At 70.9% G+C, this 809,217-nt stretch carries 748 protein-coding genes, 7 tRNA genes and 2 pseudogenes (1 of these 757 running past the window's edge); 399 read left to right on the forward strand and 358 right to left on the reverse strand.

From position 1 onward, the window contains the following. From ybeY to WBG79_RS15360, 9 genes are all read right to left on the reverse strand, one after another. Window positions 1–482, reverse strand: partial view of an rRNA maturation RNase YbeY gene (ybeY, locus tag WBG79_RS15320; protein WP_337358063.1) — the 5' portion only. Its footprint begins 61 nt before the window's first position; 482 of the gene's 543 nt are visible here — the first part of the coding sequence; the start codon lies at window positions 480–482; the stop codon falls past the left edge of the window. After that, the gene (locus WBG79_RS15325; protein ID WP_337358064.1) at window positions 479–1,555 is read right to left on the reverse strand and encodes a PhoH family protein; all 1,077 of its coding nucleotides are present in this window, start codon (window positions 1,553–1,555) and stop codon (window positions 479–481) included. Before WBG79_RS15325 ends, ybeY begins: the two co-directional genes overlap by 4 nt. Continuing rightward, window positions 1,552–2,991: a tRNA (N6-isopentenyl adenosine(37)-C2)-methylthiotransferase MiaB gene (miaB, locus tag WBG79_RS15330; protein ID WP_337358065.1), complete on the reverse strand. Its 1,440-nt coding sequence runs from the start codon at window positions 2,989–2,991 to the stop codon at window positions 1,552–1,554. Before miaB ends, WBG79_RS15325 begins: the two co-directional genes overlap by 4 nt. A 114-nt stretch (window positions 2,992–3,105) precedes the next feature. Next, on the reverse strand, window positions 3,106–4,029 hold the full coding sequence (locus tag WBG79_RS15335; RefSeq protein WP_337358066.1) for a lysophospholipid acyltransferase family protein: 924 nt from the start codon (window positions 4,027–4,029) through the stop codon (window positions 3,106–3,108). Next, on the reverse strand, window positions 4,026–4,418 hold the full coding sequence (locus WBG79_RS15340; protein WP_337358775.1) for a Fur family transcriptional regulator: 393 nt from the start codon (window positions 4,416–4,418) through the stop codon (window positions 4,026–4,028). Before WBG79_RS15340 ends, WBG79_RS15335 begins: the two co-directional genes overlap by 4 nt. Window positions 4,419–4,517: 99 nt before the next feature. After that, the gene (locus WBG79_RS15345) at window positions 4,518–5,015 is read right to left on the reverse strand and encodes a GNAT family N-acetyltransferase (protein ID WP_337358067.1); all 498 of its coding nucleotides are present in this window, start codon (window positions 5,013–5,015) and stop codon (window positions 4,518–4,520) included. Further along, on the reverse strand, window positions 5,012–5,731 hold the full coding sequence (tsaB, locus tag WBG79_RS15350; protein WP_337358068.1) for a tRNA (adenosine(37)-N6)-threonylcarbamoyltransferase complex dimerization subunit type 1 TsaB: 720 nt from the start codon (window positions 5,729–5,731) through the stop codon (window positions 5,012–5,014). Before tsaB ends, WBG79_RS15345 begins: the two co-directional genes overlap by 4 nt. Before the next feature lie 90 nt (window positions 5,732–5,821). Next, entirely contained in the window at window positions 5,822–6,382 is a 561-nt protein-coding gene (locus WBG79_RS15355) for a NifU family protein (protein WP_337358069.1), read from the reverse strand. Window positions 6,383–6,542: 160 nt separating this feature from the next. Continuing rightward, a complete protein-coding gene (locus WBG79_RS15360) occupies window positions 6,543–7,037 on the reverse strand; it encodes a universal stress protein (protein ID WP_337358070.1) in 495 nt (164 codons plus the stop codon). Window positions 7,038–7,149: 112 nt separating this feature from the next. Between WBG79_RS15360 and WBG79_RS15365 the strand changes: the two genes are divergently transcribed. The 4 genes from WBG79_RS15365 (at window position 7,150) to WBG79_RS27630 (ending at window position 9,478) form a co-directional block, all read left to right on the forward strand. After that, window positions 7,150–7,563 (forward strand): MbcA/ParS/Xre antitoxin family protein, encoded by a 414-nt coding sequence (locus WBG79_RS15365; RefSeq protein WP_337358071.1) that lies wholly within the window; start codon window positions 7,150–7,152, stop codon window positions 7,561–7,563. After that, window positions 7,557–8,270 (forward strand): RES family NAD+ phosphorylase, encoded by a 714-nt coding sequence (locus WBG79_RS15370; protein ID WP_337358072.1) that lies wholly within the window; start codon window positions 7,557–7,559, stop codon window positions 8,268–8,270. The genes WBG79_RS15365 and WBG79_RS15370 overlap by 7 nt, the downstream gene beginning before the upstream one ends. Before the next feature lie 128 nt (window positions 8,271–8,398). Beyond that, a complete protein-coding gene (locus tag WBG79_RS15375) occupies window positions 8,399–9,079 on the forward strand; it encodes a DUF433 domain-containing protein (RefSeq protein ID WP_337358073.1) in 681 nt (226 codons plus the stop codon). A 15-nt stretch (window positions 9,080–9,094) separates the two neighbouring features. After that, entirely contained in the window at window positions 9,095–9,478 is a 384-nt protein-coding gene (locus WBG79_RS27630) for a DUF5615 family PIN-like protein (protein ID WP_443147463.1), read from the forward strand. A gap of 17 nt (window positions 9,479–9,495) precedes the next feature. Here WBG79_RS27630 and trpS read toward each other — a convergent pair whose 3' ends face one another. The 4 genes from trpS to WBG79_RS15395 form a co-directional block, all read right to left on the reverse strand. Further along, complete coding sequence (gene trpS, locus WBG79_RS15380) at window positions 9,496–10,545, reverse strand: tryptophan--tRNA ligase (RefSeq protein ID WP_337358074.1); 1,050 nt, start codon at window positions 10,543–10,545, stop codon at window positions 9,496–9,498. Window positions 10,546–10,649: 104 nt separating this feature from the next. Next, window positions 10,650–12,227, reverse strand: a complete 1,578-nt coding sequence (murJ, locus tag WBG79_RS15385; protein ID WP_337358075.1) for a murein biosynthesis integral membrane protein MurJ — start codon at window positions 12,225–12,227, stop codon at window positions 10,650–10,652. 129 nt (window positions 12,228–12,356) lie between these two features. Next, window positions 12,357–15,152: a [protein-PII] uridylyltransferase gene (locus WBG79_RS15390; protein ID WP_337358076.1), complete on the reverse strand. Its 2,796-nt coding sequence runs from the start codon at window positions 15,150–15,152 to the stop codon at window positions 12,357–12,359. A gap of 104 nt (window positions 15,153–15,256) precedes the next feature. Then, window positions 15,257–17,536, reverse strand: coding sequence for an NADP-dependent malic enzyme (locus WBG79_RS15395; protein ID WP_337358077.1), 2,280 nt, complete (start codon window positions 17,534–17,536; stop codon window positions 15,257–15,259). Between the two features lie 171 nt (window positions 17,537–17,707). Between WBG79_RS15395 and mutS the strand changes: the two genes are divergently transcribed. Then, complete coding sequence (gene mutS, locus WBG79_RS15400) at window positions 17,708–20,449, forward strand: DNA mismatch repair protein MutS (protein WP_337358078.1); 2,742 nt, start codon at window positions 17,708–17,710, stop codon at window positions 20,447–20,449. Window positions 20,450–20,477: 28 nt separating this feature from the next. On the opposite strand, the gene WBG79_RS15405 is transcribed toward mutS, so the two are convergent. Next, the gene (locus tag WBG79_RS15405; RefSeq protein WP_337358079.1) at window positions 20,478–21,449 is read right to left on the reverse strand and encodes a GNAT family N-acetyltransferase; all 972 of its coding nucleotides are present in this window, start codon (window positions 21,447–21,449) and stop codon (window positions 20,478–20,480) included. Window positions 21,450–21,665: 216 nt separating this feature from the next. On the opposite strand from WBG79_RS15405, the gene WBG79_RS15410 reads away from it, so the two are divergent. After that, a complete protein-coding gene (locus WBG79_RS15410; protein ID WP_337358080.1) occupies window positions 21,666–23,198 on the forward strand; it encodes a YifB family Mg chelatase-like AAA ATPase in 1,533 nt (510 codons plus the stop codon). Between the two features lie 162 nt (window positions 23,199–23,360). Here WBG79_RS15410 and WBG79_RS15415 read toward each other — a convergent pair whose 3' ends face one another. From WBG79_RS15415 to WBG79_RS15430, 4 genes are all read right to left on the reverse strand, one after another. Further along, window positions 23,361–24,179, reverse strand: a complete 819-nt coding sequence (locus WBG79_RS15415) for a carbohydrate ABC transporter permease (protein WP_337358081.1) — start codon at window positions 24,177–24,179, stop codon at window positions 23,361–23,363. Window positions 24,180–24,187: 8 nt separating this feature from the next. After that, window positions 24,188–25,078, reverse strand: coding sequence for a carbohydrate ABC transporter permease (locus WBG79_RS15420; protein ID WP_337358082.1), 891 nt, complete (start codon window positions 25,076–25,078; stop codon window positions 24,188–24,190). A gap of 146 nt (window positions 25,079–25,224) precedes the next feature. Continuing rightward, window positions 25,225–26,514 carry an ABC transporter substrate-binding protein gene (locus tag WBG79_RS15425; RefSeq protein ID WP_337358083.1) on the reverse strand — a complete coding sequence of 430 codons (1,290 nt, stop codon included), beginning with the start codon at window positions 26,512–26,514 and terminating at the stop codon, window positions 25,225–25,227. A 12-nt stretch (window positions 26,515–26,526) separates the two neighbouring features. Further along, on the reverse strand, window positions 26,527–27,564 hold the full coding sequence (locus WBG79_RS15430; RefSeq protein ID WP_337358084.1) for an ABC transporter ATP-binding protein: 1,038 nt from the start codon (window positions 27,562–27,564) through the stop codon (window positions 26,527–26,529). A 187-nt stretch (window positions 27,565–27,751) separates the two neighbouring features. Here WBG79_RS15430 and WBG79_RS15435 point away from each other — a divergent pair, with 187 nt between their 5' ends. Then, the gene (locus WBG79_RS15435; RefSeq protein WP_337358085.1) at window positions 27,752–29,923 is read left to right on the forward strand and encodes an ATP-binding protein; all 2,172 of its coding nucleotides are present in this window, start codon (window positions 27,752–27,754) and stop codon (window positions 29,921–29,923) included. Window positions 29,924–29,935: 12 nt separating this feature from the next. On the opposite strand, the gene WBG79_RS15440 is transcribed toward WBG79_RS15435, so the two are convergent. The 11 genes from WBG79_RS15440 to WBG79_RS15490 form a co-directional block, all read right to left on the reverse strand. Next, entirely contained in the window at window positions 29,936–30,961 is a 1,026-nt protein-coding gene (locus WBG79_RS15440; protein WP_337358086.1) for an Ldh family oxidoreductase, read from the reverse strand. Beyond that, window positions 30,958–32,640: a hydantoinase B/oxoprolinase family protein gene (locus tag WBG79_RS15445; RefSeq protein WP_337358087.1), complete on the reverse strand. Its 1,683-nt coding sequence runs from the start codon at window positions 32,638–32,640 to the stop codon at window positions 30,958–30,960. The genes WBG79_RS15440 and WBG79_RS15445 overlap by 4 nt, the downstream gene beginning before the upstream one ends. Window positions 32,641–32,650: 10 nt before the next feature. After that, a complete protein-coding gene (locus WBG79_RS15450; protein ID WP_337358088.1) occupies window positions 32,651–34,693 on the reverse strand; it encodes a hydantoinase/oxoprolinase family protein in 2,043 nt (680 codons plus the stop codon). Window positions 34,694–34,747: 54 nt separating this feature from the next. After that, complete coding sequence (locus WBG79_RS15455; RefSeq protein ID WP_337358089.1) at window positions 34,748–35,479, reverse strand: HpcH/HpaI aldolase family protein; 732 nt, start codon at window positions 35,477–35,479, stop codon at window positions 34,748–34,750. A 78-nt stretch (window positions 35,480–35,557) separates the two neighbouring features. Then, on the reverse strand, window positions 35,558–36,352 hold the full coding sequence (locus WBG79_RS15460; protein ID WP_337358090.1) for an ABC transporter permease: 795 nt from the start codon (window positions 36,350–36,352) through the stop codon (window positions 35,558–35,560). Window positions 36,353–36,356: 4 nt separating this feature from the next. Continuing rightward, entirely contained in the window at window positions 36,357–37,238 is an 882-nt protein-coding gene (locus tag WBG79_RS15465; RefSeq protein WP_337358091.1) for an ABC transporter permease, read from the reverse strand. Continuing rightward, entirely contained in the window at window positions 37,235–38,347 is a 1,113-nt protein-coding gene (locus WBG79_RS15470; RefSeq protein WP_337358092.1) for an ABC transporter ATP-binding protein, read from the reverse strand. Before WBG79_RS15470 ends, WBG79_RS15465 begins: the two co-directional genes overlap by 4 nt. 85 nt (window positions 38,348–38,432) lie before the next feature. Continuing rightward, window positions 38,433–39,479: an ABC transporter substrate-binding protein gene (locus tag WBG79_RS15475; protein ID WP_337358093.1), complete on the reverse strand. Its 1,047-nt coding sequence runs from the start codon at window positions 39,477–39,479 to the stop codon at window positions 38,433–38,435. 73 nt (window positions 39,480–39,552) lie between these two features. Next, entirely contained in the window at window positions 39,553–40,218 is a 666-nt protein-coding gene (locus WBG79_RS15480) for an RraA family protein (RefSeq protein WP_337358094.1), read from the reverse strand. A gap of 19 nt (window positions 40,219–40,237) precedes the next feature. Beyond that, on the reverse strand, window positions 40,238–41,041 hold the full coding sequence (locus WBG79_RS15485) for a carbon-nitrogen hydrolase family protein (RefSeq protein ID WP_337358095.1): 804 nt from the start codon (window positions 41,039–41,041) through the stop codon (window positions 40,238–40,240). Window positions 41,042–41,177: 136 nt separating this feature from the next. Continuing rightward, a complete protein-coding gene (locus WBG79_RS15490) occupies window positions 41,178–42,092 on the reverse strand; it encodes a LysR family transcriptional regulator (RefSeq protein ID WP_337358096.1) in 915 nt (304 codons plus the stop codon). Window positions 42,093–42,228: 136 nt separating this feature from the next. On the opposite strand from WBG79_RS15490, the gene WBG79_RS15495 reads away from it, so the two are divergent. Next, complete coding sequence (locus WBG79_RS15495) at window positions 42,229–45,024, forward strand: alpha/beta fold hydrolase (protein WP_337358097.1); 2,796 nt, start codon at window positions 42,229–42,231, stop codon at window positions 45,022–45,024. A 191-nt stretch (window positions 45,025–45,215) separates the two neighbouring features. Here WBG79_RS15495 and WBG79_RS15500 read toward each other — a convergent pair whose 3' ends face one another. The 4 genes from WBG79_RS15500 to rsmI form a co-directional block, all read right to left on the reverse strand. Continuing rightward, complete coding sequence (locus WBG79_RS15500) at window positions 45,216–46,169, reverse strand: substrate-binding domain-containing protein (protein WP_337358098.1); 954 nt, start codon at window positions 46,167–46,169, stop codon at window positions 45,216–45,218. 14 nt (window positions 46,170–46,183) lie between these two features. Beyond that, a complete protein-coding gene (gene gshB / locus WBG79_RS15505) occupies window positions 46,184–47,131 on the reverse strand; it encodes a glutathione synthase (protein ID WP_337358099.1) in 948 nt (315 codons plus the stop codon). Window positions 47,132–47,202: 71 nt separating this feature from the next. Continuing rightward, entirely contained in the window at window positions 47,203–47,577 is a 375-nt protein-coding gene (locus WBG79_RS15510) for a YraN family protein (protein ID WP_337358100.1), read from the reverse strand. Continuing rightward, entirely contained in the window at window positions 47,574–48,512 is a 939-nt protein-coding gene (gene rsmI, locus WBG79_RS15515; RefSeq protein ID WP_443147464.1) for a 16S rRNA (cytidine(1402)-2'-O)-methyltransferase, read from the reverse strand. The genes WBG79_RS15510 and rsmI overlap by 4 nt, the downstream gene beginning before the upstream one ends. A gap of 122 nt (window positions 48,513–48,634) precedes the next feature. Between rsmI and WBG79_RS15520 the strand changes: the two genes are divergently transcribed. Further along, window positions 48,635–49,837, forward strand: coding sequence for a penicillin-binding protein activator (locus tag WBG79_RS15520; protein ID WP_337358102.1), 1,203 nt, complete (start codon window positions 48,635–48,637; stop codon window positions 49,835–49,837). Window positions 49,838–49,906: 69 nt separating this feature from the next. On the opposite strand, the gene hemW is transcribed toward WBG79_RS15520, so the two are convergent. The 3 genes from hemW to rph are packed head-to-tail and all read right to left on the reverse strand — an operon-like array spanning window position 49,907 to window position 52,408. Beyond that, entirely contained in the window at window positions 49,907–51,058 is a 1,152-nt protein-coding gene (gene hemW / locus WBG79_RS15525) for a radical SAM family heme chaperone HemW (RefSeq protein ID WP_337358103.1), read from the reverse strand. Between the two features lies 1 nt (window position 51,059). Then, on the reverse strand, window positions 51,060–51,695 hold the full coding sequence (rdgB, locus tag WBG79_RS15530) for an RdgB/HAM1 family non-canonical purine NTP pyrophosphatase (protein ID WP_337358104.1): 636 nt from the start codon (window positions 51,693–51,695) through the stop codon (window positions 51,060–51,062). Beyond that, window positions 51,695–52,408, reverse strand: a complete 714-nt coding sequence (gene rph / locus WBG79_RS15535; RefSeq protein WP_337358105.1) for a ribonuclease PH — start codon at window positions 52,406–52,408, stop codon at window positions 51,695–51,697. Before rph ends, rdgB begins: the two co-directional genes overlap by 1 nt. Before the next feature lie 153 nt (window positions 52,409–52,561). Here rph and hrcA point away from each other — a divergent pair, with 153 nt between their 5' ends. From hrcA to hslU, 3 genes are all read left to right on the forward strand, one after another. Then, on the forward strand, window positions 52,562–53,641 hold the full coding sequence (gene hrcA / locus WBG79_RS15540) for a heat-inducible transcriptional repressor HrcA (RefSeq protein WP_337358106.1): 1,080 nt from the start codon (window positions 52,562–52,564) through the stop codon (window positions 53,639–53,641). A gap of 145 nt (window positions 53,642–53,786) precedes the next feature. Next, on the forward strand, window positions 53,787–54,350 hold the full coding sequence (gene hslV / locus WBG79_RS15545) for an ATP-dependent protease subunit HslV (RefSeq protein WP_337358107.1): 564 nt from the start codon (window positions 53,787–53,789) through the stop codon (window positions 54,348–54,350). A 32-nt stretch (window positions 54,351–54,382) separates the two neighbouring features. After that, complete coding sequence (gene hslU / locus WBG79_RS15550; protein WP_337358108.1) at window positions 54,383–55,696, forward strand: ATP-dependent protease ATPase subunit HslU; 1,314 nt, start codon at window positions 54,383–54,385, stop codon at window positions 55,694–55,696. A gap of 149 nt (window positions 55,697–55,845) precedes the next feature. On the opposite strand, the gene WBG79_RS15555 is transcribed toward hslU, so the two are convergent. From WBG79_RS15555 to WBG79_RS15570, 4 genes are all read right to left on the reverse strand, one after another. Continuing rightward, on the reverse strand, window positions 55,846–56,217 hold the full coding sequence (locus WBG79_RS15555; protein WP_337358109.1) for a helix-turn-helix domain-containing protein: 372 nt from the start codon (window positions 56,215–56,217) through the stop codon (window positions 55,846–55,848). Continuing rightward, on the reverse strand, window positions 56,214–56,855 hold the full coding sequence (locus tag WBG79_RS15560; protein WP_337358110.1) for a Smr/MutS family protein: 642 nt from the start codon (window positions 56,853–56,855) through the stop codon (window positions 56,214–56,216). Before WBG79_RS15560 ends, WBG79_RS15555 begins: the two co-directional genes overlap by 4 nt. Window position 56,856: 1 nt before the next feature. Then, window positions 56,857–57,972 carry a murein transglycosylase A gene (mltA, locus tag WBG79_RS15565; RefSeq protein WP_337358111.1) on the reverse strand — a complete coding sequence of 372 codons (1,116 nt, stop codon included), beginning with the start codon at window positions 57,970–57,972 and terminating at the stop codon, window positions 56,857–56,859. A gap of 72 nt (window positions 57,973–58,044) precedes the next feature. Then, complete coding sequence (locus WBG79_RS15570) at window positions 58,045–58,746, reverse strand: Tim44/TimA family putative adaptor protein (protein WP_337358112.1); 702 nt, start codon at window positions 58,744–58,746, stop codon at window positions 58,045–58,047. 246 nt (window positions 58,747–58,992) lie between these two features. Here WBG79_RS15570 and WBG79_RS15575 point away from each other — a divergent pair, with 246 nt between their 5' ends. Together WBG79_RS15575 and secB are read left to right on the forward strand one after the other, a co-directional pair. Then, window positions 58,993–59,496 carry an FxsA family protein gene (locus WBG79_RS15575; protein WP_337358776.1) on the forward strand — a complete coding sequence of 168 codons (504 nt, stop codon included), beginning with the start codon at window positions 58,993–58,995 and terminating at the stop codon, window positions 59,494–59,496. Window positions 59,497–59,642: 146 nt separating this feature from the next. Next, complete coding sequence (secB, locus tag WBG79_RS15580; protein ID WP_337358113.1) at window positions 59,643–60,134, forward strand: protein-export chaperone SecB; 492 nt, start codon at window positions 59,643–59,645, stop codon at window positions 60,132–60,134. Between the two features lie 75 nt (window positions 60,135–60,209). Here the strand turns inward: secB and dnaQ are convergent, their stop codons facing one another. From dnaQ to WBG79_RS15605, 5 genes are read right to left on the reverse strand one after another with little or no spacing between them, the layout of a single operon-like run. Further along, window positions 60,210–60,944 carry a DNA polymerase III subunit epsilon gene (dnaQ, locus tag WBG79_RS15585; RefSeq protein ID WP_337358114.1) on the reverse strand — a complete coding sequence of 245 codons (735 nt, stop codon included), beginning with the start codon at window positions 60,942–60,944 and terminating at the stop codon, window positions 60,210–60,212. 30 nt (window positions 60,945–60,974) lie between these two features. Continuing rightward, window positions 60,975–61,604, reverse strand: a complete 630-nt coding sequence (coaE, locus tag WBG79_RS15590) for a dephospho-CoA kinase (RefSeq protein WP_337358115.1) — start codon at window positions 61,602–61,604, stop codon at window positions 60,975–60,977. Continuing rightward, window positions 61,601–62,437: a shikimate dehydrogenase gene (locus WBG79_RS15595; RefSeq protein WP_337358116.1), complete on the reverse strand. Its 837-nt coding sequence runs from the start codon at window positions 62,435–62,437 to the stop codon at window positions 61,601–61,603. The genes coaE and WBG79_RS15595 overlap by 4 nt, the downstream gene beginning before the upstream one ends. Beyond that, window positions 62,434–63,063, reverse strand: coding sequence for a Maf family protein (locus WBG79_RS15600; RefSeq protein WP_337358117.1), 630 nt, complete (start codon window positions 63,061–63,063; stop codon window positions 62,434–62,436). The genes WBG79_RS15595 and WBG79_RS15600 overlap by 4 nt, the downstream gene beginning before the upstream one ends. Next, window positions 63,060–63,881, reverse strand: a complete 822-nt coding sequence (locus tag WBG79_RS15605) for a pyruvate, water dikinase regulatory protein (protein ID WP_337358118.1) — start codon at window positions 63,879–63,881, stop codon at window positions 63,060–63,062. Before WBG79_RS15605 ends, WBG79_RS15600 begins: the two co-directional genes overlap by 4 nt. A 419-nt stretch (window positions 63,882–64,300) precedes the next feature. On the opposite strand from WBG79_RS15605, the gene hemE reads away from it, so the two are divergent. The 3 genes from hemE (at window position 64,301) to rho (ending at window position 67,451) form a co-directional block, all read left to right on the forward strand. Then, on the forward strand, window positions 64,301–65,338 hold the full coding sequence (hemE, locus tag WBG79_RS15610; RefSeq protein ID WP_337358119.1) for a uroporphyrinogen decarboxylase: 1,038 nt from the start codon (window positions 64,301–64,303) through the stop codon (window positions 65,336–65,338). A gap of 13 nt (window positions 65,339–65,351) precedes the next feature. Further along, window positions 65,352–65,891, forward strand: coding sequence for a protoporphyrinogen oxidase HemJ (hemJ, locus tag WBG79_RS15615; RefSeq protein WP_337358120.1), 540 nt, complete (start codon window positions 65,352–65,354; stop codon window positions 65,889–65,891). Window positions 65,892–66,185: 294 nt separating this feature from the next. After that, the gene (gene rho / locus WBG79_RS15620) at window positions 66,186–67,451 is read left to right on the forward strand and encodes a transcription termination factor Rho (protein WP_337358121.1); all 1,266 of its coding nucleotides are present in this window, start codon (window positions 66,186–66,188) and stop codon (window positions 67,449–67,451) included. A 105-nt stretch (window positions 67,452–67,556) separates the two neighbouring features. Here the strand turns inward: rho and WBG79_RS15625 are convergent, their stop codons facing one another. Then, on the reverse strand, window positions 67,557–69,611 hold the full coding sequence (locus WBG79_RS15625; RefSeq protein WP_337358122.1) for a thioredoxin domain-containing protein: 2,055 nt from the start codon (window positions 69,609–69,611) through the stop codon (window positions 67,557–67,559). Between the two features lie 28 nt (window positions 69,612–69,639). On the opposite strand from WBG79_RS15625, the gene mnmE reads away from it, so the two are divergent. The 5 genes from mnmE to WBG79_RS15650 all read left to right on the forward strand — a co-directional run bounded on the left by mnmE (window position 69,640) and on the right by WBG79_RS15650 (window position 75,469). Beyond that, the gene (gene mnmE, locus WBG79_RS15630) at window positions 69,640–71,004 is read left to right on the forward strand and encodes a tRNA uridine-5-carboxymethylaminomethyl(34) synthesis GTPase MnmE (protein WP_337358123.1); all 1,365 of its coding nucleotides are present in this window, start codon (window positions 69,640–69,642) and stop codon (window positions 71,002–71,004) included. 133 nt (window positions 71,005–71,137) lie between these two features. After that, window positions 71,138–73,030 carry a tRNA uridine-5-carboxymethylaminomethyl(34) synthesis enzyme MnmG gene (mnmG, locus tag WBG79_RS15635; RefSeq protein WP_337358124.1) on the forward strand — a complete coding sequence of 631 codons (1,893 nt, stop codon included), beginning with the start codon at window positions 71,138–71,140 and terminating at the stop codon, window positions 73,028–73,030. Between the two features lie 51 nt (window positions 73,031–73,081). Beyond that, the gene (gene rsmG, locus WBG79_RS15640) at window positions 73,082–73,723 is read left to right on the forward strand and encodes a 16S rRNA (guanine(527)-N(7))-methyltransferase RsmG (protein ID WP_337358125.1); all 642 of its coding nucleotides are present in this window, start codon (window positions 73,082–73,084) and stop codon (window positions 73,721–73,723) included. Between the two features lie 19 nt (window positions 73,724–73,742). Continuing rightward, window positions 73,743–74,570, forward strand: a complete 828-nt coding sequence (locus WBG79_RS15645) for a ParA family protein (RefSeq protein ID WP_337358126.1) — start codon at window positions 73,743–73,745, stop codon at window positions 74,568–74,570. Window positions 74,571–74,599: 29 nt separating this feature from the next. Then, complete coding sequence (locus WBG79_RS15650) at window positions 74,600–75,469, forward strand: ParB/RepB/Spo0J family partition protein (RefSeq protein ID WP_443147465.1); 870 nt, start codon at window positions 74,600–74,602, stop codon at window positions 75,467–75,469. Between the two features lie 75 nt (window positions 75,470–75,544). On the opposite strand, the gene holA is transcribed toward WBG79_RS15650, so the two are convergent. Continuing rightward, window positions 75,545–76,591, reverse strand: a complete 1,047-nt coding sequence (gene holA / locus WBG79_RS15655; protein ID WP_337358128.1) for a DNA polymerase III subunit delta — start codon at window positions 76,589–76,591, stop codon at window positions 75,545–75,547. 209 nt (window positions 76,592–76,800) lie between these two features. On the opposite strand from holA, the gene WBG79_RS15660 reads away from it, so the two are divergent. The 5 genes from WBG79_RS15660 to WBG79_RS15680 are packed head-to-tail and all read left to right on the forward strand — an operon-like array spanning window position 76,801 to window position 81,880. Continuing rightward, window positions 76,801–77,832: an ABC transporter substrate-binding protein gene (locus tag WBG79_RS15660; RefSeq protein WP_337358129.1), complete on the forward strand. Its 1,032-nt coding sequence runs from the start codon at window positions 76,801–76,803 to the stop codon at window positions 77,830–77,832. A gap of 31 nt (window positions 77,833–77,863) precedes the next feature. Then, the gene (locus WBG79_RS15665; protein WP_337358130.1) at window positions 77,864–78,688 is read left to right on the forward strand and encodes an ABC transporter permease; all 825 of its coding nucleotides are present in this window, start codon (window positions 77,864–77,866) and stop codon (window positions 78,686–78,688) included. 5 nt (window positions 78,689–78,693) lie between these two features. After that, a complete protein-coding gene (locus WBG79_RS15670) occupies window positions 78,694–79,494 on the forward strand; it encodes an ABC transporter permease (RefSeq protein ID WP_337358131.1) in 801 nt (266 codons plus the stop codon). After that, complete coding sequence (locus tag WBG79_RS15675; protein WP_337358132.1) at window positions 79,491–80,561, forward strand: ABC transporter ATP-binding protein; 1,071 nt, start codon at window positions 79,491–79,493, stop codon at window positions 80,559–80,561. The genes WBG79_RS15670 and WBG79_RS15675 overlap by 4 nt, the downstream gene beginning before the upstream one ends. Continuing rightward, window positions 80,558–81,880: an amidohydrolase family protein gene (locus WBG79_RS15680; protein ID WP_337358133.1), complete on the forward strand. Its 1,323-nt coding sequence runs from the start codon at window positions 80,558–80,560 to the stop codon at window positions 81,878–81,880. Before WBG79_RS15675 ends, WBG79_RS15680 begins: the two co-directional genes overlap by 4 nt. A 172-nt stretch (window positions 81,881–82,052) precedes the next feature. Here WBG79_RS15680 and WBG79_RS15685 read toward each other — a convergent pair whose 3' ends face one another. Together WBG79_RS15685 and WBG79_RS15690 are read right to left on the reverse strand one after the other, a co-directional pair. After that, entirely contained in the window at window positions 82,053–82,748 is a 696-nt protein-coding gene (locus tag WBG79_RS15685) for a DUF1045 domain-containing protein (protein WP_337358134.1), read from the reverse strand. Further along, window positions 82,745–83,383 carry a DapH/DapD/GlmU-related protein gene (locus WBG79_RS15690; RefSeq protein WP_337358135.1) on the reverse strand — a complete coding sequence of 213 codons (639 nt, stop codon included), beginning with the start codon at window positions 83,381–83,383 and terminating at the stop codon, window positions 82,745–82,747. Before WBG79_RS15690 ends, WBG79_RS15685 begins: the two co-directional genes overlap by 4 nt. Before the next feature lie 160 nt (window positions 83,384–83,543). Here WBG79_RS15690 and phnC point away from each other — a divergent pair, with 160 nt between their 5' ends. From phnC to arsC, 17 genes are all read left to right on the forward strand, one after another. After that, window positions 83,544–84,338, forward strand: a complete 795-nt coding sequence (gene phnC, locus WBG79_RS15695) for a phosphonate ABC transporter ATP-binding protein (RefSeq protein ID WP_337358136.1) — start codon at window positions 83,544–83,546, stop codon at window positions 84,336–84,338. A 69-nt stretch (window positions 84,339–84,407) separates the two neighbouring features. After that, window positions 84,408–85,322: a phosphonate ABC transporter substrate-binding protein gene (gene phnD, locus WBG79_RS15700; RefSeq protein ID WP_337358137.1), complete on the forward strand. Its 915-nt coding sequence runs from the start codon at window positions 84,408–84,410 to the stop codon at window positions 85,320–85,322. A gap of 119 nt (window positions 85,323–85,441) precedes the next feature. Further along, window positions 85,442–86,329 carry a phosphonate ABC transporter, permease protein PhnE gene (phnE, locus tag WBG79_RS15705; RefSeq protein WP_337358138.1) on the forward strand — a complete coding sequence of 296 codons (888 nt, stop codon included), beginning with the start codon at window positions 85,442–85,444 and terminating at the stop codon, window positions 86,327–86,329. After that, window positions 86,326–87,210, forward strand: coding sequence for a phosphonate ABC transporter, permease protein PhnE (gene phnE / locus WBG79_RS15710; RefSeq protein ID WP_443147466.1), 885 nt, complete (start codon window positions 86,326–86,328; stop codon window positions 87,208–87,210). The genes phnE (WBG79_RS15705) and phnE (WBG79_RS15710) overlap by 4 nt, the downstream gene beginning before the upstream one ends. Before the next feature lie 76 nt (window positions 87,211–87,286). Then, window positions 87,287–87,766, forward strand: coding sequence for a phosphonate C-P lyase system protein PhnG (gene phnG, locus WBG79_RS15715; protein ID WP_337358139.1), 480 nt, complete (start codon window positions 87,287–87,289; stop codon window positions 87,764–87,766). 8 nt (window positions 87,767–87,774) lie between these two features. Then, on the forward strand, window positions 87,775–88,377 hold the full coding sequence (gene phnH, locus WBG79_RS15720) for a phosphonate C-P lyase system protein PhnH (RefSeq protein ID WP_337358140.1): 603 nt from the start codon (window positions 87,775–87,777) through the stop codon (window positions 88,375–88,377). Between the two features lies 1 nt (window position 88,378). Further along, a complete protein-coding gene (locus WBG79_RS15725) occupies window positions 88,379–89,494 on the forward strand; it encodes a carbon-phosphorus lyase complex subunit PhnI (protein WP_337358141.1) in 1,116 nt (371 codons plus the stop codon). Further along, complete coding sequence (locus WBG79_RS15730) at window positions 89,491–90,387, forward strand: alpha-D-ribose 1-methylphosphonate 5-phosphate C-P-lyase PhnJ (protein ID WP_337358142.1); 897 nt, start codon at window positions 89,491–89,493, stop codon at window positions 90,385–90,387. The genes WBG79_RS15725 and WBG79_RS15730 overlap by 4 nt, the downstream gene beginning before the upstream one ends. Then, the gene (gene phnK, locus WBG79_RS15735; RefSeq protein WP_337358143.1) at window positions 90,380–91,156 is read left to right on the forward strand and encodes a phosphonate C-P lyase system protein PhnK; all 777 of its coding nucleotides are present in this window, start codon (window positions 90,380–90,382) and stop codon (window positions 91,154–91,156) included. Before WBG79_RS15730 ends, phnK begins: the two co-directional genes overlap by 8 nt. Continuing rightward, a complete protein-coding gene (gene phnL, locus WBG79_RS15740) occupies window positions 91,153–91,857 on the forward strand; it encodes a phosphonate C-P lyase system protein PhnL (protein ID WP_337358144.1) in 705 nt (234 codons plus the stop codon). Before phnK ends, phnL begins: the two co-directional genes overlap by 4 nt. Before the next feature lie 13 nt (window positions 91,858–91,870). Beyond that, complete coding sequence (locus WBG79_RS15745; RefSeq protein WP_337358145.1) at window positions 91,871–93,040, forward strand: alpha-D-ribose 1-methylphosphonate 5-triphosphate diphosphatase; 1,170 nt, start codon at window positions 91,871–91,873, stop codon at window positions 93,038–93,040. 162 nt (window positions 93,041–93,202) lie between these two features. After that, a complete protein-coding gene (locus tag WBG79_RS15750; protein WP_337358146.1) occupies window positions 93,203–94,399 on the forward strand; it encodes a DUF3419 family protein in 1,197 nt (398 codons plus the stop codon). Further along, the gene (locus tag WBG79_RS15755; RefSeq protein WP_337358147.1) at window positions 94,396–95,076 is read left to right on the forward strand and encodes a class I SAM-dependent methyltransferase; all 681 of its coding nucleotides are present in this window, start codon (window positions 94,396–94,398) and stop codon (window positions 95,074–95,076) included. Before WBG79_RS15750 ends, WBG79_RS15755 begins: the two co-directional genes overlap by 4 nt. Before the next feature lie 13 nt (window positions 95,077–95,089). After that, the gene (locus tag WBG79_RS15760; RefSeq protein WP_337358148.1) at window positions 95,090–95,941 is read left to right on the forward strand and encodes a UDP-2,3-diacylglucosamine diphosphatase; all 852 of its coding nucleotides are present in this window, start codon (window positions 95,090–95,092) and stop codon (window positions 95,939–95,941) included. Further along, the gene (locus tag WBG79_RS15765) at window positions 95,938–96,957 is read left to right on the forward strand and encodes a glycosyltransferase family 4 protein (protein ID WP_337358149.1); all 1,020 of its coding nucleotides are present in this window, start codon (window positions 95,938–95,940) and stop codon (window positions 96,955–96,957) included. The genes WBG79_RS15760 and WBG79_RS15765 overlap by 4 nt, the downstream gene beginning before the upstream one ends. A 154-nt stretch (window positions 96,958–97,111) precedes the next feature. Next, the gene (locus WBG79_RS15770) at window positions 97,112–97,813 is read left to right on the forward strand and encodes an MIP/aquaporin family protein (protein WP_337358150.1); all 702 of its coding nucleotides are present in this window, start codon (window positions 97,112–97,114) and stop codon (window positions 97,811–97,813) included. Further along, window positions 97,810–98,232, forward strand: a complete 423-nt coding sequence (gene arsC / locus WBG79_RS15775; protein WP_337358151.1) for an arsenate reductase (glutaredoxin) — start codon at window positions 97,810–97,812, stop codon at window positions 98,230–98,232. Before WBG79_RS15770 ends, arsC begins: the two co-directional genes overlap by 4 nt. 30 nt (window positions 98,233–98,262) lie before the next feature. Here arsC and WBG79_RS15780 read toward each other — a convergent pair whose 3' ends face one another. The 7 genes from WBG79_RS15780 to WBG79_RS15810 form a co-directional block, all read right to left on the reverse strand. After that, window positions 98,263–99,084 (reverse strand): sugar phosphate isomerase/epimerase family protein, encoded by an 822-nt coding sequence (locus WBG79_RS15780; RefSeq protein ID WP_337358152.1) that lies wholly within the window; start codon window positions 99,082–99,084, stop codon window positions 98,263–98,265. A gap of 31 nt (window positions 99,085–99,115) precedes the next feature. Continuing rightward, a complete protein-coding gene (locus WBG79_RS15785) occupies window positions 99,116–99,895 on the reverse strand; it encodes an ABC transporter permease (RefSeq protein WP_337358778.1) in 780 nt (259 codons plus the stop codon). Between the two features lie 77 nt (window positions 99,896–99,972). Continuing rightward, the gene (locus WBG79_RS15790; protein ID WP_337358153.1) at window positions 99,973–100,908 is read right to left on the reverse strand and encodes an ABC transporter permease; all 936 of its coding nucleotides are present in this window, start codon (window positions 100,906–100,908) and stop codon (window positions 99,973–99,975) included. Further along, a complete protein-coding gene (locus WBG79_RS15795; protein ID WP_337358154.1) occupies window positions 100,908–101,900 on the reverse strand; it encodes an ABC transporter ATP-binding protein in 993 nt (330 codons plus the stop codon). Before WBG79_RS15795 ends, WBG79_RS15790 begins: the two co-directional genes overlap by 1 nt. Next, window positions 101,897–102,883, reverse strand: a complete 987-nt coding sequence (locus tag WBG79_RS15800) for an ABC transporter ATP-binding protein (RefSeq protein ID WP_337358155.1) — start codon at window positions 102,881–102,883, stop codon at window positions 101,897–101,899. Before WBG79_RS15800 ends, WBG79_RS15795 begins: the two co-directional genes overlap by 4 nt. A gap of 71 nt (window positions 102,884–102,954) precedes the next feature. After that, a complete protein-coding gene (locus WBG79_RS15805) occupies window positions 102,955–104,592 on the reverse strand; it encodes an ABC transporter substrate-binding protein (RefSeq protein WP_337358156.1) in 1,638 nt (545 codons plus the stop codon). Window positions 104,593–105,312: 720 nt separating this feature from the next. Then, window positions 105,313–105,900, reverse strand: coding sequence for a hypothetical protein (locus WBG79_RS15810; RefSeq protein ID WP_337358157.1), 588 nt, complete (start codon window positions 105,898–105,900; stop codon window positions 105,313–105,315). Between the two features lie 516 nt (window positions 105,901–106,416). Between WBG79_RS15810 and WBG79_RS27635 the strand changes: the two genes are divergently transcribed. From WBG79_RS27635 to WBG79_RS15825, 4 genes are all read left to right on the forward strand, one after another. Beyond that, window positions 106,417–106,674 carry a hypothetical protein gene (locus WBG79_RS27635; RefSeq protein ID WP_443147467.1) on the forward strand — a complete coding sequence of 86 codons (258 nt, stop codon included), beginning with the start codon at window positions 106,417–106,419 and terminating at the stop codon, window positions 106,672–106,674. A 246-nt stretch (window positions 106,675–106,920) separates the two neighbouring features. Then, window positions 106,921–107,784 carry a peptidylprolyl isomerase gene (locus tag WBG79_RS15815; protein WP_337358158.1) on the forward strand — a complete coding sequence of 288 codons (864 nt, stop codon included), beginning with the start codon at window positions 106,921–106,923 and terminating at the stop codon, window positions 107,782–107,784. Continuing rightward, a complete protein-coding gene (locus tag WBG79_RS15820; RefSeq protein WP_337358159.1) occupies window positions 107,781–108,776 on the forward strand; it encodes a HupE/UreJ family protein in 996 nt (331 codons plus the stop codon). The genes WBG79_RS15815 and WBG79_RS15820 overlap by 4 nt, the downstream gene beginning before the upstream one ends. A gap of 77 nt (window positions 108,777–108,853) precedes the next feature. Then, window positions 108,854–110,791, forward strand: a complete 1,938-nt coding sequence (locus WBG79_RS15825) for a DUF3604 domain-containing protein (protein ID WP_337358160.1) — start codon at window positions 108,854–108,856, stop codon at window positions 110,789–110,791. 553 nt (window positions 110,792–111,344) lie between these two features. On the opposite strand, the gene WBG79_RS15830 is transcribed toward WBG79_RS15825, so the two are convergent. The 10 genes and pseudogenes from WBG79_RS15830 to dapF form a co-directional block, all read right to left on the reverse strand. Beyond that, on the reverse strand, window positions 111,345–111,737 hold the full coding sequence (locus WBG79_RS15830; protein ID WP_337358161.1) for a DUF302 domain-containing protein: 393 nt from the start codon (window positions 111,735–111,737) through the stop codon (window positions 111,345–111,347). 55 nt (window positions 111,738–111,792) lie between these two features. Further along, window positions 111,793–112,412: pseudogene (locus WBG79_RS15835) on the reverse strand (L,D-transpeptidase). A gap of 34 nt (window positions 112,413–112,446) precedes the next feature. Then, window positions 112,447–113,076 (reverse strand): DUF927 domain-containing protein, encoded by a 630-nt coding sequence (locus WBG79_RS27640; RefSeq protein ID WP_443147468.1) that lies wholly within the window; start codon window positions 113,074–113,076, stop codon window positions 112,447–112,449. Window positions 113,077–113,254: 178 nt separating this feature from the next. Next, window positions 113,255–113,330: transfer RNA gene (locus tag WBG79_RS15850), tRNA-Thr, on the reverse strand. A 102-nt stretch (window positions 113,331–113,432) separates the two neighbouring features. Further along, a complete protein-coding gene (locus tag WBG79_RS15855; protein ID WP_337358162.1) occupies window positions 113,433–114,752 on the reverse strand; it encodes a TRAP transporter large permease in 1,320 nt (439 codons plus the stop codon). Further along, complete coding sequence (locus WBG79_RS15860; protein WP_337358163.1) at window positions 114,749–115,270, reverse strand: TRAP transporter small permease; 522 nt, start codon at window positions 115,268–115,270, stop codon at window positions 114,749–114,751. The genes WBG79_RS15855 and WBG79_RS15860 overlap by 4 nt, the downstream gene beginning before the upstream one ends. Next, complete coding sequence (locus WBG79_RS15865) at window positions 115,263–116,306, reverse strand: TRAP transporter substrate-binding protein (protein WP_337358164.1); 1,044 nt, start codon at window positions 116,304–116,306, stop codon at window positions 115,263–115,265. Before WBG79_RS15865 ends, WBG79_RS15860 begins: the two co-directional genes overlap by 8 nt. A 141-nt stretch (window positions 116,307–116,447) precedes the next feature. Further along, window positions 116,448–117,608, reverse strand: coding sequence for a signal recognition particle-docking protein FtsY (gene ftsY / locus WBG79_RS15870; protein WP_337358165.1), 1,161 nt, complete (start codon window positions 117,606–117,608; stop codon window positions 116,448–116,450). Next, window positions 117,605–118,876: a tRNA (N(6)-L-threonylcarbamoyladenosine(37)-C(2))-methylthiotransferase MtaB gene (gene mtaB, locus WBG79_RS15875; protein ID WP_337358166.1), complete on the reverse strand. Its 1,272-nt coding sequence runs from the start codon at window positions 118,874–118,876 to the stop codon at window positions 117,605–117,607. Before mtaB ends, ftsY begins: the two co-directional genes overlap by 4 nt. Further along, window positions 118,873–119,805 (reverse strand): diaminopimelate epimerase, encoded by a 933-nt coding sequence (gene dapF / locus WBG79_RS15880; RefSeq protein ID WP_337358167.1) that lies wholly within the window; start codon window positions 119,803–119,805, stop codon window positions 118,873–118,875. Before dapF ends, mtaB begins: the two co-directional genes overlap by 4 nt. Before the next feature lie 93 nt (window positions 119,806–119,898). Here dapF and WBG79_RS15885 point away from each other — a divergent pair, with 93 nt between their 5' ends. Together WBG79_RS15885 and WBG79_RS15890 are read left to right on the forward strand one after the other, a co-directional pair. Next, window positions 119,899–120,528 carry a class I SAM-dependent methyltransferase gene (locus WBG79_RS15885; protein WP_337358168.1) on the forward strand — a complete coding sequence of 210 codons (630 nt, stop codon included), beginning with the start codon at window positions 119,899–119,901 and terminating at the stop codon, window positions 120,526–120,528. Window positions 120,529–120,661: 133 nt separating this feature from the next. Then, window positions 120,662–121,291, forward strand: coding sequence for a GyrI-like domain-containing protein (locus tag WBG79_RS15890; RefSeq protein ID WP_337358169.1), 630 nt, complete (start codon window positions 120,662–120,664; stop codon window positions 121,289–121,291). Here the strand turns inward: WBG79_RS15890 and WBG79_RS15895 are convergent. Both WBG79_RS15895 and leuC read right to left on the reverse strand, forming a co-directional pair. Continuing rightward, window positions 121,281–122,471, reverse strand: a complete 1,191-nt coding sequence (locus WBG79_RS15895) for an MFS transporter (RefSeq protein ID WP_337358170.1) — start codon at window positions 122,469–122,471, stop codon at window positions 121,281–121,283. The genes WBG79_RS15890 and WBG79_RS15895 overlap by 11 nt on opposite strands. Window positions 122,472–122,491: 20 nt before the next feature. After that, entirely contained in the window at window positions 122,492–123,895 is a 1,404-nt protein-coding gene (gene leuC, locus WBG79_RS15900; protein ID WP_337358171.1) for a 3-isopropylmalate dehydratase large subunit, read from the reverse strand. Window positions 123,896–124,185: 290 nt separating this feature from the next. On the opposite strand from leuC, the gene WBG79_RS15905 reads away from it, so the two are divergent. After that, entirely contained in the window at window positions 124,186–124,686 is a 501-nt protein-coding gene (locus WBG79_RS15905; RefSeq protein ID WP_337358172.1) for a L,D-transpeptidase, read from the forward strand. Here WBG79_RS15905 and WBG79_RS15910 read toward each other — a convergent pair. Then, window positions 124,676–124,879, reverse strand: coding sequence for a hypothetical protein (locus WBG79_RS15910; RefSeq protein ID WP_337358173.1), 204 nt, complete (start codon window positions 124,877–124,879; stop codon window positions 124,676–124,678). The genes WBG79_RS15905 and WBG79_RS15910 overlap by 11 nt on opposite strands. A gap of 267 nt (window positions 124,880–125,146) precedes the next feature. Between WBG79_RS15910 and htpG the strand changes: the two genes are divergently transcribed. After that, window positions 125,147–127,045 (forward strand): molecular chaperone HtpG, encoded by a 1,899-nt coding sequence (htpG, locus tag WBG79_RS15915; protein ID WP_337358174.1) that lies wholly within the window; start codon window positions 125,147–125,149, stop codon window positions 127,043–127,045. 36 nt (window positions 127,046–127,081) lie between these two features. Here the strand turns inward: htpG and WBG79_RS15920 are convergent, their stop codons facing one another. Together WBG79_RS15920 and WBG79_RS15925 are read right to left on the reverse strand one after the other, a co-directional pair. Continuing rightward, window positions 127,082–127,549 carry a cyclic nucleotide-binding domain-containing protein gene (locus WBG79_RS15920; RefSeq protein WP_337358175.1) on the reverse strand — a complete coding sequence of 156 codons (468 nt, stop codon included), beginning with the start codon at window positions 127,547–127,549 and terminating at the stop codon, window positions 127,082–127,084. Window positions 127,550–127,634: 85 nt separating this feature from the next. Beyond that, window positions 127,635–128,318: a response regulator transcription factor gene (locus WBG79_RS15925; RefSeq protein WP_337358176.1), complete on the reverse strand. Its 684-nt coding sequence runs from the start codon at window positions 128,316–128,318 to the stop codon at window positions 127,635–127,637. A 252-nt stretch (window positions 128,319–128,570) separates the two neighbouring features. On the opposite strand from WBG79_RS15925, the gene WBG79_RS15930 reads away from it, so the two are divergent. Further along, window positions 128,571–129,107 (forward strand): L,D-transpeptidase family protein, encoded by a 537-nt coding sequence (locus WBG79_RS15930; RefSeq protein ID WP_337358177.1) that lies wholly within the window; start codon window positions 128,571–128,573, stop codon window positions 129,105–129,107. Between the two features lie 167 nt (window positions 129,108–129,274). On the opposite strand, the gene WBG79_RS15935 is transcribed toward WBG79_RS15930, so the two are convergent. Next, window positions 129,275–129,937, reverse strand: a complete 663-nt coding sequence (locus tag WBG79_RS15935) for a YggS family pyridoxal phosphate-dependent enzyme (protein WP_337358178.1) — start codon at window positions 129,935–129,937, stop codon at window positions 129,275–129,277. Between the two features lie 176 nt (window positions 129,938–130,113). On the opposite strand from WBG79_RS15935, the gene leuS reads away from it, so the two are divergent. Beyond that, the gene (gene leuS, locus WBG79_RS15940; RefSeq protein WP_337358179.1) at window positions 130,114–132,738 is read left to right on the forward strand and encodes a leucine--tRNA ligase; all 2,625 of its coding nucleotides are present in this window, start codon (window positions 130,114–130,116) and stop codon (window positions 132,736–132,738) included. Beyond that, entirely contained in the window at window positions 132,725–133,264 is a 540-nt protein-coding gene (gene lptE, locus WBG79_RS15945) for an LPS assembly lipoprotein LptE (protein WP_337358180.1), read from the forward strand. Before leuS ends, lptE begins: the two co-directional genes overlap by 14 nt. Before the next feature lie 22 nt (window positions 133,265–133,286). Here lptE and WBG79_RS15950 read toward each other — a convergent pair whose 3' ends face one another. Both WBG79_RS15950 and WBG79_RS15955 read right to left on the reverse strand, forming a co-directional pair. Further along, complete coding sequence (locus WBG79_RS15950) at window positions 133,287–133,493, reverse strand: DUF1737 domain-containing protein (protein ID WP_337358181.1); 207 nt, start codon at window positions 133,491–133,493, stop codon at window positions 133,287–133,289. A 71-nt stretch (window positions 133,494–133,564) separates the two neighbouring features. Then, window positions 133,565–134,455 (reverse strand): HpcH/HpaI aldolase/citrate lyase family protein, encoded by an 891-nt coding sequence (locus WBG79_RS15955; RefSeq protein WP_337358182.1) that lies wholly within the window; start codon window positions 134,453–134,455, stop codon window positions 133,565–133,567. 181 nt (window positions 134,456–134,636) lie between these two features. On the opposite strand from WBG79_RS15955, the gene WBG79_RS15960 reads away from it, so the two are divergent. After that, complete coding sequence (locus tag WBG79_RS15960; RefSeq protein ID WP_337358780.1) at window positions 134,637–135,038, forward strand: RidA family protein; 402 nt, start codon at window positions 134,637–134,639, stop codon at window positions 135,036–135,038. Continuing rightward, the gene (locus WBG79_RS15965; protein WP_337358183.1) at window positions 135,035–135,697 is read left to right on the forward strand and encodes a DUF2238 domain-containing protein; all 663 of its coding nucleotides are present in this window, start codon (window positions 135,035–135,037) and stop codon (window positions 135,695–135,697) included. The genes WBG79_RS15960 and WBG79_RS15965 overlap by 4 nt, the downstream gene beginning before the upstream one ends. Here WBG79_RS15965 and WBG79_RS15970 read toward each other — a convergent pair. From WBG79_RS15970 to WBG79_RS16010, 9 genes and pseudogenes are all read right to left on the reverse strand, one after another. Beyond that, window positions 135,675–136,496 carry a class I SAM-dependent methyltransferase gene (locus WBG79_RS15970; RefSeq protein WP_337358184.1) on the reverse strand — a complete coding sequence of 274 codons (822 nt, stop codon included), beginning with the start codon at window positions 136,494–136,496 and terminating at the stop codon, window positions 135,675–135,677. The genes WBG79_RS15965 and WBG79_RS15970 overlap by 23 nt on opposite strands. Window positions 136,497–136,594: 98 nt before the next feature. Next, window positions 136,595–136,951 (reverse strand): annotated as a pseudogene (rplS, locus tag WBG79_RS15975) (50S ribosomal protein L19); the annotation flags it as partial. A gap of 68 nt (window positions 136,952–137,019) precedes the next feature. Continuing rightward, window positions 137,020–137,757 (reverse strand): tRNA (guanosine(37)-N1)-methyltransferase TrmD, encoded by a 738-nt coding sequence (gene trmD / locus WBG79_RS15980; RefSeq protein WP_337358185.1) that lies wholly within the window; start codon window positions 137,755–137,757, stop codon window positions 137,020–137,022. Then, window positions 137,754–138,359: a ribosome maturation factor RimM gene (rimM, locus tag WBG79_RS15985; RefSeq protein WP_337358186.1), complete on the reverse strand. Its 606-nt coding sequence runs from the start codon at window positions 138,357–138,359 to the stop codon at window positions 137,754–137,756. Before rimM ends, trmD begins: the two co-directional genes overlap by 4 nt. 60 nt (window positions 138,360–138,419) lie before the next feature. After that, window positions 138,420–138,770 carry a 30S ribosomal protein S16 gene (rpsP, locus tag WBG79_RS15990; RefSeq protein WP_337358187.1) on the reverse strand — a complete coding sequence of 117 codons (351 nt, stop codon included), beginning with the start codon at window positions 138,768–138,770 and terminating at the stop codon, window positions 138,420–138,422. Window positions 138,771–138,800: 30 nt separating this feature from the next. After that, window positions 138,801–139,106: a chorismate mutase gene (locus WBG79_RS15995; protein WP_337358188.1), complete on the reverse strand. Its 306-nt coding sequence runs from the start codon at window positions 139,104–139,106 to the stop codon at window positions 138,801–138,803. Window positions 139,107–139,116: 10 nt separating this feature from the next. Further along, the gene (gene ffh, locus WBG79_RS16000; RefSeq protein WP_337358189.1) at window positions 139,117–140,685 is read right to left on the reverse strand and encodes a signal recognition particle protein; all 1,569 of its coding nucleotides are present in this window, start codon (window positions 140,683–140,685) and stop codon (window positions 139,117–139,119) included. Window positions 140,686–140,940: 255 nt separating this feature from the next. After that, complete coding sequence (locus tag WBG79_RS16005) at window positions 140,941–141,339, reverse strand: carboxymuconolactone decarboxylase family protein (RefSeq protein ID WP_337358190.1); 399 nt, start codon at window positions 141,337–141,339, stop codon at window positions 140,941–140,943. A gap of 11 nt (window positions 141,340–141,350) precedes the next feature. Continuing rightward, window positions 141,351–141,935 carry an AprI/Inh family metalloprotease inhibitor gene (locus WBG79_RS16010; RefSeq protein ID WP_337358191.1) on the reverse strand — a complete coding sequence of 195 codons (585 nt, stop codon included), beginning with the start codon at window positions 141,933–141,935 and terminating at the stop codon, window positions 141,351–141,353. A 386-nt stretch (window positions 141,936–142,321) separates the two neighbouring features. On the opposite strand from WBG79_RS16010, the gene WBG79_RS16015 reads away from it, so the two are divergent. After that, window positions 142,322–142,888 (forward strand): GNAT family N-acetyltransferase, encoded by a 567-nt coding sequence (locus WBG79_RS16015; protein WP_337358192.1) that lies wholly within the window; start codon window positions 142,322–142,324, stop codon window positions 142,886–142,888. 173 nt (window positions 142,889–143,061) lie between these two features. Continuing rightward, window positions 143,062–143,595, forward strand: coding sequence for a GNAT family N-acetyltransferase (locus WBG79_RS16020; RefSeq protein WP_337358193.1), 534 nt, complete (start codon window positions 143,062–143,064; stop codon window positions 143,593–143,595). An 11-nt stretch (window positions 143,596–143,606) separates the two neighbouring features. On the opposite strand, the gene WBG79_RS16025 is transcribed toward WBG79_RS16020, so the two are convergent. Next, window positions 143,607–144,506 (reverse strand): NAD-dependent epimerase/dehydratase family protein, encoded by a 900-nt coding sequence (locus WBG79_RS16025; RefSeq protein ID WP_337358194.1) that lies wholly within the window; start codon window positions 144,504–144,506, stop codon window positions 143,607–143,609. Then, window positions 144,503–145,156: a peroxidase-related enzyme gene (locus tag WBG79_RS16030; protein WP_337358195.1), complete on the reverse strand. Its 654-nt coding sequence runs from the start codon at window positions 145,154–145,156 to the stop codon at window positions 144,503–144,505. Before WBG79_RS16030 ends, WBG79_RS16025 begins: the two co-directional genes overlap by 4 nt. Window positions 145,157–145,333: 177 nt before the next feature. Here WBG79_RS16030 and WBG79_RS16035 point away from each other — a divergent pair, with 177 nt between their 5' ends. Further along, window positions 145,334–150,127, forward strand: coding sequence for an NAD-glutamate dehydrogenase (locus WBG79_RS16035; RefSeq protein WP_337358196.1), 4,794 nt, complete (start codon window positions 145,334–145,336; stop codon window positions 150,125–150,127). Window positions 150,128–150,230: 103 nt separating this feature from the next. Here WBG79_RS16035 and WBG79_RS16040 read toward each other — a convergent pair whose 3' ends face one another. Next, a complete protein-coding gene (locus WBG79_RS16040) occupies window positions 150,231–151,556 on the reverse strand; it encodes a tetratricopeptide repeat protein (RefSeq protein WP_337358197.1) in 1,326 nt (441 codons plus the stop codon). 215 nt (window positions 151,557–151,771) lie between these two features. Between WBG79_RS16040 and WBG79_RS16045 the strand changes: the two genes are divergently transcribed. Together WBG79_RS16045 and WBG79_RS16050 are read left to right on the forward strand one after the other, a co-directional pair. After that, on the forward strand, window positions 151,772–154,024 hold the full coding sequence (locus WBG79_RS16045) for a HAMP domain-containing sensor histidine kinase (RefSeq protein WP_337358198.1): 2,253 nt from the start codon (window positions 151,772–151,774) through the stop codon (window positions 154,022–154,024). A 26-nt stretch (window positions 154,025–154,050) separates the two neighbouring features. Beyond that, window positions 154,051–155,655 (forward strand): ABC transporter substrate-binding protein, encoded by a 1,605-nt coding sequence (locus tag WBG79_RS16050; RefSeq protein WP_337358199.1) that lies wholly within the window; start codon window positions 154,051–154,053, stop codon window positions 155,653–155,655. 15 nt (window positions 155,656–155,670) lie between these two features. On the opposite strand, the gene WBG79_RS16055 is transcribed toward WBG79_RS16050, so the two are convergent. Then, window positions 155,671–158,019, reverse strand: coding sequence for an MHYT domain-containing protein (locus WBG79_RS16055; protein ID WP_337358200.1), 2,349 nt, complete (start codon window positions 158,017–158,019; stop codon window positions 155,671–155,673). Between the two features lie 250 nt (window positions 158,020–158,269). On the opposite strand from WBG79_RS16055, the gene WBG79_RS16060 reads away from it, so the two are divergent. After that, window positions 158,270–158,518, forward strand: a complete 249-nt coding sequence (locus WBG79_RS16060) for a hypothetical protein (protein ID WP_337358201.1) — start codon at window positions 158,270–158,272, stop codon at window positions 158,516–158,518. Window positions 158,519–158,663: 145 nt separating this feature from the next. Beyond that, a complete protein-coding gene (locus tag WBG79_RS16065; protein WP_337358202.1) occupies window positions 158,664–159,026 on the forward strand; it encodes a hypothetical protein in 363 nt (120 codons plus the stop codon). Window positions 159,027–159,033: 7 nt separating this feature from the next. Here the strand turns inward: WBG79_RS16065 and WBG79_RS16070 are convergent, their stop codons facing one another. The 5 genes from WBG79_RS16070 to purH all read right to left on the reverse strand — a co-directional run bounded on the left by WBG79_RS16070 (window position 159,034) and on the right by purH (window position 162,941). Further along, window positions 159,034–159,612 (reverse strand): NUDIX hydrolase, encoded by a 579-nt coding sequence (locus tag WBG79_RS16070; protein WP_337358203.1) that lies wholly within the window; start codon window positions 159,610–159,612, stop codon window positions 159,034–159,036. Between the two features lie 52 nt (window positions 159,613–159,664). Further along, entirely contained in the window at window positions 159,665–160,261 is a 597-nt protein-coding gene (locus WBG79_RS16075) for a DsbE family thiol:disulfide interchange protein (RefSeq protein WP_337358204.1), read from the reverse strand. Then, entirely contained in the window at window positions 160,258–160,449 is a 192-nt protein-coding gene (ccmD, locus tag WBG79_RS16080) for a heme exporter protein CcmD (protein ID WP_337358205.1), read from the reverse strand. The genes WBG79_RS16075 and ccmD overlap by 4 nt, the downstream gene beginning before the upstream one ends. A gap of 8 nt (window positions 160,450–160,457) precedes the next feature. Then, the gene (locus WBG79_RS16085) at window positions 160,458–161,192 is read right to left on the reverse strand and encodes a heme ABC transporter permease (RefSeq protein WP_337358206.1); all 735 of its coding nucleotides are present in this window, start codon (window positions 161,190–161,192) and stop codon (window positions 160,458–160,460) included. A 132-nt stretch (window positions 161,193–161,324) separates the two neighbouring features. After that, window positions 161,325–162,941 (reverse strand): bifunctional phosphoribosylaminoimidazolecarboxamide formyltransferase/IMP cyclohydrolase, encoded by a 1,617-nt coding sequence (gene purH / locus WBG79_RS16090; RefSeq protein ID WP_337358207.1) that lies wholly within the window; start codon window positions 162,939–162,941, stop codon window positions 161,325–161,327. Between the two features lie 187 nt (window positions 162,942–163,128). Between purH and WBG79_RS16095 the strand changes: the two genes are divergently transcribed. The 15 genes from WBG79_RS16095 (at window position 163,129) to WBG79_RS16165 (ending at window position 175,806) form a co-directional block, all read left to right on the forward strand. After that, window positions 163,129–163,386 (forward strand): hypothetical protein, encoded by a 258-nt coding sequence (locus tag WBG79_RS16095; RefSeq protein WP_337358208.1) that lies wholly within the window; start codon window positions 163,129–163,131, stop codon window positions 163,384–163,386. 41 nt (window positions 163,387–163,427) lie between these two features. Further along, complete coding sequence (locus tag WBG79_RS16100) at window positions 163,428–163,844, forward strand: metallopeptidase family protein (protein WP_337358209.1); 417 nt, start codon at window positions 163,428–163,430, stop codon at window positions 163,842–163,844. Window positions 163,845–164,030: 186 nt separating this feature from the next. Continuing rightward, a complete protein-coding gene (gene rlmN, locus WBG79_RS16105) occupies window positions 164,031–165,251 on the forward strand; it encodes a 23S rRNA (adenine(2503)-C(2))-methyltransferase RlmN (RefSeq protein WP_443147486.1) in 1,221 nt (406 codons plus the stop codon). A gap of 126 nt (window positions 165,252–165,377) precedes the next feature. Then, a complete protein-coding gene (locus WBG79_RS16110) occupies window positions 165,378–165,875 on the forward strand; it encodes a hypothetical protein (RefSeq protein ID WP_337358210.1) in 498 nt (165 codons plus the stop codon). Between the two features lie 68 nt (window positions 165,876–165,943). Next, entirely contained in the window at window positions 165,944–166,648 is a 705-nt protein-coding gene (locus tag WBG79_RS16115; RefSeq protein ID WP_337358211.1) for a hypothetical protein, read from the forward strand. Window positions 166,649–166,771: 123 nt separating this feature from the next. Continuing rightward, window positions 166,772–167,968 (forward strand): NAD(P)/FAD-dependent oxidoreductase, encoded by a 1,197-nt coding sequence (locus WBG79_RS16120; RefSeq protein ID WP_443147469.1) that lies wholly within the window; start codon window positions 166,772–166,774, stop codon window positions 167,966–167,968. After that, a complete protein-coding gene (gene pdxY / locus WBG79_RS16125) occupies window positions 167,965–168,885 on the forward strand; it encodes a pyridoxal kinase (protein WP_337358213.1) in 921 nt (306 codons plus the stop codon). The genes WBG79_RS16120 and pdxY overlap by 4 nt, the downstream gene beginning before the upstream one ends. After that, on the forward strand, window positions 168,882–169,643 hold the full coding sequence (locus WBG79_RS16130) for a DUF429 domain-containing protein (protein ID WP_337358214.1): 762 nt from the start codon (window positions 168,882–168,884) through the stop codon (window positions 169,641–169,643). The genes pdxY and WBG79_RS16130 overlap by 4 nt, the downstream gene beginning before the upstream one ends. A gap of 73 nt (window positions 169,644–169,716) precedes the next feature. Further along, window positions 169,717–170,781, forward strand: coding sequence for a MaoC family dehydratase (locus tag WBG79_RS16135; RefSeq protein WP_337358782.1), 1,065 nt, complete (start codon window positions 169,717–169,719; stop codon window positions 170,779–170,781). A gap of 25 nt (window positions 170,782–170,806) precedes the next feature. Then, window positions 170,807–171,301, forward strand: a complete 495-nt coding sequence (locus WBG79_RS16140) for a DinB family protein (RefSeq protein ID WP_337358215.1) — start codon at window positions 170,807–170,809, stop codon at window positions 171,299–171,301. 318 nt (window positions 171,302–171,619) lie between these two features. Beyond that, window positions 171,620–172,030, forward strand: coding sequence for a succinate dehydrogenase, cytochrome b556 subunit (gene sdhC / locus WBG79_RS16145; protein WP_337358216.1), 411 nt, complete (start codon window positions 171,620–171,622; stop codon window positions 172,028–172,030). 11 nt (window positions 172,031–172,041) lie between these two features. Continuing rightward, window positions 172,042–172,422 carry a succinate dehydrogenase, hydrophobic membrane anchor protein gene (sdhD, locus tag WBG79_RS16150; RefSeq protein ID WP_337358217.1) on the forward strand — a complete coding sequence of 127 codons (381 nt, stop codon included), beginning with the start codon at window positions 172,042–172,044 and terminating at the stop codon, window positions 172,420–172,422. A gap of 16 nt (window positions 172,423–172,438) precedes the next feature. Continuing rightward, a complete protein-coding gene (sdhA, locus tag WBG79_RS16155) occupies window positions 172,439–174,286 on the forward strand; it encodes a succinate dehydrogenase flavoprotein subunit (RefSeq protein ID WP_337358218.1) in 1,848 nt (615 codons plus the stop codon). Between the two features lie 34 nt (window positions 174,287–174,320). Further along, window positions 174,321–174,551, forward strand: a complete 231-nt coding sequence (locus WBG79_RS16160) for a hypothetical protein (RefSeq protein WP_337358219.1) — start codon at window positions 174,321–174,323, stop codon at window positions 174,549–174,551. A 475-nt stretch (window positions 174,552–175,026) separates the two neighbouring features. Continuing rightward, window positions 175,027–175,806: a succinate dehydrogenase iron-sulfur subunit gene (locus WBG79_RS16165; RefSeq protein WP_337358220.1), complete on the forward strand. Its 780-nt coding sequence runs from the start codon at window positions 175,027–175,029 to the stop codon at window positions 175,804–175,806. Between the two features lie 45 nt (window positions 175,807–175,851). On the opposite strand, the gene WBG79_RS16170 is transcribed toward WBG79_RS16165, so the two are convergent. Further along, window positions 175,852–177,015 carry a dipeptidase gene (locus tag WBG79_RS16170; RefSeq protein WP_337358221.1) on the reverse strand — a complete coding sequence of 388 codons (1,164 nt, stop codon included), beginning with the start codon at window positions 177,013–177,015 and terminating at the stop codon, window positions 175,852–175,854. 23 nt (window positions 177,016–177,038) lie between these two features. Then, window positions 177,039–177,605 carry a sigma-70 family RNA polymerase sigma factor gene (locus tag WBG79_RS16175; protein WP_337358222.1) on the reverse strand — a complete coding sequence of 189 codons (567 nt, stop codon included), beginning with the start codon at window positions 177,603–177,605 and terminating at the stop codon, window positions 177,039–177,041. A 410-nt stretch (window positions 177,606–178,015) separates the two neighbouring features. Between WBG79_RS16175 and WBG79_RS16180 the strand changes: the two genes are divergently transcribed. Continuing rightward, window positions 178,016–178,525, forward strand: a complete 510-nt coding sequence (locus tag WBG79_RS16180) for an invasion associated locus B family protein (protein ID WP_337358223.1) — start codon at window positions 178,016–178,018, stop codon at window positions 178,523–178,525. A 98-nt stretch (window positions 178,526–178,623) separates the two neighbouring features. Here WBG79_RS16180 and WBG79_RS16185 read toward each other — a convergent pair whose 3' ends face one another. The 5 genes from WBG79_RS16185 to WBG79_RS16205 all read right to left on the reverse strand — a co-directional run bounded on the left by WBG79_RS16185 (window position 178,624) and on the right by WBG79_RS16205 (window position 182,901). Next, window positions 178,624–179,622, reverse strand: coding sequence for a TerC family protein (locus WBG79_RS16185; protein ID WP_337358224.1), 999 nt, complete (start codon window positions 179,620–179,622; stop codon window positions 178,624–178,626). Window positions 179,623–179,828: 206 nt separating this feature from the next. Continuing rightward, on the reverse strand, window positions 179,829–181,397 hold the full coding sequence (locus WBG79_RS16190; protein WP_337358225.1) for a GMC family oxidoreductase: 1,569 nt from the start codon (window positions 181,395–181,397) through the stop codon (window positions 179,829–179,831). A 45-nt stretch (window positions 181,398–181,442) separates the two neighbouring features. Continuing rightward, window positions 181,443–182,018: a gluconate 2-dehydrogenase subunit 3 family protein gene (locus WBG79_RS16195; protein ID WP_443147470.1), complete on the reverse strand. Its 576-nt coding sequence runs from the start codon at window positions 182,016–182,018 to the stop codon at window positions 181,443–181,445. 64 nt (window positions 182,019–182,082) lie between these two features. Further along, entirely contained in the window at window positions 182,083–182,478 is a 396-nt protein-coding gene (locus WBG79_RS16200; protein WP_337358226.1) for a VOC family protein, read from the reverse strand. A gap of 108 nt (window positions 182,479–182,586) precedes the next feature. Next, window positions 182,587–182,901 carry a ribbon-helix-helix domain-containing protein gene (locus WBG79_RS16205; RefSeq protein WP_337358227.1) on the reverse strand — a complete coding sequence of 105 codons (315 nt, stop codon included), beginning with the start codon at window positions 182,899–182,901 and terminating at the stop codon, window positions 182,587–182,589. A gap of 244 nt (window positions 182,902–183,145) precedes the next feature. On the opposite strand from WBG79_RS16205, the gene leuD reads away from it, so the two are divergent. Together leuD and WBG79_RS16215 are read left to right on the forward strand one after the other, a co-directional pair. Next, the gene (leuD, locus tag WBG79_RS16210; RefSeq protein WP_337358228.1) at window positions 183,146–183,751 is read left to right on the forward strand and encodes a 3-isopropylmalate dehydratase small subunit; all 606 of its coding nucleotides are present in this window, start codon (window positions 183,146–183,148) and stop codon (window positions 183,749–183,751) included. 64 nt (window positions 183,752–183,815) lie between these two features. Beyond that, a complete protein-coding gene (locus tag WBG79_RS16215; protein WP_337358229.1) occupies window positions 183,816–184,229 on the forward strand; it encodes a RidA family protein in 414 nt (137 codons plus the stop codon). On the opposite strand, the gene WBG79_RS16220 is transcribed toward WBG79_RS16215, so the two are convergent. From WBG79_RS16220 to WBG79_RS16230, 3 genes are all read right to left on the reverse strand, one after another. Further along, on the reverse strand, window positions 184,202–184,759 hold the full coding sequence (locus WBG79_RS16220; protein WP_337358230.1) for an HNH endonuclease: 558 nt from the start codon (window positions 184,757–184,759) through the stop codon (window positions 184,202–184,204). The two genes, WBG79_RS16215 and WBG79_RS16220, sit on opposite strands and share 28 nt — an antisense overlap. A 143-nt stretch (window positions 184,760–184,902) precedes the next feature. Further along, window positions 184,903–185,556: an alpha/beta hydrolase gene (locus WBG79_RS16225; protein ID WP_337358231.1), complete on the reverse strand. Its 654-nt coding sequence runs from the start codon at window positions 185,554–185,556 to the stop codon at window positions 184,903–184,905. Window positions 185,557–185,644: 88 nt separating this feature from the next. Next, complete coding sequence (locus WBG79_RS16230; RefSeq protein WP_337358232.1) at window positions 185,645–186,289, reverse strand: DNA-3-methyladenine glycosylase family protein; 645 nt, start codon at window positions 186,287–186,289, stop codon at window positions 185,645–185,647. A gap of 158 nt (window positions 186,290–186,447) precedes the next feature. Between WBG79_RS16230 and WBG79_RS16235 the strand changes: the two genes are divergently transcribed. Next, on the forward strand, window positions 186,448–186,831 hold the full coding sequence (locus tag WBG79_RS16235; protein WP_443147471.1) for a DUF2794 domain-containing protein: 384 nt from the start codon (window positions 186,448–186,450) through the stop codon (window positions 186,829–186,831). A gap of 22 nt (window positions 186,832–186,853) precedes the next feature. Here the strand turns inward: WBG79_RS16235 and WBG79_RS16240 are convergent, their stop codons facing one another. Both WBG79_RS16240 and acnA read right to left on the reverse strand, forming a co-directional pair. Next, window positions 186,854–187,615, reverse strand: a complete 762-nt coding sequence (locus WBG79_RS16240; protein ID WP_337358233.1) for a DUF1223 domain-containing protein — start codon at window positions 187,613–187,615, stop codon at window positions 186,854–186,856. A 162-nt stretch (window positions 187,616–187,777) separates the two neighbouring features. After that, complete coding sequence (gene acnA, locus WBG79_RS16245) at window positions 187,778–190,486, reverse strand: aconitate hydratase AcnA (RefSeq protein WP_337358234.1); 2,709 nt, start codon at window positions 190,484–190,486, stop codon at window positions 187,778–187,780. Window positions 190,487–190,678: 192 nt separating this feature from the next. On the opposite strand from acnA, the gene ccmA reads away from it, so the two are divergent. Both ccmA and ccmB read left to right on the forward strand, forming a co-directional pair. Continuing rightward, a complete protein-coding gene (ccmA, locus tag WBG79_RS16250) occupies window positions 190,679–191,386 on the forward strand; it encodes a heme ABC exporter ATP-binding protein CcmA (protein WP_443147472.1) in 708 nt (235 codons plus the stop codon). After that, window positions 191,383–192,051 carry a heme exporter protein CcmB gene (gene ccmB / locus WBG79_RS16255; RefSeq protein WP_337358236.1) on the forward strand — a complete coding sequence of 223 codons (669 nt, stop codon included), beginning with the start codon at window positions 191,383–191,385 and terminating at the stop codon, window positions 192,049–192,051. Before ccmA ends, ccmB begins: the two co-directional genes overlap by 4 nt. A 15-nt stretch (window positions 192,052–192,066) precedes the next feature. Here ccmB and WBG79_RS16260 read toward each other — a convergent pair whose 3' ends face one another. Both WBG79_RS16260 and WBG79_RS16265 read right to left on the reverse strand, forming a co-directional pair. Beyond that, entirely contained in the window at window positions 192,067–193,311 is a 1,245-nt protein-coding gene (locus WBG79_RS16260) for a Bcr/CflA family efflux MFS transporter (protein ID WP_337358237.1), read from the reverse strand. Next, window positions 193,308–193,772, reverse strand: a complete 465-nt coding sequence (locus tag WBG79_RS16265; protein ID WP_337358238.1) for a MarR family winged helix-turn-helix transcriptional regulator — start codon at window positions 193,770–193,772, stop codon at window positions 193,308–193,310. The genes WBG79_RS16260 and WBG79_RS16265 overlap by 4 nt, the downstream gene beginning before the upstream one ends. Before the next feature lie 257 nt (window positions 193,773–194,029). Between WBG79_RS16265 and typA the strand changes: the two genes are divergently transcribed. Further along, window positions 194,030–195,853 carry a translational GTPase TypA gene (gene typA, locus WBG79_RS16270; protein ID WP_337358239.1) on the forward strand — a complete coding sequence of 608 codons (1,824 nt, stop codon included), beginning with the start codon at window positions 194,030–194,032 and terminating at the stop codon, window positions 195,851–195,853. A 93-nt stretch (window positions 195,854–195,946) separates the two neighbouring features. Here the strand turns inward: typA and WBG79_RS16275 are convergent, their stop codons facing one another. Both WBG79_RS16275 and WBG79_RS16280 read right to left on the reverse strand, forming a co-directional pair. After that, a complete protein-coding gene (locus WBG79_RS16275) occupies window positions 195,947–196,084 on the reverse strand; it encodes a hypothetical protein (RefSeq protein ID WP_337358240.1) in 138 nt (45 codons plus the stop codon). Between the two features lie 132 nt (window positions 196,085–196,216). Continuing rightward, complete coding sequence (locus WBG79_RS16280) at window positions 196,217–196,807, reverse strand: hypothetical protein (protein WP_337358241.1); 591 nt, start codon at window positions 196,805–196,807, stop codon at window positions 196,217–196,219. Window positions 196,808–196,979: 172 nt separating this feature from the next. On the opposite strand from WBG79_RS16280, the gene WBG79_RS16285 reads away from it, so the two are divergent. From WBG79_RS16285 to WBG79_RS27645, 4 genes are all read left to right on the forward strand, one after another. After that, window positions 196,980–197,492, forward strand: a complete 513-nt coding sequence (locus WBG79_RS16285) for a GNAT family N-acetyltransferase (RefSeq protein WP_337358242.1) — start codon at window positions 196,980–196,982, stop codon at window positions 197,490–197,492. 176 nt (window positions 197,493–197,668) lie between these two features. Next, window positions 197,669–198,217 carry an inorganic diphosphatase gene (gene ppa / locus WBG79_RS16290; RefSeq protein WP_337358243.1) on the forward strand — a complete coding sequence of 183 codons (549 nt, stop codon included), beginning with the start codon at window positions 197,669–197,671 and terminating at the stop codon, window positions 198,215–198,217. 185 nt (window positions 198,218–198,402) lie between these two features. Then, window positions 198,403–198,478: transfer RNA gene (locus tag WBG79_RS16295), tRNA-Ala, on the forward strand. Window positions 198,479–198,970: 492 nt separating this feature from the next. Next, window positions 198,971–199,246, forward strand: a complete 276-nt coding sequence (locus tag WBG79_RS27645) for a BRO family protein (protein WP_443147473.1) — start codon at window positions 198,971–198,973, stop codon at window positions 199,244–199,246. A gap of 7 nt (window positions 199,247–199,253) precedes the next feature. Here WBG79_RS27645 and WBG79_RS16300 read toward each other — a convergent pair whose 3' ends face one another. Continuing rightward, complete coding sequence (locus WBG79_RS16300; protein ID WP_337358244.1) at window positions 199,254–201,299, reverse strand: calcium-binding protein; 2,046 nt, start codon at window positions 201,297–201,299, stop codon at window positions 199,254–199,256. A gap of 645 nt (window positions 201,300–201,944) precedes the next feature. On the opposite strand from WBG79_RS16300, the gene WBG79_RS16305 reads away from it, so the two are divergent. Next, window positions 201,945–202,020, forward strand: a tRNA-Ala gene (locus WBG79_RS16305). Between the two features lie 361 nt (window positions 202,021–202,381). Here the strand turns inward: WBG79_RS16305 and WBG79_RS16310 are convergent. After that, on the reverse strand, window positions 202,382–202,903 hold the full coding sequence (locus WBG79_RS16310; protein WP_337358245.1) for a Cache 3/Cache 2 fusion domain-containing protein: 522 nt from the start codon (window positions 202,901–202,903) through the stop codon (window positions 202,382–202,384). Between the two features lie 489 nt (window positions 202,904–203,392). Here WBG79_RS16310 and WBG79_RS16315 point away from each other — a divergent pair, with 489 nt between their 5' ends. Then, a complete protein-coding gene (locus WBG79_RS16315) occupies window positions 203,393–203,800 on the forward strand; it encodes a PilZ domain-containing protein (protein WP_337358246.1) in 408 nt (135 codons plus the stop codon). 160 nt (window positions 203,801–203,960) lie between these two features. After that, a complete protein-coding gene (locus tag WBG79_RS16320; RefSeq protein ID WP_337358247.1) occupies window positions 203,961–204,797 on the forward strand; it encodes a PfkB family carbohydrate kinase in 837 nt (278 codons plus the stop codon). Window positions 204,798–204,835: 38 nt separating this feature from the next. On the opposite strand, the gene WBG79_RS16325 is transcribed toward WBG79_RS16320, so the two are convergent. Next, window positions 204,836–205,228, reverse strand: a complete 393-nt coding sequence (locus WBG79_RS16325; protein WP_337358248.1) for a GFA family protein — start codon at window positions 205,226–205,228, stop codon at window positions 204,836–204,838. Window positions 205,229–205,430: 202 nt separating this feature from the next. On the opposite strand from WBG79_RS16325, the gene WBG79_RS16330 reads away from it, so the two are divergent. After that, complete coding sequence (locus WBG79_RS16330; protein ID WP_337358249.1) at window positions 205,431–205,754, forward strand: c-type cytochrome; 324 nt, start codon at window positions 205,431–205,433, stop codon at window positions 205,752–205,754. Window positions 205,755–205,805: 51 nt separating this feature from the next. On the opposite strand, the gene WBG79_RS16335 is transcribed toward WBG79_RS16330, so the two are convergent. The 7 genes from WBG79_RS16335 to htpX all read right to left on the reverse strand — a co-directional run bounded on the left by WBG79_RS16335 (window position 205,806) and on the right by htpX (window position 217,847). Beyond that, window positions 205,806–206,351 (reverse strand): papain-like cysteine protease family protein, encoded by a 546-nt coding sequence (locus WBG79_RS16335; protein ID WP_337358250.1) that lies wholly within the window; start codon window positions 206,349–206,351, stop codon window positions 205,806–205,808. Window positions 206,352–206,520: 169 nt separating this feature from the next. Then, window positions 206,521–210,165 carry an error-prone DNA polymerase gene (locus WBG79_RS16340; protein ID WP_337358251.1) on the reverse strand — a complete coding sequence of 1,215 codons (3,645 nt, stop codon included), beginning with the start codon at window positions 210,163–210,165 and terminating at the stop codon, window positions 206,521–206,523. Continuing rightward, on the reverse strand, window positions 210,162–212,471 hold the full coding sequence (locus WBG79_RS16345; RefSeq protein WP_337358810.1) for a hypothetical protein: 2,310 nt from the start codon (window positions 212,469–212,471) through the stop codon (window positions 210,162–210,164). The genes WBG79_RS16340 and WBG79_RS16345 overlap by 4 nt, the downstream gene beginning before the upstream one ends. Next, entirely contained in the window at window positions 212,353–213,357 is a 1,005-nt protein-coding gene (locus WBG79_RS16350; protein ID WP_337358252.1) for a hypothetical protein, read from the reverse strand. The genes WBG79_RS16345 and WBG79_RS16350 overlap by 119 nt, the downstream gene beginning before the upstream one ends. 258 nt (window positions 213,358–213,615) lie before the next feature. Beyond that, the gene (locus tag WBG79_RS16355) at window positions 213,616–215,286 is read right to left on the reverse strand and encodes a heparinase II/III family protein (protein WP_337358253.1); all 1,671 of its coding nucleotides are present in this window, start codon (window positions 215,284–215,286) and stop codon (window positions 213,616–213,618) included. 171 nt (window positions 215,287–215,457) lie between these two features. Beyond that, complete coding sequence (locus WBG79_RS16360; RefSeq protein WP_337358254.1) at window positions 215,458–216,840, reverse strand: RsmB/NOP family class I SAM-dependent RNA methyltransferase; 1,383 nt, start codon at window positions 216,838–216,840, stop codon at window positions 215,458–215,460. Next, a complete protein-coding gene (gene htpX, locus WBG79_RS16365; protein ID WP_337358255.1) occupies window positions 216,837–217,847 on the reverse strand; it encodes a zinc metalloprotease HtpX in 1,011 nt (336 codons plus the stop codon). The genes WBG79_RS16360 and htpX overlap by 4 nt, the downstream gene beginning before the upstream one ends. Before the next feature lie 135 nt (window positions 217,848–217,982). On the opposite strand from htpX, the gene WBG79_RS16370 reads away from it, so the two are divergent. Continuing rightward, window positions 217,983–218,225 carry a DUF1674 domain-containing protein gene (locus tag WBG79_RS16370; protein ID WP_337358785.1) on the forward strand — a complete coding sequence of 81 codons (243 nt, stop codon included), beginning with the start codon at window positions 217,983–217,985 and terminating at the stop codon, window positions 218,223–218,225. Between the two features lie 4 nt (window positions 218,226–218,229). Here the strand turns inward: WBG79_RS16370 and WBG79_RS16375 are convergent, their stop codons facing one another. The 3 genes from WBG79_RS16375 to WBG79_RS16385 all read right to left on the reverse strand — a co-directional run bounded on the left by WBG79_RS16375 (window position 218,230) and on the right by WBG79_RS16385 (window position 221,740). Further along, window positions 218,230–218,796, reverse strand: coding sequence for a Uma2 family endonuclease (locus WBG79_RS16375; RefSeq protein ID WP_337358256.1), 567 nt, complete (start codon window positions 218,794–218,796; stop codon window positions 218,230–218,232). A 188-nt stretch (window positions 218,797–218,984) separates the two neighbouring features. Then, complete coding sequence (gene acs / locus WBG79_RS16380; RefSeq protein ID WP_337358257.1) at window positions 218,985–220,931, reverse strand: acetate--CoA ligase; 1,947 nt, start codon at window positions 220,929–220,931, stop codon at window positions 218,985–218,987. A gap of 296 nt (window positions 220,932–221,227) precedes the next feature. Continuing rightward, on the reverse strand, window positions 221,228–221,740 hold the full coding sequence (locus WBG79_RS16385; RefSeq protein ID WP_337358258.1) for a gamma-glutamylcyclotransferase family protein: 513 nt from the start codon (window positions 221,738–221,740) through the stop codon (window positions 221,228–221,230). A gap of 175 nt (window positions 221,741–221,915) precedes the next feature. Between WBG79_RS16385 and WBG79_RS16390 the strand changes: the two genes are divergently transcribed. From WBG79_RS16390 to WBG79_RS16445, 12 genes are all read left to right on the forward strand, one after another. Beyond that, window positions 221,916–223,022 (forward strand): inositol-3-phosphate synthase, encoded by a 1,107-nt coding sequence (locus WBG79_RS16390; RefSeq protein WP_337358259.1) that lies wholly within the window; start codon window positions 221,916–221,918, stop codon window positions 223,020–223,022. Continuing rightward, complete coding sequence (locus WBG79_RS16395; protein WP_337358260.1) at window positions 223,019–223,675, forward strand: histidine phosphatase family protein; 657 nt, start codon at window positions 223,019–223,021, stop codon at window positions 223,673–223,675. Before WBG79_RS16390 ends, WBG79_RS16395 begins: the two co-directional genes overlap by 4 nt. After that, the gene (locus WBG79_RS16400; protein ID WP_337358261.1) at window positions 223,672–224,775 is read left to right on the forward strand and encodes a CgeB family protein; all 1,104 of its coding nucleotides are present in this window, start codon (window positions 223,672–223,674) and stop codon (window positions 224,773–224,775) included. The genes WBG79_RS16395 and WBG79_RS16400 overlap by 4 nt, the downstream gene beginning before the upstream one ends. Before the next feature lie 3 nt (window positions 224,776–224,778). Continuing rightward, complete coding sequence (locus WBG79_RS16405; RefSeq protein ID WP_337358262.1) at window positions 224,779–225,588, forward strand: sugar phosphate nucleotidyltransferase; 810 nt, start codon at window positions 224,779–224,781, stop codon at window positions 225,586–225,588. An 8-nt stretch (window positions 225,589–225,596) separates the two neighbouring features. Beyond that, entirely contained in the window at window positions 225,597–226,343 is a 747-nt protein-coding gene (locus WBG79_RS16410) for a TIGR04290 family methyltransferase (protein ID WP_337358786.1), read from the forward strand. Window positions 226,344–226,349: 6 nt separating this feature from the next. After that, complete coding sequence (locus WBG79_RS16415) at window positions 226,350–227,294, forward strand: beta-xylosidase (RefSeq protein WP_337358263.1); 945 nt, start codon at window positions 226,350–226,352, stop codon at window positions 227,292–227,294. Then, window positions 227,294–228,184: a PIG-L deacetylase family protein gene (locus WBG79_RS16420; RefSeq protein WP_337358264.1), complete on the forward strand. Its 891-nt coding sequence runs from the start codon at window positions 227,294–227,296 to the stop codon at window positions 228,182–228,184. The genes WBG79_RS16415 and WBG79_RS16420 overlap by 1 nt, the downstream gene beginning before the upstream one ends. Continuing rightward, window positions 228,181–229,251, forward strand: a complete 1,071-nt coding sequence (locus WBG79_RS16425; protein WP_337358265.1) for a glycosyltransferase family 4 protein — start codon at window positions 228,181–228,183, stop codon at window positions 229,249–229,251. Before WBG79_RS16420 ends, WBG79_RS16425 begins: the two co-directional genes overlap by 4 nt. After that, entirely contained in the window at window positions 229,248–230,252 is a 1,005-nt protein-coding gene (locus WBG79_RS16430; RefSeq protein WP_337358266.1) for a GNAT family N-acetyltransferase, read from the forward strand. The genes WBG79_RS16425 and WBG79_RS16430 overlap by 4 nt, the downstream gene beginning before the upstream one ends. Beyond that, a complete protein-coding gene (locus tag WBG79_RS16435; RefSeq protein ID WP_337358267.1) occupies window positions 230,249–231,136 on the forward strand; it encodes a class I SAM-dependent methyltransferase in 888 nt (295 codons plus the stop codon). Before WBG79_RS16430 ends, WBG79_RS16435 begins: the two co-directional genes overlap by 4 nt. A 72-nt stretch (window positions 231,137–231,208) precedes the next feature. Next, on the forward strand, window positions 231,209–231,982 hold the full coding sequence (gene tam, locus WBG79_RS16440; RefSeq protein WP_337358268.1) for a trans-aconitate 2-methyltransferase: 774 nt from the start codon (window positions 231,209–231,211) through the stop codon (window positions 231,980–231,982). 75 nt (window positions 231,983–232,057) lie between these two features. Beyond that, window positions 232,058–232,465, forward strand: a complete 408-nt coding sequence (locus WBG79_RS16445) for a DUF6455 family protein (protein WP_337358269.1) — start codon at window positions 232,058–232,060, stop codon at window positions 232,463–232,465. A gap of 7 nt (window positions 232,466–232,472) precedes the next feature. Here WBG79_RS16445 and WBG79_RS16450 read toward each other — a convergent pair whose 3' ends face one another. After that, complete coding sequence (locus WBG79_RS16450; RefSeq protein WP_337358270.1) at window positions 232,473–232,997, reverse strand: disulfide bond formation protein B; 525 nt, start codon at window positions 232,995–232,997, stop codon at window positions 232,473–232,475. Window positions 232,998–233,049: 52 nt separating this feature from the next. Further along, window positions 233,050–233,637: a YqaA family protein gene (locus WBG79_RS16455; RefSeq protein WP_337358271.1), complete on the reverse strand. Its 588-nt coding sequence runs from the start codon at window positions 233,635–233,637 to the stop codon at window positions 233,050–233,052. A 123-nt stretch (window positions 233,638–233,760) separates the two neighbouring features. Here WBG79_RS16455 and WBG79_RS16460 point away from each other — a divergent pair. After that, window positions 233,761–233,846, forward strand: a tRNA-Leu gene (locus WBG79_RS16460). Between the two features lie 102 nt (window positions 233,847–233,948). Then, on the forward strand, window positions 233,949–235,037 hold the full coding sequence (locus WBG79_RS16465) for an enolase C-terminal domain-like protein (RefSeq protein ID WP_337358272.1): 1,089 nt from the start codon (window positions 233,949–233,951) through the stop codon (window positions 235,035–235,037). Window positions 235,038–235,172: 135 nt separating this feature from the next. Here WBG79_RS16465 and WBG79_RS16470 read toward each other — a convergent pair whose 3' ends face one another. Next, window positions 235,173–235,760 carry a hypothetical protein gene (locus tag WBG79_RS16470; RefSeq protein ID WP_337358273.1) on the reverse strand — a complete coding sequence of 196 codons (588 nt, stop codon included), beginning with the start codon at window positions 235,758–235,760 and terminating at the stop codon, window positions 235,173–235,175. A 653-nt stretch (window positions 235,761–236,413) separates the two neighbouring features. Between WBG79_RS16470 and WBG79_RS16475 the strand changes: the two genes are divergently transcribed. The 3 genes from WBG79_RS16475 to WBG79_RS16485 all read left to right on the forward strand — a co-directional run bounded on the left by WBG79_RS16475 (window position 236,414) and on the right by WBG79_RS16485 (window position 238,110). Beyond that, window positions 236,414–236,782 carry a hypothetical protein gene (locus WBG79_RS16475; protein WP_337358274.1) on the forward strand — a complete coding sequence of 123 codons (369 nt, stop codon included), beginning with the start codon at window positions 236,414–236,416 and terminating at the stop codon, window positions 236,780–236,782. Between the two features lie 6 nt (window positions 236,783–236,788). After that, a complete protein-coding gene (locus WBG79_RS16480) occupies window positions 236,789–237,184 on the forward strand; it encodes a hypothetical protein (RefSeq protein WP_337358275.1) in 396 nt (131 codons plus the stop codon). Window positions 237,185–237,267: 83 nt separating this feature from the next. Beyond that, the gene (locus WBG79_RS16485) at window positions 237,268–238,110 is read left to right on the forward strand and encodes a ZIP family metal transporter (RefSeq protein WP_337358276.1); all 843 of its coding nucleotides are present in this window, start codon (window positions 237,268–237,270) and stop codon (window positions 238,108–238,110) included. Window positions 238,111–238,170: 60 nt separating this feature from the next. On the opposite strand, the gene WBG79_RS16490 is transcribed toward WBG79_RS16485, so the two are convergent. Next, on the reverse strand, window positions 238,171–238,995 hold the full coding sequence (locus WBG79_RS16490; RefSeq protein ID WP_337358277.1) for an SDR family NAD(P)-dependent oxidoreductase: 825 nt from the start codon (window positions 238,993–238,995) through the stop codon (window positions 238,171–238,173). A 159-nt stretch (window positions 238,996–239,154) separates the two neighbouring features. Here WBG79_RS16490 and WBG79_RS16495 point away from each other — a divergent pair, with 159 nt between their 5' ends. After that, window positions 239,155–240,129 carry an NADPH:quinone oxidoreductase family protein gene (locus tag WBG79_RS16495; RefSeq protein ID WP_337358278.1) on the forward strand — a complete coding sequence of 325 codons (975 nt, stop codon included), beginning with the start codon at window positions 239,155–239,157 and terminating at the stop codon, window positions 240,127–240,129. A gap of 21 nt (window positions 240,130–240,150) precedes the next feature. Here WBG79_RS16495 and WBG79_RS16500 read toward each other — a convergent pair whose 3' ends face one another. The 6 genes from WBG79_RS16500 to WBG79_RS16525 form a co-directional block, all read right to left on the reverse strand. Further along, a complete protein-coding gene (locus WBG79_RS16500; protein ID WP_337358279.1) occupies window positions 240,151–240,519 on the reverse strand; it encodes a YkvA family protein in 369 nt (122 codons plus the stop codon). Window positions 240,520–240,590: 71 nt separating this feature from the next. Then, a complete protein-coding gene (gene thpR / locus WBG79_RS16505) occupies window positions 240,591–241,205 on the reverse strand; it encodes an RNA 2',3'-cyclic phosphodiesterase (protein WP_337358280.1) in 615 nt (204 codons plus the stop codon). Window positions 241,206–241,314: 109 nt separating this feature from the next. Further along, window positions 241,315–242,124 (reverse strand): exodeoxyribonuclease III, encoded by an 810-nt coding sequence (locus WBG79_RS16510; protein WP_337358281.1) that lies wholly within the window; start codon window positions 242,122–242,124, stop codon window positions 241,315–241,317. Window positions 242,125–242,416: 292 nt separating this feature from the next. Beyond that, the gene (locus tag WBG79_RS16515) at window positions 242,417–243,190 is read right to left on the reverse strand and encodes a glutamine amidotransferase (RefSeq protein ID WP_337358282.1); all 774 of its coding nucleotides are present in this window, start codon (window positions 243,188–243,190) and stop codon (window positions 242,417–242,419) included. Window positions 243,191–243,270: 80 nt separating this feature from the next. Next, window positions 243,271–243,741 (reverse strand): tellurite resistance TerB family protein, encoded by a 471-nt coding sequence (locus WBG79_RS16520; protein WP_337358283.1) that lies wholly within the window; start codon window positions 243,739–243,741, stop codon window positions 243,271–243,273. 25 nt (window positions 243,742–243,766) lie between these two features. After that, window positions 243,767–246,493 (reverse strand): bifunctional diguanylate cyclase/phosphodiesterase, encoded by a 2,727-nt coding sequence (locus WBG79_RS16525; protein WP_337358284.1) that lies wholly within the window; start codon window positions 246,491–246,493, stop codon window positions 243,767–243,769. 158 nt (window positions 246,494–246,651) lie between these two features. Here WBG79_RS16525 and WBG79_RS16530 point away from each other — a divergent pair, with 158 nt between their 5' ends. Genes WBG79_RS16530 through WBG79_RS16555 form a run of 6 tightly spaced genes read left to right on the forward strand, consistent with a single transcriptional unit; the run spans window position 246,652 to window position 253,279 of the window. Beyond that, on the forward strand, window positions 246,652–248,016 hold the full coding sequence (locus WBG79_RS16530; RefSeq protein ID WP_337358285.1) for an acetylornithine deacetylase/succinyl-diaminopimelate desuccinylase family protein: 1,365 nt from the start codon (window positions 246,652–246,654) through the stop codon (window positions 248,014–248,016). Window positions 248,017–248,018: 2 nt separating this feature from the next. Beyond that, complete coding sequence (locus tag WBG79_RS16535) at window positions 248,019–249,521, forward strand: ABC transporter substrate-binding protein (protein WP_337358286.1); 1,503 nt, start codon at window positions 248,019–248,021, stop codon at window positions 249,519–249,521. Between the two features lie 37 nt (window positions 249,522–249,558). Further along, the gene (locus WBG79_RS16540) at window positions 249,559–250,503 is read left to right on the forward strand and encodes an ABC transporter permease (protein WP_337358287.1); all 945 of its coding nucleotides are present in this window, start codon (window positions 249,559–249,561) and stop codon (window positions 250,501–250,503) included. Between the two features lie 3 nt (window positions 250,504–250,506). Further along, window positions 250,507–251,334 (forward strand): ABC transporter permease, encoded by an 828-nt coding sequence (locus tag WBG79_RS16545; protein ID WP_337358288.1) that lies wholly within the window; start codon window positions 250,507–250,509, stop codon window positions 251,332–251,334. After that, window positions 251,331–252,302, forward strand: a complete 972-nt coding sequence (locus WBG79_RS16550; protein ID WP_337358289.1) for an ABC transporter ATP-binding protein — start codon at window positions 251,331–251,333, stop codon at window positions 252,300–252,302. Before WBG79_RS16545 ends, WBG79_RS16550 begins: the two co-directional genes overlap by 4 nt. Beyond that, window positions 252,299–253,279 (forward strand): ABC transporter ATP-binding protein, encoded by a 981-nt coding sequence (locus WBG79_RS16555; RefSeq protein ID WP_337358290.1) that lies wholly within the window; start codon window positions 252,299–252,301, stop codon window positions 253,277–253,279. Before WBG79_RS16550 ends, WBG79_RS16555 begins: the two co-directional genes overlap by 4 nt. On the opposite strand, the gene WBG79_RS16560 is transcribed toward WBG79_RS16555, so the two are convergent. The 3 genes from WBG79_RS16560 to WBG79_RS16570 all read right to left on the reverse strand — a co-directional run bounded on the left by WBG79_RS16560 (window position 253,217) and on the right by WBG79_RS16570 (window position 258,359). Beyond that, on the reverse strand, window positions 253,217–255,466 hold the full coding sequence (locus WBG79_RS16560; RefSeq protein ID WP_337358291.1) for a glycoside hydrolase family 3 N-terminal domain-containing protein: 2,250 nt from the start codon (window positions 255,464–255,466) through the stop codon (window positions 253,217–253,219). The two genes, WBG79_RS16555 and WBG79_RS16560, sit on opposite strands and share 63 nt — an antisense overlap. 56 nt (window positions 255,467–255,522) lie before the next feature. Next, window positions 255,523–257,718, reverse strand: a complete 2,196-nt coding sequence (locus WBG79_RS16565) for a glycoside hydrolase family 3 N-terminal domain-containing protein (RefSeq protein ID WP_337358292.1) — start codon at window positions 257,716–257,718, stop codon at window positions 255,523–255,525. A gap of 86 nt (window positions 257,719–257,804) precedes the next feature. After that, on the reverse strand, window positions 257,805–258,359 hold the full coding sequence (locus tag WBG79_RS16570) for an O-acetyl-ADP-ribose deacetylase (protein ID WP_337358293.1): 555 nt from the start codon (window positions 258,357–258,359) through the stop codon (window positions 257,805–257,807). A 126-nt stretch (window positions 258,360–258,485) separates the two neighbouring features. Here WBG79_RS16570 and WBG79_RS16575 point away from each other — a divergent pair, with 126 nt between their 5' ends. After that, window positions 258,486–259,040 carry a TetR/AcrR family transcriptional regulator gene (locus WBG79_RS16575; RefSeq protein WP_337358294.1) on the forward strand — a complete coding sequence of 185 codons (555 nt, stop codon included), beginning with the start codon at window positions 258,486–258,488 and terminating at the stop codon, window positions 259,038–259,040. 7 nt (window positions 259,041–259,047) lie between these two features. Here the strand turns inward: WBG79_RS16575 and WBG79_RS16580 are convergent, their stop codons facing one another. Further along, window positions 259,048–260,283 carry a ubiquinone biosynthesis hydroxylase gene (locus WBG79_RS16580; RefSeq protein ID WP_337358295.1) on the reverse strand — a complete coding sequence of 412 codons (1,236 nt, stop codon included), beginning with the start codon at window positions 260,281–260,283 and terminating at the stop codon, window positions 259,048–259,050. Window positions 260,284–260,417: 134 nt separating this feature from the next. On the opposite strand from WBG79_RS16580, the gene tesB reads away from it, so the two are divergent. From tesB to gluQRS, 7 genes are all read left to right on the forward strand, one after another. After that, window positions 260,418–261,299: an acyl-CoA thioesterase II gene (tesB, locus tag WBG79_RS16585; protein WP_337358296.1), complete on the forward strand. Its 882-nt coding sequence runs from the start codon at window positions 260,418–260,420 to the stop codon at window positions 261,297–261,299. Window positions 261,300–261,647: 348 nt separating this feature from the next. Continuing rightward, window positions 261,648–261,986, forward strand: a complete 339-nt coding sequence (locus tag WBG79_RS16590) for a P-II family nitrogen regulator (protein ID WP_337358297.1) — start codon at window positions 261,648–261,650, stop codon at window positions 261,984–261,986. Window positions 261,987–262,010: 24 nt separating this feature from the next. Beyond that, window positions 262,011–263,429, forward strand: coding sequence for an ammonium transporter (locus WBG79_RS16595; protein WP_337358298.1), 1,419 nt, complete (start codon window positions 262,011–262,013; stop codon window positions 263,427–263,429). A 261-nt stretch (window positions 263,430–263,690) separates the two neighbouring features. Further along, entirely contained in the window at window positions 263,691–264,950 is a 1,260-nt protein-coding gene (locus WBG79_RS16600) for an aminotransferase class I/II-fold pyridoxal phosphate-dependent enzyme (RefSeq protein ID WP_337358299.1), read from the forward strand. A gap of 11 nt (window positions 264,951–264,961) precedes the next feature. After that, entirely contained in the window at window positions 264,962–267,889 is a 2,928-nt protein-coding gene (locus tag WBG79_RS16605) for an FtsK/SpoIIIE family DNA translocase (protein WP_337358300.1), read from the forward strand. Between the two features lie 125 nt (window positions 267,890–268,014). Next, a complete protein-coding gene (locus WBG79_RS16610) occupies window positions 268,015–268,698 on the forward strand; it encodes an outer-membrane lipoprotein carrier protein LolA (RefSeq protein WP_337358301.1) in 684 nt (227 codons plus the stop codon). A gap of 331 nt (window positions 268,699–269,029) precedes the next feature. Next, entirely contained in the window at window positions 269,030–269,908 is an 879-nt protein-coding gene (gluQRS, locus tag WBG79_RS16615; RefSeq protein WP_337358302.1) for a tRNA glutamyl-Q(34) synthetase GluQRS, read from the forward strand. Window positions 269,909–269,912: 4 nt separating this feature from the next. Here gluQRS and WBG79_RS16620 read toward each other — a convergent pair whose 3' ends face one another. Beyond that, window positions 269,913–270,872: an AEC family transporter gene (locus tag WBG79_RS16620; RefSeq protein WP_337358303.1), complete on the reverse strand. Its 960-nt coding sequence runs from the start codon at window positions 270,870–270,872 to the stop codon at window positions 269,913–269,915. A gap of 89 nt (window positions 270,873–270,961) precedes the next feature. Between WBG79_RS16620 and WBG79_RS16625 the strand changes: the two genes are divergently transcribed. Both WBG79_RS16625 and WBG79_RS16630 read left to right on the forward strand, forming a co-directional pair. Further along, window positions 270,962–271,387, forward strand: a complete 426-nt coding sequence (locus WBG79_RS16625; protein ID WP_337358304.1) for a response regulator — start codon at window positions 270,962–270,964, stop codon at window positions 271,385–271,387. A gap of 99 nt (window positions 271,388–271,486) precedes the next feature. Continuing rightward, window positions 271,487–272,662 (forward strand): GNAT family N-acetyltransferase, encoded by a 1,176-nt coding sequence (locus tag WBG79_RS16630; RefSeq protein ID WP_337358305.1) that lies wholly within the window; start codon window positions 271,487–271,489, stop codon window positions 272,660–272,662. A gap of 7 nt (window positions 272,663–272,669) precedes the next feature. Here the strand turns inward: WBG79_RS16630 and WBG79_RS16635 are convergent, their stop codons facing one another. Continuing rightward, complete coding sequence (locus tag WBG79_RS16635; RefSeq protein WP_337358306.1) at window positions 272,670–273,761, reverse strand: DUF2125 domain-containing protein; 1,092 nt, start codon at window positions 273,759–273,761, stop codon at window positions 272,670–272,672. Between the two features lie 84 nt (window positions 273,762–273,845). Continuing rightward, window positions 273,846–274,676, reverse strand: a complete 831-nt coding sequence (locus tag WBG79_RS16640; protein ID WP_337358307.1) for a hypothetical protein — start codon at window positions 274,674–274,676, stop codon at window positions 273,846–273,848. A gap of 149 nt (window positions 274,677–274,825) precedes the next feature. Here WBG79_RS16640 and WBG79_RS16645 point away from each other — a divergent pair, with 149 nt between their 5' ends. Further along, on the forward strand, window positions 274,826–275,413 hold the full coding sequence (locus tag WBG79_RS16645; protein WP_337358308.1) for a septation protein A: 588 nt from the start codon (window positions 274,826–274,828) through the stop codon (window positions 275,411–275,413). A 7-nt stretch (window positions 275,414–275,420) separates the two neighbouring features. Here the strand turns inward: WBG79_RS16645 and WBG79_RS16650 are convergent, their stop codons facing one another. After that, a complete protein-coding gene (locus WBG79_RS16650) occupies window positions 275,421–276,059 on the reverse strand; it encodes a 2-hydroxychromene-2-carboxylate isomerase (protein ID WP_337358309.1) in 639 nt (212 codons plus the stop codon). Window positions 276,060–276,140: 81 nt separating this feature from the next. Between WBG79_RS16650 and WBG79_RS16655 the strand changes: the two genes are divergently transcribed. From WBG79_RS16655 to WBG79_RS16665, 3 genes are all read left to right on the forward strand, one after another. Beyond that, on the forward strand, window positions 276,141–276,947 hold the full coding sequence (locus WBG79_RS16655) for a phosphatase PAP2 family protein (RefSeq protein ID WP_337358310.1): 807 nt from the start codon (window positions 276,141–276,143) through the stop codon (window positions 276,945–276,947). Between the two features lie 91 nt (window positions 276,948–277,038). Beyond that, entirely contained in the window at window positions 277,039–278,265 is a 1,227-nt protein-coding gene (locus WBG79_RS16660) for an argininosuccinate synthase (RefSeq protein WP_337358311.1), read from the forward strand. Between the two features lie 107 nt (window positions 278,266–278,372). Next, on the forward strand, window positions 278,373–278,612 hold the full coding sequence (locus WBG79_RS16665) for a hypothetical protein (RefSeq protein ID WP_337358312.1): 240 nt from the start codon (window positions 278,373–278,375) through the stop codon (window positions 278,610–278,612). Here the strand turns inward: WBG79_RS16665 and WBG79_RS16670 are convergent. From WBG79_RS16670 to WBG79_RS16680, 3 genes are read right to left on the reverse strand one after another with little or no spacing between them, the layout of a single operon-like run. Next, window positions 278,600–280,045, reverse strand: a complete 1,446-nt coding sequence (locus WBG79_RS16670; RefSeq protein ID WP_337358313.1) for an MFS transporter — start codon at window positions 280,043–280,045, stop codon at window positions 278,600–278,602. The genes WBG79_RS16665 and WBG79_RS16670 overlap by 13 nt on opposite strands. Beyond that, a complete protein-coding gene (locus WBG79_RS16675) occupies window positions 280,042–280,470 on the reverse strand; it encodes an aconitase X swivel domain-containing protein (RefSeq protein WP_337358314.1) in 429 nt (142 codons plus the stop codon). Before WBG79_RS16675 ends, WBG79_RS16670 begins: the two co-directional genes overlap by 4 nt. Further along, the gene (locus WBG79_RS16680; protein WP_337358315.1) at window positions 280,467–281,744 is read right to left on the reverse strand and encodes an aconitase X catalytic domain-containing protein; all 1,278 of its coding nucleotides are present in this window, start codon (window positions 281,742–281,744) and stop codon (window positions 280,467–280,469) included. Before WBG79_RS16680 ends, WBG79_RS16675 begins: the two co-directional genes overlap by 4 nt. A gap of 151 nt (window positions 281,745–281,895) precedes the next feature. Between WBG79_RS16680 and WBG79_RS16685 the strand changes: the two genes are divergently transcribed. From WBG79_RS16685 to WBG79_RS16715, 7 genes are all read left to right on the forward strand, one after another. Further along, window positions 281,896–282,816 carry a dihydrodipicolinate synthase family protein gene (locus WBG79_RS16685; protein WP_337358316.1) on the forward strand — a complete coding sequence of 307 codons (921 nt, stop codon included), beginning with the start codon at window positions 281,896–281,898 and terminating at the stop codon, window positions 282,814–282,816. Then, window positions 282,813–283,487: a GntR family transcriptional regulator gene (locus WBG79_RS16690; RefSeq protein WP_337358317.1), complete on the forward strand. Its 675-nt coding sequence runs from the start codon at window positions 282,813–282,815 to the stop codon at window positions 283,485–283,487. Before WBG79_RS16685 ends, WBG79_RS16690 begins: the two co-directional genes overlap by 4 nt. 51 nt (window positions 283,488–283,538) lie before the next feature. Further along, the gene (locus WBG79_RS16695) at window positions 283,539–284,534 is read left to right on the forward strand and encodes a sialic acid TRAP transporter substrate-binding protein SiaP (RefSeq protein ID WP_337358318.1); all 996 of its coding nucleotides are present in this window, start codon (window positions 283,539–283,541) and stop codon (window positions 284,532–284,534) included. Between the two features lie 132 nt (window positions 284,535–284,666). Beyond that, window positions 284,667–285,164 carry a TRAP transporter small permease gene (locus tag WBG79_RS16700; protein WP_337358319.1) on the forward strand — a complete coding sequence of 166 codons (498 nt, stop codon included), beginning with the start codon at window positions 284,667–284,669 and terminating at the stop codon, window positions 285,162–285,164. Between the two features lie 8 nt (window positions 285,165–285,172). After that, complete coding sequence (locus WBG79_RS16705) at window positions 285,173–286,447, forward strand: TRAP transporter large permease (protein WP_337358787.1); 1,275 nt, start codon at window positions 285,173–285,175, stop codon at window positions 286,445–286,447. A gap of 91 nt (window positions 286,448–286,538) precedes the next feature. Beyond that, complete coding sequence (gene ispG / locus WBG79_RS16710; protein ID WP_337358788.1) at window positions 286,539–287,786, forward strand: flavodoxin-dependent (E)-4-hydroxy-3-methylbut-2-enyl-diphosphate synthase; 1,248 nt, start codon at window positions 286,539–286,541, stop codon at window positions 287,784–287,786. Window positions 287,787–288,280: 494 nt separating this feature from the next. Further along, complete coding sequence (locus tag WBG79_RS16715) at window positions 288,281–289,489, forward strand: extracellular solute-binding protein (RefSeq protein WP_337358320.1); 1,209 nt, start codon at window positions 288,281–288,283, stop codon at window positions 289,487–289,489. Between the two features lie 106 nt (window positions 289,490–289,595). Here the strand turns inward: WBG79_RS16715 and WBG79_RS16720 are convergent, their stop codons facing one another. Further along, complete coding sequence (locus WBG79_RS16720; protein ID WP_337358321.1) at window positions 289,596–290,537, reverse strand: polyprenyl synthetase family protein; 942 nt, start codon at window positions 290,535–290,537, stop codon at window positions 289,596–289,598. A 126-nt stretch (window positions 290,538–290,663) separates the two neighbouring features. On the opposite strand from WBG79_RS16720, the gene mtgA reads away from it, so the two are divergent. The 4 genes from mtgA (at window position 290,664) to ggt (ending at window position 293,935) form a co-directional block, all read left to right on the forward strand. Beyond that, window positions 290,664–291,338, forward strand: coding sequence for a monofunctional biosynthetic peptidoglycan transglycosylase (gene mtgA, locus WBG79_RS16725; RefSeq protein WP_337358322.1), 675 nt, complete (start codon window positions 290,664–290,666; stop codon window positions 291,336–291,338). A gap of 200 nt (window positions 291,339–291,538) precedes the next feature. Beyond that, window positions 291,539–291,721, forward strand: coding sequence for a 50S ribosomal protein L32 (gene rpmF, locus WBG79_RS16730; RefSeq protein WP_337358323.1), 183 nt, complete (start codon window positions 291,539–291,541; stop codon window positions 291,719–291,721). A 114-nt stretch (window positions 291,722–291,835) separates the two neighbouring features. Next, window positions 291,836–292,252 carry a hypothetical protein gene (locus WBG79_RS16735; protein WP_337358324.1) on the forward strand — a complete coding sequence of 139 codons (417 nt, stop codon included), beginning with the start codon at window positions 291,836–291,838 and terminating at the stop codon, window positions 292,250–292,252. Window positions 292,253–292,345: 93 nt separating this feature from the next. Further along, a complete protein-coding gene (gene ggt / locus WBG79_RS16740; protein ID WP_337358325.1) occupies window positions 292,346–293,935 on the forward strand; it encodes a gamma-glutamyltransferase in 1,590 nt (529 codons plus the stop codon). A 7-nt stretch (window positions 293,936–293,942) separates the two neighbouring features. Here ggt and WBG79_RS16745 read toward each other — a convergent pair whose 3' ends face one another. Further along, window positions 293,943–294,287: a hypothetical protein gene (locus WBG79_RS16745; RefSeq protein WP_337358326.1), complete on the reverse strand. Its 345-nt coding sequence runs from the start codon at window positions 294,285–294,287 to the stop codon at window positions 293,943–293,945. Between the two features lie 169 nt (window positions 294,288–294,456). On the opposite strand from WBG79_RS16745, the gene WBG79_RS16750 reads away from it, so the two are divergent. After that, entirely contained in the window at window positions 294,457–296,166 is a 1,710-nt protein-coding gene (locus WBG79_RS16750; protein ID WP_337358327.1) for a sensor domain-containing diguanylate cyclase, read from the forward strand. A gap of 22 nt (window positions 296,167–296,188) precedes the next feature. On the opposite strand, the gene WBG79_RS16755 is transcribed toward WBG79_RS16750, so the two are convergent. From WBG79_RS16755 to tsaD, 5 genes are all read right to left on the reverse strand, one after another. Then, a complete protein-coding gene (locus tag WBG79_RS16755) occupies window positions 296,189–296,848 on the reverse strand; it encodes a class I SAM-dependent methyltransferase (protein WP_337358328.1) in 660 nt (219 codons plus the stop codon). Beyond that, window positions 296,845–297,267, reverse strand: a complete 423-nt coding sequence (locus WBG79_RS16760; RefSeq protein ID WP_337358329.1) for an EVE domain-containing protein — start codon at window positions 297,265–297,267, stop codon at window positions 296,845–296,847. Before WBG79_RS16760 ends, WBG79_RS16755 begins: the two co-directional genes overlap by 4 nt. A 13-nt stretch (window positions 297,268–297,280) precedes the next feature. Beyond that, the gene (locus WBG79_RS16765) at window positions 297,281–297,568 is read right to left on the reverse strand and encodes a YciI family protein (RefSeq protein WP_337358330.1); all 288 of its coding nucleotides are present in this window, start codon (window positions 297,566–297,568) and stop codon (window positions 297,281–297,283) included. Between the two features lie 61 nt (window positions 297,569–297,629). Further along, the gene (locus tag WBG79_RS16770; protein WP_337358331.1) at window positions 297,630–298,631 is read right to left on the reverse strand and encodes an NAD(P)H-dependent glycerol-3-phosphate dehydrogenase; all 1,002 of its coding nucleotides are present in this window, start codon (window positions 298,629–298,631) and stop codon (window positions 297,630–297,632) included. Beyond that, entirely contained in the window at window positions 298,628–299,704 is a 1,077-nt protein-coding gene (tsaD, locus tag WBG79_RS16775; RefSeq protein ID WP_337358332.1) for a tRNA (adenosine(37)-N6)-threonylcarbamoyltransferase complex transferase subunit TsaD, read from the reverse strand. The genes WBG79_RS16770 and tsaD overlap by 4 nt, the downstream gene beginning before the upstream one ends. A 148-nt stretch (window positions 299,705–299,852) precedes the next feature. On the opposite strand from tsaD, the gene hemC reads away from it, so the two are divergent. The 6 genes from hemC to WBG79_RS16805 all read left to right on the forward strand — a co-directional run bounded on the left by hemC (window position 299,853) and on the right by WBG79_RS16805 (window position 310,013). Beyond that, on the forward strand, window positions 299,853–300,782 hold the full coding sequence (gene hemC, locus WBG79_RS16780; protein ID WP_337358333.1) for a hydroxymethylbilane synthase: 930 nt from the start codon (window positions 299,853–299,855) through the stop codon (window positions 300,780–300,782). 4 nt (window positions 300,783–300,786) lie between these two features. Then, window positions 300,787–301,506, forward strand: coding sequence for a uroporphyrinogen-III synthase (locus WBG79_RS16785; protein WP_337358334.1), 720 nt, complete (start codon window positions 300,787–300,789; stop codon window positions 301,504–301,506). Window positions 301,507–301,635: 129 nt separating this feature from the next. Beyond that, entirely contained in the window at window positions 301,636–303,843 is a 2,208-nt protein-coding gene (locus tag WBG79_RS16790) for a hypothetical protein (protein ID WP_337358335.1), read from the forward strand. 10 nt (window positions 303,844–303,853) lie between these two features. Next, window positions 303,854–305,563 (forward strand): heme biosynthesis protein HemY, encoded by a 1,710-nt coding sequence (locus WBG79_RS16795; protein WP_337358336.1) that lies wholly within the window; start codon window positions 303,854–303,856, stop codon window positions 305,561–305,563. Window positions 305,564–305,905: 342 nt separating this feature from the next. Continuing rightward, window positions 305,906–306,940, forward strand: a complete 1,035-nt coding sequence (locus WBG79_RS16800) for a TRAP transporter substrate-binding protein (protein WP_443147474.1) — start codon at window positions 305,906–305,908, stop codon at window positions 306,938–306,940. Between the two features lie 40 nt (window positions 306,941–306,980). Continuing rightward, on the forward strand, window positions 306,981–310,013 hold the full coding sequence (locus tag WBG79_RS16805; RefSeq protein ID WP_337358338.1) for a putative bifunctional diguanylate cyclase/phosphodiesterase: 3,033 nt from the start codon (window positions 306,981–306,983) through the stop codon (window positions 310,011–310,013). 9 nt (window positions 310,014–310,022) lie between these two features. On the opposite strand, the gene folD is transcribed toward WBG79_RS16805, so the two are convergent. The 4 genes from folD to WBG79_RS16825 form a co-directional block, all read right to left on the reverse strand. Further along, the gene (gene folD / locus WBG79_RS16810; RefSeq protein ID WP_337358339.1) at window positions 310,023–310,946 is read right to left on the reverse strand and encodes a bifunctional methylenetetrahydrofolate dehydrogenase/methenyltetrahydrofolate cyclohydrolase FolD; all 924 of its coding nucleotides are present in this window, start codon (window positions 310,944–310,946) and stop codon (window positions 310,023–310,025) included. 120 nt (window positions 310,947–311,066) lie between these two features. Then, window positions 311,067–311,387 carry a DUF167 family protein gene (locus tag WBG79_RS16815; RefSeq protein WP_337358340.1) on the reverse strand — a complete coding sequence of 107 codons (321 nt, stop codon included), beginning with the start codon at window positions 311,385–311,387 and terminating at the stop codon, window positions 311,067–311,069. Window positions 311,388–311,407: 20 nt separating this feature from the next. Further along, complete coding sequence (locus tag WBG79_RS16820; protein WP_337358341.1) at window positions 311,408–311,698, reverse strand: YggT family protein; 291 nt, start codon at window positions 311,696–311,698, stop codon at window positions 311,408–311,410. 93 nt (window positions 311,699–311,791) lie between these two features. Further along, window positions 311,792–312,556, reverse strand: coding sequence for a cytochrome c oxidase assembly protein (locus tag WBG79_RS16825; protein ID WP_337358342.1), 765 nt, complete (start codon window positions 312,554–312,556; stop codon window positions 311,792–311,794). Between the two features lie 110 nt (window positions 312,557–312,666). Here WBG79_RS16825 and ku (WBG79_RS16830) point away from each other — a divergent pair, with 110 nt between their 5' ends. The 4 genes from ku (WBG79_RS16830) to WBG79_RS16845 all read left to right on the forward strand — a co-directional run bounded on the left by ku (WBG79_RS16830) (window position 312,667) and on the right by WBG79_RS16845 (window position 318,299). Further along, window positions 312,667–313,533, forward strand: coding sequence for a non-homologous end joining protein Ku (ku, locus tag WBG79_RS16830; RefSeq protein ID WP_337358343.1), 867 nt, complete (start codon window positions 312,667–312,669; stop codon window positions 313,531–313,533). Window positions 313,534–313,604: 71 nt separating this feature from the next. Beyond that, window positions 313,605–314,513, forward strand: a complete 909-nt coding sequence (gene ku / locus WBG79_RS16835; protein ID WP_337358344.1) for a non-homologous end joining protein Ku — start codon at window positions 313,605–313,607, stop codon at window positions 314,511–314,513. Between the two features lie 9 nt (window positions 314,514–314,522). Continuing rightward, on the forward strand, window positions 314,523–317,144 hold the full coding sequence (gene ligD / locus WBG79_RS16840) for a DNA ligase D (RefSeq protein WP_337358345.1): 2,622 nt from the start codon (window positions 314,523–314,525) through the stop codon (window positions 317,142–317,144). 66 nt (window positions 317,145–317,210) lie between these two features. Continuing rightward, window positions 317,211–318,299 (forward strand): DNA topoisomerase IB, encoded by a 1,089-nt coding sequence (locus WBG79_RS16845; RefSeq protein WP_443147487.1) that lies wholly within the window; start codon window positions 317,211–317,213, stop codon window positions 318,297–318,299. A gap of 4 nt (window positions 318,300–318,303) precedes the next feature. On the opposite strand, the gene WBG79_RS16850 is transcribed toward WBG79_RS16845, so the two are convergent. Beyond that, the gene (locus WBG79_RS16850) at window positions 318,304–318,498 is read right to left on the reverse strand and encodes a hypothetical protein (protein ID WP_337358346.1); all 195 of its coding nucleotides are present in this window, start codon (window positions 318,496–318,498) and stop codon (window positions 318,304–318,306) included. Window positions 318,499–318,663: 165 nt separating this feature from the next. Here WBG79_RS16850 and WBG79_RS16855 point away from each other — a divergent pair, with 165 nt between their 5' ends. Then, a complete protein-coding gene (locus WBG79_RS16855) occupies window positions 318,664–319,506 on the forward strand; it encodes a hypothetical protein (RefSeq protein WP_337358347.1) in 843 nt (280 codons plus the stop codon). A gap of 7 nt (window positions 319,507–319,513) precedes the next feature. Here the strand turns inward: WBG79_RS16855 and WBG79_RS16860 are convergent, their stop codons facing one another. After that, window positions 319,514–320,320 carry a response regulator gene (locus WBG79_RS16860; protein WP_337358348.1) on the reverse strand — a complete coding sequence of 269 codons (807 nt, stop codon included), beginning with the start codon at window positions 320,318–320,320 and terminating at the stop codon, window positions 319,514–319,516. 213 nt (window positions 320,321–320,533) lie between these two features. Here WBG79_RS16860 and WBG79_RS16865 point away from each other — a divergent pair, with 213 nt between their 5' ends. Then, complete coding sequence (locus tag WBG79_RS16865; RefSeq protein WP_337358349.1) at window positions 320,534–320,686, forward strand: hypothetical protein; 153 nt, start codon at window positions 320,534–320,536, stop codon at window positions 320,684–320,686. A gap of 7 nt (window positions 320,687–320,693) precedes the next feature. On the opposite strand, the gene WBG79_RS16870 is transcribed toward WBG79_RS16865, so the two are convergent. The 12 genes from WBG79_RS16870 to WBG79_RS16925 all read right to left on the reverse strand — a co-directional run bounded on the left by WBG79_RS16870 (window position 320,694) and on the right by WBG79_RS16925 (window position 330,295). Continuing rightward, window positions 320,694–320,972, reverse strand: coding sequence for a GNAT family N-acetyltransferase (locus tag WBG79_RS16870; RefSeq protein ID WP_337358350.1), 279 nt, complete (start codon window positions 320,970–320,972; stop codon window positions 320,694–320,696). A gap of 74 nt (window positions 320,973–321,046) precedes the next feature. After that, on the reverse strand, window positions 321,047–321,808 hold the full coding sequence (locus WBG79_RS16875; RefSeq protein WP_337358351.1) for an SDR family NAD(P)-dependent oxidoreductase: 762 nt from the start codon (window positions 321,806–321,808) through the stop codon (window positions 321,047–321,049). Between the two features lie 40 nt (window positions 321,809–321,848). Further along, window positions 321,849–322,613: a FadR/GntR family transcriptional regulator gene (locus WBG79_RS16880; protein ID WP_337358352.1), complete on the reverse strand. Its 765-nt coding sequence runs from the start codon at window positions 322,611–322,613 to the stop codon at window positions 321,849–321,851. A 43-nt stretch (window positions 322,614–322,656) separates the two neighbouring features. Continuing rightward, on the reverse strand, window positions 322,657–323,286 hold the full coding sequence (locus WBG79_RS16885) for a 2-dehydro-3-deoxy-6-phosphogalactonate aldolase (protein ID WP_337358353.1): 630 nt from the start codon (window positions 323,284–323,286) through the stop codon (window positions 322,657–322,659). Beyond that, window positions 323,283–324,188: a 2-dehydro-3-deoxygalactonokinase gene (locus WBG79_RS16890; RefSeq protein WP_337358354.1), complete on the reverse strand. Its 906-nt coding sequence runs from the start codon at window positions 324,186–324,188 to the stop codon at window positions 323,283–323,285. Before WBG79_RS16890 ends, WBG79_RS16885 begins: the two co-directional genes overlap by 4 nt. Window positions 324,189–324,267: 79 nt before the next feature. Continuing rightward, window positions 324,268–325,185, reverse strand: coding sequence for a ribokinase (locus WBG79_RS16895; RefSeq protein WP_337358355.1), 918 nt, complete (start codon window positions 325,183–325,185; stop codon window positions 324,268–324,270). A gap of 50 nt (window positions 325,186–325,235) precedes the next feature. Continuing rightward, on the reverse strand, window positions 325,236–325,970 hold the full coding sequence (locus WBG79_RS16900; RefSeq protein WP_337358356.1) for a PulJ/GspJ family protein: 735 nt from the start codon (window positions 325,968–325,970) through the stop codon (window positions 325,236–325,238). Beyond that, window positions 325,939–326,472, reverse strand: a complete 534-nt coding sequence (locus tag WBG79_RS16905; RefSeq protein ID WP_337358357.1) for a type IV pilus modification PilV family protein — start codon at window positions 326,470–326,472, stop codon at window positions 325,939–325,941. The genes WBG79_RS16900 and WBG79_RS16905 overlap by 32 nt, the downstream gene beginning before the upstream one ends. Beyond that, window positions 326,447–326,929, reverse strand: a complete 483-nt coding sequence (locus WBG79_RS16910; protein WP_337358358.1) for a type II secretion system protein GspH — start codon at window positions 326,927–326,929, stop codon at window positions 326,447–326,449. Before WBG79_RS16910 ends, WBG79_RS16905 begins: the two co-directional genes overlap by 26 nt. Further along, window positions 326,898–327,413, reverse strand: coding sequence for a type II secretion system major pseudopilin GspG (gspG, locus tag WBG79_RS16915; RefSeq protein ID WP_337358359.1), 516 nt, complete (start codon window positions 327,411–327,413; stop codon window positions 326,898–326,900). Before gspG ends, WBG79_RS16910 begins: the two co-directional genes overlap by 32 nt. Further along, entirely contained in the window at window positions 327,413–328,612 is a 1,200-nt protein-coding gene (locus WBG79_RS16920; RefSeq protein WP_337358360.1) for a type II secretion system F family protein, read from the reverse strand. Before WBG79_RS16920 ends, gspG begins: the two co-directional genes overlap by 1 nt. A 15-nt stretch (window positions 328,613–328,627) precedes the next feature. After that, window positions 328,628–330,295 (reverse strand): GspE/PulE family protein, encoded by a 1,668-nt coding sequence (locus WBG79_RS16925; RefSeq protein ID WP_337358361.1) that lies wholly within the window; start codon window positions 330,293–330,295, stop codon window positions 328,628–328,630. 305 nt (window positions 330,296–330,600) lie between these two features. Between WBG79_RS16925 and gspD the strand changes: the two genes are divergently transcribed. The 6 genes from gspD to WBG79_RS16955 are packed head-to-tail and all read left to right on the forward strand — an operon-like array spanning window position 330,601 to window position 336,499. Continuing rightward, window positions 330,601–332,967, forward strand: coding sequence for a type II secretion system secretin GspD (gene gspD / locus WBG79_RS16930; protein ID WP_337358362.1), 2,367 nt, complete (start codon window positions 330,601–330,603; stop codon window positions 332,965–332,967). A gap of 10 nt (window positions 332,968–332,977) precedes the next feature. Beyond that, window positions 332,978–333,562 (forward strand): prepilin peptidase, encoded by a 585-nt coding sequence (locus WBG79_RS16935; RefSeq protein ID WP_337358363.1) that lies wholly within the window; start codon window positions 332,978–332,980, stop codon window positions 333,560–333,562. Then, entirely contained in the window at window positions 333,559–334,443 is an 885-nt protein-coding gene (locus WBG79_RS16940) for a general secretion pathway protein GspK (RefSeq protein WP_337358364.1), read from the forward strand. Before WBG79_RS16935 ends, WBG79_RS16940 begins: the two co-directional genes overlap by 4 nt. 51 nt (window positions 334,444–334,494) lie before the next feature. Continuing rightward, window positions 334,495–335,547, forward strand: coding sequence for a PilN domain-containing protein (locus WBG79_RS16945; protein WP_337358365.1), 1,053 nt, complete (start codon window positions 334,495–334,497; stop codon window positions 335,545–335,547). Next, window positions 335,544–336,089, forward strand: coding sequence for a type II secretion system protein GspM (gspM, locus tag WBG79_RS16950; protein WP_337358366.1), 546 nt, complete (start codon window positions 335,544–335,546; stop codon window positions 336,087–336,089). The genes WBG79_RS16945 and gspM overlap by 4 nt, the downstream gene beginning before the upstream one ends. Continuing rightward, complete coding sequence (locus WBG79_RS16955; RefSeq protein WP_337358367.1) at window positions 336,086–336,499, forward strand: hypothetical protein; 414 nt, start codon at window positions 336,086–336,088, stop codon at window positions 336,497–336,499. Before gspM ends, WBG79_RS16955 begins: the two co-directional genes overlap by 4 nt. A 3-nt stretch (window positions 336,500–336,502) precedes the next feature. Here the strand turns inward: WBG79_RS16955 and WBG79_RS16960 are convergent, their stop codons facing one another. After that, window positions 336,503–337,318, reverse strand: a complete 816-nt coding sequence (locus WBG79_RS16960) for a DUF2189 domain-containing protein (RefSeq protein ID WP_337358368.1) — start codon at window positions 337,316–337,318, stop codon at window positions 336,503–336,505. A 97-nt stretch (window positions 337,319–337,415) separates the two neighbouring features. Then, entirely contained in the window at window positions 337,416–338,174 is a 759-nt protein-coding gene (locus WBG79_RS16965) for a TerC family protein (RefSeq protein WP_337358369.1), read from the reverse strand. Between the two features lie 341 nt (window positions 338,175–338,515). On the opposite strand from WBG79_RS16965, the gene WBG79_RS16970 reads away from it, so the two are divergent. After that, window positions 338,516–339,436, forward strand: a complete 921-nt coding sequence (locus WBG79_RS16970; RefSeq protein ID WP_337358370.1) for an aminotransferase class IV — start codon at window positions 338,516–338,518, stop codon at window positions 339,434–339,436. On the opposite strand, the gene WBG79_RS16975 is transcribed toward WBG79_RS16970, so the two are convergent. From WBG79_RS16975 to WBG79_RS16985, 3 genes are read right to left on the reverse strand one after another with little or no spacing between them, the layout of a single operon-like run. Next, the gene (locus WBG79_RS16975; protein WP_337358371.1) at window positions 339,391–340,323 is read right to left on the reverse strand and encodes a transglutaminase family protein; all 933 of its coding nucleotides are present in this window, start codon (window positions 340,321–340,323) and stop codon (window positions 339,391–339,393) included. The two genes, WBG79_RS16970 and WBG79_RS16975, sit on opposite strands and share 46 nt — an antisense overlap. Further along, window positions 340,320–342,887: a circularly permuted type 2 ATP-grasp protein gene (locus WBG79_RS16980; protein ID WP_337358372.1), complete on the reverse strand. Its 2,568-nt coding sequence runs from the start codon at window positions 342,885–342,887 to the stop codon at window positions 340,320–340,322. Before WBG79_RS16980 ends, WBG79_RS16975 begins: the two co-directional genes overlap by 4 nt. A 16-nt stretch (window positions 342,888–342,903) precedes the next feature. Continuing rightward, the gene (locus WBG79_RS16985; protein WP_337358373.1) at window positions 342,904–346,206 is read right to left on the reverse strand and encodes a transglutaminase family protein; all 3,303 of its coding nucleotides are present in this window, start codon (window positions 346,204–346,206) and stop codon (window positions 342,904–342,906) included. Window positions 346,207–346,454: 248 nt separating this feature from the next. Between WBG79_RS16985 and WBG79_RS16990 the strand changes: the two genes are divergently transcribed. Beyond that, window positions 346,455–347,969, forward strand: a complete 1,515-nt coding sequence (locus tag WBG79_RS16990; protein ID WP_337358374.1) for a carboxypeptidase-like regulatory domain-containing protein — start codon at window positions 346,455–346,457, stop codon at window positions 347,967–347,969. 30 nt (window positions 347,970–347,999) lie between these two features. On the opposite strand, the gene leuB is transcribed toward WBG79_RS16990, so the two are convergent. After that, complete coding sequence (leuB, locus tag WBG79_RS16995) at window positions 348,000–349,112, reverse strand: 3-isopropylmalate dehydrogenase (protein WP_337358375.1); 1,113 nt, start codon at window positions 349,110–349,112, stop codon at window positions 348,000–348,002. A 146-nt stretch (window positions 349,113–349,258) separates the two neighbouring features. Here leuB and WBG79_RS17000 point away from each other — a divergent pair, with 146 nt between their 5' ends. Continuing rightward, window positions 349,259–349,621: a DUF423 domain-containing protein gene (locus WBG79_RS17000; RefSeq protein WP_337358376.1), complete on the forward strand. Its 363-nt coding sequence runs from the start codon at window positions 349,259–349,261 to the stop codon at window positions 349,619–349,621. 13 nt (window positions 349,622–349,634) lie between these two features. Here WBG79_RS17000 and WBG79_RS17005 read toward each other — a convergent pair whose 3' ends face one another. Further along, entirely contained in the window at window positions 349,635–351,035 is a 1,401-nt protein-coding gene (locus WBG79_RS17005) for a YihY/virulence factor BrkB family protein (RefSeq protein WP_337358377.1), read from the reverse strand. Window positions 351,036–351,375: 340 nt separating this feature from the next. Between WBG79_RS17005 and sucC the strand changes: the two genes are divergently transcribed. From sucC to WBG79_RS17025, 4 genes are all read left to right on the forward strand, one after another. After that, window positions 351,376–352,548, forward strand: a complete 1,173-nt coding sequence (gene sucC / locus WBG79_RS17010; protein ID WP_337358378.1) for an ADP-forming succinate--CoA ligase subunit beta — start codon at window positions 351,376–351,378, stop codon at window positions 352,546–352,548. A 2-nt stretch (window positions 352,549–352,550) separates the two neighbouring features. Beyond that, the gene (gene sucD, locus WBG79_RS17015) at window positions 352,551–353,426 is read left to right on the forward strand and encodes a succinate--CoA ligase subunit alpha (RefSeq protein WP_337358379.1); all 876 of its coding nucleotides are present in this window, start codon (window positions 352,551–352,553) and stop codon (window positions 353,424–353,426) included. Between the two features lie 112 nt (window positions 353,427–353,538). Then, window positions 353,539–354,564 carry a 2-dehydropantoate 2-reductase gene (locus WBG79_RS17020; protein ID WP_337358380.1) on the forward strand — a complete coding sequence of 342 codons (1,026 nt, stop codon included), beginning with the start codon at window positions 353,539–353,541 and terminating at the stop codon, window positions 354,562–354,564. Window positions 354,565–354,633: 69 nt separating this feature from the next. Continuing rightward, complete coding sequence (locus tag WBG79_RS17025; RefSeq protein ID WP_337358381.1) at window positions 354,634–355,134, forward strand: DUF1772 domain-containing protein; 501 nt, start codon at window positions 354,634–354,636, stop codon at window positions 355,132–355,134. Window positions 355,135–355,312: 178 nt separating this feature from the next. On the opposite strand, the gene WBG79_RS17030 is transcribed toward WBG79_RS17025, so the two are convergent. Both WBG79_RS17030 and WBG79_RS17035 read right to left on the reverse strand, forming a co-directional pair. Next, window positions 355,313–357,070: an ABC transporter permease gene (locus WBG79_RS17030; protein WP_337358382.1), complete on the reverse strand. Its 1,758-nt coding sequence runs from the start codon at window positions 357,068–357,070 to the stop codon at window positions 355,313–355,315. A gap of 85 nt (window positions 357,071–357,155) precedes the next feature. Continuing rightward, window positions 357,156–358,184: an extracellular solute-binding protein gene (locus tag WBG79_RS17035; RefSeq protein ID WP_337358383.1), complete on the reverse strand. Its 1,029-nt coding sequence runs from the start codon at window positions 358,182–358,184 to the stop codon at window positions 357,156–357,158. A gap of 396 nt (window positions 358,185–358,580) precedes the next feature. Here WBG79_RS17035 and WBG79_RS17040 point away from each other — a divergent pair, with 396 nt between their 5' ends. The 8 genes from WBG79_RS17040 (at window position 358,581) to WBG79_RS17075 (ending at window position 367,390) form a co-directional block, all read left to right on the forward strand. Next, entirely contained in the window at window positions 358,581–359,669 is a 1,089-nt protein-coding gene (locus tag WBG79_RS17040) for an ABC transporter ATP-binding protein (RefSeq protein WP_337358790.1), read from the forward strand. Between the two features lie 61 nt (window positions 359,670–359,730). Then, entirely contained in the window at window positions 359,731–360,990 is a 1,260-nt protein-coding gene (locus tag WBG79_RS17045; protein WP_337358384.1) for an ABC transporter substrate-binding protein, read from the forward strand. Between the two features lie 134 nt (window positions 360,991–361,124). Continuing rightward, a complete protein-coding gene (locus WBG79_RS17050; protein ID WP_337358385.1) occupies window positions 361,125–362,069 on the forward strand; it encodes a carbohydrate ABC transporter permease in 945 nt (314 codons plus the stop codon). Window position 362,070: 1 nt separating this feature from the next. Beyond that, a complete protein-coding gene (locus WBG79_RS17055) occupies window positions 362,071–362,901 on the forward strand; it encodes a carbohydrate ABC transporter permease (protein WP_337358386.1) in 831 nt (276 codons plus the stop codon). Between the two features lie 7 nt (window positions 362,902–362,908). Beyond that, window positions 362,909–363,826, forward strand: a complete 918-nt coding sequence (locus WBG79_RS17060) for a PfkB family carbohydrate kinase (RefSeq protein WP_337358387.1) — start codon at window positions 362,909–362,911, stop codon at window positions 363,824–363,826. Further along, on the forward strand, window positions 363,823–364,872 hold the full coding sequence (locus WBG79_RS17065; RefSeq protein ID WP_337358388.1) for a tagatose 1,6-diphosphate aldolase: 1,050 nt from the start codon (window positions 363,823–363,825) through the stop codon (window positions 364,870–364,872). The genes WBG79_RS17060 and WBG79_RS17065 overlap by 4 nt, the downstream gene beginning before the upstream one ends. 24 nt (window positions 364,873–364,896) lie before the next feature. Then, entirely contained in the window at window positions 364,897–366,297 is a 1,401-nt protein-coding gene (locus WBG79_RS17070; RefSeq protein ID WP_337358389.1) for an L-fucose/L-arabinose isomerase family protein, read from the forward strand. 10 nt (window positions 366,298–366,307) lie between these two features. Next, window positions 366,308–367,390, forward strand: a complete 1,083-nt coding sequence (locus WBG79_RS17075) for a Gfo/Idh/MocA family protein (RefSeq protein WP_337358390.1) — start codon at window positions 366,308–366,310, stop codon at window positions 367,388–367,390. A gap of 19 nt (window positions 367,391–367,409) precedes the next feature. Here WBG79_RS17075 and WBG79_RS17080 read toward each other — a convergent pair whose 3' ends face one another. Continuing rightward, window positions 367,410–368,162, reverse strand: coding sequence for a GntR family transcriptional regulator (locus tag WBG79_RS17080; protein WP_337358391.1), 753 nt, complete (start codon window positions 368,160–368,162; stop codon window positions 367,410–367,412). 144 nt (window positions 368,163–368,306) lie between these two features. On the opposite strand from WBG79_RS17080, the gene WBG79_RS17085 reads away from it, so the two are divergent. The 12 genes from WBG79_RS17085 (at window position 368,307) to WBG79_RS17140 (ending at window position 381,220) form a co-directional block, all read left to right on the forward strand. Continuing rightward, entirely contained in the window at window positions 368,307–368,594 is a 288-nt protein-coding gene (locus tag WBG79_RS17085; RefSeq protein ID WP_337358392.1) for a UxaA family hydrolase, read from the forward strand. Between the two features lie 7 nt (window positions 368,595–368,601). Continuing rightward, window positions 368,602–369,783 (forward strand): UxaA family hydrolase, encoded by a 1,182-nt coding sequence (locus WBG79_RS17090; protein WP_337358393.1) that lies wholly within the window; start codon window positions 368,602–368,604, stop codon window positions 369,781–369,783. Window positions 369,784–369,863: 80 nt separating this feature from the next. After that, entirely contained in the window at window positions 369,864–370,802 is a 939-nt protein-coding gene (locus WBG79_RS17095; RefSeq protein ID WP_337358394.1) for a hydroxyacid dehydrogenase, read from the forward strand. A 16-nt stretch (window positions 370,803–370,818) separates the two neighbouring features. Next, window positions 370,819–371,817, forward strand: coding sequence for an Ldh family oxidoreductase (locus WBG79_RS17100; RefSeq protein WP_337358395.1), 999 nt, complete (start codon window positions 370,819–370,821; stop codon window positions 371,815–371,817). A 316-nt stretch (window positions 371,818–372,133) separates the two neighbouring features. Next, complete coding sequence (locus WBG79_RS17105; RefSeq protein WP_337358396.1) at window positions 372,134–374,113, forward strand: AMP-binding protein; 1,980 nt, start codon at window positions 372,134–372,136, stop codon at window positions 374,111–374,113. Continuing rightward, window positions 374,110–374,931 (forward strand): ABC transporter ATP-binding protein, encoded by an 822-nt coding sequence (locus WBG79_RS17110; RefSeq protein WP_443147475.1) that lies wholly within the window; start codon window positions 374,110–374,112, stop codon window positions 374,929–374,931. Before WBG79_RS17105 ends, WBG79_RS17110 begins: the two co-directional genes overlap by 4 nt. A 13-nt stretch (window positions 374,932–374,944) precedes the next feature. Then, window positions 374,945–375,901: a branched-chain amino acid ABC transporter permease gene (locus WBG79_RS17115; protein WP_337358397.1), complete on the forward strand. Its 957-nt coding sequence runs from the start codon at window positions 374,945–374,947 to the stop codon at window positions 375,899–375,901. Window positions 375,902–375,925: 24 nt separating this feature from the next. Then, a complete protein-coding gene (locus WBG79_RS17120; protein WP_337358398.1) occupies window positions 375,926–377,002 on the forward strand; it encodes a branched-chain amino acid ABC transporter permease in 1,077 nt (358 codons plus the stop codon). 152 nt (window positions 377,003–377,154) lie between these two features. Continuing rightward, window positions 377,155–378,477 carry an ABC transporter substrate-binding protein gene (locus WBG79_RS17125; protein ID WP_337358399.1) on the forward strand — a complete coding sequence of 441 codons (1,323 nt, stop codon included), beginning with the start codon at window positions 377,155–377,157 and terminating at the stop codon, window positions 378,475–378,477. Between the two features lie 80 nt (window positions 378,478–378,557). After that, window positions 378,558–379,364 carry an ABC transporter ATP-binding protein gene (locus WBG79_RS17130; RefSeq protein WP_337358400.1) on the forward strand — a complete coding sequence of 269 codons (807 nt, stop codon included), beginning with the start codon at window positions 378,558–378,560 and terminating at the stop codon, window positions 379,362–379,364. A 37-nt stretch (window positions 379,365–379,401) separates the two neighbouring features. Further along, complete coding sequence (locus tag WBG79_RS17135; protein WP_337358401.1) at window positions 379,402–379,953, forward strand: hypothetical protein; 552 nt, start codon at window positions 379,402–379,404, stop codon at window positions 379,951–379,953. 34 nt (window positions 379,954–379,987) lie between these two features. Beyond that, the gene (locus WBG79_RS17140; RefSeq protein ID WP_337358402.1) at window positions 379,988–381,220 is read left to right on the forward strand and encodes a phenylacetate--CoA ligase family protein; all 1,233 of its coding nucleotides are present in this window, start codon (window positions 379,988–379,990) and stop codon (window positions 381,218–381,220) included. Window positions 381,221–381,262: 42 nt separating this feature from the next. On the opposite strand, the gene WBG79_RS17145 is transcribed toward WBG79_RS17140, so the two are convergent. Beyond that, the gene (locus WBG79_RS17145) at window positions 381,263–382,159 is read right to left on the reverse strand and encodes an NAD(P)-dependent oxidoreductase (protein ID WP_337358403.1); all 897 of its coding nucleotides are present in this window, start codon (window positions 382,157–382,159) and stop codon (window positions 381,263–381,265) included. A 120-nt stretch (window positions 382,160–382,279) separates the two neighbouring features. On the opposite strand from WBG79_RS17145, the gene WBG79_RS17150 reads away from it, so the two are divergent. Continuing rightward, window positions 382,280–383,314 (forward strand): LacI family DNA-binding transcriptional regulator, encoded by a 1,035-nt coding sequence (locus WBG79_RS17150; RefSeq protein ID WP_337358404.1) that lies wholly within the window; start codon window positions 382,280–382,282, stop codon window positions 383,312–383,314. 126 nt (window positions 383,315–383,440) lie between these two features. Further along, window positions 383,441–384,406: a 2-hydroxyacid dehydrogenase gene (locus tag WBG79_RS17155; protein ID WP_337358405.1), complete on the forward strand. Its 966-nt coding sequence runs from the start codon at window positions 383,441–383,443 to the stop codon at window positions 384,404–384,406. Window positions 384,407–384,412: 6 nt separating this feature from the next. Here the strand turns inward: WBG79_RS17155 and WBG79_RS17160 are convergent, their stop codons facing one another. The 4 genes from WBG79_RS17160 to WBG79_RS17175 form a co-directional block, all read right to left on the reverse strand. After that, window positions 384,413–385,594: a pyridoxal phosphate-dependent aminotransferase gene (locus tag WBG79_RS17160; RefSeq protein WP_337358406.1), complete on the reverse strand. Its 1,182-nt coding sequence runs from the start codon at window positions 385,592–385,594 to the stop codon at window positions 384,413–384,415. Window positions 385,595–385,694: 100 nt separating this feature from the next. Further along, window positions 385,695–387,284, reverse strand: coding sequence for a glucan biosynthesis protein (locus WBG79_RS17165; protein WP_337358407.1), 1,590 nt, complete (start codon window positions 387,282–387,284; stop codon window positions 385,695–385,697). 102 nt (window positions 387,285–387,386) lie between these two features. After that, window positions 387,387–388,985, reverse strand: coding sequence for a glucan biosynthesis protein (locus tag WBG79_RS17170; protein WP_337358408.1), 1,599 nt, complete (start codon window positions 388,983–388,985; stop codon window positions 387,387–387,389). Between the two features lie 66 nt (window positions 388,986–389,051). Beyond that, a complete protein-coding gene (locus tag WBG79_RS17175) occupies window positions 389,052–391,331 on the reverse strand; it encodes a heavy metal translocating P-type ATPase (RefSeq protein WP_337358409.1) in 2,280 nt (759 codons plus the stop codon). Between the two features lie 205 nt (window positions 391,332–391,536). Between WBG79_RS17175 and WBG79_RS17180 the strand changes: the two genes are divergently transcribed. Further along, window positions 391,537–393,330, forward strand: a complete 1,794-nt coding sequence (locus WBG79_RS17180) for an IlvD/Edd family dehydratase (RefSeq protein ID WP_337358410.1) — start codon at window positions 391,537–391,539, stop codon at window positions 393,328–393,330. Window positions 393,331–393,376: 46 nt separating this feature from the next. Here the strand turns inward: WBG79_RS17180 and WBG79_RS17185 are convergent, their stop codons facing one another. From WBG79_RS17185 to WBG79_RS17200, 4 genes are all read right to left on the reverse strand, one after another. Continuing rightward, a complete protein-coding gene (locus tag WBG79_RS17185; RefSeq protein WP_337358792.1) occupies window positions 393,377–393,553 on the reverse strand; it encodes a Trm112 family protein in 177 nt (58 codons plus the stop codon). Between the two features lie 94 nt (window positions 393,554–393,647). After that, a complete protein-coding gene (locus tag WBG79_RS17190) occupies window positions 393,648–394,331 on the reverse strand; it encodes an LON peptidase substrate-binding domain-containing protein (RefSeq protein WP_337358411.1) in 684 nt (227 codons plus the stop codon). Window positions 394,332–394,397: 66 nt separating this feature from the next. Beyond that, entirely contained in the window at window positions 394,398–395,324 is a 927-nt protein-coding gene (trxA, locus tag WBG79_RS17195) for a thioredoxin (RefSeq protein WP_337358793.1), read from the reverse strand. Between the two features lie 204 nt (window positions 395,325–395,528). Beyond that, complete coding sequence (locus WBG79_RS17200) at window positions 395,529–396,062, reverse strand: prolyl-tRNA synthetase associated domain-containing protein (protein WP_337358412.1); 534 nt, start codon at window positions 396,060–396,062, stop codon at window positions 395,529–395,531. Window positions 396,063–396,293: 231 nt separating this feature from the next. Here WBG79_RS17200 and WBG79_RS17205 point away from each other — a divergent pair. After that, window positions 396,294–396,368, forward strand: a tRNA-Gly gene (locus WBG79_RS17205). Between the two features lie 82 nt (window positions 396,369–396,450). Here the strand turns inward: WBG79_RS17205 and WBG79_RS17210 are convergent. After that, window positions 396,451–396,660: a hypothetical protein gene (locus WBG79_RS17210; RefSeq protein WP_337358413.1), complete on the reverse strand. Its 210-nt coding sequence runs from the start codon at window positions 396,658–396,660 to the stop codon at window positions 396,451–396,453. Window positions 396,661–397,013: 353 nt separating this feature from the next. On the opposite strand from WBG79_RS17210, the gene WBG79_RS17215 reads away from it, so the two are divergent. The 6 genes from WBG79_RS17215 to WBG79_RS17240 all read left to right on the forward strand — a co-directional run bounded on the left by WBG79_RS17215 (window position 397,014) and on the right by WBG79_RS17240 (window position 401,435). After that, a complete protein-coding gene (locus tag WBG79_RS17215; RefSeq protein ID WP_337358794.1) occupies window positions 397,014–398,204 on the forward strand; it encodes an acyl-CoA dehydrogenase in 1,191 nt (396 codons plus the stop codon). An 11-nt stretch (window positions 398,205–398,215) separates the two neighbouring features. After that, window positions 398,216–399,406, forward strand: coding sequence for a CaiB/BaiF CoA transferase family protein (locus tag WBG79_RS17220; protein ID WP_337358414.1), 1,191 nt, complete (start codon window positions 398,216–398,218; stop codon window positions 399,404–399,406). Window positions 399,407–399,461: 55 nt separating this feature from the next. Beyond that, window positions 399,462–400,385, forward strand: a complete 924-nt coding sequence (locus tag WBG79_RS17225; protein ID WP_337358415.1) for a LysR substrate-binding domain-containing protein — start codon at window positions 399,462–399,464, stop codon at window positions 400,383–400,385. Window positions 400,386–400,523: 138 nt separating this feature from the next. Next, entirely contained in the window at window positions 400,524–400,742 is a 219-nt protein-coding gene (locus WBG79_RS17230; RefSeq protein WP_337358416.1) for a hypothetical protein, read from the forward strand. Window positions 400,743–400,827: 85 nt separating this feature from the next. Continuing rightward, entirely contained in the window at window positions 400,828–401,127 is a 300-nt protein-coding gene (locus tag WBG79_RS17235; RefSeq protein WP_337358417.1) for a hypothetical protein, read from the forward strand. A 113-nt stretch (window positions 401,128–401,240) separates the two neighbouring features. Continuing rightward, a complete protein-coding gene (locus tag WBG79_RS17240; RefSeq protein WP_337358418.1) occupies window positions 401,241–401,435 on the forward strand; it encodes a hypothetical protein in 195 nt (64 codons plus the stop codon). Between the two features lie 345 nt (window positions 401,436–401,780). On the opposite strand, the gene WBG79_RS17245 is transcribed toward WBG79_RS17240, so the two are convergent. Next, on the reverse strand, window positions 401,781–401,918 hold the full coding sequence (locus tag WBG79_RS17245) for a hypothetical protein (protein ID WP_337358419.1): 138 nt from the start codon (window positions 401,916–401,918) through the stop codon (window positions 401,781–401,783). A 165-nt stretch (window positions 401,919–402,083) separates the two neighbouring features. Here WBG79_RS17245 and WBG79_RS17250 point away from each other — a divergent pair, with 165 nt between their 5' ends. Both WBG79_RS17250 and WBG79_RS17255 read left to right on the forward strand, forming a co-directional pair. Beyond that, complete coding sequence (locus WBG79_RS17250; protein WP_337358420.1) at window positions 402,084–402,230, forward strand: hypothetical protein; 147 nt, start codon at window positions 402,084–402,086, stop codon at window positions 402,228–402,230. Between the two features lie 411 nt (window positions 402,231–402,641). Beyond that, a complete protein-coding gene (locus WBG79_RS17255) occupies window positions 402,642–403,043 on the forward strand; it encodes a hypothetical protein (RefSeq protein ID WP_337358421.1) in 402 nt (133 codons plus the stop codon). Window positions 403,044–403,127: 84 nt separating this feature from the next. Here the strand turns inward: WBG79_RS17255 and WBG79_RS17260 are convergent, their stop codons facing one another. Continuing rightward, window positions 403,128–404,306 carry an acetate/propionate family kinase gene (locus WBG79_RS17260; RefSeq protein ID WP_337358422.1) on the reverse strand — a complete coding sequence of 393 codons (1,179 nt, stop codon included), beginning with the start codon at window positions 404,304–404,306 and terminating at the stop codon, window positions 403,128–403,130. Window positions 404,307–404,312: 6 nt separating this feature from the next. After that, the gene (locus WBG79_RS17265; RefSeq protein WP_337358423.1) at window positions 404,313–405,251 is read right to left on the reverse strand and encodes a phosphate acetyltransferase; all 939 of its coding nucleotides are present in this window, start codon (window positions 405,249–405,251) and stop codon (window positions 404,313–404,315) included. Between the two features lie 309 nt (window positions 405,252–405,560). Here WBG79_RS17265 and WBG79_RS17270 point away from each other — a divergent pair, with 309 nt between their 5' ends. Together WBG79_RS17270 and WBG79_RS17275 are read left to right on the forward strand one after the other, a co-directional pair. Then, window positions 405,561–405,737, forward strand: a complete 177-nt coding sequence (locus WBG79_RS17270) for a hypothetical protein (RefSeq protein WP_337358424.1) — start codon at window positions 405,561–405,563, stop codon at window positions 405,735–405,737. Between the two features lie 156 nt (window positions 405,738–405,893). Next, entirely contained in the window at window positions 405,894–406,094 is a 201-nt protein-coding gene (locus WBG79_RS17275) for a hypothetical protein (RefSeq protein WP_337358425.1), read from the forward strand. A gap of 22 nt (window positions 406,095–406,116) precedes the next feature. Here WBG79_RS17275 and WBG79_RS17280 read toward each other — a convergent pair whose 3' ends face one another. Both WBG79_RS17280 and WBG79_RS17285 read right to left on the reverse strand, forming a co-directional pair. Further along, the gene (locus tag WBG79_RS17280) at window positions 406,117–407,217 is read right to left on the reverse strand and encodes a YihY/virulence factor BrkB family protein (RefSeq protein ID WP_337358426.1); all 1,101 of its coding nucleotides are present in this window, start codon (window positions 407,215–407,217) and stop codon (window positions 406,117–406,119) included. Window positions 407,218–407,421: 204 nt separating this feature from the next. Beyond that, window positions 407,422–409,527, reverse strand: a complete 2,106-nt coding sequence (locus tag WBG79_RS17285) for a sensor histidine kinase (protein ID WP_337358427.1) — start codon at window positions 409,525–409,527, stop codon at window positions 407,422–407,424. A 329-nt stretch (window positions 409,528–409,856) separates the two neighbouring features. On the opposite strand from WBG79_RS17285, the gene WBG79_RS17290 reads away from it, so the two are divergent. Beyond that, window positions 409,857–410,675: a hypothetical protein gene (locus WBG79_RS17290; protein WP_337358428.1), complete on the forward strand. Its 819-nt coding sequence runs from the start codon at window positions 409,857–409,859 to the stop codon at window positions 410,673–410,675. Window positions 410,676–410,681: 6 nt separating this feature from the next. On the opposite strand, the gene WBG79_RS17295 is transcribed toward WBG79_RS17290, so the two are convergent. Beyond that, window positions 410,682–412,550, reverse strand: a complete 1,869-nt coding sequence (locus WBG79_RS17295) for an adenine deaminase (RefSeq protein WP_337358429.1) — start codon at window positions 412,548–412,550, stop codon at window positions 410,682–410,684. Window positions 412,551–412,621: 71 nt separating this feature from the next. On the opposite strand from WBG79_RS17295, the gene WBG79_RS17300 reads away from it, so the two are divergent. Together WBG79_RS17300 and WBG79_RS17305 are read left to right on the forward strand one after the other, a co-directional pair. After that, a complete protein-coding gene (locus WBG79_RS17300) occupies window positions 412,622–413,548 on the forward strand; it encodes a nucleoside hydrolase (RefSeq protein WP_337358430.1) in 927 nt (308 codons plus the stop codon). A 91-nt stretch (window positions 413,549–413,639) separates the two neighbouring features. Further along, window positions 413,640–414,341: a phosphoribosyltransferase gene (locus WBG79_RS17305; RefSeq protein WP_337358431.1), complete on the forward strand. Its 702-nt coding sequence runs from the start codon at window positions 413,640–413,642 to the stop codon at window positions 414,339–414,341. Between the two features lie 18 nt (window positions 414,342–414,359). On the opposite strand, the gene WBG79_RS17310 is transcribed toward WBG79_RS17305, so the two are convergent. Beyond that, on the reverse strand, window positions 414,360–416,648 hold the full coding sequence (locus WBG79_RS17310; protein ID WP_337358432.1) for a heavy metal translocating P-type ATPase: 2,289 nt from the start codon (window positions 416,646–416,648) through the stop codon (window positions 414,360–414,362). A gap of 377 nt (window positions 416,649–417,025) precedes the next feature. Between WBG79_RS17310 and WBG79_RS17315 the strand changes: the two genes are divergently transcribed. The 14 genes from WBG79_RS17315 to WBG79_RS17380 all read left to right on the forward strand — a co-directional run bounded on the left by WBG79_RS17315 (window position 417,026) and on the right by WBG79_RS17380 (window position 434,755). Beyond that, window positions 417,026–418,063 carry an aspartate-semialdehyde dehydrogenase gene (locus WBG79_RS17315; protein WP_337358433.1) on the forward strand — a complete coding sequence of 346 codons (1,038 nt, stop codon included), beginning with the start codon at window positions 417,026–417,028 and terminating at the stop codon, window positions 418,061–418,063. 181 nt (window positions 418,064–418,244) lie between these two features. Continuing rightward, window positions 418,245–420,125, forward strand: coding sequence for an ABC transporter ATP-binding protein (locus WBG79_RS17320; RefSeq protein WP_337358434.1), 1,881 nt, complete (start codon window positions 418,245–418,247; stop codon window positions 420,123–420,125). Between the two features lie 358 nt (window positions 420,126–420,483). After that, window positions 420,484–421,461, forward strand: a complete 978-nt coding sequence (locus tag WBG79_RS17325) for an ABC transporter permease (protein WP_337358435.1) — start codon at window positions 420,484–420,486, stop codon at window positions 421,459–421,461. Further along, window positions 421,458–422,399, forward strand: coding sequence for an ABC transporter permease (locus WBG79_RS17330; RefSeq protein ID WP_443147476.1), 942 nt, complete (start codon window positions 421,458–421,460; stop codon window positions 422,397–422,399). Before WBG79_RS17325 ends, WBG79_RS17330 begins: the two co-directional genes overlap by 4 nt. A gap of 13 nt (window positions 422,400–422,412) precedes the next feature. Then, window positions 422,413–423,390 (forward strand): ABC transporter ATP-binding protein, encoded by a 978-nt coding sequence (locus tag WBG79_RS17335; RefSeq protein WP_337358436.1) that lies wholly within the window; start codon window positions 422,413–422,415, stop codon window positions 423,388–423,390. Next, the gene (locus WBG79_RS17340) at window positions 423,387–424,490 is read left to right on the forward strand and encodes an ABC transporter ATP-binding protein (RefSeq protein WP_337358437.1); all 1,104 of its coding nucleotides are present in this window, start codon (window positions 423,387–423,389) and stop codon (window positions 424,488–424,490) included. The genes WBG79_RS17335 and WBG79_RS17340 overlap by 4 nt, the downstream gene beginning before the upstream one ends. Next, complete coding sequence (locus tag WBG79_RS17345; RefSeq protein ID WP_337358438.1) at window positions 424,487–425,497, forward strand: DMT family transporter; 1,011 nt, start codon at window positions 424,487–424,489, stop codon at window positions 425,495–425,497. The genes WBG79_RS17340 and WBG79_RS17345 overlap by 4 nt, the downstream gene beginning before the upstream one ends. After that, window positions 425,494–426,633: a 2-aminoethylphosphonate--pyruvate transaminase gene (locus WBG79_RS17350; protein ID WP_337358439.1), complete on the forward strand. Its 1,140-nt coding sequence runs from the start codon at window positions 425,494–425,496 to the stop codon at window positions 426,631–426,633. Before WBG79_RS17345 ends, WBG79_RS17350 begins: the two co-directional genes overlap by 4 nt. A 4-nt stretch (window positions 426,634–426,637) precedes the next feature. Next, the gene (locus tag WBG79_RS17355) at window positions 426,638–427,543 is read left to right on the forward strand and encodes a GNAT family N-acetyltransferase (RefSeq protein WP_337358440.1); all 906 of its coding nucleotides are present in this window, start codon (window positions 426,638–426,640) and stop codon (window positions 427,541–427,543) included. 21 nt (window positions 427,544–427,564) lie between these two features. Further along, window positions 427,565–428,542: an aldo/keto reductase gene (locus WBG79_RS17360; RefSeq protein WP_337358441.1), complete on the forward strand. Its 978-nt coding sequence runs from the start codon at window positions 427,565–427,567 to the stop codon at window positions 428,540–428,542. An 83-nt stretch (window positions 428,543–428,625) separates the two neighbouring features. Then, window positions 428,626–430,212: an ABC transporter substrate-binding protein gene (locus WBG79_RS17365; RefSeq protein ID WP_337358442.1), complete on the forward strand. Its 1,587-nt coding sequence runs from the start codon at window positions 428,626–428,628 to the stop codon at window positions 430,210–430,212. A 430-nt stretch (window positions 430,213–430,642) separates the two neighbouring features. Then, window positions 430,643–432,625: a putative bifunctional diguanylate cyclase/phosphodiesterase gene (locus tag WBG79_RS17370; protein ID WP_337358443.1), complete on the forward strand. Its 1,983-nt coding sequence runs from the start codon at window positions 430,643–430,645 to the stop codon at window positions 432,623–432,625. 181 nt (window positions 432,626–432,806) lie between these two features. Beyond that, the gene (locus WBG79_RS17375; protein WP_337358444.1) at window positions 432,807–433,793 is read left to right on the forward strand and encodes an aspartate/ornithine carbamoyltransferase family protein; all 987 of its coding nucleotides are present in this window, start codon (window positions 432,807–432,809) and stop codon (window positions 433,791–433,793) included. Window positions 433,794–433,852: 59 nt separating this feature from the next. Further along, window positions 433,853–434,755: a DMT family transporter gene (locus tag WBG79_RS17380; RefSeq protein ID WP_337358445.1), complete on the forward strand. Its 903-nt coding sequence runs from the start codon at window positions 433,853–433,855 to the stop codon at window positions 434,753–434,755. Between the two features lie 187 nt (window positions 434,756–434,942). Here the strand turns inward: WBG79_RS17380 and WBG79_RS17385 are convergent, their stop codons facing one another. After that, window positions 434,943–435,290 carry an Hpt domain-containing protein gene (locus tag WBG79_RS17385; protein ID WP_337358446.1) on the reverse strand — a complete coding sequence of 116 codons (348 nt, stop codon included), beginning with the start codon at window positions 435,288–435,290 and terminating at the stop codon, window positions 434,943–434,945. Window positions 435,291–435,499: 209 nt separating this feature from the next. Between WBG79_RS17385 and WBG79_RS17390 the strand changes: the two genes are divergently transcribed. The 16 genes from WBG79_RS17390 to WBG79_RS17465 all read left to right on the forward strand — a co-directional run bounded on the left by WBG79_RS17390 (window position 435,500) and on the right by WBG79_RS17465 (window position 451,313). Next, window positions 435,500–435,892, forward strand: coding sequence for a response regulator (locus tag WBG79_RS17390; protein WP_337358447.1), 393 nt, complete (start codon window positions 435,500–435,502; stop codon window positions 435,890–435,892). Between the two features lie 124 nt (window positions 435,893–436,016). After that, entirely contained in the window at window positions 436,017–436,424 is a 408-nt protein-coding gene (locus WBG79_RS17395) for a response regulator (protein WP_337358448.1), read from the forward strand. 191 nt (window positions 436,425–436,615) lie between these two features. Continuing rightward, on the forward strand, window positions 436,616–439,543 hold the full coding sequence (locus tag WBG79_RS17400) for a hybrid sensor histidine kinase/response regulator (RefSeq protein ID WP_337358449.1): 2,928 nt from the start codon (window positions 436,616–436,618) through the stop codon (window positions 439,541–439,543). Window positions 439,544–439,625: 82 nt separating this feature from the next. Next, window positions 439,626–439,976 (forward strand): TIGR04076 family protein, encoded by a 351-nt coding sequence (locus tag WBG79_RS17405; RefSeq protein ID WP_337358450.1) that lies wholly within the window; start codon window positions 439,626–439,628, stop codon window positions 439,974–439,976. Further along, window positions 439,973–441,031, forward strand: a complete 1,059-nt coding sequence (locus WBG79_RS17410) for an aldo/keto reductase (RefSeq protein WP_337358451.1) — start codon at window positions 439,973–439,975, stop codon at window positions 441,029–441,031. The genes WBG79_RS17405 and WBG79_RS17410 overlap by 4 nt, the downstream gene beginning before the upstream one ends. A 1-nt stretch (window position 441,032) precedes the next feature. Further along, on the forward strand, window positions 441,033–442,517 hold the full coding sequence (locus tag WBG79_RS17415; protein ID WP_337358452.1) for an aldo/keto reductase: 1,485 nt from the start codon (window positions 441,033–441,035) through the stop codon (window positions 442,515–442,517). Between the two features lie 406 nt (window positions 442,518–442,923). Beyond that, the gene (locus WBG79_RS17420) at window positions 442,924–443,481 is read left to right on the forward strand and encodes a pentapeptide repeat-containing protein (protein ID WP_443147477.1); all 558 of its coding nucleotides are present in this window, start codon (window positions 442,924–442,926) and stop codon (window positions 443,479–443,481) included. Between the two features lie 13 nt (window positions 443,482–443,494). Next, a complete protein-coding gene (locus tag WBG79_RS17425; protein ID WP_337358453.1) occupies window positions 443,495–444,409 on the forward strand; it encodes a LysR family transcriptional regulator in 915 nt (304 codons plus the stop codon). A 141-nt stretch (window positions 444,410–444,550) separates the two neighbouring features. After that, a complete protein-coding gene (locus WBG79_RS17430) occupies window positions 444,551–445,729 on the forward strand; it encodes an ABC transporter substrate-binding protein (protein ID WP_337358454.1) in 1,179 nt (392 codons plus the stop codon). A gap of 114 nt (window positions 445,730–445,843) precedes the next feature. Next, window positions 445,844–446,722 carry a branched-chain amino acid ABC transporter permease gene (locus WBG79_RS17435; RefSeq protein ID WP_337358455.1) on the forward strand — a complete coding sequence of 293 codons (879 nt, stop codon included), beginning with the start codon at window positions 445,844–445,846 and terminating at the stop codon, window positions 446,720–446,722. After that, window positions 446,719–447,702 carry a branched-chain amino acid ABC transporter permease gene (locus WBG79_RS17440; RefSeq protein WP_337358456.1) on the forward strand — a complete coding sequence of 328 codons (984 nt, stop codon included), beginning with the start codon at window positions 446,719–446,721 and terminating at the stop codon, window positions 447,700–447,702. Before WBG79_RS17435 ends, WBG79_RS17440 begins: the two co-directional genes overlap by 4 nt. Window positions 447,703–447,715: 13 nt before the next feature. Further along, the gene (locus WBG79_RS17445) at window positions 447,716–448,153 is read left to right on the forward strand and encodes a GlcG/HbpS family heme-binding protein (RefSeq protein ID WP_337358457.1); all 438 of its coding nucleotides are present in this window, start codon (window positions 447,716–447,718) and stop codon (window positions 448,151–448,153) included. Then, complete coding sequence (locus WBG79_RS17450; protein ID WP_337358458.1) at window positions 448,150–448,995, forward strand: shikimate dehydrogenase; 846 nt, start codon at window positions 448,150–448,152, stop codon at window positions 448,993–448,995. Before WBG79_RS17445 ends, WBG79_RS17450 begins: the two co-directional genes overlap by 4 nt. Beyond that, on the forward strand, window positions 448,992–449,762 hold the full coding sequence (locus WBG79_RS17455; RefSeq protein WP_337358459.1) for an SDR family NAD(P)-dependent oxidoreductase: 771 nt from the start codon (window positions 448,992–448,994) through the stop codon (window positions 449,760–449,762). The genes WBG79_RS17450 and WBG79_RS17455 overlap by 4 nt, the downstream gene beginning before the upstream one ends. 61 nt (window positions 449,763–449,823) lie before the next feature. Then, window positions 449,824–450,567 carry an ABC transporter ATP-binding protein gene (locus tag WBG79_RS17460; RefSeq protein WP_337358460.1) on the forward strand — a complete coding sequence of 248 codons (744 nt, stop codon included), beginning with the start codon at window positions 449,824–449,826 and terminating at the stop codon, window positions 450,565–450,567. A 5-nt stretch (window positions 450,568–450,572) separates the two neighbouring features. Beyond that, window positions 450,573–451,313 (forward strand): ABC transporter ATP-binding protein, encoded by a 741-nt coding sequence (locus tag WBG79_RS17465; protein ID WP_337358461.1) that lies wholly within the window; start codon window positions 450,573–450,575, stop codon window positions 451,311–451,313. Between the two features lie 190 nt (window positions 451,314–451,503). On the opposite strand, the gene WBG79_RS17470 is transcribed toward WBG79_RS17465, so the two are convergent. Both WBG79_RS17470 and WBG79_RS17475 read right to left on the reverse strand, forming a co-directional pair. After that, a complete protein-coding gene (locus tag WBG79_RS17470) occupies window positions 451,504–452,274 on the reverse strand; it encodes a DUF2182 domain-containing protein (RefSeq protein ID WP_337358462.1) in 771 nt (256 codons plus the stop codon). Window positions 452,275–452,344: 70 nt separating this feature from the next. Then, window positions 452,345–453,010 (reverse strand): DUF1326 domain-containing protein, encoded by a 666-nt coding sequence (locus WBG79_RS17475; protein ID WP_337358463.1) that lies wholly within the window; start codon window positions 453,008–453,010, stop codon window positions 452,345–452,347. A gap of 388 nt (window positions 453,011–453,398) precedes the next feature. Between WBG79_RS17475 and WBG79_RS17480 the strand changes: the two genes are divergently transcribed. Next, the gene (locus WBG79_RS17480) at window positions 453,399–453,956 is read left to right on the forward strand and encodes a J domain-containing protein (RefSeq protein ID WP_337358464.1); all 558 of its coding nucleotides are present in this window, start codon (window positions 453,399–453,401) and stop codon (window positions 453,954–453,956) included. Window positions 453,957–454,414: 458 nt separating this feature from the next. Here WBG79_RS17480 and WBG79_RS17485 read toward each other — a convergent pair whose 3' ends face one another. Together WBG79_RS17485 and WBG79_RS17490 are read right to left on the reverse strand one after the other, a co-directional pair. Further along, window positions 454,415–456,724, reverse strand: a complete 2,310-nt coding sequence (locus WBG79_RS17485; RefSeq protein ID WP_337358465.1) for a xanthine dehydrogenase family protein molybdopterin-binding subunit — start codon at window positions 456,722–456,724, stop codon at window positions 454,415–454,417. A gap of 2 nt (window positions 456,725–456,726) precedes the next feature. After that, window positions 456,727–457,179 (reverse strand): (2Fe-2S)-binding protein, encoded by a 453-nt coding sequence (locus WBG79_RS17490; RefSeq protein ID WP_337358466.1) that lies wholly within the window; start codon window positions 457,177–457,179, stop codon window positions 456,727–456,729. Between the two features lie 614 nt (window positions 457,180–457,793). Here WBG79_RS17490 and WBG79_RS17495 point away from each other — a divergent pair. Next, the gene (locus WBG79_RS17495) at window positions 457,794–459,299 is read left to right on the forward strand and encodes a hypothetical protein (RefSeq protein ID WP_337358467.1); all 1,506 of its coding nucleotides are present in this window, start codon (window positions 457,794–457,796) and stop codon (window positions 459,297–459,299) included. A gap of 55 nt (window positions 459,300–459,354) precedes the next feature. Here WBG79_RS17495 and WBG79_RS17500 read toward each other — a convergent pair whose 3' ends face one another. The 13 genes from WBG79_RS17500 to WBG79_RS17560 form a co-directional block, all read right to left on the reverse strand. Next, window positions 459,355–459,918, reverse strand: a complete 564-nt coding sequence (locus WBG79_RS17500; protein WP_337358468.1) for a tetratricopeptide repeat protein — start codon at window positions 459,916–459,918, stop codon at window positions 459,355–459,357. Further along, complete coding sequence (locus WBG79_RS17505; RefSeq protein ID WP_337358469.1) at window positions 459,915–460,865, reverse strand: type II secretion system F family protein; 951 nt, start codon at window positions 460,863–460,865, stop codon at window positions 459,915–459,917. The genes WBG79_RS17500 and WBG79_RS17505 overlap by 4 nt, the downstream gene beginning before the upstream one ends. A gap of 1 nt (window position 460,866) precedes the next feature. Continuing rightward, entirely contained in the window at window positions 460,867–461,832 is a 966-nt protein-coding gene (locus tag WBG79_RS17510) for a type II secretion system F family protein (RefSeq protein WP_337358470.1), read from the reverse strand. A gap of 11 nt (window positions 461,833–461,843) precedes the next feature. Further along, window positions 461,844–463,223: a CpaF family protein gene (locus WBG79_RS17515; protein WP_337358471.1), complete on the reverse strand. Its 1,380-nt coding sequence runs from the start codon at window positions 463,221–463,223 to the stop codon at window positions 461,844–461,846. Between the two features lie 17 nt (window positions 463,224–463,240). Then, the gene (locus tag WBG79_RS17520; RefSeq protein ID WP_337358472.1) at window positions 463,241–464,380 is read right to left on the reverse strand and encodes an AAA family ATPase; all 1,140 of its coding nucleotides are present in this window, start codon (window positions 464,378–464,380) and stop codon (window positions 463,241–463,243) included. Window positions 464,381–464,406: 26 nt separating this feature from the next. Next, entirely contained in the window at window positions 464,407–465,069 is a 663-nt protein-coding gene (locus WBG79_RS17525; protein ID WP_337358473.1) for a TadE/TadG family type IV pilus assembly protein, read from the reverse strand. Further along, window positions 465,062–465,547, reverse strand: coding sequence for a TadE/TadG family type IV pilus assembly protein (locus WBG79_RS17530; RefSeq protein WP_337358474.1), 486 nt, complete (start codon window positions 465,545–465,547; stop codon window positions 465,062–465,064). The genes WBG79_RS17525 and WBG79_RS17530 overlap by 8 nt, the downstream gene beginning before the upstream one ends. An 8-nt stretch (window positions 465,548–465,555) precedes the next feature. Continuing rightward, the gene (locus tag WBG79_RS17535) at window positions 465,556–467,166 is read right to left on the reverse strand and encodes a TadE/TadG family type IV pilus assembly protein (RefSeq protein ID WP_337358475.1); all 1,611 of its coding nucleotides are present in this window, start codon (window positions 467,164–467,166) and stop codon (window positions 465,556–465,558) included. A 28-nt stretch (window positions 467,167–467,194) separates the two neighbouring features. Continuing rightward, window positions 467,195–467,530, reverse strand: a complete 336-nt coding sequence (locus WBG79_RS17540; RefSeq protein ID WP_337358476.1) for a hypothetical protein — start codon at window positions 467,528–467,530, stop codon at window positions 467,195–467,197. Next, on the reverse strand, window positions 467,517–468,989 hold the full coding sequence (locus WBG79_RS17545) for a type II and III secretion system protein family protein (RefSeq protein ID WP_337358477.1): 1,473 nt from the start codon (window positions 468,987–468,989) through the stop codon (window positions 467,517–467,519). Before WBG79_RS17545 ends, WBG79_RS17540 begins: the two co-directional genes overlap by 14 nt. A gap of 113 nt (window positions 468,990–469,102) precedes the next feature. Further along, window positions 469,103–470,104, reverse strand: a complete 1,002-nt coding sequence (gene cpaB / locus WBG79_RS17550) for a Flp pilus assembly protein CpaB (protein ID WP_337358478.1) — start codon at window positions 470,102–470,104, stop codon at window positions 469,103–469,105. Window positions 470,105–470,180: 76 nt separating this feature from the next. Further along, window positions 470,181–470,354 (reverse strand): Flp family type IVb pilin, encoded by a 174-nt coding sequence (locus WBG79_RS17555; RefSeq protein WP_337358479.1) that lies wholly within the window; start codon window positions 470,352–470,354, stop codon window positions 470,181–470,183. 910 nt (window positions 470,355–471,264) lie between these two features. Next, the gene (locus WBG79_RS17560; protein WP_337358480.1) at window positions 471,265–471,438 is read right to left on the reverse strand and encodes a Flp family type IVb pilin; all 174 of its coding nucleotides are present in this window, start codon (window positions 471,436–471,438) and stop codon (window positions 471,265–471,267) included. A gap of 342 nt (window positions 471,439–471,780) precedes the next feature. Here WBG79_RS17560 and WBG79_RS17565 point away from each other — a divergent pair, with 342 nt between their 5' ends. Both WBG79_RS17565 and WBG79_RS17570 read left to right on the forward strand, forming a co-directional pair. Then, window positions 471,781–472,320 carry a hypothetical protein gene (locus tag WBG79_RS17565; protein ID WP_337358481.1) on the forward strand — a complete coding sequence of 180 codons (540 nt, stop codon included), beginning with the start codon at window positions 471,781–471,783 and terminating at the stop codon, window positions 472,318–472,320. Between the two features lie 13 nt (window positions 472,321–472,333). Then, a complete protein-coding gene (locus WBG79_RS17570; protein ID WP_337358482.1) occupies window positions 472,334–472,822 on the forward strand; it encodes an A24 family peptidase in 489 nt (162 codons plus the stop codon). Window positions 472,823–472,877: 55 nt separating this feature from the next. On the opposite strand, the gene WBG79_RS17575 is transcribed toward WBG79_RS17570, so the two are convergent. Continuing rightward, the gene (locus tag WBG79_RS17575; protein WP_337358483.1) at window positions 472,878–473,657 is read right to left on the reverse strand and encodes a sterol desaturase family protein; all 780 of its coding nucleotides are present in this window, start codon (window positions 473,655–473,657) and stop codon (window positions 472,878–472,880) included. 7 nt (window positions 473,658–473,664) lie between these two features. Then, window positions 473,665–474,321, reverse strand: a complete 657-nt coding sequence (locus WBG79_RS17580; RefSeq protein ID WP_337358484.1) for a methyltransferase family protein — start codon at window positions 474,319–474,321, stop codon at window positions 473,665–473,667. Window positions 474,322–474,474: 153 nt separating this feature from the next. On the opposite strand from WBG79_RS17580, the gene WBG79_RS17585 reads away from it, so the two are divergent. Next, window positions 474,475–475,485: a thermonuclease family protein gene (locus tag WBG79_RS17585; protein ID WP_337358485.1), complete on the forward strand. Its 1,011-nt coding sequence runs from the start codon at window positions 474,475–474,477 to the stop codon at window positions 475,483–475,485. Between the two features lie 145 nt (window positions 475,486–475,630). Here the strand turns inward: WBG79_RS17585 and WBG79_RS17590 are convergent, their stop codons facing one another. Beyond that, window positions 475,631–477,400: a S8 family peptidase gene (locus tag WBG79_RS17590; protein ID WP_337358486.1), complete on the reverse strand. Its 1,770-nt coding sequence runs from the start codon at window positions 477,398–477,400 to the stop codon at window positions 475,631–475,633. A 470-nt stretch (window positions 477,401–477,870) separates the two neighbouring features. Between WBG79_RS17590 and WBG79_RS17595 the strand changes: the two genes are divergently transcribed. From WBG79_RS17595 to WBG79_RS17640, 10 genes are all read left to right on the forward strand, one after another. Continuing rightward, window positions 477,871–478,038 (forward strand): hypothetical protein, encoded by a 168-nt coding sequence (locus WBG79_RS17595; protein WP_337358487.1) that lies wholly within the window; start codon window positions 477,871–477,873, stop codon window positions 478,036–478,038. Window positions 478,039–478,483: 445 nt separating this feature from the next. Beyond that, on the forward strand, window positions 478,484–478,936 hold the full coding sequence (locus WBG79_RS17600) for a c-type cytochrome (protein ID WP_337358488.1): 453 nt from the start codon (window positions 478,484–478,486) through the stop codon (window positions 478,934–478,936). 11 nt (window positions 478,937–478,947) lie between these two features. Next, complete coding sequence (locus WBG79_RS17605; protein ID WP_337358489.1) at window positions 478,948–480,294, forward strand: cbb3-type cytochrome c oxidase subunit I; 1,347 nt, start codon at window positions 478,948–478,950, stop codon at window positions 480,292–480,294. 134 nt (window positions 480,295–480,428) lie between these two features. Beyond that, window positions 480,429–481,241, forward strand: a complete 813-nt coding sequence (locus WBG79_RS17610) for a CbbQ/NirQ/NorQ/GpvN family protein (protein ID WP_443147478.1) — start codon at window positions 480,429–480,431, stop codon at window positions 481,239–481,241. A 4-nt stretch (window positions 481,242–481,245) separates the two neighbouring features. Next, window positions 481,246–483,153, forward strand: a complete 1,908-nt coding sequence (locus WBG79_RS17615; RefSeq protein WP_337358490.1) for a nitric oxide reductase activation protein NorD — start codon at window positions 481,246–481,248, stop codon at window positions 483,151–483,153. 154 nt (window positions 483,154–483,307) lie between these two features. Continuing rightward, window positions 483,308–484,432: a copper-containing nitrite reductase gene (gene nirK / locus WBG79_RS17620; RefSeq protein ID WP_337358491.1), complete on the forward strand. Its 1,125-nt coding sequence runs from the start codon at window positions 483,308–483,310 to the stop codon at window positions 484,430–484,432. Window positions 484,433–484,512: 80 nt separating this feature from the next. Further along, entirely contained in the window at window positions 484,513–485,331 is an 819-nt protein-coding gene (locus WBG79_RS17625; protein ID WP_337358492.1) for an SUMF1/EgtB/PvdO family nonheme iron enzyme, read from the forward strand. 103 nt (window positions 485,332–485,434) lie between these two features. Next, window positions 485,435–486,628 carry an NnrS family protein gene (locus WBG79_RS17630; RefSeq protein ID WP_337358493.1) on the forward strand — a complete coding sequence of 398 codons (1,194 nt, stop codon included), beginning with the start codon at window positions 485,435–485,437 and terminating at the stop codon, window positions 486,626–486,628. 194 nt (window positions 486,629–486,822) lie between these two features. After that, entirely contained in the window at window positions 486,823–488,097 is a 1,275-nt protein-coding gene (locus WBG79_RS17635) for an FCSD flavin-binding domain-containing protein (protein ID WP_337358494.1), read from the forward strand. Window positions 488,098–488,203: 106 nt separating this feature from the next. Next, window positions 488,204–488,875 (forward strand): GntR family transcriptional regulator, encoded by a 672-nt coding sequence (locus WBG79_RS17640; protein ID WP_337358495.1) that lies wholly within the window; start codon window positions 488,204–488,206, stop codon window positions 488,873–488,875. 97 nt (window positions 488,876–488,972) lie between these two features. Here the strand turns inward: WBG79_RS17640 and WBG79_RS17645 are convergent, their stop codons facing one another. From WBG79_RS17645 to WBG79_RS17680, 8 genes are all read right to left on the reverse strand, one after another. Beyond that, the gene (locus WBG79_RS17645) at window positions 488,973–489,659 is read right to left on the reverse strand and encodes a fumarylacetoacetate hydrolase family protein (protein WP_337358496.1); all 687 of its coding nucleotides are present in this window, start codon (window positions 489,657–489,659) and stop codon (window positions 488,973–488,975) included. A 22-nt stretch (window positions 489,660–489,681) separates the two neighbouring features. Further along, window positions 489,682–490,437 (reverse strand): ABC transporter permease, encoded by a 756-nt coding sequence (locus tag WBG79_RS17650; protein ID WP_337358497.1) that lies wholly within the window; start codon window positions 490,435–490,437, stop codon window positions 489,682–489,684. A 12-nt stretch (window positions 490,438–490,449) separates the two neighbouring features. After that, entirely contained in the window at window positions 490,450–491,268 is an 819-nt protein-coding gene (locus WBG79_RS17655) for an ABC transporter ATP-binding protein (protein WP_337358498.1), read from the reverse strand. Further along, window positions 491,265–492,095: an ABC transporter permease gene (locus WBG79_RS17660; RefSeq protein WP_337358499.1), complete on the reverse strand. Its 831-nt coding sequence runs from the start codon at window positions 492,093–492,095 to the stop codon at window positions 491,265–491,267. Before WBG79_RS17660 ends, WBG79_RS17655 begins: the two co-directional genes overlap by 4 nt. 79 nt (window positions 492,096–492,174) lie before the next feature. Beyond that, window positions 492,175–493,167 carry an ABC transporter substrate-binding protein gene (locus tag WBG79_RS17665; RefSeq protein WP_337358500.1) on the reverse strand — a complete coding sequence of 331 codons (993 nt, stop codon included), beginning with the start codon at window positions 493,165–493,167 and terminating at the stop codon, window positions 492,175–492,177. A gap of 201 nt (window positions 493,168–493,368) precedes the next feature. Beyond that, complete coding sequence (locus WBG79_RS17670; RefSeq protein ID WP_337358501.1) at window positions 493,369–493,917, reverse strand: c-type cytochrome; 549 nt, start codon at window positions 493,915–493,917, stop codon at window positions 493,369–493,371. After that, window positions 493,914–494,993, reverse strand: coding sequence for a hypothetical protein (locus WBG79_RS17675; RefSeq protein ID WP_337358502.1), 1,080 nt, complete (start codon window positions 494,991–494,993; stop codon window positions 493,914–493,916). Before WBG79_RS17675 ends, WBG79_RS17670 begins: the two co-directional genes overlap by 4 nt. 39 nt (window positions 494,994–495,032) lie before the next feature. Next, complete coding sequence (locus WBG79_RS17680; RefSeq protein WP_337358503.1) at window positions 495,033–495,947, reverse strand: sulfotransferase domain-containing protein; 915 nt, start codon at window positions 495,945–495,947, stop codon at window positions 495,033–495,035. Between the two features lie 326 nt (window positions 495,948–496,273). Here WBG79_RS17680 and WBG79_RS17685 point away from each other — a divergent pair, with 326 nt between their 5' ends. Further along, window positions 496,274–497,713: a tetratricopeptide repeat protein gene (locus WBG79_RS17685; protein WP_337358504.1), complete on the forward strand. Its 1,440-nt coding sequence runs from the start codon at window positions 496,274–496,276 to the stop codon at window positions 497,711–497,713. A gap of 75 nt (window positions 497,714–497,788) precedes the next feature. Here WBG79_RS17685 and WBG79_RS17690 read toward each other — a convergent pair whose 3' ends face one another. From WBG79_RS17690 to WBG79_RS17710, 5 genes are all read right to left on the reverse strand, one after another. Then, window positions 497,789–500,131 (reverse strand): AI-2E family transporter, encoded by a 2,343-nt coding sequence (locus tag WBG79_RS17690; protein WP_337358505.1) that lies wholly within the window; start codon window positions 500,129–500,131, stop codon window positions 497,789–497,791. Between the two features lie 94 nt (window positions 500,132–500,225). Continuing rightward, window positions 500,226–501,191 (reverse strand): ABC transporter permease, encoded by a 966-nt coding sequence (locus WBG79_RS17695; protein WP_337358506.1) that lies wholly within the window; start codon window positions 501,189–501,191, stop codon window positions 500,226–500,228. A 13-nt stretch (window positions 501,192–501,204) separates the two neighbouring features. After that, the gene (locus WBG79_RS17700; protein WP_337358507.1) at window positions 501,205–502,185 is read right to left on the reverse strand and encodes an ABC transporter permease; all 981 of its coding nucleotides are present in this window, start codon (window positions 502,183–502,185) and stop codon (window positions 501,205–501,207) included. Next, a complete protein-coding gene (locus tag WBG79_RS17705; RefSeq protein ID WP_337358508.1) occupies window positions 502,182–503,771 on the reverse strand; it encodes a sugar ABC transporter ATP-binding protein in 1,590 nt (529 codons plus the stop codon). Before WBG79_RS17705 ends, WBG79_RS17700 begins: the two co-directional genes overlap by 4 nt. 99 nt (window positions 503,772–503,870) lie before the next feature. Next, window positions 503,871–504,998: a sugar ABC transporter substrate-binding protein gene (locus WBG79_RS17710; RefSeq protein ID WP_337358509.1), complete on the reverse strand. Its 1,128-nt coding sequence runs from the start codon at window positions 504,996–504,998 to the stop codon at window positions 503,871–503,873. 386 nt (window positions 504,999–505,384) lie between these two features. On the opposite strand from WBG79_RS17710, the gene WBG79_RS17715 reads away from it, so the two are divergent. The 4 genes from WBG79_RS17715 (at window position 505,385) to WBG79_RS17730 (ending at window position 507,493) form a co-directional block, all read left to right on the forward strand. Next, on the forward strand, window positions 505,385–505,804 hold the full coding sequence (locus WBG79_RS17715) for a nuclear transport factor 2 family protein (protein WP_337358510.1): 420 nt from the start codon (window positions 505,385–505,387) through the stop codon (window positions 505,802–505,804). A gap of 23 nt (window positions 505,805–505,827) precedes the next feature. Then, entirely contained in the window at window positions 505,828–506,154 is a 327-nt protein-coding gene (locus tag WBG79_RS17720; RefSeq protein ID WP_337358511.1) for an antibiotic biosynthesis monooxygenase family protein, read from the forward strand. Between the two features lie 161 nt (window positions 506,155–506,315). After that, on the forward strand, window positions 506,316–506,504 hold the full coding sequence (locus WBG79_RS17725; RefSeq protein WP_337358512.1) for a hypothetical protein: 189 nt from the start codon (window positions 506,316–506,318) through the stop codon (window positions 506,502–506,504). 380 nt (window positions 506,505–506,884) lie between these two features. Next, window positions 506,885–507,493, forward strand: coding sequence for an HdeD family acid-resistance protein (locus tag WBG79_RS17730; protein WP_337358513.1), 609 nt, complete (start codon window positions 506,885–506,887; stop codon window positions 507,491–507,493). Here WBG79_RS17730 and WBG79_RS17735 read toward each other — a convergent pair. Next, window positions 507,490–507,891 (reverse strand): Rid family hydrolase, encoded by a 402-nt coding sequence (locus WBG79_RS17735; protein WP_337358514.1) that lies wholly within the window; start codon window positions 507,889–507,891, stop codon window positions 507,490–507,492. The genes WBG79_RS17730 and WBG79_RS17735 overlap by 4 nt on opposite strands. 131 nt (window positions 507,892–508,022) lie before the next feature. On the opposite strand from WBG79_RS17735, the gene WBG79_RS17740 reads away from it, so the two are divergent. From WBG79_RS17740 to WBG79_RS17770, 7 genes are all read left to right on the forward strand, one after another. Continuing rightward, the gene (locus WBG79_RS17740; protein ID WP_337358515.1) at window positions 508,023–508,781 is read left to right on the forward strand and encodes an ABC transporter ATP-binding protein; all 759 of its coding nucleotides are present in this window, start codon (window positions 508,023–508,025) and stop codon (window positions 508,779–508,781) included. Further along, window positions 508,778–509,518, forward strand: coding sequence for an ABC transporter ATP-binding protein (locus WBG79_RS17745; protein WP_337358516.1), 741 nt, complete (start codon window positions 508,778–508,780; stop codon window positions 509,516–509,518). The genes WBG79_RS17740 and WBG79_RS17745 overlap by 4 nt, the downstream gene beginning before the upstream one ends. After that, complete coding sequence (locus WBG79_RS17750; protein WP_337358517.1) at window positions 509,518–510,414, forward strand: branched-chain amino acid ABC transporter permease; 897 nt, start codon at window positions 509,518–509,520, stop codon at window positions 510,412–510,414. Before WBG79_RS17745 ends, WBG79_RS17750 begins: the two co-directional genes overlap by 1 nt. Further along, complete coding sequence (locus WBG79_RS17755; protein WP_337358518.1) at window positions 510,411–511,358, forward strand: branched-chain amino acid ABC transporter permease; 948 nt, start codon at window positions 510,411–510,413, stop codon at window positions 511,356–511,358. The genes WBG79_RS17750 and WBG79_RS17755 overlap by 4 nt, the downstream gene beginning before the upstream one ends. Window positions 511,359–511,396: 38 nt before the next feature. Further along, window positions 511,397–512,653 carry an ABC transporter substrate-binding protein gene (locus WBG79_RS17760; RefSeq protein WP_337358519.1) on the forward strand — a complete coding sequence of 419 codons (1,257 nt, stop codon included), beginning with the start codon at window positions 511,397–511,399 and terminating at the stop codon, window positions 512,651–512,653. Continuing rightward, on the forward strand, window positions 512,643–513,104 hold the full coding sequence (locus WBG79_RS17765) for a hypothetical protein (RefSeq protein WP_337358520.1): 462 nt from the start codon (window positions 512,643–512,645) through the stop codon (window positions 513,102–513,104). The genes WBG79_RS17760 and WBG79_RS17765 overlap by 11 nt, the downstream gene beginning before the upstream one ends. Window positions 513,105–513,447: 343 nt before the next feature. After that, window positions 513,448–514,155, forward strand: a complete 708-nt coding sequence (locus WBG79_RS17770; protein WP_337358521.1) for a Crp/Fnr family transcriptional regulator — start codon at window positions 513,448–513,450, stop codon at window positions 514,153–514,155. 40 nt (window positions 514,156–514,195) lie between these two features. On the opposite strand, the gene WBG79_RS17775 is transcribed toward WBG79_RS17770, so the two are convergent. The 16 genes from WBG79_RS17775 to WBG79_RS17850 form a co-directional block, all read right to left on the reverse strand. Next, window positions 514,196–516,640, reverse strand: coding sequence for a sensor histidine kinase (locus WBG79_RS17775; protein ID WP_337358522.1), 2,445 nt, complete (start codon window positions 516,638–516,640; stop codon window positions 514,196–514,198). A gap of 275 nt (window positions 516,641–516,915) precedes the next feature. Next, entirely contained in the window at window positions 516,916–518,793 is a 1,878-nt protein-coding gene (locus tag WBG79_RS17780) for an ABC transporter ATP-binding protein (protein WP_337358523.1), read from the reverse strand. 260 nt (window positions 518,794–519,053) lie between these two features. Then, window positions 519,054–520,130: a tartrate dehydrogenase gene (locus WBG79_RS17785; RefSeq protein WP_337358524.1), complete on the reverse strand. Its 1,077-nt coding sequence runs from the start codon at window positions 520,128–520,130 to the stop codon at window positions 519,054–519,056. Window positions 520,131–520,239: 109 nt separating this feature from the next. Then, a complete protein-coding gene (locus tag WBG79_RS17790; protein ID WP_337358525.1) occupies window positions 520,240–523,533 on the reverse strand; it encodes an AAA family ATPase in 3,294 nt (1,097 codons plus the stop codon). 125 nt (window positions 523,534–523,658) lie between these two features. Continuing rightward, window positions 523,659–524,633 carry an ArsR/SmtB family transcription factor gene (locus tag WBG79_RS17795; protein WP_337358526.1) on the reverse strand — a complete coding sequence of 325 codons (975 nt, stop codon included), beginning with the start codon at window positions 524,631–524,633 and terminating at the stop codon, window positions 523,659–523,661. Between the two features lie 30 nt (window positions 524,634–524,663). Then, complete coding sequence (gene arfA / locus WBG79_RS17800; protein ID WP_337358527.1) at window positions 524,664–526,205, reverse strand: arabinosylfuranosidase ArfA; 1,542 nt, start codon at window positions 526,203–526,205, stop codon at window positions 524,664–524,666. A 15-nt stretch (window positions 526,206–526,220) separates the two neighbouring features. Further along, window positions 526,221–527,045: an ABC transporter ATP-binding protein gene (locus tag WBG79_RS17805; RefSeq protein ID WP_337358528.1), complete on the reverse strand. Its 825-nt coding sequence runs from the start codon at window positions 527,043–527,045 to the stop codon at window positions 526,221–526,223. Continuing rightward, the gene (locus tag WBG79_RS17810) at window positions 527,042–528,082 is read right to left on the reverse strand and encodes an ABC transporter ATP-binding protein (RefSeq protein ID WP_337358798.1); all 1,041 of its coding nucleotides are present in this window, start codon (window positions 528,080–528,082) and stop codon (window positions 527,042–527,044) included. Before WBG79_RS17810 ends, WBG79_RS17805 begins: the two co-directional genes overlap by 4 nt. A 2-nt stretch (window positions 528,083–528,084) precedes the next feature. After that, window positions 528,085–528,951: an ABC transporter permease gene (locus tag WBG79_RS17815; RefSeq protein WP_337358529.1), complete on the reverse strand. Its 867-nt coding sequence runs from the start codon at window positions 528,949–528,951 to the stop codon at window positions 528,085–528,087. Beyond that, window positions 528,951–529,955, reverse strand: coding sequence for an ABC transporter permease (locus WBG79_RS17820; RefSeq protein WP_337358530.1), 1,005 nt, complete (start codon window positions 529,953–529,955; stop codon window positions 528,951–528,953). The genes WBG79_RS17815 and WBG79_RS17820 overlap by 1 nt, the downstream gene beginning before the upstream one ends. Window positions 529,956–530,052: 97 nt before the next feature. Continuing rightward, the gene (locus WBG79_RS17825) at window positions 530,053–531,954 is read right to left on the reverse strand and encodes an ABC transporter substrate-binding protein (RefSeq protein WP_337358531.1); all 1,902 of its coding nucleotides are present in this window, start codon (window positions 531,952–531,954) and stop codon (window positions 530,053–530,055) included. Window positions 531,955–532,102: 148 nt separating this feature from the next. After that, window positions 532,103–532,837 (reverse strand): aspartate/glutamate racemase family protein, encoded by a 735-nt coding sequence (locus WBG79_RS17830; RefSeq protein ID WP_337358532.1) that lies wholly within the window; start codon window positions 532,835–532,837, stop codon window positions 532,103–532,105. Between the two features lie 8 nt (window positions 532,838–532,845). Then, window positions 532,846–534,150, reverse strand: coding sequence for a TRAP transporter large permease (locus tag WBG79_RS17835; RefSeq protein WP_337358533.1), 1,305 nt, complete (start codon window positions 534,148–534,150; stop codon window positions 532,846–532,848). Continuing rightward, complete coding sequence (locus WBG79_RS17840; protein ID WP_337358534.1) at window positions 534,147–534,734, reverse strand: TRAP transporter small permease subunit; 588 nt, start codon at window positions 534,732–534,734, stop codon at window positions 534,147–534,149. Before WBG79_RS17840 ends, WBG79_RS17835 begins: the two co-directional genes overlap by 4 nt. A gap of 88 nt (window positions 534,735–534,822) precedes the next feature. Next, window positions 534,823–535,869: a TRAP transporter substrate-binding protein gene (locus WBG79_RS17845; protein WP_337358535.1), complete on the reverse strand. Its 1,047-nt coding sequence runs from the start codon at window positions 535,867–535,869 to the stop codon at window positions 534,823–534,825. A gap of 99 nt (window positions 535,870–535,968) precedes the next feature. Continuing rightward, window positions 535,969–536,853 (reverse strand): polysaccharide deacetylase, encoded by an 885-nt coding sequence (locus tag WBG79_RS17850; RefSeq protein WP_337358536.1) that lies wholly within the window; start codon window positions 536,851–536,853, stop codon window positions 535,969–535,971. A gap of 223 nt (window positions 536,854–537,076) precedes the next feature. On the opposite strand from WBG79_RS17850, the gene WBG79_RS17855 reads away from it, so the two are divergent. Then, a complete protein-coding gene (locus tag WBG79_RS17855) occupies window positions 537,077–537,814 on the forward strand; it encodes a GntR family transcriptional regulator (RefSeq protein ID WP_337358537.1) in 738 nt (245 codons plus the stop codon). A gap of 37 nt (window positions 537,815–537,851) precedes the next feature. On the opposite strand, the gene WBG79_RS17860 is transcribed toward WBG79_RS17855, so the two are convergent. Both WBG79_RS17860 and WBG79_RS17865 read right to left on the reverse strand, forming a co-directional pair. Next, window positions 537,852–538,565, reverse strand: coding sequence for a maleate cis-trans isomerase family protein (locus tag WBG79_RS17860; RefSeq protein WP_337358538.1), 714 nt, complete (start codon window positions 538,563–538,565; stop codon window positions 537,852–537,854). Window positions 538,566–538,627: 62 nt separating this feature from the next. Beyond that, window positions 538,628–540,079, reverse strand: coding sequence for an amidase (locus WBG79_RS17865; protein ID WP_337358539.1), 1,452 nt, complete (start codon window positions 540,077–540,079; stop codon window positions 538,628–538,630). A gap of 153 nt (window positions 540,080–540,232) precedes the next feature. Here WBG79_RS17865 and WBG79_RS17870 point away from each other — a divergent pair, with 153 nt between their 5' ends. The 4 genes from WBG79_RS17870 (at window position 540,233) to WBG79_RS17885 (ending at window position 544,164) form a co-directional block, all read left to right on the forward strand. Continuing rightward, entirely contained in the window at window positions 540,233–541,330 is a 1,098-nt protein-coding gene (locus WBG79_RS17870; RefSeq protein WP_337358540.1) for an ABC transporter ATP-binding protein, read from the forward strand. 26 nt (window positions 541,331–541,356) lie between these two features. Next, on the forward strand, window positions 541,357–542,403 hold the full coding sequence (locus tag WBG79_RS17875) for an ABC transporter substrate-binding protein (RefSeq protein WP_337358541.1): 1,047 nt from the start codon (window positions 541,357–541,359) through the stop codon (window positions 542,401–542,403). Window positions 542,404–542,503: 100 nt separating this feature from the next. After that, window positions 542,504–543,349: an ABC transporter permease gene (locus WBG79_RS17880; RefSeq protein ID WP_337358542.1), complete on the forward strand. Its 846-nt coding sequence runs from the start codon at window positions 542,504–542,506 to the stop codon at window positions 543,347–543,349. Window positions 543,350–543,360: 11 nt separating this feature from the next. Next, window positions 543,361–544,164, forward strand: coding sequence for an ABC transporter permease (locus WBG79_RS17885; RefSeq protein ID WP_337358543.1), 804 nt, complete (start codon window positions 543,361–543,363; stop codon window positions 544,162–544,164). Between the two features lie 10 nt (window positions 544,165–544,174). Here the strand turns inward: WBG79_RS17885 and WBG79_RS17890 are convergent, their stop codons facing one another. Next, a complete protein-coding gene (locus tag WBG79_RS17890) occupies window positions 544,175–544,534 on the reverse strand; it encodes a hydroxyisourate hydrolase (protein WP_337358544.1) in 360 nt (119 codons plus the stop codon). Window positions 544,535–544,587: 53 nt separating this feature from the next. Here WBG79_RS17890 and WBG79_RS17895 point away from each other — a divergent pair, with 53 nt between their 5' ends. The 5 genes from WBG79_RS17895 (at window position 544,588) to WBG79_RS17915 (ending at window position 549,465) form a co-directional block, all read left to right on the forward strand. Further along, entirely contained in the window at window positions 544,588–545,781 is a 1,194-nt protein-coding gene (locus tag WBG79_RS17895; RefSeq protein WP_337358545.1) for an MFS transporter, read from the forward strand. Beyond that, entirely contained in the window at window positions 545,781–547,163 is a 1,383-nt protein-coding gene (locus tag WBG79_RS17900; RefSeq protein WP_337358546.1) for an amidase, read from the forward strand. The genes WBG79_RS17895 and WBG79_RS17900 overlap by 1 nt, the downstream gene beginning before the upstream one ends. Then, window positions 547,160–547,915, forward strand: a complete 756-nt coding sequence (locus tag WBG79_RS17905) for a GntR family transcriptional regulator (RefSeq protein ID WP_337358547.1) — start codon at window positions 547,160–547,162, stop codon at window positions 547,913–547,915. Before WBG79_RS17900 ends, WBG79_RS17905 begins: the two co-directional genes overlap by 4 nt. A gap of 126 nt (window positions 547,916–548,041) precedes the next feature. After that, window positions 548,042–548,278: a hypothetical protein gene (locus tag WBG79_RS27650; RefSeq protein ID WP_443147479.1), complete on the forward strand. Its 237-nt coding sequence runs from the start codon at window positions 548,042–548,044 to the stop codon at window positions 548,276–548,278. After that, window positions 548,275–549,465 (forward strand): FAD-dependent oxidoreductase, encoded by a 1,191-nt coding sequence (locus WBG79_RS17915; protein ID WP_337358548.1) that lies wholly within the window; start codon window positions 548,275–548,277, stop codon window positions 549,463–549,465. The genes WBG79_RS27650 and WBG79_RS17915 overlap by 4 nt, the downstream gene beginning before the upstream one ends. Window positions 549,466–549,475: 10 nt before the next feature. Here WBG79_RS17915 and WBG79_RS17920 read toward each other — a convergent pair whose 3' ends face one another. The 9 genes from WBG79_RS17920 to WBG79_RS17960 all read right to left on the reverse strand — a co-directional run bounded on the left by WBG79_RS17920 (window position 549,476) and on the right by WBG79_RS17960 (window position 558,060). After that, window positions 549,476–550,387 carry a BadF/BadG/BcrA/BcrD ATPase family protein gene (locus WBG79_RS17920; RefSeq protein ID WP_337358549.1) on the reverse strand — a complete coding sequence of 304 codons (912 nt, stop codon included), beginning with the start codon at window positions 550,385–550,387 and terminating at the stop codon, window positions 549,476–549,478. Beyond that, window positions 550,381–551,055, reverse strand: a complete 675-nt coding sequence (locus WBG79_RS17925; protein WP_337358550.1) for an N-acetylmannosamine-6-phosphate 2-epimerase — start codon at window positions 551,053–551,055, stop codon at window positions 550,381–550,383. Before WBG79_RS17925 ends, WBG79_RS17920 begins: the two co-directional genes overlap by 7 nt. Next, window positions 551,052–551,903 (reverse strand): carbohydrate ABC transporter permease, encoded by an 852-nt coding sequence (locus WBG79_RS17930; protein WP_337358551.1) that lies wholly within the window; start codon window positions 551,901–551,903, stop codon window positions 551,052–551,054. Before WBG79_RS17930 ends, WBG79_RS17925 begins: the two co-directional genes overlap by 4 nt. Continuing rightward, a complete protein-coding gene (locus tag WBG79_RS17935; RefSeq protein ID WP_337358552.1) occupies window positions 551,900–552,826 on the reverse strand; it encodes a carbohydrate ABC transporter permease in 927 nt (308 codons plus the stop codon). Before WBG79_RS17935 ends, WBG79_RS17930 begins: the two co-directional genes overlap by 4 nt. A gap of 63 nt (window positions 552,827–552,889) precedes the next feature. Next, window positions 552,890–554,137: an extracellular solute-binding protein gene (locus WBG79_RS17940; protein ID WP_337358553.1), complete on the reverse strand. Its 1,248-nt coding sequence runs from the start codon at window positions 554,135–554,137 to the stop codon at window positions 552,890–552,892. A gap of 91 nt (window positions 554,138–554,228) precedes the next feature. Next, a complete protein-coding gene (locus WBG79_RS17945; protein WP_337358799.1) occupies window positions 554,229–555,101 on the reverse strand; it encodes a protein phosphatase 2C domain-containing protein in 873 nt (290 codons plus the stop codon). 30 nt (window positions 555,102–555,131) lie between these two features. Then, complete coding sequence (locus WBG79_RS17950) at window positions 555,132–556,139, reverse strand: serine hydrolase domain-containing protein (protein WP_337358554.1); 1,008 nt, start codon at window positions 556,137–556,139, stop codon at window positions 555,132–555,134. Next, complete coding sequence (locus WBG79_RS17955) at window positions 556,136–557,110, reverse strand: ABC transporter ATP-binding protein (protein ID WP_337358555.1); 975 nt, start codon at window positions 557,108–557,110, stop codon at window positions 556,136–556,138. Before WBG79_RS17955 ends, WBG79_RS17950 begins: the two co-directional genes overlap by 4 nt. Further along, window positions 557,107–558,060, reverse strand: a complete 954-nt coding sequence (locus WBG79_RS17960; protein WP_337358556.1) for an ABC transporter ATP-binding protein — start codon at window positions 558,058–558,060, stop codon at window positions 557,107–557,109. Before WBG79_RS17960 ends, WBG79_RS17955 begins: the two co-directional genes overlap by 4 nt. Window positions 558,061–558,199: 139 nt before the next feature. On the opposite strand from WBG79_RS17960, the gene WBG79_RS17965 reads away from it, so the two are divergent. The 4 genes from WBG79_RS17965 to WBG79_RS17980 all read left to right on the forward strand — a co-directional run bounded on the left by WBG79_RS17965 (window position 558,200) and on the right by WBG79_RS17980 (window position 561,998). Further along, entirely contained in the window at window positions 558,200–559,699 is a 1,500-nt protein-coding gene (locus tag WBG79_RS17965; RefSeq protein WP_337358557.1) for an ABC transporter substrate-binding protein, read from the forward strand. A 63-nt stretch (window positions 559,700–559,762) separates the two neighbouring features. Next, on the forward strand, window positions 559,763–560,716 hold the full coding sequence (locus WBG79_RS17970) for an ABC transporter permease (protein WP_337358558.1): 954 nt from the start codon (window positions 559,763–559,765) through the stop codon (window positions 560,714–560,716). Beyond that, a complete protein-coding gene (locus WBG79_RS17975; RefSeq protein WP_337358559.1) occupies window positions 560,713–561,537 on the forward strand; it encodes an ABC transporter permease in 825 nt (274 codons plus the stop codon). The genes WBG79_RS17970 and WBG79_RS17975 overlap by 4 nt, the downstream gene beginning before the upstream one ends. Further along, the gene (locus WBG79_RS17980) at window positions 561,534–561,998 is read left to right on the forward strand and encodes a GNAT family N-acetyltransferase (RefSeq protein ID WP_337358560.1); all 465 of its coding nucleotides are present in this window, start codon (window positions 561,534–561,536) and stop codon (window positions 561,996–561,998) included. The genes WBG79_RS17975 and WBG79_RS17980 overlap by 4 nt, the downstream gene beginning before the upstream one ends. Here WBG79_RS17980 and nagA read toward each other — a convergent pair. Beyond that, complete coding sequence (gene nagA / locus WBG79_RS17985) at window positions 561,956–563,122, reverse strand: N-acetylglucosamine-6-phosphate deacetylase (protein ID WP_337358561.1); 1,167 nt, start codon at window positions 563,120–563,122, stop codon at window positions 561,956–561,958. The genes WBG79_RS17980 and nagA overlap by 43 nt on opposite strands. A gap of 99 nt (window positions 563,123–563,221) precedes the next feature. Between nagA and murA the strand changes: the two genes are divergently transcribed. The 5 genes from murA (at window position 563,222) to WBG79_RS18010 (ending at window position 568,121) form a co-directional block, all read left to right on the forward strand. Continuing rightward, window positions 563,222–564,487 (forward strand): UDP-N-acetylglucosamine 1-carboxyvinyltransferase, encoded by a 1,266-nt coding sequence (murA, locus tag WBG79_RS17990; protein ID WP_337358562.1) that lies wholly within the window; start codon window positions 563,222–563,224, stop codon window positions 564,485–564,487. Next, a complete protein-coding gene (locus WBG79_RS17995) occupies window positions 564,484–565,365 on the forward strand; it encodes an N-acetylglucosamine kinase (protein WP_337358563.1) in 882 nt (293 codons plus the stop codon). Before murA ends, WBG79_RS17995 begins: the two co-directional genes overlap by 4 nt. 82 nt (window positions 565,366–565,447) lie before the next feature. After that, window positions 565,448–566,350 carry an N-acetylmuramic acid 6-phosphate etherase gene (locus WBG79_RS18000; protein ID WP_337358564.1) on the forward strand — a complete coding sequence of 301 codons (903 nt, stop codon included), beginning with the start codon at window positions 565,448–565,450 and terminating at the stop codon, window positions 566,348–566,350. Then, window positions 566,344–567,108 carry a GntR family transcriptional regulator gene (locus WBG79_RS18005; protein WP_337358565.1) on the forward strand — a complete coding sequence of 255 codons (765 nt, stop codon included), beginning with the start codon at window positions 566,344–566,346 and terminating at the stop codon, window positions 567,106–567,108. Before WBG79_RS18000 ends, WBG79_RS18005 begins: the two co-directional genes overlap by 7 nt. Beyond that, entirely contained in the window at window positions 567,105–568,121 is a 1,017-nt protein-coding gene (locus tag WBG79_RS18010; RefSeq protein WP_337358566.1) for an SIS domain-containing protein, read from the forward strand. Before WBG79_RS18005 ends, WBG79_RS18010 begins: the two co-directional genes overlap by 4 nt. An 8-nt stretch (window positions 568,122–568,129) precedes the next feature. On the opposite strand, the gene WBG79_RS18015 is transcribed toward WBG79_RS18010, so the two are convergent. Further along, window positions 568,130–568,981, reverse strand: a complete 852-nt coding sequence (locus WBG79_RS18015) for a class I SAM-dependent methyltransferase (protein WP_337358567.1) — start codon at window positions 568,979–568,981, stop codon at window positions 568,130–568,132. A 122-nt stretch (window positions 568,982–569,103) separates the two neighbouring features. On the opposite strand from WBG79_RS18015, the gene WBG79_RS18020 reads away from it, so the two are divergent. Next, window positions 569,104–571,110 carry a tetratricopeptide repeat protein gene (locus WBG79_RS18020; protein WP_337358568.1) on the forward strand — a complete coding sequence of 669 codons (2,007 nt, stop codon included), beginning with the start codon at window positions 569,104–569,106 and terminating at the stop codon, window positions 571,108–571,110. Window positions 571,111–571,123: 13 nt separating this feature from the next. On the opposite strand, the gene WBG79_RS18025 is transcribed toward WBG79_RS18020, so the two are convergent. The 6 genes from WBG79_RS18025 to cpdR all read right to left on the reverse strand — a co-directional run bounded on the left by WBG79_RS18025 (window position 571,124) and on the right by cpdR (window position 576,811). Next, window positions 571,124–571,198, reverse strand: a tRNA-Val gene (locus tag WBG79_RS18025). Window positions 571,199–571,279: 81 nt separating this feature from the next. Next, window positions 571,280–572,614 (reverse strand): amidase, encoded by a 1,335-nt coding sequence (locus tag WBG79_RS18030; RefSeq protein WP_337358569.1) that lies wholly within the window; start codon window positions 572,612–572,614, stop codon window positions 571,280–571,282. Window positions 572,615–572,623: 9 nt separating this feature from the next. Continuing rightward, window positions 572,624–574,384 (reverse strand): TRAP transporter large permease, encoded by a 1,761-nt coding sequence (locus WBG79_RS18035; RefSeq protein WP_337358570.1) that lies wholly within the window; start codon window positions 574,382–574,384, stop codon window positions 572,624–572,626. Further along, the gene (locus WBG79_RS18040; RefSeq protein ID WP_337358571.1) at window positions 574,381–575,046 is read right to left on the reverse strand and encodes a TRAP transporter small permease subunit; all 666 of its coding nucleotides are present in this window, start codon (window positions 575,044–575,046) and stop codon (window positions 574,381–574,383) included. The genes WBG79_RS18035 and WBG79_RS18040 overlap by 4 nt, the downstream gene beginning before the upstream one ends. A gap of 99 nt (window positions 575,047–575,145) precedes the next feature. Further along, complete coding sequence (locus WBG79_RS18045) at window positions 575,146–576,273, reverse strand: TRAP transporter substrate-binding protein (RefSeq protein ID WP_337358572.1); 1,128 nt, start codon at window positions 576,271–576,273, stop codon at window positions 575,146–575,148. A 178-nt stretch (window positions 576,274–576,451) separates the two neighbouring features. After that, window positions 576,452–576,811, reverse strand: coding sequence for a cell cycle two-component system response regulator CpdR (cpdR, locus tag WBG79_RS18050; RefSeq protein ID WP_337358573.1), 360 nt, complete (start codon window positions 576,809–576,811; stop codon window positions 576,452–576,454). A gap of 221 nt (window positions 576,812–577,032) precedes the next feature. Between cpdR and WBG79_RS18055 the strand changes: the two genes are divergently transcribed. Both WBG79_RS18055 and hisN read left to right on the forward strand, forming a co-directional pair. After that, window positions 577,033–577,923 (forward strand): N-formylglutamate amidohydrolase, encoded by an 891-nt coding sequence (locus tag WBG79_RS18055; RefSeq protein WP_443147480.1) that lies wholly within the window; start codon window positions 577,033–577,035, stop codon window positions 577,921–577,923. 281 nt (window positions 577,924–578,204) lie between these two features. Next, the gene (hisN, locus tag WBG79_RS18060) at window positions 578,205–579,002 is read left to right on the forward strand and encodes a histidinol-phosphatase (RefSeq protein WP_337358574.1); all 798 of its coding nucleotides are present in this window, start codon (window positions 578,205–578,207) and stop codon (window positions 579,000–579,002) included. 4 nt (window positions 579,003–579,006) lie between these two features. Here the strand turns inward: hisN and WBG79_RS18065 are convergent, their stop codons facing one another. Beyond that, window positions 579,007–579,948 carry an alpha/beta hydrolase gene (locus tag WBG79_RS18065; RefSeq protein ID WP_337358575.1) on the reverse strand — a complete coding sequence of 314 codons (942 nt, stop codon included), beginning with the start codon at window positions 579,946–579,948 and terminating at the stop codon, window positions 579,007–579,009. A 486-nt stretch (window positions 579,949–580,434) separates the two neighbouring features. Here WBG79_RS18065 and WBG79_RS18070 point away from each other — a divergent pair, with 486 nt between their 5' ends. Continuing rightward, a complete protein-coding gene (locus tag WBG79_RS18070) occupies window positions 580,435–580,896 on the forward strand; it encodes an Hsp20 family protein (protein ID WP_337358576.1) in 462 nt (153 codons plus the stop codon). A gap of 799 nt (window positions 580,897–581,695) precedes the next feature. Here WBG79_RS18070 and WBG79_RS18075 read toward each other — a convergent pair. Further along, on the reverse strand, window positions 581,696–582,745 hold the full coding sequence (locus WBG79_RS18075; RefSeq protein WP_337358577.1) for a threonine aldolase family protein: 1,050 nt from the start codon (window positions 582,743–582,745) through the stop codon (window positions 581,696–581,698). A 582-nt stretch (window positions 582,746–583,327) separates the two neighbouring features. Here WBG79_RS18075 and gltB point away from each other — a divergent pair. From gltB to WBG79_RS18090, 3 genes are all read left to right on the forward strand, one after another. Next, window positions 583,328–588,085 (forward strand): glutamate synthase large subunit, encoded by a 4,758-nt coding sequence (gene gltB, locus WBG79_RS18080; protein WP_337358578.1) that lies wholly within the window; start codon window positions 583,328–583,330, stop codon window positions 588,083–588,085. Window positions 588,086–588,238: 153 nt separating this feature from the next. Further along, a complete protein-coding gene (locus WBG79_RS18085; protein ID WP_337358579.1) occupies window positions 588,239–589,657 on the forward strand; it encodes a glutamate synthase subunit beta in 1,419 nt (472 codons plus the stop codon). Window positions 589,658–589,823: 166 nt separating this feature from the next. Next, window positions 589,824–590,906: a hypothetical protein gene (locus WBG79_RS18090; RefSeq protein WP_337358580.1), complete on the forward strand. Its 1,083-nt coding sequence runs from the start codon at window positions 589,824–589,826 to the stop codon at window positions 590,904–590,906. A gap of 10 nt (window positions 590,907–590,916) precedes the next feature. On the opposite strand, the gene WBG79_RS18095 is transcribed toward WBG79_RS18090, so the two are convergent. Continuing rightward, complete coding sequence (locus WBG79_RS18095; protein ID WP_337358581.1) at window positions 590,917–592,185, reverse strand: SGNH/GDSL hydrolase family protein; 1,269 nt, start codon at window positions 592,183–592,185, stop codon at window positions 590,917–590,919. A 91-nt stretch (window positions 592,186–592,276) separates the two neighbouring features. Continuing rightward, a complete protein-coding gene (locus WBG79_RS18100; protein WP_337358582.1) occupies window positions 592,277–593,566 on the reverse strand; it encodes a lytic murein transglycosylase in 1,290 nt (429 codons plus the stop codon). Window positions 593,567–593,841: 275 nt separating this feature from the next. On the opposite strand from WBG79_RS18100, the gene galU reads away from it, so the two are divergent. Continuing rightward, window positions 593,842–594,714 (forward strand): UTP--glucose-1-phosphate uridylyltransferase GalU, encoded by an 873-nt coding sequence (galU, locus tag WBG79_RS18105; protein ID WP_337358583.1) that lies wholly within the window; start codon window positions 593,842–593,844, stop codon window positions 594,712–594,714. A 10-nt stretch (window positions 594,715–594,724) separates the two neighbouring features. Here galU and WBG79_RS18110 read toward each other — a convergent pair whose 3' ends face one another. Beyond that, a complete protein-coding gene (locus WBG79_RS18110) occupies window positions 594,725–596,455 on the reverse strand; it encodes an outer membrane beta-barrel protein (protein ID WP_337358584.1) in 1,731 nt (576 codons plus the stop codon). 232 nt (window positions 596,456–596,687) lie between these two features. Here WBG79_RS18110 and WBG79_RS18115 point away from each other — a divergent pair, with 232 nt between their 5' ends. Next, window positions 596,688–597,716, forward strand: a complete 1,029-nt coding sequence (locus WBG79_RS18115; RefSeq protein ID WP_337358585.1) for a KpsF/GutQ family sugar-phosphate isomerase — start codon at window positions 596,688–596,690, stop codon at window positions 597,714–597,716. 22 nt (window positions 597,717–597,738) lie between these two features. Here WBG79_RS18115 and WBG79_RS18120 read toward each other — a convergent pair whose 3' ends face one another. From WBG79_RS18120 to hemH, 3 genes are all read right to left on the reverse strand, one after another. Further along, window positions 597,739–598,194: an NfeD family protein gene (locus tag WBG79_RS18120; RefSeq protein WP_337358586.1), complete on the reverse strand. Its 456-nt coding sequence runs from the start codon at window positions 598,192–598,194 to the stop codon at window positions 597,739–597,741. 12 nt (window positions 598,195–598,206) lie between these two features. Further along, on the reverse strand, window positions 598,207–599,154 hold the full coding sequence (locus WBG79_RS18125; protein WP_337358801.1) for an SPFH domain-containing protein: 948 nt from the start codon (window positions 599,152–599,154) through the stop codon (window positions 598,207–598,209). Between the two features lie 142 nt (window positions 599,155–599,296). Further along, complete coding sequence (hemH, locus tag WBG79_RS18130; protein WP_337358802.1) at window positions 599,297–600,313, reverse strand: ferrochelatase; 1,017 nt, start codon at window positions 600,311–600,313, stop codon at window positions 599,297–599,299. A gap of 285 nt (window positions 600,314–600,598) precedes the next feature. On the opposite strand from hemH, the gene WBG79_RS18135 reads away from it, so the two are divergent. The 7 genes from WBG79_RS18135 to WBG79_RS18165 all read left to right on the forward strand — a co-directional run bounded on the left by WBG79_RS18135 (window position 600,599) and on the right by WBG79_RS18165 (window position 607,960). Continuing rightward, window positions 600,599–602,122: a bifunctional metallophosphatase/5'-nucleotidase gene (locus WBG79_RS18135; protein ID WP_337358587.1), complete on the forward strand. Its 1,524-nt coding sequence runs from the start codon at window positions 600,599–600,601 to the stop codon at window positions 602,120–602,122. A 570-nt stretch (window positions 602,123–602,692) separates the two neighbouring features. Then, the gene (locus WBG79_RS18140; RefSeq protein WP_337358588.1) at window positions 602,693–603,250 is read left to right on the forward strand and encodes a hypothetical protein; all 558 of its coding nucleotides are present in this window, start codon (window positions 602,693–602,695) and stop codon (window positions 603,248–603,250) included. A 14-nt stretch (window positions 603,251–603,264) separates the two neighbouring features. After that, on the forward strand, window positions 603,265–604,011 hold the full coding sequence (gene aztA, locus WBG79_RS18145) for a zinc ABC transporter ATP-binding protein AztA (RefSeq protein WP_337358589.1): 747 nt from the start codon (window positions 603,265–603,267) through the stop codon (window positions 604,009–604,011). A gap of 10 nt (window positions 604,012–604,021) precedes the next feature. Beyond that, on the forward strand, window positions 604,022–604,891 hold the full coding sequence (locus WBG79_RS18150; RefSeq protein WP_337358590.1) for a metal ABC transporter permease: 870 nt from the start codon (window positions 604,022–604,024) through the stop codon (window positions 604,889–604,891). A gap of 83 nt (window positions 604,892–604,974) precedes the next feature. After that, complete coding sequence (locus tag WBG79_RS18155; RefSeq protein ID WP_337358591.1) at window positions 604,975–605,898, forward strand: metal ABC transporter substrate-binding protein; 924 nt, start codon at window positions 604,975–604,977, stop codon at window positions 605,896–605,898. 33 nt (window positions 605,899–605,931) lie between these two features. Further along, window positions 605,932–606,900, forward strand: a complete 969-nt coding sequence (locus WBG79_RS18160) for a CobW family GTP-binding protein (RefSeq protein WP_337358592.1) — start codon at window positions 605,932–605,934, stop codon at window positions 606,898–606,900. 79 nt (window positions 606,901–606,979) lie between these two features. Next, the gene (locus tag WBG79_RS18165) at window positions 606,980–607,960 is read left to right on the forward strand and encodes a WD40 repeat domain-containing protein (RefSeq protein ID WP_337358593.1); all 981 of its coding nucleotides are present in this window, start codon (window positions 606,980–606,982) and stop codon (window positions 607,958–607,960) included. On the opposite strand, the gene WBG79_RS18170 is transcribed toward WBG79_RS18165, so the two are convergent. From WBG79_RS18170 to WBG79_RS18185, 4 genes are all read right to left on the reverse strand, one after another. Then, complete coding sequence (locus WBG79_RS18170; RefSeq protein WP_337358594.1) at window positions 607,950–608,930, reverse strand: phosphatase PAP2 family protein; 981 nt, start codon at window positions 608,928–608,930, stop codon at window positions 607,950–607,952. The two genes, WBG79_RS18165 and WBG79_RS18170, sit on opposite strands and share 11 nt — an antisense overlap. Before the next feature lie 160 nt (window positions 608,931–609,090). Further along, entirely contained in the window at window positions 609,091–610,770 is a 1,680-nt protein-coding gene (locus WBG79_RS18175; RefSeq protein WP_337358595.1) for a methyl-accepting chemotaxis protein, read from the reverse strand. Between the two features lie 230 nt (window positions 610,771–611,000). Beyond that, window positions 611,001–612,080, reverse strand: a complete 1,080-nt coding sequence (locus tag WBG79_RS18180) for an alpha/beta fold hydrolase (RefSeq protein WP_337358596.1) — start codon at window positions 612,078–612,080, stop codon at window positions 611,001–611,003. 72 nt (window positions 612,081–612,152) lie between these two features. Further along, window positions 612,153–613,091: a DUF3829 domain-containing protein gene (locus tag WBG79_RS18185; RefSeq protein ID WP_337358597.1), complete on the reverse strand. Its 939-nt coding sequence runs from the start codon at window positions 613,089–613,091 to the stop codon at window positions 612,153–612,155. Window positions 613,092–613,285: 194 nt separating this feature from the next. Here WBG79_RS18185 and WBG79_RS18190 point away from each other — a divergent pair, with 194 nt between their 5' ends. Further along, window positions 613,286–615,004 (forward strand): adenylate/guanylate cyclase domain-containing protein, encoded by a 1,719-nt coding sequence (locus tag WBG79_RS18190; RefSeq protein ID WP_337358598.1) that lies wholly within the window; start codon window positions 613,286–613,288, stop codon window positions 615,002–615,004. Between the two features lie 31 nt (window positions 615,005–615,035). Here WBG79_RS18190 and WBG79_RS18195 read toward each other — a convergent pair whose 3' ends face one another. From WBG79_RS18195 to WBG79_RS18210, 4 genes are all read right to left on the reverse strand, one after another. Beyond that, window positions 615,036–616,466 carry a homospermidine synthase gene (locus tag WBG79_RS18195; RefSeq protein WP_337358599.1) on the reverse strand — a complete coding sequence of 477 codons (1,431 nt, stop codon included), beginning with the start codon at window positions 616,464–616,466 and terminating at the stop codon, window positions 615,036–615,038. A 180-nt stretch (window positions 616,467–616,646) separates the two neighbouring features. Beyond that, window positions 616,647–617,225: a GNAT family N-acetyltransferase gene (locus WBG79_RS18200; RefSeq protein WP_337358600.1), complete on the reverse strand. Its 579-nt coding sequence runs from the start codon at window positions 617,223–617,225 to the stop codon at window positions 616,647–616,649. 161 nt (window positions 617,226–617,386) lie between these two features. Continuing rightward, the gene (locus tag WBG79_RS18205; RefSeq protein WP_337358601.1) at window positions 617,387–618,517 is read right to left on the reverse strand and encodes a type III PLP-dependent enzyme; all 1,131 of its coding nucleotides are present in this window, start codon (window positions 618,515–618,517) and stop codon (window positions 617,387–617,389) included. 797 nt (window positions 618,518–619,314) lie between these two features. Next, complete coding sequence (locus tag WBG79_RS18210) at window positions 619,315–619,740, reverse strand: DoxX family protein (protein ID WP_337358602.1); 426 nt, start codon at window positions 619,738–619,740, stop codon at window positions 619,315–619,317. 138 nt (window positions 619,741–619,878) lie between these two features. On the opposite strand from WBG79_RS18210, the gene WBG79_RS18215 reads away from it, so the two are divergent. From WBG79_RS18215 to WBG79_RS18225, 3 genes are all read left to right on the forward strand, one after another. Beyond that, entirely contained in the window at window positions 619,879–620,790 is a 912-nt protein-coding gene (locus tag WBG79_RS18215) for a LysR family transcriptional regulator (protein ID WP_337358603.1), read from the forward strand. Between the two features lie 114 nt (window positions 620,791–620,904). After that, window positions 620,905–621,555, forward strand: a complete 651-nt coding sequence (locus tag WBG79_RS18220; protein WP_337358604.1) for a DUF1007 family protein — start codon at window positions 620,905–620,907, stop codon at window positions 621,553–621,555. Then, window positions 621,546–622,646, forward strand: a complete 1,101-nt coding sequence (locus WBG79_RS18225) for a nickel/cobalt transporter (RefSeq protein WP_337358605.1) — start codon at window positions 621,546–621,548, stop codon at window positions 622,644–622,646. Before WBG79_RS18220 ends, WBG79_RS18225 begins: the two co-directional genes overlap by 10 nt. Window positions 622,647–622,664: 18 nt before the next feature. Here WBG79_RS18225 and WBG79_RS18230 read toward each other — a convergent pair whose 3' ends face one another. The 4 genes from WBG79_RS18230 to WBG79_RS18245 all read right to left on the reverse strand — a co-directional run bounded on the left by WBG79_RS18230 (window position 622,665) and on the right by WBG79_RS18245 (window position 625,193). Further along, the gene (locus tag WBG79_RS18230; protein ID WP_337358606.1) at window positions 622,665–623,033 is read right to left on the reverse strand and encodes a nitrile hydratase accessory protein; all 369 of its coding nucleotides are present in this window, start codon (window positions 623,031–623,033) and stop codon (window positions 622,665–622,667) included. Beyond that, entirely contained in the window at window positions 623,030–623,692 is a 663-nt protein-coding gene (gene nthB, locus WBG79_RS18235) for a nitrile hydratase subunit beta (protein WP_337358607.1), read from the reverse strand. Before nthB ends, WBG79_RS18230 begins: the two co-directional genes overlap by 4 nt. Next, window positions 623,689–624,345, reverse strand: a complete 657-nt coding sequence (gene nthA / locus WBG79_RS18240) for a nitrile hydratase subunit alpha (protein WP_337358608.1) — start codon at window positions 624,343–624,345, stop codon at window positions 623,689–623,691. The genes nthB and nthA overlap by 4 nt, the downstream gene beginning before the upstream one ends. 71 nt (window positions 624,346–624,416) lie before the next feature. Next, on the reverse strand, window positions 624,417–625,193 hold the full coding sequence (locus WBG79_RS18245) for a gamma-glutamyl-gamma-aminobutyrate hydrolase family protein (protein ID WP_337358609.1): 777 nt from the start codon (window positions 625,191–625,193) through the stop codon (window positions 624,417–624,419). Window positions 625,194–625,335: 142 nt separating this feature from the next. Between WBG79_RS18245 and WBG79_RS18250 the strand changes: the two genes are divergently transcribed. From WBG79_RS18250 to WBG79_RS18300, 11 genes are all read left to right on the forward strand, one after another. After that, window positions 625,336–625,872 (forward strand): TRAP transporter small permease subunit, encoded by a 537-nt coding sequence (locus WBG79_RS18250; protein ID WP_337358610.1) that lies wholly within the window; start codon window positions 625,336–625,338, stop codon window positions 625,870–625,872. After that, the gene (locus WBG79_RS18255) at window positions 625,869–627,446 is read left to right on the forward strand and encodes a TRAP transporter large permease (RefSeq protein WP_337358611.1); all 1,578 of its coding nucleotides are present in this window, start codon (window positions 625,869–625,871) and stop codon (window positions 627,444–627,446) included. Before WBG79_RS18250 ends, WBG79_RS18255 begins: the two co-directional genes overlap by 4 nt. A 388-nt stretch (window positions 627,447–627,834) precedes the next feature. Next, window positions 627,835–629,007, forward strand: a complete 1,173-nt coding sequence (locus WBG79_RS18260) for a hypothetical protein (protein WP_337358612.1) — start codon at window positions 627,835–627,837, stop codon at window positions 629,005–629,007. A 17-nt stretch (window positions 629,008–629,024) separates the two neighbouring features. Further along, window positions 629,025–630,221 (forward strand): hypothetical protein, encoded by a 1,197-nt coding sequence (locus WBG79_RS18265; protein WP_337358613.1) that lies wholly within the window; start codon window positions 629,025–629,027, stop codon window positions 630,219–630,221. Between the two features lie 138 nt (window positions 630,222–630,359). Next, window positions 630,360–633,839: an indolepyruvate ferredoxin oxidoreductase family protein gene (locus WBG79_RS18270; protein ID WP_337358614.1), complete on the forward strand. Its 3,480-nt coding sequence runs from the start codon at window positions 630,360–630,362 to the stop codon at window positions 633,837–633,839. Between the two features lie 79 nt (window positions 633,840–633,918). Beyond that, a complete protein-coding gene (locus WBG79_RS18275) occupies window positions 633,919–634,593 on the forward strand; it encodes a Crp/Fnr family transcriptional regulator (RefSeq protein ID WP_337358803.1) in 675 nt (224 codons plus the stop codon). Window positions 634,594–634,724: 131 nt separating this feature from the next. Beyond that, window positions 634,725–635,444, forward strand: coding sequence for a Crp/Fnr family transcriptional regulator (locus WBG79_RS18280; protein WP_337358615.1), 720 nt, complete (start codon window positions 634,725–634,727; stop codon window positions 635,442–635,444). 82 nt (window positions 635,445–635,526) lie between these two features. Next, complete coding sequence (locus WBG79_RS18285; protein WP_337358616.1) at window positions 635,527–636,111, forward strand: DUF4142 domain-containing protein; 585 nt, start codon at window positions 635,527–635,529, stop codon at window positions 636,109–636,111. Window positions 636,112–636,332: 221 nt separating this feature from the next. Then, the gene (locus WBG79_RS18290) at window positions 636,333–637,208 is read left to right on the forward strand and encodes a DUF4399 domain-containing protein (protein ID WP_337358617.1); all 876 of its coding nucleotides are present in this window, start codon (window positions 636,333–636,335) and stop codon (window positions 637,206–637,208) included. Between the two features lie 14 nt (window positions 637,209–637,222). Continuing rightward, entirely contained in the window at window positions 637,223–637,678 is a 456-nt protein-coding gene (locus tag WBG79_RS18295; RefSeq protein WP_337358618.1) for a DUF4399 domain-containing protein, read from the forward strand. Between the two features lie 67 nt (window positions 637,679–637,745). Further along, window positions 637,746–639,080, forward strand: coding sequence for an SUMF1/EgtB/PvdO family nonheme iron enzyme (locus WBG79_RS18300; protein ID WP_337358619.1), 1,335 nt, complete (start codon window positions 637,746–637,748; stop codon window positions 639,078–639,080). Between the two features lie 18 nt (window positions 639,081–639,098). Here the strand turns inward: WBG79_RS18300 and WBG79_RS18305 are convergent, their stop codons facing one another. From WBG79_RS18305 to WBG79_RS18315, 3 genes are all read right to left on the reverse strand, one after another. Further along, window positions 639,099–639,407: a hypothetical protein gene (locus WBG79_RS18305; protein WP_337358620.1), complete on the reverse strand. Its 309-nt coding sequence runs from the start codon at window positions 639,405–639,407 to the stop codon at window positions 639,099–639,101. Window positions 639,408–639,484: 77 nt separating this feature from the next. Further along, window positions 639,485–640,666: a PQQ-dependent sugar dehydrogenase gene (locus WBG79_RS18310; protein ID WP_337358621.1), complete on the reverse strand. Its 1,182-nt coding sequence runs from the start codon at window positions 640,664–640,666 to the stop codon at window positions 639,485–639,487. 200 nt (window positions 640,667–640,866) lie between these two features. After that, window positions 640,867–641,640: a thermonuclease family protein gene (locus tag WBG79_RS18315; protein ID WP_337358622.1), complete on the reverse strand. Its 774-nt coding sequence runs from the start codon at window positions 641,638–641,640 to the stop codon at window positions 640,867–640,869. Between WBG79_RS18315 and ykgO the strand changes: the two genes are divergently transcribed. The 3 genes from ykgO (at window position 641,639) to WBG79_RS18330 (ending at window position 643,531) form a co-directional block, all read left to right on the forward strand. After that, on the forward strand, window positions 641,639–641,764 hold the full coding sequence (gene ykgO, locus WBG79_RS18320; protein ID WP_337358623.1) for a type B 50S ribosomal protein L36: 126 nt from the start codon (window positions 641,639–641,641) through the stop codon (window positions 641,762–641,764). The two genes, WBG79_RS18315 and ykgO, sit on opposite strands and share 2 nt — an antisense overlap. 113 nt (window positions 641,765–641,877) lie before the next feature. After that, complete coding sequence (locus WBG79_RS18325) at window positions 641,878–642,525, forward strand: tetratricopeptide repeat protein (RefSeq protein WP_337358624.1); 648 nt, start codon at window positions 641,878–641,880, stop codon at window positions 642,523–642,525. A gap of 10 nt (window positions 642,526–642,535) precedes the next feature. Next, window positions 642,536–643,531, forward strand: a complete 996-nt coding sequence (locus tag WBG79_RS18330; protein WP_337358625.1) for an alpha/beta fold hydrolase — start codon at window positions 642,536–642,538, stop codon at window positions 643,529–643,531. A gap of 9 nt (window positions 643,532–643,540) precedes the next feature. On the opposite strand, the gene WBG79_RS18335 is transcribed toward WBG79_RS18330, so the two are convergent. From WBG79_RS18335 to WBG79_RS18355, 5 genes are all read right to left on the reverse strand, one after another. Further along, complete coding sequence (locus tag WBG79_RS18335) at window positions 643,541–644,314, reverse strand: alpha/beta fold hydrolase (RefSeq protein ID WP_337358626.1); 774 nt, start codon at window positions 644,312–644,314, stop codon at window positions 643,541–643,543. A gap of 67 nt (window positions 644,315–644,381) precedes the next feature. Continuing rightward, window positions 644,382–645,224, reverse strand: coding sequence for an OmpA/MotB family protein (locus WBG79_RS18340; protein WP_337358627.1), 843 nt, complete (start codon window positions 645,222–645,224; stop codon window positions 644,382–644,384). A gap of 10 nt (window positions 645,225–645,234) precedes the next feature. Further along, window positions 645,235–646,002: a motility protein A gene (locus WBG79_RS18345; RefSeq protein ID WP_337358628.1), complete on the reverse strand. Its 768-nt coding sequence runs from the start codon at window positions 646,000–646,002 to the stop codon at window positions 645,235–645,237. A 236-nt stretch (window positions 646,003–646,238) separates the two neighbouring features. Continuing rightward, window positions 646,239–646,964, reverse strand: a complete 726-nt coding sequence (phbB, locus tag WBG79_RS18350; RefSeq protein WP_337358629.1) for an acetoacetyl-CoA reductase — start codon at window positions 646,962–646,964, stop codon at window positions 646,239–646,241. 169 nt (window positions 646,965–647,133) lie between these two features. After that, window positions 647,134–648,309, reverse strand: coding sequence for an acetyl-CoA C-acetyltransferase (locus WBG79_RS18355; protein ID WP_337358630.1), 1,176 nt, complete (start codon window positions 648,307–648,309; stop codon window positions 647,134–647,136). 407 nt (window positions 648,310–648,716) lie between these two features. Here WBG79_RS18355 and phaR point away from each other — a divergent pair, with 407 nt between their 5' ends. The 6 genes from phaR to obgE all read left to right on the forward strand — a co-directional run bounded on the left by phaR (window position 648,717) and on the right by obgE (window position 652,809). Further along, the gene (gene phaR / locus WBG79_RS18360) at window positions 648,717–649,292 is read left to right on the forward strand and encodes a polyhydroxyalkanoate synthesis repressor PhaR (protein ID WP_337358631.1); all 576 of its coding nucleotides are present in this window, start codon (window positions 648,717–648,719) and stop codon (window positions 649,290–649,292) included. Window positions 649,293–649,599: 307 nt separating this feature from the next. Beyond that, a complete protein-coding gene (gene rplU / locus WBG79_RS18365; protein ID WP_337358632.1) occupies window positions 649,600–649,959 on the forward strand; it encodes a 50S ribosomal protein L21 in 360 nt (119 codons plus the stop codon). Between the two features lie 137 nt (window positions 649,960–650,096). Continuing rightward, window positions 650,097–650,369: a 50S ribosomal protein L27 gene (rpmA, locus tag WBG79_RS18370; RefSeq protein ID WP_337358633.1), complete on the forward strand. Its 273-nt coding sequence runs from the start codon at window positions 650,097–650,099 to the stop codon at window positions 650,367–650,369. A 165-nt stretch (window positions 650,370–650,534) separates the two neighbouring features. Further along, the gene (locus WBG79_RS18375; RefSeq protein ID WP_337358634.1) at window positions 650,535–651,197 is read left to right on the forward strand and encodes a GNAT family N-acetyltransferase; all 663 of its coding nucleotides are present in this window, start codon (window positions 650,535–650,537) and stop codon (window positions 651,195–651,197) included. Further along, window positions 651,194–651,769, forward strand: coding sequence for a GNAT family N-acetyltransferase (locus tag WBG79_RS18380; protein WP_337358635.1), 576 nt, complete (start codon window positions 651,194–651,196; stop codon window positions 651,767–651,769). The genes WBG79_RS18375 and WBG79_RS18380 overlap by 4 nt, the downstream gene beginning before the upstream one ends. Next, entirely contained in the window at window positions 651,766–652,809 is a 1,044-nt protein-coding gene (gene obgE, locus WBG79_RS18385) for a GTPase ObgE (RefSeq protein WP_337358636.1), read from the forward strand. The genes WBG79_RS18380 and obgE overlap by 4 nt, the downstream gene beginning before the upstream one ends. A 62-nt stretch (window positions 652,810–652,871) precedes the next feature. Here obgE and WBG79_RS18390 read toward each other — a convergent pair whose 3' ends face one another. Both WBG79_RS18390 and WBG79_RS18395 read right to left on the reverse strand, forming a co-directional pair. Further along, window positions 652,872–653,501, reverse strand: coding sequence for a LysE family translocator (locus WBG79_RS18390; RefSeq protein WP_337358637.1), 630 nt, complete (start codon window positions 653,499–653,501; stop codon window positions 652,872–652,874). Beyond that, window positions 653,498–653,938: a VOC family protein gene (locus WBG79_RS18395; protein WP_337358638.1), complete on the reverse strand. Its 441-nt coding sequence runs from the start codon at window positions 653,936–653,938 to the stop codon at window positions 653,498–653,500. Before WBG79_RS18395 ends, WBG79_RS18390 begins: the two co-directional genes overlap by 4 nt. A 104-nt stretch (window positions 653,939–654,042) precedes the next feature. On the opposite strand from WBG79_RS18395, the gene WBG79_RS18400 reads away from it, so the two are divergent. The 4 genes from WBG79_RS18400 to WBG79_RS18415 all read left to right on the forward strand — a co-directional run bounded on the left by WBG79_RS18400 (window position 654,043) and on the right by WBG79_RS18415 (window position 658,639). Next, on the forward strand, window positions 654,043–655,413 hold the full coding sequence (locus tag WBG79_RS18400) for an aminotransferase-like domain-containing protein (RefSeq protein WP_337358639.1): 1,371 nt from the start codon (window positions 654,043–654,045) through the stop codon (window positions 655,411–655,413). A 114-nt stretch (window positions 655,414–655,527) separates the two neighbouring features. Continuing rightward, window positions 655,528–656,661: a glutamate 5-kinase gene (proB, locus tag WBG79_RS18405; protein ID WP_337358804.1), complete on the forward strand. Its 1,134-nt coding sequence runs from the start codon at window positions 655,528–655,530 to the stop codon at window positions 656,659–656,661. Beyond that, window positions 656,658–657,950: a glutamate-5-semialdehyde dehydrogenase gene (locus WBG79_RS18410; protein ID WP_443147481.1), complete on the forward strand. Its 1,293-nt coding sequence runs from the start codon at window positions 656,658–656,660 to the stop codon at window positions 657,948–657,950. Before proB ends, WBG79_RS18410 begins: the two co-directional genes overlap by 4 nt. 86 nt (window positions 657,951–658,036) lie before the next feature. After that, complete coding sequence (locus WBG79_RS18415) at window positions 658,037–658,639, forward strand: nicotinate-nucleotide adenylyltransferase (RefSeq protein WP_443147488.1); 603 nt, start codon at window positions 658,037–658,039, stop codon at window positions 658,637–658,639. Window positions 658,640–658,651: 12 nt separating this feature from the next. Here WBG79_RS18415 and WBG79_RS18420 read toward each other — a convergent pair whose 3' ends face one another. Beyond that, window positions 658,652–658,978 carry a hypothetical protein gene (locus tag WBG79_RS18420; protein WP_337358640.1) on the reverse strand — a complete coding sequence of 109 codons (327 nt, stop codon included), beginning with the start codon at window positions 658,976–658,978 and terminating at the stop codon, window positions 658,652–658,654. 14 nt (window positions 658,979–658,992) lie between these two features. Continuing rightward, window positions 658,993–659,649 (reverse strand): fructose-6-phosphate aldolase, encoded by a 657-nt coding sequence (gene fsa / locus WBG79_RS18425; RefSeq protein WP_337358641.1) that lies wholly within the window; start codon window positions 659,647–659,649, stop codon window positions 658,993–658,995. Between the two features lie 93 nt (window positions 659,650–659,742). Between fsa and WBG79_RS18430 the strand changes: the two genes are divergently transcribed. From WBG79_RS18430 to WBG79_RS18440, 3 genes are all read left to right on the forward strand, one after another. After that, complete coding sequence (locus WBG79_RS18430; RefSeq protein ID WP_337358642.1) at window positions 659,743–661,995, forward strand: glycosyltransferase family 2 protein; 2,253 nt, start codon at window positions 659,743–659,745, stop codon at window positions 661,993–661,995. Window positions 661,996–662,128: 133 nt separating this feature from the next. Next, on the forward strand, window positions 662,129–663,319 hold the full coding sequence (locus WBG79_RS18435) for a polysaccharide biosynthesis/export family protein (protein WP_337358643.1): 1,191 nt from the start codon (window positions 662,129–662,131) through the stop codon (window positions 663,317–663,319). Between the two features lie 26 nt (window positions 663,320–663,345). Further along, on the forward strand, window positions 663,346–663,633 hold the full coding sequence (locus tag WBG79_RS18440) for a sulfurtransferase TusA family protein (protein ID WP_337358644.1): 288 nt from the start codon (window positions 663,346–663,348) through the stop codon (window positions 663,631–663,633). Here the strand turns inward: WBG79_RS18440 and WBG79_RS18445 are convergent. Together WBG79_RS18445 and WBG79_RS18450 are read right to left on the reverse strand one after the other, a co-directional pair. Further along, the gene (locus tag WBG79_RS18445) at window positions 663,600–664,826 is read right to left on the reverse strand and encodes a CobW family GTP-binding protein (protein WP_337358645.1); all 1,227 of its coding nucleotides are present in this window, start codon (window positions 664,824–664,826) and stop codon (window positions 663,600–663,602) included. The genes WBG79_RS18440 and WBG79_RS18445 overlap by 34 nt on opposite strands. Window positions 664,827–664,846: 20 nt before the next feature. After that, complete coding sequence (locus tag WBG79_RS18450; protein ID WP_337358646.1) at window positions 664,847–666,631, reverse strand: D-alanyl-D-alanine carboxypeptidase family protein; 1,785 nt, start codon at window positions 666,629–666,631, stop codon at window positions 664,847–664,849. A gap of 313 nt (window positions 666,632–666,944) precedes the next feature. On the opposite strand from WBG79_RS18450, the gene WBG79_RS18455 reads away from it, so the two are divergent. The 9 genes from WBG79_RS18455 (at window position 666,945) to ureG (ending at window position 673,555) form a co-directional block, all read left to right on the forward strand. Continuing rightward, complete coding sequence (locus WBG79_RS18455; RefSeq protein ID WP_337358647.1) at window positions 666,945–667,805, forward strand: urease accessory protein UreD; 861 nt, start codon at window positions 666,945–666,947, stop codon at window positions 667,803–667,805. 33 nt (window positions 667,806–667,838) lie between these two features. Beyond that, complete coding sequence (locus tag WBG79_RS18460; RefSeq protein ID WP_337358648.1) at window positions 667,839–668,141, forward strand: urease subunit gamma; 303 nt, start codon at window positions 667,839–667,841, stop codon at window positions 668,139–668,141. 11 nt (window positions 668,142–668,152) lie between these two features. Then, window positions 668,153–668,458 carry an urease subunit beta gene (locus tag WBG79_RS18465; RefSeq protein ID WP_337358649.1) on the forward strand — a complete coding sequence of 102 codons (306 nt, stop codon included), beginning with the start codon at window positions 668,153–668,155 and terminating at the stop codon, window positions 668,456–668,458. Between the two features lie 136 nt (window positions 668,459–668,594). After that, window positions 668,595–668,879, forward strand: coding sequence for a hypothetical protein (locus WBG79_RS27655; RefSeq protein ID WP_443147489.1), 285 nt, complete (start codon window positions 668,595–668,597; stop codon window positions 668,877–668,879). 105 nt (window positions 668,880–668,984) lie between these two features. Then, window positions 668,985–670,694, forward strand: a complete 1,710-nt coding sequence (gene ureC / locus WBG79_RS18475; protein WP_337358651.1) for an urease subunit alpha — start codon at window positions 668,985–668,987, stop codon at window positions 670,692–670,694. A gap of 44 nt (window positions 670,695–670,738) precedes the next feature. After that, window positions 670,739–671,224, forward strand: coding sequence for a DUF29 domain-containing protein (locus WBG79_RS18480; RefSeq protein ID WP_337358652.1), 486 nt, complete (start codon window positions 670,739–670,741; stop codon window positions 671,222–671,224). 102 nt (window positions 671,225–671,326) lie between these two features. Continuing rightward, window positions 671,327–672,184 carry an urease accessory protein UreE gene (locus WBG79_RS18485; RefSeq protein ID WP_337358653.1) on the forward strand — a complete coding sequence of 286 codons (858 nt, stop codon included), beginning with the start codon at window positions 671,327–671,329 and terminating at the stop codon, window positions 672,182–672,184. Further along, window positions 672,162–672,926, forward strand: coding sequence for an urease accessory protein UreF (locus WBG79_RS18490; RefSeq protein WP_337358654.1), 765 nt, complete (start codon window positions 672,162–672,164; stop codon window positions 672,924–672,926). Before WBG79_RS18485 ends, WBG79_RS18490 begins: the two co-directional genes overlap by 23 nt. Continuing rightward, window positions 672,923–673,555: an urease accessory protein UreG gene (gene ureG, locus WBG79_RS18495; protein ID WP_337358655.1), complete on the forward strand. Its 633-nt coding sequence runs from the start codon at window positions 672,923–672,925 to the stop codon at window positions 673,553–673,555. The genes WBG79_RS18490 and ureG overlap by 4 nt, the downstream gene beginning before the upstream one ends. A 6-nt stretch (window positions 673,556–673,561) precedes the next feature. Here the strand turns inward: ureG and WBG79_RS18500 are convergent, their stop codons facing one another. Beyond that, a complete protein-coding gene (locus WBG79_RS18500) occupies window positions 673,562–674,296 on the reverse strand; it encodes a GNAT family N-acetyltransferase (RefSeq protein WP_337358656.1) in 735 nt (244 codons plus the stop codon). A gap of 191 nt (window positions 674,297–674,487) precedes the next feature. On the opposite strand from WBG79_RS18500, the gene WBG79_RS18505 reads away from it, so the two are divergent. Further along, the gene (locus WBG79_RS18505) at window positions 674,488–674,688 is read left to right on the forward strand and encodes a hypothetical protein (RefSeq protein WP_337358657.1); all 201 of its coding nucleotides are present in this window, start codon (window positions 674,488–674,490) and stop codon (window positions 674,686–674,688) included. Window positions 674,689–674,712: 24 nt separating this feature from the next. On the opposite strand, the gene tlpA is transcribed toward WBG79_RS18505, so the two are convergent. Further along, on the reverse strand, window positions 674,713–675,366 hold the full coding sequence (tlpA, locus tag WBG79_RS18510; protein ID WP_337358658.1) for a thiol:disulfide interchange protein TlpA: 654 nt from the start codon (window positions 675,364–675,366) through the stop codon (window positions 674,713–674,715). Window positions 675,367–675,435: 69 nt separating this feature from the next. On the opposite strand from tlpA, the gene argH reads away from it, so the two are divergent. The 3 genes from argH (at window position 675,436) to WBG79_RS18525 (ending at window position 680,158) form a co-directional block, all read left to right on the forward strand. Further along, window positions 675,436–676,854, forward strand: coding sequence for an argininosuccinate lyase (argH, locus tag WBG79_RS18515; RefSeq protein WP_337358659.1), 1,419 nt, complete (start codon window positions 675,436–675,438; stop codon window positions 676,852–676,854). Between the two features lie 56 nt (window positions 676,855–676,910). After that, a complete protein-coding gene (lptM, locus tag WBG79_RS18520; RefSeq protein WP_337358660.1) occupies window positions 676,911–677,120 on the forward strand; it encodes an LPS translocon maturation chaperone LptM in 210 nt (69 codons plus the stop codon). 248 nt (window positions 677,121–677,368) lie between these two features. Then, window positions 677,369–680,158 (forward strand): TIGR02302 family protein, encoded by a 2,790-nt coding sequence (locus tag WBG79_RS18525; protein WP_337358661.1) that lies wholly within the window; start codon window positions 677,369–677,371, stop codon window positions 680,156–680,158. Between the two features lie 56 nt (window positions 680,159–680,214). On the opposite strand, the gene WBG79_RS18530 is transcribed toward WBG79_RS18525, so the two are convergent. The 3 genes from WBG79_RS18530 to WBG79_RS18540 form a co-directional block, all read right to left on the reverse strand. Continuing rightward, the gene (locus WBG79_RS18530) at window positions 680,215–680,937 is read right to left on the reverse strand and encodes a DUF1194 domain-containing protein (protein WP_337358662.1); all 723 of its coding nucleotides are present in this window, start codon (window positions 680,935–680,937) and stop codon (window positions 680,215–680,217) included. Further along, a complete protein-coding gene (locus WBG79_RS18535) occupies window positions 680,934–681,731 on the reverse strand; it encodes a pentapeptide repeat-containing protein (protein ID WP_337358663.1) in 798 nt (265 codons plus the stop codon). Before WBG79_RS18535 ends, WBG79_RS18530 begins: the two co-directional genes overlap by 4 nt. Window positions 681,732–681,840: 109 nt before the next feature. Then, a complete protein-coding gene (locus tag WBG79_RS18540; RefSeq protein ID WP_337358664.1) occupies window positions 681,841–682,731 on the reverse strand; it encodes a YihY/virulence factor BrkB family protein in 891 nt (296 codons plus the stop codon). A 237-nt stretch (window positions 682,732–682,968) separates the two neighbouring features. Here WBG79_RS18540 and WBG79_RS18545 point away from each other — a divergent pair, with 237 nt between their 5' ends. From WBG79_RS18545 to WBG79_RS18555, 3 genes are all read left to right on the forward strand, one after another. Then, window positions 682,969–685,533: a DUF3772 domain-containing protein gene (locus tag WBG79_RS18545; RefSeq protein ID WP_337358665.1), complete on the forward strand. Its 2,565-nt coding sequence runs from the start codon at window positions 682,969–682,971 to the stop codon at window positions 685,531–685,533. A gap of 96 nt (window positions 685,534–685,629) precedes the next feature. Continuing rightward, a complete protein-coding gene (locus WBG79_RS18550; RefSeq protein ID WP_337358666.1) occupies window positions 685,630–686,145 on the forward strand; it encodes a CAP domain-containing protein in 516 nt (171 codons plus the stop codon). 433 nt (window positions 686,146–686,578) lie between these two features. Next, on the forward strand, window positions 686,579–688,240 hold the full coding sequence (locus tag WBG79_RS18555; protein ID WP_337358667.1) for an AMP-binding protein: 1,662 nt from the start codon (window positions 686,579–686,581) through the stop codon (window positions 688,238–688,240). A gap of 39 nt (window positions 688,241–688,279) precedes the next feature. Here WBG79_RS18555 and WBG79_RS18560 read toward each other — a convergent pair whose 3' ends face one another. Next, on the reverse strand, window positions 688,280–689,872 hold the full coding sequence (locus tag WBG79_RS18560) for an NYN domain-containing protein (RefSeq protein ID WP_337358668.1): 1,593 nt from the start codon (window positions 689,870–689,872) through the stop codon (window positions 688,280–688,282). 161 nt (window positions 689,873–690,033) lie between these two features. On the opposite strand from WBG79_RS18560, the gene yddG reads away from it, so the two are divergent. After that, entirely contained in the window at window positions 690,034–690,924 is an 891-nt protein-coding gene (gene yddG, locus WBG79_RS18565; protein WP_337358669.1) for an aromatic amino acid exporter YddG, read from the forward strand. A gap of 3 nt (window positions 690,925–690,927) precedes the next feature. Here the strand turns inward: yddG and WBG79_RS18570 are convergent, their stop codons facing one another. After that, on the reverse strand, window positions 690,928–691,380 hold the full coding sequence (locus WBG79_RS18570) for a cupin domain-containing protein (protein WP_443147482.1): 453 nt from the start codon (window positions 691,378–691,380) through the stop codon (window positions 690,928–690,930). Next, window positions 691,377–692,153, reverse strand: coding sequence for a hydroxyacylglutathione hydrolase (gloB, locus tag WBG79_RS18575; RefSeq protein WP_337358670.1), 777 nt, complete (start codon window positions 692,151–692,153; stop codon window positions 691,377–691,379). The genes WBG79_RS18570 and gloB overlap by 4 nt, the downstream gene beginning before the upstream one ends. A gap of 90 nt (window positions 692,154–692,243) precedes the next feature. Between gloB and WBG79_RS18580 the strand changes: the two genes are divergently transcribed. Beyond that, window positions 692,244–692,969 (forward strand): class I SAM-dependent methyltransferase, encoded by a 726-nt coding sequence (locus WBG79_RS18580; protein WP_337358671.1) that lies wholly within the window; start codon window positions 692,244–692,246, stop codon window positions 692,967–692,969. A 184-nt stretch (window positions 692,970–693,153) separates the two neighbouring features. After that, on the forward strand, window positions 693,154–694,635 hold the full coding sequence (locus WBG79_RS18585) for a methyl-accepting chemotaxis protein (protein WP_337358672.1): 1,482 nt from the start codon (window positions 693,154–693,156) through the stop codon (window positions 694,633–694,635). 137 nt (window positions 694,636–694,772) lie between these two features. Here the strand turns inward: WBG79_RS18585 and metW are convergent, their stop codons facing one another. Next, window positions 694,773–695,435 (reverse strand): methionine biosynthesis protein MetW, encoded by a 663-nt coding sequence (gene metW, locus WBG79_RS18590; RefSeq protein ID WP_337358673.1) that lies wholly within the window; start codon window positions 695,433–695,435, stop codon window positions 694,773–694,775. Then, the gene (gene metX / locus WBG79_RS18595; protein ID WP_337358674.1) at window positions 695,432–696,622 is read right to left on the reverse strand and encodes a homoserine O-acetyltransferase MetX; all 1,191 of its coding nucleotides are present in this window, start codon (window positions 696,620–696,622) and stop codon (window positions 695,432–695,434) included. The genes metW and metX overlap by 4 nt, the downstream gene beginning before the upstream one ends. A 160-nt stretch (window positions 696,623–696,782) precedes the next feature. On the opposite strand from metX, the gene WBG79_RS18600 reads away from it, so the two are divergent. The 3 genes from WBG79_RS18600 to WBG79_RS18610 are packed head-to-tail and all read left to right on the forward strand — an operon-like array spanning window position 696,783 to window position 699,704. Next, on the forward strand, window positions 696,783–697,634 hold the full coding sequence (locus tag WBG79_RS18600; protein ID WP_337358675.1) for a chorismate mutase: 852 nt from the start codon (window positions 696,783–696,785) through the stop codon (window positions 697,632–697,634). Window positions 697,635–697,671: 37 nt separating this feature from the next. Then, window positions 697,672–698,772: a histidinol-phosphate transaminase gene (gene hisC, locus WBG79_RS18605; RefSeq protein ID WP_337358676.1), complete on the forward strand. Its 1,101-nt coding sequence runs from the start codon at window positions 697,672–697,674 to the stop codon at window positions 698,770–698,772. Continuing rightward, entirely contained in the window at window positions 698,769–699,704 is a 936-nt protein-coding gene (locus WBG79_RS18610) for a prephenate/arogenate dehydrogenase family protein (protein WP_337358677.1), read from the forward strand. Before hisC ends, WBG79_RS18610 begins: the two co-directional genes overlap by 4 nt. 85 nt (window positions 699,705–699,789) lie before the next feature. Here WBG79_RS18610 and ccrA read toward each other — a convergent pair whose 3' ends face one another. Beyond that, window positions 699,790–701,079 (reverse strand): crotonyl-CoA carboxylase/reductase, encoded by a 1,290-nt coding sequence (gene ccrA / locus WBG79_RS18615; protein ID WP_337358678.1) that lies wholly within the window; start codon window positions 701,077–701,079, stop codon window positions 699,790–699,792. Window positions 701,080–701,463: 384 nt separating this feature from the next. Here ccrA and WBG79_RS18620 point away from each other — a divergent pair, with 384 nt between their 5' ends. The 4 genes from WBG79_RS18620 (at window position 701,464) to WBG79_RS18635 (ending at window position 706,120) form a co-directional block, all read left to right on the forward strand. After that, window positions 701,464–701,766 (forward strand): hypothetical protein, encoded by a 303-nt coding sequence (locus WBG79_RS18620; RefSeq protein ID WP_337358679.1) that lies wholly within the window; start codon window positions 701,464–701,466, stop codon window positions 701,764–701,766. A gap of 110 nt (window positions 701,767–701,876) precedes the next feature. Continuing rightward, window positions 701,877–703,856 (forward strand): protein meaA, encoded by a 1,980-nt coding sequence (locus WBG79_RS18625; protein WP_337358680.1) that lies wholly within the window; start codon window positions 701,877–701,879, stop codon window positions 703,854–703,856. A 124-nt stretch (window positions 703,857–703,980) separates the two neighbouring features. After that, window positions 703,981–704,448: an NUDIX hydrolase gene (locus WBG79_RS18630; RefSeq protein ID WP_337358681.1), complete on the forward strand. Its 468-nt coding sequence runs from the start codon at window positions 703,981–703,983 to the stop codon at window positions 704,446–704,448. A 319-nt stretch (window positions 704,449–704,767) separates the two neighbouring features. Next, window positions 704,768–706,120 carry a globin-coupled sensor protein gene (locus WBG79_RS18635; protein ID WP_337358682.1) on the forward strand — a complete coding sequence of 451 codons (1,353 nt, stop codon included), beginning with the start codon at window positions 704,768–704,770 and terminating at the stop codon, window positions 706,118–706,120. A gap of 3 nt (window positions 706,121–706,123) precedes the next feature. Here WBG79_RS18635 and WBG79_RS18640 read toward each other — a convergent pair whose 3' ends face one another. The 6 genes from WBG79_RS18640 to WBG79_RS18665 all read right to left on the reverse strand — a co-directional run bounded on the left by WBG79_RS18640 (window position 706,124) and on the right by WBG79_RS18665 (window position 714,159). Beyond that, window positions 706,124–707,341 carry a lytic murein transglycosylase gene (locus WBG79_RS18640; RefSeq protein WP_337358683.1) on the reverse strand — a complete coding sequence of 406 codons (1,218 nt, stop codon included), beginning with the start codon at window positions 707,339–707,341 and terminating at the stop codon, window positions 706,124–706,126. A gap of 55 nt (window positions 707,342–707,396) precedes the next feature. Continuing rightward, on the reverse strand, window positions 707,397–709,202 hold the full coding sequence (locus tag WBG79_RS18645) for a sensor histidine kinase (RefSeq protein WP_337358684.1): 1,806 nt from the start codon (window positions 709,200–709,202) through the stop codon (window positions 707,397–707,399). A gap of 67 nt (window positions 709,203–709,269) precedes the next feature. After that, a complete protein-coding gene (locus WBG79_RS18650) occupies window positions 709,270–709,620 on the reverse strand; it encodes a response regulator (protein ID WP_337358685.1) in 351 nt (116 codons plus the stop codon). A gap of 153 nt (window positions 709,621–709,773) precedes the next feature. After that, on the reverse strand, window positions 709,774–710,919 hold the full coding sequence (locus tag WBG79_RS18655; RefSeq protein WP_337358686.1) for a hypothetical protein: 1,146 nt from the start codon (window positions 710,917–710,919) through the stop codon (window positions 709,774–709,776). Between the two features lie 163 nt (window positions 710,920–711,082). Further along, entirely contained in the window at window positions 711,083–711,844 is a 762-nt protein-coding gene (gene otsB, locus WBG79_RS18660) for a trehalose-phosphatase (protein WP_337358687.1), read from the reverse strand. 101 nt (window positions 711,845–711,945) lie between these two features. Further along, window positions 711,946–714,159: an alpha,alpha-trehalose-phosphate synthase (UDP-forming) gene (locus WBG79_RS18665; protein ID WP_337358688.1), complete on the reverse strand. Its 2,214-nt coding sequence runs from the start codon at window positions 714,157–714,159 to the stop codon at window positions 711,946–711,948. 150 nt (window positions 714,160–714,309) lie between these two features. On the opposite strand from WBG79_RS18665, the gene WBG79_RS18670 reads away from it, so the two are divergent. Both WBG79_RS18670 and WBG79_RS18675 read left to right on the forward strand, forming a co-directional pair. Beyond that, complete coding sequence (locus WBG79_RS18670) at window positions 714,310–716,100, forward strand: glycoside hydrolase family 15 protein (RefSeq protein WP_337358689.1); 1,791 nt, start codon at window positions 714,310–714,312, stop codon at window positions 716,098–716,100. Then, window positions 716,097–716,267, forward strand: a complete 171-nt coding sequence (locus WBG79_RS18675) for a hypothetical protein (RefSeq protein WP_337358690.1) — start codon at window positions 716,097–716,099, stop codon at window positions 716,265–716,267. Before WBG79_RS18670 ends, WBG79_RS18675 begins: the two co-directional genes overlap by 4 nt. 79 nt (window positions 716,268–716,346) lie before the next feature. On the opposite strand, the gene WBG79_RS18680 is transcribed toward WBG79_RS18675, so the two are convergent. The 7 genes from WBG79_RS18680 to WBG79_RS18710 form a co-directional block, all read right to left on the reverse strand. Then, on the reverse strand, window positions 716,347–716,571 hold the full coding sequence (locus WBG79_RS18680) for a DUF378 domain-containing protein (RefSeq protein ID WP_337358691.1): 225 nt from the start codon (window positions 716,569–716,571) through the stop codon (window positions 716,347–716,349). A 113-nt stretch (window positions 716,572–716,684) separates the two neighbouring features. Then, window positions 716,685–717,533, reverse strand: a complete 849-nt coding sequence (locus tag WBG79_RS18685; RefSeq protein WP_337358692.1) for a sugar phosphate isomerase/epimerase family protein — start codon at window positions 717,531–717,533, stop codon at window positions 716,685–716,687. Continuing rightward, window positions 717,530–718,600 carry an ABC transporter permease gene (locus tag WBG79_RS18690; protein ID WP_337358693.1) on the reverse strand — a complete coding sequence of 357 codons (1,071 nt, stop codon included), beginning with the start codon at window positions 718,598–718,600 and terminating at the stop codon, window positions 717,530–717,532. The genes WBG79_RS18685 and WBG79_RS18690 overlap by 4 nt, the downstream gene beginning before the upstream one ends. After that, window positions 718,593–719,591 carry an ABC transporter permease gene (locus tag WBG79_RS18695; RefSeq protein WP_337358694.1) on the reverse strand — a complete coding sequence of 333 codons (999 nt, stop codon included), beginning with the start codon at window positions 719,589–719,591 and terminating at the stop codon, window positions 718,593–718,595. Before WBG79_RS18695 ends, WBG79_RS18690 begins: the two co-directional genes overlap by 8 nt. Next, a complete protein-coding gene (locus tag WBG79_RS18700) occupies window positions 719,584–721,071 on the reverse strand; it encodes a sugar ABC transporter ATP-binding protein (RefSeq protein ID WP_337358695.1) in 1,488 nt (495 codons plus the stop codon). Before WBG79_RS18700 ends, WBG79_RS18695 begins: the two co-directional genes overlap by 8 nt. Window positions 721,072–721,177: 106 nt before the next feature. Continuing rightward, the gene (locus WBG79_RS18705) at window positions 721,178–722,185 is read right to left on the reverse strand and encodes a substrate-binding domain-containing protein (RefSeq protein ID WP_337358696.1); all 1,008 of its coding nucleotides are present in this window, start codon (window positions 722,183–722,185) and stop codon (window positions 721,178–721,180) included. Beyond that, on the reverse strand, window positions 722,182–723,258 hold the full coding sequence (locus tag WBG79_RS18710) for a LacI family DNA-binding transcriptional regulator (protein WP_337358697.1): 1,077 nt from the start codon (window positions 723,256–723,258) through the stop codon (window positions 722,182–722,184). The genes WBG79_RS18705 and WBG79_RS18710 overlap by 4 nt, the downstream gene beginning before the upstream one ends. A 201-nt stretch (window positions 723,259–723,459) precedes the next feature. Here WBG79_RS18710 and WBG79_RS18715 point away from each other — a divergent pair, with 201 nt between their 5' ends. After that, the gene (locus WBG79_RS18715) at window positions 723,460–724,026 is read left to right on the forward strand and encodes a gamma-glutamylcyclotransferase (protein ID WP_337358698.1); all 567 of its coding nucleotides are present in this window, start codon (window positions 723,460–723,462) and stop codon (window positions 724,024–724,026) included. Window positions 724,027–724,072: 46 nt separating this feature from the next. Here the strand turns inward: WBG79_RS18715 and WBG79_RS18720 are convergent, their stop codons facing one another. The 5 genes from WBG79_RS18720 to ftsE form a co-directional block, all read right to left on the reverse strand. Next, the gene (locus WBG79_RS18720) at window positions 724,073–724,420 is read right to left on the reverse strand and encodes a hypothetical protein (RefSeq protein ID WP_337358699.1); all 348 of its coding nucleotides are present in this window, start codon (window positions 724,418–724,420) and stop codon (window positions 724,073–724,075) included. 156 nt (window positions 724,421–724,576) lie between these two features. Further along, complete coding sequence (locus tag WBG79_RS18725; protein WP_337358700.1) at window positions 724,577–725,356, reverse strand: lysophospholipid acyltransferase family protein; 780 nt, start codon at window positions 725,354–725,356, stop codon at window positions 724,577–724,579. A gap of 34 nt (window positions 725,357–725,390) precedes the next feature. After that, complete coding sequence (locus WBG79_RS18730; RefSeq protein WP_337358701.1) at window positions 725,391–726,047, reverse strand: YdcF family protein; 657 nt, start codon at window positions 726,045–726,047, stop codon at window positions 725,391–725,393. Window positions 726,048–726,124: 77 nt separating this feature from the next. Then, window positions 726,125–727,339, reverse strand: a complete 1,215-nt coding sequence (locus tag WBG79_RS18735) for a cell division protein FtsX (RefSeq protein ID WP_337358702.1) — start codon at window positions 727,337–727,339, stop codon at window positions 726,125–726,127. An 8-nt stretch (window positions 727,340–727,347) separates the two neighbouring features. Then, window positions 727,348–728,007: a cell division ATP-binding protein FtsE gene (gene ftsE / locus WBG79_RS18740; RefSeq protein ID WP_337358703.1), complete on the reverse strand. Its 660-nt coding sequence runs from the start codon at window positions 728,005–728,007 to the stop codon at window positions 727,348–727,350. A 174-nt stretch (window positions 728,008–728,181) separates the two neighbouring features. Between ftsE and WBG79_RS18745 the strand changes: the two genes are divergently transcribed. Genes WBG79_RS18745 through WBG79_RS18755 form a run of 3 tightly spaced genes read left to right on the forward strand, consistent with a single transcriptional unit; the run spans window position 728,182 to window position 730,232 of the window. After that, window positions 728,182–729,318: a DUF3426 domain-containing protein gene (locus WBG79_RS18745; protein ID WP_337358704.1), complete on the forward strand. Its 1,137-nt coding sequence runs from the start codon at window positions 728,182–728,184 to the stop codon at window positions 729,316–729,318. Continuing rightward, window positions 729,266–729,817 (forward strand): hypoxanthine phosphoribosyltransferase, encoded by a 552-nt coding sequence (gene hpt / locus WBG79_RS18750; protein ID WP_337358705.1) that lies wholly within the window; start codon window positions 729,266–729,268, stop codon window positions 729,815–729,817. Before WBG79_RS18745 ends, hpt begins: the two co-directional genes overlap by 53 nt. Before the next feature lie 22 nt (window positions 729,818–729,839). After that, the gene (locus WBG79_RS18755) at window positions 729,840–730,232 is read left to right on the forward strand and encodes a response regulator (RefSeq protein WP_337358706.1); all 393 of its coding nucleotides are present in this window, start codon (window positions 729,840–729,842) and stop codon (window positions 730,230–730,232) included. 22 nt (window positions 730,233–730,254) lie between these two features. On the opposite strand, the gene WBG79_RS18760 is transcribed toward WBG79_RS18755, so the two are convergent. The 3 genes from WBG79_RS18760 to WBG79_RS18770 form a co-directional block, all read right to left on the reverse strand. Beyond that, the gene (locus WBG79_RS18760) at window positions 730,255–731,553 is read right to left on the reverse strand and encodes a M24 family metallopeptidase (RefSeq protein ID WP_337358707.1); all 1,299 of its coding nucleotides are present in this window, start codon (window positions 731,551–731,553) and stop codon (window positions 730,255–730,257) included. A 98-nt stretch (window positions 731,554–731,651) separates the two neighbouring features. Continuing rightward, window positions 731,652–732,890 (reverse strand): aminopeptidase, encoded by a 1,239-nt coding sequence (locus WBG79_RS18765; RefSeq protein ID WP_337358708.1) that lies wholly within the window; start codon window positions 732,888–732,890, stop codon window positions 731,652–731,654. 8 nt (window positions 732,891–732,898) lie between these two features. Then, a complete protein-coding gene (locus WBG79_RS18770; protein ID WP_337358709.1) occupies window positions 732,899–733,408 on the reverse strand; it encodes an RNA pyrophosphohydrolase in 510 nt (169 codons plus the stop codon). A gap of 207 nt (window positions 733,409–733,615) precedes the next feature. Here WBG79_RS18770 and rsfS point away from each other — a divergent pair, with 207 nt between their 5' ends. The 8 genes from rsfS to WBG79_RS18810 all read left to right on the forward strand — a co-directional run bounded on the left by rsfS (window position 733,616) and on the right by WBG79_RS18810 (window position 743,533). Beyond that, window positions 733,616–734,062 carry a ribosome silencing factor gene (gene rsfS / locus WBG79_RS18775; RefSeq protein WP_337358710.1) on the forward strand — a complete coding sequence of 149 codons (447 nt, stop codon included), beginning with the start codon at window positions 733,616–733,618 and terminating at the stop codon, window positions 734,060–734,062. 46 nt (window positions 734,063–734,108) lie between these two features. Beyond that, complete coding sequence (gene rlmH, locus WBG79_RS18780) at window positions 734,109–734,591, forward strand: 23S rRNA (pseudouridine(1915)-N(3))-methyltransferase RlmH (protein ID WP_337358711.1); 483 nt, start codon at window positions 734,109–734,111, stop codon at window positions 734,589–734,591. Window positions 734,592–734,668: 77 nt separating this feature from the next. After that, complete coding sequence (locus WBG79_RS18785; protein ID WP_337358712.1) at window positions 734,669–737,308, forward strand: hypothetical protein; 2,640 nt, start codon at window positions 734,669–734,671, stop codon at window positions 737,306–737,308. A gap of 124 nt (window positions 737,309–737,432) precedes the next feature. Continuing rightward, entirely contained in the window at window positions 737,433–738,104 is a 672-nt protein-coding gene (locus WBG79_RS18790; RefSeq protein ID WP_337358713.1) for a sulfotransferase family 2 domain-containing protein, read from the forward strand. A gap of 248 nt (window positions 738,105–738,352) precedes the next feature. Then, on the forward strand, window positions 738,353–739,636 hold the full coding sequence (locus WBG79_RS18795) for a murein hydrolase activator EnvC family protein (RefSeq protein ID WP_337358714.1): 1,284 nt from the start codon (window positions 738,353–738,355) through the stop codon (window positions 739,634–739,636). Beyond that, window positions 739,633–740,967, forward strand: a complete 1,335-nt coding sequence (locus WBG79_RS18800) for a S41 family peptidase (protein WP_337358715.1) — start codon at window positions 739,633–739,635, stop codon at window positions 740,965–740,967. The genes WBG79_RS18795 and WBG79_RS18800 overlap by 4 nt, the downstream gene beginning before the upstream one ends. Before the next feature lie 193 nt (window positions 740,968–741,160). Continuing rightward, window positions 741,161–742,342, forward strand: coding sequence for a divergent polysaccharide deacetylase family protein (locus WBG79_RS18805; RefSeq protein ID WP_337358716.1), 1,182 nt, complete (start codon window positions 741,161–741,163; stop codon window positions 742,340–742,342). Between the two features lie 204 nt (window positions 742,343–742,546). After that, window positions 742,547–743,533: an OmpA family protein gene (locus tag WBG79_RS18810; protein WP_337358717.1), complete on the forward strand. Its 987-nt coding sequence runs from the start codon at window positions 742,547–742,549 to the stop codon at window positions 743,531–743,533. A 226-nt stretch (window positions 743,534–743,759) separates the two neighbouring features. On the opposite strand, the gene WBG79_RS18815 is transcribed toward WBG79_RS18810, so the two are convergent. After that, window positions 743,760–743,836: transfer RNA gene (locus WBG79_RS18815), tRNA-Arg, on the reverse strand. Between the two features lie 277 nt (window positions 743,837–744,113). Between WBG79_RS18815 and WBG79_RS18820 the strand changes: the two genes are divergently transcribed. Both WBG79_RS18820 and WBG79_RS18825 read left to right on the forward strand, forming a co-directional pair. After that, window positions 744,114–744,995, forward strand: coding sequence for an OB-fold nucleic acid binding domain-containing protein (locus WBG79_RS18820; protein WP_337358718.1), 882 nt, complete (start codon window positions 744,114–744,116; stop codon window positions 744,993–744,995). After that, complete coding sequence (locus tag WBG79_RS18825) at window positions 744,983–746,509, forward strand: M48 family metalloprotease (protein ID WP_337358719.1); 1,527 nt, start codon at window positions 744,983–744,985, stop codon at window positions 746,507–746,509. Before WBG79_RS18820 ends, WBG79_RS18825 begins: the two co-directional genes overlap by 13 nt. 108 nt (window positions 746,510–746,617) lie before the next feature. Here the strand turns inward: WBG79_RS18825 and WBG79_RS18830 are convergent, their stop codons facing one another. The 11 genes from WBG79_RS18830 to WBG79_RS18880 form a co-directional block, all read right to left on the reverse strand. Then, on the reverse strand, window positions 746,618–747,484 hold the full coding sequence (locus WBG79_RS18830) for an RNA polymerase factor sigma-32 (protein ID WP_337358720.1): 867 nt from the start codon (window positions 747,482–747,484) through the stop codon (window positions 746,618–746,620). A 195-nt stretch (window positions 747,485–747,679) separates the two neighbouring features. Further along, window positions 747,680–748,285, reverse strand: coding sequence for a CarD family transcriptional regulator (locus tag WBG79_RS18835; RefSeq protein ID WP_337358721.1), 606 nt, complete (start codon window positions 748,283–748,285; stop codon window positions 747,680–747,682). 592 nt (window positions 748,286–748,877) lie between these two features. Next, a complete protein-coding gene (fdxA, locus tag WBG79_RS18840; protein WP_337358722.1) occupies window positions 748,878–749,213 on the reverse strand; it encodes a ferredoxin FdxA in 336 nt (111 codons plus the stop codon). A 128-nt stretch (window positions 749,214–749,341) separates the two neighbouring features. Then, the gene (locus WBG79_RS18845) at window positions 749,342–750,793 is read right to left on the reverse strand and encodes a sensor histidine kinase (protein ID WP_337358723.1); all 1,452 of its coding nucleotides are present in this window, start codon (window positions 750,791–750,793) and stop codon (window positions 749,342–749,344) included. Next, on the reverse strand, window positions 750,790–751,467 hold the full coding sequence (locus tag WBG79_RS18850; RefSeq protein WP_337358724.1) for a response regulator transcription factor: 678 nt from the start codon (window positions 751,465–751,467) through the stop codon (window positions 750,790–750,792). The genes WBG79_RS18845 and WBG79_RS18850 overlap by 4 nt, the downstream gene beginning before the upstream one ends. Then, window positions 751,467–752,126 (reverse strand): PepSY domain-containing protein, encoded by a 660-nt coding sequence (locus WBG79_RS18855; protein WP_337358725.1) that lies wholly within the window; start codon window positions 752,124–752,126, stop codon window positions 751,467–751,469. The genes WBG79_RS18850 and WBG79_RS18855 overlap by 1 nt, the downstream gene beginning before the upstream one ends. Before the next feature lie 270 nt (window positions 752,127–752,396). After that, entirely contained in the window at window positions 752,397–752,870 is a 474-nt protein-coding gene (locus tag WBG79_RS18860; protein ID WP_337358726.1) for a hypothetical protein, read from the reverse strand. 171 nt (window positions 752,871–753,041) lie between these two features. After that, window positions 753,042–753,446 carry an RNA-binding S4 domain-containing protein gene (locus WBG79_RS18865; protein WP_337358727.1) on the reverse strand — a complete coding sequence of 135 codons (405 nt, stop codon included), beginning with the start codon at window positions 753,444–753,446 and terminating at the stop codon, window positions 753,042–753,044. Window positions 753,447–753,464: 18 nt separating this feature from the next. Next, window positions 753,465–756,806: a DEAD/DEAH box helicase gene (locus WBG79_RS18870; protein WP_337358728.1), complete on the reverse strand. Its 3,342-nt coding sequence runs from the start codon at window positions 756,804–756,806 to the stop codon at window positions 753,465–753,467. Window positions 756,807–757,514: 708 nt separating this feature from the next. Beyond that, window positions 757,515–758,510 carry an LLM class flavin-dependent oxidoreductase gene (locus WBG79_RS18875; RefSeq protein WP_337358729.1) on the reverse strand — a complete coding sequence of 332 codons (996 nt, stop codon included), beginning with the start codon at window positions 758,508–758,510 and terminating at the stop codon, window positions 757,515–757,517. A gap of 260 nt (window positions 758,511–758,770) precedes the next feature. Further along, on the reverse strand, window positions 758,771–759,610 hold the full coding sequence (locus WBG79_RS18880) for a DUF3108 domain-containing protein (RefSeq protein ID WP_337358730.1): 840 nt from the start codon (window positions 759,608–759,610) through the stop codon (window positions 758,771–758,773). A gap of 261 nt (window positions 759,611–759,871) precedes the next feature. On the opposite strand from WBG79_RS18880, the gene rpmB reads away from it, so the two are divergent. Together rpmB and WBG79_RS18890 are read left to right on the forward strand one after the other, a co-directional pair. Then, window positions 759,872–760,159 carry a 50S ribosomal protein L28 gene (gene rpmB, locus WBG79_RS18885; protein ID WP_337358731.1) on the forward strand — a complete coding sequence of 96 codons (288 nt, stop codon included), beginning with the start codon at window positions 759,872–759,874 and terminating at the stop codon, window positions 760,157–760,159. A gap of 133 nt (window positions 760,160–760,292) precedes the next feature. After that, window positions 760,293–760,880 carry a VUT family protein gene (locus tag WBG79_RS18890; protein WP_337358808.1) on the forward strand — a complete coding sequence of 196 codons (588 nt, stop codon included), beginning with the start codon at window positions 760,293–760,295 and terminating at the stop codon, window positions 760,878–760,880. 28 nt (window positions 760,881–760,908) lie between these two features. On the opposite strand, the gene WBG79_RS18895 is transcribed toward WBG79_RS18890, so the two are convergent. The 5 genes from WBG79_RS18895 to WBG79_RS18915 all read right to left on the reverse strand — a co-directional run bounded on the left by WBG79_RS18895 (window position 760,909) and on the right by WBG79_RS18915 (window position 766,767). Then, the gene (locus tag WBG79_RS18895) at window positions 760,909–761,805 is read right to left on the reverse strand and encodes a DUF3108 domain-containing protein (protein ID WP_337358732.1); all 897 of its coding nucleotides are present in this window, start codon (window positions 761,803–761,805) and stop codon (window positions 760,909–760,911) included. Window positions 761,806–761,911: 106 nt separating this feature from the next. Continuing rightward, a complete protein-coding gene (locus WBG79_RS18900) occupies window positions 761,912–762,997 on the reverse strand; it encodes an esterase-like activity of phytase family protein (protein ID WP_337358733.1) in 1,086 nt (361 codons plus the stop codon). Further along, a complete protein-coding gene (cobT, locus tag WBG79_RS18905) occupies window positions 762,994–764,880 on the reverse strand; it encodes a cobaltochelatase subunit CobT (protein ID WP_337358734.1) in 1,887 nt (628 codons plus the stop codon). The genes WBG79_RS18900 and cobT overlap by 4 nt, the downstream gene beginning before the upstream one ends. A gap of 19 nt (window positions 764,881–764,899) precedes the next feature. Continuing rightward, window positions 764,900–765,886 carry a cobaltochelatase subunit CobS gene (gene cobS, locus WBG79_RS18910; protein WP_337358735.1) on the reverse strand — a complete coding sequence of 329 codons (987 nt, stop codon included), beginning with the start codon at window positions 765,884–765,886 and terminating at the stop codon, window positions 764,900–764,902. A 257-nt stretch (window positions 765,887–766,143) separates the two neighbouring features. After that, window positions 766,144–766,767: a J domain-containing protein gene (locus WBG79_RS18915; RefSeq protein WP_337358736.1), complete on the reverse strand. Its 624-nt coding sequence runs from the start codon at window positions 766,765–766,767 to the stop codon at window positions 766,144–766,146. A gap of 120 nt (window positions 766,768–766,887) precedes the next feature. Here WBG79_RS18915 and WBG79_RS18920 point away from each other — a divergent pair, with 120 nt between their 5' ends. From WBG79_RS18920 to cysN, 4 genes are all read left to right on the forward strand, one after another. After that, on the forward strand, window positions 766,888–767,163 hold the full coding sequence (locus WBG79_RS18920; protein ID WP_337358737.1) for a BolA family protein: 276 nt from the start codon (window positions 766,888–766,890) through the stop codon (window positions 767,161–767,163). A 113-nt stretch (window positions 767,164–767,276) separates the two neighbouring features. Further along, window positions 767,277–768,107 (forward strand): 3'(2'),5'-bisphosphate nucleotidase CysQ, encoded by an 831-nt coding sequence (gene cysQ, locus WBG79_RS18925; RefSeq protein ID WP_337358738.1) that lies wholly within the window; start codon window positions 767,277–767,279, stop codon window positions 768,105–768,107. Window positions 768,108–768,376: 269 nt separating this feature from the next. Further along, the gene (cysD, locus tag WBG79_RS18930) at window positions 768,377–769,285 is read left to right on the forward strand and encodes a sulfate adenylyltransferase subunit CysD (RefSeq protein ID WP_337358739.1); all 909 of its coding nucleotides are present in this window, start codon (window positions 768,377–768,379) and stop codon (window positions 769,283–769,285) included. Next, window positions 769,285–771,216: a sulfate adenylyltransferase subunit CysN gene (gene cysN / locus WBG79_RS18935; protein WP_443147483.1), complete on the forward strand. Its 1,932-nt coding sequence runs from the start codon at window positions 769,285–769,287 to the stop codon at window positions 771,214–771,216. The genes cysD and cysN overlap by 1 nt, the downstream gene beginning before the upstream one ends. A gap of 85 nt (window positions 771,217–771,301) precedes the next feature. On the opposite strand, the gene WBG79_RS18940 is transcribed toward cysN, so the two are convergent. From WBG79_RS18940 to WBG79_RS18950, 3 genes are all read right to left on the reverse strand, one after another. Continuing rightward, window positions 771,302–773,305, reverse strand: coding sequence for a HAMP domain-containing methyl-accepting chemotaxis protein (locus tag WBG79_RS18940; protein WP_337358740.1), 2,004 nt, complete (start codon window positions 773,303–773,305; stop codon window positions 771,302–771,304). A gap of 174 nt (window positions 773,306–773,479) precedes the next feature. Then, window positions 773,480–774,592: a 3-dehydroquinate synthase gene (gene aroB / locus WBG79_RS18945; RefSeq protein ID WP_337358741.1), complete on the reverse strand. Its 1,113-nt coding sequence runs from the start codon at window positions 774,590–774,592 to the stop codon at window positions 773,480–773,482. Further along, entirely contained in the window at window positions 774,589–775,176 is a 588-nt protein-coding gene (locus WBG79_RS18950; protein ID WP_337358742.1) for a shikimate kinase, read from the reverse strand. The genes aroB and WBG79_RS18950 overlap by 4 nt, the downstream gene beginning before the upstream one ends. 245 nt (window positions 775,177–775,421) lie before the next feature. Between WBG79_RS18950 and WBG79_RS18955 the strand changes: the two genes are divergently transcribed. The 4 genes from WBG79_RS18955 to WBG79_RS18970 all read left to right on the forward strand — a co-directional run bounded on the left by WBG79_RS18955 (window position 775,422) and on the right by WBG79_RS18970 (window position 779,193). Continuing rightward, on the forward strand, window positions 775,422–775,568 hold the full coding sequence (locus WBG79_RS18955; protein ID WP_337358743.1) for a histidine kinase: 147 nt from the start codon (window positions 775,422–775,424) through the stop codon (window positions 775,566–775,568). 7 nt (window positions 775,569–775,575) lie between these two features. Further along, window positions 775,576–776,502: a site-specific tyrosine recombinase XerD gene (locus WBG79_RS18960; RefSeq protein ID WP_337358744.1), complete on the forward strand. Its 927-nt coding sequence runs from the start codon at window positions 775,576–775,578 to the stop codon at window positions 776,500–776,502. A 91-nt stretch (window positions 776,503–776,593) separates the two neighbouring features. Continuing rightward, entirely contained in the window at window positions 776,594–777,547 is a 954-nt protein-coding gene (locus WBG79_RS18965; RefSeq protein ID WP_337358745.1) for an acetyl-CoA carboxylase carboxyltransferase subunit alpha, read from the forward strand. Window positions 777,548–777,768: 221 nt separating this feature from the next. Then, window positions 777,769–779,193, forward strand: coding sequence for a murein L,D-transpeptidase family protein (locus tag WBG79_RS18970; RefSeq protein ID WP_337358746.1), 1,425 nt, complete (start codon window positions 777,769–777,771; stop codon window positions 779,191–779,193). 93 nt (window positions 779,194–779,286) lie between these two features. Here WBG79_RS18970 and WBG79_RS18975 read toward each other — a convergent pair whose 3' ends face one another. Together WBG79_RS18975 and secA are read right to left on the reverse strand one after the other, a co-directional pair. Next, window positions 779,287–780,555: a TadE/TadG family type IV pilus assembly protein gene (locus WBG79_RS18975; RefSeq protein WP_337358747.1), complete on the reverse strand. Its 1,269-nt coding sequence runs from the start codon at window positions 780,553–780,555 to the stop codon at window positions 779,287–779,289. Between the two features lie 220 nt (window positions 780,556–780,775). Further along, window positions 780,776–783,658: a preprotein translocase subunit SecA gene (gene secA, locus WBG79_RS18980; RefSeq protein ID WP_337358748.1), complete on the reverse strand. Its 2,883-nt coding sequence runs from the start codon at window positions 783,656–783,658 to the stop codon at window positions 780,776–780,778. A gap of 346 nt (window positions 783,659–784,004) precedes the next feature. Here secA and WBG79_RS18985 point away from each other — a divergent pair, with 346 nt between their 5' ends. The 4 genes from WBG79_RS18985 (at window position 784,005) to WBG79_RS19000 (ending at window position 786,855) form a co-directional block, all read left to right on the forward strand. Beyond that, window positions 784,005–784,835: a peptidylprolyl isomerase gene (locus tag WBG79_RS18985; RefSeq protein ID WP_337358749.1), complete on the forward strand. Its 831-nt coding sequence runs from the start codon at window positions 784,005–784,007 to the stop codon at window positions 784,833–784,835. Window positions 784,836–784,927: 92 nt separating this feature from the next. Further along, a complete protein-coding gene (gene argJ / locus WBG79_RS18990) occupies window positions 784,928–786,163 on the forward strand; it encodes a bifunctional glutamate N-acetyltransferase/amino-acid acetyltransferase ArgJ (RefSeq protein WP_337358750.1) in 1,236 nt (411 codons plus the stop codon). A gap of 68 nt (window positions 786,164–786,231) precedes the next feature. Next, window positions 786,232–786,633, forward strand: a complete 402-nt coding sequence (mutT, locus tag WBG79_RS18995; RefSeq protein ID WP_337358751.1) for an 8-oxo-dGTP diphosphatase MutT — start codon at window positions 786,232–786,234, stop codon at window positions 786,631–786,633. A 12-nt stretch (window positions 786,634–786,645) separates the two neighbouring features. Continuing rightward, a complete protein-coding gene (locus WBG79_RS19000; protein WP_337358752.1) occupies window positions 786,646–786,855 on the forward strand; it encodes a Flp family type IVb pilin in 210 nt (69 codons plus the stop codon). Between the two features lie 50 nt (window positions 786,856–786,905). Here the strand turns inward: WBG79_RS19000 and WBG79_RS19005 are convergent, their stop codons facing one another. Further along, on the reverse strand, window positions 786,906–787,802 hold the full coding sequence (locus WBG79_RS19005) for a methyltransferase domain-containing protein (protein WP_337358753.1): 897 nt from the start codon (window positions 787,800–787,802) through the stop codon (window positions 786,906–786,908). A 178-nt stretch (window positions 787,803–787,980) separates the two neighbouring features. Here WBG79_RS19005 and WBG79_RS19010 point away from each other — a divergent pair, with 178 nt between their 5' ends. The 4 genes from WBG79_RS19010 to WBG79_RS19025 all read left to right on the forward strand — a co-directional run bounded on the left by WBG79_RS19010 (window position 787,981) and on the right by WBG79_RS19025 (window position 790,518). Beyond that, window positions 787,981–788,766, forward strand: a complete 786-nt coding sequence (locus WBG79_RS19010; protein ID WP_337358754.1) for a ComF family protein — start codon at window positions 787,981–787,983, stop codon at window positions 788,764–788,766. A gap of 74 nt (window positions 788,767–788,840) precedes the next feature. Then, entirely contained in the window at window positions 788,841–789,110 is a 270-nt protein-coding gene (grxC, locus tag WBG79_RS19015; protein ID WP_337358755.1) for a glutaredoxin 3, read from the forward strand. A gap of 68 nt (window positions 789,111–789,178) precedes the next feature. Continuing rightward, window positions 789,179–790,033, forward strand: coding sequence for a carbon-nitrogen hydrolase family protein (locus WBG79_RS19020; protein WP_337358756.1), 855 nt, complete (start codon window positions 789,179–789,181; stop codon window positions 790,031–790,033). Then, window positions 790,030–790,518: a DUF1178 family protein gene (locus tag WBG79_RS19025; RefSeq protein WP_337358757.1), complete on the forward strand. Its 489-nt coding sequence runs from the start codon at window positions 790,030–790,032 to the stop codon at window positions 790,516–790,518. Before WBG79_RS19020 ends, WBG79_RS19025 begins: the two co-directional genes overlap by 4 nt. 6 nt (window positions 790,519–790,524) lie before the next feature. Here the strand turns inward: WBG79_RS19025 and ubiG are convergent, their stop codons facing one another. Further along, entirely contained in the window at window positions 790,525–791,271 is a 747-nt protein-coding gene (gene ubiG, locus WBG79_RS19030) for a bifunctional 2-polyprenyl-6-hydroxyphenol methylase/3-demethylubiquinol 3-O-methyltransferase UbiG (protein WP_337358758.1), read from the reverse strand. 511 nt (window positions 791,272–791,782) lie between these two features. On the opposite strand from ubiG, the gene WBG79_RS19035 reads away from it, so the two are divergent. The 5 genes from WBG79_RS19035 to WBG79_RS19055 all read left to right on the forward strand — a co-directional run bounded on the left by WBG79_RS19035 (window position 791,783) and on the right by WBG79_RS19055 (window position 799,233). Further along, entirely contained in the window at window positions 791,783–793,036 is a 1,254-nt protein-coding gene (locus WBG79_RS19035; protein ID WP_337358759.1) for an aspartate kinase, read from the forward strand. A 70-nt stretch (window positions 793,037–793,106) separates the two neighbouring features. After that, entirely contained in the window at window positions 793,107–795,380 is a 2,274-nt protein-coding gene (gene ptsP, locus WBG79_RS19040) for a phosphoenolpyruvate--protein phosphotransferase (protein WP_337358760.1), read from the forward strand. Window positions 795,381–795,443: 63 nt separating this feature from the next. Continuing rightward, complete coding sequence (gene prfA, locus WBG79_RS19045; protein WP_337358761.1) at window positions 795,444–796,517, forward strand: peptide chain release factor 1; 1,074 nt, start codon at window positions 795,444–795,446, stop codon at window positions 796,515–796,517. After that, window positions 796,514–797,407 (forward strand): peptide chain release factor N(5)-glutamine methyltransferase, encoded by an 894-nt coding sequence (gene prmC, locus WBG79_RS19050; protein ID WP_337358762.1) that lies wholly within the window; start codon window positions 796,514–796,516, stop codon window positions 797,405–797,407. The genes prfA and prmC overlap by 4 nt, the downstream gene beginning before the upstream one ends. Before the next feature lie 617 nt (window positions 797,408–798,024). Continuing rightward, window positions 798,025–799,233, forward strand: coding sequence for a DUF4167 domain-containing protein (locus WBG79_RS19055; RefSeq protein WP_337358763.1), 1,209 nt, complete (start codon window positions 798,025–798,027; stop codon window positions 799,231–799,233). Window positions 799,234–799,332: 99 nt separating this feature from the next. Here the strand turns inward: WBG79_RS19055 and WBG79_RS19060 are convergent, their stop codons facing one another. After that, window positions 799,333–800,121, reverse strand: coding sequence for an MOSC domain-containing protein (locus WBG79_RS19060; RefSeq protein WP_337358764.1), 789 nt, complete (start codon window positions 800,119–800,121; stop codon window positions 799,333–799,335). Between the two features lie 159 nt (window positions 800,122–800,280). On the opposite strand from WBG79_RS19060, the gene WBG79_RS19065 reads away from it, so the two are divergent. Then, window positions 800,281–801,576 carry an NAD(P)/FAD-dependent oxidoreductase gene (locus WBG79_RS19065; RefSeq protein WP_337358765.1) on the forward strand — a complete coding sequence of 432 codons (1,296 nt, stop codon included), beginning with the start codon at window positions 800,281–800,283 and terminating at the stop codon, window positions 801,574–801,576. Between the two features lie 12 nt (window positions 801,577–801,588). On the opposite strand, the gene WBG79_RS19070 is transcribed toward WBG79_RS19065, so the two are convergent. Then, entirely contained in the window at window positions 801,589–802,527 is a 939-nt protein-coding gene (locus WBG79_RS19070; RefSeq protein ID WP_337358766.1) for a bifunctional helix-turn-helix transcriptional regulator/GNAT family N-acetyltransferase, read from the reverse strand. Between the two features lie 249 nt (window positions 802,528–802,776). Between WBG79_RS19070 and clpB the strand changes: the two genes are divergently transcribed. The 3 genes from clpB (at window position 802,777) to WBG79_RS19085 (ending at window position 806,805) form a co-directional block, all read left to right on the forward strand. Further along, window positions 802,777–805,377 carry an ATP-dependent chaperone ClpB gene (gene clpB / locus WBG79_RS19075; protein WP_337358767.1) on the forward strand — a complete coding sequence of 867 codons (2,601 nt, stop codon included), beginning with the start codon at window positions 802,777–802,779 and terminating at the stop codon, window positions 805,375–805,377. Between the two features lie 121 nt (window positions 805,378–805,498). After that, window positions 805,499–806,131, forward strand: coding sequence for a YitT family protein (locus WBG79_RS19080; RefSeq protein WP_337358768.1), 633 nt, complete (start codon window positions 805,499–805,501; stop codon window positions 806,129–806,131). An 89-nt stretch (window positions 806,132–806,220) separates the two neighbouring features. Next, window positions 806,221–806,805, forward strand: a complete 585-nt coding sequence (locus WBG79_RS19085; protein WP_337358769.1) for a DUF2239 family protein — start codon at window positions 806,221–806,223, stop codon at window positions 806,803–806,805. 16 nt (window positions 806,806–806,821) lie between these two features. On the opposite strand, the gene WBG79_RS19090 is transcribed toward WBG79_RS19085, so the two are convergent. Next, window positions 806,822–808,813, reverse strand: a complete 1,992-nt coding sequence (locus tag WBG79_RS19090; RefSeq protein ID WP_337358770.1) for a M23 family metallopeptidase — start codon at window positions 808,811–808,813, stop codon at window positions 806,822–806,824. Window positions 808,814–809,217 lie beyond the last annotated feature (404 nt).

An 809,217-nucleotide genomic window follows, 5' to 3' on the forward strand; every position in this document is an offset into this window, starting at 1 on the left:
GGGTCCGGTATTCCAAGCCCGGCCAGGATGCGGGTCTCGAGCCGCTCCATGGCCTCGGCGTCCGCCTCCTCCTCGTGATCGTAGCCGACCAGATGCAGGAGGCCGTGAACGATGAGGTGGGAGACATGATGCGCGAGCGGGCGGCCTTCGTCGAGCGCCTCCCGCGCGGCGGTCTCGCGGGCCACCACGATGTCGCCCAGCAGCGGGCCGAGGTCCTCGTCCTCGTCAGAGCCGGGAAACGACAGCACGTTGGTGGGCTTGTCGAAGCCGCGGAAGTCGCGGTTGAGCACGCGGATCCGGGCGTCGTCCGTCAGGACCACCGAGACCTCGGCCCCGGCGGGCGCCTCGAAGGCCCCGGCCGCCACCGTGGCGGCGACGGCAACCTCGACCAGCGGGCGCCAGTCGGCTTCCGAGCCCCAGTCCGCGGCCTCGACCAGGATGTCGACCGCGACCGGACCCGGACCTGGAGGTCGGTCGGTCACGGCCGGGCGCTCCCGGCGGAGCCCGCCGCCGCCGCCGCGGCCAGGCGCTCGCGCGAGACGTCGTCGTAGGCCTTGACGATGCGGGCCACCAGCTCGTGGCGGACCACGTCCTTCTCGGTGAAGCCGACGGTGACGACGCCCTTGACGCCCCTGAGGATCTCCAGGGCGTCGACGAGACCGGACTTCTGGCCCGGGCCGAGGTCGACCTGGGTCGGGTCGCCGGTGACGATCATCTTGGAGTTCTCGCCGAGCCGGGTCAGGAACATCTTCATCTGCATGGTGGTGCAGTTCTGCGCCTCGTCGAGCAGAACCACCGCGTTCGACAGGGTGCGGCCGCGCATGAAGGCGAGCGGCGCCACCTCGATCATGCCCGACTGCAGGCCGCGCTCGACCTTCTCGGCGGGCATCATGTCGTAGAGGGCGTCGTAGAGCGGGCGGAGATAGGGATCGACCTTCTCGCGCATGTCGCCGGGGAGGAAGCCGAGGCGCTCGCCGGCCTCGACGGCCGGCCGCGACAGGATCAGGCGGCTGGCGTCGCCGCGCTCGATCAGGGCGGCCGCGTAGGCGACCGCCAGATAGGTCTTGCCGGTGCCGGCCGGGCCGATGCCGAAGACCAGGTCGGCGCGGTCCATGGCGCGGATATAGGCGTCCTGGCCGGCCGTGCGGGCCACCACGGTCTTCTTGCGGGTGGCGATCTGGGCCGGGGAGAAGCGGCCCTTCGGCTCGAGGGTGGGCAGCGGCAGCTGCGCGTCGGTCGCCTCGGCGAGGCGAATGGCGCCGTCGACGTCGCCGGGGTGGACGTCGCCGCCCTGCTGGAGCCGCTCGTAGAGGCTCTCCAGGACCATGCGGGCGCGCTCGCAGGCCTGGTGCGGGCCCTTGATGGTCACCTGATTGCCGCGCGCGATCGCGGTGACGCCGAGGCGGCGCTCGATCTCGGCGAGGTTCTGGTCGAACTGGCCGTAGAGGTCGCCGACGAGCCGGTTGTCGTCGAAGGCGAGCACCACGTGGGTGAGGTCGGAGGCGTGAGCCACGACCGGGAAGGTCGGCTCAGGGCGGGTGGTGGCCTCTTTCAACCGTGCGCTCCTCCGGCGGTTGGTCGCGCCGGTTCCTTGGTGAAGGTGCGGATATGGGGATGCGCCGCGCCGGCGGGCAAGGGGCCTTCGCCCACGACCGCGCCGAAGAGGCTGTAGCCCGCGACGTCGTCGACGCGGACCTCGACGATCTCGCCGACGAGGGAGGCCGGGCCGTCGACGTGGACGGGCTGGAGCCAGGGCGAGCGGCCGACCAACTGGCCCGCATGGCGTCCCGCCTTCTCGACCAGGATGTCCATCACCATGCCCTTACGGCTCGCATTGAAGGCTTTCGTCTGGGCGTCGATCGCCGCCTGCAGCGCCGAAAGCCGTTCCGCCTTGATCCGTTCCGAGACCTGGTCGTCGCGCGTGGAGGCGGGCGTGCCGGGGCGGGGGGAATACTTGAAGGTGAAGGCGGAGGCATAGCCGACCGCCTCGATCAGGGCGAGCGTGTCGGCGAAGTCAGCGTCGGTCTCGCCGGGGAAGCCGACGATGAAGTCGCCCGAGAGCGCGATGTCGGGGCGGGCGGCGCGGATACGCTCGACGAGGCGCAGATAGTCCGCCGCGGTGTGGCGGCGGTTCATGGCCTTGAGGATGCGGTCGGAGCCGGACTGCACCGGCAGGTGCAGGTAGGGCATGAGCTGCGGCAGTTCCCGGTGGGCCGCGATCAGGGCGTCGTCCATGTCGCGCGGGTGGCTGGTCGTGTAGCGGATGCGCGCGAGGCCGGGCACGCGGGCGAGGCGCTCGCACAGGCGACCGAGCGTCCATTCCCGCCCGTCAGGGCCGAGGCCGTGCCAGGCGTTGACGTTCTGGCCGAGGAGCGTGACCTCGCGCACGCCGGCGGCGGCGAGGCGCTCGGCCTCCTCGACGATGCGGTCGAGCGGGCGGGAGACCTCGGCGCCGCGCGTGTAGGGGACGACGCAGAAGGTGCAGAACTTGTCGCAGCCCTCCTGGATGGTCAGGAAGGCGGTCGGCCCGCGCGCGGCGATGCGGACGGCCGGGGTCGCCGGCATGGCGTCGAACTTCTCCGCGATGGCGAAGTCGGTCTCGACGGGGCGGCGGCGGTCCGTGGCCTCCGCCAGGAGCTCGGGGAGGCGGTGGTAGCTCTGCGGGCCGACGACGAGGTCGACCGCGGGGGCGCGGCGCATGATCTCGCGGCCCTCCGCCTGGGCGACGCAGCCGGCGACCCCGATGGTCAGTGCCCGGCCTTCGAGCGCCCGCTCGTCCTTCAGGCGGCGCAGGCGGCCGATGTCCGAATAGACCTTCTCGGCGGCCTTCTCGCGGATGTGGCAGGTGTTGAGCAGGACCAGGTCGGCCTCGTCGAGGCTGTCCGTCGGCTCATAGCCCTCGGGCGCGAGAACATCGGTCATCCGCTCGGAATCGTAGACGTTCATCTGGCACCCGTAGGTGCGCACGAGGACTTTCTTCGTCTCGGTCATCAGGCTCGCGATCGGTTCTCGGGGACGGCGCGGGCGGCGCGCGACCGCCGGTCTCCCCAGGCTCTGATAGCGCGAAACGGAGCCGGAGAGAATAGCGGCGTGGCCGCCGGGGCCCTACGGCCCCGCGGGGACGACGCCGGTCGGGGCGGGGGCGGCCGGGAGCCCGCCCGGGGCCGGCTCTCGGCCGCGGCGGGCGGCGGCCGAGAGCCGGCGCACCTCGCGCTCAAGGGCGCGGGCGAGAAGCTTGCGGTCGCTCGTCTCGTCGAAGGGGATGGGCTCGCCCCAGACGAGCTCGACGTCGAGCGGCGGCCCGAACAGGGTGGCGAGAAGGTGCGGGACCATGTCCATGTCGCCGTACCAGCCGATGCGGGGCCGGCCGGCATGGCCGACCGGCAGGCCGCCGCGGCGCGTGAAGGCGAGGGCCAGGGGCTGGACCCAGACGCGCTCGTGCCCGCCCTTCAGGATGGCGGCGCGGGCGGCGCCGATCAGGGCGGAGCGGAAGGGCAGCACGTGCACGCCGTCCGAGGAGGTCCCCTCCGGGAAGAGGACGACCGGGATGCCGGCCGACATGCGGGCCGCCATCTCGTGGCTGACGCGGGCAGTGTCGGTGCGCCGGCTGCGGTCGACGAAGAGGCTGCGCTGCAGCTTGGCGAGGAAGCCGAAGAGGGGCCAGCCGGCGATCTCGGACTTGGCCACGAAGGCGACCGGGAGAAGGCTGCCGACGAGGCAGATGTCGAGCCAGGACACGTGGTTGGGCGTCACCAGGAGCGGGCGGTCGCGGCAGGGCGCCCCGTGGACGGTCAGCCGCGCCCCGACGGCCGAGAGAGCCCGGCGGTGCCACCAGACCGGGAGGGTCGCGGCCAGGGGCCAGCCGCGCCGGACGGCGAGGGCCTGCAGCGGCACGGCCGCGAGGGTCAGGAGGGCGAGCCACAGGACGGCGAGCGTCCCGCGCAGGCGGCCGACGAGAGGCGGGCGGCCCGGCGCGGGCTCGAGGACGACCGGGGGCGGCGGTCCCGCCGCGCGGGCGGGACGGGTCACCGGGCCGGGCCCTTGTCCTTGTCGTCGAGGGGGACGCCGTAGAGTTCCAGCCGGTGGTCGACGAGGCGGAAGCCGAGCTCGCGGGCGACGATCTCCTGCAGCTTCTCGATGTCCTCGCTGCGGAACTCGATGACGCGGCCGGAGCGCAGATCGATCAGGTGGTCGTGGTGCTCCTCCGGCACGGGCTCGTAGCGGGCGCGGCCATCGCGGAAATCGTGGCGCTCGATCATGCCGGCGTCCTCGAAGAGCTTCACGGTCCGGTAGACCGTGGAGATCGAGATGCGGCGGTCGACGGCAGCGGCGCGGCGGTGCAGCTCCTCGACGTCGGGATGATCGTCCGCGGAGGCGATCACCCGGGCGATGACGCGGCGCTGCTCGGTCATGCGCATGCCGCTCGCCTCGCACTGCTCCTCGAGGGTCGGTTCCGGTGTGCTGGACTCTTCGGCTGCGTTCAAGGCCGCATTCTCCCGGTCTCGACGCCAGCGCGATTAGCCGAGATCGGCCCGCATGACAAGCGCGGAGGTCGCCGGGCCGGAGGCCGACCGGTAGTAGCCCTTGCGTTCGCCGACCTGGCGGAAACCCAGGCGGCGGTAGAGCGCGACGGCCGGCGCGTTGCCGCCGTCGACCTCCAGGAAGACGGTCCGGATCCGCTCGCCGTAGAGCTTGCGGAAGCCGGCCTCGACGAGCTGCCGGCCGATGCGCCGGCCGCGGTTGCGGGGGTCGACCGCCACGGTCAGGATCTCGGCCTCGTCGGCGGCGGCCCGGACGAGCAGGAAGCCGACCGCCCGGCGGGTGCCGAAGAGATTGGCGCGGCGGGCGACGAGGCACAGGACGGCCGGGTCGCGCAGCAGCTCGCGCAGTTCGTCGGCGCTCCACTGGTGCGCGAAGGAGGCGGCATGGATGGCGGCGAGTTCGGGGACGTCGCCCGACCGCGCGGTCTCGATGGAGACCGGCGGGGGTTCGAACCACCAGAGGAGGCCGCTCATGGCCGGGCGTGGGCGGGCGCCCCGGCCTCGGGCGCGCGGGGGATGCGGAACCCCTCCTGCGGCTTGGCATCGGCGGCGCGGAGATAGACGGGTCCGGGGGGGCGCCCGGGGGCCGGGCGGGCGGCCGCCAGGCGCGCGACGGTCTCGACACGGGGGTAGCGGGCCTCGCCGAGGATGCGCAGCGGGGATGGCGCGGCGGCGGCCACCAGGGCGGCGCCCGAGCCGGCGAGGACGGCTCCGGCGCGCACCGCCAGGGCGGCGGCCTCGGCGAGCGGGAGGGCGGCGGGGGCCGAGAGCGGGACGGGCTCGGATCCCGGGGCGGCGGCGAAAAGACCGGCGTAGACCTCGCCTCGGCGGGCGTCGAGGGCGACCAGGATGGGCGCCTGCGGGTCCGTTGAGCCAGCGGCGTCGGCCGCGATGGCCTCGAGGGTGGTGACGGGCACGACCGGTCGGCCGGCGGCGAGCCCGAAGCCGCGGGCGGCGGCGAGGCCGACGCGGATGCCGGTGAAGCTGCCGGGACCCACGGTCACGCCGAAGCGGTCGCAGTCCTTGATGCGGAGCCCGCCGGCCGCCGCCAGCGCCTCCGCGACCACGGCCATCAGGACCTCGGCATGGCCGCGGCCGATGTCGCGGGTCACGGCCGCGAGGATGCGCCCGTCGCGAAGGAGCGCGACCGCGCAGGCATCGAGGGCCGTGTCGAGGGCGAGGGTCAGCATCGCGGCATTTGACGCGCGCGGGGGCCGGCTGTCGAGGCGACTTTCGGTCACCTCCGCGTCAGGAAGGCCGCTCCGGGCGGCGCCGCGCGGTCAGGCCGCGCGGACCTCCTGGACGTCCGGCAGGAAGTGGCGGAGCAGGTTCTGGATGCCGTGGCGGAGCGTCGCGGTGGAGGACGGACAGCCCGCGCAGGCGCCCTTCATGTTGAGGTACACGACCCCGTCGCGGAAGCCCTTGAAGGTGATGTCGCCGCCGTCGTTGGCGACCGCCGGGCGGACCCGGGTCTCCAGGAGTTCCTTGATGGTGGCGACCGTCTGGGCGTCCGAGGGATCGAAGAACTCCTCGCCGGCCACGGGCTCGTCGCCGCCGGAGTCCCGCATGACCGGCGCGCCGGACATGAAGTGCTCCATGATGACGCCGAGGATCGCGGGCCTCAGGTGGGGCCACTCCGCGCCGGCCTTCGTCACGGTGACGAAGTCGTGGCCGAAGAAGACGCCCGAGACGCCCTCAATGCCGAAGAGCTTCTCGGCGAGCGGGGAGCGGACCGCCTCGTCGGGCGTGCGGAAATCCTCGGTGCCGTCGGGCAGGACGACCCGGCCCGGGATGAACTTCAGGGTCGCGGGATTGGGCGTCGTCTCGGTCTGGATGAACATTCTCGTCCTCCTCTCGGGTTCAAGGCCCGGAGCATGGTGAGAGGTAAGGTAAGCCGGGCCCGCGCCGGATCAAGCGCCGAGCGGCGCGGGGGAGGTATCCGGGACGGGATAGGCCGAATCCGGGCATGGCGCAACGGCGTCGGCGGCGGCCGGCGGGGCTTCAGGCGACGGCGGCGAGGTCCTCGTCGCTCATGTCGCCGGGCACGATCGTGATGGGGATGGGGAAGGAGCCGGCGGCCCGGCCGGCGAGCGCGGTGACGAGCGGGCCGGGCCCCTCGGAGGAGACCCCGGCGGCGAGCACCAGGATGGCGATGTCGAGATCGCGCTCGATCAGTTTCTGGACCTCCTGGGAGCGCGTGCCCTCGGTGACGACCAGTTCCGGGTCGATCCGGGCGACCGAGCGGGCGTGCGCGGCGGCCTTGCCGAGAGTCAACTCGGCGGCCTGGCGGGCCTCCTGGCGCATCATCTGCTCGACGCCGAGGAAGCCGCGGAAATCCTGGTCGTCGATGACGAAGAGGAGCACCAGGGCGCCGCCCGTCCGCTCGGCCCGGCGCGCCGCGTAGACGAGCGCGCGGTCGCATTCGGGCGTCTCGTCGACGACGACGAGGAACTTGCGCTTGTGGCCTTCTTCGAGGGATCGGCGCCGCTGGACCATGGGGTGATGCTAGGACGCGGCGGGGGCGGCGGCAAGGGACGGCTTGGGCCGGCGGGATTGCCGAACGGCATTGTCGGGCCTATCTTGATGCCATATGACCGGAGATGCTCGCATGGCTTCGCTCCTTCCCGTGCCGACCGAGGCCGGCGACGTCCGGCCCGGTCCCATCACCGACGCGGAGGCGGCCGCGATGTTCCGCGCGGCGCTGAGGCTCTTCGCCCGCTGGGGCGTGTCGGACGCGGAGGCGTCGGTGCTGCTCGACCTGCCGGCGCGGACCTTCGCGCGCTGGAAGGCGGGCGCGACCGGCCGCATGGACCGGGACCGGAAGGCGCGGCTCTCCAACCTGATGGGCATCCACAAGGCGCTGCGCATCGTCTTCGCCGAGCCCGAGCGCGGCTACCGCTGGATCAGGGCGCCGAACGCGGCCTTCGCGGGCCGCTCGGCGCTGGACGTCATGCTCGGGGGCGAGCTGACGGACCTGATGCGGGTGCGGCGGCTCCTCGACGCCGAGCGGGGCGCGTGGTGATCGATGCGGGCGCGGTGCCGGTCGCGGCCGTGGACTGGCCGGGAGCGGTCCGGATCATCCGCAGCCGGCATCCGCCGATCGACCTCTTCGAGGACATCGCCGACCCGGCCGACTGGCCACTCCTGATCGCCGCGGAGACGAAGACCAACCCGCGCCTGATGGAGACGATCGGGGCGCTCGACCTGGTGCCGCCGGAGCGGCGGGTATCGGGGCCGGGCGCCTCCGCCCTGATGGCGCCCTTCACGCACACGAGCCCGGACCGGCCGAGCCGCTTCTCGGACGGGCGGCTGGGCGTGCTCTATGTCGGCCGGAGCTTCGAGGTCGCGCTGTTCGAAACGATCCACCACCACGCCCGCTTCATGGCCTCGACCGCCGAGGCGCCCGGCTGGACAAGCCAGTTCCGCGAAATCCTGCTCGACGTCCGGGCCGACCTCCACGACATCCGCCCCCTCCCCGGCCGCGAACCGCTCCTCGACCCGGACGACTATGCCGCCGCCCAGGCCTTCGGGGCGGCGCTCAGGGCGGCCGGATCGGAGGGGATCGTGTATCCGAGCGTGCGGATGCCGGGCGGGGACTGCGCGGGACTGTTCTTCCCCGACCTCGCCGCCGGGGTGAGGCAGGCGCGGCACCTTGACTATCACTGGGACGGCGGGCGGGTGGATCTGGTGCGGGACCGGGGGACCGGGGCGGTTTGGCGGGTGGTGTGAGGCTGCGAGCGGCACGAAGCGACGCACACATTCTAAACTCTACTCTACCTGGCAGCTAGACAATCGAATCAACCGTAATTTCCTTTTTGCGAACGGTGTGCTAAGAGGTCGAGATAGAAGACGAACTCATGCAAAGAAAACCTACTGAACCCCTAGAACCACCATCTCTTGATGTAAGCAGCATTATTGCTGCTTTCTCTGAGGAACAGGTGACACGAATCACATCCCTGTCGAAGGGGAGGCTACGCTATTGGGCGAAGACAAACTTTTTTACTCCAAGCTACGTTGAAGACAGCTCAAGCGCAGCATACAGCAGATTCTATTCATTTAAGGACATGGTGGCACTTAAGACTCTTGAGATTCTGCGTATCCAGAACAAAGTTCCACTGCAGCACCTTCGCAAGGTCGCCGACAAGCTTAGTCATCTCAAGGATCAACTGTGGACCAAGACAACCCTGTTCGTCATCAACCGGGAGGTCATTTTCGTGAATCCTGAAACCGGAAAACCTGAGGCGGTGCTGTCTGGCCAATACGTGATGGAACTTCCCCTCACTAACATGATCGAAGAAACGAAAGCAGAGATACTGAAGCTCCGAGCGCGTCGTGAAGGAACGCAAGGGCAAGTAATGCGTCACAAAACCGTTGCGAGAAATGCCTGGGTAATCGCGGGCACCCGCATACCCGTATCAGCAATCCAGCGATTTCATGAGGACGGCTATTCAGCGGATCAGATTATTGAGGAGTATCCAGATCTGACTGCGGAGGACATCGAAGCTGCCCTCCAACATGGACAGACGAGCGCTGCGTAATCGAGTCCTACAAGTATGCGTTTCTTCATTGACCATTGCGTACCGGAGTCTGTGGCGAAAGCTCTGGAAGGGCAAAGCCGAAATGTAATTCGTTTACGAACAAAAACCGCTCCTGACTCGCCCGATACATTAGTTGCGGCCGTAGCTGAAGCAAACAACGCCGTACTTGTGACCTTAGATCCCGATTTTAAGGCTATCGCAGCTCGCACCGGAGTCGGCCGGCGACGATTTAAGACGCTCAGCCTGATTAGGTTTGAAAGATGTCGAGAGTCACGCACAGCTGAACGTTTGCTGGTTGCCCTCTCCTTAATTGACCACGAATGGAACGTTGGCCAAGACTCAAGAGACCGACGTATGTTTGTCGTTATTACACCGGAGTCTATAAGGACCCATCGTTAGTTAGCCAAACGGTATCGTCACCTCAGAAACCCCACCACGTCCTTCACCGCGTCCATCACGGGCGCGGCGATGGCGCTCGCGCGCTCGCCGCCGTCCTTCAGGACCGCGTCGATGTGGCCGGGGTCGGCCAGGAGGCGCTTCATCTCGGCGTTGATGGGGGCGAGCTTGGTGACGGCGAGGTCGGTCAGGGCCTGCTTGAAGGTGGAGAATTGGCCGCCGCCGTACTGGCCGAGGATGGCCTCGCGGGTGTCGCCCGAGAGGGCGGCGTAGATGCCGACGAGGTTGTCGGCCTCGGGGCGGTTCTCCAGGCCCTTCGGCTCGGTCGGCAGGGGCTCGGGGTCGGTCTTCGCCTTGCGGAACTTCTGGGCGATCGTGTCCTGGTCGTCGGTCAGATTGATGCGGCTATAGTCGGAGGGGTCCGACTTCGACATCTTCTTGGTGCCGTCGCGCAAGCTCATGACGCGCGTCGCCGGGCCCTGGATGAGCGGCTCGGGGAGCGGGAAGAAGGCGTCGCCGAGGCCGAGCTCGGCGATGCGGCCCGCGAAGTCGTTGTTGAACTTCTGGGCGATGTCGCGGGCGAGCTCGAGATGCTGCTTCTGGTCCTCGCCCACGGGCACGTGGGTGGCGCGGTAGACCAGGATGTCGGCGGCCATCAGGTTCGGGTAGGCGTAGAGGCCCGTCGAGGCGTTCTCGCGGTCCTTGCCGGCCTTGTCCTTGAATTGGGTCATGCGGTTCAGCCAGCCGAGGCGGGCGACGCAGTTGAACACCCAGGCGAGCTCGGCGTGCTCGTGGACCCGGCTCTGGTTGAAGACGATGTTCCGCTTCGGGTCGATGCCGGCGGCCAGGAACGCGGCCGTGACCTCGCGGGTCTGCTGGACCAGGTCCGGCTGGACGAGCGTCGCCGTGATGGCGTGCAGGTCGACCACGCAATAGATGCAGGGGTGGGTGTCCTGCATGGCGACGAAGCGCTGGATGGCGCCGAGGTAGTTGCCGAGATGCAGGTTGCCGGTCGGCTGGACGCCCGAGAAGACGAGCGGTTCGAAGGTGGTCTGGGGGGCGTCGGTCATGGGCAAGTCCTCGCGGGTCGCGGGGTCTTAGGCGATGTGCGGGACGGGAGCAAGGGGCGGGGCGCCGGATCGGGCACGAGCCGGCAGGGGCCGTGGCGGCGCGACTATTCGGCCGCGGCGGTCCGCTCGCGGGCGACGAGGGCCCGGAGGCGGCGCAGGTCGACGCCGCCCATGAGATGCGCCAGGGCGAAGAAGACGACGAAGCCGGAACCGCAGAGGAGCGCCAGCGCGCCGAGCTTGACGGGCAGCGGGTTCTCGGCCCCGGTCCAGCCTTCCAGCAGGTCGGCCAGGAGCCAGACGACGACCCCCATGGCGGCGGCCGCGCCGGCGATGCGCGGCAGGCGGTGCTCGAGCTCGCCGTCGGCGCGCCAGTGGCCGCGGCGGACCAGGAGGCCCCAGAGCAGGAGCGCGTTGACCCAGCCGGCCGCCGAGGTGGCGAGGGCGATCGCGACGTGCTCGAAGACGGGATAGAGGGCGAGCGACAGGGCGACGTTGACCGCCACCGAGACGGCGCCGACCACCATCGGGGTGCGGGTGTCCTCGCGGGCGAAGAAGCCCGGGGCGAAGACCTTGACGAAGACGAAGGCCGGCAGGCCGTAGCCGAAGCCCAGGAGCGCCTCGGCGGTCGCCTGGGTGTCCTGCGGGCCGAAGGCGCCGCGCTCGAACAGGACCTCGACGATCGGCTGCGCCGCGACCACCAGGGCGACGGCGGCGGGCAGGGTCAGGACCGCGGCGAATTCCAGGCTGCGGTTCTGGGCCGCCAGCGCCAGGTCCTCGCGGTCGGCGCGGAGCTGGCGGGCGATCTCGGGCAACAGGACGGTTCCGACCGCGACCCCGACGAGACCGAGGGGGAGCTGGTAGACGCGGTCGGCATAGTAGAGGAACGCCACCGAGCCCGCCGACAGGGAGGCGATCATGGTGCCGACCACGATGTTGATCTCGGCGATGCCGCCCGCGATCGCGCCCGGCACCGCCAACCGGAGGAGCCGGGCGACCGAGGGCGTCCAGCGCGGGCGGACGAGGCGCGGGGCCCAGCCGGCGCGGCTTACCGCGACGGTCACCAGCGCGAGCTGGGCGAGGCCGGCGAGGGAAACGCCGGCGGCGAGCCAGATGCCCGCCTCGCGGGTGCGGGCGAGGCCGGCCGAAAGGGCGGCGAGCAGCGCCGCGATCAGCACGAGGTTGAGGAGCACGGGGGCGAGCGCGGCGGCGAGGAAGCGGCGGTGCGCGTTGAGGATGCCGCCCATCAGCGCGATCAGCGCCATGGCGGCCAGGTAGGGGAAGCAGATCCGCGTCAGGAGCGTGGCGAGGCCGAACTTCTCCGGGTCGGCCGCGAAGCCGGGCGCGAGCACCCAGACCAGCCCCGGCGCGGCCAGCATGGCGAGGCCCGAGAAGGCGAGCACCGCGACCAGCAGGACGGCCAGCACGTCGGCGGCGAAGCGGCGGGCGCCGCCCTCCCCCTCGGCCTCGAGCACGCGGGCGTAGAGGGGCACAAAGGCGGCGTTGAAGGCGCCCTCGGCGAAGAGGCGGCGGAACAGGTTGGGCAGCCGGAAGGCGACCACGAAGGCGTCCGCGACCGGACCGGTGCCGAGCGCGGCGGCGATCAGGGTGTCGCGCAGGAAACCGAGCACCCGGCTCGCCAGGGTGGCGGCGCCGACGCTCATGAAGTTGCGGACGAGGGACATGCGCGCTCCGCCGGATGGGACCTGCTTATAACGCAGGCAGGCGCGGCTGTCGCCAGAACGGACGGAGTCCGGCCGGGTTATCCCCCCGACTGTTCGCGGTCCGGCCGGCTTGGACCCGCTTGCCGGCCGCTAGCCGGCGCTGGCGCGCTTTGGGGCCGGCCCGGCCTCGTCGCGGGTGCCGTCGAAGGCCTTCATCATGCGTTCGCGCACGACACGCTCGCGCGCCTTGGCCTCGACCTTCTGGCCGAAGAGGTCGGTGACGTAGAAGACGTCCACGGCGCGTTCTCCGAAGGTGGCGATGTGGGCGGAGGCGATGTTCAGGTTCAGGTCCGAGATGGCGCGGGTCAGGTCGTAGAGGAGGCCGGGGCGGTCGAGGCCCGACACCTCGATGACGGTGAAGCGGTCGGACCAGGAGTTGTTGACGATCACGTCGGTCGGCAGCTGGAAGGCCTTGACGCGGGGCTTGGCCAGCGCCTTGCGCTCGATCTGCTCCGGCAGCCGCTCCTCGCCGGCGAGCGCCTTCTCGATCAGGGCCGAGACGCGGCTGCCGCGGCGCTGCTCGTCGCCGTCGTCGGTGAACTCGCGGCTGACGTAGATCGTGTCGAGGGCGAGGCCGTCGGTGGTCGTGTAGATCTGGGCGTCGACGATGTTGGCGCCCGCCACCGCGCAGGCCCCGGCGATGATCGACAGGAGGCGCGGGTGGTCGGAGGCCAGCACCGTGATCTCGGTCACGCCCTGGAAGGCGCGCGGCGTCACGCGGGTGGCGAGCTTCCTGCCGGCCCGGTCGGCCGCCCGGATGAACTCGGCGTGGTTCAGCTTGCTGGGGAGGTCGACGCGCAGCCAGTAGGGCGGATAGTGGCGCTCGACATAGGCGGCCTTCTCGGCATCGCTCCAGCCCGCGAGCTTGTCGGAGAGCTCGCGCTTGGCCGCCGCGACGCGCTGGTCGCGGGTGATCTGGCTGTGGCCGCCGGCGAGGTAGGGCTCGGTCTCGTAGTAGAGCGTGCGCAGGAGCTGGCCCTTCCAGCCGTTGAAGACGCCCGGGCCGACGGCACGGATGTCAGCCACGGTCAGGATCAGCAGCATCTTGAGGCGCTCGGGGCTCTGCACCACCTCGGCGAAATCGCGGATCGTCTTGCGGTCGTTGAGATCGCGGCTGGTGGCGACCACGCTCATGACCAGGTGCTTCTCGATCAGCCAGACCACGGTGTCGGTCTCGGCCGGCGAGAGGCCGAAGCGCGGGCAGAGCCGGGCGGCGATGCGGGCGCCGATGAACGAGTGGTCCTCCGGCCGGCCCTTGCCGACATCGTGCAGGAAGAGGGCGACGTAGAGGAGCCGGCGGTTCTGGATGCCGGGCATCAGCTCGGTGGCGAGAGGAAGCTCTGCGGCGCGGCTGCCCTTCTCGATCAGCGACAGCTCGCCGATGGAGCGGATCAGGTGCTCGTCCACCGTGTAGTGGTGGTACATGTTGAACTGCATCATCGCGACCACCTTGCCGAACTCCGGCACGAAGCGGCCGAGCACGCCGGTCTCGTTCATCCGGCGCAGGATGGTCTCCGGGTCGTTGCGCGAGGTGAGCACGTCGAGGAAGAGCGTGTTCGCCTCGCGGTTCCGGCGCAGGTCGTCGTCGATCAGCTTGAGCGAGCGTGTGACCAGCTTGAGGACGTCCGGGTGGAACGCCAGGTTCTCCTTGTCGGCGATGGCGAAGAGCCGGATGAGCTGGACCGGATCCTTCCGGAAGACGTCCGCGTCCGCGACGTTGATGCGGTCGTTGTCGACCGTGAAGGCGCCGCCGCCGAGCACCTTGCGGGTCCGGCGGGTGAAGCGGCTGATGAAGCGGTTCAGGACCGGCGCGGTCTTGACGTGCTGCTCCTCGAGCGCCGCGCAGAAGATCAGCGTCAGGTCGCCGACGTCCTTGGCGACCAGGAAGTAGTGCTTCATGAAACGCTCGACGGCGCGCAGGCCGGCACGCTCGACATAGCCGAGCCGGCGAGCGATCTCGCGCTGCAGCTCGAAGCTCAGCCGCTCCTCCGAGCGGTTGGTGACGAAGTGCATGTTGCAGCGGACCGCCCAGAGGAAGTCCTCGCAGCGCTTGAAGCGGACATACTCCGCCTTGGAGAGGACGCCCGCGCCGATCAGGTCCTCGGGCTGGCGGACGCGGTAGAAGTACTTGGCGATCCAGAAGAGGGTCTGCAGGTCGCGCAGGCCGCCCTTGCCCTCCTTGATGTTCGGCTCGACCAGGTAGCGCGACGTGCCCTGGCGCTTCAGGCGGTCGTCGCGCTCGCCGAGCTTGGCGGCGATGTATTCCGATCCGGTGTTGCGGACGACATCCTCGTCGAAGCGGCGGGTCAGGTCGCGGAACAGCGGCTCGTCGCCCCAGATGTAGCGCGCCTCCAGGATGGCGGTGCGGATGGTTAGGTCCGACCGCGACAGGCGGATGCACTCCTCGACGTTGCGGGTGGCGTGGCCGACCTTCAGGCCGAGGTCCCACAGCATGTAGAGGATGTATTCGATGACGCTCTCGCCCCAGGGCGTCTGCTTGTAGGGAAGCAGGAACAGGAGATCGATGTCGGAGCCCGGCGCCAGCGTGGCGCGGCCGTAGCCGCCGACCGCCGTGATCGCCATGCGCTCGGCCGAGGAGGGGTTCTTGACCGGATAGACGAACTGGATGGCGAAGTCGTAGACGACCCGGATGATCTGGTCCTGCACGTAGGAGAGGCGCTCGGCGCAGAGCGACCCGCGGCGGTCCTCGAGCAGCAGGGCCTCGATGCGGGCGCGGGTGGCGGCCCGGACCTCCTTCAGGGCGGACAGGACCTTGGCGCGGATGGCCGGATTGCCGCCGTCCGAACCGGGCTCGACGAAGGCCGCCAGGCGCCGCCTGAGCGCGTCCGCGTCGACGAGGGACTCGAAGCCCTTGTGTGTTGCCATGGTGGTCCGGTCCCGCTCAGCGCCCCTCGAAGGGGCGCGAGGTTAGCGCCGAGCCGTTGCGGATTCCACAAGAACGGATGAGCCCGACCGGCGCGGCCGGCCGGTCAGGCGTCCACCCCGTAGGCGGCGAGCGCCGCCATGTTGACGAGGTCGGAATCCTTGGCGCCGAGCGGGACGATCTGGACGGATTTCTCCAGGCCGAAGATCAGCGGGCCGATGACGGTGCAGCCGCCGAGCTCCTGCAGCATCCGGGTCGAGATGGCGGCGGAATGGAGCGCCGGCATGACGAGCACGTTGGCGGGTCCCTTCAGCCGGCAGAAGGGGTGGGCGGCCATCTTCTCCGGGTCGAGGGCAACGTCGGCGGACATCTCGCCGTCGTAGTCGAAGTCGACGCCGCGGCGGTCGAGGATCTGCACGGCCTCCTGGACCTTGGCGGAGCGCTCGCCCGGCGGCTGGCCGAAGGTGGAGTAGGCGAGCAGCGCCACGTGCGGCTCGTAGCCGAGCTTGCGGGCGGCGCGGGCCGCCTCGGTGGCGATGTCGGCGAGTTCCTCGCCGGTCGGCATCTCGGTGACGGCGGTGTCGGCGACCACCACGGTCCGGCCGCGGGCGATGACCAGCGAGACGCCGATCACGCGGTGACCGGGACGGGGGTCGATGACCCGGCGGACGTCGTCGAGGACGGTGGCGGCGTGTCGCGTCGCCCCGGAGATCATGGCGTCGGCGTCGCCGTGCGCCAGCATCAGGGCGGCGAAGTGGTTGCGGTCCTGGTTGACCACGCGCTGGCAGTCGCGGAAGAGCCAGCCCTTGCGCTGCAGGCGGGCGTAGAGCGTCTCGGCATAGACCCGGTTGCGGTCCGAGAGCGCGGCGTTGTGGACCTGCACGCCCCGGAGCTCGATGCCGGCGCGGGCTGCGGTGTCGCGGATGCGGTCCTCGCGGCCGATCAGGATCGGGGTGCCGAGGCCCTGGGCCGCGAAGGACACGGCGGCGCGGATCACCTGCTCCTCCTCGCCCTCCGCGAAGGCCACGCGCTTCGGCCGGGCGCGCAGTTCGCTGAAGATCCGCTGGAGGCTGCCGGCGACCCGGTCGCGGCGGGCGGAAAGCTGCAGGCGGTAGGCGTCGAGGTCGGCGATCGGGCGGCGGGCGACGCCGGAGCGCATGGCCGCCTCGGCCACCGCCGAGGGCACGGCGGAGAGCAGACGCGGGTCGAACGGGACCGGGATGATGTAGTCGCGGCCGAACTTCGGGCGGTGGCCGCTGTAGGCGGCGGCGACCTCGTCGGGCACGTCCTCGCGGGCCAGCATGGCGAGCGCGCGGGCGGCGGCGACCTTCATCTCTTCGTTGATGCGGCTCGCCCGCACGTCGAGGGCGCCGCGGAAGATGTAGGGGAAGCCGAGCACGTTGTTGATCTGGTTCGGGTAGTCCGACCGGCCGGTCGCCACGATGGCGTCGTCCCGGATCGCCGCGACCTCCTCGGGCGTGATCTCCGGGTCCGGGTTCGCCATGGCGAAGATGATCGGGTTCGGGGCGAGGGAGCGGATCATCGCGTCCGTGAAGGCGCCCTTGGCCGAAAGCCCGAAAACGACGTCGGCCCCCACCATGGCGTCGGCGAGGGTGCGGGCGTCGGTCTCGACCGCATGGGCCGACTTCCACTGGTTCATGCCCTCGACGCGGCCCTTGTAGACGACGCCCTTGGTGTCGCAGAGGATGACGTTCTCGTGCCGGAATCCGAGCGCCTTGAGCAGCTCGATGCAGGCGATGCCGGCCGCGCCGGCCCCGTTGCAGACGAGCCTGGTGGTCTCCATACGCCGGCCGGTCAGGTGCAGCGCGTTGATCAGGCCCGCCATGGCGATGATGGCGGTGCCGTGCTGGTCGTCGTGGAAGACGGGGATGTCCATCAGCTCGCGCAGGCGCTGCTCGATGACGAAGCAGTCCGGGGCCTTGATGTCCTCCAGGTTGATGCCGCCGAAGGCCGGGCCGAGATGGCGGACGGCGGCGACGAACTCGTCGACGTTCTCGGTATCGACCTCCAGGTCGAAGGAGTCGATGTCGGCGAAGCGCTTGAAGAGGACGGCCTTGCCCTCCATCACGGGCTTGGCGGCGAGCGCGCCCAGGTTGCCGAGGCCGAGGATGGCGGTGCCGTTCGAGATCACCGCCACCATGTTGCCCTTGGCGGTGTAGTCATAGGCGGCGGCCGGGTTCTCGGCGATGGCCCTTACCGGCACGGCGACGCCCGGCGAATAGGCGAGCGACAGGTCGCGCTGGGTCGCCATCGGCTTGGTGGCGACGACCTCGAGCTTGCCGGGCTTGCCCTGGGCGTGGAACTGCAGGGCCTCCTGGTCGGTCAGGGAGAAACGCGCCCTGCCGCCGCGGTTGTTCGTCTCCATGGGAATTCTTCTTTCCGGGCCGTGCCCCGACCTTGGGGAGCCGACCTTATCTGCGACATTCTGCCGCCTCAAGGGTGCGGAGGGCCGGACTGCTCAAACCCGTGGAATTCCGGATGGGCGGCGGTCGCCGGCCTCGCGCGGCGCGGGGGCGATCTGCTAGCGTCCGGGCCCATGACGGACATCGCAGAGCCCGAGATCGACGCCGCAGCGGGGCACGTGACGCCCTCGATGGCGCAGTTCATGGAGATCAAGGCCGCCAATCCGGACTGCCTGCTCTTCTACCGGATGGGAGACTTCTACGAGCTCTTCTTCGACGACGCGGTGGAGGCCTCGCGGGCGCTCGGGATCGTGCTGACCAAGCGCGGCAAGCATCTCGGGCAGGACATCCCGATGTGCGGCGTGCCGGTCGTGCGCTCCGACGAGTACCTGCAGAAGCTGATCGCGCTCGGGTTCCGGGTCGCGGTCTGCGAACAGCTCGAGGATCCGGCCGAGGCGCGCAAGCGCGGCGCGAAGGCGGTGGTGCGGCGCGACGTCGTCCGGCTCGTCACGCCGGGCACGATCACGGAGGAAACGCTCCTCGACGAGGGCCGCTCCAACTGGCTCCTGGCGATCGCGCGGACGCGGGGCGGCGGTGAGGCGGAGGACCGCTTCGGCCTCGCCTGGGCGGACATCTCGACGGGCGCGTTCAGGCTCGCGGAGACGGACAGGCCGCGCCTGGCCGCCGATCTGGCGCGGATCGACGCGAAGGAGATCGTCGTCCCGGACCGCGTCTTCGAGGACGAGGCGCTGAAGCCGGTGTGGCGCCAGTGCCGCGCCGCCGTGACGCCGGTGCCGGCCGCGCTCTTCGACGGGGCGACGGCGGCCGACCGGGTCGCGGGCTATTTCGCCGTCTCGACCCTCGACGGCTTCGGGGTGTTCGGCCGCGCCGAGACGGCCGCGGCGGCGGGGCTCGTCGCCTACGTGGAGAAGACGCAGATCGGCAAGCGCGCCAGGCTCGACCCGCCGGTGCGCGAGGCGGGTGCCGCCGTCATGCTGATCGACGCGGCCACGCGGGCGAACCTGGAGATCCTGCGCACGCTCTCGGGCGACCGCCGCGGCAGCCTCGCGGGGGCGATCGACCGCACCGTGACGGGCGGCGGGCAGCGCCTCCTCACCGAGCGGCTGGCGAGCCCGTCGACCGTGGCGGCCACCATCGAGCGGCGGCTCGACGCGGTCGCGTATCTCGCCGACGACACGCTGCTGGCGGCGGACCTGCGGCAGGCCCTCAAGGCGGCCCCCGACATGACACGCCCGCTCGGCCGGCTGGCGCTGCAGCGGGGGGGCCCGCGCGACCTCGGCGCGATCCGGGGCGGCCTGGAGGCGGCCTTGCGCATCGCCGCGCGGCTCGCGGACGCGGCGTTGCCGCCGCCCGAGATCGCGGAGGCGCGCGACGCGCTCGCCGCGGCCCCGTCCGAGCTCGCGTCCGAGCTCGGACGGGCGCTCGCCGACGACCTGCCGCTGGTGCGCCGGGACGGCGGCTTCGTGCGCGCCGGCTACGCGGCGGCCCTCGACGAGTGCCGCGAGCTCTCCGCCGATTCGCGCCGGCTGATCGCGCGGCTGGAGGCGGACTACCAAGCGGAGACCGGCATCCGCTCCCTCAAGATCCGGCACAACAACGTGCTCGGCTTCTTCGTCGACACGACGCCCGCACATGCCGAGAAGCTCATGGGCCCGCCCCTGTCGGCGCGCTTCATCCACCGGCAGACGCTCGCCAACGCGGTGCGCTTCACGACCGTCGAGCTCGCCGACCTGGAGGCCAGGATCGCTTCGGCGGGCGAGCGGGCGCTCGGACTGGAAAGCCAGATCTTCGAAACGCTCGCCGCGGAGGCGGTCGCGGCCGGCGATCGGATCCGGCGGGCCGCCGAGGCGCTCGCGGTGCTGGACGTGACGCAGGGCTTCGCGGCGCTGGCGGCGGAGGACGGCTACGTCCGGCCGGTCGTGACCGAAGGGCTCGACTTCCGCATCCGGGCCGGGCGGCACCCGGTCGTCGAGCAGGCGCTGAGGCGCGACGGGCAGGATGCCTTCGTGGCCAACGACGCCGACATCGGGCCGGCGGCGCCGGACCAGGACGGACGGCTCGTGGTGCTGACCGGCCCCAACATGGGCGGCAAGTCGACCTGGCTCCGGCAGAACGCGCTGATCGCGATCCTGGCCCAGACGGGCGCCTTCGTGCCGGCCGCGGAGGCCCGGATCGGCATCGTCGACCGGCTCTTCAGCCGCGTCGGGGCGGCCGACGACCTGGCGCGCGGGCGGTCGACCTTCATGGTCGAGATGGTCGAGACGGCGGCGATCCTCAACCAGGCGGGGCGGCGCTCGCTGGTGATCCTCGACGAGATCGGCCGCGGCACGGCGACCTTCGACGGCCTCTCCATCGCCTGGGCGGCGATCGAGCACCTGAACCAGGTGAATCGCTGCCGCGCCCTCTTCGCGACCCACTATCACGAGCTGACCGGGCTGGCCGACCGGTTGCCGCGCGTCGTCAACGCCACGGTCCGGGTGCGCGAGTGGAAGGGCGATGTCGTGTTCCTGCACGAGATCGTGCCGGGGGCGGCGGACCGGTCCTACGGCATCCAGGTGGCACGGCTCGCGGGCCTGCCGGCGGGGGTGATCGAGCGGGCCCGGCAGGTGCTGCGCCAGCTCGAGGAGCACGACCGCAAGCGGCCGGCCTCCACGCTGATCGACGACCTGCCGCTCTTCTCGGCGCTGAAGCCCCGGACGCCGGATCCCGGGCCGGCGGAGACGCCCGCGCCGACTGTGCCGCCGGGCGCGGCCGCGGCGCTGCAGGAACTGGCCGCGCTGGCGCCCGACGACCTCAGCCCGCGCGAGGCGCTGGAGGCCCTCTACCGGCTGAAAGCCGCGCTGGCGAAAAGCTGATGCCCTCCCCGGCTCGCGGCAGCGGCCCTCACGCGGCGTGGCGGCTCGCGTCGGCGCCGTAGTAGTTCACGTAGCGGGTCGAGATGCGGGCGACGGGCAGGATCATGCAGACGTCCGTCGTGCCGAACTGGGCATCCACGACGGCGCCGTCCCCGATCATGGCGCCGAGGCGGAGGTAGCCCTTGACCAGGGGCGGCAGGGCCTGCAGGGCGCGGCGCGCGTCGACGGCCTCGCGGGCGAGCCGGTTCATCGCGACGGCGCGTTCCGGGCGCGCCGAGACGCGCCACTCGGCGTCGGCGCGCGCATGGTGGTGCAGGAAGGAGAGCGGCAGGGCGAGGCGGTCCGGGTCGGTGCCCTCCAGGCTGGCGCAACCGATCATCACGTCGACGCGGTGGCGCAGGACATAGGCCCAGACCCCGTGCCAGAGCAGCTCGACGGTGCGCTTGGTGCGGTATTCCGGGAGCACGCAGGAGCGGCCGAGCTCCAGGAAGCGAAGGCCCGGCTTGCGGGCGATCAGGGGGGCGACGTCGAACTCCGAGGCCGTGTAGAAGCCGCCGGCGCGGGCAGCCGCCTCCTGGCGGAGCAGGCGGTAGGTGCCGACGATGCGCGGGCCGGTCCGGCCGAAGCGACGCGGCTCGACGGACTCGTGATCGACCACCAGCATGTGGTCGCAGACCCGGTCGAAGCGATCGGCGTCCCGGCCGGTCACGAGCGTGCGGCCGTCCGCGACCGCGCCGAGCTCCTCGTAGAAGACGCGGTAGCGCAGCTTCTGGCAGCGGCGAACCTCGCCGACCGTGCGCGCGAGCCGCACCTCCAGGCTGCCGATCCGGCCGAGCGAGGTCTCCCGGGCACCCGGCAGGGGCCCGAGCGGCAGCGGGAGAGCCACTCCGGGCGCGAGCGGCAGGCGGCCGAGGGGCAGGTCGCGGAAGGGCAGCAGGTCGAACAGGGCGGCTGCGGGCCGGCGACCTGGGGAGGCGGGGGCGTCGAGCGCGTCGGTCATGAAGGTTGCACCGCAGGAGGCCGCCCGCGGCGGCCAGCGCGACCACTAAGCACGATTGGCTGACGGTGTCATGACGAAGGGGCGGGCCGCGGCGGCGGCGGCGGCGCCCGGTCGCATGCGTCGATTGCAATCTGTGTGTGCAAATCATGATTCGGGGTTGCATTCGTTCTGAGAACGTTCTAGGAATTCCCGGAGTGTTTCCGAGGGGCGTTGTCGATGGTCGCGCATGTCACGACGGTGTCGTTCCAGGGGATCGAGGCGGTTCCCGTCGACGTGCAGGTCCAGCTGACCGGCGGCAAGCCGGTCTTCGCGATCGTCGGGCTGCCGGACAAGACGGTGGCGGAGAGCCGCGAGCGGATCCGGGCGGCGCTCTACGCGACGGGGCTGGCGCTGCCGGCCAAGCACATCACCGTCAATCTGGCGCCGGCGGACCTGCCCAAGGAGGGCAGCCACTACGACCTGCCGATCGCGCTCGGCATCATGGCCGCCATCGGGGCGCTGCCGGGCGACCAGCTGGACGGCTACGCGGCGGTGGGCGAACTGGCGCTCGACGGCACGATCGCGCCGGTCGCGGGCGTGCTGCCGGCCGCCATCGGGGCGAACGCGCTGGGCAAGGGCCTGATCTGCCCGGCGGACTGCGGGTCGGAGGCCGCCTGGGCGAGCCCCGACCTCGACATCGTGGCGGGCCGCAGCCTCGTCCAGCTCGCCAACCACTTCAAGGGGACCCAGGCGATCGCCCGGCCGACGCCGCGCATGCGGGAGAACGGCCCGGCGCTGCCGGACCTCAGGGACGTGAAGGGCCAGGAGACGGCGAAGCGGGCGCTCGAAGTCGCGGCGGCGGGCGGGCACCACCTCCTGTTCGTCGGCCCCCCGGGATCCGGCAAGTCGATGCTGGCGAGCCGGCTGCCCTCGATCCTGCCGCCGCTCGAGCCGCGCGAGCTGCTCGAGGTCTCGATGGTCGCCTCCATCGCGGGCGAGCTGCCGGAGGGCGCGCTGTCGTCGCGCCGGCCCTTCCGGGCGCCGCACCACTCCGCCTCGATGGCGGCGCTGGTGGGCGGCGGCATCCGGGCCCGGCCCGGGGAGATCTCGCTCGCCCACCACGGCGTGCTGTTCCTCGACGAGATGCCCGAGTTCAACCCGCAGGTGCTCGATTCCCTGCGCCAGCCGCTGGAGACCGGCTCGGTGATGATCGCGCGGGCGAACCACCGGGTCAGCTATCCGGCGCGCATCCAGCTGGTGGCGGCCATGAACCCGTGCCGCTGCGGGCACGCCGGCGATCCGGGGCACGTCTGCCGGCGCGGCCCGCGCTGCGCGGACGACTACCAGGAGCGGATCTCCGGCCCTCTCCTCGATCGGATCGACCTGCGCGTCGAAGTGGCCGCGGTGACGGCCGCCGACCTCGTCCTGCCGGCGCCGCGGGAGGGCTCGGCCGAGGTCGCGGCGCGGGTCGCCCGGGCCCGCACGATCCAGAGGGAGCGCTTCGCCGCCCTCGGCGTCGAAGGGCTGCGCACCAACGCGGACTGCAGTCCGGCGGTCGTGGAGGAGATCGCCCGCCCGGATTCCTCCGGGGCCCGGCTTCTGGTCGAGGCCGCCGAGGCGCTGAAGCTCTCCGCCCGCGGGTACCACCGGGTGCTGAAGGTGGCGCGGACGCTCGCCGACCTCGACGAGGCGCCGAAGGTCGGCCGCATCCACATCGCCGAGGCGATCGGCTACCGCGGCGCCGGCGAAAGGCTCGCGACGGCGGCGTGAGGCGGGCCTGGGCGCGGCATCGGGCGCCCGGTGGCGCGGAGCCGGAGGGTCCGGCGCGGGCCCGAGGTTCCGCAGCAGCGACCGGAGCGCTGCGGTCCCCAGCGAGAGCCCCCGCCGGGCAGCCTCTCGCGAGCGCCGAGACGCGGGCCGCGAGGGCGCGCCTCAGCGGATGCCGGCGCGCATGAAGGACTGCACGAACTGGCGCTGAAAGACCAGGAAGGCGACGAGCAGGGGGCCGGAGGTGATGAGGGTGGCGGCGGTGATCACCGACCAGTCGATGCCCTGGTCGACGGAGGCGAAGACCGAGAGGCCGACCGTCAGGGGCCGGGTCTCGACCGAGTTGGTGATGATCAGCGGCCAGAGGAAGTTGTTCCAGTGATAGCTGACCTGGACCAGCCCGTAGGCGAGATAGATCGGCCGGGCGGCCGGCACATAGACGCGCCAGAGCACGCCCGCGGTGCCGCAGCCCTCGATGCGGGCCGCCTCGTCGAGTTCCTTCGGCACGGTCATGAAGGTCTGGCGCAGGAGGAAGATGCCGAAGGCGGAGGTGAGGTAGGGGAGCGCGATGCCCCAGATCGTGTCGACCGCGCCGAGCGCCCGCATGGTCCGGTAGTTCACCACCGCGAGGATGTCGGGCGTGATCATCAGCTGCAGAAGGACGAGGCCGAAGAGCAGGCTTCGCCCCGTGAAGCGGTAGCGCGCGAAGGCGAAGGCCGCCAGCGTGCAGAGCACCATCTGGGAACCGACGATCAGGGTCACGATGAGGACCGTGTTCAGGAAATACCGGGCGAAGGGCGCGGCCGCCCAGGCCCGGGCGAAGTTCTCGAACGTGAGCGGCGCCAGGAGGTCGAAGCGGGTGGCGTATTCGGCCGTGTGGAAGGCCGTCCAGGCGGCATAGAGAAGCGGCGCCAGCCAGGCGAGGCCGAGGGCCCAGGCCGCGGCGGTCGCGGCGGCGCGGCGGATCGGGCGGCGGTCGCGCATCGCGGCCCTCACTGGTAATGCACCCGCCGGCCGGCGGCGAGGAACTGGACGAGGGCGAGGAGCGACAGGATGGCGAGCAGCACCATGGTGAGCGCGGTGGCGTAGCCCTGGTCCCAGAACTTGAAGCCCACCTGATAGAGGTGGAAGAGCAGGACGTTGGTGGCGTTGTCGGGCCCGCCGCCGGTCATGACGAAGATGTGGTCGACCATCCGGAAGGCGTTGATGACCGCGTTGACCAGGATGAAGAGCGTGACGGGCATCAGGAGCGGCCAGGTGATCCGCCGGAAGACGGTCAGGTCCGAGGCGCCCTCGATGGCGGCCGCCTCCTTCAGGTCCGGGGGGATGGTCTGCAGGGCGGCGAGGTAGAAGATCATGAAGAAGCCGGCCTCCTTCCAGACCGTCACCACCATGATGGCGCCGAGCGCGGTCGACTGGGTGCCGAGCCAGTTGGTCGCGCCGATGCCGAAGAGGCCGGCGATCTGGTCCAGCAGGCCGTAGTGGGGGGTGTAGAAGAAGAGCCAGATGTTGGCGACCGCGATCATCGGCAACACGGTCGGGGTGAAGTAGGCCATGCGCAGGAGACCGCGCCCGGCGATGCGCCCGTCGACGAAGAGCGCCATGGCGAGGGCGAGGCCGATCGACAGCGGGATGGTGCCGAGGGCGTAGACGAGGTTGTTGACGAGCGCCTTCCAGAAGATCGGGTCCGCGGCCATGTCCTCGTAGTTGGCCAGCCCGACGAAACGCGACGGGCGTGCCCCCTTCGGGGTCGAGTAGAGGCTGTCGATCGCGGTGCGGACGATCGGCACATGCGTGAAGGCGGCGAAGAGGACGATCGACGGCAGCAGGAGGAGCCAGGGCTCCGCCCTTGCGGCAAGCGACCGTCGCGGCGATGTCTTCACGGCTGGATCCCCTCGTCCTGCGCGCCTCGGGCGCCCCGGCGCCGTCCGGCGCCAAGGGCTCCCTGTTGTACCCGCCCCGTGGCGGCCATCCCCGTGCCCCCGACCCGGCCGCGTCCGGCTCGTCGGCGACCGGGCCGACCCTCGCCCTACTTGTAGGGCTTCAGGATGCGGTCCGCCTCCGCCTGGGCGTCCTTCATGGCCTGGGCCGGCATCTTGGTGCCGGTCAGCGCCGCCTGCAGGTTATCGTTCAGGGCCTTGGCGACACGCTGGTTGTCATGGGTGGAGAGCTCCGCGACGGCGAACTGCAGCTGGTCGCGCGCCACCGCGGCGGCCGGGAAGCCGGCGATATAGTCCTTCATGGCCTTGGTCTCGAAGGCGGCGGGCGAGACCGCCACGTAGCCGGTCGCGATCGACCACTGGGCGGCCCGCTCGGGGGCGGTCATCCACTCGGCGAAGACGGCCGCGGCCTTCTGCTGCTCGGGCGAGGCAGCCTTGAAGACGTAGAAGTTGCCGCCGCCGGTCGGCGAGCCGCGCCGCTTCTTCTCGGGAAGCATGGCGACCCCGAAGTCGAACTTGGCGTTGGTCTTCACGTTCGTCAGGTTGCCGGTGGTCGTCCACATCATGGCGACCTTGCGCTCGAAGAAGTCCTTCGGCGTGGTGCCCCATTCGACGATGCCGGGCGGGTGGACCTTGTCCTTGGTGGCGAGATCGACCCAGTACTGCAGCGCCTCGACGACCTCCGGCCTGTCGAACGCGACCGCCGTGCCGGCCTCGTTGGCGAGGAGAGCGCCGTTCGGCGTGGTCAGGCCCTGGAACAGCCAGTAGGGAAAGCCGGAGGACGGGATCGACACGCCCCACTGGGTGACGGCCCCGGAGGCGTCCCGCTTCGTGAGCTTGGCCGCCATGGCGCGCATCTCGTCCCAGGTCTGCGGCGCCTTCTCGGGATCGAGGCCGGCCTCCTTGAAGGCCTCCTTGTTCCAGTAGAGCACGATGGTCGAGCGCTGGAACGGGATGCCCCAGGTCTTGCCGCCCGTCTGGCTGTTCGCCATGAAGCCCGGGTAGAAGCTCTTGAACCAGGTCGCGGCCTTCTCCTTCGACACGATGTCGTCGAAGGGCACCACCGCGTCCTCGTCGATGAGGGTGAACATGTCGGTGGAGAGCGCGACCGCCACCGACGGCGCATCGCCGCCCTTCACGGCCGTGAGGATCTTGGCGATCGTGTCCTGGTAGGAACCCGAATAAACCGCCTTGACCTTGATGCCCGGGTTGTCCTTCTCGAAGTCGGCCACCATGCCGTCCACGATCTTGGTCACCGGACCGCCGACCGCGACCGGATAGTAGAAGGTCAGCGCGGTGTCGGCCGCCGCCGCGGGGGCGGCGATGCCGATCAGGGCGGCCGCGGCGGCGGCCAGGGTAGTGCGTCGGGTCATCCTCATGCTCGTCTCCTCTCAGGACATCGTCGCGGTCGCCGGCCGGGATTCGGGTGCCCCGGCGGATGGGCTGTCGAGGCGGCGTCCGGTGACGCCGTCGAACCGGTGTTCGTGGGCCGGGTCCCAGCCGAGCGCGAAGCGATCGCCGACGCGCGCGGCGGTCCGGCCGGGGACGCGCACCGACACGGCCTCGCCGTCCAGCATTAGGCCCACGATGGTGTCGGCGCCGAGATACTCCACGCTCGACACGGTGGCGTCGCGCGGGCCGCCGGCGGGCGGGTCGAGGCGCATGTGCTCGGCGCGAAGGCCCAGGATCGTGCCCTGCTGCCGTATCAGGTTCATGGCCGGGGCGCCGATGAAGCGCGCCGCGAAGGTAGTGGCGGGCCGTTCGTAGAGTTCGGCCGGGCTGCCCTGCTGCTCGATGCGACCGTCCTTCATCAGAATCACCCGGTCGGCCATGGTCATGGCCTCGATCTGGTCGTGGGTGACGTAGATCATGCTGAGCCCGAGCCGCTGCTGCAGGGCGCGGATCTCCACCCGCATCTCGCCGCGCAGCTTGGCGTCGAGGTTCGACAAGGGCTCGTCCATCAGGCAGACGGGCTGCTCGGCGATGATGGCGCGGGCGAGGGCCACGCGCTGGCGCTGGCCGCCGGACATCTGGCCGGGCTTTCGCTTCAGATAGTCGGAGAGGCCGACCAGGGCGGCGACGCGGGCGAGGCGCTCGCGGCGTTGCGCCCTCGGCACGCCGCGGACCTCGAGGCCGAAGGTGATGTTGTCGGCGACCGTCAGATGGGGGAAGAGCGCGTAGGACTGGAACACCATGGCGATGCGCCGGTCCTTCGGCGCCAGGTGGGTCACGTCGCGGTCGGCGATGCGGATGGTGCCGTCGTCCGGGTCCTCGAGGCCCGCGATCAGGCGCAGGGTCGTCGACTTGCCGCAGCCGGAGGGGCCGAGCAGGACGCAGAGCTCGCCCGCCTCGACCCGGAACGAGACGGCGTCGACGGCGCGCCGGTCGTCGAAGGCCTTGGTGAGTTCCGTGACTTCGATACGCGACACGCGACGTCGCCCCCCTTGGCGCCGGACCTGATCACCGGCCCGTGACGGCCCGATGACGGCGCATGCTAGGACATCTGCGCAGGAAATCGTAGGGACCAGCCCGGCTTGGTCGAACACCGCCCGGGGCGGCCCTGCGGAGGGCGGCGGCGCAAGCCTTTCCTAACGGGCCGGCGGCTATCCTGCCGCCATGACGCGAACTCCCAAGGCGAAGGGCGGCGGCGGCCGGGACGGCGCGATACCGCCGCGGCCGGCGCACCGGATGGCGATCCGGCTGGCGCGGCTGGCGCGGCGCGCCCGGGGGCCCGGCGCCCGGGGCGGTGCCGCGCTGGCGGCCAGGGTCGAGCGGCTGGAGGACGAGAACTGGTCGCTGCGCGACGCAGCGGAGCGGTACCGGTCCGTGCTGGAGGTTTCGGGCGACGTGGTCCTGCGCTGCGACGCGGACCGGCGGATCGTCTTCGTCAACGACGGCTTCTCGACCACCTTCGGCCTGCCGGCCGCGCGCGTTCTCGGGCGGCGGCTCGACCGGCTGGTCGCGGGGCTCGTCGTGCCGGGCGGCGAGGCGGCACGGGCGGACGAGTCGGAACCCGGGGCGGGCGACCTCCTGCTTTCGACCCCGGCGGGGCCGCGCTGGTTTTCCCTGCGCGAGGTGCCCCTGGCCGCGCGCGACGGGGACCGCGCCACGCGGCAGTGCATGCTGCGCGACGTGACCGACCGGCGGGCAACCGAGACGGAGCTGCGGCGCGCGCGAGACCTCGCGGAGGCCGCCAACGCGGCAAAGTCCCGTTTCCTGGCGCTCGCCAGCCACGAGATCCGGACGCCGCTGAACGGCATCCTGGGCATGGCCGACCTTCTCCTGCAGACGCCGCTCTCCTCCGAGCAGCAGACCTATGCGGCCGCCGTGCGGACCTCCGGCGAGGCCCTGCTGTCGCTCGTCGACGACGTGCTCGACCTGGCGAAGATCGAGGCCGGACGGCTCGACCTGCAGCCCGGCCCGCATGCCCTGGAGACCGAGATCGAGAGCGTGGTCGAGCTGATCGCGCCGCGCGCGCAGGCGAAGGGGATCGAGCTCGCCGCCTATAGCGGGCCCGGCCTGCCGGCGCGGATGGTCTTCGACGCGGTGCGGCTGCGGCAGGTTCTGATCAACCTGGTCGGCAATGCCATCAAGTTCACCGAGACCGGCGGGGTGTCGCTGTCGGTGACGCGGGCGGGCGGCGCCGAGAACGCCGCGGACGGCGATGCGGGTGCGGTGCGGCTTTCCTTCACGGTCACCGACACGGGCATCGGCATCGCGGCGGCGGATCTCGACCGCATCTTCGGGGAATACGAGCAGGCCGACTCCGGGCCGGCGCGGCGCTTCGGCGGCACCGGGCTCGGTCTCGCCATCGCCCGGGCCATCGTGCGGCGCATGGGGGGCGACATCGCGGTGGCGAGTTCGCCGGGGGCGGGTTCGGCCTTCTCGTTCGAGGTCGCCTTTCCGGTCGCGGCGGCGGAGAGGAGCGGGCCGGAGCGGCGGCGCGCCCCGCGCGAGCGGCTGCTGGCGGGTCGGCGGGTGCTGGTCGTCTCGGCCGGCCGGATCGAGGCGCCGCTGATCCTCCGCCGCCTGTCGGACCTCGGGGCCGAGGCCCGGCTGGTCGGTCCCGCGGACGCGCCCGGCGCCGCCTCGGCGGCCAGGGCGGACGCGGTGCTGGTCGACCACGGGCCGGCGGCGGATGCCGAGCCGCTGCTCGCCGGGCTCGCGGGCCTTGCCCCGGCCGCCGTGCTCATCGCGCCCTCGGACCGCGGATCGCTGGCGAGGCTCAAGGCCGCCGGCGCGGTCGGCTACCTGGTGAAGCCGGTGCGCCGGCGGTCGCTGGAGCGGGTCGCCGCGGCGCTGGTCGAGGGACGGCCGGTGGCGAGCGACGCCACGGACGTGCGGGTTCCCGGTGAGCCGACCCTGCCCGGGGGCCGCAGCCTCCGCCTCCTGGTGGCGGACGACAACCCCATCAACGCGCTCCTGGCGCGCGCCCTGCTGGCCAACCTCGGCCACGCGGCCGAGACGGTCGGGGACGGCGCGGTGGCGGTCGACACTGTCGAGGCGGCGCTGTCGGCGGGCCGGCCCTTCGACGCGGTGCTCATGGACCTGCACATGCCGACGCTCGACGGCTACGGGGCGATCCGGGCGATCCGGGCCGCCGAGGCGGCCGCAGGGCGGGCGCGGCTGCCCATCGTGGCGCTGACGGCGGACACCACCCCCGACACGGAGCGCGCCGCGCTCGACGCCGGCGCGGACGCGAGGCTGGTCAAGCCGATGGATGCCGGGGCGGTCTCCGCGGTGCTCGACCAGCTCACGGCGCCGGCCGCGGGGCGCCGGCGGGCCTGACCGAGCCGGCCCTCACGCCTTAGCGTAGCCCTCGATGCGGGCGAGGAGCGCCGCCGGAACGGTGATGCCCTCCGCCGCGGTGCGCAGGCGGGCGGCGGCGCGACGGTCGCCGGGAAGCCTTGCACCAGGCTGCTCGGCGATCGCGCCGAGGAGGCGGGCGAGGCGCGGGCCGGCGGCCTCCCCGGTGAGCGGCGACGGCGCGACGGCGATGAAGAACTGGCCCGTGCGGGGCGGTCCTCCCGTGTTGTCGGCGAAGGACGAGGCGTCCATCGACAGGCAGGCGCCGGTGACCCAGGCCGCCAGGATCTCGACCATCAGGGCAAGGCCCGCACCCTTGTGGCCGCCCGCCGGCACCATGGTTCCGCCGTCCAGGGCGGCGGCCGGGTCGGTGGTCGGCCTGCCGTCGCGGTCGAGCGCCCAGCCGAGCGGGATCGGCTCGCCGCGCTGCCGGTGCAGGACGATCTCGCTCTTGGCGACGACGCTCGACGACTGGTCGAGGACGAGCGGGTCCGCGCCGGGCCGGGGAACCGCGAAGGCCAGCGGGTTGGTGCCGAAGACCGGGACGGTGCCGCCGACGGGCGCCATGGAGGCCGGGGCGTTGACGAAGCCGAGGGCGAGGAGGCCCTCTGCGGCGATCCGGCGGACGTGGTAGCCGACGACGCCGCAGTTGTAGGAGTTCGTCACGGCCAGCGCGGCGATGCCCTGGCGGCGGGCCGTCCCGGCGAGCACCGGCAGGCCGAGGTCGATGGCCGGGTGGGCGAAGCCGTCGGCGGCGTCGACGCGGACGAGACCGGGGGCGGGGCGGCTCAGGGTCGGCGTGGCGCGGCCGTCGATCTTGCCCACCCGGGCATGCTCGCAATAGGTGGGCAGCCGGGCGAGGCCGTGGCTGTGGACGCCCTCGGCCTCGGCATCGACCACCGAGGCCGTGACGGCGCGGTTCTGCACCTCCCCGACTCCGGAGCCGGCGAGGGCGCGGAAGGTCAGGTCCTCGACCTCGCGGAGCGAGAGGCGGATGCCGCCGGGCGCGGTCGTGCTCATGGGGTGTTCTCCTTCCGGGCCGGGTAGTCGGCGGAGACCCGTCCGGGGGTGACGAAGCCGTCCGCGAGGTCGCGCGCGACGCTGGCCGGGTCGCGCCGGGCCGGGTCGCCCCAGCCGCCGCCCCCGGAGGTCTCGATCGTGACAACGTCGCCGGCGCGGATCGGCACGCCCGAGACCTTGGACCGCAGGGGCTCGACGGTGCCGTCGGCACGCGTCACCGTGGTGCGGCTCAGGGAGCCCGGGCGGCCGCCGGCCAGCCCGTAGGGCGGATGGCGGAAGCGCTCGAAGTTGGTGCTGAGCGAGCCCGCGGGGGCGTCGAGGCGGAATTCGCGGACGAGCCCGAGGCCGCCGCGGTGGCGGCCGGGACCGCCGGAGTCGGGCAGCAGTCCGTAGCGCAGGAAGGTGACGGGGTACTTCGCCTCGACCATCTCGATCGGGGCGTTGGTGTTGTTGTGCAGGCCGCACGAGAGCGCGCTCGCGCCGTCGCCGCCGGCGTGGCCGCCCCAGCCGCCGACCTCGATGTCGAAGTAGACGCGGCGGCGGCCCGAGGCCTCCACGGTGGCGAGCGCGTAGACGTACGAGATGGCGTAGTAGGCGGCCGGGATGCGCTCCGGCACGATGGCGGCCAGCGCGCCGAAGACCGCGGTGGCGATGCGGTGGTTGACCACCATGCGGCCGGTCACCGGGGCGGGGAAGCGGGCGTCGACCACGCTGCCGGGGGGCAGGACCACCTCGATCGGACGATAGCAGCCGCTGTTGGCCGGGATGTCCGTCCCGAGGGCCGCCAGCAGGGCGTAGTAGACGGCCGATTCGGTCATCGCCCGGGTGTTGTTGACCGGACCCTGCACCTGCGGGCTCGACCCGGCGAAGTCGAGGCGGATGCGGTCGCCGGCCTTGTCCAGGCGGACCTCCAGGCGGATCGGGCCCTCGGTTTGGCCGTCGTCGTCGACGAGCTCGACGAAACTCGCGGTGCCGTCGGGCAGGCCCGCGATGGCGGCGCGCATCATGGCCTCCGAGCCGTCGAGGATCGCCGCCATGGCGGCGGCGAGATCGGCCGGGCCGTACTTGGCGGCGATCCGCTCCAGGGCGCGGGCGCCGATGCCGAGGGCGGCGATCTGGGCTTGCAGATCGCCGGAGGTCTCGTCCGGCTGGCGAACGTTGGCGAGCACCAGGTCCATGACGGCGCGGTTCGGCACGCCGCGCTCGACGAGCTTGAGGGGCGGGATGCGGATGCCCTCTTGGAAGATCTCGCGAGCGTCGGCGTAGTAGCTCCCCGCGGCGCCCCCGCCGACGTCGACGTGATGGCAGAGCGTGCCCACGATGGCGACGCGCCGGCCCTGGTGGAACACGGGGCGGAAGGTCTGGATGTCGGGCAGGTGCTGGCCGCCCGAATAGGGGTCGTTGGTGACGACGACATCGCCCTCGTGCCAGTCGGCGAGGGGGATGAAGTCGGCGATCAGGCGCTCCAGGCAGGCCGACATGGAGTTGAGATGGACGGGGATGCGCGCCGACTGGGCGATCTGGCGACCCTCGGCGTCGAAGACGGCGGTCGAGAAGTCCAGGATCTCGCGCACCACGGTCGAGCGGCTGGTGCGCCAGATCGTGATGCTCATCTCCTCGGCGGCGGCGACGAGGGCGTTGCGGATGATTTCGACGCGGACGGGGCCGATGGCGGTCATGGATGCCTCCTCAGGCGCCGACGAGCCGGGCGACCAGCGCGCCGGACGGCTCGAGCCGGGCTTCCCAGCCCGGCGGGATGTAGGACGAGGTGTAGGCCTCCTCGACGACGGCGGGGCCGAGGACCGGTTCGGCGTCGAGCCCGTCGCGGCTCCTGACCGCCGTCTCGACGAAGCCGCCGCGGGCCCAGGCCCGGCGGGAGCCGGCGCGGTCGCCCCCGGCGCGGGCGGGCGGGGGCTCGGGGGCGGGCTTGGCGAGGCGTCCGACGGCGGCGAGGCGCAGCGCCACGAGCTCGACCGGCGTGGCGGGCTCGTCGTAGGAGAAGCGCTGGCGGTGCAGGGCGTGGAAGGCCGCCGCCGCGCCGGCCAGCCCGGCGGCGGAGAAGTCCGGCCCCGCGATCGGGACGGGCAGGTCGAAGGCCTGGCCGGCGTAGCGCAAGTCCAGGCTCCAGTCGAAGCGGCGGGCGTCGGCCGGGACGCCATCCTCGTCGAGCAGGCGCGCCGCCTCGGCGGCGAGCCGGCCGGCCGCCGCTTCCAGGCGGGATCCCGCCTCGGCGAGCGGCGCGATGTCGGTGCGGGCGAGGTCGTGGACGATGTCGGACCAGAGGATGCCCCAGGCGGAGAGCGTCGAGGCGTGCGGCGGGAAGACGACCCGGCGGATGCCGAGATCCTCGGCCACCTCACAGGCATGGAGGCCGCCGGCACCGCCGAAGGAGAGGAGCGCGAAGTCCTCCGGGTCGAGCCCCTTTTCGAACAGGCTGAGGCGGATCGCGGTGGCGAGGTTGGAGTTGGTGACCGAGACGGCGCCCGCCGCCGTCTCCTCGGCCGAGAGCCCGAGCCGGGCACCGACGCGCGCGGCCGCGGCGCGGGCGGCCGCCGGATCGAGCGGCATGGCGCCGCCCATGAAGCGGGCGGCGTCGAGGCGGCCGAGGACCAGGTTGGCGTCCGTGACCGTCAGGTCTGTGCCGCCGCGCCCGTAGCAGGCGGGGCCCGGCCGCGCGCCGGCGGATTGGGGGCCGATGCGGAGGCGCCCGCCGTCGTCGACCCAGGCGATCGAGCCGCCGCCGGCCCCGATGGTGCGCATCTCGACCATGGGGAGCCGGACCGGCAGGCCGTCGATGTCGCCCTCGGCCACCATGGCGACGGCGCCCCGATGCACGACCGAGACGTCGAAGGAGGTGCCGCCCATGTCGACGGCGACGAGGTTGGGTTCGCCGAGGTCGGCGGCGAGGCGCCGGGCCGCGGCAGCGCCGCCGCTCGGGCCGGAGAGGAGCAGGCGGGCGGGCTCGCGGCCCGCCTTGGCGAGGCCGCTGACGCCGCCGTTCGACTGCACGAGGTAGACCTGGGTCCCGGGCGCCTCGGCGGCGAGGCGCTCGGAGAGGCGGCGCGTATAGCCAGAGACCACGGGGACCAGCAGGGCGTTGAGCACCGTGGTGGACAGGCGCTCGTATTCGCGGATCTCCGGGCTGATCTCGGAGGAAAGCGAGATGGCGACGCCGGGAAGCTCGGCCGCCAGGATCTCACCGACGCGGCGCTCGTGGAGGGGGTTCGCGTAGGCGTGGAGCAGGCAGACCGCCACGGCGGCGACGCCCGCCTCGCGCAACGCCGTCGCGACTTGGCGCACGGCGGCCTCGTCGAGCGGCTGGCGGACACGGCCGTCGGGGCCGATGCGTTCGGGGACCCCGAAGGCGTGGCGTCGCGGCACGAGGGGCGGCGGCGGGGCGAGCGTGAGGGCGTAGACGTCGCGGCGGCCGTGCCGGCCGATCTGCAGGAGATCCTCGAAGCCGGCCGTGGTCACGATGGCGCCGGCCGGCAGCTTGCGCTCCAGCACCGCGTTGGTGGCGATCGTGGTGCCGTGCAGGATGTGCTCCACGGCACCGACGTCGAGGCCGAAGCGGGCGGCGGCGGCGCGCAGGCCGCCGACGAGGCCGATGGACGGGTCCTCGGGGGTCGACGGGGTCTTGAACTGGTGGACGCGGCCGGTGGCCGTGTCCAGGACCTCGATGTCCGTGAAGGTGCCGCCGATGTCGACGGCGACGCGCAGGGGGGATGTCATGGAAGGGTTCCGGTCAGGGCTCGGGCGGGCGGGGTCAGTCGAGGAGGGTCGGCCTTACAGGATGCCCTCGCCCTCGAGCTGCTCGACGAGGGACTTGAAGGCGGCGCGGACCAGGTAGAACTGGGCGCCGACGACCAGCACCTCGGCGCCGTGCTCCTTGCCGAGCTGGCGTTCGGGCGCCGTCCAGGCGGGCAGGATCCAGGTCTTGCCGGCGGCGCGGGCCGCGTTCGCGATGCGGACGAGGTCGGCGCGGTCCTCGGCCGAGAAGCTGTAGCGCGGGCGGCCCTGGCTCAGCGACAGGTCGGTCGGGCCGGCGAAGAGGCCGTCAACGGCCGGCAGGGCCGCGATCGCCTCCACGTCGGCGAGCGCCTCGGCGCTCTCGATCATGGGGTAGCACCTGGTCCGGGCGTTCTCGGCGGCGCCGTAGTCGTCGGTCGCCGGCCCGTAGCGGATCGGGCGGCCGCCCGAGTAGGAGCGGTTGCCGAGCGGCGGGTACTTGGCGGACCGGCAGACCGCCTCGGCATGGGCCGCGCCCCCGATATGGGGGATGACCACGGCGTCGGCGCCGAAGTCGAGGGCCTGCTGGATCGTCTCCGCCAGCGGGCCGAGCACCTTGGCGTAGACCGTCATGCCCAGGGCCCGGCAGAAGGGGATGACCCGGTCCAGGGTGTCGAGGTCGAAGGTGCCGTGCTCGATGTCGAGCACCACGCGATTGAAGCCGCAGTCCCGGGCGATCTCGATATGCGGGATGGTGGGCTGCGTCATCCAGAAGGCGAGCTCGGGCATGGGCAAACTCCATCGTTCGCCGAGCCGGGGCATCCGGCACGGCGTGCTGAGGACAGGGGCGGCGCGAGGGCGCCGGGGCTACTTCACGAAGGCCTTGGCGAGACCCAGCGAGCGGTCGACGACCACCACGATGACGAGGGTGAACAGGACGAGGAGCACCGAGATGGCCGCGACCAGCGGGTCGGCCCGGGTCTCCACATGGCGGTACATCTCGACCGGCAGCGTGGAGAGCCGCGGGCCGGACATGAAGAGCGAGAGGACGACTTCGTCGAAGGAGACCAGGAACGACAGCGCGCCGGCGGCCACGATGCCGGGGAGCATGAGGGGCAGCGTCACGCGCCGGAAGACCGTCAGCGGCGAGGCGCCGAGGGTGGCGGCGGCCTCCTCGACGGCGATCGGCAGGGTGGACAGGGCCGTCGAGACGACGCGCAGCGCATAGGGGAGCGTGACCACGAGGTGGGCGAAGTAGAGACCCTGCGGCGTGGCGAGCAGGCCCGCGCGGGCGAAGACGATCAGCATGGCGAGGCCGAGCACGATCGTGGGCAGGAGCAGCGGGGCCGTGAAGAGGCTCGTCATCGCCTCGGCGCCGCGCGGGGCGAGGCGGACGAGCGCGTAGGCGGCCGGCACGGCGACGATCAGGTCGGTGATCGTGACGGCGGCGGCGAGCTTCAGGCTGAACAGGAAGGCGTCCAGCATCTTCGGGTTCTGCCCGATGGCCTCGTACCAGCGCAGCGACCAGCTCTTCGGCGGGAAGGACAGGAAGACCTCGCCCGAGAAGGACAGCGGCACCACCACGAGGACCGGCGCCAGCAGGAACACGAAGGCGAGCGCGGCGCAGAACTTCAGAAAGGGGGAGACCGGGCGCTCGTCCATGGCTTCACCCGACCGACTTGAGGATGCGGCCGTAGAGCGCGATGGCGACGCCGAACACCACCAGCACGACGATCGAGAGCGTCGCCGCGAGCGGCCAGTCGAGGTTGACGATCGACTGGTCGTAGACCTCGGTGGCGAGCAGGAAGACCCGGCCGCCGCCGAGGAGCTTCGGGGTGATGAAGGACGAGACGGCGAGCACGAAGGTGAGGAGCGAGCCGAGCGCCACGCCGGGCAGCGAAAGGGGCACCACCACGCGCCAGAAGACCTTGAAGGGCGGCGCGCCGAGGGTCGCGGCGGCCTCCTCGACGCGGGCGTCGAGGCGTCCGAAGCCGGCCAGCAGCGCGAGGATCATGTAGGGTATGAGGATCTCGGTCAGGCCGATGGTGACGCCGGTCAGGTTGAACATCAGCCGCCAGGGCTCCCGGGCGCCGAACGCCTTCAGGGCGGCGTTGACAAGGCCCTGGTCGGACAGGATCGCGATCCAGCCGTAGGTGCGGACCACCGCGGAGAGGAGAAGCGGCGAGATGACCAGCACCAGGAGCAGGCTCCGCCAGAGCCCGGTGGAGCGATGCAGGTAGAGGGCGATCGGGTAGGAGACGACCAGGGTCAGGAGCGTGATGACGAGGCTCGTGCGGATGCTGTTGCCGAGGAGCTCCCAATAAAAGCTGTCGGTCGCCACCGCCTGCCACTTGGCCGTCGACCAGCCGCCCGTCATGGCGCCGGAGGCCTGCACCTCCTGGAAGGACATGACGGCGAGGTTCAGCACCGGCAGGAGGAAGCCGATGGCGTTCAGGACCGCGATCGGGGCCAGGAGCAGGGCGACCAGCATGGGGCCGCCCGGGGCGGCTTCGCGGCCGATCGGGGCGGAGAGAACCGCAGCGGTCACGGGGCGGCCCCGAAGACGAGCGTATCGGCCACGGCCCAGGCCAGCGTGACGGGGGTGCCGGCCGGGGCGAGGCCGCCGGAGCCCCGGGTCGCCTGCTCGACGGTGAAGATCAGTCCGGCCGCCTCCACCTCGTACTGGACGACGTTGCCGGCATAGATCGTGCGCCGAACGGTGCCGGCCGCGTGGTTCATTCCCGCCTGCGCCGGCAGGCCGGCGGGTTCGATCTGGATCCTGTGGGGCCGAACCATGACGTCGACGGCACCCTCGTGGGGGGCGGGAGCGGCCAGCGCCAGGGCGCCGGCGGTGACCGTCGTGCCCCGGGCGATGCCCGGGAAGCGGTTGGTGCGGCCCACGAAAGCGGCCACGAAGGGGCTGGCGGGGCGCTCATAGAGGTCCTCGGGCGTTCCGACCTGCTCGATCCGGCCGTGGCTCATGACGACGACCCGGTCCGACATGGTGAGCGCCTCGTCCTGGTCGTGGGTGACGAAGACGGCGGTCGTCCCGAGGCGGCGCTGGATGTCCCGGATCTCGGCGCGCATCTCCTCGCGCAGCTTGGCGTCGAGGTTCGACAGGGGCTCGTCGAAGAGCAGAATCGAGGGGCGGATGACGAGCGCGCGGGCGAGCGCGACGCGCTGCTGCTGGCCGCCGGAGAGCTGCGCGGGGCGGCGGTCCTCCCGACCCTCCAGGCGCACCAGCGCGATCGCCTCGGCGACCCGGGCCTTGATCTCCGCCTGGGGCAGACCCCGCATCTCGAGCCCGAAGGCGACGTTGCCGGCCACCGTCATGTGGGGGAAGAGCGCGTAGCTCTGGAAGACGAGCCCCATGTCGCGGCGGTGCGGCGGGACCCGGGTCAGGTCGCGGCCGGCGACCACGATGCGCCCGGCGGTCGCCGGCGCGAGGCCGGCGATCATCCGGAGCGTAGTGGTCTTGCCGCAGCCGGACGGCCCGAGAAGGGCGACGAACTCGCCCTTGCTTACGTCGAGGTCGACCGCGTCGACGGCCACGAAGTCGTGGTAGCGCTTCGTCAGCGCCTGCAGGGACAGGAAACCCTCGCCGGGGGCGGGCCCGGATCCGGCGAGGGTCATGGCGGTCGGCGCCTGGTGCATCATCGGTCCCGTACTCTCGTCTCGACTCTGCGCCGGGGCGGCGCGGGGCGGCAAGCGGATCCCGAAGCTCGACGGGTCCCGGCGAGGCTCAGCGCGACAGCGGGATCACCCGGCGGCGCCACTGCTCGGCGACCTGGTCGCGCACCTTGGCGACGGCGAGCCAGTCGATCGGCACGACCTTGTCGAGGAACTTGACGGCCGTCCGGTCGATGGCCTTGGCGTCGATCTGCGCCTTGGCGTTCGTCGGGGCGTAGAACATCGACTCCGTGAAGGCCTTCTGGGCTTCCGGCGAGAGCGCGTAGGCGATGAACTTCTTGGCCGCCTCGGGCTGGGGGGCGCCCGCGACGAGGTTGATCACGTTGATCTGGAAGGCGGTGCCCTCCTCGGGGATGACGGCCTTGAGCTTGCCGCCGGAGGTGTCGGAGTTGACCTGCGCACGGGCGTTCCAGCCGATGCCGATGGTGGCCTGGCCGGCGATCACCGGGGCGTAGACCTCGGGTTTCGGCTCCCAGGTCTGCACATTGGGGGCGATCGGCGCCATGGCCTCGATGCCCTTCTCGAACTTGCCGTCGACACCCGGGCCGCCGTTCTTCCTGTCCAGGATGGCGATCAGCGAGAGGCCCTGGATGTCCGGGATCCCCGGAATCACCACCTTGCCCTTGTTGGCCGGGTCGGCGAGGGCGGTGAGCGCCTTCGGGGGGGTCGGGAAGGCCTCGGTGTTGTAGATCATCACGAGGTTGTCGAAGGTCACGGCGACGCCGGCCACGTCCGGGAAGCGGGCGTTCGGGTAGAGGTCGGCGATGACGGGCAGGACCTTGTCGTCGAGCTTGACGTAGAGGCCCTCGTCGGTGCCGGCCTTGGCGACCGACACGTCCATGATGACCACGTCGGCCTGCGGAGCGGCCTTCTGGGCACGCAACTGGCCGATCATGGCGGCCGAGGACTGCTGCGGCGCGTAGGTGACCTTGATGCCCGGGTTCGCCTTCTCGAAGGGCTCGATGACGGCCGCGGTGTAGCGGTCCTGGAACAGGCCCGAATAGGCCATGACGGTGACGGTCTGTTGGGCGCCGGCGGGTGCGGCGGCGAAGCCGAACGCGAGGACGACGGCCGAGACTGCGAAGCTACGCCTGTTCATGTCGCATGTCCTTCCTTGCTTTTCTGGCTTCCATCCGCGTCCGGACCGGGAGGCCCGGTGGATCCGCCCCGGGTCAGCGGACCCGCTTGGCCTCCACCATGGCACGCGCGCCCGAGATGTCGGGCAGCTTTTCCCCCCTGCGGAGCCGGTCCAGGAGAACGATCTCGTTCTCCTGCATGGCGATCGCCTTCTCGGCGACCGCGCGGGCACGGGCCGGGTCGAGCACGATCACGCCGCTCTCGTCGCACAGCACCGCGTCGCCCGGGTGCACCACCTGCCCGCCGACCGACACCGGCACGTTCACGGCGCCTTCGAGGCCGAGCAGCTTGGTGGTGATCGACGAGGGTCCGCGGCACCACATGGGCATGTCGACCCGGACGATCTCCGAGAAGTCCGTCGCCGGTCCGTCCACCACGCCCGCCTTCACGCCGGCGAGCTTCATGGCGTTGGTGATGACGCCGCCCCAGCAGGCGTGCCGGTCGTCGCCGCAGCGGTCGACCAGGACGACGTCGCCGGGCCGGACCTCGGCGGTCAGCCAGTGCAAGAGCGCGGAATCCGCATGCGGGATGCGGATCGTGACGGCCGTGCCGGCGACGCGCTTGCCGGGCAGGACGGCCGCGATCCGGCGGTCGACGAAGCCGGAATGGAGCACGTGGCCGACGGTCGCCGTCTCCACTCTCTCCAGGAGCGCCACGAGATCGTCCGGGATCTGCGGCGGCATCGGTTCGATGACGAACATGGGGCGGGTCTCCGGGCGATCAGAGGACGTGATGGTTGGCGACCGGCAGCTTGGTGCGGATCGTGGCCAGGCGGTCGAAGTCGAGGGTCGCGGAGGCGGTGCCGACCATGTCGGGCACCATGGCGGTCACCTGGCCCCAGGGGTCGATGACCATGGAATGGCCGTAGCAGGCCTTCTTGCCGCCGGCATGGGAGAAGACCTGCGCGGAGGCGAGCACCCAGCATTGGGTCTCGATGGCGCGGGCGCGCAGGAGCACCTCCCAGTGGTCCTTGCCGGTCATCAGCGTGAAGGCCGCGGGCAGGACGATGACCTCGGCGCCCTTGTCGCGGAGCGCCCGGAAGAGCTCGGGGAAGCGCAGGTCGTAGCAGATCGAGCAGCCGACGGTGCGGCCGGCCACCTGGTAGGTGACGACCTCGTCGCCGCGGCCCACCATGTCGGACTCGCGGTAGCTCTCGCCGCCGGGCACGTCGACGTCGAAGAGATGGATCTTCCGGTAGCGCGCGATCTCGCGGCCGTCCGGGCCGAACACGTAGGTGGTGTTGTAGAAGCTGTTGCCGTCCTTCTCGACGATCGAGCCGGCGTGGATCGTGACGTCGAGGCGGGCGGCGAGCGCCGACATGGTCCGGTAGGCGTCGCCCTCGGGAGGGGTCTCGGCGCTGTCGCGGGCCGACTGGGGATCGGAGCCCAGGAACGCATAGTATTCGGGAAGCACGATCAGATCGGCGCCCTCCTGGGTTGCGATCTTCTCGATCAGCTTGGTGGCGACGGCCAGATTGGCGGCCTTGTCGTCCTGGGTGTTCATCTGAACGATGCCGACCTTCATGGCTCCGCCTCCTCGTTTCGTCGACGTCAACGAAGCAGACGGGGTCGGTTCCGACAAACGGGAAAAATCGATCCGGCCGCACAAGAAAAACTTATCGAGCGATCCGGCGGCGGGCGGCCGGAGGCCGGCGGGGGCGTCAGGCCGGGCCGGTTTCCGTCGCGGCGCGGAAATCCGCCGCGATCTCGGCCGCCATGCCGGCGATGGCGGCGGGGATCGGATTGCCCGGCCGCTCGGCATAGGCTGCATGGAAATGCAGCGGCGGGATCGCGGCGTTGACCTCGATCTCGCGGATGCGGCCGGCGTCGAGATGCTCCTGGACGACGCAGCGGGGCAAGGTGGTCACGCCGACCCGGTCGCAGAGCAGGCGGATCATGGTGGCGATCGAGTTGGTGTTGTAGATCCGCGCCTCGTCGGGCTGGATGCCGACGCGGGCGAGGAGGCGCAGGATGGCGTGGTGCGGCTGGGACCCGCGCGAGTAGGCGAGGATCGGCACGCGGACGAGGTCGGAGAGCTCCAGCGGCTCGGCGGGGAGATCGAGCCCGGCGGCCGCGAACCAGACGCAGTCGAAGCTGCAGATCTCCAGGTTGTGGATGTCCGGGCCGATGACCGGACCCATCAGGATGCCGAGGTCGACGGTGCCCTCCTGCAGCTGGCGGGCGATGTTGAGGCTCGTGTCGACCGCCAGGTCCATGCTGACGTTCGGGTAGCGGTTCTTCATCTGCTCGATCAGGCGCGGCAGCCAGGCGTACACGATGGTGTCGACCGTGCCGATCGCGATGGAGCCGCGCAGGCGGGAGCCGTCCCCGGCGAGGTCGCGGAACTCGGTGGCGAGCCGCACGATCTCCTCGGCGCGGCGCAGCGCGTCCTGTCCCTGCGGGGTGAGGCGCACGGTGCGCAGGTCGCGCTCGAAGAGGCGCACCCCGAGGTCGCGCTCCAGGGTCGCGATGCGGTTGGAGACGGCCGCCTGGGTCGTGTGCAGCTTCTCGGCCGCGCTCGAGAAGCTGCGCAGCTTGGCGACCCACAGGAAGGTTTCGAGGAAGCGCAGGTTCAAGGGCGGCGTCCGGGTCCGGTCGGGTCCGCATGATACCCCGGATCGACGCGGAGGCCATGGCGCCTCTCCTCGCGGGCGCCGCAACATGGCAGAAGAGGCGGCACCGGTGGCCGGCAGGGAACGGAGAGCAGCCGACATGATGCTGAAGCACGGGCTGTATCCGCCGCTATTGCCGTTCCGCTCGTTCCGCCTCGCGGTCGACCCGCCGCACGAGCTGCATGTGGAGGAGGGCGGCGACCCGGCGGGGATCCCCGTCCTGGCCCTGCACGGCGGGCCGGGCTCCGCCTTCCGGTCGCACACGCCGCAGAGCTTCCACCCCGGGCGCTTCCGGGTGGTCCGCTTCGACCAGCGCGGCTGCGGCCGCTCCACCCCGCTCGGGTGCCTGGACGCGAACACGACGGAGCACCTGGTCGCCGACATCGAGCGGGTGCGGGAGGCGCTCGGGATCGAGCGATGGCTGGTGACGGGGGCGTCCTGGGGCTGCCTGCTGGCGCTCGTCTACGGCCTCGCGCACCCGGACCGCTGCCTGGGGTTCCGCCTGCAGGGCGTCCAGTTCGCCGACCGCGCGGGCATCCGCGCCTGGTTCCACGACGCCGGGCGCTTCTTCCCGGAGGCCTACGAGGCCTTCGCGGGGCACGTGCCGGAGGAAGAGCGCGGCGACCTGGTGGCGGCCTACCATCGCCGGCTGGTCGATCCCGACCCGGCCATGCACGAGCCGGCCGCGCGCGCGCTCCGCCTCTGGCTGGCGACCGTGCAGGTGGTCTCGGCGAGCCCCGCCTACGTCTTCTCACTGTCGGACCCGGTGGCGGCGCGGGTGATCGGGACACTGATCACGCACTATTGCCTCAACGGCTATTTCGTGCCCGAAGGCGCGGTGCTCGCCGGGATCGGCCGGCTCCGGCACCTGCCCTGCGAGATCGTCCAGGGGCGCATCGACATGGTCACGGCGCCGGAGGCGGCGTGGCGGCTGAAGGCGGCCTGGCCGGGGGCGCGGCTCACCGTCGTGGACGTCGCCAACCACGTGGCGACGCCCGAGGCGCCGGACCTCTCGACGGCCATCACGGAGGCGACGGACCGGCTCGCCGACCGGCTGGAGGGCCGCGGCCCGGCGCTCGCCGACTACCTGGCGCTCGCGTCCCATCAGGCCCCCACCCTCTCGGACGACGGTACGCTGCTCGCCTGGATCGCCGACGAGACCGGCTCCGGGCAGATCTGGACGATGGCGCGCCCCGGCGGCCGTCCCTCCCCCCGGCTGATCCTTCCCGATCCGGTGACCAGCGTCGCGTTTCGGCCGAAGAGCCGGGACATCCTGTTCACGACCGATGGCGGCGGCGACGAGCGGACCCAGCTTTGGCTGCTCCGGGACGGGCAGGCCGCGCCGGAGCCGCTGACGCAGGACCCCAGGGTCTTGCACGCGGGGGCGACCTTCGATCCGCCCGGGCAGCGCCTCGTCTACGCGGCGAACGCCCGGACCGCGGCCGACATGGACATCCACCTGAAGAGCCTCGAAACCGGGGAGACCCGCGTGATCCTCGCCGGCCAGGGCTGGCGGACGCCCATGAAGGTCTCGCCGGACGGAACGCTGATCCTGGTCCAGGACAACGGGCGCGGCCTCCACGACGCCGATCTCCTGACCGTCGAGGTGGCGACGGGCGAGATCCGGCCGCTCCTATCGCGCCGGGAAGCCCATGTGGCGGCGGCGCGTTTCGTGGAGGGCGGCGCGGCGCTGCTGCTCGTCACGGATGCCGGCCGCGCGTTCCACGGCCTGGCCCGTCTCCCGCTCGCCGGCGGCGCGCTCGAATGGCTGGCGACCCCGGAGGGGGACGTGGAGGCGGCGGTCACGCTCGGCGACGACGGCCATGCGGCCGTGGCGGTCAACCGGGACGGGGTGTCCCGCATCCTGATCTTCGACCTCGGCACGGGCGAGAGCCGCCCGGTCGAGGGCCTGCCGGCGGGGCGCGTCACGAGCCTGCTCGCGGCCGACGGCGGCCGACGGCTCGTGGTGGCGCTGGCGCGATTCGACCGGCCGTCCGCGATCCTTGAGGTCGACCTGGATGCCGGGGCCGTCGCGACGCTGGCGGCCGGGGCGCATCCGCTGGCCGCGGAGGATACTGTGGTGCCGATGCCGGTCGCGATCCCCAGCTTCGACGGCGCCACGGTGCCGGCCTTCCTGTTCGAGCCGGCGGAGCCACGCCCCGGCAGGCCGGCGCTCGTCTTCGTGCATGGCGGGCCGGAATCGCAGTTCGCGGCGCATTGGCGGCCAGACCTGCAGTACCTCGTCCGCCGCGGCTGGACGGTGCTCGCCCCCAATGTCCGGGGCTCGACGGGCTACGGACGCGCCTGGCAGGCGGGCGACGACCTGGACAGGCGGATGGACAGCGTGCGCGACCTCGAGGCGGTGCGGGCCTGGCTCGCCGCGCAGCCCGGACTTGATGCGGCGCGCATCTGCGTGGCCGGCCAGTCCTACGGAGGGTTCATGGCGCTCTCGGCCCTGGCCGAATGTCCCGACCACTGGTGCGCCGGCGCGGACTTCTACGGGATCGCCGACTTCCCGGCCTTCATGGCCACGACCGGGCCGTGGCGGCGCAGGCTGCGCGCGGTCGAGTACGGCGATCCGGATACGCCGGAGGGAGCCGCGCTGCTGGCCTCGCTGTCGCCCCTGGCGAAGCTCGACCGGATCCGGGCGCCGCTCTTCCTGGCCCACGGCCTGGAGGATCCGCGCGTCAGCCCGGCGCAGAGCGAGGCGGTGGCCTCGGTGCTGCGCGGACGGGGCCATCCGGTCACGCTGGTGCGGGTTGCGGACGAGGGGCACGGGTTCCGGCGGGCGGCGAGCCGACGGCTGGTCTTCGACACGTTCGTGCGCTTCCTCGAAGCGGCGGCCGGCGTCCACGAACCGGGCCGGCGCGCGGCGGCGGCTTCGCAATTAACGTAAAGTCAACGGCCCTGAACATTCCGCGATCGGGTGCGGGCAGGACCGGCAACGACCGGTACTCTTCCCGAGGAACGAAGCACGACCATCAGGCGAGCCGGGGATGGCCACGCAGCGCCGGAACCTTTCGCGAACAGTGGACGATCCGCGGTTGCAGGCGGTTGCAGGACCGGAACGGACCGCGTCCGCCCGGCCTAGCCGCCCGGCTTGATCAGGTCGAGGCGCGTGAAGGTGTCGAAGCCGACATAGACGACCTCCGGGACCTTGCGCCCCTTCTTGAGGTCGAGCAGCAGGTCGACGGCCTTCACGCCCATGTCGCCCGGGCGCTGGCCGACCAGGACGTGGCCGAGCCCCTCGCGCACCAGCGCCTTCTGGGCGGGAAGCGCGTCGGCGACGACCAGAACGGTCTGCGCCTGGTCGATGCGGGGCTTGTACTTGGCGACCATGGCGCGCCAGTCCTCCGGCGCCAGCATCGGCCAGGCGCCGACCGAGAAGACGACGTCGAGGTCGGGGCGGCGGGCGAGCGTCTGGTCCATCATGCGCACGGCATCCACGAAGGTGCCGTCGGTCACGACCGGGCTCTCCTTCGCCTCGCTCCAGGATCCCGTCGACAAGGCGTCGCGGATGCCGGCGATGCGCTCGGACAGGTTGGGCAGGGTCGGATCGGCGGTCAGGATCACGAATGTGCCGCCCTTCGGCTTCCAACGCTTCACCGACTGGCCGAGGGTGCGGCCGAAATCCTTGGCGTTGGTGCCGATGAAGGCCTGGCGCCGGGTGCGCGGCAGGTCGGCGTCGAAGGTGACGACCGGGACGCCGGCCGCGACCGCCTCGTCGATCGCCTGGGCGGTCTCCTGGGTCGGGTCGGGGGAGAGGGCGATGCCGTCGATTCCTTCCTTCACGAGGTCCCGGAGCAGCTGGGCCTGGCTGCGCTTCTCCTCGCCGCCCGGGGCGGCGTAGAGGCAGGTGACCCCGGTGACCTGGCGGGCGCGTTCGCCGCAGCCGTCGCGGATCGCCTGGAAGAAGGGGCTGTCGGCGGTCGGGGGCACGATAGCGAAGCGATAGGGCTGCGCCGCGGCGCCGAGGGACGGCGCCAGCCAGAGCAGCGCGAAGGCCAGCAGCAGGGCGAGGGCGCGCCGGTGGTCCGACATGGGGGGTCTCCCGCTCAGGACCGGCCGAGCCGCGCTTCGATGCGGTCCCAGACGAGGGCGGCGATGTCGGGGCCGCCGAGGCGCTTGACCGCCCGGATGCCGGTCGGCGACGTCACGTTGATCTCGGTCAGGAAGCCGCCGATCACGTCGATGCCGACGAAGATCAGGCCGCGTTCCCGGAGCGCCGGGCCGAGGCGCTCGCAGATCTCGCGTTCGCGCGGAGTGAGCTCGGTGGCGACGGCCTGGCCGCCGCGCACCATGTTGGAGCGGAGGTCGTCGACCGCCGGGACCCGGTTGATCGCCCCGGCGAACTCGCCGTCGACCAGGATGATGCGCTTGTCGCCGTCGCGCACCTCGGCGCGGTATTGCTGGGTCACCCAGGGCTCGCGGAAGGTGGTGGTGAACATGTCGAGCAGGGAGCCGAAATTCTCGTCCTCGGCCTTCACCCGGAACACGGCCGCGCCGCCGTTGCCGTAGAGCGGCTTCATGACGACGTCCCGGTATTCGGCCCGGAAGGCACGGATCTCGTCCGGATCGCGCGAGATCAGCGTCGGCGGCATCAGGTCGGGGAACTCGGTGACGAAGACCTTCTCGGGGGCGTTGCGGACATGCGCCGGGTCGTTGACGACGAGGGTCTTCGGATGCACGCGCTCCAGGAGGTGCGTGGCCGAGACGTAGTGCATGTCGAAGGGGGGATCCTGGCGCATGTGGATCACGTCGAAGCGGGAAAGGTCGGCGCGCTCCTTCGTGCCGAGGGTGAAGTGGTCGCCCTCCTGGTCGCGCACCTCCACGGGCTCGACAGCGGCGTAGACCTTGCCGTCGCGCAGCGCCAGCCGGTCGGCGGTGTAGTGCCAGAGGCGGTGGCCGCGGGCCTGGGCCTCCAGCATGAGCGCGAAGGTGGAATCGCCGCGGATCCGGATCCCCGCGATGTGGTCCATCTGCACGGCGACGTCGAGCGGCATGGCGGGCTCCGATCCTTCTGGTTCGTCCTGTCTAGCGCCCGCCGCGCCGGGGGGCAACGCGGGCCGGGCCCTCAGCGGGCGGGCCGGAACGCGTCCTTCATGTGGTGGGGCCAGCGGCGCGGGACCACCAGCACGATGTCGAAGCGCTGGTCGAAGTCGGCGAAGGCGGGATGGCGGGCGACCCAGAGCTCGGCGGCGGCGGCGATCCGGCGCGCCGCCGTGTCGGAGACCGCCTCCAGGGCGGCCTCGCGGGTCTGCCGGGCCTTCACCTCGACGAAGGCGAGGAGGCGGCCGCGCCGGGCGACGAGGTCGATCTCGCCGGCGCCCGAGCGGTAGCGGCGGTCAATGACCGCGTAGCCCTTGAGCCGGAGCGCCCAGGCGGCCAGGGTCTCGGCGGAGAGCCCCCGGCGGTAGGCCTGCCGGCGGGCCGGGGCCGGACCGCTCACGGGACGTCCCCGGCCTTTAGGGTGAGGGCGCGCTCGTAGAGCGCCTTGCGGTCCGCCCCGAGCAGGCGCGCCACCTCGGCGGCCGCCTTGCCGGGCGGCAGGCGCTCCAGGGCGGCGCGAAGCATGCGGTCGATGTCGTCGGGACCGGCCTCGGCCGGGGCCGGCGGGCCGATGACGATGACGATCTCGCCGCGGGGGTCCTTGTCGGCCCAGCGGCCGGCGAGCTCGCCGAGGCTGCCTCGCACGGTCTCCTCGAAGGCCTTCGTCAACTCGCGGGCGACGGCGGCGGGGCGCTCCGGCCCGAGCCGGTCGGCGAGGTCGGCCAGGGATTCGGCGAGGCGATGGGGCGATTCGTAGAGGACCAGGGTGGCCGGGACGGGCGCGAGTTCCTCGATGCGCCGGCGGCGCGCCTCCGTGCGGGCCGGCAGGAAGCCGGCGAACAGGACCGTGTCGCTGGGCAGGGCGGAGACAACCAGCGCGGCGAGGAGCGCGGAGGCGCCCGGCAGAGGCACGACCTTGTGGCCCGCCGCCGCGGCGGCCTCGACCAGCTTGTAGCCCGGGTCGGAGACGAGGGGCGTGCCGGCGTCCGAGACCAGCGCGACCACCTTGCCCTCGGCGAGCGCGGCGAGGATCCGGGGGCGCTCGGCCGCCGCGTTGTGCTCGTGATAGGCGGTCAGCCGCGGCTTCAGTCCGTAGCGGTCGAGGAGCACGCGGGTCACCCGGGTGTCCTCGCAGGCGACCAGGTCGGCGGTCGCCAGGGTCTCGAGCGCGCGGATCGTCATGTCGCCGAGATTGCCGATCGGGGTCGCGACGATGTAGAGGCCCGGGGCGGGACGGGCAGCCTCGAAGCGGTGGGGCCCGATGTGGTAGCCGGGGCGGCTGCCGGTCTCTGCGGCCAAGGCGGGTGTCCTTCGACGGGGATGGTCCCCCTGCATAGCCGACCCGTGGCGGTTCGGCCACAGAGGGGGGCCGCGAAAGGCTATTTTGACTAAGGGTCACGACGCGGTCACAATCCGCCGGCTTTTCCCGCCGAAATCCTGCGCTGGAGATCGTCCCCGTGACGCCTGCCGATCGCCGTTCGTTCCTCCTGTCGGCCGCCCGACTTCCGCTCGCGGGTGGCCTCCTCGCCCTGGCGGGTTGCACCGGGACGAGCGGGCCGGGCACACTCTTCGGCGACGGCAAGACGGTGACGTCGCCGCCTGCGGGGGCGGGCGGCAACGTGATGGGCGCGGGCGGCGTCAGGGTCGCGATGATCCTCCCGAACTCGGCGGGGGGCCAATCGAGCGCGCTCGCCCAGCAGATCAAGAACGCCGCGGACCTGGCGCTGCAGGACTTCCCCGGCTCCAACATCCAGATCATGGTCAAGGACGATGGCGGCACCACCGAGGGCGGCCAGGCGGCGGCGAGCCAGGCGGCCGCCGAGGGCGCGCAGCTGATCGTCGGGCCGCTCAACGCGGTCGCGGCGCGCGGCGCCGCCGGTCCGGCCCGGCAGGCAGGCATTCCGGTCGTCGCCTTCACGACCGACACGAGCGTGGCGAGCCGCGGGGTCTACCTGATCGGCTTCCTGCCGAGCGCCGACGTCGAGCGCATCGTCGCCTTCGCGGCCCAGCAGGGACGCCGGTCCTTCGCGGCCCTCGTGCCCGACGACGCCTACGGGTCGGTCGCCGAGGCCGCCTTCCGGCAGGCGACCGCCCAGGCGGACGCGCGGGTGATGGGCATCGAGCGCTATCGCGACTCCACCGAGATGCAGGCCAAGGCCGCGGTGATCGCGAAGCTCGGCGCGCAGATCGACGCGGTCTTCGTGCCCGACCTCGCCGCCAATGCCGCCCAGGCGGTGCAGGCCATGTCGGCTGCCGGGCTCGACACCCGCAAGGTCAAGATCCTCGGGACGGGTCGCTGGGCCGACCCGGCCGCCCTCGCCTCCCCGGCGCTGGCGGGCGGCTGGTACCCGGGGCCCGACCCGGTCAAGATCGACGGCTTCCGCCAGCGCTACCGGCAGGCCTACGGGGCCGAGCCGGCCTCCCTCGCGGTCCTCGGCTACGAGGCGGTGTTCCTGGCCGCCGGGCTGGTGCGCAACGCCGGCTCGAACCCGTTCCGCGAGGACGTGCTCCTGTCGCGCAACGGCTTCCTGGGCGTGACCGGCCTGTTCCGGTTCCGCCCGGACGGGACGAGCGAGCGCGGGCTGGCGGTCTTCGAGATCGCGCAGGGCGGCGCCAAGGTGGTCGGCCCGGCCCCGAAGCAGTTCGGCAGCGGGACCTGACGCGGATCCCTGCAGACGCGGGGGCGCGAGCGTTTCACGTGAGTCCGGCGCGGACCGGGCGGGGGCCGGTCACGCGGCGAGGTCGGCGACCAGCGCATCCAGGACCGCGAAGCCGGCCGGCGTGGCGCGCAGCCGGCGGCCGGGTCCGACCTCGACGAGGCCGTGGCCGGCCAGGTCGGCCAGGCGGGCCCTGTCGAGGCAGCGCCCGGAGAGCAGCTCGTAGCGGCCCAGGTCGATGCCCTCGCGCAGGCGCAGGCCCATCAGCAGGAACTCGTCCCCCTGCTCGTCGAGGGTCAGCAGGTCGTCGGTGACGAGGCCATGGCCCGCCGTCTCGACGCTCTGGAGCCAGCGCTCCGGCACCTTCTCGCAGGCCGTCGCGTGGCGGCCGTCGGCGAGCGCGAGGCGGCCGTGGGCTCCGGGCCCGACGCCGACATACTCGCCGTAGCGCCAGTAGACCAGGTTGTGCCGGCATTCCGCCCCGGGGGCGGCGTGGTTGGAGATCTCGTAGGCGGGCAGGCCGGCGGCGTCGAGTTCCGCATGGGTCGCCTCGTAGAGGTCGGCGGCGAGGTCCGGACCGGGCACCACCAGCTTGCCGGCGCGGTGCAGGTCGGCGAAGCGCGTGCCCTCCTCGATGGTCAGCTGGTAGACCGAGAGGTGGTCGGCGGCGAAGGCCAGGGCGCGGGCGAGCTCCGCGCGCCAGGCCTCGACCGTCTGCCGGGGGCGGGCGTAGATCAGGTCGAAGGAGAGGCGCGGGAAGGTGTCGCGCGCGAAGCCGATGGCCTTCAGGGCGTCGGCGACGTCGTGAAGACGGCCGAGAGCCTTGAGGTCCGCGTCGTCGAGCGCCTGGACGCCGAGGGAGACCCGGTTGACCCCGGCGGACCGGTAGCCCCGGAAGCGCTCGGCCTCGACGCTCGACGGGTTCGCCTCGAGGGTGATCTCCACGTCCGGGGCGAAGGCCCAGTGGCGGGCGATCTCGTCCAGGATGGCGCCGACGGTGGCGGGGGCCATGAGGGAGGGCGTGCCGCCGCCGAAGAAGATCGAGTCCACGCTGCGCCCCGGCGTGCGCGCCGCCATCGCGGCGAGTTCGGTGGCGAAGGCGCGGGTGAAGCGGGCCTGGTCGGGCGGGTCGTGCCGGACGTGGCTGTTGAAGTCGCAATAGGGGCACTTGGCCGCGCAGAAGGGCCAGTGCACGTAGACGCCGAAGCCGGGATCGGCCGTCATCTCAGGCGTCCAGGCAGGCGCGGGCGAACTGGCTGAAGGCGCGGGCCCGGTGGGAGAGGCCGTCGCGCCCGGGCCCGCGGCCATGCTTCTCCTCGGCGGTCATCTCGCCGAAGGTGCGCGTCTCGCCGTCGGGCAGAAACATCGGGTCGTAGCCGAAGCCGCGCTCGCCCCGCGGCGGCCAGACCAGCATGCCGTGGACCTCGCCCCGGAAGGTCTCCTGGTGGCCGTCCGGCCAGCACAGGCAGAGGGCGGCGACGAAGTAGGCGCGGCGCGCGTCGGGGGTGACGGCGCCCTTCTGCTGCAGGAGCTCCTCGACGTTGCGCATGGCGCGGCCGAAGTCCTTGTCGGGACCGGCCCAGCGGGCGGAGTAGATGCCCGGGTCGCCGCCCAGCGCCACCACGGCGAGGCCGGAATCATCGGCGAGCGCCGGCAAGCCGGAGGCCTCGGCGGCCGCGCGGGCCTTGAGTTCGGCGTTGGCCTCGAAAGTCAGGCCGGTCTCCTCCGGCTCGGGCAGGCCGAGGCTACCGGCCGAAACCGCCTCCAAGCCGTAGGGCGCGATCAGGTCGTTGATCTCGACGAGCTTGCCCTTGTTGTGGGTGGCGACCACGAGGCGGCCCGACTCGAGCTTGCGGGGCATCAGAGGATCGCCATCCGCTGCAGGTCGACGAGGCGGCCGATGCCGGTCCGCGCGAGGCCGAGGAGGGCGTGCAGCTGCTCCTCCGTGAAGGGCTTGCCCTCGGCCGTGCCCTGGATCTCGACGATGCCGCCCGAGCCGGTCATGACGAAGTTGGCGTCGGTCTCGGCGGCGGAGTCCTCCACATAGTCGAGGTCTAGAACCGGCTCGCCCTTGACGATGCCGCAGGAGACCGCGGCGACGTGGTCGCGCAGCACCTTGGTCTTGATCAGGTCGCGGGCGCGCATCCAGGCGAGGCAGTCGTTGAGGGCGATCCAGGCGCCGGTGATCGAGGCGGTGCGGGTGCCGCCGTCCGCCTGGATCACGTCGCAGTCGACCGAGATCTGGCGCTCGCCGAGGGCCTCCAGGTCGACGACGGCGCGCAGCGAGCGGCCGATCAGGCGCTGGATCTCCTGCGTGCGGCCGGAGGGCTTGCCGGCGTTCACCTCGCGGCGGGTGCGGTCGTGTGTGGCGCGCGGCAGCATGCCGTATTCGGCGGTGACCCAGCCGCGGCGCTGGCCGCGAAGCCAGGACGGGACGCCCTCCTCCAGGCTCGCCGTGCAGTAGACGTGCGTGTCGCCGAACTTCACCAGGCAGGAGCCCTCGGCATGCTTGGAGACACCTCTCTCGAGGGTCACGGGGCGCATCTCGTCGGGCGCGCGCTTGGATGGACGCATTCGGCGGTCTCGCTTCTCGGGTCGATCCGGGTTCCGTACTCCTCGACGGCGCGGCGAGCAAGCCGAAAGGGGAACCGAGACGGCCTCCGGGTGATTGAACGGCGCGGCCAGCCGTGGTTCCATCGGCGGCGGTAAGGCGAGGACAGGAGGTCCATGACGAAGGCCGTGACCATCCCCCCGAGCAACAGCCTGTCGCAGCTCGACGAACGCTCGCGCGAGATCTTCAAGCGCATCGTCGAGGCCTATCTCGACACCGGCGAGCCGGTCGGTTCGCGCAACGTCTCGCGCGTCCTGCCCATGACGCTATCGCCCGCCTCGGTGCGCAATGTCATGCAGGACCTGGAGCATCTCGGCCTCATCTATGCGCCGCACACGTCGGCCGGGCGTCTGCCGACCGAGCAGGGCCTGCGCTTCTTCGTCGACGCGCTCCTGGAGATCGGCGACATCGCCCAGGACGAGCGGGCGCGTATAGAGGCCGAGATGAAGGCCGGCGGCGAGACGCGCCCGATGGAGAAGGTGCTCACGGAAGCGAGCCAGATGCTGTCCGGCCTGTCACGCGGGGCCGGCGTGGTGCTGACCCACAAGGCGGACCTTCGGCTGAAGCACATCGAGTTCGTCCGGCTGGAGCCGCAGAAGGGCCTCGTGGTGCTGGTCAGCGAGGACGGCACGGTGGAGAACCGGATCGTCGACCTGCCGGCCGGCCTGCCGCCTTCGGCGCTGGTCGAAGCCTCGAACTTCCTCAACGCCAACATCCGCGGCCGGACGCTCGCGGAGGCGCGGGCGGAGAACGAGCGGCTGCAGGCGGAGCGCCAGGCGCGGCTCGACGAGCTGACCGCGCGGGTGGTGCAGGCCGGGCTCGCGACCTGGGCGGGCGCCGCGGAGGACCGGCCGCAGCAGCTCATCGTGCGCGGCCGCGCCAACCTGCTCGAGGACGTCAAGGCGGCGGAGGACCTGGAACGCCTCCGGCTCCTCTTCGACGACCTGGAGCGCAACCGGGACCTGATCCAGCTTCTCGGCTCCGCGGAACGGGGCGAAGGGGTCAGGATCTTCATCGGCTCGGAGAACAAGCTCTTCTCGCTCTCAGGCTCCTCGCTGGTGGTCTCGCCCTACCGCGACAAGGAGAACCGGATCGTCGGCGCGCTCGGCGTGATCGGCCCGACCCGCCTCAACTACGGCCGCATCATCCCGATGGTCGACTTCACCGCCAAGATGGTCGGCAAGGTGCTGGGGTGAGGCGGCGGCTGACCCTGTGGAAATCCCGCGAGGGCATGACTAAGTGAAGGCGCGTGGCGGGACGCCCGTCCCGCCGTTCGTATCGCCGTCCGCGTTCGGCCATCCTCCCGATCGCGCGCCCGCGGGCCGGCCGGAGTCGCTTTCCATGGACAATCAACAGGGTTCGCCCCTCGCCTGGCACGGCACAACCATCCTGGCGGTGCGCAAGGCGGGCCGGGTGGTCATCGCCGGCGACGGGCAGGTGAGCCTCGGGCAGACGGTCTTGAAGTCGACCGCCCGCAAGGTGCGGCGCATCGCCAAGGGCGAGGTGATCGCCGGCTTCGCGGGCGCCACCGCGGACGCCTTCACGCTGTTCGAGCGGCTGGAGTCGAAGCTCGAGCAGTATCCGCGGCAGCTGACGCGGGCCTGCGTGGAGCTCGCCAAGGACTGGCGGTCGGACCGCTACCTGCGCAAGCTCGAGGCCATGATGCTGGTCGCCGACAAGACGGTCACGCTGGTGGTCACCGGCAACGGCGACGTGCTTGAGCCTGAGGGCGACGTCATGGGCATCGGGTCGGGCGGCAACTATGCGCTGGCGGCCGCCCGGGCGCTCGTCGACCTCGACCTCGACGCGGAGGCGATCGCCCGCAAGGCGATGGGCGTGGCCGCCGAGATCTGCGTCTACACCAACACCAACCTCACCATCGAAACGCTCGACAGCGAGCGCTGAGCCGGGCCCGGCCCCAACGGATTTTTTGAGCGATGACCCAGTTCTCCCCGCGCGAGATCGTGTCCGAACTCGACCGCTACATCGTCGGCCAGAAGGAGGCGAAGCGGGCGGTCGCCATCGCCCTCCGCAACCGCTGGCGCCGCCAGCAGCTGACCGGCGCCATGCGGGACGAGGTGCTGCCGAAGAACATCCTGATGATCGGGCCGACCGGCGTCGGCAAGACGGAGATCTCGCGGCGGCTCGCGAAGCTCGCCGGGGCGCCGTTCCTGAAGGTGGAGGCGACCAAGTTCACCGAGGTCGGCTACGTGGGACGGGACGTCGAGCAGATCGTGCGCGACCTCGTCGAGGTCGGCGTCGGCCTGGTGCGCGAGCAGAAGCGCAAGGCCGTGGAGGCCAAGGCGCATCTGGCCGCGGAGGAGCGCGTGCTCGACGCGCTGGTCGGCAAGAGCGCGAGCCCGGCGACGCGCGAGAGCTTCCGGGTGAAGCTGCGCGCCGGCGACCTCGACGACAAGGAGATCGAGATCGAGGTGGCGAGCAGCGGACAGGGCACGCCCAACTTCGAGATTCCCGGCATGCCGGGCGCCACCATCGGGGTCATGAACCTCGGCGACGTGCTGGGCAAGGCCTTCGGGGGGCAGAAGAAGCCGCGCCGCGTGACCGTCAAGGACAGCCACGGAATGCTGCTGACGGAGGAATCCGACAAGCTGCTCGACCAGGATCAGGTGGTCGCGGAGGCGATCCGCTCGGTCGAGAACGACGGTATCGTGTTCCTCGACGAGATCGACAAGATCTGCGCCCGCAGCGAGGGCGGCCGCGCCGGGGCCGACGTCAGCCGCGAAGGCGTGCAGCGCGACCTGCTGCCGCTCATCGAGGGCACGACGGTGGCCACCAAGTACGGGCCGGTGAAGACGGACCACATCCTCTTCATCGCGTCGGGGGCCTTCCACGTGGCGACGCCGGCCGACCTGCTGCCCGAGCTGCAGGGCCGCCTGCCGATCCGCGTGGAGCTGAAGCCGCTCGACCGGGACGACTTCCGCCGCATCCTGACCGAGACCGAGGCGAGCCTGATCAAGCAGTACGTGGCCCTGATGGCGACGGAAGGCCTGACCATCAGCTTCACGGACGACTGCATCGACGAGATCGCCTCGGTGGCGGTCGACATCAATGCGACCGTGGAGAACATCGGCGCCCGCCGGCTGCAGACCGTGATGGAGCGCGTCCTCGACGAGATCTCGTTCACGGCGCCCGACCAGGCCGGCGAAGAGGTCGTGATCGACCGCGCCTATGTGCGGGACCACATCGGCGACCTCGCCAAGAACGCGGACCTCAGCCGGTTCATCCTCTGACGGCTTGCCGACTCCTTCGGGTCGGACCCATCCGGCTCGACCTCTCGATCTGCGCCGCGAGGCCGGACGCTCGGTTGGATGCCCGGGACAGAGCCCGGGCATGACAGAGACTGAGTCCGTGCAAGGGTCATGTCTCGGGCCACCCGCCGTCACACCCCGTCCTTGGCGGCCGCGGCGCGGACCCGGAAGCTGAGGTCCTTTAGGGAGGCCTTGGAGAGGCCCCGGATCTTCACGGCCAGGAGGTTGGCGAGCTCGGTGGCCTCCGGGGCGAGGCCGGCGGTGTCGATGACGACCCGGGGGTCCGAGCTCTCGGCGAGGCGCTGGAGTTCCTCGGCCTCGTCCCAGATCACGTTGAAGTAGGCGATGATGCGCTGGACCATGTACCAGGTCGGCACGCCGCGCTTGCCGTGCTCGAGGGCCGAAAGGTAGGCGGAGGAGACCCCGAGGGCGCTCGCCATCTCCTTCAAGGTGACGTTGCGGGCGCGGCGGAGCTCGCGGACCTTGGCGCCGAACGGGGTCATGCACCGCCCTCCACCCTGAAGCGCCGCGCCTTGCGCAGGCGGACATAGAGCGCGCCGGCGCCGCCGTGGGCGAGATGCGCCTCCTCGAAGCCGACCACGTAGTCGCGCATGTCCGGCAGGGCCAGCCATTGCGGCACGACGCGGCGCAGGATGCCGCGCTCGTCCGGGTCGCGGAACCCGCCCTGGACCGGCCGGGCGCCCTTGCCGGTGATGACGATCACCATGCGGGCGCCGCGTGCCTGGGCGCCGGCGACGAAGCGGCGTAGCGCCGCATGCGCCTCGTGCTGGGTCATGCCGTGCAGGTCGAGGCGCTCGTCGACGCCCATCGTGCCGCGGACGAGCTTGCGCTTGGTGCGCTGGTCGATCGGGGCGAGCGGCGTCGGCTGCGGGCGAGCCTTCGGCTTCGCGGGCGCAGGATCGGGGCGCGGCTGGGGGGGATGCGGATGGGCGGTCGGCGATGCGGCGGAAACCGGGGCGTCGTCGTGGACCGGCTCGATCATCGACTCGGCGGGGGGCGGCGGCGCGGCCTTGCGGCGGCGGGTCTTGCGTCCGGGCTCGAGCGGCGCCACCGACTCGGCGACCTTGCGCCACAACGCCCGCTCCTCCTCGCTCAGGTCGCGCTTGCGCCGGCTCGCCATGTCAGTCCCTCGGCACCAGGACGACGAAGGACCGGGGCTCGTGGCGGACGTACCCGGCAAGGACGCCGGCCTCGGGCCCGCAACCGACGAAGACGTCGCCCCGGGCCGGGCCGACGATGGCCGAGCCGGTGTCCTGGGCGACCATCAGGCGGCGGACCGGCGCCAGGGCGCCGCCGGGGCCGAACGGCAGGTCGGCGTCGAGGAAGACGGGCGTGCCGAAGGTGTGCAGGCGGCGGTCGACGGCGAGGGACCGGCCCGGCGTCAGCTGCACCCCGGCGGCCGCCACGGCGCCGAGCGCGGGGTCCAGGCCGTCGAGCACCTTGAAGAAGATGTAGGAGCGGTTCTCGCGCATCAGCGCGCGGCCGGCCGCCGGGTCGGCCTCCAACCAGGCCCGGAGCCGGTCGGCCGTCATGGCCTCGGCGGGCGCCACGCCGCGCTCCACGAGCCGGCGGCCGATGGAGGTGTAGGGCCAGCCGGCCTTGCCGTCATACGCGACCCGGAGCGGGTCGCGGCCGGGCAGGCGGATGCGCGCGGAACCCTGGACGTGGATGAAGAAGGCGTCCACGGGGCTTTCCAGCCAGACCAGCTCGAGGCCGCGGCCCGCCAGGGCGCCGTCCTCGATCTCGGCGCGGTCGAAATAGGGTACCAGCCCGTCCGGGGCTCGGCGGGCGAAGGCGAAGGACGGGTCCATGCCGGCCGGGCGATTGCGGTCGTTGACGTCGACGAGGTCGTCGGGGCGGGCCAGGAGCGGGACGGCGAAGCGCCCGGTGCGGACGGGCGAGCCCTCGACTTCCGGTTCGTAGTAGCCGGTCAGGAAAGGCCGGCCCTCGGTCGGGCGAACGCGGAAGGGCGCAAAGGAGGTCTCGAAGAAGCGGCGGCAGGCCGCGTCGCCCTCGGGGTTCTCCGCGAGAAGGCGGCGCGCGACGCGCGCGAGTGCCTCGCCGTCGACCCCCGCCGGCCCGAAGGCGGCATCGGCCAGAGTGCGGGACTTCGGCGCCGCGCCGGCGATGTGGCGGGCGGTCAGCCGGAAGGCCGCCATGGCTTCGGCGTGGCGGTCCTCGGCCCAGCCGGGCAGGTCCGCGAAGGCGAGGGGTTCGAGGCTTGCGGCGGCGGTCATCGGGGGCGGGGCAGCGGCGTCGGAGACGGGAGATCGCGGCCGGCACCCGCCACTTTCCCGGCCTCGGCGGGGTCAGTCGGGGGTCTGGGTGGCGACGAGATACCAGTTCGGGTCGCTCGACGTGGCATTCCGCTCGAAGGTCCAGACGTCGACGAGCTCGGCGACCTTGCCCGGATCGCCGTCCACCACCTCGCCCTTCTGGTCGCGGGTGACGGTGATCAGGTGGCTGACGAAGCGGACGGTGATCTGCACGAGCGAGCCGCGCAGGGAGGCCTCGACGATCTCGGCCTTGTCGATACCCACGAAGGTGGTCTCGACCGTCTCGCCGCGCGCCTCGCGGTCCTGGATGGCGGCCACGAAGCCGTCGTAGACCTCGCGGGAGAGGAGCGGCTTCAGCGCCTTGCGGTCGCCCGCCGCGAAGCTCGTCACGATCATCTCGTAGGCGATGCGCGCGCCGGCCAGGAAGCCGTTCGGATCGAAGGTACGGTCGGCCGAGACGATGGTCCTCAGCGCCCGGTCGAGCGCCGGGCTCTTGGCGAGGGGCGGAGCCGGCGCCTCGGCGGCCTCGGGGGCCCCGACGCCGTTCGGGCGCGGCATGGGGATGACGTTGTCGCGGTCGGCGGCGTTGTCGACCCGGTCGCGGTTGGCATAGGGCGGCTCGATCGGGGGCCGCTCGCTGCCGGTCTTGCGCCCGAGCACGCTGCGGAGCCGCAGGAAGATGACCACCGCCAGCACGAGGAAGATGATGTTGTAGATATCCAGGAACTGACCCATCGGACCTCGACCTCGCGCGCGACGGCTCCGGCCCGAAGGCGGGGCCCGCGCCGTGTTATGTATGCTATCCCATCCTGCGATCCAGACGGAATCGTCGGCCGGGGCCGTTTTCGCGACCCTCCATCCCACAGGCTGCACGAAACGTGAAGATCACGGGGCGGCCCGCATCTTTCCCCGGCGGCCGGCCGACCCCATCTGAACCGCCATCGGCGGACGCATGGCGCCGCCCACCGAGGATTCGTGACGATGCCCTTCGGGCTCCTGCTTCTCGTCGGCCTCGCGGCCTGGCCATTCCTGGAGATCGCGGCCTTCATCGCCGTGGGGCGCGAGATCGGCATCCTGCCGACCCTTCTGACGATCGTCGCGACGTCGGCGACCGGCGCGCTGCTGCTCAGGGTCCAGGGCCTCTCGGCCCTGAACGCCATCCGTCGCGACCTGAGGGCCGGCGGCCTGCCCGTCAACGCGCTCGGCCATGCCGCCCTGATCGGGATCGGCGGGCTGATGCTGCTCCTGCCCGGCTTCGTCAGCGACGTCGTCGGCCTGCTCCTGTTCCTGCCGCCCGTCCGCAGCCTGATCCTGGCGGCGCTCTCCCGCAATGCCAGCGTGGTCGTCGTGCGCTCGCGCCAGTCGCGGCGCGTGCTCGACCTGGAGCCCGAGGAGTGGCAGCGCCGGGGGGACGACGGGCCGGGGCCCGAGGGCTACCGCCCGGCTCTCCCCGAGGCCGATCGGCGGGAGCCGCCGCGGCCCTGAGGCTGCGGCCGGGTCCGCAGGGGCGGTTTCCGGCCATTCGGCTTGTCGGGCCCGGCGGGGCGTGCTAGCGGGGTGCCTCCCCGGAGCGAAGGATCGGCCAGCTCGGCCCGGTCGCGTGCTCCGGCCCGCGATCTTCCGAGGAAACCATGACCGACATCGACGGCAACGCCCGTTCCAACATCGGCGGCCCCGCGCCGACCGAAGCGCCGTCCATCAACGTGCTCGCCCAGTACGTGAAGGATCTCTCCTTCGAGAACCCGAACGCGCCGCAGTCGCTGCAGCCGCGCGAGAACGGGCCGGCGCTCAACATCAACGTGAACGTCGGCGCGCGCCCGCTCTCCAACACCGAGTTCGAGGTCGACCTGACCCTGCAGGCCCGGGCCGCGCAGGGGCAGGAGGTCGTGTTCGCGGTGGAGATCGTCTATTCGGGCCTGTTCCGGATCGTGAACGTGCCGGAGGAGCACCTGCACCCCTTCGTGCTCATCGAGTGCCCGCGGCTGCTCTTCCCCTTCGCGCGCCAGATCGTCTCGGACGCCACGCGCAACGGCGGTTTCCCCCCGCTGATGATCGACCCGATCGACTTCGTGGCGCTCTACCAGCAGAACATGGCGCAGGCGCAGGCCGCCCAGCCTAACTGACCGCCGCGGTCCGTCGGACGATCAAGAAGCCCGGCTCCGGCCGGGCTTTTTCGTTCCGGACCGGCGCAGCCCGGTTCAGCCGGCCAGGGCGGGCGCCGGGACCTCGGCGGGCTTGTCCTCGTATTTCCTCCAGACCGCCGCGTCGCCGAGCCGGGCCACGAAGGCCTCGTGGGCGGTAATCTCCTCGGGCGTGAGGCGGGAGGGGAGCGGCACCGGGCGCTGGCGTGCCTGGCGCACCCGGGTGACGTTGCGACTCGTTGTCGCGGTGGCCGTCTCGGTGGCGAGCAGCAGCGCGGCCTGCCGCCCGCCGATCAGCTCGATGTAGACCTCGGCGAGCAATTCCGAATCGAGCAGCGCGCCGTGCTTGGTGCGGCGGCTGTTGTCGATGCCGTAGCGGCTGCAGAGCGCGTCGAGGGAGTTCGGCCCGGCCGGATGGCGGCGCTTGGCGAGCGCCAGGCTGTCGACCACCAGGTCCGGCGGGATCGGGCCCCTGCCGAGGCGGGCGAACTCGGCGTTAAGGAAGCCGATGTCGAAGGCGGCGTTGTGGATGACCAGGCGCGCGCCCTCGATGAAGCGGGCGAACTCCTCCGCCACGGCGGCGAAGACCGGCTTGTCGCGCAGGAACTCGTCGGAGAGCCCGTGAACGTCGAAGGCCGCCTTGGGCATCGAGCGTTCCGGGTTGATGTAGACGTGGAACGTGCGGCCGGTCGCGATGTGGTTGACGAGCTCGATGGCGCCGATTTCGACCACGCGGTCGCCAGTCCTCGGATCGAGGCCGGTCGTTTCTGTATCGAGGACGATCTCGCGCAAGCTGCGGCTCCCGGGAACAGGGAGACGGAATCACACCGGGGAGTCGGGCGCAAGCCCGCGGCGTCCGACCGTCCCCACCATCTGGGCGGTCGTCCGCAGGATGCCGTCGACCTGGGCGCGCGCGGCCTCGAGGCCACGGCCGGTGTCGATCACGAAATGGGCGCGGCGGCGCTTCTCGGCGTCCGGCATCTGCCGGGCCAGGATGGCATCGAGCTTCTCGGCCGTCATGCCGGGACGGGCGAGCACCCGGGCGCGCTGGACCTCCGGCGGGGCGCTGACGACCGCCACCGCGTCGACGCGGTCCGCCCCTCCGGTCTCGAAGAGGAGCGGGATGTCGAGCAGGACGAGCGGAACGCCGGCGGCGCGGCAGCGGTCCAGGAACGCGGCCTCCTCGGCGCGGACCAGCGGATGCACGATCGCCTCCAGGCGGGCGATGGCCTCCGGGCGGCCGAGCACGGCGGCGGACAGGCGCTCGCGGTCGACCGCGCCGTCGCGGGTCGTGCCCGGGAAGGCGGCCTCGACGAACGGCACGGCGGAGCCCCGATAGAGGCGGTGCACGGTCGCATCCGCCTCGTGGACCGGCACGCCGCGCTCGGCGAAGATGCCGGCGGTCGTCGACTTGCCCATGCCGATCGAGCCGGTCAGGCCCAGGACGATCACGGTGCCCTCCCCTCGATGTCGGCGAGGATGATATCCCGCAATTCGGGCGTCACGGTCGGGCGGAGGCCGAACCAGCGTTCGAAGCCGGGCACTGCCTGGTGCAGGAGCATGCCGAGCCCGTCGACGGTGCGCAAGCCGCGGGCGCGGGCTGCGGCCAGCAAGGGCGTCTCGAGCGGCACATAGACGGCATCGGTGACGAGCACGTCCCCTGGCAACGGGGACAGGTCGATTTCCAGGTCGCCCTTGCCGGCCATGCCGAGCGAGGTCGTGTTGACCAGAAGGCGGCTGTCGCCCAGGAGCCCGGGCAGGTCCGGCCAGCCGTGGGCGGTCGTGCCGGAGCCGAAACGGCGGGCGAGCTCCTCGGCGCGGGCGAGCGTGCGGTTGACGAGGCGGACCGTGAAGCCCCGGCCGATCAGTCCCCAGGCGATCGCGCGGGCCGCCCCGCCGGCCCCGAGCACGACGGCGACGCCCGGGTCTCGGTCCCAACCTTCGGCACGGTCGTCGAGATTGGCGAGGAAGCCGATCGCGTCCGTATTCGTGCCGCAGAGTTCTCCCCGCTCGATCCACAGGGTGTTCACGGCCCCTATCGCCTCGGCGGCGGGCTCGACCCGGGCGCAGGCGGCGAGCGCGGCCTCCTTGTGGGGGACGGTGACGTTGCAGCCGGCGAGCCCGGATCCGGGCAGTTCGGCGAAGAAGCGGGGGGCATCCTCGGGAGCGACGGCGATGCGCTCGTAGGATCCGTCGATGCCGTACCGGCGAAGCCAATGACCATGGATGAGCGGCGAGCGGGAATGGGCGATGGGCCAGCCGATGACTGCGGCGCGGATGGTCATGCGAAACTCTCCCCCGGGGCGTCGATCAGCCCGCGGCCGCGCAGCCAACCGAGGAGCGGCAGCATGGGAAGGCCCAGGACCGTGAAATAGTCACCCTCGATCGCCTCGAAGAGGCGGATGCCCAGGCCCTCGAGGTGGTAGCAGCCGACGCTGCCCAGGATCCCCTCCCCGGCCGCATCCAGATAGTCGTCGACGGCGGCGGGGTCGAGGGGACGCATCGTCAGGCGCGCGACCGACACGTGGCGCCAGACGACCACGCCCGCCTCGGCCGCGGCCACCGCGGCATGGAGCTCGTGAGTGCGGCCCTGCAGGCGGCCGAGCTGGCGGCAGGCCTCGGCGCGGGTCTCCGCCTTGACGAGGACTTCGGCGCCAAGGCCGAGCGTCTGGTCGGCGCCGAGCACGAGGCGGCCCGGCATCCGGGCCGAGACGGCGAGCGCCTTGGCCTCGGCCAAGTGCAGGGCGACCTCGCCCGGGCCGGCGCCGCGGGCCAGGAGAGGCGTCTCGACGGCGCGCTCGTCGACGCCGGCGCCGATGGCTTCGAAATCGAGGCCTGCGGCGCCGAGGAGCTTCATGCGGGCGGGGCTCCGGGAGGCGAGGACCAGGAGCGGGGCGGCGGCGCGGGTCACTTCCGGTCCCTCTGCAGATTGATGATGGCGGCCGCCGTCTCCTCGATCGACCGGCGGGTCACGTCGATGATCGACCAGCCGTTGTCGGCGCAGAGCCGCCGCATCTGCGCGACCTCCTGCGCGATCGCCTGACGGTCGACGTAGCTCGTGTCGAAGCTGCGTCCGCCGAGCGCCAGGATGCGGTTCTCGCGGATCTGCGCGATGCGCTCGGGGCTCGCCACCAGGCCGACCACCAGCGGCTTCTCGGCGGCGAAGACCGATTCGGGGATGGGGACGCCGGGGACGAAGGGAATGTTCATCACCTTCACGCCGCGGTTGGCGAGGTAGATGGAGGTCGGGGTCTTGGAGGTGCGCGACACGCCGATGATCACCACGTCGGCGTCGTCCGCATCCTCCGGGAGCTGCCCGTCGTCATGCACGAGGGTGAAGTTCATCGCGTCGATGCGGCGGAAATAGGTGGCGTCGAGTTCGTGCTGCGCGCCCGCGCGGTGGGTCTGGGCGACGTTCAGGTAGGTGCGGAAGACGTCGTGGACCGGGGCCAGGACCGACACGCAGGGCGCGCCCTGGTCGCGGCAGAAGCGTTCGAGCCGGGCCGAGAGGTCCTGGTTGACGAGGGTGTAGAGGACGATTCCCGGCGCGGCCTCGATCTCGATGAGCGCCCTGTCGAGCTGCCGGTCGCTGCGGACGAGGGGATGGACGTGCTCGATCGGCTCGATCGCCTCGTATTGCGCCGCGGCGGCGCGCGCGACGGTGATGAGCGTCTCGCCGGTGGAATCGGAAACCAGATGGAGATGGAAGTAGTTGGGCGCGTTCTGCACGGACTTGTCCCCAGCGCGCGGCGGGTCGGTGGGCAAAGGGCCGCCGACCGGCCTCGCCCGTCCAGTCATACCGGTCGGCCAGCGGCGATCAACAGGGCGGTGGGCTGGGGACGAAAATACGGGTTTCTCCGGAGTCGGCCCGACCCCGTCGGACTCGCAGAGGTGGTCGACTCCTTCTCCACAGGGGGGAGTCGCGGCGCGGCGGCGTTAACGGTCTGGTAAGAAAGGTAAATGAATGGTTAACGCCGACGCTCGGGAAAACAGGGGGCCGCGTCGGCCGTCCGCGCCGGAGGGCGTCGAGTTTCACGTGAGTCATTGTGGAGAGCCGCCGATCCCGGTAATCCACGGGCCAGACTCAACAACAGATCTCTTCTCGAAGAGAAATCTTTAGGGACGAGAAGGGACGAGGGACGTGCCCGATGGCGAGGGAAGGCCGGAAGCTCCTGGCGGTGATCGAGGGGGAGAGCGTCTTCCCGCCGCCGATCTGGATCATGCGGCAGGCGGGCCGCTATCTGCCGGAGTACAGGGCAACGCGGGCGGAGGCGGGCGGGTTCCTGGACCTCTGCTACAACCCGCGGCTGGCGACCGAGGTCACCCTGCAGCCGATCCGGCGCTACGGCTTCGATGCGGCCATCCTGTTCTCCGACATCCTGGTGATGCCGGATGCGCTCGGGCAGCCGGTGCGCTTCGCCGAAGGCGAGGGACCGCTTCTCGATCCGATCCGGCTCGACGAGGTGGGACGGCTGGATCCTTCCCGCATCGACGCGCACCTGGCGCCGGTTTTCGAGGCGGTCGCGTCCATCCGGGCGAAGCTGCCGGCCGAGACCACGCTTCTCGGCTTCTGCGGGGCCCCGTGGACGGTCGCCACCTACATGATCGCGGGACGGGGCACGCCCGACCAGGGACCCGCCCGGCGGGCCGCGCTGAGCGATCCTGAGGGCTTCCAACGGCTGATGGATCTCCTGGTGGAGGCTTCGGTGCGCTACCTGGCCCGGCAGATCGAGGCCGGCGCGGACGCGGTACAGATCTTCGACAGCTGGGCGGGCGTGCTGGACGATCTGGAGTTCGGCCGCTGGGTGGTCGAGCCGAACCGGCGGATCGTTGAGGGGCTCAGGGCCCTCAAGCCCGAGGCGCGGGTGATCGGCTTCCCGAAGGGGGCCGGGGCCATGCTGGAGGACTACGTGAGCCGCACGGGCGTGGACGCGGTCGGGCTCGACTGGACGGTCCCCCTCTCGTACGCACGGGATCGCCTCCAGCCCCGGACGGCGGTGCAGGGCAACCTCGACCCGCTCCGCGTGATCCTCGGCGGTCGGCCGATGGAGGAGGGCATCGACCGGATCCTCGCCGAGCTCGGACAGGGACGGCTGATCTTCAACCTCGGGCACGGAATCACGCCGGACGCCGATCCGGAGACGGTCGGACGGCTCGTCGAGCGCGTCCGCGCGGCGCGGCGCTGAGGGGCGGCCTGCCATGACCGTTCGGGACGAGACGACGGCCGGCAAGGCCAATCCGGGGCTCAGGGCCATGGTGGCGCTGGTCATCACCGTGGCGCTCTTCGGTGCCCTGGCCTGGGTCGCGCCCACCGGGGCCTACGACTGGGTCAAGGCGCTGCACGTGATCGCCATCATCTCCTGGATGGCCGGGATGCTATATCTGCCGCGGCTCTTCGTGAACCATTGCGGCGTGGCGGTCGGCTCGCCCGAATCGCAGTTGCTCAAGGGCATGGAGCGCCGCCTTCTGCGCATCATCGTCAATCCGGCGATGACGCTCGCCTGGGTGTCGGGGATCTGGATCGCCTGGAACGGTGCCTGGCTGAAGTCCGGCTGGTTCCACGGCAAGCTGCTGCTGGTCCTGCTGCTGTCGGGCGCGCACGGCTACTTCTCGGCGGCCGTCCGCAAGTTCGCCGAGGATCGCAACACCGTCTCCGAGCGCCACTGGCGCATGATCAACGAGATTCCGGCAGTGCTGATGATCGGGATCGTGATCCTCGTGGTCGTCAAGCCCTTCTGAGCCGATGCTCGTGTGGTGCGTGAACGCGTCCCGCCGGGCAGGGGCACTGAAACTTCGGCGGGGGGCTTGTTCGAATCCTCCGGCGCGACTAAATTCCCCGCGCCTCGCACTTCCCGAGAGACGGTCGGGCGGCACCCATCGGTCGCCGGCCCGACGCCACCGGAACAGATGTTCCGAGCGCGCGCTCCGTTTCTCTCGTTCCCCACCGTCCCGTTCCGATCCCTGTCCCCCCGTATCGGAACTCTCGCCGATCGGCCTCGCTTCAGGACGGCCCTGCCGAAAGAACCCCCGCCTATGCAGCAGTTGAAACTCCAGGACCTCAAGTCGAAATCGCCCACCGAACTGCTCGCCTTCGCGGAGGAGCTGGAGGTGGAGAACGCCAGCACGATGCGCAAGCAGGAGCTGATGTTCGCCATTCTGAAGCAGCTCGCGGCGCAGGACGTGGAGATCATCGGCGAGGGCGTCGTCGAAGTGCTGCAGGACGGGTTCGGGTTCCTGCGGTCCCCCGATGCGAACTACCTGCCCGGTCCGGACGACATCTACGTCTCGCCCTCCCAGATCCGCCGCTTCTCGCTCAGGACCGGCGATACGGTCGAAGGGCATATCCGCAGTCCGAAGGAAGGCGAGCGCTACTTCGCGCTCCTGAAGGTCAACACGATCAACTTCGAGGATCCCGACAAGGCGCGTCACAAGGTCCACTTCGACAACCTGACGCCGCTCTATCCGGACGAGCGCTTCAAGATGGAGCTCGACGAGCCGATCTCGAAGGACATGTCGGCGCGGGTGATCGACATCGTGGCACCCCTCGGCAAGGGACAGCGCGCCCTCATCGTGGCGCCGCCGCGCACCGGCAAGACGGTGCTCCTGCAGAACATCGCGCGATCGATCACGACCAACCACCCGGAGTGTTACCTCATCGTGCTGCTCATCGACGAGCGGCCCGAGGAAGTGACCGACATGCAGCGCACCGTGAAGGGCGAGGTCGTCTCCTCGACCTTCGACGAGCCGGCCATCCGCCACGTGCAGGTCGCCGAGATGGTGATCGAGAAGGCCAAGCGGCTGGTCGAGCATGGGCGCGACGTGATCATCCTGCTCGATTCCATCACGCGACTCGGGCGCGCCTACAACACGGTCGTGCCCTCCTCCGGCAAGGTGCTCACGGGCGGCGTGGACGCCAATGCGCTGCAGAGGCCGAAGCGCTTCTTCGGTGCGGCCCGGAACATCGAGGAGGGCGGCTCGCTGACCATCATCGCGACGGCGCTGATCGACACGGGCAGCCGCATGGACGAGGTGATCTTCGAGGAGTTCAAGGGCACCGGCAACTCGGAGCTCATCCTCGACCGCAAGGTGGCCGACAAGCGCACCTTCCCGTCGATGGACATCACGCGGTCGGGCACCCGCAAGGAGGAGCTCCTCGTGCCCTCCGACGTGCTCAAGAAGACCTACGTGCTGCGGCGCATCCTCACGCCGATGGGCACTGTCGACGCGATCGAGTTCTTGCTCGACAAGCTGCGGCAGACCAAGACGAACGCGGATTTCTTCGATTCCATGAACACCTGAGGCGCTCGGGCCCCACGCGATTCACGTGGAACACTGATCGATTCGGAGATGCAACGAAACCCGGTCCCGGCCGGGTTTCGTCCATTTGGAGAGGAGCCCTGCTCCTCAGCCCGGCGATGCGGCCCTGTCGGGCGCCACGACCGGCACGGCGGACAGAAGAGCCTGGAGCCGGTCCGGGTCGGTGGTCGGCAGCGAACAGGCGTTGGCCCTGCACACATAGACGGTGGCCCGGCCCTCGAGCGCCTCGCGACCCTGGGCCGGATGGTCGGCCGGCAGACCGGCCGTCGAGCGCAGCGGCAGGGCGACGACGCGCCGGTCCGCTGCACCGGCGATCACCCGCAGGAGCGCACGGGGGTCCGTAGCTTCCGGTGCGATCAGCACGGCCTCGATCGGCTCGAGACGGGTGTCCAGGGCATTCAGCAGCGAGGCCGTGCCATAGACGTTGGCCAGGATGTCCCCCGAGAAGGCCGTCAGGAGACGATCCGCCCGCTCGCGGTAGCGGTCCTCGCCGGTCAGGATCCACAGGCGCACGAGGCACTCGGCCATGAGGCCGTTCGGGTTCGGAGTCGCCTCGTCGAGGGGGGACTTGGGTCGCGTGATCAACGCCTCGGCGTCGTCGGCGGTCAGGAAGTAGCCGCCGGTCCTGTCGTCCCAGTGGTGGGCATGGAGAGCTTCCGCGAAGCCGACCGCATCGGTGAGGTAGGCGGGCTCGGTGGTCGCCGCGAACAGCGCCAGGGAGGCGGAAGTCAGAGCGGCGTGGTCGCTGGAAAGGCCCGGGAAGATCAGCTGTCCGCCGCGCCAGCTGTGGCCGAGGCGATCCTGCCGCGTCATCGTACCGGTGACGAACGCGTAGCAGCGCTTGGCGAGGTCAAGCCAGTCGGGGCGGTCCAACACCGCGGCGGCCCGTGCCAGCGCCGCGATGGCGAGACCGTTCCAGTCTGCCAGAACCTTGTCGTCGAGCCCCGGGCGAATGCGGTCGGCGCGGCGTCGGAGCAGGAGTTCGTGGGCTGCGGCGAGGCGGGCCTCCTCTTCGGCCCCGCGACGTTCGAGGGCGCCGAGGCGGTTGAGGATCACCTTTCCTTCCCAGTTGCCGGCGGGCGTGACGTCGTAGACGGCCTTGAACAGGGGAGCCTCCGGGCCGAGCACCGCGTCGATCTCGGCCTCCGTCCAGACGTAGAACCGGCCCTCTTCGCCTTCCGAATCGGCGTCCAGGCTGGACGCGAAGGCGCCTTCGGGGGTGAGCATCTCCCGCTCGAGCCATCCGACCGTCTCTTCGATTCGGATCCGGAACAAGGGATCCCCGGTCCGACACCAGGCGACGGTGAGGAGGTCGACGAGCTGGGCGTTGTCGTAGAGCATCTTTTCGAAATGGGGGACCAGCCACCGGTCGTCGACGGCGTATCGCGCGAAACCTCCGCCGAGGTGGTCGTAGATGCCGCCCTGGCAGAGTTGGCGCAGGGTCAGAAGGACTTGGTCGATCGGCTTGGAGTCCCCGGTCCGATGGCCGGCGCGCCAGAGGAGGTCGAGCAAGGCGGCCTGCGGGAACTTGGGCGCACCCCGGGTGCCGCCGGTGACCGGGTCCATCAGGCCGAGGAGGCGGGCGCCGGCCTCGTCGAGCAGGCCGCGGTGGAGGGCCACGCCCGAGCGCGCCCGCGCCTCGATGGCGGCGGTGAGAGCCGTCCGGTTCGCCTCCACCCTGTCGGGCTCCTCGCGGAAGACGCGGGCGACCTCCTGCATGACCTGGATGAAGCCGGGCCGCCCGTAGCGGGCCTCCTTGGGGAAGTAGGTGCCGCCCCAGACCGGACCGCCGTCCGGCGTCAGGAACATGGTGAGGGGCCAGCCGCCCTGCTGCCCGAGCGCGTGCAGCGCGGCCATGTAGATCTGGTCGACGTCGGGGCGCTCCTCGCGATCGACCTTGATGTTCACGAACAACCGGTTCATGACGTCGGCGACGGCCGGATCCTCGAAGGACTCGTGCGCCATGACGTGGCACCAGTGGCATGCCGCGTAGCCGACGGAGAGGAGAATGGGTCGTCCGGTCTCCCGCGCCTCCGCCAGCGCCTCCGGCCCCCACGGGCGCCAGTGGACCGGATTGCCGGCGTGTTGCCTGAGGTAGGGGCTCTGCGCTTGGTCGAGGAGATTGCGGGGGGCGAGCGGCACGACGGTTCTCCCAGGAGGTTCGGCCTGAATGCAGGAAGATAGGGCTTGGGGTCCCGGTTCCCACCCGGGAGCCGCGGGGTACGGGGAGGCAGTCCGGGCCGAGACGATCTTCGCGGTCTCGAGCGGGCCGGTGCCGTCCGGTGTGGCCGTGATCCGGATCAGCGGTCCGCATGCCCGATTCGTGGCCGAAACGATGGCCGGCGGGCTGCCGCCGCCGCGCCGAGCGTCGCTCCGCCGCATTCGGGCCAGGGACGGTCGCCTGCTCGACGAGGGCCTGGTTCTATGGATGCCGGGGCCGCGCAGCTTCACCGGCGAGGACATGGCGGAACTGCATGTGCATGGGGGACGGGCGGTGGTCGCCGCCGTCCTGGAGGAACTCGGATCCCTGAACGGGCTCCGTCCTGCCGAGGCGGGGGACTTCAGCCGGCGCGCCTTCCTGAACGGGCGTCTGGACCTGACCGAGATCGAGGGCCTGGCCGACCTGATCGGGGCCGAAACGGAGTGGCAGCGGCGCCAGGCGATACGCCAGGCGGACGGCGCTCTGCGGCGCCTCTACGAGGGATGGCGGAGCGAGATCCTCGCCCTGCGGGGGTTCGCCGAGGCGGAGCTCGATTTCGCTGACGAGGCGGATGTTCCGGAGTCGGTGGGCGCGGGGCTGTCGGAGGGGGCGGCCGTGTTGGCGTCGGCCATCGAGCGGCATCTCGCCGACGGGCATCGCGGCGAGCGCCTGCGCGCCGGGTTCGAGGTCGTGCTGATGGGACCGCCGAATGCCGGGAAGTCCAGTCTCCTGAATGCGCTGGCGCGGCGGGAGGCGGCGATCGTCTCGACGACGCCCGGGACGACCCGGGACCTCATCGAGATCCACCTCGACATCGGGGGTTGGCCCGTGACGCTGGTCGATGCGGCCGGTGTCCGGGTAGGCGGCGATGCGATCGAGCAGGAAGGGATCCGGCGGGCCCTGACGCGGGCGTCCACCGCGGACCTGGTGCTGTGGCTCGACGCTGCCGATCTGCCGCCTTCCGATCCGCCCGCAGACGTGGATGCGGAGAAGGTCCTGCGGCTCGTCAGCAAGGTCGACTTGAGCTCGGACAGCAAACGTGGCGTCTCCGTGGAGACCGGTGCGGGGCTCGACGACCTGCTGGCCGCCATCAGCGAGCGCGCAGCCGGCCAGCTCCTGCCTGGGCCCGAGCCGGCCCTGACCCGAACCCGGCACCGGGCCGCGCTGGACACGGCCGCGTCCGCGCTGCGACGGGCGTCGAGTGTCGGCCTGCTTCCCGAGTTCCGGGCGGAGGAACTGAGGCATGCCGGAGATGCGCTGGGCCGAGTCACCGGGGTGATCGCCGTCGATGACGTCCTGGACGTCATATTCTCGCAGTTCTGCATCGGAAAATAAGGTCATTTCGTATTCGGTTCGATTCATTGTTTCACGTGAAACACCGATTCGACTCCGAACCGATCGGATTTTGACGTCCGGGGGTTCAACGCGCTAGAGCAGGGCCAGATGGCCCGTGTGACGGAGAAGAGACGTGAAGGCCGATGTAATCGTGATCGGGGGTGGGCATGCCGGGGTGGAGGCCGCCGCGGCGTCCGCCCGTGTCGGGGCGTCGACCGTGCTCGTCACCCATCGCGCGGATACGATCGGAGCCATGTCGTGCAATCCGGCGATCGGCGGCTTGGGCAAAGGTCATCTCGTCCGCGAGGTGGATGCTCTCGACGGACTCATGGGTCGCGTGGCCGATCTCGGGGGAATCCAGTTTCGTGTGCTCAACAGGCGGAAGGGTCCGGCGGTGCGCGGCCCCAGGGCGCAGGCCGACCGGCGTCTCTACGCCGCGGCCATGCGGGCGGCCATCGCCGAAACGGAGCGGCTGACCGTGGTCGAGGGGGAGGTCACGGACCTCTCTCTGGAGAATGGACGCGTGGAGGGTGTCCGTCTCGGAGACGGCCAGTTCATCCCGTGCGGCGCCGTGGTGGTGACGACCGGGACCTTTCTGCGGGGGGTGATCCACATCGGCGACAGGCGCATGCCGGCCGGGCGCATGGGGGAGGCTCCCTCACTGGGGCTTTCGCGGCGCTTCGCCGACCTGGGATTCACGCTGGGACGCCTGAAAACGGGGACGCCACCGCGGCTTGACGGGCGCACGATCGATTGGAGCGCGGTCGAGATGCAGGCCGGCGACGACGTGCCGGAGGCCTTTTCGGCGCTGACGACGCGTCTGCCGAACCCGCAAGTCTCCTGCGGCATCACGCGGACCACCCCCGCGACCCATGCGGTCATCCGTGGCAATCTGGAGCGATCGGCCCTTTACGGCGGGCATATCGAGAGCCGCGGTCCGCGCTACTGTCCGTCCATCGAGGACAAGATCGTCCGCTTCGGCGACCGGGAGGGGCACCAGGTGTTCCTCGAACCCGAAGGACTGGACGATCCGACCGTCTACCCGAACGGGATCTCGACCTCGCTCCCCGAGGACGCGCAGCTGGCCCTGCTTGCCACCATCCCGGGGCTTGGGCATGTCCGCATGGTGCGGCCCGGCTACGCCATCGAGTATGACCATGTGGACCCGCGCGAACTCGAGCCCACCCTGGAAACGCGGCGTGCGCGGGGGCTCTTTCTCGCCGGCCAGATCAACGGAACCACGGGGTACGAGGAAGCGGCCGCGCAGGGCCTGGTCGCCGGGCTGAATGCGGCTCGATTCGTGTCCGGAACGGTCGGCTGCGTCTTCACGCGCTCGGAAGGCTATGTCGGGGTGATGATCGACGACCTGGTGACCCGGGGCATCACCGAACCATACCGGATGTTCACCTCGCGGGCGGAATTCCGGCTGACGCTGCGCGCCGACAATGCCGATCAGCGGCTGACGGCCCGCGGGATCGAACTCGGTCTGGTGGGGGCGGAGCGCCGCGCTGTGTTCACCGCCAAGATGCAGGCCGTGGAGGCGGCGAGGGCGCTGGCGCGGTCGCTGACCACGACGCCGAGCGAGGCCGCCCGTATGGGCATTCCCGTGAACCGGGACGGGGTGCGCCGCTCCTGCTTCGACCTTCTGGCCTATCCCGAGATCACGGTCGAGCGCCTCGTGGCGCTGTGGCCGGACCTTGCGGCCCTTTCTCCCGGCGTGGCCGAGCAGCTCGAAACCGACGCCAAGTACGCGGTCTACATGGAACGGCAGGCGGCCGATATCGAAGCCCTGCGCCGGGACGAGGCGCTCGCCATCCCGGACGGCTTCGACTATGCGGGGTTGCCGGGGCTCTCGAACGAGTGCCGGCAGAAGCTCTCCGCCGTGCGGCCAAGGACCATCGGCCAGGCCTCGCGCGTCGACGGGATGACGCCGGCCGCCCTCACCCTCGTCCTCGCCCATGTGCGCAAGGCGGAGGCGAAGAGCGGCCCGCAGGGCCGCGGGCTTGCGAGGGGGCCAGGGGCGTGATTCCCTGGCGGGGTCACTGCGCACCGCGAGAGCGATCGATTCGAAACCGAAATGCCATCACGCCTGCCCGAGACTCCCGACAGCCTGGACGCCGTGCTGACTGTTTCCCGTGAAACAAAGGAACGGCTGTCCGTCTATGTCGAGCTGGTCCGGAAGTGGCAGCGCAGCCAGAACCTGATCGCCCCCGGAACGGTCGAGCGGATCTGGACCCGGCACGTAGCCGACTCGGCCCAGGCCTTGGCGGCGTTGCCCGAGGCCCGGCGCTGGGCGGACCTTGGATCCGGGGCGGGCTTTCCGGGCCTGGTCACGGCCATCTGTCTCGCCGGCGCGCCGGGGGCGCATGTGCATCTGGTGGAGAGCAACCGGGGCAAGGCGTCCTTTCTGCGGACCGTGATCCGCGAGACGGGTGCCCCGGCGTCGGTCCATGCGGAACGGATCGAGGGCTTCACGGCCACCTTCGCGGAGCCGGTCGACGCGGTGTCGGCGCGGGCGCTCGCGCCTCTTGCGGACCTCTGTCGGTTGGCCGAGCCGTTGTCCCGTCGCGGGGCAGCCCTGGTTTTCCACAAGGGACAAGATTTTGCGTCCGAGCTCGCCGAAGCTACTCAATCTTGGGTCCTCGATCTGGTAGAACATCCAAGCCGGATCGATCCGGGCGGCCGGATCGTCGTGATTCGATCGCTCAGACCCCGCTGATGGGAGACCGGAGCAGGCCATGTCGGTTCTCATGAAATCGCCTCGCGTGCTCGCGCTCGCCAACCAGAAGGGCGGCGTGGGCAAGACGACCACCGCGATCAATCTCGGCACGGCGCTGGCCGCCATCGGCGAGTCGGTGCTGATCGTCGACCTCGACCCTCAGGGCAACGCCTCTACGGGCCTGGGCATCGAGCGGAAGGCCCGCAAGCGATCGACCTACGACGTGCTGGTCGGCGAATCCACGATCGAGGAGGTGGTGGTCGAGACGGCGGTGCCGCGGCTCTGGGTGGCGCCCTCGACGCTCGATCTGCTCGGCGTCGAACTGGAGATCGCCGGCACGGCGGACCGGGCCTTCCGGCTGCGCAAGGCGATCGCGGCCTGCGCCGGGTCGACCGACCCGGCCGTGCCGCGCTTCACCTATGTGCTCGTCGATTGCCCGCCCTCGCTGAACCTCCTGACCATCAACGCCATGACGGCCTCGCATTCGGTTCTGGTGCCGCTACAGTGCGAGTTCTTCGCGCTCGAAGGCCTGTCGCAGCTGCTGTCGACGGTCGAGCAGGTGCGCGGGTCGCTGAATCCGGAGCTCACCATCCACGGCATCGTGCTGACCATGTACGACGCCCGCAACAACCTGTCGGGCCAGGTGGTCGCGGACGTGCGCCAGCACATGGGCGAAACGGTCTACGAGACCATCATTCCCCGCAACGTGCGGGTCTCGGAGGCGCCCTCCTACGGCAAGCCGGCGCTGCTCTACGACCTGAAATGCACCGGCAGCCAGGCCTATCTCCGGCTCGCCTCGGAGATCATCCAGCGCGAACGGCGGCTCCGCTCCGCTGCGGCGGCGTGAATGTTCCGGTATCGAAACGGACTGGGGGTATGGTGATGGCGGACAATCGCAGACTGGGCCGGGGGCTTGCGGCCCTCCTGGGCGACATGGCCGAGCCGGACACCGGGTCGGATCGCGGCGGTGCGAAGCGCGTCCCGATCGAGTTCGTGCGCGCCAATCCCCGGAACCCCCGCCGGAGCTTCGCGGAGGCCGATCTCGCCGACCTCGCCCAGTCGGTGCGCGAGAAGGGCATTGTTCAGCCGATCCTGGTCCGACCGGCCCGAGGCATGCCGAACGTCTTCGAGATCATCGCCGGCGAACGACGGTGGCGGGCGGCCCAGCGGGCCGGCCTGCACGAGGTTCCGGTGCTGGTCCAGGACGTGACCGATAAGGAGGCCCTGGAGCTCGCCATCATCGAGAACGTCCAGCGGACGGACCTGAACGCGCTTGAGGAGGCCTACGGCTACGAGCAGCTGATCGCCGAGTTCGGCTACACGCAGCAGGATCTCGGGCAGGTGATCGGCAAGAGCCGCAGCCACGTGGCCAACACGCTGCGCCTTCTCAAGCTGCCCGAGAGGGTGAAGGACTATGTGCGCGAGGGGCGGCTGACGGCCGGGCATGCCCGTGCGCTGGTGGGCGCTGCGGATCCCGAGGGTCTGGCGGCGCGGATCGTCGAAGAGGGCATGACGGTCCGCGACGCCGAGGCGCTGGCGCAGGCGCCGAAGGCCGTCGAACCCGCCAAGGCCGAGAAGGCCAGGCGCGAGAAGGACGCGGACACGAAGGCGCTGGAGAAGTCCTTGTCCGACCTTCTGGGCCTCGCGGTCGCGATCGAGCACAAGGACGGGGGCGCCGGCGAAGTCCGGATCCGCTATCGGACGCTCGAGCAGCTGGACGAGGTCTGCCGTCGCCTGCGGGACTGACGGCCGGACGAGACCTTGGGCAATACGAGGGCCGCGACGGGCAGCACCCGCCGCGGCCTTCGTGCTTTCAGGAGATCAGCGCCGCGAGGCGGACGAGGCCGCGCGGGCGGCGCGGGCCAACTGAAGGAAGGCCTCGGACAGCAGGGCCGAGGCGAGCGTTGGCTTCAGACGCGACTGGACCATGGCCTCGTCGAGAATGCCGAGAGCGCGGTCGATGCGCGGCAGCGACCAGAGACCGAGCTGGCGGACAACCGCCGGGCGCCGCTTGTAGAAGACGGGTGGCTGCAGCCTCTCCACGACGGCATCGGGCCTCTGCCCCGTTTCCATCTCGGCGCGGGCGCGCTGCAGCGTATGGAAGTGCCGAATCACCATGGTGCCGGCCACGGAGGCGGGGGTGCCGGAGGCCTCGAGTCGCGTCAGGACGCTGTCGAGCGTCTCGGGGTCGCCTCCCGCCACCGCGTCCACCACCTCGTCCATTGCAAAGGCCGAGGCGTCTCCCACGATCGCCGCGACATCGTCCTCGGTGATGCGGCCGCGGCCATGGGCATAGAGGCAGAGTTTGCGGACCTCGCTGCGCGACGCCAGCCGGTCGGCGCCGAGCAGGGATTCGAGCGCGTGGCGGGCGGCCGGATCGACCGCCAGGCCCGCGAGGCGGGCCTCGTCGTCGATCAGCCGGCCGATGGCCGCGGTGTCGTCGGCCATGCAGGCGATGGCGACCGCGCGGGGGTGGTCCTCGAAGCGCTTGCGCAGGCCCGTGCCGCGTTTCAGGTCGCCGGCCTCGATGACCACGAGGCTCTGCAGGTCGTCGATGGCGAAGAGCGGCTCGACGGCGCCGAGCAGGTTGGCGCGGCCCGGGTCGCGCAACCAGACCACGCGGCGCCCGCCGAACATGGAGACCGTCAGGGCTTCGTCGACGAGGCGCGACGGGTCCCCGGCGAGGTCGGTGCCCGCGAGGCGGACGAGCGTGAAGGGGTCGTCCACGCCGCCCGTGACGGCGTTCACGATGGCGCGGCCCCGTTCGGCGACGAGGCCCTCGTCGGAACCGAACACGAGGACGAGGCTGGCGCCGGCCGGCGGCTTCTTCTGGAAGGACTCGATCTCGGTGGGCTTCAGGGCGACCATGGACGACCGATTCGGAGGCGGAACGAGGGACGGACCTGCCCGTCCTTCTCGCATCTCTGCGGGACGGGCGCCAGCGCCGGGGCGCGCCGCGCCAGGGATGCCGTCGCAGCATGGCGTGCCGCGCGCATTTTGCACTTCAGCTTTTTTCGCGGGCACCATAGCTTGGCGTCGGCTCCCGATCCGGAGCCGATCGTCTTCGAGGATTGCCCATGCTCCGTGCCACAGTCGCCGCCGCCGTCACGCTCGCCCTGGTCGCCGCCGGACCGGCCCCCGCGCAGGGCAAGAAGACGCTGACCATCTCCTGGTGGGGCTTCAACGGCGACAAGCTAGAAGAATACCTGATGAAGCCGTTCAAGGCGCAGTGCGGCTGCGACATCGTCTACGAGACGGGAAACAATGCCGATCGCCTGAACAAGGTGAAGATCCGCGGCGGGGGTGGCGTGGACCTCATCTATCTCACCGACAGCTTTTCGGAGATCGGCATCAAGGAAGGGCTGTTCCAGAAGATCGACCGGTCGAAGATCCCGAATCTTGCAGGCGTGTACGACATCGCGAAGGCGCCGCAGGGCGACTATGGCCCGGCCTATACGCTCGGGCGCTACGGGATCATCTACGACTCCGCCAAGGTGAAGCCGCCCGTGACGGCCTGGAAGGACTTGTGGCGCGCCGACCTGAAGAGCGCCCTGTCGCTGCCCGGCATCACCACCACGGCCGGGCCCATGACGGTGATCCTGGCCGGCACCTATGCGGGCTCGGACGCGTTCAAGGATCCGGACGCGGCCTTCAAGGCCCTGGCGGGACTGAAGCCGAACCTCGTGAAGACCTACAACACGGGGTCGGAGCTCGTGAACCTGTTCTCGACCGGCGAGATCACCACGGCGGCCGCGCAGGACTTCACGCTGGCGCAGATCCAGAAGGCCGTCCCGACCGCCGTCTGGGCGGACCTGTCGGACGGGGCCTACGCGACGCTCAACACGATCAACATCACCAAGGGGGCGAAGGAGGTCGAACTCGCCCACCAGTTCATCGACTTCCTGCTTCGCCCGGACATCCAGCAGAAGCTCGCCGAGAACGGCGTCGACGCGCCCGTGGTGAAGTCCGTGACGCTGACGCCCGAGCAGGCCCGGCAATGGACCTACGGCGCCGCCATGGTGGCGTCCCTCAAGCCGGTCGACATGGCGAAGATGAATGCCGCCAAGGCCGAGTGGACCGACCGCTGGCAGGAGCTCTTCGGCAAGTGAGCGGCGCCGTGGGGGGCCGGGGGTCGAGATCGTGACGCCGCGCAAGGCTTGGGGCCTCGCCCTGCCGGCCACGGTGGCCGTGCTCCTGCTGCTGGTCCTCCCCGTCCTGGCGACCCTCGGGACGACGTTCACGACCGACAAGGGGCCCTTCGCGCCCTATGCGGCCTTCTTCAACTCCGGCTTCCGCTGGGCCGCGCTGGTGCGAACGCTACAGATCGCGCTGACCACGACGGCGATCGCGCTGGTGGTGGGGTTCCTGACCGCCTATGTGGTCGCCCGGGCGCCAAAGCGGCTGAAAGGCATCCTGATCGTCGCCGCTGTCTTCCCGCTGCTCACCGGCGTGGTGGTGCGGTCCTTCGCCTGGCTCGTGATCCTCGGCAAGAACGGCATTCTCAACACTGCGCTGGTAGGGCTCGGCGTCGTGGACCAGCCCCTGCCGATGCTCTACAGCCAGGGCGCGGTCGTGGTCGGGATGGTCTACCTCTTCGTACCCCTGATGGTGCTGACGCTGACGGGCGTGCTGGAGGGCATCCCGGAGGATCTGCTGCAGGCCGCCGCTTCGCTCGGGGCCGGGCCGGCCGCGACGTTCCGGCAGGTGGTGCTGCCGATGGCGGTCCCGGGGCTGATCGTCGGCGCCGTCCTGGTCTTCACGGGCAGCTTCACCGCCTACGCGACCCCGCATCTCCTCGGGGGGGAGCGCCAGACGGTGCTCGGCACCCTCATGTACCAGCGCGCCATGGTGAGCTTCGACTGGGTCGGCGCCTCGACCATCGCGGCCGTTATGGTCGTGGTCACGCTGGCGGTCGTCGCCGTGATGACGGGTCTCGCCCGGCGTCTCAACCCGGCGACGGTGTAGCGGCCATGCCGACCCGCCTGCACCCCCTGCTCGTCGGCTTCGCGGCGCTCACCTACGTGTTCCTGGTCGGGCCGCTGGTGATCATCGTCGGGGCCGCCCTGTCGGACACGACCTACCTCACCTTCCCGCCCCGCGGCCTGTCGCTGCGCTGGTTCGAGAACATCTTCGCGGTCTCGGCCTTCACGACCACGATCGTGACCAGCCTCCAGGTCGCGCTCGCGGGGACGACGCTGGCGCTCCTGATCGGAATCCCGGCCGCCTACGCGCTGAGCCGCCATCGCGTTCACCTGCCCGGTTGGCTTTCCACCCTCTTCGTTCTGCCCGTCCTGATCCCGGAGATCGTCTTCGGCCTGTCGCTGCTCAAGTCCGTGGTGGTCGGCGCCGGCGTGCCCGTGCCGGCGGCGCTGGTACTCGGCCATACGCTGCTGGTCCTGCCCTACGCGGTCCGGGTGGTCGGGGCCAGCCTGGCGGGCTTCGACTTCGCCATCGAGGAGGCGGCGGTCAGCCTGGGGTCGCCGCCGTGGCGGACCTTCTTCACGGTCGTCCTGCCGAACATCCGGTCCGGCGTGATCGCGGCCTTCATCCTGGCCTTCATCACCTCGCTCAACGACGTGTCCATGTCGATCTTCCTCACCGGCCCGGGGGTCTCCACCCTGCCGATCCAGATCCTCGCCTATGTGGAGCAGTTCTTCGACCCGACGATCGCGTCGGTATCGGTCCTGCTGATGGGCTTCACGGTGGCCGTGATGGCGATCGTGGAGCGGACGCTCGGCCTGACCGTCCTCGCGAGGCGGCCCGGACCATGAGCGAACCCCTCGTCCTCGACCGGATCTCGGCCGTCTACGGCGAGACGCGCGTGCTGGAAGAGCTCTCTCTCGCCGTGGGGGCGGGCGAGCTCGTGTCGCTGCTGGGTGCCTCGGGATGCGGCAAGACCACGACGCTCAGGGTCGTGGCGGGCTTCCTGGAGCCGTCGGCCGGCACGGTGAGACTCGGCGCGCGCGACCTGACCCGCCTGCCCGCCCACCGGCGCGAGATCGGCCTGGTGTTCCAGACCTATGCCCTGTTCCCGCATCTGAACGTCCGCGACAACGTGGCCTTCGGGCTCAAGCAGCGCGGCGTCGGCTCGGCCGAGCGGGCGAAGCGCGCCATGGCGATGCTGGAGCGGGTCGGGCTGTCCGGCTTCGCCGACCGGCTGCCGGCGGCCCTGTCGGGAGGGCAGAGGCAGCGCGTCGCCCTCGCCCGGGCGCTGGTCATCGAGCCGCCGCTCCTGATGTTCGACGAGCCGCTGTCCAACCTGGACGCCAAGCTCCGGATCGATATGCGGGTGGAGATCCGGCAGTTGCAGCGGGCCAACCGCACGACCTCGCTCTACGTGACCCACGACCAGGAGGAGGCCTTCTCGATCTCCGACCGGGTGGCGATCATGCACCAGGGACGCGTCATGCAATACGACCGGCCGGAGGTGCTGTATCGTCGCCCGAACGGCGCCTTCACGGCCCGGTTCGTCGGGTTCGAAAACCTCGTCCCGATGCGGGTGGTGGAGCGGAACGGTCCGGCGGTGACCGCCGAGGCGCAGGGCGGGGCCCGGCTGGCGCTCGACCAGGACGGGCTCGGGGCGATCCCGGACCGGTTCGTGCTCGCCGCGCGTGCGGATGGTCTGGCGGTGGCGCCTCCGGACGCGCCCGGGGGACTGCCGGCGCGGCTGGGGCTCAGGACCTATCTCGGCCGTGCCTACCAGTACCAGTGCGAGACGGAGGCCGGCCGGATCGTCGCCAACGGGCCGCTCGGGATGCCGCTGGAGCCGGGAGCGCCGGCGCGACTGGTGCCGGTTCCCGAGCAGTGCTGCATCCTGGCGGCGGAGCCCGGCCCATGAGCACCACCCTTCTCGTCAACGCGACCCTGCTGCCCTGCGACGATGCCATGTCGGTCGTGGAGGGCGGATGGGTGGAGGTGCGGGACGACGTCGTGCAGGGGCTGGGGGCCGGTCCGCCGCCCGACCGCCCGGGCGCCGCGGTGATGGATGTCGGCGGCGACATCGTCATGCCGGGGATGGTCAATCCCCATTGCCACATGGCGATGACGCTCTTCCGGGGGCTGGGGGAGGACGTCGACGACCGGCTCTTCCGCTATGTCCTGCCGCTCGAGCGCCGCCTCGTCACGCCCGAGATGGTGCGGGTCGGGACCCGGCTCGCCGTGCTGGAGCTGATCGAGGGCGGCGTCACGACGGTCGCGGACATGTACTACTTCGAGACCGAAGTCGGCCGGGTGGTGGACGAGGCCGGCCTCAGGGGCGTGGTCGGGCAGACGCTGGCCGACTTCGACCCGCCGGATCACCGGACGATGGACGAGGGGTTCGCGCTCGTGGAGGCGCTGGCGGCCGAGTTCGCTGGGCACCCGCGCGTCACCGCCTCGATCGCGCCGCATGCGCCCTACTCGACGGACGTGCCGGTGCTGGCGCGGGTCGCGGCCTGGGCGGAGGAGCATCCGGGCGTCCCGGTGCAGATCCATCTCGCCGAAATGGACAGCGAGATGGCGTGGTGCGCGGAGCGGCACGGGCTGCGGCCGGTGCAGCTGGTCCGCAAGGCCGGGCTCCTGCGGCGCGGCCTGATCTGCGCCCATTGCCTGCATGTCGACGCCCACGACATCGCCTGCATGGCGGAGGCCGGCGCGACGGTCGCCCACAATGCGCGCTCGAACGCCAAGGCGGGGCGGGGCATCGCGCCGGTGGAGGCGATGCGGCGGGCCGGCATCCCGGTCGGGATCGCGACGGACGGACCGATGAGCGGCAACACGCTCGATCTTCTCGCCCAGTTCGGCCCCGTGACCATGCTCCAGAAGCTCGCGGGCCACAGCCGTAAGCCGATGCCCTGCGTCGAGGTGGTCCGGATGGCGACCCGGGAGGGGGCGCGCGTCCTGGGTCTGGAGGCGCGGATCGGTTCGCTGGAGCCCGGCAAGCAGGCGGACCTCGTCCGCATCGACCTCTCGTCCGCGAGGGTCCAGCCCGTCTACGACGTCTACGCGACCCTGGTCTACGCCTCGCTCGCCAGCGACGTGCGCGACGTGATGGTCGCCGGCCGCTGGCTCATGCGCGACCGCACCGTGCTGACGCTCGAGCGCAAGAAGGTGCTGCGCGACGCCGGCCAGATCGCAGCCGCGTTCCGGGCCGAGATGACGCGCATCGACGCGGGGTGACCGGCTCGGCGATGATGCGGGGAAGACTCTGTGGGGATGGGAAGTGGTGTCCCGGAAGAGAATCTAATAGGTTTCGTAATCAACCTTATGTCGGTTCATTGCTCCATGAGTGGTAACACCATCAGAAGTACCAAGGGCGGTAAAGCCGGGCAGGCTCGTTTGGCGTATCATCTCATCTAACAGGAGCAAGGACACCAGCCTTTATCACGAACGGTTCGCCGTCGGATGGCTGGGAGAAGATCGCAATTCGGTCGATGGGCATTTCCGCTTCGCCGCAGGATCGCTGATGCAGGTCCGCCAAAGCCGCTGCAACCTCGTCGACCCGCGACCCGATCGCGCCCGTCAAGGTCATATGGAAGCGGAATTCTTCTCGGACGTAGGGGTAGCCGAACCGCAGGAGATAGTCTCGCTGTCGACCCGTGAGCCGGTCCGGCCGTCGGCGAGCGATCTCGTCGGCCGTCAGAGGCGCCCGGAGCGGCTCGAAGGCGTCGACCGCTGCATCGGCGAGACCGGCGAGCGCGGGGTTCGGGCTGGCAGGAACGAGAGCCACGAAATCGCCGATCGGCCGCACGACCAATTGGACGGACGGCACAGGCCCGAGGCCTGCCGACCAGATCCGGAAGCGGTCGAGCAAGTCCTGCTCGGTCACCCCCTCCCGCAGACGGAAGGGTGCCTTGAGGGTGGCGTGGAAGCCGTAGCGCCGGGGGTCAGCCGTTGCGGCCCGCCAGGCCGCCGGCTCCCAACTCGCCGGGACGATCGGAACGACCTCCCGGGCGGCCGCGGCGTCGTAGCCGATGATCGCCGATCCGAAGTGCCAGAGCGCGCTTTCGGGAGGGGGTGCGAAGTAGATGGCGTAGCGGGCCGTCATGCGGCGGTCTCGCGGGAATGTGCCTCGAATTTCTCCAGGAACGCCTCGATGCCGAGCTGGCGGAAGTCGGGGAGCGCCGCGCGAAGCGCCTCGTGGCTCCAGTCCCACCAGGCGAGTGCCTGGAGGCGTTCGGCGACGGGCTCCGGAAAGCGGCGCTTCACCGGACCGGCCGGCACGCCGGCCACGATGGTGTAGGGGGCGACGTCCCGGGTCACGACCGCTCCGGCCGCCACGACTGCGCCGGTCCCGATGGTTCGCCCCGGCAGGACGATCGCCCCGTGGCCGATCCAGACGTCGTGCCCGATCGTGACCGGAGAGGAGCGGCGCCAGTCGAAGAAGGCCGCCTCGTCGGGCTCGCCGGGAAAATACGCCGAGGCCCGGTAGGTGAAGTGCGCCTGCGTGGCCCGATGCATCGGATGGTTGCCCGGGTTGATCCGCGTCATCGCCGCGATCGAGCAGAACTTGCCGATCGCGGTGTAGATGACGTTGCTGTCGTTCACCAGGTAGGAATAGTCGCCGAGCGTCGATTCGACGAAGGCGGTCCGCTCGCCGATCTCCGTGTAGCGCCCGAGCCCCGAGTCGCGCACGGTCGCGGTCGGGTGGATCAGCGGCTCGGGTCCGAGCACCTTGGCCATGGCATGCCTCCGGCTGTCACGTCGAGGGTGCCTTGCTGCCGCGCTACCGTGAAGGTTGGATGACGGTTTCGGGCGCCCCCGGGCCGTCCGGCCTTGTCATGAGACCGTTGCACGAGGCCGCTAGGAGGTCGTTCCGGTTCGAACGGATCGGGACTGCCCCATGCTCGTCATCGAAGGCCTGACGCGACGCTTCGGCACCAAGGCGGCGGTGGACGACGTGAGCCTGTCGATCGCGCCCGGATCCTTCGTGGGCGTGATCGGGCGCTCCGGGGCCGGCAAGTCGACGCTCCTGCGCCTCGTCAACCGGCTCAACGACCCGAGCGGCGGGCGCATCCTCTTCGAGGGCCGCGACGTGACCACCCTCAAGGGCGCCGCCCTCCGCGCCTGGCGGGCCGACTGCGCCATGATCTTCCAGCAGTTCAATCTGGTCGGCCGCCTCGACGTGCTCACCAATGTCCTGATGGGCCGGCTCAACAAGGTGTCGACCCTCTCCTCCGTGCTGCGGCTCTGGAGCGACGACGACAAGGCCGTCGCGCTCGCCGCCCTGGAGAGCTTCGACATGGGCTCCTTCACCCACCAGCGCGCCGAGAGCCTCTCGGGCGGCCAACAGCAGCGCGTCGCCATCGCGCGGGCCCTCGTCCAGGAGCCGAGGATCCTGCTCGCGGACGAGCCGATCGCCTCCCTCGACCCGCGCAACACCAAGCTCGTCATGGACGCGCTGCAGCGGGTGAACAAGGAGTTCGGCATCACCGTGCTGTGCAACCTCCATTCGCTCGACCTCGCCCGTGCCTATTGCGACCGCCTGGTCGGCATGGCGTCCGGCAGGGTCGTGTTCGACGGTCGCGCCTTCGACCTGACCGACGAGGTCGCCCGCGAACTCTACGGCCTCGAGGCCGGCGACGTCCTCGACGAGACCGAGGCAGCCGGCGCCCAGCGCGCCAAGGCCTACGCCTGACGAAACCGGCCGACGGGCCGGGGCGCCTCCCGGCCGGGCCGAATCCTAAAGACCAGGGAGCCAAGACCCATGATCACCCGTCGCGCCCTCATCGGCACCGCCGCTGTCGGGCTCGCCCTCGCGCCGACCCCCGCCCTCGCGCAGGACTGGAAGGCGAAGTATCCGGAACTCGTCTTCGCCATCATTCCGTCCGAGAACGCCTCCGGGGTGACCGAGCGCTTCGGGCCCTTCGTCGACTACCTGTCGCGCCAACTCGGCACCAAGGTAACGCTCCGCATCGCGCAGGACTACGCGGCCATCATCGAGGGGCAGCGTGCCGGCCAGATCCACATCGCGAGCTATGGTCCGGCGTCCTTCGCGCGCGCCCTCATGACCGGCGCCAAGGTCGAGGCCTTTGCGATCGAGGTGAACCAGGGCGGCGTCAAGGGCTACCACTCCGTCTTCTACGTGAAGAAGGATAGCCCCTATCAGAAGATCGAGGACCTCAAGGGCAAGAATCTCGGCCTCGTCGATCCGAACTCGACCTCGGGCAACAACGTGCCGCGCTTCGCCCTCAACGGCATGAAGATCGATCCCGAGACCTACTTCGGCAAGGTCGTCTACACCGGCAGCCACGAGAACGCGCTGATCGCGCTGAACCAGGGCACCGTCGACGTCGCGGCCAACTGGTGGAACGCCGAGGACGACTCCAACCTGACCCGCATGGCCAACAAGGGCATGCTGAAGAAGGACGACTTCCGGATCATCTTCAAGTCCGAGCAGATCGTGAATTCGCCCGTCGCCTACCTGGGCGACCTGCCCGAGGACCTGAAGAAAGGCATCCGCGAGGCCTTCTTCAACGCCGCGAAGAACGACAAGGCTGCCTTCGAGAGGCTGTCGGACGGCAAGAACGAGCCCTACCAGCCGGTCGACAACAAGGCCTACGCGCCGATCATCGAGCTCAACAAGTTCGTCGACGAGCTTCGCAAGAAGAAGGCCTCGTAAGAGGGCTCGGGTCGCGCCGAAGGGCGCGTCCTCCTCTTCTGACCATTTCAGGCAAGCCATCGCCGACGGGGGTCGAGACGACCGCCGCCGGCGCCCTTCCCGGACGGACAGGCTCCATCATGGCCGCCTCGGCGCTTCCCAGTCTCGATCCCGCGCTGCGCGACCGGCTCCAGCGGAGCTACGCGGCCGCCACCCGCGAGCGGCGAACGAGAACCCTCATGGGCCTCGCCCTGCTCGCGGCCGCCATCCTGCTGGCCGGGTGGGTGGCCGAGGTCCAGCCGGCCAAGTTCTTCGCCAATGCCGGTCGCTTCACGAAATACCTCGGAGACATCGCCCCGACGCTCTCCCTTGCGACGCTTCCGGCCGACCTCGCCGAGTGGTTCTGGGGATGGAAGCACTGGCTGGCGCTCCTCGGAGACACCATCCTGATCGCCTACGTCGGTACGCTCGCCGGCGCTCTCGGCGCCTTCGTGCTGTCCTTCCTGGCCGCCGCGAACCTTGCCCGGTCGCGCTGGGCCTGCTTCGCGGTCCGGCGTCTGCTCGAGGTCTGCCGGACCGTCCCGGAACTCGTCTTCGCCCTGGTCTTCGTGGTCGCCTTCGGGCTCGGGCCGCTGCCCGGCGTACTCGCCATCGCGATCCACACCATGGGCGCGCTCGGCAAGCTCTTCGCCGAGGTGGTCGAGAACATCGACATGAAGCCCGTTGACGGCGTGGTCTCCACCGGCGCGACCTTCGTCCAGTCGGTCCGCTTCGCCGTGGTGCCGCAGGTGCTCTCCAATTTCGCCAGCTACGCCCTGCTCCGCTTCGAGATCAACGTGCGGGGGGCAGCCATCATGGGCTTCGTGGGTGCCGGCGGCATCGGCCAGGACCTGATCGAGGCGATCCGGAAATTCTACTACACCGACGTGAGCGCGATCCTGGTGATGATCATCGCGACGGTGATGATCATCGACTTCTCTACCGAGCGGCTGCGCCACGCCCTCCTGTCCGCGGAGGCCCGGCGATGAGCATGCCCGTCGCGAACGCCCTCCCGGCCGGCCCTTTCGCGGACCTCGACCGTGCCGCCCTGGCCGCCCGCCATCCCGACATCTTCCGTCCGACCCTCCGGATGCGCCTCGTCGTGGTCGGGATCCTCCTCGCGCTCGTCGCCCTCTTCGTCTTCGGCCTGTGGCGGCTCGAGTTCTCCGCGACCCGCATCCTCTCGGGCCTCGGCCAGCTCGGCACTTTCGCGGTCCTCATGCTGCCCCCGGATCCGGGTTCCTGGTCGCGCTTCTGGCTCTTTCTCCACGGCCTGGCCGAGACTCTGGCGATCGCCTTCCTGGGCACCCTGCTGGCGGCCACGCTCGCCCTGCCGTTCGGCTTCCTGGCGGCCCGCAACGTCGTCCCGAACTGGATCTTCCACTTCGGCCTGCGGCGCTTCCTCGATACGCTCCGGGGCGTCGACACGCTGATCTGGGCGCTCGTCTGGATCAACGTCGTCGGGCTCGGCCCCTTCGCCGGGGTCCTCGCCATCATGAGCTCGGACTTCGGCGCCTTCGGCAAGCTCTTCTCCGAGGCGATCGAGACGGCGGACCGCAAGCCCGTCGAGGGCGTCGTCTCGGCGGGCGGATCGCGCCTCCACGAAGTGCGGTTCGGCCTGCTGCCGCAGGTCCTGCCCGTCATCCTCAGCCAAGTCCTCTACTACTTCGAATCCAACACCCGATCGGCCACCATCATCGGCATCGTCGGGGCCGGCGGCATCGGGCTCCACCTCTCCGAGGCGATCCGCACGCTCGAATGGCAGCAAGTCTCCGCCCTCGTCCTGATGATCCTGGTCACGGTCTCCGCCCTCGACTGGCTGTCCACGCGGCTCCGCTTCGCGGTCATCGGACGCCGAGCCGCGCCCTGATCGCCGCGGCCCTTCCCGTCATCAGAGCTTCATCGAGACGCGCCAAGAGATCCCCGCGAACGGGAAAGGGAAGATCATGGATTCGAGTGAGCGGCGGGCAGATCCCGCCGGCCCCGAAAGCGCCGCCCGCCGCCGCGCCATGGCGGCCTTCGCGGCTGCGGGGATTGCCGAATTCGAAGCCTGCGACCTCGTCGCCCGCGCCGCCGAGACGGCTACCGACCTTCGTCCGCCGGAAGCCGGACTGGTCATGGTCCGGGGCCGGATCGGGGGCGACGGCGCCGCGTTCAACCTCGGCGAAGCGACCGTGGCGCGCGCCTCGGTGCGCCTGGCGCAGGGCCCCGTCGGGCACGCGTACCGGCTCGGACGGGACACACGCACGGCCCGGCTGGCGGCGGTCGCGGACGCGCTCTGGCAGGCTCCCGCCACCCGTGCCGGCATCGAGGCGTCGATCGTGCGCCCGGTGGAGGACCGGCTCGCGGCCGAGGCCGATCTGTCGTCCCGTCGCGCCGCGGCGACCCGGGTCGACTTCTTCACGCTCGTCCGCGGCGAGGATTGAGGGAAGCCATGAACGTCCCCGTCACGGCAGCCGGCTTCGATTCCCCCGTCCACGATGCCCAGGCCACCTTCCGATCCGCCATGCGCGCCCTCGCGGAGCCGGGCACGATCCGCACCGTCGAGCCGGCGCTGGTCGCCCCCGGTCCGGTCGGCCCGGCGGTCGCGGCCCTTCTCCTGGCGCTCGCCGACTTTGAGACGCCGGTCTGGCTCGACGCCGGTACGCTCGCCGCGCCGGGCCTCGCCGACTTCCTCCGCTTCCAGACCGGCGCCCCGGTCACCGCCGACCCGGGCCGCGCTTCCTTCGGGGTCGTCAGCGACCCGGCCGCCTTCGAGGGCCTTGACCGCTTCGCCCAGGGCACCCTCGAGTATCCGGACCGGTCGACGACCCTCATCGTCCAGGTCGCGTCTCTCGCGGCGGGCGGTCCGTTCCGGCTCTCCGGTCCCGGCATCCCCGGCGAGCGGCGGCTCGCGGTGGCGCCGGAGATTCCGGGCCTCGTCGAGAGCCTGTCGCGCAACCACGAGCGCTTCCCGCGCGGCGTCGACCTGATCCTTGCCGCCGGTGACCGGATCGTCGGACTGCCCCGGACCACCCGCGTCATGAGGGACCTCTGACATGTACGTCGCCGTCAAGGGTGGCGAGAAGGCCATCGCGCATGCCCATCGGCTGCTCGCGCACGAGCGCCGTGGCGACCCGTCCGTCCCTGAGATCTCTACGGAGCAGATCGCCGGCCAGCTCGCCCTGGCGGTCGATCGTGTCATGGCCGAGGGCTCGCTCTACGACCCGGAGATCGCCAGCCTGGCCGTCAAGCAGGCACGCGGCGACCTGATCGAGGCCATCTTCCTGGTTCGCGCCTACCGCACCACGCTGCCCCGCTTCGGCTATTCGGCGCCCGTGGACACCGGCCGCATGGCCGTCGTCCGGCGCGTCTCCGCCACCTACAAGGACTTGCCCGGCGGGCAGGTGCTGGGACCGACCTTCGACTACACCCACCGGCTGATCGACTTCGATCTCCACCAGGGCGGCATTCCGGACGCCCCGGCCGAGGCCGCCGTCCCGTTGGAGAGCGCGCCCCACGTCACGGCGCTCCTGGACGGGGAAGGCCTCATCGAGCCCAACCCGGCCCCGGTCCCCGGCCCCGACGGCGCGCCGGCGGAGCCGGGCGACCTGACCCGAGAGCCGCTCGCGTTTCCGGCCGGGCGCGACCTGCGGCTGCAGAACCTGGCCCGCGGCGACGAGGGTTTCGTGCTTTCGCTCGGCTATTCCACCCAGCGCGGCTACGGCCGGACCCACGCCTTCGCGGGAGAGATCCGCATCGGCGACGTGGAGGTCGAATTCTTCGCCGAGGAGCTCGGCTTCGCGGTCCCGCTCGGCCGGCTGCCCCTGACCGAATGCGAGATGGTCAACCAGTTCAAGGGCTCGGCCAGCGTGCCGCCCCAGTTCACGCGCGGCTACGGGCTCGTCTTCGGCCAGCTGGAGCGCAAGGCCATGTCGATGGCGCTCGTCGACCGGGCCCTGCGCGCCGCCGAACTCGGCGAGGAGGTCGGTGCCCCGGCCCAGGACGAGGAGTTCGTCCTCTCGCATTCCGACAACGTCCAGGCCACCGGCTTCGTCGAGCACCTGAAGCTGCCGCACTACGTCGACTTCCAGGCGGAACTGGGCCTGGTTCGGCGCATGCGGCGCGAGCATGCCGAGCGCGTCGCGGACGGCGCCAGGGAGGCCGCCGAATGACATCCGCCGCGACCTACAACTTCGCCTATCTCGACGAGCAGACGAAGCGGATGATCCGCCGTGCCATCCTGAAGGCGATCGCCATTCCGGGCTATCAGGTGCCCTTCGCGTCCCGCGAGATGCCGATGCCCTACGGGTGGGGCACCGGCGGCGTGCAGGTCACCGCCGCGATCCTCGGCCGGGACGACGTTCTCAAGGTCATCGACCAGGGCTCGGACGACACCACCAACGCGGTCTCGATCCGGGCCTTCTTCCAGAAGACCGCCCGCGTGGCGACCACCACCCGGACCGCGGAGGCGACGGTCGTCCAGACGCGCCACAGGATTCCCGAGGAGCCGCTCCGGACCGGTCAGATCCTCGTCTACCAGGTCCCCATTCCCGAGCCGCTCCGCTTCCTGGAGCCGCGCGAGACGGAGACTCGCAAGATGCACGCGCTCGCCGAGTACGGCCTCATGCACGTCAAGCTCTACGAGGACATCGCCCGTCACGGACATATCGCGACCACCTACGCCTACCCGGTCGTGGTCGCCGGGCGGTACCTGATGGATCCCTCGCCGACACCGAAATTCGACAATCCGAAGATGCATCTCTCGCCGGCCCTGCAGCTCTTCGGCGCGGGCCGCGAGAAGCGCATCTACGCCATACCGCCGCACACCCGCGTGGTGAGCCTCGACTTCGAGGACCACCCCTTCGAGGTCAACCGCTTCGACCGGCCCTGCGCGCTCTGCGGGGCCGACGGCGCCTACCTCGACGAGGTCCTCCTCGACGACCGCGGCGGCCGGATGTTCGTCTGCTCGGACACGGACTTCTGCGAAACCCGGCGCGCGGCCGGCCATCGCGGCGAACTCGCCCCGCCACGCGCCGCTGCCGAGGGGGGCTTTGCCCATGACTGAAGATCTGCCGCTCCTGTCCGCCCGCAGCCTCGGCAAGCGCTACGGTCACCGCGTCGGCTGCGAAGGGGTGACCTTCGACCTCTACCCCGGCGAGGTGCTCGCCGTGGTCGGCGAATCCGGCTCCGGCAAGTCGACCCTGCTCTCCGTGCTCTCCACGCGCCTGGAGCCGACCGCCGGCCGCGTCGAGTACCGCATGCGCGACGGGGTGATGCGGGACGTCTTCCTGCTCAACGAGGCGGAGCGCCGGCTCCTGATGCGCACCGACTGGGGCTTCGTGCACCAGGATCCGCGCGAAGGCCTGCGCATGGCGGTGTCGGCCGGTGGCAACGTGGGCGAACGCCTGATGGCCGTCGGCGAGCGTCACTACGGCCGCATCCGCGCGACCGCGGAGGATTGGCTCGCCCGCGTCGAGATCGACGTCTCGCGCATCGACGATGCCCCGCGCACCTATTCGGGCGGCATGCGCCAGCGCCTGCAGATCGCCCGCAACCTGGTCACCGCGCCGCGCCTCGTCTTCATGGACGAGCCGACGGGCGGCCTCGACGTCTCCGTGCAGGCGCGCCTGCTCGACCTCCTGCGCGGGCTCGTCGCCGACCTCGGCCTGGCGGTCGTCATCGTCACCCACGACCTCGCGGTCGCTCGCCTCCTGTCGCATCGGATCATGGTCATGCGCCAGGGACGCGTGATCGAGACCGGCCTTACCGACCAGGTGCTGGACGACCCGCGCGAGGCCTACACGCAGCTCCTCGTCTCCTCGGTGCTCGCATGACCGCGCTGATCCGCCTCGACGGCGTCTCGAAGACCTTCACCATGCACCTGCAGGGCGGGAAGCGCCTGCCCGTGGTGGCCGGCGTCTCCCTCGCGGTCGAGCCGGGCGAATGCGTCGTGCTCGGGGGGCCCTCCGGCGCCGGCAAGTCGTCGATCCTCAAGATGATCTACGGCAACTATCGCTGCGATGCGGGACGTATCCTGGTCGGCCGTCCCGGCGACGCCGTCGACGTGGCCTCGGCCGAGCCGCGCCGGATCGTCGGCCTGCGCCGGACGACTCTCGGCTACGTCAGCCAGTTCCTCCGCACCATCCCGCGCGTCTCCGCCCTCGATCTGGTCGCCGCCGCCGCGCGGGAGCAGGGTATCCCGACCGAGGACGCCATGGCCCGGGCACGCCGCCTGCTGAGCCGCCTCAACGTGCCCGAGCGTCTCTGGTCCCTGCCGCCCGCGACCTTCTCGGGCGGTGAGCAGCAGCGGGTCAACATCGCCCGGGGTTTCGTGGGCGACCATGCCGCCCTGCTCCTCGACGAGCCGACCGCCTCGCTCGACGCCCTGAACCGCGCCGCCGTCGTGGCCCTGATCGAGGAGAAGAAGGCGCAAGGCGTCGCCCTCCTCGGGATCTTCCACGACGAGGACGTGCGCGACCAAGTCGCCGACCGGATCCTCGACGTCACCCGCTTCGCCGTGCCCGCAGCCGCCTGACCGGAACCCGTCCATGCTGAAGAGAACGACTCCCGCCGAGTCCAGCGCCAGCATCGCCCTGGCGGCCCGCCGCATCGTCCTGCGTGACCGGGAGATCGCCGGGACCGTGGTGATCTCGCACGGCATGATCACCGACGTCGAGGAAGGGCGACTGGATGCCCAGGCGATCGACTGCGGCGACGACGTCCTCATTCCCGGCCTCGTCGAGCTGCACACGGATCATCTCGAGCCCCACTACTCTCCCCGCCCGAAGGTCTTCTGGCGCCCGCTCTCCGCCGTCTTCGCCTACGACGCCCAAATCGCCGCGTCGGGCATCACCACGGTCTTCGACAGCCTGAGGGCCGGTTCGGACGGGGACCGGCACTCCCTCGGTGCCGGGCTGATCGCCCTGGGCGAAGCGATCGAAGAGGCGAAGGCGACCGGCCTTCTGCGCGCCGACCACCACACCCACCTGCGTTGCGAAATCTGCTCGCCGGACGTGATCGACATGGCGACCGCCTTCGTCGACCGCTTCGACGTCCGCCTCATGTCTCTCATGGACCACACGCCGGGGATGCGGCAGTTCCGCGACGAGGACAAGCTGCGGGACTACTACCGTGGCAAGAGCTCCAAGTCGGAGGCTGAACTCGACGCCTACATGGCGGGCCGGAAGGACATGCACGCCCGCTTCGCGGCAACGCACCGCCGCGGCCTCGTGGACCTGGCGAAGCGGAACGGCATCGCCATGGCGAGCCACGACGACACCACGCTCGATCATGTCCGGGAGTCCCTGGCGGACGGCGTGGCGGTCGCCGAGTTTCCGACCACCATGGAGGCGGCCCGCGCCTCCCACGACTCCGGTCTCGCCGTCCTGATGGGAGCACCCAACGTGGTGCGGGGCGGCTCCCATTCCGGCAACGTATCGGCCCTCGATCTGGCAGCCGCCGGCGTCCTCGACATCCTGTCGTCCGACTACGTCCCGACCAGCCTCATAGAGGGCGCTTTCCGGCTCGCGGCCGTTCCGGCCATGGGCGGTCTGCCGGGCGCGATCCGCACTGTGACCTGGGGCCCGGCGCATGCGACGGGCCTGCACGACCGCGGGGAGATCGCGCCGGGGCGGCGCGGGGATCTCGTGCGCGTCGCGATGGTCGGAGGGCATCCGGTCGCGCGCGAAGTCTATCGGTTGGGCCGGCGGATCTGTTGACCGCGGCCACTCGGAAATCGTTCACCGGCGTGTCACAGGAGTTTCATCGGGTATCGGTAGCAGAGTCTCGTCGAACCGCGCGAATCGCCGGCTTCCCAGACCGAGGTTCTGATGACTTTCGAGCCTGTCGCACATCTCGAGCCCCGCTCGACTCTCGACCGGTTGAACGCTGCCGTCGGCGTGACCCGAGCCATGTCGGCGAAGAACTTGCTGGACCGGCTCTTTGCATGGGCCTTCACAGACCTGGTCTATGCCCAGATCTGGGAGGATCCGGTCGTCGACATGCACGCCCTCGGCCTGCGACCGGGGCTCCATATGGTCGCGATCGCATCCGGCGGCTGCAACGTGCTCTCGTATCTGGCGCGCGAACAGCTGCGCATCACGGCGGTCGACCTGAATCCGGCCCACGTGGCCTACGGGCGTCTGCGCAAGGCCGCCGCCCAGGTCATTCGCGACTACCCCACCTTCGCCGGGCTCGTCACCGGGACCGCGGGCCGGGCCAATCGCGAGATCTACGCCGCACATCTGCGGGAACGCCTGGACCCGGAGACCCGCGCCTGGTGGGAGTCCCGAGGCCGCCTCCGCATGCTCGAGGACAACCCGTTTCGATACGGGCTGCTCGGCCGCTTCATCCGAGCCTCGCATGGCCTTGCGCGGCTCTACGGCGTCGACCCGCGGGCGATGCTGCGGGCGAGAACCCGCGACGAGCAGATCCGCATCTTCGAGACCCACCTGGCGCCGCTTTTCGACCGGGCCGTCCTGCGCTGGCTCGCGTCGCGTTCGGTCTCCCTGTACGGCCTCGGGATACCCTCGGCACAGTATGAAGTTCTGGCCTGCGGCAGGCCCATGGCGGATGTTCTGCGCGAGCGCCTCCGCCGCCTGGCCTGCGACCACGACCTGGCCGACAACTACTTTGCCCGCCAGGCCTTCGGCCTGCGCTACGAGGGCGGTGAGCCGCCGCCCTACCTGGATCCGCAATCCTTCCCTCGCCTGCAGGCGAATGCGGCAGGCCTCGAGATCCTCAACAGATCCTACACGGACCACCTGAGGACGCTGTCTCCGGCCAGCGTGGATCGTTACGTGCTTCTCGACGCGCAGGACTGGATGAACGACCGCCAACTCGCGGAACTCTGGGGCGAGATCACCCGGACGGCTCGCCCGGGTGCCCGCGTGATCTTCCGCACGGCTGCCGAGCCGACGATCCTGCCCGGCCGCGTTCCCCACGAGATCCTGACCCGCTGGACCTACCAGCAAACGTTGTCCGAGCACCTGCACGGCCGGGACCGCTCGGCCATCTACGGTGGCTTTCATCTCTATGTATTCGGCCAAGGTCCGGGCGAAGAGGGGGACGCTCCATGACAGTCGCGGCAAATACCGACCACGCCTCCCTGATGGATCGGATGTACCGCCACCAACGGTACTTCTATGACCCGACCCGCAAGTATTACCTGCTCGGCCGCGACAAGCTGCTGCGGTCGATGGATCCGCCGCAGGGTGGTTCGGTGCTGGAAATCGGCTGCGGCACCGGACGCAATCTCGTCCTGCTCGGGCAGCTGCGGCCCGATCTCAAGCTCCATGGCCTGGATGTCTCGGCGGTGATGCTGCAGACCGCGGGCGACCGCGTCGCCCGAGCGAAGCTGACCTCGCGTGTTCGACTGGCAACGGCCGACGCCTCGCGGGCCGACCCGCGCCGGGTGTTCCGGTGCGACGGCTTCGACCGCGTCTTCTTCTCCTACACGCTGTCGATGATCCCGGACTGGCAGTCGGCCCTCGCGCTCGGCGTCGACGCTCTGTCGCCGGGTGGCGAACTCCACATCGTCGACTTCGGAGGGCAGTCCGGCTTGCCCAGGCTCTTCCGTTCGGGGCTGTCCGGCTGGCTCCGGCTTTTCCACGTGGCCCCACGCCCGGTCGAATTCTATCGCGAACTGCGGTCCCTCGCGCGGCCCCTCCGCGCCGGCGTCGACCAGAAGCAGCCCTATCTTGGCTATGCCTGGTCGGCCGTCCTGCGCCGTCCCGGTCTCGGAGCGGCCATCTGAGGAGAACGATGCCATGCTCGATCGGCCGAGACCGCACGAGCCGGACGAAGCGGAGCCCCTCCCGCGCCGAGTCCGGGCTTTGTTCCTGTCCGACGTGCACCTGGGAGCCAGGGCCTGCCAGGCCGACCTGCTTCTGGATTTCCTGCGCTACCACGATGCCGAGCGCATCTACCTCGTGGGAGACATCGTCGACGGCTGGAAGCTGCGCCGCACCTGGTATTGGCCGCAGAGCCACAACGACGTGGTGCAGAAGCTGTTGCGCAAGGGGCGGAAGGGGGCCGAGATCGTCTATCTGCCCGGCAATCACGACGAGTTCCTGCGTGACTACCTGGACGGTCAGTTCGGCAGCGTGCTGGTGCTCGATCGGGCGGTGCACGAGGCCCTGGACGGCCGTCGCTATCTCGTCCTGCACGGGGATCAGTTCGACCTCGTCGTTCGCAACATGCGCTGGCTGGCCTTCTTCGGCGACAAGGCCTACGACCTGGCCATATGGGCCAACACATGGCTGAACGCCCTGAGGCGACGCTTCGGTTTCGGGTACTGGTCGCTCTCCGCCTGGGCCAAATCGAAGGTGAAGAACGCCGTAAACTTCATCGGCGCCTTCGAGGACGTCTTGTCGGAGGCGGCCCGCTCGGCCGGAGCGGACGGCGTCATCTGCGGCCACATCCACCATGCCGTGATCCGGGACATCGGCCGCTGCCGCTACATCAACACCGGGGACTGGGTGGAGAGCTGTACCGCCATCGTGGAAACGCACGAGGGCCGGTTCGAACTGATCCGTTGGACGAAGCGTACCGGATCGGAGTGGGATTCCGATGTGCTCGGTCAGGCGGCCATGCTGCGGACAGTCCTGGACGTTGCATGAAGGTCCTCATCGCTACCGACGCCTGGCATCCGCAGATCAACGGGGTGGTCCGCACTCTGGAGCGCCTCGTCGAGACGCTGGACCGGCTGGGCGTGGCGGCGGAGGTCGTCTCGCCCCAGGGTCGCCCCTCGCTCCCCTGTCCGGGCTACCCGGAGATCAGACTGGGGGCGATATCGGCCGCCTCGGTCGCCGATCGATTCCGGCGGTCGGGCGCCACCGACCTCCACGTGGCGACGGAGGGCCCCGTCGGCCTGGCGGCCCGTCGGGCCTCTCGCCACCTCGCGCTCGGCTTCTCGACCTCGTTCCACACCCGCTTCGCGGAGTATCTGGCGGCCCGCGTCCCCGTTCCGATCGATTGGACCTACGCCTGGCTCCGGCGCTTCCACAATGCCGGGCTCTCCTGCATGGTGGCGACAGAGAGCCTCCGACAGATCCTGGCCGCTCGCGGGTTCCTTCGGCTCGACCCGTGGTCGCGGGGCGTGGATCTCGATCGGTTCCGGCCCGTCCCCGGCGCTCTGCCCCATGTGCCGCGACCCGTCTTTCTGTCCGTCGGCCGGGTCGCGGTGGAGAAGAACCTGCCGGCCTTCCTGGACCTCGACCTGCCCGGGACGAAGGTCGTGGTCGGTGACGGGCCGGCGCTCCCGGCGCTCAAGGCGGCCTACCCCTCGGTTGTTTTCACAGGTTCGGCCACCGGGGACGCGCTCGCGGCGCTTTACAGCGCGGCGGATGTCTTCGTCTTTCCCTCGGTGACGGACACCTTCGGCAACGTCATCCTCGAGGCGCTCGCCTGCGGTGTGCCGATCGCAGCCTTCCCCGTGATGGGCCCGGTGGACATCCTGGGCGGCTCGCGCGCGGGCGTGATCGATCGCGACCTGCGAGCCGCCGCCCTCGGTGCCCTTCGGTTGTCCCGGGACTGCGCAAGGGCGCATGCGGCACGCTTCACCTGGGAAGCCTCGGCGCGGCAGTTCGTCACGAACCTCGAACATGTGCGCCGGCGGGCGGGCGCGCGGCCGTGACCGAGCGGATCCCGGACGCACCCACTCCCGTCCTTATGCAAAGGGACCCCCAATGGGGAGACCGGGAACGTGAGCCGGACGGTGATCGGCCCCGGCTGTTTACCGCCGGCGAGCAGCCTGAACACCCTGACGTTCTCGTGAAAAGGGATGCCTCATGGATGGTTTCGAAATTCAGCGGCGAGTGGCGGCCGAAGCCCTTGGTACCGGCATGCTGGTCGCGACAGTGATCGGGTCGGGGATCATGGCCGAGAAACTGACCAATGACACGGCCCTGGCTCTGCTCTGCAACACCTTGCCGACCGGAGCCGTGCTTGCGGTGCTGATCACGATACTCGCACCCCTCTCGGGAGCCCACCTCAACCCCGCCGTCACCGGCATGTTCTGGCTGGCGGGACGCCATCCCGCTGGAGAGGTCCTTCCGTACATCGTTGCCCAAGTGGTCGGCGGACTGGTCGGCGCCGTCGTTTCACACATGATGTTCGCGCTGCCTCTGATCGACCTTTCGGTCAAGGCGCGAACGGGTCCGGCGCAGTGGTTCTCGGAAGGCGTGGCGACGTTCGGACTGATCGTCACCATCGTGGCAGGGCTTCGATTTCGGCACGGCGCCGTGCCTTGGATCGTGGGGCTCTACATCACGGCCGCCTACTGGTTCACGGCGTCGACCAGTTTCGCCAATCCCGCGGTCGCCATCGCTCGGTCCATCTCGAACACCTTTGCCGGCATCAGGCCGGTCGACGTTCCGGCTTTCATCGTGGCGCAGCTGGCCGGTGCATCGATCGCGATTTTCCTTCTGCAGTGGCTCCTCAATTCACCGTCGCAGACCGGATCCGCCGCTTCCCCGGAGCAGGAACCATGACCATCGTCATCTACCATCATCCGGACTGCGGGACGTCCCGCAACGTCCTGCGGATCATCGAGGCGGCCGGCTACGCGCCGACCGTCATCGAATACCTGAAGACCGGTTGGACCCGCCCGCAATTGCTCGGGCTCTTCGCGGCAGCGGCCCTGACGCCCCGCACGGCGCTTCGGGAGACCAAGTCGCCCGCGGCCGAGATGGGGCTGCTCGGGCCCGAGGTCGACGACGAAACCCTCCTCGCCGCCATGGTGAGCCACCCGGTTCTCGTCAACCGGCCGATCGTCTGCACGCGGAAGGGCGTCCGGCTGTGCCGTCCGAGCGAGACGGTTCTCGACCTTCTCGACCGATGGCCGCCGGGCCCGCTCTCCAAGGAGGACGGGACCCCCCTGCTGGACGCAGAGGGGCGCAGGGTCGGATGACGGCGCATCGGCCCCCGGGGCCGGACGGGCTCACTCCACGAGGCCGAGTTCCTTCAGGTGGGCGTAGCCCTTCTGGAGGTTGACGGGGTCCCTGACCTCGAGCACGCAGCGCGGCTTCGCGTCCAGGGTGGCGACCGCCCTGAACACGGCGTCCCAGCGGATCGTCCCCTCGCCGGGCAGCCAGTGCCGATCCGCATAGCCGTCGGCATCCTGGACATGGATATGCGAGAGCAGCTCCCCGGCCGCGTGAACGTAGTAGTCGACCGGCGGTGCGCCCGTGGAGCCGTGGGCGTAGTGCGCGTGACCCGTGTCGATCGAGACCCGGACGGCGTCGCTCTCGAAGCTGCGGACCAGGGCCACGCGCGCATAGGGGTCCTTGTCCTCGATGTTCTCGATGACAAGGGTCACGCCGATCCCCTCGGCGCGTCGGACCACCTCGCGCAAGGTCGCGTGGCAGCGCTCGATCACCTGGGCGCGGGCATTCGGCAGGCCGTCCAGGTTGTTGTAGTCCCACGTCGTGTAGGGCGAGTGGATCACCATCTGGGTCGCGCCGACCGCCTCGCAGACCTCGAGCCCCTGGAGGAGGCGGCGGGTCACGACCTTGCGGATCTCCGGGTCCTGACTGTCGATCTTGAAGCCCCAGAAAGGCCCGTGGATGCCGAGACGCCCCTGCCATCCGGCCAGCAGCTGGCGGATGCGCTGAGCCTTCGGATGCCAGTCGCCGTCGAGCACTTCCGCCCAGAAGAAATCCTGCAGTTCGAGGTCGCGGTTCCTTTCGAAGAGCCAATCGCGATGCATCTCGATCATGGGCAGCGCCAGGGCGGCGCCGAGCACGGGCAGCGGCTTGGTCATGGGTTGGTCCTTGGGTGTTCGAGGAACGACATCAGCGCAGCGTGGGATCCAGGCGGTCGCGCAACCAGTCGCCCACGGTGGAGACCGCGAGCGTGGTGAGCACGATCGTCGTGGAGGGGGCCAGCATGATCCAGGGCGCGCGGGTGAGGTACTCGCGGCCGTATCCGACCATGTTGCCGAGACTCGTCATCGGCGGCTGCACGCCGAGGCCGAGGAAGGACAGCCCGGACTCCATCAGGATGACCTCGGGAAAGACCAGGGTCATGGAGACGATGAGGGTCGAGGCGATGTTGGGGAGGATGTGGCGGAGATAGATGCGCGACGGCGTGGCGCCGAGCTGGCGGATCGCCCCGGCATAGCCCTGTGCGCCGGCCGAGATGGCGAGGCCGCGGGCGATGCGGGCGTATCGCTCCCAGCCGTATAGGCCCATCAGGCCGATGAGCAGCGGGAGCGCGCTGCCGAAGAAGGCGAGCACGGCCAGCGCCATGATGAGGAAGGGCAGGCTCGCCTGAAAGTCGACGAGCATGAGCACGATCTGCTCCGTGGGGCCGCGGAAATGGGCCGCCAGGAAGCCGAGCGTCGTGCCGATGAGGGCCGAGATGATCGTCGCGCCGAAGGCTATCGCAAGGGAGATGCGGATCGAGGCGACGAGGCGGGAGAGCACGTCGCGGCCGAGTTCGTCGGTGCCGAGCCAGTGGGCCGGATTGCCGGGCGGGGCGAGCCGGTTCTTGAGGTCCAAGGTGGTGAAGCCGTGCGGGGCGATCTGGTCGGCGAAGACGGCAACGACGATCATCCCGGCGATCCAGAGCATCGCGACGGCGACGCCTGCGGGGATCTTCGGTAGCGCGGGCCGGCGGGCGGGCGCAGGGGTGGCAATATCGGTCACGGTCAGTGTCCTCCGCCGGCGGGCGCCTGGCGCAGGCGCGGGTCGAGCAGGCCGTAGAGCAGATCCACCGTCAGATTGGCGGCGACCATCGTGGCCGCGACCACGAGCAGGATGCATTGGACGACCGCGAGGTCGCGGTTCGCCACGGCGACGACCAGGAGCCGGCCGACGCCGGGCCAGGAGAACACGCTCTCGACCACGACCGCGCCGGCGATCAGCGTGCCGACCATGAAGCCGACGATGGTCACGGTCGGGATCGCGGCATTGGGGAGGGCATGGTTGCGGATGGCCGCGGCCCAAGGAACACCCTTGGCGAGCGCCGTGCGCATATAGGGCTGTCCGAGCACTTCCAGCATGGCCGAGCGCGTGAAGCGCGCCAGGATCGCCGCGCCGCCGAGGCCCATGGTGACGATGGGCAGGATGGCGTGCCGCCAGGTATCCTGCCCGCCCGAGGGCAGCCAGCCGAGCTGCACGGAGAAGATCAGCACCAGCACGAGTCCGAGCACGAAGCTCGGCACGGTGAAGCCGGCGACAGCGAGGGTCATGACCAGCCGGTCGACCCAGCTCCCCCGGTGCAGGCTCGCGTAGACACCCGCCGGGATGCCGAGCCCGACCTTCAGGAGCAGCGCCGGAAGCGTGAGGGCGAGCGTCGCCGGGATCCGCTCGGCGACGAGCTGGATCGCGGGCCGTCCGTCGCGCATGGAGCGACCGAGTTCGCCCTCCGCGATGGCCGAGAAGTAGCTGAGGTACTGCTTCCAGATCGGGTCGTCGAGACCCCAGGCCTTGCGGAAGGCCGCGATCACCTCCGGGGGCGCCTCCGGTCCCATGATGATGAGGGCCGGGTCTCCCGACATCCGGAGCACGACGAAGGCGAAGGTGACCACCAGGGCGATGGTCAGCAGCGCGCGACACAGGCGGGCGAGGAGAAAGCGGAGCATCAGGCGGCTTCCGGCATGGGCGCGGCGGACGGCGCGACGTGGTGGCAGGCGGCGCGGCGTTCCCCGCCCAGGTCGACGAGCGCCGGGGCCTCCGTCCGGCAGCGTGCCACCGCCACGGGGCAGCGCGGATGGAAAGCGCAGCCGGGAGGCCGGTCGGCCGGATTCGGCGGATCGCCCGAGAGGACGATCCGATCCGCGCGGGACTTGCCCGGCAGCGGCGCCGCGGAGACCAGCGCCCGGGTGTAGGGGTGGAGGGGACGGGCGAACAGGTCGTCGGCGTCCCCTTCCTCCACGATGCGGCCGAGATACATGACGGCGACCCGCCGGCTCACCTGCCGGACCACTCGGAGGTCATGACTGATGAACAGCATGGCGAGGCCGAGCTCGGCCTGCAGGTCGCCCAGGAGATTGACCACCTGAGCCTGGATCGAGACGTCGAGGGCCGACACCGGCTCGTCGCAGACGATCAGGTCCGGTCGGGTGGCGAGCGCGCGGGCGATGACGACGCGCTGGCGCTGCCCGCCGGACAGTTCGTGCGGGTAGCGGCGGGCCTGGTCGACAGAGAGGCCGACTGCCTCGATCAGCTCGCGCGTGCGGGCCTGCCGCTCGGCCGGCGTGCCGAGACCGTGGATGTCGAGCGGCTCGGCGATCTGGTCGGCGACCGGCAGGCGCCGGTCGAGCGCGCCGAGCGGATCCTGGAAGATCATCTGCATGCGCGCGCGGAGCCTCCGCCATTCCGCCGTCCCGGGCGGCGGCATGGGCACGCCGCCGAACCGGACCTCGCCGGCGTCCGGCGTCTCGAGGCCCAGCACCATGCGCCCGGCGGTGGACTTGCCCGAGCCGGATTCCCCGACGATGCCGAGCGTCTCGCCGCGCGCGAGTCCGAGCGACACGCCGTCCACGGCGCGAACGTCGACCGTGCGGCTCAGGAGGCCGCGGCGCATCGGATAGCGCCGGGCGATGGTCTTCGCTTCGAGGAGGATCCCGCTCATGCTTCGACGAGCTCCCGGACAACAGCCTGGTGGCGGTGGACGGCGAGAATGCAGGCCATGCGCCTTTCCTCTCCGACGGGCTCCAGCGCCGGCGGTCGCACCTCGCAGCCGGGCGCCGCGTGAAGGCAGCGCGGCGCGAAGGCGCAGCCCCCGGGCAGGGACTTCGGGTCCGGTACGGTGCCGGGAATGGCGAGGAGCTTCCGGCGCGGGCCGGCGAGCGGCGGCAAGGCGCCGAGGAGGCCGCGGCTGTAGGGGTGGGCGGGGTCTTCGAACAGGAGCCTGGCCGGCGCCTCTTCGATGACCCGGCCGGCATACATGACCGCGACCCGGTCGCAGCATTCGGCGATCACGCCGAGATCGTGGCTGATGAGGACGAGGGCCATGCCCGTCTCCCGGCGGATGTCCAGGACCAGGTCCAGGATCTGCGCCTGGATGGTGACGTCGAGGGCCGTTGTCGGCTCGTCGGCCACGAGCAGATCCGGTTCGCCCGCCAACGCCATGGCGATCATGACCCGTTGGTTCTGCCCGCCCGAGAACTCGTGCGGATAGGCCGAGAGGCGGCGCTCGGCGTCCGGAATGCCCACGAGGTCGAGCAGCCGCTTCGCCTCGGCCCGGATGGCGGCGCCCGACAGCCCGCGATGAAGCGCGAGCGCCTCGCCGAGCTGGCGGCGGATCGTGAGGACCGGATTGAGCGCGCTGGCCGGATCCTGGAAGATCATGGCGATGCGCCCGCCGCGGATGCGGTCGAGGTCGCGGGCCGGGGCGCCGAGGATCTCGCGGCCCTCGAGCCTCACGCTGCCGGCCACCCTGGCCTTGCCCGGCAGGAGGCCCAGCGCGGCGAGCCAGGTGACGGACTTGCCCGAGCCGGATTCACCGACGAGGCCCAAGGCCTCGCCGCGTCCGACCTTCAGGTCGATCCCGTGCAGGACGCGGGTCCCGTCGAAATGGACCGTGAGATCGCGTATCTCCACGAGGGGGGTCATTCGCTTGCTCCGGGTTGGAACGGTCCGAGCCCGCGGGGGGCGCCCGCGGCCTCGTCGTGGCAAGGGCCGGCTCAGAGCGAGAAGTTGCCCGACCGGAAGTCCATGGCGAAGGCTGGCGCCGTCTTCCACTTGATGGACTTGGGCTTGGCCGTGAAGGTGGCGTTCTGGTGCAGGACCGTGTAGGCGGGGTCCTCGCGCTCGCAGATCTCGAGCATTCGGCGGAACGCCTTCTTGCGTTCGGCCCAGTCGGTCGAAGTCTCCAGGATCTCGGCCATCCGGTTGGCCTCGTCGTTGGTCCATTCGCCGATCTGTTGCTGCTGGCCGTTCGGCCCGTGCTGGGCGACGATCGAGGAGACCGGGTCGTTGAAGGGTGCCGAGTTGGACCAGTCGCGCACCCCGCGCGCCGTGCCGCGTTCCATGATCTGGGTCCAGTTTTCCTTCGACTCGATCTGGACGTTGAGACCGACCGACTTCCACATCTCGACAAGCACCTGGGCAGTGGCGACCTGGTTGGTGTAGTAGTTGTTGAGCAGTCGGTACGGGATGGCATCGCCCTTGTAGCCGGCCTGCCTGAGAAGATCCTGGGCGAGCTTCGGGTCATACTTCGGAACGTCCCAATCGGCGATGAACATGTCATCGTAATACGACCACTGCAGGCCCTTCGGCACCACCGTACGGCCCGCCCAGAGGCTGTCGACGATCGCCTGACGGTCGATGGCGTGCGTCAGGGCACGGCGGACCATCGGGTTGGCGAGCACCGCGTGGAACTTGTCGAACACGGTCAGCCGGTGGTTCAGGATCGTGCCGCCCTGGACCTCGAAGGCGGCGTTCTTCTCGATGCCGGGGATCTGGTCCGGCGGCATGTCGCAGGCGAACTGGTATTCGCCCGAGAGAAGACCGTTCACACGGCTCGCCACTTCCGGCACCTCGACGAATCGGATGCGCTTCAAGGGCGGCCGGCCGCCCCAGTATTCGTCATGGGCTTCGAGGACCAGGTAGGTGTCGGGCTTGAAATCGACGATCTTGTAGGGACCCGTCGTGATCGGCCTGCGCGCCCAGTCGAGGTAGGTGGGGGCGTCATCCCAGCCCTTGCGGCTCATGATGTCCGAGCCGTAGCGGGACAGTCGCCCCTCGAGCGTGACGTCCGGCGTCGCGTTGATGAAGCGGACCGTGTACTTGTCCACGGCCTCGACGCGGATCAGATCCGGCCAGGCGCGGCGGGCGGCGGCGGGCACCTCGGGCGGCAGCTCCTTGCCGGGGCGCGGCGTCGGAATCTGCTCGAATGCCTTCAGCGTCGTGCGGTTCTTGGCCTCCGTATTGGAGAACATGCGCTCGCGAGAAAACGAGAAGACGACGTCCTCGGCGGTCATCTCCTCGCCGTTGTGGAACCTGACCCCCTGGCGCAGCTTCAGTTCCACCGTCTGGCTGTCGATCCGACGCCATTCGGTCGCGAGCAGCGGCACCTTGCGCAGGCCGTTCAGCCAGTCGCGCCCGATGAGCCCCTCCCAGACCGACGAGAAGAACACGCGCTCCCCGACGTTCGACTGTTCGCGCAGCACGTCGAGGGTGTTCGAGTTGGAGACCTTCTGCACGGCGACGGTGATCGACGGCCGGCTGTCGGCCTGGGCGATGGCGAAGCGGGGCAGGATCAGGCTGCCGGCGGCAGCGGCACCCAGTCCGAGAAGAGTGCGGCGGGATGGTTCGATCATTGGAGACGTCTCCTGAAGCGTCGGCAGGCGGGGCCGTCGAACCTGTCTCTGCAATTTTCAGTTGCCGGACAGGCCTCGGTCAGGAGCTATAGGAGGCGTTCGCGAAGCGGCGGTGACACTTGAGTGGAGCTTAGATGACAGGCGTCGCTCGCCCGCACAGCATCTATTCACGATCCGCTCGGCGGGTAGCGCTTGAGTTGACCAACGGGTTCGACCTGGAGAAACGCAGGTCGCCACGGAGCTCCCGAGCGTGTCTGGATCAGGGCCGTCGCGCCCGTCACGACCTGACGAGCGAGCCAACGCTCTCAGGCGCTGGAACCTCTCAAACGTGGCCATCGTCAGGCCCCGGAGGGATCTTCGGGGTAAGCAGGGTAGACCCGCTTGGTAGCAGAATGGGTTTGCGCGAAGCCGCCGTCCGCACGGCCTAGCCTTCAGGAGGCCGCCGCTATTTGCACAACCATCAGTTCTCAACACCACTAAACACTGCGGACCATTCTTCGGTGAGGTATGGCGATCAGGCAACTATGACGTGGATGGAGGCGCACCGATTCGAAGTCTGGCATCCGCAAGTCATTGACGAGCATGGAAGGCTGGAGGTGACGCAATTCGCAACTACTCACCATTCCGGTCTCGCAAATGCTGTATTATGTGCAGAACCTTCGCTGAACGACGTAGATGAATGGAATACGAGCCCGCTAGGACAAGTTTTTGCAGGTCACATTAACCGAGGGTGCTTGCACTCTCCACTTCCTCGTACTCTATAGTCCAATTCTCCCGATACCACTTCTCCTTCACCTGTCTGTACCACTCGGCAAGCTGCGGATAGAACGCCGACGATGCCCTGGCAAAGTCGATCATCCCGGCCGGATCCGACCCGCCCTCCGCGTTGAGGTCTCGCCAGAAGCCGACGAGGCCGCCGGGCAGGGCGCCGTCGATGAGGCGGATCGGTTCCCGCATCGTGAGTGGCAGCCGCGACGTCTTGGGCCGGACGGTGTAGCCGTCGCCCGCGCCCTGGTCGTCGTATTCGTCCCGGATCCGATAGGGGCGGCGCTTCGGCAGGTACTCACCCCCCATGAAGGCGGGATGGATGGCGGATCGGAAAGCACGTTCCTGGACGTCGAGCGAGGAGACCACCTCGGCCGGGTCGAGCGGGGTGCCGACTTCGGCATCCACCAAGGAGCGGCGGCGCAACTCACCGGTGATCCTGGCTTCGAAATGGGTCCGGAGCGACTGCGGCCCCCAGTAGGAGCGAGGGCGGAAATCGAGGTCGAACTGGCTGACGTCGGCATGGTCGTGCCTCTCACGCAAGAGCGGTTTCGAAGACGGGGTATAGCGTTGATGGCTTCGCAGGCCGGCCCTTTGGCACACTGAGCTCGTGCGATAGCTCCCTATGGACACCGGGCGGGCCGGAGTACCTGATGCGGCGGGGCCGGCAAATCGACCCCGGGCAGGCCGAGGCCGCCGGTACCTGCGCGGCGTCGCTCCGCGGGCCGGCGCCGAAGCGCATCGATTGCCGGACCGGGTACACGTAACGCGGGCGGAACTGTTCCGACTCGGGCCGGTCCGCGACCGTGATGAGCCATCGCAGTGCTGCGCGCTCCCGACGCGCGGTTGTTGCGGAGCCGCCCCCGACGGGGTGGCGCCGGACCTGACCGCACCGCCGGCACGCTCCCGAAGGACGATCCCGATGCTTCTTAACCCGTCTGCTGAGACGCCACCGCGACCTTCGATAACTGATCTCCCTCCATTCTAAAATTCTTGATGTATCGCAATGACTCAATCTGCCGGCAGACATAAAAGCTAAGTGAGGTACGGGAGGAAACCATGAGAGCTTCAGTGGTGCTGTCATCCCTGTTGTTTGCGGGCGTTTTGACCGCAGGCTCGGAAAGCGCCAGCGCCGTCGTGTACTGCCAATACATAAGCTATCCGGCTGGCTGCGTCGCGAGACCCGGCGTTGTTCTGGTCCCGCGTCCGGTTGCCCGTGCGGCAGTCACCCCGGGCGTCGGCGCCCCGGGCGTCGGCGTGCGGCCCGGAACGCCCGCCAACCGAGGCGGTCCCGTCAACCGCGCCGGCCGCCGCTGACGCATCAGCGGCCCGACCGCGCTGAGGCTCGTTGAGGGGTAAGCGAGACCTCCGCAGCAGCCCGACGCTCCTGGCCGGGATCGGCTGGAGCCCGCCGGGCTGCCCGCACCGTGGCAGCCGCCGGTCGCTGACCGTCGCGACGATGCCGTCCTCCCCAGCGACTACCCAGCAGTTCGGTTGACAGCCACACAATTGGCCTTGGCCCACCGAGGAACGAGGCTCTTACGGCCGAGCGGAAGGTGCTCCATGAGACTGTTGAAAGAGCCCCTGCTGCACTTCGCGGTCATCGGCGGCCTGATCTTTGCGGTCCACGGGGCGGTCGACAAGGGAAGCAAGGCAGGGCCAGCCACACAAACCGTACGGATCACGACCACCGATGCTGACTGGCTGCGCGAGATGTGGGCGCGCCAGTGGCAGCGCCCGCCGACCGACGAGGAGCTCACGCGGCTCCTGACCGACCATCTCACGGAAGAGGTCCTTGCCCGCGAGGCTAGAGCGCTGGAGCTCGACGTGGGAGATACGATCGTCCGGCGCCGTCTGGCGCAGAAGATGGCGTTTCTGCTCGACGACACCATTCGCCTGGCCGAACCGACCGAGGCGGAGCTCCGCGCCCTCTACGAGACGCGCCCCGACCTCGTCCGCACGCAGCCGCGGGTTTCCTTCACCCAGGTCTACTTCCGCCGTGGCAGCGACGACCAGGTCCGCGCCACCCTTGCGGCCCTTTCCGACGATGCCGCGGTCCCGGACGAAATGGGCGATAGCCTCGTGCTGGGGGACACGTTCGCCGACCAGGACGAACAAGCCCTGACCAACCTGTTCGGTGCCTCCTTCGCGAAGGCCGTTCTCGCTTTGCCGGTCGACCGCTGGTCGGGGCCGATCCAGTCCAGCTACGGTCTGCACATCGTGAAGGTCACGGCGTTGTCGCCGGTCGAGGCACGCCCCTTTGAGGTGGTCCGCGGACGCCTTGAGGAGGAGTGGCGCCGCGAGCGACAGGAGAGGGCCCGCTCGGACCGTCTCGGGGCGCTCTTCGGCAAGTACCAGGTATCCGTCGATCCTGCGGTGCGTCGCTGGGTTCGCGTGCCCGGCGAGGACCCGGGAGGCCGGCCATGAAATGGACGGCGATCCTCGTGGCGGTCCTCGCGCCCCTGCTGGCGCTGTCGGCGCCGCGCGTCGCCCATGCGCACGAGGTCCGGCCCGCCTATCTTGACCTGGTCGAGGAACGGCCCGGTGAGTTCAGCGTGCTCTGGAAAACGCCGATGCAGGGCGAGATGCGCCTGGCGCTCGCTCCGGTCTTCTCCGGCCCGGTCGATCTCCTCGCTCCGGTCGCCACAAAGGTGACTGGCGACGCCGCGGTTCAGACCTGGCGCATTCGGGCCGACGGCCTGCGCGGAATGTCGCTGCGGATCGTCGGCTTGGAGGGCACGCTCACCGACGTGCTCGCCCGCATCACCTTCGCGGATAGCTCCACCTGGGTCGTACGCCTCACGCCCCGCGAGCCCGAGGCCGTCGTCCCGGCCCGCCCGTCGGGCTGGTCCGTCGCGAGCACGTACCTGGCCCTCGGGGTGGAGCACATCCTGACGGGCGTCGACCATCTGCTTTTCGTACTGGCTCTGCTGCTTCTGACGAGCGGTCCGTGGCGGCTGGCAAAGACCGTGACGGCTTTCACGCTTGCCCACAGCATCACTCTCGCTCTCGCGACGCTGGGCATCGTCCGTGTTCCGCCCAAGCCCGTGGAAGCAGTGATCGCCCTGAGCATTGTGTTCGTGGCTTCGGAGATCCTGCGCAACCGCCGGGAAAAGGCCGGATGGTCAGAACGAATGCCGTGGCTCGTGGCCTTCACCTTCGGCCTGCTGCACGGCTTCGGCTTCGCCGGCGCTCTGAGCGATGTCGGCCTGCCTGATGGGCAGATTCCCGTGGCCCTGCTGTTTTTCAACGTCGGCGTCGAGGCGGGCCAGCTTCTGTTCATTGGCGGGGTGCTGGTGATGGCGGCCGGTCTGCAGCGTCTCAGGATCGTCTGGCCGCGCTGGTCCGTGCTGGCGACGCCCTATGCGATCGGGAGCCTGGCGATGTTCTGGATGATCCAGCGCCTGGCCGCGTTCTGAACACCGCGCAGCGCGCGACACGGAGATGTCGGGGCCTGTCCGGCCGCGACCTTGGAAGCCAAAGGAGGGAGAGAGGAATGAAAAGGACGATTATCAGGCGATCCCTGGCGACGGTCTTGATGGCGCTCGGCGCCGCTTCTTCGGCATGGGCGCAGGACGTCGGCACGACCACGCGGGAACAGATCGACAAGGTGCTGCCGAAACCGCCCTACTCCCCTTATGCCAACCGGGATTTTCCCACCCGGCCCTTCTTCGGCGACACCCATCTGCACACCTCCTACTCCTTCGACGCGGGAGCCTTCGGGGCGCGCCTCGGGCCGCGGGACGCCTATCGCTTCGCGAAGGGCCTTCAGGTGACAGCCTCGTCCGGGCAGCCGGCGAAGCTCTCCCGCCCGCTCGACTTCCTGGTCGTCGCAGATCATTCGGACAACATGGGCTTCTTCCCCGACCTGCTCAGTGGCAAGCCCGAGATCTTGGCCGATCCCACCGGCCGCCGCTGGTACGACATGATTCAGTCGGGCCGCGGCGGGGAGGCCGCCATCGAGATCATCTTCTCCTTTGTCCAGGGAACCTACCCCAAGGACCTCACCTACGCCCCCGGAACGCGCGCCTACCGCGGTGCCTGGCAGGAGACGCTGGCCGCCGCTGAGGAAGCCAACGACCCGGGCCGCTTCACCGCCTTCATCGGCTTCGAGTGGACCTCGACCCCCAAGGGCAACAACCTGCACCGTAACGTCATCTTCCGCGACGGCGCGAGCAAGGCGGGTCTGGTCGAGCCTTTCACCACCTCGCAGCCGCTCGGCAGCGAGGATCCGGCCGATCTCTGGAAGTGGATGGAGAACTACCAGGCCAAGACCGGCGGCAACGTCCTGGCCATTGCGCACAACGGCAATCTCTCGAACGGCATCATGTTTCCCGTCGTTGAGGCGTTTGGCAAGAAGCTCGACCGTGACTACGCCGAGACGCGGATGCGTTGGGAGCGTCTCTACGAGGTTACGCAGACCAAGGGCGACGGCGAGGCGCACCCCTATCTGTCGCCGAACGACGAGTTCGCCAACTTCGAACGCTGGGATTTCGCCAATCTCGATGCGAGTGCGGCGAAAAGCAAGGACATGTTGGAGTTCGAGTATGCCCGTTCGGCGCTAAAGAATGGGCTCAAGCTCGAGCAGACCCTGGGCGTGAACCCTTACAAGTTCGGACTTGTCAGCGGCAGCGACGCCCATACCGGGCTCTCCGCGATGGAAGAGGACAACTTCTTCGGCAAGACCACGCCCGCGGAGCCGAGCCCTGAGCGCCTGCACGCCACCTTCGTCGACAATCCGAAGACCGGCATCAAGATTATGGATTGGCAGGTTTCCTCGTCCGGCTACGCCGCCGTGTGGGCGCGGGAGAACACCCGGGAAGCGCTCTGGGACGCGATGCAGCGCCGCGAGACTTACGCGACGACTGGCCCCCGCATGCTCGTCCGGTTCTTCGGCGGGTGGGACTTCGTCCCGCAGGACGCGAACAGCCGTCTGCCCGCGCAAGTCGGTTACACAAAGGGCGTGCCAATGGGCGGCGACCTGCGCGCCGCGCCCCAGGGCAAAGCACCCTCCTTCCTGGTGGCCGCACTCAAGGATCCACTTGGCGCGAACCTCGACCGCTACCAGATCGTGAAAGGCTGGCTGACCAAGGATGGGAAGCTGGAGGAGCGGGTCTACGACGTCGCCTGGGCGGATGCAGACCGGCGCAAGCCCGGAGCGGACGGCAAGCTGCCGCCCGTGGGCAACACCGTCGACGTCCCTAACGCCACCTGGACGAATTCGATCGGCTCACCCGAACTAGCGACCGTCTGGACCGACCCGAATTTCGATCCAGGTCAGCCGGCCTTCTACTACGGTCGCGTGATCGAGATCCCGACACCGCGATGGACGGCTTACGACGCAAAGCGGTTCGGGGTGCAGCCCTTGCCCCAGACCCCCATGACCATCACCGAGCGCGCTTACACGTCGCCCATCTGGTACACACCGCAATAATTGCCCGCACTATCGCGAGGCCGGGCTTAGGCCCTTGAAATGGACCCCGGCACGCCCGAATGGGCGGCCGGGTTTGGCTGCTCGGCACCCCCACCAACGCTCCACTGGAGCCGCGTGCCGATCGCGCACGACACAGACCCCGTCCCCGGCCGACGAGGGCGACGGTCCGCAACCTCGACGGCAGTTAGGTATTGACCAGCACTCCATCCGCCCGCGCTGGGCGGATCCGCACGTCCCCCGCCATTGAAGTCTGAGGCAAGCTACGCCGACAAGAAGTGCCTCTCCGCTCAGCTCGCAGAAGTCTTTCGCCTACAGTGCACAGAGCTCGAGGTAGGGCGACTTCTCAAAGCCTTCGGCGAGGTCGCCTAAGCCGCCGACACGCCGGACTTCTATGTCGCTGGCGACAATGGAACCAGCGGGTGAGGGCGGACTAGACGACATGTTTATCGAGTACACGTACTTCAACGACTTGTCTTAGGCGGTATACTGCCACGCCAGATGATCGGGATAGCGACCGGAGGCACGGGAACGGTTCTTCAGTTGCTTTCGCAGCTTACACCACGATCTCGTCCACAGCGCTTCTCAGCGCCGCGCGGACCGCGCCGGCGGTCTCAGCAAGAGCGGGATTTTCGATCGCCTGCATGGAGGCGACCGGGTCCACGGCCGCAACCTCGACGGCATCGTCGCCCGTCTGGTGGACGATGACGTTACAGGGAAGCATGACGCCGATCCGCGGTTCCGCCTGCAGCGCTTTGTGCGCCATTCCGGGGTTGCATGCGCCGAGGATGCGGTAGGGTCGCATGTCGGCGCCGATCTTGCGCTTCATAGTCGCGGCAACGTCGATGTCGGAAAGCACACCGAAGCCGTGCCGCCCGAGCGCCGCAATTGTGGCCTCGACCACCTGATCGAACGGGCGGCCGAAGACGCGAGCATAGGTGTAATCCATGGTCTTCTCCTCGTCAGGAGGGTGCTGCCGCGTGGGCGGCACCCCATTGGCCCACTTAGCCCGTCAGCGATGTGCCGGCGCGCAGGACGCGGACCTTGGTGTTGACCGGCACGCGGCCATGGAGGTCTATGATGTCCGCGTTGAGCAGCCTAACACAGCCCGACGAAACCGCCTCCCCAATCGACCAGGGCTCGCTTGTGCCGTGGAGACGGTAGAGCGTGTCCTCGTTCCCCTGTACAGGTAGAGGGCGCGGGCGCCGAGCGGGTTTTCGGGACCGCCCGGCATCCCGCCCGCGTAGCGCCGGGAGGCCGGATCTCGTTCCATCATCTCGGCGGTAGGCGTCCAGCGTGGCCAGGCAGCCTTGCGGCGGATGATAGCCTCGCCCGACCAGGCGAAGCCGTCTCGGCCGATGCCACAGCCGTCGCGGAGTGCCCGACCGTCCTCCCGCATCAGGTAGACGAAGCGGGCATCGGTATCGACCACGATGGTACCGGGCGGCGCACCTGTTGGGTCGTTGACCTCCTGCCGCCGGTAGCACCCCATGGCTCCCGCCCGCATCGGCTGCGAGATCGACGAGACGTACCTCTTGCCTAGCCCGCACAACCCTCTTGGCGTATCCCTCCCTGATCCGCTCGGCGACGGTGACTTCGCCGGTGCTGACCCCAGGGAATGCACTACCGGGGCGCCCGCTTCAGGGTCGCCTCCGCGTTCATCCACGCCTTCGTTGGCCGCCGGCCAGGGCGTAGACGGCCGACGGCAGGTCGGCCGGGTCTAAAGCACCGATTTCGTCGAGGCAAAGGACCACATGGTTGTGCGCGGCCGCGAGGCCCTCGAGCGCACTAGCGGTCGCTCGCCACGGATGGCCAAAGCCGAGAGGCCCCCCGCCTCCCCAGACCGAGCCGGCCACCCGCAGCAGGGTGGACTTGCCGATCGAGGACGGGCCGTAGAAGTGGAACCCACCACCTTCAAACCCCGAGCCATTCCAGAAGGGGTCCGGAGCGGGCGATCCCGAGAGCCAGGAGCGGGCGGCTTTGGCTGACGCAGAGACCCGCCACGTGCTCTTGCCATCCAGAGATATTTCCGGCGCGACCAAAAGAGGGGCTGCCCCCGCAGCCAGCTGCCGCCTGGCCTCGTCGCGGGTCTGCCGGACGGCAGCCAATGAGACCAGGGGATACGAGCCCAAGGCCAAGAGCTTCTGCTTACCGTGCACTCGATAGGAGAGACGCCAGAGCTTCGATCCGGTCGGCATGAGCCGCAGCTGGAGGCCGCCGCCGTCCGACAGCTTCTTCAGCTTGCCCTTTGGCCTCAAGTTTCGGATGGCGGTGTCGGTGAGGGGCATCGGCGGTCTCCTGGGGGAGACCAAGTACAAGGGCCAATGTAGGGGAGACCAACGGATCTACCAACAAAACGACTGGCTGCTGGCGAACTGCCGTGGATGGATCTGGACATCCCGGGAGTGTAAGCTATTCGTCCTTCGAGGCTTTTTGGATAGCTACGGACGACTACGAATCAGTTAGTGGTGCCGCGGAAGGGACTCGAACCCCCGACCCACGCATTACGAATGCGTTGCTCTACCACCTGAGCTACCGCGGCGCCGACGGACGGGGTGATACCCGCAAAGCGGCCGGAAGGCAAGACGGTCGACCCCGGGCCGGTCGCGACGCGAGGCGACGAGCCCCGCCCGATCGGGCTGCTTCACGACAGCCAGCGGACCATCCAGAGCGCCAGCCCGGGCACGAACAGGACGAGGAGCAGGCGGGCGATGTCGGCGACCAGGAAGGGGAGGACGCCGCGATAGGTCTGCGCGATGGGAACGTCTCGCGCGATGGCGCTGACGACGAAGACGTTGAGGCCGATCGGCGGCGCCGTCAGGCCGATGCCGACGACGATCAGGACCAGGATGCCGAACCAGATCGCGACCTCCTCGGTGGTCAGTCCGAAGTCGAGGGCGGACACCACGGGGAAGAAGATCGGCAGCGTCAGCAGGATCATGGCGAGCTCGTCCATGACGGCGCCGAGCAGGATGTAGCTGAGGAGCAGGAGCGCCACGACCGCCAGGGGCGCGAGGCCGAGGCCGGTGATCCATTCGGCGATCGCGGTCGGCAGCTGGGACAGGGCCAGGAAGGCGTTGAAGACCTCCGCGCCGAGCAGGATCATGAAGATCAGGGCGGAGGTCTCGGCGGTGATGCGGAGGCTTTCCAGGAAGCCCGGGCCGTCGAGCCTGCGGGTGCCGAAGCCCACCGCCAGCATGGCGGCGGCGCCGACCGAGGCGCCCTCCGTCGGGGTGAAGATCCCGCCGTAGATGCCGCCGAGCACCACCACGGCGACGACCAGCGTCGGCCAGACCGCGCGCAGCGCCGGCCAGCGCTTCTCGCGCGGAACGGGCGCGTGGGCAGGGCCGGCCGCCGGGTCGCGGCGCACCAGGACGGCGATGACGAGGCAGTAGAAGGTGGTCGCCAGCAGGCCGGGGATCAGGGCCGCCTGGAACAGCTTGACGATGTTCTGCTCGGTCGAGATCGCGTAGACGACCAGGATCACCGAAGGCGGGATCAGGATGCCGAGGGTGCCGCCGACCGCGATGGTGCCGGTGGCGAGCGCGTCGGAGTAGCGGTAGCGCCGCAGCTCCGGCAGGGCGGCGCGGCCGAAGGTGGCCGTCGTGGCGACCGAGGAGCCGCAGATCGCCCCGAATCCCGTGCAGGCCCCGATGACCGCCATGGCGAGGCCGCCCCGCCGGTGCCCGAGCCAGGCGCTGGCCGCCGTGAAGAGGTCGCGGGCGAGCCCGGAGCGCTCTGCGACGGCGCCCATCAGGACGAAGAGGGGCACGACGGAGATGGTGTAGTTGGCGAAGAGGAAGTAGGGCGTCGTCTTCATGTAGGCCAGGAAGGCGGCGCCGCTCGTCAGGTGGACGTAGCCGGCCGTCCCCACGGCCAGCATGGCGAGCCCGACCGGCATGCGGATGCCGATCAGAACCAGCATGGCGACGAAGCCGAGAAGCGCGGAGGCCGTCCCGCTCATCGGCCGCCCCGGATCGCCATGACGGCGGTCGCGGCCGCGGTCACGGCGAGCAGGGCGAGCAGCACGGCGGAGGCCGCGACGGCATAGCCGGCCTGGATGCCGAGCACCATGGAGGTGGTCCCGGTCCGGAAGGCCTCGGCGGCGCCGACGAAGAGGCGCCAGGCCATCAGGGCGACCAGGGCGGCGAGGACCAGGTCCCACAGGCCGTCGAGCGTGTTGCGGACGCGCGCCGGCAAGGCGTTCGTGAAGGTGTCGACCACGATGTTGCCGCGCCGCGCCTGGCAGTAGGGCAGGAAACAGAAGGCCGCCAGCGCGGTGCCGATCTGGACGAGCTCGAAATCGCCGTCGATGCCGCCGCCCGTCGCCCAGCGCTTCAGGACGCTGGCCGTCACGGCGAGCGCGATCAACACCGTGAGCGCGCCGCCGGCCACGGCCGTCCACCGCGCCAGCGGGCCGAGGACGGGTCCGGCGTGGCGGACCTCCGGAGCCTCGACCGGCGCGGCGGCGGGATCAGACATCGTATTTGGCGAGGGTGGCGCGGACGTCGTCCAGCACCTTCGCGCCGTCGAAGCCCTTGTCCTTCGATCCCTTCACCCAGGCCTCGATCACCGGCTCGGTGGTCTTGCGCCAGCGGGCCGCCTCCTCGGTCGTGAGGGTCGTGATGGTGTTGCCGCGCTTCTTGACGAGCTCGATCACCGGGATGCCCGCCTCGTCCCAGACCTGGCCGGCCATGCTGGCGGCGACCTGGCCGGAGTTGTCGTCGATCACCTTCTTCAGGTCCGCCGGCAGGCCGTCGTACCGGGTCTTGTTCATCGCGAGGATGAAGGTGGCCGTGTAGAGGGTCGGCGAGCCGGGGATCTCGGTGTGGTTCTTGACGAGCTCGTGGACCTTGATGGCCGGGACCACCTCCCAGGGCACCACGGCGCCGTCGATGACGCGCTGCGCCAGCGCCTCGGGGACCTGCGGGATCGGCATGCCGATGGCGTTGGCGCCGAGCGCCTTCAGGGCCTCGCCGGCGAGGCGGGTCGGGAAGCGCAGCTTGAGGCCCTTCAGGTCCTCGAGCGTCTTCACCTCCTTGTTGGAGTGGATGAGGCCGTGGTCGTGCGCCCAGAAGCAGATCGGCTTCACCTCGCCGAACTCCTGCGCGAGGTTGCGGTCGGCGAAGTCCTGCAGGGCCTTGGAGTTCACGATGGCGCGCCGCGCCGCCGTGAAGGGAAGCTCGAAGGCCTCGATGCGCGGGAAGCGCCCGGGCGTGTTGCCGGGCAGCGTCCAGACGAGATCGGCGACGCCGTCGCGGGCCTGGTCGTAGAGCTGGGGCGGGGTGCCGCCGAGCTGCATGGACGGGAAGATGTCGATCTTGATCCGGCCGCCCGATTCGCCCTCGACCTTCTTCGCCCAGGGCGCCAGGAACTTGGCATGGCCGTTGGAGACCGCGGGCAGGAAGTGGTGCATGCGGAGCGTGACGTCGGCGGCGCGTGCCCCCGTCGGCCGAAGCACGGCCGGCATGGCGATCGAGGCGGCGGCGGCGCCGAGCAGGCGGCGGCGGTTGAGCATGGTTTCCTCCCGAGGTCGGTCCCGGGTTCCCCCCGGGTTCGGAACGGATCAAACCGTTTCAATTGCAACGAGTCAAGCGCGCACTCGCGGTGAACTACTTATGCCTCTCCGGCCGACGAAGGGGAGAAGGCGGGCCGCCGGTCAGCGCTCCAGCCCTGCGATGGCGCGGGCGAAGTCGCGGGCGTCGAAGGGTTCCAGGTCGTCGATGCCCTCGCCGACGCCGATGTAGTGGACGGGGAGGCGGTGCCTGGCCGCGATGGCGACCAGGATGCCGCCCCGGGCGGTGCCGTCGAGCTTGGTCATGACCAGGCCGGTGACGCCCGCGACCTTGCCGAAGATCTCGACCTGGTTCATGGCGTTCTGGCCCGTGGTGGCGTCGAGCGTCAGCAGCACCGTGTGGGGCGCCTCCGGGTCCTGCTTCTTCAGCACGCGCACGATCTTCTCGAGCTCGGCCATCAGCTCGGCCTTGTTCTGGAGGCGGCCGGCGGTGTCGATCACGAGGACGTCGCGCCCCTCGGCCTTGGCCTGCTTCAGGGCGTCGAAGGCGAGGCCGGCGGCGTCGGCACCGGGCTCGCGGGCGATCACGGGGGCACCGGTGCGTGTGCCCCAGATCCTCAGCTGGTCGATGGCGGCGGCCCGGAAGGTGTCGCCAGCGCAGAGGATCACGGACCGGCCGGCGCGTGTCAGCTCGGCGGAGAGCTTGCCGATCGTGGTCGTCTTGCCCGTGCCGTTGACGCCGACAACCAGGATCACGTGCGGCTTGCGGGCCGGGTCGATGGCGAGCGGCGTGGCGACCGGGCCGAGGACCTTCTCGACCTCGCGGGCCAGCACGTCCCGCACCTCCTCGTCGGTGATCTCCTTGTCGAAGCGGTCGCGCCGGAGCGCCTCGGTGATGCGCATCGCCGTGTCAAGGCCAAGGTCGGCCTGGATCAGCACGTCCTCGAGTTCGTCCAGGGTGGCGGCGTCGAGCTTGCGCTTGGTGAAGATGGCCGTGATACCGGTCGTCAGCGAGGACGAGGTGCGCGACAGGCCGGTCTTCAGCTTCGTCCACCAGGAGCCCTTCGGTCCGGCTTCGGCGGCTCCGGCCGGGGCGGCCGGCACGGCGACGGGCGGGGGGGCGACGGGCGGTTGGGCGACGGGCGGCGCCGGAACCGGCGGCGGCGCGACGGGTTCCGCCTCGGGCGGAGGGGCCGCCTCGGCCAGGGTCCCGGCCGGCGGAGCGTCCGGGACGGCCTCGGCCGACGCCTCGCCGGCCCCGAAGAGGCGCTTCCAGAAGCCCGGTTTCGCCTTGTCGTCGGTCATGCGGCCTGGTCCAGGGTGGCGGTCAGGGCCCGGTGGGTATGGCCCGTGATGCGGGCGCCCAGGATCGCGCCGGGCCGACCCGCTCCTGCTGGAACCTCGCAGAGCGTGAAATGCTCCGTCCGCCCGAGGCCGTCCTTCTCGACGAGCACCTGCCGGAACCGGCCGACCTCGCCCGCGAGATGGGCGGCCAGGGCCGCCTCGCCCCGTGTGCGCAGCCGGGCCGCACGCTCCTTCACGACCGCTCGGTCGACCTGCGGCATGCGGGCGGCCGGGGTTCCGGGGCGGGGCGAGAAGGGGAAGACGTGGAGGTGGGTCAGCCCGCACTCGTCGACGAGCCGCAGCGAGTTCTCGAACATCGCCTCGGTCTCGGTCGGGAAGCCGGCGATCAGGTCGGCGCCGAAGACCACGTCCGGCCGGATGGCGCGCACGCGGGCGCAGAACGCGATGGCGTCGTCGCGCAGGTGCCGACGTTTCATGCGCTTGAGGATCATGTCGTCGCCGGCCTGGAGCGACAGGTGGAAATGCGGCATCAGCCGAGCCTCGGCGCCGATCGCCTCGACCAGCTCCTCGTCGGCCTCCACCGAGTCGATCGAGGAGATGCGGAGTCGCTCGAGGTCCGGCACGTGGCGGAGAAGCTGGGCGGCGAGGTGGCCGAGCTTCGGCCGGCCGGGCAGGTCCTGGCCCCAGCTCGTGATGTCGACGCCGGTCAGGACGATCTCGGCATAGCCGTTGCCGACCAGGCGCTTGACCTGCTCGACCACGGCGCCGGCCGGCACGGAGCGGGAGTTTCCCCGGCCGAACGGGATGATGCAGAAGGTGCAGCGGTGGTCGCAGCCGTTCTGCACCTGCACGAAGGCGCGGGTGCGTCCCTCCAGCCCCTCGATCAGGTGGCCGGCCGTCTCGCGGACCGAGAAAATGTCGTTGACCCGGACCTTCTCGCCCTCCTCCAGGCCGAAGCCGGCGAGCCCACGCCAGGTGTCGCGCTTCAGCTTGGCGTCGTTGCCGAGCACCAGGTCGACCTCCGGCATGGCGCCGAAGCTCGCCGGCTCGACCTGGGCGGCGCAACCGGTCACGACGATGCGGGCGCCGGGGCGCTCGCGACGGGCCCGGCGGATCGCCTGGCGGGCCTGCCGCACGGCCTCGCCGGTGACCGCGCAGGTGTTCACGACCACCAGGTCGGCGAGGCCGGCGGCCTCGGCCTCGGCGCGGATCGTCTCGGACTCGACCGTATTGAGCCGGCACCCGAAGGTGAGGATGTCGACGCTCACTCGGCGGCCCTCCCGGCCGCGGCGGCCCTCCGGACCGCGGCGACTTGCCCGATCGGGGCGGGGTCGCGGCGGACCGCGAGGGTGTCGCGGTCGATCGTGCCGGTGTACTCGGTCTCGACCGCGCCGGTCATCATCACGTGATTGTCCTCGGGGCGCCAATGGATCAGGAGGTCGCCGCCCGGCAGCGTGACCCGGACCCGGCGCCCCGTCCTGCGGGTGCGCGCCGCCGAAACCGCCGCCGCGCAGGCGCCGGTGCCGCAGGCGCGCGTCAGGCCGGCGCCGCGTTCCCAAACCTTGAGGATCAGGGACTCCGGTCCGGTCACCTGGGCGAGCGAGATGTTGGCGCGCTCGGGGAAGATCGGGTGGTGCTCCAGCATAGGGCCGATGCGGCCGAGGTCGTAGGCCTCGACGTCGTCGACCCAGAAGATCGCATGGGGGTTGCCCATGGAGACCGCCGAGGGGGAGTGCAGGATCGGGGCGTCGATCGGGCCGACCTGCAGCTCGATGGCGCGGGTATCCGCGAAGGGCTCCGCAAGCGGAATCTCCTGCCAGCCGAAGCGGGGCTCGCCCATGTCGACGGTGATCATCTCCGGCTCGCCGGCGTCGGAGGCATAGAGCAGGCCGGCCCGGGTCTCGATCGTCGCCCTGGCGCTGCCGCTCTCGTCCATCAGGAGCCAGGCGACGCAGCGGGTGGCGTTGCCGCAGGCGGCGACCTCGGAACTGTCCGAATTGTGGATGCGCATGAAGGCGTCGGCACCGGCCGGGGACCGCTCCAGGGTGATCATCTGGTCGAAGCCGATGCCGGACTGCCGGTCGGCCAGGCGCAGGATCTCGTCCGCCGAGAGATTGACGGGCGAGCAGCGTGCGTCGAGCACGAGAAAATCGTTGCCGAGCCCGTTCATCTTGCGGAAGGGGAGCGTGGCCGCCATGGCGGTCTGCCTCGAAACGGTGGAAAGCTGAGGGTACATATGGCGAAAGACGGCGCGGATTGCCAGCGCGACATGCCCGGGAGCAGCCAAGCGATGACCGACATGGAGTTCCACCCGGCGGCGCCCGGCGCCAAGCCCTATCACGCCCCCCAGGCTCCGTCCGACTGGGTCATGGGATTCCTGCCGCATGTCCGGCCCGGCGGAACCGTGCTCGATGTCGCCTGCGGGACTGGCCGGCACGTGGCGGCTGCCCTCGCGGCGGGCCTCCAGGTCGTCGCGGTCGATCGGGACGCGACCGGGCTCGCCGCCTTTTCGGGAGATCCGCGCGTGACCGTCGCGGTGGCGGACCTGGAGGACGGGAGCCCCTGGCCGCTCGGCGACCGGCGCTTCGCGGGCGTGGTGGTGACCAACTACCTGTTCCGGCCGATCCTGCCCGCCATCGCGGGCGCGGTCGGACCGGACGGGATCCTGATCTACGAGACCTTCGCGCGCGGCCAGGAGCGGCACGGCCGTCCGAACCGCCGGGAATTCCACCTGCAGCCGAACGAGCTGCTCGGCCCGGCGCTGGCGGCCGGGCTCGTCGTGGTCGCCTTCGAGCATGGCGAGATCGCCGGACCGTTCTGCTCGGGCGGGGTCGCCAAGATCGTCCAGCGCATCGCCGCCGTCGGGCCGGAGCATCCGCTCGCCTTCGAGCGGCCGCTCGCCCTCGCGCCGCGGGCCTGAAGCGGAACCGCAACGGCGGGATGGTTCAGCTCGACGTCGGGATGCGCCATTCTTCCGACGCGTTCGCGCCCGATTCTCTCGTCGGGACGCCTCCCGGGATCCGTCGGGCCCGGAGATCCATCCGGAGTGATCCATGCCGTCATCGACGAAGCCCGCCCTCGCCGCCGCCCTGCTGACGCTCGCCCTCGCGGGTTCCGCCGTCGCGCAGGACCAGAAGCCCGCCGAGGCGCCGCCGCCCGCGGCCCAGCCCGCCGCGCCCGCCCAGCCGGGGGCGCCCGCCCAGCCCGACGCCGGAGACGTGACCGTGGCGGTGCCGGTCGACGTGACCCTGACGGCCCGGCCGGTGCTCTACGTGACGGGCAAGTCCAACTGGGACGATGCGGAGGAGAGCCTCGGCCAGTCGCTCAACGCCATCTTCTCGGCCATCGGAAAGGCCAACCTGAAGGCGGCCGGGCCGGCGATGATCGAGTATCTCGACTCGGGCGACGACGACTTCCAGTTCAAGGCCATGGTGCCGATCGAGAAGGCGCCCAAGACGGCCCCGTCGAAGGACGTCAAGGTGGGCGAGAGCCCGGCCGGGCCGGCCCTGAAGTTCGTCCACCAGGGCTCCTTCGAGGATCTGGAGGAGGTCTACAACCGGATCGACGACTACCTGGTCTCCAAGAGCCTCTCGATGAAGAAGGTCTACGAGGAGTACGAGACCGACCCGGTGACGACCGCGCCCGACAAGATGGTGACCAACATCTACGTGGTCACCGAATAGCCGGCGCGCCGCCGGCCCGCAGCACGGCGGGGAGGATCGCCAGGGCCGCGGCGGCGAGGCCTGCGCCGGCCAGGAAGGTCGCGGCGGGGCCCCAGCGATCCCAGAGCAGGCCGGCCAGGACGCTCGCCCCGAGGGTCGCGAGGCCCGTCGCCAGGTTGAAGAGGCCGAAGGCGGTGCCGCGGACGGCGGCCGGGGCGGCCCCGGCGACCAGGGTCGCCAGGACGCCCTGGGTCAGGCCCATGTGCAGGCCCCAGACGACGATGCCGATCGCCAGGCCGGGGAGCCCGTCCGCGACGGCGAGGACGACGTCCGCGACGGCGAGGAGCGCGAAGCCGCCGGCCAGCATGCCGGCAGGCCCGAAGCGGTCCTGGGCGAGGCCGGCCGGGTAGGAGCTCGCCGCGTAGGCGAGGCTCATCAGCGCGATCACGCCCGGGGCAAAGGCGAGCGGGAGCCCGGCCTGCTGGGCGCGGACGACCAGGAAGGCCTCGGAGAAGCGGGCGAGCGCGAAGACGGCGCCGAGAAGGACGACGAGGCCGTAGGGCCGGCCGAGGCGGGCGATGTCCGCGGCGCGGATCGGCGGGGGCCGGGTCGCCGCGGCGCGGTCGCGGGCGGGCTCCTCGACGCCGAGGAAGAGGATGGCGACGGCGACGAGCGCGGGCAGGACCGCGAACCAGAGCACGGTCCGGATGTCGTCGAGGAGCAGCATGAGGCCGATCGCCAGGACCGGTCCGACCGCCGCGCCGACCGTGTCGAGGGACTGGCGGATGCCGTAGGCTGCGCCGCGGATCTCCGGCGGCGTGACGTCGGCCACCAGGGCGTCGCGCGGGGCGCCGCGGATGCCCTTGCCGATCCGGTCGGCGAAGCGGGCGAGGAACACGGCCCCGACGCTGTCCGCCAGCGGGAAAAGCGGCTTGGTCAGGGCGGCCAGGCCGTAGCCGGCGAGCGCCAGGGCCTTGCGGCGGGCGAAGCGGTCGGAGATCCAGCCGGAGAAGACCTTGACGATCTGCGCAGTGGCCTCGGCGACGCCTTCCAGGATGCCGAGCATCGTCGCGGAAGCGCCGAGCACGCCGACCAGGAAGACCGGCAGCAGCCCGTGGATCATCTCCGAGGAGACGTCCATGAAGAGCGACGTGAAGCCCAGGGCCCAGACCGTGCGGGGGATGCGGGGGCGGTCCGACATGGCGTCCGCCCCCTGCCCGTTCAGGCCGTCCGGATATCGACGAAGTGCCCGGCGATGGCGGCCGCGGCGGCCATCGAGGGCGACACGAGGTGCGTGCGGCCCTTGAAGCCCTGGCGGCCCTCGAAGTTGCGGTTCGACGTGGAGGCGCAGCGCTCGCCGGGCTCGAGCCGGTCGGCGTTCATGGCGAGGCACATGGAGCAGCCCGGCTCGCGCCACTCGAAGCCGGCGGCGGTGAAGATCCGGTCGAGGCCCTCGGCCTCGGCCTGGGCCTTCACGAGGCCGGACCCCGGGACGATCATGGCAAGCTTGATGGACGGGGCGACGCGCTTGCCCTCGACGATCTTCGCCACCGCCCGCAGGTCCTCGATGCGGCCGTTGGTGCAGGACCCGATGAAGATCTTGTCGAGCATGATGTCGGTGATCTTCGTGCCCGGCTTCAGGCCCATGTAGTCGAGCGCGCGCCACTTCGAGGTGCGCTTGTTCTCGTCGGGGATGTCGTCGGGATTCGGGACGGCGCCGGTGACCGAGACCACGTCCTCGGGGCTGGTGCCCCAGGAGACGATCGGCGGCAGGGCGGCGGCGTCGAGGCGGATCTCCTTGTCGAAATGGGCGCCCTCGTCGGAGAAGAGCGTCTTCCAGTAGGCCAGGGCCCGCTCCAGAGCCTCGCCCTTCGGGGCCTTGGGCTTGTCCATGATGTACTGGAAGGTCTTCTCGTCGGGAGCGATCAGGCCGGCGCGGGCGCCGCCCTCGATCGACATGTTGCAGACCGTCATGCGGCCTTCCATGGAGAGCGACCGGATCGCCTCGCCGGCATATTCGATGACGTGGCCGGTGCCGCCGGCCGTGCCGATCTCGCCGATGATGGCGAGGATGATGTCCTTGGCGCCGACGCCGGCGGGCAGCTGCCCGTCGACGGTCACGCGCATGTTCTTCGCCTTCTTCTGCACGAGCGTCTGGGTGGCGAGCACATGCTCGACCTCGGAGGTGCCGATCCCGTGGGCGAGCGCCCCGAAGGCGCCGTGCGTGGAGGTGTGGCTGTCACCGCAGACGATCGTCATGCCCGGCAGGGTGAAGCCCTGCTCCGGGCCGACGACGTGGACGATGCCCTGCCGGCTGTCGAGCTCGTCGTAATACTCGACGCCGAACTCGGCCGCGTTCCGGGCGAGGGTCGCCACCTGCAGCGCGCTTTCCGGGTCGTCGATGCCGTGGCTGCGGTCGGTGGTCGGCACGTTGTGGTCGACGACCGCCAGCGTCTTCTGGGGCGCATGGACCTTGCGGTGGGCGACGCGCAGGCCCTCGAAGGCCTGCGGGCTCGTCACCTCGTGCACGAGATGGCGGTCGATGTAGAGGAGGCAGGTCCCGTCCGGCTGCTGGTCGACGACGTGATCGTCCCAGATCTTGTCGTAGAGGGTGCGGGGGGCCATGGCGTGTCTCCGTCCGTGTATCCGAGCCGTCTCGGGCAAGCGCGGTTGGACATAGCGGAAACGGGCGCTGTGGAAAAGTGTCCAATATGCCCCGGGCGCGCGCCCCGGCCGCATGGCTGTCGCCCGCCGCGCCCGGACCGCGGCGGGCGGGTGCCGGCCCGGGGTAGGATCGCGTCAACCATACTGACCAATGTTTCGCTAACCATCCCGCTTGGCAGGATTTTCACGGAGTCCCGCGCATTCTCCAGGGCGGACCCGAAAGGGACGGGACGAAGGCAGGGGCGGGAGCCATGGACCTCAGGATGGTGGGCTCGGCGGCCGCGTTGGCGGTCGCCTTGGCGGCGGGGGCGGCGGAGGCGCGCGATGTGGTGCGCTTCGACGGCGCCTACGCGGCCGGCACGGTGGTGGTCAAGACCGGCGAGCGCAAGCTCTACTACGTGCTCGGGGGCGGGCAGGCGATCCGCTACCCGATCGCGGTCGGCATGCCGGGCCGGGAGTGGTCGGGGCAGAACTCGATCGCCCGCAAGGAGGTCAACCCGGTCTGGCAGCCGCCTGCCGAGGTGCGGCACGACAAGCCGGCCCTGCCGCAGCTCGTCCCGCCGGGGCCGTCGAACCCGCTCGGACCCCGCGCCATGGTGCTCGCCTGGGGCGAATACGCCATCCACGGCACCAACAAGCCGAGTTCGATCGGAACGCGCGCGTCCTACGGCTGCATCCGCATGTACAACGAGCACGTGGTCGATCTCTTCGACCGCGTGCAGGTCGGCACGCCGGTCGTGGTCACGCCCTGAGGGCGGAGAGCCCGTCGTCATGCTGCCGGGACATGGCCGCGGCGAGCAGATCGAGGTCGACGGTGAAATTCTCGAGGATCAGCCTGTAGAGACCGGACCGGTCCGGCGCGAAAGGACCGATCTTCTCGAGCGCGAGATGGATGTCGCGATCGCTATCGAGAACCGGACGCGTACGACGCGAATCATGAATCATGACCGCCTCCCGTGAATAGCGGGAGGATGTCTCATTCAATGGATTTATCTACAGGAAAAATTTGCCGGTTCGCCCCGCAGGTATTACTCCTGATACGCATCTCACGCTACTACAATTTTAGTGAGGCCTGCGGGCCCGGGGACCGCTTCGGGCCGGTGCGTGCCCGGCCTTCCCGAACGGCTTGAATTGCCGGCGGCAGGCGCCGATATCTGAGCCGCGCCGGTCCGAGGCGCATCGGTTCCAGCCTTCCCTCAAGACGATCGAACCATGACAGCCGAAACGATGGAAAAGCCCGCCGAACAGCATGCGTTCCAGGCGGAGGTCGCGCGCCTCCTGCACCTGATGGTTCATTCGGTCTATTCCAACCGCGACATCTTCCTGCGCGAGCTGGTATCGAACGCCGCCGACGCCTGCGAGAAACTGCGCTGGCAGGCCGTGTCCGAGCCCGCGCTGCTCGCCGACGGCGCCGCGCTGGAAATTACCATCGAGGCCGACCCGGGCGGCCGCCGCCTGACGGTCTCCGACAACGGCATCGGCATGAGCCGCGAGGAGCTGATCGACAATCTCGGCACCATTGCACGCTCCGGCACGCGGGCCTTCCTGGAGGCGGCAGGGGCCGCGAAGGACGGCTCGCGCCTGATCGGGCAGTTCGGGGTCGGCTTCTACTCGGCTTTCATGGTGGCCGAGACAGTCGAGGTCGCCAGCCGCAAGGCCGGCGCCGAAGAGGCCTGGTCCTGGACGTCCGACGGGCAGGGCAGCTTCTCGGTGGCGCCGCTGGCGCTCGAGGACGCGCCGGCGCGCGGGACCCGGGTCGTGCTCCACCTCGCCGAGGAGAGCAAGGACTACGCCGAAGAAGCCACCATCGAACGTATCGTGCGCGCCTATTCGGCGCACGTGCCCGTGCCGATCCGGTTCGGCAAGGCCGGGGAGCCGGCCTCGCGGGAGCTGACGGACGGGTCGGCCCTGTGGACGCGGCCAAAGTCGGAGATCAAGAAGGAAGAGTACGCGGAGTTCTACGGCAACGTCTCGGGCCAGTGGGACGAGCCGGCGCTGACCCTGCACTATCGCGCCGAGGGCCGCACGGAATACTCCGTTCTGCTCTTCGTGCCCTCCATGAAGCCGTTCGACCTCTTCGACCCGGCGCGCAAGGGCCGCGTGAAGCTCTATGTGCGGCGCATCTTCATCTCCGACGAGGTCGAGGTCCTGCCCGCCTGGGCGCGCTTCGTGCGCGGCGTGATCGACAGCGAGGACCTGCCGCTCAACATCTCGCGCGAGATGCTGCAGTCCAATCCCCTGCTGGAGGCGATCCGCAAGGGCGTGGTCGGCCGGATCCTGTCCGAATTCGCCAGGACAGCCGAGAAGGAGCCGGAGACCTGGACCACCGTCTGGGAGGCGTTCGGACCCGTCATCAAGGAGGGGCTCTACGAGGACCCCGAGCGGCGGGATGAGATCTTCAAGGTCGCCCGGTTCCGCACGACGACGTCCGGCGACGGCTGGCGCTCGCTCGCCGACTACGTCAAGGACCTCAAGGAGAACCAGACCCGGATCTTCTACGTGCTCGCCGACAGCCCCGAGCGCGCGGCGGCGAGCCCGCACCTGGAGGGCTTCCGGGCGCGCGGCGTGGAAGTGCTGCTGCTGACCGACCCGGTCGACGCCTTCTGGGTGCGCACCGCGCTCGGCTACGAGGGCAAGCCGTTCCAGTCGATCACCCAGGGGGCGGCCGACCTCGACGCCATTCCTCTGCCGGCGGACGACAAGTCCCCGGAGGAGGACGCGCCGCGCGACGCCGCCATCGCCACCGTGGTGGCCTTCGTCAAGGAGACGCTCGGCGACAAGGTCGGAGACGTGCGCAAGTCGACGCGGCTCGCCGAGAGCCCGGCCTGCCTGGTCGCCCCGGACTTCGGCCCCGACCGGGCCTTCGAGAAGATCCTGGCGCGCAGCCAGGCGGCGGGCGGCGGCTTCTCGAAGCCCGTGCTGGAGATCAACCCCAACCATGCGCTGGTCGCCGCCATGGCGCGGCACCTGGCGGACGCCGACAAGTCGCTGATGCGGGACGCGGCCGTGCTGCTGCACGGGCAGGCGCGCATCCTGGACGGGGACACGCCCGACGACCCGGCGGATTTCGGGCGTCGGCTCGTGCGCGTCATGGAGCGGCTCCTCGCCTGAACGGGCGGCTTCGCCGCCCGCGAGGCCTCGCCGTGTCTAGTCGCGGTCGAGGGCCTCGAGGCGCGCCGCGAGGCTGCCGAGGTTCGGGCCGAGGGCGGTCAGGCGCTCGGCCACGCGCTGCTGCAGGGTCAGCGTCACGTCCGGGTACTCCTCCAGGACCCGCCGGAACATGCGGCGGGTGATCAGGAGCGTGACGGCGCGACCGGCCGCGACCGCAGTCGCGGGACGGCGCGTCTCCACCAGAAGGGCGAGTTCGCCGAGCAGGGTGCCGGGGCCGGCGGTCAGCACCGTCGCGGGGCCGTCCTCCCGGTCGTGCCGCAGATCGATGCGGCCGCCCATGACCAGGGCGGCGCCGTCGGCCGCCTCGCCTTCCCGGAACAGGATCTCGCCGGCGGCCAGCTCGCGCCGCTCCGCGCTGAAGGCGATGAGGCGCAGGGGTTCCGCCGGCACGCCGGCCAGGAAGGGCACCTCCTGCAAGACCTGGATGTCGCGCTCGAGCGTCATGGCCTTCCGGCTTTCCCGCCGCGGCCGCCGCACGTCAAGGGAAATCGGGCGGGCCGCCGCGTCCGGCGGGAGCGGCGCGCGCCCGTCACGGCACCAGCTTGTAGCCGCCGGACTCGGTGACCAGCAGTTCGGCACTCGACGGGTCGCGCTCGATCTTCTGCCGGAGCCGGTAGATGTGGGTCTCCAGCGTGTGGGTGGTGACGCCGGAATTGTAGCCCCAGACCTCGTGCAGCAGGACGTCGCGCGACACGGGGCGCTCGCCCGCGCGGTAGAGATACTTGAGGATCGCGGTCTCCTTCTCGGTCAGCCGCACCTTGGAGCCCTTCTCGTCGAGCAGCAGCTTGGCGGAGGGGCGGAAGGTGTAGCGCCCGATCGTGAAGGTGGCGTCCTCGGTCTGCTCGTGCTGGCGCAGGTGCGCGCGGATGCGGGCGAGCAGGACGGCGAACTTGAAGGGCTTCGCCACGTAATCGTTGGCGCCCGCCTCCAGGCCGAGCACGGTGTCGCTGTCCGTGTCGTGGCCGGTCAGCATGATGATCGGCGCCTTGAAGGCGTTCTTGCGCAGGATCTTGACCGCCTCGCGCCCGTCCATGTCGGGCAGGCCGACGTCCATGATGAGCAGGTCGACGTGGTCGTTGCGCGCCATCTGCACGCCCTTGGCGGCCGTGTCGGCCTGGGCGGTCTCGAATTCCTCGTACAACGACAGCTGCTCGACGAGACCTTCCCGCAGGTCGGTGTCGTCGTCACAGATGAGGATCTTGCGCGCAGCCATGGGTCCCGTCCTACAGTCCGCCCGTCGCCGATATGACCGTTGTCCTTGTTTCGGCAAGGGCTTGTCGACCTCGAAGCAGAAGACCATCCTTCGCGCCGCAGCGCAAGAACCGCGGTTCGGACCGGGCCGGCACCCCGCCTTCGCCTGGGCGCGACCTCGGGAGCGCGCCGGAACAGCCGGATTCGACTTGGGAAATTCCTGCAGAACCCTGGGCGGCATCCCGGCCGCCGCCCCCGAGACTGGACCACGACCATGCGCCGTCCCGCCGTTCCGCCCAAGGTGATTCGCATCCGGCCGAGGCCCGGGCACCCGACGGAAGGGCTCCTGACCCTCGGGGGCGCGACCGTGCCGTGCCGGCTCGGCCGCTCCGGCATCACCCGCTTCAAGCGCGAGGGGGACGGGGCGACGCCGGCGGCCACCATGCGGCTGGTCGCGCTCCGCTATCGCGCCGACCGGATTCCCCGCCCACGGACCGGCCTTCCCGTGCGGGCGATCCGCCCCGAGGACGGCTGGTGCGACGACCCGGCGGACGGGCGCTACAACCGGCCGGTCCGGCTGCCGTTCGGGCCGTCCCACGAGGCGATGGCGCGGCAGGACGCCGTCTACGACATCGTCGTGGTGCTCGACTGGAACGTCTCGCGCCGGAGCCTCAACCGGGGGAGCGCCATCTTCCTGCACCTGACCCGCCCGGACAGACGGCCGACGGCGGGCTGCGTCGCGGTCGACCTGCCGGTCATGCGCCGCCTGCTGGCGGCCGCGGGGCGGCGGGCCGTGATGGCCGTCCTCTAGGCCGCCCGGGCGAGCCCGGTTTCGGCCGGAGCCGCTGGGAAGGCCGCTGGCGGGCATTCCTGCCGGCGGGTGTCTCGGGTCGGACCGGATGGCGATCGGGCGTCCTGGAGACTCCCAGGCGGTCGACTATTTCGATTCCGAATCAAAAATCGTGCGATCCAGGGTTGTCAGCGGGCGCCGAAGATGGCGCTGCCGACACGGACGTGGGTCGCCCCGAACTGGATGGCGGTCTCGAAGTCCGACGACATGCCCATGGACAGGAGCCCGACCCCGGCCTCGCGGGCGAGCTTCTCCAGAAGTGCGAAGTGGGGACCGGGCTGGTCCTCGACGGGCGGGATGCACATCAGACCCGCGATGGCGAGACCATGGGCAGTGCGGCAGCGCTCCACGAAGGCGACCGCCTCGCGCGGGTCGATGCCGGCCTTCTGGGGCTCGAGGCCCGTGTTGACCTGCACGAGCAGACGCGGCGACCGGCCCAGGCGGCGCATCTCCTCGGCGAGCGCGGCGGCGATCTTCTCCCGGTCGACGGTGTGGATCACGTCGAAGAGTTCGACGGCCTCCCGTGCCTTGTTGGATTGGAGCGGGCCGATCAGGTGGAGCTCGATCCCGGGCGTCTCCTCGCGCAGCGCCGGCCACTTGGCCTTGGCCTCCTGGACGCGGTTCTCGCCGAAGACCCGCTGGCCGGCGGCGATCACGGGCCGGATCGCGTCGGCGTCGAAGGTCTTGGAGACCGCAACCAGGGTGACGGACCCCGGCGCACGTGCGTGGGTGCGCTCGGCGCGGGCGATGCGGTTGCGGATCTCGGCAAGTCTTTCGGCGGCGTCAACCATTCGCGTCCATCCTGAAGGGCGGGCGATTCGGCTCCGCATAGCAGAACCGGCGCCGCGGGGCGACGCATCGCTGTTGACGTTATACGGCCTTTCTGGTGAAGGTCGCCCGCTTCCCGCGCGCGACGGAGCCGCGCGGCACCGACCCCGTCCAGACCCGAAGGCGACCGGCAGATCCCATGGCGAGCGAGCGCTACAATCCCCGCGAGGCGGAACCGAAGTGGCAGAGGGCCTGGGAGGCGGCCGAGGTGTTCCGGACGCTCAACGACGATCCGCGGCCCAAATACTACGTGCTCGAGATGTTTCCCTATCCGTCGGGGCGCATCCACATGGGGCACGTGCGCAACTACACCATGGGCGACGTGGTGGCACGCTACAAGCGGGCCCGCGGCTTCAACGTGCTGCACCCGATGGGCTGGGACGCCTTCGGGCTGCCGGCCGAGAACGCCGCCATCCAGAACAAGGTCCACCCGGCCAAATGGACCTACGAGAACATCGCCACCATGAAGGCGCAGCTGAAGTCGATGGGGCTCTCCCTGGACTGGGCGCGCGAGGTGGCGACCTGCGACCCGAGCTACTATCGGCACCAGCAGAAGATGTTCACGGACTTCTTCAAGGCCGGGCTGGTCTACCGCTCCAAGTCGAAGGTGAACTGGGACCCGGTCGACATGACCGTGCTCGCCAACGAGCAGGTGGTCGACGGCCGCGGCTGGCGCTCCGGCGCGGTCGTCGAGCAGCGCGAGCTGGAGCAGTGGAAATTCAGGATCACGGCCTATTCGGACGAGCTCCTGTCCGCGCTCGACACGCTGGACCGCTGGCCCGACAAGGTGCGCCTGATGCAGCGCAACTGGATCGGCAAGTCGGAGGGCATGCGGGTCCGCTTCGAGCTCGTCGAGCCGGCGCCGAACGGCGACCGGACGCTGGAGATCTTCACGACGCGGGCCGACACGCTGTTCGGCGCGAGCTTCATGGCGATCGCGCCCGACCATCCGCTGGCGAAGGCCTGCGGGGCGCAGGACCCCGGCCTCGCCGCCTTCCAGGAGAAGTGCCGGCAGATGGGCACGTCCGTGGCGGTCCTGGAGACGGCCGAGAAGGAGGGCTACGACACGGGCCTGAAGGTCCGCCATCCGTTCCTGCCGGAGGTGGAGCTCACCGTCTATGTCGCCAACTTCATCCTGATGGACTACGGCACCGGCGCCATCTTCGGCTGCCCGGCGCACGACCAGCGCGACCTGGACTTCGCCCGCAAGTACGGGCTGAAGGTCATCCCGGTCGTGCTGCCGCCGGCGGCCGATCCTACCAGCTTCACGATCGACGACACGGCCTATGACGGGGACGGGACGCTGTTCAACTCCGCCTTCATGGACGGGCTCCCGATCGAGGCCGCCAAGGAGGCGGTGGCGCGGCGGCTGGAGACGACGGACCTGCACGGCGCCCCGCAGGGCACCCGGCAGGTGAACTACCGCCTGCGCGACTGGCTGATCTCCCGCCAGCGCTACTGGGGCTGCCCGATCCCGATGATCCACTGCGAGGCCTGCGGGGTGGTACCCGTGCCGGAGCAGGATCTGCCGGTGCGGCTGCCCGAGGACGCGACCTTCGACCGGCCCGGCAACCCGCTCGACCACCACCCGACGTGGAAGCACGTCGCCTGCCCGTCCTGCGGGGGGCGGGCGCGGCGCGAGACGGACACGATGGACACCTTCGTGGACTCGTCCTGGTACTTCGCGCGCTTCACCGACCCGTGGAACGAGACCGCGCCGACGACCCGCTCGGCGGTCGACGGCTGGCTGCCGGTCGACCAGTATATCGGCGGGATCGAGCACGCGATCCTGCACCTGCTCTACTCGCGCTTCTTCACCCGCGCCATGCGGGCGACCGGGCATGCGGGGTTGGACGAGCCCTTCGCGGGGCTGTTCACCCAGGGCATGGTGGTGCACGAGACCTACCGGGGGCCGGACGGCGCCTGGGTGTCGCCCGCGGAGGTCGAGATCACGGAGGCGGACGGCAAGCGCTCCGCCCGGCTGAAGGCGACGGGCGGGCCGGTCGAGATCGGCGGCATCGAGAAGATGTCGAAGTCCAAGAAGAACACGGTGGACCCGTCGGAGATCATCGGCGGCTGGGGCGCGGACACGGCGCGCTGGTTCATGCTGTCCGACAGCCCGCCGGAGCGCGACGTGATCTGGACGGAGGCCGGGGCCGAGGGCGCGCACCGCTTCGTGCAGCGGATCTGGCGGATGGTCGGCGAGGCCCTGCCCTTCGTGTCCGGCGGCGCGCCGGCACTTCCGGCCGACCTCTCGGCGGCGGGTCTGGCGGTGCGCAAGGCGGCGCACAAGACCCTGGTGGCGGTCGAGGACGACATCGAGAAGCTGGCGTTCAACCGGGCGGTCGCGCGCATCTACGAGCTCGCCAACACGCTCCAGAAGGCGCTCGCGGATGGCGGGGCCGGCTCGGATCCGGGGCTCGCGGCGGCCCTCCACGAGGCCTTCGACATCCTGGTGCGGATCATCGCGCCGATGATGCCGCATCTCGCCGAGGAATGCTGGCAGGCGATGGGCCGCGAGGGGCTGATCGCCACCCTGGGCTGGCCGGTGGCGGACCGGACGCTGACGGTCGACGACACGATCGTGCTGCCGGTGCAGATCAACGGCAAGAAGCGGGCGGAGTTGACTGTGGCGCGCGAGGCGGGCGAGGCTGAGGTGCGGGCCGCGACGCTGGCGCTCGACGCGGTGGTGGCCGCGCTCGGCGGCAATCCGCCCAAGAAGGTGATCGTGGTGCCGCAGAGGATCGTGAATGTGGTGGCCTGACCGGACCGTCCGACCCCGCCGCCTCGCAGGTCCCGCAGCCCTGCTGGCCGCGGCCCTGGCGCTTGGCGCCTGCTCGGACATCCGACCGCTCTACGGCACCACGGCGGCCGGCGACACGACGGTCGCGCGCCTCGCCTCGATCGACCTGAAGCTCGTGGACAGCCGCGTCAGCCAGAGGGTCCGCAACGAGCTGGTGTTCGCCTTCTACGGCGGGGGCGAGCCGGCCAAGCCGGCCTACAGGCTCGACCTGCGCGTCACGGACAGCTCGATCCCGGTCGGCATCGAGCGGACGGAGAGCACGCCGGCGGCCTACCTGGTGCAGCTCAATGCCAGCTTCACGCTCGTCGATCTCGCCTCCGGCACGACGATCCTGACCGGCAACAGCTTCGCCAACGCGTCCTACGACTTCTCCCAGCAGCGCTTCGCCAACGTGCGGGCGCAGCGCGACGCGGAGAACCGGGCGGCGACCCAGATCGCGGCCGACATCCGCACCAAGATCGCCGCCTGGCTGGCCACCCACTCGTGAGCGGGGCCGGCCGAGGCCGGAGTCAGTGGTCGGAGAGGACGACGTCGTCCGTGTAGTCGACCCCGGGGACCTCCTTGACGATCGGCTGGCCGCAGATGACGCGGCCCTTGACGGGGTCGAAGGTCAGGGTCGGCTGACCGGCGAGGTCCCAGCCCTTGTTCAGGGCGGCGGTGACGCGCTTGCAGAAGGCGGCGTCGTCGGGGCCGGTCAGATATCGGTAGAGCTTCATCGGACACTCGGCGAAGGGGACGGGCGGCGCGCAGCCTCGGGCACCGTCGGGGCCGGGTCAAGCCCCGCGAATCACGCCGCGGCCGGGGTGGCGGTCAGGCCGCGGGCGGCCGCCAGGGTGCGCTTGGCCATCTCGGCATGCAGCAGCTCGACCATCCGGCCCTCGACCGTGATGACGCCCTTGCCGGCGTTCTCGGGCAGCGCGAAGGCGGCGACGATCTTCTCGGCCCAGGCGACCTCGGTGGCGGAGGGCGAGAAGACCTCGTTGGCGACGGCGATCTGCCTGGGGTGGATCAGCGTCTTGCCGTCCATCCCGAGATCGCGGCCCTGGGCGCATTCCTCGCGAAAGCCCTCCAGGTCGTCGAAGTCGTTGTAGACGCCGTCGATCACGTCGAGGCCGTGGGCGCGGGCGGCCTGCACGGTCAGGGACAGCCAGGTGATCATGGGCAGCCGGCCCTTGACGAGGCGGGCGCGGGTCTCCTTGGCGAGGTCGTTGGTGCCGAGCACCATGGCGGCGAAGCGCCGGCCGGCCGGCACGCCGACCGCGGCGGCGATCGGGGCGGCATTGAGGATCCCCATCGGGGTCTCCATCATGGCCCAGATGCGGGTCTCGGAGGGCGCGCCGTTCATGTCCAGGAAGTCGCCGACCTGGTGGATGTCCTCGGCGAAGCTCACCTTCGGGACCAGGATCGCGTGCGGCCCGGCCGCCGCGGCGGCCTTGAGATCGGCCTTGCCCCAGGGGGTGTCGAGGCCGTTGATGCGGATGACGAGCTCGCGCTCGCCGTAGCCGCCGTCGCGCACGGCACGGCAGACCTGCTCGCGGGCGAGCTCCTTGGCGTCCGGGGCGACCGCGTCCTCCAGGTCGAGGATCAGCGCGTCGGCCTCCAGCGTCTTCGCCTTCTCGAGCGCGCGCGCGTTCGAGCCGGGCATGTAGAGCACGCTGCGCCGCGGGCGGAAGGTCATCGAGGTCTCCCCCTGTTCATGCTTCGGGCCCGGAACGCTATCGCGCGCGGCATCCTGCCGCAATGCACCATTGGGAGGGCGCGGTGCCGTCGAACGCGGCGGCGCGCGCTGCGGTTCCCCGGCTGGCCACGGCAGCCCTTTCTCGTGCAAAGTCGCGCGAACCGAGGGAGTGACCATGCCCATCGCATTCCACATGATCGCCGGGGCGCCGGAGCCGGTGGCGACGTTCAGCCATGCCACGGAGGTGGACGGGTGGGTGTTCGTCACCGGGCAGATGCCGACCGTGCCCGGGCGGCCCGACGATCCGCTGCCGGAGGGGATCGAGGCGCAGACGCGGCAGGTGATGGAGAATCTCGCAACGGTGCTGGCGGGGCTGGGGCTCTCGCTCGCGGACGTCACCATGGCGCGGGCCTACCTGACGCGGTTCGAGCGGGACTACGCGCCGTTCAACGCCGTCTACAAGCGCTTCTTCGCTGAGGGGCGCCTGCCGGCACGGACCTGCATCGGCGTGACCGCGCTCGCCAAGGGGGCGCTCGTCGAGGTCGACCTGGTGGCGCGGCGTCCCGGCGGGAGCGGCGCTTGACGGCGGCCGCGGGTGGGGGCGCGATGGGGCGGGCGGAGGGAACCGTGCTGGCGGCCGGCGTCCTCGCGGCCCTGGTCGTCTCCGGGATCGGGCCCTATGACCGGCTGACCTGGGTCCTGGAGGTGATCTGGGTGCTGGTCGGCCTGCCGCTCGCGGTCCTGACCCGCCGCGTCTTCCCGCTGACGCCGCTCCTCTACCGGCTGATGGCGCTGCACGCCGTCGTGCTGGTCGTCGGCGGCCACTACACCTACGCGCGGGTGCCGCTCGGCCTGTGGGTCGCAGACTGGTTCGACCTCGCGCGCAACCACTACGACCGGCTTGGGCATTTCCTGCAGGGCTTCGTGCCGGCGATCCTGGTGCGCGAGATCCTGTCGCGCCGGTCGCCGCTCAGGGGCTCGGCCTGGCTCGGGCCCCTTACGGTCGCCTGCTGCCTGGCCTTCAGCGCCTTCTTCGAGTTCATCGAGTGGTGGAGCGCTCTCGTCTACGGCGCCGCCGCGGATTCCTTCCTGGCGACCCAGGGGGATCCCTGGGACACGCAGTGGGACATGTTCCTGGCGTTCGTGGGGGCGACGCTCGCGGTCGCGACGCTCGGACGGGTCCACGACCGGCAGATGGCGCGGCTCGAAGGCGGCGGGGTCAGCCGGGCCGCCGCGCCCTGAGCGAATAGGCGAGCGGGAGCGACGGGCCGCCGGCGGGGAAGCGCCAGAGATCGACGCCGTCCTCGACCAGGGTCGGGTAGGCCTTCCAGGCGACGCGGTCGTGTTCGCGCAGCATCTCGAGGCGGAGGCCGGCGCCGAGGAGCGCGGTGACCACCTCGGAGATCGGGTGGGTCCATTCGTAGTTGCGGGTGTTGACGAGCGGCCGGGCGTCGCCCGTGTAGGTGTGCGTCATGTCGCTGGCGACCGGCTTTTCGGGCGGGTCCCGCCAGGGATAGGTCGGGGTCGGCACGCCGTCCCGGTCGGCGAGGGCGCCGCAGGTGATCGGATGGCTCTCGATCAGGTAGAGGTAGCCGCCGGGGCGGAGCAGGCGGGCCACCACGGCGGCCCAGCGCTCGATGTCGGGCAGCCAGTTGAGGGCGCCCCAGCCGGTGAAGACCCTGTCGTAGGTCTCGCCGGGCCGGTCGGGGGCCGCGTAGACGTCGCCCTCGACGAAGCGCACGTCGGGCCGGCCGGCGCGGCGGGCGAAGTCGCGGGCCGCCTCGATGGCCTTGGGCGAGAAGTCCAGGCCGGTGGCGCGGGCGCCGAAGTGGGCGAGGCTGATCGTGTCGAGGCCGATGTGGCACTGGAGGTGGACCAGGTCGAGGCCCCGGACGTCGCCGATCTCCGCCGCTTCGATGGCGTGCAGGCTGGACCGGCCGGCAAGGACGTCGGCGATGCGGTAGGACCCGGTCCGGTCGGTCGCGTGCAGGCCGGCGCGCTCGTCCCAGTTCAGGCGGTTGGCTTCGAGACGAGGATCCATGGCGCGCGCCCCTTCGGCTCCAGACAACGAAAAAGGCCGGAGAACCGGCCTTGATCGAACCTTCGCGAGGCGGACGGGACGGATCAGGCCGTCTTCTTGTCCTGCTTCTCGACGATGCGGGCCGCCTTGCCGGTCAGGCCGCGCAGGTAATAGAGCTTGGCGCGGCGGACCTTGCCGCGGCGGACGACGTCGACGGACTCGATCAGGGGCGTGTAGACGGGGAACACGCGCTCGACGCCCTCGCCGTACGAGATCTTGCGGACCGTGAAGCTCTCGTTCAGGCCCGAGCCGGAGCGGGCGATGCAGACGCCCTCGTAGGCCTGCACGCGGGTGCGGTTGCCTTCGACGACGCGGACGTTGACGCGGACCGTGTCGCCCGGGGCGAAGTCCGGGATGGAGCGCTTCTCGGCGATGGCCGACATCTGCTCGGCTTCGAGCTGATCGATGATGTTCATGGGTGCACCTGTCTCAGAAGTTGGCGTTGCCTATACTCGATGTCGGACCGCTTGTCATGTCCCCGTCGTCATCTCCGGGGCCCGGGACCGGCGGCTTTGCTTTCGCGGCCCTCGCGGGCCCGATGGTCCGCCCAGAGGTCCGGCCGGCGCTCGGCCGTGATCGCCTCCGACGCCCTGCGGCGCCAGTTCGCGATCCGGCCGTGGTCGCCGGAGGTCAGGACCTCCGGGATCGTCCGCCCCTCCCAGACCTGCGGCCTGGTGTAGTGCGGGTATTCCAGGAGCCCGGCCTCGAAGCTCTCCTCCGCGCCGGACTCGGTCTTGCCCATCACGCCCGGCAGGAGCCGGACGACCGCGTCGAGGAGCACCTGCGCGGCCGGCTCGCCGCCGGAGAGGACGTAGTCGCCGATCGAGACCTCGGTCAGCGCGCGGCCCTCGATCAGCCGCTCGTCGACCCCCTCGAAGCGGCCGCAGAGCACCACCACGCCGGGGCCGCCCGCGAGCTCGCGGACGAAATCCTGGCGGAGCGGGCGCCCGCGCGGGCTCATCAGCAGGCGCGGCCTCGGGTCCTCTGGACCCGCCACCGCGTCGAGCGCCCGGGCGGTGACGTCGCAGCGCATCACCATGCCGGGCCCGCCGCCCGCCGGGGTGTCGTCGACGCTCCGATGCCGGTCCGTCGCGAAGTCCCGGATGTCGGCCACGTCGAGCGACCAGAGGCCGTTCGCGAGCGCCTTGCCGGAGAGCGACAGGCCGAGAGGGCCCGGGAACATCTCCGGATAGAGCGTCAGGACCGAGGCCCGGAACGTCACGACGCCACCTCCCCGCCCGGCCCCGGCGCGGCCGCCGGCGGGTGCCGGCGACGCTTGCGGGGGGCGGGCTTCGGCTCCGCCTCGTCCGAGCCGCCCCCGAAGAGGCCTTCGGGCGGGGCGATCACGACGCGGCCGCCGGCCAGGTCCACCACGGGCGCGAAGGCCCGGGTGAAGGGGAGGTAGACGGTCGAGCCCTCGGGCGGCTGGATCTCCAGGAGATCGCCCGCGCCGAAATTCGCCACCGCAAGGATCGTCCCGTGGACCGTCCCGTCCGCGTCTTCCGCCCTCAGGCCGATCAGGTCCGAGTGGTAGAAGGTCTCCTCGTCGTCGGTCGCGGGGAGGGCCTCGCGGTCGACGAAGAGGCGGGTGCCGTTCAGCGCCTCGGCGGCGTTGCGGTCCGGCACCTCGCGGAACTTCACCACCAGCACCGTGTCGTTCGGGCGGAGCCGCTGGACCGTCAGGGTCCGGCTGCCGTCCTCCGAGGCGAGCGGGCCGTAGTCGGCGAGGGCCTCCATGGGCTCGGTGAAGGACTTCACCCGCACCTCGCCCCGGATGCCGTGGGCGGCGCCGATCTGTCCGACGAGGATGCGCTTCTCGGCCATGCGGGTCGGCGGTCCTGACGTGTCGATCGGTTGCGGGCCGGGAGAGGCGGGCCCCTGCGCTTACTCGGCGGCTTCGGCCGACTTGGCGGCCTTGGCGGCGGCGCGCTCCTGGGCCTTCTTGCCCGGCACGGCCTTCTCGGGGTTGTTGTGCGCCTCGCGGGTGGCGAGGCCGGCGTCGGACAGGAAGCGCAGGACGCGGTCGGTCGGCTGGGCGCCGACGGAGAGCCAGTGCTGCAGCCGCTCGGTGACGAGCGTGACGCGCTCGGCGGAGTCCTTGGCGAGCATCGGATTGTAGGTGCCGACCTTCTCGATGAAGCGGCCGTCGCGGGGCGAGCGGGCGTCGGCGACGACGATCCGGTAGTAGGGCCGCTTCTTGGTGCCGCCGCGGGCGAGACGGATCTTCAGGGACATGCGTCTTCTCCTTAGTCGATGGACTGGAATTCAGGATCGGGAGTCGCGGATGGCTTCGTGGTGGCGGATGACCTCCTTCACCACGAAGGCCAGGAACTTCTCGGCGAAGTCCGGGTCGAGCCGGGCGTCGGCGGCGAGCCGGCGCAGGCGGGCGATCTGCTCGGCCTCGCGGCCGGGGTCGGCGGGGGGCAGCCCATGGGTCGCCTTCAGGTGGCCGACCGCCTGGGTGCACTTGAAGCGCTCGGCGAGCAGGTGCACGAGCGCGGCGTCGATGTTGTCGATCGACTCGCGCAGGCGCTTCAGCTCGGGGACCACGCCGGTGGCCAGGTCGGTCATCGCGGGGCTCTCACTTCTTCTTGCCGAGGCCGGGGAAGCCGCCGGGCAGGCCGCCCGGACCCTTCGGGCCGGGGAAGCCGGGGCCCTTGGGCAGGCCGGGGAAGCCGGGCGGAAGGCCGGCGCCGCCCAATCCCCCCGGGGGCAGGCCGGGCGGGAGGCCCGGAGCGCCGCCGGGCGGCATCGGGAGCTGGCCGGACCTGGCGAGCTCCTCGAGCTGGGCCGGGTCGATCTGGGGGCCGCCGCCGAAAAGGGAGCCGAGCCCGCCGAGCAGGCCGCCCTTCTTCTTGCCCATCATCTTCATCATGTCGGCCATCTGGCGGTGCATCTTGAGCAGCCGGTTGATGTCCTCGACGCGCGTCCCCGACCCGGCCGCCACGCGGCGCTTGCGCGATGCGTTGAGGAGCTCGGGCTTGGAGCGCTCCTTCTTCGTCATGGAGGTGATGATGGCGATCTGGCGCTTGATGATGCGGTCGTCGAGGGCGGCGGCGTCGAGCTGCTTGGCCATCTTCCCCATGCCGGGAAGCATGCCCATGATGCCCTTCATGCCGCCGAGCTTCTGCATCTGGCGAAGCTGGTCGGCGAAATCGTCCAGGTCGAACAGGCCCTTCTGCATCCGCTGGGCCGCCTTGGCGGCCTTCTGGATGTCGAGCTCCTGGGCGGCCTTCTCGACGAGAGCGACGATGTCGCCCATGCCGAGGATGCGGCCGGCGATCCGCTTCGGGTCGAAGTCCTCGAGGGCGTCGGCCTTCTCGCCGACGCCGATGAGCTTGATCGGCTTGCCGGTGACGGCGCGCATGGAGAGCGCCGCGCCGCCGCGGCCGTCGCCGTCCATGCGGGTCAGAACGATGCCGGTGATGCCGACGCGCTCGTCGAAGGATTTCGCCAGGTTGACGGCGTCCTGGCCGGTCAGTGCGTCGGCGACGAGCAGGATCTCGTGCGGCTTCGCCACCCGCTTGATCTCGGCCATCTCGAGCATGAGCTGCTCGTCGATGTGGATGCGGCCGGCGGTGTCGAGGATCACCACGTCGTAGCCGCCGAGGCGGCCGGCCGTCATGGCCCGGTTGGCGATCTGGGTCGGGGTCTCGCCGGCGACGATCGGCAGGGTGTCGACCCCGTTCTGCTCGCCGAGGACGCGGAGCTGCTCCTGGGCGGCGGGACGGCGGGTGTCGAGGGAGGCGAGGAGGACCTTGCGGCGGGCCCTCTGGACCAGCCGGAGGCCGATCTTGGCGGTGGTAGTCGTCTTGCCCGAGCCCTGCAGGCCGACCATCATGATCGCTACCGGCGCGGGCGCGTTCAGGTCGATCGGGTCCGCGTCGTGGCCGAGCATCTCGACCAGGGTGTCGTGGACGATCTTGATGACCTGCTGGCCGGGGGTGACGGAGCGGATCACCTCGTGGCCGACCGCGCGGGCGCGCACCTTGTCGGTGAAGGACTTCACCACGTCGAGGGCGACGTCGGCCTCCAGCAGGGCGCGGCGCACCTCGCGCATGGCGGCGCCGACGTCCTCCTCGGTCAGCGCGCCGCGGCGGGTCAGCTTGTCCAATATGCCGGACAGGCGTTCCGAAAGGCTCTCGAACATCCGCGTTCCGTCTCTCTGGCTCGATCCGAAGGGCACCCTCGAGCGATGGGCGGACCCTTCAGATGGGCTCCCGTCCGGCCCCTGTCGAGCGATGCGCCCAAACGGTTTCGCGCCCGCGGGCGCAACGCGCTGGCGGGCGTGGACCTCCGGGATCACGGTCCCGGTCGGCGGATCATCGTCGACGGTGTCGGCGAGAGGTGCGGGTTTCTAGGCGGGATCGGGCCGCGGGTCAAGCTTTTCGGCGCTGGCGGCCGGTCAGCGGACCTGGAAGACCTCGTCGACGGGCACCTGCAGGGCGGTGACGAGCCGGTTCGTCTCGGCCGCCATGCCGATCACGGCGTGAAGCTCCATCAGCTCGGCCTCGGTCACGCCCTTGGCGCGCGCGGCGGCGGTATGGGAGTGAATGCAGTACTCGCAGCCGTGTGCCACCGAGACCGCGATGTAGATCAGCTCCTTGACCTTGGGGTCGAGGACGCCGGGGCCCATCACCTCCTTGAGCGATTCCCAGGTGCGCCGCAGGGTCTTCGGGTCATGCGCGAGGGCGCGCCAGAAGTTGTTGACGAAGTCGGACCGGCGGGTCGCCCGGATGTCGTCGAGGACGGCGCGGGACTCCGGCGGCATCTCGTCGTCGGCGAGGAGGCGGACGGTCGGCATGGCGGCACCGGTCAGCGCGAGAGGGTAACGGACTGGCGTTCCGCGGTCTGGCCGCTGAAGCGCTCGGCGCCGGCGCCGTAGAGGGTCGCCACCGTGGAGCCGTCGGCGCCCTTGAGCGACACCTGCTTGCCGGACAGGTCCCAGGCGGAAATCTTCTGCAGCTGCGGGGTGTTGCAGCCGCGGGTGGTGGCACGGTAGCCGCCCGACCAGGTGGTCAGCGTCATGAAGAGCTGGCAGTTGTCGCCCCCGGAGGCGATCTTCCACCCGCCGAGCAGGTCGGTACGGCCGACCGCGACAGCGCGCTCGGCGCTGGCCTCGGCCGAGGCGGGCGCCGGGGCCGCCAGGGCCGGGGGCACGCCCGCGACGGCGTCGCCGGGCGGGGGCACGGGGGCGCCGGCGGCCGGTTGCTCGCCGGGGACGGGCGGCAGGGGCTGCAGGTCGCCCTGGGTCACGACGGGCTTGGTGGGGGCGGCGGGCAGGGGTTCGTAGCGGGCCTGCGGCTGCGCGCCGCCGAAGTCGCCCAGGCCCACGCGGCCGCAGCCGGCGAGGAGGCCGACGCCGACCAGCGAGAGGGTGAACCCGACGAATCGCATCATGAAGTCCGCTCCGCAGCCGAAAATCCGGCACTCCCTTACAACAACGCCGGGGCGCGCGCACGGGCCCGATAACGGGGAGGTGACCGGAAGGGCCGCCTTCTGGGCCCGGTTCGTGGCGTTTTTCCGGTCCTGTGGCCAAATCGGCGGCACCGGCTGGCGCCAGAGCCGGCTCGCCGGTGTCATGATCCTGCCCTATATTGCAGTGCAGCATGGTCTTGCGCGCGTCGCGGGCCGGGACCTGACCCCGGCCCCCGGGGGCGCAAGACGGCGCCGCCGCGTCCGCGACCTGACCGCGGGCGGGACGGTGCGACCCACACGCGACAACCACGACCGCCGGTCCGGCCCGAAGCCTCGCGGGTCCGCCGGAGGGAAGAGGAGTCCCCATCATGAAGACCAAGACCGAAGGCTCGGTCCGCAAGCTCTGGGTCGCCGACCTGGAGGCGTTCCGTGCCCACCTCCTGCGCCTCGATCCCCACAGCCGCCACGCGCGGTTCGGGATGGGCGCATCGGACGATTTCGTCCGCCGATATGCGGAGACGAGCTTCTCGCTCGACACCATCATCCACGGCCAGTTTGACGGCGATCGCATCGTCGGAGCCGGCGAACTGCGCCTGCTCGGCCGCAGCCGGACGGAGGCGGAAGCCGCCTTCAGCGTCGAGCGGGACCGGCAGGCGCGCGGGGTCGGCTCGCTCCTGATGGAGCGGACGCTGCTGACCGCGCAAAACCGCGGGATCCGCTGCGTCTACATGAACTGCCTCGCCTCCAACCGGCAGATGCAGCGGCTCGCCCGCCGCTACGGCGCCCACCTCGAATTCGAGCCGGGGGACGTGGTCGGCCTCGTGCTGCCGCACCAGCGGACGCCGGTGTCGGTCATCAAGGAGGCGGTCTCGGACAGCTACGGCTGGGCCACCGCGATCGTCGACCTGCAGGGCCGGATGATCCGGACGGCGTGACATAAAAGCGGCACTCGCGGTTCCCCGCGGGTGCCGCCTCCATCGGGCGGCGGACGGTAAGGCTTCGTTAACCGCTCGGCCAAGATTCTGGGCCGGCACGGTTTTCGGCATTCGGCCAGGCGGCCGCCGGCCCCTCGGGGCTCCGGCGGTCGGCCACGAGGAGGCCCGGTTCGATGGACGGTACGGAACTGCGGACGATCAGGGCCTACGAGCTGGAAGCCTATCTGGAACACATGATGCGGCTCGACGGCGCCGCCCGCGCGCAGCGCTTCGCGGCCGGCGTCGACGACAATTTCGTGCTCGCGCACTGCCTGGAGATGGTCGTCTCGCGCACCGTCCTGATCGGCGCCTGGGTGGACGGGGTGCTGCGCGGCGCCGCGGAGATCGACGTCGATCATGACGGCCGGGTCGCCGAACTGTCCGTGTCGCTCGAGAAGGGCTGGCGCGGGCGTGGTCTCGGCCGCGGCCTGCTGAGCGCCGCCGTCCAGGAGGCGCGCCGCCGGTCGATCCTGCGGATCCGGCTCGACATCCCGTCCGGGGACGCCGCCCTTCTCCGCATCGCGGCGACCGCCGGCTTCGTGGCCGAAGGCGGCGGCGCCACCGTGACGCACCGCCTGGACCTCGATCCGGCCGCGCTGGCGCGGTCGGAGCCGGCCCCCGCGCCCGGGCGCTGGAATCCGTTCCGGGCCTTCGCGCGGCGCGCCTGAACGGCGGTGCCTCAGGGTCCCGCCGAGAGGCTCCTGTAGAGGTCGTCCTGCGGGGTGTAGCCGAGCAGGCGGCGCGTGGCGCCGAGATCCCAGACCATGCCGGCATTGTCCGACATGGCGTTGACGACGATGCCCGGCGCCGGCCAGGCGCCCGCCTCGGCCCGGAGCGCCTTCTCGACGACCTGCAGGAAGTCGCGGTTCGACAGCCACATGCCGCGGAACCAGGCGAGGTCGCGCTGCGCCTCGGGGTAGTCCGGCGCGGGCGACTGGTCGGCGGGCAGTCCGGTCGCGCTGATCGTCTCGGGGCGGTTCTCGCCGGGCTGGCACCAGCCGATGCGCAGGCTGACGGCGGTCAGCCGGCCGCCCGAGACCGCCGCGGCCGAGGTCAGCAGGCGCTCGCCCATGAGCTTGGAGACCGCATAGGCCGTGCCCTGGCGGGTGCGCGTGCCGTCGAACCAGGTGGTGCCCGGCCCCGGCTCCAGGTCCGTGGTGAGCCGGCCGGGGCCGATGCGGTCGGCGCGCGGCGGGTCCTTGTACTGGCCCATCACGTGGTTGGAGGTGGCGAAGACGAAGCGCTTCACGGGCCCGGCGAGCGCCGCGGCGACGAGGTTGGCGGTCATGTCGTAGGAGACGACGGACTCCTCCCAGGAGGCGTCCGGCGAGGGGTTGGCGGCGGCGAAATGGACGAGCGCATCGACGTCCGCGACCGCCCTACGCCAGCCGGGGTCTTCGGCGTCGGCGAGGTCCGCGACGCGGTAGGAGACCCGGGGATCGCCGTGGCCGGCCTCGCCCTCGGCCACGTCGACGCCGACCACCCGCTCGCACCAGCCGGTGCCGAGGAGGTGGGCGATCAGCTTCTGTCCGAGGTTCCCCGCCGCCCCGGTCACCAGAACCGACTTGACGCCGCTCATCGGGCCGCCTCCCCGGAGCCGGCCCCGCGCGAGCGGCCGTGATACGCCGCGTTCGGGCGCATGTCGGTCGCGATGGCGACCCGGTTCGACATGTTGAAGAAGCCCACCACGGCGGCGATGTCCCAGAGGTCGCGGTCCGAGAAACCGGCGGCGCGCAGGGCCTCTCGGTCGGCCTCGATGACGGCCTGCGGCGTCTCGGTCAGCTTCCAGGCGAAGTCCAGCATGGCGACGTGGCGCGGGGCGAGCCGCGCGGCGCGGTAGTTCATCACCATGAGTTCGCCGAGCACCGGGTCGCCCGAGAGCTGGCGGACCGCCTGGCCATGGGCGGTCAGGCAGTAGTAGCAGCGGTTCACGCTCGAGACGACGACCGCGATCATCTCGCGTTCGAGCTTGGAGAGGCCGGAGGGCGCCAGCATCAGGTCGTTGTACATGGCTGCGAAGGCCTTGAGCTTGGCGAGGTCGTGCGCGTAGGCGACCAGCACGTTGGGAACGAAGCCGATCTTCTCCATGCACTTCTCGAAGTAGGCCCGGATCTCGTCGTCCAGGTCCGCCGGATCGAGTGCCAATGCGATCGGCCGCTCCGGGCGTCCCTCGGCGTCGACCGCCTGATCGGACGGAGCGAGCCCCGCCTGCCTGTCCTGCTTCGCCATTGTGGCGCTCCTCCTCCACCCGTCGTCGAGCGAGGGAGGAGACGGCGAAGCGGGCCGACTTGCAAGGGGGCTCGCCGGGCCGGCGCGCGGTGCTCGCGTTCCTTTCCTTCGGGGATGTGCGACAACAAGAGGCAGCGCGACTCGATGCCAAGTCGAGCGGAGGCGGAGGGGACGGCCATGCGACAGGCACGCGAGGAGCGGAAGGCGGAGCGGCTCGAGGATCTCTTCGCGAGGCTCGGCGCGGAGACGGACTTGCGCCGCTTTGCGGAGGCGCTGCTCTCGCGGGCGCCCGCCGAGGACCTCGCGCCCTACGCGCCGGGCGATCTCGCGGCGGTGGTCGGCGAGGCCTGGGAGCGGCTGCAGACCCGGCGGCTCGGCCGGCCGCGCGTCCACGTCGCGGACGCGCCGGCCGGGGAGGGCGCGCTCGAGAGTGTGACCATCGTCGAAGTCCTCAACGACAACATGCCCTTCCTGGTCGACTCCGTGATGGGCGAGCTGACCGAGTCCGGGCTCACGGTGCGGCTCGTGCTGCACCCCATCCTGACGGTCCGCCGCGACGCGTCCGGCACCCTCCTGGCGCTGGCCGGGACGGGACCGGCCCATGACGGCGAGAGCCGGGAAAGCCTCATCCACATCCATGTCGGCCGGATCGCCGCGGAGGGCGAGCGCGCCGGCCTCGCCCGGCGGCTGGAGGCGACGCTCGCGGACGTGCGGGCGGCCGTCGCCGATTGGCGAAGCATGATCGCGCGGATCGACCGCCTGATCGCCGATTTCCGGACGAACCCGCCGCCGCTGCCGCTCGACGAGGCCGACGAGGCCGTGCAGTTCCTGCAATGGCTTCGGGACGACAACTTCACGTTCCTCGGCCTGCGCGAGTATGTGTACCGGGATGCGGAGGGCGGCCGGCTCGAGCGCGGCGGCGAGCCCGGCCTCGGCATCCTGCGCAATCCGGAGCTTCGGGTGCTGCGGCGCGGCTCGGAGGCGGTCAACGACTCCGCCGAGATGAAGGACTTCCTGAAGTCCACCCGGGCGCTGGTCGTGACCAAGGCCAACATCCGCTCGCGCGTGCACCGGCGGGTCCACACCGACCACGTCGGCGTCAAGCTCTACGATGCCGAGGGGCGGCTCTCCGGCGAGCTCCGCATCATCGGCCTGTTCACCTCGACGGCCTACACGCGCTCCACGCGGACCATTCCATACGTGCGCCAGAAGGTCGACCGCACGGTCGCGCAGGCCGGGTTCGACCCGACGAGCCATTCCGGCAAGGCGCTGCTGAACGTGCTGGAGAGCTATCCCCGCGACGAGCTGTTCCAGATCGACGACCGCACCCTCTACGATTTCGCCCTTCAGATCCTGGCGCTCGACGAGCATCCGCGAGTGCGCGTGCTGGCCCGGCGCGACACCTTCGACCGGTTCGTCTCGGTGCTCGTCTACGTGCCGCGCGACCGCTACTCCACCGAGGTGCGCATCCGCATCGGCGAGCATCTGGAGAAGGCCTTCTCGGGACGGGTCGCGGCCTGGCAGCCGGCCTTCCCGGAGGGCTCGCTGGCGCGCGTGCACTTCATCGTCGGCCGCTACGCCGGGCGCACGCCGTCGGTCACCCAGGACGAGCTCGAGACGGCCGTCACCGGCATCGTGCGGACGTGGACGGACGCCCTGCAGTCGGCGATCGGGGCGACGCCGGGCGGCGGCGAGGAGCTCTTCCCGCGCTACCGGGGGGCCTTCGGGGCCGCGTACCGGGAGGCCTACCCGGCCGCGACCGCGCTCGCCGACATCCGTATCCTGGAGCGCCTGCAGGACGGGCGGCGGATCGCCATCGACGTCTTCCGGCGCTCCGGCGACCCTGCGGAGCGGGCGGCGCTCAAGCTTTACAGCCTCGGCGAGCCGGTGCCGTTGTCCGACCGGGTGCCGGTCCTGGAAAACATGGGGCTGCGCGTCATCGACGAGCGCACCTACCGGATCGCGCCTGAGGGCCGGCCGGAGGTGCACCTGCACGACATGACGCTGGAGCGGGCCGGCGGCGGCGAGGTGCCGCTGGCGGACGGGGCCGACCGGCGCCTCGAGGCGTTGTTCATGGCCGTCTGGTACGGGGCGGTCGAGAACGACGGCTTCAACGCGCTCGGCCTCTCGGCCGGGCTCGGCTTCCGCGACATCGCCCTCATCCGCGCCTACGCGCGCTACCTGCGCCAGATCGGCATCCCGTATGCGCTCGACTACATGGCGGGCGCGCTCGTCCGGGAGCCGACCACGGCGGCGCGGCTTTCGGCTCTGTTCGAGGCGCGCTTCGACCCGCATGCGGGCGGCGACCGGGCGGCCCGGGAGGCGGCGATCGCGGCCGAGATCGAGACGGCCCTCGACGCCGTGTCGAGCCTCGACGACGACACCATCATCCGCCGGCTGCTGAACGCCATCCGGTCCACCCTGCGCACCAATGCGTTCCGGATCGCGCCGGACGGCCGCCCGCCCGAGACCTTCGCGCTGAAGCTCGACAGCCGTGCCGTCACGGCGATGCCGGACCCGAAGCCCTTCCGCGAGATCTGGGTCTACGGGCCCCGGGTCGAGGGCATCCACATGCGCTTCGGCAAGGTGGCGCGTGGGGGCCTGCGCTGGTCCGACCGGCCGCAGGACTTCCGCACCGAGGTGCTCGGGCTCGTGAAGGCACAGCAGGTCAAGAACGCCGTCATCGTGCCGGCCGGCGCCAAGGGGGGCTTCGTGCCGAAGCGGCTGAAGCCGCACATGGCGCGGGACGCCTGGCTGGCGGAGGGGACGGAGGCCTACCGGGTGTTCGTCTCGACGCTTTTGTCGGTGACCGACAACCTGTCGCCCGCCGGCGAGGTCCTGCCGCCCGACCTGGTGGTCCGCCACGAGGGGGACGACCCCTACCTGGTGGTGGCGGCCGACAAGGGCACGGCGACCTTCTCGGACACCGCCAACGCGATCGCGCTCGAGCAGGGCTTCTGGCTCGGCGACGCCTTCGCGTCCGGCGGATCGGCGGGCTACGACCACAAGAAGATGGCGATCACGGCGCGCGGCGCCTTCGAGGCGGTCAAGCGGCACTTCCGGGAGATGGACCGGAACATCCTCGCCGAGCCCTTCACGGTGGCGGGGGTCGGCGACATGTCGGGCGACGTGTTCGGCAACGGCATGCTGCTCGCGCGGACCACCCGCCTCGTGGCGGCGTTCGACCACCGGGACATCTTCATCGACCCGGATCCCGATCCGGAGACGAGCTGGGCGGAGCGCAAGCGGCTGTTCGACCTGCCGCGTTCGAGCTGGGCGGACTACGACCCGGCCAAGCTCTCGCGCGGCGGCGGGGTGCATTCGCGCAGCCTGAAGGCCATCGAGCTCTCCGCGGAGGCGCGGGCGCTGCTCGGCCTCGCCGAGGAGCGGCCGACCCCGCAGGCGGTCATGCGCGCCATTCTGAAGCTCGACGTCGACCTGCTCTGGTTCGGCGGCATCGGCACCTACGTGCGGGCCGCGTCCGAAACCGACGCGGCGGTCGGCGACCGCGCGAACGACCCGATCCGGGTCACGGCCGAGGAGCTGCGCGCCAAGGTGATCGGCGAGGGGGCCAACCTCGGCGTCACGCAGGCGGGCCGGATCGCCTATGCGCGGCGCGGCGGGCGTTGCAATTCGGACGCCATCGACAACTCGGGCGGCGTCAACTCCTCCGACCAGGAGGTCAACATCAAGATCGCGCTCGGCCAGGCGGTCCGCTCGGGCCGGCTCGACCTGCCGGACCGCAACGCGCTGCTCGCCGCCATGACGGACGAGGTGGCCGGGCTGGTGCTCGCCAACAACGAGAGCCAGACGCTCTCGATCAGCCTCACGGCCCGGCGCGGCCTGGAGGACTTCGGCTACCAGCGCCGGCTCATGCAGTCGCTCGAGAAGGCCGGGCAGCTCAACCGCGCCGTGGAGGGACTGCCGGACGACGCCGAACTCGCCCGGCGCGAGAAGGCGCGGGAGCCGCTCACCCGGCCGGAGATCGGCGTCCTCCTCGCCTACGCGAAGATGACCCTCAAGGAGGCGCTGATCGAGAGCGGCGTGCCGGACGACGGCTTCCTGGCCTCCGAACTGGCGGCCTACTTCCCGAGCCGGATGCGGGCCGACTTCGCCGACGAGATCCGGGCGCACCGGCTCCGGCGCGAGATCGTCACCACGCGGCTCGCCAATGCGATGATCGATCAGGGCGGGGCGACGCTGGTGACGCGGATCTCCGACCAGACCGGCGCCGACGCGCCGGCCGTGGCGCGCGCGTTCCTGGCGGCCCGGGTCGCCTTCGCGCTCGACGGGCTCGACCAGGCGGTCGGGCTCCTCGACAACCGCGTCCGCGGCGCCCTGCAGCTCGATCTCTACGGGGCCGCGCAGGACCTCCTGCTCGGCGCCATGGTCTGGTTCCTGCGCAACGTCGACCTCGGGGCCGGCGTCGGCGCCGTCGCCGAACGGTTCCGGCCAGGGATCGAGGCCCTCGCGCCGCAACTGCCCGCCCTGCTGCCGAAGCCGCTGGCGGAGACGGCGCGGCGGCGCAGCGACGCGCTGGCCGGGGAGGGCGTGCCGGAGGACCTCGCCCGCCGGGTCGGCCACCTCGCGGCCGAGGCCGCCATCCCGGACATCGTGCTGGTCTCCGAGCGGGCCCGGATCGGCCTGGAGCCGGCCGCGGCGGCCTATTTCGGGGTGGCCGGGCGGTTCCGGATCGGCCGGCTCCTGGAGCAGTCGCGGGCGATCCCGATCGTCGACTACTACGAGGCGCTCGCCCTGGACCGCGCCCGCGGGCAGCTCGCCGACGCGCACCGGTCGATCGCCGTGATGGCCATGGGGGACGGGCAGGGCCTCGACGGCTGGCTCGCGCACCGGACGGCAGAGGTGGAGCGGACGCTCGCGGCCGTGGAGGAGATCACGGGGGCGGAAACGCCGACCGTCTCCCGCTTCGCGGTCGCCGCAGGCCTCGTCGCAGACCTGGCGAAAGCGTGATCAGGCCGCCGGCACCCAGCGGGAGGGCGGCCCGGAACGGGCGGGCGCCCGAGAGGCTCCGGCCCGGAGCGTGTTCCGGGCCGGAGATCGGATTGGCCGGTCGTCAGGCGGCGAGGCCGCGGGCCGCGCGGGTCGCCATCAGGCGGGCGAGCGGGCTTTCGGGCCTGGCGGCGAGCCGTTCGGCGGCAAGCGCCGCGGCGAGGTCGGAGCGTCCCGAGCGGATCGCGGCCTCGACGAGGGTCTGGTCGAGCACGTCGCGCTGCGCGTGGCTGCCGCCGAACCGGTAGGCGATGTTGCGGACCGGGCGCATCAGGGCGATCGTCTCGGCATAGTCCCCCTCCGCGAAGGCCTTGACGGCCCTGGTCACCGGGCTGCCGACCTCGCGGGTGAAGAGGGCGTTGTCGTCGACCCGGCGGACGGCCCGGTCCTGGGCTTCCAGGACCCGCTCGGCGAGGTCGACCCGGCCCGCAGCCATGAAGGCCATCATGGCGTGGACGTCGTTGAAGGCGTAGTTGCCGGCGTCTGCGAGGGGCGACCAGTCGTCCGCCAATGCGTTCCAGCGGTCGCCGACGTCGTGGCCGGCCAGGGTGAGGCGCCAGAGCAGCGCGGAGGCGTCGATCATCGTCATGGCGAGCGCCGTCCGGTCGCCCCGGATCGGGCCGTTGTAGAGGGCGAGAACCTCGCCGATGTCGCCGAGTTCCAGGTGGTAGAGGGCGAGGTGCCACCAGTTGTGGATCGCCAGGAAGCTGTCCTTCGACCAGGCCTCGGTGTCCCGGCGCATCCAGCCGATCCCCTCCTGCTGGCGGCCTTGCATCTCCAGCACGTGTGCGACCGCGTGCTGGCCCCAGCCGTCGCGCGGCTCCAGCTCGACGCTCCGGCGGCCGGCGCGTTCGGCCTCGGCGTACTGGCCCATCTCCTCCAGACCGAAGGCCTGCATCGAGAGCATGGCGTGGTAGCCGGGCCGGTCCTCCGACCAGGCCGGCAGGGCCCGGGCGATGCGGTCGCGCAGCATGCGTGCCGAGCCGGTGAAATAGTCGAGCTGATGGCCGACCTGCAGGGCCAGGAGGTCGTGCGGGTTCTCGATGGCGATGTCCTCCAGCACCCGCGAGGCGGCGCCGAGCCGTCCATTGGCGTAGTGGCCGGCGGCCAGGACATGGGCGCGCTCGCGCTCGGTCATCGGTACCTTCAGGGCGCGGGACAGCGAGGCGCGCGCCTCGGGGACCCCAGCCGGCTCCGTGCCGAGCAGCATCAGGTAGGCGCGCAGCACATGCGCCATCACGAAGTCGGGGTCCTCGGCGAGGGCCGCGTCGACGCTGGCCACCGGATCGCCGGCAAAGAGTCGCAGTTCGCCGAGTGCCTTGCAGTAGTGGCCGAAGCCGGTGTCGCCGGCACCCGTGAGCTGCATGCCGGACTTTTCTTGCCGTACCATTCCATTTCTCCTCGTCTGCAGGCCGGGTCCGCCCGGCCGGATGACGCGACTTAGCCGGAGCGGCGCGCAGCGCTCTGTTCCGCGCGGAACAGTCCGTAAGGGCAGGGCTCGCGAAACGGTCGCCTCGCGGCGCCGCTCCGTGCTAAGGGATCGGGCGGTGGATGGGAGTTCTTGCGAACCCGGGCAGGTCCGGGCCGGGTCGGTGTCGTTCGCTCATGCGCATTCGCTCGAAAGTGGCTCTCGTCGGCGGCATCCCCATCGCCATCGCGGCGATGATCGCGGTCGTGGCGTGGCTGCTGCTGGACCAGGCCGAGACGGCGCGCCGCAGCGCGGTGCTGGCGAGCGCGGCGACACGCGACCTCGCCGAGGTGGCGCTCGCCCGCGACGACTACATCCGCGTCCAGGCGAAGGACCGGGAGAGCCGCGCGGGCCGGTTCACGATCTTCGTCGAGCGTGCCCGGGGCCGGCTGGAGGCTCTCGCGGAGCCGGCGCGGGCGGCGAACCGCTCGGAGGCGGTCGACGAGGCCAAGCGGGCGCTCGACGCCTACGGGCGCGAGATGGACGAGCTCAGGGCCGTCACCCAGCGCAACGACCATCTGGTTCAGGAGATGAATGCGCGCGCCGCGGCGCTGATCTCGCTGACCGACACGGCGCGGGCGCGCCAGCACGCCTCCAATGCCGACATCGTGACTTCGATCACCGAGGGCGACCGCCGGCTCCGGATGGCGCGCGACATCGTCGACCTTGCCCAGGAGCTGCGCGCTGCCACGCTGGAGAGCCGGCTCGAGACGGTACCGGGGCCGGCCGGCCCGATCGCCACCGGCCGGGCCAGGACGGCGCTGGCGGACCTGACGGAGCTCCTGCGCAACGCGGACCGCGCCGAGGAGGCGGCGGAGCTCGCCGGCCTGGCGGCACGGGCCTCCGCGGAGGAGAGTGGGGTTCCGGCGCTGACCGAGTGGGTGGAGCGGCTCATCAAGGTCACGTCGACCGACCAGCGCGCCATGCACGAGGAGATCTCGCAGCTCCTCACCTATTCGGTGCAGGCGGCGGAGACCGAGCAGGCGACGCAGAACATCGCGATCACGACGCTGAAGCTCGGCCGGCGCACCGTGGAGGCGCTGGCGACGCGGGACGTGGAGACCGTCTCGGCGATCCTCGCGGAGAGCGGCGAGCTCGCCTCCACGGTGGCGGCGCTGCCGATCTCGCCCCTGATCCAGACCGAGATGATCGAAGCGATCGACCAGTGGCGCCAGCGGCTCACCACCACGCGCGACGGGCTGCAGGAGCAGAACCGGATCCTCGCCCGCATGGACGCGACGGCGCGGCTGATGACTTCGAGCGCCGACGCCCTCAACGACAGCTTCGCGCGCAACGCCGACGCCATCGACCGCTTCGTCCGCACGGTGCTGATCCTCGGCACGGTGCTGGGCCTGCTGGTCGGCATCCTGACCGCCCTCGCGGTGGCGCGCTCGATCACGAGGCCGCTGCAGCGCCTGCGTGACCAGATGCGCGAGCTCGCCGCCAATCCGAGCGGCGGTCTCATCGCCGAATCGGTCCGGCGCGACGAGCTCGGCTCGATGGCGCGGGCGGCCAACTTCTTCGTCACCGAGCTCGGGCGGCGGGAGCGCGACCTGATCGCCGCCAAGGAGAGGGCGGACGCCGCGCTGGTCGAGCTGCAGGCCGCCCAGACGAGCCTGATCCAGGCCGAGAAGCTGGCGAGCCTCGGCCAGCTGGTCGCGGGGGTGGCGCACGAGATCAACACGCCCGTCGGCATCGCGCTGACCACCTCGACGGCGCTCGACGGCGAGGTGCGCAAGCTCAAGGAAGGCGCCGACACCGGGCGGCTCTTCCGTTCGGACCTCACCCGGGCGGTCGACCGGCTGACGGAGGGCTCGCGGCTGCTCTTCGCCAACCTCCACCGGGCCGCCGAACTCGTCCACAGCTTCAAGCAGGTGGCGGCCGACCAGGCGAGCGGGGAGCGACGCAGCTTCGAGATGCACGAGTGGCTGAAGGAGGTGCTGACCAGCCTCAGCCCCGTGCTGCGCAAGGCGGGGCACCGGGTGGTGATCGAATGCCCGGAGGGGCTGGTGCTCGACAGCTACCCGGGCAGCCTCGCGCAGGTGGTCACCAACCTGATCACCAACGCCCGCGACCACGCCTATCCGGACGGCCGCAACGGCACCATGACGATCCGGGTGACGGAGCCGCGCAAGGGCTGGATCCGCATCGACTTCGCGGACGACGGGGTCGGGATCGAGCCCGAGCATGTCGGCAAGGTGTTCGACCCCTTCTACACGACCGGGCGCGACCGGGGCCGGACGGGTCTCGGGCTGCACATCGTCCACAACATCGTGACGGCGACGCTGCAGGGCCAGATCCAGATCACCAGCCGGCCGGGCCAGGGCGCCCGGTTCGTCATCGACTTCCCGGCCGAGACCGCCGCCGAACCGATGCGCCAGTCGGCCTGACCGACGGCGCCGAGAGGAGAGCCCCCATGACCGTCTCCCGCAAGCCGCTCCTCGCCGCCGCGGCCGCGCTCGCGATCTCGGCCCTCCCGCACGCGGCCGGGGCGAAGACGCTGGTCTACTGCTCGGAGGGCAACCCGGAATCCCTCAATCCCCAGCTCGTCACGACGACGACGGGCGTGGCCGCCGGCAAGCCGATGTTCAACAGCCTCGTCGAGTTCGAGCCGGGCGGCACCCGGATCCTGCCGGGGCTGGCGGAACGCTGGTCGGTCTCCGAGGACGGTCGGACCTACACGTTCGAGCTCCGGCGCAACGTGAAGTTCCACTCGAACGCGGCCTTCACGCCGACCCGTCCGATGAACGCCGACGACGTGCTCTTCTCGCTGAACCGGCAGTGGAAGGAGGACCACCCCTATCATCGCGTCTCGGGCGCCCGGTACGACTACTTCAAGGACCTGGCCATGCCGGAGCTCCTGGAGAGCATCGACAAGATCGACGAGTACACGGTGCGCATCCGGCTGAAGCAGCCGAACGCGCCGTTCCTCGCCAATCTGGCGATGTCGTTCAACGTCATCCAGTCGGCCGAGTATGCCGACAAGCTCCTGAAGCTCGGCAAGCCCGAGCAGCTCGACCTCGACCCGATCGGCACGGGTCCGTGGAGCTTCGTGTCCTTCCAGAAGGACGTGGCGGTGCGCTACCGGGTGTTCCCGGAGCACTGGGCCGGGGCGATGCCGATCGACACGCTGGTCTTCTCGATCACCCCGAACCCGGCGGTGCGGCTGACCAAGCTCAAGGCCGGGGAGTGCCACGTGATGGCCTTCCCGAACCCGGCGGACCTGAAGAAGATCGAGCAGGACCCGGCGCTCAGGCTGTTGAAGCTCGAGGGCCTCAACGTCGGCTACATGTCGCTCAACACCGCCCGGCCTCCCTTCGACGACGTGCGGGTGCGCCGGGCCGTCAACATGGCGATCGACAAGAAGACGATCGTGTCGGCCGTCTACCAGGACGCCGGCACGCCGGCCAAGAATCCGATCCCGCCGACGCTGTGGTCCTACAACGACGCCGTCCAGGACTACCCTTACGACCCGGAGGCGGCGCGCCGGCTCCTGGCCGAGGCCGGCCACCCGGCGGGCTTCGAGACCGACCTCTGGTACATGCCGGTGAGCCGGCCCTACAATCCCAACGGCAAGCGCATCGCCGAGCTGATCCAGGCGGACCTGGCGCGGGTCGGCATCCGGCTCAGGCTCGTCACCGAGGAGTGGAGCGTCTACCGGTCCAAGATCCAGGCCGGCGAGGCCTCGATGGCGCTCTACGGCTGGACGGGCGACAACGGCGACCCGGACAACTTCTTCGACACGCTGCTCGGCTGCACGGCGGCGCGGCCGGGGGGCAACAACGTCGCCAAGTGGTGCAACCGGGATTTCGACGCGCTGATCACCAAGGCCAAGGAGAGCGCCGACCAGGGCGAGCGCGAGCGCTACTACCGCGAGGCGCAGGTGATCGCCAAGGCGGAGGCCCCGTGGGTGCCGATCGCCCACTCGGTGGTCTACATGGCGATACGCAAGGAGGTCAGCGGGTTCAAGATGGATCCGCTCGGGCGCTATCCGTTCGACGGCGTCGATCTCGCGCAGTAGCTCCGGCCCGCGAGGTCAGGCCCCGGTCTTGAGCTGAACCACGTTCTCGGGCCACTCGGCGCGGGCCGGCTCGGGGCCGGCAGGCGACAGGGCGGCCTCGATCACCCGCCTCAGCGTCGCCTGGTCGAAGGGCTTGGTGATGCGGGGCAGGGCCTGGTCGGAGCCGGTGGGGAGCTCGGCGTATCCGGTGCCGAGGACGACCGGCAGGCCGGGGCGGAGCTCGGCGAGGCGGCCGGCGAGCTGGGTCCCGGTCATGCCCGGCATGGCCTCGTCGGTGAGGACGAGGTCCAAGGCGAGGCCCGACTCGATCAGCTTCAGGGCCTCCTTGGCTGACAGCGCCTCGTGCACCTCGTGGCCGAGGTCCTCCAGCATGGCGACGGTCGCCATCAGGACGAGCGCGTCGTCGTCCACCACCAGGATGCGGTGCTTCTCCTGGCGTGCGGTCGCGACGGGGATCTGGGTCACGGTCCGCTCGGGCGGGACCGTCACGGCGCGGCGGATCGCGTCGGCGTCTGCGGGCAGCCAGATCTCCGCCGTGGTCCCCTCCCCGGGGGCGCTCTTCAGCACGAGCTTGCCGCCGAGCTGGGCCGCGAAGCCGTCCACCATGGGCAGCCCGAGGCCGGTTCCCTTGCCGACGCCTTTGGTGGTGTAGAAAGGCTCGACGGCCTTGGCGAGGGTTTCGGGGTCCATGCCGCTGCCGGTGTCGGTCACCGACAGGCAGACGTAGTTGCCCGCGGGCGGCTCGCCGAGCCGGCCGGTCCCTGGCTGGATCGTCCGCTCGGCCGCCGAGATCGTCAGCGTGCCGCCGTCCGGCATGGCGTCCCGCGCGTTGACGGCGAGGTTGACGAGGGCGAGTTCGAACTGGTTGGCGTCGACGAGGGCGGGCGGCAGGTCGAGCGGGAAGCGGGTCTCGATCATCACCGCAGGGCCGAGGGAGCGCTGCAGCAGGTCCGCCATGCCGCGGACGAGGGCCGGGATGTCGCGCGGCTCGGGCCGGAGGTCCTGGCGCCTCGCGAAGGAGAGCATCCGGCTCGTCAGGGCGGCGCCGCGCTCGGCGCCCTTCATGGCGGTTTCGAGCAGGCGCCGGGCCTTCGGATCGTCCGGCAACTTCTTCTTGAGCAGTTCAAGGTTGCCGATGATCACCGCCAGAAGGTTGTTGAAGTCGTGCGCGACGCCCCCGGTCAGCTGGCCGATGGCGTCGAGCTTCTGGATCATCAGGAGCTGCTGGCGGGCGTCATCGAGCTTCTTCTGCGCCTCCCGCCGTTCGGTCGCGTCGCGCGTGACCTTGGCGAAGCCGACGAGCCGGCCTTCCGGGTCGCGGATCGCGTCGAGGACGACCGAGGCCCAGAAGCGGGTTCCGTCCTTGCGCAGGCGCCAGCCCTCGGCCTCGAACTTGCCGTCCCGGCGCGCGCTCTCGAGGGCGCGCCGGGGCTCGCCGCGGGCGCGGTCCTCGGGGGTGTAGAAGATCTCGTAGGGTTTGCCCACGATCTCCTCGGCCGTGTAGCCCTTGATGCGGCGCGCGCCGCTGTTCCAGTTGGTGACCTTGCCGTCGGGGCTCAGCATGAAGATGGCGTAGTCGGTCACGCCCTCGACCAGGATGCGGAAGCGCCGCTCGCTCTCGATGAGGGCCTCGCGCTCGCGCCGGGCGATCCGTTCGGCGCGCTCGTCCATCGCGGAGGCGACCAGCGAGAGGAACAGGACCAGCACCGTCACGGCGGCGACCGCCATGGCCAGCGTGGTGGCGTCGAAGCCGGTCTCCGGCCCCAGCGACTGGCCGGGCTGGAAGGCGGTTCCCGCCATGGCGGTGTAATGCATGCCCGAGATCGCCGTGCCGAGGATCAGTGCCCCGGCCACCCTCTGGGTCACGCCCACCGGCAGACTGGCGACCCGGAGGGCGGCCGTGGAGGCCAGGACGGCGATCAGGACCGCGGCGGCATGGTAGCTCTGGTCATGGCGGATGTGGCCGGAGTAGCCGATGGCCGCCATGCCGAGCAGGTGCATGCCAGCGATGCCGACGCCCATCACGGTCCCGGCCGCCGCCACGACGGCGAAATGAACGCGCCCCATGGCGACCGCGGCGAAGCCGATCGCCCCCGCCACCACGGCCAGCGCGAAGGAGGCGAACGACAGGAGCGGGTCGAACCGCAGCGAGGGGGCGATGTCGAGCGCCAGCAGGGCGATGAAGTGCATGGCCCAGATGCCGCCGCCGAGCGCGAGCGCCGCGATCGCGATCCAGGCGGTGCCGTGGCCCCCGCGCGTCGATCGAACCCGGCCCGCCACGTCGAGCGCGGTATAGGAGGATACGACGGCGATGGCGATCGAGAGGAGGACGAGCGGACCGTAGAGGCTACCGGCAGGGGACATGCATCGGCTCCGAGGCGCCGCGGCGGATTTCGTTCTGTGCGGTGCCCGCCTGTCGACGGAGGGTCCGGCCGAGCCCGCCGGCTCGACCTCGGGAAACGCGCCTCCGGCGAAAACGTTCCGCGCCGTCGGCGAAAATCCTCGCCGGTGAACGTCAGCTAAATGTCACTCTCAGAGGGGGTTCAGTCAGGCTGGTGCAAGCTTTCCACCATCGAGAGGCCATCTCCGGCCTCGCACCTGACAGGAGTGAACGATGTCTCTGAAGTCCACCATGCTGGCCATCGCGGCTGCCGCCACCCTGGCGACCGGCATGACGGCCGCCACGACCTCGTCGGCCGAGGCCGGCTATTTCGTCAAGGTCAAGCACGGCCACCACGGCTTCCATGGCCACTTCTACCGGCCGCGCTTCTATTATCCCGCCTATCACAGCTGCTTCTGGAAGCCCCGTCAGATCTGGACGTACCACGGTCCGGCCTGGGTTTCGAAGCGCGTCTGCTACTGACCGACCCTTCGCCTGGCGATCCTCGAGCCTGCCGGGGCCTCGTGCCCCGGCTTTTTTCATGCGCCGGGCCGGGGCCGGCGGCGGACAGGCTTGCCTTCGCGCGGCCGCCGCGTTCCTCTCGGGCGTGGACCATCGAGGACCCGCCATGCCGATTCGCCCGGCCGCGCTCGCCTTCCTGATCGTCGCCCTGCCCGGTTTGCCGGCCTGGGCGGGCGATCCCTATGCGCTCACCCCGTCGGAACGGTACCTCGGCGCCCCGTCGGTGCGGGTCCGCAAGCCGGAGACCTACGGCCCGGCCTGGCACCGGCCGAAGTCCTGGCCGGAGCACCGGTCGCGCGGGGTCTATGTCGGGGTGCCGGTCTATCCGCACTGGCGCGCGCCGGCGGTGGACTTCGGGCCGGACGAGGCCTACGAGCCGGACTGCCGCTGGCAGCGGGTCTACGGGCCCTACCTCAATTCCCTCGGCGAGACGCATGTGGGCTGGCACAAGGTGCCGATCTGCGACTGAGGCCGTCTCAGAGGCCGCTCGCCCCGGGCGCGAAGCGGTCGCCGGTCTCGCCATCCGGATTGCCGAAAGGGCCCGACGCCCGGCCCGCCTCGACCTCGGCGTCCTGCCGGAGCGCCCAGGCCACCGACGGAAAGGCGAGGTCCCGCCAGGGGATCTCGTCGGGACGGAGGAGCGCCACCTCCAGGCTCTCGGGACCCGGCGCGACGCCTCCGGCGAGCGCCGCGCGGTAGATCAACTGGACCTGGCCGATGCGCGGGATCGAGTAGACGGCGAGCAGGCCGCGCAGGCGGATATCGGCGTTGGCCTCCTCGCGGGCCTCCCGGCGGGCGCCGTCCTCGGCGGTCTCGCCGAGCTCCAGGTAGCCGGCCGGCAGGGTCCAGAAGCCCCGGCGCGGCTCGATGGCGCGCCGGCAGAGAAGGACGAGGCCGGCCGCGCGCACGACCGAGCCGACGATCACCTTCGGGTTGCGGTAGTCCACGAAGCCGCAATGGCCGCAGACGTCGCGCTCCAGCGTGTCGCCGGGCGGGACGGTGCGGCGGAAGCCGGGTGGCCGGGCCGGCCCGGCGTGGATGTCTTCGTCCTGCATGGTCGGTACCTCCGGGAGGACCGGCTCGCCGGGCGTCCGGTTCCGCGGGCCGTCACTTGCGGGCGAGGGCCTTTTCGATCTCCGGTTTCAGCCGCGCCTCCAGGCCTTCCGGCGAGAGCGGGCCGATGAACTTGTACGCGATGGTTCCGTCGGCGGCGACCACGAAGGTCTCGGGCACGCCGTAGACGCCCCAGTCGATGGCGGTGCGGCCCTTGCGGTCCGTGCCCACGGCCGCGAAGGGGTTGCCGAGCTGGCCGAGGAAGCGCAGGGCGTTCTCGGGCTCGTCCTTGTAGTTGATGCCGACCACGCGGATGCGGCCGTCCTTGGCGAGATCCTCCAGGATCGGGTGCTCCTGCCGGCAGGGGACGCACCAGGAGGCCCAGACGTTGACGACCGTCACGCGGCCCTTGAGGTCCGCCGTGGCGAGGCCGGGGACGGGGTTGCCCTGGCGGTTCAGGCCCTCGAGCGGCGGCAGCTCGAAGGCCGGTACGGGTCGGCCGATCAAGGCGGACGGCACCTCCGAGGTGCCGCCGCCGGTGGCGAGGCGGTAGAGGAACAGGCCCGCGAGCGCCAGGAAGAGGACGAGCGGGAGGATCAGCAGGAGCGACCGGCCCCGACGGGGGGCCTCGGTGAGGCCGGGGTCGGTCATGGCTCGCCGGCTCCCGGGTCGGTGTCGCGGGCGGAGCGGCGGCGGACGCCGCGGGCTTCCAGGTCGGCCAGGATGCGGCGCTGGGCCTTGAGGTCGGCCAGGACCCAAACCACGAGGCCGACCATGACGAGCCCGGCGAGCGCGTAGGCGCCGACGATGAATCCCCAGTGCGGGCCGAGACCGAACATGAGCGCGCTCACCCGGCCACCGCGGCGGCCTGCATCATCCGGAGCGTCCGGATCCGGCGGCGCAGGATCTCGTTGCGCATGGCCATCAGGTGGAGGGTGAGGAACAGGAGGGTGAAGCCAAGGGCGGTGACGAGGAGCGGCCAGAGCATGGAGGCGTGGATGGTCGGGCCGTCCAGCCGGAACACCGAGGCGGGCTGGTGCAGCGTGTTCCACCAGTCGACCGAGAACTTGATGATCGGGATGTTGACGATGCCGACCAGGGTCAGGACCGCGGCGGCGCGACCCGCCTTGATCGGGTCCTCGAGGGTCTGCCAGAGGGCGATCAAGCCGAGATACATGATGAAGAGGACCAGCACGGAGGTCAGGCGCGCGTCCCAGACCCACCAGGTGCCCCACATTGGCTTGCCCCACAGGGAGCCGGTGACGAGGCAGACGAACGTGAAGGCGGCGCCGAGCGGGGCGGCGGCCTTGGCGGAGACGTCCGCGAGCGGGTGGCGCCAGACCAGCGTGCCGAGGGAGGACAGCGCCATCACCGAATAGGAGAACATGGCGAGCCAGGCGGCCGGCACGTGGATGAACATGATCTTGACGGTGGCGCCCTGCTGGTAGTCGTCCGGGGCGAGGCCGAAGACGAGGCCGAGACCGACCGCGAGCACGATCCCGGTCACGGCGGCTAGCCAGGGCACGAGCCGTTCGACGAGGCCGAGGAAGCGCGTCGGATTGGCGTAGTCGATCAGGGCCATGCGGGTCTCGTGCGGGCGCGGGCCGGCTCTTTCCGGCACCTTCCGGGAGAAAGGCTATAGGGTCCGCGGCCGCGCACGGCAATGCGAGAAGTCAAGCGCCGCCTTCACGGATGCGTGGAGAGGCCCCAGCGTTCAGTGGCGGAAGTGGCGCATGCCGGTGAACACCATGGCGATCCCGGCCTTGTCGGCGGCCTCGATCACCTCGTCGTCTCGCATCGATCCGCCGGGCTGCACCACCGCGGTGGCGCCGGCCGCCACGATGGTCTCCAGTCCGTCCGCGAAGGGGAAGAAGGCGTCCGAGGCGGCGACCGAGCCCCGGGTCAGGGGCTCGTCGAGCCCGGCCGCGCGTGCGGCGTCGGCGGCCTTCTGGACGGCGATGCGGGCGCTGTCGACGCGGCTCATCTGGCCGGCGCCGATGCCGACCGTCGCGCCGTCCTTGACGAACACGATGGCGTTGGACTTCACGTGCTTGACGACCCGGAACGCGAAGGCGAGGTCCTTCTCCTCGCGCGCGGTCGGTTGGCGGCGGGTCTTCGTCTCCAGGTCGATGTCGTCGACGGTGCCGAAGTCGCGGGTCTGGGCGAGGAAGCCGCCCGCCACGGTCCTGACCGTCAGGCCCATGTCGCCGGGCTTCGGCAGGCCGCCGGCGATCAGCAGGCGCAGGTTCTTCTTGGCGGCGACGATCGCCTGGGCGTCCTCGGCGGCGTCGGGGGCGATGATCACCTCGGTGAAGATCTTGACGATCTCCTCGGCCGCTTCGGCGTCGAGCGGGCGGTTCAGGGCCACGATGCCGCCGAAGGCCGAGACGGGGTCGCAGGCGAGGGCCTTGAGGTAGGCCTCCTTGAGGGTCTTGCCGACCGCCACCCCGCAGGGATTGGCGTGCTTGATGATGGCGACGGCGGCCGTGGTCCTGGGGTCGAACTCGGCGACCAGCTCGTAGGCGGCGTCGGTGTCATTGATGTTGTTGTAGGAGAGGGTCTTGCCCTGGACCTGGCGGGCGGTGGCGACGCCCGGGCGCGCTTCGCCGGTGCGGTAGAAGGCGGCGAGCTGGTGAGGGTTCTCGCCGTAGCGCATGACCTCGACGAGCTCGCCGCCGAGGGCGCGGTAGCGCGGGTTCGGGTCGCCGAGCTGGTCGGCCAGCCAGTTGGAGACCGCCGCGTCGTAGGTGGCGGTGCGGCCGAAGGCCTCCTGGGCGAGCTTCTTGCGCAGACGCAGCGAGGTGGCGCCGCCGCCGGCGTCCAGGGCGGCGAGCACCTCGGCGTACTGGCGCGGGTCGACCACCACCGCCACGTAGGCGTGGTTCTTGGCGGCGGCGCGGATCATGGCGGGCCCGCCGATGTCGATGTTCTCGATCGCGGTCGCCCAGTCCTTCGTGCGCGCGACGGTGTCCTGGAAGGGGTAGAGATTGACCACCAGCAGGTCGATGCCCTCGATGCCGTGCGCCGCCATGGCGGCGGCGTGGCCTTCGTCGCCGCGCACGGCGAGGAGGCCGCCGTGGACCTTGGGGTGCAGGGTCTTGACGCGGCCGTCCATGATCTCCGGGAAGCCGGTGACCTCGGAGACGTCGGTGACGGCGAGGCCCGCGTCCTGCAGGGCCTTCGAGGTCCCGCCGGTGGAGACGAGGGTCACGCCGCGGGCCGCCAGCGCGCGGGCGAGGTCGAGGATGCCGGTCTTGTCGGAGACGGAGAGGAGCGCGCGGCGGACCGGGACCCGGTCGGGCGGGGCGATGGACTTGGCTTCGACGGACATGGCGCGGCCTCGGGTGGCCGAGCCGGCGCCGATGGCCGGCGGCGGGCTCGACGGAAGACGGAGGAGGATCTCGCGAGCGCGATAGCACCGAACGACCCCCGGGGCAAACCCGACGTTGGGCCGGGCGGCGGGCCCCTTTTTGAAGCCGGCGCGGAGCCGTGCTAACCCTCGGGCGAGGAGGCGCGCCATGAACCGACGCGAGGAGATCGAGGCGGAGCGGCGGCGGGAGGCCGAGGCGGTGCTCGCCCGGGCGGAGCGGGACAGCGAGACGGTCCTGTCCGGCACGGCGAAGACGACGGCGAACCGGGTCGCGGAGCATTTCGGCGCCGCCGACGCGGACCAGGCCGACCCCGTGGAGGTCTGGGGCAAGCGGCTCGGACGGGCGCTGGCCCTGGTGGCGGCGGGCTTGCTGATCCTGCACCTCGTCCGTACCTACGCGGGGTGAGGCCCCCGGCGACCCGGGCGTGCCATCAGCCGGAGACCCCCATGACGCCGACGACCTGGCTCGACGCCAAGGCCCCCACCCTGGAAGACTTCGAGGCGCTGGCCGCGGAGGCCTATAGCGGCCTGCCGGACGGCTTCCGGCGGCTGACCGGGGAGATCCTGATCCGCATCGCCGACTTTCCCGAGGACGACGCGCTCGACGCCCTGGAGTTGGAGTCGCCCTTCGACCTGCTCGGGCTCTTCCAGGGGGTCGGCCTGGCCCAGGGGTCGGCCGTGCCCTCGACGGGGCAGTTGCCGAACCAGATCTGGCTCTACCGGCGGCCGATCCTCGACTACTGGGCCGAGCACGACGAGACGCTGGGCGCCATCATCGCGCATGTGCTGATCCACGAGATCGGCCACCACTTCGGCCTCTCCGACGACGACATGGAGGCGATCGAGGCGGCGGCGGACGCCTGAGCGGCGGCGAAACCGGGCCGACCGTGCGGCAATCCTTTTGAAGATCGGGCCGGTCTCCTATATGGAGACGGTCGAACGGACGGCGCGGCGGACGCGTCTCGCCGGCGGCCGGTCGCTCCCCGGCGCCGCGATCCCGGAAGGTCGGATCCCATGGAACTGTCGATTTCGCCGGCCGGCGCGCGGCCGGTGCCGGGCCGCGAGGCCCTGGACATCATGAAGGTGGCGGAGGCTCAGCCGGTCCGCGACGCCAAGCCGTCGCTGATGGGCATGACGCGCGACGACCTCGCCGACGCCCTGAGGTCGATCGGCATCGAGGAGCGGCAGGTCCGCATGCGGGTCGCCCAGCTCTGGCACTGGATCTACCTGCGCGGCGTCCCCTCCTTCGAGCGCATGACCAACGTCTCCAAGGACCTCCGGGCGGTGCTCGCCGAGCGCTTCGTCATCGGCCGCCCCGAGATCGTCGCCGAGCAGGTCTCGGTGGACGGGACGCGCAAGTGGCTGCTGCGCTTTCCGCCGCGCGGGGCCGGGCGGCCGGTCGAGGTGGAGACGGTCTACATCCCCGAGGAGGGGCGCGGCACGCTCTGCGTCTCCTCCCAGGTCGGCTGCACGCTCACCTGCTCGTTCTGCCACACGGGCACCCAGAAGCTGGTCCGGAACCTGACCAAGGAGGAGATCGTCGCCCAGATCGTGGTGGCGCGCGAGCGTCTCGGCGACTTCCCCCACATGAGCGCCGAGCCGGGCGCGATCGTTCCGCGCGAGGGGCGGTTCGTGTCCAACATCGTCATGATGGGCATGGGCGAGCCGCTCTACAATTTCGACGCCGTGCGGGACGCGCTCCTGGTGGCGTCGGACGGCGAGGGCCTGTCCCTGTCGAAGCGGCGGATCACGCTGTCGACCTCCGGGGTCGTGCCGCTGATCCCGAGGGCGGGGGCCGAGATCGGCACCATGCTGGCGATCTCGCTGCACGCGGTGAGGGACGACCTGCGCGACGAGCTGGTGCCGCTCAATCGGAAGTACCCGATCGCGGCGCTGATGGAGGCCTGCCGGGCCTACCCGGGGCTCTCCAACGCGCGCCGGATCACCTTCGAGTACGTCATGCTGAAGGGCGTCAACGACAGTCCGGCGGACGCACGCGAGCTGGTCCGGCTGCTGCGCGGCATCCCGGCCAAGATCAACCTGATCCCGTTCAACCCGTGGCCGGGCTCCGCCTACGCCTGCTCGGACTGGGACACGATCGAGACCTTCGCGGAAGTGGTCAACCGGGCCGGCTACGCGAGCCCGATCCGGACCCCGCGCGGCCGCGACATCCTGGCCGCCTGCGGGCAGCTGAAGTCGGCGAGCGAGCGGCTGAAGGTGCGGGAGCGGCTGGCGCTCGAGGCCATGATCGGCGGGGCCGACGAGGACTGAGGCGTCCTCGCCTCTCCTATCGGAAACCGCATCCGGTCGCCTCGACAGGGCCACGGATCGCCGCACAATGAGGCTCGGCGTGGCCCGCCGATTCGCCTTTCTCCCGCCGTTCCTGCCGGTTCCCCGATGGCCAGATCCCCCGACCCGAAGTCCCGTCCGGCCCGCTCGCCGGCGCTCGCCCCCGGCAGGCTGCCGCTCATCGTCGCCGGCTACGCGGCCGGAGCGGTCGCGGCCGGCGTCGCTCTGCCGCTGGCGCTCATCGTCCGCGACATGGCGGCGCTCGGCTTCGCCAAGGCGATCGGGTCGGCGCGGCTCGGGGACATCGCGGTCGTGGCGCTCTTCGCCGCCGCCATCGCGGCCGTCGCGGCGGCGCCCTTCGCGGTCGCCTTCATCGCGCATGCGGAGCGCCGCCGGATCACGGGGCCGGTGCCGCACCTGCTCTTCGGGATCGCGACCGGGCTCGTGGTCGAGACGCTCGCGATCATGCTCGGCTTCGGCGACGCGCAGCGGGCGAGCCTCGCCGGGTTCCTGGTCTTCGCCTTCGTGGGGGCGGTGGCGGGGCTGGTCTACTGGTCGGTCGCGGTCCGGCCGCCGAAACCCCGCAAGCCGGCACCGCGATCCTGAAGGCGGACGCCGCCGGCCGTGACAGGCGCGCGCGGGTGGTCTAGCGTCGGGTTTTCGCGAGGCACCGCATGATCCTCTTCCGCATCGTCTGGCGCCTGATCGTCATGCAGGTCGGCCTCGCCCTGGCGGGCGCGGCGGCGGCGGGCGCGATCGTGGCGGGGCTCGACCTCCTGTCCCAGATCCCGCCCGAACTCGGGATCCCTCGGGTCTTCGGGCCGCGCGGGGTCCGCGCCGCGGATTTCGTCGTCTTCGGCACCGCCTTCGGGCTGGTCATGAACCTCGCGATGCCGTTCGGCTTCCTGGCGGCGCTGCTCGCGGAGCTCCTGTCGATCCGGCACCTGTTCTTCCACCTCGTGGCGGGCGCCGCCGTGGGGGCCTGGGCCTTCGCGCAACCGGACGGGCGCCTGATGCGGATGCCCATGATGACCCCGGAGGCGATCGCGCCCTTCGTGGCGGCGGGCCTCGTCGGCGGCTTCGTATACTGGCTGGTCGCCGGCCGCGGGGCCGGCTTCCGGCGTGACGCGGCCTCCGCGCCGCGTCCGGCACCGGCTTCGCGCCCCGCGCCCGAACCGCGGTCCCTCGACGCCGCCCCGCCGTCTCCGCCCGCGGGGGCCCCGGGCCGGAGCGCGCTCGGGCGCGTGGGCTGGGGGCGGCCGCCGACCCGCCGCGAGACGCCGCCCGAGCCGCCGCCGTCCCGGTCGCCCGTCATGGAGCGGCGGATCATGCCGCCCGGCGCGCCGCGCAAGCCCGTGGTGGAGCGCCGGCCCCGCTGAGCGGGCGGAGGGCCGCCGGCAGCATAGCGCTGCTGGCAGCAGAGCAACGCGGGCAGCGGTGGGCTGTGCCACGCCGGCGGCATTCCCTCGCGGGCCGGCTTCCGCTAACAGTCCGGCGGAGACATGCGCGAAGGTGACGCTTTGACCGGTTCGTCCGAGAGTTACGACGTGGTGATCGTCGGCGGGGCCATCGTGGGATCCTCGGTGGCCTATGCCCTCAAGGCGGAGCTCGGCTTCGAGGGACGGGTGGCCGTCGTGGAACGGGACCCGACCTATGCGCGATCGGCCACGACACTGTCGGCCGCGTCGATCCGCCAGCAGTTCTCCACCCCCGAGAACATCCGGCTCTCGCGGGCCTCGCTGGCGATGATCCGGAACGTCAAGGCGGTGTTCGGGCCGGAGGCCGACATCGGCTTCCACGAGGGCGGCTACCTGATCCTGGCGAGCCCGGAGGGGCTCCCGGTGCTGGAGGCCAACCATCGCGTCCAGAGGGCCGAGAGCGCCGACATCGCGCTCCTCGATCCGGAGGGTCTCGCGGCCCGCTTCCCCTGGATCTCGACCGAGGGGCTCGCGGGCGGGGCCTTCGGGGTGACCGGGGAGGGCTGGTTCGACGCCCATTCGCTGCTCGGGCTCCTGCGCAAGGCGGCGCGCGAGGCCGGGGCGGTCTACCTGACGGGCTCGGTGGCGGGGATCGACCGGGAGGGCGGCCGGGTCGTCGGCGTCCGCCTCGCCGACGGGCACCGCCTCGCCTGCGGGGCGCTCGTCAACGCGGCGGGGCCGGCGGCCGGCGACCTCGCGGCGCTCGCCGGCGTGGCGCTGCCGGTGGAGCCGCGCAAGCGTTGCGTCTTCGTGGTGCATTGCCGGGAGCGGCTCGGACCGATGCCGCTCGTCGTCGACCCATCCGGGGTCTACGTACGCCCGGAGGGCGAGTTCCACATCTGCGGGGTATCGCCGGAGGAGGACGCGCGGGCGGCGGCGGACGATTTCGAGGTGGACTATCCCCTGTTCGAGGAGGTCGTCTGGCCCGCGCTCGCCACCCGGGTGCCGGCCTTCGAGGCCTGCAAGCTGATCCGCGCCTGGGCTGGGCACTACGACTACAACACGCTCGACCAGAACGCCGTGATCGGGGCGCATCCGGAGGTCGGCAACCTCTACTTCGCCAACGGCTTCTCGGGCCACGGCCTGCAGCAGGCGCCGGCGGCGGGCCGGGCCTTGGCGGAACTCCTCACCGCGGGCCGGTTCGTGTCGCTGGACCTCTCCATCTTCGGCTACGAGCGGATCGCCGCCGGGCGGCCGGTCCGGGAGCTCAACGTCATATGACCGGCCCCGCTTCCGGGAAGCGCGGCGACGCGGCCGCCGTCCTGGTCGTCTCGAGCCTCGTGGCCCGCGGGGCGGTCGGCGGGCGTGCGGCGGTGTTCGTACTCGAGCGGATGGGGCATCCGGTCTGGTTCCTGCCGACGGTCCTGCTGCCCTGGCACCCCGGCCACGGGCGCGCCAGCCGGTCGCTCCCCGCGGAGGCCGACTTCGAGGCACTGGCGGGCGATCTCGCGCGGGCGCCCTGGCTCGCGGAGGTCGGGGCGGTCCTGACCGGCTATTTCGCGACCCCCGCGCAGGTCGAGGCCGCGGCCGCGCTGGTCGACGCCGTCAAGGGCGCCAATCCGGCGGCCCTGCATCTCTGCGATCCGGTGCTGGGGGACCTGCGCCCGGACGGGTCCGGCGGGCTCTACGTGCCGGAGCCGACCGCGCTCGCGATCCGGGACCGGCTGGTGCCGCGGGCCGACATCGTCACGCCGAACCGCTTCGAGGCGGGCTGGCTCGCCGGCCTGCCGGTCTCGACCACGGCCGAGACGCTCGCGGCGGCGCGCGCGCTCGGGCGCCGGATCGCGGTCGTCACCTCGGCGCCCGCCATGATGGCGCGCTCGGTGGCGGCCCTGATGGTTACCGAAGCCCGGGCGATCCAGGCGGAGCATCCGCTCGTCGACGGCGCGCCGCACGGGACCGGCGACCTGTTCGCCGCCGCCTTCCTGGCCCGGGTGCTCGGCGGGGCGGCGCCCGAGGCGGCGCTGGAGCGGGCGGCCGCGACCGTCTTCGACATGGTGGCGCGGAGCGTGCGGGCCGGGGCCGATGAGCTTCTCCTCGCACCCGAGCAGGACGTGATCGCGCACTCGATGGCGAGCGTCTCGATCCGCACCGTGGCCGAGCCGCGGCGGCCGGCGCCGACCGGGGGCGCCCGGTGAGCGCCGCCGGCTCCGGGCCGGACCGGACCGTCGCCGGGGTCGACGGCTGTCCCGCCGGATGGATCGCGGTGACCCTCGACTCCGAGGGGCGACGGCCGCCCGCGATGACGGTGCACCGGCGCTTCGCCGAGATCCTCGAGAGCCAGGCGGCGACGATCGCGGTCGACATGCCGATCGGCCTGCCCGACCGGATCCTCCGGCACGGCCGAGCGCCCGAGCGGGTCGTCAGGCGGGAACTCGGCGAGAGGCAGTCCTCGGTCTTCTCGGTGCCGAGCCGGTCGGCGGTCTGGGCGGGCTTCGGGATGAGCGACCACGACGCCTACCGGGCGGTCTGCGCCGAGGCCCTGGCGACCTCGGACCCGCCGCGCAAGATCTCCAAGCAGTGCTTCCATCTGCTTCCGAAGATTCGCGAGATCGACGGCTTGATGACGCCGGCCCTGGCCGGGCGGGTCTTCGAGGTGCATCCGGAGGTCGCCTTCTGGCGGCTCAACGACGGGCAGGCCATGCGGCTGCCCAAGAAGGTCAAGGGCAGCGTCAATCCGGCCGGCCTGGAGGAGCGGATCGGGCTCCTGGAGCGCTTCGGCTACGACCGCGGCTTCCTGCAACAGCCCCTGCCGTCCCGGGTCGGGCGGGACGACCTCGTCGACGCGGCGGTGGCGGCGCTGATCGCGCGGCGGCTCCTGGAGGGGACGGCCAGCCCCTTCCCGGACCCGCCGGAGCGCGACTCCAGGGGCCTGACGGTCGCGATCTGGGCCTGACCCCGTTCGATGCGACCTCCGGAGGACTGGACTTTCCCGGGCCCCGCCGCCATCACGGGGTCGAACCGCGACGCTGGAGGCCTCCATGACCAAGACCAACCCGGGCAACTTCTTCGAGGACTTCCGCATCGGCCAGGTCATCCGGCACGCGACGCCCCGCACCGTGACGGCGGGCGACGCGGCGCTCTATACGGCGCTGACCGGTTCGCGCTTCGCGGTCCAGTCCTCCGACGTGTTCGCGCGGGCGATCAACTACCCGCGGGCGCCGCTGGACGACATGCTGGTCTTCCACGTGGTCTTCGGCAAGACCGTGCCGGACATCTCGCTCAACGCGGTCGCCAACCTGGGCTACGCGGCCTGCCGGTTCCTCACCCCGGTCTATCCGGGCGACACGCTGTCGACCGTCACCGAGATCATCGGCCTCAAGGAGAACTCGAACGGCAAGACCGGCGTCGTCTACGTGCGCTCGACCGGATACAACCAGCACGGCGACGAGGTGCTCGACTTCGTGCGTTGGGTGATGGTGCGCAAGCGGGACGAGGCCGCCCGCATCGCCGACGAGCACGTGCCGGAGCTGCCGGCTGCGGTGTCGCCGGACATGATCGGCAACGCCGTGCCGCTTCTCGAGATCGACGGCTACGACTTCCACCTGGCCGGCAGCCCGCACCGGTGGGGCGACTACCGGCCCGGCGAGCGCATCGACCACGTGGACGGCATGACGGTCGAGGAAGCCGAGCACCAGATGGCGACGCGTCTCTACCAGAACACCGCCAAGGTGCACTTCAACCAGTGGACGGAGGGCCAGGGCCGGTTCGGACGGCGGCTGATCTATGGCGGCCACGTGATCTCGCTGGCCCGCGCCCTGTCGTTCAACGGCCTCGGCAACGCCTTCCACGTGGCGGCGATCAACGGCGGGCGGCACGTGGCGCCGCTCTTCGCCGGCGCGACCGTGTTCGCCTGGTCGGAGATCCTGGACATGGCGGAGATCGACGGGCGCGACGACGTCGGCGCGCTGCGGGTCCGCACCGTCGCCACCAAGGACCGGCCCTCGACGGATTTCCCGTACAAGCTCGAGACGGGCGATTACGATCCGGCCGTGATCCTGGACCTCGACACCTGGGTCCTGATGCCGAAGTGACCGGTCGCCGAAGGGGGAGGAACGGATGCCGTCGACCATCCGGATGTTCGCGCGCTACAACCAGTGGGCCAACAGGCGCCTCTACGAAGCGGCAGCCCGCCTGACGCCGGCCGAGTATCGGGCCGACCACGGCGCCTTCTTCCGCTCGCTCAAGGGTACGCTCAACCACATCCTGGTCGGCGACCGGGTCTGGATGAGCCGCTTCACCGGCACCGGGCCGGTTCCCAGCCGCCTCGACGAGATCCTGTTCGAGGACTTCGCGGCCCTCCGGGCCGCCCGGGAGGCGGAGGACGCGCGGATCGTCGCCTGGGCGGACGGGCTCGACGAGGCGGCGCTCGCCGGGCGCTTCACCTACCGGCCGCTGACCCGGCCGGAGCCGATCACCCAGCCGCTCTGGCACTTCTTCAACCACCAGACCCACCACCGCGGCCAGGCCCACGTCATCCTCACCCGCACGACCGGAGAGGGTCCCGAGCTCGACCTGATCCTCTACCAGCGCGAAACCGGCGACGGGCTCTGACCAGCTCGCCGGGCAGGCGCGCGACCCCTGCATAGTGCAGTGCAATATCTGGCGCCCTTGCGCGAGTCCGGCAGCAAGGATGCGCGAAAAGGGCACGAACGGGTATCTGGCATGCCAGTTCAAAGACAATCGAAGGTCTTTGTTGCCGGAACAGTGGCGTCCGGCGACATCTTCGCCTCGTACTCCCTTTGGACGTTTTGACGCAGAGCAGCAAAAGGGATTAGAACCTATCCCCGTCGAGCCGGACGGCCGCACACCTACCGCCGACCGCCTCCCCTCCGATCGCAGCCCTCACGAGAACGGACGGACAAGCACACGATGTCGAGCATCGAAACGAGGCCCGCGGGCCGGCCGGCCCGGCCGCTTTCGCCCCATCTGCAGGTCTACCGCTTCTCCTGGACCATGGCGATGTCGATCGTGCATCGCATCACCGGGGTGGCGCTCTACGGGGGCACCCTGCTGCTCGCGATCTGGCTCGTCTCGGCGGCCGCCGGCAAGCAGAGCTTCGACTCCGTGCAGTGGTTCTTCGGATCGTTTCTCGGGATCCTGGTGCTGTTCGGCTTCACCTGGGCGCTGTGGCACCACATGCTCGGCGGGATCCGGCACCTGATCTGGGACATGGGCCTGATGCTCGAGGCCGACAACCGGATGATGCTCGCCCGGGTCACGCTGATCGGCTCGATCGGGCTGACGGTCCTGACCTGGATCGTCGGGCTGGCGGTGAAGTGAGGGAGAGCCCAATGTCCATGCGCACCCCCCTCGGCCGCGTGCGCGGCCTCGGCTCCGCCCGGGACGGCACGTCGACCTGGTTCAAGGAACGGCTGACGTCGCTCGCCCTGGTGCCCCTTACCTTCGTGTTCGTGGCGATCGTCATCGGCGTCGTCGGCAAGACCCATGCCGAGGCGGTGGCGATGCTGGGCTCGCCGATCACCGCGATCCTGTTTCTCGCCTTGATCCTGGTGGGCGTCGCCCACATGCGGATGGGCATGCAGGTGATCATCGAGGACTATGTCCACGCCGAGCCGGCCAAGATGCTGTGCCTGGTCGCCAACACCTTCTTCTCGGCCCTGATCGCGCTCGCCTGCGTGTGGGCCGTGCTCAAGCTTTCCTTCGGGATCTGACGGGCGGAACGCACCCATGGCCGAACTCAAGACCAACGCTGCCGCGACCGGCGCCTCCTCCGCCTCGCTGATCGGCGGCGCCTACACGTTCATCGACCACACCTTCGACGTCGTCGTGGTCGGCGCCGGGGGCGCGGGGCTCCGTGCCGTCACGGGCTGCTCGGAAGCGGGGCTGAAGACCGCCTGCATCACCAAGGTGTTCCCGACCCGCTCCCACACGGTGGCGGCCCAGGGCGGCATCTCCGCCTCGCTCGGCAACATGGGCGAGGACGACTGGCGCTGGCACATGTACGACACCGTCAAGGGCTCCGACTGGCTCGGTGACCAGGACGCGATCGAGTACCTCTGCCGCAACGCGCCGGAGGCCGTCTACGAGCTCGAGCACTGGGGCGTTCCCTTCTCGCGCACCGAGGAGGGCAAGATCTACCAGCGGCCCTTCGGCGGCATGACGACCCATTTCGGCAAGGGCCGGGCGCAGCGGACCTGCGCGGCCGCGGACCGGACCGGCCACGCCATCCTGCACACGCTCTACGGCCAGTCGCTGCGCTACTCGGCGGAGTTCTTCATCGAGTATTTCGCGATCGACCTGATCATGGATGACGAGGGCGCCTGCCGGGGCGTGATCGCGCTGTCCATGGAGGACGGCACGCTGCACCGCTTCCGGGCGGCGAAGACCATCCTGGCGACCGGGGGCTACGGCCGCGCCTACTTCTCCTGCACGTCGGCCCATACCTGCACGGGCGACGGCAACGCCATGGTGCTGCGCGCCGGCCTGCCACTCCAGGACATGGAGTTCGTCCAGTTCCACCCGACCGGCATCTACGGCGCGGGCGTGCTCATCACCGAGGGGGCGCGCGGCGAGGGCGGATACCTCACCAACTCCGAGGGCGAGCGCTTCATGGAGCGCTACGCGCCCTCCGCCAAGGACCTCGCGTCGCGCGACGTCGTCAGCCGCGCCATGACGATCGAGATCCGCGAAGGCCGGGGCGTCGGCAAGAACAAGGACCACATCCACCTGCACCTGTCGCACCTGGATCCGGCGATCCTGCACGAGCGGCTGCCGGGCATCACGGAATCGGCCCGCATCTTCGCGGGCGTCGACCTCACCAAGGAGCCGATCCCGGTCCTGCCGACGGTGCACTACAACATGGGCGGCATCCCCACCAACTATCATGGCGAGGTGCTGACCAAGAAGAACGGCGATCCGGACTGCATCGTCCCGGGACTGCTGGCGATCGGCGAGGCGGCCTGCGTGTCGGTGCACGGGGCGAACCGGCTCGGCTCCAATTCGCTGATCGACCTGGTGGTTTTCGGGCGGGCGGCGGGCCTGCGCTGCGCGGAGACGATCCGGCGCGGCGAGCGGCAGCCGGACCTGCCGAAGAACGCCGGCGAGCTCGCGCTCACCCGGCTCGACCGCTACCGCCATGCGAGCGGCGGCACGCCGACCGCGGAGCTCAGGCTCAACATGCAGCGTGTCATGCAGACGAACTGCGCGGTGTTCCGCACCGGCGACGTGCTCGTCGAGGGGCAGGAGCTGATCCACGAGGTCTGGGGCGGCATCGACGACGTGAAGGTCACCGACCGGTCGCTGGTCTGGAACTCCGATCTCCTGGAGACGCTGGAGTTCGACAACCTGATCACCCAAGCGGTCGTAACCATGGACTCGGCGGCGAACCGGCAGGAGAGCCGCGGCGCCCACGCGCGCGAGGACTTCCCGGACCGGAACGACCAGGATTGGATGAAGCACACGCTGGCCTGGTGCAGCGATCAGAGCCGCAAGGTGACGCTCGACTACCGCCCGGTGCACACCTACACGATGTCCAACGACATCGCCTATATCGAGCCGAAGGCGCGGGTGTACTGAGGACCACGCGGCACGTCGGGCAGTGGAGCCGAGGATGGGCGTTCTCAAGATCAGCGATCAGACCCTCGGAGAGGTCGAAGCGCTTGCCAGGGAGGGGGCCCGCCCCGTGGACCAGTTCGCCGAGTTGCTGATCCGCGAGGCCCTGGCCCATCGGCGGGACCGTCAGGCCATGGTGGAGCGCATGCGCGAAGTCCGGGCCATGACCCCGTCGGGTGTGGAGCAGACGGACAGCGTCGCGCTTCTTCGTGAGGACCGCGACCGGTGATCGTCGTGGACGCCTCCGTTGTCGTGAAGTGGGTCGTCGAGGAGCCCGGCTCCCCCGAGGCCGAAGCGATGCTCGCCTCGGATCTCCGGTTCGGAAGTCCGGACATCCTCGTCCCCGAGGTGGTGAACGTCCTCCGGAAGAAGATCCTTCGGGGCCAGATGACCAGGGGACAGGCTGCTGCCGCGGTGGACCGGGTCTCGAGCCGGTTGTGCGCTTTGCCGCCTTCAGCGACATGCGGGAAGCCCTCCTCGACCTTGCGGTCAGGCTGGAGCACCCGGCCTATGACTGTGCCTACATCCACTGCGCGGCCTTGTGGGACGCGCCCCTGGTCACCGCCGACGCGGTCCTGGAACGGAAGTGCCTAGAGGCGGGCCATCGGGCCTGCGGACTGAGCAATTGGCGTGCCGTGCTAGCGCGGTGATCAGGCGGAAATGCCCGAGGCCGCCTCGGGAACGGTTTGGCGAAGGAAGACGAGATGGTTCAGCTCACCCTCCCCAAGAACAGCCAGATGCAGCTCGGCAGGACCTGGCCGAAGCCGGTGAATGCGACGCGGCTGAAGGAATTCCAGGTCTATCGCTGGAACCCGGACGACGGGCGGAACCCGCAGATCGACACCTTCTTCGTCGACCTGGACGACTGCGGTCCGATGGTCCTGGACGGACTGCTCTACATCAAGAACAAGATCGACCCGACCCTGACCTTCCGGCGCTCCTGCCGGGAAGGGATCTGCGGCTCCTGCGCGATGAACATTGACGGGACCAACACGCTCGCCTGCACGAAAGGCATGGACGACGTGAAGGGGGCGGTGAAGATCTACCCGCTCCCGCACATGCCGGTGATCAAGGACCTGGTGCCGGACCTGACCACCTTCTATGCCCAGCACCGCTCGATAGAGCCCTGGCTGAAGACGGTGTCGGCCACGCCCCAGATCGAGTGGCGGCAGTCGCGCGAGGACCGCGAGAAGCTGGACGGACTTTACGAGTGCATCCTGTGCGCCTCCTGCTCGGCGTCCTGCCCGAGCTACTGGTGGAACGGCGACCGCTATCTCGGCCCGGCGGTGCTGCTGCAGGCCTATCGTTGGCTGATCGACAGCCGGGACGAGGCCACCGGCGAGCGGCTCGACAACCTCGAGGATCCGTTCCGGCTCTACCGCTGCCACACCATCATGAACTGCGCCAACACCTGCCCGAAGGGGCTCAATCCGGCGAAGGCGATCGCCGAGATCAAGAAGATGATGGTCGAGCGCCGGGTCTGACCGGCAAGGGACAGGATCCCGGGCCGGGGCCTCGCCCCGGGCGCGTTACGCCAGGCGCCCGACGTCCGGCTTCTCGGTGCGGCGCAGGAGGCGGCCGACGGCTTCCACCTTGCGGAAGACGCGCAGGAAGTTTCCGCTGAGGAGGCCCTCCAGCGCCTCGTCGGACCAGCCGCGGCGGACGAGCTCCGCCACCAGGTGCGGGAAGCGGCTGACGTCCTCCAGCCCGACCACGGGCGGCCCGCCGAAGAAGTCCGAGCCGATTCCGATGTGCCGGAGCCCGGCGCGGTTCGCCATGTATTCGATGTGATCGCAGAGTTCCGGGATCGAGGCGCGCGGCCAGGGGCCGAGCTGTTCCCGCCGGGCCTGCATAGCGGCATGCCAGTCGACACCGCGGCGCGTCTTGCCCCACTCGTCCTTCATGGGCCGCATCCAATCGCGGGAGGCCTGGGAGACGAAGTCCGGCACGAAGGTCGCCATCACGATGCCGCCGTTGGCGGGGATGCGGTCGAGGACGTCGTCGGGGACGTTGCGGGGGTGGTCGCAGAGCGCGAAGGCGTTGCAGTGGGTGAAGAGCACCGGCGCGCGCGTGACGTCCAGAACCTTGCGCATGGCGTCGTGCGAGGTGTGCGAGCAGTCGACCATCATGCCGAGGCGGTTCATCTCGCGCACGACCCGGACGCCGAAGTCGGACAGCCCGCCGTGGCGGGGGGCGTCGGTGGTGGAGTCCACCCAGTCGATGGTCTCGTTGTGGCAGAGCGTCATGTAGCGCGCGCCGAGGTCGTAGAAGCTCCTCAGGAGGTCGAGGCTGTTCTCGAGACCGACGCCGCCTTCCACCGCGATGAAGGAGGCGATGCGGCCCTCCCGCTTGGCGCGGGCCAGGTCGCCCGGGCGCCGGGCGGGCAGGAAGCTCTCCGGATAGGCCGCCTCCATGCGCCGGATCAGGTCGATCTGCTCGAAGGTGGCGCGGGCCGGGTGGGGGATGTCTGTGGGGATGAAGGCGGCCCAGAACTGGCCCGCGACCCCGCCGGCCTTGAGGCGCGGGATGTCGGTGTCGCGGCCCTGGCGGTTCTCGTCCAGCCTTGCGGCGACGACGTCGCCGCGGGCTTCGGGGTCGCAGCGGACGACCCAGGGGAGGTCGTTGTGGCCGTCGATCAGGGGCACGCGCTCGAGGAGCGCGCGGGCATGGGCGAGCGGATCGGCGTTGGACAAGGGCGGCGGCCTCGTGCGGCGGGTCACTCGAAATCGACGATGCCTTCCTCCTCGAGCGCCTTCCTGAGGCGCGAGAAGGCGAGACGGATGCGGGACTTGACGGTGCCGAGGGGCAGACCGGTCTGGTCGGCGATCTGACTGTGCGAGAGGCCGATGAAGAAGGCGAGGCGCACCAGCTCGACCTGCTCGGGCGGCAGCACCTCGATGGCCCGCCGGATGCGGTCCTCGCGGCGCTGGGCGTCGATCGCCTCGCTGGCGTCCTCCGGGGCGGACGGATGCAGTGCCGGGTCGTCCGGGTCGAGGCTCGCCTGGCGATCGCGGCGGAGCAGGTCGATGCGGCGGTTGCGGGCGATGCGGAAGAGCCAGGTGGCGACGGAGGACTTGGACCGGTCGAACAGGTGCGCCTTGCGCCAGAGGGTGACCATCACCTCCTGGGCCAGTTCCTCGGCGTTGCCGCTGTCGGTCCCGAGGCGCAGCAGATAGGCGTTGATGCGCGGCGCGAAATGGTCGAACAGGCGCGCGAAGGCCGCCCGGTCCCTGCGCGTCGCGACGGTCTCCACCAATGCCGCGAATTCGTCCCTGTCAGGCACGACCCGCTCGGGGTCCGGCATTCTCATGTCACCTCGAACCACTTCGCCGCGACCGCCGCAGGCGCGGCACGGGGCCCGACAATTCGCTTCGTTCAACCGCAGCGGAGGGCATCTTAGCGTTCTCCATCGGCTTCGGCCACTGCCGATCCGGCCGCACCCCTCCAAGGTAGGAGAGGAAAATATGGCGCCGGCGCAGGGGTTCCGCAGCGTCTCTGACACGCTGTCGCATTTCGGGCAAGGTTCTGGTAACCATTGCCGTGGTTTCGTTAACCCTGACGAGCGGCGAAACGGTCCCCTACGGCGTGGGACACGGCCGCTCCGCCCCGGGGCGCCGCAGCGGTTCCCCCCGGGTGATCCCTCTCCGGCCCGACCGGTGCCGGACACCGCTCCATTCGAGGTATCGACGCACCATGAGACACCTGCTCCTTCCGACGATGATCGCCGCCGGGCTCTCGGTCGCAGGCTCCGCCTCGGCCCAGCAGTCGCCGCTGCTCCTCGTCCAGTCGAAGGACTGGAGTGCCGTCACGGCCGGGAGCCAGAAGGGCAAGGTCTGCTACGCGCTCTCCAAGCCGACGAAGCTCGACCCGCAGACCCTGAACCACGGCGACGTCTTCTTCTTCATCTCCACCCGCCCCGGCGAGAACGTCCGCAACGAGCCCTCCATCCAGGTCGGCTATCCCTTCAAGGAGGGCAGCAAGGTCACGGTGGACGTGGACGGGCAGAAGTTCAACCTGTTCACCCGCGGCGACGGCGCCTGGCTGGAGACGCCGGCCGAGGAGGCCAAGCTGCTCGACAGCCTGAAGCGCGGCAAGAAGCTGACGGTCGGCGGACAGTCGGGGCGCGGCAACCAGACCACCTATTCCTTCTCGCTCGCCGGCCTGCAGGGCGCCGTCGACGCCATCGCGAAGGAATGCAAGTAGGCCGCCAAGGCCCTTCCTTCCCGCCGTCACCGACGAAAAAACCCCCGATCCTCGATCGGGGGTTTCTTCTTTTCGGCACTGTCGACCGGGACGGTCTGTCAGCGGGTCGCGACCGTGTGGGCGGCTTCGCCCCTGGTCTTCCACAGCGACCAAGCGATGCCGCCGGCGATGATGGCGAGCGTCACGCCGAGGGAGAACCACGCCGGCAGCTTGTCGAGACCGAACAGGTCGGCGATGAAGATCTTGCCGCCGATGAAGACCAGCACCAGGGCGAGCGCGTACTTCAGATAGTGGAAGCGCGTGACCATGGCGGCCAGGGCGAAGTAGAGCGCCCGGAGGCCGAGGATCGCCATGATGTTGGCGGTGTAGACCACGAAGGTGTCGGTGGTGATCGCGAAGATCGCCGGCACCGAGTCGACCGCGAAGATCACGTCGGCGACGTTGATGACGAGCAGCGCCAGGAAGAGCGGCGTCGCCCAGGTGACGAGCTTGCCGGTGGCCGGGTCGGGCTTGCGGACGAAGAACTTCTCGTCGTGCAGCTCCGGGGTGATTCGCATGTAGCGACGGGCGAGGCGGACGACCGGGTTCTTCGAGATGTCAGGGTCGGCTTCCTGGCCGAGCATCATCTTGATGCCGGTGAGGATCAGGAACACGGCGAAGACGTAGAGCACCCACGAGAAGTTCTGCACCAGGGCGGCGCCCACGCCGATCATGACGCCGCGCAGCACGATCACGCCGATGATGCCCCATAGGAGCGCCCGGTACTGGTACTTCGGCGGGATGGCGAAGAAGCCGAAGATCAGCGAGATGACGAAGACATTGTCGATCGACAGGCTCTTCTCGATGAAGAAGCCCGTGAAGTACTCCATACCGGACTGGGCGCCCATGAGCATCCAGACGCCGACGCCGAAGAGCATGGCGAAGCCGATGTAAAAGGCCGACAGCCAGAGGCTCTCGGAGATTCCCATCTCGCGGTCGTCCTTGTGCAGGATGCCGAGGTCGAAGGCGAGGAGGGCGAGGACGATGGCGAGGAAGCCCAGCCACATCCAGGCGGGCGTGCCGAGCCATTCGGCGGCGAAGAAGGAGAGGACGTCCATTCGGGCGAGAACTCCAGGAAGGCGAGCGTTCCGCACGCTCATCGCAACGGGCATACGGGTTTGCCCGTACGGTTCCCCCAAGGTAGGTCTTCGGCCCGATTTCACAAGGGGTGCGACGAAGGAATCGGACGGTTTCGGCCTGCCGGGATACGAAAAAAGGGCCGTCACGCGCAGCGCGGCGGCCCCTGCCTCGGCGATGCACCGGGTCAGAACGAGCCGGCGGCCATCTCGCGGGCGATGGTGTCGGCCTGCCGGATGGCGAGGGCCACGATGGTGAGGGTCGGGTTCTCGGCGCCGCCGGTGGTGAAGACAGAGCCGTCCGAGACGAACAGGTTCTTCACGTCATGGGCGCGGCCCCACTTGTCGACGACGCCGTCGCCCGGCTTCTCGCTCATGCGGTTGGTGCCGAGGTTGTGGGTCGAGGGGTATGGCGGGGTCGGGAAGGTGCGGGTGGCGCCGACCGCGCGGTAGAGGTCCTGGCCGCGCGCGTACGCGTAGTTGCGCATGGCGACGTCGTTCGGATGGTCGTCGAAGTGGACGTTGGCGACCGGCATGCCGTAGCGGTCCTTGACGGTCGACAGCGTGACGCCGTTCTTCTCCTGCGGCATGTCCTCGCCCACGAGCCACATGCCCGCCAGGTTGGTGTAGCTGTCGAGCGCGGAGGTGAACTCGCGGCCCCAGGCGCCGGGATCCAGGAAGGCGGCCATGAAGGGCAGGCCGAGCGCCAGCGTCTCCATCTCGTAGCCGCCCACGAAGCCGCGGCTCGGATCGTGCCTGGCCTCGTCCTGGATGATGCCCGCCATGGTGGTGCCGCGGTAGAAGTGGACCGGCTTCTCGAAGACGCCGTAGACCGAGCCGGTCATATGGCGCATGTAGTTTCGGCCGACTTGGCCCGAGGAGTTGGCGAGCCCGTTGGGGAACAGGTTGGAGGCGGAGTTGAGGAGGATGCGCGGGCTCTCGAGCGAATTGCCCGCCACGGCGACCACACGGGCCTTCTGGCGCTGCAGGGTGCCGTCCTTGTCGGCGTAGACCACGCTCGTCACCTTGCCGGAGGCGTCATGCTCGATGCGCAGGACGTGGCTCTGCGGGCGCACCTCGAGCTTGCCGGTCGCCTCGCCCTTCGGGATCTCGGTGTAGAGGGTCGACCACTTGGCGCCCCACTTGCAGCCCTGGAAGCAGAAGCCGGTCTGCTGGCAGCTGTTGCGGCCGTCGCGCTCGGTGGAATTGATGGCCATCCGGCCGGTGTGGCACTCCTTGTAGCCGAGCTTGTCGGCCCCGGCCTTGAGGATCTTGAAATTGTTGTTGCCGGGCAGGCCGGGGTTCTCGTTGGTGCGCGTCACGCCCATCTTGGCTTCGGCGCGGGCGTACCAGGGCTCGAGCTCCTTCAGGGTGATGGGCCAGTCGAGCAGGTTGGCGCCGGGCACGTCGCCGTAAACGGTGCGGGCGCGGAACTCGTGCTCCTGGAAGCGCAGCGAGGCGCCGGCCCAGTGGGTCGTCGATCCGCCGACCGCCTTGACGATCCAGGCGGGCAGGCCGGGGAAGTTCTTGGCGACGCGCCAGGAGCCCGAGGTGGTGCGCGGGTCCGTCCAGGCGAGCTGGGAGAAGCTCGCCCACTCGTCGTTGATGAAGTCGTCGTATTCGTGCCGGGCGCCGGCTTCGAGAATGACGACGTCGATGCCGCGCTGGGCGAGCTCGTTGCCGAGCGTTCCGCCACCGGCGCCGGAGCCGATGATGACGACGACGCGGTCGTCGTCCAGGGAATAGCGAGCAGCCATGGGGGTTTCCTTGAGAGAGCGTTTCTTGTCGGGGCGGGCCGGACGTCAGAGCCAGTCGATGTCGTCGAAGCCGCGCCGGATGTAGCCGCCCTTCGAGTAGGATTCGCCCTCGTAGCCGAAGATCGGCCAGATCTCCTGCTGGTTGTAGAGACTGACCACGAGGTCGCCGCGGACGGCCTGGAAGAAGGGGGTGTCCTCGATCTTGCGCAGGAGCGCCACGCGCTCCGCCTCCCAGCCGCGGCCGAGATAGCCGCCCGGGCCGGCGGCTTTGTCGAGCGCGGCGATGCCGTCCTCGATCAGGGCGCGATGCGCGGGGTCCTTGCCGCCCTTGGCGTCGTGCCCCTTGACCGCAATCGCATAGAAGCGGTCCGCGACCTTGTCGTGGGGGTAGATGTCGCGGGCGAGCTGGATCAGGGTCCGCATGGTCTCCGGCTTCAGCGACTGGACGTCGAGCGCCCAGGCCTCCGGGGCGTTGAGGAGCGCGCCGGCCGCCGTGATGGTGATCGCCGCCGCGAGGGTCATCTCCGAGGATCGGACCAGGAAGCGGCGGCGGGTGACGGGCCGGCCACGGCCGCCCTCGGGGCCGTGGCGATGTGGATGGTCATGATGGTGGTCGGACATGGGGTTTCCTCGGTTTCGGGCGGGCGCCTTGGCGGGCCTCGTTGTCGGGAAGGCGGGGAGCCGTTCAGCGGTAGCGGCCGTGCCGCTGCAGGACCTCGATCTTGTAGCCGTCGGGGTCGGAGACGAAGAAGAAGCGGGCCAGGAGGGCGCCGTCGCGCTCGAAGGCGACGATCTTGCGGGGCTCCAGGCCGAGGCTCTCGAAGCGGGCGTGCTCGGCGTCGAGGTCGTCCACCGCGAAGGCGATGTGGCCGTAGCCGGTGCCGAGGTCGTAGGGCTCGGCGCGGCCCTTGTTGATGGTCAGCTCGACCTCGAAGTCCGCTTCCGCGTTGCGCAGGTAGACCAGGGTGAAGTCGGGGAAGTCGAACCGGTCCGCGACGGAAAGCCCGAAGGCGGATTCGTAGAATTTCACCGAGCGTGCCTCGTCGAGCACGCGGATCATCGAATGGATGGCCTTGGCCATGAAGGGGGCGTCCTCGTTCCTGCCGCGGCCGACGGGCCGCTCGCCGAGGAAGGAGGTTACGCCCGGTCCGGGGGACGTGGGTGTTATAGGGTTACTACGGAGCCGATCTCAGGCCGCGCGGGCCCGCGGCGGGGTCGAAACCGGCTCCGGTTCGGCGCTGGACAGGCTCGATTCCAGGGCGACCAGGCAGATGCAGCGCAGGTGCGAGGTGAAGTTGGGAGCCTCCCCCCGGATCACCAGGACCTCGCTGTGCAGGGTCGAGATGAACTTCGGCACGCTCATCCCCTCCCGTCCGGCGATCATCTCGAGCACGTTCCAGAAGATCCGCTCCAGGCGGATGGACGTGCTCTGGCCGTTGAGGCGGATCGAGCGGGTCTCGAAGGCGTAGCTCGCCGGTGACTGGCTGGCGAAGATGTGGCACATGGCGTGACCTCCCGCGTGCGGCCGGGCTCTCGGACCCCCGCGGATCGGCCGGGCTCGGCCGTCCGCCTTCTTTCGGCAGCACGAGCCGTCAAGACTACAGCCGCGACCGCCCGGCCTCCATTGTGCTTACGACCGAGGTGGGCGACACTTGCGCCTTGGACGCAAGGGCGGGTCACGCCCGAACCCCCTTCTATGTGCTGGCGAAAAGCGCTATGACGCGCCGCGTCAGAGCCGGAGACCTGCCATGGACAAGTTCACGACGCTCACGGGCGTGGCCGCGCCGCTGCCGATCGTCAATATCGACACGGACATGATCATCCCGAAGCAGTTCCTGAAGACCATCGAGCGGACGGGTCTCGCCAAGGGCCTCTTCTACGAGATGCGCTTCAACGAGGACGGCACCGAGAAGCCCGGCTTCGTGCTCAACCAGCCGGCCTACCGCAAGGCCCAGATCCTGGTGGCGGGCGACAACTTCGGCTGCGGGTCGAGTCGCGAGCATGCGCCCTGGGCGCTGCTCGACTACGGCATCCGCTGCGTGATCTCCACGAGCTTCGCGGACATCTTCTACAACAACTGCTTCAAGAACGGCATCCTGCCGATCGTGGTCTCGCCCGAGGACCTGGAGAAGCTGATGGACGATGCCAGCCGGGGCGCCAACGCGACCCTGACGGTCGACCTGGAGGCGCAGGAGATCCGCGGGCCGGACGGCGGGCGCGTCGCCTTCGACCTCGACCCGTTCCGCAAGCACTGCCTCCTCAACGGCCTGGACGACATCGGCCTGACGCTCGAGAAGGCCGACAAAATCAGCGGCTACGAGAAGAAGCTCGCCGAGGCGCAGCCCTGGGCGTGAGGCCCCGGCGCGTCGTCGGCAGGACGGCGGGGACCGGACCGGTCCGGCGAAGGAGACAGCGGGGATGGGCCGACGCCTGATCTCGACCGGTTCGCCCTTCGAGGCGGTGGCCGGCTATTCGCGCGCGGTCGCGGACGGCGACTGGTGCTGGGTGTCCGGCACCACGGGCTACGACTATGCCACGATGACCATGCCGGACGCGGTCGAGGACCAGGCCCGCAACGCGATGGAGACCATCGCGCGGGCCCTCGCGGAGGCCGGCTTCGCGCTCGAGGACGTGGTCCGGGCGACCTACCACGTGACCGAGGCCGCCTACGCGGACCGGGTCTTTCCGGTGGTCGGCGGCTACTTCGGCGCGATCCGTCCCGCCGCCACCATGGTCGTGTGCGACCTGATCCGACCCGAGATGAAGGTCGAGATCGAGGTGACGGCGAAGCGGCGCGGGGCCGGTCAGGGCTCCAGCTCGGTGTCCCAGTAGAGGTAGTCCATCCAGGACTCGTGCAGGAAGTTCGGCGGGAACATCCGACCGTTGTTGTGCAGGTCGTGCACGCTCGGGCGGAAGGGGAACTGGTGCGGATGCATGCCGGCCTCGTACGGGGTCTTGCTGCCCTTCCTGAGATTGCAGGGCGAGCAGGCGGTCAGCACGTTCTCCCAGGTGGTGACGCCGCCCTTCGAGCGCGGGATCAGGTGGTCGAAGGTCAGGTCTTCCCGCGACCCGCAATACTGGCACTGGAAGCGGTCGCGCAGGAACACGTTGAAGCGGGTGAAGGCCGGGTTGCGGGACGGCTTCACGAAGGTCTTCAGCGACACGACCGAGGGCAGCCGCATCGAGAAGCTGGTCGAGCGGACCTCCACGTCGTAGTGCGAGACGATGTTCACGCGGTCGAGGAAGACGGCCTTGATGGCGTCCTGCCAGGACCAGACCGACAGGGGGTAGTAGCTCAACGGGCGAAAGTCCGCGTTGAGCACCAAGGCAGGATGGGCTTCCGGAGAGACGTGGATCGTCAAGACACGCTCCTCGCACTCGCACGCTTCGAACCACGGTCCGACCGCGACTCGCGCGGTCCGACCGCCCCCCACTCGGGATATTCTATAGGCCGTGTGTCGGGCTTGTGAAGCCGACGATCGATAGGGGCTCCCCGGCGCGGGGCTCAGGGCCCGAGGACGCGGCCGAGGAAGCCGGCCGCGAGGGCGAGGCCGTCCTCGTCGATGCCGTGGCCGAGGCCGGGGACGCGGTGCCATTCCACGGCGAGGCCGGCGGCCGAGAGTGCCTCGGCGGCGGGCAGCAGCATCTCCACCGGCACGACCTCGTCGGCGTCGCCATGGACGAGCAGGACCGGCGGCGTGGTCCTGACCTCCTGGGCCAGGGCCTCGGCGCCCGCCAGGAGCCCCGAGAAGCCGACCACGCCCGCGATGGGGCGGCGCCGGCGCGGGGCGACGTGGAGCGCCATCATGGTGCCCTGGCTGAAGCCGACCAGCGCGAGGGCCTCGTCGCCGAGGCCGTGGCGGGCCAGCTCGTCGTCCAGGAAGGCGTCGAGCAGGGGGGCGGCCTGATTCACGCCACGCCAGAACTCGGTCGGGTCGCGGAAGGTGAGCGGGAACCACTGGTAGCCGACCGGCGCCATGCCGCAGCGCTCCGGGGCGTTCGGGGCCACGAAGGCGGCGGTGGGTAGGACGCGGGCGAAGACGCGGCCGAGTTCCAGGAGATCGTGGCCGTCCGCGCCGTAGCCGTGCAGCAGTACCACGAGGTGCCGGGCCGGGCCGCCGTAGGCGGGGGCGAGGCGGGGACCATCGAGGAGCGGCATCGGGGAAGCACCGGTGAGAGGGACCTCGCGCGAGGTAGCGGATGACGGGCGCCTCCGCAAGAGCGGCATGCCCGCCCGGCGCGCCGGCTCAGGCCGGCAGCACGTCCCGGCCTTCCTTGACGGCGCCGTAATAGGCCCAGAAGAGGCGCGCCGCCACGCTGCGCCAGGGGGCCCAGGGCTCGGCGATGCCGCGGCAGAGCTTCTCGGCCGGCCGCTCCTCGAGCCCCAGCCCCATGCGCACCGCATGCTGGAGGGCGAGGTCGCCGCCCGGCCAGACATCGGGATGGCCGGCGCAGAAGAGCAGGAAGATGTCCGCCGTCCAGGGGCCGACGCCGTGGATGCGCGTCATGGCGGCGTGCGCCTCCTCGGGGCTGCAGCCCGCCACGTGGTCGAGATCGACCTCCCGGCCGGCGACCGCCCGGGCGATGGCGGTCAGGGTGCGCACCTTGCCGGCCGACAGGCCCGCGGCGCGCAGGGCCTCCGGGTCGGCGGCCAGGAAGGCCTCGGGGAGGACCGGGTCGACGGCGGCCGCGAAGCGGTTCCAGATGGCGGTCGCGGCCGAGACGGAGATCTGCTGCGAGACGATGATGCGGGCGAGGCCCTCGAAGCCCGGCTCGCGCCGGCGCAGCGGCACGGGCCCGGCGACCGCGATCACCGGCACCAGCCGGGGGTCGGCGGCGGCCAGGGCCGCGATTCCCTCCTGGATGTCGTCGAGCGTCTCGATCCGCCGCATGCGTCGCCTCCGGTCCGCGACCCGCATGGGAGTGGCAGGCGGACGGGCCGTCAAGTCGTCACGCGACGGGAGGGTCGCGCGCCCGCGGGCGCCGGACGGCTCCGCTTGCCAAGGCTGCGGCACGGGGCGATCATGACGGCGCCAGCCGGAGACGCGCATTGAACCAGTTCGAGGACAGCCAGAGTTCCGCCGACCCCGTTTCCAGTGCCGTCGTGGCTCCCTTCCCGGTCCCTCGGGGACCGGCGGCGGTGACGTTCGACCGCAAGGAACTGTTCGAGATTTTGAAGGTCTACGGCCGGATGGTGGCGGCGGGCGAGTGGCGCGACTACGCGATCGACCATCTCAAGGACCGGGCCGTCTTCTCGGTCTTCCGCCGCACCGCCGAGGCGCCGCTCTACACGATCGAGAAGTCGCCGCGGCTGGCGGGCCGGCAGGGGCAGTATTCCGTCGTGGCGCAGGGCGGCATGATCCTCAAGCGCGGCCAGGAGCTCGGCCGCGTGCTCGCCGTTCTGGAGAAGAAGCCGAAGCTGGTCGAGACGTGAGGGGGAATGCGACCGGGCCGGGTCAGCTCGACGGACCGGCGAGCAGCGCGGCGCCGAGGATCGCCCCCGGCTTGCCGTCGGCGTCGACCTGCAGGAGCACGGCCATGCCGGTGTTGTCGTTGGGCATGAGGTCGTGCTTCGGCAGTTCCACGGAGAGGGGCTTGCCCTTCCACATGCCGATCGGCTGGACCTGGCGGACCACGTTGGAATAGGTGACCTGGCGGCCGCGGTTCTCGCCCCGCCCGATCGGGACGGTGTTGTTCCGGTCGAACACGACCAGCCAGAGCGTCGCCTTCGAGTCCGCCGGGTTGCGCGCCTCGCCGACGCGGGCGGTCACGACGTCGCCCTTCACCTCGATGGCGGTCTCGACCGGGAGCCCGCCGAAGCGGTCGCGCTGGCCGGAGACGGAGCGGTCGATGGCGGCCTGGTCGCTGCCGACCACGTGCTCGCGGCCGTTCACGACCATCTGCGGCGTGTAGATGGCCCGATCGCCGCGCGAGCCCGCGTAGCCGCGCTGGCGCTGGGAGAATTCGGGGCGGGCCAGGGTGTCCTTCCAGCCCAGATAGTCCCAGTAGTCGACCGGGAAGGTGAGGGCGACCAGCGACCTGTCCTGGGCGAGCCTGTTCATCAGGGCGTCGGCGGGCGGGCACGACGAGCAGCCCTGGCTCGTGAAGAGCTCCACCACGCCCCGCGGGGCGGCCTCGCCGGCCGCGGCCGCGACGGCCCCCGCCGACATGGCGAGGCCGGACATGAACAGCCCCAGAACGCGATTCACGATCGTCACCACCCCATCGAACCGATGCCCCTCGGGCCCTTGGTACGCCCGCGGGGCATCAAGTGCGAGTCACGTCGATGTGACAGGCCATGCCCTTGAGCAAACATCGGAAACCGCCGGATTTCGGCCGGCGGTTTCCAAATGTGTCCCAGCCTGCCGGAGCGCCGGCCGTCAGGCGACGAGCTTGCGCAGGACGTAGGGCAGGATGCCGCCGTTCTGGAAGTAGTCGAGCTCGTCCAGGGTGTCGATCCGGCAGATCAGGTCGACGGTCTTCTTCGACCCGTCGGCGGCGACGATCTCGGCCTGCAGCACCTGGCGCGGCTTGAGGCCGGCCTCCAGGCCCAGGATCGTGACCACCTCGTCGCCTTTGAGGCCGAGCTGCTGCCAGCCGTCGCCGTCGCGGAACTGCAGCGGCAGGACGCCCATGCCGACCAGATTGGAGCGGTGGATGCGCTCGAAGGACTGCGCCACCACGGCGCGGACGCCGAGCAGGTTGGTCCCCTTGGCGGCCCAGTCGCGCGAGGAGCCGGTGCCGTATTCCTTGCCGGCGAAGACGACCAGCGGCACGCCCTCGGTCTTGTACTGCATGGCCGCCGTGTAGATCGGCATCTCCTTGGCGTCGGGGTAGTGCAGGGTGTTGCCGCCCTCCTTGCCGCCGAGCATCTGGTTCTTGATGCGGATGTTGGCGAAGGTGCCGCGCATCATGACTTCGTGGTTGCCGCGGCGGGTGCCGTACTGGTTGAAGTCCTGGGGGCGGACCTGATGGTCTCGCAGGTATTCGCCCGCCGGGCTCGCGGCCTTGATGGAGCCGGCCGGAGAGATGTGGTCGGTCGTGATGGAGTCGAGGAAGAGGCCGAGGATCCGCGCGTTGCGGATGTCGGTGATCGGCTTCGGCTCCTTCGTCATGCCGACGAAGTAGGGCGGGTTCTGCACGTAGGTCGAGGTCGACTGCCAGGAGTAGGTCAGGCCCTTGGTGATCTCGATCTTGCGCCAGCGCTCGTCGCCCTCGAACACGGAGGCGTATTTCTCGGCGAAGACGGCGCGGGTGATGAACTGCTCGATGACCGCGTCGATCTCCGTCTTGGTGGGCCAGATGTCGGCGAGGTAGACGGGCTGGCCGTCCTTGCCGATCCCGAGCGGCTCCGTGGTGAGGTCGACGTTCATGCTGCCGGCGAGCGCGTAGGCGACGACGAGCGGCGGGGAGGCGAGGTAGTTGGCCTTGACGTCCGGATTGACGCGGCCCTCGAAGTTGCGGTTGCCGGAGAGCACCGCCGCCACGACGAGGTCGGCGGCGTTGACGGCCTCCGAGATCGGCTCGTCGAGCGGGCCGGAGTTGCCGATGCAGGTGGCGCAGCCGAAGCCGACCAGGTTGAAGCCGAGGGCGTCCAGATCCTTCTGCAGGCCCGAGCGCTCGAAATAGTCGGCGACCACCTGGCTTCCGGGTGCGAGCGAGGTCTTCACCCAGGGCTTGGAGGAGAGGCCCTTCTCGACCGCCTTGCGGGCGAGGAGCCCGGCCCCGATCATCACGCTCGGGTTGGAGGTGTTGGTGCAGGAGGTGATGGCCGCGATCACCACGTGGCCGTGGCCGACCTCGAAGTCCTTCCCGGCGACAGGCACCTTCCGGCCGTCCTCGCCCGCCTTCTTGAACTCGCCCGCCAGGCTGGCGGCGAAGCCCGCCTTGACGTTCTTCAGCTCGACGCGGTCCTGCGGGCGCTTGGGGCCGGCGAGCGAGGGCTCGACGGTGCCGAGGTCGAGCTCCAGCGTGTCGGTGAAGACCGGGTCGGCGGTCTCGGCGGTGCGGAACATGTCCTGGGCCTTGGCGTAGGCCTCGACCAGGGCGATGCGGTCCTCGGTGCGGGCCGACATGGTCAGGTAGGCGATCGTCTCGGAATCGACCGGGAAGAAGCCGCAGGTGGCGCCGTATTCGGGGGCCATGTTGGCGATGGTGGCGCGGTCGGCCAGCGACATGGAGGCGAGGCCGGGGCCGAAGAACTCGACGAACTTGCCGACGACGCCCTTCTTGCGCAGCATCTGGGTGACGGTCAGGACGACGTCGGTCGCCGTGATGCCCGCCTTGACGCGGCCGGTGAGCTTGAAGCCGATCACCTCCGGGATGAGCATCGAGATGGGCTGGCCGAGCATGGCCGCCTCCGCCTCGATTCCGCCGACGCCCCAGCCGAGCACGCCGAGGCCGTTGATCATGGTCGTGTGGCTGTCGGTGCCGACGAGGGTGTCCGGGTAGGCCGTGGTGGTGCCGCCCTCGGTGCGGGTCCAGACCGTCTGGGCGAGGTACTCGAGATTGACCTGGTGGCAGATGCCGGTGCCCGGCGGCACGACGCGGAAGTTCTCGAAGGCCTGCTGGCCCCAGCGCAGGAAGCGGTAGCGCTCCTGGTTCTGCTCGTACTCGCGCTCGACGTTGCGCTGAAGCGCGGTGGCGTTGCCGTAGAAGTCGACCACGAAGGAGTGATCAATGACGAGGTCGACCGGAACCAGCGGGTTGATCTTCTCCGGATCGCCGCCGAGCGCCTTCATGGCGTCGCGCAAGGCGGCGAGGTCGACGACCGCGGGCACGCCGGTGAAGTCCTGCATCAGCACGCGGGCGGGCCGGAAGGCGATCTCGCGTTCGGCCTTGCCGCGGTTGTCGAGCCAGGCGGCGACGGCGCGGACGTCGTCGGCCGTGACGGTGCGGCCGTCCTCGTAACGGAGCAGGTTCTCGAGCAGCACCTTCATCGAGAAGGGCAGCCGTGAAACGCCGGCGAGGCCGTTCTTCTCCGCCTCGACAAGACTGAAATACTCGTAGCTCTTGGAGCCGACGGTCAGCGTCCTGCGCGCCTTGAAGCTGTCGAGGGATGAGGTCGTCACGGCACTTGTCCTTCCCATTGCGGACGGTCCCGCGCGCCGCGGTGCCGGGCGCGCTCCGCCGGGGCGGTGCGGGAAACTCGGCCGCAAGGCGATGAGACGGCACGTGCCGTCGCGGAAGACCGTCCCGGTCTCACCGGCCCCGCGACGTGTCGACGCGGGTTGCCGGCCTTGTAACGAATTTCGTATGAGGAGGCCAGTCAGACGAGAGTCGTGGGCGGCGCCGGGCTGCAGAATTTTTGTGCGGCGCAGCGACGGGCATGCGCGGAGGATCTCGGGAGCATGCCGGACATCATCCCAAGCCGCCTGGAGGCGCACGATCTCGCGTGCGAACGGGGCGGCCGGCTGGTCTTCACGGGCCTCGGCTTCACGGTCGCGAGCGGCGAGGCGCTGATCGTCACGGGGCCGAACGGGGCGGGGAAGTCGAGCCTGCTGCGGGTGCTGGCCGGGCTGGTGCGGCCGGCGGCGGGCAGCCTGGCGCTGATCGACGGCGACGCCGAGCTGAGCCTCGCCCAGCAGTGCCATTATTTCGGCCACCAGGACGCGCTGAAGCCGTCCCTGACGGTGGAGGAGAATCTCGGCTTCTGGCGCTCCTTCTACGACCAGCCGGCGCGCGGGCTCGACGAGGCGCTCGACACGGTCGGGCTCCAGCACCTCAAGGGCCTGCCGGCCGCCTATCTGTCGGCGGGGCAGCGTCGGCGGCTCTCGCTCGCGCGGCTGCTCGTCTCGCGGCGGACGGTGTGGCTGCTCGACGAGCCGACGTCGGCGCTCGACGCCGCCTCGGAGGCGCGTTTCACCGAGATCGTCGCCGGGCACCAGGCCGCGGGAGGCATCGTGGTCGCGGCGACCCATCAGCCCCTGCTCTTCTCCGAGGTTCGTGCCCTGGTGCTCGGGCGCGGGCCGGCGGGAGGCACGGCATGACCCCGGTCGGCGCGCTGTTCCTGCGGGAATTCCGCTTGGCGACGCGGATCGGCGGCGGGGCCCTGATGGGGGCCTTGTTCTTCCTGATCGTGGTCACCGTCATTCCCTTCGGGGTCGGGCCGGACCTCAACCTCCTGGCCCGGATCGGGCCCGCGATCCTGTGGATCGGGGCGCTGCTGGCGACCCTCCTGTCGCTCGACCGGCTGTTCCAGGCGGACCGCGACGACGGCACGCTCGACCTCATCCTGATGGGCGAGGAACCGCTCGAGATCGTCGTCCTGGTGAAGTGCCTCGCCCACTGGGTGGCGACGGGACTGCCGCTCGTGCTGGTCGCGCCGCTCCTGGCGGTCTTCATGAACATGGAGCCGGCAGCCATCGGGGCGTCGGTGGCGACGCTCGCGGTCGGCACGCCGGCGCTCACCTTCATCGGCGCCATCGGGGCGGCGCTGACCGTCACGCTCCGGCGCGGCGGCCTGCTCCTCGCCATCCTGGTCCTGCCGCTGACCGTGCCGGTGCTGATCTTCGGCGTGTCGGCGACGACCGCGGCCGTGACCGAACCGACGCCGTTCATGACGCCCTTCCTGATCCTCGCCGGGCTCGGGCTCTTTTCGGCGGTCATCGGGCCGGTGGCGGCCGCGGCGGCGCTCCGGTTCTCGAGCGAGTGAGGCGGGACCCGGGGCTCAGGTCCGCCGGGTCAGCCGGAGGTAGGCGATGTCGGCGAGGAGGGCCATCGCCATCATGACCGGCAGGATGGTGGCCAGCGCCTTGACGGGGTCGCCGAAGAGGGCCGCCGCCAGGCTGCCGACGAGGCCGCCGCCCATCTGCATGAAGCCGAGCAGGGCCGCCGCGGCGCCGGCCATGTGGGGGAACGGGGCAAGGGCCGTGGTCGACGGACCCGGCATGATGAGGGCGAGCGAGAAGGCGTAGACGCCGATCGGGCCCATCACGGCAATGTAGCTCGGCGGCACGGTGCGCATCAGGACGGCCAGCACCAGGGCGGCCGCGAGGCCGATCAGGATGCCGGGACGCACCAGCTTCTGGGCGTCGGTCTCGATCAGGAGCTTGCGGACCAGGAAACCGCCGGTCGCGAAGGAGCCGGTCTGGGCGATCATGCCGAGACCGAACTGGGTCGGGGTCAGGCCGGCCCGGTCGATCAGCACGAAAGGCAGCATGGTGCCGAGCGCGTAGAGGGCGCCGAGGGCGGTGCCGAGGACGGCGGCAGGCAGCATGAAGCGCGGCTCGCGCAGGAGCGTGCCGTAGGCGGCCACCAGCATGGCGGGTCGGGCGCGGGCCGGGTCGGGGGCGCGGTTGGTCTCGGGCAGGACGAACAGCACCATGCCCACCACCACAGCCCCGTAGACGACCATGAGGGCGAAGATCGCGTGCCAGCCGGCGAGGTCGAGCGTGATGCCGCCGATCGTCGGCGAGATGGCGGGGCCGAGCGCGAGCATGATGCCCATGGTGTTCATGATGCGCGCCGATTGCTGGCCCTCAAAGAGGTCGCGCACGATGGCGCGGGCGATCGCGACCCCGGCAGCGGCGCCGACACCCTGCAGGAAGCGGGCGGCCAGGAGCACGTGGACCGAGGGCGACAGCAGGGCCGCGAGGCTCGCCAGGAGGTAGAGACCCATGAAGGCGAGTGTCACCGGGCGGCGCCCATAGGCGTCCGAAAGGGGGCCGCAGGCGAGCTGGGCGAGCGCGAAGCCCGCGAAGTAGAGCGTCAGGGTCAGCTTGATGGTGGCGATCGTGGTGCCGAAGGCCGTCACGAGCGTCGGCATGGCGGGGGTATAGAGCGCCATCGAGATCGGACCGAGCGCGATCAGGATCGCGCCGATGACGGAGGTGCGGGTCGCGCTCAGGAGCGGGGCGGCGGCATCGGCGACGGGGGTGCCGGCCGGCGGCGCGGGCGGGAGAGGCTTGTTCATGCGGCGCAGGCCCCCGGTCCGTCCTGGAGGATGTCGAGGTTGGCGCGGATGCGCTGGAGCAGGTCGCGAAGGACCTCGATCTCGGCGGGCGTGAGCCCGGCCGAGACCTCGGCCTTGACGATGGCGGAGACGGACAGGACCCGCTCGACCATCTCGGCGGCGGCGGCCGTGGTGCGGACGAGCTTCGCCCGGCGGTCGGCGGGATCGGCGCTGCGCTCGACGAGGCCGCGCGCCTCCAGGCGGTCCAGGAAGCCGACCAGCGTCATGGGCTCGATGCGCATACGCTCGGCCAGAGCCGCCTGGCGCAGCCCGGGGCTGCGCGCGGCGTTGACGAGGGTGCGGGCCTCGCCGGCGGTGAAATCCAGGCCGGCGCCCTTCAGCGCCGCCTCCAGGCGGCGCCAGAACAGGCGCGTGACGTCGGAGAGGAGCACCGAAATGGGTTCCTCGGGCGTTGGAGACATGAGCAGGCATCCTGACCGTAAGGGCGCCTTATCTATCCGGACCGGACGTCCGGTACAATCGGGGAGGCCGCATGGGAGCCCCGCCGCACCGTCGCGAGGGTGTCGCGCTGCCGCGGCAGAACGCGCGAAGCCGGGAAAACCTTGCGGTGCAGCATGGAACAGGGTATGCACGGCGCCAATTCCCGAAGCGACCGACGACCAGAGCGCGGTGCCGGGCCCGAGCAACGGGCGCGCCGCGCCGCCGCAGGATTTGCACCATGAAGCTGCGCAACATCGCCATCATCGCCCACGTCGACCACGGCAAGACCACCCTCGTCGACGAACTCCTGAAGCAGTCCGGCTCCTACCGCGAGAACCAGCGGGTGGCCGAGCGCGTCATGGACTCCAACGAGTTGGAGAAGGAACGCGGCATCACGATCCTGGCCAAGGCGACCTCGGTCGTCTGGAAGGACACGCGCATCAACATCGTCGACACCCCCGGCCACGCCGACTTCGGCGGCGAGGTGGAGCGCATCCTCAACATGGTGGACGGCGCCATCGTGCTGGTCGACGCCGCCGAGGGGCCGATGCCGCAGACCAAGTTCGTGGTCGGCAAGGCCCTCAAGGTCGGGCTGAAGCCGATCGTCGCCATCAACAAGGTGGACCGTTCGGACGCGCGCGCCCAGGAGGTGGTCAACGAGGTGTTCGACCTCTTCGCCGCGCTCGACGCCACCGACGAGCAGCTCGACTTCCCGATCCTGTACGGCTCGGGCCGGAACGGCTGGATGGCGGAGAGCCCCGAGGGGCCGCAGGACCTGGGCATGGCGCCGCTCTTCGACCTCGTGCTGAAGCACGTCCCGCCCGCGAAGGTCGAGGAGGGGCCGTTCCGCATGATCGGCACGATCCTGGAGGCGAACCCGTTCCTCGGCCGGATCATCACCGGCCGCATCACCTCGGGGACGATCAAGCCGAACCAGACCATCAAGGTCCTGTCGCGCGACGGCTCCCTCCTGGAGCAGGGCCGCATCTCCAAGATCCTGGCCTTCCGGGGCATCGAGCGGACGCCCATCGAGCTCGGCGAGGCGGGCGACATCGTCGCCATCGCGGGCCTGACCAAGGGAACGGTCGCGGACACGTTCTGCGACCTCTCGGTCGACACGCCGCTGCCGGCCCATCCGATCGACCCGCCCACCGTCACCATGTCGTTCATCGTCAACGACTCGCCGCTCGCCGGCACGGAGGGCGACAAGGTCACGAGCCGCGTGATCCGCGACCGGCTCATGAAGGAAGCCGAAGGCAACGTCGCGCTCAAGATCGAGGAGTCGGAGGACAAGGATTCGTTCTTCGTGTCCGGCCGCGGCGAGCTCCAGCTCGCGGTGCTGATCGAGACCATGCGGCGCGAAGGCTTCGAACTGGCCGTCTCGCGGCCGCGGGTCGTGATGAAGAAGGACGAGGCCACGGGCGAGCTGCTCGAGCCCATCGAGGAGGTGCTGATCGACGTCGACGAGGAGCATGCCGGCGTCGTCGTGCAGAAGATGAGCGAGCGCAAGGCCGACATGATCGAGATGCGGCCGTCGGGCGGCCATCGGCAGCGGCTCGTCTTCTACGCACCGACCCGCGGCCTGATCGGCTACCAGGGCGAGCTGATGACGGATACGCGCGGCACGGCGATCATGAACCGCCTGTTCCACGCCTACGCGCCCTACAAGGGCGAGCTTCCGGGCCGGCGCAACGGCGTGCTCATCTCCAACGACGCCGGCGAGGCGGTCGCGTATGCCATGTGGAACCTCGAGGACCGCGGCCCGATGATGATCGAGCCGGGCTGCAAGGTCTACCAGGGCATGATCATCGGCGAGCACAACCGGGACAACGACCTGGAGGTCAACGTCCTCAAGGGCAAGAAGCTCACCAACATCCGTGCCGCCGGCAAGGACGAGGCGGTCCGCCTGACGCCGCCGATCCGCATGACGCTGGAGCGCTCGCTGGCGTGGATCCAGGACGACGAGCTGGTCGAGGTGACGCCGAAGTCGATCCGGCTGCGCAAGGTCCACCTCGACCCGAACGAGCGGAAGAAGCAGGACCGGCTGCGCGAGGCGGGTTGAGAAGGCCCGGGTCCGGACGAGACTTCCCTAAAACGCGAAGGCCGCGGGCACGAAGTCCGCGGCCTTTCGTTTCCGCCGGTCGGCGGCGGGCGGTCACTCGTCGATGAGGTGCGGGTAGCGGCGGCGCATGGCGCGCTGCATCTGCCTGGCCTCGAGCACCACGTCGTGGATCTCGCCGAGGGTCTGGCGCAGGGCCGTCAGCAGGGAGGGGGTCTTCGGGGTCGGGCGCATGTGGGTCTCCGTTCAAGGCGACCTCGGCGCGTTTCCTCTCGATCTTCCGTCGAGTACAGGCAGGATATAGTCCTGCGATGAATGCAAAGTTACCGTCATGCTCAAGCGCCTGACCCGCGCCGGACGCAGGGCTCAGCGCAGGTCGGGGCTGACCTTGCCGACCCATTGCGGGTCGCCGCCGCAGGCCGCGTCGGCGGCGCGGTCGTCCACCAGGGCGGAGGCGATGGCGTTCGCGTCGGGGTTGGCGACCGCATCGACGTAGGCGAACACGCAGGTGTCGGCCTCGCTCTCGCCGAGCCGGGCCACGGCGAGCACCGATCCCCTCTTTCCGTCCGCGTCCCAGCGGAAGCGCAGGACGGCGCCGATCGGCACCACGCGGTCGCCCTTGCGCGGCCCGCGCCACTCGACCTTCGGGCCGGTCACGGAGAATTTCGGGAAGAAGGCGTAGTCGCCCTGGAAGCGGCGGCCGCGCCCGAAGGCGATGCCGGCGCGTAGGTCGCCTTCGGCGACGAAGACGTTCCAGGATTCGTGGCCCTTGCATCGCCAGGCGTAGGCCTCCGGCTTGCCGTCCGGGTCGCTGTCCGGCGGGGCGCGTTCGGTCACGACGCAGCGCTTCAGGTCGAGGTCCGTGAAGACGCTGTCGTTGGCGGCCCGGGCCGGCCCGGCGAGCGCCGCGAGCGCGGCGGCGGCGAGGGCGGCGGCGGGAAGGGGGGCGGCGCGCATGGCCGGGACTCCTGGTCGGGTTCGGGGCGGCGATGCGGGACACTAGCCGTCCGGCGGCACGGCGCGATAGAGGGCGATTGCGGAGCCGGTTCCCGCCGCGGCGCGCTGCTGCATTGCGGCATGACGCCTCTTCCCTCTTTTCGGACGGCGCCGGTGAGGTTACGCTCTCGGCATGAGACTGGGACAGATCGGTGTCCGGCGCGCGACCGCGAAGGATGTGGAAGCGATCGCCGACGTTCACGACGAGGCCTGGCGCCTCGCCTACAGCGGGATCATTCCAGGTGCAAACCTGGAGCGGATGGTCACGCGCCGCGGGCCGGCCTGGTGGGCGAAGGCGATCGAGCGCCGCGCCGCCGTGCTGGTGCTGGAGGTGGGCGGGGTCGTGTGCGGCTACGCCACCGTCGGGCCGACGCGGATGCGCATGCTGCCCTTCGCGGGCGAGATCTACGAGATCTATCTGAAGCCCGAGTTCCAGGGGCTCGGCTTCGGGCGCCACCTGTTCCAGGCCGCCCGCTCCGAGCTGAAGCGCTACGGGCTCAAGAGCTTCGCGGTGCGCGTCCTGCGCGACAACGAACTCGCGCAAGGCTTCTATCGCCGGATGGGCGGCAAGGCGGCCACGGAGTCGGTGGAGCGGATCGGAGACAAGTCCCTGCCGGTCGTCGTCTTCGGCTGGGCCGAGGTCTGAGGGGGCCACGGGGCGGGCCGGCTCGCCGAACGTCGTCCTTTGCGGCTTCGCTGCCATGCGGTAAACGAGCGTCCGACACCGGCGGACCCGTTCCGTTCGGTCCCGAACACAGGATCGCGCCGCGGTATCCCGAAGAGGGTCCGCGCCGCGCGCCCCATCCCCGAGGAGCTCGCCTGATGCGCATCGACGCCATTCCGATCGGCAAGAACGCCCCGCACGACGTCAACGTCATCATCGAGGTGCCAATCGGCGGCGAGCCGATCAAGTACGAGCTCGACAAGGCGTCCGGCACGCTCTTCGTCGACCGGTTCCTCTACACCTCGATGCGCTATCCCGGGAACTACGGCTTCGTGCCGCACACGCTGTCGGACGACGGCGATCCGATCGACGTGATCGTCTGCAACACGCGCGAGATCGTCCCCGGCGCGGTGATCAACTGCCGGCCGATCGGCGTGCTCCACATGCAGGACGAGGCGGGCGGGGACGAGAAGATCCTCGCGGTGCCGTCCTCCAAGCTGACCAAGCGCTACGACAAGGTCCGCACGGTCACGGATCTGCCGCAGATCACGGTCGAGCAGATCCAGCACTTCTTCGAGCACTACAAGGATCTGGAGCCCGGCAAGTGGGTGAAGGTCGTCTCCTGGGGCGACGAGGCCGAGGCCCGCAGGCTGATCCAGGAGGCGATCGACCGCTACGCGCAGCAGCCCAAGAAGGCCGCCGAGTAGGCGAAGCCGCGGAAGGTCCGCGGCTTCGCCGGCGCGCGCCGACCTGTTTCCGCCCGCCGGGTCCGGCCAGCCGGGGCCGAGCCCCGGATGCGGCCCCGGCGAGCCTCCTCCTCCTCCGCTTGACAGCCCCCCGCCCGGCACCCTAAATGGCCGCCATCCCAGACGGGGGCTCGCTTCGGGCCAACGGGGCCGTAGCTCAGATGGGAGAGCGCTGCAATCGCACTGCAGAGGTCAGGGGTTCGATTCCCCTCGGCTCCACCAATCCAAGTCCTCGAACCTTAACGGGTTCTGGCCTTAGTGCAGTCAGCGGGATGCAGCCGGACAGGTCAGTCCGTCACAGCGTTGTCACAGCTGGACGGGACGATACCATGGCTACCATTCGCAAACGCGGCTCCTCCTGGCAGGTCCAGGTCCGCCGAGACGGCTATCCCGCGCTCTCCAGGTCCTTTCGCACACGAGCGGACGCCGCCACCTGGGCCAGGGAGCAGGAGCGGCTTATCGACCGCGCCGAGCTACCGCCATCGGCCAGGAATCTCAAACGCATCACGGTTGGCGACCTGCTGCGTCGCTACCGCGAAGCGGTCACAACGGGGAAGCGTGGATCGGGACCCGAGCAGTGACCTGGAGGTGCCATCAGGGGCCGTGAGGCTGGCCCCCGCGGGGGGGGGGGGGGGTACCGCGCTTCCTTCTTATCCTCGAAGCCCGCTCAGATTTTCCTGAGAATTATCCGGGGTCGGCACTACCATCTACACCGTGGGCGCGGACGGCGAGCCGGGTCTCGTGGCGTCCGATGTGACCAAGGTACTCGGGTATCTGAACGGGCCGCAGGCGGTTGTAGCGCATGTGGAGGACCACTTGCAGATTCCCATCCGAATTCGGGATGGTCAGCAGAACAACCCGAACAAAACCGTCCTCTCCGCGGGCGGTCGCTACGCCCTAGTCATGGGGTCAAGCCCTGTTCTGGTCCCATTTAACCTCTCTCCTGACCAGAAAGCCGAACAGTGGGCTCACGGACCGACCGTGACCTGAACCTGTGTCAGATCATTAGATAATCAACATCTTTTGGTCCGTCGTCGAACTGCAGTTTTTCTATGCCAGTGAGGATGTCCCAGCCGTCCTTACCTACGACGTTAAGCTGACCATAACTGTCGAAATACGTATAGTAGTCGCCGAATTTCCCGCTGAATACAGCGATATCCTCTCCCTCACCTCCGACGAGCCTGTCGTTACCTCCATTCCCCCGTAAAGTATTGCTGTAATCATTTCCAACAATAGTGTCATCCCCCTTCGAGCCGAATACATTCTCTATGTTGGCGAGACGAGCGATTACTTCCTGCTTTCCGTCGACAAATCTTTGCGCAAAACCAGGAACGGGACCGTCGTCAAGGCTAATATACAGGCCCGCGCCATTCTCGCGCGGTAGCCACCAAGAGTAGTCTACGGTATCGACGCCATCGCCCCCATCCAGGTGACTATAGCCAGACCCTGCGATCAGGGTATCGGTCCCTATGCCACCCGACGCACTCCCTCCGTCTCTCCCGACGTCCAGATAATCATTTCCGTCACCGCCATCGAGAACGTCCTTAGTACCGTCGCCTCCGAAGAGGAAGTCGTTTCCGTCACCCCCGATGAGCTGGTCGTTGCCGTTCTGGCCGTCGAGACGATCGGCATCAGAACCCCCATAAATCGTGTCATCACCGCCACCACCACCCATGGTATCGCGGCCCGACTCTCCGTAAAGGACGTTGTTTTCAAGCGAGCCAAAAATCCGGTCGGCGCTGTTAGTGCCGATGACGTTTTCGACCTCCGTAACCTTATCCTTTCCCGAACCGCCTGTTGCGGTGCCGTTTGCCAAGTTGATATATACTGGTAACGAAGCACCTAGATACGACACAGTATCAATGCCATTTCCGCCGGTCAGTGTATCATTTCCAAGACCACCAACAAGTGTATCGTTCCCGTCACCTCCGTAGAGATCGTTGTCAACAATATTTCCGATGATCGTGTCGCTACCAACCGACCCGACGACATTCTCTACATCTGTCGGGAAGGGACCATACGGATCAATTTTGCGGTCATAGAACGATTGGTCCAGACTTACCTTAAATGCGAAGGCGGATCCGCTCAAGTCGAGCGTGTCGGTTCCGGCACCTCCGAAGACGTCGTCCGGGAGGTCATCCCCGCTTACTAAAAAGGTGTCATTCCCGTCGCCCCCTTCTAGATAATCACGATCTGCACCGCCATTAATTGTGTCATCTCCAATTGATCCAGAAATTCTGTCCTCGCCATCTCCTCCATCAAGAATGTCATTACCTGCCTCGCCGTAAATAAAATCAGTCCCACCGCTACCATCTAATTTATCATTGCCATCTCCACCGTAAATCTGATCTGAAAGTGATCCTCCTTTTACAGTATCCGATCCCAGGCCACCAAAAAATAACAACTGCTCAAATCCAGATATCAAAGTGCCATCTACAAGCGTTTGGTTAATAGGAATTGAAAAATCAATGTTGAAGTCCACTACTGCGGTCTCTCTATTAATGACGACAGTATCTATTCCTGAGCCTCCGCTTAGTATATCGGGGTCCTCACTGAACAATCTGTCGTCACCATCTCCACCAATGAGCGTATCAAAGCCAATATCACCAATTAACGTGTCATGCCCCCCCCTTCCTTCTACGTAGTCGGCGCCAAGCCCACCATATACGGTATCATTTCCGCTTCCGCTTACAAAGCTTAGGCACTCGACGTTAACAAGATAAGTTCCTGCTGTGACTTGGAGGGTACCCGGATCGCGCAAATCAATTAAGATGTTGGCTGTTGCATTCGCCCTGTTAATTATGGCCGTGTCAAAACCTGACCCGCCGTCCAAATAATCTGGGTTCTCATTTAAAAGGCTATACAATACGTCATCGCCGTCACCCCCTCTCAAAGTATCAAAACCCTGCCCACCGTCCAGTGTGTCGTTTCCGCCAGCGCCATCAAGTATATCATCGTAAACCGTGCCAACCTTTAATTCGTTCGCATCTGTTCCTAGCCAGTAAGTCATGATTGTTCCCCCCTCTTCTTCGATTATGTCCAACTCACTCGTGCTTCGTTTCGCCAAGCAAGAACAAGTTAATCTTTTTATTATTCTATATTAGCATATAATGAACCATATTGGCAGTCGGGGGAACCCTTATGTCAGCCGCGAACCGCTCGGGACGTGCTAGGCGTCAACGCCGAGCCGGGCTGCCTATAGTCCGGGAGTGGCAAAGCCAGATCGGGAGGGCCAAGGCCGCCGACATCTACTAGGGACCACCGTCACGCTGGACCCCGAACGAATTCCTGAGTTTGACAGGGGCGGTGCCATCCAAGAGTGGTGGCGTTCCTTTCCGGTGATCATCGAGCGCGTGAAAGGCCTGTTCGTGAATGACCCCGCTCAGGCCAAGGGCAAGAGCCGTGATGCTGACGGCGTTGCAGTACCTGGCCGAACGGATTGAGGAACATGGAAAGATAGGAGTCCGCTCGAAGGCCCTCCGTGTCACAGCCCTGTCACAACGACGGCAGAGATAGCCCGCGCCGGTTCCGCGGCGGTTGTTCGCAAGGCAGCTTGCAGCCCGGGCCGGGGCGTGGCAACATACAAAGCGTAACGGACTGGTTTGTTTCGAATATCTGCCACACTGCAGCCCCCCGCCCGGCACCCTAAATGGCCGCCATCCCAGACGGGGGCTCGCTTCGGGCCAACGGGGCCGTAGCTCAGATGGGAGAGCGCTGCAATCGCACTGCAGAGGTCAGGGGTTCGATTCCCCTCGGCTCCACCAATGTCAAGGCTTTGAGCCGTTAGTTTGTTCTGGCCTGGCGCAGTGCCTCGGGCCAATGACGGTCACACAATCAAAGCCACGATAATCGCCGGGCGGTCCCGCAAGGTTGGTTCTGACCAGAGCATTTTTCGAGGCGGCTGCGGCCCTGCTCGAGTGCTCAGCACTCCCGGATGTCCGGCACGGCGCAGACCGGGCCGATGACTCGGCCCGGTCCTGTCCAGGATGAGGTTGATGTCGCGCACCGGTCAGCGAGAATGGTGGTCGGTGCGCTCGGTGGTCCGGTAACCCCGGATGGTGCCCGAGCCGTCGCCTCCACCCTGACCATGCCGGCCGGCTGGAACGGACGGCTATGCCGGGCCCGTCACTGCTTCAGGTATCCTACGTAATAGACACCGACGACCTGGTTGGCCGAGTCCCGGATCGGCTCGTAGCCGGTGGTGTAGGGCTTGCCCAGGATGTCGACGTCTCCGAAGAAGCTCTCGCCCTTGCTGATCGAAGCGATCGCCTTGCCCTTGGGATCGAGCACCGTGCCGATCGCGCGCGAGCCGTCGTCCTTCTTGACGTTGGTGGCCACCCGCACGTATTCGTCGCCGCTCTTCACGAACAGCGTGGCGGTCCCGCCCATTTCCTTCTGCACTTCGTCGACGACTGTAAAGTTGTTGTTCAATTTCGTGTCACCGAAGTAGAGACCGGGCACCGCCTTTCCCGCCACAGTGTCCTGGCCACGGACGCTCGGCAGCCCAAGCTTTGCCGTCTTCGACTTGAGCAGTTCCATGGCGCTCTTCACGTCCTCGGGCGGTCCGGCCGATGCGTGGGATACCGGCAGGATTGCGACGCCGACAGTAAACACCAGTGAAACGAGGGCAAGCATGGAGTTTTTCATCCGACTCTCCCGTCGGCTCTCAGTTCTCGATGATGATCATCGATTTGCTGGAGCCCAAAGCGACAATGTCGCTATAAAAAGAGCATAGCAGAATATAATGACGTCGGGGTTTTTTATTCGCCGTCGACCCTCGATTTTTTTAGTTTCTCCGGGTCAATGGTCGCCGATGACTTGTCAAGCCAGGTCGATTGCAACCCGGGGCATTTGGAGCGCCACGCGCTCCCTCCCGCCAATCGGGTGCCGATCCGTCCATCTGCCCGCCTTCCTGGCGCCCGCTTGCTCGGTGTTGATCCTGTCCAAGCTGCTGCCCTCAAATGAATTTAATCTCCAACCGGGTTGCCGGGCCACGTCGCCCGTGGCCGGGCAACCGACGTCTTGCGGCCGATCCGGGCCGCGCCGCCTGACCGCTGCCGAACAGCGTCGGAAAGGGGCCGGTAATCGGATCGGTGCTATCGGTCCTGCGACAGGAACACCCGGGGGATTGCGGCCATGGACGAGGCGCGGGAGGAGCGGCGGCAGCAGCCTCGCCGGCGGACACTGAAGGGCGGCCAGGTCGTCTTCAACAACCGGCACTCCACGGTGGACTGCACGGTCCGAAACATTTCGGAGGGCGGTGCGCTCGTGGTCTTCCCGCACCAGATCACGGTCCCGGACACATTCGAGCTCAACCTTCAGGACGGCACCGTGCGGGCGTGCCGGCAGGTCTGGCGTGCCGGTGCCGCGATCGGCGTCGCCTTCGTGTCGGCCGAGCGCGGCCTGGAGCTGAGGCTGGACGGTGAGACCCTCCTCAGGCTCGGCCCGGCGGGCGACATCCGGCAGGCCCCGCGCGGTGACGCCAGGCGCAGCGTCGTCCTGGCGCTCCAGAGGGCCCTTGCGGCGCTGGAGCAGGCGAGCTGAGGGGCACCTGCGGAGGACCGGTCGGGTCCGCAACCGGTAGCTCCGAAGAGCGCCTCAGGGCTCTGCGCCATCGAGCCAGACGGACCAGGGATGCCTCCCCCGTGGGCTCCGGGCGTGGCAGGATGGGCGCGCATCGCCGGTGGCGGCGGAGGAGGACGGCGTGGCCCGCATCGTGGTCGTTGGCGGGGTCAATGTGGACCGGGTGCACCGGCTCGCCAGGCCGCTGGTGCCGGGCGGGCGGCACGGGGTGCTGTCAGTGCGGCTGCGCGCGGGCGGCGGCGGGCTCGTGACCGGGGCCGTGCTGGCCCGCATGGGGCACGCGGTCGACCTCGTCTGCCGCATGGCGACGGACGATCCGGGACTGCGGGCCGCGGCGGTGGCGAGGGGTCTCGGCCTGCGCCTGGTCTCCGCCGGCGCCCCCGCCGGCCCGACCCGGCCGCTCGATGTCCTGGTCGATCCGCAGGGAGAGCGCACCATCCTGGCGCCGGTCGATGCCGAAGCCGAACCGATCGAGGGCTTCGAGGCGGGCGGGGCCGATCTCGTCTACGTCAACGTGCGCCGGCTCGGGCCGGACGGGGTAGCGGCGCTGGCGGCCGCGCCCCGCTCGGTCGCTCAGGTGCCTCTGGAAGCCGGCGAGCGGCGTCCGGCGGGCGTGCTGGTCGCGGGCCGCTCCGATTTCCCGGACCGCGACGTCGGGGCGATCCGCGACCTGGCGGCGTCCTGCCGGGGCGTGCCGTCCGGTCTCTTCGTGCTGACGGACGGGGCCGGGCCGGTAGGGATCTGGGAGGACGGCGTGCCGCTCGAAAGCGTCGGGCCTCCGGCATCGGTGGAGACCCACGACAGCACGGGCGCGGGCGATGCCTTCGCGGCGGGCCTGATCGACGCCCTCCTGCGCGGTTGCGCACCGGGCGAGGCCGTGCGGGCAGCCCGGGAGGTGGCCCGGCACTTCCTCATGGAGCGGTCGCGCTTCCTTCCGGAGGTGCTGCCCGAGACCTGATGCGGGACTGCGGTCCGGCCCCCGAGGCTGGGCCCTGCCTAGTCCTCAAAGCGGGTCGAGGGGTCGCGATCGCGGTCGTAGCGCCGCGCCAGCGGGAATGGCGGCAGCCAGGATTCACGGCGGACGATCCAGCTCTCGTAGGTCGGCACCAGCCGGTCGGGCGCATCCAGGGCGCCGAGGTGGACCTCGATCTCGTCCGCCGTGCGCGAGAAGACGGAGGAGCCGCAGCGCGGGCAGAAGAAGCGCCCGGCGTAGTCGCGGGTCTCGCCGGCGATCGTCACCGCATCCTCGGGGAAGATCGCGGAGGCGTGGAACAGGGCCCCGTGATGCTTGCGGCAATCCAGGCAGTGGCAGAGGCCCACCCGGTAGGGGCGGCCCGTCGCCTCGATCCGGACGTCGCCGCAGAGGCATCCGCCTGTGAACCGGTCCATGCTGCGTCTCCTTCGAGTCCTCGGCCGAACCGGGGGCAAGCCGGCCGTCGCGAGCGGTCGGAAAGCAATCTATCAGAGAGAGCCTCGGCGGCCGGCGGACTTCCGTATTGCTTCGGATGACCGGCGAGCCTTGCCGGGCTAGGGTCGGGGCGGCCATGATGCGGGCGGCGGGGCAGTGCCGCCGCGAAACGAGGAGAAGAGCATGGGCAGGAACGGCTTGGCGGGGCTCGCGGCGACGGCTCTCCTTCTCCTCGGGGGATCGTGCGCGGTGGCGGCCGATGTGGCCAATGGCGAACGGCTCGCCCGGCGCTGGTGCGCGGAGTGCCACGTGGTGGCGCCGGACCAGAAGACGGCGAGTGCCGACGTGCCCGGCTTCTCGGCGATTGCGGCGAAGCCTGAACGGACCCCCGAAAACCTCACGAGCCTGCTGACATCGCCCGACAAGGCCCATTCGCGGATGCAGGACCTCAACCTGGCGCGAACCGAGATCGCGGACCTGGTGGCCTACATCCGGGCGCAGAAATAACCCTTCGCCGGCCGTTCGGCCTCGCCGGACACCCGGGGCGTCCTGTCGGGTTCAGTCGAGGATGTTCTGGGCCATCGGGGACGCGACGGCGTAGAAGAGCGCGTTGTAGGGATGGGAGTAGGACTGGTCGATCGAGGCGAGCAGGTCGCTCGACGGGATCTCGACGTCCTTGTCGCCCCATGGATTGTTGAAGAAGGCGCGGTCGCCCTCGATGCCGGTGATGACGACGGCATGGATGCCGTCCGCATTGGCGGGCTGCTTGCCGCCGCGCGCCTGTCCGTAGTTGAAGTTCGCGACGAAGTGGTTGAGCAGGAGCGGCCCGCAGAGGCGGAGCTTGCCGTCGATGTCGGTCTTCGTGAAGGGGCTGGTGGGCTTCTTGATGAGGGCGAAGCCTGCCCGTTCGAGCCGCTCGGTGTAGAGCCCGGGGACGGCGGCGGCGGGAATGCAGCTGTTGGTCGGGTCGGCGCCGCCGGTGAGGTGGGGGGTGTCGAAGGCGGTCCCGGCGGTTCCCTGCCAGTAGGCCTGTATCATCGCGGCCGAGACCACGTAGCAGATCGGGCTGACGTCCTGGCGGAGCAGCGGAACGTCGTATCTCATGGCGGATCCTTCGGAGGGAGGACGGAGGCGACACCGCCATCAGACTACGGCAGCACCCCGGTGAAAGCGCATGACAAGCGCGTCAACGCGGTCACGGCTGCTTGACCTCGGCCTCGCGCGGCGCCCCGCCGACCTCCCGATCCCATGCGGCCGGGGCGGGGCGCCCGGCTCACTGGAAGTTCCGTCCCTTGGGAAGGACGCGGCTCGTCTTCCGGGAGAGTTGCTCGAGGTCGTCGGCGAGATCCGGGATCTCGGCGACGAGGCGCTGGAGGCGGCTCGCGGGCTTGATCTTCTCGCGCATGTCGGCCTGGGGCCGCTTCACCTCGTCGGCGTTGGCGAGGGCCTGGAGGTCGCCGGCGTCGGACGACAGGGCGGCGAGGAGCGGCGTCAGGTCGTGGACCTTCTCGGCGACCACGTGGATGACGCCGGATTCGCTCTGCAGGCGGCCGTCGACGGCGATCAGGCGGGCGCCGAGGACGATCGGCCGGAAGGCCTCGAAGACCTTCGGCCAGACGATGATGTTGGCGACCCCGGTCTCGTCCTCGATGGTCATGAAGATGACGCCCTTGGCCGAGCCCGGACGCTGGCGGACGAGCACGAGGCCGGCGACGCGCAGGCGGGTGCCGGAGCGGACCGTCTCCAGCCTTTCGGAGGCCATCACGCGCATGCCCGCCAGGCGCTCGCGCAGGAAGGCGAGCGGGTGCGCCTTCAGGGACAGGGACAGGAAGCGGTAGTCGTTGACCACGTGCTCGCCGAGCGGCATGGGGGGCAGCGCCACGTCGGGCTCGCGCTCGCGCGCCGCGGAGGCGGGGGCGTCGAAGAGGGGCAGGCGCGCCGCCGCGCCGCCGCCGCCGAGGCCCTTGGCGGCCCAGAGCGCGTCGCGCCGGTCGAGGCCGATGGACCGGAAGGCGTCGGCGTCGGCGAGGCGCTCCAGGACGGAGCGGTCGAGGCCGGTGCGCAGCCAGACGTCGCGCAGCGAGTCGTAGCCGCTGCCGCGCGCGCCGACGAGCCGCTCCATGTCGACCTCGCGGAGCCCCTTGATCTGGCGAAAGCCGAGGCGGACGGCGTGGCTCGACCAGATGTGGTCCTCCATGGAGCGGTGGCGCGGGGCGAGGCGCTCGGCGGCATGGGGGCCGCGTTCCAGGGTGTTGTCCCAGCGGGACAGGTTGACGTCCACGGCGCGGACCTCGACGCCGTGCTCGCGCGCGTCGCGGACGATCTGGGCGGGGGCGTAGAAGCCCATCGGCTGGGCGTTGAGGAGGGCGGCCGCGAAGGCGTCGGGGTAGTGGCACTTGAGCCAGGCCGAGGCGTAGACGAGCAGCGCGAAGCTCGCCGCGTGGCTCTCCGGGAAGCCGTATTCGCCGAAGCCCTCGATCTGGCGGAAGCAGCGCTCGGCGAAGGCCGGGTCGTAGCCGCGCTCGGCCATGCCGCGGATCATCTTCTCCTGGAAGGAGCCGATCGTGCCGACGCGCTTGAAGGTCGCCATGGCGCGGCGGAGCTTGTCGGCCTCGGCGGGGGTGAAGCCCGCCGCCACGATGGCGATCTTCATGGCCTGCTCCTGGAATAGCGGCACCCCGAGGGTCTTGGAGAGAACACTTTCCAGTTCCTTAGACGGATAAGAAACCTGTTCGAGACCCTGCCGGCGACGCAGGTAGGGGTGCACCATGTCGCCCTGGATGGGGCCGGGACGGACGATCGCGACCTCGATGACGAGGTCGTAGAAGGTCGCCGGCTTCAGGCGCGGCAGCATGGTCATCTGGGCGCGGCTCTCGATCTGGAAGACCCCGATCGTGTCGGCGCGCTGGATCATCCGGTAGGTCTCGGGGTCCTCGGCGGGGATGGCCGACAGGGTCAGGGGGCGGCCGTAGTGGCGACGGACGAGGTCGAAGGCCTTGCGGATGCAGGTCAGCATGCCGAGCGCCAGGATGTCGATCTTCAGGATGCCGAGCGCGTCGATGTCGTCCTTGTCCCATTCGATGACGGTGCGGTCCTCCATGGCGGCGTTCTGGATCGGCACCACCTCGTCGAGCCGGCCGCGGGTGATGACGAAGCCGCCGACATGCTGGGAGAGGTGGCGCGGGAAGCCGGCGATCTCGGCGGAGAGCGCCATCACGTTGGCCATGGTCGGGTCGGCCGGGTCGAGGCCGACGCGCCGCACCTCCGTCTCGTCGACGGGCTTGGAGCCCCAGCCCCAGAGGGTGCCGGCGAGGGTGTCGACCGCGTCCTCGGAGAGGCCGAAAGCCTTGCCGACCTCGCGCACGGCGGAGCGGGCCCGGTAGGAGATGACGGTCGCGGCGAGGCCGGCGCGGTCGCGGCCGTACTTCCCGTAGATGTACTGGATCACCTCCTCGCGCCGCTCGTGCTCGAAATCGACGTCTATGTCGGGCGGCTCCCGGCGTTCCGGGCTGACGAAGCGCTCGAAGAGCAGGTCGGCGCGGTCCGGATCCACCTCGGTGATGCCGAGGCAGAAGCAGACGGCGGAGTTGGCGGCCGACCCGCGGCCCTGGGCCAGGATGCCGCGGGATTTCGCGAAGCGGACGATGTCGTGGACGGTCAGGAAGTAGGGGGCGTAGCCGAGTTCGCCGATGATGCCGAACTCGTGCTCGACGGTGGCCCTGACCTTGTCGGGCACGCCTTGCGGATAGCGGCGGGCGGCGCCCTCCCAGGTGAGGCGGACGAGGGCCTCCTGCGGGGTCGCGGCGTCGCCGACCGGCTCGTCGGGGTATTCGTAGCGCAGTTCGTCGAGCGAGAAGCCGAGCCGGTCGAAGACCGCCACGCTCTCGGCGACCGCCGCCGGGTGGTCGCGGAAGAGGCGCATCATGGCCTCGCCGCCCTTCATGTGCCGCTCCGCATTGACCGAGAGGAGCCGGCCGGCGCTCTTCAGGTCGACATGCTCGCGGATGCAGGCCAGCACGTCGGCGAGGGGACGGCGCTCGGGGACGTGCTGGGTGACGTCGCCGACGGCGAGGAGCTTCACGCCCGCGGCCTCGGCGATGGCCCGGGCGGCGGCGAGGCGGCGGCGGTCGCCGGGGCCGTAGGCGAGGCCGACGGCGAGGCGGACGTTGTCGCGCCCGAAGGCGGCGCGCAGTCGGTCGAGCGTCTCGGCGAGGCGGCGGCCGTCGGCGCCGCCGACCCGGCCGGCCAGGGGGGCGAGGATCAGGCCTTCGCCCCAGGCGAGCAGGTCCTCCAGGACGAGGCGGCAGCCGCCCTTCCCGGCCCTGCGGTTGCCGAGGGTGAGGAGGCGGCAGAGGCGGCCGTAGGCGGCGCGGTTCGTCGGCCAGGCGAGGATGTCGGGGGTCGCGGGCTCGGGCGGGCCGGGCGGGACCAGGCTCGCGAAGCGGCGCAGGAGCGTGCCGTCCGGCGCGGGGCGGCTCCGGGGCGGCCCGCCGGCCCGGGCGCTTGGCCGGAATGCCGAGCCGTCGGGGTCGGCGGGGCGGGAGGTGTCGCCGTCCTGGCCTCCGACCAGGCGCGGGAAGGTGGCCGCGTCCGGCCCGGCGGGGGGGAGGTCGGCGACGTCGGCGGGGTCCTCGTTGGCGGCGCGGCGGATCTCGCCTGCGGGTTCGCCGGGGGGCACGAAGGCGAGGCGGCAGCCGACCCGGAAGCGGGCACCGGTCTCCTTGGCGGCCATGTGGGCGCGCACCACGCCCGCCAGGGTGTTGCGGTCGGCGACCGCGAAGCCGTGCAGGCCGAGGGTGGCGGCGGCGACCGCCATCTCCTCGGCGTGGGAGGCGCCGCGCAGGAAGGAGAAGTTGGTGGCGACGGCGAGCTCCGCGTAGGGCGGGGCGTCGCGCGCGCCGGGCATGGGCGCGATCATGCGAAGATGCCCTGCACGAACCAGCGCGGCCGGGCGGTCTCGCGGCCGTAGAGCCCTTCGCGGAAGACCCAGAAGCGGCGGCCGGCGCGGTCCTCGACCCGGAAGTAGTCGCGGGTCAGGCCGGGCGTGCCGGGCGGGAGGGCATCGGGCTCGATCAGGGTCCGGTCCGGGTCCGGGGCGGGGCCGGGGGCGGCCGGGGCGGGCACGGCGCGGCCCCGCGGCGGGTCGCTCCGGGCGCTGGGCGTGTCCGGCGTGGCGAGCGGGCCCGAGCGCGGGTCGGTCTTGGCGAGGAAGCGCCCGGGGAGATCGCCGGCCGGCGGACCCCGGAGACCGGAGGCCGGACCGGGAGGCCGCCCGGAGGGGTCCGGGGGCCTCGCCGGGGCCGTAGACGCCGAGAATGCCGAGCCCGCCGGCGGCCTGCCTCCCGGGGACGGCGGCGTGGCAGCGGCGGCGTCGGGCCGCGACGGCGTGGGGGGCAGGGCGGCGTCGGAGAGGCCGTAGAGTTCGCCGGAGGTGCGGTCGGGGGCCGGTCGGCGCGGCTCCACCCGGGGGGCGTCGGGCCCGTCCGGGGGCGGGGGCTCGGCGGCAGGGGGCGGGAGCGCGGTCAGCCACCACTCCGCGGCGATGCGCTCCGGGCCCTCGTAGCGGGCGATGTCGTAGGTGGCGCGGCGCCAGCGGAAGCGGACGGGCGGGCCCTCCGGCACCGCCGCGACCGCCTCGATCGGCTCCGGGCGGGGAAACAGGCGGACCGGCCGCTCGACCGCCTCGTCGGCGTCCGGGCGGGGCTCGGGAGTCCAGGCGGCCTCGGCGGCGGGGCCGGCGGTCACGGCGGGGACCAGGACGGCGGCGTCCTCGGGGATGTGGGTCGCCTCCGGGAGGGCGCGGAGCACCCGTCCGGTGCCGAGGCGCGCGCCGATGCGGTCGACCAGCGCGGCGAGGTCGGCCTCGGCCTCGGCGTCGCCGGCGAGGTCGATCTGGGCCGGGTCGGCCCGGTCGGCGGCGGTGACGGCCAGGCGGACGGTCTCGAAGCCGTAGCCGCGGTCGATCTCGTCGCCGAGCCGTCCGAGCTTCTCGGCGAAGAGGCGGAGGATGCGGGCGGGATCGCGCAGGGGCCGGCTGGTGCCGACCGCGATGCGGGTGACCAGCCCGTCGACGCGGAAGAGGGCGAGCTCCAGCCCGCGCGCCCCCTCGGCCCTGGTCTCCAGGGGCCCGGCGAGGTGGGCGGCCAGGGAGCGGACCGTCCGGGCGACGTCCGCCTCCGACAGGATCGGTTCGGCAAAGCGCCGTTCGGCCACCAGGGCGGGGACCGGCCGGCGCGGCACGAGGGGCTCCTCCTCGCGGCCGAGGGCCTGGTCGAGACGGCGGATCAGGTCCGGGCCGAAGCGGCGGCCGAGGGGGGCGCGCGGCAGGTCCATGACGGCGCCGACGGTCTTGAGGCCGACGCGCTCGAGGCCCGCGACCGTGTCGGGGGAGAGGCGGAGGGCGGCGAGCGGCAGGCTCGCCAGGAGGTCGCCCTCGGCTCCGGAGGCGACCGCCACGGGGGCGCCGCGCCGGCCCGGGGGCGGCTCCGGGGCGGCGAAGCGGGCGGCCGCCCAGGCGGCGCCGGGCGTGTCCGCCACGGCGGCACGGGCCGCAAAACCCTGCGCGTGCAGGCGGGCGAGGAGGTCGGCGGCGAGCGCGGCCTCGCCGCCGAAGAGATGCGCGGAGGCGCCGATCTCCAGGAAGAGGCCGAAGGGCGGCAGGCCGGGGCGGGGATCCTCGTCGAGGGCGACGAGGGGGGTCCAGCGGTCGCACCAGTCGGCGATCGTCGCCAGGAGCGCGCGGTCGCCCGGCTCGTCGGCCTCCGCCACCAGGAGGTCGGGCACGCGGGCGCGGGCGTCCGCCAGGCCGAGGCCGGCGGCGAGGCCCCGGGCGGCGGCGACCTCGTCGACGGCGGCGAGGCGGAGGGCGTTGCCGCTGCGGGCGACCACCGCGATCGGGGGGACGATGCCCGCCCCTGTCCGCTGACGCGGGGAGCCGGGCGTGCCGGGCTCCCAGGGGGCCTCCGCGTCCGCCGGGGGCACCCAGGTCGCCTGGCCGATGCGGCGGGCGAGGCGGGTCGCCCCGGAGGCGACCGCGTCGGCCGTCTCGACGAGGCTCCCGGCGGCGGGCGCGGCGGTCCGGGGCGGCACGCCCGGCGAGGCCGGGTCAGGAGAAGCGCCGGAGCGCCAGGACCTGCCCCGCGCCTCGCGGATCAGGCGGTCCGTCGGCAGGCGCGGCAGGAAGAGCGACAGGATCCGGCGGCAGGGCTCTGAAGGCGCGCTCATGATGGTCCCACGTCAGGTCGAGGCCGCCGAGGCGGCCGTCACGGTTCTTGGTCAGCTCCACCCGCCAGGCCGGGCGCCCGACCCCCTCGGCGAAGCCCCCGAGGGTCGCGGCGGGCCGGCTCGCGACGCGAAAGCGGGTGGCGGCGGCGGTCGGCTCGGGCGCGGCGGCCGTCCGCAGGATCAGGCCGAGGCCGCCCAGGGCCCGGGCGCGGAGCGCGAGCCGGCGGGTGGCGGTCAGGTCGAGCGGCCGGGGGTTGCCGCGGATCTCGCCGAGCGCGACGGCCACGCCGCGGCTCGTCAGCGCCTCCTCGAGCACCCAGAGGACGTCGCCGGCGTCGGCCGCCTCGACGAAGACGATGCGGCCCGGGTCGAGGCCGAGGGCGTGGAGGGCGGGGGCATGCGGCCGGCCGGCCTCGCCGGGGCTCGTCCGGTCGACCGTCCAGACCACCGCGCCCGCCCGGGCCTCGGCGGCCCGGACCGCGAGCGCCGCCGCGAAGCCCGCGAGGGCGCCGACGTCCCGGGTCTCGGCGGCGCCGAGCTCGTGCAGGGCGCCGAGCGGCAGGCCGCCGCCGGCGAAGCGGCCGTCCAGCGCCTCCACGCCGAAGGGCAGGACGCCCGCCGCGCGCAGCGAGCAAACCTCGCCGGGCGAGGGGGGCGGGGCGGAGATTGCCGTGCCGGGAGGCTCCGGGGCCGTGCGGGCCGGTCCGTCCGGGATCCCCCGGGGGTGCCCCGGGGCCGCCTCGAGCTGACGCGGACCGCGTCCGCGCCTGCCCGCCCGGGGCAGCGCGGGCTCGAGCCGCAGGGTCGCGGCCGCGACCCCCTCGAGGGCCGCGATCCGGCGCCGCAGATCGGCAATATCCGTCCCTCCCGGAACCTGACGGTCCATGGTTCGGCCACCTGGCGAGTCATCCGTGTTCTCTATTCGTTCCTATGGATTCCAGAGCCCGGCCCCAGAGTCAAGCCGGGTCGGGGCGACCTCAAACCGCGGAGGAGACTCGCGTTTCGACTCGGGCGGGGCCATGCGGGGGACTGCCGTCGCGGCCGCGGTGCCGCGGCGCCTCCTGCCGGTCGCCAACCTTTCCGACCCGGCCGTCTCAGGCCGGGCGGTCGGGCAGGATCGGCCCGTCTCGGAGACGGGCCGCCCTCACCCGCGCCGGGCGTCGCGGGCCGAGGTGGCGCGGACGAGGGTCCAGCGGATCTCGGCCGGGGTCGTTCCCTCGATGACGAGCTGCTGGGTCCGGCGGGCGCCGTGCGGGTCGGCGAGGAAGACGGAGTCCTCGATGCGCACCGCGTGGCCGGGGGCGTGGAACTCCCAGCTCTCGCCGTCGGGGGCGAGCAGCATGACGATGCCGGGCTCGAGCGCGCTCACCCGGATGTTCGGATGCAGGTGGAAGCGGATCGCGTAGGGGACGGGCGCGGCCACCCGGCCCTCGGCGAAGAGGCGGTCGCGACCGTCGAGGCGATCGCCCTGCGGGGCGAGGCGCAGCGTGCGCTCGTGCAGGATGCCGAAGCGCGCCTCGTAGCCGTCGTGGCCGGCGATCACCGCGACCGCGCCCTCGTGCTCCTGCCGGTCGACGAAGACGGTGCGCGGGCCGTCGACGATCACCGGCCCGAGCATGCGGGCGACGGCGCCGGCCGCGAAGGTGGCGCTCGAGCGGTCGGCCAGGCAGGCGGTCGAGTGGGCGGCGGTGGAGCGCGCCAGCTCGCGCCATTCGGGCGACAGCGGGAAGGCGCCGCAGTTGACGATCAGGCGCTGGCGGCCGCTCGACATCTCGAAGGAGAGGCAGCCGGCGTGGGCCTCGCGGCTGAAGCCGGGCGGCGGGGGCGTGCCGCAGTCGATGATCACGATCGTGCCCTCCGCCTCCAGGCGCTGGTAGCCGGAATGCGGGGCGTTGCCGGGCGGGCGGCTGCGGGCGTCGTCGTAGACGAGGACCGAGGCGAGCAGGCTCATGGAGGTGGCGCCCGCGCCGTTGAAGAGGGCGAGGGCCCCGTCGCCGTGCCGGAAGAAGCGCAGCAGGTGCATCATCCGGTCGATGGCGCTCATCACCACGGGGCTGACCGGGATGCCGCGCGCCGCCTGGACCTCGCGGACGGGCAGGAGGTCGACCAGGATCTCCAGGATGGCGGACGGGTTGCGTCCGACATGGCCGCCGTCGGGGAAGATCTGGCGGGAGAGCTCCTCGTCCAGCCGCTTGACCTGGAGGCGGACCAGCTTGCGGAAGCTCTCCACCGACACCGCCGCTGCCAGGAGCGCGACGGCGACGCGGATCCTGGCCAGGCCGGGGGGCACCCGGTCGATATGGTCGCGCAGGAAGCGGGTGTGGGTGGTGACGGCGTCGAGGAGCGCCTGGTAGAACTCGGCGTCGCAGCCGTCGATCAGCATGGGCGAGTGGGCGAGCCAGGAGAGCAGGCGGCGGGCCGCGACCTCCTCCTCCCAGGCGAAGGGCGCCCTCTGGCCGAGGCGAAGCCAGTCCTCGACGAGACGGCGGGCGTCCTCCCGGTAGGCCGGGTGGTCGGCGGCGCGCAGGTGGCGCAGCCATCCGAAGCCGTGCAACTGCCGCGCCCAGCCCGCGGAGGGCGGCTCGACCTCGAAGGGCGAGCGCGGATCGGCGTCCACGGCGCGGCCGGCGAAGACATAGCGGCCCACGTGGATGTCGGCGGCGACCGTCGGATCGGCGGTGCGGATGTCCTGGTGCGCGATGGCGATGCGGTCGGCGACCGGCTGAAAGGCGCGGGTGGCACGGCGCCCGGTGCGGACGAGCGCGACGGTCCAGCGGCGGCCGAGCTCGACCGCGACGAGGCGCGACGCCGTCATCCCGCTCCTGAGGCGACCCGCCGCCATCTACGCACCACTCCCCCCGGGACCGCCGCACGCCGCAGGTTCCCCGACGAATCGGCCCCGGACGACAGTGCGGTCAAATGCCTCCGAGGTCCACCGGAGAGAGGTCCCCGAGCCCCCACCGCGCGAGGCCGCGGGAGCCCGGCGTCACGGCCCCGGCGCCACCAGCCGCGCGGCGAAGAAGCCGTCGAGCCCGGCCCGCTTCGGATCGGGATCCGGCAGGTGGCAGGGCAGGGTGCGCAGGTCGCCGGAGGCGGTCACGAGTTCGGCGAGGCCGCCGATCTCCTCGGGGCGGATCGGCTCGCGGCGGAAGCCCGGATGGGCGGCGAGGAAGCGGGCGATCTGGTCCTCGCCTTCCTCGGGCTCGAGCGAGCAGGTGCAGTAGACGAGGCGGCCGCCGGGCTTCACCCAGCCGGCGGCGCGGTCGAGCAGCCGGGACTGCAGGCCGGCGAGGGCGGCGACGTCCTCCGGGGTCTTCAGGCGGGCGACGTCCGGATGGCGGCGGATGGTGCCGGTGGCCGAGCAGGGCGCGTCGAGCAGGACGGCGTCGAAGGGGGCGTCCGGGCTCCAGGCCGTCAGGTCGGCCGCGACGGTGGTGACGCCGGAGAGGCGCAGGCGCTCGATGTTGCGGGCGAGACGGGCGAGGCGGTCGGGCGACAGGTCGACGGCGGTCACGACCGCCCCGGCGGCGGCGAGTTCCGCGGTCTTGCCCCCCGGGGCGGCGCAGAGATCAGCGACGCGCAGGCCGGCGACGTCGCCCAGGAGCCTCGCGGGCAGGGAGGCGGCGGCGTCCTGCACCCACCAGGCTCCGTCGGCGTAGCCCGGCAGGCCGTCGACGGTGCCGCCGCCCTCGGTGCGCACCGTGCCGGTCGGCAGCACGAAGCCGCCGAGACGCTCCGCCCAGCCGGCCGCGTCGGCCTTGACCGAGAGGTCGAGGCTGGGCTCGTTCATGTGGGCCCGCGCGACGGCGCGCGCGACGGGCTCGCCGTAGGCGGCGACCCAGCGCTCCCAGAGCCAGTCGGGGGTGTTGAGCCGTTCGGGATCCTGGGCGGACAGGATCTCGTCGCGGCGGCGGGCGAGACCCCGCAACACGCCGTTGACGAGCCCCTTCCAGGGGCGGCCGAGCCGGTCCTCGTCCGCGAGGGTGACGGCGACCGACACGGCGGCATGGTCGGGCACGTCCATGAAGAGCATCTGGGCGGCGCCGATGCGCAGGATGGCGCGGGCGCGCGCGGCCTTCTCGGGGAGGGGGCGGTCGATCAGGCGCGAGAGGGCGTGGTCGATCTGGCCAAGGCGGCGCAGGGTCGTGCCCACGATGGCGCGCACGAGGGCGCGGTCCTTGGCGATCAGCGACTGGTAGAGGGTAGTGGCCGCCTTGTCGTCGAGCTCCTGGTCGAGCGGGCGGCCCTTGTCGAGCACGCGGCCGAGCACGTCGGCGGCGATGCGCCGGGCGGCGAGGCCGATGCGGGGCGGGGGCTGGGTCTCGGACGGGTTTCTGGCGGGACGCCGCGCGTCGGGCGCGCGGCTCATGCCCAGGGGCCCCGGCGGCCGGCCCCGCGGCCGGCCGGCGGAACGGCCGAGCGCGGCCGGTCGGCGGTCGGGAAGCGGTCGCCCGCGAAGGCGCCGCCGCGCGGGGCGGACGCGTAGCGGTTGCCGCCCGCGGGCTCGCTCGAGCCGCCGCCGCCCCCGCCGCCGATCTCGCGGTCGAGGGAGACCAGGGCGGCGATGCGGTTCTCGGTGTTCGGGTGGGTGGAGAACAGGTTGTCCATGCCCTGGCCGGTCAGGGGGTTGATGATGAACATGTGGGCCGTGGCCGGATTGTGCTCGGCCGTCGGGTTCGGGATGGCATGCGCCGCGCCGGCGATCTTGTCCAGCGCCGAGGCGAGCCAGAGCGGCTGGCCGCAGATCTCGGCGCCCATGCGGTCGGCCGCGTATTCGCGGGTCCGGCTGATCGCCATCTGGACGACCATGGCGGCGAAGGGCGCCACCACGGCCGCCACGATGGCGCCGACCCAGCCGAGGGGGTTGTTGTTCTCGCGGTTGCCGCCGAAGAAGAAGGCGAAGTTGGCGAGCATCGAGATGGCGCCGGCGATCGTGGCCGTGAGGGTCATGATCAGCGTGTCGCGGTTCTTGATGTGGGCGAGTTCGTGGGCCATGACGCCGGCGACCTCCTCGGGGGTCAGCCGCTGCAGGAGGCCGACGGTCGCCGCGACGGCGGCGTTCTCCGGGTTGCGGCCGGTCGCGAAGGCGTTCGGCTGGTCCTCGTGGATGAGGTACACGCGCGGCATCGGCAGGCCGGCATTCTCGGACAGCCGGCGGATCATGCGGACGAAGTCCGGCGCGGTGGTCTCGTCGACCTCCTCGGCATGGTGCATGGAGAGCACCATCTTGTCCGAGTTCCAGTAGCTGAAGAGGTTCATGGCGACCGCGACCAGGAACGCGATGACCATGCCGTTCTGGCCGCCGATCAGGAATCCGACGCCCATGAACAGGGCCGTGAGGGCGGCCAGGAGCAGCGCCGTCTTGAAGTAGTTCATGGTCGTCGTCGTCCTCGTCCGGCCGGGGGCATGATCCATCGTCCGATGGCGGTGGTCCCGAGCCTCGCCTATATGATGGGAAGCCCACAGATCTCCCGCAAGCGCAAGGCCGCGCTTACGCTGACCCGGTGTTTCATGCCCGACAACCCCGTCTCCACCGGCCCCGTTCCTGACGCCGAGCCCGCCACGCCCCCGAGGCCCCGCTTCGAGGACCTGCCGCCCGCCGCCCAGCGCGCCCTCAGGGAGGCGGAGGAGAGGCGCCGTCTCGCCGCCGAGGCGGAGGCGGCTCCGGCCCCGCGCGAGATCCAGGGCCGCAAGGGCCCGGAACCGGTGCGCTACGGCGACTGGGAGACGAAGGGGATCGCGGTCGACTTCTGAGCCGTCAGCGGGATGCGTCCAGCGGCACGCCGTCGTAGACGACCGAGAGCGGCAGGTTCAGGTCGAGGCCAGGCACCGCGACGGCGGCGTCGAGGCCTTCGACGTCCTCGGCCCGGACGAGGTGCGAGCCGATCCGGCGATGGAGAACGGCCTTCGGCCGGTCCTGCCAGAAGACGACACAGGTCTCGATCGAAGGCACCGACTGGTAGTCGCCGTGCTTGACCAGCACATCGGTCGCCATCGTGGACCGGGACAGGACTTCGACGACGAGGGCCGGGCTGCGGCTGGTGACCGCGTCGCGATCCACGGGAGCACAATCGACTTGCACGTCCGGATAGCGGCTGTTGCCTGACGGACAGACGAGCTTGACGTCGATGTAGGCGCGGCACGGCTTCCCCCGCAGGCGCTCCTTGAGGGCCGCGAAGATGTTCCCCCGGACGAGGTCGTGCGCCTGCGTGCCCCCCGTCATGGCCATCGGCCGGCCGTCGACGAGTTCGTACCGGTCTTCCTGATCGCGCTCCCAGGCCAGGAACGCGTCGAGTGTCATCCGTTGCGGCTCGCGTTCGGCCATGGCGCCCTCGTGCTTCCCGTCATCCTATCACGCCCGCCGGAGGTCGCCAGATCGGGGCCGCCAGATCGGGGCCGCATCCGTCCCGGGTCCGGCCCTTCCGGCACCGCGTCGGTCTTGCCCGGCACGCGAAAAGGCCCCGGGATCGCTCCCGGGGCCCTCGCAGGCTGTCGCAGGCTGAAAGACCGGGATCAACCGACCTTGCGGTTCTGGCGGTTCTCGATCAGGTCCTCGACGACGGTCGGGTCGGCGAGGGTCGAGGTGTCGCCCAGGCTGTCGAAGCTGTCCTCGGCGATCTTGCGCAGGATGCGGCGCATGATCTTGCCCGAGCGGGTCTTGGGCAGGCCGGGCGAGAACTGGATCAGGTCGGGCGAGGCGATCGGGCCGATCTCCTTGCGGACCCAGGCGACCAGCTCCTTGCGCAACTCCTCGGTGGGCTCGATGCCGGTCATCAGGGTCACGTAGGCGTAGATGCCCTGGCCCTTGAGGTCGTGCGGGTAGCCGACGACCGCGGCCTCGGCGACCTTCGGGTGCGCCACGAGCGCGCTCTCCACCTCGGCGGTGCCCATCCGGTGCCCCGAGACGTTGATGACGTCGTCGACGCGACCGGTGATCCAGTAGTAACCATCGGCGTCGCGCCGGCAGCCGTCACCGGTGAAGTACATGCCCTTGTAGGTCGAGAAGTAGGTCTGCACGAAGCGCTCGTGGTCGCCGAAGACCGTGCGCATCTGGCCCGGCCAGCTGTCCAGGATCACGAGGTTGCCTTCGGTCGCGCCGGAGAGGATGTTGCCCTCCGCGTCGACCACCGCCGGCTGGACGCCGAAGAAGGGCCGCGTGGCGGAGCCCGGCTTCAGCGGCGTCGCGCCCGGCAGCGGCGTGATCAGGATGCCGCCGGTCTCGGTCTGCCACCAGGTGTCGACGATCGGGCAGCGGGCGTCGCCGACCACGTTGTAGTACCAGATCCAGGCTTCCGGATTGATCGGCTCGCCGACCGAACCGAGGATGCGGAGCGAGGCGCGGGACGTCTTCTTCACGTGGCCCTCGCCGGCGCCCATCAGGGAGCGGATGGCAGTCGGGGCGGTGTAGAAGATGTTCACCTTGTGCTTGTCGACCACCTCCCAGAAGCGGCCCGGGTTCGGGTAGGTCGGGATGCCCTCGAACATCACCGAGGTGGCGCCGTTGGCGAGCGGGCCGTAGACGATGTAGCTGTGGCCCGTGACCCAGCCCACGTCGGCGGTGCACCAGTAGACCTCGCCGGGATGGTAGTCGAAGACGTACTCGTGCGTCATCGAGGCGTAGACGAGGTAGCCGCCGGTGGTGTGCAGGACGCCCTTCGGCTTGCCGGTCGAGCCCGAGGTGTAGAGGATGAACAGCGGATCCTCGGCGTTCATCGGCTCGGCCGGGCAGTCGGTCGAGACCTTCGCGGCGGCCTCGTCGTAGTAGACGTCGCGGCCGGCCGCCATCTCGACGGCACCGCCGGTGCGGCGCACGACCAACACGGTGCTGACCACGTCGACCTTCTTGAGCGCGGCATCGACGTTGGCCTTCAGCGGCACCTTGCGGCCGCCGCGCAGGCCCTCGTCGGCGGTGATCACCACCGCGGAGGCGCAGTCCTCGATGCGGCCCGCGAGGCTATCGGGCGAGAAGCCGCCGAAGACGATCGAATGGACGGCGCCGATGCGGGCGCAGGCCAGCATCGCGTAGGCCGCCTCGGGGATCATCGGAAGGTAAATAGTGACGCGGTCGCCCTTCTTGACCCCGGAGGCCTTCAGCACGTTGGCGAAGCGGCAGACCTCGTCCTTCAGCTGGGCGTAGGTGATGTGCTTGGCTTCGTTCGGGTCGTCGCCTTCCCAGATGATCGCGGTCTGGTTCGGACGGGAGGCGGCGTGGCGGTCGACGCAGTTGGCCGACACGTTGAGGGTGCCGTCCTCGAACCACTTGATCGACACGTTGTGCGGATCGTACGAGGTGTTCTTGACCTTGGTGAAGGGCTCGATCCAGTCGATGCGCTTCGCCTGCTCGCCCCAGAAGCCGTTCGGATCGCTGACCGAGCGCTCGTACATGGCCTTGTACTTGGCGTCGTCGATCAGAGCCGATTTGGCGACCGATTCCGGCACCGGGAACACGTTCTCGGACATACCCACCTCCCTGCAGGGTTCTTTCGAACGGGGCCGCCGGCGCCCGGCAGGGCGCGGCCTCCTCCGCTTCCGGCGGGCATTATCTCTAATCCCGCGACGAGGTCCATAGACGAGCCGACAGACTTTCGTCGTGGGACGAAAGGTCGACTTCGGCAGAGCCCTAGACTTTAGCCCCCAAGTGACGGCGCGGTGCGGTTGGCCGAATACTCAGCGTTTCTGCTTAGGAGGTCTAGCGGTTGCCCTATGGGCATTTCGCGTCCGTTCTGCCGAGGCCCGCAATTCTGCCGGACAGCAGCTCAGGCGCTCAGCCGTTCGGCGGCGGCGAGGCGGCGGGCGGCCTCCCGGTAGATCTCCGGCCAGACCGCCGCAACGTCCTCGTGACTCACCCGGCCGTAGTGGCCCATGGCGAGCTCGGCCGCGTGCAGGGCGAGGGGCTTGCCGGCGCGCGACCAGTGGTCGATGCACCACCATTCCCCCGATGAGGGCAGGATCTCGGTGGCGTGGAAGCAGTGCGCCGCCACGGGCTCGCCGCCGGCGACGACCTCGACGGGGCCGAGCACGTAGTCGGTGGTCTCGTAGAAGGCGATGCGGGCGACGATCTCCGGGTCGAGCCCGTGGACCAGGATGCCCTCCGCGCGCGCCCCCGGGGCCTCGACCAGGACCGGATAGGCCTCGTTCTCGGCGCGCTCCGCCCGGCGGTCGACCAGCACGGCCGCGGTCACCGCGAAGTCGCCGAGGGGCCTGCCGGCCACGATGGCGAAGAGGTCGGCGTCGCGCAGCGAGCCGAAGAAGAACAAGGGATCCCGCATCGGCCGTCACGCCCCCTTCCCGACAGACCCGTATGGATAGGCCCTCCCGCCGCGGATGCAAGAGGCTCGCGGGACACCGCGTCCCGGGCGGGAACAAACCTCCACCGCCGCCGTTCGAAACCGGCCCCTCCGGCTGCGGAGGGGCGGCGGACGGGTCCTGCAAGGGAGCGCGGCTTTGGGCAAGAATAAGGTTCGCGTCGGGATCGTGGGCGTCGGAAACTGCGCGTCATCCTTCGTGCAGGGGCTCGCCTACTACCGCGACGCGCGCAGCAACGAGCCAGGGCCCGGGCTGGTGCACGCCGATCTCGGCGGATACGGCGTCGCCGACATCGAGGTGGTCGCCGCCTTCGACGTGGCGGCCGCCAAGGTCGGCCGGGATCTCGCGGAGGCGATCCAGGCGGAGCCCAACAACACGATCCGCTTCGCCGACGTGGCACCCACGGGGGTGACGGTCGCGCGTGGGCCGACGCTGGACGGCCTGGGGCGATATCTCAGTGCCGACATTCCGGAATCCCCCGAGGCTCCCGTCGAAGTGGCCGCGGTACTGCGCGAGGCCGGGGTGGACGTGCTCGTCTCCTACCTGCCGGTCGGCTCCCAGAAGGCGGCCGAGTTCTACGCCGAGGCGGCGCTGGCGGCGGGCTGCGGCCTGGTCAACTGCATGCCGGTCTTCATCGCCTCCGACCCGGCCTGGGCCGACCGCTTCCGGGCGCGCGGGTTGCCCATCGTCGGAGACGACATCAAGAGCCAGGTCGGCGCGACCATCGTGCACCGGGTGCTCACCAACCTGTTCCGGGAGCGTGGCGTGCGGCTCGACCGGACCTACCAGCTCAATTTCGGCGGCAACAGCGACTTCAAGAACATGCTTGAGCGCGAGCGGCTGGAATCGAAGAAGATCTCCAAGACGCGCGCGGTCACGAGCCAGCTCGACGTCGAACTCGAGCCCGGCAACGTGCATGTCGGACCGAGCGACTACGTGCCCTGGCTGACCGACCGCAAGTGGGCCCACATCCGCATGGAGGGCACGACCTTCGGGGGCGTTCCGCTCACCGTCGAGGTGAAGCTCGAGGTCTGGGATTCGCCCAATTCGGCCGGGATCGTCATCGACGCGGTGCGCTGCGCCAAGCTCGGCCTGGACCGGGGCCTGGCGGGGCCGCTGGTCGGGCCGTCGTCCTATTTCATGAAGTCGCCGCCGCAGCAGTTCACGGACGCGGAGGCGCGGGCGCGCACGCTCGCCTTCATCGCCGGGGATGCGCCGGCGGCAGCCCGGGAGGCGGCGGAGTGAGCGGGCCCGGCGACATCGCCCCCCCGGACGAGGGCGCGGTCGGCAGCGCGGTGATCCACCTCGTCCGCCATGCCGCCCACGACCACGTCGGGCGCGTGCTGACCGGCCGGGCGCCGGGTTTCGGTCTCGGCGAGGCCGGGCGGGTGCAGGCCGGGCATCTGGCCGACTGGTTCTCGGGCCTGCCGGTCGCGGCGGTGGAGACGAGCCCGCGGGAGCGGGCGCGCGAAACCGCGCAGGCGATCGCGGCGGCCGTCGGGGTCGAGCCCGAGACCGTCGCGGAGGCGGACGAGATCGACTTCGGGGCCTGGACGCTGAAGCCCTTCGAGGCGCTCGATCCCGATCCCGAATGGCGGCGCTGGAACGAGCATCGCGCGGCGGGCTGCCCGCCGGGGGGCGAGTCCATGGCGGCTGCCAAGGCGCGGATCACCGTCCACCTCGCCCGTTTCGCGGCCCGCCTCGGCGGGCGCACCGGGGTGCTCGTCAGCCACGCGGACGTCATCAAGGCCGCGGTCGCCGAGGTGCTCGGGCTGTCGCTCGACCGGATCCACCGCTTCGAGATCGCCCCGGCGTCGGTCACCACCATCGCGGCCGGGAGTTGGGGCGCGAAGCTCCTGGCCCTCAACGTGACCCCGGCCGGCGGAGGCGCCCCGTGAAGCTCGTGGTCTTCGGCCTGACCATCTCGTCTTCCTGGGGGAACGGCCACGCGACCCTGTGGCGCGGACTCGTCGGCGCGCTGGCGAAGCGCGGATGGACCGTCGTCTTCTGCGAGAAGGACGTGCCCTACTACGCGATGAACCGGGATCTCTGGGAGATTCCGGGCGGGGACCTGATCCTCTACGACGATTTCGAGGATTTCCGCGGGGTGTTCCGGTCCCATCTCGAGGACGCGGACGTCGCCATGGTGACGTCCTACTGCCCCGACGGACTGGCGGCATCCGACCTCGTGCTCGAGGCGGCGCGGCCCCTGAAGGTCTTCTACGACCTCGACACGCCCGTGACGCTCTCCCGTCTCGGCGACGGCGGGGCCGCCTCCTACGTGGGGCCACGCGGGTTCCGGGACTTCGACCTGGTGCTCAGCTATACGGGCGGCCCGGCGCTCCAGGCGCTGCGGGATCGGCTCGGGGCCCGGAGGGCGGTGCCGCTCTACGGCCATGTCGACCCGGGCCAGTACCGTCCGGCGGGCCGGGACCCGGTCTTCGCGGGCGACCTCTCCTTCATCGGCACCTACGCGGCGGACCGGCAGGACCGGCTGACGGCGCTGCTCATCGAGCCGGCGCAGCGGCGGCCCGACCTGCGCTTCGTCATCGCGGGGGCGCAATACCCGGCCGACTTCCCCTGGACGGACAACATCTACTTCCTGCGCCACCTGGCCCCGGAGGCGCACCCGGCCTTCTACGCCTCCTCGCGGCTCACCCTCAACGTCACCCGGCGGGCCATGGCCCAATCGGGCTGGTGCCCCTCCGGCCGCCTGTTCGAGGCCGCCGCGTCGGGGGCCGCGATCCTGACCGACTGGTGGGACGGGCTCGATGCCTTCTTCGCGCCGGGGCGGGAGATCCTGGTCGGCCACGACACCGGGGACGCGTTGGCGGCGCTGGCGATGTCGGACGCTGAACTCCGGCGGATCGCCGAGGCGGCGCGGGCGCGGGTTCTCGCCGAACACACGTCGGATGCGCGGGCGGCCGATTTCGAGCGGGCCGTTGCGGAAGCCCGGCACCCCCTGCCGGCGCGCCGGCCCCAGACCGAGGAGGCCTGACCCATGTGGGGCATCGTTCCGGCCGCCGGGCGCGGCAGCCGCATCCAGCCGCTGGCCTTTTCCAAGGAACTGCTGCCGGTCGGCAGCCGCATGTCGGACGGGGTGGAGCGGCCTTGCGCGGTCAGCGAGTACCTGGTCGAGCGCATGATCGCCGGCGGGGCCGATAAGATCTGCTTCGTGATCGCGCCGGGGAAGTCGGACATCCTGGAATACTACGGTGGTGGCTACGGGGCGGCCTCGACCGTCTACGTGGTGCAGCCGAACCCGGCCGGTCTGTGCGACGCCATCTTCCGGGTGTCGCCGCTGGTCGACCCGGAGGAGCAGGTGCTGGTCGGGCTGCCCGACACGGTCTGGATGCCGCAGGACGGCTTCGCGGCGCTGCCCGACGGACGGCTCTCCTTCCTGCTCTTCCCCGTGGAGCGGCCCGAGCATTTCGACGCCGTGGTGACCGACGGGGCGGGCCGGGTGCTCGAGATCCAGGTCAAGTCGCCCGTCGCCGCGACCCACTGGATCTGGGGCGGCTTCAAGATGCCGGGCCGGATCCTCGAGGAGCTCCGCCGGCTGTGGCTGGCGCGGGACTGCCGGGACGAATACGTGGGCACGCTCGTGAACGCGTGGATCGCCGGGGGCGGGGAGGCCTGGGGCGTCCGCGCCGGTTCGGCCTACGTGGACGTCGGCACCATCGACGGCTACCGCACCGCCGCCCGGCTGCTCTCCGACACCGCCGGCCCGGTCGGCACCCGGGTCGGCCTCGACTGGCCCTCGGGCCGCGCCCATGCCGGCCTCCACCTGCCTCCCAAGGCGAGACCCTGATGAACGACATGACGTCGACGGACGACATCCGCCGCCGGGCCGAGGCGCTCGGCCCCTGGTTCCACAACATCCAGCTCGCCGAGGGCGTCTGGACCGCGCCGGACCATTTCCTCGGCGACTACCCGGCCTTCAAGTGGCGGACCTTCGAGCACGCGATCCCGGCCGACCTGTCGGGGCGGACGGTGCTCGACATCGGCTGCAACGGCGGCTTCTACGCCATGGAGATGAAGCGCCGCGGGGCCGACAGGGTGCTGGCCGTCGACTTCGACGAGGACTACCTGGCGCAGGCGCGCTTCGCCGCGGGGGTGGCGGGGCTCGACATCGAGTTCCGGCAGCTCAGCGTCTACGACGTGGCGAGCCTCGGCGAGCGCTTCGACGTCGTCCTCTTCATGGGCGTCCTCTACCACCTGCGCCATCCGCTGCTCGCCCTCGACCTGATCCACGAGCATGTCGCCCGCGACCTCCTGGTCTTCCAGTCCATGCAGCGCGGATCGGGCGAGGTCGACGCGGTCGCGTACGACTACGAGTTCACCGAGACCGACCATTTCGACCGGCCCGGCTATCCCAAGCTCCACTTCATCGAGCACGACTATGCGCATGATCCCACCAACTGGTGGGCGCCGAACCGGGCCTGCACGGAGGCGATGCTGCGCAGCGCCGGGTTCCAGATCCTCGAGCACCCCGAGGAGGAGGTCTATGTCTGCCGCCGGATCGACGGCCCGGCCGGTCTTGCCGTCTATCCCGCGAGAGGATGAGTGCCGATGATCGAAGCCGCGATGATCTGGAACGAGCCGAACAACAAGTCCCATTGGGACCCGGAGATCGATCCGGACTGGCGCCTGTTCGCCGAGATGGCGTCGGCGGCCGGGGCGGCGATCCGGGACGTCCATCCGACGCTGCCGCGCGTCCTCGGGGGCATGTCCCCCATCGACCCGAACTTCCTGGTGAACCTCGCCGGGCGCGGCGTCCTCAGCCATCTCGACGCGGTGGCGGTCCACGGATTCCCGCTCGACTGGAACCTCTGGCAGATCCACGAGTGGCCCGCCAAGATCGACCTGATCAAGGCCGTGACGGACCTGCCGGTCTGGGTCAGCGAAGTCGGCATCTCCACCTTCGGGGCCGAGGAGGTGCAGGTCTGGGGGCTCGACCGGACCGCCGAGCTCCTGATCGGCAAGGTGCCGCGGATCCACTGGTACAGCCTCTTCGACCTGCCGCAGGCCTGGGGGGCGACGACCCGGCACAAGGAGGCCGAGGGCTCGTCCTACTACCGGCACTTCTACATGGGGCTGATCCGCGAGGACGGCACGCCCAAGCCGGCCCTGGAGCTGTTCGGCGACTACACGCCCCACATGGGCCTGTGCCAGTGGTTCCATTTCGAGGACCCGCGCCTCGACGACGCGGTGCGGTGGATGAAGCGGCTCGGGGTCACGTATCTGCGCACCGGGCTGTCCTGGGCGGACAGCTTCCGGCCCGGCGCGCTGGACTGGTTCGACCGCCAGATGGAGGCCCTGGCGGACTTCCAGGTGACCGTGACCTTCTGCTTCACGCCGGAGCACCGCGGGATCGCCCCGCACCACACGAGCGCGCCGCTGGACAAGACCGAGTTCGCCGACTTCTGCGCGCGCATGATCGAGCGCTATGCCGACCGCATCGTCCCGCTCGGGGCCGGGACGACCCCGGCCCAGTCCCTGGGGGTCCTGTCCTGATGGGCGCCGAGGTGGTTCCGTTGCCGCGCGCCGAGGCGCCCGCCACGGGGCCGGTGACCGAGCTCGCCCAGTTTCTGGACCTGGTGGCGGCACCGGGCCGGCCGCCGATCGATGCGGGCCAGGTCATGGTCGTCGTGGCGCATCCGGACGACGAGACGCTCGGGGCCGGGGCGCTGCTGCCGCGCCTCAGGGGCGTCCGGCTCGTGCACGTGACGGACGGCGCTCCGCTCTCGATGACGGACGCCACGGCGGCCGGGTTCTCGACGCGCGAGGACTACGCCGCGGCGCGGCTGGCGGAGCTCCGGGCCGCGATGGACCTCGCCGGCGTTCCGGGCGACGCGCTCCATGCGCTCGGGGTGATCGACCAGGGCGTCGGCGACGACCTGCCCGGTATCGCCCGACGCCTCGCGGACCTCATGGCGGCCTTCGACACCGCGATCGTGCTGACCCACGCCTACGAGGGCGGGCACCCGGACCACGACGGCGTCTCCTACGCGGTCCGCGCCGCGAGCGACCTGCTCGCCGCCGCGGGGCGGCGGGCGCCGGGGATCGCCGAGATGCCGCTCTACCACGCTGACGGGGCCGGGCTCGCCCGCCAGCGCTTCCCCGCCGCCCTCGACTACGACGCGCCGGAGACCGGCGTCCTCCTCGACGAGACGGCCCGGAGCCTGAAGCGGCGCATGATGGAGTGCTTCCGGACGCAGGCCTACATCCTCGACGCCTTCACGAGCGAGGTCGAGCGGTTCCGGCTGGCGCAGGGGTTGGACCACCGACTGCTGCCCAATTCGGGCGACCTCTGGTACGAGCGCTTCGCCTGGGGCATGACCGGGCCGCGCTGGCTCGCGCTCGTCGCCGCCGCCGACCGCGCACTGGGCCTCGAACGGCCATGAGCTGGACGATCCTGCAGGTCGCCTACCCGTTCGCCCCGGTGGGGCCGGACGCGGTCGGGGGCGCCGAGCAGGTCCTGAGCCTCCTCGACCGGGCGCTGACGGCCGCCGGCCACACCTCGCTGGTCATCGCCACGGAAGGGTCGGCGGTCGCCGGAACGCTCCTGCCGGTGCCGGCCGAGACCGGACGGCTCGACGACGCGGTCAAGGCGCGCGGCCGGGCGCAACACCGGGCCACCATCGAGGCCGCCCTGCAGGCCTGGCCGGTCGATCTGGTGCATCTCCACGGCCTCGACTTCTGGGCCTACCGGCCCGCCGGCGTGCCGATGCTCGCGACCTTGCACCTGCCTCCGGGGTGGTATCCGGAGGAGGCCTGGCGGCCCGACCCGCATCTCTTCCTCAACCCCGTCTCGGGCGCGCAGGCGCGGGCCTGCCCGCCCGGGGCCCGTCTGCTGGAGCCGATCGCCAACGGGGTGCCGGTGGAGGCGCTCGCGGCGGAGCCGGACCGGGCGCGGGAGGACTTCTGCCTGGTGCTCGGCCGGATCTGCCCCGAGAAGGGCATCCACCTCGCGCTCGAGGCCGCCCGGCTCGCCGGCGTGACCCTCCTGGTCGGCGGCGCCGTCTTCCCTTACGCGGAGCATGAACGCTACTTCGCCGAGGAGGTCCGCCCCCGCCTCGACGCGCATCGCCGCTTCCTCGGTCCGCTCGGCTTCGCGCAGAAGCGGGACCTGCTCTCCCGCGCGAAGGCGCTGCTCGTCCCGAGCCTCGCCCCGGAGACCAGTTCGCTCGTCGCCATGGAGGCGCTCGCCTGCGGCACGCCCGTGATCGCCTTCCCGGCCGGAGCGCTGCCGGAGATCGTCGAGCCGGGCGAGACGGGCTTCCTGGTCGACGGCGTGGAGGCGATGGCCCGGGCGATCGGACGGGCGGACGAGATCGACCGCCGGCACTGCCGCCGCGTGGCGCGCGAACGCTTTTCCGGCGGGCGCATGGCGCAGGGCTACTTCGCGGCCTATCGGGCCATCCTCGACCGCGTCGCCGGGCGGCGCGAGCCCGTCGGCGTGCTCCCGTGACCCCGACGCTCGCCATCGACACCATCGAGGATGGCGCCGGCCTGGAGTCCCTGGCGCCGGAGTGGTCGACGCTGTGGGCCGCGATACCGGCCGCCTCCCCGTTCCAGCGGCCCGAATGGGCGCTCGCCTGGTGGCGCCACTTCCGACCGGGACGGCTGCGGGCGATCGCGGTCAGGGAGGACGGCCGCCTCGTCGGTCTGGCGCCGCTCTGGCACGAGTCCGGCGAGCTCGGCGAAAGACTGCTGCCGGTCGGGATCGGGGTCGGCGACATCCTCGACATTCTGGCCGAGCCGCAACGGCGGTCCCCGGTGCTCGCCGCGATCGCCGACGCGATCGGGAGGATGCCGGGCTGGTCCGCGTTCGACGCGCCGGATTGCCGGCCCGGCTCGTCCCTCGCCGCCTTGCCGGCCCCGGTCGGGTCGGTCCCGGCCCGTGCTCCCGGCGAGACCACCCCGGCGCTGGACCTGACCGGCCCGGCCGACCCGGACGGCCTGCCGCTCCGGATTCCGGCCCCCTGGCGCCGCAACCTGCGGCGGGCCCGCCGGCTCGCGGGCGAGGCCGGCACGATGCGGATCGAACGTCGCGAGGCGGACCCGGCGGGTTTCCTGGGCGTGCTGGAGGCTCTGCACGGCTCGCGCTGGCGCGAACGGGGCGAAGCCGGGGTCCTGGCCGATCCGCGCGTAATCGCCTTCCAGCGCGAGGCGCTCGCGGGCCTGGCCGCGGCCGGTTTGGCGCGCCTCGCCGTGCTGGCGATCGACGGCCGGCCGGCCGGGGCCTACTACGGCCTGAGGACGGTCGGGCGCGCCTACGCGTATATCGGCGGCTTCGATCCCGCCTTCGCGGCCGTCAGCCCCGGCACGATCCTGCTCGGCGACGCCATCGCGGCGGCGCGCGCCGAAGGGTTGGAGGTCTTCGACTTCCTGCGGGGCGCGGAGGCCTACAAGTACCGCTGGGGGGCGGTCGACGCCCCGGCGCTGCACCTGACCTGGCGGCGGCCGTGACCGCGGAGGCCGTGCTGGCCGCGATCCTGGAGGGTCGCATTCCGGTCGGCAGCGGTCTCGCGCGCCTGCTCGGGGAGGCCGAGACGCCCGAGGCGGTGACCCGTCTTCTGGACCGCGCCCGGGCCGCGCCGGCCGAGGCGGCGCGGCTCCGTGAGCTTCGGACGCTCCTGGCCGCCCATCCGGATGCCTGGGCGGCCGTGCGCAGGGTCCTGGCGGCCGTGCCCCACGACGCGGTGCCGGCCGATCCGGAGGCGGTGCCGGGCCACTGGGCGCGCCTCTTCGACGCGGCCGTGTCCGCCTCGCCCGAGGCGAGCGTCGCGCTGCTCTCGCTCGGGGACGCGGGGCGGCTCGCGGACGCGACCGCCGAGATCGTCGCCTGGCTCGACGCGCGGGGCCTGCTGGCCGCCGGCCGGCGGGTCCTCGACCTCGGCTGCGGGATCGGCCGGCTCGAGGCCGCGCTCGCAGGCCGGGTGGCGGCGGTCGTCGGCCTCGACGTGTCGCCCGGCATGGTCCGCGAGGCGGAGCGGCGCAGCGCGGGGCTTCCCGGGGTGCGCTACGCCTGCGGGTCGGCCCACCAGCTCCCGGAGGAGATCGGGGAGGGGTTCGACCTGGCGGTCGCGGTGGACAGCTTCCCGTATCTGACCGCGGCGGGCGCGGGTCTCGCCCGCCTCGCGCTCCGCGAGGCGGGCCGCGTGCTCGAGCCCGGGGGAGACCTGGTGATCATCAACTACGCGTATGGGCTCGCGCCGGAGGAGGAGCTCGCCCGTCTCCGGGCCGACCTCGACGGCGCCGGCTTCGTCGGCGTCTCGGCCGACCCGGCGCCGTTCCGGCTGTGGGACGGACGGGCGTTCCACATGAAACGCCGGGCTGCAGCGCTGCCATGACGCCGGCCGATGGCGCGCCCGGCCCATGGCGGGCATGATGGCGGCGACCCGAGACCGGAGACGGAGCGCACCATGGCCCAGGACTGGCAGCCCGCCCTCTACGCCCGCTACGGGGACGAGCGCCTGCAGCCGGTGCTCGACCTCCTGGCGCGCGTGCCGTTCGACCGCCCCCGGCGCGTCGTCGACCTGGGCTGCGGGGCGGCGGCCTCGACGGTGCCGCTGGTCGAGCGATGGCCGGAGGCCGAGGTGGTGGGTCTCGACACGTCCCCCGCGATGCTGAAGGCGGCGCGCGAGAGGCTGCCCGGCACGGCCTTCGTGCAAGGCGACGTCGCCACCTGGGCGCCGGCCGAGCCCGTGGACCTCCTCTTCGCCAATGCGGTGCTGCAGTGGGTGCCGGACCACGGGGCGCTGCTGCCGCGCCTCATGGGCCTGCTCGCGCCGGGCGGTGCCCTCGCGGTGCAGATGCCCGACAACCTCTCCGAACCGAGCCATGCGCTCATGCGCGAGCTGGCGGCCGAGGCCCCGTTCGCGGCCGCGCTCCGGGACGCGGCCGGGGCCCGGACCGAGATCGCCGGGTCGGACCGCCTCTACGACATGCTCGCCCCCCATGCGGCCTCGGTGCAGATCTGGCGCACCGTCTACCATCACCCGCTCGCCGGCCCGGACGCCATCGTGGAGATGGTCCGGTCGACCGGACTGAGGCCGTTCCTCGACCCGCTCGGGGAGGCGGACAGGGTCGCCTACCTCGCCCGCTACACCGACCGGATCGCGGCCGCCTATCCGCGGCGCGCGGACGGGCGGGTGCTCTTCCGCTTTCCGAGGCTCTTCTTCGTGGCTGTCCGCTGACGCCGGCGCGCGATCTTGATTTCAATCAATTCGCGGTCCGGGCCGTGCTGGCATTCTCACGCGAAGGAGAGAGCCATGCAGGGTCTAGACGAAGCCGTGCGCCGCAACGCCTTCCTGGCGGCGGTGATCCAATGGTGGCGCGACCGGCGCCTGAAGGGCCGCCGGAGCGAGCTTGACGAGCTGGACGACCACGAACTCGCCCGCATGGCGGGGGAGCTCGGAATCACGCGCGCCGACCTCGTCACGCTGGTCGAGGACGGCGGGCAGTCGGCCGGCCTGATGAAGCGGATGCTGGCGTCCCACCACATCGCCGCGCTCGACCTGGAGCGCCGGCTGCCGGAGGTCTACCGCGACATGGCGGTGCATTGCGCCGGCTGCACCGAGAAGGGCCGCTGCGCGCACGAGCTCGATGCCGGCACGGCGGCGGTCCATGCCGAGCAGTTCTGCCCGAACGCGGACACCATCCGAGCTCTGCTGGCCTGAGGGGCCGTCACGCGGCGGCGCGCGGGCGCAACACGGCGCCCGCGAGCGCCAGGACGACGATGCCGGCGCTGACGACGGCGTTCCAGCCCGCGAAGGACAGGCCGAGCATGCGCCAGTCCACCTCGGTGCAGCTGGCGATCTTCACCTTGTTGAGACTGCCGAGAAGGTCGGTGGCCGCGCCCGGGATGGTGGCGCCGCGGGTGGCGCCGCAGTCGGTCGGGCCCGCCCAGAAGCCCCATTGGGAGCCGGCCTGGTAGATGCCGAGCGCGGCCCCGTAGGCGAAGATCAGGGCCACCGCGGCGAGCGCGCCCCGGGTCAGCCAGGCGGGTCCGCCGAGGCGATCGGACAGGAGTGCCAGGAGCGCGACCGGCAGCCCGAGGTAATAGGGATCCCGCTGTTCCAGGCAGAGCTTGCAGGGCACGTAGCCGCCGATCAGCTCGTAGCCCCAGGCCGCCAGGATGGCGGCCAGCCCGCCGAGGAGGATCAGGGCCGCGGCGGTCGTCTGCGGTCTCGCCAGCAATCGGTCGAACATCGGCGGCGGTTCCCGGAAGGGGGCGACCCGGCCGGCAGCCGGGCTCGGGCGTTCAGTGCGCGTATCTGACGAGGAGGTAGAGCAGAATGATGGCGGCCGCCGCGACGGCGGCGATCGTGCCGAGCCGCTCCTCCACGAAGGCCCGGATCGGCTCGCCGTAGCGGCGCAGGAGCCAGGCCAGCGCGAAGAAGCGGGCGCCGCGGGCGAGGATGCAGGACAGCACGAAGACCCACATGTCGACGGCGGCCGCGCCGGACAGGATGGTGACGACCTTGATGGGCGGCAGGTGCGCCAGGCCCGAAGTCACCAGCATGAGGAGGATCGCGTCGCGGCCCGCGGATCCGCGCAGCTGCTCGAAGGTGTCGAGCTTGCCGTAGAAGGCGAGGATCGGCTTGGCGACCGTCTCGTAGGCGTAGTAGCCGACGTAGTAGCCGGCGATGCCGCCGAGCACCGACGCCACGGTGGCGATCAGCGCGTAGCGCCAGGCGCGATCCGGCCGGGCCAGCGCCATCGGCAGGAACAGCACGTCGGCCGGCACGAGGAAGATCGAGCTCTCCACGAAGGCGATGATCGCCAGCCACCATTCGGCGGACTTGCGGGCGGCGAGCGACAGGGTCCAGTCGTAGAGGCGGCGCAGCATGGGCTCCGCTTATCCGACCTCCGTCCCAAAATCCACTCCCGGCGCCGCCGCACCGCCGCAGGGGAGCGCCCCGCCCCGCGCCGATTGACGGACCGGACCTCCCGTCTATTATCCGCGCCCCGTGCCCCAGTGGCGAAATGGTAGACGCGGCAGACTCAAAATCTGTTGCCTTCGCGGGCGTGCTGGTTCGAGTCCGGCCTGGGGCACCATTTTCTGTGTTCGTCTGATGTCCGGCGCTTGCGCGGGCGGGCGCGCTTCCATCGGGTGGCGGGTGCGGTATCCTGTTGCGGATCGGTTTGCGGGGTCCAGGTATGGCGCTGACCATTACATCCGCCCTCGTCCGTCCCTTGATGGTCCCGGTCAAGTTTGCACTGGGGACAAGTGCGGCCGTCCTCGGCGCGGTTCCGGTCGTCCTGCTGGACCTCGGGACCGACCAGGGGGTGACCGGTCGGTCCTATGTCTTCGCGTATACGCGGGCAGGCGCACGGGGCGTTGCCGGGCATATCCAGGAGATCGTGGACGCGGTTCGGGGCCAGCCCCTGACACCCCTGCGGCTTCAGCGGCTCATGCGGCGCAGGCTTGCGCTGATCGGGCTGGTGGGGACGGTGCGGATGGCGCTGTCGGCGGTCGACGTCGCCCTTTGGGACGCGACGGGCCTTTCGGCCGGTCTGCCGCTCTGCACGCTGCTCGGGGGCGATCCCGCCCCGATCCGGGCCTATGACAGCCGCGGCCTGGGGCTCATGGAGCCCGATCGACTCGCCGACGAGGCGGAGGCCCTGCTCGCCGCCGGGCTCCCGGCCGTCAAGCTCCGGCTCGGCTATCCGACCCTTTCGCAGGATCTGGCGGCGATCGGGGCCGTCCGCCGCAGGATCGGGGACGGCATCACCCTGATGGTGGACTACAACCAGGCCTTGACCCCCCAGGAGGCTGTGGAGCGTGGGGTTGCGATCGAGCGGGAGGGCGGGGTCGCGTGGATCGAGGAGCCGATCCGGCACGACGATCACAGAGGCAATGCCAGGATCGCGGGCCGCCTGACCATGCCGGTTCAACTCGGCGAGAACTTCAACGGTCCGGAGGCCATGCTGGAGGCCCTGTCGGCCGAGGCCTGCGACCTCGTCATGCCCGATGTGGCCCGGATCGGGGGCGTGACCGGATGGATGCAGGCGGCCGGCCTCGCTGCCGCCCGGGACGTCGACATCTCTTCACACCTGATGCCGGAGATCAGCGTGCATCTGCTCGCCGCCTCCCCGACCGCCGATTGGCTCGAGTATGTCGACTGGGCCGATGCCTTCGTGCAGGAGCCTCTGCGCATCGATGGCGGATCGGTGTCGCCGCCGCCGAAACCGGGGCTGGGGCTCGTCTGGGACGAGGACCGGATCGCGCGGCTGGAGTCGATCTGACCCCGTCGCATCAGACCCGGCCGGCGAGGCCGGCCGGTCCTCGCGGCGCCGGAGCCGTCGCGGACCGCACGACGACCCCGTGACGGAGCCTCTGCCGGGCCTCCGCGCCGCCTTCGCTCCCGGCCGGCGGACCGGCTAGAACTTGTAGCGGAAGCCGACGAAGGGTCCGTGCTGGACGATATCGTACTTGAAGCCGTCGTTGTGGTAGTCGACGCCGAGGGCCCGGTAGCCTGCCAGAGCTTGCACGTTCTCCGTGAAGCGGTACCCGATGGTGCCGATCACGTCCCAGCTGAAGTCCGAGGACATCCCGAACCCGCCGACCAGGGCGGTGCCGGCCAGGAACCAGCGATCGCTGAGGTTGAAGCCGACGCGCCCGCCGACCATGGGATCGAGCCAGTTCTCGTCGGTCGACTTGCGGATCGCGATCCGCTTGCCGAGGTGCAGGGCCACGTCGGTGGAGACATCGTAGTCGCGGACAGCGGCGATCACGTCCACCGTATAGGTCGGATCAGCGACGATCCGATAGCCGACGGCCGCCGTTCCCACGAAGTTGGTCGTGTCGAGGTTCGCCCGGGCCGAAAACCGCGTCTTGAACTTCTCCGACGCGGACAGCTTCACGTAGATGGCGTCGCCGATGAACAGGAAGTTTCCGTAGCGGGCCTCGGCCGCGCCCATGAGGCCGACGTCGAGGTTCTTGAGAATGTCCCGGAACGTCGCATCCACGTGCACTGGCTTCAGCGGCGGCAAGGTGCCGACATCACCGTCGAGACCTGCCAGCCAGCCGTAACCCGTGATACTGAATTCCCAAGCAGTTCCTGCGGGAGCCGCCACCACTTCCGGCGGCTTCGCCAGATCGGACGCGCTGGCGCGATCGGATCCCATAAGCAGACTCGCCGCCACCAGCGACAGAGTCGATATGATCTTCTTTGCCTTTATCGACATTTTTCCCCATCCTGACCCGACAGCGCAGATGTCATTTGTTTGCATAGGTCAATTGTTGGTTTTTACACTGCGGTTTACTGCCGATTCTTCGAACAAGAGCCTCAGTCTTCAAGTATATTTATACATATCGTTTCCGCAATATACGAAATGCGACCTGCCGAAATTTGCCTTTGGCAGGCGCTTTTCGGACACGACCAGGATCGAGACCCGGCCCTGTCCGACATGGATGGGCCGACCGCCCCGGCGGGCCGCTTCCGTGTGGCGGGACCGGCTCCGGCCCGGCCATCGAATAATTCAGTATTTTGAATTGTTACTCGGTGCGAAGTTTGCGAAGGTCGGGTGCCCGGTGCAGACCTGCCGGTGGCCGGCCGGTCCGGGCAGGCAGCGCGGGACCCGCCCCTCTGCCCTGCGACAGGCGATCCCGAGGTTCGGACATGACGCTGACATTCCCATCCGGCTGGACGGCGGAACGCGCCGCGCCCCTGTTCCAGCTGGCTCTGCGGGTGGGCCTTGCCGCGCTCGAGGTCGGCGATGCCGTTGGGGCGGGGGCGCTCGGGCCCATCGGCTATGCGGAGATGGCGGTGGTCGGCCTGCTCCTGGTCGGGTTCGGCACGCGCCACTTCGCAGTCCTGTACCTGGCCCTCCTGGTGATTCAGTTCGGGATGGGCGCCGGACCGGCGCTCGATGCGGTGCTCGGGCGGTTCGCTGCCGGGCTGCTGCTGGTCCGCTTCGGCGGGGGCGGCATCACCCTCGAGCGTCTCGTGCCGAGCCGCAAGCCGACGCCACGCTCCTCACGCGCCTGAAGCCCGATGCTGCGACAGTTCCGAAGAATCAACGTCAAGCTCGCGAACCTGGACCGGGACGCGTTGCTCCTGGCCGTGCGGGTCCTGCTGCTGGGGGCGGTGCTGGCCGTGGCACTGGACGCGGCCGTGGGCGGCGATACCCTGAGCGCGACCGACCTCGCCGCGACCCATCCGATGACCGTCCTGTCCGTTGGCCTCCTGCTCGGCGGGGCGGCCGGGCTGGCCCTGGGGATCAGGCCCGAGATCTCGGCCGCGCTCTTTGCCGCCGGATCGCTCTGGCTCGCCCGGGCGGACACGGACACGCTCCTCTGGGTGCTGGTCGCAATCGGCGTGGCGATGGTCGGACCCGGCAAGCACAGCCTGTCCCGGCCACAGAAGGCCCGGCGTCGGCGGCGGGTCTGAGGTCCGGAACAGATCCGGAAGCGCCACGGTTCTCAACGCGGTTCGCGGCCGCGAATCGTCCGGTTCCGACCAACGGGGTCTCGATGCCGATTTGGGCCGAAGCGGCGCTCTGGGGTCTCGTCGGGGGATCGGCGCTGGTCGCGGGGGCCCTGGTCGCCTGGTGGGTCCAGGTGCCGGCCCGGCTGGTGGCGGCCGTGATGGCGGCCGGAAGCGGAATCCTGATCTCCGCGGTTTCCTTCGATCTCATGGACGAGGCCCTCGCCCGCGGCGGCTTCGCGGCGACCGCCCTCGGGTTTCTGGGCGGCGCGGCCGCCTACACGGCGGCCAATGTCGCCATCGTCCGGCGCGGCGGCGCGCACCGCAAGCGGTCCGGCACGAGCGAGGGGGAGACCCAGCGGGGCGACAGCGGGTCGGGCCTGGCGATCGCCATCGGGGCCCTGATGGACGGCATTCCCGAATCCGTGGTGATCGGGGCTAGCCTGCTCGAGGGTACCGGGGTGAGCCTCGTCACGGTCGCGGCGGTGTTCCTCTCCAACCTGCCGGAGGGGCTCTCCAGCGCGGCCGGCATGCTGCGGGCCGGCCGCTCGCCGCGCTACGTCTTCACCGTGTGGGTCGGGATCGCGCTCGCCTCGGGAGCCGCGGCCCTCCTGGGAAACGTCCTGCTCGCCGGGGCGGCACCGGCCGTCATCGCGGCCACGACCGCCGTTGCGGCCGGGGCCATCCTGGCGATGCTGGCCGACACGATGATCCCCGAGGCGTTCGAGAGGACCCACGAGTACGCCGGACTGATCACGGTCTGCGGGTTCCTGGCCGCCTTCCTGCTGACCAAGATCGGCGACGAGGCGGACCGCTCCGCCAGGCCGGCGCCGGCCGTCTCCTCGCGCCCGGACGGGGCCGGGGTCCGCCCGGACGGCGCCGGGCCCTAGGGGCTGCCCGGACGGCCCCCCACAGGACCTCCGCGATGGGCGCCGCCCCGGATCGCCCCGTCAACGGCCGGCGAGCCAGGCCTTGAAGGCCTCGGCGTAGTCGGGATGCCAGCGCGACAGGGGCGGCCGGTTCTCCACGATGTCGCCGGCGGCCCAGAGGATGCGCCGCTCGTCGGTGGGGCGGTCGACGTCGTTGTCGGGGCAGAGGACGTAGAAGTCGGGGCGGTCGAGGGCGTCCATCAGGAAATCGGCGACCTGTTCGGGCGTCCAGGCCCCGGCGGGCTTCTCGGAGCGGCCATGGGCCGTGAGGGACGTGAAGACGAAGCCCGGGATGAGCAGGCGCGCCTCGATACGACAGCCGGGCGTGTTGCGCAGCGCATGCTGCAGGGCCTCGGTGAAGACCTTCACGCCCGCCTTGGCGACGTTGTAGGCCGGGTCGCCCGGAGGCGTGGTGATGCCCTGCTTGGACCCGGTGTTGACGATGAGGCCGGGCGTGCCGGCCGCGATCATGGCCGGGGCGAAGACCTGGGAGCCGCGGATCACGCCCTGAAGGTTGACGGCGAGGATCCGCTCCCAGGTCCCCTCGGCGTCGAAGATCGAGCTGCCGGGCTGGATGCCGGCGTTGTTGACCAGCACGGAGGGGGTCCCGAGCCGGGCCGAGACGCCCGCGGCCAGGGCCTCCAGGGCGCTCCGGTCTGAGACGTCGGCCGGCATCGCGACGGCGCCCGGGACTGTGGCGGCGGCCTTGTCGAGCGTGTCGCCCGGCAGGTCGACCATGGCCACGCGCATGCCCGCCTCGGCGAGGCGGTGGGCGATCGCGAGGCCGATGCCGGATGCGGCGCCGGTCACGACGGCGGCGGCTCCGGGGCGGATGGCTGGATGCATGATGGTCTCCTCCGTCTCGCGGGCCGCCGCGGCGGCCGGACTTCCTTTGATCGAGGGCGGGAGCGGCGCCCGGGACGGCGCGCCGCGCTTCTCCTCGGCCGTGCCTGCGTGCTAGAGCCCGACGGACCTGCTTCAACCCCGCATCGGGAGGTCCGATCCATGAAGGCCGTTCTCTGCCGCGAATTCGGGCCGCCGTCGAGCCTGACCGTCGAGGATCTGCCCGAACCGGTCGCCGGGCCCGGCGAGGCGGTGATCCGGGTCCGGGCCGTGGGGCTCAATTTCTACGACACGCTCGTGATCAAGGACCGCTACCAGTACAAGCCACCCATGCCCTTTTCGCCCGGCGGCGAGATCGCCGGCGAGGTGGAGAGCGTCGGCGCGGGGGTGACCGGCGTCAAGCCCGGCGACCGCGTGATCGCCTACACGAAGTGGAACGGCGCGCGCGAGCGGACCGTGGCGCCGGCCGCCGAGTTGATCCCGATCCCGGAGGGCGTCGGCTATCCGGAGGCGGCCGCCGTCACGGTGACGTACGGCACGACCATGCACGCGTTCCGGGGGCGCGCGGATCTCGTGCCGGGCGAGACGGTCGCAGTGCTCGGCGCCTCGGGCGGGGTCGGGCAGGCGGCGATCGAGATCGCGCGGCTCATGGGTGCACGAGTGATCGCCTGCGCGTCGTCGGAGGAGAAGCTCGCCTTCTGCCGCGAGATGGGGGCGCACGAGACGATCGACTACGAGCGCGAGGACCTCAAGGTCCGGCTCAGGGAACTGACCGGCGGGCGCGGGGTGGACGTCGTCTACGACGCGGTCGGCGACCGCTTCACGGAGCCGGCGGTGCGGGCGCTCGCCTGGCGGGGGCGGCTGCTGGTCATCGGCTTCGCGGCCGGCGAGATCCCGCGCATTCCGCTGAACCTGCTGCTCCTGAAGGGCTGCGACCTGCGCGGAGTGTTCTGGGGCGAATCCCTCCGCCACGAGCCGGAGGCGCATGCGCAGAACATGGCGCAGGTTCTCGCCTGGATGGCGGAGGGGCGCCTCAGGCCGCACATCCACGCCTTCTACCCGCTCGAGGAGACCGGCCGGGCGCTCGAGGACATCGCCGGCCGGCGCGTCAAGGGCAAGGCGATCGTGGTGCCCTGACGGGCCGGGTCGGGCCCGGGCTCAGGCGTTCTCGGAGAGGGCCTGGCGGGCCGCCGCGCGGTGGCGCTCCTCGATATGGCCGGTGACGGTGCCGAAGGCGGTCATCAGGACGGTCACGTCGTCGGTGAAGCCCAGGAAGGGCAGGAAGTCGGGCAGCACGTCGGTCGGCACGACGAAGTAGGCGAGGGCGCCGAGGATGATGAGGCGCACGCGGCGAGGGGTGGCCGGGTCGAGCGCGCAGTAGTAGGCGGCGACCACGTCCTCGGCGAAGGGCACCGCCCGGGCCGCGCGCTTCAGCGTGGACCACAGGCCGGCGCGAACCTTGGCCTCCCGTTCCTCCTCCGGGCCGACGATCTCGGGATCGAGGAAGACGCGCTGGTCGAAGGTCATCGGCGGGCTCCGCGAGGGTGGAGGGACAGGCTCCCCGGCAGAAGATCGTGCGCCGGGGAGCGGTCTTCAAGTCAACGGGCGGCGGCGCGCAGCGCGCGTCCGGGATACATCCGGCGCATCGCGGCCTCGTCCACCGGTGCCGCGGGGCCGGCGGGACGGAGCGGGTAGCCCTGCTCGACCAGGTAGGGGCCGCCGCCCTTGGAGGCCTTGGACGAGAACAGCACGAAGCGCTCGACCTCCATCCGGCCGCCCGGGAAGCCGCCGCGCACGTCGAGCCACTGGGCGACGTCGCGATGGGACGCGCCCTTCACGCGGGCGACGGTGACGTGCGGGTGGTACTTGCGGCCCTCCGGCGGTAGGCCGAGGCGCTGCAGGATGCGCTCGTGCTCGGCCTGGAGCTCCATCAGGGCAGCGGTCGGCTCGACCCGCACGAAGACCGAATGGGGCTGCCGGCCGCCGAAGTGGTCGACGCCCCTCAGCACCAGATCGAAGCCGCGGCGGGCGACCTTGCCGAGCGCGTGCGCGACCTCGTCGGCGATGCGGTCGTCGACGTCGCCGATGAAGCGGAGCGTCACGTGGTAGTTCTCGGGATCGATCCAGGTCGCGCCTGGCAGGCCGCCGCGGAGCATCGCGATGGAGCGGGCCATCTCCTCGGTGATCTCGAGCCCGGTGAAGAGCCTCGGCATTGCGGTATCCTCCGACTCTGGGCCGCCTGCCGCCGGAACCGGCGAAGCGGCGGCTACGCCACGGGGAAAGTCCGTCGATCGGGGGCTCGGGTCTCCTCTGTCGTTCGCCTCAACGCTCGAAACGAGCCAGGACGGGAACATGATCCGACGGCCGGTCCCAGCCGCGCGCGGCGCGCAGGACTTCCATGCCGGCGGCGCGGGTGCGCAGGTCCTCGGAGATCCAGACGTGATCGAGACGGCGGCCCTTGTCGGCCGCCGCCCAGTCGGCGGCCCGGTAGCTCCACCAAGTGTAGAGCTTCTCGGGGCAGGGCACGAAGCTGCGCATCAGGTCGATCCAGCGCCCGCCGGTGCGGATCGCCTCCAGGGCGGCGGTCTCGCGCGGCGTGTGGCTCACCACCCCGAGGAGCTGCTTGTGGGACCAGACGTCGTCCTCGAGCGGCGCGATGTTGAGATCGCCGACGACCACGCTCGGCATGCCGGCCGGGGCGCGGCCGATCCAGCCGGACAGTTCCTCCAGGAAGTCGAGCTTGTGGGCGAACTTGTCGTTGACGGCCGGGTCCGGCTCGTCGCCGCCGGCCGGGACGTAGAGGTTGTGCAGGTCGATCGGCCCGCCGGGGGCGTCCAGCACCACGCCGATGTGGCGGGCGTCGCCCTTGCCGCAGAAGGGGCGGCGGTCGACGGACGCGATGGGGATGCGGGAGATCACCGCCACGCCGTGGTAGCCCTTCTGGCCGTTGAGCGCGATGTGCGGGTAGCCGAGCTTGCGGAAGACGCCTTCCGGAAAATTGGCGTCCGGGCACTTGGTCTCCTGCAGGCAGATGACGTCCGGATCCCGCTCGGCGACCAGACGCTCGATCAACCCGGTCCGTATCCGGACGGAGTTGATGTTCCAGGTGGCGAGGGTGATCGGTCGAGGCATCGAATCCGGCTGCGTCGGTCGCGGCAGGTGGAGTCTATCAAGGGCCGCCTCGAAAAGGAAAGCGCTCCGTCCCGGGGGGAGGGACGGAGCGCTTCGGGCGGGCGGGAACCCGCCGCGCGATCGGGAGGGAATTCCGATCGCGGCCGGTCGTCCGCGGCGAGACGGGGGGCACACCTATCGGACGCCCGGCCTGTGGACCCATATTTGGCGGCCCTGGCGGTGGGTTCAAGATGACAAGGGGCTTACTTCGGGAAGGCGACTATAAACTGACCGTGAGCTGACGTTGCGGCGCTCAGACGTGCTCGAGCCGGCGCGGACCGGACCGATTGGAAGGGGCGGCGGCGGCCGTCGTCTCGCCCGACAGCCAGAGGTCGAGGAAGCGCTCCAGCCACAAGCGGGTCTGGCTGTCGTAGAGATGGCGCCCTTCGAAGTGGTGGACGTGGGTCTGCGCGCCGGGGAGCTCGAAGCGGTGGGCGCCGCGCACCGTCCAGCGGTACATCATGGCAAGCGTCAGTTCCGGGTGGAACTGGATGCCGTAGGCGGCCGGCCCGACGCGGATGGCCTGGTTGGGGAAGTCGCGGCCGGCGGCGAGCAGGGTCGCGCCGGAGGGCAGGTCGAAACCCTCCCGGTGCCACTGGTAGACATGGCTCGGCCAGGACATCAGGCTGCGGCCCGCCTCCGTCGGGTCGAGGGGGTAGTAGCCGATCTCGACGCGGCCGTGATCGTGCTGGAAGACGCGGCCGCCGAGGTGGCGCACGAGCATCTGGGCGCCGAGGCAGATGCCGAAGAACGGCTTCTCCTCGGCGAGCGGGACGGCCAGCCAGTCGATCTCGCGCCGGACGAAGTCGTCCTCGTCGTTGGCGCTCATTGGGCCGCCGAACACGATGACTCCGGCATGGTCGGCGAGCGTGTCGGGCAGGGGATCGCCGTAGCGCGGCCGGCGGATGTCGAGCACGTAGCCCCGCCGGGTGAGCAACTGGCCGACCCGGCCCGGCGAGGAGGTCTCCTGGTGCAGGACGACCAGGATGCGGGGCAGGGGCGCGGGCTTCGCTCGGGACCGGGGCATTCTCTCGCGAACCATCATGGCGCGGCCCGCGGCGGGCCGCCTTGCACTGCAGCAATCATGACCCGCGGAGGGGGCGGGAATCAACCGGGCACGTCGTCGATTCCAAGGCGTTCCTCGACCTTCTTGCGCAGCAGCACGCGGTCGCGGGTGCCGATGTCCAGAAGTTCGGCGACGCGCCAGACCACGTTGTCCTCGAACTCGTGCAGGCTGCCGTCGGCCAGGACCGCCTCCCACAGGAGCTCGACGACCGCGGCGCGCGACTCGGGCGGGAGGCTGCGCTTCAGGACGCTGGTGAAGCCGTAGAGGTCGACTGCCTCGCCGTCCGCGGCCCGGGCCTGGTCGAGGAGAGCTGCCAGATCGTCGCCGTGCAGGCCGTAGCGGCGTGCCAGCACGTCCTCGATCCGGCGCCGCTCGGCGTCGCCGAAGGTGCCGTCGATCCCGACGGCGTGCACCAGGAGAGCAGCGGTGGCGAGGCGTTCGTCCAGGGCGGGCATGGGCGCCGGTTCGCGTCCGCCGAGATCGGAAAGGAGGCGCTTCAAGACGTCGAACATGGGAGGACTCCGGCCTGGGCCGGATCTAGGGACGGGGCGCCCCTGCGACAAGATGCGGCTGCGCCGGCGAGGTCCGCAGGAGGCGGTTCCGGCGTGCGCCGCCGGTCATGCGACGATGTGTCAGGCCGAGCAGCAGGCCCGGGATCGACTCGGCCACGGCCGGCCGGGCGATGTGATAGCCCTGCGCGAAGTCGCAGCCGAGGTCGGCCAGGATCTGCAGCTGCGCGGGGGTCTCGATCCCTTCGGCGACAACCACCTTGCCGAGGCCGTGGCACAGGCCGACGATCGATTCCACGATCGTCCGGCTCTCCGGCCGGGCCTCGATGTCGCAGACGAAGCTGCGGTCGATCTTGATCTCGGTCACCGGCAGCATCTTCAGGTGCGTCAGGGAGGCGTGGCCGGTCCCGAAGTCGTCGAGCGAGAAGCGCAGGCCGTCTCCGGCCAGGCGCTCGAGGGTCCGGGTGGTCTCGTCCAGGTTCGACCCGAAGAGGTGATTCTCGGTGATCTCGATGCGCACCCGGTCCGGCGCGATGTCGTGGTCGCGCAGGGCGGCGAGAAGGCGCCGGCCGCTCTCCTGGCGCCAGAACATGGGTTCGCCGAGGTTGATCGAGACATGGTCCAGGTCGATGCCTGCCTGGATCCAGGTCCGCATCCGCGCGAGCACCCGGTCGAGCATGCGCCCGTCGAGACGCCGGCTCGTCTCGGGGTCCTCGAACAGCCATTCCATCCCGTCCGCGGTGGTGACCGCGCCGTCGGGCCCGCGCACGCGCATAAGCGCCTCGACGCCCACCGGCCGGCCCGTCGCGAGTTCGACGATCGGCTGGAACACGGGCACGATCCGATCCTCCGCCAGGGCCTGCCGGGCCCCGGCGAGCGCCGTGAAGCGGCGCTCGGTCTCGACGAGGAGCGCGCGCTCGAAATAGGCGGACCGGTTGCGGCCCTCGTGCTTCGACCTGTAGAGCGCGAGGTCGGCGGCGCGCAGCAGTTCCTCGGCCGAGTTGCCGTGCTCCGGATAGACGGCGATGCCGATGCTGCCCGTCACCCGCATGGTCTGGGAGCGGTACTCCACCGGCCGGGCGACTTCGTCGAGCAGCCGGCGGGCGATCTGGTCGAGGTCGGAAAGCCGACGGAAGTTGCCCGCCACGATGGCGAATTCGTCTCCGCCCAGCCGTGCCACCATGTCGCGACGGCGGACGCTGCCGCGCAGCCTGGATCCGGTCATCGCCAGGAGATGGTCCCCGGCGGGATGCCCCAGCATGTCGTTGACCAGCTTGAAGCCGTCGAGATCCAGCATCATGACGCAAAAGCGTCCGAGGCCCCCGGAGGTGCTGACGCGCATGGCCAGGTGCTCGGCCAGCCGCGAGCGGTTGGGCAGGCCCGTGAGCGGGTCGTGCATGGCCGCATGGAAGAGCTCGGCCTCGCCGCGCTTGCGTTCGGTCACGTCCTGCAGGACCGACCAGATGTGCGGCTCACCCCTGCCGGCCCGAACGAGGCGGCCCTGGAACAGGACGGTGCGATGCTCGCCGAACCGGGGGCACAGCTCGAACTCCACCGGGCCGTAGCGCTCCTGGGTCGAGGTATCGTGCAGGAGGCGCCGGAAGGCGGAGCGCTGGTCGGCGCGGACGAGATCCACGAGACCCTTCGCCTGCGCGGCCGGCACCATGGCCCGGAAGGCCGGGTTGGCCTCCATGATGCTGCCGTCCAGGTGCGACTGCACGAGGCCGACGGGCGCCATCTCGTAGAGGGACCGGAACTTGTCGGCGTTGTGACGCGCCTCGTCGCGCACGGCGACGAGCTCGGTGACGTCGGTCCTCAGGCCCACCGTGTGGCCGCGCGCGGTCTTGCGCTCGTCGACCCGGATCATGCGCCCGCCGCTGGCCGGGTACACGAAGGGACGGCCGAGCCGGCGGTGCGCCTCCAGCCGGCTCGCCATCCAGGTCTCGACCCCGCCCTCGAAGTCGGCGGGGACCAGCCCCACGCCCGTCCGGACGACCTGCTCGAAGCTGATCCCGGGGCGCAGTACGCCGGCGTATTCGGGGAACATGGCCCGGTAGGCGTCGTTGCAGAGGACGAACCGGTCGTGCTCGTCGAAGATGATGAAGCCCTCCGGGATGGTCTGCAGGGCCTCCCGCAGGATCTCGGTGGCGTCGAACCGTTCCCGCTCCACCGCGATCAGGTCCATGAGCAGGGCGCAGATGCGAGTGAGCGGCTCGAACTCGGCGAGCAGCGCTTCCGAATAGCCTCCGGGACAGTTGGCGAGCCCGATCAGGCCGACCCTCTTCGACCCTTGCACGAGAGGCAGGCCCAGGAAGCTGGTGACGGCGGGATGCCCGGGGGGCAGATCCGCCGACTTCTCCGGATAGACCCCCATCAGGGGCTGGCCCGACCTGATCATGCGGCCGATCAGGCCGTGGCGACTGGCCGACATGAAGTCCCGGTCGCCGAGGCCCGAGTCGAGCCAGCCCAGGTCTCCGGCCCCCATTCCCTGGAAGGCGTAGGGGCGGAGAATGTGTTCCCCGTCGATCTCGCGGATTTCCCCGATGAAGCCGAGGGAGCTGCCGCTCAGGTCCATGGCGGCCGTCAGCATGGCGGCGAAGGCGGAGGTGGGGTCGGTGCCGGGCTGGACCGAGCGCTGCAGGTCCGAGATTGCCGCCAGGAGGTCGAGCGCCCGATGCGTGCCGACCGCGGCCGGCCGCACCGGCCCGTCCGTTGCCTGCAGGTCCGCCCCGTCCGTCGCTTCGCCCCTTGACACGGAAGACCCGTTCCTGACATCCATCGAGTGCCGTAACGTAAGGCGGCTTTCCTTAATCCGTCGTGAAGTTGTGGCTCTCTACTCTTGGGTGCGCTGAAGTTTCACCGCATGCCGTGCTCCTTCCTTGATGCATGGCCCGGGGGGCCTATAGTGCGGCCATGACCGTGGACACCGCCCGTGCCGTGGCCCCGCCGCCGCTGTCCAGCGGCGACAGCCGCCTCGCTCCCCTCCTGGCGCGCATCGACGGGCTCGGCGACGAACTCGCCGCGCTGACGCGCGACCTCATCCGCTTCCCGACCGTGAACCCGCCGGGCGAAGCCTACCGGCCCTGCGCGGAGTTCATCGGGCGGCGCCTGGAGGCGCGCGGCTTCACGGTCCGCTACGTTCGGGCGGAGGGCACGCCGGGGGACAGCGACCGCCATCCGCGCATCAACGTGATCGCCCGGCGCGAGGGCGCCCGGCCCGGGCCGACGGTGCACTTCAACGGCCACATCGACGTGGTGGAGGCGGGGCACGGCTGGACCGTCGACCCGTTCGAGGGCGTGGTGCGCGACGGCCGCGTCTACGGCCGGGGCGCCTGCGACATGAAGGGCGGCATCGCGGCCGCGATCGTGGCCGCGGAGGCGATCCTGGCGGAGGGCGTCGACTTCCCCGGCGCGATCGAGATATCCGGCACGGTGGACGAGGAATCCGGCGGGTTCGGCGGGGTCGGCTACCTGGCCCGGCACGGCTGGTTCGACCGGGGGCGGGTCGACCACGTGATCATCCCCGAGCCGCTCGGGGTCGACCGGGTCTGCCTCGGCCACCGCGGCGTGTGGTGGGCGGAGATCGAGATGAAGGGCCGGATCGGGCACGGCTCGATGCCCTATCTCGGCGTCAACGCGATCCGCGGCATGGCCGACTTCCTGGCGCTCGTCGAGGCGGAGCTCCTGCCGGCGCTGGACGGGCGGGTCACCCGCATGCCCTGCGAGCCGCCGGGCTCCCGGAGGGCGACGCTCAACTACAACTCGGTCCATGGCGGCCTGCCGGAGCCGCGCGACGAGGGCCTTCCGGCGCCGGTCGTCGCGGATTCCTGCCGCCTGGTGCTCGACCGCCGCTTCCTGGTCGAGGAGGACTACGAGGCCGTGCGCCGGGAGGTGATCGGCCTCCTGGACCGCGCCAAGGCACGGCGCGCCGGGCTCGACTACGCCCTGAAGGACATCATGACCTTCACGCCGACCATGACGGAGCCGGACGCGCCGGTCGTGCGGGCGCTCGACCACTGGATCCACCGCGTGCTGGGGCGGCCGTCGCGCCACATCGCCTCCCCGGGCACCTACGACCAGAAGCACATCACCCGCCACGGCGGCGTGATCGATTGCGTCGCATACGGCCCCGGGATCCTGGACCTCGCGCACCAGCCGGACGAGTATGTGGACATCGCCGACATGGTCGCCTCGGCCAAGATCATGGCGGCGGCGGCGCTGACGTTGACCGGGGCGCTGGACGCGCCGGCGGCGGGCCGACGAGAACAGGGAGACTAGGGATGCGGGGACACGGCGTTCGGAACGGGCTGGGGCTTCTGCCGCTTCTGGCCCTCGGTGCGGCAAGCGTCGGGGCGGTGCTGCCCGCCTCCGCGCAGGACAAGGGGCAGGCGACGCTCTGCCAGACCCTCGAGCCGCCGGTCCTCGACCCGACCGCCGGAGCCGCGCAGGCGATCCGGGAGGTCACCTACGCCAACATCTTCGAGGGCCTGGTCGGAATCGACCGTGCCGGCAAGATCGTGCCGCGGCTCGCCGAGAGCTGGGCCATCTCGCCCGACAACCTGACCTATACGTTCAAGCTGCGCCCGGGCGTGAGCTTCCACGACGGCTCGCCGATGACGTCCGCGGACGTGAAGTATTCGCTGGAGCGGGCCGTGGCGCCCGACTCCAAGAACGCGCAGAAGTGGATCTTCACCCCAATCGCGTCGGTGGAGACGCCCGACGCGTCGACCGTCAAGGTGACGCTCAAGCAGGTCACCGCGAACTTCCTCTACGGGCTCGGCTGGGGCGACGCGATCATCGTGTCGGAGAAGTCGGCCGCCAACAACGCCACCGCACCGGTCGGCACCGGCCCCTACCGGCTCGACCGCTGGACCCGCGGGGACCGGCTCAGCCTCGTCGCCGCGGACGGGTGGTGGGGCGGCAAGCCGGCGATCCCGCGCGTGACCTTCCGGTTCATCAACGACCCGCAGGCGCAGCTCGCCGCCATCCAGTCGGGCGACTGCGACGCGCTCACCAACTTCGGGGCCGCGGAGGCCCTGGAGACCCTCAAGGCGGACAAGCGGCTGACGGTCTCGATCGGCAAGACCGAGGGCGAGACGATCGTCGCCATGAACAACGGCAAGAAGCCGCTCGACGACATCCGGGTCCGGCGTGCCCTCGCGCATGCGATCGACCGCAACCAGGTCAATGTCGGGGCGACCAACGGCACCGGCACGCCGATCGGCAGCCACTTCTCGCCCGCGCAGCCCGGCTACGTCGACCTGACCGGCCGCTATCCCTACGATCCGGCCAAGGCCAAGGCGCTGCTGGCGGAAGCCGGGGTCTCCGGGCTGACCCTGTCGCTCAAGGTGCCCCCGCCCGCCTATGCGCGGCGCTCCTCCGAGATCGTCGCCGCCATGCTGGGCGAGGTCGGCATCAAGGTGTCGATCGAGAACATCGAGTTCCCGCAGTGGCTCGACCGCGTGTTCAAGAACAAGGACTACGACCTGACGATCATCTCCCACACGGAGCCGCTCGACATCAACATCTACAACCGGCCCGACTACTACTTCCAGTACCGGTCGCCGGCCTTCGCTGAGATCATGGCGAAGATCGACGCGACCACCGACGACGCGGCGCGCATCAAGCTCTACGGGGACGCGCAACGTCAACTCGCCGAAGACAGCGTCAACGTGTTCCTCTTCGTGCTGCCGAAGATCACGGTCGCCAAGACGGGCCTGAAGGGGATGTGGACGGACTGGCCGATCCCGGCGACGCCGCTGACGGATCTCTCCTGGCAGTGAGGGCGGATCGCCCCGCGCCCCCGGCCCGGCCGCGGCCATGCTGAGCTTCCTCGCTCGGCGGCTCGGGGGACTGGCGGCGACGCTGCTCGCCACCGCGCTCGTGGTGTTCCTGGTGCTGGAGATCCTGCCCGGCGATCCGGCCGCGGTGGTGCTCGGGCTCGGGGCGACGCCCGAGAACCTGGCGGCGCTCAGGGCCGACTTCGGACTCGACCGGCCGGCGCCGGAGCGCTTCCTGCGCTGGATCGGCGGGCTCCTGACGGGGGACCTCGGGACGAGCTACACCTACCGGGTGCCCGTCGCGGACCTGATCCTGGAACGGATGGCCGTGACGCTGCCGCTGGCGGTCGCGGCTATCCTGTGCGCCGCCGGGATCGGCATCCCGCTCGGGCTCTACGCCGCCGCCAACGCCAACCGGGCCGGCGACGTCGGCGTCATGCTGTTCGCCCAGGTGGGGCTCGCGGTGCCGAATTTCTGGTTCGGCATCCTGCTCGTGCTGGCCTTCTCGGTCGGCCTCGGGTGGATGCCGTCGGGCGGCTTCCCGGGCTGGGAGAACGGAGTCCCGGCCGCGGCGCGCGCGCTCGTGCTGCCGACGCTGGCGCTGGCGCTGCCGCAGGCGGCGATCCTGGCGCGAGTGACGCGCTCGGCCACCCTGGAGGCGCTGCAGGAGGACTGGGTGCGGACGGCGCGGGCGAAGGGCCTGACGGCGCGCCAGACCCTGACCCGGCACGTGCTGCGCAACGCGCTCGTCCCGGTGGTGACCATCCTCGGCCTGCAGTTCTCCTTCCTGGTCGCCGGCGCGATCGTGATCGAGAACGTCTTCTCGCTGCCGGGCCTCGGGCGGCTCGTCTTCCAGGCGATCGGCCAGCACGACATCATCGTGGTCAAGGACCTGGTGGTCGTCTTCGCCGCCATGGTGGTCACCGTCAACGTCGCGGTCGACATCGCGTACGGCCTCGTCGATCCCCGGCTGAGGCGGCGATAGAGCATGCGCTGGTGGCGGCACCCTTCGCTCCTGGTCGGCGGCTGCCTGGCGGGCGCGCTCGTGCTCGTCGCCCTGGTGGCGCTGGTCTGGACGCCGTTCGACCCCGCCCAGATGGCGATGGGGCGGCGGCTGCAGGGGCCGTCGGCCGCGCATTGGCTCGGGACCGACCCGTTCGGCCGGGACGTGCTGTCCAAGCTCATGCGCGGGGCCGTCAACTCCCTCCGGGTCGGGCTGCTGGCGGTCGGCCTCGGGCTTGCCGCCGGGGTGGCGCTCGGGGCCCTGGCGGCGGCGCGGGCGGGCTCGCTGCTCGACGAGGCGGTGATGCGGACCGCTGACTTCACCTTCGCGTTCCCGGCCGTGCTGACCGCCATCATGATCACCGCGCTGGCCGGGCCGGGCGCGCTCAACGCGATCCTGGCGATCGCGATCTTCAACGTGCCGGTCTTCGCGCGGCTGGCGCGCGGCGCGGCCCTGCAGGTCTGGTCGCGCGACTTTGTGCTCGCCGCGCGGGCGGCGGGGCTGACCGGGCTCGCCATCACGACCCGCCACGTGGTGCCGAACATCGCCGGCCTGGTCGTCGTGCAGGCGACCATCCAGTTCGCGCTCGCCATCCTGGCGGAGGCGGGGCTCTCCTACCTGGGGCTCGGGACGCAGCCGCCGGAGCCGAGCTGGGGGCGCATGCTGAACGAGGCGCAGACCTTCCTGCAGACCCAACCGCTCCTCGCCGTCTTCCCGGGCGTCGCCATCGCGGCCGCGGTGCTCGGCTTCAACCTGCTCGGCGACGGCCTGCGCGATCTCATCGATCCGAAGAGCCGCAGGGCGCGGACATGACGGCCGCGCCCCTTCTCCGGGTGAGCGACCTGACGGTTGCGCTCGACCTGCCGGCCGGCCCGGCCCGGGTGGTGCGGGACCTGTCCTTCGCGCTCGATGCGGGCGAGTCGCTCGCCATCGTGGGGGAGAGCGGGTCGGGCAAGTCGATGACGGCCCTCGCCCTGATCGGGCTCCTGCCGTCGGTCGCCCGCGTCTCCGGATCGATCCGGTTCGAGGGACGCGAGCTGGTCGGGGCGCCGGAGGCGGCGCTGACCGCCCTGCGCGGCGCGCGGATCGGTATGGTGTTCCAGGAGCCCATGACGTCGCTGAACCCGGTGCACCGGATCGGTGACCAGGTGGCGGAACCGCTCCTCGTGCATGGCCGGACCGACCGGGCGGCGGCCCGCGCGGAGGCCTTGCGGCTCCTGGAGCGGGTCGGGATCGCGCGCGCCCGGGAGCGGCTCGACGCCTACCCGCACGAGCTCTCGGGCGGCCAGCGGCAGCGGGTGATGATCGCCATAGCGCTCGCGTGCCGGCCGGCGCTGCTCGTCGCCGACGAGCCGACCTCGGCGCTCGATGTCACCGTCCAGGCCGCGCTGATCGACCTCCTGAAGGACCTCGCGCGCGATTTCGGGATGGCGCTGGTGGTGATCTCGCACGACCTCGCCGTTGTGGCCGGGCTGGCCGCCCGCAGCATGGTCATGTACGGCGGCGTCGCCATGGAGGAGGGACCGACCCGCGACCTGTTCCGGGCCCCGCGCCATCCCTACACGATCGGCCTCGTGGCCGCCTCGCCGAGCCGGCGGGCGCTGCCGGGGCGGCTGGCCGCCATCCCCGGGACGGTGCCGAGCGCCGACCGGCTGCCGGCCGGCTGCCCCTTCTTCGGCCGCTGCCCGCGCGGGACGGCGATCTGCCGGGACGTGCCGCCGCCGGCGATCCGCCAGGGGGAGCGGGTGGCGCGCTGCCATCACCTGGAGGGCGGGCCGTGACGGCGGGGCCGCTCCTCAGGGCCGAGGCCCTGGTCCGGCGCTACCCGGTCGGACGCCGGCGGCTGTTCCGGGCGCCCGACACCGTGGCGGCCGTCGACGGGGTGTCGTTCACGATCGAGATGGGGCGGAGCCTCGGGATCGTGGGCGAGAGCGGGTCGGGCAAGTCGACTCTGGCGCGGCTCGCGATGGCGCTGGAGCGGCCGGACGAGGGCCGGGTCCTGTTCCGCGGCGAGGACCTGAACGGGCTGCCGCCGGACCGCCTGCGCGACCGGCGGCGGCAGTTCCAGATGGTGTTCCAGGACCCCTACGGCTCGCTCGATCCCAGGCTGACCGTGCTGGCGATCGTGGCGGAGCCCCTCGACGTGGCGGAGCCCGGTCTGGCGCGGGCCGAGCGGCGCGAGCGCGTCTCGGCCGTGCTCGAGGCCGTGGGGCTCGGGCCCGAGGCGCTCGGCCGGTATCCGCACGAGTTCTCGGGCGGCCAGCGGCAGCGGATCGCGATCGCGCGGGCGCTCGTCACGGAGCCGGCCCTGGTGGTCGCCGACGAGCCGGTCTCGGCGCTGGACGTCTCTGTCCAGGCGCAGGTGCTCAACCTGATGAGCGACCTCGGGGCGCGCCGCGGGCTCACCTACCTGTTCGTCAGCCACGACCTGGCGGTGGTCGAGCACATGGCCGATCGGGTCCTCGTGATGCTGCGCGGCCGTGTCGTCGAGGAGGGGCCCGCGGCCGCGCTCTTCGCCCGGCCGGCGCATCCCTACACGCGGGCGCTCGTCGACGCATTGCCGGCCTTCGACGCGGAGCCCGGGGCCGCGGCCACGGGCCTGAAGCTCGGGGAGCCCGCCGCGTCGATGCCGGCCGGCTGCGTGCTGGCCGACCGGTGCCCCTTCGCCGACCGGCGCTGCCGGGAGCAGCGGCCGTCACTGGCCCCGCTTGGAGCCGAGGACCGTCAGGTGGCCTGCTTCAAACCGCTGGGCGGCTAGGCGGGCCGGGGTGCGCCGGAACTCCGAGCGGACCGTGAACTCGCCGGCGGGCGGGGCCGCGGCGCTGCCGCCCACGAAGGCCTGGAAGCGGCCGGGCTCGACCACGTAGGTGCCGTCCTCCAGGTGGAAGCCCAGGTTCTCGGCCGGGACCTTCAGGACGACGTCCTTGGTCTCGCCGGGCTCCAGGTCGACCCGGCCGAAGGCCTTCAGCTCGCGCAGCGGTCGGGTGCGGCTCGCCACGACGTCACGCACGTAGAGCTGCACGACCTCGCGGGTCCGGCGCTCGCCCTTGTTGGTGACCGGGACCATGACCTCGACGGTCTGTCCGGCGTCCAGGATGGGGGTGAGGATGACGGGCGTGCCGTAGGCGACGGGCGCATAGCCGAGGCCCCAGCCGAAGGGGAAGAGCGGGCCGATGGCGGTGTCGAGGTAGCGGCTGGTGAAGCGGTCCTCGACCTTGCCGGGGCGGGCGGTCGGCAGGGAATCGTAGGTGATCGGCACCTGGCCGGTGGTGCGCGGGAAGGTGACGGGGAGACGGCCGACCGGGTCGTGGTCGCCGAAGAGCACGTCCGCGACGGCATTGCCGGCCTCGGTGCCCGGGTACCAGGCGAGGAGCCAGGACGGCGCCAGGCCGATCGCGGACTCGAGCGCCATGGGGCGGCCGGTGAGCAGGACCACGGCGACCGGCTTGCCGGTCTCCGAAAGGCGCTTCAGGAGGTCTCGCTGCCGGCCGGGCAGTTCCAGGCTCGCCCGGCTGGCGCCCTCGCCGGTGTAGTCCCGGGGCTCGCCGAGAACCACCACGACGCGGTCGGCCTGTTCGGCGGCGCGGGCGGCGGCCGCGAAGCCGGCGTCCGTCGAGCAGTGGAGGTCGCAGCCTTCGGCGTAGAGGACGCGGGTGCCGCGCGGGGCGCGGGCCTTGATGCCGTCCAGGATGGTGACGGTGTCGTCGTGGACGGCGGCGGCGGTGTTGGAGCCGAGCGGGTTCACCTTGTCGAGCGCGAGCGCGCCGACGACCGCGACGGTGCGGGTTCCGGGCGGGATCGGCAGGACCCCGCGGTCGTTCTTCAGGAGCACGAAGGTCTCGCGCGCCAGCTCCCGGGCGGCCCGGCGGATCTCGGGCGAGCCGAGCACCCGGGCGGCGGCGGCCGGGTCGAAGGGGGGCTCGTCGAAGAGGCCGAGCTTCTCCTTGACGGCGAGGACGCGGGCGACCGAGCGGTCGATCGCCGCCTCGGGAACCCGGCCGGCGCGCACGTGGGCGGCGAGCGCCTTGGCGTAGGCGTTGCCGTCCATGTCCTGGTCGACGCCGGCCCGGAAGGCCATCAGGGCGGCGTCGCTGTCGGTCTCGGCGAAGCCGTGCAGGACAATTTCGGGGACGGCGTTCATGTCGGACACGACGTAGCCGTCGAAGCCCCACTCCTCGCGCAGGATCTCGGTCAGCAGCATCCGGCTCGCCGTGGTCGGCACGCCGTTCAGCGAGACGTAGGAGGTCATGACCAGGTCGACGCCCGCCTCGACGGCCATGCGGTAAGGCGGCAGGTAGCGGTCGCGCAGGGTGGCGGTGGAGATGTCGGCGGGGCCGTAGTCGCGGCCGCCCTCGGCGGCGCCGTAGCCGGCGAAGTGCTTCAGGGTCGAGGCGATGCCGCCGCGCCGGAAGCCTTCGACGCGGGCGCGGGCGAAGAGGCCGTTGAGCATCGGGTCCTCGCCGCCGCCCTCCACGATGCGACCCCAGCGCGGATCGCGGGCGAGGTCGGCGACGGGCGAGAAGGTGAGGTTGATGCCGGCGGCGCGGGATTCCACGCCGGCCCAGTAGGCGGCCCGCTCGGCGACCGAGGGGTCGAAGCTGGCGGCCTCCGCCAGCGGCACGGCGAACTGGGTGCGGTAGCCGTGGATCACGTCGAGGCCGAAGAGCAGCGGGATGCCCAGCGGCGAGCGGGCGTTGACCTCCCGAACCCGGGCGACGTCCGCCGGGGTGAAGAAGTTGAGCACCGCCCCGGCCCAGCCGGCCGCGATCCGCGCCTCGTCGTAGGCCCCGCCGCGCGAGGGCATGTCGAGCTGGCCGATCTTCTCCTCGAGCGACATCATCCCGATCAGCCGGCGCACACGCTCGGAGGGCAGGTTCTCGGCGGCGGCCGGGAGGGAGGCGAGGGCGATCAGGCCGGCGAGGGCGGCGCGGGCGAACAACGTCATGAGATCCTCAATCGCAGCGTCCGGTCGGTTCCTTTTAGGGAAGGCGGCTCGAAATGTCAGGGCGCCGCGAGGTCGAAATCGGCCGACATCGTTGCCGTCGAGCTGCCGCCGACGAAAATCCGGAAGCGTCCGGGCTCCACCACATAGCGCCCGTCGTCGAGATGGAAGCCGAGGTCGGCGACCGGGACGTCGAGCCGCACGCGCCGCGTCTCGCCGGAGGCGAGCGCGATCTTGCGGAAGGCCTTCAGCTCCTTCACGGGCCGGCTTTTGGTGCCGACCAGGTCGCGGACGTAGAGCTGCACCACCTCGGAGCCCGCGCGGCGGCCGGTGTTGGTCACGTCGACGCTGACCTGGAGCGTGTCGCCGGGGCGCACCGTCGCGGGCACCTTCAGGTCGGCATACGCGAAGGTCGTGTAGGAGAGGCCGAAGCCGAACGGGTAGAGGGGCGTGACCTCCTCGTCGATGTATTTCGACGAGTAATGGTCGCCGGTCGGCGGGCGCCCTGTCGGCAGGTGGTTGTAGTAGAGCGGGATCTGGCCGACCGCCCGGGGCATGGTCATCGGCAGCTTGCCGGAGGGCGCGGCGTCGCCGAAGAGGACGTCCGCGATGGCCGGTCCGCCCATGGTGCCGGGGCTGAAGGCGTACAGGATCGCGTCGACGTGCTCGGCCGCCCAGGTGATCGCCATCGGCCGGCCGGCGAGGACCACCAGGACGACCGGCTTGCCGGTCGCTGCGACGGCCTCCAGCAACGCCTGCTGGCGGTTGGGCAGGCCGAGGCGCGTGCGCGAGGTGCCCTCGGCGGTGAGCCACCAGGGCTCGCCCAGCACGGCCACGACGAGGTCGGCGCGGCGGGCCGCCTCGACGGCCTCGGCGAAGCCCTCGTCGGTCCGGCAATCGGGCTTGCAGCCGGGCGCATAGGTGATTTCGACCGCCGATCCGGCGCGGGCGCGCAAGGCGCCGAGGGTCGGCACGGCGTCGTCCTGGCGACCGTCGGCGCCCCAGGAGCCCATGTGATCGGCGGGGGAATCGGCGAGGCTGCCGACGACGGCGATGCGCCTGACCGTCGGGGCGATGGGCAGGACGTCCCACCGGTTCTTCAGCAGTACCATCGAGCCGACCGCGGCGGCGCGGGCGGTGGCCTGCGCCTCCGGGGTGAACAGCTTGGCGGCGGCCGCTGCCGGGTCCGGGTCCGGTCGGTCGAAGAGGCCCATGCGGACCTTCACCCTGAGGACGCGCCGGACCGCCTCGTCCAGGCGGGCGAGCGGCACCCGGCCGGCCTCGACCTCGGCGGCCAGCGAGGTCTTGAACATGTCGCCCGCCATCTCGACGTCGAGCCCGGCCAGGATCGCCTTGCGGGCGGCATCGGGGAAATCGGCGGCGTGGCCGTGGTTGATCAGCTCCCAGACGGAGTCCCAGTCGGAGATAACGAAGCCGTCGAAGCGCCACTCGGTCTTGAGGATACCGTCGATGAGCCCCTTGTGGGCGGTGGCGGGCGTGCCGTTCAGGGCGTTGAAGGCCGACATCACGCTGAGCGCGCCGGCCTCGACGCCGGCCCGGAACGGCGGCAGGTAGAGGTCGCGAAGGGTGTTGGGGGCGATCTCGGTGGAGTTGTAGTCGCGCCCCGCCTCGGCGGCCCCGTAGCCCGCGTAGTGCTTCAGCGACGCCATGATGCCGCCCTTCAGGAAGCCGCGCACCTGCGCGGCGGCCATGCGGCCGGCGAGGTGGGGATCCTCGCCCGGTCCCTCCACGACGCGGCCCCAGCGCGGATCGCGGGAGAGGTCGACCATGGGGGCGAGGGTCCAATGCAGGCCGACCGCGGCCGATTCCCGGCCCGCCCATTCGGACGCCGTCTCGACGAGGTCCGGGTCGAAGGTGGCGGCGAGCCCGAGGGGCACGGGGAACAGGGTGCGAAACCCGTGGATGACGTTGTTGGCGATCAGGATCGGGATGCCGAGCCGGGATTCGCGCGCGGCCTTCTGGATCTTGGCGATCTCGTAGGGGTCGACCGGGTTGGTGATCGACCCGATGATGCCGCTGCGCGCCTGCTCGACGTCGAAGCCGACCGCGTAGCCGCCCTGGCGAAGCTGTCCGACCTTCTCGGCGAGCGTCATGCGGGCAAGCAGGGCGTCGATGCGCGCCTCCACGCCCGGGTCGCGGGCGAAGGGGCGGGGTGCGGGTTCGGAGGCCGGGGCGGGGGCCGCGAGGGCGAGTCCTGTGAGGAGGGAGAGGACGGCGGCTAGTCCACGTCGCATCGGCGAGCTTCCCGGACGGGTGGCGGGGAGCCTCGCGCTTAAGGGCTTTTCGACGCGGCGGCAAGCGCCGGGGCGTGCGGAGAGCGTCAGGGCGGGTCGGGCGAGAGGCCGAGCGCCTCCAGGGCGCGGCGGTGCTCGGCGGCGGAGCGGTCCGAGAAGCAGGCGAACACGATCCTGTCGAAGGCGCCACCCGCGGCCTCCGCGCGCACGCTGGCGGCGGCGACGTCGGCGGCGAGGCCGGCCGGGTAGCCGTAGACGCCCGTCGAGATGGCCGGAAAGGCGACGCTGCGCAGGCCATGCGTGGCGGCGAGGCGGAGCGCGTTGCGATAGGCGGCGGCCAGCAGGCCGGCCTCGCCGGCGCCGCCGCCCCGCCAGACCGGGCCGACGGTGTGGATGACGTGGGCTGCCGGAAGACGGTAGCCGCCGGTCAGCCGTGCCTCGCCGGTCGGGCAGCCGCCGAGGGTCCGGCACTCGGCCAGCAGGTCCGGCCCGGCGGCCCGGTGGATCGCCCCGTCGACGCCGCCGCCGCCGAGCAGGCTCTCGTTGGCGGCATTGACGATGGCGTCGACCGCCAGCGTGGTGATGTCGGCGACGCGGACCTCGATCCCGGTCGCGCCGAGCCGGTAGACAACGGTCGTCATGGCGCGAGAGTAGGCGCCTCGGCAGCCTGCGGGAAGTCCCCCCGCTACGTCATGCAATCCCTTGCAGCCTTGCGCAGCGGCGCGCAGGAGCGGAGAATGTTGCCGTCCTGCCAAGGGGGGCTCGGCATGGTTCATCGCCGGGATACGCGGGAACGCCTCGTGCACGCCGCGGCCGACCTCTTCTGGGCGCGCGGCTACGAGGCGGCCAGTCTCGCCGACATCGCCCGGGAGGCGTCGGTCCCGGTCGGCAACGTCTTCTATCACTTCCGGGCGAAGAGCGATCTCGGCCGTGCGGTCGCGGGACTGTTCGTGGCCGAGGCGGCGGCGGCGCTCGCCGGCATCGAACGGCGCCACGGCGAGCCGCGGGCGCGCATCGGCGCCTTCGTGGACCTCTTGGCTGAATCGACGGCCTCGCGGGTGGCGCGCGGCTGCCCGATCGCGCGGGCGGCACGGGAGTTCCCCCGGGAGGCGGGGGAGGCGGGCGCCGCGGCGGTGTTCGCCCTGATGGGGGCCTGGCTCGAGGCCCAGCTCGCGGGTGCCGGGGCCGCGGATCCGCCCGCGGTGGCGCGGAGCGCGCTGGCCCGGTGGCAGGGCGCCATCGTGCTCGCCTCGGCGCTCGGGGACGCGACCGTCCTGACCGGGGAGATCGAGGCGCTCCGGCGCGATCTCGCCCGGGCCTGAGCGCCGGTCAGATGGGCTCGCCGCGCAGGAGCCTCGGCATGTCGCCGCCGATGCCGGCCGCCTCGCGGATGAAGCGACGCTTCAGGGCCGGAAGGCGGTCGACGAGGCCGAGGCCGATGTCGCGCACCACCCGCAGGGGCCCGAGGTCGTTGGAGAAGAGGCGGTTCAGCACGTCGGTGACGACGCCCATCTCGAAGGCATCGAAGCGGCGCCAGCGCTCGTAGCGGGAGAGCACGTCGAGGGCTCCGGGGTCCTGGCCGAGGCGGCGCGCCTCGACGACGACCTCGGCGAGGGCCGCCACGTCGCGGAAGCCGATGTTGAGGCCCTGGCCGGCGATCGGGTGGATGCCGTGGGCGGCGTCGCCGCAGAGCGCGAAGCGCGGCTTGACCCAGGCGCGGGCGAGGGTGAGGCCGAGCGGATAGGCGTGCCGCGGGCCGGCCTGCCGGAGGGCGCCGAGGTGGCGGCCGAAGCGGCGCTCCAGCTCGACCGAGAAGGTGAAGTCGTCGCCGCGCACCAGGCGGTCGGCCTCGTCGCGGCGTTCCGACCAGACCAGCGAGGAGCGGTGGCGACCGGCCGCATCGTCCGGCAGAGGCAGGATCGCGAAGGGGCCGGAGGGCAGGAAATGCTCCTCCGCCCGGCCCTCGTGAGGGCGCTCGTGCTCGATGGTCGTGACGATGCCGGACTGGCCGTAGTCCCAGTTCACCGTACGGATGCCGGCGAGATCGCGCAGGCGCGAACGCACGCCGTCGGCGGCGACCAGCAGGGCGGCGTCGAGGCGGGTGCCCGAGGCGAGGCGGAGTTCGGCGGCGCTCGTCTTCAGGGTGAAGTCCGCGACCGAGTCGGGGGCGAAGAGGACGACCCCGGCCGCCTCCGCGGCATCCAGCAGGGCGCCCACCATGGCGGCGTTCGGCACCATATGGGCGAAGGGCTCGCCGTCCTCGAGACGGCCGCCGAAGGTCAGGAAGACGGGGCGGACCGCGTCGGAGACGCGCGAATCGGTGACGACCATGTCGAGGATGGGCTGCGCCTCGGCGGCGATCCGGCTCCAGACCCCGAGCCGCTCCAGCATGGCGCGCGCGGCGGCGGCGATCGCGGAGGCGCGGCCGTCGCGGCGGATCGCCTCGCGCGGCTTCGGCTCGACCACCGCGACGGCGAGGCCCGGGTCGGCGCTCTTCAGCGCCAGGGCGAGCGACAGGCCCACGTAGCCGCCCCCCGCGACGACGACATCGAACCGTTCCGGCATGGTGCTCTCCTCCAGGTCGCGCCCCTCATAGCACTTACGCGTGCGGACGGCACCCGGACGGGGGGCACGGTCTCGACGGCGGCGCGGGCCTCGTCTAACTCTCGGGCTCCGCCCCCGGCTCCCCGCGAGGTCCCATGCCGACAGCTGTCGAGACCCTCATCGAGACGCTCGACCTGGAGCCCCTCGAGGTGAACCTCTTCCGGGGGCGCTCTCCGCAGGTGGGCTGGCAGCGGGTCTTCGGCGGGCAGGTGATCGGGCAGGCGCTGGTGGCGGCCACGCGGACCGTGGAAGGCCGGCCGGTGCATTCGCTGCAGGGCTATTTCCTGCGGCCCGGGGATCCGGCCGTGCCGATCGTCTACCAGGTGGACCGGATCCGCGACGGCGGCAGCTTCACGACGCGGCGCGTGCTGGCGGTGCAGCACGGCGAGGCGATCTTCTCCATGTCGGCGTCCTTCCACCGCGCCGAGGCGGGCTTCGACCACCAGATCCCGATGCCCGAGGTGCCGCAGCCGGAGGACCTGCCGAGCGAGAAGGACCTGCTGGCGAGCGTCCTGCAGGACGCGCCAGAGACCGTGAAGCGCTACTGGCAACGGGCGCGGGCGATCGAGCTCAGGCCGGTGGATCCGCGCCATTACGTCAGCCGGGAGAAGCTGGCCCCGAGCCAGTATGTCTGGGTGCGGGCGACCGGGCCGATCCCGGACGTGCCCGGGCTCAGTGCGGCCGTGCTCGCCTACGCGTCCGACCTGACCCTCCTGGACACCGCGCTGTTCGCCCATGGGCGGTCGGTGTTCGACCGCGACCTCAAGCTCGCCAGCCTCGACCACGCGATGTGGTTCCACCGCCCGGTCCGGCTCGACGACTGGCTCCTCTACGCCCAGGACAGCCCGTCGACCTCGGGCGGCCGCGGCTTCAACCGCGGGTCGCTCTACGACCGCAACGGCGTCCTGATCGCCTCGACGGCGCAGGAGGGGATGGTGCGCCGCACCGTCCCGAAGGACGACTTGCCTAATCGGTGATCACTGGCAGTCCCGCAGGATCGGCCGGGACGTTGCGTCCCTTGCAGTGTATCTGAGCATTTTTTGGGCACTCGATTGGGACCGTGACGGGGATGCCCTCCGCAGTCCCGATCTCTCTGCCGCCTTTTTAGGCATGTTTGGGCACGGTCTGCGTCTCCGACGTATCCGCGGACCCGAATTCGAAAGTCACGCCAACGATTTGAGCCGCATCGGCGAAACTGGCACGGACCTTGATTCCACAGCTACCACCGGAGGCAGAGCGCTCAGCGGATCGGTCGCCGAACTCAATCCACGGCGCCGGGCGCCGGAGTGGCCCGCCCGGCGGGCGCAGGAAACGGGAAAGACCAGATGAAAATCGTGATGGCCATCATCAAGCCGTTCAAGCTGGACGAGGTGCGCGACGCCCTCACCACGATCGGCGTGCAGGGGCTGACCGTGACCGAGGTCAAGGGCTACGGGCGGCAGAAGGGGCACACGGAGATCTACCGCGGCACCGAATACGCGGTGAGCTTCCTGCCCAAGATCAAGATCGAGGTGGCCGTGTCGTCCGACCAGGTCGACAAGGTGGTCAACGCGATTTCATCCGCCGCCAAGACCGGCCAGATCGGTGACGGCAAGATCTTCGTCTACGGAATCGACCAGGCCGTCCGCATCCGCACGGGCGAGACTGACGTCGAGGCGCTTTGAGACATCCTAAGGAGTAAGTTGCAGATGACTCTCGTCCGCTCCCTCGACCGGATCTCGTCGGCCGCCAAGGCCGCGTCCGTGTCCGTCGGCGTCCTCGCCCTCTCGACCGCCGCCGCCCTGGCGCAGGCCGCCGCCGAGACGCCCGCCGCCGCGGCGCCCAACATCAACAAGGGCGACACGACCTGGATGCTGGTCTCCACCATCCTGGTCGTCATGATGACGGTCCCCGGCCTCGCCCTCTTCTACGGCGGCCTCGTCCGGGCCAAGAACATCCTCTCCGTGCTCATGCAGGTCTTCGTCGGCTTCAGCCTGATCTCGATCCTGTGGGTCGTCTACGGCTACTCGCTCGCCTTCACGGGCGCCGGCACGCCGGGCGACGCGACGGCGCTCACGCCCTTCATCGGCACTCTCGACAAGATGATGCTGAAGGGCGTCGGCATCGACGCGGCCGCGGAGACGTTCACCAAGGGCGTCTACATCCCGGAGCTGACCTTCGTCATCTTCCAGCTCACCTTCGCGGCGATCACCCCGGCGCTGATCATCGGCGCCATCGCGGAGCGGATGAAGTTCTCGTCCGTGCTCGCCTTCCTGGTCCTGTGGTTCACCTTCTCGTACCTGCCGATCGCCCACATGGTGTGGTGGTGGGGCGGCCCGTCCGCGCCGGCCGACTCGCCCTCGGGCTTCCTCTACGGCATGGGCGCGCTCGACTTCGCCGGCGGCACGGTGGTGCACATCAACGCGGGCATTGCGGGCCTCGTCTGCTGCCTCGTGCTGGGCAAGCGCATCGGCTACGGCAAGGACAACATGGCGCCGCACAACCTGACGCTGACGCTGATCGGCGGCTGCCTGCTCTGGGTCGGCTGGTTCGGCTTCAACGCCGGCTCCAACCTGGAGGCCAACGGCCTGACCGCCCAGGCGCTCCTCAACACCATCGTGGCCACGGCGGCCGCGGCGCTCGCCTGGATGTTCGTCGAGTGGATGACCAAGGGCCATCCGAGCCTGCTCGGCGCGGTCTCGGGTGCCGTCGCTGGCCTCGTCGCGATCACGCCGGCCGCGGGCCTGGCGGGCGCGGGCGGCGCCATCGTGCTCGGCGCGGTGGCGGGCGTGGTCTGCCTCTGGGCGGTGGTCTCGCTCAAGGCGATGCTCGGCTACGACGACAGCCTGGACGTCTTCGGCGTGCACGGCGTCGGCGGCATCGTCGGCGCCCTCGGCACGGCCGTGGTGGCGGCGCCGTCGCTCGGCGGCTTCGGCGTCGGCGAGTACACGATCGCGGGCCAGTTCGTCACTCAGGTCAAGGCGGTCGCCGTCTCGGTCGTCTGGTCGGGCGTGGTCTCGCTGGTCGCCCTGATGGTGGTCAAGGTCCTGTTCGGGCTGCGCGTCAGCGAGCAGGCCGAGCGCGAGGGCCTCGACATCGCCACCCACGGGGAGCGTGCCTACAACTGAGCCGTCGGTTCCCTCGCGCTGCCGGGTCCTCCTCCCTCCGGTCCGCGATGACGGCCACTTCACCCCGGACGGTCTTCCGTCCGGGGTTTTTCTTTGCGTGCGGGCCGTTGCTTGCGGGTCACCGGCCACGGCGCTACCCCTGGACCGCGGCGCCCGCCCGTGTTCGCGAATTCCTCGTCGATGCGGCAAAGCCGACCGGCTTGGTTAACAGCCCCTTTACCCGTCCGCCTTAGCCTCACCTCGAACAAGGTCCCCTTGCCCATGTCCGCGTCCGGTCCCGTTCCGACGACCTCCCCTGCCGCCGGCCGTGCGGTGTTCGCCTCGCCGTTCCAGCGGCTGAACGATCTCGTGGCCGGGATCCAGCCCGGCAAGCCGCCGATCGTGATGGCGGTCGGCGAGCCGCGGCATCCGGTGCCGGGCTTCGTGGGGCCGGTCCTCGCCGGCGAGATCGACGGCTTCGGGCGCTACCCTGCCATCAAGGGGACGGACGCGTTCCGGGCGGCGGTCGCCGGCTGGCTCGGCCGGCGCTACGGAATCGAGGGGCGGATCGATCCGGCCACCATGGTGCTGCCGCTCAACGGCTCGCGCGAAGGCCTGTTCTTTGCGGCGCTCGAGGCGCGCATGTCGACCGCCAAGTCGGTGCCGAACCCCGCCATCCTGGTGCCCAACCCCTTCTACCAGGCCTATGCGGCCGGCTGCGTGGCGGCGGGCTGCGAACCCGTGCTGGTGGCGGCCGGCGCGGCGACCGGCTTCCTGCCGGACCCGGACGCGCTCGACCCGGCGCTCCTCGCCCGCACGGTCGCGATGTTCTTCGCCTCGCCCGCCAACCCGCAGGGGGCGGTGGTGTCGCGCGAGGGCTGGCAGAGCCTGATCGAATTGGCGCGCCGGCACGACTTCGTGCTGCTCGCGGACGAGTGCTACTCCGAGATCTACCGGGACCGGCCGCCGGCGGGCGTGCTCGAAGCGGCGGCCGCGATGGACGGCGGCTTCGACCGCGTGGTGGCCTTCAACTCGCTCTCCAAGCGCTCCAACCTGCCGGGCCTGCGCTGCGGCTTCGCGGCGGGCGACCCGGCCTTCCTGCAGCGCTGGGCGGCGTTCCGAAACATGGCGGCCCCGCAGGTGCCGAACCCGGTCCAGGCCGTGGCCGTCGCGGCGCTCGCCGACGAGGTCCACGTGATCGAGAATCGCCGGCTCTACAACGCCAAGTACGAGGCGGCCGAGCGGATCCTCGGCCCGCGCTTCGGCGCCGTGACGCCGCCGGGCGGCTTCTTCCTGTGGCTCGACGTGGGGCACCTGGCGGCCGACGGGCGGGACGGGGGCGAGAACGCCGCCCTGGCGCTCTGGCGGGAGGCGGGGGTGCGCACCGTCCCGGGCGGCTACCTGGCCGCCGCGGGCCCTGACGGCCGCAACCCGGGCGCGGACTTCCTGCGCGTCGCCATGGTGGACGACCTCGCACTCACCGAGGAGGGGCTCCGCCGCATCGCGGCCGTGCTCGCCCCGCCCGGACATCCTTCGGAATGAGGAAGCACGACATGCGGTCATCGAGAACCGACGCCGGCAGCCTGACGGCGGATACCGACCTGAGGCAGATGCTCACCCGCAACGTGGCGGGCCTGTTGGGCGTCGGCGTGATCGGGGCCACGGCGGCGGTCGCGACCGCGCTCGCCACCTGGTCGGTGACCGACCCCAGCTACAGCTACGCCACCCAGGCGCCGGCCCGGAACCTGCTCGGCTATCCGGGCGCGGTGGTGGCCGACCTCGCCATGCAGCTCGTCGGGCTCGCCGCCACGGTGGCGCTCCTGCCGGCGCTCGCCATCGGCTGGCGGCTGCTCGCCCGCGGCGGCGCGGAGATGACGCGCGGCCGCCTGGTCGCCTGGTGCGGCGGGACGCTCCTCACCGCCGCGGCGCTGGCGGGCCTGCCGGTGGCGCAGGGCTGGCCGCTGCCGGTCGGGCTGGGCGGCGTCATCGGCGACATGATCATGCGACTGCCGGTCGCGCTGGCCGGCTCGGTCGAGTTCGGGCGCTTCCTCGGCCTCCTCGGCTTCGGGGCGGCGGCGATCCTGGCCAACGCCGTGGCGATCGGCTGGAGCCGGGTGCCCGGGCGGGCCAGCCCGCGCGACCGGGCGCTCGCCCGGGACTTCGACGACGAAGAGGACGACGGCGAGGAGAGCCGGTTCATGCCCCTCGCCATGCTGCACCACTGGGTGCTGGTGGCGCGCGCCAACCTGATGCGGCTCGTCGGACGGCGCGGCGGCTTCCTGGACGCGCGGCGCTACGGCGCCCCGCTCGGCGCGATGCTGGCCCGGCGGGCGCCGGACGCTGCCGTGGAGGACGACGAGGAGGCCTATCGCCCGGTCGCCCTGCGCGGGCGGCCGCCGCGGCTGGAGCCGGGCTTCGCACCGGAGCCGGCGCGCCGCGCCCCTGTGGCCCCGGAAGCCGTCTACGAAGACGACGATGTCGACGACGAGCCGGAGCCGGAGCCCATCCGGCGGCTCGAGCCGACCGTGCGCGGGCCGCGCATCGAGATGCCACGTCCCCTGCGCGGGCCCGCGTCGCGCATCGGGCGCGACGAGGAGCGCTGGGAGGGACCCGAGGCTGCGGAGGACGAGGGGCCGGAGGCCTACGACGAGGCGCCGCCGGTGCGCTTCGCGCCGCGCGACGACAGCCGCGTGGCCCGTCAGCCGGAGCCGCGCTTCGAGGAGCCGGTGGAGGACGACGAGGAGGATTCCTACGAGGCGCCCCAGCCCTCTCCCGGGCTGCCGAGCCGGCCGCAGGCGCGCCAGCCGGTCGCGAAGCCGCCGGTCGCCCGGCCGCTGGCCGCCGAACGCGCCGGCGCGCCGGGGCCGGGGGCGGACAAGCGGGTGCCGGTCGACCAGATGTACGGGCCGATGGCGCAGGTGAAGCGCCCGTCGCGCGAGACCGAGCGGCACGAGCGGCCGGACGGGGCGCCCTATCAGTTCCCGCCGGTCTCGATCCTGGCCGAGCCGCGCCGGACCGGCCCGGCCGCCGAGCTCTCCGAGGACGTTCTCGAGGGCAATGCCGGCATCCTGGAGGGCGTGCTCGACGACTTCGGGGTGAAGGGCGAGATCATCCACGTGCGGCCCGGTCCGGTCGTCACGCTCTACGAACTCGAGCCGGCGCCGGGCGTGAAGTCCTCGCGGGTGATCGGGCTCGCGGACGACATCGCCCGCTCCATGAGCGCCATTTCGGCCCGCGTCGCGGTGGTGCCGGGCCGCAACGTGATTGGTATCGAGCTGCCGAACCAGCGACGCGAGACCGTCTACTTCCGCGAGATGATCTCCTCGCAGGACTTCGAGACGACCAAGCACAAGCTGGCGCTCTGCCTCGGCAAGACGATCGGGGGCGAGCCCGTGATCGTCGACCTCGCCCGCATGCCGCACCTGCTGGTCGCCGGCACGACCGGCTCGGGCAAGTCGGTCGCGATGAACACCATGATCCTGTCGCTGCTCTACCGGCTGACGCCCGAGCAGTGCAAGCTGATCATGATCGACCCCAAGATGCTGGAACTGTCGGTCTACGACGGCATCCCGCACCTCCTCACCCCCGTGGTGACCGACCCCAAGAAGGCCGTCATGGCGCTCAAGTGGGCGGTCCGGGAGATGGAGGACCGCTACCGCAAGATGTCGAAGCTCGGCGTGCGCAACATCGACGGCTTCAACGCGCGGGTCGCGGAGGCGAAAGCGCGGGGCGAGGTGCTGACCCGCGAGGTGCAGACCGGCTTCCACCGCCAGACCGGCGAGCCGATCTACGAGCAGGAGCAGCTGGCGCTCGACCCGCTGCCCTACATCGTGGTCCTGGTCGACGAAATGGCGGACCTGATGATCGTCGCCGGCAAGGAGATCGAGGGCGCGATCCAGCGTCTCGCCCAGATGGCGCGCGCGGCCGGCATCCATATCGTGATGGCGACGCAGCGGCCGTCCGTAGACGTCATCACCGGCACCATCAAGGCGAACTTCCCGACCCGCATCTCCTTCCAGGTCACCTCGAAGATCGACAGCCGCACCATCCTCGGCGAACAGGGCGCCGAGCAGCTGCTGGGGCAGGGCGACATGCTCTACATGGCCGGCGGCGGCCGCATCCAGCGCGTTCACGGGCCCTTCGTGGCCGACGACGAGGTCGAGAAGGTGGTCGTCCATCTCAAGCGGCAGGGCAAGCCGCAGTACCTGGAGGCGATCACGGCCGGGGAGGAGGAGGTCGACGAGGCCGGGGCGGGCGACGAGGGCAGCCTCGAGGATTCCAAGGACCTCTACGACCGCGCGGTGGCGGTGGTGCTCAAGGACAAGAAGGCCTCGACGTCCTATGTCCAGCGCCGCCTGCAGATCGGCTACAACCGCGCCGCCTCGCTGATCGAGCGGATGGAGAAGGAAGGCATCGTGGGGCCGCCCAACCACTCGGGCAAGCGCGAGATCCTGATCGGCGGCGGGGGCGGCGACGGCTGAAGGGCCGCGAGGCCACCGTCTCGCCATGGGGAGCGCGTAGAAGAGCGGCCGACTTTGGTGGAGAATGCCCTGCCGCGCGCGCCCGATTCGGACGCGCCCGCCTCCGCCTGACGAGGAGACGATCCATGGTCCAATCTTCCGTGCGCCTCGCCGGCCTCGCGCTCGCCCTGGCGCTCATCCCCGGCGCCGCCGGCGCGCAGTCCAAGGTGGAGGTGCCGTTCTCGCTGAACCCCTTCTCGAGCAGCACGCCCGCGGTGCAGCCGGCCAAGCTGTCGCCGCCCCAGAAGGAGGCCGTCCAGGGGATCAACAAGTACTTCAACGCGATCCGGACGATGTCCGGGTCCTTCGTGCAGTTCGGGCCGGACGGCCAGCGCACGGAGGGGCAGTTCTACCTCGCCAAGCCGGGCAAGATCCGCTTCCAATACGCCAAGCCCGCCACGCTCGAGATCGTCGCCGACGCGACCGACGTGGTCGTCAAGGACCGCAAGAACCAGACGCAGGACCTCTATCCGCTGTCCAAGACGCCGCTGCGCTTCCTGCTCGCCGACCAGCTCGACCTGACGTCGGAGGCCACGGTGACCCGCGTCTCGGTGGAGCCCGACCTGGTGTCGATCGTGCTCGAGCAGTCCACGGTCTTCGGCGACGGCCGGCTCACCATGGTGTTCGACCGCAAGACCAGCGATCTCAAGCAGTGGACGGTGACGGACGCGCAGGGCTACGACACGTCGGTGGCGATCTACAACACGGTCGTGAACCAGCCGGTCGACGAGAAGCTCTTCAAGATCGACCGTACGCGCATCCTGCAGTGAGGCCGGCGACCCGGAGTCAACAAGAAGGGCCCCGCGGGGCCCTTTAGGTTTCGACCTCTGGCGTCGAATAATGGGGGTCGTGTCTTCGGAAGGCTCGGCCCGGCAGCCTCCGTCCGGGGGGCTGGGGGGCTGAATAAACCGGTCAGAACCACCGGGCCGATCCATCCGAAGCCATGGTGGGATCATCCGGAGTCAAGGTGGCCCGGCCTGGGCCGGAATATGGCGAAAGCTTGAAATCGAAGAAGCCACCCAAGTCGAGATGCGGCCACGTCTTGAGAGGCGCCGACGGCACCCGGGACGAATGCATCCGGCATGTCAGGATCGGGCCAAGGTGAGCCGGCCGGTCTTCCGCTTCGCGCCGAGCCCGAACGGCGAGCTGCACCTCGGGCACGCCTATTCGGCGCTCGTCGACTACGAGGCGGCGCAGGCGGCGGATGGGCGCTTCCTGCTGCGCATCGAGGACATCGACGTCACGCGTTGCCGGCCGGACTACGTGGAGCGGATCTTCGAGGACCTCGCCTGGCTCGGGATCCGCTGGGAGGAGCCGGTGCGCCGCCAGTCGGAGCATTTCCAGGACTACCGGGCCGCGCTCGGGATCCTGCAGGACCGGGGGCTCGTCTATCCGGCCTTCCTGTCGCGGGGGGAGATCAGGGCGCGGGTGGAGGCCGCGGAGGCCGCCGGCCGGCCCTGGTCCCGCGACCCGGACGGGGCACCGCTCTACCCCGGCGACGACCGCGCAATGGAACCGGACCGGGCGGCGGCGCTGATCACCGCGGGGCGACCCTTCGCGTACCGCCTGCGGATGGCCGAGGCGCTGGCAACGGCCGGCGGGCCTCCGGTCTTCCGGGAACACGGATCGGGGCCGGCGGGCGAGACGGGCGTGGTCGCGACCGATCCGGCCCGGTGGGGGGACGTGATCCTGGCCCGCAGGGAGATCCCGACCAGCTATCACCTCTCGGTGGTGGTGGACGATGCCGCGCAAGGCGTGACCCACGTGGTGCGCGGGCAGGACCTCTTCCATGCCACCTCGGTGCACCGGCTCCTGCAGGTCCTGCTCGGACTGCCGGCGCCGGTCTACCGGCACCACCGGCTGATCGTCGACGAGAACGGCCGGAAGCTCTCCAAGTCGCAGCGCGACACGAGCCTGCGGGCGCTCCGCGAGGCCGGTGCCCGGCCGGAGGACATCCGGCGGATGGTCGGGCTTGCCTGAGCGGTCAGGGGCGGGCGAGGTCCAGCCAGAAGGTGACGGAGAAGACGGCGAGTGCGGTCGACAGGCCGATGATGTTCGACGCCGTGCCGTGCGCGACGTTGAAGCGGACGGCGAACAGGTAGGCGTTGACGCCGGCCGGACAGGCGGCCGAGACCGTCAGGACCGAGACCCAGAGCGGCGGGAGATCGAAGACCCGGGAGGCGACGAGGTAGACGACGGCCGGCATCAGCAGGAGCTTGATCGCGATCACCGGGAGGGCGAGCCGCAGTTCGCCGAAGAGCCCGTAGCGGCGGAGCCCCACGCCGAGCGAGAAGAGGGCCGCGGGGAGGGCCGAGGCGCCGAGCTGGTCGACGATGGTGCGCGGCAGGCCTTCGAGCGGCAGCCCGCCGGTCCGCCAGGCCGCGGCCAGCACCAGGGCGATGATCAGCGGGTTGGTGGCCAGGTTGCGGCCGATCGCCTTCAGCACCTTCGGAACGTCGACCGGCCCCTGCTGGCCGCCGTCGATCCGGATCGCGCGCTCGGTCAGGAGGGTGCCGGCGACCATCATGATCGGCAGATGCACCGAGACGAGCATGAAGAGCGGTACGGCGCCGGCTTCGCCGAAGGCGGAGACGATCAGCGGCGTGCCGACGATGACCAGGTTGGAGAAGGAGCCGGAGACGCCGGCGATCACGCCTTCGGTGCGCGACCGGCCGTAGAGGCGGTGGGCGACGACCGCGCTGAGGCTCCAGGCGACGAGGACGCCGCCGAAGTAGGAGATCCACAGCGGCCAGGGCGAAAGCGGCGGGAAGGTCGCGGTCGCCAGCGTGCGGAACATCAGGACCGGGATGCCGATCACGTAGACGAATTCGCCGAGCCCCTCGCCGACCACGTCGCGGACGACGCCGAGCTTGGACGCCGCGAAGCCGATCGCGATCAGCCCGAAGACGGGCAGGACGGTGGTGCCTGTCTCGGCGAAGGTCATGGGTCTTCCGGTGTCTCGAGGGAGGTCTCGTGGTCCCGGTTTAGCGAAGACTTAAACGGAGGGCGATACGGTCGGCGGGGCGATCAGGCATGCAGGAGGACGAGCGGGTGCCGCGGGTCGACAGGGACACGCCGCCGCCGGGCGGCGCGATGCGGGTGCTGGCCGTCGAGGACCACGAGATCGGGCGCCGGCTGCTCGCCACCCTGCTGGAGAGCTTCGGGGCGGCCTGCACGGTCGCCGGATCGGCCGAGGAGGCCGTCGAAGCGGCCGGCAAGTCGGCCTACGACGTGGTGCTGATCGACCTCGGCCTGCCGGACGGCGACGGCGAGGGTTTGGCGCGGCGGCTCTCCGGAGAGGCCGGCACGGCCGGCGCGGCGCTCGTCGCCGTCACGGGACGGTCCAGGCCGGATCGCCTGCCGAGCGTCTTCGCGGACTGGCTGGTGAAGCCCTACAGCGTCCGGGAGCTCTACCGGACGGTCCTCGAGGCCCGACCCGCCCTGGCCGCCGGGGCCTGAGGCCTTCCCCGGCCTGACACCCGATCCGGCACCCTCCGGTCTTTTTCCAATCTTAACAGCCGGCCGGTAGGATCCTGCGGGCAGAACCGGAGTCCCCCCTTGGCCCTCGCCGTCCCCGCGACCCCGCCCCCAGGCGCCGAAACCGTCGAGATCATCCGGTCCGCCGACGCCGGGGTCCTGGTCGAGGACTGGCGCCGCCTCGCGGCCGGGGCCGGGGAGCCGAACGTTTTCCTCACGCCCGACTTCCTGCTGCCGCAACTCGCCTGCTTTGCTCCCTCGGCCGAGATCGCGACGGTCCGGTCGGCCGACGGCCGGCTGGTCGGCCTCGCGCCGGTCGTGGCGGGCCGCCTCGCCTCCGGGCTCACCGGGGCGGTACCGACGCTGTGGTGCAACGAGTATGCGCCGCTCGGCACGCCGCTCGTCGCCGCCGGCGCGGAGGAGACCTTCTGGACGGCGATCCTGCAGTATCAGGCCACCCGGGCGAACGTGATCGCGGTTCGCGACATGCGGCTCGACGGTCCGGTCTTTCGGGCTCTGGAGGCGGTGGCCGACCGGGCGGGCCAAGCGCTCCACATCGCCGGGCGGCACGCGCGGGCGGCGCTCGCCGGCGGCGAGGACTGGGACACCTATGCGGCGCGCGCCTTCGACCGGAAGCGACGGAAGGAGACGGCCCGGCTCTGGCGCCGGCTCGCCGAGCGCGGGGACGCGTGCTCGGACGTGGTGACGGCGCCCGACGCGGTCCGGGAGGCCTTCGAGGCCTTCCTGGCCCTGGAAGCCTCCGGATGGAAGGGGCGCGCCGGGACCGCCATGGCGGGGCTTCCCGAGGTCGCGGCCTTCGCGCGGGCGGCAATCGACGGACTGGCCGGTCAGGGGGCGGTGGCGATCGACCGCATCCGGCTCGACGGGCGACTCGTGGCGGCGGTGGTGCGGCTGTCGAGCGGCGGGCGGACCTGGCCGTGGAAGACGGCCTTCGCGGAGGACCTGGCCCCGGCCTCGCCGGGCGTGCAGGTGATGATCGCGGCGACCGAGCGGCTGTTCGCGGTGCCCGGCTTCGCGGGCGCGGACAGCCTAGCGACGGCGGACCACCCGATGATCGATCCCCTCTGGCGCGACCGGATCGAGATCGGCACCGTGGCGGTTGACCTCGGCGGCATGCTGCCGCGCGCCCGGCTGGTTGCCGCCGACGTCGCCGGGTGGCTGGCGCTGCGACGCGCGGCCCGGCGGGGCCTCGAGATGATGGCGCGCGAGATGGGGCGCCTCGGGCTCGGGAGCTGATCGGGCCTCAGCCCTGCGGCGGCCGGAACAGGGGCGGCAGGCGGCCGAGCGGCGCGGCGCCGAGCTTCATGCGGCCCTGCTCGATCACGAAGTCGATCGAGCGACCCGGCACGGGCCCCTCCTTCACGGGCTTTCCGAAAAGCAGGAAGCCGCTCGCCATGACGGCGAGGTCGGCCGGCGGCGAGGCCCCGGTCGCCTTGGGGTCGTTGACGGACTCGAGCCCGGTGGCGACGAGCTTGAGCATGCCGGTCAGCAAGCCGGTCTGCTCCAGCGCCATGGCGCCGCGGCCCTCCACGGCGAGCTTGCCGGAGGCGAGGCGGATCGAACGGATGTCGAGGCGGCCGTCGTTGGCCGCCCAGGCGGCCAGGAAGGCAGGCAGGCCGGGTTCAGCCTCGGGCGGCAGGCGGACGAGCTCGGTATCGGCCGTGAGGTCCACGGCCTCGGGCCCGATGCGGCGGCCGTCCACCACCAGGCTGCCGGCCCGGATGTCGGCCGCGAGGTCGAAGCCGGCGTCCGGGGTTTCCGGGCGGCCGTGGATCTCGGCGTGGGTCGCCTTGACGGCGACGCTCTGGAGGCCCGGGCCTTCGAAGCGACCGTCGAGGCCGTCGACCGCCAGGGACGCGCGCGTCAGCACCCCGTCGGAGAAGCGCAGGCTCGCCTGGAGGAGGCGCCAGGAGGCGAGGAGCGTGCCGCCGCGCGGGTCGGTGGCCGTCCCCGGCCCGTCGAATTCCAGGATGATGTGGTTCGGCCGGTACAGGAGGGCGACGCCGCGGCCCGGGCCGAGGTCGGCGGTGGCGCCGGACCGTCGGTCCTCGACGGTGAAGCGCGCGCAACGAAGTTCCAGGCGGAACGGGTAGCCGACAATCGACCGGTCGGCGCAGCCGAGCACGAGGCCGTTGTCCGCCAGGGCGGCCAATTGGGTTTCGACCGCTTCCGCCAGGGTCTGGCGCGCATAGGCCCAAACGCCCGACCAGATCGCCACGGCGGCGATCACCAGTCCGGCCAGCAGGCCGAAGCGGCCCCGGCCCTTGGGTCGCACGCCGCCCGGCGCGGGGTCGCCCGCCGGGGCGGGAGCCGTGGGTCCGGTGCTGTCCGTCATGCCGCGCGCCTCTCAGATCGTCGCCTCCCGCCGGAGGCTCGCGTTCCCTTGCTGCCCGGGGATTGGGACAGTTCGGAGGCGCGGTCAAGGGACCGGGCGAAGGCGCGGCCGGGCCGGCGATCGCGCGGGGACCTTCAGGGCCGCCGCCAGGTCCGGGTAGCCGCGGGCCTCGTGGACGAGCGTGTGGTCGGGCCCGTCCTCGCCGAGGGGGGCGAGCGCCCAGTCCCAGCGTTCGTCCGTCGGCGGCAGGTCGAGGCCGGGGACGAGGTCGAGCCGCTCGAGGGTGCGCCCGGCGCGGTCCTGGGTTCGGCAGCAGGTGTCGGTGAGGAGGCAGACCCGGGCGGGCAGGCGGCGGAGGCCGTCCCAGTGGGCGGCGAGGATGCGGCGTTCGAGGTCGGCGGGCAACGCGGCCTGCGAGCGGCCGCGGGCGAGCGCCGCGCGCGGCCCGAGCGGGAGCTGGCTCAGGCAGTTGGCGGAGACCACGAGGTCGATGTCCGGGTCCTCGGCGAGGGCCGCCAGCGGGTCGGCGACCCGGTCGGAGCGGCCGAGCAGGAGATCGGTCGTGCCGGTCAGGTCCCGGTGCTCGAAGCGCAGGTTGCGCAGGCCGCTGAGGCGCCAGCGCACCGGGGCGAGATGGACGACGTCGACGAGGACGAGCGTCTCGAAGGCTGCGGCCAGCCGCTCGACCGGCACGTCGCGGCAGAGGCCGGAGCCGAGCACGACCGCCTTGCGCCGGCGCGGAAGGTCCGCGACGGCGCGCTCGACCACGGCCCGGCAGCGGGCGTAGTGGGGCGCCCAGGCGGCCGCGCAGCGGGTCGCGCGCGACCAGAGGCTGACGGCGGCGGAGAGGTGGCCGAGCCGACGGTGGTCGGCCGGACAGGGGCTCGCGACATAGAGGGCGAGTTCGGCGAGCAAGGGCGGGTGTCCGGGTCGATGGTCGGGGCGAGACTAGGCGATTCGCGCCGGACGCCGAAGCGGCCGGCCGGCGCATCGGCGGCGGGTGGTTGCCGGGGCGCGCTGGGTTTCCTACCATGGTGCAACGCACCCCGTGACCGCGAGACCCGATGACCGAGACCGCGCCGCCGCGCAAGGCCCTGCCCACCTGGGCGAAGATGCTGATCGACTTCGGTCCGCTCGTCGTCTTCTTCGTGACCTACAACCGCACCGAGATCTTCACCGCGACCGTGGTGTTCATGGTCGCCACCGTGGGGGCTGCGGTCGCGTCCTGGGTCGCGACCCGGCACGTGCCCGTCATGCTGGTGGTGACACTCGTCATCGTGCTGGTGTTCGGCGGCCTGACCATCTACCTGCACGACGAGCGCTTCATCAAGGTGAAGCCCACGATCGTTTACACGCTCTTCGCCGTCGTGCTGCTGGGCGGGCTGGCCTTCGGCAAGTCGCTGCTCGCCAAGGTCTTCGACTTCGCCTTCACGATCACGGAAGAGGGATGGCGCAAGCTGACGCTCCGCTGGGGCCTGTTCTTCGTCGTGATGGCGGCGGTGAACGAGATCGTCTGGCGCAATTTCGCAGAATCGACATGGGTCAGCTTCAAGCTCTTCGGCTTCCCGATCATCACGTTCCTGTTCGCGATGAGCCAGGTGCCGCTCATCCAGAAGCACACGGTCGACGACGAGGCGCCCGGGACGGACTAAAGGCGGCTCAGCCGCGACGCGAGGGACCGGGCGCGCGGGCGGCCCAGGCCAGCGCCGCCTCGAGCCGGTCGTTGCCCCAGAACAGCTCCCCGTCGGCGGTGACGAAGCTCGGGGCGCCGAAAAGGCCGAGGCGCTGGGCCTGCTCGGTCTCGATCTTCAGGCGGTTCTTCACCGCCTCGTCGGCGCGGGCGCGGGCGATCAGCGGGGCAGGGTCGAGGCCGAGGCCGGCGAGGACGGCCGACAGGGTCTCGGGCTTGGAGATGTCGCGGCCCTCGCCGAACTCGGCGGTGTAGACGGCGCGCGTGAAGGGGGCGATCCAGCCCGCCTCGGCGCCGATCAGGGCGAGGCGGGCGGCGAGGAGGCCGTTCTGGGGAAAGGGCGAGGGGCGGCGCAGCGGCACGCCCATGGCGCCGGCGAGCCGCTCCATGTCGCGCCACATGTAGCGGCCCTTGGCGGGATAGAGGTTGAAGGGCGAGGTATTCCAGCCCTGCGCGGCGAAGATCGGGCCGAGCAGGAAGGGACGCCAGGTGACCACCACGCCGGCCTCCTCGGCGGCGGCCTCGATGCGCTGGGCGGCGAGGTAGGAATACGTGGAGGCGAATTCGTACCAGAAGTCGAGCGACGGCGTCGGGGTGGATGACGGCATGGGCCCTCCTGGCCGATTCGCGCGTTACGGGTCTCACTCTGGCCGAAGCCTACGCCACCGTGAACATGTGCAGGAGCCCTTATGGGACACGACCGACCCGCGCCGCACGCGGCGGACCAGCCCGAATCCCGCCGCAGATGGCTGTCCAGGGTCGAGGAGCGCCCACTCCTCGCCGCATTGCTGCTGACCGGGACGCTCTCGCTCCTGTTCGTGCTCGTGCCGGAACTCGACCGGGCGGTGACCGGGCTCTTCGTGGTCGACCGGCATTTCCCGGCGGCCGACAATCCCTGGCTGATCGCGCTGCGGCTGGCCGGCCGGATCGTCACCCGGTTGGCGGTGGCCGTGCTGGTGGTCCTGTTCCTCGCCAAGGTGTTCGCTCCCGCACGCGTGAGCGCCCTGGAGATCCGTCGGCTTCTGTTCCTGGCGGGGTCGATGGCGCTCGGTCCGGGGCTGATGGTCAACCTGGTGCTCAAGGAATACTGGGGTCGGCCGCGGCCGCGCGATACCGACCTGTTCGGGGGCACGTTCCCGTTCGACATCCCGTGGGACTGGCGGGGCGGGTGCCTGACGGACTGCTCCTTCCCGTCCGCGGAAGCCTCCGCCTCCTTCTGGCTGGTCGCGGTCGCCTTCGCGGTGCCGGTCGCCTGGCGGCGGCGGACCGCGATCGCGGCCTTCCTGTGGGCCCTCGTCATCTCGGTGAACCGGATCGCCTTCGGGGGCCACTACCTCTCGGACGTGCTGCTCGCCTGGTCGCTGACGCTCCTGGTCATCCTGGGCGTGCGGGAGATCTTCCTGGTCCGCATGGGCCCTAACGCGGGGGCGCGGCTCGAACGGCGGCTCGCCGCCTTCGGGGCCCGCGTCACCGGTCGGCCACCGCCGCCGGGGTAGGGGAGGCGTGCAGGTTCCCCCTCTTCACCTCGCGTCCGGTTCCGGCTAAGAGTGCCGCCGCATTCTCCTCCCCCTAGCAGGACAGACCGCGATGGCCGCCCGTGACGTCAAGAAGGTCGTGCTCGCCTATTCGGGCGGGCTGGACACCTCCATCATCCTGAAGTGGCTGCAGGTCACCTACGGCTGCGAGGTGGTGACCTTCACGGCCGACCTCGGGCAGGGTGAGGAACTGGAGCCGGCGCGCAAGAAGGCCGAGATGCTCGGCATCAAGGAGATCTTCATCGACGATCTCCGCGAGGAGTTCGTGCGCGACTTCGTGTTCCCGATGTTCCGGGCCAACGCGGTGTACGAAGGCCTGTACCTGCTCGGCACCTCGATCGCCCGGCCGCTGATCGCCAAGCGGCAGATCGAGATCGCCCGGGCGGTCGGCGCCGACGCGGTCTGCCACGGGGCGACCGGCAAGGGCAACGACCAGGTGCGCTTCGAGCTCACCTACTACGCTTTGCAGCCGGACATCACCGTGATCGCGCCCTGGCGGGAGTGGGACTTCAAGAGCCGCGAGGCGCTCCTCGACTTCGCCGAGAAGAACCAGATCCCGATCGCCAAGGACAAGCGCGGCGAGGCGCCCTTCTCGGTCGACGCCAACCTGCTGCACTCCTCCTCGGAGGGCAAGGTGCTCGAGGATCCCTGGATCGAGCCGCCGGAATACGTCCACATGCGGACGATCTCGCCGGAGGCCGCCCCCGACAAGGCGACCGAGATCGAGATCGTGTTCGAGAAGGGCGACCCGGTGGCGATCGACGGCGTCCGGATGTCGCCGGCCACGCTGCTCACCCGTCTCAACGAGCTCGGCAAGGCGAACGGCATCGGCCGGCTCGACCTGGTGGAGAACCGCTTCGTGGGCATGAAGTCGCGCGGGGTCTACGAGACGCCGGGCGGCACGATCCTGCTGCAGGCGCACCGGGGCATCGAGTCGATCACCCTCGACCGCGGCGCCGCCCACCTGAAGGACGAGCTGATGCCGCGCTATGCGGAGCTCATCTACTACGGCTTCTGGTACGCGCCCGAGCGGGAGATGCTTCAGGCGCTGATCGACAAGAGCCAGGAGATGGTCTCCGGGACGGTGCGGCTGAAGCTCTACAAGGGCAACGTCACGGTCACCGGCCGGAAATCGCCCTACTCCCTCTACGACCAGGACCTGGTCACCTTCGAGGAGGGCAAGGTCGCGTACGACCATCGCGACGCCGCGGGCTTCATCAAGCTCAACGCCCTCCGGCTGCGCACGCTCGGCAAGCGCCGGATGCGCGAGGGCGGCTGACCACCCCGCCGGCGCCCCGGCCCGCGCACGCGGTCGTGACGGGAACCGGGGCGGCGCGTGCCGCGTTGCACCTCCTGAAAGCCACGTGTCATTCGGGAGATATACCCATGCGCAACGCGATTCTCGCGACGACCCTGCTCGTTTCGCTGTCGGCCGTGACGGCCGCCGACGCCCAGGAGCGGCGGATCACCGGGGCGGCCATCGGGGCCGGCGTGGGCGCTGTCGTGGCGGGTCCGCCCGGCGCCATCGCGGGCGGCGCGGTCGGCGCCTATGTGGGCGGGCCGAAGGTGACGACCCGCGCCCGGACCCACTGCTATACCCGCAACGGCAAGCGCTACTGCCACTGAGCCGGGGCGCGCCGGCCCGCCACGCCGGCCAGAAACCAGAGCCCGACGCCGAAGAAGCCGATGAGCACGGAGGCGCCGGCGCGCTGGCTGCCGGTGAGGTCGGTCACGAGCGCGACCCCGAGCGGTCCGAGGAAGCTCGTCACCTTGCCGGATAGCGCGAAGAGCCCGTAGTACTGGCCGATGCGATCCTGCGGCGCCAGGCGGGCGAGGAGCGTACGTGCGCCGGCCTGAAGCGGGCCGGCGGCCATGCCGATGACGCAGCCGAGCAGGACGTAAAGGCGCTCCGGGGTCGAGGCGAAGAGGCCGTCCCCCGGGGAGGGGCCCGCGGCGGCCACGACGAAGAAGATGTGGTCGGCGTCGATCGAGACGATCAGGACGGCGGTCGCGATCAGGATGGCCAGCGCGCCGCACACCACCGGCTTGGAGCCGAAACGGTCGTCGAGGCGTCCGCCCAGATAGGCGCCGATCGAGCCGGTGATCGTCAACAGGATGCCGAAGATCCCGATCTCGATGGTGGCCCAGCCGAAGACGCCGGCCGCGTAGATTCCCCCGAAGGCGAAGAGGGCGCCGAGCCCGTTCATGGCGATCATGTTGCCGAGGAGGAAACGCGCCATGTTGCGCTCCTCGGCCAGCAGGGCGCGGCCGGTTTTCTTCAGGGCGGCCATGCCGCGGGTGGCGGCCTCGCGCAAGGGGAGGCCCGACGGCGGCACGTCGGGCGTGAAGACGAGCATCGGCAGCACGAAGATCAGGAACCAGACGGCCGAGAGGGGCCCGGAGGCCCGGTCGCCCGCCGAAGCGGCGGGGTCCAGGCCGAGGGCGGGCGGATGGCCGAGCAGGGTCCGGCCGGTCTCCGGATCGGCGGCGAGGAAGCCGAGGGTGAGGGCGAGGCTGACGAGGCCGCCGACATAGCCGCAGGCCCAGCCGAGGCCGGACAGGCGGCCGAGGCGTTCCTGCGGGACGAGGCCGGGCATCATGGCGTTGTTGAAGACGGTCGCGAACTCGGCCCCGATCGTGCCGAGCACGAAGGCGCCGAGGGCGAGCGTCACGGCGGCGGGTGCGCCGGGGGCCGCCCACCAGAGGGCCACCGACGAGACCGCCATCAGGAGGCCGAAGCCCATCACCCAGGGCTTGCGGCGGCCGCTCGCGTCCGCGATGGCGCCGAGGACGGGGGACATGAGGGCGATGACCAGCCCGGCGGCCGCGGTGGCATAGCCCCACAGCGCCTGGCCGTCGGCCGGCGTCGGCGCGAGGCGGGCGGCGAAGTAGGGGGCGAACACGAAGGTCGTCACCAGCGTGAAGAAGGGCTGCATCGACCAGTCGAACAGGACCCAGCCGGCGATGCCGGCCGGACCGGCATGGCGCAGCGGAGGGCCGGCGGGCGCCGGGTCCGCGGGCAGGGGCGCGGCGCTCGCGGGCGTGGTCGTGTCGTTCAAGGCTCGGCGCCTCCGGGCTCGAGGTCCGTGACGAGCCCCTGCGCGTCGATGGCGAGGCGGCCGGGCAGGCCGGCGAGGGCGGCGGCGGGCAGGGCGTAGACCGGCGGATGGGGAAGGCCCATCTCGCGCGCCACCAGCACCCCGAGAACCAGGATGGCGTCGACCGAGCCGAGGACGAGGGCAGCGGGGGCGCGCCCGGCATGAATCAGTTCGAGCATGATGGAGCTGGACGAGGAGGAGCCCCGAGTCTCGGGCACGGCCAGGATGCGGCCGGCGACCGAGCGGCCGTGCTCGGGGTGGCGGACGTCGGTGATCGTGCCCGTGGCCGGGTCGACCCCGCCCCAGAAGCTGAGCGGCGCCGTCAGGCGCAGGACGTCGCCGACGGCGGTCCCAGGTACGAGGACGTCGAGGCGCAACGCCGTCATCGCCACAGCGCCTCGTCGCGGACGAGCCGGCCCGCGACCGCCGTCTCGACGCAGTCGGCGAGGCTGCCGTAGAGGCTCGCCCAGCCGGTGTTGGCCGGGGCGTAGTGGGCGAACTTGCCGGAGTTGGTCATCAGGACCTTGCCGCGGCCTGGCTCGATCTCCGGCAGGATCGGGGCGACCACCACGCAGGTGTCGACGACCGGGATCACGCCCGCAGCCTCCAGTGGGCCGGCACGGCCCTCCTTGCGCATACGGCCCCAGACGTGGCGGCTCGTGCAGGCGTATATCGGCAGGATTGCGCGGCGGCCGGCGAGGAGGCCCTCGAGGGCCGCGAACTCGCCCTCGGACAGGTGTGGGCTGCCGATCGCGATCGCGTCGGGCCGGTCGGCCGAGGCGGCGGTCGAGAGCGCGTCGCGGGCCTCGCGGATCATGACGGGCGTGACGGTGACGGTCTCGTCCGCGGGGCCGCCTTGCAGGGCGGCGGCCAGGGTCGGGGCTTCCGGGGTCGACCCGACGGCATGGAACAGCGCGACCGCGCCGGAGGAGGCGGCGGCGGCGCCGAGCGCCTTCAGGCGGTCTTCCGGGACGCCGGGCGGCAGTCCGTCGATCGCCGCGACGGCGGAGCCCGCGAGCTTGCCGACCAGGCTGCCGAGGACCGGGTAGAAGGCCTCCTCGGCCTTGAGGGCTTCGGAGAGGCCGGAGACGTCGACGACCAGGCGGGCGCGCCGGTTCTCGTCGCGATGGAGGCCGGTCCAGGGGGCGTGGGCGGTCAGCGCGCAGCAGATGTCGAGGAAGTCGCCGAGGCGGTTGGTGCGCGCGCCGAGGACCGAATTGGCGAAGGCAACCGCGTTCGACTCGCCCCAGGCCACGTGCGCGCCGAGGGCCGGGCGGTGGCCCGCCTGGTAGGGGGCGCAGGTCCAGGTGCGTCGGCCGCCAAGCGCCTCGTAGGCCGCGACCATGCGGGTCGCCATCGTGCGGGCGTGGTCGGGGAAGCGGACCCGGCCGGCGTGGAGCAGGTCGAGCGCCCCGACGTTGAGGGTGGTCGGGACGGCGACCCGGCCCCCGCCGGCCACCAGCGCCTCGGCGAAGAGCACGCCGGCGTCGCCATGATAGAGGCAACCGTCGATATGCGCGGAGGCCACGGGAACCAGCCGGTCGGCGCCGAGGAGACGGGCCGTCTCGGCCAGGATGCGGGCGGCGGTCGCGGCGGCCGGGCCGTCGGTCCCGGACAGGGCGCGGGACAGGGCGGTGGCGATGGGGCGCGGTTCGGTCATCGCGGCGCATCCTGGCCAAGCCGCTCCCGGGCCGCAAGGGGCGCCGCCGCCGGCGGCCGTCGAGTCCGACCGGCGGAAGGGTGGCCCAGGCGGAGTCGCCGCGCCCGACTTGACGGGGAGCCGCTTGCCAGCCTAGCCTGTACCTAGTGACATGTTACAGCGCATTCAGGTGGAGTTCCTCGTGGCGGACAAGCAGCGTTTCGGCCTTTCCTGTGCCCTCGTGACCCCCTTCGGGGAGGACGGAGCGGTCGACCTTCCCCGGCTCGCCCGCCACGCGCGGAGCGTCGTGGAGCGCGGCTGCGACACGGTCACGCTCTACGGGACGACGGGCGAGGGCGCGGCCATCGGGATCCGGGACCGGGAGCGGATGGCCGGCGCGGTGATCGCCGGCGGGGTTCCGGCCGGCCGGCTCTATGCCGGCGTCGCCTCGGCGGTGCTCGACGACGCGATCGAGCAGGGGCGGATCGCGCTCGGGCTCGGGATGCGGGGACTGCTCGCGGCGCCACCCTTCTATTTCAAGGGCGTCGACGACGAAGGCCTCTATCGCTGGTTCTCGGCCTTCATCGAAGGCCTCGGCGCGTCCGCCCGCGAGATCGTGCTCTACCACATCCCCTCGATGACCGCCGTCGGCCTGTCGGTCGATCTGGTCGGGCGGCTCAAGACGGCCTTCCCGGGAGTGGTGACGGCGGTGAAGGACTCGGCCTCGAACTGGGAGGGCACCCAGGCCTTCCTGGCGGCGCATCCGGACCTGCAGATCCTGGTCGGAGACGAGCGGCTCCTCGCCAAGGGGGTCCGGGCGGGAGTGAGCGGCTCGATCAACGGGCTCTCCAACATCGCGCCGGAAATCCTGCGGCCGGTGATCGACGAGGGCCGGGACAGCGAGACGGTGATCCGGCTCGTCACCGCTATCGTCAAGCACCCGGTCATGGCGGCCACCAAGGCGCTGGCGGGCCACGTCCACGGCGACCCGGGCTTCGGGCCCATGCGGGCGCCGCTGCGGGCTCTGACGGCCGGCGAGCGGGCCGAGCTCGTCGCGGCCTACGAGGCCATCATGGCGGAGGCCAGGGGATGACGCCGACCCGGGCCGCGCGCGAGGGCGCCGAGCCCAAGCTGCGCGAGAAGGCCTACCAGAGCTTCACGGAGCGACTGCTCGCGCGCGAGATCAAGCCCGGGCAGTTCGTCTCCCAGCGCGAGCTCGTGGAGATCACCGGCCTGCCGCTCGGCGCGATCCGCGAGCTGGTGCCGCGGCTGGAGGCCGAGGGGTTGATCCGCACGGTGCCCCAGCGCGGCATGCAGGTCGCCCACGTGGACGTCGACCTCATCCGCAACGCGTTCCAGTTCAGGCTCTTCCTGGAAAAGGAGGCGACGGCGCTGTTCGCCGCGGCGGCGAGCGACGCCCTCATCGCGTCGATGCGGGACGCGCACGAGGGGATCGTCGCCCGCGCCCGGGCCGGGGGCGACCCCGACCTCGTGCCCGACGCCGAGGAGGTCGACCGGGTGATGCACCAGACCATCGTCGACCACCTGGACAACGACATCATCTCGAAGGCCTTCCGGGTCAACTGGATCAAGATCAAGCTGATCCGGCGGGACGAGACGCGGCTCTACCAAGGCATGATCCTGCCCGTGATGGGCGACCACCTGCGGGTGATCGACGCCCTGGAGGCCCGCGATCCGGCGGCCGCCGTCGAAGCCATCGCGGCCCACATCACCAACGCCCGGAACCGGGCACTCGACCTCTGAGGCGGCGCGCCCGCGCAACGCCCGGACAACCAGCAAAGGGGGGAAGCGACCATGACCATGACCACCAGCCGCCGGCAGATGCTCGCCGGCACCGCCGCGCTCGCCGCGGGGCTCTCGATGCCGACGGTCCTGCGCGCGCAGGCGACCGTGATCCGCTGGGGCGACTCGCTGCCCGCCAATCACCCGCAGGTGCAGATGATCGACCGGATCGCCAAGGAGGTGAAGGAGAAGTCGGGCGGACGGCTCGAGATCCAGAGCTTCCCGAACGGCCAGCTCGGCTCGGGCAAGGACATGATGGAGGCGGTCGGCTCGGGCGCCCTGACGGCGACCACCGACGGCGCGGCGGCGCTCGGCGCCTTTCTGCCGCAGCTCTCGGTGATCGAGGCGCCCTATCTCTGGCGCGACGCGGCCCACATGGCGAAGCTCGCCGGCACGTCCGTGTTCAAGGGCATGAACGACCAGCTGGTCGCCAAGCGCGGCATGCGCATGACCTCGGTGACCTATTACGGCAAGCGCCACCTGACGACCGGCAGCCGGGCCGTCAAGTCGGCGGCCGACATGGGCGGGTTCAAACTCCGGGTGCCGCCGGTCGACACGTTCCGGGCCATGGCGGAGGCCTGGGGCGCCAAGGCGACGCCGATCGCCTTCAACGAGCTCTACCTGGCGCTGAGCCAGGGTGCCGTCGACGGGCAGGAGAACCCGCTGCCGACGATCGCGAGCGCCAAGCTCAACGAGGTTCAGAAGTATCTCGTCCTGACCGGCCACATCATCACGCCCCGGCTGACCATCTTCAACGAGGACTTCCTGAAGGGGCTGTCGGCCGCGGACCGGGGCATTTTGGAAGCCGCGATCGCCTCCGGCGCCGTCTGGCAGGACAAGGAACTTTCCGGCCAGGAGGGGACGCTCGTCGACACCCTGAAGGGGGCGGGCATGACGGTGATCGAGCCGGACCTCGAAAGCTTCCGCAAGCCGGTCCTCGCGCAGGTGCCGCCGAAGTTCGAGGAGAAGTGGGGGAAGGGCGTGTTCGAGGGCCTGCTCGCCCTCTGACTGCGGCCGGGACTCGGGGGCTGCGGCTCGGCGGCGGTTCCGACGGGAGCCGCCCGACGCCGCCGTCCCGCCTCGCGCCGCCGGCCGCGTTGGCCGGACCCGGCCATCTCCGACCCTGCCTGGAGCCGTTCCATGCGCTTCGCCGTCCGGGCCGTCGACCGCCTCGTCGAGGCGCTCGCGGTCGTGCTCCTCCTGTCCCTCCTCGCCGCGGTCGTGCTGGGCGTGATCTTCCGGCAGCTCGGGGACCCGCTCGCCTGGTCGGACGAGATGGCGCAGTACCTTCTCGTCTGGACCGGGTTCGTCGGCTGGGTGATCGCGACCCGGCGGCGCAGCCACATCCGCATCGACGCGCTGGCGTCTCGGCTGCCCGGCGCGGCGCAGAAGGGCCTCGAGGCGCTCGTCCAGGCCGCGGTGGCGGCGCTCGGGCTCGGGCTGGCGGTCCACGCCGTCCGGCTCATCGAGCGCAACTGGGACGTGGAGGCGGTCAGCCTCCCCGTTCCGACCGGGCTCCTCTACCTGCCGCTCCCCTTCGTGGGCGCGGTCGTGGCGCTGCAGGCGCTCTTCGAGCTCTCGGCCGTGCTCCGGGGGCGCCCGTTGCGTTCGGCCAGCGCCGCGGAGGCGATCACGTGATCACCCTGATGCTCTCCATCCTGGGCGTCTGGTTCGCGGCGCTCCTGCTCGGCCTGCCGCTCTACGCGTCGATGGGGCTCGCCGCCTACGCGTTCGTGTATCTGGGCGGCTTCACGCCCAACATCGTGCCTCAGAAGATCGCGCAAGCGGCGAATTCCTTCCCGCTCCTGGCCGCTCCCCTCTTCGTGCTGATGGGCAACATCCTGAACTCGGCCGGCATCACGGAGCGGATCTTCGGCTTCGCGACGGTCTGCGTGGGATGGCTCCGGGGCGGGCTCTGCCACGCCAACATCCTGGCCTCCGTGATCTTCGCCGGCATGTCCGGCTCGGCGGTGGCGGATGCGGGCGGGGTCGGGACTCTCGAGATCAAGGCGATGAAGGACGAGGGCTACGACGTGGAGACCGCGGCGGCGATCACGGCCGCCTCGGCGACGATCGGGCCGATCATCCCGCCCTCGCTGCCGATGGTGGTCTACGGGGTGAGCGCCGACGTCTCGATCGGCGGCCTTTTTCTGGCCGGCGTCATCCCCGGGCTGCTGATGGCCGTCACCCTCATGCTGATGGTGGCGGAGGTCGCCCGTCGGCGGAACCTGCCCCGCCACCCGTTCCCCACGCTTCGTCAGGTGTGGACCGCGTACCGGCGGGCGCACTGGGCGCTGATGACGCCCGTCATCCTGTTCGGCGGCATGATGGCCGGCATCTTCACCCCGACCGAAGCGGCGGGCGTGGCGACCGTCTACGCCCTGATCCTCGGCCTGTTCGTCTACCGCGATTTCCGGATCCGCGACCTGCCGCGGATCGTGGTGGAGACCGTGGAGACGACCGGCATCGTGCTGGCGCTCGTCATGACGGCGGCCGCGCTCGCCTGGTGCCTGTCGATGTCGCGCATCCCGCAGACGGTCGGGCCGCAGATCGTCGGGGTGGTGGGGGACCCGCTCCTCTTCCTTCTTGTCGTAAACGTGCTGCTGCTCGTGGTCGGCTGCTTCATGGAGGCGCTCGCCGCCATGCTGATCCTGATCCCGATCCTGACGCCGGCGGCGGCGCAGTTCGGCATCGACCCGATCCAGTTCGGGCTGATCTTCGTGCTCAACCTCATGATCGGCACGGTCACCCCGCCGGTCGGCGTCGTGCTCTTCGTCACCTCGCGGGTCGCCGGGATCAGCTTCGAGGCCATGTCGCGGGCCATCCTGCCCTGGCTGATCCCGCTGCTCGCCGTGCTGGTCGCCATCACTTTGTGGCCGCCGCTCACGACCTGGCTGCCGAAGCTCGTGCTCGGTCGCTGACGGGGGCGATCGGCGCCCGGACGGGGATTGCCTCTTGACGATGACGAAGACCTCGGCCCATCTCGAAGGACCCGTCAGCCGGACACGCCCCATGCAGAACCCCTTCGCGCCCGCCCCCCGCCGCCGTTCCGTGGCCGTCGACGTCGGCGGCGTGACGGTCGGCGGCGACGCGCCGATCGTCGTGCAGTCGATGACCAACACGGACACGGCGGACATCGAAGGGACCGCGCGGCAGGTCGCAGACCTGGCGCGGGCCGGGTCGGAGCTGGTGCGCATCACCGTGGACCGGGACGAGGCGGCCGCGGCCGTCCCGCACATCCGCGACCGGCTGGCCCGCTGGGGCGTGCGCGTGCCGCTCGTCGGCGACTTCCACTACATCGGCCACAAGCTGCTCGCCGACCATCCGGCCTGCGCGGAGGCGCTCGCCAAGTACCGGATCAACCCGGGCAACGTCGGCTTCAAGGCGAAGCGGGACAGCCAGTTCGGGGCGATCGTCGAGAAGGCGATCCAGTACGGCAAGCCGGTCCGCATCGGCGTCAACTGGGGCTCGCTCGACCAGGAGCTGCTGACCCACCTGATGGACGAGAACGCGGGCAGCGAAGCCCCCCGGACGGCGCGCGAGGTGATGCACGAGGCGATCGTCCAGTCCGGCCTGCTCTCCGCCGCGCGCGCGGAGGAGATCGGGCTGCCGCGCTCGCGGATCGTCATCTCCGCCAAGGTCAGCCAGGTGCAGGACCTCGTCGCCGTCTACGGCGAACTGGCGCGGCGCTGCGACTATGCCCTGCATCTCGGCCTGACCGAGGCCGGCATGGGGTCGAAGGGGCTGGTCGCCTCGTCGGCCGCCATGGGGATTCTGCTTCAGCAGGGGATCGGCGACACGATCCGCTACTCGCTGACCCCCGAGCCGGGCGGCGACCGGACCCGCGAGGTGATCGCCGCGCAGGAACTCCTGCAGACCATGGGGTTCCGCTCCTTCGTGCCCGTGGTGGCGGCCTGCCCGGGCTGCGGGCGGACCACCTCGACGGTGTTCCAGGAGCTGGCGCGCGACATCCAGGACCACATCCGGACGAACATGCCGGCTTGGCGCGAGAAGTATCCCGGGGTGGAGGCGCTGAACCTCGCCGTCATGGGCTGCATCGTGAACGGGCCGGGCGAGTCCAAGCATGCCGACATCGGCATCTCGCTGCCGGGAACGGGGGAGAGTCCGGCGGCGCCCGTCTTCATCGACGGGCAGAAGGCGACGACCTTGCGCGGGCCCGGAATCGCGGAAGCCTTCACGCGGCTGGTCGAGGACTATATCGAGGCCCGCTTCGGCAAGGGTGCCCGCGCCGCGGAGTGACCGAGCCGGTCCATCGTCCGACCCGGCCCGGACAGGGTCGGGCACAATGCCGAGGGGGATAGTCCGGATCGATCCCGGGCGGCTCGACAGGTGCGACGCGATTCGGGTCGGGCCCGGCCTCCGCGGCCTCGGGCCTAAATCGGTTGGAGCATCCCGATGCGTCGCCGCCCGCTTGAAACTTTTTTGGCCTGCCCTTAAGCGCAGGTTTTGCTTCCGCTAACAAAGTTGCGCCGGACGCTTCCCTACGGCAACGGAATGGCCTTTCAATCGGTTTGCAGTACGGCCGATTACCTGGGTTCGAGCGGACCAACGCAAATTCCTAATGTTTTCTTGACCGGCTAGGCTTTTGACGACAAGGGGACTTGGGCGTATATCGTTTTCACCCGCCGACGACGCGGGTCAACAAGCATTCGCAAGTTCAAGAGGAACGCCGGAAGGGGCACTGCCCCGTTGCGGGATGACGTCCCGCGCCCAGTTTCCGGGAGAAGCCTTCGATGTCTCGCATGGTCCTCGCCGCCGCTGCCTCCGCCCTCGCGGCCTCCGCGGCCCTCGCTCCGGCTTTCGCCGGCGACGTGCCGGCGGTTTACCCGGGCCTCGATGTCGGCTACTTCAAGACCGTCGTGCTGCCGGCCGCCAAGCCGGGCGCCGTGGTCACCGTCTATGCCGACGACGCGCGCTTCCAGCGCCTCTTCGCCGAAACGGTCGTGCCGCGGCTCGCCAAGTCGCACGGCTTCCAGGTCCGCTTCGTGGTCAAGCCGGCGGACGTCATCCTGTCCGAGATCGCCAACGCCAGGGCCGCCGGGGAACCGAGCCCGGCCGACCTCGTGCTGGTCGGCGAGCGCACCACGCGCCGGCTCATGGACGCGAGCCTCGTCACACCCTTCGACCTCCGCGCCGTCCTGCCGAACGGCCGCGACCTCGACCCGCGGGTCGCCACGGTGGCGGACGGGGCCTACACGGGCGGGGTCGCGATCCCGTTCCACGTGGCCCGGCAGGTCGTGGCCTACGACTCGCGCAGCGTCTCGGCCGAGGATCTGTCCGACCTGGCGCGGCTCGCCAACTACGCTTCGGTCAACCCGGGCCGGTTCGGCTATGCGGGTTGGACGGGCGCCTCCGCGTCCTTCGTGGAGACCGCCGCGGTCGGGCTCGCCTCGCCTGCCTGCCGGTCGCGGCTCTACGACACCGAGATCGGCAGCGCCGCGGCGGGCTTCGCCAAGGGCGACTGCGGGCAGTCCGTGGCGGCCTACTTCAAGGGGCTCAGGCTGCATGCGACCGTCGCCCGCACGCCGGCCGAACTTCTGCTGAAGCTCTCCAACGGCAGCCTCAAGGTCGCGGTCACGGTCGACTCCGACGTGGCGGAAGCCGCCCTGCGCGGCGCGATGCCGGCCTCCGTGAAGGTCGCGACCGTGCCGGGCCAGGTCTTCGAGACGGTCGGCGTCATGGTGCCGAAGGGCGTCAAGGACTTCGCGCCGGCCCTCGTGGTCGCCGACGACCTGATGTCCGCGACGGTGCAGAAGACGAAGCTCGAGCGCTTCGGCTCGGCCTCCGCGCGGCTCTCCGTCAAGGCGCCGCCGGCGATCGCAGCCTGGTTCGCCCAGCCGGTGTCGGAGGATGCCAGCGCACGGGCCCGGCCGGTGTCGGAGGTTGCCGACGCGCTCGCGGCGCGGGTCTTCGGCCCGGCCTCGGATCTCGCCTCCCGCTGATCGACCAGCATCGTCGGACCGGCCCAGAGGCTCTCCCGCCTGCGGGCCGGTCCGCGTTCGAGCACCCCGGCGGCGAACCCCGATCGCCGCCGGGGTCGCGCTGCATTCAGCGCGACCGGAAGGCCACGAACAGGGCGGCGTCCGAGAGGGCGGCCGCGCGCGACCCGAAGGGCTCGAGGAGCGCTTCCGCCTCGGCGACGAGGCCGCCCAGCACCTCCCGCATGGCCTCGGCGCCCTCGAGGGCCACGAGCGTGGCCTTCCCGCGGGCGGCGTCCTTGCCGGTGGCCTTGCCGGCCGTCTCGGCACTCGCCTCCACGTCGATGAGATCGTCGGCGATCTGGAAGGCGCGGCCGAGCAGGCGGGCGTAGCGGGCGAGCCGGTCGCGCTCGGCCGGGTCGGCGCGACCCAGGAGGGCGCCGATTTCGACCGAGACGGCAATGAGGGCGCCGGTCTTCATGGCCTGCAGGCGGCCGATCTCCTCCGCGTCGAGGTCCTGCGGCCGGCCGTCCGGCTCGTAGCGGCCCTCCGCGGCGAGGTCGAGCGCCTGGCCGCCGACCATGCCGCCGGCGCCGGCGGCGCGGGCCAGCGCCAGCACCATGGCGGCGCGGACGGCCGGATCCGCGTCCGTGTCCGGATCGGCGAGGATGTCGAACGCCATGGTGAGCAGGGCGTCGCCGGCCAGGATGGCGGTCGCCTCGTCGTAGGCCCGGTGCACGGTCGGGCGGCCCCGGCGCATGTCGTCGTCGTCCATGGCGGGCAGGTCGTCATGCACGAGGCTGTAGCAGTGCACCATCTCGACCGCCGCGGCGGCGCGCAGCACGCCGGTGCCGTCGACGCCGAAGAGGCGGGCGGTCTCCACCACCAGCCACGGGCGCAGCCGCTTGCCGCCGGCCAGCGCGGCGTGGCGGATCGCCGCCATGAGGCGGGGCGGACGCTCGATCTCGCCCGGCCGGACGGTTTCGTCGAGCAGGTCCTCGAGGGCGGTCTCGAGGGCGGCGGCGAAGACGGCGAGTTCGATCTCGAACCCGGAGGTGCTCGGCAGGGTCACGGGATCACGGGCCTCGGCTTACGGCGGCTGGACGGGCTCAGTCGGGACGGCGGTATCGCCTTGGCTTGGGTAGCCGAAAACCGCTAGGCTTTGAAGCATGGGATCGACGGGCGGGAGAGCGGCCGGGTGAGGATCTGGATCCGGCGGGTCGCCTGGGCCCTCGTCGTCCTGGCGGCCGTGCCGCTCGGGCTGACCCTCCTGTACCGCATCGTCGATCCGGTCTCGACCCTGATGCTCGCCGACCAGGTGCGCGGCCGCCCGGTCGACCGGCGCTGGGTGCCGCTCGACCGGATCTCGCCGGAGGTGGTCAGGGCGGTGGTGAGTTCGGAGGACGCCCGCTTCTGCAGCCACCACGGCATCGACTGGGCGGAGATCGACCGGGCCGTGGACGTGTCGGAACGGACCGGGCGCGGCCCTCGCGGGGTCTCGACCCTGACCATGCAGGTCGCCAAAAACCTCTTCCTCTGGCCGCAGCGGTCCTGGCTGCGCAAGATCCTGGAGGCCCCGCTCGCGCTCTGGATCGACCTCGTGCTGCCGAAGCGGCGGGTGCTGGAGATCTACCTCAACATCGCCGAATGGGGCCCGGGCGGGGTCTACGGGATCGAGGCCGGCGCCCAGAGGGCGTTCCGCAAGCCCGCGTCCGCCCTGGGCCCCCGGGAGGCCGCCATCATGGCGACGGCCCTGCCGAACCCGATCCTGCGCGACCCGTCGCGCCCGAGCCGGCGTCACCAGGGGCTCGCCTCCATCATCGAGCGGCGCGCCCGGGCGGCCGGCGCGACACTCGACTGCCTGAAGGGATGACGTCGGGGCGGGGGCGGCATTTTTCGGACCGGGCACACTGGTCAAGTCCGGCGGACTTCTGTATAAGCCCCGCCATTCCACCGAAATGGACGCCCTCCTCCCGGGCGAAAGCCGGGTCGAGGGGCTTTGCCGTCGGTGTTGGCAGATGCCGGCAGGAGAGCGCGCCCCGCACCCGCCGCGCCCGACCGGAGTGAAGACTGATGGCCGTACCCAAGAGAAAGACGTCGCGCATGAAGCGCGGTTTCCGCCGCTCGGCGGACGCCCTCAAGGCGCCGACCTATACCGAAGACAAGGATTCCGGCGAGCTGCGCCGTCCGCACCACATCGACCTGAAGACGGGGATGTATCGCGGCAAGCAGGTCCTGGAGCCGAAGGCCGACTGACGGCTCACGGGCTCCCTTACGGAATGTGAAGGCCGGCCTCGTCGCCGGCCTTTGTCTTTTGTTCAGGTCCGGTGCATAGCTTCTGGCCGGATCGCCAACCCGGACGGATCGCCCATGCTGATGAACATCCCCTTCACGGTCGCGCCGCTCATCGTCTACAACCTCGTCGGCCTCGGCTTGCTCGGGGACTATCGGAACGGCGCCGTCTGGGCGACCGACATCCTGAACGTCACGATGGTGTCCGGCGCGACGTTCACCCTTGAGCTCGGCTACCTCATGGTGCTGGCCGGGCTGGTGTTCCTGTTCGTGGAGATCGTCAAGGCGACCCACACCTCGTCGCCGACCATCTTCGACCACGCGCTCTCGATGGTGGTCTTCATCATCTACCTGATCGAGTTCATCGCCATCGGCTACTGCGCCACCTCGGTCTTCTTCACCCTGACCATGATCGCCCTCATCGACGTGGTCGGCGGCTTCACGATCACGATCCGCAGCGCACGCCGGGACTTCGGCTTCGAGAAGGCCGAGTAGACCGGCCTGCGCAGGCGCCGCATACCTGAACGGCGATTGACAGGGCGAAATTCGGCGGTGACCCTCCGCGGGTTCGCTCCCGGAGGTCCCGCCTTGCGCAATTTCCATCTGCCCGGCCGCTCGCCCGTCCATGCGCTCAACGGCATGGCGGCCACGTCGCACCCGCTGGCGAGCCTCGCGGCGGTGGACTGCCTGCGGCAGGGCGGCAACGCGGTCGATGCCGCGGTGACGGCCTCGGCGGTCCTGGCCGTGGTCGAGCCTCACATGACCGGCATCGGCGGCGACTGCTTCGCCATCGTGGCGCTGCCGGACGGGACGCTGCAGGGGCTCAACGGTTCGGGCCGATCGGCCGCGGCGGCGACGACAGACTTCTTCCTCGAGCGCGGCATCACGGAGATCGCGGACGGGTCCGTCCATGCGGTCACGGTGCCGGGCGCCGTGGCGGCCTGGCACAGGCTCCTGTCCGATTTCGGCACATGGGGTCTCGACCGCTGCCTGCAGCCGGCGATCGCGCATGCGGCCGACGGCTTTGCGGTGGCGCAGCGCGTCGGCAGCGACTGGGCCAGGCTCGAGGCGAAGCTCGCGGCCGATCCCGGTTCGGCCCGGCACTACCTCCCGGGCGGGCGGGCGCCGCAGGTCGGCGACGTCGTCGCCTTGCCGGCGCTGGCCCGGACGCTCCGGGCGATCGCGGCCGGCGGCCCGGAGGCCTTCTACACGGGTGCCGTTGCGGAGGACATCGTGGCGACGGTCCGGGCCCGCGGCGGGCTCCTGTCCCTCGACGACCTGGCGGGGGTCGATCCCCTGGCGGTGAAGCCGGTCACGGCGGCGTACCGGGACCTGGAGGTCGCCGAGCTGCCGCCCAACGGGCAAGGCATCACGGCGCTGATCCTCCTCAACATCCTGAAGCGCTTCGACCTCGCCGGGCTCGACCCGACCGGCGCCGAGCGCTTCCACCTGGAGATCGAGGCTGCCCGCCTCGCCTATGCGTGCCGGGACGCCTTCATCGCCGACCCCGCAGCCATGACGGTGTCCGTCGAGGCCCTGGTCTCGGACGGCTACGGGGCCGCGCTCGCCGACCGCATCGACCGTCACCGGCGACTCGCCGACGTGACGCCGGAGACCATCCCGGATGCCGACACCATCTACCTGACGGTCGTGGACCGGGACCGGATGGCCGTCTCCTTCATCAACTCCATCTACGACCCCTTCGGGGTCGGCCTCTGCACCGAGGCGACCGGCATCCTCCTGCAGAACCGGGGTGCCTGCTTCCGGGTCGATCCGGCGCATCCGAACACGATCGGGCCGCGCAAGCGGCCCATGCACACGATCATCCCGGGGTTTGCGCTCAGGAAGGGGCGCCCGCTGATGCCCTTCGGCGTGATGGGCGGCGCCTACCAGGCCTGCGGACACGCCCACGTCATCTCCAACATGGTCGACTTCGGGATGGACGTGCAGGCCGCGATCGATGCGCCACGAGCCTTCTGGGGCGACGAGACGGACGCTGTCCTGGTCGAGGCGGGGGTGCCGGAGGCGACCCGGGCCGGGCTCCGGGAGCGCGGACACGCGGTGGCGGCGCGCGCGGAGCCGTTCGGGGGCGGGCAGGCGATCCTGATCGACTGGGAGCGGGGCGTCCTGGTCGGCGGCTCCGACCCGCGCAAGGACGGGCTCGCGATCGGCTACTGAACGGCGCTCAGCAACTCAGCGCCAGCATGCTGCCGGCGGGAAAGCGGTCGAGCCGCTTCAAGGCCTCTCCGTAGGCGCGGCCGGCCTCGAAGGGGGCGGCGCGGGGACGCGGCGCGGCGCCGAGGCGTTCGGACCGGCCGCCGATCAGCTGGGCCAGGACGGCGGCGCCGACCGTGGCCGTGCCGCTCGCGGCCGCCTCTTCGGCCTCGACCCGGGGGATCACCGCGAGGGCCCGGCCGGTGGCGCGTCCACGGTCGTCGCCGGCGCCGCTGCGCTGCGCGGCTGTCGCCGGAACGAGCGCCCGCCCGGTGCCCCGTCCCGCTCCCGTGCCGTGAAGACCGTCGATCCGCATCCTTGCCGTCCGGTTCCGGGGCGTCCCGCTTCGGGACGCCGTTAACACTTCGTCAACACATCAGCAAGGCGGATGCCAACCGGTCGATTCGGCCGGCGCTTAACCGAAACTTGGAAGGTCCGCGGCCATGCTCCCCCGGTGAAGCCGAGGGCCCAGGACGGGCCGGGCCGTGACCCTCGCGAGAGAATTCGCCGTGACCTCCACTCCTGCGGACTCGGGCAAGACCAGCGCCCTGGAAATCCTCACCTCGGTCGGCGAGGTCGTGTACGACTGGACGCTGCGGACCGACCGGCTCGTCTGGGGCGCGAACGCCCTGGAGGTGATCGGGGTTCCGGGCTTCGACGCGATCGCGACCGGCAAGGCCTGGCGGGCCCTCATCGATCCGGAGAGCGGGGACTCGCGGGAGGACGCCATCGCGTCCGCGCCCAACACGGACGACGGCCGCGGGGTGCCGTATGCCTCGGCGTACCGCCTGCGCCCCCAGGGGCCGTCGGGCCCCTCCGTCCCGGTGGAGGACGTCGGCCGGTGGTACGCGGACAGTCGCGGCAGGCCGGAGCGCGCGCAGGGCGTCATACGCCTCGCCGGTGCGCGGCGGGCCGCCGAGGGCGTGTCCCGCTTCGATCCCCTGACCGGGCAGCTCGACCGGACCCACCTGCTGGCCGCACTCGGCGAGGCGCTGCCGGCCATCGTGGCGGCCCGCAAGCCGGCCGCCTTCCTGCTCGTCTCGGTGGACGGTCTCGCGGAGGTCAACGAGAGCCTGGGCATCGCGGCGGGCGACCAGGTCATCGCCGAGGCGGCCCGGCGGATCCGGGCGCAGCTTCGGGCCGGCGACATCGTCGGCCGCTATTCGGGCAGCCTGCTCGGCATCCTGGTCATGAACTGCAGCGAGCGGGCCATGGCGAGGGCGGCCGAGCGCTTCGCGACGGCGGCCCGCAAGGGCATCCTGGAGATCGGGGCGGCGCCGATCGGCATCGCGGTGACGATCGGCGGGGTGTCGCTGCCGCGCCAGGCGCGCACGACCGAGGAGGCCATGCTGGGCGCCGAACGGGCGCTCCGGCAGGCGCGGCGCGTCAGTCCGGGCGGGTTCGCCGTGCTGGCGCCCGACGGGCCGCGGCCGATGTCGCCGCTGCGCTACCAGAAACTCTGCCAGGAGATCGTCGCCGGCCTCAACGACCGGCGGCTCGCCCTGGCCTTCGAGGTGGTGGTGGATCCGACGGGCGCGGCCGTGGGCCGCAAGGCGTCTCCGGTCGTGGTCACGGACCGGGGCGACCGGATCCTCGCCGAGGACCTCGGCGCGGTCGCGGCGCGCGCCGGCCTTTCGGAGATGATCGACCAGCGCGCGCTTGAGCTCGCGCTCGCCGAACTCGGCGCCGCCGCGGCGGCGGACCTGTCGCTCCCGGTCTCGGCCGAGTCCCTCTCCGCGGGCCGGCTCGTGGCGCAATGGAAGTCCGCGACCCTGCGGCATCCGGAGATCGCGGGCCGCCTCACCATCGAGGTCGCGGTGCCGCTCCTGGCCGCGCGGCCGGACGCCTGCCGGCACTTCGCCGCCGAGGCCCGCGCCGTGGGACTCGGGGTCGCGGTCACCGGCTTCGGCGTCGGGCCGGTCGCGCTCGAGGACCTCAGGCTGATCGCGCCGCGCCGGGTCGAGCTCGCCCCCGGCCTCACCGAAAGGGCCCTGGCGGGACCCGAGGAGGCCGCCTACGTGGCGGCGCTGGCCGGGCTCGTGCGGGCGATCGGGGCGGAGCCCTGCTGCACGGGCGTGGCGGCGCCGCGCGCGGCCCGGGCCCTGGCGGCGCAGGGCCTCGCGCGGTTTTCGGGTCCCTTCACGGCCGATGGGCCGGCCGGCGCCGGTGCGGCCCCGGCGACGGCGCTCGCCTGAGGGCCGGCCCGGGACCGCAGGCTCAGGCGCGCACCCGCCACACCACCGTCCGTTTCACGTCGGCGTCCTCGAGCGCCCGGGGGGTCGGCACGCGGTACTCGGCGAGGGCGTCCAGGTCCTGCCGGGGCAGGTAGCTGCGGCCCGGGTCGCCGACGAGCACGGTGCGCCCGGCCGCGGCCTCGGCGCGCGCCCAGGCGGCGACGCGGTCCGCCATCGGGCGCTCGTAGAAGACGTCGCCGAGCAAGAGCAGGTCGAAGCCGTCGAGGCTCGTGCCGACGAGGTCCGCGTCCGAGATCTCGAAGGCGACCCCGTTCTCCTCGGCATTGAGACGCATGGCGACGAGCGCGAAGGGATCGATGTCCGTGGCCAGGACACGGGCCGCGCCGGCCCTGGCGGCGCCGATCGCCTCCAGGCCGGAGCCGCCGGCGAAGACCATCACCCGCCGGCCCGCGACCGTCCCGGGCCGGTCGAGGAGGTAGCGCGCGAGCGCCTGGCCCCCGGCCCAGGCGAAGGCCCAGAAGGGCAGCGGCAGGCCGAGCGCCTCGAGCTCGGCCTCCGTCCTGTGCCAGAGGTCCACGGCCTCGTCGGCGAGATGGAGTCGGATCTCGGGGACGTGCGGCGGGGCGGAGACGCGGGTGTTGTCGCGGACGAAGCGGGCGAGGTCGCGCGGGGCGCCGCTCAACCGCCGGGGCTCCCGCCGAGGTCGAGGACGGCGGCCCACTCGGCGTCGGTCACGGGCTGGACGGAGAGGCGCGAGTTCTTGACCAGCACCATCTCGCCGAGCCGACGGTCGGCCTTGATGGCCGCGAGGCCGACGGGGCTCGGCAGCGGCGCGACGGCCTTGAGGGTCACGGCGCCGAAACGGCCGGTCTCGTCCTTGGGGTCGGGCGCCCAGGGCTTCACCACCTCGACGATGCCGACCACGGCCTTGCCGTCGTTGGAATGGTAGAAGAACCCGCGCTCGCCGACCTGCATGGCCTTCATGTGGTTGTTGGCGAGGTGGTTGCGGACGCCGTCCCAGAAGGTGCCGTCCGGGCCCGCGGCGAACTGGTCGTCCCAGGACCAGACCTCGGGCTCGGACTTGTAGAGCCAGTGCGGCATGGCGGTCTCCGGGTCAGGCGGGGGCGCCGAGGGTCCAGCGCCAGGGCTTCACCTCGACGGTTTCGAAGAGGCCGGCGGCCTTGTAGGGATCCTGCGCGAAGACGGCCCTGGCGGCGTCCAGACTGTCGGCCTCGATCACCACCAGCGACCCGCGCATCTCCTCGCCGGCGTCGTCCAGGAAGGGACCGGCGATCTTCAGGGCGGTGCCGAGGCTCTTCAGCCAGGCCACGTGGGTGTCGCGCGTGGCGGTGCGGACGTGCAGGTGTCCGGGCTTGTCGCGGCAGATGGCGAGATAGAGCATCGGGTCCTCCGGTCGGGGTGCTTACGATAGGGCGGGGGCGGTGCGGGGTCGAGGGCGGCGCTCAGGCTTCCTCGCGCTTGAGGGGGCGGGTCATCAGGCTCTCCACGGCGGCGTCGACCGAGAGCGTGCCGGCGAGCACGGCCGCCACCGCCGCGGTGATCGGTACGTCGACGGCGTGCCGCGCCGCCAGGTCGAGGGCGACCGCGGCCGTGAAGGCGCCCTCGGCGAGCTTGGCGCCGGCGCCGGTCAGGTCCGCGAGGGAGCGGCCTTCGCCGATCCCAAGGCCCAGCGAGAAGTTGCGGGACTGGCGGGAGGTCGCCGAGAGGACGAGGTCCCCGAGGCCGGACAGGCCCATCAGGGTCTCGGAACGGGCCCCGAGGGCGCGGCCGAGACGGGAGAGCTCGGCGAAGCCGCGCGCGGTCAGGGCGGCCTGGGCGCTGGCGCCGAGGCCGCGGCCGACCACGATCCCGGACGCGATAGCGAGGACGTTCTTGAGCGCGCCGCCGACCTGCACGCCGACGAGATCGGTGGAGGCATAGGGGCGGAAGGAGGGGGAGACGAGCGCCGCGGCGATCCGCTCGGCGATGTCGGCCTCCGCGGCCGCGACGGTCAGGGCGGTCGGCAGGCCGCGCGCGACGTCCTCGGCGAAGCTCGGGCCCGACAGGATCGCCGGGCGAGTGCCGGGTAGCTCGGCGGCCACCACGTCGGTCATCAGGGCGTCGGTGCCGCGCTCGATCCCCTTGGCGGCGACCACCACGATGGTGCCGGCTGCGACATGCGGCCGCGCCGCGGCCAGGGCGGCGCGCGTCGCCTGCGCGGGCACGGCGGAGACGAGCAGCGGGGCGCCCGCGCAGGCGGCGAGGTCGGCGGTGGCGGCGAACCGCGGCGACAGGGCGAGGCCGGGCAGGTAGCGGGGGTTTTCTCCGGTCCCGGCGACGGCGGCGGCCACGGCCGGGTCCCGGGCCCACAGGATCGTGCGCCGGCCGGCCCGGGCGGCGACCAGCGCCAGGGCGGTGCCCCAGGCGCCGCCGCCGAGGACGGCCACGTCGAAGGGTCCGCTCATGCCTTGGCTCCGTGCTGGCCCGAGCCGAGCTTCGGGGCGGCGCCGGGGTCGAGCGGCCAGCGGGCGCGGGCCGGCGCGTCGAGCCCGTCGACGAGGCCGGCGGCGAGGCGTTCGGCGCCCGCCCAGGCGATCATGGCGCCGTTGTCGGTGCAGAGGCGCGGGGGCGGCACGGCGAGGCGCCCGCCCGCAGCCGCGACGGCGTCGCGCAGCGCGGCCCCGATCGCCCGGTTGGCGGCGACGCCGCCGGCGACCACCAGGGTCGGCTCCGGCACGCCCGTGTCGGCCCGGAAGACCTTCAGGGCCCGTCGCGCCTTCTCGGCGACGACCTCCGTGACGGCCGCCTGGAAGCCGGCGGCGACGTCGGCGACGTCGCGGGGGGTCAGCGGGGCGACCGACTGCGCGGCCTGGCGCACGGCCGTCTTCAGGCCCGAGAAGGAGAAATCCAGGCTGTCCCGGCCGAGAAGCGGGCGCGGCAGGGCGAAGCGCGCCGGATCGCCCTCCGCGGCCGCGCGCTCGACCGCGGGGCCGCCGGGATAGGGCAGGCCGAGGAGCTTGGCGGTCTTGTCGAAGGCCTCGCCGAGCGCGTCGTCGATGGTGGTGCCGAGCCGGCGATAGCGGCCGAGGGCCTCGACGGCGACAAACTGGGTATGGCCGCCGGAGACGAGCAGCAGGAGGTACGGGAAGCCGATGCCGTCCGTCAGGCGCGCCGTCAGGGCGTGCCCCTCCAGGTGGTTGATGGCGAGGAGCGGCAGGCCCTCGGCGAGCGCGATCGCCTTGGCGGTCAGGAGCCCGACCAGCACCCCGCCGATCAGGCCCGGCCCGGCGGTCGCGGCGACACCGTCGAGGCGCTCGAGCCCGACCCCGGCCTCCGCGAGCGCGCGGGCCACGATGCCGTCGAGCGCCTCCACGTGGGCGCGGGCGGCGATCTCGGGCACCACGCCGCCGAAGGCGGCATGGTCGTCGAGCTGGGAGTGGACGACGTTCGACAGGATGCGACCGCGTCCGTCCGGCGTACGCTCCACCACGGCGGCGGCGGTCTCGTCGCAGCTGGTCTCGATGCCGAGGATCAGCATGGGCCGCAGCCCTCACGGCCGGCGGCGGCCCAGGGAGCGGCGCCCGAGTGCAAATACGGCTTCACAGTTCCGAGCGTCATCTCTAAGAACATTGGGGTCGCGCCCCCGCGCGGCGAGGACCCGTGGCCTATCACTCGGTGGACCCATCGTGCAAACGAAACCGTGGCGCATCGGCACGCGCGGCAGCGCCTTGGCGCTTGCGCAGGCCTACGAGACGCGGCTCCGCCTGATGAAGGCGACGGGCGCGCCGGAATCCGCCTTCGAGATCGCCGTCATCAAGACGTCCGGCGACCGCATCCTGGACCGGCCCCTCTCGGAGGTGGGCGGCAAGGGGCTCTTCACGAAGGAGATCGAGGAGGCCCTGCTCGACGGGTCCATCGACCTCGCGGTGCATTCCTCGAAGGACATGCCCACGGTTCTGCCCGACGGGCTCGCCATCACGGCCTTCCTGCCGCGTGAGGACGTGCGCGACGCCTTCGTGTCGGAAAAGGCGGCCTCGCTGGCCGACCTCCCCGCGGGCGCCCGCGTCGGAACCTCCTCGCTCCGGCGGCGGGCGATGGTGAAGCGGCTCAGGCCGGACCTCGAGGTCGTGGAATTCCGCGGCAACGTCCAGACGCGGCTCTCCAAGCTGCGCGACGGTGTGGCGGACGCCACGCTGCTCGCCTGCGCGGGCCTCAGGCGGCTCGGCCTCGCGCATCTGGCCGAGAAGGCCATCCCGGTCGAGGATTTCCTGCCCGCGGTCGGGCAGGGGGCGATCTGCATCGAGAGCCGGGCCGGCGACGCGGCCGTTGACGCGCTGGTGGCGCACCTGCACGACGCCCAGACCGGCACGGCGCTCGTCGCCGAGCGGGCGTTCCTGGCGGTGCTGGACGGGTCGTGTCGCACGCCGATCGGCGGGCTCGCGCGCATCGAGGGCGACCGGCTGCGCTTCGACGGGCTGATCCTGAAGACGGACGGGTCGGAGTGGCATGTGGTCCGCCGCGAGGGTCCGGCCGCGGACGCGGCGGCGATCGGCGCGGAGGCGGGCCGGATCCTCAAGGAGGCCGGCGGGCCGGACTTCTTCTCCGCGCCCCATTGATCCCATGCGGCTCCTCGTCACCCGGCCGGAGCCCGAGGCATCGCGGACCGCCGAGGCCCTGCGGGCCCGCGGCCACGAGGCGATCATCGCGCCGGCGCTCGAGATCGTGGCCGACCGGTCGGTGCCGCTGCCGGCCGAGGGCGTCCAGGCGGTCGTGGCCACCAGCGCGAACGCGCCGGCGGCGCTGGCCGGCCGGCCGGATGCCACGCCGCTTCTCCATCTTCCCTTCCTGGCCGTCGGCGGCGCGACCGCTCGGGCGGCCCGGCGCGCTGGTTTCGACCGGGTCGTGTCGGCGGACGGCGCCGTCGGGGACCTCGCCGCGACGGTCGCCAGGTCGGTCTCGCCCGAGGGGGGGGCGCTCCTGTACGTGGCGGGCCGGGACCGCACCGGCGACCTGGAGGGGCTGTTGGAGAGGGCCGGGTTCGCGGTTCGGCTGGCGGAGGTCTACAGGGCCGAGCCGGCCCGCGTCCCACCCGCCGAGGCCAGGGCCGCGCTCCTCGCCAACCGCGTCGACGGGGTGCTCATCTTCTCGAAACGGAGCGCCGAGACCGTAGTAAGTTGGCTGACTGAGTTGCGAGCCGGCGGAAATCCGGTGCATGTTGCCGTCCATGCCATCTCGGAGGCCGCCGCGGAGCCCTTTCTCCGCGCGGGTTTCGAGCGGGTTCGGGTGGCGGCCCGGCCGAATTCGGAAGCCCTTTTCGAGAGTCTCGAAAGGAACGATTGACCATCCATGGATCCCCCGGGGCCCCTGCCCCGTTTGAACAGGCCCGCCACGATCCCGCCGATACCTTCCATTAGGGGAGCCACGACCAGGGTGCGACCGCCGGACCGGCGGGCCGCAGGGAGACGCTGAATGAGTGCCAAGGACAAGGGCCGCCCCGGTAGCGGTCAGTCGGGATCCGGCAAGCGCCGCGACCCGGTGACGATCGACCTGAAGGCCACCTCGGTGAAGACCGGCCCCGGCCAGAGCCCTGCGCCGGCCGCCGGCGCCACGGGCCCGGTGCCCGAGACCGCGCCCGTCGTGCCGCCGGCTGTCGAGCCGGTCGAGGACGTCGTGGCGGACGCGCCCGCGACCCGGGCGCCCGCCGAGGCACCGGCGCCGGAGCCGGCGAAGGCCGCCGAGGCCGGTGCCGTGCCGGCCCCGGAAGTCTCCGCCCCGAACGAGGCGGCGCTCGCCGACGGCGCGCCCTCGGCCGGCGAGGCCGACGCCGCGCCCGCCGCCGCGCGCCCGACACCCACCGCAGACGAGAGTTCGACAGCCCGCATGACCGAAACCCGACCCGAGACCGCCGCCGAGCCGCCCCGCGCCGCCGTCCCGCCCCGTGCGGAGGAGGGCGAGGCCGCGGCGGCCGTGCCGGCGCGCGAGAGGTCGATCGGAGGGCCGCTGGCGGCCGCCGCCGTGGCGGGTGCGCTGCTCGGCTTCGGCGGATCCTGGCTGCTCGCCCATTCGGGCCGCTGGCCGGGGGGCGAGGGCGTCAACGCGCGCCTGGTCGACATCGAGCGGCGCCTGCAGGAGACCGGACGGGCCGACCCGCGCCTCGCGGAAGCGGAGCGTCGCGCCGACGCCGGCTTCCAGGCGGCCGGACGCGTCGCGGCACTCGATGCGCGCGTCGCCGAGATCGAAAAGAATTCGAGCCAGGTGCCCGACCTGGCTATGCGGCTGGCCGCGCTCGACAAGGCGGCCACGGAGCGGGCCGGCCGTCTCGAGGCGGTCGAGGGCGACGTCAAGGCCCTCAAGAACGCCCCGCCGCCGCCGCCGAGCGTGCCGCCCGAGCGGGTGGAGGAACTGGAGAAGCGCTTCCTCGCCGAGCTCGCCATCGTGCGCGGCAACTTCGAGCAGGCCATGGACGCGGCGCGCAAGGATCTCTCGGGCGAGAGCGCCCGCATCGCCGAAAGCGCCAAGGCGCTGTCGGACCGGCTCGCGGCGGCCGAGAAGGCCACGCAGGACGGGCTCGCGGCGGCCGCCAAGGCGACCGAGGAGGGCCTCGCGGCCGCGGACCGCACGTCGGCCGAGCGGGTCGCGGGCGTCGACAAGGCCGCAGCGGACCGGGTGGCGGCGGCCGCCAAGGAAATCTCGGACCGGCTCGCGGCCGGCGACGCGGCGCTCGACGGGCGCATCGCGGAGCTCTCCAATACGGTGAAGACCGAGACGGCGCGGCTCGACGCGGTGCAGAAGGGGGCGGAGCGGACCGAGCTGAAGACCGCCACCTACGAGGACTACCGCAAGACCGTGGACGTGCTGTTCGCCCGGGTGGCCGCCTTCGAGGAGATGCGCAAGCGCCTGGACGGGGTCGCTGGGCAAGTCGCCGCGCTCGAGGAGCTGAAGGGCCGGGTCGAGGCCAATGCCTCCGGGCTGCAGGCGGCGACCGGCAAGATCGACCAGCTCGGCGGCCGAGTGGCGGCCGTTGACCAGCTCTCGGCCGCCGTCAAGGCGACCTCCGACAAGACCGCGGCGGTGGAGAGCCGGTTCGGAACGATCTCCGACCGGATCGGGTCGATCGAGCAGTTCGCCCAGAAGGGTGCGGACGCGCGGACCGACGCCGTGCTGGCCCTCTCGCTCGGCGAGCTCAAGGGTGCGGTCGACAGCGGCCGGCCGTTCCCGACGGAGCTCACCACGGCGGCGACCGTCGGTCGCGGCCGGGTCGATCTCGCGCTGCTCGAACCGCATGCGCCGAAGGGCGTGCCCACCACCGCGGCCCTGATCGACGGCTTCGGGTCCGTGGCGAAGCGCATCCTCACCACCACGGCGGCCGCGCAGGCCCCCGGCGGCGGCGAGGGTTTCCTCGACAAGATGCTCGGCCAGGCCAGCCAGGCGGTGACCATCCGCAAGGTCGGCGAGGCGTCCGGCGACAGCGTCGAGGCGCGGGTCGCCCGCATGGAGGACCGGCTGAAGGCGCGCGACCTGCCGGCCGCGCTCGCCGAATGGAAGACTCTGCCCGAGCCCGCCCGCAAGGCTTCGGCCGACTGGGGCGCGGCCGTCGAGGCGCGCGTCACGGTCGACAAGGCGATCCAGTCCGTGACCCAGTCCGTCGTCGCCAAGCTCGTGCAGACCGGCCAGTGAGGAGTTGCCGATGATCCGCCTGCTCGTCTTCCTCGGATTCCTCCTGGCGCTCGCCTTCGGATTCTCGTGGCTCGCCGACAACCCCGGGGAGCTCACGCTCGTCTGGGGCGGGCGCGAGCTGAGGACCGGCACCATGGTGCTGGCCATCGGCCTGGTCGCCTTCGTGATCGCCATCCTGGCGGTCTGGTCGATCCTCAACGGGGTCATCCGGGCGCCGAAGTCGGTCGGCTCCTTCTTCAGCCGGCGTCGGCGGGAGCGGGGCTGGCGGGCGCTGTCGAACGGCATGATCGCGGTCGGGGCCGGCGACCCGCAGACCGCCGGCCGGCTCGCCGGGGAGGCGCGCCGGGTGCTCGGGGACGAGCCCCTCGCGCTTCTCCTCGAGGCGCAGGCGGCGCAGCTTTCGGGCGACCGGGCGGCGGCGCACGAGGCCTTCGAACGCATGCTCGAGACGCCCGAAACCAAGCTCCTCGGCCTGCGCGGGCTCTACGTGGAGGCGGGCCGCTACGGAGACGCCGCGGCCGCGCGGCATTTCGCCGACGAGGCCAACACGCTGGCGCCGCGGCTCGCCTGGGCCGGCCAGGCGCTGCTCGAGTTCCAGTCGCAGGAACGGGACTGGGAGGGGGCGCTGTCGACCCTCGACCGGAACGCCCGCAACAAGATCGCCGACAAGCCGCAGACGAAGCGGCTCCGGGCGGTGATCCTGACGGCCCGTGCCCTGGAGCTGGAGCTCGGCGACCCCGATACGGCGCGCAACCTCGCCCTCGAGGCGCACGGGCTGGCGCCCGACCTCGTGCCCGCCGCCGTGCTGGCCGGCAGGCTCCTGACGCGGGCGAACGACATCAAGCGGGCCTCGCGAGTGCTGGAGGCGACCTGGAAGCTCTCGCCGCACCCGGAGCTCGCGGAGGCCTATGCGCATGTCCGGTCCGGCGACAGCGCTCAGGACCGGCTGAGCCGGATCAAGGATCTCATCCGGGTGCGCGCGCACCATCCCGAATGCGCCTTCGCGCTCGCCCGCGGCGAGCTCGACGCGCGCAATTTCGCGGCGGCGCGGGCCGCCCTGAAGCCGGTGATGTCGCCGGCGCCGACGCGACGCGCCTGCCTGCTGATGGCCGAGATCGAGGAATGCGAGCACGGGGCCTCCGGACGGGTCCGGGGCTGGCTGACGCGCGCGGTCCGTGCCCCCCGCGATCCGGCCTGGATCGCCGACGGCTACGTGTCCGACCACTGGATGCCGGTCTCGCCGGTCTCCGGGCGGGTCGACGCCTTCGAGTGGCGTGTGCCTCCGGAGGAACTCGCAGCCCCGATCAGCGACCGCATCGACGATGCCGAGGAGGCCTTCGAGGAGAGCGGCACGCTGATCCCCCTGGAGAGCGCCCACCCTGCGGCGAAGCCGGCCGCGCCGGCCGAACCGCCTCCGGTCTCCCCGCCGGCTCCGGTCGCCGAGGAACTCGCGAAGCCCGTGGCCGCGGCCCCGGCGGCCGAACCCGCGCCGGCGGCGCCGGCCGCCCTGGCTCCGGCGCCCTCCGGCATCCCGGCGTCGACGCTGCCCACGCAGCCCCCCGCTGCCGACAAGGTCGTGGTCCTGCCGAAGGGCGGGGACGGCGCCGCGCAGCGGTCGTCGTCCTACGTGTTCCGCTCCGCGCCGGACGATCCCGGGCCCGACACCGCCGAGGGACACGAGGCGGACGAACCGAGCAAGCGGTTCCGGCTGTTCTCCTGAGACCTCGACGCAAGGCCCGCCGGGAGGACCGGGAGGTCCTCCCCATGGTCGGGGGCACCCCCAATGGGGCTCTCACGGATCGTCCGGTGTCCACCCCGGAGATCTGTACGTGCCACGTTGACCGGGACAAATGCCAAGACGTCGGGTTGCCCCGGCCCGGATTTCCGTAATGGCAAAACCACAAAATTAAGAACTCTGACCCATAGTAATATTTGAATATCGAATGAGCATGGGTCAGGGCCTATGGGTTCACTCGTTGCAGCTCGGGCCGCGTTGGCCGGCCTGATCGCGGCCGCGACGGCTCTTTTCGGCGGCACTGCCGTCGCGACGGCCGCGGACCCGGTGACCTTGAAGGTCGTCGGCGGCCTGGCCGGAATCCGGCAATATTCGGAGTTCGAAGAACCGTTCTGGCGGGTCGAGATGCCGGCCCGCACGGACGGTCGCGTCCGCGCGATCATCCACCCGTTCGACGGCAGCGGGCTGAGAGGGCAGGAGATGCTCCAGCTCATGCGCCTTGGCGTGGTGCCGTTCGGGACCGCGATCCTCAGCATGGCGGCGGCCGACGAGCCGGAACTGGCGATGGCCGACCTGCCGGCGCTCAATCCGGACCTCGAATCCCTGCGGACCACCGTCTCCCTGTACCGGCCCCGGCTGAAGCGGCTCCTGGCGGAGCGCTACGGCATCGAACTCCTGGGCGTCTACACCTATCCGGCGCAGGTGCTCTACTGCACCGGCGCCTTCGACGGCCTCGGGGATCTGGCAGGCCGGCGCATCCGGACCTCCTCGGCCGCGCAGTCCGACATGATGGCGGCGCTCGGCGCCGTCCCGGTCATCCTCCCCTTCGCGGAGATCGTCCCGAGCCTCCGGCGCAAGGTCGTGGACTGCGCGGTGACCGGCACGCTCAGCGGCAACGAGATCGGCCTCTACGAGGCGACGAGCCACATCCACGCCATGGCGATCAGCTGGGGGCTGTCGATCTTCGGGGCGAACCTGTCGGCCTGGGACGGGCTACCGCCGGACGTGCGCGGGGCGGTGCGGTCCGGCGTCGAGGAGCTCGAGCGGCGGATCTGGGCCGCCGCGGAGAGCGATACGACCCTCGGCTTCGCGTGCAATGCCGGCTGGCCGTCCTGCACGACGGCCCGGCGCGGCCGCATGACCATCGTGCCGGGGCGGGCGACGGACGACGAGAAGCGTCGGCGGCTCCTGCAGGACACCGTCCTGCCGCGCTGGATCGACCGCTGCGGCGCCGATTGCGTGCAGGCCTGGAACGAGACCCTGGCGCTCAACAGCGGCATCCGGGTCTGGCTGGACCGCGCCTCGGACGCCGCCAGGACCGAGCCGGTGCGGCTTCGGTCCGAATTGCCGCGGGTCCCGTGATGGCGGCCGCAGGCGTCCCGACAAAGGCCGAGGTGACCCCGTGCTCCGACGCCGCCTGATCCTCGCCGTCCTGGTCGGCACCGGGCTCGTCATCGCGACGTTGCTCGGCGGCACCCTGCTGGTCCTGTCGCGCGCTGAGGACGCGGCCTGGCGGGGGGCCCGGGAGAGCCTGGATCGCAGCGCGCGGACCGCGGAGGCGATCGTCAACCGGCACCTGCTCCAGGTCGACGGAGCGCTCGCGAGCCTGCCGGGGCTGATGCCGGCCCGGGACTGGGACGATCCGGCGGCCGCCTCGCGGCTGCTGAAGGGCCTCAACTTCCAGACCTTCGCGTTCCGCGACCTCCTCATCCTGGACGGTGCGGGCAACGTCCAGGCGGCGGGGCGGCATCGGCCGACGGGACGGACCTCGCCGATCGGCGCGGAGGCGGCCGCGGCGGCGACCGACACCGGCATCGGCACCCTGATCGGGCCGATCCGGGAGGCGCAGACCGGCGACTGGGCGGTCTACCTCGTCAGGGCCCTCGTGATGCCGGGACGCGAGACGGTGATCGCCGCCGCCGAGATCCCGATCGGCTTCATCACCACGCCCCTGGCGAGCCTCGGCGACACGCCGGGGCTCAGGATCCGGATCGAGCGTCCGGACGGGCACCTCTACGCCAGCCTGCCGCACGCGGAGCTGGCGCTCGGGCGCAAGGGACCGCCGCTCGGCCGCCCAGGGCGAGTCGAGAGGGGCGAGGCGGTGGACGGGGAGGGTCGGCGGCTGGAGGTGCTGGCGACCCGCCGCTCCACCCTCTACGCGGGCGTCGACGTGGCGCTCGACCTGGACACCGGCGTGGCGCTCGGCTCCTGGTCGCGCGAACGGGAGCGGATCACCCTGGCGGCGACCCTCGCGGCCCTGGTCATTCTCGCCTTCGCGGGGGCTCTCGTGGTCGCCCTGCGGCGGCAGGACCGGCTCGACCGGGAGCGGATCAGTGCCCAGGACCGGCTCGCGGAGGCGGTCGAGGCGATGTCGGACGGCTTCGTCATGTGGGACGAGGAGGACCGCCTGGTCACCTGCAACCGGCACTACCTGGATCTCTACGCGCTCAGCGCGCCATACATGGTCCCGGGCGCCACGTTCAGCGAGATCATGCGCCAGGGGGCGCTCGCCGGGCAGTATCCGCAGGCCGGCGACGACCTCGAGGGCTTCGTCGAGCGGACCGTGGCCTGGCACCGGGCCGGCAAGGGGACGATCGAGCGGCTCCTGCCGGACGGGCGCTGGCTCCTGGTGACCGAGCGGCGGACCGCCAACGGCGGCTATGTCGGCATCCGGACCGAGATCACGGCCCTGAAGAAGGCCCTCTCCGAGGTGGCGCTCGCCAACGAGAAGGTGCGGGCGACCATGGCGGAGATGCAGCACCAGAACCTGCTGTTCGACACGGCGCTGCGCAACATGCCGCACGGGCTGCTCATGGTGGACGCGGAGAACCGGGTCATCGTCTCGAACCGGCGCTTCGCCGACCTCTTCGGTCTCGACGCGGACCGCGACCTGCACGGCTGCCGCCTCGCCGACGTCTTCGCGACCGACGAGGAGGGCGCCCTGCAGGACCGGCTGGCGGCCCGGCAACGCTCCATCGCGTCGCGGGCCGCGGCAGCGAGCTTCGTGGTCGTCGACCGGCAGGGCCGCGCGGTCTCGGTCACCCAGCGGCCGATGCCGGACGGCGGTTTCGTGGCCATCTACGAGGATGTCACCGAGAAGCAGCAGACTGAGGCGCAGGTGCGCTACCTGGCGCACCACGATCCCCTGACGGGGCTGCCGAACCGGGTCCTGTTCCGCAAGGAGCTGGAGGAGCGGCTGAGGGGCTCTTCGCGCGAGAACGGGCTCGGGGTCCTCTACCTCGACCTCGACAAGTTCAAGGATGTCAACGACACGATGGGTCACCCGACCGGCGACGCGCTGCTGACGGCGGTGGCGGAGCGGCTCCGGCGAAGCCTGCGCGACTCGGATCTCGTCGCGCGGCTCGGGGGCGACGAGTTCGCGGTGGCGCTCGGCGGCCCCCGGATGGCCCAGAAGGCGCGCGACGTCAGCCGGAGGGTCATCGCGGAACTGTCCCGGCCCTACCGGCTTGGCGACCGGACCGTCAACATCGGGGTCAGCATCGGGGCCGCCGTGGCGGGGCGGGCCACGCCCGACGTCGACAGCCTGATGAAGAACGCGGACCTGGCGCTCTACGAGGCCAAGGCCAGCGGCCGCGGCACGGTCGCGATGTTCCGGCCGGCCTTCGCGGCCAAGCTGCACGAGCGGCTGGAACTGGAAAGCGACCTGCGGGGCGCCCTCGCGCAGGCGCAGATGGAGCTCGACTACCAGCCGCTCTTCCACCTGGAGAGCCAGCGCGTGGTGGGCTTCGAGGCGCTCTTGCGCTGGAACCACCCCGGACGTGGCCGGATCGCGCCCGCGGCCTTTGTCCCGCTCGCCGAAGACACGGGCCTGATCGACGAGATCGGGCTCTTCGCCCTCGACCGGGCCTGCCGGGACATTGCGCCGCTGCCGGACGTGAAGGTCGCCGTCAACCTGTCGCCCATGCAGCTTAAGTCGCCGACGCTCACCCGGTCCGTCCTCGACGCGCTCGCCGGGTCCGGCCTGGCGCCGACGCGCCTGGAACTGGAGGTCACCGAGACCGTGCTCCTGGAGGAGGACGAGCGCATCCTGGCGACGCTGCACGGCCTCCGCGAGGCGGGGATCCGCATCGTGCTGGACGACTTCGGCACCGGCTACTCGTCGCTCGCCTACCTGCGCCGGTTCCCCTTCGACAAGATCAAGATCGACAAGGTGTTCGTGCGCGACGCGACGAGCCGGCCAGACTGCGCGGCCATCGTGACCTCGATCATCGATCTCGCCCAGCGCCTCGGCATCGGCACCACGGCGGAAGGGATCGAGACGCAGGAACAGCTCGACCTGGTGCGCCGCCTGGGCTGCACGGAGGGGCAGGGCTACCTTCTCGGCGAGCCGGCGTCGGCCCTCAACGCGGTCAAGACGCTGAGGGACGAGGCCGCCGTCAAGCGGCCCCGTCTCCTGGTGGCGCAGGCCGGATGAGGCCCGGCGTCAGCGGAAGAGGTCGCGGTCGATCTCGGCGAAATAGGCCGGTGCCGGCAGGCCCCGGCGCCGGCAGGCCGCGATCAGGGTGTTGCCGAGCAGGGTCGCGATGGTCATCGGGCCGACGCCGCCGGGGACCGGCGTGATGTGTCCGGCGACGGCTGCGGCGCTCTCGTAGTCCACGTCGCCGACGAGCTTGGTCTTGCCCTCACCCTTCTCGGGGGCGGGGACGCGGTTGATGCCGACGTCGATGACCGTCGCGCCGGGCTTGATCCAGTCGCCCTTCACCATCTCGGGAATGCCCACGGCAGCCACCACGATGTCGGCGCGGCGGCAGACGGCGGGCAGGTCCTTGGTGCGCGAATGCGCGATCGTGACGGTGCAGTTGGCCTTGAGCAGGAGCTGGGCCATCGGCTTGCCGACGATGTTGGAGCGGCCGACCACGACGGCGTCGAGCCCCGAGAGCTTGCCGAGGGTAGCGCGCAGCAGGATCATCGAGCCGTAGGGGGTGCAGGGGACCAGGCTCCACTGGCCGGTTGCCAGCTTGCCGACGTTGACGACGTGGAAGCCGTCGACGTCCTTCTCGGGCGTGATCGCCTCGAGCACCTTGGCGCTGTCGATGTGCTTGGGCAGGGGCAGCTGCACCAGGATGCCGTCGACCGCCGGATCGGCGTTGAGCTTAGCGATGAGCGCGAGGAGATCGGCCTCGGCGGTGGCCGCGTCGAGCTTGTGCTCGATCGAGTTCATGCCGACCTCGACGGTCTGCTTCGCCTTGGAGGAGACGTAGACCTTGCTGGCCGGGTCCTCGCCAACGAGCACGACCGCGAGGCCGGGCACGAAGCCGTGGTCGTTCTTCAGGCGGGTCACTTCGCCCGCGACCGCGGCGCGCAGCGCCTCCGCCTGGGCCTTGCCGTCGATGATCTCAGCCGTCATGCACGTTCCCTCTCCGGCGGCCTCCGTGGGGCCGCGTCATTGGCATCCCTCTCCGTACGGGCCGAAGCCGCGCGCGGTTCTCTGGTGTCTCCGAGGAGCAGGTATCTGGTATACCAGATCTCAGCCGCGGACCAGCCGCAGGACGGCCGTCTCGAGGGCGTTCGGGTCGCCCTCGATCCTGACCGTCTTGATCCGCGACGCGTGGCCGGAGACGACGCTCACCCGCGACTTGGCGATCCCGAGCCCGCGGGCCAGCATCTCCTCCAGCGCCGCATTGGCGGCGCCGTCCTCGGGCACCGCCCGGACCCGGGCGGCCAGCACGTTCTCGCCGTTCGCCAGTTCCTCGAACGGGCCGACGCTATCGCGCGGGGCGTTCGGGGTCAGCCGGACGCGCAGTCGCACGGACTCTTCGTCGCGGAGGAGGACGCGGGGCGGGATCACGGGCGGGCTCGTCGGGAGGGTCAGAAGACGCGGGGGAGGACGTAGAGCTGGATCGAGCGCTGGATGATGAAGATCAGCAGCAGGAGCACGATCGGGGAGAGGTCGAGGCCGCCCATGGAGGGCAGGAAGCGCCGGATCGGGCGCAGCACCGGCTCGGTCAGGCGGTAGAGCGTCTCGCCCACCATGGAGACGAACTGGTTGCGCGTGTTGACCACGTTGAAGGCGTAGAGCCAGGAGAAGATGGCCGAGAGGATGACGACCCAGACATAGAGGTCCAGGACGAGAAGTACGGCTTCCACGAGGGGGCGCATGGGCAGGTCGGCTCCGTGATGGTCCCACCCATGTAACGGCCGCGGCGGCGCTTCACAAGGTCGCGCCGCATGCACCTCGGCGAAGCCCGGCCATCAGGGCCGGATCTCGCCGCCACGACGCTCCAGCTGCGACAGCTCGCGCCCGATCTCGGCGATCGCTAACGCGGTGATCACTACGCCGGCCGGGATCCACATGACGAGGCCGCCGAGCTGCTGATCCTCAAGGGGGCTGAGGCCCCAGGGCACGGTCGTGACCGCATGCACGGCGTACCAGGGGCGCGCCGCGAAGGTCAGGAGCGCGCCGAGGCCGGACATCTGCAGGGCCGTCGCGAAGCCGACCGCCAGGGAATGGCCGAAGCGGCCGGCGGGGCGGGCCAGCAGGGCGGTCCACAGCCAGACGGCCGTGGCGAAGAGGCTCGCCTGCATGGCCCAGTAGAGGGTGGCGCTCGTGAAAGTGGCCTCGTAGGGGGCCGGCAGGTGCCAGGCCCAGAGCACGGCCGCGAAGGCGGCGGTGGCGGTCCAGAGGCCGTCGCGGAGGAAGCGCGGGAGGGACGGGAGCCCGGCGAGGCCGGCGGCGACCAGCGGGGCGGCGACCAGCGTCAGCAGCATATGCTGGGTGGCGCGGGCGGAGAAGAGAGCGACGCTCAGGTTGCAGAGCGGGGAGATCACTGACACCGCCAGGATCGCCCAGCCTGCGGCGGCGAGCGAGGTGCGGGCCGGTCCGGCGCCGCGCAGCGCCCGGAGATGCAGGCCGGCCGCCAGCGCGAGGACGAAGATCAGGACGGGATCGAGGTTCCAGGACACCGCGCCGGGAAGGGGCGGCGTTCCGCAATAGGCGGTCGGGGTCGGGTCGGCCATGACGGATCTCCGGCGCGTCGAAGGGTCTGGCAGGAGGAACCCGCGGAGGCGGCCGTTTGTTCTGCCGGGTGCGGGGCGGGCCGTCCGGTCCGGCGCGACGGGAGGCCGGGATGGCACCGAGGACGTTCTGGAAGGGTTACCTCAAGCTGTCGCTCGTCACCTGCCCGGTGGCGATGACGCCGGCGACGACGGAGGCCGAGCACGTCCGGCTGCACATGCTGAACCGGGCCACCGGTCATCGGGTGCGCAGCCACTACGTGGATTCGGTCACCGGCGGGGCCGTGGAGGACGGCGACCAGGTCATGGGCTGGCCGAGCGGGCCGGACCAGTACGTGATGCTCGAAGAGGACGAACTCGACGCGATCGGGCTCGAGAGCACGCATACGATCGACATCGAGCGGTTCGTGCCGAAGGACCAGATCGACCGGCTGTGGCTCGACGGCGCCCACTACCTGGTGCCGAACGATCCGGTCGGCGAGGAGGCGTTCAGCGTCATCCGCGAGGCGATGGCGGCGACCGGCAAGGTCGGCATCTCGCGGCTGGTGCTCGGGCGGCGCGAACGCTTCGTCATGCTGGAGGCGCGCGGCAAGGGCATCATCGTCTGGACCCTCAGGGTCTTCGGCGAGATCCGGGACGAGGACGCGTATTTCGGCCATCTCGGGGGGGAGAAGCCGCCCGCCGAGCAGGTCGATCTGGCCGTGAAGGTCATCAGGGAGCGCATCGCCGGCTTCGACGCGGACCTCCTGGAGGACACCCGCGACGCCGCGCTGGAGCACCTGATCGCCGCCAAGTCGAAGGGCCGCCCGCCACCGGCCGCGGAAGCGCCCGCCGAGCCGAAGGCCACCAACGTGGTCGGGATCATGGACGCGCTCCGGCGCAGCCTCGCCAAGGAGACCGCGGCGGCGAACGACACGGGGACCCCCGACGCGGGCGCGCCCGCCGGCAAGCCCAAGGCCAAGCCGCGCCGCAAGGGCTGAGGGACGGCGCGCGGGCCGGGGAACGTCCGGGCCCCGACCGGCATTGACTCGCGGTCAACGAGGAAGCCGCCATGCCGCGCGCGAATTGGAAGGGGTATCTGAAGCTCGGGGCGCTCACCTGCCCGGTGGCGCTCTACACCGCCGCCTCCACCTCGGAGCGGGTCGAGCTCAACACGCTGAACCGCGGCACGGGCAACCGGGTCCGCCGGGAATGGGTGGACGAGGAGACCGGCAAGGCGGTCGAGACGGAGGAGACCGTGCGGGGCTACGAGGTCGCGCCGGGCGACTACGTGGTCCTGGAGAAGGAGGAGATCGACGCGGCGACGCCGGCCTCCGACAAGACGATCGCGCTGGAGCGCTTCGTGCCGGCCGGCGACGTCGACGAGGTCTTCTTCGACCGGCCCTACTATCTCGCCGCCTACGACAAGCCCGGCGAGGCCGCCTTCGCTGTGTTGGCGGCGGCGATCGCCAAGAGCGGCACCATGGCACTCGGCCGCACGGTGCTGTTCCGCCGCGACCGGTGGCTGGCGATCCAGCCGCGCGGCCGGGGCCTCCTGGCCCATACGCTGCATACGGACAACGAGGTGCGCGACTGGCGCGCGCTGTTCGACGAGGTGCCGGACATGGCCATCGCGGGCGAGATGCTCGACTTGGCCCGCCACATCATCGACACCAAGACGGGCAGCTTCGAGCCGACCGCGGTCAAGGACCGCTACGAGGAGGCGCTGGTGGAGCTGATCCGCGCCAAGCAGGCGGGCCGCGCGCCGAACCTGCCGAAGCCCGCGACGCCGTCCAATGTGGTCGACCTCATGGAGGCCTTGCGGCGCAGCGCCGGGCTGGCCGGCGGCAAGGCGCCCTCCGCATCGAAAGCATCGGGGGGGGCCAAGCCCACGGCCGGGGCCAAGCGCGGGAAGGCCAAGGCGCCGCCGGCCGGCCGCGCGCCTGCCGCGAAGCCTGCGCCGAAGCGCAAGGCCGGGTAGGATCGGGCGATGGCGGACCTCGACACCTACCGTGCCAAGCGGGACTTCGCGAAAACCCCGGAGCCGAGCGGCGAGGCTGCCGCCGCCGGCGCCGGGGACAGCTTCGTCATCCAGAAGCACGCGGCGACGCGGCTCCACTACGATTTCCGGCTGGAGCTGGACGGGGTCCTGAAGAGCTGGGCGGTGACGCGCGGCCCCAGCCTCGTGCCCGGCGAGAAGCGGCTGGCGGTGGAGACCGAGGACCATCCGCTCGACTACGGCGGCTTCGAGGGCACGATCCCCAAGGGTCAGTACGGCGGCGGCACGGTGATCCTCTGGGACCGCGGCCGCTGGAGGCCGCTCTTCGATCCGCACAAGGGGCTCGCCAAGGGACACCTGGAATTCGAGCTGGAGGGCGAGCGGCTGCATGGGCGCTGGCACCTCGTGCGCATGAAGGGACGGCGCGGCGAGAAGCGGACCAACTGGCTGCTGATCAAGGGCGAGGACGAGCATGCGCGCGCCGAGGGTGACCCGGAGATCGTCGAGGAGGCGCTCACCTCGGTGGAGTCCGGCCGGACCATCGAGGACGTTACGCATGGGGTCGGCGAGGTGGCGGTGTGGCAGAGCAAGCCGGTGGAGCGGTCCGGCGCGCGGCGCAAGGCGCGGATCACGAAGGCGGCCGACGCGGCGGCCCCGGATCGGCCAGAGGCCGGCCCCGGCGAGCCGATCCCTGCGGTCGCGGATCCGGCTGCGATCCCGAAGTCGAAGGCCGGGCGACTCCCGGACTTCGTCGAGCCCTGCCTGGCGACCCTGCAGCCGAAGCCGCCCTCCGGGGCGGCGTGGCTGCACGAGATCAAGTTCGACGGCTATCGGCTGCAGGCCCGGATCAAGGACGGGCGCGTGGCGTTGCGCACGCGCAGCGGGCTCGACTGGACGTCCAAGTTCGGCGCCCGCGTGCCGGAGGCCCTGGCGCGCCTGCCGGTGCGGACGGCGCTCCTCGACGGGGAACTGGTCGTCGAAGGGCCGAACGGCGCGTCCGACTTCTCCGCCCTGCAGGCGGACCTCGGGGCGGAGCGGAGCGACCGCTTCGTCTACTACGCCTTCGACCTCCTGCATCTCGACGGCCGGGACCTGACCGGGTCGCCGCTCGGAGCCCGCAAGGCGACGCTCGAGCAGGTGATGGCCGGCGTCGAGCCCCTGGGTCCGATCCGCTACTCGGCGCATTTCGAGGTCTCGGGCGACGCGATGCTCCGCCACGCCTGCCGGCTCAGCCTCGAGGGCGTGGTCTCCAAGCGCGCGGACCGGCCCTACCGCGGCGGGCGCGGCAAGGACTGGGTCAAGTCCAAGTGCGCCGACCGCCAGGAGTTCGTGGTGGCCGGCTACGTGCCGTCGACCGTCAACGCGAAGGCGATCGGTTCGCTGGTGCTCGGCTACCACGACGCGTCGGGGCTGCGGCATGCCGGGCGGGTCGGGACCGGGTTCACGAACGCGGTGGCCACGGAGCTGAAGCGCCGGCTCGATCGCCTCCGGGCGGCGAGGCCGACTTTCGCCGCGAAATTGCCGGCCGCCGAGGCGCGCGGGGTAACCTGGGTCCGGCCGGAGTTGGTGGCGGAAGTGGAATTCCGGGGCTGGACGGCGGCCGAGAGCCTGAGGCACGCTTCCTTCCGGGGCCTTCGGGACGACAAGGCGGCTGCGGATGTGGTGCGCGAGGGGAAACAGGGGGCCGAGACGGCGTCGGAGGCTCCGGCTGTGATGTCGGCGGCGCGGACGAGCGTCAAGCTCACCCATCCCGACCGTGTCTACTGGCCCGAGACGGGGGTCACGAAGGCCGGGCTCGCCGACTACTATGCCGAGGTCTGGCGGCTGATCGCGCCGCACGTGGTCGGACGGCCGCTCAGCCTGGTGCGCTGCCCGGGCGGGACCGCCGAGGCCTGCTTCTTCCAGAAGCACGCCTGGAAGGGCATCCACCGCGCGATCCAGCGGCACCCCGATCCCCTCGACGAGGCCGGCGAGGACATTCTCTGGATCCGGGACTTCGACGGGCTCGTCGCGCTGGTGCAGGCGGGCGTGCTGGAAATCCATCCCTGGGGCTCCGCGCTCGCCGACCTGGAGCGGCCGGACCGGATCGTCATGGACCTCGACCCGCACGAGGACGTGCCGTGGAGCGCCATGATCGCTGCGGCCGAGGAACTCCGGGAGCGGATGCGGGCGGCCGGGCTGGTGCCCTTCCTGAAGAACACCGGGGGCAAGGGGCTGCATGTCTGCGCGCCGCTGAAGCCGGCGGCCGACTGGGAGACCGTCAAGGGCTTCTGCCGGGACCTGGCCGAGGCGATGGAGCGTGATGCCCCGGCGCGCTTCGTCTCGACCGCCACCAAGGCGAAGCGGACGGGCCGGATCTTCGTCGACTACCTGCGCAACGGACGGGGCGCAACGGTTGTCGCCCCCTACTCGACCCGGGCACGCACGGGGGCGACGGTGTCGACGCCGCTCGCCTGGGACGAGCTCGGGCCGGAGATCGGGCCGGCCCACTACACCGTCCTCAACCTCGGCCAGCGGCTCGCCGGCCTCCCGGGCGATCCCTGGGCCGATTTCGGGGCCTCCGCAGTGCCGCTGGAGGCTGCCAAGCCGGCGCGCAAGCGCGCGAAACGGTGAGGTCCCACCACCGGAACCAAGCCTCCGCGGCCGGGTTCTCCTCCCACCGCCAGGAGGACCCCCGTGCTGAGAGACAGTCTCGACGACGCCGCACCCGGTCCCGGGCCCGGCGAGCCCCTGCCGGACGCTCCGGACCTGATCTTCTCGTCCGACGAGTTCCCCGGCATCCGCCGGCGCCGGGCCGGCAAGGGCTTCAGCTACATCGGCCCGGACGGGCTGACGATCCGCGATCGCGAGACGCTGGCGCGCATCCGCAAGCTCGCCATTCCGCCGGCCTGGACGGACGTCTGGATCTCGGCGGATCCGCGCGGGCACATGCAGGCGACCGGGCGCGACGCCAAGGGGCGCAAGCAGTACCGCTACCACCCGGACTTCCGTGCCGCCCGCGAGGCGGCCAAGTACGAGCACCTGACCGCCTTCGCGCGGGCGCTGCCGCTGATCCGCCGGCGCGTCGCCGAGGACATGGGCCGGCGCGGCCTGCCACGAGAAAAGGTGCTGGCGGCGATCGTGCACCTGCTCGAAAACACGCTCATCCGCATCGGCAACGCCGAATACGCCAAGGAGAACAAGAGCTACGGGCTGACCACTCTGCGCGACCGGCACGTCGCCGTGGAGGGGTCGGAGATGCGCTTCGCCTTCAAGGGCAAGAGCGGCAAGACCTGGAAGCTGCAGCTCAAGGACCGCCGTGCCGCCCGCGTGGTCAAGCAGTGCCAGGACCTGCCCGGCCAGCACCTGTTTCAGTATGTCGACGAGAACGGCGAGCGGCAGGCTGTGAAGTCCGAGGACGTGAACCGGTACCTGAAGGAGATCACCGGGCAGGACATCACCGCCAAGGACTTCCGCACCTGGGGCGGGACGGTGCTGGCCGCCGTGACCCTTCACGAATACCAGAAGATCGACAATCACGTGCTCTCGAAGAAGAACGTCAAGACGGCCATCGAGCAGGTCGCCGCGAGGCTCGGCAACACGCCGACCATCTGCCGGAAGTGCTACGTGCATCCGGAGGTGGTGGCGAGCTACCTGGACGGGGCGCTGGCGCTCGAGGTCAAGGAGGAGATCGAGGCCGAGCTCCGGGACGGGCTCGACCGGCTGACGACCGAGGAGGTCGCCGTGATGGGGCTCCTGCGCGCGCGGCTGGAACGGGAGGCGGCGTGACCGCTCAGCGGCGACCCTCGCCGTCCGCCTCGCGGGCGTCCCGCAGGAGCGCCTCGAGATCCTCGCTGAGCGGGTCGTGGCGCGTGCCGTCGAGCCTCCGGCGCAGGTCCTTGCCGATGCCGTCGATCATGTCGACGACGAGCCGCGGGGTCGTGATGTCGGACGGGCGGGCGCGGGATGCGGGGTCTTTCGCGGGCATGGCGATATCCAGGGCTGCCTGTCGGTGACAACACGCTGTCGGGAGTCCGGTTCCCGGGCACCCGCGCCGGTTCGCGTCTTTCTGGTCGGAATCGTACGAAATTGGTTCGGAACGCCCGCACGGGGCTGCGCGTTCGGGCGCAACGGCGTTGCGAAGGATCGGAGCATGACCATAGCGCTGGCGGCCTCCGAGGCTGTCGCCCGGCCCTGGGGCATTCCCGCGGCGCATTTCGGCTTCGAGCCCGGCGGCGGCATCGAGAGGGTCGGCGAGGTGCGGTTCCGGCGGCCGGACACCATGGCGGCCGGGAGACTCGGCCTGCGGCTCGTACTGGCCGGGGAACCGGTGGCGGTCGAGGTGCATCCGCCGGGACGCGGCGGCGAGGCCTGCTACGTCCTGCAGGCCGGCCCGGAGGCGCGCATCGGGCACGGGCTGCGCAAGGAGGCGACAGCCGATGCGGTGCATGCCGCGCTCGACCTGCAGGTACTGCCCCGGCTCCTGCGCTGGATCGGCGTCAAGGCCGGGGACGCCTTGCCGATTCCGGCGGGGGTGCTGCATGCGATCGGCGGCGGCCTCGTGTTGGCGGTGGTGGGGCCGGAGCGTGAGGAGGCCCTCATCCTGCACGACTACCGGCGCGGGCAACCGCTCGACGTGGAGGCCGGGATCGCGGCCGCGGACCTCGGGCCCGGGCCCGACATCCCGGGATCCGTCCAGGTGGACCAGGGGCGGACGGTGCTGGTCGAAGGGCCGGACCTGGTGCTCGAACGGGTTGTCCTGCAGCCGGGCCGGCCGTGTCGGCTGGAGTTCGCGGAGGAGACTTGGGTACTGGTGGTGGCGGGCGAAGGACGGCTCGGCGGGGCCATGCCGCTGCCGAGTTTCGCGGCGGCCGTGGCCGACGGCGGGGCCGCAGACTTCGAGCCGGGTCCGCGCGGCGCCACGCTGCTGGTCGCCTATGCGCGCGACCGCGTGCGGCCGGGCTTGGTACGGCCGGGAGTCCTGAGCCACCGCTGACCGGCCGTCAGCCGGCGCGGCCCTCCGCGGGGGCGAGCCTCGCGCGGGTGTCGAAGAAGAGCGCCTGCGCGATCAGCGCCTCGACCATCTCGGTCTGGAACGGCTTGGTGACCAGGAAGGCCGGTTCCGGCCGGAGGCCGGTCAGGAGCCGTTCGGGGTAGGCGGTGATGAACACGACCGGGACCTCGCGATCGGCCAGGATCTCGTTGACGGCGTCCAGGCCGGAACTGCCGTCGGCGAGCTGGATGTCGGCCAGGATCAGGCCGGGCGGGTCGTCGCGGGCGAGGAAGAGCGCGTCGCGGCGGGTGCGGGCGACGCCGGTGATGCGGTGGCCGAGCGCGCCCACCAGGGATTCCAGGTCCATGGCGATCAGCGGCTCGTCCTCGATGATCAGGACCTCGGTCCTCAGCTGGTCGGCGAGCTCGTGGCCGGCGACGCCGAGGAGATGGCCGAAGACATGGGTGTCCACGTCCAGGATGGTCGCGGCCTCGGCGGCCGAAAAGTCTTCGACGGCGACCAGCAGGAAGGCCTGGCGCGGATAGGGCGGCAGCGCCTGCAGGTTCTCGCGCGCCTTCGCTTCCCAGGCCGGGGCCTCGACCGGCACGGCGGGTCGAGGCGGGCCCGAAAGACGGGTGAACAGCCGGTAGAGCCCGATCCTCGGGCCCAGGTGCTGGGGGAAGACGGAGGGGTCCGCGATCACGGCGCGGAGCAGATCCGCGACCCGCGCATCGCCCTCCGTCTGCGATCCGGTCAGAGCGCGTGCGTAGCGTCGCAGATAGGGGAGATGCGGGGCGATCGATTCGGCAAGGGACATGGGGGCTCCGGGCCGGCCACCGACGTGTCCGGCCTCAGGATCAACGTCTTTCGGCGAGGCACGGTTCCGGGCCGCGAGGCCGGCGGCGCGCCGTCCTGCGCCAGGGGAGCCGCCGTCGGCGCGCGGATTGGGACAGCCCCGTCGAACAAAGCGGCGGCTCGGGCGTTTGATGGAACCTCTGGCGTCTCAACCGTTCCCGAAAGGGTCCGACCCGTGTTCGAGATCTCCCTGATGTTCCTGCTGGCCGGCCTGGCCGCCGCCGGTCTGGAGTATCCGCTGACTTCGGCCGCCGCCATCCTGCTCTCGGCCGCCTGCATGGCGCTACGCGTCGGCGAGGGGGCGCCCGCGGACGGCGACGACCGATGAAGGCGGGTCAGTCGAGAAGGTCGGCGAATTCGCGGTGCCGCCTCATCCAGGCGGCCGCATAGCCGCAGATGGGCGCGAGCTTCAGGCCTTCGCTGCGGGCCGTCTCGGCCACGCCGCGCATCAGGCGGTCCGCCGCCCCGGTGCCGCGCAGGGGGCGCGGCGCCTCGACGTGGGTGACGAGCAGGAGGTCGCCGCGCCGGCGGTAGTCGGCGAAGACGATCTCCCCGGCCACGTCGAGCTCGAAACGGCTGCGCTCGGGATTGTCGCGGATCTGGTCTGTCGACATCGGGTCCTCCCGCCTTCCTGGCCAACGCCCGGCGCGGCGGAGCGTTCCCGCGCCGGCCCGTGGGCGAGGCCGGGTCAGACCCAGCCGCCGTCGACCACGTAATGCTGGTTGGTGCAGCCGGAGGCTTCGTCGGAGGCGAGGAAGACGGTGAACTTGGCGATGTCGGCGGGCACCATCTTGCGCTTCAGGCACTGGCGCTGCATCAGCTCCACCTCGCCCTCCGGGGTCATCCACTTGGTGATCTGGCGCTCGGTCATGATCCAGCCCGGCGCGATCGCGTTGACGCGGACATTGTAGGGACCGTAGTCGCGCGCCAGCGAGCGTGTGAGGCCGAGCACCGCCGACTTGGCCGCCGTGTAGGCCGCCATCCCGCCCTGGCCGACCATCCAGCTGACCGAGCCGAAGTTGACGATCGCACCGGCGCGCGCCTCGCGCATGTCGGGCAGGACCGCCTGGGCGGCGAAGAACTGGTGCTTCAGGTTGACGGCGATGCGGTCGTCCCAGAGCTCCTCGGTGACGGTCTCGGTGGGGTGGCGCTCGTCATGGGCCGCGTTGTTGATCAGGATCTGGACGGGGCCGGTCTGGTTGCGGACCTCCGCGATCGCGCGCTTCAGGGACGGAATGTCGGTCAGGTCGCAATATTTGAAGGTCACGTCGCCGCCGGCGTCGCGACACCCGGCCACGACGGCCTCGGACGCCTCGCGGGCGATGTCGACGAACACCACGCGGCTCTTCTGGCGGGCGAAGTGGCGGACGATCTCGGCGCCGATGCCGGAGCCGCCGCCGGTGACGAGCACGACCTTGCCTTCGAGGTCGGGGTAGATGGCGCCGCTCATGGAATGTCTCCTCGGATCTTGGTGGTTGTCGTCGGCCGGGTCAGGCCCGGCTCTTCGTGAACGCGTCGCGGGTGGCGGCGAGGGCCTGGTCGATCAGGGCCGTCATGGTCGCGCGGGCGCCGGCGGCGTCGCGGGCCTGGATGGCCTCGAAAACCTGCCGGTGCTCGGCCAGGGGATCGCGCGGCAGGGTGCCGGTCCTCTGCTTGAACGTGGTGGTCCAGCGGATGGTGGTGCCGATGCCGCTGGAGAGCGCCGTCAGGGGCTCGTTGCCGGTCGCCACCAGGATGGCGTGGTGGAATTCGAGGTCGGCCTGCAGGGCGCGCTCGGAAGAGAGCCCGTCCCTCTCCATCAGGGTCAGGGCGGTGAGCATGGCGGCGAGGTCGTCGTCGGTCCGGCGTTCCGCCGCCATCCCGGCGGCTGCGGGCTCGACGATGCGGCGGAGTTCGAAGAGCGCATCGATCAGGCCGTCGCTCGGGGCAGCCTCGAGATGCCAGGCGAGCACGTCGGGGTCGATGATGTTCCACCGGGTGCGGTCGCAGATCCGGGTACCGGTCTTCGGCCGGCTCTCGACGAGCCCCTTGGCGGCGAGGATGCGCACCGCCTCCCGGTAGGCGGTGCGCGAGACCGAGAGCTGCTGGCTGAACAGGTCCTCGTTGGGCAGCACGTCGCCCGGCCGGTAGCGGCCGCCCACGATCGCGACCGCGAGGTCGTGCGCGATGGAGCCGTGCAGGCGACGGCGGTCGTTCGGCGCCGTCGGCACCGCCGCGGCGCGGCGTTCCGGCCGGACTTTCTCCCTGAGGCTCATGGCAATTCCCCCCTGACGAGAAGGCCCGATGCGATCCCGCGAATCAAGCGCCCACTCCGCCGCGCCACGTCGCCACGAAGGCCTCGGCGCGCGTGCCGACGTCGCGGGCCGTCATGCCGGGCTTGTAGAGGGCGGATCCGAGACCGAAGCCGTCGGCGCCCGCCGCCCGGTAGGGCGCCATGCGGGCGGGGTCGATGCCGCCCACCGGCAGGAGGCGCGTGCCGGGCGGCAGCACCGCGCGCCAGGCCTTCAGTACCTCCGGCGGAAGACCCTCGGCGGGGAAGAGCTTGACCCCGTCGGCGCCGGCCGCGAGGGCCGCGAAGGCCTCCGTCGGAGTCGCGGCTCCCGGCAGCGAGGCGAGGCCCGCCGCCTTGGTGGCGCGGATCACGGCCGGGTCGGTGTTGGGCGAGACGACGAGCCCCGCGCCGGTCGCCGCGACGGCCTGCGCCTCGGCGGGCGTGAGCACCGTCCCGGCGCCGAAGAGGGCGGCCTCGCCGAAGCGGCGGACCAGGCCGGCGATGGTGGCGAACGGGTCGGGAGAGTTGAGCGGCACCTCGATCAGTCGGAAGCCGGCCTCGACCAGGGCGGCGACGACCGGCTCCGCCTCGTCGGTGCGGATGCCGCGCAGGATGGCCACCAGGGGCAGGGCCGCGAAGGCCTCGTCGAAGGTCACGGAACCAACTCCATGGCACGCGCGAGGGCGAAGAGGCCCCGGAAGGCCGCGTCGGCCGGCCCCGGGGCGAGATCCAGGCCGAAGAGGCGGGCGGCGTCGCGGTAGAGGGCGGCGAGCCGCGGGTCTCCGACCACGACGGCGGGGAGGCTTCGGTCCAGGCCCGGCAGGGCGGCGGCGAGCTCGGCGCCGATCAGGATGCCGGACAGGTAGGCCGACACGGAGTGGGCCGGCAGGCGTCCGGCCAGCGGCAGGGTCCGGGCCGTGAAGACCGCGTGGGCGAGGGCCGGGTCGCGGCGCGTGCGCTCGACCCCGGCCGCGAAGGCCTCCGGGTCCGGCTCGTCGCCCTCGGCGAGCTGGCCGATGATGGTGTGGTGCCGGATCGCCGCGAACAGCTCGCCGGTCATGTGGGTGGCGAAGCCGGCGACGCGGCCGTCCCGCAGCCGCGCCCACTTGGAGTGGCTGCCGGGCAGGACCACCTCGGCGTCGTGCAGGCCCCCGGCGGCGCCGAAGATCTGCACCTCCTCGCCGCGCATGACGTCCGGCAGGCCGTCGGAATCCGCCGACGAGAGGCCCGAGACGAAGACGAGCGGCACCCGGTCCTCGACGCGCCGCGTCCCGCGGGCAAGGTCGGCGAAGCCGGCCGGGCAGGGCACATGCGGCACCTCGACCCAGCCGTTGCGGCTGCCGATCATGCCCGAGAGCAGGACGGGCAGGGGTCCGTGCCGGTCGAGCCAGGGTCCGACATGCCGGAACAGCGTCGCCGCGAAGGCGCGGTCCGGCACCCTGGTGATGCCGTCCGGCCCCTGCGCCTCGGCCATGGCGCGGCCGTCCCCGGCCAGCAGCGCGGCGCGGAACGAGGACGTCCCCCAGTCGACGGCGATCAGGTGCGGCGTTTCGGTCATGCGGGCCGGGTTTGCGGTAATTCTCGGACAAAATAGCCCGCGCGGGCCGGGCCGTCACCGGCAAATCGACCGAGGTGCCTCACTTTCCGGCAAGCATGGCGTCGACTTCCGCCCGGGTCGGCATGGACGGCACGGCGCCCGGTAGGCCAACCGAGACGGCCGCCGCGGCATTGGCGAAGCGCAGGGCGGCGGCGAGGTCCTCGCCGCGGGCGAGTTCGGCGGCGAGCGCGCCGACGAAGCAGTCGCCGGCGCCGGTGGTGTCGACGGCGGCGACCCGATGGCCGCGCGCCTCGACCCGCTCCGCACCGCCGCCGAACGCGACCGCCCCCGCGGCCCCGAGGGTGACCACCACGGTGCCGCAGCCCGTCGCGCGGAGCCGGGCGGCGGCGTCGGCGACCTCGTCGGCACGGTTCGCATCGACGGCGCGACCGGCCAGAAGCCCGAGTTCGTGCTCGTTGACGACCAGGATGTCGACGAGGGGCAGCAGCGCGCGGGCCTCCTCGAGGGCCGGGGCGGCGTTGAGGAGCGTGCCGGCGCCGGCGGCGCGGGCCTGTTCGAAGGCGGCGCGGATGGCGGCGAGCGGGACTTCGAGCTGGGCCACGACCCGGTCGCCGGGCGAGAGCGGGACGGCGGCGGCGTCCTCGGGCCGGATCTCGCCGTTGGCGCCGGCCACCACCACGATGGTGTTCTCCGCCCTGGCGACCGTGATGACGGCCGTCCCGGTCGGGGTGCCGGGCAGAACCCGGATGCGCGCGACGTCGATCCCGTCCCGGGCCAGGCCTTGCGTGAGCGACGCTCCGAAGGGGTCGTCGCCCACGGCGCCGACGAAGGTGACGGCCGCCCCCGCGCGGGCGGCCGCGACCGCCTGGTTGGCGCCCTTGCCGCCGGCGTAGCGGGCGAAGCCGGTGCCCGGGATGGTCTCGCCGGGGCCGGGGAAACGCTCGGCGGTGACCACGAGGTCCATGTTGATCGATCCGACCACGACCAGCTTCGGCATGCCGTCCTCCCGTTTTCGCCGAGGGATAGCACGGATCGGCCGGGGCCGGACTAGCGCAGGGGGACCTTCTCGGCGCCGCCGGACTCGGCCGGCTTCTGGCCGGGCGCGGCGGGCTGGGCCGGCTGGGCGGCGCGCGGGGCCGCGGCGAGGACCGGCAGGGCGATCGGCACCGGGGGCGCCGCGCGGCCCGACGCCGGCGCGACGGTCAGTTCCAGGAGGCGCGGCATGGCTTTCGGGTCGGTCCAGTCGTCGCGCCGCTCGCCCTTGGCGGAGACGGAGGCGAAGCTGAACCGGTAGGGGCCGGAGGCGATCGTGGTCGCGCCGGCAAATTCCCGCGGGTCGCGGTCCGCCGCCCCGGGCTCGTAGGGGACCGACCGGCGGACCAGGGCCTCGCCGTCGTCCGCGGCCTCGACCGTGAGCGCAACGGCCTCGAGCGCCGCGCCGGCGGCGGCCGAAAGGGCCGGGCGGACGAAGACCACCTCGCGGCTGCCGGCCCGGAAGACGAGGCGGGGGGTCTTCTCGTCGCCCGTCATGACCGGCACGGCACGGGCGAGGTCGTCGCCGAGGCGCGCGGTCGCCCGCATCCACAGGTCCGCGTCCTCGATCTTGCGCTGGCCGGTCATCCAGCGCGCCGCGACGGTGCCGGCGAAGGGCATCAGGGCGGCGACCAGCGCCACGGTGAGCACGAGGGCGGCGATCACCTCGACGAGCGAGAAGCCGGCCGTGCGGCCTCGGCCGCGGCGCCGGAGGGCCTCAGCGGGCCGGAAGGAGCTTGGCGGTCTCAAGGCGGACGCTCCGGCCGGAGGGGGTGGTGACCACGACGGCGATGTCGACAGGCTGCGGGGGCGGGGTCGGGGCCGCGGCCGGCCTGGCGGGAGGAGCGGCCGAGCCGCCGGCGCCCGCGGCCTGCGGCTCGGACCGCTTCGCCGCGCCGTCGAGCGGGGCGGGCGGGACGGGCGGGCGCAGGTATTCGATGAGGGCCGGCCGGGTGGTCACCTCGTAGCGGTAGTCGCCGGCGCGCCCCGGCCCGGCCGTGGGGATGCTGTCCGGCTCGGCCCTGAGGGCGCCGATGACACCGCGCGCCACGGTCACGGCGGCGAGCGTGTCGGCGGGCGCGCGCGCCCCCGCCCAGGCGCCCGACAGGGCGCGCGACAGGGTGGTGACCATCAGGCTGGCGATCACGATGGCGACCAGGACCTCGATCAGCGAGAAGCCGGCGCGCGGATCCGCGGCGGGCGCCGCGGCCGCGTTCCGTCCGCGGTCAGACGCCTTCGAGGATCGCCACATTGCCGGTCGCCCAGTTGACGCGGACCCGGAAGGCGCGGGGTCCCTTCGCGAGGCGGAGCACGCCGCCGCAGCTCGTCCCGTCCGGCCGGAACAGAATCCCGACCCGGTCGCCGTCGCGCCGGCAGGTGTCGCCGGACAGCAGGGAGGCGTCGACGTCGCGCGGGACCGCGACGCTGCGTCCGCCGAGGCTCAGGCTGCGCTGCCGCGTGTCGAAGACGGCGGCCTGCTCGCGCCCGCTGGCGATCGAGGCCGTCCGGGTCTCGCGCAGGAGGGCGGCGGCGTCGACGGCGGTCGCCAGGAGGCGCGCCGCGCCGGTCCCGCGCGGGATCGCCGGGAAGGCCATCATGACCATCAGGCCGAAGATGATCAGCGCCGGGATCACCTCCAGGAGGACGAAGCCGGCGCGGCGGTGGCGGCCCGGGCACTCAGCGCTGCCAGCTGAGGACGTCGGCGGCACTGTCGCTCCCTCCCTCGCGGCCGTCCGAGCCGAGCGAGACGATCTCGTAGGGGCGGCCCTGGCCCGGCGAGCGATACACGTAGGCGTTGTTCCAAGGGTCCTTGGGGACGCCGTTGCCGCGCAGGTACGGGCCGTTCCAGGTGCCCGCGTTGCTGGGGCGGGCCATCAGGGCGTTGAGGCCCTCGGCGGTGGTCGGATAGCGGCCCATGTCGAGGAAGAAGAGGTCCAGCGCGTTGGTGAAGCTCTCGAGCTGGATGCGCGCGGTCTTGGTCTTGGCATCGGACAGCTGGTTGAAGACGCGCGGCCCCACGAGGCCGACCAGGAGGCCGATGATGACCAGGACGACCAGCATCTCCACCAGGGTGAAGCCCGAGCGGCGCGGGTCGGGCCGGCGACGGCGTCCGGCGAGGTCGACGATGCCGGGCTCCGCGAGGAGCTTGCCGGCCGGACGGAGCCGCGGGAGGGGGACTGTCGGGTGTTCCATCATTGCACCAGCTGGTTGACGCTCATCAGCGCCGACATGATCGTGACCATCAGCCCGCCGATCACCACCGCGATGGTGATGATGGCGATCGGGCCCACCAGGGCGCCGACCCGGTCGAGGCGGTCGGTGAGTTTCTTCTCGTAGAGGGCGCCCGCCTCGGCGGCGACGGTGGCGAGCTCGCCGGTCTCCTCGCCCATGCGCAGCATGCGGACGGCGACGTCGGGCAGGAGGTCGACCCGGCCCAGGGCCTCGCTCAGCCGTCCGCCGCGGCGGACCTCGTCGCCGACGGCGGCGACGGCCTCCTGGCCGGCCGGGCCGAGGATGCTCTCCAGCACCTTCAGGGCTTCGGAGAGGGGCACACCCTGCCCGAGCAGGGTGCCGAGGTTGGTGGTGAAGAGCGCCGTCCGGCGCAGGGACCAGACGCCGCGCACGATCGGCAGGGTGGTGGCGGAGCGGATGAAGCCGTCGCGGACCGACTTGACGCGGGATCCCAGCAGGCCGGCGGAGAGGACGGCGATCAGCACGCCGCCGACCAGGTCGAAGTTGGCGGCGAGCCAGGCGGAGAGGCCCAGGACGGCGGTGACGAGCGCCCCCGGATTGCCGCCCGAATCGGCGATCAGCCCGGCGAATTGCGGGACGACGCTGACGAGGAAGAAGGTCAGCACGCCGACGGCGCCGACGAGCAGGAAGGCCGGGTAGCGCAGGGCGGCGCCGACCTTGTCGGCGAGCGCGTGGCTGCGGGCGCGCTGGGCCGCGACGGCGGCCAGGACCCGGTCGAGGTGGCCGGTGGCTTCCGCCACCTTGGCCATGGCGACCACCTCGGGGGGGAATACCTCGCCGTGACGCTCCAGGCTCTGCACCACGCCGCTGCCGGCCAGGATGTCGCTGCGCAGGGTCCGGACGGTGTCCCGGAGGCCGCCTTTCAGGTCCTCCGAGGCGAGGAGGAGCGCCTCGTCGATGGTGAGGCCGCTCCTCAGCATGAGCGCCAGGTCGCCGAGGAAGCGCGTGACGGCGCGCGGGTCGACGCGGGTGGCGAAGAGGCTCGCGCCCCCGCCCGCGGACGCCAGCCGCTTCGCCTCGACCAGCATCAGCCCGCGGGCGCCGAGCTCGTTGGCGACGCCGAATTCGTCGGCGGCCTCGGCCTCTCCGGTGAGGGAGCGGCCGTCGCTGGCGAGCGCGGTGTAGGCGAAGCGAGCCATCGGGTGCCGGGCTCCCTAGCGCAGCGCGGCGACGCGGAAGACCTCGTCCACCGAGGTCGATCCGTCGAGGGACTTGGCGCGGCCGTCCTCGATCATGGTGCTCATGCCCTCCCGGCGCGCCTCCGCCTCGACGGCGCGGTCGTCGCTGCCGGAGAGGATCAGGCGGCGGATCGGCTCGCTGACCTCGAGCACCTCGAAGATGGCGCGGCGGCCGCGGTAGCCGATGCCGGCGCAGCGGTCGCAGCCCTGCGGCTCCCACACGGTCGCGCCCGGCTCCAGGCCGATGGCGGCGAAGCGGGGATTCTTGTCGAAGTCGCGGGCCTGCAGCTTCCGCTTCCGGCGGCAATCGGGGCACAGGATGCGGACGAGGCGCTGGCCGACCACGGCGCGCAGGGACGAGGCGATCAGGAAGGGCTCGACGCCCATGTCGACGAGGCGGGTGACCGCCGCCGCGGCCGTGTTGGTGTGGAGGGTCGTCATCACCAGGTGGCCGGTCAGCGAGGCCTGGATGGCGATGTCGGCGGTCTCCTTGTCGCGCACCTCGCCGACCATGATCACGTCCGGGTCCTGGCGCAGGAAGGCGCGTAGCGCGGAGGCGAAGGTCAGGCCGACATTGGGGCGGACCTGGGACTGGCTGACGCCGGGGATCTCGTATTCGACCGGGTCCTCGACGGTCAGGATCTTGCGGGTCTGGTCGTTGAGGGCGGCGATGCAGGCGGCCAGCGTGGTGGTCTTGCCGCTGCCGGTCGGGCCGGTGACGACGACGAGGCCGTAGGGCATCTCGATCTGCCGGCGCAGGACCTCGCCGTCGCGCTGGCGCAGGCCGAGCTGGGCGAGTTCGACCAGCTTGCCGGACCGCTCCAGCAGGCGGAGGATCACGGCCTCGCCGGCGGTCGTGGGCATGACGGCGACGCGGACGTCGTAGTCCCGGCCGCGCACCTTGGTGCGGGTACGGCCGTCCTGGGGCAGGCGGTGCTCCGCGATGTTGAGGCCGGACAGGATCTTGATGCGGGAGACGAGCGCGCGGTGGGGCACGCGCGGGGAAGGGATCGACCTGAGGACGCCGTCGATGCGCAGCCGGACCTGCGTGTCGCGGCGGGTCGGCTCGACGTGGATGTCGGTGGCGCGCATGGAGACCGCCCGCTCGAACAGCTCCTCGACGGCGCGCACCACCGGGGCGCCGCTCGCCAGGTCGCGCAGTTCGTCCAGATTCTCGTGGCCTTGCGGGGCCGGCTGGTCGCCGTCCGGATCCTCCTGGCGGGCGTCCTCGGCCTCCCCGGCGCGCTCCAGGGCGATCTCGACCTCGTCGAAGCCGGCGACCTCGATCCGGGTCTCCGGGCCGAGCGTCAGCAGGATGGCGTCGATGGCGTCCCGGCGGCTCGGGTCCGCCACCGCCAGGCGCAGGCTGCCGTCGCGGTGGCGATAGGGGATCATGCCCGCGTCGGTCAGGTAGAGGCGCGAGAAGCGCTCGGCGAGCGACTGACCGGCGAGGATGTCCTCGAGCCGCGCGCGGGGCAGGCCGTGGTGCTCGGCGGCGACCTCGGCGAAGCGGGCCGCGACCATGCCCGAGACTTCGAGGAGCTTGCGGTAGGCGCGCGTGGCGTCGTCCCCGGCCCCCTTGGAGGGCAGCCGGTCGGGATCGAGATGGCCCCCTTCGACGAGGCGCTCGGCGAGGCTCGTCATGGCGGGCCTCAAGCGCGGCGCGTCGGAGCTGCGGTCCGGCTGTCCGAGATCGTCATCCCCGTTCCTTCGGTCCGCCGCATGGCCCGCCGGTGCGGCGGGCGGACTGCGTCACCTAAGTCTCGCCGGGAGTTGGTTAACAGGTCTCTAATAAATCGACCCCGATGGGCTCTTCCCTAGGGACACCTCAGCCCCCGGGGCAAATCCCGGTCTCAATGTTTCGTTAACCATCCTTGGCGAATAGTTGCCCCGCGGAACGAGGCTTAACCGCCCGTTCGTCATTCTTAATCGGGCGTTCGCACAGTCCCATGGACCTGAAGCCGAGATCGACCGCCTCGCCCCTCCCGGGCCGCGCGGACCTGCCGGGCCGGACCGGGCCACGGACGTCCCGCGGACAGGGGACCGCGCGTGCGGTCCGCGCCCTGGCGCTGGCGGCCGCGGTCGCGCTGGTCGGCGGTTGCGGGCAGAAGGACACCTCGGGCAGCTTCACCCAGCAGTTCACCGGCATGGGCGCCAACGATCTGGCGGCGCGCCGCCACGAGGCGGGCGGCAGCTACGGGACGCAAGGCGGCGGGGCGGTCGCGCGGGTCCAGCGCTACCTGGCGGACGGCCGGGTCGACCGCACCGTCACGGGCAGCGTGGGGGGCAACGCCGACGGCGTCCCCGAAGGGTCCGTCGTGGCGGAAGGCGACGGCTACGTGCTCAATTTCGAGAGCGTGGAGATCTCGGCCCTCGCCAAGTCGATCCTGGGCGACATCCTGGCGCAGAACTACACGGTCGACCCGCGGGCCTCCGGCACCGTCAGCCTCACCTCGGCGCGGGCGATCCCGCGCAACCGGCTGATCACCGTGCTGGAGACGACCCTGAAGGCCGTCAACGTGGCGGTCGTCAAGGAGGGCGGCACCTACCGGCTGACACCGGTCAGCGAGGCCGTCGGCTCGGGCAACTTCGACGTCGGCAACGCCGGCGAGGGCTACGGCACCTCGGTCATTCCCGTGAAGTACGTGTCGGCCCAGACCGTCGCCCGCGTGCTGGAGAGCTTCGCGAGCCGGCCGGGCTCGCTGAAGGTCGACCCGGCCACCGGCTACGTCCTCGTCCAGGGCACCTCGGCGGAGCGCAAGGCGGTGATCGACGCCGCGTCGCTGGTCGACGCCGACTACATGAAGGACCAGTCGGTCGGGATCTTCCCGCTCGCCAACTCGTCGCCCGAGACCATCATCTCGGAACTGCAGCGGATCCTGGATTCCGGCGAGGGCGGGCTCGGGCAGGGCCAGGTCGTCATGCAGCCGATGGGCCGGCTCAACGCCGTCCTGGTCGTGTCGCGGCGGCGGGACGGCATCGACATGGTGGGCCGCTGGGTGAAGCGCCTCGACCGCGCCGACCAGGCGGCGAGCGGGGTCAAGGTCTACCGGTTGAAATACGGCCAGGCCAAGAACGTCGCCGCCCTGCTCAACGACATCTACGCCGGCCGGGGCAACGGGGCGGCGGGCTCGCGCGACCGCGACGCGCTGGAGCCCTCCGGCGGCGATAGCGGCGGGACGACGGCGCATGCGCCCGCGGCGGGCTCGGGCATGGGCGGGGCCGGCACCGCGATGGCGGGCGCGGCGCCCCAGTCGCGCATCGGCTCGGCCTTCGCGAGCTTCGGCTCCGCATCCAATCCCGCCTCGGCGTCCAGTGCCTCCGACGACGGCTCCGACCCCTCGCGCGGCGGGTCGTCGTCGAGCTACGGCGGGGGCGGCGGGGGCGGCAGCGGCGGGGGGCGCGCCCTGATGCCGAACGTGCGGATCACGCCGGACGTGATGAACAACTCGCTCCTGATCTATGCGTCCGCGGGCGAGTACCGGCAGATCGAGCGGACCATCCGCGAACTCGACCGGCCACCCGTGCAGGTCGCCATCGAGGCCACCATCGCGGAGGTGAAGCTTTCGGACGATCTCAACTACGGGGTGCAGTTCTTCCTCAAGAACACCGACCTGGGGATCAAGACGCCCGGCTCGGTCAGCTACTCGAACCAGGCCAACCTGACCCGGACCTTCCCGGGCCTGAACCTGCTGGTCGGCCGGGCGTCGGACCCGCGCTTCGTGCTCGACGCGCTGCGCAGCATGACCAACGTCAAGATCCTGTCCTCGCCCTCGCTCGTGGTGATCGACAACCAGCCTGCGGTCCTGCAGGTCGGCGACCAGGTCCCGATCACGACCCGGTCGGCGACCTCGGTGGAGAACCCGACCGCGCCGGTGGTCAACAACGTCGAGTTCCGCGACACCGGCATCATCCTCCGGGTGCTGCCGCGGGTGAACGCCAACGGTGTCGTGACCCTCGAGGTGGAGCAGGAGATCTCGAACGTCGTCGACAAGACCGGCGGGCAGACCCTGACGCCGACCATCGCGCAGCGCCGCATCCGCAGCCAGATCGCGGTCTCGAGCGGCCAGACGGTGATGCTCGCGGGCCTCATCACCGAGCGGCAGGAGCGCGGGCGGTCGGGCATTCCCGGGCTCGTGGACATCAAGTTCATCAACGAGATCCTGTCGACCAACACGAACGTGGCCGAGCGCAAGGAGCTCATCATCTTCATCAAGCCGCAGATCATGCGCGACCAGGTCGACGCGCAGTCGATCTCGGAGGAATTCCGGGCCCGCATGGTCAACATGCGCCAGCCCATGACCCTGCCGCGCTGAGGAGACGGGAATGGCGGAGGCCGGGACGAGAGGCAAGCCGGGAGGCCGCGGGGCCTGGGTGGCGGCGGGTGGCCTCGGCGCGCTCGCCGCGGCGGCGCTCGCGGACCCGGGCGAGGCCGGCTTCGCGATCGTGCTCTGGGCCCTGGTCCTCGTCGTGGTGGCGAGCGATCTCGCCGACTACACGATACCCGACCTCGCCTCGGCGGCCATCGCGGCCGTCGGCCTCCTGCGGGCGGCCGTGCTCCTGCCCGGCGGCGAGACGGTCCGGGATGCCGTTGTCCTGGCCGCCCTGCAGGGCCTCGGGGCGCTGGCCGCCTTCTGGGCGGTCCGGGCTGTGCACATGCGGCTCGCCGGGCGCGAGGGGCTCGGATTCGGGGACGTGAAGCTCGCCGGGGCGCTCGGCGTCTGGCTCGACTGGGGCGCGCAGGCGCTCGCCCTGCAGGCGGCGGCGGTCGCGGCGCTGGCGGCCGTGCTGGTCGCGCGGCGGCGCGGCGCGCCGGGCGGGCGGGATCTCGCGGTGCCGCTCGGCGCCTTCCTGGCGCCCGCGGCCTTCGCGGTGCACCTTCTCCTGCCCTACCTGGATGCCCTGCCGTGAGCGCGCGCGCCGAAGGCTCGGACCCGCGGCGGGGGGCCGTGCTCCTGATGGTGCTGGTGCTCGGGCTCGTCGCCTCGAGCGTGACGGTCGTCGCCCTCAGGGCGTCCTCGGCGGGTGTGCGGTCCGCGACGGTGTTTGTCGACGAGATGCGCGCGGAGGCGCTCGGGCAGGCGGCGACCGACCTGGTGGCCGCCGCGGTCGCCTCCGGGCGACCGGACGCGGCGCGGGCGGGCGCCTTCCGGTCGCGCTTCGCGGACGGCGAGGCGATCGTGGAATACCGGGCCGAGACGGCGCGGGTCGACCTGAACCTGGCGGCGCCGGAGCTCATGACGACGCTGTTCGAGGCGGCCGGGGCGGAGCCGCGCGTGGCGCGGGAACTCGCCGACCGGGTGGTCGACTGGCGCGACCCGGACAGCGCCAAGCGACCGTCGGGTGCGGAGCGCGACGACTACCGCGCGGCCGGCCGGTCGGGGCCGGCGAACCGGCCCTTTTCGCATATGGCGGAGGTCGAGGGCGTGCTCGGGATGGGCCGGGGGCTCCTGGCGCGGCTCGCGCCGGCCGTGACGGTCGCCTCGGGGAGCGCGCGGGTGGATCCGATCCTGGCAGACCCGCTGGTGGTGCTCGCCCTGATGGGCGGGGACCGGCGGCGGACGGAGGATTTCCTCGCCCTGCGGCGGCAGCCCTTCGCCCGGATGGAGGACGTCACGGCGCCGTTCCCGAACGCCTCGCGCGCCTTCATCGGGCTCGACGGGGGCAAGGCCGTACGCGCGGCGATCCGGATCGTGCTCAGGGACGGGTTCGAGCGGCGCTACGAGGCGGTGGTCGGGGGCGCGGAGGCCGGGGCCGGGCCGTCCGTGCTGGCCTGGGAATCGGTCAAATAACACGCGGGCCCTTAGCCGGACGGCAAGGGTTCCCGGCTTACGCGAGGAGCCATGTTCCAGTCGATCGAGACCTGGACGAGACAGTGGATCGGAACCCTCGCGGGCTTCGCGGCCGCCGCGCTCGACCGTCTGTCGCCGACGGGCAGCTTCCGGCTCGCCTTCGCGGACGGGGCCTGGACGGTCGCGGAGGCGGGCGCCGCCACGCCGATCGGCCGGATCATGCCGGAGGGTGCGGGGGCGCGGTTCGATCCCCCGACGCTCGGGAGCCGGCTGGCCGGGGCGACCGTCGCGCTCGAGGTTCCGCCCGCCTGGATGATCCGGCGCGCGCTCGACCCGGTCGCGGCCCGGAGCGTGCCCTATCTCGACGCCTTCCTGCGCCACCAGGTGGAGCGCGTGACCCCGTGGCGGGTCGCCGACACCTATTTCGGCGGCGCCACGGAGCCGCTCGCGGAGGATCCGGCGCGGGTGGCGGTGACGATCGGCGTCGTGCCGCGGCAGCTCGTGGCCCCGGCGGTCGCGCTTCTGGCGGGATGCCGGCCGGCCCGCCTTTCGCTGGTCGCTCCGGACGGCGCCGGGCCTGCGATCACGGTCGCCGCCAATCCGTCGCGGCGGGAGGTGGAGGTGCGGCGGGCGATCGGCGGCGCGGCGGCGGCCCTGGTGGTTGCCACGGTCGTGGTGCTCGGCGCGGCGTCCTGGTGGAGCACCGCCCTGGACACGGAGATCGCCGAGCTGGACGGCCTCGCACGCGAGCGCAAGGCGGTTCTGGCGACGGCAGCCGAGCGCAACCGGCCGAAGGGCGATCCGGCGGCCGGGCTGAGGGCGCTCAGGGCCGGCACGCCGACGGCGGTGGTCCTCCTCGACGCGCTCTCGGAGGTGCTGCCGGACGGTGCCTGGCTGACCGACCTCAGGATCGAACGGGGCGTGCTGCGCATCACCGGCATCGCATCCGACAGCGCGCAGCTGGTGCCCCTGCTGGAGGCCTCGCCGCGCTTCGAGGCCGTGTCCTTCTTCGCGCCTACCACGCGGCTGCCCTCCGGCGGGCAGGACCGCTTCCACATCGAGCTGAAGGTCGAGCCCGTCCGCTCGGCGGGGGTGATGCGATGATCCTGCCCAACCGCGAACAGTCGGTGGCGCTCGGGATCTTCGCCGGGCTGGTGCTCCTGTTCCTCGTCGTCGCGGTATCGTCCTTCCAGTCCGTCGCCGCGCTGATGGAGGAGCGGGACGCGCGGCTGGGGCTCCTCGACACGCTCAAGCGCCAGACGCCCCTGCGGGCCGGGGCGGGGGATCCGGCCGACCAGCGCGACCCGTTCCTGCCCGGTGAGAGCGAGACCATCGCGGCGGCCGGCATGCAGCAGCGCGTGCGCGGGCTCATCGAGGCGGCCGGGGGCCAGGTCTTCTCGGCGCAGATCCTGTTCCGCAGCGAGGAGGGGGACCCGGACCGGCGGGTCGAGCTGCAGGTGGTCTTCGAGGCGGGCATCGAGGCCGTCCAGAAGGCGCTCTACCGGATCGAGACCGAGGCGCCCTTCGGCTTCGTCGACGAACTGTCGATCCAGCCGGCGCGGACCGACGGCGAGGCGGAGGCGGATCCCGGGCGGCTCCTGCGCACGACCGTCACCGTCACCAGCCACTGGCGGAGGGCGTCGTGAGGGCGCGCGCGGGCCTCGCGCTCCTGGCCGTGCTCGCCGGGCCGGCGGCGGCGGCTTCGATCGAGCACGACGATCCCGGGCTCGGCGCTCTGGTGGCGACGCGCGAGCGGCCGCTCTTCTCGCCGTCGCGGCGGGCGCCGGCGGCTCCGCCGGCGCCGGACGTGCAGCCGGCCGCCGTCCCGGTGCCCGTGGCCGAGCCGGTGCAGCCGCCGGCGGCCCAGCTGATGGGCGTCGTGATCGGCGGCGACATGCGGATGGCCGTGTTCGCCGACAACGGCCGGACGCTGACGGTGCGCCAGGGCGAGGAGATCGAGGGCTGGACGATCGCGGACGTGCAGCGCCGGGCGATCGTGCTCGAACGCGACGGCGAGACCCTGGAACTGAAGCTGCGCGATCCCGCGCAGCCGTGAGGGTCAGGGCGCCGGGGCCGGCTCGACGAGGCGTCGATAGAGATGCCAGGTGGTGTGGCCGAGGATCGGCATCACCACGAGGAGCCCCAGGAAGGCCGGCAGCAGCGAAACGATCAGCAGGACCACCACGATGCCGGCCCAGACCAGCATGGGGCCCGGGCTCGTCGTGACGGCGCGCACGCTCGTGATCATGGCCGTGATGAAATCGACGTCGCGGTCGAGCAGAAGCGGGAAGGAGACGACCGTCAGCGAGAACAGGACGAGGGACAGGACGGCCCCGATGACATGGCCGATGGCCAGGAACAGGAGGCCCTCCGGCGTGCCCAGCACCACGCCGAGGAACTCGCGGAAGGTGGCGAAGGACTGGAAGCCGAGGAAGAGGGCGAGCAGGAGCCGGATCTGGTACATCCAGACCACGAAGACGAAGAGAGTGACGAAGGCCATCCAGCCGAGCTCGCGGTGCCGCTGGTCGAGGACGACCTGCAGGATCGGCCGCCAGCGCAAGGGTATGCCGTGCTCGCGCCGGCGGCTCACCTCGTAGAGGCCGACGGCCACGAAGGGGCCCAGCAGCGCGAAGCCGGCCGCGGTCGGATAGGGAAGGTAGCCCATTCCCAGACGGGTTGCGGCGAGCACGATGAAGAGGCCGCCGGCGGCGTAGATGGCGCCGAAGAAGAGGCCGTAGAGCGGGGCGGCCTGGAAGTCCCTCAGGCCTTCCCCGAGCGCCTCGAAAATGACCGGCAGTGTGATGGGTCTGACCACCGGGTCGGGGCGCCGGGCCTCCGGCCCGGAGCCCTCCAGGTCCTCGATCGCCTCAGACATCCCCCACCCTCCCCTGGTTTTGCCCGAGTGTCGGCCACGACAGGGGCTCGGGCAATCCGGGAGGGTACGGAGACGCGGAAGGGCCCGTGGGCCGGCGTCAGACGCCGAACATCCGTGCCTTGAGGTAGTGGCCCATGCCCTGTCCGCAGACCGCGTCCACGGTGCCGTTGCAGGCGACCTCGTAGGAACCGCGCCAGACCATGTCGACGGCCACGTAGAGGATGACCGCGAAACCGAGCCAGGCGATCCAGCGGTAGCGGGTCAGCAGGTGGGCGATCAGCGAGGCGGCCGCGCCCATCAGGGCGACCGACAGAACGAGGCCGACGACCAGGATCCAGAGGTGCTCCTTGGCGGCACCCGCGACCGCGAGGACGTTGTCGAGCGACATGGAGACGTCGGCGATCACGATCTGCATCATGGCGTCGGTGAAGCTGGTCCCGCCATGCGCGGTCGCCTCCGAGATGACCGCGCCCGCCGCGACGGCGCCACCGGCCGCGGTGGCGACCTCGGCGGGGGCCCCCTCGGCGAGGGTCTCCTCGGCGAGCGTGACGGCGGCCTCCTCCTCCTCGACGGTCTCGGTCATCTCGCGGTACATCTTCCAGCACACCCAGAGCAGCAGGACGCCGCCCGCCAGCGTGAGGCCGACGACCGAGAGGAGCTTGGTGGCGATGAGCGCGAAGATAATGCGGAGCACGACGGCGCCGCCGATACCCCAGAGGATCACCTTCTTGCGGATCGAGTGGTGCACGTTGGCGGCCGCCATGCCGACCACGATGGCGTTGTCGCCGGACAGCACGACGTTGATGAAGATGACCTGCGTGAGCGCGATCATCTCGGGGTAGAGGTTCTGGAACATGAGCGGGCAATCCTCGCCACGAGATCTCGATACACGAACCCGTTCGGGCGGCCCCGGTTCGGGGCGGCCGCGCAGGTCCGGCGGATCGGGCCAGATTCCCCACTCCGGAGAACGCCGCCGCGGCGCGCTCTGGAGTGGGGACGTCGACCCTCTTCCGTGGTAACCGATCGGGAAGATGACCGCAACATATCTGGCATACCTGACAGTGCTTATTCTGATGGGCCGCGGTCTCAAAGCTGACGGCCGACTTGCGTGTCAGCTTCTTGTCATGTCTAAAATGCCGATGCGGGCCCGACTACTCTGTCAGCTTTATGTCACATTCGATCGGAGACCATAATACCATGGCCGGAAGTCAGGACTTCGCCTCGGACCCGCGCAACGCCGCGGTCAAGATCTACCTGAACGGCGACCTGGTCGCCCGCGAGGACGCCCGCGTGTCGGTCTTCGATGCGGGCTTCGTGCTCGGCGACGGGGTGTGGGAAGGCTTCCGGCTGCACAAGGGCACGGTCGTGTTCGCCGACCGGCACTTCGACCGGCTCTACGCCGGCGCCCGGGCCATCGACATGGACGTCGGCCTGCCCAAGGCGGCGCTCGCGGCCGAGCTCGACCGGATGCTCGCCGCCAACGGGATGCGGGACGGCGTGCATATCCGGCTGATGGTGACGCGCGGGCTGAAGAAGACGCCGAACCAGGACCCGCGCCACACGATCTCGAAGGCGACCATCGTCATCGTGGCCGAGTACAAGCAGCCCTCGCCGGAACTCGCGTCCACGGGCCTGTCTCTCTTCACCTCGACGGTCCGCTGCTCGCCGCCCGACATGTTCGACATGCGGCTCAACTCGCACAGCCGGCTGAACCTGATCCAGGCGCTGATCCAGGCCATCAAGGCCGGGGCCGACGAGGCGCTGATGCTGGACCCCAACGGCTTCGTGTCGAGCTGCAACGCGACGAACTTCTTCTTCGTCAAGGACGGCGAGGTCCGGACGTCGCGGGGCGGCTATTGCTTCAACGGCATCACGCGGGCCCACGTGATTGAGCTCTGCGAGCGGCACGGGATCCCGGTCCGGCTCGCCGACTTCACCCTGGCGGAGGTCTACGACGCCGAGGAGGCCTTCGTGACCGGCACCTTCGGGGGGCTGACCCCGGTCCGGCGCATCGACGGCCGCGACTTCGCGGGCGGGCTGCCGGGGCCGATGACGGCCCGGCTGCGCCGGCACTATGGCGACCTGATGGACGAGGCGGCCGGCGTCGTCTCGGTCTGACGGGGCGGCTCCGGAACCTCCAGGACGTCGACCTCCACCGACAGGCCCTGGCCGCCGGAAGACAGCACGACGCCGTCGACGGGGGAGACGTCCGCATAGTCGCGGCCGACCGCGAGGACCACGTGGCTCTCGCGCGCCGGGCAGGCGTTGGTCGGGTCGAGGCCGATCCAGCCGGCGGCGGGGCCGCACCACACCTCGACCCAGGCGTGGGTGGCGTCGGCGCCCTGCAGGCGCGGCCGGCCGGGCGGGGGGACGGTGCGCAGGTAGCCGGAGACGTAGCGGGCGGCGAGGCCGAGGCCGCGCAGGCCGGCGATCATGACATGGGCGAAGTCCTGGCAGACCCCGCGGCGGGTGGCGAGGACCCGGGCGACCGGGGTGGTCACGTCGGTGGCGCCGGACTCGTAGGTGAAGTCGGTCCTGATCCGGCGGTTGAGCTCGACGGCGGCTTCCAGAAGGCGGCGACCTTGCGGGAACGAGACGGCGGCGTAGCGGGTGGCGTCCTCGGACAGCGGCACGAGCCGGCTCGGGAACAGGCCGTGCACCGGGGCGGCGGGGCCGAGGTCGCGGCCGGCGGCCGCCAGCGCGGCTACCGTTTCCCACGCCGGGATCGAAGCCTCCGGGGGCAAGGGCGGCGGTTCGACCGCGACGGTCGAGGCGGCGCGGATCTCGAGGCTGTCGTGGGCCTTGCGGGTGGTCGCGCGGAGGAGTCGGTTGCCGAAGAAGTCGACCGCCTCCGAGCGCTCGGCGGGTGCCGGGTCGATGGTGACCGCGCTGGCGAGCACGCGCTGGCCGGGGCGGTCGGCCGGCATCAGGCGCAGGAGGCAGCGCGTGTAGGGGACGGTCGCCCGGTAGTGGTAGCGGGTGACGTGCGTGACCGCGTAGATCATGCCGGCGTCTCCGGCATCGGCGTCTCGTCCGTCGCCTCGTCGGGCAGCGCCTCGCCGAAGTAGCGCGTCGTGATGGCGTCGGACACCTGCATGAGGCTCGTTTCCAGCACCATGATCCGCTCCGGATCGAAGTCGGCCGCCTCGGCGGTGCGCAGCGCCGTGGACAGCCTCAGCGCGGCCCGTTCGGCCGGGTCGGCCCGCCGGCCCTCGTGGCGGTCGGCGAGGTGGCACAGGTGGTCCACCAAGCGCTCGAGCTGAAAGGCGACCGAGCGCGGGTTCGCCTCGTCGAGGAGGATGAGGTCGACGACCGGCTTCAGGGCGGCGCCGTTGATGTAGCGGGCCCGGTAGACGACCTGGCTGTCGGTCAGGTCGAGGAGCCGCATCAGCATGTCGGAGCCGACCGGGCCCTCGGCGAGGCGGCGGGTGAAGCGGGCGACCGCGATGGCGCGCTCGACCCTTGCGCCCATGTCCAGGAATCGCCAGCCGGCCGGACGGTACATGTTCTCGTGGGCGAGGCCCGTGAAGGCCGCTATCGTGCGCAGCCCCGCGTCGGCAGCCTCGAAGAGCTCGCCGGCCCCGAGTTCGACCCGCACCGGCGGCCTGGGGAAGAACCCCGTCAGGTCGGCGAGCGCGCGCCAGGCGTCCGGCGAGATGCGGTCACGCACCACGGAAGCGGTGCGGCGCGCCTCGCGCACGAGCTGGGCAACGGCGCCGGCCGAGGCCCCGAAGAGAGCCTCGCGGGCGATCTCGCCGAAATCCTCCAGGCCGAAGGGCGTCGCCCCCCAGGCGGCGAGAAGGTCCGCGATCCGGCGGGCGGCGGGTTCGTCGGCGTCGTCCGGCCCGTCGTCGTCGGTCTGGCCCGCGAGGCCGCGGGCGAGGCGGAGCGTCGCCTCGGCGCGTTCCAGGTAGCGGCCAAGCCAGTAGAGGTTGTCGGCGGCGCGGCTCGGCAGGCCGCCGGTCTCGCGGCGGACCTCGATCTCGTCGGGGTTGGGGATGAGGTTGACGGGGACGACCGGCTTCTCGGCGAGGACCCAGACATCGGCCGACCGGCCGCCGCGCTGCATGGAGAGGCCGCGCGCGTCGGGCCCGCCGGCGATCCGGCAGAGCCCGCCGGGCATCACCGTCCAGGCGCCGTCGGGGCCGCGGGCGGCGAAGACACGCAGCGAATAGGGACGGGGCTGCAGGCGGCCCTGCGACCATACCGGGGTGGTGGCGAGGCGGACGGGCTCCTGGCCGATGACATCGATGCCGCGCCGCTCGACATGGTTGCGCAGCCGGGTCGCATCGGCCGGGTCGAGTGCGGCGCCGAGCGTGCCGACATTGTCGAGGATGCCGCGGAGGGTCCGGCCGAAGGCGGGCAGGAGCGCCTTGGCGGCGAAATCCTGCAGGACGGCCTTGCGGGCGCCCTCTTCGCCGCACCACCAGGTGGCGAGGTTCGGCAGAACGAGATCCTCGCCGAGGAGCTTGCGTGCGAGGGCCGGCAGGAAGGCGAGGAGGGCGGGGGCCTCGACGAGGCCGGAGCCGAGCGCGTTGGCGACCACCACGTTGCCGGCGCGGACCGCCTGGGCGAGGCCGGGGACGCCGAGCCGGGAGGCGGCGTTGAACTCCAGGGGATCGGCCCAGTCGGCGTCGAGCCGGCGCAGGATCGCATCGGCGCGGACAGGGCCGTCTACCGTCCTCAGGTACACGGCGTCGTGGCGGACCGACAGGTCGCCGCCCTCGACCAGGAGGAAGCCGAGGGCGCGGGCCAGGTAGGCGTGCTCGAAATAGGTCTCGTTGGCGGGGCCGGGGGAGAGGAGCGCGATGCGGGGCTCGTCCCGGCCGGTCGCCGCGGCGAGGCCGGAGCGGAGCGTCTGGTAGAAGCCCGCCAGACGCTCGACGTTGAGGGCGCGGAAGACGTCCGGCATGGCGCGGGAGCCGAGCGCGATGCGGTTCTCGATGGCGTATCCGGCGCCGGACGGAGCCTGGGTGCGGTCGGCGAGGATCCACCAGCGGCCGTCCGGCCCCCGGCTGACGTCGGCGGCGTAGACGTGGAGCCAATGCCCGCCGGGCGGGCGGACGCCCACGAGCGGTCGGAGATACTCGGAGTTGCCGGCGACCAGCGCGGCGGGCAGGTGCCCCTGGGCGACGAGGCGGGCCGGGCCGTAGAGGTCGGCGAGCACGGCCTCGAGCAGTTCGGCGCGCTGGGCGACCCCGCGGGCGAGGCCGGACCAGTCGGCCTCGGACAGGACGAGCGGCACGTGGGAGAGGGGCCAGGGCCGTTCCGCGCCGTTCGGGTCGCCGTAGACCCGGTAGACGACGCCGGCGTCGGCCAGGTGGCGGTCGGCGACCTCGAAGCGGCGGCGCAGTTCCGCCTCGCCGAGGGCGGCGGCGGCGCGAAGGACCGGCTGCCAATGGGGGCGCGGGCGGCCAGCCTCGTCGATCAGCTCGTCGGGGACCCCCGGAACCGGCTTGTAGGCGGCCACGAGCGCGGCCACGCCGGCGCTGCCGCCGTCGCTCCCGCCGCCGGGCGGCATTGCCAGTTCGAGCTGCGTTTCGGCAGCCAGCTGCGGGTCGGCAGCCATCGGGTCTCCATGCCGGTCAGGCCCGCGGGGCCGGCCGCCTCAGGTCGAGCGTCAACGGGAAGTCCAGGCTGCGCTCGTCGGGCGGGACCTGGACGAAGCCCGGGGTATGGCCGTGATCCAGGAAGCGCGCAAGCCGCCGGGCCTCCGCCTCGTAGGAATTGACGGGGAAGGTATCGTAGTTCCGGCCGCCCGGATGCGCGACATGGTAGACGCAGCCGCCGAGCGAGCGTCCGGTCCACTTGTCGAGCAGGTCGATGGTGAGGGGGGCGTGCGTAGGCAAGGTCGGGTGCAGGCCGGACGCGGGCTGCCAGGCCTTGTAGCGGATGCCGGCCACGAACTCGCCCGAGCGGCCGGTCGAGGTCAGCGGCACGCGGCGTCCGTTGACGGCGACGACGTGGCGGGCTTCGTTCAGGCCCTCGGCCTTGACCTGCAGCCGCTCCACCGAGCTGTCGACGTAGCGGACGGTGCCGCCCGCCGCGCCCTCCTCGCCGGTGACGTGCCAGGGCTCGAGGGCCTGCCGGAGCTCGATCTTGACGCCGCCATGCTCGACGGACCCGCAGAAGGGGAAGCGGAACTCCCGCTGGGCCTCGAACCAGAGGGGGTCGAAGGGGTAGCCGGCGCGCCCGAGGTCGTCGAGCAGGCCCAGGAAGTCCTCCCAGACGAAATGCGGCAGCATGAAGCGGTCGTGCAGGGCGGTGCCCCAGCGGACGAAGGCGCCGTCCTGCGGCTCGCGCCAGAGCCACGCCACCACGGCCCGCAGGAGCAGTTGCTGGGCGAGGCTCATGCGGGCGTCGGGCGGCATCTCGAAGGAGCGGAACTCGACGAGGCCGAGGCGGCCGGTCGGGCCGTCGGGGGAGAACAGCTTGTCGATACAGATCTCGGTCCGGTGCGTGTTGCCGGTCACGTCCGTCAGGAGATTGCGGAAGAGGCGATCGGTCAGCCAGGGAAGCGGCGGCTCGCCCCGGCCCGGAGCCGGCACGTTGGCGAGCGCGATCTCCAGCTCGTAGAGGGTGTCGTGGCGGGCCTCGTCGATGCGCGGCGCCTGGGAGGTCGGGCCGATGAAGAGGCCGGAGAAGAGGTAGGAGAGCGAAGGCCGGCGCTGCCAGGTGAGGACCAGGCTCTTCAGGAGGTCCGGCCGGCGCAGGAAGGGGCTGTCGACGGGGGAGCGGGCGCCGACGACCACGTGATTGCCGCCGCCCGTGCCGGTGTGGCGTCCGTCGATCATGAACTTCTCGGTGCCGAGGCGGGAGAGCCGCGCCTCCTCGTAGAGGCCGGTGGTGATCGCCACCGCCTCGTCCCAGCTCGCGGCCGGCTGGACGTTGACCTCGATGACGCCGGGGTCGGGCGTGACCTTGATCACGTCCAGTCGCGGGTCCCAGGGGGGCGGGTAGCCCTCGATGTGGACCGGCAGGCCCTCGGCCTCGGCGGTCGCCTCGACGGCGGCGAGGAGCTCGAGGTAGTCGTCGAGCGACTGGACGGGCGGCATGAAGACATGAAGGATGCCGTCGCGGGGCTCCACGCTCAGGGCGGTGCGCACGGTGGCGGCGCCGATCTCCTCGACCCAGCGCTGGGTGGCGCGGGTCTCGGCGTGGGTGCGGCTGTAGACCTGGGCGAGGCGGTCCGGATCGGGCAGCTCGCCGCGCGGCACGAAGGTATCGAGCTCGGTCACGTAAGGGTAGCTCGACGGCGGAACGTAGGGCAGCGAGGCGATCGGCAGGCGGTAGCCGACAGGGCTGTCGCCGGGGATCAGGAACAGCTTCTGCCGGCGCAGCCGCCACTTCTCGGAGTACCAGCCGGTGCCGGCCTCCGCGTTCCAGCGCTGGACGGGCAGCACGTAGCCGGTCGGCCGGCCGAGGCCGTGCTCGAAGACCTTGGCGATGCGGTGCCGCTCCTCGGGATCGTCGAGCTTGGAGTCGGCCGTGGTGACGTTCTCGGGAAGCTCGGCCTCCTTGATGATCCAGTGCGCCGTGTCCTCGTAGGCGGGCAGGACGTAGTCGGCGCCGATGTCGAGCCGTTCGGCGATGCCGGCGGCGATGCGCTCCGCCCCGCCGACGGTCGCGTCGCGGCGGCCGGATTCCAGCGCGATCAGCGCCGGGTTGCGCCAGATCGGCTTGCCGTCCTTGCGCCAGTAGAGCGCGAAGGCCCAGCGTGGCAGGCTTTCGCCGGGATACCACTTGCCCTGGCCGTAGTGGAGGAATCCGCCGGGGGCGAAGCGGTTGCGCAGGCGCCGGATGAGGTCGTCGGCGCGGGCCCGCTTGGTCGGGCCGACCGCGGCGGTGTTCCATTCGGCGGACTGGTAGTCGTCGATCGACACGAAGGTCGGCTCGCCGCCCATGGTCAGGCGGACGTCGCCGGCGGCGAGATCCGCGTCGACCCTGCGCCCGAGGGCATCGAGCGCGGCCCAGGCCTCGTCCGCGAAGGGCGCCGTGACGCGCGGCTTCTCGGCGATGCGCGTCACCTTCATGGCGAAGTGGAACTCGACCTCGGCGGGCTCGACGAGGCCGGTGATCGGGGCCGCGGAGCGGTAGTGGGGCGTGCCGGCGAGCGGGATGTGGCCCTCGCCGGCGAAGAGGCCCGAGGTCGGGTCGAGGCCGACCCAGCCGGCGCCGGGGATGTAGACCTCGCACCAGGCGTGCAGGTCGGTGAAGTCGTGGTCGGTGCCGGCCGGGCCGTCGAGGGCGGCGACGTCGGGCTTCAGCTGGATCAGATAGCCGGAGACGAAGCGGGCGGCCAGGCCCAGCCGGCGGAGGATCTGGACGAGGAGCCAGCCCGTGTCGCGGCAGGACCCGGAGCCGAGCGTGAGCGTCTCCTCGGGCTCCTGGACGCCCGGTTCCATGCGGATCACGTAGCGGATCTCGCGGCTGAGGCGCTGGTTCAGCTCGACCAGGAAATCGACGATGGGGGTCTCGGCACGGGACACGGAGGCCACGAAGGCGTCGGCCTTCGCCCCCATGGGCTCGGCGACCAGGTAGGGCGCCAGCTCCTCGGCGAGCTCGGGGGCGTACGCGAAGGGATACTTCTCGGCGTAGGCCTCCACGAAGAAGTCGAACGGATTGACGACGGCCAGCTCGGCCAGGAGGTCGACCTCGATGCGGAACTCGGTGGTGCGTTCCGGGAAGACGAGGCGGGCGAGCCAGTTGCCGTGGGGATCCTGCTGCCAGTTGATGAAATGCTGCTCGGGGACGACCTTGAGCGCATAGCTCGGCACCTTCGTGCGCGTGTGCGGCGCCGGCCGGAGCCGCACGACCTGCGGCCCGAGGGCGACGGGGCGGTCGTACGTGTAGGCGGTGACGTGGTGGAGGGCGGTCAGAATGGCCAAGGGTCGGAGCTCGCTGGTGCCGGGCCCGGCCGGCGCGCCGGCGGGCTATCGCGAAAGCCTATTCGCTGGGCAGGGGTCTGCATAGCCTTGTTGTTAGGCGGATGCCGGCGGCTCCCGGGCGTGGCCCAACGGCAACGCTCCGGCTCCGTTCGGGTCCCCGTCGCCTGCCGTCACGGCGTCCCCGGATCGTTTCGCCGGGGCGCTGGTGCTAGCGTCCGGGCCCCTCCTCGTTTTCCGGTCCCGCCCCGATGCGTCTCGGTCCCCTCCCCGCCATCGCCCTCGTCCTCGCCGCCGCGCCGGCCCTCGCGGCCGAGACTTATCCATGCGCGGGCGAGTACCGGCCGCTGGAGCGGCGGGAGGGGCCGCCGGATCTTCTCAAGGCGATCTTCCTGCCGCTCGCGGTCATCGACGCCCTGACGCGCGACCATCTCGCCGACAAGCCGCGCAAGCCGGTGCCGGTCCGGGTCGTCACCGCCGACGGCGCGCCGGCCGCGGAGGCGCGCGTCGGGTTCATCCATGCCGGCGAGGGGCGGTTCGTCGCCGAGGTCCCGGCGTCCTCGGGCAGCGCGGCGCTGCCGGAGGGCCGCTACCGGGTCGTGGCGGCGCTGCCGGGCAAGCCGGTGCGCTGGGGCGTGGCGGAGGTGACGGTCGGGGCCAAGACCCCAGCGACCGTGGCGGTCCGCCTCGACCGCACGATCCCCGCCGTGGCGGCCGGGGCCGTCGAGACGGCCGCGCCGGCCGGCGGCACCGTGACGGTGCCCATCTCCGGCTTCACGGAGGGGCGGCTCGGCATGGTGGCGGCCGGCGGCGGCAAGATGGCGGCCGAGGCAGAGCTCGACGAGACCGGGGCGGGGTCGATCCGGGTGCCGTCGAAGCCGGGGACCTACCGGCTGGCCTACATGCTCTGCGCGCCCCGGCTCGTGCTCGCCGAATGGACGATCGGCGTGGGCGCGGCTGACCTGCGGATCGCGGCACCCGACAGCGTCCCGGCCGGGGAGGCCTTCACGGTTTCTGCCGACGGCCGCTCCGTGCAGGCTGGTGACACGCCCGATCTCCTCGACTCGGGTGCGGGGCCCGACGCGGACCCGGTCTCGAGCGGGACGACGGAGGCCGGCGCGGCGGGGCCGTTCCGCTACGGGTTCCGGGCGCCCGTCAAGGCGGGCCGCTACGAGATCGCGTTCCGGCACCCGGTCGGCGACGGGGTCCTGGGGCGTCGGACGATCACCGTCACCGAGAAGGCCTTCTCGCTGGACCTGCCGGACGAGATCTCGCTCGCCGCGCCGTTCCGCTTCGCCGACGTGATCCCGGAGGGGGCCAAGCTCGAGGTCTGGGCGCTCTCCAAGGACGGCAAGCCGTTCCGGCTCGCGGCGGAGGACGTCGGCAAGGACGTGGAGCGCTTCCCGGCGCCGGCCGGCCGCTACGAGGTCCGGCTCCTGCCGGCGGACGGCGGCAAGGTGCTGGCGCGGCGCGGCGTGACCGTCACGGGCCGGGCTTTCGCGTCCGTCACGGGGCGGGTCCGACCGGGCGGGGCGATCGAGGCGGTGCTGACCACCAAGGGCGCCTTTTTCGACAAGGTCGTGCTGCTCGCCCCCGGCCAGGGCTACGAGACCTTCGGGGAGTACCCGGAAGCGGACGCCAACACGGAGACGGCCGTCACCGTGACGGCGCCGAAGAAGCCGGGGAAGTACGAACTCGTCTACGTGCTCGGCCGCCCGGGCCACGACGACGCCGTGATCGAGCGGGTTCCGGTCGAGGTGCGGTGAGGCCGGCCCCCCCAAAGGGGCCGGGGACGCTCACGCGGTCAGGTGGTCGAGCTCCTTGAGGATGGCGGCGCCCATCTCCTTGGTGCCGACCGCGTTGGCGCCCTTGTCGGCGATGTCCTTGGTGCGGGTGCCCGAGGCGAGCACGTTGGCGATCGCCTTGTCGACGAGGTCGGCCGCCTCGCCGAGGCCGAAGGAATAGCGCAGCGCCATGCCGACCGAGGCGATCATGGCGATCGGGTTGGCGAGGCCCTTGCCGGCGATGTCCGGGGCGGAGCCGTGGACGGGCTCGTAGAGCGACTTGCGCTTGCCGGTGGCCGGGTCGGGGGCGCCGAGCGAGGCGGAGGGCAGCATGCCGAGCGAGCCGGTCAGCATGGCGGCCACGTCCGAGAGGATGTCGCCGAAGAGGTTGTCGCAGACGATGACGTCGTACTGCTTGGGCCAGCGGACGAGCTGCATGGCGCAGTTGTCGGCGAGGACGTGCTCGAGCTGGACGTCCGGGTACTCTTCCTTGCCGACCTTGGTGACGACCTGGTTCCAGAGCACGCCGGACTTCATGACGTTGCGCTTCTCGGCCGAGGAGACCTTGTTGCGGCGGGTGCGGGCGAGGTCGAAGGCGACCCGGGCGATGCGCTCGATCTCGTGGGTCGTGTAGACCTGGGTGTCGACGGCGCGCTTCTCGCCGTTCTCGAGCGTCACGATCTCCTTCGGCTCGCCGAAATAGACGCCGCCGGTCAGCTCGCGCAGGATCAGGATGTCGAGGCCCTCGACCACGTCGCGCTTCAGCGAGGAGGCATCGGCGAGCGCCGGGTAGCAGATCGCGGGACGCAGGTTGGCGAAGAGGCCGAGATCCTTGCGCAGGCGCAGCAGGCCGGCCTCGGGACGCACGTCGTAGGGCACGCCGTCCCACTTCGGCCCGCCCACGGCGCCGAACAGGACCGCGTCCGCGCTCTCGGCGAGGCGCATGGTCTCCTCGGAGATCGCCTTGCCGCAGGCGTCGTAGGAGGAGCCGCCGACGAGGGCCGTCTCGGTCTCGAAGCCGACGATGCCGCGCTTGCCGAACCAGTCGAGGATGCCCTTCACCTCGCCCATGATCTCGGGGCCGATGCCGTCGCCGGGGAGAAGCAGGAGATTGTGCGAAGCCATGGGCGCGTACCTCGGGAAGGGGAGTTTCGGACGGGGCATCCCTCTAGCAGGGGAGATCCGCGCCGGCAATCGGATCTCGTCGCCGCGGTCCGGCCGGTTGCCAACCGGCGCCGGGCGGGACATGTAGGGATCCGCAAGGAGGACGCATGCCGCATGGACCCGCCCCCGGGCTTCTGGTGCCCGCCGGCCTCATCGGGGCGGCCGGGGTCGGCCTCGCGGCCGCCGCGAGCCATGTGGCCGGCGGGGCCGGGCTGACCACCGCGGCGGTGCTGCTGGTCCTGCACGCGGCGGCGCTGACGGGCCTCGCGGCGCTCGGCGGGCGCGGGGCCGCGACGGCCGGCCTCGTCCTGGCCGCAGGCAGCACGCTCTTCGCCGCCGACCTCTCCCTGCGCGCCTTCGCGGGGCACGCGCTGTTCGCCTACGCGGCCCCGACCGGCGGCTTCCTGATGATCGGCGGATGGCTCGCCGTCGCGGGCCTTGGGCTGGCGCGCTGGCGCGGGCAGCCCTGAGCCTTGTCGCCGCTCACCGGCTGTGGGTCGCGCGGAAGAGCTCCATGTCGCGGCCGCGGCCGAGGAGCAGGTGGGCGTCCTCGGGGATCGAGGTCTCCGACACGGGGCGGAAGCCCTCGAGCGTCTCGGCGAGGCCGGCGTCCGGGACGGAGACGTAGAAGTCGGCCACGCCGGCCCGGGTCCGGCCGAGCATCATCATGCCCTCCGGGGCGCCGGCGGCGGCGTAGAGGGCGGCGAAGCGGTCCTCGACCTCGATCTCGGCGCCGTCGCCGAGCCTCATCATCCGATGCAGCCACATGGGGGGTCTCCTTTCCGGTCTGCGGACGTTGCGCCGGCGCTTGGGCAGCCGGCCCCGGGTCAGGACGGCGTCCTGGCCCGGCGGGTAGCTCTCGCCGACATGGTCGGCCACGAAGGCGCCGCGGGTGCCGAGCGGCCGGGGCGGCCCGTCGGTGGTGTCGCGGGCGGTCTGGTGCTCGGTCTCCGCGTTGATCTCCGCACCCAGGAGAACGACCACGACCGAGATCCAGGTCCATGACATGAATCCGACCGCGGCGCCGAGCGAGCCGTAGATCCGATTGTAGCTGTCGAAGGAGACGACGTACCAGGAGAACACCATGGAGGTCGCCAGCCAGGCCAGGGACGCGACGGCGCTGCCCCAGGTGACCCAGCGCCAGCGGGCGTCGCGGCGGCTCGGGCCGTAGCGGTAGAGGCAGGCGAGGCCGATGCCCAGCATGGCGAGGAGGATCGGCCAGCGCAGGACCGAGACGATCAGCTCCGCCATCGAGGAGAGGCCGAAGACGCCGAGCACGAAGGGGAGCACGACCACGGCGGTGAGGGCCAGGATCGTGAACAGGATGGCGGTCACGGTGAAGAGGAACGTGGTGGCGTAGAGCTTCAGGAGGCTGCGCTGCTCGCTCTCGCCGTAGACGACGTTGAGGGCGTCGAACAGGGCGACGACGCCGGAGTTGGCGCTCCACAGCGCGATCACGAGGCCGATCGTGAAGGCCGTGCCGAGGGTGGTCGAGCTCTGCTTCAGGGCGAGCGCGATCTGGTCGGCGAAGAGCTGCAGGACGGTCGGCGGCAGGATGTCGGAGAGGATGCCGACATGGTTGACGATGGTGCTGGTGTCGGCGAAGAGGCCGTAGAGGGAGACGACGGTGGCGACGCCGGGGAAGATCGCCAGCAGGGCGAAGAAGGCCACGCCCCCGGCGGTGGACAGGATGCGGTCCTCGCCGAGCGCGAGGAAGACCCGCCAGGCGATGTCGCGCCAGCCGCGGGCGGGGATCTGCGACGGGTGCAGGGCGTCGCGCCCGCGTCCCGGCTCGGCGGCGCGCGCCAGGTCGGCGGCGTTGGGCAGGTAGCTGTGATCGCGCAGGCGGGACCGCCAGTCCTCGCCCTTGTGCTCCGCATGCATCCCGCGTGTCCCCGACCTTGCCGCTCCGTCTCCGCTTGCCGGGGTGAACGTCCACGGCCGTCCCGGGTTCCTTGGCGGGGCGCGGCGGCCCGTCGTGGCGGCCTGCCGGCCGGGGCGGCGGCGCGCTTAGGCGCCGCACTGCCAAGACCGGGGATCCGCCCTATCCTCTCCTGCGTCACCGGGCCGCCTCTCGGCCCGTTTCTCTTTTGCGACTTTCGTGGTATTTGGTATGCCAATGCTTCCGTCGCCCCGGAAGCGAGGGGCCGGCAAGAGCCCCGGGCCCGATCTCGCGCGGTGAGGCCGCGCGCTCTCGGGCCGGCGGGCGGGAGGAGACGCGCCGATGAACCTCTACGAGTTCCAGGCCAAGGAGCTGCTGTCGCGCTACGGCGTGCCGTCGCCGGGCGGCCGGGTGGCGATCACGCCCGACGAGGCGGAGGCGATCGCGCGGTCGCTCGGGACGCCGATGGTCGCCGTCAAGGCCCAGGTGCATGCGGGTGGCCGCGGGCGGGCCGGAGGGGTTCGGCTGGTGACCTCCCCGGCAGCGGCGCGCGAGGCGGCGGCCGGCATGCTGGGGCGAAAGCTGGTCACCGCCCAGACCGGTCCCGAGGGCCGGGTGGTGCGCCGCGTTTATGTCGAGGCGGGCCTGCAGAGCCGGCTCGACCTGCATCTCGCCGTGATGGTCGACCGGACGACCGGCGAGGTGGTGGCGATCGGCAGCCCCACGGGAGGCGAGGACATGGAGGAGCGGGCGGCGACCGGCGACCTGCCGATCGAGCGGGTGTCGCTCGGTACGGGACGGGAGCCCCGGCCCGAGGCGCTCGCCGCCTTCGCGGCGCGGCTCGGCCTGACGGGCGCCACCGCGGAGGCCTTCGCGGCCGTCGCGGACGGGGTCCGGCGCGCCTTCGTGGAGAGCGACGCGAGCCTCATCGAGATCAACCCGCTGGCGGTGGTCGGCGAGGGACAGCTCTCGGCCTTCGACGCCAAGATCATCGTCGACGACAACGCGCTCTTCCGGCAGCCGGAAATCGCGGGGCTGGCGGACGGGGAGGAGACGGACCCGGTCGAGCTGCAGGCGCAGCGCCACCAGCTCAACTACGTGCGGCTGGACGGGGACATCGGGGTGGTGGTGAACGGCGCCGGGCTCGGGCTCGCCACCCTCGACATGCTGCGCGACGCGCAGGGCCGGCCGGCCAATTTCATGGACATCCGCACCACCGCCAACAGCCTGCACATCGCCTACGGGTTCGGGCTGCTGTTCGACAACCCCGCCGTGAAGGCGATCCTGGTCAACATCCACGGCGGCGGCATGCAGCCCTGCGACACGGTCGCGGAGGGGCTCGGCATCGCGCAGAGGAAGAGCGGCCGGCAGATTCCGGTCGTGGTGCGGATGGCCGGCAACAACGCCGAGTTCGCCCGCTCCCGCTTCGTGAACTTCGGCTGCCCCATCATCGAATGCCCGGACATGTGGACCGCCGCCACGCGGGCGGTCGCGGTCGCGCGGCACGGGAGGTGACGATGGCGATCCTGGTCTCCGCCGAAACGCGCGTCGTCTGCCAGGGCATGACCGGCTGGGCCGGCACGCACCACACGGCGCTCATGATGGATTACGGCACCCGCGTGGTCGCGGGCGTCACGCCCGGCAAGGGCGGCCGGCACCACCTCAACGTCCCGGTCTTCGACCGCGTCGCGGACGCGGTGCGCGAGACGGGCGCGGACGCCAGCATGATCTTCGTGCCGCCGGCGCATGCGGCGGAGGCCATGATCGAGGCGATCGAGGCGGAACTGCCGCTGGTGGTCGCGGTCACCGAGCGGGTGCCGGTCCTCGACATGGTGCGCGTCCGGGCGGCCCTGAAGGGGAGCCGGACGCGGCTCGTCGGGCCGAATTCGCAGGGGATCCTGGCGCCCGGCGTCTGCAAGATCGGCGTGATGGCGACGGGGAGCGAGCGGCCGGGGCCGGTCGGGATCGTGTCGCGGTCGGCCTCGCTGACGACCGAGATCGTCGACCAGGTGACGCGGGCGGGGCTCGGGCAATCGACGACGGTCGGGGTCGGGGGCGACCCGATCCACGGCATCGGCATGGTCGACTGCCTCGAGCTCTTCTTCGCCGATCCGGACACCCGGGCGGTCGTCCTGATCGGGGAGATCGGCGGCACCGAGGAGCAGGAGGCGGCCGAGTTCCTGCAGTCGGCGGCGAACCGGAAGCCCGTCGTGGCGCTGATCGCGGGACGCCACGCGCCGCCGGAGCGGCGCATGGGGCACGCCGGCACGCTCACGCTGCACGGGCGCGGCGACGCCAAGGCGAAGATCGCGGCACTCAGGGCGGCCGGGGTGACGGTGTGCCAGAGCGCCCATCTCGTCGGCGAGACCGTCCGGCAGGTTCTGGCGCGCTAGACCGTATCCCGGCGTCGGCGCGCCATGCCGCGCGTCAGCGGGTCGCGGTCACAGGACGCGCGCCATCAGACATACCGTATACCAGACCAAGAACCCAGGGAGAGGCGAGCCCATGAAGGTGTGCATCTACGGAGCCGGCGCGATCGGCGGCTACATGGCGGTCATGATGAAGCGGGTCGGGGTCGACGTCTCGCTCATCGCGCGCGGGCCGCACCTGGAGGCCATCAAGCAGAAGGGCCTGACCCTCCTGATCAATGGCGAGACGATCACGGAGCGCATGCCGGCCGCCAAGGACCCGGCCGAGATCGGGCCGCAGGACTACGTCATCGTGGCCCTCAAGGCGCACCAGGCCTGGGAGTCGGCGGAGGCCATGAAGCCGCTGCTCGGGCCCGGCACCGCCGTGGTGACGGCACAGAACGGCGTGCCCTGGTGGTACTTCCACGGCATCGAGGGGCAGTATTCCGACCTGCGCCTGATGAGCGTCGATCCGGACAACCGCCAGTGGGACGCGATCGGTCCGGAGCGGGTGATCGGCTGCACGGTCTATCCCGCCACGGAGATCACCGAGCCGGGGGTCATCAAGCACATCTACGGCGACCAGTTCGGCCTCGGCGAGCCGTCGAAGCAGATCACTCCGCGGGTCGAGGCGCTGGCGGCGGCGATCAACAAGAGCGGGCTCAAGGCCAAGATCTATCCCGACATCCGCAACGACATCTGGCTGAAGCTCTGGGGCAACCTCTGCTTCAACCCGATCTCGGCGCTGACCCACGCCACCCTCGACATCGTGGCGACCGACCCGGGGACCCGCACTCTCGCGCGCAACATGATGATCGAGGCGCAGCGGATCGGGGCGCGGCTCGGCGTGCATTTCCGGGTCGACGTCGACCGGCGCATCAACGGCGCCGCCAAGGTCGGGGCGCACCGCACCTCCATGCTGCAGGATCTCGACAAGGGCCGGCCCCTGGAGATCGACGCGCTGCTGACGGCCGTGCAGGAGATGGGCCGGCTGGTCGAACTGGAGACGCCCTACATCGACAGTGTCCTGGCGCTCGTCCAGCAGATGGGGCGCGTCAAGGGCGTGTACCCGACCTTCCCCGAGAAGGCGGCCGACGAGGAGGGACGGGCGCTCGCGCCCTGACCCCGGCCGGCCCCCGGGGCTCCGATCCCCGGGGCAGGAACCCGCGGCGGCGACGGCGGTTCGGGCGGCATGCCCGACCGCCTTTCGCATCCGCCCCGCCCCCCGCACCCGCCCTGGCACGACGCCGTCTTCCTCGTCGCCCTGATGGCGACCGCGCTCGCCCTCGGGGCGGCGCTGGCTCATGCCTACGAGCTTCCCAACAAGATCGGCCTGGACCGCGAGGCCTACTTCACGGTGCAGCGGATCTATGCCGGGTGGAACCGCCTCGGCTTCGTGCTGCTCATCCAGCTCCTGAGCCTGGCGGCAACCGCCGTCCTGTGGCGGCGCGAGCCGCCGGTGCTGCTGCCCGTGCTCCTGGCGATCCTCGGCCTTCTCTCGGCGCAGGCCGTCTTCTGGATCTGGACGCAGCCCGCCAACGTGGCGACCGACAATTGGACCCGGGTTCCGGAGGGGTGGGAGGCGGTGCGCCGGGATTGGGAATATTCCCATCTCGCCGGCGCGGCGTTCCAGCTGCTCGCCACGGCGGGTCTCGGAGTCGCGGCGATCGGGCGGGCACGGCGGCGGCTCTGACCGGCCGGCCCGCGAGGTCAAGACCCCCCGCACAGTCCTGCTTTCTGTCGTGCCCGGGTGTGTCCCGGGCCTCCACGACAGGCAGCCGGTCCTCGGGGAGCGGATCGCCGGGACGCGCCCGGCAATGACAGATCGAAAGGTCCGACCGTCATTGGGGCCCGTGCGAGGCGCGCCGCCTTCAGGGCTCGACCAGCAGGCTTTCCGGTCCGCGCGCCACGGCCGGGCCGCGGCGGCTCGTGCCGCGGCGCTCGACCTTGCCGATCCGCGAGAGGAGGACGAGAGGCAGCAGGCCGACCAGCACGATGGCGAGCGCGGCCGGCGCGGCGTCGCCGACCGCCTCGCGGGAGGCCTGGACGTAGACCCAGGTGGCCAGGGTCTCGACGTTGAACGGACGGAGCAACAGGGTGGCGGGCAGCTCCTTCATGGCGTCGACGAAGACCAGGAGCGCGGCGGAGACGAGCACGGGCCGGAGCAGCGGCAAGTGGACCTCGACGAGCGTCCGCTCGGCGGTCCGCCCGAGGGTCCGGGACGCCATGTCCAGGTGCAGGCTGATCTTGGAGAGGCCGGACTCGATCGAGCCGATCGAGACGGCGAGGAAGCGGACCACGTAGGCGTAGACGAGGCCGACGCCCGAGGAGACCAGGACGAGCCCCAGGGCGGTGCCGGTCAGGGCGACCGAGAGGTCGTTCAGGCGGTTGTCCAGGTAGGCGAGCGGCAGCAGGATGCCGACCGCCAGGACGGCGCCCGGGACCGCGTAGCCGACCGAGCTGGCCCGGGCGAGCGCGCGGACGAGGCGCGTCGGCCGCAGCCGCACCGCATAGGCGAGGACGAGGCCGAGGCCGACCGTCAGCGCCGCGGCGGAGAGCGCCAGGAGCAGGCTGTTGACCCCGGCCCGGATCAGCCCGGGATCGGCGAAGACGTCGAGCCGGCGCGAGGCGTAGTCGGCGAGGAGCACGACCGGCACCACGAAGCCCATCAGCACCGGCAGGGCGCAGGCCGCAAAGGCCAGGGCGGCGCGCCAGCCCGCCAGTTCGTAGCCGGAGAGCGGCCGCGCCTTGGAGGCGGCGTGGGCGAAGCGCTGGCCGCGACGGGCGTGGCGTTCGGCCCAGACCAGCAGGAAGACGACCACCAGCATGAGGCAGGCGATCTGGGCGGCGCCGGACAGGCTGCCGCGGTTCAGCCAGGTGTCGTAGACCGCGAAGGTGAGCGTCTTGACGCCCAGGTACTCGACCGCGCCGATGTCGTTCAGGCACTCCATCAGCGAGAGCGTGACGCCGACCGCGAGCGCCGGCCGGGCGAGCGGCAGGGCGACGCGGAAGAACACCCGCCAGGGGCTCGCGCCGAGCGTGCGGGCGACCTCGATGGTGGCGGCGGACTGGAGTTCGAAGATGGCCCGGACGGTCATGTAGACGTAGGGGTAGAGCACCAGACTCATGACGAAGATGGCGCCGCCGAGGGAGCGGGGCGAGGGAAACCAGTAGTCGCGGGCGGACTTGAAGCCGAACAGCCAGCGCAGGGCCGTCTGCGCCGGACCGGTGTAGTCCATCAGCTCCACATGCGCGTAGGCGACGATGTAGGTCGGGATCGCGAGCGGCAGGAGCAGCGCCCATTCGAGGACGCCGCGGCCCGGAAAGCGGCAGGTCGCCACGATCCAGGCGGTGCCGACCCCGATCACGGCGGTCGTCAGGCCGATGCCGGCCATCAGCTTGAGCGTGGTCCAGGCGGAGCCGGGCAGGACGGTGCCGATCAGGTGCAGCCACGGCGAGGTGCCGTCGTCGCCGCCGGCCGGGACGAGCGCCACGACGACGAGCACGGCCAGGGGCAGCACCGCCAGGCCCGCCACGACGACGACGGCGGCCCGCCAGCCGGCGCCCCCGTCCGAGCGAACGAGGGATCGGGCAGCGCCGTCGGGGGCAGGGGCTTCGATCAGGCTCATCGGCGGGCGGGACCGGACGGCGGGACGTTTCGGAGGGCGCCCGCGCCGGCCCGGCGGTCCGGGCGGCGCGGGGACGGGCCACGGCTTAGCTGGCGGGGCCCTCGTCGAATGCGACCCTGTCGACGAGTTCGCTCGCCTTGGCGCGGAACTTCGCCACCTCGGCCAGATTCGGCTTGTCGGGCTTGACGGTGCCGAGGTCGGCGATCAGCGGGGCGACGGCCACGCCGGGGACGACCGGGTACTCGAAGTTCAACTCGGCGTAGAGCTTCTGGGCCTCGTTGGAGACCATGAACTCGACCAGCTTGACGGCGGCGTCGCGGTTGGGCGCGTGCCGGGCCAGGAGGGCGCCGGAGACGTTGACGTGGCTGCCGCCGGACTCGAAGGTGGGCATGATCACCTTGACGGACTTCGCCCACTCCTTCTGCTCCGGCTCCTTGTCGTTGGTCGCCATCAGCCCGTAGTAGTAGGTGTTGCCTATGCCCAGGTCGCACTCTCCGGCGAAGATCGCCTTGACTTGGCTGCGGTCGTTGCCCGCCGGCTTGCCGTTCAGGTTGGCCTTGACGCCCTTCAGCCAGGCCTCGGCCTTGTCGAGACCGTAGTCGGCGATGACGTTCGAGATCAGCCCGATGTTGTAGGGGTGCTGGCCCGAGCGGGTGCAGACCTTGCCCTTCCACTTCGGGTCGGCGAGGTCGGCATACGAGAGGGCGTTCTCCTTCACGCGCTCCTTCGAGGCGTAGACGACCCGGGCGCGGTAGGTCAGCGCCGTCCAGGTGCCGTTCGGGTCGCGGAAGGTGGCCGGCACGGCCTTGTCGACGGCGGCGGACCGGATCGGCTGGCCGATGTCCATGCCGCGCGCCTTCTCGAGGATGGCCGCATCGGTGGCGATGAGGAGGTCGGCCGGGCTCGCGGCGGCCTCGGCGCGGATGCGCTCCTCCAGTCCCTTGTTGGCGTAGATCACGTTCACGCGGATGCCGGTCTCCTTCGTGAAGCGGTCGAAGATCGGCTGGATCAGGGGCTGTTCGCGGTAGGTGTAGACGTTGACCTCGGCGGCCGCGGCGGCGCCGGCGGTCAGGGCCAGGCCGACGGCGGCGGGCAGGAAGGCATTGCGGAACATCGGGTTCTCCTCGACGCATCAGGGTTCAAGGCCCTGCGGTTCAGGCGGTGCCGCCCGCCCGGCGAGCGGCACCGGGAGCGGTCATAGAGGCCCAGAGGCCTCGTGTCAAACCTGATTTGCCTTCCGGAACAAAGAGTTAGAACAATTCCAAACTGACCGGGGGAGAACCCGTACCGGCGTCTCGCATCCGCGCGCCCGGCAGGGGACGCCAAGCCGATGCGGACAGTCTTGTATCTTATAGAAGACATGATATGGTCAGGGTCAGTGAGGGCCGCGCCAGACGGCCCGGGGCCCGCCGGCCCCCCCATCCGGGAGGTTGCCCATGTGCCATCCGCCACCGAGCGGCCGATCTCGCGCGTCCGCCTTCCATCCGGCCTTCTGCTGACGGTCCCCGCCATGGCCCAGATCAGCCTTGCCCAGGTCGTCAAGATGTTCGGCACCGTGACGGTCGTGCACGGGGTCGACCTCGCCATCCGGTCCGGCGAATTCGTCGTGTTCGTCGGTCCGTCGGGCTGCGGGAAGTCGACGCTGCTCAGGATGATCGCCGGCCTGGAGTCCGTCTCCGGCGGCGAGATCCGCATCGGCGAGCGGGTCGTCAACGACCTGCCGCCGCGCGACCGGGACATCGCCATGGTGTTCCAGGACTACGCGCTCTATCCCCACAAGAGCGTCTACGACAATATGGCGTTCGGGCTGAAGCTCCGGAAGCGGCCCGAGGCCGAGATCCGCGCCAAGGTCGAGCAGGCGGCCGACGTCCTGCAGATCCGCCACCTGCTCGAACGCAAGCCGCGCCAGCTCTCCGGCGGCCAGCGGCAGCGCGTCGCCATGGGCCGCGCCATCGTGCGCAACCCCAAGGCCTTCCTGTTCGACGAGCCGCTGTCGAACCTCGACGCGCTCCTGCGCTCGGAGATGCGGGTCGAGATCAAGAAGCTGCACCAGCGGATCGGCACCACGTCGATCTACGTCACGCACGACCAGGTCGAGGCGATGACGCTCGCCGACCGCATCGTCGTCCTGCAGGGCGGCCGCATCATGCAGGTCGGCAGCCCGGACGCGATCTACAACCGGCCCGCCCACCGCTTCGTCGCGGGCTTCACCGGCTCGCCGCCGATGAACTTCGCGCCGGCGCGGGTCGAGGCCGAGGGCGCCGCGGTGCGCCTCGGCGGCGACATCGTGCTGCCCGTGCCGGAGCCGGCGCAGAGCCGGGCCGCGGCCTTCGCGGGCCGCCCGGTGGAGTTCGGCCTCCGGCCCGAGCACATCGGCACGCAGGCCAAGGGCCCCGGCTCGCTGACGGTGGAGGCGGACGTGATCCTGGCCGAGCCGCTCGGCTCGGAGACCCTCGGCCGGCTGCGCATCGGCGAAGCCGAGATCACCGGCCGCTTCCCGCCCGAGGTGCGGCTCGTCGCCGGCAGCCGGATGCCGGTCGTGCTCGCCCTCGAATCCATGCATCTCTTCGACCCCGACAGCGGGGCCGCGATCTTCTGAGCCACCGACCCTACCGCCCGGCCATGAGCCCAGGGCGGCGCACCGTACCGGGAGGACATCGATGAGGAACTGCATTCTGCTGACGACCGCCGTCTCGGCCTTCGCCGTCGCCTTCGCGGGCGCGGCCTCGGCGCAGAGCCTGAAGATCTTCACCGGCGGGCAGCAGCGCCCCGACGTGATGCGCAAGATCCTGGACGTCTACCAGGAGCGCAATCCCGGCGTGAAGGCCGAGGTCGAGGTCGGCGGCGCCACCTCGGAGCAGCAGCAGCAGTATCTCAACACGGTGCTGGCCTCGAAGGACTCGACGCTCGACCTGATCCTCATCGACGTGATCCGGCCCGCCCAGTGGCAGGCGGCGCAGTGGGCCGAGCCGATGGACAGGTATCTCGGCGCCGACAAGGACAAGATCATGGCCCGCTACCTCCCGGCCTACCGGGAGGCCAACATCGTCAACGGCCAAGTGGTGGCGCTGCCCTATTTCGCGGACGCGCAATTCCTCTACTACCGCAAGGACCTGCTGGCGAAGCACGGTCTCAAGGCGCCGACCACCTGGGCGGAGCTGAAGGATACGGCCGAGAAGGTCATGAAGGCCGAGGGCAACGCCAACCTGTCGGGCTTCCAGACCGCGGGCGCGCCGATCGAGGGGACGGTGTGCACCTACCTGGTCCCGGTCTGGGGCGCCGGCGGCGCGCTGACCGACGCGGCCGGCAAGCTGTCGCTCGCCACGGACGCGGCCAAGAAGCCCTTCGAACTCTGGGGCGGCCTCAAGGCCTCCAACGTGCTGCCCGCCAACATCGCCGAGATCCCGACCGACCGGATCCGCCAGAACATGCAGGCCGGCAATCTGCTCTACGGGATGACCTGGGGCTACGTCTGGAACCGCCTGCAGAACGACGGCGACAGCGCGGTCAAGGACAAGATCGGGGTCGTGCCGCTGCCGGGCTTCACGGCCGACAAGGCGGCGACCTGCGTGGGCGGGTGGCAGATCGCCATCTCGTCCTACTCGAAGAACAAGGAAGCGGCGGCCAAGCTCGCCCTGTTCCTGTCGAGCCCCGAGGTGTCCAAGATGCAGGCGATCCTCGCCTCGCACCTGCCGGTCTTCCCGGAGGTCTACACGGACGCCGCCGTGCTGGAGGCCAATCCCTGGTTCAAGGACGCCCTGCCGGTCGTCCAGTCGGCCCGCTCGCGGCCCGTGACCCCGCGCTACAACGAGGTCTCGGAGATCATCCGGACCAACATGAACGCCTACCTGGCGGGCTCGAAGACCGCCGAGGCGGCGCTCCAGGACATGAGCACCCGGCTCGGCGGCATCTACCGCTGAAGCCCAGTGCCGGTCCGGCTCCGCGCCGGGCCGGACGCCTCCGATCGCATCCGGGGCGGCGAGCCGCCCCGGCGGACCCGCGCCGCCGCCTCCCCGCCGGGGGGCTCCCGCCAATCCGTCCCGGGCACCCGACCATGGCCGACGCCTCGACCGCCCTGCCGATCGCCGCGCCGCCGGCACCGGCGCGCCACCGGCTCACCGCGCTGGAACGCGCCGAGCAGCGCCTCGGGTTCGCGCTTCTGGTGCCCGCCTTCGGGCTGCTGGCGCTGGTGGTCGTCTACCCGATCGCGCGGCTGATCCAGTCGAGCTTCTACATGGAGCGGCTCGCCGAGCCCTGGCTCGGGACGCCCTTCGTGGGGCTGGAGAACTACCAGAGGGCTCTCGCCGACCCGCGCTTCTGGGAGGGCGTCGCCAACACCGCCCTCTATATCGTGGTGACGGTCCCGGGGGCGGTCGCGGTCGGGCTCGGGCTGGCGCTGCTCGCCAACCAGCCCTTCCGGGTGAAGTGGCCGGTGCGGCTCGGGCTGCTCCTGCCCTGGGCGCTGCCGCTGGTCTTCGCCGGCCTGATCTTCCGCTGGTTCTTCGAGTACAACCAGGGGCTGGTGAACCATGTGCTCGTGCTGGTCGGCATCGGCCGTCTGCCCTGGCTGACCGACACGGTGCTGGCCCAGTTCGCGATCTGCATCGCGATCATGTGGAAGACGTCGAGCTTCGCGGCGCTCGTGCTGCTCGCCGGCCTGCAGACCATCCCGAAGTCGCTCTACGAGGCCGCGGCGGTCGACGGTGCTTCGAAATGGCAGCAGTTCGTCGAGATCACCCTGCCGATGCTCAGGCCCGCGATCGTGGTGGCGTTGATCTTCCGTACCATCACGGCGATCCAGACCTTCGACATCCCCTATGCGATGACGAACGGCGGGCCGGGTTCGTCGACCGAGACGCTCGCCATGTTCATCCACAAGACCACGATCGACTTCCTCGACTTCGGCTACGGCTCGGCGCTGGCCGTCCTGATGTTCGTCGTCTCGTCGGTCGCCACGGCCGGCTACCTGCGCTACACCCGACGCGACAAGGACGCCTGAGATGGACCGCCTCCCCGACCGCCGCCGGATGACCTGGATCGCCGCCGCGATCGTGGCGCTGAACGGTTTCTTCCCGGCGCTCTGGATCCTTTTCACCTCGCTCAAGACCGAGAGCGAGCTGATGCGCCAGCCGATCACCATCATCCCGGCGGCGCCGACCCTCGACAACTACGTGCGCGTCTTCGTCGACCAGCCGATCCTGAAGTTCCTGTGGAACTCCGTGGCGGTGGCGACCCTGTCGACCGCCCTTTGCGTCGTGGTATCCGCCCTCGCCGCCTATGCGCTCGTCCGCCTGAGGCTCCCGTATCGAAACGTCATCCTGACCGTCCTCCTGGCGGTCGCCATGTTCCCGCTCGTCTCGCTCATGGTGCCGCTGTTCCAGGTCATGCGGGCGCTGGAACTCCTCAACACCTGGCCGGCGCTGGTGCTGCCCTATGCGGTGCTGTCGATGCCGGTCTGCACCCTGGTCCTGATGAGCTTCTTCCAGGACATCCCGGCCGACCTCGAGAACGCCGCGATGATCGACGGCTGCACCCGGCTCGGCGCGCTCTGGCACGTGGTCATCCCCCTGACCGCGCCGGGGGTCTTCACCGCCGCGATCCTCGCCTTCGTCAACGCCTGGGACGAATTCCTGCTCGCCCTGACCCTGTCGAGCCGGGTGGCGAGCCGGACGGTGCCGGTGGGGATCACGCTCTACCAGGGGGAGTTCTCGTTCCCCTGGCCGATCATCTCGGCGGCCCTGGTGGTTGCCATCGTGCCGGTCTGCGTCATCATCGCGATCTTCCAGGAGCGGGTGGTCGGCGGGCTGACGGCCGGCGGCGTGAAGGGATGACGCCATCATGACGGGTGTTCTGATCGCCGGTGTCGCGGTGCACGACTTCGTGTTCGGGCTCGACCGCATGCCGGACCGCGCCGAGAAGTACCGCGCCTCGAGCTTCGCGGCCGTCGGCGGCGGTTGCGGGGCGAATGCGGCGGTCGCCGTGGCGGTGCTGGGCGGCGACGCCCTGCTGGCGAGCCGGCTCGGGGCCGACGAGGTGGGCGACCTGATCGTGCGGGATCTGGAGGCCTTTGGGGTCGACTGCTCGAATGTGGGGCGCTTCACCGGCCGGCGCTCGTCGCTCTCCGCCGTGCTGGTCGACGCCGCGGGCGAGCGGCTCATCGTGAACTACCGCGACCCGGACCTGCCCGACGCCACGGACCTCATCCCGGATTCGCTGCCGCGCGGGATACGGGCCGTCCTCGCGGACACCCGCTGGCCGGCCGGGGCGGAGCGGGCCATGGGGGTCGCCAACCGGAGCGGCGTCGCCGGGATCCTGGACGGCGAGGCGCCCTGGGCCGGGCTGGCTCCGGCCCTGTCGCTCGCCTCCCACGTGGTCTTCTCGGCGCAGGGCCTCGCCGACCTGACGGGCACGCGCGACCTTGCCGCAGGCCTGCGCGCCGCCCGTGCCCATGCGCCCGGCTGGCTCGCGGTCACGGACGGCGCGGCCGGAACGCTCTTCCTCGCCGACGGCGAGGTCCGACGCGTGCCGACGCTCGTCGTCGCGGCCGTCGACACGCTCGGCGCCGGAGACGTCTGGCACGGGGCCTTCGCGCTGCGGCTCGCCGAAGGCGCCCGCGAAGCGGAGGCGGCCCGCTTCGCCAACGTCACGGCGGCGCTGAAATGCACCCGCTTCGGCGGCCGCGCCGGGGTCCCGACCCGATCGGAGGTCGTGGACGCGCTGGCCGCCCATCCCCTTCCCGAGGAGGCAGTTCCATGACCCTTTCCGCCGGCAAGCTCTGGGGCATGCGCCGCATGGCCGACGCCAACGGCCGCTTCAAGATGACAGCCGTCGACCAGCGCCCGCCGATCAAGAAGCCGATCGCGGCGAAGCGGGGGCTCGCCGAGGCGCCCTGGGAGGACGTGGCCGGCTTCAAGGCCATGCTGATCGAGGAACTGCAGGCGCAGTCCTCCGCGCTGCTGCTCGACCCGCATTTCGCGCTGCCGGCGGGGGTCCACCGGCTCTCGCCCACGAAGGGCCTGATCGTGACGCTGGAGGACTCGATCTTCCGCGAGACCGAGGGCGGGCGGCTGTCGAGCGAGATCGACCACTGGTCGGTGGAGAAGATCAAGCGGGTGGGGGGCGACGCCGTGAAGGTGCTCGCCTGGTACCGGCCCGACGCCGACCCGGCGGTCAACCGCCACCAGCAGGACTTCACCAAGCGGATCGGCGAGGCCTGCGCGCGCTACGACATCCCGTTCCTGTTCGAACTCCTGGTCTATCCGCTCGCCCGCGACGCGCATCAGACGAAGGACTACGTCGAGATGCAGGGCAAGCGCGCCGACGACGTGCTGCGCTCGGTCGAGGCCTTCGCGGGGGCCGACTACGGCATCGACGTCTTCAAGCTGGAGAGCCCGGTCGAGGCCGCTTCCGTGCCCGGCGTCGGCGGCGAAGGCTGGGAGGAGACCCAGCGGCTCTTCGACGAGATGGGCCGGCTCGCGGGGCGGCCCTGGGTGATGCTCTCGGCCGGGGCCGGCAAGGAGGCGTTCCGGCGCATCCTCACCCATGCGTACCGGGCCGGGGCCTCCGGGTATCTCGCCGGGCGCGCCATCTGGGCCGACGCCTTCGAGGCCTTCCCGGACTGGGATGCGATCCGGAGCGGCTTGCGCGCGGACTCGGTTCCCTACATGGACGCGCTGAACCGCCTGACCGACGAGGCCGCGCTCCCCTGGTTCGACCATCCCCTCCACGGCGGCTCCACCCGGGTGTCGCCGCCCGACCACCGCTTCCGTTTCGACTATCCGGGCTTCGACGGCGTCGCCTGAAGTCCCTTCCGGAGTTCCCTGCCCATGCGCATCGGCGTCCTTCCGCTCGCCCGCCCGACCTTCGACGTGCCCTTCGCGGAGGCGCAGGCCGCCGCCGCCTTCGCGGCGCTCGACGCGACCGGCCACGACCTGGTCGGGCCGCGCGGCCTGCTCTTCGACGCGGCGGCGACCCGCGAGGCGCTGGCCGCCCTGAAGGGCGAGGCGCTCGACCGGGTCCTGGTGCTGCAGGTCACCTTCACGGACGCGTCGATGACCTGCGTGATCGCCGAGGAGCTGACGGCGCCGCTCCTGCTCTGGGCCGTGCCGGAGCCGCGGGCCGGCGGGCGGCTGCGCCTCAACGCCTTCTGCGGCCTCAACCTGGCCGCCCACGCGCTGAAGCTCAGGGGCAAGGACTTCGGCTGGCTCTATGCGGCGCCGGACTCACCCGGCCTCGACGAATCCCTCGCGCTCCTCGTCTCCGGCGGCCTCGCGGCCGAGGGCCGCGGGGTCGAGGACCGGCCGGACGCGACCTTCGTCGACGCCAAGGCGGTCGCGGGCGTCCTGAAGCGGCTCGGGAACGCGCGGATCGGGGTCGTCGGCGAGCACCCGCTCGGCTTCGACACCTGCGCGTACGATCCGGACGCCATGGCGCGGCTGTGCGGGGCGTCGGCGGAGCGGATCGAACTGCCGGCCCTGTTCGACCGGGCGCGCGCCGCCGATCCAGGGCGCATCGCCGCCGTGAGGGCCGAGACCGCGACGCGGCTCGGCGGCCTCGACGCGGTCGACCAGGAGCAGCTCGACCGGTCGCTCCGGGTCTTCGCGGGGCTCTCGGACCTGGCGCGCGAGAAGTCGCTCGACGCGCTGGCTGTCCGCTGCTGGCCGGAGATGTTCACCGAGTACGGCTGCGCGGCCTGCGGCCCGATGGCGATGATGAACGGCGCCAAGGTGCCGGCGGCCTGCGAGGCGGACGTCTACGGGGCGCTGTCGGCGCTTGTCCTGCAGGAGCTCGCCGGAGAGCCGTCGCTGCTCGTCGACCTGGTCGACCTCGATCCGGCCTCCGATACCGGGGTCGTCTGGCACTGCGGGCTGGCGCCGCTCACCATGGCGGATCCCTCGACCCCGCCGCGGGCCACCATCCATTCGAACCGGCGCATGCCGCTTCTCCACGAGTTCGCCCTGAAGCCGGGCCGCATCACGGCGGCGCGCTTCACCCAGGCGCAGGGTCGGCCGCGGCTGATGATCGCCGGGGCGACCATGCTGCAGGCGCCGATGAGCTTCACCGGAACCTCCGGGGTCCTGCGCTTCGACGCCGACGCCGGCACCGTGGCCGAGCGCATCATGGGCGAGGGCCTCGAGCACCACTTCGCCTTCGCGTATGGCGAGTGGCGGCCGCAGCTCCGGGCCGTCGCGGGCGCGCTCGGCCTCCCCGTTCTCGAAATCGCCTGAGGATCCGGCCATGACCACCCGCTACGCCCTGATCGGCTCCGGCATGATGGGCCAGGAGCACATCCGCAACATCGCCCTCCTGCCCGACGCCCGCGTGGTCGCGGTGGCGGACCCGGACGAGGGCATGCGGGAGAGCGCCGCCCGGCTCGCCGGCGAGGGCTGCCGTGCCTTCGCGGACTACCGGGCGATCCTATCGGCCGGCCTCGCCGACGTGCTCCTGATCGCGAGCCCCAACCACACGCATGCCGGGATCCTGGCGGACGTGATGCCCTCGAACCTTCCGATCCTCGCCGAGAAGCCGGTGATCACCGACTGGGCCGATGCCGCAAGGCTGAGGGCGCTGGCGGAGGGGCGCAGCGCGCCGCTCTGGGTGGCCATGGAATACCGCTACATGGCTCCGGTGGCGCGGCTGGTGCAGGCGGTTCACGGGGGCGAGATCGGGCGCCTCAAGATGCTGGCGATCCGCGAGCACCGCTTCCCCTTCCTGAAGAAGGTGGGCGACTGGAACCGCTTTTCCCAGAACACGGGCGGCACGCTCGTGGAGAAGTGCTGCCACTTCTTCGACCTGATGCGCCTCATCACCGAGAGCGAGGCGGTGCGCGTCTACGCCTCCGGGGCGATGGACGTGAACCACGTGGACGAACGCTACGGGGGGCGGCAGCCCGACATCCTCGACAATGCCTTCGTGACCGTCGACTTCGCCAACGGGGTCCGGGCCATGCTCGACCTCTGCATGTTCGCGGAAGGCACCTACTTCCAGGAGGACATCGCGGCGACCGGCGACAAGGCCAAGGTCGAGGCGCGCTGCCCCGGGCCGGCGCGGTTCTGGCCGGGCCACGTGGAGCGGGAGGCCGAGGTGGTGATCTCGGACCGGGAGACCAAGCGTCAGGTCCGCGAGGTGCCGAAGGTCGACGAGGCAATCCTGAAGGTCGGCGACCACCACGGCTCGACCTACTTCCAGCACGCGCGCTTCCTGGAGATCGTGCGCAAGGGCGGCCGGCCGGAGGTCGGCCTCGAGGACGGGCTGGCGGCGGTGCGCATCGGGCTCGCCGCGGAGGAGAGCGCCCGGTCGGGCGAGGTCGTCCGCTTCTGAGGCGCGCCGGCCGGGACCGCTACTTGAGGTCGCTCAGGTAGTGGTGGCGGTCGGTGAGGCACATGCTGACGCGCCATTCGATCGGACGACCGTCGACCGACCAGGCCAGGCGGTCGATGGCCAGGAGGGGCGTGCCTTCGGGCACCCCGAGGGCGGCGGCCTCGCGGGGACCGGCCGCCACGGCCTTGAGCTTCTCCTGGGCGCGGACCACGACGACGCCGTAGCGCTCCGAATAGAGCCCGTAGAGGTTGTTGGGGATCTCGCCGATCTCGATCCCCGGCAGGGCGTCGGCGGGCGCCACGATCCGCTCCACCAGAACCGGCTCGCCGGAGAGCGAGCGCGTCCGCTCGATGGCGACGACCTCGTCGGTGCCGGTCAGTCCGAGCCGGTCCCGCTCGGAGGGCAGCGCGACGCGCCGGACGGCCTCGGTGACCACCGAATCCGGGAACCTGAGCGGCCCGTCGTCGGGCGTCAGCTTGAAGAACTGGAACAGGATCCGCTTCTCGTCGTGGCTCGCCACGTAGGTGCCGCGGCCCTGGCGGCGGACCAGGATGTTGTCGGCCGTCATCTCGTCGAGGGCCTTGCGCACCGTGCCCTGGCTGACCGACAGCTCGCTCGCCAGTTGCATCTCGCTCGGCAGGATCTGGCCGGCGGCCCAGGTGCCCTCCGCGATCCGCTGCTCGAACATGTCGCGGACCTGGCGGTAGAGGGGCCGGAAGCCGACCGTCCGGCCCGGCCTTCGGTCGTCCTCGGAGGAAGTTCGGTCGGCCATGAGAACCCTTGTTGACGGCGGGGGTCTGTTCAGTCTTATATAAGATATCTTTTCGGGCCTGTCGACCGGGCCCGCCCGGGGTGTGCGACCCGCCCGCCCCTGCCCAACGCGAGAACAAGCCGAAGAGGGGAGCGTCCGGACACCATGAGCCATCCGCATCTGCTCGTCCACGAACACGACGACAACGTCGGCGTGGTGGTCGTCGAAGGCCTGACGGCCGGGACCGACATGCTGTGCGTCGTCACCCACGACAATTCGTCCTTCCGGCTGACGGCCCGGGGGGACGTTCCGATCGGCCACAAGGTGGCGCTCAGGGACCTGAAGGCCGGCGACACGGCGATCAAGTACGGCCAGGACATCGGCCGGATGGTCGGCGACGTCCAGGCCGGCGGCCACGTGCATGTGCAAAATCTCAAGACGAAGCGCTGGTGAGGTCGCCATGGGTGTCGAATTGTCCAACCTGAAGGTCACCGGCTGGCGCCGCGCGAACGGCCGCGTGGGCGTGCGCAACCACGTCGTCATCCTGCCGCTCGACGACCTCTCCAATGCCGCCTGCGAGGCGGTCGCCAACACGATCAAGGGCACCCTCGCGCTGCCGCACGCCTACGGGCGGCTGCAGTTCGGCGAGGACCTCGAGCTTCACTTCCGCACGCTGATCGGCACCGGCGCCAACCCCAACGTGGCCGCCGTGGTGGTGATCGGCATCGAGGAAGGCTGGACCAAGCGGGTCGTCGACGGCATCGCGGCCACCGGCAAGCCGGTGGTCGGCTTCGGGATCGAGGGCCACGGCGACATCGCGACGATCGCCAAGGCCTCGTACGAGGCCAAGAAGATGCTGCAATGGGCCTCCGAGCTGCCGCGCGAGACGGTCGACATCTCGGAGCTGTGGATCTCGACCAAGTGCGGCGAGAGCGACACCACCACGGGCCTCTCCTCCTGCCCGACCGTCGGCAACATGTACGACAAGCTGATCCCGAAGGGCATCTACGGCTGCTTCGGCGAGACCTCGGAGATCACCGGCGCCGAGCACCTCGCCAAGGCCCGGGCCGCGAGCCCGGAGATCGGTGAAAAGTGGTTCCGGGTCTGGAAGGCCTACCAGGACGACGTCATCGAGGCGCACAAGACCGACGACCTCTCGGACAGCCAGCCCACGAAGGGCAATATCGCGGGCGGGCTGACCACCATCGAGGAGAAGGCCCTCGGCAACCTCGAGAAGATCGGCCGGGATTGCCGCTACATCGAGGTCCTGGAGCCCGCGGAGGCGCCGGCGGCGGGGCCGGGGCTCTACTTCATGGACACGTCCTCGGCCGCGGCCGAGTGCGTGACCCTGATGGCGGCGGCGGGCTACGTCATCCACACCTTCCCCACGGGCCAGGGGAACGTGATCGGCAATCCGATCGTTCCGGTCATCAAGATCTCCGGCAACCCGAAGACCATGCGGACCATGCCGGAGCACATCGACGTCGACGTCTCCGGCGTGCTGCGCCGGGACATGACGATCCCGGAGGCCGGCGACAGCCTGATCGAGATGATCGTCCGGACCGCCAACGGTCGGCTCACCGCCGCCGAGGCGCTCGGGCACCGGGAGTTCGTCATGACCAAGCTGTACCGCTCGGCCTGAGTTCCTCCCCGCCCGGCCGCCCGCTCCCAGGGTGCGGCCGGGTGTCCTTTTCCGGTCGGCCGGTCGAAGGGGGCACGCCCATGGCGCGCGTCGTCATCACGGAATTCATGGACGAGCCGGCGGTGGCGGACATCGCCCGCCATGCGGAGACGCTCTACGACCCCGCGCTCGTCGACAAGCCCGAGGCGCTGGCGGCGGCGCTCGCCGACTGCGTGGTTCTGATCGTGCGCAACCGCACGCAGGTGCGCCCGGCCCTCCTGGAGCGGGCGCCGCACCTGGAAATGGTCGGCCGGCTCGGCGTCGGGCTCGACAACATCGACATGGACGCCTGTGCGGCGCGCGGGATCGCGGTCCACCCGGCGACCGGCGCCAACGACCTGTCGGTCGCCGAATACGTGATCACGGCGGCCCTGGTGCTCCTGCGCGGGGCCTGGGGAGCCAGCGCGGCGGTGGCGGCTGGCTCGTGGCCGCGCAACGCCCTGATCGGCCGGGAGGCGGCGGGCAAGACGCTCGGACTCGTCGGCGTCGGCCGCATCGCGCGGGAGACGGCGCGCATCGCCGGTGCGCTCGGGTTCCGCATCGCGGGCTTCGACCCGCTGGTGCCGGCGGAGGACCCGGCCTGGACGGCGATTCTCCGGCACGAGACCCTGGAGAGCCTGACGGGCGCGGCGGATGTCGTGAGCCTGCACGTGCCCCTGACGCCGGCGACCCGCGGCATGATCTCCGCCGCGGTCCTGGCCGGGATGAAGCCCGGCGCCGTCCTCATCAACGCGGCGCGCGGCGGGGTTGTGGACGAGGCGGCCCTGGCCTTCGCCCTGAAGGCCGGCCGGCTCGGCGGGGCGGCCCTCGACGTCTTCGACAAGGAGCCGCTGTCGGCGGCGGACGGGGCCCGCTTCGCGGATTGCCCCAACCTGCTGCTCACGCCCCACATCGCCGGGGTGACGGTCGAATCGAACGAGCGCGTCAGCCGCCTGATCGCGGATCTCGCCATCCGGCACCTCGCCCGGCACGTGCTCTAGACACCCGGAGCCGCCGATGACGGACCGCATCCTGACCCTCGCCGAGGCGCGCGACCTGGTCGCCGCCGCCCTGCAACGAAACCGCACCGCCGAGGCGAACGCCCGATCGACCGCCGCCGCCCTGGTCGCCGCCGAGGCGGACGGCCATGCCGGGCACGGGCTGTCGCGGGTGGCGAGCTACGCCGCGCAGGCGCGAGCCGGCAAGGTGGACGGCTTCGCGAGCCCGACGGTGGTCCGGACGGCGCCGGCGGTGATCCGGGTCGACGCGGCGCACGGCTTCGCGTATCCGGCGATCGACCGGGCGCTCGCCGAACTGCCCGGGATCGCGGCCTCTCAGGGACTGGCGGCCGCGGCGATCCACCGGTCGCACCATTGCGGCGCGGCCGGGACCGTCGTGGAGCGTCTCGCCGAGCAGGGGCTCGCCGCGCTCCTCTTCGCCAACACTCCGCACGCGATCGCGCCCTGGGGTGGTCGGCGCGGGCTCTTCGGCACGAACCCGATCGCCTTCGCGTGCCCGCTGCCCGGAGACGCGCCGCTGGTCATCGATCTGTCGCTCTCCAAGGTGGCGCGCGGTCGGATCATGGCGGCCAAGCGGAAGGGCGAGCCGATTCCGGAGGGCTGGGCCCTCGACGCGGACGGCCGGCCGACAACCGACCCCGACGCGGCGCTGGCCGGCACCATGGTGCCGATGGGCGACCAGAAGGGCACGGCGCTGGCGCTGATGGTCGAACTCCTGGCGGCGGGGTTGACCGGCGCCACCTTCGCGGCCGAGGCGACCTCGTTCCTCGACGCCGAGGGCGGGCCGCCGGGAACCGGGCAACTGATCCTGGTCCTCTCGCCGGAGGCGCTTGGGGGCCCGGAGGCAGTCGTCCGCATGGGACGGCTGGCGGCGGCCGTGGCCGGGGAGCCGGGCGCCCGGCTGCCGGGCCGACGGCGGCTGACGCTGCGCCGCCGCGCCGAGCAGGAGGGCCTCTCCCTGTCGGCCGCGACCCTCGCCGACATCGAGCGCCTCTGAGGCCCCCGACGAAAGTCTGATGCGGCCCAGGCCCGTCGCCGCCGGCCCCTCGCAGGGGCTCCGGCGATCGCGGTCGCGCGCGGGACTTCGGAAAATCCGCAGCGTTCCGGGGGGCGACGACGGCTCAGGGGGGAGGGCGTCCGGGAGCAAATCCGGCGGCAGCCGTACCTGACAGAGGGCCTCCCTGTCTGTCAAGGGTCTGCTATGCATCCACCATAGCCCATGCCATTGTAGGGGCACGAGGAAGACGCCAGAGCCGGGCCAACCGGCCGGCCGCGACCGGCGCCCCGTGGGCGACGTCGCACAGGGAGGCAGCATGGTGGCACGGTCCGCCGGACACGATACGTTTCCGAAGCTCCTGTTGCGTAACGCCGCCGAGATGGGCGCGCGCCCGGCCATGCGCGAGAAGGACCTCGGCATCTGGCAGTCCTGGACCTGGTCGCAGGTCGCCGACGAGGTGCGGGAGTTCGCGCTGGGCCTGCGCGCGCTCGGCCTGAAGGCCGGCGAGAAGGTCGCCATCGTGGGTGCCAACCGCCCGCGTCTCTACTGGACCTTCGCGGCCGCGCAGTCGCTCGGGGCGATCCCGGTGCCGGTCTACAAGGACGCGGTCGCGGACGAGATGGTGTATGTCCTCGAGCACGCGGAGGTCGCCTTCGCGGTCGTGGAGGACCAGGAGCAGACCGACAAGGTGCTGTCCATGTCGGACCGGCTGCACCACCTGCGCCACGTGGTCTACGACGAGGAGCGCGGGCTCAGGAACTACGACCACACGCGCCTGAAATCCTTCGCGGACGTGCAGCGCCTCGGCCGGGAGGCGGAGGCGGCCGACATCGGCCTCGCGCAGGCGTGGCTCGACGGCATCGCGGCCCAGAAGGGCTCGGACCTGGCGGTCATCCTCTACACGTCGGGCACCACGGGCAAGCCCAAGGGCGTGATGCTGAGCCACGACAACGTGCTGATCTCGGCGCGGAACGGCATCGCGTTCGACAAGCTCGGCCCGGACGAGGAGGTGATCGCCTACCTGCCGATCGCCTGGGTGGGCGACCACATCTTCTCCTACGCGCAGTCCTACGTGGCGGGCTTCTGCGTCAGCTGCCCGGAGAGCCCGGAGACCGTCAACGAGGACCGGCGCGAGATCGGCACCACCTACGCGTTCGCGCCGCCGCGCGTCTACGAGACCCTGCTGACGCTCACGATGGTGCGGATGGAGGACGCCAGCGCGCTGAAGCGGCGGATGTTCCACTACTTCATCGAGCACGCGCGCAGGGTCGGCGAGGCGATCCTCGACCGCAAGCCGGTCGGGCTCCTGGATCGGCTCCTCTACCGGCTCGGCGAGATCCTGGTCTACGGACCGCTGAAGAACCGCTTCGGCCTGACCCGGATCCGCGTCGGCTACACGGCCGGCGAGGCGATCGGGCCGGAGATCTTCCGCTTCTTCCGCTCGATCGGCATCAACCTCAAGCAGCTCTACGGGGCGACCGAGGCCTCGGTCTACATCACCATGCAGCCGGACGCGGAGATCCGCGCCGATACGGTCGGCAAGCCGGCGCCCGACGTTGAGATCAAGATCTCGGACAAGGGCGAGGTGCTCTACCGGAGCCCGGGCGTCTTCGTCGGCTACTACAAGAACGAGGCGGCGACCGCGGAGGCCAAGACGGCGGACGGCTGGGTGCATTCCGGCGACGCCGGCTTCTTCGACCAGACCGGCCACCTGAGGATCATCGACCGGGCCAAGGACGTGGGTGCGCTGTCCAGCGGACAGCTCTTCGCGCCGAAATACATCGAGAACAAGCTAAAATTCTTCCCGAACATCAAGGAAGCGGTGGCGGTCGGCGACAAGCGCGACTTCTGCTGCGTGATGATCAACATCGACCTGACGGCGGTCGGCAACTGGGCGGAGCGCAACAACGTTTCGTATGCCAGCTATCAGGAGCTTGCCGGGCATCCGCAGGTCTACGAGATGATCGCCCGGCACGTCGAGCAGGTGAACCGCGACCTCGCCAGCGAGCCCATGATGGCGGGCAGCCAGATCCGGCGGTTCCTGATCCTGCACAAGGAGCTCGATGCCGACGACGGCGAGCTCACCCGCACCCTGAAGGTTCGCCGCGGCTTCATCGCGGAGCGCTACGCGCCGCTGGTCGAGGCGCTCTACGACGGCTCGACCGAGAAATACGTCAACACCGAGGTCACCTTCGAGGACGGCCGCAAGGGCGCGATCGCCGCCACCGTGAAGATCCGGGACATGCAGACCTTCCCAGCCTCCGCCGCCACGCCCCTGAGGGAGGCCGCCGAATGATGGCCTTCGTGGATTCCGCCCGCTCCTCCGGACCGAAGCCGATCGCGGCCGGCGAGGTGCTCCTCGCCGTGGAGGAGATCAGCCTCGCCTTCGGCGGCGTGAAGGCGCTGACCAACATCTCGTTCGACATCCGCAAGGGCGAGGTCCGGGCCATCATCGGCCCGAACGGTGCCGGCAAGACGTCGATGCTGAACGTGATCAACGGCTTCTACCACCCGCAGAAGGGCCGGATCACCTACCGGGGCGAGCTCCGCCGCCGGCAGCGGCCCGACACGGCGGCCGCGCAAGGGATCAGCCGCACGTTCCAGAACGTCGCCCTGTTCAAGGGCCTGACCACGCTCGACAACATCATGGCGGGCCGGGCGCTGAAGATGAACGTCGGGTTCTTCTGGCAGTGCCTACGCTACGGGCCGGCGCTCCGGGAGGAGATCGAGCACCGGCGGAAGGTGGAGGAGATCATCGACTTCCTGGAGATCGAGCACATCCGCAAGGTGCCGGTCGGCAAGCTCCCGTACGGCCTGAAGAAGCGGGTCGAACTGGGGCGCGCTCTCGCCCAGGAGCCCGAACTTCTTCTCCTCGACGAGCCCATGGCGGGCATGAACCTCGAGGAGAAGGAGGACATGAGCCGCTTCATCCTCGATGTCCGCGAGCAGTTCGGCACCACCATCGCGCTCATCGAGCACGACATGGGGGTGGTGATGGACATCTCCGACCGGGTGGTGGTGCTCGACTACGGCCGCAAGATCGCGGACGGGACCCCCGAAGAGGTCCAGAAGAACCAGGACGTCATCGACGCCTATCTGGGCGTGCAGCACTGAGGGACCGGGGATCATGGACGTACTGGCGATGATCCTGGTCGAGCCCTTCGCCCGCATGGCGGCGAACCCGGCCTTCTTCGTGCAGGTGATCTGGGAAGGCTTCGTGTCAGGCGTGCTCTACGCCCTGATCGCGCTTGGCTTCGTGCTCATCTTCAAGGCGTCGGGCGTCTTCAACTTCGCGCAGGGCATCATGGTGGTGTTCGCGGCGCTGACGCTCGTCGGGCTGCACGAGGCCGGGGTGCCGGCCTGGGTGGCGGTCGCGCTGGCGGTCGGCGTCATGTACCTGCTGGCGGTCGGCATCGAGCGGGTGGTGCTGCGGCCGCTGGTCAACCAGCCCGACATCATCCTGCTGATGGCGACCATCGGGCTGACGCGGGTGCTGGTCGGCTTCGGCGAACTCCTCTTCGGCGGCGAGCCGAAGATCATGATCGCGAACGAGCTCGGGATACCGTCGGGCGTGTGGCGCATCCCGTTGTTCGACCGGGTGGTCATCATCAAGCTCATCGACCTGACCGCCGCCATCGTGGCCATCGCCATGGTGGCCGGGCTTGGGTTCTTCTTCTCCAAGACCAGGATCGGCCGGGCGCTCCGGGCGGTGGCCGACGACCACCAGGCGGCGCTGTCGGTCGGCATCTCGCTGGAGCAGATCTGGGTCATCGTCTGGTTCGCGGCCGGCATCGTGGCGCTGGTGACCGGCATCATGTGGGGCGCCCGCTCGGACGTCTCCTTCGCGCTCGAGATCATCGCCCTGAAGGCGCTCCCGGTGCTCATCCTCGGCGGCTTCACGTCGATCCCCGGCGCGATCGTCGGCGGGCTGATCATCGGCATCGGCGAGAAGGTCGGGGAGATCTACTGGGGCCGCCTGATCGGCGGCGGCATCGAGAGCTGGCTCGCCTACATGATCGCCCTCGTGTTCCTGCTGTTCCGGCCGCAGGGCCTGTTCGGCGAGAAGATCATCGAACGGGTCTGACCCGGCCCAACAAGGACATCCGCGATGCTCTACCGTGAAGCCGGGCAGTTCAAGACCACCTACGCGGAGGACATGGCGGTCTTCCCGATCCGGCAGGACCGGATCGGCATCGCCGTCATCCTGCTCGTCGCCTATGTGGGCGTGCCGCTCTTCGCCAGTTCCTTCGCGCTGACGTCGGTACTCATTCCGATGCTCGTGCTGACCCTGGCGGCGATCGGGCTCAACATCCTGACCGGCTATGCGGGCCTGATCTCCCTGGGGACCGGCGCCTTCATGGGGGTCGGGGCCTATGCGTGCTTCAAGCTCACGACCGCCTTCCCGGAGGTGAACGTCCTCGTCTGGATCCTCGCCTCCGGCTTCTTCGCGGCCGCCGTCGGGGTGGTGTTCGGGCTGCCCTCCCTGCGCATCAAGGGCCTCTACCTCGCGGTCGCGACGCTGGCGGCGCAGTTCTTCCTGCAGTGGTGCTTCGTGCGCATCGGGTGGCTGACCAACTACTCCTCGTCCGGATCCATCGAGGCGGCGCGGCGCGAACTGTTCGGCATCCAGATCACCGGCCCGGGCGCCTCCGACGTGGCGCGCTATCTGTGCGTCCTGACGCTGCTCGTCTTTCTCACCTGGATCGCCTCCAACATCGTCCACGGCCGGATCGGGCGGAAGTGGATGATGGTGCGCGACATGGACATCGCGGCCGAGCTGATGGGCGTGCGGCTGCTGCCCACCAAGCTGCTGGCCTTCGCGGTATCGTCCTACTTCTGCGGCGTCGCCGGGGCGATGCTGCTGTTCTTCCACTACGGCTCGATGGAATCGATCGCGTTCAACATCGACCTGTCGTTCCAGATCCTGTTCATGATCATCATCGGCGGACTCGGCAGTCTGATCGGCTCCTATTTCGGCGCCGCCTTCATTGCCGCCCTGCCGATCGTCATCAAGTTCGCCCCGCAGCTGGTGGGGCTCGAACTTCATTCCGCCCACGTCGATCAGGCCACCGTCATGATCGTGGGCGCGCTCATCATCTTCTTCCTGATCGTCGAGCCGCACGGACTCGCCCGGCTCTGGCAGATCGGGAAGCAGAAGCTGCGCGTCTGGCCCTTCCCCTACTGAGGGCGGACACGGGACCGATCCGACGGGGGAACGTCGGGCCGGAAAAACGGGGAAATGCGCGGGCGCCGGGCCGGTCCGCGCGGTCGTTAGAGGCTCGAGAGTTCCCGCCGGGCGCACGGCGCCCGCGGACAGACGAGAATGGGAGGAAGTGTATGCGCTTCAGGAACCTCTTCATCGGGATCACCGGGCTCGCCGTGGCCGCCGGCTCTCTGCCGGCCATGGCACAGGACTCCATGTACATCCCACTCCTCACCTACCGGACGGGCCCCTTCGCGGGTTCGGGCATCCCGATCGCAGACGGCATGCACGACTACTTCAAGATGCTCAACGAGCGCGACGGCGGCATCGGCGGCGTGAAGATCGTGACCGAGGAATGCGAGACCGGCTACACGGCCCAGAAGGGCGTCGAGTGCTACGAGGCCACCAAGGGCAAGGGCGCGCTCGTCTATAATCCCTGGTCGACCGGCATCACGCTCGCCCTGATCCCCAAGGCCACCAACGAGAAGATTCCGGTTCTCTCGATGGCCTACGGCCTTTCGGCCGCCGCCATGGGCAAGACCTTCCCGTGGGTTTTCAACCCGCCGCTCACCTACTGGGACGGCCTCTCGGTCGCCGTCAAGTATGCCGGCGAGAAGTCCGGCGGCATGGACAAGCTGAAGGGCAAGACCATCGGCTACATCTATCTCGACGCCCCTTACGGCAAGGAGCCAATTCCTCTACTCGACGACCTCGCCAAGGAGTTCGGCTTCAAGGTCACCAAGTATCCGGTCCCGGGCGACAAGATGCAGGACCAGTCCTCGCAGTGGCTGAACGTCCAGCAGGATAATCCGGACTGGATCATCATGTGGGGTTGGGGCGCCATGAACCCGACCGCCGTCAAGGAGGCCGCGAAGGTGGGCTTCCCGATGGACAAGTTCATCGGCGTCTGGTGGGCCGGTTCGGAGGACGACGCGCGTCCGGCGGGGGCGGGCAGCAAGGGCTACCTGACCCTCAACTTCACCGCCGTGGGCGCCAACTATCCGGCCCTCCAGGACATCGTGAAGCACGTCTTCGATAAGGGCAATTCGAGCGTCAAGGACAAGTCCAAGATCGGCGAGTCCAACTACAACAAGGGCGTCTACAACTCGATGCTGATGGCCGAGGCGATCCGCGCCGCTCAGAAGATCACGGGCAAGAAGGTGATCACCCCGCAGGACATGCGGCTCGGTCTCGAAGCCCTGGACATCTCGGCCGCGCGCCTCAAGGAGATCGGCCTCGAGGGCTTCGCGGCCCCGGTCAAGGTGACCTGCGACGACCATTCGGGTGCCCATGCGGTCTACGTCCAGCAGTGGGACGGGGCCAAGTGGGTCAAGGCCTCGGACTGGATCTCGCCGATGAAGGACAAGGTCCGTCCGCTCCTGGAGAAGGACGCCGCCGACTACACCGGCAAGAACGCGCCCTGGCCGGCCCGCAGCGAGGCCTGCCCCAAGTCGTGAGCGCCTGAACGCGCCGCAGCGTCCGGCCGCGTCCGCGCGGCCGGATCCTCCCCCGCATGCCACCGTCCCGGGACCTGCCGATGACCAGTCCGATCCTCGCCGTCAACAACATCGAGGTCATCTACGACCACGTCATCCTGGTCCTGAAGGGCGTGTCGCTTTCGGTGCCGAAGGGCGGGATCGTGGCGATCCTGGGGGCCAACGGGGCGGGCAAGACCACCACCCTGAAGGCCATCTCCAACCTGCTCCATGCGGAGCGGGGCGACGTCACCAAGGGCTCCATCCTGTTCAAGGGCGAGGAGGTCCAGGACCTGTCGCCGAACGACCTCGTCCGGCGCGGCTGCATCCAGGTGATGGAGGGCCGCCACTGCTTCGGCCACCTGACCGTGGAGGAGAACCTGCTGACGGGCGCCTATACGCGCAAGGACGGCCGGGCGGCGATCCGCGCGGACCTGGAGAAGGTCTACGGCTTCTTCCCGCGCCTCCGGGAGCGGCGGACGTCGCAGGCGGGCTACACGTCCGGCGGCGAGCAGCAGATGGTGGCGATCGGGCGGGCGCTGATGTCCCGGCCGGACATGATCCTGCTCGACGAGCCGTCGATGGGGCTCGCCCCGCAGATCGTGGAGGAGATCTTCGAAATCGTCAGGCGTCTCAACGCCGACGAGGGGGTATCCTTCCTGCTGGCGGAGCAGAACACCAATGTCGCACTCCGCTACGCGACCTACGGCTATATCCTGGAATCCGGCCGCGTGGTCCTCGACGGGGAAGCCGCCGCGCTGAGGGAGAACGAGGACGTCAAGGAGTTCTACCTCGGGGTCGCGGCTGCCGGCCGGAAGAGTTTCAAGGACGTGAAGCACTACAAGCGGAGGAAGCGCTGGCTCGCCTGAGTTTCCCCGCCCGTATCGAGTAGCGAGGAAACACGCGATGTCGGGTCTGATCTATCTGAGCGCCATCCTGGTCGTCATCTACGGCGTCGCCACGGCGGCGGGCAAGAGCCTGCCACCCGAGGTGGAGCCGTTCCTGGCGGGGGGCATCATCGTCGTCGGCGGTCTCGTGCTGGCGGTCTTCGGCCTGATGGCGGACCGGCTGCAGGCCCTCGTCGACCGGGTGGGCGCACTGGCGGAGGCGGCGAAGAGCGACGGCGAGGCGCTGCGGACGCTGTCGGAGACCCGGCTCGGCGAGATCGCCCGGCATCTCGGGCAGCTGGAGAAGCGGTCCGAGACCTACGAGGCGGTCGCCCGGCGGGTCGCCGACGCGATCGAGGCGGAACAGAAGAACGGCGAGATCGCGTACGGGGCCGTCATCGACGCCGCGGTGGCGATCGCCACGGACGGCAAGCAGGACGCCGACCGCAAGATGCTCTACCGCGGTCGCGAGGTGACCATGCACGCGGACGGGTCGGTCACGGCCCAGACCGCCCTCGGGCTCCGGCGCTTCGCGTCCCTGACCGCACTGGACGACTACATCCTGGCATGACCGGCGCCCGGGCGGGCGCGCGGCGGAGGCGAGAATGACGACCTACGACAGGCTCGAGACCCGTGATCCCGCGAGCCGCGAGCGCGCCCTGATGCGATCCCTGCGCGAGGCGGTCGAGACGCTCGGCCGCAAGAAGGCCTTCCGGGGCCGGCTGCGCGGGGTCGAGCCGAAGAGCCTGAAGGTTCGCGCCGACCTCGCCCGCATCCCGGTCCTGCGCAAGTCCGACCTCGGCGCCCTGCAGGCCGCCGAGCCCCCCTTCGGCGGGATCGCGGCCGCGGGCGGGGCCGGGGTGGGACGCCTGTTCTCGTCGCCGGGCGGCATCTTCGAGCCGGAGGGCAAGGGCGACGACTGGTGGGGGACGGCGCGAGCTCTCCACGCGGCCGGCTTCCGGCGCGGCGACGTGGTCCTCAACACCTTCTCGTACAACATGACGCCGGGTGGGTTCATCCTGGACGCGGGGGCGCGCGCGCTCGGCTGCCCGGTGATCCCGGCGGGGCCGGGGGCGAAGGACCAGCAGCTCGAGCTCATCGCCCATTTCCGCCCGGCCGGCTACACGGGCACGCCGGATTTCCTGAAGATCCTGCTGGACGCGGTGGCCGAAGCGGGCCGGGAAGCCTCGATCCGCAAGGCGCTCGTCTCCGGCGCGGCGCTGCCGCCGAGCCTCAGGGCGGATCTCGAAGGCCGCGGCGTGGTGGTGCGGCAGGCCTACGCGACGGCGGATCTCGGCTGCATCGCGTACGAGACCTCGACGGTGGCCGGCGAGCTCGTGCAGGGCATGACGGTCAACGAGGGGCTAATCGTCGAGATCGTCCGGCCCGGCAGCGACGAGGCGGTGCCGGACGGCGAGGTGGGCGAGGTGGTGGTGACGCGGGTCGATCCCGTCTACCCGCTCATCCGCTTCGGCACGGGGGATCTCTCGGCCGTGCTGGAGGGCCCGTCGCCCTGCGGCCGCACCAACCTCCGGATCAAGGGCTGGATGGGGCGGGCCGACCAGCGCACCAAGGTCAAGGGGATGTTCGTCGATCCCGTGCAGGTCGATCGGATCCTGAAGGCGCATCCGGAGATCCTCAGGGCGCGCCTCGTCGTCACCCGCGTGGGGGAGCAGGACGAGATGACGCTGGAGGCCGAGACGCGCGAGTGCTCGACCGCCTTCACGGAGGCGGTCTCGGCGACGCTCGCGACGGCGACGCGCCTGCGCGGCCGCATCGCCCTGGTGGCGCCCGGGCAGCTGCCGAACGACGGCAGGATCATCGTCGACGCGCGGTAGCGCAAGGCGGCCGGCCATCGCGCGCCCCGGCCCGCCGGCGGTTCAGGCGAGCTTCGTTCCGTTCAGGCCCGCCACCACGTCCGACAGCATGGGGACCATCTTGCCGGCGCCGCCGGTCGCCTCGGCGACCGCATAGTAGTTGTTGACGGCCGAACCGATGAAGTTGGCGACGCCGGCCGCGTTGGCGAGGTCGGCGACGTAGCGCATGTCCTTGTGGGCGTTCCGGATCGTGAACCTGTGGGCGTTCTCGTCGCGCTCCAGGACGTATTTCATGAAGGTCTGATAGAAGCCGCAATCCATGCGGCCGTTGCGGATGACGCTGTCGAAGACCTCCGGGGCGATGCCGATCTTCTGGCCGAGGGTGAGCGCCTCCGAATAGAGCGCGCCGTAGCTCATGGCGATGAAGTTGTTGAGGAGCTTCATCTTGTGGCCGTTGCCGACCGGGCCGACGCGGACGATGCGGCCGGCGAAGCAGCGGATCACCGGCTCGATCCTCTCGTAGGTCGCGTCGTCGGCGCCGACCATCACGTCGAGCGTTCCCTCCCAGGCCTCCTTGGGGGTGCGGGAGAGCGGCGCGTCGCACAGGGTGATGCCCATGCGGCCGAGCTCGGCTTCGAGGGCGAGCGTCGAGTTCGGGTTGGCGGTCGAGCAGTCGACCACGACGAGGCCCGGCCGGCCGCCGGCGGCGATGCCGTCGGGCCCGCGCACCAGGCTTTCGACGGTGGCGCTGTCGGCGACGCAGAGGACGACGACGTCGCAGGCCGCCGCGAGCGCCCTCGGGCTGTCCGCCTCGACGGCGCCGCGCTTGACCAGGTCCTCCACGGGCTCGCGGTTGCGGTGGCCGACGATGCGGAGCGCGAAGCCCTTCTCGACGATGTTCTTCGCCATGCCGTGGCCCATGAGGCCGACGCCGATGAAGCCGATGACGGGCTCAGCCATGAATTCGCCTCTCCTTGCTCGTTCTTTCGGCTGGCGCGCGGGGTTGCCGTCTTTTGCGCCGGCCCGACTTTGGTTAGACCAGCGATCCTATAGCGCAGAAACGGATTCGTGGGGCCGACGATGGATGCCCGTTCCCGGACGACCCCCAAGCGGCTGACGCTCGCGATGATCGCGGAGCGGCTGGGCATCTCCACGGCCACGGTGTCGCTCGCGCTGCGGTCGAGCCCGCTGGTCGCCGAGGAGACGCGCAAGCGCGTGGCCGCGCTCGCCGACGAACTGGGCTACATCTACAACCGGTCGGCCGCGAGCCTCCGGACGGCGCGGACGAACATCGTCGGCGTCGTGGTGCACGACATCCTGAACTCCTACTTCGCCGAACTGGTCGCCGCCGTCGAGGCGGAGCTGGTCCAGCACCAGCTCACCGTCCTGTTGTGCAACCACGGGGACGATTTCCGCCGGCAGCAGAATTTTCTCGAGACGCTGCTCCAGTACCGGGCCGACGGGGTCATCCTGGTGCCGTCGGTCGGCACCAGCGCGCCCGACATCGCCCGGATCGAGCGGGCGGGTCTCGCGACCGTGCTGATCGCCCGCGACCTGCCCGACCTCGCCGAGACCCCGACCGTGCGCGGGGACGATGCCTCGGGCATGCGCATGGCGGTCGAGCATCTGATCGGGCTCGGCCACCGGCGCATCGCCTTCGTGGGCGGGCGCAGCCAGTCCTCGAGCGGGCGGGAGCGCCGGCGCGGCTACGAGGAGGCCTTGGAGGCGGCCGGGATCGCGGTCGATCCGGCCCTGATCTTCTCCGAGCAGATGACGCGCAACGACGGCCGCCGGGTGACCGGCGAGGTGCTGGCGCTGAAGCCGACCGCGATCGCGGCCTTCAACGATCTGATCGCGCTCGGCATCATCATGGAGCTGCGCCGGCGCGGGATCGACGCCGGGCGGGACATCTCGGTGACCGGCTATGACGACATCGAGGAGGCGTCCGTGTGGTCGCCGTCGCTGACCTCGGTGTGGAACGGCCAGCAGGAGGTCGGGCGCCTGGCGGCGCTGACCCTCTTCGACATGCTCGGCGGCCGCCCGCCGCAGGAACTCCACAGGCTGGTCAGGCCCGAGCTGCGCATCCGGGAATCGACGGGTCCGGTCCACGGCTGATCGGCGCCGGCCGGGAGGCATCCCCGGGGCCGCGGCCGCAGGGCCGCCGCGCGCCGCGGGCCCTTGCCTCCGGCCTCAGCGGACCGTACTCCTCGGCCGCAACGAGGCGACGGCGAGGAGGGCAGCATGGAGAAGCCGGAGATCCTGCAGACCGGACCGATGATGAAGCTCATCGAGGACGGCATTGCGGCGCACTTCACGGTCTACCGCCTCTGGCAGGCGTCCGACCCGGACGCGCTCCTCGCCGACCTGGCGCCGCGCCTACGCGCCGTGGCGGCCGCCTCGCACGCACCCATCAACCCGGCGTTCCTCGACCGGCTGCCGAAGCTGGAGATCGTCTCCAGCATGGGGGTCGGCTACGACACGATCGACGCGCGCCACGCGGCGACCCGGGGTGTGGTGGTGACCAACACACCGGACGTCCTGTCGGACGAGGTCGCCGACACGGCGCTCGGCCTGCTCCTGATGACCGCGCGCGAGCTGTCCGCCGCCGAGCGCTACCTCAGGGCGGGCCTGTGGGTTAAGCAGGGCGAGTACCCGCTCACCCGCACGACGCTCCGGGGCCGCACGGTCGGCATCGTCGGGCTCGGCCGCATAGGCCAGGCGATCGCCCGGCGGGTCGAGGCCTTCGGGCTTCCGGTCGTCTACCACAACCGCCGGCAGGTTCCGGGCGAGGCCCGGCGCTGGTACCCGAGCCTCCTGGAAATGGCGCGGGACGTCGACACCCTGATCTCGGTGCTGCCGGGCGGGGCGTCGACCCACCACCTGATCGGCGCCGAGGTGCTCGCCGCGCTCGGTCCGAACGGCATCGTCATCAACATCGGCCGCGGCTCGGTGGTCGACGAGGCGGCGCTGGTCGCCGCCCTCGACGCCGGCACGATCGCGTCCGCCGGCCTCGACGTCTTCGAGAAGGAGCCTTGCCTGCCGGAAGGGCTGGCGAAGCACGAGAAGGTCGTCCTCCTGCCCCATGTCGGCTCGGCCTCGCACCACACGCGAGACCTGATGGGCCAGCTCGTGGTCGACAACCTGGTCACCTGGTTCCGCGAGGGGCGCCCCCTCACGCCGGTGGTGGAGACGCCCTGGCCGCGGTGACGCGCCTCACCCCGCGTTGCGGCGTTCCAGGAAGGCGCGCATGCGGTCGAGGGCTTTGAGGATGTTCTCGGTGGAGTTGGCGTAGGAGAGGCGGATGTAGCCCTCGCCGAAGACGCCGAAGTCGGGGCCGCCGATGGTGGCGACGCCGGCGTCCTCGAGGAGGGCGGAGGCGAGGGGCTTGGCCTTCCAGCCGGTCGCGGAGACGTTCGGGAAGGCGTAGAAGGCGCCCTTCGGGGTGGCGCAGCCGACGCCCGGCAGGGCGTTGAGGCCGTCGACCACGACCTTCCGGCGCCGGTCGAACTCGGCGACCATGGCGGCGACGCAGTCCTGGGGGCCGGTCAGCGCGGCGAGGCCGGCGAACTGGGCGCTGGCGTTGACGCAGGAGTAGGAATTGACCGCGAGCTTGCGGGCCATCTCGTAGAGCCGGTCGGGCCAGATCGAGTAGCCCATGCGCCAGCCCGTCATGGCGTAGGTCTTCGACCAGCCGTCGAGCAGGATCAGGCGGTCGCGGATCTCCGGATAGGCGAGCAGGCTGACATGCGTCTCGCCGTCATAGGTCATCTGGCCGTAGATCTCGTCCGACATGATCGCCACGTCGGGGAAGCGCGCGAGGCCGGCGACGAGCTTGTCGATCTCGGCCTTCGGGGTCACGCCGCCGGTCGGATTGGCGGGCGAGTTGATGATCAGGAGCCGGGTCTCGGGCGTGATCAGGCCGAGGGTCTCCTCGGCCGAGAAGGCGAAGCCGTTCGCCTCGCGGATCGGCACCGGGACGGCGCGGGCGCCGGTGAACTCGATCATGGAGCGATAGATCGGGAAACCCGGATCCGGGTAGAGGATGTCGGCGCCGGGCTCGCCGAACATCAGGATCGCCATGAACATGGTGACCTTGCCGCCGGGGACGATCAGCACGCGCTCGGGCGAGACCTCGACGGCGAAGCGCCGGTGGAGGTCGGCCGCTACGGCCTCGCGGAGCGGCAGGATGCCGGTCGCCGGGGTGTAGCCGTGGTGGCCGTCGCGAAGCGCCTTGATGGCCGCCTCGACGATGTGGTCCGGGGTGCGGAAGTCGGGCTGGCCGATGCCGAGGTTGATGATGTCGCGGCCCTTCGCGGCGAGCGCGGTCGCGCGCGCCAGAACCGCGAAGGCATTTTCCTCGCCGATCCGGTCGAAGCCGGCGATGGTCTTCAGCATGGACATGTCCCCCCAACGTCTTCGTGGGCGCCTTCATAGAGGCTCCCGGGCGGGACGGGAAGGGTGTCCGATGCCCGCAGGGGGCGGGCACTCCCCCGGGTCAGCCGACCTGCTGGGGGTGGAGCTGGAACAGCCAGGTCTCGGTCAGGGCCGTCTCGCCGTTCTTCAGGAAGGCCCGGATGTCGACCGGGTCGGCGCCCTCGACGGCGAGGTCGAACTGCAGGCGCCAGTTCTTGCTCCAGCTGGTCGTCTCCACGAAGATCGACGAAACGGTGCCGCGGGCCGGAGTGATGACCGGGGTCGGGGTGACGTCCTTGGGTAGCTGGTCGAGCGCGCCGCCGCCGAACTCGATGACGAAGCGCTTGACCTCGGCCGGCGTACGACGGGTGTAGGGAAAGCCGCCGCGGCCGATGCGGGTCGCGACCGCGCGGGCGAGGTTGGTGGCCGGGGTCGGCTCGTCGGCGTTCCAGTGCAGGCGGTAGCGGAAGTCGAGCGCGTCGCCCGCCTTGACCGGCTCCTTCGGGACCCACATGCAGACGATGTTGTCGAAGTCCTCGTGGTCGGTCGGGATCTCGACGAGCTGGATCGAGCCCGGGCCCCAGGCGCCGATCGGCTCAATCCAGAGCGACGGGCGGCGCTCGTAGTTGAGCCAGCGGTCGAGGAACATCTCCGGGTCGCGGGCGCGCTGCATCAGTCCGAAGCCGCGCGGGTTGTTGTCCACGAAGGCGGAGGTGGAGATGCGCGGCGGGTTGACGAGGGGGCGCCAGATGCGCTCGCCGGCGCCCGTCCACATGGCGAGGCCGTCGGAATCGTGGGCGGCGCGGCGCCACTCCAGCTGGTAGCCCTTGTTCATCTCGTTGAACCAGAACATCGAGGTCATCGGGGCAATGCCGAACTTGGTCACCGCCTTGCGCATGAAGAGCGCGTTCTCGACGTCGATGGTCACGCCCTCGGACCGGCGCAGGACGAACTTGTAGGCGCCGGCGATCGAAGGGCCGTCGAGCAGGGCGTAGACGACGACCGGCTGGGCCTCGGCGCTCGAGGGCTGGATGTAGAACTCGGTGAAGTCCGGGAACTCCTCCGGGGTCGGGCCGGCGGTGTCGATGGCGACGCCGCGCGCCGAGAGGCCGTATTCGCCGTTGGCCCCGATGGCCCGGAAGTAGGACGCGCCGAGGAAAGCCGCCCAGTCCTTGCTGCGCCAGTCGGCCCGGCTCTTGAACTCGCGGATCTGGAACCCGGCGAAGCCGGAGTCCTCGGGCAGCTTCTGGGCCGGGCTGTCGTCCGGCATGTCGAAGTATTCCGGCTCGTACAGGACCTCGCGGGTCTTGTCGCCCTCGATGGTGTGCATCCGGATCGCCTTCGGGAAGTAGCGGCCGATCGGGAAGAAGGAGACCGGGTAGGCACCGGGCTGGTCGACATACATGGCGTAGTCGGTCTTGAAGCGCATCTTGCCGTGCGCCGTGTAGTCGATCTGCTCGACGATCTCGGGGGAGGGCCGGTAGGGCGGCTGGTAGGGCTTGGCCGCCATCTCGCGCGCCCGCGCCACGAGGCCCGCCCAGGAGAAGGGCCGGGCCGGGCCGAACTTCAGCGGGATCGCCTGCGCGCCCGTCGGGATCAGGCCGAGGCCGGCCGCGAAGGCGGTGGCGAGCGACGCATTGAGCACGTCACGGCGGGAGAGGCGCGAGGTCATGTCGTGGGGCATCCGGCGTGGAGGGTCCTGAACCGACAGCGGTTCTAGGGCACGTGCGGATGCACGGCAATCGCGGCCAAAGCTGGGCGGTGGCGCGCCCGGTCAGCCGACCGGACGCGGATGGTGCTGGTAGAGCCAGGTCTCCGAGACGGCGCGGTCGCCGGCCTTCAGGAAGAGGCGGATGTCCACGGGGTCGGCCCCCTCGGCGGCGACGTCGAACTGGGCGCGCCAGCGGTCGGTCCAGGGCACCGGCTCGGCGAAGAGCAGCGATATGGTGCCGCGCGAGGTGGTGACGACCGGTTCGGGCCGCAGGTCGTGCAGTTCGGAGAGGGGACGGCCGGCGAACTCGACGACGAATTTGGTCACGCCCGGCGGGCGCGGCTTGCCGGGTTCGCCGCCGCGACCCATCCGGGTGGCGACGACCCGCGCCATCGCCTCGGCCGGGTAGGGTTCGTCGGCGACCCAGTGCAGGCGGTAGCGGAACTCGTGCTCCTGGCCGCCCTCGATCTTCAGGCGCGGCACCCACATGGCCACGATGTTGTCGTGGATCTCGTCGTCGGTCGGGATCTCGACGAGCTGGATCGAGCCGTCGCCCCAGGCCCCGATCGGCTCGACCCAGAGGGAGGGGCGGCGCTCGTAGTTGACGCCGTCGAGGTAGTTCTCGTTGTTGCGGTCGCGCTGCATGAGGCCGAAGCCGCGCGGATTGGTGTCCATGAAGGCCGAGGTGATGATCCGCGGCGGGTTGACGAGCGGGCGCCAGATGCGCTCGCCCGCCCCGGTCCAGAGCTCCAGGCCGTCGGAATCGTGGATCTCGGGGCGCCAGTCGACCGGGCCGGGCTTGCCGTACTCGGCGTACCAGAACATCGAGGTGAGCGGCGCGATGCCGAGCCGGAAGATCGCCTGGCGGGTGAAGAGCTGGCACTCGACGTCCATGACGACGTTCTCGGTGCGGCGCATGGAGAAGCGGAAGGCGCCGGCCAGCGAGGGGCCGTCCAGGAGGGCGTGGACGACGACCGGCGTGGAAGCGTTCGCGGCGCCCTGGAAGTAGAACTCGACGAAGTCCGGGAATTCCTCCGGCTTCGGGGCGGCGACGTCGATGGCGACCCCGCGCGCCGACAGTCCGTACTGGCCGAGGGCCCCGATGGCGCGGAAATAGGAGGCGCCCAGGAAGGCGACCCAGTCCTGGGTGCGCCAGTCGGGCCGGGTCTTGCTCTCCTTGATCTGGAAGCCCGCGAAGCCGGCGCTGGCGGGCAAGTCCCGGGCCGGGCTGTCGGGGGGCATGTCGAAGAGCGCGGGGGCGTAGAAGATCTCGCGGGCCCGGTCGCCGTCGAGGGCGAACATGCGCACGGAGTTACGGAACAGGCGGCCGAGCGGGAAGAAGGTGATCGGGTAGACGGACGGACCGTCGGCGAAGAGGGCATTGTCGGGCTTGAAGCGGATCTTGCCGTGCTGCTCGTAGTCGATCCGGTCGAGGATCTCGGGGGCGGGGCGCGACGGGGGCTGGTAGGGCTTGGCGGCGCGCTCGCGGGCCCTCTGGACGAGGCCCGACCACGAGAAGGCGTTGCCGGGACCGAAGGCCATCGGCCCGGCCTGGGTCGGTCCGGGCTGCTGGGCCCGGGCCTCGGGCGGGCCGGCCGCCACGGCCAGTGCGGCCGCGGCGGCGGCGGTCAACAGGTCGCGGCGGGAGGGAGATGCGGGCATCGGGCGGCTCCAGGGGTGTCGGGTGCGAGCCCAACACGCGATCGGCCGTTCCGGTTCCGGCTCAGCTCACGCCGGTCCTGCTGCTCCTCCTCCTGCCCCGTCTGCGGGGGGACGCCAGCGGGTCAGCGTCAGCGCGTTGGTCACCACCGAGACGGAGCTCAGCGCCATCGCCGCCCCGGCGAGCGCCGGGGTGAGGAAGCCGAGGGCGGCGAGCGGCACGCCGACGACGTTGTAGGCGAAGGCCCAGAAGAGGTTCTGGCGGATCTTGCGCCAGGTCGCGCGGGCGATCTCGAGCGAGGCGGGGACGAGCCGGGGATCGGGCCGCATCAGGGTGATGCCGGCCGTCTCCAGGGCCACGTCGGCGCCGGTCCCGATGGCGATGCCGACGTCCGCGGCGGCGAGCGCCGGGGCGTCGTTGACCCCGTCGCCGACCATGGCGACGACCCGGCCCTGTGCGCGCAAGGCCTCGACGACAGCCGACTTGCGGTCCGGACGGACGGGTCCTTCCACCTGGTCGAGGCCGAGCCGGCCGCCCACGGCCGCCGCCACCGCCGCGGCGTCGCCGGTCAGCATGCGGGTCTCGATGCCGCGTGCCTTGAGAGCCGCGACGGCCCCGGCACTCTCCGGCCGGATCGGGTCCGCCATGGCGAGGAGGCCGAGGACCTCGCCGCCCCTGGCGACCATCACGGCCGTCTTGGCCTCGCCCTCCAGGCGGGCTAGGTCCTGTGCGAAGAGACGCGTGTCGACGCCGAGCTCCTGCATGAGGGCGAGGTTGCCGATCGCGACCGGCCGGCCGTCGACCTCGGCGCCGACGCCCCGCCCGGTGTGACTGCGGAAGCCGCGCGCCGGGGAGAGGGCGAGGCCGTGCCGGCGGGCGGCGGCCACGACGGCCTTGGCGAGGGGGTGCTCGCTCGACGCCTGCACGGAGGCCGCGAGGCGGAGCATCTCTTCCGCGTCGCCGCCGAGTGCGACGACGTCGGTGACCGCCGGGTGGCCTTCCGTCAGCGTGCCGGTCTTGTCGAACACCACCACGTCGACCGCATGGGCGCGTTCCAGGGCCTCGATGTCCTTGATCAGGATGCCGGCGCGTGCGGCCGCGCCCGTGCCGGCGACCAGGGCCGCCGGGGTGGCGAGGCCGAGCGCGCAGGGGCAGGCGATGACCAGGACCGAGACGGCGGCCACGAAGGCGTGCTCCAGGTCGTGGCCGGCGAGGGCCCAGGCCGCAAAGGTCAGAAGCGCGATGAGCACGATCACCGGCACGAAGACGGCCGAGACCTTGTCGACGAGCTTCTGCACGGGCGCCTTGGCGATCTGCGCCTGCTCCACCAGCCGCGCGATGCGGGCGATGGTGGTGTCCTCGCCGACCGCGGCCACGCGCACCGTCAGGGCGCCGGAGCCGTTGATGGTGCCCGCCGTCACCTTGTCGCCCGCGTGCTTGGCGACGGGCAGGCTCTCGCCGGTGATCAGCGCCTCGTCGAGTTCGCTCGAGCCCTCGGTGACGAGGCCGTCGGCCGCCACCCGCTCGCCGGGCCTCACCAGGATCAGGTCGCCGCGCCTCAGATCCTCGATCGGGACCGTCTCGGTACCGCCCTCGACGAGGCGGGTGGCGGTGTCGGGGCGCAGCGCCATGAGCTTCGAGATGGCCGCCGAGGCGGCCCGCTTGGCGCGCGCCTCCATCAGCTTGCCGGCGAGGATGAGGGTCAGGATCGTGGCGGAGCCCTCGAAGTAGAGATGGCCCATCGAGCCCTGGCCGCGCATCAGCACCATCACGACGCTGAACAGGTAGGCGGCGGTCGTGCCGAGCGCGACGAGCACGTCCATGTTGGCGGACCCGCCCCGCAGGGCCTTGAAGGCGCCCACGTAGAAGCGCCAGCCGGCGATCACCTGGACCGGGGTGGCGAGCGCCAGCTGCCACCAGGGCGTCAGCCAGTGGGCGTGGCCGCCCCAGGCCATCGGCACCATGGCGGCCACGAAGGGGGCGGTCAGCAGGGCCGAGACGCCGAAAACGATCAGCGTCCGACGCTCCTCGGCGCGCCGGGCGGCCTGCGCCTCCTCGAGCGCGAGCCGCCGCGCCCGGGCCTCCTCGGCGCGGACCCGGGCGCCGTAGCCGGCGCGCTCCACGGCGGCGACGAGCGCGGAGGCGTCGACCCCCTGGGCCTCGACCTCGGCGGTCTCGAGCGCCAGGTTGACGGTGGCGCTGTCGACGCCCGGCACGCGGGCGAGCACCTTCTCGATGCGGGTGGCGCAGGCCGCGCAGGTCATGCCGGTGAGGTCGAGCACCACGGGCTCGGCCCCGGCGGCGGGTTCCGCGGCTTGCATCCTGTTGGCGGCGAAGGGGGCGGTCATCTCTGAATCCTCGTCTGTCCCTGATCCGCACGGAGAGGTAAGGTTTCCCCTCGGGGGAAGGTCAAGGGCCAAAAGGCGGGCGGTTCGGCGGCCGTATTCTTGCGGATCGCAGGCATGCGACACGCGGCGAGACGCGACCCTTGAAACACGCCTCGCATTCCTCATACAATTCCGGTTCACGAAGCCTGCGACAGGGGAGGTCCACATGTCCGCGACGCCGAAGGGTAAGCTGCGCTCGCAGCTCTGGTTCGACAACCCCGCCAACCCGGACATGACGGCGCTGTACCTGGAGCGCTACCTCAACTTCGGCCTGACCCGGGCGGAATTGCAGTCCGGCAAGCCGATCATCGGCATCGCACAGACCGGCTCGGACCTGTCGCCCTGCAACCGCGGCCACCTGGAGCTCGCCCACCGGGTGCGCGACGGCATCCGTCAGATGGGGGGCGTGCCGCTCGAGTTTCCCGTGCACCCGATCCAGGAGACCGGCAAGCGGCCGACCGCCTCGCTCGACCGCAACCTCGCCTACCTCGGCCTCGTGGAGGTGCTGTACGGCTATCCGATCGACGGCGTGGTGCTGACCACGGGCTGCGACAAGACCACGCCGGCCTGCCTGATGGCGGCCGCGACGGTGAACATCCCGGCCATCGTGCTGTCCGGCGGACCGATGCTGAACGGCTGGTGGAAGGGCGAGCGCGCCGGGTCCGGCACGGTGGTGTGGAACGCGCGCGAGCAGTTCGCCCGCGGGGAGATCTCGTATGACGAGATGATGGACATGGTGGCGTCCTCCGCCCCCTCCATCGGCCACTGCAACACCATGGGCACGGCCTCGACCATGAACGCGCTCGCCGAGGCGCTCGGCATGTCGCTGCCCTTCTGCGCCGCCATTCCGGCGCCCTACCGGGAGCGCGGCCAGATCGCCTACGAGACGGGGCGGCGCATCGTCGAGATGGTGCACGAGGACCTGAAGCCCTCCGACATCATGACCCGCGAGGCCTTCGAGAACGTGATCGTCGCCTGCTCGGCGATCGGCGGGTCCACCAACGCGCCCATCCACATCAACGCGATCGCCCGCCACATCGGGGTCGAGCTCTCGGTCGACGACTGGGAGCGGGTCGGCCACAAGGTGCCGCTGCTCGTCAACATGCAGCCGGCCGGCTACTACCTGGGCGAGGAGTACCACCGGGCCGGCGGCCTGCCGGCGGTGATCAACGAGCTGATGAAGCGCGGGCTGATCCACGAGAACGCCCGCACGGTCAACGGCCGGACCATCGGCGAGAACTGCCGCGGGATGGCGTCCGGCGATCCGGACGTGATCAAGCCGATCGAGGCGCCCCTGATGCAGGACGCGGGCTTCATCGTGCTGAAGGGCAACCTCTTCGACAGCGCGATCATGAAGACCAGCGTGATCTCCAAGGAGTTCCGCGACCGCTACCTGTCGGACCCGAGCGATCCGGAGGCCTTCGTGGGCCGGGCCGTCGTGTTCGACGGCCCCGAGGACTACCATCACCGGATCGACGATCCGGCGCTCGGCATCGACGAGCGGACCATCCTGTTCATGCGCGGCGCCGGCCCGATCGGGTATCCGGGGGCGGCCGAGGTCGTGAACATGCGGGCGCCGGACTATCTCCTCAAGCGCGGCATCAGCGCCCTGCCCTGCATCGGCGACGGGCGCCAGTCCGGCACCTCGGGCTCGCCGTCCATCCTCAATGCCAGCCCGGAGGCGGCGGCGGGAGGCGGGCTCGCGATCCTGAAGACCGGGGACCGGGTGCGCATCGACCTCGGCAAGCGTACGGCCGACATCCTGATCCCGCAGGAGGAGCTCGACCGGCGTCGCGCCGACCTGCAGGGCCACGGCGGCTACAAGTACCCCGCCCACCAGACGCCCTGGCAGGAGATCCAGCGATCCATGGTGGACCAGCTCTCGGACGGCATGGTGCTGAAGCCGGCGGTCAAGTACCAGCGCATCGCCGAGAAGGGCGTGCCGCGGGACAATCACTGAGCGGCGACGCGGGGCGGTCGAGGCCGCCCCGGTCCCGACCCGGGTCTCACTCGATCGGCCGCGCCTCCTCGGGCAGCATGATCGGGATCCCGTCGCGGATCGGGTAGGCGAGCCTGGCGGCGCGGGAGACGAGCTCCTGCCGCTCGGCGTCGTAGTCGAGCCCCGTCTTGGTGAGAGGGCAGACGAGGAGTTCGAGGAGCTTCGGGTCGATGCGGCCCTTCATGCGGTCGGTCGTGACGAGCAAGGGACCATCCTCCGGGCCGGTCGGAACGAGGGCGGCATCGTCGTCGGACGGCTGATCCGGCATGGCCGCGGGCTCACTGCAGGGGCCCGCGCGGCTGGCCGTCGCCGCCGGCGAGCACCATCTCGGTCAGGGCGACGAGCATGTCGGCCCGCGTCTTCAGGTCCTGCGCCTCCAGCAGGGCCTGCTTCTCGGCCGGACCGTAGGGCGCCATCATGGACAGCGTGTTGACCAGCGCCTCGGTCGGGGCCTGGTCGAAGCTCGACCAGTCGGCCTCCAGGTTGTTGGCCTCCAGGTAGGCGCGGAAGACCCGCATGAGCGTCTTGCGGTCGACCTCGGCCTCGCCGAGATGGGGCTTGAAGTCGTCCGCGAAGGCGTCGGTGGCGGCCTGGACCTGGCGATAGGGGGTCGTCGTGGCGAGCTCCTCGTCGACCTCGAAGCGGGCGATGCCCGAAAGGGTCACGAGGAGGCGGCCGTCTCCCGTCTCGGCATACTGCGTGATCCGCCCGAGGCAGCCGATCCGGCAGAGCGCCGGCCGGCCGGCGAGGTCGAGCGGGCCCTTGTCGAAGCGCGGCTGGATCATGCCGATCACGCGGTCGCCCCGCATGGCGCCGTCGACCATGGCGAGGTAGCGCGGCTCGAAGATGTTGAGCGGCATCTGCCCGCGCGGCAGGAGCAGGGCCGCCGGCAGGGGGAACACCGGCACAACGGGCGGCACGTCGTCCGGTCCGCGGTAGGTCTGGTTTCCGGCCTGGGTCACGGTCTCGCCTCCGCTTCGGTCATGCCGCCCGCGAGGGGCCCGACCCGCCCGGGCCCATCGCCTTCCTCAGGCGAAGAGCACGGACGAGAGGCGCCGGCGGCCGTAGAGGGTCATCTCGTCCTTCGGGCCCCAGGCCTCGAAGAACTGGACGAGCTGCTTGCGCGCGGCTTCCTCGTTCCAGTCGCGCTTGCGCCGGACGATCTCGACCAGATGGTCGACGGCCGCCTCGCGCTTGCCGTGGGCGTTGAGGATCAGCGCCAGATCGAAGCGGGCCGCGTGATCGTTCGGGTCATGCGCTATACGGGCCTCGAGGGGAAGCGGATCGCCGAGATTGGCGGTCGCCTCGGCGAGTTCCAGCTGGGCGCGGGCGGCCGCGACGGCCGGGTCGCCCGCTTTGGCTTGCGGAACGGTGGCGAGGAGCGCCTTCGCCTGGTCGAGTTCCTTGGCGGCCACGAGGGTGCGGACGAGGCCGGCGAGCGCGGCGAGGTTCTCCGGCTCGGACTCGCGCGCCGCCGAGAAGAGGTCGGCGGCGCCCTGCAGGTCGCCTTCGGCGAGGGCCGCCTCGGCCTCGGCGACCAGCGCCTCGGCGTCCGAGGGGCCGACCGGGCCGGCAACGCGCTCGATGAAAGTCTGGATCTGGCTCTCCGGGACCGCGCCCATGAAGCCGTCGAGCGGCTGGCCGTTCTTGAAGGCGATGACGGCCGGGATGGAGCGGATGCCGAGCTGGCCGGCGACCTCGGGATGCTGGTCGATGTTCATCTTGACCAGCCGGACCTTGCCCTTGGCGTTGCGGACGACCTTCTCCAGGACCGGGGTCAGCTGCTTGCAGGGGCCGCACCACTCGGCCCAGAAGTCGACCAGGACGGGCACGTCGCGCGACGCCTCGATGACGTCCTTCACGAAGGTGCGCGTGGTGGTGTCCCTGATCAGCTCGTCGGCGCCTGGCGCAGGGGCAGCCGCCGCAGGGGACCCGGCCGTCAGGGTCGTGCCCATGGTGGCCGTAGGGGTCGCGGGCTGGGGCGCCGCTCCGGTGCCGGCGGCGGCCGGACGCATGCCGTACTGATTGCCGTAAGAGAAGCTGGGTCCGCTCATGGTTCCGTTCCGGTTCGTCGGGATCGGCCCCCGGGGGGCGTGATCGTGGGCCTTAAGATGGTATCGATTGCCGCGTCTGGCAAACCCGCCGGAGGGCGGTTCCGGTCAGTCGCCGGCGGGCGGGGCGTCGAGGTCGAGCTTGCCGTGCGAGACGGCGATCACCTGCGGCTCGTGACCGGTGGCGCGGATGAAGGCGATGAGGTCCTCGCGCCGGATCGACGTCGTGGCCGTGTTCTCGAGAGGGTGGTAGTTCAGCACCGCGTGCTCGAGCATGGGCGCGTCGAGCACGACCGTCACCTTGTGATCGGTGTCGTTGATCAAGCCGAAGGGCGTCACCGAGCCCGGAACGACGCCGAGGAGGTCCTGCAGCAGCTCGGGCTTGCCGAAAGTCACCCGGCCGTTCGCGCCGATCTTCTCGTGGATCCGCTTCAGGTCGATGGCTGCGTCGGCCTCCGCCACGACGAGGAACACGCGGTCCTTCTTGTCCTTCAGGAACAGGTTTTTGGTGTGCCCGCCCGGGATGTCGCCCTTGGCGGCACGGCTCTGCTCGACCGTGAAGAAGGCCTCGTGCTCGTGGGTCCGGGTATCGATGCCGAGCTCGTCGAGCCGGCGCATCAGATCGGCGCGGGTGAAGGGCATGGGGCGGCGGGCGCTCATCCGAAAAAGGGGGCCGCGCCGCGGCGGGCGCCGCGCGCGGGTGGCGCGACTTCTAGCCGATGGGCGCGAAAAGTCCAAGCTCGCGCACCCTTCGGCCGCCGTCGCCGGTGCCGGCCGGGCCGTCCCCGGCGTCCCGATTTTCGCTGTTGCAATGCCCGCCGGCTTGGTGCATAGAACGGCCCGCCGCGGTTCGCCGGGGCCTCGGAAACGGATGCGGGTGTAGCTCAGGGGTAGAGCACAACCTTGCCAAGGTTGGGGTCGAGGGTTCGAATCCCTTCGCCCGCTCCAGTTCCAGACGTCCTATGGCACTGACGTGCAATTCAGCCGCCCTCGGGCGGTTTTTCGTTTTCGCTGGTTGTTCACGCGTCCGTCACGGTGACGCGACTTTCCAGACCACGGTCGTCTGCGTCGACGGATCGGTACGCAAGGCCACGCCGCCCTCGATCTCGGTCGACCCGCGGAACTCCGGTTCCATCATCGTCGGCCACCTCGGCTGCAACGCCGAGGTCAGCAACAGAACGAGGGCGAATGCGGCCATACCGGTTGCGAAACCGGCGCCCAGACTTCCAGTCCTGAACATCCTGGCCTCCCAGCCGGCTCTCCCAAGGCCGGTTTCATTGTGATTAATTGATTAGACTTCTATAACATTAGGCGCGTTGGTGCCATCGCAAACTTGACTAATCCGAATAAGATCCATCACGTAGGTACTTCATCTAACATTCAAGTTTACTCGGTCATGAATCGCACGGAGACTTACGATGTCGGCCGGACGATCCCATGCGGATCCGGCCCGCCGGGCGGCTCGGGCCGGTCGTGGCCGCCGACTTCATAACCTGATGTCATGATCGTTCCTTGGAAGCATCAATAGGCGGTCCTTGCGTTCCGGCCTATGATCATGGGCACCTCACACCGATGAACGACCGGGAGACCATCATGGCGGGCGGCAAGGCGAGCTTCGTTTGGGACGATGCGTTCCTGCTCGAGGACCAGCTCACCGAGGACGAGCGGATGATCCGTGACACGGCGCGCGGGTTCGCGCAGGAGAAGCTCCTGCCGCGCATCGTCGAGGCCTATGCGGAGGAGAAGACCGAGCCCGGGATCTTCGCCGAGATGGGCGGGCTCGGGCTCCTGGGGATCACGCTGCCGGAGGACTACGGCTGCGCAGGGGCGGGCTACGTCTCCTACGGGCTCGTGGCGCGCGAGATCGAGCGGGTCGACTCCGGCTACCGCTCGATGATGAGCGTGCAATCGTCGCTGGTCATGTACCCCATCCACGCCTACGGCTCGGAGGCGCAGCGGCGGCGCTACCTGCCGAAGCTCGCGAGCGGCGAGTGGATCGGCTGCTTCGGCCTGACCGAACCCGATGCGGGGTCCGACCCCGCCGGCATGAAGACGCGCGCCGAGAAGGTCGCGGACGGCTACCGGCTCACCGGCTCCAAGATGTGGATCTCGAACGCGCCGATCGCGGACGTCTTCGTGGTGTGGGCGAAGTCCGCCGCGCACGACAACGAGATCCGCGGCTTCGTGCTGGAGAAGGGCATGGCGGGGCTGTCGGCGCCGAAGATCGGCGGCAAGCTGTCGCTCAGGGCCTCGATCACGGGCGAGATCGTGATGGACGGCGTGGTCGTCTCCGAGGACCACCTGTTGCCCAACGTCTCCGGCCTCAAGGGACCGTTCGGCTGCCTGAACCGCGCCCGCTACGGGATCTCCTGGGGAGCCATGGGCGCCGCCGAGGACTGCTGGTTCCGGGCGCGGCAGTACACGCTCGACCGCAAGCAGTTCGGCCGGCCGCTCGCCGCCACCCAGCTCGTGCAGAAGAAGCTCGCCGACATGCAGACCGAGATCACGCTCGGGCTGCAGGGCTCGCTCAGGGTCGGGCGGCTGATGGACGAGGGCCGCGCCACGCCGGAGATGATCAGCCTGATGAAGCGCAACAATTGCGGCAAGGCGCTCGAGATCGCCCGGGTCGCCCGCGACATGCACGGCGGGAACGGCATCCAGCAGGAGTACCACGTCATGCGGCACGCCCAGAACCTCGAGACGGTCAACACCTACGAGGGCACGCACGACGTCCACGCGCTCATCCTCGGCCGGGCGCAGACCGGCCTGCAGGCCTTCTTCTGAGGCGCGGCGCCGTGCCCGCGCCGCTCGCCGGCCTCAAGGTCCTGGAACTCGCGCGCATCCTGGCCGGGCCGTGGTCCGGCCAGCTCCTGGCGGACCTCGGGGCGACCGTCGTCAAGGTCGAGCGCGCGGACGGCGGCGACGACACGCGGACCTGGGGGCCGCCCTTCGTGCCGGAGGCCGGCGGGGGCGCCAGCGCGGCCTATTTCCACGCCACCAACCGGGGCAAGCGCTCGATCGCGGTCGACTTCGACGATCCCGAGGGGCTCGCGGTCGTGCGGGCGCTCGCCGCCGGGGCGGACGTGGTGATCGAAAACTTCAAGGTCGGCGGCCTCGTCAAGTACGGGCTCGACGCCGCCACGCTGCGGGCCGCCCATCCGGGGCTCGTCTACTGCTCGATAACCGGCTTCGGCCAGGACGGGCCCTATGCGGCGCGGGCCGGCTACGACTTCATCATCCAGGGCATGGGCGGGGTGATGGACCTGACCGGCGAGCCGGACGGCGAGCCGCAGAAGATCGGCGTCGCCTTCGCGGACATCTTCACGGGCGTCTATGCGACGACCGGCATCCTGGCGGCTCTGCGCGAGCGGGACCGGACCGGGCGGGGCGCGCATGTGGACATGGCGCTCCTCGACACGCAGGTCTCCGTACTCGCCAACCAGGCGATGAACTATCTCGTGTCCGGCCGCGCCCCGCGACGGCTCGGCAACGCCCATCCCAACATCGTGCCCTACCAGGTCTTCGCCACCGCCGACCGTCCGATCATCCTGGCAACCGGCAACGACGCGCAGTACCGCCGGGTGTGCGGCATCCTCGGGCTCGACGGCCTGGTGGCCGATCCGCGTTTCGCCACCAACCGGGGCCGGGTGGAGAACCGGGCCGCGCTGGTGCCGATGCTCGAGGCGGCCTTCGCGGCGCGCGCGTCCGCGGAGCTCCTGGACGCCCTGGAGGCGGCCGGCGTCCCGGCCGGGCCGGTCAACAGCCTCGCGGAGGTCTTCGCGGATCCGCAGGTGGTCGCACGCGGGATGCGGCTCGATCTCGACCGGGCCGGGGCGGGGAGCGTGCCGACGGTGCGCAGCCCGATCGTGCTCGACGGCGCGCCGGCGGTCGCCGACCGTGCGAGCCCGGCGCTCGACGCCGACGGGGCCGCGCTCCGGGCCCTGATCGCGCAAGGCCGGGACCCCTGGGACGTCGGGGAGGCGTGACGCCGGGCCCGGGTTGGGGCAGGGTCGGTCGTCCAGACCGCCGGAGCCCGTCCCGATGCCGCCCATCACGTCCCGCCGCCTCACGCCCTCGATCGGCGCCCTGCAGGCCTTCGAGGCGGCCGCGCGGCTCTCCTCCTTCTCGGACGCCGCGCGCGAGCTCAGCCTGACGCAGGCGGCCGTCAGCCGGCAGATCGCGCAACTCGAGGACCAGCTCGGCCTGAAGCTGTTCGAGCGCGTTCGGCAACGGGTGCAGCCGACCGCGGCGGGCCGCTTCTATGCCGGCGAGGTCGGCGACATCCTGTCCCGCCTGGCCTCGGCGACCGCCAAGACGATCGCGTTCCGGGACACCGGCGGCAGCCTCGACCTCGCGGTCCTGCCGAGCTTCGCGACGCGCTGGCTGATCCCCCGCATGGCGGGCTTCTTCGCCCGGCACCGGGACGTGATGGTGAACTTCGCGACCCGTGTGCGCCCGGTCGACTTCCGGCGGGAGCGGCTCGACGCCGCGATCATGCACGGCACGCCGTCCGGCGCCGGGCTGGAGTGGCACCTCCTCCTGCGCGAGACGCTGATCGTGGTGGCGAGCCCGGCGATGGTCGCGCGCGAACAGATCGCCACGGCCGGGGACCTGGCGCGCGTGCCGCTCCTGGTGCAGGAGACCCGGCCGGAAGCCTGGGACCGCTGGTTCGCGGCGGCCGGGGTGGCGCCGGCGCGCCGGCCGGCCTACCTGGCCTTCGAGCAATTCCTGCTCGTCATCCGCGCCGCGGTGGCGGGCCTCGGGGTGGCGCTCGTGCCGGATTTCCTGGCCCGGGACGAGATCGCATCGGGCGAACTCGTGCGGCTCGACGTGCCGCCGCTGGACGGGGCGGGCGGCTACTACCTCGTGTTCCCGACCGAGAACGCGCAGAGCCCGCCCCTGCAGGCCTTCAAGGGATGGCTCGTCGGGATCGCGGCGGGCGAGAGCGGAGAGACTTTATCCTAAAAGCTTTCGGAAATTTCTCCGCGGGTCGTCATCAAGTCTCAACGGTTAACGCATCGAAACAATTCTCGCCGCTATTCCGTAATCGTTTCTTGAGCGGCCGCTCCTAGCGTCTCGGTGAAAGACTTGTGGAGCCCCCCCATGCGTAGTCTCGCCGCCTTCCTCTCCGTCCTGGCCGTCGCAGGCGTCGTCGCGTCGCCGGCCCAGGCCCGGTTCAACCAAGTCTTCGGACCGCTCAAGGCCGTGATCCAGCAGGAACTCGGCGGCCCCTTCGCGATCGGCCTCTGCGAGAACGACGGCGCGCGGATCGGCATCGGCGACGTGCTCGCCCTCGGGACCGGGGCGCCGCAGGCCCGGTAAGGAAACCGGTCGCGGAGCCCGCGGCCGTTAACACTTCGTCAACCATACGGGCTCACCGTCCAGGGGCCCACAGAAGGCACTCACCATGGTCGCGCTCAGCCTCGCCACCCTCGTCGGCCTGATGCTCGGGATTCGCTTCAACGTGAAGATGCTGATCCTCGCGGCCGGCGCCCTGGTGGTCGGCCACGTGCTGTTCGGCTTGGTCATCGGCCGCCCGGGCAGCGCCGTGGCGTCCGGGTTGGCCGGGGCGCTCGCGCTGCAGGTCGGCTACTTCGCCGCGCTCCTGGTGCAGGCGCTCGGCCTCGCCCGGACGGTTCCCGAGCCGGCCGGCGCTCCGGCGCCCGCCGTCGACGCGGCCATTGCCCCCGCGACCCGGGTGTCCTGACCCCGATCCCTTCCTGTCGCATCGGAACGAGCCCGGGACTGCCGCGTTGTCAGGCGGTCCCGGGCTTCGCCGTTTCTGGCCGGCCCGGACGCCCCTCGGTTCCGGAGACGTCCATGGGCAAGCTCGCGTTCCTTTTCCTGCTCCTCGCCGCCGCCATCGCGTATGACGCGATCACGTATGACGGGGCATATTCCAAGTCCGCCTGGCGCGAGATCCGGGCCGCCGGCTCCGACCTGGAGACGCGCATCGGGCGCATCGGCGACGGCGCCGGCGACCAGCGCGCCGACCGGCGCGACGTCGGGCTCTGACGAGAGGGGAGCCGCGGAACCATCGCGGACCTCGCCGGTTGTCGGTGCAACTTCACGATGGTCGGGAGGCGACCGTGATCTCCGCCCAACCTGCAATCAGGTTCCCTGCCGTCGCCGGCGCGGGCAAAAGGCCCCGCGCCGCCGATTGGGCAGTCCGAGTAGTGGTCGTCGAGCCCGGAAGCCCCAGGGTGGTCCGCAGCATCGAACATTGAGGCTCCGACCGTGAAGAACCCCGGCGTCCCATCAGGATGCCGGGGTTCTTCACGTCGAGCGGCGAACGCGGCGCAAAAAGCCCGGCCGCCGAGGGCGACCGGGCGACACGACATGCAGACCGAGGCCGACGGATCAGCGGCCGGCGTCCCAGGCGAGGGCGTAGCCTTCCGCGGGGCTGGCCGAACTGCCGGCGGCGCTCAGGGCATTGAGGCCCACGAGAGCAGCGATGATGCAGGAGACACCCGCGTAGAGAAGCAGACGAGGCTTCATTTCATCGTCGTGTACTGGCGTATTCTTCATCACGGCCACCAAATCCAGCGTTTCTACTGATTGTGACTTCAACGCCGGTGCCGGACTCCGGTTCCTGACAATCGCGGATGCGGTGCGCAAAAACCCAGACGGGCCGAAACCGGCCCAGCGGAGAGGAGAAAAGCCATGCGAAACCGGATCGCCGCGATCGGACTCGCTCTCGCGGCAGCCCTCTACGCGGCGGCTTGGACCTTGACCGGCCCCGCACAGCGCCCCTCCGACGTGCCGGTCTCGCCGGCGCCGGCCGATGCCCGTCGAGCCGCCGTCGACTGAGCGGGCGGACGCCGGCCTAGAAGCGGACGGCAGGTCTTTCCGCAGGACCGTCGGCCTCGTTTAGGCTCGGGCCGACGCCCTGCGCATGGCTGGTCGGCATCGGCCGACTCGCCGCGGACTCCCGCATGCCTTGAAGCAGACAAGATCCGCGACCATATACCAGTGCGAAGAGACGGTCGTGCCGGTAACTGCGGTGTGATCGGAAAATCCAGCGCCAATGCAGCCCGGGCCGGCGCCGGATGAACGAATACTCGGGCCGAGCCTTTACCTGAATAGAACCCAGTCTTGACCTCGGCTGTATTGGACCTCTAGTTTAGGTCCGGGCCGACACGGGTCGGGCTGAGCCCTCTTGATCAGGGGCCCCGCGTCCGAGCGCGGCGGTCCTGCGAAACCCGGGATGACGAACCCTTGATGAAAACCACGATCGCGATGACGCTCGCCTGCGCCGCCAGCACCCTGGCCTTCGGTCCTGCGGCCGCCGGACAGGTCCGCGGCGCGCCCTTCGACGGCACCTGGAACGTCCGGCTCGTGACCGAGCAGGGCAGTTGCGACGCCAGCTACGACGCCACCATCGCGATCCGCGACGGCCAGGTGATCCCGATCTCGGCCGGCAACGACACGCCGACCTCGGTTTCGGGCGGTGTCGAGCGTGACGGCAGCGTGGCGCTCGATATCCGGCGGAGCATCGCCAAGGCGGATGCCTCCGGCCGGCTGAAGGCCGGCTCCGGCGCCGGCGTGTGGCGGCTCTCCATGCTCGGCTGCACGGGCAAGTGGACCGCCCGCAAGCAGACCGCCGAGGCCCGCGCCGACTGATCCCCGAACCCGGGGGGCCGAATTCGAGCCGACCGTAAGATTTCCAGAAGGGCGCGGGCCGCGAGGCCGGCGCCCTTCGTCGTTTCAGCCGGCGAGGCGCATCGTCTCGCGCGCGATGACGCATTCCTCGTCGGTCGCGATGACCCAGGCCGAAGGGCCGCCCGACCTCGTGAGACGCGGTCCGCCCGCCGCTTTGGCGTCAGGGTCGAGCCGGAACCCCGCCCAGCCGAGGCCCTCGATCACGGCCGCGCGGGTCGCGGCATCGTTCTCGCCGATGCCGGCGGTGAAGACGAGGCCGTCGAGGCCGCCGAGCGCCGCCGTCAGGCTGCCGACCTCGCGCAGGATCCGGTAAACGAAGAGGTCGATCGCGCGCCGCGCGCCATCGTGCGCGGGCGCCGCCTCGCGCAGGCGGCGCATGTCGTTTGAGAGGCCCGAGACGCCCAGAAGCCCGGATTCGTTGTAGAGCATCCGCTCCGCCTCGTCCGGCGTCATGCCGAAGGCGCGGATCAGGTGGAAGATCACCGCTGGGTCCAGGCTGCCGGAGCGCGTCCCCATGGGCAGGCCGTCGAGCGCCGAGAAGCCCATCGTGCTGGCGACGGAGCGGCCGGCGCGCAACGCGCAGAGGGACGCGCCGCTTCCCAGGTGGGCGACGACGACCCGGCCCTGAGCGATCTCCGGAGCGACCTCGGCCAGGCGTCCGGCCACGTAGGCATAGGAGAGCCCGTGGAAGCCGTAGCGGCGGACGCCGGCCTCCGTGATCCGTGCCGGCAGCGCGAAGGCGCGGGCGACCTCGGGCTGGCCATGATGGAAGGCGGTGTCGAAGGCGACGATCTGGGGGAGCTCCGGGGCGTGGGCGCGGATGTGCCGGATCGGCGCGAGGTTGTGCGGCTGGTGCAGGGGCGCCAGCGGGACGAGCGCCTCGAGGCGGGCCATCACGCGGTCGTCGACCCGAACCGCCTCCACGAAGTCGCTGCCGCCGTGGACCACCCGGTGGCCGACCGCCTGGAGGGAGCGGCCGGCGAGATGGCCGGCGATCCAATCGAGCAGGAAGAGCGTGGCGTGCTCGTGGTCGAGGCCGGCGCGGTCCCAGGCCCGCCCGGGCGCGGCGTCGCCGGCCTCGTCGCGCGCCGAGAAGCGCGGGGCGGTGCCAAGACCCTCGATCGTACCGCGCCAGAGACGGCGCAGGGTCCCGTCCGCGCCGGGCTCGAGAACCTGAAACTTGATCGACGACGAACCGGCGTTGAGGACGAGGCAGAGGCCCATGACGGGTCAGGCCGGGACCGCGAGGGTCCGGCGCCTTGCGGCCGCGACCAGGCAGGCGACCGCCGCGGAGGCGAGCCTGGTGATCACGCTGTCGGCCCGGCTGGTCAGCACGATCGGTACGCGGGCGCCGAGCACGATCCCGGCGGCGTCCGCGCCGGCCAGGAAGGAGAGGCTCTTGGCGAGCATGTTGCCGGCCTCCAGGTCCGGCACGACCAGGACGTTGGCGCGGCCCGCCACCGGGGAGACGATGTGCTTGACCGCGGCGGCGCCGAGGTCGACGGCGTTGTCGAGGGCGAGCGGGCCGTCGATGACCGCCCCGGTGATCTGGCCGCGGTGGGCCATCTTGCAGAGAGCGGCGGCCTCGACCGTCGAGGGGATCTTGGGGTTGACGGTCTCCATGGCGGAGAGGACGGCGACGCGGACTTCCGGGAAGCCGAGCGCCTGGGCGAGGTCGATGGCGTTCTGGACGATGTCGATCTTGGCCTCCAGGTCCGGAGCGATGTTGATCGCGGCGTCGGTGATGATGAGCGGGTCGGCGTGTCCGGGCACGTCCATGACGAAGCAATGGCTGACCCGGCGCGCGGTCCTCAAGCCCCCCTCGCGCGCCACGACGGCGGCCATCAGCTCGTCAGTGTGCAGGCTTCCCTTCATCAGGGCCTCGACCTCGCCGGTGTGGACGAGGGCGACGGCGGCATCGGCCGCGGCGTGGCTGTGGGGGGTGTCGACGAGGCGGTAGCCGGCGATGTCGACACCCGCCGCCGCGGCGGCGGCCTCGATCTTCGCGCGCGGACCGACCAGGACGGGGACGATCAGGCCCATCCTGGCGGCTTCGTCGGCGCCCGCGATCGACAGGGCGTCGCAGGGGTGGACGACCGCGATCCGGATGGCGCCGGCCTCGACGGCGGCGTCGATCAGGCGATGGTAGCGGGCATGGGGCTTGTCCAAGCGGGTCCTCCTCGGCCGGAACGGCCCGCCCTTTCTGCCCGCCGGGCCGTCCGGTGGGAAGTCCGTGACTTTCCGTCCCCGTCCCGGAGCCGGCGCGCCGGCCCTGGTTCCGACCCTGAAGCGCTCCGCGAGAGGAGGCCAGAATGGCCGAGGAACACCTCGAGACCAAGACCCCTGCACCACGAGTCCGCGCGAGACTCCGGGCGTCGACACGGGACAGGCAGGCCGCGCCGAACGGTGAGGACTGTGCGCCGGCGTACGGAACCGAAGCGGGGCCGTAAGGGTTAACGGATCGTGAAGGAGTGCCCGATGGACCCGACCTCGACCCGATTCTGCGGCCTGCTCGCCCTGATGTTCTCGCTCATGCTGGTGAGCCTCGTGGTGAAGTACCTGCCCGATGTCGGCGGCTCCGGCCTGTCCGCACCGGCCCATGCGGGTCAGGCGGCGACCCGGCTCGCGGCGCCGGCCGTGGCCGGCCGGTTCTGAACGAATCCAACCGATCACGCGAAATTCAAGCGCGCGCCCCGCCCCGCTTCGTCATCCTTTCGCAAAGGACGGCGAACCGGGTCGGGGCGCCTTGCGTATGGGGGGAAGGCCCGCGGCGACGGGGACGACGGACCGCCGCGGACGGAGGGACAGCGCATGATCGAACTGATCGTCACGGCCTGCCTCGCGGCCAACCCGGCGGAATGCCGCGACATCCGGCTCGGATCGGTCGAGGGCATCGTCGACCAGATCCAGTGCCGCAAGATGGGGCAGATCGAGTCCGCCCGATGGATCGGCGAGCACCCCGGCTACGTCATCAAGATGTGGCGCTGCGGGCCGCCGAAACAGGACGTCTGAGCGGCCCGACAGGCCGCCCGCCTCAGTCCTGTGCCGGTCCGACGGTGTCGGCCATGGTCGCGCCGCGAGCGCCGAGCGGCCTGGGCGGGCCGTCGGTGGTGTCGCGGGCGGTCTGGTGCTCCGTCTCGGCGTTGATCTCCGCCCCGATCAGGACGGCGGTCGTTGAGAGCCACATCCAGGTCATGAAGCCGATGACGGCACCGAGCGAGCCGTAGGTTTCGTTGTAGCTGCCGAAGTTGGCCGCGTACCAGGAGAAGAGCGCGGAGCCGGCGAGCCAGAGGATGGCGGCGATGGCGCTGCCCCAGGTGACCCAGCGCCAGCGCGCTCGGTCCCGGCTCGGGCCGTAGCGGTAGAGGCAGGCGAGCGCGAAGACGACCCCGGCGAAGAGAAGCGGCCAGCGGCCGATGCTGAGCAGGAGTTCGCCGACCCGCCCCAGGCCGACATAGTCGAGCACGATCGGCAGCACCACGATCGCCGCGATGGCGAACATCATGAAGAGCATCGCCAGGAAGGTGAAGAGCAGCGACTGGAGCGTGAGCGCCACGAAGCTGCGCTTCTCCTCTTCGTCGTAGGCGACGTTGAGGGCGTCGAAGACCGCCTTCATGCCGGCATTGGCGCTCCACAGCGAGACCGCGAGCCCGCCCAGGAACGCATAGCCGAGCGTGCCGTTGCCGCTCGACGCGATCCGCTGGACCTGGTCGCGGATCACCGTCAGGGCGCCCTCGGGAAGGATTCCGGCGAGAAGGGCGAGATGGCCCTGGATGGTACCCGGATCGGCGAAAAGCCCGTAGATGGACACGAAGGCGGCGATGGCCGGAAAGAGGGCGAGCAGCGCGTAGAAGGTGACGCCGGCCGCGACCGACAGGATCCGGTCCTCGCCGACCTGCTGGACCACGCGCTTGGCGATATCCCACCAGCCCCGTGCCGGGACCTCGGAGGGGGTCGTGGCGTCGCGGCCGCGGCCGGGCTCGCCCCGGGCCTCCTCGTCGCGGTCGCGGCCGTCCCGCCGGGATCGGACGGCCCCGCGGGCGGTGGCGGCCACCGCGGTCGCGGCCGCGATCGTGGCCACGGTTCTCAGGGCCGAGCCGTCGGGCGCGGAATCGGGGCGGTTTCGCATGGTCATCGAGGGTCTCGCCGGGCTCTGGAAACCGGCGACGGGCCGGCCCGGGTCAACCGGCTTCAGCGCCGCCCTGTTCCCGCCGTCGGCGCGCTCGAAATTTTTTCGGATCTGGTGGAACCGGGGCGGGCCGCCGCGCGTTCATGCCCCGTCGAAGTAACTCTGCCCCACCTTGGACTGCGGCCGCGGATCATCCCGGCCGCAGTTTTTTCATTGCGCGGCGGGCGGCGCGGCTGCTGCGGCCTCCGGCTCGCGTCCCGGCCAATTGGCCGAGGAAACCGGCTGGAAGGGGGCCTCCGCCTCGCGCTGGGGGAGGTCGATGCGCAGGTGGAACTCCAGGCCCTCCGGGTGCCAGATGGAAGTCGCCGAGCCGAGCGCCTTGCCGAGTTGGCGGACGAGGCGCGAGCCGAAGCCGCTCACGACAGGCTCCCCCGCCGGCGGGCCTCCCGTCTCGCGCCAGACGAGGTCGACCGCGCCGCCGGGGCGGTTGGAGGCCGTCCACACCACGGAGAGCCGACCCTCGGGCGCCGAGAGCGCGCCGTACTTGATGGCGTTCGTGGTCAGTTCGTGGATGACGAGGCCGACCGGAACCGCGGTTTCCGGGGGCAGGGTGAGGTCGGGCCCCTCGACGCGGATGCGCTCGGGGTTGGGCACATGGGCGAGTTCGGTCTCGACCTGGTCTTTCAGGGAGGCGCCGCGCCAATTGCCCTTCGTCAGCATGTCGTGGGTCCGCGCCAGCGCGCCGAGGCGCTCGGAGAAGCGGCGGACGAACTCCTGCGGGTCCGGTGTCGCCCGGTAGGTCTGGGAGGCGATCGACTGGGCGGTCGCGAGCGTGTTCTTGACGCGGTGGTCCAGCTCACGGAGGAGAAGGCGCTGCTGCTCGATGGCGCGGTACCGCTCGGTGACGTCGACGGCGGTGGTGAGGCGGAGCTTGCGGCCGTCGGCGAGGGGTTCGAGCGGGACGATCGCGAATTCCCAGACGCGCCGGCGGCCGTCCCCAGTGATGATCGTGCGCTCCAGACCGCTCAGGTGCGCCTCCGTCTCGAAGGGGCGCAGGACCGGGTCCCGGCCGTCCTGGGGGCTGTCCGGGAGAGCGGCGCGCCAGAAGTCCTCGCTGCGGGCGAGTTCGGCGCGGGGATAGCCGGAGAGCTCGGTCCAGGCATCCGAGAGTTCCAGGATCTCGCCGTCCTCGGCGTGCAGCATGAAGGGGTGCGGGGCGGCGCGGATCGTGCGGCGCAGCCGTTCCTCGCTCTGCCGGGCGGCGGCCTCGCGCTCCTCCAGGCCGCTCCCCATGCGGTCGAGCGCCTCGCCGATGAGACGGAACTCGCGGCCGTCGGGAGGCGGGAGGTCGGGACGGCGCCCCTCGCCCCAGCCGGCGGCGATCTCGATCAGCCGCCCGACCGGACTGCGGACGAAGGCCCGGCCGGCCCACCACGCGCCCGCGACGGCGAGGACGGCGGCCCCGAGGATGATCATCAGCCCGCTGCGCCGGGCAAGGTCGATGGGGCCGAAGGCCTGGGCCTCGGCGACGCCCGAGCTGATGTAGAGACCCGCGGGGTACAGAGAGGCCGGCTTGTAGGCGATGATCCGCGCCGTGCCGTCCTGGCTCAGGGCCCGGTCCACGCCGACCGCGGCGCCGCGGACCCATTTCTGGAACTCGTCTGGGATGCGCGTTCCCACGAAGCGCTCGTGAAGGGGGTTGCGGGCGAGGATCACGCCGTCGCGGTCGGCGAGCGTCAGGTTGCCCCCGGCCGGGACCGCCCAGCCGGCCACGATGCGGCCGAGACGGTCGGTGTCGACCACCGCCACCGCCACGCCGATGATGGCCCCCTCCTCGCTGCGGACCGGGAGCGCGAAGGGGAGAGCCTGGATCGAGGTGTCGCCCTTGCCGCGCGTGTAGGTGCCAACGGCGAAGCGTCCCTCGCGGACAGCTTCCATAAAGTAAGGACGGTCGGCGAAGCTCGGCATGGCCGCCGTGTCGACGCCGGGGCGGCAGCGCATGCGGCCGTCGAGGCCGAGGATGCGGATGCTGCGGAAGTTCTGGGCGTCCCGCGTCAGGGTTTCGAGATAGGCGCCGCAGGCCTCCTCGTCGAGGCGGCGGACCGAGGGGGCGGAGGCCACCGCGGTCAGGAGCATGCGCGTGCCTTCGACGAACTGGGCCATCTCGGAGGTGGCCTGCTGGGTCTGTCGCAGGACGGCGTCGAAGACTTCGGCCTCGCGGGCGCGGCGCAGCTCGAGCTCGAGGTAGAGGATCACGCCAATGGTCGGCAGGATGGCGAGGAGGCCGAAGAGAAACAGCCGTGCCGTCAGGCTCATGCCGCGAAACCGTCCGTGCCTCGATGCAGGGTCTGCGGCTTGTCCCGTCGCCCCGGGCCTCGGGACGTCTTGGCGCGGCGGCATGCTTCCGTCCCGGTCTGGTTTTCTGGACGATAACGCTCGGGGCCCGTGATGACCACAGCCTTGTGGCGGATCCGTGCGCTGGGGCGACTTGACGTTGCGGAACTAAAACTAGGGTGCTGCTTCGAGAATTCCAGTGCCGCGATGCAGAACGATGGCTGACCGCGGCATTCAATCCCGGTTCAGTCCGGCCGGCGCAGCGTGGTCCCGAGGTCCCGGCCGAGACGGGAACCAACGGGAGACGAGCCATGTGGATCAGAGGTGCCCTGGTTGCTGTCGGTTGCGTCGTGGGCGGCTTCGGGCTGTACCGGAGCCTGACGGTCGCGGTCGCGGCCTTCGAGCGGATTGGTCCGTCCTCGGCCTACCGGGCAGCCGACGAGGTCGTGGCGCGCCTAGGCCGGGGCGACCGGGCGGGGGTTCACGCGGACGGGTCCGAGCCCTTCCGCAGGGCGGTCGGCCTCGCCGACTTCGAGCGCTACGCGACCGTCTACGAGCTCGACCAGGTGACGGCGGCCCGATACGACGGCTGGAAGGTCTCGACCGACATCGCGCAGGGCACCACGACGCGGGTGTCGGGCCGGCTGGAACGGCGGGACGGGACGCGGCAGCCGGTCGAGTTCACGTTCGTGGGCGACGGGCCACGCTGGCGGCTGCACCACCTGCGGCTCTGGACCGATGTCGGCGAGACCAAGCCTCTCGCCGAGGCCGAGGTCGCGCCGGTGGTCCGGCGGCTCAACGCCCTCCACGCGGAGGCGATCGCGTCGGGGCGCTACCGGCCGGTCTACGAGGCCGGCGCGCGGCTCCTCAAGCTGAAGGCCCAGCCGGAGGACCTGGAGCGTGCGCTCGGGCCCCTGACGCGGTCGCGCCTGGACTTCCGGCCGGCCGACGACACGCTCAGCTTCCGCCAACCGCCGGCGCTCGACAGCGAGGGCGTCCTGGTCGCGGAAGGCAGCTACGCCACCCGCTCCGGCCGGGTCGCGTTCCGCTACCGGCTGCTCAACGAGGACGGCGCCTACAAGCCGATCGGCTTCGACCTGAAGCAGGTCCAGCCGGCGCCCCAGAGCTGACTCGGTTCACCAGACGACCGGGTGGGTTTCTCCCGTCGCCACGTTGACGAAGCCCTCCGGGGCCCGTTCCGAGGGCGCCACCAGGACCCAGCGCCAGGGCGCACAGGTCAGGGTGGCGAACTGCAGGCGCTCGGGGAAGCCGGGGAACCAGCGGGGCGACCAGGTGGGCTCGTACATCCACTCGACCTCGGCGGCGGCGCGGTAGAGCGCCTGCATGTCGGCATCGAGGGCCTCGGCCGGGCGGCAGGTCATCAGGCCGCCGACCTCGTGGCGGACCTCGGCGGCGATCCGGCCGCGGGCGACCAGCACCCAGCCCCCCTGAATCTCGGCGATCCGGTTGGCGACCGCCGCCATCGCGGCGTCCGAGGAGCCGACCACCCAGATATTGTGCTTGTCGTGCCCGACCGTGCAGCCGACCGCGGTGTCGGGCGTGGCCGGGCCGCAGCCGCGCCAGAACATCCGGCCGACCCGGCCCTCGCCGGAGAAGCGGTCGACCACGGCGAACTTGGTGATGGCGCGCGCCGGATCCCGCTGGACCTCCCCACCCAGGACCGGGAGCTCTTCGACCAGGAACTCGTCGGACCAGTGGAAGGGCCGGAGGACGGCGGCCTTCATGGTGTCCCGCCCGGGCGCGGCGGGGATGGCGAAGTCCGCCGGGGCGAGCCGGCGGCCGAGGTTCACGCTGCGGGTCGCGCGGTCCGGCCAGGCGATCGCCGGCAGGGGGCCGGTGTAGCTGAGGCCTGCGGAGACGGGGCGGCCGTCCGCCCAGACCTCCGCGATGCCCACGCGGGCCACGTCGTCGAGGAGCACGACGTCGGCGTAGCGGCCGGGCGCGAGGCTGCCGACCCAGGGGGTGAGGCGCATGTGGCGGGCCGGGTTCAGGGTCACGCACTGGTAGGCGATCTCGGGGGCGAGGCCGCTCTCTATGGCGAGGCGGACGTTGTGGTCGGTGGCGCCGAGCCGCAGGGTGTCGGAGGCGCTGCGGTCGTCGGTCACGAAGGCGACCTGCGACCAGTCCGCGAGCCCGCGCGCCATCAGGCCCTGCAGGATCTCCGGCATGGAATGGGGCCGGATCTCCAGGAAGATGCCGTGTTGCAGCTTCGTCCAGGCCTCCTCGGCGGTCCAGGCCTCGTGGTCGGAGGCGAGGCCGGCGGCCGCGAAGGCGTTGATGGACGGCAGGTCGCGCAGGCCGGCGCCATGGCCCTCGACGACGCCGCGCTGCTCGAAGGTCGCCCGGATCATGCCCCAGAGGCGGGCGTGGGACGGGTTCCCGGGGTCGCTCAGAGCGGGCCAGTCCATCACCTCGTCGAGACCGGCGACCATGAGGGAGCGGGCCAGGAACGCCGCCTGCTCCGCATGGCCGAAGTGGCCGCCGCCGAACTCGTAGGCGGTCGGCGGGACGGCGGAGCCGGGCAGGGGGAAGATCTTGACCGGCGAGCCGGCGCGACGGGCGGCGAGCCAGAAGTCCAGGTTCCCTGGGCCGTCGACGTTGGAGTATTCGTGGCTCGCCTCGCAGGTCCAGGTGTTGCCGCGCGGGACGACCAGGGCGGCCTCGTGCTCCGGGGTCAGGTGCGAGCTCTCGATGTGCTTGTGGGCCTCGCCGAAGCCCGGCACCGCGGCGAGGGCGGAGCGGTCGATCCGCTCGCGCGCTTCGCCCGGAAAGGCGCCGGCCGGGCCGACCCAGGCGATGCGGCGGCCGCGGACGGCGATGTCCTGGTCGTCGAGCCAGGTGCGGGAATGAACCTCGAGGAGGCGCCCGACGCGCAGCAGCCGGTCGGCCGGCTGGCGGCCGAGGGCGACCTGGAGGAGATCCTGCCGGATGCGGATCTCGTCGGCGCCGTCGAGGAGGAGGTCGTCGGGCAGCGCGGCGGTCATGCGGCGCACCCCCTTGCGTTCCGGCCTGCGACACCGATCATGCGCCTCACCCTGTCCCCCCGAGGAGCCCCATGCCCCGCACCGTTGTGATCGACACCGACCCGGGCATCGACGACGCGATCGCGATCCTGACGGCGCTCGCCTCGGACGCCTTCGCGGTCGCCGGGATCCTGACCGTGGCCGGAAACATCGGGATCGACAAGACGACGCGCAATGCGGGGCGGCTCGTCACCCATGCGCGCCGCGCGGACCTCCCGGTGGTCGCGGGCGCGGCGGCGCCGCTGTCGCGGGCGGCCCGGCTGGCGACCGAGGTGCACGGCGAGGACGGGCTCGGCGGGGTCGCGCTGCCGGAGGCGTCGCGCCCGCCGCTCACCGCTTCCGCGGTGCCCTGGCTGGCCGACCTCCTGGACGGCGCTCCGGCCGGCTCGGTGGACGTCCTGGCGCTCGGGCCCCTGACCAACCTGGCGCAGCTCCTGCGCGCCCGGCCCCGGGCGGCGGCGCGGATCGGGCGCGTGATCGCCATGGGGGGCGCGGTCCACGAGCCCGGCAACGTCGGCCCGCGCGCGGAGTTCAACATGGCGGCGGACCCCGAAGCCGCCGACACGGTGTTCCGGTCCGGGCTGCGGGTGACCCTCGTGCCCCTCGACGTCACACGCCGGGTGCGCGCCGATCTCGCCTGGACGGAGGCCCTGGCGGGCGCCGGGACGGCCTCCGCGACGCTCGCCGCGGCCCTGATCCGCGCGTATTTCGACCGCACCCACGGGGCGGGGAGCCGTCCGCTGCATGATCCTTGCGTGATGCTGCTGGCCCTGGCGCCGGAGCTGTTCGAGACCCGCAACCTGCCGCTCGCGGTCGACCTCGGGTCGGGGCCGGATGCCGGCGCGCTCGCGGTCGATCCCGACGGCGGGGCGTCCGTCGAGGTGGCGCTGGGGGTCGATCCGGCCGGGGCGCTGCGGCTTCTCGCCGGCATCCTGGGCGCGCGGGCGACCGTGCCCTGACGCCAGCCGGAGGGGCGGGCGCGGCCGGAGCGCCGTTTGCACCGGGGCCGAACCCCGCTAGCGTCGGCCGGACCGTCATCGGGGCGCGCCCATGTCCGACCTGCTTCCGCACCAGTACTGGCAGACCCTGGAGCCGCGGGGCACGCCGACCGGCGTCCCGGAGGGCGGCCATCGCGACGGCTTTCCGGCACTCCTGCCGGACGGGCGGGTGTTGCGGCTGCCGATCCGGGTGCTTCCGGGCGACGGAACGCGGGCGGTCGCGTCGCTGATCGTCAACCAGGCGAGCTTCGCGGTCGAGGATGCGCTGGCGGATGGGATGGCGGAGCTGGCGCGCGGCTTCGACCCTGCCGTGATCGTCGGCGTGCCGACGCTCGGGCTGCCGCTCGCGGCCGGCGTCGCCCGGCGGCTCGGCCACGGCCGCATGGTGGCGCTGGGGACCAGCCGGAAGTTCTGGTACCGGGACGATCTCTCGGTGCCGCTCGCCTCGATCACCACGCCGGGCTCGGCCAAGCGCCTCTACCTGGACCCGCGCATGCTTCCGGTCCTCGAAGGGCGGCGGGTCGTGGTGGTGGACGACGTGGTGAGCTCCGGCAGTTCCATGGAGGCGGTGCTGACGCTGCTCGGGGCGGCCGGCCTCGCGCCGCTCGCGGTGGTCGCCGCCATGCTGCAGACCCGGCGCTGGGTCGACCGGCTCGCCGGCGTCTTCCCCGAACCGGCGGCCCGGATCCTCGGCGTCATGGCGACGCCGTTCCTGGTGCGCGGCCGGGACGGGGGCTGGCGGCCGGAGGCCTGAGGACCGCTGCGGCCACCGTCAGGTGGGGGCCGCGTGGTCGTAGATGTCGTCCTCCTGGGCGCTGTGGATGCGCACCAGGGATTCGATCGCCTCGATGGCGCGCTGGGCGTCGCGGAGCAGCCAGCGGTCGGCCGGGTCGGGCCCGATGCCGGCGACGAGCCGGTCGAGCAGGCGGGCGAGATGCATGATCTCCCGATGGGCGCGGCTCATGGCGGAGAGGCCGTGGCCGTCGGCCAGCAGCTTGCGCAGCATGGGATAGACCCGCGCCTCGTCGTCCTTCTCGTGGGCGACGACGTGCCGGGCGACGAGGTCGTTGGCCTCGCGGATCAGGTCGAGGGCGGGTGCCCCCTCCGTCTCGTCCAGCCGGTCGGCGATGGCGCGCAGCCGGTCGAGGACGGTGCCGAGCGCGGCGTGGCCACGGCTGAGGTCGTCGCGGGCGACCGTCGCGAGGCTCCGGCCGTTGCGGCCGCGGCCGGGGGTCAGGGCGCGCAGGGCGTTGAGGATGACGGCGAGGTCGATGCCCTCCTGGACGAGCGCGCCGGCGACGGGCGTGAGCCAGCCGAAGGCCGCGGCCAGCATGGCGACGATCGAGAGCGACATGCCGACGCCGATGCTCTCCAGGGCGATGCGGCGGGTGCGGCGGGCGATGGCGACGGCCTCGCCGACCCGGTCGAGCCGGTCGACCAGGATCACCACGTCGGCGGCCTCCGAGGAGGCCGAGGCGCCGCGCGCGCCCATGGCGATGCCGACGTCGGCGGCGGCGAGCGCCGGGGCGTCGTTGATGCCGTCGCCGACCATGATGGTGCCGGCCAGGCGCTGCTCGGTCTTGACCGCGTCGAGCTTGTCGGCGGGGACCCGGTCGGCGAGCACCTGGTCGATGTCGAGCGCCGCCCCGATGGTCTCGGCGGCTTCGGCGCGGTCGCCGGTGACCATGACGATGCGGGCCACGCCGGCGTCGCGCAGCGCCCGGATGGCATGGGGGGCTTCGGTCTTCAGCTCGTCGGCGAGCAGGATCGCGCCCGCCGGGCGGCCGTCGACCGCCACGTAGACCGACAGGGCCGAGCGCCAGGAGGCACGGCGGGCGGCGCGCCGCGCCCAGTCGGGAAGGTCGCCGGCCGGGAACACGAGATCGCGCGCGCCGGCGCGGACCAGGCGTCCGCCGACCGTGCCCTCCAGGCCCGAGCCCGCCCATTCCCGCACCGCTGCGGGCATCTCCAACCCGCCGCCGCGGGCGCGGGCGGCCTCGACCAGGGCGGTGGCGACCACGTGATGGGACGCCTGCTCGAGGGAGCCGGCGAGGCGCAGGAGCTCGACGGCATCCTGGCCGGGGGCGACCTCGACGGCGATCAGGCGGGCACCGCCGACCGTCAGCGTTCCGGTCTTGTCGAACATGACGGTCCGGATGCGGGCCAGGCGCTCGAGCGGCCCGCCGCCCTTGACCAGCACGCCGCGCGACGCCGCGCGGCTGACGCCGGAGATGAAGGCGACCGGGGCGGCCAGGATGAGCGGGCAGGGGGTGGCGGCGACCAGGACGGCGAGGGCCCGGACCTTGTCGCCGGAGAGCCACCACGCGAAGGCCGCGACCGCCATCGCGAAGGGCAGGAAGGCGAGGGCGTAGCGGTCGGCCATGCGCACGAACGGCGCCTTGGCGGTCTGCGCGGCGGTCACCATGCGGACGATGCCGGCATAGGTCGAGGCGCCCGCGGTGGCGCGGGCCACCATCTCGAAGGTCTCGCCGGCGTTGACGGTGCCGCTGCGGACCGGCTCTCCCGGGCCGCGCTGCACCGGGATCGGCTCGCCCGTCAGGGCCGCCTCGTCGAGGGTGGCCGAGCCCACCGCGACCGCGCCGTCGACCGGCACGACCTCGCCGGCCCGGACGACCAGCCGGTCGCCGACCGCCACGGCGTCGACGGGCACGTCGATGGCGTCCTCGCCCTGGCGGCGGTGCGCCGTGCGGGGGGCGCGGTCGACGAGGCCGGCCAGCTCGCGTTCGGCGCGCCCGACCGCGAAGTCCTCCAGGAGGTTGCCGCCGGCGTACATGAGCGCCACCACGGCGCCGGCGAGCGTCTCGCCGAGAGCGAGGGCGGCCGACATGGAGAGGAGCGCGACGGCGTCGACGCCGACGCGGCCGGCCAGGAAATCCTTGATGATGCCGGTCGCGAGCGCCACCACCACGGGAACCGTGCCGGCCCCCCAGATCCAGAGGGCGATGTCGTGGCGGCCGGCGGCCCAGACGAGCAGGCCGGCGGACAGGCCCGCCAGGGCGATGGCCACGAGGGCGCGCTTCAAAAGCCGTTCGGAAATCATGCGGCCGGTTCTAGCAGGTCCCTTGCCGTCGCGGATCCGTGGTTTCAGGGAGGCCGGAGCCGTGGTTCGACGAAGGACCGAGCCGTCCGCGGCCAGCGCGGGGCTCCTGCGGCTTGACATCGCGGCCGCCTTCAGGCTTCTGACCCGGTGCGGCCCGGCGCGAGCCGGTCCGCGAGAGGATCCGCCTGTCATGTCGCCCGTCGTCGCCTCGACGAAAACGAAAGAGACCATGACCGCCACGGCGAAAGCCGTCGGCTGACCGCGGCCTTTTTCCCCCGATGCCCTCTCCCGGCGGGGTGAGAGGGCAAGTCCCGGGCCCGAGCGGCACCGGGGCGGCGCGAGCGGGGGAGGACCGGACAAGCTTTGGGGTTCGCATCATGGGTTACAAGGTCGCTGTCGTCGGCGCCACGGGCAACGTGGGCCGTGAAATGCTCGATATCCTCGCCGAACGCGGCTTCCCGGCCGACGAAGTCGTGGCGCTCGCCTCGCCGCGCTCGCTCGGCACCGAGGTCTCGTACGGCGACAAGACGCTGAAGACCAAGGTGCTGGACCACTACGACTTCTCCGACACGGACATCTGCCTGATGTCGGCGGGCGGGTCGGTCTCCAAGGAGTGGTCGCCCCGGATCGGCGCGCAGGGCTGCGTGGTGATCGACAACTCCTCGGCCTGGCGCTACGACGCCGAGGTGCCGCTGATCGTGCCGGAGGTGAACGCCGACGCCATCACGGGCTTCACCAAGAAGAACATCATCGCCAACCCGAACTGCTCGACCGCCCAGCTCGTCGTCGCGCTGAAGCCGCTGCACGATGCCGCGACGATCAAGCGCGTGGTGGTGGCGACCTACCAGTCGGTCTCGGGCGCCGGCAAGGACGCCATGGACGAGCTCTTCCAGCAGACCCGGGCGGTGTTCGTCACCGATCCGATCGAGCCGAAGAAGTTCCCGAAGCGGATCGCGTTCAACCTCATTCCTCACATCGACGTCTTCATGGAGGACGGCTACACGAAGGAGGAATGGAAGATGATGGCCGAGACCAAGAAGATCCTCGACCCGAAGATCAAGCTCACGGCCACCTGCGTGCGCGTGCCGGTGTTCATCGCCCATTCGGAGGCGGTCAACGTCGAGTTCGAGCGGCCGATCTCGGCCGAGGAGGCGACCGACATCCTGCGCGAGGCGCCCGGCTGCCTCGTCGTCGACAAGCGCGAGCCCGGCGGCTACATCACGCCCTACGAGGCGGCCGGCGAGGACGCCACCTACATCAGCCGCATCCGCGAGGACGCGACCGTCGAGAACGGCCTCGCCCTATGGATCGTCTCCGACAACCTGCGCAAGGGCGCGGCCCTCAATGCGGTTCAGATCGCCGAGGTGCTGGTCAACCGCAAGCTGATCCAGCCGAAGGCGCGCAAGGCGGCCTGACGCGGTATCCTGCCTGGTGACGTGACGGACGGGGCCCGCGAGGCCCCGTCTTCGTTCGCGGGAGGACCGGGGACCGCATGACGCCGATCAGCTTTGCGCGAGCGGGCGTGGCCGGGGTTGCAATCCCGCCATAGGTTCGTGCTTTCGTGCCCGTGACCCTCGCCGTTTCCGGATCCCGCCTATGTTCAGCCGCTTCGAAACCCTGGTCAGGCCGACCGCGCAGGGCGCGCCCTCGGCGCCGCCGCGGGGGCTCCTCCCCTTCTACTGGTTCTTCGTCTCGCAGATGCGCGGGCTCTTCGCGGCGCTGCTGGTGATCGGCTTCCTGCAGGCGGCGGTGGACGCGGCGATCCCGGTCATCATCGGGCGCACCGTCAACATGGTCTCGACGGTGCCGCGCGACCAGCTCTTCGCCACCATGGCGCCGACCCTGCTCGGCATGGCGGCGGTGATTCTGATCGTGCGGCCGGCGGTCCTGCTGGCGCAGGGGCTGGTGCAGCACCAGGCCATCTTCCCGGGCCTCACCAACCTGATCCGCTGGCAGAGCCACTGGCACGTGGTGCGGCAGAACCTCTCCTTCTTCCAGAACGACTTCGCGGGCCGGATCGGCAGCCGGGTGATGGAGACCGGCTATGCGCTCCGGGCGAGCGCGGTCTCGCTGATCTCGGTCGTCTGGTACCTCGCCGCCCTCGGCATCGCGGCCGGCGCCATCATGGGGGCCGCGGACCCCTGGCTCCTGATCCCGATCGGGATCTGGATCCTCGCCTACATCGGCATGCTCGCCTATGTGGTGCCGCGCGTGCGGGAGGCCTCCAAGGCCATCGCGTATGCGCGCTCGGGGCTCGTCGGCCGCATCGTAGACAGCTACACCAACATCCAGACCGTCAAGCTCTTCGCCCGCTCCGCCCACGAGGACGCCTATGTGCGGGAGGCGGTCGACTGGCACACCGGGCGCATGCTGGCGCAGATGCGCTGGTTCACCCTGCTGTCGCTCAACCTGGCGCTTCTCTCCGGATTCCTGATCGTGGCGACCGGGGCGGTCTCGCTCGTCCTCTGGTCGGAGGGCGCGATCGGGCTCCAGACGGTCGCCACCGTGCTGCCGCTGACCCTGCAGATCTCCAGCGTCTCGAGCCGGGTCGCCTACGAGACCACGCAGATCTTCGAGCAGTTCGGCACCGTCCACGAGGGCATGGAGACGATCGCGCAGCCGCACGGCCTGACGGACAAGCCGGGCGCCCGCCCGCTCACGGTCGACCGCGGCGAAATCCGCTTCGAGGACGTGGCGTTCCACTACGGCCGGGAGTCCGGCGTCATCGAAGGCCTGTCGCTGACGGTCCGGCCGGGCGAGAAGATCGGCCTCGTGGGCCGCTCGGGGGCCGGCAAGTCGACGCTCGTCAACCTGCTGCTGCGCTTCTACGACCTGGAATCCGGGCGGATCCTGATCGACGGCCAGGACATCGCGGGGGCGACTCAGGAGTCCCTGCGCGAGCAGATCTCGGTCGTCACGCAGGACACCTCGCTGCTGCACCGCTCCATCCTCGACAACATCCGGTACGGCCGCCCCGAGGCGAGCCTGGAGGAGGTGGTGGCGGCGGCGCGGCTCGCGCATGCGCACGAGTTCATCCTGGACCTGGAGGACTGGAAGGGCCGACGCGGCTACGACGCCCACGTGGGCGAGCGCGGCGTCAAGCTCTCGGGCGGGCAGCGGCAGCGGATCGCGATCGCGCGGGTGATCCTCAAGGACGCCCCCATCCTGATCCTCGACGAGGCGACGTCGGCGCTCGATTCCGAGGTGGAGGCGGCGATCCAGTCCAGCCTCGAGGACCTGATGGAGGGCAAGACCGTCATCGCCATCGCGCACCGGCTGTCGACGATCGCCCGCATGGACCGGCTCGTCGTGCTGGATTCCGGGCGCATCGTCGAGCAGGGTTCGCACGACGACCTGCTCGGGCTCCGGGGCCACTACGCGCGGCTGTGGAACCGGCAGTCGGGCGGCTTCCTCGGCGACGAGGAGGCGGACGGCCGGGCCGGCGAGGACGGGCGTGCCCCGGCAGCGGTCGCCTGACGGACGGTCAGGGTCTGGGCAATTGCCTAGGAAGAGTGCGCAGGTCACGCAGAGGCGGGGCGGCGCGGTCCGTCACCCAGGGCCGGCGAACCATCGTGGATACAACTGGTCCGGGGATCGAGATCCGCCGGCTGGTCGGCAACACGATCGCGTGCTGCCGGCGAGACCCCCGTTCCCGAAAGGGGCCATGGGCCGTGGGCGAGTTCGCGCCGTGATCACGCCAGCCCTCTGAGGCTGCGACAACAGGGTAGCGCGCCCGTCTCCACCTGCCCGGAGCGGGGGCTGGCATGGCCGTTGCATCATGGATCTGGCCTGACCGACGGATTGCATCCAATCCGCGGCGGCGCGGAGCGATGCCATGGCGGTGTTCCTGGTCCGACGTCTGATGCAGAGCGCCTTCGTGCTCTTCGCCATGTCGGTCCTCGTCTTCGTCGGCGTCTTCGCGATCGGCAATCCGGTCGACATCCTGATCGCCCCGGAGGCGAGCCATGCGGACCGGGAGCGCATCATCACCCAGATGGGCCTCGACCGGCCGCTGATCGAGCAGTATTTCAGCTTCGTCGGGGGCGTTCTCGGCGGAGACTTCGGCAAGAGCTTCGTCTTCAAGATCTCGGCGATCGACCTGATCCTCGACCGGCTGCCGGCGACGCTGGAACTGGCCGTCAGCGCCATGGTGCTCTCCCTCCTGGTCGGGCTGCCGCTCGGCATGGTGGCAGGGATGAAGCCGGACGGCCTGCTCGGCCGCTCGATCATGGCCGGGTCGATCCTCGGCTTCTCGCTGCCGACCTTCTGGGTCGGGCTGATCCTCATCATGGTCTTCGCCGTGCATCTCGGCTGGCTGCCGTCGACGGGCCGCGGCCAGACCGTGGAGGTGCTGGGGGTCCGGTGGAGCTTCCTGACGCTCGACGGGCTGTCGCACCTGGTCCTGCCGGCGCTGAACCTCGCCCTCTTCAAGATCTCGCTCGTCATCCGCCTGACGCGCGCCGGCATGCGGGACGTGCTCGCCTCGGACTACGTGCGCTACGCCCACGCCAAGGGGCTGACGGCGCGCCGGGTCCTGATGGTGCATGCGCTGAAGAACATCCTGATCCCGCTCGTCACCGTCCTCGGGCTCGAGTTCGGTTCGGTCATCGCCTTCGCGATCGTCACTGAGACGATCTTCGCCTGGCCGGGGACCGGCAAGCTGATCATCGAGAGCATCAACACGCTCGACCGGCCCGTGATGGTCGCCTATCTGATGATCATCGTGGCGATCTTCGTCGCCATCAACCTCATCGTCGACCTCACCTATTCGCTGCTCGACCCGCGCATCCGGCTCGACGGGAGCGCGTCGTGACGGAGGCCGCGCGCGCGGACGCGCCGGCGCTCTCCGCCCCGACGGCGCGACTCGAAGGAGGCGGCGGGTCGCTGTGGCGCGAGACCTTCTCGGCCTTCATGGAGAACCCCTTCGCGGTGTTCGGGGCGGTGCTGCTGGTCGGCCTCGTCGGCTGCGCGCTCTTCGCCGAGGCGGTCGCGCCGACCAACCCCTACGACCTGACCCGGCTCGACCTCATGGACGCCCTGCAACCGCCGGGCGGGGAGAACGTCGACGGGACGGTGCGGTTCTGGCTCGGCTCGGACGGGCAGGGCCGGGACATGCTGAGCGCCATGCTGTACGGGCTCAGGACCTCGATCCTGGTCGGGGTGATGTCCGGCCTGATCGCCATGACGATCGGGCTCTGCGTCGGGATCGTGGCGGCCTATTTCGGCGGCTGGGTCGACAGCCTGGTGATGCGGGTCGTCGACCTGCAGCTCTCCTTCCCGAGCATCCTGGTCGCCATGGTGCTGCTCGCCGTGCTCGGCCAGGGGGTCGAGAAGATCATTCTCGCGCTGGTCATCGTGCAATGGGCCTACTACGCCCGCACGGTCCGCTCGGCGGCGCTGGTGGAGCGGTCGCGCGACTATGTCGAGGCGGCCGTGTCGCTCGGGATCGGGCGCGGCCGCGTGATGTTCCGGCACATGCTGCGCAACTGCCTGCCGCCGATCATCGTGGTGGCGACCGTGCAGGTCGGCAACGCCATCTCGCTGGAGGCGACGCTGTCCTTCCTCGGTCTCGGCCTGCCGGTGACCAAGCCTTCGCTGGGGCTGCTGATCTCGAACGGCTTCGCCTTCCTGATGAGCGGGCGCTACTGGATCAGCCTCTATCCGGGGATCCTGCTGCTGCTCACCATCGTCGCGATCAACCTGGTGGGCGACCACCTGCGCGACATCCTCAACCCGCGGCTGAAGCGCTGAGGAGCGACGCGCGATGGAGCCGATCCTCTCGGTCAAAGACCTCAGGACGCATTTCCTCACGCGCTCGGGCGTGCTCAAGGCGGTGGACGGGGTCAGCTTCGACCTGCTGCCCGGGCGGGTGCTCGGGCTCGTGGGGGAGTCCGGGTCGGGCAAGTCGGTGACGGGCTTCTCGCTCGTCGGCCTGATCGACCCGCCCGGGCGGATCGTGTCGGGTAGCGTCCGATACGGTGGGCGCGAGCTGGTCGGCCTGCCGCGCGAGGTCCTGAGGACGCTCCGCGGCTCCCGGATCGCCATGATCTTCCAGGACCCGATGATGACGCTGAACCCGGTCCTGAAGATCGGGACGCAGATGATCGAGACCGTGCTGGCGCACGACCCGGTCGACCGCGCGACGGCGCGCGAGCGGGCGCGGGCGGCGCTCGCCAAGGTCGGCATCGCTTCGCCCGACGAACGGCTCGAAGCCTATCCGCACCAGTTCTCGGGCGGCATGCGCCAGCGGGTGGCGATCGCCATCGCGCTCCTGCACCGTCCCGGCCTGATCATCGCGGACGAGCCGACGACGGCGCTCGACGTGACGATCCAGAGCCAGATCCTGTTCGAGATGCAGAAGCTGGCGCGGGAAGAGAAGACCGCGCTCATCTGGATCTCGCACGACCTCTCCATCGTGTCCGGCCTCGCCGACGAGGTGGCGGTCATGTATGCGGGGAGGATCGTCGAGCACGGGCCGGTCGCGGACGTGATGACCCGGCCGCTGCACCCCTACGCGCGCGGCCTGCTCGCCTCGATCCCCGCCAGGGCGGAGCGCGGCGGCCGGCTGGCCCAGATTCCCGGCATGGTGCCCTCGCTCCTCGACCTGCCGCCCGGCTGCGCGTTCCGCAACCGCTGCGCCGACGCGAGGGACGCCTGCGCGGCCGAGCCGCCGATGGCGCGGCCCGAGCCGGGGCGCAGCGTGCGCTGCGTGGCCTTCGCCCGGGAGGCCGTGCCGGCATGAACGCGCTCCTGCCCCCGCCTCCCGCCCAGACCGCCGTAACCCCTGACGGCCTCGCGCCCCTGGCGGGCCCTGCCGGACCCCGGGAGACGACCGCGCCGGCGGTGCCGCTCGTCGAACTCATCCAGGTCTCCAAGCGCTTCGGCCGGAAGCCGGACCTCGCCACGCGACTGGTCGGGCTCCTCGGCGGCAAGCCGCCGCTCGACACCGTGCACGCGCTGGACCGGGTCGACCTGAAGGTCATGGCGGGCGAGGTGGTCGGGCTCGTGGGGGAGAGCGGCTGCGGAAAGTCGACGCTCGGGCGCGTGGTCGCGGGCATCCACGGGCCGAGCGAGGGCGATCTCCTCTACCGAGGCGGCAACGTCGGCAACCTCGCGGGCGACCGCAAACGCGACTTCGTCCGCCAGGTCCAGATGGTGTTCCAGGACCCCTACGCGTCGCTCAACCCGCGCATGCGCATCGGCGAGCAGATCTCCGAGGCGCCGGTCGTGCACGGGCTCGTCAAGGCCGCGCAGGCGGACGAATACGCGGCCACCATGCTGGAGCGGGTCGGGCTCGACCCGTCCCTGCGGCGGCGCTTCCCGCACCAGTTCTCCGGCGGCCAGCGGCAGCGGATCTGCATCGCCCGGGCGCTGGCGGTCGATCCCGTCTTCCTGGTCGCCGACGAGGCGGTGGCGTCGCTCGACGTCTCCATCCAGGCGCAGATCCTCAATCTGTTCCTGGACCTGAAGGAGAGCCTCGGGCTCACCTACCTGTTCATCAGCCACGACCTCGGCGTCGTCCGCTTCGTCTCGGACCGCATCGTCATCATGTATCTCGGGCGGATCGTCGAGACGGCGCCGACCGACGCGCTGTTCGCGGCGCCCAACCACCCCTACACCCGGGCGCTGGTCGGGGAGATCCCGGCGCTGGACGGGCGGCGGCGCGCCTTCGCGCCGATCCGCGGCGAGATCCCGTCGCCGCTCGACCCGCCGGCGGGCTGCCACTTCCACCCGCGCTGCCCGCATGCCATGGCGCGCTGCCGCAGCGAGGCGCCGGCGCTGAGGCCGGTGGCGGGCGGGCACCTGTCGGCCTGCCATCTCAACGACGGGGGCGGCGCATGACCGACGCCCTGCCGCTCCCCGAGACGGCCGGACGGCCTGGGCGGGCGGGGATCCGCGCCCGGTGGGCAGCGCTGCCCGGCAACCTGAAGGGCGCGGCCATCCTGGTCTTCGCCTATTTCCTGTTCACCTTCGAGATCATTGCGGCACGCATGCTCGGCGCCACCATGGCGACCGAGCAGGTGGTCCTGGTGCGCAGCGCCGCGCAGCTCCTCGTCGTGATCCCGTTCGTGGTCCGGTCCGGGCTCGGCTTCGGCATCCTGAGGACGAGCCATCTCGGCCTGCATGTCCTGCGCGGGACGCTCAGCGTGGTCGGCCTCTACTTCTATTTCTACAGCTTCGGCCACCTGCCGCTCGCCAACGCGACGACGATCAGCTTCACCAAGGCCCTGTTCCTCGTCCTCCTCGCCCAAATGGTTCTCGGCGAAGTGGTGCGGGCGCCGCGCTGGATCGCCACGCTGGTCGGCTTCGGGGGCGTCATGCTGGTCGTCCGGCCGGGCCTCGAGGGGTTCGACGCGGCGGCGCTCGCGGGCGTCGCGGGCTCCTTCACGGGGGCGGGGCTGCTGCTCGTGACCAAGCTCCTGGCCCGCCACGAGACCCCGCTCGCCATCATGGTCTACGTGGCGCTGATCACCACGGGCGCATCGCTGGTCCCCGGGCTGATCGCCTGGCGCTGGCCGACCGGCACCGAGCTCCTGGCGCTGGGCCTGATCGGCTGCTTCGGGCCAATGGGCCAGTATTTCAACATCCTGGCGTTCCGGGCCGCCGAGGCGTCCTCGCTCGCCGCGATCGACTACGTGCGGCTGATCTTCTCGGCGGCGGCCGGCTTCCTGCTGTTCGCCGAGATCCCGGACGGCTGGACCGTCGCGGGCGCCGCGGTGATCGTCGGCTCGACCTTCTTCCTGACCCGCCACGAGGCGCGGGCCGCGGCGCTGGTGGCCGCGGCGCCTGCGGCCGACCCGCTCTCAGAACCCCTCACCGACACCGAACGAACGGAGGAAAAGCCGTGACGGACATCATCGACGAACCGCTGCTTCTGACGCCCGGGCCCTGCTCGATCTCGCTCGCCACCAAGCAGGCCATGCTGCACGACTACTCGTCGGGCGAGGAGGTGATGGCGGAGACCATGGCGGCGATCCGCAAGTACCTGCTCGACATCACCAACGGGCACGGCTCCCACACGATGGTGCCGCTGGTCGGCTCCGGCACCTACGGGACCGAGGCGGCGATCGGCACCTTCGTGCCGCGCGACGGCAAGCTCCTGGTGCACACCAACGGCGTCTACGGCGACCGCATCGTCGACATCTGCCAGCACCTGAAGATCAGCTACACGTCGTTCCGCACCCAGCCCTACACGCCGCCGACCCGCAAGCAGTTCGAGGACGCCCTCAAGGCCGATCCGGCGATCACCCACGTTATGGTGGTCCATTGCGAGACCTCGACGGGCATCCTCAACCCGATCGACGAGATCGCGCAGGTCTGCAAGGCCTACGGCAAGGGGCTGCTGATCGACGCGGTCGCGTCCTTCGGGATCATGGAGCTCGACGCCAAGAAGCTGTCGGTGGACGCGATCGTGTTCTCGGCCAACAAGGGCATGCAGGCGCCTCCGGGCCTCGCCTTCGTGATCGCCAAGAAGGCGACGCTGGAGGAGTCCAAGGGCAACTGCCACTCGCTCTCGCTCGACCTGTGGGACCAGAACCAGCACTTCGAACGGACCGGCAGCTTCCGCTTCACGCCGGCGACCCACCTGCTCCTCGCGTTCCGGCAGGCCTGCAAGGAACACGAGGAGGAGGGCGGCGTCCTGGCCCGCCAGGCGCGGTACCGGGCGAGCAACCGGCGGCTGATCGACGGCATGCGCCAGATGGGCTTCCAGACGCTGGTCGAGGACCAGCACGCCTCGCCGATCGTCTCCACCTTCCACGATCCGGACGATCCGAACTACTCCTTCAAGAAGCTCTATGACGGGATGAAGAAGCGCGGCTTCATCATCTTCCCCGGTCGTCTCGCGGCCGCCAACACGTTCCGCATCGCCAATATCGGCATCGTCACGCCGGAAGACATCGGCCGCGCGATGGATGCGCTCTCCGAGTGCTTCGCCGAGATGGGGGTGAAGAATTTCGGACGGGCCGAAGTGGCGGCGGCGTGAGGCCATGACGGTCGCGGCGGTGCCGGTTCCCCCCGTCCCCCACGAGGCGGTCCGCCTCGGCTCCGAGCATGCGGAGGCCTGCGTCGGGCTGTCCGCGGCCGCGGGCTGGGCGCACACGGCCGCGGACTGGCGCTGCCGGCTCGCGGTCGGCATCGGCCACGGGGTGATGGCGGACGGCCGGCTCGTCGCGGCCGGAATCGCCTTTCCGGCGGCCCCGCTGTGCGGCTGGTTCGGGATGCTGCTGGTCGACCCGGAGCATCGCGGCCAGGGGCTCGGGGCGGCCGTCACCGAGGCCGCGGCGCTCGACCTCGAGCGGCTCGGGCTCGGGGTTCTGGCGTTGTTCGCGGTCCCGAAGGCGGTGCCGCTCTACCGGCGGCTCGGCTTCCGGCCGATCGGGACGCTGGCGAGCTTTCAGCGGGCCGAGGCGCCGGCCGGCCCGGTCGGGACCTTCGACGGCGCCCGGCTGCGGCGCGTCCAGGCGGGCGACTGCGCGCGCCTTTTCGCCCTCGACCGGGGCGCCTACGGGGCGGACCGGTCGGCCATGCTGGACGACCAGATCGCCCGCTTTCCCGAGCTGGCGCTCGTCGCCGAGGACGCCCAGGGCTTCGCCGGCTACGGCCTGGCGGCGCGCCGGGGCGACCTGGGGGTCGTCGGTCCGGTGGTGGCCCGCAACGCCGGCGCGGCCGTCGCGTTGGTGGACGGGCTCGCCCGCGGGCTGCCGCGGGCCGTGCGGCTCGACAGCCTCATGATCGAGGGCACCGACCGGACCCTGTTCCACGGTGCGCTCGCGGCCCGCGGTTTCACGCTGCGGACCGAGATCCCGCTGATGGTGCGCGGACCCTGGGCGGGCGGCCCGCCCTTCGGCGACCCGTCCGCGCTCTACGTCGCCCAATCCGCCGCAGCCGGCTGACACAACGAAGGACACGCCACGATGAAATATGTCCAGCTCGGCCGCAGCGGCCTGACGGTCAGCGCCATCTGCATGGGTGGCAATTCCTGGGGCGCCGCCGGGCGGCGGGCCTGGGGGGCGCTCGACGCGGAGGGCAGCCGGCCGTTCTTCCGGCGCGCGCTCGACCTCGGCATCACCTTCTTCGACACGGCCGACGTCTACAATTTCGGCGAGAGCGAAACCATCATGGGGCAGGAGCTGCTGCCGCTCGTGCCGCGTGACGACCTCGTCATCTCCACCAAGATCGGCATCCCGATGTCGGCGAAGCCGAACCACGGCGGGGTCGGGCGCAAACACCTGATGAGCGGCATCGACGCGGCGCTGAAGCGTCTGAAGACCGACTACGTCGACCTCCTGCAGGTGCACCGGCTCGACCCGCACACCCCGCTCGTCGAGGTCATGCGCACCCTCGACGACATCGTGCGGTCCGGCAAGGTCCGCTACATCGGCGGCTCGACGATGCCGGCCTACAAGTTCGCCCAGATGGTGATGATCGCCGATCACCACGGCTTCGCCCGCCCGATCGCGATGCAGAACCTCTACAACCTCGTCCAGCGCGAGGAGGAGCGCGAGATGCTCCGCCTCTGCGCCGAGGAGGGCGTCGGCGCCATCCCGTATTCGCCGCTCGCGCGCGGCTTCCTGGCCGGCAACCGCTCGCGCGAGGGCGGCGGCGAGACCGAGCGGGCGAAGACCGACGCGGGCGCCAAGGACCTGTTCCGTCCCTGCGACTTCGACGTGGCCGAGCGCGTCGTCGCCCTGGCGGCCGCCAAGGGCGTCAAGCCGACCCAGATCGCGCTTGCGTGGCTCCTGCACAAGCCGGCCGTCGCCGCCCCGATCATCGGGGCCACCAAGGTGGAGCAACTCGACGACGCGGCGGGCGCGACGGCGATCAGCCTCGGCGCGGAAGAGATCGCGGCGCTGGAGGCGCCCTACGCGTTCCGGCCCGCGCCGCTCAACTGACCCCGATCCGGGCCCGGCCGGCGGGGCGCCGGACCGGGCCGGCCGCTTCCCCCTCCGCCTCCCCGAACCGAGAGGAATGCCCCATGAGATCTGGCTTGCTCGCATCCGCCGTTCTCGCCGTCGGCCTGCTGGCCGCGCCGCTTCTCGCCGCGCCGGCCACGGCCCAGACCCTGAGCATCGGGCTGCGCTCGGGGACCGACACGATGGACCCGCATTTCGGCAGCACCGGCAATTCGGTCTCGGTGCTCCGCAACGTCTACGACACGCTGGTCTCGCGCGACGAGAAGCTCGACCCCGTTCCGAGCCTCGCGACCTCCTGGAAGCTCGTCGACGACAACACCTGGGAGTTCAAGCTCCGCCCGAACGTCAAGTTCCACGACGGCTCGGACTTCACGGGCGAGGACGTCAAGTACACGATCGAGCGCATCCCCAACGCCCAGGGGCCGACCGGCGGCGTCATGCTCTACATGACAGGGATCACCCGGGTCGACGTGCTCGACCCGCTGACGATCCGCATCGTCACGTCCTCGCCGACGCCGCTCCTGCTGCGCAACCTGGCGCAGATCTTCATCATCCCGAAGCATCTCGGCAAGCCGACGCCGGAGGACTTCCAGTCCGGCAAGGCGACGATCGGGACCGGGCCCTACAAGTACGTCTCGTGGCAGCCGAAGGGCGACATCGTGCTGGCCCGCAACGACCAGTACTGGGGCCAGAAGCAGCCCTGGGACAAGATCGTGATGAAGGAGATCCTGGCGGACCAGTCGCGGGTCGCCGCGCTCCTGGCCGGTGACGTGGACCTCATCAACTACGTGCCGTCGGCGGACGTCGAGGGGCTCAAGAAGAACGCGGGCGTGGAAATCTTCCAGGTCCCCTCGGTCTACAACTTCATGATCTATCCCGAGGTGGCTCGCGACCAGTCGCCGACCGTCACGGACGTGGACGGCAAGCCGCTCGACAAGAACCCCCTGAAGGACGTGCGCGTCCGCAAGGCCATCTCGCTGGCGATCAACCGGCAGGCGATCGTCGACCGCGTCATGCACGGCCAGGGCCTGCCGGCCGGGCAGCTCTCTCCCGCCGGCCTGTGGGCGACGAGCCCCAAGCTGACCCCCGACAAGTTCGACCCGGACGCGGCCAAGAAGCTGCTGGCGGAAGCCGGATACCCGAACGGCTTCGGCATCACGCTCCACTGCACGTCGGACCGGCTGCCCAACGACGGGCCCGTCTGCACGGCGCTCGGCGGCATGCTGAACCGGATCGGCATCAAGACCATCGTGGCGGCGACACCGCGGGCCGTGTTCTTCCCGGCCTCGGCGCGGTTCGAGTATTCGCTGCAGATGTCGGGCTGGGGCAGCCTGTCGGGCGAGACCTCCTACATCCTCCAGTCGCTCGTCCACTCGATCGACAAGGAGAAGCGCCTCGGCGGGTCGAACCGGACGATGTACGCCAACCCGAAGCTCGACAGCCTGATCCAGACCGCCACCACCACGGTGGACGACGAGAAGCGCAAGTCGCTGCTGGTCGACGCCATGGAAATGGCGATCGGCGACTACGCCACCATCCCGGTGGTGACGCTCAACGCCATCTGGGCCGGCAAGAAGGACAAGGTCGGCTACGCGGCGCGCATGGACGAGGAAACCAACGTGCTTCAGTTGCGCAAGCCCGGCAGCTGACCGGTCGGCGGGCCCCCGGCCGGTCCTGCGGGACCGGCCGGATTGCGCAATTCCGGACCGCGATCCGGGAAGCAGACGACGTAAGCCCGTGAGTATCGAGGCCGCCGTGATCATTCCGGACGAAATCGATCGGCGTCCCGGATCTCGTGGTGCGACCGGCCGTCGGCCAATGATGGCATGAGTCCGCCCGGATCGTGTCTCTTGAACTCCGACCCGGATTTTAGGTCGTTTCTTGCCGGATCGCGACTGGCGAACATCATATCTCTTGGCGCTCGTACTCCATTCTCATCTATTCGCCCGATATTCCGGACCGTCTTGGCTCGACGGCAGCTGGTCGAACGCCTTCAAGCGGATTTTCTACTGAAATATTGACGGAATGTTCACGTCCGGCTGATTTTATCGACCGGTCAATGGTATCCGAGTTCGCGTGATGCGTTTGCCCAACATCCGACCTTTAGCGGCCTGGAGACTGGACGCCGACGGTCCGGAGCAGGACCTGCACTACGAGCTCGTTTCGGCTCTTTACCAGACGCCGAAGTCGATGCTGAGCGCCAGCCTCGTCGCGGTGGCGGTCGCGGGCATGTCGGGCTCGATCAGCGGCGATTCCTTCTTCCTGTTCCTGCTCGCCGGCTTCCTCGTCGTCGGCTTCGCGCGCGTCGTCCTGAATGCCGCCTTCCTGCGCCACCCCCCCGAGCGCGAGGACCGTGCGGCCGTGCGGCGCTGGGAACTGCTGGCGCTCATCGGGGCGTGGAGCTTCGCGGCGCTGGTCGGCCTGACGGGCGCCTACGCGACCGCGGCCCACTCCGGAACGCCGACGGAACTCCTCTCCGGCTGCTGCGTGATCGGCTATATCGCAGGCATCTCATCGCGCAACGCCAGCCGGCCGCTGATCACCGTCGGGCAGATCAGCGCGACCTGCGTGCCCTTCGTGTTCGGACTCGGCCTGCAGGCCGACGTCGTCCACATGATGCTGGCCGGCTTCATCTTCGCGCTCTACGCCAGCACGATCGTGATGTGCCGGAAGGTGTACGAGACGATCGTGTCGCGGCACCGCGCCCATGCCAAGCTCGAGAAGCTGGCGCTGCGGGACTCTCTCACCGGACTCCTGAACCGCTCGGCCCTCTTCGACCTGATCGAACGGATGCTGCAGCAGGAGGGCGAAACGGCGTCCTTCGGGCTGATCGCGATCGACCTGGACCGGTTCAAGGACGTCAACGACACGCTCGGGCATCCCTCCGGGGACGTCGTGCTCCGTGAAACCGCTGCGCGCCTGCGTGCCGTGGCGGGCCCGCGTGACGAGATCTCGCGGATCGGCGGCGACGAATTCGTCGTGCTCGTCCGCTCGGGCGACCCGGAGAGCGTCGAGGCCGTGGCCCGGCGCATCACGCGGGCGATGAAGCAGCCCTTCCGCCTCGACATCACGCAGGTCGGATGCGGCGCGAGCGTGGGCTACGTGCTGGCCCCGGACGACGGCGCGACCGTCCACGAACTCATGCGGCACGTCGACCTCGCGCTCTACGCCGCGAAGAAGCGGGGCGCGGGCGGGGTCGAGCGCTACGAGGCCGAGCTCTCGCGCCTGTACCAGGACCAGATGGAGCTCATCCAGGACCTCCAGCAGGCCCTGGAACGGGGCGAGTTCAGCCTCGTCTACCAGCCCATCGTCGACCTCAGGCAGGGCCGGATCACCTCCTGCGAAGCCCTCCTGCGCTGGAACCACCCCCGGCGTGGAACGATCTCGCCGTCCGTCTTCGTGCCGCTCGCCGAAACGGCCGGCCTGATCATCCCGATCGGCGCCTGGGTGCTCCGCACCGCATGTCTGGAGGCCGCCGGCTGGGCCGGCGACGTCAGCGTGGCGGTGAACCTGTCGGCCCTGCAGTTCAAGAACGGGGCGCAACTCATCGAGACCGTTCTGGAGGCGCTTCACGACTCGGGGCTGCCGAAGAACCGGCTGGAGCTCGAGGTCACCGAGGGCCTCCTGATCGAGGACAAGGTAGAGGCCCAGGCGCTCATCAAGACCTTCCGGCGCCACGACATCGGGGTCTCGCTCGACGACTTCGGATGCGGCTTCTCCTCGCTCGGCTACCTGCACGAGTTCCCCTTCTCCAAGCTCAAGCTCGACAGGATCTTCTCCCAGAACATGATGGGTTCGGACCGGTCGGTCTCGATCATCAAGGGGATCGTGCAGATGACGCGCGACCTGGAGATGGACCTGGTGGCCGAGGGTGTCGAAACGCGCGGCCAGCGCGACCGGCTGGCCCGGCTGGGCCTGCTCACCATGCAGGGCTACCTGTTCTCGCGTCCGGTGCCGCCGGAGGAGATCCGGGCGCTGCTCGCGCAGGGCTCCGCTCTGTTCGAACCGGTGCGCCCGGTGCCGAGCCGCCGCCGAGCGGCGAGCGCCACGTCGGCGGCCTGAGCCGCCCCGCCCGTACGCTGCCTGCATGCTCTCTCATATCGGAAGACGCAGTCTGCCGTTAACTATAAGTTTAGAAAATACGTTAACGAGCCGTTAACTCCGTTCCAACCGGACTGAGCTTTTGGTTAACTCTCTCTTGAGGATCGTCATGCGGCGGCGATCCCACGAGGGGGCCAGGCTCATGGCATATATGTATTCCGGTTCCGGAACCGCCCTCCCGCGCAGTGAAACCCGGCGCGGGCCGAGGCATCTCCTTACGGCATCGACGCTCGACGGCGACGACATCGACGACTACTGCCAGCTGGCGGAGGCTTTCGAGGCCCGCAAGGTGCCGACCGGACGCTCGGCCGGGCTGGCGATCGCGCTCCTGTTCTTCCAGCCGAGCACGCGGACGCGCATCGGCTTCGAGGTCGCCACGGTGGCGCTCGGCAGCCACGCGATCGGAATCGAGGACATGTCGGCGTCGCGCTCGAACAAGCGTACGGGTGAATCGCTGGAGGACTGCGCGGCGGTCTTCGCGGCCCTGTGCGACGCGATCGTGGTGCGCCATCACGAGGCAGGCGCTGCGGCCCGCATGGCGGCGCGCTCCTCGGTGCCCGTCATCAACGCCGGCGACGGGTGGAACGAGCATCCCAGCCAGGCGCTGATCGACATCTATGCGCTGCGCCGGGGGCTCGGGCGGATCCGCGGGACGTCGATTGCGATCGGGGGCGATCCGCGGGGGCGGACGGTGCGCTCGCTCTGCCAGCTGCTGCGCTACGAGGCGCCCGGCGAGGTGCTGTTCTGCCCGCCGCCGCACATCCCGGTGCCTGACGACGTGCTCGACGCCCTGGCGCGCCACCAGGTCCGCTGCCGGATCATCACGGACATCGCGACGGCGCTGAAGTCCAGCGACGCCATCATGATGGCGCCCTACGACATGTCGGATATCGGCGAGGCCGCCGCGTCGGACTACGTGTCGCCGCGGCTGACCCCGGACAGCCACGTGATCACGCCGGAGAAGATCGCCCGGCTCGGCTCGCGGGCACTGCTCTACCATCCGCTGCCGCGGCAGGACGAGATCCATCCGGCCTGTGACAATCTGGACAACGCTCGCTATTTCGAGCAAGTTCGGCTCTCGAAGTTCATGCGCATGGCGATCCTCGACCGGGCGCTCTCTCGAGATTGAAAAGACCCCGTTTGCCGCACTCGGACGCCCCGACACGGATCGCCCCCGTCGCCGCGTGGATGGCGGGTGCCCTCGTGTCGTTCGTGGGCGCGGCCTTGGCGATCCGGATGCTGTCCGGCCATGTCGGGGTGTTCGAGATCAACCTGATCAGGACGGGCGGGGCACTCCTGCTGCTGTCGCTCATCCTGGTCGGCGTGCCGCGCCTGGCGGGTGAATTGCGGCCGGGGCACATGGACCGCCACTTGCCCCGCAACCTCGTGCATGCGATCGGCGGTCTGTTCTGGACGCTCGCGGTGACCTATCCGCTGCCGCTCGCCACGGTCTTCTCCCTGGAATTCACGGCGCCCGCCTGGGCGGCGCTGCTGGCCTACCCGCTCCTCGGCGAACGGATCCGGCGCCAGTCGGTGCTCGGCATCCTCGCCTGCATGGTCGGGGTGTTGGTGATCCTGCGGCCGTCCCCGGTCAGCTTCGACGCGACCTCGATCCTGCCGCTCGGCGCGGCCCTGTGCTTCGGCACGACCGTGCTGCTCACCCGGCGTCTGACGCGCACGGAGAGCACCTTCGCGATCCTGTATTGGATGATGGTCATCCAGGCGGCGTTCAATGCGGTCGGGACGGTCATCTACCCGTCCGGCGACCTCTCGCAGATCGGCCGCGACCCGATGCTCGTCGGCGCCGCCGGTCTCCTGGTGATCAGCGGCCTGTCCTCGCAGTTCTGCCTCGCCAAGGCCCTGCAGATCGGCGAGGCCGTGATGGTCCTGTCGCTCGACTTCCTGCGCGTCCCGATCATCGCGGTGATCGGCTGGTGGCTCTACGGCGAGCGGCTCGACGGGTGGGTGTTCGCCGGGTTCGCCATCATCGCGGCTGGCATCGTGGTCGGCCTGACGCCGAGGACGCGAGCCCGGCCGATGGTCCCCTCGCCCGTGCCCTCCGGCGGAGAGGCCCTCACGGACGGCCCCTGAGGCCCGTGGCAGGCGCGGCCCCGGGGGCGCCGGGGGGACCGGGAAGGCGCTCGCGAATATTTCCGCCAGGGCACAATCCTTCGCGCAATTCTCTCTCTTTCGTCGGCAAGTCACATTTCAGTTCCGGGGCAGCGGCCGGCCGGATGCGGGCGATCCTTGCCGCCCCGAAGCTGACGATTTCGCATTGTCAGCCTATCTTTTCCGCCGCCGCCCTCAGGTCCGACAGGCAGGACTTCAGATTTAACCTCTCTGAATCGGCGAGGACGATCTTAAGTCTGCAACTCCGTGCCAGAATCGCGTCGGCAACCTTGGACAATCTGCCCAATTCATCGAATCCGAGCATAGATGCGATCCCGCACATCGGGTGGATGATCTGGAAAAGTTCCTCTTGCAGCTCGAGGTTTTTTTCCGATTCGGACGTGCCACTGTCGATGTACTTCCCGATGATGGCCATGCGTGCGGGCAATTCAGTCAGAAAGCGGGACTTGATGGCGAGGAACTGAGCATCGAGATCCTGGTCGTCGAAGATTTCCATGGGCCGTGCTCCCTCGGAACCGTCGCCGTCTCGAGACAAGATTGCGAACCCGCGCCGAGCCCCGCGACTCACCTCTCATCTTACCAGGATGACTAAATTTGCACAGTTTTAAGCTGTCGATTCCAGGCTTTCCAATGCTGATACACAACTATCCGGACGGGAGAGGGGAAAAACCAATGAATACTAGTAAAAATCCGTACACAATCGTTATGGTCGACGACAGCCAGGACGAAATTCTGCTTACGCGTCGGCGGATGCGTGATGGCGGAATTACGAATCCTTTCATCTCGGAGCGCAACCCGCTCAATGTGCTCTCCACGCTCGACCAGGTTCTCGCCACGGGAAGCAAGGCCAATCAGTTGCTTCTCCTGGTCGACCTGCACATGCGCGAGAAGAGTGGCTTCGATCTCATCAAGGATCTGCGGGCCAGTCGCCGCTATGGGGACGTCAAGATCATCATGCTCACCAACAGCAACGATGTGGAGACGATGCTGGAGGCCCTGGAGCTCGGCGCCAACGGATATATGGCGAAGCCGTTCTCCGGGACGGAATTCTTCGCAGCGCTGAGCAACGTCTCCGAAGTGCGCTACCAGCTCATCTGATCGTCCCCCAAGGCTGGACGACGCGGCGGCCACGCCGCCGGACGCGGTCCGGATTTCCCGGTCGACTGCCCGGGCATCCGGCCCCGCAGGAGGGTCCGGTCGAACGTTTCATGCGAGCAAGTCGATGAAGAACATCCAGATTCTCCATGTCGACGACCAGAGCGACATCCGCGACATCGTCCGCCTCTGCCTGGGTCTCGACCCGGCCTTCGAGGTCAGATCCTGCTCCTCCGGACGGGAGGCCTTGGATGCGGTCGCGGACAACACGCCTCACCTGATCCTCCTCGACGTGGTGATGCCCGGACTCACCGGGCCGGAAACCGCCCGGCGCCTGCGCGACCGGGAGGACACCGCAGCCGTGCCGATCGCCTTCGTGACCGCCCGTGAGGACGAGGAGGAGACGGCGGCCCTGATCGCCGCCGGCGCGGTCGCGGTCATCCGCAAGCCTTTCGCCTTGCGGGATCTCGCGCCACGGCTGCGTGGGCTGGTGGCGCCCGGCACGGGCCCATCCGCGTCCTGTGCGGGGCCTTGACCGAATCAGTTGACGTTACGCAACCTTGACGGCGGGAGCCGGGGGCGTGCCGGCTCGGACGGGTCGACATCGCGATCGGGGACAAGGGGACGGGTCCGCTCGGACGGGAGCGACTCGGCGGGTGTTCGGCCGCAAGGGCGGTTGCCGAACCCGAACCTTTGCATGGGACAGGGCGAGCGAGGGGCTTGACCATGGGTGACGAGTCTGTGTCCGCAGGATTGCGGCGCTGGAAGCTGGACGAGGTCGCCAGGAACGCGGCCCTGGCGGCGGCCTGTGCCGCGGCCGGCTACCTGGTGACACGCCTGGAAGCCTGGGCCCTGGTGACGGCCGGCGGGATTCCGGCACTGGCCTTGCGCGGCCCGGTGCTCCTGGCCGTCCTGATCCGGACGCCCGCGGACGCCTCGATGCCGGTGCTCGCAGGCTGGCTCCTCGGCCTCGCGGCCGGCCTCGGTGCCGTCGGTCTGCCGCCCGGTGCCGCCGTCGCGAATGTCGCGGCCGACCTCTCGGGTGTGATGATCCTCTACGTGGGACTCACCGGGTTCGGGCGGATCGACATGACGAAGCCGGACGGCTTGTTCGCCTTCGCGCTCCTGGCCCTCGGCCCCGCTCCGCTGGCCGCCGCCCTGGTGGGGTCGGCGGGCTCGCAGCTGGACTACCGCTTCGCCTTCATGAACTGGTATACCGGGCAGGCGATCGGGTACCTCACGATCCTGCCGGCCCTCGTTCGGCAGGGCGCCAGCGCGCTCCGTTCGCGCCCGGCCGGACTCGACCGCGAGGGCTTCCTGACCTTCTTGGCGGCGGCGGCGGCGGTCAGCGCGGTGGTGACGGCGGACAGCGTCCACCTGCTCCTGTTCGCTTTCGTCGCCGCCGCCGTCGCGTCGGCCATCTGTCTGGGTTGGGCGGGCGTTTCGACCGCGCTCGCGCTCATGGCGGCCGCCGGCGTCACCGCGACCTTGCATGGGGCGGGCCCGCTCGCGACGCTGGACGGACCGCTCGGGGCGAGGCTGGGCCTCATGCAGGTCTTTCTCGGGCTCAACTCCCTGTTCGGCCTGCAGGTGGCGGCCGTGCTGGAGAGCCGGCAGCGGGCCGCGGAGGAACTCGGCGCGGAGCGCGCGCGCGCCCTCGAAGCGGAGCGCCGGCTGGACAACCGGGAACGGAGCTACCGCATTCTGGCCGAGCACGGCAGCAACGGCATCCTTCTGCAGAACCGACGGCACGAGACCGGGTTCGCCTCCCCCTCCATCCGGGCGCTGCTCGGCTACACGCCGGAGGAGTGGACGGTCCTGGACTGGCGCGACATCGTCCACCCGCAGGATTCGATCCGGGTGGCGGCTCTCAAGGCCGAACTCGGGCCGGACAAGCCGCAGGCGGTCAGCACCCACCGGATCCTGCGGAAGGACGGGGCCTGGGTCTGGATCGAGGCCGTCTACACCTACGTGCCGCCGCAACACAGCGACGAGGCGAGCATCCTGGTGGTGCTGCGGGACGTCACGGAACTGGTCCTCCAGAAGGAACAGCTCGAACAGGCGCGCGCCCGCGCCGAGGAGGCGCTGCAGGTCAAGAGCCGGTTCCTGGCTGTGATGAGCCACGAACTCAGGACGCCGCTCAACGGGATCATCGGCTACACCAACCTCCTGAAGGCGGACCCGACCGCCCTCAGCGAGTCGGCCAAGCCCCTGATGAACCGCATCCATTCCGCCAGCCGGCAGCTCCTCAGCATCGTCAATGACGTGCTCGACGTCTCCAAGGGCGAGGCACGCGCGCTCGAGCTCGATCCGAGGCCGTTCCGGCCGCGCGACATGATCGAGGAGGCGGTTGCGGTCCTGCGCGACCAGGCGCAGGCCAAGGGAATCGCCTTCGAACTCCTGGTCGACCCCGCCGTTCCGGAGGTCCTGGTCGGCGACGACGCGCGCCTGCGCCAGGTCGTCCAGAATCTCGTCGCCAACTCGGTGAAGTTCACCGTCCGCGGTTTCGTCCGCCTCGCCGTGCGCGCGCTCCAGGCCGAGGAAGGGCGGGCCCGGATCGGGATCGAGGTCCGCGACACCGGGATCGGTATCCCGGAGGAGCGGCGCGACAGGCTGTTCCAGCCCTTCTCGCAGGCAGACCAGGGGATCGCCCGCCGTTTCGGCGGCACCGGGCTCGGCCTCAGCATCTGCCGGGAGATCCTGGCGCAGATGGGTGCGACGATCCGGGTGGAGAGCGTCCTGGGGCGCGGCAGCGTCTTCTCGTTCGACCTGACGCTGCCGGTCTCGGCGCCCGGAGAGCTGGCCGGCGCGATCGACGACGCGCGCGGGGACGCGGAAGGCCCCGGCCTCCGGATCCTGGTCGCCGAGGACGTCCCCATGAACCAGGACCTGGTCAAGCTCATGCTCGGCCAGTGGGGACACCAGGTGGACATCGCACCGGACGGGGTCGCGGCGGTGGCGGCGGCCTCCGCCGAGGCCTACGACCTGATCCTGATGGACGTGCAGATGCCGATCATGGACGGGATCGAGGCGACCCGCCGCATCCGGGCCCTGCCGAAGCCCTGGTCCGACGTGCCGATCCTGGCCCTCACGGCGCATATCTTCACGGAGGAGATCGGGGCTCTGCTCCGCGCCGGCATGGACGGCCACGTGGGCAAGCCTTTCGTTCCGCGCGACCTGCACGACGCGATCGATCGGTGGGGTCGAGGACGTGCCGGCCAGCCACTGTCGCCCGGCGCGCCGGACAGCCATCCGCGGGCCGAACCGACGCCGCAGGCCGACGATCCGGGGCTGTTCCTCAACGGCGAGCCCGTTCACGATCCCGCCGTACTCGCCGAACTCGCCCAGCTGACCGGGCAGGCGAGCCGCGACGACCTGCTCCGCCGTCTCGCCGCCCAGATTCAGGCCGGACCCGGAGGGCGCGGGCCGGCCTCCGGGTCCGGCGCCGAGTTCAAGGCGGAGGCGCACAAGCTCGTGTCCAGCTCCGGGATGCTCGGCTTCCGCCGGCTGTCCGCGCTGTGCCGGGCCATCGAGGCCGTGCCGGACGACAAGGTCGTGGCGGCGCCCTGGCCGGACCTTTTCCGCCGATCGGCGGCGGAGGCCCAGGTCGCCATCGGCCGGCTCCTCGCGAAGGCCTCGCACGAGGCGGCGTGAGCGGCCGGCCGCGGGGCTTGCCGCGGGGCTTGCCCCGGGGCGCCGCGCCGGGCCACACTGCCCGCCCCAGGGGAGGCGCGGCGTGGCGGATCCGGCATTCGAGCTCTACGACCTCAGGGTCGAGGTGATCATCCCGGAGGGCGGCGCGGTCTACTGCGGCGCCAGGCCCGGGGACCATTTCGAGCTCCGGGGCGAGATGCTGCACCTGCCGCCGGGCCAGGGGATCTCGATCTACTCGCTCGCAGCCGTGCTGCCGCTCCTCGCCGCCAAGCAGCGGCCGACCGACCCGGCGGACTGGATGAGTACGGACGCCGAGGTCGCCTGCCCGGATCCGAACTGTTCCACGCGCCTGCGCATCCGCAGGCTCGGCCGCCGTCGCTTCCTCCATGCCGAGACCACGGCCGTGCCCATGCCGCCGGAGGCCGGCGCATGACGGGCGCGGGCGTCGACACCTTCGAGCTCGCGCCGGGCTACGTCATGTCGCGGGTGCTGCGCGGCGGATGGCAGCTCGCGGGCGGTCACGGCGAGGTGGAACGCGAGCGGGCGGTCGACGACATGGCGGCCTTCCTGGACGCGGGCGTCACCACCTTCGACTGCGCCGACATCTACACGGGCGTCGAGGAGATGATCGGGCTCTTCCGCGAGCGGCTCCGGCGAGAGCGCGGGGAAGCCGCCCTCGCGGGCCTCAAGGTTCACACCAAGTACGTGCCGGACTGGAGCACGCTAGGGTCCCTCCGACGGGCCGACGTGGAAGCGATCATCGACCGGTCGCTGCGCCGTCTCGGGGCCGAACGGCTGGACCTCGTCCAGTTCCACTGGTGGAACTATGCGGCGCCGGGGATGGCGGAGACCGCCGGGGTGCTCGTCGACCTGCAGCAGGCGGGGAAGATCCACCTCCTGGGCGGCACCAATTTCGACAGGGCCCGCACCGCCGACCTTCTGGACGCGGGCTATCCGCTCGCGTCCATGCAGGTCCAGTACTCCCTGCTCGACGCGAGACCCGAGAACGGGCTGGCAGCGCTCGCCGCCGAACGCGGCTTCTCGCTCATCGCCTACGGGTCGCTGGCGGGCGGGTTCCTGTCGTCGCGCTGGCTCGGCCGGCCGGAGCCGACCGGACCGTTCGAGAATCGCGGGCATACCAAGTACAAGCTGATCATCGACGACTTCGGCGGCTGGGAGCTGTTCCAGGACCTGCTCGGTGTGCTCGACCGGATCGCCGGCCGCCACGGCGTCGGCATCCCGGCGGTTGCGACCCGCTACGTCCTGGAAAAGCCGCAGGTTGCCGGCGTGATCGTTGGCGCCCGCTACGCCGACCGGCTCGGGGAGACGCTCGAGGCGTTCCGCTTCGCCCTCGATGCGGAGGACCATGCGGCGATCGCGGCCGTCCTGGCGCGGCGGACCGGGCCGGGCGGCGACACCTTCGCGCTCGAGCGCGACCGGAACGGCAAGCACGGCCGCATCATGAAGTACGAGCTCAACAAGGACTGACATGGCCCCGAGACCTCCGCGCACGGACCTCGCCCCCGGCCTCGATATCAGCCGCCTGGTCATCGGGCTCTGGCAGGTGGCCGACATGGAGCGGAGCGGCACCCGGATCGATCCGGACCGGGGCGCCGAGGCGCTCGCCGCCTATGCGGAGGCAGGCTTCGACACGTTCGACATGGCGGACCACTACGGCTCGGCGGAGGACATCACCGGGCGCCTGTTCGAGCGCATTGCCGAGGGCAGCCTGCCGCCGCTCGCGCCGCGCGCTTTCACCAAGTGGTGCCCGGTGCCGGGGCCGATGACGCGCGAGGTGGTGCGGGCCGGGGTGGGGCGGTCGCTGGAGCGCATGAGGCGGGACCGGCTCGACCTGCTGCAGTTCCATTGGTGGACCTTTGAGCACCCGGCCTATATCGACGCGCTGGAGGAGATCGCGCGGATGCGCGAGGAGGGGCTCGTGGCGCATGTCGGCGTCACCAACACGGACGCCGACCATCTCAACCTCATGATCCGGCACGGTCTGCCGATCGTCTCCAACCAGGTCAGCTTCTCGCTCCTCGACCGGCGGGCGGCGGGGCCGCTCGCCGCGGTGGCGGCGGCCACGGGCGTGCGCCTGCTCGCCTACGGAACCCTCGGCGGAGGCTTCCTGACGGACCGGTGGGTCGGCCGCCCGGAGCCGACCGCGGGCGAGATCCCGGATTGGTCGAAGTCCAAGTACAGGCGTTTCGTCGACACGATCGGCGGCTGGCCGGCCCTGCAGGCGATCCTGTCGGCCGCGCAGGCGATCGCGGCGAAGCACGGCGTCTCGGTCGCCAACGTGGCGACCCGGTGGGTATTGGAGCAGCCGGCGGTGGCGGCCATCATCGTCGGGGCCCGGCTCGGCGAGCGGGAGCACCGGGACGACAACGCGCGGCTCTTCGCCTTCGCGCTCGACGCGGAGGACCATGCGCGCCTGGACGAGGCGTTCCGGCAGACCCGCCCGGTGCCGGGCGACTGCGGGGACGAGTACCGCCGGCCGCCCTTCCTCACCGCGTCGGGGGACCTCAGCCACCATCTCGACGCCATGCCGAAGGTCTATGCCGGCGAGCCGGTGCCGGGCCGGCCGGGCCGGCTGCGGGTGTCCACGGGCAGCGTCTGGGAGCCGCTCGCCGGCTACAGCCGGGCCGTCCGGGCCGGCAATACGATCACGGTCAGCGGCACCACGGCGACGCACGGCTCGGGCGCCTGCATCGCGCCGGGCGACGCCGCCGCGCAGGCGACTTACATCCTCGACAAGATCCTGGCGAGCCTGGCGGCGCTCGGCGCCTCCCGCGACGACGTGGTGCGGACACGGATCTATCTGGTCGACGCGGCGGACTGGGAGGGCGTGTCGCGCGTGCACGGGCACGTCTTCGGCGAGGTGCGGCCGGCCAACACGCTGATCGAGATCAGCGGGCTGGTGGGCGAGGGCTACCGGGTGGAGATCGAGGCCGATGCGGTCGTGGGGTCATGAGGGGTGGTGCCGGTCATGAGCGGCCTCAAGGTCGTGGTGGTCGGGCGCCGGACGACCGGCGGCGGGACGCGGGGCTACGGATCGGCGATTCCCGATGCATGACATAACGAAGCGCGATACCATCGCGCCGGCCGGGCGATAGCGGATGCCGGACGTCTGATCGGGCTCGGTCCGGCGCCGGACGCGGCGCGCGTTGCGGCCGGGAGGATTGCGTCGGGAGGCGCCCATGAGGTTCGCAAGATCGTTGCCATGTCGTCGGGGTCCGGGTGCTGCGTCGGTTCCGCGCGCCGCGCGGCTCGCCGTCCTGGCGGCGGGGCTCTTGGCGGGCGGGACGGCCGCTGAGGCGGCCTGCGGGGACCAGCCCCGCCAGGGCATGGACTGGTCGAACTGCCTGAAGGAGCGGGTCATGCTCGACAGTTCGACCCTCGTCAATGCCAAGTTCCGGGGCGCGGTCCTGTCCGGGTCCGGCTTCGACGGCTCCGACCTGCGCCAAGCGGACTTCAGTCGCGCGGAACTGGTGCGGACGTCGTTCCGCAAGACCAACATGGCGGGCGCGAACCTCGAGAAGGTGCTGGCCAGCCGGGCCACCTTCGCGGGCGCCAACCTCAGCGGGGCGAGGCTCGTCAAGGCGGAGTTCCAGCGGGTGGTGTTCGACGGCGCCGACATGACGGGCGCGGACTTCTCGGACGGCGACTTCCACCGGACGAGCTTCGCGGGCACCAAGCTGGGCAACGCGCGGTTCGTCGAGACGCTGCTGCCCCGGTCGGACTTCCGGGGCGCGGCCCTGGCGGGCGCCACCATGAAGGGCGCCTATCTCTACCGGGCCCGCCTTGACGCGGTGGACCTCACGAAGGTCCAGGATCTCGTCCAGGATCAGATCGACATTGCCTGCGGGACCCCCGAAACCCGCCTGCCGGAGGGGCTGAAGGCGCCAGGCTGGTGGCCCTGCAACAGCGACGACTGAGCCCGCGTCGGCGATGCTCACGCTTAGGCAGATCGAGGTGATCCGGGCGGTGATGATCGCGGGCACGCTGGCGGGGGCGGCGCGCCTTCTCGGCGTCTCGGCGCCCGGCATAAGCCGCCTCATGAAGTATACGGAGCGGTCCCTGCGGGTGAAGCTCTTCGAGCGGATCCAGAACCGCTACTATCCGACCAAAGAGGCGGAGGATATCTTCGAGCAGATCAACGGCGTCTACAAGAAGGTGGACGACCTGCAATACGTGCTCCAGCAGGTGGACCGAGGGGCCGGCATCCTGTTCAGGATCGCATCGGTCCCGTCGCTCTCGCATTTCGTGGTGCCCAATGCGCTGAAGCGCCTGCGCGAGAAGTTTCCGGCGCTCGGGCTCGACCTCGACATCATCAAGGTCCAGGAGGCGCAGGACTACCTGCTGCTCGGCAAGTGCGAGCTGGCGGTGCTCAGCTACGCGTTCGAGCATCCGGGCATCGAGGTGCAGTCGCTCGGGGTCGGGGAACTGCGCTGCGTGGTGCCGCGAGACCATCCGCTGGCGGCGTCGCCGGTCGTCTCCGTCGCCGAGATCGCGCGCTATCCGCTGGTCGGCGTGGTCCCCGAGGATCCCTACGGGCGGATCATGATGGACGTGTTCCGCCGCCACGGGCTCGGCTACGATCTCGTCATGAGCGTCCGCTTCGGGGTGACGACCATCGGCCTGGTGCGGGCCGGGATCGGGGTGGCGCTGATCGACCAGTTCGCCGCGCCGGATGCTTCCGAGCTCGGCGTCCGGGTGCTGCGCATCCGCGAGCCGACCACGTTCGAGCCCTTCGTCGCCATGCGGGCGCACCGGCCGCTCTCGCGCCATGCCGCGGCCTGCCTGCAGCTCCTGCGCGAGGAGATCCGGCGGGAGACGCGCGGCGCGGCCGTAACATCATGTTAGGCCGTGGCCTCAAAAAGGTTCTATGGGCACCGCGGACCGCCATGGTAACGTCCCCGTGACCGATGGAGCCCGCAAGGGCTCGCGGAGAACAGGCCAGGGCGCCCGCGCGGCGTCACAAGGGCCGCTACGGAGGAACGCACCATGGGACATGAAACCGCTCGCGGCGGTCCGTCGCGCCGCACCTCGCTCCTCGCGCTCGGCGCCTTCGCGGCCGCCCTCGGTACGGGCTTCGGGCCGGCCGCCGCGCAGGACACCGTCTTCATCCCGAACGTGGTCGAACTGTCGGGCGCCGGCGCCGTCTCGGGCACCAACTGGCGCGACGGCATCACGCTGGCGGTCGAGGAGATCAACGCCAAGGGCGGCATCCTCGGCAAGAAGCTGAACGTGCCGCACATCGACACCCAGAGCGACGCCAGCATCGCCCGCGCGCAGGTCCAGAAGGTGCTGGACGACAAGCCCTACGTGATCCTCGGGCCGGTCTTCTCCGGCTCGGTGCTGGTCACCATGACGCTCGCCCAGAATGCCGAGATCCCCGAGATCGTCGGCGGCGAGGCGGCGGCGATCACCCAGAAGGGCAACCCCTTCGTGTTCCGCACCGCCTTCGGGCAGCAGTTCTCGATGCCGAAGATCGCCAACTACATCCGCGACGGGCTCAAGGCCAAGAACGTCGCGGTGCTGTGGGTCAACAACGACTTCGGCAAGGGCGGGCGCGACAACTTCGCCAAGGAGATGCAGGCGCGCGGCATCAAGGTCGTGGCCGACATCTCGACGGAGTCCGGGCAGGTCGACTTCGCGTCGGACGTGGTGAAGCTCAAGGCCGCCAACGCGGACGCGGTCTTCGTCTACACCAACGAGGAGGAGAGCGCCCGCTTCCTCAAGGAGGCGCGCAAGCAGTCGCTGCAGGCGCCCCTGATCGGCGAGACCACGCTCCTCTCCCAGAAGGTCATCGAACTCGCCGGCGACGCCGCCAACGGCGTCAAGGGCCATGTCGGGCTCTCCTCCGACGCGCCCGTCCCGGCGCTCGCGGCCTTCGGCGAGAAGTTCAAGAAGCGGTTCAACTACGCCAACGACCACAACGGCATCAAGGGCTACATCGCCGTCTACATGATCAAGCATGTGACGGAGAAGATGGGCAAGTTCGACTCCAAGGGGCTCGCCGACACGCTGCATGGGCTGACCATCACGCCCGAGCAGGAGCCCGGCATCCTGATGGAGGCGACCTGGGACAAGAACGGCGACATTGATCGGGCGAGCTTCCTCGGCGAGGTCGTGGGCGGCAAGCAGAAGATCGTCGAGGTTTTGCCGAAGCTCGGCAAGTGACCGTGGCCCGCCCCGCCTGATCCAAGCCGGCCCGGCCGGCCGACGGGCCGGCCTTTCCAGACCCACATCCGACCGGCCTGCCCCACGGGGCGGGCCGCTCCGGGGCCGCTTCCCATGTCGTCTTTCCTGCAACTGCTCGTCTCGGGGCTCGCGACGGGGGCCATCTACGCCCTCGTGGCGGTCGGCTTCTCGCTGCTCTGGCAGGCGTCGCAGACGATCAACTTCGCCCAGGGCGAGTTCGTGATGGTGCCGGCCTTCTTCGTGCTGGTCGCCATGCACGGGCTCGGGCTGCCGTTCCCGGCCGCCGCGCTCGCCGGCATCGCGGTGGCGGCGATCCTGCTCGGGCTCCTGTTCCGGCGGGCGGTGGTCGCGCCCATGCTGCAGCACGGGCTCCTGCCGCTGGTGGTCTCGACGATCGCGCTCTCGATCTTCATGCGGGAGGCCGTGAAGGACTTCTATTCGGCGCAGGCGCAGCCCTTCCCGTCGCTCGTGGCGGACCGGGACATCGAGGTGTTCGGCACCGTCTTCTCGCTGCAGAGCCTGGTGGTTCTGGCCGTCGCGGTGCTGGTGACGGCGGGGCTGCACGTGTTCCTGCAACACACGCGGCTCGGCCGCATGATGCAGGCGACTGCCCAGAACCGCGCGGTGGCGCAGATCGTCGGCATCGACGTGGACCGGATGGTGCTGCTCACCTTCCTGATCAACGCCATGCTGTGCGCGGTGGCGTCGATCCTGATCAGCCCGATCTACCTGGCGAAGTTCACCAACGGGGAGACGCTCGGACAGGCCGCCTTCGTGGCCGCCATCATCGGGGGCTTCAACCAGACCCGCGGGGCCATGGTGGGCGGGCTCCTGCTCGGCGTCCTCGACAACCTGTGCGCCGCCTATCTGTCGGCCCAGTACCGCAGCGCCCTGCCGCTCTTCCTGCTCGTGCTCTTCATCCTGTTCCGGCCGCAGGGGCTGATGGGCCGCGTCGAGGAGCGCACGGTATGACGGTAGGCCGTCTCCTTGCGCTGGCGGCGGGGGTCGTGGCGGTCGGCCTGCTCCTGGCGGTGCCGTCGATGCTCAAGTCCTACGGGGTCTACCTCGTGGCGCTCTGGGCGGTGACCAGCATCGCGGCGCTCGGGCTCAATCTCACGCTCGGCTATGCCGGCCAGATCTCCCTGGCCCAGGGCGCCTTCGTGGGGCTCGGCGCCTATGCGACGGCACTCCTCACCGCGGCGGACGTGCCCTACTTCGTCGCGTTCCTCGCCTCCGGCGCGCTCGCCTTCGCGGTCGGCTGGTGCCTCGGCTATCCGGCGCTGCGCGTCCAGCACCATTTCCTGGCCTTTGTGACCCTGGCCTTCGCGACCCTCGTGTTCCTCGTGCTGCGCAACGAGCAGTGGCTCACCAACGGCATCTACGGGATCAACGACATCCGCCGGCCCACGGTCCTCGGCTTCAAGACCAACCGGAACGGCGACTTCTACTATTTCGCGCTCGCCATGCTGGCCGTCTTCACCGGCATCCAGTGGTGGATCGTGCATTCGCCCTGGGGGCGCGCCTTCAAGGCGCTGCGGGAGAATCCGTTGCGGGCGGCCTCGCTCGGGGTCGACGTGCGGCGCTACACCCTGATGGCCTTCGCGATCGGCTCGGCCTACGGCGGCTTCGCGGGGGCGCTCTACGCCCCGCTGGTGCAGTTCATCGAGCCCAATTCGTTCCAGCTCAGCTACTCCATCAAGTACCTGCTGATGGTCATCGTCGGCGGCGCCGGCTCCTTCGCGGGACCGTTCATCGGCGCCGCCGTCGAGCTGCTCCTGCCCGAGTGGCTGCGCTTCACCGGCGGCTACTACCTCATGACCTACGCGCTCATGGTCATGCTGATGCTCGCCTTCTTCCCGAAGGGTCTGGTCGGCATGGCGGAGGCCCTGCGGCACCGGCTCGCCCGCCGGCGCGCCCCGGCCGCCGCCGCCGTCGAACCCACCACGCCATGAGGAGAGACCGCGCATGCGGACCATGAAGACGCTCTGCGACCTGGACGCGACCGTCGCCATCGAGGCGATCCGGCGCGCCTGTCGGGACCAGCAGAAGGCGGCGGTGATCGCCGTGGTGGATGCCCACGGGGAGACCCTCGGGCTCCTGCGCATGAGGGGCGCGGCGCTCAGCTCCGTCGCGGTCGCCACCAACAAGGCCTTCACGTCGGCACGCCTGCGCCGGCCCTCCGCGGAGGTCGGCCGCCGGTCGCGGAACCCGGAGACCGGCTTCGACATCGGCTACTACGGCGACCCGCGCTACCTCGGCTGGGGCGGGGGGCTGCCTGTGGTCGTGGACGGGGAGGTGGTCGGCGCGGTCGCGGTCAGCGGGCTCACGGACGCGGAGGACGAGGCGCTGTCGGCGATCGGCATCGCGGCCATCATGGACAGCCAGGAGGCCGGGGCCCGATGAGCGAGCAAGACAGGTTCCTGCTGGCCGGGGTGATGGGCTACCCGGTCATGCATTCCCGCTCGCCGCGGCTGCACAATGCCTGGTTCGCCCAGTATGGGCTGGCGGGCGTCTACGTGCCGCTGGCGATCAAGCCCGAGGGGCTGCGGGCGGCGCTCGCCGCGTTGCCGGCGCTCGGCTTCGCGGGCTGCAACGTCACCATCCCGCACAAGGAGACCGCGATGGCGGCGATGGACAGCATCGACCCGGTGGCGCGGCGCATCGGCGCCCTCAACTGCGTGGTCGTGCGTCCGGACGGCAGCCTGCACGGGACGAACAACGACGCCTACGGGTATCTCGCCAGCCTGCGCGAGCGCGACCCGGACTGGCGCGCCCAGGCGGGGCCGGCGGTGGTGCTCGGGGCCGGCGGCGGCGCGCGGGCGGTCGTGGCGGCGCTCGGCGATGCCGGGGTCCCGGAGATCCGCCTCCTCAACCGGACCCGGGCGCGGGCCGAGCGGCTCGCCGCGGAGGTCGGCGGCCCGGTGACGGTGCTCGACTGGTCGGAGCGCGGCGCGGCGGTGGCGGACGCGGCCCTGGTGGTCAACACCACCAGCCAGGGGATGTCCGGGCAGCCGGCCCTCGACATGCCGCTCGACCGGTTGCCGACGGCGGCGCTCGTCTCCGACATCGTCTACATCCCGAAGGAGACGCCGTTCCTGGCGGCCGCCCGGACGCGCGGCAACCGCACCGTCAACGGGCTCGGCATGCTGCTCAACCAGGCCCGGCCCGCCTTCCAGGCGTGGTTCGGGATCCTGCCGGAGATCACGCCGGAACTTCGCCGCTCGATCGAGGACTCGATCCCATGAGCAGGGCCCATCCCTTCGACATGAGCGGGCGCGTGGCGCTGGTCACGGGAAGCTCGCGCGGCCTCGGCCGAGCGATCGCGGAAGCGCTCGGGCGGGCCGGCGCCAAGGTCTACCTGAACGGCCGCGACGCGGCGCAACTCGAGGCGACCCGGGCGGCTCTGACCGCGGAAGGGATCGCCTGCGCGGCGGTGCCCTTCGACGTCGCCGACACGGGGGATGCCGGGGCGGCGGTCGAGCGGGTGGCGGCGGCCGAGGGACGGCTCGACGTGCTCGTCGCCAATGCGGGCCTGGTGAACCGGGCGCCGCTCGGCGACTGGACCGAAGCGCCCTGGGACCGGGTGGTCGCCACCAACCTGCGCTCGGCGCTGTTCCTCGCCCAGGCGGCGGCCGCGCCGATGAAGCGGGAGGGCAGCGGCCGGATGATCTTCACCACGTCGATCACCGGCATCCTCGGGCGCGGCACCATCCACGCCTACGTGGCCTCGAAGGCGGGCCTGGCCGGGCTGACGCGCTCGCTCGCCGCCGAGCTCGGGCCGTCCGGGATCACCTGCAATTCGATCGCGCCGGGCTATTTCGCGACCGACCTCAACACCGCGCTGATGGCCGACCCGGCCTTCCACCAGCGGGTCGTCGACCGGACGGCGCTGAAGCGCTGGGGGCGGCCCGAGGAGGTCGGCGGGGTGGCGCTGATGCTCGCCTCCGACGCGGGGAGCTACGTGACGGGCCAGCAGATCGTCGTCGACGGCGGCATCACGGGGACGATGTGATGGCGGGCGGGGGCCGGGCATCGGCGCGGGATCGCGGTCGGCTGGCGACGGAGGCGCGGCCATGACCCCCGTTCTCCAGGTCGCCAACCTGCGCAAGACCTTCGGGGGCATCGTCGCGGTCGACGACGTGTCCTTCACGGTCGAGAAGGGCGAGATCCTCGGCATCATCGGGCCGAACGGCTGTGGCAAGTCGACGATGTTCAACTGCATCCTGGGCCAGTTGAAGCCGACGGCGGGAACCGTCCACCTGGGCGGACAGGACATCACGGGCCTCTCCCCGCACCGGCTGAACCACATGGGCGTCGGGCGGACCTTCCAGCTCCTGCAGGTGTTCGGCGAGCTGACCGTCCGGGAGAACCTGATCCTCGCCGGACAGGAGCACCAGGGCGGCATGGCCGGCCGGCTGTTCGGACCGCGGGACGCGGGGCTCGGCGCCAAGGCCGACCAGATGATCGGCTTCTTCCGTCTCGGGCACCTGGCGCAGGAGCGGGCGGGACGGCTCAGCTACGGCCAGCAGAAGCTGCTCGATGCCGCCATGGCGTTCATGGCCGGGCCGGAACTGGTCCTGCTCGACGAGCCGGCGGGCGGCGTCAACCTGACCATGCTGGGCGACCTGCGCGAGCGGCTCGCGGCCATGAACCGGGAGGCGGGCGCGACCTTCGTGGTGATCGAGCACAACATGGAGTTCGTCATGGCGCTCTGTTCGCGGGTGATCGTGCTCGCCGAGGGCCGGATCATCGCGTCGGGCACGCCGGCGGCGGTGCGATCCGACCCGCGCGTCATCGACGCCTATCTCGGGAAGTGACCGCCATGGCCGCGCCGATCATCGAGCTCGACTCCGTCGTCGCCGGCTACGGGCCGATGACGATCCTCAACGGCACGACCTTCGCGGTCGAGCGCGCCGCGATCACCACCGTGATCGGCCCGAACGGCGCCGGCAAGTCGACCGTCTTCAAGACCATCTTCGGGCTCCTGCCGGTCCGGTCCGGGTCGATCCGCATCGACGGGCGCGACACGACGGGGCTGAAGCCGCGCGACCTCCTGAAGGCGGGCGTCGTCTACGTGCCGCAGGGCCGCAACATCTTCCCGGAGCTTTCGGTCGCCCAGAACCTGGAACTCGGGCTCGTCTCGGCCGACTTCGCGCCCGCCGAGGAGGCGCGGCGCCTGGAGGCGGTGCTGGAACGCTTCCCGGCGCTCCGCCGCAAGGCCCGCCAGCAGGCCTCGACCCTCTCGGGCGGCGAGCAGAAGCAGCTCGAGATCGCGCGGGGCCTGCTGCTCGACCCCAAGGTCGTTCTGATCGACGAGCCCTCGATCGGCCTCTCGCCCATCATGGTGCAGGACACGTTCCGGATCCTGACCGAACTGCGCGACCGCGGCGTCAGCGTCCTGATGATCGAGCAGAACGCCCGCTCGGCCCTGCAGATGTCGGACTACGGCCTCGTCCTCGAACTCGGCCGCGCCCGCATGGCCGACCGCGCCGCCGTCATCCTCGCCGACCCGCGGGTGGGCCACCTGTTCCTGGGCGGAGCGCTGGAGGAGGGGGCGGGGTGAGCAGGGCGATAGGCCCGGCGCCGGTACCTAGCCGGCAAGCTGCTCAACTTCGAGAACAGGAAGGGCTGGATGTCGCTCTCAGCCTAGCGCGGCCTCTTTCTCCTCGCCTTCGTGCTGATCCAGGCCCGGATCGCCGCCAAGGAGGACTAAGGGCGGGGTGTCCGCCCATCCCGGCGTCCCCTCCCGAAAATCACCGGACCAGGAGCCATGCGCCCGACGCCACCAGGGTGCATCCCGCCACGCGCCCGGCGGCGGGACCGAACGGGGCGTTCTTCTCGACGAGCACGAAGGCGGCGAGCCCGACGATCCAGTAGAGGTTCATGATGCCGCCGACGAACAGGAGCGCCATCAGCACCCAGCAGCAGCCCAGGCACCAGAGGCCGTGTTCGAGCCCCATCCGCAAGGCGCCCCCGGCACCGTCGCGCCAACGGTCGACGAGGAAGGCCAGGGGCGACCGGCACCGGCCCAGGCACCGCGCCTTGAAGGGCGTGAACTGCCACAGGCCGGCCGCGAGCAGGACGAGTCCGGCGAGCCGGACATTGTCGACGACCATCATGGGCGACATCAGGCGGGCCTGCTCCAGGCCGGCCTGCAGTCCCGTGGCGAGGAGGCTGAAGCCGCCCCATGCGGCCAGGTAGCCGAGACCGAACAGGCCGGTGGCGGCCAGTCGGTCGGCCGGCGTGCCGGAGCGGCGGTTGACGCGCGCGAAGAGCAGCAGCATCGGCCAGGCGCTCGGGAGCATCATGGCCGCCATCATCACCCACCACATGGCGAAGACGAGCAAGCCATAGCTTGCCGACCAGACCGCGGGGGTCATCAGCCAGCCGTCCATGCCGGCCATCCGCGTCATCTCGATCGCGGACATTCCCGTTCCGATTCCGAGCAGCACGGCGAGCCATGCCATCGATCCGACCGCGACCAGTCCCGATGCGGCGGCCAGGATCTCGAGCCGGCGCGTCATGTCGGGTCGGCTCCCATGGCTCGGTCGGGCGCCGACCTTCGGGCTCGGCGGTGCTCCATCCGACCTCGGTTCAGGCCCTGGCGGCAGCTTGCGCGGACCGCTCGTAGGACTTCACGAGGCCTTGCGGCCCCCAGGCGACATGGGCGAGCGAACTGTGCCGGCGGTTGAGATCGAACCGGATCGGCCCGGTTCCCTTGGCGAAGCCCGCGGCGTTCTCGGCCTCGTGGAAGACCCACCCGTCCGGCAGAACCGTCAGCATCCGGTGCTCCGCGTCGGTCACCGGGTTCCGGATCGGCTCGCTGTGGGCCCTGACCACGTCGGGAACCTCGATCCGCGCCCGCCGGGCCTCGAGGTCCCACTCGAACAGGATGGGCGCGAAGAGCGGATCCTTGATGGTCTCGACGATCTGGGAGAAGATCTGGAACATGGTCCCGACCTTCTGGTCGGCGCCGGACAGGATGTAGAACAACGCGTCCCTCTGGGCCTCGGTCGCGCGCTCGTCGATGATCGGGTGCAATACGCCCTGCCCGTGATGGATGGCGCGCGGGAAGTAGAAGGCGGCCAGCACGGAGCGGTCGCCGAGATCGACGGCGTCGCAATGGCCGCGGTCGATATGGAAGCCGACGAGGCCCGTACAGTGCCCGTAGGTGGGGTCGGCCATGGACTCGCAAGGGCAGCCCAGGTCGCAGCTGCAATACTCGACGTATTTTCCTTCGATCAGCCAGTCGCGAGCCATGCCGAGTCCTCCACTTTCGCGAAATGGAAGAGTGAATGCAATCTGTGCGTTCCAGCGTACTCGATAATCATCGCACAGATATGTATTTGGATCAACTTCGTTCATTGCGTCTAGACTAAGTCGAACGACTGGTAGGATCAGGCGGTTCGAACTTGCCCAGGGGCCGCTCGATCCCGGCCCGCGGCGGCTCCCCGGCATTCGCCCGCCCGTCCGGGGATGGCGCATCCCGCCCGGGAGCCCCCAGTCGAACGGCGGGAGGGCGGCAGATGCAGCGTCCTCTGGCTTGCACCGATAAGAGAATTCGGCAAAGCTCCCGGCTTCTTCATCTCTGTCCTGAACTCGGGTCAGGTCTTCCTTCAAAGTCCTCTTCTGTCGAGCGGCGGTCGGCATGGAAAACTCGCAGTTCCTCGACTATTACGAGATCCTGGAGATCAGCCCGAATGCGAATTCGGGATCGATCGAGCGAATGTTTCGCTATCTGGCCCAGCGGTACCATCCGGACAATCCGGAGAGCGGCGACAGGCTCCGTTTCGACATGATCATGGAGGCCCACGACACGCTGCGCGACCCGGCCAAGCGGGCCCGTTTCGACCTCCTTCGCAAGGACCACCTGGGCACGCGCGCGGAGATAGCCCAGGAGGCCAGCAGCAGCCGGGGCATCGAACAGGACAACCTGATCCAGCGGCAGTTGCTGATGCTGCTCTATGCCAAGCGCCGGCGGAACACCAAGGATCCGGGGCTCGGCGAGATCGAGCTCGAAGTGCTCCTGGGCTGCCCGACGGAACTCCTGGACTTCCATCTCTGGTACCTGAAGGAAAAGGGCTGGATCCGCCGCAACGAGAACGGCACGCTCAGCATCACGGTCGACGGCGTCGACCGGATCAGCGCGGATCACAGCCGGGCCGCCGAGCAGTTGCTGCTGGAGCGGGCCGGCCGGACACTCTAAGAACGCCGGTCACGATCGAACGGCCGCCTCCATGCTCGCCGCGCCTGTGCTTCGACGTTTGGTTCGGTCCGGACCAGTCTGGCTGAATTTAATAGGCTGTCCCCGGTATTCCGCATCAGGGGTGAGGCTCGTCACATGCGACGGCATCGTCTTCAGCCGGCCGGCCTGGTCGCAGGTCGGCGGGCTCGCACGCCCCGACACCCGGGATCAGCGCGGGCCCGGGGAACGGTGTTCGAGCAACCAGGGGTCGAGGGGGTCGTGGCGTTCCCGACAGGGGCGGCGGCGCTTGAGGTCGCCGTCAAAGTGGATGGGAATGGGGTAATGCTAAACCGTCCCCGTAATCCCGTCCCCGTAGTCCTGACCGGGGTGCGTCGTCTCCACGATCGCTTGATGGGCAACCGCTCAGGGGCAGCCGACCGCTGGCGCCCGCCTGGGGCGCCAGCGACACGGTCTCGCCGTCATGCCTTGAGTTGGGTCCCAATCGGGAGCGAGCGGATGCGCTTGCCGGTGGCTGCGAAGATGGCGTTGGCGAGCGCCGGAGCATAGGGTGGCACGCCAGGCTCCCCGATCCCTCCCGGTGGCACGTCGAAGTCTTGCGAGACGAGATGAACGCGTGTCTCGCGCGGCGCATCGGCCATGCGGGCGATCTGATAGTCGTCGAAATTGCCTTGCTGGACCCGGCCCGCCTCGAAGGTGATCTCTCCGAACATGGCGAGGCTGTGCCCCATCACGCAGGCGCCCTCGATCTGGGAGCGGATCCGGTCAGGATTGACGGCAAAGCCGCAGTCGACCGCGACGTCCACCCTGGGCACCGACACCTGACCATTCTTGTCTACGGCGACTTCCACGACGGTGGCGATATAGCTCACGAAGCTGCGGTGAACGGCCAAGCCAAGACCATGGCCGTTCGGCAGCGTTCGGCCCCAGCCCGCCTTGGTGGTCGCCTCCAGGAGGACGCGGCGAAGCCGACCGGTGTCGACCGTGTAGACGGCAGGGTCCTCGCCGTAATTCCACCAGTCGGCGACCTCCTTTTCGATGGGCAGCAGGCGTGGCGGGCCGATGAGGTCGAGCAGGAAGTCACGAGGGTCGCGCCCCGCAGCCGCGGCCAGTTCGGCCGCGAAGGACTGGATCGCGAAGGCATGCGATATGTTGTTGACCGAGCGGAACCAGCCAACCTTGGTGTGGGCCTCCGCCGCGCCGTTCTCGAGTTTCAGGTTCGGCACATCGAACGGCGTATCGCTGAAGCCCATGCCGAGTTCGAACGGCACGAGGCGCTTCGGATCCGCATCGAAGAGAGAGACGATGCTCGGCGCCGTCGTATTGTGATGCCAGGCGGTCACGGCGCCGGTCTGATCGATCCCCGCCCGAAGCCGTTCTAGCGACACGGTGTGGTAGAAACCGTTGCGGATATCGTCCTCCCGACTCCATACCACCTTGACGGGTGTTCCCGGCATCGAATTGGCCAGGATCGCCGCCTCGACCGCGAAGTCCGGCTTCGACTTGCGCCCGAAGCCGCCCCCAAGCAGGGTGACGTTCACCTTGACGGCCGCGGTATCCAGGCCGAGCGTCTTGGCAACGAGATCGCGCGCCGCCTGCGGGCTCTGGACGCTCGTCCAGACCTCGCACCGGCCGTCCTTGACAAGCGCCGTCGCGGACGGTGTTTCCATGGTGGCATGCGCGAGGTGCGGTATGTAGTACTCCGCCTCGACCCGACGCGACGCCTTCTCCAGGGCGGCGTCGAGGTCGCCTTCGGCGCGCACCACCGTTCCGGGCCGGCGGGCGCTCGCCGCCAGCTCTTCCCGATAGGTCTTCGAATCGTAGACGGCGTGCGGACCGTCGTCCCAGGTCACCTTGAGCGCGTCCCGTCCTTTCATGGCGGCCCAGGTCGTGTCCGCCACGATGGCTATGCCACCCGAAGGCAGGAAGGCCACGGGCGGAGAGGCACCGTCGATCGCCACCACATTTTTGACGCCCGGAACCTTCCGGGCCAGGGACGCATCGAAACTGGCCACCTTGCCACCAAGAACGGGGGGACGTGCGATGACGGCGAAGACCATTCCCGGCATCACGACATCCTGGCCGTAGACCGCCTTGCCCGTGGTGATGTCCATGGCGTCGACGATCCGCCGTCCGTCCTTGCCGATGTAGCGGAACTCGGACGGCTTCTTGAGCCGAATCCGGTCGGCGGGGGGGACATCCATGTCGACCAGGTCCCGTGCGAGGTCCCCGTATCCGAGGGCCCGCCCCGAGGTCCAGTGCAGGACCTGGTGGTTCGTCGCCTCGACCTCGGCGATCGGAACGCCCCAGCGCCTGGCCGCGGCCGCCTCGAGCATCAGTCGACCGGCCGCGCCGGCTTCGCGCATGGGCTTGAAGAAGTGCCGCGTCGAGCGCGACCCGTCGGTGTCCTGGTTTCCGTAGGTGGGCTCGTCCCCTGGCGCTTGCGAGACCTTTACCCGGGACCAGTCGGCCTCCAGCTCGTCCGCGAGAATGAGCGGGATCCCGGTTCTGACGCCTTGTCCCATTTCGGAGCGGGCGCAGGTGATGGTTACGGTCCCATCGCCCGAGATGGCCAGGAAGACGTGGGGGTTGCGGGATACCCCGTTCGGCATGCCGTCTGCGCCGAATTTCGGCGGGTCATCGGCAGCCGACCCGCTCCGTGGCAGCACGGTTGCGGCAAGAACGAAGGTGCCCGCCACGAGGCCCTTCAGAACGCAGCGGCGGCTCACGTTGGTGACGCTGGCGGTGGCGACGTCGTCTGTCCTGGTCATGGTCACGCCCCCTGAGCCGCTTGCTTGATGGCCGCGCGAATGCGCTGGTAGGTGCCGCATCTGCACAGATTGCCAGCCATTGCGGCGTCGATGTCCTCGTCGGTCGGCTTGGGCGTGGTCTTCAGGAAGGCCGCGGCCTGCATGATCTGGCCGGCTTGGCAGTAGCCGCACTGGGGCACATCGAGAGTGCGCCAGGCCCGCTGGACCGGATGTTCGCCGGCCGGGTCCAGACCCTCGATGGTGGTGACCGAGCGACCCGCGAGATCCCCCAAGGTCGTCTGGCACGCCCGGACGGCCTGGCCATCGACATGGATCGTGCAAGCCCCGCAGGTGGCTATGCCGCAGCCGAATTTCGTTCCTGTGAGCGCGAGTTGATCGCGTAGATACCAGAGGACAGGCATGTCCGGGCTGCCGTCAAACTTGTAATCCTGACCGTTCACCTTCAGTTCTATCATGATTTTTCCTCCCCCACATGCCAATGTGATGTGTGCCAAGTCCAGGCGATACGATGAGTGTTCAGTAAGAGACGACTGGCTCTGATGCACTGTCGTCGTAAATCTATTCAGGACAAGATAAACAAGGCATTCCAAGATTGTCAAAAAACCTAGCATAGCATCGATTGTGCTGCAACATCTCCCAGTATGTCAGTTATTCTGACATACATTGTGGAGAGAGACGGTGAAATCTTTTCCCCGAAGATCGCCGACGCTATCGGTGCGATGTCGCTCCCCGGATCGCGAGCAACTCTGTTGACAACCCGCCTTCAAAGGGCTGCCCGGAAGTCATGTTTCGAGTCGACGTGGGCTCGAGCAATCGATCGGCTGTTCGGCTTCAGATCTCGAGCGCCGCAGTTCCGCGCCGCCTTGACCTTTGCTTCGGCATCACACGCCAGCACCCGTCGAGGTTTCGACACCCCGGGACGGCCCGCGGCCCCGTGGATCGGCTCTGCGGGCGTCGGGACACGACAGCCGGCGGCCTGCCGAGGCACGGCCGCCCAAAGCAGCCGTCTTTACGGTTTCTCTGCGGTCTTCTGGTAGTGACCTGCCGGATAGCTGCAACGAGGCCCGTCGTGAGCCGTTTCGATCTCCGCTCATTGCCCCTGACGTCGATCGGATCGGCCCTCTTTTTCGTCTGGTCGCTGGTGATCCTGCTGACCTACGGGACGGCCTTCCTGCGTGATCCGGACACCTTCTGGCATATCCGCTCGGGCGAGTGGATCCTCGCCCATGGGGCGGTTCCGACCGTCGATTCCTATTCCTACACGATGGCGGGACAGCCCTGGATCGCCAAGGAATGGCTGTCCCAGGTGATCCTGGCCGTCACGTACGACGTCGGCGGGTGGCACGCGGTCATCCTGCTCAGTGCCTGCGCGGTGGCTGTCGCCGGGGTTCTGCTGTGCCGCTTCCTGCTCGACTACCTCAGGTACCCCTACGCGGCCGGGATCACGGCCGTTTCGCTCGTGATCGCGTCGCCGCACTTCCTGGCCCGCCCGCACATCCTCTCGTTCCCGGTCATGGTCCTCTACTTCACGGTCCTGATCCGGGCCGTCGACCGGAAAGACGATCCGCCCTTCGTCCTCCTGCCCCTCATGGCGCTCTGGGCCAACCTGCACGGCGGCTTCAGCCTCGGAATCGTGCTCAGCGGTTTCCTGTCCCTGCAGGCGATGGTCGAGGTCGGGAGCGCCAGGCGGCTGCGGTCCATCCTCCTCTATGGCGGCTTCATGGCCGGGCTCCTGCTGGCCAGCCTGGTGCATCCCTACGGGGCGGAGCCGCTCCTGATGACGAAGCGCCTTCTCGACCTCGGCCCCGGCCTGACCATGCTGAGCGAGTGGACCGCGTTCAACGCCCAGGAGAACGGCATCCACGCCGCCTATTTCGAACTCCTGATCCTCCTCGCGCTGTGGAGCGGCGCGCGCATCCCGCTCCTGCGGATCACGCCCGTGATGGTCCTGGTCCACCTCATGCTGAAGCACGTGCGGGGGATCCCGATCTTCGCGCTGCTCGCGCCCGCGTTCCTGGCGGGGCCGCTCGCCGGGCAATTCCCTTTCATCGCGGCGCGGCCATCGCCGGGCGGCGAGCCGGGCAGCGCCCGTGTCCGGGCCGCGACCTGGGCCGCCGCCGCCGTGCTGGCGGCCTTGGCGGGTTTCGGCTTCGTCGCCCTGGTGAAGGATCCGCAGAACGAGACCACCAAGATCGTGCCGCGCGAGGCGCTCGAGGCCGCACGCGCGGCGGGGCTGACCGGCAAGGTGCTCAACGACTACGGCTACGGCGGCTACCTGATCTTCGAAGGGGTGAAGACCTTCGTGGACGGGCGAGCGGAGCTGTTCGGCCGCGCGTTCCTCGACCGCTGGCGCAAGGCGACGGATCTGAATGGGCCCGAGACCTTGCCCGCCCTGGCGGACGCCTACGGGGCGGACTGGACGATCCATCCGGCCGGGTCGGTCGCGGCGCACCAGTTCCGCATGGATCCGGGCTGGCGGCTGGTGCACAAGGACGACGTGGCCGTCGTGTATGCCCGCCAGCCGAAGTCGGCGCCGGGTACCGCCGAGGCCGGCAAGGTCACAGAGGCCAAGTAGGCCGGTAAGGGACGCTCACGGGAGCAGGCGGCTGCCGCCCGCATCCCGTGTGGCTTCACTCCACCGTCCGGCCGCGGGCCGAGGCGAGGACCTCCAGGTTCTGGCGAACGTAGGGGTTCTCGGGATCGACGGCCCTGGCCCGCTCGAGCTTCGCGCGGGCGTTGCGGAAGTCTCCGCGAAGCATGTAGGAGTAGCCCTGGTTGTTCAGGACCGTCGGCGTCGTCCCGCCGATCCGGATCGCGGCGTCGTAGGCCCGGTCGGCGAGGTCGAAGCGCCTCATCTTGTCGTAGGAGGCGGCGAGCCCGATCCAGGCCTCGTAGTCGCGGCCGTCGAGCTGGACGGCCTTGCGGTATTCCTGCTCGGCGACGGCGTATTCGCCGCGGCGGAAATGGGCCTTGGCGCGCGACAGGGCGTCGTTGGGATCGGCACCGAGAAGGGCGAGTTCGCCGGGTTCGACCGGAGGCGCGGAGGCCAGTTCGGCGCCCACCACGGCCGAAGCCGGCTGGGGCGCCAGGGCGTCGACGCCCTGATCGGCGCAGCCCTGCAGGGCGCCGCCGAGTGCCACCGCCACGACGGCGAGCCCCAGGCGTCCGCTTCCGCGCGGCGCCCGCGCCCTCACGTCATCACCTTCAGCAAGCGGATGGCAATCGGAACCATGATGACGACCAACACGACCGGGAAAACGAAGAGGCCGAGGGGTAGCACGAGTTTGGCAGGGAGACCATTGGCCCTTTCCTCGGCGCGTGACAACCGCTGGTGGCGCATGTCGTCGCTATAGACACGAAGCGCGTCGGCGAGGCCGGTGCCCAGTTCGGCGGACTGCCTGACGAGCGTCGCGAAGGCCTTGACTTCAGGAAGCTGAACCCGCTCCGCGAAGCTCTGCAGAGCGTCCTGGATCGCCCGGCCGGCCCGCATTTCCAAAGTCATCATGTGCAGATTGGCGCCGAGCGCCGGGTAAGTCTCGGCGATTTCACCGCTGACGCGCATGATTGCGCCTTCGACACTGAGGCCGGACTCGGTTGCGACCACGAGCAGGTCCAGAAAGTCTGGAAAGCCGGACGTGTAGGTCTGCTTTACCGCCTTGGCGCGACGGTCGATGTAGATCTTCGGCAGCACCAGCCCGAGCATCCCGCCCAGGAGCGCGCCGAGCATCATCACCGTCAAGGGTTGCTGTGGCATGAAGATCACGGCATACAGGAAACCCACGATGGCCAGCACGACCGTCCCGACGATCCGGGCGAAGTAGAACCAGGCGACCGCCGAGCGGCCGAAGAAGCCGGCGGCGAGCAGGTCCTTCTGGATCGCCCCCAGCTTCTTGGCGTCGTTGGTGTCGAAATTGCTCTCGACGTAGCGGAAGAGCTGCCCGACCGCGGAGGTTCGGGCCGGCCCGGATTCCACCTGGCCCGTCCAGGACAGGGGCGCGGCTCTCAACCGCTCCTCGACGTCGCTGCGCCGGAACAGCTCCGTGCTGATCCCGACGAGCACGAGGATCACCGCGAGCAGCAGCGAGGCGCTTGCCGCGAGACCGATGTTGTTGGCCACAAGGGCCTGCACGGTGTCCATCATGTCAAAACTTGAAGTTGACCATTCGATACATCACGAAGTCTCCGATCAGGCTCCACAGGAACGCCGCGACGAAGATCGGGATGATCAGGGGATGCCCCCACACTTCGCCGAAGAAGGTGGGGGCCACGAGGTGGATGACGCCAGCGATGATCCAGGGTGCCATCGACAGCGCAATCGCCGAGAAGCGACCTTCCGCCGAGAGCGACCGGACCTTGCGCTTGAGCTTGAAGCGGTCGCGGATGATGCGGGAGAGCTTCTCCAGCACTTCCGACAGATTGCCGCCCGTGGACGACTGGACGCTCACGGACGTGACGAAGAGGGCGAGGTCCTGGTGGCCGACCCGGAACTTCAGGTTGGCGAGCGCGGTCTCGAGCGGCAGGCCGTAGGTCACCTCGTCGACGACGAGGCCGAATTCGGTGCCGATCGGGTCGGGCATCTCGCGGGCCACCAGTCCGAACGCGATGGAAACCGGGTGGCCGGCCCTGAGGCTTCGCACGACGATGTCGAGGGCGTCCGGGAACTGCGCCGCGAAGGCCTCCTGGCGCCGGGAGCGCATGAAGGACAGCACGAGCCAGGGCAGGCTAACCGAGACGGCGATGCCGGTGCCGGCGGCCAGGAGCAGGTCGGCCTGCAGGACCCACACGACGAGCCCGATGGCGGCGCCGCCGGCCCCGATGATGAGCAGAAGCCGGGGAAGGCCGATCATCAGGCCCGATTGGGTGACCAGCCGGTCGAGGGCGCCGCCGCGCAGGTAGGTCTCGCCCTGTCCGCCGAGCCCGCGGCGCTTGCGCAGGTCGATGAGGACCTGCTCGCGGTCCTCGCCGGCTTCGAGCCGCCTCAGCCGCCTGTTGATGCCCGCACGCCGGGCGCTGTTGCGGATGAGCAGCTGGTAGACGAGGTCGGCCATGATGATCGCGGTGGCGATCCCGAAGGCATAGAAGAGGTAGACCGGATCGACGCCGAACACGATTCGCCTCCTCACAAGGGCCGGCTGGGATCGAACATGGACGTCGCGAGCTGAACGCCGTGAGCCTGCAGCTCCGCGACGATGCGCGGCCGCACGCCGGTCGCCTGGAAGTGCCCGCGAACGGTCCCGTCCTCTTCCGTGCCGGTGCGGTGGAAGCGGAAGATCTCCTGCATCTGGATGGTGTCCCCCTCCATGCCGGTCACCTCCGAGACGCTGACGCAGCGCCGCTTGCCGTCCGAGAAGCGCTGGAGCTGCACAACGAGGCGGATGGCGGCGACGATCTGGGAGCGGATGCTCGACGTCGACATGGACAGGCCCGCCATGCCGACCATCTGCTCGAGCCGCGCCATGGCGTCGCGCGGGGTGTTGGCGTGGATCGTCGAGAGCGAGCCCTCATGGCCGGTGTTCATGGCCTGGAGCATGTCGAAGGCTTCCTCGCCGCGGACCTCGCCGAGGATGATGCGGTCGGGGCGCATGCGCAGCGCGTTCTTGACGAGCTCCCGCTGCCGGATCTCGCCCTTGCCCTCCATGTTGGGCGGGCGCGTCTCGAGGCGTCCGACATGGGGCTGCTGGAGCTGCAGCTCGGCGGCGTCCTCGATGGTGAGAAGGCGCTCCTTCTCGGAGATGAAGTTCGACAGGGCGTTCAGCATCGTGGTCTTGCCCGAGCCCGTGCCGCCGGAGACCAGCAGGGTGGTCTTGGCGCGCACGGCGGCGGCGAGGAACTCGGCCATCTGCGGGCGCAGGGCGTCCACCTCGACGAGCCGCTCCATCGTGTAGGGACGCTTGGAGAACTTGCGGATCGAGACCAGCGGGCCGTCGACCGCCACGGGCCGTACGGCGACGTTGACGCGCGATCCGTCGGCCAGGCGGGCGTCGACCATCGGCGAGGACTCGTCGACGCGGCGGCCGATGGCCGAAACCATCTTGTTGATGACGCGCAGGAGGTGCTGCTCGTCCTTGAAGCGGACCGGGGTCGGTTCGAGGACGCCCGCGCGCTCCACGTAGATGGTGCGGTGGGTGTTGATCAGGATGTCGTTGATGGTCGGGTCCTTGAGGAGCGGCTCGAGCGGCCCGAGGCCGGTCATCTCATCCAGGACCTCGTCGATCAGGCCCTCGATCTCCTGGGCATTCAGGACCAGCCTCTCGCGGTCGACATAGTCCTGGACCATGGCGCCGACCTGGCGCCGCCGCTCCTGGTCGCCGACCTTCTCGATCGCCGACAGGTTGAGCTCGTCGATGAGAACTCCGTGCAGCTTGACGCGTTCGTCGAGCAGGCGGTCCTTCAGCACGATGGTGGGGTCGATGACCGGCTCGACGGGAACCGTCACGACGGGCCCGGCCCCACTGGGCTCGGGTTCGGCCTTCTGCCAGAAAGAGAAACGCCCACTCATTCACAATACTCCGGTACTCAGGCGTCGGACCCGAAAATCGCCGTCCGCAATTCCTTGCTGATCTTGTTGCCCGGCTGGACCTCGCGAAGGGTGAGGCCGCGGTCGATCGCCTCCTGGACCAGCGCGTAGTCGTTGGGGATGAACCCCGCGATCCGGTCGCCGAGCAGCTTGGCGGCGTCGGACTTGCGCGTGCCCGAGGAGAAGAAGCTGGTCTTGAAGCGGTTCACCAGCACCTTGGGGCGGACCCGGTCGCCGAAGCGGGACACCAGGGCGCGGACGAGCGCGTCGGTCGCGCGCAGCCCCGGGACCGTCATCTCGGTGACCAGATAGACTTCGTCCGAGCCGAGCATGATGGCGTCCGACCAGCTCTGCCAGGTGGCGGGGTGGTCGATCACGACGGTGTCGTAGGCGGACGCGGCCTGGTCGAGGATGGCGAGGACGGCGCGGTCGGAGGCGTGCCGGTTCTGGATCAGCGCGCGCGGCGCGGCGATCACCGCCACCCCCTTCGCATGGCGTGCGGTCATCACCCCCAGCATCTGGGAATCGAGGCGCTCCGGATGGGGCTCGATCTCGTCCAGGACGAGGCCGGGCTGCAGGTCGAGATACTCGGCGACTGCGCCGTTCTTGATGTGCAGGTCGACGATGCAGGCCGTGCCGCCCTTGCGGCGGTCGAGCGCCAGGCCGGCGGCCTCGATGGCGAGGGTCGTGCAGCCGACCCCGCCGGCGACCGGCATGAAGGTCAGGATGCGCGACCGCCGCTCGCCCCCGGCGATCTCGACGGAGCGGGCCGCGGCCATCACGGCCCTGGCGAGCTCTTCCGGCTCGACCGGCCTCAGGAAATGGTCGGAGACCTTCAGATGCAGGAGCTGCCGGCCCACCTTCTCGTCGAAGAAATTCGTGATCACCAGGACCGGGCAGGTGTGGACCGCGCGGGCCATCAGGCGCTGGAGCGCCAGGAAGGCGGCGTCGCTGCGGACGTCGAGGTCGACCAGCACCACGGTGCCGGGGCTGAGGTCAAGGCGCGCCTCGACGCGGTCGAGCGACCGGGGATAGATCACCACTTCGAGACCATGGGCGGGCAGCGCCGCCTTCAGCGCGCCGCCGAGCGCCGGGTCCTCGGTGACGAGGGCCAGGGCTCCGGACGTCTTGGAAGTCATGAATTTCGAAAAGAACATCGTCGGCCTCAGGAACTGGTCGCCAGGTCTTCGCCGGTCACGGTGGCGGTCAGCGGCGGCATGGTGATCGTGGTCAGTCTCGACAGGCCAGAGAGGAAGAAATAGCCGAAGGTCAGATTCCTCAGCTCCACCGTGACGGTCGGGACGGGCCCGCCGGGACGGCCGGCGAAGCCGAGGCCGGTGTGGGTGTAGACGACCCGGACGTTGGCGGGCGTCAGGCCGGGGAAGAAGTGGCACATGCCGATCTCGCGGGGCGAGGCGGGGGTGGCGGGACAGCTCGTCAGAGTCTCGTTGCCGTAGACGAGCCGGGCCATGGCGGCCGCGCTGTAGGTCCCGTTGGCGCAGGTGCCGCTCGTGTTGTTCGTCCCCGTGCAGGAGCGCTCCGCATAGGCGTTGGCGCCGCCGATCGCGATGGGCGTGCCCGGGGCGATTCCGCTGGCGAGGCCCGTGAAGCTCTTCAGGGTGCTGTCGACCGGCGTCGAGACGGCCGCCAGGCGGGCGCCCCGGTAGGCAGCCTTGGTGGCGGTGTTCCATTGCCAGAAGACGAGCGAGAACTCGATGATGCCCATCAGGATCAGCAGGAAGGGCACGAACACGATCGTGAATTCGAGGAAGGTGGCTCCCCGGTCCTCCTTGCCGAACCGTCGAACGAGCGCGCGCCAGCTATTCACCGATCGCCCTTTCCGTATGCGAGATGTTGAAGGTCAGGGTGCCCAGGCCGAGGAAGCTGAAAAAGCCGACGTTGGTGTAGGTGGGCGCCGCCTGCACGGTCAGAGTGCGCACGGTGCCGCCCCGGAGTGTGCCGGCCGCCACCGGGGTGGCGCAGGCCGGGAAGGTGACGTCGGCGCTGTTGAGCCAGGAGACCCGCTTGTTGCCGGTCGCGGTGATCTTCCCGTAGAGGACGATGTTGCGCGCGTAGTCCTGCTTGGTCGCGTCGGTGCAGCCGTCGTCGCTGCGGGCGAGGTAGCGGGCCGCGTCGCGTACGCCGGTCTGGATCAGGTGGTAGCCGTACAGGACGTTGCCGAACTCGAGCACGCCGAAGCCGAGCGCCGCCACGACCGGCAGGGCCACGACCGCCTCCAGCATGGCGGCGCCACGGTCGTCGCGCCGGAACCGATCGAGGAGAGGGAGGGGAAGTCGAGGGGCCATCGTCGGTCTCACCGGTAAAGCTGGACGATGTCGCGGGACATGTCGGTGTCCCGGTTCGCGCCGCCCTCGACGAGGTCGACCATCTCGGCATAGAGCGTGTCGTCGCTGGCCGCGTCCATGGGGCGGGTCACGAAGAGCTTGGCGAAGGCGACTGCCGGCAGGGGGCCGTTCGAGGCTCCCCGGATCTTGTTGGTCGCGTCGAGCTCCATGCAGTTCAGCATGGCGGCATAGATCAGTCGGCGATCCGGGCTGTCGTTGATGTCGGAGGGTGTCCGGTAGCACATCGGGACGCCGTTTTCGGTCTTGACGCCGCCACCGCCGCCGTTTCCGTTTCCGTTGCCCCCTCCATTGCCGTTCCCGGCCGCGACGCCGACCGAATTGACCCCGGTCCTGTTATTGTCGATCTCCCAACGGTAGACTTCGTAGCGGGACACGGGGCTCGGGCAATTGCCGGGACCCGTGCAGTTCCATGCAGCCGGCTTCGTAATGCCCGGCAGGTTGACGCTGAAGTAGCCGTTCACATCCCAGATGCCGTCGCCGATGCGGCCGGCCATGCTGGCGTTCATGCCCGAGGGCAGCGGACAGGTGTTGGTCGTGAAGCAGTTGTCCTCGGTCAGGGCGCGGGCGCCGGTCTGGGTGGTGTCGTAGCTCTGCGTGTTGCAGGTGTTGCCGACGTAGCCCTTGCGGACGTTCATGGCGGGGCGGTACTGCGGGTCGGTGACGTAGGTGTTGCTGCCGCCGTACCGGCCTTCGTAGAGGTCGAAGCGGACGTTGACGCCCTGTCGGATCGACGTGACCGAGCCGGTCTTCAGGGTCACACCGTTCTGGACGAAGCAGTAATCCGGCGAGACCTTGGCGAAGTCGTCGCGGAGGTCGTTGGCGCCGCTGCCGCTGGCGGACTCCAGGAATCCGAAGTTGCCCGGGAAGTACTGGGCCGCGTTGCCGTTGCCGCCATATTTCAGCTTGAGCAGGCGGCGCTTCCAGGCGGCGTCCTTGATGGCCGTAGTCAGGTCGACGCCGGAGCCCTCGAAGGGGTTGCAGATGAACATCGGCGTGAAGCTGCAGACCGCCTGGTCGAAGCCGGCGACCGCGGTGGCCGTGCTGGGGACCGTGCGGATCGACGCGGGAAGGATCGTGGTGAGGTTGGCCGGCGTGACGGTGACCTCGACGAAGCGCGCGATGCTCGGGTTCAGGACGCCGCCGGTGGTCGCCTCGTAGGAGGCGCCGATCGCGGTGCGGTCGTTGCCGGCGTTGCCGTCGAGGCCGGGCAGGCTCTTCAGGAACCGCCAGGTGACGGCGTTCGCGTCGACGTTCACCAGGGTGTCGGCGAAGCGGGCCTTGTTGGCGAGCAGGTTGCGGATCGCGGTCTCGGCGCGGGTGGTGGAATCGGCGCGACGGTCGAGCTCGGCGGCGCCGGCCAGGGCCAGCGAGTCGGCGGCCTGCTGGAGGGAGGTGCCGAGGTTGTAGAGGCGGCTCGCGTCGACGGCCAGGACGCCGAGGCCGATCAGGACCGGCAGCGTCATGGTGGCGTAGACGAAGACCGACCCGCGCTCCTCGCGACGGAACCGACGCAGGGTTTCGAGCACGACGCCGATACGGGCGAACAGGAAACCTGACATGGGTCACTCCGAACTCGTTACGCGAAGGCTATTCGGGGTTGCTGTTGCCAGCAGGCGGAGCGGTGTTGATCGGGGCGTTGATGACGATGCCCGGGGCCGGCGGGGCGTTGCGGACCGGGGGGATGACCTGCCCGGTCTTGTAGCGGGTGTAGGCGCCCTCCACGACGGTGCCGCTGGTGGCGATGCGGGTATCCACCGAGCCGCGCGGGTAGGGATCGATGACCTGCTGGGTGCGATTGAAGTAGATCGAATCGCCGGCGGAGGTCGTCACCCCTTCGGTGCGGTCGAGATACTGCGAACAGCCTCCCGCCAGCAGGGCGAGCAGCAGACCCGCGGCGCGGGCGACGGTCTCAACGCTTGGCATGGATCCGCCTCTTCTCATCCGCGGGGACATCGATGATGTGGCCGGAGAAGACCGGCCTGACGCCGCCGAAGTCGGCCGCACGGGCCTCCGGCGGGGTGAGCTCGGCCCGCCCGGCCGCGAAGACGTCGACGTCGTTGCCGACCACCCGGCTGTCGAACGGCGTCTTGGCGGTGACGCCCGGGCTCATGGGCCGGACGAGCCGCGGGGTGACCGTGATGACGAGCTCGGTCTCGTTCTTCTGGAAGGAGGTGGAGCGGAACAGGGCGCCGAGAACGGGCAGACTGCCGACCCAGGGGAGTTGCTCCAGAAGGGTCTCGGATCGAGTTTGCAGCAGCCCGGCGACGGCGAAGCTTTGTCCGTCCCTCAACTCGACCATGGTTTCGGTGCTGCGCTCCGTGATAGCGGGCTGCAGACCTCCATTGAGTGGCACAGCATTCGCGTAGTCCAGTTCCGAGACCGATGGCGCGATCTTCAGATTGACCAGCCCCGTGTCCAGAACCGTGGGTGTGAAAGCTAGCTTTACGCCATACTCCTTGTACTCGACGGTTCCTGGAGAGCCAAACGTGCCGGGTATAACAATCGGGATCTTACCCCCAGCAAAAAAGTTCGCCGGCTGTCCAGATAAAGCGATGAGGTTTGGTTCGGCCAAGCGGCGCGCAACGTTTTGATCTTCCAATGCACGGATCAGGAAATCGACATTAACTCCGTTAGCCACGAGGGACCCAAACACCCCTCCAAATGGAAGCGTGGTCGTTGTAGCAGCGCCTCTGTAAGTCCAGGTGCGATCTGATTCTGGGGGACCTCCGCGATTAGGAAGGAATGCAGCGCCACTTTTGCCTTGCAAGGCGGACCACCGAACACCTAACTGCCGCTCCGCGCTGCGATTCACCTCCACGAACCGCACCTCCAGCATCACCTGCTGGCTCGTGCCGACGCTCAGCGAATTGATCACGTCGGGGGCGAACTGGCGGGCGATGGTGAGGGCCTTGTCGAGGGAGGCGGCGTCGCGGACGGTGCCGGAGAGGATGACCTTGCCGTTGGCGGTGCCGACGCGGATGTTGGCGGTCGGGACCTGGGTCTTCAGCTCGGCGCCGAGGCGGCCGACGTCGTGGCTGACCTCCACCTCGATGACGCCGACCAGGTTCTTGGCGCGGTCGAAGACCGAGATGTTGGTGGTGCCGATCTTCTTGCCGAGCACGTAGAGGGTGCGGTCGGTCAGGGGCACCACGTCGGCGATCTCGGGGTCGCCGACCGTGATGTCCGTGAAGGCGCGCTCGATCTCGAGCGTCTCGGACTTGCCCTGGGAGACGCGCAGGTTGGAGAGCCGGTTCGCGGTCGAGACCTTGCGGGCCAGCGTCTGGGCGGCGGCCTCGCCGGGACCGAAGGCGGTGCCGCCGACCCCGGCCAGGAGGCCGGAGGCGACGGCGAGCGCGGCAAGGACCTTGACGCTGCGGGTCATGAGCGGTTTCGCCTGACTGCGGACGGGCGGCGCCGAGGCGGGCGCCGGGGCGAAAGCAAGGTACGGCACGGGTAGGCACCCCTTTCTGGAGTTGTCCGGCTGGACGCGCGCCCTCAGTTCTGGGGCACCGTGTATTCGTTGCGCTTGAGGCCGCGCAGCACGCCGACGGTCGCCATCGTGGGCTTCGAGGGGACGACCTCGGCCCGGGCCGCGGTGGCCGGCTGCTGGCGGCGGCGGAGCTCGTCGCCGACGCGGTCGATGCGCTCCTCGACGCCGCGCATGCGCTGGTCGAGGGCCGACTGGAACTTGTCGACGAGGTTCGGGTCCTCGGGCTTCTTGGCGACGTCCATGAAGGTCGGCTCGCCGAGATCCGAGACGGTGATGCGGCGGGTCGTCTCCGGGTTGACCTCGCCGGCGGGCCGCAGGATCAGCGACAGGGTGCCGACCGTCTGCGCCACCGAGATCTTCTGGGCCCCGACGGTGTTGACCTCGACGGTGACGGCCTTCACGACGGTCGGCTTCTCGGCCTTCTCGTCCGCCGTCTGGTCGACCGCCAGGACCTTGACGTTCTGCAGGACCACGTCGGACAGGGCGACCTGGCTGTCCTCCTTGCGCGCCTCGCGGGTCAGCATGACGTCGACCCGGTCGCCCGGCAGCACGAAGCCGCCGACGCCGAGGACGTCGTTGACGCGGATCGTCACGGCGCGCATGCCGTCGGCCACCATGGCGGAGAGCGTGGCGCGCTCGCCCGGGCCCGTGACCTTGGACTTGATGACGGCCTCGCCGGGCTCGATCGCCGCCAGGGCGACGCGGCGGGTCTTGCCGTCGAGAATATCCGAAACCTTTGCGAAGGAGCCCGCCGGCACGGCATCGCCGGGCCAGGTCACCTCGCGCAGCATCACCGGGGCGAGCTCGGTGCCGAAGCGCAGCGCGGTCGCGGCGACCACGACGGTCTTGCCGGCCACGGGCGCGGGCTGCTCGGGGCTCCCCATCTGCGCCGCGATCTGGCGGGCGCGCAGGTCGGCCTGGGTGTTGAGCCAGGTCTGGCCGAAGACGAGCGTCAGAGCCGAGAAGACGACTCCGAGCACGACCAGGACGATCGAGCGGAAACGCATCGGTACCCCCGGGAAAAAGCGAACTCAAACTGCGGCGAGGCGACCGCTCGGGCGGTCGCCTCGCAGATCGCTGGGATCACGGAGCCGGGTTGACGGCGGTGTTCAGCGAGACCCACTTGGTGTTCGCCCAGGTGCCGACGGCACCGACCGTGACGATGGAGACGGCGAGGATGATGCCGAGGAGCACGGTGTACTCGATGAAGGCAGCACCCTTCTCGTCGCGACGGAACTTTGCAATAAGCTTCGACATTACAGACTCCACTCTTATAACCAAAAGGCTGAGTTGCTACACCGCCTGGTAAGCGTGCTGCAACCGCCCCCGTTCCTGACTTGCACCGCCCGTGCGATCAAGTCGAGTGTATTAATATTTTGTTAAGCCGCTTCGGTCAACTTTCTGCTTTATCGTATTGTTTTTATCGTTAACTTGGCCGTATGGAAGATCTGTAACAGGCATGTTGTAATGTATACATATTAAACATCAGATTACGTGCTTCAATCTGATCGGATTAGATAATAAGTCTGTGCGAATGTGCAACCTTATACAGATCTTGGTTGCAAGGACTCGCAGCGATCGAGGGGTAAAAAACGTCTGGGGTCGGGAGGTTGCATACAGCTGCATTTCCCGGTTTGCGGCCCATCTGGGCAGCTTGCGTAAATTTACTCGGGCAACCCGGGCGCTTGGGTGGAACCATTCGGCCCCTCAAAGCGTTTTCGTCTCTTGTGTGTCATTTCGGTCCACCCGGTGTGATCGCCGTCGCATGACGCGGATCCGAGGTGGCCGTGGTAGTGGGGTGTGGCGTCCTGGCCATCTCTCTTGGCGCGCCACAGGGTCATGGGGTCCGTTGATGGTCCACCCGCCTCCGTGATCCGAGCGTCCGAGGTGGTGTCGCCGCCGCTCGAGAGGTGACGGACAGGGGCGTCGCGGCAATCCGCGCGGGCGAGCTCCGTGGCGACGTTCGCGGCAAGTCGCCAGGGCGTGGGCCATCGGCGGGGGCGGCATCACGGCCCTTCTGCTGCAAGGTCCGGTGGGCGCCAAAGTCTCAGATCAAGGCAAGCCCGGCTCGGGCGCGCGACCTGGGTGGTCAGACGGTGCGGCGGGAGAGATGGAACCGATCGTGCGGCGAGGCGACCACCCTGGCGGTCGCCTCGCAAGTACCGGATCATGGAGCCGGGTTCACGGCGGTGTTCAGCGAGACCCACTTGTCGTTTGCCCAGGTCCCGACAGCGCCGACCGTGACGATCGAGACGGCGAGGATGATGCCGAGAAGGACGGTGTACTCGATGAAGGCCGCACCCTTCTCTTCGCGACGGAACTTCGCAATAAGCTTCGCCATGAGATACTCCACTCTTGTCAACCAAACGTCATGGTGCTGGGGCCGTCCGGAAGGCGACCTGCAGCCGGCCCCGTTCTCGACTTGCATCGTCGGAGCGATCAAGTCGTAACCATTAATATTTTGTTAAGATGCTAGGGTCAACTTCCCTCAATAGCGTATTTTGATTATCATTAATCTGGACTTTTCTCTGGTTTATAACTGGAATTTCGATTTGTGTGCGATCATCCATTCAGATCATCTGCTCCAATGTGATCGGATTAACGAGTAAGAAACTTTTAATATCGAGTGGTGTAGATAGTTCATTCGAGGCTGGCCTCGCATGTCGCACTTTGGGGCACAGGGATGAACCATCGGGTTGCATACACCTGCATTTCCTGGTTTCCGGTCTGCTGCCTGGCCCTCGTCATTTTACTGGAGGTCGCGCTCGCCGGCCTGGGACCCTCCGCAGGATCCACGGCCTTCTGGGTCCTCGTGCGTCAATTCGGGTCCCTCTCGGGCGGCCTCGCGGCGCTGCTCTCCGGCGCCGGACTATCGGAGACGGCCGCACTCCCCCTCCTGCTCGCGCTTGGCATCTCGGCCTGCCCTACGCTCGGCGGGCGGAGCCTGCTGGTGCAGGCCGTCGCCACCCATCTGATCCTGATCGGCCTGGTGCTCCTCTTCCTGCAATGCCGCGGGCCGGGAGCGGTCCAGGGGGCGGGCATCGCGTTCGGGGACGTGGTCTACGCGGCCCGTCAGGGGACCTGGGCGCATGCGTTCCTGATCGTCTCGCTGCCGCTCATGGCGGTCTCCTGCCTGGCGAGCCATGCGGCGATCCTGTCGAGCAAGCCGGCCGGGAGCCGCCGCGCGGCGGCTTCGATCGGCCTCGCGGCCCAGCCGGCCTGAGCCCCCGCGCCCCGTGAGCCTCGCCCCCGCCGACGCGCTGATGTTCGCCGCCTTCATGGTCATCGGCTGCGCCGCGATCCTGTTCGACCTGCGCTCGCTCAGGATCCCGAACTGGATCTCGGCGGCGCTCGCGGCGCTGTTCCTGGTCTACGCGCTCGCCCACCTCGACATCGGGGCGGCGGCGCAGCGGCTCCTGCTGGCGGCCGTGGTCTTCGCGGTGGGCTTCGGGGCCTGGATGCTCGGGATCTTCGGGGCCGGGGACGTGAAGCTCCTCGCGGCCTATGCCCTGTGGCTGGGCCCGCAGGTCGCCGGCCCGTTCGCCCTGGTCATGCTGGGTCTGTCCTTCGCCATCTCGCTCGTCATGATCGTGCTGAAACACCTGCCGTGGCCGGCGGAGCGCGCGCCGCCCCGTTTCGTCCGCTACGCCAAGGACGGCACCGTGCCGTTCGGCCTCGCGATCGGCGGGGCCGGACTGGCGGTCGGGCCCCTGATCTTTTCGTGACGAAGGACTTTGTGCAGGAGTGCCCGGCGTTGGCGCGCGGCGCGGGGGCGCGGCCTCAGGTCCTGCGGGGCCGGAAGGGGTCGAGGGCCTGGGCGGCAAATCCCTCCGGCACCGGGTCGTCGGTCCCGTAGCGCGCGGGCAGGCGGTCGGAGCGGTAGGCGGTTCCGAAGACGTGGTCCCACAGGGAGAACTGACCGGCGAAGTTCCTGTCGTAGGCCTCGGGCTCGTTGGCGTGATGCCAGTGGTGGAAGACCGGCGAGGCGATGACGCGCTCCAGGGGGCCGAAGCGGATACTCACGTTCGCGTGGAGCAGGATCGAGTGCCACCCGTAGACGACCGCGAAGATGAGCAGGGCGGCCTCCGAGAAGCCGAGGGCATAGCAGGGGGCCAGCGAGACGGTCTTGGTGACGATCTGGTCGAGGGCGTGGACCCGGTGGGCGGCGAGCCAGTCGAGTTCCTCGATGCTGTGATGGATCCGATGGAAGCGCCAGAGCCAGGGGACGTGGTGGAACATCCGGTGCGCCCAGTAGAAGCCGAGGTCGCCGACGAGGAGCACGCCGATCACCTGGAGCCAGAGCGGACGGGACTGGACGAAGGTTCGGACGGACTCCGGGACGATCGCCGGCCCGGCAGCCAGGATCAGCATGATGATCCAGAAGAGGGCCGCCTTGATGAGCAGTCCGTTGAGGACGAGGTAGACGAGGTCGAGTCCGAAGCCCTTGCGCAGGGTCTTCTGGTCCGGGTGGAGCGGCAGGAGCGTCTCGAACGGGATGAAGATCAGGGCGAGCACGATCCCGCGCTGCAGGTCCAGGAAGCGCCAGAGCTCCTCGATCATGACCGGCTCACAGGAAGGGGGGGAGGACCCGGAAGCGGACCCGCTCCATGTAGCGACGGTAGTCCGGGTCCTGGGCGAGCACGCGCTCCTCGGCGATCATGCGGAAGTACAGCAGGATGAAGCCGAGCGGGATCACCAGCGCGTTCCAGAGCGTCGGACCGGAGAGCAGGAAGCCCGTCTGGCTGATCATGTAGCCGGCGTACATGGGGTGGCGGGTGACCGCGTAGGCGCCGCTCACCTTCAGGCCGCGGTTGGCCGCCACGATGCCGAAGCTGCGGCGCAGGGACAGCTTCGCGGCGATCTGGAACAGGAATCCGAACAGCATCAGGCCTAGGACGACCGGCACGGGGACCAGGCCCGGAGGCTCCGGCGGCACCGCCAGCAGAGGCATCAACGTGCCTCCGAAGCCGACGAGCCAGTCGAAGGGGCGCGTCGACAGGTGATCCGTCGGCCGTCTCGCCAGAATGAAGATCACCACGATGGTTTCCGAAACCAGGAAGAGGCCGGACGCGATATCCCCCTGGCCGATGACTGGGCCGGCAAGACGAGCCGCCAGAAAGAGGAGCAGGACCGAGGCGGCAATCTTCTCGAGGGCATCCAGTCGCCGAATGCGCTCTATCGGAACCTGCCTCTCGCGCACGAGGCCTTTGAGCAAAGCGGCCATCAATAGCTTCTCGATGAAAATGGATCGGAGGGAATAGAGGTAATAGATGCGAAACCATAAGGCAAAGCCTGCGTGGTCCGGTTGCCCGCTCGCCTGTGTTCATGGATAACGGGCGTGGCCGGGGGAAACGCCTGGGTTGGAGTGCGGTCGGCCATGGCGGCAGCGGGGCGGGTCTCGATCGTATGGACGGCGGCTGCGTCTCTCGTCGTGGTCGCCGCCGGCACCGTGGTCCTGGTTCTCGTCCGCCAGGCCGGGGCGGAGCGCGAGGCCGCCGCGGCGGCGGCGCGTGTCGCAGCGGCCGTGGAGCGCCGGGTCGCCGACGGGCCAGGCGGGCCGCGGGTCGCCGGGCGCAGTCTCCTGGACATGCCGACCGCATTGGACGGCGCCGCGCTCCGGACGCCGCTCGCCGATCCGCTGCTGTTCGAGGCGGGCTCCGCACCGGGCTCGGCGACGTTCCTGCGGCAGCCGCGTTGGCGCGCCCCGCTGGCCGCCTTCACCAGGCCGGACCCGTTCGTCGGGGGCGAACCGGTCGACGGGGCGTTCTCGTTGCCGAACCCCGAAGGCGCCATGGCGCTCGACCACCAGGGGCCGCTACGGGGCTTCTCGGGCCGGGAGCAGGGCTGGAGCCTCGGGCTCGACGGGGCGCCGGGACTCCCGCCGACGACGAGCCATGGGGCGGCCGGCGAGGAGACCGCAGGGCGCCCCGAGCCGGCCGCCCCAGCGGCCGAGCCGGTCTGGCAGTTCACCTCCCTGACGGCACCCCGGGCCGTCACAGGCGATACCCTTGCGGCGGAGGGGCGCGTCGTGCGGCTCGCCGGGATCCAGGCGCCCGGCCGCGGCGAGGTCTGCGTCGGGCTTGACGGCATCGTGGACCCCTGTGCGGAGCGGGCGCGCAGCTACCTGGAATTGCTGATCCGCTGGCGCACCGTCGAATGCCGGCTGGCCTCCGGCCCGTTCCGCCGGCAAATCGCCACGGCCTGCCGGGTGGGCGACCAGGATCTCGCGCGGATGATGGTCAGGACCGGATGGGCGCGCGCCGCACCGGGGGGCCCGCCGGCGCTCGGCGCACTGATGCGGGAGGCGCGGGCGAAGAACCTGGGGGTCTGGCGCCGGGCGGCCCCGGACGCCGTCGCCAGGTCGGGGGATCCGTCCTCCCCGGAATGAGGCGGTTTGTCTGGATCGTGTGTCTGACTCCGCGCCGCGACCACGCACCTGCCGCAGCTGAGTCAGTTCACCCGGTTCGGGTCGTACCACTTTCCAAGTAAAATCGGCTTCAACTCGGTTGACCCCCCGGGGCCGAGGCGCGGTTTCACCTCCTCGTCAGGGTCACGGTCCTGGTGCCCGTGCCGAGGCCATTGAGCGTGTTGAGGAAGCGGACCGTCGCCGTATAGGTGCCGGGGGCGAGTTGGCGGGCGGCGCTCGACTTGACGGAGAGTGTGACCGCGGTGCCGGAGGTGGTCGCGGTGCCGCTTGTGGGGGTGACCGAGAGCCAGCCCGGGAGCGTCGCGCCGTTGCCGTCGACCTTGAAGGAGACCGATCCGCCGACGCCCGTGAGCGTGTAGGTCATGCTCGACGGCGTGTAGCCGCCCTTGGAGCCGCCGGACACCGCGTAGTCGCCGGAGGGGCCGATGGCGAGCGACGGGTCCGGGGCAGGGGGCGGGGGCGGCGGCGGGGTCGCCGAGGCGAGGCTCGAGGCCGCCAGGTCGACGCGGATCCTCTGCTTCGTGTAGCCGGAATCGGCGATCGGCTTGCCGGTCACCTTGAGGGCGTCCTCGATCTGGTCCGCCGTGGCGGCCGGATTGGCGGTGCGCATGGCGGCGATCGAGCCGGCCACGTGCGGGGCCGCCATCGAGGTGCCGGATGCGTAGACGTAGCCGCTGCCGAGCGTCGCCGAATAGATGCTGGAGCCCGGCGCGTAGACGTCCGTCACGTCGCTGATGTTGCTGAAGGACGAGCGCAAGTCGGACTTGGTGGTCGACGACACCGTGATGGCGCTCGAGATGCAGCCGGGCGCCGAGACGCTGCCGATCGTGCTGTTGTTGCCGGCCGCGATGGCGGTGAGGATGCCGGCCGCGCGCAGGCTGTCGAGCGCGCTCTTCATGGCGCCGAAGCTGGAATCGCAGGCCGAGGCATAGAGCCCGCCGCCGACGCTGAGGTTCACGGCGCCGATCCGGGTCGAGCCGAAGGCGCCCGACGTGTCCTGCGTCAGCACCCATTGCAGGGCGGCGATGATGTCGCTCCAGTAGGCCGTCAGGCTTCCGCCGGCGTTGGTGAAGACCTGGACCGGAACCAGGGATCCGTTCAGGGCGGTGCCGGCCTTCGGGCTGGCGGTCAGGCGGTTCTGGCCGATGGCGATGCCGGAGACGTGGGTGCCGTGGAAGCAGCTGCTGCTGAGCGTGCTCGCGCAGGCCTCGGCGGCGCCCTGGCCCGTCTGGGTGGTGGCGCCGTTCGGGCAGAGCGTGCCCGAGGTGCTGCCGGCGCCCGAGAAGCAGGCCTCGCCCACGATCTTGCCGGTGAACATCGGGTGGCTGCGCTGGACGCCGGTGTCCAGCACCGCCACCGCGAAGCCGCTGCCGTCGGCCCCGGCGGTCCAGGCGGTCGTGGCGCCGATCAGCGGGGTGGACTGGTCGAGCTGGAGCGGGACGCCCTCGTCGACCTGGATCGATTCCACCTTCGGGTGATTGGCCAGCCGCTCCAGTTCGGCGAGGGTCGCCGGGAAGGCCAGCATCGGGAAGGTGTCGAAGCGGCGGACGCCGCGGCCCGGCTCGTCCGCCGGCGCGATGCCGGCGGCATCGCGGAGGACCTCGTCCTGCACGGACCGGGTCTCGGATCGCACCCTCGCCAGGCCGGGAGCGGTGCGCAGCGCGCTCTTCCAGTCGGGGGCCGCGGGCTTCAGCACGAGGATGACGCTGATCCGGCCGGCGGAGTCCTGCGCGAGCCGCGCGCGATCGAGGTCGGGAAACTTGGACTTCAGCTGGGCCGAGGCAGCCGGTGGCTGACGCTGTTGGGCGATCGACGGGCCGGTCGTCACGACACCGAGCGCGAGCGCAGCCAACAGCAGGGCACTTATCGACTTCATGAGCGCAACCCCCTTGTTCGGACCGGAGATTGACGCAGACCTGTTGAGGAGATGTTTGTCGCAGAACCGCGTTTTTCGTCAAACTGCCGCAAATGGGCGGGCGTGATTGCTGTACGGACGCCGGATAGCTCTACGGAACGGCGAGGACCTGTCCTTGGTCACGACCGCCGGCTCGTGGATGCTCGGCGTCCGCTCGAGGCGCGGTCCCGCCGTTCGCCGGGGAGGGGGCGGACCCCGCCCCGGTCCGGGGCGCCTCGCCACCTGCTCCTGACTGTTCGGTTCGACGGGTCCGCGCGATTGCCGGCTTTCCTGAGATTCGGCGCCGGCCGAAAGAAAAACCTGTGCAAGGCTTTCCATTCAGAGTGACACGGAGCCGGGAGGCCCTAGGGTGATCCGGACGGGTTTCCGTCCAATGCGTCTGGAGGCTGCCGCCCGGTGCGGGTGGGTGCTCGGACGGGCGGGAGCGATGCATGATCTTCTTCGCCAGGGTCCTGGACACCTATCCCCACGGCACGGCCTCGACCCTGGTCGTCGCCGTGGCGGTCACGGTTCTCTCGGCGGTCTCGGCCTGGGTCATGCAACGCGCCTTAGCGGAGTCGCGCAAGGGGACGAAGGACGGTTCCGACGAGCGGCCCTGACCTGGCGTCGCGCCGGACGTGACCGCTCCGGAGCGGCCCGCGGTTGCCCGCGGTGCTCGTTCGGCACGCCCGGAGCACCCTCGATCCCCGTCCTCCTTGCGCGCGGCGGAAGCCGGCATGCCCTCGCGCCCCGCAGCGCGACACCGGACGGCGTCGTGACCGGACCGGGCCGGTCGACGAGGGGGGCGGTAAGGCTTGACATTTGATCAGGCGCCGGCCCGTTCGCGTGGAGATAGTGCGGCCGATCGGGCGCCACCTGCCCTGCACGCAACGGCGCGTGCGGGTCCGCCGGACCAGCCTCGCGCCCAGGCGGCCGCGAGACGAGCACGTGGCTGTTTGCTCTCCAACAACGAAGCCATGGCGCGATCCTCGCAGAGAGGGGGCGCCAAACCAGTCGACCATGCACGGGGGTCTCGATGATCTACTGTCCAGGGAGCGTCCAGCCATGAGCGAACGCTTCACCAAGTCCGCCGCCCGGAACATCTTCTACGGTGGCTCGGGCTTTTTCTTCCTGGTCTTCCTGAGCCTGACGGCCCAGAGCCACTGGCACATCCTCAACCGGTCCACCGACACGGCGACGCTGTCGCCGAGCGTGGTGAACGGCAAGACGATCTGGGAGAAGAACGCCTGCATCAACTGCCACTCCTTGCTCGGCGAAGGCGCCTATTTCGCGCCGGAGCTCGGCAACGTGTGGGTCCGCTACGGCGGCAAGAAGGATCCGAAGGGCGCGCGCGAGAGCCTGATCGCCTGGATCCAGTCGCAGCCGACCGGGATCGAGGGACGCCGGCAGATGCCGCACTTCAATCTCAGCGACCAGGATCTCAACGACCTCGTCGATTTCCTCGAATGGACCAGCCGCATCAATACTCAGGGCTGGCCCCCGAACGACGCCGGCTGAGGAGGCCAGCCATGAAATATGCATCCCAACGCGTGGCCTACTGGTACTTTGCCGGCGCCATGGTTCTCTTCGCCGTCCAGATCCTGGCCGGCGCGCTCGCCGGCACGGTCTACGTGAAGCCGAACCTGTTGTCCGAGCTCCTGCCCTTCAACATCATCCGGATGATCCACACCAATGCGCTGATCGTCTGGCTCCTGATGGGCTTCTTCGGCTGCGCATACTACCTCGTCCCCGAGGAGGCCGAGCGCGACATCGAGAGCCCGACGCTCGCCTACGTGCAGCTCGGCCTGCTGATGGCCGGGGCGCTGTCGGCGGTGGCCGGCTACACGCTGCGCATCCACGAGGGCCGCGAGTTCCTGGAGCAGCCGCTGTGGATCAAGGCGGCGATCGTCGTGGTCGCCCTGATCTTCCTCTACAACGTCTCCATGACGGTCCTGAAGGGCCGGCGGACGGCGGTGACCAGCGTGCTCCTGCTCGGGCTCTGGGGCATCGCGGTGTTCTGGCTGTTCGCCTTCTACACGCCGTCCAACATTGCGCTCGACAAGATCTACTGGTGGTACATCGTCCACCTCTGGGTCGAGGGCGTGTGGGAACTGGTGATGGCCTCGGTGCTCGCCTTCCTGATGATCAAGATGACGGGCGTCGACCGCGAAGTCATCGAGAAGTGGCTCTACTCGATCGTCGGGCTCGCCCTCTTCTCGGGTCTGCTCGGCACCGGCCACCACTACTACTGGATCGGCGCCCCGGGCTACTGGCAGTGGATCGGCTCGATCTTCTCGGCGCTCGAGATCGCCCCCTTCTTCGCGATGGTGATCTTTGCCTTCTCGATGATGTTCCGCGGCCGCCGCGACCATCCGAACCGGGCCGCCATGCTGTGGTCCCTCGGCTGCACGGTCGGGGCCTTCTTCGGCGCGGGCATCTGGGGCTTCATGCACACGCTGAGCTTCGTGAACTACTACAGCCACGGCACCCAGGTCACCGCCGCGCACGGCCACCTCGCTTTCTTCGGCGCCTATGTGATGCTGAACCTGGCGCTGATCTCCTACGCGATGCCGTATCTCCGGGGCCGGCAGCCCTATGGGCAGACCCTCAACATGCTGTCCTTCTGGCTGATGACGACCGGGATGGCGGTGATGACCTTCGCGCTCACCTTCGCGGGCGCCATCCAGATCCACCTGCAGCGCGTCCTGGGCATGGGCTACATGGAGGTGCAGGACCAGATCGCCCCGTTCTACTGGGTCCGGCTCGGAGCCGGGGTGGTCGTGGCCGTGGCCGCCGTGCTCTACATCTGGTCGGTCTTCGGCCCGGTGCCGGCGCGCAAGGCCGTGCCGCTCGGCGCGATGCAGCCGGCGGAATGAGCGAGCGGGCGCCGGCCCGCCCGGCGCCCCCTCGTCGCTGCCGCCGCCGGCTCCCGCCGGCGGCATTCCTCCCCGGACCGGCCGGCCGCCGGTCCGCGGCCCCTCATCCCCGATCCCGTCCCCGGAGTTCCCCGATGACCGCGATGCCCCGGCCACAGCCGAGCCTGCTCGGCGCCGTTCCCTACTACGCGCCCGCGGGCGCCGAATGCACGCTCTTCGAGCACGCCTGGCGCAATCGCCTGCCGGTGCTCCTCAAGGGCCCGACGGGCTGCGGCAAGACCCGTTTCGTCGCCCACATGGCCGCCAGGCTCGGCCGTCCTCTCTATACGGTCTCGTGCCACGACGACCTGACGGCGGCGGACCTGACCGGGCGCCACCTCCTGAAGGGCGGCGAGACCGTCTGGGTCGACGGGCCGCTGACGCGCGCCGTTCGGGAAGGCGCCATCGTGTATCTCGACGAGGTCGTCGAGGCGCGCAAGGACGTCACGGTCGTCCTGCACCCGGTCACCGACGACCGGCGCGTGCTGCCGCTGGAGCGGACCGGCGAACTCCTCAAGGCGCCGCCGGAGTTCATGATCGTGGTCTCGTACAACCCGGGCTACCAGAACGTCCTCAAGGCGCTGAAGCCGTCGACCCGCCAGCGTTTCGTGGCGCTCGAGTTCGGCTTCCCGGCTCCGGAGGTCGAGGCCGAGATCGTCGCGGCCGAAAGCGGGCTGCCGAAGGACCGGTGCCTGCCGCTCGTCAGGGTCGCCAACGCGCTGCGCGGCCTCAAGGACCAGGACCTCGAAGAGGGGGCCTCGACCCGCCTCGTCGTCTACGCCGCGACCCTGATCCGCGACGGCGTGAAGCCGGCGCTCGCCCTCGAGGCGGCGCTCCTGCAGCCGCTGACCGACGACCCGCAGGTCCTGCAGGCGCTCGCCCGCGTCGCCGACATCGCGCTCGGGTGATTTCATGTCGCTGTTCGAACCGGAGGAGACGGTCGGCCTCGTGTGGCACCGGCTGGTCGGCGGGGCCGGCAGCTATCGGCGGCATCCGGCCGCCGCGGTGCGCCTGGAGGCGGTGCGCGGTCGGCTCGGGGTGATGTTCCGGGCCTTCGGGGGCGCGCCGGCGCTGCGGCTCGCCGAGAGCGCTCCGACGGTGTCGCGGCACCGGCTCGGCCTCGCCGCCCGCATCGGGATCGGCGCCGAGAAACTCGCCCAGCCGGCGCTCGACGCCACCACGTTGCGGCTCCCTCCGGTCGTCGACGTCTATCCCGACGCCGCCGACAACGCGCTCCTCTACGAATGGCTGGTCGCCTGGTTCGCGGTGGCGGGGCCGGTGCCGACCGACCCCGATCCCCTGCGGGCCGATCTCCTGAGGCTGCGGGCGGCGGTCGCGGCGAGCGCGGCGGCGCTGGCGGCCTGGCCGGGGCTCGGCAGGATCTACCACCGGCTCCGGGCCGCCACGCTGGCCGTCCGCCCCGTCCGTTCGCTGCCGCCGGCCGAAGCCGACGTGGAGGCGGCGATCCGGGCGATCCTGGGGGCGGCGCGGCCCGCGGCCCTGCCGCATCTCGACGCGATCGAGGACCGGCGCACCGACCTCTCCTGCTTCGCGGCGCCGCGCGGCTACCGGCCCTTCCTGCCCATCCCGCTGTTCGGTGCCGTGGAGGCCGGCACGGGATCCGGGCGGCCCGAGCAGGCGGAGGACCCGGACGGGCGGTCCGTGACGGTCGATGCGCGCCGCCGCAAGGCGGAGCGGCGCGACACGGACCAGTCCGATCGCGACGACCCGCTGGTGCTCCATCGGTTCGAGACGATCTTCTCGCTTGCCGAGATGGTCAACGTGAACCGGAAGGTGGAGGACGACGACGAGGAGGGCGCCCGCCAGGCGGCCGACGACCTGCCGGACCTGACCATCGGGGCGAACCAGAAGCGGGCCGCGACGCGGCTGAAGATGGACCTCGACCTCGCGCCGGCCGACGCGGAGGGCGACGCCCTCGCGGGGGCCGCGACCTATCCGGAATGGGATTGGAAGAAGCAGGCGCATCGCCCCGACCATTGCCGCGTCCTGCCGGGGCTCGCTCCTTCGACCGGCGAGGACTGGGCGCCGGACGCCGCCATGCAGCGGCAGATCGCGTCGGTTCGCCGCCAGTTCGAGGCGCTCCGGCCGAAGCGGGTGCTGCTCCCGGGACAGGCGGACGGGGACGACCTGGACCTCGCCGCGCTCGTCCGGGACGTGGCGGATCGCAGGGCCGGAGGCCCCGGCACCGAGCGGCTCTTCGTGGCGAGCCGCGCGATCGACCGCGACCTCTCGGTCGCCGTGCTGATGGACGTGTCGCTCTCCACCGACGCCTGGATCGGGACACACCGGGTTCTCGACGTCGAGAAAGCCGCGCTGCTGGCGCTCACCCACGGGCTGACCGCCTGCGGCGACGAACATGCGATCTTCACCTTTACGTCCCGCAAGCGCGGCGCGGTGCGGGTCGACACAGTGAAGGGCTACGACGAAACGCTCGGGCGGGCCGTGACACGACGCATCGAGGCGCTGAAGCCCGGCGAGTACACGCGGATGGGGGCCGCCGTCCGACACGTGGCGCGCGGCCTCGCCGAACGGCCGCACCGGCATCGGTTGCTCCTGGTCCTGACCGACGGCAAGCCGAACGACATCGACTACTACGAAGGCCGCTACGGGATCGAGGATACCCGGATGGCGATCCGCGAGGCTCGCGAGGAGGGACTCAGGGTGTTCGGGGTCACGGTCGACGAGGCCGGCCGGGACTACTTCCCCTACATCTTCGGCCGCGGGGCGCATGCCATCGTGTCGAATCCCGAGCGTCTGCCGACGGCCTTGCCGGCCATCTACCGGCACCTGGTGCGCTGAAGCGGGCGGCGCGGCCGCCCGGTCGCGTAAACATCCCTAGGTGGATGATCGTAGGCGGGATCTCGTTCTTGTTTGTCTTTTGACAACAAGAGCGGGGTCGTCCGGGTGTCTAGTCCTCCCGTCAGAAAGAACTGGACGAGAGAAGGACAGAGCCATGTTGACCCGCCGCACCGCCCTGATCGGCACCGCCCTCGCCGCGATCCTGGCCGCGGTACCCGCCGTGGCGGACGAGACCGCCAACCCTGCCGCCGGCGCCGGCGGCCCCGACCTCGCCGCGAAGCTCGAGCGGGTCCGGGCCACGCTCGTGCCGCCGCCGGCCGTCATGGCCCACGACCAGGTGGCCCGGGGAGGCCCCAAGGTCGTCGAGTTCCGGATGACCATCCAGGAGAAGACGGTCGTCGTCGACGAACAGGGCACGACGTTCCAGGCCATGACGTTCGACGGTTCGATGCCGGGCCCGACGATGGTCGTGCACGAGGGCGACTACGTCGAGCTGACGCTGATCAACCCGGCCACCAACTCGATGCCGCACAACATCGACTTCCACGCCGCGACCGGCGCGCTCGGGGGCGCCCAGCTCACCTTCGTGAATCCGGGCGAGCAGACCACCCTGCGCTTCAAGGCCACCCGGGCGGGCACCTTCGTGTACCACTGCGCCCCTCCCGGCATGGTGCCCTGGCACGTGGTCAGCGGCATGAGCGGCACCATCATGGTCCTGCCGCGCGACGGCCTGAAGGACGCTGACGGCACGCCCGTCCGCTACGACCGGGCCTATACGATCGGCGAGTTCGACCTCTACATCCCGAAGGACGAGAAGGGGCGCTACAAGAGCTACGAGAGCCCCGGGGATGCCTACGGCGAGACCCTCGAGGTCATGAAGGGCCTCATCCCCACGCATGTGGTCTTCAACGGCCGCAAGGGCGCGCTGACGGGCAAGAACGCCATGACGGCGAAGGTCGGCGAGACGGTGCTGTTTATCCATTCCAGCGCCAACCGCGACACGCGCCCGCATCTGATCGGCGGGCACGGCGACTGGGTCTGGGAGACGGGCAAGTTCAACAACCGGCCCGAGAAGGACCTGGAGACCTGGTTCGTGCGCGGCGGCAGCGCGGCGGCGGCCGTCTACACCTTCCTGCAGCCCGGCATCTACGCCTACGTGAACCACAATCTCATCGAGGCGGCCGAACTCGGCGCCACGGCCCATGTCAAGGTCGAGGGCACCTGGAACAACGACCTCATGAAGCAGGTGAGCGCACCGGCACCCATCGTGGGCCAGTGACGCCCGCGCGGAGGACGGCCCGGTCCCGACACGGACCGTCCTCCGACCTCTCCTCTCCTCCGTCCGGCGGGAGACCTCCCATGCGGTTCGGTCCGAAGATCCTGTCCCTCGGCTTCGTCGCCCTCGGTGCGCTGTCGCTGCTGCAGGGGTTCTCGCCCGTCGAGGACGACGGCACCATCGCGATCCGCGGCGGTCCGGTCCTCTACAGGGACGCCGGCGAATTCCTCGACCACGGCCGGCCCGTGGACGCCCCGCTGGTGCGGATCGAGTCCCGGACTTCCTTCGCCATCCAGAAGCGGCAGGTGATCCGCGCCGAGTACGACGCCTGCGTGGCGCAGCGGGCCTGCCGCGCCCTCGACGACGAGGGCGCGGCGGACCGACCCGCCGTCGGCCTGTCCCACCAGGACGCGGTGGCGTATGCGGCCTGGCTCTCGGCCCGGACCGGCCGGCGCTGGCGCCTGCCCACCGATCGGGAATGGGCGCTGGCGGCCGGATCGCGCTATCGCGACGACGCGCTGTCCGCCGGCGGCGACCCGGACGACCCGGCACGGCGCTGGCTCGCCGCCTACGAGGCGGAGGCGGAGCGCGCCGGTGCGCCCGACAAGGCGGTCCGTCCGATCGGCGGCTGGGGCGCGAACGAGCATGGTCTCCTGGACCTCGCCGGCAACGTCTGGGAGTGGACGTCCACCTGCTACGTGCGCGTCCGCCTGGAGGCGGGGCGCGACGCAGCGCTCGAGAATTGCGGGGTGCGGGTGGTGGAAGGCCTGCACCGGGCCACCATGACCGCGTTCGTCCGCGATCCCAAGGGCGGGGCCTGCTCGGCCGGCGTGCCGCCCGCCAACCTCGGCCTGCGCCTCGTGCGCGACGAGCCGGGCCTTCTCGCCCGGCTCGGCCTCTGATCCCCGGGTCCTCCGGCCGGCCGCTTGACGGATGTCCAGGGCGGGCCGGCGCGGACAGGCCACCCTGGTCCGACCGACAGACTTCTCGACCGGAGGCAATCCCGTGACCGGAACCAGCGAAACCGCCCGCGCCTTCCGCGGCCCCGCCGTCTTCTCCTGGGGCTTCCGCCCCTTCTTCCTCGCCGCGGCGCTTTGGGGCGTCGTGGCCATGCTGCTCTGGCTGCCCGTCTTCGAGGGGCACCTGCAGCTTCCGACCGCCTTCTCTCCCGTCGACTGGCACGTCCACGAGATGCTGTTCGGCTTCGCCCCGGCGGTGATCGGGGGCTTCCTGCTGACCGCCATCCCGAACTGGACCGGGCGGCTGCCGGTCGTGGGCGCTCCGCTCGCGGGGCTCGTCGGTCTCTGGGCGGCGGGCCGGATCGCGGTCGCGGGCTCGGCCCTGTGGGGTCCGGCCGCGGCGGGGGTGGTGGACGTGGCCTTCCTGGTGACGATGGCCGCGGTAGCGGCCCGGGAGGTGCACGCGGCCGGCAACCTGCGCAATCTTCCGGTGGTGGCCATGGTGCTGGTGCTCGGCCTCGCCAACGGGGCTTTCCACGCCGAGGCGGCGATCACCGGCACGGCGTCGGTCGCGACGCGGGCCGGCTTCTCGGTGGTGCTGATGCTGATCGGCCTGATCGGCGGCCGGATCGTGCCGAGCTTCACGCAGAACTGGCTCGCCCGCAACGGCAAGGCGACGATCAAGCCGGCCCCCTTCGGCCGCTTCGACAAGGCCGCCATGGCGGTCATGGGCCTGGGCCTGCTCGCCTGGACGGTCCGTCCGGAAGGCCTCTTCACCGCGGCGGCGCTCGCCGCGGCGGCGGCCGCCAGCGCCGCCCGGCTCGCCCGCTGGAAGGGCTTCCATACGGTGCCGGACCGGCTCGTTCTGGTGCTGCATGTCGGCTACGGGTTCCTGCCGGTCGGCTTCCTCCTCGCCGCCCTGCACGCGGCCGCACCCGGGACGGTGTCGTCGGCGGCCGGCTTCCACGCCTTCGGGATCGGAGCGATCGGCACCATGACGCTGGCGGTGATGACGCGCGCGAGCCTCGGCCACACGGGCCGGCCGCTGGTCGCCTCGCGGGCCACGCAGGCGCTCTACGCCGCGATCGTGGGGGCGGCGGCCGCCCGGGTCGCCATGGCGTTCGCACCGGACGGCTTCGTGCTGATGCATGTCGCCGCGCTCGGCTGGATCGTCGCCTTCGGGACCTTCCTCGGCGCCTACGGGCCGCTCCTCGGCCGGCGCCGCCCGGCGACCGCCTGAGTTCCGGGTCCCTAGCCGCCGCCCGGCCATGCGTGCCCGGCGGGGCGGTATTCTGGTGATGAAATCGCAGCGGTGACGCTATACTCCGCCCCGGACGACCGGTCCCGTCGGGCCGGCGTCCGGGAGACGACAAGAGGGGCCCGGTGGCGTCGCGGCCGCACGGGAACTCCGGGAGAGCGATCGGGAGGGAGACCATGCAGACCACGCGCAGAACCATCCTGGCGGGCGGCCTCGCCTTCGCGGGCGCCGGGCTGATCGGGGCGCCGGCGGTGCGCGGCCAGGGGAAGCCGAAGGTCGTGGTGATCGGCGGCGGCGCCGGCGGGGCGACGGCGGCCCGCTACATCGCGAAGGACTCGAAGGGCGCGATCGAGGTGACGCTCGTGGAGGAGGGCCGGACCTACCAGACCTGCTTCTTCTCCAACCTCTACCTCGGCGGCTTCCGCAGCTACGAGTCCATCGTGCATGGCTACGACCGGCTCGCCGCCGAACCCGGACTGACGATCAACCACCAGCGGGCGACCGGGATCGACCGGGACAAGAAGCTGGTGCGGCTCGCCGACGGGTCGACGCTGCCCTACGACCGGCTGGTCGTCTCCCCAGGCATCGATCTCAAGTACGACAGCGTCCCCGGCTGGAGCCGGGAGGCCGAGGAGGCCATGCCGCACGCCTGGAAGCCGGGCCGGCAGACCCAACTCCTGAAAGCCCGGCTCGACGCCGTGCCGGACGGCGGGCTGATCGTCATGGTGGCGCCGCCCAATCCCTACCGCTGCCCGCCGGGCCCCTACGAGCGGGTCTCCATGATGGCGCATCTTCTCAAAGCCACGGGCCGGACGAAGTCGAAGATCGTGGTGCTCGATCCGAAGGAGCGCTTCTCGAAGATGGGGCTCTTCCAGGAGGGCTGGGAGAAGCACTATCCGGGGATGGTGGAATGGCTCGCCCCGGGGGTGCACGACGGGGTGAAGTCGGTCGACCCGAAGACCAACACGGTGGTGACCGGCTTCGAGACCTACGAGGCGGCGCTCGTCAACGTCATCCCGGCCCAGATGGCGGGCGCGATCGCGCGCGAGGCGGGGCTGGCGCCCGCCGGCGGCTACTGCGCCATCGACCCGGCGACGATGAAGTCGGCCGTGGATCCGGCGGTCTTCGTGCTCGGCGACGCCTGCGTGGCCGGCGACATGCCAAAGTCGGCCTTCTCGGCCAACAGCCAGGCGAAGGTCGCCGCCATGGTGATCCGCTCCGAGCTGACCGACGCCAAGGCCTTCCCGGCCCGCTACACCAACACCTGCTGGAGCCTGATCGAGACGGACGACGGCGTGAAGGTCGGCGGCCGCTACGAGCCCTCGCCGGAGAAGATCAAGGAGGTCGAGGGCTTCGTGTCGAAGACGGCGGAGCCGGCGGAACTGCGCAAGAAGACCTACGAGGAGTCGCTCGGATGGTACGCGGGGATCACGGCGGACATGTTCGGGTAGGAGGGTGATGCGGGCGGGCGCGCCAGGTGAAACATATACAAAACTTGCTGGCGGGCGTGGTTGTCGATATTTTGGAGGTCGAGCCGCCGAACCGACGCGACCTTCAATGAACGAGCAAGTCGCCCGCACGATCGCGAGCACCGCCTACGACCGGATCCGGGACGACATCCTGGCCGGGGCCCTGTCGCCGGGCCTGAAGCTGCGCATCGAGTTCGTCTGCGAGCGCTACGGCGTCGGGGCGAGCCCGGTGCGCGAGGCGCTCAACCGGCTGTCCTCGGAAGGGCTGGTCGAGCGGCGGGACCAGCGCGGCTTCTACGTGGCGCCGGTCAGCCTCGACAGGCTCGAGGAACTGGTGAAGACGCGCTGCTGGCTGGAGACGCTGGCGCTCGGCGAGTCCATGCGCAACCGGACGGAGGCCTGGGAGGAGGGGGTGGTCCTCGCTTTCCACCGCCTGTCGCGGACGCCGCGCTCGCTGGACGCCACGACCTACAGCTTCAACCCGGCCTGGGAGGAGCGTCACCGTGAGTTCCACCAGGCGCTGATCGCCAATTGCGGGTCGAGCTGGCTGATCGGCTACTGCCGCGACATGCGCGACCAGGCGGACCGCTACCGCCGTCTCGCCGCCGCGCAGGTCTATCCGGCCCGGCAGGGGCCGGACGAGCACCGGGAGATCATGGAGGCCGCGGTGGCCGGCGACATCCCGGCCGCGACCGCGCTCCTGGAGGCGCACTACCGTCGGACCGCGACGATCGTCGAGGGGACGTTCCGGACGGCGTGAAGCGGGCCGGGTCGGCCCCGACGCGCGGATGCCCGGGACGGAGGCCCGGGCATCTCGGATCGTCAGTCCGCCCAAGGTCGGGCGAGAGCCCGGGACTTCAGACGACGCTCACGTTCAGGTCGCCGACGCCGTCGACATGGCCGCGAAGGCGGTCGCCGGCCTTGACGGCGCCGACGCCGGCGGGGGTGCCGGACATGATCAGGTCGCCGGGCGCCAGGACGAAGTATTCGGACAGGTAGGAGATCATCTCCGGCACCTTCCAGATCATCTGGTTGACGTCGCCCTTCTGGCGCATCTCGCCGTTGACCTCGAGCCAGATGGCGCCGGAGGCGGGATGGCCGACCTTCGAAACGGGGTGGATCGGGCCGCAAGGGGCGGAATGCTCGAAGGCCTTGCCGATCTCCCAGGGACGGCCGAGCTTCTTGGCCTCGCCCTGCAGGTCGCGGCGGGTCATGTCGAGGCCGATGGCGTAGCCGAAGACATGGTCGAGGGCGCGGTCGACCGGGATGTTCGCGCCGCCGCTCTTCAGCGCGACGACGAGCTCGATCTCGAAATGGACGTCCTTCGACTTGGGCGGGAAGGGAAAGTCCTGGCCCTCGACGAGGAGGTTGTCCGGGTTCTTCTGGAAGAAGAAGGGCGGCTCCTTGGAGGGGTCGTGCCCCATCTCGATGGCGTGCTCCGCGTAGTTGCGGCCGATGCAGTAGATCCGCCGGACCGGGAAGGTGTCGTCCGTGCCCAGGACGGGAAGCGTGACGACCGGCGGCGGGGAGATGACGTAGCCCACGGGAGGTTCCTTTCTGGTGGGATCACTGGCGGGAGGAGGCGAAGTGGTCGACCCGGCGCTCGACGGCGCCCAGCACCGCGTCGAGCGCGAAGGCGAGACCGAAGAGCACGACGAGCAGGGCCCACATGTGCTCCATGAGGAAGTTCGACGAGTAGATCTCGAAGAGGTGACCGAAGCCGACCACGGAGACCAGCAGCTGGCCGATGATGACGCCCTTGACGGCGCGCAGCAGGCCGAGGCGGATGCCGGTCAGGATCTCGGGCAGGGCCGACTGGACGTAGATCTTGGAGAAGGCCTGCCAGCGCGTCGCCCCGTAGACCCGGGCCATCTCGACCAGGGAGGGCGAGATCGCCTCGGTGCCGGCGCGGGCGTCGAGGATCACGATCCAGATCGCGAAGAGCACGACGGTGAGCACGATCGTGGTCTCGCCGAAGCCGAAGATCGCCATGATGACGGGCACCAGGGCGGAGAGCGGCGCGCTGATAAAGGTGTTCACCCAGGGCAGCAGCATGCGGTCGACGAGGGGCAGCCGGCCCATCAGGATGCCGACCGGCACGCCGACCAGGATCGCGACCGCGCTGCCCAGCGCGAAGGTGCGGGCCGTGATGGCGAGGGCGTCCCAGAAGGTCTCGGTCCCGGCGATCTCGACGAGGCGGACGAGCGTGGCGGAGAGCGGCGGGATCAGGATCGTCACCTCCGCGCGGCCGACGACCTCCCAGAGGAGGGCCCAGATCAGCAGGGACGCCATCATGGGAATGCGGATGCCGCGGATCGTCATGGGGCGAGGCCTTCAGTCGACATAGTGCTTCAGCCCCTGCCAGATTTCCTCCACCGTATCCAGATAGTCCGGATGGCGGCGGATCTTCTCAGGGTCACCGTCGCGCGGCAGGTCGATGTCGATGATCCGCTGGACGCGGCTCGGGCGGCGCGACAGGAGGACGATGCGGTTGGAGACGTAGACGGCCTCCTCGATCGAGTGGGTCACGAACAGGAAGGTCTTGCGCTCCTGGGCGACCAGGCGGAGCAGGTCCTCCTGGAACTTGCGCCGGGTCTGCTCGTCGACGGCCGAGAAGGGCTCGTCCATCATGACCACGTCGGCGTTGACCGCGAGGGCCCTGGCGAGCCCGACGCGTTGGCGCATGCCGCCGGACAGTTCGTGCGGGAACTTCTGCTCGAAGCCGCCGAGGCCGACTTCGACGATGGCCTTGGCGGCGACCGCCTCGCGCTCGGCCTTGGGCACGCCGCGCAGCTCCAGCCCGAAGGCGGCGTTGCGGATGACGGTCGCCCAGGGCATCAGGGCGAAGTCCTGGAACACGAAGCTGCGCTCCGGTCCCGGAGCGGTGACGCGCCGTCCCTTGACCCAGACCTCGCCGGCGTTGGGCTCCAGGAGGCCGGCGATGATCTTGAGGAGCGTGGTCTTGCCGCAGCCCGACGGACCCAGGATCGAGGTCAGCTGGCCTTCCGGGAAGGTCAGGCTGATGCCGTTCAGCGCCTCGACGGTGCCGTAGGTCTTGGAAATGCCGCGCACCTCCACGATCGCCTCCGGGGTGCCGGCGGGGAGCGGCGGGGCGCGGTCCGCGGGAGCGGCGCCGGCGATGGCGGGGCTCATGAGGATCTCCGGCTTTCGGGCCTCAGGAAGCGGCGCTCCACGAAGCCGAGGAATTCGATGAAGGCGACCGAGACCGCGATGACGGCCGCGATGGCGGCATACATCTTCGGGTACTCGGCGATCGACTGGTTGTACGTGATGATGTCGCCGATGCCGGTCGGGGTGACGAGGAGCTCGGCCAGGACGGCGCCGACGAAGCCGGCCGCGGTGCCGAGCCTGAGCCCGGCGAAGATGACCGGCGTGGCGGCGGGAAGGATGATCTTGCCGATGATCTGCCGGCGCGTGCCCATGAAAATAGTGCCCATCTCGACGAGCGAGCGGGGCGTGTGCCGGACGGCCTTGAAGGCGTTCAGCACGATCACGGGCATCGCCATGATGCAGACGATCGCCACCTTGGTGGTGATGCCGATGCCGTAGGCGAGCACGAGGAGCGGCACCAGCGCGGCGAGCGGCGCCGCTTGGAGGACGATGAAGACCGGCACGCCGAGCCACTCGATCCGCTCGTCCAGGCCCATCGCGACCCCGAGCCCGACCCCGACCAGGCCCGAGATCGCCACCCCGATGGCGAGCGGCACGAGCGTGATCGCGAAGGCGGCGAGGAGGCTCCCGTCGGTGACCAGGCCCGCGAAGGCGACGGCGGTTTCCGAGAAGGGCGGGAAAGATGGGCTGACGGGCCAGCGGCCGGCCACCTCCCAGGCCGCCAGGGCGATCGCGAAGGAGAGGATCCGAAGCGGCAGCGGGCCCGTGAGCCGGCTCAGCACCGCGCGCCCGGCCGAGGGGGCCGGGAGCGAGGCGGGGGGTGCCGATTTGGTGCCGGTGCCGATCATGGATGCCTTCCGGGTCCGCCGTCCGCGGCTCGGCCGGGGACCCGGCGGGCGGGTCCGCGGCTCGTTCGAGGACCGGCCATCAGCCGCCGATCTTCTTGCGGGCGCGCTCGAGCGGGCCGAAGTCCCAGAACTCCTCGACCTTCAGCTCCGCGGCGGGTCCGGTCATCTGGCCGGCCTGGGTGTAGAAGTCGAAGTCGGCGCGCACGGCCGCCGGGCTTCCGCCGGTCTTGTCGAAGACGCCGTTCTCCACCGCTTCGGCGTAGAACTTGTCGACGTTGGCGAGGAGCTCCTTGGGGAGATCCTTCAGCAGGCCGCGCTTGGCGCGCTCCTGCTCGATGATCTTCGGGTTCTGCGCCATCTGCTGCCAGAGGCGGGCGAACTCCTCGACGATCACGTCGGTGGCGGCCTGGTTCTTGGCGAGCCAGTCGGTGCGGCCGAAGAGGATCTCGTCACTCGCCTTCTCGTCGAGGCCGGGCAGGACGTGGAAGCGGTCGCCACCCTTGGCGAGGAGCAGGTTCTTGTTGGCCAGGTCGACGATGGTCGCCTTGATCTGGCCGTTCAGCATGGCAACGACACGGTTCTCCGAGCCGGCGACGTAGCTGCGCTGGCCGAACTTGATGCCGTTGCGCTCGGCCAGGATGTTGCCGATGGCCTCGGTCCCGGTGCCGCGGGCGTGGAACACGAAGGGCTGCCCGTCGAGGTCCTTCCAGGTCTTGTAGAGCTGCTTGTCGGCGACCGCGAAGAAGACGAGGCGGGTGACCTGGAACACGGCCTTGAGGGGCGCCTTGGACTTCTGCACGACCGAATAGGGCGTGCCGATGCCGAGATCCGCCTGGCCGTTCACGACGGCCTGGATGGCGAGTTCCTCCTTGGCGAAGGAAGTCAGGTTGTAGTCGACCCCGCGCTCCTTGGCGCGCTCGAGCGCGATCAGGTAGGCGAGGGTCTCCACCGAGATCGTGTCGCCGAGGGCGACCTGCACCTTGGTGGTCTGGGCCGTCGCGGCGGACCCGAGCGGGAGGACCGCGACGAGCGCCGCCATGGCGGCCGCGCGAATGGACTGGAAGAGGGTCATGCCGAACTCCCTCGTCTGGGGTTTCCTGCCCCCTGGTCGGCCGTTCACGGCTCCTCTGTCAGGCGGCGGTCAGACAATAAATCGGCAAACAGGGCTCGGCAACCCATTTTGTCGATATTTTCTGCCGTTCCGGAGGAAGGGGTCGGCGCCGTTGGGGAAGGCGACGCGGCCCCGCGCCGTCCTGAAGCCCGGGGCCCGCGGTCAATTGACGGGCGGGAGCGGATCCGGCACCCGGTTCCGGACCGGCGGGATCTGGCGCAGGTAGGCGAAAAGGGCGCCGAGATCCTCGTCCGTCATCTTGCCGATCCAGGGCCAGGGCATCGGCGGCAGGATCTCGCGGCCCTGGCCCTGATGGCGGCCGTTGCGCAGCGTGGCGACGAACTGGGCCTCGGTGAAGCCGCGCAGCACGCCGGTCTCCGGGTCGGGGGTGAGGTTGGCGGCGTAGCTGACGCCCCAGGGGCCCGAGAAGGCCGTGAGGGACGGCCCGATCGCGGCCATCCAGGGTTCGGGGAGGCGGATCGGGGGTGTCGCCCCGGCGGCGGCGGGATGGCCGGAGAGCATGCGGCTCATGTCGGGCACGGGTCCGTCCGGCGTCGTCTTCAGCGGGGTGTGGCAATCGTTGCAGAGGCCGATGGTGGCGAGATACTCACCGCGCCGGATCTTGTCGGCGGGCTCGGCCGCCGGAGACTGGAGGCTCGCGGCGAGGAGGGCGGCGAGGCAGGCGGGGGCGAGGACGAGGCTGCGGATCATGGGTCGGGTCTCCGTGTGGGCTTGGGGTCGAGCTGCGCGATCCAGGCGCGCAGCAGGCGGACGGCGTCGTGGTCGACGGTCGCCGTGCCGAGGGGCGGCATCTGCAGGGTCGGGGCGCGCGAGGCCGCCCGCTGCACGAGAAGGCTCAGGTCCGGGTCGCCGGGGTGGATGCGGGTGGCACCCTCCGAGCCGAGGCGGCGGGCGGGAACCCCGAGCGTGGTCGCCAGCGCGGGCGGCGGGGTCGCCTCCGGGGCGAGCGCCGGATGGCGGAGGACGAGGCCGAGGCTGGCGAGCGGGCCCGACCGGTCGTGGCAGTGGCCGCAATTGCCGTGCAGGTAGCCGAGGGCGGCCCTCGCCTCGGCGGTCGGGGCCCGGATCCGAGGCGGGTCGGCCAGCAGGGCGGGCGGCAGGCCCTCGAGGAGGCCGGTCGCCGCGAGGCCGGCTAGGTCGACCGAACCGGCCGGGGGCGGCTCCGCATGAGGCGCCCGCGGGTCGCGGTCGGGCGAGAGCTGCAGGGCCGAGAAGCCGAGCACCCGGCTCGCCTGCCCCTCGTGGCAGGCCTTGCAGTCCTGGACGCCCGGGATCACGTGACTCGCTCCGCCCGGCAGCGGATACGCCCGGCGGCGCCCCGCGGGTCCGACCCGCAGGGCGTCGGTCCCCTCCGGGTTCCAGGCATAGGCGGCGTAGAGCCAGGTGCCGTCCGGCAGACGCTCCATGTAGCGCGTCTCGACCGGCCGGCCGTCGAAGGCGAACTCCTTCCAGACGCGGGTGCCGACCGGAAAGCGCCAGTCATCGGGGTCCGAGGCGTCGATGCGGCTGCCGGGCGGGAGCGAGATCCAGCGGCGCTTGGCGGCGCCGTCGGTCCACAGCGCGTACTGCGGCGCGAAGGTCAGGTGGGCCGGATCGACCGCCCGCCGCTCCGGGTCTGCGTAGAGCCCGGTGTCGCGGAGGTGCTCGGGCGCGGCAGGCGGGGCGTCGCCGCCGGCGGGGGCCGCGGCCGCCAGGGCCACCGGTCCGGCGAGGGCGGCGGCCAGCAGGAGGGCGCGCGAAATCGACCGGCGCTTGGCGCAGGGCATGGCATCACCGGATCGTTCGGGTGGTCGGTCGGCGGTCGTCTATTGGACGGCTTGGCGGCCCGCGGCGAGCCAGCGCGCGCAGTCGGGGCCGAGCCTGGCGAGGGCGAGGTCCTCGTACTTGCGGCTCTCGGCGTCCGTCAGCGTGTCGCGCCAGCGCCCGTTCGTCCCCTTGTGGATGAAGGTCTCGGCGCCGCCGTCCCAGAAGACGCCGCCGAGCGGTGCGGTCTGGCCGGCGTGCCGCTTCATCCAGTCGAAGCTGCAATGGTCCAGGATCGCCGGCCAGCGCTGCGGATCGACCGTGATGCCGAGGAAGTCGGCGATGCGGCGGACCTCACCGTCGAGGTCGGCCTTCAGGTCGGCGAAATGGACGAAGAGCACGTTGGGGAGATTACGAACGGACCACCAGCTCGCGACATTCTCGAAGAATGACCAAAAGGGATGGCCGTCCCGGTCGAGCCACTCGTGGTAGTACTGGCGGATCGAGGCCGGAGGCGGCTCGATCGGCGGGCCGACGCGGCCGGGGGAGTCGTTCAGGGCGGCGTACCAGGCGGCGTTGGCGTTCAGGTGATGGTTGTACATGCTCCAGACGACGTCGCGGCCGTCGCGGGCCACGTAGACGTAGCGCGCCTTGGGCGACATCACGAGGGCGTCGACAGGAAGATGGGTCTTCACGAAGCGGCGGTGCGTCTGCGCCTCGACGGCGGCGAGCTTCACGGGCTTCGGGGGCACCCGCAGGTCGATCCAGGGCGACAGGTTGGCGACGTCGACATCCGGGTCTCCTTCGAAGACCAGCTGGCCGATGATCTGCTGGGTCCAGGTCGTGCCCGACTTGGCATAGGTTGCGACGACGATGTCGCCGTCGCGGAAGACGTAGTCATCCCAGACGGTCGAGTCGAAATGGTGGTTGTGAAGGTCGCGCGTCTTGCGCGGCCATGACACGGCGGCATCGCTCATCGAAATCTCCCCAAGTGCCCGGCCCGCCTTGTCGCGGGCTCTGCAATGGGAAGCTTACTAGCATCGAAGGATTTCCGCAGGTGTCGCCTGGGTTTTCCGGAGTTTTCCCGGAAAGGCCGGAAAGATCCGGAAAACCCGTCCGGTCCGGGGCGCCGGCCTGCGCGGTGCGCTTGACCGGTCTGCGCGGCTAAGTAATTCTGCTGTCGAGAGCTTTCGGCGTCCCGCGCGCGCATCGCGGCGGCGGCGCCGGGGGCGACGGGAAGGCGCGGCGCGGTGGCGGACCGGTACGTCGAGGGGCATCGGCCGGCGAGTCGGAGACTTGCGGCATGAGCGGGGAGCGCAAGGTCGCCGCGGCGGTGCGGGACTACATCGCCCGCCAGCACATCTCGCGCGACGAGTTCGCCTTCCGCACGCGGCTCGGGCGGTCGACGGTCGACAAGCTCCTGACGGGCCTCTTCTCCGAGCGTACCCTCGCGATCGTGGAGGGACACACCGGCCTGGCGCTGCGCGGCCTGCTCGAGGCGGGCCCCGAGCCCGACCCGGTCCCGGCCGAGCCGGCCGCACCGGTCCGGCCGCCCGACCGGCCCTCGATCGCGGTCCTGCCCTTCGCGTATTTCGGGCCGGATCCCGAGCAGGCCTTCATGGCCGACGGGCTGACGGAGGACATCATCACGGGGCTCGCCCGCCTTCGCTGGCTCTTCGTAATCGCCCGCAACTCCACCTTCGTGTACCGGGGCCGGCCGGTCGACGTGCGCGCGGTGGCGCGCGACCTCGGCGTCCGCTACGTGCTGGAGGGGAGCGTCCGCACGGCCGGGGGCCGGCTGCGCGTGACCGGCCAGCTCGTCGACGCGGAGACCGGCAAGCACATCTGGGCCGAGCGCTACGACGGCGATCCCGGGGACATCTTCACGGTGCTCGACGACATCACCGAGAAGGTGGTGGCGGCGGTCGAGCCCCACCTCACCGCCGAGGAGGGGTTCCGGGCGGCGGCGCGGCAGACGGACAGCATCGACGCCTGGGGCCTCGCGGTGCGGGCCATCGACCTCATCAACCGGGTGGAGCGGGAGGCGAACCGGGAGGCGCAGGCGCTCTTGGAGAGGGCCATCGCGATCGAACCCTCCTATGCGCGACCGCAGGCGCTGCTGTCCTGGGCGACCTGGTGGTCGGCCGTCTGCTACTGGGACGAGGACCGGCCGGCGGCGCTGGCGCGGGCGAGCGAGAGGGCGACGGCGGCGCTGGCACTCGACGCCAACGATCCCTGGGCCCGGATGGTCGCCGGGCTCTGCCACAGCACCCTCGGCCGTCACGACCGGGCGCTCGGCGAGACCGCCGCGGCGCTCGCGCTGAACCCGAGCTTCGCGCTCGGCCATTCGGTCCACGGGCTGGTCCTGCTCCGGGCCGGGCAGGCCGAGGCGGCGATCGCCGAGACCGGCCGGGCGCTGCGCCTCAGCCCGCTCGACAGCCTGGCGGGGCTCTATACGTCGAACCACGGTCTCGCCCTCCTCGGGGCGCGGCGCTTCGACGAGGCGCTGCCGTTCCTGCGCCGGGCGGTGGCGTCCTACCCGGCCTATCCGGGCCACTACAACGCGCTGATCAGCTGCTGCGGGCATCTCGGCCTCGTCGACGAGGCGCGGGACTTCATCGCGATCCGCAACCGCGTCGGCCCGCCCCTGGTGGTCAGGACCCTCGTCGCCAACCTCGCCGCTTACGCGCATGGGCCGACCTTCGTCGAAGGGTTGCGCAAGGCCGGGGTGCCGGAGGGGTGAGGACCCGGCCGGTCGGCCACGGCGCCCTTCTTCCGGGCCGGCCGTTCCCGGGCGGGCCGGCGGTGGACGGGCCGGTCACGGCAGGGTGGCGGGCTCGGCTTCCAGTTCGGCGACCAGTTCCGCGGCCATGCCGCGCAGGAGTTCGCGTTCGTCGTCCCCCAGGGGCTCGCGGGGGCGGGTGTCGATCAGGACGAGCCAGCCGATCACCGGGCCCGTGGTGGAGATGAGAGGGGCGGCGGCGAAGAAGCGGATGCCGTTCTCCAGGATCAGCGGGTCGGTGGCGAAGCGCTCCTCCTTGGTCACGTCGGCGAAGACCTTCACGTCCACTTCGCCCTCCAGAAGACGCGCCCAGACCGCGTCGCGCCGCGATGCGGGCCGCTCGACCTTCTCGTCGCCCGGCGCGGGTTCAGGGGCGGGGGCCGTGGTGCGGGCCAGGGTGACGAGGGCGAGCGGGACGGCGAAGTCCTGCGCGGCGCGCTTGATGAAGCTCTCGAAGGGCTCGCCGGTGGTCGAGGACAGGCCGAGCGACCGCAGCACCGCGGCCGACGCGTTGCGGTCCGCCTCGGGGTCCTGCGCCGGCGTGTCGGACCGGGCGGAGGCGGGGGCGGGGGCGAGGTGGTCGAGGGCGGCGGCCACGGAGAAGACGACCGCGTCGGCGCCGATGTTGGCGGCGAGGTCGTCGGCGGCGGGACGGGAGGCGAGGTTCCAGGCGGCCACGATCAGCCGGCACTTCGGATTGCGCCGGCGCAGGCGGCGGCAGGTGTAGCGGGCATAGGTGATCGGGTTCGGGTGGAGATAGGAGAGGCAGACCGCGTCGATGCCCTCGAGGTCGATCTGCCCGAGCGCGTCGTGCGAGATGGCGATGGGCGGCAGGACGCGCACGACGCCGCCGTGCTCGCGGGCCGCCTCGGCCAGCATCTCCGCCGCCGCCCGGTCGAGCTCGGTGCGACCCGCGATGCAGAGGAGCGTGATGTCGTCGTGATCGAGGTTGCGCAGCTCCTCCGGGGCAGATTCGATCTCGGCGTTCTCCTCGATGTCGCGCACCACGCAAATCGCTGTGTCGGCGACGATCCGCCGGTAGCCGATCTCGACGGCGCTGCGCTGGCGGTCGTTCTCGGCGAGGCGAAGCGCCGGGATGCCGACATGCTCGTAGAAGGCCAGGGCCGAGTCCGCTCGGATGCGCTCCTCGGCGATCTCGATCGCCTCCTCCAGGTGCCCGCCGAGCAGGCGCTGATAGAAGCGCTCCTCCGGGGCCAGCACGGGATCGCTGCCCAGCAGCACGTCGAGAAAGCGGAGCTGCGGCACGTGGCGGCCGATGACGACGAGGCAGACGGTGAGGGGGGTGGCGAGGAACAGGCCGGCCGGGCCCCAGAGGGTGGTCCAGAAGATGGCCGAGACGATGATGGCGAGCGGCGAGAGGCCCGTCGAGGAGCCGTAGAGCCAGGGCTCGACGACGTTGTTGCTGATGAGCTCGGCGCCGAGGAAGAGCGCGCCGACCCAGAGGAACATGGTCCAGCCGGGGTCGACCGCGATCGCCAGGGCGAGGGGGAAGAGGGCGGCGATGAAGGGCCCGAGATAGGGGATGAAGCGCAGCACGACGGCGAGCAGGCCCCAGAGCGGCGCGTTGGGAACGCCGACTAGGAAGAGGCCGAGGCCGATCGGCACACCGTAAAGGGTGTTCACGAGGAGCTGCATCAGGAGATAGCGGCTCACGCGCTTGGCGGCGTCGTCGAGCGCCTGGGTGCTGCGGTTGAGGTCTCCGGCGCCGAAGAGGCGGATGAAGCGGTCGCGCAAGTCCTCGCGTTCCAGAAGCACGAAGACGACGAAGACGATGACGAGGCCGGCGGTCACCAGGGGCGCCAGAAGGGGGCCCACGAATGTGGTCAGGATGGTGATCGGGCTCGCCTGGCCCTCCGCGATCGTCACCGGGATCGGCGAGGCCTCCGGCTTGGCGGCAGGGCGGGTGGACGCCTGCGGGTTCGCGGGATCGGGGGCGGGCTCCTTCTTCAGCTCCTCGGCGATGTCCCTGACCGTCGACGTCACCTTGTCGACCGTGCCGCCGCTGGCGCCGGGGGCCTGCAGGCTGCGGATCTTCTGGCTGACGGTCGATCGGTAGCTCGGCAGGTTGTCGGCGAGCTCGACGAGTTGCAGGCCGACCACGAAGGCGGTCGAGACGACGACGAGGAAAGCGATGAAGACCGCGCCCACGACCGCGACGACCCGGGGCAGGCGCAGGCGGCGGAGCGCGGCGACCAGGGGCGACAAGGCGAAGCTGATGACGACCGCCAGCGCGAAGGGGATGAAGATGTCCCGCCCGAAGTAGAGGCCGCCGACCGCGAAGATGAGGCCTCCGGCGGTGATCAGGGGGGTGCCGAGGCCGTGGGCGGTCTGCGGCGGGGCAGGGGCGGGTTCTGTCATGGGCTCCGCTCGCGCTTCAGCGAGCCGGAACAACGTCCGCCGGGGCCGTTTGATCCGCGGCGGCGGGGAAATCCTCCGCGCCGCCTGCGCGGGGTCAGCCGGAGAGCTTCCGGGCGCGTCCGTAGAAGAGCAGCATGCCGATGATCACCGCCCCGTAGATCATCTGGCGGTAGGCCTCCTCCATCTGCATCACAGACAGGATCGACTGCAGGACGGTGATCAGGATCACGCCCGCGACGGTGCCGAGGTAGCTGCCGCGGCCGCCCAGGATGTTGGTGCCGCCGAGGACCACGGCCGCGATGGCGGGCAGCAGGTAGGCGTCGCCCATGGCCTGGTAGGCCTTGGTCGAGTAGCCGGCGAGCAGGACCCCGCCCATGGCGGCGAGCATGCCGGAGAGGGCGAAGCAGACGACGATCACCCGGCGGGTGTCGATCCCGGACAGGTAGCTCGCGCGCTCCCGGTTGCCGATCGCGTAGATGCTGCGGCCGAGCGTCGTCCGGCCGAGGAGAAACAGGAGGACCGCGCCGACCACGGCCCAGACCAGCACGGCGTTGGGGATGCCGGCCAGACTGCGCTGGACGGCGAGGAAGTGCATGGCGTCGGTCGCGTGGTCCTGGGGGGCGAAGCCGCCGGTGTGGACCACCATCAGCCCCTGGGCGACCGCGTTGGTGCCGAGGGTGAAGATCATCGAGGGCACCCGGAGATAGGCGACCCCGACGCCGTTGACGATGCCGAACAGCATGCCGCAGAGAAGGCCGAACGGGATGGCGAGGACCTCGCCGACCGTGCCGTAGCCGGACATGGCGGTCGACATCATGCCCCCGATGGTGACCACCCAGGGGATCGACAGGTCGATGTGGCCGAGGAGGATCACCAGCATGACCCCGGATGCGATGATGCCCAGGAAGGCGGCGACCTGGAGCTGCTGGAGCAGGTAGGGCAGGGACAGGAAGTTGGCCGAGTAGAAGCTGCCGACGAACAGGAGCAGCGCCGTGCAGGCGAAGACGACCAGGGCGGCCGGGTCGACGGTTCGGCGCAGGCGTTCGGCGATCGTGGTCATCCGTCGGTCCTGGTCATCCGAAGAGTTCGAGGCGGTTGCGGATCTTCAGAAGGCGCAGGGCGCCGAGGCTGACGGCGGCCAGCAGCACCACGCCCTGGAATAGCGGCTGCCAGAGCGGCGGCAGGTCGAAGACGAAGAGGAGGTCCTCGACGGTGCGCAGCACGAAGGCGCCGAAGATCGAGCCGATCGCACTGCCGGCGCCGCCGAACAGCGAGGTTCCGCCGATCACCACCGCGGCGATGGAGTTCAGCGTGTAGGTGCCGCCGATCGGCGAGGAGGCCTCGCCCGAGTAGGTGAGGCAGGTGAGCAGGAGGCCGGCGATCGCGGCGAGCAGGCCGGAGAGCAGGTAGGCGGTCAGCTTGGCGCGGCCGACGTCGACGCCCGACATGTAGGCGGCCGCCTCGTTGGAGCCGACCGCGTAGGCGGCGCGGCCGACGACCGACCGGCGGTAGGGCACCCAGACGACGAGCACCACGGCCAGCAGGACGAAGAGCATCGTGGGCACGCCGCCGAAGACCTGGCCGGTCAGGGCGTCGGCGAAGTCGGGGTTGATGTCGCCGCCGGGGGTCGGGCGCAGGGCCAGGGCGAAGCCGTAATAGCAGGCGCCGGTCGCGAGCGTGGTGATGATCGGCTGCAGGCGCCCGTAGACGACGATCAGGCCGTTGACGAGGCCGCAGGCGAGCCCGAGGCCGAGGACGCCGAGGACGCCGAGGGCCGTCATCGCGGGGGAGCCGACCACGATGCTCGAGGCCAGGCAGTTCGCCAGGATGAAGACCATGCCGACGGAGAGGTCCAGCCCGGCGGTCAGCACGGGCAAGGTCTGGGCCATCGCCACGATGGCGAGGAGGACCGCCTTGTTGGCGGCGGTGGTGGCGACGTTGGGAGTGAGACCGGCCGAATGGTTGGAGATGTAGACGGTGAACATGGCCAGGAAGACCGCGAGCGCGAGGAGCGTCCGCTGGTGTTCGGCCAGGTGAAAGCGCCAGTCCCTCATGGATGGCCTCCGGGGGCGGCCGGCGCCGCGGCGCGGGCCGCCTCGATCTCGGCCGGCAGGTTGAGGGCGCTCGCCACCAGGGCCCGCTCGGTGATCTCCGGCCCGGCCAGGGTGCGCACGATGCGGCCGTCGTAGAAGACGGCGACGCGGTCGCAGCAGCCGATCAGCTCGTCGTAGTCGGTGGAGTAGAACAGGATGCCGGCGCCGTCGTCGGCCAGCCGGCGCAGGAGGCCGTAGATCTCCTGCTTGGTGCCGACGTCGATGCCGCGGGTCGGGTCGTTGAGCAGGATGATCCGCGGCCGGGTCATCAGCCACTTGGCGATCACAACCTTCTGCTGGTTGCCGCCCGAGAGGGAGCCGACCGGCAGGTCGGCGCCGCCGGTCTTGATCTTCAGGAGGTCGATCAGGCGTGCGATCGCGGCGTCCTCGGCGGCCCCGTCGATGATGCCGTACCGGCTGACCGACCCCAGGGCCGCCACGGTCAGGTTCTCGCGGACCGACATGGGCAGGAGCAGGCCCTCGGTCTTCCGGTCCTCGGGGATCAGCGCCATGCCGACCTCGGGGGCCTTGGCGGCGCGGGGGCTGGCGATCGAGACCGGGCGCCCCTCCACCTCGATCCGGCCCTCGACCCCGACCAGGACGCCGAAGAGCGCGAGCAGCATCTCGCGCTGGCCCTGGCCGTCGAGGCCGCCGAGGCCGACGATCTCGCCCTTGCCGACGGTGAGCGAAACGTCGGCCAGACGGCGCTCCCAGGACAGGCCGGACACCGCGAGGGCCGGCGGGGGCGGGGCGGCATGCAGGGGCTTCGGGGGGAAGACGTGGCTGTACTCGCGGCCGATCATCATCTCGACGACCTCGGAGTCGGACTTGGTGCCGGCCGCGAAGGATCCGACCGTGCGCCCATTGCGGAAGACCGTGCAGTCGTCCGCCAGCTCGCGGATCTCGTTCATGCGGTGCGAGATGTAGACGATGCCGAGCCCCTCGGCCTTCAGGCGCGCCAGCAGCCGGAACACCTTGCCGACGTCGGCGGCGGTCAGCGCGGAGGTCGCCTCGTCGAGGATCAGGAGCTTGGGGCGGCGGGCGAGCGCCTTGGCGATCTCGACGATCTGGCGGCGCGACAGCGGCAGGTCGCCGACGAGAGCGAGGGGATGGATGTCTTCGGCGCCGATGCGGGCAAGGACCTCCTCGGCCAACCGGCGCTGCGCCGCGCGGTCGATCAGGCCGAAGCGGCGCGGCGGCCTCGTGATCGCGATGTTGTCCGCGACCGTCAGGTCGGGCATCAGGGAGAGTTCCTGGAAGATGCAGACGACCCCCGCCGCGGTCGCCTCGCCCGGTCCGGCGAAGCGACGCGGCGTGCCCTCGAGCAGGATCTCGCCGGCGTCGGGCTGGACGACGCCGGCCATGATCTTGATCAGCGTCGACTTGCCGGCTCCGTTCTCGCCGAGGAGGGCGTGGATGCGGCCGGATGCGCAGGCGAAAGAGGCGTCCTCGAGCGCACGGACGCCGCCGTAGCGCTTGGAGATGCCGGTCATGGCGAGAAGCGGCGCGGCGGGCGCGGGGCTCGGGGCGCGGGCGGCTTCGGCCATCGGGGTCCTCGGCGTGGGGCGGGGGGATGATCGAGACGGACCGGCCCCGCGGGCACGCAAGGCGCCGTGGGGCCGGCCGGAGAAGAGCCATCGGCTCCGTCAGTTGTTGGCTTCGCTCTTGCCCATGATCTCGGTCGCCGTGATGTTGACGTTGCACGGCGGGAATTCATTGGGGGTGAAGAAGTTGTCGGTCAGATCGGGATAGTAGTTGACGTTCGCCTTGAAATCCGGGTGCTCCACATAGGGGATCGGCACCGAGATCATCTGCGGCATGACCTTGCCCTGGAGGGCTTCGACGGCCGCCTTCATCGAGATGGCCACGAGGCCCGGCGACTGACCCGCGGAAGCGCAGAGCAGACCGTCCTTCGCGTGCTGGGCGCAGAGCTTGCGGAAGCCGTTCTCGGCCTCGCCGGAGACCGGGATGAAGGGATGCTTGGCGTCGATGAGGGCGCGCACGGCGCCGGTCGATCCGCCCTGCACGAACATGCCGTCGAACTTCTTGTGGACCGCGAGCGCGTCGGCCACGACCTTCTGCGCCGTTCCGTCGTCCCAATTGCCGACGACCTCGATGATCTCGAACTTGTTGCCGGAGCCCTCCATGATCTCGCGGAAGCCGACATGGCGGTCGCGGTCGACGGAGTTGCCGGGCAGGCCGCGCACCTCGAGGATCTTGCCGGCCTTGGCGGGGATGTTCTTGACGAGCCAGCGGCCCATCAGGCGGCCCATCTCGAGCTGGTCCTCGTTGACCATCATGACCTCGTCGGAATCGAGGACGTTGTCGAAGGGGACGAGGACGACGTTGGCCCCGTTGGCGCGCCGGATGACCGGGCCGAAGGCGGTCGGGTTGACCGCGATGGTGACGATCGCGTCGTAGCCGGAGTTGATGAAGTTGTCGATCGCGCCGATCTGGGCGGCGACGTCGGTGCCGGTGGAGACGACCTTCAGCTCCTTGATCAGGGGCTTGATGTCGGGCTGCTCGGCGAAGGCCTTGGCGGTCTTGATCATCTGGATGCGCCAGGTGTTGCCGACGAAGCCGTTGGCGATCGCGATCCGGTAGGGGCCCGGCTTGGCGGACCATTTGAACATCTTGGTGTTGGAATCCCAGGGCTTGAAGCAGGCCGGATTCTCGCTCTGGGCCTTCACGACTTCGGGTCCGGCGAGCGCCGGGGCGGTACCGAGGGCCAGACCCGCGAGTCCGGCCAGGATCATCTTCGCGACGTGGGGCATGGATCTCCTCCCGTTGGTGGTCCCGGCAGTCTTCGCCGCCGTGTGGTCTTCATCTCGGCTCGACTGGACATCGGCGCATGCGGAACAGTCGTCGGGGCGGCCCATCACGGGGCCGGACCGTTTCCAGGCAAACGCGGTCATGCTCGGACCCGATTCCGGACCGGGACCGACCTCGATGTCTCTGGAATTCCGCAAGACGATGGCGACGGACAACTCTTCCCCCGTCTGCCGTCCCATCGGTAATAGGAGGCTACATCGCTGCGGGTCGATGTCAAGCCGATCGGTCCGAGGAATAGGGCCCGGTCCGCGGCGGGGGCGCCGGCGGCCGCCCAGGGTTGCACGGCAGCGGGGTTCGGAGGACACTGGCCCCCACATGGGAGGCGGCCATGAACACCGATCGCAGCAAGGCGGACCTGCTCGCGGGCCTGTACCGGACGTGGGGCGAGAGCAAGGGAGCGGTCAATCCGTTCCTCGACCACATCGCCGAGGACGTGAGCTGGCACTCCATGGCGGACGGCGCCGAAGGGATGGAGTTCACCGGGCGCATCTGCTGCCTGGACGACGTGAAACGCTACTTCGCCGTGCTCGCGGAAGACTGGGAGATGGTCTACTACGAGGTGGACGACGTCATCTCGGAGGGGGACAAGGCGGTGGCCATCGGGCGCTGCGGCTGGCGCAACAAGCGGACCGGCAAGACCGCGACCGTCCGCAAGGCCGACGTCATCCGGTTCCGGGGAGACAAGATCGCCGAGGTGACCGAATTCTACGACAGCGCCGCCGCCCTCGCCGCGGCACGTCCCGACTGAGCGGTGGTCCGGGAGATCCTTCGATGCTCGCCGTCATCTTCGAGGTCTGGCCCGCCGAGGGACAGAAGGACGCCTACCTGCGCCTGGCCGCGGACCTCCGCAGCGAGGTCGAGGCCATCGACGGGTTCCTGTCGGTCGAGCGGTTCGAAAGCCTCTACGAGCAGGGAAAGCTCCTGTCCCTGCAGTTCTGGCGCGACGAGGCGGCCCTGAAGGTCTGGCGCACGCATCTCGACCACCGGCGCGCGCAGGCGATGGGTCGGAACGGCATGTTCCGGACCTACAGGCTGCGCGTTGCGGAGGTGGTTCGCGACTACGGCCCCCACGAGCGAGCCGAGGCACCACTCGACTAACGCGTGCATCGTCGCCTCAGGATGCAGGCCATTTGCATGCAACTTGGAATTTTTTTCGGTGTCTGCTGAAGAAACCAGCTTCACCGAACCGGAACAAACCTGTAAGTTCTGACGTTGGTTAACGCCCCGTATCGCGGGTGGGATTTCAAAGGGAGTTGTCGATGAGTAAGGTCGTATCGTTGGCCGCTCTGATCATCGTGGGTTCGGTCGGCATGGCGCTCGCCGACGGACCTCGCCGCACGGGCGGCGAGGGTGTCCTCGGCGTGCCGGGTCCGATGGCCGGATTCGGCCTGCCGGTCGTGCTCGCGGCCTTCGGGTACGCCTGGATCCGGGCCCGCAAGTCGAGCTGACGCATTGCCCGTCCCGGTTCGGGGCGGCCTCGTCGAAAATTCCGAGGGGCATGGTTCGCGACTGCGGTCGGAACCGTGCCCTTTTCCGTTCATGCCGATGCAGCGGGCGCGACGGGCCTGGCGGCCGCCGGGGACCGCGGCAGCCGTGAATCAACATCCTCCGCCGTTCAGGCGCCCGGACGACCTTAAGCCTCGGAGGCCGGCAAGGCCGGCCCCGCCCTGCGGATCCGGCGCGAGCGGTCGGGGCTGGCCCGGCGTCGCGCAATCCCTCGACGCTCCGGAGCTGCGGCCCGCGACGGGACGAGCTGGAACGTAAGCGTGAGCTTGGTGTTATTCTCTCCGCTCGGCGCCGCCGGCGCCTGGCGAGGGAGATCTGGTCCATGACGATCCGCAACGACGGGGACATCCGCCGCGAGCCCGTGACCCCGCCGACCCTCGGCGGCGGCGATCCCATCATGAGCGCCTCGCTGGCCCGGAACTGGTGGGCGCTCGCCCTGCGGGGCGCGGCGGCCGTTCTGTTCGGGATCATCGCACTTGCCGCGCCGGTGGCGGCGATCCTCTCCCTCGCGCTCCTGTTCGCCGCCTACCTGGTGGTCGACGGGGCCTTCGGCATCGTGGCCGGCGTCCGGGCGGCGGCGCGGGGCGAACGCTGGGGCCTGCTTCTCGCCGAGGGCGTCTTCGATCTGGTGCTCGGCGTTGCCCTGGTGGCCTTCCCGGCCGGCGCGGTGGTCGGCTTCATAATCGCGGTCGCGGCCTGGTCGTTGCTGACCGGCGTGCTCATGGTCGCGGCCTCCTTCAAGCTGACCCGCGAGCACGGGCGGCTGTGGATGCTGCTCGCCGGGATCGTGTCCTTGCTCTTCGGCCTCGCCCTCGCGGTCGCGCCGCTCATCGGCGCGGTGGTGCTCGCCTGGTGGCTCGGCGCCTATGCGCTCGCCTTCGGGGTGCTGCTGCTCGTGCTCGCCTTCCGGCTGCGCAGCCGCCTCGCCTAGCCGGGCCGCCGGCGCGGGCGGGGCTTCAGGGCCGTCACCTCGATCTCGACCAGCGCCTCCGGCACGGCCAGCGGGGCGCAGAAGGTGGTGTTGGCGGCCCGGGCCGGTCCCAGCCGGCGGGCGACCACCTGCGAGACGGCCGCCACGTCCGCGGTGTTCGGCACGATGACGCGGACACGGACGACGTCTTCGACCCGAGCGCCGGCTTCGCCGAGCGCCCATTCGATCGTGTCGATCGACTTCTCGGCCTGTGCGGCGGCGCCCTCGGCGAAGCGGCCGGTGGCGAAGTCGGCGCCGACAGTGCCGGAGACGAAGACCCAGTTGCCGTCCACGACCGCCCGGCTGTAGCCGGCGAGGGATTCGTAGACCGATCCTGTGGAAATGAAACGGCGCGTCATGGCGGTCCTCCCGGCTGGCGTCCCGCCCCGGCGGAAGCGCGCCCCCGGCGCGTCAAGCGCTTGAATTGACGGGGGTGCCGCCATGGCTATCATCGCCGGGCCGTTCCCTTCCAGTCGTGGATCAGCCGACCGTGCTGCAAGTCCGGGGTCTCGTGAAAAGCTTCGAGGGATTCCGGGCCGTGGACGGCGTCGACCTCACCGTCCACCCCGGGACGATCACGGGCGTGATCGGTCCCAACGGGGCGGGCAAGACCACGCTCTTCAACCTGGTCGCTGGCGCGCTCGCCCCCTCGGCGGGCAGCGTGACCTTCGCGGGGGAGGAGATCGCGGGGCGGAAGCCGGACCGCATCTTCCGGCTCGGCCTCGCGCGGACCTTCCAGATCCCCCGGCCGTTCCCGCGCATGACCGTGCTGGAGAACGCCATGGTGGCGGCGGTCGGCCAATCCGGCGAACGCTTCTGGAACGCCTGGTGGAACCGGTCCGAGGTTCGCCGTCAGGAGGCGGAAATCCGGGAGCGGGCGGTCGAGCGGCTGCGGTTCTGCGGGCTCGGCGAGAAGCTCGGGGAATTCGCCGGCAACCTGTCGGGCGGCCAGCAGAAGCTCCTCGAGCTCGCCCGGGTGCTGATGAACGAACCGAAGCTGATCCTGCTCGACGAGCCGGCGGCGGGCGTGAACCGGACCCTCATGGAAACGCTGGTCGACCGCATCCTGGCTCTCAAGGCGCGCGGGGTCACCTTCCTGGTGATCGAGCACGACATGGATCTCGTCATGCGCCTGTGCGACCCGGTCCACGTGATGGCGCAGGGGCGGCTGATCTTCTCGGGGACTCCCGCCGAGGCGCAGCGCGATACGGCGGTGCTCGATGCCTATCTCGGGGACCTGCCGGCATGACGGACCCGGTCCTCTCGGCCGAGGCGGTCGTGGCCGGCTACGTGCCGGGCTTTCCGATCGTGCAAGGGGCCGGCGTCGCCGTCGCGGCGGGCGAGATCGTCACCGTGATCGGGCCGAACGGGGCGGGGAAGTCCACGCTCCTGAAGGCCCTCGCCGGCCTGCTGGCGGTCGAGGGCGGGCGCATCCTGCTCGGGGGCCGGGACGTGACGCACCTGCCCATGCACGAGAAGGTCGCGGCGGGGCTCGCCTTCGTGCCGCAGACCGGCAACGTCTTCACCACGCTCACGATCCACGAGAACCTGGTGGTCGGCGGCCATACGGTCCGGGGCGAACTCCGGGCGCGGCTCGAGGAGGCCTACGCGCTCTTTCCCGACCTCGTGGCCAAGCGCGCGGCGCGGGCCGGGTCGCTCTCCGGGGGGCAGCGGCAGATGCTCGCGGTGGCGCGGGCGCTGATGACCCGGCCCCGGGTGGTGCTGCTCGACGAGCCGACCGCCGGGCTGGCGCCGCGCATGGTCGCGCAGGTCTTCACGGACCTCAGGCGCCTCGCCGGGAAGGGCGTGGCGGTGCTGATGGTCGAGCAGAACGCCAAGGCGGCGCTGCGCATCTCCGACCGCGGCTACGTGCTCGCCGGGGGCCGGAACCACGCCTCGGGCCGGGCGGCCGACCTCCTCGCCGACCGGGGCCTCGCGGAGGCGTTCCTGGGGGCGCGGGCCGAGACCGCCGAGAGGAGCGCCTGATGCTCGGCCAGACGATCGCGGACGGGATCCTGACGGGGGCGATCGTGGCGCTCGGCGCCATCGGGGTGTCGTTCGGCCTGCAGATCCTGCGCTTCGCCAACTTCGCCCATTCGGAGCTCCTGACCTGGGGCGCCTACCTGGCGCTCGTCTTCGTCTCCTTCTTCGGCCCCGGCACGCCGACGGGGCCCTTCACGTTCGGCTGGCAGCTCGTCGCCGCCATGCTGCTCGCCGGCGGGCTGACGGGCCTGCTCGCCTGGCTGGTGGACCTCCTGGTATTCCGTCCGCTGCGCGCCCGCGGGGCGCCGCGGCTCTCGCTCGTGTTCGCGGCCTTCGGGGCGGCCCTCATCCTGCGCCACGTAATCGTGCTGATCTGGGGCCACGGCACGCACGCCTATACGCGCGAGCTGCAGATCGCCGTCGAGGTCCTGCCCGACGTCCGCATGCTGCCCGACCAGCTCTTCATCCTGGGCGTGACCGTCGTGACGGTGGCGGCGCTGCACCTCTACCTCACCTACAGCCGCACCGGCATGGCGATGCGCGCCATGGCGGAGAACCCGGCGCTGACGCGCGCCTGCGGGGTCGAGGTGGAGGGCCTCGTCCGGTGGACCTGGATCCTCTCCGGGGCGCTCGCCGCGATGGCGGGGGTGTTCCTCGGCCTGACGCCGCAACTGCATCCGGAGATGGGGGCGAGCCTGCTGCTCGCACTCTTCGCCGCCGCCATTCTCGGCGGGGTCGGGTCGCTGCCGGGCGCTGTGGTGGGCGGGCTCCTGGTCGGGCTCTCCGAAAACGTCTCCACCCTCTTCGTCTCGACCGGCTACAAGACCGCGATGCCCTTCGTGCTCCTGCTGCTCGTCCTGTTCTTCCGGCCGCAGGGCCTCTTCGGGCGCAAGTCATGATCGGGCTCTTCTCATACCTCGTCTTCTTCGCCTGCGTCGTGCTGATCCTCGGCATCGTGGCGCTCGGGTTGAACCTGCAGTGGGGATACACCGGCCTTTTCAATGCCGGCGTGGTCGGCTTCTACGCGATCGGGGCCTACACGCATGCGATCCTGACGGCTGCGCCGAAGCCGGAACTGATCGGCAACCTCGGGCTGCCCTGGATCGTCGGCATCCTGGGCGCCATGGCGGCGTCGGGGCTCGCCGCCTGGGTGGTCGGCCTCGCCACGATCAGGCTCCGGGACGACTACCTGGCGATCGCGACCTTCGGCATCGCCACGGTGATCCAGCTCGTGACACTCAACTGGGAGGCCCTGACGGGGGGCGGCAACGGCTTCTCGGGCATTCCCCGGCCGCTCTCCGGCTGGCTGACGACGCCCTTCTCATTCAATCTCGGCTACCTCGCGCTGCTCGCCGGCATCGTCGTCCTGGTCACCCTGGCGCTCGACGCCATGCTGGCGGCGCCCTGGGGGCGGGCGCTGCGGGCGGTGCGCGAGGACGAGCAGGCGGCGGTCTCGCTCGGCAAGGACGCGACCAGCTTCCGGCTCCAGGCCTTCGTGCTCGGGTCGATGCTGATGGGGCTGGCGGGCGCGCTCTATGTCGGCTTCATCGGCTTCGTCAGCCCGTTCGACTTCCTGCCGATCCTCACCTTCCAGGTCTGGGCGATGGTGATCGTCGGGGGCAGCGGCAACAACCGCGGGGCGCTCCTCGGCACGCTCGTGGTCTGGGGGCTCTGGGCGGCGTCCGGCATCGCGGTGACCAAGCTGGTGCCGCCCGCCTACGCGGCACAGGGCGGGGCCGTGCAGGTGATCCTGATCGGGCTTCTGCTGGTGCTGTCGCTTCTGTTCCGGCCCGGTGGACTCCTCGGAGAAAATTCGATCAACTCGAAGCCAGCCCGCGACTGAAGCGGGGATTCAACGACCAGACGGGAAGGAGCACGTCCATGTTGAGACTGACAGGCGGCCTCGCGGCCTTGATGGTGGCCCTCGCGGCCAGCGGCGGCAGCGCGGAGGCGCAGACGGCCTGCCCGGTGAAGATCGGCGGCGTGCTGCCGCTGACCGGGTCGATGGGGCCCATCACCAAGAAGATCGCCGAGAGCGCGCAGCTCGCCATCGAGCACATCAACGCCGGGGGCGGGGTCAAGGGCTGCCCGGTGCAGTTCATCCTGCGCGACGACCAGGGTCAGCCGACCGTCGGGGTGGACGCCGCCAAGTATCTGGTCGAGGTGGAGCGCGTGCCGGCCTTCACGGGCACCATCTCGTCGGGCGTGACGGGACCGATCATCTCGGCCGTGACGGCGCCTTCCAAGGTGGTGCAGGTCTCCTGCTGCTCGACCGCGAGCCCCTTCACGGACGGCCGCAGCCAGGGCTACTTCTTCCGCACCCTGCCGACGAGCCGGACCCAGGCCTATGCCACCGCCTCCGAGATGGCGCGGCGGGGCCTCAAGAAGACGGCGGTGATCTACGTCAATACCGATTTCGGGTCCGACATGCTGCGCTTCGTGCGCGAGGTGCTGCCGAAGCTCGGCGGCGAGATCGCCATCGAGGTGCCCTACAACGACAACCAGCCGAGTTACCGCGCCGAGGTCACCAAGGCGCTGTCGGCGAAGCCCGAGTCGCTGCTCTTCATCGGCTTTCCGAAGGACGGCGTGACGGTGGTGCGCGAGTGGCTGTCGCTCGGCGGGTCCCAGAAGATCGCCCTCAACAACTCCAACCGCGTCAAAGACTTCGTGGACGGCGTCGGGGCGAAGTTCCTCAACGAGGCCTTCGGCATGGACAACGCCCAGGTGGAGGGTCCCTCCGTGGACGCCTTCAACAAGGCCTTCGAGGAGAAGTACAAGTACGACAGCAAGGGCCCGGGCGTGCACACCCAGTACGACGCCGTGATGGCCATCGGCCTCGCCATGAACATCGCGCCTGAGCTGACCGGGCCGGCCATCAAGGACGCGATGCGCAAGATCCACACGCCCGGCGGCGAGACCGTCGGCACCGGGCCGGAGGAGTTCAAGAAGGCGATCGAGCTCATCAAGGCCGGCAAGCCGATCAAGTACCACGGCGCCACGGGGCCGCTGGAGTTCGACGCCAACGGCGACGTGACCGGGCCGGCGCTCGTCTGGAAGATCGAGAACGGCGAGATCAAGACCGACCGGATCATCTCGATCGGCGAGATGCAGGAGCTCTTCAAGAAGTATGGCGGCTGAGGCGGCCTTGGCGGGCGGGGATCTCTGCCACGTAGCGGCCGCGCGGGTGGCGGTGCCGGCCGGGTTCGCGTTCGCGTTCCTGGCCGACCCGCTCCGGCTCGGCCGCTGGTCGCTCGGTTGCATGGAGACCGGGCCGACCGACCGGCCGGGCCTCTACACGGGCCGGTCGCTGTTCGACGGTGGGCAGGGTTTCTTCTCGGTCGAGGCGCATCCCGAACTCGGCCTCGTCGACTGGCGCGTCGGGCCCGCCGACCGGCTCGTCCGCCGGATCAACGCGCGGGTGGTGCCGGGTGCGGACGCGGGACTGGCCGACGGCGAATGCCTCGTCATCCTGACGGCCTGGCGCGTCGAGGGCATGCCGACGGCGCGCTGGGAGCGTCTCAAGGCGGCGCACGAGGCGGAGATCTGGCTCATCAAGGAGCAGGCGGAAGCTGCGTGGGAGGGGCGTTGAGGCCCTGTCGGCGGCTCCGCCGGGGCTCTCCCGGTCGGGCGCGGCCCGCCCGGCCGACGGGGGCGTCGGCCCCCGGCGCGGTATGCCGTCGAGCACCGCCCCCGACTCCGTAGGCAACCTATCCGTCATTCTACTGAGACATCGCGTCATGTCTCTTTGCGCATTCGTTTTTGCTTACGGGTAAGGCCGGTGATCCTAGTTATGGCCATGCAAGAGTTCGGGCCGGTGCTTGAACTGCGTTCGACAAATCTCATCTGAGCACTGCTTGCGACGCCGTCCGGGCCCGGCCGGCCGAGGGACACTCGCGCAGCCGCCCGTGACTTTGGGGGAACGCATGAACGCGATGCCCAGGAACTTCCTGCTCCGCGCCTTGTCCAGGGAAGGCCGCGAACAGGTGCTGATGCGGTGCGACTCGGTCTCCCTGTCCCAAGGCGATCTGCTCGGCGACGCGGGGCAGCCCATGTCGCATGTGTACTTCGTGGAGAGCGGGATCCTGTCGGTCCTTTTCCAACTGCCCGACCGGGAACTCGAGGTCGGCATCTGCGGGCGGGAGGGATTCACGGGCGTGCCCGTGGTGCTAGGCGCCGCGCAGACCCCGTTCCAGATCATCGTCCAGTCGCCGGCCGCCACGGTCCTGCGGATCTCCTCCGACGTCCTGCGCGCCGCGCTCGGGCCGCGGGAGGAGGACATGACGGTGCTGCGGCGCTACTGTTTCGCGTTCCTGACGCAGGTCGCCGCGAATGCGCGCGCGGCAGCGTGCTTCACTCTGGAGCAGCGGCTCGCGCGCTGGATCCTGATGGCTCACGACCGCACGGACGGCGACGTGATCCACCTCTCCCACCAGTTCCTCGCCGAGATGCTGGGCGTGCGCAGAGCAGGGGTGACCGTGGCGACCCATGTGCTGGAGGGCAGCGGTTACATCAGCGCCAGCCGGATGACCATCCAGGTGCGCAATCGGGACGGCCTCCTGGGCGTGGCCGGCAGCTCCTACGGCCTGGCGGAGGCCGAGTACGAACGCCTGATCGGGTGCGCGCCGCGTCTGGCTGCCTGAGGTCGGCAGGGCGCCCGGCCAAGCGGGCCGGAGCCCGGCATTACAGCATGCGCTGCAGGCGGAGGGCGGACGGGGCCTCGTCCGTCTCCTGCTGCTCCGGAAGCGTCACCGCGATCGAGCAGCGCAGGCCGTCGGGGGCGAAGTCGAGTCGGACCTTGCCGGTCCGCTCGCCCGCCACGCTGCGCTCGATCATGCGGGTGCCGAAACCGCGCTGGCGCGGCGGGGCGACCGTGGGGCCGCCCCGCTCGGTCCAGACGAGGTCGAGGCCGGCTCCCGCGCCGGCCGCCGCGGGCCTGAGGGTCCAGGCGATCTCGACACGTCCTTCCGGGACCGAGAGCGCTCCGTATTTCAGGGCGTTCGTCGCCAGTTCGTGGAAGACGAGCGACAGGGTCACGGCCAGCGACGGGGGCAGCCAGACCGGCGGCCCCTCGACCTCGAAGCGGGCCGGATCCGACTGGACGCGGATCGCCGCGGCTACCACGTCCGCGATCTCGGCGCCTTCCCAGTTCTCGCGGGTCAGGATGTCGTGCGCCTTGGAGAGGGCGACCAGGCGCTGGTCGAGAGCCGTCCGGGCGGCCTCCAAGGTGCGGGCCGACCTGAGGGTCTGGCCGGCGAGGGACTGGACGATCGCGAGGGTGTTCTTGACCCGGTGATTGAGCTCGTGGACCAGGAGCTGCCGTTGGCGGTCGGCGCGCTTGCGCTCGCTGATGTCCAGGCTGACCGAGACGGCGCCGAGGATCGCCCCGTTGCCGTCGCGCAGCGGGATCGCATTGGTGAGCACCGTTCGCTCGCTGCCGTCCCGGTAGCGGATGGTGACCTCCAGGTCCCGCGTGTCGTGCCCGGCCGCGGCGCGGGTGAGGGGCAGGTCCTCGGTCGCGTAGGGCACGTTCTCGCGCAGGATTCCCACCACGTCCGGCTGGAACGGGATCTCGGCGAGGCCCTTCTCGGAGACGGGGAGCGCCAGCAGTTCGGAGGCGTAGCGGTTCGGCACCACGGTGCGCAGCTCGCGGTCGTAGGTGATCACCACGGCGGCCGGAACGGTGGCGAGGATGCCCTCCAGTTCGATGCTGCGTTCCCTGAGGGCCCGCTCGGCCTTGCGCCGGGCGGTGATGTCGACGCTCGCGAAGGCGACGCGCTTCATGCCGTCGGCGTCCGTGAAGGGCCGGAAGGTGCCGAGGCACCAGCGGGAGGGCAGGCCGGCGAGCTTGATCCTGTATTCCGCGCTGATCGGCGCCTCTTGCCGCACCGTATCCTGGACGATCTCCAGGAGCTTGGCGCGCGTGGCTTCGTCCATGGCCGTGTCGCGGGCGGCCGTGCCGTCCAGGCCCGCCCCGTCGCCGCCGAGGATCAGGGCCGCGCCGCGGTTGGCGACCGCGATGCGGAAGTCGTCCCGGTCCGGCTCGAGGATGCCCGCATGCAGTTCGGCGGAATCGAGCACGCTGCCGAGCAGCGCCTCCCGCTCGACGGCCTGCCTGCGCTCGCGGGCCCTCTCGGCGATGGCCGCAGCCGCCTCGTCGAAGGCTTCGGCCACGATGGCGAACTCGGCCGGGTGGTCGATCGTCTCGCGGGCGGGTTCGCCGGCCCCGAGCGCGAGTGCCCGAGCGGCGAGGCGCCGGGAGGCGGTCGCGAGCTTCTGGCCGAGCAGCCAGGCGAAGCCGGCCGAGACCAGAAGGCCCGCCAGCACGGCGGCCAGCGCACCGGCGAGCGAACGTCTGAGCGGCTCGGCCACGAGTTCCTCGGGGACGTTGGCGGCCGCGAACCAGTTGGAGAGACCGGAGCGGGCATAGCCGGCGAGCAGCACGACGCCCTCGAAGTTGACGGACGTGAAGGTGCCGGCGGGCCCGACCACGCGGCTGACGTAGTCCGGCACGCCGGGCTGACCGGAGACTTCCTCGTGGCGCTCCGACCGGGCGACGTAACGGCCGCGGCTGTCCCCGATGGCGATGATCCAGCCGGGCGGGACGGCGGGACGGATCACGTCCCGGACCCGCGTGGTCGGGATCGTCACGGCGAGCACGTAGGGGCCGGCACCCGGGCGCGGGATCGGCATCGCCACCGCGACCCGGGGGCTGCCCGAGACGGGGCCGATGTAGACGTCGGAGACCAGCGTCCGTCCCGCCGCGAGGGCGGCCTGCTCCTCCGCGCCCAGGGGGATGGCGGCGGGCAGCGCCGTCCCGAACGACACGGAACTGTCGAGGATCTGATTCGTCCCGAAGTCGCGGAGCAGGACCACTTCGCCCTGGCCGTTCGCGATCTGGCGCGCTTCCCGGTGGAAGCGCTCGAGGTCGCCTTCCGCCAGCGCGCTCGAGACCGACAGGCCCTGCATGAGGGCCGACAGGCGGGTCAGCTCGCCGTCGACCAGCAGGACGATCTGGCGCGCGTGCTGGAGGGCGTCTTGAACGTAGCGGTCCCTCTCGGCGCGGGCATAGCGGACCATCACCATGGCCCCGACCAGGACCAACGGCATGACGACGGCGGCGAACATCCCGAACAGATAAGCCGTAGTCGAAAATCGTCGTTCTCGAGCGGCCCCGCCGTTCATGACAGTCCTCAAATTGGCGACGTCATCATGACGAGGCGGTAGAACGCATTCAATACGCCGATGCCAGGCAAGAGTGGAAAAATACGCGATGCCGTAACGTCCGAAGCTCCCGTGCCGGCAAGCCGCAGGTTCCGTTACGGTCGCCCATTACATCGGTACTGCGGCCGAAACACGGCCGGCCCTGCCCGGGCCGCCAGAGCGGGGCTGTAGCCGCACCGTCAATTCTCGTCCGGGCCGGCCGTCTCGCGGGCCAGGAAGCCGCCGGACTGGCGACGCCACAGCCGGGCATAGATCCCGCCCGCGGCCAGAAGCTCGGCGTGGGTGCCGTCCTCGACGATCCGCCCCCCGGCCAGGACGACCAGGCGGTCGAGGTGGGCGATCGTGGAGAGCCGGTGCGCGATCGCGATCACGGTCCGGCCTTCCATGAGGGCCTCCAGGTTGCGCTGGATCGCAGCCTCGGATTCGGAGTCCATCGCCGAGGTCGCTTCGTCGAGGATCACGATCGGAGAACCCTTCAGGAAGACGCGCGCGATCGCGATGCGCTGGCGTTCGCCACCGGACATCTTGACGCCCCGCTCGCCGACATGGGCGTCGTAGCCGTGGCGGTCCTTGTCGTCGACGAGGCCCATGATGAAGGCGTGCGCCTCGGCCTTTCGGGCGGCCGCGATCATCTCCTCCTCGGTGGCGTCCGGCTTGGCCAGCTTGATGTTGGCGCGGATGGAGCGGTGCAGCAGGGCGGTGTTCTGGGTGACCACCCCGATCTGGCCGCGCAGGGAGGCCTGTGTGACGGTGCCCACGTCCTGGCCATCGATCAGGATCCGGCCGCCGTCCGGCTCGAAGAGCCTCAGGATCAGATTGACGAGCGTGGTCTTGCCCGACCCGGAGGCGCCGATCAGGCCGATCTTCTCGCCGGGGCGGACAACCAAGTCGATACTGTCGAGGATCCGGGTATCCCGGTGGTAGCCGAAAGTCACGGCCTCCAGCCGGATGCCGCCTTCGGCGATCCGAAGCGGGACGGCGTCCGGCCGATCCTGCAGGTGGAGCGGCTGGGTCACGAGCCGTTTCGAATTCTCCAGGACCCCGAGCGTGCGCAGGATGCCGTTCAGCTGGGTCATGAAGCGGCCGAGGAGCGCGTTCAGGCGGAGCACGAGGCCGAGCGTGAAGGCGACGGAGCCGACCGTTACGGCGTGCTCGATCCAGAGGTGGATGGAGAGGATGCCGATGGCCACGATGACGAGGCCGGAGAGGAGGTTCAGCGCCGTGCGGACCGCGGTCAGGGACCGGGTGAAGGGCCGATAGGTCTCCAGGTAGCGCTCGAAGGCGAGGCGGAGATAGCGGTCGGCGCGGTCGGCCGCGAACAGCTTCAGGGTCTCGATGTTGGCGTAGTCGTCGACCATGTGCCCGCTCGTTCCCGACCCGGCCTCCGCGGCTGCCTCCGACTGGCGCCGGATGCGGGGCAGGTACCACCAGGCGAGCCCGCCGAAGCCGGCGATCCAGATCGCCACCAGGGCGGCCAGCCGGCCGTCCAGGCTGCCCACCATGGCCAGCGTCGTGGCGGTGTAGATCAGCATGAACCAGACCACGCCGATCAGGCTCTCCATGAGGTCGCCGATCGCCTGGCCGCTCTGCCAGACCTTGGTGGCGAGGCTGCCGGCGAAGTCGTTCTGGAAGAACTGGAGCGATTGTCGGGAGACGTGCCGGTGCACCTGCCAGCGCACCAGATTGTAGAAGCCGGGCGCTACGGTCTGCTCGTCGACCAGCGCGGAGAGGAAGAGAGTGGCCGTGCGCGCGACGGCGACGACCACCAGAATGACCAGCAGTTCGCGCCCGGACGACGCCATCAGGGCGCTCCAGCTTCGATCGGCGTCATGGGTGTCGAGCATGTCGACGATCCGCCCGACGAAGTAAAACAGGCCCGCGTCGACGAGCGGCGACAGGCCGCCGACCACGGTCATCAGCGCGAAGGGAGCCTTGGCCTGGCGGACGTAGTGCCAGATGAAGGCCGCGAGACCGGAGGGCGGGACCTCGCCGGGCGGCTCCGAGAACGGGACGATCCAGTCCTCGAAGCGCCGGTAGACGAGCGCGATCAGCCCCATCGGTCACTCCCCCATCGGCCGGTGCCGCACGTCCCTCGGCGACGAACCCTGTCCGGCGCCGCGCGGGCCGACCTTGTTAGCCGTCGCATGCCAGAGCCCCCGGCGGCCTTGACGGGGATCAACGGGGCGACCGGATCCGGGCGCAAGGTGACGGGAGCATCGCGGCCAGGACCGCCGGTCGGCGGCTTTGCGATGCGACGTCCCATGGGGCGGCGCCGGTGCCGGACGGGTTCACGGTTACCCCCATCCGCCCGGCCTCCTCAGTCGTTCATGCCCTCGAGGGCGTCGATCACCGCCGCGGTCACGTCCGCCGTCCTGGCCGTGCCGCCGAGGTCGGGGGTGTGGAACCGGGGATCAGCCGTGACGCGCTCGATCGCGGTCATCAGCCGACCAGCGGCGCGCGGCTCGCCCAGGTGTTCGAGCATCATGACGGACGACCAGAAGGTCCCGATCGGGTTAGCCACGCCCTTGCCCATGATGTCGAAGGCCGAGCCGTGGATCGGCTCGAACATGGATGGGAAGATCCGTTCCGGGTTGAGGTTGGCGGTGGGCGCGATGCCGAGCGAGCCGGCGAGCGCGGCGGCGAGGTCGGACAGGATGTCGGCATGCAGGTTGGTGGCGACGATCGTGTCGAGCGTCTCGGGCTTCATGACCATGCGCATCGTCATGGCGTCGACCAGCATCTTGTCCCAGGTCACGTCCGAATAGTTCGCGGCGACTTCCGCGGCGATCTCGTCCCACATCACCATGCCGTGCCGCTGGGCGTTCGACTTTGTGACCACGGTCAGCAGCTTGCGGGGCCGCGATCGGGCCAGTTCGAAGGCGTAGCGCATGATCCGCTCCACACCCGCTCGGGTCAGGATGGAGACGTCCGTGGCCACCTCGATCGGAAGGCCCTGGTGGACCCGGCCGCCGATCCCGGCATACTCGCCCTCCGAGTTCTCGCGAAGGATCACCCAGTCGAGCTCCTTGCCCTCCACCTTGCGCAGAGGGGAGGTGATGCCGGGAAGCATGCGCGTCGGGCGGACGTTGGCGTACTGGTCGAAGGGTTGGCAGATCGCGAGCCGCAGTCCCCAGAGGGTGACGTGGTCCGGGATCTCGGGGTGTCCGGCTGAACCGAACAGGATGGCGTCGTGGTGGCGGATCCGGTCGCGGCCGTCCTCGGGCATCATGCGGCCGTGCCTCTTGTAGTACTCCCCGCCCCAGTCGAAGCGGTCGAACGCGAGGGCGAAGCCGCCGTCGCGCTCGGCGAGCGACGTCAGGACCTCGACGCCGGCTTCGACGACTTCGGTGCCGATGCCGTCGCCCGGGATTGCGGCGATCCGGTAGGTCTTCATGGGCTTCGTCCTCGAGGGTTGGGGAGTCTCCGGCCGCGCTTCGGGCGGGCCGCGGCGAAGGGCGGGGCGCCGGCCGGGACGCGTGTGGTCCGATCCGGGATGACGCCGGTCATCGGGGGCTCGACGGGGCCGGGATGACCGGCGGCCTGGGCGTTGCCGAAGCCAGGCGCCGGAGCATCGACCGGCGACGAAGGTCGCCGAGTGCCTCCGCCCGCTCCGCCAAGGCCGTCAAGACGGCCGCCCGGGACGTGCCGGCCCCGGAGCCCGCCGCGCCGGCGCGCGCCGTCTCGATGGCGAGGGCGGTCGCGGGCAGCGTCTGCCCGCCGACATAGACGTCGAGGGCCTCCGCGTGATGCGCCGCCTCCTGGTACGCGCCCGCCGCCAGGTGGGCGTCGATGAGCTCCGTCCGAAAGATCAGGTGGTTGTGGCACAGCGAACCGGCGGCGAGCAGCGCTTCCCCCTCCCGGATCAGGTCCTCGCGCTCCCGGGCGTCGCGCGTCGTGAGCGCGCGTCCGGCGAGGAAGACCGGCCCCATATAGGCCATGCCGGTCCGCCGCGCGAGCGCCAGGGCTTCGGCGAAGCCGGCCTCCGCCTCCGGCAGGTTGCCCTGGTCGAAGCCGATCTGGGCCACGAAGGCAAGGCCTTCGGCGACGAAGCGGGGCGCGTTGAGACGCCGGGCCAGCTCGAGGCTCGCTGCCGCATGACCCTTCGCGGCCTCGGGGCGGTCGAGGGCGCGCTCCGCGAAATAGGCGGCGTGATGAGCGATCATGAGAGCCCGGTCGTGCCCGATGGCGCGCGCGGCCTCGATCGCCGCAAGCGCCAGGTCCGCCGCTCCCCGGATGTCGGCGACCCAGAAATGCGTGATGGCCTGCATGGGCAGATTGGCGGCCGCGATCCGGCGCAGGTCGATCCCGGCGCTGCGCTCGACGCAGTCCCGGAAGCTCGCGTGCGCCTCGACCAGGCGGCCGACCATATAGGCGACGTCGCCGAGGCCCCCGAGCGCGGCCGCCTCCAGTTCCGTCGACCCGATGCGGCGCGCGATGCGGAGACTTTCGCCGTGGTCGCGCCGGCAGCCGGCGAAGTCTCCCTTCGGAAAGCCCAGGTTGCCGCGCAGCGCGAAGGCCCTCGCCTCCAGGTCCGGGAGATCGGCCGCGCGCGCCACCTCCAGCGCCTCGTCGACGTCGGCCAGGGCGGCGTCGACGCGATCGGTGATGCGCCGGGCCGAGGCCCTGCCGATCAGTGCGCGGGCCCGCGTCTCGGGGCCGACGGCGCTCCCCAGCGCCTGCGTGAAGGCCTCTTCGGCCCGGTCGGCCTCGCCCAGGCCGAGCAGCGCATCGCTGCGCAGGAGCATCAAGCGGATCCGATCCTCCGGATCCGGGGCCTGGGCGAGGGCGCGCTCGAGGAGGTCGAGCGCGGCCGCGTGCCGGAAGCGGGACAGGAGCCGTTCGGCCGCCTCGCGGCAGGCCGCGGGGGCCTCGGCGGATTCGGCACGGAGGAGGTGTTCGGCGGCCAGCACCGGGTCTGTCGCCCGGCAGCGGGCCGCGGCGCGGGCGTGGAGCCGGCGGCGCCTTTCGCGCAGGAGGGTGGCGTAGGCCGCCTCGCGCAGGAGCGCGTGCGGGAAGACGAGGCCGTCCGCCTCCCGCCTCAGCAGCTGGCGCTGGACGAGGATGGCCGGGTCGTAGTCCGGGTCGTCCAGGAGGTGGCGGAGGTCGTCGAGCGCGAAGCCCTGGCCGAGGACGGACGCGGTCTGGAAGGCCTGCCGGGCTTCGGGCGGGAGCTGGTCCATGCGGGCTTGGACGATGCTCTGCACCGAATCCGGCACCGCTTCCCGCAACCGGCTCTGCGCATGCTGAAGGAGCTGCTCGAGGAAGAGCGGGTTGCCGCCCGCCCGCTCGAGGCAGGCCTCGACCACGGCCGGCCCGGCCTCCGCGAAGGCCTCCGCGAGCCGTCGCGCCTCGTCTTGGCCGAGCGGACCGAGGTCGAAGGTCAGGACGGTGCCGGGCAGCACGAAGCCCGCGGCGGTCGGGTCGCCCTCGGGCCGGGTGGTGAGCCCGAACAGGACCGGCTTGTCGCGGGCGGAGAGGATGAGGCCGCCGAGGGTGGCGAGGGTCGCGTCGTCGGCCCAGTGCAGGTCCTCGGCCAGCAGGAGCAGGGGGCTTTGCCGGGCGTTCAGGTCGACCAGGCGCTCGAGGACGCTGCACAGGGAGCGCGTCCGGGCCAGGGCATCCAGGGCGTCGAGGGTCGATCGCAGCGATGCCGCCATGGGCAGGTCGAGGAGGTCCGCGAGCGTGGCCCGCTCCGCATCGGACGCGCCCGCCGCCGCAAGCGGCTCCTGCCGCTCCCGGTCGGCCTGCATGGGGCCGTCGTGAAGACGCTCCAGGAGACGGCTCGCCAGGCTCGCGAGCGCGGGGCGTCCCCGCTCGATGCCGAAATCGCGGACGGCGCCCGCGGCGACCGCGAAGCCCATCGTCTCCGCAGCCTCGCGCAGGGCCGCCAGCAACGTCGTCTTGCCGATGCCGGCCTCGCCCCTCAGGTACAGGACCTGACCGCGCCCGTGGTCCCGGCAGGACTCCAGGGCGGCGCGCTGGAGCGCGCGTTCCGTCGTCCGGCCGACCAGGGTGCCCGGCCGCTCGGGGCCGGCCGCGAGGAGCGCGGCGACGCGCCATGCGCCGAGCGGCTCGGGAAATCCCTTGAGCGCGAAGACGCCGGCGTCCTCCAGCCGGCAGCGGTCGGCGACGGCCCGGCGGACGGCGGCCGAGACCAGGATCTCGCCGGGGCCCGCGCAGGCGGCGAGCCGGGCCGCGAGGTTCACGGACGGTCCGGTGACGGTGCCGTGCGGTCCGGCCTCGGGGTTCGCGGAGGCGACGACCTCGCCGCTCGCCACGCCGGCGTGGATCATGAGCGCGCGGCCCAGGCGGGACGTCGCCGCGCCGAGCCCGTCCCGGATCGCGACGGCGGCGCGGACCGCACGCTCCGCGTCGTTGCCGTAGGAGATCGGGGCGCCGAAGACCGCCATCACGCAGTCGCCGATGTGCTTGTCGACCGTGCCGCCGTGATCGACCACCGCCTTGTCGGCCATCGCGAAGAAGGCGTCGAGCAGGGTCCGGACGTCCTCGGGATCGAGCTCGGAGGAGAGCCGGGAGTAGCCGACCAGATCGGCGAAGAGCACGGTCACCTGCCGGCGCTCGTCCCGTCCGGCCGCATCGCCGGGGGGCGGATCCGAACCGGGCAGCGCCGCGATCGCGTCCAGGAGAAGGCGGCGGTGGCCGACGGGCAGGACGCCGATCTCCTTCAGGTCCTCGGCGGTTAGCCGGCGCAGCACGACCGCATCGACGCCGTTCTCGGCGAAGGCGCTGCGATAGCGGCCGAGTCCCAGGCCTTCCAGCCAGTCGCCCACGTCCATCGGGCCGACCTCGAACGCCGAGCCCGGTCCTCGCCGGCCGGAGGGATTCCGGCGGACGGCGTCCGGATCGACGCTCGACCATAGCACGAGCGCCGGCGGTGATGGATTCCCGAGCACCGGCGCCCTCACCCGAGATGAAGGCGCATGAGGACGTCGTGGTTGTGGTTGCCGAAGCCCCGGCCGAAGATGTTCACCCCGCCGGGATGGACGGCGCTCTCGTCGATGCCGACGCGCAGCCGGATCGAATGGTGCGCCGACAGGTCCAACTGGTCGAGCGTGACGTCGGAGAGCTTGGTGTCGCCGAGCCAGGTGCCCTGCTCCGATACGTGCCAGCGGGTGAGCACGCCGTACTGCGAACCCTCGAGCTTCCACCAGCGCGGCGTGAAGGCGCCGCGCCGGTCGCCGTAGTCGCCGGGCGACGTCCAGGTTCCGATCTTCTTGCCGTTGACCCAGACGCTGATGTCCGAGGGCCAGTTGACGTTGGTGCCGGGCACCTCGGAGGAGAGCTCCATGACGAATTCGAGGGCCCGGACCGACCGGTTCAGGACCTTGGCGTTGTTGGGGAACTTGTACTCGACATGGCCGCGGCCGAACCAGATCAGCGCCGCCTGGACGCGGCAGGGGTCGAGGAACAGGTCGGGGACGTCGAGGACGCCCATGATGCTCTCGGTCGAGCAGAGGCCGCAGGGCGCGGTGACTTCGCAGCTCGTGTAGAGGCCGAGGGGCATCTCGACCTCGATGACGTTCCGGTCGCGGCTGGGATCCTCGGCGTCGAGGCGGATGACGACCTCGTCGAACCGGGCGGTGCAGATCTTCTGCTGGCCCTTGGCGGCCTTGCCGAGCTCGGTGACGATCAGCTCGCTGTCCTCGAGGATCTGGACGTTGGTGGCGATCGTCGACTGGGGCAGGTCGAGAGCCTCGGCGATCTGGTTGACGTTGAGGGGACCGCGGCGGCGCAGGAGGCGCAGGATGCGGATGCGCACCGGCGAGGCCAGGCCGCGGACCACCTCGAACTGGCGGTCCGGATGCACGATCAGGAAGCTCCGGCCGCCCCGACCGGCGTCCGGATCGTCGGGGGGGCGGCGCGGTCGTCCCGGCATGTCCTGCATCGGGGGTCCTCGGCTCGGTGCTCAGGCGCGCTGCAGGCGTACCACGTTCCAGGATGCGGGCTTCAGCGTGACGTTCAGGCGCTCGCCGTCGATCGACACGCCCTCCAGGGTCCGCGGCGCGATGCGCCCGGGCTCGTCGCGGGAGTTGACCGCCGACAGGTCGGCGTCGTGCAGTTCGTGGGCCTCGGCCACCCGCATGGCGCCGAAGCCACGGGCCCGGATGTCCACCGCCACCTCCTGGTCGAGGTCGCGGTTGAGCAGGAAGAGGCTGAGGCCCTCGCCGTCCATGACGGCGGCGTGCTTGAGGTAGGGAACGTCGCCGACCGGGAAGGTCAGTTCCAGGGCGCCGCGCGGGTCGTAGTACTGGCAGTCGTAGGTGTCGCCCTCGCTCTGGGTCCGGAGCACCCGGCCGCGCCCGAGGCGGCTCATCTGCGCGAAGGGGAAGAAGGTGGTCTGCCGCCAGGCCGGGCCGCCGGTCTCCGTCATGATCGGGGCGATCACGTTCACGAGCTGGGCGAGGCAGGCCACCCTGACCCGGTCCGCGTGATTGAGGAGCGAGATGCAGCAGCCGCCGAAGGCGAGCGCGTCCTCCATCGTGTAGATCTCCTCGAGGATGGGCGGGGCGATCGGCCAGCCTTCCTTGACGCGGTCGGCGCGGGAGCGGCGGGTGCGGTACCAGACGTTCCACTCGTCGAAGGAGAGCATGATGCGCTTCGTCGAGCGCCGGCGCGCCGCGACGCCGTCCGCGATGGCGACGACCTCGTCGATGAAGCGGTCCATCAGGTCCGGCGAGGCCAGGAAGGCGGCGGAGTCGCTCTTGTAGTTGTTCAGGTAGGTGTGCAGCGAGATGTACTCGACATGCTCGAAGGTATGCTCGAGCACCTCGTCCTCCCATCGGCCGAAGCTCGGCATGTTGCGGGCGGATGAGCCGCAGGCGGCGAGCTCGATGGTGGGATCGATCCAGCGCATCATCTTGGCCGCCTCCTTGGCGACCAGGCCGTACTGGGTGGCGCTCTTGTATTCCATCTGCCAGGGGCCATCCATCTCGTTGCCGAGACACCAGAACTTGATGTCGTGCGGCTCCTCCCAACCGTGCGAGCGGCGCAGGTCGGACCAGGCGGTGCCGCCCGGGTGGTTGCAATACTCGACGAGGTTCCGGGCGGCGTCGCCGGCGCGCGTGCCCAGGTTCACGGCGAGCATCGGCTCGATGCCGGCCGCGCGGCACCAGTCGACGAACTCGTTGGTGCCGAAGGTGTTGGGCTCCGTGGTGAACCAGGCGAGGTCGAGGCGCTTCGGGCGCTGCTCGACCGGTCCGACGCCGTCCTCCCAGTTGTAGCCGGAGACGAAGTTGCCGCCGGGATAGCGCATGATGGTCGGCCCGAGTTCCTTGACCAGCGCCATCACATCCTGGCGGAAGCCCTTGGCGTCGGCGGTCGGGTGCCCGGGTTCGTAGAGGCCGCCGTAGACGCAACGACCGAGATGCTCGACGAAGGCCCCGAAGAGCCGCGGGTCCGTCTCGCCGATGCTGAAGTCGCGGTCCAGGAGGATGCGGGCTTTTCTCATGGGTCGTCTCCGAAGCTACACGGGAAGCGCGTCGGCGCCGCCGGCCGTCTCGGGAACGAGCACGGCATCGCGGAGCTGGCGCGAATAGGGGTGAGTGGGGGCGGTGAGGACGGTGCGGGCGTCGCCGGCCTCCACGACGGATCCGGTCTGCATAATGATCAGCCGGTCGCTGATCGTGTAGGCCGTCGCGAGGTCGTGGGTGATGTAGAGGATCGAGATGCCGAGGTCGTCGCGCAGGCGCCGGAACAGGTTGACGATCGACATTCTGAGCGAGGCGTCCACCATCGAGACCGGCTCGTCGGCGACGATCAGGCGCGGCCGGGCGAGGAGGGCGCGCGCGATGGCGGTGCGCTGGAGCTGGCCGCCGGACATCTCGTGGGGAAAGCGGCCGCGGATCTCGGCGAGCGACAGCCCCACCTTGCGGAGAGCCTCGTCCATGGCGGCGTCCACCTCGGCCGGAACCGAGGCCCCGCCGAAGCGGCGCGCCGTCATGGCGAGATAGCGGTCGACGGGCTTCAGCGGGTTGAAGGCCTCGAAGGGGTTCTGGAAGATCGGCTGGACCTTGCGCATGAAGGCGAGCCGGGCCGCCTGGCCGCGCAACGCGGCGACGTCCATGCCCTCGACCAGCAGCCGGCCGGCGGTCGGCGCGGTCAGGCCGAGGATCATGCGGGCGATGGTCGTCTTGCCGCTGCCGGACTCGCCGATGATCGTGAAGATCTCCGGCCGGTCGGCCTCGAGCCTGAAGCTGACCCCCTTCACGGCCTCGGTGCGGCGGAACGAGAAGAGGCCGCCGCGGCCGTAGGTCTTGCGGACGTCCTGCAGGTCGAGGAGGGCGGTCATGCGGCGGCCCCCTCGACGGCATGGCACGCGACGCGCCGGCCGGGCGCGACCTCGGTCATGGGCGGGACATCGGTCCGGCAGCGCGGCATGGCGATCGGGCAGCGGGGGTGGAAGCGGCAGCCGGGCGGCGGGTCGGCGAGGCTCGGGGGGCTCCCCTCTAGGCCCTTGCGTGGCGTGTCGTCGCCGATGCGGGGGAGACTGGCGATGAGGTGGCGCGTGTAGGGGTGGAGCGGGCGCGCGAAGATCTCGCGCGTGGCGGCCTCCTCGACGAGGCGGCCCGCATACATGATGCCGAGCCGATGGGTGAGGTGCGCGTGGACGCCCATGTCGTGGGTGACGAACAGGACCGACGAGCCGAGGTCCTGCTGGATGCCGCGGATCATGCCGAGGACGTCCTTCTGGACCACCACGTCGAGGGCGGTGGTGGGCTCGTCCGCGATGATGAACTCCGGGCGGCAGATCGTGGCGAGCGCGATGGTCACGCGCTGCCGCATGCCGCCCGAGAGTTCGTGCGGGAAGGCCTTCAGGATCGAGCGGTCGAGCCGCAGCTTGGCCAGGTGCGCCGCCACCGCGTCGTCGAAGGCGGGGCGACTGCCGCCGAGGCCGGGGGCCATGTGGCGCCAGGCGAAGTCGCGGAACGTGGCCTCGACGCGCCGGAGCGGGTTCAGCACGTTCATGGAGCCTTGCAGGATCGTGGACAGGTGCCGCCAGCGCACGCGCCGGATCTCCTCCGGCGTGGCGAGGTGCAGGCCGTCCCGGCCGGGCAGGAAGGAGAAGCGGATCGTGCCCTCGACGACCTGCAGGGGCGGCTTGATGGCGCCCGCGACGGTCTTGATGAGCGTGGTCTTGCCGGAGCTCGATTCGCCGGCGAGGCCGTAAATCTCGTTCGGGCGGACCTCGAACGAGATGCCGTCGACGGCGCGCACGTCGCGGCGGACCCCGAAGGAGTTCAGCCGGAAATAGGCCTTGAGGCCGGTCACGGAGAGGACCGGCCGGGCGGCGGCCGCGCCGCGTTCGGCGAGCCGGGGGTCGATCATGCTCACCCGCCCCCTCCCCCGACCCGGGCCAGTCGGCTGCGCGGGTCGATGTACTCGTTCATCGAGACGGCGAGCAGGAACAGGCCCACGAAGGCCATCACGATGGCGACGACCGGGAAGGCGAACCACCACCAGATGCCGGCCACCATGGCGGTGTGCTGGTTGGCCCAGTAGATCATCCCGCCGATGGTGGGGGTCTCGATGTCGGTGAAGCCCAGCACCGAGAGGGTCACCTCCAGGCCGATCGACCAGTTCATGTTGTTCATGGTCGTCGAGAAGACGATCGGCATGACGTAGGGCAGGTGCTCGCCGACCAGAATCTCGCGGGTGGACATGCCGGAGAAGATGCTGGTCTGGGTGAACTCGCGGCCCTTCAGGCTCATCGCCACGGAGCGGATCAGGCGGGCGTCGTAGGACCAGCCGAGGCACGCCATGATGAGGGCGAGCAGCCCCCAGCTCATCGTGTCGCGCAGCACGAAGTAGAACAGGACCAGCACGGGGAAGAGCGGGATGACGATGAAGCTGTCGTTGACCGACATCAGCACCCGGTCGGCAAGGCCGCCCTTGTAGCCGGCGAGGAGGCCGATCACGAGCGACAGGATCCGGCTCAGGATCGCCACCGTGAAGCCGAACAGGAGCGTGTTGCGCAGCGCGAAGGTGAGTTGCCAGAAGACGTCCTGGCCGCGGGAGTTGGTGCCGAACCAGTTGGTCGCGTTGGGCGGCACGTCGGGCGCCACCACGTAGGTGTCGATCGGCGAATAGGGCGAGACGAAGCTCAGCGCCGACAGCGCGACCACGATCCCCGTCAGCAGGACGCCGATGCGGAACTCGATGTTGTAGCGCAGGAGGTCGCGGAGGACGGCGCCCATCAGCTCACCTGCACGCGCGGATCGAGGAGAGGATAGACGAGGTCGATGACGAGCACGCCGACCGAGACGCCGAGGATCGACACGGTCGTGACCCCGAGCACCAGGCCGTAGTCGCCGGCATAGACCGCGTCGACCAGCAGCGTGCCGAGCCCCGGGTAGCCGAAGACCTTCTCGGTGATGATGGCGCCGTTGAAGATGCCGCCGAGCGACATGGCGAGGCCCGTCACCTGCGGCAGGAGCGCGTTGCGCATCACGTAGGAGCCGAGGATGCGCGAGCGGTCGACGCCGGCGAGCTCCGCGTAGACGACGTAGTCCTCGGTGACCACGTTGGAGACCAGCGAGCGCATGCCGAGGAACCAGCTGCCGAGCCCGATCATGATCAGGGAGAGGGCCGGCAGGATCGAGTGGGTGAGCACGCTCGCGACGTAGTCGAGGGTCCAGCCCTGCGCCAGGTTCATCTGCGAGCCGCCGCTGATGGGCAGGATCGGCCAGACGAAGCCGAAGATGATCAGGAGCAGCAGCGCGACGATGTAGTAGGGGATCGGGTGCAGCGTCATCGCGACCACGCCCATCGCCTTCAGGACGCGGTTCTTCTGGTAGTAGCCGGCGAGGCCGCCGAGCAGGTTGCCGAGCGCCCAGGTGATCACGGTGGCGGTGACGAGCAGGCCGATCGTCCAGGGCATGGCCCGGGCGATCAGGGTGCCGACCGGCGTCGGGAAGGCGGAGAGGGAGGGCCCGAAGTCGCCGACCAGGATGCGCGACCAGAAGCGGCTGTACTGCTCCCACCCGCTGCCCTCGAGCCCGTAGAGCTCGCGCAGCGACTTGCGCATCTCGGCGATCGCCTCCGGGGCCGTGTTGCCGAACGACGTGACGGCCGAGATGGACTGTTCGACGGGATCGATCGGGGTCGCGTGGGTGATCACGTAGGCGAGGTTGATGCCGACGAAGACAACCAGCACGAACTGGCCGAGCCGCTTGCCGACATAGGCGAGGTAGCCGGACATGGGGGATCCCGATTTCTGGCGTCCGGGGAGACGCGGGGGGCTCCGAGGGGCTCCGACCGCCGGAGCCCCTCGCGTCAGGCGCCCGCCGCGCCGGGCGTCACTTGGCCGGCTTCAGCTTGACCAGCATGTAGCGGGAGTTGCCCCAGTTGGTGACCGGGTTGGCGTAGGGGTTCTCGGCGGTCGGGAAGCCGGTCCAGTAGGTGTGGTCCATGGCCGTGAAGACGTTGTAGGCCATGAGCGGGATGATCGGCATCTCGCGGGTGACCAGCTTCACGTACTCCTTGCCGAGCTCGATCCCCTTCGGATCGTCGAAGCCGATGGTGCGGATCTGCTCGATGATCTTGTCGAGGTCCGGGTGCGACCAGCGCTGCCAGTTGCGCAAGGGCTGGGGCTTGCCGGGCTCGGCGACGAACTGGGAGTGCCAGCTGTCCATGAAGTAGCTGAGGTCCTGGTGGCCGCCCCAGGTCTCCACGGACCAGCCGATGAAGGTGTCGAAGTCGCCGGCGCCGCGGCGGGTGAGGAGCGTGCCTTGGGCGACGTCCACCTTGGCGTCGATGCCGGCCTGGCGCCATTGCTGGACGATCATCGAGCCGGCGCGGGTCATGACCGGGCGCAGGTCGCCCTCGACCATCACGCGGATGGTGAAGGGCTGGCCGTCCGGCCGGTACCACTGGTTGGAGCGCTTGGTGTAGCCGGCGCGCTCGAGGAGTTCCTGGGCGGCCTGCTGGTCGGTCTTCCACCAGCCGCGGCCGAAGGCCTTGGCGATCTCGGCCGGGTCGGTCGGGATGACCTCGCCCATGCTCGGGCGGAGCATGTCGGCGATCTGCTTGCCGACCGTCGGGTCGTAGGGCTTGATCTTGCGCTTGCCGGTGTCGAGCTCGAAGTCCTTGAGCCAGGCCTCCATGGGGGCGTGGTAGGTCTCCGGGTGGCCGCCGGTCGGCGGTACGCCGATCGCCGAGATCGTGGCGGCGCCGCGGTAGGACGCCATGGCGACGCCCTTGACGTCGATCATCAGGGCGAGGGCCCAGCGCACGTCGCGGTTCTTGAAGTTGTCGTTCTGGGTGTTGAAGACCAGCGCCGGCAGGGTCGGGTCCGGGTGGCCGAAGGGGAAGCCCTTGAACCAGGCGCGGGTCGACGGGCTCTGCTTGGCGAGGGTGAACATGCCCTCCGGGGCGATGTCGTGGATGACGTCGAGCTCGTGGTTGAGCTGCGCGATGACGCGCTTGTCCGGCGGGCCGGGATCCACATAGGCGAGGTACTTCGGGCCGGGCTTGCCGTAGCGCCCGAGGCTCGTGCGCTGCCAGTCCTCGCGGGCCTGCCAGATGTACCACTTGCCGTCCGGATCGAAGCTCTTCAGCGTGTAGGCGCTGAGGGAGACCGGGGGGTTGAAGTCGAACTTGAGCGGGTCGGCGACCTTCTCGAAGACGTGCTTGGGCAGGATCCAGATCGCGCCCCAGCGGACCGTGAAGTTGGTGTGGAAGCGCGAGTTCGGCTTCTTCAGTTTGAAGATGACCGTCTCGGCGTCCGGGGTGATCACCTCGGCGACGTTGTTGGTGAGGACGGCCGAGAAGCGCATCCCCGGATTCTTGATCTGGATGTCGACGGTCGCCTTCACGTCCGCGGAGGTGAACTCGACGCCGTCGCTCCAGAAGATGCCCTTCCGGAGCTTCACGGTCATCTCGGTGAAGTCGGCGTTGTAGACCGGCTTGTCGGTCGCCAGGGAATTGTCCCAGACGCCGTCGATGCCCTTCTCCGGGTCGATGTACCAGAGCGTATCGAGTGCGGCCTGCTGCAATCCGTTGGATTGAGAGCCTGCATTGATCGCCCAGATGTTGAACCACCCGGCGTTCTTGATGGTCCCCTCAGGATTTTCCAGGATGAGCAGCTCGTTCCGTGGAATATCCCTGGGTATCCCCTGAGCTGCGGCGCGGTCGATTACGAGCGAAGAACCGGACGCAGCAAAGCATGCTGCCAGAAGCAGCGACCTGAAAGCCCTCATGATCTCCTCCCGACATCGAGCGTTGTATCGCTCGACCTTTCCACGAAGCGTAACGTGGCGGCCGGGGCGTGGCAACGGGGGAGCTGATCCGTATCCGCAGGTCGGGTTCAAAGCCGGTGCTGCCGGCGTCCCGGGCGTGCGTCGGCGTTCAGGAGAGAAGGCGCAGGATCGCCGGGTCTACTCCGGTCAGGCTGCGTCCGGCGACCGGGGCGTAGCTGCCGGTCTCGGGCTTGCGGTAGCGTGAGCGCACGAGGCCCTCGAGGAGGGGGAGGCCGGCGCGGATGCCGTCCAGCACGGGCACGGGGACGCGGTCCTCGATGCGTCGCGAGGCGCCGGCCATGACGGCGCCGAGCAGGATCACCGCCTCGGCGCCCTGGACGACCAGCCCGGCGGCGGCGGCGACCAGGTCGGCGTCGAGCGCGGTGGTGTCGCCCGGGCTGTACGGGGCGGTGGTCTCCAGGACCGTCCAGGCGGCGATGCGGGACTCCAGGCCGTAGCGGCGGACGCGCTCCGCGTAGAGCGGCTGCACACGCGCGCCGAAGCAGACGAGGCCGATGCGGGCGCCGAGCGTGCAGGCGGTCAGGAGCGCGGCCTCGGTCATGCCGAGGACCGGGACCGGTAGCATCTCGCGCAGGGCCTCGAGGCCCGTGTCGTATGAGACGGCGATGAGCACGCCGTCCGTGCCTCCGGCATGGCGGGCGGCCAGCGTCACGGCGGCGTGCTCGCCGATGGCGCATTCGACGCGGCTCGCCATGACGGCGGCGCCGAAGTCGCCGGTGACGGGCAGGATCTCGGTGCCCGACGAGGCGACCCGGCGCGCTTCCGCAGCGGCGCGCTCGGTGACGAAGGCGGTCGTGTTGGCGTTGAGGACGAGGATCCGCAAGGCCGGCCTCACTTGTAGAACTGGTGGGGCAGCCAGAGCGCGAGGCCGGGCCAGAGGACGAGCAGGACGACCAGCAGGAGCATCATGACGAGATACGGGAGGGTGCCCTGGATCACGTCGGTGATGAGTCCCCGCCCGCGGATACCCTGGACGACATAGAGGTTCATGCCGACCGGCGGGGTGATGAGCGCGAGCTCGGCCATCACGACAAGGTAGATCCCGAACCAGACCGGATCGATGCCCATCTGCAGTGCGAGCGGGAAGACGATCGGGATCGTGCCGATGACCATGGCGAGCGCGTCGAGGAAGCATCCGAGGATCAGGTAGAAGACTGTGAGGATGATCAGGAAGACCGTCTGGTTCGCCCCCAGGCTGCGGATCCCCGCGGCGAGCGCCTGCGGCACGCCCATGACGCCGAGCACGAAGTTCAGGTAGAAGGCTGCCGCCGCGATCAGCATGATCATGGCTGTCACCGAGACGGTCGACACGAAGCACTCGTGCAGCATGCGCAGGTTGACCCTGCCGACCGAGGCGGCGAGCGCGAGCGAGGCGATGACGCCCACTGCCGCGGATTCCGTCGGGGTCGCCCAGCCGAGGTAGATGGAGCCCATCACCAGGACGAAGATGACGAGCGGCGGCAGGAGGTCCTTCAGCCGGGCGATCTTCTCGGACAGCGGCGCAGGCGGCGGCTTCGCGCCGGCGAGGGCGGGCCGGACGAGGCAGAGCACGACCGTGACGATCATGAAGAGGCCGGTCAGGACGAGGCCGGGGACGACGCCTGCGGCGTAGAGCTGGCCGACCGAGGTGTTGGTCATGGCCCCATAGATGATCATGTTGATCGAGGGCGGGATCAGGATGCCGAGCGTCGCGCCGGCCGCGACCGTGCCGAGAACGAGCCGGTCGTCGTAGCCGCGGTCGCGGAAGGCGGGCAGCGCCACGGTGCCGATGGTGGCGGCGGTCGCCACCGACGAGCCGGAGACGGCCGCGAACATGGCGGAGGCGCCGATGTTGGTGTGCAGCAGGCCGCCCGGAAGGGGCGAGAGCCAGTCGCCGAGCGCCCGGTACATGCGGTCGGTGAAGCCGGCGCGGACCAGGATCTCGCCGAGGAGCACGAACAACGGGATGGCGACCAGCACGAAGTTGTTGGTGGCGCCCCAGAACTGGTTGCCGAAGGCCAGGAGGGCGGGCGTGCCCAGATAGAAGATCGCCCCGAGTGCGCCGATCGCGAACATCACGAAGGCGATGTGGAGGCCGATCGCCATCAGGCCGATCATGAGGAAGAAGCCGACGAGGGCTCCGAAGGCTCCGATCATGGGGTTCCCTCCCGCTGGCGCCGCGCATCGAGTTCGGCCTCGACCTCCTCGTCGACGGTGGCGGGACCGTAGATCTTGTTGAGGAGGCCGGGGTTCCTGGCGAACAGGACGGCCGCATGGACCGCATAGGCGGCGGCGAACACCGCCATCAGGAAGAGCCCGAAGACCCAGGCGCCCTGCGGGTAAACGAGCGGGGTCTGCAGGGGGCCGTCCGAGACACTCATGAAGAGACGGCTTTCGCGCCAGACCGACACGGATTGCCAGAAGGCGAAGCCGGCAAAGACCGCGAAGGTGAGCATGGCGGCGAGATTCAGGATCGCCTGCCAGCGGGGCGACATGCGCAGGAGGAAGACGTCGATGCGCGTATGGCCGCGGTGGGCGAGCGTGTAGCAGGCTCCGACCGCCGCCGCGATGGCCAGCATGAAGCCGCCGAAATCGTCGACGCCCTGGAGCGAGAAGGCGAAGAACTTGCGGCCGATCACCTCCACCCCGATGGCGAAGGAGAGGATCAGGATGCCGTAGCCGCACAGGACCGCGGCGAGCCGCGCGACGGGCTGGACGACGCGGTTGAGGGGATTGTCCATCGGCTGCCTCGCGGGGCGCGGGAGGTGGGGACCCCGGGATCGGGGCCGGGCCCCCGGCTCGGAGGAGCCGGGGCGGCAGGGTCGCCGGTCAGTCGATCTTGAAGCCGCGCGCCGTGCCGACCGTCTTGTTCCAGACGTCCGTGCAGGCCGGATCGACGCGGTTGCAGCTCTCCTTCCAGATCGGCAGGACGACCTTGGTGACGGCCTCGTCGAGCTTCTTCTGGTCCGCGGGGGAGACATCGACCAGCGTCATCGAGGCCTTGGTGCCCTCCTTGCAGGGTTCCTTGCCGATGTTGCAGTTCATGGCGTCGTCGTTGGCGGTGACGGCCAGCGCCCACATCTGGTCCTCCATCCGCTTGAACTCGGCGGCGATCTTCGCCTGCTCGGCGGGCGAGAACTTCTTCCAGTAGTCCAGGTTCATGAAGTGGCCCTGGACCGAGCCGGAGACCGAGAGCGGCAGGAAGTGGGTGGTCACCTCGGGCCACTTGCCGGAGTTGCCGGAGGTCGGCGAGGTCACGCCGCAGTTGGCGACGCCGCGCTGCAGGGCCGGATAGACTTCGGAGAACTGGAGGGTCACCGGGGTGGCGCCGAGATTCTGGATCAGGGCCGCCATGGAGGGCGTGAAGGAACGGATCTTGAGGCCCTTCATGTCGTCGAGCGACTTGATCGGCGCGTTGCAGTAGAAGACCTGCGGGCCGAAGGGCCAGAGGGTCATGACCTTGGCGTTGAACTTCTCCTGCAGGCGCTTGTCGAAGGCATCCCGGTAGGCGTCGACCGCCTTCCGGAGGTCGGCCATGTTGGTGGAAACGCCGATCAGGTCGAGCCCCTCGAAGAAGGGGTCGTCGCGCGAGGCCATGCCGATCTGCACCGACATGACGTCGAAGGCGCCCGTGCGCAGCAGGCGCAGCGCGTCCTGGGCCTTCACGCCGACGACGTCCATGGGGTTGTAGTTCATCTCCAGCTTCAGGCCGGTGGCCCCGGGCAGGCCGGTGAAGAAGGGCTTCTCGATGTTGTCGACGTGTTTGGAGTTGGACGAGAAGTTGCCGGCGATGCGCATTCCGGCGGGCGTCTCCTGGGCGGCGGCGGGTCCTGCGGCCAAGAGGCCGACGGCGAGGGCAACGAGAATCCTGGTCATGGGGCGTGGCTCCGGGCAGCGGGAGGCCGGACATGTTCCGGCGGGTTGGACGGACGGGCATGCAATGGCGGGGCCAGACGGCCGGCCCCGGGGCGAGGGTCAGGGCGCGAGGCTCGGGTCCTCCTCGATGACGGCGGCGATCTCGCCCGGGGTGGCCATCCAGACGGCGTCGCCGGCGGCGGCGATGTGTTCGAGTGCGCGGGTGAGCGCGCGCAGCCGGAAGGGCTGTCCGGAGATGAAGGAATGGACCACGACGCTCATCACGAGCGGTTGCCGCGCGGCGGCGCGGCGCATCTCGTCGAAGCCGTCGACGATCATGCGGGCGAACTCCTCCGCGCCGGCGTAGCGGCCGATCATGGTGGAGCTGTCGTTGAGCTCCAGGGCATAAGGTAAGGCCAGGATCCGACCCTCCCCCGCGTCGAGCCAGACCGGTCGGTCGTCGAGATGGAGATCGAGCAAATAGCGATAGCCCTGCCGATGCAGGGATCGCAGCGTCGTCGCGCTGTGGGCGAGCCACATGCTCGACCAGCCGCCCGGGCGGCGGCCTTCCTCGGCTTCGATGCGCGCCGCGACCGCGCCGACATAGGCCTCCTCGGCCTCCGGCGAGAGGGTCGCCAGCGTGTCGGAGTTGGTGAGCCCGTGGCCGACGATCTCGGCGCCGGCAGCGCGGGCGTGGGCGATCAGTTCCGGGGCGCTGTCGTAGACGTCGGTGTTGAGCAGGACCGCGGGGCGGATCCCGAACTCGGCCATGCGGTCGATCAGCCGGAAGGCGCCGACCCGGTTGCCGTAGTCGCGCCAGGAGCGGTTCACCCAGTCGGGGCGCGAGGCGCCGGCAATGAGGTTCTCGGAGAGGCCGTCGTCGGGCCGGTATTCCTCGATGCCGAGGCAGACGAAGAGCGCCAGCCTTGCGCCGTTCGGCCAGCGGAAATCCCGGTAGCGCGTGATCGGCACATAGCGGTAGCGGTCGTTCGGCGGCGCGGCCACGCGGGCCCCCTGGCGGAAGAGAAGCGGAGGCGAGGAGCCGTCGCGCCTCGCCGTTTCACTTCAACAATCAAGCACGGGATTGTCGACAATCGAGGATTACTTTGCAGGCACCCGGCAGGGCAATTGCCCGAATTGCAGGCTGGTCGCCGGCGGGGCTGGCCGGACTGTTGACAGACGTCGCCGCCGCCGCCACCCCATGGTCGTTCCGTATCGGATGACGACCATGCCGAAGCCGCCGCCCGTCGCCGACCTGCCGAGCCCCGCCCCGCCGCGCGAGGGGATGCCGGAGGACGGCATCTATGAGGAGATCCACCGGGCCATCGCCCGCCAGGACCTTCTGCCCGGCACGCGCCTCAGGGAGGGAGAACTCGGCGGCCTGTTCGGGGCCAGCCGGGCGCGCATCCGCAACGTGCTGGTCCGCCTCGCCTATGCGGGCGTGGTGACGCTGGAGCCCAACCGGGGCGCCTCGGTGCGCCGGCCGAGCCCCAAGGACGCGGCCGACAACTTCGTGGCGCGCCGGGCGATCGAGGAGGCGATCGTGCGGCTGGTGGCCGGCCGGCTCGGCAAGGCGGACCGGCGCCGGCTGGAGGCGAACATCGAGGCCGAGCGGCGGGCCCGCCAGGCGGGGGACGCGAAGGGCGTCCTGTGGCTGTCCGGCGAGTTCCACACCCTGCTGGCGGAGATTGCGGGCAATGCCATCCTGGCCGGCATCCTGCGCGACCTCGTCACCCGGGAGGCACTGGTGATCGCCACATACGAGCGGCCTGGAAAGCCCTGCTGCTCGCACGAGGAGCATGCCGGCATCCTCGCAGCGCTGGCGGCCGGCGACCCGGATCCCGCGGTCCGGCTGATGCTGGAGCACCTCGGCGCCGTGGAGGACCGGCTGCATGTCGCCGAGCCTGTGCCGGAGCCGGACCTCGGCCGCATCTTCGCCGGCATGGCGGGGGCCCGCTCCCGCTGAGTGGACCGGCCCTGGGCCGTCCTCGCCGCCGGCCGCCTCAGGCCAGCAGCCGGCCCCAGCGCGCATCGCCCAGCCCCCCACGTCCCGCCGCGGCGAGCGCGCCGTGGAGGGCCACCGCGACCGAATCCAGCACGGGGACGCCGTGCTCGGCCTCCCAGCGGGCCACGTGGGGGCCGCCGGCCACGTTGGTGCAGAGGATCACGACGGCATCCGGGCGCCCCGCCACCGCGGCTGCGACCTGGCGGTCGAGCGTCGCGGCGTCCACAGTGCCGAAGGAGAAGTTGTCCGCGATGCCGAGGTGGCTCTCGGCGGCGACGCGAACGCCCTCGCGGCCGTAGACCTCGGCGACGCGGGCCTGGACGTCGCCCGTGTAGGGCGTCACGAGCCCGATCGAGCCGATGCCGTGGCGGGCGAAGAGGTCGAAGAGCGACAGGACGCAGGTGGTCGTGCGGGCGCCGGTCCGGTCGGAGATCCGGGTCGCGAGCGCGCGGTCCCGGTCGAGGCCGAGCCAGCTGGCGCTGGTGCCGTTCCAGGTGACGACGTCGACCTTGGCGTGGCCGAGGAGGTCGGCGGCGGCCAGCATCGGTTCGTCGTCGAACTGCCCGAGCGCCGCCCGGCCGAGGGCGATCTCCGTCACCCTGAACCGTGAGAAGTGCGCGGTCACGTCGGGCATGCCGGCCAGCATGGCGGCCGTCACCGGTTCCAGGACGGTGTTGGAGGAGGGGGTCAGCATGCCGAGTCGCAGGGTCATGGCGGGGGGCTCACGTCGGTCGGGTGAAGGGGGAGGGAGGGCCGGATAGGGCATTCCTCTCGTCAGGGATGGTCGCATGCCTCGCCGTCGGGGGGCAGGTCCTGCACGGGCGGGGGGCGCCAGGCGAAGCCGGCTTCGCGTTCGAGCCGGCGCGCGACGGCGATCAGGGCCTCCTCGCCGCCGGGTGGTCCGATCAGCTGCAGGCCGAAGGGGAGCGGGTGCGCCCGCCGCGGGGCCGGTAGGGTCACGACCGGGAAGCCGACCAGGGAGACCACGAAGGTCACGGTCAGGTAGTCCAGGATGTCGGGCAGGGGGGTCCCGTCGATGGCGAGGACCTCCCCGTCCGCGCTGGGCCAGGGCATGACCGCCGCCGAGGGCGCGATCAGGACGTCGACCTCCCGGAAGAAGGCGCAGAAGCGGCGCCAGAGCGCCGCGCGGGTCGCCTCCGCGGCCAGATAGTCCTGCGCCGAGAGGCTTCGCCCGGCCTCGACGTTCCAGCGCACGGTGGGGCTCAGGCGGTCGCTGTGGCGGTCGGCGAGGGGGCCGTAGGTCCGGGCGACCTGGGCGGCGCGCAGGACCCGGAAGGCCTGCCCGGCGCCCGCGCAGTCCGGCGTCGAGCGGGGGATCGGGCCGAGGACGGGCTCGGCGGCCGCGACGGCCTCGTCGAACCGGTCGCGGACCTCACGCGCCATCGTGGCGATCCCGAAATCCGCCGTGGCGGCCACCCGCGGGAAGGCGGCCGGGGGCGGGCCTGGGGCTCGGGCGCCGGCCGACAAGGGGTCGAGGGGGTCGTCGGACGCCATGGCGCGCAGCAGCAGTGCCGCATCGTCGACGGTGCGCGCCAGGGCGCCGTGCGTGGCGAGCCCCGTCCAGGCCAGATCGCGCGCCGCATCGCCGACGAGGCCGGGGGTCGGCCGGATCGACACCACGCAGCAGAAGCCGGCAGGGGTGCGGACCGAGCCGCCGAAGTCGGTGCCGTGGGCGAGCGCCGCCATTCCGGATGCGACCGCGACGGCCGATCCGCCCGACGAACCGCCCGAGGTGAGCCGGAGGTCGTAGGGGTTCGCGGTCGGGCCCCGGAGGGCGTTGGTGCAGACCGCGCCGAAGCCGAATTCCGGCGTGTTGGTCTTGCCGATGACGACCGCGCCGGCGCGCCGGAGCCGGGCGACCACGGGGTCGTCGGCCTCGGGCACGCGTTCGGCGTCGAGGAGCGAGCCCCGGGTGGTGCGCAGGCCGGCGGTGTCGGTCAGGTCCTTGACGGCGACGGGCAGGCCGTGGAGCGGGCCGACCGGATGCGCGGCGCGGTCGAGCGCGCGGGCCGCCGCGCGGGCGCCGTCGCGATCGAGCGTGAGGAAGGCCAGGAGCGCGGGCTCGAGACGATCGATCCGGGCGAGATGCCGGTCCAGCACGGCCTCGGCGGAGACGCGTCGCGCCGCCAGGTCCTCCGCCAAGGCGGTCGCGTCCGGGACCGGATCGGTCGCGGGGCCGGACGACGCGCGGGCGCTGCTTCTCACGTCATTCGCCTCCTTCCGCTGCCCAAGACTCGGGCAAGGATCCATCCGTGATCGGCTCAGTGCCGGTCAAGTTCCTGAAAATCATGACCGAACCCGCAATCGGCATGCCCATTGCAAGGCTGTGGGCTGCAAGACCGATGCCGGACGGACGCGATGACCGGGGTGATCACGGGTGAAGGCGGACGATCGCTGGTGGTGGATGCGGTGACGCATCGCTACGGCTCCAGCGTGGCCGTCGAAAGCATCAACCTGGACATCAGGGCCGGCGAGCTCGTCGCGCTGCTCGGTCCGTCGGGTTGCGGCAAGACCACGCTTCTCAGGATCGTGGCCGGCTTCATCCGCCAGACCGAGGGGCGGATCGTGCTCGGCGACGAGGTCGTCGACGACCTGCCGCCGAACCGCCGGCGGATCGGCATCGTGTTCCAGAACTACGCGCTGTTTCCGCACATGACGGTCGGCGAGAACGTCGCGTACGGGCCGGCCGCGCAGGGGGTGCCCCGGGACGAGCGGGTCGCGGAGGCGCGGCGCGTGCTCGATCTCGTCAGGCTCGGGCACCTCGCCGACCGCTACCCGCGCCAGCTGTCCGGCGGACAGCAGCAGCGCGTGGCGCTGGCCCGCGCCCTGGCGATCCGCCCGCGCATCCTCCTGCTGGACGAGCCCTTCGCGGCGCTCGACAAGAACCTGCGTCTCGACATGCAGATCGAGATCAAGCGCCTGCAGCGCCTGTCGGGCGTGACCACCGTGATGGTGACGCACGACCAGGAGGAGGCCTTGTCGATGGCCGACCGGGTCGCGGTCCTGTCGCAGGGCCGGCTGGAGCAGTTCGCCCCGCCGATCGCGGTCTACGACCGGCCGCAGAGCCTGTTCGTCAACACCTTCGTGGGCTCCGCCAACGTGCTGCCCGGCGCTGTGGTGGCGGGCGACGGGACGGCCGCGAGGGTGGCGCTCGACGTCGGCACCGAGATCGTGGCCCGCGTGCCGGGCGGCCGCCTCGAGGCCGGCCAGCGCTGCGTCGTCTGCATCCGGCCGGAACACCTCGCCCTCGGCGACGATCCCGCAGGCTTCGCGGCCGTCGTCGAGATGGGCCTGCCGCTCGGCGCCACCGTCGTCCACGAGGTCCGGGCCGCGACCGGCGCCGGCATCAAGGTCGCCGAACCGCGCAAGGCCTCGACCCTGCTTCGCGCCGGGGGAACCGCGGTCCGGGTCCTGCCGACCGCGCCGGACCTCGCCGCCGCCTATCCGCTCTCGTGAAACCGCCGTACCAGGAGTGTTCGATCATGGACTTCGATCGCCGTCAGTTGCTGAAGACCGCACTCGCGCTCGGGGCCATGCAGGCCTTCCCGGGCCTGACCATGGCGCAGGCGCGCCCGCTCGTCTTCGCCACCTTCACGGGCAGCTGGGAAGAGGCCCACAAGGCCGTCCTCGTGCCGGCCTACCGCAAGCTCTCGGGCGACGCCCCGATCGTGCTGGACCCGATGCTGTCGGTCGACCAGATCGCCAAGGTCAACGCCGCCAGGGCCAACCCGCCGATCGACGTCATGCTGCACGATCCCGGCCCGGCGCTGGTGGCGATCGGCCAGGACCTGGTCGAGCCCTATCCGGTCGCGCAGAGCGCGCACTACAAGGACCTGATCGCCGAGGCCCAGGTGGAGACCGGCCCGGCGCCGTTCTTCCAGGTGGTCGGGCTGACCTACAATCCGGAGGTCATCAAGACGCCGCCGACCTCCTGGGCCGATCTGTGGAAGCCGGAGTTCAAGGGCCGCGTGGGCATCACCAACATGAACTCGACCCTCGGCACCGGCTTCATGGTCGAGATCGCCAAGATGAACGGGGGCTCCGAGGCGAACATCGACCCGGCCTTCGAGGCGATCGGCAAGCTGAAGCCGAACCTCGCCGCGGTCGCCGCCAACCCGGGCGCGCTCGCGACCCTGTTCCAACAGGGCCAGATCGACATCTCGCCCGGCAACTTCAACGCCATCCAGATCCTCAAGGCGAACGGCGTGCCGGTGGAGTTCGTCGCCCCGAAGGAGGGCGCCATCGCGTTCAAGACGACGATCCACGTCGTCAAGAACTCGCCCAACAAGGACCTCGCCTTCAAGCTCATCGAGGCGGCGCTGTCTCCGGACGTGCAGGCGAAGCTGATGGCCGCGCCCTACCTGATCGTGCCGACCAACACCAAGGTCGCGATGGGGGGCGAGATCGCCAAGGTGCTCGCCAAGGACACCGACGAGCTGAAGAAGAAGTTCGTCTTCCAGGACTGGAAGAAGATCAACGAGCAGCGCTCCGCCTGGATCGAGCGGTTCAACCGCGACATCAAGCTCTGAGAGATCCGGCGCCCGGGCCTCGGCCCGGTGCCGCCCTCGAAAGGCAGCGCCGCCCCGCCGGCGGCGCGCCCCCGCACCGGCCCGCCAGGAAGCTCCGCCCATGTCGGACACGACCAGCCCGGACATCCGCCTCGCGCTGCCGCTCGGCGGCTTCCTGGCGGCCTTCTTCGTCGCCCCGCTGGCCGTGCTCCTGCTCCTCAGCCTGCAGGCCGATCCCAAGGGCTCGGCCTACGGGCTGACCCAGTACGCCGCCTTTCTCGGCGACGTGTTCAGCCTGAAGGTGCTCGGCTCGACCCTGCTGCTCGGGCTGGAGGTCACGGCGGCCTGCCTCGTGTTCGGCTATCCGGTGGCGCTCGCCTACACGCGGGTCGGGCCGCGGCTGAAGAGCCTGATCATCCTAATCGTGCTCCTGCCGCTCCTGACCTCCGTGGTCGTGCGCACCTTCGCGTGGATCGTGATCCTCGGCCGGCAGGGGATCGTGAACACCATGCTCCTGTCGCTCGGGCTCTCGGCGACGCCCGTGAAGCTGCTCTACACCGAGGGCGGGCTCGTGGCGGCGCTGGCCCAGGTGCAGATGCCGCTCATGATCCTGCCGCTGATCACCGCTATCGGCCGGATCGACCCCAATCTCGCGGACGCCTCGGCCTCGCTCGGCTCGGGGCGCTGGCGGACCTTCCTGAAGGTGACGCTGCCCCTGTCCCTGCCCGGCATCGTCGCCGGGTCGATGCTGACCTACGCGGCGGCGATCACGGCCTTCATCACCCAGAGCCTGGTCGGCGGCGGGCAGATGCTGTTCATGCCGATGTATCTGTACCAACAGGCTTCGACGCTGCAGAACTGGCCCTTCGCGGCCGCCATCTCGATCATCTTCCTGGCCGCGGTGCTGGCGGTGGTCTCGGTCATCAACCTGCTCGGCCGGCTTGCGCGCGGCCCGCACGACGCGTGAGGAGAGGGCCGATGCGGCGCGATTGGGAAGCCCTCTCGTTCGAAGTCGTCATGGGGGTCGTCGCCGTGCTGGCGCTCGTGCTGCTCGCGGCGCCGACCGTGGTGGTGATCGTGGTCTCCTTCACGAGCGGCTTCTCGCTGAAGTTTCCGCCGCCCGGCTATTCGCTGCGCTGGTACGGGGCCCTGCTCGACGCCTGGCAGCTCCACTTCGCGGCGATGAACAGCCTGAAGGTCGCGGCCTGGTCGACCGGCCTGTCGATTCTGCTGGGCGCCATGGCGGGCCTCGGCATCGCGCGCTCGAAGCGGCTCTCCGCCAAGGTGCTCGACAGCCTTTTCATGTCGCCGCTGGTGCTGCCGGCGCTGGCCTTCGGGCTGTCCGCGCTGATGTTCTTCTCGGCGCTCGGGCTGCCGGTCTCGCCGCTGACGCTGATCATCGGCCATACGGTCGTCTGCGTGCCCTACGTGGTGCGCAACACGGTGGCGGCGCTCGCGCAACTCGATCCGACGCTGCTCGAATGCTCGGCGAGCCTTGGGGCGAGCCGGTTCACCACCTTCCGCCGCATCACCCTGCCGCTGATCCGGCCGGGCATCCTCGCCGGCGGCTTCATCGCCTTCATGTCGTCCTTCGACAACGTGCCGGTCTCGCTGTTCCTGCGCGACGCGGCGACCGACATGCTGCCGATCCGCATGTGGCAGGATCTCGAGGGCAAGCTGGACGTGACGATCGCGGCCCTCTCGGGCGTGCTCATCGTGGCCACCGTCGCGCTCATCATGGTGATGGAGCGGCTGACGGGCCTGTCGCGGAGGCTCGCATGAGCCGGCCGGGTCAGACTCCGCGGAAGAGCTGGATTCCCCAGGGCGTGAACTTGAAGGGCAGGTGGTAGTGCTGCGCCGGGTCGGAGACGACGAATCGGAACGGGACCACGTCCAGGAACGCGGTTTCGCGGGGCCCGTAGCCGTTGGCCCTCAGCCAGGCGCCGAGCGCGAAGACGACCTCGTAGGGGCCGGCGACGATGCCCTCGCCGCGCGCGGTCGGATGGTCGAGCAGGCCGTTCGTCCCGAGTGCGCCGGCGGCGACGAGCCGGCGCTGCGGCGCCAGGGCCCAGAGCTCGACGCCGAGCCCGGCGGCGGCCACGCCCTTCGCGATGTCGACGCCATGGATGGAGATTCCGCCCGCCTCGGCCATGCCCAGCATCCCTGGTTGGCGCCCGGCGCAAGGGGTCCGGACCGCGTGGCGCCATGGTAGCGCCTCCGCGCCCGTCCGCCACGGAAACCTCGCCGCAGGCGGGGCTCGGGCCGGCGCTCGCCACCATGACGGCCGTGCAGGCCGTGATCTCGGCGGCGATCTTCGCGCCCGGCGTGATCGCGCCCCGGGTCGGGCTCGAGCCGGCGGCGCTGTCGCTGTTCTCCGGCCTCGTCTTCGCGACCGGGCTCCTGGCCGCGGGTCGGGCGGGGGCGCTCGTGTCCCGGATCGGGCCCATGCGCACGGCGGCGCTCGCCGCCGCGACCGCCGCCCTCGGCCTGATGGCCGCGGCGGCCGGGTCGGGACCGGCACTCGCCGTCGCGGCGGTCCTGCTCGGCCTCGCCTTCGGGCCGGAGACGCCGGCGAGCGCGGCGTTGCTCGGCCGCCTGGCGCGCCCGGCGGATCGGCCCTTCGTGTTCTCGGTCCGCCAGACCGGCAACCAGATCGGGGCGGCCGCGGGCTCGCTCCTCTTGCCGGCGCTGGTCGCCGCCTATGATCCCCGCCTCGGCTATGCGGCGGTCGCGGCGGCGGCGCTGGGGGTGGCGCTCGCCGCCGCGACGCTCGCCCGGCGCTACGACGCGGTCCGGCCGCCGGCCGGTGCCGCGACGATCCGGGCCGGCCTGGCGGAGGTCCTGGCCCAACGGCCGCTCGCCACGCTGGCGGTCGCGGCGGCGGCCTTCGGGGCGATGCAACTGGCGCTCAACACCGTGTTCGTGAGCCATGCGGTCCGCCTCGGCCACGACCACGTGGCGGCCGGCATCGCCATGGCGGCCGCGCAGGTCGCCGGGCTCGTCGGCCGGCTCGGCTGGGGCGCGGCGGTGGGGCGGCTCGGGTCGGCCCGCCGGATCGTGGCGGCGCTCGGCTTCGGCATGAGCCTGTCGGCGCTCGCGCTGGCCGCCTTCGGGCCGCAGTTCCCGTGGGGCGCGCTGGTCGCGCTCGCGATCGCGTTCGGCGCCACCGCCTCGGGCTGGAACGGCATCTTCGTCGCCGAGGTCGCCCGGCTCGCCGGACCGGACCGGGTTGCCGCCGTGACCGGCACCGTGCTCTCCATCGCGTATGCCGGCCTCCTGGTCGGGCCTGCCATCGTGGCCGGCACGGAGGCCCTCGGCGGCCTTCCGGCGAGCTTCGCCGCGCTCGGCGTCCTGGCCGCCGCCGGCGCCGTCCTTCTCATCTTCGGAGACGACCCGTGATGACCGACCCGCAAGACGCCGTCTCGATCGCCGCCGCCGTGCGCGCCGGACGCACCAGCGCCGCCGCGGTCGCCGAGGCCGCCATCGCCCGGATCGGGGCGGCAGCCGACCTCGTCGCGATCGTCGACTTCGACCCGGCCGAGGCCCGCGCGGCGGCGGCCGCGGTCGACCGCAGGCTGGCGGCCGGGGAGGACCTGCCTCTCGCGGGCGTCCCCGTCGCGATCAAGGACAACATCTGGGTCGGCGGGCGGCGGGTGACGCAAGGCTCCCGGCTCTACGAGGCCTTCGTGCCGCCGGCGGACGCGATCTCGGTGGAGCGGCTCCGGCGCGCGGGCGCGGTGGTGGTCGGCATGGCCAACACCTCCGAGTTCGCCTGCAAGGGGATGACCACCAACAAGGTCTACGGCACGACCCGGCACCCGATGGATCCGCGGCTCACGCCGGGCGGCTCGTCCGGAGGGCCCTCGACGGCCGTCGCGGCGGGGCTGGTGCCGGTCTCGCTCGGCACGGACGCGGGCGGGTCGAGCCGGCGGCCGCCGGCCCATGTCGGCGCGGTCGGCTTCAAGCCCTCCTACGGCGCGATCCCGCGCGGCCCCGGCTTCGCCAGCCCGTTCGGGGGCCTCTCCTGCCCGTCGCCGATCGCCCGCACGGTCGCGGACGTGGCGGCGATGTTCGCCGTCCTGCGCGGGCCGGACCCGCGCGATCCCGACAGCCTCGTCCTGTCCTTCGCCGAACCGCGCCCGCCGGAAGCGCTGCGGATCGCCTGGTCGCCGCGCTTCGGGCTCGACGCGGCGGTGGACGAGGAGGTCGCGGCGGGGGTCGAGCGGGCGGTCGCGGCGCTCGTCGGCGCGGGCCTGACGATCGACCGGCGGGATCCGGTCTGGCCCGAGGGCGCGACCGAGGCGGCGCTGATGCCGATCCAGCACGCCGGCCTCGCCGCCATTCACGGCGAGGCGTTCCGGAGGGACCCCGGCCTGTTCGATCCCGACGTCGCCGCCCAGATCGAGCGCGGCCTGGGGCTCGACGGCACCGCCGTGGCGCGGGCCCAGGGTCTGAGCCAGGACGTGATGCGATCGGTCGCCCGGTTCTTCGGGGCATGGGACGTGCTGATCGGCCCGACGGTGCCCTGCGTCGCCTGGCCGAACGACCGGCTCGGGCCCGAGCGGATCGGCGGCGTCGCGGTCGCGCCCCGGGCGCATGCGGTCTTCACGCCCCTGTTCAACCACGCCCGGGTGCCCGCGATCTCGGTTCCGGCCGGGCGCGGCCGCGATCGCCTGCCCTTCGGCCTCCAGATCGTGGGGCCGCGCGGGCACGACGACCGGGTCCTCGCCGTCGCGCGCGCCGCGGAGGCGATCCTGGCGGATGCGGGGCTCTGGCCGTGAGCCATACCGCCGCCCCGGACCGGCCGAGACGATCCCGTCCGGCGCCTTCGCTGGCCGATCAGGCCGTGGCGCGGCTCCGGGACATGATCGTCTACCTCGAACTCGCCCCCGGCGCGGTGCTGAGCGAGCCGTGGCTCGTCGAGACGCTCGGCGCGTCCCGGACACCGGTGCGCGAGGCGCTCAAGCTGCTCGCCGCGGACGGCCTCGTCCTGCTCCGGCGCAACCGCGCCGCCGTCGTGGCGCCGCTCGACGGCGAGCAACTGGCGCATCTCTTCGAAGTGGAGGCCGCGCTGGAGAGCTTCGCGGCCGGCCTCGCGGCGTCGCGCATGTCGGACGCCGAGATTGCGCGCCTCGCCAGGCTGCAGTCCGACATGGAGGCGCGGCACGCCCGGGGCGACCGGGTCGGCTACATCCGGCTCAACCAGAAGATCCATGCGCTGATCGTCGCCGGCGCGGCGAATCCCGCGCTCGCGGAGACGCATGCCCGGTTGATCAGCCGGTTGCAGCGCGCCCGCAACGTGGCGCTCACCTCGGTGGGCAGGGTCGAGGAATCGATTGAGGAGCACCGCCGCATCCTGCTCGCCCTGCAGGCCCGCGACGCGGAGCTGGCGCGGCGGCTGTTCGCGGCCCATGTCGGCAGGACCGGGGACCTGCTCGCCGCCCATTGTGCCGCCGCGAGGGTCCCGGCCCGCCGGGCGCGCGCGAAGACGGGTTCTTCGGAGACTGGAGGAAGGTCTGAACGGGATCGATGACCTGGCCGACAGGGGGGCTCCAGGTCGATCACGATCCGGTAGACGCGGCGCCGCGGACCGCCCTCGAAAGACGTTCGATTGCGTGAAAATGGGGCATCCTGGTATGCCGTTCCGGATGAATTCCGTATGCGATCCAGGCGAGCGGCGATGACGGGCGAGCGCAGATCCGAGGAACGGCGCGGGAACGCGGACCGGGCCGGGCGCGGCGCTGGTCGCCTCTCGGCCGATCCGGCCATCCTGGCGCTCGGCGTCGGGTTCCGGGCGGACGGGGCCTCGAAGGATAGCGGCGCCAACATCCGGGCCACGGGCGCCTTCACGGTGCACATCGTCTCGGACGCGGTCGGCCGGATGGGCGGGCCGTGACGTCCGGCGGGAGCGGCCCCGAGATCGTCCTCGTCGGGGGCGGGCATGCGCATGTGCAGGTGTTGCCGCGTCTCGCGGCGGCGGTGCGGGCCGGCCTGCGGCTCACACTGGTCAGCCGCGACCTGGAGACCGCCTATTCGGGGATGCTTCCCGGCCATGTGGCCGGCCTCTATCGCCGCGAGGACATCCACATCGACCTCGTCGGCCTCGCCGAGAGGACCGGCGCGCGGCTGGTGCATGCGGCCGCGATCGGGATCGACCGGACGGCGCGGCGGGTCCGGCTCGAAGGGTTGCCGTCGCTCGGCTACGATGTCCTGTCGCTCGACGTCGGCAGTGCGCCGGACCTGGGGGCCCTGCCGGGGGCGGCGGAGCATGCGGTGGCGGTCAAGCCGGTTGACGGCTTCCTGGCGGCCGTCGCGGCGCTGAGGGCCGCGGCGGCGGACGCTCCGCGCAAGGTCGTGGTGCTCGGGGGCGGGGCGGCCGGCGTGGAACTCGCGCTCGCGCTCGCGGCACGGCTGCGCGCCGACGCCCGGGCGGCGGGGCTGGACCCGGCACGGTCGCACGTCGAGATCCTCACCTCGGACGTGCTGGTGCCGACGCTCAACGCCGGCGTCCGGCGGCGCGTGGCGCGCGCGCTGGCGGCGGCGGGGGTCGCAGTCCGGACGGGCGAGCGTGCGGTGATGATCGAGGCGGGTGCCATCCTGCTCGCCTCGGGCCTGCGGATCGCAGCCGACGCCGTGGTGGTGGCGACCGGCGGGCGGGCGCCGTCCTGGCTTGCCGGGACCGGGCTGGACCTCGCCCCGGACGGCAGCGTCGCGGTCCGGCCGACACTGCAGAGCACGGCGGACGACCGCATCTTCGCGGCCGGCGACTGTGCCTTCATGGTCGAGACGCCGCGCGAGAAGGCGGGCGTCTTCGCCGTCCGGCAGGGGCTCGTGCTGGCCGACAACCTGCTGGCCGCCGCGCTCGGCCGGCCTCTCCACAACTTCGCGCCGCAGCGCCGCTTCCTCGTTCTCCTGGCCACCGGCGACGGCCGGGCGATCGGCGGGCGAGGGACCTGGCTCGCCGTCTCCGGCCGCTGGGTCTGGGCCTGGAAGGACCGGATCGACCGGGCCTTCATGGCGCGGTTCCAGGAGCCCCGGGGCTCCGAGCCGGTGGCGTCGTCGGCCGGGTCCTCCGGGATCTAGGCGGCTGCGCTCACGTCCCCGTCGGGGCGGCGCGGCCGAGGGCGGCGAGGCGGGCCGCGGCGTGCGCCGCGTCGATCTCGGGCGTGGCGAGCGCGAGGCCGGCCGGCAGGTGCCGTCGCAGCGCCACGGCAATGGCCGGGTGGAGCCTGACGGCGTTGCCGAGGAGCGCGAGGTCCGTGAGCCCGAGGCGCCGAGCCAGGATTTCGCCGAGGCGGGCGAGCTCGGCGCCGGCGTCCTCCAGGATGGCAAGCGCGGCCGCGTCGCCGGCCCGGGCGGCGTCGGCCACGAAGGGGGCGAGGGCCGCGACCCCGCCGCGGTCGGCGGCATAGACGGCGGCCCGGATCGTCGGCCAGTCGGCCACGCCGAGGCGGGCCGCGAGGGCGTCGCGCAGGGCGGGGTGGCGGTCGGCGTCCTCGTCGAGCGCGCGGGCGACGGCGCGCAGGCCGCGGACCGCGATCCAGTAGGCCCCGCCTGCGTCGTCGATCACCACGCCACGGCCGCCGACCTTCACGGCCCGGCCCTCGCGATCGATCGCATAGCCGACCGAGCCGGTACCGGCGTAGACGATGCCGCCGGCGCCGGGGGCGAAGAGGCTGGCGGCCGGGACCCACATGTCGTCGCCGAGGGTCACGGCCTCCTCGGGCAGCCCCAGGGCCTCGGCGAGCCAGCGCGCGATCGTGGCGGCTTCCGGCGACCCGCCGCCGAGACCCGTGATGCCGCCCGCGACGCGCGACGGAGCGTGGGGCAGGGCGGCCGCGGCGACGGCCGCGACGGCGCTCCGGCACCGGCGCTCCACGGCGGGATCGAAGATATGCCCGGAGAACGGCCCGACCTCGCCGCGCGCCACCACCCGGTCGGCCTCGGCCTCCAGGAGCACCCAGCGGGTCGCGCTGCCGCCCGCGTCGAGGCCGAGGGTCAGCATGCGAGGGCCGCGGCGAAACGGCGGGTGATCTCGCGCGGGTTGGTGATCATCGTGCCGACCACCACCGCATGGGCGCCGGCCGCCAGGGCGGCTGCGGCGAGTTCGGGGGTGTCGAAGCGGCCCTCGGCGACCACGGGGGCCCGGCAGCGGGCGGCGAGCGCCGCCACCAGGGCGAGGTTGGGGCCGGCCTCCCGCGACACGCGGGTCTCGTCGGTGTAGCCGGCGAGCGTGGTGGCGACGTAGTCGACGCCGAGGGCGTCGGCGGCCAGTCCCTCCGTCAGGGTGGAGACGTCGGCGAAGACCGGGCGGGCGAGCCGGCCGCGGATGGCTGCGACGAGGCCGGCGAGATCCTCGCCACCGCGCGCCCGCGGCGTGGCGTCGAGGGCGACGATGTCGGCACCGGCGGCGACCACGGTCTCGGCGGCGGCGAAGTCGGGGGTGATGTAGACCGGGACGTCGTCGCGGAAGCGCTTCAGGATGCCGACGATCGGCAGGTCGACCGCGGACCGGATGGCGGCGATGTCGTCCGGGCCGTCGGCGCGGATCGCCCCGGCGCCGCCGTCCCGGGCGGCGGCCGCCATGGCGGCCATGAAGACGGGGCCGTGCAGCGGGTTGTCGGCGCGGGCCTGGCAGGAGACGACCAGCGCGCCTTTCGGGATGGTCCTCATTTCAGCGCCCCGGAGGTCATGCCCTGGATGAACTGGCGGGAGAGCAGGATGTAGAGCAGCGTGATCGGCAGGGCCGAGAGGGTCAGGCCGGCGAAGAGCACGCCCCAGTTGGTCGTGTATTCGCCCATGAAGGCGGTCAGCCCCTGGGGCAGGGTCTTGCGCGCGTCGGTCTGCACGAAGACGAGCGGGAAGAAGAAGTCGTTCCAGATCGGCACGGCGTTGTGGATCGCGGCGATCACCATGGCGGGGCGGGCGAGCGGCAGCATGACGGAGAGCATGATGCGGGCGTCGGAGGCGCCGTCGATGCGGGCGGCGTCCTCCAGCTCCTTCGGCAGGGTTCGGAGGAAGCCGGTCATGATGAAGACGGCCGAGGGCAGGCCCATGGCGGTGTAGACGACGATCAGGCCGATGCGGCTGTCGAGCAGGCCGAGGTCGCGCATCTGGATGAAGAGCGGGATGATGGCGAGCTTCAGGGGCACCATGAGGCCGGCGAGGAAGAAGAGGTAGACGGCGACGTTGCCGCGGAAGTCGTAGCGGGCGATGCCGTAGGCCGCCATGGTGCCGAGGGTCAGAATGAGGAGGATGGAGGTGCCGGTCACGAAGAGCGAATTGCCCAGGTAGGTGAAGAAGTTCGTCTCCGTCAGGACGGTCACGTAGTTGGCGATGTTGGCGAAGTCCGGCGGCGCGAAGGGCTTGCCGAAGATCTCGCCGGTGGTCTTGAAGCCCCAGACCGCCATCATGAGGATCGGGAACAGCATCACGAAGCTGTTGGCGACCAGGAGCACCTGCAGGAGAAGGTCCAGCGTCGGCCCCCCCGGCGCGCGGCCCCGGGCCTCGGCGGCGCTCACAGTTCGATCTCCCGGCGGCGCAGGCGGATCGTCCACACGGCGGAGACGACGGCGACGAACAGGAACATGAGCACGGCCAGCGCCGAGCCGTGGCCGAAGTCCTGGGTGCCGGAGCTCTGGTTGCCGAAGGCGGTGCGGTAGAAGTAGAGGCCGAGCACGTCGGTGGTACCGTAGGGCGAGCCCTCGAGGCCGACCATTAGGTAGGGCAGCTCGAACCAGTTGAACGCGCCGATGAAGAGCAGGATGAAGGTCACGGTCGCGCTCGGGGCGACCAGCGGCCAGATGATCCGGCGCACGAGCTGCCATTCGGAGACGCCGTCCAGGCGCGCGGCCTCGATGATGTCGGGCGGGATGCGCTGGATGCCGGCCAGGAAGACGAGCGTCGGGAAGCCGACCCAGTGCCAGGCGTTGACGATGATCAGGGCCCAGAGGGCGGTCTCGGAGAGGCCGAGCCACGGGGTGGTGACGGTTCCGAAGCCGACGAGGCCGAGCGTCTTGTTGAGGAGGCCGAAGATCGGGTGGAGAAACTGCTTCCAGAGCAGCGCCACGATGACGCTCGACAGGATGACGGGCAGGAAGACCGCCACGCGGTGGAAGCGATGGCCGGGCAGTTGGCGGGAGAGCGCGTAGGCGAGCAGGAATCCGACGCCGTTCTGGACCGCCATCAGGCTCACGAAGACGATGACGTTGTGGCCGAAGGCGCGCCAGGTCGTGGCCGCCCACGGGTCGCGGAAGAGAACGTCGGCGAAGTTGCGCAGGCCGACGAAGTCGACGCGCTTCAGGCCTTCCCAATGGTAGAAGGCGTATACGAAGGCGGACAGGATGGGCAGGACCACGAAGGCCGCCGTGAAGGCGAGCGGGGGAACCACCAGGAAGGCGACCCAGAGCCGTCGTCCGATGGGCCACTCGAAATCGGCGGACATCTCACCCTCTCCCGAGGTCCGATCCGCGCGCCGGCCGGCCACCCGCCCGGCGCGCCGGCCGGGTCACTTCTTGAAGGGGGCGTAGTAGGTCGCGATGCCCTTGGTGATCTCGGCGCCGGTTTCGGCCGGGGTGGCCTTGCCGGCGAGCATCTTCTGGATGCCCGACTGCAGGAGCACCGAGCCGGAGGGCTCCTGGTAGCGGAAGTGGACGAGCATCAGGTAGGACATCGCCGACTTGTTGAGCTCCGCCACGCTGCCGAGCAGCGGGTCCGAGAAGGTGACGCCCGGGATCGGCGAGAGGTTGCCGAGCATGTTGGCGAACTTGGTGCCGAATTCCGGGCTGGCGAAATAGCGCATCAGCTTCAGCCCGTCCTCCTTGTTGGCCGAGCGGGCGTTGACCGCGAAGCCGCCGTCGAGGAAGAGCGCGACCAGGCGCTCGTCGCCCTTCTTCAGGACCGGGGAGGCGAAGACGCCGAGCTTCAGGCCCGGGTTGGCCTTCTTGAAGCCGGCGATCTCGAAGGAGCCGCCCGCGAACATGGCGGCGGTGCCGGAGGTGAACAGCTGCTGGGAGCTCGGGTAGTCGATGCCGGCGAAGCTCGGGGAGAGGTAGTCGGCCTTGGCGAGCCCCTCGAGCCGGCCGAGCGCGTCGACGAAGCGCTTGTCGGTGAAGTCGGCCTTGCCGTTCAGGATGTCGGCCTCGAAGCCCTTGCCGAGCTGGCTCGACAGGAGCGCGCCGACGATCGTCTCGTTCTGCCAGGCGGTCGCGGTGCCGTTGGCGAAGGGGATGATGCCGGCGGCCTTCAGCTTCTTGCAGGCCTCCAGGAGCTCGTCCCAGGTCTCCGGGACCGCGACGCCGGCCTTGGCGAAGAGCTCGGTGTTGTAGACGATCAGCATGGTCTGGGTGGCGAAGGGGACGGCGTAGATCTTGCCGTCCGAGCGCAGGGTCTCGCCCTTCAGGGCGCCCTCGGGCAGCTTGGTCAGGCCGGGGACGTTGGACTCGTTCAGCTCGAGCAGGTAACCGGGCTTGGCCATCGCCTCGAAGGCGCCGTAGGCGCGCACCATCATGACGTCCGGACCCTTTTCGCCGGCGAGCGCGGTCGACAGGACGGTCGCGTAGTTCTGCGCCTCGAAGGCCTCGAAGGTGATCTTGACGTCCGGATGCTGCTTGTTGAAGTCCTTGAAGAACTCGGCGTAGGCCGCCTTGTCCTCGTTGCGCCAGGACCAGAACTTCAACTCTCCGGCGAAGGCCGTGGTGGGCGGCGCCAGGAGGGAACCCGCCAGCACGGCGGCCATCAGTTTCAGGGCTTTCATGCGTGTCTCTCCCTGTGGTGCCGGGCCCGCAAACCCGAGGATGTCATCCTACTGCTAAGACAATCGCGGGCCGGTGGTCAACCGCTGGTGTTCAATTGGTATTATCGGGTTCGGTCTCCAGGCGCAGCAGGACGGCCGTCGCGTCATCGTGACGCTTCACCCGGGGCGCGGCCTCGCCATGCGGGTCGGCGGCCTCGGCGTGGCGGAGGCGGTCGAGCAGGGGGGCGAGGCCTTCCGCCAGCGCGACCTCGACCAGGCTGTCCTCCGAATGCAGCCCGAAGTGGTCGACGAGGCGGAAGAAGCCGTCGCTGGCGACGAGCAGGACGTCGCCGGCCGCGGCGGGGCGCTGCAGCCGCGTGACCCGCTCCGCCCAGGGCAGGACCGGGTGGACGACCGAGTAGCCGCCCGGCCGGTTCGCCATGAGCCGGTTGCGCCGGATCTGCTCGCGGACGCGGGGCCAGTGGTCCTCGTCGGGCCGCTCGCGGCGGATCGCCGCCAGGGTCGCGAGGGTCTCCCGGCCGAAGGCCTCGGAGGCCCGGTCGGTGAGGTGGAGGCTCTCGCCGGCGGGCCCGCGATGGATGATGGAGATGTCGCCGATCACGCCGAGTTCCAGGGTCCCGGCGTCCAGATGGACGAGGCCCAGGCAGGCGGTCGGCACGTCCGGCGGCTCGGGTGCGGGCGCGTCGCCGAGTGCCCGGCGGAAGGCCTCCGTGACCTCCGCCTCGGCGGCCGCGAGAAGGCGGCCGATGTCGCGGTCGGGACGGGCCGCGCCGTCGGCCAGCACCCCGGAAAGGGTGCCGGCGAGCCAGGCGGCGCCCGAAGGGACCAGGAGGTCGGGGCCGAGGCCGACGCCGGTGGCGCCGTCGATGACCCAGGCGGTGCGCGGGGCGACCCCATGGGCGTCCTCGTTCGGCGGCTTGGGGCCGTGGGTGAGAGCGTCGAGGCAGGCGAGGCGCAGGGGCATGCGGGTCACGGTCGGGCTCGGGGGGTGCGATCAGCGGCAGACGAGGTCGCCCACGGCCCGGCGCAGCGCGAAGATGCCGCTGTCGGCGTGGCGGGTCGGGTGGACGCGGTTGGTCAGCAGCGCCCAGGCGCGTCCGGCCTCCCAGTCGATCCAGAGGCCGGTGCCGGTGAAGCCGGTGTGACCGATCGTGGAGGACGGCGCAAGGTCGCCGCCCGACCAGCCGGGATGCGCCATCTCCCAGCCGAGGCTTCGGGTCGGCGCCTGGCGGCGGCGGAGCTCCGCGCGGGCCGCCTCCGAGAGGAGGCGGCCGGCCAGGAGGCTCTCGGCGAAGTCGAGCAGCGCTGCGGCGTCGCCGAAGAGGCCGGCATGCCCGGAGGCACCGCCGAGCGCGAAGGCGTTCTCGTCGTGAACCTCGCCGCGCATGACCCTGCCGCGCCACGTGCAGCGCTCGGTGGCGGCGCAGCGGGCGGGGTCGGGGTGGAAGGTGAAGCCCTCCGGCAAGGGCTGGTCGGCCAGCGGACGGCCCGTGAGCCGCTCGATCAGGATGCCGAGGAGGATGAAGTTGATGTCCGAGTAGACGGGCGGTCCGGCCCGCCACTCCCGCTGCAACACGAAGGCGCGCAGCGTGCGGGGGTCCCGGCCGTAGGTGTAGAGCGGCTCCACGGCGGGCAGGTGGGTCTGGTGCGCGAGGCACTGGCGAAGGGTCAGCCGGCGCTCGGGGGCGTTGGCGACGTCGTACTGGCGGAGGTCCGGGATCGCGGCGGCGAGCGGATCGTCCAGCCCGATCCTGCCGGCGTCGACGAGGCCGAGGATCGTGGTGGTGGTGAAGACGACCTTGGTGAGGGAGGCGAGGTCGAAGACCGTGCCGGCCGTCATCGGGACCCGATCGGGCTCGACCTGGGCGAAGCCGGCATGCCGGATCGCGTGGGCGCCGCCGGCCTCCACGAGGCCGAGGACCGCGCCCGGGATGCGGCCCTCCCGAACGAGCGCCTCGGCGGGCGCGAAGGCCCGGGCGCAACGGGCGTCGACGTCGGTCACAGGGGCAGCTCTCCGGCCACGGGATGCAGGTGGCAGGCCGTCTCCCGGGTCTCCCCCGATCCGACGAGCCGGCGGGCTACGAGGTCGGGGCGGGTCTCGGCGCAGACCGGGGTGGCGAAGCGGCAGCGGCCGTGGAAGGCGCAGCCCGAGGGCGGGTCGGCGGGGTCGGGCAGGTCGCCCTCGAGCACGATGCGCGCCCGCTTCGCCTCGCCGGGGCGGCGCGGCACCGCGGAGAGCAGGGCCTCGGTGTAGGGGTGGGCCGGGCGCGCGAAGAGCGCCTCGGCCGGCCCGGTCTCGACGATGCGGCCGAGATACATGACGGCGATGCGGTCGCTGACGTGGCGGACGACCGACAGGTCGTGGCTGATGAAGAGCATGGACAGGCCGAGCCGGCGGCGCAGGTCGGCGATCAGGTTGATGATCTGGGACTGGATGGAGACGTCGAGGGCCGAGACCGGCTCGTCGGCGACGAGCAGGCGGGGGTGCAGGGCCAGGGCGCGCGCGATGGCGATGCGCTGGCGCTGACCGCCGGAGAATTCGTGCGGGTAGCGGCCCGCCGCGTCGGCCGGGAGCCCGACCAGGGCGAGCATCTCGGCCACGCGCTCGTCGATGCCGGGCTCGCCGTGGACCATCAGGGGCTCGCCCACCAGGGTGCGCACGGTGTGGCGCGGGTTGAGGGATCCGAAGGGGTCCTGGAAGACGACGGCGAGGTCGCGGCGGCGCCGCTTGAGGCGCGCCGCGGGAAGGGAAAGGACGTCCTCTCCGTCGAACAGGACGGCGCCGGCGGTCGGCTCGACGAGGCGCAGCACCGCCCGGCCGAGGGTGGTCTTGCCGCAACCGGACTCGCCGACGATGCCGAGCACCTCGCCCTTCGCCAGCGTGAGGCTGACATCCTCGAGGGCCCGGACGGTGCGGCCGCGCGCGGCCGGGTAGCGGTGGGTCAGGCCGCGGACGTCGAGAAGCGGGCTCATGCGGCGGGGTTCCAGCAGGCGGCGCGGTGCGGGCCGTCGCCCTCGAGCGGCGGGCGGCGCGTCCGGCAGGCGTCGACGGGCGCCGGACAGCGGGGCGCGAAGGTGCAGCCCTCGCCGCGGGCGCCCGGGGGCGGCACGAGGCCCGGAATCGACGGGAGCGGGCGGCCGGGCGGGTTCATGGCCGGCATGGTGTCGAGGAGCGCGCGGGTGTAGCGGTGGCGCGGGGCGGCGAAGAGGGCGTCGACGGGGCCCTCCTCCACGATGCGTCCCGCATACATGACGGCCGCCCTGTCGCACACCTCCGAGACGACGCCGAGGTCGTGGGTGATCAGCAGGCAGGCCATGCCGCGCTCGCGCCTGAGGCGGTCGATCAGCGCCAGGATCTGCGCCTGCACGGTCACGTCGAGGGCGGTGGTGGGCTCGTCGGCGACCAGCAGGCTCGGCGAGCAGGCGAGCGCCATGGCGATCATCACGCGCTGGCGCTGGCCGCCGGACATCTGGTGGGGGTAGCGCCGGACGGCATCGCGCGGGGCCGGGATGCCGACGAGGGCGAGGAGGTCGGCGGCGCGGGCGCGGGCGTCGGCGCGCGGGCGGGCCTCGTGGATCTCCAGCACCTCGGCGATCTGGTCGCCCACCGTGAAGACCGGGTTCAGGGAGGTCATCGGCTCCTGGAAGATCATGCCGGCCGTGCCACCGCGCAGGCGGCGCAGGCGCGCCTCGCCGAGGGCGAGCACGTCCTGGCCGTCGATGCGGATCCGCCCGCCCGCGACGCGCAGCGCCGGGGGCAGGAGCCGCAGCGCGGCCAGCGCGGTGATGCTCTTGCCGCAGCCCGACTCGCCGACGAGGCCGACCATCTCGCCCGGGCCGATCGAGAGCGAGACGTCCTCGGCGAGAAGCCTGTCGCCCGCCCGGATCGACAGGCCCTCGATGGACAGGACGGGCGCGCTCACGCGGCCCCGATCCGGCGCGCGGCGGTCCGCCGGGGGTGCAAGGCCATCTCTTCCTCCCGCCTGCCGGTGCTTGTCATTGGTATCATACCGGTCTAGCCTCGGCGACAACAGGGATCAAGACAAGTAAGGGGAGTGGGACATGGCCCGGCGCTTCGTGGGTTCGATGATGATCGCGGGGGCCGCGGCCCTCGCCGTGTCGCCGGCGGCGGCGCAGGTCCTGGAGGTCGCCATCGACCAGTCGCCGGCCGGCCTGGACCCGCACATCATCACGGCCTTCTCGTCCTTCATGGTCGTCAACCGGACGATCTACGAGGGGCTGACCGCCATCGACAAGGACCTGAAGGTCGGCCCCGGCCTCGCCGAGTCCTGGACGGTCGCGCCGGACGGCAAGGGCTACACGTTCAAGATCCGCTCGGGGGCGACGTTCCACAACGGCGCGCCGGTCGAGGCGGCGGACGTGGCCGCGTCGCTGAAGCGCGTCATGGCGAAGGAGATCGCCTCGCCACTGGCGAGCCGGCTCGCGGCGGTGGAGAGCGTCACGGCGACGGGCGACACGGTCGAGCTGAAGCTGAAGGAGCCGGCGGCGCCGCTGCTCACCTCGCTCGCCACCATCGCGATCGTGCCGCGGAGCTTCGAGGCCGACAAGGACGGGCTGCAGAAGCAGCCGGTCGGCACGGGGCCGTTCAAGTTCAAGGAGTGGCAGCCGAACGGCTTCATCGCCCTGTCGAAGCACGACGGCTACTGGCAGAAGGGCCTGCCGAAGCTCGACGGCGTGAAGTTCAACATCGTGCCCGAATCGGCGACCCGCCAGGTCGGCGTCGCCAGCGGGCAGTATGCCATGCTGCCCAACATCGACGCGGCGACCGCGCTGCAGCTCAAGGGCAAGCCGGGCGTGAAGCTCGCCGAGACGCTGGAGCTCGCCTACACGCTGGTCGGGCTCAACACCTCGAAGCCGCCCTTCGACAATCCGAAGGTGCGCGAGGCGGTCAACTACGCGGTCAACCGGGACGAGATCGTCGCGGCGGCGCAGTTCGGCGCGGGCGTTCCGGGCGGGCCGCTGTCGCCGGCCTTGAAGTCCTGGGCGCTCGATGTCGGGGCCTTCCCCTGCTACAAGCACGACCCCGCGAAGGCGCAGGCGCTCCTCAAGGAGGCCGGCGTCGCCACGCCGGTCGCCCTCACGATGACGGTCCTGCCGCGGCAGGACATCAAGGATATCGCCCAGGTCGTCCAGGCGCAGCTCAACAAGGCGGGCTTCAAGGTCGAGCTGAAGACCCCCGAGCTCGGCGCCTTCATCCAGGACTGGCGCAACTCGAACTTCGACCTCTTCGCGTCGACCAACGCCGGCAGCCCCGATCCGGACGACTATTTCTATCGGACCTTCCGGACCGGCGGGTCAACGAACGTCTTCAAGTACTCGAACCCGGAGGTCGACGCGCTCCTCGACCGCGCCCGGGCCTCGCTCGACCCGGCGGCGCGCAAGGCGGATTACGACGCGGTCCAGAAGGCGCTGGCCTGCTCGGGCCCGATCGTCCACCTCACCTACGGCCAGCTCTTCACGGCGCTCCGGGCGAACGTCACGGGCTTCGAGATCGTCGCCAACCGGTCGCTCTCCTACCTCGCCGAGACGACGGCGAAGTGAGGTGAGGACGCGGGCGGCCGGGACGCGGTCTCCCGAGGGCGGGCTGCGGCGCGCGGAGGCCCCATGACCCTGCCGCGGCTCCTCCTGATGCGGCTCCTCGACCTCGTGGTCGTCCTCTTCTTCGTCAGCCTGATCGTCTTCGCGATGGTCCGGCTGATCCCGGGCGACGCGGTGGCGATCATGCTCGGGGCGAACACCGAGGTGACGCCCGAGCGGATTGCCGAGCTCCGCTCGCGCATCGGGCTCGACCTGCCGATGGCCGAGCAATATGTCCGCTGGCTCGGCAAGGCGCTTCATGGCGACTTCGGAACCTCGCTGTGGACCGGGCGGCCGGTCATCGACGAGATCGCCCTGCATGTCTGGCCGACCCTGCAGCTGACCCTGCTGTCGCTCGTGATCGGGGCCGGGCTCGCGGTGCCGACCGGGGTCCTGATGGCGCGGCTCCGGGGACGGTTCGCCGACGGGGCGCTCCGGATCGTCACGGTGGCGGGGCTGACGATCCCGTCCTTCTGGCTCGGCATCGTCATGATCCTCGGGCTGGCGACCTTCGCGCCCTCGCTGCAGATGCTCGGCTACGTGCCCTTCTCGGAGGACCCGGTCGGCAACCTGGCGCGCCTGATCCTGCCGGCGGTCGCGCTCGGGCTGCCGATCCTCGCCAACCTGTCGAGGCTCGTGCGCTCGGCCATGCTGGACGCGCTCGGGCAGGACTACATCCGCACCGCGCGCGCCAAGGGCGCCTCGGAGGCGTCGGTGCTCTTCAAGCACGCCCTCGCCAACGCGCTCATCCCCTTCGTCACCTCGGTCGGCATCATGACCGGCTACCTGCTCGGCGGGGCGATCGTGGTCGAGCAGGTGTTCGCCATCCCGGGGCTCGGGCGGCTGATCCTGGGGGCCATCGCGGAGCGCAACTATCCGCTCCTGCAGGCGACCATCCTGGTCGTCACCTGCGGCTTCGTGGTGGTCAACTTCGCGGTCGACCTGCTCTATCTGGCGATCGACCCGAGGGTGCGGGCATGAGGCGCTGGCGCGACCACCGGCTCCTCCTCTTCGCGGCGGCGCTGGTCGCCCTGCAGGTACTCGCGGCCGTGTTCGCCGACGCGGTCGCGCCCTACGACCCGGTGCAGCAGGACGTGCTGGCGCGCCTGAAGGGGCCGAGCGCGGCGCATTGGCTCGGGACCGACCAGTTCGGCCGGGACGTGTTCTCGCGCATCGTCCACGGCTGCCGGGCGTCGCTCGCCGTCTCGTTCGGAGCGGTCGTCGCGGCGCTCGCGGTCGGCGGCACGATCGGGCTCGTGGCGGCCTACTACCGGGGCTGGACGGACCGGATCCTGATGCGGGGCATGGACGTGCTCTTCGCCTTCCCGGTGCTGCTGCTGGCCATCGGGATCGTGGCGGTGCTCGGGCCGCGGCAGTCGACGGCGGCCGTGGCGATTGCAGTCGTGTACGTGCCGATCTTCGCGAGGCTCCTGCGCGGACCGGCGCTGGTCGTGGCGGAGAGCGACTACGTGCTCGGCGCGCGGGCGATCGGGGCCGGGGATGCGCGCATCCTGTTCCTGCATGTCCTGCCCAACCTCGCGAGCGTGGTGCTCGTGCAGACCAGCCTGCTCCTCTCCGCCGCCATCCTGGTGGAGGCGTCGCTGTCGTTCCTCGGCCTCGGCACCCAACCGCCGACGCCCTCGCTCGGGCTGATGCTGTCGGAAGGCAGGAACTTCCTGATGCTGTCGCCCTGGAGCGCGATCTTCTCGGGGCTGGCGATCCTGTTCCTCGCCTTCGGGCTGAACCTCCTCGGGGACGCGCTGCGCGACACGCTCGATCCGCGGCTGAGGGGCCTCGAGTGAGGGTCCGGCCCGCCCGGGCGGACGACGTCCCGGCGCTCGCGGCGATCGCCGAGGCGGCCTACGGGGAGGCCTTCGCGGGGATCCTGGAACCGGAGACGCTCGCCGGCTACGACCGCGCCTTCTTCGAGGGGCGGTTCGCGGCGGGCCTGGCGAGCCTCACGGTGGCGGAGGCCGGAGGGACCGTGACGGGCTTCGCCAAGACCACGGCCGGGCATCTCGACATGCTGTTCGTGGCGCCGGGCCTGCAGGGTACGGGGGCCGGGTCGGCCCTGCTCGCCGACGCGGAGGCGCGGGGCGTCGGCACGCTCGATTGCTTCCGGGACAATCTCCCGGCCCGGCGCTTCTACGAGCGGCGCGGGTGGCGGCTCGCGCGGAGCTACGAGCGGGAGTTCGCCGGGCGGTCGCGCGCTTTCGTGTTCTACGAGAAGGGCCGGCCGACGCCGTCCCGGGCGGAGGCGTGATCGCCGCCGATCCAGGTGCCGAGCGGCTTCAGGTCGGCGTCCAGGGCGACGAGGTCGGCCGCCGCCCCGGCGGCGATCCGGCCGTGGGTGTCGGCGAGGCCGAGGAAATGGGCCGGGGTGCGGCTCGCCATGGCGAGGGCCTGCGGCAGGCTCGCGTCCATCATGGCGACGGCGTTGCGGACGGCCTCGTCCATGCCCAGGTGGGCGCCCGCCAGGGTGCCGTCCGCGGTGGTCAGCCGGCCCTGCTCCAGGCGCACCTCGCGGCCCATCAGATCGAACCGGTCGGTGGCGGCGCCGACCGACGACATGGCGTCGGTGATCAGCATCAGCCGCTCGGGGCCGATGGCGCGGAAGGCGGCGCGCAGGTTCATCGGGTGCACGTGCAGGCCGTCGGCGATGAGGCTGACGAAGAGGCGGTCGGTCGCCATGGCGGCGCCGACCACGCCCGGGGCCCGGCCCTGCATCTGCGACTGGGCGTTGAAGAGGTGGGTGACCGCCGTCGCGCCGTCGCGGACCGCGGCTTCGACCTCCTCGGCGCTCGCCTCGGAATGGCCGATCGAGACGCGGAGGCCGGCGGCGGCCAGGTCGCGGACGAACCCGTCGGGCATGCGCTCGGGGGCCAGCGTGATCATCGACCGGCCGGCGCGGGCGAGGGTCCGGAGGGCCTCGATGTCGCTGGGATCGGGGACGCGGATGAAGTCCGCCCGGTGCACGCCCTTGCGGACGGGGTTGATGAAGGGGCCCTCGGCGTGCAGGCCGAGCACGCCCGGAACGGCCGCGATCGCGCCGGCCGCGGCGAGGCAGGCGGAGAGGACCTCCGGTCGGTCGGTGATGAGGGTGGGCAGGCAGCCGGTGGTGCCGTGGCGGCGGTGCGCGGCCACGATCGCGGCGGCGCCGGCCGGGCCCGGGTCGTCGTTCAGGAGCACGCCGCCGCCGCCGTTCACCTGCACGTCGATGAAGCCGGGGGCGAGGATCGCGCCGGCGGGGAGGTCCGTCAGCACGGCGCCGGGCGGCGCGTCGCCGGCCGGGCCGACATGCACCACGCGGCGGCCCTCGACGATCACCATGCGGTCCCTGGCGAGCCTGTCGCCGTCGAACAGGAGAGGGGTGCGGATCGCTTCCAAGGGCCTGCCCGTCGTTTTCGCGTTGGCTTCGTGCGATAATACCAGTATAGCACCAGTCGAGAGGCGACAAGCCGCGCCGGGCGCGGCGGGAGGGCTCCCATGGAACGGCTCGTCATCGAGGGCGGGCACCGGCTGGAAGGCACGGTGCCGATCTGCGGGGCCAAGAACGCGGCCCTGCCCCAGATCGCCGCGGCGCTCCTGTCGGACGAGCCGCTGACGCTGACGAACGTCCCGGACCTGGCCGATATCCGCTCCATGCTCACCCTCATGGAGCACTACGGCGTCACGGTGGCGGGCCCGAGCCACGCGACGGTGACGCTCGACGCCGCAGCGGCCGCAAACCGGGAGGCGCCCTACGACGTGGTCCGGCGCATGCGGGCGACCGTCCTCGTCCTCGGCCCGCTTGTCGCCCGCTTCGGCCATGCGCGCGTGTCGCAGCCGGGCGGCTGCGCGATCGGGGCGCGGCCGGTCGACCTGCACCTCAAGGCGCTCGCCGCGCTCGGCGCGACGGTGTCGCTCGACGGCGGCACCATCGACGCGCGGGCGCCGGAGGGCGGCCTGACGGGAGCCCGGATCGTGCTCGCCTCGCCGTCCGTGGGCGCGACCGAGACGGCCCTGATGGCGGCCGTGACGGCGCGCGGCGAGACCGAGATCCTGAACGCGGCGCGGGATCCCGAGGTGTGCGACCTCGCCCAGTGCCTGATCGCCCGGGGCGCCGTCATCGAGGGGGCGGGGACGCACCGGATGCTCATCCGCGGCGTCGACCGGCTGCGGCGGGCGCGCCACGAGATCATCCCGGACCGGATCGAGGCCGGCACCTACGCGATCGCGGCGGCGATCACGGGCGGGCACCTGGAGCTGACCGGGGCACGGCTCGAGCATCTCGCGGCGGTCGGGGCGGCGCTGGAGGCCGCGGGCGTGCGGATCTGGCCGACCGACCGGGGCCTGATGGTCGCCATGGAGGGCCGGCCGCGCGGCCTCGACATCACGACCGAGCCCTACCCGGGCTTCCCGACCGATCTGCAGGCCCAGTTCATGGCCCTGATGGCCATATCCGAGGGCGCCTCGCTGATCCGCGAGACGGTGTTTGAGAACCGGTTCATGCACGTGCCCGAGTTGGCCCGGCTCGGGGCGGACATCAAGCTTCAGGGGACGTCGGCGCTGGTGCGCGGGGTCCCGGCGCTCAAGGGGGCACCCGTCATGGCGACGGACCTGCGCGCCTCCGTGTGCCTGGTGCTCGCCGGCCTGGCGGCGGCGGGCGAGACCGTCGTCAACCGGGTCTACCATCTCGACCGCGGCTACGAGGCGCTCGACCGCAAGCTCGTCCGCTGCGGCGCGCGCATCCGCCGGGAGGACGTCCCGTGACGGCGGGCCCGGAGCCGCTCTTCCTCGGCGTCGACGGCGGGGGTACGGGCTGCCGCGCGCGGCTGGAGGACCGGGACGGCAACGTCCTGGGGGCGGGCATGTCCGGTCCGGCGACGACCCGGCTCGGCGTCGACAAGGCGATGGAGTCGGTGGAGACGGCCTGCCGGGCGGCCCTTTCGGAGGCGGGCCTCTCCTTCGCGACGGCGGGGCGGGTCCATTGCGGCATCGGGCTCGCCGGCATGGGCCGCAAGGGCGCGCGCGAGGCGCTGGAGGTGCGCCCGCACCCCTACGCCTCGATCGCCTTCGCGACCGACGGGCTCGTCGCCTGCATCGGGGCCCATTCGGGCGAAGACGGCGGCATCGTCATCGTCGGCACGGGCAGCTTCGGACTGGCGCGGGTCGGCGGAGAGGAGATCCGGGTCGGCGGCTACGGCTTCCCGATCTCGGACGAGGGGTCGGGGGCCGATCTCGGCCTGGCGGCGATCCGGCTGGCGCTGCGGGCCTATGACGGCCGGATCGCCCGCTCGGCGCTGCTCGGCGACGTTCTCGCGCGCTTCCACGACGACCCGACCGAGGCCATCGCCTGGATGGATCGCGCGAGCGCCACCGACTACGCCACCTTCGCGCCGCTCGTCATGCGGCATGCCGACAACGGCGACCCTTGCGGACGGCGCATCGTGCAGAGCGCGGCGGAGCAGATCGACGGGCTGGTGCGGGCGCTGGTCGAGCGCGGGGCGCCGCGGATCGCCCTCATCGGAGGCCTGTCGAGCGCGATCGAGCCTTGGCTCGCCCCGGACGTGCGCCGGCGGCTGAAACCGATCGACGGCGACGCGGTTTCGGGGGCGATCCGCCTCGCCCGGGAGGCGGCCGGCGTGTGAGTCGGCTTGTGGGCACGCGCCCCCTGACCCTAAACTGGAATTGAACCGGTCTTATCCACTTGCGTCGACCGAGGATCCGAGAATGCCCACCGAAGACGTCAGCGCCCGTTTCGTCGACCTGGACGGCTGGCCCACCCGGGATGCCGTGGAGGCGATGTACGAGGGGCAGCTCTCGGCCGTCGCGGCCGTCCGGCCGGCGCTGGGGGTGATCGCGGCGGCCGTCGATGCCGCCGCCGAGGCGCTCGGCCGGGGCGGACGCCTCGTCTATGCCGGGGCGGGCACCTCGGGGCGAGTCGGCGTGCAGGACGGCGCCGAACTGCCGCCCACCTTCGATTGGCCCTACGAACGCCTGGTCTTCGCCATGGCGGGCGGCCAGGGGGCCCTGGTGCGCAGCGCGGAAGGCGCGGAGGACGACGAGACGGAGGGCCGGCGCGCCATCGACGCGGCCGGGATCGGCCCGGACGACGTCGTCATCGGCATCGCGGCGAGCGGCACGACCCCCTACACGGTGGCGGCCGTCCGGCGGGCGGCGGAGCGGGGCGCGGTGACGATCGGCATCGCCAACAACGAGGGGGCGCCCCTGCTCGGCGCGGCGCGCTTCCCCGTGCTGGCGGAGACCGGTGCGGAGGTGGTGGCAGGCTCGACGCGCATGAAGGCCGGCACGGCCCAGAAGGTAGTGCTGAACCTCCTGTCGACCGCCATCATGGTGCGGCTCGGCCGCGTGCACGGCGGCATGATGGTCCACATGCACGCGTCGAACGCCAAGCTGCACCGGCGTGCCGCCGACATGGTTGTCCGGCTGACCGGCGTCGACCACACGGAGGCGACCGAGGCGCTCCGGCGCTCCAACTGGGACGTCAAGAAGGCCGTGCTGGTGCTGCACGGGCAGTCGCCGCAGGAGGCGGCCGACCTGCTGGACGGCAGCAACGGGGTGCTGCGGGCCGCGCTCGCCGCCCTCGACGAGGGGAGCGGCAGCGGATGCTGACGACGGGCCGGATCAGCGTCGACGCGCGCAGCCCCACGCCGCTCTACCTGCAACTCGCCGAGAGCCTGCGCGGGATGATCAGCGACGGCGCGGTGCGGGTCGGCGAGGCGCTGCCGTCCGAGCGCGAGCTGTCGGCGCTGACGGGCATCTCGCGGGTGACCGTCCGCAAGGCGATCGACACGCTCCTGCGCGAGGGCCTGCTGTCCCGCCGGCCGGGATCCGGCACCTACGTGTCGACGCGCATCGAGCAGCCGGCCTCGCTGCTCGCCGGGTTCACGGCGGACATGCGGACGCGCGGAAGCCGGCCAGGGTCGGTCTGGATCGAGAAGGTCGTCGGGCCGCCGACGCCCGAGGAGGCCATGATGCTGGCGGTCGGGCCGGGCGCGCCCGTGGTCCGGCTGGCGCGGGTGCGCACGGCGGACGACGAGCCGCTGGCGATCGAGCGGGCCGTCGTGCCCGCGGCGCTCCTGCCGGGGGTCGAGGAGATCGGCGAATCGCTCTACGAGGCGCTCGGGCGGCGCGGCAACCGGCCGGTCCGGGGCCTGCAGCGGCTGCAGTCTTCGCTGGCGACCTCCGCGGAGGCCCAGCTCCTGAACGTGCCGGTCGGGGCCGCGATCCTGCGCATCGAGCGGCGGAGCTTCCTGGCGAGCGGCGCCCCGGTCGAGTTCACGCGATCGGCCTACCGGGGCGACCGCTACGACTTCGTCACCGAGGTGCGCGAGCCGCCGATGCGCGGGGGCGAGGAGGGCGGCCGATGAGCGCGACCAGCCAGATGGCCCGCGAGATCGCCGAGATCCCGAACGCGGCGCGGCGGCTGCTCGCCCAGGAGGACGCGCTCTCCGCCGCCGCATCGGCGATCCGCGCGGCCGACCCGCCCTTCGCGGTGATCTGCGGGCGCGGGAGCTCGGGACATGCGGGCGTCCACCTGCGCTACCTGATCGAGACCCATCTCGGCATCGCGGTGTCGGCGGCGGCGCCCTCGGTGGTGACGAGCTACCGGCGGCCGTCGGCGCTCGCCGGCGCGCTGTTCGTGGTGATCTCGCAGTCGGGCGGCAGCCCGGACCTGGTCGCGGCCACCCGGGCCGCGGAGGCGGCCGGCGCGCTGACGCTCGCCCTCGTCAACGAGACGGCCTCGCCGGTCGCCGCGGCGGCGGGCCTCGTCGTGCCGCTGGCGGCGGGGCCGGAGCTTTCGGTGGCGGCGACCAAGTCGGTGGTCGTCTCCATGCTGGCGGGCGCCCGCCTGATCGCCGAGGCGGCGGACGACCGCGACCTCCTGGCCGCCTGCGCGGCGGCGCCCGACCGCTTCGCGGCGGCGCTCGGGCTCGACTGGTCGGCCTGGGGGGCGCAACTCGCGACGGCGCGGGCGGCCTTCGTGGCGGCGCGCGGCTACGGCTTCGGGCCGGCCCGCGAACTCGCCCTGAAGATTTCGGAGACGGTGCGGCTGCCGGCGCTCGGCTACAGCGCCGCGGAGCTGCGGCACGGGCCGCGGGCGGCCATCGCGGCGGACACGCCCGTGCTGGCGTTGCGCCAGGACGACGCCACGGCGGCGACGGTCGACGGGCTCGCCGCCGACCTCGCCGCCGAGGGCGAGCCGATCCTGGTCGCCGGCGGTCCCCGGTCCACGCTGCCGTGGATCGGCGACGCGCACCCGGTGCTCGACCCGGTCGCCATGCTGGGGCCCGCCTATGCGGCGATCGAGGCGGCGACCCGGGCCAAGGGCTTCGACCCGGATCGCCCGCCCTTCCTGCAGAAGGTCACGAAGACCCTCTGAGGGCCCCGTCAGCGGGTCACCACCACCTCGAGATACTCGCTCGGCACCACCATGGTGCCGTCCGTCGCGCGGTTGAAGCGGCCGACGAGGTCCAGGATGTCGCGCTCGAGGGCCTGCTGGCCGAGGACCGGCAGGGCCGCGAAGGCCTTCAGGACTGGGCCGTACCAGGTCCGGAAGACGTCGACGAAGTGGGCCGGCGAGCGGTACCGGAAGGTGAAGTGCCGGCTCTCGGCGGAGACGGTGGCGCCGTGCGGCCCGAAGAGCTCGTCGAGGCGCGCCCGGGTTCCCCAGAGCGCAGGCGAGCGGGCCCCGGCCGGCGGCGGCACGTGGCGGCCGATGGTGCGGAAGAGCTGGCCGATGAAGCCGTCCGGCGTCCAGTTGGCGAGGCCGATCCGTCCGCCGCGGCGGCAGACGCGGACCATCTCGCCGGCGGCGCGCTCCTGGTCGGGGGTGAACATGACCCCGAAGGTGGAGAGGACCGCGTCGAAGCCGGCATCGTCGAAGGGCAGGGCCTCGGCGTCGGCCTCCTGGAACGCGATCGGCAGCACCTCCGCCTCGGCCCGGGCGCGACCGCGCTCCAGAAGGGCGCCGACATAGTCGGTCGAGACGACGTCGCACCAGCGGCGGGCCGCCGCCAGGCTGGCGTTGCCGTTGCCGGCCGCGACGTCGAGGACGCGCGAGCCGGGCTTCAGGTCGAGGGCCTCGCACAGGCTCTCGCCGACGATCTGCAGGGTCGTGCCGATGATGGCGTAGTCGCCCGACGACCAGGCGCCCTGCTGGCGGGCCTTCAGGGCCGCGAGGTCGGCGCTCGACGGGGCGATGCTGGCGATGGTGGCGATGGTGGCGGTTGCGCCGGTCATGTCGGTCTCCGATATGGTCGTTCTTCTGCTACACTCGCCCCTGACGACCGCGGCGGCCGAAGCCGCCCCGGCACCCATGGAGACAGTCCCGGACGGGCGTGGGGACGAGCGTGGAAGAGGGCGTGGAAACGGTCTCCCCGGACGGCCGGCCGGCGCCGGCGCTGCAGATCCGGCTTCTCGGGCCGATGGCGGTGGAGCGCGGCGGCGTCCCGGTCGACCTGCCGGCCTCGCGCAAGGTCCGGGCCTTGACCGCCTACCTGGCCCTTTCCGCCCGGCCGGTCGGACGCGGGCGGCTCTGCGAGATCTTCTTCGAAGGACCCGACGATCCGCGCGGCGAGCTGCGCTGGTGCCTCAGCAAGATCCGCGGTCTGGTCGACGGGCCGGGGACGTCGCGGGTGGTCGCCAGGGCCGACACGGTGGCGCTCGACCTCGCCGACGCGGCCGTCGACGTGACGATGGTCGACGCGGCCTTCGCGGCCGGGCTCGACGGGCTTCCGACCGAGCTGCTCGACGGCCTCGCGTCGCTCTTCGCCGGAGACCTGCTGGAAGGGCTCGAGCTGGCGCGGAGCCCGGTGTTCGACGCCTGGCTGGCGGCCGAGCGCCGGCGGCTCCGGGAGCGGCACCGGGCGCTTCTCGACCACCTGGCGGCGCGGGAGACCGGCAGCGCGCGGATCCGCCGTCTGGAGGCGCTGGCGGCGCTCGCCCCGACGGAGCTGGAGGTGCAGCGCCGGCTGATCGGGGCCCTGTTGGACGAGGGTCTCCCGGCCGAGGCGGACGCGCGGGTGGAGGCGGCGGTCGGCCATTTCCAGGCCGAGGGGCTCGACCCGGCGCCTCTGCGGCACATGCGGCGCCAGTTGCGCCCGGCCGCGCCGGCGCGGTCCGCTCCTGCCGCGGTCCTGCCGGTCGACGACGTCGCGCCGCCGCCCGGACCGGTCCCGGGAGGGCCGCGGCGCGCATCGCTCGCCGTCATGCCCTTCCGGGCGGCGCCGGCGGAGGGGCCGGGCGGGCCGGCCGACGCGCTCGCGACCGACATCGCCACGCGCCTCGCCAAGCTGCGGATCCTCGTCGTGATCGCGCCGGCGAGCGTCTTCGCGTTGCGCGACCGGGGCATGGGGGCCGCGGAGGCGGCGGGCCTGCTCGGCGTCGACTACCGGGTGACGGGCACCATCCGGCAGGCGGGCGGTCGCACCATGGTGACGGCGGAACTGGCGGAGGCGGCGACCGGCCGCCTGCTCTGGGCCGAGGACTACCGGCCGCGCGCGGCGGACGCCTTCCTGCTGGTGGAGGAGATCGGCGACCGGATCGTCGCGGCGGTGGCCGAGGAGGTCGAGGCCTCGGAGCGCAACCGGGCCATCCTCAAGCCCCCGAACGGTCTCGACGCCTGGGAGGCCCTGCACCGGGGGCTCTGGCACATGTACCGCTTCAGCCAGGACGACAACGCCCTGGCGCGCGGCTTCCTCGCGCGCGCCACCACGCTCGACCCGACCTTCTCGCGGGCCTGGGCGGCGCTGTCCTTCACGCATTTCCAGGACGCCTTCCAGGGCTGGGCGCCGCGGGAGGCGGAGATCGGGCGGGCGCTGGAGACCGCGGGCCGGAGCCTCGGCGCGGACGACCGGGACCCATCGGCGCACTGGGCGATGGGACGGGCGCTCTGGCTCCAGGGCCGGCAGGACCTCGCGCTGCCGGAACTCGAACAGGCGATCGACCTCAGTCCCAACTTCGCGCAAGGGCATTACAGCCTCGCCTTCGTGCACTCCCAGGACGGGGATGCCGCGGCGGCGATCGGCTATTCGGACGAGTCGCGGCGGCTCAGCCCGTTCGACCCGATGCTGTTCGGGATCTACGGCGCGCGCGCCATGGCGCTAATGCGGCTCGGCCGCTACGCCGAGGCGGCCGATTGGGCGATCCGCGCCGCCGCCCGGCCGAACGCGCATGCGCATATCCAGGCGATCGCCGCCTACGCGCTGACCCTGGCCGGCCGCCCCGGAGAGGCGGTCGCTTACCGTGCCGCGATCGCCCGGACGGCCCCGGGCTACACGGTCGCCCAGTTCCTGACCGCCATGCGCTTCGACGACGAGGCGACGGCCACGTTCCGCGCGGCGGCGGAGAGGCTGGGCAAGGAGCGGTGATCGGGGGAACGGATGGTGGGCGTGACAGGGATCGAACCTGTGACCCCTACGATGTCAACGTAGTGCTCTCCCGCTGAGCTACACGCCCGTTCCATGGGCCGGCGGGTCGGGATGCCGTCGGCGAGGAGGTCTATAGCCAGTCTTGCGGGGGGCCGCAAGCCCCAAGGGCTCAGGCTTCGGCCCCGGCGAGCTCGCGGACCAGGAGGGCGGCGGAGCGCAGCAGGCGGGCGTCGTCGCCGCGGTCGCCGACGAGCTGCACGGCCATCGGCAGGCCGCCGGATTCGAAGAGCGGCAGGCTCACGGCGGGGGTGCCGAGCAGGGTCCAGAGGCTGCAGAAATGCGGGTCGCCGGTGCCGGCGAGGGCCTCCGGGGCTGTGCCGAGGGCGGCGGGGGTCAGGATCGCGCCGTGGTCGAGGAAGATCGACCGGGCCGTGCGGCCGAGCCGGCTGCGGGTGTCGAGGGCGTCCAGGTAGGCGACCGCCGGGACGTCCCGGCCCGCCTCAACGACGGCCCGGAGATCCGGGTGGACCAGTTCCGGGCTTCGGTCGGCGAGGGGCCCGAAGGCGCGCGCGAACTCGACGATGCGGATCGTTCGGGCGGCCGCCACGCCCTCCTCGAAGGCGTAGCCGAACTCGATCTCGGTGACCCGGGCGCCGAGCTCGCCGGCCAGCTCGGCGATCGCCTCGCGCTGGTCGCGGTCGAGGTCGGCCCAGCGGTCGGAGCGGACGAGGGCGAAGGTCGGCGGCACCGGCCAGGGCGCCGTGACCGTCTCGAGCAGCGCCGGCCGGCTCCGCGGCCGGGTCGCCGCGTCGCGCGGGTCGTGGCCGAAGAGCGCGTCGCCGAGGAGCGCGAGGTCCTCCACCGAGCGGGCGAAGACGCCGACCGTGTCGAGGGTCGGAGACTGCTCCAGGACGCCCGTGCGCGGGATGGCGCCGAAGCTCGGCTTGAAGCCGTATACGCCGCAGAAGGCGGCCGGGCGGATCACCGAGCCGAGCGTCTGGGTGCCGAGGGTGGCGGGGACCATGTGGTCGGCGACGGCCGCGGCGGAGCCGGACGAGGAGCCGCCGGGGCTGCGGGAGAGGTCGGCCGGGTTTCGGGTCGGGCCGGGGACGTGGGTCGCCAGCTCGCAGGTGACCGTCTTGCCGATCACGACGGCGCCGGCCGCGCGCAGGGCCGCCGCCACGGCGGAGTCCGCTTCGGGCCGCCGGCCCGCGTAGGCGGGCGAGCCGTGCTCGGTCGGATAGTCGGCGGTGTCGATGACATCCTTGAGGGCCACCGGAACCCCGTGGAGGGGGCCGAGCGGCCGGCCTTCGGCGCGTTCCCTGTCGGCGCGGGCGGCCTCCTCCAGGGCGAGGCCGGGGTCAAGATGGGCCCAGGCGCGCACCTCGTCCTCGCGCGCGGCGATGCGGGAGAGGCAGGCGTCGACGAGGTCGAGGGCCGTGACGCGGCCGTCGCGGACGAGCGCGGCGGCCTCGCGGGCCGTCAGTCTGTTGAGGTCGTGCATGGCGGTCGGTCAGTTTCCGTAAAGGAATTCCGGCAGCCAGAGCGTCAGGCCGGGCCACAGGTACATGATGACCATGCAGAGGATCACGATCAGCATGTAGGGCATCATGCCGGCGAAGATCTGGTTGATGGTCACGTGCGCGGGAGCGACACCCTTCAGGTAGAAGGCCGACATGGCGACCGGTGGCGACAGGAAGGCCGCCTGCAGGTTCACGAAGACCAGCACGCCCCAGAGGATCGGGTCGATCTGGAAGTGCTTCAGGAGCGGCAGGAAGATCGGCACGAAGATGACGATGATCTCGGTCCACTCGAGCGGCCAGCCGAGCACGAAGATGATCGCCTGGCTGAGGATCATGAACTGCAGGGGGCTCAGGTCGAAGGCCAGGACCCACTTCTCGATCAGCGCCTGTCCGCCCAGGATGGCGAAGACGCCGGAGAAGAGGGCGGAGCCGACGAAGAGCCAGCACACCATCGCGGTCGTCTTGGCGGTCAGGAAGACCGCCTCCTTGGTGCGCTTCCAGTCGAGAGTGCGTGCCTGCCAGGCGAGCAGGAAGGCGCCGGCGGCGCCGACGGCGGCCGATTCGGTGGCGGTGGTGATGCCGAACAGGATGACGACCAGGACGACCACCGTCAGGGTGCCGAGCGGCGCGATGGAGGTTGTTAGCAGCTTCACGACCTCGAAGCGCTCGGCGTCCATGCGCCGGTAGTAGCGGATCATCATGACGGCGGCGGCGAGCGCCAGGACGCCGAACCAGATGTAGAAGGCGGTCGGCGGGCCGGCCGCCGCGGCGGGCTCGGCGGCCGCGGGGTCGCCCAGCTCCTGAAGGCCGCCGCCGAGCTCCTCCAGGCCGCTCGGGACCGCCAGGGCGCGCTTCTGCTGGTGGATGACCACGTACCACCAGATGAGCGCGAAGGTCGCGGCGGTCATGATGAAGGGCACGAGGGCGTAGAAGAGGTTGGCCAGGATCGCCCGGTAGCCCATCGGCCGGCCGTCGATCTCGACCTTGCCGGCGAGCCCCGGGCTGGCGGCGGCGCGGGCGAGGCCGGCCGCCATGTTGGGCGAGTAGAGGCGCTGGAAGCTGCGGACCCAGTCCGGCACGGGCACGCGGGTCTGCTCCTCCGTGAGCTTCGGGGCGACCGAGGGGTTCAGGAGCGCCCAGCCGATGATGTAGGCGAGGTAGAGGAGCGACAGGAAGAAGCCGGGGAACATGGCCGCGGCGTAGAGCTTGACCACCGACTGGCCGGCGACGGCGGCGAAGACGATGATCATCACCGAGGGCGGGATCAGGATGCCGAGCGTGCCGCCGGCGGTGATCACGCCCGAGGCGAGGCGCACGTCGTAGCCGGCGCGGAGCATCGGGTTGAAGGCGATGACGCCCATCAGCACCACGACCGCGCCGACGAGGCCGGAGGCGATGCCCCAGAAGGTGCAGACCACCAGGGTGGCGACCGCCAGGGAGGCCGGCACGTTCCGGAAGGCGAGCTGGATCGAGTAGAACATCTTGTCGACCAGCGCGCCGCGCTCCATCACGTAGCCCATCAGCACGAAGAGCGGGATGGAGATCAGCACGTCGTTGGTCATGGCCCCGTAGGTGCGCTGGACCATGAGGTCGAAGACCAGGTTGTCGGCGAAGGCCTGGCCCGACTTGAAGTAGGCGATGAAGCCGAAGAAGATGCCGAGGCCCATCAGCGTGAAGGCCGTCGGGAAGCCCAGCATGATCACGACGACGATCAGGACCAGCATCAGGAGGCCGAGGGCGGGATCGCTCATGTGATGTGTTCTCCACGCCCGCGCTGGCGCGCCGATTCGTCGATGTCGTGGGCCTTCTCGATGGCGAACTTGCGCGTCTCCTCGTCCACGTACTGGCTGCCGGCGAGCTGCTCCTCGACCACGTCGATCTCGTTGACGTCGCTGAGCCGCGAGGGCCACTCGCCGGTCCTCAGGCAGACGATGCAGCGGATGATCTCGGCGAAGCCCTGGAGCAGGACCAGGGCGCCGGCGATCGGGATGACGGTCTTGAAGTGGTAGACCGGCGGGCCGTCGGCGGTGACGTTCGAGTGCTCGGCGATGCGCCAGCTGTCGGCGGCGTAGTGCGTGCCGGCATAGACCAGAGCCGCGATGCCGGGGACGAAGAAGACGACGTAGAGGATCAGGTCGAGCGTCGCCTGCGTGCGCGGGCGCATCGAGCTGTACAGGAAGTCCCCCCGCACGTGCGCGTTCTGGGCGAGCGCGTAGGCGCCGGCCAGCATGAACAGCGTGCCGTAGAACATGTTGGAGGCGTCGAAGATCCAGGCCGTGGGCGCGTTGAGGATGTAGCGCTTGAAGACCTCCGCGCAGACGAGGAGCATCAGTCCCACGATCAGCCAGGCCGCAGCCTTGCCGACGAAGGTGCTGATGCCGTCGATGGCGTGCAGCAATCGCTCGATGGTCATCGGGACATCCAGTCCGTCAGGAAAACGTCATGAGGTGCCGAACGCATCGGGCCCGGCCGGTGGTGGTCCGGCCGGGCCCGCGCGGGGCTATGGCGGTCGTCAGGTTCTGCGGAGCGTGCCGTTCGCGCCGAAGTAGTGGTCGTAGGCCATGCGGCGGCTGACCACCGTGTCCTGCTCCCAGCGGGTGGCCCGCCGCGCGAAGGCGATCTGGCTCTCCAGGATCTCCTTGAAGAGCGGGTTCTCGCCGGACTTCTTGGCCGTGACCTGGTCGTAGACCTCGAGCTGGCGCTTGAGGATCGCGTCGGGCGTCTTGAAGAAGCGGACCTTGTCCTTGGTCTGCATCTCGGCGTAGTCGGTCGAGTAGCGGTCGATCGCCTTCCAGGACATGTCGGCCGAGGCTGCGTCCACCGCGTTGGCGATGATGGCGCGCATCTTCTCGGGGAGCGCGTTGTAGCGGTCCTTGTTGAACATGATCTCGAACTGCTCGGCGTTCTGGTGGTAGCTCTGCAGCATGCAGACCTTGGAGACGTCCGGGAAGCCGAGCACGCGGTCCGACGAAGCGTTGTTGAACTCGGCGGCGTCGAGGAGGCCGCGGTCCATGGCGGAGACGATCTCGCCGCCCGGAAGCGCGTTCACGGCGGCGCCGAGCGCGGTGAAGACGTCGATCGAGATGCCGACCGTCCGGTACTTGAGGCCCTTCAGGTCCTCCTCCTTGGCGATCGGGTTCTTGAACCAGCCGAGCGGCTGGGTCGGCATCGGGCCGTAGGGGAAGGACACCACGTTGGCGCCGATCGAATCATAGAGCTTGGCGAGGAGCTCCTTGCCGCCGCCGTACTTGTGCCAGGCGAGCAGCATGTTGGCGTCCATGGCGAAGCCCGGGCCGGAGCCCCAAAGGGCGAGGGCGGTCTGCTTGCCGTAGTGGTAGACGAGCACCCCGTGGCCGCCGTCGAGCGTGCCCTTGGACACGGCCTCGAGCAGGCCGAAGGCCGGCACGACGGCGCCCGCCGGGAGCACCTCGATCTTCAGGTCGCCGCCGGTCATGTCGTTGACCTTCTTGGCGAAGTCCTGGGCGTATTCGTGGAAGATGTCCTTCGATGGCCAGGTCGACTGCCAGCGCATGCTGATCGGCCCCTGGGCCTTCACGACCGAGGGGGCGGCCACGGCCGCAGCGGCCACGGCCGAACCGGTCAGGAATCGGCGACGTCCGACTTTCTTCTCTTCCGACATGGGGTTCCTCCCGAGAACCGGACCCTTGGGGCCCTTGTTGTCGGAAGGATTAGATTTCAAAAATGAAAAGCGTACAAGATGCTGACAGGCCGGCCGGAGACATTCGCGACCGGCCAAGGCGTCACATCTGTTATGCCGGCGCGGACGTGATCCGGACTAGGCGTTTCTACGTAGCGCCTTACGCGGCCACCAGTTTCTCGACCTCGCGAACGAGATCGCGCAGGTGGAAGGGCTTGGAGAGCACCTTGGCGTCCTTGGGGGCGTTCGAATCGGGGTTGAGCGCCACGGCCGCGAAGCCGGTGATGAACATCACCTTCAGGTCGGGGTCGAGCTGGGTTGCGCGCCGGGCGAGTTCGATACCGTCCATCTCGGGCATCACGATATCGGTCAGGAGCAGCGTGAAGGGCTCTTCGCGCAGCCGTTCGTAGGCGCTCTTGCCGTTGTCGAACGACACGACGTCGTAGCCGGCGCTCTGCAGGGCCTTGGCGAGGAAACGACGCATGTCGTTGTCGTCTTCGGCGAGGAGAATGCGCGTCATCGAATCCATCCGAAAGCATCCATGCCGGTCGCTGCGTATCACTCTCATAGACCCGGGGCGCGGTAAATATCCGGTGAAGCCGTCGGGGCAGGTCGTCGCCCACGCAACCATGGACAAGGCGGGTGGTTTCCAGGCAACATGTCGACAGGCCCGAACCGCGCCCCAGACGGCGCGGCGCGGGCCGGAAAGCACGGCCCGATCAGGGGAGCGCGCGGCGCACGGTGCGGATCGTCCGGGATTTTTCATCCGACCCGCCTTTCGAGGTGCTCACGCCGGACGAGATCCGCGTGCCCTTCCTGTTCAATTCGCCGCACAGCGGGACAGGCTATCCGCAGAGCTTCCTCGACGCATCACGGCTGGACGGCCGGCGCATCCGCCGATCCGAGGACAGCTTCGTCGACGAGCTCTTCGGCTCGGTGCCGGCGCACGGCGCGCCGCTCATGCGCGCCAACTTCCCGCGGGCCTATCTTGACGTGAACCGGGAGCCCTACGAGCTCGACCCGAAGATGTTCACCGGACGCCTGCCGGCCTATGCGAACGTGCGGTCGCTCAGGGTCGCGGGCGGGCTCGGGACGATCGCCCGGATCGTCGCCGAGCAGGAGGAGATCTATGCGCGGCCGCTCGAGGTCGACGAGGCCCTGGAGCGGATCGAGGGCATCTACAAGCCCTACCACGCCGCCCTGAGGAAGATGCTGGCCCGCCTCCACGTCTCCTTCGGCTACGCGGTGCTGGTCGACTGCCACTCCATGCCCTCGGTCATCCGCGGCCTCGACCAGCGCAGCCGGCCCGACATCGTGCTCGGCGACCGCTACGGGACGAGCTGCTGGTCCGGGCTCGTCGATTCGGCGGTCGAGATCCTGACCGGGCTCGGCTACGCGGTGGCGCGCAACAAGCCCTATGCAGGCGGCTTCATCACGGAGCACTATGGCCGCCCGGGGAAGGGCCTGCACGCCCTCCAGATCGAGATCAACCGCGCGCTCTACATGAACGAGGACACCTACGAGCCGCATGCCGGCTTCGGCCGCCTGGCGGCGGACCTGTCGACCTTCGTGGGCGAGATCGTTCAGCTCGGCGCCAGCGGGTTCCGGTCGACCGCCCTCGCGGCGGAGTGACCGGACGCCTTCCCGGACCAAGAAAAAAGGCCGCCGACGGATGTCAGCGGCCCAAGTCTAGGGAGGAAACGCCCAAGGAGGGCTGCGGCAGGCGCAAGCGCCGTACCGCGTTGCAACAAATCGCATTGCGACGCACAAAAGTCAATGGCTGACTCCATCGGGCTGATTTTTCCCGGTTCGCGCGGCGCCACCGCGGAGGATTGCCGGCCCGTCCCTCAACGGTCTAGGAAGGACGAGCCCGGGCGCCGGGGCCTCGCGCCGGGTGGGTCGGAGACGCGCGCATGTCCGCTGAGAACAGCCTGGCTAACTTCCTGGACGTGCTGGCGGATGCGGCGGGGCGGGCCATCCTTCCCCATTTCCGCACCGCGATGGCGGTCGAGGACAAGACCGCCGCCGGCTCCGGCAAGGCCTACGACCCGGTCACGATCGCCGACCGTGCCGCCGAGGCGGCCATGCGGGCTCTGATCGGGCTGCACCACCCGTCCCACGGCATCCTCGGCGAGGAATTCGGGCCGGAGCGGACCGACGCGGAGCACGTCTGGGTGCTCGATCCGATCGACGGAACGCGCGCCTTCATCTCCGGCCTGCCGGTCTGGGGGACGCTGATCGGCCTGACCCGCGACGGGGTCCCGAACCTCGGCATGATGTACCAGCCCTTCACGGGCGAGCGTTTCGCAGGCGACGGGCGCCGGGCCTGGTACCGGGGGCCGGACGGCACGCGCACGCTCCGGGCGCGCCCCTGCGCGGAGCTCTCCGACGCGGTGCTCTTCACGACGACGCCGGCCCTCTTCAAGGGGGCGGCGCGGGAGGCCTACGACCGGGTCGAATCGCGCGTGCGGCTCGCCCGCTACGGCTGCGACTGCTACGCCTACTGCATGGTGGCGGCCGGTCACGTGGACGTGGTGGTGGAGACCGGGCTGCAGGCCTACGACATCGTGCCGCTGATCCCGGTCATCGAGGGCGCCGGCGGCATCGTGACGGACTGGGCCGGCAACCCCGCGCCGCAGGGCGGCAGCGTGGTGGCGTCCGGGGACCGGCGGCTCCACGCCCAGGTGCTCGCGCTGCTCGCCGGCGGCTGAGGCGTCAGCTGCCCGGCACGAACGCGTCGAAGGCGGCGAGCGCCTGCTCCCGGTAGACGTCGGATTCCTGCAGGAGTTCGTGGCGGGCCCCCGGAATGACGACGAGGTGGCTCGCCTTCAGGGTCCGGGCGAGGCGCTCGATGGCGACGTTGGAGACGATGCGGTCGGCACCGGCGGCGACCAGGAGCGTCGGGATGCGGATCTTCTCCACGTAGTCGACGTCGTCGAGCTCCCCCATGGCGTCCACGGCGGCGCGCACCCAGCCGATCGTCGGCGCGTCGACGGTGAGCTCCGGATGGGCCTTCGCGATGCCGATGTTGCGCCGGTATCGGCGGGGGTCGGAGGTCAGCCTGTTTTCCTCGAAGGGGCGATCGTACAGGCGGTGCCGGGAGGCGCCGGGGATGAGGCTGCGCTTGAGCCCGACGGCGGCGAGCACCCGCGACAGCGGCGCGACCACCTCCTGCGGCCAGCCGGTGTCGCCGAAGCCCAGAAGGGGCGCGAGGCAGACGTTGCGGCGGAAGCGGTTGCGCAAGGACGGGGAGGCGAGCAGCAGCACGGTGGCGCCCGTCGAGTGGGCGAGGCCGTAGAAGGGCGGCGGGCAGTTCGGCAGCACGACCTGCGTCATGAAGGCGTCGAGATCGGCGACGTATTCGGCGAAGTCGTCGACGTGGCCCTTGTGGCGCGCCTTGCGCTGGCGCAGCGAGCCGCCCTGGCCGCGCCAGTCGAACATGGCGACCGCGAAGCCGCGCACGACGAGGTCGCGGGCCGTCTCGAAATACTTCTCCAGGAACTCGGCGCGGCCCTGCAGGATGCAGACGGTGCCCTTCTGCAGCGAGCTCTCCGGGCGCCAGACGGCGTAGCGCAGCCGGCTCTCCGCGGGCGTGTCGAAGTGACCCGCGGAGACGTCCGGCGGAATCGGGTTGTCCTCGAAGTCGACGAGCGTCATGCGGGCTCCGGCCGGGCCCCCCGGTTGGGACGGACGACGGCGGCGGCCGACATCCGTCCCCCCGAGATATCCGAGGCGGCGTCCCGGCTCAACGGGCCTTCGCCGCGGGAGCCGACGCGGCGGGAGCCGTGGCCGCTAGGGCCGGGTCCACCCCGGGATCGTCACCGGCGCTTTCTCCCGCGAGCCTCCCCGGTCCCGATGCCACCCGCCGGCGGCACCGGCGCGGGGTCGAGAGACAGCGCAACGGCCGAACATCAGAGTGCCTCCGGGGCGCTGAACCGCTGCGGAACCCGGGGTTCATCGGGCGTTCAACGGGGGCTCTTGAAAGGCCTCCGGGGCCTACCTACCTCATCGATTGCGGACGCCGGAGACCGGGTCCGCGAGGGAGGTCCGAGACCCGCGGTCCAGTGGAGGCGGGGACGGGGCCAGCGCCCTGGGGACCGATCCCTCGATCCCAACCAGTTGCTCTTTCGGAGGACTGATCCCATGCGTATCGACTTCGCTCCGCTCTATCGTTCGACCGTCGGCTTCGACCGCCTGTTCTCGCTGATCGATTCGCTCGGCAACGAGGCCGCGAGCCAGCCGACCTACCCGCCCTACAACATCGAGCGCACCGGCGAGACCTCGTACCGGATCTCGATGGCCGTCGCCGGCTTCGGCGAGAAGGACATCTCGATCGAGGCCAAGGAGAACACCCTGACGGTGAAGGGCGACAAGAAGGACGAGGGCAACGACCGCGAGGTCCTCTACCGCGGCATCGCCTCGCGCGCCTTCGAGCGTCGCTTCCAGCTCGCCGACTACGTGGTGGTGAAGGCCGCGAGCCTCGAGAACGGGCTCCTGCACATCGACCTCGTGCGCGAGCTTCCCGAGGCCATGAAGCCGCGCCAGATCCCGATCTCCACCGCCGCCAACGCGTCGGCGAAGCAGATCGAGGCGCAGGCCGCCTGAGGGCCCGACCCGTCGAGCGGATGAACGAGCGCCCCGGATTCCGGGGCGCTCTACTTAAGAGACTACCTTACAGCAGGCGGTCCGCTGTAGCCGCTTCCCAAGTGCCCTTTGTAGGGCCTTCTGGAAAACGCTTGCCATTCAGAACTTCAGAGACGCGTCCCTGATTTATTCCGAGCTGCGCAGCAATTTCATGTTGAAGCAGATCGGTCTCTCGCGACAGGCGCCGGATCTCAGACGCCATGTCCTTGGTCAAACGCGGGCTTCGTCTTCCCATCAGCGCTTCGCACCAGACTTCGTTGGATCGACCAAACGGTAGCTCTGGCCTGCCTTCGGAGTCGGCGGTAACGGATTGCCACGCGTCGACGTGATTTCACCAGGGATTTTGCCCCCACGGGGGCCAACTCGCTCGTACTGTCCCGAGCGCGGAGTCCTATCGCCAGGCTTCATAGCCAGCGCCTCCGGCGGCTTGACTACTGGGACCTCTTGCGACTATCTCACGGTGTCAAGCTGAGTAGTCGCGCGTCTTCATGGCAGCACGCGCCGCCGGACGTGCAACCACAAAGACTAAGAGGGCGGTACACATCACGTGTGCCGCCCTTCGTCGTTTAAGGCAGATGTCTCTAGATGTAAAGGGCTGTACCTTCGCCGTGCAGCGAGGCTTAGGATATCGATCTGCGAGGGGAACAGCTAGCTATCTATGATTGTAATTTTCCTGTCAGTGGGAATGATGCAACCAACCTGTGGTTGTTTTTGTGCCCTCTTTGTACTCCACATTATCCACAGGCAGTAGCGCGCTCCATTACCGAATCGCTCCCAGGAAGGCGTCCACCTCCTCCTCCGTCGTGCGGAAGCTGGCGACCAGCCGGTAGAGCTGCTCGCGGCCGCGGGGGCCGTCCTCGGCCGGCAGGCCGGTCATCGTCCACTCGTAGAAGGTGGCGCCGCGCTCGCGCAGTGCCGCGGCCGTCTCCGGGGCCATGTAGGCGAAGACCTCGTTGGCCTGCGGCTCCCAGGCGAGGCGGGCCTTCTCGGCCTGGCGGAGGCCGGCGGCGAGGCGGGCCGCCATGGCGTTGGCGTGGTCGGCGAGATCGAGCCAGTGCTCGTCGTCGAGCCAGGCGTCGAACTGGGCGGCGACGAAGCGGTGCTTGGAGACGAGCTGGCCGGCGCGCTTGCGGAGATAGCCCATGGCCTCGGCGCGCGAACGGTCGAAGAGCACGACCGCCTCGGCCATGAAGGCGCCGCCCTTGGTGGCGCCGAAGGAGAGGACGTCGACGCCGGCGCGCCAGGTCAGCGCCGAGGGGGCGACCTCCAGGTGCGAGATGGCGTTGGCGAGGCGGGCGCCGTCCATGTGCACCGCCATCCGGCGCGTGCGCGCGACGGCCGAAAGCGCGGCGACCTCGTCGGGCGTGTAGACGGTACCGAGTTCGGTGGCGTTGGTGAGCGACAGGACGGCGGGCTGGGAGTGATGGACGACGCCGGCCGGCAGCTCCATGAGCGCGGCGGTGACGGTCGCCGGGTCGAGCTTGGCGCGGGCGCCCGGCAGTCCAACGGTCTTGGTGCCGGCGAAGAATTCGGGGGCGCCGCACTCGTCGCTGGCCAGGTGGGCACCCTCGTGGCAGAGGACCGCGCCCCAGGGTGGCGCGAAGGCGGCGATGGAGAGCGCGTTCGCGCCCGTGCCGGTCGCGACCAGGAAGACGGCGACGTCGGTTTCGAAGAGGTCCGCCATGCGGGCCTCGAGGCGGCGGGTGATCTCGTCGACCCCGTAGGCCGGCGACGGGCCCGCGTTGGCCTCGGCGAGCGCGGCCATGACCTTGTCAGAGGCGCCGGCCCAGTTGTCGGATGCGAAGATCATGCGAGGTCTCCCTTGGCGGTCCGATCCGGACCCGCCGCTCCCCTCCGTCTAGCGGGAAGCGGTCCGGAATGCGACGGTGCGATGCGTCGTTTCCGGAGGCGAAACATTCTTTCGTACGCCCCCGCGTCTGTTTGCGAAAATGACCGGTTGCAGGGGCCTCCCCGAAAGAAAGATAATCGCCGGCTCAGAATGCGGCTTGCGGGCGGCGGGGAATTCTGGCATGGTCCGACCCGGGATAGGACAGTATTACTGTCCAATTCCCCGGGGCGCGACGGTGTCGCCGGGAGGATGGGCGTCGAAGGCCGCTGGAGGCCCGGTGGGGTTGCCGGCGGCATGGCTGCGACAGCATGCCGGAGAGCATGCGGCGGTCCGATGGCGGACGATCCGGTCGGAGACCGGGAGCCGCCGACCTTCCGAAAGTCCGGCGATGCCGGCAGGGTCCATCGTCGCAGGTCCGTGAAGGGGCCGGCGCGGCGGAATTTGCCGGGGCGCCCTGGAGAACCGCGAGCGTGAAGCCATGTTCCGGACGTCGCGCCCGACGCGGGCGCAGCCGGGACGAACAGACGAGACGAGGACGGATCCATGGCCAGGATCGAGGCTGAAGGACCTTTCGGTGCCGCTCAAGCCGGAGCCACGACCGCGACCGCGGCCGCGGCGGCGTCCACGACCGTGAAAACCGATCCGCTGCCCAAGGCGGAGGGCATGTTCCTCGACCCGCAGGGCCGCGACGCCTGCGGGGTCGGCTTCATCGCCAACCTCAAGGGCGTGAAGAGCCACGCGATCGTCACCGACGCCTTGAAGATCCTGGAGAACCTCGAGCACCGCGGGGCGGTCGGGGCCGATCCGCTGATGGGCGACGGCGCCGGCATCCTGGTGCAGATCCCGCACCTCTTCTTCAAGGAGGAGTGCGCGAAGCTCGGCTTCCAGCTCCCCGAGGCCGGTCAGTACGGCATCGGCCAGATCTTCCTGCCGCGCGAGGCCGGCGAGCGCGACCGCGCCGTCACCATCATCCAGAAGGTGATCCGCGAGGCGGGGCTGAAGATCCTCGGCTGGCGCGACGTGCCGGTCGACAATGCCTGCCTGTCGGACGGGGTGCGGGCGACCGAGCCTGTGCAGAAGCAGGTCTTCGTCACGGCCACGGCCCGCTATGCCGACCAGGACGACCTGGAGCGGCGCCTCTACATCACCCGCAAGACGATCTCGGGCTACGTCTACGAGGCCGACTGGAACGGCCAGACCAAGCGCGACCAGGATTCGTTCTATGTCGTGAGCTTCTCGTCGCGCACGGTCGTCTACAAGGGGATGTTCCTCAGCTACCAGGTCGCGGCCTACTACAAGGACCTGCACGACCCGCGCTTCGTCTCGGCGCTCGCGCTCGTGCACCAGCGCTTCTCGACCAACACCTTCCCGTCGTGGAAGCTCGCCCACCCGTACCGGATGGTCGCCCACAACGGCGAGATCAACACGCTGCGCGGCAACGTCAACTGGATGTATGCGCGCCAGGCGTCGACGACCTCCAAGCTCTTCGGCGACGAGATCGAGAAGATCTGGCCGATCTCCTACGAGGGCCAGTCCGACACGGCCTGCTTCGACAACGCGCTCGAGTTCCTGGTCATGGGCGGCTACTCGCTGCCGCATGCGGTGATGACGCTCATCCCCGAGGCCTGGGCCGGCAACGCGCTGATGGACGAGGAGCGGAAGGCCTTCTACGAGTACCACGCCGCCATCATGGAGCCGTGGGACGGGCCGGCCGCGATCTGCTTCACGGACGGCCGCTCGATCGGCGCCACCCTCGACCGCAACGGCCTCCGGCCGGCGCGCTACGTTGTGACCGACGACGACCGGGTCATCCTGTCGTCCGAAGAGGGCGTGCTGCCGATCCCGCAGGAGAGCATCGTCTCCAAGTGGCGGCTGCAGCCGGGCAAGATGCTGCTGCTCGACCTGGAGAAGGGGTGCATCGTCTCCGACGAGGAGATCAAGCACCAGATGGCCTCGGCCCACCCCTACCGGGAGTGGATCGAGCACACTCAGCTCGTCGCCGAGGACCTGCCGGAGGTGCCGCCGCAGGCGCCGAAGACGCTGGAGTCGCTGCTCGACCTGCAGCAGGCCTTCGGCTACACGCAGGAGGACGTGAACCTGCTCATGGCGCCGATGGCGACCACGGGCCAGGAGGCGGTCGGCTCGATGGGCACGGACACGCCGATCTCCGCGCTCTCCGACAAGTCGAAGCTGCTCTACACCTATTTCAAGCAGAACTTCGCGCAGGTGACGAACCCGCCGATCGACCCGATCCGCGAGGAGCTCGTCATGAGCCTCGTGAGCTTCATCGGGCCGCGGCCGAACCTCTTCGACCTGGAGGGTTCGGAGGCGCACAAGCGCCTGGAGGTGCGCCAGCCGATCCTGACCAACGAGGACCTGGAGAAGATCCGGGCGATCGAGGCGGTCGAGGGCTCGGGCTTCCGCACCATCACGATCGACACCACCTACCCGGCCGCCAACGGCGCCGCCGGCATGCGCCCGGCGCTCGACGCCATCTGCGTGCAGGCCGAGGCGGCTGTGCGGGTCTCGGCGACGGGGCAGGTCTACAACATCATCATCCTCAGCGACCGTGCGGTCGGCTCCGGGCGCATCGCGATCCCGGCGCTGCTCGCCACCGCGGCCGTGCACCATCACCTGATCCGCAAGGGGCTCCGGACCCGGGCGGGCCTCGTCGTGGAAACCGGCGAGCCGCGCGAGGTGCACCATTTCTGCGTGCTGGCCGGCTACGGCGCGGAGGCGATCAACCCCTACCTCGCCTTCGAGACGCTGATCGCGATGAAGGACGAGTTCCCGGATCCGCTGACCGAGAAGGAGATCGTCTACCGGTTCATCAAGTCGATCGACAAGGGCATCCTGAAGGTCATGTCCAAGATGGGCATCTCGACCTACCAGTCCTATTGCGGGGCCCAGATCTTCGACGCGGTGGGCCTCTCCTCCGAGTTCGTCGACCGCTACTTCTTCGGAACCCGGACCTCCATCGAAGGCGTCGGCCTCGCCGAGATCGCCGAGGAGACCGTCAGGCGGCACCGGGTGGCGTTCGGGGACGACCCGACGCTGCGCTCGATGCTGGAGGTCGGCGGCGAGTATGCCGTGCGGCTCCGGGGCGAGCAGCATGCCTGGACGTCGCCGGTGGTCACCGCCCTGCAGCATGCGGTGCGCGGGAACCTGCCGGAGAAGTTCCGCGAGTATACCCGGATCCTGAACGACCAGTCGCGCAGGCTCCTGACCATCCGCGGCCTGTTCCGGATCCGGACCGCCGAGGAACTCGGGCGCTCGCCCGTGCCACTCGACGAGGTCGAGCCAGCGAAGGACATCGTCAAGCGCTTCTCGACGGGCGCGATGTCATTCGGCTCGATCAGCCGGGAGGCGCACACGACGCTCGCCATTGCGATGAACCGGATCGGCGGCAAGTCGAACACCGGCGAGGGCGGCGAGGAGTCCGACCGGTTCAAGCCGCTGCCCAACGGCGATTCCATGCGCTCGGCCATCAAGCAGGTGGCGTCGGGCCGGTTCGGCGTGACGACCGAGTACCTCGTCAACTCGGACGTCATCCAGATCAAGATGGTGCAGGGCGCCAAGCCCGGCGAAGGCGGTCAGCTGCCCGGCCACAAGGTCGACGCGGTGATCGCCAAGGTCCGGCACTCGACGCCGGGCGTGGGCCTGATCTCGCCGCCGCCGCACCACGACATCTACTCGATCGAGGACCTGGCGCAGCTCATCTACGACCTGAAGAACGTCAACCCGGCGGCCGCCATCTCGGTGAAGCTCGGCTCGGAGATCGGCGTCGGGACGGTCGCGGCGGGCGTCTCCAAGGCGCGCGCCGACCATGTGACCATCGCGGGCTTCGAGGGCGGCACCGGCGCCTCGCCGCTGACCTCGATCAAGCATGCCGGCTCGCCCTGGGAGATCGGCCTCGCCGAGACACACCAGACGCTCCTCGCCAACCACCTGCGCGGCCGCATCGCCGTGCAGGTCGACGGCGGCGTGCGGACGGGACGCGACGTGGTGATCGGCGCGCTGCTCGGTGCCGACGAGTTCGGCTTCGCGACCGCGCCGCTGATCGCGGCGGGCTGCATCATGATGCGCAAGTGCCACCTGAACACCTGCCCGGTCGGCGTCGCCACCCAGGACCCGGTGCTGCGCAAGCGCTTCGTCGGCAAGCCCGAGCACGTGATCAACTTCTTCTTCTTCCTCGCCGAGGAAGTCCGGGAGATCATGGCCGAGCTGGGCTTCCGCCGGTTCGACGAGATGGTCGGGCAGATCGAGTATCTCGACCGGTCCGATGCGGTCCAGCACTGGAAGGCCAAGGGGCTCGACTTCTCGCGCCTGTTCCACCGGCCGAAGGTGCCGGCGGGGGTCGCCGGCCACCATTCGGAGACGCAGAACCACCAGATCGACAAGATCCTCGACCGGCGGCTGATCGCCGAGGCGATGCCGGCGCTCGAGCGGGGCGAGAAGGTGCGCATCGAGACCACGATCGGCAACACGGACCGGACCACCGGCGCCATGCTGTCGGGCGAGGTCGCCAAGCGCTACGGTCACGCCGGGCTGCCGGACGACACCATCCACGTCAAGCTCAAGGGCATCGCCGGGCAGAGCTTCGGCGCCTGGGCGGCGCGCGGGGTGACGCTCGAGCTCGAGGGCGCGGCCAACGACTATGTCGGCAAGGGCCTGTCGGGCGGGCGGCTGATCGTCTACCCGGCCAAGGAGGCCGTGAAGCTCGTCCCCGAGAAGTCGATCATCATCGGCAACACGGTAATGTACGGTGCCACCGAGGGCGAGGCCTACTTCCGGGGCGTCGCGGGCGAGCGCTTCGCGGTCCGCAACTCCGGCGCGGTCGCGGTGGTCGAAGGCGCGGGCGACCATTGCTGCGAGTACATGACGGGCGGCGTGGTGGTGGTGCTCGGCCGGACGGGGCGCAACTTCGCGGCCGGCATGTCGGGCGGCATCGCCTACGTGCTCGACGAGGCGGGCGACTTCGCCCGGGCCTGCAATCTCTCGATGGTCGAGCTGGAGCCGGTCATCGAGGAGGAGGAGCTCGCCGCCAAGCGCCACCACGCAGTCGGCGATCTGGAGGCGCACGGCCTCGTGGAGATCATGAGCGACATGACCCGCCACGACGGCGAGCGCCTGCGCCAGCTCGTGGAGAACCATGCGCTCTATACCGGCTCCGACCGCGCCCGGCACATCCTGGAGCATTGGGGCGAGTTCCTGCCGAAATTCCGCAAGGTGATGCCGGTCGAGTACCGCCGCGCCCTGCAGGAGATGGAGCGGATGCGCACGGCCGTCGCGGCGGAGTGATCTCCGCCGCCGGCGTGCCGGCCCGGGCTTGAACCCGCGGCCGGTACCTGCCAAATAGCCCGGCGCCGGCCGCCCGCGTGCGGCCCGCCGGGATCACGACAACGGGGTAGACCGCCAAGCGGCGGGCCGGGACGGCCGCCACGGGGACGAACGATGGGCAAGGTTACTGGGTTTCTCGAAATCGATCGCCAGGATCGCAAGTATCGGCCGGCCCACGACCGCGTCCGCAATTACAAAGAGTTCGTGATCCCGCTCTCCGAGCAGGGCACGCGCGACCAGGCGGCGCGCTGCATGAACTGCGGCATCCCCTATTGCCACACCGGCTGCCCGGTCAACAACCAGATCCCGGACTGGAACGACCTCGTCTACCACGGCAACTGGGAAGAGGCGGCGCGGAACCTGCACTCGACCAACAACTTCCCGGAGTTCACCGGGCGGGTCTGCCCGGCGCCCTGCGAAGCGTCCTGCACGCTGAACCTCACGGACAGCCCCGTCACGATCAAGACGATCGAGTGCACCATCGCCGACAAGGCCTGGGACGAGGGCTGGGTCAGGCCGGAACTGCCGAAGCGCAAGACCGGCCGGAAAGTGGCGGTGATCGGCTCCGGCCCGGCGGGCCTCGCGGGCGCCCAGCAGCTGGCGCGGGCCGGCCACGAGGTGCACGTCTTCGAGAAGAATGCCAAGGCGGGCGGGCTGCTGCGCTACGGCATCCCGGACTTCAAGCTCGAGAAGACGGTCGTCGACCGCCGCGTCCAGCAGATGGAAGCGGAAGGCGTCGTCTTCCACTACAACGTCAATGTCGGGGTCGAGATTTCGGTCGAGGACCTTAAGGCCCAGTACGACGCGGTGATGTTCGCGGGCGGCTCGGAGAAGCCGCGCGACCTGGCGATCCCGGGGCGAGACCTCGCCGGCGTGCATTTCGCGATGGACTTCCTGCCGCAGCAAAACCGGCGCGTCTCCGAGGAGCCGGTCGGCAACGTCGAGCAGATCCTGGCCGGCGGCAAGCACGTGGTGGTCATCGGCGGCGGCGACACCGGCTCGGACTGCATCGGTACGTCGATCCGGCAGGGGGCCCTGTCGGTCACCCAGCTCGAGATCATGCCGAAGCCGCCCGAGAAGGAGAACAAGCTCCTGTCCTGGCCGAACTGGCCGATGAAGCTCAGGACCTCGTCGTCGCACGAGGAGGGCGCCGAACGGCAGTTCTCGGTGCTGACCGAGCGGTTCGAGGGCGAGAACGGACAGGTCAAGACGCTTCACTGCGTCGAGGTCGACGCCAAGATGCAGAAGGTGCCGGGCAGCGAGTTCGTCCTGAAGGCGGACCTCGTGCTGCTCGCCATGGGCTTCGTGCACCCGGTCCGCGAGGGCATGCTGGAGCAGTCCGGGGTCATCATCGACGGCCGTGGCAACGTCCAGGCGAACGACGAGGACTACCGGACCTCGGTCGACAAGATCTGGGCGGCGGGAGACATGCGGCGCGGCCAGTCGCTGGTGGTCTGGGCGATCCGGGAGGGCCGCCAGGCGGCCCGCTCGATCGACCTGGCCCTCATGGGCCGCACCGACCTGCCGCGCTGAGCGGGCCTGCAAGACCGGCCGGGAGGCGTTCCGGCCGGCTGACCCCGTTAACGACAAGCTGACATAACAGGTTGCAGATCGCCCGCCACCACACCGTGCCGGGGGCCTATATGCTATGTCTCCGCGCGGCCGGGCCAGATGACGTCCGGCGAGCAGGGACCGGGACATGGGCGAGATCCGGGCCTGCACGGCGGAGGACATCCCCGCCGTCGCGGCGCTTTTTCAGAAGACCTTTGTGGACGCGCGGCGTCCCGTGCCTGCCGGCCTGGCGGACTGCATCCGCGGGCTGCTGTTCGGGCACCCGGACTTCGACCCCGAGATCGCCTCGCGGGTCCTGGTCGAGGACGGCCGGGTGGTCGGATTCGCGGGCGTGGTGCCGTTGCGCATGTGGTTCCGCGGAAGGCGGCTGCGCGCCGCCGTGCCGACCTCCCTCTCGGTCGAGGACCCGCAGCGGCGGCCGCTCGCCGGCGCCAAGCTGGTGCGCGCCTTCCTGCAGGGGCCGCAGGATCTCTCCATCAGCGAGCCGACCAACGTGCAGGCCCAGAAGCTGTGGGTGGCGCTCGGCGGCGAGACGGTGACGGCCGAGAGCATGGAGTGGCTGAAGGTGCTGAAGCCGGCCGGCCTCGCCGTCGCGCTCGCGGCCGACGCGCTGCCGGCCGCACGCTTCGCCCGTCCGGCCGCCAGGCTGGTCGACCGGTTCGCCGGTCGGTTCGTCGGGGCGGTGCCGGCGAGGCCGGCCGGCCTCGCCGTGGAGGCGACGGACGACGGAGGCTTCGCGACGGCGGTTGCGGACGCGATGGAGACCTACGCGCTGCGTCCGGACTGGCCGTCCGACAGTTTCGCCTGGCAGCTCTCCCATGCGGCCGGAAACCGCAGCCGCGGTCCGCTCCGGCGTCTCGTCATGCGCGACGGCAAGGGACGGGTGGCCGGGGCGGCGCTTTACCAGGGCGCCCCGGGCGGCGTCGGCTGGGTGCTGCAGCTTCTGGCGCGCCCGGAAGCGGCGCGGGCGGTCCTCGCGGCCTTGATGGCCGATGCGGCCGCGGCGGGCTGCGTGGCCGTGAAGGGACGCACCCAGGCACGCCTCCTGGATGGGCTCCTCGACGCCGGGGCCCTGCTGTTCCGCCGGCACACGTCCATGGTGCATGCCCGCGACCCGGAAATCGCCGCCGCGGTGCGGGCCGGGGAGGCGATCACGAGCGGGTTCGCGGGCGAGGCCTGGATGCGACACGTCAGCGACCGCTGGGCGTGAGGCGTGGCCCTCAGCGCGGCCGCTGCCACCGGAAATCGTCGACGCGGCCGGAGGGCGGGTCGATGCCTTCGCCGCGGACGAGGCGGCGGTGCTGCGGGGTCTCCGTGAGAGGATAGCCGCCCGGCATGACGTCCGCCTTGGCGGGCAGGGCGGGCAGGGCGGGCGGGGACGCGGGGACGCCGGGGCGCGCCGGCAGGGAGGCCGCCGTCGGGGCCCCGGCGAGTTCGATTTCGCCGTCCGCACCGGGATTGCCGAGCGTGATCACCGGGCCGACCTTCTTCCACGGGGCGGGCGGCAGGGGCGGCGGCGCGGCGAGGACCACCTCCTGGGGCGCCTGGGGCGCCTGCGGAGCCTCGGGGGCCACGGGCTCGGGGGCGAGCGCGATGCCCTTGATTTGGTCGCGGATCGACTGTTCGACGAAGAAGGCGAGCTTGCGCTGGCCGGCGCGGGTGAAGTGCGTGCCGTCGCTGGCGCGCAGGCGCTTCACCTTTCCGTCGACGTCGGGTCCCTGGTAGGTGAAGTTGCCGTCGTCGTCCGTGAAGCCGGGCCAGACGTCCACGAAGGTGACCCCGGCGCTCTCGACGATCGGCTTCACCAGTCCGTTCAGGTAGCCCATGAAGGCCGAGTGGGTCGGGCGCTCGGTCGGCGGCTGGCCGACCCAGTAGACCGGCTTGCCGGTATCCTTGAGGATCTTGACGATCGCGCCGATGCGGTTGCGGTAGGCGGTCTCCCAGCGGTCGGAGCGGAGCTCGTCCGTCTTGGCGCCGGTCTTCTTGTCGTAGAAGGACTGGCGGTCGTTCACGCCGCTCATGATCACGACGAAGTCGAATTTTCCCTCCGCCAGGGTAGCCGGAAGAGTGGCGAGGAAGTCGTACTCGTCGTCGCGCACGATGGCGAGCGAGGGGCGGGCCTTGGAGACGACGGCCACGGCGGGATCGTCCGCGAAGGCGGCCTGCAGGCCCTGGGCCATGTTCGAGCCCTGGCTGTCGCCGAGCACCAGGATCACCTGCGCGTCGGACTGCTTCGGCTGCTCGACGATCTTCGGCTCGACCGGTGCGCGCGGCTTGGCAGGCTTCACCTCCAGCGGAACGGGGGCGCCCGGCGGAGGCGGCGCCTGCTGGGTTCGCGGCTGGCCGCCGCCGAACAGGAAGCGGAAGAATCCCGACATCGGATCGCCCTGCGCGGCGGCGGGCGAGGCGCCGGCGAGCGCGGCGCCTAGAAGCGCGGCGACGAGCAGGGAGAGGAGCCGCAGGGGCGGCCGGAGGTTCGGACAGGACATCTCGTCTCACGTCTCCCGTTGGCGAACCCGACCGGCGGACAGGCGTCCGCGGTCCGGTGCGCCGGCCGAGCCCCCCTCGACCCCTTCCAGTCTAGCCTCCGCGCAGGCGCTTGAGAACCTTGTCGGAGGGGAAGCCGTCGGCGGGCGTCATGCCCACCGACTTCTGCCAGGCCTGGACGGCGGCCTGGGTCTTCTCGCCGACCCGGCCGTCGGTGCCGCCGGTGTCGAAGCCGAGCTGGGTCAGCCTGGTCTGCAGCTCCTGGGCCTCTTCCAGGCTCAGGGGCTTCTCGTCGGTCGGCCAGGGCTGGAGGAAGTCGCCACTGCCGCGGATCCGATCGGCTAGGTGCCCGATCGCCAGGGCGTATTTGGTCGAGGGATTGTAGGAGCGGATGGCGAAGAGGTTCTGCAGGTACATGAAGGCGGGACCGCGGACACCGGCCGGCAGGGCCAGGCGGGCGTTGTCGCTGTCGCGCGGGAAGGGTTCGCCGTTGGCGCGGGTGACGCCGAGCGCCTTCCACTGGGCCGTGGTCTTGATCGTCTTGCCGTCGGCCAGGCCGGCATTGAAGTTCGCCGGCAGGCGCACCTCGTAGCCCCAGGTCTGGCCGCGCTGAAACTTGCCGCGCTCCAGCAGGTAGCGGGCCGTGCCGGCGAGGGCGTCGTCGGGCTTGCCGAAGGGATTGATGCGGCCGTCGCGGTCGAAGTCGACGCCCATGGCGAGCCAGACCTCCGGCATCCACTGGGTGTGCCCCATGGCGCCGGCCCAGGAGCCGATCATGTCGTCCGGCTGCGCCCAGCCGCGGTCGACGATGACGAGGGCGTTGGTGAGTTCCTGCTCCCAGTAGGTGCGCCGGCGCGGGTCGCCCCAGGCCAGCGCCGCCAGGCAGGGGATCACCTTGCGCATGAACTTCGGATTGGTGATCACGTCGCCGTAGGCGGATTCCATGCCCCACAGGGCGCAGAGCATGTAGCGGTCGACGCCGTAGGTCTGCTCGATGCGGCCGAAGAGGTCGGCATGGGCCTTGACCCGTTCCCGGCCCGTGTTGATCCGCCATTCGTTGACGCGCCGGTTCAGGTAGCGCCAGATCGGCTCCTGGACCTCGGGCTGGGACTTGTCGAACTTGTAGACTTCCGTGTCGGGCGTCACGGCGTTCATCACGCGGTCGTAGGTCGCCGCCGAGACGCCCTTGGCGAGGACGCGCGGCCTGAAGACCTGCACCCACTGGGCGAAGGCGTAGTCGGAGACCTGCGCCACGGCGAGCCCCGCGGAGGCCGGCAGGGCGGCGAGCGCGGCGCCGCCCGCGACCAGGCTGCGGCGGGAGAGGCCCGGACCCGCGCCCGCGCGCGAGGCGGACTGCACTTGGTTCGGCCGTTCGATCGTCATCGGCATGTCCTCAGGTTCGCGGCTGGGGATGTCGCGCGCACCGCGTCGACGTCCCGTGTCCGCTCCGAGCCTAGGGGCGGACACGGTTAACACGAACTTAACGTCCAGATTGCGGCCGGGGGCCATGTCGGCTCTCCGCAATGTGGATCCGAGCCGATTGCAATGTGGAAGGAAGGCTGCCACGACTGTGCCGGATTGGCAAACCACCGTTCCGCGTCCGGTCCACCCCTGGCGCGCCGGCGCGCGCCGCCCGTCCGAAAACGCGAGATTTCATTATGACGAAGACGATCCGGAAGGCCGTATTCCCCGTCGCGGGACTCGGCACGCGCTTCCTCCCGGCCACCAAGGCGATCCCGAAGGAAATGCTGACGGTCGTCGACCGCCCGGTCATCCAGTACATCGTCGACGAGGCTAAGGAGGCCGGGATCGAGCACTTCATCTTCGTCACCGGCCGCAACAAGCAGGTGATCGAGGACCATTTCGACATGGCCTACGAGCTCGAGGATACGCTGCGCGGGCGCAACAAGACCGCCGAGCTCGAGCTCCTCAAGAGCTTCCTGCCGGCGGCCGGCACGACCAGCTTCACCCGCCAGCAGGCCCCGCTCGGCCTCGGCCATGCGGTGTGGTGCGCGCGGGAGATCATCGGCGACGAGCCCTTCGCGGTGCTGCTGCCGGACATGATCATGAAGTCCGAGACGGGCTGCCTCGCCCAGATGATGGAGGTCTACCGCGAGACCGGCGGGAACATCATCGCGGTCGAGGAGGTGGACCCGTCGGTCACCCACCAGTACGGCATCGTGGGCGTCGGCGAGCGGCGCGGCAACGCCTTCGGGATCACCCGGATGGTCGAGAAGCCGCCGCAGGGCACGGCGCCGTCGAACTACATCATCTCGGGCCGCTACATCCTGCAGCCCGAGATCTTCGACCACCTGTCGCGGCACGAGAAGGGCGCGGGCGGCGAGATCCAGCTGACCGACGCCATGATCCGCCTGATGGGCGAGCAGTCGTTCTGGGCGACGCGCTTCGACGGGGTGACCTACGACACCGGCACGAAGATCGGCTTCCTGGCCGCCAACGTGGCCTACGGCCTTGCCCGCAAGGAGCTCTCCGAGGAGTTCCGGACGGTCATCAAGGGCCTCGTCGGCTGAACCCCGGCGGTCACCGCTGCAGGCGCAGGCCGACCAGCACCGTGCCGACCGAATAGTCGGGATCCGGCGCCCCCGGCATGGTGCGCTCCACCGTGCCGCGCAGGAACAGGTGGACGTTCGGGTTCGCCTTCCAGGTCAAGGTGCCCGTGCCGGCGACCGTCGTCTCGCGCCGGTCGATGCCGGCATAGCGGCGGGCCGTCAGCGTCACGCCCGCCTCTGCGTCGACCTGGCGGGTGACGGACTGCAGCACGGTCAGGCCGGTGCTGCGCGCCAGCGAACCGGCGGAGCCCGCCAGGGTGGTGGGCTCCAGGGCAGTGCGGGCGTTGACGGTCACGCGGGTCAGACGGGTCGGCGACCAGGTGAGGGTGCCGTCGAGCGTCCAACCCTCGAGACTGCCGAGGCGGCGGTCGGCCGGCTCCTCCGACGACCAGCCGGCGGAGAGGTCGCCCTTCAGCAAGGGGCCGGAGTCGAGTTCCAGGCCGGCGCGGAGCCCGTAGCCGTCGGCGTCGCGGCCCGAGGCCGAGCGCATCACGTAGGTGCGCCGCGTGAGCTGGCCTTCGACGTAGGGCCTGGCGGCGGGCGAGGCCGAGAGGCCCGTGCGGGCGGCCAGCACCAGCCGGTCGTTGTCGCGCGCCGCGGCGCCGGCGATCGGGGCGCCGCTCGCCAGGGTGCCGCCCGTGTAGCGCGTGGCCTCCAGGTCGCCGCGGAGCGTCGCCCAGATCAGGCCGACGTCGCGGGTGAGGCCCGCCGAAGCCGTCCAGGTCGAGGCGTCGGAGGGGACCTTGGCGCCGGCCGGCGTCTCGGCACTTCCCGCCGATTCGCGTTGCAGCGTGTAGCCGCCACGCAGGTCGAGCCGCATCTCGTCGGCGAGGTCGATGCGCGCCTTGGCGATGCCGACGAAGCCGGGGCGGTCGTAGTCGGCGTTGCCGGGATAGCGCGTGTAGGAGCCGCGCAGCTCGACGTCGAGGGCATGGCGGGACCAGTCGGAGCGGACTTTGAGTTCCGGGGCGATGCCGAGCGCCGGCCCTGGCCGCCCGCCGGCCATGCCCTCCACGTTGTCGGTCCGGCCGGCGGTCAGCTCCAGGGCCGGCAGCCAGACAAAGCCGCCGCCGCGCAGGCCCAGGCGGTCCGCGGGCAGCTCCTCGCCGAGGGCCAGGGGGTCCTCCGGAATGGTGCGGGAGGCCGGCGGGACCGGCGGCCCGGCCGGCACGGGCCCGGGCGGCGCGACGGGGCGGACGGCCGGGACGGGACCTGCGGCGTCCGGGAATGGACGCGGCCGCGCCTCCAGGGCGTCGCGCCGGCTCGGCGGGATCGGTCCGCGGCTGCGCGCGATGGCCAGAACCGCCGTGGGGCGCCGCACCGTGCCGGTGACGGTCGGGGCCGGGGCCGTGTCGACAGGCGGGGGAGCGGCGGCGGCGTCGCCGGGCAGGGGCGGGGCATCGAGGTTCGGTCCGAGCCAGGGCACGGCGGCGCCGTCCCGGACCAATGCGCCGCGGGGCGCGAGACGGCGGGACGATGCCTCCGCCGAATCACGGATCCCGCGATTCGCCCCGGCGGGGGTCCCCGAGATCGGCGTGACCGCTCCGGCGGGGACGAAGCTCGGGCGCGGGACGGCGTCGGGAAGGGCCCGGGCCCAGTCGGGGGGATCCACGCCGCGGATCGGCAAGCCCTGTCCGAGGGCCGGCCCGGTGGTGGCGAGCAGCAGCGCGGCGAAGCAGACTTGCGTTTGAAAGATCGACATAATCCAGGTCGTCGGCGGGCTGGCGGGCGCTGGCTCGGGGCGGTCGGGCGGGCTCCGGCGGGCGCAATGGCCCTTACCCAATCGTAAACGGGCATGGTTAACGGACCCTTTCCATTCCGTAGGGGAACGTTCCCGGGGGTTTTCGCCGCGGCCAAACGTGGTACAAGGCGCCGACCGGAAGTCCGACGGGTCGTCCCGGGGTCCGTCGAGGCAATCGCGAAAGGGGACCGGAATGCGCCAGATCGATGCCGACCTCGCCGGAACGCGCGGTGCAGGCGGCGGATCCGAGGGGCGGCAAGCGGCGGACCTCGCCGCGGCGCGACGAACCCTCGGCATCGAGATCGAGGGCCTGCAGATGCTCGCGGCGGCGCTCGAGGGCGCGCTCGGCACGGCCATCATGGACACGGTCGCGGCGGTGCGCGAGGCGCGCGGCCGCGTGATCGTGACCGGCATCGGGAAGAGCGGGCACATCTGCCGCAAGATCGCGGCGACGCTCGCCTCGACGGGCACGCCCGCCTTCTTCGTGCATCCGAGCGAGGCCAGCCACGGCGACCTCGGCATGATCACGCCGGACGACATCGTCATCGCCATGTCGTGGTCGGGCGAGTCGAGCGAATTGGCGTCGATCCTCGCCTATTCGCGTCGCTTCCGGGTGCCGCTCGTGGCGGTCACCTCCAACGCGGCCTCGACGCTCGGCCGGGCGGCCGACATCGTGCTGGAGATGCCGAAGGTGCCGGAGGCCTGCCCGCACGGGCTGGCGCCGACGACCTCGACCATGATGCAGCTCGCCATCGGCGACGCGCTGGCCATCTCGCTCCTGGAGAGCCGGGGCTTCACGGCGCAGGACTTCCGCGTGTTCCACCCGGGCGGCAAGCTCGGGGCGAGCCTCAAGCTGGTGCGCGACGTCATGCACCAGGGCCACGCGGTGCCGCTGGCGCCGCTCGGCACGCTGATGCGGGAGGCGATCCTGCTCATGAACCAGCGCGGCTTCGGCTGCCTCGGCGTGCTCCGGGACGACGGCCGACTCGCCGGCATCGTGACGGACGGCGACCTGCGCCGGCACATCGGCGACGACCTGCTCACCCGCAAGGTCGACGAGGTGATGACCCGGCGGCCGAAGGTCATCCGTCCGGACGCCCTGGTGGCGAGCGCCATGGAGCTCCTGAACAGCTCGCAGATCACGGCGCTGCTCGTGGTCGAGAACGAACGTCCCATCGGGATCGTTCACATGCACGACCTGCTGAGGCTCGGCGTCGCCTGACGGCCCCGGGCCGGCCCGACGCTCAGGCCCGGTCGACCTTGAGAACCGGGCCGTCCACGCCGACCACCCGGATGCGCGTGCCGGCCGGCAGGTCCGGACCGCTCACGCGCCAGATCGTGTCGTCGATCTTTAGGTTGCCCTGGCTCTCGATCAGGGGCTCGGTCAGCGTGAACTGCCGGCCCGTGTAGCGCGCCGCGCGCTCGTTGAGATACGGGTCCTCCACCTCGCGGTCGCGGGCGTGGAAGAAGCGGCGGCCGACCAGGAGCAGCAGGACCGCGAGGACCGCCCAGGCGACGAGCGCGATCTTCCACTCGACGGCGACGACCAGCAGGACGGCGCCGATCGCGAGCGCGGAGACGCCGAACCACAGGAAGAAGGTGCCCGGGACGAAGACCTCCAGGGCCAGCAGGGCGAGGCCCAAGAGGAGCCAGGTGGACGGGGCGTCGAACCAGCGGGCGACGTACTCGAAGAGGCTCATCTCGCGGCTCCGTCAGGTCTTGGGGGGCGTGGCGGCGCGGCCGGGGCCGTCGCCGAGCGCGGAGCGGGCGAGTTCGGCGATGCCGCCGATGGAGCTCATGATGGCGGTCGCCTCCATGGGCACGAGGATGACCTTCTGGTTCGGGGCGGCGGCGAGCTCCTTGAAGGCCTCGATGTATTTCTGGGCGACGAAGTAGTTGATCGCCTGCAGGTCGCCGCCGGCGATTGCCTGGGAGACGACCTGGGTCGCCTTGGCCTCGGCCTCGGCCAGGCGCTCGCGGGCTTCGGCATCCCGGAAGGCGGCCTCGCGGCGGCCTTCGGCCTCGAGGATCTGGGCGGCCTTCTGGCCCTCCGCTCGCAGAATCTCCGACTGGCGGGCGCCCTCGGCCTCGAGCACCGAGGCGCGCTTGTCGCGCTCGGCCTTCATCTGGCGGCCCATCGAGGCGACGAGATCGGCGGGGGGGATGATGTCCTTGATCTCGATGCGGTTCGCCTTGACGCCCCAGGACGAGGCGGCGGCGTCGACCACCGACAGGAGGCGGGTGTTGATCTCGTCGCGGTGGGACAGGAGCTGGTCGAGGTCCATCGAACCCATCACGGTGCGGATGTTGGTCATGACGAGGTTGAGGATGGCGAGTTCCAGGTTCTGCACCTCGTAGGCCGCCTTGGCGGCGTCGAGGACCTGGAAGAAGGCGACGCCGTCGACCGAGACGGTGGCGTTGTCCTTGGTGATGACCTCCTGGGTGGGCACGTCCAGCACCTGCTCCATCATGGTGAGCTTGGCGCCGACGCCCTCCACATAAGGAACGAGGATGTTGAGGCCGGGCTTCAGTGTCCGCGTATACTTGCCGAATCGCTCGACGGTCCAGTTCGATCCCTGCGGCACCGTCTTGACCCCGGCGAAGACGGTCACGATCAGCACGATCACGATGGCGATGATGACGATGTCGCCGGCGGTCACCGAGAAATTCATGCGCGGTCTCCCCCCTGGCGCGGCGGAATCGGCCGGCCAAGGGGACGTTAGTCTTGCGCGGACACGGGGGCAATCGAGCGCCGCCGCGGCGGCAGTGCCGCCATCGCAGATTTGAAGCGGCGTGACCGGTTCAGATCCAGCCCATCAGCTCGCGCAGCACGACGGCCTCGATCACCCGCATGCCGAGGTCCGAATCGTTGAGGCACGGGATGAAATGGAACTTCTCGCCGCCCGCATGATGGAAGATTTCGGCGTTCTCGCCGGCGATCTCCTCCAGGGTTTCCAGGCAATCGGCGGTGAAGCCGGGCGTGACCACGGCGAGGCGTTTGACCCCCTGCTGCGCGAGCGCCTCGACCGTCTTGTCGGTGTAGGGCTGGAGCCACTCCTCCGGCCCGAAGCGGGACTGGAAGGTCATCCGCAGCTTCTCGGGAGCGGCGCCCAGGACCTCGCGCAGGAGCCGCGTGGTCTTGGCGCAATGGCAGTGGTAGGGGTCGCCCTTGTCGAAGTAGGACTTCGGGATGCCGTGGAAGGAGGCGAGGATCACCTCCGGCTCCCAGTCGATGCCGGCGAGGCTCGCCTTCATGCTCTCGGCGATGGAATCGATGTAGACTGGGTCGTCGTGGTAGGGCGGCACGGTGCGGATCGCCGGCTGCCAGCGCATGGCCTTGAGGGTGTCGAAGACCACGTCGTTGACCGTCGCCGTGGTGGCCGCGGCGTACTGGGGATAGAGCGGGAAGACCAGGATCCGCTCGCAGCCCTGCGCCTGCAGCGCCTCCAGGCGGCTGCGGATCGACGGGTTGCCGTAGCGCATCGCCCAGTCGACCACGACCTTGTCGGAGACCGGCGCCATCGCGGCCTGGAGCTTGTCGGCCTGGGAGCGGGTGATGGTCCGCAGCGGACCCTCGTTGCGCTCGCGGTTCCAGATCGTGTCGTAGTCGCGGCCCTTCTTCTGCGGGCGCGTGGACAGGATGATCAGGTTCAGAAGGGGCCACCAGAGCCAGCGCGGCGTTTCGATGACGCGCCGGTCGGACAGGAATTCCCGGAGATAGCGGCGCATGGACCAGTAGTCAGTCGCGTCCGGCGTGCCGAGCGCCACGACCAGCACGCCGATGCGGCCGGCGGCGACCGGCGGATGGCCGGGTGGCAGGCGAACGGTACGGTAGTCGGCCGCGCGTTTCGGGTCGGCGGCGGAGAGGCGGCCGGGGGCGTGGTTCAACGTCTCGTCCTCGTCAGGGGACCCCGCCCGGCGGGGTCGGAACGCCGGCCAGGGGGCGGCGCGCGTTCAGGGAGCCTTGCGACGAGTACGTAGCGCATAGCGTGTCCGATCACCACCCGTTCCCTCTCGACAAGCCATGAACTTCCTGCGAGGATGACGTTCACGTTAGGTTCCTTGTCCGTCGAAGCCTGCAACTTTCCGTCGAGGTTGGTGAACATGTTCATATTCAAGCGTTTGGCTGCCGGTGCAACCGCTCTTGGCATCCTGGCTGCCGGGATCGGCGGCTGGTCTCCGACGGCGGGCGCCGCGGACGCGAAGGTCACCTTCGTGCTGGTGAACGACATCTACAAGATCGACGGCCCGAAGAACCGCGGCGGCTTCAGCCGGCTCGCGGCCATCGTGAAGGCCGAGCAGGCCAAGGGCGGCAAGGTCATCTACGTGCACGCGGGCGACACGATCTCGCCGTCGCTGATGTCGGGCTTCGACAAGGGCGCGCACGTGGTCGAACTGCTCAACATGGTGCCGCCGGACATCTTCGTGCCGGGCAACCACGAGTTCGACTTCGGGCCGGACGTGTTCAGGACCCGGATGGGCGAACTGAAGGCGCCCATGAAGCTCGCCGCCAACTTGCGCGACGAGGCCGGCAATCCCTTGCCGGGCTTCGAGGACCAGAAGATCGTCGAGATCGACGGGGTGAAGCTCGGGATCCTCGGCATCACGGCGGACGACAGCCCGGTGAAGTCGAGCCCGGGCCCGCTCAAGTTCGCCGACAGCATCAAGACCGCGCTCGCCTCCGCCAAGGCGCTGCGGGACCAGGGCGCGGACTTCATCGTGGCGGTGGTGCACGCGAACCGGGCGCAGGATCAGGTGCTGTTCGGCACCGGCGCCTTCGACCTGGTGCTCTCCGGCGACGACCACGACCTGGCGCTCTTCTTCAACGGACGGACGGCGCTGGTCGAGTCCAAGGAGGAGGGCGAGTACGTCACCGCCATCGACCTGCAGATCAAGGCCGAGGAGCGCGACGGGCGGCGCCAGACGACCTGGTGGCCGAATTTCCGCATCATCGATTCCGCCACGGTGGCGCCCGACCCGACTGTGGAGGTCAAGGTCGAGGAGTACCGCAAGCAGCTGTCGCGCGAGCTCGACATCGAGATCGGCAAGGTCGACGGGCCGCTCGACAGCCGCAAGTCCACGGTGCGCACCGGCGAGGCGGCGATCGGCAACCTGATCGCGGACGGCATGCGCTTCGCGACCGGGGCCGACCTGGCGATCACCAACGGCGGCGGGATCCGGGGCAACAAGCAGTACGCGCCGGGGGCGCCCTTCAGCCGCCGCGACGTGTTGACCGAACTTCCCTTCGGCAACAAGACCGTGCTGGTCGAGGTCACCGGCGAGACCGTCCTGGCGGCGCTGGAGAACGGCGTCTCGCAGGTCGAGCAGGAGGGCGGGCGCTTCCCGCAGGTCTCCGGCGTGACGCTCGAGGCCGACAAGGGCAAGCCGGCCGGCAGCCGCATCCTGTCGGTCAAGGTCGGCGGCGAGCCGCTCGACCCGAAGAAGACCTACAAGGTGGCGATCAACGACTTCATGCTCGCCGGCGGCGACGGCTACCGGATGTTCTCCCGGGCGAAGCAGCTCCTCGGCGAGCGCGACGCCAAGCTGATGGCCAACGACGTCATGGCCTATGTGAAGGAGAAGGGCGCCGCGACGGGCAAGGTCGAAGGCCGCGTGGTCCTGAAGTAACCGTCGTCCCCCTCCGCCGGCCGTCCGACCCTGGGGCGGTTCGGACGGTGGCGCGGGAACTGTGGGCTGCCGGGCCCGGACCTCCGGCATCGGACGGCCTTTGATGGGGTCCGTCCAAGGGGGGCCCATCGGGGCCGGCGCCGGGGCCGGCCGGTCGGGCGGAAGCCTGTCCGCCGGGTGAGGGCCCGAGGTGAGCCCGTCGGGCGTGGCCCGGCGGTCCGACGCGGCTCGGACGTCCATGAGCCGGTTTGGGTGCAGCAACGGAATCGCTCCGGTTCCGGGCCACCGGAGTCGCCAACCGGATTCCTCGGCCTGGGCGCCAGCGGCACGGCGGGTCTTGTCGGGTCTGAACTGTTACGGTATAACATACCGCGACAGCCGAGGACTCCCGTGAGCGAACGCAGCACTCCCCAGGACCCGGCCGGCGGGCCGCATGTGCCGGGGCCGGCGTACGCCGACGGAAGGTCTTCGCCGGGCGTCGGACATCGCCGGGACACCGGGACTTTGCACGCCGTCGGGCATGACCACCGGCCCGGGCGTTCGAGCGTCCTGGGTCCTTCCCGGCCCCGGGTGGCCGAGGCGGAGCCGGACCATGGCCGGGTCGGACCCGGCGGGCACGTCCATTCCCAGGAGAACGCCGGTCGCGGCGTCGCGGGAGGCGGAGCCGCCCCCGACGAAGACCACGGCCATGCGCATCCGCACGGCCATGCGCATCTCCACCGACACGGCCGTGCCGCTACCCACGAGCATGCGGACGGCCATGTCCACGGCCCGGCCGTCACCCACGGCCACGACCCTGCAGCCGAGCACGCCCATGCGCCTGGCCACGGCCATGCGGACGGGCACGCCCATTCTCCCGCTCATGACCACGGTCATGCGCCGGACCATCCGGCCGACGTCGGGGCCGGTCCGGAGGGCGGGAGCCATGGGCATGGCCGGTCGAGCCTCGCCCCGGCCCATCGTCACTCCCACGGCCACGGCGGACACGGGTCGGCGCACGGCGCGGCCCATGCGCATGCAGTGGCGCCGACGCTGTCGCTCGTCCGGCTGTCGCTCGCGGAGCGGCTCGCGGCCGCCGGGGCGGTGTCGCTCCTGATCTGGGCCGGCGTCGCCTGGGCGATCGCATGAGGGGGCGCGACACAATGGCGGGATCCCGCATCGAGTTCCAGGACCTGACGCTCGGCTACGACCGGCATCCGGCCGTCCACCACCTGTCCGGCCGCATCGAGGCGGGGGCGCTGGTGGCGATCGTAGGGCCGAACGGCGCCGGCAAGTCGACGCTCCTCAAGGGCGTCGCGGGTCTTCTCGAGCCGCTCGGCGGACGGCTCAGCCTGGACGGCGTCGACCCGCGGGACATCGCCTACCTGCCGCAGCTCGCCGAGGTGGACCGGAGCTTTCCCCTTTCGGTCTACGACTTCGTGGCGATGGGGCTCTGGCGCAAGGCCGGGGCCTTCGGGGGCATCGGCCGGGGCCATGCGGCGCGGATCGCCGACGCCATCCGGGCGGTGGGCCTCGAGGGCTTCGAGCGGCGGTCGGTGGGGACCCTCTCGGGCGGCCAGATGCAGCGCACCCTGTTCGCTCGGCTCCTGCTGCAGGACAGCTCGGTCATCCTGCTCGACGAGCCCTTCAACGCCATCGACGCCAAGACCGCTGCGGATCTCCTCGACCTCATCCGGCGCTGGCACGCGGAGCGGCGGACCGTCGTCACCGTCCTGCACGACCTGGAGACGGTGCGCCGGCACTTCCCCGAGAGCGTGCTGATCGCCCGCGAGCTGATCGCCTGGGGGCCGACCCCCGAGGTGCTGACCCCCGCCAACCTGCTGAAGGCGCGACGCATGATCGAGGCCTTCGACGAGGCGGCGCACGTGTGCGACCGCGGCGCGGCCTGAGGGGCGGACGATGCTCTACGACCTCCTGATCGAGCCCTTCGCCGAGTTCGACTTCATGCGTCGCGCCCTCGTCGGCAGCCTGGCGCTCTCGATCGGCGCCGCGCCGGTCGGCGTATTCCTGATGCTCCGGCGGATGTCGCTGACCGGCGACGCCATGGCGCACGCCATCCTGCCCGGGGCGGCCATCGGCTACCTGCTGGCCGGGCTCTCGCTGCCGGCCATGTCGCTCGGCGGCCTGGTGGCGGGGCTCGCGGTCGCGCTCGGCGCCGGCGCGGTCGCGCGCAGCACGGCCCTGAAGGAGGATGCGACGCTCGCCGCCTTCTATCTCGTCTCGCTGGCGCTCGGCGTGGTCATCGTCTCGGCCCGGGGTTCCAACGTCGACCTCCTGCACGTGCTCTTCGGCTCCGTGCTGGCGCTCGACGACGGCACGCTGCTGCTCCTCGCCGGGGTGGCGAGCGGCACGCTCCTGATCTTCGCCGTGATAGCCCGGCCGCTCGTGCTGGAGTGCGTCGACCCGTCCTTCCTGCGCTCGGTCAGCCGGGCGGGCGCGCCGGTGCATTTCGCCTTCATGGCCCTCGTGGTCATGAACCTGGTGGCCGGCTTCCACGCCCTCGGCACCCTGCTGGCGGTCGGGATCATGATGCTGCCGGCGGCAGCGGCGCGGCTGTGGACCGACGACCTGACCCGCCTCATCGTCCTCGCGGCAGCCATCGGCGCCGGATCGAGCGTGGCGGGCCTTCTCGTCTCCTATCACGCGAGTCTGCCCTCGGGGCCGGCGATCATCCTGATGGCCGGCTGCGCCTATGCGGTCTCGATCGTGTTCGGGCGCTCGGGCGGGCTGATCCGCCGCGTCGCCCGGCCGCGCCACCTGGAAGCCTGAACCGGCCGGCCTCCCGGCCCCCGAAGTCACAGCGCCACCCGCCCCCTGACAGGCGGCCGGCGCCCCCTGTCGGAGTCCACGCCATGCTCACATTCAGCCGCCGCGCCGTCCTCTCCGCCGCCGCCGCCGTCCTGCTCCTCGGGGCCGCCCGCGGGCCGGCCGGCGCGAGCGAGACGGTGCCGGTCGTGGCGACCTTCTCGATCCTCGGCGACTTCGTCCGCGTGGTCGGGGGCGCGCGCGTCTCGGTCAGGACCCTGGTCGGCCCGGACGGGGATGCGCATGTGTACAACCCCTCGCCGGCGGATGCCCGCGCGGTCGCGGAGGCCCGGGCCGTGTTCGTCAACGGGCTCGGCTTCGAGGGCTGGATCGAGCGGCTCGTCAAGGCCTCCGGCACGCGGGCGAGCCTGGTGGTCGCCACCCGCGGCATCAGCCCCCGGGTCATGGAGGATGCGGACGGGCACGGTCACGACCACGGGGCGAAGGATCCTCATGCCTGGCAGTCGGTCGCCAACGCCAAGGTGTATGTCGCCAATGTCCGCGACGGCCTCGTCGCCGCCGATCCGGACGGTGCGCCGGTCTACCAGGCGAACGCGGCCGCCTATCTGGCCGAGCTCGACCGGCTCGACGCGGAGGTGCGCGCGGCCATCGGCCGGGTACCGCCCGCAGAGCGACGGGTTCTCACCTCGCACGACGCCTTCGGGTATTTCGCGGCCGCCTACGGGGTGACGTTCCTGGCGCCCCAGGGGGTCTCGACCGAGGCGGAAGCGACGGCGAAGGACGTGGCGCGGCTGATCCGGCTGATCCGCAAGGAGAAGATCAAGGCGGTGTTCGTCGAGACGATCACGGACCCGCGTCTCGCCGACCGGATCGCCCGCGAAACCGGGGTGGCGCTCGGGGGCGAGATCTATTCGGACGCGCTGTCGCCTTCAACTGGACCGGCCGCCACCTATATCGATATGGTCCGCCACAACGTGAAACTCCTCACCGCCGCGATGGCCGGGTCCTGACCCCGTCCTCCGCCCGCCCACCCGAGGTTCCCCATGGCCCTTCCCGCCGCGCCCATTCCCGTCACCGTGCTCACCGGATATCTCGGTGCCGGCAAGACGACGCTGCTCAACCGCATCCTGACTGAGGATCACGGCAAGAAATACGCCGTAATCGTCAACGAGTTCGGTGAGGTCGGGATCGACAACGACCTCGTCGTCGACACCGACGAGGAAGTCTTCGAGATGAACAACGGCTGCATCTGTTGCACCGTTCGCGGCGACCTCATCCGCATCATCGAAGGGTTGATGAAGCGGAAGGGGAATTTCGACGGAATTCTCATCGAGACCACGGGTCTCGCCGATCCGGCCCCGGTCGCGCAGACCTTCTTCATGGACGACGACGTGCGCGCCCGGACGCGGCTCGACGCGATCGTCACCGTGGTGGACGCCCTGAACCTCGCCAAGCGGCTCGACGACGCGCCGGAGGCCGAGGACCAGGTGGCCTTCGCGGACGTGATCCTGCTCAACAAGGTGGATCTCGTCACCCCCGAAGAACTCGCGGCGGTCCGGCGCGACATCAGGGCCATCAACCCCTATGCGCGCGTCATCGAGACCGAACGCTGCCGGGTCGATCTGCAGGAGATCCTGGACAAGGGCGCCTTCGACCTGTCGCGCATCCTGTCGGTCGAGCCGGACTTCCTGAAGGACGACCACCATCACCACAACGAGGACGTCCGCTCCATCTCGCTCAAGGCCGGCGATCTCGACGCCGACCTGTTCTTCGACTTCATCCAGCGCGAGACTCAGGCGCAGGGACCGAACATCCTGCGGCTCAAGGGCATCCTGGCCTTCAAGGGCGATCCGGACCGCTACGTGGTGCAGGGCGTGCACATGATCGTGGAGGGCGATCACCAGCGGCCGTGGCGCAGCGACGAGCCGCGCGAGAGCCGGCTCGTCTTCATCGGGCGCGACCTCGACTGGGGCGGCCTGAAGAACGGCTTCGAGGCCTGCCGGGCGGCCTGACGGGGCTGCTCCAGGCGCCTTGCCAGAGCGCCGCGGCCATGGAAAAAGCCAGGGCCCGCGTTCGCGAGAGGATCCCACCTTGCCCAAGTCCACGCCCCTGTCCTTCGGCGCCTACGTGGTCGCGGCCGCCTTTCCCGGCGGCCGGCCCCTGTTCGCGCTCGGCGACGGCTCGGTCCGGCTGGCGGAGCCGGACGGCGCGTCGCGGGCCGTGGAGGCTCATGACGGCGGCATCCTGGCGGCGGCCCCGGCGCTCGACGGCCGGAGCCTGCTGACGGCCGGCGACGACGGGCGGGTGGTCCGGACGACGCCGGAGGGGAGCACCGAACTGCTCTTCGAGAAGAAGGGCAAGTGGCTGGACCAGATCGCGGCGGGGCCGCAGGGGGCGGTCGCCTGCGCGAGCGGCCGCACCGTCTGGGTCCGGCTGCAGGACGGGGCGGTCGTGGAGATCCCGCACGAGAAGGCGGTCGGCGGCGTCTGCTTCCTGCCCAAGGGGCTCCGGGTCGCGACCGCCACCATCGACAAGGCGATGCTGCACTGGGTGACCGCCAAGGGCGCGCCTGTCGACCTGGAGTGGAAAGGGGCCCACACGGGCATCACGGTGTCGCCGGACGGTCGCTTCCTGGTGACGACCATGCAGGAGCCGGCGCTGCACGGTTGGCGCATCGAAGACGCCAAGCACATGCGAATGACCGGCTACCCGGCCAAGGTGAAGTCGCTGAGCTGGAGTGCAAAGGGCAAGTGGCTCGCCTCCTCGGGGGCGAATGCCGCCATCCTTTGGCCGTTCACGGCGAAGGACGGCCCGATGGGCAAGCCTCCGCTGCAACTGGCGCCCTACGGCAAGCTCGTCACCCGCGTCGCCTGTCATCCCAGCGAGGAGGTCGTGGCGATCGGCTACGAGGACGGGCTCGTGATGGCGGTGCGCTTCGAGGACCACGCCGAGGTAGTGCTGCACAGGCCGGGGGAGAGCCCGGTCTCGGCGCTCGCCTGGAGCCCTGACGGGCTGGCGCTCGCGGTGGGCATGGAGTCCGGCGAGGCGGCGCTGGTCGACATCACGTCCTGATGGCGGGGCTTGCGGGACGGACCTCGTCCGCCTTCGCCGCGCCTTGCCCGGGAGCGGCTGCGGACCGAGGCCCGAGTATCCGGAGCAGCCGGCGACGGAGCGGCTCGGCGAGGGCTATCCCGGCGATCGCGACCAGGGCGCCGCCGACGACGTCGATGACGTAATGCCCGCCGGTGGTGACCGCCGAGGCGGCCATCAGCAGGTTCAGGGCGACCGCCGGCCAGAAGAGCCGGGGAACGGGCCGCAGGGCCCAGGGTACCAGCACGGCGACGGCGGCGTGCATGGACGGGAAGGTGACGAGCCCGTCGAGCCGGTCCAGATCCACGACGCGGAGGCTGCCGGACCGCAACGCGTCCAGTACCGCGGCGGGCGTCGCGCCGGTCAGGCGGACGTAGCGGAGATCGAGCGGGGGGACCTGGAGCGGCTCGGGCCCGTAGGTCGGCGCCAGGGAGCCGATCGCGATCGACAGGAGTGCAGTCGCCACGAAGGCGATCAGGAAGAGGTCGAGCGCGCGATGGCGGCCCGTTGCGGCGAGGACCGTCGCGGCCGTGAAGAGCTGAAGGTAGTAGGTGGCGTAGGCGAGGGAGAGGACGGCGAGGACGATTGGCCAGCGGTCCGCCGACCGGATGACGGTCGGCCAGTCGATGCCGAGCGCAAGCTCCAGGGCGGCGATCTCCCGGTCCCAGGTCGGCCAGGCGAGCCCCTGGCCGAGATAGCTGACGAGCACCAGGCCGATGCCGGCCACCAGCACGGCCCCGGCCGCGTCGAGGGCGTCGCGCGCCCGGACGCAGTGGGGCAGTCGCCAGGCCAGGATCGCCCGCGCGAGGGCGAGCGACAGGAACGTCAGGCCCATGTTGCCGACCACCCGGATCTGCACGCCGGCCAGCGTGTGGCCGGCGACGGACAGGATCGCGACCAGCGGGACGAGGCGATAGGCGACGACGGCCTGTGGTGGGGTGGAGCTTGTCATGTGGGGCCTCGGGGAGACCGGCCGGACTGCCCGGACCGATCCGCCCCAGAAGCTGCAAGATCCACGTGTATATGACGTTACGTCATACTAGAATTTGAACGTATGCCCGCTCCTGTGTTTCTGCCGGTGAACCCGTCGCGGACGCGAGGACCGGGTCGAATCAGGCTGCCCGGATGGACCGGAAGAAGGCATCCATGTGCTCGCGCAGGCGGCCGGCCTCGGTGTCGAGGTCCTCGGCCATGCGCAGGAGCTGGTCCGCGTTGGCGGCCGTCGAGGCGACCGCCTGGTCGACGTCGCGGATGTTGCGGTTGACGTCGTCGGTGGCGCGGGCGGCCTGCGAGACGTTTCGGGCGATCTCGGCCGTGGAGGCGCCCTGCTCCTCAACGGCGCCGGCGACCGAGACGGTGATGCCGTCGATCTCCTGGATGGTGCCCTGGATCTCCTCGATCGTCTCGGCGGAGCGACGGCTTGTCGCCTGCATGGCGACGATCTGCCGGGAGATGTCCTCGGTCGCCTTGGCGGTCTGGCTGGCCAGCGCCTTGACCTCGCTGGCCACCACCGCGAAGCCGCGGCCCGCCTCCCCGGCGCGGGCGGCCTCGATGGTTGCGTTGAGGGCCAGGAGGTTGGTCTGCTCGGCGATGGACCGGATCAGATCGACCACATCGCCGATCCGTTGGGCGGAATCGGTCAGGCCCTGGACGGCGGCGGAGGACCGTTCCGCGGTCTCGACCGCCGTGCGGGCCGTGGCGGCGGCGTCGGCGACGCGACGGTTGATCTCGGCGATCGAGGCGGAGAGTTCCTCGGCGGCCGCCGCGACGGTCTGCACGTTCGCGGTCGTCTGATCGGAGGCGTCGGCGACGGTCCGGGTCTTCACGGTGGTTTCGCGGGCGGCCGCGATCTGGTCGCGCGCCGCGGCGGTGACCGTCTCGGCGAGGCCGACCAGGCGGGCGACCACGTCGGCCGCATCGGCCTCGAAGGCCGAGACGGCGTTGCGGAGCGCTGCCTGACGGTCCTCGCGGGCGCGGTTTTCGGTCTCCAGCGAGCGCTTCAGGTCGTCGGACTCGCGGACCGCCTTGCGGAAGACCTCGACGGCTGCCGCCATCCGGCCGATCTCGTCCGCCCGGTCGAGGGCCGGGACGGCCACGTCCGTATCGCCCTGCGCGATGCGCGCCATCACGCCGGCCTGGTCCATGATGGGCCGGGCGATGCGGGCCCGCGCGATCCAGACACCCGTCGCCCCGACCGCCAGGGCGAGGGCGAGGGCGGCGAGCAGGATCATCCGGCCCGTCGCGTGGAGCCGGCCGATCTCCTCGTAGATCTCCGCGGCGCGGCGGTCATAGGTGGCCGCGAGGCTCTCGAGGTCCCGGTTGAGGGCGGTGCGGACCGCCCGGTTCGCGTCGTTGTCGCCGAGGGCGCGAGCCGCTTCCGGACCCTGGGCGACGCCGCGGGTGGCCATGTCGTATCGGAAATCGTGGAAGGTCTGGACGCGGGTCCTGAACTCGTCGAAGGCGGCGCGATCGGTCGGCTCGATCAGGGATTCCCATTCGCCGACGATGCGCAGCATGGTGTCCGCGTAGCGCCTCAGGCTCTCGGAGAAGGGGCGTGCGGCGGCACCGTCCTTGGCCATGTAGATGCCGCGCGACTCCATCACGGTGGCATAGACGAGGCCGTTCAGGCGTTCCACGTTGGCGGTGCCGCGCAGGGTACGCTCGAGGCGCTGGCTCAAGGCATTCTCGGCCCCCGCCTGCCAGACGCCGAGCGAGCCGATCCCAAGGGCGGCGGCGAGGGCGAGCCCGAACAGGGCCGACAGTTTGGTCGAGATGGTCAGGCGATGGATCATGGCGCGCTCCGGCCGTTGCTGGCCTCGGGGATACACTGAAACGTGTAAAATGGGGGTAAACACGTACTATACTCGTCAGCTTCCATAACGGGCGCGCCTCGGATAATCGGTCGCAGGTGTCGTCGATCTCAGGATGCCGCAGGAGTTCTCGCGCGATCTCGTTCTTGCAATCAATATTGCGGAGCGGCGCGATGAATCCATGATGCCGGTTTTTTCCCCGCTTGCGGCACCTATACGCCGTAACGGGTCTCCGGGGGGCGATCCGCCGTTCCGACGCTGTCTGGATCTACGCTGGATGAGGCGGCCGTTCTTTCGTTCCATTCGCCGGCCTCTGATTTCTGTCGATCAGGTCCTGTCGGTCGCCGGCCGTGAGGGGACACGGTTCGCAGGGCCCCGGACCGGGCCACGCCGAACGAAGGGGGACACGCCGGCCGGTCCCGGCCGAGGCGGCGGGAACGCGCGCGCAGCCGGGCGGCCAGGCGGTCGACGGCGGCGCGGGCCTCGTGGGGGCGGCCGTGATGCAGGGCGTGTCCGACGTCCGGGTAGACGCGCACGTCGGCGCGGGGCAGGAGGCCCGCGACCCAGGGCAGGTGCCAGTCCGGGTCCGCGACGCCGTCGAGGCTGCCATGCAGGATCTCGGCGGCGACCGACCGGCCAGCGAGGCCCGGGGCGGCGGCCTCCAGGCAGTCGTTGAAGGCGCGCAATTCCGCCGCCATGGTCAGGACGGCCCGGGAACGCCCGGCATGCAGGTACGGGAAGCCGGCGAAGTAGTCGGGAACCGCGTGAGGCTTCAAGGCCGCGGCGAGCAGGCGGGGTCCGAGCGCAGGAGCGACCGCGGGGATCACCGACTTGCGGATGAAGGGGCCGACCAGCGGCGCGACGGCAGCCCGCAGCATCGGCAGGGCGGCATGGGGGGTCGGCCGGCAGAAGCCGGCCAGCAGGACGAGGCCGGCGACACGCTCGGGGGCGGTCGCCTCCAGGCACAGCGCCGGCCCGGCGCCCAGCGAATGGGCGGCCACGATCACCGTCTCGAGCCGGAGCCGGTCCAGGAGGCCGGCGAGCCACGCCGCCTGCCGGTCGGCGCCCTCGCGGCCGTCCGGCAGCGGCTCGCTGTAGCCGTATCCGGGGCGATCCGGCGCGATCAGGAGATAGCCGCGGCGCGCCAGGGGTTCGAAAGGCGGCAGGATCTCCTCCGCCAGGCTGCCGCAGCCGTGCAGGAGCAGGACCGGCGTGCCGCCCTGCCCGATCACGTGCAGGTGCGCGACCCGGCCCTCCACATCGATGAAATGCCCCAGCCTCGGTGCCGTCATGCCGCGCCTCCTCGCGCGGCACCAACGCGGCGGCCGCCGGGCGGTTCGCTTCGGCTCGGCCGTGGGACGGGGTCAACCGCGGAAGAAGGACGACGAGAAGGTCGTCATCGTGTTGTACTGGTTGATCACCTGGTTGACGTGGATGCTGTAGAAGGGGCCCTGGGCGTCGCGGCCCCGGATCTTGTCCTTCAACTCGCGCAGATTGCCGAGGAGGCTCTTCGGCATGGTGTCGAAGGCGCTCGACTTGCCGCCGGCGAGGACGGCCGCGTCGAACTCGCGGACCGCGACCGCGTAGGCCTCCACGGCCCGGTCATAGGCGGGGATGTCGGCCTTGCGGGGATCGCGCGGGACGGCGTCGACGGCCTTTTCGGCGAGGATCATGACGCGCCGGGTGTGCCAGCGCATGCTCTTGCCCTCGGTCCGCTCGAGACGGGCGAGTTCCTGGCCGTCCAGGCTCGCCTTGAGGGCGCGGTGCTCCCCGTCGAGGCGCTCGCGCGCGTCGAGCAGCGCCTTGAAGGCCGGTATCAGCCGCTCGTGCAGGGCCTTGCCTCCGGCCATGCCGTCGGCCTTGTAGTCCTTGCGCTCGTAGTAGCCCTCGGCCTCGTTGATCACGGGCGCGGCGGACTCGAAGGCGGCGGCGAGTTCCAGCATGGCCTGATCGAGGGCAGGGACGGCCGGCGCCTCCCCGGCCGCCTTGCGGGTGCGGGCGCCGGCATCCTTCACGGAGGTGGGGGAGACGGAGTAGAGGCCGTAGATGATGCGCTCCCGGCCGGTCGGCCCCTTCTTGAGGTCCACCCAGGAGGCGTAGCGGCCGTAGGACTCCTTGGCACGCAGCGTATCGTTGAGCAGCTTCACGGCGACGTTCGACTTGGCGATCCAGAGAGCCAGCTCGTCGTCCTTGAGGTCGGGCACCACGACGGTCGCCGCGAAGGGATTGGCCGACTGGGCCCCCGCCGCGGCAGGGGCGAGCAGGAGGGCGAGCAGGGTCGCGAGGGCGAGGAACGGGCGCAAGGACGTCTCCGGCGTGGCTGGCTGGCGGGACGGGACCATAGCGCCGGCTTGTTTCGCCCTGATTACCTGAACGGCAACGCTCTTCCGGTCCGGGCGGCGGAAGCGGCCTGACGGAACTGTGATTACAGTTACGCGCTCGGCCGTACCCACCCGCCGGGATCGTCGGCTACAAGCCCCGCCTGGAGGCATCGCGGATGGGGTCTGGTTCGGAGCGGATGGCCGAGGAGGCGACGGTCAGGACGGCCGACCTGCGGCGCCTGCACGGCGCTGCGGGGCTGGTGCTGGTCGCCTTCCTGGCCAGTCATTTCGCCGTTCATGCCTGCGGATTGATGGGCCTCGCCACCGTCGGGTGGCTCGGCCGGCAGTTCGCGGCGGTCTGGGGCAGCCCGGTGGGGCTCGGGCTGCTCGCGGTCGCCTTCCTGGTGCACTACCTGGCGGCGCTGAACCTCATCTACCGCCGCCGGCGGCTGACGGGGTTGCGGACCACGGACGTGCTGCAGCTGGTGCTCGGTCTTTCCATTCCGCCGCTTCTCGCCGGCCATGCGCTCGGGGCGGCGGTGGCGGGCGGCGGCTACGGGCGGGTCCTCTACGTGCTCGGGGTGGCGGACCCGGGTGCCGCGCTGATGCAACTGGCGCTTTCCACGGTGGTATGGGGCCATGCCGCGATCGGGCTCTGGAATCGCTACCGGTTCCGGTCCTGGTACCTGCGCGGACGGGCCTGGGCGATCGGGATCGTGGTCGGGCTGCCGCTGCTCGGGATCGCCGGCGCCCTCACCGCGGGGCGCGAGGTGGTGGTGCGCGCCGAGCGGCCGGAGTGGGTCGCGGAGACGATCGCGCCGCGGCTGCCCGATGCGGAGACGGCCGAGACGATCCGGCGCGCGGGCCTGCTCGTCGTCGCCTTCCACGCCTTCTCGGTCGCGATGGTGTTCGCGGCGCGGCGGGCGCGCGCGGCGGCGGAGCGGCGGCGCGGACAGATGAGGGTCGGCTATCCGGACCATCGCTTCGCGCTGATCGCGCCCGGCACCACGGTCCTGGAGGCGAGTCGGTCGATCGGCCTCCCGCACGCCTCGGTCTGCGGCGGGCGCGGCCGCTGCTCGACCTGCCGGGTTCGGGTGATCCGGGGCGCGCAGTCGCTGAGCCCGGCACAACCCGGGGAGGTCAAGGTGCTGGGCCATGCCGGCATTGAGCCGGGAACGCGGCTCGGCTGCCAGGCGCGTGTCTACGGGGACGTGGACGTGGTGCCGCTGGTCTCCCCGGCCGCGGGTCAGTCGGACCTGCTGGCGCGGGACGAGCGGCGGGACGGGCGGGAGGAGCACCTGGCCGTCCTGTTCGCGGACCTGCGCGGCTTCACGGCCTTCGCGGAGCACCGCCTGCCCTACGACACCGTCTTCGTCCTCAACCGGTTCGCCGCGCTGATGCAGGATGCGATCGAGGGATCGGGCGGCCGGATCGACAAGTTCCTGGGCGACGGCGTGATGGCGATCTTCGGGTTCGGGGACGGGCGGCGCGCCTGCCGGCAGGCGCTCGCGGCGGCGGTCGCCATGCAGGCGGCGGTCGGGCGGCTCAACGAGCAGCTCGGTGAGACGCTCGGAACCGAGTTCCGCCTGGGGATCGGCATCCACTACGGCTCGGCGGTGGTCGGCAGTATCGGGGTCGGCCCGGCCGCCTCGGTCACGGTCATCGGGGACGTGGTGAACACGGCCAGCCGGCTCGAACAGGCCACCAAGGCCTTGTCGGTCGCGGTGGTGGCCAGCACGGCCGTGCTCGCCGAGGCGGGACTGCCCGAGGGCCTCGGGGAGCGCCGGCGGGAGGCGGTTCCGGGACGATCGGCGCCGCTCGAGGTGGTCGCCTTCCGCGACCTCGGGGTGCTCGAGCGGGCACTCGCCGGGGAGGAGCCGGCCCTCGTGCGGTGACGGGCGCGCCGGACCCCGGCCGCCGCGCCGTTCACTTCACCAGGACGTTCTTGAAGAGCCAGGGCTCGTTCTCCTCGACGTCCTCCGGGAAGAGGCCCGGCCGGCCGTCGAGGGGGGTCCAGTCGGTGTAGACGCCGATCACGGGACCCAGGTAGGGGCGCTGGACCTCGAGGCAGCGGCGGTAGTCCATCTCGTCGGCCTCGACGATGCCGGCCTCGGGGTTGTCGAGCGCCCAGACCATGCCGGCGAGCACCGCCGAGGAGACCTGCAGGCCGGTGGCGTTCTGGTGGGGCGCGAGCAGGCGGGTCTCCTCGATGGAGAGCTGCGAGCCGAACCAGTAGGCGTTCTTGGCATGGCCGTAGAGAAGGACGCCGAGCTCGTCGACGCCGTCGACGATCTCGTGCTCGTCGAGGATGTGGTTCGCCGGCTGCTTGCGGCCGGCGGCACCGAACATCTCATGGAGCGACAGGACGGCGTCGTTGGCCGGGTGGTAGGCGTAGTGGCAGGTCGGCCGGTACTGCGGGTTGCGGCCCTCGCCGACCGTGAAGTAGTCGGCGATCGAGATGGACTCGTTGTGGGTGACCAGGAAGCCGTATTGCGGGCCCGGGGTCGGGCACCAGGTGCGCACGCGCGTGTTGGCGCCGGGCTGCATGAGGTAGATCGCGGCCTGGCAGCCGGTCTCGTGGCGGCGGCCGTTGGACGGCATCCAGGACTCATGCGTGCCCCAGCCGAGTTCGGCGGGCTGCAGGCCCTCCGAGACGAAGCCCTCGACCGACCAGGTGTTGACGAACACGTTCAGCGGCTTCGGGTTCTTCGAGCGTTGCGTGTCCCGCTCGGCGATGTGGATGCCCTTGACGCCGGCTCGCTGCATCAGGCTCGCCCAGCCCTCGCGGTCGGACGGCTCGTGGAAGTCGAGGCCGGTGTCGCGGGCGATGTCGACGAGGGCCTGCTTGACGAACCAGGACACCATGCCGGGATTGGCGCCGCAGCAGGAGACGGCCGTCGTGCCGCCGGGCGAGCGGGCCTTCTCGGCGCGCACGGTTTCGCGCAGCGCGTAGTTGGAGCGGGCGGCCGGGCCGGCGCTCTGGTCGAAGTAGAAGCCCAGCCAGGGCTCCACGACGGTGTCGATGTAGAGGACGCCGAGCTCGCGGCAGAGCTTCATCAGGTCGAGGGACGAGGTGTCGACCGAGAGGTTCACGCAGAAGCCGCGGCCGCCGCCCTCGGTGAGGAAGGGCGTGAGCAGGTCGCGGTAGTTCTCGCGGGTGACCGCCTGGTGGACGAAGCGGTAGCCGCGCTCGTCGACAAGGGCGCGGTCGCCGTCGTAGGGGTCGATGACGGTGAGGCGCGTCCTGTCGAAGGCGAAGTGCCGTTCGATGAGGGGCAGCGTGCCCTTGCCGATCGAGCCGAAGCCGATCATCACGATCGGGCCGTCGATGGTGTGATAGACGGGCCAGTTGCTCATCGCGGGCTCTCCCAGGCGGCGCTTGATCAGGCGTGTGCGGTGCAATAGCGCGACCGCGGCGGGGGATCAACGGAAAGGAACCGCCGGCGCGGCGATTCGGGGTCGCACGGACGGGCCGACGCGGCGGTCCGGCCGGCTGCCGAACCGCCACGCGGGCCTCATGTCACGGGTGGATGGCCCTCAGCCCGCCGCGCGCCGGGGGCCGACTTGGCCGGCCGTACCGAACACCGCCTCGGCGGTCGGCTCGGCCTCGGCCGGCGCGCCGGTCGGGACGAGCAGGCCGGCCGTGCCGGCCAGCGCCCCGGGGACGAGCTCGCGGGCGAGCAGGCGGTGGCGCTCGTAGGGGCCAGGCAGGCGCAGGTCGCCGGTCGGCTCGGCGGAGAAGCCGAAGCGGGCGTAGTAGGGGGCGTCGCCGACCAGGATCACGGCGGCGTGGCCGAGCGCCGCCGCCCGGGCGAGCGCGGCCTCCATCAGGCGCGAGCCGATGCCGTCACCCTGGCGGGAAGGCTCGACCGCCAGGGGGCCGAGCAGGAGCACCGGGCGCAGGCCGTCGTTCGACGGCACGGCGGCATGCCACAGGCGCACGGTGCCGACCAGGGCGTCGCCGTCGCGGGCGACGAGCGACAGGCCCTCGGCCGGGCGGCGCCCGTCGCGGACGCGCGCGGACGTCTTCAGGAAGCGGGCCTGTCCCATGGCGCGGTCGAGGAGAGCCTCGCGCCGTCCGACATCGGACGGCGCCTCGCGATCGATAACGATCATGGCGTCGGACTTTCCGGGTATACCGTCAGAGGTGGACAAGCCGGCGGGAAGCCCCGCCGGGCGCTCGTCGCAAGGCCGTGGACCGGGCGTCTCGCCCGCTCTCGACTCCTCGGAGGGCCGTGGGTTCCGGCCGGTACGGCAGCGGGCCGAGCCGCCGCCGATCAGATCACGTAGGCCTTCAGCGGCGCGAAGCCGTTGAAGGCGACGGCCGAGTAGGTGGTCGTGTAGGCGCCCGTGCCTTCGATCAGGACCTCGTCGCCGATCTCCAACGAGACCGGCAGGTCGTAGGGGGTCTTCTCGTAGAGCACGTCGACGGAGTCGCAGGTCGGCCCGGCGATGACGCAGGGCGCCTTCTCGTCCGCGTCCCGGTCGGTCAGGATCGGGTAGCGGATCGCCTCGTCCATGGTCTCGGCGAGGCCGCCGAACTTGCCGATGTCGAGGTAGACCCAGCGCACCTCGTCCTTCAGCGACTTCTGCGAGATCAGCACCACCTCGGCCTTGATCACGCCGGCGCCGCCGACCATGCCGCGGCCCGGCTCGATGATCGTCTCGGGGATCCGGTTGCCGAAATGCTTGCGGATCGCCCCGGTGATCGACTGGCCGTAGGCGCCGACCTCCGGCACCTGCTTCAGGTAGCGGGTCGGGAAGCCGCCGCCCATGTTGACCATGCGGAGCTGGATGCCGCGCTCGGCCATCTCGCGGAAGATCGCGGCGGCCGAGGCGAGCGCCCCGTCCCAGGCCTCGGTGTTGCGCTGCTGCGAGCCGACGTGGAAGGACACGCCATAGGCGTCGAGGCCGAGCCGGTGGGCGTGCTCGAGCACGTCCGGGGCCATCTCGGGATCGCAGCCGAACTTGCGCGAAAGCGGCCACTCGGCGTCCGCGCCGTCCGAGAGGATGCGGCAGAAGACGCGCGACCTGGGCGCCGCACGGGCGACCTTCTCGACCTCGGCGCGGCAGTCGACCGCGTAGAGGCGGACGCCGAGCTCGAAGGCGCGCGCGACGTCGCGCTCCTTCTTGATCGTGTTGCCGAAGGAGATCCGGTCCGCGGTGGCGCCGGCGGCCAGCGCCATCTCGATCTCGGGGATCGAGGCGCAATCGAAGGACGACCCGAGCTCGGCGAGGAGCGTCAGGATCTCGGGCGCCGGGTTGGCCTTCACCGCGTAGAAGACGCGGGTGTCCGGCATGGCGCGGGCGAAGGAGAGGTACTTGTCGCGCACGACGTCGAGGTCGACCACGAGGCAGGGGCCCTCGGGACGTCGGGTGCGGAGGAATTCGCGAATCCGGGCGGTCATGGGTCGGCTCCCGTCCATGTTGCGGCCTACGTAACCCCCGACGGCGGTGCCTTTCGGCCCATGCGGTCGGGCTCTCGCCTCCCAGCCGGTCGCCCGGACGGAAGACTTTTCGGGATGCGCGACGACGCGCCGGGAACCGCGATGGAGACGGTTCGTCGGCACGGGGCGCGAACCCCGACGAGCCGGCTCGAAGCCGGCGGTCCCATCGATGCCTGTGCGGGGCCTCGATGGCCCGGATGCGGGAGCGGTCGGACCGGCGGGATCTGGAAACCCGCTGCGGCCCGGACGCGATCATCCGGTCGTTGGTGCCATGGATTGGAACGGGAGATCCCGATCCGCACGTCCGGCAAGGAAGTAGTGCTGCCTCTTCAGTAACCCCGGCCGATGGAGAGCCGGCAGAGACCAAAAAAGCCCTCTACGTCGTTGCTTCAAGCCGCGTTCCCCGTGTGAGACACGAGGTGCGCCGGTTCTGATCTCCGGCTGCCGGTTTGCCCAGGCGACCTCCGGGCCTCTTGTCCCTCGGGTGTCGCCTACCGGCACGCAGCCACAGGCACGTGCGAAATTGGGCGAGACGGGAGATAGGGAAAAACCGCGTCACATGCAAGGGGTTTCTTCGAAATTCCGTGGGTCCGGAGAACCGGCTTTTCGCAAGGGCCTGGAACGGCTTGCGGTCCGGCGGGCGCGAACGTCCCGGAGCCGGTCGAGAGATGCGGACCGCGCCGTCCCGGAGCCGGACGGCGAAGCCGGCCCGGGTGGGACCCGGGCCGGCTCGCGAATCGTTTTCAGGCGTGTCCGGCTCACTCGGCCGGGAGCGCGGCGTAGACGGCGCGGTCCTCGCCCTTCAGCGCGAAGGCGCCGGCCCCGAGGAAGACCTGCGCGATGGTCGCGGCGGCGATCAGGGCCGGGAACTCCCAGCCGCCGTTCGGGGCGGTGAAGAGCCAGCCGTTGCCGGCATGGGCCCAGGTGGCGCCGAGCGCGACGGGGACCAGCACGGCCGCGACGGGGCGGACCCAGAGGCCGAGGATCAGGGCGACGCCACCGAGCAGTTCGGCGGCGATCGTGCCGTAGGCGGCGATGGCGGGCAGGCCGAGGCTGGCGAAGAAGCCGACCGTGCCCGGGATGGTGAAGACGAAGATCTTCAGGGCGGCGTGGGCGACGAACAGGACGCCGAGGGCGACGCGCAGGACGAAGGCGCCGTAGGCCGGATCGAAACGGGTGTTCATGACGGGGTGCTCCTTCTTGACGGTCGGCCGCCACGGACGGTGGGGGCGGCACTGCTGGCTCCCGATATGCTCTTCGGCCCTGACATTGACAATTACGCGTCTTTCTGACGTATTGTTCGATAAAGAGAGACAGCGTCCATGGACACCGTCACCCGCATGCAGGCCTTCATCGGCGTCGTCGAGGCCGGCGGCTTCTCGGCCGCGGCCCGGCGCATGGCCAAGTCGAAGGCGCTCGTCTCGAAATACGTGAAGGACCTGGAGGACGAGCTCGGCGTCCGGCTGCTCAACCGGACCACGCGGCAGCTTTCGCTGACCGAGGTCGGGCAGGCCTACTACCGCGAGGCGACCGAGATCCTGCAGCGAATCGAGGATCTCGCCGATTCGGTCAGGGACACGCACCGGGAGCCGCGCGGGCTTTTGCGCGTCTCGGCGCCGCGCAGCTTCGGGGACGCGGAGCTCGGCGAGGCCATCATGGAGTTCCTGGTGGCGCAGCCGGAGATCATGGTCGACCTCAGGCTCGACGACCGCTTCGTCGACCTGGTGGAGGAGGGCTTCGACGTGGCGATCCGGATCACGGAGCTCGCCGACTCGAGCCTGATCGCGCGGCGGCTCGCGGATTTCCGCAATGTGCTGACGGCCGCGCCCGCGGTGCTGGCCCAGCACGGGACGCCGAAGACGCCGCAGGACCTGGCCGGACTGCCCTGCATCGTCGACACCAACTACCGAGGCCGCCACAACTGGGCCTTCCGGGTGGACGGGGAGCGCGCGATCGTGACGGTCAGCCCGCGCGTGGAAGTGAACAGCCCCGAGGTCGCCCGCTCGGCGGCGCTCGCCGGGCTCGGCTTCGCCCGGCTGCCCTGGTTCACGGCGCGCGAGGAGATCGCGTCCGGCCGGCTCGTGCCGCTCCTGGAGGCCTATGAGACGAACGCCGCCGGAATCTACGCCGTCTACCCGCACCGCCGGCACCTGTCCGGCAAGGTGAGGGTCTTCGTGGACTTTCTCGTCGAATGGTTCGGCCGTTGCCGGGACGTGCGCGGCGTGAAGGCCTGAGCGGCGGCGCGCCGCGCTTCGGCCATCATCGTCGGGCCTGTTCGCCGGCGCGGTCCTGCCCTACCGTTCCGTGAGCGTCGGGCCAGACCTTCAACGCCATCCCCGGATTCGACCATGATCCTTCGCCTCCTCGGCGTCCTCGCCCTGATCCTCACCGGAGCGTCGCCCGCGGCGGCGCACCCGCACGTCTTCGTGGACGCGCGGGCGGAGCTCGTATTCGACGGCAAGGGGACGCTGACGGCGATCCGGCATGTCTGGCGCTTCGACGATGCCTTCTCGGCCTTCGCGACCCAGGGGCTCGACCAGAACGGCGACGGCCAGCTGTCGCGGGAGGAGCTCCAGCCGCTCGCCAAGATCAATGTCGAGTCCCTGAAGGAATACGACTATTTCACCTTCCTGAAGCAGGGCGACAAGCGCAAGGGCTTCAAGCTGCCCTCCGAATACTGGCTGCAGGTGAACGACGGCCTCCTGACCCTGTTCTATACACTTCCCCTGATCGAACCGATCAAGATGGGCGGGGCGAGCCTGGAGCTCGACGTCTACGACCCGATCTTTTTCGTCGACTTCGAGCTGGTGAAGGACGAGCCGGCGCTGCTCGTCAACAGTCCAACGGGCTGCAGCCTGGAGGTCGTGCGCAAGGGGGCTCCGGACGGGGCGGCGGCGGCGATCCTCGGCCAGATCCCGGCGACGGAGCGCGAGCTGCCGGCGGAGCTGCGGGCCGTCACCAGCCAGCTCGCCAACCGGATCGGCGTGAAATGCCCCTGAGCGGCCCTCGCCCGGGCCGTGCCGCCGCGGTCCCGCTCCTGGCGGCCCTGATGCTCCTGGTCGCGGCGCCGGCTCTGGCCGCCGGGGCGGGGCCCTTCGGCGTCGGAGCGCCGGAGGCGGCGAGCGGGGCCGGGTCGGGCGTTTTCGGGTGGATCGCGCAGCAGCAGTCGGGCTTCTACCGGGCGCTGACCGGCGCCGTGAAACTGCTGAAGACGGATCCGGCCGCGGCCGCCACGCTGGTCGGGCTCTCCTTCCTGTACGGGGTCTTCCACGCGGCGGGGCCGGGCCACGGCAAGGCGGTCATCGCCTCCTACGTGGTGGCAAACGACGAGACGCTGCGGCGCGGGGTGATGCTCTCCTTCGTGTCGGCCTTCCTGCAGGCGACGGTGGCCATCCTGTTCGTCGGGGCGGCGACCTATCTCCTCAATCTCACGAGCCTCGCCATCACGGAGGCGACGCGCGCCTTCGAGCTGGCGAGCGGGGTTCTGGTCACGGCGCTCGGCCTCTGGCTGGTCTGGACCAAGGCGCTGCGGCGCGGGCTGGTGCTGCTGCCCCAGCCGAGGGCGGCGCTCGCCGGCGGGCCGGAGGCCGGACACGTGCATGGGCCGGCGTGCGGTCACGAGACGATGCGGCTGGTCCGCCCGGGACTGCGGTCCGGCGGCGTCGCAGGGGGAGCCTCGGCGCCCGCCGCCATGATGGTCTGCGCGGACTGCGGCCACGGCCACGTTGCCGATCCGCGGACGCTCGCCGGGCCGATGCCGGCCTCGCGCGCGCTCGCGGCGGTCTGGGCCGTCGGGATCCGGCCCTGCACGGGCGCGCTGATCGTGCTCGTCTTCGCCTTCAGCCAGGGGCTCTTCTGGGCCGGCGCCCTGTCGGCGCTCGCCATGGCGGCGGGCACGGGGATCTCGGTTGCGGCGCTCGCGAGCCTGGCGGTTTCAATGAAAGGCCTGGCGACGCGGCTTGCGGGGCCGGACGGTCCCTGGGCTGGGCGGATCCTGCGCGGCGCGGAGATCCTCGGCGCCTGCGCGATCCTGGTCCTCGGCGTCCTTCTCCTCGGGGCGTCGCTCGTCGGCGGCACGGCCGGCGGGTAGGCTTCTCGCGATCGTCAGTCAGCCGGCCGACTGACTGTCCCGTCCCAGCACGATGGGTTCGCCATGCGGCGTGGCGCGGGCGGCGCGGTCCCAGGCGTCGCGGCGGTCGTCCAGGGCCGCGGGGCTGACGACCCCCTTCTCGGTGACCAGGCGCTCGAGGGCGGCGAGCCAGTGGCGATAGTAGGTCTCGCCCGTGTCGGGGTCGCCGCAGGCCTGGGCGCGGCGGATCTCGTCGCCGAGCGTCCGGGCCCACTCGTCCCAGCCGAAGACGCCCGCCTCGTGGAGCTTCACGGCCAGCGCGAAGGCCTGCGCCTCCCAGGGGGCGGCAAAGACGGGCCCGCCCTCGTCCCGCGGCAGGGCCGGCAGGGCGTCGAGCGCGACCGTCACGGCGCGGGCTCCAGATAGGGCTCGAAAAGGTCCACCCGCACCGTCGAGGCCGGATCGGCATCGGGACCCCAGAGGTCGGGCGCCCTAAAGGCCACGGAATAGAGCCAAGCCGGCTGCTCGCCCAATCCGTGCGCATTGGTGTCCGGGAAGACGAAGACGCCGTGAACCGCCTCGATCCGGCCCGGCCGGCCGCGCACGTAGCGGGGGATGCGGGTGTGGGTGCGCGGGTGGATGTTGGCGGCGACGATGCGGTCGCCCGCCGCGAAACGGGCCGGCTCCTCGGCGGGCCGGCTGCAGGGTCCGCCCCGGGCAAGCACGGCCGGCACGTCGGCGGCCGTCAGGACCCGCTTCACCGGCCTGGCCTTGCCCTGCGCAGCGCCGCTGGCGAGTTCCGCGGGGGTCGCCAGGCCCGCGTCGACAAGGAGCCGCTCGAGGCCGGCGAGCCAGATCTGGTAGTAGGACGAGGACAGGTAGCGGGCCGGCGGCAGGCTCTCGCGCATGAAGCGGGAGCGGTCGAGGGTCCAACTGCCGGTCGCCCCCATGGCGAGGGTCAGGGCGAGCGCCCGGCGCTCCCAATCGGCGTGGAAGCGGACATGTTCCGGTTCGGGCTCCACGGGCCCGAAGCCCATCTGGCCGCCGAGGTCCTGGGCGCCGTTCATGCCGCCACCTCGCCCGGGCGCCGGGCGAGGCCGGTGCCGATCATGGAATCGCGGGTGACGAGGTCCGCGAGGCGCTCCTCGCTCCAGCCCTCGGTGCCGGCCGGCCGCTCCGGAACGACCAGGTAGCGGATCTCCGCGGTCGAATCCCAGATCCGGACTTCGGTGTCGGCGGGCAGGGCCACGCCGAACTCGGCGAGTACGGCCCTGGGCTCGATGACCGCGCGCGAGCGGTAGGGCGCGGACTTGTACCAGACGGGCGGCAGGCCGAGCACGGTCCAGGGGTAGCAGGAGCAGAGGGTGCAGACGACCATATTGTGCAGGCCAGGGCGGTTCTCCAGCGCGACCAGGTGCTCGCCCTGGCGGCCGCTGTAGCCGAGTTCCGCGACAGCGGCGGTCGCGTCGGCGAAGAGCCGCTCCCGGTACGCCGGGTCGCTCCAGGCGCGGGCCACCACGCGGGCGCCGTTCCGAGGCCCGATGCGGGTCTCGTAGGCCTCCACGATGACGTCGAGCGCGGCGGGGTCGACGTAGCCCTTCTCGACGAGGAGCGACTCCAGCGCCTTGACGCGCAGCGTCATCTCGTCGAGCGCCGAGCCCCCGTGATGGTCGTGATCGTGGTCGTGGTCGTGATGGTGCCCGTGGCCGTCGTGCGCCATGGCGGTCCTCCCTGGTCGACGGGCACGATAGGCTTGTCGGCCGGCCCTGTCATTCTGACCTGACGTCAGGCCTACTCGGCGGCGACCCGGCCCGGGCTACGCGAGGCGGCCTCGGCCCGGACGGCGTCGCCGAAGGCCTTGAAGAGGCGCGACGAGGCGGTATCCGACCGGACCCAGTATTCCGGATGCCATTGCACTCCGACCGCGAAGCCGGCGGCGTCGGCGACGCGCACCGCCTCGATGGTGCCGTCCGGCGCGGCCGCCTCGACGACCAGGCGCGGGGAAAGCTCGGCGATGCCCTGGCGGTGCAGCGAGTTCACCTGGACCTCGCCCTCGCCGAGGATCCGGCCGATGCAGGTGCCGGGCAGGACCCGGATCGGATGCCGGATGGCGTAGCGGACGTCGTTGTTGTCGCTGGCCGGGGCACGGTGATCCATCCGGCCCTCGAAGTCCTGGATCTCGGTGTGGAGCGTGCCGCCGAGGGCGACGTTCAGCTCCTGGTAGCCGCGGCAGATGGCGAGCAGCGGCTTGGCGCGCGCGATCGCCAGCCGAATCAGGGGCAGCGTGGTGGCGTCGCGCGCCGGGTCGTAGGGCTCGTATTGCGGGGCCGGCTCGACGCCGTAGAGGCTCGGGTGGACGTTGGAGCGCGAGCCGGTCAGCAGCACGCCGTCGACCCGGTCGAGGATCGCGTCGAGATCGAGGCCGCCGCCGAGGGCGGGAAGCACGAGCGGCATGGCGCCCGAACCGTAGAGGACGGCCTCGACATACTGGGCGGGGGTCGCATGCCAGCTGACGTTGTCGAACAGGCGGTTGTCGGCGGAGACGAGGACGATCGGCGTGGCGGACATGGAGGACGGGACGGTTCCGGCTGATGGACGCGCCACTATGGCATGGCGGCCGGGGCAATTCGAGGGCATGGCCCGCAGGGCGGGCTTGCGGGAGCGGCCCATGCCGGTACAAGGGGCCGGTCGAAGGGCCGGGACGGGGATCATGGGAGCGATCGCGGACGCAATCGATGCCGTGAACCGGCGGGTCGGCCGCGTCTTCGCCTGGGCCTCGCTGGCGCTCGTGCTCGTCCAGTTCACCGTCGTGGTGATGCGCTACGTGTTCGGCATCGGCTCGATCTGGCTGCAGGAGAGCCTCGTCTACCTCTTCGGCCTGCAGTTCACCCTGATGGCCGGCGCGACGCTCCTCGCCGACGGGCATGTGCGGGTCGACATCCTGTACCGCCCGGCGGGGCCGCGCGCGCGGGCCGCCGTCGACCTCGCGGGATCGCTCCTGTTCCTCCTGCCGCTCGCAGGCGTCGTCCTGTGGACCGGGCTCCCCTACGTGACGAAGTCCTGGGCGATCCTGGAGGGGTCGCGCGAGACGAGCGGCATCCCGGCACTGTTCCTGCTCAAGTCCGGCATCCTGGCCTTCACGGTCCTGACGGGGCTCCAGGGCGTGTCGCTGGCGATCCGCGCCGTCCAGGCGCTGCGGGGGGAGGCGGTCGGCCTGGCGCGGTTCGGGGGCGACCCCGCTCCATGACCGGGTCCGTCCTCGACGCGCTGCTCTTCGCGGCGATCTGCCTCGCCCTGATGGCCGGATTCCCGGTCGCCTTCACGCTCGGCGGGGTGTCGCTCCTCTTCGCCGCCCTCGGCGTCGCGCTGGGGGTCTTCGACCCGACCTTCCTGCACGCGCTGCCGCAGCGGATCTTCGGGACGATGACGAACGAGGTGCTGATCGCGGTGCCGCTCTTCGTCTTCATGGGCGTGATGCTGGAGAAGTCGCGCGTCGCCGAGGACCTGCTGGAAACGATGGGCGCCCTGTTCGGTCCGGTGCGCGGCGGGCTGGCGATCTCGGTCACCTTCGTGGGCGCGCTCCTGGCGGCCTCGACGGGGGTCGTCGGGGCGACGGTCGTCACCATGGGGCTTCTGTCGCTGCCGACCATGCTGCGGCGCGGCTACTCGCCGAAGCTCGCCTGCGGGTCGATCGCGGCGGCGGGCACCCTCGGGCAGATCATCCCGCCATCGATCGTGCTCGTCATCCTCGCCGACCTGATCGCCTCGGCGTACCAGAAGGCGCAGCTCGAACAGGGCGTCTTCGCCCCCGAGACGGTCTCGGTCAGCGACCTCTTCGCCGGGGCGCTGGTGCCGGGACTGGTGCTCGCGGCGCTCTACATGGTGTTCCAGGCGCTGGTCGCCTGGCTGAGGCCCGAGACCTCGCCGGCCATGCCGGCGGGCGAGCGCAGCGTGCCGCTGGCGACCGTGATGACCGCGCTGGTCCCGCCGGTGGCGCTCATCCTCTGCGTCCTCGGCTCGATCCTGGCCGGCATCGCGACGCCCACGGAGGCCGCCTCGGTCGGATCGGTCGGCACGATCCTGCTGGCCGGGGCGCGGGCGGCGCCGGCGCGGCGCGGCTTCATGCTGGCGGCCTGGGCGGGGCTCGCGGTCCTGGTGGTGCTGGTCGGGCTCATCGACACGCGGCTCGGGCGGAGCCGGACGTCGCCGGCGGAATGGGCCGGGATCGCGGCGGCGGCCCTGGCGGTCGCGGCGGTCGCGGCGGGCATCGGGACGGCGCTCGTCGCCGTGTGGCGCGCGGGCGTGCTCGTCCCCGTCATGCGCTCGGCGGGGGAGATCACCTCGATGGTCTTCGTGATCCTGATCGGCGCCACGCTCTTCACCCTCGTCTTCCGCGGGCTCGGCGGGGAGGAGACCGTGCAGCGGGTCCTCGTCGACCTGCCGGGGGGCACGCTCGGGGCCGTCGCGGTCGTGATGCTGGTCATGTTCGCGATGGGCTTCTTCATCGATTTCCTGGAGATCGTCTTCATCGTGGTGCCGATCACCGCGCCGGTGCTCCTCAAGCTGCCGATGCCGGACGGGACGCCGATGAGCCCGGTCTGGCTCGGCGTGCTGATGGCGGTGAACCTGCAGACGAGCTTCCTGACCCCTCCCTTCGGCTTCGCGCTCTTCTACCTGCGCGGGGTGGCACCGCCGTCGGTGAAGACCTCCGACATCTATCTCGGAATCATCCCGTTCGTGGCGATCCAAGTGCTCTGCCTGGGCATCCTGTGGCTCTTCCCGGGCCTCGCCACCCGGCTGCCGGCCATGATCGGGCTCTGACCGGCGCGTCGGCGTATGGTCCGTCGCGCCGGGCGCCGAGGATGGCTTCGGGGCGCCTAGAGAACGCGGCTCTCGGCGCCGGGTGCGGCGGGATCCTCGTCCGAGCCTCAGAAACCCTGAAGAGATACCGCCCGTCCGCCTTTCTCACTCGTCGGATGGGGGCCCACCGCTGCCGGCGGGCATAACCTTAGGGCATCTCGTGCCGAATCACAACGCGGCGGAACCCGAGCGGCGCGAGGTGTTTCCATGCGCAGTCTGGACGAGCGCCCGACCGAATACGACGGCGCGGGAACTCCGTCAGTGCCGTTGCCCGGGCGGGCGCGATGGCCTATGACCGGGCCGCATCTGAGATGGGCACCCCGGAATGTGTGAGCCGGGCGGAGGATCCATGGCCACGCTCTATCTGCACATCGGCATGACCAAGACCGGTTCGACCTCGATCGAGGCGACGTTCCACGACGCGCGCAAACTGCTCCTGGAGCATGGCGTCGACTATCTCGACATGGGTCAGAACCACACCAAGATCATGCTGGTGGCCGCCCGCCGGACCGCCAAGGGCCTCAAGGGCGACGTCACCCGCCTGCTCGGGGTCGAGAAGGACGACGTCGACTACGATCCCGCCCTCGTCGTGCGCGAGATCGAATCGCGTTTCGCCGCCCCGCGCGCCCCGAAGGTGGTGGTCAGCGGGCAGGGCATCCTGCACTTCGCCCGCAAGGACGTGGTCAAACTCAAGGCGCTGGCGGACCAGCATTTCGAGGCGGTGCGGGTGATCGTCTACGTGCGCGACCCGACCACCTGGGCGTCGAGCCGCGCGCAGGAGAACATCAAGCGGGGCCACAGCATCGAGGCGCTGGTGGCGAGCGTGCGGGAGAGGCCCGAGAAGAGCCCGATCATGCCGCGCTACCGGTCCGGCATCGAGAACTGGATCGACGTCTTCGGCCGGGAGGCCGTTGACATCCGCGTGTTCGACCGCAAGCGCTTCCAGGACGGCGATCTCCTGGCGGACTTCTGCGCCGCCATCGGGGCTCCGGCGGACCTCGCGCGCAAGCTGCCGCGCAACTGGAACAACAAGGGCGCCTCGGCGGAGTCGCTCTACCTGATCATGGCCCACTACGACATCGTGGAGCAGCGCGGCCGGAAGGCGGCCGGGCACGAGATCGACATCGACGCGCCGGGGCGCAGCCACGAGGGCTTCGAGGAGTCCGACCAGTACCGCAAGCCGCCGCTCAATTTCCCGTTCCGCCAGGCCATCCGCGACATCGAGGGTACCCGCTTCGCCCTGCCCAAGATGGTGCTCGACGCCGTCTGGGAGCGGTCGGCGGAGGACATCGCGTGGCTGCGGGAGGTGACGGGCGAGCCGGACCTCTTCGCGGACCAGTATCCGCCCAAGGAGGCCCCGGTGCCGGCCTGGTCGAAGGAGACGCTGCGCGGGCTGGCGGCGGTGATCGAGACGGGCCTCGGGGACGTGATGAAGGTCGAGAAGCGCCGCCGCCGGCTGCCGAAGCCCGTGCGGGCGGTCTGGCGGCTCGCCCTTCAGGCGCGCCGGCGCCTCGGCGTCTGAGCGCACCGGGAGGCAGCATGGCCCGCGTCGTCGTCCACATCGGCATGACCAAGACCGGGTCGACCTCGATCCAGGCGGCCTTCCACAAGGCGCGAGCGGAGCTCCTGCCGCTCGGCATCGACTATCTCGACCTCGGTCAGAACCACTCGCGCGTGGTGAAGGTGGCGCTGTCAGGCAGCGCCAAGCGGCTGAAGGGGTCGGCGGCGCGCTCGCTCGGGCTCGCCGAAGGCATCGACGCCTACGATGCCGGCGCCGTGCGGGCGGCCCTCGAGGAGCGGCTCGCCGCCCGGCGCGCGCCCCTGCTGGTCATCTCGGGCGAGGGCTTCTTCAACATGACGGAGGCGGAGATCGCCGCCTTCCACGCCCTGCTGACGCGCCACTTCGACGAGATCCGGATCGTCGCCTACCTGCGCGATCCGCTCTCCTGGGCGTCGAGCCGGGCGCAGGAGAACGTCAAGCACGGCCACACGGTCGCGGAACTGACCGAGAGTGTCGAGACCGATCCGGACACGAGCCCGATCGTTCCGCAGTACCGTCGGCGGCTCGGCGGCTGGATCGACGCCTTCGGGCGGGCGGCGGTCGACATCCGGGTGTTCGACAAGCGGCGCTTCCGGGACGGCGACCTCATCGCGGACTTCTGCGCGGCGATCGGCGCGGACCCGCGGGTGGCGGGGCTCCTGCCGCGGCCCTGGAACAACCCGCGCACGAGCCACGAGGCGCTGCTGCTGATCGAGGCCCACTACCGGCTGCTGGCGAGCCGCCATGCGGGGCGGACGACAACCAAGGAGCGGCGCAAGGCGGCCAAGAAGGGGCGCCGGGCCGGGGCCGAGGACGGCCCCGACCTCGGCGACATCGCGACCGACCCGGACATCCGCGCTCTCGCCTTCTGGTTCCGGGACGATGTCCGCAAGATCCCCGGCACGCCCTTCTCGCTGCCGCGGCCGGTACTCGACCGGATCTGGGCGCTCGTGCAGGACGACCTCGCCTGGCTGCGGGTCGAGACGGGCGACCCGGCGCTGTTCGCGGACGCCTGGCCGCCGCGGGAGAGCACGGCGCCGGCCTGGTCGGCCGAGACGCTGCTGCCGCTCGTGGAGCGGCTCGACCGGTCGGTCGGGCGCCGCTGGCGCAGCGAGGCGATGCTGTGGCTGCGCAGCGGCCCGCAAGCGGGGGTCCTCAAGGCGGCCGCCCGGCTGCGGCGCGCGCTCGGACGCTGAGGCACCGTCCAGGTCGGAAATCCGCCGTTGCCGCCGAGCGTTGACGGGCCCTGTGCCGGCATGCCAGCCTCCGGGCCGGCGACCGGTGCGCCCGGACAGCGGGGAAGCACTCCGGCGCCGGATGGCGGAGGCACTGGCATGGGCCGCAATGCGGTGTCGCTCGACGACAAGTACGATCTCGGGGTCGACACCGTCTTCGTCTCCGGCACCCAGGCCCTGGTCCGCCTCGCCCTTCTGCAGAAGGAGCGAGACCGGCGCGCCGGGCTGAACACGGCCGGCTACGTCACCGGATACCGCGGATCGCCGCTCGGCGGGCTCGACCAGCAGTTCCAGAAGGCGGCCGCCGTCCTGGCGCCGGCCGACGTGGTGTTCCAGCCGGCCATCAACGAGGACCTGGCCGCCACCGCGCTGTGGGGGACGCAGCAGCTGGAGGTGCGCGGGCAGGGGCGCTTCGACGGGGTGTTCGGCATCTGGTACGGCAAGGGCCCCGGGGTCGACCGGACCGGCGACGTGTTCCGGCACGCCAATCTCGCCGGCACCTCGCCGCACGGCGGCGTGCTCGTGCTGATGGGCGACGACCACACCTGCGAGTCCTCGACCACGGCGCACCATTCCGAATACGCCATGCAGGACGCCATGATCCCGGTCCTGAACCCGGCGGGCGTCCAGGAGATCCTCGACTACGGGCTCCTCGGCTGGGCGCTGTCGCGCTACGCGGGGGTCTGGGTCGGCCTCAAGTGCGTCAAGGACACGGTCGAATCGACGGCCGTGGTGGACGGGCGGGCGGACCGGGTCGCGCCGGTGACGCCGGCCGAGCATGTCCTGCCGGCGGACGGGCTGTGGCTCAGGCCCCAGGACCATCCGCTCGCCCAGGAGGCGCGCCTGCACGAGGAGAAGATCCCGGCCGTCCTCGCCTGGCTCAAGGCCAACCGCCTCGACCGAATCGTCCATGCCGGGGGCCGCTCGCCTCGGCTCGGGGTGGTCGCGGCCGGCAAGAGCCACCTCGACGTCGTGCAGGCGCTCGACGAACTCGGCATCGACGAGGTGGCGGCCGCCGATTTGGGGCTGCGGGTCCTGAAGGTCGCCTGCACCTGGCCGCTGGAGCCGACCGGCATCCTCGCCTTCGCGGAGGGGCTCGAGCAGATCGTGGTGGTCGAGGAGAAGCGGCCGCTGATCGAGACGCAGATCAAGGAGATCCTGTACGGCCGGCCGAAGGCGCCGTCGATCGTCGGCAAGCGGGACGAGGAGGGCCGGTGGCTGTTCCCTTCCAAGGGTGCGCTCGACCCCAACGAGATCGCGGTGGCGATCGCCGAGCGGCTGCTGCGCCACCGGGAATCGCCCGGCATCCGCGCCGCGCTGGACCGCTTGCGGACCGCGCAGGCGGTGCTCCGGGCCACCCGGGACGTCGCCGCCCGCACGCCCTACTTCTGCGCCGGTTGCCCGCACAACACCTCGACGCGCGTCCCCGAGGGCCACCGCGCCTATGCGGGGATCGGCTGCCATTTCATGGCGCAGTGGATGGACCGGTCGACCGAGGGCTACACCCACATGGGCGGGGAGGGCGCCAACTGGATCGGCGAGGCGCCCTTCTCGAAGGAGACCCACGTCTTCCAGAATCTCGGGGACGGCACCTACAACCACTCCGGCTCGCTCGCCATCCGCGCCGCCAAGGCCGCGGGCGTCACCATGACGTACAAGATCCTCTACAACGACGCGGTCGCGATGACCGGCGGGCAGCGGGTCGACGGCGCGCCGAGCGTCGCCGATGTCGCCCGCCAGGTCTGGGCGGAGGGCGCGCGCCGCGTGGCGGTCGTGACCGACGAGCCCGACAAGTATCCGCCGAATGCCGGCTTTCCGCCGTCGACCACCATCGATCACCGGGACGATCTCGACCGGGTGCAGCGGGAACTGGCGGCGACGCCGGGCCTGACGGTGTTGATCTACGACCAGACCTGCGCGGCCGAGAAGCGACGGCGGCGCAAGCGCGGCACCTTCCCGGACCCGGACCGGCGCGTGATCGTGAACGAGCTCGTCTGCGAGGGCTGCGGCGATTGCGGAGTGCAGTCCAACTGCGTGGCGATCGCCCCCGTCGAGACGGAGTTCGGGACGAAGCGGCAGATCGACCAGTCCGCCTGCAACAAGGACTTCTCGTGCCTGAAGGGCTTCTGCCCCAGCTTCGCGACCGTCGAGGGGGCGAGGGTTCGCCGGGACGCCGCCGGCGCGGTGTCGGCCGACCTCCTGCCGGAGCCGGAGCGCGTGCCGCTCGACCGGGTCCAGTCCATCGTGGTGACGGGGATCGGGGGGACCGGCGTCGTCACGATCGGGGCCGTGCTCGGGATGGCGGCCCACCTGGAAGGGCTCGGGGTCGGGATCATCGACATGGCCGGGCTCGCCCAGAAGGGTGGCGCCGTGACGAGCCACATCCGGCTCGCGCCGCGCCCGGAGGACATCGGGGCGATCCGGATCGCGGCCGGCGGGGCGGACCTGATCCTCGGCTGCGACCTGGTCGTCACCGCCTCCGCCAAGGTGCTCGCCACCATCGACCCCCAGCGCACGTCCGTCGTCGTCAACACGCACGAGACCATGACGGGCGACTTCACGCGCCGGGCCGACTTCAGCCTGCCGACCGAGCGGTTGATCCGCTCGATCCGCGAGCGGGCCGGCCCCGGCCGGAGCCGCTTCGCCGAGGCGACGCGGATCGCCACCGCGCTCCTCGGGGATTCGATCGCGGCCAACATGTTCATGCTCGGCTACGCCTGGCAGCTCGGCGGGGTGCCGCTCGGCCGCGCCTCGATCGAGGAGGCGATCCGGATGAACGGGGCGGGCGTGGCGATGAACCTGGCGGCCTTCGCGCTCGGCCGGCAGGCGGCGGTCGATCCGGCGGCCGTGGAGGCGGCAGTGCTGCCGCGCGCCGCGGGTCTGGAGCACCGGCGCCTCTCGGAGACGGCGGAGGAGGCCATCCAGCGGCGCGCGGCCCACCTGGAGGCCTACCAGGACCGGGACTACGCGGACCGCTACCGTCGCCGGGTCGACGCCGTCCGGGCCGCGGAGGCGCGGGTCTCGCCGCAGGCGTCCGGCCTCACGCTCGCGGCCGCCAAGGGCCTCTTCCGGATGATGGCGATCAAGGACGAGTACGAGGTGGCGCGGCTCTACACGGACGGGCGCTTCGCGGCGCAACTCGCCGAGGCCTTCGCGTCATGGGACCGGGTGGAACTCCACCTCGCGCCGCCGCTCCTCGCCCGGACGGACCCGCGGACGGGCCGGCCGCGCAAGACGGCCTTCGGGCCCTGGATGCTGCGCATCCTGCGGGTCCTCGCCGGCCTGCGCGGGTTTCGGGGCACCGCGCTCGATCCCTTCGGGTACACGGCCGAGCGGCGCATGGAGCGGCGGCTTCTCGCCGCCTACGAGACGCTGCTGGACGACATCGTGCGCGAGCTGACGCCGGAGAACCATGCCGACGCGGTCGTGCTCGCCGGATACGCGGAGGCGATCCGCGGCTTCGGGCCGGTCAAGGCGGCCGCGGTGGAGCGGGCGGAGGCGGAGCGCGTGCGCCTCCTCGGCCGGTTCCGCGCGCGCCGGGGGGCTCCCGATCCGGTCCTGACGGAGGCCGCGGAATAGCATCGAGCCGCTGGCAAGCTTCCCCATGGCGACCTATGCTCCGGGCGTCGGTTTGGCGAGGCAAGGACGGCCGGGCGCTGTGATCACGGCGGAGCATTTCCTGTCGGTCGCCTTCTGGGCGGGCGAACTCGCCCCGGAGGCGTTCGAGCGCGCCCGGCGCGGCATCGTCGAGCGCTCGTTTGCCAAGGGTGCCTACCTGTGGCACCGGGGCGACCGCTTCGACCACTGGACCGGGGTGGCGGACGGGCTCGTCAAGGTCGCGACCGTGTCGAAGACCGGCAAGGCCATGACCTTCGCGGGGATCCGGACCGGCGGCTGGTTCGGCGAGGGCTCGATCCTGAAGGACGAGCCGCGGCAGTACGACGTGGTCGCGCTGCGCGACACGCGGCTGGTGATGATGAACCGGGCCACTTTCGTGTGGCTCCTCGACCATTCGGTCGGCTTCAACCGCTTCCTGGTCCGCCAGCTCAACGAACGCCTCGGCCAGTTCATGGCGCTCGTCGAGTACGACCGCACCCTCGACGCGCCGGCGCGGCTGGCGCGCACGCTCGGCTGGCTGTTCGACCCTGTCCTCTATCCGCGCGCCGGGTCGGTGCTCGAGATCACCCAGGAGGAGCTGGGGCTTCTCTGCGGCCTGTCCCGGCAGAGCGCCAACGAGGCCGTGAAGGTGCTCGAGCGCAAGGGCATCCTGCGGGTCGAGCACGGCGCCATCACGGCACTCGATCCCCTGCGTCTGCAGCGGTTCGGCGAGTAGGCCGGCGGAACATCACGCTCGCGCTGTCGGTTCCGCTCCTGCCGGCCCGGGCAGCGACGACCCATGGGTCCGGCTCGGCTTCACCCGCGGACGCGGGTCGCGGCCGAACGACCGAGGGCGGAGGGATCACCATGAGCGGTCGCATCAGGAACCGTCTCCTTGCGGCACTCGAAGCCGAGACCTTCGAGGCGATCCGGCCGGACCTGGAGCCGACCGACCTGCCCCTCGACATGATCCTGCTTCAGCCGCGGGAGCCGATCCGCTGGGTCTACTTCCTGGAGAGCGGGCTCTCCTCCGACGTCGCAATGGTATCGGAGGAGCGTGGCGTCGAATGCGGCCTGGCGGGGTTCGACGGGCTCGCCGGGATCCCGGTCCTGCTCGGCATGGACCGCGGGATCCACACCTCGGTCATGCAAGTGGGCGGAACCGGGCATCGGATGGCGGCCGGGCGCCTGCGCGTCGCCATGGACGCGCATCCGGATCTCCGCCGGGTCCTGCTCGCCTACGTGCATATCTTCCTGACCCAGTCGGCGCAGTCGGCGGCCTGCAACGCGCGCCATTCGGTCGAGCAGCGCCTCGCACGCTGGCTCCTCATGTCGTCGGACCGCACCGCGGATCCCGAGGTGCCGCTGACGCACGCCTACCTGTCGCTCATGCTCGGAATCCGGCGCGCCGGGGTGACGGTCGCGATCCACGTGCTGGAGGGCGAGGGCCTCATCCGCTCGATGCGCGGGCGCACGACGATCCGCGATCGCGCCGGCCTGGAGCGGCGAAGCTGCTCCTGCTACCGGCTGGTCCGGGACGAACAGTTGCGCGTCTTCGCGGCTCATCCCGTGGAAGCGGAGCCGTAGGAACAGAGCGCCGTCCGGGCCGTTCGAGGGCGAGACGGCTCCGCGCGGCGGGGCCGCCCTAACCTTCCGCAGGAGACCTCCCATGAAGCTCGCCACAGCTCTCGCGGTCGCGGCCGCCCTCGCGCTCCCGGGCGCCCTCGCGCTCCCGCAGGCCGCCCTCGCCCAAGGCGCCAACGGCACGAACAGCCGCACCACCGCCGGCGCGTCGAGCGCTGCCGCCCAGAAGATGGATGCCGCCACCTTCGTCAGGATGGCGCATTCCTCCAACATGCTCGAAATCGAGTCGAGCCGCATGGCCCTGCAGCAGTCCAAGCGCGACGACATCAAGGCCTTCGCGCAGACCATGGTGGACGACCACACCAGCGCGGGCACCAAGATGCAGCAGGCGGTCGCCGCCAGCCGGGCCGCGCAGGCGACGAGCGCCGGAGGCGCCGGCACCATGGACCCCAAGCACCAAGCCATGCTGAAACAGCTCACGCAGGCGCAGAACGCCAACTTCGACCGCGCCTACGCGACGCTGCAGCGCAGCGCCCACCAGGAGGCGGTCACCCTCTTCACCAATTACGCCGAGCGCGGCGACGACCAGAACCTGGTGGCTTTCGCCAAGGAAATGCTGCCGGCGCTCGAGAAGCACCTGGAGGCCGCGAACGCCCTCGGCGGCCGCTGAGTCTCCACGGGACCTTGCGTCCCCACGGGACCTCGCGTCCCCGCGCGGACCCGATCGTCCTCCGTGGGGACATGGCCCCGATCCCCCGGCCGGCCCCCGATGCCGAGAAGGTGAGCGGGCGAGAGCCGGCCGGCGCTTGACCCCCCGAAAAGCCAGGGACTACGATCCCGATCAGACGGCCGAGAGGCCGGTCCGCAGGGGTGCGGCGAGGGGAGGACCCCGTGGGTCGCTGGCTTTCCGTGTTGGCGCTGCAGGTAGCCGCGGCGCTTGTCCTCTGTGTCCCGGCCGACGCCCAGAAGGCGCGGCCGCGCACGCCGTCGCCGCCCGGAGCCGCGGTGTTCTTCATCGACCCGCCACAGGGTGCGACGGTGCCGGGCACGTTCAAGGTCCGCTTCGGGGTGACCGGCATGGAGATCGCTCCGGCCGGGCAGGCGAGGCCGAACAGCGGGCATCACCACATCATCGTCGATACCGACCTGCCGCCCTTCGACGAGCGGATCCCGGCCGACTTCAACCATCTGCACTTCGGCAGCGGGCAGACCGAGGCCGAGCTGACGCTGCCGCCCGGCGACCACACCCTGCAGCTGCTCTTCGCCGATCACGACCACGTGCCGCACGATCCGCCGATCGTCTCCCAGGAGCTCAGGATCCGGGTGGTCGAGGCGGTGCAGCCGACCGTCGAGGCCGCGCCGACCGGGAAGGCGACGCCCGCCAGCTCCGGCCGAACCGCGGCGCCGGAAGGAGCGCGCGTGTATTTCATCTATCCGCAGGACGGATCGGTGATCTATCCGAGGTCCACCATCCGCTTCGGGCTGCGCGGGATGGGCGTCGCGCCGGCGGGGGTCGACAAGCCCAACACGGGGCATCACCACCTGCTCGTGGACGTCGAGACGCCGCCGCTCGACCGGCCGCTTCCGAACGACTTCAACCATATCCACATGGGCAAGGGGCAGACCGAGCACAAGCTCACGCTCACTCCCGGCGAGCACACGCTGCAGCTCATCCTCGCCGACCACAACCACGTGCCGCACGACCCGCCGATCATGACCGAGCGCATCCGCATCACGGTGGGCCGGCCCCGGGCGGCCCGGCGCTGAGGGGAGGGAGCGACATGAGAAGACGAGCACTCGCGGCGGGGATCGCCGTCCTGGCGGCCGGCGCCGTCCTTACCGCCGCCGGCGCCCCGGCGCCCGCCGCCGCCCAGGAGGCACCGACGGCCGCGCCGAAGGGAGCCATCGTGTATTTCCACAATCTCCGCAACGGGCAGCGGCTGCCGAAGACCTTCTGGGTTCGGATCGGGCTCAAGGAGATGGGGGTCGCGCCGGCCGGTGTCCGGGTGATGGGGACCGGGCACCACCACATCCTGGTCGATGCCGACATGCCGCCGGCCGGCCAGCCGATTCCCTCGGACTTCAACCACGTCCACCTCGGCGGCGGCCAGACCGAGGCGCAGCTGACCCTGACGCCCGGCCGGCACACGCTGCAGCTCCTCGTCGGCGATCACGCCCACATCCCGCATGTCCCGCCCATCAAGTCCGAGAGGATCACCGTCACGGTTTCGGAGTGACGGCCTTGCAATCCGGCTGCGCCGGGCCGACCATCCCGGTTCGAGAGAAATCTGAACGCGTTCGTCGATGTCGAGTGTCCCGTCCCGCCGTGCCCGCGCCCTGATCCGCGCCGCCCTCGCCGTCTTGCTGGCGGCCGGCGCGGCGGCGCCGTTGCGTGCGCTCGCGCAGGGCGGTCAGCCGCAGACCCAGCCGGCCCAGCGCGTCAATCCGGACGCCTTCGAGCTGTCCTTCTGGGAAACGATCAAGAACAGCCGGAATCCCGAGGACTTCAAGGCCTACCTGGACACCTTCCCGAACGGCCATTTCGCGCCCTTGGCCCGCATCCGTCTGCGCGATGCGGGCGGCGGCGCCCAGCCGGCCGACACGGCGCCCGGTTCCACCCGCCCCATGGACCCGGGTGGCGCTGCAACGCTCGAGCCGCTCGACGGCACCTTCACGGCCACGGCGGGGACCCCGGTCCTGGCCGGCCCGGCCGCCAACGCCGCCCGCATCGGCGCGCTCAAGAAGGGCGACACGGTCCGGGTGGTCGGCCGGGTGGCGGGCGGCTCGCACTATCGCATCCTGACCTCGGACGGCCGTACGGCCTACGTGCAGGCCGACCGCCTGAAGGCGGCCGAGGCGGCGCCCGCCGACCCGGCCCCGCCCCCTCCGCCCCCGCCGAGCGGCGACACGGTCGTGCAGGGTCGTCCGGGGGAACCGGTCGTCGACTGCGCGGACTGCCCGGAGATGGTGGCCATCCCGCCGGGTGCCTTCGACATGGGGGCGAACGAGCTCTTCGAATTCGAGAAGCCCGTGCACCGGGTCACGATCGGCCGCGGCCTGCTGATCGGCCGGCGGGAGGTGACCGTCAAGGAGTGGCAGCTCTGCATCTCCGAGGGCGGCTGCCCGGCGGGCTCCGGGGGCGGCGGCGGCGACGTGAACCTGCCGGCTTCGGACGTGAGCTGGACCGAGGCCAAGGGCTACGCCGACTGGCTGTCGCGCAAGACCGGCAAGCGCTACCGGCTGCCGACCGAGGCCGAGTGGGAATACGCGGCGCGCGCCGGGACCCGCACCACCTACTTCTGGGGCGCCGCGCTGCTGCGCGAACGGGCGAACTGCGCCGGCTGCAACGCCACGCCGCTGCGCCGGGCCGTGTCGGTGGGGAGCTTCGCGCCGAACGACTTCGGGCTCTACGACATGGCCGGAAACGTGGCCGAGTGGGTCGAGGACTGCTGGACCGAGAACTACAAGGGTGCGCCCGCGGACGGCTCGGCGCGGGCCGCCCCGACCTGCCGGGAGCGCGTCCTGCGCGGGGGCTCCTTCGTCAACGACCCGCGCTACCTGCGCTCGGCCGCCCGCTTCAAGTACGATGCCGAGGTCCGCTACTACGCCAACGGGCTCCGGGTCGCGCGCGACCCGTGAGGTCGACGAGGACGCTCCTCACGGCTGCGGCTTGGCGGGAGCCTGCTGGTCGGGCAGGGCCGAGGGCGGGATGACGGGCGTCGTGCCGGGGTTCGGGGCGGGCGCGCCGGTGTGGATCTCCGGGTCGATGCCCCCCGGCGGCTTCAGGACCCCGTCTGTCCGGTCGAGCTTCTCGGTGAGGCTGGGGCAGGGCGCCCCGCCGGCGCTCCCCGGCACGCAGTCGCGGCCGGGGGGATTGGCGGGGCCGGTGGCCGACTGGGCGAGGGCGGCGACCGGCGCGAGGGCGAGGATCGCCGCCAGGACGGCGACTCGGGCGGGGCTGCGCATGACGGGCCTCCTGAGGGACTTGCGACGGCAACGTCCGTGCGGCCGTGGCGTTCCCCGGGCGGGGACCGCCGGCCGGCTCAGGGCCGGGCCGCGCCGGTCGCCGAGCCTTCGGCGGGTGCGATGCGGACCAGCTTGCCGTCGTCCTCGTCGGTGACGATCAGGAGGCTGCCGTCGGCGTCCTCGGCGACGTCCCGGATCCGTTCCCCGAGTTCCTTCAGGATGCGCTCCTCGTGGACCACCCTGTCGCCGTCGAGCTCCAGGCGGACCAGGACCTTGGTGGCGAGCCCGCCGACGAGGAGGTTGCCGGTCCAGGCCGGGAAGGCCTTGCCGGAGTAGAAGAGCATGCCGGACGGGGCGATCACGGGTGTCCACTGGTAGATCGGCCCGACCATGCCGGGGGCCTCGCGCTTGCCGGTGCCGACCGGGGTGCCGTCGTAGTTGACGCCGAAGGACACGACCGGCCAGCCGTAATTGGCGCCGGCCTCCGGGATGTTGATCTCGTCGCCCCCTCTCGGGCCGTGCTCGATCGCCCAGAGCTTGCCGGTCTTGGGATTCATGGCGGCGGCCTGGACGTTGCGGTGGCCGTAGGACCAGATCTCCGGCAGGGCCCCCTGGCGCTGCGCGAAGGGGTTGTCGGCGGGCACGCTGCCGTCCTCGTTCAGGCGGACGATCTTGCCGAGATGGGTGTCGAGCTCCTGCGCCTTCACGCGCCAGCGGTCCTCGAAGCGCTCGCCCAGGGTGACATAGAGGTGGCCGCGGCCGTCGAAGACCACGCGCGAGCCGAAGTGCATGCCGTTGGCGACCCGCGGCTTCTGGGAGAACAGGACCGTGACGGCGGTCAGCGCGCGTCCGTCCGGGGAGAGGACGCCGCGGGCGAGGGCGGTGGAGTTGCCGCCCTCCGCCGGCTCCGAGAAGGTGAAGTAGACCATCCGGTTCGAGGCGAAGTCGGGGTGCAGGGTCACGTCCAGGAGCCCGCCCTGCCGGCCGGCCGCGACCTGCGGGACACCGGCGATCGGGGCCGACACGGTTCCGTCGCGGCGGACGATGCGCATGCGGCCGGGCCGCTCGGTGACGAGCACGTCGCCGCCCGGCATGACGGCGAGGGCCCAGGGGTGCTGCAGGCCGGTGGCGACCCGGGTGATCGAAAGACGGGCCTTCTCGGTCTGGATCGGCGCGGGGGACTGGGACTGCGCGGCGGCGGGGCCGAGGAGGGTGGCGAGCGCGGCGAGGGTGGCGGGCGCGAGGCCGTAGGTCTTCATCGGGTCGTCTCCGTGGTCTCGTGGACGGCGAGGCGGCTTGCCGGCCACCCCCTCGAGCCGGGTCTTCGGAACGCGGGCGGCCCGCGCTCCCCGGGCGCATTGGCCGACGTCCCTGAGGGACGGGGCTCAACGGGCGCGGGGCGGCGGCGTTCCCGCTGACCGACTGAACTTGGCGTGAGAGGGCGCGGCGTCCAGTCCCGTCAGTTCGGGACGAACTCGGCGTGGATGCCGCGCTTTCGGGCGACCGCCTCGGCGGCGGCCTTGGCGAGCGCCGGATCGGCGGGCTCGACCGGCACGGCCCAGCCGTCCGCGACGAGGCGCTGGGCGAGGGGGCGGTCGTCGACGGTGCACTCGGCGACGATCGCCGTCGAGGCTGTGCGGGAGCCCGGGGGCAGGACCGACACCGGCGGGGCCCCGATGGGCCGGCAGCCGACGATGCGGCCGGAGACCAGGCGCCCGAGCGCGAGGCTGGCGCGCAGCCCGCAGGCCCAGCGGGCGCCCTCGCGGGTCTGGCAGACGCGCGAGCGCTCGACCGGGACGATGCCGGCCAGGCGGAAAACCTGGTCCTCGGCCTCGAAGGTGAGCGGATCGAGCAGCCGCGCCGGCGCGTCAACCCGAAAGAACTGGCGGTCGTCGGGGGGCGGGCGGTCCGGCTGGATGCGTTCGCGCGGTTCGGCGGCGCGGTCGATCCGGGTCGGCACGGGCACCCAGACAGGGGGTTGGGCCGGGGCGCCGCGCTCCTGTCCGGAGGCCGTCAGCGGCAGCGCGAGACAGGCGAGGACGGCGGCGAGGACGCGATTGACAGGCCGGGTGCCAATGCCTATGGTCCCGGCCGATTTCGAGGCGAGCGCGGCCCACTCCGCGCTCGTTTTCGTTCGCACGCGCCGGCGGGGTCCGGTCGCGGCCTCCCGGACGGAGGCCGCGGCGATCCGGCGGCGGGCGATCCACTCTTCGACAGCCTGGTGTCCGGTCATGAAGATCAAGAACTCGCTCAAGTCGCTCCGGTCGCGTCACCGGGACAACCGCCTGGTCCGCCGCAAGGGCCGCGTCTACATCATCAACAAGACCAACCCGCGCTTCAAGGCGCGGCAGGGCTGACGGGTTCCGCGGTCCGGTCCCGGGCTGTCCGGCCTGCGGCCGGGCGCCACATTCCCGTGATACCCCGGCCCGCGACTTTGACGAGCCGCACGATCGGTCCATATGATCCGGTCATGCGGCTCTCGTCTCATTCCCTGATCGCGGCCGGGCTCTCCGCCGGCCTCCTCCTCGGCGCGGCGGCGGCCGGCGCTCAGACGCTCCCGCCGGACCATCCTCCGGTCCCGCAGGACCGCGTGCCCCAGGGCGACGCGGCCGACCTGCCGGAGCCGCGCGAACCGCCGACCGTAACGCTGGACGACCTGTTCGACCGCCTGAAGAAGGCCAAGCGGCCCGAGGCCGCCGCGTCGGTCTCGCGCGAGATCGAGGCGCGCTGGCTCGCGTCGGGCAGCGACACGGTCGATCTCCTGATGATCCGGGCCCTCACGGCCATCAAGGCGAAGGACATGGCGCTCGCCATGGACCTGCTCGACGCCATCGTGACCCTGAAGCCGGATTATGTGGAAGGCTGGAACAAGCGGGCCACCCTGCACTACAGCCGGAAGGACCTCGGCCGGTCGCTCGCCGACATCGAGATGACGCTCCGCCTGGAGCCGCGCCACTACGGCGCGCTCTACGGGCTCGCGACGGTGTTCAAGGACCTGGGGCAGAAGGACAAGGCGCTCGACGCCTACCGAAAGGTGCTCGCCCTGAACCCGCAGATGCCGAACGTCGAGAAAGAGATCAAGGAGCTCGCGACCGAGGTCGAGGGACGGGACCTCTGAGCGGCGCGCCATGGCGATTCGACGCATGATCGGGATCGCGGCGGCCGCGGCGCTCGGGACCGGCCTGGTTCTCGCCGCCTATTCGGAGCTTCGCGCGCGGCGGATCGAGGCCGCCTATCCCCCGGTCGGGCGTTTCGCCGAAGCCGCCGGGGTGCGGCTCCACTACGTCGACCTCCTTCCCGACGTGCCGGACGGGCCGGAGGCCCCGGCGATCGTGTTCATCCACGGGGCGAGTGGCAACCTCAGGGACCCGCTCCTCGCCTTCCGGGGTGCCCTGGAAGGGCGGCACCGGCTCGTCTTCGTCGACCGGCCGGGACACGGCTGGAGCGATCGGGGCGGGGATCCCGAGATCGCCGCGCCGGCCCGGCAGGCCGAGGTGATCGCGGCGCTCCTGAAGCGGATCGGGGTGGCCCGCGCCGTGGTGGTCGGCCATTCCTGGGGCGGCTCGGTGGCGGCGGCGCTGGCGCTCGGGCACCCGGAGCTGACCGCCGGGCTCGTCTTCGTGGCGCCCGCCACCCATCCCTGGCCGGGCGGCGTGGCCTGGTACTACAAGGCCGCCGCGCAGCCGCTGTTCGGCAGCCTGTTCGCCCGCACCCTCGTGATGCCGATCGGATCGGCCAGCCTGGAGCAGGGGCTCAAGGGCGTGTTCGATCCGAACCCGGAGCCCGAGGGCTATGTGGAGAAGGCGGCGGTGCCGCTTCTCTTCCGCCCGCGCGAGTTCATCGCCAACGCCGAGGACGTCTTCCGCCTCAACGGCTACCTGGAGCTTCAGGCGCCCCGCTACGGGGAGATCCGCGTGCCGACCGCGATCCTGTCGGGCAACCGCGATTCGGTCGTCTACGAGGAGCTCCATTCCGGCGGCCTCGCCCGCGCCATCGCGGGGTCGCACCTGATCTGGCTGCCGAACGTCGGCCACATGCCGCACCATGCGGCGACCGACACGGTGGTGGCGGCCATCGAGGAGGTCGCCAACCTGGCGCGCGGCCGGGCGCTGGCGATGCGCTGAGGCGCCGTCCTACTCGGCCGCGGTCGCCTCGGCGAGGATGCGGGTGACCTCCCGCGGGACCTCGAGATGGGGCATGTGCCCGACGCCGGCGAAGACGTGCACGGCCACGGAGCCGGGCAGGCGCCGCGTCTGGCGGGTCGGCAGGACGCGGTCCTGGTCGCCCCAGACCACCCGGACCGGGTGGGGCAGGTCGGCCAGCGCGGCGAGGTCGAAGGTCTTCTGGCGCCCGCCGTCGAGGATCGATTCCACGATGGTGGCGAGCGTGGCGGCCACGCGCGGGTCGCGGCGGTCCTCCGCCATGCGGCGGGCGATCTCCTGGGGCACGTGCCGCTCGTAGCCGAAGAACTGCTCCAGGAGCGCGTGGATCTCGTGCTCGGCGAGCGCGGTCGCGAAGCGGCGCAGGAGCCGCTGGTTGATCTCATGGCCGAAGCCGCCGGGGGCGAGCAGGGTGAGGCTCGCGACCCGGCCCGCCTCGGCGAGCTTGGAGGCGACGAGCACGGCCGCGGCGCCGCCCATCGAGTGGCCGGCGAGGTGGAAGCGTTCGATGCCGAGGCCGGCGAGCGAGGCGATCACCGCCTTGGCGGAGACGCCGGCATGCCCGACCTCCGGCCAGTCGAGCGCGGCGCCGTGGCCCGGCAGGTCGAAGGCGATGGTGCGGCGCCGGGTCTCCAGCGCGATCTGCTGGCCGATCCAGGTCTCGCGGCTTCCGGCGAAGCCGTGCAGCAGCACCAGGGGCAGCCGGCCTTCGGGGCCGCGGATGGCGTGGGGCAGGATGGCGGACAAGGGCGGGCTCCGGCCGGCGGGAGCCGATCCGTAGCACCGCCGGGGGGCGCCGCCAAGGTGCGGCGCGCTACCGGTTGGGCGCGTCTGCGCCGTCCAGTCCGAAGCCGGCCGGAAGCGGCGGCGCATGCGCCAGGAGGAGGATGGTGACGCGGCGGTTGGCCGAGAAGGAGCCTTCGGGAAAATAGGGCTCCTGGTCGGCCTTGCCGATGACGGCCGCGACCCGGTCGCGGGGCAGGCCGGACTGTTCGAGGAGGCGCCGGACCGCGTGGGCGCGCGCCGTCGAGAGTTCCCAGGTGGACTGGTTCGGCGGCCCGTCGCCCGTGCTGGTGGTATGCCCCGTGATGGCGACGCCGTTCGGCAGCTGGCGCAGGGTCGGGGCGACGGCGCGCAGGATGTCGGCGACCTGCGGCAGCGGGCGGTCGGAGCCGGCCGGGAACATGGAACGGCCGTCCTGGTCCACGAGCTCGATGTGGAGCCCCTTCTCGTCCTCGTGCAGGACGAGCCGCTCCGACGGGCGCGCGATGTCGGGCATGGCGGCGAGGGCCTGGCGGATCGACGCGACGGCGCCGTCGAAGCGGTAGGGACTGGTGCTGGGCGTCCCTCCGCCCGGGCGCGCGCCGGGGCCGCCGTCGGCCTTGTTCCAATCGGTCGCCGCGGTGGGGACGGGCGAGACCGACTTCGCGTGCTCCCGCACCGGCAGGCCGTCGAGCTCGATCATGCCGGAGAGGCGCGGGTCCCTGGTGGTCCCGAAGGCCTCCCGCATGGAGCCGAGGAGCGCCATCAGCTTGGCCTTGTCCTGGGTCGAGAAGGCCGCCACGACCACGAAGAAGGCCATGAGCAGCCCCATCAGGTCGGCGAAGGTGACGAACCAGCCGTGTCCGCCGCCGTGGGCTTTCTTCCTGCGCGCCATGCCGCCCGCCTCACGCCGCCTCGAGGACTTCGACGCGCGCCGGCTTGGGCACGTAGGTCTGCAGCATCTCGCGGACGAGCGACGGGCTCTTGCCCTCCTTGATGGCCAGGATGCCGTCGATGATCATCGTCTCGCTGAGCTCGTCGTGGCCCAGGTAGTATTCGAGCTTCTCGGCGATCGGCAGGCAGATGAAGTTGGCGAGGACGGCGCCGTAGAGGGTCGCGAGCAGGGCGATGGCCATGAATGGTCCGAGCTTGGACGGATCCGACATGTTCATGAACATCTGCACCATGCCGATCAGCGTCCCGACCATGCCGAAGGCCGGCGCGCCGTCGCCGATCGACTTGTAGACCTTGACGCCGATCTCGAGGCGGTGGGCCTCCAGGTCGCGCTCGCGCTCGAGTGTCATGCGGATGAACTCGGCGTCGTAGCCGTCCGCGACCATGCGCAGGGCGGCGGCCAGGAACTCGTCCTCGACCTCCATGGCCTCCAGGCCGAGCGGACCCTGGCGGCGATAGACCTCCGCGATCTCGCCGAGGGCCACCACCAACTCGCGCGCATGCATCCGGTGGTGCGCGAAGGCGTAGACGAGCCCGGCCTTGAGCCCGGTCGCGATCTCCTTGAGGGGGAAGCGGATCATGGTGGCGGCGACGACGCCACCCAGGATCGTGATGCCGGCGTGCTTGTTGAGGAAGCCCATCGGGTCTCCCTCGTAGAGCACGAGAAACAGCAGCGTGGCCAAGGCGAGGGCGAAGCCGCCGATCGTTCCGAAATCCATGTCGAGGCCCCATGATGGTGCGGGTACCTCATCTCTAGGTGCTTTCCCTTAGGATCTCCTGAAGTCTGTCAGGTTCTCGTCAGTTTCCGTCGCCGCGGTTAACGGACCATGGCCCTTGGCCGGGCGGCGGCTGGTGATCCGCCGTGACGAGCGCAAAAGGGCCCCCCGGATCGGATCCGGGAGGCCCGTGGTCGGCGGTCTCTCGCGGCGGCCCGCCGGATGGGCGGGCCTGGCCGTCAGGCCATGTACTGGCCGCCGTTGGCGGAGAGGGTCGAGCCGGTGATGAAGCCGGCCTCGTCGGAGGCGAGGAAGACGACCGCGCGGGCGATTTCGTCCGGCTGGCCGAGCCGGCCGACCGGGATCTGCGGCAGGATCTTGGACTTCAGCACCTCCTCGGGCACCGCCATGACCATCTCGGTGGCGATGTAGCCCGGGCAGATCGCGTTGGCGGTGATGCCCTTGGAGGCACCCTCCTGGGCGATGGCCTTGATGAAGCCGATGTCGCCCGCCTTGGCGGCGGAGTAGTTGGCCTGGCCGGCCTGGCCCTTCTGCCCGTTGATCGAGGAGATCACGATGATGCGGCCGAAGTTGCGGTTGCGCATGCCCTCGATGACCGGCCGCGTCATGTTGAAGAGGCCGTCGAGGTTGGTGCGGATGACCGCCGACCACTGCTCCTTGGTCATCTTGTGGAAGAAGCCGTCCTTGGTGATGCCGGCGTTGTTGACCAGGATCTCGACCGGGCCGAGGTCGGCCTCGACCTTGGCGATGCCGGCCACGCAGGCGTCGTAGTCGCCGACGTCCCACTTGTAGGTCGGGATGCCGGTCTCGGCCGTGAACTTCGCGGCGGCGTCGTCGTTGCCGGCGTAGCTCGCCGCGACCTTGTAGCCGGCGGCCTTGAGCGCCTTGGAGATGGCCGCGCCGATGCCGCGCGAGCCGCCCGTGACGAGTGCAACCCTGCTCATGTGAAACCTCCCGGTGACCTGTTTCGATGTCGCGACCGTTATGGCCGCACGCTGCCGGCGCTGTCCATCCCGACGGAAGACTTGCGACGAAAGGATCGCCGACCAAAGGCTATAACAAAAAGGGGACGCGAGCCGCGTCCCCTTGTGTCGCCGTTCCGTGGAGCGTCCGTCAGCGCTCGACGGTGAGGGCGACGCCCATGCCGCCGCCGATGCAGAGGGTGGCGAGGCCCTTCTTGGCGTCGCGCTTCTGCATCTCGTGCAGGAGGGTGACGAGCACGCGCGCGCCGGACGCCCCGATCGGGTGACCGATCGCGATGGCGCCGCCGTTGACGTTCACAATGTCGGTGTTCCAGCCCATGTCCTGGTTGACCGCGCAGGCCTGGGCCGCGAACGCCTCGTTGGCCTCGACGAGGTCGAGGTCCTGGACGTTCCAGCCGGCCTTGGCGAGGGCCTTGCGGGACGCCGGGATCGGGCCCGTGCCCATGATGGCCGGGTCGACGCCGGCGGTCGCCCAGGAGACGATGCGGGCGAGCGGGGTGAGGCCGCGCCGGGCGGCCTCGTCGGCCGTCATCAGGACCAGCGCGGCGGCGCCGTCGTTGATGCCCGACGCGTTGCCGGCCGTCACGGTGCCATCCTTGTCGAAGGCCGGGCGCAGCTTGCCGAGCGAGTCGACGGTCGTGCCCGCGCGGATGTACTCGTCCTGGTCGACGATCTTGTCGCCCTTGCGGTCCTTGATGACGACCGGGACGATCTCGTCCTTGAACCGGCCGGACTTCTGGGCCGCCTCGGCCTTGTTCTGCGACGCGGTCGCGAACTCGTCCTGTATCTGGCGGGTCAGCTGCCACTGGCGGGCGACGTTCTCGGCGGTGTTGCCCATGTGGTAGCCGTTGAAGGCGTCCATCAGGCCGTCCTTCAGCATGGTGTCCATGAGCTCGAGGGAACCCATCTTGGTGCCGTTGCGCAGGTGCGCCACGTGCGGGGCCATGGACATGGACTCCTGACCGCCCGCCACGATGACGTCGGCGTCGCCGTTGGCGATCTGCTGCATGCCGATGGCGACGGTGCGCAGGCCGGAGCCGCAGAGCTGGTTCAGCCCCCAGGCTGTGGCCTCCTTGGGGATGCCGGCCGCGATGGCGGCCTGGCGGGCCGGGTTCTGGCCCTGGCCGGCGGAGAGGATCTGGCCGAGGATGACCTCGTTGACCTCGGCCGCGTCGACCTTGGCGCGCTCGAGCGCGGCCTTGATGGCGATGGCGCCGAGCTGGTGAGCGGGCAGGCTCGACAGAGCCCCGTTGAAGCTGCCGACGGGCGTGCGGGCCGCGCCCACGATGACGACGTCCTTGGCCATCGCATGATCCTCCAGGTTCCGGTTCTGATCTCTGCCGCGCGACGGCAACGCACCATGACCCTTCGGGCCGGCGCGGCAAGTCGGGGGCAATAGAGACTTGGGTGATCCCCGTGTCAATGCGATGAAACGGCTAGGCGTCTCAGCAATCCGTCGAGTTCGGGGTCGACGTTGCGGGTCTCGTCTCAGCAGTTCGACGTAGCCGGCGGCGTTTTCGCAGGCGCGAAGAAATCTTGTGGCCGCTCGCCGAGAAAGGCCATAATCTGTTCCCGGCAGGCATCCGGGACGCCCGATCCGGGCAGGTTCCGGCGAGCGCGCCGCGGAAACCCGGCGGGGGGAGCGTCGGGGAGCGCGGACCGCGTCTCGGGACGCGCGTGGCCATGTCGCATTCGGGGGCATACCGGACAACGATGACCAAGAGCAAAGAACCCACGATCATCAAGAAGTACGCCAACCGGCGGCTCTACAATACCGGAACCTCCACCTACGTTACCCTCGAGGACCTCGCCGAGATGGTGAAGGGCGAGGAGGACTTCGTGGTCTTCGACGCCAAGTCCGGCGATGAGATCACCCGCTCGGTGCTGACGCAGATCATCTTCGAGCAGGAGAACAAGGGCACGAACCTCCTGCCCATCGCGTTCCTCCGCCAGCTGATCCGCTTCTACGGCGATTCCATGCAGAACCTGGTGCCGAGCTACCTGGAGTTCTCCATCGACAGCCTGACGCGCGAGCAGCAGAAGCTGCGCGACCACATGAGCCAGGCCTTCGGCAACACCGCCTTCGAGGCCATGCAGGAACAGGTGCGCCGCAACACGGAGATGTTCGAGCGGGCAATGCGGATGTTCATGCCGTTCAGCGGGACGGGGCCGCAGGAGGCGCCGAAGCCGGCCGAGAGGCCCGCCGAGCCCACGGACATCGACCGTCTCAAGCTGCAGATGGAAGAGATGCAGAAGCGCCTCGACGCGATCGCGCAGAGCAAGGGGTAGCGGGCGCGCGCTCCGCATCCGGAACTCCGCTCAATTCCGTTGACTTCCCGGGCCCCCTCTGTATAACCGCCGCATTCGCGAAGAGCCGGGCCCAGCGCCCGGCTTATTGCGCTGTCCGAGGCCTGGCGGCCTGGCCGCCGTCCAAGACCGCGACATCCGGGTCCCCGCAAGGTCGTCCGACCGGCCGAGGGTCTCCGCCCCGGCGGGTCCGTCCCGCGCGGGGCCGTCGTCGCGGCGCCGAAGGGCGCGTGCATCAGGGCGGACCCCGGGAGGCCGGGCAACCGTCGGAACATGAAGGAAGACAAGAATGTTCGCGGTCATCAAGACCGGCGGCAAGCAGTATCGGGTCGCCGCCGAGGACGTGATCACCATCGAGAAGCTCGACGCCGCGCCGGGCGAGGCCGTCACCTTCGGCGAAGTGCTGATGGTCGGCAGCGAGATCGGTACGCCCTTCGTCAGCGGCGCGTCGGTCGCCGGCGAGGTGGTCGAGCAGACCCGCGGCGACAAGGTCATCCACTTCGTCAAGCGCCGGCGCAAGAGCTGGAAGAAGAAGAAGGGGCACCGGCAGGACCTCACCGTCGTGCGCATCACCGGAATCCTGACGGCCTCGGCGGCCGCCGAGGCCTCCGCGAAGGCGCCCAAGGCGGTCGTTGCGGAAGACGCGTGATCGGCGCGGGACAGAGTCCCGGATTATGCGTTTGTCCTGATGTCGCATCGAGGCTACTCTGCCTCGACCCGTTGAATCGCAGCGCTGGAGCAGGCCGGAGCGGCCGCCCGCGCGAGTAGGACCGAAGGAGCTCGAGTATGGCTCACAAGAAGGCAGGCGGCTCGTCCCGCAACGGCCGCGACTCGGCCGGACGCCGTCTCGGCGTCAAGAAGTACGGCGGCGAAGCCGTCGTGGCCGGCAACATCCTCGTCCGCCAGCGCGGCACGAAGTGGCATCCCGGGCAGAACGTCGGCATGGGCAAGGACCATACGGTGTTCGCCCTCGTCGACGGAACGGTCGTGTTCCAGGCGAAAGCCAACGGCCGAACCTACGTATCCGTTTCGCCGACGATGGCGGCGGCAGCGGAGTAACCCGGCGCGATGAAAACATCTCCCGCCGGTGTCCCAACGACCCGGCGGTGAGTGTCACCGCACCATTCCAGGGCCCCGCGAGGGACCGAGCGGAACGGGGGGAGATGGGGCACCATCCTCCCCCTCTTGCGTTTCGGACCCACCCTCCGCCGTGGAGACCCAGGAATGAGCGACAGGACAGAGCCCCCCACACACCACGACGAGGATCTGGCGAGCCTCGTCGTGGAAACCGCCCGGCTGGTGCTTCGCCAGCCGACCCGGGCGGACGCCGAGGACCTCGCGGCGCTGGCGAACGACATCGCGATCGCCGAGAACCTCTCGACGATGCCGCACCCCTACACGGTCGCGGACGCGCTCGCCTTCATCGACAACACGGACGTGTCGCCGCTGCGCGTCAACTTCGGCATCTACTCCAAGGACGACGACGGCCGCTTCGTCGGCACCGCTAGCCTGATGCCGCGCGACGGCGAGCGCTTCGCGGTCGGCTACTGGATCGGCCGGCCCTTTTGGGGGCGCGGCTGGGCCACGGAAGCGACGCAGGCCATGGTCGACCTCGCCTTCGATCGCCTGGAGGCACCCTCGGTCGCCGGCTCGTGCCGGGTGACCAACGGGGCCTCGCGGCGGGTGCTGGAGAAGAGCGGCTTCCAGTATGCCGGGCAGGGCATGGGGCCGTCGCTCTTCTTCCGCGGCATGGTGCCGGTCGACCGGTTCCGGCTGGAGCGGGCCGTGTGGCGGTCGCTCCGGGCCTGGCGCAACGCCTCGGTGGAGCGGCGGGCGGACCATGCCGGGCCGGTGCTGGCTTCCCTGCCGGCGGGGGCCGCGGGATGAGCGGGCACTGGCGCGGGGCGCTCGGCCTGCGGGGCGTCGAGCCGCGGCTGGAGACGGCGCGGCTCGTCCTCAGGCCCTACGGGGTGGCGGACGCGGGGGGCATGGCGTCCTACCTCGCGGACTACGAGGTGTCGCGCTGGCTGGCGCTGGTGCCGCACCCCTATCTGCCACGGCATGCGGCGGAGTTCCTGGCGCGCAAGCTCGGCCCCGAGCCGGACCCCGCCCATTTCGGGCTGGCGATCGAGATCGGCGGCCGCTTCGCCGGCGGGCTGTCGCTATCCGGGACCGGGTGGTCGCGGATGCTCGGCTACTGGATCGGGCGGCCGTACTGGGGGCAAGGCTACATGACGGAGGCGGTGGCGGCGCTGCTCGACCATGCCTTCGGGCCGATGAGCCTCGACCGGATCGGCTCCGGGGTGTTCGTCGGCAACGCGGCCTCGCTCGCCATCCAGAAGCGGTTCGGATTCGAGATCCTGGGCGAGAGCCAGGTCTTTTCGGTTGCCCGCAACGAGACGATCACCCATATCGATACGCTCCTCACCCGCCAGCGCTACCGCGAGACCTCCTCATGAAATTCCTCGACCAGGCCAAGGTCTCGATCCGCTCCGGCGACGGCGGCGCCGGCTCGGTGTCGTTCCGGCGCGAGAAGTTCATCGAGTTCGGCGGGCCGGACGGCGGCGACGGCGGGCGCGGCGGGGACGTCTGGGCGGAGTGCGTGGACGGGCTCAACACGCTGGTCGACTACCGCTACCAGCAGCACTTCAAGGCCAAGACCGGCGGCCACGGCATGGGGCGGAACCGGCACGGCGCGAACGCGCCGGACATCGTCCTGAAGGTGCCGAAGGGGACCGAGATCTGGGACGAGGAGGGCGAGACCCTGATCGCCGACCTGACCGAGATCGGCCAGCGGGTGCTCCTCGCCAAGGGCGGCAACGGCGGCTTCGGCAACGCCCATTTCAAGTCCTCAACCAACCAGGCGCCGCGCCGGGCGAACCCGGGGCTCGAGGGCGAGGAGAAGTGGATCTGGCTGCGCCTCAAGCTGATCGCCGACGCGGGGCTGGTCGGGCTGCCGAACGCGGGCAAGTCCACCTTCCTGGCGACCGTCACGGCGGCCAAGCCGAAGATCGCCGACTATCCCTTCACGACCCTCCACCCCGGCCTCGGCGTCGTGCGGATCGACGCGCGCGAGTTCGTGCTCGCCGACATCCCGGGCCTGATCGAGGGCGCCCACGAGGGCCAGGGGCTCGGCGACCGCTTCCTCGGCCATGTCGAGCGCTGCCGTGTCCTCCTGCACCTGGTCGACGCCAACTCCGATGATGTCGTCCGCGACTACCGGATCGTCCGCAAGGAGCTGAAGGCCTACGGCCAGGGCCTCGCCGACAAGCCGGAGATCGTGGCCCTCTCCAAATGCGACACCATCTCCGAGGGGGAGCGCGCCGAGAAGACCGCGGCGCTGAAGAAGGCCGCCCGCCGCGTGCCGATCCAGCTCTCGTCGGCGACGCGCGAGAATGTGGAGAAGACACTGCGCGGGCTGATGCGGGCGCTCGACTCGGACAAGGCGGAAGAGGCGAACGAGGTGCCGGCGGAGCGGGAGGCGGCTTGGCGGCCGTGATTCTCGCCTGATGCCGCCACTTCAACCGGCGAGTTGGGGAGGTCGACCTCGCGATCCTCCATTCACTTGTTCGAGGCGATCAATGTCAGACCTGCGGAGGCGAACAGGGCACAGAGGCCGCCTTCGATCCAGCGCTTCGATTGCTCGTAAATGGCAACCATCGGCGCGGTGGAAAAGAGAACCGCATAGCTCCCGAATACGATGACTGCGAGCACGGCGCAGCCGCCAATAATTGCGGATAGAGTGCCCGCATGTGCATCGTTTGGAAGACCCAGCGACATGATCGTGATCCATCCCAATACCGCCTTTGGATTGCAAATATGCATGATAACACCCTGACGGTAGAGGGCGCGATATGACAGCTTCGGACGAGCTGCCTCCAAATCGACCATCTTCACTGTTGATCGCAAGGCGGACTGCCCGGCGCGGAATGCCAGAAAGAGCAGGTAAAAACCACCCGCGATCTTGATCACGAAGAGGGCTTGGGCATAGGCCGCGAGCACTGCGGCCATACCTGTGGCCGCAAGCACCGCCCAGAAAAGTGTGCCGGTGATGACTCCGGCTGCGAGGGCAAGGGCGGGAACCCGGCCTACTCGCATAGCCGTGGCCATGATCGCCATGTTGCTCGGTCCTGGACTGGCGGTGGCGACGATATAGGTGCCGTACACGAGTACGATCTGGCTGAAGATCATCGAAACGGCTCCGGGATCTGCGAGCTGTCTTCATGGCGCTGAAGATCGCCGCGATAGACGACATGAATCTTGTTTCCATCAGGATCGCGCAGGTAGGCGCCGAAGTAGCCTGCGCCATAGCGCGACCTCTCCCCCGGAGCGCCTTCGTCGCTGCCGCCATGGGCCATCCCCGCCGACCAAGCCGCTTTCACGGCGTCGCTGCTGGGCGCCAGGAATGCGATCATGCTTCCGTTGCCGGCCTTGGCGGGGCGCCCGTCGAGCGGACTGTAGACATAGAAGCGGGGTACGGACGACCGGCGGGAGATCCAGCAAAGCGCCCGGGGCCCGCCATCCGGCGCAACAGTTCTCTGCAATATTCCGAGCGGCGCGAGCACGGCATCGTAGAAGCAGCGCGCGCGCTCGAGGTCGTTCGATCCAACGGTCACATGACTGAGCATCCGGTCTCGATCCATCTCTCCCGAAAGCCGGTGCTCTGATCCGTCCGGCCTACAGCTCCGACCCTAGAAGATGTGACACTTCTTGGGTATAAGGATAGTGTCACGTGACACTTTTGGGGCCGTTGCTTATGCGCCTGCAATCTCCTTGGACACCGCGCCTTGCGGACAGGGATGGGACCATAGCCGAGCGGCTGACGTCGGCGCTCGCGGGCGACATCATCGAAGGCCGCCTGAAAGGCGGAGATCGGCTTCCGGCTCATCGCGATCTTGCGTGGAAGCTCGGAATCGGCATCGGCACCGTGACAAAGGCCTACGCGGCGCTCGATCGGCGTGGGCTCACCCGAAGCGTCAGGGGACGGGGAACGTTCGTGACGATTTCGCAGGCCCACGAGCGCCGGCAGATCGATCTCTCGTCGAATGTGCCGCCGAGCGTACTGGGCGAGCGTCTGCTTGCCCGTACGCTCGCCGAGATCTCACGGAAGATCGACGTGGAACATCTCACTCTCTATGCGCCTTCCGCGGGTCATATGGAGCATCGGCGCATCATGGCCCGTTGGCTCGACATGCAAGGCGTAACCGCCGATCCGGCACATCTTGTTCTGACCGGCAATGCAAGGCAGGCCATCGCACTGGCATTCGAACTTGTCTGTGGCCGGGACGGGATCATCATGGCCGAGAGACTGACGTATTCCGGCGCGATAGCATTGGCGCGGCGCAGCGGACATCGGATCCGCGGCATCGATATCGACGCCGAAGGAATGATTCCGGAGGCTTTGGCGTCGGCTCTGAACCACGAGAATGCGGTCCGCAAAACGGTCTATCTGACGCCGACTCTTCACAATCCGACGACCGCCACGATGAGTTCGTCACGACGGCATGAGATCGTAAATGTGTGCCGCAACGCGAATGCATCGATCGTCGAAGATGGGGTGTACGGGTTCGCCATGACGGACTTGCCGCCTCTGGCCGCCCTGGCGCCGGACATTACGCTCCACGTAAACGGTCTGTCGAAGTCGCTGGGGCCGGGCTTGCGCATTGGCGTCCTTCGGCTTCCGGCGGGCATGATGGCGGATGCCGAGACTATCTTGCGCGATATGCCGATGGAGCCGGCTCCGCTCTCCTGTGCACTGGTGGAAGAGTGGTTGTCGGCCGGCGTCATCGCGTCGATTCAGGGCGATCTGATCCACGAAGCGCGGCGTCGATCGGATCTGGCGGCCTCTCTTCTCGGCAAGGCTGGCCTAGTCACCCATCCAGCCGCTTGCCATGCGTGGCTTCCGGCAGAGCGCACCGTTGCCGATCGGCTTCACTCGGCCGCTGCCGCGGTCGGCATCAGAGTAACGGACCCACGGACGGTCATGGTCGACGGCGGAGAGCCTGAGAGCGGAATCCGCCTCTGCCTGGGCGGGCCGTCGTTTGATGAGCTAACGGAAGCTCTCAATGCGTTTTCCACATTGGCGAACAACATCGGTCAATAGAAAAGATCCTGGCGTTCAAACGGAGCCGACCCCGGTCCACCCACCCGCCGCGGCTCGCCACGCTCGCCCCCTTCCTGTTGCAGCATCGGCCTTTCGCGTCTAATCGAGGGCTCCCTGTCGGAAACCGCCATGCCCAGCCTCGCCCAACACCGCCGTATCGTCGTCAAGATCGGGTCCGCGCTGCTCGTCGAGCGGGCCACCGGCGCTTTGCATCAGGCGTGGCTGGAGAGCCTGGCGGACGACGTGGCGGGGCTGATGCGGGGCGGGGCGGAGGTGATCCTGGTCTCGTCGGGGGCGATCGCGCTCGGGCGGGGGCGGCTGGGGCTGCCGAAGGGGGCGCTGGCGCTGGAGGAGAGCCAGGCGGCGGCGTCGGTCGGGCAGATCGCGCTGGCCAGGGCCTATTCGGAGGTACTCGGGGCGCGCGGCTTCACGGCCGCGCAGGTGCTCCTGACGCTCGAGGACACGGAGAGCCGGCGGCGCTACCTCAACGCGCGCTCGACCCTCGGGGTGCTGATCGAGCGCAAGGCCGTGCCGGTCATCAACGAGAACGACACGGTGGCGACGACCGAGATCCGCTACGGCGACAACGACCGGCTCGCCGCGCGCGTCGCGACCATGATCGGGGCGGACCTCCTGGTGCTTCTTTCCGACATCGACGGGCTCTACACGGCGCCGCCGAACGACGATGCGGACGCGCGGCTGATCCCGGTCGTGGAGCGGATCACCCCGGAGATCGAGGCGATGGCGGGCGGGGCCGGGTCGGAGCTGTCGCGGGGCGGCATGAAGACCAAGGTCGAGGCCGGCAAGATCGCCACGCGGGCGGGCTGCGCCATGATCATCACGCTCGGCAAGCGCATGAACCCGCTGGCGGCCATCGACCGGGGCGCGACCGCGACCTGGTTCCTCGGCGAGGGCAACCCGGTGACGGCGCGCAAGACCTGGATCGCCGGGTCGCTCGACGCACGCGGGTCCGTGCAGGCGGATGCGGGGGCGGTCCGGGCGCTCCGGTCGGGCAAGAGCCTGCTGCCGGCCGGGTGCCGGCGTATCGAGGGGCGCTTCTCGCGCGGCGACACGGTCGTGATCCTCGGGCCGGAGGGCGAGGAGGTCGGCCGGGGGCTTGTCGCCTTCGACGCCGAGGAGGCGAGCCAGATCCTCGGGCGCAAGACCCATGAAATCGAGGCCATCCTGGGCTACAAGGGGCGGGCGGCGATGATCCACCGCGACGACATGGTTCTGAGGGGCGAATGATGGGCGCCGAAGCGCGGGTGATCGAGGGCGGCTCGGTGGATGCCGTCATGCGGGAGATCGGGCTCAGGGCCCGGGCCGCGGCGCGGCGGCTGGCGACCGCCCCGACGGGGGCGAAGAACGCGGCGCTCGCCGCCATGGCGGCGCGGCTCAGGGCCTCGGCCAAGGCGATCCTTTCGGCGAATGCCGAGGACGTGGCGCAGGCGCGGCGCGACGGCATGGCGGCGAGCTTCGTCGACCGGCTCACCCTGACGGAGGCGCGCATCGAGGCGATCGCCAAGGGGGTCGAGGAGATCGCGGCGCTGCCCGATCCGGTCGGGCGCGTGCTGGCGGCCTGGGACCGGCCGAACGGGCTTCATATCGAGCGCGTCGCGACGCCGCTCGGGGTGATCGGCATCATCTACGAGAGCCGGCCCAACGTGACGGCCGACGCGGGGGCGCTGTGCCTTAAGAGCGGCAACGCGGCGATCCTGCGCGGCGGCTCGGATTCCTTCCGCTCGTCCGCGGCGATCGTGGCGGCGCTGCGCGACGGGCTCGCCGCGGCCGGGCTCGATCCGGACGCCATCCAACTCGTGCCGACGCGCGACCGGGCGGCGGTGGGCCTCATGCTGCGCGGGCTCGACGGGGCGGTCGACGTGATCGTGCCGCGCGGCGGCAAGAGCCTCGTGGCGCGGGTGCAGGACGAGGCGCGGGTGCCGGTCTTCGCCCATCTGGAGGGGATCTGCCACGTCTACGTGCACGCGGCGGCGGACCTGGAGATGGCGCGCCGCATCGTGGTCAACGCCAAGATGCGTCGGACGGGGATCTGCGGGGCGGCCGAGACGCTGCTGATCGACAGGGCGGTGGCGGCGAGCCACGGCCCGGCGCTGGTCTCCGCGCTGCAGGCGGCCGGGTGCCTGGTCAAGGGCGACGCGGCGGTCTCGGCGATGGCGCCGGGCGTGGAGCCGGCCACGGAGGCGGACTGGTCGACCGAGTACCTGGACGCCGTGATCTCGGCCAAGGTCGTCGACGGGCTCGAGGCGGCGGTCGACCACATCGAGCGCTACGGCTCCCACCACACCGAGGCGATCGTCACCGACGACGCGGAGGCGGCGGCGCGCTTCATGGCCGGGATCGACAGCGCCATCCTGCTTTGGAACGCCTCGACCCAGTTCGCCGACGGCGGCGAATTCGGCATGGGCGCGGAGATCGGCATCGCGACGGGCAAGATGCATGCGCGCGGCCCGGTCGGGGTCGAGCAGCTCTGCTCCTTCCAGTACCGGGTCACCGGAACGGGCCAGGTCCGGCCGTGACGGCGCCACCCCCGGGGGCCGCCGGGCCCGCCGCGGGCGCGACGAGGGGGCCGGAAGGCCCGGCGCGGGGCGTCGATCCGGCGGACCTGCGGATTCCGCCGGCCTATCCGGGCATGACGATCGGCCTGTTCGGGGGCTCGTTCAACCCGCCGCACCGGGGGCACGCGCATGTGGCCGAGATCGCGCTCGAGCGCCTCGGGCTCGATCGCGTCTGGGTGATGGTGACGCCGGGCAACCCGCTCAAGGAACGGCAGGGCCTGCCGTCGCTCGACCGCCGCATCGCGGCCACCCGGGCGACGATGCCGGATCCGCGGATCGTGGTGACGGGCTTCGAGGCGGCGCTCGGCTCGGCCTATTCCTGGGCGACGGTCCGCCACCTGACCCGCACCCGGCCGGGCGTCCGCTTCGTCTGGGTGATGGGGGCCGACAACCTCGGCACGTTCCACCGATGGCAGAACTGGCGGCGGATCGTCGACGCGGTGCCGATCGCGATCGTGGACCGTCCGGGATCGACGCTCGCCGCGCTGTCGAGCCGGGCCGCGGCCACCATGGTGCGCCATCGCGTCCCGGAGGCGGAGGCCTCCGCCCTCGCCGGGCGGGCGCCGCCGGCCTGGGTCTTCCTGCATGCGCCGAGGGTCCCGCTGTCGTCGACCGGGCTCAGGGCGGCCGGGCGCGGGCTCGCCGACTGACCCGCCCTTTCGTCAGCGCTTCCGGCTGTAGCGCTTGCTCGCCTCGGCGGCGGCCCATTCGGCGCGGGCGGCGCCGTCCGGCGTGATGCCGCGGGTCAGGCAGAACAGGCTGAAGCCGACCGGCTCGTAGCGGATGCGGACGGTCTTGATGCCGCGGCCGGTCATCTCGGCCTCGAAGGCCTGCGCCTCCTGCAGCCACTCGTCGTAGTCCTCGTAGAGGCGGTCCGGATCGGCCATCTCGGCCTTGGCGGCGTCGTAGTCCTCCCGGCGGAACCAGCAGATCGCCACGGCGCGCTGGCGCTCCGGGGCCGGCGCGGCCGCCTCGTTCGGCTTCGACATGGGCTGGCGCTCCCTCAGAGAATCGTCTGGCCGGTCTTGGCCCAGTCAGCCATGAAGGCCTGGATGCCCTTGTCGGTCAACGGATGGGCGACCAGCCCCTTCAGCACGGCCGGGGGGACGGTCGCCACGTCGGCGCCCGCGAGGGCGGCCTCCTTGACGTGGTTGGACGTCCGGATCGAGGCCGCCAGGATCTCGGTCTCGAGGGCGGGGTAGTTGTCGTAGATGGTCCGGATCTCGCGGATCAGCGCCATGCCGTCGAGGCCGATGTCGTCCAGCCGGCCGATGAAGGGCGAGATGAAGGTGGCGCCCGCCTTGGCGGCGAGGAGCGCCTGCACGGCCGAGAAGCAGAGGGTGACGTTGGTCTTGAAGCCCTCGCCGGTGAGGGCCTTGCAGGCCTTCAGCCCGTCGAGCGTCAGCGGGAGCTTGATGACCACGTTCGCCGCGATGGCGCCGAGGCTCCGGCCCTCCGCCACCATGCCGGCCGCGTCGAGCGCCACCACTTCGGCGGAGACCGGGCCCGGGACGATGTCGCAGATCTCGGCGACGACGTCCCGGAAGGGCCGTCCCGCCTTCATGATCAGAGACGGGTTAGTGGTGACGCCGTCGAGGAGCCCCGTCGCGGCGAGATCGCGAATTTCGGCAACATCCGCCGTATCGACAAAAAATTTCATTGGCGGCAATCCTCTCTGGCGAGCTCCGGCCTGTCGTAATGATCCGGCGGCCGGGGCAAGTCAAGGATCGCGGCCGGTGCGGGGCGGCTTGCCTTGCGGAACCGGGCCGCGCGCGCCTATAGCGGAACGATGGAACGGGGCTCGACGGGGGTGGCGCCACCCGGGACGGCGCAGGCGACGCTCGTCGCGCGGCGACAAGTCGAGGCCGGGCCGGACGGCGGCTGGACCGCGACCGGATTCGAGCCGCTCCTCACCTTCGATCTCGGGGCCGAGCAGCGACCGGGCTGGTACCGGGTCGAGGTCGTGGTCCGGGCGGAGCGGCAAGTGCAGGTCCGCGTCCTGCCGGGCTTCGGCGGCGTCCTCGACCCCGACCGTTCCTCGGTGCTCCGGCGCCGGCCGGGGGACCGCTTCGGCGGCACCTTCAGGGCTCCCGAACCCTTCCGGCTGGTCGGGCTCGAGCCGGCGCGGACCCCGGGGCCGTTCCGGCTTCAGGACCTCGCGGTGCAGCGGATGAGCGCGGGCGCGGTCGCCGCCATGGCGCTCGCAGGGGCTCGCCGCGCCGCCGGGCGGGGGCCGGCCGCGCTCCTGCGCTTCGTGGCGGCGGCGGCGAGCACCGTGCTCCGACCGGGACGGTTCGAGACCTTCCAGCCGGCGGCGGCCCTCGTCGGGGCGGCGGACGACGCCGCGGCGCGCTACGCGGCCTGGATCGAGCGGCACGAACCCGGGCTCGCCCGCGACCCGGCCCGGGCACCCGGCCCCGGGGTGGGCATCGCCGTCCTGGTGCCCTGCGACGGGCGGACCGACCCGGACCGGCTGGCCGCGACGCTCGGGTCGCTCGCGGAGATGACGGAACCCGCCGACGAGGTCGTCGTCGCCGCGCCGGAGGGGTCGGCCGGAGCGGAGGCGGCCCGCGTGCGCGGGCTCAAGGTGGTGACCACCGCACCCGGTACGACGGCCGGGGCCGCCGCCGCGGCGGCGCTCGCCCCCTCCAGGGCCAGCCACGTCGTGGTGCTCGCGCCCGGGGACCTGGCGCGGCCGCGGCTGGCGGCCGCCTTCCGGGCGGCACTCGCGCGCGAGCCCGGGCTCGCCGCCGCGTTCGGGGACGAGGACCGGATCGACGCGGACGGGCGGCGGCGCGACCCACGCTTCAAGCCCGCCTTCTCGCCCGACTTCCTGCGCTCCGGCCCTGTCCTGGGACGACCGGTGCTGCACAGCCGGACGGTCCTGGAGGCCACGGGCGGGATCGCGGCCGGGCCGGCCGGGGCGGAGGACTACGACCTTGCGCTGCGGGCTGGCGAGAGCGGGCGGCCGGTGGTCCGGGTCGCCGAGGTGCTGGTCTCCCGGCCGGACCCCTTCCCGGGCTGGTCGCCGGCGGACGGCGCGGCTGCGGCCGCGGCCGGGGCGGCGGCGCTCAGGGCGCATCTGGCGCGGGTCGGCCTCGCCGCGGCGGTCGAGCCGGACAGTCCGGCCGCCGGGGTGGACGGACCGCGCTTCCGGGTCCGGCCGCTGGTTCCGGAGCCGGCGCCGCTCGTGTCGATCCTCGTGCCGACGCGCGACCGCCTGGACCTCCTGGCGCCCTGCATCGCCTCGCTGCTCGGCCGGACCGACTGGCCGGCCCTGGAAATCCTGATCCTCGACAACGGATCGGCGGAGCCGGCGACCCTCGCCTGGTTCGCCGAGGCAGGGCGCGATCCCCGCATCCGGGTGCTGCCCTGCCCGGGGCCCTTCGACTTCGCGGCGATCAACAACCGTGGGGCGGAGGCGGCTGCAGGGGAGGTCCTGGTCCTCCTCAACAACGACGTGGAGGCGGTCGAGGCCGGGTGGCTCGCCGAGATGGCCTGTCTGGCGCTCCGGCCCGACGTCGGGCCGGTCGGGGCCCGGCTGCTCTACCCGGACGGGACCGTCCAGCACGGCGGCGTACTGGCGGGGATGCACGGGCTCGCCGGGCACATGGACGTCGGCGCGAGGGCGGAGGATGCGGGCTATCTCGGCCGGCTCCGGGCGGTGTCGGACGTTGCGGCGGTGACCGGGGCGTGCCTGGCCGTGCGCCGCTCCGTCTGGCGCGACCTCGGCGGGCTCGACTGCGCGTTCCCGGTGGCGTTCAACGACCTGGACTTCTGCTTTCGGGCGCGCGCCGCAGGGCTGCGCTGCCTGTTCGCCGGCCACGCGGTGCTGCTGCACCGGGAGTCGGCGAGCCGGGGGCCGGACCGGGACCCGGAACGCCGGGCGCGCTACCGGGTTGAGGCGGCGGCGTTCAAGGCGCGATGGGGAGCCGAGATCGCGGACGATCCCTTCGTGTCGCCCCATCTCGACCGGGCCGCGGGGCTCTGGACGGCCCGTCCCTGAGCGGTGAAATCACAGTCTGTTTCAAAGTCTTAACAGGGCGTTACTTGTGTCCCGTGGGCCACGACCGGACACAATCCGGCGGCCGGGGCCGACCGCTCTGGCGGGGGCGGGGGATCGATGCTATCGACCTCGCATGGTGTCCTGGTCCCGCAGCGTCGTCCGCGACGCCTGCCACCGCGTTCTCGTCCTCACCTGCGCGCTCATCGGGCTCGCGGGCTGCTCCACGTTGCCCACGGACGGCCCTTCGGCCGCGGTGATCACGAGCGAAGGGATCGAGGGCGGACTGCCCTCGGACAAGTACCTGATCCAGCCGCTGGACGAGGCCACCGCCTCGGTGATCGGGCCCTGGCGGCCCCGCAGCTTCGCCGACCTCTTCACGATCCGCTCCGGCCGGGCCGGACAGCCGATCGGCATCGGCGACGTGCTGGACATCCGGATCATGGAAGCGGGCGACAACGGCCTCTTCGCCAACACGCAGACGCGCGGGGCGCAATTCCAGGTCCAGGTGGACGAGACCGGGGACATCTTCGTCCCCTATATCGGCCGGGTCCGCGCGGCGGGACGGGCGCCGGAAGACCTCCGGTCGACCATCCAGACCACGCTCGCCGACAAGGCGATCCAGCCGCAGGTCCTGCTCACCGTGACCGGCAACCAGGCGAATGCCGCCACGGTGGTGGGCGACGTCAACCGGCCGGGCCGCTACGCGCTCAACGTCGGCGGCACGCGGCTCCTCGACGCGGTGGCGCTGGCGGGCGGGTCGCGCTTCACCACCTACGAGACGACCGTCACGCTGAAGCGGGGCAGGCAGACCGCGTCGGTGCTGCTCGAGGACCTCTTCTACATCCCCGAGAACAACGTCTACCTCAGGGCCGACGACGAGATCCTGCTCTCCTTCGCGCCGCAGACCTACACGCTGCTCGGCGCCGTGCCGGCGCCCTCGCAGATCAAGTTCGAGACCAAGCAGGTCACGCTCGCGGAGGCGATCGGGCGGGGCCGCGGGCTCAACACGCTGGCGGCCGACGCGAGCGGGGTGTTTCTCTTCCGCTACGAGGAGCCGTCGCTGGTTCGCAGGATCCGGCCGGACTACGTGGCGCCCGGGCCGGGCCCGGTGCCGACGGTCTACCGGCTCGACCTCACCCATCCGCGCGGCTTTTTCATCGCCAAGTCCATGTGGGTGCGGGACAAGGACGTGATCTACGTGGCGACGGCGCCGGCCGTGGAGTTCACGAAATTCGTCGACCTCCTGAACCGCGCCTCGACGGCCGGCCGCTCCGGGCTCGGCGCGGCGCTCGACGCCAAGACGCTCGACGGGCTCAACCGCTGACGGTCCGCCGGGGCGGGAGATCCGGCATGGCTGACGGTCCGCGAGACGATGCCGACGTGGTCAGGCTCGACCTGAAGGGCCTCAACTGCCCCCTGCCGGTCCTGAAGACGCGGCGCCGGCTCGACGGGATGGCACCCGGCACCCGGGTGCTGGTGGAGGCCACCGACCCGATGAGCGCCATCGACATCCCGCACATGGTCGCCGAGGACGGGCACCGTCTGGTGGAGACTCGACGGGCGGAGCGGGTCCTGACGTTCCTGATCGAACGGGGAGCCGGGGCTCAGCCGAAGCGCCCGGAGAAGCCGGAGACCTGAAGCGGGTTCGCCTCGACGGCGGTCCTGTCGGGCGTGTCGGGGGCGACATGCCCCGCGAAGGCGTCGAACATGCGGCGGACGAAGCCCTCGTCGAGATCCTTGGTGATGAAGACCAGCCGGGTGCGGCGGTCCTCGTCCGGCCAGGCGGGGAGCTGGGTCGGGGGATGCAGCACGTGCTGGACCGCGTGCAGGACCAGCGGCCGCTCGGGATCCTCGGCGAGGCGGACCACGCCCTTCATGCGCAGGAGCCGCGGGCCGTGCGCGGAGCGGAGCAGGTCGAGGAAGAGGTCGAGCGAGCCGGCCGGGATGGGCCGGTCCGTGGTCAGGCAGAAGGCGCGGATGCGGTCGTCGTGCCGGTTCGGGTCGTGGTGGTGGCCGTGGTGATCGTGGCCGTGACCATGGTGGTGGTCGTGATCATGATCATGGTCGTGGTCGTGCTGCTCCCCGCCGAGCTTCGCCTCGAGACGCCGCCGCTCCGCCTCGCGATCCCGGAAGGCCTCCTCGGAAAGCCAGCGACGGACGTCGGCGGACTTGCGGTCGGCGTTCCAGAGGCCGGTCTCCAGCAGTGCGGCGGGGGTCGCCTCGCCGGCGGCGGCATCGAGGATGGGGGCGGCGGGATTGAGAACGCGCAGGCGCGTGGCGAGCGTGACGAGGGTGCCGCGGTCCTCGGGGCGGACGAGGTCCGTCTTGGTGAGGACGATCCGGTCGGCGACGGCCGCCTGCTTCACGGCCTCCTCCTGGCCGTCGAGCGTCGCCATGCCGTTGACGGCGTCGACGAGCGTCACCACGCCGTCCAGGCGATAGCGTCGGACCAGGTAAGGGTGGCGCATGACGGTGTGCAGGATCGGGGCCGGGTCGGCGAGGCCCGTCGTCTCGATCACCACGCGGGCGAGGCGCTGGATCCGGCCATTGTCCAGGCGGCGCAGCAGGTCCTCGAGGGTGGCCACGAGATCGCCGCGGATGGTGCAGCAGAGGCAGCCGGAGGAGAGTTCGACGACGCCGTCGTCGGCCCGCTCGACGAGCACGTGGTCGATGCCGATCTCGCCGAACTCGTTGATGATCACGGCCGTGTCGGCGAGCGCCGGGTCGCGGAGCAGGCGGTTCAGCAGCGTGGTCTTGCCGGCGCCCAGGAAGCCGGTGATCACCGTCACCGGCACGGGGGCGGGGACGGGCGGAGCGCTGTCTTCCGGCATTTCAGGGGCCTCGCGAGGGGTCAGTTCTTCCGGCGCTTGCGCGACGCGTCGTCCTTGTCGTCCACCACCTTGGTGGAGGAGGCCGCGGTCTTGGCCGCGGGCTTGGCGGGTGCCGCGGACGCCCGGCCGGCCGGGGCGGCCGGCTTCGGCGGCGTCACCGCGGCACGGGCGGCCGCGGGCTTCGGCTTCGGGAGCGGGTAGGCCTCGGCGGCCGGCACCGGGTTCACGGCCACGGGCGCGGCCGCGGCCGGCTGGGGCCGGGCCGCCGGCGGCTCGGCAGGTGGCGTCGGGCCGGCGATGACCATCGGGGCGCCGGTCGCGGGCGGCAGACTGGCGGCCACGCCGGCTCCTGAGGCCGGGCCGGTGGCGGGCTTGGGGGGCTCCGTCGAGAAGCCCGGGAAGAGACTGAAGGCGCGGCTGGTGATCGAGGCGGCCGGCACGTCGATCTCGGGCTTGTCGGCCTTCGGCGGGGGCGGGAAGAGGGAGCCGGGAGCCGGGGCCGCGCGCGGCCCCGTCTCGGACACGAGGGCGCTCACCTGCGGGACGGGCGCGGCCGGCGGCTTGGCATCGGGCACGACGATCGGTCCGGTCGCGACGGCGGTCGTGCCGGGATCGGGCAGCGGATCGGCACCGCCTGTGTAGACCTTGACCGGCGGGCCGATGTCGAAGCGGGCGGTCAGGAAGGAGTTGGGCTGGGCCTTCCGGCCCTTCGCGGGCTGCTGGCCCGGGAATATGACGCCGTTCTGACCTTCCTCCGGGGCGGGGGCCTGGGCCTGCAGCGGCTCGTCGGCGTCCTCTCCGACCGGCTTGCGGTTGCGGCCGCAGACCTCGTCGCGGATGTTCTGCACCGGACGGGCGGCCTCGGGCCCCGCCTGCATGGTTTCGATCGTCTCCTTGGCGCCGCCGCCGAACAGGCCGGCGAGGACGTTGCCGCTCGACTGGAAGCCCCGGGTGAACAGCTCCGCGGCCTTCTCGGCGCGGCTGCGGGCGTTGGGCGAACCGAGCACCACGGCCACGAGCCGGCGGTTGTCGCGGGTCACCGTGGCGACGACGTTGAAGCCGGAGGCACAGATGAAGCCCGTCTTCATGCCGTCCGTGCCGGGGAAGCGGTCCATCAGATGATTGTGGTTGCGCAGCGTGATCTTGCCGAACTGGATCGCGGGCAGCTTGAAATAGTCGGCATATTCGGGGAATTCGCGGATGAGGGCGCGCGCCAGCAGGCCGAGGTCGCGCGCGGTCGTGTGCTGGCGCTCGTCGGGCAGGCCGTTGGGGTTGCCCCAGACGGTGCCGGTCATGCCGAGCCGGCGGGCGTGGCGGTTCATCTCCTCCACGAAGGCGTCCTCGGAGCCGGAGACGGCCTCGCCGAGCGCCCAGGCGACGTCGTTCGCCGACTTCACCATGATGATCTTCAAGGCGTTGTCGACGGTGACCACGGTCCCGACCGGAAAGCCCATCTTGCTCGGCGGCTGGCTCAGCGCGGCGGCGGACATGACGACCGGCGATGTCAGCTTCATGCGGCCCGACCGGATCGCCTGGAAGGTGACATAGGTCGTCATCAGCTTGGTGACCGAGGCCGGATACCAGGCCTGGTGGGCGTTCTTCTTGTCGAGCACCTCGCCGGTCTTGGCGTCGAAGAGCAGCCAGGCGTGGGCATACTGGGCGCGGGCGTCCCCAGCGGTGGAGACCTGGAGGCCGGCCGCGACGGCGAGCGGGAGCAGGCCCGCGCGGAGCCACTGCGCGACGCGGCCCGTCCGGAGCCCGGGAGCGGCGGGGGTCGGCGAGGGGCGGTTCGGGAACGATCGCATCACTGCTCCGGGTCGGCCGAACGGTCCCGATTCGCGCGACGGGACCGCAGGCTCGGGGCCCCAATCCCATAAGCGATTTCGGTGCCTGCGGCAAAGGCCCCACCGGGCCGATCGCGGGTTGTCCCCGGGCGGGCCGGGATCTGATCGCTTCTTGTGCAGGGGGCCTTGGAATTGGGCAAGAGCACGCCTGTGCATTCGATAGCGATCCCGGCAAGATGCGAATGAATCGGACCACAATGCGGCGTGCCCGCTGGCCCCGCTCTTGCTCTCCCTCGCAGACCGACAACGCTCCAACGGAGGAGACCGTTCGCCCATGCCTCTCGACGGCGCCGCGCCGACCGCCCTGGAGGGCCCCGCTCCGCCGGCGCTGCAGCGGGCGCGCGGGCGCGCGGAGGTCGCCTTCCGGGCCGGCCCGGAAGGCCGGACGCGGCTGGAACGGCTCTTCCAAGAGGGGCAGGCGAAGATCCGGCTGCCGGCCGTGCATGGAGGGCCGCCGGTCGCGGTCCTGATCAATACCGCCGGCGGGGTGACGGGGGGCGACCGCCTCGCCTATGCGGCCACCTGGGGTGCGGGCGCGCGGGCGACCGTGACCGCGCAGGCGGCCGAGCGGATCTACCGCTCCACCGGCGAAGCGGGCCATATCGACGTGGCGCTGACTGTGGGTCCGGGGGCCGAGGCCGAGTGGCTGCCGCAGGAGACGATCCTGTTCGACCGGGGCCGCATCCGCCGCCGCCTCGAGGTGGATCTCGCGGCCGACGCTTCGCTCCTGATGGTGGAGACGGTGGTGTTCGGGCGCGGCGCCATGGGCGAGCGCGTCCGCGGCGGCGAGATCGTGGACCACTGGCGCATCCGCCGCGACGGCCGCCTCCTCTTCGCCGACAGCCTGCGGGTGACCGGCGACAGCGTGTCGGTCCTGGCGGGAGCGGCGACCGGGGCGGGAGCGACCGCCCTGTCGACCGTGGTTCTCGTGGCTCCGGACGCCGCCGGACGCCTGGACGCGGTCCGGGAGGTCCTTCAGGCCGGGCCGGGCGCGGTGGAGAGCGGCGCCAGCGCGCTGGACAGACTGCTCGTCATCCGCTTCCTTTCCCTTTCCGCGCAGGCACTCCGGGCGGAACTCGTCCGGGTCCTCGAAGCCCTCCGGGGCCGGCCGCTCCCGCGCGTCTGGTCCTGCTGATCCCCGTCCCTTGAGCCGTCGCGAGACCCCCGCATGAACCTCACACCCCGCGAAAAGGACAAGCTTCTCATCGCCATGGCGGCGATCGTGGCGCGCAGGCGCCTCGAGCGCGGCGTGAAGCTCAACCACCCGGAGGCGATCGCGCTCATCTCCGATTTCGTCATGGAGGGGGCCCGCGACGGGCGGACCGTCGCCGACCTGATGGAGGCGGGGGCGCATGTGGTGACGCGCGATCAGGTGATGCCCGGCATCGCCGAGATGATCCACGACGTGCAGGTCGAGGCGACCTTTCCGGACGGGGTGAAGCTCGTCACCGTCCACGAACCGATCCGCTGAGGGAGGCAGGCATGATCCCGGGTGAAGTCATCACGGCCGCGGGCGAGATCGAGCTCAACGCAGGGCTGCCGACCGTCACGCTCGACGTCGCCAACACGGGGGACCGCCCCGTCCAGGTCGGATCGCACTACCATTTCTTCGAGACGAATCCGGGCCTCGCCTTCGATCGCGAAAGGGCGAGGGGCATGCGGCTCGACATTCCGGCGGGCACCGCCGTGCGCTTCGAACCGGGCCAGACCCGCACGGTGACGCTGGTGCCGTTCCGCGGCCGGCGCGAGGTCTACGGCTTCCGGCAGGCCGTGATGGGGAAATTGTGAACGCACTGCTTCTCTGGTCAGGTTCAACTTCTCTCAAAAAGTACGGAGAAGTGCGGTGAGCAAGCATCAGGTGATGCGGATCGACGCGAAGAGCTCCGCGAAAGGGCAGGTCACGATTCCCGCCGAGATCCGGGAGTTGATCGGGCTCGCCCCCGGCGGCTCGGTGCAATTCGTCTCCAACGACAAGGGCGAGGTCCGGCTGATCGCGAAGCGAAAGGACATAGGCCACCTGTTCGGGATCTTTGGACCGCAGGACTGCTCTGGACTTTGCGCAAGAGCGGTGGCTACGACCGGGAAAAACTTGCGGACGTCCCTACAGGCCTGCTCGCCGCCCAGAATCTCGTCGTCGAACGCTCCGATCTCGTGGCACGTGCACTCTTCACCTTTCAGTCGGGCGGCCCGGGCTTTGCCGACTGCCTGATTGCCGAACTCAACGGCGCTGCCGGTGCGGTCGAGACCGTGACCATCGACGGCAAAGCCAAGACCAGCACTCACTTCGTCCCTCTGGCCTGAGGTTATCCGCCCCATGTCCTTCAAGATCTCCCGCCCCGCCTATGCCGACATGTTCGGGCCGACCGTCGGCGACAAGGTGCGGCTCGCCGACACCGACCTGATCGTCGAGGTGGAAAAGGACTTCACCACCTATGGCGAGGAGGTGAAGTTCGGCGGCGGCAAGGTCATCCGCGACGGGATGGGTCAAGCGCAGACGACGCGGGCCGAGGGGGCGGTCGACACGGTCATCACCAACGTGCTGATCCTGGACCACTGGGGCATCGTCAAGGCCGACGTCGGCCTGAAGGACGGCAAGATCGCCGCCATCGGCAAGGCCGGGAACCCGGACGTGCAGCCCGGCGTCGACATCATCGTCGGGCCCGGCACGGAGGCGATCGCCGGCGAGGGCAAGATCCTGACCGCCGGCGCGCTCGATACCCACATCCACTACATCTGCCCGCAGCAGATCGACGAGGCGCTGATGTCTGGCGTCACCACGATGCTCGGTGGCGGCACCGGGCCGGCGACCGGCACGGCGGCGACCACCTGCACGCCCGGGCCCTGGCATCTGCGGCGGATGATCGAGGCGGCGGAGGCCTTCCCGATGAACCTCGCCTTCGCGGGCAAGGGCAACGCGTCGCTCCCCGCCGGTCTCGTCGAGCAGGTCAGGGCCGGGGCCAGCGCTCTGAAGCTGCACGAGGACTGGGGGACGACGCCCGCGGCCATCGACAACTGCCTCGCGGTGGCGGACGAGTACGACGTGCAGGTGATGATCCACACCGACACGCTGAACGAATCCGGCTTCGTCGAGGACACGGTGGCGGCCTTCAAGGGCCGCACGATCCACGCCTACCACACCGAGGGCGCGGGCGGCGGCCACGCGCCGGACATCATCAAGGTGGCGGGACTGCCGAACGTCATCCCGTCGTCCACCAATCCGACCCGGCCCTACACGCGCAACACGCTCGACGAGCATCTCGACATGCTCATGGTCTGTCACCACCTGGACCCGTCCATCCCGGAGGACGTCGCCTTCGCGGAAAGCCGGATCCGGCGCGAGACGATCGCGGCGGAGGACATCCTGCACGACATGGGGGCCTTCTCGATCGTGTCCTCCGACAGCCAGGCGATGGGCCGCGTCGGCGAGGTGCTGATCCGCACCTTCCAGACCGCCCACAAGATGCGCGTCCAGCGCGGCCGCCTGAAGGAGGAGAGCGGCGAGAACGACAACGTGCGGGTCAAGCGCTACATCGCCAAGGTGACCATCAATCCGGCGATCGCGCACGGGCTGTCGAAATACGTGGGCTCCGTCGAGGTCGGCAAGTTCGCCGACCTGGTGCTTTGGACGCCGGCCTTCTTCGGCGTGAAGCCGGACCTCATCCTGAAGCTCGGCACCATCGCGGCGGCCCCCATGGGCGATCCGAACGCCTCCATCCCGACGCCGCAGCCGGTGCACTACCGGCCGATGTTCGGGGCCTACGGCAAGGCACTGTCGCGCTCGGCGATCACCTTCGTGTCGAAGGCCGCCTACGAGGCGGGCATCGCCGAGGCGCTCGGGCTCGACAAGGTGGTGCTGCCGGTGGAGAACACCCGCGGGATCGGCAAGGCCTCGATGGTCCACAACGCGGCGACGCCGGTGATCGAGGTCGACCCGGAGACCTACGAGGTCAGAGCCGACGGCGAACTCCTCACCTGTGAACCGGCCTCCGAACTGCCGATGGCACAGCGCTACTTCCTGTTCTGAGGCCCTTGCTGTTCCGGGATGGGCGTACGCGCTATGATGGGATCATGAACGCACCTGAACGAAAACCTGTCCGGATGCCGCCCGCCAGATCCCTCAGCTACGACGGCGACTACTACGCGTGGACACAGGATCAAGGCGAACGTCTCAAGGCGCACCGCCCCGAGGGACTCGACTGGGAGAACCTGGCCGAGGAGGTCGAGAGTTTTGGAAGGTCGCAGAAGCGCGAGATCGAAAGCAGCCTGACGGTGCTCCTGGCGCACCTCCTCAAATGGGAGCACCAACCGACAAGGCGTAGCGGCAGCTGGCGAGCCACGATCGCAGAGCTACGAGACAGAATCGCCCGAGAGTTGGAGGACAGTCCAAGTCTGCGAGGCCATCCTGCGGGCGTACTCACGGCCGAGTACAGGCTCGCGCGGATGAGGGCCGCCGCCGACATGGGGATTGCTCCCAGTGAGCTTCCGGAGGATTGCCCCTACTCGGCCGGCGAAGCCCTGGACCCCGAGTTTCTGCCCGGTTCACCGGAGGCCTGAGCCTGTGATCTGGCAATCGCCTTCGTCCTCATCAGGCTTCTATCCGTCCGCTACAGTTCGACCGCCTGCCGGCACCCGACCGGCTCATCCCTGGACACGCCCATGAACCGCGCCACCGCCATCGCCGCCGCCGGGACCTATCCGGCAACCGCCATCGCCGACACGATCGAGCTCGACTACGAGGACCGCAGCCGACGCCGCCTCGCCATGACGGGCGCGCGCGGGACCGCGTTTCTGCTCGACCTCGCCGAGACGCCGTCGCTCCGGCACGGGGACGGCATCGTGCTCGACGGCGGGCGGATCGTCGCCGTCGCCGCCAAGGCGGAACGGCTGGCGGAGGTACGCTCGTCCGATCCGCATCTTCTCGCGCGCATCGCCTGGCATCTCGGCAACCGGCACACGCCCGCCGAGATCCGGCCGGACGGGATCCGCCTGCGGGACGACTACGTGCTGGTGGAGATGCTGAAGAAGCTCGGCGCAACCGAGATCCGCTTCGTCACCGAGGCCTTCAATCCGGAGGGCGGGGCCTACGGGCACGGCCACACGCTGGCGCACGACCACGCGCCCCGTCCCGCCGCGGCGGCGTCGCCGGCCGCCGTCCCCGCCGACGATCCCGAGATGGCGGCCGCGCTGGAGCGGCGCCGCCAGCGGCTCGCCAAGCGGGCCGTCGCGGAGGCGGAGCATGTCCACGGGCCGGGCTGCGGCCACGACCATCATGGTCACGACCACCATGGGCATGATCACGATCATCATCATGACCATGATCACCAGGGACACGACCATGCGCAGGGCGATGCGCATGCGCAGGGTCATGCCGATCATCATGACCATGACCATGGCCACGACCATGCCCACGGCCACGACCACTCGCACGGCCCGGGCTGCGGCTGCGGGCACGGCCACCACGCTCACGACCCTTCCCACGGCGATCACGGGCATGCCGGCCACCGGCATCGCTGAGGGTCTCGCCGCTCGTCCCGAGGGGGCCGGGCCTCCGTCCGGGGCGGCGCCCGCGGGGCTCCTGGAGCTGATGGTCTGGCTCTCGCCCGCCTTTCCGGTGGGCGGCTTCACCTATTCGCACGGGCTCGAATGGGCGATCGAGGACGGGTCGGTCCGGACCGCGGCGGACCTGCAGGCCTGGCTCGGCGACGTGCTGCGCCACGGGGCCGGGCGCAACGACGCCATCCTGTTCGTCCGGGCGTTCCGGGCGGCCGCTGCGGAAGACGCGGAGGCCCTCGCCGAGGTGGTGGAGCTCGCCGCCGCACTCCAGCCGACGCGGGAGCGCAGGCTTGAGGCGAGCCAGCAGGGCGCCTCGTTCATGCGCGCCGTCTCGGACACCTGGCCGCACCCGCGCCTGGCGGCGCTCGTCGTCGGGCTCGAGGCCCGCCTCGGCGCTCCGCCGCCCTGGACCTACGCGGTCGCTGTCGCGACCGCGGCGGCGGCGCACGGGATCGGGCTGGAGGCGGCGCTGCCGGCCACCCTCCAGGCCTTCGCAGCCAACGTGGTCTCGGCCGGGGTGCGCGCCGTGCCGCTCGGGCAGACGGAGGGGCTCAGGATCGTGAAGGCCCTCGGGCCGGTCGTCGCGGCCCTCTGCGAAGGGGCGAAAGGGGCGACGCTCGACGACCTCGGCGGCGCGGCGGTGCGCGCCGACATCGCCTCCATGAAGCACGAAACCCAGTACACGAGGCTTTTCCGCTCATGACCGCCGCAGCCGCCGTCAAGTCTCCCCATGGCCCGCTCCGGGTCGGCATCGGCGGGCCCGTCGGGTCCGGCAAGACAGCGTTGATGGACGCGCTCTGCCAGCGCTTCCGCCAGCGCTACGACATTGCGGCCATCACCAACGACATCTACACCAAGTGGGACGCCGACTACCTCGTCCGGAGCGGGGCCCTGCCGGCGGAGCGGATCATGGGCGTGGAGACGGGCGGCTGCCCGCACACGGCCATCCGGGAGGACGCCTCGATCAACCTCGCCGCGGTGGCCGAGATGCGGGCGCGGTTTCCGAACCTGGACCTGATCCTGATCGAATCGGGCGGCGACAACCTGGCGGCGACCTTCTCGCCGGAACTCGCGGATATCACGATCTACGTCATCGACGTGGCCGCCGGCGAGAAGATCCCCTCCAAGGGCGGCCCGGGCATCACCCGCTCCGACCTCCTGGTCATCAACAAGATCGACCTCGCCCCGATGGTCGGCGCCTCGCTGGAGGTGATGGACCGGGATGCCCGACGGATGCGCGGGAGCCGGCCCTTCGTGTTCACCAACATCAAGACCGGCGAGGGGGTCGACGCGGTCGTCCGGTTCGTCGAGACCGCCGGCGGGCTCGGCTGACCCCCGTCAGAGCGGCTTCTCGCGGTAGTGATAGAGGAAGATCCGCTCGAAGCCGCGACCGCCGTAGAGGCGCTGGGCGATCGGGTTGGCGGCCTCGACATGGAGGAGGGCGCGGCCGGCGCCCTGCGCGCGGCCCCAGGCCATCAGGCTCTCGACGAGGCGGGCGCCCAGCCCGCGGCCGCGTGCGGCCGGGTCGACCGCGATCGCCTGCAGGACCACGAGGCCGCGGCTCGCGACCGCCATGCCGAAGCCGACGTCCGCCCCGCCCTCGTTGAGCGTCACGAAGGTCTTCGGCGCGGCCACCCGGTCCGTGATGGCGCGGAAGGCTTCGGGCAGGAAATCCCGGCGCGGGTTCGCGGCCGCGTAGCGGGCGAGCCAATCCGCGGACAGCTCCGGCTCGAAGCGGACGGCCGGGTCGGGGCGCGCCGCCGCGGTCGGGGCCAGCATGCCCTGCGAGGGCTTGCCGTCCTGGTAGCCGCGCGCTGCCAGGCGGTCGTCGAGGTCGGGCGCGGCGAGCGGGGTGAGGCGGACGACGGCGGGCAGGCCGGCCGCCCGGTACCGGGCTTCGATGGCCTCGAGCGCTGCCTCGTCCAGGTCGGCACCGGCCACGAGTGCGTTGGCGGAGTTAGCGCGGTGGGTGTAGCCGCCCGCGCGGCGGACGAGCCACTGGCCCATGCGCGTCTCCTCGATCCCGGGCCAGGCGGCCAGGGCGCAGTCTTCGCAGAGTTCGAGATCGTCCACGGTTTCATCCCGGATCGGGCGGGCCCGCCTCCGGCCCGCGGCTGCCGTCCGGGGGCGACGGGGTCCGGACGAGGAGATTTTTTCCGGTTCGGGAGGGATCGGCAACCTTTCCTTTACCCCCGTCTGCGACAGTCTTCGTCGACGGGGTTCGAAGGTTCTGTGTGCCCCCGTCCCCTTTCCGGAGCCGCCGGATGGATCCCGTTTCCCTCGCGGTTTCGTTGATGAGCGCGCAGTCCTCGTCGCGCGCCCAGATCATGGCGGCCTCATTCATCAAGAGCAACGCCGAGAGCCAGCAGGCCGTCGCCGGTCTACTGGAAGCGTCCTCCCAGAATCTTCAGAAACTCGCCGAGCAGGCCGCAGGTCTCGGCGCAAACCTCGACGTCACGGTATGAACGACCGGGTCCGAGACCCGATCATCAGCGTCCCAGGGCGGCCTTGATCAGGGCTTCCCCATCGCGATGGTCCCATTCGGCCGGGCCGTTCATGGTGCCGATCTCGCATCCGTCCGGACCCACCAGCATGGTCGTCGGCATGCCGCGCGAGCGCCCGCGCTGCTGCAGGGTCTTGAAGATGCCGATGGTCGGGTCGGCGTAGTTCACCAGCGTCTCGACCTTGATCTCCTCCAGGAAGCGCTTCGGCTTCTCCGGGTCCTTGGTGTCGATGTTGACGGTCACCACCTCGAAGTCCGGGGCGGCGAGCGAGCGGGCGACACGGTCGAGCGCCGGCATCTCCAGACGGCAGGGCACGCACCAGGTGGCCCAGAGGTTCAGGAGCACGGTCTTGCCGGCCCAGTCGGCGAGCCTCGCGGGGCTGCCATCGGGCCGCATGAAGCCGAGGTCGGCGACGGACAGCGGCTTCTCGGCCGGTACCATCGCGGCGACCTGACCCTTGACCAGGGAAGCCACCCGGCCCGCTGCGGCGAGGGACGCCTTGCATGAGGCGGCGGCCTGACCGTTGCGCTCGAAGCCGCCGATCCCGTATACCGCGCCCATGCCCAGCGCGATGCCCGCGAGGGCGGCGCCGGCGACGATGCCGAGCCTCTTCCTGGATGCGCCGGACGTCGATGTCATCGTGACTCCCTGCCGGAGGAACGCGCAACGCCGAGATAGGCATCCGGCGCGCGCCAGTCGAGGTGGACCATGTCGAATCGTATGTGGGGCGGCCGATTCACCACGGGACCGGACGCGGTGATGGAGGAGATCAACGCGTCGATCGGCTTCGACCGCAAGCTCTACGCCCAGGACATCCGCGGCTCCAAGGCCCACGCTTCGATGCTCGCCGCCCAGGGCATCATCGCGGCGGACGATGCCGTGAAGATCCAGGCGGGTCTAGACACGATCCTGTCAGAGATCGAGGCCGGCCGGTTCGAGTTCAAGCGCAGCCTCGAGGACATCCACATGAATGTGGAGTCGCGGCTCGCCGAACTCGTCGGACCGGCCGCCGGGCGGCTGCACACGGCCCGCTCGCGCAACGACCAGGTGGCGCTCGACGTCAAGCTCTGGGTGCGCGACACGCTCGACCATCTGGATGCCCAGGTGACCGAACTGATGCAGGCGCTGGCCGAGAAGGCGCTCGCCGAGGCCGGAACGGTGATGCCCGGCTTCACCCATCTCCAGTCGGCCCAACCGGTCACCTTCGGGCACCACATGCTGGCCTATGTGGAAATGCTCGCCCGCGACCGGGGGCGGCTCCGGGACGCGCGGGCCCGCCTCAACGAGTGCCCGCTCGGCGCGGCCGCGCTCGCCGGCACCTCCTTCCCGATCGACCGGCAGGCGACCGCGGCCGCGCTCGGCTTCGACCGGCCGACCGCGAATTCGCTCGACAGCGTCGCGGACCGCGACTTTGCGCTCGAGGCGCTGTCGGCCGCCTCGATCTGCGCGGTCCACCTCTCCCGTTTCGCCGAGGAGATCGTGATCTGGACGTCGGCGCAATTCCGGTTCGTCCGGCTCTCCGACAAGTTCACGACCGGCTCCTCGATCATGCCGCAGAAGCGCAACCCGGACGCCGCCGAGCTCGTGCGCGCCAAGACGGGGCGCATCATGGGATCCTCGGCGGCGCTGACGATGATCATGAAGGGCCTGCCGCTGACCTATTCGAAGGACATGCAGGAGGACAAGGAGCAGATCTTCGACGGGCTGGAGTCGCTCTCTCTGGCGCTCGCCGCGATGACCGGCATGGTCCGCGACATGGTGCCGGATCCGGCAGTCCTGAGGAAGGCGGCGGGCGCCGGCTACGCGACAGCGACCGACCTCGCCGACTGGCTGGTGCGCCGCCTCGGCATCCCGTTCCGGGAGGCCCACCACGTCACCGGCCGGATCGTCGGGATCGCGGCCGCGGCGGACTTGCCGCTCGAGAAGGTGCCCCTCGCCGAGATGCAGGCGGTCCACGCCGGCATCACCGAGGAGGTCTTCGAGGTGCTCGGCGTGGCGCGCTCGGTGGCCAGCCGGACCAGCTACGGCGGGACGGCGCCGAAGAACGTGCGCCAGCAGGCCAAGGCCTGGCTGAAGCGGCTCGGCAAGGAAGCGGCCGCGCCGGCACGGCGCGAAGGTCCGGCGTGACGCGCGCCGCGCGGTCCGCTAGGCTCCGCCGATCGACCCGGAGATCGTCCCCGCCCATGGCTCTTCCGTCCAGGCTCCCGACCGTCGCGGCGCTCTTGGCGCTCGGGCTCGTGCTCACGGCCTGCGGGCGCCGCGGCGATCCCGAGTTCGTCTCCGAGGAGCGGGCCGCGGCCCCGCCGGCGGCCGGCAGCCTGGTGGCCCCGGCACCGCGCGCCACCGAGCCCGTGAAGCCGAAGCAGCCCTTCGTGCTCGACCGGCTGCTGTGAGCCGGGCACCGGTCGCGCCCGCCCCGCGCAGGGCCGGCCCGACACCGGCGCGTCACTTTCGCCGCTGTTGACGATGGACGGGGCGGTCCGGATGTGGAACATTTTCGTATCCGGGTGACGTTCGGGGGAACGGCGCCGTGGCAAGCACGTTCGAGGGCCGGACGGGGCGCGGCCCGGTTCCGGCTATCACGGAGAGAGGGACGGCCGGGGGGCCAGGGTCGGACGGACCCGCAGCGAGGAGAGGTCGTTTGACCACGCGCCCGACGGACACGAACCCGGACCCCGGCGGCATCGGCCGCCAGAACGCCGCCCTGGAGCGCCGCATCGCCGGCGCCGTTTCGCGAGCCCGGATCGCCCTCCTGTGGGAAGACCTCTGGCCCCGGCTCGCCTGGCCGGCCGGGGTGATCGCGGCGTTCCTGGCCGCCTCCTGGCTCGGGCTCTGGCTCGTGGCGCCGGAGGGGATCCGAGTCGCCGGTCTGGCGCTGTTCGCCCTGGCGTTCCTGGCCTCGCTCCTGGCGTTCCGCGGTTTCCGCGCGCCCGGCCGCGAGGCCGCGCTGGCGCGCGTGGAGGCGACCTCCGGGTACCGGCACCGGCCGCTCGCCACCTTCGAGGACCAGCTTCCGGCGCAGGCCGACCCGATCGCGCGGGCTCTATGGGACGAGCATCGCGCGCGCATCCTGCGGGCGGTGGCTGGCCTGAAGGCCGGCACGCCGCGTCCGGGGCTGGCGCGGCGCGACCGCTTCGCGCTCAGACCCGTGCTCGGGCTCCTGCTCTTCGTTGGGCTCTTCGCCGGCGCGGGCGAGTGGTCGAGCCGCATCACCGCCGCCTTCAGCGGGCCGGTCGCGCCCGAGCCGCCGCAGGCCCGCATGGACGCCTGGGTGACGCCGCCGGCCTATACAGGCCGGCCGCCGATCTTCCTCACCGGCCAGACCCCGCCGGCGACCGAGCCGGACGGCACGATCCGCGTGCCCGAGGGCAGCCTGCTGGTCCTGCGGACGCCGGCGCCCAAGGAGGGCGGGCCGGCGACGACGGTCCGTATCGCCAGCGCGGGCGGCAGCCGCACGGTCGACGCCAAGGCGCCCGATGCCGAGGCGACCCGCGCGGCCGAGCGCAAGCCGGCCCGGACGGAGCAGGGCGGCGCGCCGGGCGCGCGCCCGACCGCCGCCACGGCGTCCGCCGCCGATACGCTCGTCGAGCACGAGGTGGCGCTGGCCGAGCCCGCGACCGTCACGGTCGCGCGCGGCGACAGGCCGGCGGCGAACTGGCGCTTCTCCGTGGATCCCGACCTCGATCCGAAGATCCGCCTCGTCGGCAAGCCCGAGGTGCAGCGGACCGGGTCCGTGAAGGTGGTCTACGAGGTCTCGGACGACTATGGGGTGGTGGCCGCGGAGGCGCGATTCGAGCCGACCGCCGAGGCCTACGCCATCGCGTCCACCGCCTCCACGGTGCGGCCGCTGGTGGGGGCGCCGGAATTCCCGCTGACCCTGCCCCAGGGCCGGGCCAAGACGGGCCAGGCCCAGACCTTCCGCGACCTCGCCTCGCACCCCTGGGCGGGCGCGACGGTGAAGATGACGTTGGTCGCGCGCGACGAGGCCAACCAGGAGGGACGGTCGGAGACGGTCGAGTTCCGCCTGCCGGAGAAGAACTTCTCCAAGCCGCTCGCCCGCGCGCTGATCGAGCAGCGCCGGGTGCTGGCGCTCGACGCCAACCGGGCGCCCCGCGTGATCGACGCGGTGGACGCGCTGATGATCGCGCCGGAGAGGTTCACCCCGGAGGCTCCGGTCTATCTCGGCCTCAGGATGGTGCACCGGACCCTCCTCAAGGCGAAGTCGGACGACGACCTGCGCGCCGCGCTCGACCTGATCTGGCAGGTCGCCCTGTCGATCGAGGACGGCGACCTGACGGCGGCCGAGAAGGCGCTGCGCGACGCCCAGGAGGCCTTGCGCAAGGCGATCGAGCAGGGGGCCTCCGAGCAGGAGATCGCCAAGCTCACGCAGGAACTGCGCGACGCCCTGGACCGCTATCTGCGCGAGTTCGCGCAGCGTGCCCTGCAGAACCCGCAGGCGCGGGCGCCGAACGATCCGAACCAGCGCACCATGCGCAAGCAGGACCTGGACCGGATGCTGAACCGGATCGAGGACCTCGCCAAGACCGGGTCGCGGGACGCCGCCAAGCAGCTCCTGTCGCAGCTGCAGCAGATGCTGGAGAACCTGCAGGCTGGCCGGCCGCAGCGGCAGCAGAACGGGCAGCAGGGCGAGATGTCCGAGATGATGGACAAGCTCGGCGAGCTGATCCAGCGGCAGCAGCAGCTGATGGACCGCACGCACCGGGCCGATCCCCGCAACCAGCAGGGCAACCGCCAGGGCCAGCGCCGGCCGCAGCAGGGCCAGAACGGCCAGCCCGAGAAGCCGATGACGCCGGAGGAGCTGGCGCAGGCCCTGAAGGACCTCCGCCAGAAACAGCAGGAGCTTCAGCAGGCGCTCAAGGAACTGCAGGACCGCATGGCCCAGCAGGGCATGGGGCAGCAGGGCCAGGAGGGCAAGCAGGGGCAGCAGGGTCGCCAGGGACAGCAGGGCCGGCAGGGCCAGGGCCAGCAGGGCCAGGGGCAGGCGGGCCGCGGGGAGCGCGGGCAGGGCCAGGGCCAGGGCCAGGGGCCCTTCGGGGAAGCCGGCGAGGCGATGGGCGACGCGAGCGACGCGCTCGGCGACGGCCAGCCCGGTGAGGCCACCGGCGCCCAGGGACGGGCACTCGACGCGCTCCGGCAGGGGGCGCGGGATCTCGCCGACCAGATGGCGCAGCAGCAGGGCCAGGGCCAGCCGGGCGTCGGGCCGGAGGGCGAATCCTCCATGAACGACGATCCGCTCGGGCGCCCCCGCCGGCACGACGGACCGGACTATTCCAACACCGTCAAGGTGCCCGACGAGATCGACGTGCAGCGCGCCCGCCGCATCCTGGAGGACATCCGGCGTCGGCTGGGCGAGAACTACCGCCCGCAATTCGAGCTGGACTACCTGGAGCGGCTGCTCAGAAACGAGTGAGGGGCGGCTCCGGACCGGGGCCGTTCGGCGTCGTCGCCGGGCTCGACCTCGGAGCCCTAGCGGGCGCTGACCTCGGTCAGGAACTTCTGGCGAATCGCGCGGCCGAAATCCCGGTAGCCATCGGCCGGGACCACGAAGGAGGCGGGGCCGCCCTGGATGTTGCGGCGGTACCAGTCCTCGAGAGTCGCCTTCTCGTCGCCCTCCAGGATCGGCAGGCCGTTGACGGTCGTGTCCATGGCCACGAGGGCGTCGCGCTCGGCGGCCGGCGGCACGGCGGAATTGCAGTTGTCGCGGCCGTCCCCGGAGACGTCCACGACGAAGCGGTCGGCCTCGAAGGCGAGCGTGGCGCGGAGCTTGGCGGCGGCGAAGTGCAGCATGGCACCCGCACAGGTGAAGTCACCGGGCCGGCGCGGCGCGTTGCGGACGGTGGCGGCGAGCCGGTAGGCGTCGTCGCGGCTCGCGACCCGCATCCACGGGATGGTGACGCTCTGCCGGTCGGACCATTGCACGAGCGTGATGGCGACCGCGCCGCGTGCGCCGCCGAGGATCGCCTTCTGGATGGCGGGGTCCTCGAGCGCGCGGGCGATGCCTTCCATCTGCAGGCGGAAGCGTTCCTCGTCCACCGAACTCGAGACATCGACGGCCAGGACGAGGGCCGTGTCGACGCCGATCTTCGGATCGATGCCCGCCGCGCGGGCCGGAGGACCGGCGACGAAGAGACCGGCTGCGAGGACGAAGGCCGCGGCCCGCCGCCCTACCCCGATGCGGGCCTGCGTCACGGGCGCACCCGGTCCCGGTTCATGGCCCGGTCCCAGCCGATCGCCGCGTCCAGGCCGCGCACGTCGCGCAAGGTCGCCAGTTCGACATTGGCGTCCGTCAGGTCGGCGCCGGCGAGGTTCGCCCCGGTCAGGTCGACGCCCGTGAGGTTGGCGCCGACCAGACGGGCACCGGTCAGGTCGGCGCCGACCATCTTCGCCCAGGTGAACTGCACGCCGGTCAGATCCGCCGCATGCAGGTTCGCCCCGGAGAGATCCGCCATCTCCAGGAAGGTGCGGGGGTGCAGCTCGATGACGGTCATCCTGTAGTGGCCGAGCTGGGCTCCGGCGAGGTTGGCGCCGCGCAGGTTCGTGCCGTTCAGGCGCGCGAAGATGCGCGCCCCTGACAGGTCCGCCCCGGCGAAGTTCGGCGCGTCGGCCACCATCCGCATGCCGAGGTCGAGCTCCGTCGTGACCGAGAGCCGCAGAAGGCTGGCGCCGCGCAGGTCGGCCCCGGCGAAGTTCGTCTTCTGCACGGTGGCACGGTCGAGATGGGCGCCTGCGAGCCGGGCGTTGGAGAGGTCGGCATTGGCGACGTCGGCGGCATGCAGGTTGGCCTTGTCGAGCCGCGCGGCCTTGAAGTCGAGGCCCGCGAGATCCAGGAAGGACAGGTCCTTGCCCGCCAGGTCGATCGGCCTGGAGCGGTCAGCACCGGCCAGCAGCCGCGCCACCTGGACGTCGGTCATGTCCGCCGCGCGTGTCTCGGCCGACAGGACCACGCCCGCCACCGCCGCCATGACTGAAAGGAGCCGCCTCACGTCCGTCCGCCTGCGCCTCGCCCGCCCCCTTGGACCGGAGACCGGTGACTATCCCGATATTCGCGTCGCCCCGCAACCGTCCCGGGGCCGCGGCGGGGGCGGTCGCGCGTCACACCCGGCTCGGTGGTGCCTCGCCCTTGAGGACCAGCAGGGCATGGTTGATCTCCGCCCCGAGCAGGAACAGGAGACCGACGATGTAGAAGAAGAGCATCGTGGCGATGATGCCCGCCAGACCCGCGTAGGTGCGCGTGTAGCTCGCGAAATGGGAGAAGTAGTAGGAGAAGACGTAGCCTGCGACAAACCACAGGCCGAGCGTGACGAGAACCCCCGGCAGGACCGTCGAGGCCGTCTGGCGGCGCGCAGGCAGGAAGAGATGAGCGGCGAACAGGAAGCAGAAGACGCCCGCCGAGAAGAACACGAGCGGGAGGTTGTTGAAGTAGGAGTAGTAGGGGATCAGGTCGGGCACGTGCGGGACGAGGAAGTTCCAGACGACCGGCAGGACGACCACCATGAAACCCAGGCCGAGAATCAGGATGCCGCCGACCAGCATGAAGAAGGTGCCCTCCAGCCGGCGGATCAGGAAGTGCCGGCTGTCGTAGGCCCTGTAGGCGTAGTTCAGCCCCATGCGCAGGCTCTCGACCAGTCCCGTCACGATCACGACCAGCAGGGCGGCACCGATCGTCAGCACCTGGGCCTGCGAGCCGGAGAGGACGGCCGTCACCTCGGGCTTCAGGATCTTGACGATCTCGGCCGGCAGGACGGCGAAGATCCCGCCCGTGCCCTCCTCGGCCGCCTTGGCGAGTTCCGCGCCGCCCCAGTAGCCGGCGAGGCCCGTGATCAGGATCATGAAGGGGAACAGCGAGAACAGCACCGAGAAGGCGATGTTGGAGGCGTGCGCGAAGGACTCGTTGCGCAGCAGACCCCAGTAGAAGGCCTCCCAGAAGACCCAGCCGGCGCGCCGGAGGCCCTTGACGGGCGGATGGGTGTGCACGGAGGTCATGAGACGCGGTGAGGCCGCTCGGGTTTGGGGGCGCGCGCGGAACATAGTCGCCACCGGGGCCTTGCACAACCGGCTGACGATCGCTTACCCAGCGATATTGCCCGGCGAGGGACGGCCGCACCATGGTCGCCGCTCGACCCCGTGCCCCTTTTGCCGCAATCTTGGGCGATAGCGCGGCCGTGATTCCGCCGGCCGGCTCGGCCGGCGCCCGAGACGAACCCGAATCGGACGCGACCCTTGAGATCCGGACTGACCCGCCTCCTTCTCCTCCTCGGCTTCGCGGTCGCGCTCGTCGCGGTCGGGCCCGCGCCGTCCCTGCCGGTCGGGGCCGCCGCCCAGCAGGCTCCGGCCCCGGCGCCGGCCGCCGCCGAGGAACCCAAGCGTCCGGAGAACCCGCAGGCGCTGCTCGACGGCTGGAAGGTCGAGATCGACCAGATCGCGGCGGGCGCCCAGCGCCAGAACCTCACCGACCGGCAGCTCGCCGACCTGCGCGCCCGCGCCGAGAACGTCCGCGGCAGGGCCGCGGGCCTCGCCGACCAGTTGACGCCCACCGTCCAGGCGATCGAGGCGCGGCTGAAGCAGCTCGGCCCCGGCCCGCAGCAGCCCAAGGAGGGCGAGCCCGCGCCGACCCCGGAATCCGATGCGGTGAAGCAGGACCGCGAGGTCCAGAACAAGGCGCTCGCCGAACTGCAGGGCTTCGTCAAGCAGGCGAGCCTGATCCAGCTCAAGGCCGACGAGGTCGTCCGCAGCATCGGCGACCGTCGGCGCGACCGCTTCACCCGCGCCTTGTTGGAACAGACCAGCTCGATCGTCGACCCGACGCTCTGGCTCGAGGCCGCCGCCGCCCTGCCGGGGACGCTGCGTGCCTTCGGCTTCCTGATGCGCGACTGGTTCGGCCTCCTCGGCTCCCGGGGGGGAAGCGTCGCCTTCGCGGCGCTCGCGCTCGCCCTGGCCTTCTTCGCGGTCCTGGTCCGGCCGGTCCGCGGCCGCCTCGTCTTCATGACCGTGCGCAGCCCCGACGTCGCCGACCCGCCAGCCCTCAAGGAGGCGGCGGCCGCGGCCGGCATCTTCTTCGTCAACACCGTCCTGCCGCTCGTCGGCCTCGCCTCGATCTACCTCGTCCTCGACTTCTTCGACCTGTCGCCCGACAGCATCGACCAGATGCAGATCGGCCTCATGATCGCGGTCGGGATGGGGGCGGCCATCTACAGCCTGGCGCTCGGCATCCTGGCGCCGGCCAAGCCGCAATGGCGGCTGCTGATCGTGTCGGACCAGGCGGCGCACCGGCTGATGCGGCTCTTCACCGTCCTGGCGATCACGTTCGGCTTCGGCCTCTTCGTGGTCCGCATGCTGCCGGTGCTGGCCGCGCCGCTGCCGCTGGTGATCGCGCTGAACGGGCTCTTCGCCCTCGTCGACATCGTGCTGATGATCCTCTGCCTCAGGACCGTCGCGGCGAGCCTGGCCTCCACCGAGGAGACCGTCGAGTTCGCGGTGCCGGGTCCGGTCGATCCGACGCCGCCGGCGGAGAACCGCCACTCCATCCTCTGGCGCTGGCTCGTGCCGGTGGCCTGGCTGGCGGCGCTCACCGGCATCGCGGCGGGCATCGCCGGCTTCGTCTCGCTGTCGCGCTTCATCGCCAGCGAGATGCTGTGGGCCGGCCTCTGCCTGGCCGCCCTCTACGTGCTGCTGATCCTGGTCGACGAGACCTTCGGGGCGGTCTTCCGGCGTGAGACGGCGGTCGGCTCGTCGCTGACCCGCTCCATGGGGTTCGGGCGGGAGACGGTCGAGCAGCTCGGCGTGGTTTTTTCGGGCGTCAGCCGCCTCGCGCTCATCGGCTTGATGGCGCTGCTCGTCCTCTGGCCGCTCGGCTTCTCGTCGGAGGACCTCGTCGCGGACGCCAAGGCGGCCTTCTTCGGCTTCAAGGTCGGCGGCATCACGGTCTCGATCTCGACGATCCTGCTGGCGCTCGCCACCTTCGTGGTCGCCATCGCGGTGACGCGCGGCATCCAGACCTGGCTCGGCGTCCGCTTCCTGCCGAAGACTCGCCTCGACGCCGGCCTGAAGAACTCGATCCTGACCGCCTTCGGGTATACCGGCACGATCCTGGCGGCGATGCTGGCCTTCTCGACCGTCGGCCTCAACCTCGAGAATATCGCCATCGTGGCCGGCGCGCTGTCGGTCGGCATCGGCTTCGGCCTGCAGTCGATCGTCAACAACTTCGTGTCCGGCCTGATCCTTCTCGCCGAGCGGCCGATCAAGTCCGGTGACATGATCGAGATCGGGGGCGAAAAGGGCTTCGTGCGCAAGATCAACGTGCGCTCGACCGAGATCGAGACCTTCGACCGGGCGAGCCTGATCGTACCGAACTCGTCGCTGATCTCCGGCAACGTCAAGAACTGGATGCACCGCGACCTGACCGGCCGGGTCACCGTCAACGTCGGGGTCGCGTATGACGCGGATCCGGAGAAGGTGCGCGAGATCCTGCTGGCCGCCGCCAAGGCCCACAAGCTGGTCATGCTCTTCCCCGCCCCCTCGGCCTTCTTCACCAATTTCGGCGAGAGCGCGCTGGAATTCCGGTTGGTGGCGACCGTGCCGAACGTGACCGATGCGTTCGGCGTGGAGAGCGACCTGCGCTACGAGATAGTAAAGCGTTTACGATCCGCGGGTATCGAGATCCCCTATGCCCAGCGCGATCTGCACGTCCGCCAGCTCGACGACCTGCGCAAGCTCGCCGAGGACTTCCTGCAAGGGCCCCGCCTCGTGCCGCGGCCGGTGCCGGAGGCCAGGCCCGACGGCGGCTGATCCGCTCTCCCCGACAGCCCCCGCCCCGGGCTCCCGCCGGCCCGCAGCGGCCGGGCGGGGACGCGCCGGCGCGCGCCCGAGCCTCGAAAGGTCGCCATGTCCGTCTGCCAGCTGATCCCCTCCGCCCTCGCGGTCCTCGGCGCGAGCCTGCTGTCCGGCTGCTCGTCGGCGCCGGAGCCGCGCGCCACGCCGGCCTTCTACGATCGCCTCGACCAGACCGGTCAGGGCGTCGACCCGGCCTCCTCCCTCGGCATGCTCAACCAGTACCGCGCCAACCAGGGCGCGCGCGGCCTCGTCTGGGACCCGGCCCTCGCCCGGATCGCCCAGGAGCAGGCGAACCGCATGGCCAGCCTCGACCGGGTCCAGTCCAACGAGGAGGCCAAGATCGACACGCAGCTCAAGGCGGCCGGCGTGCCCTACCGCTCCTACGTGACCAACCTCTCGGCCGGCTACCGCACCTTCGCGGAGGCCTTCTCGGGCTGGCGCGAGCTGAAGGCCCACAACGCCAACATGATCAACCCCGCGGTCTCGCGCATCGGCCTCGCCACCGCGTCGGCGCCGGGCTCGAAGTACAAGATCTTCTGGGCGATGGTCCTCGTCGAGCCAATGTGAGGGCGACCCCGAAGCCCGTGCCAACCGCGGGTTGATGTCGGGGCGGCGCGTGCTATCTTTTCGGAGTGGGGAGCGGGCCGAAGCCCGCCCCTCTTTCTCATCGAGCGAATCGGACCCGGACGACAACTTGCCAGAGTGTCCGGGTCCTTTTCACCTCGATGCTGATGCCGCGTGGTATCCACCACATCGCCATCACGCCGAGTGGAGACGAGGCCGTCGCCGCGGTTCCGGGGGGCCCAACCTCCCGGATACGCCGTCTGGCCGGCGCGTCTGCTTCCGCCCCCATACCGTCACCATACGGGTAGGCGGCGGACCTGCAACCGATTGGTGTTTTCGGTTGCGATCCCGCCCGGGCGGCGGCTCTTCGTCACCGTTGTGGCAGTGCAGCATCGAGCCTATCCTCCGCGTCCCTGAAGCTCCCGGGAGCGCGCCCTTGCTCGAGAAGCGGCCGACCTACGAAGAGACCTACCGGGATTTCCGCTGGCGGATCCCCTCGGCCTACAACATCGCGGTGGATGCCTGCGACCGGTGGGCCGATACCGATCCCGACCGGCTGGCGATCCTGAACCGGCGCGCCGACGGGGCGAGCGAGACCTGGAGCTACCGCCGGCTGTCGCTCGCCTCGAACCGCTTCGCCAACGTGCTCGCCGCGCAAGGCATCGGGCGCGGAGACCGGGTGGGGATCCTGCTGCCGCAGTCGCCCGAGACGGTGGTGGCCCATTTCGGCACCTACAAGGTGGCCGGCGTCGCCCTGCCGCTCGCGGTCCTGTTCGGCGTCGAGGCGCTGACCTACCGGCTGCAGAACGCGGGCGCCAAGGCGGTCGTCACCAACGCGGCCGGGCTCGCCAAGCTCGTCGAGATCCGCGATCGGCTGCCGGACCTGAAGATCGTCTTCAACATCGAGGGCGGCGGCCCGGCCGGGGTGGTGGACTTCCACCAGGCGCTGGCCGAGGCCTCCTCGCAGGTCGCCCCGGCGGTGACCGGCCCGGACGATCCCGCCATGATGATCTACACGTCCGGCACGACGGGGCCGCCGAAGGGGGCGTTGCACGGCCATCGGGTCCTGCTCGGCCATCTGCCCGGCTTCCAGTTCGCGCAAGAGTTCTTCCCGGTCCCGGGCGACTTCATGTGGACGCCGGCCGACTGGGCCTGGGCGGGCGGGCTCCTCAACGCGCTGCTCCCGTCGCTCACCTTCGGGGTGCCGGTGCTCGCCTACAAGTTCGAGAAGTTCGATCCCGAGCTCGCCTTCTGGCTCATGGCCCACTACGGCATCCGCAACGCCTTCGTGCCGCCGACGGCGCTGAAGATGCTGCGCAGCGTCGACAACCCGCGCGGCCGCTTCGACCTGAAGCTCCGCACGCTCGGCTCGGCCGGCGAGGCGCTCGGCTCGGAGACCTACGAGTGGGCGAAGTCCGCCCTCGACCTGACCGTCAACGAGTTCTACGGCCAGACCGAGTGCAACATCGTGCTGGCCTCCTGCGCCATGCTGGGCGTGAGCCGCCCCGGCGCGATTGGCAAGGCGGCGCCCGGCCACGAGGTCGCGATCATCGACGAATCTGGCGTGCCGCTCGCCCCCGGCATCCTGGGACAGATCGCCGTGAAGCGGCCCGACCCGGTGATGTTCCTGGAGTACTGGGACCGGCCGGAGGCCACGGAGGAAAAATTCATCGGCGACTGGATGACCACAGGTGACCAGGGGATCATGGACGACGAAGGCTACGTCTTCTTCGTCGGGCGCGACGACGACGTCATCACCTCGTCGGGCTACCGCATCGGCCCCGCCGAGATCGAGGACTGCCTCGCCGGCCACCCCGCGGTGGCGCTCGCCGCCGTGGTCGGCAAGCCCGACCCGCTCCGGACCGAGATCGTGAAGGCCTATGTGCGCCTGGCGCCGGGCGTCAACGGTTCGCCCGACCTCGCCGACGAGATCCGCGCCTTCGTGCGCAACCGCCTGTCCGCCCACGAATATCCGCGCGAGATCGCCTTCGTGTCGGAGATCCCGCTGACCACCTCGGGCAAGGTCATCCGCCGCTTCTTCCGCCAGAAGGCGCAGGCGGAGGCGGCCGAGGAACAGGCCCGGAAGAACTGGGAGTGAGCGCGGCCGCGCCGGGCGCCGGTCAGGCCGCGGCACCACTCAATGCCCGCTCGGCGTCCTGATCCTCGCCAGGAGGTCGTCCAGGTTGCGGTCCCGCCGCGGCCCGGGGGCGGGATCGTCGTCGGACGCCTCGTCGGCGCCGCGGTAGGGGGTCTGCCCGTCCTCGAAGCCGTCGGTGTCCGTGCCGTCGGTGTCCGTGCCGTCCGTGTCCGTGCCGGCAGGGTCGACGGGCGCCGCGGCGGGCGCGATCGCGTGCACGGTCTCCTCGATGGCGGCGCCGGCCGCCTCCGCGGCCCGGGCGGTGTCGGACGGCGGCTCCGGGTCGGCCGGCCCGCCGGCGGCCCGGAGCCCGCCGACGATCCAGGCGCCGACCATCGAGCGTTCCGCGTCCGCAAGGACCAGGTCCGCGTTGGCGGCGAGGAACAGGGCCTGACGGCGGAACGCCTTGGCGAGCGTCCCCGGCGTGTCGGTCGGCAGGAACTCGTGGCCGCTCAGCATCAGCCCCTTGACCACGAAGGCGACCGCTTGCGGCCGGAGCTTCAGCCCGGCATCGGCGAGCTGCCGGATGACGGCGTTCACGGTGCGGTTCAGGCTGAAGCCGCGGCTGGACACCTCGGCTGCGAGCACGCGGAAGAGGGCCGCGTAGACGTCGGGCGCGAAGGCGGGCACGTTCGTCGCCGCCGCGATCCGCCGGACGAGGGGTTCCATGGCCTCGGGCATGCGCGGGAGGCGTCCGGCCGGGCCCTCGCCGCCGGCCTCCTCGCGGGGCATGCGCCGCCGGTCGGCACGCCGCATGCCGTTCGCCCCCGGCGGGCGCTGGCCGGGCTCGAAGGCGACGGGCCTGGATCCGGCCTCCGCGGCGGAGGCGGACTCGCCTTCCCCGGCTCCTGCCGGCCCTTCGGCGCCGAGCGGAATGACGGCGTCGGCGCGGGTGTTGTCCGGGCGTGGGGCATCCGTTTGTGCGGCCGCATCGGCCCGCGGGCGGCCGGGGGCGTCGTCGGCGCGTCCCTGCTCGGCGGCCTCGGCGCGCCCCTCGAGGGCCGGGTCCGGCCGGCGCTCGGCGCGCAGGCTGCCGAGCCGCTCGGCCGCCTCCTCCTCGTCCTCGCCGACGGTCAGGTCGAGGAGCCGCTCCTCGGTGATCATGCCGTCGCAGAGCGCCTTGTAGGCGGGGGCCGTGACGGCGTTGGAGTAGATCACGCTCCGCCGGTCGTAGGCCCTCAGCCGCGTCAGCACGGGCGTGAAGTCCGCGTCACCGGACAGGATGATGAACTCGTCGAAGCGGGTCTCGTGCCGCATGGCGTCGATCATGTCGACGACCATGTAGATGTCGGCGGAATTCTTGCCCTTGCCGGTCAGCGGTGGGCAGTCGACGATCTGGAAGCCGGACCGCGTGAACCAGCCGCGGAAGTAGCGCATGACGGCCGGGTTGGCGTAGCAGCGGCGCATCAGGATCCGCCGCCGGATCGGGCCCTCCCCGTCGCCCTCCTCGATGAGGGTCCCGGATTCGATCGCGTCGAGCCAGCTCTGCGGGTCGTTGGCGAAGGCCTTGGCGGCCTCCTTGTCGGCGCTCTGCAGCGAGAAGAAGACATTGTCGAAATCGACGAAGAGCACGGAGCGCAGAATATCGGCCATGACGGTCCCTGGTCGCCGAGAACGACGACGACTCTAGCAAAGCCCGAGCCTCCCGTCCCGCCGGCTCGGCAGCCGGACATCCGTTTGCGGCCGGCCGGGAAACGCGGCATAGGAGGCGATGTCCCGCCGGCGCGCGGGCCTGTTCCGGAGAGACCACCCCGATGACGTCCCGCGGCTCCGCCACCCTCGTCGGCCTGTCGGCGATCGCCATGTGGTCGCTGCTCGGCCTCATGGCGGCGGCGGCCGGCGCCGTGCCGCCCTTCCTGATGAACGCGCTCGCCTTCGGCATCTCGGGCGTGGGCGCGACGCTGGCCCTGGCGCTCACCGGCCGCCTGTCGGCGCTGCGGCAGCCGCTGAAGGTGTGGATCTTCGGAACGGCCGGGCTCTTCGGCTTCCACTTCTTCTACTTCACCTCGCTGCAGCACGCGCCCAAGGTCGAGGCCAATCTCGTCAACTACGCGTGGCCTCTGCTGATCGTGCTCTTCTCGGGCCTCCTGCCCGGCGAGCGCCTGCGCTGGCACCACGTCGCCGGCGCCGGCCTGGGCCTGGCCGGCGCGGCGCTGATCGTGACCGGCGGGCGCGGGCTGGCGGTCGACCCGGCGCATGCCTGGGGATACGGGGCGGCGGTGGCGTCCGCGCTCATCTGGTCGAGCTATTCGGTGCTGTCGCGCCGGCTCGGCGCGGTGCCGACGGCGGCCGTCGCGGGCTTCTGCCTCGCAACGGCGGTCCTGTCCGGCCTCTGCCACCTGGCGCTCGAGGAGACCCGCTGGCCCGACGGCCCGACCGCCTGGACGGCCCTCGTCGGCCTCGGCCTCTTCCCCGTCGGCCTCGCCTTCTTCGCCTGGGACGTCGGGGTCAAGCGGGGCAACATCCAGGTGCTGGGTGCCGCGAGCTACCTGTCGCCGCTGTTCTCGACCGTCTTCCTGATCCTCGCCGGCTTCGGGCGCTTCACGCCGGCGATCGTGGTCGCGGCCGCCATGATCACCGGCGGGGCGCTGCTCGCCTCCAAGGACGTCCTCCTGAAGCCCCGGGCCGCGCCGGAGCCGGCCTGACCGTCAGGCGCGGGAGGGCCGGGGCGTCGGACGCCAGTCCGGCGGGGCCATCTCGAAGCCGGCGAAGTCGAAGCCGGGCGCGACCGTGCAGCCGACGAGGGTCCAGGACCCGAGGCTCTCGGCCGCCTGCCAGGCGTGCCGCGGGACGACCGCCTGCGGCCTCTGCCCGGCGGCGAGGTCCGGACCGAGCACGTGGGCCGCCGCGTCGTGGCCGTTCTCCGACACGGTCAGCACCAGCGGCGCGCCGGCGTGCCAGTGCCAGATCTCGACGGCGTCGACCCGGTGCCAGGCCGAGACCTCGCCGGCGGCGAGCAGGAAGTAGATGGCGGTCGAATGCGCCCGGCCGCCGGCCGGCTCGGCGTCCCGGAAGGTCTCGCGGTAGTGGCCGCCCTCCGGGTGGGGCTTCAGGTCGAGGAGGCGGACGACCTCGGCGGCGGTCAGGTCGCGCATGCTCATCCCCGGAACTCGTTCTTGCGCCGCCTCACCTCCGCGAAGACCGCGGCAGGATCCGCGCCCGCCATGCCGACGGCCGCCGCGACGGCCGGGTCGTCGGCGCGCAGGAAGGGGTTGGTCTCGATCTCGCGCCCGATCGTCGTGGGCAAGGTCGGCAGGCCCTCGGCCCGCAGCCGCTCGACCTCCTTCATGCGCTCGGCGAGCGCGGCATTGGCGGGGTCGACCGTCAGGGCGAAGCGGCCGTTGGCGAGGGTGTACTCGTGGCCGCAGTAGACCTCCGTCTGGGGCGGGAGCGCGCGGAGCTTCTTCAGGGAGGCCCACATGTCGTCCATGGTGCCCTCGATCACGCGGCCGCAGCCGAGCGCGAAGAGGGTATCCCCCACGAAGGCCGCGTTCGCGTCGGGCACCACGTAGGCGATGTGGCCCGCCGTGTGGCCGGGCGTGTCCAGGACCCGGACCTCGTGGGTCGAGAAGGCGAGCCGGTCGCCCTCGCCGACCGGCACGTCGAGGCCGGGGATCTTCTCAGCTTCGGCCCGGGGCCCCACGACCCGCACGCCGAAGCGCGCCTTCAGGGCCGGCAGGCCGCCCACGTGGTCGTGGTGGTGATGGGTGACCAGGACGTCGGTCAGGCGCCAACCCGTCTCGTCGAGGACGCGCAGGATCGCCGCTTCCTCGGGAGCGTCGATGGAGGCCGTGGCGCCGGTGGCCGGATCGTGCAGGAGAACGCCGAAATTGTCGGACAGGCAGCCGAACTGATAGATCTGAAGCCGGGACAAGAGAGACCTCCATGTTGAGGTGTTCGTCCTTGCCTAACACCCTCGTGCGATGCTGGCCACGGGGGACCCCGCGGAACGGCCGGAGACCGCATGTACCTGGACGTCGTCGATCTCAGGAACTTCTACGGCGAGCCGCTCGGCCGGAGCGTGCGGGCCGTGCTCGGCGCGCGGCTCAGGGGCATGTGGCCGAAGGTGACCGGCGACCGGCTCATGGGCCTCGGTCACGCGACGCCCTACCTGCGCCCGTTCAAGGACGAGGCCGACAGGGTGATCGGCTTCATGCCGGCCCAGATGGGCGTCGTGAACTGGCCGTCCGAAGGGCCGTCCGCTACCGCGCTCGTGCACGAGCAGGACCTGCCCCTGCCGGACTCCTCCATCGACCGCGCGGTGCTGATCCACTGCCTGGAGATGGCCGACAAGCCGGTCGACGTCCTGCGCGAGGTCTGGCGCGTGCTCGCGCCCGGCGGGCGCCTGATCGCCGTCGTGCCGTCGCGCAGCGGGGTCTGGGCGCGGCTGGAGACCACCCCCTTCGGCTACGGCCGGCCGTTCTCGCGCGGCCAGATCGACAAGCTCCTCAAGGACACCCTGTTCTCCCCGATCGACTGGCGCGGCGCCCTCTATGCGCCGCCGTTCCAGCGCCGCTTCCTGATCCGCTCCGCGCCGGCCATGGAACGGCTCGGGGCGCGCTTCTGGCCCGCCCTGTCGGGCGTCATCCTGGTCGAGGCCACCAAGCAGCTCTACCAAGGGCTGCCGGCGCGGGCCCGTGTCCGCGACCGCCGCCCGGTATTCCAGCCTGTCCTGGTCCCGCAAGCGTAGAATTATTGTCCGAAGGAATGCTTATTTTCCCGCCGTTGCTCCTGCTCGCCGGTGCGCCAAAGCGCTTTGGTGAGCAACTCACAGTAATTTTGACGATGAAATATAATTCTTTGCATTTAATTGGTGTTAAGGGTCTCCAGAGACGCTGCGTCACACAAGAGCTTTCAGAAGCCGGGGGAACCACATGTCTCTTTTTTTCAGGTCATCCGAACTCCGCGACAAGTTCGCCGCGCTCGACCGGTCCCAGGCCATGATCGAGTTCGAGCCGGACGGAACCGTCGTCCACGCGAACGCGAACTTCCTCTCTGCGCTCGGCTACAGCCTTCCGGAGATCAAGGGCCAGCATCATTCCATGTTCGTGGAGCCGGCCGAACGCGACTCGGCGGGATACCGGCAGTTCTGGGACCGGCTGCGCCGGGGCGAGTTCCAGATGGCCGAGTACAAGCGCATCGGCAAGGGCGGCAAGGAGATCTGGATCCAGGCCTCTTACAACCCCGTGACGAATGCGAGCGGCAAGGTCTATTGCGTCTTCAAGATCGCCACCGACATCACGGCTCTGAAGCTGAGGAACGCCGACAACGAGGGACAGATCAACGCGATCAACAAGTCGCAGGGTGTGATTCACTTCAACCTGGACGGCACCGTCCTCGATGCGAACCAGAACTTCCTGGCGGTGCTCGGCTATACCCTCGACGAGATCAAGGGCAAGCATCACTCGATGTTCGTCGACCCGACCTACCGCCATTCCGCCGAGTACCAGCGCTTCTGGGAAGCGCTGCGGCGCGGCGAGTTTCAGGCCGACGAGTTCAAGCGTTTCGGCCGCGGCGGCAAGGAGATCTGGATCCAGGCCACCTACAACCCGATCTCGGACGCCTCGGGGCGGATCTTCAAGGTGACGAAGTTCGCCACCGACGTTACCAGCGTGGTGCTGGAGCGGCAGCGCCGCGGCACGGCCCAGAAGTCGATCGACGCCGACCTCGGCCGGGTCGCCGACGCGGTCGCCGAGGCGACCCGCCAGGCGACGGGCGCCGCCAGTGCGGCGACGCAGACTCAGGCAAACGTGCAGGCGGTGGCTTCCGGCGCCGAGGAACTCGCGGCCTCGGTGGAGGAGATCAGCCGGCAGGTCGCGGTCGCGCGCCAGATCTCGACGGATGCCGTCCGTCAGGCGGACCATACGAACGGGATCGTGGCCGGACTGACGACCGCCGCCCAGAAGATCGGCGCGGTCATCGACCTCATCAACAACATCGCGGGCCAGACCAACCTGCTCGCCCTCAACGCCACCATCGAGGCGGCGCGGGCCGGGGAGGCGGGCCGCGGCTTCGCTGTGGTGGCCTCGGAGGTCAAGAACCTCGCCACGCAGACCTCCAAGGCGACCGAGGAGATCAGCGGCCAGATCGACGCCGTCCAGGGCTCGACCCGCGACGCCGCCACGGCCATCACGGGCATCGCCGAGACCATCGCCAAGATCAGCGAGATCTCGTCCGGCATAGCGGCGGCGGTGGAGGAGCAGACCGCGGTGACGCGCGACATGTCGGAGAACATGCAGACCGCCTCCAAGGGCGTCGACATGATCGCCAACAACATGAAGACGATCGCGCAGCAGACGGAGCTGGTCGACTCGGCCGCCCGCAAGGTCCGCGAGGACAGCCGCGCCATCGCGTGAGGGCTACCCCGGCGGCGCCGGGCCGGCGCCATCCCGGTTCGGCCGGACGGGGTAGAACCTTCGGACACGGGGAACGGGGCGGCGGGCGCGAGGGGGCGTCCGCCGCCCTGCTCGTTTCCTGCGCGGGTCCGAGGGGCTCAGCCGCGCCGCAGCACGAACACGCCCTGTTCGCCGAAGAGGTTCCAGAACCACCAGGGCGCACTGATCGACATCTTCTGGCCGCCGGCGTTGAGCGCCACGGCCTTCTCCATGACGGCGTTGACCTCCGGCTCCTTGGTCAGCTCGACGAAGTCGCGGATCGTGCAGAAATGGATGTTGGGCGTGTCGTACCAGCTGTAGGGCAGGTCCTCGGTGACCGGCATGCGGCCCCGGAAAAGGATCTGCGAGCGGAGCCGCCAGTATCCGAAGTTCGGGAAGGAGACGATCGCCCTCCGGCCGATGCGCAGGAGGTGCTGCAGGACCTGCTTCGGCCGCTCCGTCGCCTGCAGGGTCTGGGACAGGATCACGTAGTCGAAGGCGTTGTCCGGGTAGTAGACGAGGTCGGTGTCGGCATCGCCCTGAACGACCGACAGGCCGCGGGCCACCGCCTCGTTGACGCCCTTCTGGCTGAGCTCAATGCCTCGCCCGTCGACGCCGCGGGTCCGCCCCAGGAGCTCCAGGAGTGCGCCGTCGCCGCAGCCGACGTCGAGCACGCGCGAGCCGGGCGCCACCAATTCGGCGACGACCCGGAGGTCGACGCGCGCCTCCGACCCGGTCCCGACCGGGACGGCGCCCTGCGGAAGGGGATCGAGCCGCGTCATGCGAGCCCCCGGGCGCGCGCCGCGCTGTCGACGAAGCCGCGCAGGATGGCAAAGAGCTCCGGCTCGTCGAGCAGGAAGGCGTCGTGGCCACGGTCGGTGACGATCTCCGCAAAGGAGACGGACGCGCCCGCGGCGTTGAGGGCGTGCACGACGGCCCGGCTCTCCGCCGTCGGGAACAGCCAGTCGGAGGTGAAGGAGACCACGCAGAAGCGCGTCCGCGTGCCCCGGAAGGCCTCCGCGAGCCGGCCGCCGTGGCTCGCCCCGATGTCGAAATAGTCCATCGCGCGGGTCACGTAGAGGTAGGAATTGGCGTCGAAGCGGTCGACGAAGGAGAGGCCCTGGTGGCGCAGGTAGCTCTCGATCTGGAAGTCCGCGTCGAAGCCGAAGGTCAGCCGCTCGCGGTCCTGCAGACGCCGGCCGAACTTCGAGTGCAGCGACATTTCCGACATGTAGGTGATGTGCGCCGCCATGCGGGCGACCGCGAGGCCCTTGCGGGGGCTGGTGCCCTCCTCCAGGTAGCGGCCGCGGCGCCAGTCGGGGTCGGCCATGATGGCCTGCCGGCCGACCTCGTGGAAGGCGATGTTCTGCGAGGAGTGCCGGGCCCCCGCCGCGATCGGCGCCGCCGCGAAGACGCGCTCCGGGTAGGAGGCCGCCCATTCGAGCACCTGCATGCCGCCCATGGAGCCGCCGATGACCAGGAAGAGGCTCTCGATCCCGAGGTGGTCGATCAGCGCCGCCTGGGAGCGGACCATGTCGGGGATGGTGACCACCGGCAGGTCGAGGCCGTAGGGCCTGCCCGTCGCCGGGTTGGCCGAGGCCGGGCCCGTCGTGCCCATGCAGCCGCCGAGCACGTTGGCGCAGATCACGAAGAAGCGATCGGTGTCGATCGGCAGGCCGGGGCCGACCATCAGGTCCCACCAGCCGGACTTGCCGGTCACCGGATGGATGTTGTGGACGTGCTGATCCCCGGTCAGGGCGTGGCAGATCAGGACCGCGTTGGACTTGTCCGCGTTGAGCGTGCCGTAGGTCTGGTAGGCGATCTGCCAGGGCGCGAGGCTGTGGCCGGAATCGAGCTTCAGCGCCCCCTCCGGCCCGAAGCGGACGACCTGGCTGTCGGGCGCGTCGGTCTGCCGGAGGCGGGTCGCCTCGACGGCATCGTCGATCGCCTGGAGTTCCCCGGTGCCCATGGTCCGCCTGTCCGCTTGGCCGTCCCTGCCCGCGGCACGCCGCCGGGCGGGGCGATCAGGTATTCGCCGCCGTCCTGCCGTGTCAACGTTTTCTTTGATTTCATGGCCCCGCTTGCCTATGAAGGACGCCCGTCGGCCCCAGCTTTCCCGGTCCCGTGCCATGTCCTCCCCGCCTCCGGAAACCCAGGACCTCGCCGAGAGGCTCGGTCAGCTCCGGGCCGAGATCGACCGCATCGACGAGGAGATGCACCGGCTCCTCGTGGCCCGCAGCGCCATCATCGACGAGCTCATCAAGGCCAAGCGCACCAACGTCACGGGCGCGGCCTTCCGGCCCGCGCGCGAGGCCGACATGATGCGGCGGCTGGTCGGCCGACATCGGGGCATCCTGCCGATCGTGCCGCTCGAGCACATCTGGCGGGAGATCGTCTCGACCTTCACGTTCCTGCAGGCCCACTACGAGGTCCACATGGACGGCGGGCGCGACCCGGTCGCCATGCGCGACCTCGCGCGCTTCTACTGCGGCTTCACGGTCCCGGCCCACATGTGCCCGGGTCCCGACGAGGTGATCGAGGCCGTGGCGGCCTCCGTGTCCGACCTCGGCATCATCCGGCTGTCGCAGCCGAGCTGGGTCGGCCCCTGGTGGACGCGGCTCGGCGGCAAGGGCCCGCGGATCATCACCCGGCTCCCCTACATCGACATGCCGGGGCGGGTCGCCGGCCTGCCCGCGCTCCTGATCTCCAATCCGATCAGCGAGCCGGTCGCCCCCGAGGTCGACATCCTCGCCTTCCCGGGCGTGGGCGACCGCGACCCGGCCGCGAGCCTCGGTGAGGCCGGCGTCGAGCTCCTGGCGCGCCACGACGACGGCCCGCGTGCCGAGTTCCTCGTCGCCGCTCCGTCCCCGCTCGACCGCGCGATCATCCGGGAGGCCTTCGCGAAGGCCGGCGTGGAGGTGCGCGAGCCGACCGTCGTCGGCGGCTACCCGGCCCCGATCCGCCTTGCCACCCCCGCCTGACCGGGACCCCGTCCGAGATCCGAAGCGAGACCCGCCCATGACGACTGTTGCCGACCGTCCGATCCCGCGCCCCGGCGTCCTCGACATCGCCCCCTATGTTCCGGGCAAGTCCAAGGCGAGCGGCGGCGCCAAGCTCTACAAGCTCTCCTCCAACGAGAGTCCGTTCGGGGCGAGCCCGAAGGCGATCGAGGCCTACCGGGCCTGTGCGGGCGGCCTCGAGTTCTATCCGGACGGCGCCGCGACCGCGCTGCGCGAGGCGATCGCCCGCCAGTACGGCCTGGCCGCCGACCGCATCCTGTGCAGCGCCGGGTCCGACGAGGCCCTGAACCTGATCGCCCATGCCTATGTGGGCCCGGGCGACGAGGCGATCTATTCGGAGCACGGTTTCCTGGTCTACCCGATCGCCGTGACGGCGGCCGGGGGCAAGCCGATCGCCGTCAAGGAGAAGACCCTGACGGCCGACGTCGACGCCATGCTGGCGGCCGTCACCGAGCGCACCCGGGTCGTGTTCCTGGCCAACCCGAACAATCCGACCGGCACCTACCTGCCCTTCGACGAGGTCAAGCGGCTGCATCGGGGCCTGCCGGCGCGGGTGCTCCTGGTGCTCGACGCCGCCTATGCGGAATACGTGCGTCGGAACGACTACGAGAGCGGCATCGAGCTCGTCTCGAGCTCGGAAAACGTCGTCATGTGCCGGACCTTCTCGAAGATCTACGGGCTGGCGGGGCTCCGGCTCGGCTGGACCTACGGGCCGGCCGCGGTGATCGACGCCCTGAACCGCATCCGCGGGCCCTTCAACGTCTCGGTCCCGGCGATCGCGGCCGGCGTCGCGGCCATCGAGGACCGGGACTTCGTGGCCCGCGCGGCCGAGCACAACGAGGCGGCGCTGCCGGCGCTCGCCGAGCGGCTCGCCGGGCTCGGCCTCACGGTCACGCCCTCGGTCGGCAACTTCATCCTGGTCCACTTCCCCGAGCAGGCGGGCCGGCGGGCGCCGGACGCGGACGCCTTCCTGCAGTCGCGCGGCGTCGTTGTCAGGCGGATGGACGCCTACGGGCTGCCGAACGCCCTGCGCATCACGATCGGCGACGCGGAGGCGAACGAGATGGTCGCCTCGACCCTTGCGGAGTTCATGAAGTGACCTCGTCCACCCCGGTCTTCCGCCGCCTGGCCCTCATCGGCATCGGTCTCATCGGCGGATCCATCGCCCGCGTGGCGCGCCGCGACGGGATCGCCGGCGAGATCGTGATCTCGACCCGCCGCCGCGAGACGCTGGACCGGGCCGCCGAGCTCGGGCTCGGCGACGCCTACACGGCCGACATGGCGGAGGCGGTGAGCGGGGCGGACTGCGTGATCGTCTCGGTGCCGGTCGGCGCCTCGGGCGCGGTCGCGGCCGCCATCGCGGGAAGCCTGAAGCCGGGGGCCATCGTGTCCGACGTCGGCTCGGTGAAGTCCGACGTGGTCCGGCAGATGCAGCCGCACCTGCCCGCCCACGTGCATTTCGTGCCGGCACACCCGGTCGCCGGCACGGAGCATTCGGGGCCGGACGCCGGCTTCCCCGAACTCTTCCGCAATCGCTGGTGCATCCTGACGCCGCCGCCCGGCACCGACCCGGCGGCGGTGGACACGCTCGCACGGTTCTGGCGCGCCTGCGGGTCGAAGGTCGAGTTCATGACCCCGGAGCACCATGACATGGTGCTGGCGATCACGAGCCACATCCCGCACCTGATCGCCTACAACATCGTCGGCACGGCCGCGCACCTGGAGCAGGTGACCGCCTCGGAGGTGATCAAGTTCTCGGCCGGCGGCTTCCGCGACTTCACCCGTATCGCCGCGTCGGACCCGACCATGTGGCGGGACGTGTTCCTGCACAACAAGGAGGCGGTGCTGGAGATGCTCGGCCGCTTCATCGAGGACCTCTTCGCGCTGCAGCGGTCGATCCGCTTCGGGGACGGGGACGCCCTCTTCGAGCTCTTCACCAAGACCCGGGCCATCCGCCGGGGCATCATCGACGTCGGCCAGGACACGGCGGCCCCGGACTTCGGCCGCCAGACGGCCGAGAAGCAGGGCTAGGCGGATCATCGTCCCGGCGAACGGCAAAGCCCGCCGGGGGCTCCGGCGGGCTTCGTGTCGTCGAGCGCCCTCCGGCGCGGGCCGGTCAGCGGCGGCCGGCCTCGATGACGTCCTCGAGAGTGCGCAGGCCGGACTTGGGGGCCATCACCAGGACCGCCATGTTGCCGGGGGCGTGCTGGTTCTTCCACATCTTGGTGTGCGCGGCCGGGATCTTGTCCCAGGGGAAGACCTCGGACATGCAGGGGTCGACCCGGCGGTCGAGGACGAAGCGGTTGGCGGCGGCGGCCTGCTTCAGGTGGGCGAAGTGCGAGCCCTGGATGCGCTTCTGGTGCATCCAGACGTAGCGGGCGTCGAAGGTGATGTTGAAGCCGGTCGTGCCGGCGCAGAAGACCACCATGCCGCCGCGCTTGACCACGAAACAGGAGACCGGGAAGGTCGACTCGCCCGGGTGCTCGAACACCATGTCGACATTGACGCCCTTGCCGGTGATGTCCCAGATCGCCTTGCCGAACTTGCGGGCCTCCTTGAACCAGTTGTCGTATTCCGGCGTGCCGACCTTCGGGAGCTGGCCCCAGCAGTCGAAGTCCTTCCGGTTGATGACGCCCTTGGCGCCGAGGCTCATGACGTAGTCGCGCTTGGTCTCGTCCGAGATGATGCCGATCGCGTTGGCGCCGGCCGCCGCGCAGAGCTGGATGCCGAAGACGCCGAGGCCGCCGGAGGCGCCCCAGACGAGCACGTTCATGCCGGGCTTCAGCTCGTGCGGCTCGTGGCCGAATAGCATGCGGTAGGCGGTCGCGAGGGTGAGGGTGTAGGAGGCGGCCTCCTCCCAGCTCAGGTGCTTCGGCCGCGGCAGGAGCTGGCGGGCCTGCACCCGGCAGAACTGGGCGAAGGACCCGTCGGGCGTCTCGTAGCCCCAGATGCGCTGGCTGGTGGAGAGCATCGGGTCGCCGCCATTGCACTCCTCGTCGTCCCCGTCGTCCTGGTTGCAGTGGATGACGACCTCGTCGCCCACCTTCCAGGTCTTCACCTTCGAGCCGACCGCCCAGACGATGCCGGACGCGTCCGATCCGGCGATGTGGTAGGGCTGCCGGTGGCCGTCGAAGGGCGAAATCGGCTTCCCGAGCGCGGCCCAGATGCCGTTGTAGTTGACGCCCGCCGCCATCACGAGGACGAGCACCTCGTGGCTGTCGATCTCCCAGGTGGGGACGACCTCGAGCTGCATCGCGTCCTCGGGCGGACCGTGGCGCTCGCGCCGGATCGCCCAGGCGTACATCTTGGCGGGCACGTGCCCGAGCGGCGGGATCTCGCCGATCTCGTAGAGGTCCTTCAGTTCCGGACCGGTCGCGGTCGTCGTCTCGAGCGCCTTCGCGGACATCGTGGTCTCCCTTCACCCGGTGCCGCGGCCCTGCGGGGCCGGGGGACTTCCACCGTTCTCGTTGCGTTGCAGCACGCCGCGGGCGTCCTCCCGTCCCGCGCAACCCGGATCGCATCGCGCCGCAGTATCGTACGGACGTCAACGATGGGCCATTGGACCATCGTCCGTGTGCCGTCCGGGCCGATGCCGCGGGCCCGGAACTATGGTGCGGAACCCATTTCGCGCAAACGGGGCGGCTCTGCGACTTTCGGTCCCTCCTGCCGCGGCGGCGCCGCTCGCTGGTGCGCCGCACAAGAGACGCGGCCTCCGGAATCAACCGGCAATTAACGGTCCCGTCCTATTCTGGACGCTCCCGACCATCCGGTTCACGCAAGGGGGGCCTCGATGCTGGCCCATCTCGACGTCGGTTCGTGGTTCATCGTCTCGTCGCTCGTGATCCTCCTCGCCTTCTGGATCGGGGTCATCGCGGACGCGCTCCTGCGCGACCTGGCGCTCGGGCTGATCCTCAACACCCTGCTGATCACCGGGGGCGGCTTCGCCGGGCTCTTCGCCCTCGACTGGCTGTTCATGCATTACTACGTGCACATCCGCTTCGCCTCGGCCTACACGTGGTCGGCGGCCGGGATCCTCGGCGGCACGCTGGCGCTGATGTTCGTCTGCTCGCTTAAGCGCCTGGTCCGGCAGTGACGCGGGCCGGCGGCACGGTGCCGCGGCGGCGTCGGACCATTTGCCGTAATGACAGCGCGCGCGGCGCGGTTTAAGCCCGGTCCACCGATCATCGAGCGGGGACGGACGACATGCCGCTGAAGGAACGCGACAAGCCCTGGATCTTCCGCACCTATGCCGGCCATTCGACGGCGGCGGAGTCCAACAAGCTCTACCGCACGAACCTCGCCAAGGGGCAGACCGGCCTTTCGGTCGCCTTCGACCTGCCGACCCAGACGGGCTACGACCCGGACCATCCGCTGTCGCGCGGGGAGGTCGGCAAGGTGGGCGTGCCGGTCGCGCATCTCGGCGACATGCGCAAGCTCTTTGACGGCATCCCGCTCGAGAAGATGAACACGTCCATGACCATCAACGCGACGGCCCCCTGGCTGCTGGCGCTCTACGCGGCCGTCGCGGACGAGCAGGGGGCGGAGCGCAAGGCGCTCCAGGGGACGACCCAGAACGACCTCATCAAGGAATATCTCTCGCGCGGCACCTACGTGTTCCCGCCGGCGCCGTCGATGCGGCTGACCACGGACGTCATCGCCTGGACGTACCGGGAGATGCCGAAGTGGAACCCGATGAACGTGTGCTCCTACCACCTGCAGGAGGCCGGGGCGACGCCGGTGCAGGAACTCGCCTTCGCGCTCGCCACCGCGATCGCGGTCCTGGACAGCATGAAGGCCTCGGGCGCGATCCCGCCGGATGAGTTCCCGGAGGCGGTCAGCCGCATCTCCTTCTTCGTCAACGCGGGCCTGCGCTTCGTCACCGAACTTTGCAAGATGCGCGCCTTCACGCGGCTGTGGGACGAGATCTGCGAGACCCGCTACGGGGTCGCTGACCCCAAGCTCCGGCGCTTCCGCTACGGGGTGCAGGTCAATTCGCTGGGGCTCACGGAGCCGCAGCCGGAGAACAACGTCTACCGCATCCTGATCGAGATGCTGGCCGTGACGCTGTCGCGCGACGCCCGGGCGCGCGCCGTGCAACTGCCGGCCTGGAACGAGGCGCTCGGCCTGCCCCGTCCCTGGGACCAGCAATGGTCGCTGCGCATGCAGCAGATCCTCGCCTACGAGACGGACCTCCTGGAATACGCCGACATCTTCAACGGCTCGACGGAGATCGAGGCCAAGGTCGCGGCGCTCTGCGCGGAGGCGCGGGAGGAACTCGCCCGCATCGAGGCCATGGGCGGGGCCGTGGCGGCGGTCGAGTCGAGCTACATGAAGCAGAAGCTCGTCGAATCCAACACAAAGCGGCTCGAGGCGATCGAGGCCGGGGATGCCGTCGTGGTCGGGGTCAACCGCTTCAAGGAGACGGAGCCTTCGCCGCTGACCGGTGGCGACGGGGCGATCCTGACCGTGCCGGAACATGTGGAGGCTGAGGCCGTCGAGGGGCTGAAGGCCTGGCGGGCGGCGCGCGACGAGGCCGCCGCCCTGGCGGCGCTCGCAGCGCTCAGGAGCGCGGCCGCGGAGGGGCGCAACGTCATGGAGCCGTCGATCGCCTGCGCCAAGGCGGGCGTGACCACGGGCGAGTGGGGCGCCACGCTCAGGGAGGTGTTCGGCGAGTACCGCGCGCCGACCGGCGTCGGGCGGGCGGCGCGGGACGCCGGCGGGGATCTCGCGCCGGTCCGCGAAGCGGTCACGGCGGTGTCGGCCCGGCTCGGGCGGCGCCTCAAGTTCCTGGTCGGCAAGCCGGGGCTCGACGGCCATTCCAACGGCGCCGAGCAGATTGCGGTCCGGGCGCGCGACTGCGGCATGGAGGTCGTCTACGAGGGCATCCGGCTGACGCCCGCCCAGATCGCCAACGCGGCGCTGGAGGAGGGCGTCCACGTGGTCGGGCTGTCGATCCTGTCCGGCTCGCACCTGGCGCTCGTGCGCGACGTGATGGAGCGGATGCGGGCGAGCGGCCTGGAGGATGTTCCGGTGGTGGTCGGCGGGATCATTCCGCCCGAGGACGAGCGCGCCCTCAAGGCGATGGGGGTGGCGGCGGTCTACACGCCCAAGAACTTCCAGCTCACCGACATCATGGCGGATGTCGTGCGGATCGTGGACGCCGGGACCAGCCGGGCAGCCTGACGACGGCGCGCCGGCGTACCGACCGGTCCCGGGAAGGGAACCTGCGCGCGGCGGCATGGTTTTGCCTGATCCCGATGCCTTATCGTGCAGGGGGGTGGTGATTCGGACGGCGAGGCTACCGACGATGGCGATCCGCGAGGATCGGAAGGGCAAGACGGCGGGTGGCCCTCGCCTCCAGTACGCGGCGCTGCCGTTCCGCCGGGAGTCCGGTCTCGAAGTGATGCTCGTGTCCTCGCGCGAAACCCGGCGCTGGGTCATCCCGAAGGGCTGGCCCATGAAGGGCCTGAAGCCCCACGCCGCGGCGGCGCGCGAAGCCCTCGAAGAGGCAGGTCTCGAGGGAAAGGTCGGCAAGCAGGCGATCGGGTCCTACACCTACGGGAAGCGGATGCCGGACGGCTCCGTGGTCTCCTGCCGGGTCGAGGTCTATCCGCTCGAGGTCGCCAAGCAGCGGAAGGCCTGGCCCGAGAAGGGCGAGCGCACCACGCGCTGGTTTTCGGCCGAGGAGGCGGCGGGGGCCGTCGAAGAGAGCGAACTCGGCGAACTCATCCGGGACTTCGTCACGGAACGAGCGGCGGTCGGCGAGAAGGCCTGACCGGCGAGGCGCATCCGCGCGACCGCGTAGGTACTGCTCCGAGGCCCGGATGGCCGGGCCGGATGGCCTCGCGGACAACCCGCGGGTGCGTTCGGCCACCGTGTGTCCGCCCTTCCCAAGATCCTGGGTTTTCACGGTTTCCCGGAACAGCGGCGACACCCGCTGGGTGGCGGGAAGGCTCGCGTGAACGGACCAGAGCATCGTCGATAATATTGAGGCACCGTCATGCGATTTGTGAATTATACCGATGTTAAATTACGCTAGGTAAGCCTCGACGCGCGCCCACTGTCGAAAAGAACAGGCGCGGAAGGGGAGCATCATGACGGACGGGACCACGATCGCGTCGCGTCTCCGATTCATCGAGATCGGCGAGACAGAACGCGAGATCCTGAGGCGCAACAAGGCGCTGATCACAGACACGCTGGACCCGGTGCTGGACGGCTTCTACCGGCACGTGGCGGCGTTTCCGGAGACGAGCCGGTTCTTCGCTGACGCGGCCCACGTCCAGGCGGCCAAGCGGATGCAGATCGCCCATTGGGGGACGATCGCGGAAGCCCGGTTCGACACGGGCTACGAAGCTTCCGTGACGCGGATCGGGGAGGCCCATCACCGGCTCGGGCTCGAGCCGCGATGGTACATCGGCGCCTATGCGCATCTCACGTCGGCGCTCCTGGCGGCCGTCCTGGAGGCGCGCGGCGGAGCGGTGCAGAGCCGGCGACGGCGCGCCGAGACGTCCCGGCTGCAATCGGCCATCCTCAAAGCCGCGATGCTCGACATGGACCTCGCCACGTCGGTCTACCTGGAGGCGGGCCGGCGGGAGCGGATCCAGGCGGTCGGCGCCATCGGCCGCGAGTTGGAGACGTCGGTCGCCGGCACGGTGGAAGTCCTGGCCGTCGCGTCCGGGCAACTGGAGGCGACCGCGCGGGCACTGGGCACGACCGCGCAGGAAACCGCCAGCCGGTCGGAGATCGTGACGCAGGCATCCGAGGAGGCGTCCACCAACGTGCATGCGGTCGCGGCAGCGGCGGAGGAGATGTCGGCCTCGATCGACGAGATCTCCCGCCAGGTCTGCGACGCGGCGTCGGTCGCCCGCGAGGCGGTCGAGGTTGCCGATACGGCGGGTGCCAAGGTCGAGCGGCTGGCGGCGGCGGCCGAGCGGATCGGCGGGATCCTGCTGCTGATCGACCGGATCGCCGGCCAGACCAACCTCCTCGCCCTCAACGCCACCATCGAGGCGGCCCGCGCCGGCGCGGCCGGCAACGGCTTCGCGATCGTGGCCCGAGAGGTCAAGGCGCTGGCGGAGCAGACCGGGCGCGCGACGGCGGAGATCGACGGCCAGATCGGGGAGATCCAGACGGAAACGGCCGCGTCCCGGGACGCGATGCGGACCATGTCGGGGGTGATCGGCCGGATCAGCGAGATCGCGGGCTCCATCGCGACGGCGGTGGAGGAGCAGGGGACCGCCATGCGCGAAATCGCCCGCAACGTCCAGCATGCGTCCGAGGGGACCCGCCAGGTGTCCGGCACCATCGACGGCGTCAGGCGGTCGGCGGAGAGCACCGGCGAGGCCGCCTCGCAGATGCTGGAGGCCACGGGCGAGATCACGGCGCGGTCGGCGCATCTCCAGGCGGAGGTCGGGGCCGTGCTCGGCCGCATCGCCGCGGCCGGCTAGCCGTCAGCCGCCCTTCAGCCGTTCGATCAGGTCCGCCGTGGGATAGCTGTCCGCCGGCAGGCCGTAGCGCTTCTGCGCCGCCCGCACGGCGGAGCGGGTGGCGAGGCCGACGCGGCCATCGGGCTTCTCGGCGGTGAAGCCGCGCTGGACCAGAAGGGTCTGCAACTGGCGGACCTGGTCGGTCGTCAGGGGCGGAGGCACTCCCGCGCCCCGGCCGACCGGGGGCGCGCCGGCGAGGCGGGTGGCGTAGTAGGCGGCCGTGGTGGCGTACACGAAGGCCTTGTTCCAGCCCAGGAAGGCCTGGAAGTTGGGGTAGGCCAGGAAGGCCGGCCCGAAGCGGCCCATGGGCAGGAGCAGCGAGGCGGGCTGGCCGTCGGAGGGCAGCGGCGACGCGGCGCCCTTCACGCCCCAGGCGACCCACTGGGAGCGCGGGTGGCGGATGGCGAGGTCGGCCTGGTCCCAGGGCAGCTCGGCGGGCACGCGGACCTCGGTCAGCCAGGGCTCGCCGCGCTTCCAGCCGAAACGCACCAGCAGGTTCGCGCCCGAGGCGAGCGCGTCGGGCATCGAGTCGATCACGTTGCGCCGCCCGTCGCCGTCGAAGTCGACCGCCGCGGCCACGTAGTCGGTCGGGGTCATCATCATGTGACCCTGCTCGCCCGCCCAGTCGCCGATCATCTGCGCCGGGGTCAGGTCGCCGCGGGCGACGATGCGCAGGGCGTCGATGAGCTCGGGACGGAAGAAGTCCGGGCGTCGGCAGTCGTAGGCGAGCGTGGCGAGCGAGGTGAGGATCGGAAACTTGCCCTTGTCGGCGCCGAAGTCCGTCTCCAGCCCCCAGAAGGCGACGAGGACGGGGGCGGGGACGCCGAAGCGGGCCTCGATGCGCTCCAGGAGGGCGGCCTGGGTCCTCAGCAGGGCCGTGCCGCGGCTCATCCGGTCGGCCGAGACCATGCGATCTGAGAACTGCAGGAAGCTCTGCTGGAAGACCCCCTGGCCGCGGTCGCGGCGCACGATGGACGGATCGAAGCGGACATCCGCCAGCGCCGCGTCGGCGACCGGCGCCGGCACGCCTTGCCGGACGGCCTCCGCCTTGACGCCCTGGAGCCAGGCGGGAAACTCCGCGCCGCCCTGGCATTCGGGCCCGGCCAGGACCGGCCACGACAGAAGCGTCACCACCGCGGTGACGACCGCCCGCATTCCCGTCCCGATCGCGAATCGCCGCATGGCACGCTCCTCCTTCGGGCGACACGGTTAGCACAGCCGGGTCGAAGGGCGAGCGTCAGCGCGTCAGCCGGTCGGCCGGCACGCCGAGGGTCACCACCAGACCGTCCGGGCGCCAGTCGTGCTCGATGGTGCCGCCGAGCTGGCCGGCCGCGGCGCGGGCCGACATGAGCGTGCCGAATCCCTGCCGGGACGGCGCGCCGACGGGCGGGCCGCCGTGCTCGGACCAGACGATCCGTCGGCTGCCGTCCACCGGCGCGGTGCTGACCTCGACGAGGATCCGTCCCCGGTCGGCCGAGAGGGCGCCGTACTTCACGGCGTTGGTGGCGAGTTCATGGAGGATCAGCGCCAGGGCGACGGCCGCGTTGGGGCCGACGGGCGCATCGTCGCCCGAGATCTCGACGCGTCGGTCGCCCTCCTGGTAGGGGGCCAGCAGAAGGTCCAGGAGCCCGGCGAGGGTTTGGTCGGCGTCCCCGGCCGGGCGGCTCTCGGGGCTGTGGGGCCGGACGTAGTTCTGCGCCTGCGCGAGGGCGTCGATGCGCCGCCGCAGTGCCTGCGCGTAGTCGCGGGCGCCCGGTTCGCCGCGGGCCGAGAGCGTGATCAGGCTGCCGATCACCGCGAAGATGTTCTTGATGCGGTGGCTGAGTTCGCGGGTGACGAGGTCGCGCGCCTCCTCGGCGAGACGGCGGTCGGTGATGTCGACGACGGTGCCGGGAAAGCGGAGGGGGCGGCCCTCATGGTCGCGCTCGCAGCGGCCGCGGGCGTCGATCCAGCGGAGGGCTCCGTCCGGCTGGAGCACGCGGTATTCGGCTCGATAGGGCTGGCCCTCCTCAACGGCGGCGCGGATCCCGGCGGCGACGCGGTCGCGGTCCTCCGGGTGGATCGCGGCGAGGAACGGGGCGAGCGGTGTGCCGGCCGCGGCCTCGGCCGGATCGACGGAGAAGAGGCGCGCGAAGCGCTCGTCGGCGACGACACGGTCGGCCGGGATCTCCCAGACCCAGGTACCGACGAAGCCGCCGGCCGAGAGGGCGAGCGTCAGCCGCTCCTCGCTCTCCCGACGGGCCGCCTCGGCCCGCTTCAGGTCCTCGATGTCCGTGCAGGTGCCGAACCAGCGCTCGATCCGCCCGGTCTCGTCGCGGACCGGCAGGGCGCGGCCGAGCACCCAGCGGTAGGCACCCGAGCGATGCCGCAGGCGATATTCGATCTCGTAGGGATCGCCGGTCGCCAGCGAATGGCGCCAGCGTTCCCAGGCGAGCGCCTGGTCATCCGGGTGGAACATGGCGTTCCAGCCCTCGCCGTCCGTGCCGCGTTCGGCGACGCCGGTGAATTCATACCATTGGCCGTTGTAGTAGTCGTGGTAGCCGTCCGGCCGGGTCGACCAGACCATCTGCGGCATGGCATCGGCGAGGGTGCGGAAGCGGCGCTCAGCCTCGCGATGGGCCGCCTGGGCCTGCCGGATCGGCTCGAGGTCGGTCGCCACGACGACGAGGCGGTGGCTCGCGGCATCCTCGGCGACCCGCCCGGTCAGCGCGACGGCGCGCCGGGTGCCGTCCGGCCGATCCACCAGGACGCGGAGCGCGAAGGGAAGGCGTGACGTCCTGGCGCGCTCCACGGCGGCGTCGAGGGCGGTGCGGTCGTCAGGCCCGATCTTGCCGCGAAGCGAGTCGAACGGACCGGGTGCGCCGAAATCCGCCTCGCCGAGGCTGCGGGCGAGGGCCTCAGAGGCGATCGCGGCCCCGGTGGCGAAGTCGAGTTCCAGGATGCCAATGCCGGCGCCGTCGAGGGCGTCCCGGAGGGCATTTCTCGGGGGCCCCCCGCCGGCCCCTCCGCCGGCTCCGGTCCGGTCCTTGTCGATCAGCGTCATCAGGGCAGGACCGTTCTCGTCGTGCGGGCAGCGGGAGGGAGGCAATGCGGGCGCAGGGCGCGGCCGGTCAGCGCGTGGCGAGCGCGGCTTCCACGGTCTCTTCGATCTTCTCGGGCCGGTAGGGCTTCGGAATGAATCCAGCGCGGCGCAAAGGCTCGGGGACTTCCTGAGGCTTGGACCCGGAGACGAAGACGAAGGGCGTGTTGCGGGCGGCCAGGGCTTCGGCGATCTCGAAGGTCTTGCCGTCGAGGACGTCGATGTCGAGGAGGGCGAAGGTGATCGGCTCCGCCACGTGACGACGGGCGTCGGCCACGGACGCGGCGACGATCACCTCCGCCGGAACCTTGTCGGCGATGATGATCTCCAGGTCCAAGGCGATCAGCGGATCGTCCTCGACGATCAGGACACGCGGTTTCACGACGGCATTCCTTCCTGCGACGGGCGCCCGACCGCGCCTGAAACTCCCGGTACTGCCAACGCGGGCGCCTGCCGATGGTTCCGTGCAGTACAGACGCGAAAAAGGCGGTTCCGGACCGGAACCGCCTTTCCATCGCGAAGAGTTCGGCCGTCGTTACTCGTCCGTGAACGGGCCGATGACGAGAAGCTCGAGCTTCATCCAGTTGGCGAGCTGCTGGTAGGTGAGGCCCACCGGCTTCAGGTCGTAGGTGATCTCCGAGCGGGTCGGGCCGACGCACTTGAAGGCGCCCGTGTCGTCGCGGACCTGCTTGCAGGCCGTGTCGCTGTCCAGGTAGTAGACGCGGCCGTAGATCCCGGGCTTGGTCTGGTCGGAGGCCGAGAAGAACGCGTCGGAGTCGGCCTGCGAGGCATCCCCGCCGAAGAAGGCATTGTCCTTGTTCACCGGCGGCTCGTTCACCCGCAGGTTATAGTCGTAGTAGGACGTGAACTTGCGCTTCTTGCCTTTGGAATCCGTGAACTCGCCGTTCTCGGAGACGTAGCGGATCGATCCCGTGACCTTGTCCGAGTAGACCTTCTCGCCGATGTTGTACGTGAAGGTCACGCCGGTCTGGTCGGTCAGCCAGTTGCCGAGTTCGTAGTCGTAGTCGAGGATGCCGGAGACTCGGCTCTCGACCAGGAACGAGAAGGGACCGGAGGCGAGGCCGAGCCGCTCGAAGCGCAGCGGGTCCGGGTTCTTGACCTGGATGGAGACGACCTTGCCGTCGACGTAGCGGGAGTAGACCTTGGAGGCCTCCTTGGAGGCGGTCTTCAGGCGGCGGGCCACGTCCCACCACTTCACCACCTCGCGACCCTGGATCGAGCCGGTGAAGCGGCTCGAGACCTGGTTGCCCTTGACGATGTCGAGCCGGAGCTTGCCCTCCTCCGGGTTGTAGCGGCCGCCCGAGGCGATCGGCAGGTCGCCGCGCAGGATCGCGACCTCGCGGGCGATCTGGGACGGGTTCTGCGGGTTCACCACGTCGAAGCGGATCGAGTAGGTCACGTTGCTGTTCGGCACGCGGGCGATCGAGCCGCGCATCAGCATCAGGTCCGCGATCGCGATCTCGCCCATGTCGTAGACGTCCTGGGACGACTGCGAGCGCTCGGAGCGGGTGTTGTAGTCGACCACGATCGAGCCGGAGACCTTGGCCTTGTCGGCCGGGATCTCTGTGGTGGCCCGGTTCGGGGCCTGGGCGAGGGCGGCGGGGGCCGCGAGGGCGGCGAAGAGGCAGGCGACGGCCGATATCAGCCGGGTCTTCGACATGTGAGGGTCACTCCTCGAAAGCGAGGCCGGTCCGCGGCGGCGCAGGTCCCGGCGGCCACCCCTGACCGCGCGCGCGAGGCAGGATGAGCGACTCGCCGCCGAAGGGTCAAGGCGGGCCGCCGTCACGTTCCCGTCAGGGGAAACGGGGTGCGAAGAGGGACCGTCAAATCGGACCGAGTCCGGCCGCCAGCCAGCGCCGGAAGGCCTCCGGCCCCGGGATCCGCCAACGCGCGGCGCTCGGCCGGTTGGGGCCGACCAGGACGCCGAGGCCGCCCGCATAGTCGACCATGGCGAAGCCGTCCTCGTCGGTGAGGTCGTCGCCGGCGAAGAAGGGCCGCTTGCCGCTGTAGCCCGCCTCGCCGAGAAGCGCGCCGATGGCGGTCCCCTTGCTGGCCGCCCGCGGGGCGATCTCGACGACGCCCTTGCCGGTCAGGACGCGCCAGGTCTCGGGCGCCTGGGCGGCGAGGTCCTCGGCGGCGGCGAGCAGGGCGGGGGCCGCCTCCGGGGCGAGGCGGAAGTGCAGCGCGACGGAATGACCCTTGTCTTCCACGAAGGTCCCCGGATGGCGGGCGACCAGCGCCTCCAGGTGGCCCGCGATGGCGCGGGTGGATTCGCCGTGTCCGGCGGCGTCGCGGGTGCCGAGGGCGGAGCGGATGACGGCGCCGTGGCTGGCGGCGACGTGGAAGCGGTCCGGGCCGAACAGCGCATCAACCTGGTCGAGCGACCGGCCGGTGACCAGCGCCAGGCAGCCGCAGCGCTCGCGCAGGCGTTCCAGCATGGCGACGAGATCCTTGGGCACCACCACGGCGGCCGGATGCCCGGCGAAGTCGAGCAAGGTGCCGTCGATGTCCAGGAAGGGCGCCCACTCCTCCGTCCAGGCGATGGCGGGCGGCGGCGGCTTGGTGGCGGTGTCGGAGAGGTTCATGGGCTCTTGGTCTCCCCCGCCGGCCCGGGCCGGCGGAGTTCTGGGTCGTCCGGGGAGGCTGATGGCCGAAGTCGGCGCCGCCTGCAAGCGCCGGGCGGGGCTCAGGGGCCGAACTGGCGCTGCACCTCGCGCCGCTTGCGCATGCGGGCCGCTTCCAACAGCATGGTGCCGGCCCAGGCGTAGACATTGTTGTCGCGGACCATCTCGCGCATCAGGCGCATGCGGTCGCGCTGCTCATCCTCGGGCATGCCGAGGGCCTGGTGCAGCGTCTCGGCCAGGGTGTCGACGTCGTAGGGGTTGACGATCAGGGCCTCCAGGAGTTCCCGCGAGGCACCCGCGAAGGTGGACAGCACCAGCACGCCCCGGTCGTCGTCGCGGGAGGCGACGAATTCCTTGGCGACCAGGTTCATGCCGTCGTGCAGGCTGGTGACCACGCAGAAGTCGGCGGCGCGGAAGAGCTCCAGCACCTCGTCGGGCTCGTGGTGGCGGACCACCAGGACGATCGGCGACCAGCCATCGCGGCCGAACCGGGCGTTGATCTCGGCGGTGACGGCCTCGGCCTCCTGCTGCAGCCCCTTGTAGGCGTCGAGCTTCGAGCGGGTCGGCGCGGCGACCTGGACAAAGACGAAGCGGCCGATCCATTCCGGGTGGCGTTCCAGGAGGGCGCCGACGGCCCGGAGCCGGTCCGGGATGCCCTTGGTGTAGTCGAAGCGCTCGACGCCGGCGCCGATCAGGATGTCCGGCGGGAGGCCGAACCGTTCGCGCACGCGCGCCCGGCAGGTCGGCACGTCGGCGATGCCCTTCATGGCGCGCGGCGGCCATTCGATGGAGATCGGATAGGCGTTGACGAAGGTTTGCTCGCCGCCGGTGGAAATGGCCGAAAGCTCCCGGTCGATGTTGCTCTCCATGAAGCGGTCGACCGACTCGACGAAGTTGTTGACGTGGAAGCGGGTGTGGAAGCCCAGGATGGAGGAGCCGAGCAGGCCGTCGAGGATCTCCTCGCGCCAGGGGCAGATCGAGAAGACCTCCGCGTTCGGCCAGGGGATGTGCCAAAAGGTGATCACCGTCGCGTCCGGCAGGCGCTGGCGGATCATGCGCGGCAGCAGGGCGAAGTGGTAGTCCTGCACGAAGACGATCGGGTTGCGGGTCTTCGCCTCCTCGACGACCGTGTCGGCGAAGCGCTGGTTGACCGATCGGTACAGTTCCCAGTCCTCCCGGCGGAACTGCGGGCGCACGAAGGCGATGTGGCAGAGCGGCCAGAGACCCTCGTTGGCGAAGCGGTAGTAGTAGCCGTTCTCCTCCTCCTCGGAGAGCCAGACGCGGCGGAGCGTGTAGGCGGGCTCGCCGGGCGGCACGGCCACGCGGTCGCCGGCGTCGACCGCCTCGCGGTCGGCCGTGCCGCTGCCGTGCGCGATCCAGACGCCGTTGGTGGCGCGGATGACCGGCTCCAGCGCGCTGACCAGTCCGCTCGCCGGCCGCCGGACGACCACCCGGTCGCCGTCGCGGTCGTGGATGTAGGGCTCCCGGTTCGAGACCACGATCACCTCCGAGCCGGGCAGCTCGTTGTGGATCGCCTGGGCGAGGGTCTCGGGGGACCAGTGGACGCGGATGGAGGAGCCGCGCATCCGGCCGATGTCGAGATCGCGCAGCGTCTGCCGGACTTCGCGGATGACGGGGCGCAGCTCGGGGGCGATGTCGGCCTCGGAGCGCGAGCGCGTGCGCGGGTCGAGGGACTGCACGATCGCCTTCGACCAGGCCGCCAGGGTGGCGCGGGCGACCCCGACGGTCACCAGCACGCCGGTGGCGACCAGGAGGGCGACGAAGACCACCAGGGTGGCGAGGGCGGCCGCGGTGCGGCGGGCCGCGAAGCTCATGTCGTGCACGACCACGAGCCGCAAACGCCGGTCGGGCTGGACGACCATCGGGAAGCTCGCCACGAGGGCGGCGCCGGTCGCCAGGTTGCGCCGGTCGAAGACCGTCCTGGGGGCCTCCTCGACGACCGGCGCGCAGGTTCCGTCACCGGGCCAATTGCGCGAGGCGGCGACGACGCGGCCGGCGAGGTCGCAGAGCCCGATGGCGAGCACGCGCTCGTCGCGCGCGACCCCGTCGAAGGCGCGGGCGAGGCCGACCTCGTCGCCGCGGTCGGCGAGAGGGCGGACGGTGGGCTCGAGGGCGTTGAAGACGAGTTCGGAGCGCAACTCCACATCGCGCTCGAACCAGCGTGCCAGGAAGTTCTCCGCAGTCACTCCGGCGACGACGGCGAGCGCGAGCACGGCCGCGATGAGCGGCAGGGAAAAGCGATAGAGACTCTGCATGCTTGGTCAGATTTGCTCCGTGACGGCGATTGTCAAGCTTCCGCCATAAGTGGGGTCGATGTATGCGGGGAACAATGCCGGAGCACGGGAGTAATCATCCCGCTGAGCGGGTAAATTCTATTTTACAATCACAGAGAGGTTATGGGCGCGATGACGCAAACACAGTCCAATCTGGATCTGGCTCCGATCGGAAACTGTGCGACGGCTGCCCTTATCGATAGGCAAGGACGGATCGTCTGGTGGTGCTACCCGTACCTGGACGGCGATCCCCTCTTCTGCCGCCTGCTCATGGGCGAGGCGGAAGACGGCTTCATGGACATCGTGCTCGACAAGTTCGACCGCGCCGAGCAGCGCTACCAGCGCAACACGCCGATACTGGAGACAACGCTCTGGGCGACCGACGGTTCCGGGATCCGCATCACCGACTTCGCGCCGCGCTTCACCCAGTTCGACCGGTCCTACCGCCCGACGCTGCTGATCCGACGCATCCAGCCGATCCGAGGCTATCCGCGCATCACCGTCCGGGTCCGGCCGCGCTTCGACTACGGCAGCGCGAGCCCGCGCAAGGTCCTCGGCTCCAATCACGTGCGCTACGCCGGCGAGGCTGAGACCCTGCGGGTGTCGACCAGCGCGCCGGTCGCCTATGTGGCGCGCGAGGCTCCCTTCGTACTGACCGGGCCGGTCACCTTCGTGCTCGGCACGGACGAGATCTTCCCGGCCAACATCGACGAGACGGCCGCCCAGTTCGAGGAGCGCACCCGCTCCTATTGGTTCGAGTGGTGCCGGAACCTGTCGATCCCCTACGAATGGCAGGAATGCGTCCTGCGCTCGGCGATCACGCTCAAGCTCTCCGCCTACGAGGAGACCGGCGCGGTGGTGGCCGCCATGACGACCTCCGTCCCGGAGGCGCCGCACACGCCGCGCAACTGGGACTACCGGGCCTGCTGGCTGCGCGACGCGTTCTTCGTCGTGCGCGCGCTCAACATCCTGGGGGCGACGCGCACCATGGAGGGCTTCCTGGGCTACATGCGCAACGCCATCGCGCTCGAGTCGGACGGCTGGCTGAAGCCGGTCTACGGCCTGGTGCCGTCGGTCAGCCTGGAGGAGGAGATCGTGCCGGCCCTGCCGGGCTATCGAGGGATGGGCCCCGTCCGGCGCGGCAACCAGGCGGCCGAGCAACGGCAGAACGACGTGTTCGGCGCCGTCATCATGGCGAACACCCAGTGGTTCTACGACCAGCGGCTGCCGCATATCGACAAGACGGCCCTCTTCCAGGAGCTCGAGAGGCTCGGCGAGAAGGCGGTCGCGGTGGCGCTCGAGCCGGATGCGGGGATCTGGGAGTATCGCGGCCGGGCGCGCGTCCACACCCATTCGGCGCTGATGTGCTGGGCGGCGGCCGACCGGCTCAGACGCATCGCCGTGACGCTAAGGGCCGACGACCGCGCCGGCTACTGGAGCGGACACGCCGACCGGATCCGGAGCTGGATCGAGGCCAACACCTGGAACCCGAGCGTCAATGCCTTCGTGGAGAGCGAGGGCTCGGAGACGCTCGACGCCAGCGTGCTCCTGATGGCCGACCTCGGCTTCCTGCCGCCGACCGATCCGCGCTTCGTGGCCACGGTCGAGACGATCGGGACCCGGCTCCTGCGCGGCAAGTATCTGCTGCGCTACAACCACCCGGACGATTTCGGCGAGCCGGAGACGAACTTTCTCGTCTGCACCTTCTGGTACGTGCTGGCCCTGCACGCGATCGGCCGGTCGGAGGATGCCCGGGCGGTGTTCACCGACCTGCTTGGCATGACCAACCATGCCGGTCTCTTCTCCGAGGACCTGCACCCGGAGACGGGCGAGCTCTGGGGCAACTACCCGCAGACCTATTCGCTGGTCGGCACGATCCTCTGCGCAGTGGCTCTGTCGCGGCCGTGGAGCGAGATCGCGTGAGGTCGGCGACCCTCGTGGGGAACGCAGGCGCGCGGAAGTGCGTTGAACGTTACCGGAGCCGTAGCGGCTCGTTCGAAACCGAGGGAAACCCCATGAACGGCATCATCTACATCATCGGACTGGTCGTGGTCGTCGTCGCGGTCCTGTCCTTCTTCGGCCTGCGCTGAGGCCGGCCGAACGCCGAGTCCGCGGCGGGGCGGGGACTTCCCCGCACCGCGCGCGAACGGCCCGACCGTCCGGGCAGGCTCAGTGCCTGAGGGCGTATTCCTCGCGGGTCGAGAAGGAGCGGAACCACGGGATGAGCTGCCAGAGGGCCGAGGCGCCGACCGCCACGTAGACGATGCGGGCGAGGGGGGCCTGCTGGCCGCCGAAGAGCGCGGCGACCAGGTCGACCTGGGCGAGGCCGACCAGCCCCCAGTTGATGCCGCCGACGATGACGAGCAGAAGCGTCAGGATGTTGAGAAAGCGCATGTCGTTCTCCGATCGTTGGATACGGGTCCAACACATCGGAGGGAACGGCGTTCCTCGGTTGTGCCGCGCGGCGACGTTGAAAATCGCGTGTGCTTTGGCCGACCCTCCGGCCCTCAGACCAGCCCGTGCACCGTGGCGAGCGCCTGGAGGTAAGGCACGCCGCGGTCGAGGACGTCGTAGCGGTCGCGCGCGACGGAGCGCCAGACCGCCAGCGCCGAGGCGATCTCGGGCGGCAGATTGACGAAGCTCTCCATCACGAGGTCGCCCTGGAAGCCCGAGGCGGCGAGCGCCCGGAAGCATTCGTCCCAGTCGATGGTGCCGGTGCCCGGGACGCCCCGGTCGGACTCGGAGAGGTGGATGTAGCGGCAGTTCCGCCCGGCCTCCATGATGCCGCGGCCGATGCCCTTCTCCTCGATGTTCATGTGGTAGGTGTCGAGGTGGATCGTCACGTTCGGCTCGCCGATGCGGTCGAGCATGGCGAGGGACTGGGCGGCCGTGTTCAGGAGATGGGTCTCGTACCGATTGCAGGGCTCGATGCCGAGGAGCATGCCGTATTCCTGGGCGCGCCGGGCGATCGGCTTCAGGGCCTTGGCGACGTTGGCGAGTTCCTGTTCCTCGGGCGGGCGGCCGGAGCGCCAGCCGAGGGTCGAGTAGGTCACGCCGCCGAGGATGTTGCAGCCGAGCGCGTGGGCGGTCTCCAGGGCGCGCTGCAGGAAGCGCTCGCCCCGCTCGGGATGGAGCGCCGCGTTGTCCTCCATGGGCAGGCAGAGCGAGGCGGTCGGGGCGACCTTGTGCTCGCGGAACAGGCGCACCGAATGGTCGACGTCGATGGTCTCGGGCGCCAGCAGGGCGATCTCGATCACCTGCAGGCCGTAGCGTGCGGCTTCGGGGATGAGGAGCTCGGCGGCTTCGCGGGTCCAGCTCGCGGTCCACAGGCTCGAATGCATGCCGATCCGGATCATGGCTTTGCTCCCTTGGGGGTTCTGTCGGGCAGGAGCCGGCGGGCGAGCGGCGCGGCGGCGGCCTTGACGCCCATCACGGCGATGAGGGTGAGGCCCCAGATGGCCAGGGTCAGGTGCTGGCTGAGGCCCATCAGGTTGAAGCCGGAGGAGATGACCTGCAGGACCGCCAGCGCGAGCATCAGGCCGGCGATGCGGCCGAAGCCGCCGAACGGGTCGACCCCGCCGAGAACGGCGGCCAGGATGGTGATCAGCAGGTAGGACTCGGCGTAGCCGGCGCTCGCCGAGTTGAAGCGCGAGAGCATCACGCAGGCGGCCAGGAAGCAGAGCAGGCTCGACATGGTGTAGACGCCGACCAGCACCCGCTTGGTGTCGATGCCAGCGTATCGGGCGGCCTCGAGGTTGGAGCCGATCATGAAGACGGCGAGGCCGAAGGGCGTGCGATTGAGCACGAAGGCGGTGGCGCCGGCCGCCGCCAGCAGGATCAGGAAGGGTATGGGCACGCCGGCGACGACGCCGTTGCCGATCACCAGGAAGGGCTCGGGCAGGCCGGCGATCACGGTGCCGCGGGTGAGGTAGATCGACACCCCGTTGACCACCGACATGGTGCCGAGCGTCACCAGGATCGGATGGACGCCCATGTTGGCGACCAGGAAGCCGGTCAGGAGCCCGATCAGCAGCGACAGCAACAGGCCGGCGAGGAGCGCCGCCGCGATGGCGAGGGCGACCGTGGAGCCCGAGGCGCCGGCGGGCGCGAGCGCCTTCAGGATCCACGCCATGGCGAGGGCGCACTGGTTGGCGGTGGCGATGATGGCGAGGTTGAGGCCGCCGGAGATGAGCGGGATCACCATGGCGAGGGCCAGGATGCCGAGCTCCGGCAACTGGAACATCATGGATTGCAGGGTGCCGAAGGTGGCGAAGCGGCCCGGCAGCAGGACCGCGTTCAGGGCCACGAGCGCCACCAGCAGCAGTGCGAGGCCCGTCGTGCCGCCGAGCGGTTGCGCGCGCGCGAGCCGGATCAGGCTGTCCATCCCCGCGGGCGAGGTCCGCGGCGGCGTCGCGTCAGCCATGGACCACCTCGCCCGCCCGCGCGCGCCGCCGGCCCGGGCGGCCGGCCAGCCCGGTGATGGAGGTCGAGACCAGGATCACGAGGCCGATCACGATGGGGAAGAAGTAGGAGGACCAGCCGAGCAGGTTGAGGCCGTTCTGCAGGATCGCCAGGAGCAGGAGGCCGAGCAGGACCCCGCGCACCGTGCCGATGCCGCCGTTCAGGCTGGCGCCGCCGAGGACCGCGGCCGCCACCACGTTGAGCTCCTGGCCCACCATGGCGTTGGGCACGCTCTGGCCGACGCGGTGGGCCTGGACGAGCCCGGCGAGGCCGGCCATCAGGCCGAGGAAACCGTAGGCCAGGAAATGCATGCGGGCGATGTCAATGCCGAGCCGTCGGGCGGCCTCGGGGTTGCCGCCCATGCAGTAGAGTTGGCGGCCGGCGGAGAGGCGGGTCATCAGGGTCCAGGTGACCAGCACGGCAGTGGCGGCGACGACGATCGGCAGGGTGATGCGGACGAGGGAACCGTCGGCCGCCTCGGTCTGGAAGAAGACGATCCGGTCCGACCACCAGTCGGGCAGCACCGGGATGAGCTTGCCCCCGGTCCACCACATGAGGAGCGCGAAGTAGAGGCTCTGGGTGGCGATGGTGACGATGATGGATGTGATGTTCAGGTAGTGGATCAGCGCGGCGTTCAGGCAGCCGAGCGCGACGCCGACGACGAGGCCGAGCGGAATCGCGAGGGCGGGCGGCCAGCCGGCGTTCTGGGCCGCCCAGGCGGCGGCGTACTGGGCGACGGAGGCGGTTGCCGCGAAGGAGATGTCGATCCCGCCGGCGACCAGGACGACGAAGACGCCGAGGGCCAGGATGGTGGTCACCGACCAGGTCTCGAGGATGTCGACGGCGTTGGGCAGGGTCAGGAACCAGGGCGTCAGGAGGCTCCAGACCGCGCCGAGCAGCAGGATGACGACGAACAGCCAGCCTTCCGTACCGAGGCGGGGCATCTCAGGCATAGACGGCCTCCTCGACCAGGCGCTCGGGATCGCGGCCGGGACGGAAGTCGCCGACCAGCCGGCCGTCGCGCATGTGCAGCACGCGGTCGGCGTTGAAGTAGGCCTCGGGGATCTCGTCGCAGATCATCAGGATGGCGACGCCCGCCTCGGCGAGACCGCGGACGATGCGGTGGATCGCCTGCTTGTTGCCGATGTCGACGCCGACGGTCGGGCTGTCGAGGATCAGGAGCTTCGGCTCGGTGGCCAGCCACTTGGCGATCACCACGCGCTGCTGGTTGCCGCCCGAGAGTGTGCTGACGGGCTTGTCGAGAGCCGGGATCTTGATGCGCAGCCGCTCGACCCAGCCCTCGGCCGTCGACCGCAGCCGGGCGGGCGCGAGGATGCCGAAGCGCCCGGCGAGGCGGCCCAGCACGGAGACCACCATGTTGGCCTGCACCGACTGGCGCAGGTCGAGGCCGAGCTTCAGGCGGTCCTCGGGCACGTAGGCGATGCCGGCCCGGATGGCGTCCTGGTTGGTGGCGAAGCGGACATCCCGGCCGTCGACGCGGATCGACCCGGAGTCCGGGCGGGTCATGCCGAAGAGCGTCAGGGCGAGCTCGGTGCGGCCGGCGCCGAGGAGCCCGGTCAGGCCGACGATCTCGCCGCGCCGGATCGAGAAGGAGACGTCGGCATATTCGCCGCGCCGGGTCAGGCCGGCGACCTCCAGGACGGCGGGCTCGGCGGCGCGGTCGCGGGCCGTCACGGTGTGTTCGATCTGCAGGCCGGTCATCAGTTCGCCGATGCGGCGGACGTCGAGATCGCGGGCCGCCCAGGTGCCGACCTTGCGCCCGTCGCGCAGGACCGTGACCCGGTCGGCGATCTCGATCACCTCCTCGAGCCGGTGGGAGACGAACACGACCGCGATGCCGTCGCGGCGCAGGCGGTCTACGAGGCCGAGCAGGGTCTTCACCTCCGAGCGGGTCAGGGAGGCGGTCGGCTCGTCCATGAAGAGGAGGCGGGCGCGCGCCGCGAGCCCGCGCGCGATGGCGACGATCTGGCGGGAGGCGATGGGCAGGTCGGACAGCGGCGCGTCGAGCGGCAGCGCGAAACCGAGGCGGCCGAGCACGTCGGCGGCGATCCGGCGCATGCGGGCGCGGGAGACCGGCTTCGCCAGGGCGCCGAGGGTCTCGTCGACCGCGATGTTCTCGGCGACCGACAGGTTGGGGAAGAGCGACAGGTCCTGGTAGATGACCTGGATGCCCAGGCTCTTGGCGAGGGCCGGGTCGAGGCGGTCGCGCGGCGCGCCGTCGATCTCGATGCGGCCGCCCGGGTCGGCCGGGTGTACGCCGGCGACGATCTTGATGGCGGTCGACTTGCCGCAGCCGTTCTCGCCGACGAGGCAATGGACCTCGCCCGCGGCCACGTCCCAGTCGATGCCGGCGAGCGCGGTCACCCCGCCGAAGCGCTTGGAGACGTTCTCGAATTTCAGGAACGTGGGCATGAACCTGCCTGATGCGGCCGCGGGGCGTCAGGGCCGGCCCGGCGGTGCCGGACGGCCTTGTCGAGGTGGCGTCCCCCCGGCCTCGGGCCGGGGGGACGGGGACCGGTCAGAGCCCGATCTTCACCAGTTCGTCGATGGTGTCCTTGTTGATGGGCTGGAGCTTCTGGGCGAGGATCTGGCGGGTCTCGACGTTGACCGAGACCTTGCCGAGGCCCGGCAACTCCATGCCGTCGGTCGGCTTCTTGCCGGACGCGAGCAACTGGCCGACCCGCACGATGGTCTCGCCGGCGAGCATCGGGTTCCAGATGAAGCCTTCCCGGATGGCGCCCGACTTGATGAACTTCGCGCCCTGGCCGGGCGAGAAGGGGCCGACGACCGCGATGGCGTTGGCCTTGCCGCGCTCGTCGACCGCGCGGGCGGCGCCGATCGGGCCCTGCGACCCGAAGGCGAGGATGCCCTTGAGGTCCGGATTGGCGCGCATCTGGTCGAGCGCGGTCTTGTAGCTGTCGTCCAGGCTCTCGGCGACGCCGAAGCGGTCGGTGACCAGCTGCATCTTCGGATACTTGGCCTTCTGCAGCGCGACCGCCGCGTCGGCCCACTTGTTGTGGAGCGGCACGGTCAGCGAGCCGACGTAGAGGATGTACTTGCCCTCGCCGCCCATCGCCTTGGCGAGCGCCTCCATGTGGGTCTCGCCGAAGCCCTGGACGGTGGTCAGCTCGATGTTCCAGTCGTTGAACTTCTGGTCCGGGCTTTCGTGGGTGATGACCTTGATGCCGGCCTCCTGGGCGCGCTTGAACACGGGCTCCAGGGCGGTCGCGTCGTTCGGCACGACGCAGATGACGTTGACCTTGCGGGCGATCAGGTCCTCGACGGCGCGCACCTGCTGGGCGGCGTCGGCCTGGGTCGGGCCGATCATCCAGGCCTCGACGCCGAGCTCGGCGCCGGCCTTCTTGATGCCGACCTCCATGGCGTTGAACCACGGGATACCGCCGATCTTCACCACGGTGGCGATCTGCGCCTTGCCCTGCGCGAAGGCGGCGGTGCCGCCGAGGGCGAGGGCTGCCGGTGCGGCGGCGACCCCCTTCAGGAGCTGTCTGCGGTCGATGCGGGTCATGTCGTCCTCCCTTGTTGGACTCTTCGGACCTCGGACTTCCCTTCCCGCCGGCTCGTCCCGGGGGCCGGCACGGCGGGTCTGGTGGACTGGCGGATCTCCAGTTCGGCGGCGAACTCGGCGCGCCGCCACGGGGCGTCGCTGCCGGCCATGCGGGCCGACAGGCAGCGCCAGGCCTCCGCGGCCATGCGGTCGATCGGCTGGCGCACGGCCGTGATCGAGGGCGTGGTCGCCTGCATCCAGGCGTAGTCGTCGAAGCCGACCAGCGAGAGGTCGTCGGGCACGCGCACGCCGAAGCGGGTGAGGCTGCCGAGGAGCGCCAGGGTGGTGAAGTTGGTGAGCGCGATGGCGGCGCTCGGCAGCGGGCCCGCGCGCATGCGTGCCTCCATGCGCTCGGCCGCGGTCTCGAAGGTCGGGCCGAGCTCCAGGATCTCGACCGTGCCGCCCGGCACGCCCGCGACGGCCTCGCGGATGCCCGCGCAACGGGCGCGGATGTTGGCGACCTGGCTGGTGGAGGCGGCGACCAGGATCTCCCGGTGGCCGAGGCCGATGAGGTGCTCGGCGGCGGCGCCCGCGGCGGCGGCGTTGTCGATCGCCACGCAGTCCGCCTCGATGTCGTCGGCCACGCGGTCAACCACCACGAAGGGGACGCGCTCCTCGACGAGGAGCGAACGGGTGGCGAAGCGGTCGCGGCAGGGCACGATGACGACGCCGGCGGGACGCCAGGAGAGCAGGGCGGAGAGCCGGTTCGCCTCGACGTCCTCATCCTCGCCGGCCGAGCCGACGATGATCTCGTAGCCCTCCGCGCGGGTGCATCGCTCGAGGGCGGCGACGAGGGCGGTGAAGAACGGGTTCTCGAGCCCCGGCACCAGGACGGCGACGACCTTGGTGCGGCCGCTGCGGAGCTGCGAGGCGGCGCGGTGGACCCGGTAGCCGAGCTCGGCGGCGGCCCGGCGCACGCGCTCGGCCAGCACCGGATCGACGGGCTTGCGGTTGCCGAGCACGTTCGAGACCGTGCCGGGCGACACGCCGGCACGCTCCGCGACGTCCCGGATGGTCGGAACCGATCGCGACATGGCGTGCGGCCCGGTCGCCCGAGCCTCTCCTCCCCTCGAGCCTCGGCCTCGTTCTGGCGGGCCGCGTACTCGTGAAACGTTTTACGTAAATCGTTTTACAGCAGCCCGAGGAGGTTGGCAACGGCCCGGGCGACGCCTTGCGGGTTTGCGTCGGACGGCGCGAGTTGATAGTCGGACGCTTTCCCGTCCTGGCCTTGTTCGATGAGCGATCTCTGGGTCTTCGGCTACGGGTCGCTCATGTGGCGGCCGGGATTCCCCCATGTGGAGACCGTGCCCGCCCGGCTCGCCGGGTGGCACCGGTCGCTCTGCGTCTATTCCTGGTACCACCGGGGCACGCCCGAGCGGCCAGGGCTGGTGCTTGGCCTCGACCGGGGCGGCTCCTGCCGCGGGCTGGCGTTCCGGGTGGAGGCGGCCGAGGCGGCGGCCGTGATCGCCTACCTTCGCGAGCGGGAGCAGGTCACGGCGGTCTACCGGGAACTGGTGCGCCCCGTCGGCCTGACGGACGGCAGCGGGCGGCTCGTGGAGGCCGTCTTCTACGCGGTCGACCGGGCGCATCCACAGTATGCGGGCAAGCTCGATCGGCTCGCCCTGACGCGCTTCGTGCGCCAGGGCGTCGGCGCCTCGGGACCCAATCCGGACTACGTGCTGAACACGGCCGAGCATCTCGCCCATCTCGGCATCCGGGATCCCGTGCTGGAATCCATTGCGCGGGATCTCAGGGCCGGGCCGGGGCATTCGCCGGCGCCGGACGTCGACGACGTGGAGTGAGGGGCCGGGCGATTCGGGCGAGGCGATTCGGAACGGGGCGCGACGGTCAGGCCGCTTCGGTCAGGTCGCGCAGGACGGCCTGCCGTTCCGGACCGGTGGCGGCCAGGAAATGCACCCAGACCCGCGCGCGCCCGGCGACGTCCGCGAAGGATCGGCCGCAACGGCCGCCGCCCTCGTCGATCTCGCCCACCCAGGCGACACGGGCGTCGCCGTCGACCCCGTCCACGGTGGTCAGCACCACCACGTTGACGAGGTCGTCCAGGCTGTCGGGCGTCACGGCCGAGAAGAGGTAGCGCCGGCCGGAGGCGCCGCGCCAATAGCGGAAGCGATCGGCGAAGCCGAGCGCCCGAGCCGTCCTGGGGCTGCCGTCCATGACCAGTGCCGTACCGCGCATATCCCGCTCCAATAACGGAACGAATGTAGAACATTCGCCGTCGGACCGCAACCGGCAAGGCGCGAATCACGAAGGGCCTCGCCGGGCGTCCCCTCTAGATGACGTCGCGGGCCGGCGAGATCGAGACCATGGAATGCGACGTGTTGCCGCAGTCTCTCAGGCGCTCCGGAGTGTGGCGAGACGGTCACGGGCGTCGGGGCCGAGGGGCAGGGAGGGGTCGCGGGCGACCGCTTCCTGGAGGAGCCGGTCCGACGCGGCCTCGATGTCGGCCTGCAGGCGCGCCATGATGCCGGCCATGTCGAGACCCGGTCCGATCGGGGGCAGGATCTCCACCACGAGGGTGCCGGGATGGCGCCGGAAGCCGCGCCGCGGCCAGAAGAGGCCCGAATTGAGCGCGACCGGGACGACCGACATGCCGGTCTCCCGGTAGAGGTGCGCGACGCCGATCTTGTAGGCCGGCTCCGCGCCGGGCGGCCGGCGCGTACCCTCCGGGTAGATCAGGATGGAGCGGCCGTGCTGCATCTCAACAAGCGCGCGGCGGGTCATGTCGCGCAGGGCCTCGCGGCCCTTGTTTCGGTCGACCGGGATCATGCCGGTGCGGGCCGCGAACCAGCCGAAGAGGGGAATCCACATCAGTTCGCGCTTCAGGATGAAGGCGGGCTCGTGGAAGAGATCGAAGAGGCACAGCGTCTCGAAGGTCGACTGGTGCTTGGAGGCGACGATGCAGCCCCCCGGCGGCAGCCTGTCGAGGCCGCGGACCTCGACCTTCGTCCCGGCCACATGCTCGAGCAGCCAGACATTGAGGCGCGACCAGTGGCGCACGAGCCACCACAGGACGGGGCGCGGCATCAGCAGCGCGGGCGCGATCGCCACCATCCAGAGGATCATGTTGGCGTAGAAGGCGACGTTGAACGCCAGGGAGCGCAGGATCAGCATCGGTGGGATCGACGGGGCGGGGAGGGTCGGCGCCTCACGGCCAGCCGAGGGTCTCGAGTCCGAGACGGACGCGGGCGAGGATATACTTCACGTACTCGGCCATGAGAAGCTTGACGGTGCGCGGGCGGGCCCACCACCGGTCGAGCTCCAGTTCCGGGCGCTTCACCGGGTGGGGCAGGAGGCGGATCTCGGGCATGGAGCTCTGCAACTCGGCGAGCGACCGGGGCATGTGGTAGGCGCTCGTCACCACGATGACGGACCGGAACTGGTTCTGACGAACCCAGCGGTCAGTCTCCAGGGCGTTGCCGACGGTCGTCTCCGCCTGATGATCGAGATCGACGCAGCAGGCGAAGAGCTGGGGCCGCGCCTCGGTCTCGCGCCGGATGTCGGCGGCGGTGGTGGCGGGGTGCACGCCCGAGATGAGGAGCCGGCGGCCGCGGCCCTGTTCGAGGAGTTCGACGGCGAGCTGGATCCGGTCACGTCCGCCCGTCAGGGCGACGATGCCGTCCGCGGGCTCGTCCACGACCGGATAGCCGGCGACGACCTCGGCGAAGCGGACGAAGCCGGCCGCGAAGGCGAGGCCGGCGACGAAGCCCAGCAGAAGGACGCGGCGCAGCCAGCGGACCCATCCGGGCTCCCGCCTGCCGGCTCCCGTCCGGTCCGCCCTGCCGTCGTCCCGTCCGACCGTCACGTCCCCGTCTCTCCCCGACGCCGATTCCGAGCCGCCCGCGTCCCTCCCGGACCATCTACCCGCCCGCGCGGCCGACCTCAATCGAGTTGACCGAGATAGCTGCGGACCGTCAGGCGGGAGGTCGCGGCGGTCAGGATGGCCACCAGGCCGACCAGGAGCGCCGCCCCCAGGTAGCCGGCGAGCCCGACCGAGAAGCCGCCGAAGACGGCCTGGGCCTGGTCGCTCAGCGCGCTGCCCGGCGCGCCGCGGGTGATCCAGTCGGCGACCGCGAAGCTCAGCATCGCGGCGAGCCCGCCGACGATCCCGCCCTTGAAGCCCAGCAGCAGGAAATGCCGCTGGAACTCCCGCGCGATGAAGCGATCCTCCGCGCCGACGAAGTGCAACACCTCGATCACGTCGCGGTTCCCGGCCATCGCGGCCCGGGTGGCGAAGACGACCGACAGGATCATGGCGACGAGGACCAGCACCAGGACGACCGAACTCGCCACCACCATGGTGCCCGCCATGGTCCGCAGCCGCGCCGCCCAGATCGAGTGGTCGTCGAGCAGCGCGCCCCTCACCTCGGCGTCGAGGCGGCTCCTCAAGCCGTGCAGGTCGGCGGAGGCGGGGTCGGAGAGCTCCAGGACGATCAGGCGCGGCAGAGGCAGTCCGGACAGGTCCAGGCCGGCGCCGAGCCAGGGCTCGAGGAGCTGGGCGCTGTCGCGCTCGGACATGAGCCGGACGGCCCGCACGCCGGTCGTCTCGCGGGCGATCGCCAGCGCGCGCTGGAGGTTCGCCTCCATGCCGACCCCCTCCATGGGCTTCACCTGGATGGTCACCTCGCGGGAGATGTCGAGCTGCCAGCCGCGCGCCGCCTCCGAGACGAGCGCCAGCACCCCAGCGGCGATGCAGGCCAGGAAGCACATGATGGCGACGACGGCGATCAGCGCGCGCCCCGCCACGGACTGGGAGGGGACGATCGGCGCGCCGGGGTCGCGGGAGCGCTGCGGGGCGGGGGACGGCTTGCGCGGCCTGACCTCGGGGCGCGCGGACGTCCCCGCGGCCCGGGCCTGGGGCTGCGGCATCGATGGCGGGGCGGGCGAGGGGGGGCGCGCCGGGGCGGGGGCGGCGGCCCGGGGCTGGGCGGGGGGCGTCCTCGTCTCGTCGGCCGGCCGGGCCGGCGGGCCCGCCGGCTTGGCGGGCCTGGGATCGGGCGGGCGCGGCGCGGACGCGGCGACGCGCGGCGCGGGCCGAGCCGGGTCGTCCCCTTGCGCCTCGCGGGTCTTCGGATCGCCGCCCGGCGGCTCCGCCATGCTGCGCCTCACTCGTCGATCTGGATGCGGCCGTCCGACAGGATCAGGCGGCGCGCGTCGACCTGATCCATCAGGGTCAGGTCGTGGGTGGCGATCACCACGGAGGTGCCGAGGCGGTTCAGTTCGATGAAGAGCCGCAGGAGGCGGCGGGCGAGCGGCGGGTCGACGTTGCCGGTCGGCTCGTCGGCCAGCAGGATCTCGGGCTTCGTGATGAGCGCGCGGGCGATCGCGGCGCGCTGCTTCTCCCCGCCCGACAGGACTGGCGGCAGCACGTGCATGCGCTCGCCGAGGCCGACCCAGCCGAGCAGGTCGACCACGTCGGCGCGGTATTCCGCCTCCTCGCGGCCGAGCACGCGCAGCGGCAGGGCGACGTTCTCGTAGGTGGTCATGTGGTCGAGCAGGCGGAAGTCCTGGAACACGACCCCGATGCGGCGCCGAAGGGGCGGGAGGTCCGCCCGCGTGACCCGGGAAGTGTCCTTGCCGAAGACCGAGATGAGGCCGCGGGTCGGCTTGAGCGACAGAAAGAGGAGGCGGATCAGGCTCGTCTTGCCGGCGCCCGAGGGGCCGGTCAGGAACTGGAAGGTGCGCGGGCCGATCTCGAAGGTCAGGTCGCGGAGGATCTCCGGCCCCATCCCGTAGCGCAGCCCGACATTCTCGAACTTGATCAAGAAACGCTCTCCGAAGACGACCGCGGCGATTCGCGACGGCGTCCGTGCCGCGCGATCCTAGCCGAAGCGGGGCGCCCTGCCACGCAGACCCGGCGGCCGTCTCTTTCCGAAAAGGAAACGGATTTGCGGCAGGGTTGTGCCCGAAACCAAGCGCCCGAGGGAATTCCACGGCGGATGCGCATCGTCTGCCCCACCTGCGAGACCGGCTATACCGTCCCGGACGCCAAGATCGGCGCCTCCGGGCGGCAGGTCCGCTGCGTGCGCTGCGGCTCGCGATGGCACGTCGCGCCGCCCGGGGACTCCGACGACAACGATCTCGCCGAACCCGACCCCTTCGCGGACCTGCAGGCCGATGCGGATCGCGATGCCGCCTGGCGCGAGCCCGAGGAGGACGTCCGCCGACAGGGCCGGCCGGACCCCGGACCGGATGAGGACGCCGATCCGCTGGCCGGCCTCGCCGGGGCCCCGGACGAGGCCGTCACCTTCGAGGATCCCCCTGCGGCGGCCGGACCGCAGGTCGCGGCGGCCGGGCCGCCTTCCGAGGACGTGGCGACCGTCGACGACGGCTTCGACGACATCGCGTTCTCGGAGGCGCCCGTCGCGGCGGCCGGGCCCGTGGCGGATGCCCCGACCGCGAACTGGCTCGACCCGGGCGAGCCGGAGCCGCCCGCCGTTCCGCCGGCGCCGGCCGGCCCGGCCTCGATCGACGTCGAATCGGTCGCCAAGAAGCCCACCGTCAAGGTGAAGGCGAAGCCTCGGCCGCGGCCGTCCCTCCGCCTCAAGCTCCCCAAGATGGACGTCAAGGCGGCCTGGACCCAGTCCAAGGTCTATGTCGGGCTCGGGATCCTCTGCGTCGCGCTGCTCCTGCCGGTCTGCGCCATCCTGGCGCGGGCGAGCCTCGTGGAGGCCGTCCCGTCGCTCGCGGGCCTCTTCCGTGCCATCGGGCTGCCGGTCAACCTGCGCGGGCTCGCCTTCCAGTCCGTCGAGACGCTGCGGGAACTGGACAGCGGACAGCAGGTGCTCGTCGTCGAAGGCGCCATCGCCAACGTCTCGGGCGAGACGCGCGCGGTTCCGAGCGTGCGGCTGTCGCTGCGCGGTGACGACGGCCAGGAAATCTATGCCTGGTCCGTCGAACCGAAGAGCACAACGGTCGCGCCGGGTGCTAGCGTGCGCTTCAGGACCAAGCTCGCCGCGCCGCCCGACGACGCCCGGGACGTCCAGATCCGCTTCTCCGAGCGCAGGAGCCGCCAGGCCGCCAATGACCGAAACCATTCGCAACCGCCGCATCGAGACCCTCTACCCGGCCACTGAGATCGCGGCCCGCAACGCGGCGCTCGCCGAGGAGATTCGCCGCGCGGGCTTCGTCGAGGACGTGCTGGTGGTGGCGGTCCTGAAGGGCAGCTTCGTCTTCGCCGCCGACCTGATCCGCGCCCTCTACTTCGCCGGCATCTCGCCCGAGGTCGACTTCATGTCGCTGTCGAGCTACCGGGCGGGGACGACGTCCTCGGGGGTGGTGACCGTCATCCGCGACATCGAAACCGCGGTGGCGGGCCGCAACGTGCTCGTCGTCGACGACATCCTGGAGTCCGGCCGCACCCTCGCCTTCGCACGCCAGACCATCGCGGAACGCGGGGCGGCGCGGGTCGGAGTGGCGGTCCTGCTCGACAAGCCGGGCAAGCGCGCGGCCGCGATCGAGGCCGATTTCGTCGGCTTCGTGTGCCCGGACCGCTTCGTCGTGGGCTACGGAATGGACGCCGCCCACGCCTTTCGCGAATTGCCGTACATCGGTTATGTAGTTGACGGGGGCTGATTCGCGCCGACAGGAGCCGATCATGGCGCGCATACTTCTCGTCGAGGACGACGACTCGGTCCGCGCCTTCGTGAAGCGCGCGCTCGAGTTCGACGGCCACAGCGTACTGCCCGTGGAGGACGGCGCGACCGCGCTCGAGGTGCTGCACCGCGAGAAGGGCGAGTTCGCGCTGATCGTGTCCGACATCAAGATGCCGGTGATGGACGGCATCGCGCTCGCCCTCAACTCCGCGCGAGACTTCCCCGACCTGCCCATCCTGCTGATGACCGGCTATGCGGACCAGCGGGAGCGCGCCCACGGGCTCGACCACCTCGTGCGCGACGTGGTCCTGAAGCCCTTCAGCCTCGCCGACATCCGCAAGGCGGTCGGACGCGCGCTGGCGACCTCGGACGGGGCGGCCGCCGCGGTGGCGTGAGCGGGGCCCCGGATCCGGGTCCTCAGGGTTCCATCGCGTCCACGAAGGGCGACTTCGACATCGGCACGGCGCCGTTGGCGGTGACGAGCACCTGCTGCTCGAGCTTGACGCCCTGCGATCCGCCGACCTCGCCGATGTAGCTCTCGACGCAGACGACCATGTTCTCCTCGAACATCCCGTCGTAGCCCCAGTCGTCGTAGTCCTGCAGGTAGGCGACGGTCGGGTACTCGTCGACGAAGCCGGCGCCGTGGATCATCATCATGTAGCGGTTCGGCACGAAGGCCTCCGGCACGGACCAGCAGCGCTCCGAGAACTCGCGGAAGCCCAGTCCCGGGCGGATCAGCTCGATGTTGGTCAGCACCTGCTCCTGGGCGATCTCGTAGAGCCGGCGCTGGTCCGGGGTCGGCCGCCTGTCGGGGCAGACGTAGCTGCGCGAAATGTCGGCGAGATACCCGAAGGGGCCGACCATGTCGGTGTCGAAGGCGACGATGTCGCCGGCCTCGATCACCCGGTTGCCGCATTCCTGGAACCACGGATTGGTGCGCTCGCCGGAGGCCAGGAGGCGGCATTCGATCCACTCCCCGTCATGCGCGATGTTCGTCTCGTGCAGGATGCTCCAGACTTGGTTCTCGGTGAGGCCCGGCCGCAGCGCCTTGCGGATCCGCTCGACCGCGATGTCGCAGACGTCGACGGAGAGCTGCATGCATTTCAGCTCCTCGGGGGTCTTGATCCGCCGTGCCATCTCGAGCGGCTCCTGGGCGTCGAAGAGGCGGATGCCGGCGTCGACGAGCCGCTGCGCGCCCCAGGGCTCGCACCGGTCGACGGCGAGGCGCCGGTTGGAGCGGCCGAACTCGTCCATGACGCCGATCACCTGCTTCGCCCAGAGCTCGGTCTTCTCCTGCGTCCGCGGGCCGGCGAGGAAATAGAACCAGGGAATGGAGGTGCGCAGGTCGTCGACCGGGCCGAGCCCGTCCCAGAGGTGCCGGGTGGTGCCGAACTCGAAGAGGACGACCGGGCCGTCCGTCGCCACGAAGACGTAGCGGCCGGGCGCGTGCATGGTCCAGACCGCCATGTTGCGCGCGCCGGTGGCGTAGCGGATGTTCATCGGGTCGGAGAGGAGCGCGCCCGCGTAGTCGCGTGCCGCCAGTTCGGCCCTGAGCCGGGCCAGCCTGTCGCGCCGGAGCCTCGGCTCGTCGATCTCGGCGATCCGCGCGGCGATGTCGAGGCCGAGCGGCGGCGCCTCGGTCCTCGTCTCGGCGCGGTCGAGCAGGATCGGATCCAGCGCCCCGCGGGCGCGGGCGGTGTCGAGGATGCGGCTCATGGAGCAGGCCTCCCGATTTTCCGGAAGCATGCACGCGTGAGGTCCGGTGCGTGCGATCGGGCCCGCCGTCGGCTGGCCCGAAAGCGACAGGGCCCCGCCTACACCCAGGCCCCCTTGCGCATGACCGGCTCGACGGTGCCGTCCGGGTTCACGCCGTCGACGTCGATCTCGCCGGAGCCGATCATCCAGTCGATGTGGATCAGGCTGGAGTTGATGCCGTGGCGGATCTGGGTCTCGGGGTCCATCTCGGCGCCGCCCTCCACCGTCTTGGCGTAGGCCTGGCCGAGGGCGATGTGGCTGGCGGCGTTCTCGTCGTAGAGGGTGTTGTAGAAGAGGAGGCCGCTCGTCGAGATCGGGGAGGCGTGCGGGACGAGGGCGACCTCGCCCAGCCGGCGGGACCCCTCGTCGATCTCCAGGACCTTCTTCAGGACGTCCTCGCCCGTGGCGGCGCGGGCCTCCACGATGGCGCCGCCCTCGAAGCGGACCGCGATGTCGCGGATGAGGGTGCCCTGGTAGCTCAGCGGCTTGGTGGCGCTGACGTGACCGTTGACGCGGTCACGGTGCGGGGTGGTGAAGACCTCTTCGGTCGGAATGTTGGCGTTGTAGGTGACGCCGTTCTCGGCCTTGCCGGCCCCGCCGGCCCAGCGATGGCCGTCGCAGAGGCCGACCTCGAGGTCGGTGCCCGGTCCCTTGAAGCGAAGTGCGGCGAAGCGCTTGGCGTTGAGTTTGCCGGTGCGCTCGGCGAGGAGGCGGTTGTGCTCGGCCCAGCCGCCGATCGGGTCGGGGCCGTCGGTGCGCGAGGCGGCGAAGATGGCGTCCCACAGGCGGGCGACGGCCTCGTCCTCCGGCAGGTCCGGGAAGACGGTGCGGGCCCAGGCCGGGGTGGCGGCGGAGACGATCGTCCAGTTGATGGCCGAGCGGGCGATCAGGTCGAGGGCCGGGCGGTAGGCGGTGGAGCGGGCCCGGTTGGCGCGCGCGACCTTGGCGGGGTCCTGGCCGGAGAGCAGGGTCGGGTCCTCGCCCACGATGGCGAGGCGCGCGGCGCCGGACCGGAAGGCGCTCGCCATGCCCTCGTAGAGCCAGCCGGCGGCCTTGTCGAAACTCTCGTCCGACGCGGTCCTGAAGCGCTCCAGGGTGGCGACGTCGTCGGAATAGAGCACGGTCACCAGGGTGGCGCCGGCCTTGTAGGCGTGGTGGGTGATGCGCCGGGCGAGCGGCACCGCCTCGAGCGGGGCGGTCATCATGACCTCCTGGCCGGCCACGGAGCCGAGCCCGACCCGCACGGCGACCTCGGCAAGCTTGTCGAGGCGGGCTTCGAAGTCCTGATTGCTGCTCATGGCGGGTCTCATGCTCCCAAAGGACGAAAGGCCTCGACCACCTTCTCGTAGACGGGCCGCTTGAAAGGAATGATCAGCTCGGGCAGGCGATCCATCCGCTCCCACTTCCATTCGGCGAACTCGCGCTCGCCGGCCGGCGGGTTCAGGATGTCGATCTCGTTCTCCTCGCCCTCGAAGCGAAAGGCGAACCACTTCTGGGTCTGGCCGCGCCACTTGTTGCGCCAGCGCTCGCCGACCACCGTGCGCGGGATGTCGTAGGCGTACCAGTCCGGCGCCTCCGCGATCAGGGTCGCGGTGCGCACGTTGGTCTCCTCCCAGAGTTCCCGCTTCGCCGCCTCGACCGGATCCTCGCCCGGGTCGATGCCGCCCTGGGGCATCTGCCACTCGTGGCCGGGCGCGGTGTGCTCGACGAGGCCCTCGTTGGCGCGGCGACCGATCCAGACGAGCCCGTTCCGGTTGAGGAGCATGATTCCGACGCAGGGACGGTACGGCAGGGCTTGGAACTCTTCCGGGGTCACGGGCGGTCCTCGGCTCGACGGGGCTCGGTCCCCGATCGATAGCCCATCCGGCGGCATCCGTCACGCCGGCTCCGCCGCGCCGCAGCATGCGGAATTCGGACCGGATTCGGCGGCCGGAAACCACATCCGTCTTGAAACCGTTAATTCTCCGCTCCTATCTTTGTCTTGCGGGAGCAGAACCGCCGGTCTCGTCGCCGACGAGGCCGCATGATCGAGGAGATCACGCAACTGGCCATGGCAATCGAGACGCAGGCGGCGACCGTCCGCCAGACGCGTCCCTCGCCGACGCCGGGTTCCGAGGGGATCCGGGCCGACGATCTCGCAACAGCCGTCCTCGCGAGCCTCGAGGAGTCGAAGGCCGAGGACATCGTTTCCATCGACATCCGGGGCAAGTCCTCGCTCGCCGACACCATGGTGGTCGCCTCCGGGCGTTCGCACCGCCATGTGGGCGCGATCGCGGACCGTCTCCTCCGCGACCTCAAGGACGCCGGCCACGGCGACCTGCGCGTGGAGGGGCTGCCCCATTGCGACTGGGTGCTGGTCGACGCGGGCGACGTGATCGTCCACGTGTTCCGGCCCGAGGTGCGCGGCTTCTACAACCTGGAAAAGATGTGGCAGGTCGAGCCTTCGACCGGCCGCGCGACCCAGGCCTGAGGCCGAGCCGGTTCTCGATACCCGCCGTCCCGACGGAGGATCGTCCATGCGACTCCGGATAGCGGCGGTCGGTCGCCTGAAAGCCGGTCCCGAGCGGGGGCTCCTGGACCGCTATATGGATCGCGCCGCCAAGAGCGGCCGCGTGCTCGGCCTGTCCCGTCTCGACCTCGTGGAGATCCCGGAGGGCCGGTCCGCCCGTGCCGAGGATCGGCGCGCCGAGGAGGCCGCGGCCCTCCTCGCCCAGGTGCCGGACGGCGCCGCCCTGGTGGCCCTCGACGAGACGGGCCGGATGCTCTCCTCCGCCGACTTCGCCGCCTTCCTGGCCGCCCGGCGCGATCAGGGCACGGCGGACCTGGTGCTCGCGATCGGCGGTCCCGACGGCCACGGCCCGGCCCTGCGCGCCCGCGCCGACCTCCTCCTCGCCTTCGGGGCGATGACCTGGCCCCACCAGCTCGTCCGGCTGATGCTGGCCGAGCAGATCTACCGCGCCATCACGATCCTCTCCGGGCACCCCTACCACCGGGCCTGAGGGACGGCCGTGGCGACGCGCGAAGCCGCTTGCGGCGCCGAACTACCTGAGCGATCATCTCGCCAGGGAGGCCAACCATGACGGACATCGGCAGCGACAAGGGGCCGGCCGGCGGGCGGGCGGAGACCGGCGGTTCGGGAGACCAGGGCGCGACGTCCGGCGGCGCCGACGCCGGCCCCCTCACGCTCAGTCGTGTGCTCGCGGGCGAAAGGAAGCAGATCCAGGATGCCCGGGCGCGATTGCCGGAGCCGGCCCCGGCGCCCGCCCGGTCGAGACGCCGGAAGACGGCCGAGGCCGCCGCCGCCGGGCCCCCGAAGGAGGCACCGCCGCCCGAAGCGGACGCCACGGCGAGGCCCGTTCGTCCGGACCGGGGTTTCGAGAACCCGGTCGCGGGCCTGGCGCTCTCCGGGGGCGGCATCCGCTCCGCGGCGTTCGGGCTGGGCGTGCTGCAGGCCCTGGCGGACCGCAAGGCCTTCGACCGGATCGACTACCTGTCCATGGTGTCGGGCGGCGGCTACATCGGGGCGGCGCTGACGGCGGCCCTGCATCGGGGCGGCGGCTTCCCGTTCGGCACCGGCGGCGCGACCGTCGGGACCGTCCCGGGCGTCCATGCGGCGGTGGTCGCGGCGGCCCCGGGGAATGCCGTCGCGGTCCCCGCGCCGCCCGCTGCCCCGCCCCCCGAAGGAGGACCCGGCGCGCCGGCCGACCCATCGCCCCCGGCGGCGCCCCCCGCCGCGACCCCGGGAAACGACCTGCCGCCGTCGGACGTGGCCGACAACGAGGCCGTGCGCGCCATCCGCGACAAGTGCCGCTACCTGATGCCCAATGGATGGGGCGACCTGGTCGTCTCCGCGGGGATCATCCTGCGCGGCCTGGCCGTGAATGCGGTCGTGGTGGCGAGCCTCGTCTTCCTCGCGGCCGGATTGACGCTCCTCGCCGACCCCAGCCAAGAGGACCTGACGAAATCGTTCCTGGTCTCGCTCCTGGGCAGTCCCTCCCTGTTCTCGGTGTTCGGGACGGACTACGTGCTGACCAAGACCCTGGCGGCCCTCACGGTGGTCTGGCTGGTCGGCTGGGCCATCGCCGCCTCGCGAGCGGGAGGGGCGTCGAGGGACCTGGACACGCCCGTGACTTCGTCGCCCGGTGCCATCCGGACCAAGTGGCTCCTGATCGTCGTCGCCGGCACTGCCCTCGTGGAGATGCAGGATCCGGCGCTCCGGCTGGCGCTGCGCTATTTGGCTCCGTCCGGAAACGGCGTCCTCGATCTGACGCGGCTCGTGTCGGCCGCGGCCGCCGCCGCGGCCGGTGTGGCCGCGACGTGGAAGCCGATCCTCGGGCTGTTGGAATCGACGCTCGCGAAGCCGGGCTGGAAGGCGATCCCCCAGCAGGCCGCGGGTGCGGCCGCCCTCATCGCCGCGGCTGCGGCGCTGCCGGCCATGATCTATCTCGCCTACCTGTGGACGGTCATCATCGGCCTGGGCGTGACGGACCAGACGGCCAGGATCGGTGATTTTCCGCTGCCGACGGGCCGTGCCGCCGGCCTGACGTTCATGGTCGTCGGAGCCGCGCTCTTCGGGCTGAGCGCGTATTTCTCGGAGAACGCCAACTCGCTCCATCGGCTCTACCGCGATCGCCTCGGCGAGGCGTTCAATTATCGCGGCAAGGACGGGAAAGGCGTTCTGTTGTCCTCGCTCGCCGCCGCCCGCCCCTATCCGATCATCAACGCCGCCGTGAACATCCAGGGGTCGGAGAAGGAGAACCGCCGGGGCCGCAACGCGGACGTTTTCGTCTTCACGCCCGACGTGGTCGGCAGCAGCGCGACCGGGTTCGCGCGCACCTCGGACTACGAGGCGAAGGAGCCGACGCTCGACCTGGCCACGGCGGTGGCGATCTCGGGCGCGGCCGTGGCGCCGGCCATGGGGCGGATCGGGCGGGCCCTGCTGGCGCCGACGCTCGCGCTCCTCAACATACGCCTCAGCTACTGGGCGACGAACCCGAAGACCGTCGTCCAGCCCCAGGCGATCCGGACGGGCCTGCTCAGCGACTGGCGGTTCGGCTACAGCGCCCTGGAGTTGCTCGGGCTCCTGGACGAGACGCGTCCCAAGGTGAACCTGTCGGACGGCGGCCACATCGAGAACCTCGGGCTCTATTCGCTGCTCCAGCGGCGCTGCGACCTGATCGTCGTGGCCGACGCCGAGTGCGACCCCGGGCTGGCCTTCTCGTCCCTGGTGGCGCTGGAGCTCTTCGCCCGCGTGGACCTCGGGGTCCGGCTGCGCCTGCCCGTCCGGGAGATCGCCGACCTCGCTGCGGCCCGCAAGCAGGCGGGCGGATCGGACGAACGGAGCCCGGACTGGGCCCACGGCATGTTCGGCGAGATCCTCTACCCGGAGCGCCAGGACCCGGCCACCGGAGCCGTCCTGCCCAAGAAGACGGGCTACATCCTGTATCTGAAGCCCGTGCTCACCGGGGACGAGCGCATCTACATGCTCGACTACGAGAAGCGCTACCCGGCGTTTCCGCAGGAGACCACGGCCGACCAGTTCTTCTCCGAGGAGCAGTTCGAGGTGTACCGGGCCCTCGGCTACCACTCCGTCCAGGAAACGCTCTCGGCGCTGCCGAAGGCGGACGCGCCGGCCACCGGCCTGCCGGGACGGCCCTGGCGGGAGATCCAAGCGACGTTCCGCGCCAACGGGTTCGGGCGGGATCCGGAGGACTGAGGGGGCCCCTGGACCCGTCGCCCCCTCCGGAGTCGGCGGGGACCTCTGTGAAATTTACCTAACGTCAGGATCTCATGAAGTATTCCTGCGTGGTCTGACGCATGACCTTCGGCAGGACAGCGCAATGCCCATCATGTCCCGTAAGGGAATCAATGTGCTCTTCATGCATATTCCGAAGACGGGAGGAACGGCAATTGCGAACGCATTCCGTAAAACCGATGTGAGAGTAAGCCTTCTCTCGACACAACTGCACGGGACGTCGCCCCATCGATTTCCCTGCTCGCCGCAACATTTCCATGCCGAGGCGGTGCGGCACCTGTTCGCGGACGGCTACTTCGACCTCAGGGTCACGGTGGTCCGGCACCCGGTGGACCGGATCCTCAGCGAATACCGCATGCACATGCGCAGCGTGCTGGCGGCCGGAGTGGCGATCCCGGACTTCGCCATCTGGCTCGACTTCTTCCTCCGACGCTCCCGCGAGGAGCCTTACGTGAAGGACAATCACCTCCGGCCACAGGTGAATTTCGTCGAGCCCGGGACCGAGGTGTTCCGATACGAGGACGGACTTGCGCCGGTGATCTCTCGGATCTCCGAGGTGCTCGGCCTGCCGCGTCCGCCTTCGGCCGACCGGGTCAATGTCGGGGCCGACGTCCGGGCCGATGTCGGACCGGACTGCCTCGCCCGGATCCGGAATCACTACGCCGCCGACTTCGAGCGCTTCGGATACGGGGCCTGGACCGGTGCGGGGCGGCTCCCCGCGGCTGCGGTCCGGGAACCGGCGATGCGGGTCGGCTGAGCGCTCCAACCCTCATTTGACCATATTGGGGGGCAGATTACCTTCGGGACGGGGCGGTCGGACGCGGGGCCGACCGATTCGGATGGTCATCGCGTGGTCGATGGGGTGAAGCGGAGGTGAGGCGGGTCGCGCGGGAAGCTCTGCGGGTCCTCCTGTGGCCGGTGGTCACGGCTTGCGCTGTCGACGCTTGGCCGGGGATCGGGCCCGCCGTCGCCCAGGTGACTCCGTCTTCGCCGAACGCCGTCCCGGTGGGGCCACCGCAGGACCCGGCCGCAGAGATCGCCGACCGGCAGCGCCAGACGCAGGGCGAACTGGACGCCATCGCGCGGGACATCAGGGTCTCGGAGGAGCGGGCCGCCGAGATCCGGCAGGAGATCGAGGGACTCGAGCGCGACCGGGTGCGCATCACCGAGCAGCTCGTGGCCACGTCGACGCGGATTCAGGACCTGGAGACCCGCCTCACTGCCAGCGAGGCGCGCATCGCCGGGGTCGAGACCGAGGCGGCCGCGGTGCGGCGGTCGCTCGCGGCGCGGCGGGCGGTCACGGCGGACGTGCTGGCGGCCCTGCAGAGAATCGGCCGGAAGCCGCCCCCGGCGCTGCTGGTCCGGCCCGAGGACGCGCTGGCGAGCGTGAGGAGCGCGATCCTGGTCGGCGCGCTGCTGCCCGAGCTTCGGCTCGAGGCCGAGCGGCTGGTCGCCGACCTGGAGCGGCTGATCCGCCTTCGCGACCGGTCCGCGGCGGAACGCGACCGGTTCCGCGCCGATCTCGGCTCGATTGCGGAGGAGAGGAACCGCCTCGAACAGCTTCTGGAGGAGCGCAAGCGCGTCAAGACCGACCAGCAGCGCCGGCTCGACGAGGAGCGGCGGCGCGCGGCCGAGATGGCGGGCCGCGCCGGATCCCTGAAAGACCTGATCACACGCCTGGAGACGGAGATCGAGGGTGCCCGCAAGGCGGCCGAGGCGGCACGGAAGGCGGACGAGGTCGCCAAGCTGAGACCGGACGGCAGTCAAAAGTCCGTGACGCCGGCGCTGCGGGACCCGTCCCGCATGCAGCCGGCGGTTCCCTTCGCGGAGGCGCGCGGCCTGCTGCCGCTGCCGGTGGCGGGCCAGCAAATCAAGGCTTTCGGCGAGGACGACGGCCTCGGCGGCACCATGCGGGGTATCCAGATCGCCGCCCGCGCGGAGGCGCGCGTGGCCAGCCCCTGCGACGGTTGGATCGTTTACGCGGGACCTTTCCGGTCTTACGGCAAGGTCTTGATCATCAATGGCGGCGGCGGATATCATGTGGTCCTGGCAGGTCTGGACCGCATAGACGTCGAGATGGGTCAATTCGTCCTCGCCGGGGAACCGGTCGGCGCCATGGGCGCCAGAAGGGTGGCGAGTGCCGCGATCGGCGTCTCCGCCCCCGGGTCCGGTCTGACGGAGTTGTCTGCGACCCTGCCTGTTCTGTACGTCGAGTTCCGGAAAGAGAATTCGTCGATCGACCCCACCCCGTGGTGGGCCCAATCTCGTGACGAAAAGGTTCGCGGATGATGCGGAAAGTTTCCCTCGTGTTCATGGGCGCGCTGGTCGGCGCCAGCGCCGTCATCGGCGTGACCCAAGGCAAGCAACTCCTGACCGGCACCGCCCTCGCGGCCGGGGCCGAGACCTACCGCCAGCTCAACCTGTTCGGGGACGTCTTCGAGCGCATCCGCGCCGACTACGTGGAGCAGCCGGACGACGCCAAGCTGATCGAGTCGGCCATCAACGGCATGCTCACCTCCCTCGATCCGCATTCGAGCTACCTGTCGCCCAAGAACTTCCGCGACATGCAGGTGCAGACCCGCGGCGAGTTCGGAGGCCTCGGCATCGAGGTCACCATGGAGGACAACGCCGTCAAGGTCGTGAGCCCGATCGACGACACCCCGGCCCACCGGGCGGGCGTGCGCGCCGGCGACATCATCACGCATCTCGACGGGGAGAGCGTGCAGGGGCTGTCGCTCAACCAGGCGGTCGACAAGATGCGCGGGCCGGTCAACTCGGCCATCACCCTCACGGTGAAGCGCGACGGTGTCTCTGACCCGGTCGAGATCAAGATCGTGCGCGACGTCATCCGCATCCGGTCGGTCCGGTCGAAGACCGAGGGCGACATCGGCTACATCCGCATCACCCAGTTCAACGAGCAGACCTTCGAGGGCCTGCGCGACTCCATCGAGCGGATCACCAAGGAGGTCGGCGCCGACAAGCTCAAGGGCTTCGTGCTCGACCTGCGAAACAATCCCGGCGGCCTGCTCGACCAGGCGATCTCGGTCTCCGACGCCTTCCTGGAGAAGGGCGAGGTCGTCTCCACCCGCGGCCGCAATGCCGAGGAGACGCAGCGCTACAACGCCCGGCCGGGCGACCTGGCCAAGAACAAGCCGGTGATCGTGCTGGTCAACGGCGGGTCGGCCTCGGCGTCGGAGATCGTCGCCGGCGCGTTGCAGGACCACCGCCGGGCAACGATCCTGGGCACCCGGTCCTTCGGCAAGGGGTCGGTGCAGACCATCATCCCGCTCGGGGCGAACGGCGCCATCCGGCTCACGACGGCCCGCTACTACACGCCGGCCGGCCGGTCCATCCAGGCCAAGGGCATCGATCCGGACATCGAGGTGATGCAGGAGCCGCCGCCCGAACTGAAGGGCAAGGACGACACGAAGGGCGAGGCGGGCCTGAAGGGCCACCTGAAGAACACCGGCGAGGGCGTCGAGGAGAAGTCCGGAAGCCAGGCCTACGTGCCGACCGACCCGAAGGACGACAAGGCGCTGAACACTGCCTACGACCTCCTGCGCGGTATCCAGGTGAACGCCAACTTCCCGCCCAATCCGAAGGCGTCGATACCGAACTGATACCATCCCGCGAGAGCGGGCTTCGTTTCCGGTCCGGAATGCGGGACACTGGCGGCGAGGCCCGGCTCGGGTGATTCGGCGCCCCGCCCCGGGGCGTCGCAACCCGGACACGACGAGCCGCCGGCACGCTTCCCGCGTCCGGCGGCTCTCGATTCCGGGCTCCGTCACGAGGTCCCCTGGAGCGGATGCGCTCATGAGCGACGATCTGCACGCCCCCCTCGGCCTGCGGTCCAAGAGGCTGAACTGGAAACGCTGGCCCCTCGGGCTCGTGGGCCTCGGCCTCATCGCGACGATGATCGGCGGCGCGGCGCTGTGGACGGCCTTCTTCCCGGACACGCTCGGGGGGGAGCCGACCGCCGTGGCGCGCATCGACCGGGGCAAGGGCGGGGTCACGCAGGCCGACGTCGCCGTGGGCGACAAGCCGAAGGCCGGGGAGGCGCACGGCGCCGAGGCGCCGCCGAGCGGACCCGCCTCGCTGACGGAGGCAAGGCCCCCGGAGGGGCAGAAGGCGGTGCTCACCCCGATGGAGCCCGGCAAGCGTCCCGGTCTCCCGGCGGAGGGGCAGCCGCTCACGGGCGTGCCGGTCGCCAAGATCACCGACAAGGGCAAGTTCGGGCCGCTGCCGCGCATCGCCCAGGACGGGACGCGGGCGCTCGAGGCCTATGCGCGCCCGGCCCAGAAGCGGCCGGCCGCGACGCCGCGGGTCGTGGTGGTGGTGGGCGGCCTCGGGCTCAGCCAGACCGGCACCCAGGAGGCGATCCGGCTCCTGCCGGCCGACGTGACGCTCGCCTTCGCGCCCTACGGGGCGAGCCTCGACCGCTGGATGCAGCGGGCTCGCCAGGACGGCCACGAGGTGCTGCTGCAGCTGCCGATGGAGCCGTTCGACTACCCGGACAACGACCCGGGCCCGCATACGCTGCTGACCGGCCTCACGGCGGAGCAGAACATCGAGCGGATGCACTGGATCCTGTCCCGCCTGACGAACTATGTCGGGGTGGTGAACTACATGGGCGCGCGGTTCACGGCCGAGGAGGCCCGCCTGACGCCCATCTTCCGCGAACTGTCTGCCCGGGGGATCATGTATCTCGACGACGGCTCGTCGGGGCGGTCGGTCGCCGAGGTGGCGGCCCGGGCGGCGCGGCTGCCCTTCGCGCGCACCGACGTGGTGATCGACGCGGTGGCGACCGAGGCCGCCATCGACGCGCGTCTGACCCAGCTCGAGAACATCGCCCGCCAGCAGGGCGTGGCGGTCGGCTTCGCATCGGCCCTGCCGATCTCGCTGCGCAAGCTCTCGGACTGGTCGAAGACCCTGGAGAGCCGCGGCGTGGTCATCGTGCCGGCCAGCAGCGTGGCGCGCGACGGGCAGTCCGGATAGGCAGGCGGGGCGGCGGGACGGAAGACGCCCGCAGGACCGATCGTCGGGTCGGCTTCGCAGGCGCGAACCGGACCGGGCGAGCCTTCACCGCGACCGCGGCCTCGACCCCTGGGTCTTTCGATCGTCAGGAGGTCACAAGGATTTCATTCCGTATCCTTACGGAACTCCCGTAGGTTCTGAACTCTCCTGCTACGGGGATCACATATGGCAAAAGATATTGAAAGCAGTTATTGGCTGTCGACTCCAGAGGAACCGAGTGCTCGATTTTGCAATTTCTCGACGGGCGGATCTACTCTGCGCCCGGCACACCAGGACTGGCTGAACCGGAACGTCGTTCCCATTTTGCGGGGACAGGGCGGCTACATCGTCGAGATCGGAGGCCTCGCGAGCCGGCTCGGTGCGGCGGCGCTGAACGAGCGACTGGGTCAGGCCCGCGCGGATGCGGTGAAGGCGTTCCTCGAGCAGCAGGTTCAGATGACCCTGCCGAACGTCCTGACGGCCAGCTACGGCGAAAACGTGTCCGGCGGCGCGGTCGACGACAACGACGGCTTCTGGCGTGCCGTGCTGATCAAGTTGCATCAGGGCGTCGTCGTCCTGCCCGACCCGCCGCCCCAGATTCGGCGGCCTCCGTCCATGCCGGCCCCGTTGCCCAAGATGTATTTCGGCCTCGGCGTCAAGTTCGGCGGCATCTTGATCGGCGGTACTCAAACTCTCGAAGGATACCTGTTCTCTGTCGACGACTACGACGATCAGGTTCATGTCGAGGCGAGGATTTGGACGCTCGGCCCGGGATTGGGCGGCGGGGGCAATGTCGTCTTCATCATGGCGTATGGCGGCACGGACAAGCGCGGCTTTGTCGGCACGAAGTTCGACGGCTGGGATTTCGCCGTGAGCCTCGGCGGCCGCTGGGGCGATGCGGTCAAGGGTGTCAGCAAGATCCCGGCGATCGCCAAGCTGGCCGAAGTGGTCAAGGACGGCGGCAAGGCGGCGGCGGTCCTGAAGGGGGCGGCGAAGCTCAAGCCCGGCGAATGGGAAAAGGTCGCGGAACTCGTCAAGACATCGCGCGAAGCGCTCGGGGTCGACGCTGACGCCACCAAGCCGCAGCTGAGCGTGTTCGACATCCCGCTCGCCGGAGGGGCCCTGGAGGTCAGCCTCTACAAGTGGTGGGGCACCGTGACGACGTTCAACTGAGGGCCAAGGGCGGCGCGGAGGGTGAAACACCCCGTTGCATCCCGCCGGCCGCTCCACCTGATTGGGTCAGCGGGAGGCCGTCGAGGCCGCAGCGGGGTACGATCCGTGCCGCGGCCGGTAGAGTCACAGGGATGCGCGCGGAGTGATACCTCGTTCGGCGCGAGGTGGGCGCCGTGCAGGCGCACCGACCCGCCGCTTCCGTGTCCGGACCAGACACCTTAGTCGATGGCCTCCCGGAAGGGATTCGAACCCCTGACCCCAGGTTTAGGAAACCTGTGCTCTATCCTGCTGAGCTACCGGGAGATTGGACGCCGGTGCACGGCGCCTCTCCGGTCCTCGGCCGCATCGCATCGGCCTTGTCCCGGGACGCCGTCAGGGGCGGTGAATAGCACAAATCGCTGCCCTGTGCAGCCCTCGGCGGTGGTCGCTCCCCGCCCTCGGTCGGGCGGGCTGTGGTCACAATCCCGTCTCAACCGGATGGGAGCATGAGGACCTGGCGGGAATGGGGTTGTCTGTGCGGGTCTCTACGCGAGGCGCGGTCCTGGGGATCGCTGGGGCGCTCTGCGCGGCGGGCGGGTTGGTGCTCCCTGCCGCGGCCGACGACGCCTGCGTGCCCGCCGAGGGGTTCACGGTCGTGGTCGCCGGCGTGCCGGAGGCCGACGTCCTCAGGCTTGCGGACGGGCGGCAGGTGCGGCTCGCCGGGATCGCGACACCGCGGCCCCTGCCTGCCGGCCAAGGCCAAGGCGCGGCCCCGGGCGAAGGCGCCGGCCAGCCGATTTCGAACACCGAGGATGAGGACGAGGGGCCGGACGTACCGGCCGACATCGCGCGCGGCTTCCGGGGCGAGGCGCCCGGCGGGCCGGCCCCGCTCGCCGGAGAGGCGGCCACGCACACGCGCCTGGAGGCCTCACGGGCCGCGCTGGCGGCGCTCGCCGAGGGTCGGTCGGCCGAGGTGCGGCCGGTCGGGGCGGCGCCGGACCGGCACGGCCGGATCGTGGCGCAGGTCAGGGTCGGAGGCGACTGGCTGCAGGAGCGGTTGGTGGCACGCGGCCTCGCCCGGGTCGTGCCGGCCGGGCGCGAGGCGACCTGCGCGCGGCCGCTGTTCGCCGCCGAGGCGGCTGCTCGGCGGGCGCGGCGCGGGATCTGGGTGGAGCCGAGCCTCGCGGTGCGCCGCGCCGACGATCCGGGACTGGCGGAGGCGGCCGGATCCTACGTGCTGGTGGAGGGGCGGGTGCTCTCCACGGGCCGCGCGGGCGGGCGCCACTATCTCAATTTCGGGAAGGATTTCCGAAGTGACTTCACCGCCATCATCGAGGATAAGGAAGTCGGGCGGTTCGTGAAGGCCGGGTTCGACCCCGCGCGGATGCGCGGCCGGGAGGTCCGGCTCAGGGGCTGGCTCACGGCCCGGGACGGCGGTTTCCTGACGCTGTCGGTGCCCGAGGAGATCGAATGGACGCAGTGACGAGCAGGTCGGCAGGGGCGACCGGCGCGGCGACGGAGAGCCGGGACGGCGGACGACGCGGGCCCGGCCGTCTCGGCCGTGCGGCCGCGGCGCTCGGGCTCGTCCTGCTGGCGGGCTGCAGTTCGGTTCCAGGCGGCGACACGCTGATGGAGGCGGCGACGACGCCGCCGGCGACGTCGGTCGGCCTGGCGCCGCCGAGCCAGGATCCCGAACACGCGCGCATCCTTCTCACCTATGGTGGGATCTATGACGACCCGAACGCGGCCCGGTCGGTCGCGCGCGCGGTCGGCCGGCTCGTGGCGGCGTCCGACGATCCGTCGCAGTCCTACCGGATCACCATCCTGAATTCGCCGGTGGTCAACGCCTTCGCGCTGCCGAGCGGCAATCTCTACGTGACCCGGGGCCTCCTCGCGCTCGCCAACGACACGTCGGAAGTGGCGGCCGTGGTTGCGCACGAGATGGCGCATGTGACGGCGCGCCACGCGGTCGCCCGCATCCGGCGGGCCGAGGCGGCGCAGGACATGAGCCGGGCGGTCGGTCCGATGCTGCAGGACGCCGAGACTCAGCGCATGGCGATGGTGTCGACCCAGCACTCGCTGGCGCGCTTCAGCCAGGTGCAGGAGCTCGAGGCGGACGCGATCGGGGTCCGGACCCTCGCCAAGGCCGGCTTCGATCCCTTCGCGGCGTCCCGCTTCCTCGCCTCGATGGCCCGCTACGCCGAATACAGGTCGCTGCGGCCGAGCGCGAACAACAGCCAGGCGAAGCCCGACTTCCTGAGTTCGCATCCGTCGACGCCGGAGCGCATCGCCTTCGCGGTGAGGGCGGCGCGCGAGATCGGGGCGCCGGGCATCGGCGAGCAGGAGCGCGAGCAGTTCCTGCAGGGGCTCGACGGCATGGTGTTCGGCGACGACCCGTCCGAGGGCTTCGTGCGCGGCCGGTCGTTCCTGCACAAGGCGCTCGGCATCCAGTTCGCGGTTCCGACCGGCTTCGTCCTGGAGAACACCTCCAAGGCCGTGCTCGCCACCAATGCGTCCGGGACGGCGCTGCGCTTCGACGGAATCGCGGTGCCGCTGTCGACGGATCTCGGGGACTACGTCAAGTCGGGCTGGATCAACGGGCTCCTGCCCGAGTCCGTGCAGGGGGCGCAGGTCGGGCCCTATCCGGCCGCGACCGCGATGGCGACCGCGGACGGCTGGACGTTCCGGATCGCGGTCCTGCGCAAGGACAAGACGACCTACCGCTTCATCCTGGCGACCCAGGAACCCTCGGCGGAGACGGACCGCATCTTCAAGGAGACGGTCGACAGCTTCCGCGAACTCAGCCCGGCGGAATCGGCGCGCCTGCGGCCGCTGCGCCTGAAGCTGCAGAAGGCGCGGCCCGGGGACACCCCCGAGCGGCTCGCCGAGTCCATGTCGGGCGTGGAGCGGAAGCTCGATCTCTTCCGGGTGCTCAACGGCCTGGAGGCCGGGGACGGGGTCGAGCCGGGGCGGTTGGTGAAGCTGGTCGCGGACTGAGGGCCGGCCACGGCGCGACCGGGGGCGTCCGGACCGAGCGGTCCCGGCACGTCGAGGACGGCGCAGTCCGTCCTTGGCAGAGCTCAGGCAGGGCCGGGACCGGCGCCGTCATCCGAAGGCGGTACGGTCCGGCTGTTGGCGGAGCAGGGCGGTCTTGAGCTTCTCGAGGGCGCGGTTCTCGATCTGGCGGACGCGTTCCTTGGAGATGCCGAGCTTCTCGCCGAGGGCCTCGAGGGTGGCGCCCTCGTCCTTCAGGCGGCGTTCGCGGACGATGCGGAGCTCGCGCTCGGAGAGGACCGTCAGGGCGCGGCGCAGCCAGGCGAGCCGGCGTTCGCCGTCGATGCCCTCCGCGACGGTCTCGTCGGGCAGCGGGCGGTCGCAGACGAGGAAGTCCTGCCGGTCGGACCCGGCGCCCTCGGTCTCCATCACGGGGGCGTTGAGGGACGTGTCCGGACCGGAGAGGCGGGCATTCATCAGCTCGACGTCGGCCGTAGAGACGCCGACCGCGACGGCGATCTCCTGGAACATCTCCTGCTCGGGCATCTGCTCGGTGCCCCGGTTCAGGCGCGCGCGGAGCCGGCGCAGGTTGAAGAAGAGGGCCTTCTGGGCCGATGAGGTGCCCCCGCGCACGATCGACCAGTTGCGCAGGATGTAGTCCTGGATGGAGGCGCGGATCCACCACGTGGCGTAGGTGGAGAAGCGCACGTTGCGGTCGGGCTCGAAACGGGCGGCGGCCTCCAGCAGACCCACATGGCCTTCCTGGATCATGTCGTTCATCGGCAGGCCGAAATGGCGGAAGCGGGCCGCCAGCGCGATGACGAGGCGCATGTGGGCGCCGGTCAGCCGGTGCAGGGCCACCTGGTCGCCGGTTTCGCGCCACAGAACGGCGAGGTCGTGTTCCTCCTCGCGGGTCAGGTAGGGTGCGGCCATGGCGGCCTTGACGAACTGACGTCTGGCACTCATCGGCTGAACCATCGCACCCTCCATCCGGTCCGTTCCCGCATGTCGATAACCTTACGAAGCTCGGCGGGTTTCGGATCAAGTCGCCTTTACGCGTTTTCCCTTAGGTCGATATCGTGTCGCGCGGTTGCCCTTGCAAGAGGTCAAAAAAAGAGAGCCCGGTAATGTTCCGGGCTCCCGATCGGATGCAGTGACGCAGCCGGGTCGGCCTCAGGCCGCCTCCTCCTGCTCGTCCTCGGCGAACTCGACCTCCGTCTCCGACTCCGCTCCCTCGTCGGCCTTGGCGGCCCGGCGCGGGTTCTTCAGGAGATTGGCCTCGATCTGGCGCACCGCCTCAGTCTCGGAGATGCGGCTGACGGCCGCGACTTCGCGCGCCATGCGGTCGAGGGCGGCCTCGTAGAGCTGGCGCTCGGAGTAGGACTGCTCCGGCTGATTGTCGGCGCGGTAGAGGTCGCGCACCACCTCGGCGATGGCGATCAGGTCGCCCGAGTTGATCTTGGCTTCGTATTCCTGGGCACGGCGGGACCACATGGTGCGCTTCACGCGGGCGCGGCCCTTGACGGTGTCGAGTGCCTTCTTGACCACGTCGGGCTCGGAGAGCTTGCGCATGCCCACCGCGGCGATCTTCGGAACCGGGACGCGCAGCGTCATCTTGTCCTTCTCGAAGGAGATGACGAACAGTTCGAGCTTGTAGCCCGCGATCTCCTGCTCCTCGATGGCGGTGATCTGTCCGACACCGTGAGCGGGGTAGACGATGTGCTCTCCGGCCTTGAAGCCCTGGCGGGTCTGCGACGTCTTCTTGGTGTTGGTGGCCATACGCCCATCACTCCTGCCCATGACGGACCGCCGGTGCCCCCGGCGATCCTCGTGAATGCGCGCCCGCGCCGGAGCGCGAGCCGTTGTCGAGACACGGAAAACGGGGCCGGCGAAAACGCCGCGTCCCCCCGTTCCAATCGCTCTCGGGTCTCAGCCTGTCTTTCTGGAACCCCACCGCCCTTGACCGTCACGCATGCCGACACCACGCCGAGCCATCCGAACGCTCAAGCCGATCATGCGAAAACCCCCTGAGGGAGGAGCCGGTGGGAAAAACGACTGTAGTGATACCAATACCACAAAACGGGCACGAATCAAAGCGATACGGCAGGTTCGATGACCCTTCCACGACGGCGCTCGGCCCGCTTGAGCGGCCACGGAAGCGCCCGGTTTCCGCCGTGGATCCGACTCGCAGCGGCCAGCGCGGACGTGGATCTTGTCCGAATGGACAAGATGCGAAAGGCTTTTCGATCCTTTTCGCGGCGAACCACTCCCGTCACGCCCGAGTTGCCGAGGGGGGCGGACCGGGGACGACCATCAGCCATGCAGCTCTGCATGGCTCCGGCTCAGACGCTCCAAAGCCGCATGGGAATAGTCAGTCACCCTGACCAGGCGCGGGCGAGAAGTGCTCGAGCTTGTTGGCGACCCCGTCCCACGCCTTGGCATCCTCGGGGGGCTCGCGCTTCGACGTGATGTTCGGCCACTGGGAGGCATATTCCGCGTTCAGCTTCAGCCAGCTCTCCAGGCCCGATTCGGTGTCCGGCTTGATGGCTTCGGCCGGGCACTCGGGTTCGCACACGCCGCAATCGATGCACTCGTCAGGATGAATGACCAGCATGTTCTCGCCCTCGTAGAAGCAGTCCACGGGGCAGACCTCGACGCAGTCGGTGTACTTGCACTTGATGCAGTTGTCGGTGACCACGTAGGTCATTCGCATCTCCCAGGCGGGTCGCGGCTCGACGCCGGGCGAAGGGCGAGGGCAGCGTGCGGCCCCGGGTTACCCAATGTCGGAGGCGAGCGCAAGTGCGCTGCGGCACGGGCGGGGATGCGCCAGGGGCGTCACTCGAGCACGACGCCGGGCCGGGCCGGCGCGAAGGGCTCGGCGGCTTGCGGCCCGGCCGGCCAGGTCGGGCGGCCCTGCGGCGCGGGCTCCGGGTCGAGGCGGCCCTCCACCGAGAAGCCGATCCGGCATTCCTCACCCGGCCCGTCCGGTATCGAAAGCGCTCCGCCGTAGGAGGCGAGCACCTCGCGCACGATGGAGAGCCCGAGGCCGGAGCCCTCGACGGCGGCCGATCCGCGCACGCCGCGCTCGACCACGTCGGCGCCGAGGTCCGCCGGCAGGCCGGGGCCGTCGTCCTCCACCGAGAAGACGGCCCGGCCGCCCTCCAGCCAGGCCAGCACCGCGACGCGCGTCCTCGCCCACTTGCGGGCGTTGTCGAGAAGGTTGCCGACCACCTCGCCGAAGTCGTCGGCCTCCATGCGGACGCGCAGGCCCCGGGGGATGTCCACCCGCCAGTCGAGCTCGGCGCCGCGCGGCATGCGCTTCTCCAGGGCGACGATGCGCAGCACGGTCGTCAGGGCGTCGGTCGCCTGCACGGCGCCGACGGTCTGGCCGTGGGTGCGGGCGCGCGACAGCTCCCGCTCCACATGGGCGTTCATGGCACGCACCTGCTCGCGCAGCGTCTCGGCCACGTCCTCGTTGCCGCCGCGCTCCAGGCGGCGGGCCTCGCCCTGGATGATGGTCAGCGGCGTCTTGAGCCCGTGCGCCAGGGTGCCGGCGCGCTCGCGGGCGCGGCGGATCAGGTCGTCCTGGCGGTCGAGCAGCTGGTTCAGGTCCTCGACGAGAGGCTCGACCTCCTCCGGGAAGGCCCCCGTCATGCGGCTGCTGGCGCCTCGCCGCATGCGGTCGAGCTCGCGCCGGAGCGCGGCGAGTGGCGAGAGGCCGAGCCCGATCTGCACCCAGGTGCCGAGCAGCAGCAGGGCGGCGATGACGCCGAGCGCCAGGGCGACGTCCCGGCCGAACTCGTCGGCGAGGGCGTCGATCTCGGCGTGGTCGAGGGCGACCGCGATTGTCTGCACCTTCTCGCCCCCGGGCACGGCGATGCGGGCGGGCTTGGCGAGCAGGTAGAGGGTGACGCCGTCCGGGCCGGTGTATTCGACGGGCTCGGTGGCCGCCAGCGCCGCCTGGACGTGCTCGCGGGCGATGTCGCTGTCCCACAGCGAACGGGACCGGACGACGGGGCCGCCGGCATCGAGGATCGCATAGTAGGCGCCGCTCAGGGGATGGCGGTAGCGCGGGTCGGCCGGCTCGTAGGCGAGGCGCGGCTTGTCGCCGTCGAGGGTCAGCGCCGCGGCGAGCTCCGTCCAGCGGTTCTCCAGCTCGAGGGCGAGGCGGTGCTCCATGTGCCGCTCGAAGACGAGCACCAGCACGCCGTAGGCGGCCGAGAGGGTGACCGCCACCGTGGCGGCGGCCAGGACCATCAGTCGAAGCCGGATCGAACGGGACTTCATGAGGACCGCTCCGCCTCGCGCGCGGCCACCATGTAACCATGGCCGCGTCTTGTGTCGATGACGTGCTGGCCGACCTTGCGGCGCAGCCGGGCGACCAGGACCTCGAGGGCGTTGGAATCCGGCTCCCGGTCGCCGCCATAGACGTGCTCGGCGAGCTCGCCCTGGGAGACGATGCGGCCCGCATGATGGGCCAGGTAGCGGAGCAGCCGGTATTCCAGAGCCGAGAGCGGGATGACCCGGCCGTCGACCGACACCGTCTTGCGGCGGGTGTCGATGGCGAGGTTGGCGGCTTCCAGGCGGGGCGAGGCGTGGCCGGCGCTGCGCCGGAGCACGGCGCCGAGGCGGGCGAGCAGCTCCTCCATGTGGAAGGGCTTCACCAGGTAGTCGTCCGCGCCGGCGTCGATGCCCTCGACGCGCTCCATCCAGGCGCCGCGGGCGGTCAGGACGATGATCGGCGTCGTGACCCGGGCGGCGCGCAGGCGGCGGATCACGGTCAGGCCGTCGAGCTTCGGCAGGCCGAGATCGATCACCATGGCGTCGTAGTCCTCGGTCTCGCCGCGGAACCAGGCGTCCTCGCCGTCGCCGGACACCTCGACGACGTAGCCGGCCTCGCCGAGCCCCTCGGCGACGTCGGCCGCGATCTTGCGTTCGTCCTCGACCAGAAGAATGCGCATCAGTGCCGCCTGACCTCGATCACCCGGTTTCGCCTGGCGTCCACCCGGACGTCACGGTACTGCCCGTCGGCCTGCAGCACGAGGACCCAGTAGGTCCAGGCGCCGATCCCGTCCGGCACGATGCGGACGTCGACCACCCGGCCGGGGGCGGCGCGGGCGACCACCGGCATGACGCTCGCGAAAGGGACGGCCCGTCCGGTCGCCACCAGCTCGCGGGCGAGTTCCTGCTCGGCGCGCTGGGCGGAGCGCCGGGAGCGGTCGTCGTCGAGGCCGATGTAGGTGCCGCCGGAGCCGGATGACGGCAGACCGTGGCCGTAGGTCGTGGTCCCGCCGGGGCCGGTCCAGCCGCCGCTCCCCGACGAGCCCGAGCCGCTGCCGCTCCCGGAACTGCCCGACCCGGAGCTGCCCGACCCGCCGCTGCCTCCCGAGCCGCTGTTGCTGCCGGAGCCGTTGGAGCCGCTGCCGCCGCTCGAGCCGCTGTTGCTGCCGGAACTGCCCGAACCGCTGTTGCCGCCGGACCCCCCGGAGCTCCCCGATCCGCCCCCGGAATCGTCCGAGCCGTCCTTCGCGCGCGCCGACTCGGGCCAGGCGCCGGCGAGCGCCGGGACCAGGGCGGAGAGGACGAGGAGGGTGCGGGTGAGCCCGCGCGGGCGTGCCATCCGGCGAGGGTAGGATCGGTCCGCTTACATCAGGCTTACGCCCCGTCTCAGGTGCATGCAAAGCGCGGTCCGGCAGTGTCTCGGGCATCGGCCCCCAGGGGCTTCGGGAGACAGCACGATGAGCAGACATCTTCTCGCCCTGGCGGTCCTGACCGCCGCCGGCTTCGCCGGGACGCCCGCCTCGGCGTTCCAGTCCGGCCCCATGCCCGGCTTCCGCGACCCGATCGCGGTCGGAGGCGACGCGCAGGGGGACGCCGTCGTCGTCCTGGTTCACGACGGCGGCGGGTCTGGCGGGGGGTCCGGTGGGTCCGGCGGGGGATCCGGGTCCGGCGGCGGCTCGGGGTCGAGCGGCGGCTCGGGGTCCGGAAACTCCGGCTCCGGAAACTCCGGCTCGGGGAACTCGGGCTCGGGGAATTCGGGCAGCTCGGGCAATTCGGGCTCTGGAAGCTCCGGTTCGGGCAGCTCGGGCTCTGGCAGCTCCGGATCGTCGGGCAGTTCGGGCGGCGGGTCGGGAAGCGGGTCGAGCAGCCGGTCCGGACGCAACGGCGCCGACGACGGCCCGGACCACGACCTGTTCGACGACCACGGCGGCGGCCGAACGGCCGGCAGGGCGGCCACGACCACCTCGCGATCCGGCACGGCCCGGTCCGGCGCCGCCAAATCCACCGGCACCGCGAAGACCGCGACCCCGCCCACGGTGCGGCGGAACGGGGGGCTCGACGACGGGCCGAACCACGACGCCACCGACGACCGGGGCGGCACGCAGCGGCGTGGCGGCTCGGGCCGGGGCGGAGCGGACGACGGTCCCAACCATCTCTGAGGCAGGGCTCGGGGTGAGAGAGGCTCCGGCCGGGTGCCCCCACCCGGGCGTGGGGAGGGACGGGGACGTGCCGGGCGCACGTCCCCGCCTTTCCGTCAGTCCTCGTCCGGGCCAGGATCGAGGGCGTCCAGGCGTCGCCGGTCGCGCTTGGTCGGACGGCCCGTGCCGGGGTCGCGCTCCAGGGCCGTCGGCCCCGATTCGCGCGGCGGAGGCGGCGGGCTGAGGTCCTCGAAGAGGTGGGCGGCTTCGGTCGCCGAGCCGCGGCGCTCGGCGAAGCCGGCCACCTTCAGCACCAGGACGCGGTGCGCCAGCGTGATGGTGAGCACGTCGCCGAGGCGCACCGGCTCACTCGACTGTTCGACGCGTTCGCGGTTCTTGCGGACCTGGCCGGCCTCAGCGAGTTTCTGGGCGAGACTGCGGGTCTTCACCACGCGCGCGTGCCAGAGCCACTTGTCGATGCGCTGGCGTTCCGCGCCAGCGGCCGGGACGCCCGCCGCCATGCCGCCCGCTCCCTCCGGCTACTTCTTTCCCTTCGCCTCCAGCTCGGCCTTGAGGGCGGCGAGCGCCGCGAAGGGGGAGTTCGGGTCGACGGGCTTCTCCGGGCGCTTCGGCCGGTCGTCGCGGCGCGGGCCGGCGCCCGGCCCCGGGCCGCGCTCGTCCCGGCGCTCGGGTCCGCCGCGTCGGTCGCCGCCGGGCCCGCCTTCGGGGCGTCCGCCGCCCGGCCGACCCTTCCAGCCCTCGCGTCCGCCTTCCGGGCGGGGCCGGTCACGACGCGGCTCGCCGCCGCGGTTGTCGCCCCGGTTCTCGGCGCCGCGGGCCTCCTGGGAGCGCTGCGCGCCGCCCTCGCGCTGGCCACGCTCGCCGCCGCGCTGCTGGCGCGGACCGTGATCTCGGCGCTCGAAGCGGCCGGGCCGCCACACCTCGATCTCCACCTGCTCGGTGGCGGCCGGCTCCGCCGCCGCCTCGGGGACGGAGGTCTCGGCTTCGGCCGAAGCCGGTTCGGCCTCGGCGGCCTGCGTTTCACCGGCGGCCGCCGCTTCGGCGTCGACGGGCGCCGCCTCGGCGTCGGTTTCGGGAGCCTCCACGGCGGGCGCCTCGGCCGTTGCCGCAAGCTCCTCGCCGGCTTCGGGCGTCGTCTCGGCGCCGCTCTCGGCCGTGGAGACGTCCGGCGCCTCGGCGGTCGCTTCCGCGGGGATCGTTTCGGCGGCGGCCGGCTCGGGCGCGGCCGGAGCCTCGGCCGGGACCGCCGCTTCGGCCGTGCCGAGGTCCGGCGCGGCCTCCGGGGGAGCCGTCTCGGCCTCGCCGACGGCCGGCGCCGCCTCGGCCTCCGTGGCGGCGGCATCCGTCGGGGCGCCCTCGGCGGCCTTGGTGGGCTTGGCGGCGGGGCGGGTCACCTTGCGCTTCTCGTTGCGGTAGCCGAGCGACTTCAGGATGGAGGCGAAGTCCTCGCCCGAGCAGCCGACCAGCGAGGTCATGGCGACCGTCACGGTGAAGCCGCCGCCGCCCATGACGGCGCCGTCGGGCGGCGACACGGTGGGGTCGAGGGGCTTCCAGGCGACGAGCGGCCGGATCAGGTCGGCGAGGCGCTCCAGGATGTCGATGCGCACGGCGCGCTCGCCGGCGACGCGGTAGCCGACCACGCGGTAGAGCGCCTTCGGGATCGCCTTGTCGACCGGGATCGAGGTGCGGCCGGACATGGAGAGCTGGTGCAGGCCGTTGACGACCTGCGGCTCGACGTTGCCGTTCTTCAGGCCCCAGAGCTGGGCGATGAGGCCGCTCGGCGCCGGCTTCAGGAGCAGCGGCAGGAAGATGTGGTAGGCGCCGAAGCGGACGCCGTACTTGCGCAGGCCAGCCCGCATGGTCTGGTCGAGCGCCTTCACCTCGTCGGCTACCTGCTGGCGCTCGAGTACCCCCAGGCCTTCGACGAGCTGGAAGGCGAGCCCGCGGGCGATGCCCTCGAGGTCCTGCGCGTCGCGCAGGTCGACGAGCGGCTTCAGGAGGCCTTCGACATGGGCCTTGACCCACAGCGCCAGCCGCGCGTCCACCTTCTCGCGGGCCGGGCCGGTCAGCTGCTCGTCGGCGAGCAGGATGACGGTCGGCGCCATGGCGTCCTGCCCGGCGGCCAGCTTGGCGACCGCCTGGCCGAGCCACCGGATGGTGCCGTCGGAGGCGAGGGCGAACTCGCCGTTGGGGGCCTTCGAGAGCTTCTCGGCGCGGGCCTCGATCTCGGTGGCGAGCGACTTGGCGGCGGCGTTGCGCACCGCCTTGGCGTCGGTTCCCTCGGCCGTGGCGTCTGGCGCGAACCGGAAACCGTCCAGGTGGCCGACCCGGTGGCCCTCGACGAGGACGTCCCCTTCGGCCGTGATCTCCGCTTCCAGCATGGCGTTCTCTCTCAGGCGTCTCATCAGCACCGACGTCCGGCGGTCCACGAAACGCTGTGTGAGGCGATCGTGCAAGGCGTCGGACAGGCGATCTTCCACGGCGCGGGTCTTTTCGCGCCATCCTGTGGGATCCGAGACCCAGTCGGGCCGGTTCGCCACAAAGGTCCAGGTCCGGATGTGTGCGATCCGGTTCGAGATCGTATCGATGTCGCCCTCGACCCGGTCGGCCTCCTTGACCTGGCGGGCGAACCAGTCGTCGGGGATGCGGCCGTCGCGGACGAGGTAGTCGTAGACCGTCGTGACCAGCTCGGCGTGGTTGGCCGGAGCGATCTTGCGGTAGTCGGGCAGGGCGCAGACGTCCCAGAGGAGCCGGACGCGGGCCTCGGTGGTGGCGAGGTCCAGAATGGCCGGGTCGCGCAGCGCGTGGTCGAGCGCGGTCAGGTCGTCGGCCGGCGGGGCACGGGTCAGGCCCTCCTCGCGCGGGGGGTCGTCGAGGGAGCGGCGGAGCGCGCGGGTGGTCGAGAAGTCGAGGTGCGAGTTGCGCCACTGAATGGTCTTCAGCGGCGCGAACTGGTGCGTCTCCAGGGCCTGCACCAGCTCGTCCTCGAGCGGGTCGACGCGGCCGGTCACCCCGAAGGTGCCGTCGCGCGTGTGGCGCCCGGCGCGGCCGGCGATCTGGCCCATCTCGGCGGCGGTGAGCTGGCGGTACTGGTAGCCGTCGAACTTGCGGTTGCCCGCGAAGGAGATGTGGTCGACGTCGAGGTTGAGGCCCATGCCGATGGCGTCGGTGGCGATCAGGGTGTCGACGTCGCCCGACTGGAACAGCTCGACCTGGGCGTTGCGGGTGCGCGGCGAGAGGGCGCCGAGCACCACGGCGGCGCCGCCGCGCTGGCGGCGGATCAGCTCCGCGATCGCGTAGACCTCGTCGGCCGAGAAGGCGACGATGGCGGAGCGCGGCGGGAGGCGGGTGATCTTCTTGGACCCCGCGTAGGTCAGCTGCGACATGCGCGGGCGGGTGACCACGTTGAGGCCCGGCAGCAGCCTCTCGAGCAGGCCCCGGATCGTGGCGGCGCCGAGCAGCAGGGTCTCGCCGCGGCCGCGCAGGTTGAGGAGCCGGTCGGTGAAGACATGACCGCGCTCGAGATCGCCGGCGAGCTGCACCTCGTCGATGGCGACGAACTGGACGTCGGTCTCGCGCGGCATGGCCTCGACAGTCGAGACCCAGTAGCGCGGGCGGTCGGGGACGATCTTCTCCTCGCCGGTGACGAGCGCGACCGCCTCGGGGCCGGCGCGGGCCACGAGCTTGCCGTAGACCTCGCGCGCCAGCAGGCGCAGCGGCAGGCCGATCAGGCCGCTCTCGTGGGCCAGCATGCGCTCGATGGCGAGGTGGGTCTTGCCGGTGTTGGTCGGCCCCAGCACCGCCGTCACGGTCTTCGCCCGGATCGACGGCGGCAGGGGCGCGCGGGCGGCGAAATTCATGGCGTCGCGGCCCTCACGGGCACTCCGGCGCCCCGGGGCGTCACGGCGTTTCGCTGCGGCCGGCGGGCGAGGGGACAGCAGCCCCCCGGTCCGATCCAAGCCCTTCCAAACGGCATCGGCGTCATCGCGTCTCGACGGACCGTGGCGGTCCCGGGGTGAGGCCCCGGACGGCGCGGATCCCATCCGCGCGGCCTCCGGAGCCCCGGCTTCGGGGCTGTCCTAGCACAGCGAAGAGGGGATTGCGCGCCTTTTCGGGTTTCAGGGAGGAGGCGGCCGGCACGCTCCGGCCGGGGCGCCTGCGGCAACCGGAACGAGTCCCGAACGAATCGCGGTCGAATCGCTGATTCGCGCCGATTCAGGATTCGTTCCCTACGAGATGTGGTGGCCATGCCGGGCGATTCACACAAAACGCGATTCCTTTCAGAGGCTTGCCGGGCGGTCGTCGCGCGGGCTCTCGGCGCCGGGGCGTCCTCGCCGATGCAACCCGCGCGAGTCGTCCCTTGGCCCGCCGGCGCCGCCATCGTCTTCACCAACGGGGTGGAAGCGGAACGGGCCGGGCACGAATCGCCGACCGGGCGGTCTTCCGCCTTCGTTCTCCCGATATGTTGGGGGGTCGGAGACGGCGGGCACAGGATGTCGCCCGACCGGGCCCGGGCGCGGGGGAATCGCGGGACGGCCGCGTTCACGCTTCCGGCCCGAAACGGGACGTCAGGCCGCCATGGCGTCGCGGACTTCGGCGAGGATCTCGAAGGACCGCACCCGCCTGGCGTGCGCGTGGATCTGGCCGGTGACGATCAACTCGTCGGCGGCGGTCTCGGCGATGATCCGCTCCAGGCCCGCCCGGACGGTCGCCGGCGCGCCGACCACCGAGAAGGCCGTCACGCTGTCGAGCATGCGCCGCGCCGCCGGATCGAGCCGGTCCTCGAAGGTCGGGTCCGGGGGCGGCAGGCGGCCCGGGCGGCCGGTCCGCAGGTTCAGCACGGCCTGGCGCTGGGAGGTGAAGAGGAGCCGGGCCTCGTCGTCCGTCTCCGCCGCGATGACGCTCGCGGCCACGATGGCGTGCGGCTTCGGCCAGAGCGCGGAGGGGCGATAGCGGTCGCGGTAGATCGCCAGGGCGTCGAAGAGCTGCGCGGGGGCGAAGTGGGACGCGAAGGCGAAAGGCAGGCCGAGCAGGGCGGCGAGTTGCGCGCCGAACAGGCTGGAGCCGAGGATGTAGAGCGGCACGCCGGTGCCGGCGCCCGGGATGGCGCGGATGCGCTGGTCGGGCTCGGGCTCGCCGAGCAGCCCCATCAGTTCGATGACGTCGTCGGGAAAGCGCTCGGCGGCGGTGTCGAGGTCGCGCCGGAGCGCGCGGGCGGTGGCCGGGTCGGTGCCGGGCGCGCGGCCGAGGCCGAGGTCGATGCGCCCCGGGAAGAGGCAGGCGAGCGTGCCGAACTGTTCGGCGATCACCAGGGGCGAATGGTTGGGCAGCATGATGCCCCCGGATCCGACCCGGATCGTCGAGGTCGCGGCGGCGACGCGGCCGATCAGCACAGCGGTCGCGGCGCTGGCGATGCCGGGCATGTTGTGGTGCTCGGCGAGCCAGTAGCGGTGGAAGTCGAGCCGCTCGGCATGGGTCGCCAGGTCCACCGTGTTGGCGAGGGCGGCGGAGACGTCGGAGCCCTCCGGGACGGGGGCGAGATCGAGGACGGACAACGGGATCATCGGGGGGCCGGGGAGCTGGTGCTGGGCCCCCAATATAGGCACGCGGGCGCGGGCGTTTAACCCTCAGGACCCGAGCGGGAACGAAGCTGCGACGAATCGCTGACCGGCACGGATTCGCGCTCCGTTCGCCACAGGATGCGGGATCGCGTCGGGGCCCGGCCCCAGATCTGGGGAGGGCGCTGCCCGAAAGCCGCGGCCGAAGAGCCGCTCCGGAAAGGATTCCGGCCCGTTCCGGGACGGCGCGACCGGGCGGCCCGCGGTCAGCGGATCGCCTGGGCCTCGTTGCCGATCACGGTGAAGCGGTCGGCGTCGACCACCAGGAGGCCGGTCAGGGTCATCACGGCGACGCGGACGGGGACCAGCACGCCGGTGTCGGCGGCGGGGACCAGGGTCACCTCGATGTCCTTGTTGTCGACCATGAACTTCGTCGAGTCCTTCTCCGGCTTGTGGCCGGCGACGGGTACCCAGCGGGCCGCGCAGGTGATCGAGGGGCCGGCGTAGCCCGCCTTCTGGATCGGGCCGGCGGCCTTGAAGGATAGCTTGACGTCGTAGCGCGTCCAGCCGTCGAAGACGGGAAGCGTCCGGTCGCAGGCGGCCGGCCCGAGCGCGGCGTCGCCCTTGCGGGGCAGGGGCATGAGGATCGCGCTCAGGGGATCGACGACGCCCTGCCGGTGCTGCGCCTCGACGGGGACCCGCTCGGGGTCGTCCTTCAAGGGCGGGTTCTGGTCCAGGCTCTTGATGGTGCCGTTGGCGAGGCCCATCACCACGTGGGCGGGCCTGCGCTCGCCGTTCGTGTCGAGCTGGTAGGTGGCGGCGGCCGGCTTGTCGCCCTTGATGGCACCCGTCGCCATGGCCTCGCCGGTGGCGCGGCTGACCACCTTGGCGACGCCCGTCGTGCGGTAGCCGACACGGGCCGTATAGGCGTCCTTGTCCACCTTGACGACCAGGTTGCCCTTGGCGAGGGCGATCCCCCCGATGGTGATGTCGTAGCTGGCGCTGATCTGGCCGTCGCCGGCGGCGGCCGGTCCGGGCAGGGTCGCCAGGGCGCCCACGACGGCGAGGCCGGCCATCCGGCAAAGGCTCACGCGGTATGCCGGCACGCTCATCCTCCTCGTCGGCCCAGCCCGCCGGATAGGCGGCGAATGGGTCGAATCTTTGGCCCGTATGGTGAATGAATGGTTAACGCCGCCGGCCTATCGGCGTTGCCCCGCTTCGGCGGGGGTGTCGCGGCCGCCGCCCGCGGGGGCGAGGCTTGACGGGCCGGACCCCGGTGACTATAGAAGCGCCCAATCTCCAGACCCTCGTGTGACGACCGATCCGGGGTTCCCGAAGATCCCGGTCGCGTAGAAGGATGTTTGACCATGGCTCGGCGCTGCGAACTGACGGCGAAGGCGGTCCTGACCGGTAACAACGTCAGCCACGCCAACAACAAGACCCGGCGGCGCTTCCTGCCGAACCTGGTCAACGTGACCCTCATCTCCGAGGCCCTCGGCCGCAGCGTCCGCCTGCGGGTGTCGGCCCATGCGCTGCGCTCCGTGGAGCACCGCGGCGGCCTCGATGCCTTCCTGGCGAAGGCGGACGAGCGCGAGCTGTCACAGCGCGCGCTCCTTTTGAAGCGCGAGATCGCCAAGGCGGCCACCGCCGCCTGAGCCAATCTCGGTCCGTCCGGTTCCGGAGGCCGCCCCCGAGGCGGCCTTCCCCGTTTCGAGGGCCCGGTTCGGCACGCAGGAGATCCGCGTGCTCGGCCTCCCGGTCCGCGCCGCCCTGACGGCGGTCGGGGCCATGACGCTCGTCGTCGTCGCCTCCAACGTGCTCGTGCGCTACCCGGTCGAGGGCTCGATCGGGGCGCTGTCGCTCGCCGACCTGCTCACCTACGGCGCCTTCACGTATCCGGTCGCGTTCCTGGTGACGGACCTGACCAACCGGCGCTTCGGGCTCGTCGCGGCCCAGAAGGTGATCCTCGCCGGCTTCCTGGTGGCGGTGGTCCTCTCGGCCTTTCTGTCTTCGCCGCGCATCGCCGTCGCGTCGGCGAGCGCGTTTCTGGCGGGGCAGATGCTGGACGCGCTCGCGTTCGACATGCTGCGCCGCTCGGGGGGCTGGTGGCGGGCGCCGCTCCTCTCCTCGCTCGCCGGATCGGCGCTCGACACGGCGATCTTCTTCTCGCTCGCCTTCGCGCCCGGCTTCGAGGCGCTCGGCGCGGGGGACGACTTCGCGGTCGCGGCGGCTCCGCTCTTCGGCCTCATGGCGCCCGAGGTGCCGCGTTTCGTTTCCTGGGCGATCGCCGACTTCTCGGTGAAGACCTTCTTCGCGCTCGTGATGCTGGCGCCCTACCGCGGCCTGGCGGCGATCACCGAGCCCGAACGGGCCTGACGACGGCGGGGCGCGGCGCGCCGGCGCCTCAGTTCCGTTCGGCCGACTTGCCGCGGACCGAGCCGACCACCGTCGTGCGGTCGGCCGCCTCGGCGGTGCGCGAGCCGGTCACCTCGAAGCGCGAGGCGGCGACGGTCAGCAGCCCCATCTGGGTCCCGATCACGACCTTGTAGGGGATCAGGACGTTGGTCTGCCCCACCGGCACGAACCAGATCGAGAATTCGAGGTTGCGCTCGAACCTGGCCTGCTCGGGGGAGAGCGGGCGGAAGCCGGCGATGGGGCGGTAGCCGACGCTGCAGATGACGGCCGGGCCCGAATAGGAGCCGGCGCCGCCGCGGATCTCGGTCTTGGCGCCGTAGACGAGGCGCAGGTCGTAGCGGACGCGGCCGTCGAAGACCTTCAGGGTGCGGTTGCAGACCTTCGGGGTGAGGGCGTCGTTGGCGCTCGGCACGGTCACCACGAAGGCGCCGAGGGGATCGACCACCCCGCGCTTGTGCTGCGCCGTCACCGGTATGCGCTGGTCGGCCCCGGCTGTGCGCAGTTCCGTCGCGGTCAGGCTCGCGACGGAGCCCCCCGCGAAGGTCATGCTGACGACGTTGGCGATCGGCCCGCCGTTGACGGCGAGGGCGTAGGAACGGGAGAGCGTGTTGCCCGGCTGGGCCTTGCCGGCGGCGCTCGCCTGGGCGGAGCGGTTGCCCATCATGGCGGCGAAGCCGACCACCCGGGCGCCGAGGGAGGCCTGGTAGTCGCCGCCGCCCGAGAGGTCGAAGCTCAACTCGCCGGAGGCGACCGAGAACCCGGAAAGGTTGGCGTCGTAGTTGGCGACGACGCGCGTCTGCGCCAGCGCGGGGGTCGATCCCAGGACGGCCAGGGCGGCGCCCGCGAGTGCGGCGCGGCGATACGACAGCCTACGCGATACCGCCATCATCAATCCTCCAGGCGCGGTCCGACCGCGCGGGGGTCGGACCCCGGCTTGAATACGAGAGAATACCGCTCCGAATCAACCCGGCGCAAGCTTCCGGCAGCCTGCCCTAGTCGTCCCTCAGGCGGAAGCGCAGGAGAAGGGTGCGCTGCAGAATCGAGCGGTTGTCGTCCGAGACGAGGGTCAGGATCCGGCGGCCGTCCTCGGCGACGTCGAGGGCGATGCCCTCCATGTTGTCGATCTGGTCGGAAAGGTCGGCCTCGAAGATGACCTCCGCGTCGACGACGGCGCCGGGGGCGATGGTGCCGGCGCGCACGCGCCGGATCCGCGCGCCGACGCCGGACGCGATGGTGAAGCGACGCTCGAGGACGAGCAGGTCGCCCTCCGGCGTGAAGGTGGCATCGGTCGGATCGTAGTCGTCCCGGAGCACGAAGCGGAAGCGGTCGAAGCCGCGGGGCCGGAAGATGTAGCCGTAGCCGAGGCGCTCGCCGCGCGGCGGCGCCTCCGACAGGCCGACCGCGACGGCGTCGCCCATCAGGCCCGGCGGCACGATCGCGAGGCTTTCCAGCCCCTTCGACCATCGCATCGGCTTCTGCTCGTTCCAGAGCGCCGCGAAGCGTTCGCCGCGGGTGCCCAGCACGCCGCCCGGGAACGGGCCGGTGGCGCGGAAGCGCAGGACGCGGTGGCGCTCCTCGAAGCCGACGAGGGCCTCGAACCCGCCCTCGGCCGGGCGGATCGCGAGGCTCTCGGCGTCGGCGTCGTCCTTCCCGAGGAGCGGCCGGCCGTCCGAGTCGCGCATCACCGCCATGCGGGCCGAGCCGACGGCGAGCGGCTTGCCGTCCGGCCCGGACTCGAGGCGCGCGGCGAGCCAGAAGCCGTTGTCGGTGAGAAGGAGGAGGTCCCGGCCCTTGTCGGCCGTGGCGATCCCCGAGAAGGCGCCGAAGTGGCGGACGGGGCTCGACAGTTCGAGCCCGCCCAGCCATTCGAGGGCGCCGAAGCGGGTCTCCGGGGAGCCGCGCTTGAAGGAGGTCAGGGGCGTCGCGCGCACCTCGACGTCGAAGGCGCCGGCGGGCAGGGGGGCGTCGCCGGGCTCGGCGGCGGGCGCAATCGCGACGAGGCCGAGGGCCGCGAGGCCGACGAGGATCAGCGCGGCGGCACGCGGGCGCCGGGCCCGTGCCGGCCGGGGCAGCGTCATCCGGCCCGCCTGGCCGGGGCGCGGCCGGCGCCGCGGCCGGACGGGGCCTTCTCGTCGAACAGGGAGGCGAGCTGCTCCGTCATGGCCCCGGCGAGTTCCTCGGCGTCCACGATGGTGACGGCCCGGCGGTAGTAGCGGGTGACGTCGTGGCCGATGCCGATGGCGATCAACTCCACGGGGCTGCGCGTCTCGATCTCCTCGATGACGTAGCGCAGGTGACGCTCCAGGTAGTTGCCGGGGTTGACCGACAGGGTGGAGTCGTCGACCGGCGCGCCGTCGGAGATCATCATCAGGATCTTGCGGGCCTCCGGCCGTGCGATCAGGCGACCATGCGCCCAGGTCAGGGCCTCGCCGTCGATGTTCTCCTTGAGGAGGCCCTCGCGCATCATCAGGCCGAGGTTGCGGCGCGAGCGGCGCCAGGGGGCGTCGGCCGACTTGTAGACGATGTGCCGCAGGTCGTTCAGGCGACCGGGCGCGGCGGGCTTGCCGGCCTGCAGCCACGCCTCGCGCGACTGGCCGCCCTTCCAGGCGCGGGTCGTGAAGCCGAGGATCTCGACCTTCACGCCGCAGCGCTCGAGCGTGCGCGCCAGGATGTCGGCACAGGTGGCCGCCACCGTGATCGGCCGGCCGCGCATGGAGCCGGAATTGTCGATCAGCAGCGTCACGACGGTGTCGCGGAAGTCCGTGTCGCGCTCGCGCTTGAAGGAGAGCGGGTGCATCGGGTCGATCACCACGCGGTTGAGGCGCGCGGCGTCGAGCACGCCCTCCTCCAGGTCGAACTCCCAGGAGCGGTTCTGCTGGGCGAGAAGGCGGCGCTGCAGGCGATTGGCGAGGCGGGACACGGCGCCCTGCAGGTGGGCGAGCTGCTTGTCCAGGAAGCCGCGCAGGCGCTCCAGCTCGGCGGTCTCGCAAAGATCCTCGGCGTGGACGATCTCGTCGAACTTGCCCGTGAAGACCTTGTAGTCGCTCTCCGGCGGGCGGTTGGACAGCGGCGGCTCCGGGCGGCGCGCCTCGCCGGCCTCGTCGGCGTCGGCGGAGTCGTCCTCGGCCATCTCCTGGGCGTCGGTCTCGGAGGCCTCGGTCTCGCCCTCCTCGTCCTCGCCGGAGGCCTCCGCGGAGGCGGATTCGGTCTGGTCCTCGGACTGCTCGGCCTCGGACTCGCCCTCCTGGTTCTCCTGGTTCTCCTCGCCCGAGTCGCTGTCGTCCCGGTCCTCGTCGTCGCTCTCCGGCTCGCCGCCGAGCTCGTCGGCCATGTCGAGGGAGGCGAGGAGGTCGCGGACCGAGGCGGCGAACTTCTTCTGGTTCTCGATGGTGCCGAGCAGCCTGTCGAGGTTGCCGCCGGCCTTCTCCTCGATCCAGGGGCGCCAGAGCTCGACGAGCTTGCGGGCGCTCGGCGGCGGGGCGAGGCCGGTCAGCCGCTCGCGCACGAGGAGCGCGACGGCATCCTCGAGCGGCGCGTCGGCGCGGTCGGTGATCTCCTCGTAGTTGCCGCGGTGATAGCGGTCGTCCAGCATCGCCGAGAGGTTCTGGGCGACGCCGGCCATGCGGCGCGAGCCGATCGCCTCGCAGCGGGCCTGCTCGACCGCCTCGAAGACCGCGCGGGCGTTGCGGCCTTCCGGCTGCATGGTCCGGTGCAGGCCGGCATCGTGGCAGGCGAGCTTCAGGGCCATGCTGTCGCCGATGCCGCGCAGGATGGCGGCGTCGCGTTGCGACATCTTGCGCGGGGGCTCCGGCAGCCGCGCCTTGTTGGCCGCGAGGGTCGGACGGTCCGCCGCGAAACCGACCTCGAGCTCGGGCACGCCGGCGATCGCCCGCATGCAGGCGGCGAGCGCCTGCTTGAACGGCTCGGTGGGGGGCGTCGTCTTGTCCTTCGGGGCTGCCATTCGGTCTCGTCGTCCCGCCTCAGCTGAGCACGACGTTCAGCGCCGATTCCGGCAGGTCCTTGCCGAAGCAGCGCTGGTAGAACTCGGCCACCTTCGAACGCTCGGTCTCGTCGCACTTGTTGAGGAAGGTGACCCGGAAGGCGAAGCCGACGTCGCCGAAGATCTCGGCATTCTCGGCCCAGGTGAGCACCGTGCGGGGGCTCATCACCGTCGACAGCTCGCCCGCCATGAAGGCGTTGCGGGTCATGTCGGCGACGCGCACCATCTTGCCGACCGTGTCCTTGCCGGCGGCGTTCTGGAAGTGCTTCGCCTTGGCGAGGACGATGTCGACCTCCTTGTCGTGCGGCAGGTAGTTCAGCGTCACGACGATCGACCAGCGGTCCATCTGGCCCTGGTTGATCTGCTGGGTGCCGTGGTAGAGGCCCGAGGTATCGCCGAGGCCGATCGTGTTGGCGGTCGCGAACAGGCGGAACCAGGGGTGGGGACGGATGACGCGGCTCTGGTCGAGGAGCGTCAGCTTGCCCGAAACCTCCAGGACGCGCTGGATCACGAACATCACGTCCGGCCGGCCGGCGTCGTACTCGTCGAAGACGAGCGCGGTGTTGGTCTGCAGAGCCCAGGGCAGTATGCCGTCCCGGAACTCGGTCACCTGCATGCCGTCGCGGATCACGATGGCGTCCTTGCCGATCAGGTCGATGCGGCTGATGTGGCTGTCGAGGTTGACGCGCACGCAGGGCCAGTTCAGGCGGGCGGCGACCTGCTCGATGTGGGTCGACTTGCCGGTGCCGTGGTAGCCCGAGATCATCACGCGGCGGTTCTTGGCGAAGCCGGCGAGGATCGCCAGGGTGGTGTCCCGGTCGAACAGGTAGTCCGGGTCGAGGTCCGGCACATGCTCGCTGCGCTCCGAGTAGCCGGGCACCTCGAGGTCGGTGTCGATGCCGAACATCTGCCGGACGGACAGCTTCATGTCCGGCACGCCGTTCGGGCTCTTCTCCATCACATTCATCTCGCCTCCGTCGCCCGCGACGCATCGCGGGTCCATGGTCTCCGGCCGCCCGCCCGAGGCAGGACCGCCGCCGGAGGCTCAGTCAGGTTCGCCCCGGGGCTCGGACCGGAAGGCGGCGGCGGCCGGAGCCGCCCCGCTCGCTCAATGTCCGTCGGGTGTCATAGAACGGTTTTGCGCCGCAGGGAATCTGAAACGGCTCGGCGGGACCATTTTGCGCGGCTGACCCGCGCGACGCGAAGGGCGGCCGCCGGGCCGGTTCAGCAGAGGCCGGCGCCCTTCAGGTAGTTGTAGGCCTGGATGATTTCCTGGAGACGCCCCTCGGAGGAGCGGTCGCCGCCGTTGGCGTCGGGGTGATGGCGCTTCACCAGGGACTTGTAGCGGGACTTGATCTCCGGGCCGGTCGCCTCCTCGCCGAGGTCGAGCACCTCCAGGGACTTGCGCTCGAGGTTCTTCAGCTTGCGGCGCGGGGGCTCGGGCGGGGCTTCGGCCTCGGCGGAGCGGAAGCGGCCCTGCCGGCGCAGCAGGAAGAAGGCGTCGTCGTAGCGCGGCGACCAGGCGCCGGACCCCGGCTCCCGGCGCCAGCCCTGGGGGTTCGCGCCCATGGTCCAGGTGGGGCGGTGGCCCGTCTGCGCGTCCTTCTGGTAGTCGGCGATCGCGTCGTCCTTCATGCCGGCGAAATAGTTGTAGGACTTGTTGTAGAGCCGGACGTGATCGATGCAGAACCGGTGGTACTCGCCTTCGCGGCTGCGGCCCTTGGGGGCCGGATGCGTGCCCGCGGCGACGCAGCCCGCCCATTCGCAGAGCGGGGCGCCGTCCTTCGGGGTCCGGTCCTCCTCCGGCTTGATCCGGATTCGGTCGAAGAGCTTGGAGTCGAGCTTCATCGTCGGAATTATGGTTCGCCTACCGCCGGCCCACAAGGCTCGCACCCCGCCTCGGATCGTCCGGCACCCATGCCGGCAGGTGCGCTACAAAAACCGAGAGAGCGATGCTATCTGGTCCGCATGACCGATCGTGCCAAGAGCTACCAAGAGCGTATCCGCGAGAAATTAACCGCAGCCTTCTCGCCGGCGCGGCTCGAGGTCATCGACGAGAGCGACCATCACCGCGGCCATGGCGGCTGGCGGGAGGGGGGCGAAACCCACTTCCGCGTGCGCATCGTCGCCGAGTCCTTCCGCGGCGCGTCCCGGGTGGAGATGCACCGGCTGATCAACCGGGTGCTGGCGGAAGAGCTGGCCGAGCGGGTGCATGCCCTCGCCATCGAGGCGTCGGCGCCCTGAGGGGTCGGACGAGTCCAACCGCGCACCAGCCGACCGTCCGCGCTACCGCGGTTTACGCGGGGCCGGCATATCTGTATGGCTCTCGCCGACCTGATCAGCCGAGAGACGTGCCCATGACCATCGACCGCGCACTCCTGGACGGCCTGGCGCGGGCCGCCGTGGCTGGAGGGCAGGAAGTCCTCGCCGTCTACGGGACGGACTTCGCCGTGGCCGCGAAGGGCGACGAGAGCCCGGTCACGGAGGCGGACCGGCGGGCCGAGGTCGTCATCCTCGAACACCTGGCGACGCTGCTGCCGGGCATGCCGGTCGTTGCCGAGGAGCAAGCATCGGAAGGCCGCCTCCCGGCGGACCTCGGGCGACGGTTCGTGCTGGTCGATCCGCTCGACGGCACCAAGGAGTTCATCTCGCGCAACGGCGAGTTCACCGTCAACATCGGCATCGTGGAGGATGGCGTCCCGGTCGCCGGGGCGGTCCTGTTGCCCGCACTCGGCCAGATCTATCTCGGCGCCCGCGGGCTCGGCGCCTTCGCGGGCGAGGTCGACGGCGAGAGCATCGGCACCTTGCGGCCGATCGCTGTCCGCAAGCCCGGGGCGGGCGGGCTGGTCGTGATGGCGAGCCGGTCGCACGCGGGGCCGGAGACCGAGGCGCTGCTCGCCCGGCTCTCGGTCGCGCAGCGGATCTCGGCCGGGTCGTCCCTCAAGTTCTGCCGGATCGCCGAGGGGTCGGCTGACCTCTACCCTCGCCTCGGGCGCACGATGGAGTGGGACACGGCCGCCTCGGACGCGGTCCTGCGGGCGGCGGGCGGGTCGGTGGTGACGCTCGACGGGACACCGCTCGCCTACGGCAAGCGGCGTCAGGCGGAGGACAGCGACTTCGCCAATCCCTGGTTCCTCGCCGCCGGGGCGATCGACCTCGGGGCCGTGGTGGCGGCCGCCTCTCGCTGAGGCGGGGTGGAACATTCGCCAAAAAAAGAATAGGAAGCGGTCCGCGACGGCGAGCCGGCGAATGCGCTGCCCGGGCCGGGCGGGGCCGCGGAAGCATTTTTCGTTGTCGTCCCTGACCGGATCCCGGCGGAGTAACCCTGGAACGAAGTCGAACGGCAGGTCAGCTTGCCGAAAGGCACGATTCCGCCTAAATGCCGTGGCTTCAGGCAGGCACCCATTCGTGCGCGCGACGGGACGCGACAGTCCTGTCCAGCGGTGAGGAAGCTCCTTTGTCCATCGATCGCAACACGCATCTGAAGCGGCTCGAGGCGGAATCGATCCGCATCATCCGCGAGGTCGCCGCGGAGTTCCGCAATCCGGTCATGCTCTATTCGATCGGCAAGGACTCGTCGGTGATGCTTCATCTGGCGATGAAGGCCTTCTACCCGTCGAAGCCGCCCTTCCCGCTGATGCACATCGACACGACGTGGAAGTTCCGGGACATGATCTCGTTCCGGGACGAGACCGCGAAGCGGCTGGGGCTCGACCTCATCGTGCATACCAACGAGGAGGGCGTCCGCCAGGGCATCACCCCCTTCACGCACGGCTCGTCCTTCTACACCCACGTGATGAAGACCGAGGCGCTGAAGACGGCCCTGACGAAGTACGGCTTCGACGCCGCCTTCGGGGGCGCCCGGCGCGACGAGGAGAAGAGCCGCGCCAAGGAGCGGGTCTTCTCGTTCCGCACCGCCACCCACACCTGGGACCCGAAGAACCAGCGGCCGGAGCTTTGGCAGGTCTATAACGGCCGGGTCAACAAGGGCGAATCGATCCGCGCCTTCCCGCTGTCGAACTGGACCGAGCTCGACATCTGGCAGTACATCATGGCCGAGAACATCCCGATCGTGCCTCTCTACTACGCGGCCGTGCGGCCGGTGGTGGAGCGCGACGGCATGATGCTGATGCTGGACGACGACCGCTTCCCGCTGCTGCCCGGCGAAGTGCCGCAGCACAAGCTGATCCGGTTCCGGACGCTGGGCTGCTACCCGCTGACCAGCGCGTTCGAATCGGACGCCACGACGCTGCCCGAGATCGTGCGCGAGATGCTGATCGCGCGGACCTCCGAGCGGTCCGGCCGGCTGATCGACCACGACGATTCGGCCTCGATGGAAAAGAAGAAGCGCGAGGGGTACTTCTGATGTCGACCGCGTCCGCGACCGTGACCATCCCCGAAGCCTCGCCGATGCATTCGCCCGAGGCCTTCGCGGCCTATCTGGCCGACCAGGAGAAGAAGAGCCTCCTGCGCTTCCTCACCTGCGGCTCCGTCGACGACGGCAAGTCGACGCTGATCGGCAGGCTCCTTTACGACACCAAGCTGGTCTTCGAGGACCACCTGCTGGCGCTCGAGAAGGACAGCCGCAAGCACGGCACGACCGGCGAGGAGATCGACCTCGCGTTGCTGCTCGACGGCCTGGAGGCCGAGCGCGAACAGGGCATCACGATCGACGTCGCCTACCGGTTCTTCACGACGGAACGGCGGAAGTTCATCGTCGCCGACACGCCCGGGCATGAGCAGTACACCCGCAACATGGCGACCGGCGCCTCCACGGCCGACGCCGCGGTCCTGCTTGTCGACGCGCGCCACGGCATCGTGACGCAGACGAGGCGGCACTCGTTCATCGTCTCGCTGCTCGGCATCAAGCACGTGGTGCTGGCGATCAACAAGATCGACCTCGTCGGCTTCGACGAGAAGATCTTCACCCAGATCAAACAGGCCTACCAGGCCTTCGCGTCCGGCTTCGGCTTCAAGACGCTGGCCGCGATCCCGATCTCGGCGCGCTACGGCGACAACGTCACGATGCGGTCGGAGCGGATGCCCTGGTACAAGGGGCCGACGCTGCTCGAGCACCTGGAGACGGTCGACGTGGAGGAAGACCGGGCGAGCCGGCCCTTCCGCATGTCGGTCCAGTGGGTCAACCGGCCGAACCTCGACTTCCGCGGCTTCTCCGGCACCATCGCGTCCGGCACGGTCCGGCCGGGCGATACGCTGGTGGTGGCGAAGTCGGGCAAGACCAGCCGGGTGAAGCGGATCGTCACCTACGACGGCGACCTCGACCAGGCGACCGCCGGCGAGGCCGTCACGATCACGCTCGCCGACGAGATCGACATCAGCCGCGGCGACGTCCTGGCGCCGGCGGGCGACCGGCCGGAGGTCACCGACCAGTTCGCGGCGCATCTCGTGTGGATGAGCGAGGAGCCCCTGTTCCCGGGCCGCTCCTACCTGCTGAAGTGCGGGTCCAAGACCGTCACGGCGAGCGTCACCGAGCTCAAGCACAAGATCGACGTCAACACCTTCGAGCACCTGGCGGCCAAGGAGCTGAGGCTCAACGAGGTGACGTTCTGCAACGTCTCCCTCTCCGAGCCGATCGCCTTCGATCCCTACGAGCAGAACCGGGAGACCGGTGCCTTCATCCTGATCGACCGCTTCACCAACGCGACGGTCGGGGCGGGCATGATCTGGTACGGCCTGCGCCGGGCCACGAACGTGCACTGGCAGGCGATCGACGTCTCCAAGGAGGCGCATGCCGCCCTGAAGAGCCAGAAGCCCGCGGTGCTCTGGTTCACCGGCCTGTCCGGGTCGGGCAAGTCGACGATCGCCAACATCGTGGAGAAGAAGCTCCATGCCATGGGGCGGCACACCTTCATCCTCGACGGCGACAACGTGCGGCACGGCCTCAACCGGGACCTGGGCTTCACCGAGGCGGACCGGGTGGAGAACATCCGGCGTGTCGGCGAGGTGGCGAAGCTCTTCGTGGACGCGGGCCTGATCGTGCTCGTGTCCTTCATTTCGCCCTTCCGGGCCGAGCGCCGCATGGCGCGCGACCTGGTCGCCAAGGGCGAGTTCATCGAGGTCTTCGTCGACACCCCGATCGAGGACTGCGAGAAGCGCGACGTGAAGGGGCTCTACGCCAAGGCCCGCTCCGGCAAGCTGAAGAACTTCACCGGCATCGATTCGCCCTACGAGGCGCCCGAGAACGCCGAGGTGCGGCTGGAGACCCGGGCCGGCAGCGCGGAGGAGCTCGCGGACCAGCTGATCGCCTACATGCGGGAGCGCGGGATGATCGCCTGAGCGGTCGTTCCGCTGAGGACAGGAAAGGGCCGGATCCACGCGATCCGGCCCTTTTTCCATGCGTGCGGGGCGCGAAGGCTGCGCGTCAGGCGGCGCGGACGCGGCCGATGAAGCGGCCGACCTCTTCGCTCAGCTGCTCGGCGCGGCGGGCGAGGTCGGTGGAGGAGGTCAGCACCTGGACGGCCGCGGTGCCGGTCTCCTCGGCGGCGCGGCTGACCCCGGCGATGTTCGTGGAGACCTCCTGGGTGCCCGCGGAGGCGAGCTGCACGTTGCGGGCGATCTCGCCGGTGGCGGAGCCCTGCTGCTCGACCGCCGACGAGATGGAACCCGCGATCCGGCTCAGGCCGTCGATCGTCTCGCCGACGCCGCGGATCGCCACGACGGAGGCGCCGGTGGCGGTCTGGATCTCGGCGATCTGGGCGGAGATCTCGGCCGTCGCCTTGGAGGTCTGCTCGGCCAGGAGCTTCACTTCGCTGGCCACCACGGCGAAGCCCCGGCCGGCGTCGCCCGCGCGCGCGGCCTCGATGGTGGCGTTGAGGGCCAGGAGGTTGGTCTGGCCGGCGATGTCGGCGATCATGTCGACGATCGCGCCGATCTTCTGCGCCGAGGCGGCGAGGCGCTGGACCTTGTCGTTGGCCCCGTGGGTGTCGCCGACGGCGCGGGTCGACATGGCGCTCGACTGCTCGACCTGGCGGCCGATCTCGCGCACCGACGCGGCGAGCTCCTCGGCGGCGCTGGCCACCGTCTGGACGTTGGCGGAGGCCTCCTCGGAGGCGGCGGAAACGGCGGTCGACTGGCGCGCGGTCTCCTCGGCGGCGGCCGTCAGGGTGTTGGCGGTCGCCTGCATCTCGGAGGCCGCGGAGGCGACGGACTGGACGATGCCGCCGACGGCCCGCTCGAACTCGTCGGCGAGGCGGTGCATGGCCTCCCGCTTCTCGCGCTCGGCCGCGACCTTGGCGGCCTCCTGCTCATTCTCGAGACGCTCCTTCTCGACCGCGTTGTCGCGGAACACCTCGACGGCGGCGGCCATGCGGCCGATCTCGTCGCGCCGGCCCGCGCCGAAGATGGCGACGCGGAGGTTGCCGGCGGCGAGCTCGTTCATGCAGGCCGCGATGGCCAGGATGGCGCGGGAGATCGAGGTGCCGAGGGAGGCGGCGAGGACGGTCACGACGAGGACGAAGACGCCGGCCAGCGTCATGGCGTTGCGACGGGTCGATTCGATGGCGGCCTGGGCCCTGGGGCCGAGCTCGTTCTGCTCGGTCACGACGGAGTCCACGGCGCTTTCGTAGCGCTTCAGGATCGCGGGGCCGAGGCGATCGAGCCCCTCCTCGCGGATGCGGTGCAGTTCGACGACCTTGGCGGCCAGCGCGTCGATGCGGGTGGAGATCGTCTCGAGGTCGGTCTCGAGCTGGGGCAGCGTGCCGCCAATCTCGGCCGACTTGGTGAGGCTCTTGAGGTTGGCGACGAAGCGCGATGCCTCGAGCATGCGGGTTTGTGCCTGGCGCAGTTCGGCGTCGCCTTCGCTCGAGGCGAAGCGCTCGATATGCAGGCGTCCCATCAGGAGCTCTTGCTGGGCCGCGGAGGCGAGGCCGAAGCCGGTCAGCTCGCCGTTGCCGAAGCTCGCGGTCGCGACCGCGGCGAGCCGGTCGCGGGCGGCGTTGCCGGCCTTGACGATCTCGGCCTGCATCCTCTGCGCCTCGCGGGTCGCGTCCCGGAACTGTTCGAAGGTGCGGCGGTAGAGCGCCACCTGTTCGGCGTTGCGGGCGAGCGGGGTCTGCATCTCGGATCCGGCGAAGAGTTCGTTCAGCTCCGCCGTGCGCTCTGTGATCGCGGCCGTCTCGCTGAGCACCCGTTCGGCGAGCTGGTCGGTCGGAATGAGGCGGTACTGCATGACGGCGAGCCGGGCCGACACCATGTCGGTCGCGACCTCGTTGACCGCGAGGCTGCGGCGGGCAGTCGTCCGGTACTTCACGAAGGAATCCGCGGAGTCCGACAGGCCCATCGTCCCGATGGCGCCAACGGCGGCCACCGCCAGGATGGCCAGCCCGAAGCCGCCGAACAGCTTCGACCTCAACGTGAGTGCGATCATGCCAGACCCCGTTCCTTTGCCTGCGCCCTTGTGGAGTCAGGCGATTATTCACTTCAGGATGAAGATCGGGCAGGATCGTTGCCGTGCGCTTAATGCAGGGTTGTGTTCCTCGTAAATTTTATCGAGGCGAACCGGGTTCGCCGGCCCCCCGGACCGATCGGCATCGGCGCAGGGTCAGGCGGCGATCGCGGCGGCCAGGAAGGCACGCACCACGTCGGGCGCGACGTCGTCGGCGATGAAGCTGCGGCCGATCCCGCGGGTCAGGATGAAGGTGAGACGGCCGCGCTTGACCTTCTTGTCCTGGAAGATCGCCGCCATCAGGTCGTCTGCGCCGCCGACGCCGCCCGGCACCTGGGCGAGGGTGGTCGGGAGGCCGACCGCTTCCAGGTGGGCCTTCATGCGGGCCGCGTCGTCGGGCGAGCAGAGGTTCATGCGCACCGAGAACTGGTGGGCGAGCGTCATCCCGATGGCGACGGCCTCGCCGTGGACGAGCCGCGTCCCGTCGAAGCCGGTGACGGCCTCGAGCGCGTGCCCGAAGGTGTGGCCGAGATTGAGGAGGGCGCGGGGTCCCGTCTCCTTCTCGTCGATCTTGACCACGTGTGCCTTGGCCCGGCAGCTGGTCGCGACGGCCTGGATGCGCGCCTCGCCGCCGTCGAAGACCGCGCGCCAGTTCTCCTCCAGCCAGGCGAAGAAGGCCGGGTCGTCGATCAGCCCGTACTTCGCCACCTCGGCATAGCCGGCGCGGAAGTCGCGCGGGGACAGCGTGTCGAGCACGCCCGTGTCGGCGAGGACGAGGCTCGGCTGGTGGAAGACGCCGACCAGGTTCTTGCCGTGCCGGGTGTTGATGCCGGTCTTGCCGCCGACCGAGGAATCGACCTGGGCGAGAAGGGTGGTCGGGATCTGGACGAAGCGCATGCCGCGCCGGACCACGCCGGCGACGAAGCCGACGAGGTCGCCGATGACGCCGCCGCCGAGGGCGATCAGGAGGTCGCCGCGCTCGAGCCGGGCGGAGAGGACGCCGTCCACCACGCTCTCGAAGACCGTGAAGCTCTTCGAGCCCTCGCCGGGTGTGACGACGATCGACGAATAGGCGAGGCCGGCGTCGGTCAGGCTGGCGCCGAGCGCGTCCAGGTGGTGGGAGGCGACCGTCTCGTCCGTGACGACGGCGAAGCGGGCGCCGGGGAAGCGGCGGGCGAGCTCCGCCCCCGCGCCGGCCAGGAGGCCCGGGCCGATCAGGATCTCGTAGGCGCGGTCGCCGAGGTCGACGGGCACGATGGCGGCGGTCATGCGGGCTTGTCCTCGAAGTGGTGCTCGAGCGCGGTCATGATCTCGTCGGTGACGATGTCATGGGCGACGTCGCGGGAGTGGATGGTGAGGTCGGCGAGGGCGTAGACGGGGTAGCGGTCCGTCATCAGGCGGCGGATCGTGGCGTCCGGGTCGGCGGTCTCGAGGAGCGGACGGTTCGACTTGCGGCGGACGCGGGCGGCCAGCACCTCGAAGTCCGCCTTGAGCCAGACGGAGATGCCCCGCCGCGCGATGGCGTCCCGGGTTTCGGCGTTCATGTAGGCGCCGCCGCCGGTCGCCAGGACCTGGGGACCCTCGCCGAGGAGGCGCAGGATGACGCGCCGCTCGCCGTCGCGGAAATAGGGCTCGCCGTGCTCCGCGAAGATTTCAGGGATGGTCTTCGCGGCCGCCTTCTCGATCTCCACGTCGGCGTCCACGAAAGGCAGTTGCAGGCGCTGGGCGAGGCGACGGCCGACGGTGGTCTTGCCGGCGCCCATCATGCCGATGAGGACGATCGACCGATCGCCGAGACGCTCGACCAGCCGGCCGACCCTCTCCTCCTCGCCCGCCCTGACACCGCCCTGCATCGTTCGCTCCGGCCCTCGGACCCGCGGGTTTTTCGTGAACGGCGCCGGGTCGCAGGCATTGAGCCCATGACCGACCGTCCGTCAAGAGAAGGACCGGCCCGGGAGGGCCCGGGCGCTCCGGCAGGCGACGCAGCGGCGGGGCGACTTGCAACCGGGCGAGCGTTCGGCGAGATATGATGAACCGGTCGGGTGCCGAGTCGCCCGACACCGTCCCGACCGCCCGGCAAGGGGACCCGGCCCAACCGATGCCCAGCCTTCTCAAGTTCCTCGCCGTGGTCGGCATCCTCGCGGGCCTCGGCTTCGCGGGGGTCTACATCCTCGCCAACTACGTCGAACCGAAGCCCCGGGACATCACCATCCGCATCCCGTCGGAGCGGTTCCGCGAGCCCTGAGGCGGCCATGCGCGGCAGCCATCACGTCGAAAGCTTCCTGGAGATGCTCGCGGTGGAGCGCAACGCCGCCGAGAACACGCTCGCGGCCTACCGGCGGGATCTCGAGGATTTCGGCCGGTTCCTGGCCGCGCGCGGCAAGGCCGTCGCGGAGGCGGAGAGCGAGGACGTGCGCGCCTACATGGGCGATCTCGCGGCCCGGGGATTCGCGGCCACCAGCCAGGCGCGGCGGCTCTCGGCCCTGCGGCAGTTTCAGAAGTTCCTGTACGCGGAGGGCGTTCGGTCCGGGGACCCTACGGGCACGGTCGACGGTCCGAAGCGCGGGCGGGCGCTGCCCAAGGTGCTGTCGAGGGCGGAGGTCGACCGGCTCATCGAGGCCGCGGAGGCCGACACCCGGCGCACCGACTTCACGGATGCGGCGCGGCTGCGCGCGCTGCGGCTCTCGGCCCTGCTGGAGGTCGCCTACGCGACGGGCCTGCGCGTCTCCGAACTGGTCGGGCTTCCGGCCAGGGCAGGTACGGGGGACCTGCCGGTCCTCAGGGTGCGGGGCAAGGGCAACAAGGAGCGGATCGTGCCGATCGGAGGCAAGGCCGAGGCGGCGCTCGCCCGCTGGCGGGCCGCCGCCGCCGCGGCCGGCACGGCGAACGATGCCTGGCTCTTCCCCTCGGTCGGGGAAACCGGCCATTTCACCCGGCAGGCCTTCGCGCGCGATCTCAAGGCGTTGGCCGTGAAGGCCGGAGTGCCGCCGGACCGGCTGTCGCCCCACGTGCTGCGCCACGCCTTCGCGAGCCACATCCTGGAGAACGGGGCGGACCTGCGCGTCGTTCAGGAGCTCCTCGGCCATGCGGACATCTCGACCACCCAGATCTACACGCACGTGCTCGAGGAACGGCTGAAGCGGCTCGTCGCCGAGCACCATCCGATGGCGTGGGAGTGACTTGGCGGCAGTCCGTCTCCGCCTTGACTTTGCCCCGCGCGCGTGGCCTTCCTCCGCCGTCCCACCCACTCCCTCCCGCCTCCGAGCCCTCATGCGCAGCTATCTCGAATTCGAAAAGCCCGTCGCGGACCTCGAAGGGCAGATCCAGGAACTGCGGGTGCTCGCCGAGCGGGGCGAGGCGGTCGACGTCAAGGAGGAGATCGAGCGGCTGGAGGCGAAGGCCGCGCAGGCCATGCAGGACCTCTACCAGAAGCTCACGCCCTGGCAGAAGACGCAGGTCGCGCGCCATCCGGACCGTCCGCATTTCGTCGACTACGTGGGCCGGCTGATCGAGGATTTCACGCCGCTCGCCGGTGACCGCAAGTTCGCCGAGGATGCCGCCATCATGGGCGGCTTCGGGCGGTTCCGGGGCCTGTCGGTCGCGGTTCTGGGGCACGAGAAGGGGTCCGACACGGCGAGCCGCATCGAGCACAACTTCGGCATGGCGCGGCCGGAGGGCTACCGCAAGGCGGTGCGCCTGATGGAGCTCGCCGACCGCTTCGACGTGCCGGTGATCAGCCTCATCGACACCGCGGGCGCCTATCCGGGCATCGGCGCGGAGGAGCGCGGTCAGGCCGAGGCGATCGCGCGGTCCACCGACGCGTGCCTGGCGCTCGGCGTGCCCAACGTGGCGGTCGTCATCGGCGAGGGCGGATCGGGCGGTGCCATCGCGATCGCGACGGCGAACCGGGTCTTCATGCTCGAGCACGCGATCTACAGCGTGATCTCGCCGGAGGGGGCGGCCTCGATCCTGTGGCGCGATCCGGCCAAGGCGCAGGACGCGGCGACCAACATGAAGATCACCGCGCAGGACCTGGTGAAGTTCAAGATCGTCGACGGGGTGATTCCGGAGCCGGTCGGGGGCGCCCACCGGGCCCCGGAGGCGGTGATCGACGCCACCGGCCAGGCGATCGCGCAGGCGCTGGAGGGGCTCAAGGACCTGCCTCGCGAGGACATCCGGCGCATGCGCCGGGAGAAGTTCCTGACGCTCGGGCGGACGCTCTGACGGTCCCGATCCGGGACGGTTCCGAAAGCTTTCGGAAAGCCTGCCCGGCTGGGCGACACGCTTTTGCCGTAAAGAGAATCTTCCGCTACACTTGGTCGAAGAGACGACCGTCGTCCGGCGTGCCCGGAGTTAAGAAGTCGTCAATCATACCGGCCCTAGGGTCGGGGGTGCCGGGACCGGCGATGGCCGTCGTCCCGACCCGGTCAACGGATGGGTGCCCGATGGTGTCTCGGAAGTCCGCTCGCCTCCTCGTCCTCGCGAGCCTCGCGCTCGGGCTCGGTGCCTGCCAGGAAGAGCATGGGTTCGTCGCCAGCACGTCCGGCAAGGCGACGCGTCCGCTTCGCCCGGAAATGCTCGAGCTGATGGCCAAGAAGGACATGCGGAAGGAGGATCCGATCCTCATCCGCATTTACAAGCAGGATTCGACCCTCGAGGTCTGGAAGCGCGACAAGACCGGCAAGTACGCCTTCCTGAAGGACTACAAGATCTGCGCCTGGGGCGGCACGGTCGGACCGAAGGTCAAGGAGGGCGACAAGCAGTCGCCCGAGGGCTTCTACACGGTCACGCCGTGGCGGATGAACCCGAATTCGCAGTACCACCTGTCCTTCGACGTCGGCTTCCCGAACGCCTTCGACCGAGCCTACGGGCGCACGGGCGCCGCCATCATGGTGCACGGCGCCTGCTCGTCGGCCGGCTGCTTCGCCATGACGGACGGCCAGGTCGAGGAGATCTACGCACTCGCCCGCGAGGCGCTCGCCGGCGGACAGCCCTCGTTCCAGGTGCAATCCTATCCGTTCCGCATGACCGCGCAGAACATGGCGCGCAACCGGCACAATCCGAACTACGCCTTCTGGAAGAACCTGAAGGAAGGCGCGGACCACTTCGAGGTGACGAAGCTCGAGCCCAAGGTGGACGTCTGCGAGAAGCGCTACGTCTTCAACGCGCAGCCGAAGGACGCCGGATCGACCGCCTTCAACGCCGTGGGCGCCTGCCCGACCTACGAGGTCCCGGCCCATATCGAGATGGCGGTCGCCGCCAAGGCGAAGGCGGACGACGCCGAGACCGCGACGCTGGTCGCCTCGCTCGACGAGAAGGACAAGGCGGCCGCCGAGGTCGCGCTCGCCAAGACGCTGGAGGCTGCGAAGCCGAAGGCGGAGGGTGCCATGCTGGCTTCGATCTTCCGGGGCGGCGTGACCGAGACCGCGTCTGCGGCGCCGGCCATGACGCCGATCGCGGTGCCGATCCCGCGGGCCGCGCCGAACCGGCCGGCCGGCACGGCGGTGGCGACGGCCGAGACCCGGTCGGAGCCCGGCATGGTCGACCGCCTGTTCAGCTTCGGGTCCAAGTCCGAGCCGGAGAACCCGGGACGCGACGCCATCGCGGCCACCGGCTCTGTGGCGGCCACCGGCTCGGTGGCGGCGACCGGTACTGCTGCGGCGACCGGCTCGACTCCGGCGGCCGGGGCCGCGTCTCCGCTGCCCTCTCCGCCGGTACCGGCCGCCCCGTCGGCCAAGCCCGCGGTCGCGGCGGCTCCCACCGGCAAGCCCGAGGTTCAGCCGGCTCCGGCCGTCTCCGCTTCCGCGGTGCAGTCGGCGCCCAAGACCGAGCGGTCCTTCTGGCAGAAGATCAATCCCTTCGGATCCTGACCCGGCAATCGCCGCGGACCGGAGCGGAACGAGAAAAGGGCGGGCCCCGCAGGACCCGCCCTTTCGGCGCTTTTCAACGGTCGATGTGCGCCTTTACTTGAGCAGCCGGACGGACGGCAGGTAGGCGACGATCTCCGGCAGCTTGGCGGTGACGAAGTCGGCGAAGAAGGTGACCTTGGTGGTGCCGTTGACCTGGATCGTGTTGGCGATCAGCTGGTTCAGCGGCGAGACGGTCACGGCGGCGTTGCCTGTAAAGACCAGCTGGTTGCTCGGCAGGTAGATCGTCCCCATGAGGTCCAGGGCGGAGCCGCCAGTGATCTTGGAGACGAGGTTGCCGGTCTGGCCGCGGTCGCCGGAGAGCACCTTGCCGGCCATGTCGCCGTAGTTCATGGCGGTCAGGCGGACGACCTTCTGGCCGGAGACGTCGGCGGTGGCCTTGCCGACGAGGTGCATGGCGACGCCCTCGCCGGTCACGTTGCCGGTGGCGGTGATCTTGAGATCCCCGTTCTTGATGAAGTAGCGCCCGGGCTGCAGCGTGACGTTGGCCTTCGAGGTCACGTCGATGCCGCCGCAATAGAGGCCGGGCGCCAGGGTCACGTCGGTGTTCGACGATACCTTGAAGTTCGTCTTGTCGCAGGTTGTCGGGACCGAGGGGGTGTAGCTCGACAGCGGGTCGGCCAAGGGCTGGCAGTACTGGCCCGGGACCGAGACCGTCTTGGCGCCGTTGACGACGACCTCTCCGGCCGAGCAGAGGAGGTCGAAGTCGGAGACGGAGCTGCCCTGGAAGACCACGGAGCGCTTCGTGCCCGAGTTGGACCAGACCGCGCAGCCCTTGGCCGTGAAGGTCGCGTCGCCCGAGAACAGAATGCCCGGGTTGCCGCCCGGGTCCAGGGCGAGGATGCAGATCTTGCCCTTGGACGAATCCGCCTTGGCGCCGCTCGCCGCTCCCAGGTCGACGTTGGTGATGCCGAGCAGGCCGGCGAAGCCGATGATGCCCTTGTCGGCGAGCGAGACGGACACGCCCTTGGCGGCGGAGTCGACCGCGATGGTCGGGACCAAGTTCGGCTCGGTCGCGGCGATCACCGCCTTGGCGGCTGCGGTCGCGGCCTCCACCCTGGCGGAGGTGGTTGTGTAGCGGCTGTCGTTGAAGACCGCCGCCGCGGCGAGAGACGCCGCGTCCGAGGCGTTCTGCAGCCTCTGGCGCTGGCTCTCCCAGACCGCCTTGTCGATGGCGATGCCGGCAAGGCCGATGACCATCGGCATCAACAGGCCGAACGTCATGGCGACGTTGCCGCGCCGGTCACGAAGGAAGTCTCTGATCAGGCCTGACAGCGTCATGGCGGCCCCCTTGTGGTTCTCCATGACGCCACTCTAGGGGTAAAATTCCAAGCAAAGGTTCAGACGGACATCGCATTTAGAAATTGTTATACCCGGAATACATCTGCAATTCTAATTTTGAAATCTAATCAATTTCCGTAAGGCGATGTCAACTTCCGAAATTTCAGAAAATTGTAATCAATGAAAATGAAAACCCGCCGGACGGGCCGGCGGGCGAGGCTTGATCGGGACGGATCGGCCGCGGTCAGGCGACCAGGCTGCCGTGGCAGTGCTTGAACTTCTTGCCCGAGCCGCAGGGGCAGGGCGCGTTCCTGCTGACATTGCCCCAGGTGGCCGGGTCCTTCGGGTCGACGGCCTGCGCGGCGAAGCTCGCCGGCGTGGCGCTGCCCGAGAGGCCGGCCGCGAAGGCGCCGGCATCGGCGGCGGCGAATTCGTCGCGGCCGGTCAGCGGATCGATGTGGTGGGCCTGCATGGGCGGCAGTTCACCGCCGGTGAAGCCCGGGGGCGGCTCCTGCTGCTGGACGACCTCGACGCGCATCATCTGGCCGGTGACCGCCTGGCGCAGGTTGGTCAGCATGGCCTCGAAGAGCGTGAACGCCTCGGTCTTGTACTCGTTCAGCGGGTCGCGCTGGGCGTAGCCGCGGAAGCCGATCACCTGGCGCAGGTGGTCCAGGGTGACGAGGTGCTCGCGCCAGAGATGGTCGAGGGTCTGCAGAAGCACGGCCTTCTCGATATAGGCCATCATCTCGTCGCCGAAGCGCGCGACCTTGTCGTCCATGACCGTGTCGGCCGCCTTGGTGATGCGCTCCTGCACCTCCTCGTCGGCGATGCCCTCCTCCTTGGCCCATTCGTCGACCGGCAGGTCGAGGGCGACGTGCTCGCGGACGTCGGCCTTGAGGCCCTCGACGTCCCACTGCTCCGGATAGGCGTTCTCGGGGATGTGCTTGCGGACCAGGTCGGCGATGACGTCGTGGCGCATGCCGCCCACCGTTTCGCGGACGTTGTCGCCGGTCATGAGCTCGACACGCTGGTCGAAGACGACGCGGCGCTGGTCGTTCATGACGTTGTCGAACTTCAGGAGATTCTTGCGGATGTCGAAGTTGCGGGCCTCGACCTTCTGCTGGGCCTTCTCGAGCGCCTTGTTGATCCAGGGATGGATGATGGCCTCGCCCTCCTTCAGGCCGAGCTTCTGCAGCATGCCGTCCATGCGGTCGGTGCCGAAGATGCGCATCAGGTCGTCCTGGAGGGACAGGAAGAACTTGGACCGGCCGGGGTCGCCCTGGCGGCCGGACCGGCCGCGCAGCTGGTTGTCGATGCGGCGGCTCTCGTGGCGCTCGGTGCCGATGATATAGAGGCCGCCCGGGCGGGTGACGGTCTTGCCCTTGCCGCCCTCGACCTCGACCTCGTCGGTGGCGTTCAGCACGATGTCGCGGAAGCGCTCGACCTCGGCCTTGATCTCCGCGATCCTGGCGACCTTGGCGGCCTCGTCCTCGATGCCGGCGATCTCCTGGGCGACGCGCATCTCGACGTTGCCGCCGAGCTTGATGTCGGTGCCGCGGCCGGCCATGTTGGTGGCGATCGTGATCGCGCCGGGCACGCCGGCCTCGGCGACGATATAGGCCTCCTGCTCGTGGAAGCGGGCGTTCAGCACGGCGAAGAGCTTGGACGGCTTGCCGGTGCGGGCGGCCTCGTAGAGCTTCTCGAGCGCCTTGGGGTCGGCGAAGTCGATCTGCCGGTAGCCTTCCTGCTTCAGCATCTCGGCTACCAGCTCGGACTTCTCGATCGAGGCCGTGCCGACCAGCACCGGCTGCAGGCGCTTGTGGGCGCGGTCGATCTCGGTCAGGACGGCGCGGTACTTCTCGTCGGCCGTCCGGTAAACCTCGTCGTCCTCGTCGACGCGCTGGACAGGCAGGTTGGTCGGGATCTCGACGACCTCGAGGCCGTAGATGTCCATGAACTCGTCGGCCTCGGTCAGGGCCGTGCCGGTCATGCCGGCGAGCTTGCCGTACATGCGGAAATAGTTCTGGAAGGTGATCGACGCGAGGGTCTGGTTCTCCGGCTGGATGCGGACGCGCTCCTTGGCCTCCAGGGCCTGGTGCAGGCCCTCGGAGTAGCGCCGGCCCGGCATCATGCGGCCGGTGAACTCGTCGATGATGACGACCTCGTCGTTGCGGACGATGTAGTCCTTGTCGCGCTGGAACAGCGAGTGGGCGCGCAGCGCCTGGTTGACGTGGTGGACGACCGTGACGTTCTCGACGTCGTAGAGGTTCTCGCCCTTCAGGAGCCCAGCCGCGCCGAGCATCTGCTCAAGGCGCTCCATGCCGGCCTCGGTGAAGCTGGCGGTGCGCTGCTTCTCGTCGATCTCGTAGTCCTCCTTCGCCTTCAGCTGGGGAATGAAGACGTCGATGGCGGTGTAGAGGTCCGAGCGGTCGTCGAGCGGGCCGGAGATGATGAGCGGCGTGCGGGCCTCGTCCACCAGGATCGAGTCGACCTCGTCGACGATCGCGTAGGGGTGGCCGCGCTGGACCATCTGGGCGACGTCGTATTTCATATTGTCGCGCAGGTAGTCGAAGCCGAGTTCGTTGTTGGTCGCGTAGGTCACGTCGCAGGCGTAGGCCGCGGCGCGCTCCTCGTCGGAGAGGCCGTGCACGATGACGCCGACCGTGAGGCCGAGGAAGTTGTAGATCTGGCCCATCCACTCGGCGTCGCGCTTGGCCAGGTAGTCGTTGACGGTGACCACGTGGACGCCCTTGCCGGCGAGCGCGTTGAGGTAAACGGGCAGCGTGGCGACCAGGGTCTTGCCCTCGCCGGTCCGCATCTCCGAGATCTTTCCCTCGTGCAGCACCATGCCGCCGATCATCTGGACGTCGTAGTGGCGCTGGCCGAGGGCGCGCTTGGCGGCCTCGCGGACGGTCGCGAAGGCGGGGACCAGCAGGTCGTCGAGCTCGGCGCCGTTCTTCAGGTCCTCGCGGAACTGGACGGTGCGGGCGCGCAGGGCGTCGTCGGACAGCGCCGCCAGCTCGTTCTCGAGTCCGTTGATCGCCTCGACGCGCGGGCGGTAGGCCTTGACCTTGCGGTCGTTCGAAGAGCCGAACAGCTTCTTGGCGAGAGCACCGAGCCCGAGCATGGGGGCCTTTCCTTGGAACCTTGAGAACGACGAAGACCGGCCGGCGCGGAGTCTGCGCCCGCGCGGCCGCGCATGGAACTAGCATGTCCGGAAGGCGCCCCCATGGCCCGGCCGATCCTTCCGGCCCCCCGGATCGTCAACTCTCCGTGCGCACGCGAGGGGCGGCGGAGGCGGGGAGCTCGGCACGCGAGCCCGACCCCGTCGGGAACGGGGGGCTGGCGAGAGATAAGAGCCACCCTCCCAGTTGTCAACGCTGCGGCTTTGGACCAATGTCCGCACCGAATTCCACGGCCTCGCCCCAATCGTCTGCGAGGTCCGGGCGTCAGACCCACCGAAGGAAACACCGATGTCGAAGGCAACGAGAAACACGATCCTGGCCGGCATCCTCGCCGCCACCGCCCTGGTCGGCGGCGCGGCCGCGGCGCAGGACAAGCCGGTCGCGACCGTGGACGGCAAGCCGGTCACCGAGCAGGAACTCGCGCAGGTCATGGGCAACATGTCCCAGCAGCTCGCGCAACTTCCCGAGGGCGCGCGCCGGCGGGCGGCCCTGGACCGGCTCATCGACATGAAGATCCTGGCCGCCGCCGCCGACAAGGACGGGCTCGGCAATTCTGACGATTTCAAGCGGCGGCTCGACGCTGTGCGCCAGCAGCTGCTCATCAACGAATACATCCGCGTGAAGGTCGACGCGGCCGTGACCGACGCGATGGTCAAGGCGCGCTACGACAAGGACGCGGCCGCCTTCACGCCGCCGGAGGAGACCCGGGCTCGTCACATCCTGGTGAAGAGCCGGGACGAGGCGGCCGGCATCATCGCCGACCTGGGCAAGGGCGGCGACTTCGCCAAGATCGCCACCGAGAAGTCGCAGGACCCGGGCTCGGCCAAGGAGGGCGGCGACCTCGGCTACTTCTCGCCCGGCGACATGGTGGCGCCCTTCGAGGAGGCCGCGGCCAAGCTCAAGGCCGGCGAATACACCCAGGAGCCGGTCGAGACCCAGTTCGGCTTCCACGTCATCAAGGTCGAGGACCGGCGCAAGCAGAAGGTCCCCGGCTTCGACGAGGTGAAGGACCAGATCCGGCAGGCGGTGGTCGGCGAGCGCTTCGCCGAGGCCCTGCAGGAGATGAAGAAGAACGCCAAGATCGAGGTCGACGAGGCGGCCATCGCGCCGAAGAAGTAGAAGCATCGGCGTCGCCTCCGCGCCCGGACGGCCCGCTCCCGCGGTCCGCGCCGGGCGGTTTCCCCGTACCCGAACCATCGTCCGAGAGAGCCATGTCCGCCCATCCGGTCTCGCCGCTGGCGCCCAAGACCCAGCCCGCCATGCCTGCCGTCGCGGGCGTCCGGTTCGCCACGGCGGCGGCCGGGATCAAGTACAAGGGGCGGACGGACGTACTCCTGGTGGCGCTCGACGCGGGGACGACGGTGGCCGGGGTGTTCACGACGTCGCGCTGTCCGTCCGCGCCGGTGGACTGGTGCCGGGCCTCGCTCGCGCAGGGTCGCGCCAGGGCGCTGGTCGTGAATTCGGGCAATGCCAACGCCTTCACGGGCGCCAAGGGCGTCGCGACCGTCGAGGCCACGGCGGGCGGCGCCGCCGCGGCGCTCGGCTGCGCGCCGGGCGAGATCTTCCTCGCCTCCACGGGCGTGATCGGAGAGCCGCTCGACGCGGGCAAGATCGTCGCGGTCCTGGAGGACACGGCGGCCCGCGCCGCCGAGGGGCCGTGGATCGAGGCCGCCAAGGCCATCATGACGACCGACACCTTCCCCAAGGTGGCGACCGCCGCGGCGGAGATCGGCGGGGTTGCGGTGACGATCAACGGCATCGCCAAGGGGGCCGGCATGATCGCGCCCGACATGGCGACCATGCTCTCCTTCCTGTTCACGGATGCCGCCATCGCGGCGCCGGTCCTTCAGGGCCTCCTGTCCGAGGCCGTGGTCGACAGCTTCAACGCGGTGACGGTCGACGGGGACACCTCCACGTCGGACACGCTCCTGTTCTTCGCAACGGGGAAGGCCGGCGCGCCGGCGATCACGGAGGTGGGCGACCCGCGCCTCGGCGCCTTCCGGACCGCGCTGCGGGCCGTCACGCTCGACCTCGCCCAGCAGGTGGCGCGCGACGGGGAGGGTGCGCGCAAGCTCATCGAGATCACCGTCACGGGTGCCGAATCCAAGCGCTCGGCGCGGCGGATCGCGATGTCGATCGCCAACTCGCCGCTGGTCAAGACGGCGGTGGCGGGCGAGGACGCGAACTGGGGACGGGTCGTCATGGCGGTCGGCAAGGCCGGCGAGCCGGCGGACCGCGACCGCCTGGCGATCTGGTTCGGCGACGTGCAGGTCGCGGTCGCGGGGGCCCGGGCGCCGGGCTATTCCGAGGAGGCCGCCTCGGCCCACATGCGGCGCGATCACGTCCGGATCCGGGTCGATCTCGGGCTCGGGACGGGGGTCGACACGGTCTACACCTGTGATCTCACGAAGGACTACGTGGCGATCAACGGCGACTACCGCAGCTGAAATCCGTCTGTCGTGGAGTAGTAAACGTTTTATTCCGCGATCTTTCGCGGTGGTCGGAGATTCACGCGATGACGAAGCTCGTTCTCGTTGCGGCGGTGGCGCTCGTCGACCCGGACGGGCGCGTGCTCATCGCCCAGAGGCCGGAAGGCAAGTCCTTGGCCGGATTGTGGGAATTTCCCGGCGGCAAGATCGAGGCGGGTGAGCGGCCCGAGGAAACGCTGATCCGGGAGCTCGAGGAAGAGCTCGGAATATTGGTTAAGCCGGAGTGCCTCGCCCCATTAACCTTCGCCAGCTACGATTATCCCGATTTTCATTTGTTGATGCCACTGTGGATCTGTCGCCGCTGGACCGGAACCGTCCGCGGCCGTGAGGGGCAGGCGCTCAAATGGGTCCATCCGGCCCGGCTGCGCGACTATCCCATGCCGCCGGCGGACGAACCGCTGATCCCGCATCTGATCGACCTAGTCTGAGGACCGCCGCCGATGATGTCACGCTCTTCGACACCAGCGTCGCTCTCCTCGCCGCTTCGCGCCATCCTGAAGGACGAGAGCGGGGCGACCGCCATCGAGTACGGCCTCATCGCCAGCCTCGTGGTGATCGCCATCCTGGTGGCTCTGGCGGGCTACGGCGACCAGCTCAACGCGCAATGGACCTGGATCGCCGACACCGTCCTCGCCGCGATGACGCACTGAAGCCGATCCCGCACCCCTGAAATCCGTTGGCCGGTCCCCATCCGGCGCCGTCAGCGCGCGGCCTTGTCGCCCGTCGGCCGCTCGGTCGTTCCGAGGGCGTCGGCGAGCCTGACCGTGGCCGAGCCGGGGCGGGCCGGCTTCTGCTGGCTCTCGTGCGGGGCCCAGCCGGAGGCGGACAGGACCTCGAAGGTGGCGCGGATGCGGCCGTCCGGATCGGCGAAGCGCTCGGCGTAGATCTCCGCCGCCCGGAAGAACAGGCGGCGGGTCGCCGGCCGCCGGGAGCGCTCCTCGAGGACGCTCGTCGCCCCCATGGCGCGCAGGTCTGCGAGAAGCGCAAAGAGCCCGTCATACCGGACCGTGACGCGGTCGACGTCTGTGACCGGGAGGGCGAAACCCGCCCGCTGCAGGAGCGAACCCATGTCGCGCACGTCGAGGAACGGCGCCACGCGGGGGCTCGCGCCGCCGGCGACCTCGACTTCGGCGGCCAGGAGGACCTCGCGGAGTTCGGCCAGGGTGTCGCCGCCGAGGAGGGCCGCCAGGAAGAGCCCGTCCGGGGCGAGGGCCCGGCGGATCTGGACGAGACTGCCGGGCAGGTCGTTGACCCAGTGCAGCGACAGACCCGCGACGACGAGGTCCAGGGCCGCGGGTGCGAAGGGCAGGGCCTCCTCGTCGGCCACCAGGTCGCCGGAGCCGGGCACGGCGCCGGGCGGCACGGCCCGGACGATCCGGTCCGCCTTTCCGGTCCGGCGCAGGGCCGCGGCGACGAGCCCGGTCGGGTCCCCCATCACGGCCGCCCGTTCGAAGCGGCGGGCCACCGTGGCGAGGCGGTCTTCCAGGTCTTCGGCGACGCGCGCCATCAGGAAGTCGGCCCCCGGAGAGGCGCGGTCCAGGGCGCGGCGGCGCCTGGCGGCCAGAAGGGCTCGGTCGAAGACGACGGGGTGGCTCATCGGGGCTCCGCGGGGCTCGAGCGGGCGTGATGGCACGGCGACGGCGGCGCGTCAAAACCGCCGGGTGGGACGAGCGTTCCCATCCAGGCAGGCGATCCGGGCCCGAAGCTGGAATTCGACCGTTGGTGGGGGGCTGGGGACTGGCGCCGTCAGCGGGCCTGGGCCACTCTCGGCGCCCATGGCGAGCGTGGGCGTCCGGCCGTTCCTGACGGCCTTGTCGGGCAGTGCCGCCGCGGTCGCGCGGGCGGCGATCGACCTCGTGCTGCCGCCGCTCTGCCTCGGCTGCCGGGGGCCGGTCGGGGAGCCGCACGGACTCTGCGGGGCCTGCTGGGGCGGCTTGCGCTTCATCGAGAGGCCCTATTGCGAGCGGCTCGGCATCCCGTTCGGATACGACATCGGAGCCGGCGCGCTGTCCGCGGAGGCGATCGCGGACCCTCCTCCCTTCGGGCGGGCGCGGGCGGCGGTCCTGTACGAGGGGCTCGCCCGCGATCTTGTGCACCGGCTCAAGTACCAGGACAGGACCGAGGCGGCGCGCCTCCTCGGCCGGCTCGCGGCGACGGCGGGGCGCGACCTGCTGGCGGAGGCCGACGTGATCGTGCCGGTGCCGCTGCATCCGCGCCGCCTGGTGTCGCGGCGGTTCAACCAGTCGCAACTGATCGCCGAGGAGGTCGGCCGGCGCGGCCGGCGCCCCGTCGACCCGTTCCTGCTGGCGCGCATCCGGTCGACGCCCGCGCAGGTCGGGCTCACCGGCAGGGAGCGCGACGACAACGTGCGCGGGGCGTTCCGGGTGGCGGTGGATGCGAAGGTGCGGCTGTCCGGCCGGCGGGTGCTGCTCGTCGACGACGTGCTGACCACGGGGGCGACCGTGAAGGCGGCGACCCGCGCCCTGCTGCGCGGCGGGGCTGCGGGGGTCGACGTGCTGACCGTCGCCAGGGTTGCCCAGGGCGGGCCGCTCCATATATGAGCGCAATCGGTTCCAAACGGGGGCCGGCGCCGTGCAGCCGGGCCGTTCCCCCCGTCCGGCAGGGGACTTCGCGCATGAGCCAGGTCGTCATCTACACCCGCCAAGGCTGTGGCTATTGCAGTGCCGCCAAGGCCCTTCTCAGCCGCAAGGGCGTCGCCTACGACGAGCGGGACGCGACCGGCAATGCGGATCTTCGGCAGGAGATGATGAGCCGGTCGGGGCGGGCGACCTTCCCGCAGATCTTCGTGGGCTCCACCCATGTGGGCGGATGCGACGACCTGCACGACCTGGAGCGGTCGGGCGGGCTCGATCCGTTGCTGGCGAGCGTTGGTGCATTGCGGTAAGGTCGTTTCCTGTCTTGACGTCGGCGCGCGGCCCGGAGGTTCCCGGGGCGCCCGAGCGGGAGTGTCCGATGGCGACCTTCAGAGCGGCCCTGGTGCAGACCACGTCCTCGCGACTGCCGGAGCGCAACGCGGAGGCCGTCGAGGCGCTGGTGCGCGAGGCGGCGGCGCAGGGGGCGCAGTACGTCCAGACGCCCGAGAACACCAACATCATCGAGCACGAGGCGGACCGCTTCTTCGCGGCGATCTCCGAGGAGGCACGCGATCCGGTGCTGAAGCGGCTGCGCGCGCTGGCGGCCGAGCTCGGCATCTGGCTGCATGTCGGGTCGCTCGCCGTCAAGGTGGCGGAGACCAAGGCGGCCAACCGCGCCTTCGTGATCGCGCCGGACGGGTCGGTGGCGGCCCGATACGACAAGATCCACCTCTTCGACGTCGACCTCGCCAACGGCGAGCAGTACCGGGAGAGCGCCAAGATCCGCGCCGGCGGCGAGGCCGTGACGGTCGACCTGCCCTGGGGCCGGCTCGGCGTCGCGATCTGCTACGACCTGCGGTTCCCGCATCTCTTCCGCGCCCTTGCGCAGGAGGGCGGTGCCGGGATCCTGAGCGTGCCGGCGGCCTTCACCAAGCCGACCGGCGAGGCGCACTGGCACGTGCTGCTGCGCGCCCGGGCGATCGAGAACGGCTGCTGGCTCCTCGCCGCCGCGCAGGGCGGCGTGCACGAGACCGGGCGGCAGACCTACGGCCACAGCGTCATCATCGATCCCTGGGGACGCGTGGTGGCGGAGGCCGGCACGGACCCCTGCGTGCTCGTGGCCGACATCGACATGGCGGAGGTCGCCGCGGTGCGCGGGCGGGTTCCGGCCCTGCAGCACGACCGGGACTTCACGCTGCGGGCCGCCGACAAGCCGCTCAAGGCCAGCGCATGATCCACTACAGCCTCTCCTGCGAACAGGAGCACGCGTTCGAGGGCTGGTTCCGCTCCTCGGCGGACTTCGAGGCCCAGGCGGCGCGCCGGCTGGTGGTCTGCCCCACTTGCGGGTCGACGCAGGTCGGCCGCGGCCTGATGGCGCCGAACGTGCAGTCCGGGCGATCCAAGGACGCGCGGGCCGCGGCGGCGGCCGAGCGGTCCACCCCCGCGGCTCCCTCCGTGCCGGCGCCGACGGCGGCGATGATGGTGCCGAACCCCGTCCAGCGCGCGATGCTGGAGACGCTCCGGGAGATCAAGGCCAAGATCCTGGCCAGCGCCGAGGACGTGGGCCCGCGCTTCGCCGAGGAGGCGCGAAAGATCCACTACGGCGAGGCCGAGCACCGCGGCATCTACGGGGAGGCGTCCCTCGACGAGGCGAAGGCGCTCGCCGAGGAGGGGATCGAGGTCCATCCCCTGCCGATCCTGCCGGACGAACGGAACTGACGCGGGTCAGGGCCGGCCGGCGAGAACCATGTAGTTGACGTCGAGGTCGCGCGGATTGCGCGACCAGCGGTCCCGGAGCGGGTCGTAGGTGACGCCGGTGCGGTCGAGGATCTCCATCCCGGCCGCCCCGATCATGTCGCAGAGTTCGCCCGGCCGGATGAACTTGGACCAGTCGTGGGTCCCGCGCGGCAACCAGCGCAGAACGTATTCGGCGCCCACGATGGCGAGCGCGTAGGACTTCAGGGTCCGGTTCAGGGTCGCCATGAAGAGGAGCCCGCCGGGCCGCACCATGCGGGCGCATTCGGCGACGAAGAGGGCGGGGTCGGCGACGTGTTCGACGATCTCCATGGCGAGGACGACGTCGAAGGTCTCCCCGGCCTCCGCGAGGTCCTCGGCGGTGGTGGCCCGGTAGTCGATCGCGAGACCGACTTCGGCGGCGTGCAGCCGGGCGACCTCGATATTGGTCTCCGAGGCGTCGGCGCCCACCGCCTCGGCGCCGAGACGGGCCATAGGCTCGGTCAGCAGTCCGCCGCCGCAGCCGATGTCGAGGATCCGCAGGCCCTCGAAGGCGCGGGCGTCGCGCGCGTCCCTGCCGAAGCGGGCCGAGACCTCCTCCTTCACATAGCCGAGCCGGACCGGGTTGAACTTGTGGAGCGGCCGGAACTTGCCGGCCGGGTCCCACCATTCGGCCGCCATGGCGGAGAAGCGGCGGATCTCGGCGTCGTCGACGGTGGTCGCGCGGGCGGCTGTCATGGGGGCTCCTTGCCTGGGGGCGGGAAGGTAGCCCCTCGGGGCGCGGGGTCAAGCCGGGCGCTGGCCGACGTCTGTTGCCGTTAGGTCATGGTCGGCTAGGATCTGCCCGTCGAGAGCGAAAGCAGCTTGCGCCGGCCAGGGCGCATCCGGGAGGACGGGCCACCCGGACCGAGGCGACGGCCTCGCCCTCGAACCGGAGCGACGTTCATGTGGAGATGGATCCCACGCGGCGTCACGCTGGAAATGAAAAGGACCCGGACGGCCTGGCTGTTGCTGATCCGGGTCCAATTCTAACCGCGTAAGGAGGCGCGGGCGCGAGCCCGTCCCTCACTCCGGCATGATGGCACGACGGCGCGGAAATTCAAGCCGCTCTGCCGTAACGGCATGAACCGTCAAAGCCGAGCGTCGCCGTTGCAGCCCCGGGCCCCTTCCTGTATACGCGCGGCCGAATGAGGCGGGGCGGCCATGGGCCGGACCCCGCCGCCTCCGCAGCCTCGATCAAGTGACCCCCATGGCCCGTCTGGTGATGAAGTTCGGCGGCACGTCCGTCGCCAATATCGAGCGCATCCGGAACGTGGCGCGGCACGTCAAGCGGGAGGTGGACGCCGGGCATCAGGTGGCCGTGGTGGTCTCCGCGATGGCGGGGGTGACGAACCAGCTGGTCGCCTACTGCAAGGAGGCGGCGGCCCTCCACGACGCCCGCGAGTACGACGCGGTGGTGGCGTCGGGCGAGCAGGTGACCTCCGGCCTTCTCGCGATCGTGCTCCAGGACATGGGCATCAACGCCCGCTCCTGGCAGGGCTGGCAGATCCCGCTCGTGACCGACCGGCAGCACGGGGCGGCGCGGATCATGTCGATCGACGGCGGCTTCCTGACGGAGCGGATCGCCGGCGGCCAGGTCGCGGTCATCGCGGGCTTCCAGGGGATCGCGCCGAACAACCGGATCGCGACCCTCGGCCGCGGCGGGTCGGACACTTCGGCGGTCGCCATCGCGGCGGCGATCGGGGCCGATCGCTGCGACATCTACACGGACGTCGACGGCGTCTACACCACCGATCCGCGCATCGTGCCCAAGGCGCGGCGCCTCGATCGGGTCGCCTTCGAGGAGATGCTCGAGATGGCGTCCCTCGGCGCCAAGGTCCTGCAGGTGCGCTCGGTCGAACTCGCCATGGTCAAGAAGGTCCGCACCTTCGTGCGGTCGAGCTTCGACGATCCCGAGAAGGTCGGCGTGGACGCCTACGGCAATCCGCCCGGCACCCTGATTTGCGACGAGGATGAGATCGTGGAAACCCAAGTCGTCACCGGCATCGCCTATTCGAAGGACGAGGCGCAGATCTCGCTCCGCAACGTCGCCGACAAGCCGGGCGTGGCCGCGGCGGTGTTCGGGCCGCTCGCCGAGGCCGGCATCAACGTCGACATGATCGTGCAGAACACGTCGCCGGACGGCTCGACGACGGACATCACCTTCACGGTGCCGGCGGCCGACCATGACCGCGCCCGGGCGGTGCTCGATTCGGCGATGGCGAAGATCGGCGCCTCCAACGTGCAGTCGTCCAGCGACGTCGTGAAGGTGTCGGTCATCGGCATCGGCATGCGCAGCCACGCCGGCGTCGCCGCGCAGGCCTTTCAGGCGCTCGCCTCCAAGGGCATCAACATCCGGGCGATCACCACGTCGGAGATCAAGATCTCGGTGCTGATCGACGCAGCCTACACGGAACTCGCGGTTCGGACTTTGCATTCCGTCTACGGTCTCGATAAGCATTGAGGGAGGCCCGAAGCGCCCGCTGACGCGCGGCGCGGGGCCGCTCGAGGATCGAACCGGGGGGAGCTGTCGGATGCGAGGGTCCCTCGCCGCGCCACGCGTCTTGCTCCGCCGCCTGCGCGAGGTGATGGCGGAGCCCATCAGCGCGCAGGAGAGGCTCGACAAGATCGTCGAGCAGATCGCCAACAACATGGTGGCCGAGGTCTGCTCGGTCTACGTGCTGCGGGCGGACGACACGCTCGAGCTCTACGCCACAGTCGGCCTGAACCGCGCCGCCGTGCACCAGACGAGCCTGAAGGTCGGCGAGGGCCTGGTCGGCCTGATCGCCGCCGAGGCGCGCTACCTCAACCTCGCGAACGCCCAGGTCCATCCCGCCTTCGCGTATCGCCCGGAGACGGGCGAGGAGATGTACAACGCCTTCCTGGGCGTGCCGATCCTGCGCGCGGGCCGTACGCTCGGCGTCCTGGTCGTCCAGAACAAGGCCCACCGGACCTACCTGGACGAGGAGGTCGAGGCCCTCCAGACCATCTCGATGATCATCGCCGAGATGATCGCGGCCGGCGGACTGGAACCGCTCGCCCGGGCCGGCGGCGCGGCGCTCGACCTGAAGCGCCCGATGGCGCTCGAAGGCGTCGGGCTGGGGGAGGGGGTGGCGCTCGGCCACGCGGTGCTGCACGAGCCGCGCGTGGTCGTGTCGAACCTGATCGCCGACGATCCGAACCGGGAGATCATCCGGCTGGAGGCCGCGATCGAGAAGCTGCGCATCTCGGTCGACGACCTCCTGTCGCGGTCCGAAGTGGCGACGCCCGGCGAGCACCTGGACGTGCTCGAGGCCTACCGGATGTTCGCCTACGACCGCGGCTGGGTGCGCAAGATGGAGGAGGCCGTCCGCAACGGCCTCACCGCCGAGGCGGCCGTGGAGAAGGTCCAGTCGGACACCCGCGCCCGCATGCTGCGGCAGACGGACCCGTATCTGCGCGAGCGGCTGCACGACTTCGACGCCCTCGCCAACAGGCTCCTGCGCGAGCTGATGGGCAAGCCGCACGGCACCGTGTCCGGGGTCCTGCCCAAGGATGCCATCATCGTCGCGCGCAACATGGGCGCGGCGGAGCTCTTCGACTACGACCGGGAGCGGCTGCGCGGCCTGGTGCTGGAGGAGGGCGCGACAACCAGCCACGTCTCGATCGTGGCGCGCGCGCTCGGTGTGGCGGTGGTCGGCCAGGTCAACGGTGCGGTCTCGCTGGTCGAGACGGGCGACGCGGTCATCGTCGACGGCGAGGCCGGCCTGGTGCACCTGCGCCCGCCGGCGGACGTGGAGACGGCCTATGCCGAGAAGGTCCGCTTCCGGGCGCGCCGCCAGGCTCAGTACCGGCGTCTCCGGTCGCGGCCCGCCGTCACCAAGGACGGCGCGGACGTGCAGATGCTGCTCAACGCCGGGCTGCTCGTCGACCTGCCCCATCTCGACGAATCGGGGGCGAGCGGGATCGGGCTCTTCCGTACCGAATTGCAGTTCATGGTTGCCTCGTCCTTCCCGAAGATGACCGAGCAGGAGGGCCTCTACCGGCAGGTGCTGGACGCGGCGGGGGACCGGCCGGTCACCTTCCGGACCCTCGATATCGGCGGCGACAAGGTGCTCCCCTATATCCGGTCGAGCGAGGAGGAGGAGAACCCGGCCATGGGCTGGCGGGCCATCCGCCTCGGGCTCGACCGGCCCGGGCTGCTCAGGACCCAGATCCGGGCGCTGCTGAAGGCGGGGGCGGGGCGGGAGCTGAGGCTCATGTTCCCGATGGTGACCGAGGTCACCGAGTTCATGAAGGCGCAGGCCATGGTGGAGCGCGAGAAGGCGTTCCTGAAGCGCCACGGCCACGTGCTGCCGGACACCGTGAAGCTCGGGGTGATGATCGAGGTGCCGTCGCTCGTCTTCCAGCTCGACGAGCTCTTCCGGGTCGTCCACTTCGCCTCGGTCGGGTCGAACGACCTCTTCCAGTTCACGATGGCGTCGGATCGCGGCAACACCCGGGTGGCGCAGCGCTACGACACGCTGACCCTGCCGTTCCTGCGCATGCTGAAGACCATCGTCGACAAGGCCGCCGAGCACCACGTGCCGATCACGCTGTGCGGCGAGCTGGCGGGGCGGCCGCTGGAATCGCTGGCGCTCCTGGCGCTCGGCTACCGCTCGATCTCGATGTCGCCCTCCTCGATCGGGCCCGTGAAGGCGATGGTGCTGGAGGCGGACCTGAACAGGCTCAGGGCGCGGTTCCTGAGCCGGCTCGAACCGGGGCGCCCGCCGGCGGATCTCCGGGCCTTCCTGCGCGCCTACGCGGACGAGCAGGGGATCCCGGTCTAGCGACGCTCCGCCGCAGACCGACGCCCAACCGGCTCCACCATTCAGCACTACCGGACTCCAGACATGCTCGCGCGCGAGAAACTCGACCAGGTGATCGACCGCTTCGCGGTCCTGGAGGCCCGCATGGCCGCCGGGGCGGACGCGGACGACTACGTGCAGCTCGCCAAGGACTATGCGGAGCTCCAGCCCATCGTCTCCAAGGCCAGGGCGCTGATCCAGGCGGAGAGCGAGCTCCGGGGCATCGAGGAACTGATCGCCGACGAGGCGACGGACACCGAGATGCGGGCGCTGGCGGAGGCGGAGCGGGAGGAGGCCGAGGCACGGGTCGAGGCGTTGGAGACGGAGGTCCGGCTCCTGCTCCTGCCCAAGGACGCCGCCGACGAGATGAGCGCGATCCTGGAGGTGCGGGCCGGCACGGGCGGCGACGAGGCGGCGCTCTTCGCCGGCGACCTCTTCCGCATGTACGAGCGCTATGCCGCGCTCCGGGGCTGGAAGGTCGAGGTGCTCTCGGCGAGCGAGGGCGAGATGGGCGGCTACAAGGAGATCGTGGCGTCGATCACCGGCAAGGGTGTGTTCGCGAGGCTGAAGTTCGAATCCGGCGTGCACCGGGTGCAGCGCGTGCCGGCGACGGAATCGAGCGGGCGCATCCACACCTCGGCGGCGACCGTGGCGGTCCTGCCGGAGGCGGAAGACGTGGACGTCGAGATCAACGACGCGGACCTGCGCATCGACTACTTCCGGGCCTCGGGCGCGGGCGGGCAGCATGTCAACAAGACCGAGAGCGCGGTGCGGATCACGCATGTACCGACCGGCGCGGTCGTCGCCATGCAGGACGAGCGGTCCCAGCACCAGAACAAGGCCAAGGCCATGAAGCTGATCCGCGCCCGGATCTACGAGGCCGAGCGGGAGCGCGCCCAGGCCGAGCGCGCGGAGAACCGGAAGGCGCAGGTCGGCTCGGGCGACCGGTCCGAACGGATCCGCACCTACAACTTCGGCCAAGGCCGGGTCACCGACCACCGCATCAACCTGACGCTCTACAAACTGCCCGAGATCCTGGCCGGCGAAGCCCTGGACGACGTGATCGATCCGCTGATCACCGACCACCAGGCCGGCCTGCTCGCGTCCGAATCGGCGTGAGGCCCGTGAGGGCGCCGGCGATCTCGGCGGGCGACAGGCTGGAGGCGGCCGTCCGCGCGCTCCGGGACGCCTTCCGAAAGGCCGCGCTCGACAGTCCCGACCTCGACGCGCGCCTCCTCGTGCGCGAGGTGGTCGGCCTCGACCTGACCGGGCTCGTGCGCGAGGGCGCCCGGCCGCTCCGGGAGGACGAGGCGGCCGCGATCGCGGCGGCGGCGGCGCGCCGGCTGCGCGGGGAGCCGGTGGCGCGGATCCTGGGGCGGCAGGAGTTCTGGGGCCTGACGTTCCGGCTCGGCCCGGACGCTTTGGTGCCGCGGCCCGACACGGAGACGCTGGTCGAGGCGGTGCTGCAGGCGATCGACGGCGCGGCGGGACGGGATACGCGACTGGTCGTCGCGGACATCGGCACGGGGTCCGGGGCCATCCTGGCGGCGCTCCTCGCCGAACTGCCGAACGCGGTCGGGCTCGGGATCGATCTCGCGCCGGGGGCGCTGGCGGTCGCGGCCGAGAACCTCGCGGCGCTCGGCCTCGCCGACCGGGCCCTGCTGGTGCGCGGTTCCTACGGGGCGGCGCTCGCCCCGGGCGGGTTCGACGTGGTGGTCTCCAACCCGCCCTACATCGAGAGCGCGGACATCGCCGGGCTGATGACCGAGGTGCGCGACCACGATCCGCGGCTCGCGCTCGACGGCGGGCCCGACGGCCTCGACGCCTACCGGGCCATCGCGGCCCAGGCCCCCGCCGCGCTCCGGTCGGGGGGATTTCTGGCGGTCGAGATCGGGTGGCGGCAGGCTGAGGCCGTTCGGGCGATCCTGGTCCCCAACGGTTTCAAGCGAATCGATGTGTTGCCCGATCTCGCGGGGAACGATCGCGTCCTGCGGGCGTTCTTGCCGTGACGGGTCGGGGTGCGACCCGGGGACGACCGGCCGAAAGCCGTCCCGCCGTTAGGGAAGACGGTGCGAATTCGCGCTCTGGCGAAAAAATCCCTTGGAAAATCACCTGGGAGTGATTAGGTTCGCATCGCCGATACGTAACGCCGGCGAACACTCACCCACGGAGACTTGAGGCGTCGCTCGATATCGAGACCGCTCGGCCGTCGGTGGTCAAACCGCGGGTCGTCGTTGGATCGACCGAACCAAAATCGCAAGATCCGCAGCGAATCGGCACGACTTCAGCCGATAGAGGCTTTGCGAGCCCGATGACGGGACATTCGCCTACACGGTCGATCGAGACCGTGGCCGGCGTCCGTGCGGTTCGGACGAGATCGTCCGGCCGGAGCGGACCGGCGCGGTCGGAGGACCGCGGACGATGAGGCTTTCCGAGGGAACGGCCGATCGTCCGGGGGGACACGACCCAGTTCGAGGCAAACCAGGTCCGGCCGACATGTCGGCCCGGTTGCTCATGCGCATGGCCCCGCCGTCGGGACGGGGCTGCGGAAACGGCGGGCTCGCCGAATGCTCAAGTTCCCGGACGAGATCGATTTCACATGAGGCAAGGTAATCCGAAGCAGAGAATGCGCGGCCGCGGCGGCAACAACAGCGGCCGCAAGGGCCCCAACCCGCTGACCCGCAGCTACGAGTCGAACGGTCCGGACGTGAAGGTCCGCGGCACGGCTCTCCATGTCGCCGAGAAGTACGTCACGCTGGCGCGTGACGCACAGGCGAGCGGGGATCGCGTGCTCGCGGAGAACTACCTTCAGCACGCCGAGCACTATTACCGGCTCATCGCCGCCGCCCAGGCGCAGCTGCAGCAGCCGATCACGATCGTCCGCTCCGACGTCCAGATCGACGACGAGGACTACGAGGACGACGTGGACACGAGCGCGGACGCCCGTCCGGTGGTCTATGCCACCCCGGATGCCCCGCAGCCCTTCATCGAGGAGCCGCCGCGTGCCGGGAACCCGATGGGCGAGCGGGGCGACCGTCCCGAGCGGGGCGACCGTCCCGATCGCGGCGACCGCCCGGATCGCGGCGACCGTCCCGAGCGCCCGCCCTTCCAGGGCCGGGACCGCGAGTTCCGCGACAACCGGGATCGCGACAACCGCGACCGCTTCGGCGACCGTCCCCAGCACGATCGCAACCGCCACAACGGCCAGGGCCGGCCGTTCCGCGAACAGCGGGGCGACCGTCCCGACATGCGCGGCGATCGGCCGGATCGGGGCGACCGTCCCGAGCGGACGGACCGTCCGGAGCGCGCCGACATGGGCGGCGAGCGGATGGATCGTCCCGAGCGGGTCGACCGTCCGGATCGCGGCGATCGGCCGGATCGCGGGGACCGTTACGGGCGCGGCGAAGGCCGCTACGAGCGTGGTGACCGCGGTCCCTACGAGCCTCGCGGCGACCGTCCGGAACGTGCCGAGCGTCCGGAGCGTGTCGAGCGTCCGGAGCGTGCCGAGCGTCCGGAACGTGCCGAGCGTCCGGAACGTGCCGACCGTCCGGAGCGCGCCGAGCGCCCAGAGCGCGCCGACCGCCCTGAGCGTTTCGAGCGGCCCGAGCCCCGCGTTGAGCCGGTCGAGGAGCGGCACGCGGAGACCCCGGCGCCCGCGGCCAACGTGGCCGACGAGCTGCCGGCCTTCATCACCGGCGCCCCGCGCGACGCGGAGCCGGTGAAGAAGCGGCGCACCCGTGCGGCGCCCGGGACGGGCACCACGACGACCCGCACACGCCGCAAGGCCGCCGAGCCGGCCGCCGAGGCGCCCGAGGAGGCTCCGGCCGAGGACTGAGGTCCGCCAGCCGCGGTTTCGAACGACCCTTTCCGGCCCGGATCGCAAGATCCGGGCCGTTTGCATGTCGGGGTCCGGTCCGGCGCGGGGGGCGGCCGATCAGAAGGGCAGGTCGAGGGTTTCGGCCGCGAGGTCGAGCGCCAGGCGGTCGCCCTCGGCCAGCCGGCCTCCGGCGGTCACCCGCACGTAGATGCCGCAGTCGGTATGGCCGTAGGCGCCCATCAGGGTGCGGGGGATCTGCAGGTCGCGCAGGCCGGTCGCCGGATCGACGTTGGTGGCGGCGCAGCGCTCCGTGCGCTTCACGCCCTCGAGGCGAACCGACCCCGCCGCAGCGGTCCGGTCGACGAGGCCGAACTCCGACCAGGCCGGGATCCCCTCCACGTAGAGGTTGGCGCGGAAGCGCAGAGGATCGACCGGGGCGCCGACATGGCGCTCGAGGTCGCGGAGGCTTTCCAGGTTGACCAGGTGCAGGACCTTGGCGGCCACGTCCGAAAAGCTGTGGCCGGGGGTGGCGAGGAGGCGCGGCGGGCCGCGCAGCTCGCCCGGAAAGCGGGCGGCCACGAAGGCTTCGAGGGCGGCGCGGCCGTCCTGGCGATCGAGGCGGGCCGTTAGCGCCGGGGCGCCGGCCTCCTCGACGGTCAGCGTCATGGAGGCGGGGTCGAAGCGGGTCTTCAGTTTGGCGACCTCGGCGTTCCGCATCAGCATCAGGAAGCGGATCTTGGGGAAGTAGGCCGGGGCGGCGGGGTCGAAGCCCGAGGGGCCGTTCTCGATCGCGAAGGCGCGGTCCCAGGCGATCGTCCGGCCCGGCTCCAGGTCGGCGGCGGGCAGGCGCTCGGGCGAGAAGCCCTTGACGGGGTAGCGGTAGATCGCTGCGATCCGGGCTTCCATGCGGGGCGTCTCCTGTCGGCGCCCCCCGGTAGGCGCGACGCTTGCGCGCGTCAAGGCGGGATTCTCGGCCGGGCCCGGACCGGCTACTCTCCCGGCCCCGAGGGAGGCGTCCCGTTGTACCCGCCGGTCTTTCATCCTGCCGTCTACGATACCGAGCGCATGCCCCGGACCTGGTGGTCGGAGGGCGTGGACCTGCCGGCCACCACGCCGCTCTCGGGCGAGGTCCGGACGGAGGTCGCCATCATCGGCGCCGGCTATACGGGGCTTTCGGCGGCGCTGCATCTCGCCCGCGACCACGGCATCGAGTCCGTCGTGCTCGACGCCGGCCCGATCGGATGGGGCGCTTCGGCGCGCAACGGCGGCTTCGTCACGCTGCCGGCCGCGAAGCTGTCGGCCGAGCAGATGATCGCGCGCTACGGCGACCAGGAGGCGCGGCGCTTCTACCTCAGCCAGATGGAGGGGATCGAGACCACGCGGGCCCTCCTGGCGGAGGAGCGGATCGACGCGGACCCTCAGGGCGACTGCGTCTACGAGGTCGCCCATCACGAAAGCGCGGTGCCCCACCTGGTGACCACGGCCGACATCTACCGGCACCGCTTCGGCCTCGACGCCACGTTCCTGCAGGGCTGGGCCTTCGGGGCGATCGGGCACGGCGGCACGGAGCAGTTCGGGGCGCTCCGGCTCCGGGGCGGCTTCGGCCTCAATCCCTTGAAGTTCCTCCTCGGGCTCGAGGCGGCCGCCCGACGGCGCGGCGTCCGCGTTCACGGCGCGAGCCCGGTGCACGACTGGGTCAAGGACCGCGGCCGGCACGTGCTGGAGACCCCCGAAGGCCGGGTCTCGGCCCGGCACGTGATCGTGGCGACCAACGGATACACGCCCGACGAGCTTCGCCCGGACTTCGCCAACCGCACCCTGCCGGCGCTCTCCAACATCGTGGTGACCCGGCCGTTGACGGCGGCGGAGCTGGAGGCCGAGCGCTTCCGCACCGACTGCCCCGTCGCCAACAGCCGCAGCCTGCTCTTTTACTACCGCGTCCTGCCCGATCGGCGCTTCCTGTTCGGCGGCCGTGGCGGCACGGCCGGCGGGCCGGCGGACGACGCGGCGATGCGGGCCTGGCTGGAGACGCGGCTCGGGGAGGTGTTCCCGTCCTGGCGCGGCATCGAGACCACCCATTTCTGGAACGGCCTCGTGTGCCTCACGGCCCGCGGTACGCCCGCCGTCGGCCGGCTCCCGGCGGATCGGACCGTGCACTACGCCTTCGGGTGGCACGGCAACGGGGTGAACACGGCGCCCTGGGCCGGCATGGTGCTGGCGATGTCGATCGCCGACCGGGCCCGGGTGGAGTCCCTGCCGGCGCCCTATCGCGGGCTGCCGATGAGCCTCGTCTCCCCCGGCCTGCGGCGGCTGATCCTGAAGGGGGCCTATCTCTGGTACGGGCTCACGGAACGCACCTGAGCGCCGGAGCGCTCAGTCGAGATCCCTTGTCCAGGTCTGCCCGGTCATCTCGGGTCCGAAGTCGGCGTGGCGGCTCTCCTCCACCATCGTGAACCCGGCCCTTTCGTAGATGTGCCGGGCCGCGACGAGCGGGTCGTTCGTCCAGAGCACCATGCGGCGATAGCCCTTGGCGCGGGCGAAGGCGAGGCATTCGTCGACGAGGCGGCGGCCGAGGCCGAGGCCCCGGGCCGCCGGATCGACCAGCAGGAGGCGAAGCTTGGCGGTCTCGGGGTCGGCGCGCACGACGAAGACGCAGCCGACGCGCTCGCCGTCGCGCTCGGCGATCCAGCAGCGTTCGGCGTCCGGGTCATACTCGCGCAGGAACTTCGCCACGATCTCGGCGACCAGGGCCTCGAAGCGGGAGTCGAGCCCGTACTCGCGGGCGTAGAGCGCGCCGTGGCGCTCGACGACCCAGCCCATGTCGCCGGGCCGGTGCGGACGCAGCGTGAGGTCGGCCGGCGCGGCGGGGCCGATCAGCCTTTCGACGCGCCGCATCGCCCCGACCAGGGCGTCGCGCTCGTCCGGCCCCAGGGCGGCCAGCATGGCACCGATCTCCCGGCGGGCGGCCGCCACGATCGCCTCGTAGGCGGGACGGGCGGCGTCGGCGAGGGCGAGGTCCATCTGGCGGCCGTCGGCGCTGTTGGGGGTGCGGACCAGGTGGCCCCGCTCCTCCAGGGCCTTCACGAGGCGGCTCATGTAGCCGGGGTCGAGCTCCAGGTCGCGCGCGAGCTCGCCCGCGGTGGCGCTGCCCCGGCTCCCGACCTCGTAGAAGACCCGGGCTTCGGGGAGCGAGAAGGGACTGCCGTGCAGACCCTCGCCGAGCGCCCCGATCCGCTTGGTGTAGAAGCGCGAGAAGCGGCGGACGGCTTCGATGGTCGGGTCCGGATCGGGGGCGAGGGCGTCGGATTGCATCGGGGGTCTCCGCGGCAGGGCTCGGGGAAAGCGTCCGCCTTGATGGTTGCCTTTGTCAAGTATGCAGCCTGGACATCCTCCGGACTCCTACGGGGGGCGGCAGCCCCTTCCGCTCCCGGATGGGCCTTCCTATATCGGGCGGGACGGCTCCGTCCCGGTCGCCTCCCGGGATCGGGCGGGGCCAATCCAGTCACTCCTGACGCCGGCTCCGGGCTTCGGACGGAACCGGCGGGCGAGAAGGGGGAACGCATGAATCCCGAGAAATACACAGATCGCGTCCGCGGTTTCCTGCAGTCGGCGCAGACGAGCGCGCTGTCGCGCGGCAACCAGCAATTCCTGCCGGAACACATTCTGAAGGTCCTGCTCGACGACCCCGAGGGGCTCGCGGCCGGGCTCATCGACCGCGCCGGCGGCCGGTCGCGCGACGCTCTCGCGGCGACCGAGAAGGCGCTCGAGAAGCTGCCGAAGGTCTCCGGGGGGTCAGGCCAGATCTACCTGGCGCAGCCGACGGCGCGCGTCTTCGAGACCGCCGAGAAGATGGCCGAGAAGGCCGGCGACGCCTTCGTGACGGTCGAGCGCCTGCTGCTCGCGCTCGCGACCGAGAAGGACACGGAGGCCGGCAAGGCGCTGGCCGCCGCGGGCGCGACCCCGGCTGCCCTCAACCAGGCGATCAACGACCTACGCAAGGGCCGCACCGCGGATTCCGCCTCGGCCGAGAACCAGTACGACGCGCTGAAGCGCTACGCCCGTGACCTGACCCAGGCGGCGCGGGACGGCAAGCTCGACCCGGTCATCGGCCGCGACGAGGAGATCCGGCGCACCATCCAGGTCCTCAGCCGGCGCACGAAGAACAACCCCGTCCTGATCGGCGAGCCCGGCGTCGGCAAGACGGCGATCGTCGAGGGCCTGGCGCTCCGCATCATCAACGGCGACGTGCCCGAGAGCCTGAAGGACAAGAGCCTGATGGCGCTCGACATGGGCGCGCTGATCGCGGGCGCGAAGTATCGCGGCGAGTTCGAGGAGCGGCTGAAGGGCGTGCTCTCCGAGGTGACCGCGGCGGCCGGCGGCGTGATCCTGTTCATCGACGAGATGCACACCCTGGTCGGGGCCGGCAAGGCGGAGGGGGCGATGGACGCCTCCAACCTCCTGAAGCCCGCGCTCGCCCGGGGCGAACTCCATTGCGTCGGCGCGACCACGCTCGACGAGTATCGTAAGCACGTGGAGAAGGACGCGGCGCTGGCCCGGCGCTTCCAGCCGGTCTTCGTGGCGGAGCCGACGGTCGAGGACACGATCTCGATCCTGCGCGGCATCAAGGAGAAGTACGAGCTGCATCACGGCGTCCGCATCACCGATTCGGCGATCGTGGCGGCCGCGACGCTCTCCAACCGCTACATCACCGACCGCTTCCTGCCCGACAAGGCGATCGACCTCGTCGACGAGGCGGGCTCGCGGCTGCGCATGCAGGTCGACTCCAAGCCCGAGGAGCTGGATGAGCTCGACCGGCGCATCATGCAGCTCAAGATCGAGCGCGAGGCCCTGAAGCGGGAGAGCGATCCGGCGTCCAAGGACCGTCTCGGCAAGCTCGAGAAGGAGCTCGCCTCGCTGGAGGAGGAATCGGCGGGGGTCACCCAGCGCTGGCAGGCCGAGAAGGAGAAGCTGCAGTCGGCCACCAAGCTGAAGGAAGGCCTCGACCAGGCTCGCCTCGAGCTGGAGCAGGCGCAGCGCCGCGGCGACTGGGCCAAGGCGGGCGAGCTCGCCTACGGGGTCATTCCCGATCTTGAGAAGAAGCTCAAGGACGCCGAGGCCAAGACGGCGACTGCTCTCGTCCAGGAGGAGGTCACGGCCGACAACGTGGCCCAGGTCGTGTCCCGCTGGACCGGCGTGCCGGTCGACAAGATGCTCGAGGGCGAGCGGGAGAAGCTCCTGCGCATGGAGGACGAGATCGCGCGGCGGGTCGTCGGCCAGGCGGAGGCGGTGCATGCGGTGTCGACCGCGGTCCGGCGCGCCCGGGCGGGCCTTCAGGATCCGAACCGGCCGATGGGCTCGTTCATGTTCCTCGGGCCGACCGGTGTGGGCAAGACCGAGCTCACCAAGGCTCTCGCGCATTTCCTGTTCGACGACGAGACCGCGATGGTCCGCATCGACATGTCGGAGTTCATGGAGAAGCACTCCGTCAGCCGGCTGATCGGCGCACCTCCGGGCTATGTCGGCTACGAGGAGGGCGGCACGCTGACCGAGGCGGTGAGGCGGCGGCCGTACCAGGTGGTGCTCTTCGACGAGGTCGAGAAGGCGCACCACGACGTCTTCAACGTGCTCCTGCAGGTGCTCGACGACGGGCGTCTGACCGACGGCCAGGGCCGGACGGTGGACTTCAAGAACACGCTGATCATCATGACGTCGAACCTCGGCGCCGAGTATCTCGCCAACCAGCCGGAGGGCGAGGACGTCGACGCGGTGCGCGACCAGGTGATGGGCGTCGTGCGCGGCCACTTCCGGCCGGAGTTCCTGAACCGCCTCGACGAGATCATCCTGTTCCACCGCCTGAAGCGGACCGAGATGGGGGCGATCGTCGATATCCAGATCGGCCGGCTGAAGACGCTGCTCGCCGACCGGCAGATCACGATCGACCTCGACGCCTCGGCGCGGGCTTGGCTGGCCGACAAGGGCTACGACCCGGTCTACGGGGCGCGGCCGCTGAAGCGGGTGATCCAGCGCTTCGTGCAGGACCCGCTGGCCGAGAAGATCCTGGCGGGCCAGGTCAAGGACGGCGACGCCGTGACGGTCTCGGCCGGCGGCGACCGGCTCCTGATCCAGGTCACCGGCGAGGCGGCGGCCGACCAGGCGGCGTGAATTCGCGGCCCATGTGAGAGGCGAGGCCCGGCGGGAGACCGCCGGGCCTTTCGCCATTCGAGGTCCTGCACCGGGCTTATATTGCGTTGCAGCATGAGCCTGCTAGGGTCGGTGCCGGAGGGTGCATGAGCGCTTCGGATCCGACCGGACAGGACGGCCGCGCCGACACGGCCCGGTCGAGGATGCGCTCGCGCTCCTCACCGGCACGCTCCTGGTCGCGCTCGGGGTCCAGATCCTGAAGCTCGCCGGGCTCGCCACCGGCGGCACCGTCGGGATCGCGTTCCTGGCCGCCTACGCGACCGGCTGGCCGATCGGCTGGATCATCTTCGCCGTGAACCTGCCCTTCTACCTGTTCGCCTGGGCGGTGCTCGGACCTAAGTTCACGGTGCGGACCTTCGCGGCCGTCGGCCTCCTCTCCGCCGAAAGCCTCGCCCTTCCGGCGCTGATCCACGTCGAGGCCGTCGACCCGACCTTCGCCGCCGTGATGGGCGGTCTTCTGGTCGGCGTGGGGCTTCTCGCCCTCATTCGCCACAAGGCGAGCCTGGGCGGCATCGGCGTGCTCGCCGTCTTCCTCCAGGAGCGGTTCGGATGGCGGGCCGGCTCGGTGCAGATGGGTTTCGACTGTCTCATCGTGGCCGGCGGCCTGCTGGTGATGGACTGGCCTCAGGTGCTGCTGTCGGTACTGGGCGCCGTGATGCTCAACGTGGTGCTGGCGATCAACCATCGTCCGGGGCGCTATGCGGGCGTCTCATGAGATGGGCGGTGCGGTTATTTTATCCGGGTCTAATTGACGAGCCAATTTCATCCGGGTAGAAATAAGGCCTCGCGTTTCCGGAGGTCCCCATGTCCGAATCAGCCCGCGTCACCGCCTTCCTCGGCCATCGCCGCATCGCGCGCGGGTCGCTCGCCGCGGTCGCTCTGGCCCTGAAGGCCCGCTCCGCCGAGGACCCGATGCCGCTCGTATTCGACGACCGGACCGGCCGTGCGGTCGACCTCGATTGGCGGGGCAGCGACGAGGAGATCGCGCGCCGCTACGGCGAGGCCAGTCCGATCGACGAGGCTGACCCGGCGTCCCGACCGCCCGCGCCCGGGCGGGGACGGCCGAAGCTCGGGGTTGTCGCCCGGGAGGTCACGCTCCTGCCGCGCCATTGGGAATGGCTCAACGGGCAGCCGGGCGGGGCCTCGGTGGCGTTGCGCAAGCTGGTGGAGGTCGCCCGGAAGGGCAGCGAATGGGATGACCATGTCCGCCGGGTTCGCGAGGCGGCGAACCGCTTCCTCTCCGCCATGGCGGGCGACCTGCCGGGTTACGAGGAGGCGACCCGCGCCCTCTTCTCCGGTGACAGGGCCGCCTTCGAGCGGTTCATCGAAGACTGGCCGGCCGACATCCGCGACCATGCCCGCGCCATGGCGGACGGCGCCTTCGCGTGACCAGGCCCAGTCCCGCTCAGTTCGTCGCCGCGACCTTGGCGGGGGCGGGGGACTTCATGAGCTGGTCGACGTGCTCACGTTCCTTGCGGAACTCGGCCAGCATCGGGCCGGCGAGTTCCTTGCCGCGGGGGAGGCGGACGCGCATGGGGTCGACATAGGCGGCATTGATCAGCACCTCGTAGTGGAGGTGCGGTCCGGTGGAGAGGCCGGTGGTGCCGACGTAGCCGACCACCTGGCCCTGGCGGACCTTGGCGCCCTTCTCGATGCCTCGGCCGAAGCCGGACATGTGGTTGTAGGTCGTCTCGTAGCCGTTGGCGTGCTGGATCTTGACCTGCCGGCCGTAGCCGCCCTTCCAGCCGGCCTCCTCGATGGTGCCGTTGCCGGCGGCCAGGATCGGCGTGCCCACGGGGGCCGCCCAGTCGACGCCGGTGTGCATGCGGTAGTAGCCGAGGATCGGGTGGCGGCGGCCGCCGAAGCCCGAGCGGAACACGCCGCCCTCCATGGGCTTGCGCATCAGGAACTTCTTCGCACTCTTGCCGGCCTCGTCGTAGTAGTCGACCGTGCCGTCGTCGGGCGAGCGGTAGCGGTAGAAGCGCTTGGGCTGGCCGCCGACGGTGATGGAGGTATAGAGCACCTCCTGGACCGACTTCGCGTCGTTCTCGTCGGCGAGGGAGTAGAAGACCTCGAGGCTGTCGCCCGGCTTGACCTTCTGGTTGAAGTCGATGTCGTAGCTGAAGATCTGGACCAGGTCGCGGATCGTCGTCTGCGGGATCTGGTTCTCGAGCGCGGTCTGGTAGAGGCTCTGGTAGAGCGTCGGCACCGGGCCGTTCTCGGGGATGTTGTTGTCGTCCCCGATCTCGTCCGCCATTGCATTCTCGTTCTGGTCGGGCTCCTGGGCGGTGACGTAGCCGCCGTCGTCGTTCAGGGCGACGGTGACGATGTGCGATGTCTCCTTGTAGATGGAGACGCGGGCCGGTTTCAACTTGGTGGATTCGTCGATCTTGGCGAGGCCGATCTTCAGCCGGTGGCTCTGATCGAGGTTCTTCAGGTCGTAGACGCGGGCGATCGCCTTCATGATCTCGCCGGCGAGCTTGTCGTCGGCGTTGTGTTCCTTGAGGATGCCCTTCAGGCTGTCGTTGTTGGTGAAGGGGATGAGCTTCTCGTCGAGCCCGTTGCCTGCCGCGGCCCCGGTCTTCTCGGCGTCCGACTTCGCGAAGAAGGAGACGTTCTCGGGGGTGATCTTCAGCGAGATGGCGGAGGCGACGCCGCCGCCGAAGAAGCTCGTCTCGAAGCGATCGGCGTCCGACGTGATGGGCAGTGCCGCGGTCTGGACGGTCCCGTCGGTCAGGAAGCGGGCCTGGTCGCGGACGATCCGTTCCACCTCGCCGGCCGACATGGTCACGTCGGGATCGAAGAGCGTGGAGTCGGCTGGGAAGCTGGTTGTCCGCAGCGCCACTTCGCCCTCGACCTTCGCGTCGTAGAAGGCGGGGTTGCGGCTGCCGGCCGACTTGCCGGACAGGATGTCGGTATCGGCGAAGACCTTGAGCGGGTTGTAGGCGGGCAGGTTGGCCATCGCCTCGCTGCGCTTCTGCGCCAGCGAGGCCGAGATGCGCACGAAGGGGCGGACGCGGATGAGGTCCTTGTCGCCGACGCGGGTCATGGTCGACAGGTTGAGGACCGTGCGGGTGGCGAACTGATCGGCGGTGCTGCGCAGCCGGTCGGCTTTGGGGAGCACGCCGTCGCGGCGGTTGATCGCGACCCGATCGAGCGACCGGGCGGAGTCGGAGCCTGTGTCCGGCGTGGCAGCGAGGGTGTACTGGCCGTCGAGGGCGACCACAAGCGCGCCGCCCATGAGGAACGCGGAGGTCATGCCGGTCAGGACGGTGCCGGCGAGCCAGCGGAGCGAGACCTTCCGACGGTCGAACGGCAGGCCGCTGCCGTCCGCGCGCAGCGGCGGCTCGGGCCCGAGATCGATCTCGTCGTCGTGGGCTGCTCGGATACTCTGCATCGTCTCCGTCGTGTTCAGCTTCGCGAAGCAGCGCCGGACCCGCGGGAGGGCGCCTCAAACTGCACTCTCGCCTGGTCGGCGTCAACGCTCGCCCGTCTCCGAGGAGGGCGTGGGACCCGTGTCCTCCAGCACAAATCGGGCAAAAGATGGAAGACGGATCGCGAGGGCTCGAGGGACGCCGGCAGCCGGACGGGCCGCGGATCGGCCGGATCGAAAAAATTCGAAGAGCCGTGTTGACAGGTGGCGGGGTGGGGGACTAGATAGCGGCCAACGACGAGGGCGGTGGCGCTGCCGAGCGGCAGTGGACTTCGCTCTTGTTTCCGGGTCCTCGGGTGGTTATCTGAGGGTTCGGCGGCCCGGTGAGGGTCAGCTTCTCTCGCAAGACTGAAGCGGTCGGCTCCGAG

It is taken from the genome of Prosthecomicrobium sp. N25, assembly GCF_037203705.1.
GTDB lineage: Bacteria > Pseudomonadota > Alphaproteobacteria > Rhizobiales > Ancalomicrobiaceae > Prosthecodimorpha.

Bases quoted from the DNA above. Each gene is read 5' to 3' on its own strand.
- miaB (WP_337358065.1), bottom strand. From the start codon at position 2,991: ATGACCGAGACGAAGAAAGTCCTCGTGCGCACCTACGGGTGCCAGATG.
- WBG79_RS15340 (WP_337358775.1), bottom strand. From the start codon at position 4,418: ATGCGCATGACCGAGCAGCGCCGCGTCATCGCCCGGGTGATCGCCTCC.
- WBG79_RS15345 (WP_337358067.1), bottom strand. From the start codon at position 5,015: ATGAGCGGCCTCCTCTGGTGGTTCGAACCCCCGCCGGTCTCCATCGAG.
- tsaB (WP_337358068.1), bottom strand. From the start codon at position 5,731: ATGCTGACCCTCGCCCTCGACACGGCCCTCGATGCCTGCGCGGTCGCG.
- WBG79_RS15355 (WP_337358069.1), bottom strand. From the start codon at position 6,382: ATGTTCATCCAGACCGAGACGACGCCCAATCCCGCGACCCTGAAGTTC.
- WBG79_RS15360 (WP_337358070.1), bottom strand. From the start codon at position 7,037: ATGGTCCAGCGGCGCCGATCCCTCGAAGAAGGCCACAAGCGCAAGTTC.
- WBG79_RS15365 (WP_337358071.1), top strand. From the start codon at position 7,150: ATGGCTTCGCTCCTTCCCGTGCCGACCGAGGCCGGCGACGTCCGGCCC.
- WBG79_RS15375 (WP_337358073.1), top strand. From the start codon at position 8,399: ATGCAAAGAAAACCTACTGAACCCCTAGAACCACCATCTCTTGATGTA.
- WBG79_RS27630 (WP_443147463.1), top strand. From the start codon at position 9,095: ATGCGTTTCTTCATTGACCATTGCGTACCGGAGTCTGTGGCGAAAGCT.
- trpS (WP_337358074.1), bottom strand. From the start codon at position 10,545: ATGACCGACGCCCCCCAGACCACCTTCGAACCGCTCGTCTTCTCGGGC.
- murJ (WP_337358075.1), bottom strand. From the start codon at position 12,227: ATGTCCCTCGTCCGCAACTTCATGAGCGTCGGCGCCGCCACCCTGGCG.
- WBG79_RS15390 (WP_337358076.1), bottom strand. From the start codon at position 15,152: ATGGCAACACACAAGGGCTTCGAGTCCCTCGTCGACGCGGACGCGCTC.
- WBG79_RS15395 (WP_337358077.1), bottom strand. From the start codon at position 17,536: ATGGAGACGAACAACCGCGGCGGCAGGGCGCGTTTCTCCCTGACCGAC.
- mutS (WP_337358078.1), top strand. From the start codon at position 17,708: ATGACGGACATCGCAGAGCCCGAGATCGACGCCGCAGCGGGGCACGTG.
- WBG79_RS15405 (WP_337358079.1), bottom strand. From the start codon at position 21,449: ATGACCGACGCGCTCGACGCCCCCGCCTCCCCAGGTCGCCGGCCCGCA.
- WBG79_RS15410 (WP_337358080.1), top strand. From the start codon at position 21,666: ATGGTCGCGCATGTCACGACGGTGTCGTTCCAGGGGATCGAGGCGGTT.
- WBG79_RS15415 (WP_337358081.1), bottom strand. From the start codon at position 24,179: ATGCGCGACCGCCGCCCGATCCGCCGCGCCGCCGCGACCGCCGCGGCC.
- WBG79_RS15425 (WP_337358083.1), bottom strand. From the start codon at position 26,514: ATGAGGATGACCCGACGCACTACCCTGGCCGCCGCCGCGGCCGCCCTG.
- WBG79_RS15435 (WP_337358085.1), top strand. From the start codon at position 27,752: ATGACGCGAACTCCCAAGGCGAAGGGCGGCGGCGGCCGGGACGGCGCG.
- WBG79_RS15440 (WP_337358086.1), bottom strand. From the start codon at position 30,961: ATGAGCACGACCGCGCCCGGCGGCATCCGCCTCTCGCTCCGCGAGGTC.
- WBG79_RS15445 (WP_337358087.1), bottom strand. From the start codon at position 32,640: ATGACCGCCATCGGCCCCGTCCGCGTCGAAATCATCCGCAACGCCCTC.
- WBG79_RS15450 (WP_337358088.1), bottom strand. From the start codon at position 34,693: ATGACATCCCCCCTGCGCGTCGCCGTCGACATCGGCGGCACCTTCACG.
- WBG79_RS15455 (WP_337358089.1), bottom strand. From the start codon at position 35,479: ATGCCCGAGCTCGCCTTCTGGATGACGCAGCCCACCATCCCGCATATC.
- WBG79_RS15460 (WP_337358090.1), bottom strand. From the start codon at position 36,352: ATGGACGAGCGCCCGGTCTCCCCCTTTCTGAAGTTCTGCGCCGCGCTC.
- WBG79_RS15470 (WP_337358092.1), bottom strand. From the start codon at position 38,347: ATGATGCACCAGGCGCCGACCGCCATGACCCTCGCCGGATCCGGGCCC.
- WBG79_RS15475 (WP_337358093.1), bottom strand. From the start codon at position 39,479: ATGAACAGGCGTAGCTTCGCAGTCTCGGCCGTCGTCCTCGCGTTCGGC.
- WBG79_RS15480 (WP_337358094.1), bottom strand. From the start codon at position 40,218: ATGTTCGTCATCGAACCGATGCCGCCGCAGATCCCGGACGATCTCGTG.
- WBG79_RS15485 (WP_337358095.1), bottom strand. From the start codon at position 41,041: ATGAAGGTCGGCATCGTTCAGATGAACACCCAGGACGACAAGGCCGCC.
- WBG79_RS15495 (WP_337358097.1), top strand. From the start codon at position 42,229: ATGATGCTGAAGCACGGGCTGTATCCGCCGCTATTGCCGTTCCGCTCG.
- WBG79_RS15500 (WP_337358098.1), bottom strand. From the start codon at position 46,169: ATGTCGGACCACCGGCGCGCCCTCGCCCTGCTGCTGGCCTTCGCGCTG.
- gshB (WP_337358099.1), bottom strand. From the start codon at position 47,131: ATGCCGCTCGACGTCGCCGTGCAGATGGACCACATCGCGGGGATCCGG.
- rsmI (WP_443147464.1), bottom strand. From the start codon at position 48,512: ATGCAGGGGGACCATCCCCGTCGAAGGACACCCGCCTTGGCCGCAGAG.
- hemW (WP_337358103.1), bottom strand. From the start codon at position 51,058: ATGACGGCCGATCCCGGCTTCGGCGTCTACGTGCACTGGCCCTTCTGC.
- rdgB (WP_337358104.1), bottom strand. From the start codon at position 51,695: ATGCCCCGCAAGCTCGAGTCGGGCCGCCTCGTGGTCGCCACCCACAAC.
- rph (WP_337358105.1), bottom strand. From the start codon at position 52,408: ATGCGTCCATCCAAGCGCGCGCCCGACGAGATGCGCCCCGTGACCCTC.
- hrcA (WP_337358106.1), top strand. From the start codon at position 52,562: ATGACGAAGGCCGTGACCATCCCCCCGAGCAACAGCCTGTCGCAGCTC.
- hslV (WP_337358107.1), top strand. From the start codon at position 53,787: ATGGACAATCAACAGGGTTCGCCCCTCGCCTGGCACGGCACAACCATC.
- hslU (WP_337358108.1), top strand. From the start codon at position 54,383: ATGACCCAGTTCTCCCCGCGCGAGATCGTGTCCGAACTCGACCGCTAC.
- WBG79_RS15555 (WP_337358109.1), bottom strand. From the start codon at position 56,217: ATGACCCCGTTCGGCGCCAAGGTCCGCGAGCTCCGCCGCGCCCGCAAC.
- WBG79_RS15560 (WP_337358110.1), bottom strand. From the start codon at position 56,855: ATGGCGAGCCGGCGCAAGCGCGACCTGAGCGAGGAGGAGCGGGCGTTG.
- mltA (WP_337358111.1), bottom strand. From the start codon at position 57,972: ATGACCGCCGCCGCAAGCCTCGAACCCCTCGCCTTCGCGGACCTGCCC.
- WBG79_RS15570 (WP_337358112.1), bottom strand. From the start codon at position 58,746: ATGGGTCAGTTCCTGGATATCTACAACATCATCTTCCTCGTGCTGGCG.
- WBG79_RS15575 (WP_337358776.1), top strand. From the start codon at position 58,993: ATGCCCTTCGGGCTCCTGCTTCTCGTCGGCCTCGCGGCCTGGCCATTC.
- secB (WP_337358113.1), top strand. From the start codon at position 59,643: ATGACCGACATCGACGGCAACGCCCGTTCCAACATCGGCGGCCCCGCG.
- WBG79_RS15595 (WP_337358116.1), bottom strand. From the start codon at position 62,437: ATGACCATCCGCGCCGCAGTCATCGGCTGGCCCATCGCCCATTCCCGC.
- hemE (WP_337358119.1), top strand. From the start codon at position 64,301: ATGGCGAGGGAAGGCCGGAAGCTCCTGGCGGTGATCGAGGGGGAGAGC.
- hemJ (WP_337358120.1), top strand. From the start codon at position 65,352: ATGACCGTTCGGGACGAGACGACGGCCGGCAAGGCCAATCCGGGGCTC.
- rho (WP_337358121.1), top strand. From the start codon at position 66,186: ATGCAGCAGTTGAAACTCCAGGACCTCAAGTCGAAATCGCCCACCGAA.
- mnmE (WP_337358123.1), top strand. From the start codon at position 69,640: ATGCAGGAAGATAGGGCTTGGGGTCCCGGTTCCCACCCGGGAGCCGCG.
- rsmG (WP_337358125.1), top strand. From the start codon at position 73,082: ATGCCATCACGCCTGCCCGAGACTCCCGACAGCCTGGACGCCGTGCTG.
- WBG79_RS15645 (WP_337358126.1), top strand. From the start codon at position 73,743: ATGTCGGTTCTCATGAAATCGCCTCGCGTGCTCGCGCTCGCCAACCAG.
- WBG79_RS15650 (WP_443147465.1), top strand. From the start codon at position 74,600: ATGGTGATGGCGGACAATCGCAGACTGGGCCGGGGGCTTGCGGCCCTC.
- holA (WP_337358128.1), bottom strand. From the start codon at position 76,591: ATGGTCGCCCTGAAGCCCACCGAGATCGAGTCCTTCCAGAAGAAGCCG.
- WBG79_RS15660 (WP_337358129.1), top strand. From the start codon at position 76,801: ATGCTCCGTGCCACAGTCGCCGCCGCCGTCACGCTCGCCCTGGTCGCC.
- WBG79_RS15670 (WP_337358131.1), top strand. From the start codon at position 78,694: ATGCCGACCCGCCTGCACCCCCTGCTCGTCGGCTTCGCGGCGCTCACC.
- WBG79_RS15675 (WP_337358132.1), top strand. From the start codon at position 79,491: ATGAGCGAACCCCTCGTCCTCGACCGGATCTCGGCCGTCTACGGCGAG.
- WBG79_RS15680 (WP_337358133.1), top strand. From the start codon at position 80,558: ATGAGCACCACCCTTCTCGTCAACGCGACCCTGCTGCCCTGCGACGAT.
- WBG79_RS15685 (WP_337358134.1), bottom strand. From the start codon at position 82,748: ATGACGGCCCGCTACGCCATCTACTTCGCACCCCCTCCCGAAAGCGCG.
- WBG79_RS15690 (WP_337358135.1), bottom strand. From the start codon at position 83,383: ATGGCCAAGGTGCTCGGACCCGAGCCGCTGATCCACCCGACCGCGACC.
- phnC (WP_337358136.1), top strand. From the start codon at position 83,544: ATGCTCGTCATCGAAGGCCTGACGCGACGCTTCGGCACCAAGGCGGCG.
- phnD (WP_337358137.1), top strand. From the start codon at position 84,408: ATGATCACCCGTCGCGCCCTCATCGGCACCGCCGCTGTCGGGCTCGCC.
- phnE (WP_337358138.1), top strand. From the start codon at position 85,442: ATGGCCGCCTCGGCGCTTCCCAGTCTCGATCCCGCGCTGCGCGACCGG.
- phnE (WP_443147466.1), top strand. From the start codon at position 86,326: ATGAGCATGCCCGTCGCGAACGCCCTCCCGGCCGGCCCTTTCGCGGAC.
- phnG (WP_337358139.1), top strand. From the start codon at position 87,287: ATGGATTCGAGTGAGCGGCGGGCAGATCCCGCCGGCCCCGAAAGCGCC.
- phnH (WP_337358140.1), top strand. From the start codon at position 87,775: ATGAACGTCCCCGTCACGGCAGCCGGCTTCGATTCCCCCGTCCACGAT.
- WBG79_RS15725 (WP_337358141.1), top strand. From the start codon at position 88,379: ATGTACGTCGCCGTCAAGGGTGGCGAGAAGGCCATCGCGCATGCCCAT.
- WBG79_RS15730 (WP_337358142.1), top strand. From the start codon at position 89,491: ATGACATCCGCCGCGACCTACAACTTCGCCTATCTCGACGAGCAGACG.
- phnK (WP_337358143.1), top strand. From the start codon at position 90,380: ATGACTGAAGATCTGCCGCTCCTGTCCGCCCGCAGCCTCGGCAAGCGC.
- phnL (WP_337358144.1), top strand. From the start codon at position 91,153: ATGACCGCGCTGATCCGCCTCGACGGCGTCTCGAAGACCTTCACCATG.
- WBG79_RS15745 (WP_337358145.1), top strand. From the start codon at position 91,871: ATGCTGAAGAGAACGACTCCCGCCGAGTCCAGCGCCAGCATCGCCCTG.
- WBG79_RS15755 (WP_337358147.1), top strand. From the start codon at position 94,396: ATGACAGTCGCGGCAAATACCGACCACGCCTCCCTGATGGATCGGATG.
- WBG79_RS15760 (WP_337358148.1), top strand. From the start codon at position 95,090: ATGCTCGATCGGCCGAGACCGCACGAGCCGGACGAAGCGGAGCCCCTC.
- WBG79_RS15765 (WP_337358149.1), top strand. From the start codon at position 95,938: ATGAAGGTCCTCATCGCTACCGACGCCTGGCATCCGCAGATCAACGGG.
- WBG79_RS15770 (WP_337358150.1), top strand. From the start codon at position 97,112: ATGGATGGTTTCGAAATTCAGCGGCGAGTGGCGGCCGAAGCCCTTGGT.
- arsC (WP_337358151.1), top strand. From the start codon at position 97,810: ATGACCATCGTCATCTACCATCATCCGGACTGCGGGACGTCCCGCAAC.
- WBG79_RS15780 (WP_337358152.1), bottom strand. From the start codon at position 99,084: ATGACCAAGCCGCTGCCCGTGCTCGGCGCCGCCCTGGCGCTGCCCATG.
- WBG79_RS15785 (WP_337358778.1), bottom strand. From the start codon at position 99,895: ATGCTCTGGATCGCCGGGATGATCGTCGTTGCCGTCTTCGCCGACCAG.
- WBG79_RS15790 (WP_337358153.1), bottom strand. From the start codon at position 100,908: ATGCTCCGCTTTCTCCTCGCCCGCCTGTGTCGCGCGCTGCTGACCATC.
- WBG79_RS15795 (WP_337358154.1), bottom strand. From the start codon at position 101,900: ATGAGCGGGATCCTCCTCGAAGCGAAGACCATCGCCCGGCGCTATCCG.
- WBG79_RS15800 (WP_337358155.1), bottom strand. From the start codon at position 102,883: ATGACCCCCCTCGTGGAGATACGCGATCTCACGGTCCATTTCGACGGG.
- WBG79_RS15805 (WP_337358156.1), bottom strand. From the start codon at position 104,592: ATGATCGAACCATCCCGCCGCACTCTTCTCGGACTGGGTGCCGCTGCC.
- WBG79_RS27635 (WP_443147467.1), top strand. From the start codon at position 106,417: ATGAGAGCTTCAGTGGTGCTGTCATCCCTGTTGTTTGCGGGCGTTTTG.
- WBG79_RS15815 (WP_337358158.1), top strand. From the start codon at position 106,921: ATGAGACTGTTGAAAGAGCCCCTGCTGCACTTCGCGGTCATCGGCGGC.
- WBG79_RS15820 (WP_337358159.1), top strand. From the start codon at position 107,781: ATGAAATGGACGGCGATCCTCGTGGCGGTCCTCGCGCCCCTGCTGGCG.
- WBG79_RS15825 (WP_337358160.1), top strand. From the start codon at position 108,854: ATGAAAAGGACGATTATCAGGCGATCCCTGGCGACGGTCTTGATGGCG.
- WBG79_RS15830 (WP_337358161.1), bottom strand. From the start codon at position 111,737: ATGGATTACACCTATGCTCGCGTCTTCGGCCGCCCGTTCGATCAGGTG.
- WBG79_RS27640 (WP_443147468.1), bottom strand. From the start codon at position 113,076: ATGCCCCTCACCGACACCGCCATCCGAAACTTGAGGCCAAAGGGCAAG.
- WBG79_RS15855 (WP_337358162.1), bottom strand. From the start codon at position 114,752: ATGAGCGGGACGGCCTCCGCGCTTCTCGGCTTCGTCGCCATGCTGGTT.
- WBG79_RS15860 (WP_337358163.1), bottom strand. From the start codon at position 115,270: ATGTCTGATCCCGCCGCCGCGCCGGTCGAGGCTCCGGAGGTCCGCCAC.
- WBG79_RS15865 (WP_337358164.1), bottom strand. From the start codon at position 116,306: ATGCTCAACCGCCGCCGCCTGCTCGGCGCCGCCGCCGCCTCGATCGCC.
- ftsY (WP_337358165.1), bottom strand. From the start codon at position 117,608: ATGACCGACGACAAGGCGAAACCGGGCTTCTGGAAGCGCCTCTTCGGG.
- dapF (WP_337358167.1), bottom strand. From the start codon at position 119,805: ATGGCGGCCACGCTCCCCTTCCGCAAGATGAACGGGCTCGGCAACGAT.
- WBG79_RS15885 (WP_337358168.1), top strand. From the start codon at position 119,899: ATGACCGACATGGAGTTCCACCCGGCGGCGCCCGGCGCCAAGCCCTAT.
- WBG79_RS15890 (WP_337358169.1), top strand. From the start codon at position 120,662: ATGCCGTCATCGACGAAGCCCGCCCTCGCCGCCGCCCTGCTGACGCTC.
- WBG79_RS15895 (WP_337358170.1), bottom strand. From the start codon at position 122,471: ATGTCGGACCGCCCCCGCATCCCCCGCACGGTCTGGGCCCTGGGCTTC.
- leuC (WP_337358171.1), bottom strand. From the start codon at position 123,895: ATGGCCCCCCGCACCCTCTACGACAAGATCTGGGACGATCACGTCGTC.
- WBG79_RS15905 (WP_337358172.1), top strand. From the start codon at position 124,186: ATGGACCTCAGGATGGTGGGCTCGGCGGCCGCGTTGGCGGTCGCCTTG.
- WBG79_RS15910 (WP_337358173.1), bottom strand. From the start codon at position 124,879: ATGATTCATGATTCGCGTCGTACGCGTCCGGTTCTCGATAGCGATCGC.
- htpG (WP_337358174.1), top strand. From the start codon at position 125,147: ATGACAGCCGAAACGATGGAAAAGCCCGCCGAACAGCATGCGTTCCAG.
- WBG79_RS15920 (WP_337358175.1), bottom strand. From the start codon at position 127,549: ATGACGCTCGAGCGCGACATCCAGGTCTTGCAGGAGGTGCCCTTCCTG.
- WBG79_RS15925 (WP_337358176.1), bottom strand. From the start codon at position 128,318: ATGGCTGCGCGCAAGATCCTCATCTGTGACGACGACACCGACCTGCGG.
- WBG79_RS15930 (WP_337358177.1), top strand. From the start codon at position 128,571: ATGCGCCGTCCCGCCGTTCCGCCCAAGGTGATTCGCATCCGGCCGAGG.
- WBG79_RS15935 (WP_337358178.1), bottom strand. From the start codon at position 129,937: ATGGTTGACGCCGCCGAAAGACTTGCCGAGATCCGCAACCGCATCGCC.
- leuS (WP_337358179.1), top strand. From the start codon at position 130,114: ATGGCGAGCGAGCGCTACAATCCCCGCGAGGCGGAACCGAAGTGGCAG.
- lptE (WP_337358180.1), top strand. From the start codon at position 132,725: ATGTGGTGGCCTGACCGGACCGTCCGACCCCGCCGCCTCGCAGGTCCC.
- WBG79_RS15950 (WP_337358181.1), bottom strand. From the start codon at position 133,493: ATGAAGCTCTACCGATATCTGACCGGCCCCGACGACGCCGCCTTCTGC.
- WBG79_RS15955 (WP_337358182.1), bottom strand. From the start codon at position 134,455: ATGACCTTCCGCCCGCGGCGCAGCGTGCTCTACATGCCCGGCTCGAAC.
- WBG79_RS15970 (WP_337358184.1), bottom strand. From the start codon at position 136,496: ATGGATCCTCGTCTCGAAGCCAACCGCCTGAACTGGGACGAGCGCGCC.
- rimM (WP_337358186.1), bottom strand. From the start codon at position 138,359: ATGGCCGAGAAGCGCATCCTCGTCGGACAGATCGGCGCCGCCCACGGC.
- rpsP (WP_337358187.1), bottom strand. From the start codon at position 138,770: ATGTCCCTGAAGATCCGTCTCGCCCGCGGCGGCACCAAGAAGCGGCCC.
- WBG79_RS15995 (WP_337358188.1), bottom strand. From the start codon at position 139,106: ATGACCGACCTGGCCACCGGCGTGGTCCCCGAGCTGAAGCGCCTGCGC.
- ffh (WP_337358189.1), bottom strand. From the start codon at position 140,685: ATGTTCGAGAGCCTTTCGGAACGCCTGTCCGGCATATTGGACAAGCTG.
- WBG79_RS16005 (WP_337358190.1), bottom strand. From the start codon at position 141,339: ATGCCGACCGTCCGCCTCCTCGCCGACGACGAGATGCCGCCGGAGTCC.
- WBG79_RS16010 (WP_337358191.1), bottom strand. From the start codon at position 141,935: ATGATGCGATTCGTCGGGTTCACCCTCTCGCTGGTCGGCGTCGGCCTC.
- WBG79_RS16015 (WP_337358192.1), top strand. From the start codon at position 142,322: ATGAAGACCAAGACCGAAGGCTCGGTCCGCAAGCTCTGGGTCGCCGAC.
- WBG79_RS16020 (WP_337358193.1), top strand. From the start codon at position 143,062: ATGGACGGTACGGAACTGCGGACGATCAGGGCCTACGAGCTGGAAGCC.
- WBG79_RS16025 (WP_337358194.1), bottom strand. From the start codon at position 144,506: ATGAGCGGCGTCAAGTCGGTTCTGGTGACCGGGGCGGCGGGGAACCTC.
- WBG79_RS16030 (WP_337358195.1), bottom strand. From the start codon at position 145,156: ATGGCGAAGCAGGACAGGCAGGCGGGGCTCGCTCCGTCCGATCAGGCG.
- WBG79_RS16035 (WP_337358196.1), top strand. From the start codon at position 145,334: ATGCGACAGGCACGCGAGGAGCGGAAGGCGGAGCGGCTCGAGGATCTC.
- WBG79_RS16040 (WP_337358197.1), bottom strand. From the start codon at position 151,556: ATGGTACGGCAAGAAAAGTCCGGCATGCAGCTCACGGGTGCCGGCGAC.
- WBG79_RS16045 (WP_337358198.1), top strand. From the start codon at position 151,772: ATGCGCATTCGCTCGAAAGTGGCTCTCGTCGGCGGCATCCCCATCGCC.
- WBG79_RS16050 (WP_337358199.1), top strand. From the start codon at position 154,051: ATGACCGTCTCCCGCAAGCCGCTCCTCGCCGCCGCGGCCGCGCTCGCG.
- WBG79_RS16055 (WP_337358200.1), bottom strand. From the start codon at position 158,019: ATGTCCCCTGCCGGTAGCCTCTACGGTCCGCTCGTCCTCCTCTCGATC.
- WBG79_RS16060 (WP_337358201.1), top strand. From the start codon at position 158,270: ATGTCTCTGAAGTCCACCATGCTGGCCATCGCGGCTGCCGCCACCCTG.
- WBG79_RS16065 (WP_337358202.1), top strand. From the start codon at position 158,664: ATGCCGATTCGCCCGGCCGCGCTCGCCTTCCTGATCGTCGCCCTGCCC.
- WBG79_RS16070 (WP_337358203.1), bottom strand. From the start codon at position 159,612: ATGCAGGACGAAGACATCCACGCCGGGCCGGCCCGGCCACCCGGCTTC.
- WBG79_RS16075 (WP_337358204.1), bottom strand. From the start codon at position 160,261: ATGACCGACCCCGGCCTCACCGAGGCCCCCCGTCGGGGCCGGTCGCTC.
- ccmD (WP_337358205.1), bottom strand. From the start codon at position 160,449: ATGTTCGGTCTCGGCCCGCACTGGGGATTCATCGTCGGCGCCTACGCG.
- WBG79_RS16085 (WP_337358206.1), bottom strand. From the start codon at position 161,192: ATGGCCCTGATCGACTACGCCAATCCGACGCGCTTCCTCGGCCTCGTC.
- purH (WP_337358207.1), bottom strand. From the start codon at position 162,941: ATGTCCGTCGAAGCCAAGTCCATCGCCCCGCCCGACCGGGTCCCGGTC.
- WBG79_RS16095 (WP_337358208.1), top strand. From the start codon at position 163,129: ATGAACCGACGCGAGGAGATCGAGGCGGAGCGGCGGCGGGAGGCCGAG.
- WBG79_RS16100 (WP_337358209.1), top strand. From the start codon at position 163,428: ATGACGCCGACGACCTGGCTCGACGCCAAGGCCCCCACCCTGGAAGAC.
- WBG79_RS16110 (WP_337358210.1), top strand. From the start codon at position 165,378: ATGGCCAGATCCCCCGACCCGAAGTCCCGTCCGGCCCGCTCGCCGGCG.
- WBG79_RS16115 (WP_337358211.1), top strand. From the start codon at position 165,944: ATGATCCTCTTCCGCATCGTCTGGCGCCTGATCGTCATGCAGGTCGGC.
- WBG79_RS16120 (WP_443147469.1), top strand. From the start codon at position 166,772: ATGCGCGAAGGTGACGCTTTGACCGGTTCGTCCGAGAGTTACGACGTG.
- pdxY (WP_337358213.1), top strand. From the start codon at position 167,965: ATGACCGGCCCCGCTTCCGGGAAGCGCGGCGACGCGGCCGCCGTCCTG.
- WBG79_RS16140 (WP_337358215.1), top strand. From the start codon at position 170,807: ATGCCGTCGACCATCCGGATGTTCGCGCGCTACAACCAGTGGGCCAAC.
- sdhC (WP_337358216.1), top strand. From the start codon at position 171,620: ATGTCGAGCATCGAAACGAGGCCCGCGGGCCGGCCGGCCCGGCCGCTT.
- sdhD (WP_337358217.1), top strand. From the start codon at position 172,042: ATGTCCATGCGCACCCCCCTCGGCCGCGTGCGCGGCCTCGGCTCCGCC.
- sdhA (WP_337358218.1), top strand. From the start codon at position 172,439: ATGGCCGAACTCAAGACCAACGCTGCCGCGACCGGCGCCTCCTCCGCC.
- WBG79_RS16160 (WP_337358219.1), top strand. From the start codon at position 174,321: ATGGGCGTTCTCAAGATCAGCGATCAGACCCTCGGAGAGGTCGAAGCG.
- WBG79_RS16165 (WP_337358220.1), top strand. From the start codon at position 175,027: ATGGTTCAGCTCACCCTCCCCAAGAACAGCCAGATGCAGCTCGGCAGG.
- WBG79_RS16180 (WP_337358223.1), top strand. From the start codon at position 178,016: ATGAGACACCTGCTCCTTCCGACGATGATCGCCGCCGGGCTCTCGGTC.
- WBG79_RS16185 (WP_337358224.1), bottom strand. From the start codon at position 179,622: ATGGACGTCCTCTCCTTCTTCGCCGCCGAATGGCTCGGCACGCCCGCC.
- WBG79_RS16190 (WP_337358225.1), bottom strand. From the start codon at position 181,397: ATGGCTGCTCGCTATTCCCTGGACGACGACCGCGTCGTCGTCATCATC.
- WBG79_RS16195 (WP_443147470.1), bottom strand. From the start codon at position 182,018: ATGTCCGACCACCATCATGACCATCCACATCGCCACGGCCCCGAGGGC.
- WBG79_RS16200 (WP_337358226.1), bottom strand. From the start codon at position 182,478: ATGGCCAAGGCCATCCATTCGATGATCCGCGTGCTCGACGAGGCACGC.
- WBG79_RS16205 (WP_337358227.1), bottom strand. From the start codon at position 182,901: ATGTGCCACATCTTCGCCAGCCAGTCACCGGCGAGCTACGCCTTCGAG.
- leuD (WP_337358228.1), top strand. From the start codon at position 183,146: ATGGACAAGTTCACGACGCTCACGGGCGTGGCCGCGCCGCTGCCGATC.
- WBG79_RS16215 (WP_337358229.1), top strand. From the start codon at position 183,816: ATGGGCCGACGCCTGATCTCGACCGGTTCGCCCTTCGAGGCGGTGGCC.
- WBG79_RS16225 (WP_337358231.1), bottom strand. From the start codon at position 185,556: ATGCCGCTCCTCGATGGTCCCCGCCTCGCCCCCGCCTACGGCGGCCCG.
- WBG79_RS16230 (WP_337358232.1), bottom strand. From the start codon at position 186,289: ATGCGGCGGATCGAGACGCTCGACGACATCCAGGAGGGAATCGCGGCC.
- acnA (WP_337358234.1), bottom strand. From the start codon at position 190,486: ATGGGAAGGACAAGTGCCGTGACGACCTCATCCCTCGACAGCTTCAAG.
- ccmB (WP_337358236.1), top strand. From the start codon at position 191,383: ATGACCCCGGTCGGCGCGCTGTTCCTGCGGGAATTCCGCTTGGCGACG.
- WBG79_RS16260 (WP_337358237.1), bottom strand. From the start codon at position 193,311: ATGAACAAGCCTCTCCCGCCCGCGCCGCCGGCCGGCACCCCCGTCGCC.
- WBG79_RS16265 (WP_337358238.1), bottom strand. From the start codon at position 193,772: ATGTCTCCAACGCCCGAGGAACCCATTTCGGTGCTCCTCTCCGACGTC.
- typA (WP_337358239.1), top strand. From the start codon at position 194,030: ATGAAGCTGCGCAACATCGCCATCATCGCCCACGTCGACCACGGCAAG.
- WBG79_RS16275 (WP_337358240.1), bottom strand. From the start codon at position 196,084: ATGCGCCCGACCCCGAAGACCCCCTCCCTGCTGACGGCCCTGCGCCAG.
- WBG79_RS16280 (WP_337358241.1), bottom strand. From the start codon at position 196,807: ATGCGCGCCGCCCCCCTTCCCGCCGCCGCCCTCGCCGCCGCCGCGCTC.
- WBG79_RS16285 (WP_337358242.1), top strand. From the start codon at position 196,980: ATGAGACTGGGACAGATCGGTGTCCGGCGCGCGACCGCGAAGGATGTG.
- ppa (WP_337358243.1), top strand. From the start codon at position 197,669: ATGCGCATCGACGCCATTCCGATCGGCAAGAACGCCCCGCACGACGTC.
- WBG79_RS16310 (WP_337358245.1), bottom strand. From the start codon at position 202,903: ATGAAAAACTCCATGCTTGCCCTCGTTTCACTGGTGTTTACTGTCGGC.
- WBG79_RS16315 (WP_337358246.1), top strand. From the start codon at position 203,393: ATGGACGAGGCGCGGGAGGAGCGGCGGCAGCAGCCTCGCCGGCGGACA.
- WBG79_RS16325 (WP_337358248.1), bottom strand. From the start codon at position 205,228: ATGGACCGGTTCACAGGCGGATGCCTCTGCGGCGACGTCCGGATCGAG.
- WBG79_RS16330 (WP_337358249.1), top strand. From the start codon at position 205,431: ATGGGCAGGAACGGCTTGGCGGGGCTCGCGGCGACGGCTCTCCTTCTC.
- WBG79_RS16335 (WP_337358250.1), bottom strand. From the start codon at position 206,351: ATGAGATACGACGTTCCGCTGCTCCGCCAGGACGTCAGCCCGATCTGC.
- WBG79_RS16340 (WP_337358251.1), bottom strand. From the start codon at position 210,165: ATGATCGCGCCCATGCCCGGCGCGCGCGACGCCCCGCCCTACGCGGAG.
- WBG79_RS16345 (WP_337358810.1), bottom strand. From the start codon at position 212,471: ATGAGCGCGCCTTCAGAGCCCTGCCGCCGGATCCTGTCGCTCTTCCTG.
- WBG79_RS16350 (WP_337358252.1), bottom strand. From the start codon at position 213,357: ATGGACCGTCAGGTTCCGGGAGGGACGGATATTGCCGATCTGCGGCGC.
- WBG79_RS16355 (WP_337358253.1), bottom strand. From the start codon at position 215,286: ATGACGGCGTCGCGCCTCGTCGCGGTCGAGCTCGGCCGCCGCTGGACC.
- WBG79_RS16360 (WP_337358254.1), bottom strand. From the start codon at position 216,840: ATGAGCCGCGCGCCCGACGCGCGGCGTCCCGCCAGAAACCCGTCCGAG.
- htpX (WP_337358255.1), bottom strand. From the start codon at position 217,847: ATGAACTACTTCAAGACGGCGCTGCTCCTGGCCGCCCTCACGGCCCTG.
- WBG79_RS16370 (WP_337358785.1), top strand. From the start codon at position 217,983: ATGCCCGACAACCCCGTCTCCACCGGCCCCGTTCCTGACGCCGAGCCC.
- WBG79_RS16375 (WP_337358256.1), bottom strand. From the start codon at position 218,796: ATGGCCGAACGCGAGCCGCAACGGATGACACTCGACGCGTTCCTGGCC.
- acs (WP_337358257.1), bottom strand. From the start codon at position 220,931: ATGTCCGAGAACGTGTTCCCGGTGCCGGAATCGGTCGCCAAATCGGCT.
- WBG79_RS16385 (WP_337358258.1), bottom strand. From the start codon at position 221,740: ATGCGGGATCCCTTGTTCTTCTTCGGCTCGCTGCGCGACGCCGACCTC.
- WBG79_RS16405 (WP_337358262.1), top strand. From the start codon at position 224,779: ATGTGGGGCATCGTTCCGGCCGCCGGGCGCGGCAGCCGCATCCAGCCG.
- WBG79_RS16410 (WP_337358786.1), top strand. From the start codon at position 225,597: ATGACGTCGACGGACGACATCCGCCGCCGGGCCGAGGCGCTCGGCCCC.
- WBG79_RS16415 (WP_337358263.1), top strand. From the start codon at position 226,350: ATGATCGAAGCCGCGATGATCTGGAACGAGCCGAACAACAAGTCCCAT.
- WBG79_RS16420 (WP_337358264.1), top strand. From the start codon at position 227,294: ATGGGCGCCGAGGTGGTTCCGTTGCCGCGCGCCGAGGCGCCCGCCACG.
- WBG79_RS16425 (WP_337358265.1), top strand. From the start codon at position 228,181: ATGAGCTGGACGATCCTGCAGGTCGCCTACCCGTTCGCCCCGGTGGGG.
- tam (WP_337358268.1), top strand. From the start codon at position 231,209: ATGGCCCAGGACTGGCAGCCCGCCCTCTACGCCCGCTACGGGGACGAG.
- WBG79_RS16445 (WP_337358269.1), top strand. From the start codon at position 232,058: ATGCAGGGTCTAGACGAAGCCGTGCGCCGCAACGCCTTCCTGGCGGCG.
- WBG79_RS16450 (WP_337358270.1), bottom strand. From the start codon at position 232,997: ATGTTCGACCGATTGCTGGCGAGACCGCAGACGACCGCCGCGGCCCTG.
- WBG79_RS16455 (WP_337358271.1), bottom strand. From the start codon at position 233,637: ATGCTGCGCCGCCTCTACGACTGGACCCTGTCGCTCGCCGCCCGCAAG.
- WBG79_RS16465 (WP_337358272.1), top strand. From the start codon at position 233,949: ATGGCGCTGACCATTACATCCGCCCTCGTCCGTCCCTTGATGGTCCCG.
- WBG79_RS16475 (WP_337358274.1), top strand. From the start codon at position 236,414: ATGACGCTGACATTCCCATCCGGCTGGACGGCGGAACGCGCCGCGCCC.
- WBG79_RS16480 (WP_337358275.1), top strand. From the start codon at position 236,789: ATGCTGCGACAGTTCCGAAGAATCAACGTCAAGCTCGCGAACCTGGAC.
- WBG79_RS16485 (WP_337358276.1), top strand. From the start codon at position 237,268: ATGCCGATTTGGGCCGAAGCGGCGCTCTGGGGTCTCGTCGGGGGATCG.
- WBG79_RS16490 (WP_337358277.1), bottom strand. From the start codon at position 238,995: ATGCATCCAGCCATCCGCCCCGGAGCCGCCGCCGTCGTGACCGGCGCC.
- WBG79_RS16495 (WP_337358278.1), top strand. From the start codon at position 239,155: ATGAAGGCCGTTCTCTGCCGCGAATTCGGGCCGCCGTCGAGCCTGACC.
- WBG79_RS16500 (WP_337358279.1), bottom strand. From the start codon at position 240,519: ATGACCTTCGACCAGCGCGTCTTCCTCGATCCCGAGATCGTCGGCCCG.
- thpR (WP_337358280.1), bottom strand. From the start codon at position 241,205: ATGCCGAGGCTCTTCACCGGGCTCGAGATCACCGAGGAGATGGCCCGC.
- WBG79_RS16510 (WP_337358281.1), bottom strand. From the start codon at position 242,124: ATGCCTCGACCGATCACCCTCGCCACCTGGAACATCAACTCCGTCCGG.
- WBG79_RS16515 (WP_337358282.1), bottom strand. From the start codon at position 243,190: ATGCCCCGGTCCCGAGCGAAGCCCGCGCCCCTGCCCCGCATCCTGGTC.
- WBG79_RS16520 (WP_337358283.1), bottom strand. From the start codon at position 243,741: ATGTTCGACGTCTTGAAGCGCCTCCTTTCCGATCTCGGCGGACGCGAA.
- WBG79_RS16530 (WP_337358285.1), top strand. From the start codon at position 246,652: ATGACCGTGGACACCGCCCGTGCCGTGGCCCCGCCGCCGCTGTCCAGC.
- WBG79_RS16535 (WP_337358286.1), top strand. From the start codon at position 248,019: ATGCGGGGACACGGCGTTCGGAACGGGCTGGGGCTTCTGCCGCTTCTG.
- WBG79_RS16540 (WP_337358287.1), top strand. From the start codon at position 249,559: ATGCTGAGCTTCCTCGCTCGGCGGCTCGGGGGACTGGCGGCGACGCTG.
- WBG79_RS16545 (WP_337358288.1), top strand. From the start codon at position 250,507: ATGCGCTGGTGGCGGCACCCTTCGCTCCTGGTCGGCGGCTGCCTGGCG.
- WBG79_RS16550 (WP_337358289.1), top strand. From the start codon at position 251,331: ATGACGGCCGCGCCCCTTCTCCGGGTGAGCGACCTGACGGTTGCGCTC.
- WBG79_RS16560 (WP_337358291.1), bottom strand. From the start codon at position 255,466: ATGACGTTGTTCGCCCGCGCCGCCCTCGCCGGCCTGATCGCCCTCGCC.
- WBG79_RS16565 (WP_337358292.1), bottom strand. From the start codon at position 257,718: ATGCGACGTGGACTAGCCGCCGTCCTCTCCCTCCTCACAGGACTCGCC.
- WBG79_RS16570 (WP_337358293.1), bottom strand. From the start codon at position 258,359: ATGACGACCGTTGTCTACCGGCTCGGCGCGACCGGGATCGAGGTCCGC.
- WBG79_RS16575 (WP_337358294.1), top strand. From the start codon at position 258,486: ATGGTTCATCGCCGGGATACGCGGGAACGCCTCGTGCACGCCGCGGCC.
- WBG79_RS16580 (WP_337358295.1), bottom strand. From the start codon at position 260,283: ATGCCGGAACGGTTCGATGTCGTCGTCGCGGGGGGCGGCTACGTGGGC.
- tesB (WP_337358296.1), top strand. From the start codon at position 260,418: ATGCCGACAGCTGTCGAGACCCTCATCGAGACGCTCGACCTGGAGCCC.
- WBG79_RS16590 (WP_337358297.1), top strand. From the start codon at position 261,648: ATGAAAATCGTGATGGCCATCATCAAGCCGTTCAAGCTGGACGAGGTG.
- WBG79_RS16595 (WP_337358298.1), top strand. From the start codon at position 262,011: ATGACTCTCGTCCGCTCCCTCGACCGGATCTCGTCGGCCGCCAAGGCC.
- WBG79_RS16600 (WP_337358299.1), top strand. From the start codon at position 263,691: ATGTCCGCGTCCGGTCCCGTTCCGACGACCTCCCCTGCCGCCGGCCGT.
- WBG79_RS16605 (WP_337358300.1), top strand. From the start codon at position 264,962: ATGCGGTCATCGAGAACCGACGCCGGCAGCCTGACGGCGGATACCGAC.
- WBG79_RS16610 (WP_337358301.1), top strand. From the start codon at position 268,015: ATGGTCCAATCTTCCGTGCGCCTCGCCGGCCTCGCGCTCGCCCTGGCG.
- WBG79_RS16620 (WP_337358303.1), bottom strand. From the start codon at position 270,872: ATGACCTTCGCCGAGACAGGCACCACCGTCCTGCCCGTCTTCGGGCTG.
- WBG79_RS16625 (WP_337358304.1), top strand. From the start codon at position 270,962: ATGCAGGAGGACGAGCGGGTGCCGCGGGTCGACAGGGACACGCCGCCG.
- WBG79_RS16635 (WP_337358306.1), bottom strand. From the start codon at position 273,761: ATGACGGACAGCACCGGACCCACGGCTCCCGCCCCGGCGGGCGACCCC.
- WBG79_RS16645 (WP_337358308.1), top strand. From the start codon at position 274,826: ATGACCGAGACCGCGCCGCCGCGCAAGGCCCTGCCCACCTGGGCGAAG.
- WBG79_RS16650 (WP_337358309.1), bottom strand. From the start codon at position 276,059: ATGCCGTCATCCACCCCGACGCCGTCGCTCGACTTCTGGTACGAATTC.
- WBG79_RS16655 (WP_337358310.1), top strand. From the start codon at position 276,141: ATGGGACACGACCGACCCGCGCCGCACGCGGCGGACCAGCCCGAATCC.
- WBG79_RS16660 (WP_337358311.1), top strand. From the start codon at position 277,039: ATGGCCGCCCGTGACGTCAAGAAGGTCGTGCTCGCCTATTCGGGCGGG.
- WBG79_RS16665 (WP_337358312.1), top strand. From the start codon at position 278,373: ATGCGCAACGCGATTCTCGCGACGACCCTGCTCGTTTCGCTGTCGGCC.
- WBG79_RS16675 (WP_337358314.1), bottom strand. From the start codon at position 280,470: ATGACGGCGTTGCGCCTCGACGTCCTCGTACCTGGGACCGCCGTCGGC.
- WBG79_RS16680 (WP_337358315.1), bottom strand. From the start codon at position 281,744: ATGACCGAACCGCGCCCCATCGCCACCGCCCTGTCCCGCGCCCTGTCC.
- WBG79_RS16685 (WP_337358316.1), top strand. From the start codon at position 281,896: ATGTTACAGCGCATTCAGGTGGAGTTCCTCGTGGCGGACAAGCAGCGT.
- WBG79_RS16690 (WP_337358317.1), top strand. From the start codon at position 282,813: ATGACGCCGACCCGGGCCGCGCGCGAGGGCGCCGAGCCCAAGCTGCGC.
- WBG79_RS16695 (WP_337358318.1), top strand. From the start codon at position 283,539: ATGACCATGACCACCAGCCGCCGGCAGATGCTCGCCGGCACCGCCGCG.
- WBG79_RS16700 (WP_337358319.1), top strand. From the start codon at position 284,667: ATGCGCTTCGCCGTCCGGGCCGTCGACCGCCTCGTCGAGGCGCTCGCG.
- WBG79_RS16705 (WP_337358787.1), top strand. From the start codon at position 285,173: ATGCTCTCCATCCTGGGCGTCTGGTTCGCGGCGCTCCTGCTCGGCCTG.
- ispG (WP_337358788.1), top strand. From the start codon at position 286,539: ATGCAGAACCCCTTCGCGCCCGCCCCCCGCCGCCGTTCCGTGGCCGTC.
- WBG79_RS16715 (WP_337358320.1), top strand. From the start codon at position 288,281: ATGTCTCGCATGGTCCTCGCCGCCGCTGCCTCCGCCCTCGCGGCCTCC.
- rpmF (WP_337358323.1), top strand. From the start codon at position 291,539: ATGGCCGTACCCAAGAGAAAGACGTCGCGCATGAAGCGCGGTTTCCGC.
- WBG79_RS16735 (WP_337358324.1), top strand. From the start codon at position 291,836: ATGCTGATGAACATCCCCTTCACGGTCGCGCCGCTCATCGTCTACAAC.
- WBG79_RS16745 (WP_337358326.1), bottom strand. From the start codon at position 294,287: ATGCGGATCGACGGTCTTCACGGCACGGGAGCGGGACGGGGCACCGGG.
- WBG79_RS16760 (WP_337358329.1), bottom strand. From the start codon at position 297,267: ATGCCGCACTGGCTCTACAAGTCCGAGCCCGAGGTCTGGTCCTGGGAC.
- WBG79_RS16765 (WP_337358330.1), bottom strand. From the start codon at position 297,568: ATGCTCTATCTCGCCATCTGCCGCGACAAGCCCGGACACCTGCACGTC.
- WBG79_RS16770 (WP_337358331.1), bottom strand. From the start codon at position 298,631: ATGAGCGGACCCTTCGACGTGGCCGTCCTCGGCGGCGGCGCCTGGGGC.
- tsaD (WP_337358332.1), bottom strand. From the start codon at position 299,704: ATGCTGATCCTCGGCATCGAGACCAGCTGCGACGAGACCGCCGCCGCC.
- WBG79_RS16785 (WP_337358334.1), top strand. From the start codon at position 300,787: ATGCGGCTCCTCGTCACCCGGCCGGAGCCCGAGGCATCGCGGACCGCC.
- WBG79_RS16790 (WP_337358335.1), top strand. From the start codon at position 301,636: ATGAGTGCCAAGGACAAGGGCCGCCCCGGTAGCGGTCAGTCGGGATCC.
- WBG79_RS16795 (WP_337358336.1), top strand. From the start codon at position 303,854: ATGATCCGCCTGCTCGTCTTCCTCGGATTCCTCCTGGCGCTCGCCTTC.
- folD (WP_337358339.1), bottom strand. From the start codon at position 310,946: ATGACGGCTGAGATCATCGACGGCAAGGCCCAGGCGGAGGCGCTGCGC.
- WBG79_RS16820 (WP_337358341.1), bottom strand. From the start codon at position 311,698: ATGCGCCCCCTCGTGGAAGCCGTACTTCTCGTCCTGGACCTCTATGTC.
- WBG79_RS16825 (WP_337358342.1), bottom strand. From the start codon at position 312,556: ATGGCCGACCCGACCCCGACCGCCTATTGCGGAACGCCGCCCCTTCCC.
- ku (WP_337358343.1), top strand. From the start codon at position 312,667: ATGGCACCGAGGACGTTCTGGAAGGGTTACCTCAAGCTGTCGCTCGTC.
- ku (WP_337358344.1), top strand. From the start codon at position 313,605: ATGCCGCGCGCGAATTGGAAGGGGTATCTGAAGCTCGGGGCGCTCACC.
- ligD (WP_337358345.1), top strand. From the start codon at position 314,523: ATGGCGGACCTCGACACCTACCGTGCCAAGCGGGACTTCGCGAAAACC.
- WBG79_RS16850 (WP_337358346.1), bottom strand. From the start codon at position 318,498: ATGCCCGCGAAAGACCCCGCATCCCGCGCCCGCCCGTCCGACATCACG.
- WBG79_RS16855 (WP_337358347.1), top strand. From the start codon at position 318,664: ATGACCATAGCGCTGGCGGCCTCCGAGGCTGTCGCCCGGCCCTGGGGC.
- WBG79_RS16860 (WP_337358348.1), bottom strand. From the start codon at position 320,320: ATGTCCCTTGCCGAATCGATCGCCCCGCATCTCCCCTATCTGCGACGC.
- WBG79_RS16870 (WP_337358350.1), bottom strand. From the start codon at position 320,972: ATGTCGACAGACCAGATCCGCGACAATCCCGAGCGCAGCCGTTTCGAG.
- WBG79_RS16875 (WP_337358351.1), bottom strand. From the start codon at position 321,808: ATGAGCGGCGCCATCTACCCCGACCTCGAAGGCAAGGTCGTGCTCGTC.
- WBG79_RS16880 (WP_337358352.1), bottom strand. From the start codon at position 322,613: ATGAGCCTCAGGGAGAAAGTCCGGCCGGAACGCCGCGCCGCGGCGGTG.
- WBG79_RS16890 (WP_337358354.1), bottom strand. From the start codon at position 324,188: ATGACCGAAACGCCGCACCTGATCGCCGTCGACTGGGGGACGTCCTCG.
- WBG79_RS16895 (WP_337358355.1), bottom strand. From the start codon at position 325,185: ATGCCGAAGCTGGTCGTGGTCGGATCGATCAACATGGACCTCGTGGTC.
- WBG79_RS16905 (WP_337358357.1), bottom strand. From the start codon at position 326,472: ATGTGGCGATCCTCGAAGGCGTCTGACCGCGGACGGAACGCGGCCGCG.
- gspG (WP_337358359.1), bottom strand. From the start codon at position 327,413: ATGGAACACCCGACAGTCCCCCTCCCGCGGCTCCGTCCGGCCGGCAAG.
- WBG79_RS16920 (WP_337358360.1), bottom strand. From the start codon at position 328,612: ATGGCTCGCTTCGCCTACACCGCGCTCGCCAGCGACGGCCGCTCCCTC.
- WBG79_RS16925 (WP_337358361.1), bottom strand. From the start codon at position 330,295: ATGACGAGCCTCGCCGAGCGCCTCGTCGAAGGGGGCCATCTCGATCCC.
- gspD (WP_337358362.1), top strand. From the start codon at position 330,601: ATGGACCTGAAGCCGAGATCGACCGCCTCGCCCCTCCCGGGCCGCGCG.
- WBG79_RS16935 (WP_337358363.1), top strand. From the start codon at position 332,978: ATGGCGGAGGCCGGGACGAGAGGCAAGCCGGGAGGCCGCGGGGCCTGG.
- WBG79_RS16945 (WP_337358365.1), top strand. From the start codon at position 334,495: ATGTTCCAGTCGATCGAGACCTGGACGAGACAGTGGATCGGAACCCTC.
- gspM (WP_337358366.1), top strand. From the start codon at position 335,544: ATGATCCTGCCCAACCGCGAACAGTCGGTGGCGCTCGGGATCTTCGCC.
- WBG79_RS16960 (WP_337358368.1), bottom strand. From the start codon at position 337,318: ATGTCTGAGGCGATCGAGGACCTGGAGGGCTCCGGGCCGGAGGCCCGG.
- WBG79_RS16965 (WP_337358369.1), bottom strand. From the start codon at position 338,174: ATGTTCCAGAACCTCTACCCCGAGATGATCGCGCTCACGCAGGTCATC.
- WBG79_RS16970 (WP_337358370.1), top strand. From the start codon at position 338,516: ATGGCCGGAAGTCAGGACTTCGCCTCGGACCCGCGCAACGCCGCGGTC.
- WBG79_RS16975 (WP_337358371.1), bottom strand. From the start codon at position 340,323: ATGATCTACGCGGTCACGCACGTCACCCGCTACCACTACCGGGCGACC.
- WBG79_RS16980 (WP_337358372.1), bottom strand. From the start codon at position 342,887: ATGGCTGCCGACCCGCAGCTGGCTGCCGAAACGCAGCTCGAACTGGCA.
- WBG79_RS16990 (WP_337358374.1), top strand. From the start codon at position 346,455: ATGCGTCTCGGTCCCCTCCCCGCCATCGCCCTCGTCCTCGCCGCCGCG.
- leuB (WP_337358375.1), bottom strand. From the start codon at position 349,112: ATGGCTTCGCACAATCTCCTGCTTCTCCCCGGCGACGGCATCGGCCCC.
- WBG79_RS17000 (WP_337358376.1), top strand. From the start codon at position 349,259: ATGCCGCATGGACCCGCCCCCGGGCTTCTGGTGCCCGCCGGCCTCATC.
- WBG79_RS17005 (WP_337358377.1), bottom strand. From the start codon at position 351,035: ATGCATGCGGAGCACAAGGGCGAGGACTGGCGGTCCCGCCTGCGCGAT.
- sucC (WP_337358378.1), top strand. From the start codon at position 351,376: ATGAACCTCTACGAGTTCCAGGCCAAGGAGCTGCTGTCGCGCTACGGC.
- sucD (WP_337358379.1), top strand. From the start codon at position 352,551: ATGGCGATCCTGGTCTCCGCCGAAACGCGCGTCGTCTGCCAGGGCATG.
- WBG79_RS17020 (WP_337358380.1), top strand. From the start codon at position 353,539: ATGAAGGTGTGCATCTACGGAGCCGGCGCGATCGGCGGCTACATGGCG.
- WBG79_RS17025 (WP_337358381.1), top strand. From the start codon at position 354,634: ATGCCCGACCGCCTTTCGCATCCGCCCCGCCCCCCGCACCCGCCCTGG.
- WBG79_RS17030 (WP_337358382.1), bottom strand. From the start codon at position 357,070: ATGAGCCTGATCGAAGCCCCTGCCCCCGACGGCGCTGCCCGATCCCTC.
- WBG79_RS17035 (WP_337358383.1), bottom strand. From the start codon at position 358,184: ATGTTCCGCAATGCCTTCCTGCCCGCCGCCGTCGGCCTGGCCCTGACC.
- WBG79_RS17040 (WP_337358790.1), top strand. From the start codon at position 358,581: ATGGCCCAGATCAGCCTTGCCCAGGTCGTCAAGATGTTCGGCACCGTG.
- WBG79_RS17045 (WP_337358384.1), top strand. From the start codon at position 359,731: ATGAGGAACTGCATTCTGCTGACGACCGCCGTCTCGGCCTTCGCCGTC.
- WBG79_RS17050 (WP_337358385.1), top strand. From the start codon at position 361,125: ATGGCCGACGCCTCGACCGCCCTGCCGATCGCCGCGCCGCCGGCACCG.
- WBG79_RS17055 (WP_337358386.1), top strand. From the start codon at position 362,071: ATGGACCGCCTCCCCGACCGCCGCCGGATGACCTGGATCGCCGCCGCG.
- WBG79_RS17060 (WP_337358387.1), top strand. From the start codon at position 362,909: ATGACGGGTGTTCTGATCGCCGGTGTCGCGGTGCACGACTTCGTGTTC.
- WBG79_RS17065 (WP_337358388.1), top strand. From the start codon at position 363,823: ATGACCCTTTCCGCCGGCAAGCTCTGGGGCATGCGCCGCATGGCCGAC.
- WBG79_RS17070 (WP_337358389.1), top strand. From the start codon at position 364,897: ATGCGCATCGGCGTCCTTCCGCTCGCCCGCCCGACCTTCGACGTGCCC.
- WBG79_RS17075 (WP_337358390.1), top strand. From the start codon at position 366,308: ATGACCACCCGCTACGCCCTGATCGGCTCCGGCATGATGGGCCAGGAG.
- WBG79_RS17080 (WP_337358391.1), bottom strand. From the start codon at position 368,162: ATGGCCGACCGAACTTCCTCCGAGGACGACCGAAGGCCGGGCCGGACG.
- WBG79_RS17085 (WP_337358392.1), top strand. From the start codon at position 368,307: ATGAGCCATCCGCATCTGCTCGTCCACGAACACGACGACAACGTCGGC.
- WBG79_RS17090 (WP_337358393.1), top strand. From the start codon at position 368,602: ATGGGTGTCGAATTGTCCAACCTGAAGGTCACCGGCTGGCGCCGCGCG.
- WBG79_RS17095 (WP_337358394.1), top strand. From the start codon at position 369,864: ATGGCGCGCGTCGTCATCACGGAATTCATGGACGAGCCGGCGGTGGCG.
- WBG79_RS17100 (WP_337358395.1), top strand. From the start codon at position 370,819: ATGACGGACCGCATCCTGACCCTCGCCGAGGCGCGCGACCTGGTCGCC.
- WBG79_RS17105 (WP_337358396.1), top strand. From the start codon at position 372,134: ATGGTGGCACGGTCCGCCGGACACGATACGTTTCCGAAGCTCCTGTTG.
- WBG79_RS17110 (WP_443147475.1), top strand. From the start codon at position 374,110: ATGATGGCCTTCGTGGATTCCGCCCGCTCCTCCGGACCGAAGCCGATC.
- WBG79_RS17115 (WP_337358397.1), top strand. From the start codon at position 374,945: ATGGACGTACTGGCGATGATCCTGGTCGAGCCCTTCGCCCGCATGGCG.
- WBG79_RS17120 (WP_337358398.1), top strand. From the start codon at position 375,926: ATGCTCTACCGTGAAGCCGGGCAGTTCAAGACCACCTACGCGGAGGAC.
- WBG79_RS17125 (WP_337358399.1), top strand. From the start codon at position 377,155: ATGCGCTTCAGGAACCTCTTCATCGGGATCACCGGGCTCGCCGTGGCC.
- WBG79_RS17130 (WP_337358400.1), top strand. From the start codon at position 378,558: ATGACCAGTCCGATCCTCGCCGTCAACAACATCGAGGTCATCTACGAC.
- WBG79_RS17135 (WP_337358401.1), top strand. From the start codon at position 379,402: ATGTCGGGTCTGATCTATCTGAGCGCCATCCTGGTCGTCATCTACGGC.
- WBG79_RS17140 (WP_337358402.1), top strand. From the start codon at position 379,988: ATGACGACCTACGACAGGCTCGAGACCCGTGATCCCGCGAGCCGCGAG.
- WBG79_RS17145 (WP_337358403.1), bottom strand. From the start codon at position 382,159: ATGGCTGAGCCCGTCATCGGCTTCATCGGCGTCGGCCTCATGGGCCAC.
- WBG79_RS17150 (WP_337358404.1), top strand. From the start codon at position 382,280: ATGGATGCCCGTTCCCGGACGACCCCCAAGCGGCTGACGCTCGCGATG.
- WBG79_RS17155 (WP_337358405.1), top strand. From the start codon at position 383,441: ATGGAGAAGCCGGAGATCCTGCAGACCGGACCGATGATGAAGCTCATC.
- WBG79_RS17160 (WP_337358406.1), bottom strand. From the start codon at position 385,594: ATGCTGAAGACCATCGCCGGCTTCGACCGGATCGGCGAGGAAAATGCC.
- WBG79_RS17165 (WP_337358407.1), bottom strand. From the start codon at position 387,284: ATGACCTCGCGCCTCTCCCGCCGTGACGTGCTCAATGCGTCGCTCGCC.
- WBG79_RS17170 (WP_337358408.1), bottom strand. From the start codon at position 388,985: ATGCCCGCATCTCCCTCCCGCCGCGACCTGTTGACCGCCGCCGCCGCG.
- WBG79_RS17175 (WP_337358409.1), bottom strand. From the start codon at position 391,331: ATGACCGCCCCCTTCGCCGCCAACAGGATGCAAGCCGCGGAACCCGCC.
- WBG79_RS17180 (WP_337358410.1), top strand. From the start codon at position 391,537: ATGTCCGCGACGCCGAAGGGTAAGCTGCGCTCGCAGCTCTGGTTCGAC.
- WBG79_RS17185 (WP_337358792.1), bottom strand. From the start codon at position 393,553: ATGAAGGGCCGCATCGACCCGAAGCTCCTCGAACTCCTCGTCTGCCCT.
- trxA (WP_337358793.1), bottom strand. From the start codon at position 395,324: ATGGGCACGACCCTGACGGCCGGGTCCCCTGCGGCGGCTGCCCCTGCG.
- WBG79_RS17200 (WP_337358412.1), bottom strand. From the start codon at position 396,062: ATGCCCTTCACCCGCGCCGATCTGATGCGCCGGCTCGACGAGCTCGGC.
- WBG79_RS17210 (WP_337358413.1), bottom strand. From the start codon at position 396,660: ATGTTCAGGACTGGAAGTCTGGGCGCCGGTTTCGCAACCGGTATGGCC.
- WBG79_RS17215 (WP_337358794.1), top strand. From the start codon at position 397,014: ATGGCGGGCGGCAAGGCGAGCTTCGTTTGGGACGATGCGTTCCTGCTC.
- WBG79_RS17225 (WP_337358415.1), top strand. From the start codon at position 399,462: ATGCCGCCCATCACGTCCCGCCGCCTCACGCCCTCGATCGGCGCCCTG.
- WBG79_RS17230 (WP_337358416.1), top strand. From the start codon at position 400,524: ATGCGTAGTCTCGCCGCCTTCCTCTCCGTCCTGGCCGTCGCAGGCGTC.
- WBG79_RS17235 (WP_337358417.1), top strand. From the start codon at position 400,828: ATGGTCGCGCTCAGCCTCGCCACCCTCGTCGGCCTGATGCTCGGGATT.
- WBG79_RS17240 (WP_337358418.1), top strand. From the start codon at position 401,241: ATGGGCAAGCTCGCGTTCCTTTTCCTGCTCCTCGCCGCCGCCATCGCG.
- WBG79_RS17245 (WP_337358419.1), bottom strand. From the start codon at position 401,918: ATGAAGCCTCGTCTGCTTCTCTACGCGGGTGTCTCCTGCATCATCGCT.
- WBG79_RS17250 (WP_337358420.1), top strand. From the start codon at position 402,084: ATGCGAAACCGGATCGCCGCGATCGGACTCGCTCTCGCGGCAGCCCTC.
- WBG79_RS17255 (WP_337358421.1), top strand. From the start codon at position 402,642: ATGAAAACCACGATCGCGATGACGCTCGCCTGCGCCGCCAGCACCCTG.
- WBG79_RS17260 (WP_337358422.1), bottom strand. From the start codon at position 404,306: ATGGGCCTCTGCCTCGTCCTCAACGCCGGTTCGTCGTCGATCAAGTTT.
- WBG79_RS17270 (WP_337358424.1), top strand. From the start codon at position 405,561: ATGGACCCGACCTCGACCCGATTCTGCGGCCTGCTCGCCCTGATGTTC.
- WBG79_RS17275 (WP_337358425.1), top strand. From the start codon at position 405,894: ATGATCGAACTGATCGTCACGGCCTGCCTCGCGGCCAACCCGGCGGAA.
- WBG79_RS17280 (WP_337358426.1), bottom strand. From the start codon at position 407,217: ATGACCATGCGAAACCGCCCCGATTCCGCGCCCGACGGCTCGGCCCTG.
- WBG79_RS17285 (WP_337358427.1), bottom strand. From the start codon at position 409,527: ATGAGCCTGACGGCACGGCTGTTTCTCTTCGGCCTCCTCGCCATCCTG.
- WBG79_RS17290 (WP_337358428.1), top strand. From the start codon at position 409,857: ATGTGGATCAGAGGTGCCCTGGTTGCTGTCGGTTGCGTCGTGGGCGGC.
- WBG79_RS17295 (WP_337358429.1), bottom strand. From the start codon at position 412,550: ATGACCGCCGCGCTGCCCGACGACCTCCTCCTCGACGGCGCCGACGAG.
- WBG79_RS17300 (WP_337358430.1), top strand. From the start codon at position 412,622: ATGCCCCGCACCGTTGTGATCGACACCGACCCGGGCATCGACGACGCG.
- WBG79_RS17305 (WP_337358431.1), top strand. From the start codon at position 413,640: ATGTCCGACCTGCTTCCGCACCAGTACTGGCAGACCCTGGAGCCGCGG.
- WBG79_RS17310 (WP_337358432.1), bottom strand. From the start codon at position 416,648: ATGATTTCCGAACGGCTTTTGAAGCGCGCCCTCGTGGCCATCGCCCTG.
- WBG79_RS17315 (WP_337358433.1), top strand. From the start codon at position 417,026: ATGGGTTACAAGGTCGCTGTCGTCGGCGCCACGGGCAACGTGGGCCGT.
- WBG79_RS17320 (WP_337358434.1), top strand. From the start codon at position 418,245: ATGTTCAGCCGCTTCGAAACCCTGGTCAGGCCGACCGCGCAGGGCGCG.
- WBG79_RS17325 (WP_337358435.1), top strand. From the start codon at position 420,484: ATGGCGGTGTTCCTGGTCCGACGTCTGATGCAGAGCGCCTTCGTGCTC.
- WBG79_RS17335 (WP_337358436.1), top strand. From the start codon at position 422,413: ATGGAGCCGATCCTCTCGGTCAAAGACCTCAGGACGCATTTCCTCACG.
- WBG79_RS17340 (WP_337358437.1), top strand. From the start codon at position 423,387: ATGAACGCGCTCCTGCCCCCGCCTCCCGCCCAGACCGCCGTAACCCCT.
- WBG79_RS17345 (WP_337358438.1), top strand. From the start codon at position 424,487: ATGACCGACGCCCTGCCGCTCCCCGAGACGGCCGGACGGCCTGGGCGG.
- WBG79_RS17355 (WP_337358440.1), top strand. From the start codon at position 426,638: ATGACGGTCGCGGCGGTGCCGGTTCCCCCCGTCCCCCACGAGGCGGTC.
- WBG79_RS17360 (WP_337358441.1), top strand. From the start codon at position 427,565: ATGAAATATGTCCAGCTCGGCCGCAGCGGCCTGACGGTCAGCGCCATC.
- WBG79_RS17365 (WP_337358442.1), top strand. From the start codon at position 428,626: ATGAGATCTGGCTTGCTCGCATCCGCCGTTCTCGCCGTCGGCCTGCTG.
- WBG79_RS17370 (WP_337358443.1), top strand. From the start codon at position 430,643: ATGCGTTTGCCCAACATCCGACCTTTAGCGGCCTGGAGACTGGACGCC.
- WBG79_RS17375 (WP_337358444.1), top strand. From the start codon at position 432,807: ATGGCATATATGTATTCCGGTTCCGGAACCGCCCTCCCGCGCAGTGAA.
- WBG79_RS17380 (WP_337358445.1), top strand. From the start codon at position 433,853: ATGGCGGGTGCCCTCGTGTCGTTCGTGGGCGCGGCCTTGGCGATCCGG.
- WBG79_RS17385 (WP_337358446.1), bottom strand. From the start codon at position 435,290: ATGGAAATCTTCGACGACCAGGATCTCGATGCTCAGTTCCTCGCCATC.
- WBG79_RS17390 (WP_337358447.1), top strand. From the start codon at position 435,500: ATGGTCGACGACAGCCAGGACGAAATTCTGCTTACGCGTCGGCGGATG.
- WBG79_RS17395 (WP_337358448.1), top strand. From the start codon at position 436,017: ATGAAGAACATCCAGATTCTCCATGTCGACGACCAGAGCGACATCCGC.
- WBG79_RS17400 (WP_337358449.1), top strand. From the start codon at position 436,616: ATGGGTGACGAGTCTGTGTCCGCAGGATTGCGGCGCTGGAAGCTGGAC.
- WBG79_RS17410 (WP_337358451.1), top strand. From the start codon at position 439,973: ATGACGGGCGCGGGCGTCGACACCTTCGAGCTCGCGCCGGGCTACGTC.
- WBG79_RS17415 (WP_337358452.1), top strand. From the start codon at position 441,033: ATGGCCCCGAGACCTCCGCGCACGGACCTCGCCCCCGGCCTCGATATC.
- WBG79_RS17420 (WP_443147477.1), top strand. From the start codon at position 442,924: ATGCTCGACAGTTCGACCCTCGTCAATGCCAAGTTCCGGGGCGCGGTC.
- WBG79_RS17425 (WP_337358453.1), top strand. From the start codon at position 443,495: ATGCTCACGCTTAGGCAGATCGAGGTGATCCGGGCGGTGATGATCGCG.
- WBG79_RS17430 (WP_337358454.1), top strand. From the start codon at position 444,551: ATGGGACATGAAACCGCTCGCGGCGGTCCGTCGCGCCGCACCTCGCTC.
- WBG79_RS17435 (WP_337358455.1), top strand. From the start codon at position 445,844: ATGTCGTCTTTCCTGCAACTGCTCGTCTCGGGGCTCGCGACGGGGGCC.
- WBG79_RS17440 (WP_337358456.1), top strand. From the start codon at position 446,719: ATGACGGTAGGCCGTCTCCTTGCGCTGGCGGCGGGGGTCGTGGCGGTC.
- WBG79_RS17445 (WP_337358457.1), top strand. From the start codon at position 447,716: ATGCGGACCATGAAGACGCTCTGCGACCTGGACGCGACCGTCGCCATC.
- WBG79_RS17450 (WP_337358458.1), top strand. From the start codon at position 448,150: ATGAGCGAGCAAGACAGGTTCCTGCTGGCCGGGGTGATGGGCTACCCG.
- WBG79_RS17455 (WP_337358459.1), top strand. From the start codon at position 448,992: ATGAGCAGGGCCCATCCCTTCGACATGAGCGGGCGCGTGGCGCTGGTC.
- WBG79_RS17460 (WP_337358460.1), top strand. From the start codon at position 449,824: ATGACCCCCGTTCTCCAGGTCGCCAACCTGCGCAAGACCTTCGGGGGC.
- WBG79_RS17465 (WP_337358461.1), top strand. From the start codon at position 450,573: ATGGCCGCGCCGATCATCGAGCTCGACTCCGTCGTCGCCGGCTACGGG.
- WBG79_RS17470 (WP_337358462.1), bottom strand. From the start codon at position 452,274: ATGACGCGCCGGCTCGAGATCCTGGCCGCCGCATCGGGACTGGTCGCG.
- WBG79_RS17475 (WP_337358463.1), bottom strand. From the start codon at position 453,010: ATGGCTCGCGACTGGCTGATCGAAGGAAAATACGTCGAGTATTGCAGC.
- WBG79_RS17480 (WP_337358464.1), top strand. From the start codon at position 453,399: ATGGAAAACTCGCAGTTCCTCGACTATTACGAGATCCTGGAGATCAGC.
- WBG79_RS17485 (WP_337358465.1), bottom strand. From the start codon at position 456,724: ATGACCAGGACAGACGACGTCGCCACCGCCAGCGTCACCAACGTGAGC.
- WBG79_RS17490 (WP_337358466.1), bottom strand. From the start codon at position 457,179: ATGATAGAACTGAAGGTGAACGGTCAGGATTACAAGTTTGACGGCAGC.
- WBG79_RS17505 (WP_337358469.1), bottom strand. From the start codon at position 460,865: ATGATGGACACCGTGCAGGCCCTTGTGGCCAACAACATCGGTCTCGCG.
- WBG79_RS17515 (WP_337358471.1), bottom strand. From the start codon at position 463,223: ATGAGTGGGCGTTTCTCTTTCTGGCAGAAGGCCGAACCCGAGCCCAGT.
- WBG79_RS17520 (WP_337358472.1), bottom strand. From the start codon at position 464,380: ATGACTTCCAAGACGTCCGGAGCCCTGGCCCTCGTCACCGAGGACCCG.
- WBG79_RS17530 (WP_337358474.1), bottom strand. From the start codon at position 465,547: ATGGCCCCTCGACTTCCCCTCCCTCTCCTCGATCGGTTCCGGCGCGAC.
- WBG79_RS17535 (WP_337358475.1), bottom strand. From the start codon at position 467,166: ATGTCAGGTTTCCTGTTCGCCCGTATCGGCGTCGTGCTCGAAACCCTG.
- WBG79_RS17540 (WP_337358476.1), bottom strand. From the start codon at position 467,530: ATGCCAAGCGTTGAGACCGTCGCCCGCGCCGCGGGTCTGCTGCTCGCC.
- WBG79_RS17545 (WP_337358477.1), bottom strand. From the start codon at position 468,989: ATGACCCGCAGCGTCAAGGTCCTTGCCGCGCTCGCCGTCGCCTCCGGC.
- cpaB (WP_337358478.1), bottom strand. From the start codon at position 470,104: ATGCGTTTCCGCTCGATCGTCCTGGTCGTGCTCGGAGTCGTCTTCTCG.
- WBG79_RS17555 (WP_337358479.1), bottom strand. From the start codon at position 470,354: ATGTCGAAGCTTATTGCAAAGTTCCGTCGCGACGAGAAGGGTGCTGCC.
- WBG79_RS17560 (WP_337358480.1), bottom strand. From the start codon at position 471,438: ATGGCGAAGCTTATTGCGAAGTTCCGTCGCGAAGAGAAGGGTGCGGCC.
- WBG79_RS17565 (WP_337358481.1), top strand. From the start codon at position 471,781: ATGAACCATCGGGTTGCATACACCTGCATTTCCTGGTTTCCGGTCTGC.
- WBG79_RS17575 (WP_337358483.1), bottom strand. From the start codon at position 473,657: ATGATCGAGGAGCTCTGGCGCTTCCTGGACCTGCAGCGCGGGATCGTG.
- WBG79_RS17580 (WP_337358484.1), bottom strand. From the start codon at position 474,321: ATGGCCGCTTTGCTCAAAGGCCTCGTGCGCGAGAGGCAGGTTCCGATA.
- WBG79_RS17585 (WP_337358485.1), top strand. From the start codon at position 474,475: ATGGCGGCAGCGGGGCGGGTCTCGATCGTATGGACGGCGGCTGCGTCT.
- WBG79_RS17590 (WP_337358486.1), bottom strand. From the start codon at position 477,400: ATGAAGTCGATAAGTGCCCTGCTGTTGGCTGCGCTCGCGCTCGGTGTC.
- WBG79_RS17595 (WP_337358487.1), top strand. From the start codon at position 477,871: ATGATCTTCTTCGCCAGGGTCCTGGACACCTATCCCCACGGCACGGCC.
- WBG79_RS17600 (WP_337358488.1), top strand. From the start codon at position 478,484: ATGAGCGAACGCTTCACCAAGTCCGCCGCCCGGAACATCTTCTACGGT.
- WBG79_RS17605 (WP_337358489.1), top strand. From the start codon at position 478,948: ATGAAATATGCATCCCAACGCGTGGCCTACTGGTACTTTGCCGGCGCC.
- WBG79_RS17610 (WP_443147478.1), top strand. From the start codon at position 480,429: ATGACCGCGATGCCCCGGCCACAGCCGAGCCTGCTCGGCGCCGTTCCC.
- WBG79_RS17615 (WP_337358490.1), top strand. From the start codon at position 481,246: ATGTCGCTGTTCGAACCGGAGGAGACGGTCGGCCTCGTGTGGCACCGG.
- nirK (WP_337358491.1), top strand. From the start codon at position 483,308: ATGTTGACCCGCCGCACCGCCCTGATCGGCACCGCCCTCGCCGCGATC.
- WBG79_RS17625 (WP_337358492.1), top strand. From the start codon at position 484,513: ATGCGGTTCGGTCCGAAGATCCTGTCCCTCGGCTTCGTCGCCCTCGGT.
- WBG79_RS17635 (WP_337358494.1), top strand. From the start codon at position 486,823: ATGCAGACCACGCGCAGAACCATCCTGGCGGGCGGCCTCGCCTTCGCG.
- WBG79_RS17640 (WP_337358495.1), top strand. From the start codon at position 488,204: ATGAACGAGCAAGTCGCCCGCACGATCGCGAGCACCGCCTACGACCGG.
- WBG79_RS17650 (WP_337358497.1), bottom strand. From the start codon at position 490,437: ATGACGATCCGCGGCATCCGCATTCCCATGATGGCGTCCCTGCTGATC.
- WBG79_RS17655 (WP_337358498.1), bottom strand. From the start codon at position 491,268: ATGAGCCCCGCCATCGCCGGCGCCGCTCCCGCGGACCGCGCCCCGCCG.
- WBG79_RS17660 (WP_337358499.1), bottom strand. From the start codon at position 492,095: ATGATCGGCACCGGCACCAAATCGGCACCCCCCGCCTCGCTCCCGGCC.
- WBG79_RS17665 (WP_337358500.1), bottom strand. From the start codon at position 493,167: ATGACCCTCTTCCAGTCCATTCGCGCGGCCGCCATGGCGGCGCTCGTC.
- WBG79_RS17670 (WP_337358501.1), bottom strand. From the start codon at position 493,917: ATGATCCGCAGCCTCGTCCTCGCCCCCGCCTGCCTCGCCGCCCTCCTC.
- WBG79_RS17675 (WP_337358502.1), bottom strand. From the start codon at position 494,993: ATGCCCTGCGCCAAGCGCCGGTCGATTTCGCGCGCCCTCCTGCTGGCC.
- WBG79_RS17680 (WP_337358503.1), bottom strand. From the start codon at position 495,947: ATGAGCGATGCCGCCGTGTCATGGCCGCGCAAGACGCGCGACCTTCAC.
- WBG79_RS17685 (WP_337358504.1), top strand. From the start codon at position 496,274: ATGAGCGGGGAGCGCAAGGTCGCCGCGGCGGTGCGGGACTACATCGCC.
- WBG79_RS17690 (WP_337358505.1), bottom strand. From the start codon at position 500,131: ATGACAGAACCCGCCCCTGCCCCGCCGCAGACCGCCCACGGCCTCGGC.
- WBG79_RS17695 (WP_337358506.1), bottom strand. From the start codon at position 501,191: ATGACCACGATCGCCGAACGCCTGCGCCGAACCGTCGACCCGGCCGCC.
- WBG79_RS17700 (WP_337358507.1), bottom strand. From the start codon at position 502,185: ATGAGGGACTGGCGCTTTCACCTGGCCGAACACCAGCGGACGCTCCTC.
- WBG79_RS17705 (WP_337358508.1), bottom strand. From the start codon at position 503,771: ATGGCCGAAGCCGCCCGCGCCCCGAGCCCCGCGCCCGCCGCGCCGCTT.
- WBG79_RS17710 (WP_337358509.1), bottom strand. From the start codon at position 504,998: ATGCCCCACGTCGCGAAGATGATCCTGGCCGGACTCGCGGGTCTGGCC.
- WBG79_RS17715 (WP_337358510.1), top strand. From the start codon at position 505,385: ATGAACACCGATCGCAGCAAGGCGGACCTGCTCGCGGGCCTGTACCGG.
- WBG79_RS17720 (WP_337358511.1), top strand. From the start codon at position 505,828: ATGCTCGCCGTCATCTTCGAGGTCTGGCCCGCCGAGGGACAGAAGGAC.
- WBG79_RS17725 (WP_337358512.1), top strand. From the start codon at position 506,316: ATGAGTAAGGTCGTATCGTTGGCCGCTCTGATCATCGTGGGTTCGGTC.
- WBG79_RS17730 (WP_337358513.1), top strand. From the start codon at position 506,885: ATGACGATCCGCAACGACGGGGACATCCGCCGCGAGCCCGTGACCCCG.
- WBG79_RS17735 (WP_337358514.1), bottom strand. From the start codon at position 507,891: ATGACGCGCCGTTTCATTTCCACAGGATCGGTCTACGAATCCCTCGCC.
- WBG79_RS17745 (WP_337358516.1), top strand. From the start codon at position 508,778: ATGACGGACCCGGTCCTCTCGGCCGAGGCGGTCGTGGCCGGCTACGTG.
- WBG79_RS17750 (WP_337358517.1), top strand. From the start codon at position 509,518: ATGCTCGGCCAGACGATCGCGGACGGGATCCTGACGGGGGCGATCGTG.
- WBG79_RS17755 (WP_337358518.1), top strand. From the start codon at position 510,411: ATGATCGGGCTCTTCTCATACCTCGTCTTCTTCGCCTGCGTCGTGCTG.
- WBG79_RS17760 (WP_337358519.1), top strand. From the start codon at position 511,397: ATGTTGAGACTGACAGGCGGCCTCGCGGCCTTGATGGTGGCCCTCGCG.
- WBG79_RS17765 (WP_337358520.1), top strand. From the start codon at position 512,643: ATGGCGGCTGAGGCGGCCTTGGCGGGCGGGGATCTCTGCCACGTAGCG.
- WBG79_RS17770 (WP_337358521.1), top strand. From the start codon at position 513,448: ATGCCCAGGAACTTCCTGCTCCGCGCCTTGTCCAGGGAAGGCCGCGAA.
- WBG79_RS17775 (WP_337358522.1), bottom strand. From the start codon at position 516,640: ATGTTCGCCGCCGTCGTCATGCCGTTGGTCCTGGTCGGGGCCATGGTG.
- WBG79_RS17780 (WP_337358523.1), bottom strand. From the start codon at position 518,793: ATGGGGCTGATCGCGCTCGTCTACCGGCGCTTCGAGGACTGGATCGTC.
- WBG79_RS17785 (WP_337358524.1), bottom strand. From the start codon at position 520,130: ATGAAGACCTACCGGATCGCCGCAATCCCGGGCGACGGCATCGGCACC.
- WBG79_RS17790 (WP_337358525.1), bottom strand. From the start codon at position 523,533: ATGGACGTGGGCGACTGGCTGGAAGGCCTGGGACTCGGCCGCTATCGC.
- WBG79_RS17795 (WP_337358526.1), bottom strand. From the start codon at position 524,633: ATGCCGGGACGACCGCGCCGCCCCCCCGACGATCCGGACGCCGGTCGG.
- arfA (WP_337358527.1), bottom strand. From the start codon at position 526,205: ATGAGAAAAGCCCGCATCCTCCTGGACCGCGACTTCAGCATCGGCGAG.
- WBG79_RS17805 (WP_337358528.1), bottom strand. From the start codon at position 527,045: ATGACCGCCCTCCTCGACCTGCAGGACGTCCGCAAGACCTACGGCCGC.
- WBG79_RS17810 (WP_337358798.1), bottom strand. From the start codon at position 528,082: ATGATCGACCCCCGGCTCGCCGAACGCGGCGCGGCCGCCGCCCGGCCG.
- WBG79_RS17815 (WP_337358529.1), bottom strand. From the start codon at position 528,951: ATGGGCGCCGTCCTCCGCGACCTCCTGCGCTACAACATCGAGTTCCGC.
- WBG79_RS17820 (WP_337358530.1), bottom strand. From the start codon at position 529,955: ATGTCCGGCTACCTCGCCTATGTCGGCAAGCGGCTCGGCCAGTTCGTG.
- WBG79_RS17825 (WP_337358531.1), bottom strand. From the start codon at position 531,954: ATGAGGGCTTTCAGGTCGCTGCTTCTGGCAGCATGCTTTGCTGCGTCC.
- WBG79_RS17835 (WP_337358533.1), bottom strand. From the start codon at position 534,150: ATGATCGGAGCCTTCGGAGCCCTCGTCGGCTTCTTCCTCATGATCGGC.
- WBG79_RS17840 (WP_337358534.1), bottom strand. From the start codon at position 534,734: ATGGACAATCCCCTCAACCGCGTCGTCCAGCCCGTCGCGCGGCTCGCC.
- WBG79_RS17845 (WP_337358535.1), bottom strand. From the start codon at position 535,869: ATGACCAGGATTCTCGTTGCCCTCGCCGTCGGCCTCTTGGCCGCAGGA.
- WBG79_RS17855 (WP_337358537.1), top strand. From the start codon at position 537,077: ATGCCGAAGCCGCCGCCCGTCGCCGACCTGCCGAGCCCCGCCCCGCCG.
- WBG79_RS17860 (WP_337358538.1), bottom strand. From the start codon at position 538,565: ATGACCCTGCGACTCGGCATGCTGACCCCCTCCTCCAACACCGTCCTG.
- WBG79_RS17870 (WP_337358540.1), top strand. From the start codon at position 540,233: ATGACCGGGGTGATCACGGGTGAAGGCGGACGATCGCTGGTGGTGGAT.
- WBG79_RS17875 (WP_337358541.1), top strand. From the start codon at position 541,357: ATGGACTTCGATCGCCGTCAGTTGCTGAAGACCGCACTCGCGCTCGGG.
- WBG79_RS17880 (WP_337358542.1), top strand. From the start codon at position 542,504: ATGTCGGACACGACCAGCCCGGACATCCGCCTCGCGCTGCCGCTCGGC.
- WBG79_RS17885 (WP_337358543.1), top strand. From the start codon at position 543,361: ATGCGGCGCGATTGGGAAGCCCTCTCGTTCGAAGTCGTCATGGGGGTC.
- WBG79_RS17890 (WP_337358544.1), bottom strand. From the start codon at position 544,534: ATGGCCGAGGCGGGCGGAATCTCCATCCATGGCGTCGACATCGCGAAG.
- WBG79_RS17895 (WP_337358545.1), top strand. From the start codon at position 544,588: ATGGTAGCGCCTCCGCGCCCGTCCGCCACGGAAACCTCGCCGCAGGCG.
- WBG79_RS17900 (WP_337358546.1), top strand. From the start codon at position 545,781: ATGACCGACCCGCAAGACGCCGTCTCGATCGCCGCCGCCGTGCGCGCC.
- WBG79_RS27650 (WP_443147479.1), top strand. From the start codon at position 548,042: ATGCGATCCAGGCGAGCGGCGATGACGGGCGAGCGCAGATCCGAGGAA.
- WBG79_RS17920 (WP_337358549.1), bottom strand. From the start codon at position 550,387: ATGCTGACCCTCGGCCTCGACGCGGGCGGCAGCGCGACCCGCTGGGTG.
- WBG79_RS17925 (WP_337358550.1), bottom strand. From the start codon at position 551,055: ATGAGGACCATCCCGAAAGGCGCGCTGGTCGTCTCCTGCCAGGCCCGC.
- WBG79_RS17935 (WP_337358552.1), bottom strand. From the start codon at position 552,826: ATGTCCGCCGATTTCGAGTGGCCCATCGGACGACGGCTCTGGGTCGCC.
- WBG79_RS17940 (WP_337358553.1), bottom strand. From the start codon at position 554,137: ATGAAAGCCCTGAAACTGATGGCCGCCGTGCTGGCGGGTTCCCTCCTG.
- WBG79_RS17945 (WP_337358799.1), bottom strand. From the start codon at position 555,101: ATGCCCCTGCGCCTCGCCTGCCTCGACGCTCTCACCCACGGCCCCAAG.
- WBG79_RS17955 (WP_337358555.1), bottom strand. From the start codon at position 557,110: ATGAGCCCGCTTCTCGACGTCCGCGGCCTGACCCACCGCTACCCGGCC.
- WBG79_RS17965 (WP_337358557.1), top strand. From the start codon at position 558,200: ATGGCCCGGCGCTTCGTGGGTTCGATGATGATCGCGGGGGCCGCGGCC.
- WBG79_RS17970 (WP_337358558.1), top strand. From the start codon at position 559,763: ATGACCCTGCCGCGGCTCCTCCTGATGCGGCTCCTCGACCTCGTGGTC.
- WBG79_RS17975 (WP_337358559.1), top strand. From the start codon at position 560,713: ATGAGGCGCTGGCGCGACCACCGGCTCCTCCTCTTCGCGGCGGCGCTG.
- murA (WP_337358562.1), top strand. From the start codon at position 563,222: ATGGAACGGCTCGTCATCGAGGGCGGGCACCGGCTGGAAGGCACGGTG.
- WBG79_RS18000 (WP_337358564.1), top strand. From the start codon at position 565,448: ATGCCCACCGAAGACGTCAGCGCCCGTTTCGTCGACCTGGACGGCTGG.
- WBG79_RS18005 (WP_337358565.1), top strand. From the start codon at position 566,344: ATGCTGACGACGGGCCGGATCAGCGTCGACGCGCGCAGCCCCACGCCG.
- WBG79_RS18010 (WP_337358566.1), top strand. From the start codon at position 567,105: ATGAGCGCGACCAGCCAGATGGCCCGCGAGATCGCCGAGATCCCGAAC.
- WBG79_RS18015 (WP_337358567.1), bottom strand. From the start codon at position 568,981: ATGACCGGCGCAACCGCCACCATCGCCACCATCGCCAGCATCGCCCCG.
- WBG79_RS18030 (WP_337358569.1), bottom strand. From the start codon at position 572,614: ATGCACGACCTCAACAGACTGACGGCCCGCGAGGCCGCCGCGCTCGTC.
- WBG79_RS18035 (WP_337358570.1), bottom strand. From the start codon at position 574,384: ATGAGCGATCCCGCCCTCGGCCTCCTGATGCTGGTCCTGATCGTCGTC.
- WBG79_RS18040 (WP_337358571.1), bottom strand. From the start codon at position 575,046: ATGACCATCGAGCGATTGCTGCACGCCATCGACGGCATCAGCACCTTC.
- WBG79_RS18045 (WP_337358572.1), bottom strand. From the start codon at position 576,273: ATGTCGGAAGAGAAGAAAGTCGGACGTCGCCGATTCCTGACCGGTTCG.
- cpdR (WP_337358573.1), bottom strand. From the start codon at position 576,811: ATGACGCGCATTCTCCTCGCCGAAGACGACAACGACATGCGTCGTTTC.
- hisN (WP_337358574.1), top strand. From the start codon at position 578,205: ATGTCCGCTGAGAACAGCCTGGCTAACTTCCTGGACGTGCTGGCGGAT.
- WBG79_RS18065 (WP_337358575.1), bottom strand. From the start codon at position 579,948: ATGACGCTCGTCGACTTCGAGGACAACCCGATTCCGCCGGACGTCTCC.
- WBG79_RS18070 (WP_337358576.1), top strand. From the start codon at position 580,435: ATGCGTATCGACTTCGCTCCGCTCTATCGTTCGACCGTCGGCTTCGAC.
- WBG79_RS18075 (WP_337358577.1), bottom strand. From the start codon at position 582,745: ATGATCTTCGCATCCGACAACTGGGCCGGCGCCTCTGACAAGGTCATG.
- gltB (WP_337358578.1), top strand. From the start codon at position 583,328: ATGGCCAGGATCGAGGCTGAAGGACCTTTCGGTGCCGCTCAAGCCGGA.
- WBG79_RS18085 (WP_337358579.1), top strand. From the start codon at position 588,239: ATGGGCAAGGTTACTGGGTTTCTCGAAATCGATCGCCAGGATCGCAAG.
- WBG79_RS18090 (WP_337358580.1), top strand. From the start codon at position 589,824: ATGGGCGAGATCCGGGCCTGCACGGCGGAGGACATCCCCGCCGTCGCG.
- WBG79_RS18095 (WP_337358581.1), bottom strand. From the start codon at position 592,185: ATGTCCTGTCCGAACCTCCGGCCGCCCCTGCGGCTCCTCTCCCTGCTC.
- WBG79_RS18100 (WP_337358582.1), bottom strand. From the start codon at position 593,566: ATGACGATCGAACGGCCGAACCAAGTGCAGTCCGCCTCGCGCGCGGGC.
- galU (WP_337358583.1), top strand. From the start codon at position 593,842: ATGACGAAGACGATCCGGAAGGCCGTATTCCCCGTCGCGGGACTCGGC.
- WBG79_RS18110 (WP_337358584.1), bottom strand. From the start codon at position 596,455: ATGTCGATCTTTCAAACGCAAGTCTGCTTCGCCGCGCTGCTGCTCGCC.
- WBG79_RS18115 (WP_337358585.1), top strand. From the start codon at position 596,688: ATGCGCCAGATCGATGCCGACCTCGCCGGAACGCGCGGTGCAGGCGGC.
- WBG79_RS18120 (WP_337358586.1), bottom strand. From the start codon at position 598,194: ATGAGCCTCTTCGAGTACGTCGCCCGCTGGTTCGACGCCCCGTCCACC.
- WBG79_RS18135 (WP_337358587.1), top strand. From the start codon at position 600,599: ATGTTCATATTCAAGCGTTTGGCTGCCGGTGCAACCGCTCTTGGCATC.
- aztA (WP_337358589.1), top strand. From the start codon at position 603,265: ATGGCGGGATCCCGCATCGAGTTCCAGGACCTGACGCTCGGCTACGAC.
- WBG79_RS18150 (WP_337358590.1), top strand. From the start codon at position 604,022: ATGCTCTACGACCTCCTGATCGAGCCCTTCGCCGAGTTCGACTTCATG.
- WBG79_RS18155 (WP_337358591.1), top strand. From the start codon at position 604,975: ATGCTCACATTCAGCCGCCGCGCCGTCCTCTCCGCCGCCGCCGCCGTC.
- WBG79_RS18160 (WP_337358592.1), top strand. From the start codon at position 605,932: ATGGCCCTTCCCGCCGCGCCCATTCCCGTCACCGTGCTCACCGGATAT.
- WBG79_RS18170 (WP_337358594.1), bottom strand. From the start codon at position 608,930: ATGACAAGCTCCACCCCACCACAGGCCGTCGTCGCCTATCGCCTCGTC.
- WBG79_RS18175 (WP_337358595.1), bottom strand. From the start codon at position 610,770: ATGATCCATCGCCTGACCATCTCGACCAAACTGTCGGCCCTGTTCGGG.
- WBG79_RS18180 (WP_337358596.1), bottom strand. From the start codon at position 612,080: ATGACGGCACCGAGGCTGGGGCATTTCATCGATGTGGAGGGCCGGGTC.
- WBG79_RS18190 (WP_337358598.1), top strand. From the start codon at position 613,286: ATGGGGTCTGGTTCGGAGCGGATGGCCGAGGAGGCGACGGTCAGGACG.
- WBG79_RS18195 (WP_337358599.1), bottom strand. From the start codon at position 616,466: ATGAGCAACTGGCCCGTCTATCACACCATCGACGGCCCGATCGTGATG.
- WBG79_RS18200 (WP_337358600.1), bottom strand. From the start codon at position 617,225: ATGATCGTTATCGATCGCGAGGCGCCGTCCGATGTCGGACGGCGCGAG.
- WBG79_RS18205 (WP_337358601.1), bottom strand. From the start codon at position 618,517: ATGACCGCCCGGATTCGCGAATTCCTCCGCACCCGACGTCCCGAGGGC.
- WBG79_RS18210 (WP_337358602.1), bottom strand. From the start codon at position 619,740: ATGAACACCCGTTTCGATCCGGCCTACGGCGCCTTCGTCCTGCGCGTC.
- WBG79_RS18215 (WP_337358603.1), top strand. From the start codon at position 619,879: ATGGACACCGTCACCCGCATGCAGGCCTTCATCGGCGTCGTCGAGGCC.
- WBG79_RS18220 (WP_337358604.1), top strand. From the start codon at position 620,905: ATGATCCTTCGCCTCCTCGGCGTCCTCGCCCTGATCCTCACCGGAGCG.
- WBG79_RS18225 (WP_337358605.1), top strand. From the start codon at position 621,546: ATGCCCCTGAGCGGCCCTCGCCCGGGCCGTGCCGCCGCGGTCCCGCTC.
- nthB (WP_337358607.1), bottom strand. From the start codon at position 623,692: ATGAACGGCGCCCAGGACCTCGGCGGCCAGATGGGCTTCGGGCCCGTG.
- nthA (WP_337358608.1), bottom strand. From the start codon at position 624,345: ATGGCGCACGACGGCCACGGGCACCATCACGACCACGACCACGATCAC.
- WBG79_RS18245 (WP_337358609.1), bottom strand. From the start codon at position 625,193: ATGTCCGCCACGCCGATCGTCCTCGTCTCCGCCGACAACCGCCTGTTC.
- WBG79_RS18250 (WP_337358610.1), top strand. From the start codon at position 625,336: ATGGGAGCGATCGCGGACGCAATCGATGCCGTGAACCGGCGGGTCGGC.
- WBG79_RS18255 (WP_337358611.1), top strand. From the start codon at position 625,869: ATGACCGGGTCCGTCCTCGACGCGCTGCTCTTCGCGGCGATCTGCCTC.
- WBG79_RS18260 (WP_337358612.1), top strand. From the start codon at position 627,835: ATGGCCACGCTCTATCTGCACATCGGCATGACCAAGACCGGTTCGACC.
- WBG79_RS18265 (WP_337358613.1), top strand. From the start codon at position 629,025: ATGGCCCGCGTCGTCGTCCACATCGGCATGACCAAGACCGGGTCGACC.
- WBG79_RS18270 (WP_337358614.1), top strand. From the start codon at position 630,360: ATGGGCCGCAATGCGGTGTCGCTCGACGACAAGTACGATCTCGGGGTC.
- WBG79_RS18280 (WP_337358615.1), top strand. From the start codon at position 634,725: ATGAGCGGTCGCATCAGGAACCGTCTCCTTGCGGCACTCGAAGCCGAG.
- WBG79_RS18285 (WP_337358616.1), top strand. From the start codon at position 635,527: ATGAAGCTCGCCACAGCTCTCGCGGTCGCGGCCGCCCTCGCGCTCCCG.
- WBG79_RS18295 (WP_337358618.1), top strand. From the start codon at position 637,223: ATGAGAAGACGAGCACTCGCGGCGGGGATCGCCGTCCTGGCGGCCGGC.
- WBG79_RS18300 (WP_337358619.1), top strand. From the start codon at position 637,746: ATGTCGAGTGTCCCGTCCCGCCGTGCCCGCGCCCTGATCCGCGCCGCC.
- WBG79_RS18305 (WP_337358620.1), bottom strand. From the start codon at position 639,407: ATGCGCAGCCCCGCCCGAGTCGCCGTCCTGGCGGCGATCCTCGCCCTC.
- WBG79_RS18310 (WP_337358621.1), bottom strand. From the start codon at position 640,666: ATGAAGACCTACGGCCTCGCGCCCGCCACCCTCGCCGCGCTCGCCACC.
- ykgO (WP_337358623.1), top strand. From the start codon at position 641,639: ATGAAGATCAAGAACTCGCTCAAGTCGCTCCGGTCGCGTCACCGGGAC.
- WBG79_RS18315 (WP_337358622.1), bottom strand. From the start codon at position 641,640: ATGACCGGACACCAGGCTGTCGAAGAGTGGATCGCCCGCCGCCGGATC.
- WBG79_RS18325 (WP_337358624.1), top strand. From the start codon at position 641,878: ATGCGGCTCTCGTCTCATTCCCTGATCGCGGCCGGGCTCTCCGCCGGC.
- WBG79_RS18330 (WP_337358625.1), top strand. From the start codon at position 642,536: ATGGCGATTCGACGCATGATCGGGATCGCGGCGGCCGCGGCGCTCGGG.
- WBG79_RS18340 (WP_337358627.1), bottom strand. From the start codon at position 645,224: ATGGCGCGCAGGAAGAAAGCCCACGGCGGCGGACACGGCTGGTTCGTC.
- WBG79_RS18345 (WP_337358628.1), bottom strand. From the start codon at position 646,002: ATGGATTTCGGAACGATCGGCGGCTTCGCCCTCGCCTTGGCCACGCTG.
- phbB (WP_337358629.1), bottom strand. From the start codon at position 646,964: ATGAGCAGGGTTGCACTCGTCACGGGCGGCTCGCGCGGCATCGGCGCG.
- WBG79_RS18355 (WP_337358630.1), bottom strand. From the start codon at position 648,309: ATGGCCAAGGACGTCGTCATCGTGGGCGCGGCCCGCACGCCCGTCGGC.
- phaR (WP_337358631.1), top strand. From the start codon at position 648,717: ATGACCAAGAGCAAAGAACCCACGATCATCAAGAAGTACGCCAACCGG.
- rplU (WP_337358632.1), top strand. From the start codon at position 649,600: ATGTTCGCGGTCATCAAGACCGGCGGCAAGCAGTATCGGGTCGCCGCC.
- rpmA (WP_337358633.1), top strand. From the start codon at position 650,097: ATGGCTCACAAGAAGGCAGGCGGCTCGTCCCGCAACGGCCGCGACTCG.
- WBG79_RS18375 (WP_337358634.1), top strand. From the start codon at position 650,535: ATGAGCGACAGGACAGAGCCCCCCACACACCACGACGAGGATCTGGCG.
- WBG79_RS18380 (WP_337358635.1), top strand. From the start codon at position 651,194: ATGAGCGGGCACTGGCGCGGGGCGCTCGGCCTGCGGGGCGTCGAGCCG.
- obgE (WP_337358636.1), top strand. From the start codon at position 651,766: ATGAAATTCCTCGACCAGGCCAAGGTCTCGATCCGCTCCGGCGACGGC.
- WBG79_RS18390 (WP_337358637.1), bottom strand. From the start codon at position 653,501: ATGATCTTCAGCCAGATCGTACTCGTGTACGGCACCTATATCGTCGCC.
- WBG79_RS18395 (WP_337358638.1), bottom strand. From the start codon at position 653,938: ATGCTCAGTCATGTGACCGTTGGATCGAACGACCTCGAGCGCGCGCGC.
- WBG79_RS18410 (WP_443147481.1), top strand. From the start codon at position 656,658: ATGATGGGCGCCGAAGCGCGGGTGATCGAGGGCGGCTCGGTGGATGCC.
- WBG79_RS18420 (WP_337358640.1), bottom strand. From the start codon at position 658,978: ATGTCGAAGCCGAACGAGGCGGCCGCGCCGGCCCCGGAGCGCCAGCGC.
- fsa (WP_337358641.1), bottom strand. From the start codon at position 659,649: ATGAAATTTTTTGTCGATACGGCGGATGTTGCCGAAATTCGCGATCTC.
- WBG79_RS18435 (WP_337358643.1), top strand. From the start codon at position 662,129: ATGGTGTCCTGGTCCCGCAGCGTCGTCCGCGACGCCTGCCACCGCGTT.
- WBG79_RS18440 (WP_337358644.1), top strand. From the start codon at position 663,346: ATGGCTGACGGTCCGCGAGACGATGCCGACGTGGTCAGGCTCGACCTG.
- WBG79_RS18445 (WP_337358645.1), bottom strand. From the start codon at position 664,826: ATGCCGGAAGACAGCGCTCCGCCCGTCCCCGCCCCCGTGCCGGTGACG.
- WBG79_RS18450 (WP_337358646.1), bottom strand. From the start codon at position 666,631: ATGCGATCGTTCCCGAACCGCCCCTCGCCGACCCCCGCCGCTCCCGGG.
- WBG79_RS18455 (WP_337358647.1), top strand. From the start codon at position 666,945: ATGCCTCTCGACGGCGCCGCGCCGACCGCCCTGGAGGGCCCCGCTCCG.
- WBG79_RS18460 (WP_337358648.1), top strand. From the start codon at position 667,839: ATGAACCTCACACCCCGCGAAAAGGACAAGCTTCTCATCGCCATGGCG.
- WBG79_RS18465 (WP_337358649.1), top strand. From the start codon at position 668,153: ATGATCCCGGGTGAAGTCATCACGGCCGCGGGCGAGATCGAGCTCAAC.
- ureC (WP_337358651.1), top strand. From the start codon at position 668,985: ATGTCCTTCAAGATCTCCCGCCCCGCCTATGCCGACATGTTCGGGCCG.
- WBG79_RS18480 (WP_337358652.1), top strand. From the start codon at position 670,739: ATGAACGCACCTGAACGAAAACCTGTCCGGATGCCGCCCGCCAGATCC.
- WBG79_RS18485 (WP_337358653.1), top strand. From the start codon at position 671,327: ATGAACCGCGCCACCGCCATCGCCGCCGCCGGGACCTATCCGGCAACC.
- WBG79_RS18490 (WP_337358654.1), top strand. From the start codon at position 672,162: ATGCCGGCCACCGGCATCGCTGAGGGTCTCGCCGCTCGTCCCGAGGGG.
- ureG (WP_337358655.1), top strand. From the start codon at position 672,923: ATGACCGCCGCAGCCGCCGTCAAGTCTCCCCATGGCCCGCTCCGGGTC.
- WBG79_RS18505 (WP_337358657.1), top strand. From the start codon at position 674,488: ATGGATCCCGTTTCCCTCGCGGTTTCGTTGATGAGCGCGCAGTCCTCG.
- tlpA (WP_337358658.1), bottom strand. From the start codon at position 675,366: ATGACATCGACGTCCGGCGCATCCAGGAAGAGGCTCGGCATCGTCGCC.
- argH (WP_337358659.1), top strand. From the start codon at position 675,436: ATGTCGAATCGTATGTGGGGCGGCCGATTCACCACGGGACCGGACGCG.
- lptM (WP_337358660.1), top strand. From the start codon at position 676,911: ATGGCTCTTCCGTCCAGGCTCCCGACCGTCGCGGCGCTCTTGGCGCTC.
- WBG79_RS18540 (WP_337358664.1), bottom strand. From the start codon at position 682,731: ATGACCTCCGTGCACACCCATCCGCCCGTCAAGGGCCTCCGGCGCGCC.
- WBG79_RS18550 (WP_337358666.1), top strand. From the start codon at position 685,630: ATGTCCGTCTGCCAGCTGATCCCCTCCGCCCTCGCGGTCCTCGGCGCG.
- WBG79_RS18560 (WP_337358668.1), bottom strand. From the start codon at position 689,872: ATGGCCGATATTCTGCGCTCCGTGCTCTTCGTCGATTTCGACAATGTC.
- yddG (WP_337358669.1), top strand. From the start codon at position 690,034: ATGACGTCCCGCGGCTCCGCCACCCTCGTCGGCCTGTCGGCGATCGCC.
- WBG79_RS18570 (WP_443147482.1), bottom strand. From the start codon at position 691,380: ATGAGCATGCGCGACCTGACCGCCGCCGAGGTCGTCCGCCTCCTCGAC.
- WBG79_RS18580 (WP_337358671.1), top strand. From the start codon at position 692,244: ATGTACCTGGACGTCGTCGATCTCAGGAACTTCTACGGCGAGCCGCTC.
- WBG79_RS18585 (WP_337358672.1), top strand. From the start codon at position 693,154: ATGTCTCTTTTTTTCAGGTCATCCGAACTCCGCGACAAGTTCGCCGCG.
- metW (WP_337358673.1), bottom strand. From the start codon at position 695,435: ATGACGCGGCTCGATCCCCTTCCGCAGGGCGCCGTCCCGGTCGGGACC.
- metX (WP_337358674.1), bottom strand. From the start codon at position 696,622: ATGGGCACCGGGGAACTCCAGGCGATCGACGATGCCGTCGAGGCGACC.
- WBG79_RS18600 (WP_337358675.1), top strand. From the start codon at position 696,783: ATGTCCTCCCCGCCTCCGGAAACCCAGGACCTCGCCGAGAGGCTCGGT.
- hisC (WP_337358676.1), top strand. From the start codon at position 697,672: ATGACGACTGTTGCCGACCGTCCGATCCCGCGCCCCGGCGTCCTCGAC.
- ccrA (WP_337358678.1), bottom strand. From the start codon at position 701,079: ATGTCCGCGAAGGCGCTCGAGACGACGACCGCGACCGGTCCGGAACTG.
- WBG79_RS18620 (WP_337358679.1), top strand. From the start codon at position 701,464: ATGCTGGCCCATCTCGACGTCGGTTCGTGGTTCATCGTCTCGTCGCTC.
- WBG79_RS18625 (WP_337358680.1), top strand. From the start codon at position 701,877: ATGCCGCTGAAGGAACGCGACAAGCCCTGGATCTTCCGCACCTATGCC.
- WBG79_RS18630 (WP_337358681.1), top strand. From the start codon at position 703,981: ATGGCGATCCGCGAGGATCGGAAGGGCAAGACGGCGGGTGGCCCTCGC.
- WBG79_RS18635 (WP_337358682.1), top strand. From the start codon at position 704,768: ATGACGGACGGGACCACGATCGCGTCGCGTCTCCGATTCATCGAGATC.
- WBG79_RS18640 (WP_337358683.1), bottom strand. From the start codon at position 707,341: ATGCGGCGATTCGCGATCGGGACGGGAATGCGGGCGGTCGTCACCGCG.
- WBG79_RS18645 (WP_337358684.1), bottom strand. From the start codon at position 709,202: ATGACGCTGATCGACAAGGACCGGACCGGAGCCGGCGGAGGGGCCGGC.
- WBG79_RS18655 (WP_337358686.1), bottom strand. From the start codon at position 710,919: ATGTCGAAGACCCGGCTGATATCGGCCGTCGCCTGCCTCTTCGCCGCC.
- otsB (WP_337358687.1), bottom strand. From the start codon at position 711,844: ATGAACCTCTCCGACACCGCCACCAAGCCGCCGCCGCCCGCCATCGCC.
- WBG79_RS18665 (WP_337358688.1), bottom strand. From the start codon at position 714,159: ATGCAGAGTCTCTATCGCTTTTCCCTGCCGCTCATCGCGGCCGTGCTC.
- WBG79_RS18670 (WP_337358689.1), top strand. From the start codon at position 714,310: ATGACGCAAACACAGTCCAATCTGGATCTGGCTCCGATCGGAAACTGT.
- WBG79_RS18680 (WP_337358691.1), bottom strand. From the start codon at position 716,571: ATGCGCTTTCTCAACATCCTGACGCTTCTGCTCGTCATCGTCGGCGGC.
- WBG79_RS18685 (WP_337358692.1), bottom strand. From the start codon at position 717,533: ATGATCCGGATCGGCATGCATTCGAGCCTGTGGACCGCGAGCTGGACC.
- WBG79_RS18690 (WP_337358693.1), bottom strand. From the start codon at position 718,600: ATGGCTGACGCGACGCCGCCGCGGACCTCGCCCGCGGGGATGGACAGC.
- WBG79_RS18695 (WP_337358694.1), bottom strand. From the start codon at position 719,591: ATGCCTGAGATGCCCCGCCTCGGTACGGAAGGCTGGCTGTTCGTCGTC.
- WBG79_RS18700 (WP_337358695.1), bottom strand. From the start codon at position 721,071: ATGCCCACGTTCCTGAAATTCGAGAACGTCTCCAAGCGCTTCGGCGGG.
- WBG79_RS18705 (WP_337358696.1), bottom strand. From the start codon at position 722,185: ATGACCCGCATCGACCGCAGACAGCTCCTGAAGGGGGTCGCCGCCGCA.
- WBG79_RS18710 (WP_337358697.1), bottom strand. From the start codon at position 723,258: ATGTCGCGATCGGTTCCGACCATCCGGGACGTCGCGGAGCGTGCCGGC.
- WBG79_RS18715 (WP_337358698.1), top strand. From the start codon at position 723,460: ATGAGCGATCTCTGGGTCTTCGGCTACGGGTCGCTCATGTGGCGGCCG.
- WBG79_RS18720 (WP_337358699.1), bottom strand. From the start codon at position 724,420: ATGCGCGGTACGGCACTGGTCATGGACGGCAGCCCCAGGACGGCTCGG.
- WBG79_RS18725 (WP_337358700.1), bottom strand. From the start codon at position 725,356: ATGCTGATCCTGCGCTCCCTGGCGTTCAACGTCGCCTTCTACGCCAAC.
- WBG79_RS18735 (WP_337358702.1), bottom strand. From the start codon at position 727,339: ATGGCGGAGCCGCCGGGCGGCGATCCGAAGACCCGCGAGGCGCAAGGG.
- WBG79_RS18745 (WP_337358704.1), top strand. From the start codon at position 728,182: ATGCGCATCGTCTGCCCCACCTGCGAGACCGGCTATACCGTCCCGGAC.
- hpt (WP_337358705.1), top strand. From the start codon at position 729,266: ATGACCGAAACCATTCGCAACCGCCGCATCGAGACCCTCTACCCGGCC.
- WBG79_RS18755 (WP_337358706.1), top strand. From the start codon at position 729,840: ATGGCGCGCATACTTCTCGTCGAGGACGACGACTCGGTCCGCGCCTTC.
- WBG79_RS18760 (WP_337358707.1), bottom strand. From the start codon at position 731,553: ATGAGCCGCATCCTCGACACCGCCCGCGCCCGCGGGGCGCTGGATCCG.
- WBG79_RS18765 (WP_337358708.1), bottom strand. From the start codon at position 732,890: ATGAGCAGCAATCAGGACTTCGAAGCCCGCCTCGACAAGCTTGCCGAG.
- rsfS (WP_337358710.1), top strand. From the start codon at position 733,616: ATGATCGAGGAGATCACGCAACTGGCCATGGCAATCGAGACGCAGGCG.
- rlmH (WP_337358711.1), top strand. From the start codon at position 734,109: ATGCGACTCCGGATAGCGGCGGTCGGTCGCCTGAAAGCCGGTCCCGAG.
- WBG79_RS18785 (WP_337358712.1), top strand. From the start codon at position 734,669: ATGACGGACATCGGCAGCGACAAGGGGCCGGCCGGCGGGCGGGCGGAG.
- WBG79_RS18790 (WP_337358713.1), top strand. From the start codon at position 737,433: ATGCCCATCATGTCCCGTAAGGGAATCAATGTGCTCTTCATGCATATT.
- WBG79_RS18800 (WP_337358715.1), top strand. From the start codon at position 739,633: ATGATGCGGAAAGTTTCCCTCGTGTTCATGGGCGCGCTGGTCGGCGCC.
- WBG79_RS18805 (WP_337358716.1), top strand. From the start codon at position 741,161: ATGAGCGACGATCTGCACGCCCCCCTCGGCCTGCGGTCCAAGAGGCTG.
- WBG79_RS18810 (WP_337358717.1), top strand. From the start codon at position 742,547: ATGGCAAAAGATATTGAAAGCAGTTATTGGCTGTCGACTCCAGAGGAA.
- WBG79_RS18825 (WP_337358719.1), top strand. From the start codon at position 744,983: ATGGACGCAGTGACGAGCAGGTCGGCAGGGGCGACCGGCGCGGCGACG.
- WBG79_RS18830 (WP_337358720.1), bottom strand. From the start codon at position 747,484: ATGGTTCAGCCGATGAGTGCCAGACGTCAGTTCGTCAAGGCCGCCATG.
- WBG79_RS18835 (WP_337358721.1), bottom strand. From the start codon at position 748,285: ATGGCCACCAACACCAAGAAGACGTCGCAGACCCGCCAGGGCTTCAAG.
- fdxA (WP_337358722.1), bottom strand. From the start codon at position 749,213: ATGACCTACGTGGTCACCGACAACTGCATCAAGTGCAAGTACACCGAC.
- WBG79_RS18845 (WP_337358723.1), bottom strand. From the start codon at position 750,793: ATGAAGTCCCGTTCGATCCGGCTTCGACTGATGGTCCTGGCCGCCGCC.
- WBG79_RS18850 (WP_337358724.1), bottom strand. From the start codon at position 751,467: ATGCGCATTCTTCTGGTCGAGGACGAACGCAAGATCGCGGCCGACGTC.
- WBG79_RS18855 (WP_337358725.1), bottom strand. From the start codon at position 752,126: ATGGCACGCCCGCGCGGGCTCACCCGCACCCTCCTCGTCCTCTCCGCC.
- WBG79_RS18865 (WP_337358727.1), bottom strand. From the start codon at position 753,446: ATGGCGGCGGGCGTCCCGGCCGCTGGCGCGGAACGCCAGCGCATCGAC.
- WBG79_RS18870 (WP_337358728.1), bottom strand. From the start codon at position 756,806: ATGAATTTCGCCGCCCGCGCGCCCCTGCCGCCGTCGATCCGGGCGAAG.
- WBG79_RS18875 (WP_337358729.1), bottom strand. From the start codon at position 758,510: ATGATCCCGTTGTCCGTCCTCGATCTCGCCCCCGTCCCGGAGGGCTCC.
- rpmB (WP_337358731.1), top strand. From the start codon at position 759,872: ATGGCTCGGCGCTGCGAACTGACGGCGAAGGCGGTCCTGACCGGTAAC.
- WBG79_RS18890 (WP_337358808.1), top strand. From the start codon at position 760,293: ATGACGCTCGTCGTCGTCGCCTCCAACGTGCTCGTGCGCTACCCGGTC.
- WBG79_RS18895 (WP_337358732.1), bottom strand. From the start codon at position 761,805: ATGGCGGTATCGCGTAGGCTGTCGTATCGCCGCGCCGCACTCGCGGGC.
- WBG79_RS18900 (WP_337358733.1), bottom strand. From the start codon at position 762,997: ATGACGCTGCCCCGGCCGGCACGGGCCCGGCGCCCGCGTGCCGCCGCG.
- cobT (WP_337358734.1), bottom strand. From the start codon at position 764,880: ATGGCAGCCCCGAAGGACAAGACGACGCCCCCCACCGAGCCGTTCAAG.
- cobS (WP_337358735.1), bottom strand. From the start codon at position 765,886: ATGAATGTGATGGAGAAGAGCCCGAACGGCGTGCCGGACATGAAGCTG.
- WBG79_RS18915 (WP_337358736.1), bottom strand. From the start codon at position 766,767: ATGAAGCTCGACTCCAAGCTCTTCGACCGAATCCGGATCAAGCCGGAG.
- WBG79_RS18920 (WP_337358737.1), top strand. From the start codon at position 766,888: ATGACCGATCGTGCCAAGAGCTACCAAGAGCGTATCCGCGAGAAATTA.
- cysQ (WP_337358738.1), top strand. From the start codon at position 767,277: ATGACCATCGACCGCGCACTCCTGGACGGCCTGGCGCGGGCCGCCGTG.
- cysN (WP_443147483.1), top strand. From the start codon at position 769,285: ATGTCGACCGCGTCCGCGACCGTGACCATCCCCGAAGCCTCGCCGATG.
- WBG79_RS18940 (WP_337358740.1), bottom strand. From the start codon at position 773,305: ATGATCGCACTCACGTTGAGGTCGAAGCTGTTCGGCGGCTTCGGGCTG.
- aroB (WP_337358741.1), bottom strand. From the start codon at position 774,592: ATGACCGCCGCCATCGTGCCCGTCGACCTCGGCGACCGCGCCTACGAG.
- WBG79_RS18950 (WP_337358742.1), bottom strand. From the start codon at position 775,176: ATGCAGGGCGGTGTCAGGGCGGGCGAGGAGGAGAGGGTCGGCCGGCTG.
- WBG79_RS18955 (WP_337358743.1), top strand. From the start codon at position 775,422: ATGCCCAGCCTTCTCAAGTTCCTCGCCGTGGTCGGCATCCTCGCGGGC.
- WBG79_RS18960 (WP_337358744.1), top strand. From the start codon at position 775,576: ATGCGCGGCAGCCATCACGTCGAAAGCTTCCTGGAGATGCTCGCGGTG.
- WBG79_RS18965 (WP_337358745.1), top strand. From the start codon at position 776,594: ATGCGCAGCTATCTCGAATTCGAAAAGCCCGTCGCGGACCTCGAAGGG.
- WBG79_RS18970 (WP_337358746.1), top strand. From the start codon at position 777,769: ATGGTGTCTCGGAAGTCCGCTCGCCTCCTCGTCCTCGCGAGCCTCGCG.
- WBG79_RS18975 (WP_337358747.1), bottom strand. From the start codon at position 780,555: ATGGAGAACCACAAGGGGGCCGCCATGACGCTGTCAGGCCTGATCAGA.
- secA (WP_337358748.1), bottom strand. From the start codon at position 783,658: ATGCTCGGGCTCGGTGCTCTCGCCAAGAAGCTGTTCGGCTCTTCGAAC.
- WBG79_RS18985 (WP_337358749.1), top strand. From the start codon at position 784,005: ATGTCGAAGGCAACGAGAAACACGATCCTGGCCGGCATCCTCGCCGCC.
- argJ (WP_337358750.1), top strand. From the start codon at position 784,928: ATGTCCGCCCATCCGGTCTCGCCGCTGGCGCCCAAGACCCAGCCCGCC.
- mutT (WP_337358751.1), top strand. From the start codon at position 786,232: ATGACGAAGCTCGTTCTCGTTGCGGCGGTGGCGCTCGTCGACCCGGAC.
- WBG79_RS19000 (WP_337358752.1), top strand. From the start codon at position 786,646: ATGATGTCACGCTCTTCGACACCAGCGTCGCTCTCCTCGCCGCTTCGC.
- WBG79_RS19005 (WP_337358753.1), bottom strand. From the start codon at position 787,802: ATGAGCCACCCCGTCGTCTTCGACCGAGCCCTTCTGGCCGCCAGGCGC.
- WBG79_RS19010 (WP_337358754.1), top strand. From the start codon at position 787,981: ATGGCGAGCGTGGGCGTCCGGCCGTTCCTGACGGCCTTGTCGGGCAGT.
- grxC (WP_337358755.1), top strand. From the start codon at position 788,841: ATGAGCCAGGTCGTCATCTACACCCGCCAAGGCTGTGGCTATTGCAGT.
- WBG79_RS19020 (WP_337358756.1), top strand. From the start codon at position 789,179: ATGGCGACCTTCAGAGCGGCCCTGGTGCAGACCACGTCCTCGCGACTG.
- WBG79_RS19025 (WP_337358757.1), top strand. From the start codon at position 790,030: ATGATCCACTACAGCCTCTCCTGCGAACAGGAGCACGCGTTCGAGGGC.
- ubiG (WP_337358758.1), bottom strand. From the start codon at position 791,271: ATGACAGCCGCCCGCGCGACCACCGTCGACGACGCCGAGATCCGCCGC.
- WBG79_RS19035 (WP_337358759.1), top strand. From the start codon at position 791,783: ATGGCCCGTCTGGTGATGAAGTTCGGCGGCACGTCCGTCGCCAATATC.
- ptsP (WP_337358760.1), top strand. From the start codon at position 793,107: ATGCGAGGGTCCCTCGCCGCGCCACGCGTCTTGCTCCGCCGCCTGCGC.
- prfA (WP_337358761.1), top strand. From the start codon at position 795,444: ATGCTCGCGCGCGAGAAACTCGACCAGGTGATCGACCGCTTCGCGGTC.
- WBG79_RS19055 (WP_337358763.1), top strand. From the start codon at position 798,025: ATGCGCGGCCGCGGCGGCAACAACAGCGGCCGCAAGGGCCCCAACCCG.
- WBG79_RS19060 (WP_337358764.1), bottom strand. From the start codon at position 800,121: ATGGAAGCCCGGATCGCAGCGATCTACCGCTACCCCGTCAAGGGCTTC.
- WBG79_RS19065 (WP_337358765.1), top strand. From the start codon at position 800,281: ATGCCCCGGACCTGGTGGTCGGAGGGCGTGGACCTGCCGGCCACCACG.
- WBG79_RS19070 (WP_337358766.1), bottom strand. From the start codon at position 802,527: ATGCAATCCGACGCCCTCGCCCCCGATCCGGACCCGACCATCGAAGCC.
- clpB (WP_337358767.1), top strand. From the start codon at position 802,777: ATGAATCCCGAGAAATACACAGATCGCGTCCGCGGTTTCCTGCAGTCG.
- WBG79_RS19085 (WP_337358769.1), top strand. From the start codon at position 806,221: ATGTCCGAATCAGCCCGCGTCACCGCCTTCCTCGGCCATCGCCGCATC.
- WBG79_RS19090 (WP_337358770.1), bottom strand. From the start codon at position 808,813: ATGCAGAGTATCCGAGCAGCCCACGACGACGAGATCGATCTCGGGCCC.